This window comes from Peribacillus frigoritolerans (assembly GCF_001636405.1).
Lineage (GTDB): Bacteria > Bacillota > Bacilli > Bacillales > DSM-1321 > Peribacillus > Peribacillus frigoritolerans.
In genome coordinates this window covers 3,080,778-4,003,523 of record NZ_KV440950.1, presented here as the reverse complement: position 1 = coordinate 4,003,523, position 922,746 = coordinate 3,080,778, and the positions used below count along the sequence as shown (strand labels likewise).

Sequence of the window (922,746 nt, the reverse complement as noted above, 5' to 3'; positions counted from 1 at the left end):
AAAATCAGTTATCTTTATTTTAAAAGAGGAAACGGATTTCAAAAAGGAAGAAACAGACATGATATTTGCATAAATATCTTGATTATGGTATATTTTTATTGGAAATACTAAGAGGAACCAATGGCAAGAGTGGGGAAACCCACTCTTTCGTGTTGTAATGACCATTTATTTTGAATCCGAAACCAAGCGCATACAACGCACGTATGGAGGAAACAAATGAGTAAAAAGGTAACGGAAGTCGTAGAGGAATTAGCATTACCAATTCTTGAAGAATTGCAGCTTGAATTAGTCGAAGTGGAGTATGTGAAGGAAGGTAAAAGCTGGTTCCTTCGAGTGTACATTGATAAAGAAACAGGCGTAGATATTGATGATTGCGGAAATGTGAGTGAAAAACTCAGTGAAAAGCTTGATGAGGTTGATCCGATTCCACAAAATTATTTTCTCGAAGTTTCATCACCCGGAGCTGAAAGGCCTCTGAAAAAAGAGAAGGATTTCCTTAATGCTATCGGTAAAAATGTTTACATAAAAACATACGAGCCCATTTTAGATGAAAAAGAATTCGAAGGAATCTTAACCAGTTTCGATGGTGAAGAAGTGACAATCGAAGTCAGAATCAAGACAAGAAAGAAAACGATCGTCATACCATTCGAAAAGGTAGCCAAAGCAAGATTGGCGATTACCTTCGCTTAAGTCAAGCAAATCATTAATTTAAATATCCGTAAGGGGGATCACCATGGGCAATGAGTTATTGGATGCTCTCTATATTTTAGAAAACGAAAAAGGAATTTCCAGGGAGGTTTTGATCGACGCGATTGAATCTGCCCTTATATCGGCATATCGCCGTAACTTTAACCAAGCACAAAATGTACGTATCGACTTGAATCTTGGTAAAGGAACAATGCGTGTATTTGCCAGAAAAGACGTTGTTGACGAAGTGTTCGATTCGCGTCTGGAAATTTCTGTTGAAGAAGCAAGAGCAATTGATCCCAACTATCAGTTAGAGGATGTTGTCGAAATGGAAGTAACACCCAAGGATTTCGGCCGTATTGCTGCACAAACAGCAAAACAAGTCGTCACTCAAAGGGTGCGTGAAGCGGAACGGGGCATCATTTATGCCGAATTCATCGATCGTGAAGAGGATATCATGACTGGTATCGTTCAACGCCAGGATTCCCGATTCATTTATGTGAGCTTAGGTAAAATCGAGGCTTTGCTCCCGGTGAATGAGCAAATGCCGAATGAACAATATAAACCGCATGACCGCATTAAAGTTTTCATCACTAAAGTTGAAAAGACTTCCAAGGGTCCGCAAATTTTTGTATCCCGTTCACATCCTGGCCTTTTAAAACGTTTATTCGAAATCGAAGTGCCTGAAATTTTCGATGGAACAGTCGAGATCAAGTCAGTTGCCCGCGAAGCAGGCGACCGTTCAAAAATCTCAGTGCACTCCGATAATGAAGAAGTCGATCCTGTCGGTTCCTGTGTAGGCCAAAAAGGCCAGCGTGTTCAGGCCATCGTCAACGAATTGAAAGGTGAAAAGATCGATATCGTCAAATGGTCGGAGAATCCGGTCATTTTCGTTGCGAATGCTTTAAGCCCTTCAAAAGTACTTGAGGTCATTGTTAAAGAAGAGGAAAAGGCGACGACTGTAATCGTACCGGATTATCAACTCTCCCTGGCAATTGGTAAGCGTGGGCAAAATGCCCGTTTAGCAGCCAAGCTTACAGGCTGGAAAATTGATATCAAGAGTGAAACGGAAGCCCGCGAAGCTGGTATATATCCTGTGGAAGAACAGGAATTCCTTTTGAGCAGAGATAGTTATGTTACTGAAGAGGAAACAGATTTCGAAGAGGATAACGAGTAATTCGAGGTGAAAAAAGATGAATAACCGAAAAAAAATCCCGATGCGTAAATGTGTGGCGACAGGCGAAATGAAGCCGAAGAAAGAACTCATTCGCATCGTTCGATCTAAAGAAGGGGAAGTCAGCCTGGATCCGACCGGTAAGAAATCTGGAAGGGGAGCTTATTTGACTCTTGATCGGGATGTTATCGAGCTGGCCAAAAAGAAAAATGTGCTGGCTAATCACCTTAGTACCCAAATCGATTCTTCCCTTTATGAACAATTGCTCGAATTAGTGAATAAGGAGAAAAACTAACACCATGACCCAACAACAACAATGGATGTCTCTATTAGGTTTGGCCAATCGAGCACGCAAGCTAATTTCGGGTGAAGAATTAGTGGTTAAAGAGATTAGAAGCGGTAATGCCAAAGTTGTTATTTTATCCGCGGACGCTTCAAAAAACACTGAAAAAAAAATATCTGATAAGTGCGCATTTTATCAGGTTCCTTTAAAAAGAGTCGAAAGCAGGTCATTGCTCGGCCATGCGATAGGTAAGGATGCTAGAGTTGCCGTCGCAGTTCTGGATGAAGGTTTTGCACAAAAACTCCGAACGCTGCTCGATTAAATTTTACGGGGGTGAACGTATGACAAAATTGCGTGTATATGAATATGCAAAACAAAAGAACGTTTCAAGCAAGGATGTAATAAATAAACTTAAAGAAATGAATATAGAGGTAACAAACCATATGACAGCATTAGACGATTCAACTGTAAATAAATTAAACGATTCAATCAAACCTAAAAGCGAAGATAAAAGCCAAGAGCCAAAAGCTAACGCTACGGTTGCGAAGTACGAAGCCGAAGCGGATGAAAAGAGCACTGTCAATAAAGAAAAACTGAAGAAGAAACCACCAGTTAAACCTGTAGGGACGAAAAAACCAACTGGCGGCCAGTTCAACAAGGGTCGCAATAACAAGAATAAAAATAATAAACAAAGACAACAAGCGCCTCAGGCACCTGTTACAAAACGTAAAGAAAGAGAACTTCCAGAGAAAATTACGTTTTATGAGTCTTTGACGGTTATGGAACTTGGAAAAAAACTTCACCGTGAACCTTCTGAAATCATTAAAAAGCTCTTTATGCTTGGTGTTATGGCAACAATCAACCAAACTTTGGATAAAGATGCAATTGAATTGATTTGTGCGGAATACGGTGTAGTGGCCGAAGAAGAGATTCGTGTCGATCTAACAGACCTTGAATCACTTGTCACTGAGGATGCTTCTGAAGATTTGATTGAACGTCCGGCTGTCGTGACGATCATGGGTCACGTTGACCATGGTAAAACGACATTGCTTGATTCTATACGCCATACAAAAGTCACTGAAGGCGAAGCGGGCGGAATCACTCAGCATATCGGTGCTTATCAAGTTAAAGTTAACGATAAGAAAATCACATTCCTTGATACACCAGGTCATGCTGCGTTTACAACAATGCGTGCCCGCGGTGCACAAGTTACCGATATCACCATTCTTGTCGTCGCTGCGGATGATGGCGTCATGCCTCAAACGATTGAAGCGATCAACCATGCTAAAGCGGCAGAAGTTCCAATTATCGTCGCTGTCAATAAGATGGATAAAGAAGCTGCCAATCCGGATCGTGTCATGCAAGAATTGACAGAACATGGTTTAGTTTCTGAAGCGTGGGGTGGAGACACAATTTTCGTACCAATTTCTGCTAAGAACGGTGAGGGTATCGATAGCTTGCTTGAAATGATTCTTCTTGTCAGTGAAGTGGAGGAGTATAAAGCGAATCCATCTCGTAAAGCAAATGGAACGGTTATCGAAGCACGTTTGGATAAAGGGCGCGGATCGGTTGCCACATTGCTTGTTCAAAACGGAACGTTGAAAATCGGGGATCCGATTGTTATCGGTAATACATTCGGACGTGTTCGTGCGATGGTCAACGATCTTGGACGCCGTGTTAAGGATGCAGGTCCTTCAACACCGGTTGAAATCACTGGATTGAACGAAGTGCCGCAAGCCGGCGATCGTTTCATCGTCTTTGAAGATGAGAAAACGGCACGTCAAGTTGGGGAAGTGCGTGCACAGAGACAACTTGCTTCACAACGCAATGAGAAATCCCGTGTAACCCTAGATACTTTGTTCGAACAAATGAAAGAAGGGGAAATTAAAGAATTGAACATCATTCTAAAAGCTGATGTTCAAGGTTCTGCGGAAGCAGTAGCCGCTTCCCTGAATAAAATAGAAGTGGAAGGCGCTAAAGTGAAAATCATTCACATAGGCGTTGGTGCCATTACAGAGTCTGACATCATCCTTGCTACAGCTTCGAATGCAATCGTCATCGGTTTTAACGTCCGTCCTGACGTGAATGCGAAGCGTGCAGCTGAATCAGAAAATGTTGATGTCCGCCTACACCGCATCATCTATAAAGCGATCGAAGAGATCGAGTCTGCTATGAAAGGGATGCTTGACCCTGAATTCGAAGAAAAAATTATCGGTCAGGCTGAGGTTCGTACGACTTTCAAAGTATCCAAGGTAGGAACGATTGCCGGTTCTTACGTAACAGAAGGTAAAATTACACGTGATAGCGGAATTCGCTTAATTCGTGAAGGTGTCGTCATTTACGAAGGTGAAATTGATGCATTGAAACGTTTTAAAGATGATGTTAAAGAAGTGGCAACGAACTATGAGTGCGGTATTACGATTAAAAATTACAACGACCTTAAAGAAGGCGATGTAATTGAAGCGTATGTAATGGAAGAGATCGAACGTAAATGATCGTTGGCTCCGTCCAATGTGAATGCATCATCCATGACACCCATTCTTTAAAAGAAAAAAGGGCCGTGCTTCAGCGTGTCATGACACGGCTTAAGCAGAAGTTCAATATTTCTGTAGCAGAGACCGATTTTCAGGATTTATGGCAGCGGACAAAGATTTCAATCGTAACCGTAACATCCTCAAGGAAGGCTACTGAACGGGAACTTCAAAATGCCCTTAAATTTCTAGATTCTTTTCCGGAACTAGAGCGAACAATAACAGATATAGACTGGCTTTAGGCTATCGAGGTGATATTATGAGCCTTCGTTCAAATCGTGTTGGCGAACAAATGAAAAAAGAGCTGAGTGAAATTATCGGCCGAAAAATTAAAGATCCAAGAATCGGATTTGTTACCGTGACGGATGTCGCGGTTACAGGCGATTTACAACAGGCAACAGTTTATATTTCCGTTTTGGGTGACCAGGAACAAAGGGAGAAAACCCTGCAAGGTCTAGCTAAGGCAAAAGGATTCATGCGTTCAGAAATTGGGCAGCGAATCCGCCTGCGCAAAACCCCTGAGCTGTTTTTTGAATTTGATGAATCGGTCGATTATGGTAATCGTATCGAGTCGTTGATTTCCCAAATCAATTCAGAGGATAAACCGGCTGAAAAAGACGAGGAATAAGCAAGCAGTAAAAGGAGGCCGACTCAATAAGTGCTTTGCACTTCTTGAAGTCGGTCTCTTTTTTTTGAAACCGAATTGAAAAAAGGAAAAACACCTTTAGGGACGGGGTTCATAATCGTTTAAGGTGTTATATAAAAGATGAGGTGAAAGCGTGAACGGTATTCTTCCATTATGGAAACCCAAGGGATTGACATCCCATGATTGTGTTTTTAAATTAAGAAAGATTTTAAAGACAAAAAAGGTTGGTCACACAGGTACTTTAGATCCTGATGTAACAGGGGTTTTACCTATTTGTATTGGCAGGGCAACAAAGATAGCCGAATATCTGACAGAAGCCGGTAAAGCTTATGAAGGAGAAGTGACCCTTGGTTTTTCAACGACAACTGAAGACGCAAGCGGAGAAAAAGTCGTAGAGAAAAAGATTGATCAAGTGATTCAGCGTAAACGGATTCTGGAAGTGCTTGAATCATTGACTGGAAAAATTGAACAGACGCCGCCGATGTTTTCAGCGGTAAAGGTGAACGGGAAGAAATTATATGAATATGCCCGTGCAGGGATAGATGTGGAGAGGCCGACAAGGGAGGTCACCATCTATGATATTACCCTTCTCGATGATCGTTCCGAATTTAAAGGGGAAACCATATCTTTTCGTTTTCGCGTAAATTGCAGCAAAGGAACGTATATTCGGACACTTGCAGTCATGATGGGTGAAGAACTGGGTTTTCCTGCTCATATGTCAGACTTGACGCGCATTGAATCAGCAGGTTTTAAGCAGGAGGACTGTTTCACATTTTCTGAAGTGGAAGAGTTCATGGAAAATGGTCAAACCGATGAATTTCTGTTGCCTTTGGAGCGGGGATTATTTCATTTGCCCAAATTTCAGATTAGTGATAAAGTAGCAAAGAAAGTACTTAACGGCGCGGTATTGGAACAACCAAAGGATGTTGCTGTTGAAAAAGGAATGCCATTTGTGATGGTCGATCCAGCAAATAAGGCCATTGCCATTTATCAAATACATCCGACAAAAGAGGGATTAATTAAACCTGTAAAAGTATTGGCACAAGAAATATAGACCGTTTTACCGCCGGAAAGAGGAGATTGAAAGGTGAAAGTGATCGCAATAGAGCATCCTCATCAATTTAATACGGATGATTTTCCCGAGCTTGTAATGGCGCTTGGATTTTTTGATGGTATACATAAAGGCCATCAAATTGTCATTCAAACCGCCAAGCAAAAAGCCGATGAAATGAATCTTAAGTCAGCAGTCATGACATTTGACCCGCATCCTTCTGCAGTACTGGGTAGGAAAACGGAAAATATCCGCTATATCACTCCACTTGAAGATAAGGTCGATATCATAGAGTCGATGGGGATCGATTATTTATTCATTGTCCATTTCAGCAAGGAATTTGCTTCAGTACTGCCGGAACGGTTCGTTGACGAATACATTGCCGGGCTGAATGTCCGTCATGTAGTTGCAGGCTTTGATTATTCATACGGTCGCTATGGTCAAGGGTCGATGGAAGATTTGCCGGTTTACGCACAGGGCAGATTTTCACAGACAGTCGTTGCAAAACAGACACTTGAAGATGAAAAGGTTAGCTCCACGAGAATCAGGGAAACTCTCGGTAATGGCAACTTCTCCGACTTTTATCATTTGGCTGGACGACGCTATTTAACGAAAGGTCATGTCGTTCACGGTGAAAAGCGGGGCAGGAAGTTGGGTTTCCCCACCGCTAATATTGAAGTAAGTGACGATTATATCTTCCCTGCTGCAGGCGTGTATGCCGTCAGGATCAAAATAAGCGGTAAATGGTATAACGGGGTTTGCAATGTCGGATACAAACCTACGTTCCACGAGGAAAAACCTAAATATCCCACTGTAGAGGTCCATGCCTTAGAGTTCTCGGGAGATATTTATGGCAACCAGGTTTCGGTTGAATGGCATACAAGACTTCGTAGTGAGCAGAAATTTTCCGGACTTGAAGCATTGGTCGCACAGATCGAAACGGATAAGCAAAATGCAATAGCCTATTTTGCAAAGCTTGAAGCATAAAAGACAAGACTTGCAATTTTGATGAAAAACATGTATTCTATTGTATGTATGAAAATAACCATTGCTTGGCTAGTCGAGACTCCGACGCTGGCTCGGTAATTGGTGATTTTACAGAATTTTAGGAGGAATAATAACATGGCAATTACACAAGTACGCAAAAACGAACTTATCGCAGAATTCAGAACTCACGATACTGACACTGGATCTCCAGAAGTTCAAATCGCAGTATTAACAGAAGAAATCAACAACTTGAACGATCACTTACGCACACACAAAAAAGACCACCATTCACGTCGCGGTCTTCTAAAAATGGTAGGTAAACGTCGTAATCTTTTAACTTACCTACGTAACAAAGACGTTACTCGTTACCGTACACTAATTAACAAATTAGGTCTACGTAGATAATTTTTTCAGGAAGGCGGGAAATTTCCCGCTTTTTTGGTGTTAATCAAATGATTTGGACGTGTTCTACTTAAGGCTGGGCCTTCGTCCTTGGGACTCGGCAGGAGCCGGGTCCTTTTCCATTTATAAATGATCAGGATATACATAATCAAATGAATGAAATTTTTATTCATTTTACTGTTAATGCTTGTTTTTTTCGTGCATAATAGGAATAGTTTGGTTTTAACTCGAGTTTAGTTACTTTCACATATAAATGATTTAATCCAATACAGGTTTAGGTAAACTAAGCCTCTAAGTGAAGATTCAGAGAGGGGTTTAATAAATGGGACAGGAAAAACATACGTATTCATTTGACTGGGCCGGCCGTAATGTAACGGTAGAGATAGGGCAATTAGCCAAACAAGCGAACGGGGCAGTTTTAGTCCGTTATGGAGAAACTGCTGTATTAAGTACTGCGACAGCTTCGAAGGAACCTAGAAATGTTGACTTCTTCCCTTTGACAGTCAACTACGAAGAAAGACTTTATGCAGTCGGTAAAATTCCGGGAGGCTTCATCAAGCGTGAAGGACGACCGAGTGAAAGGGCAATTCTTGCAAGCCGTTTAATCGATCGTCCAATCCGTCCGCTTTTCGCCGATGGCTTCAGGAACGATGTTCAGATCATCAGCATGGTCATGAGTGTCGATCAAGATTGCTCTACGGAAATGGCAGCCATGCTAGGTTCTTCCCTTGCACTTTCAGTTTCCGATATTCCGTTCGAAGGTCCGATTGCTGGAGTTGTAGTGGGGAGAATCAATAATGAATTCATTATTAACCCTACTGTTGACCAACTAGCTAAAAGTGACATCAATCTGACGGTTGCCGGCACTAAAGATGCCATCAACATGGTTGAAGCCGGAGCGAATGAAGTACCAGAGGAAACGATGCTTGAAGCAATCATGTTCGGACATGATGAAATCAAGAAGATCATTGCATTCCAAGAGAAAATCGTTGCTGAAATCGGCAAGGAAAAAATGCAGGTCACTTTATACCAAGTGAATGCTGAACTGGAAGCAGAAGTGAAAGGCCTATGTGAAGCAGACTTGAACAAAGCTGTACAAGTTCAGGAAAAACATGCTCGTGAAGACGCGATCAAAGCAGTAAAAGATCGTGTATTGGTTCATTATGAAGAAGAAACTGATGAAGAAAAATTAAAGCAAATTAAAGAAATCCTTAATAAATTGGTTAAATCTGAAGTCCGCCGTTTGATCACGGAAGAAAAAGTGCGCCCGGATGGCCGTAATCCTGACGAAATCAGACCATTATCATCTGAAGTCACCATTCTGCCCCGTACACATGGTTCCGGATTGTTCACACGCGGACAAACCCAGGCACTATCCATCTGTACATTAGGTGCACTTGGTGATGTGCAGATTCTGGACGGACTTGGGACCGAAGAGTCAAAACGTTTTATGCATCACTATAATTTCCCGCATTTCAGTGTAGGTGAAACTGGTCCTATCCGTGGGGCAGGACGCCGTGAAATCGGTCACGGTGCACTTGGTGAAAGAGCATTGGAGCCTGTCATTCCAAACGATAAAGACTTCCCATATACAATCAGGCTTGTATCTGAAGTCCTTGAATCGAACGGATCAACATCACAAGCAAGTATCTGTGCAAGCACTTTGGCAATGATGGATGCCGGAGTTCCATTGAAAGCTCCAGTTGCCGGTATTGCCATGGGCCTAGTCAAATCAGGTGAGCACTATACAATCTTAACGGATATTCAAGGTATGGAAGATCATCTGGGAGACATGGACTTTAAAGTCGCAGGGACTTCAAAAGGTGTTACTGCCCTACAAATGGATATTAAGATTGAAGGACTTTCAAGAGAGATTCTTGAAGAAGCTTTACTTCAAGCCAAACATGGCCGGATGCACATTTTGGAATCAATGATGTCAACGATCAATCAACCGCGTGAGCAGTTATCCAAATATGCACCAAAAATCGTTACAATGTCCATAAATCCGGATAAGATCCGTGATGTCATTGGACCGAGCGGAAAACATATCAACAAAATCATTGAAGAAACTGGCGTGAAAATCGACATCGAACAAGATGGAACGGTATTCATATCTTCTACTGATGAACCAATGATTCAAAAAGCGAAGAAAATCATTGAAGATATCGTACGTGAAGTCGTAGTGGGCGAACTATACTTAGGTAAAGTTAAACGTATCGAAAAGTTCGGTGCCTTCGTTGAAATCTTCAATGGTAAAGACGGTTTGGTACATATTTCTGAACTGGCTGAAGAAAGAGTCGGAAAAGTGGAAGATGTCGTTTCACTTGGCGATGAATTATTGGTCAAGGTCACTGAGATCGATAAGCAAGGAAGGGTTAACCTTTCCCGAAAAGCAGTCTTGAAAGAGCAAAAAGAGGCAGCCAACCCTTCTCAATCGTAATGAAAAATAGAAATCCGGCATGCGATTCCTTGTGAATTTGCATGCTTTTTTTGTTTAAAGGTATTGGAATATCCATAGGGGAAATGGCGTCAAAAGGATGTCATGTTCTACCTTGTCCGTTTTCTTCATACATTTTGGTATGAAGGGGGCGTAAAAAATGAATAATAAATGGAAGCAGATAGTTGCGATAAGTGCCATTGCAGGTATATCATGGTTATTAGTGCAAAATCCATATACACAAATTTATTTGACCCAATTAACCGATGATTCAGTTGCTTCTATGAAGCAAGAAGACGAGCTTCTTTTACAAATAAAAGAATCAACAAAAAAATATGAGATTGCACCACAGGATGCACGAATAGATTCTGTTTGGAAAACCGTTCCTGCATATAACGGCCTGAAGGTAAATATTGATGATTCGTATAAAGCCATGAAGAAGGAGGGCGTGTTCGATAAGAATAAGCTGGTATTTCAGCAGGTCCCTGCAAAGATACATATGGAGGATCTGGAGCCGGCTCCCATTTACCGGGCCCATCCTGAAAAGCCAGTGGTATCATTTTTAATCAATGTGGCCTGGGGGAATGAATACCTACAAGATATGTTGGCCGTGTTAAAAAAGAATAATGTCAAGGCCACATTTTTCCTTGAAGGTAATTGGACCAAGAAAAATCCAGAATTGGCCAAGATGATTAAGGGTGGCGGGCACGAAATTGGAAATCATTCTTATTCACATCCAGATATGAAAAACATATCCGCACAAGCTACACGTGAGGAAATTCGAAAAACGAATGAAGTCATTGAAGCTGTGACAGGTTTGAAAATGAAATGGTTCGCACCACCAAGTGGAAGCTACCGGGATGAAACGGTGAAAATCGCGGATTCTTTCGGTATGGAGACCGCCATGTGGAGTGTGGATACGATCGACTGGCAAAAGCCAAGCCCTGAAGTCCTTCAACAAAGAGTGCTTTCTAAGGTACACCCTGGAGCATTTATATTGATGCATCCGACTGAATCTACTGCAAAATCATTGGAAACGTTAATAATTGAAATAAAAAAGAAAGATTTAGATGTTGTTACCGTTTCGGAAGCTGTAGATGAAGAGCGATCGAATCCATAATGTATTGGTAACGATGGCAGCATAGAATGATTGGGAGGAATGTTAGTTGATTAAGAAATACACGTGTCAAAATGGAGTTAGAATTGTATTGGAAAATATTCCAACTGTACGTTCAGCGGCAATTGGAGTATGGATCAAAACAGGTTCAAGGAATGAAACGCCAGAATTGAATGGGGTTTCACATTTTCTGGAGCATATGTTCTTTAAGGGGACAACTAAGAGAAATGCGCGTGAAATTGCCGAATCGTTCGATAGTATCGGTGGACAGGTGAATGCATTCACTTCAAAAGAATATACATGCTATTATGCTAAAGTAATGGATAACCATGCAAGCTATGCGCTTGAAATCCTGGCTGATATGTTCTTCAACTCAACATTTGATGGGGAAGAATTGAAAAAAGAAAAAAATGTCGTCTATGAAGAAATCAAAATGTACGAAGACACACCAGATGATATTGTCCATGACCTCTTAAGCAAGGCGGTATATGGAAATCACCCCCTTGGTTATCCAATACTAGGGACGGAAAATACGCTTGAAACCTTCAATAGTGATACATTAAAAAAATACGTCCATGACATGTATACACCCGATAAGGTAGTCGTGTCCATTGCTGGGAATGTGGATGAAAAATTGATCAATGAAGTCGAAAGCTACTTTGGCTCGTATCAAGGAGGGGAAGAACGTCTTGAATTGGTCAAACCTTCCTTCCACGAAAATAGGATCACCCGTAAAAAAGATACGGAACAAGCCCACTTATGCCTTGGTTACAACGGATTGGAAATCGGCAATGATAAAACATACAGCCTGATTACCTTGAATAATGTCCTTGGGGGAAGCATGAGCAGCCGTCTATTCCAGGACGTCAGGGAGCAACGCGGCCTTGCCTACTCCGTTTACTCTTATCATTCCAGCTATCAAGATAGCGGTATGGTGACAGTATATGGGGGGACAGGCACAAATCAGCTTGACAGCCTGTATGAAACCATTCAGGAAACATTGGATACTTTAAAAAGGGATGGCATTACGGAAAAGGAATTAAGGAATAGCAAAGAGCAACTTAAAGGAAGCTTGATGCTCAGCCTTGAAAGCACGAATAGCCGCATGAGCCGGAACGGGAAAAATGAGCTTATGTTGGGTGAGCACCGTTCCCTTGATGATATCATCATCAAGATTGACGAAGTGACTGAGGATACCGTCAATGAATTGGCAAATCAGATCTTTACGGAACATTCCTTGTCATTAGTGAGCCCGCTGGAAAATTGGGACAAATAACAACGAACAAGTCTGAACCTTCCTTCATTGGGAGGTCAGGCTTTTTTTCTTTGAGTGCGGGAGGGTCCAGAGTTATGGACAATATTTGGTTAAATGCCTTCTAAGTTTACCTTTTTCGGATATAGATTGAATAGAAGACGAAAAAGGGGGAACCAAAATTGAGGTTGAGCGAACTGAGCGGTAAGGAAATAGTCGATGTGAATAGGGCGGAAAGATTAGGGATCCTTGGTCAGACGGATTTGGAAATAGATGAAACTGGACAAATTACCTCGTTGATCATTCCATCTGTCAAATGGTTCGGCCTTTTAAGGAATGGCAGTGAAATAAGAGTACCATGGGAACATATAAAAAAAATCGGTACGGATATGGTCATCATTGATTTTCAGGAAGGACTTTCACTTAAAGACGGAGAGCATATGGACGGATAATGACGCTCGCTTCATACTCCTTGGAACTTTTCGAAATACACTCTCGAAAACGCCTTAGCTGGCAATAGCTATGGCGTTTTTTCTTTTCTTATCACCGTTTTTTAAGTAAAAACATAAGATGGCAGGGTAACTAGAGAATGTAGCAAAAACCGAATTGCTTCCTGAATGAATTGTATCATGGGGCAAGGAATGTTTAGGATCTTTTATATAAAGAAGGTGACGGTTTTAATGCTTACAGGCATGCAAATCGCTGTAATTGGTGGAGATGCGCGTCAGCTTGAAGTTGTCCGTAAACTGACGGAGCTTGATGCAAAGCTATTATTGGTAGGTTTTGAACAGCTCGATCATGCTTTTACCGGAGCGGTTAAGGAAAAGATGGATGATATAAACTTCAAGGAATTGGATTCAGTTATTTTACCTGTCCGGGGTACGGATTCAGATGGGAAAGTAGAAACGATCTTTTCCAGTGAAGAGGTTGTTTTGACTGAAGAAATGATAAAAAATACCCCGGAACATTGCACTTTTTATGCAGGAATCAGTAACGATTACCTCGATGAGATATTCAAGAAGGTGGATCGCAAACTTGTTCTATTGTTCGAACGTGATGATGTCGCTATTTATAATTCGATTCCCACTGTTGAGGGTGCGATCATGATGGCCATTCAACATACGGATTTTACTATCCATGGGTCGAATGTAGCCGTACTAGGACTGGGAAGGGTCGGTATGAGTGTAGCCCGGTCATTCCAGGCACTTGGAGCAAAAGTAAAGGTGGGGGCAAGAAAAAGCGAAGATATAGCGAGGATCAGTGAAATGGCAATAGCCCCTTTTCATTTAAATGATCTTGCTGCAGAAATGAAAAATGTTGATATATGTATCAATACGATCCCTTTTCCTATAATTACCGCAAAAGTCATCGCTAATATGCCCGTTCATACATTAATCATCGACCTTGCTTCAAAACCGGGGGGGACGGATTTTCGTTACGCTGAAAAAAGGGGAATTAAGGCGCTGTTGGCACCGAGCCTACCGGGGATAGTCGCCCCGAAAACAGCTGGTCAGATATTAGCGAATGCACTGGGACTATTGATTCAAGGCGAGTTCTTGAAAAGGAAGGGGAAAATGATATGAGTCTCAAAGGTAAACGGATTGGTTTCGGATTAACAGGATCACATTGCACATATGATGAAGTGTTTCCGGAAATAGAAAAACTTGTAAATGAAGGGGCGGAAGTCATCCCAATCGTAACATCGACTGTTCAAAACACGGAAACCCGTTTTGGAAAGGGCGAAGACTGGGTCGAAAGAATAGAAAAATTGACGGGGAATCACGTCGTTGATACAATCGTCAAAGCGGAGCCTTTAGGACCTAAATTGCCACTCGATTGTATGGTGATCGCTCCTTTAACGGGTAACTCAATGAGTAAAATGGCAAATGCTCTTACCGATTCGCCTGTACTTATGGCTGCAAAAGCGACGATGAGGAATCATCGTCCAGTCGTGGTCGCGATATCAACAAATGATGCACTTGGGTTAAATGGTGTCAATCTAATGAGGCTGATGGCAGCAAAAGATATTTATTTTGTTCCATATGGCCAGGATAATCCCACAGGCAAGCCAAGTTCCATGGTTGCAAGGATGAGCATGATAAGGGATACGATCATATCGGCACTGGAGAGGGAACAGATTCAACCTGTCATCGTCGAAAGGTTCAAGGATGATTTAGCCTGAATAAGTTTTTGCCACGGATCTAGCTTTCAACGACTGACATATATGCATAAATTTGTAGGTTGAAGTTATAAAAAACCACTCCGCTACCAGAATATTTTGTTAAAGTCCGACCCTTTGGAATGTTAATGTGATAAAATAAATGATATTCTGAACAAGAAGTAATAAATCCAACAAATAACTAATTTAAGAGATAGAAAAGGAGTATGTATAAATGACTGAGACACAGGGATTGCGTATTGCAGTTGTGGGAGCAACTGGAGCAGTAGGACAACAAATGATTTCAACACTCGAACAAAGGGACTTACCGATTAAGAAAATCATCTTTTTATCATCGGCTCGTTCCGCAGGCATCAAACTTACGTTTAAGGGCGAAGAAATCGAAGTGCAGGAAGCAAAACCTGAAAGCTTTGAAGGCATCGATATCGCTTTATTCAGTGCTGGAGGAAGCGTGTCTAAGGAATTGGCTCCAGAAGCAGTGAAACGCGGTGCGATAGTGGTGGATAATACAAGCGCTTTCCGCATGGATGAAAATGTGCCGCTAGTCGTTCCTGAAGTAAATGAAGAAGACTTGAAGCAGCATAATGGGATCATTGCAAACCCGAATTGTTCAACTATCCAAATGGTTGTGGCATTAGAGCCTATCCGCCAGACATATGGCTTATCAAAAATTGTCGTTTCTACCTACCAGGCTGTTTCTGGTGCAGGTGCAGCAGCGATAAATGAATTAAAGGAACAGGCTCGCGACTTGCTTGATGATAAAGAGATCGATCCGAAAATATTACCGGTAAAAGGGGACGAAAAGCATTATCAAATCGCATTTAACGTCATTCCCCAAATCGATAAATTCCAAGATAATGGGTACACATTCGAAGAGATGAAAATGATTAATGAAACAAAGAAAATCATGCATATGCAAGACCTACCAGTGGCTGCAACTTGCGTGAGGCTTCCTGTTGTAACAGGTCATTCGGAATCTGTATACATTGAAGTTGAAAAAGAAGGCATAGCGGCTTCTCAAATCAAGGATTTAATGAGAACGGCACCTGGAATAGTGTTGGAAGACGAACCGGAACAACAAGTTTACCCAACACCTGCTTCATCCGTCGGCAAGAATGATGTATTCGTCGGTCGAATTCGCAAAGATTTGGATGAAGATAAAGGCTTCCATTTATGGGTGGTTTCCGATAATCTATTAAAAGGTGCAGCTTGGAATTCCGTTCAAATTGCTGAAAGCCTTTTGAAATTAGGTTTGGTTACCGTTAAGTAATAATTTATTCTTAATGAACTCGACAGAAAAATAAATTCCAATAGGATAGAGAGTTTTTGTCAGCTTCCCGGATCGGGGAGCTGGCTTATATTTGGGGTGCATATTATGAAAATTATCGTCCAGAAATACGGTGGGACATCCGTTCGTGATGAGGAAAGCCGTTCATTTGCCAAGGGGCATATCGAAAAAGCGATTAAAGAAGGATATAAAGTGGTGGTTGTGGTTTCAGCAATGGGAAGAAAAGGGGATCCTTATGCAACGGATACCTTACTTTCCCTTGTAAATGGAGCCAAAGCCAGCCTTTCAAAGCGAGAACAGGATTTACTTATGTCTGTCGGAGAAACGATATCTTCTGTAGTATTTACTAACATGCTCTTGGAACATGGCATTGATGCGGTTGCTTATACTGGAGCTCAAGCAGGATTCATGACGAATACCGACTATTCCAGCGCGAAAATCATCGAAATGAAATGCGATCGCCTCATGAAAGAACTTGAGGTGAAGGATGTTGTCGTTGTAGCAGGTTTCCAGGGAGCTGCTAAAAATGGTGACATCACGACGATCGGCCGTGGTGGAAGTGATACTTCAGCAGCTGCATTAGGTGCCGCATTGCAAGCTGAACGGGTCGATATTTTTACGGATGTGGAAGGAATCATGACAGCAGATCCGCGGATTGCCGATCAAGCTCGTCCATTATCAATCGTTTCATATACGGAAGTTTGCAACATGGCATATCAAGGGGCGAAGGTCATTCATCCTAGAGCTGTTGAAATTGCGATGCAGGCGAAAGTCCCGATTCGGATAAGGTCAACATACAGCGAAGGTTTGGGAACCCTTGTTACAGGCGTGAACAAGGGAAGCCAGGGCAGTGACATACGTGAAAGGCTTGTGACCGGGATTGCCCATGTACCAAAGATCACTCAAATCAAGGTCCGTGCGAAAAAAGATCAATATAATCTACAGGCTGAAGTTTTCAAAGCGATGGCAAATGCCTCCATTTCAGTTGACTTTATAAATATATATCCAAGTGGTGTAGTTTATACCGTATCGGAAGAGATGACAGAACTTGCCCTCTCGATTTTGGCCGAGCTTGGTCATGAACCGGTCATTGAAAGGAATTGTGCCAAGGTATCGGTAGTCGGTGCAGGCATCAATGGAGTACCTGGTGTGGCAGCGAAGATTGTCACGGCGCTTTCCGAAAAGGAAATTGCCATTCTCCAGTCAGCGGACAGCCATACGACAATTTGGGTACTCGTAAAAGAAGAAGATTTAATAGAAGCCGTTAATTCCCTGCACTATGCATTTCAATTGCATGAAGGGGAAGTCCAATAATCAGGTTTTTTATTAAGTAATGTTTTAAAAATTAAAGAGGTGTTAGATGATGATATTTGGTAGAGTATCAACCGCGATGGTCACCCCTTTCGATAGCAAGGGAAATATTGATTTTCAAAAGACGACTTCATTGGTTAATTACTTATTAACGAATGGAACCGATTCGCTTGTGCTGTCGGGAACGACAGGGGAATCTCCAACTTTATCTTCGGAGGAGAAAATCGCGTTATTGCGTCATGTTTCTAAGGTTGTTGAAAAACGTGTGCCCATCATCATGGGTACAGGAAGCAACAATACGTATGCTTCCATCGAGTTGACAAAAAAGGCGGAACAAAATGGCGCCGATGCGATAATGCTGGTTGCCCCATATTATAGTAAAACGAATCAAGAAGGGCTGTACCAGCATTTTAAGGCTATTGCAGCCAGTACGACGCTCCCTGTTATGGTATATAATATCCCTGGGAGGGCTTCAGTTAACATTGAACCGGAAACGATCATCCGCCTTTCGAAAATTCCTAATATCGTAGCCGTTAAGGAAGCGAGCGGGGATTTAAACGCTATGACCCAAATCATAGCCGGCACGGATGAAGATTTTGCATTATATAGCGGGGACGATGCTTTAACACTACCGGTATTGGCGATTGGTGGTGTGGGTGTAGTATCGGTTGCTTCACATATTGCTGGCAAGGAGCTGCAGAAAATAGTGGAGGCCTTCATCAGTGGGAACTTGAAAGAGGCAGCCCGGCTGCATCAGGAACTGTTACCGCTTATAAAAGGTTTGTTTGCAGCGCCAAGCCCTGCACCTGTCAAAACAGCGCTTCAGTTATATGGAATTGACGTTGGATCGGTGAGACTTCCAATCGTGCCATTGACGGAGCAGGAACGCCTGGCATTAACCAAGGTATTAAAAAAATAAAAAGACACGGAACAAGCTGATCGTTGAAGATTGGCTTGTTTTTACATAATGATGTATATGAACGGGATATACTTTCCGATTTCGGGATGATAGTATTGGAATTTTTTATGATCAATCGAAACTGGTAAAAGTACAAAGGATCTCTTACATAATAGGTTGTTTTTTTTGAATTATATGAAAAAGTCCCTCTGAAAATGGTAAGTGTTGTCATGTTTTTTGAACATCGGTTATAATGAAATCATTGGGAAATTATGAACGGGATTTTTTAAGGAGGATATTCGATTGGGTAAAGATAAAAATAATGGAATAAAAGTGATTTCTCTTGGAGGACAAGGGGAGCTTGGTAAAAATATGTACGTCGTTGAGGTGAACGAGGACATCTATCTTCTTGATGCAGGATTAATGCTGCCGGAAGACGAAATGCTCGGAATCGATGCGGTTATCCCAGATATTTCTTATTTGATGGATAATAAGGAACGGGTGCAGGGGATATTCATTACCCATGGCCATGAAGACCATATGGGGGCGCTTGCTTATGTCTTGAAATATTTACCGGCTCCTGTTTATGGAACTAAGCTTACACTTGCTTTAATCAAAACGAAATTAAAGGAAGATGGCTTTAACGGCAGGGCAACTTTCACTGAAATCGATTCGGATTCCCTTTTAAGTTTCCCTCAAGCAGCCGTGTCCTTTTTCCGGACTAACCATAGTATTCCCGATTCCGTCGGAGTCGTGATCCACACTCGTGAAGGTGCAATCGTTTATACAGGGGATTTCAAATTCGACCAGGCAGCAACGGATCTATATAAACCGGAAATCGGTAAGATGGCCAGTATCGGTGAAGAAGGTGTCCTATGCCTGCTTTCGGATAGTACCGGTGCCGAGAGGCCAGGTTATACGACTTCAGAAGCAGTTGTGGCCAAAGATATTACAGAGGCTTTCCATGCTGCCTCCGGAAGGATCATCGTTGCGTGCTTCGCTTCGAACATCAACCGGATTCAACATGTTTTCAATGCAGCGGCAGCAAGTCGCAGAAAAGTGGCAGTTGTAGGAAAAAGCCTGCAACGAGTTTATGAAACAGCCTTGAATCTTGGCTACTTAAAGGTCGAAGAAGAGCTGATAATCCCGATTAATGAAATTGGCCAGTATGAAGACCGTGAAATCGTCGTGTTATCGACAGGTCATCAGGGCGAACCCATTGCAGCACTTCAAAAAATGGCAAAGCAGACCCACAAGCAGGTAACGATCAAAAAGGGAGACACCGTTTTGATCAGTGCATCACCCCTGCAGGGCGGTGAACTTATTTTATCCAAAACGGTCGATTTGCTATACAGGGTAGGGGCTGAAGTGGTATCTGCCAATAAATATAAAGTGCACGTAACAGGACATGGCAGCCAGGAAGAGCTTAAAATGATGATCAATTTGATGAATCCTAAATTCTTAATCCCTGTACATGGGGAATACCGCCATTTATATGCCCATCAAAAAGTTGGGGTTGCTGCGGGAATTAAGCGTGAAAACATCATAATTGCCGAAAAAGGGGATGTCATCGAACTTAAGGGCAATAAAATGGGGCTTTCCGGCAAAGTCTCTGCAGGAAATATCTTGATAGATGGCAGCGGTGTTGGAGATGTGGGTAATATCGTTCTTCGTGATCGGCGCTTGTTATCCCAAGATGGCATTTTGATTGTAGTTGTCACGTTGAACCGTCAGGATAAAAGCATTGCAGCAGGCCCAGAAATCATTTCAAGGGGCTTCGTATATGTTCGCGAATCAGAAAAAATGATTGCGGAAGCAACTGAAATAGTAAGTGAAATCGTAAAGAAAAATGGGTCGCGCCAGCCTTTTGATTGGTCTACGCTGAAGCAGGAAATGCGTGATGCCTTAAACCAATTCTTCTATGAAAAAACGAAACGCCGCCCAATGATTTTACCGATCATAATGGAATATTAAGTAAGGAACCCCTGATTTGAACAGTCAGGGGTTCTTTTTTCTGACTCTTATATCTTGAAGAATGAAGTCCGAGGCTCGAGACATAATAAAGCTATAGGCTAAAAGAGAAAGGGGTTGGCATAGTGGATAATGCACCATTACCAAACGAAAATGAAGGCAAGCAGGAAGGTAAGAATTCAACTTTAATCGAAAAGATCCAGCAGCTGGGGGCTACTAATGTTCCGCAACTATCTCAAGACTCAAAAATCCATTGTTTGACGATCATTGGACAAATTGAAGGACATATGCAGCTGCCGCCTCAAAATAAAACGACCAAATATGAACATGTTATTCCGCAAATTGTGGCAATTGAACAAAATCCCAATATAGAGGGGCTGCTTGTTATATTAAATACAGTCGGAGGAGATGTCGAAGCGGGACTGGCAATCGCAGAAATGCTGGCTTCCCTATCAAAGCCATCCGTCTCGATTGTACTTGGGGGAGGGCACTCGATCGGTGTGCCGATTGCGGTTTCGTGCGACCATAGCTATATAGCAGAAACAGCAACGATGACGATTCATCCAATTCGTTTGACAGGGCTAGTCATTGGCGTGCCTCAAACCTTTGAATACTTGGATAAAATGCAGGAAAGAGTCATTAAATTTGTTACGCGCCACTCCAACGTTACGGAAGAAAGTTTTAAGGATTTAATGTTTGCCAAAGGAAACTTGACACGTGATATCGGTACGAATGTTATCGGGGCCGAGGCAGTTGAAATCGGTATGATCGATGATGTAGGAGGAGTGGGCCAGGCCATGAGAAAACTAAATAGCTTCATGGAAGAAAGAAGGCCAAAAATTGCCGGGGAAGAGGAGGGGCTTCTGCAATGACGCTTTATACGATTGTTCCTGAAGAAATAATTTTCCCTCATCATCATGAGAAGACGGCAAATTTAATAGAAATGATCTACAATGGTGTACATGTGATGGTTGAACATGACGGTGGCCGTACGTTTCGCATTGATCGAATCGTCAGCACCGATCCTGAAGATTATATGAATGTACACATTCAGCCGGGAGCTGTCATAAATGTGTTCGAACATATGAACCATTAGTAAATACGACTAACTGAGGTAAATTATGATATACTGGAATGAAAATCAGCAGCCGCTTGGCTGCTTTATTCATTATATGGGAAAAATGTCCGCCTAAAGAATGAATGGTATATATATCAAGGACAGGGTCATATTTATTTGGTATAATCAGTAGCGAACGTTTGTTTCGTGAAGGGAAATCAAGTAGTGATGTTGAATAGGAAAGTTAGAATAGTTTCATGAAGAATCAGGTGATATTATGGCAAAGAAGAAACGCAGAAAAAAGAATAGTACAGAGAAGTTAAAACTAACGCTTAAATATGAATTGATTGGCCTCACCATAATAGGTTTGGCCATCATTGCCATTGCCAAGCTTGGAGCAGTGGGAAACGGGACGGTCTTTTTAATCCGCTTCTTCATGGGGGAATGGTATATCCTCTTTTTGTTGGGAGCAATTGCAGCTGGGTTCTATTTGATGATTAAGAGAGAGGTCCCGTACCTGTTGAAACGGCAATTGGTCGGGATGTACTTCCTTGTTGCGAGCATGCTCCTGCTAAGTCATGTTACCCTGTTTAACATGCTTGCAGATGGGGGACCATTTACGAAGCCCAGCGTCATTTCGAATACATGGGAACTATTCTGGATGGAAGTGACCGGCAAGGCCAGCTCGAAGGACCTTGGGGGCGGTATGATTGGAGCGATATTATTTGCAGCTTCATACTTTTTATTCGACGAAGCTGGATCGAAAATCGTTTCATTCCTCTTTATCATTGTAGGTGCCGTCCTAATGACCGGGAAAACGTTAGGTGAAACCCTCGGGAAGTTTTTCAGGGGTCTTGGAGGCTTTTTCAAAAAGCAATGGTCCGCATTCAGAGATGATGTGAAAACGTGGAATGAAGACAAAAAAGAAAAGAAAAAGAATCCCGTGAAAAAGAAGAAACGGCAAAACGAACCGGTGGAAGAAACGGATCAGCTCCCTCAAGAAGAGGAAACACAGGAAATGGCGACGGAACGGATCATTTCCAGCTTTGCTGATAAAGCCTATAGCGACGAAAACGAAATAATTCCCGCTGTTCCGGAAACCGCAGCTGAAAATGCAGTGGACCAGGATGATGCCGTTCCGCCTATGAATTTTACGGAAGTGGAGAATAAAGAATATCTTTTACCGCCTCTTTCTTTGTTATTGCAGCCTAAAAAAACCGACCAAAGCGGAGAGTACCAATTGATTCATGAAAATGCGGCAAAACTTGAGCGCACCTTTCATAGCTTTGGAGTGAAAGCGAGGGTCACTCAAGTTCATTTAGGCCCTGCCGTAACCAAATACGAAGTACATCCGGATGTAGGGGTGAAGGTAAGTAAAATTGTCAGCCTATCCGATGACTTGGCCCTTGCACTTGCCGCAAAGGATATTAGGATCGAAGCGCCGATTCCCGGAAAATCGGCAATCGGAATAGAAGTGCCTAACTCCGAAGTGGCGATGGTGTCATTAAGGGAAGTTTTAGAGGCCAAAGAAGTTGACAAGCCTGACGCAAAACTGCAAATAGGCTTAGGGCGGAATATTTCCGGTGAAGCGGTTAAGGCGGAGCTCAATAAAATGCCGCATTTACTAGTGGCTGGTGCTACGGGCAGCGGGAAATCCGTTTGTATCAATGGGATTATCACGAGTATTCTGATGCGGGCAAAACCGCATGAAGTGAAAATGATGATGATCGATCCAAAAATGGTCGAGTTGAATGTCTATAATGGAATTCCCCACTTACTCGCACCTGTAGTGACCAATCCGAAGAAAGCTGCACAGGCTCTGCAAAAAGTGGTCAGTGAAATGGAAAGGCGCTATGAGCTATTTTCTCATTCCGGTACGCGAAATATTGAAGGCTACAATGATTACATTAACCGGTATAACATAGAAGAAGACGCCAAACAGCCGCTCCTGCCTTATATCGTAGTCATTGTCGATGAGCTGGCAGATTTGATGATGGTCGCTTCTAACGATGTAGAGGATGCCATCACAAGGCTTGCACAAATGGCACGTGCTGCTGGCATCCACTTGATAATTGCCACTCAGCGGCCATCCGTAGATGTAATTACAGGGGTCATTAAAGCGAACATCCCATCTAGGATTGCCTTTAGTGTCTCATCAATGACCGATTCGAGAACGATCCTCGACATGGGCGGGGCCGAAAAACTGTTAGGCCGGGGTGACATGCTCTTCCTGCCTTCAGGAGCTTCAAAACCGGTCCGCGTCCAAGGGGCCTTTTTATCCGACAATGAAGTCGAGGAAGTTGTCACATATGTCATTTCACAGCAAAAAGCACAATACAACGAAGAAATGATACCCGATGAAATTGCAGAAACCTCAAATGGTGAAGTTGAAGATGATTTATATGGGGATGCGGTATCCTTGATCGTAGAAATGCAGACTGCATCCGTTTCCATGCTGCAGCGCCGTTTCCGGATTGGCTATACCCGGGCAGCCAGATTGATTGATGAAATGGAAGCTAGGGGAATTGTCGGTCCATATGAAGGCAGTAAACCACGAAATGTATTGGTTACAAAAGATGAACAAGATGAAGCGCATTCATCATAGGTAAAGAAAAAACCGGGCAGCTGCCCGGTTTTTTAATTATTCATCGCCTCGTCTAAATGTTTAAGGCAGAAGTCGGTAATCAACGCTTCTTCATCTTCTTCTAAATCGAATTCGAGTGCGCCTTCGTTCCCTTTTTCAAAAATATCATATTTAATCAATTTGCCTTTTTGTTCTTCCACAGCAAAAAGCACCCGGATATATAAACCATTTTCTGAAAAGAGCTCATCCTCTTCAGGCACTTCAATATCCAAGAACAACTCGTAACGTTCCCCGGACAAAATACCAAATGGATCATTCAATTTTTCGATTGTGTATTCTGTAATCTTTAACATCTTGTGTACATCCCTTCAAAGAAGATAAATCCTATTATACAGGAAAAAAGCATCTTGAACATAGCTGCATGCATCTTGCATTTTTTTTAAAATTTATCTGATTTAGGAGAATAATCGTACAAATTCCGTGGCCACATCTAGATTGAAAGACACAGGGAAGGGTAATTTCTCCTAAATTCTTTTAAAGTAAATAGTAAAACACTATTTATTTATATTAAAAAAAATGTTATATTATTTTCGATTAGTAGGAATGATTCAACATCAGAGGTCTGATGTCTTAAGAAATTAGCTGGGGGAAACTGTATGTCAATAAAATCAGATAGTCGACATTTATATTTGCAGGTCATTGATTACCTGAAGCAGGATATTGAAGCTGGAGTCTATCAGGAAAATGAAAAATTCCCTTCAGAATTCGATCTTGCGAAAAAATTGGGAGTTAGTAGGGCGACACTTCGAGAAGCGCTGCGAATTTTGGAAGAAGAAAACATTATCATTCGCCGCCATGGAGTTGGGACTTTCGTCAATCCGAAACCTCGGTTCACTTCAGGTATCGAGCAATTAAAAAGTGTCACGAACATGATTGAAGAGGCAGGGATGAAGCCGGGTACGATTTTCTTAAGCTCGACGGCCCAAGAACCTACAGAAGAGGATATACGCAGGTTTTCTTGTTCAACAGACGAACGCATCGTCAGCATCGAACGAGTAAGGACAGCGAATGGGGAGCCAGTCGTCTACTGTATTGACAAAATTCCTGAATCTATTCTTTCAGAAAATTTTGACCGTAATGATGAGTCTCTTTTTGATATTTTGGAAAGAGATGCGCATCGGAAAATTACGCATGCCGTAGCGGAGATTGAGCCTATTGGATATCATGAGAAAGTTTCTCCTATCCTTAAATGCTCGCCAGAAGCCGCGCTACTCGTTTTAAAGCAGATGCATCTGGATGATTGGGACCAGCCTATCCTGTATTCTGTTAACTACTTTAAAGCCAATATGTTCAGCTTTCATGTTCTTCGTAAACGTGTGTAGGCCTTGACTCTGCATACGGATGAATGCAAGCGATTGTTTCGATTCCAAAAAAAGTCGATCAAAACGTATGCAAAAAAAATTAACGAGAAGTGAAAACGCAAACATAAATGACTTTTCAGAACATTCCTGCTCAAAAAACTATGTAAAATAGGGGGATAAAAATTTGAAAAAGCGCAAATTAGGACTAGCTCTTTCACTTGTTCTTGCAGCCGGTACGCTACTGGGAGCATGTGGTAATTCAGAGAATGATGATAAAGAATCTTCAAATGGGAAAAACAAAGATAACTTCACTGTTGCGATGGTAACTGATACTGGCGGCGTGGATGACGAGTCGTTCAACCAATCCGCTTGGAAGGGCATTCAGGAATTCGGTAAGGATAATGGTCTGGAAAAAGGTAAAGATGGCTACAACTACCTGCAATCTAAATCTGATGCCGATTACGCTAAGAACCTGAATACGCTTGTACGTGAAGATTACCAACTAATCTATGGTATCGGTTTTCTTTTAGCGGAAGCTGTTGGTGAAGTGGCTGACCAACGTCCGGATTCACACTTTGCCATCGTGGATACAGTTGTAGACAAAAAGAATGTAGCCAGCATTAATTTTAAAGAGCAGCAAGGTTCTTTCCTAGTAGGTGTAATTGCCGGAATGCAAACGAAAACAAACAAAGTCGGTTTTATCGGTGGAGTTGAATCTGAGTTAATCAAGAAATTCGAAGTTGGCTTTAAGGCTGGGGTTTTATCTGTAAATCCGGATGCAAAAGTTGAAGTTAAATATGCCGGAGATTTCAATAAAGCTGACATCGGTAAATCAACTGCAGGCTCCATGTATTCTTCAGGTATCGATATCATTTATCATGCTGCTGGCGGAACTGGAAAAGGTGTATTCACTGAAGCAGTAGAGCAAAAGCAAAAAGATCCTAAGAGAGAAATCTATGTTATCGGTGTAGATAGCGACCAAGCTAAATTGGGGGCAGTTCCTGGAACAGACGACAACATTACTCTGACTTCCATGCTAAAACGTGTTGACGTGGCAGTTAAAGACCTTTCCGAGAAAGCGAAAGAAGGAAACTTCCCAGGCGGAAAAGTAATTGAGTACGGTATCGAAGAAAATGGTGTAGGCATTTCCGAAACAAAAGATAACGTAACAGAAGAATCTTTAAAAGCGGTCGAAGAATGGACAGAAAAAATTAAATCAGGTGAATTCGTCGTTCCGGGTACGGATGAAGAATTCGAAAAACTTGATTTATAAGCTGTAATGCCAGAAAGAATAGAGAGGCAGAATTGCCCTCTATTCTTTCTTTTCCCAATCACGCTTTGCAACTGAAAAAATATCGAATGAAAAACTATGAAAGAATCGTAGTTTTTCATTTGGTTTTTTTAAAAAAATCAATAAGCTAGTAAAAGCAATTAAATGATTTAAGAATATTTACACTCATTTTAGGAGTTGATAATACGTGGAATATGTAATTGAGATGCTTAATATCCGTAAGGAATTCCCCGGCATCGTCGCAAATGATAACGTTACACTTCAGGTTAAAAAAGGGGAGATTCACGCATTATTAGGTGAAAATGGCGCGGGTAAATCCACTTTGATGAATGTTTTATTCGGCTTATACCAGCCTGAGCAGGGAGAAATCCGTGTGAATGGCAAGCCAGTCAAGATTACCAGTCCCAACATTGCCAATGATTTAGGAATTGGGATGGTCCATCAGCATTTTATGCTCGTTGACCCTTTTACAGTAACGGAAAATATCATTTTAGGAAAAGAACCATCCAAAGCGGGTAAGATCGATTTAAAAGAAGCGAGCGAGGAAGTTAGGAAACTATCAGAACAATATCAGCTTCGTGTTGACCCCTATGCGAAAATTGCCGATATTTCAATAGGGATGCAGCAGCGTGTCGAGATTCTTAAGACGCTTTACCGTGGTGCGGAAATATTGATTTTTGATGAACCGACCGCTGTATTGACTCCTCAAGAAATCAAGGAATTGATTTATATTATGAAAGCCCTTATCAAAGAGGGTAAATCTATCATTTTAATCACACACAAACTTAAGGAAATCATGGAGGTTTGTGACCGGGTAACGGTTATCCGCAAAGGGCAAGGAATTGGTACAGTGAACGTCAACGAAACGAATCCTAACGAATTGGCGAGCTTGATGGTCGGTAGGGAAGTTCTATTCAAGACGGAAAAAACGGCCGCTACTCCTTCGGATGTAGTTCTCGAGGTTCAGGAACTGGAAGTCAAGGATTCCCGGGGCGTTTCAGCTGTTCGGAACTTGGATTTAACAGTCCGTGCAGGAGAAATTGTCGGTATTGCCGGTGTAGATGGAAACGGTCAATCCGAACTGATTGAGGCATTGGCTGGCTTAAGGAAGACAACAGCTGGTTCGATAATGCTAAATGGAAATGAAATCAGGAATCTGAAGCCGCGTAAAATCACTGAAGCAGGTGTCGGCCATATTCCAGAAGACAGGCATAAGCATGGCTTGGTTCTCGATTACAGCATTGGGGAAAATATTGTCTTGCAAACCTACTATCAAAGGCCTTTTTCAAAAGCCGGTATCTTGAACTCAAAGAAAATATTTGAAAAAGCCCGTTCATTGATCAAAAGCTATGATGTTCGGACTCCGAGTGAATATACCCCGGCAAGGGCTCTTTCTGGCGGGAATCAGCAAAAAGCGATCATCGGCCGGGAAGTTGATAGGAACCCGGATTTATTGATTGCCGCACAGCCAACACGCGGGCTTGATGTAGGAGCGATCGAGTTTATCCATAAACGGCTCATTGAACAGCGTGATGCAGGAAAAGCGGTACTTCTCATTTCATTTGAATTGGAAGAAATCATGAATGTGAGCGATAGGATTGCCGTTATATACGAAGGGGAAATCGTCGCAATTGTCGATCCGAAAGAAACGACTGAACAGGAGCTTGGCCTTCTAATGGCTGGCAGTAAACGGACGGAAGCAGGTGGAAAACAAAATGTCTAAGTATTTATCTAAATTAACGAGTCCGTTAATAGCAGTTATCCTCGGCTTAGTCGTTGGGGCCATAATCATGTTGGTAAGCGGCTATGACCCAGTTGCCGGCTATGGCTCCATGGTAAATGGAATTATTGGGGATTCCTATTATGTAGGGGAATCCGTCAGGACAATCATCCCTTATATCCTTGCCGGTTTGGCAGTGGCTTTTGCTTTTCGCACGGGCCTTTTCAATATCGGTGTAGAAGGGCAATTAATTGTAGGCTGGCTGGCGGCAGTTTGGGTCGGAATCGCTTTTGATCTTCCAAGGATCATCCATTTGCCATTGGCCATATTAGCTGGTGCAGCTGCTGGGGCATTGTGGGCTTTTATCCCTGGTTATTTAAAAGCTAAGTTCCGTGTACATGAAGTAATCGTTTCCATCATGTTGAATTATACAGCTTTATATGTGACGAATTATTTAATTAGGAATGTAATGACTGACAAGCTGGATAAAACAGAAAGAATTGCTGATACAGCATCACTGCGGTCTCCTTTTTTTGAAAGCATTACGGATTTTTCCCGGATGCATTGGGGAATAGTGGTAGCGATTATTTGCGTAATCATCATGTGGTTCCTGCTTGAAAGGACCAAAACCGGCTTTGAACTGAAAGCGGTAGGTTTCAATCAGCACGCGTCCGAGTATGCAGGGATGAGTGTCAATAAGAACATCATACTTTCCATGGTTATTTCAGGTGCTTTTGCAGGACTTGCGGGTGCGATGGAAGGCCTTGGAACTTTCGGTTATGCCGCGGTCAAAGGCGGGTTCACAGGTATGGGCTTTGATGGGATTGCAGTAGCCTTATTAGGGGCGAATACGGCTATTGGTGTTGTGCTTGCAGCCTTATTATTTGGGGGACTGAAAGCCGGGGCATTGAATATGCCGCTAGAAACCGGAATACCTAGTGAAATTGTGGATATTGTCATAGCATTGATCATTTTCTTCGTAGCATCCAGTTATTTTATACGTTGGATTGCCGCTCGATTTAAGAAAGGGGTGAAATAAGTGGATTTTTTCCAAGTATTACAAATTATTATTCCATCTATGATAGCTCTAGCTGCTCCACTTATTTTTACTTCACTCGGAGGAGTGTTTTCTGAACGGGCTGGTGTCATAAACATCGGTTTAGAAGGTTTGATGGTCATTGGTGCCTTTACAGGGATTGTTTTTAACTTAATGTTTGCTGATGTATTTGGGGAATGGACTCCTTGGCTCGCAGTCTTAGCGGCAATGATTGCCGGCTTGCTGTTTTCCATTCTGCACGCTGTGGCATGCATTACGTTCAGGGCGGACCAAACGGTTAGTGGGGTTGCCATCAACTTGTTGGCAGTAGGTCTGACCATGTTTTTGGTGAAGCTGATTTTTGACAAAGGTCAAACTGATAGAATCACAGAGACATTCCCAAGGATTGATGTTCCATTATTAAGTGATATTCCATTTATTGGACCCATCTTTTTCGCAAATGGTTATTACATCGTATATATAGCGATTCTCATATCTTTTGTCGTTTGGTATGTTCTTTATAAAACACCATTCGGGTTAAGGATTCGTGCAGTGGGAGAACATCCCATGGCTGCTGATACGATGGGTGTCAATGTTACGAAAATCCGATATGCCGCCGTTTTATTATCAGGTGCTTTTGGAGGTATCGGCGGAGCGATTTATGCTACCATCTTTTCAAATGAATTCAATCATGCGACAATTAATGGTCAAGGTTTCATGGCCATTGCCGCCATGATTTTTGGTAAGTGGCACCCGATCGGGGCAATGGGAGCAGCTTTATTCTTTGGTTTGGCTCAAAGTTTAAGTATCGTTGGCTCGAGCCTTCCCTTCTTCAAGGATATTCCATCAGTTTACCTCTTGATCGCTCCATATGTTCTGACGATCATTGCGCTAACCGGTTTCATTGGACGTGCTGATGCTCCAAAAGCATCCGGACAGCCATACATCAAAGGGAAAAGATAAGTGTCTAACCGGTCAGCAAACTGTGCTGGCCGGTTTTTTCTTTAGAGATTGAGCCATAAGTGATGGTAAGCTGGTGAAAAACCAAAAAAAGTAGCTGTAACTTGCATGATTTTTCCTTTCACATGTATATTTTAAGTAGATGTTTAAAAGGGTTCCAAACTACAAACAATAAGCTAATAAAGGTGATTTATATAATGAGGAGGATTATTCATGTCTATTGCTTCCGATACAATTACGGAAAAAAGCGGCTACAAGCTTCATGTGGTCCGGACGGATAAATATAAAACGAATACTCTCGTACTGAAGATGAAAGCCCCTTTGACAAAAGAGGACGTTACATATCGTGCATTGCTGCCATATGTGTTACAAAGCAATACAAGTAAATATCCTACAACACCCGAGCTTCGATCTTATCTTGATGATTTATATGGAGCAGGGTTTTATGTCGATGTAGCTAAAAAAGGAGAATATCAAATCATAAGTTTTACGATTGATATCGTTAATGAAAAATTCCTTAGTGATTCAACCCCGCTTCTCGAAAAGGCTTTTGGGCTATTATCAGAGGTGATCTTCAATCCGAAGAAAAACGGCGAAGCCTTTGACTCAAAAACGGTTTCCAATGAAATCCGTTCCTTAAAACAGCGGATTCAATCCATTTCCGATGACAAAATGCGATATTCAGCTACACGTCTAGTAGAGGAAATGTGCAAAAACGAACCATATGCTTTAGAAGCGAGCGGTAATCTTCAAGACTTGGAAACGATAACTCCAGAGTCCCTATTCGCCTACTATAAAAAAATGCTGTCGGAAGATGAAATCGATTTATATGTAATCGGTGACATCGATGGATCGGAAGTGGAGGCACTGGCTGACAAGTATGTGTCGTTGCAAGAACGAGAGCCTGTTAGACTGCCGAGGGATACGGGCAAGGCAGTGGAGAAGGAAAAGGAAATCATCGAGAATTCGGATGTGAAACAAGGGAAATTGAATATCGGTTATCGAACCCAAGTTGCATACGGTGATCCGGATTATTATGCTCTTCAGCTTTTCAATGGGATTTTTGGTGGTTTTTCACATTCAAAACTTTTCATTAATGTCAGGGAGAAAGCAAGCCTTGCTTATTATGCAGCTTCAAGGCTTGAAAGTCATAAAGGACTATTGATGGTCATGGCCGGCATTGAAAATGCCAACTACAAGCAGGCATTGGATATCATTCATGCACAAATGAAGGAAATGAAGCAAGGTAACTTTTCCGATGAAGAACTTGCACAGACAAAGGCGGTCGTTAAGAACCAGCTCCTTGAAACCATTGACGTTTCGAGAGGGCTTGTGGAAATTTTATATCATAATGTGATTTCCGGGCAGGATATATCACTCGACGAGTGGTTTACAAAAACAGAGCGGACGACAAAGGAAGAAATCATTGCAGTTGGTCAAAAGATCCAGCTTGATACGATTTATTTCCTAACGGAAGCGGAGGTGCAAGGGTAATGGAAAAAATAGCATTCACTCAATTGAAAGAAGAGCTTTTCCATGAAAAAATGGATAATGGTCTCGAAGTATATATTCTTCCGAAAAGCGGGTTCAATAAATCATTTGCGACTTTCACGACGAATTATGGTTCAATCGACAACCATTTCAAACCATTGAATGAAACGGAATTCTCTAAAGTACCAGATGGGATTGCCCATTTTCTTGAACATAAGCTATTTGAAAAGGAAGATGGTGATGTTTTTCAGCAATTTTCAAAGCAGGGAGCATCTGCAAATGCCTTTACCTCTTTCACCCGTACAGCTTATTTATTTTCCAGCACGTCTGATTTCGAGAGGAATCTTACTACCTTAATTGACTTTGTCCAGGATCCTTACTTTTCGGAAAAGACGGTAGAAAAGGAAAAAGGAATCATTGGGCAGGAAATCAACATGTATGATGATAATTCAGACTGGCGATTATATTTTGGGACGATTGCCAATATGTATCATCAGCATCCAGTGAAAATCGATATTGCCGGTACTGTGGAATCGATTGCAGGTATTACGAAAGATATGCTTTATGAATGTTATAATACGTTTTACCATCCTAGCAACATGCTCCTATTCGTTGTAGGACCGGTAGATGTCGAAAGTACCATGAAACTGATTCGGGATAACCAAAATGATAAAGAATACAACGAACAACCTGCAGTGGAACGTAAATTTGACGAAGAGCCGGAAACCGTTGCCAAGGATAAGGAAGTCTTAAGGATGAATGTCCAGACACCAAAAGTGATGCTGGGCATCAAGGCCATAAATGTAAACCAATCCGGTTTACAGCTTTTGAAAAGGGAATTGGCGACCAATATTTATTTGGAAATGCTGTTTGGCAAAAGTTCGCCTTTGCATGAGGAGCTATATGAGGAAGGGTTGATCGATCAAAGCTTCTCATATGATTACACACAGGAACAAGGTTTTGGATTTGCGTTAATTGGCGGGGACAGTGCCAAACCTGATGAGTTGATGGAGTCTTTATTCGGTATCCTGCAAAAATCAAAAGCCGGAACCGGCCTGAATGAAGAAAGCCTGCAAAGGACTATCAAGAAAAAAATCGGATCTTTCCTTCGTTCCTTGAATTCGCCGGAATATATAGCGAATCAATTCACCAGATATGCATTCAATGATATGAACTTGTTCGATGTTGTATCGGTATTGGAAAAACTAACTATCGAAGATATCAGGGAGGTCGCCAAGGACTTAATATCCGATGAACGGATGACAGTCTGTCAGGTACTTCCGAAATAATATAAAGGGGGCGTGAAAGTGGGGAAACGTTTTGCCCTTATTACAGGAGCCAGTGGAGGAATCGGAAGGGAAATCGCTATAAAGCTCGCCGAGGAGAATTACTCACTTTATTTACATTATAACAGCAATGAAGAAGCGATACTTGCCCTTATTGAAGAACTGAAGCCTCATCAAGTCGAAATTATTCCGATACAAGCGGATTTGGCTGCACCGGACGGCTATAAGAAATTGGCGGAAAATATTTTTGCCCTTCATGCAATCGTCCTTAATAGTGGCAATAGCTATTATGGGCTTATATCTGATATGGATGAGACTATCGTTACTGAAATGGTTCAGTTGCATGTAACGAGCCCTTTCCAATTAACAAAGGAACTGCTTCCAAAGCTTATGTACCAAGAACAGGCTGCCATCGTTGCCGTCACATCAATTTGGGGGCAGACAGGTGCATCTTGTGAAGTATTATATTCAATGGTCAAAGGTAGCCAAAATGCTTTTATCAAGGCGCTTAGCAAAGAAGTATCGCTTAATGGAATCCGGGTGAATGCCGTTGCCCCCGGTGCGATTTCCACTTCCATGCTCGAATCTTTCAGTGCAGAAGATCTGGAAATCATCAAAGGCGATATCCCGATGGGCAGGATGGGGCATTCCAAAGAAGTCGCGGAGGCCGTATACTATTTGCTTTCCGACAAGTCGTCCTATATAACCGGGCAGATTTTAGGCGTAAATGGCGGATGGTACACATGATTTTTTTAAAAGACATGAATAATTCCCTCAATTTCTTCACAAAATATCTTTGTACTATTTTGAAGGAAAGGGTGACCATTCATGTCTGTACTGGACAATTGGGATCAATGGAAAAACTTCTTAGGCGACAGATTACATCAAGGTGAACAACAAGGCTTGTCAGAAGGCGCTGTTAACAACTTGGCTTACGAAATCGGTGATTACCTAGCTAATCAGGTTGAGCCCCAGAATGATCAAGAGAAAGTGCTTGCTGATCTTTGGTCAGTGGCAAGCGATCAAGAAAAACATGCCATGGCAAGTGTCATGGTCAAGTTAGTCGAGAACAATGGAACGAAGTAAAATATCAATCCAAAAGGCCCTGTTATTAATTAACAGGGCCTTTTGGATTCGAGGGGGATGACTATTTGTCCTCTTATATAAAAATGAATACTTTTATAGGGTTTTTCCTTTTAACTTATCACGAAATGCTATATTATAGAAGCTAGACAATTAATATTAAAGTGTTCAGACCTTGAAATTTACGATGGATAAGTTTTTTGCCCATGATTAGGGTAAAAGCTTTTAGGCTTAAGGAGTGTTATCGTGGATAATAAAGAATGGTATTTTGAATATGAAATTCAAGTCAACCGTCCTGGATTATTAGGGGATATTTCATCCCTTCTGGGTATGCTTTCCATTAATATCATCACCATTAACGGGGTCGATGAAGGCAGGCGTGGGTTACTTTTGTTGGCCAAAGACAGCCGTAATATAGAAAGATTCGAGTCAATTCTCCGTACGATGGATACGATAAAGGTCATTAAGCTTAGGGAACCTAAATTACGTGATCGCCTCGCAGTCAGGCATGGACGCTATATTCAGCGCGATGCCGATGAGAAAAACACATTTAGGTTTGTTCGTGATGAACTAGGCTTGCTTGTCGATTTCCTGGCCGAGCTATTTAAACAGGAAGGTCATAAATTGATCGGGATCCGAGGGATGCCCCGTGTCGGAAAAACTGAATCTATCGTGGCATCGAGTGTTTGTGCTAATAAGAGATGGTTGTTTGTGTCATCGACCCTTTTAAAGCAGACTATCCGCAGCCAGCTTATTGAGGATGAATATAATAATGATAATTTGTTCATTTTAGATGGAATTGTTTCCACTCGCCGTGCAAATGAGCGTCATTGGCAGTTGATTCGTGAAATAATGAGGCTTGATGCTGTCAAAGTAATCGAACATCCGGATGTTTTTGTCCAAAATACGGAGTATACCCTCGAAGACTTTGATTATATTATTGAATTGCGAAACAATCCTGAAGAAGAAATAACATATGAAGTTGTCGACCAAAAAGACCAGTTTTCAGGGTCCGATTTTGGTTCCTTTGACTTTTAAAATGGCAGGTGTTTTATTTGACTGAGTTGGGTAATCGATTAAAGGAAGCTAGGGAAGCAAAAGGTCTTAGCCTAGAAGATTTGCAGGAATTAACGAAGATCCAAAAGCGTTACCTCATTGGCATTGAAGAAGGAAATTACAGTATGATGCCAGGAAAGTTCTATGTACGGGCATTCATAAAGCAATATTGCGAAGCGGTCGGACTGGATTCAGAAGAGATTTTCGAACAATATAAGAGTGAAATACCATCGGTCTATAGTGAGGAATTGCCAGAACAGCTTTCACGGGTCCAATCCCGAAAAACCATTCCGGCAGGAGATTCAAAGGTTGTGGAATTGTTACCGAAGATCTTGGCTGCCGTTTTAGTCATTGGTGCGGCCGTATTGATTTGGGTTCTGGTATTGAACTATATGAGTAATCCGGATAACGAGGACAAAAAGGACGCGAAACAGAGCGATGCCGTGGATTACAATAAAAGTGAAGAGTTTAACAAAGAAGAAGAGAATGCAGACCAAAAACAGAATGAAGAAAAATCAGATTCATCTGAAAAGAAGAATGAAGTTGATACAGCAGTCAAAGATGAAGAGAAAGAGCAAAATCTTGCCGTCACAAGTTCCAGCGGTAAAAATAGTACGTATGAATTAAAAAATACCGATACTTTTAAATTAAAGGTGACCTCCAAAGGCTCACCATGGGTCGGCATAAAAAATGGTGAAGGTAAATTACTTTTCCAAGGCACTATCGAAAAGGACAAAAGCCAGGAAATTGATTTCACCAATGAAAAAGAAGCTGTCATCAATATAGGCAGAGCATATGAAACAGAGATTTATGTGAATGATGAGAAGCTGGAGTATTCCATTTCACCGACTGAAGTGAATACGCAATTGGTTACGATACAATTTACGAAAGCCGAATAGTCATCTTATAGATGACTATTTTTGCTCTATTTAATGGTAAGGCGCGGGAAATGGTCCATTCGGCATATAAGATTGGATTTTGAGTTAAATTATACATATAAGCATTATTTTAGATCTAAGACGCAGGCCCGAATGGCAGGCGTAAATTTTGGAGGTAAAAGTTTTGAATCTGCCTAATAAGATTACAGTAGCAAGAATCTGTTTAATACCAGTATTTTTAATCATCATGCTCGTTCCTTTTTCATGGGGGACACTGACTTGGGGAGAATACAGTTTGCCAGTGGCACACCTGGCCGGAGCCATCCTCTTTATAATCGCTTCCACTACGGATTGGATCGATGGCCATTTTGCCAGAAAATATAATATGATTACTGATTTAGGAAAATTTTTAGATCCATTGGCAGATAAACTTCTTGTTTCGGCTGCCTTAATCGTTTTGGTTGATCTAGATTTAATGTACGGTCAATCTTGGATTGCCATCGTGATCATAAGTCGCGAGTTTGCAGTAACTGGATTGCGTTTGGTGTTAGCGGGTACAGGTGAAGTGGTTGCAGCGAACCAGCTAGGTAAAATTAAAACATGGGCACAAATTGTTTCTATTTCGGCTTTATTGCTGCATAATCTTCCATTTGCCCTCATTTCACTTCCATTTGCCAATATCGCATTATGGATTGCATTAATCTTTACAATCTGGTCAGGTTTGGATTATTTTATAAAAAACAAAGAAGTATTTGTTAATTCAAAGTAAAACGAATGGTGGTTTTGAAAAGATGGATGCAGAAATCATTGCAGTGGGCTCAGAGCTTCTTTTAGGTCAAATCAATAACACTAATGGAAGATTCTTATCGCAGCAGTTTGCGGAAATGGGGATCAACGTTTTTTACCATACTGTGGTCGGGGATAACGACCGCCGATTACAACAAGCTATAGAAATCGCTGAATCGAGGGCGAACTTGATTGTTTTTACCGGTGGGCTTGGTCCTACCAAAGACGACTTAACGAAAGAAACGATTGCTCGCCATATCGGGAAAAAGCTCGTTTTTAATGATGAAGCTTTGCAATCCATTGAAGCTTACTTCCAAAAACGGGAACGGCCGATGACGGAAAACAACAAAAAGCAGGCCCTTGTCTTAGAAGGCAGTGAAGTGTTGGCAAACGATCATGGCATGGCCCCGGGAATGGTTTTGTCCAAATCCGGGATTACATATATGCTCCTGCCTGGTCCACCAAGTGAAATGGAGCCGATGTTTTTAAGTTATGGTTATGAAAAGATCATGAATAAATTGGAAAAGCATGAACGGATCGATTCCAAGGTTCTACGGTTCTACGGTATAGGTGAAGCCGAACTGGAAACGGTGATTGAAGATCTCCTTGTCAATCAAACGAATCCGACAATCGCTCCGCTGGCAGCCGAAGGGGAAGTGACGTTAAGGATCACCGCCAAAGGCCCTTCCAAAGAAAAATGCGAAGAACTTATTTTAGAAACGGAAAAAGAAATTCTTAGCAGGGTCGGCAAGTTCCATTATGGAAGTGATAATACTTCGCTAATAAAGGAACTTGTAAAAGAATTAACGGTCCGCAAGCTTTCAATCGCGGCAGCTGAAAGCTTGACCGGGGGGATGTTCCAAGAACAGCTGACAACCATCCCGGGCGCCGGTAAAGTCTTTAAGGGCGGAATGGTCTGCTATACGAATGATGCGAAGTCCAATGTCCTCGGCGTCAGTGATGATACCATATCTGAGTATGGGGTGGTCAGCGGTGAGTGTGCAATGGAAATGGCCTATAATGTCCGGAGTAAGCTCGATGCGGATGTAGGCATAAGCTTTACGGGTGTTGCAGGGCCGGATGAACAAGAAGGCAAGCCTGTTGGTACAGTATTTATTGGCATTTCCTATCGGGATGGAAACACTCATTTCAAGGAGTTGAATCTTTCCGGTAGCAGGGCGCAAAACCGTATTCGGAGTGTGAAGTACGGCTGTCATTACCTATTAAGGGATTTATAAACGCCATAAGCAGAGCTTTTTTACAGCTCTGCTTTTTATTTGGTTTTAGAAGTTTGTTTCTTGAAAAATAGGGAAAAAAGAAAAAAGTTAATTCAATGAAAATGTATTTTTTAGGGAGTAAGTGAAGTGAAATGGAAATTTCCTTAAGCTAAAACGCTTTTTTACAAAGAATATCCCGAAAGAAAAAAACGAATGAATGTTCGACTTTTTGCTTGGCAAAATAGTAAAAAGAGTATATAGTAAAGATAGGTTTTGAGACAGGGTACAAACCTTGAACTCGAATAATTGCTAACGTAAGTACACCTTTAATCGGACAGCCGATTAGTTGAATATAGAGGAGGAAATTAAGTGAGTGATCGTCAAGCGGCTTTAGATATGGCGTTAAAACAAATTGAGAAACAATTTGGTAAAGGTTCGATTATGAAACTTGGGGAACAGACTGATCGTAGGATTTCAACGATCTCAAGCGGTTCTTTAGCATTGGACGTAGCGTTGGGAGTGGGCGGATATCCAAGAGGCCGGGTCATTGAGATATATGGACCTGAAAGCTCAGGTAAAACGACTGTAGCATTACATGCCATTGCAGAGGTACAAAAGACTGGTGGGACGGCTGCATTCATTGATGCCGAGCATGCTTTAGATCCAGCATATTCAGAAAAACTTGGTGTGAATATCGATGAGTTACTCCTTTCACAGCCTGATACGGGTGAACAAGCCTTAGAGATCGCTGAAGCGTTAGTTCGAAGCGGAGCAGTAGATATCATTGTCATTGACTCGGTGGCAGCACTTGTTCCTAAAGCTGAAATTGAAGGCGAAATGGGAGATTCCCATATGGGTCTTCAAGCCAGGATGATGTCTCAGGCACTTAGAAAACTGTCTGGTTCCATTAATAAATCAAATACCATTGCCATTTTCATTAACCAAGTCCGTGAAAAAATCGGTGTTATGTTTGGGAATCCAGAAACGACTCCGGGAGGCCGGGCATTGAAGTTCTATTCAACTGTTCGTCTGGAAGTGCGCCGTGCGGAACAATTAAAACAAGGTAATGAAATCGTCGGTAATAAAACTAAAATCAAAGTTGTAAAAAACAAGGTTGCTCCACCATTCCGCCAAGCTGAAGTTGACATCATGTATGGTCAAGGGATTTCGCAGGAAGGTGAAATCATCGATATGGGTGCAGACCTGGATATCGTCCTTAAAAGCGGCTCATGGTATTCATACAATGAAGAGCGTGTCGGACAAGGCCGTGAAAATGCGAAGCTGTTCCTGAAAGAAAATCAGGATATCGCTCAGGAAATTTCTCAGAAAATCAGAGATCACTATAATCTTGATGGAGAGCATGAATTACCACCAGAAGAAAATGAAACAGAAGAGCATTTTGAATTGCTTGATTAATGATATTGGAAAAGGCCTAAGCTTATTCGCTTAGGCCTTTTATGTATATTTTAAGAAAAATGCGAAATTTTCAGCGGATTAAATGGCATTGTAATAAGATTTACAGACTGCTTCCATAATGAATGCTGTACATTATGATGGTTGATATTAAGAAAACTTGAATAATCATTGATACATAAGGGACAAACGCTTGACAATAAAAATTCTCAACTATACAATTAATATGTATATTTTACAATTTTTCAAACTAAAATTTTGAAAATTAAGTGCTGTATATTGAATTTATGTGCAATGTACTTGCCGACAGTTCAACATTTTATGTAAAAAGTTCATAGCAAGGGGAGGTGAAACGATGGAACCCATGACAATCATCTTCACTTTGCTTGGCCTAATCGTCGGTGCAGTTGTTGGTTATTTTATTCACAAATCAAAATTTGAGAGTAGAATAGCAGGGGCAAAGGGCTCTGCAGAACACATCCTTGAGGATGCAAAACGTGAAGCGGAAGCACTTAAGAAAGAAGCCTTGTTGGAAGCAAAAGATGAAATTCATAAAGTTCGTGCCGATTCGGATCGGGAAGCCCGTGAAAGAAGGAACGAATTACAAAAACAAGAAAATCGGTTATTGCAAAGAGAAGAGAATCTGGACCGTAAGGATGAAACGTTAGACAAACGTGAAAGCCTTTTGGAGAAAAAAGAAGATTCTCTAAACCAAAGACAACAGCATATTGAAGAGATGGAAAGCAAAGTGGAAGAGATGGTTCGTAAGCAGCAAACAGAGCTTGAACGTGTTTCCGGTTTAACTCGTGAAGAGGCTAAAGCAATCATTATTGACCGAATGGAAAACGAGCTTGCTCACGATGTAGCGCTTATGATTAAAGAAAGTGATACCCGTGCCAAAGAAGAAGCTGATAAAAAAGCAAAAGAAGTCCTTTCTCTTGCCATTCAGCGTTGTGCGGCTGATCATGTTGCAGAGACCACCGTTTCTGTAGTAAATCTTCCAAACGATGAAATGAAAGGACGGATAATCGGACGTGAAGGACGAAATATCCGGACGTTAGAAACGCTAACAGGTATTGACCTTATTATTGATGATACTCCTGAAGCTGTCATTTTATCTGGATTCGATCCAATTAGACGGGAAACGGCACGCTTGGCTCTTGAGAAACTTGTTCAGGACGGACGGATCCATCCGGCTCGCATTGAAGAAATGGTTGACAAAGCAAGACGTGAGGTAGATGAACATATTCGTGAAATTGGTGAACAGACTACTTTTGAAGTTGGAGTTCACGGTCTCCATCCAGATCTCATCAAAATACTAGGACGTTTGAAATTCCGTACCAGTTATGGGCAAAACGTACTTAAACATTCAATTGAAGTGGCCCAGCTTTCAGGTTTACTGGCCGCTGAGCTCGGTGAGGATGAAGTTCTTGCCCGCCGTGCAGGTTTATTGCATGATATTGGGAAAGCGATCGATCATGAAGTGGAAGGCAGTCACGTTGAAATTGGCGTTGAATTAGCAACCAAATATAAAGAGCATCCAACTGTCATTAACAGCATCGCTTCACATCATGGCGATACGGAACCAACTTCCATCATTTCAGTGCTTGTGGCTGCCGCTGATGCATTATCAGCTGCAAGACCGGGAGCAAGAAGTGAAACGCTTGAAAATTACATTAGAAGACTTGAAAAACTTGAGGAAATTTCCGAGTCCTATGATGGAGTGGAGAAATCTTTTGCGATTCAAGCCGGACGAGAAGTGCGAATTCTAGTGAAACCAGAACAAATCGATGACCTTTCGGCACATCGACTCGCACGTGATATCCGGAAAAGGATTGAAGAAGAGCTCGATTACCCAGGTCATATAAAAGTCACGGTCATCCGTGAAACAAGAGCAGTCGAATATGCCAAATAATTGTTAGTGAAAGACGAAGTGGTGCAAACCACTTCGTTTTTTCTTTTTCCGATATGAATCGTTAAGCGTATTCTTATAATTACCCCCAATTATGTTACAATACATACTTGAATAATTCATATAATCAGGTGAATCCAGAAAGGGTTTTACAATGAAATTGCTATTTATAGGGGATGTAGTGGGATCTCCAGGTCGTGACATGATCCAAGAATACCTTCCTAAGTTAAAAGAAAAGTATCGTCCGCATATCACGGTCATCAATGGCGAGAATGCAGCAAGTGGCCGGGGGATTACAGAAAAGATTTACCGCAGTTTTTTAGAGTGGGGAGCGCAGGCAGTGACCATGGGAAACCATACATGGGATAATCGTGATATTTTCAATTTTATTGATGAAGCGAAATATCTTGTCCGTCCAGCAAACTTTCCAGACGGGGTACCCGGAGAAGGTATGAAATTTTTAAAATTGAACCAGCATGAAATAGCGGTCATCAATTTACAAGCGAGAACGTTCATGCCGGATTTGGACTGTCCGTTCAAAAAGGCGGAAGAACTAGTGGCGGAGGCTCGAAAAAAGACACCGATCATCTTTGTCGATTTTCATGGTGAAGCGACAAGTGAAAAGCAAGCCATGGGGTGGTTCCTGGATGGTAAGGTTACAGCCGTCGTTGGTACACACACACACGTCCAGACAGCCGATAACCGTATATTACCTGCAGGCACCGCTTACATATCAGATGTAGGCATGACAGGACCATATGATGCCATCCTTGGTATGGAAAGAGAGGCAGTCATCCATCGGTTCCTGACCAGCCTTCCAGTTCGTTTCGAAGTCCCAAAAGAGGGACGGACCCTATTAAGCGGGGTTCTCCTTGAAATTGATGAGAAAACTGGCAAGGCAAAGAAGATAGAAAGGATCCTGATTAACGAAGATCATCCCTTTTACCATTGATACGAACGGATGGACAGTCAAACTGCCATCCGTTTTTCCATTCTTTAATAAATGGTGTACAATCCCGGTTTTCTTTGTCATACAAGTTTTACTTGATGAATATAGTAGCAGTGGAAAGTGTTATAACTATTGAGCCAAGTTAGAATCGGCAGGGAAAACAAGGAGGACTAGGAATGGAAATATTAAAAGTTTCAGCAAAATCTAATCCTAATTCTGTAGCAGGCGCACTAGCGGGAGTGCTCAGGGAAAGAGGAGCAGCCGAAATTCAAGCAATCGGTGCAGGTGCGTTAAATCAAGCCGTCAAGGCAGTAGCAATCGCAAGAGGGTTTGTCGCACCTAGTGGAGTTGACTTGATTTGTATTCCTGCCTTTACAGATATACTTATTGATGGCGAAGAAAGAACCGCAATAAAACTAATCATTGAACCAAGATAATTGCATGTTTGGGTGTCCTGTTTGTCGAATGGCGAGCAGGCTCTTTTTTGTCGTGAATTCCAAATGACGAAAGGCCCGTGTCGCTTTATAATGGTATATATAATCATAAAAAAGTACAGGAAGGGGGATTACATTGGAGATTTTTGATGCACATTGTGATGTGCTGATGAAGATGTTCATCGATCCGGATATTTCTTTTACAAATAGTGATAAATTACATATAACAAAGCGGGGTTTATTGGACGAAGGGGGAAAAGTCCAATGTTTTGCCATATATATACCTGAAAAAGTCCACCCTGATATGAGATTTCAAGCGGCTTTGGCGATGGTGGATATTTTTCATGAAAAGATTTTGTCGGAGCCGGAATTGAAATTCATAAAGACCAAGGCAGACATTGAATCTTTAAAAGAAAAGGAAATCGGTGCAATGTTAACTTTGGAGGGGTGCGATTGCATCGGGAATGATTTGTTGAAACTGAAAACCCTTATTCATCTTGGAGTATCCTCGGTAGGTCTGACTTGGAATCATGCTAACTTGGTAGCGGATGGGGCATTGGAAACAAGAGGGGGAGGCTTGACAGGGTTTGGAACGGAAGTGGTCGCGCTACTGAATGAGAAGTCAATTTGGTGTGATTTATCCCATTTATCTGAAGCTGGATTTTGGGACACTCTAAAGTTGGCGAAATTCCCGATCGCCTCCCATTCGAATGCTTATCAGCTTTGTCCGCATCCGCGAAATTTAAAGGACGGGCAGATAAAAGCCCTTTTACAGAAAAATGGGGTGATCGGAGTAACCTTTGTCCCGCAATTTCTAGCAAATGGCCCGGTTACGATAAAGGATATCTTGAAACATATAGAGCATATATGCAGTTTGGGCGGGGAAAGACAAATTGGATTAGGGTCCGACTTCGATGGAATCGATCATATGGTAGAGAAGTTAACGTCATATAAGGATTATCATAACTTAATAAATGAATTGAACAGGCTTTATTCCAGTGAGTTTGTACAGGGTCTCCTTTTTGATAATTTCACTCGTAATTTTCCGCTTAAAAAGGAAATATCTTAAGTGATTTTCAATTCTTACTATATAGATATGAATAAATATTCTGAAAATATAAAAAATAAAAGCAAAAAGGTTGCAATTTGATGATTTAACCGATAGAATTGAAAGCGTTTAGTACACCTTTCCTAAATTAGAACGATAATTATACATAGTTGAATGTTCTAAGAGAGGTGCGGTTAAATGCATTTATATACGAACGTCCTAAAGGAGTGTAAGACATGATCAATCAACTTTCATGGAAAGTTGGCGGACAACAAGGTGAAGGTATTGAAAGTACAGGAGAAATATTCTGTATTGCCCTCAATCGCTTAGGTTATTACTTGTATGGCTACCGTCATTTCTCATCCCGAATCAAGGGTGGACACACGAATAACAAAATTCGTGTAAGTACTACGGAAACTCGTGCTATCTCTGATGATTTAGACATCTTAGTTGCTTTTGACCAAGAAACAATTGACGTCAATTATAAAGAATTACATGAGGGTGGCATCATAATTGCAGATGCAAAATTCAAACCTGTCTGCCCAGAAGATACAAAGGCAGAATTATATATTGTTCCTTTTACGGAAATAGCAGCCGAATTAGGAACATCATTAATGAAAAATATGGTTGCCATCGGTGCAACATGTGCTGTTCTCGGAATGGAAATTTCCGTATTCAACGATGTGGTTGATGAAATATTCGGCCGTAAAGGTGAAGAAATCGTTAAGAAGAATATGGATGCCATTACTGCCGGCTATAAGGCAATGGAAGTGCTGCTTGGAGAAAAACTGGGCGCGATGGAGCTGGAAAAGGCAGACGGCCAAAAACGTATGTTCATGATCGGAAACGATGCTATCGCTTTAGGCGCAGTTGCAGGAGGTTGCCGCTTCATGGCAGCTTACCCGATTACTCCGGCTTCGGAAATCATGGAATACTTAATTAAGAAACTTCCTCAATTTGGCGGGACGGTCATACAGACTGAAGATGAAATCGCGGCAGCCACAATGGCTATCGGTGCGAACTATGGCGGTGTACGTGCCATCACAGCTTCAGCTGGACCTGGGCTTTCCTTGAAAATGGAGGCGATTGGTTTAGCGGGCATTACCGAAACGCCAATTGTCATCGTCGATACTCAACGTGGCGGTCCATCTACGGGACTTCCTACAAAACAGGAGCAATCCGATTTAATGGCCATGATTTATGGTACACATGGTGAAATACCTAAAATCGTCATGGCTCCGAGTACTGTTGAGGAAGCTTTTTATGATACGGCAGAAGCATTCAACCTTGCAGAGGAATATCAATGTCCGGTTATCGTTTTATCCGACTTACAGCTATCATTAGGTAAACAGACGGTTCAGCCGCTTGATTACGGCAAAGTGGAGATAAGACGCGGAAAATTGGTTGACTTTGAAATTGAAGAGCCAGAAAACAAATCTTACTTCAAGCGTTATGAAGTAACGGAAGACGGAGTCTCACCACGGGTAGTGCCTGGTATGAAAAATGGAATTCACCATGTTACGGGTGTTGAACATGATGAAACGGGCAGACCTTCCGAGACGGCCTTGAATCGCAAATTGCAAATGGATAAACGGATGCGTAAGCTTAATAATTTAACTAACACATTCCAAACACCAGTATACAAAAACACACCGCATGAAGAAGCGGATTTATTAATTCTTGGTTTTAACTCAACACGCGGGACGATTGATGAAGCGATCGGCCGTTTAGAAACGGACGGAATGAAAGTGAATCATGCGCAAATCCGCTTGATTCATCCTTTCCCAGCTGATGAAGTCCTTTCATTGGTGCAAAGTGCTAAGAAAGTAGTAGTTATTGAAAATAATGCGACTGGACAATTGGCTAATATTATCAAGATGAATGTCGGACATGTTAATAAAATAAAAAGCATCCTAAAATATGATGGCAACCCATTCCTCCCGCATGAAATTCACACACAATGCAAGGAGATGTTCGAATATGGCAACGTTTAAAGAATTTCGGAATGATGTAAAACCAAACTGGTGTCCTGGCTGCGGAGATTTCTCCGTTCAGGCTGCCATGCAGCGTGCGGCAGCCAATGTGGGATTGGAGCCGGAGAATTTGGCCGTTGTTTCCGGTATCGGCTGTTCAGGGCGTATATCCGGTTACATCAAGTCATATGGTTTCCACGGCATCCATGGCCGCTCACTGCCAATTGCTCAAGGAGTAAAAATGGCCAACCGTGAATTGACCGTTATAGCTTCAGGCGGTGACGGAGATGGTTTTGCAATCGGGATGGGACACACCATCCATGCGATCCGCCGTAATATCGACATTACGTATATTGTCATGGATAACCAAATTTATGGATTGACTAAAGGCCAGACTTCTCCTAGATCAGCTGCTGGATTTAAAACGAAATCCACCCCAGAAGGATCAATAGAACAGGCTGTTTCACCTATGGAATTAGCATTGTCAGCTGGCGCTACGTTTGTGGCCCAAAGCTTTTCCACTGACTTGAAAGATCTGACGGCGATCATTGAAGCGGGGATAAACCATAAAGGGTTCTCCTTTATCAATGTTTTCTCTCCTTGCGTAACATATAATAAGATCAATACGTATGATTGGTTTAAACAAAACTTAACTAAATTGAACACGATTGAAGGCTATGATTCATCAAATAAAGAACAGGCCATGCAGACTTTGATGCAGCATGACAGCCTTGTGACAGGGATCATTTATCAAGACTCTTCACGCCCTTCGTACCAGGAATTAGTGCCAGGGTATGCTGAAAAAGCGCTAAACAAATCAGATTTGACACTGGATCAAGCGCACTTTGATAAGCTTGTTGCTGAATTTATGTAAAAGTTAAAAGGTTCACCCCTTAAGATGGGGTGAACCTTTTTTTATGACTAATTGGAAAGCTCAAGAAGAGAGAATCACTATACTCTCTAAATTAGAATCCGAAGAAATTGCAACGATTCCTTCTACGACAATGGTGGTCGCGGTCGCGGTCACGGTCGCGGTCACGGTCACGGTCCCGATCGCGCCTATTACAGCCCCTCACAGCACGACAAAAATTGTCTGCGATTCTATCGTTATCTCTGTCCCGATCTCTGTCCCGATCGCGGTCCCGATTATGGTCCCGATCGTGGTCCCGATCGCGCCTATTACAGCCCCTTACAGCACGACAAAAATCGTCTGCGATTCTGTCGTTATCTCTGTCCCGATCGCGGTCCCGATCATGATGATCATGATTATTGCATCCACATGACATATAAGTCACTCCTTCATTGTTTTTGTTTTTTGTTGTACAAGATATCTTATTCGAGAGCGGACAAGATGCTATAGAAACATGACCCATTTAACAAAAATGTACGAATGCCTAAAAATCATCATTATTAATGTGAAAAGGCCGGTACAAAAGTGATTATGGTATTTTTGTGATTGATTTTTCATATCTTTACATATTAAGGTAGATGAAAAAGCACAGCCCTATTTCAGGGGGAATGTACATGTTGAGAGGTAAAATGAAAGCCGTAGTCAAACACCACCGAGGTTATGGGGCACAATTACAAGTTGTCGATATACCGGACATTCGTGATGACGAGGTCTTGATTCGTGTGGAGATGACCTCGATCTGCGGAACGGATATTCATATTTTCACCTGGGATGAATGGTCACAAGGAAGGGTGAGCCCGCCATACGTATTTGGGCACGAATTTGCAGGGGAAGTAATCGAGATAGGAGCAAGTGTCAGTAATGTTTCAGTTGGTGATTGTGTATCTGCCGAAACACATATAGTTTGCGGTACATGCAGGCAGTGCTTAACAGGGCAATTCCATATCTGTAAAAAAACAAACATTATCGGTGTTGATAAACAAGGGTGCTTTGCAGAGTACATAGCTCTGCCAGCCAAGAATTTATGGAAAAATCCAAGTGATATGCCACTCGATATAGCTACCATCCAAGAACCGATGGGGAATGCCGTCCATTCAGTGCTGGCTGGCGAGGTGCTGGGTAAAACGGTGGCAATAATCGGTTGTGGTCCAATTGGGCTTATGGCGATTGCTGTAGCAAAGGCCGCAGGTGCTGATAAAGTAATCGCTCTTGATATTAATGATTATCGACTTCAGCTAGCCAAAAAGATGGGTGCCACACACCTCATTCATTCAATGAATCAGGATCCAGTGGAAATCACGAAAAGCATTACAATTGGGGACGGGGTGGATGTTGTTTGTGAAATGAGCGGTAATCCAGCAGCTATCCAACAAGGGTTCAAGATGGCGACCAATGGTGGAAGAATATCCATTCTAAGTCTGCCTTCTAAGCCCGTCACGATTAATATAACAGAGGATATCGTATTTAAGGGTCTTACTGTCCAAGGGATAACTGGAAGGAAGATGTTTTCAACCTGGCAACAGGTTTCAAGTCTGCTTGAAAGTGGCAAGGTTGATGTAAAACCAATGATTACCCATCGGTTCTCACTCAGTGATTTTGAAAAGGGATTTGAACTGATGATCAAAGGCCAGTGTGGTAAGGTTCTCCTTATACCTTGAACACCTAAAAAGGTGGAAATGGCATACTCTGCATTTGAAAAATCTTGAAAGGGGAAAGCGTCATCCAAAAATGATAAGAAGAGGCTAAATTCGTCATAGCCTCTTCTTTCATGTTCTTATTTTCAATATTTGTGAAAAATTTCTTACAATTGAAGAAGCAACGACAGAATGATTGTTTCTTGCTGTTAAAAGCTTTATACTATGATAATGTGGATATATCACACTTAATAGCTAATATTTACTGGAAATTCTTAAAAAGGAATCCGTATAAATTCATTTGATGATAGGTCTTGGAATAGTTGGTGAAAGAAATAAACTAACTATTTTGAAAGGAGATTAACTATGAACGAGAAACAACGATTAGAATCACAACAAGTACAGGCTGAGAATCCAGCGGACAAAAAATCCGAAAAGGACTTCAGTAAGTACTTTCAAGCCGTTTATATTCCGCCTTCCTTAAAGGATGCGAAAAAGCGGGGAAAAGAAGAAGTAGAATATCATGATGACTTTGCCATTCCTGAAGGCTTCCGCGGAATGGGAGAAGGTAAAAAGTTTTACATTCGCACTTTTGGCTGTCAAATGAACGAACATGATACAGAAGTCATGGCGGGCATCTTTATGGCACTTGGTTATCAGGCGACAGACTCGGTGGATGATGCTAACGTCATTTTACTTAACACTTGTGCGATTCGGGAAGGCGCAGAGAATAAAGTGTTCGGTGAATTGGGGCATTTGAAATCATTGAAATTGGAAAAGCCGGATCTATTGCTTGGGGTTTGCGGCTGTATGTCACAAGAGGAGACAGTTGTAAAGCGGATTCTAGAGAAGCACCATTTTGTAGATATGATTTTCGGAACGCATAACATCCACCGCCTGCCGCAAATTCTTAATGAAGCGTATCTTTCCAAGGAAATGGTCATTGAGGTTTGGTCTAAAGAAGGTGATGTAATCGAGAACCTTCCGAAAGTGCGTAAAGGAAAAACCAAGGCATGGGTCAATATCATGTATGGCTGCGATAAGTTTTGTACATACTGCATCGTACCGTACACGAGAGGGAAAGAAAGAAGCCGCAGGCCTGGAGATATCATCCAGGAAGTCCGTCATTTAGCGGCACAGGGTTACAAGGAAATAACCCTGCTTGGACAGAATGTGAATGCTTACGGTAAAGATTTTACGGATATCGATTATCGTTTCGGCGATTTGATGGATGAAATCCGAAAAATCGACATTCCGCGTATTCGTTTTACGACAAGCCATCCCCGTGATTTTGATGATCATTTGATTGAAGTACTGGCTAAAGGCGGAAATCTCGTAGACCATATCCATCTTCCAGTTCAATCGGGAAGTACGGAAACACTTAAAATCATGGCCCGTAAGTATACACGCGAACAATATTTAGAGCTAGTTAAAAAAATCAAGGAAGCTATCCCAAGTGCATCGCTAACCACGGACATCATTGTAGGCTATCCGAATGAAACGGAAGAGCACTTTGAAGAAACGATGTCATTATACCGTGAAGTTGGTTTTGATGCAGCATATACTTACATCTATTCACCACGTGAGGGAACACCGGCTGCGAAAATGCAGGATAATGTACCGATGGAAGTGAAAAAGGAACGTCTGCAACGCTTGAATGCCCTTGTAAATGAAACGTGCGCATTGAAAATGAAAGAGTATGATGGACAGATTGTTGAAGTGCTCGTTGAAGGCGAAAGCAAGAAGAATGCGGAAGTATTAGCAGGTTATACAACGAAAAATAAGCTCGTGAACTTCAAAGGACCAAAATCCGCTATTGGCAAAATCGTAAAAGTGAAAATCACCGGAACGAAAACATGGTCATTAAATGGGGATATGGTTGAAGAAGCAACGGCGATTGAGGTGGAGTAATATGACTAAATATACTAAAGATGACATTCTGAATAAAGCGGCCGAGCTTGCTGAAATGATCGCAAGCACGGAAGAAGTCGATTTCTTTAAACGGGCAGAAGCTCACATCAATGAAAATCAAAAAATCCGTGAAATGATCGCCAGCATCAAGAGTTTGCAAAAACAGGCTGTAAACTTCCAACATTACGGCAAAGAGAAAGCATACAGTCAAGTGCAGGCCAAAATTGATGCACTGGAAAAACAATTGGATGAACTTCCGATCGTGCAAGAATTCAAACAATCCCAAGTGGATGTAAATGATCTTTTACAAATGGTCTCATCACAGGTATCGAATAAGGTGACGGACCTGATTATTGAATCGACCGAAGGCGATGTCCTTCGCGGTGAGACAGGTTCACAGGTACAAGCAGGCGGCGGAAGCTGTTCATGAATATTAAAAAAGCCCTTCTGGTTTCAGAAGGGCTTTTTTAATATGCGGAAATCCTTATACAGTGCCCATTCGTGACACATATCCCAAAACATGCGCATAAAATAACCTAGGTTTAAAACATTACAGCAGTTTTCAAACAATTAAAATTCTACGCACAATAGACTTTTACCACGCATAGGATGAATGGAAACTGTATGAGGAGGGTTCGCTAGCATGTCACAATATAGAGAGATAATTACTAAAGCGGTGGTGGCAAAAGGACGTAAATTCACAAAGTCCTCTCACACCATTTGCCCGGCTCATCATCCTTCTAGCATTCTAGGTTGTTGGATCATCAACCATAAATACGATGCAAAGAAAGTCGGCAAAAAGGTAGAAATTCACGGCAGCTACGAAATCAACGTCTGGTATTCTTATAACCATAATTCGAAGACGGAAGTTGTAACTGAAAAAGTGCAATATACCGACGTTATTTCGCTGAAATACCGTGATCCCGATTATCTTGATGACCATGAAATCGCTGCAAAAGCTGTCCAACAGCCGAATTGTTTAGAAGCATGCATCTCCCCATGTGGACAAAAAATCATTGTCCATGTGGAAAGGGAATTCTTTGTGGAAGTCGTCGGCGAAACGAAAATTTGTGTCGCTGTAAGTCCAGATGGCCGCTGTGAGGATGACTGGGGCTCTGATTTCGATGATGAGGATTTCGAAGATTTAGATCCGGATTTCCTTGATGAATTCGAAGACGAATAGAATATAGAAATTAATACCGGATGACATTCCCTTCATCCGGTTTTATTTAATTTGAAGCGGGACAAGTCCCTATGGCTTTGCAGATACAGCTAGCTTACAATGTAAAGGATAATTGATTTACCATGCAATTTCGAATACAGGCCATGTTGCATTTTCGTATGTTATAATGAAGGACATAAATGTGTAATAGATTTTAGTTTGGAAAGGTTTTGAAGGAATGGCTGGATATACTCCAATGATACAGCAATATTTAAAAATTAAGGCAGAGTATCAGGATGCCTTTTTATTTTTTCGTTTAGGCGATTTTTATGAAATGTTTTTTGACGATGCACTGAATGCATCACAAGAGCTCGAAATCACATTAACGAGCCGAGAAGGCGGTAGTGAAGAGCGAATTCCGATGTGCGGCATTCCGTATCACTCGGCTGCTAATTATATTGATATATTGATAGAAAAAGGTTTTAAAGTAGCTATTTGTGAACAGACCGAAGATCCGAAGCAAGCCAAAGGTGTGGTACGCAGGGAAGTTGTCCAGCTCATTACCCCGGGAACGAAAATGGATAGTAAGGGTCTTCGTGAAAAGGAAAATAATTATATTGCCACCATCACTTATTTTACGGATGGTCAGTTTGGCTTTGGATACAATGATTTATCGACAGGGGAAAATAAGGTTACATTGATTGAGAGTTTCGAGGAAGTTCTGAATGAATTTGCCATCCTTGGTGCGAGTGAAGTGGTCATTGCCGAGGATTTCAATGAAGAATGGAAAAAAATGCTTCAAGAACGGGGCGCAGCCGCCCTATCCCTAGAGAGTAAGTTGGTCCAAAGCGAGTCATTCGCTCCATTGCTTCATTTGTTAAAAGACCAGAAACTGGCGACAACGACCTCACGTTTATTGAATTATCTATACCGTACCCAAAAACGCAGCCTGGATCATTTACAGCCAGTGCTTGCATATGAAACATCACAATATATGAAAATTGATTATTATAGCAAACGTAATTTGGAATTAACTGAAACCATTCGTTCCAAAGGTAAAAAAGGCTCATTACTATGGCTGCTTGATGAAACAAAAACAGCCATGGGCGGAAGGATGTTGAAGCAATGGATTGATAGACCGCTCATAAATAAAAAACAGATCGAGCGGAGACAAAGCCTTGTTGAAACCCTGAAAAATCAATACTTCGAACGACAAGACTTACGTGAACGCCTGAAGGAAGTGTACGACTTGGAGCGGCTTGCCGGAAGGGTGGCCTTCGGGAATGTAAACGCTCGGGACTTGATTCAACTGAAACGTTCCTTGCAACAGGTGCCGGTCATTCGTGAAATCGTGAAGTCAATGGCTTCCAATCAGGATATTTCAATCCTGGCCGATAAATTGGATCCTTGTGAAGAAGTGACGGATTTACTTGAAACGGCGCTTGTAGAAAACCCTCCATTGTCCGTGAAGGAAGGGAATATCATTCAGGATGGTTTCCATAAGGAGCTGGATACATACAGGGATGCCAGCAGAAACGGGAAAACTTGGATTGCACAGCTTGAACGCGAAGAGCGGGAACGCACCGGGATCAAATCCTTGAAAATCGGATATAATCGTGTATTTGGCTATTACATTGAAGTCACACGAGCAAATTTGCATCTGCTTGAAGAAGGCCGTTATGAACGGAAGCAGACTTTAACGAATGCCGAACGTTATATCACACCTGAATTGAAAGAAAAGGAAGCTTTGATTTTACAAGCAGAAGAAAAAAGCATCAGTTTGGAGTATGACTTATTCCTCAATCTTCGTGAAGAGGTCAAAAGCTATATCCCTCGCTTACAGGATTTGGCGAAAGGCGTCAGTGAACTGGATGTCCTGCAGTGCTTTGCGACGATTAGTGAAGAACGCCATTATGTGAAGCCTGTCTTTTCCGATGATCGAAGAATCGTACTGAAGGAAGGCAGGCATCCAGTGGTCGAGAAAGTCCTTCAATCACAGGAATATGTCCCCAATGACTGCTTTATGGATGGAGATCGGGAGTTACTCTTGATCACAGGGCCCAATATGTCGGGTAAAAGTACGTATATGCGTCAAATAGCGCTAACATCGATTTTAGCGCAAATTGGATGCTTCGTATCCGCAAGTATAGCTGAATTACCTATTTTTGATAAGGTATTTACCAGGATTGGCGCGGCAGATGATTTGATTTCCGGTCAAAGTACTTTCATGGTCGAGATGCTTGAAGCAAGAAATGCCATCATGAATGCGACAGAAAACAGTTTGATATTATTTGATGAAATAGGCCGGGGAACATCAACTTATGATGGGATGGCGCTTGCTCAGGCCATCATTGAATATATTCATGAGGAAATTGGGGCAAAGACACTCTTTTCGACTCATTATCACGAATTGACTGTATTGGCAACGGAACTCCCAAAATTGAAAAATATCCATGTAAGTGCCATTGAGCAAAATGGAAATGTCGTTTTCCTTCATAAAATTAAAGAAGGGCCAGCAGATAAAAGCTATGGAATTCATGTGGCTAAGCTTGCTGATTTACCGGAGCAGTTAATAGATCGGGCGGCTGCTATTTTAGCCCAGCTAGAGAATGAAAATGGACAGGCAAAGGCGATTCCTGAACAGCCTGCTGCTGAAAAAGCACCTATTGCCGAAGCTGCCCCTGTTACATCCGTCAATGAGGCACAGCTTTCCTTCTTCGGAGAAGAAGCTCCTAAAGGAAGGGTGAATTCTTCACCAAAGGAAAAAAAGGTGCTGGATGACATAAAATCACTGGATATCCTTGAAATGACGCCGCTTGAGGCAATGAATACCCTTTATAAATTACAAAAGAAACTTAAATGAGAATTAAAGCGAGGCGATAAAAATGGGAAAAATCATACAGCTTGATGAGGCTTTATCTAATAAAATCGCAGCTGGCGAAGTTGTTGAACGCCCAGCCTCAGTCGTTAAGGAACTTGTGGAAAACGCAATAGATGCAAACAGTACCATTATAGAGATTGAATTGGTGGAGGCTGGACTTGGTTCCATTCGGATTGTGGATAATGGCGATGGGATTTTACCTGATGACATAGAAGCGGCATTTAAACGTCACGCCACTAGTAAAATTAAAGATGAAAATGATCTCTTCCGAATCCGAACACTTGGCTTCCGCGGTGAAGCCATGCCAAGTATTGCTTCAGTTTCCCGTTTTGAAATGAAAAGCAGCACTGGCGAAGGGGTAGGAACGCGCATACTTCTTGAAGGAGGCTTGGTTAAGGAACTTGAGGCTTCATCCAGCCGTAAAGGAACGGATATCCTGGTTTCCGACTTGTTTTTTAATACCCCTGCACGGTTGAAATATATGAAAACCATTCATACCGAGCTAGGAAATATTACGGATGTCGCTAACAGGCTCGCACTTTCACATCCGGATGTTTCTATACGGTTAACACACAATGAGAAGCGTATCCTCCATACGAATGGTAACGGTGATGTCAGGCAGGTGCTGGCGGCAATCTATGGTACGAATATTGCCAAAAAGATGATTCCGGTTCAGGCAAGCTCCTTGGATTTCAAATTATCCGGATATATCGTCATGCCTGAGATCACCCGGGCATCAAGGAATTACATTTCAACCATGATAAACGGGCGCTTCATTAAGAACTATGCGCTCGTGAAAGCAATCCTGGATGGGTATCATACACTTCTTCCAATTGGACGTTTTCCAATCGCTTTGCTGAATATCGAAATGGATCCGATTCTTGTCGATGTCAATGTACATCCATCCAAAATGGAGGTAAGGCTCAGCAAGGAACAGGAATTGTACAGTCTTGTATCGGAAACGATTAAATCTTCGTTTAAAAAGATGTCTCTAATACCAAGTGGATATACACCAGCAGCAAAGCCGGAACAGGTGAAAAGTGAGCAAACCACTCTGGAATTGGACCATGTTGTTGAAAGCGGCAAGCGGGTCCTGGAAGAAGCCAAGAAAGAAGCTTCCCTCTTGAAGGATACCTTGATTCGGGAAAAGCAGGAACAAAAGAATTACGTGGATCATAATGAAGATTTCAATCTTGAACCAATAAAGGAAATAATCTATAGCACTGAACAGCAGCAAATGGAAGATGTCTATGTACCGGTCTTACAAGATGATGAAAGCAAATCATATTTCGAGTCAGCTGAAAAGTTTACAACCTATACGGTCGAAAAAGAGGAGGAAATCGAGGCGAATGAACCGGAAAGCCGCATCCCTCCGATGTACCCGATTGGGCAAATGCATGGAACATATATTTTCGCCCAAAACGAAAAGGGCTTGTATATCATAGACCAGCATGCTGCCCAGGAACGGATCAAATACGAATACTTTAAAGAAAAAGTCGGTCGAGTTGAAAACGAGCTACAGGATATGCTGGTCCCCATCACCCTTGAATTTTCAACGGACCAATGTATCCGGATAAATGAATATCGGAATGAGTTGGAAAAAGTCGGCGTCTTTTTAGAGGAGTTTGGCTATAATGCCTATATTGTCCGATCGCATCCACAATGGTTCCCTAAAGGAATTGAACAGGAAATCCTTGAGGAAATGATAGAACAATTGCTATCGATGAAAAAGGTCGACATCAAAAAATTGCGCGAAGAAGCAGCCATCATGATGAGCTGTAAAGCCTCCATAAAGGCAAACCGTCATCTGCGCAATGATGAAATCCAAGCACTACTGGATGAACTGAGGCGGACAACAGATCCCTTCACATGCCCTCATGGAAGACCTATCATCATCTCATATTCCATATATGAAATGGAAAAAATGTTCAAACGGATCATGTAATTAAAAGCAATGGAGAATCCTTATGTAATGGGGTTCTCCATTGCTTTTTTAGTTAAATGACCACAAAATGACCACATTTATTGGTCCATGCTCTTTATTCCTAGAGCTTTTGAATGTGTTGAGTGGGGCAGTTCCTCCTGCCCAAATTACAGCATTTGTGTCAGTATTAGCTTCCCTTACTAATAATATGGGTAGTCCAAATTGTAAAGACATTGAGGGTTCAATTTGTAAAATAACTGAGCCTTCCCAGAAAGGAGTGGATGATGGAGGTTGTCCTACTCTAGTATCATTAATCTCAACGAGGAAGCGATGAAAGTTGATTGCTAACATTCCATAGCTTGATGAAAACAAGCGGCGAATGCTTGTTAAAGTAAGATGGTTTCAGCTATTGTTCACTTACAGGCAATGTACGTGGAAAAAGCAATGCATTCCCAATCTCTAAAATAAGTTGGTTTTGAAACTGTAGTTGAATTGGATTTAACGTATTTGTTGTACTTAGAAATATGCGAATACGAAAGGCACGATCAACGCATTTCGGTTATTTCAATGGTGGATATTCTCCTTTCTTAAAGGTTCATTTTTAGATTTGCTTAAGGAATCTGAAACTTTAAGATCTTTATATTTATTTTTTTCTCATCTCCTTTTTAAATTAATGTATAGGTAAGGATCAATTTTTGATTGGACAAAGTAGCCTGAATTTATCCAAAGGAGTGGAGGGATTTTTGAACCTATTAAAAAGGAAGAAATAAAGAACTGAGATTCGAATTTGATTTTGAATTAATGGAAGGCATTTCTGAAAATTTCACATAAAGTAATAGGCCATCCAAACCTGTATCAATATGTTTGGCCGTATCATCATCCAATCCGAATTAAATGTAAAGAAAGATAAAAAGATTGTGAAGGACGAAATGTAATATCGTTTAATATTATAACAACGCAATTATTTAGTCGGAATCCTAAATTAGCTATTTAGTAAATGGTGCTTGTCTATACCATTTTTTGGAATATGCATAACATAATATAGGTTTTTTTATATGCACAAATTTTATAAGAATGGAGAACGATAATGGCGAATGGATGTAACCAAAATCCGATAGGGGCTTGTTCAGAAGCGGAAGGAATCAATACAACTGCTAATGGGACAGCCTCTCATGCGGAAGGAATGAATACAATTGCCAACGGGACAGCTTCTCATGCGGAAGGAAGTACCACCATTGCAGGCGGTAACGCTGCACACACGGAAGGGTATGATACCGAAACAACAGCTGATACGGCCCACGCAGAGGGGAACACTACGACAGCAAGCGGGGCAGCATCTCATGCAGAGGGATTTCAAACAGTAGCCAGTTCAAATACAGCTCATGCAGAGGGAACTAGTACGACAGCAAGCGGGGTTGCTTCCCATGCAGAGGGATCTAGTACGGCAGCAAGCGGGGTTGCTTCCCACGCAGAGGGATATCTGACTACCGCTAGTGCAAATACTTCCCATGCGGAAGGAAGTGAAACAATAGCGACGGGAAACTCCGCCCATGCGGAAGGGTTTCGTACAACGGCGACAGCTGATACGGCCCACGCAGAGGGATCCACTACAACAGCAAGCGGGGTTGCCGCCCATGCGGAAGGTTTTGAAACTAATGCAAGTGGAGCTCAATCGCATGCTGAGGGTAATAATACAACAGCAGCCGGAGCTAATTCGCACACAGAAGGAATGAATACACAAACAACGATCAGCGGAATTAACGCGCATGCAGAGGGAGAAGGGAATACAGCGAGTGGCAGGGCTTCTCATGTTGAAGGAGGCGGTGTAGATACACTCGGGAACCCGGCTCAAACCCTTGCAAGCGGTGCGGCTGCACACGCGGAAGGTATCGGTACCCTCGCTAGTGGGTTTGCTTCCCATGCGGAAGGGGGAACTCCAGACATTAATGTAAATCCTGCTCCACAAGCTCTTGGCGATTTTTCTCATGCTGAAGGAGTTGGGACTACGGCCAGTGGAAATATCTCTCATGCCGAGGGATTTAGCACTACAGCTAGTGGAACGGTCTCCCATGCGGAAGGCGTCTTTACAAATGCCATTGGAGACGTTGGTTCTCATGCAGAGGGCGTCGATACAACTTCGAGTGGGTTTGCTTCCCATGCCGAAGGTTTAAGTACAATGGCAAGTGGAAATGCTTCCCATGCCGAAGGGGAGGGTTCAGTCGCCAGTGGAAATCGTTCCCACGCTGAAGGGCATAGTACAATTTCAAGTGGGGAAGCTTCTCATGCCGAAGGAAACGCAACGATAGCCTCCGGAGATGTATCCCATGCCGAAGGACAAGCTACAATTGCAGATGGGCCATTTTCTCATGCCGAAGGAAATTCGACAACGACAAATGGCTTTGAAGGAGCTCATATTATGGGCTTAAATGGAGCGGTTAACGCCGTGGATGGAGACCCAATTTATTCGTGGAATATAGCTTTCGGAGCAGAACCGTATGACACTACAGGGCTAGTTGGAAAACTTCTGAATAACGGTAATATGTTCATTGACGGGGCATATGGCACTCCGGCGGGTGATTACGCGGAGATGTTTGAAACGGCTGATGGAAACCCAATTGATGTTGGCTACTTTGTTGTAGCATCAATTGAGGACAAAATTCAAAAAGCAACTTCCACCGCAACTTTTATTTTGGGCATCACTAGTGCAACTCCTGGTGTATTAGGGAATAGTGGAGGGTTGCGCTGGCAAGGAAAATATCAAACCGATGAATGGGGAAGAAAAAAATACCATGAAGTCACCCTTCCACCCCAAAAAGACAAAAAAGGGAATGAAATTATTCCGGAAAGTACCGTGAAGCAGCCCATCCTTAATCCGGATTGGAACCCTAATCAAGAGTACGTTTCTCGTGTAAACCGACAAGAATGGGTGGCTGTGGGACTAATTGGTCAAATACGAGTGCGAGATGATGGAACTTGTGAAACCCATGGTTATTGCTGGCCGAATGATGATGGAGTCGCAACAAAAGCGGAGAAAGGATATTTCGTATTAAAGCGTACCGGACCGAATCAAATATTGGTTTTGGTCACTCCGCTTCAAAAAAACTAAATAGCTAATGACCATTTCATAGCTCGGTCAGCTATGGAATTTTAACAATAAGGGAAACCGAATTTCAGAAAGATTATACAATTAAATTTTATAGAATTGGATTGAACACTTTGATATCTGTAGGTACCTTTATAGAAGAAAAGCTCTGAGCCAACCGCAAAATTGAAATGAATCATCTGTTGTTATAGATGGGGGGGCAATTTGAGAACCTCTTATATTATAAGAAGAAACTCGGTAGAATATAAAGAGAAGTATAACTGATTGTATCCAAGCGTACCCTGGATTTTTAATGCCCATAAACCACATTAGGTGACCACCATAATGTAAGATGTGGCGTGAAAAACGGATCATGTAATTAAAGGCAATGGAGAACCCTTATGTAATAGGGTTCTCCATTGCTTTTTTGATTCCGATTTATTAGTTGTATAGGACCTCGAACAGGGGGGATTGAGTTCCCTGCACTTATCTTCAAAAATAATAATACGGGGGATTGGGCTGATATTGATAGTTGTAAGCCGGGGCAGTATACATTTGGTTATCATAGTGATTAGTATATTGAGGATACTGCTGCATGTCTTCTTCGGCCGCTCGATGGCAGTTGGCTGGCGGACCGATGAATGTTGATGGCTGAACTGTTGCAATTGCTTTTTTCCATTGATTTTCATCCATGCAATAAGTATGAGCCATAATATTTGCAGGCGTCAATTTCAAGATATCTGAACCGAGGATCACCTCAGGTGTTGGTGCATTAAAAATGGCGAGCAAGTGGGTATTATCAGCATTAGCCACTTCATAATGCCACCAACCTTGTGGGACGTTGGCTACTTGACCGGGTTTAATGGGGTAATTTTGAATTTGCTTTGTAAATGGATTCAGTAAGGAAACGGTTGCCGCTCCAGAAATGCAATACACTAGCTCCGCTGCATTTTGGTGATAATGCGGTTCTACGACATTGTCTGTACTAAGGTAAATATCTAATAATGAAACATTTTCGAGGGTATTTAATTGTTTAACACCTAATGCATTAATATAGTTTTGATTGTCTTTTTTCATGAAATTGCTTTTATTGACATCGAAAAAGAATTGTGTGGATGGTGAAGTATAGTCCATATAGGAGACCATGAATTTATCATTCCTTTTTTAAGACTTGATTTTTCAGGGTATGTTAAATCTCATTCTAATGTGCACTAACCCAGTGGTTATGTGCCTATCGAGGTGATAAGGGTTGCTGATGATACTGTCATTGAATGAATGATAGACAGTGACTTCGGGTAACGTATTAGTCATGATTATTATATCGATATTATTTTATAACCGAAACTACTAATCTGATTATTGGATATAATCAAACTTTTAATAAGCAGAATTTTCCCATTGCGTGACTTTAAATTACAGTGATATAATGTTCTCTGTGATTTTAAAGTTTAACATAGGAAGTGGCTAAATTGTCGAACAATTCAAAAGAGAGTAAATTCGTCCCGTACGTTTCTGCATCTAAATCTCTACCGGAATTGACTGCAACTGCAATCATTCTAGGGATCATTCTTGCAATCGTATTCGGGGCGGCAAATGCATACTTAGGCCTACTTATTGGTTTAACTGTCTCTGCTTCTATACCCGCGGCGGTAATTTCAATGGCCATATTAAGAGGGGTTTTTCGCAGGGATTCAATATTAGAAAACAATATTGTGCAAACGATGACCACGGCAGGTGAGGCTATTGGTGCCGGTGCTGTATTTACCATTCCGGCATTATTCATGTGGGACATGGACGTGAGTCAAGCATTCATCATTTTCGTAGTATTAACTGGGGGATTTTTAGGGGTCTTCATGATGGTTCCCCTTCGCCAGCTTTTGATTGTAAGGGAGCATGAAACATTACCTTATCCAGAAGGTACGGCATGTGCCGAGGTTCTGAAGTCAGGAGAAAAGGGCGGTACAAGCGCCAAGCTAATCGGAGCCGGTTTGGTTATTGGCGGTGTTGTTAAAGGGCTTGGTGATGGATTTAAGCTTTTCAAGACTGAGGTTGAAACAGGGATCACGAATTTTAAAAATGCAGTGGTTGGTCTTGATGCCTTTCCTTCCCTTTTGGGTGTAGGGTACATTATTGGACCGCGGGTTGCAGGACAAATGCTAGGTGGGGGTTTATTAGCCTGGGTCGTTTTAATACCGGCCATCAGCTTTTTTGGCGGAAACAATGGGACAGCCATTTTCCCTTCTGATGTACCGATCGGTGAATTGGATGCATGGGGAATTTGGGATAATTATATTCGCTATATTGGTGCTGGTGCCGTTGCAACGGGCGGATTGATCACTTTGATCAAAACATTACCAATACTTTTCAGTTCAGTTATTGATACTCTTAAAGGCGTAAAAGCCAATAAAGGACAACTAAAATCTGGTTCTATCCGTACAGAACAAGACATACCGGCTAAATACGTTTGGTTGGGTACGATCATCTTAATTTTAATCATTGCTTTCACACCTATAACAGATGTAGGAATCATCGGTGCGATTGCAATCGCGATTTTTGGATTTTTATTCGTGACAGTGGCTTCAAGGGTTGTTGGAATCGTCGGAAGTTCGTCTTCCCCTGTTTCAGGAATGACGATCGCCACACTATTGATTGTTGCGATTGTCTATAAGGCAACTGGTTTTACTGGTACGACTGGAATGGTAGCAGCTTTAACCGTCGCTGCAATCATTTGTACAGCACTTGCTGTTTCAGGTGATGTTTCTCAGGATCTAAAAACAGGATATATCGTCGGCGGAACACCATGGAAACAACAAGTTGCCATGATGATCGGTGTTGTAGCGTCCGCTTCTGTCATTGGTTTTATCCTGGTTCTTATGGATAACGCATATACGATGGGTTCTGCAGAACTGCCTGCACCTAAAGCGGCACTTATGAAAATACTTGCCGAAGGTGTTCTAGGGGGAGATTTACCTTGGACTCTGATCTTTATCGGTGCGGCTATTTCCATTACATTAGAGTTTTTCGGTTTGAATTCACTTGTTGTTGCTGTCGGCATATACTTACCGGTTCATACTAGTACGCCAATCATGATCGGTGGATTTATTCGATTCTTCGTTGAGTTCTTCTCGAAAACAAAAGAAGCGCTTAAAGCAAGGGTTGACAGAGGTGTATTATTTGCCTCTGGTTTAATAGCGGGTGAATCATTGATTGGTGTTCTTATTGCCATATTGATCGCGGCAGGTGTCCAAGTTCCTGCTGCAGCTAAATTAGCCAGCAATTTGCTGCCATTCTTATTATTCCTTGCTCTAGCTGGATTGCTTTGGTTCGTATCCAGCAAAGGGAAAAAAGAAGATGCTTCGTAAACGCCAATCAAAAAAGAGGAACCTGTTAACCATGGTTCCCCTTTTGGAAAGACGCGTCACTATGGTGCAAGAATCTTCGGAAGCAACTTTTTTGGTCATTCAAAGGACCAATTTTGTGGAACGAATGACCATTCGTTTCTTTAAACAGCCATCAGTCCGTAAAATCAAGCTTGATAAGTTTGGAGCATATGCCATTAAACAGATGGAGTTCCAAAGGAATGTAAATCAGATCTCTGATGCGATGAGTGAACATTTTGGTGAGGAAGCGGAACCAGCCTTACCCAGGTTGATGAAATTCCTGGAAATTCTAGAGGTTCATGATTGGATCATATGGGATGATGAAGAAGAAAAATGAAAAAAAGCTGAAGCACTTCTGGGTGCTTCAGCTTTTTTCTGTATTGGTACAAAATTTACCACATTGCATTTTATGAAATTATACTATAGGTATAATTATTTGTAATAACTTTATATGCGTTATATTCTTGTACTGTTAGTCATGATAAATAAAGCAAAACTATTCACATTTTGAAGCGCAGGTGGTTTATCATGGGAAGAGTACAAGGTAAAGTAGCATTAGTGACAGGTGGAGCTTCAGGCATTGGGTTATCCATATCGACACTAATGGCTATAGAAAGCGCAAAAGTCGTGATTGCTGATTTTAATAAGCAGGAGCAAAAGAAGCGGCCGAAAACATTAAAAAACAAGGTGGGGAAGCAGCTGGAGTATTTTTGGATGCTGGACAAGCAGACTCCATCCAGGCAGCAGTCGACTTTACCATTGAACAATATGGAACGGTTACGGTACTCGTTAATAATGTGAGTTTAACTAACCTGCATAGTGATCTGGATGTCGTGAACTTAGATTTGGAAGAATGGGATCGACTTATGGACGTGAATTTAAAAAGTGTGCTATTAGGAAGCAGGTTTGCGATTCCTCACATGATTAAAGCTGGAGGAGGTTCGATTATCAATACGGACTCAATGGCCGGATTTACAGGTGACTCGTACGATCCGCATATGGTGCGTCCAAAGCGGGGGTAGTAAATTTGACTCGTTATACCGTTGCACAGTATGGTAAAGATCATATTCGTTGTAATGGAGTGGCACCAGGTCTCATATTAACTCCTGCAGCGAAAAATAATATGCCTCAGGCCGTACTCGATATTTTTGGCAAATTCAATGCATTGCCATATCATGGTGAAGCGGATGATATCGGTTATACCGTACCATTCCTTTCATCTGAAGAGTCCAAATTCATTACAGGTCAGACGATCCAAGTGGAAGGCGGTCATTTAACCCAAGCATCTCTGAATTTAATGATTATGTAACGAGAGCAAATTCCACGCCCTTTATTAAAAAACATGAAGCAGGTGTATATAACAATGGAAGTAAAAAATTATGATGAAATGCTGAACATCAGGACGGAAGGTGAACAAAAAAAATTCAATGATTCTTTGCATTATCATCGATATGAACCCACGCCATACAGCGCATTGGAACAGTTATTCAAAGAATATCCACTGAAAAGAAATGATCGCATTGTGGATTTTGGATGCGGTAAAGGACGCTTGAATTTTTTGATCCATCACTTCTATCAATCATCTGTGGTTGGCGTGGAAATGAATGAAAATTTCTATAAAGAAGCGATCGAGAATCTGAATGGCTACATGAAAAAAAGGAAAAACGACAATAACGATATAGAATTCCACTGTTGCTTGGCAGAAGAATATGATATTGATACGAAAGACAATCATTTTTATTTCTTTAATCCGTTCTCGGTACAGATTTTCATGAAAATCATCAATAACATTTTGCTATCCTTTGAAAAAGAACCGCGCCAAATCGAACTGATATTATATTATGCTTCACAGGATTATATTTTTTTCCTCGAAAATCAAACTGCCTTCGAGCTGAAAAACGAAGTGATGTTACCTGGCTTGACTGAATCTAATCCTTTTGAGAAATTCGTCATATACCATTTGTTATATTGAATGGATATTCGTTTTTCGGTGATAAAAACACCCAAGCAATCTTTCATGGATGCTTGGGTGCAAAGAGTGAAGCCAATAAAGGCGCTTAATTTAAAGCGGATTGTAAAATCCTTATTACTTTTTTCTTTTTGCATGCTCCTATTCCATTTTTTATCTTTAAATTTTATGCCCTTTTATTTCTAAGGATGAATCACTTTGTCTATGAAGAGCGAGGTTCCAGTTTATAGTTTGTAAGCCATAGTGAACATAAAAAAATTAATTCAAATGCATTGGTAACAGCCGAACTTTCTATGGGAATAGGAATGGCACTTCCAACTATCATGACTATAACCCCTAAAAGCATCCAAATCCAACGTGTTCTTATAAATGTGTAGATGCTAATCACCAATAATATAAAGGTGACAATAAGCACCATTAAAGGTGGGCCCGAAGATTCCTCACTAACATATCTTAAAACTCCATACTCGTAGATTGGTACAAATGTCTTATGCATATTTTTAATAAATTCATAGATGATAAGCCCAGCTGTAAGGAAAAGGAAAAAGTAGGGTGCTATCGTTTTTTTTGTAAAAGGAATATGTATCCTTTTTGCCATTCCCCATCCAAACAAGATCAATGTGGGAGTGATAAATCCATGACTCCAGAAACGTAATGCATTTAATAAGTTTAACAAAGGGCCATCACCAATGAACTTTCCCGAGGCAATAATTAAGTTATCCACGATAAGCCCGAAAGTAACTAGAAGAATAAAGCTTGAATACGAGAAGAGTTTGCGGTCCTGTCGAAGTAACGCCATTCCCATGATAAAAAGGATCATATAAACGATTGAATAACAAAAATATAAAATAGTATCCAACTACATCACCCCCTATATTGTTTTTTCCGTACTATAATAGAACAAAACATAAAAGTGCCCTTTTAAATATAATTTTAGTTTATTGTGAAATTCATATTCAGGAAAGATTGGAAATACCTATTCGGAGAATATAATAGGTAGGCTTTATATGTGGTTTTTATAAAGTATCAAAGGTCTCCATAAGAAACTTTATATTTAAACAAGGATGGAAGCATTGTCAAACCCATAAATAGCGATATTACTGTTAAGCAACTATTGAAATACGTGGTAACCAGCTTCTTTCGCGCCTTGTTTCTTTTTTAGATTAAGTAGAGATGACTTATCCGTCTACATGAGGAAAATGATAAAAAATATTCAAAAGAGAAGGAAGTTAGATGTAATGTTCGTTTTATATAGCCCAAAAGAAAATGAAGAGCAATACCAGTATCTATGTGCGTTAGAAAAAGTACTTAGAAATAAATTTTAGGGATAGTGGGGTATAAAATGAAGAAAGTTATGAAATATATTCTCATTAGTATAATTCTATTAATGATTATCGCTTTCGGCGGCTTTTATATATGGTCAGAACAAACATACAAACCATCAGATGAATTGTATGCGTTAGTTGGAAAGGGGGATATAAAAAAGGAAAATGGGTTTGTCACATTCGAACCAACAAAAAACAAGAAAGTGGGCATTGTCCTGTATCCAGGTGCTAAGGTTGAGCCCGAAGCATACGGTTATTATGCAAAAGAATTAGCGAAAGCGGGATATACAGTCGTTATCCCAGATGTAAGGTTCAATTTCGCTATGTTTGATAAAAATAAAGCGACGGAAGCTAAAGATGCATATCCAGCAGTGGAGAAATGGTACGTTGCTGGTCATTCGTTAGGAGGAGTGGCCGCCACCGCATATGCTTATGAAAATCCAAAAGAGGTGGAAGGGATTATCCTCCTCGGTTCATATCCCAGTGACTCGAATGACTTTTCAAAAATGAAAGTTCCTATGCTATCGTTATATGCAGAATATGATGGGCTATCTACAGTAGAGAAGATTATGAAGACAAAGCACTTACTATCTAAAGAGGCAAACATGCATAAGATAGCGGGGGGGAACCACGGTCAATTTGGTGTATACGGAAAGCAAAAGGGAGATAATGAAGCGACTATCTCAGCTAAGAAACAACAAGAGGAAATGATAGCTGTCACAAAAAAATGGCTTGAACAGAATGGGGAATAAGTAAATTTCATCAACGATTACAACAGTTGTTGTGTTCCTTCCAATTGGTTTGTGGGTGGCATTACTGAAAAGTTCTATTTACCGTTTGCCCTAATTATTTTTTTCTCACTTTTGGTCGCGATTACAATTGTTCCGGTTTTAGCCAAATTTGCATTCTAAAGAGAGACGCCAGAAGAAAGTGAAAGGGCAATTCATAGAGGGTATGGCATTTGATGGTTAAATATTGAATCACTAATTTATATTTTAATCAGTTCAGCCGTAATTCTTGTTGAATCATTCGCCATTCCGTCATTTGGCTTTACATTTATTCCGAATGAAGGTACCAAAACGGTGACGACGTCCATTCAGTTGCCGCCATCCACTTCTCTAGAGAAAACGAATGAGATATCGGTAAAGGTAGAAGAAATATTCGAAATTAAACCGAGATAACCGAAGAGAGAAACAGCTACTCTAATGCAGTTTTATTTAATCTAATCTTTAATAAAAATATAATCTATAAATTATAAACTTGTTTTTGATTGCAAGCCAACTATAATAAGAAGAGATTTCAGACTGTAGACAAACTCGATGAAAATCGAGTTTGTCTATTTTTATGTTCCTTGTACTTTTGCAATTAGTGGTGCCATAGATCATTCAGCCTTTACTGCTGTGTGTACGAGGAATTATAGTGAATTTTCATCAATTCGGGAATCGAGAACTATTCAACGAACTATTCTTAAAGTTAACGTATTACAGAGAGGATGGAGAATTCCCACTCAGCCCTTTTTAGCCTACCCATCAGAGATTATTGCTCCTCTTTTATCGATTTTCCGTTTTTATGTAATGATGGATAAAGAGAGGTATGCCCTCGCTTCTTTGACTTAGAGACGGAATGGAGGGGTTCAGCAAATTTTAGCTAATATAAATCATTTCTGAACGTTTGTCCTTTCGTTTGTTCTTCAATATTTTTCGTCGCAGAAATAATGAGTAGGTTAATTGGGATAATCTTAGATATGTCATTCTCCTAATCTCTTTTTCCTGAATCACCCTTAATAATCGGGATTGCATCGAAAAACTGATGATAAAAAAGTGAATATTGAAAAAACCCAAGCAATCTTTCATGGGTGCTTGGGTGCAAAGAGTGAAGCCAATAAAGGTGTTTAATATAAAGCGGATTGTAAATTCTTTTGGGGCTCATATCGTTTTTCTATATAAATTTTATGCCAAGTCATAAACGTCAAAATGGTCCAGAGCTTCCGGCTGTTGTCCGCTTTATTATTTACATGGTTTTCAAGTAATTCTATAATTTGCGCTTTATTAAAAAGGTAGTCAGTCGGGCTTTCCTGGATTAACCTTACAGCCCAATCGTGTAACTCATCCTTCAGCCAATGTCGTATCGGAACAGGAAAGCCTAGCTTTTTTCTGCTCCATACATGTTCCGGCACTATCCCGCGGGCAGCTTTTCGGAGCATGTATTTGGTCGTTCCATTTCTCACTTTTTGATCCATATTAAGTTTTGAAGCCGTATTGAAAACGCATTTATCCAAAAATGGAACTCTCACCTCTAAAGAATTCGCCATGGACATTTTATCTGCCTTCAATAAAATATCACCTTTTAGCCAAGTTTGAATATCAATGTTTTGCATTTGGGTTATAGGATCATACCCTAAAGAACTTGAATAGATGGGATTTGTCACTTTCTCATTTTCTAGCCCGTTGAGATAATTCACAAGTAGTCGTTTTTTCTCTTTCTCGCCGAATATGTTTGCGTTCCCGATATATCGGTTTTCTAAAGGTGTCACTCCACGCTCTATAAAACTCTTTCCTCTAACACCTTCTGGCAAAACAGAGGAAATCGCCTTCAACACTTTGTTCAATGGTGTTGGAAAATAGGAAAACATGCGCAGGGAATGGGGCTCCCGGTATATATTATATCCGCCGAATAACTCATCTGCCCCCTCACCGGACAAAGCGACTTTGACGTGTTTTTTAGCTTCCCGGGCGACAAAATATAGTGGGACGGCAGCGGGGTCCGCTAAAGGGTCATCCATATGCCAGATGATCTTCGGCAGTTCCGCCAAGAATTCTTTAGGACTAATGATATAACTTATATTTTCTACATTCAGTGCGGCTGCTGTTTCCTGTGCAACGTTTATTTCACTATATCCATCTCTTTCGAACCCAACAGAAAAAGTTTTGATCTTAGGGTTAATCTCTTTTGCGATGGAGCAGATAAATGATGAATCAATCCCGCCCGATAAAAAAGATCCAACTGGAACATCACTTCTCATATGGACGTTTACGGAATCCATCAGAGTGTCTTGTATTTCTTTTAGGACCTTTGAATCGTCTATATTGGAAGGGTGAAAAATAGGTTTCCAGAACCTTTTTATATCCATTTTCTTTCCTGGTTCTTTAATGAAGTAATGTCCAGGTAATAACTTTTCAATATTCTTGGATAGAGTCGATGGTTCGGGAACATATTGAAAACTGAGAAAATGCTGTAATGAATTCACATCCAGCTCGTCATTCATGGCTGTCAAAATACTCTTTTTTTCTGATGCAAAATAAGTAACATCATCTTGCTCACAATAGAAAAAAGGCTTGATTCCAAAGTGGTCCCTTGCACCAAAAAGCTTTAGCTCGATTTTATCCCAAATGACAAAAGAGAACATGCCTCGCAATTTCTGGACAGTTTGCTCTTTTTGGCTACTAAAGAGGGCCAATATCACTTCCGTATCAGAATCTGTCGTAAACTCATATCCTTCATCAATGAGTTCTTTTCTTAGTTCAATATAATTATAGATTTCGCCATTGAAAATGATCCAATATCTTTCATTTTCATATGAAAGGGGTTGGTTTCCATTATCTATATCGATTATGCTTAATCTCCTAAATCCAAAATTCACAAATTCATCAAAGAAATATCCTTCATCATCCGGACCCCTATGGGTAATGATCGTGTTCATCTTCTGAATCGTTTCTTTCATATTTGAATTTATGGCTTTCGGATATTCGTGAATACATCCAACAAAACCGCACATAAAATCCACCTGCCTAATTAATTAATAGTAAGAGATTTCCCAATAACTTTTATTAATATTTTCAAAAAATAGGTACAAAGTTGAATGCCAATGTAAATAGAATGGAATCTCCTAGTCTTCTAGATTATGTGATTATGATATATTTGTCAATTTTACTCATAAAATGAATGTATTTGTAATTATGTAAATATGTATCAGAAGCACAACAAAAAGAGACAATCATTATGATTGCCTCTAGAAGAAAAATAAGTTTGCATGCAGTTTTTATTAAAAAAGATTCCAGTTGATTGGAGGGGGTGCCTGGAGGGAATTCAACGTTCCAATCTTACAAACACTTAAAAAAATCGAGTTTGTCTACAGACTATGATGCCTTAATTAATGAGGCATCCGTCTTATTTCAATAGTTCCGCTCGATGATAAAGTGAGCACGATCGCCTCTAAAGAGAGTTTTAGAGAATTCAATAACCGATCCATCATTCTCATATGTGTATGTTTCCAATGAAAAACAAGGTGAACCGTTCGGAACTTCCAATTTATCAGAAATGGAATCGTCGGCAAGTGAAAACTCCAAGTGCTCGACCGTCTTTTTTACTTTTAAATCGAATTGTGTTTCAAGTACTTTAAAGAGTGATTTTTCACAGGCTTCAATATTTAGCCCGGGTGTTTTATACCAAGGGAGAAAGGCAATTTCATATTGAAGCGGGATGTCGTTCACGTAACGTATCCGTTCCAGTTTATTTACGGGGTCTCCAATATTTTGTTTGAAAAGCTTGGCAAGTGTAGCATTTGCTTCAATCACCTTTAAGCTAATGACCTTTGTTGAAGGGTTTTTACCTTGCATCGTGACTTGCTCAGAGAATTTTTCAACCGTGCTTGTAAGAAATTGCTTCACTTTATTCTCCGAAACGAAAGTACCTTTGCCTTGGACACGGTAAATATAGCCTTCGACGTTCAATTGCTGTAAGGCCGTGCGAACAGTTGTCCTGCTTACTCCGTATATTTTACAAAATTCAGCCTCAGTCGGTAATTTTGTATTTGTTTGATATTCGCCATTTTTTATGAGATCGATAATCGATTCCTTAACTATGGAATGCAATGCCGCTTCTTTATTCATGGTCTCCACAGTGATTCCTCCTATGCTCATTCCCAATATATACATATAGATTATCTCGGATAAGTACAATAATCAACTTTAATTCACAAATTTGTAGTAACAAATTTAAATTTGTGTTGATATTTTTTCGATTTGTAACTACAATGTATGTATGGAGGCAATAATACCCATTTCATCCAAGGGAAGTGATAAAAAAGTAACATCGGTTATTTATAAGAAAACGGTTTCAACTCACTTGAAAATACTGAATAATCAATCATTAAAAAGGGGGGTAATTTCAATGAATATCTTATTATGTTGTTCTGCAGGGATGTCTACTAGTTTATTAGTTACCAAGATGGAGGAAAGTGCTAAAAAACAAGGGGTAGAGTGTCATATATGGGCAGTTGGTTCTACAGAAGTTAACAATGAAATAGATAAGGCCGATGTTATTTTATTAGGTCCACAGGTTAGATATCTTCTTTCCAAGCTACAGGAAGCGGGGAAAGAAAAGGGAATACCTGTCGCAACCATCAATCCGATGTTCTATGGACTATGTAATGGTGAAGAAGTGCTAAAACAAGCCACTACTTTAATAAAAGGAGAATAAGGATATGATGACTTTTATTGATAAGTATATTATGCCTGGGGCGGTAAAGGTAGGAAATAACCGGCATTTGCTTGCAATTCGTGACGCATTGATTGGAATGATAGCGATTACAATGATCGGGTCATTCGCCGTCCTGTTTAATAATCTAGGGCAAGTCATCAAGCCATACGGAAGAATGATGGAGGCCATCTTCGGTCCAGCATGGAATACGCTCGGCGGTGATATTTGGTTTGGAACCTTTGCATTCATGACGGTATTCGCTGTATTCGGCATTTCTTATAAATTGGCACGATCATACGGTGACGATGGTTTTGAAGCGATGCTGGTATCCGCAGCCTGTTTCTTCTTACTATTGCCTCAAATCGGAAATGTAACTTTAACCATCGATGATAAGGATGTTACTGGCGGGGCTTGGGGTTTTGTAAGCGTAAACTATTTTAATGCTACAGCCCTCTTTACAGGAATTGTCGTTGCCTTGATAGCCACTGAAATATTTGTGAGACTTTCCCGAGTGAAGTATTTAGTCATCAAGCTTCCTGATGGGGTTCCTCCTGCGGTTGCCCGTTCATTTGCAAAGTTAGTGCCGGGTATGGCAACGATCTTTATCGCTGGTATATTCGGACTGCTGTTCCGTAAAGCTACGGATGGGCAGGTATTGAATGACTGGTTGAGTAAAGTGATCGTATCTCCATTACAAAGTGCAGTAGATTCATTGCCATTCGCTATTTTACTAGTATTTCTTGTTCATTTATTATGGATGATCGGTTTGCATGGACCCAATATCCTTGGTGGGATAACGACACCGCTTTTTGAAAGTTCAGGAGTGAAAAATATCGATTTATATGCAAAAGGCGTCAAAGACATGGACCAATACGGGGTATTGGCGGGTTCTTTCCTGGATGCATTTGTTTATTTAGGCGGATCTGGTGCAACACTGGGCCTCATCATTGCAATGATCATTGCCGGCCGGAAACGGTATAAACAGATGATTGCACTCGGAGGGGCACCAGGAGTGTTCCAGATTAACGAACCCATTCTTTTCGGATTGCCTATCGTTCTGAATCCAATGTGGTTCATCCCATTTGTTCTCGGCCCGGTAATTACAACGGTGATCTCTTATATCGCGGTAAGCAGCGGAATGGTTTTCCCGATCGTCGCTAAGATTCCATGGGTTACCCCGCCGATTGTCGGTGGATTCCTTGCCACAGGCGGACATGTATCTGGAGCGGTTTTGGCTGCAATCAATCTAGTCATTTCAACAGCTATCTATTTACCATTCGTTTATGCTCAAGTGAAGATAGACACCAAAAATGAAACAAAGCTTACAAAAGATTCAGAAACGCTAAGCCTTTAAGAAAGTAGTGATGAAAAATGGAAAAAGAAGAATTATACCAGCTATCCTTTCAATTGATTTTATATAGCGGGAATGCGAGAAGCTTTGCAATGGAAGCGTTGCAGGAGGCAAAGAAGAAGGATTTTGATTCTGCCCGCGTGAAAATCGCCGAGGCGGAAACGGAATTACTGCAAGCCCATAAATACCAAACCCAATTAATCCATGCTGAGGCAGGCGGGGACTCTTTTGATCTTCCCATTATCCTGGTGCATGCACAAGATCATTTAATGACAGCGATGACCATGAAGGATCTTGCAATTGAAATGATCGATCTACGCGAAGAATTCTTACATGCAGATGCTGTGAAGGAGAGGACTGCTGAATGAGCAAGGGGTTGAAGATCGTCACGATTGGCGGAGGTTCGAGCTATACGCCTGAACTGATCGAAGGTTTCATCAAATATCATGAAGAACTTCCTGTGAGTGAAATTTGGCTCGTGGACATCGAAGCGGGAAAGGAAAAGCTTGAAATTGTCGGAAATTTGGCAAAACGAATGATCGAAAAGGCTGGTGTGAATATTGAAGTCCATCTCACGCTGGATAGAAAGAAAGCGCTTAAAGGCGCTGATTATGTAACGACCCAGCTTCGGGTGGGGCAACTCGCAGCCAGGGCTCTTGATGAAAAGATTCCATTGAAACACGGAGTGATCGGGCAGGAGACGAATGGACCAGGCGGGCTTTTCAAGGCCTTTAGAACGATTCCCGTCATTCTGGATATTGCTCATGAGATGGAGGAATTATGTCCGGAAGCATGGCTGATTAACTTCACGAATCCTGCAGGAATGGTAACGGAAGCAGTTCTGCGTCACAGTAATATTTCCAAAATCATCGGACTCTGCAATGTACCGATTGGGATGGAACGGGGTGTTGCGGATTTGATGGATGTAGAGCCATCAAGGGTCCGGATCGACTTTGCCGGCTTGAACCATATGGTTTACGGCTTGGATGTATTCGTTGATGGCGAGAGTGTCAAAGATCAAATCATCCATTTGATTACGGATCCAGCTAAAGCCGTCACGATGAAGAATATCCATGCAATGGGCTGGGAGCCGGAATTTCTTAGAGCGTTGAACCTGTTTCCATGCCCTTACCACAACTACTATTATAAAACGGGTGATGTGCTGGCCCAAGAATTGAAGGATGCGGAAAAAGGGGAAACACGTGCAGAGGTCGTTCAAAGACTTGAAGCAGGCTTATTCGAACTATACAAAGACCAAGATCTGGCTATCAAGCCGCCGCAGCTTGAAGAGCGCGGAGGTGCGTACTACAGTGATGCGGCTGTGCGGTTGATTTGCTCGATGCATACGGATAAGCGAGATATTCAAGCGGTGAATACGGTCAACCATGGTGCGATTGAAGGCATCCCATACGGATCGGCGATTGAAACCAGTTGCGTGATAACTAAGGATGGTCCTAAACCAATCAATGTAGGAGAGCTTCCTGTCGCTGTCCGCGGATTAATTCAGCAAATCAAATCCTTTGAAAGGGTAGCCATCGAAGCTGCAATTTCGGGGGACTATGATACTGCTTTGCTTGCCATGACGATCAATCCACTCGTTCCAAGCGACCGGGTTGCAAAACTTATCTTGGACGAAATGCTGGAGGCACATAAAGATTATTTGCCGCAGTTTTTTGAAAAAAAGGAGTTGCAGGATAATTTATCATGATTGAAGTCCTTGTAAATGCAGATGATTTCGGGTTAACTAAAGCGGTGAATTATGGGATTTTGGATAGCCACAAATATGGAATTGTCAATTCGGCAACGATCATGATGAATGCGAAAGCAACGGAGCATGCGATTGAAATCGCCAAGAAAACACCATCGTTGAAGGTAGGCATTCACTTAGTCCTGACATGGGGTAAACCTTTGTTGAGTGATGTTCCGAGTTTGGTTGACGAATCTGGTTTCTTTAAGAAGCAAGGTACGGTATATGGGGATCCTGCCGGCATTTCCTTGAGCGAATTGGAGAGGGAGTGGTCAGCACAAATCGAAAGATTTTTGGAATTTGGCCTATTCCCGACTCATTTCGATAGCCACCATCATGTACACGGGATCAAACCATTTCTACCGGTTATTAAAAAGCTGTCAGATAAATATGGATTGCCAGTCCGTAATGCCGGAAGCCACCTTGCAGGGATTCAAACCGTTACAGATGTTTTCCTGGATGATTTTTATGGAGAAATGGTGGTTGAAGATTACTTTCAAAACTTGAAAGGGAGAGTAATGGATGGGGCGAGTGTGGAGATAATGACCCATCCTGCTTATATGGATGAAGAATTGATGGAGGTTTCCTCTTATAATGATAAACGCTTGAAAGAAACCAGGATTTTGACAAAGGCAAAATTACCTGAGGGATTTTCCCTTAGATTCAGCATCAACCAAGTAAAGATTTGATTTCAAAAGAGGACCATTCATCAAAAGATGAATGGTCCTCTTTTATTGTTAAAATTAATAAGCCAGGCTGAATAGGGCTTTGATGTGTGATAGGTAACGAACATTACTTGCTTCTTTCATCAATGTAGCCGGAAGGCCTTTAAGGGACGTGTTATTGGCCCCGACGGTTGCCACTGCATCCTTACGGCCAAGGCTCGCAAGTGTACCTGAGTTTACAGGTGAGAATTCTTCAAGTTTCTTGCCTTCAAATGCTGCATATAGGTTGTATCCAACGAGCTCACCCATTTGCCAAGCATTTTGTGCAGTAGGAGCGTATGGACGGCCGCCTTCAGGAGGGAACGCAACTGCACTGTCGCCGACAACGAATACGTCTTTATGGGATTTGGATTGCAAATACTCATTGACGGTTGCTTTTCCGCGATCCACTTCAAGGCCTGATTCGCCTACGATAGGAAGAGCCGCAACTCCGCCTGTCCAAACAAGCGTATTGGCCGTTATCGTTTGTCCGTCTTTCAATTCGATTTGATTTCCTTTAACACCCGTTACAGGCAGACCTGTCAGGAATTCAACGCCGCGTGCTTCCAAGCTTGTCATGGCACGTTCGATTAAGTGGTCAGGCAGTACCGGAAGGATTTTTGGACCAGCTTCCACAAGCTTGATTTTCAAGTCCTTGAAGTCCACTCCGAACTTTTTGGCGATTTTAGGGAAATGATCCACGATTTCACCGATTAACTCAACGCCCGTCAATCCGCCGCCGCCGATCACGATGGTTGCGTCCGCTTCATTATTCGTTTGAGAATATTCGCGGATGCGATCTTCGATATGTTTGTAAATCTTGTTAGCATCATTAACGGATTTCAAGACCATGCTGTTTTCCTCAAGTCCCGGAATGCCGAAGAATCCTGTTTGGCTTCCCAAAGCAACAACCAGAGCATCATAAGATAATGTGGAACCATTGGCAAGTTTCACTTCTTTATTATCGACCGAGAATGACTCCACTTTGGAAATGACAAGGTCGATATCTTTTCCTTTGAAAAGCTTTTCCAAAGGAATGGAAACGGCTTGTTCAGAAATGGATCCGCCTGCAAGACGGTGCAATTCGGTGATGATTTGGTGCGTTGGAAATTGATTCACCACTGTAACCTGCACTTCATCCTTTTTGTAATATTCACGTACGGATAAGGCAGATAGTAATCCTGCATAACCTGCACCTAAGATGACGATTTGTTTTGACATAGTTAATCCCCCGTCCTTACTGATTGAAAGTTATCAAATTATTTTTGGTTTTTACGTTCTGAAGAGACTTCAAGAAAAGCTTGGGCGAAACGGAAAAGCTTTTGTGCTTGCGGATCTTTCATCATTTTTAACAGACCAAAAAGACCGATCACATCATTATTCGCTTCTGCACGATCCTTAGCTTCGATGGCATTCGCCGCAAGCCCTTTCACTGAATGGACTACAGGTGTCGCGATCTCCGAAATGGCGCTGACCGTATCATTTTTCAACACATCATCAGTCGCAACTGATTGAGCGAAATCATAAGACTTTGTTAAAATATTCACTAACTCAGTCAGTTTTGGTAACTGCTCGACTAAAGTGTTCAATGATTCCTGAACCTCAGGCTTTAAAAGCTGATCTAAGATATCCAATTGCTCTTGGTTTGCAGAAATATTAAGTGTTTCATGTTCAGGTTTTGAGATTACATCTACCATATCTAATTCCCCTTTAAACTTAATTATTTTGATTTATGTTTTTTCCGCCGATACTACTAATCATACGACTCTAATCTCTTAATTTCAAATATTTCTTTTGTGATACGAATATAATTTTATCGTAATAATTAAGAGTTATTTGGTGGTTTTTTTGATTTATCTTAATATTCCAAAAGAGTATTAAGATTATTCTGGTTATAATACCTTATATAAAATGGGGATTAGAGGCATTCTACCTTGTCATTTCCTATAATAATAAATCTATAGCAGACACCTTTTTGTTTTGCTATAATGTCCATAATCTTTGACGGAATGGGATTCGAGAATATTTTATCTGATTTAGGGTACATACTATTATCGGAATTGGAGTTGATGCCCTTGGTAGAACGCAGGATGTTAAAGGTACGTGGTGAGATTATCGAAATATCGTCTAGGTATAATGAAAAATATAGTAAATGGAATTGTACAGCTAAAGTTCCTAATAGTTCCATCATTGCTTATTGTCGTGATAAGAATAAGCTTCGTGCTGAGACAGTTTCTATGAGCAGGTTATTAATTACGTATGAAGACTATAAAATTGTTTGATAAATAGAGAAAAGGCGCCCAATCTTGAAGATGAAGTTGGCGCCTTTTTTATAGAATAATATTTTATTTGCGAACCGGGAATATATCTTCGAAAATGGAGATATATCATCGGAAACTTCTGAATTATCTGCGAAAGTATACGATTTGTCGATTTTTCGACAAAACTTCGATTAAAAAAAGCTATTTTATTAGTGAAAAGCAACGAAATTGTCAAAAAATATATCAGAAAATACTGAAAAGGATAGTAAAATTATGTTAATATATTTAAAAAAAGTATTATTTTCTAAAGTAATAATGAATAATTTATATTTAAAGGATCTCCATTAAGAAAAGGTATTTCTAAACAGCAATTAGTTCAATTGATTTTACTACAATAAAATGAAATGGAGTCGATACAATGGTGAGTATTACTGGATATGGGAAAGCGAGAGAAGAAGCAGTGAATAATTTTCAGGAATTTGTGGGTTTTGAAATTCCTGAAGATTATAAACAATTTCTCCTTAAGCATAATGGCGGCACAACTACGGTTCAAAACTGTAAGTTTTATGTAGATGGATTAGACACACTTGTATGCTTACATGCACTTTATGGATTAGAGCTTCTAGATAAAGAACTGGATTTACAGAAATGGCATGAAGAAAACAGAGAAGACTTACATAAGAATTGCATTATAATAGGTAATGATACATGTGCAGGTAAAATTTTGCTGATAAATAATGAAGAAGAAAAGGGAGTTTACTTCTGGGATCAAGGTTGGTATTCGGATCCATCAAGCCAGGATGAAAACATTTATAAAGTTGCATCGAGTTTTCAATCCTTCATTGAGGGATTGAAAGTCCCGGAGGAAATCTAATTTTATTGTAATCCCCTTGATTGGCTCATGCCATTCAAGGTTTTTTATTGTCATGTTAATGAGGAGATAAAAATGTATAAAATATTATTGGTTGAAGACGATCTCAAAATAGCTGGAATTTTGGTCAATTATTTAAAAAGGTATGGGTATGGGGTTTTTGAAGTGAAGCAACTGGACCAAGTTTTTGCGGAGTTCCAGGATATAAAGCCAGATTTGGTTTTATTGGATATTAATCTGCCCTATTATGATGGGTTCCATTGGTGCCGGCTAATAAGGACGGTTTCGAAGGTTCCTGTCATATTCATCTCGGCAAGGACAGATGAAATGAACCAAGTCATGGCCATTGAATATGGGGGAGATGACTATTTAACAAAACCATTTCATTTGGAAGTGGTATTAGCGAAAATAAAGAGTGTCCTACGTAGGGTGTATGGTGAATATGCGGATATATCTTCATTCCACCAGCAAGTAAAGGAAATGGAGGGATTAACGCTTTATACGGAAAAAGCGATGATCGAATATCAAGACAATCAGGTAACGTTAACTCAAAATGAGTTGAAATTATTGAGTTGTTTACTACGACAGTATGACACAATCGTCTCTCGTGAAGAGTTACTTGAAGCATTGTGGAATGATGATTCATTTGTTGATGACAATACATTGACCGTCAATGTCACAAGGGTACGAAGAAAACTTGAGGATATTGGCATCAAGCATGCCATAACAACTAGCAGGGGAAAAGGATATCGACTAAAAATAGTGCAAGGTGAAGAAAAGTGAAGCTGAAATCCTTTATTAAAGACCGTCTTTATTTTATATTTTATACTGTTCTATTGGTAAGCCTGCTTATTATTGCTTATGCATTAGCCGTTCTGGAAGCGGTGAATCACATATCGATTTCAAATATCATCTATTTAATTATTCTCGCGTTGTTTATGATGCTTATATTTTTAGCGGCCGATTACATAAGGCAATACCGCTTCCTTAATCAATTAGCAAGGATGACGCAAGAACCGAGCTTGTCGTTTGAATATGTCGAAGCCTTTAGAGAACCTTTGACAAATGAACAAAAGTTGTGGATGGAGCTTTTTCAACAAATGAACAAGGTAACCATTGGGCAATTACAAGAACAAATCAAACAGAAGGAGCAATATGAGCTGTTGATTCATCAATGGGTTCATCAAATGAAGACACCTGTTTCAGTCATTTCCTTACTGATTCAAGAAGGCAAAAGGACATTTTCGAATGAGCCGATGAAGGATTATCTTAAAGAGATAGAAGAAGAAAATGATCGATTTCGCAGAGGGCTGGAAATTATATTGCATGGGGCAAGGCTGCAGCGTTTTTCGGAGGATGTAAAATCGGAGCGGGTTGACTTAATTAATCTAGTCAAGCAAGTAATTAACGAGGAAAAAAAACAGTTCATCAAACGGTTCATATATCCCAGGCTTGAAACGGAGCTTGAGAATGTATATGTACATTCGGATCGAAAGTGGCTGCACTTCGCCGTTAGTCAGGTGGTCTTTAATGCACTGAAGTATTCAAGGCAGGAAGAGCATGACAGCATAACGTTCAATATCATTGAAAAAGAGTCGGAGATTTTCCTTAGGATAACAGATCAGGGAATTGGAATTGTCCCACATGATGTAAAACGGGTGTTTGATCCATTCTTTACTGGTGAGAACGGGCGAGTCAAACAAGAGTCAACCGGAATGGGACTATATCTTGTGAAGGAAATCGTTAATAGACTTGGGCATGTCGTTACCATCCAATCGACTGTATCCGAAGGGACTACTGTGGAGTTTCTCTTTAAGACAAATATCTTACATGAAAGGTGACAGAATTGTAAGGGTGCTAAACGATTATGTAATAAACTTCGATGGGAGCCTCCCGCTTTATTCATTATACTTACGGTAAGAAAGGGAGGTATTTTCGGATGTCGATTTTAAAAGCAGAACAACTATCCAAAACTTATTTTCAAAAACAGGGGAATTTATTTCATAAGGCGTTACATAATTTCACCATGAATGTACAGAAAGGGGAATTTGTCGGAGTGATGGGTCCATCCGGCAGCGGGAAAACCACCCTGCTTAACTTAATGGCCACGATTGATAAGCCCACCACAGGTAAAGTCATTCTAAATGATCAAAATCCTAATGAATTAAACAATCAGGATCTGGCATTGTTTCGCAGAAGGGAAATTGGATTTGTTTTTCAAGACTTCAACCTTCTTGATACACTTACCGTTCGCGAAAATATCCTCCTTCCTCTAGCGTTAGATCATTATAAACTGCAGGTAATGGAATATAGGGTAAGTCAGTTGGCAAGCCTTCTTGGTATAGAAGGGATTTTAGAAAAAAGGACTTTTGAAATTTCTGGAGGTCAGCAGCAACGAACGGCTTGTGCAAGAGCGATGATTCATGAACCTTCCATTATTTTAGCGGATGAACCTACTGGTAATTTGGATTCCAAATCTGCCAAGCAGGTAATGGATACCCTCACGACACTTCAGGAGAAAAAGGGAGCAACCATCCTCATGGTCACTCATGACCCGACTGCCGCCAGCTTCTGTGACCGGATTCTATTCATAAAGGATGGCAGGTTCTTTTCGGAGGTTCACAGCGGAGGGGAAAGGCAGAGCTTCCATCAAAGGATTTTAGATACGTTAAGCGTTTTGGGAGGAGTCTATCATGAACATCCGACTTCTCGCTAAGAGAAATATTCAAGGAAATGCACAACGTTATCTTGCTTATTTTTTTAGTATTGTCCTTTCCGTCTCAATCTTTTTTATTTACGCATCGTTTATCTTTCATCCTGATGTGGTCCATGCGAATATTCCAGGGGGACAGTTAATTAGTAAGGGACTCATTGCAGCTGAAATAGTGATCATCATATTTTCAGTTTTTTTTATCGCTTATTCGAATGCAGCATTTATACAGCCGCGAAAAAAAGAGTTTGGGCTGCTGACACTGCTTGGAATGTCCAAATCCCAACTTAGAAAACTGATTTACCTGGAGCAAACGATGGTTTCCCTCATATCTATCCTGATTGGAGTTGGCTTAGGGTTTTTGTTCTCAAAGTTATTCTTAATGGCAATATCTTGGTTATTGGCTGTAGAGCAACCAATATCATTTGTCTTTGTTCCTGAGGCCTTTGTTTATACAATTGTTGGTTTCGTTTTACTATTTCAGCTATTATCGCTCCTTTCATTGTTCCACATAGGAAATGCGGAGGTAGTCGATTTACTCAAAGATAAACAAAAACCCAAAAAGACTCCCTTCGTTTCAAAGTGGTTAATTGCACTATCAGCAGTTTGCTTAAGCATTTCTTATTATTTGGCAGGTACGATGTCGTTGAACAATTCTTATAGAGTATTGCCCATAGTATTCTTCGTACTGATCGGCACCTATTTTTTATTCAGCCAAAGCATTGTCGCTCTATGCAGCAGGCTTTACCGGAAGAAGAAAAGCTTATATGGCGGAACGAATTTAATTACTCAAACAAACCTGATATTCAATATTAAGGACTATTCCAGGTTATTCTTTTTAACCTCGATCATTACAGCCGTGATTTTGACAGCTGCTGGAACACTTTTCATGTTCAGTGCAGATTTAAAAAAGCAAGGGATGGATAACATTCCGCAATCAATTGGCTGGGTTGAACAAGACGCTTCCATTTATTCAGTTATTGAACCATCTGCAGTGGAGAATACTTTAAAGGAAGATGGATTCAAGATCCTTTACGAAGTAAATATGACTGGAGTGCCCATCACCCACATGTTACCCCATATGAGAACGGGAGAACCCAATGAAAATAGGTCATTATTAATCTCGGAAAGTGATTATAACAATGCGGCTGCATTGCGAAAAATTGAACCAGCAAAGTTATCTGGAAAAGAAGCGTTATATATTTTTCCTTATGGGGGACTGGACTATCAATTCGTCCATAAGGGAGAACAAAAGGAGCTGCACTTTGGCAATCGAACCATTCAGGTAACAATGATTGGTCAGCGCAATCAATCGATAGTGGCACCCATAAAAGCAGCAACGACCCTGATGGTGGTCGATGATCAGCTGTATCATGAAATCACAGCTGATGTGCCTTTAAAAGAGAAGGTAAGAGTACGAGGGTATGAAATTAAAGACTGGGAAGAATCAATGGAAACAGCTGCTAAAATCGAAAAAATGTCTAATAATCCTGACCATAATCAATTGCAAACAAGAGCTCCGATTTATCAAGAAATGAAACAGGGAAGCATATTGATTCTTTTTATCGGCTTGTTTGTCAGTCTATTATTCTTTATCGTCCAAGGGAGCATGATGTATCTGCGAGTTTTTACGAATTTAAAAGATAAAAAAATTCAAATCCATGCCCTTCATCGATTGGGGTTGACAAAAAAAGAAATACGGCAAATTTTAAGCGCCGAAATACGCATCCTCTTTTTCGCTCCGTTTCTGATAGGGGTGATTCATGCAATAGTCGCCTACGTGGCACTAAGCAATTTATTGGAATCGAATTTGTTTGTCTACTCGGCCATGGTCATCGCAACGTATTTTCTTTTTCAACTGCTATACTATCAAGTAACTAAAAAGATGTATGAGCGGGCAGTCATCAATTCTATTAAATAAAAGCTATCATATGTATTGGAATCTGGGGTTCAGTCCCAGATTCCATTTTTTTTATTCAGGAGTCCTCTCATTGAAACGGCATTTTTATTGATGATAAATTAGTTAATATGAACTATTGAAAGAGGAGTGATCCGCTATTTTGCACAAATATATGGAATATGGTGTGATTTTACAGGTTAATCCTTTACAATCTTGTAATATTTTCATATAAAGGGTAAAATTATTTATTTGAAGCGAGAATATCGAACCCCGCATCATTTATTTTTATCATTTTCACATACATAATTATACTAAAATAATTACTTTATCGAGATAAAATGATTTATTGGAAATGATTAATAGTAGACGCGGTTTATACTAAAACATAAAAGGTCATATGATCAAAAAAATAGTGGGTGATCTGTCAATTACTTGATTTATTATAGTATTATATGCCTGGGGTTATAGAGAATATTAGATTTTTCCATATTTCTTTATCCCTTAATATAGTAAACTCAGAATAGGTTCGTTAACTTTTAGCTGCTAGAGATGAGGTAAGTTTAATCCTATGAAAAATAAAAAGTTAAGGGCACTTCTTTATTTGACCATACTTTTATTGATTGTTTTCATTCTTCTAAATATGTTTTCAACATATTTAAGCATTAAAAATTCTGTGCAAAAATCCGTTGCCAATCAAAACTTGGTAGCTGCCAGATCTATAGCCGACTCGATGGATATGGAGGCTTATCAGCGATTTCTCAATAACCAAGTAAAGAGCCAAGATTATTCGGATATAAAAGCTTACTTAGAGGATGCCCGTGAAAAAATAGGAGCATTATATGTTTATACCATCATGATTGATAATCCCACAGTATCCAAGTGCATGATTACTGGGTTTTCTAAAGATCATAAAGGGGATTTTCCTATCGGTGGTGCATGTACAGTTCCGCCGGAGCAGGTCAAACAGGGATATGAAGGCAAAAGCTTCATTACCGGGATTCTAGAAGATCCGGAATATGGTGAGTATTTGACTGTGGGAGTACCAATGAAAAATCAAGATGGTGACATTATTGGTTTTTTGGGCATTGATGTGAGCGCGGAAGATATTAATGCCATTAACGGCAAGGTATTGAAAAGCAGCATTGCCATTCTTGTTTATAATGGTGGATTTGTCATCATGCTGCTGGTTACCTTTTTTGTCATTCAAAAATGGTATCAAAAGGAACTGACACGTGAAGTGGGGGATACGGAAGATACGTATCAATCGGAATTTCAATCTCTATTTGCTTCAGTCCGCTCATTAAGGCATGATTTTTCCAATCATATTCAGGTGATACATGGACTGCTTAAATTAGAGGAGAACGCAAAAGCACTCGAATACTTAACAGGGCTTTCAAAAGAAGTCCATTCAATTGAATCGATGAAATTGGATGTGATTCATCCGGGCTTATCGGTCCTGTTGGAGACAAAAAGGCTCTCGGCCCAGAATTATAATATCGATATCGAAATTGATGTTTCACCCAAATCCTTCAATCGGATCAAAACAATTGATTTGATAAAATTATTATCAAATGTTATCGACAATGCTATTGAGGCAACAATTGAATTGCCAGAGCAAGAACGCCGAATGGATATTGCCTGCAAAGCTGATGATGAAAAGTATTCGTTTATGGTCACGAACACCGGACCAATGATTTCGGAATTAGATCTGGAGAATATATTCGCCAGCGGTTTTTCAACCAAAAAGGCACAAAAGGGCAAAGTTCGCGGACAAGGATTGTTCATCGTCAAAGACTTAGTGAACAGATATGATGGAGAGATTCATGTACAATCCTCTGAAAAAGAAACGACCGTTACGATGATCATTCCCGTAAATGGAAAAATGGGCTAAATGATCCAAAGGAAACACATTTGATAAGAAGGTATGACCCTGAAAGGGATCATACCTTTTTATATAAAGATGATGATTATTGCAGGTGAAAAATTGAATAAAAGTGCCTCAATTGGACATAATGGGTAGATGTTTAGCTGCTCTCAACGAGATTATGATAAGATAGGGAAAAAATCATTTAAGGCAGTGAGATTGTGAAACAACAAAAAGGAAAACTTCTCGTTATCATTGGACCGACTGCTGTTGGGAAGACAAAGATGAGCATTGAGATGGCAAAGTTATTTAATGGTGAAATTATTAGCGGAGACTCCATGCAGGTTTATAAGGGGATGGATATTGGTACTGCAAAAATCAAGAGGGAAGAAACAGAAGGAATCCCTCATTATTTACTTGATATTAAAGAACCTGATGAACCATTTAGTGCGGCAGAGTTCCAGGAGCGAGCCAATGCTTGTATCGAGGATATCCAAAGCAGAGGTAAACTTCCCATTATCGTGGGTGGAACAGGATTATACATACAATCAGTCATCTATGATTATCAATTTTCGGAGGCGCCATCCGACCCTGTTTATAGGGAGGGACTTGAAAAACAGGTAAGGGAGTCAGGAATCGATCCTGTTTTTGAACAATTACGCAGCATTGACCCGGAAAGCGCAAATCGGATTCATCCCAATAATGTAAGAAGGGTGATCAGGGCACTTGAGATTTATCATTGTACTGGTAAAACGATGAGTGAGCAGCTGAATGAACAGCCTACAGAATTCAAATATGATACGTGCATCATTGGCTTGACAATGGAACGTGAAAAGTTATATCAACGCATCGATCAACGTGTTGATGTTATGGTAGAAGATGGGCTGATTCAAGAGGTGGAGTCATTTCATGAAAAAGGTTTGAGGGGTTGCCAATCAATCCAGGCTATAGGCTATAAAGAAATCTATGATTATTTTGATGGAAGGGCTTCATTGGATGAAGCCGTTGAGACATTAAAGCAAAACTCCCGTCGATACGCAAAAAGGCAATTGACCTGGTTCCGGAATAAAATGGATGTAATTTGGTTTGATATGACCGATCTCGAGGGTTTTCCAAAAAAAATACATGAAATATCTGGATTTATAGCAGGAAAGCTTTTCGGTGAAGGCGAATACATAAATTTAGAGAGAAAAGAGGAGGACTAATACATGAAACAATCAGTAAATATTCAAGATCAGTTTCTTAATCAATTACGTAAAGATGGTACGTATGTGACGGTATTTTTATTAAACGGGTTCCAGATTAGAGGACAAGTGAAAGGGTTCGATAATTTTACCGTTTTATTTGAATCGGAGGGCAAGCAGCAATTAGTCTATAAACATGCGATTTCTACATTTGCTCCACAACGTAATGTTCAGATCGATTACGAAGTGAAGGAATAATCATATATATGAATGTAAAAAACAGGTTTAGCTTATAGCGACCTGTTTTTTTTGCATGCCCTTCTCTGTCCTTTTTCAAAGAATCGATAATTTTACGTACCTTATTTGAATATATATCAAGGGACGGATTATTTTCCGGGAAACCGCAGGAAATGACATTACCCCTAATATATTGGTGAATGGGATTGGGATTTGTCGTAATAAATCCTCCAAGGAAAAAATCCTGTCAGAATAAGTCGCTTTTCAAGAAGGGAATGGGGCTTAATCACGAAAGGAATAAACGAATTTTCCGATGGGATAATTTTGGCTATGCAGCATTTGCCATGCCATCATAAAAAACTGTGGTGTTAGAGTCAGGGTCCAAGATGGAGAGGTGAATGACATGGAACAACCGATCCGTATGAAAAATAACGGGCAAATCAATATTGTGTTTAATGCGGAAAACAGAAAAGCGCTACAAAAGGATCTGCCGATAAAAGAAATTTTGGTGCAGGAAATCCCCCACCAGCATGTGGCATTGAAAGAGATTGAAGATGAACTGAAATCGCTGGTTGGAATGGAAGAAATGAAACGGATGATAAAAGAGATATATGCCTGGATTTACATTAATAAACAACGTGAGGCAAAGGGGCTGAAAACTGGCCGGCAAGCGCTGCATATGATGTTTAAAGGAAATCCGGGAACAGGGAAAACAACGGTTGCACGTTTAATCGGGAAGTTGTTTCAAAAAATGAATGTACTTTCAAAAGGGCATTTAATTGAAGCGGAGAGGGCAGATTTAGTCGGGGAATACATCGGTCATACTGCCCAAAAAACCAGGGATTTAATTAAGAAGGCCATTGGCGGAATCTTATTTATTGATGAAGCCTATTCCTTGGGAAGAGGTGGCGAAAAGGATTTTGGAAAAGAAGCCATAGATACCCTTGTCAAGCATATGGAGGATCGGCAGCATGAATTCATTTTGATCCTTGCTGGATATTCGAGGGAAATGGAATATTTCCTAAGTCTTAATCCTGGCCTTCATTCGAGGTTCCCGCTTGTTATTGATTTTCCGGATTATACGATTGAACAGTTAATGGAAATAGCCGATCGGATGCTGCAGGAAAAGGAGTATCTTATGAATCGGGATGCCGAAAGGAAATTAAGGGAACATTTAATCATATTACGTTCTTTCCGGGGACCTATTTCATTCTCTAACGGTCGTTATATCCGCAATATAATAGAAAAGTCAATTAGGGCACAGGCGATGCGGCTCTTACTGGAAGATTCATTTGAAAAATCCGATTTATTGACGCTTACCAGCCAAGATTTGATTTTCGAGGATGAAGAGAAAGAATGACATGGAAAAGCCCACCAGGATGGCGGGCTTTTCAAATTTATGTTTTAGGCACCCATTTTTTATTAGGAAGATGCCAATTATTGGTATAAGAAAGGACTCGCAATATTGTGATGACGGCAAAGAGCGAATAAAGCTGCCATGATTGGGATAATACACCACTGCCTAAAGCCAAGCCTGCAATGATGGCCCATACTGCGTAGATTTCTTTCCTGAAGACCAATGGCTTTCTTCCGGCCAGCACGTCACGGAGTATCCCGCCGCCGCATCCGGTTAATGCAGCTGATACTATGATGGCGCTTATTGGATGATTAAGTTCCACGGCATACATCGCCCCTTGGATGGCAAAGGCTGAGAGGCCAATGGCATCAGTGAGATTTCCCCATCTGTCCCAGTGCTTTGATAGGTTTGTAGGAAAAACAAAAACGATGGTGATGGATACTAAAGCGATGACAAAATAGAAACTTTGATCCCATAAAGCTGAAACGGGGACGCCGATCAACAGATTGCGGATTGCCCCGCCGCCAAAGGCGGTTATGATTCCTAAAATATAAACTCCTAAAATATCATACTCTTCTTCCATGGCGATGATGGTTCCGCTTATAGCGAATGCAATCGTACCTATGAAGCTTAATACTTCCCATGTCATATGAATGTCCCTCTATGTCTTTTCGATTTTGATGGTAAAGCCAAATTTGATTTTAGCATGGTATCGCAATTTTTAAAATGGTTAAAAGCTTCGTTTTGAGGAAATTTTTATATATTCAATTTTTTTGTTATGATTAAGTTAAATTTACCAGAGGGTGGTGCGTGTGATTTGGAAGAAGCAATAAAGGAAACGGCTGTCTTGATTGGGTGTCAAACAACTGAGACAAGTGAACATTTTGAATATTCACTCGATGAACTGTCTTCTTTGGCGAAGACGGCGAATGCTGAGGTTTTAATGACCATCTCCCAGAAAAGGGAAAGCGTCGATCCGGCTACATATATAGGAAAAGGAAAAGTGGAAGAACTCCGGAATCTGGAAGAGGAGCTGGAGCCGGATTTATTTATCTTTAATGATGAATTATCCCCGAGCCAGATTCGGAACCTTTCGAAACAATTGGAGGCAAGGGTCATAGACCGGACACAGCTAATATTGGATATATTTGCTCAGCGGGCTCGATCCAGGGAAGGGAAGCTGCAGGTTGAACTTGCTCAGCTCCAATATTTATTGCCGCGTTTGGTTGGACAGGGGACGGCAATGTCCAGGCTAGGAGGCGGGATCGGCACAAGGGGACCAGGGGAGACGAAGCTGGAAAGCGACCGCCGCCACATCCGTGGAAAAATAGATGAAATCAAGCACCAATTAAGTGGAATAGTGAAGCATCGTGAACGCTATCGTGATAGAAGAAAACGTAATAAGACCTTTCAAATAGCACTAGTGGGATACACAAATGCAGGTAAATCAACGCTGTTCAACCGTTTGACGGAGGCGGATTCATATGAAGAGAACCAATTATTCGCTACGCTGGATCCCATGACACGAAAGGCGATTCTTCCTAGCGGATTTACCGTGCTTCTGACGGATACGGTTGGATTCATACAAGATTTGCCGACATCTTTAATTGCCGCATTCCGCTCTACCTTGGAAGAGGTGAAAGAAGCGGATCTGCTGTTACATGTGGTCGATTCCTCAAGTACCGATTACTTTAATCATCAGAAAACGGTGCAGGATTTGCTAAATGACTTAGATGTCCCTTCCATTCCACAGCTCACGTTGTATAATAAGAAGGATAAGGTTCACGCTGATTTTGTGAGATCAGCCAGTCGTGCTTCATTAATGATCAGTGCCTATGAACAATCGGATCTGAATGAAATCATGGAAGAAATTGAAAAGTACGTGATTGAAGAAATGATCCCGTATCATGTTTTCCTGCCATCGAGTGAGGGTAAACTACTATCACAGCTGAAAAATGAAACCATATTGCGCACTCTCTCCTTTAATGAAGAATCGGAAAGATATGAATGCAAAGGTTTTTGTCTAGCTGATCATCCAATAACCGGGCAGCTGGAGAAATATTCATTATAAAGGGGAATTTTGATGTATCAGCAGTTAACAAATGGAGACGTATTGAAAAACATTGCCCAGGAAGTGGAAGCGATGATTTCTCCATTACATAAGCAAGTGGACGAACGAATCGAAGAAAATCAATTTCGCGTATTACAAAGTTATCAAGCACATAAAGTGAGTGATTCCCACTTCATCCCAACTACTGGGTATGGATACGATGATATGGGCCGCGATACGCTGGAATTGATATACGCAGATGTTTTTGGAGCGGAAGCTGGATTGGTGCGCCCTCAAATTATATCAGGCACACACGCCATCTCCACCGCTCTTTTCGGCATTTTGCGCCCAGGGGATGAATTGTTATACATAACAGGAAAGCCGTATGATACTTTGGAAGAAATCGTCGGTATCCGGGGGACGGGTATTGGATCTTTACGTGATTTTCAGATCAGCTATAAGGCCGTTCCGTTGGCGGATACTGGAACCGTTGATTTCGAAGCCGTCGAACATGCCATTCAACCGAATACGAAGATGATCGGTATACAAAGATCAAAAGGGTATGCTACACGTCCTTCCTTTACAATCGATGAAATAAAGGAAATGGTTTCCTTTGTTAAAGGCATTAACCCGGAAATCGTCGTGTTCGTGGATAATTGTTATGGAGAGTTTGTTGAGACACAAGAACCATGTCATGTCGGAGCGGATTTAATGGCTGGTTCACTCATTAAAAATCCTGGCGGCGGGATAGTGAAAACCGGTGGATACATTGTTGGTAAAAAGGACTTGGTTGAAGCTTGCTCTTATCGGTTAACATCACCAGGAATAGGGGCTGAAGCAGGTGCTTCGCTTTATAGTCTGCAGGAAATGTACCAAGGATTCTTCCTAGCACCGCATGTGGTGGGCCAAGCTGTTAAAGGAGCCATGTTCACAGCTGCCTTTTTAGAAAAGCTCGGTATGAATACATCCCCAAAATGGGATGCGAAACGAACTGACTTGATTCAATCCGTTCAATTTGATGAACGGGATAAGATGGTTGCCTTCTGTCAGGCCATCCAATATGCATCACCAATCAATTCACATGTGACACCATATCCTGCCTATATGCCGGGATATGAGGACGATGTAATCATGGCTGCAGGCACCTTTATACAGGGGGCCAGCATTGAACTGACGGCAGATGGTCCGACAAGGGCTCCATATGTTGCTTATGTTCAAGGCGGATTGACATACGCCCATGTTAAAATGGCTGTATTGACTGCTGTGAATGCGCTAATGGACAAAAAGCTGATCCAATTGTAATTGAAATTAAATAAGGTATGTTATGGAATCCAGATACATTTGGATTCCTGTAAGAGTAATAGTCATAATATTTGTGTAGTAACAAATCATTTAATTTTTCTGAAAAAATCACGTCATAAAATGTAACATCATATTGACAAGTTTAATAACATGATATAAGATTATATTAAGATAAACAAAAGGAGGATGCTAAGAATGAGCGGCAACAACATTCGGCGTTCGATGCCTCTTTTTTCCATCGGAATCGTCATGCAGTTAACTGAGTTGTCTGCACGCCAAATTCGGTATTACGAAGAGCATCAACTTATTACTCCTATGAGAACAGATGGAAATCGTCGGGTCTTTTCATTAAATGACATCGATCGACTGCTTGAGATTAAAGATTTAATCGAACAAGGAGTCAATCTGGCCGGCATTAAAAAGATTTTCACTGTAAAGGAACAGAATTTACCTAAAACCCAAGAATTAGAACAAGCGGAAAAAATAAGGCATGACCTTAGTGACGAGGATCTTCGCAAGCTTCTGCGTGCCGAGCTTTTACAAGGAAGCAAGCATCGAACATCTCTTAGACAAGGGGATATGTCCCGTTTTTTCCAATAAAAAATATGATTTATGAATTATTAGGGGGAATAGAAATTGGCAAAGTTCACACGTGAAGACATCACTCGTTTAGCGAAAGAAGAAAATGTTAAGTACATTCGTTTACAATTCACTGACATTTTAGGGACAATTAAAAACGTTGAAATCCCAGTCAGTCAATTAGAAAAAGCACTTGATAATAAAATGATGTTTGATGGATCTTCCATTGAAGGCTTCGTTCGTATTGAAGAGTCTGACATGTACTTATATCCTGATCTAAATACATGGGTTATCTTCCCTTGGACTTCCGAAAAAGGTAAAGTTGCACGTTTGATCTGTGATATTTACAATACGGATGGAACTCCTTTTGATGGAGATCCACGTGCAAACCTAAAACGTGTTCTTGCAGAAGCAAGAGAAATGGGCTTCACAGATTTCAATCTTGGACCTGAACCTGAATTCTTCCTATTCAAACTGGATGCAGCAGGCGAGCCGACGCTGGAATTGAACGATAAAGGCGGATACTTTGACCTTGCACCTACTGACCTAGGAGAAAACTGCCGTCGTGATATCGTTCTTGAGCTTGAAGAAATGGGATTTGAAATCGAAGCATCCCACCATGAAGTAGCTCCAGGACAACACGAAATTGACTTTAAATATGCAGATGCGATTTCAGCTTGTGATAACATCCAAACATTCAAATTGGTTGTTAAAACGATTGCCCGCAAACATGGTTTACACGCAACATTCATGCCAAAACCATTGTTCGGTGTTAACGGATCTGGAATGCATTGTAACGTTTCTCTATTCAAAGGCAACGAAAACGCATTTTATGATAAAGAAGGTAAATTGGAATTAAGCAAAACAGCTGAGCAATTTATCGCGGGTATCATTAAGCATGCTCCAAGCTTCACTGCGGTAACAAACCCAACTGTTAACTCATACAAACGTCTAGTTCCTGGTTACGAAGCTCCTTGTTATGTTGCATGGTCTGCTAAAAACCGTAGCCCGCTAATCCGTATCCCAGCTTCACGCGGAGTAAGTACTCGCGTAGAGGTACGTAGTGTCGATCCAGCAGCAAACCCATACTTGGCACTTGCCGTTCTGCTAAAAGCTGGTCTTGACGGTATCAAGAACGACTTGACTCCTCCAGCTCCAGTTGATCGCAACATCTATGTAATGAATAAAGAAGAACGTGAAGAAGTAGGTATCGTTGATCTACCAGCTACTTTATATGCTGCATTGGAAACATTAAAATCTGATGAAGTCATCAAAGAAGCATTAGGTGAACATTTACTTGAACACTTCGTCGAAGCAAAAGAAATCGAGTGGGATATGTTTAGAACACAAGTTCACCCATGGGAACGCGAACAATATATGTCAATGTATTAATATCTCAAACCCTTGGCACCTCTGGTGTCAGGGGTTTTTCTATTTCAGGCATTCATTCATAAAATCTAATAAAGTTATCAACTGCCCGATAAATGCCCGAAAAAAATCAAAAAAATTATTCAAGGACATTTTTCATATGCTCCTCGAATTTATCCATTGTGTCCTGTTCAATTTTTTTACTAATATGTGAGTATACATCTGCTGTGATTTGCATACTGCCATGACCTAAACGCTCTTGAATGTATTTCATGCTTGCGCCAGCCTCTAACTGTAATACTGCATGCGTATGCCGAGTAGAGTGAATAGGCAAAGAGGGAAGTTCTGCTTTTTTTAGGATACGAGCAATTGAATTAAAAAGGTTTGATTTTGGCTTGTAGTTACCATTTTTGCATAATACAAAATTAAATATCATGATAGCTAGAGCTTTTAATTTGGATTACCATTAATTAAGATACTTAATTTATCAGGAGGAAATAAAAAAGCACCAATAAGGTGCAGGTGCTCAGTTAAGTAGCTTTTTAAAGTAATGAATATTCATTATGTTAATAGCAATTCCGATTATCGTAAACATAATAATATCAATTAGATTAGTTTCATCCATAGAATGATAAGGAGCGAAAAGTTCAATATAATATGTATAAGCAATGATAAATAAAGGTATTGAGCATACGAAGGTACGCAAGAATAGAGGAATCGTTAAGCTAATGAATGGTAAGAAAAAATCTAAATCTTTTCTACTTCTGTTGGTGGTCACGATTTATATGAGGGATGAGAAAGAAGAGTGTGATGTTTGAGCTTAACACATAGTCGGAAAGGTTCGAGTTGGTAAGGTATTATTAATAGATTTAGAGCGTTAGCCAAAAGGGTTAACGCTCTTTGTGTTTACAAAATAGCTAGTAATATTATATTGTTAAAATATTTAATGAATAGTGATGTTGATAAAACGCTAGTCATATAAGTATTTCAAGTCCTCCACGACGAGGGTTTATCTTATTTTTTCATAACTTCAAAAAAAGATAAAAATCTTTTACGTTTTATATTTTACTTCATTCACTCTTTTTCTCCTTAGATGTATTTGCGGGAATTTTAATTGGAGTGATAATTGCAGTATTAACACATTGCCTTTTGTCCAAGGTAAAAGCTATAAACATTACTAATAGAAAGACCAATTTTCCAAGAACAAAGTGGATGAAAGATTGATTAGCTATGGAAAAGTATATAGACTTGGTCCACTAACAGGTGCTTTAGCTGAAGATCGGGGCTGACTTTATGCTGCTCTTTCTTTATTTAACTAAAGGTTCAGGTTAGCACAACCTGAACCTAAAATATTATTGAAGCGTATTTAGATTTTGTGCCCTTAAAAAGCTTACAACCACCTCTCCAATTTGTCTGCCTAAACTTAAACCTTCCTTATTATCCACATTAAAATGTACCCCAGCGTACAAACGAGATTGAGCACTTTCTTCCATTATTTTTATTAAATCTGAAGACTCTTGAGGGAAGAAATAACTTAATACTGTCTCTGCACAGCCTGCCACTGTTGCGTGTGCAGAAGGGTAAGCTGGAAAACGAGGGGTAAACAGCACAGTAGACAGATTTCTGCCATATTGATTTGGACGTGCAACATCCCAATGATATTTTAAGAACCACGTGATAACAAAGGTATCATTCATAGCCGCGTGGAAATAACTCTGAACCCTTGCAACACTAGGTGACCCCAGCATATACTTTTCAGCTAAATTGAAAATTAGAGTGGTAATTTTCGCCGTTAATTCACCTGTTCCCCAATATTGTGCGATGCGTATTTGCTGGGAAGTCAACGACTTAAATGTCTCTTCTACAATGAATAACTCGGTTTCCCAATCAATTTCAAGTGGATTTTTAATTCGCCAAATGATTCGTTTATGAAAGGGATCCAGGAAATCATTGTCGCTTCCCCTTGAAATAAAAAACATTGGCCAATTTCCTGCCTCTGGAGAACCTTTAGGTGGGAGACTTTCCCCTGGGTAAGGAAACTCTGTCCATCTTCTATAACTTGTTCTCATAAAGACCACCCCCTAATAAATGTTCTCCTTGTTCCTTATGATTAAGAGTAATGAAGTATGACCATTTAACTTTTTGATTCCTTATCAGAGGAGAAAGAGTGAGTTATACACTTTAATCAAGATGTGTTTTACTTCAATTCCCTAGATGCTGAGGCACACTTTGCAACTATCGGGGCAGTAAGTTGAAGAAGGAATTATAAATGTTACCCAAGAATATATAGAATTACGACATCGTTATATAGGTAATGTCTAAGTTGAAATAGAAAAATAGGAGAGGGGAGTTATAAATGCTTGGAATCAGGAATGGAACTTTGGCAGTGTCTGGGGCGACACTCTATTATGAAGTGCGTGGCTCTGGTCCTCTACTTTTGATGATACATGGTGGAGGTGGAGACGCAGATAAATTCCAATTTGTCGCAGATAATCTTGCTAACCGGTACACAGTTGTTACTTACGATCGCCGTGGACATTCCCGCAGTAGTCTCTTCAATCAAACTGAGAATTACCGTGTGAAGACACATAGCGACGACGCTCACCGTCTGCTAGCTAAATTGACTGATGAACCGGCGTACGTATTTGGAAGCAGCTCTGGTGCTGTCATCGGACTCGATTTATCCATACGGCACCCGGAGCAACTACGAATATTGATACCACATGAACCGGTCTTATTGCAATTATTATTAGGCAATGAGCTCAAACAGGCAAAGCTATTCTTGGAATCCCTTAAGAAAAATCATCAAAGTGAGGTCTTAAAGTTATTGTCAAATTCGGAAAGGGACATAATTAATAATTCCAAGAAATCGAAGTATGCGATAACAGAGCGTCTTATAAGTAATTCAACTTACTTTGTTGAACATGAAATCCCGGGGATTATAAACTATTCACTAGATATAAATACTTTGAAGTCAGTATTAAAATCTTCATCGATGCAGATACTTCCAGCCGGTGGCATTGCTTCAAGAGAATTTTTTGCTTATGGATGCTCAGTAGCTTTAACGGAACAACTAGGAGCTAATTTTGTGGAGTTTCCTGGGCATCATGGAGGCTACAATTCAGAGCTTCATAAGAAGTTTGCTGAGAGGCTGCATGAGGTTCTCCATGACGGAAATTAAACGGAAGGAAATAAGATGGATATTTTTTATTCAAGATGGATGGGAAACCCATAATAGTACTTTCTGGATGTTTACATATGTCGCGCTAGCCTCTACTTAATATACTATGATTGGAGGTAATTGTTTTAACGATTGACCAAACTCAATCAGATTACTCATAAGGCTCAGCCTTTTTTAAAAAGCGTTTTGACAAAAAAAGGATTAATCTCCCATGAGTGCTATCCATAAAGGGCGCGACAGTAGGTGGTACACCGTGGTCGCCGGCGTCAGACTAACGGATGGGCTCAAAGGCACCATAGTTCAACTACCTTCTTCGCCAGCCATTATCGACATAGGGATCAATTTTCATTATCTGTGGTGAAGCGCTGAATTTTGCGCTTCATGGATGGCTAACGGAGCAGGTTCGTTCAATAAGGGTAATGGTTTTTTGTGGTATCCAAATCAAAATCAACTCAAAAATCCCTATCACAAAGATAGGGGTTCAATCAAAAGTTTGTTCAAGGTCAAGAGGGGAGTTTTTTCAATTTTAATCCTTAACCTTAATGGATGGCGGAGGAATTGGCTCTAGTATGATCAAAGTAGTTTATTAAAGAACTAAACATACTAATTGATTAACATAATATAAAATATAAGAAGATAAAGCCCAAAGAATTATACTAATTCAAGAACTTTATCCATGATTACAACAAAATTCATCTTATAAATGGGCTTGTCCTACTATGCAAGGGAAAGAAGTGAACCAAGTAAACCAATAAGAGCTTGCACAGCTGATTGGAAGAATTGGAGCCATGCAGTGACTAATCCCTCTAAAACTTCACCAATTATAGGAATTAGTGAAGTAAGAAAAGCAGTGATAGATTGCAACAGAGATTGAAGTAATTGAATTAAAGAATTAATTACTTCTTCCAAATTATCAGTAACTGTCGCTCGTAGAGATACTATACTTTATGTAAAGAAAATGAAAACGAAATGGATAAGCATCTAATTATTATCAAAATGGATTATTGATGCGCATCAACGGTTAACTTACAAACTACTAGAGCATGGTCAGTAGTTTTTTATGTTTTAGACACTAGTTTGCAAAATCGTTATTAAAGGGGATGTTGTATGGAATGGATTTTCTTATATCACCGACTTCAATTAAATTCAACAATCAGGTAATTGGGAATTACAACTATTTTCAAATGATAAAAAATTTGGGAAATATGATTGTTTATGTAACTAAAGAAAATGAAGCTAATATATATTACTAGACAATGGGGGTTTAAATCTTTGATCCAATTATAGGTTGCATTGCTTCTATATGGGGCTGGAAGCAGCTCCTTGATGTTCAAGAAGGAAATTACAGACAAATATAGAAACTAATAGTTACTACTTAAGTGGGAGGATTTGAATGCAAAAGAAGATTTACATTATTAGACATTGCGAAGCACAGGGGCAACCTTCTGAATCTCAATTAACAGCAAAAGGTTCGAAACAAGCGAAATATTTAGTTGATTTCTTCAGTCATGTAAAAATTGACCGAATAATATCAAGTCCCTATTTGCGTGCTATTCAATCAGTAGAACCATTAAGTGAGAAAACAAATATTAAAATAGAGATTGATGAACGCCTCTCAGAAAGAATACTATGCACAAAGGATTTACCTGATTGGTATGAAAAACTAAAAGCAACATTTAATGATATGGAATTAAAATTTGAAGGAGGAGAGTCAAGTCAAGAAGCGAAGAGTCGAATCGCAAATGTTGTAGAAGAAGTCCTTAGAGGAGGGAATGAAAACAACACAGTGATCGTCAGTCACGGAAATTTAATATCCTTACTTATAAAGAATTATAATAGTGACTTTGATTTTGAGGGTTGGAAAAAGCTTAGTAATCCTGACATTTTTCAAATAAACTGTATTAATAATGAAGTGATCTTAGAACGTATATGGGATGAAGATAAAGTAATGAAATTTCATTAAATACATTAATTTAATGAACGGGTGTAGCTCGATCTCCAGTAAGGATCGAGCCGAAGGGAAGTCATATGCAGATTATTAGCGTTAGAGAAATCCAGAGTATAAAGAAAAAGCAATAAAATATTTTCAGTGCAAATGGGCAAACGAAAACAGTATGAGAGTATATGAGGACTGTATAACACATAGCATAACAGCAGATAGTCCTTTCACTATTGGAATTTAATGGAGGATTCTGGTGGAATTATTGGCTGCGCAGGTCTTATTAGCAATGATTTTATTAGTCGTATGGAATTATGGCCTTGGTTATATTGAAAATAGCTATCGTGGTAGGTCTTTAGGCAAAGAGTTACTTTTACGTGCTAAAGTTGATGCTGAAAAAGCAGGATTCAATAAAGTATTCCTTTGTACTGACCACATTGGATACTATGAAAAATATGGATTCACTTATATAGGTGACGGGTACCATCCTTGGGGAAGCAGTTCAAGAATTTATGAGAGCAATAACCAAAATAATCATTCTTCAGGTTAGAGATTAGTTATCCAATAATAGTTCTTTTTAATGAACTAACGGTTGCATGATATCGAAGTGAGAACATATTAGTATTATTTTGAAACATTTAAAAACTCAACTCACGGAATATGCAGTGAAGCTATTTTATGGCGTGTTTGGTTACATTTATAAGAAATAGGGAGGACATACGAATGAAAAAAGTGTTAGTTTTTATTACAGATGGTTTTTCAGATTGGGAAGCAAGTTATGTGACTGCAGAGTTAAATAAACCAGGGACGGGATTTCAAGTTCAGACAATTGCGATTGACAAGGATCCTAAAATTTCAATGGGTGGATTGACTGTTCTGCCGGATTATAGCTTACAAGACTTTTCTTTTAAATTGGAATTTGGGATGTTGATTATTCCTGGCGGAACTGGATGGAGAGAAGAAAAAAATCAGCAGGCAAAGAAGCTTGTGGATTTTTGTTTTGGAAAGGATATCCCGGTTGCAGCAATTTGTGATGCAACTACCTTTTTAGGGAATCACGGATTTCTTGATCATCATAAACATACAGGTAATTCATTGCCTTATTTAAAAGAAGGTGCACCTAATTATCGAGGCGATGAAAAATATATAGAAGAACAATCTGTTAGTGATGGCTGTCTAATCACAGCTAATGGAAGTGGGGCACTAGAATTTTCAAGAGATATTTTAAGCAAATTGGATGTTTTAGAAGGTAAAGAACTAAAAGAATGGTATGCTTTATTTAAAACAGGTTTTATCAAAAGTTAGTTTCTTGGATATCTTGACGATCATCAATGATATCGTCCCTGCAAATCGACGAGGAACGGGTCTTTTTTAGCGACACCGAGATAGAACCCCACTATGATCTATTTTACCGGATTAGTAATCTTGAAGAATAGCTGTTCCATATCGAAAGCTCTTATTTATGATTTTAGTTCTTCAAGAAAAGGGCGCGATTCTTGAAGAAGTTTCGCTTTTCTTATAGATCTAACCGGTGCGTTAGCTGAGGATCAGAGCTGTCTTTAGGGCAGCTTTTTGTTTATGGAACTATCGGGGCAATTTAGTCTTAAAGGCTGGAACTATTATGCAATGTAAACGTCTCTAAATATATATGGAGGTTGAGTAAGATAGTGGAAGGTAACGGGATTATCGACTGCCACCCACCAATCCGATTCTGGATAGATGGGTGGCAATCTTCTTGATGTTCCGGCAGGCTGCTGAGAGTAACACTGTCCCCTCACTTTTATATTCCCGTGTAACTATTTTACCCGTTCGTAAAAGTATACTTTACGAACACTTTTCGAGGGTATCACAAAAGGTAAAGCCCGGATTTAGACAGACTATGGGTTTTGTATTTTTTATAAGACAGGAACCCTATATCATATCTAAATGAGTTATTTCCCAATGTTTATTCTTAATAAGTTGCTCTAAATTCTCTTTATCTCTTTTTTTAAAATAATCAGTAATTTCTTTATGATCTTCATTCATTTCCTCTAATACGGCAAAAAGCTTTTCTTCATTATTACTTAAATAAATTTGTCTAACAAAACTATTTTGTAAAGAATCAAGAAGATCTATTAATGTAGGATTATTGCATTTATCAATATATACTTTATGGAATTGATTTTGATATTTTTGATAATCTAAATAATTTTTTGTTGAAATTGAAAATTCAATTTTCTTAACCAAATCTTCCATACGTTCAATATCACTTTCTGTGATATGTTCTAAAGATAAAGAGGCTGCTAAAGAATCCAATACACTAACAATTCGAAATACATCTAGCTTTTTCTTGGTATCAAGTTCTTTTACAATAAATCCTTTTCTAGGAAGATACTCGAGTAAATTGTCTGAAGCTAGTTGTATCAAAGCTTCCCTTACAGGAGTTCTACTTACTCCTAATTTTTCGCATAATACCGATTCATTTATCTTATGTTTAGGAAGTAAGGTTCCGTTCTGAATTCTTTCAGTTATATAATCATATACGAGATCTTTTAATGATTGATATTTATTTTTGATAGCGTTTCCTCCTAAGCCAAAAATTAACATTATATAGTATACAATATATAATTCGAAATTCTTGTCTTTTATATTAGCACCATCTTTTACAGACTTCAATATCTCCATTATTTATTATTATATTAAAGATATAAAACGACTCCTACATCCATTTTTTTTATGAATTGTTGTTTTTCAAGTTGATATAGCTTATAGCATTAGAAATAATGCAGTTTTTTTAAAAGAATTTTTAAGAATAAAAAAATAAAGCATTGAAAAATAGATACGTTAATTATATAATTCGATATGTAAAATTTTTTCAGAGTATTCTGTACTATATACAATATACAATATACAATATAAAGTATAAAGTATATTTTTGCATTTGTTTTAAGTTTTTTAAACTATTTGTATTAGTTACCTTAATGTTTAGAAAAACTCAAGATAACATTAGGTGAACTGTAATGTGGAAGGGAGGGGGGTGGAGTATAAAATATACAATATATTATATACAAAATAAAATTCATGTTTCAACAAGACCATTTTTACAAAGTCATAAAATTAGAGGTGGAAAAATATGAGTGAGAATAACTTTAAAGATGTGCAAGATGGAACAAAAGCGGTATGGGCAGGAGAAAAAGAATCTCTTGCATATAATGCAACCCAAGTTCCAGTAGTTCTTAGTGTAGCCTACAATTACGATGACGTGGATGAATGGCAAGAAGTTGCCCTTGGAAATAAACCTGGTTATACCTATAATCGAATGGCAAATCCGACTGTTCAAGCCCTGGAAGAAAAATTGAGGATACTCGAGGGGGCAGAGGAAGCTGTAGGTTTTTCTTCAGGAATGGCTGCTATTAGTAGTACATTATATACATTTCTAAGACCGGGAGATCGGGTTGTATCAGTTAAAGATACTTATGGAGGAACCAATAAAATTTTCACTGAATTCTTGCCCAATCTTGATGTCGATGTGACATTGTGTAATACCGGAAACCATAAAGAAATTGAAGCTGAAGTGGCCAAAGGGTGTAAAGTGCTATATTTAGAGTCTCCTACTAACCCTACTATGAAAGTTACTGATATTGAGAGGCTAGCAAGAGTCGGAAAATCAGTGGGTGCATTAGTTATCATAGATAATACGTTCGCTACTCCAATTAATCAAAATCCTCTTCAATTAGGAGTTGATATTGTAGTCCATAGTGCAACTAAATTCTTAAGCGGACATGCAGATGCATTAGGTGGCATAGTATGTGGCTCTGAAAAATTAATGAAAAAAGTCTATCATTTTCGTGAAATTAATGGAGCAACTATGGACCCGTGGTCAGCCTACCTTATTCTAAGAGGGATGAAAACGTTAAAGCTTCGTGTACGGCAACAAGAAAAAAGTGCAATGGAAATTGCAAAGTATCTTCAAAAGAAAAAGCTTGTTGACGCAGTATATTACCCAGGATTGGAAGCGCATCCACATCATGATATCGCAAAGAAACAAATGAGAGGGTTCGGTGGGATATTAAGTTTTGTATTAAAAGATGAAATGAAAGCTATCAAAATTTTATTATCAAAATTAAAATATGCAAATAAAGCTGGAAATCTTGGAGCCGTTGAAACTATATATGGGCCTGCAAGAACGACCAGCCATGTTGAATGTACTATTGAAGAGCGTAAAGCCCTTGGTATCCCAGAAGGTTTAGTTCGTATCTCTGTAGGTATCGAAGATACAGAAGACCTTTTAGCAGATTTAGAGCAAGCTTTTTCTTACTTAGAATCCAATTACCCTGTTAGCTGCAGTTGAAAGCATAAAATATTACTAATGGAAGAGGTATTGAAATATGACACATAAGATAGCATTACTTGGATTTGGTGTAGTTGGTCAAGGGTTAGCTGAAATTTTACAAGATAAAAGTGAGTCACTACGTAGTGGGTTTAACTTTGATGCAAAAATCGTTGCTATTTCTGATGTTATGAAAGGTTCCCTTTATGATCCAAAGGGGTTGGATCTTTCTTTAGCGTTACAAGCTGTAAAGGAAACAGGAAAATTAGATAGTTACCCTGAAACTTCTAGCTTGGTAAGAGAGTGGGATAGTTTTCAAACAATACGTGAGAGTAATGCAGACACTGTTGTTGAAATTACCTTTACTGATGTAAAAACAGGACAACCTGCCATTGATCATTGTAAAGCAGCATTTGAAAGCAAAAAGAACGTAGTAATGAGTAATAAAGGTCCAGTTTCTCTAGCTTATCAAGAGTTAGCTGAATTAGCAAAAAAAAATGATGTTCGTTGGGGGTTTGAAGGAACAGTTATGAGTGGAACCCCAGCATTAAGAATGCCTCTGAGTTCATTGGCAGGGAACAGCATTTTTGAAATACGGGGGATTTTGAATGGAACAACTAATTATATCCTAACTAAAATGGAAGAAGGATTGAGTTATCAAGATGCATTGTCGGAGGCACAAGCTCTTGGTTATGCAGAGGCAGATCCTACTAGCGACGTTGAGGGATATGATGCTCAATATAAAGCTACCATTCTTGCTAACATTGTAATGGGTATTCCAATGAAACGAGAAGAAGTAGAATGTGAAGGGATTAGTCATCTTACGGAAAAGGACATTGAGTGGGCAAAATCAGAAGGTAAGAGATGGAAGTTAATTGCTAAATGTATAAAGGATGGCGATAAAGTCATTGCAAAGGTAGGACCTGAAGCTATACCTCTTACAGATCCTTTAGCTGGAGTTTTAGGTGCACAAAATGCTATTACTTATGATTGTGATTTAGCTGGCCCGATTACCTTAATTGGAGCCGGAGCTGGACGTAAAGAAACAGGATTCTCGATTCTTATTGATTTAATCAACATTAACCGTGATCAATTATAATTCGTTTCATTCTTAAAATTATGAGTTGAAAATTACTTATCTTGAGGTGATTTTGTATGATATTTACTGACAAATTAATAAATAAAAATAAAATGTTTCTTGCTGGGGAATGGGTATCTCGTGATAAATGCATTGAAGTCTTGGATCCACAGGATCATAGTTTAATCACAACAGTTCCTGCTGCTAATGAAAGCGACGTTATTTATACAATAGAAGAAGCAAAAAAAGGAGTTAAAATAGCAGCAGATATGCCAACACACGAAAGAATTGCTATTCTTCATCGTGCTGCGGACTGGATCCTTGAAAATAAGGAAAGATATGCAACTACTATTGCTCGTGAAGGAAGTAAAACAATTAAAGAAGCAAGAAAAGAAGTACTACGTTGTATTGAAACACTTCGTATAAGTGCTGAAGAAGCAAGGAGAATTAATGGAGAAACCATTTCGTTTGATCAAATGCCCGGAAGCGAAGATCGCATAGGTTACTATTATCGTTTTCCTATTGGCATTATTGTAGCTATAACACCTTTTAACGATCCATTAAATCTTGTTGCACATAAAGTGGGTCCTGCTATTGCTGCTGGGAACGCTATTATTGTAAAACCAGCAACTGTAACACCCTTAAGTGCTCTCTTATTGGCAGAAGCTTTTGAAAAAGCCGGTTTGCCACCGAAAATTTTATCCGTCATTACTGGTCATCCAGGTGACATGGGAGATAGCCTAATTACTCATTCAGCTATACGAATGATTTCTTTTACAGGAGGACTTGCCACTGGCAAAGCAATTATTCAAAAAGCAGGTTTGAAAAAGATATGTATGGAGCTTGGATCAAACTCACCCGTTATTGTATTGAAAGATGCTGATTTAGAAGAAGCTGTGAAATCAACTGTTTCTGGAGCATTTTGGGCAGCAGGACAAAATTGTTTAGGGGTACAGAGAATATATGTCCAAGAAGGTGTTTATCATGATTTTATTGGTAAATTTATAGATCGTACTCAACAATATCGAGTAGGTGATAAATTATTAGAAGAAACAGATATGGGACCATTGATCTCCGAAAAAGAAGCAAAACGTGTTGAAAGTTGGGTAAATGAAGCTGTTGAGAAAGGTGCAAAGTTGCTTTGTGGTGGAAAACGTGAAGGATCTTTTTATCAACCTACTGTTCTAGTTAACGTACCAGAAAATTGTAAATTGGCAACTGAAGAGGTTTTTGGCCCAGTTGTTACCATTTATAATGTTCCTGATCTTGATACAGCTATTTCCCAATCTAATCGTGTAGATTTCGGACTGCAAGCAGGTATATTCACTCGTGATTTAGATAAGGCATTGGGTGCCATACGTAAACTTGATGTAGGTGGAGTAATGGTAAATGATAGCTCAGATTATCGCATTGATGCGATGCCTTTCGGAGGTGTAAAAGGTTCTGGTTTAGGTCGTGAAGGAATTAAGTTTGCACTTCAAGAAATGACTGAACCAAAAGTTGTTTGTTTTAAAGTTAATAAAACAATATGATGACATAAGGGCTGACCTGTGCAGGTCAGTCTTTATGTTAAAGATTCTGATTTTTCTGTAATAATATAAACTTTGTATATTGTTATCTATTAAAATAAGTACTTGTAGAGTAGTAAACGAGGAGGAGACTAGATGCCAAACACAAATGATACCAATGAAAACCAGTTGAAACGTTCAATGAAAAGCAGGCATTTGTTCATGATTTCGCTAGGTGGTGTAATTGGAACGGGTCTTTTTCTGAGCAGTGGATATACAATTAGCCAAGCTGGACCAGGAGGTACGATTCTCGCTTACTTAGTCGGCGGATTAATCATGTACCTTGTCATGTTATGCCTAGGCGAACTAACTGTTGCAATGCCAGTAACAGGTTCATTTCAAACTTACGCTACCAAATATATCGGTCCTGCTACTGGATTTACTATTGGTTTAATGTACTGGCTTACTTGGGTGGTAACGGTAGGTTCCGAATTTACTGCCTCTGGACTGTTGATGCAGAGGTGGTTTCCTAACACTTCTGTTTGGATGTGGAGCGCCGTCTTTGCGATTCTAATTTTTTTACTTAATTCCTTTTCAGTAAAAATATTTGCAGAAACCGAATTTTGGTTTTCAGGTATTAAAATAATTACTATTATCTTATTTATTGTACTTGGAGGATCTGCAATGCTTGGATTTATTCCAATGGATGATAGAGCCTCTGCCCCCATGCTTTCTAATTTCACTGCAGAGGGTGGTCTTTTCCCAAATGGCCTGCTTCCAGTTTTTATGGCCATGATTTCCGTTAATTTTGCCTTTTCAGGAACAGAACTTATTGGCATTGCTGCTGGAGAAAGTGAAAATCCAGAAAAAGACGTTCCTAGATCTATTAGAAATGTAATTTGGCGAACAATGTTTTTCTTTGTTGGTGCAATTTTTGTGTTATCTGGTTTAATCTCTTGGGAAGAAGCAGGAGTCATTGAAAGTCCATTTGTGATGGTTTTTGACAACATTGGAATTCCTTATGCAGCTGATATTATGAACTTTGTTATTATTACAGCTTTACTCTCAGTAGCAAACTCTGGTCTATATGCATCTACTCGTATGTTATGGTCTCTTTCAAATGAGAAAATGATAAGTTCATTTTTTGGAAAGATAACGTCAAATGGAGTACCATTGAATGCTTTAGTTATAAGTATGGCAGTAGCTTGTTTATCTCTATTATCTAGTGTATTTGCACCTGATACAGTTTATGTAGTACTTGTGGCCATATCAGGATTTGCAGTAGTAGTAGTTTGGATAGGGATTGTTTTATCACAATACATGTTCCGTAAACATTTTTTGAAAATGGGTGGAGATATTAAAAATTTAAAATTCCGTACACCACTTTATCCTTTTGTACCCATTGCTGCTTGTGTTTTGTGTCTTGCTTCTTGTATAGGTCTTGCTTTTGATGCGAGCCAAAGAATTGCTCTGTATTGTGGAGTACCTTTTATTATTTTATGCTATCTCTTCTACTATATGAAAAATCGAGGAAATACGAATCAGATAAATTCTTATAATGAAACGGATGATTATATTAGGAATATTAAGTAAAGAGTTTTTTTGCTAATGGGTGCGTTAGCTGAAATTTGAGCTTCCCTGAGGGCAGTTGTTTCTTTATACAACTTTGGCAGTTAAAGTTCAACTTAGTACAAATAAAAGCATACGTTGGTGATTCATACCATCGTATGCTTTAAATTTCATTCACTTTTAGTTAATCAAGAAATTTCTAATTTTAATGATTAATATTCGTTGAAAAATTGCTGAATTTCTTTTGGATCATCTGTTTTTGTTAATGCAAGCATCGTCAAAATACGTGCTTTTTGAGGATTAAGTGAGTCCGCTGTAACAAAATTATTTTCATCGTCAATCTTTTCTCTCGTAACAATACCATTTCCTACACGGCTAGAGCGAGTAATAATCACGCCTTTTTTGACAGCGTCTTTAGCACCCTCAAAAGCAGTATCAGAAGTCAAACCGTTTCCTTCACCTGCTATTATAATCCCTTTAGCTCCTGCTTTCACAGATGCATCGTAAAAATATCTACTATCATTTTGATAGCTATAAATAATGTCCACTTGAGGAAGTTTATCTAGTTTTGATACATCAAACACCGATTTGGTTGTATGTTTACGAGTAGGTTCATTGTAGAAAATTATTTTATTACCTGCGATTGCTCCTAAATAGCCTTGTTCCTCCGATTGGAATGTATCTGTCATGGTTGTATTGGTTTTTGTTATATAACGTGCAGAACCTATCCGGTCATTTAATGAGATTAAAACACCTTTGTTCTTAGCATCTTTACTAGCAGCAATTTTTACAGCATTATATAAGTTTAAAGGTCCATCTGCACTTATAGCTGTAGCCGGTCTCATTGATCCAACAATCACGACAGGTTTGTTGCTTTTTACGACCAGATTCAGAAAATAAGCAGTTTCTTCTAAGGTATCTGTTCCATGCGTTACGACAATACCATCAACGTCTTTAGATTTTAATAACTCATTAATTCGTTTCGCCAACTTTAATAAAGTTTTATTATCCATATTGTTACTGCCAATATTGGCGATTTGTTCACCACTCACATTTGCTACTTGTTTTAGTTCAGGAACAGCTTTAATTAGTGTTTCAACACCAAGTGCACCTGCTTGATAACCAGTTGTGTCAGTATTGGACGTAGCAGAACCTGCAATCGTTCCACCAGTTGCTAAAATTTTCACATTGTTTAACTTTGGATTTGTTGAAGTTGCTTCTACTCTCTCTTCTTTTGAATTACTATTTGCTGAGCTATGGATAACAGTGATAGATCCAAAAAGTAATAGTGTAACTGATAGAAACGTGATTCCTAGATATTTTTTTATGTTCATGTCTAGTTAGCTCCTTCGTTATTAATTATTAAATTATGTATGACATAGAAAATACTATCATATTTAGATATTTCTTACATCATTTTTATTCTGTTGGAAAATACCATAAATGTTAGCTTCCTTGTAGAATCGTCATGCGGCGGCATTCCTGTATTAACTGAAATACTAAAAAGTATGTGAAGAAATCTACGAAAACTAACGGATGCATTAGCTGAAGCTCTGAGCAGTCTTTAAGGCAGCTTTTTTGGGGCAGGATAATTCAGTAACGTCCCATAAGACATATAGTGAACAAATAAAAAAAGACAGTGTACCACGCTGCCTCATTTTGTATGAATTAAAGAAAACGAAGAATTATTTAATCTTATCTAGTGAAATTATTCTATGTTTTAATTCTGAATACATATTTAAAACACCTATCACAATTTGATTATCTTCCGTCAATGTTATGTATCTGAAATAATCATCATCCGAAATCAACAAATCGGTGTCATTCGTCGTTTTTTCCATTTTGGCAAATACATCTACTGTGTACTCAAGGTGAAAAAAATCGTCAAATCCCTTACTTGAGCTACCTACCCAGGTATACAGAAAATCTTTCAGTGTGATTTGTTCATTCACTGATAATTGTTTCTTGAACTTTAACTTATCTACTGTTACGCTTATCATCTTTCATCACTCCTTAAAGAATATTAATTAGAAGTCTCCTACAACAATGCTATTTGCGTATCAATCCGTTTACAGTTTAGTTCATAAAGGACAAATGAAAGTTCATGTCGAAATTAAAGTAAGAGATTTAATTAATTCTAAAAGTCGATTTGAGTCAATATTTTTGACACTAAAAGGTTAATCTTAGAGAGTTAATTAGTTTTACAGCTTGTACGAGTCTTATACAGAGAATTGACTTATAAGGAACAAGAATTATAGTATGGGTTAAAAAACAAAGCAAAAAATTACTGTTTCAAGCATATACTAATTAGTTTCTCCTATCTTTTTGATCGATAAGGGGTAGGGGTAGACCTCTTCTCTTCAATTCCTCTTCTAGAACGAGGATGAATTTTTTTTCTAAGTCTAATTCAATTGCTTTAAGGTATGAGTCTATCAATAGTTGATCATTTAATTTTTTCATATCTTCCCTCTTCTATTTCTTTAAAACCACGTTTAAACATACAATAAAATGTATTTAATATTAAGTGATAAATAATAATATAATAACTCAAGTGAGACAAATTATGGTAATTAATAATTAACGAAGGGAGTCTCCAATTGAAAATATAGAGTGAACTTTTTTGTAACAAATAGGGTTCATATTTATTCTATATTTCAATCTACATAAAACAACATATACCGACATCATAAAACACAATATTTTTAGATTTCCTGGTTTACATAATGCTAATCATTAACATAAAAGTTAAAAATCACCGATTAAAATAATAATTTATTTAATAGACGGTTTTCAATTAAGTGGTTTATTTTTGAAGATCGTAGCTTTCATTGTCGTAGCTTATCTTATCCAACTAAAGGGGATTTACTTCAATAAGGGGTTGCTGCGCATTGCCATCAAGTTAAAGTTTTGTAGTACCCCCAGAATGAAATTTTGGACTTTCTTGTAACTTATAAGCTCAATTTATCGTTTTTTTGGGGGGGGGGACCTATTTTCTTAGCTTGATGGGCATGGTACCCCCAAAAGTAAAAATTGATATGGGTGAAGTGAGAACAGTTGCAAATAACTTAACTAAAGAAAAACAAGTCGATAAGGTACAATCACCTAAAGTCTTTTCAGTGAAGGGTGTTTAAGAAATAGCTAGAAAAATTAAAGAACAAGAGCAGAATAACGACAAAGATAAGAAACGCTCTCAAACTCTTTCGAGATAATTGATTCCAAAAAACGATAGCATAATTTTACGTCTATCGTTTTAATTTAATATCAAAGTAAAGGAGTGTTTATCTGAGGAAAGTTATAATGTTGTAATTAACTTTCCGTCAGAAAAGTACCCGGAGACAGCTGAGCATATAGAAGATGCCATTGCTGATGGAAGTTTCAATATTTGTACCATTGATAGAAATGGAGCAGACGAGAATCGTGATGAATCTTTGGAAAATATTCAAACTAGAATGGGATATGATCGTGATGAATACCCAATGGCCATGTGTGAAGAAGGGGGAGCAGGAGCAGATATTGAGTATATAACCCCATCAGACAATTGTGGTGCTGGCTCGTGGGTATCTCATCAATTAAGTGACTATCCCGATGGTACAAAGGTTTTATTCGTTGTAGAGTGAATTCAGTAGAAAAGTTATGAGAGTCTTGCTACATTAGATTAAGGCTCTTTATTAAAAAAATCTGATGACTTTATTCCTCTTTTATTTTTTACTAAGCTACCACTTGTTCAAACACACAAAAAAAGCACTCCCCTTGAGTGCCATTTTTCAATTTAGTGGTCGGAACTGGCCTTTAACCGTTCAGACTAATAAGCTGCTACATAGTAGAATAATATAGAGATAAGGAATGTGAAAGATAAGGTAAACCAAAAAGTGTTCTTCGTATAATCTTCCTTATTTAATTTAATTTTTTGTAGTATAGAAATGAAATTTAGACATAAAATAATACACCATACTGGTGTAGTTAAAAATCCAAAAAAGTCTAAGAATATATTCATAGAAGCACCCCCTTATATAACAAAGATAAAGAAAGGATAGCATAAACTATCCTTTCTAAGCAAAATTAGGTGTTACCGAAGGTGAAACTATATTCAACATAGATTTCATCTCCAGATTGTAACCACTTGCTTGGAATATCCACAGAAACCGGCCCGATTGACGCACTTAAACCTGAAATATTGGTATATGTATGGAAATAAGTCGTTTGTACGTAAGCAGGTTCTCCTTTTTTGGATTTACCCACCCGCACTTCTCTACTCATATTAATATTTTGATAGTCGCCGCCACCTAATGATACAGTCACATATTGACCGTAGGCTTTCGGGCTTTTCATACTCAATTTTTTGTCATCAAAAGTCCAAGTTGTACCGCCTTTGCCGTCAGCAATCTCTTTTCCTTGATCCCAAAAACCTGAAAATGTGTCAGCTTTAGCAACAGCTTCCTCACTCCAAGCGGACCCTAAAATATCGGTCTTAGTGCTTAATGGTGTATCATTCCAATGAGCATTCGAAACGAATGAGTATTTATACTGAGTACTAGTGGAACCAAGATAAATCACTTGTTGGGTTAGCTCCAAATCGCCCTTAATTTTTGTTTTAATTCCGTCTTTCGGCAAAGCAGCCATTAAAGAGATTCCAAAATTTTGTTTCACTTTTGACGGATAAACATTCTCGATTTCTAAAGACTCTCCTGTTGCTTCATTGTAGGTTTTTAGATCTTCAATCTTTTTTTGCGTTATGAGTTCTTCATTCTCTTCAGTATATTCCGTTTTTGTACCATCGAGTGAAACATAATAAGACTTCTCTTCCACTTCAACTTCATCAACGACCTTACCGCCTTGGCTGGCCATATAGACCTTTTCTTTCTTCGACATATCATCCAAGTTTTCTTCTTCCAAGCCAATGGCATCTAGTACACTATCCAATTGATTTTCAGATAATAACTCAGCATTTTTCACAGGCTTAACTCTACCATCTTTCTCATAGTTGATAACATTCGTGTCAGCATACGCACCGTTCGGTAATAAAGCGGTTATCAATAAAAATAAAAATGCTAGTATAAAGATATTTCTCTTTTTCTTCACTTGTTTTCCCCCTTTTCTTATAGCAATATAAGAGTATCATTGTTAACTAACAAAAAATACCACTATAATAAAATAATGTAAAAATATGTATAATTACCTAGGTTATTCTCAGTTATTTCGTCCTAATAGGGGTACCGTCACATGCCCATCAAGCTAAGTTTAAACAATACCTTCAAAAATGAAAAAACGCTATGCTTATCGTAAGAAGTTTACGAGAAAGGATGGTGTTTTTTTATGAATCCTATCGTCTCCAGTGAACTGACACTTTTTGCGAAAGAATTACAACGCTTTCTATCTCCATTAGTCCTACAAGAAACGGCCAAACAGATGGGCTTTGTACAGCGATCTAGTAAGTATCAAGCAGCTGAACTCATCGCCCTTTACGTTTGGCTCAGCCAAGAAGTCGCTAGTACATCACTTACACAATTATGTAGTCGTTTAGATGCTTCGACGGGTGTACTAATGAGCCCTGAAGGGTTGAATCAATGCTTTAATCCAGCAGCTTTCACATTCCTCCGAGAAGTCTTTACTTCGCTGTTAACACAAAAACTTAGTTTAAATCAATCACTTTCTTCAGACATGATTTCTACTGTCAAACGTATTCGGATTTTAGATGCGACTGTATTTCAGCTACCTGATTCCTTTGCTACAAATTATCAAGGCTCTGGAGGGAGTAGTAATACTGCAGGGGTGAAAATCCAATTGGAATACGATTTATTAAGTGGCCAATTTTTAAACGTACAACTAGGACCAGGAAAGAACAATGATAAAACATACGGTACAATTTGCCTTGAAACTGTTGAGAAAGGCGATTTATGCTTACGTGATCTTGGTTACTTTGATTTAGGAGACTTACAAGCCATTCATGATAAAGATGCTTACTATATCTCGAGATTAAAGCTTAATACACGTATTTATATCAAGAACCCTGAGCCAGAATTCTTCAACAATGGCACGATAAAAAAGCAAACAGAATACATCAAGCTTGATATGGCACAAATAATGTCCGGTCTAACCCCTGGTGAAACGATGGAAATCCCCGAGGCATACATTGGCCAAAATCAGAAGCTTCCAGCACGTGTTATTATCCATCGTTTAACCGATGATCAAACGCAAACACGCCTTATAAACCAAGCAATACGAGAAAAGAAGAAAGGCATTGTCATGAAGGAGAAAAGTAAGCACTTGATGGGGATGAATGTCTATATCACGAATTCATCGCCAGAAGAAGTTCCCACTGATTATGTCCATTCCCTCTATTCCCTGCGTTTGCAGATTGAGATTTTATTTAAAACATGGAAGTCATTCTTTGAAATCGATGAATGCAAAACAATCAAAAAAGAACGCCTAGAGTGCCATTTATACGGCCAACTTATTGGCATTCTCCTCTGTTCTTCTACCATGTTTCAAATGCGACAGCTTTTGCTTGAAAAGAAAAATCAGGAGTTGAGTGAATACAAAGCGATTTATATGATTAAAGATTACTTTCCGTTATTGTTTCAAGCAATAGCAATTGGTTCAGAACAGCTTTTGAAAATTCTTCATCGCCTTTTTCAGCTACTCAAAAAGAACGGTCGAAAATGCCATAGGTATAAGAAGATGACTGTCTATGATATTCTAGGGGTTGTGTATCAAACGTGAAGGATAGACAAGCTGCTTAGCAAAAAATATCGCTTTTTTAAAGGTTTCTTTGACTGCCTAATTTCCCAGTACTGGGTAGTTTTGAATCAATATTATTTGGCTCTATTAATTTATGTTGTTAGCTTGATGGGCATGGGGTAGCTGCGGCAACCCCTTATTGAAGTAAAGGTAGGATTTAATATGAATATTGGTGATTTGATATTTCAATTAGTTTTCCTTATTTTTATATTTGGGATTTTTTCTGGTGTGTTTTTTTCTTGTTCTTTCTCTCGTTACTAAACAGCCAAGCAAATCAGAAAGCATTGAACAAAAGTTGATAGAATAATTGATTTACTTGCAAAGGATAAGAAAGAGTAATCTTTTTTGTCCTTTTTAACTTAATTTTCACCTCACAGTTTGTGTCACCCCAACAAACCTGTATGAACTAACGGGTGCGTTAGCTGAAGATCGTAGCTGTCTTTAAGACAGCTTTTTCTTATGCAACTATAGGGGAGGGTTAGTTGCATTAGTAAAAAGTTTTATCGTACTTCGCAGTAACCAACTATAATAAAATTAGAATTAAAACTAAAATCAAATAGGTGGTGTGCAGGTTGATTAAAGTCCTTTTACATCTCTCCAGAATATTTTTAGGTTTTATCTTCCTTATTGCAGGTCTAAACGGTTATTTTGTCATTTTTGACTTTGAACCATTTATTGCTACTAGCCCCGAAGCGATGGCATTATTCAAATTTGAATATCTATTAATATTTGAAAAGTTTTTAGAGATTGTTTGTGGAGTTTTACTTTTAAGTAATCGATTTGTCCCATTAGCACTTGCAATATTGGGTCCAATTGTAGCCAACATTTTCTTACTTCATTTGATCCTTGATCATTCGTTACTTGTTTTAGCAGTAATAATTGTAATCATGTATAGTTATTTGTTGTTTTGTTACAGAAAAAGTTTTAAAAGTATTTTGGAGAAAAAGCCTTCTCATTAATACTTCCTTGAATTACACATTTTGCGTCAAGTTTGTATCAACTCTATAATAACGCTATTGAACAAACGGGTTCGTTAACTGAAGTCAGAGCTGTCTTTAAGGCAGCTCTTTCCATATGCAACTAACGGGGCAGGTTTTTTGAAGAAGGATTTTGCAATCCTTATGCAGAATAAGGTAATGCTTAAAATCTTAGTACATAAAGGGTGTGTATGAGGATGGATTGTAAGAATGTTACCGGAGAAAATGATACAGGGAAATCACAATTAAATACACTTCTTGAAATAAGTGAAATTTGCTTATCACTTAATTTTAACCTGTGGCTACGAGGCGGATGGGCGATAGATTTTCTTCTTGGAAAGATTACTCGTTTACATACTGATATTGATTTAGTTACTTGGTTACATTATCGTGAGCACTTGGTACAGGCTCTTGTTAATGCAGGTTTTCAAATAAAGCCTGTAGGCGAGTTTCAAACCGATTTCCTCAAAAACAACTTCGATGTGAGTTTTGTATTTGTTCGGTATTCTGATAATGGCGATATAGTCGCTAACGGTTTTCCAGATTGGGTATGGAGGAAAGATGCCTTGCAACACTGTTTATGAATGGTACAATTGGAAAAAAGAGGTGTTAGTATGAGGGAATTATTATGGAGTTTCAGTTTGCTTGTTATCATTGTGGCGTTAGGGGGATGTTCAAGTTCCTCTAAAACTTCGGGTTCTCCTGAGGCAAAAGACGTTGGCTATCAAATAGTAGAGTACGGTAGTTTAAGTGATAAACGAGCTGTATTGGATAAAGATAATGTCAAAAAGATTGAAGACATTATAGCAGATGTAAAATGGGATAAAACAGTATCAGTTGATAAAAGTAGTAAAGAAGATTCTGTATTTTGGTTTATAGACCAAGAAAACAAGGAAGGGCAGAAATATAAGGTGTGGTTCAACGAAGCTGGCTCCGTAGACGTGCAGGATGAAAAGGAGGTATGGGGCGTTTTGGAAGGGAAAGACGGTGAAACATTATCCTCTATTTTCAAACTTAATGAACAGAAATAAAGAATAGAAAAATATTAAGTTAACAGATACGTTAGCTGAAAATTGGAGCTGCCTTTAAGGCAGCTTTTTCTTTATTCAACTACCATGAAAATAAGTTTTTTAAGAATGGAAAAATGACAATACTTAAGAAGACCCCGCTCAATCGTCTTAAAAAAGGGAGAGCGTTAAAGATAGAAACTGAGTAGCTTTACAGAAAAATTAATCAGTTTAGTAGCCTTTGTAAAAACAAATTTTTTTTGAAAATGGATTGTAAATTGGAAAAAAATGATGTATTATTAATTTGTGAAATGTTTCACAAACAATATTTTCCTTTTGAAAACTTAACGAGATGAAAGGATGAAAAACCTATGACAAAAGAAAAAGTAAGCCGTGTCGCATTAATTGGAACAGGGTTTGTAGGCTCAAGCTACGCCTTTGCTCTTATGAACCAAGGAATTGTAGATGAGTTGATTATGATTGATTTAAATAAAGAAAAAGCAATTGGTGATGTGATGGATTTAAATCATGGGAAAGTTTTCGCTCCAAATCCAACAAATATTCGCTTTGGAGAGTATGAAGATTGTGCAGATGTGGATTTAGTTGTAATTTGTGCAGGAGCGAACCAAAAACCAGGAGAAACACGCCTTGACCTTGTGGATAAAAATCTGAAGATTTTTAAAACAATAGTCGAGAATGTCATGGCTAGTGGATTTGATGGCATCTTTCTTGTCGCAACCAATCCCGTTGACATCTTAACATACGCAACATCGTATTATAGTGGGTTACCTAAAGAACGGGTCATTGGATCTGGTACCATTCTTGATACAGCTCGTTTCCGTTTCCTACTAGGTGATTACTTTAAAGTCGCACCGAAAAATGTGCATGCTTATATCATCGGAGAACACGGTGACAGCGAGCTACCTGTTTATAGTTCTGCAGACGTGGGTGGTATTCCCGTTTTGAAAATGATTGAACGCCAAGAACACTATAAAAAAGAAGACTTAGATGAGATTTTTATTAATGTACGTGATGCAGCCTACAAAATCATTGAAGGAAAAGGTGCTACTTACTATGGCATCGCTATGGGACTTGTGCGAATTACAAAAGCCATTCTCCACAATGAAAATAGCGTGTTAACTGTCTCTGCTCATCTGGATGGCCAGTATGGTGAAAAGCATGTGTACATGGGTGTTCCAGCAATCATTAATCGTAGTGGAATCCGAGAAATTGTCGAATTAGAACTCAATGAAGAAGAACAACAGAAATTCCAACACAGTGCTTATGTCTTAAAAGACATTTTGGCGCCTCATTTTGAAGAATTAAAATTATAACATTAAATAGAAAGAAGGAAGCATCATGTGGATTCAAGATTATAATCCATTGAATAACACGTACTTATCAGCCTTGGTTGCTGCCTTTCCTGTCACATTCCTTTCTATTGGGTCTGACTGTATTTAAAATGAAGGGCATTATCACAGCCCTTCTTACACTAATCATTAGCATAGGTGTATCGGCATTTTTATTCCAGATGCTTACTAGTTGGATCGTTGTTAGAAGGCCAATATGGTCAAAGTAATGTTCATGTTGATGCTCCAACTGTAATTAATCGTACAGGTGCAAAAAATATTGTGGAGCTTTCACTAAATGAGAGCGAAAAAGAAAAGTTTGCACATTCTGTTAAAACACTTAAAGGTATTCAATCTCTATTTTGGGAGTATTTTAATTTCTTAAGTAAGAAATTCTTACGTAATGGAGCTGTTATTATGTTAGTAGAAACTATCGATCCATTTAATAATCTTGCTATTTCAGCGTTAGTTGCAGCTATACCGATCCTTTTGTTTCTCTTATGTTTGACGATCTTTAAAATGAGAGGTATTTATGCAGCGCTTCTAAATTTATTTGTAACCCTTCTAATTGTACTTTTCCTCTTTAAGCTACCTTTGGGTGAAGCAATCGGGAGTGTTGTACAAGGTACGATACAAGGGATATGGCCGATTGGTTATATCATTGTGATGGCCGTCTGGTTATATAAAATCTCTGTTAAATCCGGGAAATTTGATGTTTTACGCGGAAGTATTGCGGGTATTTCACAAGACCAACGTCTTCAGCTCTTACTTATTGGGTTTTGCTTTAATGCCTTTCTTGAAGGGGCAGCAGGTTTTGGTGTACCGATTGCAATCTGTGCCGTTCTATTAGTTACATTGGGATTCAAACCTTTACAGGCAGCCATGCTCTGTCTAGTGGCAAATGGTGCTTCAGGAGCATTCGGAGCAATTGGCATACCGGTTGGAATCATCGGTACATTTGGGCTGGAAAATGTGACCTCCATGAATGTGTCAATGATGACTGCCTTAACACTGCCGATCATTAACTTTACCATTCCGTTTTTATTAATATGGTTAATGGATGGATTTAAAGGGATTAGAGAAGTATTGCCGGCTATTCTGGTGACATCTATTACTTATACAGTGGCCCAAGCGATCATTACAATATTTGTAGGACCAGAGTTAGCTGACATTATTCCTTCACTATTAACAATGGGTTTGTTGGCATTATTTCTTAATAAGTGGCAGCCTAAACATATATTTTTACTTAACGGCAAAGAATATGAATTTGAAAATCATTCAATGGGTGATGTTGTAAAGGCATGGTCTCCATTTTATTTATTAACAATATTTGTATTGTTTTGGAGCTTTCCTGCATTTAAAGGTTTGTTTTCTCAAGGAGGAATTCTTGAATCGGCTGTACTGAAATTTATAGTACCGGGATCTTCGATCAATATTGGCATTGATTTAATCGGTGCAACAGGAACAGCGATATTATTAGCTGCTTTAACGACGATTGTAACGACGAAAGCAATCAATTTCAGTGAAGGTCTGTCTCTCCTAAAAAAAACTGTTTCAGAATTTTCGATTCCAATCATTATGATCTGTGCAATTATTGGTATAGCTAAGTTAATGACATATGGTGGATTAACAACTTCTTTAGGTGAAGCAGTTGCTACAACAGGAAATATCTTCCCATTATTATCACCACTATTAGGATGGATTGGAGTGTTTATGACTGGGTCTGTAGTAAATAACAATACGTTATTTGCGCCTATACAAGCTACTGCAGGTAATATTATAGGCACAAACTCATCATTATTAGTTTCTGCTAACACTGCCGGGGGTGTTATGGCAAAGCTTGTTTCTCCACAGTCAATCGCAATAGCAGCTGCAGCCGTTGGTGAAACAGGAAAAGAATCTGATTTAACGAAAATGACATTAAAATATAGCTTTGGGTTAGTAGCTTTTGTGTGCATTTGGACATTTATATTATCGCTATTTTATTAGTAATACTTTTATATAACTAACTAGTAAAAAGGAATCAGAGAACTACTCTGATTCCTTTTTCAAAGAAAAAGTTGCTTTTAAAAATTAATCTTACTACTCACTTATTTGAAAATAAATTGAAATACAATCGTTTACGGTGAACCGTATCATAAATGATTCCAACCTAAATTCATCATAGTTTTGAACTTTATCCAGAAACAAAAAAAGAAACAACAACGCATGATTGTTGCAGCATGGAGAAGTTTAAATCATGAAGGAAAAAGTGTCGCAGTTACCCGACTGCATGCTGCCTGGGTTCACTGATTTTCATCCCTCTTGGATTAACTGGATTTGCAGGAGCATTATCCTTCTACTCATTGAAGTATCGGTTATTATGCACCATCGTTAACATCATTCATTCTGCTTGCATACTCCTTTACATGGTTTACGGGAGAAATGGCCCAAAATCCGGACGGAGAGATTCACTGACAAATCAAGCCTTGCTAGTGTGAAAAGGAATATGAGGATGGGAAAATTATTCAATCATTTTGCAGTTAGACCTGGCTGCATTTTTCTTAGATGCATGCTGAAACCTTTGATAGTGCATATTAATTTTTAGAACCATTGGAAGGGGGGAATCACCATGAAAAAGCAAGTAAAGCAAAATGAAAAGAATACTGAAGAAAGACAAGAGGAGCTGCAAACAATTAATGATATTTCTAAAAGCGAAAACGGGCAGCCGGTCCATCAGCCTAAAGATTACGATGAAATAGAGTATTAAGATAAAAGCAATCACCGGGATAAATGCGTTTAAACCAATTCCTTCAGTAGCTAATTCAAGGGTACATTTATGAAAAAGCAGATTTACAACATTAAGATATTTTCATTATTAAAAGCCTGATATATCTCTATATTATCTAGAGAAATCTGGCTTTTTTAATTAATCACTAAAGTCTTTAAACGGAGACTTTAACTAATTAACACCCCTGAAATTATCCACTTTTTCACCTCTGCAATAATATGACCCAGATAAATAAAAGATCATTAACACAATGATGCCACCAAGACAAAGGATTTTGATATCATTAGTTTTAGGGTAATGAAAAAGATTACTCAACCAAGTGAATTTTTCGGATATGCCTTGTGCAAAATGAAAAAAGGAAATCAAAATGACTTCCTTTTTTCATTTGAATCTTAATCTATGCTGTATTTTAGTAAATATCTTTCCTTGATAATTGCTAGATGATGTAGTTCATGACCGGCAATTATGTATGCCAGTGCACGTACAGTAGTTGGATGATTTAAAACTGTTCCCTTTCGTATCCATGCATCATTGGAAAGACAGGCGATCAATGAAGAGGTGCATTGTCGTACAATCGAAAAATCTGAAAGTATGTCTAGGAAATCAAGTCGGCTGAAATCTGCATTAGTCATATATAAATCTTTATCAAATGGGGTAAATGAAGGAGTATCTCCACGGGCAACTACAAGAACATGAGAACTCAGTACGCGTTCAGCATCTGTCATGTGTCCGAGTACTTCTTTCAAATTCCATTTTTTCGCTTCGTATTGGTACGCTGCTTGTTCACTAGATATACCTCTTAGTAAATTAATAGTTGTCTCTTGTTGCTTCTTTAGAATATCAAGTAATCCTTCGTCAGGAACAAGTCTTATGTAGCTCTCGAAAAACGGATGGTATTCATTCGTTTTCGGACGTTTAAGCATTATAACCGCCTCCATACTAGTTATATCTTCATTTTGACTCATCTTTATAGATATGTTGACTAACGATAACTAAATTTCATGTAAAACTGTCATGGGAAAATATCCTTATCAACAAACGGGCGCATTCCTCTCATAAAGAAAGTGCCTTTTAATAGGGTCAGGTTTCTATGATACACGTTAAATTAATCTAACCAAGAAGATAAGAAATCAAAAAGATAGAAATTGCTAACCTTAATGTTTCAAAAAGGTTCGTAATTATTTAATTATAAGTATTTTTTTCTAATAACAATTTCTGCTATTGCTAAATTGAAAATCCAGCAAAGCCATACAGCAATCGTATATGAAAGTCCATAGGGAAAATCTAATCCATTATGTGTAATTGCGACAATGATATAAATAATCATATTGGCAAAGGATAGAAAGAAACTTCGGGTGATCCATTGACTATGCCGTAAGACATCTTTTCTTTTTATATATATATAACCGAATATTGTTGTTAAAAGCCATAGTGTATTTAAGATAAGAAACCCTATTGTACTTGGCCAGCCACCTGTCGCAAAGAACGAAGCGTATAAACCGGGAATAAAGTTTAACACAATAGATGAAACATAAATTCGACCATTGCATCGATGAAATGTTAAGGATTTCAAACGTAATCGTTTAATTATTCCGAGAGGTCCTGTAAGGAGTGCAATTATCGCAAGAATAATATGGACTCGTATCATCAATACCCATAGCATTTGATTAGAAAGAAGTTCATCTTTTTTTGATAGGAATCCCTGAAAACTTGGATCAACTACAAAATTCTTAGATAGTGTATGCATTACCCACATTACTGAAATAATTGATAATATCGTAATTAGGAATTTGCGTTGCTTCATATACCTATCCTCCTCAGTTTTATAACAGTATAGAAGGATTAGTCATTATTATGAGTGCAAAGATTATGCAAACGAATAATGCCCAACTAAACATGCTTAAAACTTTAAAATTCCTCTTCAAAAGATCCTCTGTTTTTTCTGAATCCTTTAATTGTCTAAGTTTTTTTTTAATTATGCCCATAAAAGCACCAATAAAAAGTAAAGTGGTGAAGGATACTACTACCCAAATTATTGAGGGGAAAGCAGAATTTATGACGATCATTAAGCCTCCAGATACTAGTAGGAGGAGGAGTGAATAATGCCCTGCTCGTATATACGATTGAATAAAATTAATGCAAAGTACCAGGTTGTCTCTTGGAATAGTTAGCATTTTTTTTATTTGCCAAGGTAATGTAAGGTAACTCCCAAGAAGTACCGCACTAATTACATGAACAAGTAATAATAGATGATACATAAGTTTATTCCTTTCGTTTTAATACAGGTAAATAATTAAAAGAAAAGGACCTCTTTATTTTAATTGAAACGAGGTTCTTGACCTTTATTTGACCAAACTGTTCCTCTTCGTTCAAACTCAAATACCTTCTCGAGATAGTGAGCAATTTTTGGGCCAAGCTTTTGTTCAATTGTGTAAATGGCAATATCTATACCTGAAGTTACACCACCACTGGATACTAAGTTTCCATCATCTACTATGCGAGCATATACTGGCCTAGCCCCCATAGCCGGCAATGCATCCATCCCCATGTGATGTGTAACAGCATGTCGGCCATTTAATAGTCCCATCATCCCTAAAAGGGTAGAACCTCCGCATACTGTGGTTAAGGTAATATTAGGGTTTTGTGCTGCTTTTTGTAACAAAGTTTCCAGATTCGTTTCAGAAGCTTTCTTTAATTTGGTTACTATCGAATTGGGACCATCACCATACATATCTCCAGCCCCACCCGGAACTAAAATAACACCTTCAGCGTTCGGATCAATTACTCCTGTAGCTTCAATTCCAACGTCATTAACGCCACTTTTGACTAGTCTTTTCCCTTCAGCTGTTACCAACTCTACTATTACATTTTCAGGTGAAAGAATTGCTGCAGCTGCAAAAACCTCAAAAGGAGCAATTGCATCCATTAAATCAAATCCATCAAATAACACAATTTGAAATTTCATATTACATACACATCCTGTCTTTAGTTTAGGACCGAACCGTCCGGTCCGATAGTAATATTATATAGTATATTGTTCGATTGTAGATAATGAAATTGTGAATTATTAATGAAAAAACCCCAAAAAACTTAGAAGTGGGGGTTTTTCAATAAGAATAGTAATTCAATAAAGCTTTAATTTGTTCAATGCAATAAAAAATATGGTCATTATTAAATGATAAACGACTGGCCATTATTGCGCCTTCCATAGAAGACATAAGAAATGAAGCCAGGGAAAGGGAGTTTATATCTTTACGGAATTCGTTATTACGCATTCCATCCTCAATAATTGATTGTAAAAACAGAAGTGTTTGGGTGTAACTTTCAGAAGCAACCTTTTGAAGCTCTGGGTAGGTATTATCGGCTTCAATCGCAGTATTTAGTAAGGGGCAACCGCCTTCAATAGGAGGATTATTGACAGCATCTTGGTAAATGTATGATATTGCTATTATTTTATCAGTAGCCGTATTCGCTTGTTCACTTGCTTGAACCATATGGTTCCAAATTATTTCTCCTGCTTTTTCAAAAGTAGCAAGAGCAATTGCCTCTTTGTTAGGAAATCTACGGTAAATAGCTCCTTTTGGTAAAGAAGATGCTTCCATAATATCCTGAATGGAAGTTTGGCTAAATCCTTTTGTATTAAAAAGGCGTAAAGCAGTTATTATAATTTGATCGCGTACTTCATCATTCTTACTCATTTTGTTGTTTCCTCCGATTTCCTCTATATAACGATTAATATTATAACTCAAAAAATTTAAAAACTAAACTAGTAGTTCTCCTTTAATAAATGATCTTAAGCAATCGGGTCTTGAAGAAGTTTCGCTTTTCTTAATGAACTAAAAGGTGCTTTACTTCATTACCAGGAGGTGATCAGCAGCTCTTTTTTCTTATGGAACTATAAGGGCAGGATAGTTCATCAAGCATATTGTATTCGAACTGTGCAATAAATACTAAACCATGAGAATAGAAAAATGATATTTAAATCTAATTATTGGGTTTTTATGGTAAAATGAGGTAACTTTAAATCATATAGAAGAAATGGAACAATTCCTTATAAAAAAGCACATTGAAAATCAATATGAGAATGATGAGTATCAAGACGAAGCAGACGAAGACGAGGATAGTTATTTTATGCAAAGTATAGTTGTGTGATTCATATGGAACAACAAGCAACCCACCTATACTATATTAATAGAGGAGAGGGAATACCTTATGAAAAAACGTAGTCAAATTACATTTGCAAGTCTGGCTCTGTTAATAACTGGAAGTTCCCTGCTATACACATCGCCAACCTCAATTACAAAAGTAGAGCCCACTCAAAATGTATCCAGTACGTTACAAACAAGCACTCAACGAGGCCATAATTCTGTCAAGCAAGCAATGCGGGATACATTGCAACTTGGATACCCGGGGATACTTGCTAAAACTTCCGAGGATGGAAAAACGTGGGGGTATGCCGCTGGGGTAGAGAATCTGAGCACCAAGAAACCAATGAAAACAGATTTTCGCTTTCGCATTGGCAGCGTGACGAAGACGTTCACCGCAACGGTTGTACTTCAATTAGCTGGAGAGAACCGATTGAATCTAGACGACTCCATCGAAAAATGGTTGCCTGGTGTCATTCAAGGAAACGGATACAATGGTAAACAGATTACCATCCGGCAGATATTGAACCATTCAAGTGGTATCGCTGATTACACAAGGTCAAAAGATGTTGATCTTATGGATACAAAAAAATCTTATACGACTGAAGAACTAGTGAAGATAGGGATTTCTCTGCCCCCAGACTTTGTCCCAGGAAAGGGCTGGTCTTATTCAAACACAGGATACGTATTACTGGGTATTCTTATTGAAAAAGTAACAGGAAACAGCTACGCGGAAGAGATTGAAAATCGGATTATTGAACCGCTTGAATTGTCTGATACATTCCTGCCTGGCAATTCAGGCGTTATTCCAGGCACCAAGCATGCCCGGGGTTATTCCCAACCAGACGAAGCAAGTGAGATAAAAGACGTTACTTATTATAACCCAAGTGTAGGTAGCTCGGCTGGAGATATGATTTCTACTGCTGACGATTTAAATAAATTCTTCTCTTCCTTGCTCCGTGGCAAATTACTGAAGGAACAGCAACTAAAACAAATGCTTACTACAGTTCCTACAGGAATAGCAGGAATTGATGGATATGGTCTTGGAATCTTTGAAACTAAGCTTCCAAACGGTGCCTCGATATGGGGACACACAGGTGGCATTCTAGGTTTTTCTACTCTTGCTGGAGGTACAATTGGAGGCAAGCATACGTTGGTCATCAGTTTGAACAGTTTGGGTAGAGATAACAGTCCTGATCCTTTTAAAAATATTTTACTTGCTGAATTTAGCAAGTAGGCAAAAAAGGAAAATTTTGTCATAGTTTTTATATTTAAAAATACATCTTTACGGTTCAAAAGACCCACTGGCTTTTAAAAACAGTTAGCTATTAAGCAAGAAAAAGTTAACTCCTTCTCAAATAACGGTTAATGCATTTTTGCAAGAACTATTAAATTTCTAATGAGCGATGAAGCAGATTGGATTACAAGTTAGATTATTCATTCAGAAGGTGGATTTAAAAGGTAAATACAACAAAAAGGTTCTAGAACCTTTTTGATGTAGTAAAATCCAAGGATAGATATCAATTTGTGAAAGATTGTACTTAAACTAACGGGTGCGTTATTTCATTAAGAAGTATGGAAAATGATCAAACAATTTTATAAAAGAATCATTAGAGCGTGTTTTGATCAATCTAAAAACACGCTCTTTCTTTTCGTTTACCACGATTTTTAAATATCAATTTGATCAAACTTTATTTTAAATACAATCAAAAAATGGATAAGTAAGGTATAACCGAACTTACCAAGGAGAAACATGTCCTTTTCCACCCATCGGGTGACCCAACCCCGAGTATGGAAAACATTGAAGTCACAAAGCGATTGGCGGAAGCAGGGAAAATTATTGGGATTGAAGTTTTAGACCATTTGATTGTTTCCCATACGGATAAGTATGTTAGCTTAAAAGAAAAGGGGTATTTATAATAAGAAAAAAGACGAGCAAGAGGGGAATGATTGTCCCTTTGTTTTCTAGGGACTTAGTGCTTTTGGAAAGCATTGAAGGAAATAACCAATAAAAGGAGGCACACCGGCTGGATCGTCAGCTGGTGCGTTCAAGCATGAAGAAAAAAATCCGTTTTTTCTCGATTTAGAGCAGCAGGCATCGAGCCTGCTTGACGGTTGCTTGATGCTCCCTCTAAAAACTTACAGTAGCGCCTTCGGTAGAAGGAACAAGTTGCTGAGCAAATATTATACGCTCGTAATATAAGTCAGAATGTTATCCTTTGCTTCCATCTTACTTTATCTTTACCTTTACAATTTTTCCGCCAGCCTTTTTATCCGCCTGTTCCATTAGTTTCGTAAACTGTTTCTTTATCTCCGTATCCTTTGTGTTCTTTTTCATCATATATATCCCTCGCAATTTAATATTCTTGCTAAATAGTATCGCCATGGTAAAGGAAGCATATACATTCCCCGGTTATAAAGTGACCCCTTCCCCACTATATTGTTAGTAAAGTGGAAAACTGGCAAAGTGACCCTGAGGTATGTTTCCATTTTTACAGAATGAGAGGGGAGAGGAGGGATATCATCAATGAACCCTTTTTTCGAGGAAATGAAGCAAAAGGATCCAAAACCAAAAGCTATTCAAAAAACATCTTCCGGAAGTCCTTCGCACTAGAAAATCATTTTATATACTCTAACAATAATTCTTTTGTATCATTCCACAAACTTTGCTGCATAGAAACATCTTTTCCTGGATATATCGGATCAATTTTATCTCCAGTTCCAACATTAAAGTATCCTCCTGTCACTCTCCCATATTCGGAATCAAGTGCTAAACGAACAATGATGTCAGCCCCTCTTTTTGGATCTCCGATATTAAGGAATTCTAAGACTTTTCCCAATACAGAAGATATACGAAGTTCTCTTCCCAGGCCAGTATTATTGAAACCAGGATTTAGAGCGTTGGCAGTTACCAAAGTACCTGAAAACTGACGCACTAACTCACCAGTAAACATGATATTTAGAAGCTTTGTTCTTCCATAAATTTTAGATGAACCCCTCAATGTAAATGGAGATGTGTCCGTCAAATCATATGGTAATTTTAGTTCCCCATGATTTCGTGAGGCTTCCGAAGCGACATTAATAATTTTTGCATTTTTTGCTTTTACCAAAGAGTCCTTTAACAGATTTGTTAGTAGCCAAGGCGTTAGATAGTTTACCGCAATCATCTCGGCAAATCCTTCAGAGGTAACACGTTGCTCGAACCCATGAAGCCCAGCATTGTGGATGAGTACATCAATTTTTGAATAGTTTTGTTTTATCTCAAGTCCTATACGGCGAACATCATGCATTAACGATAAATCACCAAAATAGAAATCAACCTCCGTATTTGGTGAAGCTTCTCTAATTAATTTCTCTGTTGCTTTAGCCCGTTCTTTGTTACGAGCAGTCAGCACTAAATGTGCACCACGTTTTGCGATTTCAATTGCAGCAATCTGACCAATACCACTGGTAGCACCGGTCATTACAATTATTGGATACTCGGGCATTATACATTCTCCTTCTATAAACTTGACATAGTATTAACAATTAAATATATTTGACATATATCAATCATATTCAAGTATTTGATATATGTCAAATACATTTAGTTGAGTTGAGAAGGGAGAACTATGGATATTAATAATTCTGATTTGAGAGAAGAACTGGAGTTAGCTCTTGGTGAACAGCTCAATTCGTTGATTAGTGAGGCACATGCACTTAATGTCAGAACTGCAGCTACATTTGATACAACTTTGCAGCCAGCAGCCTTTTTGATTGTTCGCTGGTTATTTTCACATGGTCCTACTAACGCATCGACTTTAGCTGAATCAACAGCAATGGACCGTAGCTCTATCAGTAGACTTATAGGGCAATTAAAAGGTCTGGGATATGTAAAGAGTGAACCCCACCCTAAAGATCGTCGAGGGGTAATGTTATCTTTAACCGAGCTTGGTCATGACAAAACAATAAAAGCTTTAAAAGAAAAAGAATCTATTTTTTTCGAACGTATTTCAGGATTAACGGATTCAGAATTGAAGGCATATATTGAAATGCTAAAAAATCTAACGATATAACACAGTTGATAATTCTATTTGGAAATAAGAGTCTACTATTGAACATATGACTAAATCTGAAAAGCACGTGTGTTAGTGTGTTAGATAGTATCCACTATTCCTACGTTGAAAGTCCAAAAGAGTTTAGAGAGACTAATTTAGATTTTTGCAGTGAAAAATTGTATTACAATTGCAGCTCAATCCAGATTTGAATTTGATGCACCAGGATAAAGAATAATTGTTAAGCTAACAGCTGGGTTAGCTGAAGAGCAGAGCTGTTTTAAGGCAGCTTTTTCTTTATGGGCAATTTAGTTTAAGAGTACTGTTTGATCTTTGTTCAACAATTGGGCCAGTTAATCGAATAAGTGTATATTTGAAATAAAGCTGCACTGCTTTGAAAAAACTCTGTATATAAGCGTGCGTTTGTTGAACAAGAAGTAAAAGGGGTGATACATATTAAACATGGCTAATATGTATCACCCCTTTTTGTAACTTTGTATGATTTTAGGACTTGAAAAATTTCAAACCAACATAAAAATCGGTATTATTTTTCTCTAATCTGCTCCGTTAGACGGTAGGTTATTACCCAATACAAAAGGGCCAAAGCGCTGACAGAGGCACCAAATAGACATACTCCGATCCATCCGTAGTTTGCGTATATATTGGTTGAAACAATTGAACCCATGGCACTGCCGATGGAATAAAAAATCATGTAAGCAGCAGTAAGTCGGCTTCTCGCCTCAGGACGCACTGTGAAAATCATACTCTGATTGGTGACATGTACGGCTTGCACAGCGAGGTCAAGAAAGATAACGCCAATAACTAATGCGATCAGTGAGTGTTCGGTAAAACTGATTAGGAACCATGATGCTAGCAATAAAACTAGGGCTATGCAGGTTGTTCGCTGCCCTAAACCTCGATCAGCCAGACCCCCAGCACGAGCAGCAGCTAATGCTCCGGCAACTCCAGCAAGACCAAACGCTCCAATAGCGGTATGTGAAAGAGAGTATGGTGGAGCACTGAGAGGAAGCACCAACGAAGTCCACAATGTACTAAACGCGGTAAAAATCAGCAGAGCCAGTACTCCGCGGATGCGTAGGATTCGTTCTTGCATGAACAAAGTGAGCACCGAACGAAGCAGCTGCGGATAGGATAGTGACTCTCTTGCGCTTTCATCACGCGGGAGTACTCGGAACAACACGCCAGTCATGATGAGCATCATGGCGGCAGAAACTAGATAGACCGAACGCCAACCGGCGAGATCGGTTAGTACACCAGCGAATGTTCGTGCGAGCAGAATGCCGATCACGACTCCACTTTGCACCAAGCCGACTATACGTCCACGCTCGGCTGGGGCAGCCAAAGTCGATGCGAACGCTACGAGTACCTGTGTCACCACAGCAAGCAGTCCGACCGCAGCTAACCCCGTGAACAGCACTGTGATGATGGGGGCGATCCCAACCACAATCAGAGACAACACGGATAAAAGCATCTGACCGATGATTAGCCGACGTCGATTCAGTAGATCCCCGAGCGGTACTAGCAGTAGCAGTCCTAGCGCGTAACAAAGCTGAGTAATGGTAATGACAATGCCGATGGATGAATGGGCGATACCGAACTCGGTCGCCAGAGAGTCTAGCAACGGTTGTGCATAGTATATGTTTGCAACAGCCATCCCACAGGCTGTTGCAAACAATAGTGCCATATAGCGAGTCATGGTTGATCCGGATACTATTTGTAACTGAACCGTTTTCGTATCATGATCTTCAATTGATGTTTTTTCTTTAACCTTCATCTTTACCTTTACCATTACTCACATCCCCCTTTTTGTACTCAACAGTATAATATACCGATTGGTATAAAATAATTCCTTTTAAGGATAACCAACAAAACGTTTTGATGTCAAGTAAGTTAGCAGTTATTTGAATGCTGTCCTTGAAAGAATCATCACAATTTGACAATAGGACTTTAATTAAATAAAATCATAATATACCGATTGGTAATTAAAAGGGGGATTAATTATCCATGAATCAAATACCGGGGAATAACGAATTAACTGAATTATCTGGGGGCGATTTACCATCTCCAAAATTCCTACAGTCAAACGAACAGATTATAAAAAGCTTCTTTGAAGTTGTCAGATCAGGTTGTAATCCTGAACAAGCTAAGTTTTTTATGGCGAAGGAGGTAAGAGCACATCAAGTGAATTCAGAAAGCATGGTGACAATTAAAAGGTCACCTGAGAATTATGCTGATCATATAAGAGAAATGATAGATTCATGGGGGAAATTTAAAATTGAAATTCAAGAATTAATTTCTCAAAATCAAAAAGTTCATGTCAGATGGAAGCAGACAGGAGTGCATATTGGAGAGTATGAGGGTTATCTGCCTACAAATAAAGAGGTTATTGAAATAGGTAGTGCCGTATACCGATTAGAGGATCGAAAAATAGTGGAATACTGGATTCAAGTGGACAGATTCGGAATCATTGAGCAAATAAAAAAGAATCAAGAACAAGATTAATTATCTAGTGAAGAAATTTTATTTTGAAATGAGGGATTTATTATGGTTCGACAACGTGAATTTGATGAGGAAAAAGCGTTGGATGATGCTATGTTGCTTTTTTGGGAGAAGGGGTACAAAGCTACTTCGCTAAGCGATTTGACTGCCAAAATGGGGATACAACGACCAAGCTTATACTCAGCTTTTGGAGACAAAGAGAAATTGTTTGAGGCTGCATTACGCAAATATACAAAGCTACATGCTTCCCATATTCGAAAAAAACTTCAAAACAATCTATCTGTAAAGGAAGCATTTCAAACATTTTTTGAAGATTTGGTGGAAGAGGAATATAAAGAAAGTCCGAACAAGGGATGTTTTTGCATTAATACAATGGTGGAACTTGCCCCTCACGATGAAAAATTTGAAATCCTTACAAGGGAGCATCAGATGTATCTTTCTATCATATTTCAAGAAACGATTGTCCGAGGTATTCGCTCAGGTGAGCTCGAAAGCAGCCTTAATGCTAAAGTTTTAGCACAGACACTAGTCGTATCATTAATCGGACTTACCGTGTTGATGAAATCTCGTCCAGAGCGTTCATTTGTAGAAAATTCTGTAGCGATGATATTATCATTATTAAAATAAATTTATCAAAATTCCAGTTTTATCAATCATGTCAGTCTCTGTGAATATAGGGGGGGATAAAACCCAATCTATTAAATCGATTGCAGCTGTAATGCTAATTTTTATTAACCAGTTCCGGCAAGTTTTTTTAATAATAGAATGATTCATTATTATATTAAAAGCGTATTTTGATCAATCTTTTTTCAAAACACGCTTTTTCTTCGTTTATCAAGGTTATGAGTATCAATTTGATGAAACTTTATTTAAAGCAACGATACCATTGAGTTTTCACCTGATATTTTTGCAATTAGTTAACAGTAATACTAACTAGTATTAGTAAAGTATTCTTCAATTAAAGGGCGCGATTCTTTAATAAGAATTGCTTTTCTTAATGAACTACCATGAAAATAAGTTTCTTTAAAAATGAAAAATGATAATACTAAAGAAGACCCTGCTCAATCGTTTAAAAAAAGAGAAGAGCGTTAATTAATTAGTCTATGGATTATGGTTGACTGGATTAAGGTCAGTATCAGTATTGATACTTCCTAATCCTTTTCATTCTTTGTGAATCGCCGATTTTTGCGATTCATGGAAGGCTAACAGGTGCGTAGCTAAAAATCAGAGCTATCTTTAAGGCAGCTTTTTGTTATGCAACTATCGGGGGGGTTAACTCCAAAAAAATTGGAAGTTAAATCCAATTAATAGTATAGTCATATGTATCAGATCCTTTTTGTGGTCTTTTTCTTGATCGAAGAAAAATTCAGCTGAGGGGTATTGTACCAAATAAATAATGGAAAAAATAATTGCCTCAATTAGAGATGAATTGGTACAAAGAACAATTCCGGGCATAACGACCAAAGAACTTGATGATATAGCCGGGGAACATTTAGAAAAAGCGGGTGCAGTTTCAGCTCCAAAACGTGAATATGATTTTCCTGGCTTCAGCCTAAATGATGAAGTGGCGGGTTATTCGTAATCAATCTTCGTATGTATATTGAGTTGCTTTTTCATGATTTGGAAGATCGAATAGTGGCCCTGTCAAATGAAATGGAAGAACATAAGATCATCTAATCGATTCCCGGTATAGGAGAAAAAATCGCAGCCAGGATTATCTCTGAAATTGGTGAAATCGATCGGTTTAATCATCCGAAAAAACTGGTTGCCTTCGCTGGAGTGGATCCAAGTGTTCACTCATCGGGTAAGTTTACGGCACCATTAATCGTATTACAAAAAGAGGTTCGAGCAGACTACGTCAATCTAAGTATCAAGCCCGTACTATGCAGCATAAGAAGTTATCAGAAGGAAAACCTGCAAAAGAATCGTGCCTGTATTAATAATTGCTGTTCCTGGATTTAATAACCGGTTTTGTGATACTGAGAAAAATCCTTCCAAAAGGTTTTTGGGGGATTATTTGGCTTGGCCCAAAAATAGTATATGGAAAAGAAATTTTTTGTGAAAGATATTTACTTCTTATTAGTTGGTTTAGTTCCAAAGGGTCAAAAGGAAGACCACAATAAGTGGTCTTCCTTTTGTTTTCCTAGCCCGAACTTATTTGGTGAAGGAATTGATATTTATCTGATGGGGACAATTCGTGATAGTGGGCTCGTTATAAGAACAGCAGAATACAGTATCACTAGGAATTTCAAACTTTTTCATAACCGGTTCCGCGATTTTTTAATGCTTATGAAAACAAAAAGAAGAGGCAAATATATAACAATGAAGCATACGATGTAGGGATTGATTATTTTATTTAATATATATAAGGAATCGATATCATAAAAAAGTATATTCACAAGTAGTATGATTATGGACATTCCCCATAAGGGATACTTTTGCTGGACATTGAATAAGCGCTTGACCCCCCTGCTGGCAGCCCACAAAGGAATGACCATATTGGGTATGATAATGATGGTCCACCAAGAAACAGTTATGTATTCGAACCGTTGAATAAAGGGCAACTCAATAATACTGGTCAATGTTAGTGTTGGGTATAGAGTAAGGGTTAAATGTTTCTGTGAATAAAAGACTATCGATACAAAATAAAGTAATAAGCTCAATAACGTAGTGAGCACAACTCCTCCGTGAGCATACTTTTGCGATCTTTCAGCATTTTTGATGAACGGATAATACATCAGTATCATTTCAAATCCAAGCATGGATAATGAAAAACTTTTAGTTCCTTTCAATATTTCGAATAAATTATGATGGAAAATAGGAAGAAAACCGGTGAAATCAGAGTATTTAAAACCATAAAAAGGTACAAATAAAAGCCAGTATGAAACGATTACAGTTAAGAAGGCAATACCCGTAATGGTTCGGAATCCCCCTGTATTTATATAATAAATCAAGATAAGGAAAACCAAAGCAAATGCCCAAGAAGGTACCTCTTCAAACATCCAAACATGAATGACATTTATATAACCGATTATGATCGTCATTCCAAGGACAAAAAAGTAAAGAATAAATAAAAGACTGAAGAAATTACCAATCCATTTACCGAATGCATGATTATTAGTTGAGATTATATCGCCAGGAACAAAACTAAATATCTTATAGATTAGCCAAATTAATATATGAACAATCAATCCAGCTAGGAGTATGGATAACCAGCCATCGGTTCCCGTCGCTTTAGCCAAATCTCTTTGAAAACTCAATACGCCTAATCCAGTTTGCATGGAATGCACTAAAAAAAACACATAAAATGGCGATACCTTATATTTTTCATTAACACCAGCTTGATTCATGTAGGCCCCTCATTTGTATCAATCATATATTTTAATAATCTGGCTTTTATAAGTGAAATCTATTCAAAAAGATCGATTAAATTGTGGATGGAATTTTTGTATGGATCCTTAAGTTGAGAGCTAACATTTAATCGAAACGATTTTCATAAGGCAAAAGACAAGGAACAGACACATGTGGACGGCAAGGGTCTGGCTTACAATAAGGAATGTGTTCAAGCGTAAGCGGACAAAGAAGGGAAATAGAGAATCGGGATGCCCTTTTCCGAAAGATATAGTTGGAAAGTCTTATCCCGGAACAACAGCGGGGTATAATAGATGAGTGATAAAAAGAAATATCAACCAATAGTGAATCTTAAAGACCTTTAGGACAAAGGGCAGATTTATCGTAATGATGTTCTTTTCCGCACGGGTAATAAAAAGGTTGTGGATGAACGTTTAGAGGAACCATTGTCCTTTGATAATAAGATGACAAACTGTTTGTTAATTTCTAGATGAATGGAAAAAATATATAGAAGGGAACAAAAACTAATGAAATACGAATGGAGAAAACGAGAGAAGAATTTATATATCCCAAAACAAAAACCTGAACTTGTATCAATTCCAGAACAGAAATTTTTTTTGATAAAGGGAAAAGGAAATCCAAATGAGCACGAATTCGCTGAAAAGATAGGTGTTCTTTATTCATTGGCTTATGCGGTCAGGATGATGCCTAGGCAAGGATACACTCCAGCTGGATATTTTGAATACACCGTATATCCATTAGAAGGGATTTGGGATTTAACGGAAGAGGGTAAGAAACTAGATACTTTAAATAAAGATGAATTATTATATACGATCATGATTAGACAACCAGATTTTGCAACAAAGGAAATAGTGGACAGAGCATTTGAACATGTAGAAGAAAAGAAACCACATCCATTTCTAAATGATGTAAGGTTCGGTACATTTCAAGATGGGTTATCTGTCCAAATGCTTCATGTTGGTCCATATGATGATGAACCTCAAAGTTTTAAAGTAATGAATGAATTCATAAAAGATAATAATCTGGAAAAAACGTCATTACAACATAGAGAAATATATCTTTCAAATTTTAGGAAAGTTGAATCTTCAAAATTAAAAACAGTTTTGAGATATAAGGTTAAGCCGATAAAATAGCATGAACTCTTAGCTGTTAACATGCATTCATTATTTCATGTAGCAAAGATTGAAGGAGTTTACATAGAGTAAAAGGTGCATTATTACCATAGGACGCAATAAAATTATCCAATATGGTGTTATGGTATGGCTCATAGTTTATATGAGGGTGTAAAAGAGGAACAAACACCACTCTTATATTACTTATTTAAAAACATTAGCATCTATTATTTTGGGTGCTTTTTTTTGCAGGAAATTGGTCCATTTTGTCAAATTAGTTAAACAAAGGGGATGAGAAAATGAATGATGATGAGAAAATCAGTATTTTATTGTCCAATATGACAAACGAATTAGTGTCGAGTAGAGTAAGGGTTAGAGCTATAGTGGAACTACTGGAAGAAAAAGGTCTAATAACCCGTGAAGAGTACGAAAACAGGTTTAAAAAAGTTTTTGAACGAGATGCAATTTCGTATAGAAATGATCTACTGAAAGAAGTCAAAATTGATGAATAAAAGGAGAAGGCATCCATTGGTTTGGGTGCTTTTTTATGGCGGTGTGAAAGATGAACCATGATAAGGGAAAGAAACCGGTTAAGAATTTTTTAGTGAAACTAAGTCGTGGGATCTGGAAGATCTAATGAATATGAAAGCTTTTACATATAGGATTTTACAATACGAGATTTAAGCCTAATGTGAAAAAAGAAAGAGCGTTAATCCTTATTTGATCAACACTCCTGTAAGTGCAGTAGCATTCATGTTATTTTTTTAGATTTGATTTCATTAATAATGAAATCTGTTGCTCATCCGTATTCGAAATTCGTTTCAGTTGATCAACGATTAATTTTTGTCTTTACAATGTATGATTTTGACTTAACTTAGCTTTCCCTTTTATTTTGTTGATTTTTATTTTGAATCCATATTCATGACTGTCGGTCTCTTTCATCTATTGGAATTCTTGTTCTAAATGCAGTTAGCTTTTCCCTGATACAGCTACTTTTTTTGTTACGGGAGCATTTTTGCCTAATATGACAGAAAAGACAACAATCATTGCTGTTACAAGAGTGAAAGATGTGATGGATTCATCTAGAAATACTGTTGCAAATACAATCATCAAAAATGGTTGTAAGTATTGAATCTGACTAACCCTTGCTATTCCGCCCATAGCCATTCCGCTATACCAAGCAACATATGCTAGAAATTGACTAACCACTGAGAGATAAATTAAGCTAACCCAAGCTTGGATAGGGGCATGGAGCATTTCAGTTGAAAGGTTCAGCCCAACTGGAATAATGAAAAATGGAGCACCGATCATAATGGCCCAAGCAATCACTTGCCAGCTGCCTAATTCTTTCGCTAATTTCCCCCCTTCTGCGTAACTAAGTCCCAGTATGATCACTGCTGCCAGTAAAGCTAAATCGGCTAATTGCAATTGGCCGAATCCAAGATGAAGTGCATACATAATGACAGCTAAAGATCCGATTATACTTGAAACCCAGAATTTGATTGAAGGGATTTCACCTGCCCTAAACATAGCAAATCCAGCTGTTGCTAACGGTAACAGTGCTACTTCCACAGCTCCATGAGAAACAGGCAAGGATTCCATTGCCCAAGAAGTGAGGAGAGGAAATCCTAAAACTGCACCAACAGCAACAATAAGTAGACTTTTGAATTGACTTGGAGAAGGCAGTTTTTCCTTTCGAACGATCAATACCACCCCTACTAAAATAGCGGCTACAACCGTTCTTCCTAAACCGACGACCGTAGTCCCAAAATACTCTACAGCAATACTTGTAGCGGGGAGCGTTAAGCTAAAACAAATGACACCCACCAATCCCAAAAATAATCCGAATTTTTCTCTTGTTTCCCCCAGCATCTTTTCCAACCCCAATCTTTATACTTTGTACCACATCTGTACCATTTTTTACTTATCTTAAAAACAGTTCTGATATAATTAACATACTATGAGTACATTCAATAAAAATAAACTGTTTTTTTACCTATCTGTCCTGGTACAGTTGGAGGGGGATCAATATATGAACTCAAAATATATAATGATAATGGAAGACATTAAGCTTCGCCTAGAAGATGGTTCGCTAATTGCAGGCAGTAAACTTCCCTCTGTTCGTCAATTATCCGAGTATTTTTCATGTAGCAAAAATACGGTAATTAAAGCATATGCAGAACTTGAAAAAAACATTTAATTTATTCTGTTCCTAAAAGCGGCTATTATGTTGTGAATGAATATCAAAAAGCGAAGGAAGAGAATGAGGTGATTGATTTTTTGTCTGCCGGTCCAGATAAAAATGTTATGCCTTATGTTGAATTTCAACATTGTATGAATCAAGCAATTGATCATTACAAAGAAGAGCTATTTACATACTCTGATCAACAAGGGCTTTACTCACTGCGAGTACAGTTGGTGAAATATTTGGAGAATTTACAGGTCTTCACTAAACCAGAAAGATTAGTCGTTGTTTCTGGCTCGCAGCAAGCCCTCCATTTATTAGTTTCTATGCCATTTCCAAATGGGAAAAACAATATTCTAATTGAACAGCCTACTTATTTTGGATTCATCGAGTCCATCAATCTGCATCAAGCCACTACTTTTGGAATCGAATTATCAATGGAAGGAATAGATCTTGATCGACTGGAATACATTTTTCGAAATAATGATATAAAGTTTTTCTATATTATCCCGAGATTTCACAATCCACTTGGACATAGTTACACGAATGGCGAAAAGAAAAAAATAGTTGAGTTAGCTGAAAAATACGATGTATACATAGTGGAGGATGATATTTTAGGAGACCTTGATCCAAATCCAAAATCAGATCCTTTATTTTCTTTTGATCCTTCCGGGAGAGTGATATATATTAAAAGCCTTTCGAAAATTTTTCTACCAGGGCTAAGGATTGGGACTGTCGTTCTTCCTGCATTAATGATGAACAACTTTTTACGTTATAAATTCAGTTCGGATTTTAATAGTTCAGCACTTTCTCAAGGTGCGCTAGAAATCTATTTAAAAAGCGGAATGTTTAATAGTCATCTCAAAAAAGTAAAAGAGGTATACCGAACTAAAATGCAAATCCTTCAAGAAGCATGTGAATTATTACTGCCGGCTAACACTTCTTTTTCTAAACCGAATTCCGGATTCTATCTTTCCATCAGCTTACCCGAGAATGTGAAAGCAAAACAGGTGGTTCATATGCTAAACGAGCAGCATATATATGTTGATGATGCCTCCAGAATGTTTTTAGCAGAATATAAAAAGGAGAATCTCGTTCGTTTATGCATCTCTCAAGTGAACGAGAGTCAAATTAAACTAGGGGTAGAGCGATTGGCTCACTGTATTGCTTTAATTGACAGTAGAAAAAAGCATATTGCTCCGAATAACTTTTTACTCATTTAGAAAGTGCCGGGTTTTTCCCGTCACAACCTAAATAATCACAAGCTATTTATATATTCCATAAATGATTTTCTCACTTAATTCTATCCTATAAAGTTATTTAAAATAGAGCTGCTTGTTTATAAGGGTAGGTTCTGTTATGATTGTTTGATAAATTTTTTAAGGGGTTTAGAGAGGGTGAGTCAATTGACTAAAAACCTTAGGCAATTGAAAAATGTTTCGGTGTTCCAAACGCTTCTAACTTAGAAAAATAATTTAGAAGCGAGGAATAATCATATGAAAAATCAAAGAATCTTTAATAAATCATTTCTTTTTTTATTTATAAGCAACTTTTTAGTTTTTATTGGGTTTGAAATGATGCTTCCTATTTTGCCTGCCTATTTGTTAAGCATGAATGCATCTTCCATTCAAGTTGGTCTAGTAACATCATTATTTACGGTAGGTGCTGTTTTAATCAGGCCTTTTGTAGGTTACTATTTAATGGATAACCAGAGGAAAAGTCTGGCCATTTGTGCAAGTGCAGCTTTAATGGTCATTACAATTCTATATCCGTTTCTTAATATGATATGGCTTCTTCTATTGTTACGGCTTTTCCACGGTGCGGCATGGGGGGGATCAACCACAGCTAACAGTACAATGGTAGTGGATTTTATTCCCAAGACACGCTTAGGAGAAGGAATAGGGTATTTTTCTATATCCACAACGGTCGGGGCTATCGTTGCACCGAGTATAGGTATCCTTATCTATGCCTCTTTTTCCTTCGATATATTGATATGGTCATCAGCAGTATTGAGCTTATTGGCAGTACTTACGCTTCAATTTGTCTATTCACCTACTATTGTAAAGCGTGAGAAGAAGCCATTTCGCTTTTTGGATATGGTTTTTGAAAAAGACGTTTGGTTCCAAGCGTTACTTACGGTTATTACTACACTAGGTTTTGGGGCTATCATCACATTTTTGGTTCTTTTTGGGAAGCAAAGGGAAGTAGATCATATTTTTTTATTCTTCCTTATCAATGCAACTGTCTCAACTTTACTACGTCCTTTTACCGGAAAATGGTATGACAAAAAAGGACCTTGGTCTATTATCATTATGGCGGCTGTGTTAGGATTCTTTTCACTTGTTATCTTGTCATATACGACAAATGAATCTCAACTTATCGTTGCGGCGATTTTATTTGGGGCAGGTTATGGCACGGTTATGCCATGTTTACAAACATGGACTGTTCAAAAGGTAAGTGAAGAAAAAAGAGGAGCAGCCAACGCAACCTTTTTTTCCAGTTTTGACGTTGGTGTTGGGGTTAGCGCGTTTGTATTAGGTATTTTAGCAGAATCGATCAGTTTAGGGATGATCTACAGGATTGTTAGTCTAAGTTTTATTGTTGTTGCTGTGTTAGTCTATAAGGATTATATAAATGAAAAGACAAGGCATAATAAATCGATCTAAAACAAATCCACCTCTATTTTAATAGAGGTGGATTTGTTAGCTGGAATACCAAAATGAGTAGAACTGGAATACATCCAGTTCTACTCGTAAGGGATGTATAAAAGAAGCAGCTAATGACCTAATCATCAGGAAAAGTGTAAAAAATAAACGCTTCCTTTTTTAATTGACCGCATCTACAGTATTTTACCTGCCAGTAGAAGTGCTTTGATTCACGAATCGCAGGCTCCAAAGCTCATATCAAATTTCCCAGGTGCGAAGTTTGAGTTATAATAGTAAAAACATCCGTCTTCTAGAGGATGGATGCTTCTTGATTGAAATACATATAAAGGATTGGTGAATAAGTATGGCAATAGTTGATGTAACGGTTATTCCTGTCGGTACACAAACTCCAAGTGTTAGCAGCTATGTGGCGGATATTCAAAGAGTATTAAAGCAATATGAAGATAAGGGGGAAATTCGTTTTCAATTGACACCCATGAATACAATCATTGAAGGCGACCTGCCTAAATTGTTTGAAGTGATCCAAGCGATGCACGAAGTACCTTTTGAAAAAGGTCTTGCTAGAGTTTGTACGAATATCCGAATCGATGACCGTCGAGATAAAGAACGCAGGATGGAAGACAAAGTAGAACGAGTGAAGGGCATGCTTGAGGAATAACAGGTTTTGTAATTAACAGTGAAATGTAGATAATGCTGTTTTCGGGGGTATATCCTGAATTTTGACGATATATTGCTGTTTTTGGGAGATATATCCTGAATTTCGTCGATATATTGCTGTTTTCGGAGATATATCCTGAATTTCGTCGATATATTGCTGTTTTCGGAGATATATCCTGAATTTCGTCGATATATTGCTGTTCTTCATAGATATATCCCGAGTTTCGTTGATGATCTTTAATTAATGTCAATGTATTAATAGCTTTAAAGCCTTGGTATTACTGATTTATCAGTTCCCAAGGCTTTTTTATTTTTTATTTCATTCATTTCCATTTTATATCTTGCTGAGGAGATTGGGTAATGATAGATATAGACCGTTATTTGGATAATTTATAAACGTTCGCCATAAAGTTCTTTTTCTTCATTTGGATGAAAAAGAGTGAATCCTTTTGAACAAAACACAAACCTTCTATCTATCTCGAATCCAGCCTTATTCAAAATTTCAACTGTCCCCTGTGAACCAGTGCCAGCATACCCGCAACTACAACCAGAAAGGTGTAGCTCATTTCCTTTTTTGTCTATTAGGATGAGATCGCTATCGAGCAAAATATTATCTTTATTAATTTCTTTAGTAATTTTAGCAATTTTAAAACGATCAAAATGATCCTTGACTGCTTCGAATAATGCAATACTTTTATTGGTAATACCGCGGTCTTCACCGTAATCTTTTATGACGAAAACTTCCCGCTCATATGATTTCTTATATAGATGGTACTTTTGGTAAGTGACGTCATTAATTTTACAAATAAGCGGCCTAATATTATCCAGCTTTTGATTAAACATTGCACCCCTCCTAAATAGTTAGTTTATTAAGTTTATTAGGAGAAAAAGAGATTAGTACTAAGAAACTGATAAGAAGCAAATTTTTTTCATTTTTGATTCTCGTTTGTTTAATTAATAGGAAGAAACGTGATACCTATAAGGCATGGAATGAAGCTGTCAGGAAGAAGTGAAAGTGTGAAGTCAAATTTAAAAAAGCACCAAAATAGGTGCTGCCTAGTTATATATCTTCTTAAAGTAATGGACAAACATAATATTCATGACAAATTCGACTATAGCATTAATACTCACATCGATAATATTAGTTTCCTCAAGTGAATGATAAGGAGCAAATAAGACAATGTAAATTGAACCAATGATAGTTAAAAGTACAGTCCATAAGCTGTTACGTAAAAAAAGTGGAATCAGTAAGCCAAAAAAGGGTAAGAAGAAATCTAATTCTTTCCTCATTCTCTTTTTATAAATACCGACTAAAAGGTAGATTGCAATCATATTGATAATAAAAAATAAAATTAGATCAATAACATCATATCCATTCATAGATGAAGGGTTATAAACTCCTGGCAGTGAAAACACTGTAAGAGCAACTAGTACCCAAAAAGTTATCCGATATCTTTTCTTTTGTTTGCCAGTTATAGTTCCTGCCTGTAACGCCTTGACAAGTTTGTTAATATTCCAAATATACATGGTTGTCTCCTTATGTAGATTACCGCAATAATTATAGGGGAGGGTCCACTATAATCCCTTATCCAATTACATCTAGTGAATAAAAATCCGGATAAGGGGCACTTTTTTACGTGTCCGTTATCCGCGGGATACATCAAATTTATACTATAGCTCTTCTTTATTAACTTGGCTAGAGTAATTTTTGTTCATTTTGTTTTAGTCCATAGTGAGAATTCTACTTTGTACTTGAATTAGGTTGCTAAAGCTTTTTCCTTCAAAAATCATAGAACGATCAGCAACCCATAGACCTTTTGTGAGCGTTTCTTGTATTAAGGAAGATAACGAAAGGACTTAATTGTCAATAAAACACAATTCCGAACAAATGAGAAGAAGAGGGTCACATCTGGAGAACCCATTCAGTTCGTAAAGGATTTTCGATTGGTGGAATGAAGACATTCATATCGACCTTTTGATGTGGAGCCGTCACCAAATTGCAGCAAAATAAATATGCTTTATGCCCAACGCTAACAGAAAGCAGTTCTTGTTAAATAGTAAAGACAAGATGCAGAAGAATATGACAACCCCTCTTTGACATAACATTTAGAAAAAGATAAGGGTGTGACCATTCTGAGTATGAAGAAAAACGACAAAATCGTTATTTATATAATAAAAGGTTCAACAATTAAAAGGTTTTTAATCCTGGATCTAATTATTGGATCAGGAATTTTTTATGTGGTCAAATTCATTTCTTCAAGCATATTAATAGCGAGTGCGAGCAGTTTTGTTGGAACGGAAGGAATTAAAAAAGCACCGAAAGTACTAAAAAGTGCAATTGGATTAATATCCTAAGGACTGGAAATTAAATGATCCCTAACCTTACTTATTACAAGAAAATGCACAGCAAATAGCCATTCAAATATGAATCAATGGGATCGGCGATGAGATTAGTCAAACTGGATTTAAACAGATGGTGTGTAGGATGAAATGGGCAGAAATGAACGTATACATCTATAATGATTCATATTAATTAGGAGGGAATCATGACAAAACCTCAAAAAGTGAAACCCTATTTAACTACTCGTAGTTTGCTGCCGGAAAATCAGGAGACACCCATTCAATTCATCAATAATGATAGTGTGGAAAACCAATTATTTTTTAGAAGGAACCACTTTACTTATCCGACACTTTCTTATTCAAACTATTGGCTTCCTATAAATGGAGTAGTATCAGCTCCATTACTGCTGTCCATGCAAGACATTCTTCAATATCCATCCAAAACGGTTGAAGTTGTCCTTGAATGCTCGGGAGACAAGCGTAATCTCTTCGAACCTAAAACATTTGGAGAACAATGGGAAAAGGGGGCCATTAGTCAAGGGAAGTGGAAAGGTGTACCATTACGGACATTACTTGAAATATCTGGCATAGGAGATGGGGCAAAAGAAGTTGTCGTGGAGGGATATGATTATGGCCTTAGGACCGATCTGGATGAGGTTTACACCTACACGAGGAGTTTGCCTATCGAGAAGGCACTGCATGAGGATACAATCATTGCATATGAGTATAATAACCAGCCAATTCCTTTTAAACATGGTTATCCATTGAGATTAATCGTTCCGCAGTGGTATGCAATGGCATCTGTTAAGTGGATAAAGCAGATAAGTGTTATTAATACTACTTTCAATGGACCTTTTCAAACTATTGATTATATGTATTATCCAAATAAAGACAATGATCAAAATGCATTTCCGGTCACTGCAATAAATATCAATTCGACTATCCAAAAACCGCTGGACATGGAAAAAATTAATACAGGTGTACATTTAATAAAAGGGATTGCATGGACAGGAAAAGGAGTTATTACCAAGGTGGAAATTAGTATGGATGATGGCTATACATGGAGTAACGCCGATATATTACCTGGTAAGAATGCTGGTTATGGATGGGTTAGTTGGTCATTCGAATGGAGTATATCAGAAAAAGGTGAGTACACGATTCAATCCAGAGCAACAGATTCATTTGGTCAAATTCAACCTAATTTACCTTATTGGAATAAGAAAGGTTATGGGTATAATGCCATTGATAAAATTAAGGTTAAGGTAGAATGACTTTAATTTAAGGAAATGAAAACGGCTGAAAAAACTTTTGGATTTAGCCAAATAACGGTTTGGTGATATAGAGAAAAAACCCTTCCAAAAGAGTTTTGGAGGGGTATTTGTCATGGCCAAAAATAGTATATCATAAGGGAAATGAAAATTTTAGAGAAAGATATTGACATCCTATTAGCTGGTTTAGTTGTTTAAGTAACATTAAAATGATCGATCTTTTTTATAAAAAGAATAATCCAATTAAATAGTATAAGGGCATGTTTTGATAAAATCTTCAGTTTAGTGCGTCCCAGTTGAGATGAAATGCGTACGGTGTTTTTTTGTATTCATTAACAAGATGGTTTCAAGAGGAGAGTGTTATTAGAGATTCTTATTTTACGGATTAAATGTTGACACTAAAGAAAAATAGCAGTATGATAATGGAGTCGCCTAATTAATGAGCGATTTTAAAAAAAGAAATACTTCGTAGAAGTTGACAACTATTCAATGTTATGTTAAGATGAATTAGTTGGAAAAAACCTACCACAAATTGCTCTTTGAAAACTGAACAAAACAAAGCGCCAACGTTAAATTTTAAGTGAGCACACACTATCAAAAAAGCAAATGAGCAAGTCAAACATTTCTTCGGAGAGTTTGATCCTGGCTCAGGACGAACGCTGGCGGCGTGCCTAATACATGCAAGTCGAGCGAATCGACGGGAGCTTGCTCCCTGAGATTAGCGGCGGACGGGTGAGTAACACGTGGGCAACCTGCCTATAAGACTGGGATAACTTCGGGAAACCGGAGCTAATACCGGATACGTTCTTTTCTCGCATGAGAGAAGATGGAAAGACGGTTTACGCTGTCACTTATAGATGGGCCCGCGGCGCATTAGCTAGTTGGTGAGGTAATGGCTCACCAAGGCGACGATGCGTAGCCGACCTGAGAGGGTGATCGGCCACACTGGGACTGAGACACGGCCCAGACTCCTACGGGAGGCAGCAGTAGGGAATCTTCCGCAATGGACGAAAGTCTGACGGAGCAACGCCGCGTGAACGAAGAAGGCCTTCGGGTCGTAAAGTTCTGTTGTTAGGGAAGAACAAGTACCAGAGTAACTGCTGGTACCTTGACGGTACCTAACCAGAAAGCCACGGCTAACTACGTGCCAGCAGCCGCGGTAATACGTAGGTGGCAAGCGTTGTCCGGAATTATTGGGCGTAAAGCGCGCGCAGGTGGTTCCTTAAGTCTGATGTGAAAGCCCACGGCTCAACCGTGGAGGGTCATTGGAAACTGGGGAACTTGAGTGCAGAAGAGGAAAGTGGAATTCCAAGTGTAGCGGTGAAATGCGTAGAGATTTGGAGGAACACCAGTGGCGAAGGCGACTTTCTGGTCTGTAACTGACACTGAGGCGCGAAAGCGTGGGGAGCAAACAGGATTAGATACCCTGGTAGTCCACGCCGTAAACGATGAGTGCTAAGTGTTAGAGGGTTTCCGCCCTTTAGTGCTGCAGCTAACGCATTAAGCACTCCGCCTGGGGAGTACGGCCGCAAGGCTGAAACTCAAAGGAATTGACGGGGGCCCGCACAAGCGGTGGAGCATGTGGTTTAATTCGAAGCAACGCGAAGAACCTTACCAGGTCTTGACATCCTCTGACAACCCTAGAGATAGGGCTTTCCCCTTCGGGGGACAGAGTGACAGGTGGTGCATGGTTGTCGTCAGCTCGTGTCGTGAGATGTTGGGTTAAGTCCCGCAACGAGCGCAACCCTTGATCTTAGTTGCCAGCATTCAGTTGGGCACTCTAAGGTGACTGCCGGTGACAAACCGGAGGAAGGTGGGGATGACGTCAAATCATCATGCCCCTTATGACCTGGGCTACACACGTGCTACAATGGATGGTACAAAGGGCTGCAAACCTGCGAAGGTAAGCGAATCCCATAAAGCCATTCTCAGTTCGGATTGCAGGCTGCAACTCGCCTGCATGAAGCCGGAATCGCTAGTAATCGCGGATCAGCATGCCGCGGTGAATACGTTCCCGGGCCTTGTACACACCGCCCGTCACACCACGAGAGTTTGTAACACCCGAAGTCGGTGAGGTAACCTTCATGGAGCCAGCCGCCTAAGGTGGGACAGATGATTGGGGTGAAGTCGTAACAAGGTAGCCGTATCGGAAGGTGCGGCTGGATCACCTCCTTTCTAAGGATAATTACGAGAGCGCTTTTGTTTTGTTCAGTTTTGAATGAGTAATTCATTCAAATAGGAAAGACGAACATCACGATGTGATGGATTCTTTCTGCTTTGTTCCTTGAAAACTAGATAATAGATAGAAGGCAATTAATTTTTTTCAAAGCATCTGTAAGATCTTTTTTAACGGTTAAGTTAGAAAGGGCGCACGGTGGATGCCTTGGCACTAGGAGCCGATGAAGGACGGGACTAACACCGATATGCTTCGGGGAGCTGTAAGTAAGCTTTGATCCGGAGATTTCCGAATGGGGAAACCCACTGTTCGTAATGGAACAGTATCTTTACCTGAATACATAGGGTACTGAAGGCAGACCCGGGGAACTGAAACATCTAAGTACCCGGAGGAAGAGAAAGCAAACGCGATTTCCTGAGTAGCGGCGAGCGAAACGGAATTAGCCCAAACCAAGAGGCTTGCCTCTTGGGGTTGTAGGACACTCAACATGGAGTTACAAAGGAACGGGGTAAATGAAGCGACCTGGAAAGGTCCGTCGAAGAAGGTAAAAACCCTGTAGTTGAAACTTCGTTCCCTCCTGAGTGGATCCTGAGTACGGCGGGACACGAGAAATCCCGTCGGAAGCAGGGAGGACCATCTCCCAAGGCTAAATACTCCCTAGTGACCGATAGTGAACCAGTACCGTGAGGGAAAGGTGAAAAGCACCCCGGAAGGGGAGTGAAATAGATCCTGAAACCGTGTGCCTACAAGTAGTCAAAGCCCGTTAATGGGTAATGGCGTGCCTTTTGTAGAATGAACCGGCGAGTTACGATTTCATGCGAGGTTAAGTTGATGAGACGGAGCCGCAGCGAAAGCGAGTCTGAATAGGGCGAATGAGTATGAGGTCGTAGACCCGAAACCAGGTGATCTACCCATGTCCAGGGTGAAGTTCAGGTAACACTGAATGGAGGCCCGAACCCACGCACGTTGAAAAGTGCGGGGATGAGGTGTGGGTAGCGGAGAAATTCCAATCGAACCTGGAGATAGCTGGTTCTCTCCGAAATAGCTTTAGGGCTAGCCTCAAGATGAGAGTATTGGAGGTAGAGCACTGATTGGACTAGGGGCCCCCAACGGGTTACCGAATTCAGTCAAACTCCGAATGCCAAATACTTATTCTTGGGAGTCAGACTGCGAGTGATAAGATCCGTAGTCGAAAGGGAAACAGCCCAGACCACCAGCTAAGGTCCCAAAGTATACGTTAAGTGGAAAAGGATGTGGAGTTGCTTAGACAACCAGGATGTTGGCTTAGAAGCAGCCACCATTTAAAGAGTGCGTAATAGCTCACTGGTCGAGTGACTCCGCGCCGAAAATGTACCGGGGCTAAACGTATCACCGAAGCTGTGGATTGACACCGTATGGTGTCGATGGTAGGAGAGCGTTCTAAGGGCGTTGAAGTCAGACCGGAAGGACTGGTGGAGCGCTTAGAAGTGAGAATGCCGGTATGAGTAGCGAAAGAAGGGTGAGAATCCCTTCCACCGAATGCCTAAGGTTTCCTGAGGAAGGCTCGTCCGCTCAGGGTTAGTCGGGACCTAAGCCGAGGCCGAAAGGCGTAGGCGATGGACAACAGGTTGATATTCCTGTACCACCTATACATCGTTTGAACGATGGGGGGACGCAGAAGGATAGGGTAAGCGCGCTGTTGGATATGCGCGTCCAAGCAGTTAGGCCGGAAACGAGGCAAATCCCGTTTCCATTAAGGCGGAGCTGTGATGGCGAGGGAAATATAGTACCGAAGTTCCTGATTCCACGCTGCCAAGAAAAGCCTCTAGTGAGATGTAAGGTGCCCGTACCGCAAACCGACACAGGTAGGCGAGGAGAGAATCCTAAGGTGTGCGAGAGAACTCTCGTTAAGGAACTCGGCAAAATGACCCCGTAACTTCGGGAGAAGGGGTGCTTTTTAGGGTGAATAGCCCAGAAAAGCCGCAGTGAATAGGCCCAGGCGACTGTTTAGCAAAAACACAGGTCTCTGCGAAGCCGCAAGGCGAAGTATAGGGGCTGACACCTGCCCGGTGCTGGAAGGTTAAGGGGAGAGGTTAGCGCAAGCGAAGCTTTGAACCGAAGCCCCAGTAAACGGCGGCCGTAACTATAACGGTCCTAAGGTAGCGAAATTCCTTGTCGGGTAAGTTCCGACCCGCACGAAAGGTGTAACGATCTGGGCACTGTCTCAACGAGAGACTCGGTGAAATTATAGTACCTGTGAAGATGCAGGTTACCCGCGACAGGACGGAAAGACCCCGTGGAGCTTTACTGCAGCCTGATATTGAATTTTGGTACAGCTTGTACAGGATAGGTAGGAGCCTGAGAAGCCGGAGCGCCAGCTTCGGTGGAGGCGTTGGTGGGATACTACCCTGGCTGTATTGAAATTCTAACCCGCGCCCCTTATCGGGGTGGGAGACAGTGTCAGGTGGGCAGTTTGACTGGGGCGGTCGCCTCCTAAAGAGTAACGGAGGCGCCCAAAGGTTCCCTCAGAATGGTTGGAAATCATTCGTAGAGTGTAAAGGCACAAGGGAGCTTGACTGCGAGACCTACAAGTCGAGCAGGGACGAAAGTCGGGCTTAGTGATCCGGTGGTTCCGCATGGAAGGGCCATCGCTCAACGGATAAAAGCTACCCCGGGGATAACAGGCTTATCTCCCCCAAGAGTCCACATCGACGGGGAGGTTTGGCACCTCGATGTCGGCTCATCGCATCCTGGGGCTGTAGTCGGTCCCAAGGGTTGGGCTGTTCGCCCATTAAAGCGGTACGCGAGCTGGGTTCAGAACGTCGTGAGACAGTTCGGTCCCTATCCGTCGCGGGCGCAGGAAATTTGAGAGGAGCTGTCCTTAGTACGAGAGGACCGGGATGGACGCACCGCTGGTGTACCAGTTGTCTTGCCAAAGGCATAGCTGGGTAGCTACGTGCGGACGGGATAAGTGCTGAAAGCATCTAAGCATGAAGCCCCCCTCAAGATGAGATTTCCCATGGCGCAAGCTAGTAAGATCCCTGAAAGATGATCAGGTTGATAGGTCAGAGGTGGAAGCATGGTGACATGTGGAGCTGACTGATACTAATAGATCGAGGACTTAACCAGCGCTTTTTAAAAAATGAAATACCTTCTTATTATCTAGTTTTGAAGGAACAACGTTCCTTTATTGTTTGGTGGCGATAGCGAAGAGGTCACACCCGTTCCCATTCCGAACACGGCAGTTAAGCTCTTCAGCGCCGATGGTAGTTGGGGGTCTCCCCCTGTGAGAGTAGGACGCCGCCAAGCAATGTTTATCACATCAATTAGGATTCATAAACCCGTATAAACAGGTTCTAATCCTATCTACGTATTCTAAACCTTAGGATTATCCTAAGGTTTTTTTGTATAAATTCCACAATTCGTTGGAAAGGCTTATTAATAGCATAATTTTGGTAGGGGGCTTCTCGAATGACCAGTAAAGAAGAAATCCTGGACAATAAACAAATTCTTCATTCTTTTGCGAAATGGTTAATGGGTCAAGATAAATCCGATGGTACGATTAAAACCTATGTGGGAGTCATCTCCCAGCTTCTTCAATGGTTTAAAGATGAGGCGAAAGAGATTGAAAAATCCCACGTCCAAACCTATTTAGACGATATGGAACAGTCAAACAAGAGTGGAGGAACGATTGAAAAACATTATTCAGCCATTACCATGTTTTCCAGGTTCCTTGAAAAACCCGAAATCGTCCTCAACATCGATCGTAAAGCAAAGGAAAAGAAAGAAGATCCGCCAAAAGCCCTGAACATGCTTGAGCAAGCTGCGCTCTTAAAAGAAATCGAGGCCTCTGGGCATTTCAGGAATATTGCTATTGTCTACACAATGATTCATACGGGTATCCGGGTATCCGAACTTTGTGATTTGAACCATAGTGACATTCAAAAAGAGGGAGAAAGGCAATATATCCTCATCCGGGATTCAAAAGGTGATATAGACAGGAAGATTCCACTCTCCTTGACTGCTAGTGAAAAGATCAAGGCATACAAGGAATTTTTAAATATGGAAACGGAAGCCATCTTCATATCCAGTGTGAATCAACGCATAACGCCAAGGTCCGTGCAATATATGCTGACTAAATATAATGCGACTCCCCATAAGCTGCGGAATACGTTTTGCCAAACATTAATCGATAAGGGGATAGACCTTCAAACCGTTTCAAAATTGATGGGGCATAAAGATTTGAACATGACCAAACGTTATATAGGAGAAGGAAAAGAAGAATTGGAATCAGCCATTGAAAATACTTTTGATAATTTGTAGGATTCGGAATACTAAACGATATACAAGAAGTTTTCCTTCATAATATAAGTTCCAATAGTACGGGGAATTTCTTGCTGATGATTTAAAAATAGCATTTCTTTTATAAAGTGTAGGCCTTTTAAAGGACAGATTAAAAAGACTAGGAATTTTTAAGGCGATGATTTCTTTTGTTGAATGCCACCCAAAACAACCCTTTGGTAGCCAAGAGGGTTAATTAAAAGGGAATATCCAGCTATTGGCCTTACCTAGGGTAGACCATTGGACTTCTAATTCTACAATTTAGGGTTGCAGGGTGGTTTCTCTTAGTAGTTTCTCGGCTTCAATTATACAAGCACCCCTGTCATGTAGGTATTCAAGTGAGATACCCCTTTTTAATGCTGTTTGTTCCATTAATCTAATTTCATGATACATAGCACCAGACAAGATTCCTTTTTCAATGTTCTTATTTATTTCATAATAAAATCCTGCCAATAATTCTAACGGTAATTCATCGTAAAGGGAACTTTTTTTGTTCTCCATAAAGCACCTCCTCATTCTACAATAAAACCAACATACATATTTTGTAAAAAAACATAAGGGATTTTAAGGGGAGCTTTCAAGCTAGGGAAACCCTGAATTTGACCGAATACAGAGTTTTATTGAATTTAATAACATGATTTGATTAATCACTGTTTCCTATTCGGAAGAAGATAGCTGTTGCATAAAATAGGGGATTTCTTCTATGTACTGTTCCGGGTATTGGCCCCACCTACGCCAGATACTATGACGGCCACGCATGCCATCCAACCTATTATCATCATAAAAGAAAGCGCTTACATTGTCAAGAATTTCATTGGAAATACAAGCAAAAACTTCTTGGTATGATAAAAGGTTCAAAGGCTGATAAAATGAAGGGACTAAAATTAACAAAATCAGCAAATCTATTATTTTAATAATATCCAAAAAAGAAAATGTTGTATTTCTCAAAAATGGTTGAGCGCCGTTTAAAGCTAAAAAATTTCCGGAATGTTCGGTATAGCATTGTTACACCCGTTCGTAAAAGTACACTTTAATGAACGGTTCTTTTTTCTATAAATTCACCCTGTTTTACGTTCGTTAATGTTTAAAAACATTTTACGAACGTGCTTAGTTTTGCACACACTTTTACGAACGATTTTGGCAGAATAAGAGGGAAGAAAGCAGAGTGGAAAAATGGATGTTCGTAAACAAAGATTAAAATGAAGGTCGGCAGTTAGAAGCGATAAAAAGTTTAGGCGTTGATCCACGTGATATTTTGGACAAATAATGTGAAAAGATTTCAATAGGGCTCAATACCAATTACTAAAACGTGTGGTACTTAAAGGAGATATTCTATACATTTATTCTCTTGATCGTTTTGGTCGGAACAAAGAGGAGATTCTAAAAGAGTGGAATGACATTACAAAAAATATCCAGGCGGATATCGTCGTTTTGGATATGCCATTACTCGATACAACTCAATTTAAAGATAGTCTCGGTACATTCATTGCAGATTTAGTTTTGCAAATTCTTTCCTGGATGGAGGAAGAAGAACGGGATAGGGTCAGGAAACGGCAGCGTGAAGCAATTGATGTGGCTTTGCAAAACGATGTGCCTTTCGGGCGACCGAAAGCTCAAGTAAAAGAAGAAACTCGTCAAAAAATTAGCCGGCCATCCCTAGATATTTCGCTTTATTATGGGGGATATCCATCCTGGGTGAAGGAAGCATATACACTTTCAGCCCTCCTTTTAGAATTCGTATGAACATAAAGATAATTAACAAAACACAAATCAAAAAGTGTCGAATAAAGAAATCTCCAATTTCATGAAGAATCAAAATAAAGAAGAACCGATTGATACAGCATTGGCGGATGCTTTGGAAAAACTGAATTCGATAAATAAATGGAACTATTTGCATTCCTCTTTCCATGGAAATTGTCACACAGATTATGTACGCCAAATAAGCGCGTGATGTTCGAGAAAATGGAATAGAAATAAAAAAGAGTTGCAGCTTGTTTTACTGAAGCAGCAACTCTTTGTTTTATAAGATGGTATATAGGAAATCCCATACATTTTAACTCATTATTTTAATGGTTGTCCTTCAAATGCGTTAACAATTAAAGGTGAAGAGAGGAATTCTTTAGCTTTACCAACAAACGAGGTAAAGTGCTCACTTGAATTATGGCTTGCAACCGCTAGATGATCTTGCCAAACTTCAACCATTGTAAACTCATTGTCTTTTTCTGTAGCTTTGTGAAGATTGTAAGAAACATTTCCACTTTCCGCTCTTGAAGCTGCGATAAGCGGTTGAATCTCCTCTAGAAATGCATCTTGTTTTGCTGGATTAATATTGAATACGGCATGAATGATAATCATTAAACGTCATCCTCTCATTTGTTAAGCATAATAAACTAAATATATAATTAAAGTAAAAATAACATCTCGGTTGAAATGAATGGATTCTTTACTTCCATTGTGCGACTTTATCAATTGGAAGACGAACTGATTGATGGCCATTATCTGCTGCTTTACCGATTGAAATTAGCATAACTGGTACGTACCGATCTTTTTCTAATCCAAAAGCTTCTGCGATCTGGTCTTTTTCATAGCCACCGATTGGATTTGTATCATAGCCATAAGCACGTGCCGCAAGCATCAGTTGCATGGATACAAGACCACCATCGACTAGAACGACCTCTTTCATCTCTTCTCTAGTGATTTTTTCGAAATATCCAGCAAATGAAGCTAATATGTTTTCTTTTACTTCTAAAGGCATAAGCCCTAAATCTACAGCTTTACCGTAGATCTCTTCGGCGTTATCAAAATTGTTCATATCACCAAATACGGCAATTACTGCGGAAGATGTTTCGACTTGATTTTGGTTAAAGCGAGCAAGAGGTGCAAGTGTTGCTTTTCCCTCAGGACTATCAATTACAAGGAAGCGCCATGGTTGCATATTTACTGAAGAAGGAGCAAGTGTCGCTAAGGTAAGTATTTTCTCCATTTCTTCCCTACTGATTTTTACAGATTTGTCGTAATTTTTTATGGAGCGGCGTCCTGTGACAATTTCTTTGAAATCATTTGTTAATTGTGCTGTAGTAGTCATAGTTGATAGTCTCCTCTTTTTAACTTTAGTAGTTTAATTTAAGCAAGTGTTAGACTTGGCTTATATTTTTTTGAATGCGTGTCAGCATATCTGTTAATTCTTGACGTTCTTCTTCTTTAAAATCTTTAAGCATTAAAGTGACAAAACGAGCCTTTTCAGCTTGGTAGAGAATAATCTGTTTGCGACCATAATCTGAAAGACAGACAAGAGTAAATCGATTATCCTCCGGATCTTTGCGTCTTAAAATCATCCCAGTCGCTTCAAGTTGTTTTAAATGCCGGGTAATCGCTGCACTGTCAATGTTAACCTCTTTTTGAAGTGCTGTTTGACTAATTTCATCAACTTGATAAAGCTGATATAAGATATCATGTCTTGATTGACTAATGCCTGTACAACTTTCAAATTTTGAACTTATCTGTTTGTTAAGGCAGTTCATTTTATATAAAATTAATGATTCATTACACCATGAATTCGTCAAGAAACACCCTCTTTTCATACGTTAGACAAAATAATTGATAGCTCAATAGTTGATGCATCAATTAATATACTATACCCTAAATAATAAAGCAAGTATTTTAATACTGCAACTTTTGCTTAAATATGATCTAGACCAAAATGTTGCTCTATCTCCTTTTTGATTAGGCAATCTTTTCAAGTAAGCTCAGTAAACCTTTGGAGCTTTTAGCCAAGGTATAAGTAGGATAATCACATTGTTATAAAAACTGCCCTTAAATAAGGTGGAAAAATTCATCTGATAGTCGTAGACCAAGACTATTCTTCGATTTATGTGCCATAATACAGAAAAGGAAGGAGCGAATGCTCCATCCTATTCTGTATTGCTACTTCAATCAATTAAATTTCATGGAGTACGATGCCTGTAAATGATATTCAAGTTCTTTGTCAGTTATGTGTGTGGAGATTTATTTAAATCTAATGGTGTAAGTGCAATGAATGGGCTTCTATTATCAATAAAATCCAGATAGACACAGAAGGATTAAGTTTAGAACCATACTTTTCACATCTCATCATTCATAAGGAAATACATGGGGATAAAGTATTCGTACCAATAGATTTAAAGAGAATTTGGAAACGTTTATAGCAATGAAAAAAAGCAACCGTATGGATATAAAACGGTTGCTTTTTTATCAACTGTAGCCTAGGAGTTTTATAATAGTCCTCTCGGAATTCCTTCGCAGGGTGCAATACTGATATGTATTTAAAGGCCCAAGTACGGAAGTTCAACATTTGTGGTTGGCTCTATTTACTATGCTCAATATAAGGTTATCAGAAAAGTGAGCTCATTTTAGTTTTCATAATACTGATTAGAGGAAATCAAAAAGCACATGAATTTCATAGGATTCGAGGGATTTCCCATGTAACTTGACCGTTGGGGACAAACTTCAAAACAGTTATACAGATTTTTAGCACATGGGAATTATTTGTAAAAAACATTATGTTTCTGATGTATGAAAAAAGGATAAAAAATTCAATTATTATTAACTGAAAATTCCTAATTCGCACAAAAATAAGTGTATAATATTATAAAACAGTTATCTAAGTTTGTAGTTACTATTTCTTAATAAGGAGGCGATACTCTTAAACATGTAAACTTAAAAAATTAGTAGGGAGCAGAAAAGGAGAAATTTATTAGTCTAGAAAATCAGCTACAGTAGCCAATGCGGGTTTAGGTATTGCGTTAATTAACTAATACATATTTTAATTGAATACAACACGAAATGACTCGCTAAATGGCTGAACAACCCCTGTTGAAAGCGGTTTAATTTTATAACGTTGAACAACCACATCGTTAAAAATATTCTTTATAAAATTTGATAAGGTCCCCCAGCAAGTAACACTACATAAATTTGACCTTCCGAAACTAGTGCTGCAATAGGAGAGCGAATCCCAATAAAATAAACATTGAACGACTTGGTTTGATATATACAAAAAAATCACTATATACATACTGGAGGTTTTAGAATGAAAAAGAAAAAAGCATTATCCGGCCTGATGGCTGTGAGTTTACTAACAGTAATACCGTGGAGTTCTGGACATGCTGAGAAACCTCAATGGACAAATGTGAATACATATGAGGAACAGGACGGAAGCAAGTTTAATAGCGAAAACTATGACTTTGTGAAATTTTCACAAATTGGTTCCAAATTAAAAGAGATTGAAAAACTTTCAAACCGTGTGAAAGTTGAAGTACGTGGAACATCAGCTGATGGAAACCCACTCTATGTTGTCACGATTGCCGACCCAACAACACAAGGGAAGTTCGGAAAAGTGAAGGCACTTAGAAAGCAAATGTTTAAGAATCCAGGCAAAGCTCAAGAATGGGTTGCCAATAATCCTGACTTTAAAGTTCCAATCATGATTAATGGTTCTATTCATGGGACTGAATTTGTCGGAAGCGATGCAATCCTTCAATTAATTGAACGTTTTGCTACCCAAAATGATGCAACAACCAAAGACGTTTTAGAGAATAATATTCTTATTTTCAATGTCGTACAAAACCCTGATGGACGTATTGATGCCACCCGCTTTAATGGCGAAGGAATTGATATAAATCGTGACTTTATCACCCAATCGCAGCCAGAAACAAAAGAGATGGTTGAGCTCATTAAAGAATGGAACCCGATGGTGTTCCTTGATACTCATGGTTATGTGAAGAATTATCAGCCAAATCTGCAGGGGTTAATTGAGCCTTGTACGCCACCGCATAATCCTAATTACGAGTATGACTTATACGGAAAATGGGCCTATAAACAGGCAGAAGCGATGGAAGCGGAAATAATGAAGGATCATGAGAACTATTCAGGATCCTTGTATCAAAACATGAAAGGTACCTATATTCCGCTTCGCGATGACTCCGCTGGCTGGGATGATTACCCTCCAATTTTCACACCGATGTATGCGATGTATCATGGTGCTTACGGTCATACATTAGAAGCTCCAACAAATGATTGGGACGGCGTACGATGGATGTATAATTCGATTATGGGAGCACTGAAATTTGCAACAGCTAACAAGCAATCCATGATTACTGATCAAATTGAAGTTTTTAAAAGAGGAATTAACTTTGACCATCCTTTTCATAAGGAAGGGTTATTTCCAAAAGCCTACATACTTCCACTAGACCCTAAGGATCCGACTGTTACGAATAAGGCTGTAAATCATTTGATCAATAATGATATTGAAGTTGTTCAAGCTATGAATGCATTTGAAGCGGATGGAGTGTTATATCCAAAAGGAACTTATCTCGTTGAGATGGACCAGGCGAAAGCCGGATTAGCAAACACGATGCTCTGGGATGGGGAAGACATCACGAACGATACCCCAGCAATGTACGACATTTCCGCATGGAGCTTACCGGAGCTTTGGGGATTCGAGGCAGTAGCCACACAAAATCCTATTAAAGTCAATGCAACGAAAGTAAACCAGATTACAGGTCAAGGCAAGGTTTCAGGAAAAGGACCGTTTATGATTCCGAACAGCTCTGTCCAATCGGTAAATTTAGTAAATAGATTGCTTAAGCAAGGAATACCTATTGTACGTGATGCACAAGGTAACTTCTTTGCAAAAACAGTAGCTAATCAGGTATCAGCAGCGGTTAAAGAATCTGGGTTACAGGTTGGAACTGCCGATGTACCAGCAGATGCAGTGGCTATTACGTCTGTAAAAGTGGCTATATTAAAGGATGGAGGTATGGGTAAACAGAAATCACACGCAGGAACAAAGCTTGCTTTGAAAAGACTAGGTTTTGATGTGACAGAAGTTACGCCAGTCGAAGTGGCTAAAAATCCCCTTAACGGTTTTGATATTTTTGTCTATAGTGGAACGGAAAGTCTCATTTCCACTAACCTTTCCGAAGCTAATAAAGAATTTGGATTACAGAACGCCGGGCAACTTAATGCATTTAAAGACAATGTGACAAGCTTCTTAAATGAAGGAGGCAAATATATAGCTGTAGGTGCTGGTGCATCTAGAGCAACTAAAACACTCGGTCTTACAGACGACATCATTAATGTAGGAGGTTCCAACAGTAATGGTATCGTAAAAGTCGATTATGAGGGAACTGGTTTAACAGCAGGTTATGGAGAAAATGATATCGGATTTGTCTATCGTCCAACATGGTTCACGGATACTGGTAATGATGAAATTGTCGCGACCCTTGCAGATTCAGATAATTTCTTCGTAGCTGGTCACTGGCAAAATAACATAACCGCCAAGGGCCAAGCCGTAATCGTAAAAGAACAGAATAAAGATGTAACTCTTATTGGGTTAGAAGCAGGTTTCCGCGACCACCCGGATTACTTGTTCCGTCTTCTATCTAATGCAATTTTCGAAAAATAGTAGAATTAGCCAAAGCCGGATTCAGCAATGAATTCGGCTTTGGTAATTTAAAAAATGCTGAACGCTTGCTCTGAACTCATTACTTTTAAATCATCTGTTGCAAAAAAACTGAAGGACAATAAGTAGTTTTTTAGCCGATTAAAAATGGTGACTACTCTTATAATTCACAAGCTGGATATGGATTAACTAACCAGGAATCATTATAGATGAAGCTAAATGATTTGATTAGCGAACAAAATAATTAACTTGCAAAGGGGGCTGTCGTTCTCCTTTTATGTTTTAAACGACTTATCGGCACTAGGAGGTTTGTTCGGGTGAGTACACCTAGATAATTTCAAAGGAGTGGGAGATGGTAAACAATTTATCTATGCGTAAAATATCTATATTCTTTAATTAACAAGGTAAAAGGAATTCAATAAAGGAAATAAAATAATAATAATGGATCAGGTAATACTGCTTAACTTCCTGATTCATTTTTTTATTTAAGTAGTCTTAGATATGATACGGGGACCTCATTAAATAAACACTCATTTTAAATCTCTCAAGCGGTATAGTATCAGTAGTTAATACCGGTGGTTAAATAATGATAAAAAAACCTATAGTTTTTTGTCTAGTTGTAGAAGAAGGAGTATTAAGCCGGATAGCTGTTTCCGACATACTCCACCCATTCCAGGGTCGAGTATGTCTTTTTTCGCTTTGTCTAAGCGTAAACTTTATAGGATATGAGGTCTGATACTTATAGACTGACTACTTTACTTGAAATTGATGTAGCCCGGTGGTGAATTTATATTCATTTTGCTTGAGCTAAGTTATGTTTCCCCTAAAATATTAATAATTCTTTTATCTGGAGTCACAGTAGCGGGAGTGCTTTAATCCCTCTTTTTGTAATCAATATATTAATAGGAAGAAATACGGTTAGATTAACGTAAACAAATGTATATGCTGTTAAAAAAGTTTGTTTGCAAAGTAAGTAATATTGCATTTTTTCCTAATTGGAAAAAATAACTTCATTGTTAAATTATTGTTATTACCTTATAATTTTCTAGAAACATATGAAATGTTATGAATAGGAGAAAAGTATGAAAAAACTGTGGACCATTTTAGTTTCATTTACGTTGTTGATTAGCTTATTCCCGCAATTAGCATCGGCGGCACCAAGCAAGAATTTTGAGAAAGAACTTACAAAGTATTTAAAAGAGGTAAGCCTTGTCAGGGGTTTTGAAGTGACGAAGGATGATATTGAAACATCTCTTTCTTTTTACGATGAAAGTATTGAGAACTTTGAATCTATTGGTGATCTAAAAGAAGCCTTGGGCGAAGTTATTAAGGCTGATTTGAGTAATTTAGATGCCATTTATGAAGATTATAATCTAACTAATGAGAGCCTAATTAATCTATTACACGAAAATGGCGAAGAACTAGACGATTATATCTTTATCTGGGACCTCGATGAAACTGTTTATTTCTATACAGAAGAGACAGAAGAGGGCGATTTTGAACGCGATCCGAATTTTGACAAAGAATTAGTCAATTATTTAGCCAAGGTTAGCAAGGAAAGGGGCTTCCAAGTAACACTAGAAGATATCGAAGCGTCATTGAAACCCTATGATTTTAGCACGGAAGAATTTGAATCTGTCGAAGAGCTTAGCGAATTCCTGGGTGACGTCATAAAAGCAGATTTAAGCAACTTAGATTATTTTAATGAGAATTATGGATTGGATAAACAAGCCTTGCTTCAAATGTTAGAAGAAAATGGTGAAGATATTAACGATTATATATACATAGATAATCTTGAAGAAACTGTTTGGAACCATACTGGCGGCGGGATGGATGACGAAGTTGCCGAAGATCTTCTTCCGATTTTCGAGCAGGAACTCGGTCTAACGGAAGAGGAACTACAGCGGCTTGAAGACCACTTGATGTCTTTGGAAGACCATCTTTCCAACCCGGATACAGTCAAGCAACTTGAAGAATTGGGCAACCGCATGATGGCTTTCGAGGAATTTGATGTAGCAACCGAGCTAACAGCTGAACAGATAGCTGAAATGGCCTCAATCTATGAAGAATTACTTTCCATCTTTAAGCTTAATGTTTCCTATTCCCTTGTGAAAAGTGGCTCGGAATCACCTGTATCCCTTTTGGATTTAATGAAATTGGAAGAATTGAAGGGTGCTAACCTGAAAATATCAATATATAATACTGACGGGAAGTTCTTGGCTGATCTGTTAATAACAGGTGATATGGTCGATTCTGATACTCTTACTAATGCAGGCGGACAAATAAAGGAATCTGCTAAAGAGGTACAAAAAACCATTGAAAAGGCACCAGTTGCTAAACCAGTAAAACAAAAGATCAGTGCCCATACTAATTCAGAACATCAAACCGTAAAAGGTGCTAAACTGCCAAATACCGCTTCCGGTTATTTGCCTAGTGCCCTTTTAGGACTATTTCTTGTCTTGTTCGGAAGCTTGATGTATCGAAAAATCAGGAAAGCTTAATATGAAAAAATTAAAGAAAAAGCGGTTACTGCTGCTTTCTTGTACAATTGCCATCATTTTATTTGGGGTTTGGTTTTCCACATCCAATCTGTATAAGTTTGCAAAAGGCTACTTTCTTTACAAGACTCATGCTCCAAGTAGCCAAGTGAATGAAACTGTACAGAAACCACCAAGTGATAAACCAACAATTGATAAAACACCAAGTAATGACACAACAAAGAAAGAGCTATATCCTGTCCGCCCTAAAACGGGTGAAGATATCGGGGAGCTTTATATACCCAAACTAAAAACAAAACTCCCTATTTTCCATGGCACAAATGAGGATGAATTGGAAAAAGGCGTTGGTCACTTTGCAGGAAGTGTGTTACCTGGTGAAAATGACAATTCCGTACTTTCCGGTCATAGAGATACGGTATTCCGTAAACTCGGGCAAGTGGGCGAAGGAGATTTGTTGATAGTAAGAACATCGGCAGGAGAGTTCACATACAAAGTCAACAAAGTTCGAATTGTGGATGAGGATGATCGAACCGTAATCGTACCAAAGCCACGGGCAACGCTTACCGTCAGTACCTGTTACCCTTTTGATTATATTGGGTCAGCACCTGAACGCTATATACTTGTTGCGTATTTAACTTCAAAAACAGTAAGTTAATCAAATGTACTAAAAAAAGCGTCCCAATAAGGAAACCTATTGGGACGCTTTTGATTTTATTTCTTTTTAGAAAGAAAAGCGAAGATGATATCACTTCCTCCACTTTTAAACCAATTAGAAAAAACACCGTTCACGGTGTTTTTTCATGGCCAATTATTTATACTGTTAAACTATTCTTATTGCTCGATTTGCCAGATGAAGCGGATTTTAATATTTTATGATGGTAAATATAAGAGCCGGCTATCAATATATACCCGATAATGAAAATCAGCCATCCACTGGCAGGGTCGCCTACTGAAATGCTTGAATACATAGCCCCCGTCAAATCAAATACAAAACCGGCATAAGCCCATTCCTTGATTCTTGGAAAGCCTGGAATAAGTATTGCCACGACACCTAATAATTTGGCAATCCCAATAAAGGGCAGGAGGTAAGTAGGATAACCTAAATGATTGAATAATGCGACTGCATCGGGAACAGACATTATATCCGGAATAGAACCTAAAACCATTAGTGCCACTAAAAGTCCTGTGAAAATCCAATATATAATTTTTGTTTTTTTCATTTATTCACATTCCCTCCCTTTGATTGACATTTTAATCATATTCCACTTTTCTTTTTTTAATGCATTCTAAAAAAATCTTAATCTTAAACAGTTGTGGCACAATCCTTTAGGAATCGCGCTTGACTGAAGGATAACTTGAAGAAAAGCGAGTGCAGTTATTTCTTGAAAAATATTCATTTGATTTCAGAAATCTGCTCCTTTTCCAATTCCAATAGCAGTGGTGGTACTTCTTATTCTCCGTTGAAGAATGAAAGAAAATATATTCCTCCTTAGGATATAGATGAGGAACTGTGTCTGGAGCCAAACCAAAAGAAAAATCTCTCATTATGATGAAAGGAAGTTATCTCCAAATGGTGGACTACAACAAATTGTTTTATCTAGAACCTAACTCATTTAATACTATCCTTTCTGGATGTAGGGGCGAAAATAAACAAGAGAGATCTTACTCTAGGTAGAGAAAGACCTCTCTTGTTATGTTAGGAAAGATATTCAGACATCTATCATCTATATTCTGAAATAGATTAGCTAGTAGTGACATTTAAAAAATGTTCGATCACAATTGAAACAGCTCCTAATGCAGGTGCATTTCTTCCTAATGAAGAGGGCAATAGTTCACACATACTTTCCAAATGAGAATTTACCCTAGAAGAAACCTCATTCTTAATGGTATTTAACACAATCGGGTGAGATTCGATAATGTTATTTCTCAAAATAATAGCTTGTGCGTCAAATGTATTGAGAATATTTGTTAAGCCAATACTGACATAGAAGCCAAAGTTCTGGAGTGCATTTAAGACGGCTACATCATTTTTATTTGCACGTTCAACAATTTCTTTTCGTGACATATTCTTTTTGTCATTAGAAAAAGAATCCAGTAATGCTTTTTCTGATGCATATAATTCCCAGCATCCTCGGTTCCCGCAGCTGCATTTGGGACCGTTAAAATCTATCGTCATATGGCCCATTTCTCCAGAAAAGCCATTTACTCCTTTATATAATTCATTATTAATGATAATTCCGACTCCAATTCCAACGTTAATACTGATGTAAATGATGTTTTCATGGTTTTTAGTAACCCCAAACACTTTTTCACCGCATGCGCCTGCATTAGCCTCATTTTCAACAAAAACAGGTACATTGAACTCGCTTTCAATTAAGAGTTGCAAATCTTCAATATCCCAATCCAAGTTGGGCATGAAAATGATTTTTTGATTGCTATCCACAAGACCTGGTACACAAATACCTATTCCCACCAAACCGTAAGGAGAGTCGGGCATATGAATGATAAAGTCATGTATAAGTGCAAACAGAATTTCTTTCACTTCACCAGCTGAAGGGCTAGACAAGTCAGAAGCCTTCTCAAGGATAATATTGCCTTCTAAATCGGTTAGAATTCCATTAAGGTAATCAACACCTATATCGATACCTATTGAATAGCCTGCATTTTTATTAAAAACAAGCATCACAGGTCTTCTGCCACCACTAGATTGTCCTGCTCCAATTTCAAAAATAACATTTTTTTCAATTAACTCATTTACTTGGGAAGAAACAGTGGATTTATTTAACCCTGTAATCTCAGAAAGGGCTGCCCTTGAGATTGGTGAGTTTTTTAAAATTTCATTTAAAATCAACTTTTGATTCATTTTCTTTACTAATGCTTGATCTGCTATCGGAATGATAATCGCTCCTTTGTTTTACCATTGAACTAAGTGTTTTTTAAAAAAATTAAAATTTAGTATGGACATAGTATATTTCTTAGTATAACGTTAATTTTCTTAAAAAAACATTGAAATAACTAATTATTTTGTATATCATGAAATAAAGTTAGTTTATTGACACAACAAACTTTCTTGATTGATATTTCTGAAGAAAGTTTTTTACTTTAATTAAAGGGGGAAGTAACACATGATTCAAACTGATACTAATAAAATTAATTATTTTGAAAGCGTAAACAAAGTCTCATATGAGGGAAAAGATTCTAAAAATCCTTTAGCTTTTAAATACTATAACCCAGAAGAAGTAGTAGGCGGTAAAACAATGAAGGAACAACTACGTTTCTCAGTTGCTTACTGGCATACATTCACAGCTGATGGGACAGATCCTTTTGGTGCAGCTACGATGCAAAGATCATGGAATAAATATGATGGAATGGACTTAGCAAAAGCTAGAGTAGAGGCAGCTTTTCAACTTTTCGAAAAATTAGGGGTTCCTTTCTTTGCGTTTCATGACCGAGACATCGCACCTGAAGGAAACACATTGAAAGAAACAAATGAAAATCTTGATGTAATCGTTAGCATGATGAAAGAATATATGAAAACAAGTAACGTAAAGTTATTGTGGAACACAGCTAATATGTTTACAAATCCTCGCTTCGTTCACGGTGCAGCAACTTCTTGTAATGCAGATGTATTTGCTTATGCAGCAGCCCAAGTAAAGAAAGGACTCGAAACGGCAAAAGAGTTAGGAGCAGAAAACTATGTGTTCTGGGGCGGCCGTGAAGGCTATGAAACACTGCTCAATACAAATTTAAAGTTAGAGTTAGATAACTTGGCTAGATTTATGCATATGGCTGTAGATTATGCTAAGGAAATTGAATTTAAAGGTCAATTCTTAATTGAGCCAAAACCAAAGGAACCAACGACGCATCAGTATGACACCGATGCAGCTACGACCATTTCGTTCCTAAGACAATACGGATTAGATAACCATTTTAAATTAAATCTTGAAGCTAACCATGCTACTTTAGCTGGGCATACGTTTGAACATGAATTACGCGTAGCTAGAGTTCAAGGCTTCTTGGGATCAGTGGATGCAAATCAAGGTGATCCTCTTTTAGGATGGGATACCGATGAGTTCCCAACAGATCTATATTCTACAACTTTAGCAATGTATGAGATCCTGCAAAATGGAGGATTAGGCAGTGGAGGGTTAAATTTTGATGCTAAAGTGCGCAGAGGTTCCTTTGAACAAGAAGATTTAGTATATGCCCATGTGGCTGGGATGGATGCGTTCGCTAGAGGTTTAAAAGTGGCACATAAATTATTGGAAGATCGTGTTTTTGAAAACATCATTGATGAACGCTACAGCAGTTTCAAAAAAGGAATTGGTCTTGAGATTGTTGAAGGAAGGGCCAACTTCCAAACACTAGAGCAGTATGCATTACAAAATCCGAACATTACGAATAATTCAGGAAGACAGGAACGATTAAAAGCCACCTTAAATCAATATATTTTAGAAGTTTAACGGATAAAAGAGAGTAGAAACAAATTCTGCTCTCTTTTATAAAAGTGGAGGAATCAAGATGAAATATATTATAGGAATTGATCTAGGAACGAGCGCTGTCAAAACTGTTTTAGTTAATACAAAAGGTGAGATCTGTGCAGAAGCTTCTAAAAATTACCCTCTTCTGCATGAAAAAACAGGATATAGTGAACAAAATCCAGAGGAGTGGATTCAGCAGACTGCTAGTGCTTTAAATGAGCTAATCTCCAAATCCGATGTAAGACCAGAAGATATAGAAGGAATAAGTTATTCTGGACAAATGCACGGTCTAGTACTGTTGGATAAGAATCATAATCTCTTACGTCATGCTATTTTATGGAACGATACAAGGACGACAGCACAGTGTCATCAGCTATATGAAATGATTGGAGAGAAACGTCTTTTAGAAATAACAAAAAATCAAGCTTTGGAAGGGTTTACACTACCTAAGCTGCTATGGGTTAAAGAGCATGAACCGGAGATATTTGATCAAGCAGCTGTATTTATGCTGCCTAAAGACTATTTACGCTTCAAAATGACTGGCTTAATTCATAGTGAATATTCAGATGCTGCCGGTACATTATTGTTGAACGTGAGCGAGAAAAAATGGAGCGAAGAGCTTTGTCAATCAGTGGGCATTGATATCAGCATTTGCCCATCGTTAGTGGAATCCAGTGAATGTGTCGGAACAATTAATGAAGAATTCTCTCAAAAAACAGGGCTAACATTAGCGACTAAGGTATTTGCAGGTGGAGCTGATAATGCTTGTGGAGCAATTGGAGCTGGTATTCTATCATCAGGAGAAACGTTATGCAGCATCGGTACATCTGGTGTCGTACTTTCTTATGAGGAGCGAAATGATAGGGACTTTGCTGGGAAGGTGCATTATTTCAATCATGGAAAAGAAAATGCTTTTTATACGATGGGAGTTACATTATCTGCTGGCCACAGTTTAAGTTGGTTTAGAGACAATTTTGCTGAAAATGAGTCATTTGAAGAACTACTGGCTGATATAAACAATGTTCCAATTGGTTCAAATGGGCTTCTATTTACTCCATACTTAGTTGGGGAACGAACACCACATGCAGATGCTACTATACGTGGAAGCTTTATAGGAATGGATGCTTCTCATAAAAAGAGGGATTTTACAAGGGCAGTCATTGAAGGAATTACCTTCTCATTAAATGAATCAATAGAAATTTTTCGAGAAAATGGAAAAGAAATTACGTCTATTGTATCAATTGGCGGGGGAGCAAAAAACGATAGTTGGCTTCAGATTCAAGCAGACGTTTTTAACACAAAAGTTATAAAACTATCTACTGAGCAAGGACCGGCGCTAGGGGCAGCCATGTTAGCCGCTTATGGTTGTGGGTGGTACAACTCATTAGAAGAATGCGCAGATTTATTCATATCTTCTTCAAAAACATATCAACCTAAATTAGAAAATGTTCCAGTGTATAAACAACTTTATGCTTTATATAAAGAGGTATATTACCAAACAAAAGACTTAAGCAAAAAGCTGAATCAATTTAGCAGAAAGTAACTGGTTGGATTTGAATCATGCATCCCTTTCTTCGAAAAGGAGATTAATATGAAAATAGAAGAGGGAATTTTCGGTGAAATAAATAGAGAATTGGTAAAGTCTTATACAATCATGAATAATCAAAACATAAAAGTAACCTGTATTGATTATGGATGTACGATTACTAGAATTGATGTACCAGACAAAGAAGGGAATATAGAAAATATCGTGTTAGGATTTGATTCTGCAGAAGATTATTTACATTATTCCCCTTATTTTGGTGCAGTAATCGGTCGAGTGGCAGGGAGAGTTAATCCACCAAGCGTTGATATGGAAGGGTTTACATACCTCCTCGCTGAGAATGAAGGGAGAACTCATTTACACGGTGGACCTGAGGGATTCCATAACGTAATCTGGAAATCCTCTACTAGTGAGAGTGTAGATGAGGCTAGTGTGACATTTACTTATATGAGTCCTGATGGAGAAGCTGGTTATCCTGGAAATCTTGAGGCAAGCGTCGTTTACACTCTCACTGAAAATAATGATCTTATAATAACCTATCATGGTATTTCAGATAAAAATACGTTATTAAATTTAACCAATCATACTTACTTTAATCTGAGTGGCAATTTAAAAGAAGATATCTTACAGCATGAATTAACTATGAAAAGTGATAAGTTTTTAGAGCTTGATCAGTCCTTACTGCCTACAGGCAATTTAATAGACGTTGAACATACACCTTTTGATTTTAGAGCGGGAAAGCGAATTATTGAAGGAGTAAATTCCAAACATCAACAAAATGAAATAGTTGGAAATGGGTATGACCATCCATTCTTATTAAGTGAAAATCATCAAAAAGAAATTTGTTTGGTTAATCCTTCTAACGGACGGAAAATGATAGTGGAAACAGATGAGCCATATGTTGTTTTATATACGGGAAATATGTTAGAAGATACTTTTCTAATTAGAGGAATTCCTTGTCAAAAACACCTTGGCTTATGTCTCGAAACTCAACATCCGCCAAATGCCATTCATAATCAGCAATTACCTTCTATTTTATTAGAAAAAAATAAAGAGTATCATTCTAAAACTCGTTTTACGTTTACCATCGAGTAAAAACCTTTGGTATTCAATGGTCTAATGTTGTTTTAGTGAAATGAAAATCTACAATGGAAGGGAGGATAAAAGCAGTTAGTAGAATGGGTGAGGGAAGAGAGGTCCTTCTTGTTCATTAATTTTGAAAGCGCAACCAAAAGTATGCGCTTTAATATTAAATGGACTTCATTCATAACTGTTTTTAGTAAAACATGAAGCAAAAACGAAACTCATTATATATCTTTTCGATTACATTAGTCGCCGCAATTGGAGGATTACTGTTTGGATATGATACAGCTGTAATTTCTGGAGCAGAAGAATCTTTAAAGGTTTATTTAATCGACAGCTTAGGCTTAGGCCCTTTGGCACATGGTGTCACCGTATCAAGTGCTTTAATAGGATGTATTATCGGAGGATTAATTTCCGGCTATTTTGGATCAAGACTAGGACGTAAAAAATCACTTATACTTGCAGCGATTCTTTTTATAGTATCAGCATTGGGTGCTTCTTATCCTGAATTTTTATTTTTTACAAAAGGTGAACCAACACTTTCTTTATTACTAGCTTTTAACTTTTATCGAATTATAGGGGGGATTGGTGTTGGATTAGCGTCTGCCATTTGTCCAATCTATATAGGGGAAATTGCTCCGGCTGATATTCGCGGCAGATTGGTATCATTTAATCAGTTTATGATTATTTTTGGTATGTTAGTCGTTTACTTTGTAAACTGGGGTATTGCAAATGGTGAAACGTTAGAATGGATAAATGATGTAGGATGGAGGTACATGTTTGCTTCAGGAGCGATACCAGCTTTAATCTTTGCTGTACTTTTGTTATTAGTTCCAGAAACGCCTCGCTATTTGGCAATACAGAATCAAGATCAAAAAGCTTTAGCTATTCTTACAAAAATCAATGGATCTTCAGAAGCGAAAGCGATTTTGAGTGATATTAAACAAACGACCACTATCAATATTTCATCCGAAAAATTATTCGCTTATGGAAAATTAGTTATTATTGTAGGTGTACTGCTTTCTGTATTTCAACAATTTGTAGGTATAAATGTAGCCCTATACTACGCACCGCGTATCTTTGAAAGCATGGGAGCAGCTAAAGATTCTTCCATGCTGCAAACCATAATTATGGGATTAGTAAATGTTATCTTTACAGTTATCGCGATTTTAACAGTTGATCGATGGGGAAGAAAACCATTATTAATAGTAGGTTCCATTGGAATGGCAATTGGTATGTTTGGTGTAGCAAGCATGGCCTTTTCTAATATAATTGGAATAGGGACGCTTGTATTTATCATTATTTATACAGCTTCATTTATGATGTCGTGGGGTCCAATCTGCTGGGTGCTAATTTCAGAGATTTTCCCTAATAAAATTCGAGGTCGGGCTGTAGCTATTGCTGTAGCTGCCCAATGGGCTGCTAACTATTTTATTTCTTCTACATATCCTATGATGATGGAATATAGTGGGGGACTAACATACGGTTTCTATGGTTCAATGAGCGTGCTTTCTGCCTTATTTGTTTGGAAAATGGTTCCTGAAACCAAAGGCAAGACTCTTGAACAGATGGAGAATATATGGAGAAGAAATGTTAAAAGTTCAGAAGATAGTCAAATTATTTAAATAGTAAAATTCACTTAAACTGGACAAAAAATATTATATAAAAGGATTCTTATTGTTGGGATAGTAAGTATTGTTATTTCAGGGTCTTTATCGGAGCATGGACAGGTGGACAACAACAAAGAGCAAATTTTCATTCAGAAAAAACAAAAAGTCGAATCTTTAGGACGAAAATAGCATTAATCCCATGTCTCATAGCTGCAATTCCGTTTGGGTATTTCTGGATTAAAATGCTTTGTATAATAATACTTTGCTCTTCAACTAATGGGTCTCTTACCCTAAAAAGGAAGGTTGCTGAGGCAGCCTTTTTTTCTTATGGCACTAACGGGGCAGGTTTGATAGAAGGAAATTTCCGTAAGATAGCGAATAAAATGAAATTAAAGGTGATTATATGACCACAAGTGATGTGCAATATCTACATCCAGGTTTAAGAGTCAGGTGTGAAAAGAATATAAATCCATCAATAAGAAGAACTTGTTCAAGCTTTTCGGTTTGGTTGCGGACATATATGGAGTTTCCTATAAAGGTTATTGTATATCTAAAAAAGGTTATCAACTTAAAACCAGAGATGCAAGAGAACTGGCAAGTGCTATAGTAAACGGTGCGAAATCATGGGTACAGCACGAATTCACGGGTAAACGTGCTGAATTCACGAGTAAATGACCATAACTCACGAGTAAACGGTGCGAAATCATGGGTACAGCACGAATTCACGGGTAAACGTGCTGAATTCACGAGTAAACAAGCCGAATTCACGAGTAAATGGCCATAACTTACGAGTAAACAGCCAAAATTCACGAGTAAACGGTGCGAAATCATGGGTACAGCACGAATTCACGGGTAAACGTGCTGAATTCACGAGTAAATGACCATAACTTACGAGTAAACGGTGCGAAATCATGGGAAAACGTACGAAATCCCGAGTACAGTGCGAGCAAAATGCATATCGTAAGGGAGAGCATTCCTTGTTCAGCACTTGTAAGTACAACTTTATCTTAAAAAGTTAATTGTCTTAAAAGAATTGATTATAATGACGCAGAACCCGACACAGGATATCGTGATGAGGGAATACATTAACTTTAAGTCTTTCAATATAATGATTCCCGCAATTACTATGAGAGAATCAATGATAAAAATAATAATTCCAGGATTGGTTGCTGTGGTTTTAGATATTAATAGTGCTAGTAAATCCACTCCACCTGGGCTGATATGTTGTCTCAGCATAAAACCGACACCAATCCCAATCGTCATTCCACCGATAATGGCACTTGTTATGATCGGCAGATGAACCAAACCGTTAAGTGGTGTTAGCCAATCAATAATGGTTGAAGTGAAAGCTAACCCAAGGATGGCATTAAAGAAATAAGACTTATCGTATAGAAGTGATAGAAGGTATATGGGAATATTGATCATGATCATGGTATGTCCAACCTGGATTCCCCAAACATATTTGATTAATAAACTTATGCCAAATATCCCGCCATTTATTAGATGAATGGGGATAATAAATAAGTTAAGACCAACTCCAATGCAAAAACTTGAAAAAAGCAGCGTAACAAACTTTTTCATAAAAAAATTCCCCTTGTCCAAATCATTATCTTAAAATATATGAGAGAAATCTAAATATATACTTAGCTGATTGGAAATTACGATTGCTATTTGTTCTTCATAAGATATTTTTAATTCACATGGGAGTACGCTAATCATAGTAAAGGCCTTCTCGTTTTAGGCCGGCCATGAAGTAATTAGGGCAAAAAAAAAGAGACACTAAAAGAGTCTCTTTTTTTGCCTTGTTTGCATGGGGCAAGTCAGTTTAATTATATAAGAACTTTTTTTACCTTGGAAAATAGGTTGGATTTAGCCTTTTTTATTCAAGATGTTTTTTTTGATAGGCGATTTGTTATGGTATCTTCTTGTGGTGAAGTTTGCCGGATATAAAAGGCAAGTATGAATGCAACTATGGTCAAACCTGTTGCTATCATGAATGCATCATCCACTCCCATTACGCTGCCTTGTTTAATGGCCATTGCCATTTGTGATGTATTATCCGGTGATATGTTCCTTTGAGATAAGATTTCCTGAACATGTTTCGTTCCTTGGTTTGTCATGATGGACACAAAGAATGCCATGCCAACAGCACCTGCCACCATTCTCAGTGTATTGACCATTGCTGTGCCATATTTATTTAGGCTAAGTGCCAATTCATTTAATCCGGCTGTGAAGATAGGCATCATCAGTATCGACATTCCGAACATTCTAATGGTATATACCCACACCACATAAGAATAGGACGTATCTGTTTGAAGCCGCGTTAAAAGATAGGTTGTAATGATAGTGATGGCAAGTCCGCTCACCGCAAGCCATCTCGCACCAAATCGATCAAACAGCTTCCCTGTGATAGGAGACATGATCCCCATTAAAATCCCGCCAGGCAATAGCATGAGACCGGATTCCATCGGAGTGAACCCACGGATATTCTGCATATAGATCGGCATGATGATCATTCCAGAGAACATACCCATGGTTGCGATGATGTTGATGATTGTCGTTAAAGTGAACATCCGATATCGAAAAATTCTAAATTCCAAAATAGGATGAGATACAGTAAATTGCCTCCAGACAAATAAAACTAAACTGATTCCTCCAACAAGGAACATCGTCAGTACTTCGGGACTGCCCCAGCCCTTGGTACCGCCAGTAGCAAATCCATATAGAACCCCGCCGAATCCGATAGTGGATAGAATTACACCCAGTTTATCGAGTTTAGGCCGGCTGGTTTTCCCTACTTTTTTAATGATGAAAATGGCAAAGATGAAGTCAAGCAGGGCAAATGGGAAAATGATAAAAAACAGAACCCGCCAAGAATAGTTTTGAATAATCCATCCTGATAGTGTAGGTCCTACAGCTGGGGCAAAATTCATCGCGATACCAAATATACCCATTGCGAAACCGCGTCTGTTAGGCGGAAATAAAGTGAAAATTACATTTGTGATCAACGGGAACAAAATCCCCGCACCTGCTGCTTGAACCACACGTCCGATTAATAAGACGGAGAAGCTAGGGGCAATTCCACATAAAAAAGTTCCTAAGGCGAAGAGTCCCATCGAAGCTAGATATAATTGTCTTGTATTAAATCGTTCCATTAAGAAAGCGGTAATCGGGATGACAATCCCATTGACCAATAAGAAGATAGTAGTAAGCCAATTCGCTGTTGCAGCTGATATGTCAAAATGAGTCATTAATTGAGGCAATGCGATATTAATTAAAGTCTGATTTAAGAAAGCGACTAGAGCACCAGCCAGCATCACCGCAAACATGGGACCTGTACGTACTTTAGTGATGGCTGTTTTGTCGTGATTCATTATTATGGCACGTCCTTTCCGCTAGGATAGTACAAATTGTACTGCCTGCTATTTTTAAAAGTTTAGAAACTAATTCGTCTCACGAAGTATTAGTGTAAACCCACCTATATTTTCCGATAAAAATACAGCATTTAAGGAGATTCACCTCAATTACGGCTTTTTTTGAGGTGTTTATTCTTTATTAACCACTCACTTGACAATAGTTCAGGATACATTATCTCTTGGAAATCCCCCAGGTTAACATCCATTCTACAGGTATATCATATTTCAAACAATAATCCCCCATATAATACTTAAAATGTCCCAGAGAAATTTGTGCACTAGGTATAAATACTTTAACATTCTACCATTCGTATTCACTAAAAAATAGTTAATTAATGTTGAATAATAAAATCACGACTTTTCCGTATTTTATGAATAATTAATTTTTAAATATTCAAAATAATTATTGCAATCAATGTACTGGTTAATTATAATACAAAGCATAACAAATAAAACATTATGTGGGGGTGAAATAATTGAATATTGCAGGGATGAATATAACTTTTAGGCATTTCCCTTTTCATTATTTTTTGGATTGCATGGACAACCTTGGGATTAATAGCATTGAGTTATGGGGTGGGGAACCACATTTGTATGTTTATCGAAACATATTAGGAAATATAAGGAGTTTGAGAAGGGAAATTAAGTCTAGAAATATGAAAATCATCTGCTATACTCCAGAACAATGTATTTATCCTTATAACATTGCATCCTCGGATGCTCATTGGCGGAAAAAAAGCATGGAATATTTTATGGAGAATCTTTACGCCGCGTTGGAGTTAGACACAAACATGATGCTTATCACTTCTGGAATAGGGGACTTTTCTGTTTCACAAGACGAATCATGGAAGTATGCAAGTGACACAATCTTTCAATTAACCAAAGTAGCTGAGAAGGAAGGTTTGATTCTTGCTTTAGAGCCATTGACAAAGCATGAATCCAATCTCGTAATTGACTCTAAAGGGCTAAAGAAAATGTTAGTGGAAATCCAATCTCCTTCACTAAAAGGAATGATAGATACGGTTTCCATGCAACTGGCAGGTGAAACACCTGATGAGTACTTTTCCTTTCTTCCCGAATTATGCCATTTTCACCTAATCGATGGAGATGGTCAATCAGATGCACATTTGGCACTAGATGATGGTGTTTTAAATTGGAGGGAATATTTAACAAGCCTTCAAAGCCATCGTTACAAAGGAAGTTGTACTTTAGAGATTATGGGATCAAATTATTATCAAAATCCAAGCGATGCAATCAAGAAATCAATTGAAAAAGTTAGGGAATTGGGAATTTAATCATCTAATTTGGAGGAACTCTTTATGAGTAATGGCACACTTACACGAAAACTGGGTTTTTGGTCTGCTCTGGCTATTGCTGTTGGAACTACAATAGGGTCGGGTATTTTTGTCTCATCCGGTGATGTTGCAAAGGCTGCGGGTACTCCTTCCATTTCCATTCTAGCCTGGATAATAGGCGGGGTGATTGCCATTCCGCAAGTAATGGTGCTGGCGGAGTTATCGACAGCATACCCCCAAAATGGAAGCGGTTACGTTTATTTGAATAAAGCTGGGTGGAGGCCTCTGGCATTTTTATATGGATGGGCCACTTTCTGGGCGTTGGATCCTCCATCCATATCGATTATGGCTTTAGCGATCGTTTCTTATTTAGCAACCTTTTTCCCATTTTTCTCTGGGGTCGCCGGGAAATTATTGGGTATTGCGATCATCCTGCTCATCACGTCGATTCATTATCGAAGTGTGAAGGAAGGAGGTCTTTTCCAAGTCATTATCACGGCTATCAAGATCATTCCTTTCCTGATTGTCATTGTCTTGGGAATTATGTACATGAACCCTGATAACTTTGCTTATACACCAGGACCTGGTGCCCAAAAGTCAAGTTTAATAGGTGGTGTATCCGCAACCACATGGGCATATACGGGAATGGCTGCGATTTGTTTCATGGCAGGGGAGTTCAAAAATCCAGGGAAAATACTTCCACGAGCTCTTATTAGTTCGGTATTCATCGTGTTGGCTTTATATACACTGTTAGCCGTTTGTGTCATAGGTTTGATGCCGTTTGATGAATTAATCAACTCCAATGCGGCTGTTTCTGAAGCTGTAAAATATATTCCGGGATTATCTGATATTGCATCATCATTCGTGGCGATTACGGCGATTATTGTTATCTTGGGTTCGCTGAGCTCTTGCATAATGTTTCAGCCCCGCCTTGAGTATGCAATGGCAAAGGACGGACTATTCTTTCAACGTTTTGCGAAGGTCCATCCTAAATATGAAACTCCAAGCTTCTCCATCATCGTTCAGGTTACGTATGCATGTATACTTGTGTGCTTCAGTAATTTAACAGTGTTACTTGGCTATTTCACACTGATTCAATTGGTAATTAACATCATGGACTTTGCCGCTGTTTATAAATGCCGTAAAAGGGATGATTATAATCCAATCTATCGTATGCCAATGTGGAGGTTAACGACGGTTTTAGCTATTCTTGGAGCATCATGGCTGGCTTGGGGAACATTTACTTGGGCGCCTATTCAGGGAGTGATTGCAGCGCTGATCGTTATCGTGACAGGTCTGCCGGTATACTATTATTGGGAAAGGAAATATGGATCTAAGAAAAATAACGACAGCGATATCGTGGCTTAGCAGAATGATAAGGGAAGTTAGGCCATCTTTTGATAAACCAAAAAAATTTTAAAATAAAACAATTGTGTAAATTATTATGTTTAGATATAATACAAGACATAACAAATAAACAGGGGTAAGGGAGGAAGCTGTTAATGCTAAAGTTTGATGAGAAGTTATTTCTAAATCTTGTAGAAAAAGAGGGCCTTGCTTTTAGAGGCCAGATTGAAGAAATCGTAGATGGAATCACAAAAAGGGGCTACAGCAATATTTTCCTTATCGGTGCTGGCGGCACCATAGCCATGATGTATCCATATGAATACATTTTAAAATCAAATTCTACCATCGATGTCCATGCAGAAATTGCTGCTGAGTTCATGGTGATGAATCATAAGCATTTCAGCAAAGATTCAGTCTGCATTTTTACATCTGTATCCGGGACTACTCAAGAAACAGTTGCAGCGGCTGAATATTGTAAAGAAAAAGGCGCCACTACAATCGCTTTAGTTGCAGAGCCAAATACTCCGTTAACACAAATTGCGGATTACTGTATAACGACTGGTTCTGAAACGCACTCTTTTGATACTTTCTTTATGCTTTTGTACATGGTCGTCTTCCGTTTCATGCATAACAACAATGAATTCCCGCAATATGAACAATTCACGAAGGAGGTTTCTCTACTTCCACGTTCAATTCTAGATGCCGTTAAATCTTTTGACAAAAAAGCAGAGGAATTCGCCATTACACATAAAGACACGGATTACCACATGATGGTCGGTTCTGGTAACCTATGGGGAAACACTTATTCATATGCCATGTGCATTTTAGAGGAAATGCAATGGATCCAAGCGAAATCCATCCATGCTGCAGAGTTTTTCCATGGTACGCTTGAACTTGTTGTTGAAGATACAAGTGTTATTTTATTAAAAGGGGAAGATGAAACTAGACCGCTGATGGACCGTGTAGAGAGATTTGTAGAAAAAATCTCAAAAAATATAACGGTTATTGATACCAAAAGCTTTGAAATGGAGGGCATCAGCGAAGAATTCAGAAAGCACTTTTCAGTTAGCATCAACTGGTCAGTATTAAGTCGAATCAGCGTATACCTTGAGCGTGAGAGAAATCATCCATTAACACTTAGAAGATACTATCGCCAAATGGAATATTAAGATAAGTGGAGCACTACTTAGTAGTGCTCTTAAGTTTAAAGAAAGCGGGGGGAAATGATGAGAACGGTTACAGTCGGAGATAACTGTATGGATGTTTATCAAAAGAGCGGGGAGGTCTATCCTGGCGGTAATCCTTTAAATGTGGCTGTCTATTTAAGAGGGTTAGGTGCTGAATCTGCTTATATCGGCTGGGTGGGCTCCGATCAATACAGTGAAAAAATGGTTAAAGCGATACAGGAAAAAGGTGTTGATATTTCTCATCTTTCGCGGAAAGAAGGAAAAACAGCTGTTACCTTTGTTGAAATGGTAGGAAATGACCGCAGGTTTGGAGAATACGATGAAGGTGTCATGAAACATTTCCGCTTAACGACGGAAGAACTCCATTACATTCAAACATACCAGCTCATACATTCAGGGATTTGGGGACATGCGGATAAGTACTATTCCTTATTTAAAGAAAATGGAATGCTCACGTCTTTTGATTTCTCAGATCAGCTAGATCACGATCTCGTGAAGACTTTACCGCAGTTTGTTGATTATCCTTTTTTCTCTTATACGAAGGATGATGCTTTTATCCGCCAATTTTTAAAAGATGTAAAAAATCAAGGATCTAAAATTGCGGTCGCCACTTTAGGTGAAAATGGTTCACTTGCCTATGACGGCATTCAATTTTATCAATGCGGTGCCGTTGAAGTGAACGTGGTGGATACAATGGGTGCGGGGGATTCCTTCATTTCCGGTTTTATTTATGGATTATTGAAAGGGCAATCTATCGAAAATTGCTTAGAATTGGGTACAGAGTCTGCTGCGAAAACCATTAGCTACTTCGGTGCGTGGTGACTGGGACTGTAAATCATGTATAATAGGTAATAAATAATAAATTTTGACGGATAAGGATGAATCTAATATGAATTTAAATCCTTCAACCCCCCAGCCACTATATATGCAAATAAGGCAAATGTTGAAGAATGATATTCAGAACGGTAAATACAAACCAGATGAACAAATCCCAACCGAAGCAGAGCTTTGTGAAACTTATAACGTTAGCCGCATCACCATTCGAAAAGCAATCGAGGAATTGGTGAAGGAAGGAACACTGACACGTATTCCGCGCAGGGGTACCTTTGTTGCATCTAATAAGTTTCATAATGAGTTGTTATCCATAAGTGGATTCTCAGAGTTTAGTCATCAGCTTGGGAAGATACCGAATTCCCGGATTTTAAAAAGTGAGGTCATAGCAGCACCAAAAGATGTTGCAGGTCATCTCCTCATTGAAGAAGGAAGCCCCGTTCTTGAACTAGAGCGGCTCATGTATGTAGATGAGCGTCCGCTTTTCTACGATACCGCTCATTATTCGTTACTTCGTTTTCCGGATTTGGAAAAGAAGATTGCAAGGGATGAATCAACTTATAAGATCCTATTGGAAGATTACCATACCGAAATAGTCAGTAACGATAAAATTATAGACGTGATTGGTGCTACAAAAATCCATGCTAAATATTTAGAATGCGATATTGGCGCAAATTTATTTAGAATAGTGAAGATTGCTTTCGATGCAAACGACCAGCCTGTGCACCTCTCAACGTTCATGTGTGAAACCAACAAGGTCAATCTGACTGTTCATCGGGCAAAGTAGGTCATGCCATTAATTTGGCATGACCTATTTAAACATCTAGTTTTGATTTTCCTCCTCCAAACTTTCTTCTTTGATCATCGCATTTAAAATATCCTTACAATTAAAACATAAGATATTCTTGTTATCTAAAAGAATACCGTTCAGAAAACCAGCCGTACAATACACATCATGTGCACAGCGAACACAAGAGCCAACTAGTTCATCCATCGATACATCCCCCTATTCAGGAAATGGTATATAGTTTGGTGTTCTATTTTGTATAAAGGTAAAGACCAAAATCTTGCATAACGGAAGTGTGCCCCATTTGCCGTAACATGGTAGCTATATTGCCACGATGATATGATCCGTGAGTGACAATGTGTAATACCGATTCAGAAATGGTAGTTTCAAGCGACGCAGCATATGGATTATCCACAACCATTATCTTTTCCATATCCTCTGTACTCAGAAGTGCTTTGTTTCTTTCGTACAAGTCTATAAATATTTTTTTCATTTCCTCAATACTTTTCTTTTCCACCTCTTTTTTTAATTCACTAGAAGATGCCATTGCTTCATCCATACTTATACCAGAGATAATATCAAACCACGTGTAATCTGTCAGATAAATGTGAGACAACACTTTTGATACCGACGAAAAACCACTTTGGATTTCCTTATGGTAAATGTGTTCTGGAAGTTCATTTAACCGATCGATGATGACTCCATTTGCCCATGCGTGATAGTTATACATTTCTAATACTGGCTCGGGGTGATTCATAAAAAACCTCCATAAACACTAGTTTTTTCGTATTGGACAATTTATGCAGTAAGAACAAAGTATTCAGGTTTATTCAATGCAGCATATTCATTAATATGCTGTTCTATAATTTATATAACAATTCCTCCTTAAGATTCTTCGGGTATATGTGCTCCTCAAATGTAATATATATATAAATAAGAGGTTTTGAGATAATCCGAGCTACGAACATTCGGGTTATAAATGAATAGATAGTGGAGCATCACATATAGGCTTTTTTTCTTGCAGGAAAATAGCACCCAATATCGAACTGATAGTAAAGGAGATGGTAATATGAATCTGAGGATCAAATATAGGCTTTATATCCATGTAGACGGAAAACTTATTCCAGAACAGTATGACCGATACGAGATACTAAACGTCAGGGAAGGTATAGATCCCAATGATACTAAGGATTACCAAGAGCTTAGTAAAAAATTGAGTAAGTCGATTAATCGGCCTTTAAATGAATTTGAAATAAAAAACTATGAAACAATGTAATTGCATCCCCTCTGGAGGGAAATGATTATTTCGTTTTTGAATTTATTCTCCTTCATTACAACGAAATTCTTAACGTTTAAAAGTGTAAATAAGAGAACCGTTTATAACCTGTAGCTTGCTAAATGATCCTCCTCCTTATAATAATAAATGTAAAAATATAAGGAGAGAGGAGATTTATGATCATGCACATATTTATTAGGTGAAAAATGGGTATAAATAAGCAAAACCTTTGTCTTCATTGCAGAACCTCCGTGATTTTTCAATTTTTCTAACCTTTATCAGTAGATTTCTATGCGCCGTCGGAAGAGTCTTTAAAACGGATTACCTGGGTGTTTAACTAGAATCTTATAAAAGTTTATTAAAATCCATTTTTCATTATTTAATGATAAATGGATTTTTTGTTTTTTTGGAAATATAAACAAAATGATTTTTGAACCGTGAATCGGCTATCTGGATCCAACAAAAAGTACATACTAATGCCGATGCTGCAAAAGGATTAGTTTGTTTTGACCAGTGACGAATTTCTTGAGGCATAATAAAAAATCACTCGAAAATTAGAAGAAGTACCTTTAGCGTATATGCCTGGGAAATCCCGTATTCGTGTGAAAGCCGCTGGTGATTTAACCCAGTCTGAAATGAATGAACTGGTTTAGTCTAGGCAGGGGGGAAGGAGCTTTTCATTGAGCGGGAGAAGCTTCCCTTTAGTTAAATAAGTGGAAAAAGAAAAGCGCTAAGGGGAGTGGAATTGACGAAAATATGACGCATATTTATTTCTTCCTCTCTTGAATTTTTACAATAATGGGAAAAAAAGTGCTTCCTCTGCTAATGCACTAGGTATAGTGCTCGGAACAGTAATTGTGCTTTTGAAAGAAGAATTCCAGATCATTTGAAATAAACGGTGATGGTTGTAATTGTTGTGGCTGTTATAATTCATAGTCTCGACATGGCTTTGAAGATTAAAGACTTTTATAGTTGTAATTGTCAGTTTAGTAGTGTGCGCTATAATTGGGGAATGGATGAGGCATAAAAACTCCGCCAAGAACAATTATTATATATCCACATTGATAATTCTATCTGTTTAATAAGATCTATGTAAAACTCTCTTGTATCAAGAGAGTTTTTTTTCATGAAAATTTATTTAGCTAGTATGGATTTTTGTTAACGGCGAGCTAAAAAGAGGGGGAAAAGGGTGATATGTTTTAAATAAAAGTTTTTCACATTCTCTTTTATAGACTTGATTTTACTTGGTCCTGTTTGCGGATTGTTGTTAATGCTTATGAAGATAAAAGCTGATGATAAGGAAAAATAAGAGCTAATTTACAAAATCTTAACATTTGGTTTATGTGGAATTAATGTTTACTGATTATGATAAAACCGTAATAAACAGTAATGAACATTAAAGATTCCACACTAAATGGAGGCACTTTTTATGAATCACACATTCAAGAAGAATTGTTACAAGTCTATTCAAGCTTTGATGTTAGGGGTGAGTGTACTGGGATTAGCTGCTTGTGGAGCTACTAATGAGGAGGCTGCTCCAGTGGTTAAGGATCCAAGTTCGTTAACCTTGAAAGAAATTGAAACAAAGGCAAAAGAAGAGGGGACCATTAATAGTGTCGGTATGCCTGATTCATGGGCTAACTGGGGAGAAACTTGGAATGAAGTGATGAAAAAATATAAATTGGAACACAATGATACAGATTTGTCCAGTGCCGAAGAGATTGCCAAAATGGAATCTGAAGGAGAGAATGCAACAGCCGATATCGGCGATGTAGGGATTTCCTTTGGGCCAATCGCGGAACAAAAAGAATTAACGATGCCATATAAAACTTCCTATTGGGACGAGGTACCTGAGTGGGCAAAAGATGACAATGGAGATTGGGTTGTTGGCTACCAAGGAACGATTGCATTCTTTACTAATAAAGAATTAGTAGATAACCCGCCTAAATCTTGGGATGACATATTAAAAGGGGATTATAAAGTAACAGTTGGAGATGTTCAGCGTGGTACACAGAATCAAATGGCCGTACTTGCTGCCGCTATCGCTAACGGCGGTGATGAAACAAATCTCCAACCAGGAATTGACTTTTTTGCTAAGCTTGCCAAGCAAGGCCGCCTTAGTTTAACTGATGCCAAGCCGGCTAACATCGAAAAAGGGGAAGTGGAAGTTGCCCTTGTTTGGGATTTCAATGCTCTTGGTTACGCTGACCAAATTGACCGCGATCAATTTGAAGTGACCATTCCAAGTGAAGGTTCAGTCGTAAGCGGCTACGCAACCATTATTAACAAATTTGCAAAGCATCCGCATGCTGCGATGGCAACTAGAGAATATATCTTAAGCGATGAAGGACAAATTAATTTAGCTAAAGGATTTGCCCGTCCAATTCGCGATGTAGAACTTCCGAAAGAAGTAGCTGAAAAAATGGTTCCAGAAGAACAGTACAAAAATGCAAAACCAATTGAAGATTACAAAGCTTGGGAAGAAACGGCTAAAAATTTACCTCAGATTTGGCAAGAAGAGGTGTTAGTCCATGTCAAATAAAGTAATAGCAATTGTTGTTGATGGTATGAGATACGATAAAGCATGCGAAGCGCTGGGATTTATTCAGCATTTAGTCGAAACGAATCAAGCGTCACTTTACAAAGTTAAGTCGGAGCTTCCAAGTCTTTCCCGTCCATTATATGAAGTGTTGTTAACAGGTACGCCGGCTTCAATGAATGGGATTACGTCCAATCAAGCCGTTCGTTTATCTACTGAGAAAAGTCTCTTTCATCTTACGAAAGAAAACGGGTTAAGAAACGGAACAGTGTCCTATTACTGGGTAAGCGAACTTTATAATCGTGCGCCATTCCATTTTATTGAAGACCGTGAGCAAGAAGATGAATCTAATCCAATTCAATACGGAAAATTTTATTGGGACGATGACTATCCAGATAGCCATGTGTTAATGGATGCAGAAGCTTTACGTAGAAAGTATGACCCTCAATTTTTATATATTCATCCGCTCGGTGTAGATGTAAAAGGAGAAATTTTTGGCTCGGAATCAAAAGAATATCGTGAGCAAATCCTAAAAATGGGAAGCGTGTTGGCACAACTATTGCCAATTTGGATCAAAGAAGGTTACCACATATTAATTACATCGGATCATGGCATGAGTGAATATGGCAACCATGGCGGCATAACTGATGGTGAACGTGATGTACCGCTCTTTATCATTAGTCCAAAAGTTGAGCCTGGTATTTATGGTGAAGTGGTTCCGCAATTAGCTTTTGCACCGCTCGTTTGTGAACTATTAAATATTGAGCCGTCCGATAAAATGATTTCATATCAATTTCCAGGTCTGAAAGGAAAAGTCACCCTGTAAAAACATTAAATGATGATTCAAGATTGACTGGAATTGGCTTAACGAATGTACTGTTAGACCAATTCCAAAATTGTTAGAGAACATAGAGGAGCGAGAAGTCTTGCGAAAAATAAAAAAACAAAAAATTTACTTATTAGCTCTTTTACTGCCATTTATTATGTTTGTGATTGGATTTGAGATAGGACCATTAGTGGCAATGATTAAAAATAGTTTTTATGCAGATGATGGAATTCAAGTTACGATTGATCAATACTTAACCATATTCAAAAGTGAATTTTACTTACAAGCCATTAAAAATAGCCTGGTCATTTCCGTGTTTTCTGCTATAACTTCTGTGATTGTAGCAGTCATTGCAGCCTATTCGTTTACAAAGTTCTCTCAAAAAATACAAAACCGACTACTGATGGTTACCAATATGACGTCGAACTTTGAAGGGATTCCCCTTTCATTTTCATATATTATCTTACTTGGAAACAATGGGTTGTTTACGTTGCTATTTGCCAAGATTGGTTGGGACCTGTTTGCAGATTTTAATTTATATTCCTGGACAGGCCTCATTCTTGTTTATATTTATTTTCAAATTCCGCTTGCCGTTATGCTCATTTACCCGTCTTATCAAGGAATTAGGCAACAATGGAAAGAAGCATCTTCATTATTAGGAGGGTCAACATTTTCATTTTGGCTTCGGATAGGGGTTCCAGTTCTTTTACCTAGTATTGTAGGTACATTCAGTATTTTGTTTGCTAATGCGATGGGAGCCTACGCAACAGCCTATGCATTGGTCGGCAGCAACTATAACATATTGTCATTGCAAATTGCTTCTCTAGTTGCTAGTGATGTTGCATTAAAGCCGCAGCTAGGTAGTGCATTGGGAGTCCTTCTAGCAACGACCATGATAGGGGCGATGTGGTTCAATGAACGAATGATGCGTAGAGTTAGGAGGGATTTACGATGAAGTCTTCATTGACATTTCATAAATTGTTTGTTGGATTACTAGTTATATATTTATTAATTCCGCTTGTAGGAACACTTTTATTCTCGATTGCTGGTAAATGGGATCATACGATTTTACCTGAGAGTTATACGCTGAAATGGTATATTGAATTGTTTCAAGATGAACGGTTTTATGATGCTTTCCGACGAACACTGTTTTTAATTGTCATTTCTGTAGGTCTTAGTGTTGTTATTATGCTTCCGACAATTTTTATTATCACGGTATATTTCAGTAAATGGGAAGGATTACTCCAAGCCGCAGCCATGCTTCCTTATGGAGTTCCTCCCATTGTTGGAGCTGTTGGTTTAATCAAGCTTTATTCTGCTGGACCGATTCAAATTGCCGGAACACCTTGGATTTTAATTGGTGCTTATTTCATAACCATTCTACCATTTATGTATCAAGGAATTCGTAACAGCCTTCGTACGCTTAATGCTGTACAACTTGTTGATGCAGCTGAATTACTCGGTGCCACAAAATTCCAAGCCTTTCGTACGGTGGTGTTTCCAAATATTATATCTGGAATTTTAGTGTCTACCTTATTATCTGTCTCTCTTTTATTTAGTGAGTTTGCTTTTGCCAATTTGCTTGTCGGGGGCCGATTCGAAACCCTTCAAATTTATCTATCCGACAAACTAAATAGCAGTGGTCACTTAACAAGTGCAATTGTTATAACCTATTATTCAATGATTTTACTTTTAACGGGGACTGTATTAAAGCTTACGTTTAGAAACAAAAGAAATCCTGTCGGGTCAAAATAAGAAGCGAATTCCTTCATTTTTTTAAGAAAAATACCGTCATAAAATACTACTTTAGAAGGTGAAAACTAATGAGCTATGTAACCATCGAACAAGTGACTAAGGGATATGACAATCAATTAGTTTTAAATAATATTTCTTTAACATTAAAAAAAGGTGAATTTGCTACACTTCTTGGGCAAAGCGGGTGCGGAAAAAGTACATTATTACGTTCCATTGCGGGACTTGAAGACGTTGATGTAGGAAGAATCTTAATTGATGGAAAAGATATTACTGATTTATCACCGCGTCAGCGTGAAGTCGGTATGGTGTTTCAGTCTTATGCGCTTTTCCCGAATATGAATGTTTTTGATAATATCGCTTACGGCCTTAAAATGAAAAAGGTGAAAAATCTTAAGTCAAAAGTGAATAATATGATTGATATGGTTGATTTAATAGGAAAAGAAGAGTCTTATCCTCATCAATTATCTGGTGGACAACAGCAGAGGGTTGCTCTTGCCCGTGCGCTTGTCATGGAGCCAAAAGTACTGCTTCTGGATGAGCCGTTAAGCGCATTGGATGCTAAAATCAGAAAAAGTCTGCAAAAAGAATTAAAGAGAATACAGAAAGAATTAGATATTACAACTATTTTTGTTACACATGATCAGGAAGAAGCAATGACGATGTCTGATCGAATTTTTGTCATGAATAAAGGACAAGTTGTACAATCCGGTTCTCCATCAGAAATTTATACTTCTCCAGTCAATACATTTGTTGCAAAATTTATCGGGAATTATAATGTCTGTAATATGGAAGTTTTCCGTAAACTTGTTCGCACCACAGAATTAAAAGGGAATGAAGTTGCCATTCGTCCAGAAGTTTTACAATTAGTTTCTGTTGGTGAGGACAGCTTGGACTTACAAGGAAACTGGGAAATTAAAGGATTTGTTAAAGATGTTTCCATGGCAGGGAATGTTTTAAGATATGAAGTAGAAACAGAGGAGTGCGCTTTTCATGTAGACTATCTTCACCACCGTGGGGAAATGTTTGAGCAAGGAGCACGCGTTCAAATTCTTGTACCGAAGAAAGAATGCATTATGTTATAAAGTATTGATGATCGAGGGGGAGAAATATGTCTGTTTTGCCTGAAGAAAGAAAGAATGAAATTTTAAAAGAACTTAACAAAATGGGAAAAGTAAAAGTTATAGAATTAGTTGATCAATTTAATGTTTCAGAGGAAACGATTCGACGCGATTTGATGATATTAGAGGAAAAAGGACTGTTAAAGAGGGTTTACGGTGGAGCGATTAAAACAGTCTTTGAATTTGAGGAGCCTCCATTTACACAGCGTACAACGGTGAATCAAGAAGCGAAAATCAAGGTTGGGAAAAAAGCGGTGGAACTCGTTTCCAACGGAGATGTGATTGCCATTGATGTAGGTACAACCATGCTTGAATTTGCCCAGTGTATTGAAAATAAAAAAGACATTACGATTTTAACCAATTCTCTTCCTGTGTCGTCTGTGTTGACCGAATTGCTCAATCAAAATAAGTTTACAGGACAAATTCTATTACTGGGAGGACAAATTGATCCAAAGCATCAATCCATATGCGGGGGTCTCACTGAACAAATGTTAAATCAATTTAATATCGATAAAGCGTTCATTTCAGCTGGTGGTGTTTCCATTCAAAGTGGTGTTAGTAATTATCATTTACGTGAAACATTAGTTTCACGCAAAATGGTCGAGGTATCAAAGCAAGTCATATTGCTAACGGATTACTCTAAAATTGGTGTTGACACCTTTTGTAAAGTTTGTCCTCTAGAAAAAGTAGATGTGATTGTCTGCGAGCAGCCATTTCCAGAGGAATGGAGAAATGATTCAAAATTAGAGGAAGTCAATTGGATTCAAGCATAGTATAAAAGAGATGGAAGAGGGAGTACTCTCTTTTTTTGATAGCAGCAAAAAAAAGCTAGAAAGAAAATTTAATAGATAGAATGAAAAGGAGCTATATAGCATGAGTTTCATTGCGATAGACTTAGACGGAACATTATTAAACGACCAGAATGAAATTAGTGAAGAAAATATAAAGGCGATTCAATATGCCCAAAATAGAGGCTTTGAAGTAGTTATTTCAACAGGACGGGCTTATTTTGACGTTCAAACAATATGTGAAAAAGCCGGGATATCCCCATTTGTAATCGGGACAAATGGAGCAACCATTCATTCAAAAAGCGCAAAGTGCATTTCTTCTATTACGATAACTAAAGATCGTGTTGAATCCATTCTCCAATGGTTAGATGAACGGAATTATTATTACGAAGTGTTCACTGATAAAGCCATCTATACTCTTAAAAAAGGAAGAGAACATTTCCATAACGAGATTAAAAGTTTGAAAAGCGCAGATTTGAATCCAGATATGAAAGAATTAGTTGAAATAGCGGAAAGGCAATTTGACCAGTTTGGATATGTTTTAGTTGAAAACTATCATGATATCTTAAAACAGGAGGAAGAATTCCATAACATTTTAGCATGTTCTTTTGATGAAAATAAATTAGAGGAAGCCTGGAACCAATTCAAAAAGTTTGATGAGTTGATGGTCGTTTCATCTGCTGATCATAACATTGAGATTACCAGTAAAAGAGCTTCAAAAGGAATAGCCCTTGAAAAATTGGCTTTCTTGATGAATGGCTCATTAGATAAGGCTATGGCAATCGGGGACAGCAACAATGATTTATCCATGTTCCAGAAAGTTGGATACAGCGTAGCGATGGGAAATGCAAAAGATGTCATAAAAACTGTTTGTACAACGACAACCCTTAATAATGATGAAAATGGGGTAGCTTATGCGATTTATCGATATATGGAGAACTTCGTGGTTCAAAAATAAGTGTCAATGCCAAAGGAGAGAGCGATAAAATGGCATGGATATATATCATAATGGCAGGACTTTTGGAAATTGTCTGGGTGATTGGTCTTAAACATTCATACGGATTCACCAAAATTATACCTAGTATATTTACGGTAGTTATTATAATCTTTAGTTTCTTTTTACTTTCAAAAGCTTTACATTCAATACCATTAGGAACTGGTTACGCCATTTTCACTGGATTGGGAACGGTTGGAACTGTAGTAATTGGGATGCTTTTTTGGGGTGAGACCATTGATCCACTGAAAGTGTTTTTTATGGCTTTAATGATATTAGGGATAATTGGAATAAAAGTCAATCCTGCAGAGCCTAAACATTAAAGGAAATGAACGGATATACAAGGTTAGGGGATGATTCAATGGCTTGGTTTTTTCTTATTATTGCCGGATTTGCCGAGATTGGTAGTGTTATTAGCTTGAAGCGTGCAGACGGCTTTAAAAAATTGCTCCCCTCTGTAGCGTGTCTTTTTTTGGGTAGTTTAAGCTTTTATTTTCTTTCCTTGTCATTAACTTCACTTCCAGTGGGTACTGCCTATGCAATATGGACCAGTATCGGCTCAGTTGGAAGTGTTTTAGCAGGAATGATCTTCTTTAATGAACCTAGAAGTTTAAGATTAAACCTATTCATTATTTGTATCATTGTAGGCGCTATAGGTATTAAAATGACTTCTGGACATTAATCGAAAAAGACTTCTAATTTATGGAGCTAATTGATGATTCCCGTATGGTGCGGGAGTCATTCTATTTAGGCTTCATTGGTAACTATTGTATTCTTCTATATATTATTCAATTAATTAGTGTAACTCATCAAAATTATTCAAAATGGTATGTTAAGCGGACCTGTAGAAAAAAGTGGCGCAGCAGTTTCTATAGCCTGCTTAGTTGGATATGCCCCTTCTATGTTTGGATTTATTCTCACGGAAGCATGTTCGATCGATCACCAGGAATAGAAGGCAAAAGACTTGTCTTTTTGACAATGATTGCGTTGGGAGTCAAAGGTTTTATTATAAACAGCTAGTTAAAATCGTAAACAAATAAAAGAAAATCAACAAAAAAACTAAATACTTAATAAAAGGTGGGGAAAAAATGAAAATTGGATTAGAAACAGAAAGCTATCACTTGCAATTTATTACAGGGCGAATGGATATTTTCGGTTTTATCAGAAAAACAGCTGAATTGGGATTAGACGGAGTCATGATCAATATTGTTCCATGGCCAGGGTTGTCAGGATGGGGCACTTTAGAATCATTTGAACCGGAATATTTAGAGAGAGTAAGAAAAGAAATTCAAAAGTATGGATTTTTCGCTGAAATAGACACAAATGGAAGCGATCCGGAACATCTAAAAGAAGTCATTAAAGCATCACATAGAATCGGAGCGGATGTGATTCGCACGTATACATGCTTGGGAGAGTATGATCCGGAAAGATTGAAAAAAGCACCAGAAGATATCAAACAAATTGTACCATTATTAGAGAAATACAGGATAAAACTAGCTGTGGAAAATCATGAGGAAGAGTTAACAGATGAGGTTATTCAAATTATAAAAGAAGTCAACAGCCCTTGGGTTAGCGCTCATTGTGATGTGGGCAACGGAATGATGGCATGGGAGGATCCGGTTGAAGCTGTAAGGAAATTAGCACCATATGCATTCACAACCCATTTTAAAGATCATATTATCATTCATGATGGCGAGGATTATAGGGTATGTGGTGTACCAGTAGGGACAGGCAATATTGATACAGAAGAATGTTTTAAAATACTTGTTGAGAAATCTACCCTAACTAGAATCAACGTTGAAATGTGTTTTCCATATGCCATCAATTTTAAGAGAGAGCATGGTGCTGGCGGAGTCTTTGCGGTTGGAGAAGGAGCTTTCAAAGTTGAACAACCTCCTTATGATTTAAGTGTCATTAAACCATTGGATTACTATTATCCTCCAAAAGAACTTTTAGAACAAATGATTGAAGATCAAGAAAAAGGTACAGAGCAATCGGTTAAGTATACCCTTGCTTTACGCGATAAATATTGCCGATAAATAATATGTAGAAGCAGGGTTGTTGTATAATTTTGCTCATATAATAAAAATTATTGCAGCAGTTCCAGCTGATACTTGCTATTGAGTTGATAGAGAGCCTCTTTTGATTGCCAACATTACTGTCAATTTGCTTTACGAATTCCAACACACAAGTTCTTTAATAAGTGTCGCCTGTCCAGTTATAGGAACGGATACGTAGTTCATTATGACAAGAAAAAGCCCCTCTCATTTAAGAGAGGGGCTTCAGTTTGTAGACAAAAGGGGTTGGGAATTAAAATTCTGAACCCCTTTTGAAATTCCCTTTGAATTTTAGCCTAAAGTTAAGAGATTCGGCTCTACGGGCCCACAAGTTAGGCCATTTTTGGACCTCGCCATGTCCAATTGGCCATCTTCGTTAAATTAATGGCAGCGAAAGTAAGCATCGCCTGCATTGACAATTTTTTAAGTCCCCTTAAATAGTCCAACGTATACCATGCTTTTCTTTTGCATCTGCGAATACACGCTCAATCGTATCTTTACACTTTGCATATATAGGTTTTACATCTTGATGATGACGCAGATGATCTGCTTCTTCCACATGTGTTTGCCAGATATGCCGTGTCACCACTTTTTGACAGTCTTTGCTTTCTGTACACCGAGATAAAAATGAGCATGTTGTACAAATTTGTTTTGGCAATTTGTACTCGCGATAGCCCTCTTTATTTGTTGTTGAGTACTTTAAAGTTTCGCCCGAAGGGCAAAGGTAACAATCAAAATGTTCATCGTATACATAGTCCTGTTTGCGGAAAAATCCTTCTTTGGTGCGAGGACGTGTATAAGGTACTAAAATAACTGGATCAATACTTGGGCGTCCTAACTCTGAATACATATCTTTCACCAAGTCATAAATGAAAGTGAAGTCAATGGTAGCCTCCATTTTACGAACCAAATGGTTCGGTGGCACCAGTTGATCTAAAGTAATCATTTCAAGTTGATCTCGCTGAATAGAATCATGTTTAGAAAGCATCCTCATCACCTCAAGTTTTAATACTTCTATTTTAAAACAAAAATGACTCCAGGCAAAAGTGTTCTATCAAGGTAAGACAAAGTTGATTGGAGCGGGTGTTCGAGACCCCTGCGGGAAAAGCGCGTCTAGGGGAGACCCCGCAGGCGAAAGCCGAGGGCCGACCGCCCGCGGAAAGCGAGTGCCCTACGTTCCAATCAACGTCCAAATTGTACAAGCCATAAAAATAGACAAACTCGATTTTCATCGAGTTTGTCTACAGTCTGAAGCCCCTCCCATTAAAGAGAGGGGCTTTTTCTTATTCTGATTTTTGACTATTTCTGAACTTTTTCATTGATTCAGTATATACTTACGATGTTTCATCCTGCCGTGCATTTTTTTGTAAAAGATCACGGATTTCCTTTAAATATTGCTCGGATGCGGGTACCGCTTCCAATACTTCTTCCTCGTTAGCTTGTTTTTTTCTAATAAGAGAATTCGCTACCTTCATAAACATGAAAATCGCAAATGAAATGATCAAGAAATCAATCACAGCTTGGACAAATATACCATATTGAATAACTGCTTTTCCAACTGGGAAAGATAACGAAGAAAAATTTAGCCCACCTAATAAAATTTCTATTAGCGGTATGATAATATTATCGACTAGTGATGAAACGATCTTCCCAAAAGCAGCACCCATTACTACAGCTATCGCAAGATCGAGAACATTTCCTTTGGTAATAAACTCCCTGAATTCCTTTATCATCGTAACTACACCTTTCTTTTGTCAATTGATAAAAGCATATCAGAAATATGGTGAAAATTAAATAGTGTAAGAGGCATCCTCAATACCAAAGATAGGGCCATCCAACCGTTTAATCATTTGAATCCGTTAATATGATGCCAATCACGACACTCCGATCAAAGGAGATAAGACGTTGGAAGGGCAGAACGGGAACGACTATGGCGTCATTTTTCAATGTCACGCAAGGCCGTTTTCACCAACTTGAGGAAGGGGGTGAATATAAATGTATTCGTTTGGCGATAATTGTATTATTGTACTACCCCCTAAGTGGTACTCCTCCATTGTTAAAAGCCCTTCTCTTAATTGAGAGGGGTTTTTTGTTTTGGGATTTGTTAAATGATTTTTGTTAATAGGAGGAGGATTTTACGTTTCATTTGGAGAATGTTTTGAAAAATGGGGGTGGAATAATTGCGACAACATATTGAACAGGATTTATCTAAAGAGGATATTTTTAGGATGATTGTTAAGCACCTTGATGTATTTCCGTTGACTAGTATAGAGGCTATAAGAGAAGTGATCAGAAGTTCTTTAAATCAAAGAGGCTTGATAGGGGGGATAACCAAACAAACAGGAGCCGCTACATATAACCGAAAAATATCAGACCAGGATATCCAATTAATAAATGATTGTATTTGTGACCTTTTAAATAGCCGCGTTATCCAACCTGGTATTAATGAAGTTAATCAGGAATTACCTTGGATTTCTGTATCTGATAAAGAGAAACTTAAAGCAATGGTGAACTCCCATTCTTAACTTTTCAAATATAAAAGCCCTTCTCTATATCGAGAAGGGCCAATTTTATTTGAATATATGAATCCAAAATAGCAATTTTATAAACAACTCTAATTAATTGTATGTTTCACCTGTAAGGTGAGATTCAAACATATCGATAATTTCAAGGAATCGTTCGGCCTCACGGAAAACGTGATCAGCCAAAAGTGGATGGATAATGCTCTTGATTTTGCATTCTTCGATTAAATCCCTGGCCGTTTTCTTAAAGTCTCGAAGTGATACGACGGAAACACGGTTCTGATCTAGAAATTGATCCAAAAGAGGGGCGGTTTGTGATTGCGGTTTCATGGACTCTAAGTCAACAGCTTGAAAGACTAATTGATCAAAATCATTACTGAAGTTTCGCGCCATATCCACCAGCTTTCTTTCTGATGGATCAAGGAGATGTCCGATGAATTTTGCATGATCCGCCATGATTCTTAAAAAGAAAACATTTTCTTTGATGATCGCATCTGCGAGAGGTTTCAATTTACCCTCATTTAATTCTTTTAATCGTTTTCTAAAATAATTGGCTTCCCTGCTTGTATGGTCAACTAATAGCGGGAAATTGTTCGCACCAGGCAATTTACACGTGAGTATTAATCCCAATATTTTTCTTTTAAATAAAAATATTCCTGTAGCAGCTTGCTGCACCTCCGAGTTAAATCTCCTGATCTGTTCGGGATCAGCTTGATTTGTTAATGAATGGGATTGCTGTTCTATCCGTTCAAACAAATGATAAAACTGATTAGCTTCCTCAATTAACTGTGTATCTTCACATCTAAAACCCAGTCTTAGAAATAACGAGTGTTCCTTCATTATTCTTGACCAAAAACGAATCTCATCTAAAGAGCGTGCAACAAACATTCCCGAGTTTTTCCTCATATTGGCTTCCTGTGTATTCTCGCTCATAACTTATGCCCCCTTTTAACAAATCCATCATTAAAAGCATATTAACGAGGGGGCATTATTATTCTGCTCGAATTGCAAATCCTATCATTACCGATATCCTTTTAACATCTCAAACCAATGAGTTTTTTTGTTTTCTAGGAAAAATACCGTGATTCATCCATGTTCTTGAAGAAAAGTAAGCGAGTATAAAGGAAGGGAAATGGATTTCGAACTGAGGGGTGTACAAAAATCCTGGACGATTTGAGTCTTATCTAAAGGCTGTTTTCACATACTTTGTTGCTATTTACCAGGTAGTGAGTTGTGGTTTATTTCCCCTCCAGATGCTCGCTTTCCGCAGGGCGGGCGGTGAGCCTCCTCGGCGTAAATGCCTGTGGGGTCTCATCTGTCCCGCTGCTCCCGCAGGAGTCTCGCACTTCCGCTCCAATCAACCTTAAATAGTTTCGTTTAAAAACAACAATCTTTACGAAAAGAGCCTATCTAAAAAACCCTTAGACTTAAATCATTCTAAGGGTTTTTACATTTAATTTATCAGTTTCAATAAGTTACAAAAGATAGTCATTTGTCAGCAAGTTCATTTATTTTTTTCGTAAGCTCATTAAACTTTTGGTCGAGTTCTGTGTACGCTTTATCGTTTGGAGTCATAAAGCTAAGCTTTCCTAAAACTTCTTGTCTTTCTGTTTCAAGCGTTAATCGCAGTTCTTCCAGATCATCTCTTTTTAAGGGTGATTCATATAATTGCTTTTGTATGCGATTATTTGAAATGACGAGTTTGCTGCTTGTCGTTTTTTCGAGAAAATATCGATCATGCGAAACGACAAGTAGCGTTCCGGTGTACTGTGCTAAGGTATCCTCAAGTTGTTCCCGTGAAGCTAAGTCCAGGTGATTTGTCGGTTCATCCAAAATGAGCACATCTTTTTCCTCTAATATATATTCCATTAACTTACATTTCACTCGCTCACCCATACTCATATTCTTAATGGGTTCTGTCCAATGAGATACCGTGAAGCCTAAATGCTTCATTAAAGTTTGAACCTGCCCTCTAGACTCGAAAGTTTCTTTATGAAATAGCTGGGCGGGTGTTAGTTCAAGTGGTAAATCAAACACTTCCTGCGTCAAATAGCCTGTTTTTGCAGATGGTGAAATCCATACATCGCCCGCATAAGTTTCATGTCCAAGGATTATTTTTAATAATGTAGTCTTTCCGCTGCCATTGGGACCCATTATGGAAACCTTCTCACCATGTTGAATCGTGAAATTGACGTTTTTAAATAGTGTTCGACCGTTAAAAGACTTAGTTAAATTCCTAACTTCCAAAAAACGTTTTCCCATCTTGTTTTTTGCGTTAATTGAAAAGCGTACAGTGTATTCTGATTCAACAGGTTCAGTTTTTGCTTTTTCAAGCTCTTTTTCAAGACGCTTTTGTTTAGACTTTACCTGTGCATCCATGCGCTTTGCTTTTACGCGATAGTATTCCTTAATTCCTTCCTTTTTGGTCGATTGGGAATGGGCTTTTTTTGACCAAGAAGTGATTTCTTTCATTTGTCCCTCAATCCGTTCAACCATTTTTTGCTGTTTTTCATATTCACGTTGTTGTGTAAGTCTTTTCTGTTTGCGAACCTCCATATAACTGGAATAATTCCCTCTGTGCTCAATTAGCTTTTTATCTTCAATCGACCAAATTTTCGTTGCTACAGCATCCAAAAAATAACGATCGTGCGAAACAAAAATGATGGTACCTCCATAATTTTTAATTTGTCCTTTGAGGAATTCTAAACTTTCCTCATCAAGGTGGTTCGTCGGTTCATCTAATAGTAAAAGGTCAGCATCTTTAGAAAGTCCTTTTGCTAACCGGGCTTTCAGTTTTTCTCCCCCGCTTAATTGTGGGAAGTCATGGCTTGGTACATGCATTTTATCAAGTAATTTAACTTCTGAAGGCGTCTTATCTTCTGAAGAATGGGACTCGACTTCTTGTTCAACCATAAAAACGTTCACGTCTTGCTGCAGCCATTGGATTTGTCCATGTGCAGGCTCTAAATCATTATTGATTAATTGCAACAACGTAGATTTTCCGGCACCATTTTTACCAATGATACCGATGATCTCGCCTTGTTGAACTGTAGCATTAACTTTTTCAAAAATGTTCTGGTCCAATACTTCATAACTAATATTGGTTAATTTTAAAAGTTCTTTCATATAATCCATCCCTCTCTTTAAGGGAGAATGAAAAAATCCTCCCAGTTCATATGGAAGGATTAGTCGTACCTGTGCATTATCAAATAAGAGCTATTTTCACGATAGCTCTAAAATTTATAGAAAATGGGCAGACTAATCCTATTTTGTATGATTTGAAATATGCGATTTCAAATTTTAAAAATAAGATTAGTTAATCATCGGCCACCCATCATCCCTTCTGATATTAATAAAATCAGTATAGCATAAAATAATCTTTGAAAACAAAAGGAAACAGCATATTACTTTGCTTTCAATCTGAATTTAAGGCTGTTTTAACATACTTTGTTGCTATTTACCAAGTAGTGAGGTGTGGTTAATTTCCCCTCCAGATGCTCGCTTCCGCTCCAATCAACCTTAAATAGTTTCGTTTTAAAAACAACAATCTTTACGAAAAGAGCCAAATTTAAAGATTTAAAATTGTTTTAACCCAATCAAATATCTTATTATAAGGTGGGCAGTGGGCAACCAGACTGCAGTTTTCACTATATGATGTTTTTATAAGGGATATGTTAAGATCATAAAGCATTTACCCCCATAGGGTTATTTCCTTAAGGAGGACTTTAATATGGAATATATCAAGGGAATCGATGTTTCACATTGGCAAGGTACTATAAATTGGGGGGAAGTTGCAAAGGCAGGCGTGAAGTTCGTATTCATTAAAGCAACAGAGGGAACGAGTTATTCTAAGTTATGCTATTTCAAAGAAAATGCACCACTAGCATTGGCAGCGGGATTGAAAGTCGGGGCCTATCATTATGCAAAGTTTGCAACTGCTGCAGAAGCAAAGGCTGAGGCTGCTTATTTTTTAGATTCAATCAGCTCGTTTGCTTTAAATTACCCTGTTGTTCTTGATCTTGAGGAAAATAAAAAAAAGGCAAATAAAAAAAAGCTCACCGATGCCGCAATCGCTTTTTTAGCAGCTATTGAAAAAGCTGGCTACACGGCTATGCTGTATACTGGTAAATATTTTCTCGAAAATGATTTAGAGGAATCAAGGTTGAAGAATTACGCTTTTTGGATTGCAAGATACAACAGGACGTTGGGACGCAGCACGGACATTTGGCAGCATTCCGATTCAGGTAAGGTAAGTGGGATCAGCACAAAGGTGGATTTGAATATAGCCTATAGGGATTTTACAAATACCATAAATACTTTTAGGACTGACGAACCACGTGCATTTAAAACTGAAACAACCTCAACTTATACTGTAACAAAAGGCGACACACTTAGCTTCATTGCAAAAAAACATAAAACAACCGTAAAATCGCTTGTCAGTCTAAACGGAATTAAAGACCCAGACAAAATTTATATCGGTCAAAAATTAAGGTTGAAATGAGCAAAGGAACTTTTTAATACGAGGGGTAAGGTCAAAACAAGTAAGGGGAGCGGGTGTGTGAGGCTCCTGCGGGAAAAGCAAGTCCAGGGGGAGACCCCACAGGCGCAAAGGCGCCGAGGAGGCTTCCCGGAACGCCCGCGGAAAGCGAATGCCTGGAGAGTAGATCAACGTACAATTTGGACAAATCCTTAATTTACTGTAGACAAACTGCTCTTCTTATTAAAGAGGAGCTTATTTTAATGGATATTATATTTCTTTAAGTTCGTCTATTGCTACGTCTGATCTTTCCTCTAATGGTCCTCTTAGATGTACTGTAGCTGTTCTTCCATCTTCATTTAAATTATCAATCCAAACTGAAGTGCCATTATATCTAACCTCAATGTCAGATGAAGACGAAAGAATCTGCTTTACACGCTTAGCATCCATATAAATCCCTCCCTGTTAATTAGTCTTCCTATTATTTAGGGAAATCCTTGATTTTATTCATTTGATTAATATTGCAACTAAATCATATAAGGAACAATGATGTTTACCTTTCCATATTATCCGCCGCGGTAGCTCTCTTTTTAATTAAGCTTGTATGTAGAGATGGGGATTATTAACATTTTAAATATTGAGTCAAATGAAAGTGACTATGTTTTTATTACGAATACTCCGTACAATTACAGACGCAGGAACAACATAAAAACATTTTACAGAAATATCATTTAATGGCAGAATAGGAATTGAGTTGGAGCTTTTTGGAGTGCGAAGATATAAATCCTAACTTTTCCCAATTGGAATGAAGTCTAAGCATAAAAGAATATTATAGCGCTGATGGATGCTTTACTTTAAATAGGGAGTAAGCTAATTGGACGGAAGGATTGAATAAGGAAGAAGAGAAGATGGGACAATATTGGAGAAGAAAGTGTTGTTGGGTTTTAAGTTATATACGCATTCTTTTACATGCTTTTAGGGGGGTATCATGGAACTATCGTTATTATTGGAATATGGCTGGGTGTTAATTATTCTAATTTTTTTAGAAGGTTTATTATCTGCTGATAATGCATTGGTTTTAGCTATAATGTCAAAGCATTTACCAAAAGAACAGCAAAAAAAAGCGATTAATATTGGGTTGCTTTTGGCTTTTATATTTAGGATTGGTGCAATCTTCATCATTTCGTACCTTTTCCATGTTTGGCAAGTTCAAGCAATTGGGGCTGCATATCTGATTTTCATTTCATTAAAGCATTTATTAAAAAGGGATCACGGAGAAAAAGAAAAAAAAGGGAAAAGCTACCGGATGACCGTTGCGCAAATTGCATTGGCTGATATTGCTTTTGCTATTGATTCCATTTTAGCTGCAGTCGCTCTAGTCATTGCCTTGCCAGATACGCCAATGGGGGATATAGGAGGAATGGATGGGGCAAAATTCATTGTTATTTTATTAGGGGCCATTGCAGGTTTAATCGTCATCCGGTTTGCGGCAGGATACTTCGTTAAGGTACTGACGGAGCGACCTAGCCTCGAAACGGCAGCCATGTTAATCGTTGGTTGGGTAGGGGTTAAGTTACTAATGCATACCCTTGCACATCCAGCCGTGCACATTATCTCTCACGATTTTGTTGAAGGACCGGTTTGGAATATAATCTTTTGGTCAGTCATGCTTCTTATCGCTATAGGCGGATGGTTTTTATCTGGAAAAACAGAGAAAAAAAGTGAAGGTAAATAAAGTATATATTCTTTGAAAATTTTAAAAAGACCGAATAAAATTTTTCGGTCTTTTTATGGTTCTTTATAGATTAGGTAATAATTTTACTTCAACAGGCCTAACCGAAAACCATAAACCACTGCCTGTGTACGGTTCTTGGCTTTAAACTTTGTCATTAAACTTCTTACATAATCTCTAACGGTATGCTCGCTTAATTGCAGCAATTCGGCCATTGTTTTATTGTTATAACCCTCAGCCAGCAAATTTACATTTTTTTAGGATAAAAGCAAAATCCTTAAATCCAGTTGAGATAATTAAAAGTTCATCCAATTGGTTCAGTAGCTGCAGTCTTTTAAGTTCTGCATGCTCTTGTTTGGATTTGTGGTGTTGCTCCGGTTCGTCGCCTGTCCACTTGTTATAGCTATGGATGAGATGAGAGAAACTGGATAATAAGAACATAAGGATGGAAAGGGTTTGGCATGTTTCGGTTTACCAATGAGGTAACGATGGACTTTTCAAAGATCAATCGGAACATGCTGAAATGCTTTTCATTTAAAAGGGGTAAATGTGATTGTAGCCAAGTATCCAAATGCTCTTCGTATGTGTCTTTTACGTCCTCGATATTTGGAGCGGAAAAAAATAGTAAAAATGATTCCAGTAATGTTTGAATGAAACACATTAAACTGATGGCGAAACAAAATAAAGGTTCGGTCATAAACGCTTCCTCCATTGCAGGCTTGATTGGCGCCCCTGGTCATGTACTATACGGTGCAAGCAAGGGAGCGGTCCGGACAATGACTAAAGATGCTGCCACCCGAGTATGCTTCAAAAGGGGTACGTGTAAGCTCGATTCATCCAGGATATATCGATACCGGGATGGCGGACTATGCTTCTGAACAAACGGGCAGTTCAAAAGACGAATTGGGTAAAGAATTCCCATTGGGACATCTGGGCAGCGTCAATCATGTGGCGAAATACAGTGCTTTTCATTGCCTCGGACGAATCTTCCTATACGACGGGTACTGAATTTGTGATGGACGGCGGAGCGACTGCTCGCTAAAACCTGACTTTCTAGCGGGTAGTAGAAACTAAAAACTAAGGAGTGTTTAGATATGAGATTAGAAAATAAAGTGGCAATCGTAACAGGGGGAGCAAGCGGGATTGGAGCAAGTACGGCTAAATTATTTGCAGAAGAAGGAGCAAAAGTGGTCATTGCCGATTTTGCTGATCATGGACAAGCGGTGTCAGAAGAGTTAAATGGAAACGGGTATGATACCTTTTTTGTTAAAACTGACGTGACGAATGAAAATGACGTAAAGAATATGATCGAAGAGACGGTTAACAAATATGGAAAACTGGATATCATGTTCGCAAACGCAGGAATTGCAAGAGACGGAAACATTCATGAGTTAAGCTACGAGCAATGGCAAAAAACGATTGATATTAATTTATCCGGTGTCTTCCTATCCGATAAATATGCGATAGCGCAAATGCAAAAACAATCTACTGGCGGCGCCATTGTCAATACAGGCTCCATCCATAGCCATGCAGGGAAACCGGGGGTAACAGCCTATTCTGCTGCAAAGGGCGGTGTCAAACTATTGACACAAACATTAGGTGCGACTTATGCGAAAGATGGCATTCGTGTCAATGCAGTTTGCCCTGGATATATAGATACACCACTTATTGCCGAAGCACAAGGTGAAATTAGACAAGGTTTGATCGATTTACATCCAATCGGCCGTTTAGGCAGAGCGGAAGAAGTGGCTAAAGCCGTTCTCTTCCTTGCAAGTGAAGATGCATCATTTGTTACTGGCACTAGCCTAATTGTCGACGGCGGTTATACGGCCGTATAAAACCGTGTAAGGGTTAATAGCTGGTTCTATCAATCAGGCAAATCGTTAGATGTGATAATTGCATATGAAATTGAGCTTCTTCCGTAAGATGAGTGGTGTTATATTACTCAACTCTGCTGGAGGGCTCTTTTTTTTGCATATTATAAAAAAATACCGGGGAATGCTAAAAACATTTCCTTGGAAGAAGAAACGATACAAGCAGTTGCAGGGGAGAGGGAATTCAGTAATTTTTATGATTAAGGAGGATACTTTTCTACATTTTTGAATGTGCAGCGATAAATAAGGCCAAACGGATAATTTGATTACGATCTAGATTGGTCGCTTTATAGATATTCTCTATATAATTTTTTATATACGTCCGGGTATCTTACAGTAGCTCTATACACCATTTTCCTACCCATTTAAAATAGTATATGGACGTATGCTAATATCTTTACTAGTTTAGATTAGCCTGGTTTTGAGAAAAAAGAATAAATTAAACTAGATTAGATTAATTTTATTTAGTCACATTATTAGGTATTTTTGTTTCTTATGAGCAAAGCCTCGAAATTAGGGCAAGTTCACTACTTTACTATTGTTAGAATTAATAAAGTGAATAACTGTCACGTTACCAAGTGAAAAACCTGTTATATATAAGAAGCAGAAATGGAGCGTTCATATTTAAACGTTTTTCTTAAGCTAACGTACACCCAGCCATCCCGAAGATAAGGCTAGTAATGGCTCCATTTTGATTGACAAGGTTTTACCTTCAGATTAAAATTTTCCTTAGGGAAACTTTTTTACCTTAGTGCATATAATGCCGTTAAAGTGAAGTGTGGTAGATAACCACTTTATTTTTTTGGATCGATGTTGCCTTTGGTAAACATTATTAGTTTATCGAAAAATTATTTACGAAGGAGATGTTTGCAATGAATTCCGCACTTCCCGCTAAGAGTTTGTTTGTATCCTAACATGGTAATGAAGCGGTAAACCAAGGTGAATTGGTTGGGGTTATCGGTCCAAATGGGGAAGGGAAATAAACATTATTAATAGTTTTGTTAAACTTAATCCCGAAGGATAAGTCAATATTCAAATATCCGGAAAAAGTATTAACGAGCTCAGAAAATCTGTTCCATATGTCCCGCAAGAAGCAATATTGAATGAGGTTTTCTAATTACTGTTTTGGATCTGTATTTCTCGGAACGTACCCCCATCTAGGTTTATTTAAAAAAAAGAAAAAGAATGAGCATTTAAAGGTTTGCAAATGGGGTAGTTGGAGAAATTTCAAGAGATAAAAAACAAGGGTATTTTTTAGCAATGGAGCTTACAAAAATACTGAAAAAATTTTTACGGATTATCTTTTTGAACAGATACGACTAAGATAATTTAATAGCCTTGTGAAAATTGTTGTTAGCCAGTATAACTACTTATTTTTAAGGAGGATTTAATAATGTTTGTTAAGTTTATAAGAGAAAATGTTTACGCGTCATTTATGCTGACAATACTTCGTATATTTATAGGGTGGCAGTGGTTGAATGCAGGGTGGAGTAAAATAACTAGTGGGAAATTTGATGCATCTGGATTCATTACAGGTGCAATAGGAAAAGTAACTGGTGAACATCCATCTGTTCAATCTTGGTGGGCTGACTTTTTAGGTGACTTTGCATTACCAAATGTAGGGATATTCAATATTCTAGTTCCATGGGGTGAATTTTTAGTCGGACTTGGATTACTTTTAGGAACTTTTACAACTTTTGCTGTATTAATGGGAGTGCTAATGAACTTTTCCTACATGTTCTCTGGAGCAACGAGTACAAACCCACAGATGGTTTTAATTGAAATATTTATCCTTGTTGCAGGCTTTAATGCAGCGAGAATAGGTTTAGATCATTGGATAATCCCATTCCTAAGAAAACAAATATTTAGAAAAAAGGAAAAAGAAGTAACTATGCACAGTTAGAGATAAAGTTATTCACTCATAACTTTACAAAATATAAGAGTGAAGAAAATAATTAAAAACTCAGGAGTTTGTAGAAAAAAGGGGGGTATCTAAAATTCAAAACAGAGTTGATTGGAGCGTGTGTGGGAGACTCCTGCGGGAAAAGCACGTCGAGGGGAGACCCCATAGGCGCGAAAGCACCGAGGGCGGCCCGCCCGCGAAAAACGAGTGCCCTATGTTCCAAGCGACGTTCAAGGTTTTATACACCTAAATAAAATGAGACAAACTTGTTCTTCAGCGAGTTCGTCTACAGTCTGAACTCAGTTCTTTCTTACTTTGGAACTGAGTTTTTTGTATTTTGCGTCATATCATTTTTATTGATGATCCTATAATTAGCTTAATAGCGTATTCGTAAAAGACACTTTTACGAAGGGGCATTTTTTTACAAAATGGCCTTATATTAATATCGCAAAAGAGAAACAAAAGAGAAGGTTAGTTCAATGATGAAAGTGGAAGTTAATCCAATTAATAGTATTTTTATGTTAAAGTTATACAGTTGATATTTTATTACATAATTTCAATAGGAAGGAACAAAATCTGTATGATAAAGGAAGGGTTATATGGCGAAAAGAATATTAGGTAGTATGTTGTTTTTATTACTAGGCATGGCTAGTTTTACTTTTTTATCTGGCTTAAAAGTTGAAGCAGCAGATCCAGTGCATACTGTATCCTCTCAAGAAACGGTAGAATCGATTGCAGCGATCTATGATATATCGACAGAGCAATTAATGGATATGAATGGTTTACCGGATGGTAAGTTATATATTGGCCAGAAGTTAACCATACAGACTGCTTATACTCCTTCGAACTATCAGTGGTCAGAGAGAGGGAAACAAATTGGGAATTACGCGAAAACCTTTACAGGATTTAAAAAAACGGCTGGACAAGAGACACCTACCAAAGGGTTTGATTCTAGCGGATTGATTCATTGGGTACTCTCCCGGCAAAAGGTGCCTATCGACCGTTTGTCAGTTGAAGGCTATTATAAGCAAGGAATGGATACAAATACTCCTAAGGCTGGAGATGTTATATTTTTTCTGGAAAAGGGGAGTTCAAAAGTCGTGACCGCAGGGATCTATCTGGGGGGAAATCAGTTCGTTAATTCTGGATACGGAGCGGAGACAGTTCAGGTGAGATCTACCATGGAAAAATATTTTGCACAATACCAAGCCGAGTATAAAACGTATACACCAAAAGGAGAGCATGTCGTTCAAAATAATGAAACACTTAAAAGTATCTCGGATAATTACGGTGTATCGGTGGATACAATCAAAAAACGTAACGCGTTACCGACTGATAGCTTGATGCAGGGACAGTATCTTCAAATATACAGCAGTCCCTTGTATCCATTTTATGCAAATCAAGAGGCTTCCTATGATAAAGCTTATGATGTCATAAAGTATGCTTATACTTTACGTGGATTTACCTATGTTTTCGGAGAATATGATCCGATGATTGGAATGGATTGCAGCGGTTTTATCTATTGGGCCATGAAGGAGCAGGGCATTTCCCTTAAACGGGGTTCGGCAGCGGACTACTATTCCTTGCTGCCGAAACTCAAAGATCCAAAGGCAGGCGACTTAGTATTTTTTAGAGATACAGACTTAAGTCAAGAGATAACCCACGTCGGTATTTATCTAGGGGATGGTCGCTTTATTCATACAACAAAGAATACTGGTGTTCATATATCTGACCTTACTTCAAGTGATTTTAATAAGAAGTTCGAAAGTTTTGGGCAAGTTCAAATCAATATGGACTAAGATAGACACGAGAGAGTTAGACTACTTGGATTTTCTAGTCATATTATCCCCTTAAGGTAGGCAGTGTAACAAGATCACGAACAAACGATGTTACAACTACTATCTTGAGGGGTTTTTAATGTCTTAAAAAGGGCAAAGGTTTTGAGGAATATACCAATGAAAAGAGAATGAAAGTTGCTAAGTTTTATCGGTTAATGTTTTAACTGCGGAAAGAATCGAAATTGTGGATTAGAAAAAAAGTTGTACTGTTTATAAAAAAGAAAAACCGAAATGACCTGATTTCGGTTTTTCTTAATGAACTAATTGGGCAGTTAGTTCATTAAGAAAACTTTATTATAATGGTTGTGGTAAAAATTTCAAGTTAATTTTAAGAAAATGCTATTTTTTGGAAGGGGCTGACTGTGATATTGAAAACGAATATTTAAAGATTATTCGAAAGATTTAAAAGTGTAAAAAGCCTTGGAGATAAAGCGGTAAATCTATTATCCGAAAGGAAAATACATGGGACTCATAATATCGAGTCTGTTGCGGTAATAGTAAAGCATTTGAGTGGAAATATGATTTCACAAGGTAGAATGACTTTTTTTACTTTAGACGGAGAAAAGGGATATAGAAATCGTGATGAAGTATTTATAGAAGATATATCTTCAAAATCCGAGCTAACTATTGGGAAAAGGATGGAAAACCCTAATTGATATATACTCCAGAAAAAACCTGTTTTCTTAACGGGTGCCAGAGAATTTTATCTTGGTATAATCCATATGGATATTTTTATTTACTTTCATAATTGCTGCCACCAGCTTTTCTTGGTGAGATGATCTTAGATCCTTTTATTATATTCATCGATTTCGGTTAACATAGCAGCTGTTTTTCTTACTCTTCGAGTTGTTGAGCCTAAAACTTCCCGCAATCGAATGGCTTTGATCCTCTTGTCCCTATATCCTTAAACAATGCTTGTCTCGTTCTTTCCCTTACGTTATGAATGCGTATACTTCCAATTTTTGTGCGATTAATTGAATATTTAAAAAACATTTGTTAGTTTCTGTAGTTTTATATTAGATTCTGTGGTTCCTGTGATAAATTAAAGGTGTTTTTGTAAGAGAAAATACGAAAAAAACAATATATGTGTTTTGGGGTTTTATGGTATGCAAACTTTAAAGAAACGGTAGAAAGAAACTTTATAATTCTTGCAAATGGAAACAAACTTAAGAGGAGAAACCAATATGAATCATCTACAAAAGCAAATACTTTCTTTCCTTGAGGAATGCAATAGAGAAAGATGTGTAAGTAAAATTGCTGAAAAGTACGATAAAAATCTTGAAGTGGTAAGGGCTGAGTTAGTGATACTTGCGAACAAGAAGCTCATAGCTATCAAAAAGAGTACAACTGGGAAGATAAGCAGAGCAACGATTAGTCCAAAAGGTAAACAGTGCTTCAGGGAAGCTACTGCAATTAAGGGTTCAGTCCAAGAGCAAATCAATGAGTTGAAACAAAAGTTGTCAGCTCTGGAAGCCTCCTTCATACGAGCAAAAGAGAATCCAACTGGGGAGAATAAACAGTCACTATTGGATAATGCGAATACGGTTCAATCAGTGGCTTATGGATTAAACTCATTCTTTAAAGTTGGATTGGATACCTTAAAGTAAACAATAACCTTAAGAGGATAATCAGGGAACTCTTGTACATCTACATCATCAGGGACAAAACAGGCTAGCTCATGGGTTTATTGTCGAGGTGAGCTAGTTAATGAGATCCACCAAAAAAGGTCCGAGCCTGGTGGTATTGTTATCATCCATTATTTATTGTCACCCCCTTAAGGGAGCGACAGTCTGTGATGCACCGAGGCCGTTGGAGTCAGACTAACGAATGGGCTATTGGCACCATAGTTCATCGCCTTACTCACCCAGCCATAGAATGAGTATGGATGATTTTCCACGATTTTCATTCTCTGTGGTGGAGCGCTCATTTTTGCGCTTAATGGATATGGCTGACAGGTGCTTTACTTCATTATCAGGAGCTGATCGGCATCTCCTTTTTAGTGAAAGGAAAAGAGTAAAAAGAATTAAAGGAAAATGCACTTTATTAAAGACGGTCATCTTCCCATGTCCTACATAATCTCATATATTGTGTTTTTCCTGGAGTTTCTTCTTGTTGATCTGCTTTCTTCATTTGTTGTTAAGCTTGAGAACTATATGATACTATCTGTTTTTTTTATGAGTTTGAAGCTAGATTTGCTGGGCCACCTTGTGGGGAATTTTGAAATGGAGATACGAATTAAATTAATTGAGAAACTTCTTGATGAATATTTGCAAGCTCTTGTCCTAATTCAATACCAGTAAAGGTTGCTACAGATAGTTGAGTGTCCATTTTTTTTGCTGTTGATTGTTTTTTGACATAATAGAAAACCTTATTTAGATAAATTATGGCTAAGGGCAGAATAGCTTAATAAAAATAGGTAGATTAAGTGTGTTCAAGAAGGAATAGTTTGTGGAGTAATGAAAATAGAGAGTGTTATGTAGAATAATGATGTATAAAATATAACAAACAAAAGAAAAAACCAGTTTTATTAGACTGGCTTTTTCATCTTAATATAACACTTTGTTAAATTCGGTTTTTGAGACTTACATGCTCAATGATACGCTTCATTGCCTGAATTTGCCCCATATGAGTCGCTTCATGCATTAATGTTAAACCTGCAAGTTCTCCAACAGTCTTACATCCTAGGAATGGTGTATCCAAATCTTGATCTAGCTGTTCAGGAGGAATTTGCTTTAAACGAGTTATTTGATCTTTCAACTGTACAACCAGCTGATCCATAGCAGGTATATTCCCTGTCCAATCGGCTGGTTTTGTGCCATTCCCAAATAACTTTATATAATTCGTGGGAAGATGGGTTGTTGCATTCGGGAAACCAAACATAGTTTGTTCTGTAATTGTCAAAACGTGACCAGTATGCCAATGAATTGTGTTATTAAAGCCATCTGGCTGCACATCGTTTAGTTCCTTAGAAATGGACTCTACATTCTTGATGAAGTATTCTCTCGTCATCTCAAATTGCTTAAATACAAGTTGATTCATGTTTTCTCCCCTCTCACTAACAAAATCATCCATATTATACCAGTAAATACCGAAAAAGAATATGGTTTGAATTTCCTGAAATTAGCTTTATTTCAACCGGTTAATGTTCCGCAATAGGGAGCGATCTTTTATTAAGAATCGCTTTACTTATAGAATTATATTATTAGCATTCTAACAAAAATAAAAAGTCCCATGAGGTTTTCACGATAATTGTTATACAATTGTAAAATTATACAGTTTCATTTGCGGTATAATGGAAATTATTAGAAAAGTATTCTGGTGTATAAATATTTACATAAAGAGAGCTATTCATTCTTCAAATTCTAGAATTAAAAAGGATCCTAAAAATTCCTGAATAAAGATGCCCTCAAAAGAATTAACTACTAAAGTAAAGTTTGAGGGTAAAGTGATTAAAAAGGAGGGGAATTGTTTTTGACTATAATAGATATTGACCAATTGCTTTTTGCTACTGAAGAACTTGCCGAAGAGTCAATTCCATTTCATCTCGATGCATTTGATATTGATCAATTATTAGATAAAACGAATAACTGGTAAAGAAAAGCATACGTGAAGTGAACTGTACCCCAATGGAGGTTGCATTGGGGGTGGTCAATTTAGAGATGCAATTGGCTGGCTGGCTTCATCGCTCCTTTAACGATTGGTTTTGTCATAGACGCTTTCAATGGATCGTTTAATGGAGCTGTTTGGTTATTGGTTTCATTCGGAGTCGTTTGTTTTATCGCTTTCATGACCTTGAAATCGGGTAAGGAAAATTTCATAACTGAACATCCACAAACAATTCCTGCTGTAAAATAGTTTAAAATCAATGCAGGAAAAAGTGGGTATGATTTATAAAAGTTTGTTCGAAATCATATATAGATAGTGCAAAAACTCAACCGGTTAGATCTTGAAAGCCTGATGTTACTGAATTTCAGCTAACAGGGCTTTTTATTTTTTTATACGCCATTAGCAATAATATTAATCAAACAGTATGGCCCTGGCATTTTCCATGATGAATATATAACTTTTCTAATGTCTGCAATTAATCTAAGTGGTGGACCTGTCAAAGGGAAATGAATATACCATATCGTGCAGTAGAGTCCGAGGGAAGCATATGTATAACTTTGGTAAAATCACATGAAAATAACCAATGTTTTTAAGGAGGAAGCAAATGAAATTAAATAAAATACATCATGTAGCAATAATTTGTTCCGATTATGAAAAGTCAAAGAACTTCTATGTAAATATTTTAGGGTGTGATATCGAGAAGGAAACATATCGGTCAGAAAGGAAATCTTATAAATTGGACTTAATCGTCGGAGGGGAATATCAGCTGGAATTGTTCTCATTTCCTGATCCCCCGCATCGTCCTAGTTATCCTGAAGCTAGGGGGCTTAGACATCTTGCTTTTGAAGTGGAAGATATTAATCAAGCGATTGAAGATTTAGAAAAAGAAAACATTCCAGTCGAACCAATCCGTGTTGATGAGTTAACAGGAAAAAGGTTCACTTTTTTTAGTGATCCGGATGATTTGCCTCTTGAAATATATGAAAAATAGGATGAGGTTACCTCTATTTCTTAAGTTGATTTCAAAGATGAATACGATGATAAAGAGGTTACTTATATCAATTAAACTATGAAGATTCCCTTTGATATGTCGATACCATTAAGTTTGATCCACTTGTATTCCATATTTCGATGAGAGCTGAAATAATCACCGGCTATACTATCTGTAGATTGGTCATTTAAATATGTCAGGAGATAAAAAAATGAATGTTTACAAATTTACAGTGTTGATACTTTTAACGACATTTTTGATGGGTTCTTCTTTTGCAGTAGTTAAAATTGGTCTACCTTATTCATCCCCATTATTATTAGCAGCATTACGCTTCACACTTGCCGGACTCATAATGGCGATAATCGTAATCTTTTTAAAAAGACCGCACCCAAACTCTAAAGGGGATTGGATAAAAATTCTCATTATCGGCACTTTTCAAACTGCCGGAGTAATGGGGTGCATTTTCCTGAGTTTACGCACGATTACAGCAAGTGAATCCTCCATTCTTACATTCACGAACCCGTTGCTTGTTGTTGTTTTCGGTACGATCTTTTCACAAACACGCTATAAACTATATCAATGGATTGGTGTTTTATTAGGATTAGTCGGAGTAATTATAACGATGGGCGCGCAACTTGAATTCAAGGTTGGTATTCTTTTCGGCATTCTTTCTGCTGTTTTCTGGGCGATTTCCACTTTATTGGCGAAAAAATGGGGGGCGATTTCCGATACATGGGTATTATCTGCCTATCAGATGCTTTTTGGCGGTTTACTGCTTTTACTTGGCAGCTTTATTCTTGAAAAACCATTTTTCATACTGAATGGCAATTCGTTGTTCATTTTATTATGGTTAAGTATCATGTCATCGATCGTGCAATTTGCTGTTTGGTATTACCTTTTACAAAAGAGTGATCCCGGAAAAACAAGTGCCTTTTTATTTTTGGCACCTTTCTTCGGTGTATTATCAGGGTGGGCACTATTAGGTGAACAGATATACACTTCACTCTTAATTGGCGGACTGTTTATCATCATTGGCATCTATCTTGTAAATAGCAATTTCCAAAAGGAAAATATATTCGTTAAAAGAGCTTTATAGTAATCGTATGGATTGATTCTTGCCGCTAAAGACAGAAAGTCCCTCATGATGAAAAAGAACCTTTCTTTTTATCATGAGGGATTTTAAAATTATACCTCTATGCAAAAAACTTCTTTAAATCCTTCTTTCCCTTTAGGTGTGACCTTTACTGCTCGTATTGATGGAACACGGACTATCCAGCCTAAATCAAATAAATGTGTAAGAAGCCCATTTCCTAAAGCTCCGCCAAGATGATGGTGACGTTCACTCCAGTCTAAACATGAGTGGGAAAATGAACGGCGTTTTCTTCTTAAATCAAGTAAATCGACGCCGAATTCTGAAAAAAAATGATCTCCTTTGGGTGTAACTGTAAACTCTCTCTCTTCTTTTTTCAAATATCCGGCTTTCAACATCGATTCAGTTAATTGGACGCCTAGTTTTCCTGCCAAATGATCATAGCAAGTTCTGGCTTCCTGAAGCATTTTGACCTGACTTGATTGTTTTAATGACCGAACTTCAGGAGGTGGGGAAATGGCAAGAAACGATTCCAAAATGTGCGCAATTTCTCCATTTGCTAGCTGATAATAGCGATGTCGTCCGTGTTTTTCAACTATAACAAGGTTTCCTTCCACTAACTTAGAAAGGTGAAAGCTGGCGGTTTGAGGTGTTATTGCAGCCATCAACGCTAATTCACCTGCCGTATGAAAACGCCCATCCAGGAGACTTGCAAGTATTGTTGCACGTGACGTTTCCCCAAGGAGGGAGGCTATCTCCACCATATTTGGATTTATACTCAAAATAGTTACCAACCTTTCTGCCGATAGATTAGTTAATAAGCTGAACGCCAATTAATCAGCATTAAAAATAACTAAACTTATACTTCCATTATACAGTACCGCTGTCCTAGGATATTCGGTATATTCACGATTCCTGCTTTAAAAAAAGAATATTGGACCCAACAATAAAATGGAAAGCTTTATTTCTAAACATTAATTTTGATTCGTCTCTACAAGGATTTTTTTGATAAAATGCACGTGATAAATTGGTTGCTTTTTTGGGGAGAGATTAATTCAGGAGAGGCTAAAGAGAAGACTGTAAAGAAGAAAGACTGTATACCATTGGATAAGCGTTTTTTACTGAAGTATATTCTTTGTAAACTAGGCATACATTTTTACATGTTCACTAACAGTAAACGTTCATAATAGTCTTGGAATAAATACCGGTAAATAGTCCCTTTTGTGAATTTAGTAGTTAAATAGGAGGGAATGAAGCGTATGAAAATGTCAGACGTTGGATTTAAAGGTCAAGTTTTTGGATTTATAAAGTTCACACCTTTTGTGGAAAGTTTTTTGTCTGGAGATTTATATATGAATAATTTCAAAAAGTATATTGATATAGAAAGTGCTTCAGGAGAAAAAGGTGTAGGAGACAAATTTGAAGCAGCACATGTTTTTACGGAATTAACCATGAATTTCTTTACTCAAGATACCAATGAATTAATAATGTCGGGGCGAACTAAAAAATTGAATTTCAGAAAAAATATAAATGAAAAAAGACCATTATATTGTATGTTTGCAATTATTGGCGATATGTTAAAAGTGGTTAACGAGGATGAAAAATATTACTATACCAAATTTGATTTACCTAATGAACAAATCGATAAAATGATCAGGGAGTTCGGAGACAGCTTGATTTTTGTTACCCCTTCGCAATTTATTGACAGAATTACTAGAACACTCAATGAAAAAGGTTATGCTTACAGAGGGGGCTTGGTAAAATACGATGATTATAACATCAATTCCTCAGCAAGGATGAGCTCTTATAAAAATCAAGGGACTGATATTTATTTTTGGAAAGATAGATACTTTGAAAATCAATATGAATATCGCATAGTTCTCACAGATCAAGAAGTTGATGAAGCAATAATTGTGAACATAGGTGATATTTCAGACATTAGTACGATTTTTAATGCAAATGAGTTTTTCAGTGATAAATTTGAAATAAGATTACGAAAGAAAGGAAATCTAAGCATCCATTAAATGGGGTGCTTTTTATATTTGCAGGATTAGCTGTGGAAATATCTATAAATCTGGACTACTTTTCATATCTTTAATTTTAAACCATTTATGGATCTTTTAAGTGACCGCCATTCAATAGAATCCAAACCCCTACAACTAAAAGGAGATTTCGTTTGAAGAACAGTTTGTAATTGATGCTGTATTAGCCTAGTCAAAGGGTTGCTTTTGAACCAAACACGGAGGCACCTTCAAAAGTCACTCCCTATAAGAGCGGATCAAATTGCCGCAGCAGACATCAAAACAATCTTCAAGTGAAAGACCTTTATTGCATAAAAAGCACTCTTAACTGGCTATAACAAATAATCACCATTGTAATTAAGTTGCCGATATTTGCTTAGTATATTTCCGCGTTTTGATACCATGGTCCCTATGATCTAAAAGCGAATGATACTTTTTTGTTTTTTATAAATAACTATAGAAGAAAGTCGTTATATTCAGGGTAGTTTTGCTGTAGTAATGATTTACTACCGACTTTATTGCTTTTATTTTTAACAGCAAATTACTGGAAATCTGATGTGAATTCGTGTAATCTACAAAAGTATGTTTTTTTCCAAATCGTAAAGGGGGACCATTATTGAGTTCAACAAATCGTAAACAGACAACAATTGTTGCTCTTTTGCTTGCGGGTACATTCATTGCGATCTTGAATCAAACATTAATGATTACCGCCATTCCTCCTGTAATGGAGGAGATGAATGTTACGGCAAATAGTGCACAGTGGCTAACAACCGTTTTTATGCTGGTTAATGGGATCATGATCCCTGTTAGCGCGTTTTTACTGGAGCGCTTTACCACCAGACAGCTTTTCCTTTCCGCGATGGGGATATTTGCAATTGGTACATTGGTTGCTGGGCTAGCTCCTAATTTTGGAATGCTGCTACTAGGAAGGATGATCCAGTCGAGCGGAGCAGGAATCATGCTCCCGTTAATGCAAACAGTCTTCCTAATGATTTTCCCTGTTCATAAACGGGGTGCAGCGATGGGACTGGTCGGGCTGGTCATTTCCTTCGCGCCGGCTATTGGTCCCGCTTTATCTGGCTGGGTTACGGAGACCTACTCATGGAGGGTGTTATTCTTTATCATACTTCCAATTGCTATTATTGATATCATAGTTGCGTTCTTCGCTTTAAAAAATGTAACAGAAGTTACACGGCCAAAAGTGGATGTGCTTTCGATTGTTTTATCTTCCGTAGGTTTCGGTGGATTATTGTATGGTTTTACAGCGGCTGGTAATTATGGCTGGACAGACGAGAGTACCATCATCTCCCTAGGCATTGGGACAATATCACTTGTTTGGTTCATCAACAGGCAATTGCGACTGAAACATCCAATGCTGGAGTTCCGTGTGTTCACGTATTCATTATTCCCGATTGCTATCATTATTGGAGCCATTACCTTTATGGGTCTGATAGGTGCCGAAACGCTCATCCCGCTATTTATGCAAAACATGCGAGGGTTTACTGCGTTTGAAGCTGGATTGGCCATACTCCCTGGAGCACTTATTACAGGAATAATGTCACCGTTCATTGGACGTATTTTTGACCGGATTGGGGCCAGGTGGCTGGTTATTGGCGGATTACTCCTTATAACCGCTTCCTCCTTCACTTTTATCGATGTTGGTCCTTCGACAAGTTTTACATTCATTATGGTCATGTACAGTATTCGGATGTTCGGATTAGCCATGGTTATGATGCCTGTTTCAACGGCCGCCTTAAACCAGCTGCCTAAACGGTTAATCGCCCATGGTGCAGCAATGGATAATACGATGAAAATGATTGCCGCATCTGTAGGTACGGCAATACTTGTTACTGTGATGACATCAGCTACCGAAAATGCACAGCAGCGTCCCGAGATAGTCCATCCTGATATGTATGGCGCGCAAATCTCATTTATTGTCATCGCTGTACTTTCGTTAATTAGCTTCCTCATTTCTTTTAAAATAAAGGATCAAAAATCAGCAGCAAAAGAGTTCGGGGAGAAGAATTAAATATTTGAATTGATTTTTTAAGCTAAATATTAGAACTCCATATTTTAACTTGTTATGAACATTTTCCAACGCCGCCCCTGGTAGCTTTCCCTCCCAGGCCCTATCATTCCTTTGTCGTGCCTACCTAAGGGATTCTAAAAAAGAGGGGGAACAAGTCATCCAGGTGATTTGTTCTCCCTCTTTTATCTTTTCCTTTCTTTATAAAAAGAAGTAAACATACATGAATTAGATGTAGGTGTGGAAGTATCTTTTATTAATCTGGACTTTTTTTCATATTCTTTAATCTTTAAACCCTTTTCGAAACTGGATCATTTAAGAACGCGCCATTCTTTAAACAATTTGAAAAAAAAGAAGGCGTGATTTTGGAAGTGATCGAACACCCACGTCTCCAATATCGTTTGAAATTTGGCCAGGCGGAAGCAGTCTTGTATCATGAGGAATTGACGAATGGGAACCAACGGGATGTTCCAATAACAGGAATGGATTATCCAGAAGGATGGGAAGGATGGGAATATGGTAGATGACTTTCATATTATTATGGGGAAACGTACTATTCATGTATGTAACGCTCCGTCTCCTGCAGCTACAGCTTCCATTGAAATTGGAAAAGAGGTTGTTAACCGTATCCCAGAACAATCGCACTTATTGGAAGCTACATTAACAAAATAAATAAATCATTTTTAGAGAGGAAGAAGACTCATGTTTAATGGTAAAACTATATTTATTGCAGGTCACGCACGTTTACCCCAGGGAATGGCAGCAAAAAGTGTCTTTGAAACGTTAACCATTACTGCAGAAGTCGATGCAAAATATGGGGTTATACTAGAAGCTTCTTGTACATTGGCAACAGAACATGGACGTGAATTTATTGGACGAGTGTTAAAAGGGACTAGTTTAAATGATGGTGTTGATCATGCGATAGAATCTATTCAATTATATTATAGGGGAAAGGCAACAAATGCCTTGATCGCTGCATTAAAAGACGTAGACCTCCATTTTCAGCAAATTAAGTCCGGGGAAAAACCAAAACAACCAAACTAGAGTTATAATTTAATTTATCTGAATAATAAGTAAAAAGAATTGACATTAGAATGCGAAAGTGTTTCAATTGAATGAAGCCATTGTTATGACATTATCACCTTTTGTAAAATACCTTTTCAAAATCGTGAATAGATTATAATAATTGGAAACAGGAAACATAAATAATACATAAACTGCATATTCGCTGTGACTCTATTGTATAGAGCAGTGAAGTGAATATAAGCCAGTTGTACAAGTAGAATCCTATTTTAATAGGGAACTTGTGCGACTGGCTTTTTATATTTCCCGTTAACTCATTAACCTATTCTACAAATAACAGGAGGAATTATTCATGAGTATTGCAGAAAAAAGGAAAGCTAAGTTTGAAAAGAAAACTGAAAAATATGAGGTTAAAGTTCACTCGCAAACAGATCGTTTGTATCATATTGAAATCTCAAAAGAGGCAATTGGAAGTTTTTTGGAAGTATTATTAAAGGATAATCAATCAGTACAACATTTGGAATATACACCATACGCACGTCACATTGTCGCTTCTTACCTATTGAATCAAGTAGGAGAAGAGTTTGGCGAAGTACTTCGGAGTATCGTTCATGATCGAGAGTCCGGCGGATTTACTCTTGGTTTAGAAGGCGTCACTGAAAATACTGATGAATATGTTATTTTCGCAACAGCGATTTCTTACTTACTTGGAACTCCAAATCATGATGCAATGTCTGGAAAATACTATGCACGTTTTAGTGTACAAGATACAGATAGCAGCGATTCATATCTACGTCAGGCGTATCGTTTATTTACACTTCATACAGACGGTACGTTTGTAGATGAGCCGACAGACTGGTTGCTAATGATGAAAACGATCGAAAAAAATGCCCGCGGAGGCGAATCACGTTTATTACACCTTGATGATTGGAAGGAACTTGATAAGTACATCAAACATCCATTATCAAATCAAAAATTTACGTATAAGGCTCCAAAAAGTAAAAATATTGATCAAGAGATTGAACGTTTAACTTTCTTCAATCATAATAACAAGCCCGGTGTTTGTTTTATCGATCAATTTGTTTATCCTGAATCCATTGAACAGGCAAAATACCTACGTGATTTCTCTGATTCATTGGAAGCTGATGAAAGTGTAATTGAACTAGAACTTCCTGTTGGTGATTTGGTTGTCGTCAATAATATTTTTTGGCTTCACGGACGTGCTGCATTTGAAAAGGATCCAAACTTGAACCGTGAATTACTTCGTCAGCGAGGACGTTTTAACCAATAAGTTTTACCTGTAAACCCTATCGTTTATTTCCATCCCCAAAAACCTTTTAAAGATAAATTCTTTTCCTGCCTTTTGGTTTGGAACGAGAATTTATCTTTCTTTTTTTATTTCTCTAAATTCGAAACTGATATACAATTGCATACCGAAAAGAAATACCGGTTCTTGTGCAAAAACTTCAAAATAATTGCAATGAATCTCTAAATCTTGGACATACTGATACTATTACCCTAAAAAAGGTGTGTGATCGATATGGAAAAACAAATTTTGTTCAAATGGAAGCATTATCAGCCTGATATTATTTTGTTAACGGTTAGATGGTACCTACGGTACAGCCTTAGTTTTCGTGATTTGGTGGAAATGATGGAGGAACGCGGCTTATCCATAGCTCACACAACCATTATGCGTTGGGTTCATCAATACGGGCCTGAATTAGATGAAAGAGTACGGCGTCATCTTAAGCCAACAAATGACTCCTGGAGAGTCGATGAAACGTATATCAAAGTCAAAGGCCAATGGATGTATCTATATCGTGCTGTGGATTCTGAAGGAAATACAATTGACTTTTATTTAAGTAAATCAAGAGATACCAAAGCAGCCAAGTGCTTTTTCAAAAAAGCCTTGGCTGTTTGTCATTCTACAACACCACGTGTCGTTACGGTTGATAAAAACCCAGCGTATCCTTTAGCCATTGAGCAGTTAAAAGAGGAAAAGATGATGCCTGAAGGCGTTAAAATCAGACGAATACGGTACCTTAACAATATAGTGGAACAAGATCATCGTTTCATTAAGAAACGTGTGCGTTCTATGTTGGGATTCAAGTCGTATGAAACAGCCATTTCTATATTGAGTGGCATTGAAGCGATGCATATGATGAAAAAAGGACAACTTCACCAACGGGTGAAGTTGTTTGGAATTGCATCATAATCTGGCATTAAACAAGCCATGTAGGTTCTATGTCTCTATTGTTTTTTGCACCAGAACCGGATTTCTTCATTTTAATGTTTTTCTAAATACCGATAAATCGTTGTTCGAGATAAACCCCATTTTTCTGCGACGTCTTTAATTTGGATCATCGAAACTAAATCCAATAAATAAAAATGTTTTAGAAATTAAATCTCCTCGAAGTTAAGGAAGCCGAGTGCTTTTGAATCGTATCCGTACAAAAACGGCTTATATTTCATTACCCCAGACAACAAGCTAAGCTTCGCAACATCCGCCTGGATGTTCAATCCTCCTTCAAGTCCTGACAATACTCTCTGATCAATTTGGCTGCATGTGTTTGGCTGATTTGTAAATCCTTGGCGACACGCCTAGAGCTTCGATTCAGTTTGTAAGATGTAAGAACCATCTCCTTTTTTGCCAATTCTATCGCCTCATTGAGGGAGGTAGGGGCATTTTTTCCAATCTTCAGCTGGCTATGGTTATAAATTCCTTCGGGTAGGTCATCGATACCGATGACATCATCGCTTGTAATGACAAGCCTTTCAATGAGGTTTTCTAATTGCCTTACGTTTCCGGGCCAGGAATAATGGGTCAGCCATTTGAGACAATCTTCCGAAATTAATTTATTCATTTCATAGTTTCGATTAAATTTATATAAGAAATAATAAGTGAGCGGGCTGATATCTTCCTTTCTTTCTCGAAGGGGAAGCATTTTGATATCCACTACGTTCAGCCTGTAATATAAATCTTCCCGAAACGTTTTATTTTTCACCATTTCGTTCAAGTCTTTATTGGTCGCGGCAATAATACGGATATCCACCTTCTTTTCTTTATTTCCACCAATAGGAATGAATTTTTTCTCCTGAATGACTTGAAGCATTTTGGCCTGAAGAGGCAAAGGCATGTCCCCGATTTCATCAAGAAACACTGTACCTCCATTAACACTATCCAGCAGCCCTTTTTTTCCGGAACGGTTTGCATTTGTAAAAGCTCCTGGTGTATAGCCAAAAAGCTCGGACTCCATTAATTCAGCAGGAATAGCTGCACAATTGATTGTTAAAAAGGGACCGTTCTTTCTGCTGCTGTTTTCGTGGACATATTGGGCCAAAACGCTTTTACCTGTTCCGGACTCACCAAGAATTAATATAGTAGAGTTTGCAGCCGCTACCTTCTTGGCAAACTTCAGTACATATTTCATTTTTTCATTATTGGTGATGATGCTGGCGAATGGGTCTTCCGTTTCTTTACTTTGATCTGAATCCTTTTCTTTTACCTTCAGCATTTTATAGCTTTGTAATTCCCTTGCGGTTGTTACAACCAATTCCACTTCCTTCTTTTCATTTAAAATAGGGATAGCAGAAGTGAGCAGCTCTGCACCGAGGACAGTGGTTTGTTTAATCATAATCGGCTCTTTTCTTTCCAATATATCGGGAAAAATTGAGGGATACCAATAGCCTTTATCCACTAATTCCAAGCTTGATTTCCCTATAACTTCTTCCTTATTTAAACCGTAATGCTTCTTACAGGCATCATTTACATAAATAATTTTCATATTCTTATCCAAAACAAAAATTTCATCAGAAGAATAATCCAAAATTTTAATAAGCGTTTCCATATCCAAATCGAAATTGATTAAAAAATTAGATAAAATCATGTTGTGACCTCCTGAAAAACATAATGTGAGTTTGAGAGAACTCAGTTGAGTACAAAAACGTTCAAAAAAAATGAATGTTGGGCGATTTAGTGAATCAACATGTGGTTTCGCCGCTCTTTAAAAGTTGGCACGGTTATTGCAAGTATTATAGAGTACAGTAATAAGAGTGGGAGGTTGGTGTACACGATTACATATAAAGATTCGTTATGCCGATAAAATCTTATTACTTTGCACTTTATAATAGTTGAAATATTTTGAACTGTAAATAGATGAAGGAGGGCACTTAAATGGGAGACCATCGTGAGGTTGTAGATATTACCATTATTGGCGGAGGACCGGCGGGATTATACACCGCTTTTTATGCAGGCATGCGCCAAGCATCCGTGAAAATTATTGAGAGTTTACCACAGTTAGGTGGGCAATTATCGGCTCTTTATCCCGAGAAGTTTATATATGATGTTGCTGGATTCCCTAAAGTGAAGGCACAAGAACTCATCAGCAACCTGGTTGAACAAATGAATCAGTTCGAAGTTCAAACCTGTCTCGGACAATCGGTTGAACATGTGGAAAAAGATAAAGAAGGCATTTTCACCATTGAAACGGATAAGGAAGTTCACTATTCGAAAACAATCATTATTACCGCAGGAAACGGTGCTTTCCAACCACGCAAGCTGAAGCTTGAAGGGGAAGACAAATTCGAAGAAACGAATCTACATTATTCCGTTCAAAACTTAGCACAGTTTGAAGGTGAAAAAGTGTCCGTGTTTGGCGGAGGAGATTCGGCAGTTGACTGGGCGTTGATGTTGGAGCCGATCACAGAAAAAGTAACCATCGTTCATCGCCGAGATCAATTCCGTGCTCATGAGCACAGTGTAGAATTATTAAATCGGTCGAAGGTGGAGATATTGACTCCATATGTTCCGGTTGAACTTGTCGGAGATGAGAAAGTAGAAAAAGTGATAGTCAAACATGCGAAATATGACGAAACAATCGAAATGGATGTTGACGATGTACTCGTAAATTACGGCTTTATTTCTTCACTTGGACCAATTAAAGATTGGGGATTGGAATTCGAGAAAAACTCGATTGTAGTGAATTCCAAAATGGAAACGAACATAGAAGGTATTTATGCAGTTGGTGACATTTGCACATATGAAGGAAAAGTGAAATTGATAGCGACCGGTTTTGGCGAAGCACCAATTGCTGTCAGCAACGTAAAAGTGTATTTGGATCCGAAAGCTAAATTGCATACGGTGCACAGTACAACATTAATGGAAGAAAAAGAAACGAAGAAAGAAAAATCATTAGTTAAAAGTAATTTTTAACAGGGGTGGTTATCGATGGCATTATATGTAAAAGTAGACCGGGATACTTGCATTGGATGCGGCGCCTGCGGGGCAGTGGCTCCTGATATCTTTGATTATGATGAAAGAGGAATTTCTTTTAGCCTTTTGGATTTTAATGAAGGAACCATGCCAGTCTCGGAAGATCTTGTTGATGATTTGGAGGATGCCTGCGATGGCTGCCCTACAAACTCAATCAAAGTGGAAGAAGAACCGTTTGCAGCTTCTTTAAAAGACGAAGCAGTTTAGTGCCAATGAGTGAGTTTAGGTACACACTCTGAACGCTAATGAACTCGCTTTCATTTTTTAAAACCTCGTCAATATCGGCTTTTATATAAAAAAGTAGTTGGCATGAAATTTGCAATTGAATTTTAGGAGAAAACATTTTCAGGGATTTGAATGATAGAAGGGGGAATGGAAAAAATGAAACAGTTACAAACAAATCAGAACTTGGAACACACTCTTCCATACGGTAATTATGTGAACCCGCAAATATTTGAAGAGGAAAAGAAAAAAATCTTCCAAAACAACTGGATTTTAGCCGGACATACAAGCCAAGTGGAAAAGGTTGGAGACTTCTTCACTTTTGATATAGCAGATCAGCCATTAATCATCAGTAGAGATAAAAATAATGAATTGAATGCCTTTTACAATATTTGTCCTCATAGAGGATCGAAAGTGGAAAAAGGCGAACAAGGGAATAAAAAGGTTTTCATGTGTTCTTATCACGGCTGGACATTTCAATTGAACGGAAAATTGAATAGGGCACCAAACTTTGATACAAATGAATTAGGCAACCATAGCTGCATGACACAAGTGAAGCTTGAAGTATTCCAGTCATTGATCTTCATAAATTTGAACCCAGAGGCAAGGCCAATGGCGGAAACATATGGAGAATTGATGGCCAACTTGGAAAAATACACGTTCTTAGATTCATTGAAAAAGGTTCGCGTAACACAAAGAGTCATTGATGCCAACTGGAAAGCGGTTGTTGATAATTATTTGGAGTGTGACCATTGTACGATTGCACACCCTGAGTTTTCAAAAACCTTCGATATGAAAAATTACCACATTGATTTGCATGACAATTTTTCATGTCAATATTCCAAACTGACCAACAAAACAAATGAAGATCAAGAGGAGCACGCCAATTTCTATTGGGTATGGCCGAACTTGATGGTGAGCATCTATCCTGGAGAAGCCGGAAATATGACGACAAGCCAAATTTTGCCGCTGACTCCGGATAAATCGCTGGCTATCTATAGCTACTACTTTAAATCAGATGAAATTAATGAGGAGCAGAAAGAACTGATTCGATTCGTGGATCAGGTCAGGAAAGAAGATTTCGATCTTGTGGAGTTATTGCAAAAAGGTTTCCACACGAATGCCTTCAAATACGGAGTTTATTCTCCGACTGAGTATGCAATCAAATTTTTCCACGGCCTTTATGAAAACGCCATCAATGGTGAGTGAAAGAAGGAACTAGATAGCGGAACTCCTTCTTTTTTAAGAAAGCAAAAAATCTCAGGAATAAGTGACTATCCGTCTTCAGGTACCAGGGGCACAAAGCTTATGCTAAGCACTCCGAATGGCAAGAATGCCTTCCTAAGTGCTCATCGTTACTGATACGACAATGGTCACATTATTCAGAACCTTTCGGCATAAATCAAGGACTTCGATACAGGTTTAGTTATTTTGGTCATTAACTTTGTCATTCCATATGACGTAAGTTTAGCTACAAAAAAATGAAAAAATTGAAGGAGTCAGGAAGAGGACCATTTGTTTCAGGAATTGAAGGAGAAGGCTTTAAGGGAAATCTCCGTAAGACAGTGGGGATTTGTTATTTAGACAGGAGAATTCAGGATGGAGTAACCGGATTGGATTTTCCTTTAAACTAACGGAGTAAGCTTCTTAGAAACTATTAGACATTTTGGGAGGATATTACCATGAACAATCAAACAGAATTCACAGTTGCAGATGCAATCGTAAAAGAGCTTGTACAAGCAGAAGTGGACGTAGTATTCGGGATCGTTAGTATCCACAATATGCCGATTTATGACGCGATGCTGCGTGAAGGAAGCATCCGCATGGTCACTTCCCGCGGTGAAAGTGGAGCGGTCAACATGGCTGATGCCTATGCGCGTGCTACAGGAAAATTGGGCGTTGTATTAACAAGTACTGGTGCTGGGGCAGGGAACGGTGCAGGTTCATTGACAGAAACATGGAACTCCGGGACTCCGTTATTGCACATTACAGGGGAAGCTGATTCTAATTATATTGGAACGGATCAACGTTATATCCACGAAGCTAAAGACCAGTTAAAAATGATGGAGGGCGCGAACAAAACAGCTTATTTGTTGAAGCGTCCAAAGCAAATCACACCCTTTATGCGCAAAGCGATCAAAGAGGCACTGACTGTTCCTACAGGGCCAGTAACTATTTCCATTCCAACAAATTTCCAAGCTCAAATTATTCCGCAAAATCAATTGATCGATGTGGAAACGGTTCAAAATCCAGAAGTAAAAATCAACATTCCAGCTGATGTGGTTGAAAAAATTGCCACTGCAAAAAGACCGGTCATCTGGGCAGGAAATGGAGTTATTGCTTCGGGAGCATCCGAGGAACTCCAAGCGTTGGTAGATCAAATTCAGCCTGCTGTCGTTACAAGTGAATCCGGGAAAGGGTCTATCCCTGAAAATCATCCTCTTTGCATCGGCAACTTTGCGGTTACACCTCAAATGGAGGAACTATTGAAAAAATCAGATTTACTCATTAGTATCGGGGTCCGTTTCCGCGGTAGTGAAACGTATAGCTGGACGCTCCCAGTACCTGAAAATCACATAAATATCGATTTGAATCCAAATGCATTTAACCGCAATTTTGATACATTGTATACACTGGTAGGAGATGCCAAAGCAGTTTTACACGAGATTAACAGTGCTTTGAAAAATAAGGAGATCAATCCAGATGCAGCTTTTGTAGATGAAGTAAAGTCTGCCCGTCAAGCAGTTCGTGATGACCTTCGCAGCCAAATTGGGCCTTACGGAGAAGTTGCAGATATCATGCGTGAACAGCTGCCTGAGAATACGATCTTGGTGACTGACGTAACCATTCCTGGATACACTTGGGGAAATAAATTGTTCGACATTTATGAACCAAGAAATTACCTCTACATGACCGGCGGAGGTATCGGACAAGGCTTGCCAATGGCGATCGGTGCCCAAATTGGTCAACCAGAAAAGCCTGTCGTTCTTATTGCAGGAGACGGCGGATTCATGGTGAATGCTGGTGAGATGATCACTGCGATTCAAGAAGATACGCCGATTATCGTTCTATTATTCGACGATGGCGGATATGGAATCTTAAGATACTACCAAGAAGCAGCTTATGGCAGACTTACATCTGTAGACTTGAAAAACCCAGACTTCGTCATGATGGCAAAATCAATGGGCTTCGAATCAGAGAAAGTACGCTCGGTCGATGAGTTCAAGGAAGGGTTAGCGAATGCAATCGCAAGCAAGAAACCTTATATGGTTGTAGTAGATGTAGAAGCAGTAGGAGTATTGGAATACAAAGATTCGGACGAATACATCGCATCTTTCCGTCCAAATCACGGATAAGACCGCTCGCTCTTAGAGAGCCTATGTGTCTATTAAAAGTTAGATAGAATTGATGGCAATATGTAGTAATATGTCCATCTATTTATCATATTGGAATTATTATTCCGATGGCAATTGCGCTTGGTTACGATGCAATGACTGGTTATGCAATGGTATGTCTTGGAGCGATGGCCAGGTTCCTAACAGGTAATACCAACCCATATAATATAGGAGTTGCTCAAGGAATTGCGGAACTCCCTCTTTTTCTAGGGATAGGATTACCTGGAAGCCTCCCACCAGCGTTGAATGCAATCGGGATATTCTTTGTTCAGTTATCTCTTAACTTTTTAGTTCCTTCTGGCAGTGGGCAAGCAGCTTTAACTATGCCAATTGTCAGGCCATTGGGAGATATAGATATGATGGGATGAACGAGACAAACAACAGTACTTGCTTCCCAAATGGGGGATGGAGTGTCAAATATGAACTTCCCTACAGGAGGAGTACTATTGGGTGGCTTAGCTATTGCGGGTATTCCGTACGTAAGATGGGTTAGATGGGTTTTTCCTTATTTCCTTCTCATAGTGAATGTCGGAGTAATTTTCTTAATAATAGCCCAATTGATCAATTATGGACCATTTTAGGAAGCAGGAGTATTCTTGTAACAAACAATATATTTAGAAAACATAATCTGAAAAATAAGGAAGGTGATGTTAATAGTGAAAGATACACTTAAACATGAATTAGATAAAATAAAGTCAAAATTATGGGAAATCAGTGATCAGATGTACAGAAACCCTGAACTCGGTGACAAGGAATTTGAATCAATGCAATTACTGACAAACTTATTGTCTGAACACGATTTTCGGATTGAAACAGGATTGGTTGACCGTCCAACTTCTTTTAAAGCTGAATTTAAAGGTGAAAAAGCTGGTCCTACAATAGCCTTTTTAGCAGAATATGATGCTTTGCCTGAAATTGGCCATGGGTGCGGACATAATTTGATCGGCACGATGAGTGTGGGCGCTGGTATTATCCTTAGCAAGCTGATAAGTGAAGTAGGAGGAAGTGTTGTCGTATTAGGTACTCCGGCAGAGGAAACGAATGGTGCCAAAGTTCCGATGAGTCAAGAAGGAGTATTTGAAAGTGTAGATGTTGCGATGATTCTCCATCCTAATAATGTATCCGTTGAAAGTGGAACAACTTTGGCGGTAGATGCACTTCAATTCAAATATAAAGGAAAAGCATCGCATGCAGCGACGGCTCCTGAACATGGAATTAATGCACTGGATAGTGTTATCCAACTTTTTAATGGTATAAATGCACTTCGAGAGCATTTGCCGACAGATGTTCGTGTGCACGGGATTATTTCTGAAGGTGGTCAAGCCGCGAATATTGTTCCATATTTAGCAGTCGCTCAATTTTATATTAGAGCAAAACAACGTTCCACTTTAGATGAAATTGTAAAAAAAATAAAAAATATCGCAAATGGTGCTGCCCTTATGACGGGTTCTGAGCTTGAAATATCAAATTATCAAATAAGCTACGATAATATGGTTACAAATCAATATCTATCCCAAGCTTTCACTAAGAATTTACAAGAAATCATCGTTCAACCGATTCTAACTGCTGAACATAGTAATGCATCTATTGATATGGGAAATGTAAGTCGTGTCGTACCAGCAATTCATCCATTTATTGGATTGAATGATACAGAGTTAGTATTACATACCCAGGAATTTGCAGATAGAACAGTATCAGAAGAAGGCAGTCAAGCACTTGTTAATGGTGCACTAGCATTAGCTTATACGGGATACGATGTTTTAACAGATAAAAACTTATTGGAAAATATTAAGAAAGAATTTAAAAAGAGTAAATAGTTTGTTCGCTTTTGATCGTGATAAGAATAGCTAACTTCAGCAGAGTCTCAAAGCCTATCAAAAGATTGTGTAGTGTTTATTATTTTAATAGAGCGCTTACATTTGATTGTAATAAGCCAGCCAAGCTCATCGATTACTTCCAGGTGAGTTTTAAAAGAGCCTCTTTGAGTACGAGCGTACTCAACCTTATGAATGAAAGCTTATCATTATCAGCTTTTATTGAAGAATAAAGTTGGCGTGAAATTTGCATAAATTATCATTATCATTGAAAAAACTGTAGAATACAGTGGTGTGAATTGTTAAAGCACTGTAAATGGATCACTTTCCGGAATGCGGCTAAGTTGTAGAGTGTGGATATAATTGGCCAGATTGAATTTGTTGTTCGGTATCGCAGGATTGAATTATTTAAGTGCTGCAAATCAAGGGTGTATGACTGTCATCATCAGCAACACAGTCTTGATTTCGCATTTGCAAGACTGGAAGCTGACAAGTGGGGAGGAAACAAAGTTATGACAAAAGAATTGAAACAATATATAAATGGGCAATGGGTAGAATCAAGTGACCCGAAAAAACTTAATATCATTAATCCTGCTACACAGGAAGTCATTGCCAGAGCCGCGAAAGCAACAAAAGAAGAAACAGAAGAAACAATCAAAATAGCGAAGAGAACATTTGAAAGTGGTGTCTGGTCTGACCGTTCTCCGCAAGAAAGAGCGGCGGTTTTAGTTCAGATTGCTGATAAATTGCAGGAAAACATTGATGAGTTAACAGAGTTGGAAGTACAAAATAACGGAAAAACGAGAAGAGAAGCACGGTCGGATGCTGAAGAGGCCGCTAATACATTTCGTTATTATGCAGGTCTGCTTAATATACCTAATGACCAAGCGTATGAAGCCTCCGAGGATATGCAGACATTGATCGTAAAGGAACCGATAGGTGTTGCGGGATTGATTGTTCCTTGGAATTTCCCTTTATTGATGAGTGTATGGAAGATTGCTCCAGCATTGGCAGCAGGTAATAGCATTCTTTTAAAACCGGCAGAAATTACTCCGATGACAGCGGTAAAAGTGTTTGAGCTGATTGATGAGTCCGATTTACCAAAGGGAGTAGCCAACCTCCTTATGGGATCTGGATCGGTTGTTGGCCAGACGATTGCCGAAAGCGATGATGTGGACGTTGTTTCCTTTACTGGAAGCACAGGGGTCGGCCGCCATATCATGCAGGCCGCAACAGGCAATATGAAAAAGGTGTCCCTTGAGCTGGGAGGAAAATCTCCGAACATCATCTTTGATGATGCAGATTTGGAAACAGCCGTCGATTACTCCTTATTTGGCATTTTCATGGGTTCTGGGCAAGTTTGCTCTTCGGGAAGCCGCATTCTTGTTCAAGAGGGGATCTATGATGAATTTGTGGAAAAATATGTAGAAAAAGCAAAAGGGATAAGAGTTGGTCCCGGAAATGACAAGCAATCCCAGATGGGAGCCATTGTCAGCGAAAAGCACTTCGAGAGCATACTAGAATACATTCGGATTGGAAAAGAAGAAGGTGCAAACCTTGCTCAGGGCGGCAATCGAATCAAGAAAGACGGTTTAGAAAAAGGATTTTTCATTGAACCTACCGTCTTCACTCATGTAACAAGTGATATGCGGATTGTCAGAGAAGAAATCTTCGGTCCTGTCGTCACCATTCAGAAATTCAAAAATGAAGAAGAGGCAATCAAGATTGCCAATGACACAGTATTTGGACTTGCGGGTGCTGTATTCTCTACAGATCAAAACAAAGCCTTGCGTGTCATCAAAAAAGTCCGAGCTGGCATCACATGGGTGAACGCCTACCACCTTACGAATATTCAAGCCCCATGGGGTGGCTATAAACAAAGTGGCATCGGCAGAAGCCTTGGTACGTATGGATTGGGTGAATACCAGGAAACGAAACAGATTAACATTAATCTATCTCCGAAGCCGATTCATTGGTTTGAATAGAAGATTAACGAAAAGCTTGCAGGGAATCTTCTGCAAGTTTTTCATACAAGAGACTTTAATGTTGGGGTTTACTAATAATAATCGATAATCCCAAAAATAGCTGAGACGTCACCTTACTATTAAATGGAAGAGGTCATTGTGGAAGTTTCAATGTTATTATGGAACTCCCAAGGATTATTACTGAAATAGTTTTTTTCGAGGCCAGGTAATTCATCTTTTCTTTTGGATTGAACACGTGCGGGTAGTTTGCAGGCACTCTATGAACACAATTGCCTCACTTTCACTTTTATAAACCTTATCGGTATCCGGTTTTATATACAAAAAGTTAGGATGAATTTTGCAAGTATCTAAACTATAAGAGGGAGTTTTTTGGGGGAATGAGATGGCGGCAAGACTAATCGATGGACCTCCTTCTTTTTGAAAGCGCTTAAAATGGTCAGGGTGAAGAATCTCTATGTGAAAATGTGGGCGCGACCATGGTTTGCTAAAAAATATGAGGGAGTCGCACTCGATGAAAACATGAAGTTTTTTAGAAGCGAAAGAAGAGCCGCTATGAATTTACATATAGAGGGGGTGATACATGAATTTGCTACCCGGATTCTAAAAAATACAATCATTATGATTACAAACTTCGGCTGGCTTGCATGTAAGTTACGATAGTAATTGAAGCAGTGAAATAAGAAATCTTTAGGGGGTATTGGAATGTCTAAACCATATTTAGTTGTAGAGTGGAATGATACGGAAACAGATGCACAAGGATGGCTTGTTGTTCATAACTTCATGAAAGGCTATACAGGCGGCGGTACGAGAATGCATCCGTCAGTTACAAAAGAAGAGGTTAAAAGATTGGCCGAGGCCATGGCTTATAAGTATGTAGCTTGTGACAGCGGAACGACTGGCGGATGTAAAGCAGGTATTTCTTATGATTACAAAGCTCCGGATGCATATGCCGTATTAAGAAGATTTTTAATTGCAATGATGCCTTATATTGATATCGGCGTATCTTTGGGAAGTGATCTAGGTACTAAATATGAAGATGTACTTAAAATCTTTAACGAATTCGGCATAGATATCCCTCTGACGAAGTCAATGAAACAAGATCCTGCTGTCCTTCAAGGGATAAAGGATTTTGATGGGCTGATGAAAACAAGAATTGACGGATTGCTTTTAAATGATGTTGTCACAGGATATGGTGGTGCATTTTCGGCAGATGAAGCTTGGAAATTTAAAAATGGTAAAGACGGTGCGAGGGTTGTCATCCAAGGCTTCGGTTGTGTAGGTGCAAGTTGCGCATTGAAATTGTCTCAATTAGGTTATAAAGTCGTCGGAATTTCGGATGCGAACTTGTTAGTCACATGTGAAGAAGGATTAGATGTTCAAAAGCTCATTGACCATAAGAATGTATACGGGGAAATGGATCAAGACTTTTTTGAACCGAACTATACTGTAAGGCCAAACTCGGACTGGCTTAATGTGGACTGCGATATTCTCATCCCATGTGCATTAGAGGACGTTATTAACCATTCTAATGCTGGTACCGTAAAAGCAAGCTTGATTGTTGAAGCTGCTAATATTCCAATCTCTTCTGAAGGAGACGAAATCATCAAACAAAAGGGAATTGACATCGTCAATGATTTTGTTGCGAACCTAGGTGCAATAAGATTTTATGACGCAGTTATTTTTGGACTGGTCAAACCGGATCCGCAGGCTGTGATTGATGATATTGAAAAGCTATGCCGAAAAAATACCTATCAACTATTTTCGGAAGCAAAGAAACAAAACAGGTATCAGCGAGACGTTGCTAATGAAATTTTCAAACCGGAAGTCAGCGATTTATTAGAGTTTGAGGATCCGTCCAAAAAGGTAGCTACTCGATAAGCAGTTAATAAAACGGATCATAATTTCTCCTAAATATTTCGTTCGGATAGAAGAAACGGTGGGGATTGGATGAAGTCGGTACAAGGGAGTCAACCAAAAGAATTAAAACGTTCGATGGAAAGTAGACATTTATTTATGCTTTCCATAGGTGGAGTCATTGGAACTGGTCTTTTCCTAGGGTCCGGGTATGCAATCGGTGAAGCCGGACCTGTAGGGGCCATTACTGCCTATTTGGTCGGGGGCTTACTTATGTACATGGTCATGGTTTGTCTTGGAGAACTATCCGTAGTGATGCCGGTCTCCGGTTCATTTCAAGCCCATGCAGAGCGCTTTATCGGCCCCGCCTCTGGGTTTATGATCGGCTGGACTTACTGGTTGAGCTGGGCTATTTACGTAGGGCTAGAGTTTATTGCGGCTAGTTTACTGATGGCCAGATGGTTTCCAAATGTACCAGTATGGGTGTGGTGTACAGTTTTCGCCTTGCTTTTATTCGGTATAAACGCTTTGACAATAAGAAGCTTTGCGGAGACGGAATATTGGTTCTCTGCAATTAAAGTAATTGCTGTACTCTTTTTTATCGTGATTGGCGGAGCAGCGGTGTTCGGATTGGTTCCTATAAAGGGACAATCTGCCCCGCTATTTTCAAACTTTATTGGTGACGGATTATTTCCAACGGGATTGATTGGTGTGTTTATATCGATGATGACAGTCGTCTATGCGTTTATGGGTTCGGAAATTATGGGTGTTGCAGCAGGTGAGACAGAGGATCCCGAAAAGAGTATCCCAAGAGCAATCCGGAGTATCGTCATCCGTATTTTAATTTTCTATGTACTAGCAACTTTTGTCTTATCAGCAATTGTTCCGTGGAAAAAAGCGGGTATACTCGAAAGCCCGTTTGTAACTGTATTCGATATGATCGGTATTCCTTATGCAGCTGATATTATGAACTTCGTTATTTTAACAGCAATTCTTTCGGTGGGAAATACAGGTTTGTTTGCTTGTACGAGAATCCTTTTCTCACTTTCACAAAGCGGGCAGGCTCCACGTTCATTCGGAAAGGTAAACAAACGCGGTATACCTATGAACGCCTTACTCGTGACTCTCGTCTTTGCCTTGCTATCCTTGCTTACTAGTGTCATGGCTGAAGAAACATTATTTGTAGTGCTGCTTGCTATCAGTGGTGTTGGAGGGTTGGTTACGTGGATGGCGATTGCGTTTGCACAGTATAAATTCCGCAAACAGTATATTGCGTCTGGTGGAAAGTTGGAGGATTTAAAATTTAAGGTTCCATTCTTCCCTCTAGTTCCAATTGGTTGCCTCATCATGTGCGTAGGTATCGTCGTGTTTACCGCTTTCGATCCGACACAACGGACCTCACTGTATATAGGATTCGGCTTCATTGTAGCTTGTTATGTCTTTTACTATTTTAAATTTACCAGAAAGAAAATCGATGCTACTATCCTAACAAATGGGCAACCCAATAAAACGGTAAAATAGATTTTTAGGATCATATGCAGAACTTTTAGGGGAATGAAATAAAGAAACGTAATAGTTGCATAACATTAATGCCTGCTCCCGCAATTCTTCTCGGTCGTGATATTTCTATTAAATCATTGTATTTAGTATCAAGTGAATATTCAGGCTATTTTGGATCCATCCACTAGCCTGTTTTGAATTGTAAGATACAACAACCATATATACATGTATGTATTCTAAATGAGGAGATGGAAGATGAAAAAGAAGGTTTTTATATTAACTATCATACCTGCCTTGGGTTCACTTGTTGTGATTAATCGAGTGGAACCCTATGTACTTGGATTGCCATTTGTCCTTTTTTGGGCTATATGCTGGGTTTGTCTGACATCTTTGTTTTTGATCATTGCTAATAAACTGGATACCTCAAATAAGGAGGAAGAAGAATTATGAATGCAGCCCTTCTAGTAATACTCTTTTTCCTAGTTTTGTGTATATGGTTAGGACTACAGGCTGGTAAAGGGAAAGAAATGAATATGGAACAGTGGTCTGTCGGGGGACGGGGTTTTGGAAGTATATTGCTGTTCTTTTTGCTAGCGGGTGAGATGTTTACTACTTATACCTTTCTAGGAGCAAGTGGTGGTGTCTATAGATCTGGTATGCCCACAGCCCTATACGCTTTTAATTGTTTCTATTTTGTAATCGCTTACTGGTTGTTGCCACCCATTTGGAAGTTTGCGAAGAAAAATAATGTCCTCTCCCAATCAGACTTCTATGAAAAAAAGTATAATAGCCCGGCTCTCGGCGTTCTAGTAGCAATAATAAGTGTTATTGCCATTATCCCGTATTTGGTGATGCAGTTAAAAGGGTTGGGAATTATTGTATCCCAAGCATCCTATGGTTCGATTTCTCCCAACATGGCGATAGTGGTAGGGGTGATTGCCATCACAATTTATGTAACGGTATCAGGGATGCATGGGGCCGCATGGACAGCGATTATTAAAGATATTCTGATCCTAGCTGTGATCGTCTTTATGGGATTTTATTTTCCTTTTCATTATTACGACGGAATACGTCCGATGTTTGAAGCAATCAATACGGCAAAAAGTGAATTTTTACTATTCCCTGAACAAGGGTTGAGTATATCATGGTTTGTTTCTGCAACGATCATGACGGCACTAGGCTTTTACATGTTTCCACATATGCTAGCGGGGGTGTTCTCGGCTAAAAGTGCTAAATCACTGCGTGTGAATGCGGGGGTAATGCCCATTTATCAGATTATTATTGTTTTTTCCTTGCTTATCGGCTTTTCCGCTATTATTCAAGTTCCAAATTTAAATGGCACAGATGCAGATTTAGCCGTGTTTAAAATGGCTAAAATGTCTTTTGATCCTTGGTTTGTTGGTGTGATTGGGGCAGCTGGAGCAATGGCCGCTCTTATCCCAAGTTCATTAATATTGACGGCAACTGCAACGATTCTTTCTAAAAACATCTATAAAGTATGGAAACCAAACACAACTGATCAACAGTTGGTAAAGTTGAGCAAAATGTTGGTGCCTGTCATTGCTTTGGTGACACTTTACTTTACATTCAATGGCGGAAACAACATTCTTACGCTTTATCTCTTGTCTTATAGTTTTATGGTACAGTTATCTCCTGCACTGATTTTTAGTCTTTGGAAAAGGAATCCTGTTACCGTTCAGGGGGCTTTTTCCGGAATGATTGTCAGTATTATAATCGTCGTATATTTAACTATTACAGAAACGTCACTTGAAACATTATTCCCGTCCCTTCCACAAGTAATCAAGGATTTAGATATCGGATTAGCCATATTAATTATCAATATTGTTGTAACGTTAGTTGTCAGTGCCATAACAAGAAAACAAGGTGCCACAGTGGAGGAAGACACGAATACGAAAAATCTAGTTGGATAATTGTATGAAGTAGAGAGCGAAAAAAGAATAATAGGAAATTCAAGGGGGATATTGAAGGATGCGTTATTTAAATTACATTAATGGACAATGGAAAGCACCCTCTACAGAGGAATTTAGAGAGAATCTTAGTCCACATAACAAAGAAAGCCTAGGGGAATTCCCATCCAGTGCAGCAACTGATGTACACGATGCGGTTGCAGCTGCAAAAGATGCATTTCTAGATTGGAAAATACTTTCCATTCACCAAAGAGCAACTTATTTACAAAAGGCTGCGGCTATTCTAAAAGAAAACATAGAGGAAATAGGACGGGATCTAATTCGAGAAGAGGGAAAAAGTTTATCAGAAGGGATGGGGGAAGCCAATCGTGCAGTAAGTATCCTCGAATATTTTGCGGCTGAAGCACGGCAACCACTTGGAGAAGTAATACCGTCCGCTAAAGAGAAAACATTTTTGTATACGACTCGTACACCCTTAGGCCCTGTGGGATTAATTACACCATGGAATTATCCAATTGCGATCCCAGTATGGAAGATGGCACCAGCACTTATATACGGAAATACGGTGGTGATTAAGCCTGCTGATTTAACACCAAAATCTGTATATCATGTCATGAAGGCTTTTGATGAAGCTGGTCTACCAGCAGGAGTCCTTAATTGTGTATTTGGCAGGGGCTCTGTAATTGGGAATGAATTAGTGAAACATCCAGATATAAAAGCCATTTCTTTTACCGGTTCGAATCAAGTAGGTCGGCACATTCAAGAACAGGCTGTAGAACACGGGAAAAAGGTACAGATGGAAATGGGCGGAAAAAACCCACTTGTTGTTCTAAATGACGCAGACCTTGAAAAAGCAGTTGAAATAGCTGTAGACGGTGCATTTAAATCTACCGGTCAAAAATGTACAGCTACTAGTCGTGTGATTGTAGAAGAAGGAATTTACGAATCATTCCGTGATCGGCTTGTAGCGCGTACGAAGGAATTAAGAATAGGGAATCCACTTCACGAAGAAACATATATCGGACCTGCCGTATCGAAAACACAGCTTGATGGAGTGCTTGAAATGATAGAAACAGGGAAATTAGAAGCAACACTGCTTTGCGGTGGGGAGGTCCCGGAGGATGATGAATTAAAAAAAGGTTTTTATGTAAAACCAACAATATTTGAAAACGTGCCAACAAATGCTCAAATTGCCCGTGAAGAAATTTTTGGTCCAGTTATTGCATTATTTAAAGCCAAAGATTATGAGGAGGCAGTGAAAATAGCAAATGATACAGAATATGGCCTTAGTGCAGCCATCTGTACAAACAATTTAACAATGGCTCGCCGTTTTGTTGAAGATGCAGAAGTAGGACTTGTACATGTTAACTCGGAAACATCTGGAACAGAACCACAATTACCATTTGGCGGTTGTAAAAATTCTAGTACCGGTAGTCGTGAACAGGGCAAAACTGCTATTGAATTTTATACAGAAGTGAAGACAGTTTATATGGATCCAATGTAATTTTTAACGGTTTTACATATTAGATGCAGGAAAGACTCTCTTTTTAAATACAATATTTAAAAAGAGAAAAAAGGGTCAGTCCCTTACCACTTTAAAGTGGTGAGGGGCTGACCATCTTCCCCTTTTCCCTTTGAGGTAGGTAAGGAGTATTCTAATGAAATGAAAGTCTTGTAAAAAACCTTATAAAAAAGAGAACGACATTATAGTGACAGATACAAGGGGGTTGAAGCTTTCAAGTATAATTCATGTTGCCGAGACGATCTGTAGTGAAATTAGATTTGTTTTTTGTGTAGGACTAATTTAATTTGCCTGAGGAGGCTACGGAGATATGGAATTAATCAAAGAAATTCAGTTGGATAGCAAAGAAGTAGAAGAAGCCATTACCGAATATTTAAAAAAAGAGGGATTCAAGGCTGTCTCCTTCAAATTCAGGTCAACAAAAGTCTTGGGCTTGCCGTATCCTATTAGTGCTTCCATCGTTGTGGAAGATTTCGATTAACAAACAACTACATAATTGTCTGGCTAGATACCCTAGATGACATTCAGTAAAAACAACAAGGGAAATAAAGCTTGTTATCAAATAAACGGTGTATCCTCACTGGAAGCTGAGGCAAGGTTTTTAATGTTTCCCCTAACTTGAAAAGGTGGGAACCACATACTTGAAAAGTACAAAAGATAGGACACTTTTACATGAAGTATTTTAAGCTGTTGTCCTGCTCATCTTGTTATGCTGGTAGCGAAGAGTCTATTTGTATATAATAATGGGAATTTCTTTTGAATATGTATGTATGGTCATTGTAAGAACCATACGTTCAAAAGGCCACCATTCAACTAACACTAATGCACTTGTTAGTTGAATGGTGGCTTAAGAATGGAATGACAGTCCACCTCGTTTGATGGCAGAACAAGTGGGGATATTGTTAAAGAGGAATCTATAGTTATCTACTATGAAATAAACTCCCTTATAATTTAGAATGGCAGAAACAAATTGATGGTTTAAGAATTTTGTCTTTCACTGATTTAATAAAAAATTCTCACTATGCCAAGAATGAGGTGTTTTTTACATTTAAAGAGCGCTTTGTCAAGGGCCGAAATGAATCCGTGAGGATTCCAACTAAATAGAAAGATTAGGGGGAGTAGAGCATGGGGATACCTACACTATTATTAAATGCATTCATTATTATAATTTGTATTCTCTGCTATCAAGTATTTTGGTTAGATAAAGATGGGAAAGAAACACGTAATGATCTATATATTTCCCTCCTTTCATCAATTTCTATTATTCTTTGCATGACGTTTCCCATTAATTTTCAATCCGGATATATTTATGATTTAAGGCTTATTCCTATCCTTTTAGTCTTTCTCTATGGCGGTTTTAGAAGTTTTATTATTATCACCTTTGTATATCTTTCTTACCGCTTTTACTTAGGAGGAAATGGCTTTTTCCCATCAGTTGTTGTATATATCATGACCATTACCATTACTTTGATGTTTCATTATTTTCTACCTACTTATTTAAAGAAAAGAAAAATATTGTTCAGCACACTGCTTATTTTCATTTGCACTAGTTCCTTTTCTGTCTTTGCTATAATGAACCAAATATGGATAAATGATAAAGTCGAAACTTCTTTTATCCAATTTTTATCCAATTATATAGTAATCAATATCCTTACGGGATTGTTATCTATTTATTTAATTGAAGGTATGATTGAAAAGTTTAAAATGAAAGAAAAAATTCAACGGGCAGAAAAATTTTATGCGATAAGTGAAATGGCCGCTTCTATTGCCCACGAGATTCGTAATCCACTGACTACGGTATATGGATTTATGCAGTTGTTTAATAAAAATGAAATCTTAGAAACATATAAGGATGAATATATGCAAGTCATGCTGATGGAGTTAGAAAAAACACAACTCATTATTGAGGATTATATGTCATTAGCAAAACCAAAAATTTGCTTGAAAGAATCTTTAGATATTAGCCAAATCGTCCAACAGGTAATAAATGCAATATCACCGATGGCCCTATTACATAATGTTGAAGTTAAAACAAGTAATAAAGATCCTCTTTATATAAATGCCAACGCCAATAAAATAAAACGGTGTTTAATTAATATTGCTATAAATGGTATTGAAGCTATGGTTCATGGAGGAATATTGCAAATCAATGTAAAAAAGATGAAGAATAATGTTGTGATTAATATTATTGATTCAGGCATTGGTATGTCCCCTGAGGAGATAAAGCGAATCGCCATGCCGTTTTATTCTATAAAAGAGAAGGGAACTGGACTCGGCACTATGATTTCATACGGTATTATTAAAGAATTAAACGGGGATATAGAAATAAAAAGCGAAAAAGGGAAGGGAACATGTTTTTCTATTATTATACCTTCTTTATAAAAGAGCCCAACATGGCGAGGGACCCTCAAAAAGAGAGACTAATAAAACACTATTCTTTCCTATATTTTGCAGAAAGAATAGTGTTTTTTTCGTTTTGGGGATACTGAAAACGAGTTTCATCCATGACAGGACTAATTAATGTTAATGGGCGTACCGCCCACATTTTAACGAAAATATACGCTAAGAGAATTTAAGTATAAATCGAGCCATCTTTTTATTTTAAGAAAAAAGATGGCTCGATTTATGCTTAATATAATATTTACTCCACTATTCATAGCCAAAAAAACTGTACAAAATGAAGATATCCATAACTATTTTCACGTATCTTTATTTTTTCATAGACAACTGTATAAAGCTTTTCTTAGTGCAAGTTCTCTTGGTTCATTGGCCATGCCAAATCCATGTTTGATCATCGCATAAGCATAACCTAACTTTTCATCTGAATCAGCAAAACAGAATGATCCTCCTGCGCCTGGGTGACCAAAAGAGCTTTCACTTCGTCCGAATTTCATATCCGTAAAGTGTTTCCAAAATCCTAGAGAATAGGCTATGTTTATACAATTCACATGATCATAGTACCCTGTTTTGGGAGGGATAGCTTTTTTCCTTAATTCATTTATTGTTTCTTCCTTTAAACCGAGCGTTTTTGCACCACTAGCAAAAGCACCATAAATTTTCGCCATTGCTCATACTTGCCCCACACCATTTCCTGAAGGAAATTCTATAGATAAAATAGGACGATGATTAAAATTATCATTTGCTATACAAATTTTTTGGGGTCTACTAGACTTCTGGCTAATAATGACTTTGTATTAAAGAAAACCAAGTAACATTTTTATAGGTAACTTTGTTATCCCCTTAAGTAACTGAATGGGGTGATTTATTCCTTTAATAGTTGGAGTCAGTGGTTCTAGAAGGTACAGACTCTATTCTCGCATGGTTCGAAGCTAATACTACTAACGAAGATATTATAGAAGCTATTGACGCCGAAACAAAACCTGTTAGTGGTGAAGAATTCACAACTTTTGGGGTAATTGGTTGCGCTTCAGCTGTCGGTGTTGCTCTCGTTACTTTAGCCTGGGTTCCTTCTAAAATTCTAAAAGTAAAAGATGCATTAAAAGCCCTTGGCGGCACAACGAAATTTGTTACAAAGGCAATTGACTACTATAACAACTATAGAAAACTTGGTTACAAGAGAACTATTGCATGGGAGAGAGTTGTTAAAGGAGCTTCAGCTAATGTAGCTCCAGATCTAAAAGATGCTTTATTAGGTTTCTTTGGAATTAGCTATAGTATCTGCTTGTACTGAATAGGCAAACCAAAAAAAGTTCAAAAGTAGGGCAGCCGTATGGCTGCTTTTACATTTACAAAAATCTTTTTTTTAGCAAATAGCAAAGCAAATCCACGTGGGGCCATTTTGTGGAATAACACTTAATAAAAAATTGGATATTTATATTAAAGTATATAGCGAAGGATTGTGAAGAAATGTACTTAAACTACCATGAAAATAGACTTCTGGAATTTAGGGGAAAAGGCAATACTTAAGAAGACGCAGCTCATTGTTTTTTTTAAAAGGGGAGAGCGCCTAATTTACTGATTTATTGTAGGTAAGTGGACTGGATTAAGATGCTTCAGGTTCTTGTAATGTAACTGTGTATCCTAAACTTTCAAGTCTTCTTAGTGAATGCCGAAAAATTGATTGTTGTCTCTGTTTATCAAAGTAGTCTTCGCCTAAGTCTACATTCATTTCTTTTCGAGTTAAGAGATAATAGGAGATACGTAACATGGCATGAGCGACTACTATTCCTGCTCGTTTCTTACCTTTTCGTGATGCTGTACGCCTATACATTGCTCCGAGATAGTTTTTAGATCCTCTTACAGAATGAGCTGCTTCTGTTAATGCTGATCTCAAATACTTGTTTCCTTTTTTGTTTTAGCTGATTTTCTTTTTCCCGCACTTTCGTTATGCCCAGGAACTAGTCCTGCCCAAGAACACATATGAGCTGCACTTGGAAACTGTTTCTTAATATCAGTCCCAATTTCAGATGAAATTGCTCAGCCATTCTTGTAGCTATACCAGGAATAGAGTCTAATCGTTCCACATCTTCTTGATAGGAGCTTACTCTTTCCTCGACCTCTTGGTCGAGCATCTCGATTTGTTCTGTTAAAAAATCAATATGCTTTAAAATGGTTTTTAACATGAGGCGTTGATGCGAATTGATATAACCTTTAAGGGCGAGTTCTAGTTCATCTTTCTTCTTTTTCATTGTGCGTCGAGCAAAGTTTGCTAGTTTTTCAGGATCTTCTTCACCTTCGGCAATTGCGTTAAGCATGTCTCGAGCCGAAACACCCATAACGTCTGAAACGACAGAGCCTAGCTTAATATTTGCGCCTTCTAACACTTTTTGGATTCGATTATGTTGTCTAGCACGTTCTTCAATGATACTTCTACGGTACCGAACTAGTTCACGTAGTTCCCGTTGATTTCGATCTGGTATGTAACTAGCTTTTAGGAGTCCATGACGAAGAAGTTTGGCAATCCATTCTGCATCTTTAACATCTGTTTTACGTCCTAGCACAGCTTTCATATGTTGAGCATTCACAACTAAAAACTCAATCTCTTCAGCTTCTAATAAATTAACAATAGGTTTCCAATATACACTGGTACTCTCCATGGCAACATGAGTACAGTTATTCTTTTTAATCCAATCCACTAACTGTATTAGAAAAACAGTTTTTGTTGAAAACGTTTGAATCTCCTTTCTTTCTGGTGTCATAATACATGCAGTAATATTGTCCTTATGGACATCCATACCACATGCTCTTTCAATGACTACTTCCATTGAAAACATCCTTTCTACGGCTCTCAATACAATTGGAGGCTGGTGCAAAAACCAGAATAGGATTAATCTACCATGTGTGCTTCCCGTAAGGGAGCGACAGTCAGTGGTGCACCTTGGTCGTTGGAGTCAGACTAACGGATGGGCTCTAACGCACCATAGTTCATCGACCTTCCTCTCCCAGCCGTAGAATCAGAATTGACCGTTCTGAACCATTTTCATTCTCTGTGGTGAAGCGCTGATTTTTGCGCTTCATGGATGGCTAACGGGTGCGTTCGTATTATAAGGTTAGCCAGTTTTTACTGGTTGACCTTTTTTTAATAGAATCTATTATATCAGTAGCCAGGGTAGGACGTACGGGTGCGTGGGACTTGATCCCGTGAACTAAACTGTCCGCCCCCTACTTGTAGAAACATGTTTGAGGCTGGTTGGGACGCAGATCTCGAATAACAAGCGAAGCTATGACACTACATGGAGGCCTAGGGGTACTGGTTAGTAAGTAGAGGAGGAAAAAACAATGAATCCAGTTGTTGGTCTGGATGTGGCAAAAGGAGAGAGCCAAGTTCAGGCATTTTTAGATCAATCTAAACCGTATATCAAAGAGGAGTTAGATCATTTTTTAGAATTTCTAAAAGAAATTGAAGAGGTGACAGGGCAAATGCCTATGGTCATTTTATAATCTACAGGGCATTACCATTCTCCTGTTATTCAATACCTGGAGGAACAAGGGATTCCATATATCTTACTAAATCCGATTATTTCTTATCAGGCAAAGAAGTCCAGCTTACGGAAGGTGAAAACGGACGCTATCGATACGTACCAGTTGTGTGTGCTGTATTACAAAGAGGATTTAGAACCTCATAAAATTAGAGGAATTCAGCTATTAGACCTTCGGAATTTGTCCAGACAACAGGAAATCGTAACGAATATGTATGTGGAAGCTAAACTTCAGTTTCACACCATTTTAGATCAAGTGTTTCCTGAATACCGGAAGGTTTTTGGGGATCTATATACAAGGGTTTCTTTATTGATATTAAAGGAATATCCCACTTCAGAGGCGGTATTAACAGCCGGGGAAAGTAAACTAGCAGAGAGTGTTATAGAGTTCTGTCCTAGCCGATCGGGTCAATGGGCATGGGAAAAAGCAAAAAAAATAATGGACTCCGCATCTCGAAATCCATTCAAAAAAAACGTGTATCAAAGTCACGTAATCAATCTTCGTATGTATATTGAGTTGCTTTTTCATTACCAGGGACACCCCTCTGATTTGGAAGATCAAATAGTGGCCCTGGCAAATGAACTGGAAGAATATAAGATCATCCAATCGATTCCCGGTATAGGAGAAAAAATCGCAGCCACGATTATCTCTGAAATTGGTGAAATCGATGAGTTTAATCATCCGAAAAAACTGGTTGCCTTCGCTGGAGTGGATCCAAGTGTTCACTCATCGGGTAAGTTTACGGCAACCATTAACCGTATTACTAAAAGAGGTTCAAGTAGATTACGTCATTCTCTGTATCTTGCCGTACTATGCGGCATAAGAAGTTCAAGGAACAAAAAGCTTAAAGCTTTCTATGATAAGAAAAAATCAGAAGGAAAACCTGCGAAAGTGTCAATCGTTGCCTGTATGAATAAGTTGCTTCAATGGATTTACGCTTTATTAAGCAGAAAAGAAACGTTCCTAGATTTAGCCTAATTAACGGTTTTGTGAAACAGAGAAAAATCCTTCCAAAATGGTTTTGGAGGGGTATTTGGCATGGCCAAAAATGGTATATCATAAGGGAAATGAAAATATTAGAGAAAGATATTGACATCCTATTAGCTGGTTTACTTCAATAAGAGAGTTGCTTTGGCAGCTCTTTTTGTTATGGAATTATCGGGGCAGAATAGTTAAACAAAGATTGAGACCTTGCTGATGGATTAATATATGAAGTAAAGGAGTGTCAAACTATTTATTGCAACAAGAATTGAGTGATTGGGAGTTAGACAGATGAAAAATAAAAAAAGAAAAAAAGAAAAGCAGAACAGCTTTTTTAAAGAAATCCTAATTGAGCTTAGGGATTCAATCTTTTTTGAAGTGGCTTGGAACATCTTAATGTTTATACCAAGAATGATGATTCGCTTAATAAGAACATTTGGTGAAGTGGTTAGTCAGAATAGAGCTAACGGTGCTTTAGCTGAAGATCAGAGCTGTCTTTAAGGCAGCTCTTTCTTTATGCAACTGACGGGGCAGGTTTGTTGAAGAAGGAGTACTTTAACCAACCCTAGAATAAATAACAAATTGAATTTTTAATGTAGGCTAACGGGTGCTTAGGAACAAGATGATTGTCACTGCGACGGTTTTTTTTCTTATCCACTAAAGTGCAGTTTAACGCAGCCTCAGGATTAAACTTATGTTCGTTTTGGATTTTAGTCTAATCTCAGTATAAAGAACGCTAACCGAAATGATTAATGTTCTATACATGATGGATGAGAACATGCAGGTGGCGGATATCTGGTGATCACAGTATTCGATTCAAAAAAACGATCTCTGATTATGCGAAAGCACAGACGCTTTTAAAGTAAGACTGAACGATACGATTACGAGGGTCAGTCACAGTGTTTTAATATAGAGTTGGAGTCGGAGGAGAACAATGGAAGTTAACAATATCTCTTAAAGCAACCGAATAATTATTCCATCTTCCGCCGAAAAATCTATATCCATAAACTCTTGATTCCCCGACAGTCGTCAAATAAAACCAGAAATTGTCTCCGTTTCTAAGCCACAAGTACGTAAAACGATACAAACAATTTTGAAGACCCCAGGGACTCAGGGCAGATGGCATTTGTCGTGTATATACCATAATTCGAGGTTCACTCCTTATTGAAATTAGATTTATATCCAAGTTTATGTTCAGGGTCAAAGCTTGGATTGGATGTATGCCTAGTAGCCCACCTAAATTCAAATATGATTGAAGAAGCTTATATGAAATTGTTTAAGGATAGGTAACTATTTTTATTGAGAACGGTATCTCTAACCCAAAGGAAATTATGAACAGTTTAAATAAGCCCTGGAGTTGTTCAACTAAACGGTGCGTTAGCTGAAGATCGGAGCTGTCTTTAAGACAGCTTTTTCTTATGGAACTAACGGGGCAGTATAGTTCCATAAGGTTTCATTCTTTTTTGGGTTAATTTGGCAACGGGTGAATTGAAACATCATTGATTCGGGAACGTATAAAAACTATAAAAAAGGAATTGAAGGAAATTGGCACAGTATTTCTCATTACTAATCTTGTAATTTGTAATGCTTGTGGGAATGTCGGCTTATTTTAGGCATTTTTATAAATTGAAAAAGAAAAACGGAGATTCGTATAAGATACCGATCAAGGACATTCTGGGAGTCGCCTTTTTATTGCTCCTATCAGGATTCCTGTTTGTTTATTCTTTGTTAGACCTTCCTAAGTTTTAGCTGATAAGACGAAACAATATAAAGGGGATTGTGAGATCGTCATATTCGATATTACAAGAGGGGGACATACAGAGGCTAACTTTGGAAAGTATAGCATTATGTTTCCTAAGAATTATCAGCGTGTAGAAGAAGGTAACTACTACTGTGAAGTAGAGTATTATCCACAAACTGAACAAGGAAAGTCTTTGAGAGCTAATCAGTCAAAAGGCGGAAAACTAATAAATGAAAAATAGTGTCCCTTCATCAACTAACAGGTAGTTAAAGAAGGAATAACAAGGAGTGAGTGGAAATGAGTTTGGCTTCCTATATTGGGTGTAATATAGAAATACCGATTAATGATGATGAATATTCAGATGAATTTCTTTATATTGGCGGTTGTTTTGCCGGTGAGTTTGAATTGCTAAATGTAAAGGAATATCAGTTTACTACTCCTTACGTTTATGAAGTATCAAGTCATTGGGGAATTGAGATTTCAAAATATATGAACCCAAGAACGTGTGCCGAATCGAAGAAGAAGCTAATAGAACTATGTGAAATTATGGACAGTTACCTTGAAAAAGGTGATTTTTTTGAACTGTATAGTTGTTGGGTAGGAGAAGAAGATGAAAAGCGAGATGGTGAGATAACCCTCCAAATCAATAACTTTGATATTGACCAGATTGAAATTCCCGAAAAAACGTTAGTTAGATTTGAAAAATGAATTTTCTTAATCAACTAACGGGTTGGACGTTCTACCCGGTTATCATATATCGATATAAAAAATGGTCAACCAGAAATATTTTCTGGTTGACCTTATAATACGAACGGGTGCGTTAGCTGAAGATCGGAGCTGTCTATAAGGCAGCTTTTTCTTATGGAACTAAAGGGGCAGGTTAGTTGAATAAGGAAATCAAGTTTATATATATTTTGTCCATCAACTTTTCATTGTAATGCAATCCTTCTTTCTATCGTTTTATAAGATTAAAATGGAATTATTACATCAATTGGGTTCTAACTCCTCCCAAAGTAGCAAGATAAGCAAATAAAAAAAGCAGTACCACCACTATAAAAGTGTTGGTACTGCTATAGTGACAAGTTTCTTATTAATTAAAACGTACTTGCTACTTTAACAGCTTTTTCAAGCCCTTCAGCAATAATTTCTTCTGCTTTATCTGCGAATTGGTTGTGACCTTCAATCACTATTTTCTCTATATCTTTTACACCGAAAAAGCCCATAATACTTGCAACATATTTAACAGCCATTTCTACTTCAGCTGCTTGTCCTTTAGAATACACACCGCCACTTGCGTTTAATAATACAATTTTCTTATCTCCAATCAGACCTACTGGACCTTCTGGCGTATATTTAAATGTTTTGCCCGCGCGGTTTAAATAATCAATATATGTGTGTAGTACAGCCGGAATTGTTAAGTTCCATAATGGGAATCCAAACACTACTTTATCAGCTGCAAGGAATTGTTCTAAATATTTATCAGCAACAGTTACTGCTTTTGCTTCTTCTACTGTTAAATCAAGTCCTCTACTAGCCTTAAATGTACCGTTAATCATATCTACTCCTATATATGGCAATTCTTCCTTGTATAAATCAAGTTCTACCACTGTATCATTTGGATGTGATTCTTTATAGCTTGCTAAAAAAGCCTCATATAATTTCACACTCACCGATTGGTTTGCGGGGCGATTGTTTGCTTTTACAAATAAAACTGTTCTCATTCTCTTTTCCTCCTGTTACTTACTCTTATGTTGTTATATATTTATTCACTAAAAAGGGAATCCTATTGTCTTTACAATATCTTTTTAAAACTATATTCCATGTCTCCACCTAGAGCTTCAGCTGTATCACCAGTTTCTCTGAAATCATGTGTATGAATCTTTTCAAACGGACCAAAGTTAACTTGCTTATAAAATTCATAACAAGGGAATCCGTCATGTGCACCTTGAATATCGAGAGTTCCATCTTTTTTGACATGTACCGTTAATAGATAATCAACGGGAGGTGCATATACATTTAATGGGTTGCTAGCACTAGCACTCATTTGAAATTTGACGTCATCTGACATCCATACAACATCAGTGCACAAAATACCTTCCGTACTAGCTTTTCCTGTTTTTATATTAACGGAACCATCAGGAGTTATGATTCTTTCTGTTGTTATGCCAGTATTCGCATATGTAAAAATTTCTTTTTTATAAAAATCTACAACTACTTCTTGTTCAATTCTGGAACGCATAGCGTTTACAGCATATGGTGTAAATTCACGTGAGTCACCTTCGAATTGAATCACGTTTCCTGTTTGAGTATCCTTCTTAGGTTCAGTCCAAGACATTGGAATAAATACACTTGCTCTAACTTTAACGATATTAGTCATGAGACATACCTCTATGATTTTTAATTTTATTTTGGAAAATATTATTGAGCCATTGAGCAAAACAGATCGCAATTTCTTTCGTATAAATTATTGCTTTTCCTTTAATATTTGCTGCTTGTAAACTTCTACTTAGTATTTATATCTAGATTGTCGTTTTAAAACTGTATTCCATTTCCCCAGCTAGCGCTGCTGGAGTGTCACCAGTTTTTCTGAAATCATGTGTATATATTAATTCAAATGGACCAAAATCTGTTTGTTTATAAAATTCATAGCAGGGGAACCCATCATGTGCACCTTCAATTTGTGCAACACCACTCTTGCTAACATGTATAGTAATAATCAGCCGCAGGTGCTGCTGCATTTAAAGGGTTGCTTGCACTTGCCATCATTTCAAAAGAAACTTCATCAGTGCCCCACATAACATTAGTACATACAATATTTTCTGTACTTGTTTTTCCTTTTTTATAATCAATAGAACCATCTGGATTTGTAACTTTTACAGTTACGGTACAAGCATTTGTATATGTGAAAATTTCTTTTTTATAAAAATCAATAATCACTTCTTGCTCTAATCTTGACCGCATAGTGTTTACAGCGTTTGGTGTAAATTCACGTGCATCACCAGTGTATTTGAATATCTTTTCTGTTGCAGGATCTTTAATAGGTTCCAACCAAGCATACGGTGCAAATACACTTCCTCTAATTTTAACGATGTTAGCCATGAGAACCCTCCATAATGTATTAATTTTGTTTCGGTGAATCCAATTTCTTTTATAATTGAACTATAGTCAACTTGATTGACTATATGGTGTATAGTACAATGGATTTCAAATGAAGTCAACCTAATTGACTTTATTTAAGGAGGTTTTATGTATGAATCATGAAGTATTTAGTGAATTGGATCTTACATCACTTTTATCATTATCCTTTAGTACATCAATTAATGAATTACATGACAGATTGAGTGAATTGGGATTTGGAGATATTAGACCTGTACATGGTTTTATGTTTAAATGCATCAATCCCAATGGAGCAACAGGTATAGAACTAGCCGATTATTTAGGAATTACAAAGCAAGCTGTGAGTAAAATGGTGGATTATCTTGAGAAAAGTGGCTATGTAATGCGCAAAGCTCATCCCACTGATAAGAGAGGGAAAATTATTGTTTTGACCGAACGAGGTTGGTTAGTAGTGAAAGCAAAAGAGAAGATACTAACTGAGATTGAGCAACGTTGGATTGAAATCATAGGTGCTGAACGCCTGCAAATACTCAAAGAGGATTTAACAAAATTAGTTTATGAAGAAAATGAAGATAAACTATCATCGAGGTTAAGACCTGTCTGGTAATTATAGAGTATGAAGGGAACTTTTAATCGTGCTTAAATTCGTACTAACAGTACAGCATTCCTGTACTGAGAGCACCAGAACCCTTAATCTGAATGACACTGTAGTGATGAAAATAAGCTTGGTTTGGCGATAATTAATAAGAAGAAATCTATCATTAAGGGAGTACCTGTATGGTTAAATTGTTAATTGCTGATCGCGATCAAAATGAACGAACAGGAATTGGCTGGCTAGTTTCTTCGTTTTCGATTCCATTTGATCACATTCTATTAGCAGGCTCAGTATCTGAGGTATTTCATCTAATAGAGGCCGAAGTACCAGATGTTGTTTGCATTGAACTCGATATGATTCCAAAGGATACATGGGACAGCTTTAAGGAGCTGACCAAACGGTACATACAAAAGGTCATCGTCATGACGGCTGAAGCCACATTTGAACGTGCGCTTCAAGGCATCGAGCTTCATGCCTATGATCTATGGGTAAAACCTCAGTCGCCCGACCATATCAAACGAGTATTAACCCAATGTTGCAAGGCCGTTTCAAAAACTGAGGAGAAACAAGAGCCATCGGCTCAAATTGAGGTTCCTTCCGTATCTTACAGTTCTCTATTCGTGCATCAAGAAACGTTAGGCGCCAATTTCCGATTAATGCTGATGCAGTTGGAAAATTCGAAGAAACAACCTATACTGCTATCTTTTTTACAAGAGTATCCATTTAAGAACCGACCGGTTGTATTGCCGTTAAGCGACATGATCGTTTCTGTTTTTTCATTCGATAACCAGCAGCCACAGCCACTCAAACAATTAAAGCACATAGGCAATCGGATTCTAACCGAATGGGAAGAGCAGTTTTCGGAGCCCATGTCACTAGTTTTATATGATACTAATGACCCGTTGCTTTCGTTAAATGAAAAATATCTTCATGCGAAGCAAGCGCTAGAAATTCGTTTTTTCAAAGGATATCGGCAGCTTTCGGTCATTGAGGATAAGGTGAACTGGGTTATGATCGATCCGTTTTTAACCCCGTCTGAACAGCGCGAATGGATTGACATGCTGAACGAAGGTGACAGGGACAAAATTAAGCAGTGGATGTATAAAGAATTTTTGAATAAGGAAGATCCCTATCCCGAGCCAGGTTTATTGCGAACCCGGTTAACAAGCTTATTAGCCCAAGTCCGACGCTTCATGAAGTCATTTTACCTTGACGAAGGGATGCTTGAGAGACGTTATCATCAAGTATTTGAATCCATCCTATACAATCCGATTCTATATCGGATCGTCCAGGAGTTATTGCTGTTCTTATATGAAGTTCTTGATCGGGCAAATAACAATCAAGAAAACGCTCGTACAGATGTGATTGAGCAGGCCATCCGGTACATTGAGGAGAATTTTACTAACCCTGAGCTAAGGCTTGAGGACGTTGCGAACCAAGTAAACAGAAGCGCAGCGTATTTTAGCTCGCTCTTAACAAAAAAACAAGGAAGCTCGTTCCGACAGCTATTAACAAAGACACGGATAAACGAAGCGCAGCGTCTATTGATAGATACAAAACTCTCGATTCAAGATGTAGCAGATAAAACAGGATTTATAAATGCAAATTACTTTAGCAAAATTTTTAAAGAAAAAACCGGTACAACCCCTCGTTCATTTAGAAATCGTAAAAAAGTATAAAAATCTAAAATAATTGTAGTTTTCAAATGTAAGCGTTTTACATTACACTTTAAATTCGAAAAAAATTAGAAAAATTCAAAAAATAGACGTCTGTTTTCAATCGCTTTCCTTCTCTAAACTAGAGAAGTAGGAAGTGTCCCAAAAATCAAATATTGAAAAGGGGAAAGACGCTTATGACCGAAAAAAATTTTAAGATGGATGACGCTCCACTTAACAAGTTCCATATGAAAATTACAGCGCTTACTTTTGGCTCGAATTTCTCTGATGGGTATGCTCTTGGGATTATTGGAGTGGCTCTTACTCTCCTTAGCCCACAAATGGAACTCAATTCGATGTGGGTAGGACTAATTGGAAGTTCTGCTTTGATCGGACTCTTTTTCGGTAGTCTAGTACTTGGAGGGTTATCTGACCGCATAGGCAGACAGAAAATATTCCTGCTTAACTTCTTATTGGTCACTATAGCTTCGTTGCTGCAACTATTTGTGGATGGTCCCGTAGAGTTGTTAATTTTGCGGTTACTGATAGGTTTTGCTCTCGGAGGCGATTATGCAGTCGGATCGACTTTACTTGCCGAGTTCGCGCCTAGAAAGTATAGGGGGTTCTTACTGGCTTCTCTAAATGTACTCTGGACGGTAGGTTACGTCTCTGCAACCATTGTCGGATATTATTTAGGACAAGCTGGTCCCGAATCATGGCGTTGGATGCTTGCTAGTGCTGCAATCCCTGCATTCATTGTGCTGCTACTGCGAATCGGAACGCCTGAATCACCACAATGGCTCATCAGCATGGGACGTATTGATGAAGCACGCCATATCGTAAAGAAGTATATCGGGCCTAATGCGGAAATCGACGAAACTATTATTGAGACTCACAATAAAAATGGCTTTCGTGCTCTTTTTAACAAAAAATTTCGGAAGCGAACAGCTTTTGGTAGTCTATTTTATGTCTGTATTGTCATTCCGTACTTTGCCATCTACACATTCCTACCGTCTATCTTAAAAAGTATGGGTTTAGCAGAAAACTTCACTGTAGACTTGTGGTTAAACATATTCCTAATCTTGGGTTCGATTTCTGGTCTTTGGCTTATGGAGAAATTTTCTCGCAGAGGTTTCACGATTAGTACGTTTGCAATCCTGACCGTCTGCTTGCTTATGCTTAGCATTTTTCACGAACCTAAAATTTTAGTAATTCCGATTTTTCTGGCTTTTACTTTTATATTATCAGCAAATTCAAATCTTACGCTAACATATCCGGCCGAACTTTTCCCAACCGAAATTCGCGCATCTGGGGTTGGTTTTGTGACAGCGTTCAGCCGAATTGGTTCTGCTATCGGGACATTCCTCCTGCCCCTTAGTATGAACACTATAGGGTTGGATGCCTCGATGATTGGAATGACGGCTATTCTGTTAATTGGTACTATCATTTCGATTGCCTGGGCACCGGAGACAAAGTCACTCTCTTTAAGCGAGGCAAGTAATCCTTTTAATGAAGCAAGTAATTCAAACTTAATCCCCTTGAACCATAAGAAGATTAATTGACATGAAAAAAGGAGTACCTCTCCAATTCTCGAAAGAGAGGTCTCGTTGCGAAATTTTAATAATCCAAAGGCTTAAACATTATAAAAGTTAATGTTTTGTCAAGCTGCACAATATAGGAGATGAGTTTATTATGAAAACACAAGAAAAAGTAATGATAACTGAAGATGATTTTAGTATCGGGGATTTGATTTCAGTAGCAAGGTATCATGCCCCTTTGGAGCTGTCTATGAGTGTAAAGAAAAGAATTAGCCAAGGAAGGGATATAGTCGAGCGTTTTGTCGAGGAAGAGCGAGTCATATACGGAATTACGACCGGAGTAGGAGAGAATTCAAAAATAAAAATTTCAGCCTCTGATTCGAGAGAATTGCAAAAAAATATAATTATGAGTCATGCTTGCGGTATGGGCGATCCGTTGGAGAAGGAAATAGTAAGGGCAATTATGGTGATGATGATCAAAAATTTATCCCTTGGTTATTCTGGTGTAAGACTTGAAACGGTAGAGAGATTAGCAGAGATGGTGAATAAAGATGTCATACCATTCGTCCCTCGAGAAGGTTCCCTAGGTTACTTAAATCATCAGGCACATATCAGTTTGGTCCTTTTGGGTATGGGTGAGGCCTATAATCAGGGCGTACTAACAGATGGCGAGACGGCTTTGAAGAAGGCCGGAATCAAGCCAATCGAACTGCATGAAAAGGAAGGGCTTTCTTTGATTAATGGCACGGTAGATATGACTGCAATTGGCGCTCTGGCCGTTTATGATGCCATTAATGTTCTTAAGGCGGCAGACATTGTTTCGATAATCAGTTTTGAGGCGCTGAAAGGTACATACTATGCCTTTGATCCCAAAATTAGTAAAGTAAAACGTCATCCTGGACAAAAAAAGACAACTGATAATATTCATAAGCTGATAGAAAACAGTGAGATCACGGAAAAATTTAAAGATTACCGCACACAAGATGCTCTTAGTATTAGATCCATTCCACAAGTGCATGGAGCTTGTAAAGACGCTGTTGATTACGTTCGGACGATTGTGGAGAGAGAAATGAATTCAGCCTCAGATAATCCGTTGGTGTTTGATGATCAAGAGGGTGCAAGAGCGATATCCTCTTCCAATTGTCATGGAGAAGCGATAGCCTTAGCCATGGACTTTCTGGCAATCTCTCTATCTGAATTGGCCAATATTTCTGAACGAAGGATTTTTAGACTCGTCTCGCCTCAGCATAGCGAGCTGCCCCCGTATTTGATCGAGCAAAGTGGGCTTAACTCGGGCTATATGATTCCTCAATATGTCGCGGCGTCATTGGTTTCTAACAATAAGGTTTATTCACATCCGTCGTCTGTGGATTCCATTCCGACAACCGGGGGTCAGGAAGATCATGTAAGCATGGGGACATCTGCAGCTTTAAAGGCACTGAAAGTAATCGCCAATACCGAAAAAGTGATTGGGATCGAATGGATGTGCAGCTGCCAAGGGATTGAATTCCATCAGCCGTTACAGCCTGGAACAGGAACGACTGCAGCCTGCGATTTGTTTAGAAAATATGTGCCTCGCCTTGAGCAGGACAGAATTTTATACAAAGACATGCGTACAGCTGCGGAACTGGTTCATTCAGCAGAAATTGTAAAGCATGTAGAAGCAAAAATCGGTCCTTTGCAATTTTAAAGATATGATTCATAGCTGAAGTTGCAGTTTGAATAAATAAAAGAATATGAAGGATAAGATATTCGTTTAGAAATAAAAAAATTTAACAATATATGATGACCACGAGACTCGTAAAGTAAAAATAATATGGACACTCGGTTTCATGCTTAATCAAAGGGCAATCCTAGAAAGAGTAACAGTAAAAATAAATAAGGAATTCAATTTCGGAAAATAAAACATACAAGATTAAAAGGGTAGAGTTTTCACCATTAGAAACAAGAATTGTCGTTACTAAATCTGACACGAAACTCCTAACAGATGAGAGTGGGATGAAATACAAAGTATTAAGCAAACTGGAACATAAACTCCTTAATGCAAGGAAACATGATAAAGAACACGGTTAAAGTGTTGAGTGTAAAAAATCTGGTGTATTTTTAAAATCAGCTGGTGAAAAAGTTGAACCCATTTTTAGTAAGACTGAAGTAGCAGGTGAAGATTACGAATATGTAATGATTTTTGCTCCGGTTAAAGACCGGCAAGACTGCTTGCTAGGAGTTGGTGATGATATAAAGATTAATTTTAACAAAGTAAATTATATTTACTTAATGCTTATAAATATATTAAATTAATCTTCCGTAATAGGGCGCGATTCTTTAATAAGAATCGCTTTTCTTATAGAACTAAAAGGTGCTTTAGTTCATTAAGACTTACAAAAATAATTGTTTATTTCGGTCAATTTCTTAAGCTCTATTAATGATTATGTACTTATTATAAACCATAAGAAAAAGCTCTCCGGAACCGGACAGCTTTTTTGTTTGATCAAGTATCAACATTTACCACAGTGACTTAAGACTAATTCGATAGAGAGACTTAGCCAACAGATAACGAATAGCCTAATAAGCCTTTTTAATATGGCTCCATCCTTCTTGTAAAGACTTCCCGTCGATCCTGGATTTCTCTAATAATTCATCTGCTGAATCAAACGACTGTTGTGTCTCTGTTTCGTAGTCAGCTAGATGCCATTGATTGGATTCTTCACTAACGTGATAAAGTTTATCTTGAAAAGCAAGACTGACCCTTTCACCGTTATATACATCCTCTTTAAATTGTTCGAAGGAGTAGTTCACCTTTTCAAGAATAAGTTCTGCCATCATTCGAACATCACTATCGACATCCTTCTTAAAATTTTCTATCAATGAATGGAGAATTTCCTCATCCAATCTATATGTAAGAGAATTCCAAACACTGGTAGCAACCCAACTTCTCACAAATCGGTCGTGATACTTGCTTAACGTTAAAAGTTGATTTCCAAACCACTTCAAATCCACATCGCCTTGTGCTAAGTCAGGTATAGCATATATTAATTCCTCTACATTATCTTCTTGTATAAACGTTTCAAATTCTTGTTTACTGTATACCTTTACCTCCATTCCCTCAAAATCAAATTCCTCATTTTCAAGGTATAGGTTTTTTAGAAATTCATCAAAGCTATCTGCGATTTGTATGGTTTGTTCCAAATCAACGTCTACATAAACAATGGGGGGAGCAGACGTGGCATCGCGGTAATCAAATGCGAGCCAAGTATGACCGTCTCCATTGAATAAAATAAGTCCTTCCGGCAGTTCCCACTCTTTTATGTAATAATCATTTTCAAGAATTCCGTGTCCGGAACCAATCCCTTTAATGTGTTCCACTATAACAAAAGATTCACCCCAGACGGTAGGAACAGGAGACGGATGAGCATTACAGATTGGTTGTCCACCATTTTGTTGCTTAAGAATAGCAATGTAGGAGTTTGGTAACGTTACATTAAATAACTCTTCTGCCTTTTTTACAATTTCTCCTGTTAATGGTTGTAACATATACTCGTCATTACTTTGTTCCCATATACTTTTTACCAAAAAGTTCACCTCATAAATGTTTAATTATTATTTGATCTACCGGCTCTTTCTTGTACAAACTTCCTCGGTTGTTGAAAAAACGTTCTTACATCATACTACAAAAATAAATAGCCGATTTTTTTCTTCAACAGTTTTTTCGAAAACAGCCTTCAATTAATCTTCCAATGACCCTTTTTTAGCTAAAAGGCTCTCTACTTCATTACAGGAGTTGCAGCAACCCCTTTCCTAATGGAACTATCGGGGCAGCATTCCTGTAATAACTGAAAATGAGGTTTGAACGAAAAAAGACCTCTTGATAAGATGAATGTGTCCTGAGCTGGCCAGCTAAAAAGGACAAAAACATCTATCGGAGGCCTCACAATGAATTATAACCAAAATCATAAAATCACTCAAATTACTTCTGAAACCTTAATTGTCGGAGTTGACATCGCCAAGCACAATCATGTCGCGAGAGCACAAGATTTTAGAGGATTGGAACTGGGTAAAACGTGTTTCTTTGAAAATACGAAAGCAGGATTTCATTCGTTTCTAGATTGGATTAATCAACTTGTTAAAGAGTGTAAGCTAAATCAAGTGATTGTAGGCATGGAGCCCACTGGTCATTACTGGTTAAATCTAGCTCATCTTCTAAAAGAGAATAATATTAAGTTCGTATCTGTCAATCCACTACATGTTAAACGAAGTAAAGAATTAGACGATAATTCACCTACAAAAAATGACGTGAAAGATGCAAAAGTCATCGCACAGTTAGTCAAGGACGGAAGATACGCCGAACCAACAATTCCACAAGGAAATTATGCGGAACTCCGAGTGGCAAAAAAACTTCGCGATCTTCTCAACGTTGACTTACAGGTCGTTCAGGGACAAGTTCATAACTGGCTTGATCGTTACTTTCCCGAATTTTTGACGGTGTTCAAAAGTTGGGAAGGCAAGGCAGCTATTCATTTTCTAAAGCTAGAAGCCTTGCCATATGAACTTGTTAATATACGGATGAAGAGCTCTTACTTTCCTTAAGACAAGTGGTAAAACGCAGTATAGGCTTAAAGAAGATACGAGCACTTAAAGAAGCAGCCAATCGTTCGATTGGTATTCGTCAAGGGGCAGCTATGGCGAAATTAGAGTTGAGAGCCTTATTAGAGAAGTATAATTTTATTCAAATGAAATTCGAAGAATTAGATTATCAATTAGATCAGTTATTAGACCATATCCCAGGTGTCACACAGATGTTAGAGGTGTCAGGGATTGGTCGAGATACTGTAGCAGGGTTTTTCGCAGAGGTCGGCGACCTCAGAGACTATCAACATCTTCGCCAAATCGTAAAATTAGCAGGTTTAAGTTTAAAAGAAAACACATCCGGAAAGCACAAAGGTCAGACTAAGATTACCAAACGGGGACGAAAGAAATTGAGGGCTCTCTTATTCCGGGCAGCCATGATACTGGTGGCAAAGAACAAGGCTTTTAAAGCTCTCCATATATATTACACAACACGTGCTCAGAATCCATTAAAAAAAATGCAATCTCTGATAGCCTTGTGTAACAAGCTTATTCGAATTCTGTTTTCAATCGGTAAAAAACAATTTACGTTTCAAGAAGACAAGATGTTAATGGATATCCCTTATATGGCAACATTTATGGTACATCAAACAGTCGCATAGTTCATCGAATTTAGGTTACACGGTCATTTAATTAATACTCATTTAAAAGTGAAGTACGGATTAGTCGGCAAAGCAACTAACGTGAGGGCTTAGATCCTGTGGGGCAGCATGACCGACATCCGCCTCATGGAAAGGTTGAACGAAGGAATGTAGGAGCATCGACTCTGTGAGACATGGGAGGGTTGACCTCCATGAGACATGTGGATATCCTAAAGTGCGGTTATAAAATTGATTAAACCAATTTTTTCCTATAATTGGCTAGTTTAGCATACACTTTTTTCGATAAATCACTAACCTTGAGGAGTGATGCCGATCTTACATAAATAACTGTTAATGACATGACCATGAAATTCGAAGAATTCTTGAGCAATCGTGAGATTTTGTTTAGTTTATTGAGGGAGGTTAGTTCAACACAATGAAAACTAAAATGATTTTAATAATCAACATTTACTTATTGACTTTTGCTTTGAGAATGATTAATATGAAGTTAACTTCATGTGAAGATAACTTCATGTGAAACAAACTTCACTTCAGGAAAATTTAGGTTAAGAGAGGTATGTTTGAAAAATCTATTCATACAGCGCTTTTTTGTATCAATCTTGATAATTGTATTGGGAATCATTCAAATAACTCTCGATAAAATCAGTAGGATTTAATTTTGGGTATTTCATATTATTCTTAGGGGGAATAATCTTGGTTTCCTCAACAATTTCTTATATTAAATCCCGAAAGAATAAATCTCTAGAAAAGGAATTAGCAAAGGAATATGATGAAAGAGACGCTTTAATTGATGGAAAAGTTGCTCGCTTTTCTTTGCAAATTCTGATATACGAAATCTTTATTCTTATGTTTTTAACTAATTTTGTGGTAATCGCAACAAATACTGTATTGTTTGTTGTCTTAGTATAATTAATAATTAGTGAATTTTGGGCTAGAAAATATTATAATCATTTCCTTTAATTAGGGGGATTTATGAAAAATAGAGTAAAAGAATTACGAATAGAACATGAAATAACACAACAAGAATTAGCTGATAAAGTAAGTGTATCTTCTAGAACAATCATCTCATTAGAAAAACAACAGTATAATCCATCTGTGCTACTTGCGTATAAAATAGCTTCAGTTTTTAATTTATCAATTGAAGAAACTTTTATTTTTGATGAGGATGACAAATAATCCATTTTAAAAAGATGCACATATTAAACAAACAACGGAGGATTTTAAATGCAGATTATATTATTTATTTTTGGGGCAGTTTTTATAGTTTGGGGTATTTATCGTATGAAAACTGACGATGGTTTATTCGGAAAAAATCAAAAAAGTAAGAATATATTTAATTTATTACTAATGGGAGAAGCATCAGGATTAGGACAATTTTCGGGTGGGGTTTTGTGCATAATCCTAGGGGTTATTGCATTTTTTGTAAAGTAGTAATAAATAAGAATTTTATTTTTACACTGAAATATTGTGAATAAAATCACTTAAACAAACGGGTTCTTTATCTGAAGATCGGAGCTGTCTCTAAGGCAGCTTTTTCTTTTTGCAACTATCGAATTATACTATAACTATTAGATTGGTTGTTGAAAATGAAAAGGAAGAAAAAGAAGAAAAAGAAGAAAAACGAATCAAATAAAATTAAAATGACATTTGGAAAGAATTCTTATGTTAAGGACGATGAAACAGATTTTATATTTGCGTGGTTACATCCTATTATTTCGTGTAGGTTATGTATCAAGTATTTTATAAAATGGATAACGTCTGTGGATTCTTCTTCGGCACCTACTGTTCATCGTTATTACATTTTATTCTTTACATTGATATGAGGTCATTTTTGTGGATTTATATTGGAATGGGGATTGGGATAATCTCAAATGATAAGTCAGATGGTATGAGGTTAGTGACAGAGATTCCAATGACTATTGGAATGTCATTATTAAGTATATTTGGACTGTTGTTGGTTATACGGATTGTAATTTCTTTCTTTGAAATGATCAGACTATTTAAAAAGGATAACTTATTTTTGTATGGTTTGGGAGTTACTGTTGTATATGGATTTATTGGCATGATTTTGTTGGGAAGTGCACTGTGGTAGTTTTATATACATGTTCTTCTTCAAGTAACAGGAGCATTCCTGTATTAACTGAAATACTAAAAAGTTTGTGAAGAAATGTACTTAAACTAACGGGTGCGTTCGTAATATAAGGTTAGCCAGTTTTTATTGGTTGACCTTTTTTTAATAGAATCTATTATATCAGTAGCCAGGGTAGGATACGGGTGCGTGGAACTTGATCCCGTGAACTAAACTGTCCGCCCCCTACTTGTAGAAACATGTTTGAGGCTGGTTGGGACGCAGATCTCGAATAACAAGCGAAGCTATGACACTACATGGAGGCCTAGGGGTACTGGTTAGTAAGTAGAGGAGGAAAAAACAATGAATCCAGTTGTTGGTCTGGATGTGGCAAAAGGAGAGAGCCAAGTTCAGGCATTTTTAGATCAATCTAAACCGTATGGGAAGAGCTTTTCAATGAAGCATATCAAAGAGGAGTTAGATCACTTTTTAGAATTTCTAAAAGAAATTGAAGAGGTGACAGGGCAAATGCCTATGGCCATTTTAGAATCTACAGGGCATTACCATTCTCCTGTTATTCAATACCTGGAGGAACAAGGGATTCCATATATCTTACTAAATCCGATTATTTCTTATCAGGCAAAGAAGTCCAGCTACGGAAGGTGAAAACGGATGCTATCGATGCGTACCCAGTTGTGTGTGCTGTATTACAAAGAGGATTTAAAACCTCATAAAATTAGAGGAATTCAGCTATTAGACCTTCGGAATTTGTCCAGACAACAGGAAATCGTAACGAATATGTATGTGGAAGCTAAACTTCAGTTTCACACCATTTTAGATCAAGTGTTTCCTGAATACCGGAAGGTTTTTGGTGATCTATATTCAAGGGTTTCTTTATTGATATTAAAGGAATATCCCACTTCAGAGGCGGTATTAACAGCCGGGGAAAGTAAACTAGCAGAGAGTGTTATAGAGTTCTGTCCTAGCCGATCGGGTCAATGGGCATGGGAAAAAGCAAAAAAAAAATGGACTCCGCGTCTCGAAATCCATTTCAAATAAACGTGTATCAAAGTCACGTAATCAATCTTCGTATGTATATTGAGTTGCTTTTTCATTACCAGGGACACCTCTCTGATTTGGAAGATCGTATAGTGGCCCTGGCAAATGAACTGGAAGAATATAAGATTATCCAATCGATTCCCGGTATCGGAGAGAAAATCGCAGCCACGATTATCTCTGAAATTGGTGAAATCGATCGGTTTAATCACCCGAAAAAACTAGTTGCCTTCGCTGGAGTAGATCCAAGTGTTCACTCATCAGGTAAGTTTACGGCAACCATTAATCGTATTACGAAAAGAGGTTCGAGCAGACTACGTCATTCTCTGTATCTTGCCGTACTATGCGGCATAAGGAGTTCAAGGAACAAAAAGCTTAAAGCTTTCTTTGATAAGAAAAAATCGGAAGGAAAGCTAGCCAAAGTGGCGATTGTTGCCTGTATGAATAAACTTCTTCATTATAAAATAATTTAACAACTCATTTACTCCCATCTAAATAAGGACGGGGGTATGTATGTTTGAAGTAATAAAATTAAATAACTTATTGTAATCTTGACATTTCCATATTGCGGGTACTACCAGCGAAGCTGTCACTACCCGCAATATAGGAAGTATGAATATGGGAGGGGGGTAATTTAGAAAATGTACCTCAACCGATAGATCATAAATAATTCACAACATACCGCATAGTGAATCCTCCGAATCTTTTAGGTTTTCCCTAAACATCCAGACAGATTATTTGATTTTATTTAAATATCTATAAATAGTGGCTTCGGATACGTCTAAATATTTGGCTACCTCGCTTACGCCGCCTTTAAGTAAAAAAGCTCCCTTTTCATTCAGTATTTTGACCACTTCAATTTTTTCTTGCGGTGACATCCGTTCAGGTGGAATGTCATACTCTGCTAAAACCCCTTTAATAAGAGATAAAAGAAGTTCCTCAATATTTTCTTCAAAATTCTCAAAAAGATGTGTATCAAAGGTAGGCTTTGATGACTCGACAGGATCATTTTTGGGTTTGTCAATCATGATGAATTGATCCAAAATGTTGCGAGCGTTTATAACATCGGAAATATCCATGTTAACACAAATCATGCCAATGATTTTGTTCGTTTCATCTTTAATAAAATAGCTCGAAGAACGGAGCGTCTTATTCTTTTTTGATCTACTTTTATAATTGCAGATATAATCTCGATCTTTATAACTTTCATCTTTTAATATTTTCAAAGCAAGATCCGTAATGGGACTATTAATCTTTCTTTCACTAACATGTCCATTCACTATTTCAATAATGGAATGATCAGGGTTTGTTACATCGTGTAAAACAACCTCACAATTTTCCCCCATTATGTCAGCAATAAAGTGCACCATGGGAATATACTGTTTCAGCTTTTCGACATTTGTCACTACCATCACTCATCGCACCTTCAATTTCCATTTGTTAATTTTATTTTAACAAATATTTTTAAAATTTCAACTTTACTAAAAATTTAGTTGTTGTAATAATAATTATACATTATAATAAAATAAAATCATCATAATAATTTTTTATTACAGGAGGCAATTACGATGAAAAACGCTATTTCAACGAACAATGCACCAGGTGCCATTGGACCTTATTCTCAAGCCGTAAAAATGGGAGACTTTCTTTTTGTTTCTGGACAACTTCCGATTAACCCAAGTACAAATGAAATGCCGGAATCCGTTGCAGAACAAACGAAGCAATCATTAGAAAATGTAAAAGCCATTCTAGAAGCTGCTGGAAGCGATTTACAACATATCTTAAAAACAACTGTATTTTTAAAAGATATAAATACGTTTACGAAAATGAATGAAGTATATAAATCGTACTTTACTGAAAATTATCCGGCTAGAAGTGCAGTAGAGGTTGCTCGCTTACCAAAAGAGGCTTTAGTGGAAATCGAAGTCATTGCATGTGTACCAAATAATTAGTAGTACATTTAAATAATCCTATTAAAATATCATCGCGCAAGGGGGTGAAAAACCGTTTAATTTAACCATTTGTGTAAGCCTTTTCATTCTATTTTTCTACTTAAAGGGGTCTCGCCAAGATTTCGGAAATTTTGTACGCTAAGCGAATTTCAGCAATGATTTTGCTATTTTTATGTACGTTAAGCCCTTCCCAAAAACGGTATCAGTCCAAATTATTGAAACTTTGTTTTTGGTATTGAGTTTTGGGTATGAAAACCAGCTATTTTCAAATAAAAAGTAGCTTTGCTAGATCCAGCATCAAAAACGAACGTTAGGTTGCTTCACTTTTATATCAAGGTTTGTAGCCTTAACGTACATTTTTTCCGAAATGTTGTCTGTACCTCTTAAAGCATCTATATTTAGGAGGGATATGCTATTGACTAATCAAAATAACAACAAAAAAAAATGGTTTACGCTTGCCGTATTAATTCTGGGTGGAGGAACGGTTTTTAAACTCCCTTGGTTAAAAGATGCTTTTTATATCCCTATGATGGATTATTTCCATTTGACACACACACAAATTGGTTTTACCCTGTCTGTTTACGCTTTTATCCAGACCTTTGGTTACCTCATATCTATGTATGTAGCAGATCGATTTTCCAAGAAAAAGTTGATGCCGGTTGCATTAATTGGGATTGGAGGAACGGGATTTTACTTGACAACATTTCCAAGTTATTACGAAATATTAGTCATTTGGGGACTTTTCGCTTTATTTGCAGAAATTGCTTTTTGGCCCGTCTTGATCAAATCTGTAAGATTACTAGGGGATTCAAATGAACAGGGGAGAATGTTTGGTTACCTAGAAGCAGGAAGAGGAATCGTAGATACTGTTATAGCGTTTGCTGCCCTTGGAATCTTTAAATGGTTAGGAGAAGGGGCGGCAGGTTTCAGAGGTGCCATCCTCTTCTTTTCGATCACCATGATTGTGATTGCTATTATTTTGTATTTCCTCCTTGAAGAGGATGAAATTAAAGAGGTAGATGAGCAAGGCGAAAAAGTTAACAAAAATAAGGTAGCATTAAAAGGTGCATTAAAAGCGATAAAAATGCCAGAAATATGGGTAGTTGCATTCACTATATTTTCAGTATATTCCGTTTATATTGGTTTGACGTACTTTGTTCCATTCTTAAAAGACATCTATGGAGTACCTGTTGCTTTAATAGGGGTATATGGGATCATTAACGCATACGGTTTAAAAATGTTAGGCGGACCTATAGGGGGATTCCTGGCTGACAAAAAGTTTAAATCTCCATCAAAATATTTGCGGGTGGCTTTTGCAGCATCTATCATTGGAATGATTATCTTTATTCTGTTGCCCCATCAACATCTGAATGTTTATGTTGGTGTAACCTTTACACTCGCTTACGGTGCCATCATCTTTTCGCAAAGAGCGGTATTCTTTGCTCCTATTGAAGAAGTAGGAATCCCAAGAGAAATAAGTGGTGCCGCAGTTTCTATTGCCTGCTTAGTAGGATATGCTCCTTCCATGTTTGCCTTTACTCTATATGGAAGCATGTTAGATCGATCACCAGGACTGGAAGGATATCGACATGTCTTTTTGACCATGATTGCATTTGCAGTTATCGGTTTGCTTATTAGTAGCTATTTAGTAAAAATCGTTAACAAGAAAAAAGAACTCCAACAAAATCTGGAGGGCAACCAAATCAATGCTTAATTTTATATCAAAAGATAAATTGACATAAGGGAGTGTAAGACATGAAAATTGGATTAGAGACAGAAAGCTTTCACTTGCAGTTTATTACAGGTCGAATGGATATTTTCGGTTTTATCAGAAAAACAGCCGAATTGGGATTAGATGGAGTCATGATCAATATTGTTCCATGGCCAGAGTTACCAGGAAGTGGTACGTTAGAATCATTTGAACCAGAATACTTAGACAAGGTGAAAAAAGAAATTCAAAAGTATGGATTTTTCGCTGAAATCGATACAAATGGAACCGATCCGAAACATCTAACTGAGGTCATTGTGGCCGCGCATAGAATTGGAGCGGATGTCATTCGTACGTATACCTGCATGGGAGAATATGATCAAGACAGATTGAGAAGAGCTCCTGAAGACATTAAACAAATTGTACCATTATTAAAGAAATATAGAATCAAGCTTGCTGTTGAAAATCACGAGGAAGAGTTAACGGATGAAGTGATTCAAATCATTAAGGAAATCAACAGCCCTTGGGTTGGTGCTCATTGTGATTTCGGGAATGCAATGATGGCATGGGAGGACCCGGTTGAAGCTGTAAGAAAATTAGCACCATATGCCTTTACAACGCATTTTAAGGATCATATTATCGTCCATGATGGCGAAGATTACAGGGTATGTGGCGTACCTGCTGGGACTGGGAATATCGATTTGGAAGAATCTTTTAAAATATTGATTGAGAATTCAATGTTGACTAGAATCAACGTTGAAATGTGCTTCCCATATGCCATCCATTTTAAGAGAGAGCCTGGTACAGGCGGAGTCTTTGCAGTAGGCGAAGGAGCATTTAAGGTGGAACAATCTCCTTATGATTTAAATGTAATTAAACCATTGGATTACTATTATCCGCCAGCAGAACTTCTAGAACAAATGATTGAGGATCAAGAAAAAGGTGCAGAGCAATCGGTTAGATATGCACTTGCTTTAAGGGATAAATACTGCCGCTAAATAAAAAACAGGGAGGGGTTCTTTCGGGAATAATCTCCCTATTTATTTTGCAGAAGAGTGCTTGAGTTTAACAATAGGGTTGATACGCAACACTTTCTTATGGGACTAAAGGGGCAGGTTAATTTAATAAGGGAATTAAAAAGGGGATACAGTACATACTGTATCCTCTAATCTTTTACTTCATATAGTAGCCTGTTATAAGTGGAGGGTTAACAGGAAATGATGGTATTCATGAGCAATTCTGGAGCCAAGCTCAGCAGCGACAAGTGAATAATCTCAAGATATTTTCAACTTATTTCCCTAGTTTTTTTCAATAAAAAGTCCGGCTCCTAATGGAATATTATAAATTTAAAAAGCTACAGCTACAAAAGAATCTGGGATTGAGGGGCTCAAAGATACTTTAGATTTACGAAAGAGATAGTACCGTTTTGATAAGATGAGGGCAGAATGAAATAGGGGATCTGTTAAAAATCCCATACTATTACATATACTGCACGCATTCTCCACGCCGCCCTGGAGGCTTTCCCTCCCATGCCCTATCATTCCTTCGTCATGCCTATCTAAGGTATTCTAAAAAAGAGGGAGGTAAGTAAACATACATGAATTAGATGTAGGTGTGGAAATATCTTTTATTAAATCTCGACCTTTTTTCATATCTTCAATCTTTAAACCATTTTAGAAATGGGTCTTTTAAGTCAATTAGAGTCCGAAAATTCAGCAAAAACTTTGAATAGGACGACTTACTTCTATTTATTACTCCCCAAACACATCTATTTTCCACAAATGAATCGCATGGCGTTCTTTTTCGAAACCCTTTTCCAAATAAATTTCTGTAGTGGATAGCTGCTCGTGGCCCAGACTCTTCAAAATCTGATAGACATCAACTCCATTTAAGTGAGAAATGATGGCGAAAGCATGCCTGAATGTATGAGGACCAATGGAAGAGGAACGAAACTTCAAAAAAAGAAATCCACTCTCTTTAATGGCTTTTGTGATGTATTGAGACAAATAAGAGGTAGAGTTGGCACGGCCGGTATTGGTCGTAAAGAGCGGGTCGTCTCCTTCTGCAGCATCTTAGTCTAATTTTACAGCATAGAGTATATTTTTTCTTAGACGAGAAATGATAAATCTGAGAGAAAGGGGGGCGTTTCATATTTTTTTCTCCGGTTTATTTAAAAGGAAACGTTATTCAAAATACCAGCAAACAAACCAAAATGTTTATTCAGAAAAACTTAGTTCGATAGATCATTTTCCGCTGTATCCTGATTTATCGATGAATATACAAGTACTTCAACAGATGTTTCACCATGCTCCGGATTTGGTGATTCGCCACTTCGAATTCGCCGGAAAGGGAACAAAGGCAGTTCTAGTATACGTAGATGGTTTAACAGATAAAAATTCAATAAGCAATAACGTTCTAAGTGCCCTGATGCAATCCTCTTTCGACCCAAAGAAGGGATTGCCTACAACTGTAGGGGATGTTGAAGACGTCCATTCATGGATATCCATTGAACATGCACTTTTTGCAGGTGACAGTGCCTTATTCATCCAAGGGGAAACTAAAGCATTTCTTTTGGATACAAAAGGATGGCCTCAAAGAGCGATTGATGATCCGAAGTTAGAAACATCACTGAAAGGTGCCCACCAGGGATTTGTAGAGACCGGAAGTCAGAATGTAGCAATGTTGCGAAGGTATATTCCTAACCGAGAATTGATCATAAAGGAACTTACAGTCGGTGTTCGCGGAAAGTCAAAGGTCTTTATCGTTTATTTGGGAGATGTTGCTAGTGAAGAAGTACTGCAGGAACTTGAAGACAGAATCAAACAAATTCAAATGGACGTGATAATTAATACTGGTGAACTATCTGAACTCATTGAAGATAACCCATATTCCCCGTTTCCTCAGTTTATATTAACCGAGAGGCCGGACGCAGCAGCTTCACAAATTCTTCAAGGTCGATTTGCCGTTATCGTCGATCGTTCGCCATCTGTTTTAATTGCTCCGGTAACAGTAATGTCTTTTCTTCAGAGTATTGATGATTACAGCACACGCTGGTTAGCTGCATCATTGATACGGTTGCTGCGCTTTTTCGCTTTTATGATCACATTATTTCTACCTTCAACATATGTAGCCATTATATCCTATAATTATGAAGTCATTCCGTTAAAGCTTTTTTTATCCATAGCCGAATCACGGGTGGTTGTGCCCTTTCCGCCAATCATAGAAGCACTCCTGATGGAGGTTACCATTGAAATGATGAGAGAAGCAGGCGTTCGTCTTCCGGCTCCAATAGGCCAAACGGTTGGTATTGTGGGAGGAATTGTGATCGGACAGGCAGCTGTTCAGGCAGGTATAGTAAGCAATATTATGGTGATTATCGTTTCTGCAACGGCAATCGGCTCATTTATCATTCCAAGTTATGACATGGGGACGGCTATCCGAATGCTGCGATTTCCAATGATGTTATTAGCAGTCATGTTTGGAAGTACCGGAATCATGATTGGTGCCATGACGTTGATTGCGCATTTAATTAGTCTTGAATCGCTGGGAACTCCGTATGCAAGCCCATTAGCTCCTTTCCGGTTTGCTGATATGAAGGACTCATTTATTCGTTTTCCTTTATGGAAAATGATTACAAGACCAAAAAGTGTAAGGACAATTCAATCCAATCGTCAGGGAAAGCCTAAAAGATAAGGTGAGGAAAATGAAAAAATACACTCATAATGAAATCACCATCCTGCAATATATTTTTTTAATTGTTGGGACCCAAATGGGGGTCGGTTTTTTGTCGCTTCCTAGAGTTGTTGCTGAAAAGGGTGGAACAGACGGCTGGATGGGCATCATCATTGGTTGGATATTAAGTGTTGCTTCCAGTATTATTATGGTGAAAACGGCTAAGAAGTTCCCAAATGACACGCTTTACGATCTTCTTATCCGATTTTTCGGAAAAATACTAGGTAAAGTGGCTATTTTCATTATTCTTGGATACACTTTAAGCTTTTCTTTGATCATATTTATTAACACTTTTCTTTATATAAAAGCATGGTTTCTTCCCAATACACCTGATTACTTAATTGTAATGTTATTTTCAATCCCGGTATTATTTATAGTCAGGAATGGTCTCCGTGTTATTGGAAGATATAATGAATTGATTTTCTATATGACGATGTGGCTCCCGGTAGTTCTTTTGTTTCCATTAAAAGATGGAAGTTTCTTGAATTTACTTCCATTGTTTAAAGTTGGTTGGAAGTCAATTTCAGCTACCCTGCCGCCGGTCATTTATTCGTTCCTAGGGTTTGAGCTTGTCTTTTTCTTTTATCCTTTCTTAAAGAAAAAGCAATATGCCATTCATGGAATTATTATTGCCAACACCTTATCGATGTTCTTTTATCTCTTTGTAACCATTAGCTGTTTTGTGTTCTTTAGTCCGGATAGCATTACCGATTTTAATCAGCCTGTCCTAAGTATGCTCAAAGTGATTGAATTCCCGTTTATTGAGCGTCTTGACGTGGTTATATTGAATATTTTGATCCTTTTTTCCTCAAGATCCTGGATCTTGTACATGTACTGTACGGTCTTTAGTTTCAGTCAATTAATGAATAAGCAGGATCATAGTTTATATGTGCCCGTTTTGTTAGGTTTACTCGTCATAGGCACATTTTTTGTTCAACCAACATGGATGCAAGTAACAACCTGGCAAAAATGGGCTTCGAATGCCGGGATTGCGGTAGCATATGTGTTTCCCGTTTTTTTATGGATTTACAGTTGGGGATATGAGAAATTTTCACGGAGGAGATTTTCATGAGCCGAAAAATAGGAGTGTGTCTTTTAATCCTTGTAATGATACTCTCTGGGTGTATGGATGCTACACCAATAGAGGAAGTTAGCGTCTCACTTATTTTAGGCCTCGATTTAGATGAAGAGGATAATTTATTAGTGTATATGTCAAGCCCGATATTTAGTAAAGAGGCAAAAGATAAGGAAGAAGTGTATGAAGTTAAATCATATACCCTCCGACATTCAAGAGAAAAATTTGATGCGAGGGTAATAGGATTAACATCAGGAAGTAAAACGCAATTGTTTTTGGTGGGAAAACGATTGCTTAAAAAGAAGGATTGGTTTGACTATCTCGATCCTTTCTTCAGAGATCCTAAAAATACAGTAACCGCGCGTGTTGTCGCTGTAGATGGATCTGTTGCAGAGGTTATATTCAATAAACCAGCAGATAAACCACGACTATCTCTATATTTAACAAGTTTAATTGATGCTGCCGCCAAGAGGAATATTGTGAAAGAAACGACCCTACAGGATTTTCACAGCCAAATGGAGGACAAAGGGAGAACGGCGTGGATCACCCAAATCAAAAAGAAAAAAAGAATCGAGCTAACAGGCTCCGCACTGCTAGCTCAGTCCGGCCAGTATAAAATAACAATAACACCTGAAGAAAATCAATTATTAAATATTTTAGAAGGTAAAAAAAAAGGTGATTATTCCATAACTATTCCGGTTTCTATGGAATCCGCCAGTAAAGGCAAACCATACATCAGCTTCTCCATTTCAGATTTGAAAGTAAAGAAGAAAGTAAAGTTCAATGGACGCTTTGTATTTGATATTAATGTAGATTTACAAATCTCGATATCCGAACAACTCTTTCCATTCGATGTCCAAAAAGATTATGCAAAGCTTGAAAAAAGCATTACAAATGAGCTTGAGAATGAAACCAATCAATTAATTCAAAAAATACAAAAGTCTCAAATTGATCCTTTAGGGCTTGGCCTGTATGCAAGAGCCTACACTTATCAAGAGTGGAAAAAAGTAGAAGAAAACTGGGGGAACACTCTGGCAAAATCAAAAATAAACATACATGTAAAAACAAAAATTAAGGGCATAGGAACATCGAATCATCAATAGGACAAAAGCTTTCATAATGGGGATCCTGAGAACCGATCCCGGTTTCTAGGATAAGGTCCCTTTTAGGGATTAAATCTGCAAGCTTTTTTTGTGTAATCAAAAATAACAGATTCCAGATTACAATGATAACTTTCTTTTGAAGGAGGAATGAATAATGGCCATTAGGAAATTAAATAAAGTCGGAAATAGCTTGACTATTACGTTTCCAGTTCTATCTTTCCACTAATCAAATTATTGCTATCAATGCCATTAAAATAAAAGTTTATTCTCCTACTGAACAAATCGGGGTGAAAGATCCAGGTCTCCTTGATTCTGCAGTGAACAGACCTAGACAAACTGTTTTCGAGAATGATGTTCATGAAAAGGCTGCAGCCTTATTCGAATCCATTTCAAAAAGTCATGCGTTCCACAACGCAAACAAGAGGACAGACTTGCTTCCCTAATTATGTTTCTGAAGATCAATCATTATCAATGGAGCAAGATTTTGTTGTAGACGTCGTCAACCATAAGTATGATTTTAAACTATCGTAAGAATCATCCAAGAGAATATACAGTTTTTATAAAAAGAGTTTGAGATTCATGCAGGATATAAGCTAATTGGCTCTTTACCGAAGGTTGGTTTTATAAAAATAAAGATGGAGATATGCAGCAAATTTATGCTAAGTTTTGGAATACAATAAGTGATTATTATCAAATTAAATAAGCCCCAAATCAGAATAAATAATTCTAGAATAACAATTAATTGAATAATCGAAAGATTCAGTAAATAATATTGACACAAATTGGACACTGAGCTAGTATTGAAAGCAGATAGTTCATTAATAAAAAACACAGTTTTATATTATAAAACAATTATTCTCTTAAAAAGAAAAATCCTGAAAATTTATAATATAAAACAATGGGTTTCAGCCGAATGAAAGCGGTCACAAAACTTAAGAGGAGGAGGCCGCTTTTGAATTTTTACCTCTATTAAAACTGTATTTGTAAAAGTCTAGTGTGCCTGAACTCACGAATGGTAAAGTGGTGGCTAATGATGGAAAGACAAAGGACATGTCATGTAGGGACTTGATGCTTGCATTGGACAAGACAGGGAAAATAGCACCCTAAAGGCTCAAAACAACACCACTTAGAGCTGGAGACCACAAAGGAATAAAACACCTTTCACACAATGAAACACCCATAAAGTATGCAGCTTGAAAGATTTGCAGCCGTTACGGGTGGAGGTTAGAAACAACTGGTGAAAGCCAGAGAAATAAAGGTATTAGTCAAAATTCATTTAGTATTTTGACACTACGTAAACCAGAAGGGAGGTAAATACGGATATGCAGAAATATCTTTTTAGAGAGTGTATGCATGAGTACAAGAATGTAAGTGGTTCATGGTGTATTTGTATATATAATCAACCAGAGTATTCGTATAAATCCAAATTATGATGGAACTATCGGAATGAATTATTGTATCTATTAGTGATGTACCATCAAACACCAAATAACAAAAAAGAAGGGATCAAAGTTATGAAAGGAATGACTTTTTTTAAGAAAAAAGCTAGAAACCTACTGACATATTTTTTAGCTTTGGTTTTTACCTTGAGTTCTTTTCCCACTACCGTATTGCCGGTCATCAATGCTTCAGCGGCAGAGGTTGTCAATGGGAAGGCTCCGGGAACCTCAGCGAAAGAGGTTGTGTCGCTGAAAGAAGTCTACAAGGACCATTTTCTTATCGGCAATACTGTTAGCCCGGCCGACTTAACGAATGCAGCAAAGTATGATTTTATGAAGTTCCACTATAACGCGCTGACGCCCGAAAACGCTACGAAGCCGGACTCCATATGGTCCAACCCAACTCGAGATCCGTCATTCACATCAGCCGACAACATGTTAACTCAAGTCAAAGCCGACGGTTTCTATACGATTGGACATGCCTTGGCGTGGCATAATCAGTCAGCTGGCTGGCCGCAAAGTGATCAGAATTATACCGAGGCAAGGGCCAGCTTGAAAAGGTATATTTCTACAATCGCCGGACACTATAGTCAGGGTCCTTATAAGCTCAACACCTGGGATGTTGTTAATGAAGCAATGAGGGATAATCCGGAAAATCCGACCGATTGGCGGAACGCGCTTCGCTCCGGCATTCAACCAACGGAACGGCCGTCCAGATGGTTTGAAGCTTACGCTAACGGCGGAAACGGGTGGGATTATATCTATGATGCCTTCCTGTTTGCGCGTGAGGCCGCCCCGGACGCAATTCTGTATTACAATGACTTTAACGACGAGGAACTTGCCAACAAGGCAATCGCGATTGCCTCAATGGTCAACGAGCTCAACGAAAGATACGCGAATGAGCACCCTGAGGTAAACGGAAGGAAACTGATCGAGGGTATCGGGATACAGGGGCATTACAACCTCCGACTCAATGTAGATAATTTAGAGGAAGTTTTAAAGGTCTATAGTGAAACCGGGTGTGAGATCAGCATACGGGCTTCCGCTCATCCGTCAATATCCGCTTCAGCGACGGTGAAACCCAATTCAAACTGTTTCAGGAGTTCTATAATCGAGACGACGGTAAACTGGCAATGCTTAACAGTAATGAATTCCAGCCCTTACCAAAACATACAGGTGGTAAGCTCACTATTAATACAGATAGTAGTATAGACGATGATCATTTGAAAACATTGAAATTAAAGAAGTCTCTGTGGGATCAGAACTGGGCTCCGATTAATCAGGCGCGTGTTACAGACTTCACTGTCCCGGAAAATTTTTGGAGATTGGCCAAAACTATCAAATCCGGTAAGACTTATATCGTTGTATCCGCCAACTCAGGTCTGGCTCTGACCAATAGGAACGTGACATCTGTCCCGGCGACCGGCGGTGTTACAAACGCCAAACGAGGGCTTGCGGGGACGCCTGTCACCATAGTTGACGACATTATTGTAGCGCCGGAGCTGATCCAGGACAATACGAGACTTATCTTTAATGAGAGTACCAGCCCCGATCCGGGACCATACACAAGGGCGAATGGTTACACTGGATACACGATGTTAAGTCTGGTTCACGGTGGCCTTGTGGCCCCCTCTATTTTGTGGCGGGATTTGAGCAGCGACATGACGGCTCCATTACGCACAGACACAACTATTGGAGATAGTGCATTAGATCGAGCGGTATGGTTTAACACGGGTATAGACCCCGATACCGGCGAGACGACGCTATTTTCCCATACTGGTTCAAACAATTACACTTATGCGCTGCACGGAAGCGAAAACGGTTTTGTCGGCCAAGGAGGCACGGCCCCTCTGGAGGACTATGCAGCTGCTAGCCGTGTTAAGCTGTATGAGTACGTGTCCGACTATTCGTATGAAGACTTAACGAGTCTGGGCGCAGAAATAAGCCTCGACCCGGTGGAGCGTATCGTGAGTGAGCGTGACGCCAATATCCCCATTACGGCGGATGTACCTGACGGTTCCAAAGCGGTGTTGAAAAAGGACGGCGTTTCAGTCGCTTCCTCGATATTCGCAAACGGCAAAGCGGTGATCAGCGTTAAAGGCAGCGATGTTGACGCCGGCGCGAATTATGCAGTCGTAGTGTATGATGGTTCCAAAATACTTGGCGTGGTAATTCTCCCGGTAGTCACTGTCGTCAGCGCGACGCCAACAGCTACGGTAAAGAAACTCAATGGTAATCAAAAACGACTGACAGTTACCATTACGGAAGAATACTCCGATGATTCGGCGGAGCCTTTCATTGAAGAGGTACTAATCAGGAATAACGCGGCAGACGTTTATCAGGTGGGACCATATAAGGTTTATGTGGACACTAAGGGCAACAACAAGATTCGTAAATGCTATATTATGAACGAGTAGCAGCAAGAAGCTGAACAGCAACACGCAGCACAGCAAAACAAAGTGCAACAGCCTATTGAAGGTCCACAATAAAAAATGACCTCCTTTTATTGCCAAACTCTCTTTTAAAGCATTTCAAAAAAACAGTGGTGTTATTCAATCAACTCCAGAAGGTTTATTGTTAGCAAAAAGTAAAAGTAGTCCTATGGGCTACTTTTATTTTTCTTGGGTTCCATCCTGCTCATTCCCATAAGAATATCAAATAAGCTGCTATGATAGATAGCAGTTTATTCCGCTAGTCTGCCCTTAGAGGGTCATAAATATTGGGCACATTTTCGTCACGAACTCATTATAATTAGATAAGCTCCTATGACAGTCAATATTGGTATACGTACTATGCGAGCCTTCATTAGATATTGCTACAAGAAAGGTTTCATTGATACACCAATCATGAGGACTTTAAGCCAATCAAAACACCAAAGGATACCCGACGAAGCATGGGTACGTATCTTATGCTCCAATGAACTATAAAATTTTCGGCAGCACTAAGATTCTTGATAATCTTGGCCAAGCAGTAAATGGTAATATAAGTTCTATTTATGCTATATGAAGCCTAATCCGTTGTTCTCCTTTTTTTAATCCTTTTCAAGATAATTGGTTCTTTTCTCTCCCAGCAGTTTCGCAGCCTTTTTAGCCTTCTCCTGCTCAGGGTTTGTTTAGAGGGCAGCCGTTGTAGTTGAAGTATGACCAAGTTGAGGCATCAGTAGATGAATGCCCCTGACTGTTCCATTAAATTCGTCCCATAGGTATGCCTAAGTTTGTGTGGGGACATCGATTTATTGATCTTAAATGCCTTCGTGTATTTCTTTACTAGAGCCTCGATGGCGCGGTTGGAAAGGGGGGGGGGGGGCCCCATCATTCACCCTAGTCAAGAATACATAGTCCGTATCATCGTTTGAGCCCCTATAACGTTCCGTTCGCACAGCTAGGTAATCTTTTATGTCCTGCATAGATGGAGGAGAGACTGCCACTACATCCTTTTTACCACCCTTACGTAAAACGTGTATCTGTTTTTCCTCAAAATCTAAGTCTCGTAACCTTAAATTGGATAACTCATTCACCCGGATGCCGCTGCCTAAGAAGAGGGAATATTCTTTTTCTGAATTCACACCCTTTAATTCTATTAATTCAATAATATTGGAAGGGAATGAATATAAAGGGGATGAATTTATTAATACTTATGCGCCTTATTTTTTTATTTATGGAGGTTTTTATACATCCTTGATTTATCAAGCTTTGTTCTGTTCTCTACTATAAAAAGTGCATAAAAGCTATAGCTTTTATGCACTTTTTAAGTATCAATTATAAGTTTTTGAGGGTTAGTTCTTATAAGGTTTATTTCATGAGAACATAATTATTAGCTAAAACATATCTGGTATATATTCTTCTAAAAAATCCATTTATGGCTTTACAAATACGGTTTTAATAGAAGTGAAAAACTCAATTGCAGCTTCTCCTTGCTCACGAGAGTGGGAGCTAGATTGTTTCATTCCCCCGAATGGGGCTTGGAGTTCAACTCCAGCAGATTCAGCATTAATACGTACGAGACCAGCATCCATCTCATTAATAAAAGAAAGCATGTGACCAATATTTTTAGTGAAAATAGAAGCACTTAGCCCAAATTTCACGTCGTTTGCAATTTGTAATGCTTCTTCTAAAGTCTCAACTTTGATAAGGGCAAGCACTGGTCCGAAAATTTCCTCTTGGGCAATAGACATTCTATTACTTACATTTTCAAAGACAGTAGGTTCCATAAAGAATCCATTGACTAATTCATCTTCCTCCAAACGTTTACCGCCATAAATCAATGTCGCGCCCTCTTCAATTCCTTGCTTTACGTAAGAAAGTACTGTATTCAACTGGTTCTCACTTGCACATGGCCCCATCCATATATCTTCTTTTAAACCATTCCCAATTTTTATTTCCTTTATCTTTTCAATAAGTTTATTTTTGAACTGCTCGTAAACTTTACTTTGTACGATTACACGACTTGTAGCTGTACATTTCTGTCCCGTAGAACGGAGGCCTCCACTAATAGTTGCTTCTACTGCCTCTTCTAAATCGGCGTCATTGGCTACAATGACAGGATTCTTCCCACCCATTTCTAACTGATACTTAGCACCACGCTTTAGAGCTCCTAGCCCAATTAATTTACCAACCGCATCAGATCCTGTGAATGTAATTCCATTAATATCCGGGTGGTTAGTAATCTCCTGACCAATGACAGACCCAGTGCCTGTCACCATATTAATAGTACCCATTGGAAGCCTTGCCTCGTCAAAGCATTCTATTACTTTGGCTGCGGTTACTGCGGCTTCTTGAGCTGGTTTAAGAATAACAGTATTTCCATAGATGAGTGCCGGCGCTATTTTCCAGATGGGGATTGCCACTGGGAAATTCCAAGGTGTGATAACGCCTACAACTCCAAGGGGAGCACGAGTAGTGAACATCAGTGCTTCAGAATCCGATGAGGGAATCACATCGCCTATTTTTCTCATTCCTTCTCCTGCATAATAACGAAGGATAGCGACACCTCTAGCTGTTTCCCCTTTTGCTTCCAGAAATGTTTTTCCCATTTCACGAGTCATCGTTTCCGCAATTTCATCAATACGTTGCTCGAGTGCATTTGCGACCTTATACAAATACTCTCCACGGGCAGCACCAGATAGCTTCCCCCAGAAAACTTGAGCATCCTTCGCAGCAAGAACAGCGTTATCTAAATCTCCTTTTTCAGACTGTTGTACATAACCGATGATTTCATGACGATTGGCTGGATTGATACTAGTATCAACCTTTTGAATAGAAGCAGTTACCCATTTACCATTGATATAGTTTAAATACGTTTTTACGTCAGTTTTTACGTTCACCTTATATACCCCCATATTCCTTGAAACAGTTTGCTTAATCCTGAAACATTGAATGCCAAAGTCCTTATTGAAGTTAATTTTATGGTTTAGTAGGAGAACTCTCGTTAACTAGTGTTTTTCCTAGAATTCAATGAGTATTTTTCTGCATGATTAGTGTGTTATCGGTTTTACTCAAACCAATATGTGCTTTGGTAACTTTACACTATTTTTCAAGACACCAATATTAGAGACTTCAATTTCAATCTCATCGCCATCTAATAAGGTAAAGTCATTTGGTGGAATTATACATGTACCAGTCAATAATACAGTACCGTCAAAAATTTCGTTGTCGCGTATGAGGAAAGATATTAATTCATCAAATTTTCTTTTTAACTGGCTAGTATTCGCTTTTCCCTCTACTTTAAGCTCGTCATTGCGGTAGATTCGGCATGTGATGTCAAAATTGTAGGGATCTTCCACGGACTCTGCAAGGATAATTGCCGGTCCAATGGAACAAGAATTTTTCCACATTTTTGCTTGTGGTAGATAAAGAGGGTTCTCTCCTTCAATGTCACGACAACTCATATCATTTCCAATCGTATATCCAAGGATTTCACCATCACGATTAATAACAATGCCCACTTCTGGCTCAGGAATTTGCCAATTAGAATCACTGCGTATGTAAACGTCCTGTCCTGGACCAACCGTACGAGCAGCCGTAGACTTAAAGAAAATTTCTGGCCGTTCAGCCTCATATATCTTGTCATAGAAAGTAGTTGCATCAAACTTTCCACCTGTTGCTTCATAATTACGTGCATCGCGACTACGCTCATATGTAACACCGGAAGCCCATACTTCTTCAGCTTCAATAGGAACAAGTAACGATAAATCTTCTACAGAGTATGGAATAGGCTTTGACTTGGAAATAGTAAATTCTATAAAAGAGAGGGGAGAAACATTTTGTTCGTTTGCCTGTTGGATTAATTCAATCAATCCTTCTTGAGGAAGAGGGTATACTTTTCCCTCATTTGTAACAGCTGCTAGAGTTGCTTTTGAATGCTCATTTAAATATCGGATAATACGCATAAAAATAGCCTCCTAATGTTTTATATTATAAAACTGGGTTTTCATATATAGACAAAAGAGAAGGGAACCATCTCTATGAAATTGGTATCCCATTTCCCATTTGTTCTGATAATTGGAAAGCCGCCTGTTCCAGTTGTTCAATAAAAGTTTCTAGCTGAGCCTCATCTATACGAGCTATAAGTGTAGAAAGGCTAATAGCTGCAATAACTTTATTCTCATGATTTCGAATAGGTGCTGCAATACAGCGAACACCTGGCTCGTTTTCCTGATTATCAACTGCGTACCCTTGAGATTGAACTTGTTGAAGCTCACGCAAAAATTCAGATTCACCTGTAATGGTATATTCAGTTTGTTTAAAATAGACATATTCATTTAGAATTTTTTTAATTTCTTCCTGATCTTTAAAAGCTATTAAAGCTTTACCAACAGCGGAGCAGTGTAGTGGAATTCTTTTCCCTATTTTTGAATAAAGAATAACAGCCATAGGGCCTTCAACTTTATCAATATAAACTCCCTCTTTGCCGTCTAGTATAACCAAGTGGGCAGTCTGTCCGGTTTTTACCGATAAATCCATTAAGTATTTTTTTGATAATTCTCTAACGTCTAAAGACTGAATAACATAGTTTCCTCTTTCAAAGAGCTTCATTCCCAAACCATACTTCCCATTCTCAGGATTTTGACTGATATAGCCGTGATTTAAAAGCGTTTTCAATAAAGAATGAACAGTGCTCTTATGAAGTCCTAACTGATTACTTATATCTGTTATTTTCAATTCTGCTGTATGTTCGTCAAACAAATCAAGAATACGAAGAGCACGATCTACCGATTGAATAACAGGCATGGATTTCACCTACTTGTTTTAAATTATAAAACCTGTTTTTACTATTACAAACATTCTTACAATTCAAATATAATACTAGTTTTCTAAAAATGTCAAGAAACATAATTAAATACATGGATTTCCTCCTTTATCCAAAGAAAAATTATAAAGAATTCATTTATCATTCTCATTCTACAAAGCGAAGTTATTAAGTCATACAATTATCTACGTAAGATTAATAGGAGTTAATATCTTGTACAAAAACTAGTATTTTTTTAGAATTATACCCTCTGTTGTTTTAGATTCCTTACGTACATATGAGTAAAATAAGAGGTTTATTGTAAAAAACATGAAATCCTACTCTATAATTAGCTTTGGAAAGTTGATTGACTTTTCAGAAAAAATGTGATTATTTTAAATGGCAACCAAAGTTCAATATAGATGAACTGCGTTTTATATTATAAAACTAAAGGAGAGGTTTTTATAGAGAGTATACAAGATAAACAGTCCTAAGAATATTCAATATTTCAGATTATAAAAATCCAAATAGCAGTAGGAAGCATGATAGTAATTGCAATAAATATAGGTCAAAAATTAGCAGTTAATTATGTGAGCAACATAATTATATTTCTTTTTTTGAAATAAAAAAATCTTATTAACGGAGGAATACATATGTCATTACAATCGATATTTGGCGAAGAGGATGTATCTTTTTACAAAGTTCAAACTCATTCAAAAGGGGCAGATGGTTCACTCCCACTTACATCAGAAATGTTGCTAGATTCACCAAGTGGTGACCTTTTTGGATTATCCCAAAATGTTGGAATGGGATGGGCACCTTCAAACCTCCTTGGAAAACAAGTTCTAATCCTCGGTACTCAAGGTGGAATTAGGAATCATGATGGTACTCCAATTGCGTTAGGGTATCATACTGGCCATTGGGAAATAGGTTTATTAATGAAGGCGTCAGCTGAAGAGATTAGTAGACAAGGAGGGGTTCCTTTTGCAGGATTCGTAAGTGATCCATGTGATGGTCGTTCTCAAGGAACTACCGGTATGTTTGATTCCCTTCCTTTTCGAAACGATGCAGCTATAGTTTATCGAAGATTAATTCGATCATTGCCTACGCGTCGTGCAATTATTGGGGTAGCTACGTGTGATAAAGGTCTTCCAGCCATGATGGTAGCTCTAGCGTCAATGCACAACTTGCCAACTGTCATTGTCCCTGGAGGTGTTACTCTTCCACCTACAAATGGAGAAGACGCAGGAAAGATTCAAACAATTGGGGCAAGATACGCAAACAACGAAATTACTTTACAAGAAGCTGCTGATCTCGGATGTCGTGCTTGTGCTACACCGGGAGGAGGATGTCAATTTCTTGGTACAGCTGGCACCTCCCAAGTAGTTGCTGAAGCTATTGGAATGGCCTTACCTCACTCGGCACTGGCACCTTCAGGTCAGCCAATATGGATGGAGATGGCTAGGCAATCAGCACGTGCAGCTTTAGAGTTGGAGAAGAAAAAGATCTATACCAAAGATATTGTTACGGATAAAGCGATAGAAAATGCTATGGTGATTCACGCAGCTTTCGGAGGTTCAACAAATTTATTACTTCATATCCCAGCAATTGCTCATGCAGCTAATTGTAAGATACCCACTGTTGAAGATTGGACTAGAATCAATAAGAAAGTTCCTCGCTTAGTCGATGTACTACCAAATGGTCCTGTTGGTCACACAACCGTTAAAGTATTCCTAGCAGGTGGGGTTCCAGAGGTTATGCTTCATCTAAGAAAATTAGGTGTGTTGTATGAAGATGTACTAACCGTTACTGGAGAAACCCTTGGTGCAAACCTCGATTGGTGGGAAAAATCAGAAAGACGTACAATGATGAAAAAACAATTGTTGGAAATTGATGGAATTAATCCTGATGATATTATCATGGATCCAGTCAAAGCAAAAGAAAAAGGTCTAACTTCTACTGTTACATTCCCGAAAGGAAATATTGCTCCTGAAGGATCAGTAATAAAATCAACCTCCATTGATTCATCTGTAGTAGGAGAAGACGGAGTGTATCGACATACAGGAAAAGCTAAAGTCTTCACTTCAGAAAAGACAGCTATAAAAGCTATTAAAACAGGGGGTATTGAAGCAGGAGATATAATGGTTGTTATGGGCGGTGGTCCTTCAGGAACCGGGATGGAGGAAACATATCAACTAACATCGGCATTAAAACATTTGTCTTTTGGCAAATATGTCTCCCTGATTACAGATGCGCGTTTTTCGGGTGTTTCTACTGGCGCATGCATTGGACATATTGGACCTGAGGCATTGGCTGGGGGAGCAATTGGGAAATTGCGTGATGGAGACGTTATTGAAATCATTGTTGACCGCAATCAGTTAGTGGGTTCCGTTAATTTTGTTGGAACTGAGAATGAAAGATTTTCTTTAGAAAAGGCAACTAAAGTCTTGAAAGAACGTGACCTTCATCCAGACCTCAAACCGGATCCTGGTCTTCCAGATGATACTCGTTTATGGGCTGCGCTTCAATCAGTAAGTGGAGGAACCTGGCGCGGAAATATCTATGATACAGATCGAATTATTGAAGTTCTAAATGCGGGAGTAAAAGCATTAGGTGAAGAAAAAACACTAGTTCAAAATTAATCTATAATTGCGCAGCTTTAAAGCACACTTAAGACCTTACTTTTTAAACTTAATCGTTTATTATCCCATTTTATTAAATAGTAGTGCACGCTAAATTTTGTAATTGCTTCAAATGAAAGCGATTACTATATTTCGTTTTTTCAAATATCTACACTTTATGACTAGTAAACAAAATAGCATAAGCATCCTAGAGTTACTTACTAATTAAAATATAGGTTCGGTCTTTTTGTAAGTTGAGCAAATAGAAATATTTTAATTATTTTTTTGGAGGTTTAATATGCCATTACTTATTGTAGCGATTGGGATTATCCTGTTGCTAATTTTGATTACTGGATTCAAATTAAATACATTTGTTTCATTAATTATTGTATCTTTTATTGTATCTTTAGCCCTGGGAATGCCGCTTGAAAATGTTGTTGCATCGATTGAAGGTGGGTTAGGAGGTACACTTGGTCATATAGCTTTAATATTTGGACTTGGTGCAATGCTTGGTAGGTTAATTGCTGATGCAGGGGGAGCCCAGCGTATTGCAATGACCTTAATTAATAAATTTGGAGAAAAAAGAATTCAGTGGGCTGTTGTAGCTGCTTCGTTTATTGTGGGTATAGCACTATTTTTCGAAGTAGGGTTAGTTTTATTGATTCCAATTGTATTTTCAATTGCGAAAGAATTAAGAGTTTCTATTTTGCACCTAGGTATTCCTATGGCTGCAGCCTTATTAGCAACTCATAGTTTCTTACCTCCACATCCAGGGCCAACAGTAATAGCTGGTGAATATGGTGCAGATATTGGATTAGTTTTACTTTACGGTATTATTGTCGCAATACCAACCGTCATTATAGCAGGCCCTCTATATACTAAGGTGGCTAAAAAGATTGTACCTGATGCATTCAACAAAACAGGTAATATAGCTTCTTTAGGCGAACAAAAAACATTCCAGCTTGAAGAAACACCAGCTTTCGGTATAAGTGTATTGACTGCAATGTTCCCCGTTTTATTAATGGCTATATCTACAATTGTTGATATGATTCAAAAATCAATTGGATTTGAAGGGAATACATTATTAGAAATTGTTCGTCTTATAGGAAACCCTTCTTCTGCAATGTTGATATCTTTAATTCTTGCATTCTATACAATGGGAATAGCAAGAAATACTCCAATAAAAGAAGTGATGGATTCTTGTACGTCATCAATTGCTGCAATTGGTATGATGCTATTAATTATTGGAGGTGGCGGTGCTTTCAAGCAAGTACTGATTGATGGTGGTGTAGGGGATTATGTAGCGGAATTATTTACAGGAACTTCAATGTCACCGATCATACTTGCTTGGTTAGTTGCTGCGATATTACGGTTATCTTTAGGATCAGCCACAGTTGCAGCTATGTCCACTGCAGGATTAGTAATTCCAATGTTGGCTCAATACGATGTTAATTTAGCCTTAGTAACTCTTGCAACTGGGGCAGGCAGCTCAATTTGCTCGCATGTTAATGATGCAGGATTTTGGATGATTAAAGAATATTTTGGGTTAAGCATGAAGGAAACGTTTTTAACATGGACAATACTTTCCACTATTACTTCTGTAGCGGGATTAGGGTTTATTTTATTATTAGATGCATCCTTAATTATCTCTGGAGGAGTAATAATTCTCATTAGTATAGTAGCAATATATTTCAGTATGTTTGACCGATCTAAGGATAAAAGAAACGCTTTGGGGGATATAAAGGCATAAAACCGTAAACGAGGGGACGGAAGTTGATAACCTACTATTATGTAGATAATCAACTTCTCTTTTTTTTATAATGTATGGATGAAAGTGTCTGTTGCAGGTCCTTCAACAATCTGTTATTGAAGGTAGAATAGGGGAGAGCAAACTTACTTGCCGGAGGATCACGCCTTAAGAGGGTGTTTTTTTTAAAAGACATCGATTTGGAGAAAAAAGGGTCAGTTTGTCCGTACTATATCAATGAACGTTTTGGTAATTTCGTAGCGTCCAATATTCTCGAGCGTGCCTTAAGGCAACAATGCCAAATCAAAATGCTTCACAGACATGACAGAATTTCATCTTTACGGTGAGAAGGTGCCATAATTCCAATAACCAAACATAAGCGCCCCCAATAAATATAAGAATTAAATCTTCATTTATTGTTTTGTATTTCATTTACCACCATTTCTTTCTTTTTTTTAGCTATTTACGTGTCTTTGCTTTCTGACTAGGTTGGGATATACATGATATATATGTCTACTAGTTTTACCCCTTGGGTGAAGGGGATCAACAAAAAAATAAAAAAAATCAAAACAATGCTAAGGAAAAAATTACAAAACGTTAAAATTTTAATATAATTACATTATTCAGTTAATTTGGTTTTTACACTAACCTTGATTGCTAGGGGACATTGGTTATTGTCTACTAACATAGCAAGGGACCAAGCAAACACTTTAAAAATTTTGGACATGGGAAAACCGTTTGTAAAAGGCTTTAATACCTTAAGGAGGCGAAAAAGTGAGTCGAACGAAAAGCATCATTTCACTTAAAAATATTACCTGGAAGCGAAATGGAAAGCTGTTATTGAATGGGGTTTCATGGGAGGTCCAAAAAGGGGAACATTGGGCACTTCTAGGACTAAATGGATCAGGGAAGACATCTCTTTTAAAAATGATTACAGGTTATCAATGGCCGAATAGTGGTGAAGTGTCCGTTTTAGGAAATCTTTTTGGGAAAACGAATATTCCTGAACTGCGGAAATCCATCGGCTGGGTCAGTTCCTCATTAGATCAGGAATATCAGTCTCGCCCAAATGATACAGCACTTGAAGTAGTTTTAAGCGGAAAATTTGCTTCAATTGGATTATATGACGAATTTACAGAGGATGATGTGAAGAAAGCAAAAGCATTACTTGACCAATTCAGAATCAAACTTTTGTCTAACCAATTTATCCACACACTCTCTCAAGGTGAAAAAAGAAAAGTAATGATTGCAAGGGCCCTCATGTCTTCACCGCAATTATTAATCTTAGATGAGCCTTGCAATGGACTGGATATTTACTCTAAAGAAGAGCTGTTAGCATCTATTGAAGATATGACTGCTGCACCGAACGGCCCAACCATTTTATATGTTACACATCATATTGAAGAAATCGTACCATCTATAACCCATGCTATGTTAATCAATTCGGGGAACGTTATGGATAAAGGAGAAAAGAGGGAAGTATTAACCGAATCATTATTGGAAAAGACCTTTTGTGTCCCAGTCAAAGTAGAATGGGAGAATGAGCGTCCCTGGATCCGGATTAAATCCCTGTTATTTTCTGAGAAAAAATAAACCTAGTATGCTGAAGAGTAAAGTTAAGCATTCGTAATGGTAAAACTACAAGATGAATATAGACTCCTTTCCATTGGAGGCCTAATTAAATAACTGGATTTAGTGAGGGCATAATAATAGTCGTTAGGACATCTTAATGTAGCCCATTATGTAGAATGGTAGGTGTCTCTATAAGGGAGTACTATACTATACTTGGCATTGTTATGTGCTCTCAAACTAAAAAGGAGAAGATTAGAAATCTTCTCCTTTTTAAATTCTTTTCACGATAATTTGTTCTTCTCTCTCCCATCTGTTTTGCGGCCTTTTTAGACTTCTCCTGCCCAGGGTTTGTATATAGTACAGCCGTTGTGGTTGAATTATGACCAAGTTGAGTCATCAACAAATGAATATCTCCTGATTGGTCCATTATATTCGTCCCATAGGTTTGCCTAATTTTGTGTAGGGACTTGGAATTATTGGACTTAAAGGCTTTCGTGTATTTCTTTACTAAAGCCTAGATGGCGCGGTTGGAAAGAGGGGTGGCCCCATCATTTACCCTAGTCAAGTGCAGTTACACTTGAGAAGTATCCTAAACAGTTTGAAAGACTTCGGAAGGCACTTGTTGAGGAGAAGCTGCCTAGGTGAAGATTAATGAACAGGTTCCTTAGGGATCTGGCTTTTTTATTTATGTTTCCTAATAAAGTGTATAATTTAATTAAAAATATAAAGGGGGCTGAAGTGCTTGAAACGTTCACTTAATGATTTAAACAAGCATTATGAAGATTTATCTAAACACTTTGTAGAAGGAGTTATCATTAGGAATGGTTGGAAGTACAGAGAACAAGAAAACGATAACGATATAGATGGGGAAATAGAGGTTTTCACCGAGGAGAGGGAAACAACAGCTAAATTACTTAAAGTTCAATTAAAAGCTACAACAAACCTAAAAATTGATGGTGATTCAGTTCTCTTTGATTGCCCTGTTAAGTTTTTAAACTTTTGTGATGTTTGTGATATTCCAGTGGCTATCATTGTATATGATGTGGAAATTGAAAGAGCTTTTTGGCTATGGACTCAGCAGTACATTTCAACTGTGCTGGAGAATGACAATTCAATGTGGAGGGCAAACAGCAAGACTGTCAGAATTAGAATTCCAATTTCCAATAAAGTTGAAAAAGAGGTTAACTTCTATTCAGAAATAGAAAGTATTGCAACTCATGGGGTTAACATTATTCAGCAGTTAAGAAAGCAGAATACAAGTGAATATTATTATACAATCTTGGAAGAGCAAGATAACTCAACCCTACAAAAGCGTAGATTAAGTGCTCGTATATACGTAGAACGTTCTTTTGCCACCTCGAAGGATTCTATGATTGAACTAGTCAGAAAGATAAATAATAAAATTTATGAGAACAACTTCAATAAAAAAATTTTTAAAGGTATTACTTTAAATGATACCCCTGATTACATATGGCTTTATTTTTATGATGATATTGTTCACCTAAATCATGGTCTCCCATTTTGTAGAACTGAATGGGTTAATGACATTAAAGATGAGTTTATTGTTTTTAAAGACAGATTTGATACGGAGATAGTGGAAGAAAATATTAGAGTAAAATGGTATGAAGATTATAGAACGCTGAACGACAATATAAAATATAATTCCATTTCCAAAAGAGAATACTTTGAAAAAATGCTTCCCTTTATAAATTATATCAACTCAGTATTTCTTGAGATTAATAGGCTGATTTATAGTAATGAAAATAACAGCTTCAATACCTTTATAGAAGAAAACTCGAAAGAAATTGATGATATGTATATATCACTTTCTGATGAAGGTTACACACCTTATGAATGTAAAGACTTAAATAATGCATTAATGGATAGTTACACTGAATTATCTAACTTTGTGTCAGAAATAAAGCCAAATATGAATAATAAATATTTCGTGGAGTCTAGAGAACGTGAGCTATATGAGCAATTACTTGTTCTCAATTATGAATTGGGGAAAGTTGAAGGACATTAAAATGACCAGAAAATTCTTTTTAATCTACAGCGTTATCCATTCACTTAGCAATCTTCCTAAGAGCGTCTGAACAGTAGTTTCTACCTCCTGAGTCCTACAAAGACTGTACTCAGCTCACACAAAGGGCTTCAACCTTTTGAATTCTCCAGGTTCGTAACATATCCTTGAGTTTATACCCCAGTTAGCCTTTATAGCTCAACTCAAAAGTGATCACTAAAAAATTATGAGAGGTAGGGGTGCCTCTCCCCCGCATGGTGACATTTTTAGACGAGGTGAATTCCCAGAACCCGCCTTGAAGTAAAACTCAGGAATAAATTTATAGCTTCCCACCTCAGAAAATCTTCTCTTTTTCATTTAATCTTATTCACGAAAGTGTTCTTTCTGTAGCTTTTAAATAAGTCGTGCCGTTTATAAAAAAGATGCAACGTTTTACCCCTTGGATATGGTTATCTAAAGGGGTATTTTTAAAAGATCAATTAAGGAACGGATGAGTGACAATAAGTTCCTCCGTTAAAGGGCCAGATTGCGGAGTAACATATTGTGAAAATGTTAGTAATTTGTTTCCTCAATAATCACATATGGTTATACCACAGATATTTATTTGTATTTGAAATAAGAAAAAGGAAGGTATCCCCTCCTTCCTAGTTTCTAATTAAAATGCATAAGCAGTTTCTTGTCCAGTTGGATAAATAATTCTTGCTGGGTTCATTCCATATCTCTGGAACCTATCTCCATTCGTAGATAGAGAGAAGTTGGTTCTTGCTTTGATAAATTTAATGGAACCAGTCCCATTACTTATTTTTGTTCTTAATTGATGCCGAAGATAGTTGCATTAAATTCATCCTCTGATGTTTTCGCAAAAGAAAAGTCCGGCGAATACACTTGATACAGATGAGGTAAAATTGACACTTCAGCATCTTCAGTAGAGGTTAATATAACAATTCATCTGGACCATATTGGTTTAGTCAACCGAATTGTTTCTACGCATTCCATTCCTGTATACGCTCATCCAAATGCCATACTTGTACTGAAAAGAGATAAAGACTATACGAAAATGAGAATAGAGTTTTTCAGAAAACTATACAAGGAGATGGGATGTGGGGAAATCGGGGATAAACAAGTGGTTAATTTACGCAATCCTATTATTCTAGGTGAGGATAAAAAAATCCATAGCGAAATCCACGAAATTATCAATAACCAACTTTTTGGCTTTAATATTTTGGAAATCCCAGGGCACGCTCCAGACCAGGTTGCCTTTTATGGCAAAGAGTGTAATGGCTATTTGCTGGAGATTTATTAATTGAAAATATTCCTAGCGATGCCTTCATTGAACCAGATTATGATGGGATCCGTACAAAATCCTTGGTCCAACAAAAGCAGTCATTAGAGAAATGTTCTTCTTTGAATGTTGAACTCGTTTTTTCAGGTCACGGTATGATCATAGAAAATCCTGTTGATTTATTAAAAGAAAGAATAAAAGAGATTGATGAAAAAGCCAACAAATACATAAGCATTATTAAATCCGGAATTTCAACCGTAAGTGGAATTGCCTAATTACGATATAAAGAAAAGTATGAAAAGCAGTTTTTCAATATTATGTCTGAAATTATTGGTTATCTAGATTATCTTGAATTACAAGGGGAAATTAATAAGGAAATGGAGAAAGAAATTTGGCATTAATTGCAACTAAATCATTGAAGGGCCTTATAATGCCTTTGATTGATGTTGTAAAACCCGTTTCCGATACATCCAAAACGGGTTTAGTCATTATGTTTAACCGTTCATACGACCATGATAGTTTATGAATGGGCGGCATAATCTCTAAGATACCAATGAAAAAGGAGTTGACCCCGTAAGGCCAACCCCTTGCAAACTGTTATTTTATTGTAAGCGTTACAGAATTATAGTTTTTCCCATTACCAAGTGGATTGAAGTTTTTCTCAATGTTTCCTGCGGCGTCCACAGTGAAATAATTGATGGTTGTTGTCTTTTCAATTTTTAATGTTTCTGCAAATTCACGGGTGCCGCTTAATTTAATTTTAGTTGATTGGAAGGTAGGGCGGCTGCCGTCAAGCGTATAATAAATCGTGGCTGGCTCACTTGTTTCAATCTTAACATCAACCGGACCTGTGTATTTACCGTTTCCAGGTGTAGATTTTGAGGAAGGCGGCTGATGGTCTTTTGCACTGTTGTAGGCTACTTTCATTAAGCCAATCAACCCATTGGCAAATTCCATTGCTTCTTCATGACCTTCTACAAAGGCTGGCTGGAATCCAACTGCCTGCCATCTTTTTGTATCCTTATTCCATAAATCTGCCCCCTACTTCGAAGTTCCAGGCATAAATCCCCTTTTCATACCATAGGTAGTCCGCGGAGTTACCTGCAGCAGAGTATAGTACGTCAGGAATTGGACCTGTACGACTAGGTAGAATGACCGTTCCGCGGTGGTCTTGAATATCATTTAGGATGTTATTAGAAGCTGCCCAGTAAAAAGCTTCTTCACCAGCTGATGGGCGTGGCAGTGTTGTACGTTTTGAATCGTAGGCACCAGGGGACCACATGAAGTAGCCGCCATAACTATGAATATTCATTGCAAACTTAATATTTGGGTTTTTGTCAGCAAGCCAGACAAGGTTTCTTCCTTCAGGCTCAGAGTTTTCAGCTGGTCCAGCGTAAGTATCTCCCGTGCAACTTGTACCTCCGCCAATATAGCCATCAAAAACGGAACCAACAGAATGGTTGCGGTTAAGGTCAACTCCCCAATTATTACGGTACCCAGGATCAGAGGCAGTGGGACCACAGTGATTGGTCATATTTTTACGCTGCATATTGTAATCATTTAAGCTGTAATTAGCACCATCAGGGTTTACTGAAGGTACAAGGAATATATCAAGATTATCAACAAGCTTTCTTGTCTCACTATCTTGATTATAGTTTCGCAGTAGTCTTTCCGCCGTTTCAATTGTTACGAGTGGGGTCACCCATTCACGGGCATGCTCCTGAGCATATCCAAGAACACCTGGTTTAGAACCGTCACGATGCTTGCCGATTCGGATCGCTTTTACTGTGAAAGGATCACGGGAAACGTCTGCCCCAGCTTTCAAGCCGTCAGTTAATATCGCAGCATTTGTAGTTGGTGCGACAACACCAGCACCAGTATTACCGCGGTATGTAGTCGCAGTGACAAGTTGGCTAGCATTCTCATTCAGTGCTTTAACCACTTGTGCGGCAGTACTTGTTGCCTTTCCTGACGAATCAGTAGCTAAATCTACAAAAATCCTGGTACCATCCACAGTCACTTTTAGTGGTGCATTATTGGTTCCCGGATTCTTGAATTCTACCGATACATCATTCCCGCCTTCATGCCCCCATGCTTTTGAGGAAACAACAACTGCGAGGTTGGTCGTGCCGCCGATAGTTGCTTGGGCAAGACGTCTGTAACCATTTGTTTTATTTGGCATATCAATGATTTCTACCAAGTTCGGGAATTCTTTTGAAAGTTTTTCGGCACGTTCATATAATTCATTTGGTGCCATATAGTGGTCAACAAAATCCGTAACATAATCTGTTTTTGGATGTTTCGGCTCTTTCCCTAACCATTCAGTAATGGTGCTCGTAGCTGTTCCTCCAAGATTACTTTCAATTTTAACAGATGAAGGAATGGCGCTAATTGGTAGAAGTAAATAGTGATATAAATATTCACCGTAATCTACCAATCTAGAAAGTGTAGCAGATTTTTCCTCACCGTTCTCGGTCCAAGTTGCTTTAAGTGCTGTGCTAGCAGTCGCACCGGCGCTTGATTTTACTTCGAGATATAGGAAGGTGCCTGATTGATTGGTAAAATGGTTTGCCCTAAGGACTTTAAGTGTATCCTCGGAAGCTGCCAGACTGGCTTGCAGCTGGACAGTAGATTGCCGCTCTGCCACGCGTGTGCTCCATTGATTTTCGGTGATCAGGGTCTCTTTTACATTGATGCCAAAGGTCTTTAACATGGCAATTTCTGTTGGTGTGACAACGGCATCCACTTCATAGACTCCGTCGTGTGCTTCGATTCTGTGGGTAAGGTCAATTCCAAGCTCAAGAAGCTTGTCCTTTGCCTTATCATTTGGTACCACAAGTTGAACAATTGAGACCGATTCTTTCTTAGGAATCAGCTGGTCAGGTTGTTCGACCGCTGCAACCGGAATACTTAGGCCTGTATAAAATGTAGAGAACCCTAGTCCGGTTATTGCAGTCATCACCACTAAATTCCTTTTCCATTTCTGCTTTTTCTGTTGTGTCAAAAACTGCACCCCCAAAATGCTGAAAATTTTAATACAAGCTTATTGTAAGTTGAATGTACTTAATATCTTGTCGTAAAATCAGGGGCAGTTAAAAATCCACTCTACAAAAATTTTATTGAGAAAATATAATACTTTATTTTAGAAGATTGAATTTTAGACTGTTTTTCCTATTTAAAAAGTACTGCGCCACACGAAATCCAGTAATTTTAGGAGTACAAAATTACTAGATTTTATTCCATAATAATTCCTATAAACTGTATATTGGTAATCAACTGTTTTTATTGTTTAAAATTGTTTAATATTGTTGATTTTTGTTTAATTTTGTAAAAAGAAAGTTGTAATATATTTCATGTGAATTGCGGCTCTATTGTTAAAAACCATCAAATGCCTATCAACCTTTGTGCCAATCCAACATTTAATAAAGAAACAAGAATTATTATGAATAGGAATGATGGGGAATGGCAAAAAGAAACCGAGGAAAATCAATCAGCTACTTGCCTTCAAATGGCAGAGGGACATGCCCACTGTGTGAAAGAACAGGAGTAAAGCTTCTCTACCCGCACAAAACTGAAACATACCAAACCATCAAAGTCTGCAAAAACTGCCGCCATAAATAAAAATCTCATAGTAAAAAATCACATTCAGCAATTAACCGTAAAAATTGAAACCATGGAAATGGTGGCTATTACTATGGTAAAAGTGCTACAAGCAAGTAACAACCGCACAGAAGCAGAATCTGCTATTAAAAAACCGAATATAGTCTATTACATGAGAATGCATGAGAATCTATTGGACTCTAGTAGATTACCATATATTCTCTTTTTTAGTATTATCAAGTGATGGTGATCCAGAGAAAGATTGAAAGTTCACTGGAAGAGGAGGCGAACCAGGCATGGTCCAACTTGCCTGAGGATCAACGCCTTAAGCGGGTGTTTTTTTAGAGGCTCTTTTCGTAAAGATTGTTGTTTTTAAAACGAAACTATTTAAGGTTGATTGGATCGGAAGTGCGAGACTCCTGCGGGAGCAACGGGACAGGTGAGACCCCACAGGCGTTTACGCCGAGGAGGCTCACCGCCCGCCCCGCGGAAAGCGAGCATCTGGAGGGGAAATCAACCACAACTTACTACCTGGTAAATAGCAACAAAGTATGTGAAAACAGCCTTATTAGAAAAGACATCGATTTGGAAAAAGGACCAGTTTGTCCGTACTTATATCAATGAGCGTTTTGTGGAACGGTTGAAAAAGAAATGGAACTTGGTAATTAAGTCAAGGAAGGACATGCTTTACATTAACATAATGAATCATAAAAATATTTACATTCTTTAATCCAATAGATCCACATAATATCAGTAATTACTTCAGTTTTCCAATCATATTTCATGGTTTCAATCATAGAACTTTACCTAACAACAATGTTGTATCAAAAAACCATCTAGCTGAAAAATGCCACAAAAGTCCTTGCAAACAAGTATACAAGGACTTTGATAAATTACATAAAAGAAATAGCACCACTAATAATAGCTAATACTGTTAAGATTAACGTTGTCAAGATGGCCCATTTGTATGCGAATTTCTGATATTCTCCAAGGTCTTTATCAACCATGCCAACTAATAGAATGGTTGATGCAACAAGTGGACTCATTAAATGAGCGGGTTGTCCCAATATAGAAGCACGAGCAATTTCCAATGGGCTAATACCATAGGCTGATGCTGCTTCTGCAAGAATAGGGAGAACTCCAAAATAATAGGCATCATTCGATAAAACAAAAGTGAATGGCATACTTGTAATGCCAACAATGACAGGAAAAAACTGTCCTAATGAAGCAGGTATTATCGCAATCAGTCCATTAGCGATAGCATCAACCATTTTTGTACCGGAAAAGATTCCTGCAAATACTCCTGCCGCAAAAACTAATAGAACAACAATTAAAGCGTTTCCAGAATGTGCTAAGATACGTCTTTTTTGCATTTCCAGATTGGGGTAGTTTACCATTAAAGCAATAGTGAAACCGACCAAAAATAAAATGGGGGAAGGAACCAATCCCATAATAAGCATGACCATAATGCTTACAACAATTAATAAGTTAACCCACAAAAAACGAGGACGTTTAATGTCAATATGAGGAAATGTTTCAGTGGCTTCATTTTCAACAGTAGCAGCTATTTCATTTTTGAACTCTTCTATGTGTATTACACCAAGTCGTTTACGTTCTCTTTTCCCTAAAATAAATGCGACGAAAATAACCCAAAGAGCACCACCGATCATGGTAGGAATAAGTGGAACAAAAAATTCGGATGCATCAAGTCCCAATACTGCTATTGCTCGGGTAGCAGGTCCTCCCCAGGGGGTCATACCACTCATAACACTTAAAGCCAGCATGGCTACAGTGGCTAAAACCAATGGATTCATACCGATTCGTTTATAAAGTGGATACATAGCTGAAACTGTAATGATATACGTTGTTGTACCGTCTCCATCTAGGGCCACAAGTAATGCAAGAATTGTGGTACCCATCGAAATTTTGACAGGATCTCCCTTGACAACTTCTAATAACTTTTTGATAAGTGGGTCAAATAAGCCCGTATCTATCATAATGCCAAAAAACAATATGGCGAATAATAATAGAGCTGCAGAAGGAGCGACTAGCTTAATGCCTTCCATCATCATAGTGCCAATTTTGCTTCCAAAACCACCAACTCCTGCAAAAACGATCGGAACTAAAGTTAAAGCAACAATGGGTGATAAACGTTTGGACATAATTAAATAGGTAAAAACGGTAACCATGGAGATGCCTAAAATTGTAAGAAACATTATTAAATCCCCTCCCAAATATTGAATGCGCTTTCAATCGATCTCTGGATGACTAAGAATTAATTTCGTGTCTTCATAAAAAATTAACTGGTAGATTAATAAGTTTTACATTATGCTTATGCGCTTTTCTTTATTAAAGGTAATACAGGGAGAACAATAAGTTAAATACATATTTTTTTTGTGTTGGTATCAAAATAATTTATTCTAAAAAAAAGATTGGAGGGAGGAGAACAAAGAAAGGCAAAGGATAAGTGATACAATAAAGAAATTTTTAAAAATTTAATGCTATTTTTTTTAGTATTTAAAAAGAAGGTCATCATCTAAATATTGTGAATGATGACCTTCTTTTCTTTATAAATCAGACTTTTTCAGTGTCCTTGAGCAAAGCTCTCTCCTTTTTTAATTAACATTTAGTTTTAACGTTACTGTTCTTGTCTTTTTTTCTTAAACTTAATTTTAATACCAATCTTAGTAATGGAGGCACTGCGGCATAAATAAAAGCCATCCGAAATAGTTGATAGCTGGTAACAGTAGATACATCAGCGTTTACTTCTTGTGCAATGATTCCCATTTGATCCATTCCACCAGGGGCTAAACTTAAAAAACCCGTAATAGTCGATAAATCATAATACCGGGTCAGTAGAAAACTAAAAAACATTGTTGTGCAGATCAAAATCAGTCCGTTCATCAAAGCAAATAATAAGGTTTTTCTTTTGTTGTCAAGTTGTTCCGGTTTTAATAGTAAACCGATATAACCGCCAACCATAAATTGAGATATATCAAGAAGTGAAGGAGGAAGTGGTGGTCCCTGCAAACCAAAAAGGCCTACTGCCGCAACAGCGAATACTGGTCCTAAAAAGTAAGGAGCTGGTAATTTGAATATTTTACCTACTCTAGCTGCGAGAAAACAAATAAGGGCGAACAGAAAGATTAGAGGAAATAAATCACTCCACTCTGGAATAACGTTATCCATTATTTTAGAGGAATCATTGGTACGATTCGCTGCAAACAGGGGACTGATAATTAAAAGGGGAACTAAGAAAACCACCATTATCACTCTTGTAACATGGAAAAAGGTTACTGTCGTAATATCAATACCTTTCATTTCTTCTGCAAACACAACAATTTGTGACAAACCTCCAGGAATACTACTCGTTAAGGATGTAGGATAGTCAATGCCGGAATATTTCGACATAACAAAAGCAGAACATGCACACACAAGGACAATTAAGGCTGTAAGGATCAACATTGAGGGAAGGTGACTAATCATATCAGACAGTGAGCTCTTGGTAAAGGAGATGCCTATTGAATAACCTACAATAATTAATCCAGTATTTCTCATCGAAACGGGCCAAATCAATTTAACGTTTTTGAAACGTGATGCAATTAATAGGGCTGCCATTGGACCAAGAAGCCAGGGGATTGGAAACCTGATAAGAGAGAAAAGGCCGCCACCAATAAAAGCAGTTAGAAGTGCAGCCGAAAATTGGATTGTCTTGCTTGCATCATTTAAATCCCACTTTTTCATGTTAATTCTCTTCCTTTGTACTAGTTTTATTTCGATTCGTCTTATTTCTATTGTTTAGAATCATTAAGAAAATCAATAAATGCTTTTACTTGTGCCAAATCCATAGTCACATCCCGGTAAAAAACCCAAGTTTCTCTAAGCAAAAAGCTATTATCGCTTAATACAATGGGGAAAGTATACAGTGGTTCATCATCTTTAATACAGATTTCTGGTAAAATGGCATATCCTAAACCATTAAGAACCAGTTCCTTACATGTTTCAATCCGATCTACCTCCATTGAAATCTTAGGTGGTAACGTAAAGGTTTCCTGCCACCAGTTTTCAATAGTATTTCTTAACGATTGGTCTGTCTGATAATTAACTCTAGGAAGAAAAGGAAGTTCTTTTAATTCAATTTTTTTACTGGAGGCAATACAAATCTTTTCTTCTTGAAACAACACTTTATTTTCCTGCCATTTGTAAGGACCTCTAACGATCCCGAGGTGTGCTTCTTCTTTTTGAAGCATTTGATGAATTTGAGAACTCCATCCAGTTTTCAAACTAATTTCAACATCTGGATATAGGGTTAGAAATTCTTTTAATAATACTGGTAGTTTATAACGGGCAAACAAGCCAGATACACCCAATCGCAAAGTTCCTTTTACTTTTTTATCCAAATTTGAGATGTGTTCTTTTGCAGCTCCTAATTGCTTACGCATATTTTTCGAATATTGTACAAGGTATTCCCCTTCAACTGTAAACTCGACACCTCTTTTGCCTCTAGAGATTAAATTTGTTTTGAACTCTTTTTCCAGCTGTTTTATACGATAGGATAAAGCTGGCTGAGAAATAAATAGTCGTTGTGCTGCTTTTGTTATATTTCTTTCTTCGTAAAGAGTAATTAAAATAAGCCAGTCTTTTTCATCCATAAAATTTTTCTCCTTTAACCATAAAAAATATTTATGGGTAATTATAAATAATGATAATTTATTTGATTTCTAAAAGTATAATACAACTAATGAAAAAGGAAATCTATCTTTTTATGTAAACCAATAGACTCACTATAGTTTTGCTTTTCCAACATCCTTTCATAAATTTTTTCTATGGCAATGAATAAAAAAACAATATTATTTTTATTCATTATTTTCACTTATTATTTACATGAAGAGTTATCACTACTTAACAGGAGGGGTAAAAATGTCAAATACACAAAATTATGATGTAGTTGTAGTAGGGGCAGGAAATGCAGCTTTATGTGCCGCAATCTCAGCAAAAGAGGGAGGTGCTAGAGTTCTTGTATTAGAACGAGGACCATTGGAAAAGCGTGGAGGGAACTCTTTCTTCACGGATGGAGCCATTCGTGTAGCATACAATAATTTAGACGCAATCAGAAATATAATACCTGAATTAACAGATGAAGAATCCGAGTTAATTGTAATGCCTGAATACACGGAATCCGACTATTACAATGATTTAATGCGAGTAACAGGTGGACAAAGTAATCCCGAATTAGCAAAACAGCTGGTTACTAAATCGTATGAAACAATTGCTTGGATGCGCGATCAGGGAATAAAATTTGAATTGAATTATGAAAATCAATCTTTCGTACAAGATGGCAAGCGCAATTTCTGGGGGGGGCTGCCTATCAAAACGGAAGATAAAGGCGTGGGCTTAATGAGACAGCTCTTTGCGCGGACAGAAGAAATAGGCATTGACGTTTGGTACGATTCACGTGCTGTGGAGCTTGTATCAGAGAATAACACAATATCCGGTGTCGTTGTTGAGAAGGATCAAACAATGGTAACAGTTCAGACATCCGGTGTGATTTTGGCTTGTGGCGGCTTTGAAGCCAATAAGAAAATGAGATGTGAAAATATTGGTGAAGAATGGGAAGCGGCAATTGTTCGTGGAACCGAGTTCAACACAGGAGACGGCATTTCCATGGCTATGGCAGTCGGGGCTCAAAAATTTGGGCAGTGGTCTGGATGTCATTCGATTGGGACAGATTATAACGCGCCAAAAGTAGGGGACTTCACGAAGCCGGGAGATATTTTTAAAAAGCATTCTTATCCGTACAGCGTCATGCTTAATAATGAAGGAAAACGTTTTGTTGATGAAGGAGCAGATTTGCGAAATTACACCTATGCCAAATACGGCCGTGAGGTATTAAAACAGCCTGGACATGTGGCATATCAAATTTATGATGCACAGGTACGCCCGATGCTGCGTAAAGAATATGACCTTGAAGAAGCGACTATTTATAAAGCATATACACTTGGAGAGTTGGCTAGTTTACTGCCGGTCAATCAAACACAATTCCTTAAAACGATCGAAGAGTATAACAGTGCCGTACAAGATGGCGAGTATAGACCCGCAGAGAAAGATGGCAAAGGAACGAAAGGAATTACCCCTCCTAAATCCAACTGGGCACTTCGAATAGAGCAAGGGCCATTCTATGCTTTCCCTGTAACGTGCGGAATTACGTTCTCGTTCGGCGGTTTGCATGTAGATACAACGGGTCATGTGTTAAACAAAGAAGAACAACCGATAAAAGGTCTCTTTGCGGCTGGTGAAATGATTGGAGGGATTTTTTATGAAAACTATCCTGGTGGATCCGGGTTAATGTCTGGAGCAGTCTTTGGAAAATTAGCTGGTTCATCCGCAGCCCACTATATTCAAGAAAAGGTTGAAGCGGTCAATAATCATTGAGTCCTTTCCTTGCATAGTTAATTAGATAAGAGTTTGTCCAAAAAATCTAGGATACATTAAATAGAAGAATGAAAAACAGCCAAGGCTTAAAAAAAAGTTCTTGGCTGTTTGGTACTTCAAATATTAAAAGTCTTTATGCATTGACTAAAACACATATCATATAGGGATATGAGTTTTAGAGTATAGCTTTAAGCGTCCTGATGGCCAGACAATATGATTTTTCTTCTATTATATATAGCTATTCAATTTTAGCACCAGCTGAATGGATCAGCTGGGCACTATCGCGCATGAAGTCAGCGCTGACTTATCAACAGTTACCAGATATTAACTATTTTGTATGATATATTTATATAGGTGTTCTTCCTATGCTCCGATTGATGCTAAAATTGAGCCTGTGAAAAAGGATACCATTCAATAAATAATTTTTTCCCTATAACAAGGATGATAGATAACAATTAGTTTTCTTTTTGGTTAAATACTCCAGTAACCATGAAAATCTGGATTCAGTATATCCTAACTTGCCGGAAAATTTTCATCTATTCTCAATCCTATTTTACAATTGAATTTTGTAGACATCGGTTAGTTGGAGATACATTATAGTCTGGGCTCTATTGAAAAACTCACTTATAAAAAACAAGGATCATTGAAGTAAACTATTTCGGAAAGAATTTTAGTGCCTTTCATATTTTTGAATAGTTCTTTCGCTTCTTTTTCTGTGTCAAATTCAAAAATTTTAATATTTCCTTTTAAAAAGACAGTGATGACCCACATTGAAAAGCCTCCAAGTGATAGATAATTTTTTTTGCTGTAATTTGCAAATTAATTCAAATCAAGCTAATTGATAGGAAAGCTCGTAATTTTTTTTCGTGTACACGTATCCCTCTAAAATGATTCTCGCTGTGCGTACCACTTTAATAGCACGTATGTGTCCTGCCAAGAAATCAACCTTTGTTTCCATGATCCCTGCCGGGTGGGCTAATCGAAAAATTTCCTGTTTAATGTTCACCATCTCGGATAAAATCGTTTCCTGTAAGTAAGCTCCTGCAGTTGCACAGATGGCTCCTGTAATAGCAAGCGCTTGATGGGGCTTTTGCATTGACATCATTCTGATCATCAAATCCATCTCTGAGGCTTTTCTTTCCGATCCGTTTAGGTCTACGTAATCCATAGGAGGAGCAATTAGGGTCATTTTAGGAACAGCAGGAGATTTGACAGTCGCTGATTTCTTATCGGAAAATTGACACATTTCAGCTGCAATCGACCGGATTTCTTCTAGTTCATTTAATTTTTCCTGTGAATAATCAGTGGGCAATTCGCTTCCGTTTAGACCAATATCCTGTGCCCTTACAAAAACAAGTGGATTGGCAACATCAATGATTGAAACTTGAATCAGTCGATCCTTCGTTTTAATCATGTCTATTGGATTTCCTGTAGGGAAAAGTTTTCCTGTAACTGCTCCTTCAGCACGAGTAAAAGAAAGATAGATAGGTGATCCTTTACCAGGCACGCCTGGAATTGAGCAGCTGCCTTCTTTTTTCACTTGTCCATTTTCAACCTCTACTTCTGCAATTATCAATTTCTGTGTATTCGTGTTAAAAATTCTCACCGTTGTAACAGGTTCTTTTGCCGGAACTAATCCGTGCTCAATTGCGTAAGGTCCTACAGCAGATGAAATATTCCCACAATTTCCTTTAAAATCAACCATTTGATTATCGATGCTGATTTGCGCAAATGTATATTCCACATCGAATTCCGGTGATTCTGATTTTTTGATGATCGCTGCTTTACTTGTCAATGAATTCGCTCCTCCAAGACCATCAATCTGTCTCCGATCCGGACTGCCCATCACGTCAAGTAAGAAATCTTCCCAGAGTGAGCGATTCGAAGGCATATGTTCAAAGTTAAGGAACACACCTTTACTTGTTCCGCCGCGCATTACAACTACTGGTACTTTCATTGTATAACCACCTTTTCTCAAATCAATATTTATAGCACTACCGGTTCCTTTGAAAATATAGTATGATAAGTTCATTCATAAGTAAAATACATATTTTTTTAATAAAAATGATAAAAAAACTTATAATCAAAAGGCGGGAGATGGTTAAGTGGACGAAAAAGATTGGATTGCGATAAGGGTACTATATGAAGAAAAAAACATTAGCCGTGCCGCAGAGCGTTTATATATATCGCAGCCGGCGTTAACGTACCGGCTTAAAAATTTAGAAAAAGAATTTAGCACAAACTTATTTTTCAAAATAAAAGGAGGCATTGAGTTCACTTCCGAAGGGATACATTTAGCGGGCTATGCGGAAGAAATGGTGAAAAAGTTGCAAAAAACGAAAGATTATATGCTGAATATGAAAAAAGAGGTAAGAGGAACGTTAAGGCTTGGCGTTTCCAGCAACTTTGCCCAATATAAACTACCAGAAATATTGAAAAAGTTCTCGACACAATATCCTCATGTACAATTTAATGTGAATACAGGCTGGAGTACAGAAATCATGCATCTTCTGGATTCCTCTAGTGTTCAATTAGGCATTCTGCGTGGAAACTATGAATGGTATGGAATCAAATCGCTACTGCATAAAGAAAGACTTTGTTTAATTTCTAAGAAAGAGGTAGACTTGGATAATTTGCCGGAACTTCCATTCATAAATTATAAAACCGACAGTTCTTTAAAAAACTTAATAAATGGCTGGTGGCATGATAGATTCCCGGAGCCACCATTTGTAACTATGGAAACAGATCGGCAGGAGACGTGCAAAGAGATGGTCAAAAATGATCTTGGTGTTTCCATTCTGCCGGAAATATGCCTGCAGCCTTCAGATAACTTGCATACATACGGGTTATCCTACAAAAATGGGCAGCCGGTGTTAAGAAATACATGGTTAATGTATAACCAGGATTCTTTAAAACTCTCTACTGTGAAAAACTTTATTGATTTCTTGAATAAAAATTCCAATCTTTAACGAAAAAGCACAATGAAATCATTGACAATTTCATTGTGCTTTTTCGATTTCTTATTTAATATAAAATGGATTATAAGTTTTTTTTTCGAAAAAGTAAAAAAAATATGTATTTCACTTATTTAATGATATGAACTATTCTAAAAATAGAAAACAAAGCAACTGGGAAACAGAAGATATTATATAATATTTTTTAACTATTCAAACTTTTTCATTTGGTTTGTAAGCGGTTTCTTTAATAGGAGGGGATTCATATTCTTACGTTACTTGGAATTTCAATGGTCGTTGTCTTCACTTATTTAATCATGTCTAAACGGTTATCACCTGTTAATTCTCTAGTGGTCATTCCAATTATCTTTGCATTAATTGGCGGATTTGGTCCAGAGCTCGGAGATATGATGCTCGATGGAATAAAGGTTGTCGCACCTTCAGCCGCTTTGCTATTGTTCGCTATTTTGTTTTTCGGAGTTCTGATTGACGCTGGATTATTTGATCCACTCATTAAAACCATGTTGAAAATCGTAAAAGGGGATCCGGTAAAAATAGCGATAGGTACAGCAGTAATCGCAATGACCGTTGCCTTGGATGGTGATGGTACCACGACTCATATGATTACGATTTCCGCTATGCTGCCTCTTTACTTACGCCTTGGTATGAATCCACTTATTCTTGCCACTATTTCTATGCTGGCTGTAAGTATTATGAGTGGCATGACTCCTTGGGGAGGACCTGCAACAAGAGCAATAGCATCTCTAGGTCTCGATGCAAATGAATTCTTTGTTCCGATTATCCCAACACTATTATCAGGAATAGCAGCTATTCTTTTTACCGCTTACGTGCTTGGGAAAAAAGAGCGCAAAAGGCTTGGTGTTGTTCATATCAAAGCTGCACCTGAAATGAAAGGAGCTCTAGCTGAAGCAGCGGTAGCTTCCGCCATACAAGACGATTTAAAGCGCCCTAAATTAATATGGGTCAATCTTTTGTTGACGCTCACGGTTATGGTCATTCTTGTAATGGGCTTAGTGCCGGTACCTGTGTTGTTTCTAATCGGATTTGTGCTTGCCTCGATCATTAATTACCCTAATCTAGAACAGCAAAAAGAGCGAATCGTGTCACATGCAGGAAATGCTATTACCGTCGTCACACTAGTATTTGCGGCTGGTATATTCACAGGGATCTTTTCCGGAACGAAAATGGTAGATGCCATTGCAAATTCATTAGTGGCCATCATTCCGGATTCTTTAGGCTCTTTTTTACCGATGGTCGTTGCGTTAACCAGCATGCCATTTACGTTCGTTTTATCCAATGATGCTTACTACTTTGGTGTTTTGCCAATTCTTGCCGAAGCAGGAGAAGCTTATGGAGTGAGTCCTTTAGAAATTGCCAGAGCTTCCGTACTGGGCCAGCCTGTACATTTCTTAAGTCCACTCGTGGCATCGACTCTTTTACTGGTAGGGATGGTAAAAACGGATATCGGGGAACTACAGCGGTATGCATTTAAATGGGCTCTAATTTGTTCATTAGTCCTTATCATTGTTGCTATCTTGACAGGGGCTATTATTTAAGTACAATGTTATCTAATAAATTCTTCGAACTTAAACAAAGTAGGGCTGTGCCAAAACCAATTATTATTAGTGGTTTTGGCACAGCCCATTCTTTTATTTAATTCCAGAAGTCTCGCCGCTAGCTTGAGTAATTATTTTTACGATTGTTTTCGCAAGGTTCATAACCGTGTATAGACGAGTATCATTTAAAAATTGCATCGTTGGCAGCGGATCTATATAATTGACCATTCCTGTAATATGATAATCTCCAACTTCCGGCAATACTTTTTTTAAAGCTTTCCCAGGGACAAGAGGTCCATCCTTCAAAAAAACATAACCGACCTGGTTTTGATTCCCTAAACAAGCATCCACACTAAAAATAAGAGGCTTTTTGAATTGTTTTTTAATTTTTTTCAATGTGTCTTTTAAATTAAATGCATGAACGGGATTTTCCAAAGTACCGTAAACACGATAAGGCACCGTATGTTCTTTAAGCATTGTCCCGACTAAAGGACCTAATGAATCCCCAACTGATCGGTCTGAACCAATGCAAAGAAAGATTACATCTTCATTTTGACAGCCAGAAGATTGAATAATCTCTTTGACCTTTAATGCTAAGCAGTTTATTTCTTCGCCTTTTGTTTCCACAGAACAAATTGCTCCTCTTCTTGTAAATTAGACTCATCTTAATTCCCCTTTGTCCTATTATACGAACAAAAAGGACATCCTGCATGTAAATATAAGCATATGCTTGAGAATGATAGTTAACACTCTGAAAAATGGCAGTAATTCAAAACATCCCCTTTAATTTATTTGGCGAGGAAGTGTGAGTTGGTTTACAACTAGAAAACGTAACGACTTTATTTTAAACTACAACCAAGTACACCAATATACAAAGTTAATTAACATAATCAGCGTTCTAGGAATCTATATTATTGATCTAGAGAGTAGGAGGGGAAGGCTCCTTTTTTATTATACGTTTTTTTAGATTAACTTATATTATACGCCCTTTGTAAAGACTTATATCCAGGTGAAAGGGAATTGGATGTACCAGTATGGTGCAGTATATTCCGAAGGAAGCACTGAAAACTAAGTTTTTATTAATGGATAACTTTGTTAAAATAATTTTTAAAACTAACCAATGCTATTAGGGAGGTAAGAAATGAAGGTAAAAAATACATCATGTCAATAATTTGTTCCGATTATGAAAAATTAGGGTGTGATATCGTGAAGGAGACATATCGGTCAGATAGGCAGTCGTATAAATTGGATTTAATGGTCGGGGGGGAAATTTAGCTTGAATTGTTCTCATTTCCTGATAGCCCAAATTTCCAGTCGAACCTATCCGTGTTGATGAGATAACAGGAAAAAGGTTTACCTTTTTTTGTGATCCGGATGATTCACCTCTTGAAATATATGGAAAGTAGTATTTGCAGTAGGGTTATGTATATTTTGATAAGAAAAGTCTTTCATGAAGGTGCCCTAAAACAAAATAGTACTCAAAACAAAAATGGAACTCATTTTGTGATTTCCATTTTTGTTTCTGTATTTTTTATGTCATAAATTCCGTATTATATATTAAGTTTTTATAAACCTAATACATTGGAATTTTTAATAACTGGATAAATATGGGGTTTAACATTTCTATACAACAAATGCTTTACGAATATTCAATTTTAATATACTTCCTTTTCATTGAGGTTATATAAAAAAATTCATTTTTGTTATTGATAGGTTTTTGTATTACCTAATCTATATATTCTTAGGCAGCAAGGCTCATTGTCTTGTAAATTTTAAAGGAAGTCTTTTCACTCCAAAAACGAACGGACTTGGAATCGCCTCAAGCTCAGTCCCTTTTACACCTTCCAATTTTGCAAATGTACTTAATAGTGTCACGAGAGCTACTTCTGCTTCTAGACGTGCAAGCGGGGCACCTAAACAAAAATGAATACCAAACCCGAAACTCAAATGAGGATTTAATTTCCTTTCTAACGTGAACCGATTAGGCTCTGCAAACTTTTGTGCATCCCGATTTGCCGAAGCGACCCAGCAAATTACTTGTTCCCCCTTTTGGATTGTTTTGCCCCCAACTTTGACTTGTTCCTTTGTAACACGGCCAATTGCCTGTATTGGAGGATAAAAGCGTAGTGTTTCTTCTACCAATTTTGGTATTAAAGGCAGATTTGTCCTAGCTTGTTCTAGAATGTTTTTATCTTCTGTCATATAACGTACGGCATTTGTAATCAAATTAGTTGTTGTTTCATTTCCCGCAACTAATAATAAAACACAGAAAGATAGTACCTCTTCTTCTGTTAATTTTTCCCCATCAATTTTTGCTGCTAATAATAGCGAAATTAAATCTTCTTCAGGATTTACCTTTCTCTCTAAAATTATTTTTTTGAAATATTCTTTAAGAAACTCACTTCCTTCCTTACGTTTCTGTGCCATTCTTTGAAAGGCTTCATTTGAATTATCTTTGGCGCCTGCCACGAGAACATCAGAATAGGTTTTAAAAAGATCCCGATCCTTAGCAGGGACCCCCAATAATTCGGCAATTATTATGACAGGCAACGGACCAGCAAGGTTATGAACGAGATCCATAGTCCCCTTCTCATTAACTTGATCGAGAAGGTAAAGTGTCACCTCTTCGATTTTATTTTTTAAATCCTTCACTGCTTTAGGAGTGAATGCCTTGTTCACTAAGTTTCTCATTTTTGTGTGTCTAGGAGGGTCCATTGTCAAAATGCTTCCTTGAAGAGTTCCAGACCCTCGTTCCGAAGAAAACAGTTTTGGATTTTTTAGAATATAATGAACGTCCTCATATCGAAACACATCCCAGCAGCTTCGAGCCTCGTCGTACCTTACAGGAGTTTTTTGTCGTAAACTATTAAAGATTGGAAAAGGAAATAATTGATCTGCGTTCGAAGCAATTTCGCTCATGGGGATGAGATTAGCATACTGCTCCACTGCGCTTGTTGAGTTACGTACTTGTGTCATGGTTTCATCTCTCCTTTTATTGTGACTAATATTCATACATAAACTAGTCATGACCTGTTCATTAACTAAGATAACAAACTCATAATTTGGTTTCAATTGACATAAATTGAGATATTTTTCAATAAGAAGAAAGTAATGACTCGGAATATTTGATTCACCACCTATTGAAAAACTCTTTTGAGTTTCATAGCTTCTCGTTTAAGGTCATACCGATACCCAAAGTGGTCGGAGGGGAATATCAGCTGGAATTGTTCTCTTTTTCCTTATAGCCCCAATTGTCCAACTTATCCTGAAGCAAGAGGGCTTAGGCATCTTGCCCTTGAAGTGGGTGATATAATCAAGCGAATGAGGAGTTAGAAAAAGATTATTGACCCTACAATAAAAGGTGGAAAGGGGACAATATTTAGATAGTCATTCACTTCTCCATAATTTTCTTTTGCATTTCCAATAATCCCCCAAGTTCCCAACAAGTCCCCAACAAGTCCCCAACAAGTCCACTTTATCAAAGTAGGGCTTCTTTTATATTTCATGTACATAAAAAGGGCTGTTAGTAATCTATTAAGTACTACAGATTTCCATGAAGCTTCATAAGATATAAAAAAGGAGGTACAAGCTATGAGAGAAAAAATAATTAACGCTGAAAATAACCGTTTCCGCTTAATAACAGGTACATTTCCGGATAAAGAAACCGCCGAAGTAATGGCTGATGAACTGAAAATTCGTTAAGGCTGGATTGTGTATATAATTCCAGAACAAAGTGAAAAAGACTGGAAATAAAATTAGTTACCTTGATGAAATAGGGAAATTAGTAGAGAGGATGACTGAATTGAAATTACAAGAAATAAAAGGATCTTATGATGTAATCATTAGCCTTGGCAGCTGGTGTGGACCTTCCCTTAATTTAAGGCGGCATAATTTAAGGCGGTTTTCATTTCCACTTGATTGGGTTGTATCTAATTCACTCCCGGATGTAAGCAGAATATTGAAGAACAGATTTGTCGGATTTATGGATCTTAAGAATATGAAGCAGGTAGATGGCATCGCTTCTTATCTTGATGATGGAGATGGTTTTTTCTGATGAGGGCGGCAAGCAGCAAAACGCGCATTTTATCCAAGATACCTATTATAATATTATTTCAGTTCATGATTTCCCAATAATACCCAACCAGCATTGGACTCATCTTTACCCTGCTTACAAAGAAAAACTCAATTACCGAATAAATAAGTTTATTGAAATAATTTCAAATAGCAATTCCATCTTATTTGTTAGGTGGGGGGCAGTTTCCGTTCGCGAAGCGGTGGAATTGCAATCCGTCTTGTCTGAAATGATACAGGGGAAATTTAATATCCTCTTCCTTGATCCAATAGCTGGCTTGAAGGATATTAATGAAATCGACTGGGGAATCAAGGGCATTTGTACAGTGCAAGTACCCAGCGATGGTCCTAATGATGATTCAATGTGGGATTATGTGTATAATGGGCTAACCTTAACAAAAACATATTCTTAGTACTGACTTCGATTCTTATATTGTAATCTTTAAAATTGCTGAAGCATTAAGTTTTTTTCTTTATTTGACAGAAGGTTATATCTCAAGAGTTAAAGGGCACTCATGATTTTAAATGAGTGTTTTTTTGTGTTGGAATCCACCGAATTATCTAAATTTTCAAAAATTATAATTGACCCAAATGGGACAGTTGATTTAGAATTGATGTGTATATGAAATTATGTTTGGTATATAAAACTAAAATAGAGGAGGAATATAGTTAGTTAGTGAATGAAATGTTAAAAATATTTGATTTAGGGAGGTAAGTAATATGTTTAAGAATAAATTGGCGTTCGTTCTGCTTTGTTTGGTGTTAATAGTATCTGCATGCGGTCCAAGTGACGAAACAACTACAGAAAACAAAGGGGATTCAGGAGGAAAAGCGGTTAAGCTTACTTTTACGGAACCTGCACGATTATTGTCGGTTGCCCCATTGTATGTAGCAATAGAGCAAGGCTTTTTTGAAAAGGAAGGAATTGAAGCTGAAATTGTTTCTGGTGGTGGAGGAGCACAAGTAATCGCTTCTGTATTATCAGGCGAAGCTCAGTTTGCGGTCTCGGGTCCTCGAAGTATGTTTACTCCTCTTGACAAAGGTGAAGATTTATTGGCAATTCAATCTTTAAATTCTGCGCTAACCTATCAAATTACACTCTCTAAACAATATCAAAAGAAAAAGAATGTTTCTAAAGACTCATCACTTGAAGATAGAGTGGCTTCATTGAAAGGCGCAACTATTGGTACAAACCTTGTTGGAGATTCTGGAGACGTATACACCCGTCATTTAATGCAAATGCATGGAGTTGATCCCAATACTCTAAAAACCGTCAAATTAGCAGGAGATGGATCGAAGATTGGCGGTATGCAGGAGGGGATTGTTGACGGGGGAATAGCATCACCCCCAATGGGTTTACAAGCGGAAAGTAAAGATATAGGAGACATTGTAATCAATACAAGTGAAGAGCCAATGTATGGGAATATGGTCTGGGAAGCTGTATTTGCTAAAAAAGAATATTTAGAAGAAAATCACGAAACATCTTTGAAAGTGGTTCGGGCAATAGGGAAAGGTATGGAATTCACACGTAATAACCCAAGAGAGGCAGCCGAATCAATCGAATCTTATTTTGATGGAATTGATGTAGATATCCTAGAGGAATCACTAATCGGATTGAAAAACACTTTTAAAGGCTATGGAGAAATGAATCAAGAGGCTTGGGATAATGCCCAGGATCCATTAGTTGAATTTGGCAAGATATCAGGCGTTTCTACTAAACAGGATACAACTGAAGATGTTATTTGGACAAATAGTTATATAGAAGAGGCTTTTAAAAAATAATTAGAATGGAAAGGAGATGATAGGTAAGATGGAAAATGCACAACTGGATAACTTTAAATTGTCTACTCGTTTTTTAGACGTTACTTACGTAAACAATAAAACTGGTGCAGAAGTGATGGCCCTGCAGAATATAAATTTAAATATTAAAGATGGTGAATTTATATGTATTGTTGGGCCGAGCGGCTGTGGAAAAACCACTTTTTTAAATACTGTAGTTGGATTGCTAAAGCCAAGTAAGGGAGAAATACTATTAGATCAGCAAAAAATTGATGGTCCCGGCAAGGACAGGGCAATGGTTTTTCAAAACCCGAGTCTATTACCTTGGAGAACTGTTTTGGAAAATGTTCTTTATGGAGTTGAACTGTTAAAGCAAATAACCGCAGAGAAAAAGAAAGAGGCTAAAGAATTTATTGAAATGGTCGGTTTAAAAGGTTATGAAAATCATTATCCACATGAATTGTCAGGTGGGATGCAGCAACGGGTAAACTTGGCCCGGGCATTAACGGTAAACCCATCATTAATATTATTGGATGAACCATTTTCGGCATTGGACGCACAAACTAGGGAATTTATGCAAGGTGAGTTACTTAGAATATGGGATGAGACAAAAAAGACAAGTCTTTTCATTACACACCAAATTGATGAAGCGGTATTTTTAGCTGATAGAGTTTTTGTTTTTGGGGCAAGACCAGGACGTGTAGTGGAGGTTGTTGATGTTGATATACCTAGACCAAGAGATCTCCATGTGAAGCGCAGCCCGGAATTTTTAGAGTTTGTAGATCATATTTGGTCCATTATTGAACAGGAGTCTTCTAAACAAGGTTTCGATAATAAAGAGATATAATTAATGTGAAAGGAGAACACTATGACGAAGGGTACGATAGAACTTACACAATCAAAGCAAAAGATAAAAAAGGCGAAGAAAATGAAAAAAGAAAAAAAGTCATTTTTTATCAGTGTTGCTTCTGTTTTACTATTCCTGTTGCTTTGGGAAACTGCCTCTCAAAATGAATGGATAAATCCATTGTTCATAAGCTCACCAATTGAAATTGCACAAGCGGCAGTTTTAATGGTCCAAGAAGTTTCCTTTTGGGAAAATATGAAGGTAAGTGGTTACGAATTTGTTTCAGGCTTTGTTTTAGCCATACTTATTGGAATCCCAATAGGTGTGTTATCAGGTTGGAACTCTACCTTTAATGCAGTGGTTAACCCTTTCATTTCAGGATTATATGTAACTCCTAAAGTCGCCCTATTACCAGTGATCATCATTGCATTCGGAATAGGGCCAGCATCAAAAATTGTTATCGTATTTTTGATGGCCTTCTTTCCAATAGTGATGAGCGCTCAAAAAGCTATGTTAACATTAGATCAAAACTTAATAAAAGCAGCAAGGACATTTAGTGCAAGTGAATTTCAAATTTTTAAAACAATTGCATTGCCTTCGACGGTACCATTCCTTTTAAACGGTATTCGCTTAGGTATAGGTCAAGGATTAATTGCAGTGGTTGTAGGTGAATTATTCGCTTCGACAGCTGGTATCGGATACCAATTGACAAGCAATGGTCAAAATCTACAAACAGATCGCATGTTTGTTGGCGTGTTAGTCATTACGATTACGGGAATCATTCTTACTTCATTTTTAGGCATTATTGAAAGACGCTTTTCATCTTGGAAACCTGAAAATAATTAATTAAATTTACACTTTAAACGTTATTTTTCAGTATTACAGCACAAAACGGTTACAGTGTAAAAGCCTCAAGCCAATATTTCAAGTAAGCTTAAATTTGGGAAAGGTAATTGTAAACAAGTTTGTAGACAAAAGGGTTTCCATTTGAATTTATAAACAAAGTTGATTGGAACGGAAGGTACGAGACTCCTGCGGGAAAAGCGCGTCCAAGGGAGACCCCACAGGCGCAAGAGCGCCGAGGAGGCTCCCGGACCGCCCGCGGAAAGCGAGTGCCTGGAGTGGAAATTAACGTTCATATTTTACACTCACTCAAAAAAATATAGGCAATCTTAATATCGAGTTTGTCTCCAGTCTAAACCAAAGGTGCTTCCTATACGAAGCACCTTTGGTTTAACATGCTTTTCAAACCTGATCCATCTTTAAACAAAGATTTCAAATCCAATCCCAAATGTAATAGAATTTTTTCAGCGATGATTACAACTCAGACTGTACTCTAATTCGTTTTTTACTGTGATACTTCACAGCGAGATAGAAATTTTATTGAAGTTCTCACGTATCCATGATACCTTCAATTTATAGGGATGGTTGGGAGGAATAGGTTTTGAACACAAAGGCATTTTTATTGGCATCTATAACAGTTATTATTTGGGGCTCTACATTCGCTGCTATTCGTGCAAGCTTGCATGGCGGATATTCAGCCGGTCATTTGGTACTTGTTCGTTATCTTATAGCATCAGGAGTTTTTATCCTTTATGCTCTCTGGCCTGGGGTGAAATTTCGACTCCCTAAAAAAGAGGATTTGTTGAGGATTTCGATCCTTGCATTTATTGGCATTAGTATTTACCATATCGGGGTGACATTCGGGGAACAAACGGTTTCGGCGGGAACGGCTGGAATGCTGATCGGTTCAGCACCTGTCTTCATCGCGATCATTGCTGCGTTCGTTTTAAAAGAACGCCTCGGACTATACGGATGGATTGGTTTAGGAATTGGATTCACAGGGATCACCTTAATAACATTAGGTACCGCAGGACCTTCGCTGAATATTTCTGAAGGAGCTTTTTTAGTACTGATGTCAGCTATTGCTTCTGCGGTGTTTTTTGTTTTCCAAAAGCCACTGTTTAGCCGTTATAATCCGATTGAATTGACAGCTTACTTCACATGGATCGGTACAATACCCTTTTTTATATTTTTTCCTGGGCTATTTCAAGAAATTCAACATGCTACTTTGGAAGGTCATTTATCAGCGGTTTTTGTTGGTATTTTCCCTGCGGCCATCGGTTATGTAACTTGGGCGGTCGCTTTATCATTAGGAAAAGCCAGTTCTGTTTCCAGTTTGTTGTACATTGAACCTGTGATTGCCATTTTCGTCGCTTGGGTTTGGCTGCAGGAAGTACCTAGTACCCTTTCAGTCATTGGCGGCAGTATTGCGATATTGGGGGTCCTTGTCGTTAATGGTTTCGGAAAGTATAAATCAGTGGTGAAAAAAGCAGCATGAAAACTAGAAAAATAGCAGCATCTCAGATCATCATGAATGAACGTATATCCTTCTTGGACGACTGAACATATAGGAGGGCAGCCCAATAAAAGGAATTCACCCAGGTTGATGAAGTTAATCAGATACACCTGGGGAATTGGATTTTTCCGCGCTGTTCATTCCCTGAAATTAAATCTATGCTTAAAGTCCCAATCCAATTTAAATGAATTATTTTCACCTGTTAAAAATTTATAATCAATATAGGACTTTTCTTTCCTAGTCATTCCGTCAACATATGGGGAATAAGTACGGAATAATAATACATTTTTCTTTTCATCAAATTCTACAAGTCTTAGCCAGCCATTTCCCCCTCGATAATTCGTTTGGTAATTGACCAGCATTTGAATGACATCATTTCCTGCTGAGTTTTGTTTTACCCGATGCGCTATCCCATAAAAATGTCCATTAACCGTCATGAACACTTGATTATGGTTCTTTACAAGTTCATCCCATATCAGCCGGCCATTGGACGAATCGGCGGCAATGGTTTTATCATCTTTAACTTTCGGAAAAATAATATCATGTGAGACGAGGATTGTCGGTTTATCTTTATGCCGTTCCAGAACTTTTTTTGACCATTCCAAGTCCTTATGCAGGTTTTTCATATCCACGATTAAAACTAAGTATTCATAACTCCCTGCCTTAGCGATTGCATATGAGCTATACCCAGAGGGAGCCGACCCCTTATAGTAGTTTTTATTCATAAAACGCTGTGGCCCATAATGTGTTAAAAAAGGATCTCCGGCAGCATAGTCATGATTCCCAGCCGCCATCATATATGGAATTTCCTTTTTATCCAAAAGGGAAATGGCTCTGAGCGAATTCTGCCATTGTTTTTCTGAATCACTATCGACAATGTCCCCAACAAATGTATTCATGATAATATTGTTCTTCTTGGTGTTATTGGATATCCAGTTCATTTGACTATTGAAAATCTCAGGATTTTGGCTTGAATATTTCTGGGTATCTGGAATAAAGAGGAAATTATAATTCTTCTTATTCGTTAGAATGGGGAAGGACTTGTTTGATCCTTCAAAGGGTTCATCGTCACGAGCATCCTGTACTAGCCATTCTTTTTCAGTTAATGCCTTATTGGCAATTCGTATTTCCTGGATATTCCCTCCGAAAAGCGCATCCAATTTATTTCCCCACTCTGTTGCGCCGATATTCCAGCCTTTACATTTTAATGCTGCAATACCTATGGCTTTTTCTGATTCTCCATAATCACTAACGCCATTTAAAGTTAGAGTCGTTGTGCTACCATCATTAACAACTGCCAAATGGTACCATTCACCAGCATTTAAAGAACGAGACCAATTGCTTACATTATAGTTTAGATTGGATGGATGGCTTGTCCAGTGCAATTTTTGATCACTGGATATAGATAAAGCAGAAAGGGTTTTTTTCTCGCCTTCCATTTTATTAAGATCTGCCGCCTGTCCTTGTCTTGAAAAAAGCCCCATGGCACTTTTGGGTTTCCTTGGCATCTTAAATACCAATTCAATGGTAAAACCCCTATCGAAATTCTCTGAATTGATAGGTGCATCCCGTATGGTTTTAAAATACCTTCCTGCAGGGGCGTTTTCGTAATTGGCGAATTTCAAGCTATCAACTTTATCCTGAGCGTAATAATCTTCTTCAGACCATTTCAACATTTTTTTTAATTCGGGTGATGCAGGGTCACCTATCGTCACTAACTCTAAATCATTTCCATGTTTGCTTGTATCTTCTATAATTAAATTACCTTTATCGATTGAACCGCTTTTAACATGTTGTTTTGTGAATTTCCAATTTGCAACGATACTGCTCCGATCATTTTCAGCAACGGAATTTAAAGAATCGGCTGACTTGGCAATACCAGGAACAATCATACATAAGAGTGAGAGACCTATAAATGCTTTTTTCATTCTCATAATATATTCACCCCTTTAAATTAGATTAAGCAATTTAAGAATAATGGTTAAACATGTATTCTTTACTTACTACCTGGGTAATTTTTGAGAAATAAGCCTAGGTAGGGGAGATTCCGTATAAGCTGCAATAAGGTATAGTTTGCTTATCTTCTCGATAACTTATTAAGGATGAGTAAAAAAGACTTATTACTAAAAAAGACATTAGGAGATAAGGCCTAATGCCTACAATTTGAAATCAAGGATAACAACTAATTTGAAGTATTTTGTTCTTTAGGTGGGAGGGTAGGAAAACAAGCAATGTGTTAGTATTAGGACAGTGAACCATCAAGATAATGAGGTGAAAAAAATGGTGAGAAGGAGATAGGTAGCCTCCTGTAATAGATGTGGTATTAATCTTAGGAGGCTATCTTGAATTTTAGGAGATGTATGATTATGAAACAAAACAAATATGATGATGCAAATTTCTTTTCTGCGTATGAGCAAATGCCACGATCGGTCAAAGGACTCGAAGCTGCCGGAGAATGGCATGTATTAAAAGAGCTAATGCCAAATCTGCGTAATAAAACGGTACTTGATTTGGGCTGCGGTTTCGGCTGGCATTGCCGATTTGCCCGTGAGCAACAGGCAAGTTCCGTCGTTGGTGTCGATATTTCGGACAATATGCTTCAAAGAGCACGTGAAAAAACGGATGACCCTTGTATTTCATATATTAAAATGCCGATTGAAGATATCGATTTTTCCGGCTCTGAATTTGATGTGGTTATCAGTTCCTTGGCTTTTCATTACATTGAGTCATATGAGGCAATCTGCAAAAAGGTCCATGATTGTTTAAAGCCTGGAGGCACTTTTGTTTTCTCGGTTGAACATCCAATCTTCACTTCTCGAAATGAACAAGCTTGGTATGACGATGATCACGGAAATCATATGCATTGGCCAGTTGACAACTATCAGTACGAAGGTGTGAGAGAAACAACCTTCTTAACCGAAAACGTAGTAAAGTATCATCGAACGATTTCAACATATATGACTGACTTGATTGGTGCTGGTTTCAGCATAAAGGCAGTAAAGGAACCGATGCCTTCTGATGACATGTTAAAAAGTGTTCCTGAAATGAAAGATGAAAATCGAAGGCCCATGTTTTTAATGATCTCAGCAGTAAAGGAACCGAAAATAATGAAGTAAACGAAAAAAAGGCGTTTCTACGAAAGTAGGGACGCCTTTTTATTTACCATCATAATTTTCTATGCAATTAAGCGTTGATTATCGACTTTAATTAGGTAATGATTAAATAGTTAAATATGGAAATGGGAGTTTGGAGGAGGGAAATTGGATGGAGAAGGTTTTTCCGGTTATTGAAACCAATCGATTGATATTAAGGGAAGTGACACTGGAAGATGCGGGTGACATGTTTAAATATCTATCTGATACAGATGTGGTGAAGCCAATGGGGTTAGATCCATTCGAGACAGTAAATGATGTATGGGATGAAATTAAGTGGTATGAATCCATATTCGAAAAGGGTTCGGGAATTAGATGGGGAATTACATTAAAAGATTCCGGTAAGGTTATAGGAAGTTGTGGTTTTCTGAATATGGTAACCAAACACCATCGTGCTGAAATTGGATATGAATTAAGTAAAGAACATTGGGGAAAAGGCATTGCGAGTGAAGCATTGGAAGCAGTTGTTATGTATGGTTATCGCCACTTTCACCTGGAAAGGATTGAAGCTTTAATTGAACCTGATAATCACCCATCCCAAAAACTAGTGGAAAAACAAGGATTTAGAAGAGAAGGACTTCTTAGGCATTATGAATATACCCGTGGCAAATTCGATGATTTATACATGTACTCACTCATAAAAGAAGATCTTAACGGCTTTTCCTTTTAATTAATTCATTGTGAAGATCGTTTAAGAAGCGGTCCCTGTTTGTCGACAAAAGTGGATTTCGGAATGCACTCATCCCGAAGCCCTTTTACGATTTAACTGAGGGGATGATTACCAATTGGGATTTTAGCGGTCTCATGTTGAAGACAAACTCAATGGAAAACTAGTTTGATTTCAGTTAAAAAAAGTTCTAACCGCAAGCGGCTTTGGTATCTGAAAGTAACTCCAAGGGTATGGTGAAATTGTCGAATTTAATAAGAGTTTCACAAAACAGTAAAAATCCATAATGGGAATTAGTCTTTTTGGTTTGGGATGAACATCCTAAAGTGAAAAAAATTCTAGTTGATTGAAATGGAAGGTACGAGACTCCTGCGGGAAAAGCGCGACCAAGGGAGACCCCACAGGCGCGAAGAGCGCCGAGGAGGCTCCCGGACCGCCCGCGGAAAGCGAGTGCCTGGAATGGAAATCAACGTTCGAATTTACTAACCCAAAATAGTAGAGCGGTTTTTTTTATAACTATATATTCATAAATCTTAGTTTACTCATTTGCTTGTATAATCTCTTTCAATCTTACAAATTCGGGTGGTGTATGACGAGTACCAATCTTTCATACCTTTTTCTTGTGCCTTTTTGTGAGCGGCATTGTCCTTCCAAAGCTTTATGGCATCCAAGGACTTCCAATAGGATACGGTAATTCCTAACCCGTTTTGATCTCTTACGCTTTCGACTCCTAAATAGCCATCTTGTTGAGCGGCAAGTTCATCCATGAAATCAGCGGTTGAATTATAGCTTGCGGCATTCTTATCGCTTCTTTGGGAAGTGAAAATGCAAGCGTAATAGGGCGGTTCGGGGGTATTTGCAAAAAACATGAAATGATGCCTCCTTTTAACTTATTATTCAAAATATATCATATCGGAAGATGCATGGATAGATTCGCGATAAAGCGGGTACTCGGCAAAGAAAACAATGCGGTAAGAAGCAATATATATATGAAACGGCAATACTGCTAAAGGGATTTTATTCTAATTCACGAATATATATTACTTTGACGGTTTTACAAAAAAAGGAGATGGTCTTGTGTGCGGGATTCGTTAGCAAACATATAAAAAGAGATGCATATTTACCGAAACAACGCGATATTCTTTTGGAAAATGCATTAAAAGATTTATCGGCAGATCCTGATGTTTTGGCTATTTACATTGCTGGTTCATTAGCAAAAGGAAACGATGATCAATACTCCGATATAGATTTGCACACCATTGTTATTCCAAAACGTAAAGCAGAATTTTTAAAAGGAAAAAGGGATAGAGCCAATAATTGGGGAGATGTTTCATTTCATGAAGACTGCAATCCTTATTCACAGTATGTCGTCACTCATTATAATACCTTTGTAAAAGTGGATAGCTGGTATCATGCACCTGAGGAAATTGTTCCCTCCATCTGGTTAAAAGAGGTAGAAGTCATCTATGATCCTTTTAATATTATGAGTCCTGTTATAAAAGAATCGGCAGAGAAAGTGTATAGACCTACACCTGATGAAGTTGAGCATTGGAGAGGAAAGCTGCTTGCATTTGTCCATGAAACCTACAGGGCCGTTATGAGAAGGGAAATGTTATATGCACTATCCAATCTTGATAGGATACGGTGGCTGATTGTGTCTGGTTGGTATATGGAAATGGAACAACATATGGATGTCCCCTATGGAGCATGGACAAAAATCGAGGGCAATAGAAGTAAATTAGCTGGAAAGCAGTTATCCCTGTTGGAAAGTTGGGATTGTGGCCGCAATTCAAATGAAATTATTAAAACGTTGAGACGTATGATCCCAGAATTCCTCAGACTAAATGAATACTTTTGTACTCAATTGGGTGTCGAAACAAATGAATACCATATCAAAAGAATAATCGATATGGCTATTTGATACCTTTTACAATCGGTTATGGCACACTCTTTGTTCGCGTAAAATGTGTAATCACTTTTGGAGGGATGCCAAGTGGCAGAATTGGTATATCATGTAGCCGTTTCACTGGATAATTTCATTGCCGACCAAGCAATGTTGGAAGGGGATATCAATCATTCTTTTTTCTTATTTGAAGGAGAGCATGTCCCGGACTTTTTATCCGATATCCAGCAATATGAAGCGGTATTGATGGGAAGTAAAACATATGAATTTGGATTTCAATTCGGAGCCAAACCGGGTGAACCAGGTTATAAGGGTTTGAAACATTATATATTCTCGAGCTCCCTTCAGTTTGAATCGAATGAGGAGGTAGAGCTTATCGAGGGAAACGCCGTTGCGTTTATTGAAAACCTCAAACAGCAAGGTGACGGAAAGCTATGGCTTTGCGGGGGCGGAGAACTGGCTGGAACGTTATTGAAACACAAACTCATTGATCAATTGGTGCTTAAAGTGAATCCAGTCATAATCGGTGAAGGCATTCCTCTTTTCGGCAGTGTTAAGCCAAGTCTAAAATTGGATTTAGTTGAAATGAAACAATTCCCAAACGGTGTGATTAAACCGACATATAATATTATTTATACGTAGGAATATGGTAGAGGGCTGCTTTGGCGCAGCCTTTTTCTAATGAAATTCACTGGTCATTAAAAGTTAAACTTTTCTTAGTGAAAATATACAAAGAAAATTAATTAGAAATTTATTATTAACATATATCCTTTCAGTATAACTTGAAAGGAGTTTTCTATATGAGAAAAATAATAAAAGTATCAAAGAATATATTTTTTACCTTCTTTGCTATGATCTTATTTGTAGCGATGGCTGTTTTTATTTACCATAATTATCAAAAGGGAAAGGAATCATCATTAATCAGTGAAGGAACACCCGTTGATTTTAATAACAAAGAAATTAATGTATATACGGAAGGCAGCGGTGAGGATACATACGTTTTTATGTCCGGTTCCGGAATTGCTGCTCCTGTTTATGAATTGAAAGGATTATATAGTAAGTTTGCAAAAGAAAATAAGATTGCAGTCATTGAAAGAGCTGGATATGGATACAGTGATGTTTTTCATGATGATAGGGATATCGATACAATATTGGAACAAAGCAGGAAATCGTTAATGGAAAGTGGAAATAAACCTCCTTATATTTTGGTTCCACACTCGGTATCAGGTATTGAGGCTATTTACTGGGCACAAAAATACCCAAGTGAAGTAAAGGGAATTATTGCTTTGGATATTGGTTTACCGCACCAATATGTGACTCATAAAATGGGCATGGTTGATTCATTGACAGTAAAAGGATTGAATCTTTTAACGAAAATGGGTTTGCACCGTCTTGTACCTTCTGCTGTTTATAATCCCGAAGTGATCCGGCAATCATTTTTGACTGACCATGAAAAGGAAATGTATAAAACACTATCTTATAAACAGTTTTTTAATGATGATATGGAGCAAGAACTTTTACAGAGTTACAATAATGGTAAAAAATCAGTTAACTTGCCAATACCAAAAGATACACCCATTTTATTTTTGGATGCGATAGCCGATGAAAATGAAAATTCAAAATATACAAAACAAAAAAAAGAAGATTATGAGGATTTTGCAGAGAAACTATTAAAAGGGGATGTAATAAAACTGAAAGGGACGCACAGCATTTATTTATACGCTCCTGATGAAATATATGATCTTTCCATGGAATTTATCAAATGAATGAAGAAAGGCTTTGTGATGAAAAGATATAATATTTTGATTGTTGAAGATGATTGGATGATTGGTGATTTACTGAAAAAAATTTTGCAACGCGAAGAGTACAATGTATGTTGGATAAAAGAAGGAAAAGATATTAATGATATCATCAATGAGATCGATTTAGTCATTATGGACGTTATGCTGCCAGGAGATGATGGCTATCAAATTACAAAGAAACTAAAAAGTCTAGGATTGAATATTCCAGTTATTTTTCTATCTGCCCGAAATGATATGGATAGCAAACTTCAAGGTTTGAAAATTGGTGAGGATTATATGACTAAGCCTTTTGATCCCAGGGAGCTATTACTAAGAATGGAGAAGTTGCTGGAAAATCAATATGGTACTTTCGCACAAATTAAACATTTATATATTGATGCCGAACATAAGAAGGTATTTAATAATGACTTGCATAATGAAGTGGTTTTTACTGCGATAGAGCGTAAAATTTTTTTCTATTTATATGAAAATAGGGATCGGATTTTAACGAAAGAACATTTCTTTGAATATTTATGGCAGCTCGAAGATAGGAATCAAAATATCATGAATGTACATATAAAAAAAGTAAGAACTAAAATCAATGATAACACAGGTGAAATCATCCAAAATATATATGGAGAAGGGTATAGATTGAATACCTATATAAAGAAATGAAATTAAAGGGAAAATACCAGCTATTGTTATTTAGTGCCGTCATTAGCGTGCCATGTATATTACTGATGATCAGTATCCTTATGTCACTAATATATGATTGGGCCTTTAAAACTAAAAATGATGACATTCCTTTTCATGAATCTTTTGCATATCCTACAATGCTGGGAGTATTCATTTTATCATTATCATTGTTAGCTTTCTTATTTTCCAAATCTATTAACTCACTATTAAATAAAATAAATATATTGAATGAAACCATCAGGAATTTAGCCAGTGATGAGGAGATTCCGAATAAATTAGAGGTTAATAGCAATGATGAAATCGGGAAATTAACTAAATCGGTAAACTTACTAATTGAAAGAACGACCTATCGGGAATTGGAACTAAAGCAACAAGAGGAAATGAAAAAGGAACTCTTAAATAAATTAAGGCATGACATCAATACACCTTTAACAGCAGTAAGATTACAATTATTTTATTTAGAAGGCCAATATACGGAACAAGCTCCACTATTACAATCACTATATCAACAAATAAATTATATTTCCGAATTAACAAATGAATATAATATTCAATCCACGGATGAATTAGATAATTCTTATATCTTGAATGATAAAGTGAATATGCACGCTTTGTTAGAAATGATGGTTAAAAAATGGGGCTATTTGTATAACATGCATGGTATTGAATTAATATATCATCCTTTAAATGGAGAGTTGGAATGGATGAGTAATGACTTGTGGCTGCAAAGGTTATTCGATAACGTCTTTCAAAATGTATTAAACCATTCGAAGGCTGATAAACTTGTGATAACCATTGAAAATAATGTGGTCAGTATCAAGGATAATGGAATTGGTTTTGATATCGAAAGTAAAAGTAAGGGACTTGGCTTAAAAATAATTGAGGATATAGCTAAGACATTATATATAAAATATAATTTGGAATCTAATGAAAGCGGAACTTTATTTAGTTTTACAGTCGAAAATACATTTGAATCCCGTTTGAATTAGGATATTTTGCGGGGATGACATCCGGGGATTTCGTCAGGGATTCATTAATATCATTCTTTTCAGATAGTTTGCCATATGCAACATAGTTATCTATCACTTACTTATATAAAGCGATACAAAAAGGTTGCTATAGACCCACCCATTTTTAAGTTGTTATGATATTCAGGTACTTAATTGTGGGGGGAAGTTGAATGGAAGAACAAAAATATAATGACCTCAAATTAGGCGAACGTGGTGCAATCATCAGTATTATTGCTTATATTTGTCTATCAATCATGAAGCTGGCTATCGGATACATAAGCGACTCAGCGGCTTTAAAAGCGGATGGGTTGAACAACACGACTGATATTATCGCGTCCCTTGCCGTACTGATCGGTTTAAGGCTAGCTCAAAGACCCCCCGATAAAGATCATGGTTATGGTCATTGGAAGAGTGAAACGATTGCATCAATGGTAGCTTCATTTATCATGTTTGCCGTTGGTGTACAAGTATTGATAGATGCTGTTGCTTCCATGCTTAAAGGTCGAGAGGATTCACCTGACATTATTGCCGGATATGTAGGTGTTTTATCAGCAATAGCCATGTATTTTGTATACCGATATAATAAAAAGCTTGCTATGAAAATTAACAGTAAAGCCGTTATGGCAGCTTCGAAAGATAATATTTCCGATGCTTGGGTAAGTATAGGAACAGCTATAGGGATTTTCGGATCCCAATTAAACATGCCTTGGCTTGATCCCCTTACGGCCATCATTGTTGGATTATTAATATGCAAAACAGCCTGGGATATATTCAGTCAAGCCTCGCATGAACTTTCTGACGGTTTTGATGAAAATAAAATTCATCTATATAAGGATGTAATTACAAATGTAGATGGAGTCAAGGGGATAAAAGAAATTAAAGGAAGAAATTACGGGAACAATGAAGTGATTGATGTTGTGATCCTTGTCAATTCTACCTTGGATATTAAAGAAGCACATGATATAGCGACACATGTAGAAAAAGTGATGATGAAAGATCATGGAGTGTATGATGTTCATGTCCATGTAGAGCCCAATTAACTCTCTCTTTCATTATGAATGAACAAAAAAGGTATAAATCTGCTTTACAAACATATGAATAATATGCAATCATTAATTCATTACATTGGAAGGAAAAGGTACCTTATACAATGAAGCAGTAATCTTATCAAATAAACAGTAAATCTGAATCAATTTCAATGGGTGTAATCGGTTAGATATGTTCAATGCAAATAAGCCGTCACTTTGTTTGCTTACCGGATTTTCGGTAAGTAAAGTGAATTCATTTTTAATTTGAACAAGAATCTTTTTAGATACCCATGTGAGATTTTTAATGATTATGTTTAGAGATGGGATGCGTCTGTTCGTTTATAGGTACTAATTCATATACAACTACTTTTTCTGATATCCAATCAGATGAGGTATATTTGGTTTATGTATATTAGTAACAGGCGATCTCTCTCTAGAAAAATGGAGGGGGATTTTTTTATGTTATTTTTAAAAGCGAATGATTTAAAGAAAAGCTACGGAAGCCGTGAAGTTCTTTCTGTTGATACACTTCATCTATATAGTCATGACCGTGTTGGTTTGGTTGGCAGGAATGGAGAAGGTAAAACGACCCTGCTTTCTATACTAGCGGGAGTGAGGAAACCCGATTCCGGTCATATCGAGAGCTATGGAACAGTCAGCTATATCCCGCAGATGGAAGAAACTGAACAAGAAATAAGCGGGGTATTAACGAGTATATGGAAACTGCCCGATGAGAATCAAGAAATCATAAGCGGCGGTGAACGAACCCGAAGAAAAATCGCCGCAGCCCTTTCCTCCAATGCGGATGTATTGATCGCGGATGAACCTACCAGCCATTTGGATATATTCGGAATTGAACAATTGGAAAAAGATTTAAAATCTTTTAAAGGCGCTATTTTGCTTACTTCACATGATAAAGCATTCTTGAATCATCTTTGTACAACAATATGGGAAGTTGAGCAAGGCAAGGTAACGGTATATGAAGGGAATTACGAAGCGTATATAGAACAAAAGCAGGCAAAAACAGAAAAGGAAAATAAGCAATATGAAGAGTATACCCGTGAAAAGAACCGGTTGAAACAGGCTGCACAAAACCTCCAAGCCAAATCCGATTCAATTAGGAAAGCCCCTAAACGAATGGGTAATTCAGAAGCAAGGCTGCATAAACGGAGCTCCGGGAAACAGAAGGCGAAATTGAACCGTTCTGCTGAAGCGATCGAAACCCGAATCGAAAAATTAGCAAAAAAAGAAAAACCGAGGGAAGATCCCCCCATCATCTTTGATATTTCAGAATTTCCATCTTTGCATAGCAAAAGGGTCATTCGATTTAATGGCTGTTCCCTGAAAGTCGGGTCACGAGTGCTGAAACAACATATTTTCGGAGATGTCCCCTTAGCTTGCAGACTCGCCATCAATGGTCAAAATGGTTCAGGTAAAACGACATTATTGAAAAAGATAGTGGAAAGGCACCCAGATTTATATGTCGCGATGCCAGCAAAGATTGGATTTTTTGCCCAACAACAAGAAAATTTAAATGAAAGTAAAACGGTTCTCGAAAATATATTGGAGGACAGTCCCTACAATCAAGCCTTTATTCGTACACTTTTATCACGATTAGCTTTTAAAGGAAATGACGTTCACAAACAAGTATCACTTTTAAGCGGTGGGGAAAAAGTCAGGGCTTCCCTAGCAAAAGTTTTTTTGGGAAACTATAATGTACTGATTTTGGATGAACCTACAAATTACCTGGATATTCATACTAAAGAGGCTTTAACAGAAGTGTTAAAAGCATATCCAGGAACGATCGTTTTTGTGACTCATGATCGTTCATTGATCCAATCGCTTGCAACACATTTACTTTCATTTGAAAAAGAACCTCCGAGAGTATGTGCTATAAATAAGGAATCAACAAAATCAGCCACTCGCAAGGATGGCCTTGATGATAAACAGGCTGAGCTTCTTATGATTGAAGTGCAAATCATCGAGACACTTGGTAAACTGTCCAGTGTTATGAAGGAAGAGGAAAAAGCGGAATTGGATAGGGAATACCTCCAACTCTTGAACAAGAAAAAAGAGCTTGAAGAATAAGTGCAAACCATAAAAGGCCCTTCTCAATCGAGAGGGCCTTTATGATTTAGTTTATTTTACATTTATTAAAAGACCAATAAAAAGGATTGAGGTAAATTCATCCTGATTGGAGATCAAATGGAAACTTGATCATTAAATGGCTATGGGAAGCTAAGATTAAGGCAGACATCGTTACTGTTGAAAAAGGTGTGTACTATATGTGGAAAGAGTACAGAGTCAGCTTAATATAAGTTCCAAAAGGCCAGAAATTTTTCTGTTGATAAGAATGCTGGCAAAGCCACTATCATTGATTTGTTCCTGCAAAATCTAAGCCCCTTACTGAGTAAGGGCTTTTTTTATGTTTCAAGTACATTCACTTAACAAGTGCATATGATAATTTTATAAACTGTGAAGGGTTGAGAAAAATGTACTATGCTCCTTATATCCATCCACATCCCTATCAATATCAAAATCCTTATTATGTTAATGAACCAATGTATAACCATTTAAGAAATCCTAATTATTGGAGTGTAAATAATGTTAACCATTTGGGCTATTTACAATCATCAAATGGAAGAAATAATATTGAGGTAAAAGATTATGGACCTAAGCCATTTGTATTGAATATCAATGAGGGTACGAAACAAAACACAACCTACCGTACCGCCTTATGGACAGGAAAACATTTGCAAGTTACATTGATGAGTCTTAAAGTTGGTGAAGATATTGGTTTAGAAATTCACCCAAACGTTGACCAATTTTTACGTATTGAACAAGGTCAAGGGGTTGTTCAAATGGGCAATAGAAAGGATAATTTAAGCTTTGTAAGAAACGTCTATGATGATTATGCAATAATGATACCTGCTGGCACATGGCATAATGTAGCCAATACAGGTAATATTCCTCTAAAGCTTTACTCGATATATGCTCCTCCTAATCATCCATTTGGTACTGTTCATGTTACCGAAGCAGATGCAGTGACTGCAGAAGAAGTGCAACGATTATGGCAATAGATCGTATATGCTCCAGCAAGTAAAGGTATATATAGAGCAAAAGTATGCAGATAGGGTTTTGACCGATTGGCTGACCCTTTTTATTTTGTAAGGTGAACAATTAGAAATCGAATGGAGATAATAAAACTACCCGTATTATCTCCACAAGGTACCTCCATCTTTCAAAGCCCACCCTTATAGAGGATCTTTTTTGTTTTTAATGATCGATACAAAAGAATAACGTGGATACCCTACACCTATTTTTACTGCGAAACATTGAAAAGTCCATACTTGCTTTGAGTGGGGACATTTTTTTTGATTCCATAAAGATAATGTAGGTCAACGGCTCAAGAACTTTTAAAATTTACGGGCAACGCTTGATATTTGAGCTACCCGCCATTTTTAATTTTTAGCATTCAATATAGTCTCTGGGAAAATTAATATTGAATTCTTTTTGATTGTTTCCTAGTACTTTACTTATGAAAAAAATAATTATTTTTAATAAAATATATATTGTTCACCTCGAATGCCGTCACACTAACATCCTATGTTAATGAAAGTTCGACGGACTCTCCAAAATAAAGCGGGATTTATGCCCCTACGTAAACAACTGTTATTCGGCAGAGAACCAGCACTAGTTGTAGTGAAGGGTGATTGTATTACGATAAAAAAGGAATGCCAATTATTATAAGCATTCCTTTGTATTCAGATTTTGTTGCTGTTGCTCACGTTTTCCGGTTTCTTTATGATTGCGTATGCTAGGTACCCTATTAAGCCCATAAATAATCCGGTGCCGCCTACAATATAAATCATTGTAAACACTTTTCCTAATGTTGTCTGCGGTTCAAAGCTGGGATGCCCAACCGTGCTAAGAGTAACAATACAGAAGTAAAGGGAGTCAATCACAGTCAGACCTTCCTGCTTAACATAGAAAATCGTGCCGGAAAATAACATAACGAGGACCAAGACGAAAAGAACCTGGAAGTTCTTCAGTTTAAAAGCGGACCAGAGCGCTTTTAGAAAACGTTTCAAGGTGAGGATAAATGAAATCATTGGTAATCGCTTTTCCTTTCGAATCATTACATTTAAAGTAAAGTAAAGTGAATGAGTAAATCCTGATATTCGAGCTTGATCAGTTTATCAATCTACTATACAGGAATTCAGTTTAGATTGACAAAAAAACCTGTTTATTTTGATCTGGTTTGAACTAGAAGCGTTGGTAAACAATAGAAGGAGAAACGAAGTAAGAAGGGGGACAATCATGAAGCCACGTATTACTGTCATTACATTAGGTGTGGATGATTTGGAAAAATCGCTGGAATTCTATCGGGATGGCCTGGGATTTCAAACAGAAGGAATAGTGGGCAAAGAATTTGAGCATGGAGCCGTTGCCTTTTTGGACTTGCAAGAAGGCCTGAAGCTTGCCATATGGAATCGAAGGGATATAGCTCATGAGGCCAAGGTTCCTTTGTCTCCGGCAAGCCCTACTGAATTTACCCTTGGTCACAATGTAGGCAGTAAAGAGGAAGTGGATATTGTGTTGGAAAAAGCAAAAAAAGCTGGAGCGACCATAACCGATCCGGCACATGACACTTTCTGGGGAGGATACTCTGCACACTTTCAAGACCCTGATGGACACCTTTGGGAAGTCGTTTGGAATCCGCAGTGGGATGGTGAATAGAAATCATGATTAGAGATCATTTCGATACTCTAGTTTTATTCATTCCATGTCTAGGGGAGACCGCGCAGGTTTAAAGGCGCCGATGGCTGTCCGCCCACGATAAGCGAGTGCCTGGAGTGAAAATCAACGTTCAAATTATAAAAACCATAAAAAACTGTAGGAAAAATTGAAGCGGAACATGAGTTTGTTGCTGCACATAAAATCCAAACCGCATTGATTCAACAGGAAGTGAATGGTGAGAAATTCGATATTCCAATGCTCTTGATCCATGCTCACGATCACATGATGACTTCCATGACCACAAAAGATTTAGCGAAAGAAATCGTGGAATTACACAAGAAAACACAAAAGAACTAACAATATTCAGGAGGTTGCTGCGGCAGCCTTTTTCTTATGTTCATAACGTGGAACTTCAACGAGAAGGCGGAGATATCCTCCTTCATGAACGTTAGTTAAATGAATATGGCAGATAAGGGTCACTCAAGATTAGGATTCTCCGAAAATTTAAATTATACTAGGTTCATGACAGTAGCAATAGATACTGTCACTGATTAACGAAGGGTAGTCATGATAGAAAAACAAACAACTAATTAGCAAGTGCAATCATTTTATAAAAGGGGAGAAAAACATGCAAAGAGTCAATCTAACTGAAGATCTTAGTCTTTCACGCATTGTACACGGTATGTGGAGATTGGCAGATTGGAGATTTTCTGCCGAGGATATCCTATCTCTTATTGAACACGGAATGGATCGGGGCGTCACTACATATGATCACGCCGATATATATGGAAGCTATACGTGTGAGGAGATTTTTGGGAATGCACTTTCATTAAAGCCTTCATTACGCGGTAAAATGGAGATCGTTACGAAATGTGGCATCGTTCTTCAATCAGAAAACCGTCCTTCCCATAAAAGTCACCATTACGATACTAGTAAAACCCATATCATAAAGTCTGTTGAACAATCCCTTATGAATCTTAAAACGGATTATATTGATATATTACTTATCCATCGTCCGGATCCCCTGATGGACCCGGCGGAAACGGCTGAGGCGTTTAATCAATTAAAGGAATCAGGAAAGGTGCGGAACTTTGGAGTATCGAACTTCAAAAAACCGCAATGGGATATGCTCCAATCATATCTAGACTATCCGCTTGTGACGAATCAGCTGGAGCTTTCGGCATACAATCTTGAAAACTTCGAAGACGGAACCTTGAACTTATGTCAGGAAAAGGGCGTTGCGCCTATGGCATGGTCACCGCTTGCAGGAGGCAGCATCTTTGAGGAATCGAACGAAAAGGCTGTCCATTTAAGAAAAACGTTAGAAACCGTGAAAGAAGAAATCGGTGCCAATGGAATAGATGAAGTGATGTATGCCTGGCTGTTGAGGCATCCCGCAAAAATCATTCCAATCGTTGGGTCCGGTAAGAAAGAACGGTTGGACAGCGCCATTGATTCACTAAACTTAAGCATGGAAAAAGAGCAATGGTTTAACATATTTACTAGATCGATGGGACATGATATTCCGTAATGAATTGTACCTTTGAACAAGAAACCTTGCCTTCATTAATGGGGACCTCCGTAAAGAGGTCCCCATTCTTAAATTGCAAACAGAGATGAGATGGACTTTCACTTTTCAAAGCATGATTTTTGGTGGATTTTTTTAAGTGCTAATAAGATTTTGCCATATAATAAAAATATTATTTGATTTTCGAGGTGAAAAAACATGAAATCGGGGTAATAGGCTCAAAGTATTTTGTTGGAATCCATATCAATCCACTTTCCCATGTTTCCCAAACCATTCATTTCCGTTCAATATGATATGTGGAAGAAAGCAGTCTATTAATATAAAATGCGGGAAAACAAACCGATCTATTACTGTTTTCAGGTTCCATACCTTTGTTATGGATATGAAAAGGTTAAAAGGAGCTTAATAGAAACTATTTATGTCCCTTCTTCTGGACTTTCAGATAATTCTTGCTCCATACCTTCTATTTGACTTTCACTAATTGTGGTCTTGGTGAATTATAATAATCGTATTTTGCATCAAAACTCGTGTGACAGCCGTTTTTCCATTTCTGTTGATGAAGGGCGCGCAGGCCTTTTCAATGATGGAACCTCCTGATCATTCAAGCCAGTAGCAATGATGATTACTATAATTTCATCTTTTAAGTTTTCATTAATAACAGAACCGAAAATCATATTTAACTCTGAGTCGGCCTCGGAAGTAACAATATTTGCTGCCTCTTGTACTTCATATAGACTTATATTGGCGCCTGTGAGTTTCATTAGCACACCTTGGGCTCCGTCGATGGAAGTGTTAAGTAACGGACTCGAAATGGCTTTCTTTGCAGCTTCCGCAGCGCGATGTTTACCTGTTGCTCTGCCAATGCCTATTAAGGCAGACCCTTTATTGGACATGATTGTTTTCACGTCTGCAAAATCAATGTTGATTAAACCTGGTACAGCAATTAAATCCGATATACCTTGGATACTTTGGCGTATAACATTATCCGCTTCAAGAAATGCTTCAAGCATTGGTGTATTTTTATGTAAAATCTCCAATAAGCGATCGTTTGGAATAACAATTAATGTGTCCACTGCTTTCTTCATTAAGGAGATCCCTCCTGCTGCTTGTGTTGCACGCTTATTGCCCTCAAACGCAAACGGAAGTGTTACAACGCCAATGGTTAGTATGTCAAGCTCACGGGCGATTTGAGCAATGACAGGGGCAGCACCCGTTCCTATACCGCCGCCCATTCCGGCTGTAATGAGTACCATGTCTGTACCTTTTAATGCTTCTTGGATCTGCTCTTTGCTTTCTTTAACTGCTTGTTTACCTACCTCTGGATTTGCCCCTGATCCTAAACCTTTTGTCAATGTTGCACCGATTTGTATCTTGATCTCTGCTTTTGATAAATTAAGAGCTTGTGCATCTGTATTAACAGCTATAAATTCTACACATTTAACTCCATGTTCGATCATACGGTTAACGGCGTTATTTCCTCCGCCGCCAATACCAATTACTTTAATGTTGACTGATGAGTTTACACTTGTAACAAACTCCATTTATAGGACCTCCTAGTCATTGAAATTACCTTATTTCAAATTATTCAAATAAATAGCGGAAACAACACTCATTCTTTTATTAGAAATGTTTTGTCTTTCTTATATTTAGATTTAGTTAAAGAAAAAGGCATTGTCGGTAGCAGTCCCGTAAAGGAGACTTCTACCGACAATGCCTTTCATTGAACCCTTCCATTCTTTGCTAAAGGTGAGTGGGTTCGATATCCTAAAAAGGTAATCTTTGTTTTAATTCTAAGGTAATTCCACTATTAAATCAATATTAATACATTATTATAAACAAATACGTATTCATGAAGATGGCCACGACCATCTCATTAGAATGATTTACAGTGTGTAACCTAATAAGGTTAAAGATAATGATATCTTAGGAGTTTTAAAAGGTGAAACTAACTGAGTTAAATTACCGTGCTGTATACCTTTAATTCATGAACAAGTAAAATAGATAGCAAAGATGCACCACTGCATCTCATCTTTATTTTGTATATTTCCTACCGTCTGCACTCTACACATATAGTATGTGGCAACATAGTTTAAACCTAAAGTAATTTCAATGCTGTGAAAATTTAGGGGTGAAATGATTCTAATTCTTATTTTGAATAAACTAAAACAGACAGGAAAATATTTATCCTGTCTGTTTTTTTGCCTCTTAAATAACTAAGGTGAAGCGTACCGTAAGTAATATTATGAGGCTTTTACGCATATAAAGAAAAAACACTATGTTCTCTTAATAGTCCATACAGCAAATCCTTCCTCAGCTTGTGATTTTATTACGAGATTTAAGAAAAATGATAGGTAGAAGGTGACAAATATGGAAGCAATCGTCCTAGCTGCTGGATATTCCAGCCGAGCGAATGCATTTAAAATGACTTTGCCGATGGGGCAAATGAGCGTGTTGGAGCAAACGATCTCTAAATTTGAAGGTTTATGCAGCAGGGTCATCGTCGTAGCTGGATTTCAAGCGGAAATCATCCAAGAAGAAATTGTCAAAATCATCAGTGAAAACGCCTATTCATTTCAGATCAAGTTTGTTTATAATGAAAACTTTAACCAGGGAATGTTTCATTCCATTCAAAAGGGCTGCAACGAAGTGAATGCCCCAACCTTCTTTATAACACCCGGCGATTGTCCGCTTGTAAAAAAAGAGACTGTTCAGCTACTAGCAAAACACAAAGGAAACGTGGTTATTCCCAGCTTTGACTATAAAGGCGGCCATCCCATTAAATTATCAAGCGTAGTGAAACAGAAAATTCTTGAAACCAATCCAGAAGGTAATTTGCGTGTGGTCCTGGGCGGTTACGAAAAGCAATACATGAATGTAGATGATGCGGGAGTATTAATGGATGTTGATACACCGGAGGATTACCAAAAAGCCATTGATTATGATAATGCTTTAAATTTCTCGAAGTAAAAATAAAAATAAAAACTACGAAAATCTTGAATAGAAATGAATCATAAAAGATCATTCTCATTGATAAAATCATTGGAAGAGGTTTCTATTCAGAATATGTCCAATTAAAAAAATGAGTCGAAGGGTGTTGTTGCAATGAATCTCAAAGACATAAGCACCTCAGTGCCCAAAAAGGACCATAAAGGTAAAGTATCGGGCCAGCTGCCCTATATTAGTGACGTAAAAGTGGAAAATATGGTATATGGTGTTTTGTATCGATCGCCAATTGCTTATGGAAAAATCATATCCATTCAATTACCCAATCTTCCGGATGGGTATGAAGCTGTTGGAGCAGAGCATATCCCCGGACCGAATTATGTCAAGATTATCAAAGAAGATCAGCCCATTTTTGCCAATGAGTGGGTCAATTATATTGGTGAGCCAATTCTCATGCTCACGGGCAAAGACCTGGATATCCTGTACAGTTTGTTAAATGAAGTGAAGGTTGAATTTGAAGAACATCAGGCTATCTATACATTGGACGAAGCGATCAAGCAAAAATCAGTATCCTTAGTTTTGGCAAGCTATGAATTTGGGGAAAGCTTAGAAAACATTTCAGCTATCGAGCAAGGGGCCCATCAAATCATCGAAGAAGAATATGATACGGGTTATCAGGAGCATGTCTATCTTGAGCCGCAAGGAATGCTCGCCGTTTATAAGGATGATGAAATTGTCGTCCAGGGATCGATGCAATGTCTTTATTATATAAAAAATGCATTACTAAGCGCATTAGCCTGTGGTGACGATGAAGTCAGGGTTGTTCAAAGTCCTACCGGCGGAGGTTTTGGCGGCAAAGAAGATTATCCTTCTATGATGGCTTGTCACGTAGCCGTTGCCGCAAGAGCAGTAAAAAAATCGGTAATGCTCGTGTTCGACCGTTCTGAGGATATGCTGGTAACGACGAAAAGGCATCCGGCCAAACTCAAATATCGGACGGCCCTTGATAAGGAAGGAAATATTCTAAGCATGTATGTTGACATCTTTCTCGATGGAGGGGCAAATGTTGGATTGAGCTCTGTCGTGCTGCAGCGCGCATTATTAAACAGTGCTGGTGTTTATAAAATTCCGCATTTTCATGCAAAAGGCTATGTCTTAAAAACCAATACCGTTCCGAACGGCGCCTTCAGAGGCTTTGGTGCTCCTCAAAGCTTTGCTGGAATCGAAAGTCATATAGGACATCTTAGTAAACTGGCAAAAATCGACCCGCTTGCATATAAACGAAAATACCTCGTCAAACAAGGAGACCCCACCATCACCAAAGGTAAATTCCGCGACCCGATATTAGTGGAAGAAATGATTGAGGACGTACTCAACGTGTCAGAATACAAAAAGAAAAAAGAAGACTTTCAGCGCTTAAATCAACAAAATCAGCGCTATAAAAAAGGCATAGGAACTTCGCTGTTCCTCCACGGCTGTGGATTTACTGGCAGTGGTGAAAGAGATCATATTAAAGCAAAGGTGAAACTGGTTAAATCAAAGGACGACCAGGTATCACTAAAAATCTCAAACTCTGATATGGGACAAGGTATTTTGACGACGTTGTGTAAAATTGTCGCCAAAGAACTTAACCTCCCGTTCGAAGATATATTGTACCCTTATCCCGACACAAAAGAGGTTCCCGACTCGGGTCCGACCGTAGCTTCAAGGACGACGATGATTGTCGGAAAATTGCTTGAACGGGCCGCAAAAAAACTTAAGAATCAGTGGCAAACAGGGGTGGAACAGGAAGTGGTTGAGCACTATGTTCACCGTGAAATGATTCCTTGGGACGAGAAAACCTTCACTGGAGATGCCTACCCGGCTTATTCATGGGGCGTTAATATCGTTGAAGTAGAAGTTGATACGTTAACCGGTAATTTAAAGTTAGAAAAAGTATACGGCAATTATGAAGTTGGGAAGGTCATCGATGAACGGATTATGAAAGGTCAAATTGACGGTGGTTTGGCTCAAGGACTAGCATACGGTTATCTGGAAAAGATGACGTCAAAACAAGGTAGAATCCAACAAAAAAGCATATCGGATTATGGACCGCCGACTTCATTGGATATCGTTTCAATTGAAAGCAAGGTCTTTGATAATCCCTATGCTGATGGTCCATACGGGGCGAAGGGCGCAGGTGAATTGACTTTAATCGGAGGCGCTCCAGCAGTCCAAGCTGCGATTGAGGATGCCCTGCACACTTCTTTTCAGCAAATTCCGATTACACCGGAAGTCATTATTGAAAGTCTTTGGATGAAAGAAGGTGAAGAGGGTTGATTAAATTCACACTAAATGGAAGAACGGTAGAAACAGACGCCCCTGCTACAGCAAGATTACTAGATTTATTAAGAGATGAGTTTGAGTTAATCGGAACAAAGGAAGGCTGTGGTGAAGGGGAGTGCGGAGCCTGCAGTGTTTTTGTGAATAACCTCCTGCAAAACAGCTGCCTTATTCCAATTGGCTCGATTGCTGGTGCCGATATTCAAACGATCGAAGGCATCATTGAAACGGAACAATTTAAAATTTTAGATGAAAGCTATTCCATAGCCGGGGGAGTGCAATGCGGCTATTGCATACCGGGAATGATTATGGCAAGTGCAGCTTTGTTATCTGAAAATCCTCATCCTTCAGAAGCTGAAATTCGTGAGGGCATCTCCGGAAATCTGTGCCGATGTACGGGCTACAATATGATTGTTGAGGCGATTAACCTAGCAGCTAAAAAAGGTGATGGCTTATGATAGAGAAAATAACAGCGTACCGCTTCGAGCGTTTAGACGAAACTTTGAGCCAATTGAATAGAGAAGATTGTGCAATCATAGCCGGAGGCACCGATGTTATGGTTCTTCACAAAAGTAGAAGGGGGGTACCTCCAAAAATCCCTAAACCGATTGTTTTTATTAATCATCTTTCCGAATTAAAGCAGGTGTATCAACATCACAAGGATCTCCACATCGGGGCCTGCTGCACCTATAGTGAATTACTTGAAAATCCGTTGATTCCGTTTGCTTTAAAGAATGCAATTAAAACAATTGCTGCCCCGGCAATTAGAAACCGGGGAACATTAGGCGGTAATATTTGCAACGCCTCTCCAGCCGGTGACATGCTTCCTTTATTATATGTATACAATGCAAAGCTTCTGTTGCGCTCCGTAAATGGTGATCGCATGGTTGCGATTAGCGATTTCATTCAGGGTCCACGACAGGTTCAACGCTTTCACAATGAAATGGTAACGGAGATTATTCTGCCGTTCGTATTAGGAGATTCACATGTCGTTTTCGAGAAAGTCGGCAACCGCAACGCAGATACCATTGCCAAAGTATCGTTTGCGGGTTTCGTCCGGATAAGTAAAGATCGAATCGATGACATTCGATTTGCCTTCGGGGCGGTCGGACCCACGATGGTTCGTTCCATTGATATTGAGAAGAAGCTGATTGGAAAAACGATACCATTAGCCGATGCAGACATCGCTGAAATTGTGGCAGCCTTCGATAAGATCATTAGACCAATCGACGATCAACGCTCAACTGCGGCTTACAGAAAAACCGTTGCGTTACATCTTTTACGTTATTTTCTTAGCATGAAGCAATATCAACCGAATTAATGTTTAAAGATAGGGGGGGGAGCTTTTCATGCAGCTGATGGAAAAAGTGGCCATGCTGACGCGTCAAAACGAAACCTTTGCTTTAGCCATGATTATTGAATCAAAGGGCTCGACTCCCAGGCATGTTGGAAAAATGATTGTCTACCGGGATGGTACCATTGAAGGGACTGTCGGAGGGGGCTTGGCTGAACACTATGTGATCGAAGATAGTGTAAAGGCGATCCAAAATGGACAATCGAAAATCGTTGAATATAAATTGAATAAACATGCAAAAGACGGAATTCAGATGAATTGTGGCGGTACGTTACGGGTCTTTATTGAAGTCTATACAAGCAGGCCTGAACTCATTCTGGCTGGGGCCGGTCATTTAGGCCATGCGTTGGCAAAGCTCGCTGATTTCCTCGAATATCCTTATTGCATTGTCGATGATCGCGTTGGTTATTGTACAAAGGAACGCTTTCCGAATGCGAAAAACCTTTTTGTGAACGAGGATATTGGAAAGGCTTTGCTCGCAGCCAACCTAAATGAAAAATCATATGTGGTAATTGTTACAAAAGATTGTGATGATATTGTATTAAAAACGGCACTGCAATTTCCGATTGCATATGTTGGGATGGTAGCCAGTAAACGCAAGGTCATAAGCATATTTGAAAAGTTAAAAAGTGAAGGGGTCACGCAAGAACAGTTGGAGCAGGTCCATTCTCCAATCGGATTGGAAATTGACTCGGAAACATCAGAAGAAATTGCCATCAGTATTATCGGTCAAATCATCAAATTAAGCAAGGAAAAAAAGCCTGTAAAAGTGAAACAATTAAATAGATAAGTAGAAAGGTCAGATAAAGCAAAAATCAAAATATCTAATAGACAATTGGGGTCAGTCCCCACTGTGTTAAAGTATTAATTCAGTGGGACTGACCCTTTTTCTTTGATAAAAGCTAGAAGCAGGCCCTTGCTCTTAGAGTGGGCTTTTTGTCGTTTTGATTAATTCATTAATATGAAATATTTTACTTTATATGCTACTACTATCATACTATACACAAAGGAAAACTCCTGGAGGGATTTTGTATGGGGATATTAGATGGACTTATGGGAAACGGGTTCAGGTGCAAAGATTACATCCATTGGAAAGAGGTTTATAGATTCCTATAGAATCAGCTATTATGCAGCCATTCCAAATAGTGATGAATGAACTTCACTTGATTTTGGACAGACTTGTTCTGTAAAGTAAGCTGTCCTTTTTTTAATGATTGTATCCTGCATAACATAGTTTGAAATGATAGCTGATAGGCAGTGCAAGTTTCCAAAAGCAAATTTAACCTGAAGAAAAGAAGTGAATGAAATGGCTGAGCCTTTAAAGGATTTATATAATGAAACGTTCATTCGTGAATTCGGTGAAAAAGTAAAGGGTGTCCATCCGTCCTTCTCTACTGAATCGTTTATAGGGGAAGTAATTGATGAGCATTGGGACGAGAGGAAGTTAAAAGAACGAATAAGGCACATTTCCATTACTCTTGGAATGTATCTTCCAAGTGATTATCAAGAGGCTTTGGATATTTTGTATCGGCTTGATAAGGATTGTGAGGGGTTTAGATATTTATTTTTCCCTGATTTTGTAGAGGTACATGGATTGAATAAGAAAGATTGGCCGTTATCGCTAGATGCGTTGGAGCGTTTTACAGCAAGGTCATCCTCCGAGTTTGCAGTCCGTGCTTTTATATTGCTTGATCCCGTTTTAATGATCGGGAAGATGAAGGAATGGACCAATCATGATGATGAGCATGTCCGCAGGCTGGCTAGTGAGGGATGCAGGCCCAGGTTACCTTGGGGCCAAGCTTTACCGATGTTCAAATCCGATCCGGCACCCGTCTTGGAATTACTTGAGAACCTGAAAAACGATCCGTCCCTATATGTTCGTAAAAGTGTGGCCAATAACTTGAATGATATTGCCAAAGATCATCCGAAAACCGTAATAGAAACAGCCAAGCGCTGGTATGAAAGCGGAGAACCCAACACGATTTGGATTATTCGACGGGGATGCAGGACCTTAGTTCGTCAAGCAGATCCAGAAGTCCTTTCTTTATTTGGATACACGGATATATTGAATAATCCGAATATCATTACAAACGCATTTATTAGAAATGAACCAGACTCGATTTTTATTGGGGAAACGAGTGAACTTCATTTCGGTTTTCAAGTTCAAGAAAAGAACACTGTGAAACTTCGCATCGAGTATGCCATCGATTTTGTGAAAGCAAATCAGAAAACTTCCCGTAAAATTTTCCTATTGGCAGATAGGGATTTCTCAGATGGTGAAGGAGTTGAAAGAGTGAGGATTCACAATTGGAAAGACCTGACGACACGTCGACATTACATGGGGATCCATCGAATATCACTCCTTGTGAACGGTGTGGAAGTTGCCGAAACGCAAGTAAAACTAAATGATGGATGATAAAGGTTATTGAAAAGCGAGGGAGAACTTAATTAACAGGAATACAGCAATTAAGGTTGACAAAAACGAGGAGTCTGAGCGTTCCTCGTTTATTATTTCATGATATTGAAACATTTAAAAATTATGCTTTATCTCATAACACATTAAAAAGCAATCAAATCCAAAAGGTTGGATAGCTCCGATTGCTGCGCAAATTATTAATTAACAATGCCAGTAAAACGATTATCACGGCACCAGTTAAAACAGGAGTAAATAAATAACTCCAGCCATACTGGCCAAGCATGACTACAAGCGGGTCTGCTCCAGCTGGCGGGTGCGTCGTTTTTGTCAGCATCATCACCGCAATTGCTAATCCGACAGCCAAGCCGATTGCCCAAGGTTCAGCGCCAAAAAAATGATAGGAAGCTAAACCTACGAATGTTGAAACAAAATGACCGCCTATAATATTCCGCGGTTGTGATAATGGTGCGTTCCACAGACCGAATGCCAGCACACAGCTGGCACCAAATGGAGCCATTAACCACACTGCTGATGTTAATTTTGTAAGAGAATTAAGGCGAATATAGTGAAAAATCCCCCAATCAATCCCGTTATTGCGTCCTTTACATTTATTTGTAAAGGGCTTCTTCCTTTTCCCTTCATCTTCGATAAATAACGAATATGAAATAAGCGTTTTTCTTTATGCCTCGCGGCTGAAATACGGTCCAAAGTGAACCCTCCCTTTTTATATAATTAGACTTTACATGAAATGAACTAACCCGTCAAAACAATTTTTAGTGGTTAGTTTAAAAATCCATAAAAAAAGCCAACTCAATGTGTGTTGACAAGAGGAGGTTCAGATCTCGAATCATTTTACTGTTTTATGAAATCCTAAATGGATGTGAAGAAATTAACTGGAACCGTTTATAATGAATAAACTGCAGGCAACAAGCTTACTTCAAATTTGTCTGACAAAACTTAATAAGGTGTGTATCTTCATTCATCATCAGATTTCCGGTGTTGAAATCTGGCTACCTTTTTCCTATTCCCGCATATTTTCATTGAACACCATTTGCGTCTTCCGCTTTCATCGATAAATAACAGGACGCAATCATCATTCGAGCATCGCTTTAATGAGGACAGCTTATTTTTTTCAATTAAAGTTAATGAGTCGAAGGCAATATAAGATTGCAGGATATCTTCCGCTTCTCCAACAGGTATGGGAACCAGTTTTTGATCACTTAATTTATATGTGAAAGGCGATTTTTCGATTTTTTTTTCCAAATAGGCGATAAACTCATCAGGAATCGAATTCCCATCTGCTATTAATTCAAATTGTTTTCTTAAAATAGTACGCATTTCTAGAATGCTTGCAAATACTCGTTGAATTCTCTCTTTAATTATTGGGGATAACTGATTATCCAAATATGAGTTATTCCCTTTTATTACAATAAGCCAGTCCAGCATATCCCGTTCTGATAGTAATAAGTCTTGCCGTTGGCCACGATTGACCAGCTCCGTATTCACTAAATCCAGAGAAAGATTACCTGATATAAGTGGAAATTTATTAGTTTCAGACATAAGTTCATCTCCCATTTCCCTGCTAAATTCTAACCATTAAAATATAAATTGAGAGGTTATATCTTCATTATACCTTATTTCTGAATTTTTCAGCTACTCATCTAAAATCACGGGATAATATGAATGCTATCAAAATCCAAATGTGCAAGAACAGAATCGTAAATGAAAGTCCATGATAATCAATTCTTTTAAAGTGGGGGAAAAAGTTCTTGACATATCCTGTACGTACAGGATAATATGAAAGCGTATACAGAACCTATACGTACAGGTTATAAAAACAACTATATTTTGCTTTCTAGGGAAAGGAAGTAGTGAAATGGGTAAATACACAGAACCAGCAACTGATTTGCTCCAACATGTCGGAGGGAAAGAAAATATTGCGACGGTTACGCATTGTGCAACAAGAATGCGTTTTGCGTTGAAAGATCCCGCCAAGGCGGATGTAACGAATATCGAATCGATTAAGCTTGTGAAAGGAACTTTTACACAAGCTGGCCAGTTTCAGGTCATTATCGGGAACGAAGTATCATCGTTTTATAATGAATTCGTTTCCATAGCTGGACTTCAGGAAGCATCAAAAGAAGATGTGAAAAATGCAGCAAAACAGAATATGAGCTGGCTGCAGCGTATGATTGCTCATCTTGCGGATATTTTCACCCCGCTGATTCCTGCCATAGTCGTTGGCGGACTCATTCTTGGATTCCGCAATATCATCGGGGATATTAAAATGTTCGATGACAGCACAAAGACCCTTGTGGATATTTCACAATTTTGGGGAGGGGTACACGCCTTCCTTTGGCTTATAGGTGAAGCTATTTTTCATTTTCTTCCTGTTGGGATTACATGGTCGATCTCGAAGAAAATGGGCACGACTCAAATTCTCGGCATCGTCCTTGGTTTGACCCTGGTTTCCCCACAGCTTCTTAATGCATATGCAGTGGCAAACACAAAGGCAAGTGATATACCTTTTTGGGATTTCGGTTTTGCCCAGGTCGATATGATCGGCTACCAGGCTCAAGTCATACCAGCGATACTTGCAGGGTTCGTTTTGGCGTATTTAGAACGGTTCTTGAGAGATAAAGTTCACAATTCCATTTCCATGATCGTCGTTCCATTTTTCGCGTTACTTCCAACTGTAATCATTGCCCATACCATTCTGGGGCCTATAGGCTGGAAAATCGGTTCTGTCATTTCTACGGTTGTGTATTCCGGATTGACATCATCAGTTGGCTGGCTATTTGCTGCCGTTTTCGGCTTTGCCTATGCACCGCTTGTCATCACAGGCCTGCATCACATGACAAACGCAATCGATCTTCAGCTTATGAGTGAACTTGGCGGTACGAACCTATGGCCGATGATCGCGTTATCCAATATTGCACAAGGTACGGCAGTGCTAGCAATGATTTACATTAACAGAAAGGACCAGGAGGAAAGGCAAGTATCCATACCTGCCACGATTTCTTGTTATCTCGGTGTTACCGAGCCAGCCATGTTCGGCATTAACTTGAAATACGGCTTTCCGTTCTTAGCCGGTATGATCGGTTCACTTTTTGCAGGCATCGTTTCAGTCGGGTCTGGAGTGATGGCAAACTCAATCGGTGTTGGAGGGATCCCAGGTATCCTATCCATCCAGCCGCAGCATATGGGGATGTTTGCACTCGCGATGCTGGTTGCTTTCGTTGTGCCGTTCATTTTGACGATAGCATTCTCCAAACGTCCTAAAATGAACTTGAAAACTAGAACGAAAACAACGAAATTAAATGCTTGATAACGCGGAGGGAGGAGCATTCTCCCTCTTTTTTACGATACTTACGAAAGATACAGCGGGGATCGAAGAGGAGGAATCACAATGAAGGATTTTAAAAAAAGTACCATCTATCAAATTTATCCGAAATCATTTAAGGATTCGAACGGTGACGGCATCGGGGACATAAATGGTGTTATTGAAAAACTTGATTATCTGAATAAACTGGGAGTGGATTATATTTGGCTCACCCCTTTTTATCGTTCACCGCAAAATGATAATGGATATGATGTAGCCGATTATACATCCATTGATCCTGTTTTTGGGACGATGGATGATTTCGAAAGATTGGTGAAAGAAGCGAATTCGCGGGATATCCAAATCATGCTTGATATGGTATTCAACCATACATCAACAAAGCATGAATGGTTCCAAAAAGCATTGGCTGGAGATAAAGAATATAAGGACTATTATATTTTCAAGAAATCTAAAGATGGAGAGCCCCCTACCAATTGGATTTCGAAATTCGGGGGCCCTGCATGGGAATATGTAGCGGAACATGATGAATACTTCCTTCACTTGTTCGATCGGACACAAGCTGATCTAAACTGGGAAAATCCCAGAGTAAGGCGGGAGATCTTCAATGTAGTAAACTTCTGGATGAATAAAGGTGTCAAAGGATTCCGTTTGGATGTCATCAATCTTATTTCGAAACCTGACATCTATGAAAATGACAAAGATGGAGATGGCCGATGTTTTTATACAGACGGTCCCAAGATTCATCAATTCCTCAAAGAAATGAATGAAGAAACTTTCGGGAAGGATGAAGAGGTGCTGACAGTAGGGGAAATGTCATCGACGACCATTGACCATTGCATCAAATATTCAGCTCCTGTTGAAAAGGAGCTGTCCATGGTATTCAGTTTCCATCATTTAAAGGTGGATTATAAGAACGGGGAAAAGTGGTCACTTGCAGATTTTGACTTCAGGCAGTTAAAGGAAATCTTAAGCAGCTGGCAATATGGGATGCAAGAAGGAAATGGGTGGAATGCCCTGTTCTGGTGCAACCATGACCAGCCGAGGATTGTATCCAGGTTCGGGAATGATCAAGAGTATCATAACGAATCTGCCAAGATGCTGGCAACAGCCATTCATATGCTTAGGGGAACCCCTTATATTTATCAAGGGGAGGAAATAGGGATGACCAACCCGAAGTTCAATGATATTGGACAATACCGGGATGTTGAATCGATTAATTATTATAATATTTTAAAAGAGGCAGGCAAGGATGAAAAGGAAATAATTGAAATCCTTCAAGCTAAATCCCGTGATAACTCGCGAACTCCCATGCAATGGGAAAATACGGAGCATGCAGGCTTTACAAAAGGGACTCCATGGATTGCGGTGCCTGATCATGCTAAAAACATCAACGCTGAACACGCACTGATGGATCAAGATTCCATTTTTCATCATTACCAAAAACTTATATTCTTACGCAAGAAACATGATATCATTGCATATGGGGACTATCAGGAAATTCTTGGCGACCATGACGCTTTGTTCGCTTATATACGCAGTTATGAAAACGAGAAACTTTTGGTCATCAATAACTTTTATGCAAAAGAAGCTTCCTTCGAAATACCAAATGATATTGACCTATCCGGGTACAACTCAGAGCTCCTGCTCTCAAACTATATCGATTCGAAAGAACTTGCAGGTGATTTTATCCTCCGTCCCTATGAATCGGTTGTCTATTTGTTGAAAAAGGACGAGTAGCAGACTAAGAAAAATATATTGTGGTGATGAAATGAACAGCAAATATCTATCGCTATATGGTGATATCGTTTCAAAAATTGAAGAGGGAACCTTTCCGATAAATTCAAAGCTTCCTTCCGAAAGCAGCTTCATGGAAGAATATGACATATCCAGGGATACGGTGAGAAAGTCCTTACAGTTGCTTGAACAAAATGGATATATCCATAAAATCAAAGGCAAGGGTTCATTTGTCTTGGATTTCAGCAAATTTAATTTTCCTGTGGCAGGGTTGATTTCCTATAAAGAAATGGTGGAAAAGTTGAATTTGCATTCCAAGACGATCGTTCATAAGTTGGAGCTTGAGACCCCCGACTCAAATATGGCCAAGCTTCTAGACTTAACTGGTGATGGTGAAGTATGGAAGGTTTTCCGGATTCGGCAAATCAATGGGAAGAAAATCATCCTGGACAAAGACTATTTCAAAAGCGAGTTCGTAAGCAACCTGACAAAGGAAATTTGTGAGGATTCAATTTATCGATATATCGAAAAGGAACTCGGGCTCCAGATTGGTTTTTCAAATAAGGAAATTACCGTGGAGCCATGTAGTGAAGAAGATAAACAATTATTGGACATTGAAGACTTCGATATGGTGGCAGTTGTGAAAAGTACGGTCCATTTAATCGATGGAAGCTTGTTTCAGTATAGCGAATCCAGGCATAGACCCGATAAATTCAAGTTCACGGACTTTGCACGGAGAACTTGGTGAAGTCTACTGATATTTTTAAATGAGCGGGGAGAGGAGGAGAGTCAAACTTAGTTTGATTCTCCTTCCGCTTGTTTGGAGGTATGGGAAGCATTTAGTAAAACCACTCCGCCAATTATCAATACTAAGCCGCCTAATGTAGTGATACTAAATGGCTCATTCCATAAAAGCACGCCAATCAATGCTGTTAAAGCTGTGCCTATTCCTGACCAAATGGCGTAAGCTAAGCTTAACGGAATTGTTTTAAGACATACAGATAAACTATAAAATGCTATACCAAACCCTATCATAACCCCAAATGTAGCGGATAAATGAGTGAAGCCTTCAGACAGCTTAAGCATGGTCGTACCAAAAACTTCGCTTATGATTGAAATTCCTAAAGCTATGTATCCTTTCATATTGTTACCTCCGATTACTAAATTGTTAAGAAGTGCCTTCACTAGAGAGTTTCAATACAACCACTCCGCCAATGATCAGGACTAAACCTAAAAATTTTTTCAGGTTAAAGCTTTCTTTATAAACGATAACTCCCACTAAAGCAGTTAAAGCTGTGCCTATTCCCGACCAAATGGCATAAGCCGTTCCAAGCGGGATGGTTATTAGAGATAACGATAGGCAATAAAAAGCCAAACCCATCCCAATAACCACACCAATGGAAGGGAATAACTTTTTAAACCCGTTTGATACTTTTAACATCGAACTGCCAAACACTTCACTTAGGATGGCAATTGCCAAAAATGCATAAGGATTCAAGATGAACTCCTCCTATATATTGATTACTATTTTTCAATCTCTTCCCCAAAGAATCTTAACATCTAAAGGACTCATATTAAACCCATACCACCTATATTCAGTTACATATTTTCTGTCATGGAAGAAAATTTCCAGTTACGCCAATATTAGAATGAAAGTTATAAAATAAGCGGCTTCCTCCGACTGAAATCCTTGATAATAGTAAATTAAGGATATCTTCTAATTCATCGAAATTAGGGGAAATTTAGAAGAAACGCTAAGCATCAATTCAATCAGCGGTGAGACGAGGTTAAGTGTATCACTTGATGGAAGTTTTTTATTGGATGCCTTAAAGTCGATAAAAGAAAACGAGGTAAAGCTAAGTTTTGGCGGTCCAATGAGACCTGTCTTAATCGAGCCAAGCGAAAATTCCTCCTATCGTCATCTTATATCATCAGTGAGAACATACTGAGGAACAAAGCCTAAGAAACGAATAATGGGGGGGGGAACCGCAACAGCCTATTACTTCAGGTGGAAGATATGGTAACGTTCAATCACCAAGAAAAAGAGATCCAGTAAAATCCTGGACCCATTATATTCATAGTGATAGAAAAAAGGTCTTCATTCTTGGTGTAAGGCCGGCACTTGATTTCGAAGGTAAAAGTAGAACCTTTCATCCAGCCAGATACATCCGTCCATCAATTGAATGGAAAAACCTATCGACAGTCTGAAGAACCTCTGTAAAGACATGGTTTATTTTAAGATATACCTCGGTAGAATATATAATATTCATGTGATCCAACAATAGCAAAATACTCACTATTGGTTTGTAGTAGGATGTATTTCTCCTATGTCCAGTTAGGGACGCTCCAAGAAGGAAACCTTGACCGCCAATTGTTTTTCCTAAGAACGGGGAGGTTTCACTTATTGGCGCAAGAAGTGGAATTGTGCATCCAACTGCTAAAATTTCATATACTAGCAGATACTCCTTTAAGAGGAAGCTCAACTACTAAACGCAAAGGGATCAAGCTGAAGTTTTCCCGGAAGCAGTTGCGCTTCATGTGTTTTTTCAGTATCCCTGCACTTTTAACCTACAAAAGCAATCCCCTAAGGCAATTAACATCGAAATCAAATGATTATCCCCTATTAAAATCAACTATTAAACTATTTCACTTTCATATATCTTTCATATACTATCATATCTTTTTATAGTAAGGGGGAAAAAAGAATGCAATCAACTTGTATCTTAGAAGTTAATGGTCAATTCTTTTTAGTCACTGAAATTGATGACGTAGCTACACTTAGAATCCGTATTTCATCTATATTAGCAACAACTTTAATAGGTTTAGGATTCCCAGTCTGCGGCGAATAAACCATTTTCCCACTATTTTGGGTATCCCAATATAGTGCATACTCTTTAGCTAATATAATCAGATGTTATCGGCAAGTGAAAAGGGGTCTTCTTTATGAAGACCCCTTTTTACTGCTTATTCAACTAAAGACCCTTAAATCAAAGCTAAACAAAAGTCTTTGGTTAATCCGGCATGATTATATGGCTGTTTTAAGGTACCCAACTGTGAAAATATCAACGGAATATCATCCATATTGGCGTTTAAACAATGTTCTCTAGTGCGAAATAGGTAACCACTTTTAGAGTGTACTAGCAACCCTTCATAACACGTATTTGTGCAAAATCAAACCGTGCAGGAAGGAAAGGGTCGCGCTATTAAGTGGTAAAGCTCATGATCCTTATCCCGCTTTCAAGAAGGAAGGATTGCGTTTTATCGTGCTTGAACACACATATTCAACTATTACATATGCAAGGACATTAAGAAGATTCTCTCGGTAATATTTTTTCGCTCATTAACCGTTTCCGCTACCTTTTTCACTTGGCTAACGTTATCCTATGAAAATGGGATTCCTTATAATAAGTACAATTCATAGATTGCGTTAAGAAAGCCAGCGGCAGGCAAGTTTGGCTTTCGGATAAGCCGTAAGCGTTTCATCAGAAGCTCCATCTGCTTTTATAAGATTAATGTTCCTTCATTTAGGCAAGTTGTCTGTGATCCATTGCCAGCAGCTTGTGGTGGCGAAGCGAGCGTTTGAAGTAGTAACTAAAATAGGTTTGGTGGAACTGATGTTTTGGAATGAATTTATCAGATAGTGGCTAGGAGTGTACTTTTGGAATGTGGACGTTGCTTGATTGTAATATAGTATAGGCAGGGGGGATAATTATGTATGTAAGTCAATCCAGGGATCATGAAGTAATTGCAAAATTAAATCGAAATGTTCACAATCTGCATGCAAAACTATATCCTAAGTATTTTAAGGAATATAATTATAATGCAATGAAAGAAACTTTTAAAAATTTGGTTGAAAATGATAATTTTGTTTTTCTAGTTTTAAAAGATCATGAAGTGCCAATTGGTTACGCATGGATTGAAATTAAAAACTATCCTGAAAGTGCTTTTAAAAATGAGTATAAATCAGTATATGTGCATCAGCTTAGTATCGTTGAAGGTCAAACCCATAAAGGTTACGGTAAAAAACTAATGAATGAGGTCTATGATATTGCTAAAAAGAATGATATAGATTTAATAGAACTGGATTATTGGTTTGAAAACATGGCAGCAAAAGAGTTTTATAAGAAACAAAATTTTAAAAAGTATAGGGAGTTTGCATTCAGACAGTTGTAAATCCTTTGTAACTCAATTCAAGAGGTTGAAGGAATTAATAAAAACCCCGATTCGGGGTTTTTTTAATTAATATCTTAACATTCGCCTCGAATAACTGGGGGGTTGAGGAACTCCGCAAACAAAACTTTGTGAATAACACTCTTTTACGATACTTCGGGTTTGCGGTATATAGGTGTTGAAGTGTTTATTCACGGTTGTTGTATGTGTCGGGTGAAAAACCGGAATAACAGTGTTAATGACATTGGTTTTAACATATTGCTTGGTCGGGGAGGTTTGAGATGGACTATATTGAGTGGGCATTCTGTGAGGTGGGCAATATTGTGGTGGACATTGACCGCCTTTCGGATGCCCCCAGGGCTTATTATACATGTAAACACCTCCTGGGATTTTTTTGAAAGTCATTATTAGTTTATGAAAATAAATGATAAAGGGACTGGTATAAATGCCTTTATCATTTATTACGGGCGTATCAGATCCTTCAATCATTTTCAAAAAAAATGAATAAACATTAATTTACCGAATTCGCTTAATCGCTGCACGAACAAATGACTCGTGTCTTTTCCGCCAGTTATTTTCCTTGCTTTTTTCCAAGCCCCATTCGGGAAATGTAGATAACCGGAATGCGGCAAATAATTGCCAGAAGGGTAGGTTTGTAAAATTCACCTCTGGCATCATGGATTTATATTGTATGGTGAAATCATTCATCGCTTGCATTCCAAAATGATATAAAATTTCGAGTTGACTATTGGCAAGGTCAGTCAAAGGGTCCCCTAAACCTGAGTCTTCCCAATCTATTATGGAAACTAGTTTATCCTCTTTCCATAATATATTTCCTGGCCAATAATCACCATGAAGGATCACTTCCTTATTCATGGAGGGTAGCGGCATGGAGGATTTCAGCAGATCTCTAATCAAGCTCAAATTTAATGTTTCGTCCAGGATTACCCTATCTTTATTATTTAACATTTCTACATATGTATTTTCCAGTTTAGGCATAAATGATAAAGATAAATCTGCACAATTAACACGATGGATTTTTGCTAGATTGATTGCCGATTGCAAGATATGATCATTAAGATTTGAGGGGGTGAATTCTGACTTACCCTCAATAAACTCGATAAGTATGCATGGCTTGGAAAATATCTCGCAGGATTGCTCAAAGTAATAGGGCATTGGTACAGGCAAACCGGCAGCTTTCAATATCCCTAAGAGCTTGTGTTCATATGAAGCAATATGTGGATTCCGTTTCAAGTCATTATCACCATGCTGACGAACGATCATTTTTACGATCCGCCCTGACGATTGTAATATTTCCAGTCCTGTCACATTTGCAGAAATTCCGCCCATTAATTCCCATGCGCGAATTAGCTTGTTTCCTTGATCCAACTTTTTAACTAATTGTTCAAACTTATCATATTCATTTATCATACTTATCTCTCCTTTTAGAATCCCTACAATGTAAAAAATTCAAAGAATCCATTTAGCAGTTTTTATAAATGAACCCAATACCTTGTTACACACGTAATTAATCTAAACAAAGTGGGGTGTGCTGACATTGAAAAATAGAAAAATATAAGGCGGAAACTACGAAAGGGACGCTACTAATATAATATTAGTGGAAACGGCAAACCAAATATAGTTTTAATTAACGGTGGTTCCGGCCCGATAGACGGTTGGATGAAAATACTGCCGGCAATTTCGGAGTCATCATCAGTATTTTCCTATAATCGTTTTGGTGTTGCTGGCAGCGATAAACTTAAGGTAAGCCAAGACGGGTTGAATATTGTTAACACTTTACGTGAAGCATTAACAAGCGTGGGATTTGAATCTCCATTCTTATTGGTTGGACATTCGCTAGGAGGCCTATATGCTAATTTATATGCTCGCCTTTACCCGAATGAAGTAGCTGGAATTGTTTTTTTAGAATCCAGTACCAAAAGATTCAGCCTTAATGAATATCAAGGCAAGGCAGTAAAAACCATTAATGAAATGTTCAAAGTGTTTGATTCCTTGTCTTCACATAAACAATTCAATGAAGTAAACTTTGTGGAAAAAACGATTAATCAAATCCATCTAACTGATACATTTCCCGAAATACCTGTACTTTGTCATTACTGGTGGACAAGAAAATCGAATGATGCCAGAGGAAGCTCGAAAAAAAAAACGACTTGAGAATCAATTTGGAATTACTTTCATTGACAAGAAACAGCAAACACATTGTCGCTGAAAAGAGTGGACATTTTCCGCAAATATCAGAACCGACTATAGTGATTGACTCAATTAAAGAGTGCGCAGAAGCGATAAATAAAACAAACCAAAAACCGATAAATTTGTGTTAATGTTGACTTTTTTTAATATCCCTCAATCTTCTTGTTCCTTTGATTATAGATGGCTTATTCTCCAAAAATTCCTGATGCGAAAGTAAAAAAATAGAAAAGTCTTTTTCAAAGAATTCCCGTCCATTGGGCGAATATCATCATATAATGCCACTACACCTTTAGGGGGTGTATTTTTTTTTTGAGAACGGCAGAATTTCTTTGATCCGATAGTTATGTGTACAAGCATTTGTTAATACGTAACATAAGATTAATAGAGGTGATAGAAATGGTGAAAGTATTTATTGATCCCGGCCATGGCGGTACGGATCCAGGCTCGGTCGGGAATGGATTGAGAGAAAAGGATTTAACTTTATCCATTGCAACCCGAATCAAAGACATCTTATTGATAGAATATAATAACGTTTCTGTGAAAATGAGCAGGACCCAAGATACCTACCCCTCCTTAAACGATCGTACGAATGCAGCGAACGCGTGGGGGGCCGACTTTTTTCTCTCCATCCACATTAATGCCGGCGGCGGAACCGGGTACGAGGATTACATTTATACGTCCACTAACCAGATAACGAAAACGTATCAAGATCATATTCATTCAGAGGTCATGAAGCTTATCAACATCCAGGACAGAGGACAAAAAACAGGAGATTTACATGTACTCCGCGAAACGGACATGCCTGCACTCCTGACTGAAAATGGATTTATCGATAATGTAAATGACGCAGCAAAGTTGAAAACGTCATCCTTTATCGAATCACTGGCTCGCGGACATGTAAACGGTTTAGTTAAATGCTTCAATCTAACTAAGAAAAGTACAGCTATATACCACACTGTCGTTAGTGGGGATACAGTATATTCCTTAAGCAATTCTTATGGCAGTACGGTTCAGCAAATTAAAGATTGGAACGGTCTTGACAGCCAGTACACCATTACGGTTAACCAGAAACTGCGGGTGAAATGAAATAATTAATAATTATTTATACCTTCCAGAAGCACACCACACAGTAAGCCCTTCTCAAAAAGAGTGGGGCCTTTTTGATTCAGAAAATATACATGTAATGAAAAACTCTACATTAAGCCGTCCTGATTCGGTCCTTCCGTATGTAAGGTATGCCTTTTTTTATGGGCTGACACAAATTTAAATGGATTTTATGTAAAGACAAATAAAAGAACAGTACTAAAAAGCACAAACCATGATGGCTTGTACCTAAAATGCAACAGCAATTAAGTTGATAAAAACTGTAAGAATTGAATCTATGTATGGCTGCTCATTATTCATTTATTTTACTTTCTTTCCGTAAGAAACCCTCGAGTTAAATATTAATCGTATATTTTAATGGCTTGAACCACTTTTCCTAAAATACGGACTCTATCATTTTTTATGTTATAGGTTTTTTCTTCATAAAAAGGATCCGTGCTGCAGGGAGTGAGTATGATGTTTTCTTCATTGATTCTCACTTTTTTGACCGTAGCATCGTGCCCATTTACCAAGACCACTCCAATTTTCCCGTTATCAAGGTAGGTTGTTTTTTCAACGAGAATCAATGATCCGTCTCTGAATTCTTTATTCATGCTATTGCCATTCACTCTAAGGAAAAAATATTCTTTATCCGATTTAAGCATCGAATTTAATGTCGGCATATACGCTTCTATATATTCGTTGGTGAAATTAGGCTCTCCAGCGGGGATATTTCCGTAGACACCAATTAATCTTACATTTTTTTCATTTAGGAATTCCATTCCAGGATTATTTCTAACGATAGGCGCTCCTTCAATGAGGTGGGATAGCGGTATTTCAAAACAAGTGGACATCATGCTCAATTTATCCATTAAAGGTTTATTCCGTCCGGATTCCCAAGCTGATACTGCCGTAGGAGCTACTTTTAATACTTTTGCCAAATCTTCTTGTGTCATTTTTCTTTCTTTTCTTAACATTTTAATCCGTTCACCAATGTGCATATTTCTTCACCTCTTACTTGAATATACACTATGAGTGAAAGTGAGTAAACGAAAAGTGCGTGAATTTTGCGAAAAAATGTTGGTAACTATACTTCAAGTGTGATATTATTTTTTTAGATAGGGGGTGACAAGATATGACAAGCGTTAAGTTCACACTTAAACAAGCCAGGAAGTATAAAGGATTAACTCAAGATGAAATGGCTAAAGTGCTGAAGATGGCCAAGAGGACTTACATTGACTATGAGCAATATAAGATTCCTTTGCGAATCGATAAGGCTTATTTATTTGCTGAATGTGTAGGATTCTCGATTGACGATATCATTTTTTTTGACCCTGACCTACACTTTAAATGTAGTTAAAGCTTCAATTGAACCAGCATTTCCTCAACAGAGTGGCCATTTGAATCCATACAATCCTGACTTCCATAGGACAAGATTCAAGTAACGATGGAAAGGGGGGAACAAAGAGGAAAGGGAAAATAATTCTTTTGAAGTTGCATAGGAGCTGCTGACATTAGAACATTTGTAAAATACGTGTATGGAGTAAAAGGTGTACAAATCCAATCTTCTTGTGCAAATATACGATTGCTACTGAGATTCCAATAATGACAGCCAATTGCTGTTAAAGAAAATTATTTACTTAATGTATAGGGCGGACTTCTGAACACCATGAATAGGAGCAAATGGACAATGGCAAATTCGAAGGAAAAGTTTATCTGGATGAACAAGCCCTTATCCTATGCAGGATAAGGGCTTGTTCTCTATTTTCGTGAATTGGCAGCATTCCGTTTTCCCCAAAGCACGTCTTCATAAAATGAAAAAGACCGCATACATAAATGAATGGAAGGCAAATCTTCATACTTTTTCTCTATTATCAATGAAACTTCTTCTAGTTTTTTTCTCCCATCTTTATGAAGATAGCAGGTAATGGTATGCAAAAGTACAATTATATACTAATGAAGGCTTTGGAAGCTGGGCATTGGTAATTGGATGAGTTCAAAAAAATTCCAGATGATATTGGAGGAGATAACCCTTGAAAAGGAATGTAATCAATTATGTCGTTTTTCTTGTCCTCATTCTAACCATATTATTTATGGCAAAGCCAGACATTTCCTCAGCAGGAAAATTGAAACCGCCCTCAGAAACTTTCAGTCCAGGGGATTGGTTTCTTGGAAGTATTCCTCCCAATCTTGATACAAACAAACCACCGATCGTGTTTGTTCAAGGGAAAAACGGCAGTTCAACCAGCTGGTATGGCGAAACGGAATATCATGGTGTCAATGATATGTATACCAAAGCGTATGAAGCTGGCTACCAAACGGTTTTTGTTCAGCTTCATGATTCAGCTGGAAATGGGTCAGTGAGCCAATATGCCAATGGAAGGCTTTTAGCTCAAATGCTTTCAGAAATCAGTAACCATTTCGGGGGCAAAAAAGTAAATATTATAGCTCACAGCAAAGGGGGCCCAGACACCCAAGCGGCTCTAGTCCACTATGGAGCACACCAATATGTTGGAAGGGTGATCACTTTAGCTTCCCCACATCATGGTTCTCACTTAGCTGATTTGGCTTATAGCTGGTATGCGGGCTGGCTTGGTTCCTTATTAGGTCAAAAAGATGAGGGAACTTATTCTTTACAAGTTGGTAAAATGGCTGAATTTCGTTCTGTCACGGATAACCATATCAACTCTCGTAAAAACTTGTATTTCACTGTGGCAGGTATGAACAGAGGCCCGGTACTATCAGCCTTATCAATGGGGGGACAATATTTATCATCATATGGGGAAAATGATGGACTGGTGAATGTATGGAGTACAAAAATACCCTATGCAACACATTTATTTACGGATCCCAACTTTGATCACGACAATATTCGAGTTGGCTCAGCTGTATTTTCAAGAATTGAACCCTATTTAAAAAGCACATCCACCGCTGGGATTCCTGCATATCATGTTAATTATAAAGAACGAGTTGAAGATGATGTCATTACAACAGCACTCGCTCAAACCGTTCTGGGTGATGTCCTGAAACAAAATGTCTGGGTCGAACAAAGCTTCCATGTAAATGAAGCTGCCCCAGGTAATATAAGCATATATACAGCCTCAAATGATGTCGAGGTTGAATTGATTTCTCCATCCAATAAAAAGTATTCACCTTCCTTAAAGGTTCATTCAGCCAAAAATGAAACTTCCTTTTTTAATGGTGCAACCATCCAATCATTCTACAGAAATAACCTTGAAATTGGTGACTGGAAAGTACGAATGAAGACTAAATCGCCAAAAGACGCCTTCCTGTTCACAGCACAATTTAACGAAAAGAATCCCATTACAATAAGTATGGCCGGTAAAGTTAAGCAAAAAGATGCAAAATTTTTAATAAAGAATCCAATGAATGATAAAAAAAGACCAATCAGTACAACATTTTTGGTTCATCTGATAGATGAAACCGGTAATGAAATTAGTGAAAAAAACTCAATTAAGGCAATGGATACTGAAAATTTTACTGGCACCCTTCCAGAAGTACCTAAGTCAGGTGTTTATAATTTAACAATAGATGTTAAGGAAAAAAATGTGGATGGTACTGAAAGAACCCGGACGCTGATTCGTTCGGTCTATATTGAGAAATAGCGAAATGCCTTCTCTTAGTTGAGGAGGCATTATTTTGATGGTAGGGGTAACTAGGGAGATGGTAATTCAGCCAATGGAAACAGCCAGGTCGTAATTACTTATTGAAGTATTAATTCAATGGGTCTCTGATGGATATGGTTGGAAGTTTGTTATCGGGGGAAAAAAATATATGTATTTTTTTCCCTGCACTTGCAAATGGTTGTCAACAAGTGCAGATTCAACAGTGGAATGACTTGGTCGGTCTAAACCTTATTAAAGTGGGGATTTTAAATCCTCTTTTTTTTATTTCAATGAGCTTTTTCCAAAGTATCATATTACGAGAAAGGCGATAGTAACTTTCATCCCTTATAAAGGATGTTTAAATTCGCATGAAACTAGATTCTATTAAAAAATATTTCAATATCTACTCTTCCATATGCATATTGAGAGAATTCTGGACATAAATTAAACAAACAAAAAAAGCGCGGGAAGCGCTTTTAGTGTATTTGTCTATATAAGCCTATTACTTTTCCAAGTATCGAAACATCTCGTAAAATAATTGGTTCCATATTTGAGTTCTCAGGCTGAAGCCTTATGTAATCCGGTTCCTTAAAGAATCGTTTTACAGTGGCTTCATCATCTTCCGTCATCGCCACGACGATATCTCCATTATTGGCACTGCTTTGTTGTTTCACGATGACATAATCTCCATCATGAATTCCTGCTTCTATCATACTTTCACCCATGATTTCCAGCATGAATACATGGTCATCATGTGGAACCATGCTTTCGGGAAGCGGAAAGTATTCTTCAATGTTCTCAATGGCCGTTATCGGCATGCCCGCTGTTACTTTTCCAAGTAACGGCACGTTCACGACATTGACTTTGGGAATATTGTTCGCTTCCTCCAAATTCATTATTTCAATGGCCCTTGGCTTGGTTGGGTCACGTCTAATAAGGCCTTTACTTTCCAAGCGGGATAAATGTCCGTGTACTGTTGAACTTGATGCAAGTCCCACTGCTTCGCCAATCTCCCGTACGGAAGGCGGATACCCTTTTTGGCGGACCTCTTCTTTAATGAAATCAAGAATATCTTGCTGCCGTTTTGATAGTTTTGTCATTTGTGCACCTCTTCCCCAATGTTCTTTGCTACATTATAGCATGGCCCCCATCTCTATACAAACATAAGTTCGAATTTGTTGTTGACTGAAACAAACGTTCGTATTATAATTTGATCATAACATACGAACGAACATTCGCTTTGGAGGGATTATTATGAAAAAATTATACAAAAATTATATTTATACGATTCTATTAGCGGGATCAGTATTCATCTTTTCAATTTTATTCTCTTGTACATTGAACAATGATCAAAAAAAGGATTTCCTTTCTATAGAAGTAAGCGAGGGTGACACCCTATGGGGAATTGCCGAAGAATATGAAGAATCAAATTTGACAAAAAAAGAATTCATTGGTTGGATAGAAGAGAATAATGGAGTCAGCGCGGATTCGATAAAGCCTGGACAAGTCATTGTCATACCTGTTAAAGGGGAAGAACTTGTCCAGAATTTGGCCAGTGAGCAGTAAGTAGTAAAGGTAGGGTATTATGAAGGCGGTAATCTATTGTAGGGTCAGCACCGAAAAAGAGTCACAGGAAACATCATTGGCAAGGCAGGAAGATGAATTAGTCAAATTGGCTGAAAAGATGGATGTGGAAGTTGTTTCCATTATAAAAGAACAGGCAAGTGGTTATGAGTTGAATCGGGATGGCATTTTTGACATGCTCGAATTATTTAAAACCAAAGAAGCTGAAGTGCTATTAATCCAGGATGAAACAAGACTGGGAAGAGGGAATGCCAAAATAGCCCTTTTCCATGTCATCCTTAAAGAAGATGTGAAAATTTATACTCTCTCACACGATGGGGAGCTGGAGTTATCGGATTCGGATGCCATGGTCATTCAGATAGTGGGCATTGTAGAAGAATATCAAAGGAAACTACATAATCTTAAAATAAAGCGCGGAATGATGAGAGCCGTTGAAAAAGGGTACCGTCCTCAAAAAAATCTTCAGAATCAAAGGAATTCCACTGGAAGGGACCGTATGGAGATTCCTATTGAAGAAATTATTAAACTGCGTGCCAATGGGTTAACATTCTCAGAAATCGCAGCCACATTAAGGGGCTTTGGATACAATGTATCTAAGGCTACTGTGAACAGGCGTTTTCTCGAACATCAAATGAATACAAAGGAAAGTAAATCATAGAACTTGTAATTTCGCTTTTTTTTTAATACCATGACAATATCCGCAGATTATGAAGGAGCGAAATTATGTTATCAAAAGAAAAAATAGCCCGTATAAATGAACTTTCTAAAAAGGCAAAGGGTGAAGGCTTGACGGAAGTTGAAGCGAAAGAGCAAACCCAATTGAGAAGTGAGTATTTGGAAACATTCAGAAAATCCATGTCCGACACGTTGGAGCATGTGAAAGTCGTGGATCCAGAGGGTAATGACGTCACTCCTCAAAAGATAAAAAATATAAAAGAAAAACGAAATTTACATTAATGCTTGGATTCTTCTGATGGAATATTCCATTTGAGGATTCTTTGGCATTTTGGAGTAAAAAGAAAGTGCATTCATGTATGTATTCTCCTATTTAGTTTAATCTAAATAGGTGACTTCTTATTCCTAGAAAATTGTAATATTGGGGCATTAAATAGTGATTTTAGTTGTGATATTATGCTTGTCACTATAATATAAAGAGGTACATTACAGGAAGGGATGTTTTTACAATATGTTAGATAAATTAGATGCACTTTCTATCAATACGATTCGTACATTATCAATTGATGCAATTGAAAAGGCTAATTCCGGCCATCCGGGTATGCCAATGGGTGCAGCGCCAATGGCGTATAAACTATGGACCCAATATATGAACCATAACCCGAAAAATCCAGATTGGTTTAATAGAGATCGCTTTGTTCTTTCAGCTGGACATGGTTCTATGCTGTTATACAGCCTTCTTCATTTATCAGGCTATGGCTTATCTATCGATGATTTGAAAAGCTTCCGTCAATGGGGCAGTAAAACTCCAGGACATCCTGAATTCGGACATACGGCTGGTGTGGATGCAACTACCGGGCCGCTTGGACAAGGTATCGCAATGGCAGTCGGAATGGCAATGGCAGAACGTCACTTGGCAGAAAGCTATAACCGCGATTCTTATAATGTGGTCGATCATTATACATATAGCATTTGTGGAGATGGAGATTTAATGGAAGGTGTTTCTGCAGAAGCCGCTTCATTAGCTGGACATCTACAACTGGGAAGACTTGTTGTTTTATATGATTCTAATGATATTTCCCTTGACGGCGACTTAAGTCAATCATTTAGTGAAAGCGTAGCAGACCGGTTCAAATCTTATGGATGGCAATATATCCGCGTTGAGGATGGCAATGATCTTCAGGAAATTGCTAAAGCGATTGAAGAAGCGAAAACCGACGAAGCACGCCCAACATTAATCGAAGTGAAAACGGTTATCGGTTACGGTTCACCAAATCGTTCAGGTAAATCTGCCGTTCACGGCGCTCCGCTTGGTGCAGATGAGCTTAAATTGACAAAAGAAGCATACAAATGGACATTCGAAGAGGACTTCCATGTACCTGAAGAAGTGTATTCACACTTCAATGAAGCTGTTGTTGATGCAGGAGCTCAAAAAGAAGAAGCTTGGAATGAATTATTTAAAAATTACAAAGAAGCACATCCTGAGTTAGCACAGCAATTAGAGCTTGCAATTAAAGGTGAACTGCCTGCTGAATGGGATCAGGAAATTCCAGTCTATGAAGAAGGTAAGACATTAGCTTCCCGTGCTTCAAGTGGGGAAGTACTGAATGCGATCGCCAAAAAGGTCCCTAGCTTCATTGGGGGTTCTGCGGATTTAGCCGGGTCTAATAATACTGCCATTAAAGGTGAGACAGATCTATTACCTGGTAATTACAGTGGCCGTAATATATGGTTCGGTGTACGTGAATTCGCTATGGGTGCGGCTTTAAATGGAATGGCACTTCATGGTGGCTTAAAAGTATATGGAGGAACATTCTTCGTATTCTCTGATTATCTACGTCCTGCCATAAGAATGGCAGCACTGATGGGACTGCCTGTTAATTATGTGTTCACCCATGACAGCATTGCTGTAGGGGAAGACGGACCGACTCATGAGCCAATCGAACAATTAGCATCATTGCGCGCAATGCCTAACCTAGGGGTAATCCGTCCAGCTGATGGCAATGAAACGGCAGCAGCCTGGAAAGTGGCTATGGAGTCTACAAATAAACCAACTGCTCTTGTACTGACTCGTCAAGGATTGCCAACAATAAAAGGCACTTCCGAAACTGCGTATGAAGGTGTTTCAAAAGGTGCTTACATCATCTCTGCTTCTAAGAAAGAAGTAGCCGATGCATTACTTCTTGCGACTGGTTCCGAAGTGAACTTGGCTGTGGAAGCACAGGAAGCTTTAGCGAACGAAGGAATTGATGTTGCGGTAATCAGCATGCCATCATGGGACCGATTTGAAACTCAATCAAAAGAATATAAACAAAGCGTAATCAATCCGGCAGTGAAAAAACGTTTAGCTATCGAAGTGGCTTCACCGTTTGGCTGGGATCGTTATGCAGGTGATGAGGGTGAAATATTGGCCATCAATCATTTTGGAGCTTCTGCACCAGGCGGTAAAATCATGGAGGAATTCGGTTTCACTGTAGAAAATGTAGTTGCTCTTGTTAAAGAAATGCTTAAATAACAATAATGCGGAACTGACACCAACTAGATTGGTGTCAGTTTTTTTATCAAAAGAATCCTATTATATATTGAATGTGCTTCTATACTAAAGGAAATCTTCCATTCGACAAAAAAAGAAGAAAATTTCTCCAGCAAACAACATATCTTTTTTGTTTGTCAATATATAATGAGAATAAATAAATTTCGTTTAAATGTGTCAGTTAAAGGGGAAAGTCATCAATAGTGGAAAATAGTGGACAGGGTGCTGGTGGTTAGATGTTTCGTACCAAAATAGGAAAGCTAGGAGGCATTGGCTGATGAGAACCTATCAAATTTATTTAATCGAAGATGAATTTGCCCATCATTATTATGGAAGAGAAAAGCTATTTTTCAATTTGTTTTTGGAATATATTCAAGCAAGGGGCAGACTAAAGAGTATTTTGCAAAAACAAATCGAATATGTCACCAAAAAAGTCCCGATTATCCAGTTGCAGTTAGCTATTGAACAACGTTTGCAAAAAAAGATGAATTATTGGACTCAAAATGGAAAATACTATTTAGAAAAAACAAACGGATCAAGTAAAGCCGTTTTAATCATTCAGAATGATTCCATTACTCTTGAAGCTGAAGGAGACTATGAAGCGGAAACGGCTTTCTTTGAAAGTATTCGAAAATATGAAGCGAGTTTTCTGGCCATTGATTTTGAACATGAAAAATACGGTTGGTTAAAACCGATAAAAGAAAGAAAATTTGTCTAAATGGGGGACTTTTCGGTAGCGGGTATTGTATAATAACCTTTGGTCTAGTACACTGATGTTAGACAACATGAAGGAGGAAATAGTATGTGGGTTTACATTCTAGTTGGCGTACTGGCATTGATTGCTGGAGTAGTGCTGGGATTTTTCATCGCTCGTAAATACATGATGGATTACTTAAAGAAAAATCCGCCAATTAACGAACAAATGTTGAAAATGATGATGATGCAAATGGGTATGAAACCATCCCAAAAGAAAATTAATCAAATGATGAGCGCCATGAATAAACAACAAACAAAATAAGATAGCATGAAACCTTGATATATCAATGTTCTTGGAAGATTGGATGCAAAATTTTATATAATATCGAAATGGATTTAATCTGAATCCTTCTACCGATTTTATATAAAATTTTGGTTTATCTTTCATTTTTGTTTCTTAAGCCACTTTTTCTGAATGAATGATCCAGAAAAGGTGGTTTTTGTTTTGGAATTGGAATGGTAAATGGTAAGGTAAGTCCTCAATCTATGTGAGGGCTTTTTTATTTGGAAAGTAAATACGCCAAAAAATTATACTTGTCCACACTTTCTATCAAAAGATGCATATACAGTATTAAGGAGGGTGGTTAGAATGATAAAAGATATTGTAAAAATATGTAAGGTGTGTTTTCCTATATGTGAACTTAAATTTGAACACAAATGTAAATTTAAAGACAACAAATGGGAATCAAAATTCAAATTGAAATCTAAATGTAAAAAGTAATAAATCTTTTCTATTAATCTTTTATTTAAGCGCAAAACCAATAATGAGTTATTGAATATAAAATTGATTAAAGTAATCATCCGAGTAATCGGGTGTTTTTTATTTGAATGTTTGTTTAAATAAAAAAAACATTCATGAAGAAAGAATGGATTTGTTGTCAATTTAGTGTATCTATAATTAAGGTTTAAATATTATCACCGAGTCTTACATTAAGGCTCATTAACTTGGGCAATATTAAAAGCGTAAAGTGGGGATTTCACTGCAATACTAAATCGGTCAAATATAGTGGAGGAAGCAGTTGAGGTTTTTGAGTTGACTTTTTCAACTGTAAATATTAATATTACAGTAATCTCCTTGAGGAGGATACGTAAAGTGAATAGTGATTTTACAATAGCTGTGCATAGTTTGGTCTATTTAGCTTATCTACCAGATCATATGGCAAGCAGTGAGTCCATCGCAGAAAACGTTTGTACAAACTCGGCTAGGATTCGGAAAATGATGAGCAGCTTAAGAAAAAAGGGATTTGTTAAGACTAAAGAAGGTGTGGGCGGAGGCTATATTCTAGACTGTAACCCTGAAGAGGTAAGTTTGGCGGATATTTATATAGCGGTCTCACATGGAACCCTGAAACCAAAGTGGTGTACAGGTGATCCGGAGAAAAAATGTGTCATATCTTCAAATACCCAGGTAGTCATGGATCAAATATTTGATGAAGCTGAATTATATTTTGAAAAATATTTAGAAGATATAACTCTCAGCACATTTTTGGAAAAAATTAAACAATGTCCGTGATATTGATTTAGTTTTTTCTTTGCACAAAATGTATATTTTATTAATACAGTTAATAACTATAGTTTCAATAATAAACGAACATAAAAGGGGTGCTAAGGAAATGGTTGAAAACAATCTGTTTAAAAATGGGGATTGGGTACAGGGAAAATCAAGAGATGGGGAACTTATCCATGGTTTCGTTGAAACCGTAAGCGATAATCGAGAAATCGTTAAAGTGAATGTAGTTGAAAGCGACAATGAAAAAGCGGTTGGGAAATTGATTTGGATTCCGAGTAAATGGACTGAAAAACTGCCGGATCTAGAAATCAGTAACGAAGCTCATCTTTTGGCCTTAATTGATTTAGCTTTACTTTCTAAAGATGAAACATGGTTTATGGAGTTATCCGGTAAATTGGAATCCATCAAAATCCACCCGAAAATAACTGCCCGGAAATCAGAGGTTCAAATCCCGGGAAATAGAATCGCAAAACTTGATTTTAAATAGATGTGAGTAAAGATCATAAATATTTCGGATAATACAAGGAGGAAATGATCATGACAATAGAACATGTTACAGATGATAATTTTGCTAGTGAAATCAAGGAAGGTTTAGTATTGGTTGACTTTTGGGCCCCATGGTGCGGTCCGTGTAAAATGATTGCCCCAGTTCTTAATGAAATCGATGAGGAAATGGGTAATCAGGTTAAGATCGTTAAACTTAATGTGGATGAAAATTCAGATACGACGAGCGAATATGGAGTGATGGGAATTCCAGCCCTTATTCTATTCAAAGATGGAGAAAAGGTAGATCAAGCTATTGGTTTCCAGCCAAAAGAAGCCATATCGGCATTAATCGCAAAATATGCATGATTATAATCATAATACGCGGATGATATTTAATTAAGGACTTATACCAACCAACAGGGTGGGTAACTAAATGGAGGATTACTAAATGAATTCTAACTATACACCATTATTTGAATCGTTCAATTTAGGAAAGAAATTAGAAGTGAAAAATCGATTGGTGATGGCACCTATGACAAATTTCTCTTCTAATCCTGACGGGACTGTAACCGACGCCGAAGTTAACTATTATGAACGTCGGTCAAGCGGGGTCGGCATGGTTATAACGGCATGTACTTACGTGACGGCTAATGGCAAAGGTTTTCACGGGGAATTTGGCGGAGACCAGGATGAATTGATACCTAGTCTAAGTCGTTTGGCATCAGCGATAAAAGCGAAAGGTGCAAAGGCAATTCTCCAGATCTTTCATGGCGGCCGAGAGGTTCCACCCGAATTGGTAAATGGTGATGTTGTCAGTGCAAGCAACATCCCATCGGAAGGTGAAGGGAAAGCAGTTCCACGACCTCTATCTGAAAAGGAAATAGAATCGATCATATTCGACTTTGGTGAAACCACCAGACGTGCCATTGAAGCGGGATTTGACGGTGTTGAGATTCACGGTGCAAATGGTTACTTGCTACAGCAATTCTTTTCGCCGCATTCGAACCGTCGTGAAGACAAGTGGGGCGGTTCTCTTGAAAAGCGCCTGACTTTTCCATTAGCGGTTGTGGATGAAGTGAAAAAGGCGGTTGCCAAACATGCCAAGGATCCGTTCATCGTAGGTTACCGTTTTTCACCGGAAGAACCGGAAACACCAGGAATCACCATGGATGATACACTTGCATTAATTGATGGGCTTGTAACAAAGGATCTGGATTATCTTCATGTTTCATTAATGGATTTCTGGTCGAAAGCAAGACGGGGAACCGACGTTGACCGACCTCGGATAGAGATCATTAAAGAACGTATCGGAGATCAAGTTCCATTAATTGGGGTTGGTTCCATCTATACAGCAGATGATGCGATCAAAGCATTGCAATCGGGGGTTCCGTTAATAGCATTAGGGCGTGAAATCATAATTGATCCTGAATGGGTACAAAAAGTGGAACAAGGCAGGGAAGCTGAAATCGTGACCAAAATAAACAAAGAAAATCAGCAGCAACTTGATATTCCAGACCCATTATGGCAAGCAATCATCCACTCTCCAGGATGGTTTCCGGGGATTGAATAAATAAAAGTTCGTAAAAGTACTGATTTGGTTTTTATATAACCCGGTTAAGAAACACATATAAAAGTGTTCTTATCCGGGTTTTTATGTATGGAAAAGTCATTTATATGAATGAGAATCTAAATAGTGATTTTAAATTGAGTCCGAATGAATAACTGAGCATTCTATTTCTAAGCTGATTCGGAATAAAACAGGGGAAAGTTTAGAATTTTTATTGACTAGCACTTAAGCCTCACCGGCAGATACATTCGGAAATTTTGGGCTTTCTTTACGGAACGCGTGGAAAAGGTAGGAAGGACGCTAGTTAACACCAGAAGAGCAACCATTAATTAATGGTTGCTCTTCTGGTGTTACCTTCTTTTTAACAGAATAGCTAATATCAAAGATATTTGTAGAGAAATGATAAGTAAAAGAGACAACATATAATCACTATCTAAAGATGCATCATAGCTAAAGATAAAAAATAAAATTACTGATATGACTAGAATGAAAATGAAATTAATAATAATTTGCCTCATGGTCCCCCCAATCTACCAACAGATCAATAAGACAGCGTTAATGCATATGACTTTTTATCTGTGATTTTCCTATTTTCAAGTGTTAAAAAAAGTAATCGAATTAATGTTTATGAAAGAGTAAATGATTATGTCATCAATCGGGGATTAACAATGTTTAGTATGATCAGTCTAAATATCTATCGTTTGTATACTGAAAGCCATGGGAACAAATTAAAGTACCGTTGATTTTTATTATCCTCAGATTGGATAGTAGCACTTTAACTGTCTCTGAGGGAATATATATAACTTAGTTCTATAAAAAAATAGCGTTTCTTTTGATTCATTGAAGACACACTGGAAATAAAAAAACATGAGGTTATGATCATTCTCGTTATTACTGTACTCTATTATTCCTGAATATGAGTTTTAGTTTTTAGACATGATATTTCAAATTAGGAACTATTGTTTTCAATCCAAGATTTTCTTTTGTAGGAACATAAAGAATAGGATTCGATGGTACTCTATAATTTAATGGCATTATTCCAACTCCTTTGTGAAAATTCCTGTACAAGAGTAAATGCTTAGGTAGTTTACATTTCAATATTGAAACCATCTAATTTAAATTATGGGACAACCTAAGTTCCTATTTCCTCAACAATGTAATCTTTTATTCGAGTTATAAGCTTTGATAACCACTAGAAAAATCTCTGAATAATGGGGATAAAGTAAAAACACGGAGTGGTTATTGCCAACTCCGTGTTTTTCATAATATAGGGATTATAAAACCCAAGCTTCCTTAAAATAGAAAGGAATCAAGAGAGTATGGTCCAGCTCCGGTTAGCGCAACGCCAATCGCCACTGCAAGAATGGCAAGATTATATTCATAACCGTTTTGAGTTGCCCAGTAGCCATTTGCTCCATGGACTTTAACGATCGCAACGAGCATTGTAAGTGCAATTAATATACCTGCAAAGGGTGTAAGGAGACCTAAAGCAAATAACGCTCCGCCAATAAGTTCAGATAGACCGGCAAATAGGGCCATGGTAATTCCTGGCTTCATCCCAATTGAATCAAACCACCCTCCTGTACCTTTCAAGCCATGACCGCCAAACCACCCAAATAATTTTTGAGCTCCATGTCCAACAAACGATAACCCTATTACTATACGTATAACTAATAAACCAATACCAATCATTTATGATTCCTCCTGGAATTTATTTTGAATTAAGATATATTTAATTCGAGATTTGTGTTAAAAAAAACACAGTGATGTTATCTCGAATTAATTTATCTTTAATTAAAGATAATATGTTTTTAGTGATTTGTCAAACATAATTTTTATCATTTTAATTTTAATGATTGCCGTTTAGAAAAAGGATTGAGGATAAATGAAGTTTCCTGGATGAATTTAAAAATAAATACATTTAGGGAGAAAAAACCATTCCTTTTATTTGTAAGGGATATCGCTTAAACGAATAGCTCCATAGTCCATTGATGTCGCAATTAGGGTCTTTAAACGAATGCCCTCCTGCTACATAATCTTACACATAAATTTCACACTGACTCGTGAATTTGGCCACTTACTCAGAGTTTCGCGCTTTAACTCGTGAGTTTTGACACTGTACTCGTGAATTCCACGCATTTACGCGTGAGTTCTGCGTTTACTCGTGAATTCACACGATTTACTCGTGAAATTAGCTGTTTTACTCGTGAATTCTGCACTTTTACTCGTGAATTCCACGCTTTTACTCGTAAATTTCCACTTTTACTCGTGATCATTATATATGAAACTCAATTGAGGCCGCCGACTTGGAAGTACAGCTAAGGAATTGTTTAAGATCCGGCCGCCATTTTTAGATAATCGAAAATACTTCATATGTGGTGTGTAGGGTGCTGCAACGAGGATTAAATAACGTACACAACCGGGTGTCACACTGGGGTAGGAAGTGGTCCGGACGGTTCTTCCGTCTTTGCTGGATCTTCTGCTGTTCTGTTGTGACAAACTATGCTCCGACATCCCGATGTTGATATTGCAAAATGATTCATATGCATTATTTTAAATCGAAAAACAGGCAATGCCCATGGCGGTTGCCTGTTTTCTTATATTGCAAAGGTCATGCCTAAGTATCCTAATTGAGAAAGAAGGTAAAAAGGGGAGATTGACAGCAAAATAAATCATATAATAACTTATGTGGTTATCAATGGGAGATGTACTGGATTAAAAATTTGTACCGGTTTTATAAAAAAGTTCATTATATTTATTTAGTAACTGATCAAGTTGCTGGCTATATTCAACGGCAACATGAGAGTTTAAACCATCTTTAGCGACAATTTTGATAAGTTCATTTCTCTTTAATTCAATCTGTTCGAGAAATTCATTCTTTTTAGCCATTATATTTCCTTTCTGGCCCCAACATTTATTTCAAGGTACCCTTAATTTATGTGTTCGTTGTAAAATCTGTATGAATATAACAATTATATCGGCTTGGACTAATGAATTCAAATAAGTTAACTTAGCCTGTCGCCCATCCAGTTATAAGCTATTGGTTGTCATGAAATATTCACAGTTCCATAAATGTATTTTTTTATCTTATTTGTTACAATGTTTATAGGTTGACATACATAGGAGTGAGCTTATTTGAATGATATTAATATGTTTTTAGCTTTTGGGGCGGGATTCCTGAGTTTTATTTCGCCTTGCTGCTTACCGCTATATCCGGCCTTTTTATCTTATATCACTGGTATGAGTGTAGGTGAAATCAAATCCGAGAACGCCATGCTCCAAAGAAGAAGCATGCTGCATACTTTATTCTTCCTTCTTGGGTTTTCCCTGGTTTTTATTGCAATTGGTTTTAGCACTTCATACTTAGGTTCTTTTTTCTCGGATTACAAAGAATTAATTCGTCAGGTTGGTGCTATCCTGATTATCATTTTTGGTTTATTCATTGTAGGAATCTTTCAGCCGAAGTCTTTGATGAAAGACAGTCGTTTTGAATTCAAGAATCGACCTAGCGGATATATAGGTTCCATTCTTATCGGACTGGCCTTCGCCGCTGGATGGACTCCTTGTGCAGGTCCGCTGTTAGGTGCTGTCATTTCATTGGGTGCAACGAATCCAAGTGCTGCCATGAGCTATATGACTGCCTATATTTTAGGATTTGCCATCCCGTTCTTCATATTATCCTTCTTTGTCGGAAAGTTGAAATGGATCAAAAAGTATAGCCAATACATCATGAAGATTGGCGGATATTTAATGATTATAATGGGTGTGGTTTTATTTTTTGATTGGATGACCAAAATAATTGCAGTCCTGTCTAGACTATTCGGTGGCTTTACAGGTTTTTAGTCCATAATAAGTTAATTTTTCAATATTATTCTAATTGAGGCCAGCTATTAGGTCTTATGGTGCCCATTTCGTTGATTTTCGGTATAAGGTCAGTCACTAAGTGGTTGATGAATGCGGGATTGGGCGGTAAGCATTGAATATTATATAGAAATTAAATCCTGATCTAAGAAATTAAGAAGAACTTCAGGCTGCGATTTTCATAATGCAAAAATGGTTGACGAAGGCTATAGAAGCCGGGGCCAAGGTTTTATCGTCAAGCCTTTTGTCGAGGGCGGGAATTGGAAGCATCATCAAAAGTATTAATAAACACCTCCTTGTTTATCTTAAATAGGTACTATATACTTTGTTTATAAATTGAAGTCATATATAATTTTTAATGGTACTTACCTATTATTAGTTAAAAGGGATGGTTAAGAGATGATATATATATCAACAGGTATAGCGATTGTGATGGCTATAGGTGTTTTCATATTACGGATGAAGGAAACGAAAAAACCAGTGAATGAAAGGAAAATCATTTTACCGCCGCTGTTTATGAGTACCGGTGCTTTGATGTTTATTTTCCCGATGTTCAGGGTCACTCGATACGAATTGTTGGAGGCTCTTGTTGCAGGAATGCTATTTTCCATCTTATTGATCAAAACATCTAAATTTGAGGTTAGAGATGAAAAAATTTATATTCTGCGCTCTAAAGCGTTCATATTCATATTGATTGGTCTCATGGTGATTCGACTGGTGGCAAAGCTGATGCTGGGAAGCACGATTGAAATCGGTGTATTGAGCGGAATGTTTTTCTTACTTGCTTTTGCGATGATCGTTCCGTGGAGAATTGCCATGCTTTACCAATATAAGAAAGTTAAAGCAGCCAGTTTCGGCGGAGGCAGTATGGTTTGATAATCAAAGGAAATAATCTACAAAACCTGAGTCGTTATTCATGATGACTCGGGTTTTTCATTTGCATGGGAACTTCATTAGAAAAAAATCAATCCAAAACCCTAGTAATTTCATCCGAATTATATTATATTAGTATTATTATTTTACTTAAGGAGGAAACGGTACATGTTACAAATGATTGTGTTAGGGATTATTTGTGGTTTACTGCTGGGATTTGTGCTTCAAAGAGGCCGTTTCTGTGTTGTTGGTGCATATCGTGATTTGATTTTAGCTAAAGATGGACGGATGTTTTTGGCTACATTTGTTGTTATAGCGATACAAAGTATTGGAGTTTATGCATTGAATGGTACAGGGGTCATTCAGTTTGGAAATGATGGTTTTCCATGGCTGGGAACCATTGTGGGTGGCTTTATTTTTGGTATTGGTATGGTTCTGGCAGGAGGTTGCGCCACTGGAACATGGTATCGTGCCGGAGAGGGCATGATCGGAAGTTGGGTTGCCCTTTTTGGATATATGCTAGGGGCAGCAATGACGAAATATGGTGTATGGAAAGTGGCAGGGGATAATCTGTTATCTTATCGTACAAATGATACGTATATTCATGAAACGTTAAATGTTTCGCCTTGGGTGCTTGTTATTATTGTGACACTCTTGGTTGGCATATTGGTGATTCGTGAATTGAGAAAACCGAAACTTCCAATCTTTAAAATGAAACCGAAAAAAACGGGATTGGCCCACATCTTATTCGAGAAACGCTGGCATCCTTTTGTTACAGCATTATTGGTCGGCCTTATTGCAATCATGGCTTGGCCGCTGAGTGCAATGACAGGGAGGATGTTCGGACTCGGAATTACAGCGCCTTCAGCGAACATTTTAACTTTCCTTATCACCGGAGATGATGCGTTAATCGATTGGGGCACGTTTTTAGTAGTAGGCATTTTCCTAGGTTCTTTCATTGCTGCCAAAGGGAGCGGGGAATTCCGTTGGCGTTTGCCTGATATGAAAACGTTACGTAATAATGCAATTGGTGGTGTAACCATGGGATTCGGGGCAAGTGTTGCCGGGGGATGCACAATCGGAAATGGCCTGGTGAACTCGGCGTTATTTGCTTGGCAAGGTTGGATTGCGATTGTCTTTTTCCTGCTGGGTACATGGGTAGCAACATATTTCACGATCATCCGTAAGCAAAAGCAGGCAGCCGCCGCATCCAAAGCGGCTTAAGATACGAGTCAAAAACTTGTTAATCAAGGAGTGGAATATAAATGGCAAAAGTATTGGAAACGACTGGAATGGTATGTCCATTCCCTTTAGTGGAAGCAAAAGAAGCGATCGCGGACATGGCAAAAGGTGAGGAATTGATCATTAATTTCGATTGCACACAAGCAACGGAGAGCATTCCGCGTTGGGCTGCTACAGAAGGTCATGAAATCACCGAGTTCGAGCAAATCGATGACGCTAAATGGCGAATAATCGTAAAAAAGGGAAAGTAAATTGATTTGAAGAAAACGTGCTCAGGTTTCCTGTGCACGTTTTTTCATTTTTTCAAGGTTGAATAATTGGCGCTGAAAGTTTCTAGTGATAATATGTCTTTAACCACTTTATTAAGGAGATGTTGATATTGGTTGACGAGGTCATTTTAAATGATGTTCCACTGAAAGTTACGGATTTTCTTTCTGAAACTGTAAAGGATTCTGAAGGTAAGGAAATCAGAAAAGTCAGTTTCAATTTCAAGGTCACACATAGTGAATATCATGATATTACTACACTTCTTTATCAGATGGTTTTTGATTTAATGATTCCACAGTCAAACGAGGAGTTTCGTGCAGAGATTTTTAACTATGCAACTTCGGTCACGAATCTATATGAAGAAAATGCGGTAGGGGATTTTTCACTCGTCTTGCTGGAAGTGAACGGTCAAGAATGATTGTATTGCCAGTCTTGTAAAGATATGGGTTACTGTCTATAATAATAGTGACGATCATTCTATACATATGAGGTGGTACTTTGCTTAGCGGATGGTTTTTATGGTTCATTCTATTTTGGGTAGCCCTTTTAATTATATTGATGAGCATAGGTGGCTTTTTCATGTTTCGAAAGTTCTTGAAAAGATTTCCAAAAGAAGATGGGAAATCCGATATGGATTGGGAAGAATACTATTTGGATCAAACAAAGCACTTATGGTCAAAGCAGCAAAAGGAATTACTGGAAGATTTAGTGAGTCCTGTGCCAGAACTTTTTCGTGATGTTGCACGTCATAAGATTGCGGGGAAAATCGGGGAGTTGGCGCTAAAGGAAAAAGCGGGCGATATTACGGAAGATTTAGTAATACGCGGCTATATCATTGCCACACCAAAGCGGGACCATAAATTTTTGCAAAAAAAATTAGCTGAAAGAAAGGTGAATATGGGTCCATATGAACATTTATTCAGCTAATGATGAAAAAGGCAGACTCATTTGGAGTCTGCTTCAGTTTGTAGACAAAAGGGGTTCAGAATAAAAAAAATTCGAACCCCTTTTAAAACTCCCTTTGAAATTTTGACCAAAGGTTAAGAGATTTGGGCTCTTCGAGCCACTAGGTTATGCTATTTTAGGACCTTGCCATGTCCACATGGCCATCTTCTTTAAATTAATGGCAGTGAAAGTAAGCAGCGCTTGCATCGACAATTTTTTAAGTCCCCTTAAAGTATTCCAACGCATACCTTGCTTTTCTTTTGCATCCGTGAATACACACTTAATCGTCGTATGGAACGAATAGCGAAGGTATATTGAATGAATGTCAGTTTAACTAAAATAACTGGATCATTACTTCGGCGTCCTACCTCTGAATACATATCTTTCACCAAGTCATAAATGAAAATGAAGTTAATGGAAGCCTCCATTTTACGAACCAAATGGCTCGGCGGCACCAGTTGATCAAAAGTAATCATTTCAAGTTGTTCTCGTTGAATAGAAGGATGTTTCGAAAGCATCCTCATCACCTCAAGTTTTAATAGATTTATTTTAAAACGAAAAATACTGTAGGCAAAAGGAGTTCTATCCAAATTTTTAAACATAGTTGATTGGAACGGAAGGTGCGAGACTCCTGCGGGAATAGCGAGTCTAAGGGAGACCCCACAGGCGCGAGTGCGCCGAGGAGGCTCCCGGACCGCCCGCGGAAAGCGAGTGCCTGAAGTGGAAATCAACGTCAAAATTTGTGCAAGCAAAAAAATGTAGACAAACTCGATTTTCATCGCGTTTGTCTAAATTCAGAAGCAGACTCATTTGGAGTCTGCTTTTTTCATTTTGAATCATGAAAAGGATGGAGCTGTGTGGTAAAAATTAGAACGTTTGTACCCAAACCATGCTATTCGTTAAATTTTTGATATAATAATAGTAAGTAAAATTTAGGACGGAGTGAAACTATGAAATTTATTCATACGGCTGATTGGCATTTAGGTAAAATCGTTCACGGGGTACATATGACAGATGACCAAAGGCATGCACTCTTGCAATTCATAGAAATTGTCGAAGAGGAAAAACCGGATGCCGTGGTGATTGCCGGTGATTTATATGATCGTTCCGTTCCGCCGACTGAAGCGGTGGAGCTTCTTGATGAAATCCTTTATACGATTAATGTGAAAATGAATACACCGATCGTTGCGATTTCGGGAAACCATGATTCTGCGGAAAGACTCGCATTCGGTTCATCATGGTATCGTCATAGTCAGTTATACATTCATGGCAAATTGACAAAAACATGTGAGCCGGTTCGCATCAAGGGCGTGAACTTTTATTGTGTTCCTTATGCAGAACCTGGGACGGTCCGCCATCTTTTTGAAGATGATAGTATCCATTCCCATCAAGAAGCGATGAAGCGGATAACCGGAACGATAGCCGAGAATTTCAATAGGGATGAGCCGAATGTCTTTGTAGGACATGCTTTTGTATTAGGCGGAAAAACGAGCGATTCGGAAAGGGTCTTGTCGGTAGGTGGTTCTGGCTGTGTCACATCCGACTTATTCGATGCGTTCGATTATACGGCACTTGGGCATTTACATAGTCCAGACGCGATACGTCATCCTAAGGTGTTTTACTCTGGATCACTATTAAAATATTCTTTTTCCGAGGCCAAGCAGAATAAATCGCTTTCCATCGTCGATATGCAAGAAGATGGAAGTTTTGATATACGCTATCGTTCTTTGACACCCAAATTCGATATGAGGGAAATATCCGGGGTTATGGAAGAATTGCTTGATCCCGCTTTCTATCAATCGCAAAAAAGGGATGACTATTTGAAAATAACACTAAATGATGAGGGGGCACTCATCGATCCTATTAACCGCTTGCGTCAGATTTATCCGAACGTACTTCATCTGGAGCGAAAATGGGATTTGACTGACCTTAGGAGGAAAAATTCCTTCACTTCTGTAAAAGATGAACGGAAATCAGAATTGGACCTGTTTGAAACGTTTTATCAAGATATGACAGATAGGGACTTTGATTCACAAAAGCAGGATTTGATGGTTTCGGTAATTGAAGCTGTTAAGAAAGAGGAGGCTTTGAAATGAGACCGGATATTTTAACGATGCAGGCATTCGGACCATATGCAGGAAGGGAAATCATTGACTTTAATTCCCTTGGGGAACGGACCATGTTTGTCATCTCTGGCAAGACAGGCGCAGGGAAAACAACGATATTTGATGGGATTAGTTTTGCGATTTATGGAAAAGCCAGCGGTGAAGATCGGAGCGGGCAAGATTTACGAAGTCAGTTTGCCGAAGATGATCTGTTGACTGAAGTCTCGTTACAATTTACCTTGCGTGGAAAAACGTATTTGGTGACCCGGTCGCCACAGCAGGAACGGAAGAAAAAAGCAGGGGAAGGAACAACTACGGTTGGAGCTAAGGCTGAATTATATGAGGTATTGCCTGAAGGGAAAAAATTGCTTGGTGCAAATGTACGGGAAGTTGAAGAAAAAATAAAAGTACTAATTGGACTTGATGCGAACCAATTCCGGCAAATCCTGATGATTCCACAAAATGAATTCCGAAAACTGTTAACTTCCGACAGCAAGGATAAAGAACAGATTCTCCAGAAATTATTTCATACTGAACTTTATAAACGAATAGAAGAAAAATTAAAAGAAGAGGCTTCCATCCTAAGAAAGCAAAGCGAAAAAAGTGCTCAGCGGCGAATTGAATTGATGAAAGGCATCCATCCTGGAAATCATGAAGAGCTGCAGGCGCAATTGCAAGGGGAAGAGCCTAATGAACAGCAGGTCTTACCGTTATTACAGGAAGTCATTTTGCAAGCAACGGAAAAAAATGAATATATAAATAACCAAATACAGGAAAAGCAAAAAGCTCGAGATCAAGTAAATCAAGAGCTTTCAAAAGCTGTCGATTTATTAAATCGATTTTCTGAAAAAGAAAAACTTCGAAAAGAAAAAGAGGCCCTTGAAGCAAAGCTGCCAGAAATGGAACTAGTGAAAGTACAAATGAAAATGGCACACAAAGCGGCTTCACTTGAAAAGCAGGAACAATACTATTTGCGAATTGGCAAACAAGTGCAAGATGCGAAAGCCGAACTTCAAAAGTTAAGTGAGCAGTCCGAGAAGTTGCGAACTGAACGCATTGAGAAGCAGGATTGCTATGATAAGGAAATGTTGAAGGAAAATGAAAGAGAGCAGGCAGTCCGAGCTGTTCATCAGCTTGAGCAGGTAAAAGAGGCTGTCATGACTTTTGCAAGCTTAAAAGCACAGGTTACCTTAGATGAAAAAGAGTGGCAAACTTGTAAACGACTTCGTGAAAAAACTGTTTCGGAACATCTGTCGGTCGAAGCGGAAGCTGAGAAAGTCGCTCAAGAAAAAACAGAAGCGGAAAAAGCGGCTGTTCTTTATCGTGATCAGGAAATTGAAGCAGAAAGAAACCATTCATCATTATCTAAAATTAAAAAGCTTCAAGAAGTTCTTTATGAAATCCAGAATACGAAACGGGTGCTGGATGAAAAGAATAATCGGTTCCAGGAGTTACAAAGAATACAAATTCAGGAGAAGGAAAAACTGGAAACCCTGAATCGAAACTGGCGATCTGGCCAAGCAGGTATGCTTGCTTCCATGCTGCACTCTGGAGAAAATTGTCCTGTGTGCGGTTCACAAAGTCATCCAAAACCAGCTCAGATGCATGAGCATATGCCGACGGATTTGGAACTGAAAGAGCAAGAAAACAAGCTGAAAACGGCGGAACAACAAAAAAGCCAAGCGGAAAGTGAATATTATCAAGCGAAATCCAAATATGACGCATTGTTAGAGTCTTCACAAGAAAAGCTGAGCGACTTACAAAATGATATGCCGGAGTTTAAGAATGAAGATATTAATGAGCATTTGCTGCAGTTTGTACAAAAAGGAAAAGTGCTGCAAGAACAGCTAAAAGAATTGATGCGGAAAAAGTCAGTATTAAATGATCTGGAAAAAAGGTTGCTGGATTTAAGAGAGAAAGCATCCGAGCTAAAGGAAAATCTGATCTCTTTAGAGAGAAAAGAGGACCAAGGGAAAACCAGGTATATTGAAAACTCTACAAAACTAACAGGATTAACCGATTCCCTGCCAGACGGAATACGGACAGAGGAAGAATATAATGCAGCTTATCTAATGGCTGTAAATACAAAGAAACGCTTACAATCGGCCTTGGAAGATGCGCAAAAAAACCTTCAACTGGTGAAGGAAAGAGAATCGGCCATCAGTGCGAAAAAAGAATCCCTAAGTGGAAATATCGAGGCTTTAAATACAGAATTGAAAGAGGAGCGGGAAAAGTTAATTGCGGATATGACCAATCAAGGTTTTTCCAATTATAAAGAATATACGGCAGCAAAAATATCGGAAGCAGCTCTTGGAAATTTGGAGGACCAAGTTCAGCAGTATAATCAAAATTGGCAAAGTGTTTTAAGTCTGTTTCATGATTTGGAAATGAAATTAAAAGATGTGACCAAACCGGATCTTGAAGGATTGAAAAAGACTTTCGATTTCATAGATGAAGAATTGGAGTCGTTACGCCAAAAACAGAATGAGTTGCAGGCTGAAAAACGGACTAACGAAGAAATCCAAAGGAAATTGGCGCAAATTAGGGAAGAACAGAAAAGTTTGGATGAAAGGTACAGTATCGTCGGTCATCTGTCTGAGATTTCCAAAGGTCAAAACTCCTTCAAAATAACTTTTGAACGTTATGTACTTGCAGCCTTTTTAGATGATATCTTAAAAGAAGCCAATTCAAGGCTGCTGAAAATGACAAGCGGAAGATATCAGTTATTGCGAAAGCTTGATCCTACACGAAGGAATATCCAGAGCGGTCTGGAGTTATCTGTGTATGATCAATATACAGGACAAGAGAGGCATGTCAAAACCCTTTCGGGAGGAGAGAGCTTTAAGGCTTCCCTTGCACTTGCCTTGGGTCTTGCGGATGTTGTCCAGCAGAATGCTGGCGGAATTTCACTTGAAACGATGTTCATCGATGAAGGTTTCGGTACGCTCGACCCTGAATCTCTTGATCATGCAATTGAAGCATTAATGGATATACAAAGCACCGGGAGATTGGTCGGGATAATATCCCATGTCCCGGAATTGAAAGAAAGAATCGATGCCCAGCTTCAAGTCATTTCGACACAAAAAGGAAGTCGGACGTCCTTTTATTTTGCTGGTTAATCAAGAAAAAAGAATGGCTAAGGGGAGGTTACCCTTAGCCATTCTTTTTATTTTTAATGAACGGACTACTCAATGTTAATATCTTCAGCTGTTTTTCCGGGGGAAAACTTATGGATGCGAATCACCAAAATCGGATTCGAGAATTCAGCGGTAATTCTGCGTGAGCAAATCGAAAAGGGGAAAGGGATTTTTCTCTGTGTGGGTAGCTTATCTTCTTTTTTTTCAAGAAATGGCTTATGAGTATCGTCAACGATGATCGATAGCTCATTATCACTTAGGCATACTTTAATATCTTTCACATCATGATCTTCCAAAACCGCTTCCACCATATACTCATCGTCACTTTCGTATATATCAATTGAAAAAAGTTGATGATCCAACGCACAAGTTTCCGGATCCAGAAAAAAACTTTTTACCCATTCATCAAACTTTTCAACCTCAGTCATTTGCGATCCATGTTGATTGTCTTGCATGTTGATACCCCCGGTTTTCCTTTGAGGTATTATATGATGGAGCATGAAGAATGGTGATTGAAAAAGTGAAATTGAAGATAATAAAAGATTCCGGGAAATTGGTTCGAAAAATGTAAAAAGCAATCAATGCAAAGGGACGATGTGTATGCGGGTATTAAAAAGCATAACAAGTTATAAAAGAAAGGGTCATAAGTCCTTCTAAAAGAGTGGATTTTTTAGAAGGATTTTAACTTTATAAGTACAAATTAGGCTTATAAAGCATGTAACTTCTTAAACTAAAGGCTATCTCAATTCATCCCAATATAAAAAGACATACTCTGGTTCATGCTCTTTTTTTAACTCATCAACACTTGCTATTATTTCTAAAGTTTTCTTTTTATTCGTACGTAAAGTATTACTAGCGTTCTGTTTTAAACCCTTTTCATCCATGATATACACTCTCCTTTTTAGCATAGTTTGTGTCCTGCCCCTCTTCTTATTCTTGTTTTTGCAAGGAATGTAATCATTCATTAACAAGATGGTTTCAAGAGGAAAATGTTATTAGAGATTTATTTTACGGATTAAATGTTGACACTAAAGAAAAATAGCAGTATGATAATGAAGTCGCCTAATTAATGAGCGATTTTAAAAAAAGAAATACTTCGTAGAAGTTGACAACTATTCAACGTTATGTTAAGATGAATTAGTTGAAAAAAACCTACAACAAATTGCTCTTTGAAAACTGAACAAAACAAAGCGCCAACGTTAAATTTTAAGTGAGCACACACTATCAAAAAAGCAAAATGAGCAAGTCAAACATTTCTTCGGAGAGTTTGATCCTGGCTCAGGACGAACGCTGGCGGCGTGCCTAATACATGCAAGTCGAGCGAATCGACGGGAGCTTGCTCCCTGAGATTAGCGGCGGACGGGTGAGTAACACGTGGGCAACCTGCCTATAAGACTGGGATAACTTCGGGAAACCGGAGCTAATACCGGATACGTTCTTTTCTCGCATGAGAGAAGATGGAAAGACGGTTTACGCTGTCACTTATAGATGGGCCCGCGGCGCATTAGCTAGTTGGTGAGGTAATGGCTCACCAAGGCGACGATGCGTAGCCGACCTGAGAGGGTGATCGGCCACACTGGGACTGAGACACGGCCCAGACTCCTACGGGAGGCAGCAGTAGGGAATCTTCCGCAATGGACGAAAGTCTGACGGAGCAACGCCGCGTGAACGAAGAAGGCCTTCGGGTCGTAAAGTTCTGTTGTTAGGGAAGAACAAGTACCAGAGTAACTGCTGGTACCTTGACGGTACCTAACCAGAAAGCCACGGCTAACTACGTGCCAGCAGCCGCGGTAATACGTAGGTGGCAAGCGTTGTCCGGAATTATTGGGCGTAAAGCGCGCGCAGGTGGTTCCTTAAGTCTGATGTGAAAGCCCACGGCTCAACCGTGGAGGGTCATTGGAAACTGGGGAACTTGAGTGCAGAAGAGGAAAGTGGAATTCCAAGTGTAGCGGTGAAATGCGTAGAGATTTGGAGGAACACCAGTGGCGAAGGCGACTTTCTGGTCTGTAACTGACACTGAGGCGCGAAAGCGTGGGGAGCAAACAGGATTAGATACCCTGGTAGTCCACGCCGTAAACGATGAGTGCTAAGTGTTAGAGGGTTTCCGCCCTTTAGTGCTGCAGCTAACGCATTAAGCACTCCGCCTGGGGAGTACGGCCGCAAGGCTGAAACTCAAAGGAATTGACGGGGGCCCGCACAAGCGGTGGAGCATGTGGTTTAATTCGAAGCAACGCGAAGAACCTTACCAGGTCTTGACATCCTCTGACAACCCTAGAGATAGGGCTTTCCCCTTCGGGGGACAGAGTGACAGGTGGTGCATGGTTGTCGTCAGCTCGTGTCGTGAGATGTTGGGTTAAGTCCCGCAACGAGCGCAACCCTTGATCTTAGTTGCCAGCATTCAGTTGGGCACTCTAAGGTGACTGCCGGTGACAAACCGGAGGAAGGTGGGGATGACGTCAAATCATCATGCCCCTTATGACCTGGGCTACACACGTGCTACAATGGATGGTACAAAGGGCTGCAAACCTGCGAAGGTAAGCGAATCCCATAAAGCCATTCTCAGTTCGGATTGCAGGCTGCAACTCGCCTGCATGAAGCCGGAATCGCTAGTAATCGCGGATCAGCATGCCGCGGTGAATACGTTCCCGGGCCTTGTACACACCGCCCGTCACACCACGAGAGTTTGTAACACCCGAAGTCGGTGAGGTAACCTTCATGGAGCCAGCCGCCTAAGGTGGGACAGATGATTGGGGTGAAGTCGTAACAAGGTAGCCGTATCGGAAGGTGCGGCTGGATCACCTCCTTTCTAAGGATAATTACGAGAGCGCTTTTGTTTTGTTCAGTTTTGAATGAGTAATTCATTCAAATAGGAAAGACGAACATCACGATGTGATGGATTCTTTCTGCTTTGTTCCTTGAAAACTAGATAATAGATAGAAGGCAATTAATTTTTTTCAAAGCATCTGTAAGATCTTTTTTAACGGTTAAGTTAGAAAGGGCGCACGGTGGATGCCTTGGCACTAGGAGCCGATGAAGGACGGGACTAACACCGATATGCTTCGGGGAGCTGTAAGTAAGCTTTGATCCGGAGATTTCCGAATGGGGAAACCCACTGTTCGTAATGGAACAGTATCTTTACCTGAATACATAGGGTACTGAAGGCAGACCCGGGGAACTGAAACATCTAAGTACCCGGAGGAAGAGAAAGCAAACGCGATTTCCTGAGTAGCGGCGAGCGAAACGGAATTAGCCCAAACCAAGAGGCTTGCCTCTTGGGGTTGTAGGACACTCAACATGGAGTTACAAAGGAACGGGGTAAATGAAGCGACCTGGAAAGGTCCGTCGAAGAAGGTAAAAACCCTGTAGTTGAAACTTCGTTCCCTCCTGAGTGGATCCTGAGTACGGCGGGACACGAGAAATCCCGTCGGAAGCAGGGAGGACCATCTCCCAAGGCTAAATACTCCCTAGTGACCGATAGTGAACCAGTACCGTGAGGGAAAGGTGAAAAGCACCCCGGAAGGGGAGTGAAATAGATCCTGAAACCGTGTGCCTACAAGTAGTCAAAGCCCGTTAATGGGTAATGGCGTGCCTTTTGTAGAATGAACCGGCGAGTTACGATTTCATGCGAGGTTAAGTTGATGAGACGGAGCCGCAGCGAAAGCGAGTCTGAATAGGGCGAATGAGTATGAGGTCGTAGACCCGAAACCAGGTGATCTACCCATGTCCAGGGTGAAGTTCAGGTAACACTGAATGGAGGCCCGAACCCACGCACGTTGAAAAGTGCGGGGATGAGGTGTGGGTAGCGGAGAAATTCCAATCGAACCTGGAGATAGCTGGTTCTCTCCGAAATAGCTTTAGGGCTAGCCTCAAGATGAGAGTATTGGAGGTAGAGCACTGATTGGACTAGGGGCCCCCAACGGGTTACCGAATTCAGTCAAACTCCGAATGCCAAATACTTATTCTTGGGAGTCAGACTGCGAGTGATAAGATCCGTAGTCGAAAGGGAAACAGCCCAGACCACCAGCTAAGGTCCCAAAGTATACGTTAAGTGGAAAAGGATGTGGAGTTGCTTAGACAACCAGGATGTTGGCTTAGAAGCAGCCACCATTTAAAGAGTGCGTAATAGCTCACTGGTCGAGTGACTCCGCGCCGAAAATGTACCGGGGCTAAACGTATCACCGAAGCTGTGGATTGACACCGTATGGTGTCGATGGTAGGAGAGCGTTCTAAGGGCGTTGAAGTCAGACCGGAAGGACTGGTGGAGCGCTTAGAAGTGAGAATGCCGGTATGAGTAGCGAAAGAAGGGTGAGAATCCCTTCCACCGAATGCCTAAGGTTTCCTGAGGAAGGCTCGTCCGCTCAGGGTTAGTCGGGACCTAAGCCGAGGCCGAAAGGCGTAGGCGATGGACAACAGGTTGATATTCCTGTACCACCTATACATCGTTTGAACGATGGGGGGACGCAGAAGGATAGGGTAAGCGCGCTGTTGGATATGCGCGTCCAAGCAGTTAGGCCGGAAACGAGGCAAATCCCGTTTCCATTAAGGCGGAGCTGTGATGGCGAGGGAAATATAGTACCGAAGTTCCTGATTCCACGCTGCCAAGAAAAGCCTCTAGTGAGATGTAAGGTGCCCGTACCGCAAACCGACACAGGTAGGCGAGGAGAGAATCCTAAGGTGTGCGAGAGAACTCTCGTTAAGGAACTCGGCAAAATGACCCCGTAACTTCGGGAGAAGGGGTGCTTTTTAGGGTGAATAGCCCAGAAAAGCCGCAGTGAATAGGCCCAGGCGACTGTTTAGCAAAAACACAGGTCTCTGCGAAGCCGCAAGGCGAAGTATAGGGGCTGACACCTGCCCGGTGCTGGAAGGTTAAGGGGAGAGGTTAGCGCAAGCGAAGCTTTGAACCGAAGCCCCAGTAAACGGCGGCCGTAACTATAACGGTCCTAAGGTAGCGAAATTCCTTGTCGGGTAAGTTCCGACCCGCACGAAAGGTGTAACGATCTGGGCACTGTCTCAACGAGAGACTCGGTGAAATTATAGTACCTGTGAAGATGCAGGTTACCCGCGACAGGACGGAAAGACCCCGTGGAGCTTTACTGCAGCCTGATATTGAATTTTGGTACAGCTTGTACAGGATAGGTAGGAGCCTGAGAAGCCGGAGCGCCAGCTTCGGTGGAGGCGTTGGTGGGATACTACCCTGGCTGTATTGAAATTCTAACCCGCGCCCCTTATCGGGGTGGGAGACAGTGTCAGGTGGGCAGTTTGACTGGGGCGGTCGCCTCCTAAAGAGTAACGGAGGCGCCCAAAGGTTCCCTCAGAATGGTTGGAAATCATTCGTAGAGTGTAAAGGCACAAGGGAGCTTGACTGCGAGACCTACAAGTCGAGCAGGGACGAAAGTCGGGCTTAGTGATCCGGTGGTTCCGCATGGAAGGGCCATCGCTCAACGGATAAAAGCTACCCCGGGGATAACAGGCTTATCTCCCCCAAGAGTCCACATCGACGGGGAGGTTTGGCACCTCGATGTCGGCTCATCGCATCCTGGGGCTGTAGTCGGTCCCAAGGGTTGGGCTGTTCGCCCATTAAAGCGGTACGCGAGCTGGGTTCAGAACGTCGTGAGACAGTTCGGTCCCTATCCGTCGCGGGCGCAGGAAATTTGAGAGGAGCTGTCCTTAGTACGAGAGGACCGGGATGGACGCACCGCTGGTGTACCAGTTGTCTTGCCAAAGGCATAGCTGGGTAGCTACGTGCGGACGGGATAAGTGCTGAAAGCATCTAAGCATGAAGCCCCCCTCAAGATGAGATTTCCCATGGCGCAAGCTAGTAAGATCCCTGAAAGATGATCAGGTTGATAGGTCAGAGGTGGAAGCATGGTGACATGTGGAGCTGACTGATACTAATAGATCGAGGACTTAACCAGCGCTTTTTAAAAAATGAAATACCTTCTTATTATCTAGTTTTGAAGGAACAACGTTCCTTTATTGTTTGGTGGCGATAGCGAAGAGGTCACACCCGTTCCCATTCCGAACACGGCAGTTAAGCTCTTCAGCGCCGATGGTAGTTGGGGGTCTCCCCCTGTGAGAGTAGGACGCCGCCAAGCAATGTTTATCACAACAATTAGGATTCATAAACCCGTATAAACAGGTTCAAATCCTATCTACGTATTCTAAACCTTAGGATTATCCTAAGGTTTTTTTGTATAAATTCCACAATTCGTTGGAAAGGCTTATTAATAGCATAATTTTGGTAGGGGGCTTCTCGAATGACCAGTAAAGAAGAAATCCTGGACAATAAACAAATTCTTCATTCTTTTGCGAAATGGTTAATGGGTCAAAATAAATCCGATGGTACGATTAAAACCTATGTGGGAGTCATCTCCCAGCTTCTTCAATGGTTTAAAGATGAGGCGAAAAAGATTGAAAAATCCCACGTCCAAACCTATTTAGACGATATGGAACAGTCAAACAAGAGTGGAGGAACGATTGAAAAACATTATTCAGCCATTACCATGTTTTCCAGGTTCCTTGATAAACCCGAAATCGTCCTCAACATCGATCGTAAAGCAAAGGAAAAGAAAGAAGATCCGCCAAAAGCCCTGAACATGCTTGAGCAAGCTGCGCTCTTAAAAGAAATCGAGGCCTCTGGGCATTTCAGGAATATTGCTATTGTCTACACAATGATTCATACGGGTATCCGGGTGTCCGAACTTTGTGATTTGAACCATAGTGACATTCAAAAAGAGGGAGAAAGGCAATATATCCTCATTCGGGATTCAAAAGGTGATATAGACAGGAAGATTCCACTCTCCATGACTGCTAGTGAAAAGATCAAGGCATACAAGGAATTTTTAAATATGGAAACGGAAGCCATCTTCATATCCAGTGTGAATCAACGCATAACGCCAAGGTCCGTGCAATATATGTTGACTAAATATAATGCGACTCCCCATAGGCTGCGGAATACGTTTTGCCAAACATTAATCGATAAGGGGATAGACCTTCAAACCGTTTCAAAATTGATGGGGCATAAAGATTTGAACATGACCAAACGTTATATAGGAGAAGGAAAAGAAGAATTGGAATCAGCCATTGAAAATACTTTTGATAATTTGTAGGATTGGGAATACTAAACGATATACAAGAAGTTTTTCCTTCATTATATAAGTTCCAATAGCCCGGGGAATTTAATGCTGATGATTTAAAAATAGCATTTCTTTTATAGTTGTAGGCCTTTTAAAGGACAGATTAAAATGACTAGGAATTTTTAAGGCGAAGATCTCTTTTGGTGAATGCCACCCAAAACAACCCTTTGGTAGCCAAGAGGGTTAATTAAAAGGAATTTATTCTTTACCTAGGGTAGACTAGAAAACATCATTGGACTTCTTATTCTACAATTTAGGGTTGCAGGGTAGTTTCTCTTAGTAGTTTCTCGGCTTCAATTATACAAGCACCCTTGTCATGTAGGTATTCAAGTGAGATACTCCTTTTTAATGCTGTTTGTTCCATTAATCTAATTTCATGCTGCATAGCACCAGACAAAATTCCATTTTCAATGTTCTTATTTATTTCATAATAAAATCCTGCCAATAATTCTAACGGTAATTCATCGTAAAGGGAACTTTTTTTGATCTTCATAAAGTACCTCCTCATTTTACAATAAAACTAGCATACATATTTGTAATAAAAACATAAGGGATCTTAAGGGGAGCTTTTAAGCTAGGGAAACCCTGAATTTGACCGAATACAGAGTTTTTTTGTATTTGAATAATATGATTGATGAATCACTGTTTCCTATTCGGAAGAAGCTATTCTTTCTATGTACTGTTCCGGGTATTGGCCCCACCTACGCCAGATACTATGACGGCCACGCATGCCATCCAACCTATTATCACCATAAAAGAAAGCGCTTACATTGTCAAAGATTTCATTTGGAAATTCGAGCAAAAACCTCTTGGTATGATAAAAGGATGACAGGCTGATAGGATGAAGGGGCTAAAATTTACAAAATCAGCAGATTTATTATTTTAATAATATCCAAAAAAGAAAATGTTGTATTTCACAAAAATGGTTGAGCGCCGTTTAAAGCTAAAAAATTTCCGAAATGGTCTGTATAGCATTGTTATACCCGTTCGTAAAAGTTAGAAAAACATTTACGAACGCTTTTGATAGAATAAGAGAGAGAAAAGTAGATGAAGGAGTAAAAAAATGGATGTCCGTAAATTTGGATACATTAGAGTGAGTAGCAAAGATCAAAATGAAGGACGACAACTTCAGGCCATGTTAGATAATGTTCTTAAAGAACGTTATATCTAGGTCTTTACAGGATGGTCCGATTGATTGAACCAGTTGTGTGGCTTTGATGATTCTTGGATTCAGCGGTGGCAAAAAAGTCTACGAACGCGCAAAATCTAAAAATCCAGGAATGGAAAGGGAGCTATTTAACCGTAGGTCAATAAAATTCGAAAAGCCCATCCTCAGCTGGATGGGCTTTTTGAAATTTATAATCCCAAAAGTCTATAACAGGATTTGTGAGTATGTATAATCTATAATATGGTAAAAGTCAACTTTTCAATATCGTTAATAAAGAGCTGAGTTTATATAAATTCAAAAATGAATTATGGGCATTTTCGATGAATCCCCTATAGAAAGGCATTATTTGTGAATAAAATTCATTAATGAATTGACTGATGTTAATAATAAGCGATTTTACATTAAATTGGGACTTGGCATGCAAGTTGCATAATAATAGTTATAAATCAAACATGCACGATATGAAATTCGTTTATGTGCGGAGGGATAAATGGTGCGAAAAACGATAAATAAACCATGGGAGCAATGGTATGTTGAAAGAATGAAATCTATGAAGCTACCGGAAATATCCGTCTATTCACTGCTTGATATAACAGCGTGTAAGTTTCCACACCATACAGCCATCATTTATGAAGACCAGTCCATTGATTATAAGAATCTAAAAATGCAGGTAGACAAACTTGCAGGTAAATGGAGAGAAATGGGCTTTGTTAAAGGTGAACGGATTGGACTGATGATGGCCAACCACCCCTATTTCATAATGAGTTATTATGCTGCCCAGGCACTGGGTCTGTTGGTTGTACAAATTAATCCCATGTATAAACCGCGGGAACTATTGCAAATATTAATAGACTCGGATACGAAGAATATTGTATTTGACCAAACGGCCGCAAATACAATCGAAGAAACGAAAGCGATATATGAATTTGATGTATGCATTGATACGGAAAATGATCAAAATGGCTCCTATTCCCTTAAAACGATGATTGAAACAGGAGATGCGATTAAGAAGCCCGTAGTGATAATCCCGCATGAAGATACGGCAGTCATCCAATATACTGGAGGCACCACTGGGAAGATGAAGGGTGTCATGCTTACTCACCATAATTTAACCTCAAATGTTGTGCAGAGCTTTGAAATGTATGGTGATTCCCTAAAACCTGGCGAAGAAATCGTTTTGGCAGCTACGCCTCTTTACCATGTTTATGCCATGACGAGTGCAATGAATCTAGGTATTTATATTGGAGCTGCCATCCTCTTATTTCCTAAATTCGAACTTGAAGATGTACTTGCAAAAATAAAAAAGTATCGTCCGACTTTCTTTCCGGGAGTTCCAAAGATGTACAACGCTTTCGTCAATCATCTAGGAATTGAAAACTATGGACTGAATTGTTTAAAAAGTTGTTCTTGTGGATCGGCGCCCCTGCCGGTTGAAGTAATAAAGCGATTTGAGGGGCTGACCGGTGCCAAAATCGGAGAGGGTTTCGGTTTGTCTGAAGCTTCACCTTCCACTCATCGAAATCCGCCCTTCGGAAAAAGGAAAATAGGAAGCATTGGCATCCCTTTTCCTGGCACGGATTGTATGATCATTGACGATGAAAATAATGAAGTGCCTAACACATGCGTCGGGGAGTTGCTCATAAAAGGCCCGCAAATCATGAAGGGTTATTGGAATAACGAAGCCGAAACCAAAAAGGCCTTACAGAATGATTGGCTATATACTGGCGATCTTGCTGTGATGGATGACGAAGGATATTTCTATATCGTCGGCAGGAAAAAAGAAATGATCATCGTCGGCGGATTCAATATTTACCCGCAGGAGGTAGAAGGGGTTCTGTATGAACATCCGGCCATTAAAGAGGCAGCTGTGGTCGGCATCCCACATAAAGAAAAAGGAGAAATAGTGAAAGCATTCATCGTACCTAAAGAAAGCGCTTCCGTGGATCTTGAAGAAATAGAAGGATATTGCTATTCCCAATTGACGCCTTATAAAGTACCAAAAGTATTTGAATTAAGAAAAGAACTTCCGCGTAATACAGTGGGTAAACTATTAAAAAGATTGTTAGTTAAGGAGGAATTAGAAAGGGGTTGAAAGTGGGGGAGCGTGATTTCAACCATCTAAGTTGAACCTTACGTTGGTTGGTATTCCATTGTAAACAAAAATAAAGAAGAGGAGGGATTCATATGCGTTGGGTTGTTCTCATTCTATTATTCTTTGGAGCCGTCATCAATTTTGCAGATAAATCGATCGTGGGCCTCGCAGCTGTTCCCATCATGAAGGAATTCAATCTGACCTATGCAGAGTGGGGTCTTGTTGGAAGCAGTTATTATTGGCTTTACCCAGTAACAGGGATTTTTGGGGCAGCATGGGCTGATCGGCTGGGGGCTAAAAAAGTGCTGGGGTTCATCATGCTGACATGGACCGTTTTGCAATTCGGCGTTTTAGCCATCACCGCTCTTCCGTTATTAATTCTGTACAGGATTTTACTTGGCACATTCGAAGGGCCTTATAGCCCAATTGCTTACAGTCATGCCGATAAGTGGTTTCCGCCGAAGCTGAAAGGTTTTGCCAATTCGGTTGTTGTTGGCGGAGGGACCGTTGGCGCGATGATCGTGGCACCGATCCTCGTATCCTTAATTACGATATTCGGCTGGAAGGTTGCCTTTGCCGCCCTTGGTGCAGCAAGCCTTGTTTGGTTCTTCCTCTTTCAATTTTTAACAAAGGAAAATCCAGTTGAAGTATACGAAAACGTCCAAAAGAAAAAGAAACAAAAACTGGAAAAAATAAAAGTGAAAGACTTTTTGCTGCTACTGGCCTCGCCAACTGCTTTGTTTACTACGCTCGCTTATTTTTCAACGTATATTTTAGTTGTTTGGTTTTCCGTTTGGCTCCCGATTTATTTAGTGGAAGCCGTAAAAATGACTCCAGGTCAAATGGGAACCAGCGTTGCGATAATCGGAGTCGTTTCCGTATGTATTTATATGGGTGTTTCGATGGCGTCCGATCATTTATTCAAGAAGAATCAGAATTGGCGATCATCAAGGGTATTCGTCGTAGCGGGCGCCATGATTCTTGGTGCATTGTTCTTTTCCTCAATCATGATATTTCAAAATCCAATCTGGGTGATAGTCGCCATGTGTTTAGCAAAGGGTCTTACATACGCCATTTTACCAATTGGACCAACGATCATGATCAATGAAATGCAGGATCGGGGGGGATTGATGACAAGCATCTTAACATCATCAGGAAATCTAGCGGGAATTGTTGCACCTCTATTAACTGGATATATCATAAGTTTAGCTGGAGGAAATCAACTATTGGGCTATAACCTATCGATATTGTTCATGGCCATCCTTGTGCTGGCTTTTGGCATCCTGTTTGCGATATTCGTTAAACCGGCCGGGAAACTTAAAAATAAAAGTTCGGATAACTTTGACCTTAAGTCCTCATAAGCAGGTCGAACCTGCTTACATTCAATGAAACTGGTGAAATGAAGTCATGCCATCAAATAATGGCGTGAATAAAAGGAAAAGGAGCGGATTGGACATGAATAGAGAAGCCGTCATAGTTTCTGCAGTTAGAACAGCAATTGGAAAACAGGGAGGTGCACTTGCATCTGTTCCTGCCCACGTATTTGGAGCAGAAGTGATGAAAGAAGCCTTGAAACGAGCGAATGTAGAACCTCGTATGGTAGATGATGTAATCTTGGGGAATGTGTTAAGCGGGGGTGGAAACATTGCCAGGTTAACTGCACTGGAAACGGGCCTCTCGATTCATCTTCCGGGTCTGACTGTAGACCGACAATGCGGCTCGGGAATAAATGCTGTCAACTTGGCTGCACAAGCGATCCGGGCTGGCGAAGGCGATGTCTATATCGCCGGTGGGGTCGAGAGCATGAGCAGGGCGCCATACTTGATGGACCGACCGGAAAAACCATACAGTGCAAAGCCGCCGCAGTTCAGAAAGTCCAGGTTGTCCCCTAAAGAGATTGGCGATCCCCCGATGGGAATCACGGCTGAAAACTTAGCGGGAAAATATGAGGTCAGCAGGGAAGAACAAGATGCCTTTGCTCTACAAAGCCAAAAAAATATGGCCAGAGCCGTGGAAGAGGGCCGGTTCAATGAACAAATTGTGCCTATTCACATTCCCGTCAGAAAAGGTGACGATATCGAATTTAAATTGGATGAACATCCTCGACCGCAAATAACGAAAGAAGGGCTAGCCAAATTATCGCCTGCATTTCTAGAAGGCGGGTCCGTGACTGCAGGCAATAGTTCGGGATTGAATGATGCCGCATCAGCATTGGTCATCATGTCGAGGGAAAAAGCGGTGGAATTGGGGATTAAGCCTTTAGCGACGATCAGGGCACAGGCAGTTGCAGGGGTAGATCCAAATTATATGGGAATAGGACCTGTTCCCGCTATAAGAAAGGTAATGGAGAAATCAGGACTTTCCTTAAATGAAATGGACATCATTGAGTTTAATGAAGCATTCGCCGCTCAAGTCATTGCTTGTAATCGGGAGCTTGATATGAATCTAGCAAAAGTGAATGTGAACGGGGGAGCCATTGCACATGGACACCCACTAGGTGCGACGGGTGCCATCCTCATTACGAAAGCGGTTCATGAATTGAAGCGTTCTGCCGGAAGGTTCGCCCTTATTACAGCTTGCATTGGGGGCGGACAGGGAATTGCTACGATAATTGAACGTGAAGGCTGATTTTATATGTGTATTTACAAAAAAACAATCAATTTAGCACAGCATTCTGACCTAAATGCCCTACTTGCCGATGGCTACTATACATGAACAGAACTAAGGAGGAATAAACTCATGACAATCACTTTAACCAAGGAAATGCAGCAAATGAAGGAAATGATCCGTAATTTTGTTGAAAGGGAAGTGGAGCCCTTCGCCATACAAATTGAAGAAGATGATGCCATCCCAGAGCATTTGGTGGAAAAAGCGAAAGACCTTGGCTTATTCGGGATAAGCATTCCCGAACAATACGGTGGAATTGGCTTAAATGCGGTGGGAAAAGCTACCGTATTAGAGCAGTTAGGAAGGACCCATAATGGTTTCGTTTCATTAATAAGCGCTCACACCGGGATTGGCAGTACAGGTCTGGTTAAGCTGGCATCCGAACATTTGAAAAATAAATACTTGCCTGAAATGGCAGCAGGCACGAAAATTGGCGCCTTTGCTTTATCTGAACCCGGAGCGGGATCGGATGCAACCAATTTGGCAACGAGTGCAGAAAAGAAGGGTGATTACTGGGTGATGAACGGGACGAAACATTTCATCACGAATGGGCCGATAGCTGATGTTTATACCGTATTCGCTTTAACGGATAAAGATAAAGGGGCAAAGGGAGGGATTACCGCTTTTTTAGTGGAAAGAGACTTTCCTGGTTTGACTGTCGGCAAAAAGGACAAAAAAATGGGATTAAGAGGATCATATACCTCACAGGTCATTTTTGAAGATTGTATCATACCTGAAGAAAATGTAATCGGCGAAGTTGGAATGGGATATATTTCTGCACTTAAAATTTTAGGTGAAGGGCGAGTAGGATTGGCTGCAAGAGCAGTGGGTTCAAGCGGAAAATTAATTGAATTATCAGCTAAATATGCCAAAGAGCGCATCCAATTCGGTAAACCGATCGCTGACAACCAAGCGATTCAATGGATGCTTGCTGATATGGCAACCGAAACGGAAGCCGCAAGAGCATTGACGATGATGGCGGCACAAAAGATTGATGAAGGAAAAAAAGTGATCAAGGAAGCTTCAATGGCCAAACTGTTCGCTTCTGACGTTTTTAATCGGGTGGCGGATAAAGCGGTACAAATTCATGGCGGGATGGGATATATGGCTGAATATCCAGTAGAACGTTTTTATCGGGATGCCCGCATAACGAAGATCTATGAAGGAACGAATGAAATCCAACGTTTAATCATTGCAAGAAATGTCTTGGAAGAATGCTGAATGTTTACTGTTTTATTCGGGCAGGTAGTCTTTTGCCCACGTATCCGGAATTTCAAGGGGGAAGAACGAAATGGGAGAAGATATCGTGATCGTGAGTGCTGTACGAACACCAATTGGTAGGTACGGTGGAGCATTTAAAGAGATTAGTTCCGGTCATTTGGCTAGCATTGCCATTAAAGAAGCGATCAAGCGGGCAAATATTGCAGCGGAACAAGTGGATGAAGTCATTTTCGGGGAGGTTAGGCAAACGACCGAATCCTCGAATGTCGCGAGGGTGGCAGCATTGCGATCAGGGATTCCCGATTCTGCACCGGCTTTTACGGTAAACCGGTTATGTGCATCTGGAATGCAAGCCATCACCTCAGCAGCACAGCAGATAAGCTCAGGTCAAGCAAATATAGTCGTTGCCGGGGGTACGGAAAGCATGAGCCGGGCACCGCTTTATTTAAGAAGTGCCCGTTTTGGGGGAGACAGGACCCAACTAGTTGATTCTAATACTGAAGCTGGGCAGCAGCCTCAAGAAATTTATGGAAAAAGTTTAGGGATGGGAATCACCGCTGAAAATGTCGCACAGCGATACAACATTTCCAGGGAAGAACAAGATGCCTTTTCAGTGGAAAGTCAACGAAGAGCGGCGCAAGCTATGGAAGAAGGAAGGTTCAAGGATGAAATCGTTCCTGTCCAGGTCTCTGACAGGAAGAGTACGGTTATCATTGAAACGGATGAATATCCACGCCCTGACACCACAATGGAAAAGCTTGCAAACTTAAAACCGGCATTCAGGGAAAACGGAACCGTCACTGCCGGTAATGCTTGTGGTCGTAATGACGGGGCGGCTGCATTGGTATTAATGAAGGCCAGTGAAGCGGAACGGTTGCAAGTACAGCCGATCGCAAAGGTCGTCGATTGGGCGACTGCCGGAGTTTCTCCTGAAGTGATGGGAATTGGTCCAGTACCAGCAGTTGGAAAACTTATGGAGCGCACCGGGAAAAAAGTTGAAGAAATTGGGCTTTTCGAATTAAATGAAGCGTTCGCTTCACAAGCATTGGCAGTAATCAGGGATTTATCGCTAGATGAAAACAAGGTGAATGTAAACGGAGGCGCCATTGCACTTGGGCACCCAGTCGGATCGACGGGCGCAAGGATCGTGACAACGCTAATACATGAACTGATTCGCAGGAAAGAAAAATATGGAGTTGCTACACTTTGTGTAGGCGGCGGCCAGGGAATGGCGATCATGATTGAAACGATATAGTCCAAAGATAAAGGAGCGGAAACCCCATACGTTTCTGCTCCTTTCCGTATATAATTTGAATCGTGCATAAGTGAGGGGGAGGAAGATTGCCTGTTGAAGTGGAGGATATTCGGAATCAATTCGAAAGTAGTGCATTCTTTTCACATATAGGGTTTGAAATCATTCGGTTTGAAGAAGGAAATGTAACGATAAAGCTAAACATTGAAGAACATTTACTTAATGTCAATGGAACACTGCACGGGGGCATTCATGCCACCATGCTGGATACCATCCTAGGAATGGTGACTCGTTCCGTTACCAAATCTAAAGTCGTGACGACAAGTTTAACAGTACATTATTTTGCCAGCATATCAAGCGGGGAACTCTTTGCGGAAGCAAAAGTCCTGCAAAAAGGATACAAAATTGCCTTTACTGAAGGAGAAATAAAAGATGCTGAAGGCAACATCATTGCTAAGGGCACAGGAATTTTTAAAATCATTCGCGATAAATGAGGCAAGGATGATCAAATTGGCTGACAAGTGACTATGCTCCATTTTAATAGTAAAAAATGAGGTGTGAAAAAATTGACTAGAACTTGGCATCGATTTTATCCGAAAGAAACCCCAGCAGAAATTGACATTCCAGTATTGTCCTTATATGGACTCCTTGAACGTTCAGCCCAACTTTACCCAACCTGCAAGGCCGTAATAGATGGGGATCGGGAAATGACATATATGGAATTAAAGGATGCCGCAGATCGTTTTGCTGTGAATTTAGACAACCGTGGATTTCAAAAAGACGATCGTATAGCAATCATGCTGCCAAATTGTCTAGAATATATCATTGCCTATTATGCCACCCATCGTTTGGGAGGTATGGTCGTTCAAGTGAACCCACTGTATAAGTCGAGTGAATTGGACTATATATTACGGGATTCCGGAGCCAATTGGTTCATTGGGCGGGAGGTTCAACGGGAAATATTAGCGCTAACAAGTTTTTCTGAAAGGTTAACGTTCATATCTGCCGAGCAATTAATGGAAACTGGAACGGATTTATCAAGGAAAGATAAGGAACTTCCTGTTCTGGACATCGACCCAAAGGAAGCTGTGGCTGTTCTTCAATATACAGGGGGAACTACAGGGAAATCAAAAGGGGTCATGCTCACGCATTTTAATTTGATCTCGAATGTATTTCAAGATTTTGCTTTCACGGCTAATGCCCTTCAACTCCAAAGTCCTGGCGAACGGATGCTTGGATTGACCCCATTATTCCATGTCTTCGGTAATGGACGATTGAATAGTGCCATATATGCCGGATCAACTTATATCACATTAGAGAAATTTGAAATAGATAAGGTGGTAGATTTGATTCGAACACATCGGCCAACCATTTTTCCTGGTGTCCCGACCATGTATATTGCTTTATTGAATCACCCGGATTTGACGGCGGACGATTTATGCTGCTTTAAGTACTGCAGCTGTGGTTCTGCGGCGCTCCCGATAGAAATCATTCAACAGTTCGAAAAAAAATTACGGGTTACAATATTAGAAGGATTCGGGATGTCGGAAACTTCCCCCACTACACACCGTAATCCAGTCATAGGACAGAAAAAACAAGGAAGTATCGGAATTCCATACCCAAATACCGATGCTAAAATCGTCGATTTGAAAACAGGCGTTGATGAATTGCAAGCAGGAGAAAGAGGCGAACTGATCATTAAAGGTCCGCAAGTAATGAAGGGATATTGGGAAAATCCTGAGGAAACGGCAACAGCTTTGCGGGATGGATGGCTTTACACTGGGGATATCGCGACGATGGATGAAGAGGGATATTTCTATATCGTAGGCAGGAAGAAAGATATGATCATTGCAAGCGGTTATAATGTTTATCCAATCGAAGTCGAAGATATTATTTATCAGCATCCAGCCGTGAAAGAGACATGTGTATATGGAGTACCGGATTCATACCGTGGGGAAACGGTAAAAGCGGCCATAGTTTTAAAGGAAGGCAAGTCAGTCACGGAGCAGGAAATCAGGGAGTTTTGCGTGCAGCGACTGGCCAGATATAAAGTGCCGCGAAGTTTTGAGTTCAGGGAGAGATTGCCAAAATCAGCTGTCGGGAAAATATTGCGCAGAATATTAATGGAGGAAGCACAGAGCCCTACTGTCGGGGGGAGATAAGCATATCAGTTATCGTAAGGGAGCTCAGATGAAACCCTAAAAAAGGAAAACCTTTATTCGAGGTTTCCCTTTTTTAGGGTTTATAGACTATAATTCTACTTTCCTTTTAGGGGAATTTCAAATGAAGTCCCATCCACCAATAATTCATGAGACTCACCATCCGCTATATCATCGGTAGTGAATGAAAAGGAATCGAGCCGATCTAATTTTGCCTCTGGATCAACCAATAAACCAATTGTGCCTTTTCTCAATTCTCCTGGTTGGTAATCTGATCGACTTACTTTTTTTGTCCCCATAAAAGTATCCCCGGAATGGATGAAATTTTTAGAAGGCACATCATATGTAAGATCATCATTGAAAGTAACATTTTCCATGCTGAAGAACTGAAGTTCCTTCGAATCTTTATTTTCAACAGAATAAGTTATCTCTAGATAAGAAACCTCTTCATCGATATCCGTTTTAGACAACGCCGCCTGTTGATCGATTTCCTCCATGGATAAATTCTCTTTATAATATATCGAATAGGCCTCTTCAAAACTCAATCCCGTATAGGACTTGAGTTCCTCTTTTACTTCATCTGTGAGTGAAGATAATTGAATCCTGCGGATATCCTTGACTGTGATGACCATTGGTGCTAATTCAAAAGCCTCATTAATAGACTTCGTTTCTAGTAATCTGAAGGTTCCCCAATTTTTTTGGCGAACCTTATCCCCGACTTTTTCAAGATGGATCCCGCCATATTCATCAACCTCAGGAATTTTGGATTCCTTGGCTTCCGCATTTTCCCCTTTTTCAGTTTTATCGCTTTTGAAATAATTTAAGGCAATCACACTTAAACAAATAAGCAATAATCCAACCATTGCTGAAATGATCCAACTTTTACGAATACTTCATCACTCCTTGTCTTAAACCATTGATGTCAAAGAATAATATACCATTTTTTTTGCAAAAGAAGGAAAGGGGAGTGCCTGAATATTGATCCTTATGATTACTAGAACATGTTCATCCAAATGATTCGAAGTTCCCTGTCCATGATAATGATTTCTCAGCTACAGTACAAGCCGTTTTATAAAAGATTCATATCATATTTATAACGAAGGGGGAATCTTGAAAAACTGAGAACATGCTTTTATTTTTTATAGTTTTCTCATCCCTGGAGACCTCTCTAGTAACAAATTTTAAAAAAAGGAGACGTTTAGGGAATGTTGTGGCCAATTAACAATGGTAAGGAAAGGTTAAATCAGCCAAATAAAAGTGCAATGCTGTCCAGGCAAGAGATAAAAGCCATTGAGTCCTGGATATCTCAAATAGGGATATTCCAAATATATATAACCGCTGGACAATTAGTATCTACCGCCAGAAAAACGCTCAAGTTCAAGTATAAAATAATCGGGCATGGTTTTAACCGGGTTGTCTATGATTTAAATAATGGCTATATTTTAAAAATTGCATTGTCACAAGTAGGACTAATAAGCAATGCAAATGAAGCCTATATATACAATAACTGTAATGAGGAAGTCAAAAGATATTTATGTCCAGTTAAGGAGTATGGGACGGGCTGGATAATCATGAAGAAGGTGGACACGAAAGTGCCGTTTGCAATCAAGGAATATACGAAACTGTTCAAGTTGGAATTAAAATTCCTGAGGCACGGTATTATCCCAATAGATTTGCGTTTAGATAATGTCGGATATAATGAGAATGATGAAATGGTCGTCATTGATTACGGTCTATTCACCATGGATCTCAAAAGCCCCGTGCTGCGATGGCTTGTTTGATGAGGTGTCTATCCAAAGAAAATATAAAATTGATTTACAATGAGGTGATTAGGCGAAGCGGTGAATCTTGTGCTCTCTTGATTTTATCGAATAGTCTAAATGAAAGAAGCATGTTACGAAGGGCTTTTTTGTGCAACATGCTTTTTTTATGGTTTAAAGGATCATAACTGATGACACAACGCTAGCCACCTTTTTATCATTTTGAAATAAATCTGCAAGTACATAAGCGGTTTTTTTTCCGATTCGGTCTACTTTTGCTTCAACTTGTACGTCTCCTAATCTTACTGGTCGATGAAAGGTAGTATGTAAATCAATGGATGCGAAGGATTGTCCGATGCTTAATTTAGATGATATCGCATAAGCCATCATGATATCTGCTGCAGAAGTAACAAATCCACCCATTGCTACACCAATTCCGTTAATAAACTTTTCATCCACTTTCCATACACCTCTCGCAATTCCATCCTGGGCATAATTTGCTTCAATCTGTAACGTTAGATCACAATTCGGAGGTTGTTTCCCCTCTGTAATAACTTGTAAAAGTTCGTTTCCTTTAGATGGTTCCCCCATTAAAATGCCCCCCTTGAATAAGTTTGAAACTACAGAGTATTCTAACATATATCTTGATGTCAATGAAGTTATTGATTTTACAAATAAAGTAATTAGAGACCCGATATCATGGTGGATTTGACTTCCACTCCAGGCACTCGCTTTCCGCGGGCGGTCTGTGGAGCCTCCTCGGCTTCCGCCTGCGGGGTCTCCCCTAGACACGTTTTCCCGCAGGAGTCTCGTACCTTCCGTTCCAATCAACTTGTATACAAAAATTCAGATGAAACCCTTTTGTATAAAAAGTTGCTCGGAATGGTCTTACCCTGAACCATGAAATATTATTAGGTGTGGACTTGATTTCCCCTCCAGGAACTCGCTTTCCGCGGGCGGTCTGGGGAGTCTCCTCGGCTTCCGCCAGCGGGGGGTCTCCCCTAGACACGTTTTCCTGCAGGGGTCTCGTACCTTTCGTTCCAATCAACTTTGTTTTATTTAGATAGAATCCTTTTGTCTACAAACTAGAAAATTTTTGTTTGCCGACAGTCTTTTTTTTTGGGGTTTATAAAATGGGAACGTTGATTTCCCCTTCAGGCACTCGCTTTCCGCGGGCGGGCGGGAGCCCCCTCGGCGCGCCTGCGGGGTCTCCCATGCCACGCTTTTCCCGCAGAGTCTCGTACCTTTCGTTCCAATCAACTTAGTTTTATTTAGATAGAATCCTTTTGTCTACAAACTAGAAAATTTTTGTTTGCCGACAGTCTTTTTTTTTGGGGTTTATAAAATGGGAACGTTGATTTCCACTTCAGGCACTCGCTTTCCGCGGGCGGGCGGGAGCATCCTCGGCGCGCCTGCGGGGTCTCCCATGCCACGCTTTTCCCGCAGAGTCTCGTACCTTTCGTTCCAATCAACTTAGTTTTATTTAGATAGAATCCTTTTGTCTGCAAACTAGAAAATTTTTGTTTGCCGACAGTCTTTTTTTTGGGGTTTATAAAATGGGAACGTTGATTTCCACCCCAGACACTCGCTTTCCGCGGGCTGGCGGGAGCCTCCCCGGCGCGCCTGCGGGGTCTCCCATGCCACGCTTTTCCCGCAGGAGTCTCGTACACCCGCTCCAATCAACTTTGTGTTTTAAAAGAAAAAACTGTAGGCTGGTCTAATCACGAACCATGTTTAAGACCTGTTTATATTTCATATTTTTTCCTGTATTCCTTAATGGATTGAAGAAATTTACGATACCCCTGTCGAAAAACTGGCTAGCCTAGATCCCACAAGCGCTTGCGTCGAGGAGGCTTGGCAGACAGTCGGCGGAAAGGGAGCGGATTTCTGAAATCAGCTGTAATGATTTCTAGAAAAAACTGTAGGCTGATCTCACACCGAATTATGTTTGAGACCAGTTTATCCTTTAAGTTTTTTTCACCTATAATCCTAATTGGATGGAAGAAAATTGCGACACTCCTGCCGAAATACTGGCTAGCCGAGACCCCACAGGCGCTCGTGCCGAGGAGGCTTGGCAGACAGTCGGCGGAAAGGGAGCGGATTTCTGGAATCAGCTGGAATGTTTTCTAGAAAAAACTGCAGGCTGATCTCACACCGAATAATGTTTGAGACTAGTTAATCCTCCTAGTTTGTTTTTTTACTATAATTCTTAATAGATTGAAGAAATTTACGATACTCCTGTCGAAAAACTGGCTAGCCCAGACCCCACAGACACTTGCGTCGAGGAGGCTCGGCAGGCAGTCGGCGGAAAGGGAGCGGATTTCTGAAATCAACGGGAATATTATTTTATAAAAAACTGCAGGGAAGTTCGAAATTGATAATTATCTAAAAAATCAAAAACTTCTTCTTTTTCTAATTAAATTGTGATAGTGTATAAAACAAAGAAGTATTTCCTTCGTCATAATTTCAAAAAGAAGTATTTAATTCATCGGAAAGGAGTGATATGGTGGAACATCTTCCATTTAAATTATTAGTAAAAGAAAAATTTGACCATCTATCGGCAGGTCAAAAAAAAGTTGCCGCTTATCTGATTGAAAATTTGGATGAAGCCGCCTTTAAAACGGCATTTCAAATTGGTAGGGAAGCGGAGGTTAGTGAAACAACGGTCATTCGGTTTTCCTATTCATTGGGATTTGAAGGGTTTAGTAAAATGCAGTCGAGGATTCAAAAACAGCTGCTGCACCAAAATCAAATAGACTTATCCAATACTGATTCCATTCTCCACATTGATGACAAGCAAGATCCCTTTACAAAAGTGATAGAAAACGAAGTACATATTTTAAGACATCTATTAGATCATACGAACGTTCAGGACATATGGAAAGCAGTCGATGTTCTGATCCAGGCTGACCAAATATTGATTGCAGGACATCGGGTTTCCCATGCCGCCGCCTATTGGTTCTCCTATACGCTAAGTTCATTAAGGGAAAATGTAAGTTTATGTTCACCTACAGGAGACTTCTATGAAAAGTTTTGTAATCTCACAAATAAGTCTGCATTAGTTGTTTTTTCCTTTCCAAGATATGCAAACGAAACATTAAAAGTTGCTGAGTGTGCCAAAGAACAAGGAGTTTGTTTAATTTCAGTTACAGACCGCCTTCTGTCACCAGTTGGACGCATCTCTGATATTTCTCTGACAACTGAAGAAAACGCAGAAACCGGAACCAATTCAATCGCTTCCGTTATTAGCTTGTTGGACTTGGTCATTGCAGGCATCCATCAAAAAGACGAAAAACGGATATATACCCATCAGCAAAAATTAGAAAGGCTATATTCAAGTTATGAGGTGTTTAATGAATGAGTTTTTAATAAAGTTAAAATTCATGTAAAGGAGGAGGGGCATCATTATGGACCCGATTCAATATATTGATCAGCATCAAGAAACATTGATGAAGTCCTACCATGACTTGCATTCTTTGGCTGAGCCAAGCTGGAAGGAAGAAAGCACGTCTTGCTATATTTTAAAATGTCTTAGGGAAGCGGGCATCACCGTAAAAACATTTCAGAGCCATTATGGAATCATTGCCGAGATCCCAGGCATTTCAAAAAAGGTTGTAGCATTAAGGGCTGATATGGATGCGCTTGTTCAGGAAGTAGATGGAGTTGTTAAGGCTAATCATTCATGTGGGCACGACGCACATAGCACGATGGTTTTATATACAGCGTTGGCAATTGCCTCCAGCGGAATCCGGCCTAAGCACACTCTCCGATTTATATTTCAGCCTGCAGAAGAAAAAGGGGAAGGCGCTCTTCAAATGATCAATGATGGAGCGTTGGAGAATGTTACATATTTATTCGGGGTACATGTAAGACCAAGTACGGAGGTTCCTTATATGAAGGCTTCCCCCGTCATTGTCCATGGCTCAGCCGAAACAATAAGGGGGACAATCAAAGGCCTTCAGGCTCATGCATCCCGTCCGCAAGATGGAATAAATGTAATCGAGGGAGCAGCTTTGCTTGTCCAAAAATTACAGCAGTTTAATCTGGAAACCGAAATTCCTTATTCCATCAAAATGACTCAATTTGAAACAAACAATAAAGCATCAAACGTTATCCCGGAAACAGCTGTCTTTGCTATTGATGCCAGGGCACAGTCAAATGATGTAATGAATGAACTAAATCGCTTAACAAAGGATGCTTTTGAACAGACAATGGAACAAACTGAAACATCGATCTCCTGGTCTGCGGAAGAATTTGTCCCAGCTGCGACCTTGAATGAAAAGGCGATAAAGCTGGCTGAGGCCGCAATTGCAGATATCCTTGGGATGGAAAATGTCGTTTCAGTCTGTGTTTCTCAAGGAGGAGAGGATTTTCATTTTTATACAGCCGAAAATCCTGATATAACTGCAACCATGATAGGGTTAGGCTGCGATCTAACGCCTGGTCTGCACCATCCGGATATGAAGTTTAATTTACAAGCACTTATTTATGGAACGAAAATTTTAATTAACACAGTCATGATGGCGGCAGAAGAGTAAAATTTTTCACTTGAAAAATTAATGAAGGGGTGTTTTATGGAAAATACCGCACAAACATCACAAACCGGGGACCATACAACTGCTGATGAAAAACAACTGGAGCGAAAACTCAAACCAAGGCATCTTTCGATGATTGCAATCGGCGGCACCATTGGAACGGGGCTATTTTTAGCGAGCGGTTCCATTATTCATACTGCGGGTCCTGGAGGAGCTGTGGCTGCCTATATTATTGCCGGGATCATGGTTTACTTTCTGATGACAAGCTTAGCCGAAATGGCTGCCCTTATTCCTATTACAGGCTCTTTTAGTACCTATACATCAAGGTTTGTCGATCCTGCATTGGGATTTGCGATTGGGTGGAATTATTGGTATAACAATGCAATCGTAGTCGCACTGGAATTAGCAGCTTCCTCCCTGATAATGAAATATTGGCTTCCTTCTGTTCCGGGCATCATTTGGAGCGCATTATTTCTTGCAGTCATATTTGGCCTTAATATTTTATCGGTAAAAGGATATGGAGAATCAGAATTCTGGTTTGCCATTATAAAGGTTTTGACGATTATCATTTTTATTGCAGTAGGTTTATTAATGATTGTAGGAATCATGGGAGGGGATGCCGTAGGTTTTGAAAATATCACCAAAGGGGAGGCACCGTTTAAAGGAGGCTTTTTATCTATTATAAGTGTCTTTATGGTGGTAGGATTTGCCTTTCAAGGTACCGAGTTAGTAGGAATTGCGGCCGGCGAGAGTGAAAACCCAAGAAAAAATATACCAAAGGCCATTAAGCAAATCTTCTGGAGACTCCTCTTGTTTTATGTATTGGCGATAATCGTGATTGGATTTTTAATAAGCTATAATGATCCGCGTTTGTTAAGCTCGGATATTGAAGATATTGCGGTAAGTCCCTTCACTCTAGTTTTTCAAAACGCTGGGCTTGCCATCGCTGCATCCGTTATGAATGTGGTCATTCTTACTTCCGTTCTTTCTGCAGGCAATTCGGCCATGTACGGAGCTTCTCGCGTGCTTTGGGTGCTGGCGAAAGAAGGCAAAGCCCCTTCATTTCTAAAAAAAGTGAATTCAGGCGGCATTCCAGTGAACGCTGTGTACTTTTCTACCATCGTTGGGATGGCAGCTTTCCTGACCTCTCTTTTCGGTGAAGGCACGATTTATACTTGGTTATTGAATGCTGCAGGATTATCCGGATTTTTATCCTGGTTAGGAATCTCGATTACACATTATCGTTTCCGGAAGGCATATATTGCACAAGGTAGAGATTTGAAAGATTTGCCTTATGTATCAAAATGGTATCCATTCGGTCCGATATTAGCCACACTTTTATGTGTTACGGCAATCCTGGGACAAAATTACTCTGCATTTTTCGGTCCTGAGATTGATTGGTATGGAATTTTAATTTCCTATATCGGACTTCCTTTATTTTTCCTGGCTTTTCTAGGTTATAAAATCGTAAAGAGAACAAAAATGACTCCATTGCAAGAGGCCGATTTCAGTAAAGTGGAATAACCTCTTTTTTTAAAAAACAGAAAGGTATTTCTTATTAAGAAAGACCATTTACATGATTGCTCCAGTGCCTCGTAACGACAAGCCGTCAGCTTGGGACTGCCTTGTCATCTTATGTTGTCAATCAGGGCACTTGTGCTATACCTAGGAGGTTGACCATGACGAAATCACAGGAAATTGTAATTCGTTCTATTCATGGAATTGATGAACTGGAAGACGTAAGAAAGCTAGAGTCCAGCATTTGGGGAGAAACCGACTCAATCCCCGCACACCAAACCTTAACAGCCGTGAAAAACGGCGGTTTGGTAATAGGAGCTTATTGCGAGGAGAAGCTGATTGGATTTCAATACAGCTTTCCGGGATTCAATGGGCAATCAGCCTATCTTTGTTCACATATTCTAGGAATTGATGAGCAATTTCGCAACAAAGGTATAGGGGAAAAGTTAAAGTCAGCACAACGTGACGAGGCGATAAAGCTCGGCTATTCCCTTATTACCTGGACATACGATCCATTGGAAAGTGTTAATGGGTATTTAAATATAGCCAAGCTTGGCGGGGTATGCTCCACATATATACCAAACTGCTATGGTGAAATGGAAGATCTATTAAACAGCGGAATTCCTTCTGACCGCTTTCTTGTCGAATGGCATATTGGTAAAAAAGAGACAATGGATACTAGAGGAGGGGGAATGCCGCTGGACTTTGTGATGGAAAACTCGCTTATTCAATGGGATACCATTGAAAAGGGATTGCCAGTTCCATCGTTCACTCGCCCGCTGCCTGAACAAGAATGTGAAACAGCTTTTGTGGCCCTTCCAAAGGACTTCCGAACAATAAGAGTCACAAATATTCAAGCGGCCAATGAGTGGCGGATGAAAACCAGGGACATATTTACCGGATTATTTCAGCAAGGATGGCAGATAACAGGCTTTATGAAGAATTCCATGACGGAAATTCCCGTTCAGTTTTATATGCTATCAAGGAAATGAACTAGAAGAGTATATATAATGTTTAGTAATTTCAGGCTGTGTAAGCCTATTAAAAAAATTTGTAAGACTGTGTCCATCAACAGTTTTATCACAGAAGGAGAATTTCTAAGTGAAAATTAAACAAGTTATTCTAAGGCATCTTAAGCTAGACTTGCTTGAACCTTTTACAACTAGCTTTGGGACGGAATACGATAGGGATTTTATCCTTGTGGAAGCCATAAGCGATGATGGCATTTCCGGTTGGGCTGAATCGGTTGCGATGCTCGACCCCCTGTATAATGAAGAGACCTTAAAAACAAACTGGCATATTCTAGAAGACTATCTAATTCCAATAATCTTAAAAAATGAAATCAAGCATCCTGATGAAATTTCCGAAAAATACTTCACCCATATTCGCGGAAATTATATGGCAAAAGCCGCTTTAGAGGGTGCCGTTTGGGATTTGTATGCTAAAAAGCAAGGTGCTTCTCTTTCAAATGTGTTAGGTGGAACAAAAAAGAAAATTGAAGTGGGGGTAAGCATCGGAATAAAGGATTCGATTAATTCGACCATGGATATAATTGAGGCTCGTCTCGGTGAAGGCTATAAACGTTTTAAACTAAAAATCAAACCGGGCTGGGATGTTGAATTAATAGACAAGGTACGAAAAGTATATCCTGAAATCCCGCTCATGGCCGATGCAAATTCAGCTTATACCTTAAAAGATATTGACCGGTTATCCGCCTTGGATGATTTTAATTTAATGATGATTGAGCAGCCGCTTGCCTATAATGATATCATTGACCATGCAGATTTACAGTCAAGGTTAAAAACACCTATTTGCCTGGATGAAAGCATACACTCTTTAGAGGATGCCAGGAAAGCTATTAAATTGGGCAGCTGTAAAATTATTAATATCAAGATTGGCCGTGTCGGAGGTTTGACTGAATCTAAGAAAATCCATGATTTATGCCTAGAACATGGCATTCCGCTATGGTGTGGAGGTATGCTGGAATCAGGCATTGGAAGAGCTCATAATATTGCAATCACTTCACTCCCGAACTTCACTCTTCCCGGTGATACCGCAGCTTCCTCCCTCTATTGGGCAGAAGATATCACTGACCCTGAAGTTACAGTGGAAAACGGAATGATCAGTGTTCCAGAATTGCCTGGAATCGGCTTTGAACCAAGCATGGAAAAAATCAATAAGTATACTATACACAGTCAAACCTATCATTTAAGTGAGAATGTTGCTAGAAAAGCCTAGGGTGCTACAACATTACATAAAGGCATGATTCCCGAAAAGGGGAGCATGCCTTTTTTATTTATAATCCATTTTCCATTCAAAATATATTGTAATTCGACTTTCTGCCATGTATGGTGTTATGAAATGCAGATTAGCTTTTCTTATATTCTTTTAAAAGTTATCATAATAGAGTCTTTGTCCATTGTATATATACACATTTATGATACAAAACTGCATGTATAGAAAAAAGGGGTGAGGCGATGCGAAATTTACATACTATCTGTGCCGTAATAACCGTCTACCTTTTCTTTTTTTGCTGTTTCTTTCCTTCAGCAGTCCATTCGGAAGCCCAAAAAGTGATACGGGTTGCAGGGGATAATAACTTTCCACCTTTTGAATACTTGAGCGATTCGGGTGTTTATACCGGTTTTAATGTGGATATAATGAACGCCATTTCTATCGAGACTGGCATTAGGTTCGAATACTATCCCATGCCATGGAACGAGGCAGTACAAGCTATGCGCTCTGGAAAAGTGGATGCGATTCAAGGCATGAAGTACAATCAAGAACGTGAAGAGATTTATGATTTTTCAGCTCCGTATTTCACAAGTTCACAAGGGATTTTTGTGTTGAAAGATAATATGTATATCCGAAAAATCGAAGATCTTAAAGGCCGGAAAGTAGCTGTACAAAAAGGAGATGTTGCAAGCGGTCTATTAAGGAAAGTCGATCGTTTGAAATTGGTGGAAACTAATAATCAACAAGAAGCCGTTCAGTCACTGATCGACGGTAAAGTGGATGCTTTCATTGGAAATCGGATTACGGGTCAATATTTTCTACAGAAAAATGAGCAGCAATCACTCATTAAGATTGTCGGTGAGCCACTTGACACTACAAAATACGCTGTAGCTGTGATGCCGAAAAACAAAGAGTTGCTGACACTATTCAATCAGGCAATTTCTCAAATCAAGAAAGATGGAACGTATGAAAAGGTAGAGAAAAAGTGGTTCGGCGAATATATCCTGCCAAATACTCAACGGCTACGCAAAACGTTGTTGTATTTGGAAATTGGTATTATTCTTACCTTCATTCTGATTTCTCTCATCTTATGGTGGAATCTCAGCCTTAAACGAGAAGTGGCTAAGCGAACCGAGCAAATTGAGCACGTGAATAAAGACTTGGAAGAGAAGATGCTGCTTCTTGAGGAAAACATCAACTTTCAGCAGCAAGTATTAAACAGTACCTACAGTTCGCTTATTACACTGAATCAGCAAGGTCTTGTATCGATGATTAATGTTAGGGCCATGGAATATTTGGGGGTGGACGGTAATGTTGTTGGAAAACGTTTTCAGGATCTGCCAACTGCCCGTTTCATCCCGGAAAAGGAGATTAAGGCTGCATTAGAAAAAAAGAGAGTTTTCTTGCAAAAGGAAACGGTATGGTCTCATTATGCGAGCAAAAAAAGGCATATAACTTACAGCATGTATCCAATTCAGACTATTGGGGGAGAAAGTGTAGGTGCGGTGTTGAATTTTTTCGATAGTACGGAACAAAAACAACTGGAGAGAAAAGTAGCTCAGGATGACCGATTGCGTTCATTGGGTCAACTCGTGGCTGGTATCGCTCATGAAATAAGAAATCCGTTAACATCCATCCTTACCTATACGCAATTGCTGCCGAAAAAATTTGCAAGCGCAGATTTCCGAACATTCTTTTCCGAACAGGTCACTAGTGAAATCACCCGACTTAATACATTGATTAACGATTTGCTCGATTATGCCCGCCCTAAAAAATCAGAGCCTGTCACATTTTCGCTGAATGAGGCCATGGCAGGGATTGAGCTATTGCTTAAGCCGAAAATCAAAGAAAAAAACCTGAGCATTGTTCGAGAGTTCGCTGGAGACATTCAGGCAACTGCAGATACACAGCAGATCAAACAAGTACTGGTGAACGTCATTCTCAATGCCATACAGGCGTCCAATACAGGGGGAACACTTATTTTTCGGGCATACTATCGGGATGTGTTCACTGTCGTTGAAATCGAGGATGAAGGAATTGGGATTTCGGAAGAAGACATTGATAAGATCTTTGAACCGTTTTACACCAGGAAACCCAACGGGGTCGGGCTAGGGCTTTCTATTACGTATCAGCTTGTCAAAGAAAATGATGGCATTATCGAGACAAGAAGTGAAGTAGGAAAGGGAACAGTAGTGACCATTTGTTTACAGCATTAATACAGAAAGGGTGAAGACGATGCACGATATCATGATTATTGATGATGAGCCAACCATATGTCAGTCACTTACGTTTGCATTGGAAGACCAGTATCACGTTTATTCGTTTACAGACCCACGTGAAGCGCTTCCGCTTTTCGAAAGAGCGGAAATCGCCATCGTATTGCTGGATTTAAAAATCGGGGGATATAATGGGATGGAAGTGTTAGAAGAAATCAAACGCCTCTCCCCCTCGACTGTTGTCATTATGATGACGGCCTACGGCACCATTCCATCTTCCGTGGAAGCAATGCGTAAGGGGGCGTTTTCATATGCGACAAAGCCGCTTCATATTGATGAATTGGAAGTGCTGATGCAAAAAGCAGAAGAAGTATACACCCTTCAGTCCAAAGTGAAATGGCTAAGTGAAGAATTGGATAAAGTGGCAGGTGTGAACGGCCTCATCGGTGAAAGCTTGGCCATGCGCAAAATATTCTCCCTCATCGAAAAAGTGAAGGATATCGATTCCAACATTCTCATAGAAGGGGAAAGTGGAACCGGTAAAGAAGTCGTCGCCAGAACCATCCATAATCAAAGCAAGCGCAGAAACAAAAAGTTTCAGGCTATTAATTGTGCCGCCATTCCGACTCACCTGTTGGAATCAGAATTATTTGGATACGAAAAGGGCGCATTTACAGGGGCGACACAGCGAAAATATGGACTTTTTGTGCTGGCGGAAGGAGGAACAATCTTTCTTGACGAAATCGGTGAGATGGATTTGGCACTGCAGGGGAAAATTTTGCGCGTTCTACAAGAGAGAAAGGTAATGCCCGTTGGCGGGATAGAAGAAGTCAGCATTGATGTCCGGATCATTGCAGCGACAAACAGAGACTTGGTTAAAGAAGTAAAAGAGAATCGATTTCGTGAAGATTTATATTACAGATTAAATGTGATTCCGATTCACCTTCCGGCTTTACGTGAACGAAAAGAGGATATTCCTTTGCTGTTGGAATTTTTCATTGCAAAAATTGGTGATCGAATGGGAAAACCTGTAGAAGGAATTTCCCATGAAGCGCTGCAACTTTTACAGCAATATGACTTTCCAGGAAATATTCGTGAACTGCAGAACGTGATTGAAAGAGCAATAGCGCTAACGAATGATTCTTACATACAGAAAGACGATTTACCTTCCGACATCCAAAAAAGCTCACGCCCATTTTTCGGCAATACCCTAATCCCCGTATATGTCGGCGAACCGCTTGAAGAAATCGAAAAAAGAGTGATACTTCATAACCTTGCCACTTTTAACGGTCATCAAAGGAAGACAGCGCAAACAATTGGCATCGGGGAGAGGACATTGCGGGACAAGTTAAAGAAATATCGGGAAGAAAAGTAGGCGAAAATTGCCGAGCGGCAATTTTCGCCTACTTTTTATATTGAATATATCTGAATTTTCCACTGTTTTTATGGAAATGGACCTGGCATGAAACTTGCTTAATAAAATTGTTGTAAAACCATTAAGCAGAATGGAGGGAACATAGATATACAACATAATGGTCTACAGAGCTGGACTGAAAGTTACAGTGCGGCGAAAGCGGGGATGTGCAAAATGAATCAGGCAGGATAAGTCAATGGCCTATCCAAACTTAACGAAAACAAAAGGACAAGCCATTGAACCAGAGCTTCTATAACAGTACATCCCGAAATTTATTGGCGATTGCAAATATGAAGTATTTTTATTTATGGGGAGGAAAAATAAATGTATGCGTTACCAAATATGGATTTATGGAAAGGCAGAACAGATAGTCTAATAGATAAAGATGAATTTAGAATTCATCAAATAGTTAAAGATAATCAAACAACATCAGCAAATAATACATGTGGAATAATAGGGTTCTCTTGTGAAGAAGGCGTACGCAGGAATAAAGGAAGACTTGGAAGCAAAGAAGCTCCCAATGAAATACGTAAATCTTTATCATCTCTATCTTGGCACGGCCAATCAGCAGATAGCCTAGTTGATTTCGGAAATATCATTTGTGAAAATCAACAGTTAGAAGCAGCTCAAGCTGAATTGGAAAGCCACGTAGAGAAAATATTATCTAAAAATATGTTTCCTGTTATTTTGGGGGGCGGACATGAAACCTTTTATGGTCATTATCTAGGAATTAGGTCGAGTGTTGGACCCAATGCCAAAATAGGCATTCTTAACATTGATGCTCATTTTGATTTACGCTCTTATGAAGAAGTAACTTCTTCTGGAACGATGTTTAAACAAATATTAGATAATGATCATCAAGCTAGTTATTTGCCAATTGGCATTCAACGTTATGGAAATACTAAAAAAATATTTGACACTGCAACTGCACTTGGTTGCTCTTGGATATTGGAAGAAGAATTAGTAGGTGAAAACTCTGAAGAAAACGAAAATAAAATTCTGAATTTTATAAATCAACATGATTATATTATATTAACACTTTGTATGGATGTTATAAACGCTTCTGAAGCACCGGGTGTGAGTGCCCCTTCCTCATTTGGTCTTTCAGGAAAAATGGTTAGACAATTAATTCGTAAGATTACTTCACATACGAAAACTATTTCATTTGATATCTGTGAAGTGAATCCATCATTAGATTGTGATAATCGGACTGTAAAACTAGCTGCAAACCTAATAAATGAAGTATTCATGTGTGTGGAGGGGAGATAAGCAATATGAACATCGAGATTAATCAAACGATCACTATTTTTTTAGCGATACTGCTCTTAGCACTAGGCGGGATCATCGTTAAGAATGTCAAATTATTTAGACACTTTTGTATCCCAGCACCCGTTGTTGGGGGATTACTTTTTGCAATCGTCGCTACAAGTCTTAAAACCTTTTTAAACATAACCATTTCATTGGATACGACACTCCAGGGCTTATTCATGTTAACATTTTTTACGTCCGTTGGATTGGGTGCCAGTTTCCAATTAGTAAAAGTCGGCGGTAAATTATTATTAATATATTGGTTGTTATGTGGGTTTCTGGCATTTGCTCAAAATTTAATCGGAATTTCTTTAGCACCCGTTTTTGGGATTGATCCATTGATTGGCATGATGGCAGGAGCAATTTCCATGGAAGGCGGCATAGGTGCAGCTACAGCATTTGGCGGTACGATTGAATCACTGGGAATTCAATCTGCACAAGCAATTGGAATAGCAGCAGCTACATTAGGATTAGTGTTTGGTGGATTAGTTGGAGGTCCCACTGTAAAGTATTTAATTAATAAACACAAATTAACACCAAGTAAAGAGGATATTGAAATTCAAGAAAAGAAAGAAATGGAAGACAAAATAGAATTAAATGTAGCTTCATTCATGAAACAAGTGTTAATACTGACATTTTGTATGGCTTTAGGTTCATATCTAGGAGAGTTATTTTCGGCAAAGACAGGTTATGTTTTACCGAACTATGTTGGAGCAATGATAGTGGCTGTAATAGTCAGGAATATTTTAGATAAAATAAACGGGAAAATTATCGAAATGCCTAGTATTAATTTTATTGGAGATATCACTTTAGGTATTTTCTTATCTATGGCATTAATGAGTATAAAATTATGGGAAGTTGCTGACCTTGCTTTACCAATTATTTTAATTGTGGTGATACAAGTAATTTTCATTATCCTTTTAAGTATATTCATCATGTTTCGTTTTCTTGGCAAAAACTACGATGCGGCAGTTATGGTTGGAGGTTTCATCGGACATGGTATAGGGGCTACACCGAATGCCATGGCAAATATGTCAACAATCACTGCGAAATATGGACCTTCAAGTAAAGCATATTTAATCGTTCCGATAGTCGGTGCATTTCTTATTGATGTTTTTGCCATGCCAATCATCATTATAAGTATTAATCTATTTAAATGATAATTTGTTATTAAATAAGGAATCAAAAAATATAGTGTTACCGAATGTTTTTGGGAATGCCAAAAACATTCGGTATTGATTTTTTTTATTCCGAAATTGCCCATATAGTAGGTAATTCACAATGGTTTTTCTGTATGATTATTCATGCACCGGAACCCTATCAATTTCGCATCATCTACATGTATGTATCGTATCGTTTCACAGCCTGATTTAGTAAGAATGCTGCTGCGGTGATCAGAGGTCAGTGGAATTAAGCTCTCTTATGCATCTTTGTTAATGATATCCATACTGGCCGAAATTGAATTGCACTGAAAAAGTTTAATAATTAAAGGGGAGAAAATCATTGTCATTTTCACTAAAAATAATAAAGAAAAGTGAACAAATAACCAGTCTTTGGTCAGGTGGTAAAACAACTCAACTAGCCATTTATCCTGAAGAAGCTGATTACTCGAACCGTTATTTCAAATGGCGGATAAGCACAGCAGAAGTCGAGGTGGACGAATCCTTATTTACTCACCTTCCAGGCATTCAGAGAATCATCATGATCCTTGATGGTGAAATGTCGTTGCAACATCAGGGAAAGCCCAGTGTGCATTTAAGCCCATTTGAACAGGATCGGTTTGATGGTGGCTGGACAACCCGCAGTATTGGGAAGGTCACTGACTTTAATTTGATGTTAGCGGAAGGATGTGAAGGTGACATCAGCACGATTCATATGAATGATGGAACCCATGCGGAAGTGCTGGATAATCGGTATTCTTCGAAAAGAACCGACGCCTTCTATTGTTTCAAAGGAAGGAGTAGAATGAATATCGATGAAAAAGAGACAATTGTTTTAGAGCAAGGTGACTTAATAACCTTAAACAGAGATCATACCTCCAACAAATTAAATATAAAGTTATCAAATCACGATGACGACTCTACTGCAACAATTATTAAGGTGAGTATTTTTTATTGATAGAGAAATTCTGGTTCCAGTGCAAAAAACATTCACTAGAAGTATAGTTTCATTCAAATTTTGCGGTTAAAAGCATATCCAAATAACTTTTGTAGGAGGACCTGCAGACAAAACGCGGATATATTACATAACCAAGACGATTATGCTGCAATTGATCTTGTAAAAGTTCAGTCGTAAAGTTCCAAAAAAGTATAGGCTTAAACGCCGACGGTATTGTAGGTCCCAATACATATAATGCATTGGGTCTGAAAAAGCAGACATCCAACGTAGCTAATGTGAATAAAACAAGCCAGCACATTAGAGATGAAAATAGTAGAAACGAGAAGAGAAGGATTTTCCAGTGTTCATAACAAAAATGGCGAATTAGTAGAAGGAAAATATCTATATATCATTCGAAACAAGAACTTGAAATTACATCACTTGCAAAAAGACTCAGGAACAAGCAGCACTCATATTCGAATTAACGTGAAAAAATTCATTCAAGTTCTTTATTTTGAAACGAAGCGATCGATTAGGAATCATTATTTATATAAACAATGCGAAAGAACAAGTACTACTATACACTGTTCTTTCGCATATTTGCATGCGTAAAAAAAGGTGAGTGCGTTTACATTTCAGAATATTCCAAAATAAATAGTGTAGGCTCGTGTAGTTTTTTGTAGGATGATGTAATTTCGATGATAAAGTAAATGAAATGTTAAGATTTATTAACAATGCTAATCGTTAAGTATTCAGAGTCATGGTAGCAAAGGTCAAAAAGTAAAAAAAGAGCTTAAGCATATTGAAAAAGGGAAAGTGAGGAAAGTAAATGAAGAAATTCAAATTAAGTTTAGCTAGCCAAATTTTCATTGGTTTAATTCTAGGGATTATCGTTGGTGCCATTTTTTATGGTAATGAGTCGGCCCAAAACTTTTTACAGCCATTCGGAGACATTTTCCTACGAATGATTAAAATGATCGTAGTGCCGATCATCGTATCCAGCCTTATCGTTGCAGTTGCCGGTGTAGGTGACTTGAAAGCGGTAGGAAAACTAGGTGCTAAATCATTATCATACTTTGTTGTCGTAACGATGATTGCGATTGCCATTGGTTTAATTTCCGCGAATATCATCCAGCCTGGTGCTGGTGTGAATATGAATAACCTGGAACAAACTGATATCTCCACATATGTTGATACAGCTGAAACTAAGCAGCATGAATCGTTCGTAGATACACTTGTACACATCGTGCCATCCAATCCAGTTAAAGCCATGGTAGAAGGCGATATGCTAGCGATCATTTTCTTCTCCGTGTTGTTTGGACTAAGTATTGCGGCCATCGGTGAAAAGGGTAAACCGGTATTCCGTTTCTTCCAAGGTGTAGCTGAAGGAATGTTCTACCTAACTAACATGGTCATGAAATTCGCTCCTATCGGAGTATTTGCACTAATCGGTGTAACTATCTCCAAGTTCGGTTTGGAGTCTTTAATTCCGTTAGGAAAGTTAGCGCTTTCTGTTTACGGAACAATGATCTTCTTTGTAATTGTCATTCTGGGTCTTATTGCAAAATTTGTAGGATTCAATATCTTTACGTTGATTAAGCTTCTAAAAGAAGAATTGATTCTTGCTTTCTCTACAGCAAGTTCAGAAGCGGTTCTTCCGAAGATCATGGAAAAAATGGAGAAAGCGGGATGTCCGAAACATATTGCTACATTTGTCATTCCGACTGGATACTCCTTTAACCTTGATGGTTCTACATTATACCAAGCGTTAGCAGCTATCTTCATCGCTCAAATGTATGGAATCGATTTAAGCATGTATGAGCAAATTACGCTAATGCTAGTGTTAATGATCACATCCAAAGGGATTGCGGGTGTACCAGGTGTATCTTTCGTAGTTCTTCTAGCGACATTGGGAACTGTCGGTATCCCAATTGAAGGTCTAGCATTTATTGCCGGTATCGACCGTATTCTTGATATGGGACGTACAGTAGTAAACGTTATCGGTAATTCACTTGCGGCAATCGTCATCTCTAAATGGGAAGGTCAATTCAATGAAGTGAGAAATGAAGTCGCATAATGTTGCAGACCGAGTATAATGACTAAGAATTGGAATCGGAATTCTCTTTGAAGAAATTAACGTAAATGAATGGAAATTCATCCTCAACATAACCGCGATAGTGTTTTTTATGGTTCTGGTGCAAAAACTTCAAAATTATAGTTGGGAAGAGATGGACTCTTTATCTGAAGCAAATAATCCATAACATCTTAGAGCGTTTTCCAAATTTTGATTATTATCTACTATTTACCAATCTTCCGCAATCGGGCGCGATTCTATAAGAATTACTTTTCTTATAGGATTAACGGGTGCGTTCGTACTATAAGGTCGACCGGATTTTGAACTGACCCCCTAAAGTTAGACAGGTTATATCGTTAGGCAGCATGTTGGGCATGAGCTCGGTATTGTACCGGGCTCATGCCTTTTAATTTTGCCTTGATTCGTTTGTGATTATAGTATTCTATCTATTTTGCTAGTATCTTGTTTAAAGTGTTCCACACTTTAAAATTCTATTAAATAAAGAAGTTCCGATTTCATGATACCAGAGAAATTTTCCATAACAGCGTTATCGTAACCATTCCCTTTGCGAACCAGAAAATATACTAGTTGATTAATATGGTCAATGAAACTATGTTATTTAACCTGACATGCTAATTGCTTTTTTTTCCATTACCAATTATATTTAAAAAATACCTTCTATGAATGGGGAAATATGTGAGGCAATGGTCCAGAAAGGTAAAAAATTATACTAGTCCTCTTTGGTTAAAGAAATTTATAAACAAAGGTGGGTATGAGATGGGCTTGTTAGGTAGAGTGGTTTTTTTAAAAAGATTAAGAGATGAACTGTTTGAAAAAAGAAAACAAGGAGTCACTGACCTTCAAATTGATGAAATTGACAAGCAAATACGGAAGATTAATATAGAGATACAGAATATGAGGAAGATGATGGAATAATTATTTTCTTATTTTAAATTTACCCGACTTGAACGATTGTTACCATCCGAATTTTTTAAATGGGGAGGCTCTTCATGTGGTAGCACTACAGACTGTACAGAAAGGAGTTTTAACCGCTTCCTTACATGTACGAATCGCTGGGGCATTAAATGATGCGCTAACGACTACCTGTATGACTCATGCTTCGCTTGAATTCCGTAGGTTCCTCTACCATTTACAGCTACTGCCTTAATCTAACGAGCCGAAAGCCGTGAGATTAAGGCATTAGTAGAATATTTTTACACAAAACCATTTAAGATAAAAACCAACTTCATGACTTAATCTAAGGGTTTTTTCTTCAATTAGTAGGGAGTTGCATGGGCAGCTCTTTTTCTTTAGGTGCTAAAGAGGCAGATTAGTTCGGTTCATGGATGGTGATACAGTTAAGTGGTTTGATCATACAATTAAGATAGTAATTCGAAGGGGAGTATTAAAATGATTATTGATTGCCATTTTCATGTGGATGAAACAATGTTGACTCTAGAAAAAATGATAGAGGGTATGGATAAAAATGATGTAACCAAAACAGCGCTAATTGCCCCCATGAACGGAACAATGTTTGAATTGGATAGCATTTTTCAACAAGGTTTACAACACTTATTCCGATTTCTAATTCTAAATGTACCTCAAATTGGGCTCGGAATTTATGATGGTCTAGTAAAGGATGGCTATTTGAAACTTTATGGAAATTCATACAAGATTTTCACCAAGCCGGACAATGATATTGTTGCTACTGCAATTGATCGATTTCCAGACCGGTTTCTAGGCTGGGTAGCAGTTAACCCTATGACTCATGTATCAGTGGAAGAGGTAGAATTATATCTTAATAAACCTGGTTTTATTGGAGTGAAAGCCCATCCATTCATGCATGAATATAATATTAAGGCACTTGATCCAGTTGCAGCTATGTGTGAAACAAGAGGTATACCTATGATTATTCATCTATCTTCAGAACCAGACTCCTATAAGTACTTACCTGAAAATTACCCTGAACTTAAATTAATTTATGCTCACGCCGGTCTTCCTTCTTGGAAAAAACTATGGAACTACGTCAAGAATCAACCTAATGTATTTGTTGATACCTCAAGTGATTATCTTAATCCATCTATTGTAAAGAAGGCAGTGGAATCTTTAGGATATCGTAAAGTTCTTTATGGCTGCGACGGACCATATGGAATGAAAAAATTTAATGAATATGACTATTTGACAAAGAAAAGTTGGGTTGATTCACTTCAAATTCCTGATAATCAAAAGGAATATATACTTGGAAAAAACTTTTTAGCATTGATTGATTAATTCAAAACTCTATCAATAGATCAATTAGCAAGTGGGGTAAGGAAGTTCCCTTTTCATTGTGAATATAGAGATTAACTGAAAATTATCAGTTAATCTCTACATTGGGTTCTTTCCGTTAGTTTTGCTATGCAATTTTTAAATTGCTGTTCTAACTCATGTTTATTTAAGTCCTTTCCAATAAAAACGAGTTCACTTAGTCTTGTTTCACTGTCTTTCCATTTCCGATCTGGTCTTCCTGAAAATAACATATGAAGTCCCTGGAATACTATTCGTTGTTGGATTCCTTGTATATGAAGAATTCCTTTATACCGTAATAAATCTTCCCCTTTTTCTTGGACAAGGTAACTCATCCATTCATTTATCTTATCGAAATCGAGTGGCTTTTCTTCACGAAAGGCAATCGATGATACCTTATCATCATGATGGTGATGGTGATGATGATGATCTTCTAAGAAATGAGGGTCAATTTCAAGCTTGCGATTCACATCGAACGTATTGATTCCTAAAATATCTCTTAAATTTATATTGCAATTTTGAGCATGCATTCTCTTAGCTGCAGGATTCATGTTGGTAAGTCTTCGCTCCAACGTATTCAGGTCGTCATCGGATACTAAATCCGTTTTATTTAGAATAATCACATCAGCGAAAGCGATTTGCTCTTGTGCCTCATCATGACTATCCAAATGCTTTGTAACATGCTTGCTATCCACGACAGTGACAATACTGTCCACTTCGAATTTATCGGAAAGTAATTCATCCATAAAAAAGGTCTGGGCAACAGGCGCCGGATCAGCTAAACCCGTTGTTTCAATCAAAACACGGTTGAATTTTGTCTGCCCCTGTTCACTTGAAAAAACCAGAGTTCGTAGGATGCGAATTAAATCCCCGCGAACCGTACAACAGATGCAACCATTGTTCATCTCCAAGATCTCCTCATCAGCATCAACTACTAATTGGTTGTCTATTCCAACTTCCCCATACTCATTAACAATAACCGCAATCTTTTGATTATGCTTTTCTGTAAGGATCCGATTTAAAAGCGTTGTTTTACCTGCACCTAAATAGCCAGTCAGAATGGTGACCGGAATTTTTTTTGTTTCGATTAAAGTCATATTTTTTCTCCCATTTATTTTATTTTAGATACTCTAATTACTTTTTCCTTGTCTTTTGTAACCCCGGCAACAACTCCTTCTGCGCGTACAAAACCATCCCCACGGAATGAGTGGCTTACTTTTTCTGTATATTCCTCATTAGCAAGGAGTGAATCGACGAAAGGGGAGGCATCCTCAGGTTTTAAATCTTTATACCAAGTTCCTTTGGGATAGGCGATGACAACGCACTTATCATGGCATCTTCCATTACAACGTGTGCGAGTTGTGTGAATGGTGTCGTCTACCTGTCGGTCTGAGATTTCTTTACGAATTGCTTGAGTCAGTTCCTCTGATCCGAACTCAGTACAGCTGCTACCGTTACAAATGAGAACATGATGTTTCGTATTACTTAAATTCCATGTGGCCATATTTAATTTTCCCTCCAGATAAATCGTAATAATTACGATTTAAAATCAATTATTGTCTTATTTTTAACTTTCTAAACGAATAAATTGCCGAGTAAGCATTTTCAGTAGAGCTATATCCTGAAAGGATGTTTTTACCAACTGGAGTTTTGATGCCTAGTAGTAAGCCTTTTTGTATTAACTCTCGAAAGGCGATTCTAAACATCTTAATCTTTCTTATGTCCTTAAGGTCTTCCTGTAAAATTGAAACGATTATGCAATCGAGTAGGGGATGAGTCTATCTTTCGTTTTTAATTCCTTTTTCAGGTCAAGCGTAATTTTCAACTAATATCAGGGGTTGCTTCACTTTTTCCACCTTCTATTTATTTGCCAATTGGATTTCTCCTTTCTCATAAAAATTTTGTATGATTGCACAAAGCGTAATCATTACGATTTGAATGATGTTATTTTACCCCTTTTTTATGCCATGTGCAAATACTAAAACGTTCAGCAAAAGTTAATGTTCCAAGGACATGCTATTTTTCTCTGAATTTTTGAGTGTTTTCTGTAGGTAGCAGTGATCTAAGCCATCCCCAATAAACACTAGAATATTGTTTACCTTTAAATCTGATTTTGTATGGAAGGGATGCCATAAGAATTGATATACCCTTTATTCGATAAAAGGAGCCAGGCATTGTTCTTAAGAAGTCTTCTTGTTAATAGGGTGAAGGTAGGGAGCAGGGATGGCACCATTGTATATCATTCTTACTTTGTTCTTTACTTTAGGCTCTTTTCGTAAAGATTGTTGTTTTAAAACGAAACTATCTAAGGTTGATTGGAGCGGAAGTGCGAGACTCCTGCGGGAGCGGCGGGACAGGTGAGACCCCACAGGCGTTTACGCCGAGGAGGCTCACCGCCCGCCCCGCGGAAAGCGAGCATCTGGAGGGGAAATCAACCACACCTCACTACTTGGTAAATAGCAACAAAGTATGTGAAAACAGCCTTACTTTATTCACTATATGAGCAGGATACCCCATCATCGCAGTCGAACACCATAGAGTATGAAGAAGTATGAAGAGAAGCTGAATAGGAGGGTGAATATGCAGAATCATGAGCTGGAACAAGTCATAAAAAATGCGGACAGGGCAATAAATAATGAGGATTTCGATCATTTAATGGAGTTCTATTCAGAGGATGCGACTTTAGTTGTCAAACCTGGAACAGTTGCAAGAGGGAAAGAGGAAATTCGCCGGGCATTCATTGCTATCGCTGAATACTTTAATCATAGTTTAATCGTCAATCAAGAAAAGATGGCAATAATCGAAACGGGTGATACGGCATTGGTTGTGGCACAAGCCAAGCTAAGTGCCAATCAAAAGGACGATTCCGAATTCTCGATGGAAAGGACAGCGACATATGTTTTTAAAAAGGATTCCACGGGTACATGGCGCTGTATAATCGACAACTCTTATGGTGCTGAAATAATTAAGAATTGAAGTAATTAGCTGCCGTAAATGGTGGCTTTTTATTTTTTTAAGAATAATCTTATATCTCATTCTGGAAACAATTGACGACTCACCCCTTTCAGACTTGAAGTTCGATGCGGCAAGTGGCAGAATAATAATTTCTGATTGTGTCCGATAAGAACAAAGACTACACTAAAAAAATAATGTGCGACAAAACAAGAAGACGAAATCCTTAAGATATCGCCCTCTCATCATTACCAGGGGTTAATAATCCTCAATGGTCGCTTATTTTAAAGCTGATAAACTTCTGCTCCATCATTTCTTGCATCGCATATTTGACGCCTTCCCGGCCAACACCGCTATCCTTCCAGCCGCCATAAGGCATATTATCAATTCGGTAAGTTGGGATATCATTGATTACGACTCCACCTGTTTCCAAGCGTTCCGCAGCATAAAAAGCTCGTTCTATACTCGGAGTCATCACTCCTGAGTTCAATCCGTAACGCGAATCATTTGCATCATTGATTGCATCATCCAGCGTATCGAAAGGGAAAATGCAGACAATTGGACCAAATACTTCGAAACGAAATACTTTTGAGTCACGATTTACATTGGTTAAAACGGTCGGCAAAAGTACATTGCCTTCCACTGTACCGCCGCACTCAATTTTTGCTCCTTCCTGTACTGCCTCATCAATCCAACTTTGTAACCGCTCCAATGATTTTTTTGAAATCACCGCTGTGATATTTGTATTTTCCTCCAGAGGGGAACCGATGACAAGCTGTTTTGTGGTACTGACGAAGCGATCTAAAAATTGTTGGTATAGTGATTTATGGACATAAATCCGTTGAATCGAGATGCACACCTGCCCATTATTCGTAAATGAACCCATTACACTTCTTTGAATAATTTGATCGATATCGACTCCTTCATCAATGATGAAAGGGGAATTGGACCCGAGTTCAAGTGTAAGCTTACGGAATCCCGCCTGCTGCTGGATAAGGTGTCCGACCTCAACACTGCCTGTGAAAGTCACTTTTTTTACATGTGGATGGGTCGTCAAGGCTTCACTTAAAACATCGCCTTTGCCAGGTATGATGTTCAATACTCCATCCGGCAACCCGGCTTCTTTAAAAATATCGGCAAGAACCAGTGCACTCAATGGGGTTTGTTCGGCAGGTTTTAACACAATCGAATTTCCAGCGGCAATAGCTGGACCAACTTTATGGGCAACCAGATTAAAGGGAAAGTTAAATGGGGTAATCGCGGTGACGACGCCAATCGGGGTGCGAACCGTGAAGCCAAAACGGTTTACCCCACCAACTGCCGCATCCATCGGGATTTGTTCTCCATAATTGTTCTTGGACGCTTCTGCAGCGAAACGATAGGTCTGAACCGTACGATTCATTTCTTCACGAGCATTTCGAATCGTTTTCGCCGCCTCCAGAGAAATGATTCTTGCAAGTTCTTCACTGCGTTCTTCCATGATTGCTGCAGCTTTAAATAAAATTTCTGCTCGTGCATGAGCCGGGTAGGATCGGTATTTCTGAAAAGCAGCATTTGCCTCAACAATCGCTTCAATGGCATCCGCTGGCTCAGCCTGTCCGATTTGTGCAATTTCTTCGTTTGAATGGGGATTATATAATGGCTCATATGATTTAGCCTCCCGCCATTTACCACCGATCCACAATTGCCACTTTTTCTTCATCTGAAATCCCTCCAATAATATCTGCTTCTATAATTTACAAATATAATCACCTAGTGTTTTCGAGAGCTTTACATTTTCCGAATAATCGACATCCACATCAATCAAGACAATTTCCTGTCTCGAAAGCGCTTCTTCTAATGCAGGTAGCAATTCATCGGAGTGGGTTACTTTCACTCCTTTAACCCCAAAACTTTTTGCGAACCCTAAAAAGTCTGGATCTGTAAATTCAATGGCATTCGTACGATCAAATTTATTCAATTGTTTCCACTCAATTAGACCGTATTTCGAATCATGGAAAATGACGATCACGAAGGCAAGACCTAGACGTTTTGCCGTTGCCAATTCAACTCCATTCATCAGGAAGCCACCATCCCCTGTAACCGCAATGACAGGTTTATCAGGCTTTGCCAATTTGGCTGCAATCGCGCCGGGAATGGCAATTCCCATCGATGCAAAGCCATTAGAAATGATTGTGTGATTAGGGATTTCCGGCTGATACATCCGGGCAATCCATAATTTATGGGCACCCACATCCGAAATGACAATGGCATTACCCTTTTCCGCCCTTTTCAAATCGGCAATGATTCGCTGAGGGATGATAGGGCTTCCTGATACATCATCCGAAGAATGAAACTTTTCAATGATTTGGGACCTTAACCTTTTCACTTCTGGCCAAAGTTCTTTTTTTGCAACACCAGTCGTCAAGGCTTCAATTGTCTCCGTAACGTTCCCGACCAATTCTGCTTGAACCGGGTAATAGGCATCAATCTCGGCCGGTCGAGCATCAATATGAACAATCGGATTCATTGCCTCATCGTTCCAATACTTTGGCAAATACTCGACGAAATCATACCCGACGGTGATAATAAGATCGGCCAAATCAAATCCGCATAGAACATAATCCCTTGCTTGCATCCCTACTGTAAAAAGGGACAATGGATGGTCGGAAGGTAAAACTCCTTTAGCCATGAATGAATTCACAACGGGAATTTGCTTCTCTTCTGCAAAGTTCCGCAAAACCTCAGAAGCTCCATCGCGGATCACGCCATTACCAGCTAGAATGATAGGCTTTTTAGCGCGATTTATTAATTCGACGGCCTTTTTGATTTCTTCCTCGGCTGGGCGGGATCTAGGCATTGGTGTAACCGGAAGAGGTTCCCCTTCTGTATCCATCATCGCCACATCTTCCGGAAGTTCTATATGAACAGCTCCCGGCTTTTCGATGACAGCCGTTTTAAATGCTTTACGGATAATTTCCGGAATCGTATGCGGCACCTTAATTTGTTGATTCCATTTCGTTACTTCCTCGAAAACGCCAATAATGTCCACATATTGATGCGACTCTTTATGAATGCGATCAAGTCCCGCCTGACCTGTAATCGCGACAACAGGGGAATAATCCAGATAAGCACTTCCTATCCCTGTCAATAAATTGGTTGCACCCGGTCCCAATGTGCCCAAGCAGACGCCTGGCTTTCCAGTTAGCCGGCCATAGATGTCTGCCATAAAAGCTGCAGCTTGTTCATGATGAACCAAGATAAATTCAATATCAGAGCTTATTAGAGAATCAATAAGATCCGTATTTTCCTCACCAGGTATCCCAAAAATATATTGTACCCCTTCATTCTCTAAACATCTTACAAACAAATCAGATGCCTTCAAATTATTCCCTCCTCGACCATTTCAATTTCTTTCCTTATATGTTGGCTTTGCCCCCAAGAAATTATGTACTTGCGTGTATTAAAAACCATTTCGAGCATTTGCGTCTCTAAACCAGGAGGGGAAATATGGAAGTCGGATTGGTTTCGTGAAAAAAAACATTTCTGCAGTTTGATAAAAAGTGCTTAAGCATGGTATAAGTGTAAAGGAAGCAGGGACATTCTGCTTTTTAATTTTGGGATAAGGGGTTAGCCTGGTAACCCATAATGAAAGGATTGGAATTTTAATATGATAGATAATTTTTGGCGTGATCTACCACGACCTTTTTTTATACTGGCACCAATGGAAGATGTGACGGATGTAGTTTTTCGCCATGTAGTGAGTGAAGCAGCCAGACCTGATGTGTTTTTTACAGAGTTTACAAACACGGAGAGTTATTGTCACCCAGAGGGCATCCGCAGTGTGCGTGGGCGTTTGACTTTTACAGAGGACGAACAACCAATTGTAGCCCATATATGGGGGGATAAGCCTGAATTCTTTCGGCAAATGAGCATAGGTATGGCGGAACTGGGCTTTCGGGGTGTGGATATCAATATGGGCTGTCCTGTACCTAATGTAACACAGAATGGGAAGGGAAGTGGCCTTATCCGTCGTCCAGAAGTTGCTGCAGAATTAATACAAGCAGCAAAAGCTGGAGGATTGCCCGTAAGTGTAAAGACAAGGCTTGGGTACACCGATGTAGACGAATGGCACGACTGGCTAACACACATACTGAAACAGGACATTGTTAACCTTTCCATTCATCTGCGTACAAGAAATGAAATGAGTAAAGTGGATGCTCATTGGGAACTAATCCCGGAGATTAAGAAACTTCGTGACCAAGTGGCACCAGATACGCTCTTGACGATCAATGGGGATATCCCTGACCGTCAAACTGGCTTAAAGCTCGCTCATCAATACGGTATTGATGGGGTTATGATTGGGCGTGGTATTTTCAATAATCCATTTGCCTTTGAAAAGGAGCCGAAAGATCATAGCAGTAAGGAATTGCTTGATCTCTTAAGGTTGCATCTGGATCTCCATGATAAATATTCAAAATTGGAGCTGCGTTCGTTCAAGGCTCTTCATCGCTTTTTTAAGATATATGTCCGTGGGTTTCGAGGGGCAAGTGAATTAAGAGTTCAATTAATGAACACAGAGTCAACAGATGAAGCGCGTGCTTTGCTTGAAAACTTTGGGTCGAAGAATCTTGATGGAATGGGGGAACAGTAGAAATGTCCCCATTCATAGTAAAAGTGAAGTAGGACGTTTAACTGTTTTGCCCCAAAAGCTTTTGACTAAGCTGTTAATTGAATAATGTGAAGGCGGTATTGAACCGCACTCAATCCCGCCAATTTTTGCTTTCTATGTTTGTTATTATAGTAATCTATATTGGGTTATGAATTTGCAAATAAAAAGCAGGTAAACTCTTCAATATTTTAGATATACAAGTTAAAAACAAAGTAAACGGGACCTAAGGCCCAAACCCTTGTAATAACAGGGGTTTGGGCCTTTTTATTTTGTCTAACTAGATGCGTTTTGATCAACATTAGTGATTTGCTCACATCTTCTTAGGGCCGTTGTAGAAAATATCAGACACTTCATCATCATTTGGGTGTAATGCTCTCCCTCCAAGAGGACAGTTTAATCCATAATGTGTTTTAATATTAGGTGGCGTTTATTAAAGTGTGAATTAAACGGTTTGACATTATACCCCTATAGGTATATTATGAACTCACGAGTAAAACGTGCAAACTCACGAGTAAAATGCGCAAACTAACGAGTAAAGCGCACAAACTAACGAGTAAAGTGCGCAAACTCACAAGTAAAATGCGCAAACTAACGAGTAAAGCGCACAAACTAACGAGTAAAGTGCGCAAACTCACAAGTAAAGCGCGCAAACTCACGAGAAAATGAACAAATTCACAATAATTGCTTCGGAAGAAGTAATCTTGGGACTGAGCTCCTTAATCGGAAATGGAATTGATGTAATCAGTTGTGATATTAACGATTTTAAATAGATGGGGGGGCGGAGTATGGAGTATGATAAAAGTGTCATTAATCGCTTGAAGCGGATTGAAGGACAAATCAAGGGTGTTCTTGGAATGATGGAGCAGGGAAAAGATTGCAGGGAAATCGTCACTCAGTTGTCGGCTACGCGAAGTGCCATCGATAGGACCATGGGTGTTATCGTAAGTGCCAATCTTGAGCAATGCGTTCGGGAAAACGTCGAGAATGGAGAGGGCACTGATCATCTAGTCAAGGAAGCGGTTGATTTACTGATAAAAAGCAGGTAAAAGAATTGACCTGACCTGTAGAAAAAGGAGTGTTATTCATGTCTTATATTTTACAAGTGGATTTTAAAATGGAAGGACCTTTCGGCAACGAAATGGTAAAAGAATTTACAGATTTAGCAAAAAGCATTAATGATGAAGAAGGCTTGATATGGAAGATTTGGACCGAAGACAGTGAGGCAAAGGAAGCAGGCGGCATTTATCTGTTTGAAACGAAGGAATCCGCAGGTAAGTACTTGACGATGCATAAAGCTCGGTTAAAAGGGTTTGGTATAGAGAAGGTTGATGGGAAAATTTTCAAAGTGAATGAAGGTCTGACTTCAATCAATCATGGACCAAGCAAATAAAAATAACCATTTATTTTAGTGAGGTGGGTTGACGAACTATATTTTTTAGCATAGTATATACCCCTATGGGTATAGAAAGTATAAAAATTAAATTTCAATCAGGGGGAAACATAATGAATGAAAAGAAAAAAACGACGATCATTTTATTTAGTGGTGATTATGATAAGGCAATGGCTGCTTATATCATTGCAAATGGGGCGGCGGCTTACGATCATGAAGTGACCATCTTCCATACATTCTGGGGATTGAACGCTTTAAGGAAAGATGAGCCGATTTCATTAAAAAAAGGATTTCTTGAAAAAATGTTTGCGAAAATGATGCCGCGTGGTTCTGATAAAATGGGGTTATCCAACATGAACTTTGCAGGGATGGGTCCTAAAATGATCAAACACGTGATCAAAAAGCATAACGCCATGTCACTCCCAAATTTAATTGAATTGGCCCAAGAACAGGAAATCAAACTTATAGCCTGTACGATGACAATGGATTTATTAGGCTTGCAGCAAGAGGAATTATTGGATGGAATTGAGTACGCAGGTGTTGCGGCTTATTTAGCTGAAGCAGAGGATGGAAATGTAAACTTATTTATATAAATGGGGGTTTCAAATGGGTACTGTATTTAATCTCACTATATTAGGTTTCATCGTTTGGTTTTTATATCAACGCTTTGTCCCTGTAAAGGGGATAAAAAATATAAATGCGGCTGAGCTAAAAGCTGTGTTGAATAATAAAGGAAATAAGCAATTGATTGATGTCCGTACTCCTATTGAATATAGGGGCAATCATATAAAGGACTTTAAAAATATACCTTTAAACGAACTTGGCAAAAGGGCACAAGAACTTTCAAAAGATGAAGAAGTGGTTGTAATCTGCCAAAGCGGGATGAGGAGCAGTAATGCGAGTAAAGCTTTGAAAAAACTTGGGTTTAATGAAGTCACAAACGTAAAAGGCGGCATGAGTTCTTGGCGCGAATAAAAGGAGGATCTTAAAAAGATGAAAGAAATTTTATCGAATGAAGTGAACGCATTATTGAAGGGGAACTTGCCAGTCCATATTATTGATGTGCGGGAGGCGGATGAAGTAAAGGCAGGGAAAATACCAAATGCTTTGAACATCCCGTTGGGTCTGGTGGAATTTAGAATGCAGGATCTAGATAAATCAAAAGAGTATATAATGGTCTGCCGGTCAGGGGGCAGAAGTTCAATGGCTGCACAGTTACTTGAGGATCATGGATATAAAGTGTTGAACATGGTAGGTGGTATGAATGAATGGGAAGGTCCCATAGAAAAATTTTAAATTTGAATATACCCCCATCCCTATAATAGAAGGAGGAAATAAAATGATTAAAACAAATTCAGTTTTGGATGCTAAAGGTTTTGCCTGTCCAATGCCAATCGTAAAAACGAAAAAAGCCATGAATGGCCTGGAAGCGGGGGAAGTACTGGAAGTCCAGGCAACTGATAAAGGGTCAACCGCCGATATGAAGGCGTGGGCTGAAAGTTCAGGACATCAATACTTGGGTACGGTTGAAGAAGGAACGACACTAAAACATTATCTTCGGAAAGCAAGCGGTGAAGAAACAGAAGTGAAGAAGCATGAAAAAATCATTTCCAATGAAGAACTGTTACAAGTAATGGAAGAAAACCGAAATATGATCATCCTGGATGTACGAGAATCCGCAGAATATGCTTTTAATCATATTCCAGGAGCAAGAACCCTTCCAATGGGTGAATTGGAACAACGTATGGGGGAACTGGATATAGAGTCAGAGATTTTCGTGATTTGCCGTACAGGCAGCCGAAGTGATCTTGCTGCACAAAAACTGACCGGTGCTGGATTTGAACAGGTATTCAATGTTGTACCAGGCATGAGCCAATGGAACGGTCCTTCCCAAAAATCCGTGAATGAATGAAAATGACTATAAAATGGAGGAATATATCATGACTAACAAAGTAGCCATAATCGCAAGTAATGGTGGATTATTTGACGCATATAAAGTGTTTAACATCGCAACGGCAGCGGCAGCAACGGATCAAGAAGTGGCTATTTTCTTTACTTTCGAAGGTTTGAACTTAATTCATAAAGAAGCGAACGGACACCTTCCTCTGCCTGAAGGTAAGGATCATTTTGCCGAAGGGTTCAAAAAGGCCAATGTTCCTTCCATTCCTGAGTTAGTTACTATGGCACAGGAAATGGACGTCAAGTTTATTGGATGTCAAATGACCATGGACGTATTGGGCATGGAAAAAGAAGCTTTCGTTGATGGTATCGAAGTAGGTGGAGCGGTCACATTTTTGGAGTTCGCTAAAGATGCTGATGTTACATTATCCTTTTAATGAAGGAAAATTTTTTTGAAGTTATCAATACTGTAGGGGGTATAAAAAATGGCGTTTAAGCAAATGACAGCTGCTGAAGTTTCAAAGAAAGTAATCAATAAAACCGACTTATTTATTTTGGATGTACGAAATGAAAGTGACTTTAATGATTGGAAAATTGAAGGGCAGAATTTCGAATTCCTTAATATCCCTTACTTTGATTTACTGGATGGCGTGGAAGAAATTCTCGATCAAATCCCGGCCAATAAAGAAATCCTGGTAGTATGTGCAAAGGAAGGCTCATCCGTCATGGTAGCTGAAATGTTATCAGAAGCTGGATTGGATGTTTTTTATTTAAAGGGCGGCATGAAAGCATGGAGTGAACACTTGGAACCAGTGAGGATAGGCGAATTGACAAATGGCGCTGAAATTTACCAATTTGTTCGACTTGGTAAAGGCTGTTTATCTTACATGGTCGTTTCCAATGGGGAAGCAGCCATTATTGATTCCACAAGAATGATAGATGCCTATCTTGATTTTGCGGATGATATCGGGGTGAAGATTACACATGTTCTGGATACGCACTTACATGCCGATCATATCTCAGGTGGAAGACGAATCGCGGAAGTAACAAATGCAGCTTACTGGCTGCCCCCAAAAGATGCGGCAGAAGTAACTTTTGAATATCAGCCATTAGAAAGCGGGAACGTGATAACGATCGGTCATACAGCGATTGATATCCAAGCATTATACTCCCCGGGACATACCATTGGATCGACTTCATTTGTGGTGGATCAAAAATACTTGCTAAGCGGGGATATACTATTCATCGATTCCATTGGCAGACCGGACCTAGCTGGTTTGGCTGAGGATTGGGTTAGGGACTTGAGAGAAACACTGTATACACGTTATAAAGAATTATCAGAAGAGTTAATTGTATTGCCATCACATTTCATGATCATTGATGAATTGAATGAAGATGGAAGTGTCGCTAAAAAGTTGGGTTCGCTATTTGCTGAAAATCACGGATTGAACATAGCGGAAGAAACGGAATTCAGAGAGCTGGTAACAGGTAATTTACCGCCTCAGCCAAACGCTTATCAAGAAATTCGCGAAACTAATATGGGGAAAATCGAACCCGATGATGAAAAACAGCGTGAAATGGAAATTGGACCAAATCGCTGTGCGGTTCGCTAATTCCGATAAAAATTAAAGACAAGAAAATAGGAGAGATGAAATATGAATTCAGATAAAATGCTAGATGCTAAGGGGCTTGCATGTCCAATGCCGATCGTCAAAACGAGAAAAGCCATGAATGATTTGCAAACCGGGCAAGTGCTGGAGATACACGTAACCGATAAAGGAGCTAAAGCCGACTTAGCCGCTTGGTCAAAATCCGGTGGCCATGAACTGGTGGAAACGGCAGAAGAAAATGATATACTGAAATTTTGGATCAGAAAAGGCTGATAAAGTGGAGGGGACCATTAGGGTTCCCTTCTTTTAAGGGAGGCACTTGCAATGGATATAACCTTTATCATTACCATCTTTTTGATTGGTTTTGTAGGTTCATACGTATCAGGGATGCTCGGCATCGGGGGTTCGATAATAAATTATCCAATGCTGCTGTTTATTCCCCCAATCTTCGGTTTAGCGGCATTTAGTGCCCATGATGTGACAGGCATAAGCGCTGTACAAGTCTTATTCGCTTCCATCGGAGGTATATGGAGCTATCGTAATAGCGGACATTTAAATAAAACGCTTATTCTTTACATGGGGATCAGTGTGTTGATCGGAAGTGTGGTTGGAAGTTTTGGATCACAAACGATGTCGGAAAACGGAGTGAATATCGTCTATGGCATCTTGGCGTTGATAGCGGCTGTCATGATGTTCATTCCAAAGAAAGGGATAGATGATATTCCTGTGGATCAAGTTACCTTTAATAAATGGCTTGCGGCCATCCTGGCATTAATCGTTGGTTTAGGCGCCGGGATAGTCGGTGCCGGAGGGGGCTTTCTATTAGTTCCCATCATGCTTATCGTTTTAAGAATTCCAACAAGGGTCACGATTGCGTCTTCATTGGCAATCACATTCATTTCATCCATTGGTGCAACAGCAGGGAAAATATCAACGGGTCAAGTTGACTTCTATCCGGCGTTGATCATGGTTGTAGCTAGCTTAATAGCATCTCCGCTTGGGGCAATGGCCGGTAAAAAAATGAATGTAAAAGTGCTGCAAGTCATACTGGCTCTATTAATTTTAGCGACGGCTGTAAAAACTTGGACGGGGATCATATCTTGAGTTTTGACACGGGAGGGAGCAGTTGCGAAAAGTTCTATCGTTAAAGAAGTGTTCACAATAGGCCACACTAATAGTTCCTTTTCCTCCATCACTTTTTTTCTTATTATCTTGTACCGATAAGTCAATGGGACTTTTGTTAATAGAAAAAGCTGACTGTTGAAAGTCAGCTTTTTCTTATTGTGGCCGTTTATAAATAATTAAAAGATTACAGCTAAAATAAACCAAACAATCATCAATAATTGAATTAATATTTTGGCTAAACTGCCGCCTAAAAAACCGATGATAGTTGCAAACCCAACTTTAGTAGCCTTCATTATATCTTTTTGAATGATTAATTCCGAAACGAGGACTGCTAAAAATGGTACGAGAATTATTCCAAAAGGAGGGAATACAAATGAACCAACAATCGTGGCAATAGCTGCTATTGTCTCGGATGTTTTTGACCCCCCATACTTTTTAACAAAATAACTGTTTGCGATAATGTCTGCCGCGATTAATACACCGCTCAACACAACCATACTGATCCAGAACCATAACGATAACTCATCGGGATTAACCAGGAATTGATAAACTGCAAATCCTCCCCAAATCGCAACAACCGAAGGAATAATAGGATAGACAATTCCTACAAAACTTAAAGCAAATAAGACGATCGTTAACCCCCACCATAAAATATCCAATGAAACTCCACCTTTTCATACTTACTTTTTCATATATCTATTAAATTATATTTCTATTTAGGGACAAACACCATTTATTCTTTTCTTGTATATTCAATTCCCGCACAGGTCATCAACTAACAAAGGATTAAATCTTGATATCACAAGGGGTTTGAATTCGGTTTTATGTAAAGTGAAGGCTGAATCAACTGGCCACCATCATTAAATTACGTGAAAAAGAATTTTAAGTCCAACCTAGTATCATCCTTTTTAGTGCGTGTTAAAAAGGGTTTTAGCCAAACGGAAAAAAATTTAGTTTATTTATTTACATACCTAACAGGGGTATGGTAATATTTAATCAAGGTAGGAGGTTACCCGATGGAAAACACAGTGAAAGAAGTAGCTTGCCATACAGATGATGTTACGACTTGTCGTAAAAGCCATCATCCAGAACGAGTGAAAAAGGATTTAACCAATCGATTAAATCGTATCGAAGGTCAAATTAGAGGAATCAAAGGGATGGTAGACAAGGACGTTTATTGTGATGACATTATCACACAACTTTCTGCAACACAGTCTGCATTAAATAGTGTAGCCAAAATTCTTTTGGAAGGTCATTTAAAGGGGTGTGTCGTAGATCGCATTTCAGAAGGTGATGAAGAAGTTTTAGATGAATTAGTTGTGACGATTCACAAGCTAATGAAAAAGTAAAAAACTCTATAGAGTGATAGGGAATAAAAGAATTTTTTTATCTTTTATATACCCCTATAGTGTATATTGCGCCAGATATTTTATTAAAGGAGAGAAAAAATATGAAAAAAATAACATTAAATGTACAAGGTATGTCATGTGGACATTGTGTAAATTCAATCGAAGGAAGCGTTGGTCAATTAGAAGGTATTAACCAAGTAAATGTAAAATTAAATGATGCTCAAGTTGAAGTAATATTTAATGAATCGCAAGTATCCCTCGATATAATTAAAGAAACGATTGAAGATCAAGGATATGAGGTAAAATAAGAGTGCTTTTTTAGCACTCTCTTATTTTCAAAAAAATATACCCCTTATGGGTATCGGAGAGGTGGAACACATCATGAGTACAGAAGTAAAAAGTAAAGCTGTTAAAGAAGCGAATATTCAAATTACCGGAATGACTTGTGTTGCATGTGCGACACGTATTGAAAAAGGTCTAAATAAAATGGGGGGGGTCGAGCAAGCAACCGTTAACTTAGCACTTGAAAAGTCATCGATTAAATATGACCCTTCAAAACTGAGTGAGGAAGATTTTGAAAAGAAAATCGAAGCACTCGGCTACGGTGTTGTAAAACAAAAAGCAGAATTTGATATTACCGGAATGACTTGTGCCGCATGTGCGACACGTATTGAAAAAGGGTTAAACAAAATGGAAGGTATTGCAACTGCGAACGTCAATTTAGCGCTTGAAAAAGCAACACTCGAATTTAACCCTTCAGAAGTAACGATTTCCGACATTATTGCAAAGGTAGAGAAGCTAGGTTACGGTGCACACCAAAAACTTGATAATAAAGAACAGGTAGATCACCGTGAAAAGCACATTAAAGATCAACAACGTAAATTCACCATTTCGGCGATTTTATCGTTACCATTATTATGGACAATGGTAGGGCACTTTTCATTTACTTCATTCCTATATGTACCGGATATCTTAATGAATCCATGGATACAATTGATCTTGGCAACACCGGTACAATTTATTATCGGGAAACAGTTTTATGTGGGTGCCTATAAAGCACTTCGTAATGGTAGTGCAAACATGGATGTACTCGTCGTCATGGGTACTTCCGCAGCCTATTTTTATAGTTTATATCAAGCGATTGTTACAGCTGGAACACACCACGGTCCACACCTATATTTTGAAACAAGTGCGGTACTAATTACACTGATTCTTTTAGGTAAATTATTTGAAGCAAGAGCAAAAGGTCGTTCATCAGAAGCGATAAAAAAATTAATGGGTCTTCAAGCTAAAACAGCCATCGTCGAACGTGACGGAGTTGAAAAAGAAGTACCTTTAGAAGAAGTAGTAATAAGTGACACGATTTTAGTGAAGCCAGGTGAAAAAATTCCTGTTGATGGTGAAGTAGTAGAAGGAACTACAGCTGTGGATGAATCGATGTTAACAGGTGAAAGTTTACCAGTGGATAAAAAAGCAGGTGACGCATTATACGGCTCAACCATTAACAAAAATGGTTTCATCAAAATGACAGCAACAAAAGTCGGACGTGATACAGCGTTAGCCCAAATTATTAAAGTAGTAGAAGATGCACAAGGTTCAAAAGCACCAATCCAACGTATGGCGGATCAAATTTCAGGTATTTTTGTACCAATTGTAGTAGGGATTGCCATCCTTACATTCCTAGTATGGATTATATGGGTTCAACCAGGGGAGTTTACACCAGCACTTGAAGTGTTAATTGCAATTCTTGTGATTGCTTGTCCATGTGCACTTGGTTTAGCGACACCAACTTCAATTATGGCCGGTTCGGGTCGTGCAGCAGAATTTGGTATTTTGTTCAAAGGTGGCGAGCATTTAGAACAAACCCAAAGTATCGACACAGTGGTAGTGGATAAAACAGGTACTGTCACACATGGTAAACCTGTATTAACAGATGTTATATTAGCAGATGGTCAATACGAAGATAAATTTTTATCAATGATCGGTGCTGCAGAAAAACAATCCGAGCACCCATTAGCAGAAGCAATCGTTCAAGGGATTCAAGAGAAAGGTATCGAACTTGGTGACGTCCAATTCTTCGAGGCGATCCCAGGTTATGGGGTGCAAGCGACGGTTTCAGGTCAAGGAGTGGTCATTGGTACACGGAAACTGATGCAACAATATGGGATTGATATTCATTCCGTTCTTCCTGCAATGGAAGAATTAGAGCGAAATGGGAAAACAGCGATGTTAGCTGGAATTAATGGCCAATATGCTGGGGTAGTTGCTGTAGCAGATACGATAAAAGATACCTCTCGTGAAGCAGTACGTCGATTACAAGAAATGGGCATCAAGGTTATCATGATGACAGGTGATAATGAACGTACAGCCCAAGCAATTGCTAAAGAGGTAGGCGTTGATGCAGTTATTGCGGAAGTGCTTCCTGAAGGGAAAGCAGAAGAAGTGAAAAAACTGCAACAACAGGGCAAAAAAGTTGCAATGGTTGGTGACGGTATTAATGATGCACCTGCACTTGCCACTGCTGATATTGGTATGGCCATTGGTACAGGTACAGATGTTGCCATGGAAGCTGCTGATATCACTTTGATTCGAGGTGACCTAAACAGTATTGCTGATGCAATTTTAATGAGTCGTAAAACGATGCGTAATATTAAGCAAAACTTATTCTGGGCATTTGCCTATAATACCATTGGGATTCCAATTGCTGCAATAGGGTTACTTGCACCATGGGTAGCTGGCGCAGCGATGGCATTTAGTTCCGTATCGGTCGTCTTAAACGCATTGCGTTTACAAAGAGTGAAATTAGAAAAATAAAATAGTTGATGTCACCTGTCACTATATTTAGTGGCAGGTATAATATCGATAAAATATATACCTTACCTACGTATAGTAATTGGTTGAAAAAGGAGGAAAAGTTATATGGAGGACAGTGGTAAAAAAATTAAGATCGCCATAAATGGGGGAATAGGATTTGGAGCAAAACTCAACTCAAAACAACTTGTGACGATATCAAAATATATGAATGAAGATGAGGAACTTGAGTTAACCACCTTCCAACAACTCTATATAGAAATCCCGGAAGATAAAAAAGAAGATATTATAGAAGAATTTCAAAGTGTTGGATTAGCATGTTATCCAGTTGGAAACTTCATAAAGAGTTTAAGAACATGTAATTTTTGCAAAGGGGAAGAAGAAGAAGGAATGCCAGTGGCAAAAGAGTTAAATCGCCGTATAGCAGGAAATGCCGTACCATTTACCCTAAAGGTTGCTTACACAGGTTGCCCTATTGGTTGCGGTGAACCCATGTTAAGCGACATAGGTGTGATGAAAATTAGAGATCATTACATTCTATATGTTGGAGGAAAAGCAAAAGGGAAAGACGCCGAGGTTGGTTCTTTGCTGAAGGAGAATTTAAAGCCAGAAGAATTATATGAATTAGTAGAAGAGATTATCGCTATCTATTCACAAATAGGTAAAAAGCGAGAGACATTTTATAAATTTTTAAAACGAATAGGTAGAGATCAATTAATAAGTTAATATAAATTTCTGTATTTTGTTGTGATGGTTAAGTAATTAAGTTAAAGGAGGTAATCATAATGAAAACTAAACGGACAACCCTATTTCTTCTTACCTTAGTCCTTGCCGTACTTTTAGCGGCTTGCTCCGATGGTGATAAGGAGAACGAACATGCAAATATGAATCATAGAGATGAATCCGAACAAGATAAGAATTCAAGCTATACGAAACATGAAGGCATGGAAGGAATGGATCACATGAATCATTCAAGTTCAGGTGAAGTACCAAAAGGATTAAAAGAGGCTATGAATCCAAAATTTAAAGTGGGAAGTAAAGCCATTATTAATTCTGATCATATGGAGGGAATGGAAGGTGCTGAAGCAACCATCGTCAGTGCATTCGATACCACTATTTATACAATTTCGTATACACCGACAACTGGCAGAGAAAAAGTAATAAATCACAAATGGATTATTCATGAAGAAATTCAAGATACTACCGACAAACCGTATAAACCAGGAGATGAAGTGATCGTCGAAGCAGACCACATGAGAGGCATGAAGGATGCAAAGGCAGTAATTGATTCAGTCCAACAAACAACTGTTTATATGGTTGATTACACTTCAACAACTGGTGGAGAACAAGTGAAAAATCATAAATGGGTAACAGAAAGTGAACTTTCAGCTAAATAAAAAACAATTAGCACTAGTAAATGAAAGGCTTACTCTACAAATACATTCTATTGTTGGGAGTGAAATTTTCTATTAAATACTATACGTAGGTTGACTAATTTTCAGCAAAATCAGGGGAGTTTTAGAAACCAAATTAATCTTGCTTTTGGCAGCAGTCTCAAGTTTACATTTCTAAAAATGAACCGAAAATAAATTCTAAAATTGGAGGGAATTGAATAATGTCAACACATTCACAGACGCTTGCGCAAGCCGACCCGAAGCGCTGGAAAGCTCTTGCTTTATTGTGCACTGCGTTTTTCTTGACTATCATGGATACAACGATCATGCAGGTTGCCCTGCCAGCCATCAAAGAAGGGCTCGGCTATACGCAGGTGAGTTTGCAATGGGTGATGAACGCATATATTATTTTCTTCGGAGGACTTCTGCTATTGGGAGGAAAGTTGAGCGATTTGTTCGGCCAACGGCGCTTATTCATGTGGGGGTTTTCAATCCTGACCTTGGCGTCTTTACTCGCAGGATTGGCTTGGAATGATTCGGTGCTAAACGTCGCCCGTGCACTCCAGGGTGCCGGTTCCGCCTTAATTACACCGGCTGCAATGTCCATTGTAATGATACTGTTTACCGCAAACCCGAAGGAAATGAATAAGGCGCTTGCTTTCTGGGGCCTTGCCGGTGCGGCGGGTGGGTTGGCCGGTGTATTCCTCGGAGGCATCATTACGGAGTGGCTGGGCTGGCGGTGGACGTTTCTGATCTACGTTCCCATCGGTATTCTGGTTTTGGTCTTGTCCCCAGGACTCCTACAGAAAGGCATACTTAGAAAAGGCCGCATCGATTACGCTGGCGCTTTCTCCATAACGGCTGCTATAGTGCTGTTCGTTTTCGGCATCGTAACCGCAGAACACAATGGATGGAGTTCACCCTCTACTGTATGGACATTGATTATGGGGGCCTTGTTATTTATCATATTTATTTTTATTCAGGCCAAGAAGAAGGAGCCACTCCTGCCACTTCGTATTTTTAAGATTCCCAACTTGGCCGCGGGTAATATTGCGCTTATTATGCTAAATGGAATGTGGATTCCATTCAATTATTTCATTATGTTGTACTTACAGCAGGTATTGAAATTTTCTCCCTTCGAAGCCGGAGTGGCCTTAATTCCGGCGCCGATACTAATAGCGATTACTATGATTTTTATAACTGGAAAGTTGGTTGAAAAATTCGGTTTAAAAGCTGTTCTATTTATTGGATTTCTAGCACTTGGATGTTCTATGCTCTTGCTTTCCTTCGACACACCAGCAAATGGAAAATATTTGGATAACGTCCTACTGGCTTTACTGTTGGCTTCTCTGGGTAGGGCACTAGCCTATATTCCAGCTCAAACGGCGGCTATATCAGGTGCCAAACCGGAAGAGTCAGGGTTGGTATCGGGCGTATACAATACTACTTCCCAGATCGGCTCGGCGATTAGCCTAGCCATCATGGTTGTAATTGCTGCAGCGACAACGGCCTCCAGTACCGCAGGAGATCCAGTCGTCACTCTGAATGAGGGCTTTCAACAAGCATTCTTCTGGTCCGGCATGGTGGCTTTTGCAGGCGCAGTATTAGCGCTTCTGTTTATCCGCTCATCAAAGCAAGGAGAATCGAATAGGGTAAAGTGATGTAATCGCAATTCTTAAATTACTCGAGCTATTGCTCCCACGAAGAATCGGGAAAAGTTACCGACCGAATAGGGTAAAGAGCAGCTCGATCAATCGTTTAACTGTATCGACGGTTAATTATCGATAGGCAGCCGATGGGAGATACCCCTCATCGACTGCTTTTTTTTTGCATATGTGCATCATTATTAGGATTGAGATAACACATAACTTATATTAAATAATACAAGTGTGTAAAAAAGTCCTCGAAGAGGTCACAGTATTAGATGGGGTAGTACCAGCGAAGCTGTCACAATCCCATAAGGAAATGTAAGGATTAAAATAAGTTATGATTTTAAATACTTCAAACACGTATCCCCCCATCCTGTTTAAGATGGGGGAAATAAGGCAGTTGATTTTTTATAAAGTATGCTTTAATAATCTAAGCTTTATCCCACAATCACGCCAGATTGTTGAAAATCATAGACTGTTGAACTGATTTGCACTTCTAAAGAAGCCCCATCCTTTATTCAAATGATTCATCAACATGTTTTAAAATCTCATAAGAATGGATTTCCTTGCTCAATTCGTAAATATTAGATATTACTATGATTTCATCTACTTGATAAGTCTGTTGGAATTCCATCAGATCCCGACGAATAGTTTCTGCATCACCCATGATTGTATACCCTAGTCGATGATGAAGAATTTCTAATTCAACTTGTGATAACGATTCAAGGAAGTTTTTAGTTGGTGGAATAAGCTGACTTAAATTATTTGTATAAATATCGATATACACCTGCAAATGACTTGCAGAAATCAATGACGCCTCTTCCATTGAATCTGCTGCAATCACATTAATACAAGCCATCACATAAGGCTCTTGTAAATAAGCAGACGGTTGGAAATTTTCTCGATAAATAGCGAGCGCTTCTTCCATCGCATGAGGCGAAAATTGAGCACCAAATGCATAAGGTAGACCAAGATTTGCAGCGATCCTAGCCGAACCCATTGAGGAGCCTAATATAAAGGCTGGTACATTCGTTCCAATACCTGGATAAGCACGAACCTCTCCTTGCACGCTCTCATCCCCTACAAAACGCAAAATATCTCGTACTTCCCGTTCAAAGAAAAACACCCCGTTATGATTCGAACGACGAATCACATCGGCAGTTTTTTGATCAGTTCCTGGTGCGCGACCTAACGCTAAATCTACACGATTTGGATACAGTGTTTCAAGTGTTCCAAATTGCTCCGCTACGACTAATGGGGAATGATTTGGCAGCATAATACCTCCTGAACCTACGCGAATGTCTTCTGTATTTGCTAATATATGTTGTACAATAGATACGGTAGCTGAACTAGCATAAGCGTCGTGATTATGATGCTCTGTAAACCAAATCCGTTTATAGCCCATTTTATCTACAGCTTTGCCTAATGACACTGCAGAATCAATCCCTTGTTTCATTGTTTCTCCTTGTCTTAATGGAGCAGCTGATAAAACTGATATATCAAATTTTTTCATAATATTTCACCCCTAAAATAATGAATATTTAACTTATACAAATCACTGAACAAAACATTTTAATAATCGTTCATATTAAAGTGGGTGCTTGCTCTTTTGATTTGCATGCATATAAATATATACTGCCTCAACCAATCAATACATAAGGAAAATAAAGTTATTTCATGATTTCACTTTATTTTTAAAGTTTTTAAGCAAACATAAAAAAGTGTACAGCGAACACAAACTATGTAAAAATACATCTAATTTTTTTAGAAAGGATACAAGAATATGATTGATGAAACAGATAAAAAAATACTCGACGAGCTGTCTAAAAATAGTCGCCTGACTATGAAAGAATTAGGGGGGAAAGTACATCTCACTGCACCAGCAACCGCATCAAGGGTAGCAAAGTTATTAGACAATGACATTATAAAAGGATGCAGTATCGAAGTGAATCAAGTGAAATTAGGTTTTGCTATACATGCATTTCTAAATATTTATATCAAAAATATCCATCATCAACCGTATTTAGCTTTTATAGAAACACAAGATAACTATGTAATAAACAATTATAAAGTTAGTGGAGACGGTTGCTATTTGCTTGAATGTAAATTCCCTTCAAATGAGGTATTAGATCAATTTTTAAATAACTTAAACAAACAAGCAAACTATAAAGTATCGATTGTTATTAGCTAATAGTTTACTTTATAAAACGGAGATGTTAGGACATAAAACATGATGTATGTCTTCTCTAAAAATCCCTAGCTTGGACATGAAATTCACCAAGGTAGGGATTTTTATACATAATTTAGTAACGGTTTACATTGATACATGATGACAACAAACACGTTATTCATCAGACATTAATGACGCATTATAACGCTTTTTCACTTCCTTAATAGACAAATAAAGCTGATAGTTTCCATATTTCAATAAATCATTCAAAAGGTGATTTAAAGCTTCTTGTGAACGAATTAGAAGGCGAAACAGTCATTGAAAAACATATGCCGAATAGCTTCTTCAATACAAACTTACATGAAAAACTACAAGAACAAGGGGTTAAAGAATTAATCGTTTACGGCATGATGTCACATATGTGTATTGATGCAACAGTACGTGCAGCAGTTGAACACGGATATCCATGCCAAGTGATTGAAGATGCTTGTGCAACAACAATAAAAATTGAAGATAAAATCGTTCCTGCTGAGCATGTTCATTACGCATTTAAGGCTGCATTAAAAGGCATCTATGCAACAGTGAAGACAACAGAGGCATTTTTAAAATAAAAGATTCTCCTTTGGAAATGTAACATCTTTTCTTTCACAAGAAAGATGTTTCAACAGTTTAAAAAAAGGGTGTCCAGAAAGAACAAATTCTGGACACCCTTTATTCATTATACTTTATTTTGTTTTTCGATATCAGTATTCCCATCTGAAAAAAGATCAAGATGGTCTGTTTTTGGTCCATAGTAATACCATGTACAGGAATTGTCTTTTCCATAAATATAGATATTGATGAAGGTATACATAAAGCACCCTAATTGCTTGATTTACTTTAATGCAAGATCCCTAAATACCCCCATTCTCTTATAATTTCCCTACTCTAGCTGAAGCTGCTGGTCATGTTAAATGTACTCTCTCTCCCAGTTCTTTCAGTGTAATTCGGCTATTGATACATAATTTCTCTATGAATTTTTTTATCTGTTTGATCTATTTGAAAGTTAGTTTCCTTTCGAAAATAAAGTCAAAGAGTTAAAACACCTTATTTTATCTATGTATTTGGACACTGCTGATATTATACACTTAATTCTGTCAAACTAAGACAAATAAAAAGAAAAGTGAGTTGTAAATATGAATATTACAAATTCGAAATGCAACAATTGTTGTAGAATACGCAAATAAAAAATTTTAAAAGATCCTATGTTAGCAGAGAAAGGTTCGTACCCTACTTTCCCTGAAACGATAAGACGACATCTGTTTCATCCTTTGGTGAGTTTGCCAACATCAATTGATAACATTCTGGATGGCGTAGATGCAGTAATTGTTACTCATCTACACCCAGATCACTTTGATGATGTAGCAAAAAACGTATTGCCAAAAAACATCAAAATGATTGTTCAAAATGAAGCAGATGCAAAAGAAGTAAAAGCAAGTGGTTTGAAAATGTAGAAGTACTAAAACAAGACACTGTTTTTGAAGGGATCCAATTAGTAAAAACAAAAGGTGAACATGGTAGAGGAGAAGAGTTATTAAACTTAATGGGTGAAGTTTGTGGAGTAGTATTAAAGCACCCAAGTGAAAAAGTTTTATATGTAGCTGGTGATACAGTATGGTATGACGCTATCGAAGACGAGATTAGCACAACAAGGGACCATGTTGTTTTTATGAGATGGAACACCCATGTATTACAATGAAATCGTGATGCAATATACCATTTTCAAAAGTACAGTAAGCCAGGTACACGCCAAGCTTAAAGCTCAAAATTTCATTACGTATGAGAGCAATCCAAACAATCATCGTGAGTTTTTCATCGTATTAACAGAGAAAGGCCTTACTTATCAGAAATTAAGCGAAGAAGCGGATAAAGATTTTCTGATGAAGCACTTCTCTGACATCGATTTAGAACAATTACAAAATATAGTACAAACAATGAAGAAAGTGAATGCATCCATTTCATCCTCCAACAGATAGGACATGACTTGGTTTACAATCAATTAGAGGTAATCAATTATGAATCGAAAGGAAAAAGTGTCTATTGCACTTGCATTATCTAGTTTATTTATTGCTTATTTGGGGATGGGACTTGCTTCACCAGTTATGCCATCAATTGCAGAGGAATTAAGTTTAAATGGTGCCGTTGTCGGTTACTTGTTCGCTGTAATGGCATTTGCACAGTTTTTGGCTTCACCTTTTACAGGCGTATGGGTCGATTCAATCGGCCGTAAAAAAATGATTGTCATTGGTCTTTTATTATTTTCATTTTCAGAGGCACTATTTGGCTTTGCGGATGAAACTTGGCTATTATTTGTGAGCCGTCTTCTTGGTGGTGTAAGTGCCGCTTTCATTATGCCAGCCGTTGTTACGTACGTTACAGATAAAACGACCTTATCAAATCGGGCAAAAGTGTTAGGTTACCAATCAGCTGCAATCAGTTTAGGGTTTATAATTGGGCCAGGAGTTGGTGGACTGATTGCAGAGTTCGGGATACGCGCACCGTTCTTCTTTGCTTCTGCTATTGCACTCATTGCTACCATTATTATTTTTATTCTATTGGATGATTCGATTACAGTAGAACAGCTACAAAAAAATCGCGCATCCGCTGTACGTCCAGTATTTATACAAGAATTTAAAAAATCATTTCAACCAAAGTACTTCACACCACTACTGATCGTATTCATACTAGCGTTCGGACTGGCCGTTTATGAAATGATGTTTAGCTTATTCGTCGATGAAAAGTTTGGCTTTACAATTCGTGATATTTCAATCGTTATTACGGTTGGTTCAATTTCTGGTGTTGTTGCTCAGATTATATTCTTTGATAAACTAGTCAATGTAATTGGTGAACGAATGTTAATTAATTTAACCTTACTATCTGCTGCTATTTTTATCTTTCTAACGATTTTAATAGACGGTTACTTGACAATGATTGTTGTGACGAGTATTGTATTTTTCTCTTGTGATATTTTACGCCCCGCTGTAACATCATTTTTATCGAAAATCGCCGGGAAAAACCAAGGGTATATTGCGGGCATGAACTCTGCTTATACAAGCTTAGGTATCATACTTGGACCAATTATTGGCGGTATTTTATTTGATATCAATATCGATATGCCGTATATATTTGCCACAATTGTTCTTGTCATCGCGTTTGTTATTTCAAGTGTAAAATTAAAGAAACCTAACCTCAATTAGACCTATTCAGATATCCGCTATCTCAAAAGATAGTGGATTTTTTTATTTAACTATCAAAAATACATGAAGAGGCACATGGACAAACACTTCAAATATTAAAATACCATTCCATAGAAATTTACTGCTAGTGGAAGAAAAGTAGCTGCGTCATTCAGCCCTGCAGATAGTTCAGTTTCTCTTATTGTTGGTAGAAAATAATTACTCAATACACAAGAAGTCAAGAAAAAATTGAAGCGGTACAAAAAGGCAATATTGCAGGTCGTCCACGAAAACCGGATGAAAATGTGCAAAAAGCTATTGATATGTATCAAAGTAAAAAATATACTTTAAGTGATATAAAGAATGAAACAGGCATAAGTAAATCTACATTATATCGTTATTTAAAAAACTAGTACGTTAATGTACTAACGGGTCCGTTAGCTGAAGATCTGAGCTGTCTTTAAGGCAGCTTTTTCTTATGGAACTAACAGGGCAGGATAGTTTGAATAAGATACAAATACTATTGTGGTAAAATAGAGATAAAGTGGTTATGAAAGGAGATATTTAATTGGAATTCTTAGTGTTCAATATGTTCTTTCCTATATGGGGTCCTGCCGACGCTAATATTATACGCTAAGACATTTTTTGGAGGCAAAAACATTTTTCCTTACGCTAATCAAATTCAGACCTGAAAAATACCGATTCCTGTACGGTTGTAAGAATCAACTTTTTTTATTTAAATATATTAGCTCATTGTTTAAATTCGAGCAAATTAGAAATTATAAAACGACTATGATAAAATTCATTTGTTTTTACTATCGTTAAAAAGGATGCCTAACACAATAGTAACAGGTCATACTTCTGTTGTATGATTTGTAGTAAGTATATCTGATTTAATCACTCTATATTTGTATATAGAGTGACTAGTTAAATTAACTAATAAAGGTGTGTCTATATGTCTAAACAACAAGAAATTATTACAATTTCAAGAAGAATTATTTATTCGAAAGGATATCAAGCCACTTCTATCAGTGATATTCTTGATGCTGCTAACATTGGGAAAGGACAGTTTTACCATTACTTTTCCTCTAAGCATGATCTTGGTTTAGCTGTAGTAGAAGATTTAGTAAAAGAATGTGATCAAGAAGTTTTTTTGGAGATTTTCCAATCTGAATTTGATCCAATCACTAAATTAAATAAAATGCTGAAGAGAACATTAGTATTCCATACAGACGAGGAAGGGAAATCAGGTTGTCCCGTTGGCAACTTAGCTATCGAAATGAGTGAACATGATGAGATGTTTCGATTGAAGATACAATATATCTTTGACCGATGGATTTCTTCTATAGAAGAGACTTTAAATGAATTAATAAAGCAAGGGCATTTTCCATCTAATATGGATTCGAAAAAACATGCTCAATCCATCGTTGCCATGATTGAAGGTGGAGTTTTATTAATGAAGAGCCAGAAAGATATAAGCTTCCTTACAAACGTTCTAGATGTAATTCGAGTACAATATCGTCTTTCTTAATGATATGAGACTTTCTCATATCATTTTTCTTGCTTATCCTCTGAATGTATGATAATTTAATTTTGTACCGAATGGTAGGTACAAAATAATGATTTATGAATCTTAAGGTATCAACACCAGATCTTATTAGATGAAGGAGAAGATAGAATGGGTAATGATAGTCTATATCAAAAATCAGACATTAATCGTTTAGGGGAATTTAGTAAATTAAGTGGTGAAGCATTTCGTGCATTTGTCAACTTCGATCATAAGGCCTTAGCTGAAGGGAAACTATCATCTAAATTAAAGGAATTAATAGCTGTAGCAGTAGCTCACGTTACTGGTTGTCCATATTGTATCGAACTTCATGTTAATCAAGTTAAAAAGAAAGAAACTACAAAAGAGGAGATGGCTGAAGCTATTATGGTAGCAACTGCTTTAAAAGCAGGGTCTGCTTTGGCCCATAGCGTTAATGCTTTAAATGCTTATGATGAGACAGGTGATGATGAATTATACAAAGCATCGTATTTTAACCGCCTAAAAGAATTTTCTTCCTTACATGGAGAAGCATTTAAATCCTTTGTTTCCTTTGATCTACAAGCAATGAAAGCAGGAAAACTTAGTGTAAAAGAGAAAGAATTGATTGCTATTGCAATAGCTCATGTAACAGGTTGTCCATATTGTATTGAAGATCATGTAAAAAGAGCTAAAAAAGCTCAAGTTACAAAAGAAGAGATGGCTGAAGCTATTATGGTAGCAACCGCATTAAAAGCAGGGTCTGCTATGGCTCACGGCATTAATGCTTTAAATGCTTATGATGAAAGGATCTGAACTGAATCTATCAGGATGGATAAAAAAACTGACAGGAAAAACAACAATTACAGTTGGATCTGACGGTCTCGAGGGCGCTGATTTCGTGGATTTCTTTGCTACTGGGGAAGAGGCTAATGGCAAAGTCAACAAGATGGACGATTTAATCGAGAGATTAGAACATGAAGAATTCGATTTGATAGCAGTGGGTCACGCATTATTGGCTGACCCTGACTGGGTAAACAAAATCAGAGATGGACGAACAGAAGTATATTAAGGAGTGAAATCACATGGCTGATCTAAAAACAAATTTAAAGACTGTTTGGTATGGAAACACAAAAGGTAACGGAAGGATTAAAGCTAATTTCCTTGAAACAAACATCGCGATACCTGAATCTTTGGGTGGCAGTGGGGAAGGTGCAGAGCCTAAAGAATTACTTATAACTTCTGCTGCAGCCTGTTATACGATGACTCTTGTCAGTATGCTGGAAACAAGAAAATTGCCTGTCACTGGATTGACAATGGATTCGGAAGCAACTAATTCAAAAGAAGAAGGATTCAAAATTATACATTATCCTCAAATTATCTTGTCTGCTGCTGCAACAGAAGAGCATATCCAAGCAGCTAATAGAGCAATTGTATCCGCAGATAAAGGATGCGCAATCGGAAATATGTTGAAAAAAGCAGATGTTCAAATAGATATTGAAGGTAAAGTATCTATATCATCTGAGGAAGAAAATTAGTCAATATGATGAAGGTTGCGAATTAGGCTGGTGCTAAAACGAATGTTGAAGACAAAACTGGTAGGCTTATCATCGATACAGGAATTGAAAAATTAGAGTAAACAATTTTGCTGAAACATAGGCCGGGACAAACAGTAAAAGGAGCACGAAGCGATGGTACTACTTTTCCAGTAGCTCTAACGCGTTGTCTGACGGCAGCAAAGATTCAGGTCCGCTGAATCCGCTTGAAATTGATGGCGTCAGAACCTAAAAGGGAATATGGTGATTCAGAGAACCTTTAAAGGAGAATCAATATGAAAAAGGTAAATGAGCTAACTACGCTTAAGATGGTAGAAGAGTTTCTTGAAAATCATGAATTGAGCTTCTTGTACGTATCTACACCAGAGTGTAGTACTTGTCACGCTATATTACCTAAGCTAAGGGAACTGCTGGACCATTACCCACTTATCCACCTGGGGCACATTGATGCTAGTAAGGTAGAAGAGGTAGCAGGGAAATTTTTAATTTTAACAGCTCCAATTATGCTTTTGATGATAGATCAAAAGGAATATTTACGGGAGGATCGGTTTGTTCGCTTTGATCATTTAAAGGAAAAACTAGAACAGATTTACGAGATGTTTACTCGGTAAATCCTTTATATATATAAAGATGTCAATTCAAATTGGTATTACGATAATTAAATTGAACACGATATTGTAACAAAGGCAGAAAAGATAAGGGGTAAAAGTGACAACATTAAAACATTGGTTGCTATACCTTAGGCTTATTGGTATGGAACTAGAAATAATAAATATACAAAATAATTGTTACCTCTTATGCAATCAATAAACTCAGAAGCTATTACATAAAACAATTATGGAATTAATGAATAACTTGGTGCAGATACTGCTATTAAATCTGTGACAGGTTCTAATGAAGGATTCTCATTATGATTTGTTAATAGTAAAAGAAGTTGTTAGTGTTTGTTAAATATTTAAAAGGTACATTAAAAACAATCAACTAATCTGAGGTGAAAATATGTTAGTACAATACAAAACAGTAAATATTAATAACATTAATATCTTTTATCGAGAAGCTGGTAATACAAGTAATCCTACAATTTTATTGCTTCATGGTTTTCCGTCTTCTTCTCATATGTATCGAAATTTGATAACTAAATTGATGGATGAATATCATATTATCGCGCCAGATTACCCAGGTTTCGGAAATAGTGATCAACCTGGAATGGATGAATTTGAATATACTTTTGATAACTTAGCCCATGTAATAAATGATTTTGTAGAAAAATTAAAATTAGAGAAATTTAGTATCTATGTTCACGATTACGGAGCGCCAGTAGGATTCAGAATAGCAACGAAACATCCTGAACGAATTCAAGCCATTATCACTCAAAATGGAAATGCTTATGAGGAAGGATTACAATCTGCTTGGGATCCTATACGTACTTATTGGGAAAATCCTACTGAGGAAAATAAGAATAATTTAAAAGCTCTTTTATCAGAGGACTTTACAAAATATCAATATATAGATGGGACTCGCAACCCTGATCGAATAAGTCCCGATGCGTGGAATATGGATCAATTCGTATTGGATCGTCCAGGCAATAAAGAAATACAACTTGCACTTTTTTATGATTATCGAAACAACGTTAAACAGTATCCTAGCTGGCAGGAATACTTTAGAACATATCAACCTCCAGCATTAGTAGCGTGGGGGAAAAATGATCTTTTCTTTGGGCCAGAAGGAGCCTTGGCTTTCCAAAGAGATCTAAAAGATTGCGAGGTACATTTATTAAATACGGGGCATTTTCCTTTAGAGGAAGAATTAGAAACTAGTGCTAATCTGATTAAACAATTTTTAGGAGAACGTTTAAAATAGTTGATGCAAAGTAATAATATTAAATATCCAATTAGGGTTGTTACTGGCTAAGCAGGCAAAACCTAAATTACAGAAAGACTAGGGGAAGTTATGTGCTCTTACGTTGGCTGTAATTTAGGTTTTTTATTACCCGAGAGGTTTCTTTGGAGGAGGTATAGCCAAAATAATCTTTATTACGTTATTTATATAAGAATAAAACGTTGAAACTAGTTCCATAATTTAAGCTTCGTGTGTAAATAAAGGAGGAATTTTATATGGAAAGTTGTCTTCGCTGGAGTAGATCCAAGTGTTCACTCATCAGTTAAGTTTACGCCAACCATTAATCATATTACAAAAAGGGGTTCGATCAGATTACGTCATTCTCTGTATCTTGCCGTACTATGTGGCTTAAGAAGTTCAAGGAACAAAAAGCTTAAAAAATTAAAAAATCAGAAGGAAAACCTGTCAAAGTGTCAATCGTTGCCTGTATGAATAAGTTGCTTCATAGGATTTACGCTCTTCTATTAAAGAGAAAAGAAATGTACCTAGATTTAGCCTGATTAACGGTTTTGAGAAACAGAGAAACATCCTTCCAAAAGGGGTTTGGAGGGTTATTTGTCATGGCCAAAAATAGTATATCATAAGGGGAATGAAAATTTTAGAGAAAGAAATTGACATCCTATTAGCTGATTTAGCTGAAGATCAGAGCTGTCTTTAAGGCAGCTTTTTCTTATGCTACTAACGGGGCGGGTTAGTTGAAAAAAGAACTATTTTGAACTACCTAGAAATAAATACTATATAGAAAAAAGATAAGGAGGTGTTTGTATAGAAAAGGTACCTGTTAAAACGATTAAGAAGATAGAAGAGGACATAGAAAAAAATGATTTAGGGAAAGCAAGGGATAGACTAAAAGGGTTAATTTCAACCTATCCTAATGAGTTAGAACTCCGTAAAAAGTTCGGGGACATCTAATTTGCATTAAAATATCCTTCAATGGCAGGTCGTTACTGGTATTTAGAAAAGAATAAGGCATCAGAGATGGTAAAAGCGTGTATTCTGTTCGAAAAAATCTTTGGGAAACGAACCTATTCTATTAGTACAACAGTGCTGTTTGATCTTTGTTCAACAATTGGGCCAGATAATAGAATAACCACTTGGAAGTTAATTGGATATTTTCGTGAATAAACCTTTTTGCTGCAACTTAGTATAGATCTTCCCCCCCCTCAACTCTTTCAATGGATTTCATATTTTCTTATTTTACTAAAGAAAACCCCAATTTATAAAAATGAATTTAAGTCTTTTTCACTAACTTTCGCAAAAATAATGATTTTTCAGAACATATAAAAGAGAAAGTAGGTAGAAAGTTCTGTAAAATTAACCCAATAGCAATCCGATAGAAAGGCAATTAATATTATTGTATGAATATTTTAAATTTTTAGAAAGGGGTATTTTTTCGGGGAATTCTATTTAACTAAGAAAGTAGGGAAGATATGAAAATTCATTCATTCATTAAACGTACAGCAGCGATTACGCTGTCAGCTGGCCTGCTGCTATCATCAGCAAACACGCCTTTCATTCCTTATGCAAATGCAGCGAACATAAAGGCAGAAGACGTCTTGGCTTCGTTGACAAGTGAACAACGAAAAGCGTTAAATAAACTTGAAATGACAGATAATGTCGGATTGCAAGGATTTAAAATGGAAGAGTTAAAAAAGGATAAAGAAATCTCGGTCATCGTCCAGTTCAAATCAAAGCCGGGAAAAGTTGCAGTCTTGGATGCGAATGTAAAAGGAAAGAAGCTTTCAAAAAAACAAGCGGATGATCAAGTAGAAAAGGAACATGCTCAGTTTAATAAAGACATTCAATCGATTCTTCCATCTACTAATCTTAGAAGCAAGAAAACAGGTCATAAAATCACTTCTACCTTTAAGACCGTTTATAACGGGGTAGCTATGAAGCTGCCAGCTAATCAGGTAGAGCAGCTCTTGCAATCCAAAGTCGTAAAAGCAGTATATAAAAATGTAGAATTTAAGGTCGATCCGATCGCCATGGGAGAGAAATCAGCACCTGGTACATCCGTTGAAAGTATTCCATATTTAAAAATTGACCAGCTGCATAATGAAGGTATTACAGGAAAAGGAATCAAAGTTGGGGTTCTTGATACAGGGATTGATTACAACCACCCTGATTTGAAAGATGCCTATAAGGGCGGTTACGATTTAGTTGATCAAGATAATGATCCAATGGAGGCAACGTACAAGGATTGGCAAGCGTCGGGGCAACCAGAATTTAGCTGGTCCGGTTCTTCCTATTATACTTCCCATGGAACACATGTTGCAGGTACCATTGCTGGACAAGGAACGAATGCAGAGGTTTCTGTGAAAGGTGTGGCTCCTGATGTGGATTTATATGCGTATCGTGTTCTTGGACCATATGGATCAGGATCATCTGAAGGGGTCATTGAAGGTATAGAAAAAGCTGTAAACGATGGCATGGATGTTATCAACCTTTCCCTCGGATCGGACATCAATGATCCTTATGATCCAACCAGTACTGCCATTAACTATGCTGTCCTTAATGATGTAACAGCAGTTGTAGCAGCTGGAAATGCAGGATCAGATGATTATACATTAGGTTCACCTGGCTCAGCAGCACTTGCTTTGACAGTCGGGGCGAGTGATGTGCCGATGGCGGTTTCTACTTTCAATGGGAAAATCGGAAATAAAGATTCGATCGAACTTGTTAGTTTGGGACGCCACTATTCAGACCATTTAAAGGAATGGGAAGGGAAATCCTATGAGGTAGTGAATGTCGGTTTAGGAAATGGCTCTGATTATTCCGGCAAGGATGTAAAAGGGAAAATTGCACTTGTGGAACGCGGAGAATTCGCCTTAGCGGAAAAGGTCAGCAATGCAAAACAAAATGGAGCAGCCGCCGTTCTTCTTTATAACAATGTGGAAGGGCAAATTAATGCCAATCTTGGAGAGTCCGTTGACTTTGTGCCTGCATTTTCTTTAACAAAAGAAGCGGGAGAAAGCATTAATGCACAGATTCAAGCAGGTGAAGCGAATTTTACTTTCTCCAAATACGCGGATAAACAGACAGAAGGTGACCACTTAGCGGACTTTAGCTCAAGAGGCCCGGCAAGAGAAACATACGATATGAAGCCAGAAGTGACGGCACCGGGAGTAAGTGTTCTTTCAACAGTCCCTTCTTATATAGTGGACGCTGAACATCAAGAAAACTATCAATATGCATATTCAAGATATTCTGGTACATCTATGGCTACTCCTCATACAGCGGGGATTGCAGCACTCATGCTTCAAGCGAATCCGCAATTAGAGCCGGAAGATATTAAAGCCGTTCTAATGAATACGGCAGATCCTCTCAACGGAGACTATAGTGTATTTGAAGTTGGAGCAGGAAGAGTTGACCCATACCAAGCTGTGTATAGTGGAACCAGCTTCAAAATTAACGATAAAACATTTGTTCCAGGTGCTGAGGAATTAATCAAGGTAAAAGAATTGACGGGCGGACTCAGCTTTGATGTTCACTATGCAGATAAAAAACTAAATCTGAAAAAATCAATCACTATTGAAAACCATGATAAAGTAAACAAAACTTTCAGTGTATCTGTAACTGAATCGAATGGTTCAAACAGCTTGAAGGAAAATGGAGTGGAGCTGGATATTCCAAGCAAAATCTCTGTAAAAAGTGAAGACTTCAAAAAAGTAACACCACGTTTGCTTATTCCTAAGAAAGCAAAGGATGGAATTTACGAAGGATATATTACATTAACAAACAATGCGATTTCATCAGAGCAGTATCGGATTCCTTTCAGCTTCCGTACAATGGAAGATGGGTTTAATAAGGTCGGGCTACTAAATCCTGCCTTTTCCCCAGGTCATTTAAACCAAGTGGCATGGGATCCTATGCGTACTCCATTTGTAGTTGCTGATTTTAACCTTCGTGCACCAATGGAAAAAATGGATGTCGTTCTTCAAGATGGCAAAACAGGAAAGGACCTCGGGTTGGTCGGAACAATAAATTTAGATTACGCTTATGACAATGTAGATTATGGATTATATGCATTTAATGGAGCTTATTATGAGTTTACAGGAGACTCAAAACAGCCCATTTCGGAAGAAGCAAGTTATGTAAAAAAACCTGGACATTACAAATTGAAATTCATTGGTACAGGTACTTCCGGGAAGATTACAACTGAAACGCAGCATTTGCTCATCGATCTCGATGCACCGAGCTTCAAAAGTTCACTTGATGGAAAGTCTCCATTTATTGAATATAAGTCTGGTCAAGAAACATATCCATTCGACATTCAAATCACAGATCCAACCATTGACGAACTAAAGAAATTGGGCGTAAATATCGATCAATCATCGAACTCGATGGTGTATTACTGGGGTCAAGGTGGTTTCCCTTCTTCGCCAATTCCAATGGATAAAGAAGGAAAGTTTGTCGAAGAAATCGCCCTGGATGAATCCATCCCAGCACTTCAATTTCGCATGAATGGATATGATATGGCAGGAAACAAACCTGCTACAAAGCAATATTACTTTGTAAAAGAAGGTACACCTGTTGCATATGCTATTGGCGAAAAGTATGAGGTGAAAACAGGCGATACGGTAAAAGCAACACTTTCATTAGATAACCTAAACGCAGTGTCAAAGGCGGAATGGAACTTTAATGGTGACGGAGGCTATGACAGAGGTTTAGATAGCGTAGAGTTAGTTGATGCCAAGCTTCACAGCGAATTCTCGGACAAAGCCTCTTTAACGATTAAAGACAAGGTCGTTACTGTCCAATTTAATGAAGAGAGTAAAGCATTAGACCATGCAAAAGTCGTTGAGGTTACGTTAAAGGTTCAGGATGATCAATATACCCTTGGAGCAGCGATTAATCCGACTGTGAGCGTAATGAATGCTAATAACCAGACAAGCAGTGTGTTAGAGGCTGGTTATATTTGGAAGGTTAATCCGCGATTCTCAATGGCCAGAGGTTATGTCTCTCCGCAAGGATTTAAAAATGAAGATGGTACTGTTACAGAGAAAAGGGATTGGAGCAAGGTTGGCGGTACAGTGAAAATCTTTGATTCAGAAGGAAATGAGTTCGATGCGACATCAACGGTAGAAGATGATGGACAATATGTATTCAACAAGCTGCCGTTAAGCACAAATGCCTTCACGATTGAAATGAAAGCGCCAGGCCACTTTGTCACGAAAGAAAAACTGAATTCTGGTATTGGTTTTGAGCACAATGGTGAGTTATACGGTCAAAATCGCTGGATACCTGCCCTTGATATTACAGCAGGTGATGTAAACCAAGACCATGTCATTGATGTTCTAGATGCGATTGAAATTCAAAATGCATGGAAAACAAAGAAGCGTGCAGCGGATATCACCTTTGATGGAATAGTTGATGCTAAAGATATGAAATATGTTCAAACAAACTATCTCAAGCAAAATGAGCATGTTAATAATGCTCCAAAACCAAAGAAGAAGTATAAAGGTAAGACATTGGAATCAATTTTAGTTGAGTTGGGAATTCAGCCATAAATATAAAAAAAACACGATGAAAGCTTAGCTTCATCGTGTTTTAACTTTTAAAGAAAGAGAGTATTCCAATAAGGTTGCGTTATTTGGAATTTCTTCAGAATAAAATATTGAGGTAGATTGGGAATTCGTAAAAAAGGGAAACAAGAGTGAGTATTGAAAAAGCTAATAATAGAGGGATGGTATTAAAGTAGTCTTGCGCTTTTCTTAATTTTACTAGAATATATAGATTATATATTTATTTTTTTCTATATATACTAGATAAAATTACAACCTAGAGGTGAAGCTATGATTGAGGGGAAACTTATCAAGTTTTATCGTGAAAAAGCGGGGTTGACTCAGGGGCAGCTTTGTGAAGGAATTTGTTCTGCTACACATCTTAGTAAGATAGAACGAGAGATAACAGAATACTCAGGGGAAATAACCCACTTATTATCCCAAAGATTGAATATCTGTCTTGATGATGAATTTGTGCGGTATCATAATCTTCAACAGAAACTAAAGTTATGGCACAACACGTTCGTTATGCAACAAAGCAAAGAATCAGAAATTTTAAAAAAAGAAATTGAAAAAGAAACACTGATTCAATTGCCAGATTTCCAAGTTTTCTATCAATTACTTTCTGCAAGGTATTATTTATCTAATTATCAATTAGAAACAGCATTATTAATTATTCAAAACCTGCAAAAAAATGAATCATCTTTTTCTCCGCAAGACCGCAATATGTTAAAACATGTTCTAGGTATGTATTACTTTCACAACGGACAGTATCGAGATTGTATTCAAATTTTAACATCGATTGATCAAAATCAATATAATCAATTTGAATATTATTACCATTTGGCACTAGCCTATCACCTTATTCATTTTAATATAATATCGTATTATTATGCAGAGAAAGTTCTTGACTATTTTCAAAAAACGTTAAATGTCATTCGAATAATTGATACAGAGACGATCATGTTATTACAATTAAATGCAAAGGAGCTTCATGATTTTGAAGAGACGAAAGAACGTTACGAACAATTAATACGTACCTGTGATACCATTAATGAAATAGATCGTAAATCAAAGCTCCTTAATAATCTTGCATTTGAACTTTACAGAAGAAAAAAATACAAAGAAGCATCCGAACTATACAAAGAAGCCATGAAACTAATGGATGAAAAGGTTCCTCATTATTTAACTGCATTAGATGGTTATATTAATACTTGTTATAAAGGAAAACTATTTTCAAACGAGATTTTATTGGAGTTAGCACATAAAGGCCTTAGAATAGCAAAATCGACAAAATCGTATAACTGGATATTTTTTGAATTACACCTTTATCAGCTTAATCATGAAGAAGACGATTACTATCATTTTATTGAGACTACAGCCCTTCCTTTTTTTAAAAATATGGGCTTCACCATGTTAATTGAACACTACGAAAAAAAACTCTTCCACTTCTATAACCGAATTGGTGCCGTCCAAAAAGCATTGGACCTTGCCAATTCTTACATACAAGGCAGAAAGAGCTACTATGATCATGAATGAGGCTTAATAAAAAAAGATACTCTATGCAGATATTAATGCTGCATAGATTGGGTTGAAGCTGAAAGTCAGCGTGAAAAAATAGTCAATCAAAGAAGAAGAAAAATTGGAAAGCAATTAAAAGTTTAATTGAAAAATATCGAAAAGAAAATATGTAAAGCTGATAAGTCCATCAACTTAAAGTATGATAAACTATCAACAATTCGGCTACCTTACCTAGTGATATTTAGTCAAACAACTGAATTCCATTTTATTACATAGGTACTTTTTATTAGATAATTAAAAGATAAATAGTGATATTCAATAAAAGAGCGCGTTTCTTTAATAAGAATCGCTTTTCTTAATGACTCCCATGAAAATTTAAAAAATAAATTCCCTAATATACAGAGTGGTGCAAACCGTTGATACATCAAAGTTTATAGAGGGAGGTTAGTGCAATAGGAAGTAGTAAAATAGAGTTGAAAAAAGAATGAAATCCCTCATCCTTCATTGTTTATAAATGGTATAATAGGAAACAACTCCTAGTACAAACGTTTAAAATGCAACTCCATTAAACTGCACGTTTATTGAATAAGAACCACCTTGTATTTTACCATAAAATTTAAGTTTTTAATTTTTTATCCTAAGGGCAACAATGTTTTGGAAAACAGCCTAAAAAGAGGGTGTAAACGGATCCTTCTAACTAAAAAAGGTGTAAAGGAATGTATTTAATTGTCGAAATAATCTAATATCATCGGTGGTTGTTATAGGTTAATATTAAATAATATGGTAATTTACCGCATATAAAATGGGCGTCCGTTTAAAAAACAAGGCTCAATTGAATGCAGCCGGTGGAGGGATTTTTATGGGTATAGCTATCGAAGAAAAACCGTCATTCCTATGTGCTAATTTTGAAGATGGAGTATTAATAGAAAAGGTCCGGCAAGGAAATATGGAGGCACTAGAAGTACTGATGAAAAAATATCAATCTTTTGTAAAGATTAAGGCTAACAGATACTTCTTAATTGGGGCAGATAGAGAAGATATTATCCAAGAGGGGATGATAGGATTGTTCAAAGCCATCAGGGATTTTAATGGCGAGAAACAATCTTATTTTAAAGCGTTTGCAGAACTATGTATCACGAGGCAGATTATTACAGCCATCAAGGCAGCTACTCGTCAAAAACATACTCCGTTAAATTCTTCAATTTCGCTTGATATGCCTATATATGAAGAAAATCCGGATCATACTCTTATGGAAGTAATGACAGACACCGTTATTTCTGATCCCGTTGCGATTTTGATAGATAAAGAATCTGCTGATGACTTGGAATTAAAATTATCTGAGGTTCTAAGTCCATTAGAAAAGAAGGTTTTGGCTTATTACTTAGAGGACCTCACTTATATAGAAATCTCTGATAAATTAAATACTCACGCCAAGTCTATAGATAATGCGTTGCAGAGAGTGAAGAGAAAATTGGAGAGTTTATTGGAACTTAGAAATAGACACGCAATAGAAGGCACATTCAATAGATAAAAGAGCCGTTTACTATTAAGTTGCTCTTTTGGCCAAAGGGTTTTTAACCCTTTGGCTTTATGTGTTTGAAAAACCTTAGTTGTATTTAATAGTGAAATTAAAAATACAACAAACACCGGTATGTAAGGAAGGGCACTGATGTTAACAGAAAGATAAAACGATTATTCTCAACAAGCAAGTGGAATAGACTATGCCATTCTACTAGCACCAATACTGTAATTGGCTACTTAATTTCTCTAGCTCACCTTTATGGACAACTTATTTTTTATGGGTACCCATCTATTATTTAGAAATATAGCCGAGTCTAGTAATATAGAAGACCATCGTTGTTATACTTTTATGTATTATGGCGTTTTTCTTTACCAAAGAAGGAACAAAAAGAATTCTCAACTTTAGAAGATTTTTCTAAAATAGTTTTTAGAATTCTGATAAAGATGCATGGGCTAAAATTTATATGCCTAAAAAAGATTTCAAAACATTTTTAAAACAGATGGCTGGTCCTGATGATGAAGAAACTATCACTTATAAAAGCATTGAATTAAAAGACTCTAAAACGATAGAAATGAAAGTGAACAACTCAGATGGTGGAAGTTTTGAGAACAGCATGCAAGCAGCTATTATGAATGCCTACATACGAGAACTATATAAACACTCTTAACTTTATGATGATAAAAAAGAACCTACTATCCGTACCGTTGATTTGAGCCAAACAGTTATTGCGGAAAACAAGAAGCCTATTGAATTCGATGAAGATTCCGAACAAAAACCTAAAGAGCTTGGGACCTTTAAACTAGGTGAAAAGGTAAATGTAGTAGGTCATATCAAAACATTAACAAATGTACATTACACAAAGGAAAGAAACGAATTCGAAGAAACACAGCCCAAAGAAGTATTGGGATTTGATATTGAATACCAAAATGGTACAAAAGAAGAATAAGTAGTTAGCCCAGGAAATTCTGAAGTGTATGACAGCAAAGGTGAAAAGATGGAGGTATATGCTCTCGATACATTTACAGAGAGTGTTCAAGCTAGTAAGCACGTTAACGGACCTGCTGCTTTGGGAGTAACCGATAATGCACCTTATGAAATCTTTTTCACAGATTATACTACGGGTAGCAAAGCAAAATGGATTATGGAAGTGAAATAATCATTTTCATGTTCATTTTTTAAAGCAGAAATTTTAGGCGAAAGGGTACTCACAACAATGGTGAGTACCTTTTTTTGTAATGCCTTTTATGTTTCGATCCTCTATATAAAAATATCAATGCATTGTTCTACAGTTGTTGCAGAGGCTAATTGTTTTGCTTTTGTAGCCAATACATCTGCCGGTTCTGTATCGAGAATAACACCAAATAAGTTTTCTATTTCATCCAAGCTTTTTTCTAAACGGGTAGAGATGATTGAAATCGCTATTTCTTTGACAAGTCTGTGTTCAGCCATGTTAATACTCACTTGAATCACCCCTTCTAATAAACTTAAATACCTATATTCGATTATCCAAGTCTTAATTCCTTTTAAGAAAAGAATATGTCGAAAAATATATCGACGCCATTTACTTAATAATTGGCTATGTAAAAGCTCTTGATTGTTTTTGAATAGTCCTGTAGTCAATTTTGGTATCCTGATTGCATCAAAATAAAAAGGTTAATCTGATATGACTGTGATGACTATACTGATATTGCTTCATTAAGCAATAGGAAAAGAGAATATATATTTGGGGTGTTGTCACGCTATTTACATTACATTGGAACTGCACAAGACTGACGCTTTGTCTTACAATCGTATGGATTTTATTTTTGGCTGTTATGTGCATTTTTGTCCGTCCTACAATCATCAAACTCATCGGCTGATTTTTTCTGCATGCTTCACTGTGTGCGAATAGATATCAAGCGTGATTCCACTATATCAAAGTCTTTGCCTTTCCTCTTCCAAAAATTCAGTAGATTTTGGTGGAATAATCGGAGTAACTAGTTTGTCATAGTGTATCTCTTATATTTACAAACGATTAATAAGCTTTAATATTCTGCATCGGTCTTTTTATGACAAAATCCTTAGTTTTTTCTCCATTTTTGACTAATACCATCAATTTCCGCCTTTTACATGTTATAAATGCCCGTAATAACCTCCTTTATTTTCGTGTTAACCGTGACTTTTGGTTTATCTTTCATACGAAGGAATAAAATCACATGAGTTTAACAGAGCATTTAAAATGGTCTGTTAATTTTGAGGGTAGGGTTTGCTATAAGGAATATAGCACCCCTCAAAAAAGGTTTTTTGGAGGTAATGTTGATGAAATCTGGCAATAGCGGTTTAAACAGACGTAATTTCTTAAAAGTTGGCGGAATGAGTACTTTAGCATTAACACTTGGTTCAACTGGGGTATTTTCTCTTGCGGGAGCTACAAAAGGATTTGCTGCAAGATCCAGCAATCCAACAAGCGGATTTGGTGGCTATGGCACACTAGTAAAAGATCCAAATGGAGTTCTCGATCTGCCAAGGGGATTTCATTACAAAATGCTTTCAAAAACTGGTGATATCATGCCTAATGGTGACCTTGTCCCATCTGCTCACGATGGAATGGCTGCCTATAAAGGGGAAAAGGGTACAACCATTCTTGTAAGAAACCATGAAAATGGGACAAATTCAGATTACCCTGTAAACGGGAAAAAACCTTGGAGCGCTGGTGCTGCCGGCGGCACAACCACAATAATCGTTGGACAAAATAACAAGGTCATTGATCAGTATGTATCAAGTTCAGGTACGATCCGTAACTGTGCGGGTGGAGCTACGACTTGGGGGACCTGGTTAACAATGGAAGAAACTCGAGATATGGGGCATGGCTTTGTATTTGAAGTAAATCCGCTTGATCCTGAAAACGAAATGTCAAGAACACCGATCCGTGATATGGGTTATTTCTCCCATGAAGCTGGGCATGTTGACCCTTCAACAGGAATTTGGTATTTAACCGAAGACGCAAGTCCAAGCTTCTTGTACCGTTTTACACCACATGACCGAAGTCAAAAGCTAGGTTCTCTGCAAAAGGGAGGTATCCTTGAAGCAGCAGCGATTGATGAATTGCCAGCTGCAGCTGCAAGTCAATTTAATACTGGACAAAAATTTGGGATTATCTGGAAAAAATTAAATCCTGAAATTGCACAGCAAGATGCTAAGGATGAAGGCTGCATTCAGTTTAGCCGCTTAGAAGGGGCTTATTTTTCTGAAGGTACTTTATGGTTTGATGATACAAGTGCAGGTTCATCACGCCTTGGCCGTGTTTATCGCTATACGCCAGCGACAAACAACTTAGAACTATTCTATGAGTCTACTGATAAAAATGATTTAGAAGCACCGGATAACATTACGATCACTCCTTGGGGAGATCTTTGGATCGCCGAAGATGGCGGCGGCAATGACCGTATCGTCGGATTAACTCCTGAAGGAAATATTTATACTTTCGCTGAGAATATGATGAACGGTTCTGAATTTGCTGGCCCTACATTTTCTCCAGATGGAAATACTTTCTTTGTGAATATGCAAACACCAGGTATCACCTTTGCGATATGGGGACCATTTGCACGCAGAAATTCTACCCGTAGACGAGCTATGAACCAGGCTTTGCCGCCAGCAAGTCTTGCTCCTGTTGTTTCGGATAAACTTACTGCATTCGCAGAAGAACAAGGCATGTCTATTTTAGAAGCAGCAGCTTTAGAGCGTCATGGCATGCCAATTTTATAAGTGATGATCTCATTTTTTGAGTACTAACAAACCATCATGGAATAGGGGGTGAGACGTTTGTTATCCAGTATCGGCATCCCTGGTTTAATTCTCATTCTAGTCATAGCGTTAATCATTTTTGGCCCTTCTAAATTACCCGAAATTGGAAGGGCATTTGGAAACACATTAAAAGAATTTAAAAAATCGACAAATGATTTGATCAGCAATGAAAATAAAGAAAAAACTAACTTTGAAGAAAAAAACAATCGAATAGCTCTTGAGAAATCGAAAAGACTGGAAACTAAATAACTATTTTTATCATTTAATAGAGTAAATGCATGGAGGAAATAGTATGAATATAATAAGGAAGATTTATTTGAAGGGCTGCTTTTCGCTGGCGATGGCTGCCGCTTTTGCCGCAATTCCCGATACGGCAGATGCGGAGGAAAAGCTCAAGGAGGGAGAGAGGTTTGAACTCACCATTCTCCAGACAAATGACTTTCATGGTCATTTGGATGACATCGTCACGCTGGATGATGGAACCGTTCATCACAATTCTGTTGCGAAGTATGCCACCATCATTGAAAGTGTGCGCAATGAAGAGGAGAATGTGCTTCTCGTCGATGGCGGGGATGTCTTCCTGCGCGGCGAGTTTCAAGCGGGTCAAGGAGAGTTGGAGACGTCCCTGTTGAAAGCTTTGGACTATGATGCAATGGCTCTCGGAAACAACGACTTCCGCGTATACCCTGCCGGGGAGGGCACACCGGACAGCCGTTATGAACAGTTAAAGGATTACCATCGCAACGTAAATTTCCCCATCCTTACTGGAAATGTCATTAATAGGGAAACAGGAAAGTACATACAGAATGTCAAGCCTTGGAAGAGTTTTGCTTTCTCAGGCGTTAAAGTCGGGATGATCGGCCTTACTTCGATGAAGCCGGAAATTCGCGGTTGGGATGATGTTGCAGACCTCGATTTCATCGAACCGGTTGAAGCGTTGAATGCGTTGCTTCCTGAAGTGAGTGAGAAGTCAGACGTAAACATTGTCCTTTCGCATGCTGGAAATCCCGAAGACCACAAGCTGGCTCAGGTTCCCGGAGTTTCGGCGGTAATTGGGGCAGATACACACAAGGTCATCGAAACTCCCGAATATGAATTCAACGGAGAGGTGATGGTGCCAATTACTCAAGCTGGCGGAGAACAAGAACATTATTTGGGCCGTCTTAATTTGACTTTTGAAGTCGTTGACGCCAAAATGACTTTGGTCGAATCCGATGGATTTCTCTACGACGTCACAAATGTTCCGGCTGATCCGGAGATACAAGCGATTATAGACGATTATCGTGCAGATTTGAAAGCGCAATAATCAACTCTTCATAGTACTATGAAGGAGGGACAAAGCTAGGTTATTCGCTTTGTCCTTTCTAAATAATGATAAAGTAAATACTGGAAGGGGGTGTACAAGTCGATGAAAACTAATTGACTGGCGCCTTTTTTATTTTTGCCCACCCGCCATTTCCACTGACGGGAGTTGAACTTAGTGTAGAGTTTATCTGTTTAGTTTAGCTTAATTCCACTAATTAATGTGCTAAAAAGGATCGTTAGGGAACAAAGCATTTGTTATGCCATTGAGATTGCGAAGATTTTCGTTTGAAATTCCATTAAATTCCCTTTTTTGTTTGCTGGAAATCGTTTGAAAGAATTTTTGATATCCATAAACAACCAGTTATTTTTTTAACCGCTGATGGTCATTATAAATAAAGAAGAAGGGGCTACTGATTACGTATGATTCGCATCATATAGTAAATGAGGTGTTAGTTAAAGACGTTTAACTTAACTACTGATAGCTTCATTAAAAAATCGATTCGAGCAAGGAGATGGTTCTCTTGCACGTAAAAGCAGAAAACTCATTCAATAATTGTCATTTATGCTTTGAAAGTTGATGAAACTTTTAAGATATAGGGGATGATTGCTTTGGATGGTAAACTCTAGTCAGATACCAGTTCTTACTCTAATGTAGATGAGGTGTTTATCGCAGAGAATTTATGCTGATTCGAAATGAAGCAAACCCCTTTTTCAGGCAGGGTGCAACGTTCCGTTGCATCCTGTTTTTATGTATTTTCTTATTATCCAGCGTGAGCAATTTTATTATTCCCTTATACTCGTATGTGTTTTCATTTTACGGTAACCTGTGATGTTATAAATCAAATTCCATTTCAAACCTATGCATGGGTAAAAACAATTTCATAAAAAATGATCAGTCATTCATTTTTACTATCTTTTATATGACCGGAACGTACGACTTTAGTTTTTAAATATTTTTCATTAAACTCGGAAATGTCTCCCCATAACGGAACTCTGCCTGCAACATTGGCACCTGAGTTTTGGAGAGCTTCTAATTTTCTCGGATTGTTGGTGATAAGAGTCACTGGGTTAGAGCGCAGTTTTTTTAACACCCGAATGGCGTCATCGTAGTTACGTGCGTCATCCACAAATCCAAGCTCCAAATTCGCTTCCACCGTATCCAATCCTTTTTCTTGCAGAACATAAGCCATGGCTTTACTAAATAATCCGATGCCCCTTCCTTCGTGATTCGCTAAATAAAATAAAGCTCCGGATCCTTGAGTTGCAATCATCTTCATAGCCTGCTTTAATTGGAAGCCACAATCACAGCGTTTGCTTCCGAATATATCGCCAGTATGACAAATACTATGCATCCGGATAAGTGCATCAGCTGAATGTTGAAAATCTCCATACAGTAACACGCTGGATTGCTGCATTTCCGCTAAGTTGGAAGAGGCTAAAGTTTCAATGATCTTATCTATATTATAAGTGCCGTCACCACAAAAATGACCCGCCATATTCTCACATCGTAACCAGCAATACCATTGGAATATAATTGTTTCGCCCTCTAAGTTTACGGGTAATTTGATTGGGCCGACTAAATAAATGGATGTTTCATCACTTTTAATAACGTTAATTTTATCTTCTAATATCAAAGCCACTTTTTCATTAATCATATAAACTTCCTCCCGAAACTAAGATAACGTTTACTAGTTCATTTCATATTGTACCCAAAAAAGTCCAAAAATTTACCAATGCAAAAGAAAGGCGTAAAAGTCCTTTTTTAGTGATGGAAAACTTGATTTCCGTATAATCCAAAATTTAACAAGAATAACCTCAATAACGCAAAATTATTGTTTTTACCCACTATTTTACATTTAATTTATTTTCAATAGTTAGATAGTGAAATTTGTTTATTTAATTTACATATAATCGAAGGAGAAAAAGTAAAGTGTTATTTGGCTCTTGGTGATAGTTGAAAATGGAAAACCTTTCCGTTAACATATAATTAGAATCATATAATAGGAGGTTGCGCATTGGTTTTACACATTAAAGAAGTTACGAAAAAATTCGGGGATTTCACAGCAGTCAACAAGCTTGATTTAACTATCCCCGAAAAAGAAATGTTCGGCTTTTTAGGCGGGAATGGAGCGGGGAAAACGACCACGTTCCGGATGATACTCGGCCTGCTTGACCCTACTGAAGGGGAAGTTGTCTGGGATGGTAAGAAAATCGATTATACGACCAGTTCCATGATTGGCTATCTTCCTGAGGAACGCGGACTATATCCAAAACTGAAGGTGCGCGATCAAATTGTTTATTTGGCTAGATTAAGAGGGATGAACAAACGCGATGCTTTGAAAGAATTGGAGTATTGGCTGGACCGCTTTATGGTGCCCGAGTATATCGATAAGCGAGTTGAAGAGCTTTCAAAGGGAAATCAACAAAAAATCCAGCTGATCGCATCCATGATCCATAAACCTGAATTACTTATTCTTGACGAACCCTTCAGCGGACTGGATCCAGTGAATGTGGAAATCCTGAAGAAAGCGGTCATTGACTTAAGGGACAGCGGCACGACGATCGTTTTCTCGAGCCATCGCATGGAGCATGTCGAAGAGATGTGTGAGCATCTTTGCATCATGCATAAAGGTTCACCTGTTGTGGCTGGAAAGTTAAAAGAAATCAAGCGTTCTTTTGGTAAAAAAAATGTCTCAATTAAAGCAGATTTTGATCTATCTTTCTTGGATCATTATGCAGGTGTAACAAAAGTCAAGAACACGATGGAAGGGAAAATTCTTCAGGTAACTGGTGAAGATGTGGCTGAGAGCATGCTACGTGATCTTGTTCCAAGAGGTTTCGTCCGGAAATTCGAATTGGAAGAACCATCGCTGACGGATATTTTCATTGAAAAAGTAGGTGCCGTCTATGAATAAATTTTGGATTGTCCTTTCCCATACATACCTATCAAAATTAAAGACGAAATCCTTTATCATTTCTACAATCATTATGATGGCACTGATTCTCGTTCTTTCGAATCTTTCGAATCTTATTGATAAATTCGACAGTGATGAACAGGAAAAGGTTGCCGTAATCGATCAGACTGAAGGCGGTTTATTTGATTCTTATAAAAATGCTGTAGCAGGTGTGAACGATGACCTATCGATAATATCCGTCCAGGATGAAAAGGAAGCGGAGGAAATGGTCAGCGCGGAGGAAATCGTTGGGTATTTATTAATCCAAAAGGATAAAACTCTCGGCTTCAAGGGAACGTACAAAGCGAATCAAATTTCAGATTCTGCGGTAAGTAATGATTTACTATTAGCGCTTACTCAATTGAAGGGTCAAATAACGGCGAAGGAATTGAATTTGACAGAGCAGCAAATCGCTCAATTGAATACGCCGCCAGCATTTGATACGATTGCTCTTCAGAAAAATGCAAAAACGGAAGAGGATCTCAATCAAGCACGCGGTCTCGTGTATGTGCTCCTATTCGTGATTTACTTCGGTGTGTTGATGTATGCAACGATGATTGCAATGGAAGTGGCTACTGAGAAAACATCACGAGTCATGGAAATCCTGATTTCAAGTGTCCCGCCAGTCACTCAGATGTTTGCCAAAATAATGGGTGTTGCTTTACTTAGTCTTACTCAAATGATTTTATTTTTTGCGGTGGGCTATTTCTCGATTAAACAAAACTTGACAGGTATGGATGAAGGATTCTTTTCATTTTTCGGTTTCGGCAGCACAGATATCTCAACGATCATTTATGCAATCATCTTCGCTTTGCTTGGGTATTTTCTGTACGCGACTCTTGCAGCATGCCTTGGGTCCGTGGTCAGCAAAATTGAAGATGTCCAGCAAATGATTTCACCGATGACCATGTTAGTTGTCATCGCCTTCATGATTGCGATGTTTGGACTGGGGAATCCGTCAGCCAGTTATATTACGATCACATCATTCATTCCCTTTTTCACGCCGATGATCATGTTCTTGCGCGTAGGGATGCTTGAAGTTCCATTCTGGGAAATCGCCATCAGCATAGGAGTGTTGATCTTAACGATTGTTTTACTTGGAATAATCGGAGCAAAAATCTATCGTGGTGGAGTCTTGATGTATGGTAGCTCAAAATCACTGAAAAGCATCAAGAATGCCTTGCAATTATCCAAGAAAAATTAGCATGAAACCTGGATCCTTCATTCCTGTTGGAGGGGTTCAGGTTTTATTAAGTTAATAATATAGGAACGAAAAGGAGCATAGATATAAGGGAACATAAAATATATTCCCTTTATGCAACCACGATTAGGAGTGAATTATTATGAGCAATCTGGTAACGTTGACGATAGTTTCAGAAGCGTTTCTCTTGTTGTCCTTCATCATTATTATTTTATCAACCAAGAATCCGAAAAAGAATGTTCTCTGGGTCATCCTGTTCATCATTGGAGCTGCTCCGCTTTTATATTTAGCCATAGATCATGTGAAAAACGATTATATGGACGCAAATATCGGACTGGGCCTTGCCTTTATGTATACCTGGTTATACAGCGCAGTTGCTTTTATCATTGGCATCATTCTTTTAGTGAAAAAGAAAAGGAATAATAATATGTCAAAAGAACTGTGATAATCACGTTGGGATCTTAATTAAGTGAAAATTAAAAGATTGAGGATACATGACCTATACCCCGAATAACGGACAAACATCAAAAAGTCCCTTATCCGGGGTTTTTTTATGTTTCAATAGTTAGAATGAGAAATGAGTCTCGTTATCGATTGGGACTAAAGAAAATGGCACCGGTACAAAACTGGGACCACCTATTAGCCGCATAGGCGCCTTGTTATACTGTCCGAAAAAGGGGCATAGTTCATTTTAATGAGGCAGTGTCTTTTTTTTGAAGTAGATGGAGAGATCATCTAAGTAGCCCTTCTGTAATCCTGAAGTTCCTTTTTAATATTATTAATACTTATATACAAATTAAAATATTTAATTTTATTTAACTATTATTTATGAGTATACTTAAAATGTAACAATAGTTTAAATATTCAAAATAGTTGGCAATTCAAAGTCTTCTATGTGAGAAAAGGGGTGGAATTCATTTAATGAGTTATAACTTAAACGAAAATCTAAAACGAAGCGCAAGTAATTTCCCAGAAAGTATCGCTTATATCTATGGAGATAAAAGTGTTACTTATCAAGAATTAAATCAGAATGTGGATCAATTGGCTGTTGGTCTGTATGTACAAGGAATCAGGAAGGGAGATGGAGTGGCTCTTATTTTAGGAAATAGCCCTGAATTTCTCATTGCGTACTACGGTATTTTACGGCTTGGTGCATTTGTTGTTCCGATCAATCCTTTTTATACCCAAGGGGAAATCAAATACTTATTAGACAATTGTCAAGCCAAAGCGGTCATTACTCATGTATCTGTAAAACCGAAGTTATCTGAAGTAAAAAAGCAATTGGAAAATTTGAAGCTTGTGGTTTATATCGAAGCCGAGGATAAGGAATTGACATGGGAGTGTCTCATGGAAACAAGCACAAGTATTAATGCTTGTGGAAGCCCTTACATTGATGATGAAGATCTTGCAGTCATTCTATACACATCAGGAACAACCGGGAAACCAAAGGGTGCAATGTTAACGCATCGGAACTTGGTTTCAAATGCGGACTCCATTTCAAAATTATTAGAATTCGATGATAAAGATCGTGTAGTAGCTGTTCTGCCTATGTTCCATGTATTCTGTATGACAGTTTGTCTGAATGCGCCAATTGCTAGTGGGGCAACAGTCCTTATCCAGCCTAAATTCAGCCCTCATGACGTGGTCAGCACCATTCGAGAAAAAAAGGCAACCGTGTTTGCTGGTGTACCAACGATGTACAGTTTTATCTATCAATTGCCTGAAGCGATTGCGGAGGATTGCCAATCTATTCGCATGTGTATCTCTGGAGGTGCCTCGATTTCGGCAGAGCTGCTGCATAAATTTGAAAACAAGTTTAATGTTTCTATCTTGGAAGGATATGGGCTTTCGGAAACTGCTCCTCTCGTCGCTATTAATCCATTAAAAGGAACTCGCAAGCCAGGTTCTATCGGCTTGAATATTCCAGCTGTCCAAAGCAAAGTTGTAGGTGAGTTCGGAAAAGAATTGCCGAGAGGAGAAGTCGGAGAATTAGTTGTTCAAGGGCCAAATGTAATGAAGGGATATTTGGGGATGCCGGAAACTACTTCAGCTGCTTTTAATGACGGGTGGTTTTACACTGGTGATCTCGCAACAATGGATGAAGAAGGATACATCTACATTGTTGACCGGAAGAAGGACATTATTATTGTTGGAGGCTACAATGTATATCCTCGTGAAGTGGAGGAAGTCCTGTATCAACATCCTGCTGTAGTAGAGGCTGCCGTAATCGGAGTTCCAGATGGGGAATACGGTGAAAGTGTTAAAGCTTTTGTCGTAGTTAAGGATGAGCGTATCACCATGAATGACATTATTCAATTCTGTCAGGATAGACTGGTGAAGTACAAACTTCCTAAACGAGTAGAGTTTTTTAAAGAACTGCCTAAGAATTCAACAGGGAAGATTTTGCGCAGAGAGTTAAGAGAATTGACTGAAGTAACAAATGAAGCAACTTATTAAAGGGGGATTAATTATGTCAACCATTTTAAAGGAAAAAGTTAAAGGGCAAGTAGCGTGGAAAGGCACTGATCTGGCTAAAGATGATTCATGGGTTTATTATTTGTCTGAAAAAACGATTGCCTCTCTTGAGAACGCTTTAGTTCATGTTAAACAAAAGGGTTTAAAAGCACCTGATTTTAGCAAAGAGGATTTTCCGATAACTGATTTATATGAAGAAATCGTTTATTTTGTTGAAGAGCTGGAGAATGGGAGAGGGTTCCTATTAATTCGTGGATTACCTATTGAAAGGTATACAGATGAAGATGTAAGCATCATTTACTGGGGTCTCGGACTTCACATGGGCATTCCGGTATCACAAAACGCAAATGGTGACCTCTTAGGGCACGTCAAAGATCAAGGTTTTAGCTTGGAAAATTCTAATGTACGTGGTTATCAAACGAAACTGCATCTTCCATTTCATGCAGATGGATCTGATGTTGTTGGATTATTAAGCCTGCGAAAAGGGAAATCTGGAGGGCACAGCAGTATCATAAGTTCCATGACTGTTTACAATGAAATTTTGGAGAGAAATCCGGAATATCTAGGAGTTCTCTGTCGTCCATTTTTCTTTGATCGCCGTGGAGAGGAAGCTCCGGGAGAACCTCCAGTATTTAAATCATCAATCTTTAATTATTATGATGGTAAACTGAGCTGTAGATATGTCCGTTTATTTATCGAATCAGCTCAAGCAAAAACTGGCATCCAATTGTCGAAAGTGGAAATTGAAGCATTAGACTTACTGGATTCCCTCCTCCATGATGAGAATTTGCATTATAATATGATGTTGGAGCCGGGGGATATGCAGTTCGTCAATAATTATACGATTCTGCACTCACGTACTCAATACGAAGACTATGAGGAGCCGGAACGCAAACGTCATCTCTTAAGATTGTGGCTCACAATGCCAAATGGTCGGGAAATTTCCCCGGAATTCGCGATGTTTATTGATGAGAATACGGGTAAACCAGGTCGCGGCGGCGTACCGCAACGTAAAACAACATCTGGCGGTATTGTAGAAACCCTGAAGTGATTTTTATAAAACGTTTAGTAAGAACGAGTGGGAACACCTTTTAAGAACTCAGAAAAAGGTGTTCCTTATATAGTAAAACGTGGGGGATTTACATGACAAGCACTCCAAAATATTCTTGGATTATCTTATTATTTCTTGTTCTTAGCGGGATGATTAACCAAGTGGATAAAATAATTATTGGCTTGGTTTCAGTTCCTTTAATGAAAGAGTTACATTTAAGTCCAACGCAATGGGGAGTCGTAGGAAGTTCTTTCTTTTGGTTCTTTACCTTCTCATCTATTATTCTTGGCGGCATGGCAGATTCAAAAAACACGAAAAAAATGTTAACTTGGATGTCCGTGATTTGGTTGATAGTTCAATTTGTTACCCCTTTCGTTAGCAGTTTATCTATGCTTTTGTTAACCAGAATGATTTTGGGAGCTGGTGAAGGTCCTGCCCCCGCTCTATCCACGGCAATCATGGGGAAATGGTTCCCGAAACATAGGCACGGCATCGGCTTTGGTGCGGTTCTATTAGGAACGACCGGAGGATCTGCGATCGCTTCACCATTATTAATCTCCTTGATTGATCATTATGGATGGAGATCTGCATTTATAGCGATGGGTATTCTGGGACTGATTGTGCTGGTTTTATGGATGATTTTCGGTAAAGAAAGTCCTCAAGAAATCGGCTATCCGTCGATACAGCATAAGGAGCAGCAATCATCCAGCCTCTCTAAAGTTTCTTGGAGTCAGTTTCTTCCGCATTTGATATCTAAAAATTTTATTCTGATCGTTCTGTGCGGGGGTTGTGCCTATTGGTTATTGTCCGTACAAGCGGTATGGCTTCCGGCCTATTTCACCAAAATTCAACATTTTAATGGTCAAACATTAAAATTAGCCGTGTCTTTACCTTTTCTTTTTGCAGCCTTTTTCCAATTAGGATTTGCCATTCTATCAGATCGGCTCTATCGTAAAACCGGAGATATTCGTAAAGCACGAATAAATCTTGCCGGTATAACGATGATGTTATCCGCTTTATGCTTATACCTAGCAAATGCCGCGAATTCCACGGCGATGTCCATATTGTTCTTCACCCTTGCTCCGGGTTTTGCGTATGTCATTCTTTCACTCGCACCCGCAATATTGATGGAGTTTTTTTCTCCTCAGAATATTGGAAAGGCACAAGGGACGTTCATTGCACTTGCGAGTACTACAAGTATTATCGCTCCACTCGTATTTGGCTATTTTATTCAAAATGCGGAGACTGAAGCTATCGGATATGGATACGCATTTCAAGCCTCTTCTTTAGGGATGCTCATAATCGGATTATTGTTTTGGATCGGTGTACGTCCCGCAAAGGAAAGCCGCACAATAAATGAAACAGATGAGCATGTGAGCATTTAAGAGATATAAAACGTAGATTGAAAGATTCTTAGAAAGATTATATTGATCTAACTTATTTATAAGTTACAAATGATAATTTCATTTAATGAAAAATTAATAAGTGTACCAATATTAAATTCAAAATATTCGATCTATTACAGTGGTATAACAAATATAAAGGAGGAATATGTATGTCAGTTATTTTAAAGGAAAAAATTCAAGGGCGTTCAGCGTGGAAAGGTATCGAACTGGAAAAAGATGATTCATGGATTTATTATTTGTCAGAGAAAACCCTTGCAGCTTTAGACAAGGCTGTATTACACGTTCAACAAAAAGGGTTAAAGGCCCCCAACTTTAACAAGGAGGATTTCCCTATTCCTGATCTCACTGATGAAATTGCTTATTTTGTTGACGAGCTGGAGAATGGGAGGGGATTTCTATTGATTCGTGGATTACCAATGAATCAATATACCGACGATGAAGCTGGTATCATTTACTGGGGTCTTGGACTACACTTGGGCCTACCGATCATTCAAGGAAAAAAGGGTGACCTCTTAGGGCATATCAAAAATATGGGTAAAGACTTCAATGATAATACAACAGTTAGAGGTTACCAAACGAATGTACGTCTTGACTATCACACAGATCTCGCTGATGTTGTCGGATTACTATGTCTTCGTAAAGCGAGATCTGGCGGTTTGAGCAGCATCGCTAGTGCGATGTCTATCTATAATGAAGTGCTGGATAAACACCCAGAGTACCTTGAAATTCTCTATCGTCCTTTCGCCCATGATCTTCGTGGGGAAGAAGCACCAGGTCAATCTCCAGTAGTTCCATCACCGGTCTTTAGCTATTACGATGGTAAATTAAGCTGCAGATATATGCGTCAATATGTAGAATCAGCACAAATGAAAACAGGTATCTCTTTGTCAAAAGAGGAAATCGAAGCATTTAATTTTATAGATTCCCTTACTGCTGATAAAAACTTTCATATTGATATGATGATGGAACCGGGTGATATGCAATTCGTTAATAATTATACCGTTTTTCATTCACGTACACTATTTGTAGACTATGAAGAAGATGACCGCAAACGTCATTTATTAAGATTGTGGCTCATGATGCCAAATGGCCGAAAAATCGCTCCAGGTTTCGAGTTTTATATAGGAGGAGCACCTGTAACTAGATAAAAACCGGTGGTAATAATAATCACCAAATATTTCTTGTATGGTGGTTTTATTCAACGAAAATGATGAATAAAATCACCATTTTATGTTTCTATAACTGGTTAATTTTCGAAAAAACTGAAGTGAGGATGATGTTTTTTGATAAATTTAGATCCGCAAGCAGTGAAATATTTACAAGCATTTAATCAGCTGCCATCTATTCATACGATGGATCATAAGTCAGTAAGAGAGATGCTTTCTAAAGCACCGCGTTCTGCCGCAAAAACGGAACCGCTTTCAAAAGTTGAGGTATTCATGATTCCTGTAAGCCAGGATGAAACAATTAAATGCAGGGTATATATACCGGAAGGGCAAGGTCCTTTCCCTCTATTTATTTACTACCATGGTGGAGGATGGGTTCTAGGAGACATTGAATCATCGGATGCTAGCTGCCGAATGATAGCGAATCGAACGGAAAGTATCGTTGTATCCGTAAACTATCGTCTTTCTCCAGAGTATAAGTTCCCGACTCCAGTAGAAGACGCCTATTCCGCATTGCAATGGGTTTTTGAAAATGGGCCTTCATTTAACGGAGATGTTTCTCGATTGGTAGTTGGAGGGGATAGTGTAGGTGGAAATCTAGCGACTGTAATTACGATGATGGCTAGAAACAAAAAAGGTCCAAACATCGCTGCACAGGTCTTAGTCTATCCTGCTACAAATCTTGAGTTCAATACGGAATCCCATCGAACGTTTGCAAAAGGATTTGGTCTTGATCGCGAACAGTTGATTTGGTTCCGTGATCATTATTTAAGGAATAGTGAGGACAGGTGTAATGAGTATGCTTCCCCCTTGGTAGCACAAGATTTGAGTGGTCTCCCGCCAGCAATTATTATTACAGCGGAAAATGATGTGCTTCGGGATGAAGGAATGGCCTATGCTGAACGTCTGAAAGATTTTGGTGTTCAAGTTGAATATGAATGTGAACCCGGGATGGTCCACGGATTTTTTGTACAAATGGATATTTTCTCAAAGAACATAGAATTGACTGTTTCTAGGATCGAGAAGTTCTTGAGTTCCTTAAAATATACAATTGGGACAGATTGAAAGAAAATGTTTTAAATGAAGCGAGCCTCAGAATTTAGTGAGGCTCGCTTTTTAAAATAACCTATTTAATTTTACAAACGAAACAGTAACAATCGTAACCCTAGGCATTTAGTAATAAACGGTATTTCCAATTCCACCGGTTACCGAAATGACATCGCCAGTTATCGATGCCGCCAAAGGTGAGGCTAGGAAGGTAACGACATAAGCAATTTCCTCTGGTGTAATCAAGCGGCCGAGGGCATTCATTGATGCTGCCTGGCGTATAGCTTCCTCATTAGTGACAAGGCCTCTAAACGTTTCAGTATCGACAATCCCTGGATAAACAGCATTGACAGTAATTTCGTGCTTTCCTAATTCTAATGATGCGGATTTTGTCATATGGACAACAGACGCATTACGGGGTCCGGAACTAAAATAATTACCGCCTATTCTAGCTGCAAGACCACTTATATTGATAATACGTCCCCAATTATTTTGAATCATATAAGGAGCAACAGCCCGGATACAACGAAAATAGCCCAAATACTTTTCCTCAAAATCTTTCAGGATAAGTTCATCTTTAATGCTGTTAAATTCCTCTGGTTCATGGCCTCCAACACGGGCTCCACTGTTGATTAAAATATCAATGCTTCCCATTTCTGCTGCTGATTTTTCAACTAAATTTAGGATAGAGTCAGGATCATTAGTATCTGCCACGATTGGATAAATACTTCTGTTGGTTTCTTTGGCCAATTCTTCTGCTGCATTCTTTAGTGAAGATTCGTTTCTTGAACAAATCGTACAATCTACACCTTCCAAAGCCAACTGACGGGCAATAGCTTTGCCAATACCCCTGCTTCCTCCAACGATAAGTGCTTTTTTTCCAGATAATTTTAAGTCCATAGTTCAACCCCCTGTTTCGAATTAACTTGTATTAGACTCTGCTTGAAAGTTATTTATGAGAATAGTTAATCATTTCTATCTTTGATTCTACCTATAAATGATAATTATATAAAATTAAAAATTTTAAATTGCAGTTAAGTTTTATTAATATTATGATATGCATTGTACGATTTCCATGTACAAGGATATTGTATTTTCCATTTATTAGTAAGGGTGATTTGCAGATTAAATTTTTTAATTTTATTTTACTGAAAATTATGAATATAATTAACGAAATAACAATTATAACAGTCAGAAGTTATTTAGAGCGCTTTCATGGAGGTGAAGGGGGGAAACAAGGAACATCATTTATTAAGCAATAATTGTTTGTATAAGGGTCTGAAAGTTAGTGGCAGTCGCTGTTGAAGTAGGAAAACAGCCCAAACTTTTTCATTAGTTAAAATTGCAAAACGAAGGAGGGTCCTCGTTGCCGTCTATTTTAAATGGGAAAATTCATGGACCAGTAGCTTGGAAAGGTATTGATTTAACAAAAAATGATTCATGGATTTATTATTTGTCAGAGAAAACGATTGCAAATCTTGAAAGCGCTTTATTTTATGTAAAACAAAAAGGGTTAAAGGCACCTGATTTTAACAAGGAGGACTTTCCAATTCCGAATCTTTCTGACGAAATAACCTATTTTATAAACGAACTGGAAAATGGGAGAGGTTTTCTATTAATTCGTGGCTTACCAATAGAAAAGTATACAGATGAAGAAGCAAGCATCATTTACTGGGGTCTCGGAGTCCACCTGGGCATCCCGGTAACGCAAAACGCAAAAGGTGATCTATTAGGGCATGTTGTTGACCAAGGACTCGACATTAGTGATTCAAATGTACGTGGTTACCAAACGAAGGCTCATCTTCCCTTTCACGCAGATGGATCTGACGTAGTCGGATTATTAAGTCTTCGAAAAGCTAAAGCTGGCGGTTACAGTAGTATCGTAAGTTCCATCGCGGTTTACAATGAAATTCTGGATAGGTACCCAGAGTATCTTGGAATTCTCTATCTTCCATATTTCTTGGATCGTCGTGGTGAGGAAACACCAGGTGAATCTCCTGTTTATTCGTCACCAGTCTTTAGTTATTACGAAGGTAAATTAAGCTGCAGATATAACCGCGGATATGTCGAATCGGCACAAGTGAAAACAGGGAAATATTTGTCAAAAGTTGAAACTGAAGCATATGACTTGATGGATTCCCTCCTTTATGATGAAAACATGCATATTGATATGATGATGGAACCGGGTGATATGCAATTTGTTAATAATTATACTGTTCTTCATTCACGTACTGTATACGAAGACTATGAAGAACCTGAACGCAAACGTCATTTATTAAGATTATGGCTCACGATGCCAAATGGGCGAGAAATTGCGCCAGACTTCGCGATGTTCATTGATGAGAAAACTGGTAAAGCGGGTCGCGGCGGCATTCCGGTACGCGACAAAACAGCTGGAGGTATTGAAGATAAAATGAGGTAATGGGATTAATAAATTTAAAGAGTTTAGACAAGGTTAAACACGGAAGATTTACCTTTAAAAACTTTTAAAACACCATTGATTCATGTTGACGGAATAGAAGGGGAGATTATTAATTTGAAAACACCTAAATATTCTTGGATCATATTATTAATTCTTGTAGCTTCAGGTATGATCAACCAGGTTGATAAAATTATCATTGGTTTGGTTTCTGTTCCTCTAATGGAAGAGTTACATTTAAGTCCTTCACAATGGGGAATTGTCGGGAGTTCGTTTTTTTGGTTCTTTACCTTTTCATCTTTCATTCTAGGGGGAATGGCCGATTCAAGAAATACGAAAAAAATGTTTACTTGGATCTCGTTTATCTGGTTGATTGTTCAATTTACCACTCCTTTTGTTTCCAGTCTGTCTTTGCTAGTTTTAACAAGAATGGTCTTGGGAGCAGGAGAAGGTCCTGCAGTTGCTATATCAACTTCAATAATAGGAAAGTGGTTTCCTAAACATAGACATGGTATAGGTTTTGGTGCTGTTCTCTTTGGAGCAACAATCGGGCCCGCGATTGCTTCGCCATTATTAATCTCCTTGATCAATGGATATGGATGGAGATCTGCTTTTATAGCAATGGGAATTGTTGGACTAATGGTGCTAGTTTTATGGTTGATTCTTGGAAAAGAAAGCCCAAAAGAAGTCGGTTCGTATACTTTTGATCTAGAAGATAAGCACTCAATAATTTCTTCTAATGTTTCTTGGCGTCAGTTTCTTCCGTATCTATTATCTAAAAATTTTATTTTTATCGTTTTGTGTGCAGGCTGTGCCTATTGGTTATTGTCCGTTCAAGCTGTATGGTTTCCTGCATATTTTACCGAAATTAAACGTTTTGATGGGGAAATGTTAAAACTTGCAGTGTCTTTACCTTTTCTTTTTGCTGCCCTTTGCCAAATTGTCTTTGCCTTGTTATCGGATTGGCTTTATCGCAAAACAGGAGATATTCGTAAAGCACGAATAAATGTTGCAGGGATTACGATGGTGCTATCCGCTATTTGTTTATTTCTTGCAAATGCCTTTAATTCTAGTTCTATTTCCATTCTATTCTTCATCCTTGCTCCGGGTTTTGCGATTGTTATTCTTTCACTTGCACCCGCCATATTAATGGAATTATTTTCACCCAAAAACATTGGAAAGGCTCAAGGGACCTATGTGGCTCTATCAAGTTCAACAAGCATTATTGCTCCACTAATATTCGGGTATTTTATCCAGTATGCAGGAACAGAGGCAATTGGATATGGTTATGGCTTCCAAGTAACTTCTTTGGTTATGTTCGTAATCGGATTATTGTTTTGGGCCATTGTCCGTCCTGTGAACCAAAATCAGATAAAACCTGAGGAACAAGTTATTGTATAAAAATCATTAATAGGTGAATCAAGGAGGGAAATAAACTATGTGTAAAAATGAAAAGGCCGTTTCTGAGATGGACTGTTGTGTATTGTGTCGTGAAGAATTAGCTATTATGGAGCGAAATCGCAGCAAGTGCTGGAGTTGTCAGGATAAGATAACCGAGACTTACGCTGATGATCATATCGAAGTGGAGGAATGAATAATTCAGTAGTTTCGTAACAGGATTTGAACTATACCCCGGATAACGGACACACATAAAAAAGTGTCCCTTATCCGGGTTTTATTTGTTCAATAGGTTTAAAGAGTATGGAAGGAGGATTTCCATGAGACTCTGAATTTCAGATTAACGAACTTAAAAAGAATCCTACTATCATAAGTGCTTCAGAGCGGCCTAACTCCTAAAATCATGAATTTAAAACAAAAGCTGTTAAGGAATATAATAAGGGGAAATCCCCCTCTCAAATTTTCTTGGAACATGGATTTAATTTCGAAATAATTGGTAAGGAACAACCTAAGCGTTGTCTACATCGCTGGTATGATACCTTTGAAAGGGTTTGGTGAGGAAGGCTTTTCTTACGGAACACAGTGGAAAAGGAAGTATAAGACGCCCTTCTTCCAAGCCACTGTTTGTAGAGGGTCAACTTAAGAATGCCGAAGCGTGAATCAAATTCCTTGAAGCTGAAAATGAGTTTCTAAAAAACTGGAAGAGTTAGAAAGGCGGGCAGAAACAATTGTGGGGTGGATGATTGGGAATGGGGTTACTGCTTACCAATAAAAAGATTAAGAATATAGTAGGTGAGAACAAGCTCTTTGAAAAGCAATTTTTAAGTGGAGAATTGGAAGTAGAGCTTGTTGATTTTACTGAGGGAATGTTTCTTGCTGAAACTCAAGAAGGTGTTTCACTTGATGAAGTGATGGAAAAGACATGTGGTGAAGGGGATGGCCAAAAGGCTTCTATTAAAAGGTAGAGAGATAACACTGCTAATTTCTGTTAGGGTAGAGATAGATTTTAAAAAAGAGAAGCTTTTCGCCACCTTGAGGCGAAGAGCCTTCTCTTTTTTTCTTTTTTAATTCTTAATGATTTCTGATTTTAAATAATCAATATATTTGTTGGCAAAACTGGACAAATGCTTATTCTCTGAACGAACTAATCCTAAAGAAATATTTACAGTCGGGTGATACACCAAATCAATTGGAACGATATCGCCATTAATGATAAGGGGATAGTTTTTCATTACGAAATCAGGAGCAAATGTAATTGCCAAATTTTCATTGACGGCTTGGAGAACTCCATCCATATTATTTGATGTAAATAAGATTTTCAAGGGCTTATATTTATGAAAGAATTCTTTTACAAAATACTGCATAAATTCACCCTTATATGTCACGAGGGTTTGATCAAGTATATCATTCGGGGTTATAGTACCAAGGATGGCTAAGGGAGAATGCTTAGAAACATATACTTTCTGCTTCCCTTCGATAAATGCTTCAAAAGCTATTCCTTCCATGTTTATGTTCAAATCACTTGAATACGTAATCAGTCCAATGTCAGTCTTGTGCTGTCGAACATCTTCAATTACAGCAGATCCACTTTTATCGGAAACCTCCAAATTTACGTACGGATAATCATGTCTAAACGATGCTATCGCTTTTACCAGGAACGTCATCAATCCAGGTAATGACGAAATTTTTAGTTCCCCCACTTCCGTGGAATTCAATAAGTTAGCAGTCTCTTTTATTTCCTCAAGTTTTTTTTGAACTTCATAGGCGAGTTTCAGAATGATTCTTCCTTCATCGGTTGGGACAGCGCCGTGTCCCCGTGACCGCTTAAGAACTTTAATCCCCAACTCCTTTTCCAAGTTAGTTATGGACTGGCTGATGTTAGATTGAGTCACATGTAGATTCTGTGCTGCGATAGACAGAGAATTGTATTTTGCGACTTCTACGATATATAGTAATTGTTCAATATTCATGACTGTTCTCCTTTTTTAAATATTAGTAATACTTACTTACCACATTAAAATCTTTAATTTTATTTAATTATAATTTATTAGTATAATCAATATCAATAATATTTTAAAATCTTTGAATATTCAAAAAAACAGGAGGAGAACTAGAATGTCATTGAACCAATTGTTTGATTTAAATGGTAAGACAGCAATCGTGACCGGAGGCGGCAGCGGGTTAGGTCGTGTAATGGCACTGGCGTTGGCAGAAGCCGGAGCAAACGTTGTTGTATGTTCACGGCGTTTAGAGGTTTGCGAAGCAGTTGTAAAGGAAATTGAGGCGTTAGGAAGACAGGGACTTGGTCTATCATTGGATGTCACGGATCGGGAATCTGTCGTTCAAGGTGTAGAGAAAGCGATTTCTCATTTTGGGAAAATCGAAATTTTAGTCAACAACAGCGGAACAGTTTTTGAGTCTCCTGCTACTGATATGCCTATAGAACAATGGCAAGCTATGCTGGATACAAATGTGACAGGAACATTCTTGATGTGTCAGGCAGTTGGAAAACATATGATTAATAACGAATACGGTAAAATCATTAATATTTCTTCTAGTATCGGCTTTAAAGGAGTTGACCCGGAAGCTGTGGATTCTGTTGGATATACAACCAGTAAGGGTGCAGTCATGACTTTAACGAAGGATCTAGCAGTTAAGTGGGGCCGGCATGGGGTGTATGTAAATTCAATTGCCCCTGGAGTTTTCACTACAGGAATGAATAACCCAGAAATACCGGGAACACTTGTACACAAAGCAGGTCCTTTCATTGCCTCACAAGTTCCTGTTAGAAGATTAGGCAGTGACAATGATTTGGTAGGTGCACTCCTATACTTTGCTTCAGCAGCATCTGATTATTGTACTGGACATATTTTGACTCTTGATGGTGGACTTGGGGCTAAGTAAACATTTGGTTGCTTAAATTAACCATACTTAATTGCGATTAAAAAATAACGATTTTACTTAATTGGCAATTATGAATATACTGAATTCAATAATCTTGGGCTATTTAATTTGCTTGTTAATGAAAGCGAAAACAATAAGCGAATTTAATAAATATTAATTGAAAGAGGGGATTTTAAGTGAGTAATTTAAAAGATGTAAAAGAAGTAGAAGTATTTCATGCAGGTAATGTTAGCGTAGATGAATTGCCTTGGATTCCATATTTTGGAGATGCGAAATTTAAATTGCTAAAAGCCAACCCTGTTACAGGACAGACGGTTACGTTATTAAGTGTTCCTGCGAAAATGCAGCTTCCGGCCCATTTCCATCCTGGAACAGTCATTGTTTATACCGTCCAAGGGACTTGGAGATATCTCGAGGAGCCTTGGATCTCCAAACCTGGTGACATGGTTTATGAGCCTGCAGGCTCCAAACATACGCCGATAGCAGTAGGGGATGAAGATGTTATCACCTTCAATATTGTAGAAGGAACATTAGACTATTTGGGTGAAGAAGGAGAAATTGTTGCCAGAGACAATTGGGAAACATTCCTGAGAAGATACTATGAACATTGCGCGGCTGAAGCAATTGAACCTATTGATGTGACTAAATTTTGATAGTTGGATTTATAAAAAAAGGAGAAGCCCGGCGTCCACATGACGAAGAGGCTTCTCCTTTTCTAGGTTTTTTCTTTAAATATTAATAATAATAATTTATACATTAATATTTTTAATTTTATTTAATTAAAACTTATAAGTATAATCATTAACATAATAATATTTAAAAATTTCCAATATTCTGATTTAACAGATAATGCTGTTAGGAGGAATAATGATAATGACAGCAGAGACGGTTTTGATTACTGGTGCTACAAAAGGGATTGGATATGAATTCACAAAAGTTTTTGCAGAGCAATGTTACAACTTGGTATTAGTTGCCAGAGATTCGGTGTTGTTGGACCAACAAGCCGAGAGTTTAAAAAAGGATTATGGCGTGCAAGTGAATACTTTTGCCGGCGATTTGAGCAGTTATACAACGGTAGAGGGCTTGTATCGATACTTGAAAAGCGAAGGAATCGACATTGATATTTTGATTAATAATGCTGGAGCTGGCGGATTAGGGTTGATGACGGAATTGGATATTCAAAAAGAAATGGAATACCTGCAGCTCAACATGATCTCTCTCTCGTATTTGACTAGACTTATTGCGGATGACATGGTGAAACGAAAGCAAGGTAAAATTTTAAACGTGGCTTCAACAGCAGCCTTTCAGCCAACCCCACGGATGTCGATGTATGGGGCCAGCAAATCTTACGTCTTATTCTTTACGGAAGCAATTGCGGAAGAACTTAAAGGAACCGGAGTTCAAGCTTCTGTATTATGTCCCCCTTCAACCAAAACGCCGCTTACGCAAGGGTTGGCTTCAACAAGAACAAAAATTTTCATTAAGAACTTAATAGAACCTCAAGTTGTTGCCAAGTGCGGATATGAAGGGTTAATGAAGAATAAAACTGTGATCATTCCAGGCTTTAAAAATAAACTCATGGCTAAATCTGTGGGATTGCTGCCAAGGAAATGGGTAACCATCTATTCCCGGAAGCTTATCGAACAAAAAGTGTAAACAACATTAAAGCTCTATCCTAGAAAGGGTTGGAGTTTTAAAAAGTATTATCTTTAGACTTACGATGGCAAATGGCTTACAAAGTTTTTCAAAAGTTATCATGTTTGGAATAATAAAATCAAAAAAGGGGGCTAATAATGAATTTTTTATTATCTAAGGAACATCAGATGATGCAAAAAATGGTGAGAGAGTTTGCTCTAAACGAATGTGAACCTACTGCTGCTCAACGTGATGAAGAGGAATACTTTGATATCAAGATTTGGCACAAGATGGCGGAACTTGGTTTATGCGGCATTCCTTGGCCAGAAGAGTACGGCGGTGCAGGTGCCGATTACTTGAGTTATGTGATTGCGGTGGAGGAATTGTCTCGGGTGGACGCTTCAATTGGGACCGCACTTTCCGCACATACATCGTTAGCAGGATGGCCGGTTTACAAGTTTGGAACGGAACATCAAAAGCAAAAATATTTACGGGCAATGGCAGAAGGAAAAAACATGGGTGCCTATTGCTTGACGGAATCTGGATCCGGATCAGATGCGAGTGGAATGAGAACAACAGCGATTCTAGACGGAGATGAATGGGTCTTGAATGGATCGAAGATCTTTATCACCAACGGGGGCTATGCCGACACTTATATCGTTTTCGCACAGACCAACTCGGCACTAAAGCATAAAGGCATTTCTGCGTTTATTGTGGAAAAGGGCTTCACAGGTTTCTCGGTAGGAAAGAAGGAAAAAAAGCTAGGCATTCGATCTTCCGCCACGACAGAGGTCATTTTTGAGGACTGCCGCATTCCAAAGGACAATCTTTTGGGCCAAGTGGGTGAAGGGTTCCAGATTGCCATGATGACTCTCGACGGCGGTCGGAACGGAATCGCTTCCCAAGCTGTTGGAATCGCTCAAGGAGCATTTGATAATGCTGTCGCATTTGCAAAGGATCGCGTCCAATTTGGAAAACCGATTAGCTCACTTCAGGCTATTCAATTCAAACTAGCCGATATGGCCACAAAAATCGAAGCTGCCCGTTTATTGACATATCAGGCGGCATGGCGTGAGGATCAAGGAGTTCCTTACGGACTTCACTCTGCCATGTCCAAACTATTTGCTGGAGACACCGCCATGGAAGTAGCGGTGGAGGCTGTTCAAGTATTCGGCGGATATGGATACACAAGGGAATACCCAGTAGAACGATATATGAGAGATGCTAAAATCACCCAGATCTATGAAGGGACACAAGAGATTCAGCGTCTTGTTATTGCCGGAAATCTGCTTAAAACATAGAAAAAACTCAACATTAACGAAATCAGGAATGGTAATCAATTAAAAACCGGCGAATGGGCTTGCAAACGTGAAAGATTTACTTGTGCGCGAGTTAGAGCCTTACAGCGTGACAGTGGGAAAAGGAAAAATAAAAGAATTGATGATTGCAATAGGGGGCTGATAACCCATTTTTCTACAGCTTGGAGTCAGTAAAGGGTTCTGGTTATGATGGTATTCCTGTTCCGCTCACTTTCTTTTTAAAATCATTATTACCATGGCGGTTATGGCTTTCAAGAGAAAATGGAGGTTTGTTGGCAAAGAGGTAGAGAAAAGGGGCTGATAATGTGGGTGAAGTACAGACGAAAAACAGTGAAGGTGACATAAAAGTCTCTGGAATTTTTGAAGCGGTTTTGATGAAGCGATTTTGTAAATCCAATCTAATAGCTCGTTGCCGACCCGAATTGATGGAACACAACCGCTTCAGGAATTGGCGGATTTGCAGGTGCTGAATAATGAGATTATTCACTTCAAATCGGACAGAAGGGAAAAGTCGTAAACCCTGATTTGTACATTGCTTGCGGAATTTCAGGTGCCACTCAGCATTTAGCCGGGGTGTCTTACTCTAAAGTTGTTGCTTTAACAAAGATCCCGAAGCCCTATCTTTCAAGTAGTAGACTGGGGTATTGGGGGATTTATTTGAGGTGATCCAGCTTCTAACGAAAGAAATTAAAAAAGTACTAGTAAACTCTTAAACAGATCCGGAATAAAACATGTATTACTCCTGATTAATAAGTGCATCACTTCTCAATAATAAATCTACTATCAAATGGAGTGATTGATAGACAATAATAAACTTTTGGAAAGGAAATTGGATATGTTTAAAAAGGTTCTTATTGCTAATCGAGGAGAAATTGCTGTCCGTGTCATTAGGGCGTGTAAGGAAATGGGGATATCTACGGTCGCTGTATATTCTGAAGCAGATCGTGAAGCTTTGCATGTACGTCTAGCAGATGAAGCCTATTGCATTGGACCACACCTTTCATCCAAGAGCTACTTGAATATGACAAATTTGTTAATGGTTGCTCAAGTATCACTTGCAGATGCTATCCATCCTGGCTACGGATTTTTAGCAGAAAGTGCGGAGTTTGCCAATATATGTATTGAAAACGATATCATTTTTATTGGACCATCACCTGAGGCAATCAGTAAGATGGGGGCGAAAGCGGTGGCGAGAGAAACGATGGAAGCCGCTGGCGTACCAATTGTTCCAGGTACGGATGGGATTATTGAAGATATTGAGGAAGCTGAGTTTATAGCAAGAAGTATCGGGTATCCCGTTATTGTTAAAGCCACTGCTGGTGGTGGTGGAAAAGGGATGCGGGTCGCTGAATGCGAGGAAGAATTAAAAAAAGCAATTTCAATGGCACAGCAAGAAGCAGCTACTGCTTTTGGTAATGCAGGTGTTTATTTAGAAAAGTACATTGAAGAGCCTCGACACATCGAAATCCAAATTATGGGTGATTCCTTTGGCAATGTCGTGCATTTAGGTGAACGTGATTGCTCAATCCAGAGGCGCCATCAAAAGCTAATTGAAGAAGCCCCATCCCTTGCACTTGATGAAGAACTAAGAACGAAAATGGGAGAGGCGGCATTAAAAGCCGCGAAGGCCGTACAATATTCAGGTGCAGGGACGATTGAATTTTTACTAGATAAACATAAAAACTTTTACTTTATGGAAATGAATACCCGTATTCAAGTTGAACACCCAGTTACAGAACTTATAACAGGAGTAGACTTAATCAAAGAACAATTGCTAGTTGCCTCAGGTCATAAGCTATCTGTCAAACAAGAAGATATTCATATAAATGGTTGGGCCATCGAATGCCGGATTAATGCCGAAAATCCTGATAAAAACTTTATGCCATCCCCTGGGAAAATTCGATTATACCTACCTCCAGGTGGATTTGGAATCCGAGTCGATAGCGCAGTTTATCCAGAATATACGATCTCACCATTTTATGATTCGATGATTGCCAAATTAATCGTACATGGAAAGAATCGGGAAGAAGCAATTGCAAGGATGAAGCGAGCCTTAAGCGAGTTCGTCATTGAAGGAATTGATACAACAATCGCTTTCCACCTTCGCTTATTAGAACATCGGGATTTTAAAGCTGGTAATTTTAACACGAAATTTTTAGAGATGAATGATTTAACGGTTCAACTAAGTAACTAGTGGTGATTTGAAGTATTCAGTTGCACTAGATTATTTAGTAAAGAGAAGAGGTAATGGTGGAAAAACAATTTATGGGAATTGTTGATGAGAATGACCGGATAAGCGGGACTGAGAAATCTGAAATGAGTAAGAAAAAATAACAGAAAATAAATTATAGAAGGAGTTTTTATTATGTTTAAAATGAATGACATTAAAGAATTAATTCGGGCAGTGGACCGTTCTTCAATTGGAGAATTAACGATTAAAGGTGAAAATGAGCAGCAAATATCGATTAGTAAACAAATGAATGTCGGACAAGTAGCGCTTATCGAAGAAACACAAGTCCCAGCGACTATTCCTGTTGCACCTGTGAAAGTGGAAGCCGCCCCCATTCAAAAGCAGGAAGGAATACAAACACCATCGACAACTACTGAGGAAACATCGGTTCATAAAATTACTTCCCCAATGGTGGGAACATTTTATGCGGCTCCATCACCTGATTCTGATGTCTATGTACGAGTGGGAGATCAAATAAAGGAAGACACAGTACTATGTATCGTGGAAGCCATGAAGCTTATGAATGAGCTGGAAGCGGAAGTTAGTGGTGAAATTGTTGAAATCTTTGTAGAAAGCGGCCAGGTTGTTGAATATGGTCAGCCCTTGTTCCTCGTAAAAACAGCATAAGCAATAAAATTTAAACATGATAGGAGAGGACTCACAGCATGGATATGTTCGATAAAATCGAGATCATGGAAGAGCGACGGGAAAAAGTGAAGCTGGGGGGCGGTTATACACGGATTGATGCCCAGCATGAACGCGGGAAGCTTACTGCTAGAGAACGTATCGAAATATTAGTGGATGAAGGAACATTTGTTGAAATAAACCCATTCATAGAAAATCGCGGCCTTGAATATGGATCAAGTGAGGCTCCTGGAGAAGGGGTTGTTACAGGATACGGTAAGGTTGGTGGGTGCATCATTTTCCTTTTTGCTCAAGATTTTACTGTTTTCGGTGGAGCACTTGGCGAAATGCATGCGACGAAGATTGCCAAAATCATGGATTTAGCAGCAGAAAATGGAGCACCTATAGTCGGGTTAAATGACTCAGGTGGAGCACGAATTCAAGAAGGTGTTTTATCACTAGACGGATATGGACACATTTTCTATCGAAACTCCATTTATTCAGGCGTAATCCCACAAATATCCGTGATTATGGGACCCTGTGCCGGGGGGGCTGTTTATTCTCCTGCGATTACAGATTTCGTTTTCATGGTAGAAAAAACAAGTCAAATGTTTATTACAGGTCCAAAGGTAATTGAGTCGGTAACGGGAGCAAAAATTAATAGTGAGGATCTAGGTGGCGCGTCCGTTCATTCCACAATAAGTGGAAATGCCCATTTTACTGGACCAACAGAAGAAGATGTATTAAACCAAGTCAGGAGATTAATTGGCTACTTCCCATCAAACTATGAAGAAAAGCCACCTTACAAAGAGCCAGTAAATAAAATTCCTTTAGATGAAAGAATCGATGAACTACTTGATGTTGTCCCGATTGATGGAACGAAGGTTTATGACGTGCGTAAGGTGATTCATTTAATTGTCGATGATCAAAATTTCATGGAAGTTCAGCCGAAATTCGCTAAAAACATTGTCGTTGGCTTTGGCCGTATAAACGGCGATACAGTCGGTATTATCGCAAATAATCCGAAGATGATGGCTGGTGGGCTTGATATTGATTCATCTGACAAATGTGCTCGCTTTATCCGATTCTGTGATTGCTTTAAGATTCCGCTAATTACATTTGAAGACGTGAGTGGGTTTATCCCAGGAATTCAACAAGAGCATGGCGGGATAATCCGGCATGGAGCGAAAATTTTATATGCCTATTCGGAAGCTATTGTTCCCAAAATTACCGTGATTCTTCGAAAAGCATATGGTGGGGCTTACGTTGCCTTAAACAGTAAAGCAATCGGGGCAGACTTAGTATTTGCTTGGCCTAATGCAGAAATTGCGGTTATGGGACCAGCTGGAGCGGCCAATATCATTTTTGCAAAAGAGATTAGTGAAAGTATAGATCCGGAGGCCTTTAGGCAAGAAAAAATAAATGAATATCGCGAACGCTTTGCCAATCCTTACGTCGCATCAGCAAATGGCATTGTTGATGATGTAATTGACCCGAGGGATACGAGAAAAAGTATCGCTAGTGCATTGGAAATGCTAAAAAACAAGAAGAAAGCATTACCTAAGAAAAGGCATGGAAATATCCCTTTATAAATCTTTTCTTTAATAGGTTATGAACTACCTATATTAATAGAAGAAAAACGTGTAAAGACGACAAATGAAAATAACGCCTACCGTTAAATGGTTTAGAAGGGAGAGAGCGATAGCATGGTGATTGATGCTTACCGCAACTTAAAATGGATAAAAAATTAGTGGACCAATTTTCAGAATTTGAGATCCCAAGTTATGAACAGTGGCGTGACCTAACAGAAAAATCTTTAAAAGGAGCTTCTTTTGAAAAAAGACTCATTACAGAAACATATGAAGGAATTTTACTTCAGCCGGTGTATCGAAAGGAGGATGCCGCCAATCTTCCCTTTCTGCAGTCTTTGCCAGATATGGCTCCTTTTACTCGTGGCACTAAAACGCTTATAGATGGATGGGAAATCAATCAGGAAATCAATGTAGGAATTCCCACTTTTTTTAATAAAGTAGCACGGCATGACCTTAGCAAGGGTCAAACCTCATTAAATATTGTCCTTGATACACCAACGAAACGAGGAATAAATGCGAGTGAAGCTACTTCAGAAGTAGGGAAAGCAGGACTATCGATTTCAGGGGTAACCGATATAGCCGATGCACTAAAAGATATTGACTTTGGAAATGTGCCTATTCACATAGGTGCTGGGGCAAATTCATTGCCAATCCTTGCTTTGATTATCGCTCATCTAGAACAGTCCGGTCGACAAGTGGAGGAATTACATGGGTGTATAGGAATGGATCCAGTCGTAGAACTGGTGAAAAATGGAACATTGGCTTACGAGTTGGAAGAATGTTATACATTGATGGCCGACATAACAAAATGGGCAAATGAGAATACCCCCCATTTACAAACAGTTATAATTCATGGAAATGTCTATCATGACGGTGGAAGCAGTGCGGTTGAAGAATTAGCTTTTTCATTATCAACAGGTGTCGAATATTTACAAGCATTAACTTCCCAAGGAATTGATATAAATAAAGCCGCCAGCAGTATCCGTTTTTCGTTCTCAATCGGCTCCGCTTATTTTATGGAAATTGCCAAACTTCGGGCCGCAAGAACTCTTTGGGCCAGAATTGTAGAAACGTTCGGTGGGAATGAAGAAGCCCAGAAGATGACGATGCATGCACGAACATCAGCATGGACAAAAACTGTTTTTGATCCCTATGTGAATATGCTGCGTGCTACAACAGAAGCATTTTCTGCAGCAGTCGGTGGAGCTGACAGCATTCATGTTAGTTGCTTTGATGAAGCGATTCAAAAGTCCACCGCTTTTTCGCGACGAATTGCACGGAATGCCTCCATTATTTTAAAAGAAGAAGCCCATATTGCGAGGACAATCGATCCAGCCGGTGGCTCTTGGTACGTAGAAGTACTGACAAATGAGGTGGCCAAAAAGGCATGGGAACTTTTCCAGGAAACAGAGCGAAAAGGTGGGATTATCCAGACATTAATAAAAGAATTCCCACAAAATGTGGTTCAACAAACAGCTTCAAAGCGAGTGAGGAACATCGCTCACCGAAAAGATATTTTCGTTGGCACCAATATGTATGTGAATTTGGCAGAAAAAGAGGTAGATTGGATAGCGTTAAATGAAGCGCCACAAATTAATGATCATATTAATCAAGTATTTGGCCGAGCACATATATCGGTAGGAAGTTTATCCGAAAGCTCAAATAAAACAGAGACCGCGATCCAAGCAGCAAAACAAGGTGCATCGTTAGGTGAAATAGCCAAAGCAACAGGTAGGAAGTCAGAAGCTGTGGTTTGTGTTAAAGCAATCAAGCCAACCAGAGGTGCACTTCAGTTTGAAGAACTTCGTCAATCCATTGATGAAATGGCACAGAAAACTGGAAAACGACCGATTATATTTCTAGCAAACTTAGGACCTATTTCAGATCATAAAGTGCGAGCAGATTTTGCTGCAGGATTTTTTGAAGTAGGTGGTTTCGATGTTATTCAAAACAATGGATTTGGTTCTATAAAAGAAGCAGCCGAGGCAGTCGTTGCGTCCATGGCTGATTTTGTAATCATTTGTGGAAAAGATGAAGACTATCAACAAGCTGCCATTCCACTTGCAATGTCTATTAAAAAAACAGATGCACAAATAACCGTATTATTAGCAGGAAAGCCTAGCGAAGTAGATGAAGTCAGTTTTAAAGAGGCTGGAATAACTGAATTTGTTCATGTTGGCTCCAATTGCTATGACATTTTAAGTCAACTTCTACAGAAGAAAGGAGTGGCTGTTTCATGACAAAACCAGATTTTACCCAAGTAGCATATACAGATGAAATAGAAGGAGAATTTAGCGAGTGGAGTAAACATGCCGAGAAACTTTCTGGTATGCATTTTGATAATTTGGCTTTTCCGACGTATGAAAAAATTGATGTTAAACCTCTTTACACAAATATGGACACAATAGGAATGAATCATTTGGATTATATGGCAGGGATCGCACCATTCTTTCGAGGTCCCTACCTAGCTATGTATAAATCACAACCTTGGACGGTTCGTCAATATGCTGGCTTTTCTACGGCAGAAGAAAGTAATGCGTTTTACCGCAGAAACTTAGCTGCAGGACAAAAAGGGCTTTCGATCGCCTTTGATTTAGCTACACATCGTGGGTATGATTCGGATCATCCTAGAGTCGTTGGCGATGTGGGTAAAGCCGGCGTTGCCGTTGATTCCATACTAGAAATGAAGATTTTGTTTGATGGAATTCCATTAGACCAAATGTCTGTTTCAATGACGATGAACGGAGCTGTCCTGCCAATCATGGCTTTTTACATCGTGGCAGCTGAAGAACAAGGAGTACCCCAAGAGAAGCTTTCTGGAACAATACAAAATGATATATTAAAAGAATATATGGTTCGTAATACGTACATTTATCCTCCAGAACCGTCTATGAAAATTATAGCAGATATCTTTGAATACACATCCAAGTATATGCCGAAATTTAATTCAATTAGCATCTCCGGTTATCATATGCAAGAAGCGGGAGCTACGGCCGATATAGAGTTGGGCTATACCCTTGCAGATGGATTAGAGTATGTCAAAACGGGTTTAAAAGCAGGGATTGATATTGATCGATTTGCTCCACGTCTTTCCTTCTTCTGGGCAATCGGAATGAATTACTATATGGAAGTGGCTAAAATGCGCGCAGCTCGTTTAATTTGGGCGAAGCTAATGAAAAGGTTTTACCCGAAAAATGAAAAGTCGTTAGCACTTCGAACCCATTCGCAAACATCTGGATGGAGCTTAACAGAGCAAGACCCATTCAATAATGTTTCGCGTACATGTATTGAAGCGATGGCTGCTGTTCTTGGTCATACACAATCCCTTCATACGAACGCACTGGATGAGGCGATTGCCTTACCGACCGATTTTTCTGCCCGAATAGCTCGAAATACCCAATTATACCTTCAGGATGAAACGGGGATAACCAACGTATTAGACCCATGGGGCGGCTCCTATTATGTGGAGTCACTTACGGCTGAATTACTTGAAAAAGCCTGGGAACATATTGAAGAAATCGAAGCACTTGGCGGAATGGCAAAAGCCATAGAAACGGGCCTGCCAAAGATGAGAATTGAAGAAGCGGCTGCTAGAAGACAAGCGCATATTGATTCTGGTAAAGAATCGATCATTGGAGTGAATAAATACCGTTTAGAAAAAGAGGATCCGCTTGAGATATTAGATATTGATAATACTGCTGTCCGTGAAGCGCAAATTCGCCGCTTAGAGCAGCTCCGGGCAGAAAGAGATAAAGCAAAGGTAGAAGCAGCACTTCAAGCGATCACAAAAGCCGCTGAAACTGGAGATGGAAACCTTTTAGAGCTAGCGGTAAATGCAGCTCGCGCTAGAGCGAGCCTGGGCGAAATTTCAAATGCATACGAACAAGTGGTAGGGAGACATAAAGCAGTAATTCGTACGATTAGCGGAGTGTACAGTGCAGAGTTTGGGGAAGAGGAACAAGTGAAAATTGCCCGTGAAATGTCCGATCAATTTGAAGAGAATGAAGGCCGACGCCCTCGAATTATGATTGCCAAGATGGGCCAGGACGGACATGACCGTGGAGCTAAAGTGATTTCGACTGCATTTGCAGACCTTGGTTTTGATGTTGATATTGGTCCCTTATTCCAAACCCCAAAGGAGGCAGCCTTACAGGCCGTGGAAAATGATGTGCATGTTCTAGGGATGAGCTCTCTTGCTGCTGGTCATAAAACATTACTTCCTCAAGTCGTGGAAGAGCTGAAGCGTTTTGGCCGTGAAGATATCGCCGTCGTGATTGGCGGTGTTATTCCTGCTCAAGATTACAGTTACTTATTAGAAAAAGGAGCAGTTGCCATATTTGGACCAGGAACGATTATCCCGACTGCCGCGCAACAGGTGATAGAAGAATTAAATCGTCGCCTCGGATTGGATACTTAAATGACAGAAAAAGAAAGCATTCAATCCAAACAACTCTTACCGTCAAGACGAATCCACCTTACGGTTGATGATTATGTGCAGGGTGTGATGAATGGAAATCGTACAATTATTGCTCAAGCGATCACCTTAGTTGAAAGTAATTTACCTAAACACATGGAAATGGCACAAAAAGTGCTGAAAGAACTGATTCCATATACAGGGAAATCAATTCGAATCGGCTTTACAGGCGTTCCTGGGGCTGGTAAGAGCACGTTAATTGAATCCTTTGGTATAACGCTCTGTGAGCAAAATCACCGTGTAGCGGTTTTAGCCGTTGACCCAACTAGCAGTGTATTTAGAGGAAGTATTCTAGGTGACAAAACAAGAATGGAACATCTTTCTCGCCACCCACATGCATATGTTCGACCGTCACCGTCAAGCGGGACTTTAGGAGGGGTCACCAGAAAAAGCCGTGAAACCCTTCTAATTTGTGAGGCAGCAGGGTATGACGTAATAATCGTCGAAACCGTCGGAGTCGGCCAAAGTGAAATTACCGTCCGGTCCATGGTGGATTTTTTCCTAGTTATTATGCTGACTGGTGCAGGGGATGAGCTACAAGGAATGAAAAAAGGGGTGATGGAATTAGCTGATGCTATTTTCATTAATAAAGCGGATGGCGAAAACAAACAAGCTGCCATGAATGCAAAGGTGGAATACAATCGCCTCCTTCATTTCTTACAGCCAATTACCAAGGGTTGGGAAACCAAAGCATTTACTGTGTCTGCCTTAACAGGGGAAGGCGTATCTCAGATTTGGAAGGTCATTCAGAAATATAAACAAGTTACCAGTAGGAATGGATTCTTTGGAATAAGAAGAAAAGAACAAATGATTGACTGGGTTCATTCTATGATAGAAGACCAATTAAAGGCGAGATTTTATGGTAATCCATCGATGAAAAAAAACATGACTAAAATGGAAGGATTGCTTATTAACGGCCATACTTCTCCCACACTCGCAGTCCAACAATTATTCAACATTTATGATGAAAATGGCTAGGAAAAAGAAGGAATGGGTACGCAAACAATTGTACTCCTGCAACATTTATTTTGACGTTAATGTTAATTGACGGAACATTTAAAATACAATATACCGTTGATTAATATGATGTCCCTAATAACGGTATAAAATTAGAAGGTAAAATGAAGTAATGGAAAAGATGTTTTCCGTCCATCAAATCGAATCAAACAACTTTCAATAAAGGAGAATGAATATATGAGTCATGTTTATATTTTAGGTGGAGCCAGGACGCCATTCGGGAGTTTTGGAGGGGTTTTAAAGGATGTTTCTGCCATTGATCTTGGAGTTATCGCAAGTAAGGGAGCCATTGAAAAAAGTAATATTTCAGTTGAAGAGGTTGAGCATGTTTTTGCAGGGAATGTGATACATACTTCGAAAAATGCCTCCTATCTATCTAGGCATATTGCTTTGAAAGCTGGGATTCCAATTGAGAGCCCCGCTTTAACTCTCAATCGATTATGCGGTTCTGGATTGCAAGCGGTCGTATCGGCAGCTCAGTCGATCATTTTAAAGGATGCTGAAGTCGCCCTAGCCCTAGGAACCGAAAATATGAGCCAATCTCCGCACGTATTACGAGATGTGCGCTTTGGTACGGGTATACAGTCTCCACAAATGGACGACATGCTTTGGGCGACTTTAAGCGATGAATATATAGGGCGTGGGATGGGAGCAACAGCGGAAACTCTTGCTGAAAAATATGAACTGACCCGAGACGATCAAGATAGTTTGGCTGTCCAATCACATCAAAAATCAGCAAAGGCCCAACTGACGGGGCGATTTCAACAAGAGATTTCCCCTGTCACGATATTCACCAAAAAAGGAAAGGAAATAACCATTTTTGAAGATGAGCATATTCGCCATAATGCTTCAATTGAAGCCTTAGCGAAACTGAAACCAGCCTTTAAAAAGGATGGGACCGTAACGGCAGGTAATGCCAGTGGTATTAATGATGGGGCAGCTGCCTTAATACTTGGAAGTGAATCCTTGCTTCAAACTAATCTCAATGTGAAGCCATTGGCAAGAATCATATCCTGGGGGATTGTGGGGGTAGACCCAAATATTATGGGCATTGGGCCAGTTCCTGCTAGTCAATTAGCTTTACGGAAAGCAGGACTCAATATTGAAGATATCGATTTGTTTGAAATCAATGAAGCATTCTCTGCCCAGTATCTTGCAGTAGAGAGAGAGCTTGGATTGAAACGGGAAAAAGTTAATGTCAATGGTGGAGCAATCGCATTAGGTCATCCAGTCGGGGCTAGTGGAGCTAGAATTATATATTCATTGGCCCTAGAGTTAAGGAATCGAGGAAAGAGGTATGGACTAGCCTCCCTCTGTATTGGAGGAGGACAAGGAATCTCAGTAATCATTGAGGCTCTATGAACATTACGACAAAAGCGCTATAAAAACTTACAAACTTGCTGGCGGTACATTTTTTATTCTTGTTTAACCACTTACAGTTCAATCAAAAGTAATAAATGCGGAATGAACTAATAGCCTAAAACTAGTTGTAAAAATAATGTAAGTCTAAATCATGAAATTTGAATATTGAACTAAAGGACCATCTGAGATGGTCCTTTAATCGTGTAGGCATACTATTATTCAAAGGATCCTGTTGCAAATATGACCTGTTAGAAATATAGAATCTCATTATCCTTTCATCTGCGAATTTTGAGGCTGCTCCAAAAAATTTATGTATGAATTGTAGCTGTAAACTATTCATAACCATCACCTCGTTTTATTTTATTCACGCAACTGAAAGGGTGTCATACAAGTATGGATAAGACTCTTTAAAATCATATAAAAACTCATCAGATATATATCACATTTAACTGTTTTTTGGAAATATTTCACATAAGATAACAACTCGTCCTGAGTAGCCTTACTTATATATATACTTAAAAATTTGGATCTATAGTGAGTTGTCTGAATCTTGCCTTACTAATAATGGGTTTTAAATTAAAACGGATACCCATTTAATCCTGTGCCGAAAAGATCGAATTCAGGATCTTTTGACTGAGCTATTGGAGGGGCGTCGGATCGCCCATTAGGAGAGTTGATAGCAGCTTCACCTTCAACTGACTCTACAGAGGTTTCATCATTCTCTTTATACAATGGGTTATCAATCATACTCATAGTCATCTCCTTTTTTATCAGATTAACGTACAGATATTATTCAAAATTTCAACAAGGAAAATTACGATTTTGCTATGATCCATGCAACTATAATGAGTTAAAAAAAGAAAAAAATATTTGGTTTGAAATATTCATGAAGGTCCTATATGTATTGCAGTGGGTAAAATTACACTTTTATTCTTTGTTAAAGACTAATATACGTTAGCGATGATAAAAGAACTGATGTAATAATAATGGCAATAAGTGGACGTATTGCTTTGGTACGTAATTCATTCAGGCAAATATTTAATCCTAAGCCAGTCATTGACATTGTTAACATAAATGATGTGAAGTCTGAAATATAAGACATCAATTTTTGTGATACCATTACCTTATTACCAATGATATAGCTTCCCACAAAACTCATAACGATAAAGCCAATTAAAAACCATGGAAACTCGAATCTTGCCTCCCCTTCTATTTTTCCTTTCTTTTTCATCCAAAGCATGAGGATAAAGCAAACCGGAATTAATAGGAATACTCGTGTAAGTTTGGCAAGTAATGCGTGAGCAAGAGCATCCTGTCCTGCCGGGGCAGCAGCTAGTGCAACATGGCCTATCTCGTGCAGGCTGATTCCAACCCAATTTCCGTAGTTCATAGGACCAATTGATAAAAAAGGATATATTAACGTATAGATTATTGAAAACACTGTGCCGACTAATGCGATGATGCCTACTCCCATAGCCGTATCTTCATCTTTTGCTTTTATAATTGGCGATACGGCGGCGATGGCAGCCGCACCACAAATGCCTGTGCCGACGCTTAATAATAATGAAAGATTAAAATCTGCCTTCAGCCATTTTGCAATGATCATAAGAACAGCAATTGAAAAAATGATCGTTATTGTCCCTCTTAGCAATAGGGGAAAACCCTGATGAAATATCACAATCATGTTAAGCTTTAAACCATAAAGTATGATGGCAAATCTCAATAGTATTTTTGATGAAAATTGAATACCAGTACGTAATTTTTGTGGATATCCAAAAATCTGTCTATAAACCACAGCTAGTAAAATGGCACACGCGAGAGGACCAATATGATTTAGACCTGGCAACGCTGCCAAAATAAAACCTAACACCGCTATGATCAATGTAAAACCAATTCCAGAAATCAAATTAACATTTAGCTTTTTTGCCGCTTTTTTTTGCTTATTTGGACTGGGAGTTATTAACGCTTTTTGTTCCAATCTTTTTCAACTCCTTATTTGGATTATTTATAATTTATCGTAACTAATGTTTTACAATAAGGAAAATAAATGATTATTATAGTTATAATAAGTAAATGCGATGGTGAGGAAGGGAACATATGGATCAACTATTATCTGTATTTATATCTGTAGCTGATAAAAGAAACTTTTCCAGAGCAGCGGAAGAGCTTCATTTGACTCAGCCTGCAGTCAGCCAGCAAATTCAACAGTTGGAAAAACATGTAGGGGCAAAATTACTTCTGCGAACCAACAAATCTGTCCAGCTAACTAAAGCAGGAGAAATAGTCTATTTACATGCTAAAGAAATAACAGGTTTATATAAACGAATGTCAATGTTAGTTAATGAATTAAATAACGAGCCAACAGGACCATTAAAAATTGGTGCGAGCTATACCTTTGGAGAGTATGTATTACCACATATACTTGCAAGAATGAAAAACCTATTTCCTAATATCTTCCCTTCGGTACAGATTGGCAACACAAGGGATATAGCCAAGGCAATCATAAGTCATGAGATTGATGTAGGAATTGTAGAGGGGGAAATTTCTCTTCGAAATATATATATAAAATCGGTTTCCACCGACAAAATGTATATCGTGGCAGGGGGGAAATATCCAATTTATTTCAATAAGGAAGTTACACGGAGACAGGTGGAACAAGAGAATTGGATTGTCCGAGAAGAAGGTTCTGGTACAAGAGAGGCAACAGAAACATTATTTCAATCTTTACAAATACGTCCTTCCAAGCTAATGGAGTTCGGCAGCACACAACTTATAAAAGAAGCAGTTGAAGCCGGGCTTGGCATTAGTTACTTATCTGAACTTACTGTAAAAAAAGAAAGAATGCTTGGTACCATTCAAGTATTAAATGTAAAAGGGACACCGATAAAAAGAAATTTTTCAGTTATAACAGAATCTGAGGAATTGCATACGAAATCTATGAACTTATTTATTGAATTAATAGAAAAATATCTAAAGAACCAATTATTGCAATAGATCTATTTGATATATTAACAAAAATATAAAAACCCCGGATAAGGGACACACATAAAAAAGTGTCCCTTATCCGGTTTTTTTTATGTTTCAATAGGTAGAATGAGAATGGACTGAGGGTTGCTATGAGTAAGAATAAATAACCTATAATCCTGACACCTGGAAACTGGACGAAATTTTCAGTATTAGAAAGTTCTGTAGTAACAACCAAAGGAGATGGAAAATCATATATATATTTGTGAATTTTAATCCTAAGTATGCTTAAATGGCTACTATAATCCTTAAAACAATTAGAACATCTGCAAGTCTGGTGAAACATAGGAAAAATCCTGCTCAGCGTTTAGGAACTGCCAAAAAAGTCCATTCTTGGGTTGATATAATTCATTAATGATAGTCGAATGAAATTCCTTTTTCTTCTTGGCTCTTTTGTAAAGATTGTTGTTTTTAAAACGAAACTATTTAAGGTTGATTGGAGCGGAAGTGCGAGACTCCTGCGGGAGCAGCGGGACAGGTGAGACCCCACAGGCGTTTACGCCGAGGAGGCTCACCGCCCGCCCCGCGGAAAGCGAGCATCTGGAGGGGAAATCAACCACAACTCACTACCTGGTAAATAGCAACAAAGTATGTGAAAATAGCCTTCTTCTTCAACTAACAACGCAGGCTTGTGAAAGAAGGAGAATCAATTTTAGTAAGATAATCTTGTTACATTGGTATCTCAACTGAGGAAGTATTAAAGGCATAACAAGATGTTTTATATGAAGAAATATTAAGGTCATGTTCCGACGGGGAATCAGTTGGTTAATGTAAATACAGCGTAACATTATATTATACATTGGACTTCGATTGATGGCTATATTTCAAATGAGGATGGTATATTAGAGTGGTTAGGATCAACAGAAGTAGAAGGAGATTCGGGCTACAATTCAATCCTCGAAAGAATAGACACCGTTGTTATGGGAAAAGGAACTTATGATGTCATTCGTGGATTTGGTATGGATTATCCTTATAATGGTTATAAAAATCATATTTTCTAAATCTGTTAGTGGATCAGATGAATATGCTTCATTTATTAATGAAGATGTCAAAATCTTTATTTGAAAAATATAGAAAAAGCCTGTTAAAGATATATGGTTAATTGGTGGAGGGAACTTAAAGAAAATTTGATTGATGAATTTCAACTAGTCATTGCACCTATTTTTATTACAGGGAAAGGAGTTTCCCTTAATATCGTAGATGATATTACGCTAAAATACACTCTATCCAAATTGGAAAAATCAGGTCAACTAGCCATGCTTCATTAAAAAATAATTAGGGCTTCCTTTGAAGGAGTCTCGTACACCTGTTTCAATTAACTGAAACGTTTTTTGAATAAGAACTCCCAGGAAATTTGCTTTTCTTCTAAATCGTCTACATACAGGCGATTCGGATATGGTCTCAATCCTAACTTTAAAACAAACTTGTATTACTTTTCTTATGGATGATACCACACAGAGATTGAAGAAATTTGCGACACTCCTACCGAAATGACTGGCTAGCCGAGCCCCTGCGAGACTTGGCAGATAGGGAGCAGGCTCTGAGCTTAAGAATAGAAAATATTAAATTACGGATAGTAATAAATGATGCACATAAATCTTTTTCTTTGCATAGGGTAGGAGGGTATGGTATATTATTTTTTGAGGAGGGATGGGCAATGGATGAAATGATGAATGGGCAAGATGCGGTGAATGAAGAAGAATGCTGTACGACCTCTTCCCACGGCCGAAAGAGTCATCACTCAGAAGCAGTAAAAAAGAACTTAACGACCAGGTTAAATCGAATTGAAGGTCAAATTCGCGGTATAAAGGGTCTTATTGAAAAAGATACGTACTGTGATGATGTGATCACCCAAATAGCAGCAACACAAAGCGCGATGAATAGTGTAGCCAAGATTTTATTGGAAGGCCATCTAAGGAATTGTGTGGTGGAACGCCTGAATGAAGGGGATACAGAGGTTATAGATGAAGTGCTTGTAACGATACAAAAATTAATGAAAAAATAAAGGAGCAGTGGATAAGATGGAAAATGTAACATTGAATGTTAGTGGAATGTCTTGTGGTCATTGTGTGAATGAAGTTGAAGGGAATGTAGCCAAACTTGCAGGTGTTGAAAGCGTAAAAGTGCATTTGGATGCAGGAAAAGTAGATGTAGCGTTTGACAAGGAAAAAGTATCACTTGAGAAAATAAAAGAAACAATCGATGATCAAGGCTACGATGTCGAGTAAGTTATGAGAGTGCTGTTAAGCACTTCTTTTTTACAAAGAAATATACCCCATAGTGGTATAGGGAGGCGGGATGAAGTGAGCAGCCAAATAAAAGAAACAAGTTTACAGATTTCTGGAATGACTTGCGCTGCCTGTGCAAACCGAATTGAAAAAGGGTTAAACAAAATGGAAGGCGTTGAGGAAGCCACCGTTAATTTGGCACTTGAGAAATCGGTTATTAAATATGATTCGGAAATAGTAAGCAACCAGGACTTTGAAAAGAAAATTCAAGATCTTGGCTATGCTGTAGTAAAAGAGAAAAAGGAATTTACGATTACTGGCATGACCTGTGCTGCCTGTGCTAACCGAATAGAAAAAGGGTTAAATAAGATGGATGGGGTGAGCATGGCTAATGTCAATCTAGCGCTTGAAAATGCGACCGTCGAATATGATCCTTCCCAAGCTTCCCCAATTGACATCATTCAACGTGTGGAGAAGCTGGGGTATGGGGCGATCATCAAGGAAGATAAAGTGGAATCCGTGAATTTCCGTCAAAAAGAAATACAAAAACAAAAGAATACATTCATCTTTTCGGTCATTTTATCTTTTCCATTGTTATGGGCGATGGTAAGCCATTTTAGTTTTACTTCGTTTATCTATATGCCTGATTTCCTCATGAATCCTTGGGTGCAGATGGCATTCGCAACCCCCGTTCAATTTTTGATTGGAAAGCAGTTCTATGTTGGAGCTTATAAAGCCTTGAGAAATAAAAGTGCCAATATGGATGTATTAGTCGCGATGGGAACATCCGCTGCCTATTTTTACAGTGTTTATCAGGCGATCATCTCGATGGGTTCCCATCACAATACGGCACAACTTTATTTCGAAACAAGTTCGATTCTTATCACCCTCATTCTATTGGGGAAGCTGTTTGAAGCAAAAGCAAAAGGACGTTCTTCCGAGGCCATCAAAAAATTGATGGGGCTTCAGGCCAAAACGGCATTAGTTCTAAGAAATGGGGAAGAACGGGAAATACCACTTGAAGAAGTCATCGTAGGGGATACGATTTTGGTGAAGCCGGGTGAAAAGATCCCTGTCGATGGCAAGGTAATCGAAGGGAACTCTGCCGTCGATGAATCCATGTTAACGGGTGAGAGCATCCCGGTCGATAAAACAAACGGGGATACTGTTATCGGTTCAACATTGAATAAGAATGGGTTTCTCAAAATGAAAGCGACTAAAATAGGAAGGGATACAGCTCTTTCCCAAATCATTAAAGTCGTCGAAGATGCTCAAGGTTCGAAAGCGCCGATTCAACGGCTTGCTGACCAAATTTCCGGTGTTTTCGTTCCCATTGTTGTCGGAATCGCTCTTTTAACTTTTCTGGTTTGGATGATTTGGGTTAACCCGGGAGAATTCACACCTGCTTTTGAAGCGATGATTGCAGTGCTAGTCATAGCGTGCCCATGTGCTTTAGGCCTAGCCACTCCCACCTCTATCATGGCAGGGTCTGGAAGAGCTGCCGAATTCGGGATCTTATTTAAAGGCGGGGAACATCTGGAAACCACCCACCATATCGATACGGTCATCTTGGATAAAACGGGAACGGTAACGAATGGTACCCCTGTGTTGACAGATGTCCTCATTGAGAATGGTATGGAGGAAGAACAGTTTTTATCATTAATCGGTGCAGCTGAAAAACAATCTGAACACCCTCTTGCTCAATCAATCGTTCAAGGAATTCAAGCAAGACAGATTTCACTTGCAGCTGTTGAGGAATTTGAAGCGATGCCTGGATACGGGATTAGAGCTGTGGCGGATCAAAAAGTGATGCTCATCGGAACCCGTAAATTGATGAAGCAAAATAACGTGGATATCACTAAGGCGCTAACAGCGATGGAAGAATTTGAAGAGCAAGGGAAGACTGCAATGCTCGCTAGCATTGAAGGGGAATATGCCGGACTCATCGCTGTTGTGGATACGATAAAAGAAAGCTCGCTAACGGCGATTAAAAGGTTAAAAGCAATGGATATCCAGGTCATCATGATAACCGGGGATAATCAAAGAACAGCAAATGCCATCGGACATCAAGTTGGCATTGACCATGTAATCGCAGAAGTCCTACCTGAAGGGAAAGCGGAAGAAGTGAAAAAACTGCAGGCCGCCGGTAAAACAGTGGCAATGGTCGGCGATGGGATAAATGATGCGCCCGCGCTGGCACTAGCCGATATAGGAATGGCAATAGGAACCGGGACGGACATAGCCATGGAAGCTGCCGATATCACTTTGATCCGGGGTGATTTGAACAGTATTGCAGATGCCATCCTCATGAGCAGGAAGACGATGAAAAACATCAAACAAAACCTATTCTGGGCTTTTGCCTATAATGTAATCGGAATACCAATTGCGGCAATCGGACTGCTTGCCCCGTGGTTAGCGGGTGCTGCCATGGCCTTCAGTTCAGTGTCAGTCGTATTGAATGCACTTCGCCTTCAACGGATAAAACTTTAAAGGTCATGTAGCATATATAGAAGGCAGTTGTACTGACTGCATATACCATTCTACGGGCGTATGAATTATAATCATCCAGATGAAAGCCGATGTTTCCTTGGCAAGAGGATCATCGGCTTTCATCTGGAATGAGCGGCATGTTACTGCCACTCTTATAGGTTGTCAAACCGCTTATTTTAAACAGTAAAAAACATAATCTGTAGGTGTGCCATTTTCGCCTTGTTGATGGAGCATCGCTGATACATTACCGCGATGATAGGTCCCATGATTCACTACATGATGGATGAGGTCGGCAAGTACAAACTCACAAGCCCCCATTTTCGGATGTTCGGTAACAATCGTCCGTTCAAGATCAGGCTGCGAAGTAAGGAAATTGTCGTAATCCTTTGCAAGTTCATCATATGAGGATTCCAGTTCATATAATGTGATTCCTTCCACTTCTTTCCGACGCTGTTCAACTTTCTTAAAAGTTTCTTGAACTGTGCTTCCTTTCATTATCTCCAACCAGGTAATATCTGTTGCGTAAAGGTGAACTAGAACTTCTTTGATGGATGGAAAGACACTTTTTATCGTGTCTCCATAGACTCCTTCCGGTAATTGTTTTAGTTTTTGGAACACTTGCTGATTAGCCCAAACGTGGTAATCATACATTTTCTTGGCACGATTATTTTCCATTTTTTCACTCCTTTAATTGTTACATATCCTTTTCGACATCATTTAAAGAACTCCTTTATCAAAGCTGCTTCCTAATCTGATAATTTGTCCATGCAAATGCTTCGTTTTCTACATACCATGATAATAGATGCTATCCTACTATTGTTATTACGTTTGATTGCCATCAAAGAGTCCAAGAGTGTGAAAATTCACTTTATTTTCAAATGTTGTTAATATGGTAGTAACTCTTATCGAGAGGTGGAAAAAAATGAGAGCAGATGCTGTTTTTGAAGGTGGGGGGGTCAGGGGAATTGCTTTTATTGGGGCAATTCAAGCAATGGAAGAGGAAAATGTCGAATGGGAAAGACTTGCTGGGACATCAGCAGGAGCAATAATAGCTGCTCTTTTGGCTAGTGGCTATAAAAGCCATGAAATTAGAAAACAGTTTAGTGAAATCAATTACTCAAAGATTCGAGGCAGGACAATTCTGAATCGAATTCCCATTTTGGGCTTCTTTTTGGAACTCATGGTTCATCTTGGGATTTACAAAAACGATTATTTGGAGACATGGGTGGATTCACTTCTTTCAGAAAAAGGGATAAAGACATTCGCGGATCTTCCAGATGGAAAGTTGAAGATCATTGCTTCTGATGTTTCGAATGGAAAGATGCTTATTTTGCCAGATGATTTGGACCGCTATGGTATGTCTCCTGCTGATTTAAAAGTTTCAACTGCTGTTATGATGAGTGCCTCCTTACCATTTTTCTTCCGTCCGGTTATTTGGAAATCAAAAGACCGGAAAAAATCCTACATTTTAGATGGTGGTTTACTTAGTAACTTCCCGATATGGATATTTGATACCGACAATCCTCGTTTTCCAACATTCGGATTCCATTTTGTGAAAGATGAAGTTAACATAGGCGGGGTTATCCCAACGCCCATCCACCTTTTCAAAAATATATTTAAAACGATGCTCCAAGCCCATGATTTACGACATATGAACGAAGAAACGATTGAACGCACGATTCAAATTCCTATTGGCGGCATCAATGCAACGGATTTTGAACTGAATGAGGAAGAAATCAACTTTCTCTATAAATCAGGCTATACTTCTGCAAAAGAATTTTTGTCGAATTGGGATTTTGAACAATATAAGGCCAAACGCTTGCAAAGAGTCAAAAAAGAGTAGGAGAAACATTCCTCTATCATTCGGTCCAAAAGGGGGAAAGAGGGGACAAGGAGCTGTTACAACGGCTCTTTTTCTTATTGAATGAACGAACCAATCGTTTAATTTAAAAGCAATAAGTGGAATTACAATCAAAAAAATTAATATAATATATTATTTTGATATTGCTTAACAAATATTATAAAAGCATTTAAATGTATGAGGAAATGAGACTTTAAAAATTATTAGATGACATAATAAATAGTATCTTTTACGACGTCTATGTGAACCAGTCAAAGAATTGACCGAACATAAAAAACTACTTCTTTCGAAAAAAATCTTGACTGAGACATATTCCAAGTTTGAATGAAGTCATAAAATCCCACAGCTTTTAAAAGAGGTAACGATAATTTGAATAATGATTCTTCAGACCCTTTTTTTTATATATATTTTTATAAAAATGAAATAAATATAGTTATATTTTCACGAAAATGTTAATATAAAGTGGTAGATAATACCTAATCGCAGAAAGGAGAGGATTTTATAAACAGATATAGAAATCGGAATTGTTTCCAGCCTCCGCCTTCAGCCTCTACTTAGATCATTCCATAAAAAGCATCCTTCTATGAAAGAATTTATTTCTTAAATGTAAGAATAATGTTCAGAAAAAATCTACTAGAAGGGGAATAGAATATTATGAAAAATATATTTGCCTTAACTCTGGTGGTATAACTGCATATGGACCTATTTCAGGTGGATCAACAAAAACTGAAATAGCTTCTATTTATAGAACCTACAAAAATACCGGTGTAAATGAAGCCAAAAATCTAATTTTTGCATATATGATGAAAAAGATTCCCGAAAATTGACAGATGATGTATTCGCTAATTGGCTTTTTTGTAAAGTTAAATAGCTGGTCCAAAATTAGTCCAACTTACGTGGGTTCTTGGGTATCAAGTTCCTATAGCACTGCAGAAAAGAAAAGAAATTATCATGCGACAGTGGTTCATTATGGCAAAAGTAATTACACATCACCTAAATCAGTTCAGTATTTCCAATGCAATTACTGGTTTGGGAAATAATAAATCGAGGAAATGGGGAATAAGATGAATTTGAAAATATTATTGAGAATAGGTATCTTTTTATTATTTTCTTTTCTTATGATTTTTGATTATTTTCCTCATCCCGTTCTCAAAGACATTCCTAAAACTGTACTGACAATTGGAGTGGTCTCATTAGCGGTTGTCTATATTGTCATTAATCGAAAGACTGAAAAAGATTGTGAAAATTCATTAATTGGAGAAGCAGTACTTATTTTTTATATGTTAGTGCTAATAGGAGTATTAACGGTAATGGGCGGAAAATCTACTGTAGGAATCTCTTTGAATAATCCAATGTTATGGTTTGTTTTATTATTGACAATCGTTGATATGACCGTAAGATATAGGAAAATGAATGCTTAGAAAACGCAAGACTTATGAAATTTGGGAATTTCCCGACGGAAAAACAGCAGTTTCATTTCCTAGTTTCCCAACAGTTTTTCTAGTTCCTGGTTTATATGTAAAGTTTTTGGTGAAGTGATCCGATGTTTCAATTCCGTATTTATTAATTCTTTCCTCATTGTCTCTATTTTTTTATGTAGCAGTCCCATACTGTTCAATGAAAATCCCCTCAAAGCCTAACTGGATCAATACTTGGGCGTCCTTTCTCTGAATACATATCTTTTACTAAATCATAAATGAAAGAGAAATCAATGGCAGTCTCCATTATACGAACTCAATGGTTCGATGGCACCAGTGGTTCTAAATTAATCATTCCAGTTGATCTCGCTGAATAGAATCATGTTTAGAAAGCAAACTCATCATCTCAAGTTTTAATAGACTCTGTTTTAAAACAAAAAAGACTGTAGGCAAAAGGAGTATTATCCAAATTTATAAACATAGTTGATTGGAGCGGGTGTGCGAGACTCCTGCGGGAATATCGAGTCCAAGGGAGGCCCCACAGGCGCAAGTGAGCCGAGGGCGTACCGCCCACGGAAGCGAGTGCCCTACGTTCCAATAAACGTCCAAATTTGTACAAGCAAAAAAATTGTAGACAAATTCGATTTTCATCGAGTTTGTCTACAGTCTGAAGCATCCATTCATTTTGGATGCTTTTTAATTAGGAAGAGTGATGATGTTCACAATTAGCTAATGATCTAGCGGATATTACATGAAAATTAGACCACGAGTCCAAGAAAAATATAAGAGGTAAGAGTAGCATGATCTACATAGTGATGATTCCATGAAGTATTAGTAGAAAAATCAATCAATCTTCATTCCGCTTTTTAGACATATTCTAAATCATTTGGTTCTTTTTCATTTGTAAGTAAATTCAACAGTTCATCTAGTTCCTGGCTTTTATGTAATGTTTTTGGGGCAGTAAATCCGTAAATCAATCCGGTGGTTATTAGTTCTTTCCTCAATATCTCAATTTTTTCAAATAATGCTTCCATACTCTCCAATGCCGAATCCTCAAGTGCTTTCTTTTTTTGTTATGAAACTATTATTACATAAATTAGGATGTTTTTAAACCAAAAGTGAGTATTCACTTATAAAATTATTGCTGAAGTATTATTAGTCCGATTTCAGAAAACCATGATGATTTCTAAACCTTCCTTTGAATCAAGGTTTCCTTACTGCGGAGGGATCCAACCAAGTGATGGCGATATTTCTTTTATTCCATTATTTCGCTGGCTTCTTTAAGCTTTTATAGTTTTAAAGGTTTATTGTAAAAATAGCCCATGGAAGTTATTTGTAACGATTAAATAAATGATTCGTTAAGAGAACTAGGCTGAAAGACTGTCGTTATATGTAAAAGTTTGTAGGGCTATGTAAATGCATGAGTGAATCAAAACTCTTTTTGTATTCAATGGGTATCATAAGACCTGCCTAAAAATTCCTAATTTATTGATTTATTGATTTACACATCTTCATACCCCTTTAAAAATGGCCTTCTATACTTGAACCAGATTCAAATAATAGGAGGGAAAGATCAATGAATAATGAAAGAGCAATGGATGATTTAATTAAGAATTGGAGCGAATTAGGTAAGAATATGGACCGCCGAAATTTTATCCAGGGAGCGAGTAAGCTTGCCGGACTTTCATTAGGTCTTGCTCTTGCCCAATCAATGGGCGGGATTGAAGTGAATGCTGCCCCGAAATTCAGTGATTATCCATTTACTCTCGGTGTAGCTTCAGGAGATCCGCTCTCGGACAGTGTCGTTTTATGGACAAGGTTGGCACCGGATCCGTTGAATGGAGGAGGAATGCCAAAAGAAGCCATTTCGGTTAAATGGGAAGTGGCAAACGACGAGAATTTCAGAAAGATTGTCCAGCAAGGCAAGGAAATAGCCAGGCCTGAACTTGGCCACTCCGTACATGTGGAAGTAAGCGGGTTAAAACCTGATAAAGTCTATTTTTACCGTTTTAAAAGCGGCGGGGAAGTAAGTCAGACTGGGAAAACGAAAACACTTCCGCCAATAGGTTCAAGTGTTTCGAGCTTGTCATTCGCGTTTGTTTCATGCCAGCAATTTGAGCATGGTTATTATACGGCCTATAAACATTTGGCAAAGGAAGATCTGGATATTGTCTTCCACCTTGGCGATTATATATATGAATATGGACCAAATGAATATGTTTCTTCTACAGGTAATGTCCGTGTACATAGTGGACCAGAGATCATTACACTTGAAGATTATCGGAATAGATACGCACAATATCGCTCTGATACCCATTTAAAAGCGGCACATGCAGCTTTCCCATGGGTCGTGACTTGGGATGATCATGAAGTTGAAAACAATTATGCAAATGTCATCCCGGAAAAAGGACAATCGGTAGAAGCTTTCATCAAGAGAAGGGCCGCCGCTTATCAGGCTTACTATGAGCACATGCCCCTTCGTAAATCATCTTTGCCTAAGGGAGCGGATATGAGGTTATACCGAAATTTCACATATGGCGACCTGGCCTCTTTCTTTGTATTGGATTCACGTCAATACCGGGATGATCAGGCAAACGGTGATGGAAGTTCACCGCAAACGCCTGAGTCACTTGATCCGAAACGGACATTACTAGGTCCAGAGCAGGAACAATGGCTAACTGACAATCTATCAAAATCAAAAACGAAGTGGAATGTTCTGCCACAGCAGATTTTCTTTGCACAACGGAATTATGGAACACCAACCGCCCCAAAATTCAGCATGGATTCCTGGGATGGTTACCCGGCAGCACGCGATCGCTTAATTGATGTAATCAAAAGCAACAATCTGGAAAATCTGGTCGTATTGACTGGTGATGTACATGCAAGTTGGGCCGCCAATTTAAAGGCGGATTTCGATGATCCAAATTCAAAGATTTTCGGTGTGGAGTTTGTCGGCACTTCGATCACATCTGGCGGAAATGGTGCGGATAAGCGTGCGGACACGGATAAAATACTAAGTCAGAATCCGCATATAAAGTTCTTTAATGATTACAGGGGATATGTCCGGTGCAAAGTAACACCAGAACAATGGAAGGCGGATTACCGTGTAGTCCCATTCGTGACAGAACCAGGTGCGGATATATCGACAAGAGCATCCTTTGTTTTTGATAAGGATCAAACAGGGCTGCGAAAGGTTGCATCAGCAGCGGTTATGGAAGGTGCACAAAAAACGAACGAAGTCGAGGAGGATCGGACACGTGCCCATAATCGCGCACATGAAAAACAAAGAATGAAAAGTCAGGGAAAAGTGACTAATTGATAGGGAATCCTTAAAATGCTTGACAGGAATGTAGCGAAGAAAAATGAGAAGAACAGAGGAGTGAGTAAGAATGCTTTCAAATATAGGAATACCCGGTTTGGTGATTGTCCTTGTGATTGCACTGATTATTTTTGGACCGTCCAAACTGCCGGAAATAGGCCGTGCATTTGGCCGGACATTATCCGAATTCAAAAGTGCAACCAAAGGATTGGTGAATGATACAGAAAAAGAAGAAGAAAATGAGAATAAAGCTGCATTAAGAGCTGTTAAAAAAGAGGGATGATGTAAATGAGATAGAGCGGGCGGAAAGACTCGCCTGCTTCTTTTCATGAGAAGGGTTAGAGGGGAAGCGCTATTTGCAAAAGGGCAAATAATATGTCTAAAAAGGGGGAGTGAAAGTGGAGAGTAAGGATTTACACGTTATTGAGCATATGGAGGAACTCCGAAGCAGAATCATTAAAACACTGATAGGCTTTGTGGCTTTTTTCATAATGAGCTTCATATTCGTACAGGATATTTATAATTTACTTATTAAAGATTTGGAAGGAAAGCTTGCCGTGCTCGGGCCGAGTGAGGTCCTATGGGTATATATGATTATTGCTGGGGTTTGCGCAATAGCTGCAACGATTCCGCTTACAGCCTATCAGTTATGGCGATTTGTGGCTCCAGCTTTGAAACCGGAAGAGAGAAGGGTTACATTTCGCTTCATACCCGGACTGTTCATTCTATTCATCACAGGTATCTCATTTGGATATTTTGTGTTGTTTCCAATAGTGCTGGGTTTCCTAACTTCCCTATCGGCCGGGCAGTTCGAGATGATGTTCACTGCGGAAAAGTATTTTCGTTTCATGATTAATTTGATCTTACCTTTCGGCATTTTATTCGAGATGCCGCTAGTGGTCATGTTCCTGACCAGATTAGGCATCATCAATCCAGCAGTGTTAAAAAAGTCTCGCAAGATTTCTTATTTCGTCCTGGTCATCATCTCGATCCTGATTACGCCTCCAGATATAATTTCGGACATTTTGGTTATCGTCCCTTTACTTGTGCTTTATGAAGTGAGTGTACAGCTGTCCAATATGGTTTATCGTAAAAGGCTTATGAAAGATGAGTCAGCATTATCCGTGACATGAAAAGGATAATCACAGCCTATTGAAAGTAACATTTCTTGGGAAATAATTAATGGAACAATAAAAAGTTGAGGGGGCCCCCTCAGCTTTTTATTGTGGGATAATACTTTTTGGGAATGGTTAGGGGGTATGCTTTTGCATTTGCATTCTAACCAATATGATTATGTAAGGGGAAGAAGTTTTAACCTGTAAAAGCCTTACATTTGTCCAACCCTATGGAATTTAAATTATTTAAATCAAAGTTTTTGTCAACTAATCACAAGTTACATAAGTTGAATAGAAACTCTGCAATGTCTAAATGATTATGAAATAGACCATGAACATCTTCAAGTTTTAAGGGGGATATTTTATTTTTTTTATTTAGAAGGAGAGAGGATTCTGGTTAGCGAATAATTGTAATCACTTGAACAGAAAAATGCATTCTTTGTAATAACATTCCAAAATATCGAAAGGTGAAAGGTTCGAATCTTATTATCGTTCAAGTATAAATATATATTTAGGGGGGAGCATTATCAAAATATCGAACAGGATGGTGAGAATGTATGAAGGATTTATTGAAAATTATCGCAGGAAACATTTCCATGACCTTTGCCTATGCTTATTTAATCGTTCCCAATGAAATCATCAATGGCGGGGTAACTAGCTCGGCATTATTATTGAATGCATTATTGGGCTATAACATTGCCATGCTCGCCAATTTGGTTACAGGAATACTGTTAATCATTTGTTTAGTGTTTCTAGGGAAAGAGTACTTTTTTAAGTCGATCGTAAGTTCCCTTAGCTATATGGTTTTTTTTAATTTTTTTTATTCATTGAACATTCATTTTGATATGAATATCGTTTTAGTGATTTTCATTTCGTCGATTTTGATAGCGATAGGATATTATTTATGTATAACTGCAAATGCCTCCACTGTTGGCTTTGACGTGATCGCCTTAATATTACATCACAAAAATGAAAAAATAGATATTGCTGTGACAATAAGGATTATTAATCTTATCGTACTGATATTGGGACTTCTGGTTTATGGTTATGCATCGATTGTTAAGGGAATTGCTTTTACATTGCTTTTTTCATATTTTTTAAAGAAAATGCTGGATAGGAAGCAGAAGGCAGTAACGTCAGCTACGGAAAGTGTATTGGATGAAAAACCAAAGGTAAATGAAGTAAAATAACTAAAATTGCAGACTTAATGGACATCGTTTTTTATATGAAAATGTTCGTTTTGTTATCTAAATATTCTGATTTTTAAATTGACTTTAAAAAAATCAGAGTGTATTATACACATAGAAAGTGGTACTAACATCATGACGTAGTGATGTTAGATTCGCTTCGTTTTTCAAAATAGACTTAAGGAAGGAGGACTAGTGATATAGAATCTTAAGTTCATAGCGTCATACCCTGTGTTGTTTGAAAATGCCATGTTTCCAGTTCCCACTATCTTTGTGAAAGTGTAAAGGACAGGCAGCTGAAAAGCCTGCTTTACATTCAAGTAGCGATTATCTTAGTTGATTCCCCAAATTATTGAAAGTTGGTGGAGGGTATGAAACATCAACAGGAAGAACTGAAACCAGGTCTGAAACAAAGACATTTAACGATGATATCTTTGAGTGGTGTCATAGGCGCTGGTTTATTCGTAGGAAGCGGTATCATTATTGGTCAAACGGGCCCCGGGGCGATATTATCATATGTTTTGGCAGGCTTAATCGTTGTTTTAGTCATGAGGATGCTTGGGGAAATGGCCACAGTGAATCCTAATACTGGATCTTTTGCGGTTTATGCAAGAGAAGGGATAGGTGAATGGGCCGGTTTTACAACAGGTTGGTTATATTGGTTCTTTTGGGTTATCGTAATTGCTTTGGAAGCAACGGCTGGAGCAGCAATCATTCACAGCTGGCTCCCTTCCGTTCCCGTCTGGGTCATAAGTCTATCATTGATCATCCTATTGAAAATGACGAATATTTTTTCCGTGAAATCGTTTGGTGAGTTCGAATACTGGTTTTCAATCATTAAAATAATCAGTATCATACTATTCTTGTGCCTGGGGGTGGCCGTGATATTAGGGTTTATCCCAACGATAAAACCACCTGGCACTTCCAATCTTTTAAACTTTGGCGGGTTTATTCCAAATGGTCTAAGTTCTGTGCTTGTTGGTGTTGCAATCGTTTTTCATGCATTTGTTGGAGTGGAGATTCCAGCGATTGCCGCGGGTGAAACCAGTGATCCGGTTAAATCAGTTAGAAGTGCATTGAATAGTGTGGTTTGGAGAATCCTGATTTTCTATATCGGGTCCATCGCCATACTGGTGACGCTATTACCTTGGAATTCGGCTTCTTTGCTGAAAAGTCCATTTGTCGCCGTACTTGAAATGCTGGGAATCCCTTCTGCTGCCCTGATCATGAATATAGTGATTCTCATTGCATTGCTATCTTGTTTGAATTCGGGATTATATACGAGTTCACGCATGTTATTTTCACTTGCACAAAAGGGTGACGCCCCAAAGCTATTTTCTAAAGTGAGCAAGAACGGTGTCCCTATATTTGCTGTAGTCGGCTCTACTATATTCGCCTTTATCAGCACCATTTTCAGTTATGTTTCACCTGATAAAATCTTTTTCTTTTTAGTGAACTCCTCGGGCGGGGTTGGAATTCTTGTTTATCTGGCCATTGCGGTTTCCCATCTCCGATTAAGGAAGAGAATGGAGAAAGAGAATCCTGGAATATTTAAGATCAAGATGTGGTTATTCCCGTATTTGACTTATGCAACCATCATTTCCATGATTTCAGTGTTAATATTAATGGCTTTTATCGATTCGCAGCGTCCGCAGTTCATCTTTACCATGCTATTTAGCTTGATCGTTATTTGTTCATTCTTTTTCATTCGGCGAAAAAAAGCGAAGTATTTGGAGAATGAATTAAATATTGCCTCTGGTTCCCCTAATTCTGAAAAGTTATAGCTTTGGCTCTACACCATTGGTTTAATTTAAGGTTACTTCTATGGAATTCCTCAGACAAAATTCTTCAATTCACTAATCAGCTAGAATATGATTCCAATAGAAAAAGAGAATTGTGCCAATAAGTGCTTGGTGCCATCTGTCTTTTAAATCATGAAGGAGGGGTTATGTTGAATGGTTTACGTGTAATAACCAGTGGAGTTGTCCTTGGAGCCATATTGCTGTCAGGCTGCGGCAATTCAGCTGAACCGGACGAGGCTCAACAAGAAAAAAGCCCAGTCATGAATGAAAATCCGGGTGAAACCCAAAATGCGGAGGTCATTAAAAAAGGTGTCGGCGATGTGATTCAATCCATTAAAGGAATGGAAACAGAATTAAGTGCGGAAGCGGATCCAGAGAGAATTCAAGAAATGGGAAAAGAAATGAGTTCTGTTTGGGATTCGATAGAAAAGCAAGTGGAAGATGAATACCCGGATTGGTATGAAAGGATTGAGAAAAACCTTTACCCATTAATTGGGGAGTCAGGGAATCCGGAAAAGGACCTTGAAAAGATTAAACGACTCTCTAAAGCTACAAAGGAAGATTTACAGTTATTTTTGGAAGAAGTTAATTGAATTCTCTTTATTACCTGGTTTAGCAGTGATTTTGGAGGAGGTAAGATGAGGAGGGGAGCAATGGAAAGGGCAAATGAATGCAAAGAGGTTCAAGCAGTGATATTCGATTGGGCAGGAACGACGGTGGATTATGGTTGTTTTGCACCGGTCCAAGCATTTGTCGAGATATTCAGGATAAGGGGGATAGATATTACCGTTAAGGAAGCAAGGGAACCTATGGGTTTATTGAAAATGGATCATATTATGGAACTCTTGAAAATGAAACGAATCTCTAATTTATGGAGTGCTAAATTCGGGAAAGAACCGGACGAAAGAGATTTAAATTCATTATATAAGAACTTTGAGGCTTTGCTTTTTAAGGTTCTAAAGGATAACGCCAAGCCAATACCCGGCGTAATTGAATTAGTCAGCCGTTTAAGGCAGCAAGGAATAAAAATCGGTTCGACAACGGGGTATACTCGTGAAATGATTGATGTTGTTAAAGAAGAGGCGGAAAAATGGGGCTATCAACCCGATTCCATCGTTGCGTCCACCGATGTGCCTACAGGTAGGCCTGCTCCTTGGATGTGCTTTAAGACGGCGATGAATCTCCAAGTGTATCCACTCAGCAAAATCGTTAAAGTGGGTGATACGATCAGTGATATCAAAGAAGGAATTTCTGCGGGAATGTGGACTGTTGCCGTATTGAAAGGCGGCAGTGAAATCGGACTTTCAGAAGCAGAAATCAGTGAAATGGACCCTTATGATCTGCAAAAACGGATGAAGCATGCAGAAAACCGTTTTTTGAATGCAGGTGCCGATTTCGTAATTGATGAAATAGGTGATTTATTGGAGATCATCGATAGAATCAACTACAGATTGACTGAAAAAAAGGATATATTTATTGGTTAAAAAAGAGTCAAATACATGTGTTAGTGCCTATGCTGGACAGAGATTTTAAATTAATTCGAAATATTCAAATTATTTATTGACTGTTACGCATAATGGTAGTATTATACATCTTATAACTGGTACGGACGTCGCAACGTCATTATCAGAAATAAATTTTAATTAAGGAGAATGTGCTATGGTCGAAACAAAAATGTTAAGAGGTACTAAAGTAAAAATGACACCAAGTGAAGCCATCGTTGAGACATTAGTGGCCGAGGGAGTTAAACATATCTCGGGAATTTTGGGATCTGCTTTCATGGATATGCTTGATTTATTGCCAACTGCAGGCATTCGTTTCATTGGTGTCCGCCATGAACAAAGTGCAGCACATATGGAAGATGCTTATTGTCGTGTCTCTGGTGTTGCTGGAGTTGTCATCGGGCAAAACGGACCTGGAATGACGAATATGGTCACCTCTGTCGCAGCGGCCAATCAAGCTCATACTCCAATGGTGGTCATATCACCTTCAGCTGGTACACCAACAGTTGGATGGGATGGTTTTCAGGAATGCGATCAGGTTTCCATCTTCAAGGCAATCACGAAAGAAACGGTTAGAGTGACACACCCAGGCCGGGTCGCTGATTGCCTAAGGACAGCGTTTCGGATTGCCTATGCCGAGAGGGGACCGGTTTTATTCGATATCCCTCGTGATTACTTCTATGGTGAAGTGGAAGATCAAATACTTCAACCACATCAATATCGCGTGGATGAAAGGGGCTGCGGGTCTTCTGAATCCTTGGATAGAGCGGCAGAAATTTTAGCCGAGGCGAAGTATCCGGTGATCATTTCCGGTAGGGGAACGGTTGATTCAGATGGCATTGAGGAAATTAAGAATATGGCAGAATATTTAACGGCTCCGGTAGCTGTCTCATATATGCATAATGATGCTTTTCCTGCTGATCATCCATTGTCAGTCGGCCCAATCGGTTACATGGGTTCAAAGGCTGCGATGAATACACTTAAGAAAGCGGACGTCATATTGGCGGTAGGCACAAGATTATCGGTATTTGGAACGTTACCATGCTATGACATTGATTATTTCCCGAAAGATGCGCAAATCATCCAAATTGATATTAACCCAAGGCAAATAGCGAGGACGCACCCTGTGGAAGTGGGGATCATCGGAGATGCCCGCGAAGCGAGTCGTGAAATCTTGAAACGGTTGAAGGCTGATAAACCAAACCTAAAACAAGAAAAAGAGCGGATAGTAGAAGTTACGAATGAAAAACAAAAATGGGAAGAAGAATTGGTGAATCTTGCGATGATCGATGGAACCCCGATCAATCCGCGTCGGGCCCTATTGGAATTGACAAAAGTGTTGCCTGAAAATGCCATCGTTACTACAGATATCGGTAATGTATCTTCAACTGCAAACGCTTACTTGAAATTCAATCAGGGACGCAGGCATATCGCTGCGCTTACATTCGGGAATACTGGATTTGCTTACCCATCCGCACTAGGTGCCAAATTAGCTGAGCCGAATACGCCTGTTATAGCCATTGTTGGAGATGGCGCGTGGGGCATGAGCTTACATGAAGTGAGCACGGCCGTGGAAGAAAACATACCGGTCATAGCATGTGTCTTCAATAATAATGCATGGTGCGCAGAGAAAAAGAATCAGGTCGATTTTTATAATAACCGTTTTGTAGGCGCGGATATCCAAAATCCTGATTTTGCAGAAGTTGCCCGATCAATGGGTGCTGTAGGCATTAGGGTGGAAAAAGCAGACGAGTTAGGCGCTGTCATTGAAAAAGCAATAAAATCAAACAAACCGACTGTCATTGATATACAAGTGGATGGAACACAATTGGCTCCGCCATTTAGAAAAGATGCATTAAAAATGCCTACTAGATTATTAGAAAAATATTCTCATTTAGATCATAAAAACTGGGATAAATAAAAAAAGGTGATAGGGCAGCTGCGATGACTTGATTAACGATTTGGGTCATCGCACCATCACCAATTCGCATTAAAGGGTCTGTAACAGCATGGGAACTTAACTTAGTTGCATTCAATGAAAAATAAGGGGGTTTCAAAAGTGAAGATGGAAACTGAAACGAAAGACCTTGTTCAAATGGATAAAGACCATTTATGGCATGCGATGCATCGCTATAATGAGAAGGATGCTCCCATGATGGCTACAGAAGGATCCGGCTCATGGTTCACTGATACTAAAGGGGATAAATATTTAGATGGTGTCTCAGGATTATGGTGCCTTAACCTTGGTCACGGACGAAAAGAGATTGCCCAGGCAGCATATGAACAAATGATTAATTTATCTTACTTTCCTTTAACATTAAGTCATAAGCCGGCAATCGAATTATCTGCAAAAATAAGTGAACATTTAAAGGGCCCTTATACAACTTTTTTTACGAACAGCGGCTCTGAGGCGAATGAGACAGCTTTTAAAATAGCCAGGCAATATCATTCACAAAATGGAAATCAGGGTAAATACAAGTTCATCTCAAGGTATAGAGCTTATCATGGCAATACTTTTGGCGCGCTAAGCGCAACTGCACAGGCTAATCGGAGAGTGAAATATGATCCGGCGGTTCCAGGTTTCCTGCATGTTCCACCGCCGTACAGTTATCGAAGCCCGTTTGGGGAAAACGTTGAAAACTCCGATTTGCTTGCAGCTGAATATATCGATCAGGTCATTAACTTTGAAGGAGCTGAAACGGTAGCGGGCGTTATCCTTGAACCATTCATCTCTGGTGGCGGTGTCCTTATTCCTTCAAAAGAATACTTAACGAGGGTTTCGGAAATCTGTAAAAAGCATGATGTTCTATTAATTGTGGATGAAGTGGTTTCAGGTTTTGGAAGAACCGGAAAAATGTTTGGGTTCATGCACTCAGATGGGGTTCAACCGGATATTGTTACGATGGCAAAGGGGTTGACCAGCGGTTATCTTCCACTTGGGGCAACGGCAGTGAATTCCAGGATTTATGAGAAGTTCAAAGACAACGGAAATTTAAATCATTTCAGGCATGTGTCAACATATGGAGGCCACCCTGCATCTTGCGCAGTTGCGCTAAAGAACATTGAAGTCTTGGAAAATGAAAACATCGTTCAACGAGTATCTGAACTTAGTGAATCGACACTAAGCGCGCTCTTTGAATTGACAGCCCTGGATAAAGTAGGGGAGGTTCGGGGAGTTGGGTTTTTATATGGCATTGAATTAGTGGAAGATAAAAAGACAAAAACGCCTGTTTCCGAAGAGTTCATGGGTAAAATAATCGGGGCTTGCAAGGCAAAGGGTCTTATCATCGGACGTAATGGTGATACGGTTCCTGGATATGGTAATGTACTCATCATTGCACCGCCTTTATCTTCGACCGTTGAAGATTTACGCTTTGTCATAGAAACGGTTAAATCCGTTTTATGTGAATTATGCTAATCAAAAAGATGATTAGCTTTAGGGTGCTATCTATATAGAAGAAAAAAATGAAGATGGGCATGATATGTCTAGCCGATTTGACATCCATGTCCATTTTTTCATATTGAGTCTAACAGGGTGGGAAAACTGGGGAATCCAAAACAGGAGGAAATATGCAATCACAACAAAGGCTATTGGTGGTTCTGGCACATCCCGATGATGAGTCATTCCTGTGTGGGGGAACCATTGCTAATATGTCTGAGCGAGGTGTTCAGATAACTTTACTATGTGCGACAAAAGGCGAAATGGGCAGACGAATGGGAAATCCCATTGTAACAACAAGGGAGGCATTGCCAGAACTAAGGGTGGAGGAGTTAAAAAGAGCTTGTGGAGAATTGGGGATCAGTGATTTGCGATTTTTAAACGTAAGGGATAAAACGATTGAATTTGAAAGCCTAGATTTATTGGCCGAGAGAATCGTAAAGGTGATTCGTGAAGTTCAACCGGATGCACTAGTTACATTCCATGAGAAATACGGCGGGCATCCAGATCATTGTGCGATTGGCCGTGCTGCCGCATTTGCTTTCTTAAACTCCGGTGATCCCGATTTTTATCCAGATCCATTATTTCCAGCTATTAAGGTTCATAGTTTGTACTTTGTCCTTTGGCATGCCTTTTATGATGAATGGTTAAAGGAAAACGGGCCGGGCAGTGTCACAGAAGTCAATATAGCAGGGACTTTAAAGAAAAAGATCCGTGCCTTAAGGTCACATCGATCCCAGACTTTAGCGGTTCCTGAATTGTGGACGAATCAAAATCCAAGCTTGCCTTTTTTAAAGGAATCCGAGTATTTTATCAAAGGGAATTCTCTTCCTAATCTAGAAGAAACCGATTTTTTTCAAACGATTGAAAGGATGGGATGATTTAGTTTATCTGGAAAGGGGGAAGGAATGTATGGAATTAGAAAAATATGAGCCACTGGAAGAAGCACCTCAGGCACAGCAAAACCCACTTCAAAATAAGGTGCTTTTGTGGCTGAGCGGTATTGCTTTCACCTTTTTCATTGCCCTCTTAGGCTTGGGGCTGTCGAAGATTTCGGGATTCAATCGAATCGGTCCACTTGCATGCTCGATCATCATTGCCGTGATATATCGTCAAATTGCTGGATATCCAGAGAAATTCCGGACGGGAATCGAATTTTCCGCAAAAAAACTTTTGCGTTTTGCCATTATTTTATACGGGTTGAAATTAAATATCGATGTGATTTTCAATCAGGGACTGCCATTATTGGTACGTGACATAGGGACAGTAACATTCGCCATAGTCGTGATGGTCCTGATTGCAAAGTGGATTAAGGCAGATGCATCCATTTCCCTTCTTCTTGCTGTAGGAACCGGGATATGCGGTGCAGCAGCCATCGCGGCAATATCTCCAATCGTGAAAGCGAAGGAAGAGGATACAGCCATAGGCGTCGGGATAATCGCTTTAATGGGAACTCTTTTCTCCATTGTTTATACACTTTTACGTCCGATCCTTCCAATATCTGCTTTGGATTATGGAATCTGGTCTGGGATCAGTCTTCATGAAATCGCCCATGTTGCTTTGGCAGGAGCACCGGCTGGTGAAGATGCGCTAGCGATTGCACTCCTCGCCAAATTGGGACGTGTCTTTTTACTCATCCCTTTATGTTTCATTTTTATGTATTGGATGAAGAAGCGATCATCCGGGAAAATGGGGCATGATGCCAAAATTGATTTTCCATGGTTCCTCGTTGGTTTTATAATCATGAGCCTAATAGGAAGTTATGTGTTTGGAAGTTATGTTACGGTTTCACCTCTCGTAATGGATGGCATTTCCAAAGCGACCACATTTATATTGACTATGGCCATGATCGGTCTTGGACTGAATGTTAGCCTGCAGGCACTGCGAACAAAAGCCATGCGTCCCCTTTTAGCCATGACCATTACCTCTTTGCTGCTTTCCATAATTTCGTACTTTATCATTTAATATATAAGCTTTCATATATGCCTGAAATGTGATGAAGGTTGCATATAGGATAAGCCCTGAATACATAGAGCTATTCAGGTTTTTTTTATTCACTCGAAGAAAAACGGTATTTGAACGCTGGAAACTCAACATAATCCTAATTTAAGGGAAAAATTGAATGCCGGCATGTTTGAATATTATAACTATTTGGTTTACAATATAAGAACTGATACGAACATTACGATGTCTTTTTCTGTTTGGAGGAAATTTTATGGAGCTAGACTTTAAAAATCCAATCCCTTTACATGCTCAATTGAAAACCATATTGGAAAATCAGATTTTGGAAGGTTATTATAAAGACAAAATCCCGAGTGAAAGGGAACTGATGGATATGTATTCTGTCAGCAGGAGCACTGTACGGGAAGCCGTTTCCATCCTGGTTCGTGAGGGAATATTGGAAAAGAGACATGGGAAGGGAACGTTCGTCTCCCTTAAACCTGTGCAAGAATGGCTTAAGATGATAAGTTTTACGGAAACCACTAAAAGCATGGGGATTAAACTACTAGATCATGGCCGTGTAATGACACCTGAAAATATAGCTGATGCAAATGGGTTTGAGGATGAATCTTACCATATTAAAAGGCTGCGGTTACAGGGGGATGTCCCAATAGCCATTGAATTGCATTATTATTCTTTGGACCTAGGAAAAAAATTGACGAAATTCGATTTAAGTACAACCGTATTGTATGATGCACTCGAAGGTGAATTAAACATTGACTTTTGTGAAGCGGAACAAATCATAACCTGCGGCTTTCCAACAAAAGAAGATGCAGAACATTTGGGTATAGCCGAAACGATGTGCTTACTGATTACAGAACGAATGATTTTTGATTCTGATGGTAACTTAGTAGAATATTATAAAGGGTTATTCAGATCGGATATGTATTCATTCGCAATGAAAATGTCCAGGAAGAATTGAATTCCACATAAAGTGATCTAAGCCTTTCTAAGAAGAAGAGAGGCTTAGGTCATTTTCAAATCTACCGGGATCCAATAATACGATTTTTATTGGAGAGTATGCCGATGTTAATAACATAGGCATGTTTTAAAATAACCTATTGTTATATTCAAATTGTGTACTTACCTCAAGAGCTAAAGGATTAAGGCTTGCCCACCGTTTCAGCCGTTCGGTTTTGAGGGCTTGCCATCCTCCAATTTAGCCGAAATAAGCCCAAGGGCAACTCCCAGCAACGCGCCTGCTCCCACTTCCACAGGCTGATGTCCGAGCAGTTCATTCAGTTCCTTCTCACGCTCAACATACTCAAAGCTCGGAAACTCTCCGGAAAATTTGGCCATATTATCTTCAAGATCATTCACGAGCTTAGCGATTTCGCCTGTATGGCGGCGAATGCCCTGAGCATCATACATCACAATCACGCCAAACACTGTCGCAAGCGATGTTTCCGTATGCAGCCATCCTTTATTCGCTGCCACATACGCTGCCAGGGCGGCCACTCCCGCAGAGTGCGAACTGGGCATGCCGCCCGTTGTGAAAGCCTGCTTCGAATCCCACTTTCCCGTCAGCTTATAATGCGTTAAAATTTTCAACCCTTGCGCAATGCCAATAGCCGACAGCGCCGTTAAAATTCCCCGATTCATCTTTTCCATGAGCAACTCCTCCACTCCAGACCAGTCCAACCCAACCCAATCCGGGAATTTATCTTCCCTCTTTTGATACCCCAAAAATATTTTTTATATGCAGCAGTTTCATGATGAATGAATCATGATATCACTTTTTGCTTTATCCGAGTTCAGCTGAAGCATCATATCCGAGGTGGGTTCAGGCTTATTTTTTTCGGGAAAGGTCACTATTTCATAATAATATTTATAGGATGGGAACCTTAAGGAAAATATATAACGGAAGATAATTAACATGGTTTTAAGGTGGCAATGGAATGAACAAGATCAAGGATATGAATCCGAAAGAGTTAAAGAAGATCATGACGGTAACCGAGAGAATGTCTTTCACAAAAAACTTCAGGTCCGCTACTGCGGAAGAATGGTTCGTATTCATACCAGGCTTCAATGATCCTAGTACAGGGGGAGCTGCTGGAAAGGCTATAGTTCACTACAACCTATATGGAAACAAAGATATGTTCATTAACACAACGGTCATACTGGATGACCCTGTTCTATTTGAGGAAGAAAATTTTCAGCTGGTTTACTCTATTTGTGATGAACTTATAAATCGTCTAGTGGGATACGCTGATACTTTACTGTCCGTACATGCAGGTTCCAATTCTTATAATGCCGAGTACAAACGATAATGTTCGTAAGATAACAAGGAGGAAAAACGGTGAAACATAATCTTGTTCAGTCAATAGTCGAACAATCAGTCATGCTTACAAGTGAAGCAGATTGGGATAAGCTCATTCAACAAGTTAATAATGCAAAATTTGTTTTGCTGGGTGAGGCATCACATGGGACATCCGAATTTTACACGGCACGAGTTGAAATAACAAAAAAGCTGATTCAAGAAAAAAGGTTCACCTTTGTAGCCGTTGAAGGCGATTGGCCCGCATGCCAGGCAATAAATAGGTATGTTAAAGGCTATGACCTAGTGACTAAATCCGCAAAGGATGTGCTAAAAAGTTTTGACCGCTGGCCGACCTGGATGTGGGCAAACGAGGAAATGATCGACCTGATTGAATGGATGAAAGAATACAATGAGTCTGGACAAAATCAAACGAAAGTTGGATTTTATGGCATAGATATCTACAGTCTTTGGGAATCCATGGATGAAGTTATCCGTTACTTAAAACAAATTGATTCAACTGACCTCGAAGCTGCCAGACAGGCGTTCACATGTTTTGAGCCATTCAATCGGAATAACGAGGAGTACGCAGTTTCTGCAGGTATTTTTTCGGAAGACTGTATAGAGGAAGTAGCCAAATTACTGACGACTATTCAACGAAAAAAAGAAAAATACCCCCATCACGAAGAATTGAATTTGAATCTTCAAGTAAATGCATTGGTAGCATACAATGCCGAAAATTATTACAGGACCATGGTCGTCCATGATGATAGATCATGGAATATTCGAGATATGCATATGGTTGATGCACTTAATGAAATTATGGATTTTTACGGCTCTGAAGGCAAGGCGATTGTATGGGAACATAATACCCATGTTGGTGACGCCAGCGCTACTGATATGAAAGATTCCGGGATGATAAATGTCGGCCAGGTCATTCGAGAGCAAAACCCGACTGAAGATGTATTTATCACAGGTTTCGGAACTTACAGAGGAACTGTTATAGCAGCAGAGGAGTGGGGCGTGGATTTCGAAATAAAAACAGTACCTCCGGCAATGAAGGGAAGTTGGGAGGAGGCGATGCACCTTTCGGGGGCTTATGATAAGTTGCTCATTTTCACTGATGAAAATCGTCAGCTATTCCAAGGGAGGATTGGACATCGGGCGATTGGGGTTGTATACAGACCGGAATATGAACAATATGGTAACTATGTACCTTCTGTAATGTCAGATAGATATGATGCTTTTATTTATATTGATGAAACCCAGGCCCTTCACCCGCTCGTTCAAGAAAAAGCACCCGTTCGGTAATAAAAAGACGAAGCCGTTTATGTTATAAACGGCTTCGTCTTTTTGTTCGTGCTTATTCTTAATGCTACCCAATGTTGGAGATATGATCGCGACGGAAACCAAATTTATTGGTTTGATCATTTCTATTTTTAACTGATATTAATGAAAATCTAATGAATCGTTACGTGCAAAGCGATTTAATTTTTAAATTAAAAACCATTTCATAAATAATGGTTCAGTTAGACAAAAGGGTTCTTTCTAAAAGTAAAACAAAGTTGATTGGAGCGGGTGTTCGAGACTCCTGCGGGAAAAGCGCGTCCAGGGGAGACCCCGCAGGCGCAAAGGCGCCGAGGAGGCTCCCGGACCGCCCGCGGAAAGCGAGTGCCTGGAGTGGAAATCAACGTTCAAATTATACAATCCCCTAAAAAAATTGATTTTCACCGATTTTGTCTACAGTCTGAAACCATTCTATAAGAATGGTTTGTATCTTGATATCTATTTTCGGATGGACTGGTTTTTATATAAACTGCCAATTAATAATATGAAGTAATTAAGAATCGGGCCTCCTAAACAGACGGTTAATAAAGTTCCGATACCTATTGGTCCACTGAAAGTGATTGCCAAAACCAAGAAGAATAGATAAATGAATGTTTTTGAATATAGTGTATTCATTCCAGTTTGTTAATGTTTGTTTTACTCACATTTAACACTTATTCGTTAACCAGTTCCTTTATCATTAATAGATGTGGACCGCCATCTTCCATAAAGACATCGGATGAAGTCCGATAGCCGAGTTTTTTATAAAAGCCCTCTGCCTGTGTTTGCCCATGTAATTTAACCTGAGTAATACCCTGTTCCTTTGCAATTTCTTCTAACGTTTTAAGTATTATTTTCCCGAGACCAAATTTACGGTAAGGCTCCAAGATGCAAATTCTCTCCAATTTACCAAACCCATCAACAACTCTCAATCTTCCAGTTCCGACTGGCTTTTCATTATAATAGACTAATATGTGTTCAGATAAAGCATTAAGTGTATCAAATTCATCAAATTCAAATTCTAATGGGAAACCTTGTTCCTCGACAAATACTTCTTTTCTGATATGAAAGGCTATTTTTAAATCATTTTCAGTAGTTATTCTTTTTGAATCCAATGTTCTTCATCCCTTTTCTAGATTTATATAAAAAGACAAGTCATAATAAATGTATATTCCTATTTTAGTATAAATGAAATTATTTTTGTTGTAAATACAACAAAAAGTCAGGGGCTTTTTGAATGAAGGAAATACTCCGTGAAATTGGAATGATAGCAAGGGAATTGGATCTTAAGTAATATCGAATTTAAAGAATTTGACCTTACAAAAGGGCAGTATTTGTATCTTGTCCGAATATGTGAAAACCCAGGTATCATTCAGGAAAAGTTAGCAGAAATGATTAAGGTTGACCGAACGACAGCAGCTCGTGCCATTAAAAAACTTGAAATACAAGGGTTTATCGAGAAGAAAAATGATGAGGAAAACAAAAAAAATAAAAAGCTATATGCAACCGATAAAGGTGAAAAGGTCTATCCTTTTTTGAAAAAAGAAAGGGAGTATACTGACAAGGTTGCGTTATCTGGATTTTCTTTGGACGAAACGGAAACGATGCTTCATCTTCTTCAAAGAGTCAGAAAAAATATTGAGGTAGATTGGGAATTTGTGAAAAAGGGAAATAAAAGGGGGTATTGATACATTATAAGAAAGAGGCTCGATTCCGTTTCGGAATCGAGCCTCTTTCTAATTATCCAGCTACATTTTCAGTGAACTGACTATTGTATAGCTCTGCATAGAAACCATTCTCCCTTAAAAGGTCTGAATGCGTTCCTTTCTCTATCACTTTTCCTTGTTCCATAACAAGAATCAAATCTGCATCCTTAATCGTTGAGAGACGATGGGCAATGACAAAGCTGGTTCGTCCTTCCATCAGTCGGTTCATGGCCTTTTGGATAAAGACTTCTGTCCGAGTGTCCACACTGGACGTCGCTTCATCCAAAATCATGATTGGGGGATCTGCTAGAACAGCCCGGGCGATTGTCAAAAGCTGCTTTTGGCCTTGTGAGATGTTCGAAGCTTCTTCGTTTAAGATTGTCTCATAACCATCTGGCAGTGTCCGAATGAAATGGTCGGCATGTGCCGTCCGAGCAGCTGCAAAAATTTCTTCATAAGTTGCTCCATTTTTGCCATAAGCGATATTTTCTTTAATCGTACCATTAAAGAGCCAGGTATCTTGAAGTACCATACCAAAATTCTTTCGAAGATCATTACGTGACATATTCCGTGTATCAAGACCATCAATCGTAATCTTTCCGCCATTGAGTTCATAAAATCTCATCAAGAGATTTATCATGGTCGTTTTTCCAGCACCAGTCGGTCCAACAATTGCGACCGTCTGTCCAGGCAAGACATCGATGTTCATATCTTCAATTAACATTTCTTCCCCATATCCAAAGTCCACATGTTCAAAAGAGACAGCACCATTTGCCCTTTTTATATTAACTGTGGTTTGTTCTTTCATTTCCTCTTCTTCATCAAGTAGTTCAAAAACACGCTCAGCGGCTGCAACCGTCGACTGAATAATGTTAGCGATGTTAGCCGTTTGTGTGATTGGCTGGGTGAACTGCTTTGAATATGTGATGAATGCTTGAATGTCACCAATTGAAATCGAACGTTGCGTTACCAATATTCCGCCGACAACGCTGATGAGGACATAGCTCAAATTTCCGATAAAGAACATTACGGGCATGATGATACCCGATATAAACTGGGCTTTGCTTCCCGCTTTATACAATTCTTCATTTACTTCAGTAAACTGGGCACTCGCTTTTTTTTCATATCCGAATGCTTTAACGACTTGATGGCCGGTATATATTTCTTCAATGTGACCATTTAATTGTCCGAGTTTACGCTGTTGATCGGCAAAATGTTTTTGGGATCTTTTTAAAATAGGCCGGATTGCAAATATTGACAAAGGTAAGCTGATTATCGAGATTAATGTCAATAATGGGCTTATCGAAAGCATCATGATGATAATCCCCACAATCGTTACGATTGATGTGATGAATTGCGTTAAGCTTTGCTGAAGGGTGCTCCCGATTGTATCAATATCATTTGTCATTCGGCTAAGTGTTTCACCGTTTGGACGTCCTTCAAAATATTTGAGTGGAAGTTTCTCGAGCTTTTTGTTCACATCTTCTCGAAGATCATATACCGTGTCTTGTGCAACACTTGACATAATGTATTGTTGTACATAGCTGAAAAGGCTGCTTAAAGCATAAAGTCCGGCAAGGAGTAGAAGAATCTGGCCAATTTTATCAAAGTTAATAGCTGCTCCTGGTATTCCCTGGAATTTCCCGTAAGCTCCTTCGAATAATTCTGTAATTGCATTTCCCATGATCTTCGGTCCTACAATCATAAAAATCGTACTCATGATTGCAGCTAAGAACACGGAAATCAATCTGTTGCGCCTCGGTTTTAAATAGGTCAATAGACGTTTTAGTGTTCCTTTAAAATCTTTTGCTTTTTGACCCATCATCATCATGTTACCGCCACCAGGGCCATGCCCGACCTGACCGCCGCCTTGAGGTTTTTTTTGATTACTCATGCAATTTCCTCCTCTGTGAGCTGTGATAAGGCAATTTCACGGTAAATGTCGTTTGTGCTAAGCAACTCTTGGTGTGTTCCAATGCCTACAATGTGGCCTTCGTCTAACACAATGATTCGGTCAGCATCAACGACGGTACTGACACGCTGTGCAACGAGTAGTACCGTCGAATTTTTCGTTTCATCTTTCAGGGCTGCGCGAAGGTTGGCATCAGTCTTGTAGTCCAGTGCAGAAAAACTATCATCGAATATATAAATATCCGGTTTTCGAATGAGTGCCCTTGCAATCGAAAGCCGTTGTTTTTGCCCTCCTGATAGGTTTGAACCGCCTTGATCGATTTCTGCCTCATAGCCGCCTTTCATATTGCTGATAAAATCCTCCGCTTGTGCGATCCGAGCCGCATGCTCAACTTCATCTTGTGTGGCTGTTTGTTTTCCAAAGCGAATGTTTTCAGAGATAGTACCTGTAAAGAGGGAGGCCTTTTGTGGTACAAAGCCAATTTTTGAACGGACTTCATCTTGTGATGACTTACGAATATCAACACCATTGACGCGAATCGTTCCGCTTGAAATATCATAGAAGCGAGGGATCAAATTGATAAGAGTGGTTTTCCCGGAACCTGTTCCACCGATTATTGCGGTTATTTCACCAGGATTTGCAGAAAAACTAATATCCGATAATGCAGGTTCTTCTGCTCCTGGATAACTGAACGTAACATGTTCAAATTCAAGGGTACCGTGTACACGATCTGCTTTTTCTGTGCCCTCATCCAGGAATGAAGGTTTCATGTCAAGGACTTCGTTTATCCTTGTTGCCGACACGGAAGCTCGTGGAACCATAACGAACATCATGGAAGCCATAACGAGAGCGAACATAATTTGCATAACATATTGGATAAATGCCATTAAGTCGCCGATCTGCATACCGCCGTTATCAATACGGACTCCACCAAACCAAATGATACCAACAACCGTCAAGTTCATGACAAGCATCATTACAGGCATCATGAAGGCCATGATTTTATTGACTTTGATTGAGACATCCGTTAATTCTTTATTCGCTTTCTTTAGACGTTCTTTCTCTTGTGTTTCACGATTGAAGGCACGAATGACGCGAATGCCAGTTAAATTTTCTCGTAATACAAGGTTCAACCGGTCTAATCGTTTTTGAACCGTTTGAAAGAGCGGCACACCTTTATATAGAATAAGCAAGATTGACCCAATCAAAAAAGGCATTGTGACAACAATGACAAGTGATAATTTTGCATCCATGGATACAGCCATGATTACTCCGCCGATTAACATGATAGGTGCACTGATAACCATACGAAGCATCATGATAACCACTTGCTGGACTTGTGTTATATCATTGGTCGTACGTGTAATCAATGACGCCGTACCGACTTCATCAAATTCTTGTAACGAAAATTTTTCAACGTGATTAAAGACCTTCAGGCGGAGATCGCGTCCCATTCCCATTGCCGCTTTGGACGAATAGTAACTTGCGATTATGGATGCACAAGCGCCAAGTGCGGAAACCAACAGCATAAAACCGCCGATTTTCCAAATATAAGAAGTGTCTCCTCGAACAACGCCTTTGTCAATAATATCAGCCATTAGTGTAGGCAAAAAGAGGTCCGACATGGACTGAATAAAAACCAGACCGATAACTGCTAAAATAATCCACTTATAAACGGATAAATTTTTCAGTATTTTTATCATTTTGTACACTCTCCCTGTTCGGTTGCTTGTGCTTCTAAAAAGTTTGTAATTTGAAGATGTGTTTTTAGCAATTCTTCAAACTGTTCTTCGGTAAGCATTTCAATGGCCGTTTGAAAGACTTGGTGAATGCTTCCTTCGTGAAAATGAATCGTTTTTAATAAATTCTCGCCCTTTTCGGTGATTGACAATTGAATCTCACGCCGGTTGCCCTCCACAGGCTCACGATGGAGCAAACCTCCGCGAACCAGACCATCGACCGCTTGGCTCAAGGTGCTTTTTGGAAGAAATGTTTTCTCACCGACATTTTTTTGGGAGGTCTCTTTGTAAAGGGTAATGGTCATCAAAATGGAATATTGAGGAACTGTTAATTCATTTTCTGCAGCTGTCTTTTGAACGAACCGCATGATATTTTTCTGTACGTTCCAAAATGAACGCAATAGTTGTACGGAACCCATTAATTGTTTTTCATTCTCCACTCAACATCACCATTCTTTCTGTATTGAACTGTTCCATTTCGAACATTTAATTTTATGAATCATTTTAATTTACAGCTATTCTTCCGCTTAGTCAACAAATAAATAACTTCAACACCAAGGCTTTTATCTAGTCTTGGTGCTTATATGGAAATGAGTTAAAGTCAGGTCAGGCCAAAACTGTTAAACCCATTGTATTTTTGTTAAAGAAAGGTTTTCTCGTGAAAACAACGATACAAAGTGAAATTAACTTGAAAATGTGAGATGAAAAGTGGTAGGATAATATTGCATTGAGTTAGTACCAGGTAATAATAGTAGATGATAACGCATTTGAGGGTGTTAAATGGCAAGCATGCATACATAAAAGAGCTTTCCCTTCCTTAGATACATAACAGGATATAAGTTTGCGAGACAAACAAACAGCTAATAAGAAAGGTTAGTAATTTGTGATATAAAGACCCATATTTATATTGGGTGACAGCGTGAGGAGAACATTCTGGTTTTAACAGAAAACCGTTTTAATTATTAGGAGGGATGATGACATATGGTTGAAAACCGCCATCTACAGGCAGGTCTGAGTGATGAGCAGGTGCTTGAGATGTATAGAATTATGTTGTTGGCAAGAAGAGTGGATGAACGGATGTGGCTGTTGAACAGATCTGGAAAAATTCCATTTGTCGTTTCTTGTCAAGGGCAAGAAGCAGCTCAAGTGGGTGCAGCATTTGCGTTGAATCGTGAAAATGATTATGTCCTTCCTTATTATAGGGATCTAGGAGTGGTGCTCGCGTTTGGGATGACCGCCAGGGATTTAATGTTATCCAGTTTTGCCAAGGCAGAAGATCCAAATTCAGGCGGACGTCAAATGCCTGGGCATTTTGGGCAAAAGAAGAATCGAATCGTGACGGGATCTTCGCCAGTTACGACTCAAGTGCCACATGCAGTGGGGATTGCACTCGCTGCAAAAATGGAAGGAAAAGATATTGTTTCATTCGTTACATTCGGTGAGGGTTCATCAAACCAAGGTGATTTTCATGAAGGAGCGAATTTCGCAGGTGTACATAAACTTCCGGTCATCTTGATGTGCGAAAATAATCAGTATGCCATTTCCGTCCCTATTGAAAAGCAATTGGCTTGCGGGAAAGTGTCCGACCGGGCCATTGGTTACGGCATGCCAGGGGTGACGGTTGATGGAAATGATCCGATCGAAGTATACCGGGTGGTGAAAGAAGCTGCTGAGAGAGGAAGGCGTGGTGAGGGCCCAAGCTTAATCGAAACGGTTTCATACAGGCTTACACCACATTCAAGCGATGATGATGATAGTCAATACAGGTCGCCTGATGAAGTATCGGAGGCAAAAAAAATAGATCCGATCATTACTTTTGGTGCCTATTTAAAAGCAATGGGAATCATGGATGATCAAATGGAGAAAAAATTGAACGAGGAAATAATGGAAGTTGTGAACGAAGCGACGGATTATGCGGAAAATGCTCCATTTGCAAATGAAGACACTCTCTCAAAATACGTTTACGCAGAAAGGTAAGGAGGAAAGAAGATGGCAGTGATATCTTATATAGATGCCGTGATAATGGCGATGCGGGAAGAAATGGAACGTGATTCCCGTGTATTTGTATTAGGTGAGGACGTAGGGATAAAGGGCGGCGTGTTTAAAGCGACTTCAGGGTTATACGAACAATTCGGCGAACAGCGTGTCATTGATACACCGCTTGCTGAATCCGCAATCGCAGGAGTCGGCATCGGCGCGGCCATGTATGGAATGAGGCCGATTGCGGAAATGCAATTCGCTGATTTCATCATGCCAGCCATCAACCAAATCATATCGGAAGCTGCAAAAATCCGTTATCGCTCCAATAATGACTGGCATTGTCCTATCGTCATCAGAGCTCCATACGGCGGAGGTGTACATGGGGCGTTATACCATTCACAATCCGTTGAAGCCATTTTTGCGAATCAACCGGGACTTAAAATTGTCATGCCCTCTACACCCTATGACGTGAAAGGATTATTGAAAGCTGCCATTCGCGATGATGACCCGGTCCTTTTCTTTGAACATAAAAGAGCCTATCGCCTAATTAAAGAAGAAGTGCCGGATGATGATTATGTTTTACCGATTGGTAAAGCGGATGTAAAACGTGAAGGCGAGGACGTTACAGTGATCACTTATGGCCTTTGTGTTCATTTTGCGCTTCAGGCAGCTGAAAGGCTGGCCAGTGATGGCGTATCCGTTCATATACTTGATTTACGAACCGTTTATCCATTAGATCAAGAAGCCATAATGGAAGCTGCATCTAAAACAGGAAAAGTCCTATTGATTACTGAGGATAATAAGGAAGGAAGCATCATTAGTGAAGTATCGGCGATCATTGCAGAAAACTGCCTCTTCGATCTTGATGCCCCAATCATGAGACTCGCTGGCCCGGATGTTCCTGCCATGCCATATTCACCATCATTAGAGAAATCATTCATGGTGAATCCTGAAAAAGTGGAAAAGGCGCTGCGGGACCTGGTTGCCTATTAAATGGTCTGCATGGAGGAACGAACTCTTCTTATCCGTTTAAATGGTTGTTTATATTTGGATTGATCTTAAAAATGAACTTAAGTCTAGCAACTATAAAATAGGTTGCCAGGCTTTTTTTTACGCTGAATAAATCATCTATAGTTAAAAAATAATCCGTTTGATTACGCTAGAGGGAGCATATAAAATCAGAGATTTTTTTTTGGATTATCACTACATGAATATATACTATTGAAAAGAATCCCTGGACAATTATCCAATAATAAACTATTGGTATGGTGTTTGAAAGTACATATTATGGAATTTTAATTGCCGATAATCACGCAAAATTCAGTATATTAGCAATGAATATTGTGTATTTTTAAATGTTGAATGATTGGTGAACATTGAAACTAGCAAGGGACTATTATCTTTTAGAAATCTACGGGCGCAGGCAATTTCGTATAAAAAATTCATCATGAAGTATTATATGAAGATAATATCTATTTCGAAGGAGAAAAAAATTGAGCGATCATATTAGAAGCGAATTATCATTATTCACCGAGTACCTTGTATCATTATTATTCACAGCTTGCCTTGCGGTTTTTCTCACAAAGTTCACTGATTCATTTCCATGGCTTTCCTTTATTGGTGTTTCAATTGGTTTTGCCCTCATGATTTCCTGTTGGGAACAAAAGAAAAACCAATGGTCTCTTTTTATTATAGGGTTATTATTCAACACAGCTGTTTGGTCTCTTGTTTTAAATTGGTCCTCATTTTTTTAAATATATTTATTCCTGAAAATTACAAAACAGCCTGATCCATTTTGATTGGATTTGGCTGTTTTATTTTACGTTAAATTAAGGCCATCGATATAGTTGAAAAATTGCCTCTTCACTTTTTCTGTGATAACCACTCTGCCACGATTGCAGCTTCTTCATTTGAAATAACGCCTGCTGGCATACCATTTTTACCATTATTAATAATATCTTCTATATCATTTTGTGAATATTTTGTACCAATTTTATTTAAAGCTGGACCAGCTCCTCCTTGTAAATTTTCCCCATGACAAGATATACAACTATTACTCACAATTTCTTCAGGATTACCAGCTGAAGTATCCTGTGTTCCCCCATTTGAATTTGGGGATGGTGAGGGTTGATGGCCTCTGTAAAAAAACAGTAAAAATATTAAACATCCAGCAAGAACGATACTGGCTCCAGAAGTAAACCAAATTTTTTTCATAAATACCTCCGTATTTAATGTAGCGTGGAGTGAAAATCTTTTTGATAAAAGAACAAAGAACGTTTCTAATATATCTTCTGCATAATAATAGAATCCGTGGAAAATACATAAAACTCTAAGGTCTTATTTTACTCTTCCAAAGTATTTAAGCAATTATTATTAATTTATATCTTTCCCCAAAGTTATTTTTGCATGAATACATTATTAATAAAAGGTAAGATCCTTTTACAAAATTCCTTTATAACATTTCCAACTTTCTGCATGGTTATTTAATAAAAGTATAAACATATAGTCGAATTACTGAAAAACTAATATGAACTATTTAGAAAGATGAGGAATTTGAATATTAAACTGTAAACAAAACAGGCATGTCTAAATATAAGCTAGGTATAAAATTGAGCTGTTTTGTGAATATATGTAAAAGGATTAAAAAAGGCACTTAAACATCCTTTAGTGTGAATAATAACGTTTACTGTAAAGGTTACAAACGGTTTTTAGTAAATGTAACTGATGTTTTTTATGGAGGATTGACGTGATGTTTCAGAATATTGGGATTCCAGGCTTGGTCGTAATTCTTATCATTGCGCTTGTAATTTTCGGTCCGAAAAAACTACCTGAAATTGGTCGAGCATTTGGACGGACATTAACGGAATTCAAGGGTGCAACAAATGGATTAATTTCTGATGAAGATAAACAGGAAGAGAAAAAACATGAGTTATCGACTGCTGAAAAGAAGATGCTGGATAAACAGTAGAGTCCATAGTGGTATGCAGGTGGGCATTTTTCATATAACTGGAGGTGGCCACCTTGGAAAACAAAGATTCACATCTCATTGAACATCTTGATGAACTTCGGCAACGAATGATTAAAACTTTGATAGCCTTCGTTATCTTTTTCGTTGGTGCGTTAGTTTTTGTTGAAGACATATATAGTTGGATAATTAAAGATCTTGGGAGGGATTTAGCTATCCTGGGACCAAGTGATATTTTATGGGTGTATACGATTATTTCGTTTGTTTTTGCCATTGCGGCTACGATTCCTGCAGTTGCCTATCAGACTTGGGAATTTATAGCACCTGCCCTGACATAAGAAGAACGCAAAGGGACTCAAACGTTTATCCCAGGATATTTCATTTTGTTTATTGTCGGAATCTCTTTTGGATACTTTCTGTTATTTTCCATCTAGCTGGAATTTTTAACAAATATGTCAGCAGTGATTAGGAATTCTAAATCCAGTAAGGTTGGCAAAAGCGTGGAGATTATCCTATTTTTTTCTGGTAGTCGTAACAATTATGATTACTCCTCCGGATTTCATATTGGATATACTCGTCATTATTCCTTTACTGGTTCTTTACGAATTAAGTGTCACCATATCCAAGATTGCTTATAAGAAAAAGGTTGTAAGCGATGCATCAATGTGATAAGAAAATTCACACCTTGATTATGAAATAGGAGGTTTTTTTTTGTCGGACAAAGAGAAAAGTCAAATAGAAAAACAAGGTAGTACGAGACGTACCTTTTTAAAGAATTCCGGTTTAGCTGTTGGAGGGCTTATTTTAGGTGGAGCAGTTGGAAGCATGTTTGATAGAAATTCGGAAATTGGTGTGAAAACAGAACAGAAGAGTCAAACTCAAGCTAATAATCCGAATGAAGCCCTGATGTTTTTTTATCCAGAAGAATATCAGACGACAGCGGCAGCTGCAGAACGTATTTTCCCAAAGGACGATCTTGGACCAGGTGCTATGGAATTAAATGCGGCGATTTATATTGACCATCAACTCAACAGTGGGTGGGGCGTAAATGAAAAGGATTATAAACTTGGACCCTATTATAAGCCAGAGCCAACACAAGGTGAACAGAATAGACTTTACCGCAAAGATTTGTTCCGGCTAGGCTTAAAAGAATTGAATACATATAGCAACAAAAACTATAAAAAGAAATTTACAGAATTAGAGGCTAATGAACAGGATGAAGTGTTAGCTGCGTTCGAGAAAGGTAAAGCAAGTTCGCTTTCTGGTGCATCTTCATCGGCATTTTTCCAATTGTTAAGAACTTTGACCATTGAAGGTGTTTATGCAGATCCATTGTACGGAGGAAATAAGGAAATGCTAGGCTGGCAGATGCGAAAGTATCCTGGTTCTCGAATGAGTTATACAAAAGAAATCCAAAGTAAAGAATTTTTAAAGCTAGATCCAAATAGCCTTCAAAGTCATATGAAACATTCATGATAGAAAGGGATGAAAAACATGGCAAAAAAACTACCTAAGGTACCCGTCGTTGTTGTCGGGATGGGCTGGGCTGGAGGTATTATTGCCTCGGAATTAACAAAAGCAGGAATCAAAGTCGTTGGACTAGAGCGCGGGAAAGAACGGGATATGAGTGATTATTTAATGGTGCATGACGAACTGCGTTTCCAACATCGTGAAGAGTTAATGCAAGATTTATCAAAAGAAACTATTACACATCGTAATAACCAAAAAATGAGAGCACTCCCTATGCGTAATTATGGAACCTTTATCGTAGGTGAAGGTCTTGGAGGAGCTGGTAGTCACTGGAATGGACAGACCTACCGTTTTCTTCCTTATGATTTTGAAATTAAATCACTAACTGAAACAAGGTATGGTAAAAATAAAATTAAATCAGACTATCCGATTCAAGACTGGGGCATAACATATGACCAAATCGAACCATATTATGATACTTTTGAAAAAATGGCAGGAATATCTGGTGAAACTGTTAAGTTATATGGAAAACGCTCCAATCCTTATCCAACAGGACCGATGATAAAAACACCTGTATTAGCGGAATTCGAACAAGCAGCGAAGAAGCTTGGCTACAAACCATATATGATCCCATCTGCAAATCTATCAGAGAATTACGAGAACCCTGATGGCATTTCACGTTCAGCCTGTCAATATTGTGCATTTTGTGAAAACTTCGGTTGTGAGTATGGTGCAAAAGCAGATCCAGTTGTTACGGTCATTCCTGTTGCAAAAAAAACTGGTAACCTTGACCTGCGGACATACTCAAACGTCACCCGTATTTTAAATGATGGTACGAAAGCGACAGGTGTTATTTATGTAGACACCTTCACGGGTGAAGAATTCGAACAACCGGCAGAAGTAGTGGTCTTAGCGAGTTATGTATTTAATAATGTTAGACTTTTACTTAATTCAAATCTTGGAATACCCTATGATCCAAAAACCAGAAATGGTGTAATTGGTAAAAACTATTGTTACCAAGTGAGTTCAGGATATTCAAGCCTTTATTATAATGACCGTGAGTTCAATATATATGGAGGTGCAGGTGCATTAGGCATTGAGATTGCAGAATTTACAGGTGATAATTTTGACCATTCGGATGTAAACTTCCTTCACGGAGCAGGAATTCGTACAACCCAGTATGGGAATAGACCTATAGCAAATAATAACTCACCAATCGGAACACCTTCATGGGGTGCGGAATTTAAAAAGCAATCAATCAAATATGCCAATAGCATCCTGCAAGTCAAATCACAGGGTGCAAGTATGCCACACATACAAAACTACCTTGATCTGGACCCTACTTATAAAGATGTATACGGTATGCCTTTATTACGGATGACATATGATTATACTGCCCAAGACCGTGAGTTAGTAAAATACATGGCGAAAGTAACAAGATCGATTGCTAAAAAAATGGGTCCTGATCATATTGATACGGTCGCTGAACAAGCAGATTTCAACGTAAACACAGATACGAATACGCATAACACAGGCGGCGTCATCATGGGGGCTGATCCAAAAAATTCAGCAGTTAACACTTACCTGCAAATGTGGGACGCTGAAAATGTATTTGTTGCGGGTTCTTCAGCATTTCCTCATAACAGTTCGTTTAACCCAACTGGTACTTTAGGTGCTTTTTCATATAGAGCAGCAGAAGGGATTGTAAAGTACCTTAAAAAAGGTGGTTCCCTCGTATAAGACAGCTTTTCCTTTGACCTAAAAATAACATGACCTGTTCCCACAATAATTGGGGGCAGTTTTTTAATTTTAGGATGCTAAAAAAACAAACATGCATGGGCTCCATTTAAGACTAAGGGTATCGTTTAAGGTACATATTAAACTTAATACCAAAAACTAAAGATAAGGGGGTTTATAAAATGAAAGGCAAATCGAAAATCACTATTTTATCCGCATTACTTTCGGTAAGTTTTCTGTCAGCATGTAACGCCGGTAATAACGACTTTAATGATCAAGAGGAAGTAGATTATCGTCCTGTTCGAAATGACACGGACACGAATCCTAATAATAATGATGATGATAATCGATCATTCAAGCACGATGAAAACCCTGATCAAACAGATAAACAAATGGAAAAAGGCAATAATCTTGAATTTAATAAAACGAGAGGCGATTTATAGAACCTCTAATAAGAAGACAATATTTTATTTGGGATACCATTGGAAAAACGCCCATAATCCGATTATCCTCCAGTTTGACTTTACTTCTCATTCTTGCATAAATGTATTCCATGGAGTTGACATGATAAATGAAATTTAACAAGAAAAAAATCAACGTTGTAGATATTCAAAAAGCGAAGAAAAGCGTGTTTGCTACAGGGGTAGGAAATGCTATGGAGTGGTTTGATTTTGGCTTATATTCCTATTTGGCTGTTATCATCAGTCAAAATTTTTTTAGTGCTGTTGAGAATGATGAGCTAAAATTAGTGTTCACCTTTGCAACGTTTGCGATTGCCTTTTTAATGCGCCCAGTAGGGGGTATCATATTTGGTAAAATCGGAGATAAATTAGGAAGAAAAGTCGTTTTAACAACCACGATTATTTTGATGGCTTTTTCAACATTACTAATCGGTTTATTACCTACATATGATCAAATCGGTATATGGGCACCTATACTCTTATTAATAGCTAGAATTATTCAGGGTTTTTCAACAGGTGGCGAATACGCTGGTGCAATGGTCTATATTGCAGAATCTTCTCCAGACAATAAACGCAATATGCTTGGAAGTGGATTAGAAATTGGTACGCTCATTGGTTATATATTAGCTTCATTACTTGCCAGTACACTCTTTATCACTCTTTCCGATCAACAGATGGCCTCATGGGGTTGGAGAATACCGTTTCTACTCGGCTTACCTTTAGGGCTTATTGGATTGTACTTAAGAAAAAGTTTAGAAGAATCACCGATTTTTGAAAATGAACTTTCTGATGATGAAGCCCAAGATGAAAGCTTTCTATCTATTTTCAAAAATCACAAAAAGGATATTCTTGTATGTTTTGTAGCTGTTGCATTCTTTAATATTACAAGCTATATGCTATTATCATACATGCCTTCTTATTTAGATGAGATTATTGGATTATCCAGTACAGTAGGAACCCTATTAATTACGATACTAATGATTATTATGGTGCCACTTACTTTAATGTTTGGAAAGCTCAGTGATAAAATTGGAAATAAGACTGTTTTCTTAATCGGTTTAGGCGGTTTAAGTCTATTGTCTGCCCTTGCTTTTTATTTAATAAACTTGAATGCTTTAGTATTTATTTCGTTAGGTGTTCTAATTCTAGGTGTTCTGCTTTCAATTTATGAAGGCACAATGCCTGGATCGTTACCAACCATGTTCTATACTGATATTCGATATCGAACATTATCGGTGACCTTTAATGTCTCGGTTTCAATATTTGGTGGAACTACCCCTTTAGTTTCCACATGGTTAGTTCACAAAACGGGGAATAACTTAGCACCTGGTTTCTATCTAACAGCCGTGAATATTATCGGGTTTTTAGTGATATTATTCTTGTTCAATAGTACTTCAGGAAAATCGCTAAAAGGATCTTACCCAACAGTTGCTTCAAAATCTGAATTTCAAGAAGCTGTTGAAAATCCAAAAGATTCCCTATGGTGGAAAACGGAACAAAGAGAAAAATAAAAAAACACAATGGGAGGACTACTCGAAATACTGTCACTCAAACTTGAGCGTCTGTATTTCGGGTTTTGTGGTATTCACGAATAATAAAGTTGTTTAAAAGTGGAAAGAAGAATTAAAGGAAAGCGATAGAGTTTTTTAAAGAAATGGGTAACGAATAAGTTCCCTTTTCTCTTAGGGAACTGCTGGACAATCTACCCACTTATCCACCTGGGGCACATTGATGCAAATAAGGTAGAAGAGGTATCGGGATTTTAGGTTTGTTCGCTTTGATCCTTTAAAGGAAGAACAGATTAACGAGATGTATACTCGATAAACCCTTAATTAATGAAAAGATGTGAATTCAAATGGATATTACGAAAATTAGGGGATGATTAATAGTGACAGCCTTAAAACAACGGTTGCTATACCTTAAGCTTATTGGTACGGAACTAGTAATAATAGAAATACAAAATACGGTCTTTGCCGCTAGTTATAGCTATAGACAGTAACCCATATACAGAATGGTCTATATTTTAAGGGAAATTGACTGTGTTTTTTTGTTCTGTAATTATTTCAACATTGAGATATATTAATTTGAGATAATGTTGTTGACAGTGAATGGTATTCATGATAAATTATCTTTAAATAAAGATATATTAATTCAAGATAATAAGGAATACCTAATCAAACCCCCTATAATGAATAGCCATTCTTTTTGAAGGAAAAATATAGGGGATTAAGGAAAACGTTAAATATCCAAAAATTGAATCGTTTTAATGGGAGGAATAATGTATGAATGGTTTAAAAGGTATACACCACGTAACGGCCATAACAAGTAGTGCTGAAAAAAATTATGAATTTTTCACAAATATATTAGGCATGCGTTTAGTCAAGAAAACTGTTAACCAAGATGATATCCAAACCTATCACCTGTTTTTTGCCGACGATGTTGGCGGTGCGGGTACAGACATGACATTCTTCGATTTTCCCGGAATTCCTAAAGGAGTGCATGGTACTAATGAGATCTCCAAAACATCCTTCCGTGTACCGAATGATGCGGCATTGGAGTATTGGGTCAAGCGCTTCGACCGTTTAGAAGTAGGGAATACAGGAATCCAAGAACAGTTTGGCAAAAAGATCATTTCATTTGTGGATTTTGATGATCAGCAATATCAATTGATCTCAGATGAAAATAATGAAGGGGTTGCAGCTGGGGTTCCTTGGCAAAAAGGACCGATTCCTCTGGAACACGCTATTACAGGATTAGGACCAATTTTCATTCGTATCGCTAACTTTGATTACTTTAAAGAAATGATGGAAAAAGTCCTATTATTCAAAGAAATAGACAACGAAGGGTCATTTCACCTATTTGAAGTAGGGGAAGGTGGGAATGGTGCACAAGTGATCGTCGAGCATAATTCGATCCTTCCTCAGGCTCGGCAGGGATTTGGGACTGTTCACCATACAGCCTTCCGTGTTGAAGACCGTTCCGTTCTGGAAGAATGGATCAAACGAATGGAAAGCTTCCAATTTCATACGTCCGGTTATGTCGATCGTCACTTTTTTGAGTCGCTTTACGTACGAGTGGCACCGCAAATTTTATTCGAGTTTGCCACGGATGGTCCTGGATTTATGGGAGATGAGCCGTATGAAACGCTTGGGGAAAAGTTATCTTTACCACCGTTCTTGGAACCGAAAAGGGATCAAATCGAAAAGTTGGTCCGTCCAATTGATACAGTAAGAAGCACCAAGGAATTCATTAAAGAATAATTGCGAATGATATATTGGTTTATGCCCATACTAAAATAGGTAGAAATAAAAAATGGAATAATCATTTAAAATAGAAAAAATGTTCTGGAGGAATGAATCATGACAAAAGATTTTTACACGGCCATTAAAGAGAGACGTTCATATTATGGAATCAATAAAGAAGTCCAAGTATCGGATGAGAAAATTAAAGAAATAGTTGAATTTGCGGTAAAACACACGCCATCGGCTTTTAATTCCCAATCCTCCCGCCTTGTTGTTTTAACAGGATCGGCACATGATAAATTATGGGATATTACGACGCAGGCTTTAAGGAAAGCGGTTGGTGAGGGGGATTTCTCTGGCACTCAACAAAAAATGGATTCCTTTAAAGCGGGATATGGGTCAATATTATTCTTTGAAGATGAATCTGTTGTGAAATCACTTCAAGAACAATTTGCAACGTATGCCGATAACTTCCCAATCTGGTCACAACAAACATCAGGCATGCATCAATTAGTTGTTTGGACGGCACTTGAAGCAGAAGGATTGGGAGCAACTTTACAGCATTATAATCCTCTAATTGATGATGAAGTGAAAAAAGAATGGAATGTTCCAAGCAATTGGAAATTGATTGCGCAAATGCCATTTGGAAATCCAACAGCTCAACCGGGTGATAAAGAATTCAAACCACTTGAGGATCGTATCAAATTTTATAAATAAAGAGGAACGATAAGAGAAACTTTGTTGAGAGCCAATTCTAATTGGCTCTTTTTTGTTTGAGCTCATTTGCCCATATTTTTTCAGTTTTACAATAAGAAAAATATTTTCACTATTTTTTGTTTATTGCCGTGTGTGGAAAGTGACTATACATTATGTAAAAGTTTTATAAGTAATAATTCTCCTTTTTATTCAATTCATTGAAAATAAGAGCAAGTCCTTGCTCAAGTTTTTGTATATTTGTATTGGACACGTTGAGTTTTAATATTTTTTCCTGGTGAAAGCCATCTATATAATTTTGACCCATCGTCTCCACCAGTACTTGTTGATTCTGTAAGTTATTGATGAGGTGAGCACTATTTAAACGATGAGGCAGTACGATATGAGCGTTCATACATATGGATGCTGGCCGATAAAAGCCTGAAGCAGAGTGCTTTTCCAGAGCATCATATAGCAAGTTTGCACGCAATGAATAGGAAAGGCGCACTTGGTTTCTATGGTGTTTAAACATACCGCTTTTTATGTAGATTTCCAATGCTGCTTGTGAAATCATGGAACTATCAATATCAGACGTTCTTTTATATAGTTGGAAGCTCTCCGTTAATGGTTTAGGCAATACGGCAACACCTATGCGTAATCCTGGAAACATTATTTTTGAGAAGCTTTTTAAATAAATGACCATGTTATCGGTATCCTCGGAAAAAATAGGGTCTACCTTCATATTTTCTTCGAAATCTGCTAAATAATCATCTTCTACAATATAGACTCCATACTTCACTGCAAGTTTTAGTATCTCCACTCTTTCCATTTTAGAATAAGAAGTCCCTAACGGATTATGAAAACGAGGCATCGTATAAAAGAATTTGATTTCCTGATCACTAAAAATCCGTTCTAACTCCTCTAAATCAATACCTTCTGCTGTTCGTTCGATTCCTAGGACGGAAATCTTGTACGCTTTCAATTGCTCCACAAATAGATGATAACTAGGCTGCTCAACAAGTATATGAGTACGTTCATTAGGAAAGGGGATTAACGTTAATAAGGAAAGTGCTTGCTGCACGCCAGAAGTAATGAAAATCTGTTCTTCTTTTGCGAAAACCTGATACTGCTCTAATTGTTTTTGTATCACTTTAATTAAAGAGGGCAGTCCTTTTGGAGTGCCATAGATAAACAATTCTTGCTGATAGGTATCGATGGCTTTGTTAATGCAATGTTGAAAGTCATGATACGGAAATTGATGCCAAGCGGGAGCGGAGGTAACAAAGTCGATGTCCGTTGTGGGTTCGCTTTTACCATCAAATTCTTTTTGTACGACATAATATCCGCTTTTAGGAATGGCGTAGATTAAATGCCTCTTTTCCAATTCTTGCAGGGCTTTCAAGACTGTACTTTTACTACATTGATGTTGATCGCTTAATTGACGGATAGATGGGAGTTTAAAGCCCGCTTTGAGCCGTCCATTCTGGATGAGAAATTCAAATTCATTAAACAAAGCTACGTATTTTAGCATGAATACCTCCTAAAAACTGTACCGTTACAGATGCTCCTTATTTGTATTGTATCGTACTGGAACTTTTAATACGATACTAACAACCGGCCGGGTGTTGAAAAGGAGGATTAATCAATATGACAGAAAATAAAAAAGCCTATCTTGCGGCGATACTATATGCCATTATTATTGGATTTTCATTTATCTTTACAAAAATATCATTAATGGAAGCTAGTCCGCTAGATACATTGGCACATCGATTTACGATGGCTTTGTTGATCGCCATAATTTTTAAGCTATTAAGGAGGACATCAGTGAAAATGAGCGCAAAGGATACTGTGAAAATTCTTCCGTTGGTGTTCCTTTATCCAATTTTATTCTTTATTTTTCAAGTGTTTGGTCTCATTTATACCTCATCTTCAGAAGCGGGTATTATCCAAGCGACCATACCAATTTTTACGTTAATATCAGCTTCATTATTTTTGAAAGAATACGCAGGTAGAGCTCAGAAATTTTTTCTTTGTTTATCTGTTATGGGGGTTATCTTTATCTTTGTCATGAATGACTTGCAACATGCGGCTCACAGTTTGAAAGGAACGATCCTGATCTTATTATCCTCGATTGCCGCCGCTCTTTATAATGTGATAGCGAGGAAGGTAACAAAGCAATATTCACTATTTACGTTAACTTATGTGATGACTTTCTTTGGTTTTGTGACCTTTAATAGTTTGGCCGTCATTAACCATATAATTAACCATTCCATCAGCAGCTTTTTAATACCCTTCACAAGTAGTGCATTCCTCATTTCAATCGTATATCTTGGGGTATTATCGTCTTTGCTTACTGCTTTTTTATCAAACTATTCATTATCTATATTACCAGCATCTAAAATGAGCGTTTTTAGTAATTTAGCGACATTGATTACGATAATGGCAGGGGTGATTTTCTTACATGAATCGGTTCATTATTATCATGTAATAGGTGCAATGATCATTCTTGCTGGGGTAATCGGCACGAATTATTTTGGTGGAATTCAATCCAAGCATAATAGTAAGACTTTTGCCGACCCATTGCTGAAAAGGGAGGTAAAGTAATGAATAAATATGTATTGTTATTCTTGATTAGTGGTATATGGGGATCTCAATTTTTCTTTATTGCATTAGTCATAGAAAATGTTGGGGTTATTACATTATCAGCCATCAAAGCATGCATCGGCGGTATCTGTTTACTCTTCTTTGGTTTGTTTTTATCAAAAGAAGAGCGAAAAGTACCCAGGGGTTATTATAAATGGTATATTATCATTGCTTTTTTCGAGGTTGTACTCCCATTCGTTTTTATTGCACAAGGCCAGAAATCGGTGCCTAGCAGCATCGCAGCGGTGCTGATTGGAATGGTTCCCATCTTTACCATCCTTTTTTTATTAGCATTTTTCAAAAGAAAAAGCACAAGGCCGTAGATTACAAGTATCCTATTCGGATTTGCAGGTATTGTCTTCCTTTCCTGGCCGACACAAGGAATCCAAGACCTTTCTAACAGTATTCAAGGGAACATCCTCATGATATTGGCAGCTATGAGTTTTGGATTATCATTGATTTTCATGGAGAAATTAAACGAGGGTTCTTCCGTCATTCATATGAGAAATGTATTACTGATTGCCAGTGCATTGCTCATACCCATGTCCCTTTTGTTTGAGCAATCTTTCAAATTGGATATAGCACGATCTCAATCCATCTACTTAGCGATTTTAGGCATTTTTCATGCAGGGGTTGTTTATGCATTATTTAACAGGCTGATTCGGCAAGAAGGCGCATTATTTACTTCATATAGTAATTATATAGTGCCAGTCATCGGAATGATTTTAGGGTTTTTCTTTTTACATGAAGCGTTGTCCATTCATCAATTGATTGGAATGGCTATAATAATGATGTCATTAGTTTTTTTAGACGAAAAAATAATTATCAAATTGAAACGAAAGTAGTATTTTTTTATTATATGTGCTAATGTCCGTTATCTTTAATCGTACTAATATTCGTATATATAACGAAACCAAATTGAAAAATGGGCACCAGGTTTAATATTTTTGTAAGATCATTTTTAGTTTTTTGATCCGCAAATGATTATATAGTAAAAGAAGCATCTGCCGAGGTTAACGCAGATGCTTTTCTTTTAAAAGGGGTAACTGATTTATTGGGGCTAACCAGTAATAAATGCTTATATTTTTAGTTTTTCTGCATTAGATAGTGATGTATTTTCCTCCATCTTCATTATATTAAATCCACTCCAGGCAAACATAAGGGAGGCTATGTAAAAGATGCTGCCGATCGTTAAAAAGTCGACTAAATATCCGGTTGCAATCACCGCAGCTGCAGCACCGACGGATGTCCAAACATGGTAGTTCCCGATTTCCTCACCCGCGGTTTTCTTCGCTACATATCTTGCCAGTACCGTTTTTTCCGTGTTTCTTTGTACTGCCCCAAGTACTCCCATAATGATTTGCAGGAGATAGACATGCCAAATTTCATATGCGAGTGGAAAGGCAAGCAGGATAAGTGCCATCCCCCATGAATAGATAAGGAGAAATGCTTTGTCACCTGTTTTGTCAGTGAATTTTCCGATTAAAGGATAGCTAAGCGCTGCAGTCAATGAGAATATTCCATATGCCCACCCGAATTGCGAATAACTGGTGCCCACATTTTTGATTAGCAAAATATAAAAGGGGAAAATCATGCTGGCAGCCATTCCAACCGTGCCTTGGTAAAAAACAAAACGTTTATAATTCATGGATGATACTCCTCATAGAAAAGATTCATGAAGCGATTATCAGGATCATATTTCTTCTTTAATTGAAAGAATTCCTCAGTACGCGGATACGCTTCAAATAATTGTGTCTTGGTTGGATACCCATAATAGGGCAGATAGTAGCTGCCGTTATGGTCAAGCGTCATATCGATCATGTTACGGATGACCCTTCCTGTATTATCCTTGCTTTCGTCATCTGTCCCTTGATTGATGAGCATCACTAAAGCGAACATATCATCCTTGGCATAGGACATGAGTGATTCATCATTATGTTCCACATAACGAATTGTGATATTTAATAAATTAAAATCTTTCTCATCAGATAAGGTTCTTCTTAAGTCATCGATATAATCAGCAAATTGATCAATCGGAACGAAGTATTCTTGCAGCACTTCAGTTTTGGTGGGGTTGCTGTAATCCATGAATGCAGAATCCGACCGCATCACATTATTCCTCGAAACCAAGTTGCCATCAATATTGGCCGTGTAGGCTTTTTGAGTTTCCCAAAACCTCTTTTTACCCCAGTCATTATAACGTGAGAGACCAAGAAAGAATTTAGGCACGGCAATGATCGTTTCCCGTTTGAGAGTATCGTAGTCAGATAGCCTTGTTTGGTCATTTGCCCTATAATAATCCGTTACATACATTTCATCCAAATAGGAGCCAGGAGCAACAGATATTCTTGCAAGATGCATTTTAACATCATTGTTTTGAAGAACTTCTCTTTTAAAGTACGATGTATATTCATCATAATGAAGTGATTTAGTTTTAATGTTATAAAGTTCGTCATCGGTAAGGTGGAGTGTTACATCGAGTATGACTCCAAACAATCCATACCCGCCAATAACCGTATGGAAGAGCTCCGGATTTTCTTCACGGCTCACTGTTAGGATTTGTCCTTTTGCGTCAAGCAATCTAAAAGATTCCACGGTTTCTATCAAGGCATGATGACGGATATCCCGGCCATGGACATTAACGCTCAAAGAACCGCCAATGGTAAAAATGTTTTGAGATTGACTGACCTTCAGTGCAAGTCCATATGGGTTGATGTATTCCTGAAGAGCAGCCCAGGTTGCTCCGCTTTGGACCGTGATGCGTTTTTCTTTTACATCCAAATCAAGTATTTTATCATAGTTTTTCATATCGAGCAGGATCCCGTTTGGATATAATGTCTGCCCTCCTTGGCTATGCTGCATTCCGGCAATGGAAATGGGATCATCGTTTTTTTCGGCATCCAAAACGACTTTTTTGATTTCTTCTTCACTATCTTCTGCCTTAATCATTTTCATTTTAACTGGCATCAGACGGCTTATATCTTTGGCGATAGGGTGGTCAAGCTTGAAATTAAAAGTCTGCAGCGATAATCCAAATAATAGTGCATATAGGGTGATAAATAAAAATCGTTTCATGATATCTGGCATTCTACTCCTCGTTTCATTTGGTTGACACTTAATTGAAATAAAAATGTATGAACCTTATATATTAATGGACTTTCCCTGACCATTCAGTGAGATTGGGGTTAATATTGAATAAAATATCAAATATTTAGAAATGAATCTTTTGATTTATGTATTAGTTCTTGGTTTTTAGCCCATTAATGATTGTTTTGGTTAGCGGTATGGATAGTGATTCCAAGCTTTGTTCTGAGTTGTTTAATCCCCAATGATAGATGATTCCCATCAGGCTTTGGATGATAAGTTGTGAAATTTCATTAACTGATTGGTCAGTGCCAATGTCGTTTTGTTCTTTCGCCTCTTCAATTAATGAACGAATGATTTTGAAGAGTGAGCGGTTTGAATTTAAAAAGTAAGTATGTTCTTTCGAATCTAAAGCGGAACTGTAAATCACTTTCATTAAATCTTTGCCCATTTCTACTTCCAGAAAACGCATCAATTTGCGAATGAAAATAAACAATTTCTCGGTAGCGTCCATATCGACTGGGAACGAACGGAAGACTTCGCGATAGTAATCATCGACTTCTATGAATCTCACTAAAAAAATGTCCGATTTCGCTGAAAAGTGTTGGTAAAATGACCCTTTTGATGTGCCGCTTTTTTTCACGATTTCATCAACGGTAACTTTATCGTAACCTTTTTCGCTAAATAGCTTTAGAGATATTTGTAAAATTTTTTCACGAGTCTTTTCTCCCCTAAGTTGTTTCTTTCTGGGTTCAATCATAAAAAACCTCCAAATGATAATTGACAGAATATTCCTATATAGTTTAATATCAGACTACAGTCTAGTTAATGATTGCTGGTCTATTTAATCTAACGTAGATCTTGAATAATCACAACGCTATCTTAAATGGTTTTCGTACATCCGGAAAGCGCTTACAAAGCTTTGGGGTCAAGTATGGGGAAGGTTAATTCAGTTTAAATTGGAGGTTTTTCAAGGATTCCTATACAATCGGTTACTGTCTTGCAGAAAGGCTTATTCCTCTTTAGCCCTGAGTATATGGATTGTATTTATAATATTGTTGGATTCAGTATATGTAAATGGAGGGTGGTGGTTTTCAGGATAAATTGAGAGCTAGGAATGAACCAGAGTGTCGGGAAGCTGGAAAAGAGTTGTACGGTAAACTTTTTTGGGAAATAGTAGCATGAAAAGGGAGGAAATAATCTTGAATCATTCCAGTGGTGAAATAGAGAAACGAACGATCAGTAAGACGATGAAACGCATTCTTCCATTTATCTTGCTCCTTTATATCATTGCTTACTTGGACAGGGTCAATTTAGGCTATGCTGCTTTACAAATGAATGCAGAATTAGCCTTATCCGCTGAAGTTTTTGGATTGCTTTCTGGTATTTTCTTCATCGGCTATTTCTTTTTTGAAGTCCCTAGCAACATGATCATGCATAAAGTGGGAGCTCGGATATGGATTGCCCGTATAATGATTTCGTGGGGGCTTGTGGTAATATTAACAGGATTTGCCCAAACAACGATGCATTTATATATTCTCCGTTTTTTATTAGGTGTTGCTGAAGCTGGTTTTTTCCCAGGTATAATTTTGTATTTAACTTATTGGTTCAGGGCCCGCGAAAGAGGACGGGCAACAGCGGTTTTGCTCTTAGCCCTACCGATTGGCGGATTGATTGGTGCGCCTGTGTCGACATGGATTCTTGACAATATTTCCTGGTTCGGTATGGCAGGGTGGAGATGGATGTTCATTCTTGAAGGCATTCCGGCCATTATTATAGGAATTGTTGTTGTTTTCTATTTAACTAATAGACCGTCTAACGCTAAATGGTTATCAAAGGAAGAAAGTGATTGGTTAGAAGGCGAATTGAGTGCGGAAAGAAAAGTTAGCTCGAAAATAAATAAAGTCACGAAGCTTGATATGCTGAAAGATTCGAAAATCTGGAAGTTGGCTCTTTTTTATTTTGCAGGATACACATCCATCTATGGATTGTCATTCTGGATGCCAACCATCATAAAATCTTTATCGGAAAACGCAACAACTAATTTAGAAATAGGCTGGTTAGCGATGATTCCATCGTTAGTCGGTATACCTGCAGTTATGTTTGTAGGCTGGAATTCAGATCGGACCAATGAACATAAAACACATTTGCTAGTTTGCCTTATGATAGCGGTTGTCGGATTTATCGGGTGCGGCTTTTCAAATAGTGTTTTTATGATGGTGCTTATGTTAACGATTACATCTTTCGGGTTATACGGGTTCAGTGGATGTTTCTTTGCCTATATGACATTTTTCTTCACTGAGTCCACTGCCCCAGTTGGAATAGCCATAGTCAATTCATTTGCGGCTTTAGGCGGTTTTGTAGGACCGATGATTCTCGGAACTGTTGCCTTTACTCAAGGAATGTTTATTTTATCTGGATTACTTATAATAGGTGTCATCACCCTATTATCATTAAAATTGTCGGATGCTTCAGATGAAAACATAGGTAAAGAAGTTGAAGTCAATATTAATCGATTATAGAGGTTCTAAATGTATTGAAGATTAAAAGTGATTAAAAAAGAAACATCATTGGAAATCACAGCGTTTCCACGATGTTTCTTTTTTTATTTAAGCACACATATATATGGAGTGAAAATACCAGTTGAGCATGTCAAAGCTTAATCTAAATCGTAGGTTCTGCCTAATAAGACTTGTTTGTAGATTTCGGCGGGATTAGAATGGATATGAGATGAAAGTGCTTTCGAAAAGATCAGGGATCCCTTTTCTATTCATGTGCTGACTTCATATTATTCATTAGGGGAATAACAGCAGAAATGAGGTGATGATGTGGAAATTCATTTGGTGGCAAAAGATGAGATTGAGGCTCAAGGAATTCGTTGGATCGTGGAGTCCCACCTAACGGGAGTTAGACTGAACTTATGGAAAACGATTGAAGAATTCGAAAAGGGAATACGCAATCAGCAACCGGAATTCGTTATTTTGGATATGGATATTTGGACGGATGAAAGTGAAGCGATGGGTGTTTCGTTAAAGCGGAGGGGAATTCGATGGTTAGGGATTTCATCTGAGCGAATCTTTCAAACCGCTTATCGAGCCTTACGTTTTCGTGCTGAAGATGTTTTATTCCGTCCTTTTTCTTCGGCAGATTTGGTAAAACATATCCAACAATTACGTTTTCAATTGAGAAATGGTCCAAGTCATATCTCGTCAAACACCATGGATGATGAGAATGCTCTGGATATTGGGTATCCAGATTTCTTCTTGACAGACCGGAAGCATGAAAGCCGAATAACCATGGTCGCTTTCTTGACACCTGATAACAAGACCCTTCCATTAGTTTATGATGAACTGCAACGATATTCTTTTACTGGGAAGAATCAAATCTTCGCTTTATCGGATTTTATTTTATGTGTCCAGGAAACAAAGGAAATGGAGATATATAAGGAAGAGTATCAGGCCTTCCTTGCCCATTGGAAAGAAAGAATGGATGAGCCCCTTGCCATCATAATAAAGGCGGCAACTTCAGATGAGTCTTTAAAAAGGATGTATCAGCAAACTCGTGAATTTACGAGACAAATCTTTTTCGATGGATATGATATCATCTTAGCCGAAAGTCAACAGACTTCGCCTCGAGAGATGGATCCCTTCCTCACTCCTCTTGAACAAAGACTTTGGATAGAAATGCTCGAGCGACGGGATGCGAAGGCGATCAGGAACTGGATTGAACGTGAATTCCTTACCTTCGAACGACCATACCCCGACCCGGAAATCGTTCGTATCCGCCTTACAAGCGTACTTGCACAGATTCGCAGGCATATGAAATCATACAATTTGCAAAATGCTTCCCTGGAAGCCATATACTATGATGTATTTCAGCAAATTGTACATAAACCTGTCATACATCAAATAGTAAAAGAGCTTCATGCGTTCACCACCCATATGCTTCTGCAGGATCATGGACAATTACAGGAAGGGGCACGTACAATCAGTGAAAAGGCAAGGGAGCTGATCGAGTCCAACTATTGGGACGCCCAGTGGAATCTAGCCAGTTGTGCAGATACTCTGCGAATCAATAAAAGTACACTCAGCCGTCGATTTGCGGCTGAATCCGGCGAGTCTTTTCGAAATACACTGCACCAAGTTCGAATTAGGGAAGCTAAACGTTTATTAAAGGAAACGGATTTATCATTGGAGGAAATCTCACAATTGGCCGGCTATTCACATCAAACCTATTTCAATGCCAAATTCAAATTGCTTGAAGCCTGTACACCATCAGCATATCGGTCTGGCTTATAAAAAGGACGATTCAATAAATGAATCGTCCTTTCAGTTTGTAGACAAAAGGGGTTTGGATTAAAAAATTCCAGTTGACCTTATTAAAAAGAATCATGTTAAGAAAGCATCCTCATCACTTCAAGTTTTATTAATGCTATATTAAAACAATGAAGACTTTAGGCAAAAGGGTTATATCTAAATGTTAAAACAAGTTGATCGGAACGGAGGGTACGAGACTCCTGCGGGAAAAGCGAGTCCAGGGGAGACCCCGCAGGCGCAAAGGCGCCGAGGAGGCTCCCGGACCGCCCGCGGAAAGCGAGTGCCTGGAGAGGAAATCAAAGTTATAGTGTGTCTACAGTCTGAAAAAGGACGATTCAATAAATGAATCGTCCTTTTTATTTATTTCATAACAATGTAATTGATGAAATTATTCATAAAATAATAAAGTTAACTACAAAAAAGTAAAATAAATTATAAAATAATCATTAAACTATAATTAATTATTCTGAATTTTTCTTATAGAATGAATATATAACAAAAACAAGGGGGAAATGAAAATGAACACGATTACAAATAAGGTTATCCGTTATACTGGAACAGAATTGCATACTAAAGGATGGCAACAAGAAGCAGTGCTTAGAATGCTTATGAATAATTTGGATCCTGAAGTTGCTGAACGTCCAGAAGATTTGGTGGTATACGGAGGGATTGGGAAAGCAGCTCGTAACTGGGAATGCTTTGATGCAATCGTCAAATCACTAAAAGAGCTTGAAGAAGATGAAACTTTACTTGTTCAATCAGGGAAACCGGTGGCCATTTTTAAAACGCATTCGGATGCACCACGTGTCCTGCTTGCAAATTCAAATATCGTCCCTGCATACGCGAACTGGGAAACATTCCATGAACTTGATAAAAAGGGATTGATGATGTATGGGCAGATGACAGCAGGCAGCTGGATATATATCGGATCTCAAGGGATCGTACAAGGTACATACGAGACCTTTGCCGAGCTTGCAAAACAACATTTTAATAACTCGTTAAAAGGCACCATCACTCTAACGGCAGGTTTAGGCGGAATGGGAGGGGCACAGCCGCTGGCAGTTACGATGAACGGTGGAGTTTGTATCGGGATCGATGTAGATGAGACAAGAATTGACAGGAGGATTGAGACTCGTTATACCGATGTGAAAACGGATTCATTGGATGAAGCCATTCGTTTAGCGAATGAAGCTAAACTTGCAGGGGAAGCATTATCGATTGGTTTGATTGGGAATGCTTCAGATATTCTTCCGGAAATGATCGCAAGGAACTTCATTCCTGATGTCTTGACGGATCAAACTTCGGCCCATGATCCGCTAAATGGATATACCCCTTCAGGCCTGTCAATGGTGGAGGCTGCAGAATTACGGAATGCAAATCCAGAAGAGTATATTAAACTCTCTAAAGCTTCAATGGCCAAACATGTAAGGGCGATGCTTGAAATGATGGAAAAAGGAGCTGTGACGTTTGATTATGGCAACAATATCCGTCAAGTTGCGAAAGATGAAGGGGTAGAGAATGCTTTTGACTTCCCGGGCTTCGTTCCAGCTTATATCCGTCCACAATTCTGTGAGGGTAAAGGTCCATTCCGTTGGGTCGCTTTATCTGGAGATCCAGAAGATATTTATAAAACAGACCAAGCCATTTTACGTGAATTCGCTGATAATGAGCATTTATGTAACTGGATTAGAATGGCTCAAGACAAAATCCAGTTCCAAGGTCTTCCTTCCCGTATTTGCTGGCTTGGTTATGGGGAGCGCGCCCGTTTTGGTAAAATCCTCAATGATATGGTTGCAAGCGGTGAATTGAAGGCCCCGATCGTGATTGGGCGTGACCATTTGGATTCTGGCTCTGTCGCTTCGCCGAATCGTGAAACGGAAGCCATGAAGGATGGTTCCGATGTAGTGGCTGACTGGCCGATCTTAAATGCAATGGTGAATGCTGTGGGCGGTGCAACCTGGGTTTCCGTACATCATGGTGGCGGCGTAGGAATGGGTTACTCCATGCATGCAGGCGTTGTAATTGTGGCAGATGGCACAAAAGAAGCAGGAGCCAGGATTGAGCGAGTGTTGACAACGGACCCTGGGATGGGCGTTGTGCGCCATGTTGATGCAGGATATGAACTTGCAGAGGAAACAGCCCGTGAAAGAGGTATTAATATCCCGATGCTTGGTAAAGGAATTGATAAAAAATGACAAAGCCAATTTGGATAAAACATGCCACTCAACTTGCTACCCTTACCTCTGAAAGGAAAGGTCCGCGTTCCAAAGAGGCAATGTCGGAGCTTGGTTTGATAGAGGATGGAAGTATATGGATGGAATCAGGGTTGATCCAAGCTGTCGGGACAACCAAGGAATTGGAAAAACTCTATGCTGATAGAATGCATGAAGCTGAAGTCTTTGATGCAACTGGCCATTTGGTGACACCTGGGTTAGTTGATCCACATACGCATGTTGTATATGGCGGGAGTCGGGAACGTGAATTTGAAATGCGACTTGAAGGTGCAACATATATGGATATTATGAACGCAGGTGGGGGCATTCATGCTACCACCCGCATGACAAGGGAAGCAAGTGAAGAAGAATTGATGGAGCAAACCACGCGACGACTTGATTCGTTTCTCGCTCATGGCGTGACTACAGTAGAAGGTAAAAGCGGCTATGGAATGAATTTGGAAACCGAATTAAAGCAATTGCGGGTGATGAAGAAGCTACAGGAAGAGCATCCGATTGATCTGGTTCCTACTTTTATGGGAGCCCATGCGGTTCCAAAGGATTATAAAGGCCGCGAGGATGAATTTGTCGATCATCTGATTAATGATATGCTTCCAATCGTCTCTGAAGAAAAGCTTGCAGAATTCAATGATGTCTTTTGTGAAAAGGGTGTTTTTACCCCTGAACAATCAGAGCGGATTTTAAAGGCGGGGAAAAAGTACGGCTTGATCCCTAAAATTCATGCTGATGAAATTGAGCCATACGGTGGAGCTGAATTAGCTGCGAAGATAGGAGCCATTTCAGCTGAGCATTTGTTAAAAGCTTCCGATGAGGGGATTACCGCCATGGCGAAGTCAGGTACGATTGCTTGCTTGCTTCCAGCCACCGCCTTGTATTTACGGGAAGAAGCGGCCCCTGGACGACGAATGGTTGATGAAGGTGTGGCTGTTGCCATTTCGACCGATTGCAATCCTGGATCTTCACCGACGACATCCATGCCGCTTGTCATGAATCTGGCATGCATTTCGATGAGGCTTACCCCTGCAGAAGCTCTTACGGCGGCGACATACAATGCTGCTTGTGCAATCAACAGGCAAGAAAGGGTCGGATCCCTTGAAGTCGGAAAACAAGCGGATGTCGTTTTATGGAATGTTGAAAACTATCAGGAGTTGCAATATTTATTTGGGGTCAACCATGTTAAGACAGTATGGAAAAACGGTGTTCAAGTTGTGAATGATAAAGTGAAGTCTGATTCCAAAAGCCTTACGGGCCTTTAAAAATCAGTATTCTCAATCAATGTCTACCCATTCCATCCGCTGAAAAATTCAGGGGATGGAATGGGCTTTTGGAAGTATTAACAAATGTAATGGTGCTGAATAGTAGGATGAAATTTATCATCCTACGCATTTTCAGCATTGAACACTTTACCACTTTACAGTGAGATTTAATGAAAGTATTTTAAGGAATTCGTAGAAATGAATCTTCCATGTGGAGGGAATTTTATGTGGATAATCACTATCCATTCGAAAAAAGGCATAAAAATGTTTGAGTTTAGCACAGAAAAGGAAGCAAGGGAAAGATTTGAGGTAATGGAAGGCTGTAAAATCCTTAGTGAAGTCATTTATTTCAATGATAAACAATTGATTGAAACTTAAACTATATTTTCATATATAAAATAGAAATTAAAAGGTAGAATGATTTGATATAGTTTATAAAAAGAGTATATTTCATAACATTCTTTGCTCAATTTTTTTATAGTATTAAGCTTAATCGTTCCATTCAATTTCAGCGCCACTCACGGAGTGTTACAGTTCTAGTGTTTTTTTTTGAATCAATATATCTGATAAATCAAAAAATGGAGGGAATTCTTTGAACGAACAAAAATTCACGATTGACGATGCCCCATTTAATAGGTTTCATTTTCGAATTGCAGGACTTACATTTGGTTCCAGCTTTTGTGATGGCTATTCTCTAGGGATCATTGCGATGGCCCTGACAGTATTCGGGCCTCAGATGAATATGAATTCATTGTGGACAGGGCTGATCGGCAGTTCTGCTTTAATCGGTCTGTTTGCGGGATCTTTAATACTTGGAAGACTTTCTGACCGTGTAGGCCGACAGAAAATCTTTCTCGTAAACTTTTTACTCATCACGGTAGCTACCATTTTACAATTTTTTGTTAGCAGCCCAGAAGAGCTTTTTATTTTACGGTTGCTTATTGGTTTTGGGCTTGGAGGGGATTACGCTGTAGGTACGACTTTGCTTGCCGAGTTTTCTCCAAAAAAGTATCGCTCCTCGCTCCTCGCGTCTATAAACGTAGTGTGGACGCTTGGATATGTTGCATCAAACTTTGTTGGTCATTACTTGGGCCAGGTTGGTTCAGACTCATGGCGTTGGATGCTTGTCAGCGCAGCCATTCCGGCAATTGTGGTTTTAATCTTAAGAATAGGAACGCCTGAATCACCAAGGTGGCTTGTCAGCATGGGGCGTGTCGAAGAAGCTCGCCAGATCGTAAAAAAACACCTTGGAGCGAATGTTGAAATGGGAGAAACGGTGACTGGCACAGAAAATCAAAAGACTCTGGGGTTTCGTGGGCTTTTCAGTAAAAGGCTTCGTAAGCGGTTGGCTTTTGGTGGAATATTCAAATTGACTCTTGTTATTCCATACTTTGCCATTTATACTTTCCTGCCTTCCATCCTTAGTACAATGGGGTTTGAACAGAACTTTTTTGCCGATACCATGTTAAATCTATTCTTGCTTGTTGGGGCAATTATTGGTCTTTGGCTGCTTGCAAAATTTTCTCGTAGAGGATTTACCATCGGGGCTTTCACCATCCTTACTGTTTCATTGTTTTCACTCAGCTTCTTACACAATGGTTCTCAATTCTTAATGTTGGTAGCCTTCTTGATCTTTACTTTTTTCATGTCAGCAGCATCGAACCTTACACTAGTATATCCAGCAGAGCTTTTTCCAACTGAAATCCGTGGCTCGGGAATAGGTATGGTTACGGCAATTAGTCGGATTGGTTCGGCGATTGGAACATTTCTGCTGCCTGTTTCTTTAAGTTCATTCGGATTAAGTGCCTCAATGGCAGGAATGGCAGCCATTCTGCTGGCAGGCTTGATCGTATCGATAGCTTGGGCACCTGAAACGAAGAATCTTTCATTACATGAAGCAAGTGACCCATTGCTAGAAACGGAGAATTCTCCGAAAGGAACCGAAATTCCCTTTACAAAAAATGAAAAAATAACATAAGATAACTTTTAGTAAATAAATGAGAAGGACCAAAACTTTTTTCTCCTTCTTGTTAAGTCATAGGAGAGGAGATGTATAAGGATGACAACTGCCGATTGTTTACAACCGAAGAATATTAAAGAGGTTGTACTAGGTGATGGTGAAATCTCGATCGAAGAGGTAATTGCGGTTGCAAGACATGGGGCGAGGGTTTCCTTTACACAAACATATTGTGATAGGGTGAATAAATCACGTAGCTTAATAGACAAGTTTTTAGATGAAAATCGATTGATTTATGGTGTAACTACGGGTTTTGGCAGTAATATGACCGAGGTGATTTCTCCAAAGGACGCAGAAACCCTTCAACGGAATATTGTTCGTTCACATGCCGTTTCTGTTGGGGAAACTCTTGAAAAAGAAGTCGTAAGGGCCATTCAGTTGATGATACTAGTGAATTTAGGCCAAGGGTATTCAGGAGTTCGTTTACAGGTATTAAATCTAATCGCTTCACTATTAAATCACGATATCATTCCGTTTGTTCCAGGTGATGGGTCAGTGGGGTATCTTTCCCCAGAAGCTCACATGGCCTTAGTGGTGATGGGTGAAGGGAAGGCATGGTATGAAGATGAGCTCATACCTGGCATGGAAGCTTTAAGGAAAGCGGGATTAGCACCTGTTACGTTAGGTGCTAAAGAAGGATTGGCACTTACAAGCGGGACTACTTCCGTCACCGCGATGGCTGTCCTGGCTTTATACAATAGCATTCAGGCGGCGAAAACCGCTGACATTACGGGAGCCATGTCCTTAGAAGTGCTGAAGGGTACTATAAAAGCATTTGATCCCCGTCCCCACTCATTGAAAAAACATGAGGAACAGGCTAAGACAGCCAGAAATGTATCAAGGATTCTTGAAGGCAGCCAAATCATTGATACATACAAGGAACATAGATTACAAGATGCACTTAGCTTACGATGCATTCCACAAGTCCATGGAGCCATAAAAAGAGTGTTGAAAGACGCTGCTGTATCAATAGAGAATGAAATGAACTCTGTAAGTGACAATCCTCTGATTTTTCCTGAAGAGGAAGATGGAATTGGCCTGATGGCTGGGAATTTTGATGGTTCATTTGTTGGGATTTATGCGGATGCGATATCCATAGCGTTAGCAAACTTAGCAAAAATAACAGAACGCAGAATAGATCGCCTTATAAACCATCACCTTAGTGAATTACCTAATTTCTTAGTGGTTAATCCAGGTTTGAATAGTGGCTACATGATTCCGCAATATACAGCTGCCGGGCTATTAAATGAAATCAGGGTGCTTTCGCATCCAGCGACAATAGATAATATCCCTACATGTGCAAATCAAGAAGACGTGATAAGTTTTGCCTATTTTGCTTCGAGGAAAGCATATCGGATTTCAAAGAAACTTGAATATATTTTAGCCATTGAACTGATGACGGCAACGCAAGCAATGGATTTTCATCTACCTTTGAAACCGTCACCGGTTACGGAGGAGGTATATCATTTAGTTCGGAGCGAAGTCCCGATGGTTGAAGAAGATCGCTTTTTTCATCCTGACATTGAAGCGATTTATAGGCAAATTCATGAAGGGGAAATAGTGAAGCTCGTTGAAAGAGAGATCGGGGAAATAGAGTTCTAAAACCATGTGGAAGCTGTTTTACTTTATTTTATAAGGTAAAATGGCTTCCTTTTTTTAAAATGAAGGACCATATTTAAAGGAGGAGGGATGAAAGATGCATTATGATGTAATTGTAATTGGAGCTGGATCCATGGGAATGTCTTCAGGTTATTATCTATCAAAAAAAGGACAAAAAGTATTATTATTGGATTCCTTTGCCCCTCCTCATAATAAGGGGAGCCATCACGGGGAAACAAGAATTATTAGGCATGCTTATGGTGAAGGCAGGGAGTATGTATCTTTGGCACTTAAATCACAAAAGCTTTGGGGTGAATTGGAAAGAATTTCGGGTCAACCATTATTTCTTCCAACGGGGGTCCTGAATGCTGGAAGCCAAAATTCCGCTTTCATTAAACAAGTGAAAGCAGGATCAAAGGAATATGGTTTACCTATGAACATATTGGATTACCATGAAATTCATGATAGGTGGCCAGGAATAACACTCCCGGAAGACTACATTGGGTGCTATGAATCGACTTCGGGCGTGTTGAAAAGTGAAGAATGCATAAACGCGTATCAACAACTTGCGAAATCCCATGGTGCCGACATCATTGTAAACAGTGAAGTAAAGAAGATAGTTGCCCATGGTAACGGGGTCACGGTTAAAACGGATGAACAGACATTCCACTCGGAATCTTTAGTGGTTGCAGTTGGGGCGTGGGCACCGAAAATATTGGCGATGTTAGATTTGAATCTCCCGCTGGAACCCATCAGAAAAACATTTGCCTGGTTTCATGCAAATGAAAAATTATATAATCATAATGATTTTCCGGCTTTTACTTTTGATACTTCAGTTGGTACATACTATGGCTTTCCTAGTATAAATGGTTCTGGATTGAAAATAGGGAGACATGATGGAGGACAGCGGATCAATCCTGATGGCTGTATCGAGGGTTTTGGTGAATTGGCTGAGGATGAGGGTGATTTGATGAGGTTTTTAGGGCAATATATGCCTGCTGATCAAAAAATGAAATATGGGAAAACTTGCATCTATACCATGACCCCTGATGAGCATTTTATAGTGGATAAACATCCTTATTATCCACATATTGCTATAGCGGCAGGTTTCTCTGGACACGGTTTTAAATTCAGCAGTGTCATGGGAAAAATTTTGAGTGACTTGATTATCTCCGGTACGACCAAGGAAGATATTTCATTGTTTTCGATTAACCGATTTTGAATTAATAGATTCCAAACTTAAAAGCTGTAATCATGGCCGTTGCTTCCTTTCAAAGGAAACAACGGCTTTTTTTATCAAACTGTAATGTTAGGTTTTCTAACAAAATATTGTCGAAATAATTAAAATATGCTAGAATGAGAATATTCCGAAATATGAAACTGATGTTCCGAATTTCGGAACATGCCATTTGAATGATTGAAAAAGTACTTACATTTTATGGTTTACTAAAATTTCCGTTATTAAAGGAGTGGGTAATATGAACACGGTTGATTTGAATTGTGATTTAGGAGAAAGTTTTGGCGCTTACCGGATGGGGAATGATCAAGAGATTTTAGATTATGTAACATCTGTCAATGTAGCTTGTGGATTCCACGCTGGTGATCCTACAGTCATGAGAAAAACGGTTCAGCTTGCTTTAGGGAAAGAAGTCAAAATCGGAGCCCACCCAGGTTTACAGGATTTAATAGGATTTGGCAGACGCAATATGAATATTTCACCACAGGAAGCTTATGATATTGTCGTCTACCAAATTGGGGCATTAAATGGCTTCCTGCAATCCGAAGGCGGAAGTATGCAGCATGTGAAACCGCATGGGGCTTTGTACAATATGGCCGCAAAGAACAAAGAGTTATCCATGGCCATTGCCGAAGCGGTATATAAAGTGAATCCCGAGCTTATCTTATTTGGTTTGTCGGGCAGTGAATTAATACGCGCCGGACAGGCTATCGGATTGCAAACAGGGAGTGAAGTATTTGCCGATCGCACCTACCAACATGATGGTTCATTGACTTCCCGATTGGAAAAGGACGCACTGATTGAAAACGATGATGTTGCCGTTGCCCAAGTCATTCGCATGGTGAAGGAAGGGAAGGTACTGTCCCAGCAAGGCTCAGATGTGTCTTTAAAAGCAGATACCATTTGTATTCACGGGGACGGGGCACATGCTTTATCCTTTGCACGGCATGTTAGGGAATCTTTGCAATTATCTGAAATAAAAGTCAAGTCTTTTTCTTGAAAAAAACTAAACAATCAGGGGGCAGATTCCATTGGAGCCAAACAAAAATACAACAGCACAGAAAAAGAATTTGACTAAGCCAAAAACGAACCGCACTTTATTGTTAGGTGCAGCATTCCTAATGGCAACATCGGCAATAGGACCAGGTTTTTTAATGCAAACGACCGTTTATACCCAAAGCCTTGCGGCAAGTTTCGGTTTCGTTATCCTTATTTCGGTCATTCTTGATATATTTGCCCAAACAAATGTATGGCGCATTATTGCTGTATCCGAAAAACGGGGTCAAGAGATTGCAAACATGGTCCTTCCTGGGCTGGGTTATGTACTGGCAGCACTGATCGTCATGGGCGGGCTGGCATTTAACATTGGAAATATCGCAGGAGCCGGATTAGGTCTGAATGCGATGACGGGAATATCCCCAACTACGGGGGCGGCAATAAGCGCAGTCATCGCCGTACTGATTTTTGTAGTGAAAGAAGCAGGGAAAGCGATGGACCGTTTTACGCAAATCGCTGGATTTTTCATGATTTGTTTGATGATTTACGTTGCATGGACAACCTCTCCTCCTGTAGGGGAAGCGGTAGTGAAGACCTTTGCCCCTGATAAAATCGATATTATCGCCATCGTTACATTAGTGGGCGGATCTGTTGGCGGCTACATCACTTTTGCGGGTGGCCATCGTCTATTGGATGCAGGCGTGAAGGGCGTTGACTCATTACCACAGGTCACGAAGAGCTCGGTAATGGGGATCTTGATAACGACTGTCATGCGCGTTGCCTTATTTCTGGCAGTACTGGGTGTTGTATCGAAAGGATTACAAATTAATCCGGATAACCCTGCAGCATCCGTTTTTCAACTCGCTGCGGGTAATATAGGATATAAAATCTTCGGTATTGTCATGTGGGCAGCAGCGATCACGTCTGTTGTTGGAGCGGCATATACTTCGGTTTCATTTATCAGAACTTTCAGCGAAAAGATAAATAATAAGGCAAACTGGATAATCATTGGCTTTATAGCCGTATCGACCATTTGCTTTCTATTGATTGGCCAACCGGTTAAAGTATTGCTTATAGTTGGGGCCATTAATGGACTCATCTTACCAATTGCTCTTGGAACATTGTTAATTGCCGCATATAAGAAAAATATCGTGGGTGATTATAAGCATCCTTTATGGTTAACGATTTCCGGTGTATTCGTGGTTGTCATCATGGCGTTGATGGGCGTATATACATTAATGAAACAACTGCCAGCACTTTTTTAATGATTAATGAATGAAAATCCAATAAAAATAGGTGGAAATGGCGTGCCGGTTTGTCACTTTCTTCCACTTCGTAATAGGAGATGAATACTAATGATCGACCTTTCTCAAGCTACCCCGGCTGAGTTGCGTTCAATGATTCGAAACAACGAATTGATAAAGCCGACTGCTGGCATGGCTAACGGTTATGCACAAGCGAACTTAGCCATCTTAAAAAAAGAGCATGCTTTTGATTTCTTATTATTCTGTCAGCGTAACCCTAAATCCTGTCCATTGCTGGATGTTACGGAAATTGGTTCAGCCATTCCCGCATTTGCAGCAAAGTCTGGGGATATTCGCACCGATATTCCGAAATATAGGGTATATAAATATGGAGAATTAGTGGAAGAAGTAACGGATATCTCAAACTACTGGGAAGAGGATATGGTTGGATTTTTAATTGGGTGCAGCTTTACATTCGAACACGCCCTTTTAAACAATGATATATCGATTCGTCATATTGAAGAGGGATGCAATGTACCAATGTATAAAACCAATATCCCTTGTATTGAAGCAGGGATTTTTCATGGGAAAATGGTGGCTAGCATGAGGCCGATTCCACAAAAGGATGTGGTGAGGGCAGCTCAAGTGACATCGCGTTTTCCGGCCGTTCATGGCGCTCCAATCCATATTGGCGACCCTGAAGCGATTGGTGTTTCCCGCATTCAGCATCCGGATTTTGGTGATCCAGTAACGATTCGTGAAGGGGAAGTCCCGGTATTTTGGGCATGTGGTGTAACACCTCAATCCATTGCTATGGAAACTAAACCGGAGATCATGATCACGCATGCACCTGGACATATGTTCATAACAGACATTCGTGATGAAAAATTAGGAGTTTTATAACTGACAGAAAGAGATGATTCCTATGCCGGAAAAGCTTTTGAAAAAAACTGCATGTACACTTTCTCCATTAGGCGATTCCGCAATCGTGATAACATTCGGGAATGGAATGGAATACAGCGTTCACAAAAAAATAAAATTGTTAAAGGATTTGCTGGAAGATGAACCTTTTGCAGGGTTTATAGAATGTGTACCGGCTTATACCAATTTGACGGTTTTTTATGATCCACTCGTTATTTATAAGGAACAAAATAAAAGCAATGGTAATGAAACCACATCTCCCTTTGAAATGGTCCGTTCCATCTTGGAAATGAAATTACAGGATTTAAAAGAAGATAAGAAACTGATACATCGAACGGTTACCATTCCCGTTTGTTATGGGAATGAATATGGACCCGATTTGGAATATGTTGCACGCTATAATGATTTGACTACTGATGAAGTCATTCATATTCATTCAATCGGTGAGTATTTGGCTTATATGATCGGGTTCGCACCGGGTTTCCCGTTTCTTGGCGGACTTTCAGAGAACATCGCGACACCTAGGCGTTCCTCTCCCCGAATGACCATTCCGGCAGGGGCAGTAGGTATTGCCGGTATGCAAACGGGAGTATATCCCATATCAACGCCTGGTGGATGGCAATTGATCGGACAAACGCCAACCAAACTATTTTTACCGAATGTAAATCCTCCAAGTCTATTACAAGCAGGGGACATTGTGAAGTTCCATCCGATTACGGATCAAGAATATAAAGAAATGATTCTTAAGGAGGGGGTACAGTGAGCCTGCGCGTAATCAAACCGGGATTATTGACCAGTATACAGGATCTTGGAAGAAAGGGATTCAAGCAACATGGGGTGATTGTAAGCGGGGCGATGGATGCACATTCTTTACGAATTGCCAATATGTTGGTTGGCAATGAAGAAGGAGAAGCGGCCTTGGAAATTACATTAATGGGACCGACCATTAAAGTAGAGAAAAATTGCCTGATTTCGATAACAGGTGGAAATTTATCACCTACACTTGATAATAAGGTGGTACCGATGTGGAAGCCCATTCTTGTGAAAAATGGATCGATTCTTCGATTTGAAGGGTGTAAATCAGGTTGCAGGGCGTACTTAACTGTAGCGGGAGGCTTTGCTATTCCTGAAATTATGGAGAGTAAAAGCACATATCTAAGGGCTGGGATTGGCGGCTATATGGGGAGGGCATTAAAGGCTGGCGATGTCTTGGAGTTTAATGAACCATCGAAGAATCTTGATGATCGAACGTTTTTCAAAGGTTCATTTTCCTTCCCAAAGTGGTTTGTCAATGAGAAGGAGTTCATGCCAGGAGGAAAACCTCACATCCGTTTCATCGATGGAAGCCAATATGAATATTTCACAGATTCAAGTAAAGATAGTTTTGTAGAGAGGTTATTTAAAGTTTCCAATCAATCCGACCGCATGGGATATAGAATATCGGGCCCTGCACTGAAATTAAAGGATAATGGTGAGTTATTATCTGAAGCGGTTACAAATGGGTCCGTTCAGGTTCCTCCAGATGGAAATCCGATCATCCTCCTTTCAGATAGCCAAACAACGGGCGGATATCCTAAGATAGCTCAGGTGATTACGGCGGATTTACCAATTATCGCTCAGGTTAAACCAGGAGAATCGATTCAGTTCTTACGAGTGAATTTAAAGGAGGCTGAACGGCTGTTCCTTCAAAAAGAACGGCAATTGAATGAATTGAAAGTTTCAATTTCATTGGCCTTGAAAAAATGGCTGGATATATAATGCTTCTACAATTAATGCAAAAGACGAGAAAGTACTCTTAAAGGGTGCTTTCTTCAGACTGTAGACAAACTCGATGAAAATCGAGGTTGTCTACATTTTTTTATAGCTTGTACAATTTGACGTTGATTGGAACGTAAGGCTCGCTTTCCGCGGGCGGTCCGGGAGCCTTCTCGGCTTTCGCCTGCGGGGTATCCCCTGGACACGCTTTTCCCGCTGGAGTCTCGAACACCCGCTCCAATCAATTTTGTTTTACCTTTTAGATAGAACACTTTTGCCTAGAGTCTTTTTTGTTTTAAAATAGGTTTATTAAAACTTGAGGTGATGAGGATGCTTTCTAATCATGATTCTATTCAGCGAGATCAACTTGAAATGATTACTTTAGATCAACTGGTGCCACCGAACCATTTGGTTGGTAAAATGGAGGCTTCCTTGACTTCACTTTCATTTATGACTTGGTGAAAGATATGTATTCATTCAGAGGTAGGACGCCCAATTATTGATCCTGTTATTTTTCATTCATTATACCTTAGGTATTCGTTCTATGTGTAAAACGATTGAAGAAGCTGAAACACATATGGATTACCGTTGACCTTTTGTCTGCAAACTGGAGAAAGTACTCTTAAAGAGTGCTTTCTTTTTTGTTTCATTAAACAAAGTTCATGATAAAGAAGGTCCCTTTCTTCCACTATGTCCAATAATGTCTTCCAAAACCGGTTTGCAATTCGAAAGAGAGGAGAAGTTGACATGCATTTTTTCTCCAAAAAATCTTGAAACCCAACATCCTTATACGTACTTATTTACATTATTACCCCAATCCCAAATAAGAAGTTATGAAATTAGAGTGAAGGAAATACGGACTAATCACCATTCTGACGTCTGAATTTCTGTTTATTTTCAAAAGTTAAGGGGATTTTTCCAAAAGGATGGGGAAGTTCCCCGATATCGAACAATCAGGCAAGATCTTACAATAAGGGTATGGTAATTGTTTGTAATGAGGAGGAATAATAATGCAGGCAAAAGTCGCCGTAAATCAAAAAACAGGAAAATCGATTGATGATGCTTTTGCATCACATTTTGCAAAGTCTATGTTTCTAGCAGTTTGCGGACTTGTATTCTTATCGTTTATAGGTACGAGAATGTTTACACACGTGGATTTAAACCTTTATGGCTATATGGTGGGGACGTTTATTTTTATTGGGGGGTTTTTTTACAGATTTATCGCTTGGGGGGAAAGGCCGCCAACAAAGGTTTTTATAAAAAAAGGAATCAAAATTCTCTTAAGAAGATCAACGCCCAAAACAACAGTTGAACATTTAGCAACATACAATTTCATCTGGAACAGGGGAATTTACCGATGGACTCAGCACGTTCTTATGGGCTGGGGCTGCATTCTTTCCTGCTTCGTGACCTTTCCTCTAGTATTTGGATGGATGTACTTCACAATGGACGAGAACGGTTACTACAACATCATCGCAATGGGGATCCAAGTAATGACAGTGCCAGCTGATGGGCTCATTGCGAAGTTATCATATAACGCACTGAACATAACAGCAGTGATGGTCATTTCCGGAGTATGCATGGCCCTTTATCGCCGTTTGAAAAATATGCAGGCAAGGGCAGAGCAACAATTCATGTATGACTTCCTTCCATTATTCATGCTGTTATTGGTCAGCGTTACAGGATTGGCACTAACGTTCATGAACATTTTTATGCATGGTGCAGGACAGCCGGCCATGTCACTGATTCACCAATGGTCAGTCATCATTACATTGATTTATCTTCCGTTTGGAAAACTTGCGCACATACCTTTCCGCCCAATGAGTGTATTTGCAAGAAACTACAGAGAACATTATGCGGAACAATCCATGAAAGGATGCAAAGTATGCGGTAATGAGTTTGTTTCAACAGAACAATCAAAAGATGTCATAGAGGTACTCGGCAGGAATGATATAGAATTCCAAGCGAAAGAAGGCCACCATCTCGCTGAAATGTGCCTTCCTTGTCGAAGAAAATACAGGATTGCCCAATTTTCCGGGTTCCCCATCCATGAAGTAAAAGTTAAGGAGGCAAACCAGGATGCAAAAGGATAAGTTTTTTAAAGCAGAAAGTAATGTGGTACACCCGAATGAAACATTGGTCAAAACCCATTGTGCTTATTGCGGAATGCAGTGCGGAATGAATTTAAGGGTAAATGTAGCGACGAATAAAATCATTGGGGTTGAACCCCGTTATGACTGGCCTGTAACCGTAGGGAAAATGTGTCCAAAAGGGGTTACAGCTTACCAGCAGACGAATCATGATGATCGTATTTTAAAACCGCTTATTCGTGATGATGCTTCATTAAAGGGAACAAAGGAAGGTTTCCGTGAAGCAAGCTGGAATGAGGCGTATGATTTAATCGCAAATAAGTTCAGGGAACTTCAAGTTAAATATGGAAAAGATTCATTATCCGTTTTCAGCGGGGTATCAATGACAAATGAAAAATGCTATTTAACAGGGAAATTTGCACGTGTGGCTCTTGGAACTCGCTACATTGATTATAATGGCCGATTTTGCATGTCGAGTGCAGCCGGGGGATTCCTTCGTTCATTTGGAGTTGATAGAGGTTCAACATTACCTTGGACTGATATTCATGAAACAGATTGCTTATTTATTGCAGGAAGCAACACAGCAGAATGCCATCCAACTTCTATGTTCCGTGTTTGGAACGTACAAGAAAGAGGAGGGTACATTATCGTGGCAGATCCACGTGAAACTCCTATTGCGAGAAGAGCAGATGTTCATCTTGACTTGAAACCGGGAACGGATCTTGCCCTTGCTAATGGAATCTTAAATCTATTAATTCAAAACGGTTATGCAGACGAAGAATTCATTAATAATCATACGAACGGGTTTGAAGAAACAAAAGAACTTGTAAAAGAATTTACACCGGAATATACGAGTGAACTTACAGGTGTGGCATCGAAAAAAATCATTCGTGCAGCAGAAATTTATGGGAAATCACCAAATGCCGTTGTCATGTTCGCACGTGGAATCGAACAGCAGCATAAGGGAGTTGACAATGTATCTGGATATACAAACTTGGCGCTTGTGACAGGTAAAATCGGACGGCCAAAGTCTGGTGTAGCGACATTCACCGGTCAAGGAAACGGGCAAGGGGGACGGGAGCATGGCCAGAAAGCCGATTTATTGCCAGGATACCGTAAAATTACAAACCCTGAACATGTAGCAGAAGTTTGTAAAGTATGGAAAATCACTCCTGAAGAAATGCCCCAGCCGGGTGTATCTGCATATGAAATGTTTGAGTTGATGGAACAAAAAACGATTCGCGGACTGTATCTGCTATGTTCTAATCCTGCAGTATCTGCTCCGAATCTGAATTTCGTCAGAACTTCGATGAAAAATCTTGATTTTATGGTGTGTTCGGATTTCTATCTTTCTGAATCAGCGGAGTTTGCGGATGTGATCCTGCCATCTGTAACGTGGTCAGAAGATGAAGGAACAGTTACTAACCTTGAAGGAAGAATTATTAAGATAAATAAGGCACAAGAACCAATCGGTGAATCTAAGCCCGACTGGCAAATACAAGTAGAACTTGCAGAACGTCTTGGAAAAGGAAAATACTTCTCCCATTTGAAAACAGCAAAAGATGTGGCAGATGAATTCAGACTGGCCAGTAAAGGTGGAAATGCCGATTATTATGGTGCTACATGGGATAAGATCGACAAACAGGACGGAGTTTTTTGGCCTTGTAAGGATGAAAATGATATGGGAACACCGCATATGTTCCTGGATAAAAAATTCTATCACGCAGACGGGAAAGCGAAAATTTGTGCGCTTCCTTACCGTCCCCCTGCTGAAGAGCCAGATGAAAAATATCCACTTCGTTTAACAACCGGTCGTGTCGTTTACCACTACTTATCTGGAAACCAGACGAGAAGAATCCAGTTTCTGCGTGATATGTGCCCGGAGCCATACGTCGAAGTGCATCCGGAAACAGCAAAAAAATACAATATGGACCATGAGGATAAGGTCCGCCTGTACACCCGGAGAGGCGAGGCAATCTATAAAGTGAAAATTACAGAGGCAATTCGTAAGGACACTGTATTTGTTCCATACCACTTTGGGCACGAGCAATCTATCAACCTATTAACGATTGCAGCGCTTGACCCAATATCCCGTATGCCGGAGTTTAAGGTCTGTGCGGCTCAAATGGAAAAAGTCGAAATAAAGAAGGTGCAATAAATGAAAAAGAGGCTCTATTTAGAACTTGAAAACTGCATAGGATGCCGATCATGCCTTGCTGCTTGTACACAATGCGGAGGTCATGAAGAGCGGAACAGGAACTACGTTTATGATGTAAACCCTCTGGTCAATCGGCAGACGATGCCTCTTATGTGCCTCCATTGTGTGAATCCGGCCTGTGCAAGAAGTTGTCCTGCCCAGGCAATCCAAATACATGAGACAGGGGCCGTCTTATCAGCCCTGGTTGAAAAATGTATTGGCTGCCAAAACTGTACGATCGCTTGTCCGTATGGAATACCAAAATTTGACACAGAGCAAAACTTAATGTATAAATGCGATTTATGTATTGACCGGACAAAAAACGGTATCCCGCCAATGTGTGCAAGTGTTTGTCCATCCAACACACTTCAGTGGCTCACCGATGAGGAAATTGGAAATAGAAAAAAACAATTTAATCTAGATAATGGAAAATGGGTGAGTAGCCTGCCTTATCTTGAAAGTGAAACGAACGTTAAGGTAAATTTGCCTGGTATTTTACAAGGAATTGAAAAGCTATTTTAGGAGGGATTTATATGCCGTCGGATAAAAATAATAAAATCCCCTTTAATGAAGATAATTACACCCATAATATTGAACGGGATAATGAAAGAAAGCTCGACAGACGAGGGTTCATGAAAACACTAGTGGGAGCTGCAGGAGTATTCGCGATTTCATCCCTTCCTTGGGGAGCGATTGCGGCTAAAGAATTGATGGGTCTTGGGGAAAAGGAGTATCCTCACAAAAAAATAACTAATGTAAGCGGACTTCCAATTGGTGACGCAGTGGAGTTTAAATTTCCAGGGGATCATGATGATGCCATTTTGATCAGATTGTCTGAAACGAAATACGTAGCATACCAAAATGCATGCACACATCTTCGTTGCCCGGTATTTTGGGTGAAAGAAGAAGGTGAAATGATCTGTCCTTGCCATCATGGGAAATTTGATGTTGAAACAGGTGCTCCAACTGCCGGACCTCCAAGGAGGCCCCTGCCTGAAATTCAAGTGAAAGTTGAAAATGGCGCAGTATACGCTGTAAGGGTGAAGCGTTATGAAGTTTAAGTACATCGGTGTCGCGTTGCTTTGTGCTTTCTTGATGATGAATATTGTATTTACCCAATTTATGGTTCACCAATTTTATTATGAAAATTATATAAATGTATTAATATTTGGGGGATTAAACATAGTGGTGTTTCCCTTAGCGTTATTTACTTATAAAAAAACGAAAAACGAAAAGGCGTGAATCAAATGAACAGTGAAACATACTTTGATTTTTGTTTTGTAAAAGAAGCAACTGGAAATTTTGCTGCTGAAATCGATAAGCTCCTTTCAGACCTTTTTAAAGATGTCCGACTTAACTGGTATTTAGATGAAAAGTCAATAGATGGGGCCGATATTGTAGTTGCCGAAGTAAAGGGAATGAGCAATTGGGAGTCTGTAGTGGAAACAATTGAATTTATCGAGAATCATGCAGAAGATACATTCTGGGAATATTTGCAGGGTTTTCAAATGAATGTATACAGTGCAAAGAGAGGGTGCAATACATGTGGAACACATTAATTTGGACGGTTTACAATCATTAGTCTCGGAAAAAGCCAGAGTGGCAATCTTGGATGATGATGGGCAGGATAAAGCGCCTTTTGTTACTAAAACGATAGATAAGGTGGAGATTTGTCCTGACATGACCCATCTACGCATTTATTTTGATCGCCTGAATTTTTTCGCTGTTCCCCTGACATGCAATATGGCCCGAAATAAAAATGAGTGGTCAGCTTTTGACGCAAACACGGGTTTACAATATGTAATTAGAAGAGAGAGTGATCAGAATGATTAAGAAAATACAGCTTCCATTACAGACTTTAAACTTAATAGTCGGATTTATGGTATGGGTATTAATTTCTTCCCTGATGCCCTTTATTAAAGAAGATATTGCTATCCCGGAGAGTCAGCTTGCACTGGTGACAGCCGTTCCGGTCATTTTGGGATCTGTACTTCGTATCCCTCTTGGCTTTTACGCCAATCAATTCGGAGCCAGGAAAATTTTCCTGATTAGCTTTATGTTACTATTGTTCCCTGTTTATTATATCAGCATTGCCGATTCCCTTGTCGATTTGTTGATTGGAGGACTTTTCCTTGGTATTGGAGGAGCCGTATTCTCTGTTGGAGTAACCTCTTTACCTAAGTATTATCCAAAGGAACGTCATGGCTTTATAAATGGAATTTACGGTGCAGGAAACCTTGGCACGGCAGTATCGGCATTTGCAGCACCCGTTGTAGCTGAGAATTTTGGTTGGTCAACAACTGTACAGCTTTACCTTGTGATCTTGGCGGTCTTTATCGCAGGTAACTTTCTGTTAGGGGATAATAAAGAGCTGAAAGTAAAAACACCGCTTTTAGAACAAGTGAAGAGTGTCTACAAAAATGAAAAACTATGGCTGCTAAGTTTATTTTACTTTATAACATTCGGTTCTTTTGTTGCATTTACTATCTATCTGCCAAATTTTCTTGTAGCTAACTTTGGTTTGGATAAGGTTGATGCTGGTCTAAGGACAGCAGGCTTTATTGTTCTTGCTACCCTTATGAGACCAATTGGCGGATGGCTTGCAGATCGTTTTCATTCTCTCATTCTGCTCATGTTCGTTTTTGGAGTGTATACAGTTTCAGCGATGATCCTATCCTTTGCTCCATCAATTGGCTGGTACACTATTGGCTGTTTGAGTATTGCCCTATGTGCCGGAATGGGAAATGGTGTTATTTTTAAACTGGTGCCGATGTATTTTCAAAAGCAGGCTGGTATTGTGAATGGGATCGTTTCCGCTATGGGCGGTTTGGGAGGGTTTTTTCCGCCATTAATTTTATCCTTGTTATTCAATATCACAGGACATTATGCAATCGGGTTCATGGCGTTGTCGGAAGTTGCCCTTGCAAGTTTGATTTTAGTTGTTTGGATGTATTTCCAAGGCAAAATGGGGCTTGCCAAAGAAGTGATCGATCATACAATAGAAGGGATTCTAATTACCGATACCACCGGTAAGATCATTTCAGTAAACCCGTCGTTTTGCAGTATTACAGGTTATCAGGAAAATGAAGTAATTGGTAAGAACCCTAGTATACTTAAGTCGGGTAAACAGTCTCGAACTTTTTATGAGGATTTGTGGAAATCCATTGAGATAAATGGATTTTGGCAGGGTGAAATCTGGAATAGCCGAAAGGATGGACAGCAATATCTGCAATGGCTGACCATTAGTTCGATAAAGAATGATGCGGGGGAAGTCGTTCAATATGCAGGTATGTTTAGTGACATTTCAAGTCATAGAGTGAAAAAAGCATAAAATGAACTGCGCGCATGAAATGATTGGATTTGAAGGCTGAATTGGAGTTTTCAAGAACTAGAAGTTCTAATGCTAGGTTTCAGGTGGGAAAAAAGGTATACGTCAGCTTTCTCATTACTCTGCCGAAAGTGTAATTGGGGGAGCATGCCGCATTTTGAATGGCCAATAATCAGCGACAATTGAAAAAGGAGGGTGGGAATGAATACTCAGCCACTTAAAAACAACATCAGTTCTTATATCATACAAACACATGAAGAAGAGATTAAAAGAATTGCGATGGAGCTTCATGAAGGTGTGGGGCAGTCCCTTTCCAGTCTCTTTTCCGGAATGCAGCTCATTGAAACGGCAATTGAACAGCCTGCCATGAGAATTTATGCAGGTGATATGAAACAGCTATTGGAGAAGGCAATTCAAGAAATCAGGCTTTTGGCTGTAGAATTGCATCCTCCTACCCTTACGACTTTTGGGCTTATTTCAGCTATTAAAAGCTACATGAAAATATACACCTCAACCTATGGTATTGAGGTTGAGATGGAGAATCTGGGAATTGAATCGCAAATCTCTGATAGAGATAGCATTACACTTTTCAGGGTCTGCCAAGAAGCATTGGTGAATATAGCAAGGTATGCTGATACAACAAAAGCAAGTATACTATTCAAATGGGAAAAAAGCATGTTATTAATCATGATAAAAGATTCAGGGAAAGGATTTGAGGTTGAAGCCGCCATGAATAAGCTGAGCGGGCTTGCTGCCATGTGTGAAAGAATGCATTTGATTGGCGGGAATTGTACCATTTTTTCAAAAGAAGATCATGGGACTTCTATAGAGATTTCTCTGCCATTATATTAAAATGCTAAACAAGGGGTTTGCGAATTGTGCAATCCCCCTTGTTGTTTCATATAACGATACAAACACGAACAAAGCTAGGGGGAGCTGCTTTGATAAAAATTTTGCTTTGCGATGATCACGCCGTTGTAAGAATGGGCTTAAAGATGCTACTAAACAATCATCCTGATATGGAAGTCATTGGGGAAGCTTCAGAGGGGAATGAAGGAATACAACGAGCACTGGAGCTTCAGCCTAATGTGGTAGTCATGGATTTAAGCATGCCACATGGAAAAGATGGCTTATCGGCTACTTCAGAACTGAAGAAACTCATGCCCGAGGTAGCCATATTGATACTTACCATGCATGATGATGATGAATATTTGTTCAGAACCATTCAAGCCGGGGCTTCAGGCTGTATTTTAAAAAGTGCACCCCATGAAGAACTATTGGTAGCCATCCGATCTTTATCAAACGGAAATGCGTACCTCCATCCATCTGCAACAAAAAGGGTAATGGAAGAATATTTAGGCAGTGTGAAGCAGGGAACCGCTGATTCCATCAACCTGTTGTCTGACCGTGAAAAAGAGGTGCTTACGTTGATTGCGAAAGGGTTTTCCAATAAAGAAATTGCCGGACAGCTTGTCATAAGCGTGAAAACGGTTGAAAGCCATAAAGGAAACCTAATGGAAAAGCTCAAGATGAAAACAAGGCATGAACTTGTTGCATTCGCTTTAAAAAAGGGGTTATTAGGGTATGGAATTTAACTTGGACAGTAAATCGAAAGAGGAACAACCATTTAAAAAAGCGTGTGAATATGTATTAGATGAAATGAACGGTGATTTTGTAGGACTTGCCTTACAAAACAGAAAAGGTCCTGATATAAGCTGGCATTATGCCGCCGGCAACAGAAATGATAAGTACAAAAGGATAACTGTTCGATATGGAAAAGGAATTGCAGGCAGGGTCATATCAACGGGGACGCCGATGAAGATTGAGGGTTTCCCCAATAATATCCACGGCAAAGCTTTAGATTATCCCATCATGCTTGCGGAAAATCTCCGTTGCGCCTTCGCGGTTCCGATTCAATTTAAAGGTGTTCCCAAAGGGGTATTATTAGTAGGTAAACGGACAGTTCAGCCCATTTCTGAAAGTGACCAGCATAAGATCCTTGATGCAGCGAAAAAACTGGAAAAGGAATTGAACAGCTTAATTTAACATGGCAACAAGGAGGATTATGTATGGACTTGAATAAACATTTGGAAATGGAAAAAGGGGTTACGCCTGGATCCAGCGATGCGACAATCCTTGTCAATGAATCTGGAGTCATCTCTTTTGCGAATCAACAGGTATATGACCACTTTGGTTATGAACATCATGAATTGAACGGGGAAAAGCTTCTGAATCTTATACCAGGGGCAAACCTGCAACACAGCGGGGGAGGGGAGATTATCCACCAGTTGGGGATCCATCGGGAAGGTCATGCTTTTTCGCTTTTTTTCAGGGTGAACTCCTTTCAGCTTGCGAAAGAGCTTTATTACTTAATTGTAGTCCATAAAGTGAAAGACCAATCACGGATTAACCAGCAGCAATCCTATCCGATCAATGAACTGGTTGATTTAATTTATGCACTTGATGAATCAACGATTGTTGCATTCACTGATGTAAAGGGCAAGATAATAAACTTTAATAAGAAATTTTGTGAGGTATCCAAATATTCAGCAACAGAGCTTATCGGGAAGGACCACCGAATGATCAATTCAGGTTATCATTCAAAGGAATTTATGCAAGAGCTTTGGCGGACAATTTCATCAGGAAGAGTTTGGCGGGGTGAAATCAAGAATAAAGCGAAGGATGGAACTCATTATTGGGTCGATACCACAATTGTCCCTTTCTTAAATGAAAAAGGGAACCCATATAAATACCTGGCAATTCGCAAGGAAATTACCGAATATAAACGAGTTTTAGAGGAATTGGGGAAATTCGTAAATAAAATGGCCGATTTCCAATTTGCTTTGGATGCTTCCTCGATTGTAGCAATAACCGATCAAAGAGGGACGATTAAATATGTCAATGATCAATTTTGCCGGATTTCAAAGTTTTCAAAAGAAGAGCTGATCGGACAGGATCATCGAATCATTAACTCGGGATTTCATTCGAAAGAGTTTTTCAACAATCTTTGGAAAACAATATCATCAGGGGAAGTATGGAAAGGCGAGATTAAAAATAAGACCAAGGAGAATACTTATTATTGGGTGGATACGACAATCGTTCCATTTCTTGATGAGTTCCAGAAACCTTATCAATATTTAGCGATTCGTTATGAAGTGACCCAGCGTAAGCTTGCGGAAGAAGAGATTCAGAAAATGACCGGTAAAATCATTGATGTGCAGGAGGAAGAAAGAAAACGCATTTCCCGAGAGCTTCATGATGATATCGGACAAAACTTATACAGCCACCTCATAACGATTAACAGACTGCAGACAGAAATGGATCATCCCCTGTTAGATCAAATGCAAGATGAAGCGACCGAAATTATCGAATCACTCCGGCATCTATCCTGGGAATTAAGGCCATCGGTACTTGATGATCTTGGACTGTTCCCTGCCATACGCTCTTTAGTGGCGCAATTTTTAGAGCATCATCATATCAAGGTCCATTTTGAATGCTATTTGAACTGCCGCCTGAATGCAAACAAAGAAATTACCATTTACCGTATTATTCAAGAGGCATTAACAAATATTAGGAAATATGCCTATACCGAGGAAGCTACAGTGACGATCCAGGAAATAGAGGAAGAAGTTCGTGTAGAAATAGAAGATCAAGGAAAGGGCTTTGATATCGAAAAAGTTACCAGAGGAGTAGGCTTATTCAGTATGGAGGAAAGAGCCAGAGTTTGCGGCGGAAACCTTATCCTTCATTCTCGTGAAGGGAAAGGGACAAAAGTAATATTGAAAATGCCTTTGTAGTGGATGGATTTTCGTAATGATCAAGTAACTTAATCCGCTAAACGCTTCAGCATTTCACATTATTACTCGTTCCATGGGCTTCGGGATGATAAAATGATTCGATCAAATTTAAAAAAATGCCGGTAAATCAATTGAGAATACAGACAGAGCATTTCGAAAAACAATCAATACGGTTATTTTCATTACATCCTTTCTTCCATGTTTTATAATAGAATGATAGTTAAGGAAAACATGTATCATGAAAGGAGACATTGTATGCAGGCACATAACAAAACGGTCGTGAAATCCATGCAAATCCTAACCCTTTTCATAAATCACCCAAAACTGGCCTTTAATGAAATGATGGAACTTTCCAATTTGCCGAAAACGTCGTTACACCGTATGGTGGGATCTTTGGAGGAAATGGGGTTTTTGGCAAAGGACGGCGATGGCCGCTATTCACTTGGATTGATATTCCTGCAGTTTGGTCAACTGGTAGGGGAGCGTTTGGATATCAGGTCAATCGCCTATCCAATCATGAAAGACCTAAGGGATGATGTTGAAGAAGCAGTGAATTTAATTGTAAGGGATAAGGATGAAGCGATGTATATTGAAAAGGTGGACACCCTGCAGCCTGTTCGACTTTATACATCCATTGGAAGGCGTTCGCCATTGTACGCTGGCGATTCTCGAATCATCCTAGCGTTTTTGCCAGAAGAAGAGCGTGAAAATTATTTGGAAAACATCCAATTAAAACCAATCGCCATGGGAACGATTACGGATAAAACTAAACTCCGTCATGCAATGGATGAAGCGAGATCAAATGGATACACGATAACTTCATCAGAACTGGAGGATTATACAAAAGCGGTGAGTGCACCGATACTCAATGGTAAAGGTGAAATAGTAGCCGGTATTAGTGTCGCTGGGATTGAAGCAAGATTTCAGGAAGATCGCTTGCCTGAATTGATTGACAAAGTAACGAAAGCTGCCAAAGCCATTTCCGTGAAACTTGGTTCTCGAACACATTAATGAAAATAGAAAAATCATTTCATTTTCGGAATATATTTTTCTGAAATAAGATAACTTATTTAAGATAGTCGATTCCTGCATTCTACATATAGGAAGTAAAGCCACCGCTCATGGTGGTTTTTTGTCATGTTGGCATGCCCAGCTGAACCAAAACGAAAAGGTGAACCATTAGGGGTTCACCTTTCAGTTTGTAGACAAAAGGGGTTCGGAATTAAAAAATTCTGAACCCCTTTTGAAATTCCCTTTGAATTTTCGCCTAAAGTTAAGAGATTGGGGCTCTACGAGCCCACTATGTTAGGCCATTTTTGGACCTCGCCATGTCCAATTGGCCATCTTCTTTAAATTAATGGCAGCGAAAGTAAGCATCGCCTGCATCGACAACTTTTTAAGTCCCCTTAAAGTAGTCCAACGCATACCATGCTTTTCTTTTGCATCTGCGAATAACGCTCAATCGTTTCTTTACGTTTTGCACATATAGGTTTTACATCTTGATGATGACGCAGATGATCTGCTTCTTCCACATGTGTTTGCCAGATATGCCGTGTGTTACAACTTTTTGACAGTCTTTGCTTTCTGTACACCGAGATAAAAATGAGCATGTTGTACAAATTTGTTTTGGCGATTTGTACTCGCGATAGCCCTCTTTATTTGTTGTTGAGTACTTTAAAGTTTCGCCCGAAGGGCAAAGGTAACAATCAAAATGTTCATCGTATACATAGTCCTGTTTACGAAAAAATCCTTCTTTGGTGCGAGGGCGTGTATAAGGTAAAGCCGGTATGATTTCTTTGTTAAATAGGTAGCTTGTAATCGCTGGTGTTTTATAAGCTGCATCTGCGGCAACGGCTTCCGGTTTTCCAACTTTCTCATTCACTTGTTCAACTAGTGGCTCTAAGATCTGACTGTCATGTATATTTCCAGGTGTTACAATCGTTCCCAATACAAACCGTTGCGGTCTGCGGCCGCGTGGAACGAATACCGAAGGTATATTGAATGAAAGTCAGTTTAACTAAAATAACTGGATCAATACTTGGGCGTCCTACCTCTGAGTACATATCTTTCACCAAGTCATAAATGAAAGTGAAGTCAATGGCAGCCTCCATTTTACGAACCAAATGGTTCGGTGGCACCAGTTGATCTAAAGTAATCATTTCAAGTTGATCTCGCTGAATAGAATCATGTTTAGAAAGCATCCTCATCACCTCAAGTTTTAATACTTCAATTTTAAAACAAAAATGACTCCAGGCAAAAGTGTTCTATCTAAAAGGTAAGACAAAGTTGATTGGAACGGAAGGTACGAGACTCCTGCGGGAAAAGCGCGTCTAGGGGAGACCCCACAGGCGAAAGCCGAGGAGGCTCCCCGACCGCCCGCGGAAAGCGAGTGCCTGGAGTGGAAATCAACGTCTAAATTGTAAAGGCCATAAAAATAGACAAACTCGATTTTCATCGAGTTTGTCTACAGTCTGAAAGGTGAACCATTAGGGGTTCACCTTTTCCAATATCGTAATACTTTATCGCAAGATTGTTAGTCAGCCATTAAATACGCACAAAGTGTGATTGATTTAAATTTCTTGGCACCCCGATGTCAGCCATTGTAAGTAAACCTGGTTTACGGAGTGCATCAATTTGCTTAGCGGTATTGATGATCATTGCTGCGGTTGCAGTATCTCCAAAAATGCCGTTTGGAACAATCAACCTTTGGGTTTCGTTCCCCTCAATAACGATTTCATCTTCCTGTTTAATACCTGCAGACATCGTTAAATCCAAGGAAATTTCCTTTCCGTCCACAGTCTTGCCTGTGGAAATTTGATGGAGCCCCATAACATCCCCTCGTTTCAAGGTAGTTAGCGGAACGGTCATATTTTCGCTTGCAATCGTTGGTTCAATGGTATTGATAACATTTGAAAGTTTCCAATTCAGCCCATAAGCGATTAACCTTACAGACTCCTCAAGACCTACATGCCCAATTTCATTCCGTTGGGCCAAAAATTCAAACTCTTCTCTGGTCATCCCGATTCCGACCTTTTTTTGCAAAGGGAGGCGCCTTTTCGAAACATCAACTTTACGGATGACCTTAATTTGGTTAACAGTGGTCAATACTGTTGTAAAAGAAATGGCCATAGTATCCATGATATATCCTGGATTGATTCCGGTCCCGATGACACTAAGTCCTTTTGCTTTAGCATAATCATCTATTTCCTTTGAAAGTAAAGGGTAGCGATGCCAAGGGAAGGAAAGCTGTTCACAGGTGGAAACCACTGAAAAACCGTGATCTAGCAGCTCTTTGATTTGGGGCCATACTTGTTGTGCATTGGAACCGGTTGCATGTAGGGCGATAGGGTGGTCACCTTCAGTATTTACTTCCTGGATATGGGGAACTACACACTTGTTCGTTTCCTTTTCATTGATCAGGAAGCCAATATCCTTCCCTACCTTATCGGGGTCAATATCGACAACACCGATAATAGATTGAGGATTCGTTTGATAAGCACTGCGTAGAATTTCAATTCCGATGGGACCTAGCCCGAATACTGCGAATTCAGAATATTGGATAGTCATTCATCTCTCATCCTTTCAAATAACTTATAACAAAATGCTAACATTGAGTGATAAATAATAAAAATAGTTAATTTTTATATATTTATAATGAATCGTTATAAAAGGAAGACGGCAACCGAATGAGCGGAAGAAGAATCATTCTTCAATTTTGGGTTTACCTATCTAAGGAAACGTTGGTTGGCGGTTCACGAATTGTATGCCTTATTCACCTTAAGCTGCAGCATAAGTTGGGGTGATGGACAGAAAACCGTCATACTATTCCCGGTTAAAACCCTTCACTTGAACGGAACTAGACTACGAAGCGCTTCAGTCACATGATGGACATTTTATTGCTGCAAATCATGATGTTTCAAATAATTATGGAGATGCATTACCTAAGGTACGGGGATATGCAGAAACGTTAGCCGGTTTTATGTGATAGGTAAGGTATTGTTTCGGGTTGTTTCCATCGAAACTACACCTTATTTAGTTTTGTATATAAAACTACTTTTTTCTGCTGAAAAATATTATTCGGGATATTATTGACTATTAAGAAAATTCAATATAACATTAAATATCGGTAACGATGTTTTTTATATGAAACAAAAGTTGCTACTATCTTTTGAAAGGGGGAGTTGGTGAAGTTTGATAGCATGATAGCCATTTTGTATCGAAAATCATGAAAGCGCATTCAAACGAGCCTATTATAAGGGGGAAATAACATGTTACAAGGTCAAAAAAGATGGTTGTACATTGCGATTCCTATTTTTTTCTTCTGGTTTTTCGGTCAGATTGATAAAGTAGGTATCTCTGTTATCCAAACCGATCCGGGATTTTTAAGTGATCTTGGTCTGACTGGCCCGGATAAAAATGCAAAAATTGGCTTGATCTCCTTTATATTCATGATTTCATACTCCTGTTCCAACATTTTTTGGGGTGTTATTATCGACAAGTTAGGGGCGCGGAAAACAGCGGTTTTAGGTTTACTGGTATGGACTGCGACAATGGTCATGGGAGGACTGTCCACTTCATACGAAATGTTTTTAATTAGTAGGGTCATCCTCGGAATCGGGGAAGGCATGATGATCCCGATATCGGGTAAATTCATATCGAATTGGTTTAATAAAAGAGAGCTTGGCAGGGCACAGTCATTCTGGATTACTGGAAACTACCTTGGCCCGGCAGTGGGTACCGTTATGCTCATCCTCATTATTTCAACATTTCATTGGCAGGCCGCGTTCTTTGCTCTCGCCGCCTTTAACTTGTTTATAAATATTCCAATGTTCCTGTATTTAGCTCGTAATACGCCAGAAGAACATCCACGCATGAGTAAAGAGGAAATCTCCTATATTCGCCAAAAGGACGAAGCGCATGGTGTGCAGTTGAAGCAATTCTTTGCAAAGGATTATCGTTATTGGATTGTCTGGTTTGGCAATTTGATGTCGTCCTTTCTGTTCTTTGGAATCAGTATTTGGCTTCCTACCTATCTCGTGGAGGCCAAAGGCTTTGAAAGAGATGCAATGACTGGGATTACCTCATTATCATGGCTATTCGCGCTAGGATTTGTCCTGGCTGGCGGATTTCTGGCGGACAAAACGAAACGCCCGAGCTTGCTTGCGACGATTCTTTTCATACTAACAGCTGTATTTTTGACAATCGCGGTCCTAGCACCTAGTCCCATTATGGCCGGGGTTTCAATGGGGCTCGCCATGGGAACTCAGGGAGGAATGTTTCATCTAACCAATTTCTTCATCATCAAATTTTCAACACCTGAAACAGCGGGACGCGCGGCCGGTTTAATGGGATTCACGAATATTATGGGTGGATTTTCAAGCTATATCATGGGGTGGAGCCGCGATATGTCTGGCGGTGATTTTGGTCCCTCCATTGCCATGCTGATAGTAGCAGCCACTCTGGGGTTTGTCGCGTACTTGTTTATGATTAAACAAGAAGTTGCCGAAAATCACCTAAGTAATACAACAGGAAACAAAGTAACTTTATAGAGAGCAAAAAAAGTAATATCATACGTTTTTTAGAAAGGGTCTCTCAGTAAGAAGGGACGCTAGATTCTTACTGAGAACCACAATAAATCTTGAATACTAATTGACGTGTACACAGGTATAAGGATGACACAGCTTGATATAGTACAAGGCACATATTCCCGAACGATGGTTTCAGTTTTTTTACAGCTTACATTGACAATGAAGCGATTACATTTTAGAATTGTTTATATAAAAAAACATAGTTTTATATATAAAACATTTATTGGGGTTATGTCCTCGCTACAAGACCGTATATTTGAACTGTAACCGATCTTTGGATAACCGTTCATTATGTTTGAAAGATATCAGAAGGGGTGGAGACAATGGGCATGGCCTTAAAAGATAAAGTCGTTTTGATTACAGGGGGAGCTTCTGGAATAGGAGAAGCTGTCACACGCCGTTTTATACAAGAAGGAGCAAAAGTGAGCATTATCGGCCGCTCTAAAGAGACATTAGCGAAAATGAAAGGAGAATTTGGTGAAAACATCCTTACTTATCAGGGAGATGTAAGCAAATACGAAGACAATGAGCAAGCGGTCCAAGCTACTGTTGAGCAATTCGGAAAGTTAGATGTCTTCGTTGCGAATGCAGGCGTGTTCGATGGATTTGCCAAATTTGCCGATGTGACTCCCGAGGCGCTTTCCGAAGCGTATGATTTTCTATTCAATATTAACGTAAAAGGCTCTTTTTTCGGAGCTAAAGCTGCTCTTGAAGAACTGAAAAAAACGAATGGCAATATTATTTTTACCGTGTCCGGTGCAAGTTTTTATCCAGATGGCGGCGGTGTTTGGTATACAGCGAGCAAACACGCCCAAATTGGATTGATGCGCCAGCTTGCGTTCGAACTATCGCCTTCCATCCGGGTAAATGCCGTAGCCCCAGGGGGTACATTGACAGCACTCACGGTGATTCCACCGCTGCGTCCATTTGTGAAAATCGTCGATAATGATACGAAAGCAAGCAGCATTAAAAAACGGAATATTCTTCAACTTGCCCAGATGCCGGAAGATCACGTTGCGGCATATGTACTGTTGGCTTCTGACGAATCACGAGCAATCACCGGTGAAGTCATTTCCAGCGACGGCGGATTGTCAGTGCGGGGCCTTGGCTAAGCTGGAGAGGATTTGAATACGTTAGCTGAATTGTAAGTCGGGAAAGGAAGCACTTTCTTTATAGAGTTCCAAGCAAAATATAAAAATAGTAAATCATTCTCTAATTTAAGAAAGTTATATCAAGTTTGGGGGCTTTAAGAGTTAGAGATTAAGGGGACTGATCGTATGCCATTCGTAAAAGTAGAAGATTTAAGCATTCATTATGAAATAGAAGGTAAGGGAGAACCTCTAATATTATTACATGGTATGAGCAATAATTCACAGTCATGGAAGGAACAAATCCAGGAATTAAAGGAGCATTATACAGTAATCGCATGGGATGCTCCGGGTTATGGGAAAAGCTCAGATCCAGCAGAAGAATATAGACACTTTAAAGAGTTCGCACGTATTCTGAACGGCATGCTAGATCAGCTAAAGCTGGAAAAAATCCATCTTCTCGGCCATTCAATGGGAGCGGCAATTGCGATAGAGTACTGTAGCCTGTACCCTAATAAGGTTAATAAACTCATATTAGCAGATTCGACAAGGGGGGCTGCTGCTCTATCACCAGAAGAGAACGAGACGAAATTGAAAAATCGATTATTTTCAATTGAAAACCTTTCTACTAAGGAGATAGCGGAAAAGAGGATACAAGCACTGCTATCTCCCCATGCTTCAGAAAATGTCCATACACGAGTCAAAGAGATTATGACACAGATAAGACCCGCAGGATATCGTTCGGTAGCATATTCACTTTATCATCTAAATCAAATGAGTATGTTATCTCATATAGCTGTTCCTGTTCTTGTGATTTGTGGTGAGTTGGATACTGTAACTCCCATTAAGGAATCAGAAGCCATTCATGAAAAGCTAATAAACTCCCGGCTAGTGATTATTCCAGATGGCGGTCATTTGTGTTACCAGGAAAATCCAAGGGAGTTTAATTCGAGCATTTTGGAATTTTTGAAAGGTACTGAGTAGGAAAAGGCTTCTACAAATACTTTAGTAAAACCAGGCCTATATTAGAGAGAGGAATGAATAGGAAAAATGGCTAATTACACAATCGTTGATAAAGAAACGTGTATTGCTTGCGGAGCTTGTGGTGCTTCAGCTCCGGATATTTATGATTATGATGAAGAAGGGATTGCGTTCGTTATATTGGATAATAATGTTGGGGCAGCGATTATACCTGATGAACTCGAGGAAGATATGATAGATGCTTCAGAAGGATGTCCAACAGATTCTATAAAAGTGGCTCAAACATCCTTTGATGGTAACCCTAATAAATTTGAATAATAATTTCAGGTGCGTTTGTGACCAGTAGCTTTATAGATTTTTAATGTGGTGACATATCCAGATTGTCTTTGAAAGGGTGGATATTCAATTGCTTTTATCCATCATTTCTGAAACAAAGGAAAAGGAAGAATTACTTGTGGAAACATACAAGTTTATCCCTTACAACCAGTAAATCATGTTCAGTATGAACAACCAACCTAGAAGAACAAGGAGTGATTGCATTGACAGAAGAAAAGAAGGTCTATGACATAACTATTATTGGCGGCGGCCCAGTTGGCTTGTTTACTGCATTCTATGGCGGAATGAGGCAAGCGAAGGTGAAAATCCTCGAAAGTCTTCCTCAACTGGGTGGACAGCTTTCGGCTCTTTATCCCGAAAAATTCATTTATGATATAGCTGGTTTTCCAAAAGTAAGGGCGCAGGAATTGATAGAAAATTTAATAGAACAAATGAAAGTATTCGAACCAACAATTTGTCTTGAAGAAGCAGTTGAACAAATGGAAAAGCAAGCAGACGGAACATTTAAGATCACTACAAACCTCGATACTCATTTCTCTAAATCAGTGATCATTACTGCTGGAAATGGAGCCTTTCAGCCTCGTAAACTAGAATTGGAAGATTCAACGCAGTTCGAGGATAAGAATTTGCATTATTTCGTGAATGATATGAATCGATTTAAAGGAAGAAAAGTGGCGATTCTAGGCGGTGGGGATTCTGCTGTTGATTGGGCCCTTATGTTAGAGCCGATTGCTGAAAAGGTAACATTGATACACAGAAGAGATAAATTCCGTGCTCATGAGCATAGTGTAGAAAAGTTAGTGAATTCCTCTGTTGAGGTCAAAACACCTTATATTCCCTCCGAATTGGTAGGAACAGATCACATTACGCAAATAGTTTTAGAACACACTAAGACTCAACAAAAAGAAGTGGTTGACGTAGATGATTTAATTATTAATTACGGCTTTGTCTCTTCTCTGGGAGCGATTAAAGAATGGGGTCTAAACATCAATAAAAATGCAATTATCGTTAATTCCAAGCAAGAAACAAATATTTCAGGCATATACGCAGCCGGGGATATTTGTACGTATGATGGAAAGGTTAAATTAATTGCTTCCGGATTCGGTGAAGGTCCTACGGCAGTTAATAATGCCAAAGCCTATATTGATCCTTTGGCGAAAGTTCAGCCGCTGCATAGTACTTCATTATTTGGATGACCTCTTTCTAACAACAAGACTTTTCTGAAGACTAAAGTACATAGGCTGGGTCCCTGAGATAAAAGTGATGGATAACGGGTCTCGATTTTCCTGGTATAAATCAAAAAAAGTTAAGTTTGATATATTCGAGGCTTTACATGTTTTGTTACTTAAAAAGGGAACAGGTTAATATGACTGTTATAATTAAAAGTCGAATTCCTCCACAGTTAGGAATTCGACTTTTTAGATTGGTTTAAGTATCGCCCCTATAGCGATTTTTCACAATATTAATGCGAGACGTGAAAATTTTTCGAAATCTGGTATCCTGTCTAAACTCATTCAAATGTCCCTTTTATCAACGGAATACCCTTATCTACCATAACTTGTCCTTTTGCCATTACAGTGACAATTGCAAAAGTTTCCTTTTGCAATAGCACAATATCAGCATCATTGCCGGTTTGGATACTGCCCTTGGTTGATAGTTTCAGCACTTGTGCGGGATTTGTGGTGATGACCTTCAGTGCCGTTTCAAGTGGGATTCCTTCTTCTAAAACAGAATCACGCACTTCGTGATATAGCGAAGATACTTTTCCTACTTGAAGGCCTGCATACTCCCCATGGTTGTTGAAAAATGGAAGACTTGCCTGGCCATCTGAGGAGAAGGTGATTTGTTCTACCGGAATTCCCTCTTCCAGCATTATGCGCAAGGCAATGCTGCATTTTACTTCGCCATCATCCAGAAACTGAGGAATGGTGCTTGTTGTAAAGTCTACGAACCCGCCCCGTTTTGCGTAATTGATTCCCGCCTTGAATAATTTTTCATTTCGGTTGATATGTGTCGGATGGAGCTGCCGAATCGGAATGTTGGTTTTATCAGCGATTGCATGTAACAACGAGAGCTCGCCATCACCGTCTCCTACATGAACTTCTAATATACCTGCTTTTCCTGACAGAATACCCCCGTTACGTGCGGCTGCGACGATTTTGGTCAATTCCTCAAAAGTGGGCTCTGATGATCTATGGTCGGAGATGGCAATTTCCCCGACACCGATGATTTTGTCAATGAAAATAAGGTCATCTTCAATTTTTCCTGTCAATGTTTTTACTGGCACTTGGTAGGAGCCTGTATGAATGAAACAGGAAATACCCTCTTCTTCAAGTGCCCGGGCCTTGGCAATCAGGCTTTCCATTCTACGCGTAGTTCCGTCCGTACCAAGCAATCCGACAAGCGTTGTAATACCTGAAGTCGTAATGTCCGTAAGCATCAGCTCAGGGGTGTGGGTTTTGAATCCTCCCTCACCGCCTCCGCCAATAATATGAACATGTGAATCTATGAAACCTGGAACAACTAAAAGATTGGTCGCATCAATGATATGAATAGGAGCAAAGTTGTCAGGAATCTCGATTCTGTCATCTATGAATGCAATTTTTTCATCTGTAATCAAAATGTCTTTCCGTCCTAAGTAATTGGGTGAGTATATCTCGCCATTTTTAATTAAAGTAAGCAATGCGTTTTTCCTCCTGTAATGAATTAGTGATTTTTATCAAAATGGACCATATCCGATGAAGTGAGCCGTTATGACGGCTATTAATCCAATGAGATATTGAATAAGTACCAGCGGCAGAATCCACTTCGCCCATTTTGTCCAAGGTATGCCTGCAATGGCCAAGCCCGCCATTAAGGTAGTAGCGGTTGGGAAAATCATATTTCCGATTCCGTCCGCAAAAGAGAAAGTCAACACCGCAGTTTGGCGTGTAATATCCAATAAGTCTGCGAGCGGAATCATAATTGGCATGGTCAACATCGCATGACCGGTTCCGGATGCTAGAATAAAATGAATAAGAGTTTGGAAGCTGTACATGCCGGCAACACTTAAATAGGCAGGAATATGCTGGATAGCTTCAGATACTTGATGCAGCATAGGGTCGACGATATGCCCATCATTCAATACAACAAGAATGGCGCGTGATACGCCAATAATCAAAGCACCGCCTAGCAAGGCGGCAGATCCATTGGTAAAGGAGTTGACAATTTGATCCGCGGACAATTTACCGAATATTCCAATTACGATTGTCAAAACAATGAATAAGGCTGTAATTTCTGTAATGTACCATTGGAATTTGATGACACCAAATGCCAACACGATATAGTTAATTAAAAAAGAGATTAAGATGAATTTATGTCTTGCAGTTAATTTCGCACTTGATTGGAGCAGTTTTTTTGCTTCTTCCTTTGTGTATTTTCCGTAGATTCCTATAGAAGGATTTTTCTTGACCTTCATAGCATAACGATAGATATAAAGAACGGAAACAAGGTAGACGATAATAAATAAGATAAGGCGTAACCCTATTCCTGAGAACATCGGCAATTCAGCAATTCCTTGTGCCAGTCCTACAGTGAAGGGATTCATGATAGCAGTCGTGAACCCTGACAATGCCCCTACTATGACGATGGCAGTACCTGTAATTGTATCGAATCCCAGGGCCAACGCCAGCGGAATGATAAGAGGAAGGTAAGCTAGTGTTTCTTCTGCCATTCCCATTAAGGAGCCTCCTACAGCAAAAAACAGCATCACGACAGGAATTAATAGCTTTTCACGTGTCGCCAACCTCCGAGCCATTGTGGCGATGAGCACATCAACCGTCCCTGTAGCTCTTAAAACACCGAAAAACCCTCCAATAATCAATAAGAAAAAGATAATATTGCCAGCTTCAACCATCCCTGTGTGAATAGCTTTTATCATATCGAACAATTCCACCGGTGCAGATTCTATCCATTTGAAAGAATTGGCGTCAACAGTAGTCCGTCCATCTGCTTCTATCCGTGTATATTCCCCGGCAGGCAAAATGTAAGTAAATAGAGTTGCTATTGCGAGAATGCAGAGCAGCAATACAAAAACATTGATTTTTCTCTCTTTTTCTCCCGCTGTTTCAAGCGAAACAGCCTTCTCTTCTACCTGGCTCATAAGTGTCTCTCCTTTGTATTTAAAATAAGTACATGGAACTAATACGCTAACAAAAATTTTCCAGCCTATCGACTATCATCTGTTTTTCTAGTATTCTGCTGTTTCCCTCCTTTTCAAATCCATGGGCACGTCAACTCAATCACGACAACTCAATATATAAGCAAATTCTGTGCCAATATGGGGTAATTGATTTTAATGAGAACTTATCGGGTGGATTGAAGTTAAAGGTCATTATTGGTTCTTTTTGGTGATATAATAAAACCAATTACAGACAGGTAGGTGCTTTTATGTCAAAATCCTCACTTACACTTATAGCGGGAAGCTCAAAAACAAAGGAAGCCTTGCAGGAGCAACTGGAACAACTGCTTGGAGACTACGTTCATGTCAACAGCCATGCTACCGATGAGGGAATACCTCGTTCTTTGGGAGAGGGAATTATCTTATATTCATCAGATGCAGCTTATGAAAAGAAAATGGGAATGGATGGCGTAAATGCCCAGAAAGTAATTGTGGGAAAGAGAACTGTTAATCATGAATACATTGACAAGCTATTAAGAATACCAGAGGGGTCGACAGTGCTTTTGGTGAATGATGATGACGATGCAACTATTAGCCTTATTGAATCCTTATATCAGCTTGGTGTCGATCATGTTCAATTTATCCCTTTCAGGAAGGGGATTTTATTCTATGAGAATGTCCAAATAGCTGTATCGCCAGGAGAAACTCATCTGTGCCCCTCTTACATAAAAGAAGTAATCGATATAGGCGTACGTCTTTTTGATATAACAACAATTCTGGAAGTTGTAGAATGCTGTGGTTTACACAAGGATATATCCTCAAAGATTTCTGAAAGGTATATTAGTAATATAATTGAATTACAACGTAAGCTGTTACATGCGGAGTGGGATGCCAAGCAGATGAGTGATCATATCCAAAATGTGTTGTGTACTGTCGATGACGGAATATTGGTCGTTAACGAGGAAGGGCTGATAACGGTATTCAATGACCAGCTTGCGGCATTGTTCCAGGTTGATGCAAAAGATGTGGTTAATCAGTATCTAGAGCATGTAATGAATCGCCGTGATATTATCGATTTCATCATGGAAAGTAATGATGAAAGCAAGTTCTTCAACATATACGGCGTGGATATCGTGATTTTCCGGTTGCAAATGATGAAAGAAAATACAATTGTCGCAACCTTCAAAAGTGTACATCAAGCCTTTGAAATAGAAAAGACTGCACAAAGAGAAATGCGCAATCAAGGATTTTATTCAAAATACTGCTTTGACGATATTATCGGCGAGAATGAAGTAATGAAAGAGAGAAAGCAGATTGCCAAGAAGCTTGCCTTGTCGGAGCATCCGATTTTGATTCAGGGAGAGACGGGTACAGGAAAAGAGCTGTTTGCTCATGCGATTCATGAGCATTCATTGCGAAAGAATGGGCCATTTCTAGCGGTTAACTGTAGTGCTTTAACAGAAACTTTACTGGAAAGTGAATTGTTCGGCTACGAAGAAGGGGCATTTACAGGAGCGCAAAGGGGAGGAAAGAAAGGACTGTTTGAAATGGCGGATAAAGGGACTATCTTTTTGGATGAAATTGGTGACATAAGTCTCACAGTTCAATCCCATCTGCTTCGAGTTCTTCAGGAGGGGGAAATCCGCAGAATTGGCGGCAAGAGAATCATTCCCGTTAATGTCAGGGTGATTACCGCGACGAATAAAAATCTTCATGATAAAATGCGGGACGGTTCATTCAGAACAGACTTGTTTTACCGGCTGAATGTGCTCAATCTTTACATACCGTCACTCAAAGAAAGAAGAGCGGATATTCCACTTTTGATAAAGCACCTCATCACAAAAAGCGGGAAGTGGGTAAAAGTAGAGGAAGGCGTACTGGATTATTTCATGCAATATGAATGGCCCGGCAACATACGGGAACTTAAAAGTACAATCGATTACATGTTGACGGTTTGTGAGGGGAATGTCGTGAAGAAAAGTGACCTTCCGTTCATGCACGGGAATAAGGAAGACAGTGTGACGGTAGATTATCCCGTCTGTGAAAGTGTGTTGGAAAATCAGGAGCGCGTTTTCATCTTGGAAGTAATTAAGCAATACAACGATAAAGGAAAAGCGGCAAGCAGAGAACTGATTTCCAGTCAAAGTAAAGAATCGGACTTTATCTTGTCCCCTCAGCAGATTCGTCGCCGTTTGGATATTTTAGAAATCGAAGGGTTTGTCGTCAAAGGCAGAGGAAGGGCCGGCACTAAAATCACGGCTGATGGAATAGAGTATTTATATTTTCTTAGGTCAAAGCATGCTATGCATGGATATACTTAGTCACTACCAATAAGGGGAGTTTGCTAATTTAAGGTTTTCATAAGTTATATAAGGGGGAACGCCCCATCGCCAATAAGAAGTTTAAAAGGTGAAATGATCCTATATTATTAGCCCCGTTTCTCGGTGTCATATAAGAGAAATGGGGCTTTTTAACGCCGATAAGTTTCATTCATTTTACTATAATTACCTCGCTTCGCAGCAATTACCCAACCAAGAATCTTACATATTGTTAAAATCATCATCATTTTCTAACGTTTTCAAAATATGCTTAGTCAGAATGGAGGCATCCGTGTTTTTCCATACTGCCGATATCGAACTGGTTAATTCCAAGTTATCGATGTTCAAGGCTTTTACTTGGCTTTTTCCCAACAAACTCACCATATCTTCCGGCATGAGGGCTACGCCTAAGTTATTGGATATTAGATTGGCAATCGTCAGTAATTCAGAGCCTTTACATAATTCTTTAGGTGAAAATCCAGCCGTCAGACAAGCCTTTTCCAAAAGGAATTGAAGGGAATGCGCTTGAACGGCATCATAATGGATAAAAGGTTCGTCTTTTGCTTCGTATAAATGTATGGCCTCTTTTTGGGCTAGTGGATGATCCATGGAGACGACTAATTGTAAAGGGAACTTCATGAATTCAATCATGCTTAATCCTTCATTGGCGATGATGTCACTGTGAATGGGCGTTCGGATGAAACCGATGTGATAATTTTGTTGGTTTACGAGTTTTACTGCTCTTGAAGATGTTGTTTCATGCACGTAAAACTCTGTTTCCGGATATTGCCCCACGATCTTTTTCAATAACTTTGGGATATATATACTAGCTGCAGAGGGTACGGTAGCAATCTTCAGTTTAGGCTTGGGGATGGTTTTGTTTTCAACTATGTAATTCACTGTTTTCTCGATATCTTCAAAGGAAGGCGCAAGCTTTTTATAGATGTATTCTCCTTCTTCCGTCAATGTAATTTTTCTTGTCGTTCGATTCAATAATTTAAAGCCTAATTGTTTTTCGAGGGATAAAATCTGTTGGCTAAGTCCGGGCTGGGATATATGCAGGGTTTTGGAAGCCTCACTGAAACTAAGATGGTTAGAAACCTCTATGAAATAGCGGAGGGATAGGTAATTCAAACAATCACCCACTTCAATTGGATTTGAAAATACAAGGTTAAGAAAATTCCCTCTCAAATAAAAGCTGTAATTTTATAACATCTACTTATAAGTTTATAACAATAATATATTTCTAAAATGGAAGAGTCAATATTATCCTTAAAGAAAGGAAGAATAGGTAATAAACGGTAAAATATTACTATTTAATAGCGGATTTCCCTTGTTTTTTATAGGTTTTTGTACATATTTAAGCTTGGTGATTTAATTTCTATAAAACTTATTAATGTATTACTAGTTCTTATGGGTGATGTGTCTAATTTTGTAAAAAAAGGGAAAGTGAGTCGGTCGGTAGAATAATAACATTATCATCTTTTGCAGATGATGAATAAACATGAGGGGGGATTTTTATGAAAAAATTTCATAAGTGCTTTTTATTGGTCATGATTTTGACGGTCACCGGTATTATCACGGCTTGTAAAGACAGTAATGAAGGTGCCTCAGGCGGCGGTAACCAAAACTTGAGCCTGTTGACTGGTGGAACGGGAGGTACATACTATCCGCTTGGAGGACAAATTGGAAAAATCATTTCCGATAAAACAAAAGCGAATATAACACCTCAGACATCTGGCGCATCAGCCGAAAACATGGAAACGTTAAGGGTCGGAGAGGCTGAAATCGCCTTTTCGCAAACGGATATCGCAGCATATGCACTTGAAGGAACAGAAATGTTCGATGGGAAACCCATTGACAATATAATGGCAATCAGCTCCTTATATCCTGAAACTGTTCAAATTGTAACGACTGCAAAAAGCGGAATTAAATCAATCGAGGATTTAAAGGGTAAAAAGGTATCGGTAGGTGCTCCGGGTTCTGGTGCTTACATCAATGCCATGCAAATCCTGGAGATTCATGGTTTGTCTGAAAAAGATATTAAAGGTCAAAATCTATCGTTTGATGAGTCGGCCGAAGGAATCCAAGCAGGCAATATTGACGCAGCTTTCATTACGGCAGGCACGCCAACTGGTGCAGTCGAGGCGCTGTCCGTCCAAAATGATATCATGGTCCTGCCTATTGCAGAGGACAAAATTCAAGCATTGGTTAAAAAGTACCCATACTATGCTGAAGATACAATTCCTAGTGGTACGTACAAAATCAAATCCGAGGTGAAAACAGTTGCTGTTAAAGCGATGTTAGTGGTCACTAAGGATCTTGATGAAGATTTAGTTTATGAAATGACTAAAGCTGTATATGAAAACACAGAACAAATCACACATGCAAAAGGCAAGTTCCTTACAGCAGAAACTGCACTTGAAGGATTAGGGGATATGGAAGTGCATCCTGGAGCGGCAAAATACTTTAAAGAAAAAGGTGTTTCCAAGTAATGCAATTGGGTCGGTAGCTCGCTTTATGTGGCCTATCGGCTTCATTTTTTTCTAAATGGGACACTGGTTGTGAAAGGGGTACCTATGATATTCAAGAAATTCATGGCTTTTGGTATACCTTTGCTCATCGCTTTTTTACTCTTTTTTCCTTATAAGCATGTAATAGCCTTTTCCTTCGAGGACCAAGGGGAATTAGTCGCATACTTTCCTTTGAAAAAAGAAAAAGAATTCAAGATTAAATATACACACTCCATCCACCTCACAGATGTTTTGGAATCATATAGGTTATCGGATAAGCAAATCGAACAAACCGAACTTGCCTATGATGATTTTGCAGTCGGTATGCCTTCCAATGCAGAGGGTGAGGAAGTGTTTGAAGTAAAAGACGGTACCTACTTCATAAAAAATATGCAACGCACTTTCACATTTATAGACTTACGGGTGGGACAAGTTAAAGCCAATCATCGATTAATATATGATGAAAAAACATACACATTGGCAGACTTCATGAAACCAGGGACATGGGTCAGGATTTCATCGGAAAGAATTTCATTGTGGGAACAGTTGAAGGGAGTGAAGATTAGTGGCTGATAATGAAAAAATCAAATATTTAACCGAAGCAGAGCAGCAGGAGTTATTGGAAAAATATGATCCAGAAGCCGGGACAAGGAAATTAACTGGTGTCTTGGGCCACATTGCGTTTTTTGGACTCCTGGCTTTTTCGCTATTCCAATTATATACTGCCATATTTGGTGTTTTTACAGCACAAATCCAACGGACGATACATTTAGGGTTTGCACTCTCCTTAATATTTTTACTATTTCCAGCAAACCGGAAGAAGCGTGAAAAAGGAAAGTTTCAAATTGCCTGGTACGATATCATATTAGCAATCCTTAGTATTGGGGTAGGTGCATATTGGCCCTTATTTTTCGAAGGTATCGTCATGAATGTAGGGCGTTTAGGTGTATTGGATTTTGCAGTCGGTTTTATGGCCATTCTGCTGGTTTTGGAAGCAACCAGGCGTGCAGTTGGTCTTCCTATCATGGTCATTGCTATATTATTCATTTTCTATGGGATTTTTGGACAGTATATGCCAGGATTCCTTGCTCATCGCGGTTTGACTCTGGAGCGTCTGGTGCAAACAATGTTCTTCTCGACAGAGGGCATTTTGGGTACTCCGTTAGCGGTGTCATCGACATTCATCTTCCTATTTTTACTGTTTGGATCATTTCTGGTCCGAACAGGCGTCGGTCAATACTTTAATGATCTCTCTACCGCCATTGCCGGCAGAAGGATAGGGGGACCTGCAAAGGTTGCGATTTTTTCAAGTGCTCTTCAAGGAACGATTAGCGGGAGCTCTGTGGCTAATGTTGTCACATCAGGCGCATTTACGATACCGATGATGAAAAATCTTGGATATAAGAAGGAATTTGCCGGGGCAGTGGAGGCGGCTGCTTCGACAGGTGGTCAATTGATGCCTCCGGTAATGGGGGCAGCGGCATTCTTAATGGTTGAGTTCATTGGGAATGGAATAACGTATTGGGATATAGCAAAGGCGGCTGCGATTCCAGCTATCCTTTATTTTTCAGGAATTTGGATCATGACCCATTTTGAAGCGAAACGACTTGGGCTGCGTGGGTTAACGCAAGAAGAGATGCCGAGTAAAAAGGAAGTGTTCGGCAAGTTTTATTTACTAATACCGATTCTTGCCATTATTTTATTGCTCATGATGAATATCACGGTTACACATGCAGCGTTGTATTCAATTGCCATCTCGGTTCTTGTAGGTTTCATTAACAAGGATGTCCGCATGAAATTCATCGATATCATTTATGCATTGGTGGATGGAGCCCGGACAGCACTTGCGGTTGCAGCTGCAACCGCAGCAGCGGGCATTATTGTCGGTATCGTCACGAAAACTGGGTTAGGACTTAAGCTGGCTAATGGCTTGATCGATTTATCTGGTGGATATTTGATTCCAACTCTGATGCTCACTATGGTAGCGGCTCTTATATTAGGTATGGGTTCACCTACGACCGCCAATTATGTAATCACCTCGACGATTGCAGCGCCTGCGATAATTTTGCTTGGTGTTCCCGATTTATCTGCACATTTATTCGTTTTCTATTTTGGCATTATAGCAGATATAACTCCTCCGGTTGCTTTAGCGGCATTTGCAGCGGCAGGGGTAGCGGGAGGCGAGCCGATAAAAACGGGGATTGAGTCATCGAAACTTGCCATCGCTGCATTCATCATTCCATATATTTTTGTTCTCTCCCCGCAAATGCTAATGATCGATACAACTTGGATGGAGGTTGCGTGGGTAGTACTTACTGCAATGGCAGGTATGATTGCAATTGGGGCGGGTGTCATAGGTTACTGGATGAGGGGAATGAACTGGTTAGAAAGAGTCCTCGCCGTAATCGTAGGTTTACTATTGATCTACCCTGAAACGGTATCGGACATCATTGGGATATCCGCTTTTATCGTGTTGCTGGCTTTACAATATCTTTGGAAAAATGACAATCACGACAGCTCCAAGATCTTAGAAAATAACCAAAGTATTGAGAAAAGTTAACCCTGCGAATATCAATCCGGAAGTAAAGGGTAGAGCTTAACCATTCGGGGGGGTGATTTTTTGAAGTGAAGCATCATTGAGAATGCAACGAAAATGGGAATGTGCTTACTGTTTTTTATCGAGACAACCAGCATATTCCTACAAGAGAATTCTGCTCGTATATCCACTTGCCTTATGATAAAACCCAATTTGTTTTATTTTGAAAGGAGACTAATTCATGAAATTTTTAAAAAGTTTTATTTTAGTTACTTTCAGTTTCTTTTGTATGATCACACCGGCTTTTGCAAGTGTTCCTGGAGTGGATGGGTCAATGGGAAAGGGTTTTACAAATGGAATCGTATCAGTTTCTCATCCGTTAGCAGCTGAAGCGGGTATAGAGATACTAAAACAAGGCGGAAATGCAGTCGATGCAGCGGCAGCCATTCAATTATCGTTAAATGTGGTTGAACCAATGATGTCTGGAATCGGCGGCGGTGGTTTTATCATGATTTATAATAAAAAGGAAAATAAAATAACGATGATCGAAAATCGCGAAATGGCACCTCAAAATGTTACGCCTAAACTTTTTTTAGATGAAAAGGGAAAACCTATTCCTTTTAGTAAGCGGCATACATCCGGGAAAGCGGTTGCAGTTCCCGGGACTCTTATGGGGGTGGAGACTTCTCTTGAGAAATATGGAACATTGAAATTATCACAAGTCATAGGCCCGGCCATTAAACAAGCTGAAGAAGGGGTAAAAGTCAATTGGGCAACAGCACAATATATCGATGAAAATGTAACAAAGCTTAAAAATAACCAATCGGCTGCAAAAGTTTTTGTACCAGACGGAAAGCCGTTGGAGGAAGGAGACACCCTCGTTCAGCCAGATCTGGCAAAGACTCTTAAGTTAATAAAAAAACAAGGTTCTGACGTTTTTTATAAAGGTGAAATCGGGGAAGCACTTACCAAGGAAGTTCAAAAGCGTGAAGGAACGATGACAACTGAGGATTTGGAAAACTATGAAGTGAAGGAAAGAGAGCCGATTAAATCGGAATATAGGGGTTTTGAAGTGGTAGGGGCAGCTTCACCAAGCTCAGGCAGTTTGACTGTTCTGCAAATCCTGGAGCTTATGGAAGGATACGATGTGCAAAAGATGGGGGCCAACTCACCTGAGTATCTTCATTATCTCACGGAAGCCATGCATCTTGCTTTTGCCGATCGCGCTGCCTATATGGCGGATGAAGATTTTTATGATGTACCAACAGAAGGACTATTAGATGAAGATTATATTAAAGAAAGAAGAAAACTCATCAATCCAAATAGATCAACAGCTGATGTCAAAGCAGGCGATCCATGGAAGTATGAGGGCAAAGAACCCACTGCAATGAAGATGGTAAAAGAAGAGAAAACCCCAATCGGACAAACGACTCACTTTTCTGTAATGGATAAGTGGGGAAATATGGTTGCTTATACGACTACAATCGAGCAAGTATTCGGATCTGGTATCATGGTACCGGATTATGGGTTCATGCTAAATAATGAAATGACGGATTTTGATGCCACACCGGGTGGAGTTAACCAGGTGGAACCAGGAAAAAGACCAAGAAGCAGTATGTCCCCGACCTTCGTATTAAAAGATGGAAATCCCTTCATGGCCATTGGTTCACCAGGAGGAGCGACGATAATCGCATCGGTATCTGAAACGATCATGAACGTGCTTGATCATAAAATGCTCATTCAAGATGCCATATATGCGCCACGTATTTATTCTGCTGGTTATCCGACAGTAAGATGGGAACCGGGAATTGAACAAAATACAAGGCTTGAGTTAATGGCTAAAGGCCATGTTTATGAAGAAAAACCGCAACATATCGGAAATGTGCAAGCAGTTATTTATGATTATGAAAAGGGAAAAATGTATGGAGGAGCCGATAATACGAGAGAAGGAACTGTTCAAGGTGTGTATGATGTTTCCCATAAATCGAAAAAGCCGAAAGAAATAAAAGAAGAAAAAAAGGGACCGTTTACCTTAAAAGTGAATGGAGCTGTTTATCCTTATACAGCTGATCAAATGAAACTGATCGATGAAAAACCCTATATCCAATCAGATAAATTGCTACTAGGTTTGGGTGTAATCCAAACAGGGGATTTAGAAACATTTAAACCAGATAAAAAATCGTATCTACCTGTGTTAGGAGTAGCGAAATCATTAGGGTATAAAACAAAATGGAACGAAAAAGACAAAGAGGCGCTATTGGAAAAAGATCCGGCGGATATTGAAGATCCGGACGAAGATGGCAGTGTCACGAATTGATTGCTTTTCTAAGTCTGCTCGTGAACTTGAATACTAAATGAACCTAAATTTGACAACCCCGGAATTCTCTATGTAAAGAGAGGTCTGAGGTTGTTTTTTAGTCATATGAAATAGTAGAGAGGTAGTCAGCCAGTTGAACGAAGGTTCCTGAAAAGCCCTCCTGAACCATTTCCTGCGACTCCTCGTAAGTTTGCATTTCCCCCTCGGTTGGGGATACAGGTGCCCCAATCACCGTAAGTATTGTTTTACCTCCAAGCTCGGCGTTTACCATGCTGTACGTCGAGACTATAACAATGCTATTTTTGTGCATAATGATATAGGTTTAAGTTTTATTATAAAAGAACGATCAGAAGTTTTTATTTGAAAACAGAACTAATGTTCGTGTATGCTTGTAACGATAATAATCTTGGTACCGGTTATTATTAAGGAATCCAATCTTGATTCAAAGGAGAATGAAAATGATTAAACCATATTTAATGTTTAACAGAGAATGTGAAGAGGCTTTCAAACTGTATATCGAGGCATTTGGCGGGGAACTTATTGCTATGCAAAAATATAGTGAAATCCCATCAAGCCCAGACTTTCCTGTTGAAGAGAGTGATAAAGACCTTGTTCTTTACTCACAATTAAGATTAACAGAAGATGGAATTATAATGGGTTCTGATTCAAACCGTGAATTGAATGATAGTGACAAAGTGGTTGTAAGTGTGGAGCTTAACTCGGAGGAACAAGCTAGAAAGGCATGGAACACATTAAAAGAAGAGGGATCTATACATATGGATCTTCATGAAACATTCTTTGCAAAACTTCACGGTTCATTGAAGGATAAATTTGGTGTTTCATGGATGTTTACTGTCAATTAAAACCATTCTTGAATCTAAATCCAGAAGACATCCTTCTTTGTAAAGTCATTTAAGTTTGGGAAGGTTAAAATTTTAAAAATAATCATTAATGCTCGGACGCTTTAATGGAGTATCTAAAAAAAGCCCGATTTCTTAATACTAAGAAATCGGGCTTTTTACTATTGGAGTTTATTAAGGTTGTAAATCCGTATTTCCTCTGACGCTGCACTAAATGATTGAATATCATTTGAGTGAGTTGCCTTTTAAAATGGGGTTTTCTGACTTTGCATTTACTACAATTGTGGTCATGGAAAAACATTGAAAAATATGAGAAACTGTGATAGATTTATATAGATACGCCAATTTTATATTTTGTATAAATTATACCCTATTATAATTATACAACATAAAATTCTTTTCAGTCAATCCCTTTTTTAAAAGGAGTGTTTGGTATGAACATGGAACTTCGCTTGGACCAAGAACGACTGGACAGCGTGATTGGTTGATCACATGAACAATTTTTGCCATATGATTCAATGGGAGGGGAATAAATGAAACCATATGTACTGGATTTTCGGGAGATCGATAAAACGAAACAAATGGTGGTCGGTGGCAAAGGGGTGAATTTGGGCGAATGCTCGAGGATTGATGGAATTCTTGTACCAGAAGGATTTTGTGTTACTACTGAGGCATTTAAAAGAGTCATTGGGGAAAATGATGAGCTTCATCAATTACTCGATCAGCTTGCAGTACAAAAAGTGGACGAACGAAAAAGAATAAGTGAAATTAGCAGGAAGATTCGTGATCTGATTGAGGGAATCGGGATCGACAAGGGGATCGAAGAAGATATCGACCGATGTCTCTTAACTTTTGGCTTCGAGCATGCATATGCTGTTCGTTCTAGCGCTACAGCCGAAGATCTTCCATTTGCCTCCTTTGCAGGTCAACAGGATACCTATCTAAACATCAAAGGAAAAGATGCAATTTTACAACATATTAGTAAGTGCTGGGCTTCACTATTTACTGATCGTGCTGTGATTTACCGAATGCAAAACGGATTTGACCATCGCAAGGTTTATCTGTCTGTTGTTATTCAAAGGATGATTTTTCCACAGGCTTCCGGAATACTATTTACAGCTGATCCAGTTTCCTCAAACCGCAAGGTGCTTTCGATCGATGCTAGCTTTGGGCTGGGTGAGGCACTTGTCTCTGGCTTAGTGTCTGCGGACAATTATAAAGTGCAAGAAGGTAGGATTGTGGAGAAGAAGATTTCTGCCAAAAAGTTGGCTATATATGCACGAAAAGAAGGCGGAACGGTGGAAAAGGAAATTGAGCCGGGGCAGCAGGTTTTATCGACCCTGTCAGATGAGCAAGTGTTGGGGCTTGAAAGGATCGGCAGAAGGCTTGAAGCGCATTTTGGCTGTCCGCAAGATATCGAATGGTGTTTGGTTGATGATACATTTTATATTGTCCAGAGCCGTCCAATCACTACTTTATACCCCATCCCAGAAGCGAATGATCAAGAGAATCACGTTTATGTATCTGTCGGTCATCAACAAATGATGACTGACGCCATGAAACCATTGGGATTATCTTTTTGGCTGTTAACGACTCCTGCACCCATGCGTATAGCTGGCGGAAGGTTGTTTGTTGATGTCACACATATGGTGGCTTCACCTGAAAGCAGAAAAATGTTAATAGAGGCCATGGGACAACACGACCCGCTCATGAAAGACGCACTCATTAACATAATAGAGCGAGGGGATTTCATAAAATCTGTACCAAATGATAAGCAAGAACAGAGTTCCGGTAAAAGCAATAAAAGTGTGCCGTCTGCGGATTCTAGGGCACAAATTGAAAACGACCCGACAATCGTTTCTGATTTGATTAAACGTAGTCAAACATCGATAGAAGAATTAAAACAAAACATCCAAACGAAATCAGGTTCGGAGTTATTTGATTTCATTCTGGAAGATATCCAGATATTAAAGAAGATTTTATTTGACCCACAAAGTTCAGCTGTGTTTATGGCTGCTATAGATGCATCATCATGGATCAATGAAAAAATGAATAAGTGGTTAGGTGAAAAAAACGCAGCCGACACGCTTTCTCAATCTGTACCAAACAATATAACTTCAGAAATGGGTCTGGCCCTAATGGATGTTGCAGATGTGATACGTCCTTATCCAAAAGTAATTGATTATTTACAACAAGTAAAAGATGATAATTTTATGGATGAACTAGTTAAGTTTGATGGTGGTCAGGAAACTCAGGATGCTATCTATGATTATCTCGGCAAATATGGAATGCGATGTGCTGGAGAAATCGATATTACTAAAACTCGTTGGAGCGAAAAACCAACTGCACTTGTCCCCGTGATTCTTAGTAATATCAAAAACTTTGAGCCTAATGCCAGCAATCTGAAATTTGAGCAAGGGCGACAGGAAGCTTTGAAAAAAGAACTAGAGATATTAGATCGATTGAAGCAATTACCGGATGGTGAACAAAAAGCCAAAGAAACAAAACGAATGATCAGTCTAATCCGGAATTTCATCGGTTATCGGGAATATCCAAAATACGGCATGGTTAACCGCTACTTCGTTTATAAGCAGGCTTTACTCAAGGAAGCCGAACAACTCGTACAAGCCAACGTTATTCATGAAAAAGAAGATATATATTATCTCACTTTTGAAGAACTTCATGAAGTCGTACGCACAAATAAACTAGATTACCAGATGATCAGCAAACGAAAAGACGAGTACAGATTATATGAAAAACTTACTCCACCACGTGTTATCACGTCTGATGGTGAAATCATTGTAGGGGAGTATAAACGAGACAATCTCATGGCCGAAGCTATTGTAGGTCTACCGGTTTCTTCCGGAATGATAGAGGGCAGAGCACGCGTCATCTTAAACATGGAAGATGCAGATCTAGAAGATGGAGATATACTGGTTACAACCTTCACCGATCCTAGCTGGACACCATTATTTGTATCCATAAAAGGACTCGTCACCGAAGTTGGCGGGCTGATGACCCATGGAGCAGTCATCGCACGAGAATATGGCTTACCTGCCGTTGTCGGTGTGGTAAATGCCACCAAGCTGATAAAAGATGGGCAACGTATTCGAGTAAATGGAACAGAAGGTTATATAGAAATACTATAATTCTTTACATTTCAATCATAAAGAAGAGCATTCGAATTAGGAGAATCATTGAAATCATGATGCTTTGCGGTTTTTGGCAAAGCTAAGCCCCCTGTCACTAGGTCATATAAGGGGGCAGTAATTAAATGATACTAAAGTTTAATAAGATCAACTTGAGGTCGGGCCTTCTGTTCGCTTTTATATGATGCCAAATCCCAATTTCTCGCTTACAACACCGAGAAATTGGGATTTTTGTGGATTTTATTTATAGGCAAAGTCGATATTCTCTTGCTAAATCTACTGGCTTGAGCAGCAATGTCAAACGGATACGAGGAAGATATTCTCCAACAGATATATCTGTCAATATCATAAATGTACGCTGAAAGCGGCTATAGCTTCTATAGAAATATTAAATTTTTGTATTGGTAATTATACATTATCTCCTTTATAATTTTTAAGAAAGATATTTCGGAATTTTTAAAATAAAGGAGAAATTATGTATACTCACCCGACTTTAAAATATTGGAATGGAAGAATTGATTCCCAAACTGACCTGGACAGCTTCAGATACCACCAAAGAGTGCGCTTGGCACCCATTTCGGAAATAGCCACCTCTTCCAATGCATCACGAACTTTTGGACTGATTGGCTTTAAATGTGATGAAGGCGTCAGAAGGAATAAAGGCAGGGTTGGTGCTGCCGAGGGTCCTGATCATATTAGGCAATCGTTGGCAAAATTACCTTGTCATTTACCTTCCCAAACCGAGCTGGTGGATGCTGGCGATGTAATATGTGAAAGTACAGAGATGGAAGCCGCCCAATCTCAACTGGGATCAGCTGTTGCCCGGATTTTGGAGAGTAAAGCGATTCCTATCATACTTGGGGGAGGTCACGAAACCCTGTATGGCCATTATCTTGGGATTAGGAAATCCATTGGACCAAAAGCTAGACTAGGGATTATTAATATTGACGCTCACTTTGATATGAGACCTTATGAAAAAGAAACTTCATCTGGCACGATGTTTAAGCAGATTTTGGACGAAGATCAAAGTTGTGGCTATTTATGTGTCGGAATTCAGAAGCAGGGGAATACGAAGGCACTGTTTGAAACTGCAGAGAGGAGTAAGGTCGACTACATATTGGAAGAAGATTTGTCATTATACGAAATGGATGAAACGAAGCGGAGGATAAATGAATTCGCTAAGGAAAATGACTATATCATGCTTACATTATGTACGGATGTTATTGATTCAGCCTACGCACCTGGGGTAAGTGCACCATCGCCGTTTGGACTGGATCCGAAATTGGTCCGTGCCATTATTAGGCATATCGTATCGAATGAAAAGATCCTCTCATTTGATATCTCTGAAGTGAACCCTTCATTGGACGAAAATAATAAGACCGTTACATTGGCGGGGCATTTAATAAATGAGGTTTTGCTGCATTTTAAATAATGGACATGGGATGGCGGCAACTCCAATTCGATCTTTTCAGAAAGAGCGTTTCTTTTCGTATCGACTGTTGGGGCTTTCCTTAATGTTATCTTGAGTATTGAAGCGAAAAACCTTTAAAGCGCCCAGACTGTCCATGAATCATTCATGGACAGTTTTTTGCGCCTCCTTCACAAGGATTCATGGTCCTTGGCATTGCTTCGTTCAACTAACCATTTAAAGTATAAAGGCATGTGGATTTTCCATGTCTCTACTAAGTTCAATACTGATACTTGTGGGTTTTTGGTTTATAATAACAACCATCTAGCCTTTTGAGGAGGGATTCCATGAATGAATATAAAGTAACGGTCAGGAATGGCAGTACCTTAATTTTGTCGGAAATCATTAAAGCTGAAGATGAAAGAGAAGTCCTTGGCACTCTTTTGATTTCCAGCGAATTATTTAATCAACCATTTACTGATATCAGGATTTTAGAACGCTGATTTGTGCCTGCCCATTCCATTTGATACACTGTAATAAATCTTAATACGGTGGCGATATTATGTGTGGACGTTTCACTCTTTTCACTGACATAGAAGAAATAAAAGAACGGTTTGATATTCAAGGGTCATTTGATGAGGAATACCAATTCAGCTACAATATTGCTCCCTCCCAATCCGTGCTCGCCGTCATTAATGACGGGGTAAGGAATCGGCTTGGATATCTTCGGTGGGGACTCATTCCATTCTGGGCAAAAGACGAAAAAGCGGGCTACAAAATGATCAATGCCAGAGCGGAAACCATTGCTGAGAAAGCAAGCTTCAGGAATGCGTATAAGAAGAAGAGATGCTTGATAATCGCTGACTCTTTTTATGAATGGAAGAAGACACCAGAAAGAAAAATACCGATGCGTATAAAACTGAAGAATCATGCTCCATTTGGAATGGCCGGTCTCTGGGAATCCTGGAAATCTCCTGAAGGCATCAGCATCTATTCGTGCTCCGTTATAACAACTGTGCCTAATGAGCTAATGACCAGCATTCATGATCGCATGCCTGTCATCCTAAAGTCAGAAGATGAAAAAGATTGGTTGAATCCTTCCATTAATGATACTGCATATTTGCAACAGTATTTAAAGTCATTCGATTCGGAACAGATGGAAGCATTTGAAGTATCGACTGATGTGAACTCGCCTAAAAATAATTCACCTAACCTAATCCAACAAATTTGCTGAGGTAATTAGACCTCTCAGAATGTAGACAACTCGATGAAAATCGAGTTTGTCTGCATTTTTTTTTTTGGTTTGTACAATTTGAACGTTACCTCCAGGAACTCGCTTTTCCCGCAGAAGTCTCGCACACCCGCTCCAATCAACTTAGTTCTCTTTATAAACAGTAAGGAGTGCATGTGAAACACTTTAAAATTAACCCTTGCGAAAATAGACAAAATGCTGTACTGTTATATTTGCTTTTCAAAACGACTTTCGATGTCACGAACTCAGGGAAGTTTTCAGCGTGGCACTTTTCTTGAAGGCATCGTAATTTTAAAATAATTATATAATGTAATCTTCTTATCAAGAGAGACGGAGGGACTGGCCCGAAGATGTCTCGGCAGCGGACTTAAATGGAGTGCTGTGCCAAATCCAGCAGGCTGATTTTCGCCTGAAAGATAAGGAGGGTGTTTTTTATAAATTAAAAGACCTCTTCTTGTTGTTAAATAGAAGGGGTCTTTTTTATGCCAGTTTTTTGCTACAGCTCCATGACTGGAAAATCAGGTAGGTTCAAATTGGAGTTATTTGCGAAAACTGTTAATAGAATAAGAGCTGTGACACATGTCGCGGGAAAAATAAAAAGAGGTGTACATCATGAGTGCAAACAATAAAGGGAATCCATGGGCATTGATCCCATTTGTCGTTTTTTTAATTTTATTTATTGGGTCCGGAATGATAACTAAAGATTTTTATTCATTTCCGGTGATTGTAGCGATTTCCATTGCATCGGCAGCTGCATTGGCGATGAATCGGAAAGAGACATTCAATGAAAAGGTTGATATCTTCTGTAAAGGTGCCGGTGACGCCAATATTATGTTAATGGTAATCATTTTCCTTTTAGCCGGTGCTTTTTCCGAAGTTGCAAATGGTATGGGGGCAGTTGAATCAACCGTGAATCTTGCCTTAGCTGTTTTCCCCCAAAATCTATTAATGGTAGGGATTTTCATCATCGCTTGTTTTATTTCTCTATCCATGGGGACAAGCATGGGAACGATCGTTGCCCTGGCACCTATCGGGGTAGGGATTAGTGAACAAACTGATATTTCACTTGCCCTTTCAATGGCAGCCGTTATTGGTGGTGCGATGTTTGGGGATAACCTTTCATTCATTTCAGATACGACAATCGCTGCTGTCCGAACTCAGGGAACGAAAATGAAAGATAAGTTTAAAGTGAATTTTTTCATCGTTTTACCTGCAGCCATCATCACATGTGCCATCCTAGGAATTTTAACGATGGGTGAACAAGCTGACATTTCCCAACAGTCTTATGATTGGGTGAAGATTCTTCCGTATCTTTGCGTATTGGTCACTGCATTGGCAGGAGTCAATGTGTTCTTGGTCCTTTCCATCGGAATCGTATTTGCCGGAATCATCGGCTTGGCTGATGGTAGTTATCAACCGTTGGGTGTCATTCAAAAAGTCGGAGAAGGAATGGCGGGAATGTATGAAATCTCCTTCCTTGCCATTTTAATTGCAGGTATGGTAGCTGTAATCAAACATAATGGTGGTATCGATTATCTACTCCACCTAGTGACACGAAATAGCAAATCGAAAAAAGGGGCGGAATTCAGCATTGCGGGGCTTGTTGGTTTAACGAACCTTTCAACGGCAAATAACACGATTTCGATTATCATTGCCGGGCCACTTGCCAAGAATATTGCTGAAAAGTATGGGGTTGATCCTCGGAAATCGGCGAGCGTCCTTGACATTTTTGCATGTTGTATCCAAGGGTTGATCCCTTATGGAGCACAACTGCTTGTTGCAGCAGGGGTAGCAAAGATTTCTCCGTTAAGCATCTTGCCGTATTCATATTACCCAATCCTGATTGGACTTTGTGGAGTCATTGCCATCCTGATTGGTTTTCCACGGTTTCAGCCGGGAAATGATGGATCGAAGAACTAAAAGTTAAAACAAAGTTGATTGGAGCGGGTGTACGAGACTCCTGCGGGAAAAGCGAGTCCAGGGGAGACCCCGCAGGCACCGAGCAGGCTCCCTGACCGCCCCTGGTAAGCGAGTGCCTGGAGGGGAAATCAACGTTCAAATTGTACAAACCCCTAAAATTTCATTGAATTTGTCTACAGTCTGAACACCCTGAATCATTGGATTCAGGGTGTTTTTTGTTGGTAAATACATAAACTTAATATAGCTTTCTCGCACTTATACAGTATCAATCATTCTTCAATTTTTCTGCTTAATTCCTGTCCAAATTAATGATGGTTTTGTGTGCGACACTTGTCATGAATAGAGGACAACACCAACTAAACCGGAAAGAATAATTACATAGGCTGGATGCCAGCGTAATTTCATTAAGGCAAATAACGATAAACCAAAAACGAGTAGTAAGCTTATCGTATGCCATGAAAAGTTCACGGCTATCATATGATTGGAAAGTGCTAAACTGATCGCTGCAAAGATGATCAAACTAGTGACAATCGGTCTTAATCCATAAAACATGGATTGAACAACTGGATAATGATTCAATTTGCTGAAAAATGTGGCTATAACGGTTACGAATATAATGGCAGGAAGCAAGATTCCTAGAGCAGATGATATGGCTCCTGCTAACCCAGCAGTCGAATAGCCAACGAGAATGGCACTATTGGCGGTGACAGGTCCTGGGGACATCCCGGAAATGGCGATTATATCGGTGAATTCCTGCGTTGTCATCCATCCATGCTGTGAGACTTCCGATTCTATTACGGGAATCATGGCGTATCCGCCTCCGAAAGATACAAAGCCGATAATAAAGAAGGTGCTAAACAACTCCCACAATTCCATCATTCCATCACATGCTTTCTTAAAAATTAGTTAGACCCTTTTTTGATTTACCTATATGCCAGCACCCATGAAAGGTTCGAAATCATTTTCTTCTGTTTTCCTATCTTTTTTGTCCATCTTGACCTCGTAACCTAATTTTCTCTTAATGGATATGGTCACAATACCCGCTAGAGCTCCTGCTATTATAACCATCACAGGGTGAAGAAATAAGAGGACGGGAATTCCTGCTATTAAAATACAGAAAGTTGATTTATCTACAACTGCCGTTTTTCCTATCTTGATAGCCGCATAGGCGATGATGGCTACTATGGAAGCTCTGATCGATATGAAAGCAGATTCTATCTTCGGATTATCCTGAATGAAAAAATACACAATGCCCAGGAGCAGAACAATTAAAAAGGTAGGTAATGAAACACCGATCATGGCTGCCATTGCCCCCTTCATTCCGGCAATTCGATGGCCGATAAAGGTGGCGGAGTTAATGGCGACAGCTCCCGGTACGGACTGAGATAAAGCAAAAACATTCGTAACTTCTTCGCTTTTCATCCACTTTCTCTTTTCCACCACTTCATTTTCGATTAAAGGGATCATCGCAAACCCGCCTCCGAATGTGACAGGTGCTATTTTAAAAAAGGTCCAAAATAATTGGAATAGAGTTTTCCATTGTCCTTTCATTGACATCAGTCACTTCCTTTGCATGCTTTGTTTAATTCTTATCATTAACATATCAAAGAAAAAGGGCTGGGTAAATTGCAACAAAATCATCGGGTATAACAAAACGTTATACCCAGAAGATTCATCCGTTTTATAAAGAATGCCGCCAATAATTGAATAGCCTTAGAATCTATCTCCCTATTTTCATTTCACCATTTACCTAAAGATGCTATCATTTTAATAAACTATCTAAAAACATGGAGGTCGTTTCCTTGAAATTGGAAAATCTGAAAATGTTTTGTTTAGTGGTGGATGAAGGAAGTATAAGCCAGGCAGCGAGGTTAAGTTTCTTATCTCAGCCCGCTGTAACACGGCAGATCCATCAACTGGAAAATTATTATAACACTTTGTTATTCGACCGTGAGGAAGGAAGGCTGAGAGTTACAGAAGCAGGAAAGCTGTTATACCCTTTTGCTAAAGCCATAGTAAATGACTTCAACCATTCAAAAGAAGTGATTCAGCAATCGACGGGGAAATACAATGCAAATCTCATAGTAGGGGCTTCCTTAACTATCGGCGAGTATTTGTTGCCTAGCTTGCTTGGGAGATTCAAAAAACAACAGCCAGAAATAAAAGTGACATTGACGATAAAAAATACGCCCCGGGTTTTGGAGGATCTTTCAAACGATGTCATTGATTTGGCCTTGGTGGAAGGACTTGTGGAAAACACCGATTTTATTGTAGACAAGTTCGCTGAAGACGAGTTGATATTGGTATGTCCATCCGACCACCCATGGAAAGACAGAAAAGAAATACAGCTAGAGGAATTGGGAAATGAAAGGATGATTTGGCGTGAATCCATTTCCGGAACACGGCTTATCGTAGAAAATATGCTAAGGGAGCATGGGATTTTAGAAAAAATTGAAAGCTACATGGAGATTGGCAGTACACAAGCGATAAAAAGTGCGGTTGAAGCTGGACTTGGAATCAGCATTTTGCCAAGGTTGACAGTGGCCAGAGAATTGGAGCAAGGCTTTTTGCGGGAAGTGGATATATACAGAATAAATATGGCAAGAAATTTATGGCTAGTCAGGAAAAACAAGCGTTTTAATAAAATAGGAGTGTCTAAATTTGTTGATTTTCTTCAATAAGGATGGGACGCTGCCTTTGTTCACACTTACAATTGGCAGCGTTTTCAGTTTCGTGGTTAACGGCGTAGCCCCGGCAGCAAGCAAAAGTCATGGTAAATTGAATATACTGCATTGATTATAAAAGTTCTTCTCTATCGGGAGGGGCATTTTGTATTTTGTTGTTCAGTCTTCGGTTAGACAAACAAAGGGATTAATGGGCATAATAAAAGTATAATGATGGTTCGGAGATGGTATAGCGTGGAGTTAAAGGAAATAAAGAAGCTCGCCAATGCATTAAATGATACAGCAACTTGTATATTGCTTGCAGTCTCGAACGAAACCGATGTCGGCTCCTATTCGTGCAATTGATGAAATCCAGGTACAAAAGCATAAAGCTATTCTTGTCTGCCAACATTGCGACAGCCATTTTGTTGTGCTACGTTATTAAAACATGTGCTGGAGAGGTGAAACAGCAGCGTTACCGCTGTAAAGCCTGCCATCAAACCTTCACCGATCTCACAAACACGCCTCTTCGATGCACCAGAAGACCACATAAATCTAAACGGGCAGTTTTGTTGAACAAGTTGTAAATTTAACATTTTAAAGTAAGAGCATTTCTTTGTAATGAGAAGTGCTTTTTATTTTTGTTAAAATTAAAAAGATATTTCAATAACAATAATAATATAAATAAAAACAATATAAATTTACTGTTATACGATAAATAATATGCTAAAATCAAGTTGTCATTAAATAGGTGAGGTGTTTTAAATGAATGTTAAACGAGGTTCAACCACTTTCTTAAAGGTAATTATTTTTCTGGCTGGAACTGCAGTGGTTGCTTTGTGTATCTGGTTGCCTGAGATAGCCGTTAGAGATGCAAGGGTACATCCAGATACGGCTTACTTCCTAATCCCCTTTTTAGTATGTGCATACGGATTCTGTATTGCGTTTTCTATTGCGTTGTATCAAGCATATAAACTATTAACCTACATCGAAAAGAACAAGGCTTTCTCTGAATTATCCCTTAAATCTTTGAAGATTATAAAGAAATGTGCTTTTACAGTCATTTTCCTCATTTTCTTAGGAATAGTAAGCTTAAGGGTGCTTGTTAAAGTCACAGGTAGTGATGATGCAGCGGGTCCTACATCATTAGGTCTAATGGGTATTTTAGCAACAAGTATCATCGCAGCCATTGTGGACGCACTTCAAAAGCCATTAAAAAATGCCCCAGATATAATGTCGAAAAATGAATGATTAAAGGATATGTAGGACTTTGAATGGAAGCCTCAATTTTACGAACTAAATGATTCGCAGGCACCAGTTGATCTAAAGTAATCATTTCAAGTTGATCTCGCTGAATAGAATCTTGTTTCGAAAGCATCCTCATCACCTTAAGTTTTAATAGTTCTATTTTAAAACAAAAAAGACTGTAGGCAAAAGGAGTTCCATCTAAAATTTTAAACATAGTTGATTGGAACGGAAGGTACGAGACTCCTGCAGGAATAGCGAGTTAAAGGGAGACCCCACAGGCGCAAGTGCGCCGAGGAGGCTCCCGGACCGCCCGCGGAAAGCGAATGCCTGAAGTGGAAATCAACGTCCAAATTTGCACAAGCCAAAAAAAACTGTAGACAAACTCGATTTTCATCAAGTTTGTCTACAGTCTGAACCGCCTTTTCACCAAGGCGGTTTTCTTATGGTCAAATATCAACATTAGAATTTAACATTGCCTTTATATAAATAAAATTGAAGTTATTATTAGAAATAGGAAATATACTTAATGGCAAATTAATTATAAGATAAATTCATATTATTCAAAAAAATCGAAAAAAACGACTTCGACATTCGGAATAGATACAAGATATCTACTTAGAAAGGGGTATGAAATGTCCAAAATATCTTTTATAAAAGGAATTGTAACCGTTCCCATTGTTTTTATTTTACTGGCAGATTCTTCTGTTACAAATGCTGCTTCAGATGAGCCGATGCCGGCAACAGATGCAACAATCTCAGCAAATAAGGCTTTTTATGAACAGTTGAATTTTACAGATAAAGAAGATTTCAAGAATGCACATAAAGGATTTATAGCGCCTTTGAATATGAATCCTATTAAAAATTCAAAAGGTGACGTGGTATGGGATAGTAATCGATATTCATTCATCAAAGAAGATCAGCCGGCAAGCTTTACTGTAAACCCAAGCTTGTGGAGGCAAGCTCAGTTACAAAATATAACAGGCTTATTTAAAGTGGTGGATGGCGTTTATCAAGTTCGGGGCCAGGATTTATCAGTGCTTACCATTGTGGAAGGAAAAACAGGATTAATAGTTTTGGATACACTTTCTACTATAGAAACGGCCAAAGCAGCCATGGAGCTTTATTTTGAACATCGGCCCAAAAATCCAGTAAGTGCAATTGTCATTAGTCACAGTCATGCGGATCACTTTGGCGGTATGAAAGGCATTGCTCAATATGCTGAAAATCCAGCTAAAGTGCCGATTATTGTCCCGGCAGGTTTTAACGATGAAGCGCTAAGTGAAAACATTCTTTTAGGCAATATAATGTCTCGCCGTGCAGGTTATATGTTTGGAAATCTCTTACCCGCAAGTGAAAGGGGATTTGTTACTTCTGGTATTGGCCCAGGACTAAGTAACGGAACTTTTAGCTATTTACCTCCAACAATGGAAGTGAAGGATGATATTCAAACGGTGGAAATAGACGGAATTACATTTAAATTTTTATTGACACCGGATTCGGAAGCTCCATCTGAAATGCATTATTATATCAATGATTACAAAACTTTAGTGGTAGCGGAAAACACCGGACACACGTTACATAATATTTATACATTAAGGGGAGCTAAAACCAGAGATACCCTAAAATGGGTGAAAGCACTTGATGAAACAGTTGATCTGTTTGGAAACGAGGATATAGATGCTATGGTTACAGCCCATACATGGCCCATATGGGGAAGGGACGATGTTTTGGAGCAGTTGGAGAGTCAGCGTGATTTGTACAAATATATTCATGACCAAACTATACGATTAGCTAATTTAGGACTTACACCTGATGAAATCGCGGAAGAGTTAAAGCTTCCTGAAAAGTTGGATAAAGTCTGGGCCAATCGGGGGTATTACGGAACATTGAAACATAACGTAAAGGCGGTGTACAACTTTTATTTAGGATATTTCAACGGTAATCCATCTGACTTGGATCCATTACCACAAGAGGAATCGGGCGCTAAATATGTACAATATATGGGTGGGGAAAAGAAGGTCATTAAACAGGCAAAACTCGATTATAAAAAAGGGGAATATCGCTGGGTGGCTCAAGTCTTAAAGCATGTAGTCATGGCTAACCCGAAAAATACAGAAGCAAAAAATTTACTGGCTAAAGCTTATGAGCAATTAGGATACACAGCAGAATCTTCTGTGTGGCGTAATTTCTATCTTACTGGCGCAGACGAGTTAAGGAATGGTGTGGCAGACTCGAAGGGAAGTGGCGGAATGATGAATCTCGATACGCCAATGGATGATTTCCTGAAATTCTTGTCCATTAAATTAAACGGAATGAAAGCGGAAAATAAGAATATGACTTTCAATTTGACATTTACAGATTCGAAAACCAATTACACGATCGATCTGAATAATTCTGTATTGAACTTTAATAAAGGGAAAATAGCGTCCAACCCTGATGCAGCATTAACATTAGATAAAATGACCTTCTATCAGATTGCTCTGGGACGTGAAGATTTATCCAAAATGGAAGCAGCCGGTAAAGTTGCCATTTCCGGTGATAAAAAACAGTTTGAAGATTTCCTGACTTTGCTGGATCAATTCCAACCAAAGGTTAATATCGTAACTCCGTGATAATCAACCACTTCATATTCTGAAACCAGGATGGATCGGTTACCCACGAGTCTACTTAGCAGTCTCGTGGGTTTGAATGTATTAATTATTCCTGTAGGCATCCTGTTTCGTTTTTATTTTTTTATGAAACGCTCCTAATAGTTACAGAACAAAAGTCAATAACCGTAAAAAGAAAATTTCAAGTTTTGTAATTCGAAGGGGATTGTAAGCGCTTCCTATGCGACCGAGGTTTTGTGAAAATATGAAAAAATGGAGTGATGGTAAATGCAGTTATATGCAAGTAAGAAACGAAAAATAATGATTAGCGGCCTTTTATTTGTTGGAATGATTTTAAGTTTTTTTGATCGCGTCGCCATAAATGTCGGGATTATTCCTATTGCAGAAGAGTTTCATCTCACTACGTCCCAGACAGGTATTTTAATTAGTATATTTTTTGTTAGCTACTCACTCATGCAACCGCTTGGTGGATGGATGACCGATAAGTATGGCGCCAGGGTCATGGTTACTGTTTCTTTGTTTAGTTGGTCCTTGTTCACTGTAATGACTGGGTTTGCTTGGTCATTTATGTCTTTATTATTCATCCGTTTTCTGTTCGGGTTAGGTGAAGGGCCTTTCTATCCTGCCAGTATGTCCACTATAAGAGATAACTTCCCGGAAGAAGAACGGGGCCGGGCAAATTCGTTTTTCCTGTCTGCCCAAAATATTGGCGGGATATTAGGTACTGCACTTGCTGCTTCAATGGTGGTGGCATTCGGTTGGCGGGGCATGTTTACCATTGCCGGAATTCTAGGGATATTGGCTTCTTTCGGAATTTGGTTCATTCTCAAGCCTCAAGGAAATCAAGAGGTTAAAAAAGACAAACCGAAACAAAAAAAGGTTGCTCTGAAACTGTTATTTAAAATCGAAAATATTTGGAAACTCATAACATTCAAGTTTATATCAAATATTATCAACTATGGTTTGATCACTTGGATGCCTATATATTTGGTTAAAGAAAAAGGAGTGGATTTAATAGCCGCCGGAGGTTTATTGGCAATCCCTTATATTTTTGGTTTCTTGATGTTTAATGTAAGCGGGTGGCTTCTGGATAAACATATGGCTAACCGGGAGAAGTATCTTGCCGCTGCAGGCGCTTTATTATCGGCAATTTTTCTCTTTTTAATGTCTAACGCCACGTCTATAGGACTTATCATCACGTATCTCACCCTCAACTCCGTAGCACTGTCTTTCTTTGGAACCGTTCTATATACGATCATCATAAAATACTCACCAAAGGAACTAACGGGCTCTGCCTCCGGACTCGTAACTTTTGCCGGTCAAATTGCTGGTGCGGTTTCTCCTTTAGCCCTCGGTTTGATTATCAGTCTGTTTAATGACTCCTATAATGCCGCTTTCCTGTTTTTGGTGATAATAGCGTTATTGGGAACGATTGTTGCCGTATCTATTAAAAATAATCAGGCACAACCCGCTAAAGAATACGAAAAAACATCTACCATTGTATAAAACTGGATTCTGCTTTTGAGGATACAGCTTGAGGTGTTCTGATTCCACTTCTCTAAAATTGAAAGGGCTTTCTGTTCGAGGTATGATAGTAGTAATAGGCTAGAAGGAGAATAAACCATGAATATTGAACAATTAGAATATATCATTAAGGTAGCCGAGGTTAACTCGATTTCCACGGCATCAGAAAGCCTCCATATCTCTCAATCTGGAATCAGTATGGCCATTACGAGTTTGGAGAAGGAATTAGGTATAAAAATCTTCAAGAGGTCAAGGTTAGGAACCATACCTACAGAAGACGGAAAGGAAATCATCCAGAAAGCTCTTGAAGTATTAAGCAAATTGGAAGAAATAAGAGACAGTGCCCAAATACATTCAGATACGATGGAAAAAGAGTTGCGCCTTTCATCAACACAAGGTTTATTTCTAACGGTTTTGCCTAAATCCTTGGCCTTATTTAAGAAGAAGTATCCCAAGGTGAAAATTGTCATTGAAGAAAAAGGGGGACAAGAGATAACCGAAGAAGTACGGAATGGTAAGATAGACATCGGGCTATTGAATATCCCAAAGGTTAAACCAAAAGAAATTGAGTTGGAATTCCAACCTTTGATGGAAGCAAAAGTGATTGTGATGGTCAGTAAGAACTCACCTTTAGTTAACCGTAAAAGCATAACCCCACGAGAGCTTATGGACCAAAATTTGGTCATTTACAATGGACCAAGAATGAAGTCGTTCATTAAAGTTTTTTTTGATCATTACGGTGAGATGAATATTTTGTTTTTCACAAATAATACAGAGATCATCAAAAAAACCGTCGCTGAGGGATTAGCGATTGCCTTTTCTTATGATATTGGAGTTAACAGCGACCCCTATTTCCTAAGCGGGGAGCTTGTGGCCATTCCTTTGGTGGAGATGGAAAATAATACAATGGAATTCGGTTACGTTTGCTCTAAGAAGCAGTACTTTTCAAAAGCTGCCAGGGAGTTTATAAAATGTCTCGAATTCTACACCACTCTTAAATATTAGTTTCCTATGATGATAGGGAACTAATATTTTTTTATTTACATCAATATTTTTTATATTTATATCATATATCCTTATTTTACTTAAATATTATTTACATTTAAAATTGATTTTATAACATTTCAAATATTTAAAAAGTAAGACGAAAATAAAAATCGAAAGGGGAAACATATGGTTACGACCCAGGAAGAGAAATTAGAGGTGCTTCAAACAAAGTTGCAGGATTTCATCCAAAATGAATTGCTTCCATATGAACAGGAGCATGGCTTGAACGCTGAAGAGGATATTCCGATGGAAGCCATAAAATGGGCAAGGAAAAGATCCAGGGAATTGGGCTTTTACGGAATTAACCTCCCTGAAAAATATGGCGGACAAGAAGTAAGCTTAAAAGGATTATGCATGTTCAAGGAAGAATTGGCACGTTCCGGAGCGGTTTTATGGGGGCAGGTTATAGGGGAGATTGGCGGGCCGCTAAGAATTGGTCAGATGTTGGAAAGTTTTACACCGGAGCAAATAGAAAAATATGTGATGCCCGTTGTGACGGGAGAAGTGAGTTGCTGCTTTGCCCTTACAGAACCAAATGCAGGTTCGGATGCATTCGCTATCGAAACAACAGCCGTTAAAGACGGAAATGATTATATATTAAGCGGAAAGAAACATTTTATCAGTGCGGCCCCCTATGCTGATTTCGCCATTGTCATAGCGAAAGAATCCCGGAAAGGAGAAAAAGAAAGGATCACTGCTTTCCTAGTTGATAAAAAAACACCACAACATCCAGGGTTTGAACTAGGAGACATTCAAGTTCCCTTATCAGGAGAACGCATACATGCCGAATTGAATTTCAATCATTGTCGGGTGCCTGCCGCCAATATAATCGGAGAACCAGGAAAAGGGTTGCTGCTCGGATTGAAAAGAATAAATACAAATCGCGCTTCCCATGCCGCCGGCTTTATCGGAATGGCTCAACACCTTCTCGATTTATCTATTGAACATGCCAAAACGCGAGTCCAGTATGGCCGGCCCATCGGTGACTTCCAGGCAATTCAGCATATGCTCGCAGATATGGCGACGGAAATCTATGCAGCAAAATGCATGGTCTATGATGTGGTTGATAAAATTGATCAAGGAAAAGAGGATCGGGCCGGTACGTCCATGGCCAAGCTGTTTGCTTCAGAGGTCAATAGCCGTGTGGCTGACAAGGCCATCCAAATCTTTGGCTCCAAAGGCTTGGTAAAAGGGCATCCAGTAGAAAAAATGTACAGGAGTGCCCGGATGTATCGGATTCTGAGCGGAACCTCAGAGATTCAAAAAAATACAATTGCCAAAGCACTATTAAAAGGGTGAAAACTTTTTCGGGGGAGGAAAAAATTCATGCTGCATAAGTTGACATTTCAGTCACTGATGAATAAAGGAATGAAACGATTCGGTGACCTGCCGGCTATTACCTTGTTGCCAAGCGGAGAAACGATAACCTACGACGAGTTATGGAAGAAAACAGAACGTATCACTTCTTATTTAATGCGTTTAGGTGCAGGAAGGGGCGTCCGCATAGCGACCATCATTCCAAACAGTTTAGAAAGTGTGATGTTTGGTTTGGCCGTCCAGCAATGCGGGGCTACCTTGGTGCCATTAAGTGAAAAACTCGGAAAACGAGAAATACAATTCATTTTAAAGGAAGCAAAACCAGAAGTGGTCATAATTGCTACACAGACACACTTTGACACCTTCTTAGAGTATTTGGAAGAAATGAAGAAGGAGGATGTCCATGTCATTGGGCTCCCTGGCTTTACTAGTAATTACCCGGAGGAGTTTGAACTGTTTAAATGGCCTGGTGGAATAAATAATTTAGACTTGCCAATAGCTGAAGAAGATGACATTGCCCTTCTGTCCTATACAGGCGGGACAACGGGTACACCCAAAGGCGTCATGCATTCCCAGAAAGGACTCGGCGCCGCGATACTTTCTGCAGCTATCGAAGACCCGCTGGACGACCGGGACCGGGTATTGCTAAGTACGCCCATTGTGCATTCAGCCGGTTCACTACTTTGGAGATCCCTTGTTTCAGGCGTCCATGTTTATGTGATGGGCTCATTCGACGCTGCAGCATTCATACAGGCGATAAAGGAACATGAAATCACGACGACATTCATGGTACCGACCATGTTATACAGGCTTCTTGATCAGACCAAGAAGATGGAATATGATATGAGCTCCATGCGCAATATCTTCTATGGTGCGTCACCGATTTCGCAGAAGCGCCTTAAAGAAGCTTTTGAAGTATTCGGGCCTATCATGCGCCAGCAATACGGCATGACAGAATGTAATATTGTCATTTCAAGACTATCGAAGAGCGCTCATGTATGGGCTTATCATAATAATCCGGAAGTTTTGAAAAGCTGTGGAAAACCGTGCATTCTTACCGAAGTTCGACTGATTGATGAGAATGGAAATGATGTAAAACCAACCGAGTTTGGAGAAATCATCGTAAAGTCCCCAGCCATGATGGTTGGATATTATCAAAGACCGGATCTTACCCGTGAATACATCCGTGATGGCTGGTTCTACACGGGGGATATTGGTAAATGGGATGAAAGCGGTTACCTGTATATTGTAGATAGGAAGAAAGATATGATCATTACAGGCGGGATGAACGTATATTCTTCAGAAGTGGAGCGAGTGGTGAACCAGCACCCTTCTGTTGCATTGAGCGCATGCATTGGCGTTCCCCATCCAGATTGGGGAGAAGTAGTGTGTGTCGTGATAGCATTGCATGAAGGATTGAGCTGTACTAGTGAGGAATTAATTGATTTCTGCAAACAAAGGACCTCTAAGTATATGGTTCCTAAAATTGCCTATTTTCTTGATAAGTTCCCATTAACGCCGATTGGAAAAATAGATAAAAAAGAATTAAGAAAGATGTTTTCACAAGGTATTCTAACCATTTAGCAAAATTGAGACTTATAGCAAATATAAGATAGAGCAGAGGAATGCAAATAAGCCTCGCACGTTTACCTGGAACCAGGACGTGTGAGGCTTTTATGTGCTATATCCAAGATGTGTTTGGAATATGAGTATAATTAACGTTGCAGTGAACGTTTAATGAAGTGAGGAAGTATGATTATTATCTAAAGGAAATGATACTGAAATATTATATTTTTCGATTGATTCCACCAATTCATGAATGAAAAAAATCGTGTGTTAGGATATAATATATTATTATATTGGAGATTCATTGTGGAATTTCCTTTTTTTATGGGTTTCATTTGTTTATCTTCTCGATGCACGGGAAAATAAATTATAGTTGTATATGTTTTTATAATAATAATTAGAGTTGAGTAGAGGGGTTTGATTTAATGGAGTTCTTAGAAAAATTTATTAGTGAGGCTAATGGTGTGCTATGGTCTTCCATATTGATCATCATGTTGGTGGGATTGGGTCTTTATTTTAGCATCCGCACGAAGTTTGTCCAATTCAGAATGGTAGGGGAAATGTTCAGGCTTTTGGGAGAAGGGGCCACTGCGGATAAAAAAGGTGTCACATCCTTTCAGGCATTTTGCATAAGCACGGCATCGCGGGTAGGAACGGGTAACCTTGCGGGTGTTGCCATCGCGATCACGACGGGCGGACCTGGAGCCGTATTCTGGATGTGGTTAATAGCATTGATCGGATCTGCTTCCGCATTCATTGAAAGTACACTTGCTCAAATCTATAAAGTCAAGGATGGGGATGCATTCCGCGGCGGTCCTGCTTATTATATGGAAAAGGCATTGAATGCCCGTTGGATGGGAATCACTTTCGCCGTGTTGATTTCGCTTACATTTGGACTGGCTTTCAACTCGGTACAAGCCAATACGATTACAAGCGCATTCAATGAATCGTTTGGGATTGAAAAGTGGGTTACGGCTCTTATCTTGGCTATGGTCACGGCTGTCATCATTTTTGGCGGGATAAAAATGGTTGCAAAAGTCTCTGAAGTCATCGTTCCAATCATGGCAGGAGCCTATGTGATAGTGGCGTTGATTATCATCATCATGAACATTACCGAGTTACCTGGCGTTTTTGCTTTGATCTTTGAAAGTGCATTCGATGGAATAAAAGAAGTGGCTGGCGGAGTACTGGGAGCTGCCATGATGCAGGGAATCAAGCGCGGCCTATTTTCAAATGAAGCCGGGATGGGTAGTGCACCAAATGCTGGTGCGACGGCTGATGTCAGTCATCCCGTCAAACAAGGACTCATTCAGTCTCTAGGTGTTTTTGTCGATACGCTCATCATTTGCAGCTCGACAGCCTTCATCATTTTGTTTTCCGGTCTTTATACATCGAAGGAAACGGACGGTATCGTCCTTACCCAAAATGCCCTCGGAACGGCATTGGGATCTTGGGCAGGTATTTTCCTTGCCATTATCGTACTTTTATTCGCCTTTAGTTCCATTGTCGGCAACTATTATTATGGAGAGTCGAACATCGGCTTCATCAATGAAAATAAGGTTTGGCTGAATGTCTATCGTGTCGCAGTCGTAGGAATGGTGATATTCGGTTCGCTTGCCTCACTGGATTTTGTTTGGGGACTGGCTGACTTGCTTATGGCCCTTATGGCCATTATCAACCTAATTGCCATAGCATTACTAGGGAAAATTGCTTTTGCTGCACTGGCGGATTATCAAAAGCAAAAGAAAAGTGGGAAAAATCCAGTTTTCCATGTGAACAATATTAAAGGTTTGAAGAATGTGGAATGTTGGGGTGACCCATCCGATAATGTGAATGTGAAAAAGGAAGCCTAAGTTCTCATTAAGCTTACAAGTAAGTCCTTGAAAGGGGATTTTACTTGTAAGCTTTTTTCGTCTTTTCCCTCCTTTTTTCATCATTATTGAATATTGCTTCGTTTTTTACACAAAATACCTTATGTCTTTAATACTGCAATGATAAATTAAAAACTAGGAGTGAAACAAATGGATAGGAAGCAATCAAAAAATGAATCTTCAGAAGTTGCCGGGAGAATATATGATGTCAGCGATTATAAACGGGAAGATCCTTTATCTTCTGGACTGGCTCGAACCCACGAACAAGTCTCGGATACTTATGCGGAAGGCGAGATAAAGGCAGTCATTGATGATGTAAACGGAAGAGATATTGAGATTACAAAAGAAAAGGAAGAAAAGTAATACTGAGGTTTTTGTTTTTGAACAAGGAATATCGCTGATATTTTAAAGATATATCGGGTCCCCTAGCTTCTGGAAAGATGAAACGGAAGCTAGGGGATCTTAATTAATAAATTTTTTCTATTTCCAAGTTTTGAAGCAATTCTTCCTTCGTTCTTGGGAAAAGGTCCCTTTCTGCAAGATTCCTTGATTGAAGAAGGGCTTGAAACATTTCAAAAACCCACGGTTTCTCCAGATGTGCCTGCAGCAAAACGTCTTCATCATGGAAAACGGAAACAGGGTCCCCTTGGTATATGACCTTACCATCGTTCATGACCACGATTTCGTCAGCCCATTGGTAAGCAAAATTAACATCATGGGTTGAGAGGATTATCGTTTTGTCAGGGTGGTGGATACTGTCCAGCAGATTCATGATCTGTCTTGAGAAATAAGGATCCAATCCAGCGGTAGGCTCGTCAAGGAGCCAGACATCGGGCTCCATGGCAAGTACACCTGCGATGGCGACCCGTTTTTTTTGCCCAAGGCTCAAAAAATGGGTAGGTCTATCTTTTAGTTCGGTTACTTCCGTTTCAGCCATTGCCCAATTTACTTTCTCCTGGACTGTATTTCTATCCCATCCTAAATTCATTGGTCCAAACGATATATCCTGTTGTACATTAGCGGAAAAGAGCTGAGAGTCGGGATCTTGAAAAACGATACCGACTTGCTTTCGTAATGATAATAATGCTTTCCGGTCATATTTCATTTTCTTGCCCTTAAATCTGATCTTTCCTGCAGTAGGTTGTAATAGACCATTTAAATGGAGGAATAAAGTCGATTTGCCAGCACCATTATTGCCTAATAATGCAATTTTTTTACCTTGTTGGATCGTTAGCGAAAGTCCTTTTAAAGCGAAGGTTCCATCTGCGAATTGATGGGTGAGGCCTTCTATATGAAAAATATGCTCGTCCATTGTTGGGTTGCCTCCAATTTACAAATATCCATTAATTAGGATTAAGCTTCCTAGTATGACAATCGCGATCAGCCAATTGCGTGAGGAATAGGTGTAAGTATCCTCGATATAGGAAAGGTTCTCCTGATAGCCTCTTGCGTTCATGGCCATCGTCAACTGTCCAGAGCGCTGCAATACTCCTAAAAATAATGATGAAATTAGTAATCCGAGAGATCGAATGCCTTTCCTAAACGAACCATACCCCAGCCGTGAAGCTTGTGATTGGTGAATGGCCAAAGCCGTATCTAAAAAAATAAAGATGAATCGATAGGTCAATTCTATTAAATCGACCAATAACGAAGACACTTTAAGTTTTCGCAGCACGGATAGGATGACGGTAATGGGTGTAGTTAAGGTAAGGAAATATAAACAGCTGATACTGCAGAATACGACAGTGATCAAATTTGCCACCGTACCAAAGCTGTCATCGCTGATGAATATTTGCCAATTCCCGATCTTCCAAGACCACCATGTATTCGAAATCGAAGTGAATTTACTAGTGAAAGAAAAAAGGATGGTAATGGTTCCTGATAGTATAAAAAATCCCGGTAATAGAAGTAATTTAAGATAATAAGAAAGCGGGATTTTTGCCGCGAAAATGATTAAAGCGCTCATCACCGTAAAAGTGATGAGCGAAACGGCCATATCCCTTACCGTTAACGAAAACAGCAAAAGAGAGAGTGCAAAAACCATCTTTTCCAACGGATGTACATCCTTCAGCCCATTGAAATAGGCATATTTATCAATGAGTAACATGCTTCGATTTTTCGGCCAATTCTTGTTTGGTTTGCTTATTCCTTTGTTTCATCACACCAATGAAGTATCCAATGAAACCGGCTCCGATTGCAGCTTGAAGCGCAAATAATAAACTTTCGGTTTCTGCACCTGGCGGCTCCCAAATACTGTTGAACCATGGCTTGTATTCCGGATGGATCTTAGTGATGGCTTCCTCAGCTTCGCCGTCGGCACCGCCAAATTCCGTTCCTTGTTGGGTGATTAACGGTAAGGTTGCAAGAATGACAACCAGGAAAAGCAGCAGTAAACTTTTTTTCATTTTAACGGGCCTCCTTAGATAAAACTCGCAGCAATTTCAATTCGCCTAGATTGTATTTTTTCAAGAAATTCATTACGACGACTGTCAATAACCCCTCACTGATGGCCAAGGGAATTTGGGTCAGGGCAAAAATTCCTGCAAATTTACTGAAAGAGGCCATGAATCCTCCTACCTCGGAAGGGAAAGCAAGAGCAAGTTGAACAGAAGTTACCACATAGGTGCCCAAATCCCCAAAAGCAGCTGCCAAGAATACGGCAAGTGAAAAAGACCATCCCAATTTAGTTGCGCCCTTGAAGACAAAGTAAGCAATGAAGGGTCCGCAAACGGCCATGGAGAATGCATTGGCCCCTAATGTCGTCAATCCTCCGTGTGCCAGTAAAACAGCTTGAAATAACAGAACGATGGAGCCGACCACACTCATGGCCAACGGTCCGAATAGTATGGAACCTAAACCAACTCCGGTAGGGTGCGAAGAACTTCCCGTAACGGAAGGAATCTTTAGGGCCGATAATATAAATACAAATGCGCCCGATAGGCCAAGTATCATTTTTGTTTCTGGGTTTACCCTTACTTTGGACCTAATGGACCGGTAACCCAAGATTAAAAATGGAAGCGTCACGGCCCACCAGAATATAGCCCATTCTATGGGTAAAAAGCCCTCCATGATATGCATGGCCAATGCCCGTTTCGGGACAAAAAGCAGTAAAATGACAAAATAAATAATTTTCCAATTGGTTCTTTTCATTCTTTCTCCTTTCAACACTTTTAATTGTTCTGATCAATCTTGAGAAGAAAAGCGGCGCCCAAACTAAAAAGCACTTCTCTCAAAGGAAAGAAGTGCGTAATGAACAGGAATTTTGCAGCATGAACCAACCATGGGCCATTTTGCCTGATCCGCACGCCCATCCTCGTAGGCTGAAACAGTTTCACACTTCATGGCAGGTCTCCTGGCTTTGGTTCATCATCCCATTACATCCTTCCCATCTCATTTGACAGTGGATTAAAGTTAACGTAATGGAACTTCCCTTTACAGTGGCGGGACCGCTCCGGATTTTCACCGGCTTCCCTTTTAAGCTGAATTCCGAGAAATTCAACACCATGAAACTTATGTAATTATTTAGAAAATTCTCGTATAGTGTACCATAAAGAAATAATTCCAGCTACACTATCTTTTTTTGGAGGCCGAAATTTGTTGCGAGGAAAGGATTGTAACTGGTTTTACACGTTTAAACTTTTCTAAACAGTCGGAATAAACTATTGAATTTTGACAAAGTTGTTATATGATAGATTAAGTTAGTTGGAAATGTATAATAAAACCAAATATTTCATTTTAAAAGTGCCCTTGTGTGAATAAGCAAGGGATAATAGGGAAATCGGTGAAAATCCGATGCAGCCCCCGCTACTGTAATCGCTGATGAAATTGTCGATAGCCACTGGCATGATGCCGGGAAGGGACAAAGTAAAATGAAGCGTAAGCCAGGAAACCTGCTTTTAAAATTGCATGATACTTTTCGGAGGGAAAGGTAGAAGGACTATGACGATTTTGGGAGGATTTGGCATGCTTGCCTTTGGCTCCTCATTCATATAGTTTTTTTAAAACCTTGACTCTTATGTTAAGGTTTTTTATTTTGCCTTTTCCCTGAACTCAGGAGGAAGAAAATGACTACTTGGAACTTGACGGGTACAAATACGCATCTGTTGATTTGTAATGGGAGCAGCTGCATGAAAAAGGGCGGGGAAGAAGTAACCCAAGCGATTCGCGATGAAATTGCTTCAAAAGGGCTGGATCTGAAAATCCATACAACGAGGACACGCTGTAACGGAAGATGTAAGGATGCCTGCGTTGTGATTGCCTATCCCCAAGGAAACTGGTATCGAGTGGAAACGCCTGATTTCGGCCGGCAGATCGTCAGTAATATCGATGATGGTGAGTTTGTTCCACAGATGATCTATCAGTACAATGACGGGGAAATGACCCCTAATCCGGATTTTCCTGCTCATACGGGTATTTCAAAGAACAAAGCGTAAAAGGAGATGTCTTAATGAGTACAAACGGTAAATTATTCGTCGTGGGGTTTGGGCCCGGGAATTTTGAACACATTACCAAACGTGCCGTCGAAGCCCTTCAAGAAAGTGACTACATCATTGGTTATAAAACTTATGTTGAACTCATTCAGGGACTGCTTACAGATCAAACGATCATTAGTACGGGGATGACTGAAGAGGTATCACGTGCACAGGAAGCAGTGAAACAAGCGGAGCTGGGAAAGAAAGTGGCGGTGATTTCCAGTGGGGATGCCGGAGTTTACGGGATGGCAGGGTTGGTTTATGAAGTATTGATTGAAAAAGGCTGGAAAGAAGAAACTGGAGTGGGCATTGAAGTCATTCCTGGCATCTCAGCAATCAACTCATGTGCGTCTTTACTTGGGGCGCCCGTCATGCACGATTCGTGTACGATCAGCCTCAGTGATCATTTAACTCCTTGGGAACTGATCGCTAAAAGGGTTGAAGCAGCTGCAATGGCAGACTTTGTCATTGCACTTTATAATCCGCGCAGCGGCAGGCGGACCCGGCAAATTGTTGAAACACAGAAGATTCTCCTTCGCTACCGCTCGCCGGATACACCTGTCGGGTTGGTGAAAAGTGCTTATCGCGATAGGCAGGATATTGTCATAACCAATTTGCAGGATATGTTGAATCACGATATTGGAATGTTGACAACCGTCATTATCGGTAATTCATCCACCTTTTTATATGATGACAAAATCATCACACCAAGAGGCTATCAGAGAAAATATACGCTGAACTCGGAAAAGCAAACATTGAAGCCGCATCAGCGACTGCAAAAAGAAGCGGAACCGTGGGCATTAGATCAAGAAGCCTTAACCGAGTCCGCTGGAGGAGTTGGATTACTTACAAAAGCACCAGAAAAGAAGCCAGCTTCCTATGAAATGGCAATGGAGGCCCTGTCAAGAGTCAAGGGTCAAGCCGTTAAGCAATCCATTCAGCCGATTGTTCAGCAAAAAATGGAGTCGGTGTTCGAACTTGCCGTTAGTCCAGGTGTGGCGAATAAACAATTCACTCCCAAACAAATGATGACACTTGCGGAAGTTGTCGGGGAAAAGGGAACGATGGAATATACGCCAAATCATAAAATCGTCTTAAAGATCCCGACAATGGATCCGGAAGTCATTACAGGGAAATTGAAATCAGCAAACTTTCTCTTGTCGCCGATTGGGGATGTACTGACATTAAAAGCCTGTGATTTCTGTGATGGTGAAAAAGCGGAATCCATTCCTTATGCGGACGAAATACACCGGGTGCTTGGCGGAATGAGCATGCCCAAGGAACTGAACATCGGTTTTAATGGGTGTGGGATGGCCTGTTATAGTGCTGTGATGGATGATATCGGTATTGTCTTCCGGAAAGGGAAGTTCGACTTATTTCTTGGAGCTAAACCGGTTGGAAGAACAGCCCATCCGGGTCAGCCCGTAGCGGAAGGCATTGAACCGGAACAGCTTGTAGAACTGATCACGGACATTGTCGGCGAGTATAAGCAAAATGCCCATCCAAATGAGCGGCTTTTTAAATACTTCAAACGTTCGAAAAAGATACAGAATTTTTCTTATCAGGACATCGCTCCCAAAATAAACATAGAGCCTGCGCCTTGTGAAGACTAATCAAGAGGGGGAAAGTAAATGAAAGCAGTTTTGTTCGTAGGACACGGAAGCCGGTTGGCTTCGGGAAATGAAGAAGTCCGTCATTTTATTGAAAATATGATTCCGGCAATGGACGGGCGTTTCCTAGTGGAAACGTGCTTCTTGGAATTTGCGGCACCGAATATATCCAAAGGAATTGATAATTGTGTAAAACGAGGGGCTACTGAAGTTATCGTCATACCGATCATTTTGTTGCATGCAGGACATTCGAAATTACATATCCCAGCTGAAATAGAGGATGGGAAAACCAAGTATCCAGAAGTGAAATTCACATATGGCCAAACGATCGGGGTCCACCATGATGTATTGACGATCCTGACAGACCGTCTTGAGGAAGCGGGATTCGATACGACCTCTGAACATTCAGAGACAGCGATATTGCTAATTGGCCGAGGCGGTAGTGATGCTGATGCAAATAGTGATATATTTAAAATTTCACGATTATTATGGGAAAAATTAAACGTTAAATGGGTCGAAACAGCCTTCATGGGTGTAACGGACCCTCACGTTGATGAAGGTATTGAACGATGCATCCGCTTAGGGGCAAAAAAAATAGTGATGCTGCCATATTTCCTCTTCACTGGGGTGTTGATGGAAAGAATGGAAGATATGCTGAAAGGCTATCAAGAGCAATATCATGATCGAGAATTCATATTGGCAAAGTATTTTGGATATCATCCAACCTTACAGAACATTCTGCAAGAACGAGTAATTGAAGCCAGTGAAGGCAAATCAAGCGGGGCGCGTGATTTGGAAAACTATCGTAAACATGTCGAGGAACATGGACATGCTCACCATCATCACCATCACGACCACGACCATGATCACCATCACGACCACGAACACCATCACGACCATGATCATCACCACGATCATGATGGGCAAGCGGTGGGGACATCAAAATGATTTTGTTCTTGGCGGGTACAAGTGATGCAAGGGAATTAGCGATTGAGATACAGCAGGTTGGGTTCAAGGTTTTGGCAACTGTTGTAACCGAATCGGCGGCCAAGAGTTTGCAGGATGCAGGGATATCCACCCGGATTGGCCGATTATCTGCAGAAGATATGACATCTTTAATCTCTGCAAAAGGGTTTCAGGCTGTAGTCGATGCAAGTCACCCATTTGCCGAAGAAGCATCCAAAAACGCCCTTATTGGAGCAAAGGCAGCAAATGTTCCTTATATTCGTTATGAGCGTGAAAGTCAACGGTTTCAGAATGATAAATTGATAGTTGTCCGTGATTATGAGGAAGCTGCCAAGCTTGCCGCAGAAAAACGGGGAGTCATCATGCTCACGACCGGAAGTAAAACCCTAGCCGTGTTTGCAAAAGAATTGGTGGGGCTCGAGAATACCAGAGTCATAGCGAGAATGCTGCCACGCATGGACAATATGGAAAAATGTGCGCAGCTGGGCATTGAACAAAAAAATATCGTTGCGATTCAAGGGCCATTTTCCAAAGAATTAAATAAAGCTCTATATGAGCAGTATGGGGTCACATTGATGATAACGAAAGAAAGCGGCAAGGTCGGTGCGGTTGATGAGAAATTGGAAGCCGCGTTGGAATGTGGAATTGAGACGATCATGATATCTCGACCGGATGTCGACTATCAGAATGTTCATTCCAGTTTTGAACATGTCATTGCCGAGTTGAATAATCAATTAAAAGGAAAATAGGAGGAATGCAAGATGGATTTTAAAACGGATTTTAAACCGCTAACGGTAGACCCAGACAAAATATATGATTATAGTTTTTCAATCATTGCTGAAGAAATGGGCAATCATGATTTTTCTGAAGATGAATGGAAGATCGTCCGCAGGGTCATTCATGCTTCAGCGGATTTTGAATTGGGAAGAAGTGTCATCATCCATCCAAATGCCATTCAAGCTGGTGTGGAGGCCATTCGCAAAGGAAGGCATGTCATTGCTGATGTGCAAATGATCGAGAGCGGCACAGGCAAAAAAAGATTTCAAAAACACGGCGGGGACGTTCATTGCTATATTTCAGATCCGGATGTGATGGTCGAAGCCAAACGGTTGAATACGACAAGGGCAATCATTTCGATGCAAAAAGCTGTAAAGGAAAATGAAGGGGGCATTTATGCCATTGGCAATGCACCTACCGCTTTACTTGAGCTGATTCGCCTTATTAAAGAAGGGATTGCAAAACCGGACTTAATCATTGGAATGCCTGTTGGGTTTGTTTCTGCAGCAGAATCGAAAGAGGAACTCGCTAAGATCACAGAAGTTCCATTCATTACGAATATTGGCCGAAAAGGTGGAAGTACTGTCACTGTTGCCGCATTGAACGCGATTTCCCTTTTAGCTGATAGTTAAAAAACATGGAAAAGAAAGTGAAAAAAGACCCCTCACAAATGCGTCATGGATATACGACGGGAGCATGTTCGACAGCCGTGACCAAAGCGGCATTGACTGCATTGATCACGGGGGATGCACTTGAGGAGGCAACGATTTCCTTGCCCATCGGCCGAGATGCCACTTTCACTATTGAGAAATATGAAATATCGGAAAATGCGGTTAGTGCTGAAACGATCAAAGATGCCGGAGATGATCCCGATGCCACACATCTGGCCCATATTATCTCTACTGTCAGCTGGTCGGATGCACCTGGGATTATCCTGGATGGAGGGACCGGAGTTGGTCGTGTGACAAAACCCGGGCTTCCCGTTCCTGTAGGGGAAGCAGCCATTAATCCAGTACCGCGCAAAATGATTTTAACAACTGTGCAGCAAACATTGGAAGAATTTAAGATCAATAGAGGAGTGAAAGTCGTCATCTCCGTACCCGCAGGTGAAGAAATAGCGAAAAAGACATTAAATGGCCGCTTGGGGATTGTGGGAGGCATTTCCATTTTGGGAACAAGGGGCACTGTCGTCCCTTTTTCCAGTTCCGCCTATATGGCAAGTATCGTCCAGGCTATCAGTGTCGCCAAAGCGAGTGGGTGTGAGCATCTAGTCTTAACGACTGGCGGGCGCAGTGAAAAGTATGCAATGGGCCTTCTTCCAGACTTACCTGAGGAAGCCTTTATTGAAATGGGTGATTTTGTGGGCTTCTCACTTAAGCAATGTAAGAGGCAGGGAATTAAAAAGGTATCACTGGTCGGCATGATGGGTAAATTCTCCAAAGTGGCCCAAGGTGTGATGATGGTGCATTCAAAAAGTGCCCCGGTCGACTTTGGTTTCCTATCGGAAATAGCCCAAAGCGTCGGAGCTGAAGATGATCTTGTTCTTGAAATCAAGAATGCAAACACAGCGTCACAAGTCGGGGATATGATGTCAGCCATTAATAACTTTGACTTTTTTAATAAACTATGTGAATCCTGCTGTCACTCTGCCATTAACCAGGTGAAGGGCGGCATTGAAATGGAAACGGCGATTTATTCGTTGAAAGGACAATTACTGGGAAGGGCTGTTGGAATTGAGTCAATCGATTAAATTAATTGGGATAGGGGATAACGGTCAGGAAAGCTTACTGCCTCAATATGCCCAATGGATAGAAGAAAGTGAAGTGCTGGTCGGAGGTGAACGGATCTTATCCTTCTTTCCGACCTATTCTGGCAAGAAGATTGTCATAAAGGGCGGCTTGAAAAAGGTCGTGGAGCAACTGCAGGATGAAACTCGTCCAACGGTTGTCTTAGCTTCCGGTGACCCACTGTTTTATGGAATGGGAGGCTATCTTTCCAGCAAAATCAACATGGAGGTCTACCCATATTTCAGTTCGATTCAGCTTGCTTTCGCAAAAATGGGGGAAAGCTGGCAAGATGCCTTTCTCGTCAGCATTCATGGCCGCAGTATGAAAGGGCTGGCCCAAAGAATTGATGGGAAAGCGAAAGTGGCCTTACTTACAGACAGTGAAAATAGTCCTGATCAACTGGCTAAATATCTCCTTTCATTCGGAATGACTGAATACCGGGCATTTGTGGCTGAAAACCTTCAAGGAGAAGCAGAAGAATCTGGCTGGTATGAACTAGATGAAATGACGGAACGGGAATTCTCTCCCTTGAATGTCGTCATTTTGAAAAGAAAATCAGAAGGTCCAAGCTGGTCCTTGGGGATAGAGGATGAAGAATTTTCGCAGCGTAAGCCGGACAAAGGCCTCATAACCAAAAAGGAAATTCGAGTATTGAGTCTGCATGCGTTGAAGCTAAGGAAAAACAGCATAGTTTGGGATGTTGGGACGTGTACGGGCTCAATGGCAATTGAAGCGGCCAAGCTTGCATCCGAAGGCCAAATCTTCGCAATTGAAAAAAATGAGCCTGATTTAGAAAACTGTTATCAAAACCAACGTAAATTCCGTACCGATATAACGGCTATTCATGGAAAAGCCCCGCAGGGATTGGAAACTTTTCCGGATCCTGATGCAATCTTCATTGGCGGGACCGGCGGCGAAATGGCAGAGCTGATCAATACTTGCTGCAAACGGCTTAAAGTTGGCGGCAGGATCGTTCTGAATGCTGCGACGATCGAGAATCTTTACCGGGCTAATGAAGCATTTGCTGAAGCTGGTTTTCACACTTCCATCATGCATGCGCAAATCTCCAGAAGTAAGCCAATATTGGGAATGAACAGATTTGTACCTCTTAATCCGGTTTATATCATTACTGCACAACGAAAGGAAGACATGAATGAGTAATCTTGGTACATTATATGGCCTTGGCGTGGGCCCGGGCGATCCAGAGCTAATTACAGTAAAGGCATTTCGCGTGATTCAGGAATCTCCGGTCATTGCGTATCCCAAAAAAAGAAAAGGGAGTAAAAGCTACGCCCATCGCATTGTTGAAGTTTACATTCGTCCTGAAGAGAAGGAGATGCTGGGCCTTGTTTTTCCGATGACGAAAGATCAAGCCATCTTGGATCGGGAATGGAATGGAACGGTTGAAAAGGTTTGGCAAAAATTAAATGAAGGAAAAGATGTAGCTTTCGTTACGGAAGGCGACCCGCTTTTATATAGTACGTTCATACATATGATGAAATTGATGCAGGAGTTGCATCCTGAAGTCGAAATCAAGACGGTCCCGGGCATTTCTTCCTTTAATGGATCAGCGTCAAGGCTGGGCATCGCTTTGGCTGATGGTGATGATCATGTTGCGATAGTTCCTGCAAGGGATGATTATGAAGCGATGAAGAAGGCGATCGAAGATCATGATGCCGTGGTGTTCATCAAAGTGGCAAAGGTCATCGATTTAATGATTTCCGTTTTAAAAGATTTGGACTTACTTGAAAAGGCCTCGGTTGTAACCAAAGTCACTTCCGATGAAGAAGTGATTTGGAAAGTGAGTGAATTGGAAGGACTTGAACTAGAATACTTAACATTGATGGTGGTGAGAAAATGAAGATATATATTGTAGGGGCCGGCCCGGGTGATCCGGATTTGATTACTGTAAAAGGATTGAACATTCTCCAAACGGCCGATGTGATTTTATATACGGATTCATTAGTGAATGAAGAATTGATTGCTAAGGCAAAACCCGATGCTGAGGTGCTAAAAACGGCTGGAATGCATTTGGAAGAAATTGTTGGCATCATGGTCGATCGTGTTAAAGAAGGAAAGATGGTTGCCAGAATCCATACAGGGGATCCTGCCATGTACGGTGCAATCATGGAACAAATTGTCCTATTGAAGAAAGAGGGTATTGGTTATGAGGTGATCCCTGGAGTGAGTTCGGTATTCGCCTCAGCAGCAGCAATAGGAGCAGAACTGACTATCCCTGATTTAACCCAGACACTCATATTAACGAGGGCTGAAGGACGAACACCTGTTCCGGAATTTGAAAAATTACGTGATTTGGCTAGTCATCATTGTACGATTGCCCTTTTCTTGAGTGCGACCTTGACAAAAAAAATCGTTAAAGAACTACAGGAAGCAGGTTGGAAGGATGAAACACCGGTCGCAGTCATTCAACGGGCAACATGGCCGGACCAAAAAATTGTCCGTACCACATTAGTGAACTTAGATGATGCCATGCGTCAAAACGGTATTCGCAAGCACGCGATGATTTTGGCTGGATGGGCTTTGGACCCTGACATCCATGATAAAGATGAATACCGTTCCAAACTATATGATGCGAGTTTTACCCACGGTTTCAGAAAAGGTGTTAAACCATGATCATTGAATTGAAAGAAGCGGAACTTGCTCCCATTAAACGGTCCCATACTTATGCGATCGTAGCGATTACAAAGCATGGTGTCGAGCTGGCACGAAAATTACATACCGTTTTTTCTAATTCCGATCTATATTACATGAGCAAGTTTGAAAAAGGGGACGAAGAGCATAAACAGATACAGCTTTTTTCGGGCAGTGTCCGTATGCTATTGCCAGCTTTGTTCAAGGAATATAAAGGAATCATACTAATTATTTCTCTCGGGGCAGTAGTCAGGATGATTGCACCAATTTTGAAGGATAAGAAAACGGATCCAGGTGTCGTAGTCATTGATGATAAAGGGGAAAATGTTATCAGTGTTCTTTCAGGGCATCTGGGAGGGGCAAATGAACTGACAAAGGAAGTGGCTGCAGCGCTTGACGCAAGAGCCATAATCACGACGGCTTCGGATGTACAAAAAACGATTCCTGTCGACTTATTCGGCCAGCGCTTCGGCTGGATTTGGGATTCAGCAGAAAAATTGACGCCAGTAAGTGCGTCCGTTGTAAATGAAGAGCATGTTGCCGTTGTACAGGAATCAGGTGAACGGAACTGGTGGCATTATGATACGGCTTTACCTGAACGAATTATCGTATACCCATCCATTGAAGAAGCGCTTCAAGCAAAGCCGCAAGCTGCTCTGGTTGTGACTCACCGCATGCTTAAGCAGTCGGAAAAGAGGATCCTTGAAAATGGAATCGTATATCGTCCAAAGGTCATCGCTCTCGGTATCGGGTGCAATAGGGGAACGGAGGCTGCTGAAATTGAGCAGGTGATTGAAGAAACATTAGCCGAATTATCATTTTCAATAAAAAGCGTTAAAGCGATTTGTACAATTTCCTTAAAGAAAGACGAAATCGGCTTGATTGAAGTAGTTGAAAAATACGGCTGGGAATTCGTGCATTATGAACCCGAAGAGCTTAATCAAGCCAAAATCGAGGCGCCATCGGATACAGTGTTTAAATACACGGGTGCATATGGTGTGAGTGAACCGGCTGTAAGGATTTATACCAAAGCTGAACAATTGGAGCTTGTTAAGAAAAAATCGGGAAACGTAACCATTTCAGTTGGGGTCATTCCTTTTTAAGGAGGAAGAAACAAATATGAACGATAGAAGACTGGTAATTGCGGGTACCGGAAGCGGGGTCGGAAAAACGACATTGACCATCGGAATCATGGCAGCCCTCCAGAAGAAAGGCTATACCGTTCAAGGGTTCAAATGTGGTCCTGACTATATTGATCCTACTTATCATACTGCAGTTACAGGAAGGGTTTCACGCAATCTTGACAGTTGGATGTTCGAACATGACACTGTCCGGGAAATTCTTAACAAAGCAGGTACCGGAGCTGATATATCGATCATCGAAGGGGTCATGGGCTTCTTCGATGGCAAAAGTCCGTTAGCCAATACAGGATCGACGGCCGAAATCAGCATCATCACGCAAAGCCCTGTCCTGTTGGTAGTCAATTGTGCCAGCATGGCTCGGAGTGCAGCTGCCATCGTAAAGGGATTTCAGGACTTTTCGACGGGTCCTAACATCATTGGGGTCATTGCCAATCAAGTGGGAAGTGTAGGCCATTACAAAATCGTCAAATCAGCAATTGAGCAAGAATGCGATGTACCGGTGCTCGGTTATATGAAGCGGGAATTGGATATTGATATTCCAAGCCGTCATTTAGGTTTAATTCCAGCGATTGAACGCGGGGAACTAAATCCGTTTTTCGATAAGCTTGCACAATTGGTCATGGAAACGATTGATATCGATCAGTTGTACCGTTTGTCCAAGACAAATCCCGTTACCAGTGGAAACTCAAATATTTTTCAACCCAAAAATGAAAGTGACGTGTGCATTGCCGTCGCAAAAGATGCAGCCTTCAATTTTTATTATCAGGAAAACCTTGAGCTGCTTGAAGCATATGGGGCGAACATCAAGTATTTTTCTCCATTAAACGGGGATGAAGTACCATTGGATGCTGATGGTTTATACCTTGGAGGGGGTTTTCCTGAGGAATTTGCAGCTGAACTTTCCGGTAACGTGGATGCTATCAAATCCATCAGAAGCACCATAGAAAAGGGGATGCCGACTCTTGCGGAATGTGGCGGTTTCATGTTTTTGAGCAAATCGATTGAAACGACTTCCGGAGAAACGCATCAGATGGCAGGAATGATACCGGGCAGGATTAAAATGCAGAAAAAGCTTGCAGCACTTGGGTATCGTGAAATAACAGGAACTCCAGGCAATTTTTTGATCAACGAAATGGAGCAGGCAAAAGGTCATGAATTCCACTACTCGACATTTGAAGCGGATGCTGATCTTACACATGCTTATGAAGCCAAAGGCAGATTCGGTTCGAAACAAGAGGGGTGTGTATTGGACAACCTTGTTGCTGGGTATACCCACTTTCATTTTGCTTCCAATCCAACACTTGCAAAGAACTGGATCGATGCTTGCTTAAAACAAAAAAACAGATCTGCCCATGAAACTATCAACTAGTAAAAGGTATTTTTTGAAGCTTAAGAGGAGGCGCGAGCATGAAACCGGGAAAAGTTCATCTGGTCGGTGCGGGTCCCGGAGATCCGAAATTGATTACGGTATATGGACTGGAATGTATCCAAAAGGCGGATGTCATTGCATATGACAGGCTTGTCAATCCAGAACTATTAAACTATGCAAAAGAAGATGCAGAACTGGTGTATTGCGGGAAATCACCAGGGAAACATCATCTCATTCAAAATGAAATACATGAACTTTTAGTGGAGAAAGCCTTACAGGGGAAAAACGTCACCCGTCTGAAGGGTGGAGATCCGTTTGTCTTCGGGCGGGGCGGTGAGGAAGCGGAGATACTGTCTGCAAACGGGATTGAATATGATATCGTCCCAGGAATCACAGCGGGAATCGCAGCACCGGCTTATGCGGGCATCCCGGTAACCCACCGTGAACATGCCTCAAGTTATGCCATTGTGACAGGCCATGGCCGTGATTACAAGGGGCAGGATAACCTGAATTGGCAGGCGTTGGCTCAAGGCATCGATACCATTGCCTTTTATATGGGAATTGGTAATATGCCGTTCATCTGTGAAAAATTGATGGAGCATGGCAGGGATGGTAAAACGCCAGTGGCCGTCATTGAATGGGGCACGACAGATAAACAAAGGACGATCACCGGTACTTTGAGTTCGATTTCTTCGAAGGCTGTAAAAGAAGAAATTCAAAATCCGTCAATCTTTCTAGTAGGGGATGTCGTCCAATTAAGAGAAAAAATCCAATGGTTTGAAAGAGTGATTGAATCAGAGTCCATTAAGGAAAGGAATGAGTTGGAATGTCCATCATTCAAGAAATGAAGGAACGCCGGGCGATAAGGAATTACGAAGAAAAAGAAGTGGAAGATCAAAAAATCAGGCAGTTATTGGAAGCGGCTACGTATGCCCCTAACGACCGATTGCGTGAACCTTGGAGTTTTTATGTAATCAAGGGGGAAGCGAAGCACCGGTATGAAAGTTTGGCAGAAAGGTATCTGCATGAGCGCTTCCCTACCAAACCAAAATTGATTGAAAGTTCACTGGAAGTTGTTAAGACGACACCGCTCATCATTGTTGTGACTTCTGATATTTTGCCGGATGATCCAGATTCATCCGAAGACAATGTATTCGCGTCTTGTTGCGCTATCCATTCGATGTGGCTTGCCGCAAAAGAGCTAGGTCTTGGATTCGTTTGGCGGACTAGAGGAGTGGGTCTTGTCAGGGATGAACGCCTGAACGAATTTATCGGTTCACCGGATAACAAAAAAGTGATCGGCACCATTTTTGTCGGATACCCTAAAGGAGATCAACCGGTTCCTGCTACTAAAAGGACTTCATACATAGAAAAAACAGTTTGGCTATGAGGGTAGGTGAGTGAGTGGCACGCAGAGGATTAATGCTTATTTATACGGGAAACGGGAAAGGGAAGACGACTGCCTCATTAGGGGTGACTTTAAGGGCAATCGGCAGAGGAATGAATGTCAAATACCTTCAGTTCATAAAATCTCCAGAGCGTACATATGGGGAAGCATTGGCATTGGGAAAATTAGGAGTTAAAATGGAACAGCTAGGTATTGGTTTCACATGGACCAAAACCCCGGAAGAGCATCGCAATGCATTGGCGTTAGCTTGGGAAAAGGCGAAACTGGCCCTTGCTGATCCGGGCATTGATTTACTTGTTTTGGATGAGCTGAACAATGCTTTAGCCATTTCCAAATTCCCGATTGATGATGTCTTGCCATTGGCTGAAGTCATCGATGCAATACGAAATCGTCCCGCTCATATGCATATAGTCATTACCGGCAGGGACGCCAAGCCAGAGCTTATGGAAATGGCGGATTTGGTTTCATCGATTGAGGCGACCAAGCATTATTATGACGAGGGTATCGGTGCTGTAAAAGGGTTAGAGTTTTAGGGGGTGAGCGTAATGAAGGCACGATCCATCATGATACAAGGGACGTCATCCGATGTAGGGAAAAGTTTGATTTGTACGGCGTTTTGCCGGGTATTTTCCAATAAAGGATTACGTGTCGTCCCTTTCAAATCACAAAACATGGCATTGAATTCTTATGTAACCTTGGATGGCGGTGAAATCGGACGGGCTCAGGGAGTGCAGGCGGAAGCGGCACGGATAACGGCAACGACTGATATGAATCCGATTTTACTGAAACCAAAGCAGGATATGGTTTCGGAAGTGATCGTTCACGGAAAACATTTTCTTGATATGAATGCAAAAAGCTATCGGTCCCAATTTGTCCAGGAAGCCATGCCCATCATCCGTAAATCGGTGGAAAAACTACAAGATGAATATGACATCATAGTACTCGAAGGGGCAGGAAGTCCTGCTGAAATTAACCTTAAGGACCGGGATATTGCAAATATGCGAATGGCTAAACTCACGGATGCGGCTGTCATTTTAGTGGCCGATATTGATCGTGGTGGAGTATTTGCGTCCATTATTGGGACACTTGCCTTATTGGATCAAGAAGAACGAGATAGTGTAAAGGGGATCATCATCAATAAATTTCGTGGCATGCGTGAATTGTTGGACGATGGCATTGAATGGGTGGAAAAGGAAACCGGGATTCCGGTCCTCGGGGTGCTGCCTTATCTAGACGTGAATATTGAAGCGGAAGATTCACTTGCCCTCTCTTCCTTACGTTTTAAAAAACCTAAAAAGGCTGAGTTTCCGATCGATGTAGCCGTCCTGAGATTTCCGCGGATCTCCAATTTTACAGATGTGGATCCTTTTTTCGATGAACCCGGAGTAGGTGTCCGACTTGTTAGCAGTGTCCATGAGTTAGGTAATCCCGATCTGCTAATTTTGCCGGGTACAAAAAACACGATGGAAGACTTAGAGTGGTTGAAACGTATGGGATTTGATCGGGCCATCGATGAACGGCGGAAACAAGGAACGAAAATCTTCGGCATATGCGGCGGTTTTCAAATGCTAGGGACTGAACTTTTCGATCCTGATGCTATCGAGGGTGATGGTGAGAACGCAGAAGGGCTTTCGCTTCTTCCGGTGGAAACAGTCTTTCAAGCAGAAAAGAAGACGGTACAAATGGAAGGTGTCCTTTCTGCTGGGATAATGGAAAGTCAAATGAATCTTAACGGTTTCGAAATACATTTAGGCAGAACGACATTGAAGTCACAAGTAAGGCCCTTTCTATTATTGAAGGATGGAAGAGAGGATGGGGCCATTTCCAATGACAACCAAGTTATGGGAACATATCTCCATGGAATATTCCATAATCGCTTGTTCACTAGATTACTGGTTAACCAAATTCGACGGAACAAGGGGTTGGATGAAGTGAAGGAAAACGTTCAAAGCGACTCGGAGCGCAGGGAGGAAGCGTATAACCTCTTGGCTTCCCATCTGGAAGAAAATATTGATATGGATACCATCTATCAATGGTTGCAGCTCGAAACTGCAGAAAGTTGAACAAGAGTCAGATCGTGCCTAGTATGTTGATCAAGGCCCTTTTATCTGCAAGAAAGATCAATTTTGAGCTGCAATTCCTTTTATTTAGCCATAATAAGTGACAGAGGCATACAAGATATGTTATGTTGTCTTCTCTACATATTTTATGCAAAATAAAAGGATGAGGTGTTCATATGAATAAAACAGAATTAGTGAGCAGTGTTGCAGCACAAGCTGAACTGACAAAAGACGAAGCAAAAAAAGTAGTGGATGCATTGTTTGAAACAATCACGGCTACACTTGCTAAAGATGAAAAAATCCAATTAGTTGGTTTTGGTACATTTGAAGTGCGTGACCGTGCTGCCCGTACAGGAAGAAACCCGCAAACTGGCGAAGAAATACAAATTGCAGCTAGTAAAGTACCTGCTTTTAAAGCAGGTAAGGAATTAAAAGAAGCTGTAAAATAAAAGGTGAACGAAGAAAAAAACCTGGCGATGAAATATGCGCCAGGTTTTTTGTTTACTGACTGATTCGAAAAACAGATAATATATACCGAATGTAACTCAGAAATGGAAAAGATAATAAATCGACTTTGTCTCTACTCGTATGTTGTAAGAGCCATTTGGCGTTTCATAAATTGAAGGGATTAGGGCGTTCCCATGACCAACAATGAAAAAAGCCGTATCCATGAAGCAGTAATGGACTGTAACACAAATGAAAAAAAATTATAGTACTTATTAATAAGGTTTATACTGTGACTATGTTAGGCTAAATGAATAACAGGCTTTAAAACAAAAATAAAAGAGGTGAAAGAAATGCTGAAGAAAATAATGAAAAAAATCAAACAGCTTTCCCAAGGCAGCAGTGAGCGAAGACATGGGCATTATCGCCGAGGCAGCAGCAGCAGCAGCCGGGGGTACAAAAGGTATCCCATGAGTGGAAGTGACCGCTACAAGAGAAAAGGGCGGGGCAGCAGCAGCTAATTCCAATTCTTTGACTTCAATACAGCCTGCAAGTCCATTGAGATATCTTTAATATCTGAATAAGGTTCTTGGATGCTTAATAACCTTTTCAGTATATACACAGTTTCTTTTTCTAACGAAAGCTCTTCTGTCCAAGGAAGTGCTTTTTTACTTTTGGAAGCGTACGTCGTATAAAGTACATATAGAAGTATTTCCCCCAAGTCGTAAAAATCCTGCCTTTTCAGCTGCAAAATGGATTCTTTAGCGAGGTTGTCCGAATTGATCATCTTGGACAAACCAAAGTCTATCAAAATGGGCTGATGGTTCTTAAGTAAAATATTCGGTATACGTAAATCTTGATGGAAAATGTCATGCTCATGTAGATAACATACTAAATCGACCAGCTTATATAGAAAATATAGAGACTCTTTCTCATTGAACGTTAATTGATTCGAGAAAATATGGTCTTCTAAATTATTCCCTTCTATGAAATCCATCACAAAATAAACATTTCCATCCTGCGAAAATTTCTCGTGAAATTTAGGGATATTTCTGTGGTTTAACATTCGTAATATGGAAATTTCATTTTCAAACTGTTTCAGCTCTTTTTTGCTGCGGCGTTTACTTTTCCTGAGCTGTTTGATCACTATATTTTCATTCTTTTTCAAATCATTGCAACGATAAACAATACCGTAGCTTCCTGTTCCGATTACAGCTTTTACCTCGTAGCGGTAATTCAAAACCACACTCTTTTTTAAAGGAATATCCACAATTAACTGGTAGAACTTTCTAAAGGAACGCAAAATTGAAACTTTCCTCACCACTTTCATCTATTCAAGTCAAGAACAAAAAAAGGCCGTTATTAATTAAGCTGGAAATATGAATGAACATGGATAGTTTAACACTGATTTTGATAATGCGGTAATGAAAGTCATTTCTTCGGGGAGATCTTTTGATAGTTCACAATTAAAAATAAATTATTCGCTATCAACCACTTCGATCGAAGCAACCACATAATCAGTGGCCTCGATTACATCATCAACCGTAATATTGGGGACATGTAAATCTTTCCTTAATATGAAAGCTACTTCTGCCTCCACTTTTGGCTGGATTAACCGCAAACTCGAAATGCAGCCGTCATTTTCTATTTTCATCGTATCAAGTAAATGTCCATAATCCGGTTCATCCACTCCCAGAACCTCCTGCATAGCCTTTGAAGTCAAGCCTATCTTCTTACCTGACACAGCTGAATTTACGAGTAAAACAGCAGAATTCACGAGTAAACCGGCAAAACTCACGAGTAAAACAGTAGAATTTACGAGTAAACCGGCTAAACTCACGAGTAAAACAGCAGAAATCCCAAGTGAAAGTCAATTTCACGAGTAAAACAGCTGAATTCACGAGTAAACCGGCAAAATTCACGAGTAAAACAGCTGAATTCACGAGTAAACCGGCAAAATTCACGAGTAAACTACTAACTGAGCTCCCTTTGATCAAATTCTTTGAAGGCTACGGGAAATGAGGGTATGGAAGATTGAAAGTTTAGTAACCCTAAATCAAGAAAACTTTTCTAATACGTTTGACAATTGGATTTATCGTGTTAATATAAAGGCAAATGAATTTAATATACAATTTGTACCACTAGGGGTGCTTTATAGGTAAAAGTTGATTTTTTACCCACAAAAGCTGAGATTGAAGTATGACTTTAAGACCCTTAGAACCTGATCTGGTTTATACCAGCGTAGGGAAGTGGGGTCTGGAACTATACATTTCTGTATTATTTCAAGTACAACCACTTTCTTTACGTTTAAGAAAGTGGTTTTTTGTTTGCAAAAAAAGGGGTGATAAGTGTTTTTTCCGAAACGTTCATTGAAAAAATACAATTTGGAGGTAATGGACATGAAGTTTTCAGAGGAAATCCGTAAGGAAGTTGATCACATTTGGGAAGCTAGTTTTAATCATCCGTTCGTTGCAGGAATAGGAGATGGCACATTGCCATTGGAGTGTTTCCGTTTCTATGTCATGCAAGATGCCTATTATTTATCTCATTTTGCTAGAGTTCAAGCCTTAGGGGCAGTCAAAGCTACAGATTTACATACAACAAGCAGGCTTGCCGGCCATGCACAAGGAACATATGAAGCGGAGTTGAAGCTTCATGAGAATTTTTCCGAGAGATTAGGCATCACTAAAGAAGAACGGGAAAATTTCAAGCCTGCCCCGACTGCCTATGCTTATACTTCCCATATGTATCGTGCGGCTTATTCGGGACATTTAGGAGATGTTATTGCAGCTATCTTGCCGTGTTACTGGCTGTATTATGAGATAGGTGAAAAGCTGCAAGAGTGCATGCCCGAAGAGCCGATTTATCAAGAGTGGATAGCGGCTTACGGAGGAGAGTGGTTCCGCACTTTGGTGGAAGAACAAATTGCCAGGCTGGATGAGATTGCTGAAAAAGTAACTGAAGAAGATAAGGCGAGAATGAAAGAGCATTTTATTCTCAGCAGCCAATATGAATACTCATTTTGGGAAATGGCTTATCGTTTAGAGACATGGCCCGTTCATAAGGAAACATTAGAAGTATAAAAGGAGAATGAAACAATGAAAAAAGGATTGAAATTAACGGACATATTGGTCACGATCGTGATTGCGGTAGCATTTGGAATTGTTTATATCCTTTGGGGTTCGATTTATTATTCCGTTAAACCGTTAGGATTACATCTGGATCAACTTATTTATGGAATGTGGTTTATAGCTGGCCCCGTCGCCTTCTTAATTTTACGGAAACCGGGTGTGGCACTTTTGGCGGAGATAGCTGCAGCTTCCGGGGAGTTCTTCCTTGGTTCACCATGGGGACTGACCGTACTGTTATATGGGGTGGTCCAAGGTTTGTTCGCGGAACTGGTGTTCATGACTTTTAAATATAAAAAATTCAATATGCAGGTGGCCGTTTTAGCTGCGATAGCTTCCTGCCTGGCATCAGTTATCATGGATTTTGCATACGGGGAAATAGGTGCGCTTTCAACTTGGAATCTATCGTTATTCATGATAACGAGGTTTGTGGGTTCCATATTCTTTGCAGGTGTGACCGCTTATTATCTAGTTAAAGTCCTGGAAGCAACAGGAGTAACAAATCTTGTGCGTCCGGTTTCCAATAAAGATTATGCAGAACTGGATCAAAAGTAGAGGTTGAGGGCCATGGAACCAATCGTTTCTGTTGAAAAGTTAAGAATGAAATATCCCGGTGATGAATCTTTGATATTCAAGGACCTATCATTAACGTTTGATCAAGGAGAAAAAGTGCTATTGTTGGGACCATCAGGATGTGGTAAGTCCACTCTGTTGCAAGTGTTAAGCGGATTGATTCCGAATTCCATCGAAGTACCGATGAAAGCGGAGAAATTGAAATGCCCTTCTTCATGGGGGTATGTTTTTCAAGACCCTGATAGCCAGTTTTGCATGCCATTTGCCGATGAGGAAATTGCCTTTGTCCTTGAGAATCTTTCCGTCCCTAAAGAAGAAATGAAAGAGAAAATTGAAAATCAAATCCGTAATGTAGGATTGAACCTAGGGCATACAAGTATAGAAACATTATCAGGCGGGATGAAACAGCGTCTGGCAATCGCTTCAGTATTGGCCCTTGAACCAGAAGTGCTATTTTTAGATGAACCGACGGCCATGCTTGATCCGGAAGGAACGAAAGAAATCTGGGACTTGTTGAAGGAAGTCGGAAAAGACAAAACGGTTATTATCGTCGAACATAAAATTGACCATGTTTTAGAATTCATCGAACGAATCGTGCTTTTAAACGATGACGGTCAAATCATAGCTGATGGTCCAAGAGACACCATTCTTTCCCTATATAAAAATGAAATGAGAGAACATGGAATTTGGTTTCCTGGTGTTTGGGATGAATATATACAGAAGTATGCACCCACTAGGGAACACCAATTTACAGATGGTTTACCTCTTCTGGATGTGCAAGGATTTAGCGGTTTTCGGAATAAAGAGGAAAAAATACACGTTGAAGAGCTGAAGGTCCATTCAGGAGAATGGATTGTGATCAGGGGAGAAAATGGCGCGGGCAAGAGTACACTTTTGCATGCATTGATGCAGTTCATAAAAACGAAAGGTACGTATGAATTATTGGGGAACCCCATTAAAATGGTGAAAAATCCAACGGATCATATGACGTTTGTCTTTCAAAATCCTGAGTTTCAGTTCGTTGCAAATACTGTATATGAAGAGATTGCCTATTCATTGCGTATTGATAAAAGGCCGCAACAAGAAATAGATGAGAGAGTCCGCTCATTGCTTAAAGTGTTCCGCCTTGAGGCACATCGGGATAAACATCCGTTTCAATTATCAATGGGTCAAAAGCGTCGCTTAAGCGTAGCAGCATCAATCGTAATCGACAAAAAAATCATTCTCCTGGATGAGCCGACATTTGGCCAAGATTCGAAGAATACCTTTGCATTATTGGAATGGTTCGAGGAATATCGAAGGCGCGGAATAACCGTGATCATGGTAACTCATGACGAACATATTTCAAAAAACTTTGCAACCAGGATCTGGACGGTTAAGGGCGGAAACGTAATAAGTGATAAAAACATCGCGCAAGCCGGATTTGTCGAGACCAAAGTTAAAAGGAGTGTCATGTAGATGAATGTTTCAAACGCAGAAACATGGCTCCATGGAATTAATCCAAGCCTTAAACTTGGTGTACTGATTGTATTATGCATCGTGGCGTTATTCATTCATGACCTGAATTATATGATGAACATCACCATTGGAGTATTGATATTATTTTTGTTTTTTACCGGGCATTCGATAAAACGCATCCTGCTTTTGTCGATTCCCTTTTGTTTCATTTTTATATCCACCTCTTCTGCAATGATATTATTCGGGCAAGGTGAGACGCTTTGGTTTGAGTGGGGCCTCATATCGATTACGGAAGAAAGTTTCATGAGGGGATTACTGGTAGGCTTTCGAGCTTTATTCTTTGCGGCCCTTGGTTTAACTTTTTCCTTAACGACGAGACCAGTGAACTTGTTTTATTCGTTAATGCAGCAAGTTAAGCTTAAACCGAAATATGCCTATAGTTTCATGGCGGCATTAAGGCTGATTCCCATCATGATGGAGGAGTTCCAAACGATACGAAACGCGATGAAGGTACGCGGTTTCGAAAGAGGAAAAGGGATAAGGTCGGTCTATTTTAAAATGAAATCCTATTCCATCCCATTGTTATCCGGAAGCATCAGACGTGCTCACCGAATCGCGGTGGCGATGGAGGCAAAGCGATTTACAGACACTCGGGATCGAACATACTATTATGAATTTGGTTTTTCAAAAATGGACCATGGTTTCATTCTGTATTTTATCATCCTGCTGTTGGCCGGCTTTTACCTATCGATTCAATTCCCGTTAGTATCTATTTGATTTTTATGAGATTGTAACTTTGCTAGTTGGGGGTTCTAGTATGAATGCACATGAATTGCATATAATTTCCACTGGGAAACAGCCAATTGAAAAGTTTGTGGAAATCGCTTCAAACATTCAGGAACATGTTGATTTCTTTTATCTAAGGGAAAAGCATAGGAGTGCTTCGGAACTCTATCGAGCAGTGAGGCTATTACATGATAATAAGATTCCGCTTTCTAAGATCATCATTAATGACCGGGTGGATGTAGCCTGGGTACACAAAGTATTTGGTGTGCAATTGGCTTTTCATAGTTTAGATGCAGAAGTCGTAAAAGGAGCTTTTCCAGGGATGAATGTTGGCTGTTCGATCCATTCCATGGATGAAGCGAAAGCCGCATTCAGCAAAGGGGCCGATTACGCGATTTATGGACATGTTTTTGAAACGGCTTCAAAAATTGGCCTTCCTCCTAGGGGAGTTGAGGAGCTTCATGCAATCACAAGAAATGTCGATCTTCCGATAATTGCGATAGGAGGAATAACACCTTTCAATTGCCAAGACGTGCTGGATGCGGGGGCACACGGAATTGCGGTCATGTCAGGTGTGCTTGAAGCTGAAAATCCGATTGAAGCCGTTAAAGAATATGCAAAGTCTTTAGGAAAGGAGACATAATATGAATTCCATATATGATGCAATCATTGTTGGGGGAGGAGTAATAGGTGGATCCATTGCCTTTCAATTAGCCAAGCGAGGTAAGAAGGTTCTTTTATTGGAAAAAGACAGACTTGCCAGTAAAGCATCCAGTGCTGCAGCCGGGATGTTAGGAGCACAATCCGAGTTAGATCCTGATAATCCCCTTTTTACATTGGCAAGTCGAAGCAGGGGGATGTTTCCTGCACTGGCGGAAGAATTAAAAGACATAAGCGGAATAGACATCGAATTAGTGAATAAGGGCATGTATAAGGTGGCGCTATCGAGTGAGCAAGTAGCCGAGTTGAAGAACATGATCAAAGTCCAGCAAAATGCCGGATTTGAGGCTGAATGGCTATCGACTGCCGAAATAAGGAAAACGGAACCGCTTTTATCGGATGAGATTAAAGGAGCCATGTTCATTCCGAATGATGGACAAGTTTCAGCCACAAGACTGTCGCTCGCTTTTACTGAATCTGCAGCTGCCCTTGGTGTGGATATAAAGGAATTTGTTCATGTCTCCGATTTGGTTACGGAAAACGGATGTGTAACGGGAGTTGTCACGGACATAGGTAGATTTTCAAGTGAAAATGTCATCGTGGCAGGTGGCGCTTGGAGTGCTTTCCTCCTAGAAAAATCAGGGATCATACTCGACAGTTATCCAGTAAAGGGAGAGTGCTTTTCCGTCCTGACCGATCGTCCATTGCTTGAAAAGACAATTTTCTCACATGGCTGCTATCTTGTGCCCAAAGTTGGCGGAAGAATCATTGTCGGGGCAACGGTTAAAGCGAACACTTTCGATCAAAAGGTAAGTCTTGAGGGGATTTCTACGTTAATAGAAAGAGCAACGCAATTGCTTCCGGCGATTAAAGGAACCGAATTGGAAAAGACATGGGCAGGTATACGCCCCCAAACTGGGGACGGCTTACCGTACTTTGGTGAACATCCGGCATGCAAGGGACTTTTCATTGCAACGGGGCACTATAGGAATGGCATCTTGCTTTCTCCAATTACAGGTGTACTTATAGCGGATATTTTGGAAAGGAAGGCAAATCCCGAATGGTCCCCTTTTCGATTGGACCGTTCGATACAGCCCCTTTTTTCTTGATGGAGGTGGATGAATTGGAATTGATTATTAACGGGGAAAAAATACGGATTCCTGCTGAAGAATCAACAGTTACAGGGCTTTTACAACACTTTAATCTACATCAAAAAGTAGTGATCGTTGAATTGAATGATGAAATATTAGCAAAAGAAAGTCTAAGTGAAACACTTTTGTCAAATGGAGACAAGGTAGAGATTGTACATTTTGTAGGAGGCGGATGAAATGTTAAAGATTGGTTCATATGAATTTTCTTCAAGATTATTATTAGGTACTGGAAAATATCCGAATTTCGATGTTCAAAAACAATCTGTGGAGGTTTCGGAGACGGAAATATTAACGTTCGCGGTCCGGAGAATGAACATTTTTGAAGCCAGTCAGCCCAATTTTTTGGAAAAGCTTGATTTGAAGAAATACACACTCCTTCCCAATACGGCAGGAGCTAAAACAGCCAAAGAAGCAGTGCGCATTGCCCAGCTTGCAAAAGCATCTGGCTTATGTGACATGATTAAGGTTGAAGTCATTGGCTGTCAAAAAACACTGCTGCCTGACCCGATTGAAACATTGAAAGCTGCTGAAGAATTAGTGAAACTGGGATTCACCGTATTACCTTATACTTCGGATGATGTCTTGCTCGCTAAACGCCTGGAAGAAGTGGGGTGCCATGCAATCATGCCCGGAGCTTCACCAATTGGCTCTGGTCAAGGCATTATAAACCCACTGAACTTACGGTTCATCATGGAACAATCAGAGGTGCCGGTAATTGTTGATGCAGGGATCGGAACACCCTCTGATGCAGCAATCGCCATGGAATTAGGGGCGGATGGCGTATTACTTAACACTGCTGTTTCCGGGGCGAAAGATCCAGTCAAAATGGCGAGAGCAATGAAACTTGCCATTGAGGCAGGGCGATTGGGGTATGAAGCAGGAAGAATCGAAAAAAATGATTACGCGATTGCAAGCAGCCCAGTTGAAGGATTGAGCATTGGATGAATGAGCGTTATTCACGTCAAGAACTTTTTGGTCCTATTGGGGAAGAAGGGCAAATGAAAATTCGCAAAAAACACGTTTTGGTGATTGGAGCGGGTGCTCTCGGTACGGGATCTGCGGAAGGCCTTGTACGAGCCGGAATTGGGAAACTCACCATTGTTGACAGGGATTATGTAGAGTGGAGCAACCTTCAAAGACAACAGCTTTATTGTGAAGAGGATGCACAAAAAAGAATACCGAAAGCAGTGGCAGCGAAGAATCGCCTGAATGCGCTAAATTCGGATGTAATCGTAAAATCACATGTGGCGGATGTTTCGGTTGATGAATTGGCGAAGCTTATTGAAGGCGTGGATTTGATATTGGATGCCACTGATAATTTCGATACAAGGATGCTTATTAACGATACTGCACAAAAATATAAAATCCCCTGGATTTACGGTGCCTGTGTAGGGAGTTATGGGATAAGTTACACGGTGATCCCAGAGACGACCCCATGTTTGAATTGTTTGCTGGAAACGGTCCCGATTGGAGGACTGACTTGTGATACGGCTGGAATCATCAGCCCTGCCGTTCAAACGGTCGTTGCCCATCAAATGGCGGAAGCTTTAAAAATCCTTGTCGAAGATCACGAATCGCTGAGAAACAAAATCGTTTCATTTGATCTTTGGAAAAATGAACATTCATCTATAAATGTAGCGAAATTAAAAAAGGATACTTGTTTGTCATGTGGGCCAAATCGAACGTATCCCCACCTTTCTTATTCAAATCGAACAAAGACCGCCGTTTTATGCGGAAGGGATTCTGTCCAAATCCGGCCGGCAATGAAGGTTGAAAGAGACTTAGTGGAACTTGAAAATAATCTTATCGCACAAGGTGGTAAGATCGACAGGAATCCTTATTTACTTTCATTTACCATCGGAACCCATCGGTTGGTCGTTTTTAAAGACGGGCGGGCGTTGATTCATGGAACAAAAGATATTGCAGAAGCAAAAACGTTATATCATCGCTATTTTGGCTGAAGGGGAATGGCACCGACTTGCAATTCGCGTTTAAACCCGTGAAAGAGTGCCAAAAAAAAGATGCCCTTATAATAGGAAGGTATCGAACATTTTCCAATGTGACTTATTTGCTTCAACAATATAAAACGAAAGCGGTGTCTGCCTTTTTGGGGCGGCACCGCTTTGTTATGGAACGATTATTTGAACAGCTTACATATCATGACTGCTATTATGCTTCTGACGGGAGTGCTGCCTGTTTTTCACCTTATGAGAACCGCTTAATGGTGCTGGTTGACCTGGGGTATTTCCTTTAGGAGCATTTTTTCGCATATCTTTACCATCGTTTTTGTTCATGTTCGATCCCTCCTATCTCTTAAGATAATCAGTCCGTGAAATTTTATTCACATACATATATTTGCAAACCTCGTACATGCTATGGATGGACACCATATTTAAGGAGCTGAATCCAAATGCAGGATAAACAAGATAAGCGAAGGTCTTTTCAGGAAGCCCAGCAAAGTTATCAACAAGTATTTGATGTATACTCATCCATTGAGAAAAACGCACCGAATTACGGAACGGAATTGAAACATGTGAAGCAGGAAGTGAACGAGGCCTATCAACAAATACAATCTGCTTTAGTCACCGCTTCCGAACATCAGAAAGAACAATTGAAAAAATTCGAACAGGATATCCAGGCAATCGTCAATGAGGTCAATTCTGAGGAATATTGAGTTACAGGTACTAGTGTCATGAGCGCTTTACTCGTAAGTTTTGCGCGACTTACTTGTGCGTTAATTGATTTTAGAAAGGAATAGGCTTTTTGAAAAATGCAGGACATCTGCCATTTCAAAAAGCCTATCCTATTTAAAGCCTAGAAATAATGGGAATCATTGGTTTTTCTTTCTTTTTTTATTGTTCTGCCTTTGCATTTCCGATAATGGCGGTTCATTTCCCAGTTCATCATTGTATCCGGCCCCATTACCTTGCGCTTTTGCTGCATTCATACCTGGTATAACATGATTTGCCTTTTGTTTTGTCATTTCGACACCTCCACCCATAGAATGCGATAATGTCGAATGATTATGTATGAAGTGTCAATATGTTTTGCTGGAATAATTTATCAGGCCGCAAATTGGGGTATTTTCAAGAAAATGCATATCAGCAAGGCTTCTTACATGCACTTTAATATGTGGGGGATTTTTTTCGATAAGAGAAACTTATCAAAAACAATAACTTTCTTGTTATTTACTTATACTCATTTCTATATTAGTATTAAGTTGAAGGAAGAGTTAGGGTGGGGGAAGAGAGAGAAAATTCGACAAACTAACTTTTTTACTTATATTTATAGTAAACATGGTTTCAGTGAACCAGGTTTTACTTTCATGTGCAGAATACGTTCTGACAGTTTAATAGGGGGTAATATTCATGACGAAAAATGACGTATACCAAGCGCGTAAGTCCTTTGAAATTGATGGGCAACGCTACAACTACTACAGCCTAGACGCTATTGAAAAAGCAGGGGATGGCCAAGTATCACGCCTTCCATATTCCATTAAAGTATTACTTGAAGCGGTCCTTCGCCAAGTAGACGGAAGAGTAATCACAAAAGAACACGTTGCGAACCTTGCTAAATGGGGAACAAGCGAGCAACAAGATATAGATGTTCCGTTCAAGCCTTCACGTGTAATCCTACAAGATTTCACTGGTGTTCCAGTTGTTGTTGATTTAGCTTCTTTACGTAATGCTTTCGCGGCACTTGGTGGAGATCCTGACAAAATCAACCCGGAAATCCCGGTTGACCTTGTAATTGACCACTCTGTACAAGTTGATAAAGCAGGTACAATGGATTCCCTAGATGCCAATATGGATCTTGAATTCGAACGTAATGCAGAGCGTTACCAGTTCCTAAGCTGGGCTCAAAAATCATTCAACAACTATCGTGCAGTTCCACCGGCAACTGGTATCGTTCACCAAGTTAACCTAGAGTACCTTGCGAACGTGGTTCATGCTGTTGAAACTCCAAACGGTGACTTCGAAGTATTCCCTGATTCTGTTTTCGGTACAGATTCACATACTACAATGATCAACGGTATTGGTGTTCTTGGTTGGGGTGTCGGCGGTATCGAAGCAGAAGCAGGCATGCTTGGACAGCCTTCTTACTTCCCAGTTCCAAAAGTCGTTGGTGTTAAACTGACTGGCCAACTTCCTAAAGGTACAACAGCTACTGACCTTGCATTGAAAGTAACACAAGTTCTTCGTGCACACGGCGTAGTTGGTAAATTCGTTGAGTTCTACGGCCCAGGAGTAGGATACCTTCCACTTGCTGACCGTGCAACAATTGCTAACATGGCTCCTGAATACGGTGCTACAGTTGGTTTCTTCCCTGTTGATGCAGAAGCGATCGATTACATGCGCTTAACAGGCCGTGATGAAAAACAAATTAAAGTGGTTGAATCATACTGCAAAGAAAATGGTTTGTTCTACTCTCCTGAAAACGAAGATCCAGCATACAATGATGTTGTGGAAATCGACCTTTCAGCAATTGAACCAAACCTTTCAGGCCCTAAACGCCCGCAAGATTTGATTCCACTTTCTCAAATGAAAAAATCTTTCCATGACGCAATCAATGCACCTATGGGCAACCAAGGTTTTGGCATGGACAATTCTGAATTGGATAAAGAAGTAACTGTTAAATTTGCCGATGGCAAAGAAACGGTAATGAAAACAGGTGCGATTGCAATTGCTGCAATCACAAGCTGTACGAACACTTCTAACCCATACGTAATGCTTGGGGCGGGTCTTATTGCTAAAAAAGCAGTTGAAAAAGGCTTGACTGTTCCGGATTATGTAAAAACATCATTGGCACCAGGTTCTAAAGTTGTTACTGGTTACCTTCGTGATGCAGGTCTTCAACCATACCTTGATCAATTAGGATTCAACGTAGTTGGTTACGGCTGTACAACATGTATCGGTAACTCAGGTCCATTGGCTGACGAAATCGAAGCAGCTGTTGCTGAGGCAGATCTTCTAGTAACTTCAGTACTTTCTGGTAACCGTAACTTTGAAGGTCGTATTCATCCACTAGTTAAAGCGAACTATCTTGCTTCTCCAACTTTGGTTGTTGCATATGCACTTGCTGGTACTGTGGACTTCGATCTTAACAATGATTCACTTGGTAAAGATAAAGATGGTAACGATGTATATCTTGCTGATATCTGGCCATCACAAGAAGAAGTTAACGCTGCTGTTAAAGCAACAGTTACACCGGAATTATTCCGTAAAGAATACGAAACAGTATTCAACGATAACAAACGTTGGAATGAAATCCAAACAAGCAACGAAGCGATTTATGCTTTCGATTCTAAATCAACTTACATTCAAAATCCTCCATTCTTTGAAGGATTATCACCAGAACCGGGTTCAGTTAACCCACTTTCCGGCTTGCGTGTAGTTGGTAAATTCGGTGACTCAGTTACAACTGACCACATTTCTCCTGCAGGTGCAATCGGTAAAGATACACCAGCTGGTATCTATCTTCGCGAAAACGGTGTGAAACCGCGTGACTTTAACTCTTACGGTTCTCGTCGTGGTAACCATGAAGCGATGATGCGCGGAACATTCGCAAACATCCGTATCCGTAACCAAGTTGCTCCAGGTACAGAAGGTGGTTACACTACTTACTGGCCAACAGGCGATGTAATGGCTATCTATGATGCTTGTATGAAATACAAAGCTGATGGAACAGGTCTTGCAGTAATTGCTGGTAAAGACTATGGTATGGGAAGCTCTCGTGACTGGGCTGCGAAAGGTACTAACCTTCTTGGCATCAAAACAGTCATCGCTGAAAGCTTTGAACGTATTCACCGTTCTAACCTTGCATTAATGGGTGTTCTTCCACTTCAATTCAAAGAAGGCGAAAACGCTGAAACGCTTGGATTGACTGGTAAAGAAGCCATCGCAGTTAAAATCGACGAAACGGTTAAACCGCGTGATATCGTAAAAGTTACAGCTACTGATGAAGCTGGAAACGTAAAAGAATTTGATGTACTTGTTCGTTTCGATTCCGAAATCGAAATCGACTACTACCGTCACGGTGGTATCCTTCAAATGGTATTACGTAATAAATTAAAAGGCTAATTTCAGCTTTTAGGAAGCGGTAAACCTATTATAGGTTTACCGCTTTTTTTGTGTCAGGTTTATGAAACAATGAGATATCATGATATGATTTATAGGAATTGCACTTTTCCGCACACCCTTTTATTGTTAAGATGGAATAGGGAAGTTGTTCTAATTCTGGAAATGGACTAATATTTTTATTGTAATGGGACTAGGAGGACGAGTATGCTTAAAAAAATTATTGCTTCGGTGGCCTTACTATCACTTATTACTGTAGCGATCGTGCAGGCGATGGATAATGAATCAAAGGGAAATGACGAAAAAGATGCTTTGGGTGGATTGAAAATTGGAGCTAAAGCACCGAATTTCTCCCTGAAAACGTTGGATGGTAAACAAGTTGAATTATCGGATTATGAGGGAAAAAAGGTAATGCTGAATTTTTGGGCAACGTGGTGCCCGCCTTGCAAGAAGGAAATGCCGGATATGGAGAAATACACACAACAAGCGGGTGATGATGTCGTCGTACTTGCAGTCAATATTGACCCTGAAAATGATGTACAAGCATTTGTGGAGGATAATGGAATTACTTTTACCATACCGCTGGATAGTCAAAGTGCAAAAAATCCAGTGAATGAGCGCTATAAAATTCTTAGCATACCGACAACTTACTTCATCGACAAAAAAGGCATTATCAGGAATAAGGTAATTTCAGCCATGACCTTAAAAGATATGGAACGAAATATAAATAGTATGCAGTAGGGTAATCTTATGAAGTTTGAAGTGATTTGCGACACACCCCTGCCGAAAACCCCGGTTTCTTAAAACAAGGAACGGAACCTTATGAGGTTCCGTTTTTATTGTGTGTAACAAAGTTGTCAAATTTTAATGGAAAAATCAAAAAATTCAAAAAAATATGGTTAAAGTTTATGAAAAAAGGGTTAAAGTATAGAGAGCGGAGAAATGGAATTTTTATCAGGTTAAAAATCTGATAATTATGACAATTGAAGGGATGGAAACCATATAGTCATAATTTTACGTTAATTTGGCAATGCTGAATTGTATATTAAAAATAAGTAGGTGAAAAGCATGAAAAAAAGAAAAAGGACATTTGAAGAATTAATTAAAGAAAATAAAAGGGAATTATTGATGGACGTTAAACAAATGGAAAGACTTGAAGAACGTCTTGAAAAAAAACATATGCAAAAGGCTGAATAGTCTTTGCTTAAAAAGAGTCAGTGCCATGAAGGTTCCTTCAAGGTGCTGGCTCTTTTTTCATAACTATTTCAAAAACTGGCATTCATGAATTTCCTCTTTTTTATCCATGATAAGAGAAGGAGGCGATAGAAATGGGTAATCCAAAAAAAGATTCCAAACACTTTAGGCCGAGCCATCAAGGAACACAGCCAATAGCAGCGGGCGGGAACAACGGTAAGAAAATGCAGGATAAATCAGGCAAGCATGCTCAGGTCATTCAAACTAAAGGCGAGTAATCAAGGGACAAGGTTATAAAGTAATCGTAATAATATTATGTGAATAAATAACATGAGGTGAAAATAATGGGCACAAATAAGCACAATCCGGATAATCGTTTGGATAATGTTGAAAAAATTCAAGATGCAATAGAAAATACGGAAGAAAACATAATCGCTGCAAATGAAACGTTATCATTTTCTTCAGGGGAAGAAAAGCAGGCAATTCAGGATAAAAATGAACGAAGAAGAAAGAGCATTGATGGAATGAAGGAAGAAATGCAAGATGAGCAGGAAGCACGGGAAAACGGTTATAGTAACGATAATATGTAAACAACTAGGTAAAGGGGAGAAAGAGATGAGAAATCTTTCTCCCCTTTCATTTTAGGTTCAATGAAGGGAAACAGTCTATAAAGACAGCTTAAATGAAATTTGCACAATTGTTATGGTAAAATGTTTATTGCAAGAGAAATGAAAGTGGGGAAACAAAATGTTCATAGCTGAAAACGAAATTGAAGTGCGGTATGCAGAGACAGATCAAATGGGTGTTGTTTACCATGCGAATTATTTAATATGGATGGAACTAGGCAGGACAAAATTGATAAATGATTTAGGGTTTTATTATGCTGATATGGAAGCGGATGGCATCCTCTCACCTGTTATGGATATTCAAGCTTCGTATAAAACCCCTGTTAGATATGGTGATAAGGTGAAAATTAAAACCTGGATTGAAAAATATGACGGTTTACGCGTCGTTTATGGGTATGAGATCGTTAATGGGAAAAATGAAGTGGCGGCTACAGGTCATTCTTCCCACGTTTGCGTTAAAAAGGAGAGCTTCCGCCCAATATCCATTAAACGCATGTACCCTGAATGGCATGAGGCCTATGAGAAAAATAAAAAGCAGGATGAATTGGTTTAATTACAATTATTGAGGTGATCAAAAATGGCTTTTGGGATTAAACGGGTAGACATCGTAGCCTGGAAGCAGAAAATCGATCAAGGCCAAATAGCTTTTTTAACTCATTATTGGCTGGATGACCGATTTCCCGGTTGCAAGACGGTAACAAAAGTCGGATGCAAGGATTTAAGGAGTTTAGCGGAGTGGGGTAAGCAATACGGGCTAAAAAAAGAGTGGATTCATCACAGGAAGGATGGCTATTCTCATTTTGATCTTTTAGGGGATAAACAAGCGGAAATTCTTAGGGCGGAAGATATTGAAGAGCGCCTGCTCGATTGAACAAGAAAAAACAGCAGTTTACACCGCTGCTTTATTGTCAAGCACTCTTTTCATATTGAAATTCTGGTTCAGTCAGTTTTTCATTAAAAGTAATAAGTAAATCGTGGCCATCAAAGTACCATAAATCTTTTTCTTCTACATAAAAATTAATCTCGTTCATAGTCGTTGCGGCCGCTGCATTTTCTGGTTCTTCTTGCATGATACCTAATGAAAAGCCGCTTTGGACGGTACTATGCCCGCCATATCTTACATAAAAGCGCAAATGAGAGCCTTCTTGAAGCCCCAGTTCATCAATATACCACTTAGCTGCTTGATCGGAAATGGTCAGTTTCATACTCATTCTCCTTCCTAGAGGTTCGTTATTTAAGTATAAAGTAATTATGCGGTAGATGCGAATAATGTGCGTTTAAGAAAGGAAATAACAATGGATATTATATATAATATTTGTTTCATAACTCGAAAAAGATCCAACGAAGTCGAAGTGTTGATGCTATTTCGCCAAAAGGATCCCAATCGGCATAAATGGAATGGCATAGGCGGGAAAATAGAAAAAGGTGAAACCATCGATGAATCGATGGAACGCGAAATTCTTGAAGAAACTGGATTGAAAGTTAGGGGGATGAGCTTTAGAGGAATCGTGACATGGAATGAAACAGGTGGAATGTATGTTTACAGAGCTGAAGATGCAGGGGGAGGGCTATCTGCCTGTGATGAAGGGGAACTTGCCTGGAAGCCATTTCAATGGGTTATGGAGGCAAGTGAAGTTGTGTCCAACATAAAGTATTACCTGAAAGATATATTACAGGATGAACCACCACAAGAATTTGCATGCACCTATGAAAATGAACAATTAATATCAGTCAAAAAGAAGCCTCTGAATGATATGGCAAAAGAATTGACTTTCAATTGAAAACCGCCTTTTTGATTCCTTAGCCATCTAACAAAGTGGCGGGGGAATATTCGGAATACTGATATATTTATGAGTTAAGCAAGACTCTGAAATTATATATTGTTAGGATAAAACGAAATCCATCTAATTAATTTCCTCATAAAGTCGGGGCTTGTAAAAGGAAATCCGGAAATGGTATTGCCCGTAAGATCGTTTCGTACCCATATGAGCACAAAAATAGCTGCAGATTCCTGCAGCTATCAGACTATAGACAAACTCGATGAAAATCGACTTTGTCTATTTTTATGGCTTGTACAATTTGGACGTTGATTTCCACTCCAGGCACTCGCTTTCCGCGGGCGGTCGGGGAGCCTCCTCGGCTTTCGCCTGCGGGGTCTCCCCTAGACGCGCTTTTCCCGCAGGAGTCTCGTACCTTTCGTTCCAATCAACTTTGTCTTACCTTTTAGATAGAACACTTTTGCCTGGAGTAGGCTATGGTTTCCATGATAAAGTACCTCCTACTCCACGTTCGGGAAAAATTATGAGCGACGCTTTAAAGATAGAGACCTGTTTGAACAGATTTTCTATCGCATTTTAATGACAGATGCTAATAAAAAGTTAATAAGTGCTGAACACGTTTTCGTGGATTCCACACATGTGAAAGCCAGTGCGAATAAACGGAAATTTGAAAAGAAAATCGTTCGTAAAGAAACACGAGCGTATCAAGGAAGTCTTCAAGAAGAAATCAATCAAGATCGTGAAAACCAAGGAAAAAAGCCTTTTCCACCAGATAAATTTCCGAACAAAAAAGTTTGCCTATTCATTCCAAGCGGCCGCAGACCGCAACGGTTTTGTATTGGGAATGATCGTAACACCTGGAAATACTCATGACAGTCCAGACCTAAGAGCCACTAGTTGAACAAGTGATTGAGAAAGTTGGAAAATCGTAAGCCGTTGCCGCAGATGCAGCTTATAAAACACCAGCGATTACTAGCTACCTATTTAACAAAGAAATCATACCGGCTTTACCTTATACACGTCCTCGCACCAAAGAAGGATTTTTCCGCAAACAGGACTATGTATACGATGAACATTTTGATTGTTACCTTTGCCCTTCGGGCGAAACTTTAAAGTACTCAACAACAAATAAAGAGGGCTATTGCGAGTACAAATCGCCAAAACAAATTTGTACAACATGCACATTTTTATCTCGGTGTACAGAAAGCAAAGACTGTCAAAAAGTGGTGACACGGCATATCTGGCAAACACATGTGGAAGAAGCAGATCATCTGCGTCATCATCAAGATGTAAAACCTATATATGCAAAACGTAAAGAAACGATTGAGCGTGTATTCGCAGATGCAAAAGAAAAGCATGGTATGCGTTGGACTACTTTAAGGGGACTTAAAAAATTGTTAATGCAGGCGACGCTAACTTTCACTGCCATTTATTTAAAGAAGATGGCCAATTGGACATGGCGAGGTCCAAAAATGGCCTAACATGTGGGCTTGTAGAGCCGCAATCTCTTAACTTTAGGCGAAAATTCAAAGGGGATTTCAAAAGGGGTTCAGAATGTTTTAATTCCGAACCCCTTTTGTCTACAAAATGATAGCTGCAGATTCCTGCAGCTATTTTGTATTGCCTTTTTCTTTTGCTTCAGCCTCGGCAAGCTTTCTCAGCAAGACTGGTGTAGGCATATGCATGATTTGCTCTAAAGGCAAGTTTAGTGACTTGGATAACTTTAATGCAGTTTCCGGTGATATTTGCAATGGTTTCATGGCACTTTCTCCTATTGATATGTAATAACTAGTTCCAGTGTAGCCCCTGTTCAACAATTATTCAATCCTTACTTGACTCTTTCTCCACTAAACGAATTCCAAACGATTTTTTCGAATTGAAGTTAATGTAGAAATAACTTAGGCCCTTTTGCCTTGACAAAAGAATCGTGTGGAGTCCGGAATGAAATATAGATAGTCTTAATGAATTATTTTTTTGGAGGGTGATCTGACTTACCTTCAATTAAACAGGTATAAAGAATCACATTTTATTGTCGGGTATAATGGATTAACTTTGTCGGGAATTACAAAATCCGGGGAGTGGGATATGGGTTTTCATAAAAGTGAAGCACTGGTTTCAAAAAGCAAATGAAACAGATGGCATATTGGATGTAAGCAGTGAACAGGAGAAACTTCAGGTTAATATCATCGATTTAACGGAATACGATTTAAAGCTGATCAATATTTTAGAGAGGCAATCGAACCCCGGGTCGAGGGAGTTGTTGATGCCTTTTATTGAACTCAGCAATCGAGGCGGGCAGCTGAACATGGTAATGGATTTGCGGTTGTTTCAAATGAGGTCAGGAAACTTGCTGAACAGACTAAAAGTCGATAGCTGAAATAGATGCAATCGTGCAATCATGCAATCATCAAATGAATACATGAAAGATGTTGTTGATTCTGCCCTAAGTGTCAAAGAAGTGATTCAAGCAGGTGAGAAGGAATCTGGATTAACGGAAAATTCCTTCAATGAAATTATCGGAGTCATCAAAGGGAATATAATGGATTGCAGAAAAGGAAATGACAATCCAGGGAATAGTGTCAATCATCCAGGAAATCGGTAGCGCTGCTGAAAAGGTTTCGAGGCATGCCTTACAAATGAATTGTAGAATGGAAAATAGGCCCTTGCATACGGGCCTATCTTCACATGGTAATGCACATGTTCTTATAACCATTTTACTTTAGGTTCAGTTTTATCGATAATCCGCTTGATGTTTGCGCGATGCCGGTAAAAAATGAAGATCGTTATTAAACTGATTACAATAATGAGCGGCAAATCACCAGTATGAAACACTAAACTGTAGATGAGAGCAAGTAGACAAGCAATCATGGAAGAAAGCGAGACATATTTGGATATGTATAAGGATATAAAGAAAATGATGACGGCAAAGACAAAAAACCATGGTTCATAAGCAAGAATGACACCAGCAGAAGTTGCCACGGCTTTTCCGCCCCGAAAGTTTGCAAAAATGGGAAACATATGACCGACTACCGCAATAACTCCGGCTAGCAATAAATGCATTTCCAGGCCTAGCATATACGGCAGATAAGTTGCTAGGGTACCCTTAAGTATATCCATGATAGTAACGGTTAGTCCTGCCTTGACACCAAGTGTCCTGAAGGTATTTGTCCCGCCTAGATTTTTACTGCCATGCTCCCGGATGTCGATTTTGTAAAATGTTTTACCGATTATTAAACCGGACGGAATCGAACCGATCAGGTAGGCAGCCAGTATAGTGATAAATGTAAGCATTCTATTACCCTTTCTTTAAGAAAAATCTTCTTTTTTTATCACGTTTAAGGAAGATTGTTCCCTTTTTCAAAAATAAACGTGTAGAAATAGCTAAAAACAGCCCTGAAATACCTGTTAAGCTTCTCTTATTGTAACATTTTCGTGACAAAATGGTACGGCTGTCCAAAAAAAATCCACTAAAAAAATGAATTTTCCTTGATGGACCTACATCTTTTGATATACGTTAAGTTCATGAACGGTAAAAGGTTTAGACTTCCTTATTTTCGTCAATATATTATGAACGATGCCTCCTTGTATAAATTGTTACAATACGTGGTAGTCTGTATGAACATAAGAAAGTTAAGTGAGTCATGCCTTTTCTAAACTTATTCTTTCTTGTATAATGATTTTTCTTAATAATGGTAATAAACAGCTTTTCTCTGTAAAATACCTTTGTTAGGAATACTCTTTAATCAAATATTACATTTTATTATAAAAGGGGATTGAAAAGAATGATAGAAAATCCAAGCAGGGAAGAAATGGGAAAGATGTTGAAAAAATCGAAGCGCATCGCTGTCGTTGGTTTATCTGATAACCCTGAGCGAACTTCTTATATGGTATCGAAGGCAATGCAGGATAGCGGATATGAAATCATCCCGGTAAACCCTGCTGTATCTGAAGTGCTGGGTGTAAAGGCAGTAAAAGCCCTGAAAGATATTGAAGGGCACGTCGATATCGTCAATGTCTTCCGCCGTTCAGAGTTCCTTCCGGAGATAGCCAAGGAATTTGCAGAAATCGATGCAGATATCTTTTGGGCGCAGCTAGGAGTGGAAAATGAAGAAGCCTATAATTTTTTGAAAGAAAAAGGACATACTGTCATCATGAATCGATGTATAAAAGTCGAACACGCCCTTACTAAGTAAAATGAAGAGCGGAACTTCCGCTCTTTTTTTAAGGTATCGCTTTATTTCTGGAGAAAAACTGAAAGGCAGCCATAGCGGGCATTGAGCGGTCGGGCAAAATTAAGCCATTAAAGCTTAATTTGATTTAAATATAAAAGTATATTTGCCAAATGAAAATTTACCGCTACAATTAGAATGGTAGCTATGATACGTTTTGTTCCACACAAATGTGCTAACGCTAATAAAAAGGACAAAAAAATAGAACACTTGTTCTTTGTTCGTGAAAGTATTATACTTGTTATAATGATAATAACGTATTAATGGATTTGTTAAGCTAGTGAGTCATTTCATTGCAGTATGATTTGGCCCGGAAATTGTGTTTAGTAAGGAAAGGGGAATTTCTGTGGCAAAGAAAGTAAAAACAATCGAGTACAATGATGATGCAATTCAGGTACTGGAAGGACTCGAAGCGGTCAGAAAACGTCCCGGTATGTATATCGGCAGTACTGATGCACGCGGACTTCATCATTTAGTGTACGAGATTGTAGATAACTCCGTAGATGAGGCTTTAGCTGGATATGGAGACCAAATTAGTGTGAAAATACATAAAGATAACAGTGTAAGTGTATCCGATAAAGGGCGTGGAATGCCTATTGGCATGCATAAATTAGGTAAACCGACGCCTGAGGTCATTTTAACGATTCTTCATGCTGGAGGTAAATTTGGACAAGGCGGATATAAAACGAGTGGAGGCCTTCATGGAGTCGGTGCTTCGGTCGTTAACGCGTTGTCTGAATGGCTTGTCGTGACAATCAAGAGGGACGGGTTCATATACGAACAACGTTTTTTCAATGGCGGAAAGCCAGAAACCACACTGGAGAAAATCGGCAAAACAAATCAAGCTGGGACCAAAATCCACTTCAAGCCCGATCCTAAAATATTTTCGGTGACGACTTTTAATTATGAGATTCTTTGTGAGCGCCTTCGCGAATCAGCTTTTCTTTTAAAAGGCATGAAGATAGAATTGACGGATGAGCGTAACGACCATAATGAAATTTTTCACTATGAAAATGGAATTGAAGCGTTTGTCGATTATTTAAATGAAGAGAAAGAGACACTCCATAGTGTAGTCAGCTTAGAAGGGGAACAAAATGGGATCGAAGTCGAACTTGCCTTTCAATTCAACGATGGTTATTCAGAAAATATTCTAAGCTTCGTGAATAACGTTCGTACAAAAGACGGAGGCACCCATGAGATTGGTGCAAAAACGGCCATGACACGGGCATTCAATGATTATGCCAGGAAAATGGGGCTATTAAAGGAAAAAGATAAAAACCTCGAAGGTACCGATATACGTGAAGGCTTGTCTTCAATCATTTCAGTGCGCATCCCTGAAGAACTTCTTCAATTCGAAGGACAAACCAAAAGCAAACTAGGAACCAGCGAAGCCCGTTCTGCAGTCGATTCCATCGTATCAGAGCACCTAGCCTACTTTTTTGAAGAAGATCCGACCACAAGTACCCTATTGGTTAAAAAAGCGATTAAAGCGTTCCAGGCAAGGGAAGCGGCACGCAAAGCCCGTGAAGACGCAAGAAGCGGGAAGAAACGGAAAAAATCCGATGCCATCCTTTCCGGGAAATTAACACCGGCCCAATCGAAAAATCCCGAACGAAATGAATTGTATCTTGTAGAAGGTGACTCTGCTGGGGGATCCGCTAAACAAGGGCGGGATCGCCGTTTCCAAGCAGTTCTACCTTTGCGGGGTAAAGTTATCAATACGGAAAAGGCAAAACTGGCGGATATTTTTAAAAACGAGGAAATAAATACGATCATCCATGCCATCGGCGGAGGTGTCGGGGCTGAGTTCAATACGCCGGACACTAACTATGATAAAGTGATCATCATGACTGATGCCGATACGGATGGGGCCCATATCCAAGTGCTGCTGCTGACTTTCTTTTACCGATATATGAAACCGTTAATAGAGTCAGGAAAGGTGTACATTGCCTTACCCCCTTTATATAAAGTGAGCAAAGGGACAGGGAAGAAAGAAGTCATTGAATATGCTTGGAGCGATGAGGAGCTCCAGGGAGCGATAGACAAGGTGGGGAAAGGCTATATGATTCAGCGCTATAAAGGGCTGGGTGAGATGAATGCCGATCAATTATGGGATACCACCATGAACCCGGAAACAAGGACATTGATTCGTGTGAAGATCGATGATGGAGCACGTGCAGAAAGACGTGTGACAACTTTGATGGGAGATAAGGTTGAACCGCGTCGTAAGTGGATTGAAGCCAATGTCGCTTTTGGTCTCGAAGAGGAATCGAATATTTTAGATAATGAAAATATGTCGATTGAAGAGGAGGTCATTAACGATGGTATTTGAAGAAACGTTTCGAGATTTGCCGCTTGAAGAGGTAATTGGTGACCGCTTCGGCCGTTATAGTAAATATATTATCCAAGATCGGGCACTTCCTGATGCAAGGGACGGCTTAAAACCGGTGCAGCGCAGGATATTGTATGCGATGCATGTCGAAGGAAATACTCAGGAAAAAGGATTCAGGAAATCCGCAAAAACGGTCGGTAATGTAATCGGTAACTATCACCCTCACGGAGATTCATCCGTTTATGAGGCAATGGTTCGGATGAGCCAAGACTGGAAGCTGCGGAAGGTCATGGTCCAAATGCACGGAAACAACGGTAGCATTGATGGTGATCCGCCTGCTGCGATGCGGTATACGGAAGCGAGGCTTTCATCGATTGCCTCCGAAATGCTTAGGGATATTGAAAAAAGGACGGTCGATTTTGTACCGAACTTTGATGATACTTCAGAAGAGCCTATTGTATTGCCTGCAATGTTCCCTAACCTGCTTGTAAACGGCTCTACGGGAATTTCAGCCGGCTATGCCACTGAAATCCCGCCACATCAACTAGGTGAAGTCATTGATGCTGCCATTATGCGAATCGATAAGCCGGAAGCGACAGTCGCTGATTTAATGACTGTCATTAAAGGGCCGGATTTTCCTACTGGCGGTATCATTCAAGGAATTGAGGGCATTCGTAAGGCCTATGAAACAGGTAAAGGGAAAATAATCATTCGCGGGTTGGCGGAAGTGGAAACGATTCGGGGCGGCAAACAGCAAATCGTCATCACTGAAATCCCATATGAAGTCAATAAAGCAAACCTTGTTAAGAAAATGGATGAATTCCGTCTAGACCGGAAAGTGGAAGGTATCGCCGAAGTAAGGGATGAGACCGATCGTACAGGACTGCGCATTGTCATCGAACTGAAAAAAGAAGCAGATGCAAATGGAGTCCTGCATTATTTATATAAAAATTCCGATCTCCAAATTGCCTACAATTTCAATATGGTTGCAATTTATAAAAAGCGGCCAACATTGATGAGCCTGCCTAAAATGCTCGATGCTTATATAGAACACCGTAAAGAGGTAATCGTGAACCGTTCACGTTATGAGCTGCAAAAGGCACATGACAGGGCACATATCGTCGATGGATTAGTGAAAGCTTTATCCATATTAGATGAAGTCATCGCTGTCATCCGGGCATCTAAAGACAAACGGAACGCTAAAGATAACCTCATAGCTAAATTTGCTTTTACAGAAGCGCAAGCTGAAGCCATTGTCTCCTTGCAGTTATATAGGCTGACAAATACGGATATTACAGCGCTTGAAGCAGAGGCAGCGGAATTGAAGGACAAAATTGAAGAATTGACAAAGATTCTTGGCAGTGAAAAGGTTCTTCTTCAAGTAATTAAAAAAGAGCTTCGATTCATTAAAAAGGGCTTTGATGACGGACGGCGTTCCAAAATCGAAAAAGAAATTGAAGAAATCAAAATAAATCTTGAAGTCTTGATTGCGAGTGAAGACGTAATGGTTACCGTGACGAAAGAAGGCTATGTCAAACGGACATCGTTACGATCTTATGCAGCGTCAGGAGGGCTTGATTTTGGCATGAAGGATTCCGATCGCCTGCTCCAGAGGCTGGAGATGAATACAACAGATGTCCTGTTGCTGTTCACATCCAAAGGGAACTACCTCTATTGTCCAGTTCATCAGCTTCCTGATATTCGCTGGAAGGAAACCGGTCAGCATATCGCGAACATCATTCCAATCGACAGGGAAGAGCAAATCATAAAAGCGATTCCAATCAAAGATTTTACCATGCCGGAATTCTTAGTTTTCATCACGAAAAATGGTATGGTGAAAAAGACAGAATTAGCTTCCTATAAAGCTCAGCGTCATTCAAAACCGCTGGTTGGTGTCAATTTAAAAGGTGATGATGCACTGGTCGATGTCCATCATACGAATGGACAGGCTGACCTTTTCCTAGTCACTCATAATGGCTATGGTTTATGGTTTGATGAAGAAGAAGTAAGTGTTGTCGGTGTCCGGGCAGCAGGAGTCAAAGGGATTAACTTGAAAGAAAATGACTATGTCATTGGCGGAAAGGTTTTGGCCAAGGATAGTAAAGAATCGATCTTTATCGTTACACAGCGCGGGGCCATAAAGAAAATGAAATTAACCGAGTTTGAAAAAACGAGCCGGGCAAAACGCGGTGTCGTGGTCTTGAGGGAATTGAAATCGAATCCTCATAGGGTCATTGGTTTCGATATCATTAACAAAACCGACAGTCTATTCATTCTTTCCGAAAAGGGAACCATTGAAACGATTCATGCCGCTTCATTAAAAAATCATGATCGATATACGAATGGATCATTTGTTTTTGATGAAACGGTTAGTGGAAAAGCGAAAGAATTATGGAAAATATCATTGGAAGATGACACCGCCATGGAGCAGTGAATCATTTTTTTTGAACGGGATGCTGACCTTGATCAGCATCCCGTTTTATTTTCCTGAAAATGATCAGTATATCCACAGGCCAGCACTACAGTTGGGTCTTTATACGAAAGCAATTTCTTAATTCAAAAATGACTTATTGAGTCAAATTTAAATCCTAGTATTATGAACCTAAAATTATTAAGAACGCAGCAAATAATTCAATTTTGAATTTTAGCATTAACTGAATCAACGTATCAAAACGATTTATTTTTGGCACACTCCTTGCATATTGTTAGTATGACTTCTTTATTTTTGAATGAAGAAAGGGGAGGACCAATGGATAGACCTTGGATAAAGCATATCCCGTCCGGAAATCCAATAGAGATTGATATTCCTGAAATTTCATTGACAGAACTATTTTTTCAATCAGTCGAACAGTATTCGGATAATACAGCGATAACGTTCATGGAGAAAAGGTGTACATATTCAGAGTTGGGGAAGTTAGTGAAAAAATGTGCCCGCTTGCTTGCTGATGAAGGGATTGGAAAGGGAGATCGTGTGGCTATCATGCTTCCTAATTGTCCCCAATATCCAATTGGTTTTTTTGGAACTCTTTTGAATGGAGCCATTGTTGTCCAAATCAATCCAATGTATAAGGCGAACGAATTAATGCATGTCCTGAAAGATTCAGGTGCAAGGCACATCATTGTACTCGACGATTTATTGCCCATAGTTGAAGCCGTCATAGCTGAAACCGATGTTGAAAAGGTGTTGAGCGTGTCTCTGGAAAAGGGCAAATGTGAAATGACAAAAAAACTGCTATCTGTAACAGAGGCGGATTTCACTGTGGAGATTGAACCTGCTAGAGATGTCGCCGTCCTCCAATATACTGGAGGAACGACAGGGCGTTCTAAAGGCGCGATGCTAACCCATCGTAATATCGTAGCCAATACGCTGCAAAGTGCAGCCACTTCAAGAATCAATACTCAAAAGGGGAAGGAAAGGGTACTGGGCGTTTCCCCATTATTTCATGTTTACGGCATGACTTCAGGGATGAACCTGACGTTTTATAATGGCGGGGAATTAATTCTTGTATCCCGATTTGAGGTAACGGAGATCGTCGATATTATCACTAATCTTAAACCGACTATTTTTCCAGGGGTACCGACGATGTATATTGCTTTATTACAATATTACCAGTCCCATCCATTTGATTTGGATACATTGACATCTTGCGTTTCGGGTTCGTCACCATTGCCATTGCATGTATTGTCAAGGTTCAGCGAACTTAGTGGAACAAAGATTGCTGAGGGCTATGGACTGTCCGAGGCGTCACCAGTCACGCACCGGAATCCAGTCAGCGGCCTGCAAAAACCAGGAAGTATCGGGATTCCGATACAAAATACGGATGCCGCCATAATTGACAGCATTACAGGAGAGCCAGCCCTCTTGGTTGATACACCAGGTGAATTGGTCATAAAGGGTCCACAGGTAATGAAAGGTTATTGGGGCATGCCTGAAGAGACGAAGAAGACGATTCAAAACGGATGGCTGCATACCGGTGATATGGCCAAGATGGATGAAGATGGCTTCTTTTACATTGTGGGACGGAAGAAAGAGATGATCATCGCAGGCGGATTCAATATTTATCCAATTGAAATTGAAGATATACTATACAGCCACCCTAAGGTTCTTGAAGCTGCCGTCTTTGGCGTTCCCGATCAATATCGCGGTGAAACGGTACATGCAGCGGTAGTTCTAAAACCAAGTGAAAGAATAACTGAAAACGAATTGAAGGATTATTGCCGAAAGCAGCTCGCTGCCTTCAAGGTCCCAAAAGCAATCACATTTGAAAGTGAACTTCCGAAGACGGCGGTAGGTAAAATTTTAAAACGCAAGCTTCAAGAAAAACATATCGCTCATTCTAACTAGATATGAAAGCGTTAACAATCAATTCGCAGATAAAGGGGAATGCAAATGGACTTTCGCTTAGATGAAGACATCCTGCTACTTAAAGAAAATATACGCCAGTTTATCGAAGAACAAATCGATCCATTTTCCATGCAGATAGAGGATGAAGATCATATCCCGGAATCCATCATAAATTTATCGAAGGAAATCGGGCTATTCGGACTTAGTATCCCGGAAAGGTATGGCGGACTCGGAATCGGGATGGTGGGAAAATGTGCTTTATATGAGGAAATCGGCAAAACACATAATGGATATACCACTCTGATTGGTGCCCACACCGGTATAGGGACGGTAGGGATAGTCGAAATGGGCAATGAAATGCAAAAGGAAAAATACCTACCAGATATGGCAAGCGGTAATAGAATTGGCGCTTTTGCTTTAACTGAGCCTGCAGCGGGGTCCCATGCTACGAATCTCAAAATGACGGCAGTCAAAAATGGCGATAAATATATTTTAAATGGTACCAAGCATTATATAACGAATGCAGATGTAGCAGATATTTTTACAGTTATGGCCGTTACGGACAAAGATAAAGGGGCGAAAGGGATCACCTCATTCATAGTAGAAAAGGATTTTCCGGGTTTTAGAGTTGGTAGCCTGGAAAGGAAGATGGGTCTTCGAGGCTCACATTCGGCCGAATTGTTTTTTGAAGATTGCGAGGTTCCTGCTGGAAATGTACTGGGGGACGTCGGCCAAGGGTATGTAAATGCCTTGAAAATCCTTGCAAATGGCCGGGCAGGCCTTGCTGCCCGTAATTTGGGGTCCTGTCAATACCTGCTCGATCTTTCTACCAAATATGCCACAGAACGTGAACAATTCAATGTCCCGATCATTGATCATCAAGCCGTGTCCCATATGATTGCCGAGATGGCAATGGAAATAGAAGCACTTCGCTCATTCACATACAGGGTCGCATGGATGGTCGATCAGAAAGAAAAAATCATTAAAGAAGCGGCCATGCTTAAGTTGTATGGTTCGGAAGTATATAATCGTGTCGCTGATAAGGCCGTACAGATTCATGGCGGGATGGGATACATGAAGGATTATCCAGTTGAACGTTTCTATCGGGATGCCCGAATCACCAGAATATATGAAGGCACGTCCGAAATCCAAAAAAATATCATTACCGGGCAATTAAAGAGAAAATATCAAAACTAGTCTTGGAAAGCGGAGGGGTTAATATGGATTTACGACTATCTGATGAACAAAAAATGGTGCAAAAAACAATACGCAAGTTCGTGGAAAATGAATTGATTCCATTGGAAAATGAAGTGCTTCGCAATGAAATGGCAGGGAAACCTAGTTTACCAGAGGGGACATTGAAAGATTTACAGGAAAAAGCAAAAAAAGCCGGGTTTTGGGGCATCAATACCCCGGAGGAATATGGCGGGGCAGACCTAGGTCAGCTCATGATGGCAATTGTCTTGATGGAAGTGTCAAAAACGTTTGTACCATTCAGCTTTGGAGGTTCGGCTGATAACATCCTTTATTATGCAAATGAAGAACAGAAACAGAAATATCTGATCCCTACTATTAATGGTGAGAAAAAGTCCTGTTTTGCCATGACGGAGCCGGGGGCTGGGTCCGATACGCGAAATATTAAAATGACGGCAGTAAAAGAAGGAAATGAATGGGTGCTTAACGGAGAAAAAACATTCATCACTGGAGGAAATGATGCCGATTTCGTCATGGTCATTGCCGTAACTGACAAAGAACGTCATCAAGCAACCGGGACGGAAGGGGTAACCTGTTTCATTGTAGACCGTGATATGGGCTGGAGATCAGAATATATCAATACGATGGGAGAATGGGGACCGGCCGGTTTAGTTTTTGATAATGTCAGGGTACCCGAAGAAAACATCTTGGGGGAAGTGCATGGCGGTTATAAACTAGGCTTGGAATGGATTGGGTTTGCAAGATGGATCGTGGGCGCACGTGCTGTCGGTTCTGCAGAAAGATTGCTGCAAATGGCAATAGTATACGCTAAAGAACGAGTAACTTTCGGTAAACCGATCGCTGAGCGCCAGGCCATTCAATGGCAGATAGCTGATTCGGCCGTAGAAATTGAAGCTGCTAGATGGCTTGTATTGAATGCGGCTTTTACACTTGATAATGGAGAAGACAACCGCCATTTAGCTTCAATGGCTAAACTCTATGGAGCCAATATGGGGAATCGTGTCGTGGATCGTGTATTGCAGATACATGGTGGCATGGGATATACGAAGGAGCTTCCCATCGAACGCTGGTACCGCGAGGCAAGGCTTTGGAGGATTTATGATGGTACGGATGAAATACAGCGTATGATCATTTCCCGAAATTTGATTAAGGGTCATGTTAAATTAGGACAATTCTTATAATAGATTAGGAGGAAACGATTATGTCAGGGAGATTTTCAGGGAAAACGGCTTTAGTTACAGGTGGAAGCAGGGGGATTGGCCGGGCGATCGTCGAACTATTTGCCAGTGAAGGCGCAAACGTGGCGATTATCGATATCAACGAAGAGGTTTTGACAGCAACAGGAAATGAATTAAGGGACAAGGGTTATACCATTTTTACCAAAGTGGCCAACGTGGTCAATCCAGAAGAGGTGGAAGCATCGATAAAAGAAATAGCCGACACATTCGGATCCCTTGATATTCTCGTGAATAATGCTGGGGTCATCCGGGATAATTTACTTTTTAAAATGACCGATTCTGATTGGCAGACGGTAATGGATGTGCATTTAAAAGGTACTTTCAATGCAGTACGTGCCGCCCAGAAGCATATGGTTGCAAATAAGTACGGAAGAATCATCAATATATCATCCACTTCGGCACTTGGGAACCGCGGGCAGGCTAATTATTCAGCCGCAAAAGCTGGGCTTCAGGGGTTAACAAAAACACTGGCGATTGAACTTGGCAAATATGGGATAACGGCTAATTCGGTAGCACCAGGCTTTATCGAAACCGAAATGACGAAAGAAACAGCTAGGCGGGTGGGAGTGAGTTTTGAACAATTCATCCAGGAGAGGGCAAACAGCATTCCGGTTGCCAGAAGCGGTTTGCCAAGTGATATTGCTCATGCTGTTGCATTCTTTGCCGATGAGGCATCCTCATTCATTAGCGGGCAGGTTTTATATGTTGCGGGCGGTCCGAAAAATTAAGGGAAAAGGCGGGATGTTATGTTCAACGAAAGTATTGGAAAACGATCCAACCCCGTTAAAAATATAGTTGAACGGGGAGCCGTTAAAAAATTCGCATTATCGATTGGTGATCCCCACCCGATTTTCATTGATGAAGAAACAGGCAGGCAATCAAGGTACGGTACGAATATCGCTCCACCAACTTTCCCAAGGGTCTTTGATTTTGGGATGATTGAAAGCTTAAATCTCCCGAATAAAGGCTTGATTCACGGTGAGCAGGTTTATCGCTATAACAGGCCGCTTAAGGTAGGGGAAGAAATCACCTGTTATACGGAAGTGAAAGACTATTATGAAAAAAAAGGGAAACAAGGGGAAATGGGATTTCTAGCCTTTAAAAATTATGGAAAGGATGCAAATGGGGAAATTGTCTTCACTGCTGAACAGCTTGTCATTTTAAATGAAACGATCAGAAGGATGGTGATGAGTAAGTGACGACATTAACCGAACTTCATATTGGTGACTCGTTACATTCCATCGAGCTTGCACCTGTAACGCGACTGGACCTCATTAAATATGCCGGCGCATCAGGTGATTTTAATCCCATTCATACCATTGATGAGGAAGCAAAAAATGCTGGTCTTCCAGGTATCATCGCTCATGGGATGTGGACGATGGGAAACCTCGCAAAGCTATTCAGTAATCTTTATGAAATTGGATTTATCGAAGAATACAGGATTCGTTTCAAGGGCATGGTTTTCTTGAATGATGTCATAACTCTTCAAGCGGATCTAAAAGAAAAAAATGGGAATAGATATTTTTTCAACGTAGCGGCCACTAACCAGTCAGGTAAGGAAGCGATCAGTGGAGAGGTTATTTTTAAGACTTACTGAGGTAAAGTAGTGATGAAAATTATTTCATCACTACTTTTTTTAGGAGCGAAATTCGACAATTTTAAAGGAGTTTCGAAAATTATCCAGAATTGTACTTAAAAAGAATTCTTTTTGCGGCGGTGAATAGTAATGAATCAAGTGAAACAGGATTCTCAGCTTAATTTGCTCAAAGAGTGGACCTTTCCTGCACTAGTCGTGGATTCTGCAAATCGGATTAAGGATTGGGGAAACTATTTTAATCGATTGTTAAGCCATGATGGTAATAATACATTAACCGAACAATTCGATGAGTGGCAATTTCTCGATAATAAAAGGCTTGCAGCTGCAAGGCTGCATGATAAACGGTATTTATTTTTATTAATGAAACAAATGGATGCTGACAATATTCTTTATATAGGCAGGGAAACGGAATTTTTGGATGATTTATTGATTGATGCTCATGAGACGGATAAATTGAATCGCGCACTCGATGCAATAATCGAAAATTCCTATGATGGAATATACATCACCGATCAAGATGGAATCACGCTTTATACCAATTCGGCAATTGAACGGATCACAGGCATACCAAAAGAGTACTATATCGGCAAATCTGTGGACCAATTGATTAAACGCGGCATACTGAATGCGTCGGTGACTCATAAGGTAGTGAAGCTGAGACGAACGGTATCAGTCGTACAGGATAATTTTGCGGGAAAGGAAACATTGATAACAGGGAGTCCCGTTTTTAATGCAGAAGGGGAAATAGAGCAAGTCGTTACGAATATAAGGGATTTATCTGATTTAAATGAACTGATGCATGAGTTGACGAAAGCTAATGAACTGAATAATCAATATAAGCAGGAAATTGAGAAACTGCGGAAGATAACGAGCAAAGATGGAGTCGTATTCGTCAGTGATAAAATGAAAATGATTTATGAGATAGCAGAAAGAATATCGGATATTGATGCGACAGTACTCATACTGGGAGAAACGGGTGTTGGAAAGGATGTCCTTGCCCGCAATATCTATAATCGGAGCATCCGGTCTAAAAAAGGAGATTTCATCAAAATAAATTGCGGGGCAATTCCCGCTGATTTATTGGAATCCGAGCTCTTTGGATATGAAGGAGGGGCATTTACCGGAGCCAATCAAAAAGGAAAACCAGGGATGTTTGAGCTTGCAGAGAGTGGTATCCTATTCCTTGATGAAGTCGGTGAGCTTCCCCTGCAACTTCAGGTGAAGCTGCTCCGGGCCCTTCAGGAAAGGGAGATTCAAAGAATCGGAGGTACAAAACCAAAGAAAATCGATGTTCGCATAATAGCAGCCACGAACCGAAATCTTTCGGAAATGGTCAAAACGGGTGATTTTCGTGAAGACCTCTTTTATAGGTTGAATGTCATTCCGATTACGATTCCTCCTCTAAGGGAAAGAAGAGAGGATATCTTGGCATTGACTGACTTGTTTTTAACAAAAGCAAACGAACAATATAAATTCTCAAAAGAAATAGATTCGCGGTTGAAGGAATATTTTTATCAACATGATTGGCCAGGAAATGTCCGTGAATTGATTAATATTGTGGAAAGGCTCGTCGTGCTGACGGATAATCGAATATTATCGATTAACGACCTTCCGGAAGAATATCAGCCGGAAAATCGGAATCAACCGAACCTCAATGCTACCTTAACTTTAAAAGAAGCGGTGGAAAGAGCCGAAAAGGAAATTTTGACGAAAGCGGCTCAAACCTACCAAACTACATATGAAATAGCAGAAGCCCTGGAATCCAGTCAGGCAACAATCGTGAGGAAACTTAAAAAATATCAATTAAAGGTCAGTGGAAAAGAATAGATGAGTTTGAACTGTACCTCCCAATGTTAGAAAAATGGGAGGTACAGTTTTTTTGACTGATTATACGAGTGGCGAAAAATTGAATGTGAACCAAAGACGATAAGATAAAATAGAATGGAGCAGCGGTGTCCAACCTAGATTCACCAGATGTAAACTTCTTTGGCTAGAGGACGGTCTTACTGGGAAACCAGTCTGCTCGATCAACAAATTCATTTAAAGTTCCGATGAATTAGAGGAAAAGCCGATTTATACAGGGGAGGAAGAATATGAGAAGTTACAGAATTAATTTATCAACGCTGATTTGCGCTCGAACCTTCAGAATGTCAGAGGCAAACAGGGGAATTTATCAATAAGATATCTGATTAAATCCTATTCAATATATTGATTTAAATGGGTTTATTAAAGCTTTAAAACTTGGTAAGCCATTGAAAATCATGTATATTGTTTTTATACACATACAAGGGTAGTGGATCATTTTAATTGGAAAATATATATAAAGAACCAGCTACACAGTTCAGCCTAATTATTTTTCAAGTAAATCACTAGAAGGGAGATATAGAATTTGGACTCACTCAAGTTAATTGAATATGACATAGCCCTGCTTGTACGTCTAACAACATCCCCTAGTAGACAAATAGGCAACCTAGATCGATCCGAGTTTTTATTGCTAAGTGAATTGGATAAGCATGGGCCACTAGGCATTAATGAATTGTCAGACCAATTGAGACTGAATGTGTCTACCGCAAGTCGCCAGGTTGCCGCTATGGAGTCAAAGGAATTCATTCGCCGTTATCCAGATCCGAAAAACGGACGAATCAGCTTAATTGTCATGACGAAAGAAGGGCAAGAAATATTACATAATGCTCAGAAGTCTCGTCAAGAAAGATTATCCGATATTCTTAAAGACTGGTCAGAGGAAGATTTAAACGTTCTTCAGAGGAATTTAACACGTTTGAATCAGGATATTAAGAACTGGAAACAAAGATAATCCGAATTTTGATAAGCAGAAACAGTATTGCTTATACATATTTTAATGAACCTTTTCATGAAAAAGCCTAATTCAAATGTTCTTATTTGAATTAGGCTTTTTCATTTTTCCGTGTTATGGGTTTGTTTGGGTAATATTTTTATTGCTATATTTTATATATATTGTATAATACAAATTGTAAATAGCAAGTTTGGGTATGTTGCATGTTTATCTGATTAATATGAATGGATGGTGAAGACTTTTTTCTTTTGAAAATATTAAGGAATGGAAATTGACATTCAAAATTAGCTTAGAAAGAAAGGGGGAATTATATGAATTCACAAAATAATGTTTTGAGTGGGGAGATAAAGAAACCCCTCTTGCCGGAATATGTGCTCATTTCTATATTAACGTTATTTTCATTTGGGCCTCAATACTTTACAAGTCTTTCCTACATCTTGAATCAAATGGTTATTCAAAATGGACTTAACTTAAGTACACACGTTATGTTACTTCCATCCATTTGCTCAAATTTGGCTTTTTCGCTAGGTCTCCCATTTGGACGTATCCTTCCCATGAAATATGGAACAAGAAAAATTTATCTTACTTTCATTTTCATATTCCTTGGTGGAACGATCATCAATATTCTATGCTGGGGAATCATTCCGCTCACCATTGGCAGATCACTCCAAGGTTTAGGGGCAGGTGTATTGTTTCTGACAATCCTACCGCATAGTTTAAGGTCTTACCCAAACAAGGTGCGGAATCTGTTTATATTGTTTGCGATAGGTGGTTTATTTGGTTGCAGCGCGGTAGGTGCATTTGTTGGATCCTTATCTTTAAGTATTTCAGAGTGGAGATGGATATTCTTGTTAAATATTCTTTCATCCCTCATATGCCTTGTAATCGGATTCAGAATCTTATCCAAAACGAAGCCAGAGTTAAACTCAGGAACGACGAAACATAACATGAAAGGAATTTTCTTATTCACTTTATTAATAATGGACTTGATTTTCCCGCTTTATAACTTACAAGAACACGGCTTTACATCAATTCAAGTTTGGCCATTTTTTGTGATTGCTCTTCTATTGGCGCTATTGTTCATAGCGGTTGATTTTAATGCTGTGGATTCCTTTATTCCAATCCGATCATTGTGGTCAGCAAAAACAGTTTCGGGAACAATTATGGCTTTAACTGCTCATATTGCTCTTATCGTCGCGATTGCAGGAGCTAATGGTTTTTTGCGTAACATTCTTGATCCCCCATTCATATACCTTACTTATTTTTATTTGTGGTTTTTTGTTGGATTCTTGGCGTCGGGTATCGTCTGTACTCTGCTATATGACAAATGGGGTGCAGGCAGGCTGGGAATGGTAGGTTCCATCATTATAATAATGATCAGCATTCAATGGAGATCAATGGGAACCGAGGTTTCTTTAACGGCAATAAATGTTCAAATGGCTTGTATTGGCGTAGGCGTAAGCATGGTGCTATTATCAGGGGCATTGGGAACAGCACTGGCAGGTGACATTCACAAGGCAGTACTAAGGTCGTCATCCCTGCATTCTATGAGAAATTTATTTGGTTCAATTGCTGGACCAGTAATAGGATGGTTTGCTTATCGAATGCATGCGATTCACTATGAAGATGTTCGAGGGGAAATATCACTATTGAACCCCGAAACTAACTCAGAGATGGCCGGATTGGTCCGCAATTATATCAATAATGGACATACACTGACAGAGGCAAAAAGCATGGCTTATTATTCAATGGTTGAGAATAGTCAAAAAGGTGCGCTTCTAGGAGCTTACCATGATTTATTTACCATTCTCCTAGTATTAGGCATAATCATGTTGTTAGCTTCCATCGGAAAGGCTGTAACGGGCAAAGGAAGGTCGCTAGTGCAGAAAGAGCAGCACATTTTACTTCCAGCACCATTGGAAAAAACGAATAAAAAGGGGAAATACGTATGAGTAAAGGTCGTTTAATAATAGCCAATATTTTGGGTGTTCTTGTTGTAATTGCTTTGCTAGCAGGCGGTGCAAACTATTATTATCAAAATGAGAACTTTGTTAAAACTGATGATGCGAAGGTATCTGCAGACATGGTTCAAATTGTAGCACCAGCTTCTGGTATGCTCAAAGATTGGGATATTAAAGAAGGTAAAGCTGTTACAAAAGGAAAGGCAGTAGGAATAATTGAAGAAGAAGGTCAAGACGTTTCCATAAAGTCTACCATGGAGGGAACGATTATTAAAAATGGAGCCGGAAATGACCAGCTAGTACAAGGTGGCCAAGTGCTAGCCCAAGCTGCAGACCTCAACCATTTATACATTACAGCTAACATCAAGGAAACAGATTTAAAGGATATTGAAAAAGGCGATTCAGTGGATATAAACGTAGATGGCGATACCGATGTAACTTTCGAAGGAAAAGTTGAAGAAATCGGCTATGCTACTAAATCTGTATTTTCGTCTTTACCAGAGTCGATTACGGGCAATTTCACAAAGGTCACTCAAAAAGTTTCTGTTAAAATCTCAATTATGAATCCATCTGCCAAAGTACTTCCTGGTATGAATGCTAAAGTTAAAATCTCGTTGTAGATGAAAGTTCGCATCAATGCAACCAAGAGGAGTGGGGAATTTTATGAAAATCTATGTAGTCTATGATAGTGAGGGTGAACATACAAAGGCACTGGCATATTCAATAGCGGAAGGGGCTCAAGAAGTGTATGGTGCAGAAGTGCATATAGATCATGTGGATCAGGCAGATGTATATAAGCTATCAGAAATGGATGCGATTGTATGGGGATGTCCTGGACATTTCGGGACGATTAGCTCTGGATTAAAAGCTTGGATTGATAAATTAGGGTTCTTATGGGCAGAAGGTAAGCTGATAAACAAAATTGGTGCTGTATTTTGTACGACTGCTACCGTCCATGGAGGATTAGAAGCAACGATGCTTAACCTCATTACACCAATGCTTCACCAAGGGATGATTATCGTGGGCTTACCTGGTAATGTTCCAGAAAATGCTTTATATGGATCTTATTACGGGGTAGGGGTGTCCTGTCCTGTTGATAGTACAGATTTCCTCCCTAAGCAAGCCCAAGAGTTAGGAAGAGCTTTAGGAAAACGTGTAGCGGAAGTCACACAAACTCTAACACATGTACAGTAAGGGGTTGGTCAGATGGTGACCATTATTGCTTGTATAGGATTGGCTATGGCTGTTATTGGGGGATTGTTTAAGATTAATTTCTGGTCAACTTCAAAAGAAGAGGTGGCACGTGAAACGGTTATAAACGAAATTGGTAAGGAAGCCATCCATTCACCTGACAAATCTGAATTGGTTCCAGAGGAGACTCTAACTGCTTCCGCTGGGCAGGTTAAGCACATGAACGATCAGGCCTACCGCCAAGCCCTTCAATGTTTCCAGGATACGACGCAGGAAGATTTAAACATCAAGGGATTGACTATGAAGGATGAAGAATATAGAAAAGCGTTAAAAACCATGAATTGTAAGCGTGAAAATGAAAAAAACAGAGAAGTGTAGAAAAATTCCTAAGGATGATCTAACTTCTAAAAAGTGAGGTAACATTAAATCGTGAGTTAAGTACAACTGCAAGGTAACGGTTCTTAGACTTATGAATGCGTATTCCATTCGATCGGTAAGAGATTAGAGGATTAACAATAATTTAATAGCTGATCTCTGTGGTAAAAGCTGATAAGGAAATCTTGACGACGGCTTAAACCTACCAAATTACCATGAAATCGGAGAAGCGCTTGATTCCTCAGGCAACAATTGTGAGGAAACTTAAAAAATATCCATTAAAGGTCATGGAAATAATAGGTATGTATGAACAGCACCTCCAATTTTGGAAATTATCCAAAATTGGAGGTGCTGTCTTTTTGACTGAATTCCTAATTATATTAACGCGTTTTGGGGGATGACGGGCTTTATTACCTTAGAAAATTATCGGTTCTTAGGTTGCGTTTTTGTGCATTATTACCTGCTAATGTGTGAACTGATGGAAGTTATAAACTGGTTTTTTGGTTCCTTTCCATTTTAATTTTTTTATTGATTCAGAATTGATTTTTTCAGTCATTAGTGAATGAAGGACATCCCGTATGGAACCGATACTTTTGAGATTTTACAATTCAATAATGAATTCATAGACTGGTTAATAGCCTTATTGAAGGTGATTTAATGTTTGGCACGGCACTTGCATTATTAATCTGGAAATTAATCTGGAAATTATCCTGCGGAAATGATTCTCCTATGGAAGGTGCGAGGTGAAAGGGGTGAAAAAACCAGACGGCTACCGTGTATAAACCGTCATTAAACAGAAAATGGAATCAAGGGCTTTCCCTAAATACAGCTTGTCTGCACGATCGTTACGCCAAAAAAATGAAAGCGCTAACAACAGATACCTAAGCTATTTCTATAGGCGGAGAATAAAGGGAATTAAAGCTTATTGGCCCTTCCCGAGATGTTGATGCTATGGGAGAGTAAGTGAAATTGTTTTTAATACAGATGTGTGCTTTTAAAATATGGACAGGATTGTGAGCCAGGGAATGAACAGCAAAGTGAAATTCATTAATTTTCAAGGAGGAAGTAAATGGAAATTTTGGTCCAGCAGCTTTTTAATGGTTTGACGATTGGCAGCGTATATAGTCTTGTTGCACTGGGATTGACGCTAGTATATGGAATTTTGCATATTCCGAACTTTGCACACGGTGCCCTATATATGTTGGGAGGATATATCACGTTGTCAATGATGACATTATATGGGGTCAATTACTGGATGGCCATGTTCGTATCCATTATCGTTGTTGGTTTGTTGGGAGTCCTTTTGGAACGTTTCGTGTTCCGCCTGTTAAGGGAGGCACCTCCGTTGCACGATAAGATTGCAGCCATCGGCATTCTCCTTTTTCTTGAAGCTTTTGCCCAATTTGTCTGGGGTGCCGACTTCCATACTATGACTTCTCCATATGGTCAAGTCGTCAATATCCTGGGACTGACGTTCACACTTCAGCGATTATTGATCATCGTGTCAGCTATCGCAGTGATGGTTTTACTTTACCTTTTCCTAAAAAAAACTTATGCCGGTTCGACGATAATTGCAATGTCCCAAAGCCGTGAAGGGGCGTCATTAGTAGGAATCAACATTAATAAAGTCGCGATGCTTACCTTCATGATATCGGGGGGATTAGCAGCCATCGCTTCATCCCTTGCATCACCGATTAATCTTGTTTTTCCCGGCATGGGGCATTTAGTCATCCTAAAAGCCTTCGTCATTATCATATTGGGTGGGATGGGCAGCATCCCGGGGGCGATCGTAGGTGGATATATCCTAGGGTTCAGTGAGAGCCTTGGTGCAACTTATATTTCAAATGATTATAAAGACATCATTGCATTCATACTTTTAGTCATCATATTAACGGTGAAACCAACAGGTCTTTTTGCAAAGGGGGAGAGGTAGTGTGAGGATATTAACGAAAAGAAATGGGATTATCGCTCTTATCATCTTTGCTTTTTCATTCCCCTATATCGCGCAAAACGATTATTATCTCCATATGCTGACACTTTCGTTCATCTGGGCGATAGCTGTTTATGGAATCAATTTATTATCAGGCTATACTGGGTATCTCTCGCTTGCACATGCTGGATTTTTTGCGATTGGAGCATATTCTCTTGGGTTGCTCACAGTAAAAGCGGAAATGAACTTTTGGCTGGCACTTATATGTGCATGTTTAATCACATGTGCCATTGGGTTTTTAATTGGTTTGATTGCGCTGAGGACAAAGGAACACTTTTTCGCGATTTATACCCTATGTGTGGGTTACATCATATATCTGGTGATCGATAAATGGGAGGGACTTACAGAGGGGGTTAGGGGATTGATCGGGATCCCTGCTCCCGGGAATATAGGGCCGATCACATTCGATACTGCAGCATCCCAATATTATCTCGTTCTCATTTTCCTGCTTGCAGTGATTTTAATCATGTATCGAATTATACGCTCGTTGACTGGCAGAACGTATATGGCCATCAGGAACAGCGAGGATCTAGCACAAACGATTGGTATATCCACAATGAAGAATAAGTTAACCGCATTTGTCCTATCCACATTCTTCGCAGGTTTGGCAGGTGCCTTGTATGCTTCATTCATTCGTTTCATTGGACCTGATATCGGATCAACTGCCATCATGTTCGATTTATTGATGTATTTATTGGTTGGTGGAATCGGCACACTTTCAGGACCATTGGTAGGAACATTATTATTAGTAATCCTGTCGCAGAATCTGCAATTCCTTCAAGAATATCGAATGTTGATATTCGGACCATTACTTACGGTGATCATTATTTTTTATCCGCGCGGAATCGCAGGGGCCTTCTATGATTGGCAAAGAAAGCGAAAAGATAATGAGCTGTCCGGGGTTAGGGGCGAATTGCACATAAAAGCTGAGGAGGGATGAATTTGTTAATCGAAACTAAGAATTTGACAAAGCGTTTCGGAGGCTTGGCGGCCGTCAATAATGTGGATTTTTCAATTGAAAAAGGTAGAATCAATGCAATAATCGGGCCAAATGGTGCAGGGAAATCCACTTTTTTTAACTTGATCAGTGGCTTTCATCGACCGACTTCCGGGACGGTCCTTTTTAAAGGGATTGATATCACCAAACTTCCTGCCAATGAAATAGCGGGGCTCGGAATTTCAAGAACCTTTCAAACGACAAGCCTTTTCGATCAATCGACCGTGTTGGATAATGTCATTGTCGGTCATAGACTGCGAACAAAATCCAATTTGGTGGATGCCATTCTAAGAACAAAACGTTTAAAACGGGAGGAAGCGGCTTGCAGGGATAAGGCTATGGAGGTGCTTGATATTGTCGGATTAACGGAATCGGCTGACAGAATGGTCTCGAACATCTCACAGGAGGAAAAGAAACGGACAGCCATTGCCCTAGCCCTAGCGACAGAACCGGAAATCATCTTTCTTGATGAACCTGCTGCGGGAATCAACCCGGATGAAACGGAAGGCTTGACAGAACTGATTAAAAAATTGAATCAATCGGGACTGACCGTTTGTTTAATCGAGCACAAAATGCATATGATCATGAACTTGGCAGACCACATCATGGTCCTTAATTACGGAGAAAAAATTGCCGAGGGCACACCTAAGGAAATCCGCGGAAATGAAGCGGTCATTAAAGCGTATTTGGGAGGGAGTGCCAGTGCTTAAGTTAACAGATGTCGCCGTGAATTATGGAAGTTTCACTGCGATAAACCATGTGAATATCGAAGTTGCCGAGGGAGAGATCGTTGTTTTGCTAGGAGCTAATGGGGCAGGGAAAAGCACGACTTTTCGTTCCATAAGTGGAATCAGTAAGCTTTCCAAGGGGGAAATCCATTTTCAAGGCATACCGATAGGGGGCCGTGCCCCGGATAAGAATGTTCGGGAGGGGATCGTTCAGTGTGCCGAAGGACGTAAACTGTTTCCACAGATGACCGTTCAGGAAAATCTGCGGATGGGTGCCTATGTGCATCGAAAGAAAAAAGCGGAGATCAAGGATTCCTTGGAATACGTCTATCACTTATTCCCGATTTTAAAAGAAAAGCATCATGATGAAGCTGGAAGCCTGAGCGGCGGCCAACAGCAAATGCTCGCAATTGGTAGGGCTTTGATGTCGAAACCGAAATTGTTGATGCTTGATGAGCCTTCGGTGGGACTCGCTCCACTCATAGTCGAACAAATGTTTCAAGTCATTGAAGAAATAAACCGCGAAGGAATCACAATCCTGCTTGCTGAACAAAACGCGAATGCTGCCCTAAGCATTGCAGATAAAGGATATGTTTTTGAAAATGGGGAAATTGTCGTTCAAGGGACAGCAAGTGAGTTATTAGCCAATGATGAAGTAAGGAAAGCGTATATTGGGGCCTGAATAAATTGAATGGGGGATTTTTATGAAAAAACTGAAAGTATTATTTGTCTTTCTCCTGCTAACCATCACTGTTTTGACCGGGTGCAATAAAGGGGATAGCCCTGTGTCCAGCAGTGGCAGTAAAGGAAAAAATGACAATGTCGTAAACATCGGTTTTAGCGGTCCTTTAAGCGGGGCAGCAGCGTTATATGGGAAACGGACATTGAATGGTGTCGAAATGGCCGTCAATGAAATTAATGATGCTGGTGGTTTTGAAGTAGCTGGTAAGAAATACACGTTGAACTTAGTATCGTTGGACGATAAATACTTACCTAATGAAACAGGGTCGAATGCTAAACGTTTAATTCAGGAATATGATACGCCGATCATTTTCACGCCTCACAGCGGAGGCGTGCTGGCACTACAGGTTTTTAATGAACAAGAGGAATTCATCATTGGTGCATATACGAGTGAACCGGCAGTGACCGAGAGCGGAAATTCATTAACTGTTCGAATCCCACCGAATTACGAGGGGTATATCGAGCCTTTTACAACATATGCGATGGAACATTTCGGCAAGAAAATTGCCGCTTTGCCAACATCTTCGCAATATGGTAAAGACTGGACGGAAGCCGTGCTCCCACATTGGGAAAAGCAAGGCGGAAAAGTCGTTTATAATTCTTCGATTGATTTCGCCAAAGAAACCGATTTCTTTACGATTGTCACAAATGCCTTGAAAAAAGATCCTGATGTGCTATTCATCGGTGGTGCTTCGGAACCTACGGCAAAAGTGGCGAAGCAAGCTCGGGAGCTAGGATTTAAAGGCGGTTTCATCATCATGGATCAAGCAAAGCTGGATCAGATGAAGCCGATTGCAGGTTCATATGAAACATTGGAAGGCTCGATTGGCGTTCTGCCATTGATGGACTCAGATGAAGAAGCTGTGCCTGCATTCGTCGAGAAATATCAAAAGAATTATAAGGAAGATCCAAGCTCCGAAGTAGGATTGAATTATATCGCGATGTATGCGTTTGTGGAAGCCATGAAATCTGCAGGCAGCGTTGATGATGCCAAGGCCATCCGTAAACATATGCAAGACGGACTTTCAAATATAGGGCCAGATCAAAAAATATACGATATTCCCTCGATAGATGAAAATGGAGGATTTGCATCAACCATTGTCGTTGGTGCAGTAGAAAACGGGAAAGTGGTCCCTATCCGTTAACTGGGTAAAGGAGGACAGGTGTACCGGGTCTGGCGTAGTATACTAGTTTAACATTTTGCAAGATTGCGTGTATCGTTCCTAATAAGGTGACGGTACACGTTTTTTTGTTGAAAAAATCCACACTAAAAATTGTAGGCTCCTTTGGGTAAATTAAGCCACTCTGAAAGGGATAGATGCAAGTCCGCCAGCATCGGGGTTTTGAAGAACGGAGATTGCCGGTTAACAAATTTTACAAAAACATCTTGTCTCTCAGTAATGAAAACGCTATCATTGAATATAATATGAAATATAATTTCATTATTTTATATTAAAAAATGAAATTATATTTAAGTTATTGTTTATAGGAGGATTCAATTGTCTATGGAAGAACATTTGCGTTCATTAACGACTGAATTACGGAACGAAAAGACGATGAATATCGACAGTGTTAATACAATGGACATCATTTCTGCAATCAATAAAGAAGATTTTAAAGTGGCAGCAGCAGTTCACGAGGTATTGCCAGAGATTGAAAAGGCAGTTGAATGGGCTTGCGAATCGTTAAAAAAAGGAGGGAGACTCATATACATCGGAGCAGGAACGAGCGGAAGGCTCGGAGTGCTGGATGCCGTGGAATGTCCCCCGACTTTCAGCACTCCGCCTGATAGGGTGCTGGGAATAATCGCAGGAGGGGAAAAGGCATTTGTTCGGGCTGTTGAAGGTGCAGAGGATAAAGAAGAGTTTGGGGAAAGTGACCTGATTGACGTGGCGCTTACAGCAAATGATACGGTTATTGGCATTGCTGCAAGCGGGCGCACTCCTTATGTGAAGGGCGCTTTACGTTATGCAAGAAAGGTCGGGGCTAAAGCGGTCGCTTTATCATGCAATAATAACGCGAGCATCACGAAAGAAGCTGATATAGGGATTGAAGTGGTGGTCGGGCCGGAAGTGTTAACAGGATCCACGAGAATGAAAGCGGCAACCGCACATAAAATGGTACTCAATATGATTTCAACGGCAACCATGATCCGATTGGGCAAAGTCTATGAAAATCTGATGGTCGATGTAAATGTCAGTAATCAAAAACTGAAGGACCGTGCAGTAAACATCATAGAAACAGTAACGAATGCTGACTATGATCAAGCTTTGAATACGCTTGAAAAGGCAAATAATCAAGTTAAGCCAGCGATTGTCATGATAAAAACGGCAACAGATTATGAAAAAGCACTGGAGTTACTGGAAAAAGCGGATGGAGATGTCAGAAAAGCCATCTCGATCTATGAAGATTAGGAGGGAAGCAATGGCTACAGGAGGATTATCCATCATACAGACGATGTTGAGCAAACTGCCGCAATCAGAACAAAAACTAGCGGAATATATTCTACAGAATCCTCATGAAGTTGTGAACAGCACTGTACAGGAATTAAGTACGTCTGCCCAAACAAGTGGGGCTGCTGTTATTAGGTTGTGTAAATTGCTTGGAATAAAAGGATATCAAGATCTGAAAATAAGGATTGCTGGAGATTTGATGAAGACGGTTGAACAGGGCTACCGGGATATCGAGCCTTCCGAATCACTGTACCGGATTGTGGAGAAAACAACGAGTAATTCGATTCAGACCATCCGGGACACATCTGAAATAATCGATCATGATAATCTCAAACATGCCATAACGCTGATGCTGAATGCAAAAACCGTCCATTTTTGCGGTGTCGGTGCTTCGAATATAGTTGCTGCGGATGCTCAGCAAAAATTACTTCGCATCAATAAAGGAGCAACGGCTTTTACAGATATGCATTTAGTTGCAACCCTGATTGCAAATGCTAATGAGAATGACATCGTTTTTGCCATTTCATTCTCTGGGGAAACACCTGAAGTTGTCAATATATTGAAGCTGGCAAAGGAACGTGGGGTCAAGACAATCGGGCTGACTCATTATGGCCAAACAACGGTATCTTCTTTGTGTGATGCCACTTTGTTTACATCCTATTCGAAAGAAGCACCATTTCGAAGTGCAGCAACATCCTCACGATTGGCGCAATTATATATGATTGACATTTTGTTTTTGGGGATGGCTTCAGAGCAATATGAAGAAACTGTCCAATATATTGATAATACCAGGTCTGCGATTAAATCGATGACAGATCGATATAAATGATTATTGCGAGATTTGACAAAGGGGGCTTATGAATGGGTAAGGGGGATAAGTACGCCAGTTTAGCAGAAGAGTTATTGGGGAAATTAGGTGGGGCATCTAATGTTGCCGATGCTGCACATTGTATGACCAGACTTAGGGTATTGCCAATCGATCGATCGAAAGTAAAAATGGAAGATATAAAAAATACGGAAGGCGTTTTTGGCGTCATTGAAGAGGAAACGATACAAATCGTCCTCGGGCCAGGCGTGGTGAACAAGGTTCATACAGAGTTTGAAAAGCTTCTGGGTGAAGCTTCTGGTGATTTGGACTTAAAAGAAGTGGCCTCGAAGAATAAGTCAGAGATTGATAGGAAAAACGCAAAACCGTTTAAACTTTTTTTGCGCAGGATTGCAAGTATTTTCATCCCTTTAATTCCCGCCTTAGTGGCATCAGGTTTGATTACCGGTATTACAAAGGCAATCGTTCAAGCGGGCTGGCTTGCAGCAGAATCACAATTAGCCATTATTTTAACCGTTATCGGATCCGGTCTGTTTGCCTACTTGGGGATATTGGTTGGGACCAATGCTGCAAAAGAATACGGCGGATCACCTGCACTTGGTGCCCTTGCTGGTATCTTGGTCATAAACCCGGCCGTCGGCGACATTTCATTGTTCGGTGAAAATTTGCTCCCTGGCCGCGGTGGGTTGATAGGAGTACTCTTTGCAGCTATTTTCATAGCCTTGGTGGAAAAACAGGTCAGGAAATTCATTCCTCAATCACTGGATATCATTTTGACGCCAACCATCGCTTTACTCATTACCGGGATTGTCACTTACATTGTATTTATGCCGGTAGGAGGGTTTTTATCGGATGCCATTACGAATGGGTTATTGAATGTATTGGATTTTGGCGGTGTTGTAGCTGGATTCGTGCTTGGGGCGGCCTTTCTCCCTCTCGTCATTACTGGTTTACATCAAGGTTTAACGCCTGTCCATCTAGAATTGATAAATTCGATTGGTGATGATCCACTGCTTCCCATTTTGGCGATGGGTGGCGCAGGCCAAGTGGGAGCGGCCTTTGCCATCTATATGAAAACGAAGAAAGCAAGTTTGAAGAGGGCTATAGGAGGAGGGCTTCCTTCAGGAATGCTAGGTATTGGTGAACCCCTTATATTTGGAGTGACCCTGCCATTGGGCCGGCCCTTCTTAACTGCATGTTTAGGTGCAGGAGTAGGCGGAGCATTCCAAGCTCAATTCGGAATCGCCACGTCTTCCATCGGTGTGTCCGGACTGCCGCTTACCTTTCTAGTTCATCCAAACCAAATCGCCCTGTTCCTTGCTGGGTTGTTCATTTCCTATATAGCAGGGTTTATTTTTACCTATCTGTTCGGATTTAAAGATGAAATGGCGGTTGAATTTAAGTGATCGGAATTTCTTTTTATCTACAGGACCCGCATGCAGAAACACAAATTATACATGCTGCTAACCTGGGAGTGAAGAGAGCATTTACATCGCTCCATATTCCTGAAGAAAAGGGGGACCTCGTGAAGAGGATGATCAGGCTTTTAAAGCTTGCAGAGGACTATGGAATGGAAATCCATGCAGATGTCTCACTAAATACGCTTGATCATTTGGGGATTAACAAATTTACGGATTTATGGTCATTAGGTATTAAAGGGATTCGCCTTGATGATGGGTTCGATAAAGAAACGATCATTTCTTTATCTAAGGTGTTTTCACTCTCACTTAATGCAAGTACGTTGAATGAAGATGAACTTTTAGCCGTGCTTGGGGGCGGTGTGGAACCGGAAAGTCTGATAGCTTGGCACAACTTTTATCCTAGGCCTGAATCGGGCCTTGAAGAAGAGTTCTTTCATGAACAGAATAGAATGTTCAAGAAATACGGCATACCGATCTTTGCTTTCATCCCGGGTGCAGGAAGTAAACGCGGTCCTCTTCATGAGGGTCTTCCAACGCTTGAAAAACACAGGTTGATGAATCCTTACACCGCTGGAATTGAGCTGATCCAGCATGTGGAAGGAGTTTACGTTGGAGATCAAGGAACGGAGGAAAATCTGCTTGAGAATCTAACTGCATATAAGGATCTGAACATTCTAACTATTAGAGTGGAATCCCGACTTTTGCAAAGCGGACAGTATAAATTGAGGCCAGATGTTTCTCAAGATGTTTTCCGGCTGCAGAATACCCGGGTCACCGCAAATGTTGAGCCGAGTAATACAGCTGCACGAAGCCTTGGATCCATAACGATGGACAATGATGCTTATGGAAGGTATCGGGGAGAGGTTCAAATTTGCAAAAGAGACCTAGGGGCAGACCACCGAGTCAACGTTATAGGAAGGGTTATAGAAGAAGATATTCCCTTGCTGTCCCTTCTAAAGCTTGGTCAAACGATAAAACTTATAATTGAGTAAACAATTGGACTCAAAGGATCCAGGGATAAATGGATACGTTTCATGAAGGCTTTTTATAGAGGCAGCTGCTGGGATTCCCGATGCTGCCTTGATTTCTTTATAGGATCTATATAGTTCATTTCCATTCATTTTTACCCCTTCACGGCAGTGGTTTGGAATTGTTGCTAACAGAACTAAAAAGAATACAAGGGAGGAAGCCTGAATGATAAAAAGGATATGTGCCCCAGCTGGAATCGCATTATGTTTGGTTTTATCCATTATGGGAGGGAATGCGACAGCAAAGGGATACGAGAATGAGAAAACGGTTTCAGATATTCAGGAAATCGTAGAAAACATGACAATCGATGAAAAAGTCGGTCAAATGCTCATGCCAGATTTTCGTAATTGGCAAAAACAAGGAGAAACAAAGGCAACCGGGTTTATTGAAATGAACTCGGAAGTTGCAAGCATCATCAAAAAATATAATCTGGGCGGTGTGATTCTGTTTGCTGAGAATGTAGTCGATACCGAACAAACGGTTCGGCTCACCGATGGTTTGCAGATGGCAAGCCCGGACCTTCCGCTGTTCATAACGATTGATCAGGAAGGAGGAATCGTAACTCGTCTTCAAACTGGAACGAATCTTCCTGGTAATATGGCACTTGGTGCAGCCAGAAAAGAGAGTTACGCTTATCAATCCGGAGAAATTATTGGCAATGAACTGTCGGCACTTGGCATAAATGTCAATTTCGGCCCGTCTGTCGATGTCAATAATAATCCCGGAAATCCTGTTATTGGCGTTCGTTCCTTCAGTTCCGATCCGGAACTTGTATCCAAACTTGGCATTCAGATGATAAAAGGATTGCAAAACCAGAACATGATAGCGACGACCAAACATTTCCCTGGCCATGGAGATACAGCAGTCGACAGTCATTATGGTCTTCCCCTTGTTTCTCATGATAAAGAGCGTTTGCGCTCCATCGAGCTGCTTCCTTTCCAAAGAGCCATCGATGCTGGAGTTGATATGATGATGACTGCACATGTTCAATTTCCTGCATTCGATGACACAACCTATATCAGTAAAAAAGACGGTCAAGAAATTATGGTTCCTGCAACGCTGTCACAAAAGGTCATCACGGGTCTATTACGTGAAGAAATGGGATTTGACGGTGTTGTGGTTACAGATGCTTTGAATATGAAAGCCATCGCGGACAACTTCGGACAGGAAGAAGCTGTGGTCCTTGCCCTGAAATCTGGTGTTGATATTGCTTTGATGCCGGCACAGGTAAATTCGCTTCAAATGGAAAAGAATATAACCTCTGTATTCAATGCAGTGAAGGCGGCAGTGGCAAGCGGGGAAATTCCTCTAAATCAAGTCAATCAATCTGTAACGAGGATACTTGATCTAAAAGTGAAAAGAGGGATATTAAACCCGGAAGATACTCCGATAGATAAAAAAATCGAAACCGCGCTTCAAGTGGTCGGGAATGAAGATCATTTAAAAAATGAAAGGAAAATGGCGGAAGATGCCATCACTCTATTGAAAAATGAACACAAAACATTGCCTTTCAAACCTAAGAAAAATGATAAAGTTTTAATTCTTGCTCCTTTTGATGACCAAATTGAATCCATGTCCAGGAGCATCAGCGAATTAGCTGATAAAAAGAAAATAAAGAAAGTCCAAATAACGGGTATGAGTTTTTCAGGAAAGTCATTTACAGATCAAGTGGCCAGACTCATTGATGAATCGGACTTTGTCATAACTGGTTCCTATATTGTCAAAAACGATCCGGCTGTCAATGATGGGGTGATAGATGATAGCATTCAAGATTCGTCGAAGTGGGCAACAGCCTTCCCTAGAGCGGCCATGAATCATGCAAAGAAAAAAGACAAAGAATTTGTTTTAATGAGTTTAAGAAACCCTTATGATGTTGCAAACTTTGAAGAAGCGAAGGCGGTTCTTGCTGTTTACGGGTTTAAAGGGTATTCAAATGGGCGTTATAGACAGCCGAATATCCCGGCAGGCATCTCGACCATTTTTGGAGAATCAAGACCTAAAGGCACGTTGCCGGTCGCTATACCTTCCGTAACTAAGCCCTCTGAAATCCTTTATAAATATGGATATGGATTAGATATTAAATCTGGAAGAACCATTAAAAAATAAGGAGAGAAGTAATTTGAAAAGAATGATAATCCTATTTGCCATTTGTCTGCTTTCTTTCGGCATCGGTTCCTCAAAAAGTGTAACAGCTGTTAAAGAGAAGAAAAAACAAAAGGTCAGTCCCGGTATTGAAGTTCTTTTAAAAGAAGAAAAGAACGTTTTAAGCGGAAAGAAAGTCGGCTTGATTACGAATCCAACTGGCATCGACTCTAAATTAACCAGCATCGTCGATCTCCTTCATGATGATCCGGATATTCATTTAACGGCTTTATTTGGTCCTGAACATGGAGTGCGTGGAGATGCGCAAGCTGGTGCAAGCGTTGAATATTATATTGATGAAAAAACAGGATTGCCCGTTTATAGTTTATATGGCAAAACGAAAAAACCGACGCCTGAAATGTTAAAGGATGTTGAGGTCCTTGTTTTTGATATCCAGGATGTCGGAACACGCTATTACACTTATATCTATACGATGGCTTATGCAATGGAAGCAGCCAAAGAAAATGATATCCCCTTTATCGTGCTGGACCGGCCGAACCCACAAGGCGGGGAGACGGTAGATGGGCCGGTCCTTGAACCTGAATTCTCATCGTTTGTTGGTTTGTATCCAATCCCGCTTAAGCATGGGATGACGGTTGGGGAACTCGCGACTTTGTTCAATAAGGAATTTAAAATTGGAGCAGATCTCAAGGTCATCAAGATGAAAGGCTGGAAGCGAGATATGGATTATGACGATACTGGTCTCCCTTTTGTCTTGCCGTCACCGAATATGCCGACAGTTTCCACTACTTTCGCATATCCGGCTACAGGCTTGATCGAGGGAACGAATGTCTCGGAAGGCAGAGGAACGACCAAACCATTCGAGTTGATAGGTGCTCCTTATATAAACGGTGATGAGCTTGCCGGGAAGTTAAATGCAATAAGGTTACCCGGTGTAAAATTCAGGGCAGCGTCCTTTACACCTACATTTTCAAAACATGCAGGTAAACTTAGCCACGGAGTGGAAATTTATATAACGGATAGAGAAGAGTTCAAGGCTGTACCTACAGGACTTCACATCATCAAGACCATTCAGGATCTATATCCCGGTGATTTCGAATTCCTTGCAGCCAACAATTTCAATTTATTGATTGGCAATGGCTGGATAATGTCTAGAATTAAAGAAGGGACAACAGTAAATGAAATCTTGAAAGAATATCAAGTAAAGCAGGATGCTTTTAAAAAGGTTCGCAAAAATTACTTGCTCTATAAATAAGTGAAAAAAGAAAAGTCCGGGTTGGACTTTTCTCAGTTTGTAGACAAAAGGGGTTCGGAATTAAAAAATTCTGAACCCCTTTTGAAATTCCCTCTGAATTTCGCCTAAAGTTAAGAGATTTGGCTCTACGAGCCCACTATGTTAGCCATTTTTGGACCTAGCCATGTCCAATTGGTATCTTCTTTAAATTAATGGCAGCCTCCATTTTACGAACCAAATGGTTCGGTGGCACCAGTTGATCTAAAGTAATCATTTCAAGTTGATCTCGCTGAATAGAATCATGTTTGGAAAGCATCCTCATCACCTCAGGTTCTAATACTTCTATTTTAAAACAAAAATGACTCTAGGCAAGAGTGTTCTATCTAAAAGGTAAGACAAAGTTGATTGGAGCGGGTGTACGAGCCTCCTGCTTAGAAAAGCGCGTCTAGGGGAGACCCCGCAGGCGAAAGCCGAGGGCCGCCCGCCCGCGGAAAGCGAGTGCCCTACGTTCCAATCAACGTCCAAATTGTACAAGACATAAAAATAGACAAACTCGATTTTCATCGAGTTTGTCTACAGTCTGAGAAAAGTCCGCGTTGGACTTTTCTTTTTTTATGGGTTTTCGAAGGCGTAGTAAATCGCTAAGACTTTATTCCTGAATATAGTCAAATTTATAAATGAAATGAAGTTCTAAAATGGAAGGAACCGTTGTCTAATAGAATATGGGGTTTGCCCTAAATCAGTAATTGTCAGGAGGAAAGCGGAATGAAAAAATATCTTCAAAAAATAGGGCGTTCCTTGATGCTGCCAGTAGCCGTATTGCCGGCAGCCGCCATTTTAATGGGGATTGGTTACTGGATAGATCCAGCAGGATGGGGAGCAGGAAGTCCGTTAGCAGCTTTCTTAATCAAAGCAGGTTCTTCGATCATTGACAATATGGCAATCTTGTTTGCCGTTGGAGTGGCGTTGGGGATGTCTAAAGGAAAAGATGGAGCTGCCGCTTTGAGCGGGCTGGTAGCCTATCTAGTCGTAACGACATTGCTTTCCACGGACACGGTGGCGATGCTGCAAGGAATTGATGCAAAAGATGTAAATCCAGCATTTGAGAAAATAGAAAATGCATTTGTCGGAATCCTCTCGGGTCTTATAGCGGCAGCTATGTTTAATCGGTTCAGTAAGGTAGAACTCCCGGATGCATTCGCTTTCTTTAGCGGTAAACGCCTTGTCCCGATCCTTACTGCGGTTGCCATGTTACTGGTTTCCCTAATATTATTCTTCGTATGGCCACTCATCTACTCCTGGTTAGTTGTATTTGGGGAAGGAATAAGTGAATTAGGTGCCGCTGGAGCAGGACTCTATGGGTTCTTCAATCGGCTTTTGATACCAACAGGTTTACATCATGCGTTAAACTCCGTATTCTGGTTCGATGTAATAGGTCTTAACGATATCGGTAAATTCTGGGCTGGAACGGGAATAAAAGGAACCACAGGCATGTATCAAGCCGGCTTCTTTCCCGTCATGATGTTCGGTTTGCCGGCAGCGGCTCTTGCCATGTACCATTCGGCAAAATCACGGAAGAAAAAACAAGTGGCCTCATTAATGCTCGCAGCCGGCTTCGCTTCATTTTTCACAGGCGTTACTGAACCTTTGGAATTTGCTTTCATGTTTGTTGCACCAGCCCTATTCGTTGTGCATGCCTTATTGACAGGAATATCGTTGGCTATTGCTGCAACTTTCCAATGGACAGCAGGGTTCGGTTTTAGTGCAGGATTCATTGACTTTGTTTTAAGCTCAAGATTGCCAATGGCAAATGAACCTTATATGCTGCTTCTTCAAGGACTGGCTTTTGCAGTCATCTACTATTTCTTATTCCGATTCTTGATAACTAGGTTCAATTTAATGACTCCCGGCAGAGAAGATGATACAGAAGATGAGCTTGATGGCGGAGGAGCGATTGCGGAAGCAGACAGCGGTCAAGGCGGGAATAATGAGAGTAAATTCTTTGGAATGGCTTCCGCTATTTATGAGGGATTAGGCGGAGACGCTAACGTAACATCTGTAGATAACTGTGTTACCCGTTTAAGGGTTGAAGTGGAAAATATGGGAGCTGTCGATCAGAATAAAATCAAATCAGCAGGGGTTGCCGGAATCAATATTGTGGGTCCCCAAAGCATTCAAGTCATCGTAGGGACACAGGTACAATTCATAGCTGATGAAATAGAAAAGATCAGGCGGCAATAGATCTGGTTAAACGCAGTTTGCCTTTTAATGAAAAAATCTACGATCAGAATAATAATTTCTGATCGTAGAGATTATTATGGTAAAGGACTGATTTTTAAAGCGCGAAAGATTTACTTAATAAACTCTGCTCTTAAAATAGAATAAAACGAATCAATGTTCTATAATATATAAGGGTATTGAATGAAGGATTTGCCATGAAGCTTAGAGAAATAGTAAAGGAGCTCGTCCGCCAATCATTGAAACATCGGTGATGAGGGCTGTATACATACACAACAACCTAAAAACACGATTGTATAGGGTATTAAGATACTGAGCAAGCGATATCTTATGAATTTTTTCTGCCTTTTAATATAAGGGAGGTTCCGGTCATGTATAAACAAAAAACCAAAGAGACGGACAGTAGTGTCATTGAGTTCATCGAAAACGTCGATAATTCGAAAAAACGTGAAGATGCCTACGAATTGTTGAATGTTTTTACCGAAACGACAGGTTATGAGGCAAAGATGTGGGGGCCTAGCATAATTGGGTTCGGAACCTATCATTATAAATATGAATCAGGTCACGAAGGCGATGCCCCACTGGTAGGCTTTTCACCTCGAAAAGCAAAAATCAGTTTATACTTTGCTCCAGGGGACAAAAAAAGAGAAGAATTGTTACAGGTATTTGGAAAACACACTTCCGGAAAAGCGTGTGTTTACATCAATAAAGTGGCAGATATCAATATTAATGTATTGAAAGAATTGATTAATCAATCTGTCAAGTTTTTGAGAGATACATACCCGGACAATGAAATATAATAAAATGTTTGTTTAAGAGGAACAAGAAAGCGAGTGGGATTGAAAATGAGAAAAATTAAAGTGGGCATAGTTGGGTACGGATTGTCAGGAGCTACTTTCCACGCGCCATTACTAAGTGTTTTAGAGCAGTTTCAAATAGTGAAAGTTGTGAGCTCCAATAAGGAAAAAGTCCAAAAAGATTTGAAAGATGTGGAAGTGGTAGGAAGCTTAGAGGAAATTCTTAAAGACCCGTCCATTGATTTGGCTGTTATTACGACACCGAGTGGTTTGCATTATGAAATGGCCAAGCAAAGCTTGTTAGCCGGGAAGCATGTCATCCTCGAAAAGCCGATGGTTGTGGAAGCTTGGGAGGCGAAGGAGCTCATCAAGATTGCCGAGGAAAAGAATCTGCTATTAAGCGTCTATCATAACCGGAGATGGGATAATGACTTTTTGACCGTGAAAAAACTTATGGATGATGGAGTGCTTGGGGAAATCAATACATACCAAGTCCATTATGATCGATACCGGCCTGTGGTCAGGGATAGATGGAGGGAAAAACCGGGCCCGGGATCAGGCATGCTTTATGATCTAGGATCACATCTCATCGATCAAGCACTTCATTTGTTTGGATTGCCGCAATTCGTTTCAGCAGATGTATTTTCCCAAAAAGAAAATGCAGAAACGGATGATTATTTCCATGTGATATTAGGATATGAAAAGCTGAGGGTTATCTTGCATTCGGGCTCAATCGTTCCGTATAATGGACCGCGGTATCAGGTGCATGGAAGTAAAGGATCATTTATCAAATACGGTCTTGATTGCCAAGAGGCTGATTTAAGTGAGGGGAAAAAACCAGTGGATGACTCTTGGGGTGCAGATGATCCCGAATTCTATGGTAAGCTGGTTACGGTTGAAGGAGAAAATGAGATACATGAAACCATTGAAACACTGCATGGTTCTTATTTAACGTATTACCAGGCAGTTGCCGATAGTATATTGAGCGGGAAAAAAGCTCCAGTCACTGCCCAAGAGGGGTTAGCGGTCATTAAAATCATTGATGCGGCTTTTGAAAGCAGTAAAGGAAAGAAAGCCATTTATATTAAATGAAATTAATTTCCCTTTATAACAATATGAAATGAGAAAACTGAATGATAAGCGGCCTTATTCTAAAAATAAGGTCGCTTTTTATTTTGGTGAAATAAAAGCTTCAACTTTAGGAAAGAATGGAGCAAATACTTATAAATTGTAGAGGATGCGCATGAGTTGGAAGCGTTACTCGTGAATTAGAGCCATTTACTCGTGAATTTGGAGCCATTTACTCGTGAATTTGGAGCAAATACTCGTGAAATTGACGCATTTACTCGTGAGTTTGAAGCAAATACTCGTGAATTCGAGTGTTACGCAAAAATATGAGAAGTTTCCGTATGAAATTGGGGCTAGTTCTCAAGAGATTGAAGTGTTACTCGTTATTAAACTGTTTTGGAGGATTTCAATTAAAAGAAGAAAAGATAAAAAAATCATAATGAAAACCCCCGGATAGCGGATGCTACTCGGGGGGTTCGGTAAGGAATAAATTTTGAAATGCCATTTAAGCTCTAAGATAATGCTTTTGCATGAAGTGATCGCTTTTGCCAAGCCATAGTAATCATTAAAGTAATGAATAAGAGGATAAGACCCAACATGAACGGATAGGTAATGTGGACATCATACATCATTCCCGCAAGTGTTGGTCCAAGGACATTTCCGATGCTCATATACGCATTATTCATACCCATTGCAAAACCTTGCTCATTCCCTGCCATCTTGGAAATCAGTGTGTTAAGAACTGGACGTAAGATGGAAGTGGAAAGGAAGATGATAAGTGAAATCAAAAAGAAAATCAGGTAATTTGATGCAAAAAGTGATAGGAGGAAACCGATGGCCGCAACACTGATAAAGATATTCAGCACATTCACTTCCCCGAAACGCTGTACGATCCGATCGACGACAAACAATTGAACTATTACACTGACGATACCGGTGGCCGTAACCATGACGGCGATGTCCTTAGGAGTCGAATTGAATTGATTATCAAGATAAAGACCAATTACAGATTCATAGGCCATTAAGCCAAAGCTCATTACAAGAGTTATGATGAGTGGGATGAAATAGGGCTTTTTCACGGATAAAGCAATCTTCCGAAGCATCGTTTCAGTTTTTGCATCCATGGATTGAGTAACCTGTGCCGTTTCGCTTTCTTTTAAAACAAAAATCGAAAATACGACTGCCGATAGGGATACCAGCGCAGAAATCAAAAAGGGAAACTTCAAGCCAAAGTCAGCTAAAAAACCTCCAATTCCTGGACCGACTACAATTCCCAGGGACATGGCGGCAGATACTAAACTATTGCCTTTAGCGCGTTGATCAAATGTGGTGATATCGGCAACATAAGCAAAAATTGCGGGTATAAGCAAAGCTGCCCCGATTCCGCCAATGATACGTGAAGCATATAATAACCAAATGGAATTGACTGCATAAAAAATGAACATGGATAATGTCAAACCGACCAATCCATAAATGATCATTTTTCTGCGCCCGAATTGGTCAGTCCATTTTCCGGCAATTGGCGAAAAGATAAGTTGTGCACCTGCGAAAATGGCAATCATTAGGCCAGCGGCGGTTCCGCCTTGATTAATGGAGGCCAGGTATGCTGGTAAAATGGGAATGATGATACCGAAACTCCCTATTGCTATAAACATATTGATCATGAGGATAATGATCTTTTTGCGTTGTTCTGCTGACATGGACAGCCTCTCTCTCTCTTTAAAAATCAATAACCAATTTAATTCGCATGGTTAATTTTTTGATACGTTAATTATGTTATAGTTTTAGATAGATAGTGTCAATAAGAAAGGATTGTCATACATGCATTCAAGTGAATTGTATAATTTACATCTAGAGATCAGGGAACTAAGCAGCCTATCACAGGAATTGGTGGAACCGTTACTGGTTAAATATGATTTAACTTCTGTACAGTATCGCGCATTGCAATTAATAGTCTTGAATGAATCCATAGCGGTTAAAGATGTTTCGAATCATTTGAAGATTAAACCTGCAGCAGGAACTGCACTAATTGATCGGCTTGAACGGAAGAAGTTGATTGAGAGGGTACACAGTGAGGATGATCGGCGGGTCGTTTTTATCCAATCCACCGAAAGTGGATGGAGTACCTATCATTCCATCAATAAGTGTTTTACCAAAACCTTTCGTGACTTTTATGGTGTACTAAATGAAGAGGAAACGGAACGACTCAAACAAATCGTTGGGAAACTTACCGAACATCTGTCGGCATGCATAGATAATAAAATATAATCTTCCTGACGTGTATAGTTTCCATTATAATAGAAAGAAGAACTATATTATTAAAGCAGTGAATTTCACTGTTTTTAGGAGATTAATTATCAGAATAATTAAAAATATTTGAATTTTTCATTTCAAAGCGGATAGGCCATTCAAAAATCTTTAAATGGAAATCCATTAAAGAAGATATGACGGCTGGAAAATGAATATGTATTAAAAGGATACGAAGTTTTTTCTCAGAATCCATCATGACGAACCAAGCAGGGTGCTGTATAGAGTGAATTTGGAAGAAGGAGATGGTAAAAATGTTTTCCCCATTAACTCCAATTGATTGGAAGCGCAGGGCCGTAAAATATTATCCTCATAAAGTGGCAGTCATCGATGAAGAGAAAAAGTTTACATATAAGGAATTCGGGCAGCGAACAGATCAACTTTCCAAAGCTTTGTATTCTTCGGGAATTGAAAAAGGTGACCATATTGCAGTTATGTTGCCAAATACGCATTATATGCTGGAATGTTTTTATGGCATTTGTCAAATGGGAGCGATAATGGTTCCTTTGAATTATAGGCTTGCTGCAGAGGATTTGGAATATATCATCAAGCATAGCGATTCAAAAATGTTGATAGTCGATGAAGAATTCACCGCTCCGATCGAAAAGATCATTACTAAACTTTCCTTGGAAAAGATCATCATCGTGCCTGTTGAAGGATATGAAACCACTTTACCTGGAATAGATTATGAGAATTTCATTTTGCATTCAAATGATGATGGACTGCCGGAGGTTAAAATCGATGAAAATCAACTTTTGACTATAAATTACACGAGTGGAACGACTTCAAAACCAAAAGGGGTCATGCTAACTCATCGCGGGAATTACATGAACGCCGCTAATTTCATTTATCACCTAGGGGTGAAGCATGACGATGTATACTTACATACATTGCCAATGTTTCATGCTAATGGCTGGGGAGGGGTATGGTCGGTAACGGCTACTGGCGGGACTCATGTATGTTTAAGGAAAGTCGATCCCCCTCTTATCCTCAAATTATTCGCCCGGCATAATATTACATTGTTATGTGGAGCGCCTACTGTCGTCAATATGCTGGTAAATGACCCTAAAGCAAAAGAAACAAATATCATAGTGCGTCCAAGGATGGCAACAGCAGGTGCTCCTCCAGCAGCAGCGCTTATACAAAAGGCACAAGAAATCCTTGGTTTGAATATGATCCACGTATATGGATTAACAGAAACTTCCCCATTCATCCTATATAACGAGTGGAAGGATGAGTTTGAAGCTAAATCTGCGGACGAACAAGCAATAATAAAGGCAAGACAAGGTATTGAATTGGTTTTTAATGGGGAAACGATGGTAGTCAATAAAGAAGGGAAAGAAGTCGCTTGGGATGGAAAGGAACTGGGGGAAATCATTACTCGCGGCAATGTTGTAATGGAAGGATATTATAAGGATCCGGAAAAGACGGCCGAAGGAATTAGGGATGGCTGGTTTCATACCGGGGATCTGGCAGTTACCCATCCTGATGGATATATTGAGATACAGGACAGGGCTAAGGATTTAATCATTTCCGGCGGGGAAAATATTTCTTCAACAGAGGTAGAAGGGGTATTGTATAAACATCCAGATGTTTTGGAGGCTGCGGTCATTGCCATTCCAGACGATAAATGGGGAGAAACGCCTAAGGCAATCATTGTGCTGCAGCCCGATGCAAAAGTGACAGAAAATGAAATCATTACCTTTTGCCGCTCAAAAATGGCTCACTTTAAAGCACCGACAAAAGTTGAATTCGTAGAGTCTTTACCGAAAACGGCAACAGGTAAACTACAAAAATACCGATTGAGGGAAATCCATTGGAAAGGATCGAAAAAGGTAAATTAACTGCTTTCATAGGAACGGGATATATATTAAGTGAATGTCGTAAAAAGGAAAATCAAATGAAGTATGGCAATTAACAAGACCAAGAATGCTTTTAAATAAGCATTCTTGGTTTTTATATTATGGAAAGCAACATTTCCACTTTAATATTAGGAGCAGGAAGGATTAATTAACGAGGGCTTCTAAATGAAAGATTTGACTTAGTGTAATATATGTACAGTACTTACGATGCTTAACCATGTTGTTCCCTTTTGATGAGCAATAGGTTTGCTCATTTCAATGATGCTTGCTGTTGGTTGTATTTGTATAACATCATCACTAATTAATTTGACTTCCACAATGGGGTTGACTGTTGATGAAGGTATTCATTTTTCTCTTCGGCCAATGTATTGGGGACATGTGAGAATACTAATAAACTGATTATTAGTATTGGAAATAAGGACTTTTTCTTCATTTTCATAACAATATCTAATATTTTTTTGGAAAATTAGAGTAAGTTTTTTAATAAAAGCATTATTTCCGGGATAATTAGAGTAGAAACTTTCATCAATGGATTTTGTGAATTCGTAAAAAAAAAGGCGGGGAGAAAAACAGATTGTTTTTCTTCCCGCCTTTTTTTCATGGGTAGCATGAAAAATTTTAAAAAACCTAATGAGATTATATTATATGAAGAAACTAAGAAGCACAAAGAAAAAATAGCCTTGATCTTATAAAAATTCTGTAAATTTAAATCAAACATTATAACGTTATATTGATTAGTTCGACAAAATATGATAATCTATTTTTGTAAAGAGAAATTAATGAATTCTTATACAATTCAGTGTAACCGTATACAAAGTACTTTCAATCGATAGGATGTACTGAAAAGGATGAGGGAAATGACAGATACGTTAGTTCTGAAGAATGTAAAAATGGTAGAGGGAAAAGCAGCGGATATCATCCTGGAAAATGGGATGATTAAGGAAATTGCACGACCCGGAACTGCAACAGGAGATAAGATAATAGATTATGATCAAAAAGTTTTTGTTTCGAGCGGTTGGATTGATATGCATGTACATGCTTTCCCCGAATTCGATCCTTATGGTGATGAGGTTGATGAGATTGGATATAAAACTGGTGTAACAACGGTCATAGATGCGGGAAGCACGGGGGCAGATAGGATAACCGATCTGGTTAGAAGTTGTGAAAATTCCAAAACGAATGTTTTCGCCTTTCTGAATATTTCGCGGATTGGATTGGAAAGGGTTGATGAGTTATCGGATATTTCATGGCTGGACGAAGGAGAATTAATGAAGGCAATTTCCAAGTATGGGGATTTTGTCGTTGGACTTAAAGCGAGAATAAGTAAAAGTGTAGTTGGTCCAAATGGTGTCGAGCCATTAAAAATCGCTAGGAAGTTCTCGGCTGAAACGGGTTTATCATTAATGGTTCATATCGGTTCAGGGCCGCCTGATATTAAGGAAGTCCTTCAATTACTTGAGGAAAAGGACATTATTACTCATTTTCTAAATGGTAAAGCGAATAATTTATTTGATGAAAGAGAAGAGCCGCTGCCTGAGTTGATTAAGGCGATTGAACGTGGTGTACATTTGGATGTAGGTCATGGAACGGCAAGCTTTTCTTTTAAAACTGCAGAAATGGCTAAAAAGCAGGGAATCGGCTTCAATACGATCAGTACGGATATATATCGGAAAAACAGAGAGAATGGGCCAGTTTTTAATATGGCAAATGTGCTTACAAAATTTTTGTACCTCGGTTATCCATTAAAAGAAGTAATAGATGCGGTTACGGTCAATGCAGCAGCTTGGTTGAATAAACCAGAGCTTGGAAGGATTTCAGCTGGGGATATTGCGAACCTGACTTTATTCTCGATCGAGAATGAGCCGGCCCTTTTATTGGATTCCGAAGGCGAAAAAAGGATGGCAGAAAAAAGAGTTGTTGTAAAAGGAGTGGTTATAAATGGAGAATTCATTGAATGCTAAATACGGTTTGAAAAGAGTCATCAATGCAAGCGGAAGAATGAGCATATTGGGAGTCTCTGCCCCAACTGACACAGTGATGGACGCGATGAAAAAAGGTGGGCAAAATTATGTTGAAATTTCTGATTTAGTCGATAAGTCAGGCCAGCATATAGCGGATTTGCTTCATTCTGAAGCAGCTGTGGTCGTAAACTCAGCATCAAGCGGAATTGCGCTTTCAGTAGCGGCAATCGTTACTGAAGGAAACAGAAGGAAAAGCGAAAGGCTTCATCAAGATCGTATTCAAAAGAATGAAATCATCATGCTGAAAGGCCATAACGTTCAGTATGGTGCACCGGTTGAAACCATGATTTATCTTGGCGGCGGAAAATTGGTTGAAGTTGGATATGCAAATGAAGGGAAAGCAGAACATATTGCGGAGGCCATAAATGAAAATACTTCCGCTATTTTATATGTGAAATCGCATCATGCTGTCCAGAAAAATATGATATCGGTCGAAGAGGCATGGGAAGTGGCCAAAACGAATAATATCCCTCTGATTGTCGATGCAGCAGCGGAAGAAGATTTGGAAAAATATGTACAATTCTCCGACCTGGCGATTTATAGTGGTTCAAAAGCCATTGAAGGACCCACATCCGGTATCGTTGCTGGCAGAAAAAAATATATCGAATGGGTAATGGTTCAATTGCACTGTATAGGAAGGAGCATGAAGGTTGGAAAGGAAACGACCTTTGGTTTGCTTCAGGCATTGGATGAGTATTTTGTCAAGACGGATAATAGCGAAAAAGAAAAAGCTAGTTTACAAGTTCTCACATCACTTGACTCGATTGAGGGCGTAAAAGTAACGATAGTTCAGGATGAAGCCGGACGTGCCATATATAGAGCACGTATTTCCATAAATCCTTTGATAACGGAAACGACTGCGAAAGAAGTGAACCAGCAGCTCAAAAATGGGGATATCGCCATTTATACACGGGATTATGGGATACGGCAAGGCTTTTTCGATATAGATCCGCGTCCATTGCAAGGTGATGATATAAATGTCATTGAATCACGATTAAGAACCATATTAGGAGGAAAACAAGGATGACAAATATAAACAAACGGTTATTGAATGATCGTGTAGCCTTAAATGTACTTGCAAATAGTGTGGAAAATGCAGTGGAAGTCTTTGAAGCAGCTGAAGGACATGTATTGGTTGGTGTACTCTCAAAGGATTATCCAACTGTCGAAGCTGGTGTTACAGCAATGAAAGAATACGGGAAAGCCATTGATGAGGCTGTTTCAATTGGATTGGGCGCAGGCGATAATAGACAGGCTGCAGTTGTCGCAGAAATAGCAAAATACTATCCAGGCAGTCATATTAACCAGGTTTTTCCGGCTGTTGGTGCTACGAGGGCCAATTTAGGCGAGAAGGATAGCTGGATAAATTCACTTGTTTCTCCAACTGGGAAAGTCGGTTATGTGAATATCTCCACTGGTCCAGTAAGTGCAGGCGCAAGTGAAACTGCCATTGTGCCAATCAAAGCTGCCATTGCGCTCGTTCGCGATATGGGAGGAAATGCTTTGAAATATTTCCCTATGAAAGGGCTGAAGCATGAAGATGAATATCGTGCTGTAGCAAAAGCTTGTGGTGAAGAGGGATTTGCTTTGGAACCAACAGGTGGAATCGACTTAAATAATTTCGAGACCATATTAGAAATTGCATTAGAAGCAAAAGTGCCTAAAGTCATTCCCCACGTATATTCTTCCATCATTGATGAAGCGACTGGTAAAACGAATGGGGAGGATGTACGGAAATTATTGGCCATGACGAAAAAATTGGTTGAAAAATATGCCTAAAAGAATTGTGGCATTCGGGGAAGTAATGATGCGTTTGCAGGTACCAGGGCATGAATTGCTATCACAGGCTAACACGCTGCAATACTCCTTTTCAGGCACGGGAGTAAATGTGGCTTCTGCGATGACAAAACTTGGACATGATGGGTATCTGGTGACAATGTTACCGGATAACCCCCTTGGTGATTCAGCAATTTCAGCTTTGCAGGGCTTAGGAATCGGCAGGAACTACATCTTTAGAGGCGGCAAATACATGGGGATGTACTTTTTGGAAAATGGATTTGGACAGCGGGCGAGCCGTGTCACATATTCCAATCGACTGGAAAGCAGTTTTAATACTGCCACCTTATCCGATTATGATATGGATATGATTTCGGAAAAGACGGATATCATCCATTTTTGCGGAATCACGCTTGCAATGGCGGAAAATGTACGGGAAAGCATGAAGGTGCTGGCAAGAAAAGTCAAAGAAAAGGGCGGTACAGTCTGTTTCGACTGCAATTACCGACCTTCCTTATGGGAGGGTGGTTACGCTGACGCAAAGCCTCATTATGAAGAAATGCTTTCTTTGGCTGATATCGTCATGATGAATGAAAAAGACGCCCTTTATATTTTAGGAATGAAGTCAGAAGGCTCCACAAGGGAAGAACAGCTTGTTGAGTTGATACCTGAAGTGGCCAAGCGATTCAAAATTCAATCGATAGCGGGGACACATCGTTCGATCAACAGTGATAATAGCCATACGTTGAGGGGGTATATTTACAAAGAAGAAACATTTTACTTTTCCGATATCCTATCATTTTCCGTATATGATAGAATAGGTTCAGGCGATGCTTACACCAGCGGAATCTTACATGGCGAATTGCTAGGATATTCCCCTGATAAGACAGTGCGAATTGCTGCTGTATCAGGAATGCTGGCATGTACTGTCGTTGGAGATACTCCTTTGGCAACCGAAAAGGAGATACTCTCGGCAATGGAAGGTAAAATGGAAGATATTAAAAGATAAGGCAGGAGATTAGGAATGAATGTGAACAGGAAAAATGGACCGATGTATTTACAGATAAAAGAAATATTAAAGGATCGTATTTTACATGGGGTTTATGCCATCGACACAAACATTCCCTCCGAGCCTCTTTTGGAAGAAGAATTTAACGTAAGTAAGGTTACTGTCCGTAATGCAATCAAAGAACTCGTGCAAGAGGGGTATGTTGAAAAGAAAAGCGGCAAAGGCACTAGAGTCATAGCTAATGGTTCGATTGTCAAACTTTCCAAAGGGAAACGTTTCACAGAGCTGTTGGTGGAGGAAGGGCACTCCATTTTAAAAAAGGTGTTAAACATAAGTCAGATTGACCTTTCTTCAGACTCTAAGCTGCATTCTTTATTTGGTGCCCGTTGCATAAGTATCGAACGGATATATTTATTGGACAATGAACCTTATATTTACTTTACACATTATATTTCACTTGATTTAAACCTAGAAGAGATAAAAGGGGTCCAAATCAATTCTTTGTACCGCTTTTTGGAAGAGCAAAACGTCAAACTTGAAACATTCAGAGATGAGTTTGCCGTTGCTATCGCTCCGGATCACATTTGCGAAACACTGAAAATCGAAATGAATAGTCCAGTACTAAAGAGGATTAGGATTTCCAGTGATGGGGACGGAAATGTTACGGAATACAGTGAAGGATATTACAACACGGCTAAACAGAACTACATTGTGACATATAACGAGCCGGTACAATAATCCCATTTATTGTATTGGTTTGAATGTAAGCGATTTCTTGGGAATGGGGAGAATATATGGAACTATATTTATTAGGAATCACGCTGATAGCAATCGTAATCGTCATTTTGGGGGTATCATTGTGGAAATGGCATGCGTTCATCAGCCTGACTGTTGCCAGTTTATTTTTAGCGATTTTTTCCGGATTGCCAATGGACAAGATCGTTGGAGCTTATGAAACGGGTGTCGGAGCGGTCCTTGGGCACCTTATTGGAATATTGGCCTTAGGGACCATCCTAGGAAAGATGATGTCCGACTCTGGAGCTGGAATGCAGGTTGCTGACTTTTTCATTAATAAATTCGGTGTGAAAAACCTGCCATGGGCCATGCTTTTATCTGGTTTCATCATCGGCATTCCGGTATTTTTCGAGGTTGGTTTAGTAATATTGCTTCCTTTGGTCATTTCCATTCGTAAATCAACCAAAGTGAACATTTTGTTAATTGGCATTCCAGTACTTGCTGGTTTATCGATCGTACATGGGCTGGTGCCTCCGCATCCTGGAGCCATGACAGCTATTGGAATTTATAATGCTAACATGGGGCAGGTACTTCTGTACTCATTGATCATCGCATTCCCAACGGCTGTAATTGCGGGACCGTTATTCGCAAAATGGATTCATAAGCGGGTTATTCCTGTTGGAGAACCGGAATTGATCCGTGTCGAAACAAAGTCAAGTGGATTACCCGGCACTGGAGTATCGTTCTTCATCATCCTTTTGCCAGTATTGTTGATGGTTTTAACTGTAGTAGCGCCTTATCTGCCGCTACCGGGTTCGATTGAAAAATTCTTATTGTTTATCGGAAGTCCAGTGATCGCCTTATTAATCTCCTGTTTTGCAGCTTACTATTTCTTGGGCTACAGACAGGGAATGGACAAATCACTAATTAAAAAGTTGACGGAAGAATGCTTATTGCCATTAGCATCCATAATTCTAATTATCGGTGCTGGCGGAGGGTTCAAGCAAATTTTAATTGATAGTGGCGTAGGGACTGCAATCGCTTCCATGTCTGAAGAAATTTCTTTATCACCGATCGTTCTTGCATTCCTTGTGGCCGGATTGATTCGGATTGCCACAGGTTCTGCAACCGTCGCTTTGACCACGGCAGCAGGGATCGTTTCACCGGTCGTTGCCAATATGACGGGTGTTAATCTAGAATTGCTCGTAATTGCCACGGGAGCAGGCTCACTCATGTTCTCCCATGTTAATGACGCCGGTTTCTGGTTAGTAAAAGAATACATGGGACTAACCGTTAAAGAAACTTTCAAAACTTGGACAGTGATGGAAACATTACTTTCCTTCGTTGCATTCGGTTTGGTTTTAATTTTCGATATATTCATTTAATTAAAATGAAATTCTGCAATGTCTGATTTGTAACATTTACCTCCGTGAACTGTCTTGGGGTGACAGATCACGGAGGTTTTTATTTATTTATGAACAAACTGGGGGGGAGAAATGACCGGCTGTATTTTTTATGGATTGGTCGTTGCGGAATAAAACAGAAACAAAATTCATCCACAATCGGTAGTAGTTAGTCTAGTGACAAGGGTGTAGCTTCATCCAGGAGACGTTTGTTTGGCTCCTCGAAGATATAAGTCCTGACAGAGACTTCTATATTGCAAGATTGACAGCTTCCCGTTTACATATTCATTCTGAATATAGTCCAATAAATCATTGGCATGGTTAGGCTTTTGACGTTTTTCCTGAATATAATGGAGAATTAAAACTTCTATATTCACACACTCACCTTACTTGACAAGTATTTTTTTCCATAAATAATATAACATGGGCATTCAAAAAAATATCATTTTTTGAATATTTTAACTATCGACATATTAATACAAATAAAGGAGTGATTCGGGGTAACCGGTGGGAAATTTTATCGGAAAATCCAAAAAATTAGCGATGTTATTTCGACTTACTTTTAAGTCGGCACAAGAAAAACCCCTGATAATTCAAGGGTTGGAGGTATAAAACTGATTTTACAAGGACTTCATGCTTGTATCTTTTGTACATGTATAGGTGATAAGCGCAGTTCAGCGGATTCTCTCTTAATGGAGAATAAATAAGCTGCCAAGCCTAAGAGGGCTGTAAAAATCAGCATGGCGATCGATGAACTGAAGTCCCCGCCAGACAAGTCACGAAGCCATCCCATGATATAGCTCGAAAAGCCGCCCATGATATTCGTGAATCCAATTAGACCTGCGGCTCGTCCTGCCGTTTCAGGTGTTGAGTATTTTACCATGAGCATATTGCTTAGGTGGAACACACCGCCTTGACATCCCATTGCCAATCCCATACATAGTCCGGCCAAAATAGGGTTGGGGATGAAGACTGCTACAGTCAAAAAGACAGCCGTCAATGAAAATAGAATCGTGGCCATCAAACTTGGACGTCTGGTTTTGTCAGCCAGAAAACCGCATGCCAAGACAAATCCTAAAGCGAATAGCCAGGAAAGTGAAGTAATGCTCGACATTCCTTCCTTTTCGAATCCTTTTGCTTCAATGAGATATGTAGGAAGCCAAATGCTGATTCCGAAAAATAAGAAGGAGCATACGAGCATGCCGAACCAAACGATCCAGAAACGATAATCTTGGGCGAAACTTTTCTTATTCTCTGAATGGGCGGTTTCTTTTATTTCATCATCCGTTTGGCGAATGAATGCCAATTCATCTTTACTTATACGGGGGTGTTCTTCTGGTGTATTCCTCGTCATTAAGATGAACATCGGGATATTTATAAATAAGTTGAAAGCTGCAAGCATAAAGAAAGCTGCTTGCCAGTGAAGTAAAGATATCACAAGCACCAAAACAACGGCTCCCATTGCCGGTCCTAAATAGTTTCCGGTAAGCCAAGATGCCTGGGCCCTCCCCAGTTCGCGTTTATTAAACCAGTTAGAAATGAGCTTTCCGGAAACCGGAATCATCATCCCTTCACCAAAACCAAGAATGATCCTGCTAATTAAAAATATTTCATATGAATTTGCCAGTCCTGACATAATCATCGTGATTGTCCAAACGAATAAACCGGCGATGGCTGTTTTTCGGGCACCTAATTTATCAATGATGAAGCCCCAAAAAAGATTTGAAACTCCATAAGCAATGGTGAATACAAAAGATAGAAGACCGATCTTTGCATTTTTGTCAGCACCTGTCATACCGAGTGCATGCAAGAATTCTGGATCTGTTTGAATGATGGAAATGCCAACCTTATCAATTTGTCCGAAAAACCAAAAGAAAAAAATTGGTACGGCAATATACAACCATCTTTTTTGCCCATTTAACATAATACCATCTCCCTATCGCTTTTTAACATTCCTTAAAACGCTTACATTTGAGAATAAGTGTTTTAAAGTTATCCCTTTAGAAAGGTACTGGTTCGTTTTGATTTTTCCCGCCTTTCTTTAAAATTTTGATAGAAAAAAGAAACAGAAGTGTTTTGTAAGGAAAACAAAGTTTTACTTTCTTAACGATAAATTAAAATAATTTGATTGTCAATTTAATATTTTGACTATTTTATATTTTTAGATTATAAGCGCTTTCGGTTATAAATCGAACTTTGTTTCATCCTATTGAGTAGATGGGAGCTCTATCAACCAGGACTTTAAATGGAAGTAATACTGATTCTTTGTGTCCAAAAAACAAATTATTTACAAATTATTAAAGATTCTGACTCGTTGATATTGAATTTAAAATCAGGAAAATCTATAATTCATTTATATTGTTTTGTATATGAAATGCTTAATACGGAAAATTACGCGATTTGACAGAGAATATCGATGTATGAAAATTCTTTATTTGTTTTTACTGCTGTAATTGGTTATATTTGGTCATATAACAACGAGCTTTTCTATTGAAACGTCAATTATGCTAGGCCTTCCAAATAGTTTTATATATGTAAATATGCTTTAATTGACACATAAACACTATTCTATTTATACATGAAGAGTTAAGGATTGTAAGGTAGTAATGGTTGCCAATTTGCGGTACTGATTCTTTAACAGGAATAGGGGTAATGAATAGCGCTCGAAGACACCAGCTCGGTTAAAATTTCCCGGCTTTTACTAGCCGTTTTCCGGAAGCGCTGAAAGCATTGAGTATATCTGATATGACTCATAGACCAGCTGTTGTTAGCATGAAAGAAAGTAAACGGAAACTTCTGAATTGATTACAATCCATCGAAATATGATTGGAAAAACTTGCAAAGTAAAGGCCGGTGCGCGCTACTGGCGCCAAAGTACCTTTCTAGTTAAGGAAGCAAAAGAAAATAGGCAACCATTGAAGTATGCATCATCAACATTCACCAAAAGAACAATCAGAAAAAAATGGATATATATGTTGCAAGTTCTTCTTTCTAGGTATGAAGAAAGCTTTACTGAACGGGTTATAGTCAGGAAAAATGAGATTTATTCACAACGGGGGGAATACTTGAATGGCAAGCGAAGAAAAAGAGAAAGAGAAATATAGTGCTAATTCATTGGTTAGGGGCTTGGAAATCATTAAGCTCTTTAATGAAGTGCAACCGAGCTTGTCTCTTTCAGAAATAGCAAAACAACTGGGAGTAAGCAGAACAGTACCATATCGTTTATTATTCACATTACAAAATATTGGTTACTTGTCTCAGGATGAACATACCAAACGTTATAGTTTAACTCCTAAAGTTCTTGAATTGGGGTTCAGCTATTTGAATAGCTTGAAATTCCAGGAAATTGTCCAACCTTATATGGAGACCTTGCGTGATGAAATCGGAGCCTCCTGCCATCTGTCCATTTTAGATGGACAGGAAGTTGTTTATGTTGGAAGTGCCCCGATCAGAGGTGTATCCGCTGTCAATGTGAACATAGGCTTGCGGTTGCCGGCACATGCTTTGGCCAATGGAAAATTACTTTTGGCATATCAACCGAAAGAATTGCTCATGCAAATGTTCAAAATATCGAACCTTACTCCTTATACAGACAAAACTCTCACCGCGCCTGGTGAATTTCAAAAACAGCTGGATTCGATTCGGCAAAATGGTTATTCGATGACAAGCGGGGAATTCCACCCTGGCATCCGTTCGGTTGCCGCCCCGATTTTTGATAGGACTGGGAAAGTATTGGCTGCCTTGAATGTCGTAGCAACAGAGTCTGCTTATCAAGAGGATTTCATCGATAAAATTGCCTTGCCGAAACTGTTGGAAGTTTCTCGTCAGTTATCCGTTTATATGGGATACAGCGGGGTTAAGCCTTATCAATACGAAGATGTCTGAACGATTTAAAATCGATTAATAAGTGAATAGTCTCTTTCGAAAGTGTGGATCTCCCATTAGGGAAATCCACACTTTTTTGTGTTAAGAAAAGCAAATCGTTACAAGTTTATCCCATAGTGATGAACGTTCGGATTATAAAAATAGTTTTAAATATTCTAAAAACTCATTGACAATGAAGCGTTTTCATTTTAGACTTAATTCATAGACAAAACAATGTTTTGCTTATGAAACATAATTCAGTTTAGAAACAACAAATAAGGGAGGAATTTTAAAATGACAAAAGAAACTTTCTCAGTGAAGGATTTTGAAAAAAATATGTTGCCCGATTGAAAGACCGTACTCTTGATTGGAATGTCTTGAAGTTCCAAGAAGAAATTGATCCCGCTTATAGACGCGCACAGATGAGATATATCGGACGTGGTGCCACTGCCAATAACGATACGAATGTAATTGCAGGTGAACATTTCACTTTAAGTACGATGGTGCTCCCTCCGGGATGTATCGGTCCTTTGCATCTTCATGACGATGTTGAAGAAGTGTTTTTCATTCTTGAGGGTGAAGTCACGGCATTAATTCAAGAGGACAGCTACAGTGAAGTGCATGAAATTAAATTAAGTGCGAGAGACTGCATAAGCAGCCCGCCGGGGGTTTATCGGGGAATTAGGAATGACGGGGATGTAGAGGCGCGCATGCTAGTGATGCTTGGGGCAGTGAAGCCTAACTTACCGACATACCCTGAAGGCAGTGAACTGGAAGAACTGCGTAAACAACGCTCTAAAGAAAGAGAAGCCATCATTAAAGATTGATCATTTAGCCGAAAGGGCACCTGCATTATGAAAATTAATGAGGCGCCCTTTTCGATTAGATTGTTAAATATGGCCAATGCGAATGATCTAAAGGGCAATCTAAATTATGGGAGGTATAAAAAATGCTTGGGATTACTCATTTACGACATATAAGCATGATTACTCCGAATTTCGACGATCAAGCAGAGTTTTATGAAAAGGTTTGGGGTCTGGATAGGGTGGATGTTCCGGAAGAGGGGAATACGGTTTATTTCCGGGGGGCTGGACCGGAACATCATATTCTTAGCCTTCACAAGGGAGAAAAACGAGGATTGCACCATATAGCTTTTGGCATGGTCGATAAAAATGCGGTGGACCGTGCAGCAGGGATATTACAATCGAAGGGCGTTCGAATTATTGAACCGCCTGGATATTTGGATGAAGCAGGTGCCGGTTATGGCCTGCGGTTTATTGATCCAGAAAACCGCGTGATCGAGCTTTCGGCTTGGGTGGAAGTGCAAACGTCTATTTGGAGCAAGAAAAATGTTGATCCAGTGAAATTGAATCATGTTGTAATGAACACGAAGAACTTAGATATGATCGTTGAGTTTTATACGGATGTACTTGGTTTTAAAGTCACTGATTGGAGTGAGCATCAAATGTCATTCCTCCGGTGCAACAGAAAGCATCACTCCATCGCCTTCAATCAAGATGAGCATGCGTCAGTCAATCATATCGCATACGAAGTCGATTCCGTGGATGAATTGATGCGAGGAATAAGCAATGTCCGAAAAGCGGGCTTGTCAGAACTTTGGGGACCTGGACGTCATGGGCCGGGGGACAATATTTTCTGTTATTTTCAAGACCCAGGCGGTTTTGTAATGGAGTATACATGTTATCTGGAAACGATCGAAGATGAATCTGAGTGGAGAGCACGTGTATGGAAACGGGTTCCGCATTTAATGGATCAGTGGGGGATTGCAGGGCCGCCGAAACCTGAAGCGCGCAAAGCAATGGGAGGAGATCCCGATCCAGGCTGGGTTGATTCTCATATAGGTGGTTCATTCATGGCGAAAAAATGAGGAGGAGTTTGATTTCCTCCCATGATTCTTGCGCTAGTTAGGATCTTGTTGATTAAAGGACAGCATTTGAGGAAAATGGCTTTGAAAAGGAGTGAAGAGAGTGGATTTAGGATTGCAAGGAAAAGTGGCTGTCATTATGGGCGGCACGTCGGGCGTGGGATTAAAAACAGCAGAAATGTTTTTAGCTGAAGGAGCGAAAGTGGCTATTTGCGGCAGAAGTGCTGAGCGTATGGAAAGTGCACAAAGTCAATTGCTCTCATTTGGTGAAAAGGAAGATATTTTTGCATCAACGTGTGATGTCACCTCAAAATCGGATGTGGATTCTTTCATTAATGGTACCGCTGAGAGGTTTGGCGGAATCGATATTTTGGTGAATGCAGCCGGTCAAAGCGTGATGGGTCACTTTTTTGACATAACGGATGAGCAGTGGGAAGAACAGATTCAGTTAAAGTTCTTTGCCATCATATATGCCGTTCGTGCTTCGCATCCTCATTTAGTGAAAAGGGGAGGAGGACGGATCATTAATATTAATGCAACGCTTGCCAAAGAACCTGAACGTCATATGGTAGCGACTGCAGCAGCAAGGGCTGGCCTCCTTAATTTAAGCAAAACCTTGTCCCAGGAATTGGCCTTTGACAATATATTGGTGAATTCAGTGAGTCTTGGATTGATCCGGACCGATCAATGGGAGCGAAGAAGGTTGAAAAATGCGCCTGATATGGACCCTGAAGAGTATTACGGGGACCTAGCGAAAAAACGGAATATCCCTCTCGGCCGCGTAGGGGAAGCGGAAGAAGTGGCCAGTGTCATTGTTTTCCTTGCTTCAGACAAAGCAAGTTATGTAGCGGGTTCGACGATTGAGACGGCAGGAGCGATCGGAAAGGCACTATAAATATATTACTGAAAAAGGTAGGATAATGCGATGAAAATACAAGAAGAAATAGAGTTTACGACCGCCGATTCCATCGTAAAGGAGCTTGTTCAAGCAGGTGTGGAAGCTGCTTTCGGGATTGTCAGCATTCACAATATGCCCATCTATGATGCAATTCTTAGGGAAGGGAGCATCAAACTCATTTGTTCACGCGGTGAGAGCGGTGCTGTAAATATGGCTGATGGATATGCACGCGCAACCGGGAAATTGGGTGTAGTGATTACCAGTACTGGAACAGGGGCAGGAAATGCAGCTGGTTCTCTAGTGGAAGCTTGGGCAGCTGGTGTCCCCCTTCTTCATCTAACAGGTGAGGTGGCTTCTTCTTATCTTGGTACAGGCAAAGGATACATACATGAGTGTAAAGACCAGCTTTCAATGATGAGCGGAGCATGTAAAAATGCAGTGAGGCTTAGAAACCCTGACCAAACCGCAGCAGTAGTAAGGAAGGCAATCCAAGAAGCTTTAACTGCACCAACGGGTCCGGTTACATTGGAAATTCCAATTGACTATCAATCGGTGATCATAGAAGATCTTTCACTCGAAGGGCTACGAACTTCGCCCTCAGAAACAAATTCAATGCCAATTATTCCTGAACTAGCCGTTCAAAAAATGGTAAGCGCAAGCCGTCCTGTCATATGGGCCGGTGGTGGGGTAATCAGTGCCAATGCTTCGCAAGAGCTGCAAAAATTGGCGGAAATCCTTGGTGCAGCGGTTATAACCAGTCAGTCAGGAAAAGGATCGATTCCAGAAAACCATGAACAATGCATCGGACATTTTGCGGCATATGAAACTACAAAAGAGTTTTTAAGAAATGCAGATTTATTGATCAGCGTAGGTGTAAGGTTTAGGGGGAATGAAACGTCCAACTGGAAAGTGCCGGTGCCACAAGAACATATAGCGATCGATGCGGATTGGCAGGCCATTAACCGGAACTATAAAGCCACGTTAGGTTTGGTTGGCGATGCAAAAGATATGCTTGCCGCCATCATTCAAAAGCTTGAAGAACATTCAGTTCATGCAGAGCCATCTTATTTACAAGAAGTTCTTTCACTTAGAAATGAAGTGCGCGCTCAACTCAGGGAAACGCTTGGACCGTATGAGCAATTTGTAGATGGCATGAGGGAGATATTACCAGAGGATACCATTCTAGTTCGTGATGTGACCGTACAGGCAAATGTTTGGGGCAGCCGTTTATTTGAAATCTATGAACCGAGAACATCGATTCATGCATCAGGCGGCGGAATCGGTCAAGGTCTTCCAACAGCAATCGGTGCCCAAATGGGATGTCAAGATAAAACCGTCGTTCTTATGGCTGGAGATGGTGGGTTTATGGTGAACGTCGGGGAAATGGTTACGGCAGCCGAAGAAAACTTACCAGTTATCATCGTATTGTTCGATGACTCAGGCTATGGAGTTCTTCGCAATATCCAAACAGCGGCATATGGTCGGCAGGTAGCTGTGGACTTATTGAGCCCTGATTTTGTGAAACTGGCTGAGTCCATGCATTTTGATGCAGTGCGTATTGGTTCTGGAGATGAGTTCATATCCGAACTGAAAAAGGCTAAGGAAAGACGTAAACCTTCAATGATCGTCGTTGATATGGAAGCTGTGGGGCCAATGGCCAAACCATTTGGCGGACCACCGGGAGCTGCGGAAGCATTCAAGCCCAAAAAACTATAAGGAGGATTGAGAATGATTTCGACATACCCATTTGTTTCAGGAAAATATCTAGTTAATGGAGAATGGATAGAATTACCGGAAAAAGTCGATGTTGTAAATCCGGCAAATACATCGGAAGTAGTTGGCCAGGTGGCAAAATGCTCTGAAGAAATCGTGAATGGTGCTATTGAAGCGGCAGAAAATGCTTTTGAAACGTGGTCTCGCTCTGATATCGGGGAACGGGCAAACAGGATGAACACTGCGGCAGAAGAACTATCAAAAGTTATCGAGGAAAATGTTACCGTGTTTGTACGTGAGAATGGCAAAACACTTGTTGAAGCTAAAAAGGATTTACTGCGCTGTGTTGAAGTAATGAAGGGCTGTGCAGCGGAGTTACTTGATTGGTGGAAGCCTGAAGTGCTTCCAGGAAAACAAAAAGTCCAAATCCGAAGAAGGGCAAGAGGTGTCACGGCAATAATCACACCGTGGAATTCTCCGATGATATTAACATTTAAAAGGGTCATACCTGCTGTTTTGGCAGGCAATGCCGTTGTCGTAAAACCTGCAACGAATTGTCCTTTAACGATCATGACCTGTTTAAAAGTAGTTGCTGAACATTTTCCTCCAGGAGTCATCAATATAGTCTCAGGATCAGGAAAAGCAATCGGCGACACATTATGTTCCGATTCACGCGTAAGGACATTGGCTTTTGTCGGAAGTACGGAAACCGGGAAAGATATCATGCAGAAATCAGCTGGAAATCTGCAAAAAGTATATATGGAACTTGGCGGCAATGATCCTGCCATCATTTTGGAAGATGCCAATATGGATGAAGCGGCTATCAAACGTTTGAGGATGGGGATTTTACGAGCGGCGGGTCAGGTTTGTTCTGCTGTAAAAAGAGTGTACGTCCAAGAATCACGATATGATGAAGTTGTGGAGAAGCTGACCAAAGAGTTCAGCCGGATGGTGATCGGTGATGGAATTCAGCCTGATGTAACCATGGGTCCATTGAATAATAAAGCACAATATGACTTTGTGAATGGCTTGATCGAACGCACCGCTAAGTCAGGGGGAAATATAATCACAACCGGCATCCAGCTGAATCCGGAAACTTGGGATAAAGGTTATTATATGCTTCCTTCCATTATTACTGGCGTCGATCAGCAGAGCGAATTGGTTCGAGTGGAACAATTCGGACCGATCATTCCAATTTTACCTTTCAATGATATCGATGAAGCTGTAAAATTAGCGAATGATAGTGAGTTTGCGCTGCGTGCATCTGTTTGGACCGAGAATGAAGATATCGCTGTCGAAATGGCAGATCGCCTTGAAGCTGGTGCGGTATTCCATAATAATCATACCGTTTTCAGTGACTTGGCCCTGGACTTCCCTGGCTTAAAAGAAAGCGGTGTTTCGCGGGAAACAAGACATTGCGGGTTGGAATTCTTTGCGGACTCATACGGGTTTGCTGATTGAGGAAGGATGAAACTACATGAAGTTAGGTTTAATCGGGTGCGGTAATATCGGAAAATTTCTGCTTCAGGCCATTAATAACGACGGGCTTCTTCCAGGTGGAAGAATCGTTGCGATTTATGCCCGCCGTGAAGAAGTTTCGGCACAATTAGCTGAAGAATTCAGGACACAGCCATATCGTGATGTCGACGAACTTCTTAAATCCGATGTTGATTTAGTCATAGAGGCTGCAACGATAGAAGCAGCTGAAGAGTATGCATTGAAAGTGCTTAAAAGCGGGAAGGATCTCTTGCTAAGCAGCATTGGCGTTATGGCGAATTCCGCCTTTGAAGAACAATCAAACCAGATTTGTAAATTGAATAACGTGAATATTCTCCTTCCGTCTGGTGCGATTGGAGGTCTAGATGTACTTAAATCGGCAAAAGCGGTGAATGGCCTTGAATCTGTTTGCATTACCACAAGAAAACCGCCAAACGCATTGCCGGAAGGGTCTTCAGTGACAGAAGAAACGGTATTATTTGAAGGAACTGCTGCAGAAGCGATCAAGCAGTTTCCGAGAAACATCAATGTTGCGATTGTGCTGTCTATGGCTGGTCTTGGATCAGAAAAGACGAAAGTGAAAATCATTGCCGATCCAAATGTGTTAAAAAACAATCACCTGATAGAAGCGTCAGGTTCGTTCGGGAAACTGAAACTGGAAGTGGAAAATGATCCGATGCCAAATAATCCGAAAACGAGTTATCTAGCGGCATTAAGCGTTTTGGCGACTCTGCAAAACAAGGAAAAAAGCGTTCAGATCGGGTAATGCATAATGATGTAAAGCTTGGAAGGGAGAGAAAAAGTATGCTTAAAACTGAAAAATCCTTAGAAGAAATGTCGAAACAGCAAGTTGTTGACTATTTGAACGAAACGGTTAAACCAGAGGAAGGCGTTATACCTGCATACCTCCTTGGAGACCCAAAGGTTTATGATATAGAACATGAAAAAGTGTTTTTGAAAACATGGGTTTTTATCGGCCATGATTCTGAAGTACCGAACAAAGGAGACTTCATGACCCGTGAACTTGCTGGCTACTCTCTCATCATTACTCGTGATGCTGAAGGGGAAATCAGGGCGTTTTATAATATGTGCACCCATCGCGGAATGAAATTATGCCGTGCAGATAAAGGGAACAAGTCATTATTTACTTGCCCCTACCATGGGTTTAATTTTAAAAACACTGGTGAACTCGTAGGAGTGCCATTACAAAAGGATATATATGGGGGTAACCTTGACCGCTCGGAAATGGGCCTTCACAAAGTAAAGCTTGAATCCTATAAAGGTCTTTTATTTGGAACTTGGAATGAAAATGCAGAGCCGCTTGAAGAGTTTCTTGGAGACATTAAATGGTATTTGGATATCCTTGTAGGACGAGCAGAAATGGAAGTAATCGGAGTTCCGCAAAGATTCGTTGTTAATTCAAACTGGAAAGTTGGTTCCGATAACTTTGTTGGTGATTCCTATCACACGATGGTCACACACGGATCCATTGCCAAACTGGGCATGGTGCCCAATGCTACCTATTCAAAGCGCGGTTTTCAAATCCATACGGATAACGGGCATGGACTAAACTTAGGGACTCCTAATCCTGACTTCGCTTTCCCGGAAGAATTGAAAGATGAATTTAAAACTAATTTGTCTGAAGAACAATATGGAGTGTTATCAAACTTAAAGAATATGATTGGGAATGTCTTCCCTAACCTATCATTTTTAATATCCCATACAAAAATCAAAGACCAATTCATCTCCAACACTTCAATAAGGATGTGGCGGCCAATCGGTCACAATAAAATGGAAGTGATTGCTTGGATGCTCGTGGAAAAGAACGCCTCCCAAGATTGGAAAGATAGATCAAGAGATTCATTTATCTTGACCTTTAGCCCATCCGGTATTTTCGAACAGGATGATACGGAAGTTTTTACTGATATCACTGAAGCAGCCCAAGGACCAATGCCTTTCCTAAAGAATCTAACCTACAATTATACAATGGGTCTTCATCGTGAACCAGTTGATTTTATAGGTCCTGGTGTTGCTTACGATGATAAATTCACTGAAGCGAGCCAAAGGAATTTTTACAAGTACTGGCTTGAATTGATGACGAAATGATAAACGGGAGGAGGAACGGAAATGAATGTGGAGAAAATGTTGCTCAAATGTCAATTTGAACAATGGCTGTATGATGAAGCTCAATTACTGGATGATATTGAATTTGATGATTGGTTCGATTTAATGCACTCGAGTTTACACTATCAAATGCCTGTACGTGTTAATAAAGAAGGGGTGGAACGCCCGGATTATTCAACGGAAATGTTTACATTTAATGATGATATTGAGTTGCTGAAACTGCGAGTGGATCGTTTGAAAACGGATTATGCATGGGCGGAAATACCGCCATCAAGAACACGGCGTTTTGTCTCAAATGTACGCGTTAAAGACTATGTTGAAGGTGAAAAGGCAGTCGTCAAGAGCTACCTGCTCATCTATCGCAGCCGCAGCACGGATATTCAGCATGATCTGATTTCGGGGGAACGAAATGATGAATTCATTTTCGAAGAAGGTAAATGGAAACTTTCCAAACGAATATTCATTGTTGATCAATCAACGATAAATACCAGAAATCTTGCTATCTTCGTATAATATTGACTTGGTTAAAAAGAGGAGGCTGGTTACAATGGCAATGGCGTTAAAGGATAAAGTAGTGCTGATTACCGGTGGCAATTCAGGTATCGGGGAGGCTGTCACTAGACGTTTCATACAAGAAGGGGCAAAAGTCAGCATCATCGGCCGCTCGATAGAAACGCTAAAGAAAATGAAAGCGGAATTTGGTGAAGAGATTCTCATTAACCAAGGCGATGTAAGCAAATATGAAGACAATGAAAGGGCTGTCCAGGCCACTGTCGAGCAATTTGGAAAGCTGGATGTTTTCGTTGCCAATGCAGGAGTCTTTGATGGATTTGCTAAATTTGCCGACGTAACTCCCGATGCACTTTCCGATGCATATGATTTTCTGATTGATATTAACGTTAAAGGATCATTCTTCGGTGCTAAAGCCGCTCTTGAAGAACTGCAAAAATCGAATGGAAATATTATTTTCACCGTATCCGGTGCCAGTTTTTATCCGGATGGCGGCGGGGTATGGTACACAGCAAGCAAGCATGCCCAAATAGGGCTGATGCGCCAACTTGCCTTTGAACTCGCTCCTAACATCAGGGTGAATGCTGTAGCGCCTGGTGGCACTCTGACCGCATTATCGGTCATTCCTCCCCTACGTCCATTCGTTAAAATGGTGGATAATGAAACGAAGGCAAATAGCATAAAAAAAAGAAACCCTCTTCAGCTTGCACAGCTGCCCGAAGATCATGTAGCTGCATATGTCCTATTGGCATCAGACGCAGCGCGTGCTATTACAGGTGAAGTCATCTCCAGTGATGGAGGATTGTCCGTTCGCGGACTGGGTTGAGTTCATAATAAAATAAACTATGGGAAGTAGGTTTATTAGTATGGCTGAATCACTATTGGGCAATAGGAATATTAATCAACTCGCATTTGTTGTAAAAGATATTGAAGCTGCTAATCTAGCTTTCACAAGACTGCTGGGCATTAAGGAGGCAGAACCATTTCTAACTGGTGACAGTTCTGTTTCCAAAGTCACTTTTAGAGGTGTACCAACGGAATCGCAATCCAAACTGGCTTTCCTGAATACACCGACCGTCCAATTTGAACTAATAGAACCCGATAAAAATCCAGGAACGATGCGTGAGTTCCTGGATGAAGTAGGTGAAGGGATCCACCATATAGCTTTTGATGTGGACTCTATCCAAAAGAGGCTGCCAATCATGGAGAAAAATGGTTACCCAGCTTTGCAAACGGGTGATTTCACTTCAAGTGACGGCCGATATGTATATGTGGATACACTAGATGATCACAAAACGTTAGTTGAACTGCTTGAAAGTGCGGAGCCAAGAGTAACGGCATGGGAAAGACCGGAAGATGACAGCATTCAGCCGCTACTAGGGACTAACAAAGTGGAACAGCTTGCGTTTGTTGTCAAAGACCTTGATGCGGCTGCAGATGCATACAGTAAGTTGTTGGGTGTTGAAAAACCTCCCATCATCCATTCTGGTTCATCCGATATGACAAACGTGATTTACAAAGGGAAGCCCACTGAAGGCAAATCAAAATATATGTTCATCAATACTCCGTTAATTCAAATTGAATTGATCGAGCCGGACGAATCACCCAGTACGTGGAAAGATCATCTAGAAACATATGGTGAGGGTGTTCACCATATCTCTTTTGTCGTTAAAGACATGGAGGCTAAAATGAAGATGCTGGAAGAAATGGGCTATCCGGTCATACAGACAGGAAACTTTTTTAACGGAAAAGGCCGGTATGCCTATATGGATACAAAAGCGACCTTTAAAGTGATTATTGAATTGCTGGAACGTTACGATGAGTAAACAAGTAACCATTGATCATCAAAAGGTGTATGGATGATTGTCCGGGCAATTGGAGCTTACATAATTAGGAATAAGAACCCCAGGGGTCATTCAATCGAAAAACCTAGCCATTTTCCCACCTAATCAGCTGAATAACTACCTAGAAGCGCAACCGTAAAAAGCATACAAGGCAATGGTCGGGAAGGGGACTTCAACCATGGCCTTGTACGGTTCGAATAAAAGTGAAAAATTTAACATCATAGGAAAAAAACATTGACAAATAATTCAGAATATTAATATTATTGAAAGTAGTCATCAGCTTGATATTTTTTTAAACTAAGATGTATACATGTATGCAGGTGATGCCTTTTTTCCAAAGGAGCAAAAGGGTATAAAAAATTTGTATAATCGGGGGCGAGGGGAATTGGAGATATCAGGAAAGATTAACTTTGATTATAGTGCAGAAGTGATTTGGGAAGCCATGCATAATCCTGAATTACTCAAGAATGCCATTCCAGGATGTCAAAACCTTTCATTAGTTGCTGCTGGCGAGTATGACGTTGAACTTAAACTTGGTGTTGCAGCTGTAAAAGGTGACTACACGGGAAAGGTGAAATTGAAGGATTTGGAAGTGCCCCATCGGTATATTTTAAATGCTGAAGGCAGCGGGAAACCAGGTTTTGTTTCTGCTGAAATGGACTGTAGAATCATACCTGTTGGTAATGGTTGTCAATTGATTTGGGAATGCAACGCAGATATAGGTGGAATGATTGCTGGTGTAGGAAGCAGGGTCATTGGTGGCATTGCAAAATTCATGGCAGGTAAATTCTTTAAAGATATGGAGAAACAGTTGAAAACTCACCAAAGAATTTAATGCCGGTCTTTCTTACCCATGTAAAAGGTGAATCACGAATGGAGGGGTTCCTATCAAACCAGCTAAGTTTAATTACCTTCGGCCTTCGAGCTTGGAAGAAGCGGTCCACTATTTATCAGAATACGGTGATGATGCGAAAGTATTATCCGGAGGACAAAGTTTGATCCCATTATTGAATATGAGGCTTTCAACGCCAAAATACATTATTGATATAGGGAGGGTTGGAGGGTTGAGTTATATACATGCAGATGGTGAATCACTGGTCATCGGTGCTTTGACGAAACACAGGGACATAGAAAAATCCAAGTTGGTTAAGGAAAAGTGTCCATTGCTTTCAGAAGCGATCCGTTGGGTAGGCCATGAACAAATTCGAAATCGTGGAACTGTTGGCGGCAGCATCGCCCATGGTGATCCATCTGCGGAGCTGCCATGTGTGCTAACTGCTTTAAGAGGAGAAATAGTTCTTGCCGATGAAAATGGCGAAGAAATAGTAAGCCCTGAAGAGTTCTTCCTAACCTATATGCTAACATCCTTACAGCCGGATCAATTGGTTAAAGAAATTCGGTTCCCGATAATAAAGCCGGCTAGTGGATCGGCATTTGTTGAAGTGGCTAGAAGGCATGGGGATTTTGGACTGGTTGAGGTGGCGGCAGTAGTGGATTTAAGTGAAGAAGGAAGTTTTTCTGAGGTTAAATTAGCCATTGGCGGCGTTAATTCCATTCCTACAGCTTTAGAGGATGTGGAGAGACTTTTATTTGGAAAGGAACCGAATGAAGAACTTTTTAAGAAGGCGAGCGATTTAACAATGGAGCTGGTAGAACCTGAATCAGATCTCCATGGTACAGCTGAATATAGAAGGGAACTATCTGGAACGATGGTCATCCGGGCTTTGAAGAAAGCGACCATTCGTGCACAAGGGGGCAGGGTGATGTGATGGATGGAGTTAAGATAAATCTAAAAGTAAACGGACAAGATATATCCAGGGAAGTAGACGCTAGATTGCTATTATCGGATTTCATCAGGGAGAACCTGTTACTAACTGGAACGCATATTGGATGTGAACATGGTGTTTGCGGAGCTTGTACAATCCATGTTAACGGTGATCCGGTCCGCTCATGTTTAATGCTTGCAGTTCAAGCGGATGGATGTGAAGTCAAGACTGTTGAGTCACTTATCCAGGAGAATGGGGACCTTAATCACCTACAGCAAGCATTTTCGGATAATCATGCCTTGCAATGCGGATTTTGTACACCAGGATTTTTAATGACGGTTTCAAGTTTTCTGGAAGAAAATTCAAACCCTTGTGAAGCAGAAATAAGAAAATGCATTTCAGGAAATTTATGTCGATGCACCGGTTACTCCAATATTATTAAAGCTGTGAAGCAGGCTGCCCAAACTGTGTCCAATTAAGGGGGGAACAGGCATGACAAAATACGTTGGTCAAAGTGTTAAGCGGAAGGAAGATTATCGTTTGGTTACAGGTACAGGGCAATTCGTGGGAGATATCCGAGCGGCAAATATGGTTGAAGCAGTCTTTGTCCGCAGCACACATGCACATGCTGCAATCAAGGGGATCGATATCTCCGAAGCTCAGGCATTGGAAGGGGTGCATGCCATTCTCACCGGAATGGATATAGATGGGATAATAAAGCCTCTTGTCCAATTTGAATCACATTGTGCTTTGCCTGCCAATCTGGAGGAAGCGATCAATCCCACTATCCATTATTGTTATGAAGATGTCCTGGCCAAGAATAAGGTGATGTATGTCGGGCAGCCCATTGCCGTCGTCGTTGCAGAAAACAGGTATGTGGCTGAAGATGCAGCCGATTTGATAAAAGTGGAATATATGACGTTTCCAGTGGTTGTCGACCCATTCAAGTCAATGGAAAAAGGTGCCCCATTGATTCAAGAGCATTTACAGAATAACGTCCAGGCAGATTTTCATGTCACGACTGGAAATGCTGGACAGGCGCTTAAAGATGCAGATCATATTCTGAAAGCAAGAATCCAAACGCCTAGAGTTTCTTCCAACCCGCTCGAAACGAGGGGAGTCGTTTCCATCCATGAAAACCGTACAGATCAATTGCATGTTTATTCTTCCACTCAACTTCCTTTTGAAATTAGAACTTATATTGCAAGATCATTGGATTTGGCTGAACAGCAAATCAGGGTGACTGCACCTGACGTAGGTGGTGGTTTCGGACCAAAAGGCGGGGTTCACCCTGAAGAAATCTTGGTCCCATATCTATCCAAGCTATTGAAAAGACCTGTCAAGTGGATTGAAGACCGCCTGGAACATTTGACAAGTGCCCGCCATTCACGAGATCAAATCCATGATGTTGAGGTTGCTTATAATCTGGATGGAACTATTTTGGGAATAAAAGATCATTTCATCATAGATAGCGGCGCTGTCAATTATTTCGGATTAACCTGTGCCTACAATAGTGCCTACCATCTAAGGGGAGCATATAAGATTCCAAACTATGATGTTACTTGCCAGATTGTGTTAACGAATAAAACACCGAATGTTCCATTTCGGGGAGCAGGGAGACCAGAGGTCGTTTTCGTAATGGATCGAATAATCGATATGATCGCTAGAAAGTTGAAAAAAGATCCAGTGGACGTAATGCGAAAGAACATGATTCAAGCGGAGGATATGCCCTATGATCAAGGGATTTTGGTTAAGGATGGAGCAAAACTGATATATGATAGCGGGGACTATCCCGCTGCACTGGAACAAGGTTTGAAAATGGTCGATTACGAAGGATTTAGAGAGCGGCAAAATGAGTTGAAGAAGCAAGGAAGCTAGTTGGTATCGGCATTTCCACTTATGTAGAAGGCACCGGTGCAGGTCCGTTCGAAAGTGCCTATGTCTCAGTTGATGGTTCCGGTCAAGTTGTGGCATACCTTGGAGCATCCCCGCAGGGGCAGGGTCACGAAACGGTATTTTCCCAAATCTGTGCGGATGAATTAATGCTTTGCCCAGATGAGATTACCATAAGGGTAGGGGATACAGCGAACTTGGCCTTTGGTGCCGGAACGTACGCAAGCCGGAGTGCAGTAAATGCTGGATCCGCCATTCAAATAGCTTCAGCGAAATTAAGGGGAAAAATATTGGCGGTCGCAGCTACCATGCTTGAAGTTGAAGCCGCTGACTTACAAATGGAAAATGGTAAAGTCTTTGTTAGGACCGAACCTGAAAAATGTATGACCTATAAGGAAATTGCTGGAGCGGCACGTCCAGGAAACAGATGCAAGATGCCTGTTGGAATGGAACCAGGCCTGCAAGTCACACATTACTTCGTTCCGCCCACTGTTACTTTTTCATCGTCCGTCCACATTGCCATCGTGGAAGTGGATAAGGTGACGGGTTTTGCCGAGTTGAAGGGTTATAGTGTGGTTCATGACGCAGGAAAGGTCATCAATCCAATGATAGTTGATGGTCAAGTGCAAGGTGGCATAGCCCAGGGGATTGGTGCAGCTCTATATGAAGAAGTCGTTTACGATGAGAAAGGCCAACTTTTGACCGGCTCTTATATGGATTATTTATTGCCTACTGCCATGGAGATTCCGACTGTTGAAAAGTCCCACCAGGAATTCCTCTCTACCAGAAATCCACTTGGTATCAAGGGGGTGGGTGAAGGCGGAGCCATTTCCCCGCCAGCAGCCATTGCGAATGCTGTCGTCGATGCTCTCGCACCATTAGATATCACGATCAATCAATTGCCCATTAGCCCAAGTAAACTCAGAAATTGGATTAAGGAAGCGGAAACGAAAAAGCACAAAATCGAAATAAGTTAAAAAGTTCATTTAGCGGTTTAGAATTCATTGTTGATGGATAATGCCCTATGCCATGACAGAAGAACAGACGAGCATGAAAATGGAAGTGTAAATAGGGGATTACACTGATTTGGACATTTCATGATAATAGGGGCTGATATTTTGAATAATTTAAATCCACAACTACATGATTCATCAGGCAAAATGACGAATGCCCGTTGGCTCTTCACGGCTTTTCCTTTGCTTGTTCTTTTCACTGTTTCCATGATGGATAAGGCAAACATTAATATTTTGCTAGCCAACAAGCCTTTTCTGACTGACTTGGGCATTGATGGTAACTTAGTGAAAGGAACACTCAGCAGCATATTTTTAGTGACTTATGCTTTTGGTCAATTGGCTTGGGGCTTCATCATCGATAAGATAGGTGCACTGCGCAGCGGTTTCATCGGGATTGCTTTGTGGGCTTTTGCGATGGTTTTAGGTGGAATGGCCGATTCCATCGGAGGGATTTTATGGTCCAGGGCGATATTGGGAATCGGTGAAGGAGTTCTGTATCCAATGGCATTGAAATTAACTTCAAGCTGGTTCCCGCAGAATGAACAAGCAAAGGCACAGACAACTTGGTATAACGGAAATGCGATAGGACCAGTTCTGGGGCTTCCGTTAATAGCGATAATAGCCTCCGCTTATGGCTGGAGGGAAAGCTACTTTATTCTTGCGGCATTATCTGTCGTATGTTTGATTTTATTTGTAATCATGACAAGGGATAATCCGGCGAAGCATTACGCGGTTAATTCAATGGAATTGAATTATATTCAAAGTAATAAAAAAGCGGGGAAAACCACAACCGCAAGTAAAGGCAATGTAAAAGCGGTTCTTGCGAGTCCGATGTTCTGGACTTTAACGATTGTATATTCTTGCATTTCCATTGCCTATTATGGGATTTCCACATTTTTACCAAGTTATTTGACTGAAGAAAAAGGGATAGCTTTTGTAAATTCCGCTGTTATAAATGCCGGTGGATTCGCATTAGCCATTGTTGTACAAATGGTGGCTGGGTTTCTCTCCGATCGATTCATGAAGAGGGCGATCTTTGTAGGCGGTGCATGCGGGCTTATCATCGTTTTCATGCTCTTCTCACTCTTCACTACTAACAGCACAGTTGCGGCCGTCTTGAGCATTTTATTGATAGGTCTTTTGTTCATGCCAGCTGCCCTGACCATGACCATGCTTCACCGTGTCGCTTCACCTGAGGTTATGGGGAGCATCAGTGGGGTTTTCGGCTGTGTATCGTATTTAATTGCAGCTCTTGGGCCCATGGTTGTCGGTTTATTCAGTCAAATGAGCGGTTCATATAATGGCGGGTTCATTGCCCTTTTATGTTTTGTTGCCCTCTCCCTTTTCTTAAGTGTTTTCTTAGTCAGAAAAGGATATTAGTGTTCTGATTTAAATCGTTGAAAATGAATGATGGGGGAGAGACAAATAGGGCATTTTCTATTTGTCTCCCTTTTTCTTCTTCCACATATGTGAATACCAGAAGGGGGTTAAGGAGTGTCAAGGTTACAAGAATTAAAAGACGTGTTGGAAAATATAAGATCCGCATGGGAGCGGCACGAAAAAGCAGCCATGGTCATGCAGATAGGTGTAAAGGGTTCAGCATACAGACTTCCAGGTGCAAAAATGATGATGGCAACGGACGGTCATATGTTTGGTACGATAAGTGGCGGATGTTTGGAAAGTGATTTATATGGCTGGGCGGAAAAGGCTATGGAGACTAACACTTGCGTTACACACCAATATGACTTGAGCGAGAATGAAATTTGGGGGTTGGGAATAGGATGCAAAGGTAAATTGGATATATCTATCCTACCTATTGAGCCAGATGACGAATTCTGGATGATGACAAATCAAATTATCCAGAAAGGTCAGAAATTCACCATGATATTGGATGTATCCTCCGGTAAAGGTCTAATCGTGGATAAACATGGTAACCTCATTGGAAATCATGGAAGTGTGCCATCTGAAGTCGTTGAAAAAGCAAGGATGGTAATAGATACACAAACTCGAGCGGAATTGATGAACCTGGAGGGAAAACGATATCTAATTGATGCTATAAAACCAAGCGAGCACTTGATTATTGCCGGAGCTGGAAGGGATGCTGTTCCAGTTGCCGAATTGGCAGCCAAAGCTGGGTTTTCCGTGACGGTATTGGATTCACGTAAGGATTTCAATAATGATTGTTTGTTCCCTTCAGTTCATAATTTACAAAAATACCCAGAAGAAATTGACCCTTCTGAATATACTGGATCATGGTGGGTAGTCATGAATCATATCCAGTCCTTGGATGAGAAGACCTTACAAGTGGCTTTGAAAAGTGACCCAAGATATATTGGGGTGCTTGGCCCAATCTCCCGTACAACGGAAATGCTTGATACAATCGGAGAAGACTTCAACAGCGGTCCGATCCACTCACCAATTGGTTTGGATATCGGTGCTGAAACGATGGAAGAAGTTGCACTAAGTATTGTGTCGGAATTGATGTCGGTTAGAAATGGAAGGATTCCTGCACCCTTGCATGGAAAAGTGAAAATTCATGCCTAAAATAGGCGTGATCATACTTGCGGCAGGCATGTCGATTCGAATGGGAGAACCTAAACTGTTACTTCCTTTGGCGGGCAAACCTCTATTTCTGCATGTCATTGATTCTATCCTTGGCAGTTCCATGCAGCCCATCCATTTGGTTGCCGGTGAATATATAGAAGAAATCCGGCAACAAAGTGAAGATTATCCAGAATTGAAGATTATTCATAATCCGAATTATATAGATGGAATGTCCACCTCTCTAAAACTTGGAGTTCAATCCATAAAAGAACATGTGGATGCAGTCATGATCTTCCTTGCGGATCAGCCCCTTACTTCCCTTGAGGTCATACGAGCTTTAATAGAAAAATATTTAGAGTGTAAAGAGGAAGGAGTACGAATCGTCCGACCAAAATATAAAGGAAGGGTAGGACATCCGATATTAGTGGATGCCTCGATACTCAATGAATTTCATTCAATAAAAGGTGATCAAGGGGGTAAAAGCATCATTAAAAAATATGATGCGGTTACTAAGACCGTTTCTTTTGACAATTCAATGTGGGGGTTTGACATTGATACGCCTGAAGACATCCATAAAGTGAAACTTCATTTGGATTCAATGCAAAACATTGAATCCAAATGAGTAATCCTGGTCTGAATATCGAGCGGAACGTCAAAAAAAAGAGAGAAGGCCGAAAAACCCCGAATTGTTCGAAATGCTGCCTGAAGATTTAAAAAGGGTTCCTACAATTGCGGACTGAATACTCGCAATCAGGCTCCCTTTTATTTGATTTTATTGTGATACACGTTTTATGTAATCAAGATAATAATCATAGTTTTTTTGGATATGGATTGTATTGACCTTTATTGCTTTTTCAACATCTTTGTCACGAATGGCCTGGATTAACTGTAAGTGCTCGTTGTTTCGTTCTTCATACCAAGATTTATCAACCATTGAAACATCCTCATTACGGGCCGATAAAAAGGAAATTCGAAAAGAAAGCCATAATGAATCTGTAGTCTTTTGGAGAAAGGTATTCCTCGAGTAGGAATATAATAAGCGGTGAAATTCAATGTTTGCACGACTTGCCGCTATTCGGTCATTATTATTTATTGCTTGTTGCAGTTTATCCGTTGCCCATTCCAGTTTTTTTAATTCCTCTTCCGTAATACCTTCACAAGCTTTTTGTATAGAATGGTTTTCGAGCATTTTCCTAATTTCCAATTCTTGATGCAAAAGTTCAATATCCACATTGGAAATGACCATCCCTATTCCAGGTTTCACCTGAAGCAAATTTTCCTGTTCCAATTTCCTCAATGCTTCGCGAACCGGTGTACGGCTACAATTGAATTGCTGGGCGATATCATCTTCCGTTAAACGGTCTCCGGGCAAAAATATCCCTTCAATGATCGCATTTTTAATAACAAAAAATATAGCTTCCCTTAAGGGCTTAGAAGAATAATGTTCTATTTGTTCTGTAATATATTGATAGTGATTGGTTTCCATGGTGCTCCTTTCTAAAATCCAATTATATACAAGTATATTTATTTTATCTTAAAAAACGATTGAAGTCATTCTCTGCTTCAGACTTTTGATTGTTTATACATTTCAATGAGCTTTTAGTTCATAAAAACGTTGATTATTTGAACTATGAAACAATTATAACCATAGACGCTCACAAGGCAATCGGACCTTATTGGCAAGATGAAAAATTCCAGGTAGCCCTGATATATGCTGTAACTGGGAAACTGCCTGATACTTTTTGGGGAAAAAGGTGGTCATAGAATAAGCGGAAGCACTAATAGTAGGTTTTGATATCATTTTGCCCTGACGAATGATGTATATGAAAATTCTTTTTTACGATAACCATGCTAGAAGGGAGATTCATGTTGCTCGATTACATAAAGATGCTATGATTGAATTCGAAGCTTATTTTAAACGAAAGAGAATATCAGATTGATATTTTCTTTGCTTTTAATATACATAGAGGAAGCAGGAGGAGTTATTAATGAACTTAGCACAATTTCCCAGGAAACGATATACACCGACATATACACCAGTTGAGAGGCTGGATCATTTTTCTGAAGTTCTTGGGGGCCCATCCATTTACGTTAAACGAGACGATATGCTTGGTCTGACGGCAGGCGGAAATAAAACAAGGAAACTGGAATTCCTTGTTGCCGATGCATTGGATAAAGGCGCGGATACATTGATTACATGTGGAGGCATTCAATCAAATCATTGCCGCTTGACACTAGCTGCTGCGGTTAAAGAGAAAATGAAATGCATCCTTGTGTTGGAAGAGGGCCTTTCAAATTCTGAACCTGATTTTAACGGTAACTATTTTCTCTACCATTTATTAGGCGCTGAACAAATCAAAGTAGTGCCTAATGGAGCTGACTTAATGCAAGAAATGCAAAAAGTGGCTAAAGAGGTGACAGAGAAAGGACATCAACCTTACATCATCCCGGTTGGGGGATCCAATGTCATTGGTGCGACGGGATACGTTGCATGTGCTCAGGAGATCTTGGCCCAGTCCTTTGAGCAAGGAATTGATTTGAAAGCAGTTATTTGTGTAAGCGGCAGTGGAGGAATGCATGCTGGTTTGGTGGCAGGATTTCATGGAAATCACAGTGGAGTATCGGTAATTGGAATAAACGTAAGCAGAGGGAAAGCTGAACAAGAAGAGAAAGTTTTTCAGCTTGTTAAGGAAACTTTAACACATATCGGCATTCCGAATTCACTTCCTCGTGAGGCTGTTACGTGTTTTGATGAGTATGTCGGCCCGGGTTATGCTTTACCAACACCTGAAATGGTGGAAGCAGTTAAGCTAATGGCAAGAACGGAAGGGATACTGCTGGATCCGGTATATACGGGGAAAGCGGCAGCGGGACTCATCGATTTAATACAAAAAGGCACCTTTAAGCCGGAGGATAACATTCTATTTGTTCACTCTGGCGGTGCTTCATCGCTATACGCCAATACGTCTCTCTTTAATTGAGCGTTTACGAACCAACTGGTTCGCCGGCACCAGTTGGTTGGTCTAAAGTAATCATTTCAAGTTGACCTCGTTGAATAGAATGATGTTTCGGAAGCATCCTCATCACCCCAAGTTTTTAATAGATCTATTTTAAAATAAGGCTCTTTTCGTAAAGATTGATGTTTTTAAAATGAAACTATTTAAGGTTGATTGGAGCGGAAGTGCGAGACTCCTGCGGGAGCAGCGGGACAGGTGAGATCTCACAGGCGTTTATGCCGAGGATGCTCACCGCCCGCCCCGCGGAAAGCGAGCATCTGGAGGGGAAATCAACCACAACTCACTACCTGGTAAATAGCAACAAAGTATGTGAAAACAGCCTAAAACAAAAAATGACTCTAGGGAAAAGTGTTCTATCTAAAAGGTAAGTCAAAGTTGATTGGAGCGGGTGTACGAGACTCCTGGGGGAAAAGTGCGCCCCAAAGGCGAAAGCCGAGGGCGGACCGCCCGCGGAAAGCGAGTGCCCAACGTTCCAATCAACGTCCAAATTGTACACAAGCCATAAAAAAGGACAAACTCGATTTTGAGTTTGTCTACAGTCTAAAGAGGATTCTACAGTTGTAGAATCCTCTTTTAATGTTATCTTTCGATTAAAGACTTCGTATGTTCAAAAACAACTTTACCATCCACGATCGTTAGAATTACCTTTGTATTGGGAATTTCTTCTTCTGGTATTTCAAAGAGATTTCGTTCTAATACTACGATATCAGCAAGTTTTCCTACTTCGAATGTTCCCAATTCCTTCTCCCTAAAGGAACCATAAGCTGATCCGGCTGTATAAGCTTTCAATGCTTCGGCAAGTGTGATGCGCTCATGTGGATGCCATACCGTTTTTCCGCTGCTGTCGATTCTCGTTACTGCCCGATAGATTTGAAGAAGTGGATCAAGGGTATCGATTGGGAAGTCCGTTCCGAATGCCAATTTCGCTCCGGCTTCTTGCAGTGTATTAATCGAGAAAACATACTTTTCTCGTTCTGTACCAATCCGCTTGGTATAAACACCTCTTTCAGACATCGCAAAGTGATCCGGCTGCATTGAAGCGGTCACTCCTAGCTCTTTGAAACGATGAATATCATCAGGGTGGATCACTTCAATGTGTTCAACGGAATGACGCGAATCTCGTTTACCGTTTGTCTTTTGCGCTTCCTCATAGGCATCTAAAGCAAGGCGAATCGCTCCGTCGCCAATTGCATGAAAACGAATGCTGAAGCCTTCTTTATCAGCATCAACGACCCATCTTTTGATTGTTTCAGGAGGGAACGATGATTCACCTCGTGTATTCGGTTGATCAGCATAAGGTTCAAGTAAATAAGCGGTACGGGCTGTAATGACGCCATCGATAAATTGTTTAAGTCCTGACACACGAAGTTTGTCCGATTGATACGTATCTCGTAATTTTTTGACACGTTCAAGATTGCCATTTAAAGCTGGCCATAAATGAATACGGGCAGTTAAATCTCCATTGTCTTCAAATTCTTTGAAAACATCATAATCATTAAGCATTTCCAATGCTTCTATTGCGAATAAGTCGTGGACGGATGTTACTCCTAAACCAGCCGCATGAGTGAGGAAATTCGTGAAAAGTTCTCTCTTTTGTTCTTTTGTAAAATCATAGGCATGGAGGATAACCGCGTCCATTGCTTTTTCGTATAAAAGACCATTAGGTTCCCCATTTTCGTCTTTTCCAATCATTCCATACGAAGGGTTTTCCGTATGACGGGTAATATTAGCGATTTCAAGTGCCTTTGAATTTACCCATGCGTAATGACCTTCGGCGTGAAACATAAGCACCGGACGGTCGGGGAGAATGCGGTCCAATGAAGACCGATTCGGTAATTGCTGCGTATCCCAATATCCTGCATCCCATGAAGCGCCGATTATCCAAGGATCTTGCGGGTGCGATTCGGCAAATTCACGAATCATTTCCAACGCTTCTTCTTCTGAACGGGCTGGGAATAAATTGGCACTATTCATCGAAACAGCCCCATCCATCATGTGAAGATGGAAATCATGAAAACCCGGTAGAATTAATTGGTCATCAAATTGATGGATTTTGGTATTCTCGCCTGAATAAGGTTTAACCTCCTCTTCAGAACCAACCGCAATGATTTTATTGTCCTTAATCGCAATTGAGGCGGGCTCCGGTTGATCAGAAAGTCCTGTAAATACAGCATTACTTGAAATAATTACATCAGCTAGTTGTTGATTCATTATCTATCATTCCTTTCAATTCTATAGAATAGCTTCTATTATTAAGCTTGTTCAATGGCAAGCTCAGGAGGCGGCTGTCTAAACATTTTTGTAAGGTTAAGAAGGTACACAAATCCGATCGCAAACCAAGTTCCTCCCAGTATTAACGAATAGATGTCTAACTTTATCCAAAAGAAACCTGTAAGAGAAGCACCAATTAACGGAATGATAAGGTACCGAATGGTCCCCATTAAGGAACGCTGCTTTTTTCGGAAATAATAGTGAGCGATAACCGAAAGATTAACGAAAGTAAAAGCGAATAATGCACCAAAATTTATAAGAGATACGGCAGTTGTAAGGCTTAAGAAAAGTGCGCTTAGAGCAACGCCTCCTATAATTAATATGTTGAAGACAGGTGTACGATATTTAGGAGAAAGATATCCAAATATTTTGGCAGGAAGTACACGTTCACGTCCCATTGCAAATAAAATACGTGAAGCACTTGTCCCTGACGCAATAGCTGATGAAAAACTTGACATGATTCCTTCAGCAAGCATATAACTTATCAAAAAGTTACCCCCGATATACATTGCAATTTCCATATAGGCTGCTTCCGGGGCTTTAAATGATTGGTAGTCAGGCCAGACAAGCTGTAAAAAGTACGAACCGATAAAATAATATAATCCACCAATGATTGTTACAAGATAAATGGCCCTAGGTATGGATTTTCGCGGGTTTTTCGTTTCTTCAGAAAGAGTTGTTACTGCATCAAACCCTAAAAAGGAAAAGCATAAAATAGGGATTATGGACATGAAGCCCGGCATATTTATATTTGAATCAATAAACGGGAGGATCGAAAAGAGCGTTCCTGCACCTTGACCATTTAAAAGCCCCTTTATTGAAAAAATGATGAATAACGCAAGTGTTCCGAATTGCAAGAATAGAAGCCCCATATTAAGCTTAGCCGCTACCTTAATACCGAGAATATTTATAATCGTAACCGTGACGATAAAGAGAATAATCCAGACGTACATAGGAATTATAGGGAAATAGGCTTTCATTGCAATTCCTAACAATAGAGCACTGATCATTGGACTGAACATATAATCCAAAATAATGGTCCAACCTACGAGAAAACCAATGTGAGGACTTAGGGATTTTTGCGTAAACGTATAGGCTGCACCCGCATTTGGAAAGGCTTTGACCATTTGCGCATAACTGTATGCTGTAAATAGCATAACGATAAAGGCAACGATATAAGCAGTAGTGATCATCCCGTTCGTGCTATGAACAGCAACTCCATATGTTGAAAACAAAGTAGTTGGGGCCATAAAAGCCAAACCAAAAAACACAACATATTTTAATGGAAGTGAACGTTTAAGAGTTGGTGAGTTTGAATTATTCATATATCAGTCCCCCTATTTAAATGGCTGCTTCATAGTCATTCTTTATTCCAATACCATACTGATTCTGCAAAGCAGACCGATCTCCATGCCCAACTTTTCTATAGTTTTTATTTTCCATAGAATGGTCTATTTTCGTATTGAATTTCTAAAAATAATAAGTTGCATATTAAGTAAACGTTTGATGACAAAGATGTACATCCGCTAGTTGATCATCTTTTTCCGAATCGTTTACTTATCTTACTAAAGAACCGGCATAATCATAAACTACTTGACCGTCAACCATTGTTAACAGTACCTTTATATCTGGTATTTCTTCCACAAGCACTTCAAAGAGATTTCGTTCCAAGACGATAATATCAGCAAGTTTACCTACTTCCAATGTCCCTAATTCCTGCTCTCTAAATGTACCGTAGGCTGGGCCACTGGTATAAGCTTTCAATGCTTCGGCAAGTGTGATGCACTCATGTGGATGCCATACCGTTTTTCCGCTGCTGTCGATCCTCGTTACCGCACGATAAATTTGGAGGAGCGGATTCAAAAAATCAATTGGGAAGTCCGTTCCAAAAGCCAGTTTCGCACCGGTTTTTTGCAAAGTATTAATCGAGAAGACATACTTTTCTCGTTCAGCACCAATTTGTTCGGTGTAAACACCTCTTTCAGACATCGCTAAGTGATCTGGCTGCATTGAGACCGTAACACCCAGCTCACTAAAACGATGAATATCATCTGGATGAATAACTTCAATGTGTTCGACGGAATGTCGTGAATCTCGTTTACCATTTGTCTTTTGCGCTTCCTCATAGGCATCTAAGGCAAGACGGATTGCTCCATCTCCAATCGCGTGAAAACGAATGCTGAAGCCCTCTTTATCTGCATCAACGACCCATTTCTTGATCGTTTCAGGAGGGAAAGACGTCTCACCGCGTGTTTCTGGTTGATCCGCATAAGGCTCGAGTAGATAAGCTGTACGGGCGGTAATGACGCCATCGATAAATTGTTTAAGTCCCGACACACGGAGTTTATCCGATAGATATGTCTCTCGCAATTGTTTGGAGTGCCCAAGATCGCCATTTAATGCAGGCCATAAATGAATCCGCGTTGTTAATTTACCGTTGTCTTCGAATTCTTTGAAAACATCTAGTGATTCTATTGTTTTTAAACCATGTAAGTCATTGACAGAAGTCACCCCTAAGCTTGCTGCGTATGCCAAGAAATTGGAGAAGATTTCATTTTTTTGTGAATTTGAAAAATGAAAGGCATGGCGGATAACCGCATCCATTGCTTTTTCATATAAAATACCATTGGGTTCGCCATTTTCATCTTTTCCTATAATGCCATAGAATGGATTTTCCGAATGACGAGTAATATTAGCAATCTCCAAAGCTTTCGTATTCACCCATGCATAATGGCCTTCAGCGTGAAACATGAGTGCCGGACGGTCAGGAAGAATATGATCCAATGAATGTCGAGTCGGTAATTGTTGTGTATCCCAATAACCTGCATCCCAAGTAAATCCGATTACCCATTGATTTTCCGGTTTTGATTCGGCGAATTCACCAATCATTTCCAGCGCTTCATCTTCTGAGCGAGCCGCGAAGAGATTGACACTATTGAGGGCAACGGCACCTTGCATGATATGAAGGTGGAAATCATGGAATCCCGGCATAATTAATTGGTCTTTAAACTGATAGATTTTCGTGTGCTCACCTGCACAGTGTTTAATTTCTTCCTCAGTACCAATCGCAACAATTTTGTTGTCCTTAATTGCAATGGAGGCGGGTTCAGGTTGGTCGGAAAGACCTGTAAATACAGTATTACTTGATATAATTACGTCAGCTACTTGTTGACTCATCATCAATCATTCCCTTCTTTTATAGCTCTATTAAGCTTCCTCAAAGGCAAGCTCAGGAGGCGGCTGCCTAAACATTTTCGTTAAGTTTAATAGATAAATAAATCCGATAAGAAGCCAAGTTCCACCTAGTATTAGTGAATGTTTATCTAGATTTATGAAAAACAATCCAATTAGTGCTGCACCAGTAAGCGGGATAATCAAATATTGAATCGTTCCTTTAAAAGAGCTCTGTTTCTTTTGGAAAAAATAATAAGAAACAACCGAAAGATTCACAAAGAAAAAGGCAAATAACGCACCAAAACTAATAAGAGATACAGCTGTTGTTAGATTTAAGAAAAGGGCGCTTAATGCAATCCCGCCAATGAGTAAAATATTGAACACAGGTGTCCGGTATTTCGGTGATAGATAGCCGAAGATTTTTTTCGGCAATACATTTTCCCTTCCCATCGCATACAAAATACGAGAGGCGCTCGTTCCCGATGCCACGGCTGAAGCTGTGGTGGAGGTTAGCCCCACTGCCACAAAGAAGCTCACAAAAATGTTTCCGCCGATATACATCGCGATCTCTAAATAGGCGGATTCAGGGTTAGTGAAAGAATGGAACTCCGGAAAAATTAGTTGTGCAAAATAAGAACTTGTGATAAATAAAAATCCGCCAATCATCGTTATGAAATAGATCGCCTTTGGCAACGTTCTCGTAGGATCCTTCGTCTCCTCTGAAAGAGTAGTTACTGCATCAAAGCCTAAGAAGCTAAAACAAAGAATTGGGATAACAGATAGGAGAGCCGGTGCGCTAATTTCAGGATCATAAAAAGGAACGGTGGAAAATAATGTCCCTGTTCCTTTTCCTTCAAGAAGACCTTTAATGGACAAAATAAAAAATAGTGCAAACAATAAAAATTGCAAGAAAAGCATATACGTATTAAGTTTCGCTGCTAATTTAATGCCAAGGATGTTGACAGAAGTTATAATCACAATAAATAAAATGATCCAAACAAACATTGGAATGGATGGAAAATAAGCTTTCAATGAAATTCCGACGATTAGGGCGCTGATCATCGGGCTAAACATATAATCAATGATGATTGTCCAACCAACGATAAACCCTATATGTGGACTTATAGATTTTTGCGTAAACGTATATGCTGCTCCCGCTTTTGGGAACGCTTTCACTAATTGGGCATAGCTATAAGCTGTAAATAACATGACAACTAAAGCGATGGCATAAGCCGTTGGCATCATCCCGCTGGTGCTGTCTACAGCAACCCCATAAGTTGAGAAAAACGTTTTTGGAGCCATGAAAGCCAATCCAAAAAAGACGACATACTTCAAAGTAAGAGTACGTTTAAGAGTTGGTGAATTCGTATTTTCCATTAATCAATCCTCCTTGTGAATTTTTTTACTAACGATCGTACACATTCATTAATGTGCACATCGTGAATAAGCGGATTATTCGGGTTATTTAATTTAAAATTCCGTAAATTCAGTCAATGGAAAGGTTATTTGTCTGGATTCATTTAAGGAGAACATAATATAAATAGTAACTACTTGTGAACGGATACAATTTGAGCTCTGACTGAATGCTTTTAACCATTTTTTCATAATTGCCTGTCCTCCAATCGGCCGAACAGAGGAGTTGGTAAAGAAGAGTAGCATAATGCAAGGAACAACATGGCCTTGTCTTTTTGATGTCACACTTTTTAATAAAAGGTATCACTCCTTAGAACAAAATGATTTTTCATAATAATGTTTTGCTGTTTTCATTTAGGAATGCATCACTCCATTCATTATGTATAAATCCATTATAAAGTCTCGTCTAACACGAGAGTAAACAGTTGCGATACAAAAAAACAGCCTTCGAAATGATAATGCTTTCATTTCGAAGGCTGTTCACTTATTACTTTTTCTTGAATCGGAATTTGTATTTCATAATAAGCTTCATCATATTGATCGGTCAGAGAAACGTCAACCTGCATAATTCGAAAGGCGTCACCGGTAATAATATAGTCATGAGTATCACAATGATGGAGTAGCTTTTTTAGCTGGGTTAGCATTTTCTCGCTTGTAAGTCCTCCATAATAGGAACATAAAAATAGCCCTTTTTCAATTTTTTTGGTAGGTTGCTCTGACTCCTCACCCTGAACAAGAATGAATGATTGAGATTGATAGTCACTTAGATTAACGGAAAAGTCAGATGATTGACGAATTTCATCAAAATACTCTTTCTTGATGAAATCTCCAAATTTATTGCTGGCCAAAGCAGGGATGATCCCACCAATCTTGTTTTCGAGCTCCAAATATCCAAAATAAAGATTTTCTGTATCCGTCCAAGCTACCGATCTGTCTAGCTGGATGTATTCCCGTTCTTCAAATTGCTTTATCACGATATCCGAATTCCTGTAACTGTTTGTGAAATGTTCAATATTGTATAATCGTGTCATCAAAATATTATGGATACCTTGCAATTTCTTAATTTCTTCCTGTATATTAGCCATTGATTTTTGAAGTGATTGAACCGACTTTTTGACATTGCGATCCGTAAGAAACTGCTTGATTTCTTCTAAGGAAAACCCGATGCTCCTTAACTCTTTGATCGTTCCGAGAACCTCATACTGGGAAATGGAGTAATAACGATAGCCAGTTTCGGGGTCAATATGAAAAGGCTTTAGCAATCCAATTTTATCGTAATGGCGCAACGTATCTACGGTTACACCTCGCAACTTCGCCATTTCTCCTATACTAAGCTTATTTTGCATGGCTTTTCTCCTAACCAATACTGAATTTATATATATTAATAACATGATTTCCCCCTATTATAAAGTAGCGATTCCTGTTGTGTATAGCTAGTGGCAGGAATATTTGTAGAGCACCGCATTCATAAAATTGCAGTCACAAACTTACACGTCCAGTATTCGATTTAATCAGGGTTACCCATTTCAGCTCTTGAAATGAGTATACTTTTTTGGACTTAAAGGATCAAAATGCAGAAGAGGTTCAACAGTTTTTCTTGAAAACTTGTAACCGAAACTTCCAGGCGTCCAGTACAAAGCAAATGCAATGGTTTTCTAATTAGAATGGATATTATTTATTGCATGTTTAATGAGGAATTTGTAATTAGGGAACATATGTTTTATAATGTACTTTAAGTAATTATCAATCGAAATAGGGGAGGTATTATATGTATATTTCAATTTCAGATTTTATTAAAGAATGGAATAAAGAAGCTACACTCACTCAAAATGTCTTGGATGGTTTGACTGATGAATCCTTAGAACAACAAGTTTATCCTGAAGGTCGCACTTTAGGAAGAATTGTGTGGCATTTCACCACGAGTATTCCAGATTATCTAGCTCATTTCGGGTTAAAGATAGACCGGATAGAAAGTTCGGAAAACGTTCCATCTTCAGCCCGGGAAATTGCCATCACTTTTAAAAATGTAAGTTCTCATGCAGCCAAAATTATTGAACAACAATGGACAGACGAATCCCTGGGACAAATACAAGAAGCGTTCGGAAGACAGGAAACAAATGCTTCCATCCTTATGGGGCTAATCAAGCATATTGTTCATCATCGCGGACAAGTTACGGTTCTGATGCGTCAAGCAGGAATTAAACCTTCTGGGGTTTATGGACCGCCAAAAGAAGATTGGATTCATTTAGGTGTGGAAAATCCACCGCTTTAAGGACTTATGAATGCTTAAGTCAGGACCTTCTACATACCGGGACATTGGCGAATAATTAAATCCACTACTCCATTTTATGACTGAGTTAATAATATGTTTTAGCATCCTTTGAAGGGTGCTTTTTTATTTTGCGAAAGAAGGGTTTAAATGAAATCAGCTAATTTATTAGAGATAATGTTTTAAATACAACCCTTATTTTTCCATCTAAAGCTAATGAAGGTAGGGGAGATTCGGTCTTTTCCTCTCTATTAAATCATTAGTGCAGAATAGTTCTTTAAGATTATTATTATAAGCATGCTATTTGTAAGCCGCCATATGCTGTACCCCCGCCATAATTACCACAACCACCGGCACAACTATATCCGTCAATGATCAGGAGTTAAACAAAACGACTATAATGAAAAAATCTTTACCAAATCAATTAAAGCTGACTGAAAGTTTCTAGTTATAAATATCTGGATTTTGTTGAAAAATGTCGTTATTTGCGAATATCATTATCGTCATTTCTGAGATATTATAATATTGAATGCACTTTAATACATTGAAGTAATAATGCGTTCTTTATATCGGGGCTCAATTAAGTGAGTGGAGGAAAATAAATGAGTGTAATCATCGAGAAGAAACGTATGGAAAACTATACTCATATGGAAGATGCAATGTTGGTAGGGAAAATCCATAATGGTGATGAGGATGCACTGGACTTTTTAATCAATAAATACAGATGTGTCGTTCAATCAAATGCATTGAAGTATTTTTTAACGGGTGGAGATAAGGAAGACGTCTTTCAGGAAGGGATGATTGGGCTATATAAGGCCATTCGAGACTATAAAAATTGCAAAAAGGCGTCTTTCAGATCATTTGCGGAACTGTGCATTACAAGACAAATCATAACGGCCGTTAAAGCGGCGATTCGTCAAAAGCATTCTCCCTTAAATAATTATGTTTCATTGTATATGCCTATCCATCAAGGGGAGTCGGAACAGGGTCTAATTGATCTAATCCCTGAACAGAGACAAAATGACCCAGTCACGATCTTAATAAAATCAGAAGAAATTTGTGATATTGAGCTAATTTTAACCGAAGTCCTTAGTGAGTTGGAAAGCAGTGTTGTGGACTTGTACCTGGAAGGAAAAACTTATTTAGAAATATCAAAGGAACTGAATGTTCAAAAAAAGACGATCGATAATGCACTTCAGCGGGTAAAAAGGAAGCTGGAGCGGCACCTCGAGTCCAGAAGAGTGGAAGAATAATAACAATCATTCTTTAAACTTTCGGTCATTATTAATTTGTAAAATAACATTGAAACAATTAATAGAATAGATAAAAGTACTTATTAAAGCATTTTCCTGATAATAGAGCAGTTAGTGCAGTGCTATCCTATGGGAAATAAAATCCCTCTAGTTATCATGCCGTTAAAATATTCTCTGAGTATAACAAGAAAAAAAGCCCAACTGAAACACATGGGCTTTTTACTATGTTCATTTTTTAATTCACTCTCTTCAATTGGAGATTATACCTCAATGTTTCATCGTCTGAATATAATTTGTATCCAAGTCCGTCACTGTAATTGAGGAAGACTTTATCCGGAAGATGCTTTTTAGACTCACTTGAAATTAATATGGGGACTCCAGCAATTATGAATCTCTCATCATCTTCGTTCTTATTATCAATTTTCAATTCATGTTCCACATAAATTGAACAGCTCCCAACATAAATGGCTTCGATACGAACCCCTTCATTCTCTTCATAATTCACTTTTAATAGTTGTTCAATCGCTGCTTCTTTAATCTCAATATCCATAAAACCCGCTCCCATATTATTTTTTATCTATACAATCCTCTATTCATTCGTATACCCAATTGTTTATAAGTTAATGTGCATAAGATATAATATAGCCGATATTCCCGTTCATCAGGCTTATGTTGTTTAATAAAATCACAAATAAGTTCAAACACCATGTGTCTGTAACTCCATCTTTGGAATAGCTTTCTTTGCAATGATCATCCTATCGGCTTTGTTTTCATGGGCCATTTTTTGTTTAATTCAGTTATAAAAGTCTTTACATTTTTTTTATCTTTCATAATTGGGGAATAGACGTAAGAAAGTGTCCTGTTAAAGGATTCATCTTTTACCTGAATGATAGAAATGATCTTATTTTGTACATCCCTTTCAATGACACTTCGGGAAAGCAGGGCCAGCCCTGAGCCGTTTTTTATAAGTGTTTCTTTAATTCCTTGATTGCTGCTTATCGTGAGTATCGATTTAATTTTCAAACCATTTGAACGTATGACATGGTTCAGGTATTCTCGTGTACCAGATCCAACTTCCCTCGTTACCCATGCTTGGTCATGTAAATCAGTGATCTCCACATCGTCTTTATTAGCAAGTTCATGATTGTTAGAAGACACAATGAATAGTTCATCTTGCATGAATGGGTGAACAGAAAGCTCTTTTTCATTAGTTTGACCTTCGATTAAACCAATATCCACTTTGTATAGCCGAACGGCTTGAACGATTTCTTCCGTGTTCCCAATTACCACTTGAAGTTCAAGTTCAGGATATTCCTCTTGCAGGTCGATGAGTAAAGAGGGAAGGATATACTCTCCTATTGTAAAACTCGCACCTATCTTTAATTCGCCCTTGATGGACCTATCGTGTTCCTGTATGTCTTGTCTGGTCTGTTCATAGATTGTGATCATTTGCTTGGCCCGGTCGTAAAGAATTTCTCCCGTTAAGGTGACTTTCAAAAATTTAGGAGAACGGAGGAATAATTTGGTTTGGAACTCTTCTTCTAATTTTTTAATATGCAAACTAACACTTGGTTGCGACATAAGAAGAATTTCTGCTGTTTTTGTAAAGTTCTTGACTTCCACAAGGGTCACAAATGTTTTTAGAGCATCATAGTACATAGAAATTTCTCCTTATTATTAATATTCTTAATAGTTATAATAAATTATATATATTTTACTAATGATGAACCTTCCAGTAAAGTTATAAAGAGAAACTTATTTTAGGAAGAGTATAGGCTGGGAAAGCTATTTTCCTTTGTTGCGTGCTATGAACCTATATAACTGTATTTTTCATTTTTTTTGCAGTTAAAACCGACTTGGTCTATAGGAGTAAACGAGTTAATTAATTTATGGATCGAAATAAAATATTTAAACCCACTCGTTATACATAATAATCAACTAAGATAAGTTAATATCCCTTTGTGAGGTGGAAATCGTGCAACTTCAGGTAAGTAACAGTCCCTTTAATCAAGAGCAAGCAGAGCTCCTTAACAGCCTGCTGCCAAGCTTGACCGAAACACAAAAAATTTGGTTGAGCGGTTATCTGACTGCATCTTTGTCAGTTTCGAACACAAGTTCAGCCGACGCCCCGGTATTGGAAGCTCAAAGCGGCGGGAAGACAATATCGAAAGAAGTGACCATCCTGTATGGTTCACAGACGGGCAATGCTCAAGGGCTGGCGGAAAATGCGGCGAGTAAGCTTGAGGGTAATGGCTTTCAGGTTACCATTTCATCCATGAGTGACTTTAAAGTCAACAATTTGAAGAAAACCGAAAATCTTCTGATTGCCGTTAGCACGCATGGAGAAGGTGATCCGCCGGATAATACATTGTCTTTCCATGAGTATCTTCATGGCAGGAGGGCACCAAGCCTTGAGGGTCTCCGCTATTCGGTATTGGCGCTTGGGGACAGCTCATATGAGTTTTTCTGTGAAACGGGAAAACAATTCGATAAACGCTTGGAGGAACTTGGGGGGACACGGTTATTTCCGCGAATGGACTGTGACCTTGATTATGATGAGCCTGCTTCCGAATGGCTGGAAGGAGTCATTTCCAGTTTAAGTGAAGGGCAAGTCAGTTCTGCTGCTGCAGTTCCCGAAGCAAAAGCTTCTGTAGGTGAAAAAACTTCTTATTCGAGAACGAATCCGTTTAAAGCGGAAGTGTTGGAAAACATAAATTTGAACGGACGTGGCTCCAATAAAGAAACTCATCATCTTGAGTTATCTCTTGAGGGCTCAGGTCTTACATTCGAACCTGGTGACAGCCTTGGCATTTATCCGAAAAACGATTCGGATTTAGTGGATATGCTTCTTATGGAACTGGATTGGGATCCTGAAGAAACCGTGAAGGTCAATAAGCAGGGAGAACTTCGTCAGTTTAGGGAATCGCTCATCTCCGACTTTGAAATAACGGTATTGACCAAATCGCTCATTGAACAAGCGGCACAGCTTTCTGGTAATGAGGATTTAAAGGAGCTTTTAAAGCCTGGTAATGAAGAAAGGTTAAAAGAATATCGAGAAGGCCGTGATTTGCTTGATTTTGTCCGTGATTTTGGTTCATGGGGTGAATCGGCGCAAGAGTTTGTATCGATACTTCGGAAAATGCCAGCCCGTCTATATTCGATTGCGAGTAGTTTGTCCGCCTATCCGGATGAAGTGCATTTGACCATCGGAGCTGTCAGGTATGAAAGTCATGGCCGGGAAAGAAAAGGGGTCTGCTCGATTTTATGTGCGGACAGATTACAGCCAGGGGACTTGCTGCCCATTTACATTCAGCATAACCAAAACTTTAAGCAGCCAAAGAACCCAGATACGCCAATTATCATGGTTGGACCGGGAACGGGCATTGCCCCGTTTAGATCCTTTATCCAGGATCGCGAAGAATCGGAAGCGAAAGGGAAAACGTGGCTCTTTTTCGGAGATCAGCATTTCGTGACGGATTTCCTTTATCAAACTGAATGGCAAAAGTGGTTGAAAACAGGTGTACTTACGAAAATGGATGTGGCCTTTTCCCGCGATACGGATGAAAAAGTGTATGTTCAAGACCGGATGCGCGAGCAAAGCGGGGAATTATACGAATGGCTTCAAAAAGGGGCAGCTGTATACATTTGCGGTGACGAGAAAAACATGGCCCATGATGTCCATAATACGCTTATTGAGATCATTGAAAAAGAAGGCAATATGAGCCATGCTGATGCGCAAGCCTATCTTGAAGATATGCAACAGAATAAACGCTATCAACGTGATGTGTATTGAAATTTGGAAGAAAAGGAGATTACAACATGGTGAACCCACTATTGAAAGCACCAGCAGGCCCGCCCAGTGATGTTGAGCAAATTAAAGAAAGAAGCGATTATTTGCGAGGTACACTTGGAAAAGTGATGCAGGATCGGATTAGCGCCGGTATTCCGGATGATGACAATCGACTGATGAAACATCACGGCAGCTATTTGCAGGACGATCGGGATCTGCGTAATGAGCGTCAAAAACAAAAACTGGAGCCTGCCTATCAATTTATGTTGCGTGTCCGTATGGCCGGCGGGGTTGCACAGCCTTCTCAATGGCTTGTTATGGATGACCTTGCCCAGAAATACGGTAACGGAACCTTGAAATTGACAACAAGGCAGACGTTTCAAATGCATGGTATTTTAAAATGGAATATGAAAAAAACCATTCAGGAAATCCATGCTTCCATGTTGGATACAATCGCTGCATGCGGAGATGTAAACCGAAACGTAATGTGCAATTCGATTCCATTTCAATCCGAAATCCATTCCGAAGTATATGAATGGTCGAAAAAATTGAGTGATTATCTATTGCCGCGTACAAGGGCGTACCATGAAATCTGGCTGGATGAAGAAAAAGTTGTCGCTACTCCGGAATTGGAGGAAGTCGAACCAATGTACGGAAAGCTTTATTTGCCTAGGAAGTTTAAAATAGGCATTGCGGTCCCGCCATCTAATGACATTGATGTCTACTCCCAAGATCTTGGCTTCATAGCAATTGTTGAAAATGGAAAACTTGTTGGTTTTAATGTGGCGATCGGCGGCGGTATGGGAATGACCCACGGTGACAAGGCGACATATCCTCAACTAGCCAAGGTAATCGGTTTTTGCCAGCCAGATAAAATACTGGATGTGGCTGAAAAAATCATTACGATTCAGCGTGATTACGGAAACCGGTCCGTACGGAAAAATGCCCGGTTCAAGTATACGGTTGACAGGCTTGGGCTCGAACCGGTAAAAGCTGAACTGGAAAATCGTCTAGGATGGAAGCTAGGGGAAGCGAGAACTTACCATTTTGATAATAATGGCGACCGCTATGGATGGGTAAAAGGCATGCAGGGTAAATGGCATTTTACACTATTTGTCGAGGGTGGCCGAATTGCCGATATCAATGATTACAAGCTGATGACCGGTTTGCGCGAAATCGCAAAGATCCATACGGGTGATTTCCGATTGACTGCCAATCAAAACCTGATCATTGCAGATGTGTCAAGCCAGGAAAAGGAAAAAATCATAGAATTGCTTGAAACATACGGTTTGACGGATGGTGCACATCATTCGGCGCTCAGACGCAGCTCGATTGCATGCGTGGCGCTTCCGACGTGCGGGTTGGCAATGGCCGAAGCAGAGCGTTATTTGCCGGTTCTGATTGATAAAATCGAGGCCATCGTTGATGAAAACGGCTTGAGGAATGAAGAAATCACGATACGCATGACTGGTTGCCCGAACGGCTGTGCCCGGCATGCACTCGGTGAAATTGGCTTTATCGGTAAGGCACCTGGTAAATATAATATGTATCTCGGTGCTGCTTTCGACGGAAGCCGATTAAGTAAAATGTACCGCGAAAACATTGGTGAAGAAGAGATATTAAAAGAGTTGCGTGTACTTCTTTCCCGTTATGCAAAAGAACGCCAGCAAGGAGAGCATTTCGGAGACTTCGTCATCAATGCAGGGATTGTGAAAGAAGTGACGGATGGAACGAATTTTCATGATTGATTAAAACAAATGAGAGACAGGAAAGCTTCCTGTCTCAGTTTGTAGACAAAAGGGGTTCTATCTGTATTTTAAAACAAAGTTGATGGAACGGAAGGTACGGGACTCCTGCTGGAAAAGCGAGTCCAGGGGAAACCCCGCAGGCGCAAGGGCGCCGAGGGCGGACCCGCTTGAGGAAAGCGAGTGCCCTACGTTCCAATCAACGTTCGAATTGTACAGTCTGTGAGACAGGAATAATTTCCTGTCTCTTTTGGTATTCAAAGACTTTCCAGAGTGGCTGGAACATCGAAATATTGAATCGTGACCATACTCATCTATCGTCTATTTATTTGCCTTGCTGTTATTTTTATAGGCTACTTCTGCTTCAATCTCAATGAGATAATCCCGCGAAACCAGACTTTGCACCCCTACAGTGGAACGGGCTGTTTTCACTGGATTCTCCTTTGTATTAAAGAAAAGAGCGTAAGCATCGAACCAACCTTGATAGTCTGGTGTATTTCCCTTGTTTGGATCTGGCGCGACATACACACGCAGATAGGTTACATCAGCGAGGGAAAGTCCTTTTGTTTTCAAATCTGCTTTTAATTTCTCTAAGATTCCGATTGCCTGCTTTTCTGTATTGCCATATCTCTCATAAGTGGTTTTTCCATCCTTGTTTAAAAGAGGTGCAACTGTTCCGCTAAACAATAACCGGTTATAACTTTGAGGCACAGCAACTGAACTGGAAATAGCAGAAGTTGGGGACCCAAAGAAGCTCACTTTATCCGATTTCAATTCATCTTTTTCGTTACCTGCGGAAGCAAATGAGTATCCTGTGATTAAATATATACTTAATACTGAGAAAGCGATGAGCGATTTCATAGGTGTATTCATATAGTCAGCTCCTGTTATTAATGTAACGACGATAGGTAGATAATCAGTTTCATTTTTCCGGCTAACCACAAGTCTTGCTGTTTCAAAATCATCTTCCAGCCATGCAGTTAAATAAATGGGCTGTTCACCAGCAATTTAATATGAAAGTAGTTTTTTTCCGATCAGATGAAGATTTCTAAATGGGCTATCGACAATTCATCATTCTGAGACTCCGGTTTGGATGATGTTAACTTTGGTTTCTATATTAATGTCCATTGTCGGATAAATCTTTTTCCAATGTTCATAGGTCAATTTTTTATTTTTGGCGTGATATTTTTCCTTCAGCCCAATCGGATCAAGGGATTTTTTCTGAAAATCTTTCATAAGTCGGTTTGCTTGCTTGGTTATATCAGCTTCCATTTCCTTTTCAATTTTTTTTATCATCTTTCTATTGGTAAGGTTTTCACTGCGCATGGATTCCTTGATTTGTCCTTTAATTTTGATCTTGATCGTGATCGAGGGATTTCTCTCTGAGCCGGATACCTCATAACTTGAACCGCTTCGGATACTTTCCACTACGATATCGCTTTCTTGCTTGTCTTTTAATTTGAATTTGTATATTCCCCGCCTATGATGTTGAACTAATGTTTTGAAGATGAACATATCATCCGTGGGGACTTTACTGACCATCTTATTTTCATGAAATAGGGCGGCTCCAGAAACCGAAACTTCATTATTAATTAATTTAAATAAAGGAAGATACGAATCGCCGCCATCTTCTAGAGAGTTTCCTAAAAAAAGATGGAGGTTAGTATCCGGTCCATTACCTGTTTTAATTTGTTGATTGATCAAACCTGATAAAAAAATTCCAATATTCACATTCGTATTTGGTGGTTTCGAATTTATGACATTCTTGACCTTTCCTTCAACGATGGCCAAAATGACCCTGTTTCCAAGTTGTGGTTCACGATAGAGATAATCGGTCAGTTCTGTCATTCCGATTTCCCGAACCATTTTCTCACTGAATAAAATGATGCGGGTCTGTCCAAGCAATACCGGCTTATCCGCTTTTTTGGAAACGACAGCCTGGACATCACTTGTTGTCGTCGATGTTCCGCTTAAGATTTGATATTTACCCATCATGTCCTGCTGGAAGATAGGGATGACGAACATTCCTTCGACATTATCATTCTTCAGTATATCGTAGCCAATGGCCTGGGACATATTGACTTCATCCACCACTCTTGGCTGGGCACAGCTGCAAAGGAGGGGCAAAGCTAAGATAACAAGAAATAATTTTCTCATATACGTTTCCTCAGTTTCTTTATATAGATGATGAGCAAAAGAAGAGGCAAGTATAAAGCAATAAAGAGTACGCCGTATGGATCGATTATTTTATTCAATATATAGAGGGAATCGATATCAAAAATAAATACATTGGTAAGCAGGATAATAATCGACATCCCCCATAATGGATACTTTTGCTGAACATTGAACAAGCGCTTGAAACCTCGGCTTGCTGACCACAAGGCGATGGTCATGTTAGGTATGATAATGATGGCCCACCAAGAAACATTTATATATTCAAATCGCTGGATAAAGGGCAATTCGATAATGCTGGTCATTGACAATGTTGGCCATATAGTCAGTTCCAACTGTTTTTGTGAATAAAAAACAAGTGAAACCAAATAAACGAATACAGTTATTAAGGTTGTCGTTAAGGCCCCCCAATGGGCATATTTTTGTGAAGTTTTAGCATTTTTGATGAACGGATAATACATCACGATCATTTCAAAACCAAGCAGGGTCAACGAAGTACTTCTGGTTCCTTTTAATATGTCCAATAGAGTGTGATGGAAAACAGGAAGCAAATTGGTGAATTCAGAGTATTTCATGACATAGAATAGGACAAATAAAAGCCAGTATGTAAAAAGGACGCTTAAAAAGGCAATACCCGTAATTGTTCGGAATCCTCCCGTATGAATATAATAAATCAAAACCATGAAGACCACTGCAAACGCCCAAGATGGGACTTCTTCAAACATCCATACATGTATGATATTTATATAGCTAATCATGACATCCATCCCAAGGATCAAAAAGTAAAGAACGAATAATAGGCTGAAGAAATTCCCTATCCATTTCCCGAATGCTTGATTGTTTGCAGAAATGATATCGCCAGGAACGAAACTGAAGATTTTATATATGACCCAAATCATTATATGAACGAACAGGCCGGCTAGAAGGATCGAAATCCAGCCATCCGTTCCCGTTGTCTTCGCTAAAACTCTTTGAAAACTCAAAACGCCTACTCCTGTTTGCATGGAATGCACTAAAAAAAACACATAGAACGGTGACACTTTATACTTTTCATTAACACCAGCTTGGTTCATATGGGACCCTCATTTAGATCATTCATTAAAATCATTTTTTTTGATTCTTGCTTTTTTGGGCTGTGGCTGTCTGGCTCTATCATCTGGACGTAAATTTACAGGCCGCGATTTGAAAAGATTGAAAGGAAGCCGAACAAAGCTGTCTTTCCAATCTTGCATGCGAAATGGGTATATCGGTTCGAGGTACGGGTGTCCCATAGAAGTTAATTTGATAAGGTGGGTCATCAAAAACACGGCTGCTATGGTAATGCCCAGCAGCCCCCAAATTTGGGCCCCGATTAAGAAGGGGAACCGCAGCAGCCGTATGGCATTACCCATTTTATAAATGGGAGTAACAAATGATGCCAATGCCGAGAGGGCAACAATGATCAATAAGATATTACTGGTCAAACCAGCAACAACGGCTGCTTGACCGATAACGATACCGCCGACGATACCTAATGTCTGGCCTACCTTTGTTGGCAGCCTGGCAGCCGCTTCCCGTAATAACTCAATGGAGATCTCCAGGAATAATGCTTCGATCAATGGCTGAAAAGGTATTAAGTTCCTGGACGTGACGATCGTTTCCAAAAGATCTTTAGGAATCAGTTCATAATGATAGGTCAGCACGGCTACATAAATGGGAGTGGCAAAAATCGAAAAAGCGACCGCGAATATTCTTAATAAACGGAAAGCGGATGCCGGAATCCACGGCATATTATAATCTTCCATGGTGATGAAGTATTCCAACAAAATGGTTGGAGTAATAAGTGCAGAGGACGACCTATCGATTAACAGGGCTACCTTGCCTTCAGCCAATGCACTTGCGATGCGATCAGGCCTTTCCGTATTTAGAAAAAGGGGAAACAAGGTATTTGAATTATCATATAGCATTTGCGCGAGATAGGACCCGTCCAATATTTCATCAAACTCTACGTCATTGATCCTTTGTATAACATTATCAACATTTTCCTGATCAACGATCCCTTCTATCGATAAAACGGCCACTTTCGTTTTAGACAAGGATCCCACAGTCATTTCACTTACTTGCAATCCAGGGACAGGAAGCCTTTTTCTGACTAAATTCAGATTGATATCAAGATCCTCGACAAATGCTTCTTGAGCACTTATGATGCCAAATTCAAGTTCAGGTTTCTCAACTTGTCTCCCCTGTTGGGCCGCAACATTTATTAATAGGCATTCATCAAGATTTCCATCTAATCGAAGTGCAATTTCGCCTCTCATGATCCTGTCTTCAATTACAACCTTGGTACTGGTGATAAGTGTATTCTCAATAGGAACGTTTTCTTTTATTTGCTCCAAATTTATCGTTTCCAGAGTCGGTATGACAGAAAGAACACTTTCATGCAGTACCTGTGCATCGATCAACGAGCGATAAAAAGAGACCCAATAGCCTATGCCATTATATGTTCCTTGATGGTTAATGAAATCATTGGATGAAGAAAGGGTATTGAATAGGTCCCTTACTTCCGAAACGTTATTTAATTTTTCATTTTTTTCGTTTGGTTGATTTGGCTTTTTTTTGAACGTTCTGCGGTTAAACAATGTTGTCACCTCTGCACTAAAGCTTATAATCCTAGCATTTGCAATTTAATACAAATTAACCATTTTGGATGCTAATGTCGCTCGCTTCAGAAAGGAAATTCAATAAATAAAATGGTGTAAAAGCTGCCTTCATTTCCTGTCGCATAAAAAAATTGTAAATAGAGGAAACTGAATAAATAAAAACCTATTTAACCAAAGGAGTTCACCATGAAAAGTAAACCCTTGCATATTAAATTGGATCAAAAGCAGGAAGAATTGAAATCTGAATTGGATATGCAGGATGATGTAGTATTTAAACAGATATTCATTCCCGGTTATGAAGTTTCGGGTTTATTCGTATTTGTCAATGGAACGATGGATTATCGTTCATTCAATGAGATTGTCCTGGATCTATCGGCTGCCCAGGTTGAAACCAGGCATCGGGTTTCTATCGAACAGCTGGTCATTTCCAAAATATGTTCAGTCAGGGAACAGGATGTTGAAACATATGAAACAGCCAAAGAGCATATTTTTGACGGAAAAACGCTTTTATTTATAGATGGGATGGTAAAAGGTTATGTCTTGAACCTGGTAAAGGAAAAAAACCGAACGTTTGGTGAACCTTCTACAGAGAGGGTTGTCCGGGGACCGAAAATGGGCTTTATCGAAAGTCTTCAGGAAAATATCGGCTTGATAAGGCAATATTCAAACCATCCCAGCCTTATCGTCCAACAACAGAAATTCGGGACGATGGAAAAACGGGAAGTTGCGTTGATTTATTATGAAGGAAAAGCTAGCGATTCTTTGCTAAAAGAAGTGAATAAACGGATAAATGAAGTGAAAGCTACTGATCTCCAAGACTCGGGGATGCTTGAGGAATTAATTGAAGATACAGCGTTAACCCCTTTCCCGCAAATCCAAAATACGGAGCGTCCGGATAAAGTATTGGCTGCACTGCAGGAGGGAAGGGTGGTCATCATGGTTGACGGATCGCCATTTGCTTTGATGGCACCAACGACGATCACGATGCTGCTGCAGTCACCGGATGATTATTATGAAAGGTGGGTAGCGGGTTCTTTTTTACGTATAATTCGCTATTTATCTTTATTTGTTACCGTATTTCTTTCAGGGATTTATATATCCTTGGTTTCGTTCAACCCTGGATTGCTTCCGTCAGAACTGGCGATGACCATCGCGGGTACAAGGGAGAACGTGCCATTTCCGCCGTTTGTTGAAGCCATCATCATGGAAGTAACGATTGAACTGCTTCGCGAAGCAGGCATACGGCTCCCATCGCCCATTGGTCAAACGGTTGGATTGGTTGGCGGGGTCATTATTGGACAAGCCGCAGTTCAAGCCAATATTGTAAGTTCCCTCATGGTCATAATCGTTTCGATCACGACGATTACCTCTTTTACGGTCCCGCAATATAGCTTTGGACTGGCGTTCAGGGCATTAAGGTTCGGGGCGATGATTTTTGCCGCCGTTTTAGGTTTATACGGAACTACATTATTCTTTATCATTGTTATCAGTCATTTGTCAAAATTGACCAGCTTCAAAGAACCTTATTTTCAACCAATGGATTTTATCGGTAAAAAGACCTGGAAGGATGCGTTCCTACGGTTACCGAAACGGAAAAAGGGGGGGGATTCTTTTGGGCCAGTCCGAAGGCAAAATTCTTAGTGGCGAATTGGCAGCGATCATTTCTTGCAGCATGCTAGGAATTGGAATGCTAACCCTTCCAAGGACGTTAACGGAAAAAATCCATTCGACCGATGGATGGATCGTCTTGATCTTAACTGGGATTGCTATTACCCTTTTGTTATGCTTATTGGTTGTTCTGTTAAAAAAACATAAGGTCGCTGACTATTATACGTACATGGAGGAGGCCTATGGAAAATGGCTCTCCAAACTTATTGGGTTGGTCGTGGTGGTGTACTTTATAGGGGTGGCCAGCTTTGAAGTTCTTGCGATGAGTGAAATGGTCCGGTTTTATTTGTTGGAGGAAACACCAGTTGAAATCGTGATACTTTCCATGATTTTAGCGAGTGTCCATCTTTTGACAGGCAAAATAAAAGCCATAGCAAAGGCTTGTGTCTTCTTTCTTCCTTTGACAATCGTCATCGTCTTGCTCATTTATTTGTTCAGTCTCAGGATAGTAGAGTTAAGAAACCTCCAGCCTGTTCTTGCGAAAGGGTTTCTACCAGTCATGAAAGGAATGGGCTCCGGAACTTTGTCTTTTTTTGGAATTGAACTTTTCATCTTTTTGTTTGGCGTCGTTAAAAATCAAAACAAGATAAAAAGTGGCGTTTTAATCGGTTTTTCCATCCCGCTGATTTTATATGTAATTACATATGTATTGGTCGTGGCTACGCTGACCGTCCCGGAAGTCGAAGCGGTTACTTTGCCAACCATTTCTTTTGTTCAGTCCTTTGAAGTAACAGGGATATTTTTAGAGCGTATGGAGCTATTTCTCTTAATCACTTGGATTCTTCAGTTTTTTTTAACACATGCAATTTACTTTTACTTTGCAGCAGAAGGAATGACGAAAATATTTAGCAATTCATATACAACGAACCTTATTGTTTTGGTTCCCGTCGTTTTTCTTTTGGCCAAAATCCCTAAAGATATAACTGGAATTTTAAAAATGAGCGATTTGCTTGGATATCTATTTCCGGTTATATTGATTGGCTTACCAATTATTACGTTCGTAATCGTTCAATTGAAAAGGAGTAGAAGAAGCGGATGAAAAGATTATGTTTGATCTTGCTTATTCCTTTACTTACAGGCTGTTGGGACAGTGAAAATATTGAAGAGTTATCCCTCGTAGTTGGAGTGGGGATCGATAAAAGCAAAAAGGATGACGAAATCATGTTAACACAGCAAATTCTGGTGCCTCCAGGAAATAGTGTTCAGGAGAATCAGGCCCAACTAAAATATAAAAATGTTACCGTCAGTGCCCAAACGCTTCATGAAGCAATTAGGGATTCTTTACTCATAACCAATACGGTATTAACCAATCATCAGCGTATCATCCTCATTAATGAAGATGTATTAAGGAAAATCCCGATGGAAGCGATCATTAATCAGTCAATACGCGATAATAATACAAGGAGAAGCTGTCATGTTTATTTAACGAAGAGACCGACGAAAGAAATTTTGGGACGATCCGAAGATGGGGAGATCCCTTCTAATGTAATCTATGAATTGAAAGATAATGAGCACAGAACGAATAAGATACTTCCGCCTTTAACACTGGGCAAAGCATCCTCAAATTTACAGTCAGATGGAAGCTTTGCCATTCAGGCCGTTGATATTAGGGGTGGGAAATTAATTTTAAAGGGTGCAGGGGTGATCAACAATTCAAAGTTGGTCGGGGTCATGAATGATGAAGATATTGCTGCATTAAATTGGTTGAACGGAAAAGTAAAGGGCGGAATAATCGAAGCGGTCCAACACGGTAAGCCTTTAAGTGTCGAAGTGATCAATAGGACAAGGAGGAAAATCACTACGGAATTGAATGGTGATCATTTGACGATCAATATTGAGGTCGGGTACACAGCAAGACTTTCGGAAGATTGGTATGGTAAGGAGAATTCTTTTGAAAAAGCCTATTTAAAAGAGGTTGAGCGTATTGCCGAGGATGAAGTGAAAAAGGATGTAAAGAAAATCGCATACAAATTACAGCATGATTATAAAACAGGGGTAGCAGGATTGTATCGTTATGTGCAAAATCAGCATCCAAAGTTTTGGGAGAAAAATAAGAATAAATGGGACGAAATTTTCAGTAAAGCCGATATTAATTATGAAGTGGACTTAAGGATCGTAGACTTCGGTTCAAAAGGTGGGATAAAGTGAATGGGCATAAGAATGAAAACCTTCCAAATGGAAGGTTTTTTGTCAGTGTTCTTTGTTGATGAGGTTACTTAAGAGCCAAGGAACTGGTCCATTCAAGGCCCACCGAAAGTTCTAGGCAGATTCGTCACTTCATGTGCAACCCTGATTCCGGATTGAATGGCTCCTTCAATCCATGCTGGTACGGTTGATGTATGCTCCCCAGCGAAGTGGACCCTGCCTTCAGGAGTTGGGATGTATGGAAACAAGTCCGTTTCCTGACCAGGCTTAAACATGGAGAAAGCGCCGTAGGAATACTGATTCAATGTCCAGCTATAAGAAGCTCCTGATAAAAAATGATCATATACTTGATTACCATGGATCACTGCCAAATTTTTCAATGCGTGTTGTATTCGATCTTTTTCCGGTAGGATATCCCATAATGTGGCATCATCTTCCCATGTATAACTTGCTAAGATGAGACCGGATTCCCTCTGGTTGCTCGTTTGGCTGGGGTAATAAGAAAATCTAATAGGTAAATCTGTCGTCAATTTACCGCCGAAGATTCCTTCCTTTTCCCAAAACCTATGAGTGAATTGAAGTCCAATTTTTGTGGAAGCAGCATAATGGAGTTCCCTTATTGCCTTCCATTTATTATGGGAAAAGGAATTCCGGGGTTCAATATCTATAAATTGCAGCAATTGAAGAGGGATCGTCACGATGGCAAGATCACCGGTAACCGTTAAGGGGTTTTGACTTTGAGTATGTTTGGAATGGATGGTGACTTGATTATCATGTTGGATGATCTTTGTCACTTCATATCTGAAGATTAAATTATCCTTCAATTCCGGTAGAAAGGCATAAGGAAGCCGGTCGTTTCCTCCTTCGATTGAAAAAAATTTCACGTCTGGATTAAAGAGCGGCATAAGCTCCCGAAGTATGGCCGGAAAAGAAAGTTCCGGGAATCCTTCTAAACCCATCAGGACTTTGATGCTTTCAATCGCCCCTGTTGATAGACTGATTCCGACTGGATTGTACTGCAAAAAGAAGCTCATGGAGTATTTATCAAACTCTTTAATGACTATTTCCCAATTTCTACGTGGATTTTGAATGATGAAGTCAGTCACAGGCTTGATTGCCATGTTAAGTAATTCTTCAGCTGTTTTACCTCTTTCATGGGGAGCTACAGGGTACCTCAGTATATCCGGGTTCTGCTGATATATGGCAGCGGTCGTCTTGATTCCGTTGGCATAAATGGGATCATTAGGAGTCGCATTCACAAAAGTGTTGACTCGTAGACCATACTTCTTGATGTATTCAGCAACTAAGTAATGATAATTAGGAATTCGCATGGCACCGGCTTCAAGGTAGGAACCTTCTAAAAATGGCTCCCGTATGGTCAAAACACGCCCTCCGACCCTCCCGGTTGCTTCCAATATCGTAACATCGTGCCCCGCTTGTTTTAAAAGGGATGCTGCAACCAACCCAGACATGCCTGCACCAATGATAATGATTTTTTTGGGGATTGGGGTAGGCCCCAGGCCATTTCTGATCACAGCCAGCATTTGTTCGGGTGATAACGGATCTTTGGAAAAGGACAAAATGTTTTTCTCCTCTCTTGTTACACTTTCTATATGGGATTTACGCTATCTTATTCCTATTGGGTCACCATTTATGAAGGATATTCAATAATTTGTCATCTAAATGCTTAGTGAAATTTTTTTAGTGCATTGGTGAATTCCACGTAATATATATACCAAAATTAACCTCGATAGAATATATTCTGAACAATCATCCAAAAACATCAATAAGTAAATACCGAGCTTCTGCAAAACCTATGAAAAATTAGTTTGTGGAATATTATTAAATATTTTCCTTTACAGAGGAGATACTACCAAGAGACAAAGGGTAGAAAGGAAGACAGTATGGATCATATACAAATGGCCCGCGCAATGTTCGGGACGAATATGGCTGTACATATCATATTTGCAACGATTGGCGTCGGGTTGCCGATGATGATGTTGGCAGCGGAATTGATGTATCAAAGGACAAAGGATTTACAGTATGTCGTCATGGCTAAACGCTGGACCAAAACATTAGGGGTTTTACTTGGGGTCGGGATTCCGACTGGTACGATTGCGGGTGTGCAGCTGTCACTATTATGGCCTGGGTTCATGGAAGTGATAGGACGTGTCATGGCGCTTCCATTCCAAATCGAGATTTATGCATTCATGGTTGAAGCGCTGTTCATGTCAATCTATGTGTATGCTGCTGAAAAAATCAAGCCATGGGCCCGAATCGTGAGTTTATTCTTTGTTGCATTCGGAGCATTGGCTTCGGCTGTTTTGATTTCGAATGTCCATGCTTTTGAAGGGACACCAGCTGGGTTCCGGTTTGAAAATGGGGAAATCGTCGATGTCGATCCTTGGGCGGCATTTTTTAACCCAAGTTTCTTGGTGACGGCAGGACATACGGCCCTGACTGCTTATACTACAGGCGCTTTTGTCGTGGCGTCCGTCGCAGCCTATAAGATGCTGAAAAATAAATATGGCACTGCTGAATTTAATTTTCACCAAAAAGCACTGAGGCTCAGTATTGTCTTGGGCTTGGTTTTTTCGTTTTTGACGGCATTGAACGGTCATGCGACTACACAGCATTTATATAGGGAACAGCCGGAAAAACTGGCAGCGGCAGAAGGGTTGTTTGAAACACAGGACCATGCCGGACTTACCTTGTTCGGTTATACCGATAGGGAAGCTCAGGAAGTGAAGTATGGGATTGAATTTCCATGGTTATTAAGCTTTCTATCTGGTAATAGCTTTGATACGGTTGTGACCGGTTTGAACGATTTTCCGGAAGAGTATTGGCCGCCGCTTTATGTCCATATCTTATTCAATGCCATGGTCATGATTGGTTCAGGCTTAATCGCGTTGGCACTGTTTGCATTGGTATGGAATAAATGGCTGAAAAAGGAGACATATCCGAAATGGATTCTTTGGCTGTTTGTTGCATCAGGGCCGCTTTCGGTGATTTCGATAGAATGCGGTTGGATTTTTGCCTGTACCGGCAGACAGCCATGGACGATATACAGGATGCTGACAACGGAGGATTCAGTCACTTCTTACGAAAACCTTGGATTCTTATTCACGATGTTCATTATTGTATATATCATTTTATGCGTTTCTGTCGTGTTTACACTTTTGTATTATTTCAAACGTCATTCCGTAATGGATGATATATATAAAGCCGAACAGAAAGGTGTAAGACTTTTCGATTCGAATTCATAAAAGGGGGGAAGGCGAATGAGTGATGCTCTTCTTGCAATAACACTGGTCTGGGGCTTTATTTTTCTTTATGCCATCATGGCCTCTATGGATTTTGGCGCGGGCTTCTGGGCAATGACTTACATTAAAAAGGAAGAGACGAATGCTACCAAGATAGCGAATAGCTATTTATCACCAACTTGGGAAGTGACGAATACTTTTGTGGTTGGTCTTGTCATTGCGATTTACAGTTTATTCCCAGGTGCGGTATTCCCGATTGGGGTAGCCTTGATCGTTCCCGCGAGCCTGATATTGGTTCTGCTATGTATTAGGAGTGCTTTCTTGGTTTTCTCGCATAGCGTTGACAAATATGAAAAAGCGTTAACGTATATCTCAGGATTGACGGGATTGATCATACCGGGTCTATTAATCAGCGTATTGCCAATCACTCATCTTGGGTTTGTCGAAGGCATGAGAGGAAATGAAGAATTGAATTTATTTAAACTTTTCACGAGTCCGAATGAGTATGCATTTGTGGGATTCGGCGTTATGAGCACGCTTTTTTTATCTTCTTTGCTCCTGTCCGATTACTCAAAACAGGCCGACGAAATGAAAGCATACAAAATATATCGCAGGGATGCGATGATAACGGGACCGCTTATGTTGGTCATGGCTCTGTTGGTCATGCTCACGTTAAGAAACGAAGCGAATTGGATTTACCAAGGAATGATGAAAAACTCTGCATTGTTATTCATCTCGCTCATTTTTTTCATCATTAGCGGGATAGCACTGTACCTACCCTATTTTTCTAAGCAGGAGGTTAAAGGAATGCCACGCCTCGCTGTCATTGCGATTATCATACAGTATTTAATCGGCAGTTATGTTTATGGTATCGCTCATTTACCTTATATCATCTATCCAAATGTCACGATTCTATCAGGATTTACCGATCCAACCTCATTCCGGGCCGTGTTTGCCACGTATATCGTGGGCTTTGCAATATTAGTCCCAGGGTTCTATTATTTCTGGTCCATCTTCATGAAAGATCAGCGTCGAAAGTTCAAACGGCGACAAATGTCAAATTAGTTCATCTTTGAAAAGAGAGGTTATCACTATGAAAAAGTTAGATCTGCTAAAATATGCGGTTTTAGTCATCTCACTATTTTTGAGCTATCAAGCGGTTGAAGCGCATGATAAAAATTTTCAGGTGGATGGCACATATATATCAACTAAAAGAGATGTAACAGGTGACCAGAAAATAGACATCATCCAGGTTCAGGGACTGCCTTATGAGGAAGGTAGCAAGTTTCTGAAAAAAATTGAGTTAAGTGTGGAAAGCAATCGCCGTACAATCGACGTCCCGCTTGAAGCTGGGTATAATCCAGATCTAAAGGTTGCCGACTTGAATGATGATGGGGTCCAGGATGTATTGGTTACGGTTTTGATGGATGGTAGAGAGCGGTTGATATCCAGTTACGCCTATACATTCAAGGATGGAAAAGTGAAGGAGCTGGAAGTACCGCCATCCGTTCCTGTAATGGCACAATTTCTTGACGGATACAAAGCGGAAATCATTATTGAAGGTCAAAAACCTGTGGTGATGGATGTCAGTTCCAGAAAACAAGCTTATGATAAATTGGGCATTTATCAAAATGGAAAACTAAATGAACCGACAGAGCTTTTGGTTGATCCATACTCTTCACTGGATTTCAAGACCGTTTTTGGAAAAGGAAAAGCGCTTATCGGAATCCAAAATGTAAAAGGGTCCGATGAGCGTGATCCGATACTGGAGATCAAATCAGTATGGAAATATAATAATGGATGGCAGCTTGTAAAAGCCCAAGTTAAACCGGTCAAGGGTAGTAAATGACATGGTATCGACTGCTTCTTAAATAAAGTGGATTGACGGCTCTTGGTTTTGAGGGCTGTTTTTTTGTTGATAATTAAAAATTGACAATTTTTAATTATTTGGTAAAATCTAAATAAATCCAGTTTATACATAATCAAGCTCTTTATTCTGGATGGAATGTAAGCGGATACAAAGGGGGTGCAGTCTTACGGAGTTAAAAGAAAAAATAATTGAAACATCGTTGACGCTCTTCGATCAGCATGGTTTTCATGGTGTCTCCGTCAACGAAATCGTTAAGGCATGCGGAACTAGCAAAGGTGGTTTTTATCACCATTTCTCTTCCAAAGATGAACTCTTATTTGTCATCCATGATTACTTTATTTCATATGTTTTAATAAAAGCACAGGAAGCCATTTCAGAAAGTACCCATCCAACAGAAAAAATGCAAAAGATCATTCAATCATTTGTTAAAGTTTTTGACCTCTATAAACCACACATCTCAGTTTTCTATCAAGAAAGCATTTACTTAAAACCACCTTATGTTGAAGCAATCAAAAAAAAGCGTCAAACGTATAAAGAAATCATTTTTTCCGTTATCAAAGAAGGTATTGACAAGGGAGTATTCCGCAGCGAATTGCCAGTGGAAATTACCGGAATGTCAATTCTGGGCATGGTGAACTGGTCCTACAAATGGTACAAAAGGGACGGCGGAAAAACGATCGACGAAATCGGTGATATTTACGTGGATTTAGTTCTGAATGCCCTATTGATAGATAAACAAAAAGAAGCGGAAATCACCCAGCCATTTTTACTAAAGAACCAAGTTGTTGTGGATTGAATAATCAACTTGATTTGTACAGACCAACTAGTCGGTCTCAATAGAAAGGGGAATGAACATATGGATTTTTCACTTACAAAAGAACAGCAAATGATTAAGGAAATGGTAAGGGAATTTGCTGAAAAGGAAATTAAACCGATTGCGATAGAGTTGGACGCAAAGTCCATGTTTGCGGAGGATGTATTCAAAAAAATGGGGAAACTCGGGTTGCTTGGAATTCCGTTTCCTGAAGAATATGGCGGTTCGGGCGGAGATACGATTTCGTATGCCATTGCCGTTGAAGAGATTGGCAAGGCGTGCGGGGGAACCGGCTTAAGTTATGCCGCAGCCGTTTCGCTCGGGGCAAGTCCAATTTATTATTTTGGAACCGAAGAACAGAAGCAAAAATATCTGGTTCCAATCACGACCGGTGAAACCCTGGCAGCTTTCGGGTTGACAGAGCCTAATGCGGGTTCCGATGCTGGCGGTACGAGAACGACTGCCGTGTTGGATGGTGATGAATATGTGATTAATGGCGAAAAAACATGGATAACGAATGCCAGCTATTCAAGAACGGTTACTGTCACTGCTGTATCGGGAAAAGACTCGAAGGGCAAAAACATCATCTCGGCATTCATCGTGCCAACCGATACCCAAGGGCTGACGATCAATAGCAATTATGAAAAAATGGGAGTCCGGGCTTCCAATACTTGTGAAATCATTCTGGATAATGTTCGGGTGCCAAAGGAAAATTTATTGGGAGATCCGGACAAAGGGTTCAAACAATTCCTATTCACGCTTGATGGAGGACGGATTTCCATTGCAGCTTTGGCCGTCGGTATCGCTCAGGCTGCCTTTGACAGAGCTTTAGCTTTTTCAAAAGAGCGCATCCAATTCGGTAAAACCATATCAAATTTCCAGGCCATTCAATTCAAGCTTGCAGACATGGCGATGGAGATCGAATTGGCGAGGAATATGGTATATAAGGCTGCATGGTTAAAAGACAATAAAAAACCTTTTGCAAAGGAAGCGGCATACGCCAAGCTCTTTGCTAGTGAGACCTCGTTCCGCGCCAGCAATCAAGCGATTCAAATACACGGCGGCTCTGGTTACATGCGTGAATATGAAGTGGAACGCTATTTAAGAGATGCTAAGTTATTGGAAATTGGTGAAGGCACATCCGAAATTCAAAGACTCGTTATCGCCAGGCAATTAGGCTGTTAATCTTTACGGAACGTAAAATGAACTGGATGCTTGGGTTCATTTGGGTGAAAAGCAGATGTTATCTTATACAGCAAAAAGCGTTCATTCTTACCTTTATTTGATTAGGAGGAGTTTGATGTCTGATTTGCTAGATGTTACGATCGGGAAATTGCTTGAAAGGACAGCTGAACAATACGGTGATAATGAAGCGGTTGTGTACCATGAACTAGGCCTGCGCCATTCTTATCGCGAATTTGAAAAGATTTGCCGAAAGGCTGCCAGGGGGTTCATGTCACTGGATATAAAAAAAGGTGAACATATCGCCATTTGGGCATCCAATAAACCGGAATGGCTTATATCCCAATTTTCCACTGCGAAAATGGGCGGGGTGCTGGTGACGGTCAATACTAATTACCGCACAAGTGAACTGGAATACCTGTTAAAGCAATCCGATTCGACGACGATCATCCTGATGGAAAAATATAAGGATCATTCATATATAGATACGCTGTATGAAATCGTACCTGAGTTGAAAAATGCAGAACCAGGAAAATTACAATCTGAGAAACTGCCAAAATTAAAAAATATCATCGTTTTAGGTGAAAAACGTTATCCCGGAACGTTTTCATGGGATGAAGTCATTAGCGGGGGCGAATCCGTTTCGGAGGAATCGCTGGACATGAGGATGGAGGAATTGGCTCCAGGCGATGTGATTAACATGCAATATACATCAGGGACGACAGGATTTCCAAAAGGAGTGATGCTGACGCATTCCAACTTGGTCAATAACGGATTGAATGTCGCGGAATGCATGAAGCTGACCGAAGCTGACCGGCTATGCATCCCGGTTCCGTTTTTTCATTGTTTCGGCTGTTCCCTTGGTACGATGGCATCTGTTTCAGTTGGGGCAACAATGGTGCCGATTGTGGAATTTAATCCACGCGTTGTCCTTCAGACGGTTGAAGCCGAAAAATGTACGGGGCTTCATGGTGTACCGACGATGTTCATTGCTGAACTTAATCTAGATGACTTTGACCGGTATGATTTAAGCTCGTTACGGACTGGCATCATGGCAGGCTCCACATGTCCGATCGAAGTCATGAAAAGCGTGGTGAATAAGATGGGCATCACGGAAATCACGATTACTTATGGTCAAACGGAATCTTCTCCAGGAATTACGATGACAAGAACGGACGATCCGATCGAACTTCGTGTTTCTTCAGTGGGAAGGGCTTTGCCGAAAGTGGAAGTGAAAATTGTCGATCCGGCTACAGGGGAGGAAGTCCCGCGGGGCATGCAGGGGGAACTCTGTTCGAGGGGATACCATGTAATGAAGGGTTATTATAATAACCCGGAAGCCACTGAGCAGGCGATTGACAAGGAAGGCTGGCTTCATACGGGAGATTTGGCGGTGATGGATGAGAGGGGTTATTGCAAGATTACTGGCCGGCTGAAAGATATGATCATTCGCGGAGGGGAAAATATTTATCCCCGTGAGATTGAAGAATTCCTCTATCAACACCCTGCAATTGTCGATGTCCAGGTACTCGGCGTTCCAGATCAGAAGTATGGGGAAGAGGTAGCTGCATGGATCATTTTGAAAGCAGGAGAAACCCTTACGGAGAAAGAATTGATAGAGTATTGCAAAGGAAAAATATCGTTTCATAAAATTCCGCGTTACATTCAATTTACCGATGCTTATCCAATGACTGCATCCGGAAAAATCCAAAAGTATAAGCTTCGGCAACAAACTCTTGACCTACTAACGGAACGCACTAAATAAGGAGGATATCGAATGATTCGAAAAATTCTTATCGCAAACAGGGGAGAAATAGCATCACGCATTATTCGTACATGCAAGAGGCTGGGAATACTTACTGTCGCTGTCCATTCGGAAGCAGATTCGGATTCGCCTTTTGTGGGATTGGCGGATGAGGCATATTTATTGGGTGGGCCGAGAGTACAGGAAAGCTATTTAAACGTCAATAAGATTTTGGAAATAGCAAAGGAAACCGGAGCGGAGGCCATTCATCCTGGATATGGTTTTCTTAGTGAAAATGCAGATTTCGCACGTTCATGCGAAGAAGCCGGCTTGATATTCATTGGTCCCAAACCAGAGATCATTCAGCAAATGGGCAATAAAGTCGAGGCGAGGAAAAAGATGGAGCAAGCCGGACTTCCATTGGTGCCTGGATTTTCACGTCCGTTAATTGATAGTGCAGAAGCGGCAGCCGTTGCCGAAAAGATTGGCTATCCAGTCATGTTAAAAGCAGCAGCAGGCGGCGGGGGAATCGGCATGCAGGCCGTTGCTAATGAAGATGAACTAACCAAAGCCTTCGAAGGGAATCAAAAACGGGCCCAATTATTTTTTGGCAATGGAGATATGTTCATAGAAAAATTGATTGAGAAGCCTCGTCATATCGAAATTCAGGTATTGGCGGATTCCTTTGGGAATGCTGTTTACTTATGGGAAAGGGAATGCTCCGTTCAAAGGCGCCACCAGAAGGTCGTGGAAGAGGCTCCATCTTCCTTCCTTGACGAAGAAACAAGAAACAGGATGGGAATGGCTGCAGTGAAAGCGGTAAAATCCATCGGTTATAGCAATGCGGGCACCCTCGAATTTTTAGTTGATGCAGATAAAAACTTTTATTTCCTGGAAATGAATACACGCCTTCAGGTAGAGCATCCTGTCACTGAAGAAATTACGGGACTGGACTTAGTCGAACAGCAAATTAAAATTGCATCGGGCAACAAATTGGATTTCACCCAAAGTGAGATTAAACAGGACGGACATTCCATTGAAGTGCGCATTTATGCTGAAGATCCGAAAACCTTTTATCCAGCACCGGGGAGGATCACCACCATGGAACTTCCGGAAGGTGAAGGGATCCGTCATGAATTGGCGGTTCATGGAACTTCGGTCGTATCCCACTTTTATGATCCGATGATCGCCAAATTGGTGGTGAGCGGCGACTCGAGGGATAAAGCGATTGAGAGATTAAGCGAAGCGCTGGCAAGCTATAAAATAGAAGGAATTAAAACAAACCTTCCTTTGCTGATGGAAATAATTTCTCATGAAGCTTTTTCCCAAGGAGATACGACTACGGATTTCATTGCGAAATATATTCAAAAATTGACTGTATAACTTAAAACACAATGTTCGGGAGGAAAATAAAATGGCAGAATTAAAGGCAAGCATGGCAGGAAGCGTTTGGAAAATCGTAGCAAGTGAGGGGCAAAGTGTAACCGACGGACAGGATATCATTATCTTGGAATCGATGAAAATGGAAATCCCCATTACAGCCGAGGAAGCTGGCACCATTAAAGAACTAAAAGTGAATGAAGGGGATTTCGTAAATGAAGGCGACGTTTTGGCCGTCATTGAATAAAGGGACGGAGGGGTATGATGAATTGGCCTGAAAAAGTGACAATTAAGGAAGTTGGACCCCGTGACGGGCTGCAAAATGAAAAGGTCATAATACCTGCACAAAGCAAAATGGAGTGGATCGATCAGCTCTCTGATACAGGGTTATCTTATATAGAAGTGACTTCTTTCGTACACCCAAAGTGGATTCCCCAATTGAGTGATGCCGCCCTGGTGGCTAAGGGAATAAAGCGCAAGCCTGGTATCACTTATGGGGCCCTTGTACCGAATCAAAGGGGACTGGAGTCTGCCCTTGAAGCCAATATCGATGATATTTCCGTGTTCATGTCATCCAGTGAAACGCATAATCTAAAAAATATCAATAAGTCGATTTCCGATACCTTTCCAATATTGAAGGATGTCATCAGGACAGCAGCAAATAGCGGGAAAACGGTCAGGGGCTATGTTTCAACCGTTTTCGGCTGTCCGTATGAAGGGGAGGTTGCGACTGATCAGGTTTTCCGTGTTTGTGATCAACTTTTTGAATATGGCATCGATGAAGTCTCATTGGGTGATACCATTGGGGTCGCGTCTCCAAAACAGGTTGCACTGTTCCTTGAACAGGCTGTAAAAAGATATGATATGAGCCAAATTGCCCTCCATTTTCATGATACAAGGGGAATGGCACTCGCAAATATCCTTGAATCACTGAATTATGGTATTGACACTTTCGACTCTTCGCTCGGAGGTTTAGGGGGATGCCCGTATGCACCAGGAGCGAGCGGAAATGTGGCTACGGATGACCTGGTTCATATGCTACATAAAATGGGGATTCAAACAGGAATCAATCCCGAAAAGCTATTGAAGGCTGCGGCCATGGTGCAAAGCTTTTTGGAAAAACCATTGCCCAGCCATCAGATGGCTGTAAATAACGCACAATAAGTGAAATCGAGGTGAATGTATGACTTCATTAGTTGATATAAGGTATGAAGAAAAGGGAATTGCCCTCTTGACCTTGAATCGGCCGGATGCTGCTAATGCTTTATCCACAGAATTGCTTCATAGCTTAGTCGAAGGGCTGGATGAATTGAAGAGAGATTCCAATTTACGAACAGTCATTATAACAGGAGCAGGTGAAAAGGCGTTTTGTGCAGGTGCGGATCTTAAGGAAAGAGCGGGTATGAATGATGATAAAGTCAAGGAGACAGTCAAGTTGATCGGAGACACGATTACGGCTGTAGAAAACCTTCCAGTACCGGTCATCGCCGCGATCAACGGTTCGGCTTTTGGCGGTGGGCTGGAATTGGCACTCGCTTGTGACATACGCATCGCATCGGAAACGGCAAAGGTGGGGCTGACTGAAACGTCATTAGGCATCATCCCTGGTGCAGGCGGTACACAGCGACTGCCCCGGATAGTCGGAATGCCGACAGCGAAAGAACTGATTTATACGGCAAGGAGATTGGATGCAAAAACGGCACATGCCTTGAAAATCATCAGTCATGTATATTCACCCCAACATTTACTTGAGGAAGCGAAAAAATTGGCTAAGGAGATTGCGGTCAATGCCCCATTAGCACTCAGGGCTGCAAAAGCGGCGATCAATCAGGGGGCTGAGACTGACTTGAAAACAGGATTGCAAATTGAAAATGACTGCTATCAGACAACTTTAAAAACCCTTGACCGACTGGAGGGTCTGTCAGCATTCAAGGAAAAACGCAAACCGGTATATAGGGGCCAATGATTTCTATTGAAGGAGGAACAGGGATGGTAACGACGGATAAACTAACCGAAACGGTTGAAACGATTAAAAAAGGCGGTTTAGAAAAGTATCATCAAAAAAACGCTGAAAAAGGAAAGCTTTTCGTACGTGAACGTCTAGAGCTGCTTTTCGATGAAGGGGTAGAAATAGAGGATGCTTTCTTTGCCAATTGTGCAAGTGTTGGTCTGCCTGCTGATGGTGTGGTTACGGGCATCGGAAAAATCAATGGTCAAAGGGTCTGTGTCATGGCCAATGATTCGACTGTGAAAGCTGGATCCTGGGGAGCAAGGACCGTCGAGAAAATCATTCGCATTCAGGAAACAGCCGAAAAGTTACAGCTGCCCCTTCTTTATTTAGTCGATTCTGCCGGGGCACGAATTACGGATCAAGTAGAAATGTTTCCGGGCCGCCGCGGAGCTGGCCGCATCTTTTACAACCAAGTGAAGCTATCAGGAAAAGTCCCGCAAATTTGTCTATTGTTCGGTCCGTCTGCCGCCGGCGGGGCATATATTCCAGCTTTTTGTGATATTGTCGTAATGGTTGATGGCAATGCATCCATGTATTTAGGTTCACCAAGAATGGCAGAAATGGTCATTGGCGAAAAGGTGAGCGAAGAGGAAATGGGCGGGGCGAAAATGCATTGTTCCGTTTCAGGATGCGGTGATGTACTTGTCAAGTCGGAAGAAGAATCGATCGCGTTTGCGCGCAGGTACTTAAGCTATTTTCCAGGAAATTATCAAGAAAGACCTAAAAGCGTAAAACCTGAGCTGCCTGCGGATTTCGAAAAAACTTTGGAAGAACTGATTCCTACAAATCAGAATGCAGCCTTCAATATGTACGACCTGATCGATAGGGTTATAGACAGGCAATCATTTTGTGAAATCAAGAAGCTATTTGCCCCTGAATTAATCACTGGGCTTGCAAGGCTAAATGGACAAACGATAGGGATCATAGCCAATCAGCCGCGAGTCAAGGGCGGCGTCCTGTTCCATGATTCAGCTGATAAGGCTGCCAAGTTCATCAACTTATGTGATGCTTTCCATATACCGCTGTTATTCCTGGTGGATATTCCAGGATTCATGATTGGGACGAAGGTCGAACGGGCAGGAATCATTCGCCATGGTGCGAAAATGATCTCGGCCATGAGTGAAGCCACTGTTCCCAAGATTTCTGTCATCGTCCGTAAAGCTTATGGTGCCGGACTATACGCGATGGCCGGTCCCGCTTTTGAACCGGACTGCGTTCTTGCCTTACCAACGGCATTGATAGCGGTCATGGGAGCTGAAGCTGCGGTCAATGCAGTCTATGCCAATAAAATCAATGCGATGGAACCAGAAGACCGCCCTAAATTCATCGAACAGAAGCGCAATGAGTATAATGAAGATATCGATATTTACCGCTTAGCCTCTGAAATGATCGTTGATGGCATCATCCAGCCGAATGACCTGCGTGATGAATTGAGCGCGCGGTTTGAAGCGTATAGCAGTAAGCAATTGACATTTACCGATCGTAAGCATGGGGTCTATCCCGTATAAAGTATTCAATAAAAAAGCCCGGTTCATCATGACCGGGTTTTTTTTCATGGAATAAAATGAAGGGTTATTTAAATAATTAGAAAATTTTTCTGATTTAGAGTTGCTAAATCACAAAAGGAAGAGTACTATAATTAGTAATTAAAGATTTACTAATTACTTAATTCCATACTTAGTGAAAGAAAGTGAGAGTTGCCATGGCTCAGCAGGAAAAAAAGAAATATATTACTCCAGATGGATACACAGCAGATATTGCGATTTTTACTATTACTACAAAGAAAACGGCAGAGAAAGCCCCTCCTGAAATGTTTTTGAAGCTATTATTGATCAAACGTGCCTCAAAAGATAAGGAAGGAAGCCCCAATGTTGAAGGAGATAAATGGGCTTTACCCGGAGGCTTTGTCAATGCTTCCGAGACTGCCTATGAAGCAGCCAAACGAGAATTGAAAGAAGAAACGGGCGTAGCTGGATTCCATGTCAAGCATTTCGGGGTTTATGACCGCCCAGGGCGCGATCCCAGGGGATGGATCATATCCAATGCTTTTTATGCAATTGTCCAGGAAGAGTTTCTTCATCAAAGAAAAGCGAATGATGACGCAGCTGAGGTTGAATTGTTCACGATTCAGGAAGCCTTACAATTAGACCTTGCATTTGATCATTATACAATTATTAACGATGCGATGAATGTATTGAAAAAAGAAATGGTGCAAACGACGATAGCCCAAAAATTCCTGCCGGATGAATTTACACTTTCTGAACTGCAACGGGTTTTGCTGACAGCCAGAGATGATGCAAAAATCAGTGCAGACTCCCTTTTTTATGCAAAAGCCCCGAAGCTTCCGTTTTTGGAGAAAGTATTGGATGAAAAGGGAATGCAAAAGAAAACGAAACGTAATTCGTATCGGCCTTCACAGCTTTACCGGTTTAATGCAGAGGTTGTCATGGACTCTATTTACTATTAAGGGGGAATTGGTGAAATGGGAAAAAAGGCATTGATCAATATAGATTATACGTATGACTTCGTGGCAGACGGGGGTTCATTGACCTGCGGGAAGCCAGGTCAGGATATCGAGAAGGAACTTGTCAATATAACCAAGGAATTTATCAAACAAGGCGAATATACGGTATTCGCGATTGATTTACATGAAGAAGGAGACCGCTTACATCCCGAATCGAATTTGTTTCCACCGCATAATATTAGCGGTACAATGGGTAGGGACCTATATGGGGCGTTAAAAGAGGTATATGAAACAAATAAAAATCAAAAGAATGTTCATTATATAGATAAAACACGTTATTCGGCCTTTGCAGGAACGGATCTTGATATCCGCCTGCGGGAACGTCACATTACCGATGTATATTTAGTCGGAGTTTGTACAGATATTTGCATTTTGCATACGGCAATCGACGCTTATAATTTAGGCTATGAAATTTTTGTATATGAACATGCAGTGGCCTCGTTCAATGATGCCGGTCACCATTGGGCGCTTGGACATTTTAAAGGATCTCTTGGAGCAACCATTCTATAATATCGATTCAAGCAACAGAATAGAAGGGAAGCGAATGCTTCTCTTTTGGGAGGAACTATCCATGGAAAAAAAATACAACGATGACAGTTACGCATTACACACTGACCTATACCAAATCAATATGGCCCAAACTTATTGGCAGGACAAAACACATAACCGCAAGGCAGTTTTCGAGATATTTTTCAGAAAGCTTCCATTTAATAGCGGATATGCGATCTTTGCAGGACTTGAAAAAATTGTCCATTACCTTCAAAACTTTTCCTTCTCGGAAAGTGATATCGACTATTTAAAAAATGATCTGCACTATGATGAAGAATTTTTGAAATATTTGAAGAACATCCGTTTCACGGGAGAGATCCGCTGCATGAAAGAGGGGGAGCTCGTCTTCGGCAATGAACCGATATTACGGGTAGAAGCACCGCTTGGTGAGGCTCAACTCATAGAAACTGCGTTGCTTAACATTGTGAACTATCACACACTCGTGGCAACAAAGGCATCACGCATCAAGCAGGTCATCGGTGAAGAATCTGCCCTGGAATTCGGTTCAAGGCGGGCGCAAGAAATGGATGCCGCAATTTGGGGAGCGAGAGCGGCCTATATTGCTGGCTTTGATTCCACTAGTAATGTACGTGCTGGAAAGCTGTTCGGCATTCCGGTTTCAGGGACGCATGCACATTCCATGATCCAAGCTTATAAAGATGAATATACGGCTTTTCATAAATATGCCGTTTCCCATAAAGACTGTGTATTCTTGGTTGATACGTATGATACATTGCGTTCTGGCATCCCGAATGCAATCCGTGTAGCCAAGGAATTGGGTGATAAAATCAATTTCATTGGCGTCCGTCTTGACAGTGGTGATTTAGCTTACTTATCAAAAGAAGCAAGACGTATGCTTGATGCTGCAGGATTCCATGATGCGAAGATTGTCGCTTCCAATGACCTTGATGAATATACAATCATCAATCTGAAACAACAAGGAGCAAGAATTGACATTTGGGGCATCGGAACCAAATTGATTACGGCTTATGACCAGCCAGCGCTGGGTGCTGTTTATAAAATGGTTTCAATAGAGGGCGAAGATGGGAATATGAGAGATACCATCAAAATTTCTTCTAACCCTGAAAAGGTCACGACACCTGGCTTAAAACGAGTATATCGAATCATCAATAAAGTGAACCATCATGCTGAAGGTGATTATTTGGCGATGGAATATGAGAAGCCACAGGAACAGGAAAAATTAAAAATGTTTCATCCTGTCCATACATTCCTAAGTAAATTCGTCACGGATTTCGATGCGGTTGATCTGCATGTGGATATTTTCAAGGATGGAAGTTTGATTTATGAATTGCCAACCATAGATGAAATCAAGGCCTTCACGCAAAAAAATCTCCAAGTATTATGGCCGGAGTACCTTCGTGCACTTAATCCTGAAGAATATCCGGTAGATCTAAGCCAGGATTGTTGGGATAATAAAATGAGGAATATAGATGAAGTTAAAGCCAAAGTTGAAAGAATGCTAACGAAATGACCAATCTATTTTATTAGAAAGCGGGGAAATGCCAATGCGTCCATTACAAAAAGAAATCGTAAAAAAATTACTTGTCCAGCCAACGATCGATCCTGAAATCGAATTCAGGAAAAGTGTTGATCTATTAAAAGGGTATATGAAGAAAAATACGTTTCTGAAAAGCTTTGTACTTGGAATTTCCGGAGGCCAAGATTCAACACTGGCGGGCTATATTGCCCAAACCGCTGTCAATGAATTAAATGAAGAAACGAATGGCAGCGACTATAAGTTTGTTGCTGTAAGCTTGCCATATGGAGTACAGGCAGATGAAGATGATAGGCAGCTGGCTTTAAAATTCATTAAGCCAAGCCAATCGGTTACAGTCAACATCAAGGAAGCGGTGGATGCATCTGTCAAAGCTGTGGAAGAAGCAGTTTCTGAAAAGCTATCGAATTTCTTAAGGGGTAATGTCAAAGCACGAGAGCGAATGAAGGTGCAATATGATTTAGCCGGGCTGTATAAAGGCGTTGTGCTTGGTACGGACCATGCAGCTGAAGCGATCACAGGTTTCTTTACGAAACATGGTGACGGTGCAGCGGATATCATTCCTTTATACCGCTTAAATAAAAGGCAAGGAAAAGAAATCCTGAAATTCGTCGGTGCTCCTGAGCGCCTTTATACGAAAATACCAACGGCCGATTTAGAAGATGACAAACCGTTACTTCCTGATGAAGTGGCTTTAGGGGTTAGCTATGATGAAATCGATGATTACCTAGAAGGCAAGGAAATCAGAACGGAAGCAGCTGAAATCATCGAAGGATGGTATACTAAAACCGAACATAAACGCAATGAAGCCATTAATGTTTATGATACTTGGTGGAAATAACGAGTGAAATCTAAGATAAGTTATCCCGCATCACATAAGATGCGGGTTTTTTTGCAAGACCTAAGAAGCACCTTGGCCAACACATCAGTATGTAAATTTTACCGGCAAAGGGGGACTCTACATATGGATATATCCAGGAATATTGAAGCAACGAGCAAGGAAATTGAATTCTCGGGTATAATCAGTGTGAAAGCGGGAGATGATCTGATCCATAATTCAGCACATGGCTATTCCAATCGAGCGGATGAAATCATGAATACGACCGAAACAAGGTTCGGTATTGCTTCCGGTTGTAAACTGTTTACCGCGATAGCCATTTGCCAGTTAATACAAAAAGGTAAACTTAGGTTCGATTCTAAGCTTAAAGACTGTGTTCGGATCGTGTTTCCTAATTTCAATCAAAATGTGACCATACATCACCTCTTAACACACACTTCGGGCATCCCTGATTACTTTGATGAAGAAGTGATGGATGATTTTGAGGAGCTATGGAAGAATAATCCGATGTACCATGTAAAAGGATTAAAAGATTTCCTGCCAATGTTTCAAGATGAGGGGATGATGTTTCAACCCGGGGAAAGGTTTCATTACAATAATTCCGGCTATATTTTATTAGGATTGATTGTTGAGGAACTAACCGGACTTGAATTTACCGAATATATCGACAAGAACATCTTTCTGCCTTGTGAAATGAAAAATTCCGGTTATTTTTCCATGGATCAGCTACCTAAAAATACTGCATTAGGGTACATAGACGAAGAAAATGGAGCATGGAGAACCAACGTTTATTCCCTTCCCATCAAAGGCAGTGCGGATGGAGGGGCGTTTATTACCACATCAGATATGTTCAGGTTTTGGGATGGGTTATTTTCCAATCTGCTACTGAATCAAGAATATACCAATCTCTTATTGGAAACCCATATTGCTACAGAAGATGAAGGGGAATACTATGGCTATGGTATATGGATCCGTAAAAAAAATGACGCGATTTTCAAATACCACCTTATGGGGTATGACCCGGGGGTAAGTTTCAATTCTGCGGTATATCCGGCAAAGCGATTGAGAACCGTCATTACTTCAAATAAAGGTATGGGTCCACACCATATTACTAGGGCGATCGAGAAAAAATTATAAAAATAAATGGAACCTTTCCACTAATGGAGGGTTCCAATGTTTATAGTCAATCTGAATTCATTCAAGTATTTTTTAAGAAAGGGACGAATTCGCATTCAATTGCTAAAGTGGTTCCAGAACTTCTGGAGTTTCAAGGGAAGAACCTCTTCTGTACCCTTATTCAAGATCGAATCTTTAATGATGATGCGGCACACCAATTTTTCATTTATTGTCGGATATCTTTAAGGAGGTAGCTTTCTTTAGGTTTCAAGGCTTTTCTAAACAAAGAATTTGTATATTTAAATATCTTGAAGTAGAGTATATTTAATATACTTTATTTTATCCGGTATTTTCCGATGGAGGTTCTTTTTACATTATGAAGGCAAGATATGAACTAGCGAACATGAACTTAACAGTAAGCAATGTGACTTTACGTAATGCTGCGGATAGCTATGTCCTCTTGAAAGCTGCAGATGATCAAAATAATGAAATCACGATCAAGCTTTCCCACGAACAAGCGGAATTTCTGGAAGCGGAATTAAGGGAAGTAAATCGCCGCCGCAGGGAAAATAGTCCCGATATAACAGGAAATGATCAGGAACGTATTACTGACGACGATTCATTTAATCTGTTCAGCATTGATTTATTCAATGAAAATGAATCGAAGTAATTCCCCGATCATATTTGCTTCTCTGTAACCTTGCTTTCGATTTAAGATGATGCTGCAGAGAATTTATCATTCCCGCCAATACAAAATCCGAATTTCCAGTTATTGAAAGGCATTAGGAATGTTTTAAGCAAGGTGACCTATCGTTACCTTTATTTTGATTGCTTGAAAAAATTCTTCACCAATAAGAATAGGGATGATAGTACAGCAAAAACCATGAAAAATACGATGAACCCCCAAAGGCCTACCGCCGCATCTTGAAACTCCATATTCCCCCTGCTGGTAAGGGCTTGCTGTATTTCAATGGCAAATACTAAAACAACCATGACTGTAAAGGTATAAAGGAAAGAGAGTATCGTTATACCAAAACGCATCCGGGAAATTAAATTGGATAAAAATAACACGAACAAAAATATGATGATACCGATGATTCCCATTATCCAAAAATGCAAATCTTTGTCGGTTGCATTTGAATTTAATGTGTCACTTACAAAGAATAGGATGAAATCGTGAAGATTATTGACGATTTCAGCTAATATCTGGATGATTTCTTTCATTTTTTTACACCTCCAATCCTTAGATTATAGCAGGTTATAAATCTATATAGAAGAGGGAAGGGCATCGAGGCTCCCAGACTGACCTTCGGTGGAAGTAATGGGAATTCCAAACATGCTTGGAAACGAAAAAAAACATAAATGCATGAAGAAATCAGTTCATGTAACTTCAGCTAAATAAGGGTAGATTGAACAAAATACATAGAAAAATAAAGTGATTCATGGAAAGCAGGAGTGCCTATTTCCAATGTTAACACTATTGCGATCTAAACCATAATTGTTTTAAATCGGAATGCTAGTAAATAATACTTTTACTTAAAGATTTCATGGTTGGAGGAAAAAAGTATGAATGATATACATAATCATGTGTTAACAGTAATTGATTTTATGAAAACCGGACACAAAACTTGCTTTGTGAAGGTCATCGGTTTTGATGCTGAATCCGGACAGGATTTTGAAGGTGAAGTTAAATTTGTCGGTGATTTGCCTTTTGGTGATTTGATACATCCCGAGCGGTCACATTTATCTTCCTCTTGCAGGGAATTTGTTCGGCATGACCTGCTGCATAGATACAGGCAAGGACAATTTGAATGAAGTGCCGAAAATACTTATAGAGAATCTAATAAAATGATATTCTGTTAACTTGTTTAAAATTGGTAAAATGCCGGGTATAAAGAATATGGTATGTAGGAACTTTTTTATGCCAATCTTCTCTTTCAACTGACAAAATAGCATATTTCTCCCTATTTAACTCTCGGACTATAATCCTTATAATATTAAATAGGAAAATATGACATTTAGTGTAGGATTATACTGTTTCTGAGGTGAGTTTCATGGTATATGCAGATATTTTGAGTAATATACACTCTGCTATCTCCAGTAAAAAAGCTGATTTAAATGTAAAAATTGAACGATTAGAAAATGCAAAAAACGATATTATAAAAGAACAGAGCATGTGTCTTAACGAGATTAGGAAAATAAAAGAGCCTGAGCTTGGTGGCAGCTGGACAGGGAACCGTTCGGATCACTTTGAGGATGCCCGTCATGATGCCTATAATGTGATGTTCAGTATCATCCATGACGATTATGATGATTACCAATGGAAAATCGAAGCGATGATTACAAAGCTGAATGCCGAGAATACGCTTCTTAGCATAGCGGGGAATATAGCCCAAGAAGCCGACTCCCTTTTGAACAAAGGTGAAGAGGCATTTGAGCAGCTGGAAAGTAAAATATCCGATTTAAAAAGGCGGTTGTTTTAATGACGACAATCAAACTGAATCATCCTGCCGTAACGAAGCAAGTCGATCAGGTGAAGACGGCACTTGGTACAGTCACGCTTGGAAATTTGCCGGCAGGCGAGCTTGGCAACAATAAATTGGAATTCACTTCGAAATGGATCGATCGGGAAACGAACCTGGAGAAGGTCTTCGAGCAATATATCAAAATCGTCCAGAAAAATGTGGAAGATACTCGTGCCAACATTGACTTATTAAAAGAACAGGATGAAGCCATTGCCCATACGTCTTCAAATGGGTATCCTGTGAGATGAAAATATATGAAGCCGAGACATTGACGGCCGCAACCAAGTCGCGTGCCAAGCAATATGAAGACCTAAAGAAGGAAGTCGCAGCCCTGAAAAAGGAATTTCAGGGCATTGTCAGCCTTGATAACGAGTTTCAAGGAGCCGGAGCTACCGCCATCAAAAGCTTTTATGAAGCGCAAATCGAGGTGGCGGACGCCTGGATGGAACTATTCACGACCCAGATCAGTTTTTTGGAAGGCATACCGGCCAGTCTGGAAGAGGCGGACCTCTCCGGAAATACGGTGGTCGAGGTTCCCTTTTTAGATGGTGAAGTCTCGAACGGCATCAACCAAGCGAAGTCGCTTGTCGATGAACAAGCGAACGATCTTCAAAGGATCCTGAATAGCATTGACGATATCCTGCCTCTTGATATGTTCGACCAAAAGGACTTTAATGAAAAAATCACGCTGGCCGGGCACAGGCTGGATGACACCGTGACAAAGGTCGAGAATGTCGACCGGCAATTGGTCGAGGAATATGATGTGTCCATCGGGCAGGAAAATGTAGCCGTTGGCCTCTTCCGTGCCTTGCTTGATGCCACCAAGCAGGACGGCCACGTTTCGCCGATGACATTCAACCAATCGGCATTCAAGAGCAGTGACGTCTATCAAGTGAAGGATGAAGTCGCTGGTCAGATGAAAGACTATCAAACCTTCAAAAAGGAACAAGCAGAAGCCCGGAAAATCGAACAGGAAATGGAAGAACTCGAAAACCGCCCATGGTACGAAAAGGCCTGGGATACGACAAAAACCTTTACAGGGGAATTCACGGGATATTATGATTCAATCAGGGCCTCGACCGGAGTCGATCCAGTAACGGGCCGCAAGCTGTCCGATGCCGAACGAATCGCCGCCGGCGCCATGGCCGCCGCTGGATTCATCCCCGTCGTCGGCTGGGCCGGACGGGCCATCAAAGGCGGCAGCGCCCTATACAAAACGGCCAAAGGACTCAACGCAGCGGACCACGCGCTCGATGCCTATAAATCGACAAAAGGCTTTAGCCTCATACAGAAAACCGAATACGGAATATACGGACTCCTCGCAGCCAACGGCCTCGGCGAAGCGGCAACCGGCAAAGACATGTTCGGCAACCAGCTAACCGAGGAACAGCGCCAGAACGGCCTGTTGATGGCACTCGGAATCGGCGGTGTGGCAGGTGCGGCGAAGATCGCAGATAAAGTAGCTAGTGGTACAAAGTTCGTCCCTTACAGCAAGGAATTTGCGCAAAAGCAGGTTCAGAAGGTTCAAGCCACAATAACAGACATCGCGAAATCAGGAAAAAACACGTTAAAAAATATAGGTGACGAACTAGGTAAAAAAGAAATACCTAAACGGATAAGTATGGAAGAAGTTTCCCTCGCAGGAGGACCAAACCTTCCCCATGTTATGATTGAAAAGCAGACAATTAAGGAAGCCTATCAGAAATTCACGGTGAAAGATAGTAAAGTAGAGGGTGTTTCAGGGGAGAGTGTTCCTAAGGGTATAGATAACGTTAGATATGGTGAACAATACACGAAAGTAAATCGTAAGAAGACCTTAAAACCCAATGTAGAGTATACAACAAAAGAAGGATATAAATATACCACTGATGATAACGGACGTATTGCGATTGCTGAAGCTAAATTAGAATTGGGTAAAGCAAAACGAAATCCTTATGCCCAAAGAAAGGTTGGAGGAGACGATAGACTATCAAACGATGATGGTGGACATTTAATTGCAAGTATCTTTAAAGGTTCTGGTGAAATAGATAACTTAGTACCCATGAATGCTACTTTAAATAGGAGTGAATATAAGACTCTAGAGAATACATGGAAGAAGGCTTTAGTAGAGGGTAAAGAAGTAACCATTAAAGTAAAACCCATATATGAGGCACAATCAGCTAGACCAAGTGAGTTTAAAATCAACTATGTAATAGATGGTAAAAAATATTCAGATAGATTAACTAATTATTTAGGAGGTAAGTAGATGGAAACCAAAATAATGGAGCAGACATATCAACAAATTGCGAATACATTAATTAATATAATTCCAGAGGATTGGAAACAAATCTTTTTATACGCTGAATTTAGAGAAGGTTATAAAAAAGTTTTTTTCTATTATTACCCTGAAACTGGAGGGCAACCAGTATATAGTCTGGATATAACAGATTTATTTAATGTTGATGAGGAAGAGTTTGATGGGCTTGATGATGACTTGTATAATTATTTTTCAAGATTGCGTGAAGAATTTAAGGAGCAAGAACAGGAACTATGGACAAACCTAACTTTCATTTTAGATAACACAGGAAAAATGAAAATAAATTATGGATATGAGGATATTTCAGAACTTAGCCCAGTAGAAAAACAAGATAAATGGGAAGCTGAATATCTAAAGTAAAACATTATACAGAATGAAACCCCTTGATTGGCTAAATACCTTTCAAGGTTTCTTTTTTTGGGAGCTACCTAGTGCCGAATAAATAGTTTGGTACTAAGAGAGTAGAGATAACACTTATTAGTTATAAATAATGTTTGACAAAAATTTATCGTACATAAAAACAACTTTAAAAACAGGTACCCTATTTAAGCCCTATGGGTACCTCAGATAAAAGTCCGTCAGGTCTAAAGTGGTACAAAGTTCATCCCTTACAGCAAGGAATTTGCGCAAAAGCAGGTTCAGAAGGTTCAAGCCACAATAACAGACATCGCGAGATCAGGAAAAACCACGTTAAAAAATATAGGTGACGAACTCGGTAAAAAAGAAATTCCTAAACGGATAAGTATGGAACAAGTTTCCCTCGCAGGAGGACCAACCCTTCGCCAAGTTATGATCGAAAAGCAGACAATTAAGGAAGCCTATCAGAAATTCACGGTGAAGGATAGAAAAGTAGAGGGTGTTTCAGGGGAGAGTATACCTAAGGGTACGGGTAAAGGTAGGGCTGAAGTAAGTGAAGTTAAAACATTAGTGGACAACAGACTACAGTTTACAAACGGAAGAAAAAATAGGTTAAAGCCTGATATTAGATATAAAACAGGAGAGTATGATTACTTTTATGAAACAGATAATGTAGGTAGGATTGTAAAATTTGAAACAGAAAATTTACAATTAACAACGAGAACAGATAGATTGTCACACAGCAAAAACACACCTGGTAAAGTAAAAGGTCAAGACCATGCAGGGCATTTGGCAGGTGATAGGTTTGGGGGATCACCTAAAATTGACAATTTAGTATCGCAATTATCTGATGTTAATTTGAAGCAATATAAGAAAATTGAAGAGGAATGGGCTGCAGCTTTAAAAGAAACACCTCCTAAAAAAGTAACAGTTAATGTTGATATAATCTACTCTGGGAGTGATATGCGTCCTGAAAAATTTAAAGTAATATATACTATTGATGGTAAAAGGAGCTCTAGAGTTCTTGAAAATTAATCTAAGGAGTGAAAAGTAGAATGAAAGAATTTGAAGATAAGTTTAGTGAATTGCAAGCAGATATGATATCCATATGTATGGAATATGTTGAAGATAGAGCAGATAAAGTGTATGTTTATGCTTCACGTGAAGAAGGAGTTACTGCGAGCGATTTTTTTTATATGATTAACGATAAGTATGTAGAGCCTCATAAATTGAATGATGCATTGGAGAATGAGGAAGAAAGCTATGATCTATCTGCAGAACGAAATTTTATGGTATTAGATATCTTAAATGAAGATATCGGGAAAATCAAAGCATTGTGCAAAGAATATAAAAGAGATATGCCCACTGAGATGAAATTAATATATGATGTAAAGAGTGGGAACTTCAAAGCTGAATACAAGTATGATTTAGTTTATACGCATGATGAGATTAAAACGGCCACTCATATTTTTAATGAGTGGTTTGATGAGATAAAAAATAATAACCTTTAAATTGTTTACACTCGAAGATACGCTCTAATTTGAATTCATGACTTATTAAGGTTGTACCTTCAAGGTGTGTCAATGTAATTTTAATATTAGGTAATAAGAACGAAAATAGGGAGGGATAACATTTTAATAGATAGTACCCCTCATAGATGTCATACTGTCAACATTAAAACATGAAATTTAATGATTTATTTAGAAAATGAACTTAAAGCGCTTGATTGTCTACTAAAGGCAACGAGTGCTTTTTAGCGTTAAAAATTAAAAGAGCACAATAATTTTTATAATACCCCTAAGTGTTAAATAGTTATTATCTGTAAATGGACTGTAATAACTTTGAACAGTGTATTACGAAAGCAGAGGAAGAAGAGAATTATCTTTAACAATGGTTTTAAGGTAAGTTGAAATGGAAAATTAATCCGATAATATATGTGCCAGAAAGTCAAATACGAATTATAGGACTCCTCGCAGCCAATGGCCTCGGCGAAGCGGCCACCGGCAAAGACATGTTCGGCAACCAGCTAACCGAGGAACAGAGCCAGAACGGACTATTGATGGCACTCGGAATCGGCGGTGTGGCAGGTGCGGCGAAGGTCGCAGATAAAGTAGCAAGTGGTACAAAGTTCGTCCCTTACAGCAAGGAATTTGCGCAAAAGCAGGTTCAGAAGGCAAAAGCATTCGGCCGGCAAATCGGTAATGTGGAAGTACCTCTTCGTATCAGGGTCGAAGAATTAGCGACGGCGTATGGAAACAACTATAAACATGTCACATTTGATAAAAAGACGATTAAGGATATCGTGCAGAAGTTTGCGGTGAAGAGTGATGGTGGAAAGGGTATGGGTGTTTTGTACCGTGTCCAAAGAATCTTAGAAATAGAAGTCAAGTTCAAGCAAAATCCTAAACACAATGCAGAAGAATTCGCAAGACAGTTAAAAGACCAAGAAAAAGGGTTGAACGGTTTAACTATTGATGAGTATTTAAAGAATAGAGAAAGATATATATAGAAGGAAGAGCTTTAGAAGGGAATGCAGCTCAAAAGGCTGCAAGAGTAAAAGCTTATTTAGATAAAGATGATGAGTTAAGGGAGACAGGCTTATCTAGAAAAGAATCAGAAAAGCAGGCTACAGTATGGATAAATAAACAGGCTGCTTTACATAATCCAGGCAAATTGCGGGTGGCAATCCACTTGATATTGGTGGAATGGGAGATAAAAGGGTTAATTCATCCCTTGGTTCGCAATGGAGATATAGAATTGATGTTATAGATGAACAAATAAAAACTATTGCAGCTAGTATGACGGAAGTGGATAAAAAATCAATATACTTAAATGTGAAATTAATACAATGAAATAGAGGTGATTATAAAAATGTCAACTAACATTTTTGATAACTTTAAATTATTTGAAAAAGCACAAGCAGAAACTATTAATAATTTCAATGGTTACATACCTGAACAAGTATTAGAAGTGTGGAATAAATATGGTTTTGGTAGTATTTTAAACGGGTATTTAAATATTGTTAACCCAGAAAAATATAAGGAACTATTAAAGGATGTATATGTAAGAAACGAGGATGCTCTAGTATTGTTTACTACATCAATGGGGGATCTTGTTGTTTGGGAAGATAATAAATATTTAATTTTACTTAATTTTAGAAAGGGTGAAATTAAAGGGATATCGTCCGGTTTCAAATATTTCTTTCCTGATTTAGAAGATGAATCATTTTACCAAGAAATTTTAGATTGGAATCCTTATCCTGAAGCAGTTGATAAATATGGAGAACCAGATTTTGATGAATGCTTTGGTTATACCCCTCTCCTTGGATTAGGTGGAACTGAGAATGTGGAAAACTTGAAAAAGGTGAAACTTATTGAGCATATTTATCTAATTACTCAATTCATGGGACCAATCGAATAAGAGTCAATGAAGTTGAAAAGATGGTTGATGATTACAAGTGACTATCAAAAGTAAATGAATCCAGGGTCTTTTTTGGGGTTAAGTCAAAAAGCATAAAACTCAGGGGCATATCGTTTTTTTCGATAAGCTCTTTTAATTTGGTGAAAAAAGAATCCTAAATACTAGAAACTGGTTATATGAGAAAGTAGAAAAGAAATATTAAATCCCCAAGTAACACTCCAAGGATAAGACAGACATAGTAACAAACAAAAATCCTCCCCTACCAGTTAGGAATATTGGAGATATGGACATTTGAAAATTGAGCAGGAGGTGGGTAAGTATGAATGATATTAAACTTAATAGAATTTATCAAAAAATAGCCCAAACTATTAATGAAACTATACCAGAGGAATGGTCAAAGGTATTAATGTACGGTGAAATTGCTGACGGTACCGGTACGGCTTTCTTTTTTTATTATAATCCTAATAGTGAATTGCCTATTTATAGTCATGATATACCTGAAATATATAGTTTAAACGAAGAAGAATATGATAAATTATGGTATCAATTATTAGATGAATTAAAATTATTATCAGATGAATTTAAAAATAATAATCAAGAACAATGGACCAATTTAACTTTTACTTTAGAAAGTACCGGTAAATTTAAGGTTGACTATGATTATGAGGATTTATCCAATGCAGATGATCACGAAAGAAGGGTTATTTGGGAATATACTCGTTTAGGCCTTTTACCCGAATCTGAATATGATAAGAGGATTTTAGAAGAATACCTCAAGAAAGAATAATGGAGGATAAGTAAAGCTTGTTCTTTCATGACCTTAACGCAAAAGTTAAGGTCTTTTCATTGTTGAAATAGAATATATATCATCTATCGGTTCTCAGATAATAGGCCGTGAGGACTTAAAATCATATAGAATTACTTCAGGCAAGGTGGCATAGGAAAAAATTAGCGAGTGGTACAAAGTTCGTCCCTTACAGCAAGGAATTTGCGCAAAAGCAGGTTCAGAAGGTTCAAGCCACAATAACAGACATCGCGAGATCAGGAAAAACCACGTTAAAAAATATAGGTGAAGAAATCGGTAAAAAAGAAATTCCTAAACGTATAAGTGTGGAACAAGTATCCCTCGCAGGAGGACCAAGCCTTCCCCAAGTTGTAATGGAAAAGCAGACAATTAAGGAAGCCTATCAGAAATTCACGGTGAAGGATAGTAAAGTAGAGGGTGTTTCAGGGGAGAGTATTTCTAAGGGTACGGGTAATAACATTACGCAAGGCCCAAGATACGGCGAAAGGAAAATTCCCAATGAGACATATTCTAAATTAAGAAGAGCATCGCCGTCTTCTATAATACAAAGAGAAGTTAACAAAAATATAGATGATATTTTAGGAACTGAGGATTTTGCTTTACCTGGAAAAATAATTGATAAAAAACTGCATGCAGACCATATTGTTTCCCTAGAGAAAATAGCTCGTATGGAAGGTTTTGATTCATTAACTTGTAGAGAATTTTATAGGTCTTAGTGAAGCCGCTAATACATCTAAAGGTTCAAAGTCATTTGCAGATTGATACATCCATAAAAAGGAAAAAAATCCGGTGAATCCCGAATTTAGGGAAAAAATGATATTAAAAGAAAAAGAACTAGAAATTGAGATACAAAAGATGATAGATGAATTTAATAGGGTAAATAAAAAGGAGTGATTTCGGGTGGATAAATTATCTTTTTTAAAACAATACAGAAAAAGCATCGAGTTTGTATCTAACAAAGACTTACTCAATATTGAAAAGGAAAATATGCCTGAAAAATGGATTGAGATATTTTAAGAAACAGATAAAACTAGAAAGAAAGATAAACTAATAGCTTTATGGAATAATGTATGTGAAAAAGAATTGAGTAATACTATATCATACTTGAAAGAGAATTTATTAGAAATTGAACTAATTGTAGATAATGGACAATATGCAGTATTATATAGCGTAATGAGTGAAAATGACGAAATTCTTTATTATGAAGGTGGTATTCCGACCAATTCAATTAATATTTCAGAAATGCAACAAAATTGGTCTAATGTTCCAGTATCTATTAAGGGATTTTATGAAAAGTTACACAACGGGTTTTATTATCTGCCAAGTAGAGCTATGGGGCTTGTACCAGTAGACCGCATTACTCATTTTGAGGATTACGAATGGGGAATACTTGAAGAATTAGATGAACCATTAGGAATTAATATGGCATCAACATATGGTTTTTTTGAAAATGGCATGGGAGGATATGTTGCCATAGATTTAAAAAACTGTATCGATGACTTAGCGACATTATGGTTTACTAATGATAAGCCTGAGTATAATGTGGATTTCTGGGATATTGTAGATGAATGGATTGTAATAGGGCTTCAAGACAATTGAAAAATAAATTTGGAAATAGCGATATTTACTAGTCTAACAATCACAAAGTGATCTTAATGAGGTTAGTCAAAACCATAAAAAGTGTGAAGAGTATAATAAAGAAATGCCTACTGAAATAAAATTACATTATAATACTAAAACAAAACAGGTTAAAAGGACAATACAAAAATGATTTAGATATTCTAATTATGACGGATTATTGCCTGATGATATATTTGATATATGGTACGAAGAAATGAAACATAGGAATTGTAAATAAGACCTTGATTGGCTTTTGCCTTTCGAGGCTTTTTGCTTTAATTGCTTTAAGGTTAAGTAATCACATAAAGTGGTTGTTTATCTAAAATTAAAAGTAATGCAATCAAATAACGGAGGCATCCAGTTAACGGGTTGCAATCTACCCGAAGCCGAATGTCCATGAAAGAAGGCTTTAGTTGAGGATAAATAAAAGTAACTATTAAAGTTAAATTCATATTTGAGGCGCAATCAGCTAGAACAAGTGAGTTTAAAATATAACTATACAATAATTGTACTTAAAAAGAATTCGAATGGTAATTTTATTCTAACAGGCTATCCAGGAAAACAATGAAGTGAGGAATTTAAATGGACGAAGATTATGATTACTTTGAAGAGTTAAGAGATTTTTTAGGGGGAACATTCCACCAGGATATTAGTTCGCCTGAACAAGCATTAGCTGAGTTTATAAACGAAGCTAATAAAGAATGTTTGCTTTTTACAATAAGGTATTGTGATGAATTTTTAACTAGTAATAGAACAAAGCAGGAAAAGGAATACTATATTCAAACTAATGCTGAAATTTATTTTCCCGCTATTGGATTAACTCCTATAATGTGGCTTAATAATGTCGTGAAACAAATAAAAGAAGCTGTGAAATCAAAATAGAATTTTTTGTAAGACCTTAACGCAAAGGTCTTTACATTGTTGATATGAAGATCAGCTAGAATTTATATTTAGCACTTGATTGCCTTTTAGGCAAAAGTGCTTTTTATTTTTTTCGAAGATATTCAAGTATAAAACATTAAAGAAGGAATTCTCATTTAAAGAATTCCTTCTTTGCATACTATTTGTTAAGAAATGATTTTTCGAAAAATTCCAGAAGATGTTCTAGAGTGATTGGATCACTGTAAGTGGATGCTTTACTATTTATTTCAAATATACGATCGTTCTTAATTGCAGGTATATTTTTCCACGTTTCAGTCTCCACAAATGAATTAACTACATCCGGGTTTTTACTAAAGATAATATAATCTCCAGTATACTCAGGAAGCACTTCAGATGAGAGGACATAAATGCCGGATTTAAGTGCCTTTTCTTTTACTTTTTCAGGCATTTTCAAGTCCATTGCTTGATACAATATTTCTGTTCCGCGTGCATAATTATTTCCAAATACATAAAACTCCTTAGCATCATTTTCAATGACAGAAACGGTTGCATCTTCACCAATTTTTGCACGTATCGCTTTTCCTGCTGTTTCTGCACGTGTTTCGAAGTCTTTAACCCATTCTTTTGCTTCCTTTTCTTTGTTTAGAAGTTTTCCGATTTCTATTTGCTGTGATAAATAATCTAATTTCCCCCAAGTGAATACAACAGTCGGAGCAATTTCATTTAGCTTTCCGATATTTTTCATCTCGGATCCCGCTATGATTAAATCCGGTTCCAGTTCAATGATTTTCTCCAGGTCATCTTCTGAAACGACTTCCACACCCTTAAGTCTATCTTGAAAAAGGGGATTCATATTAGTCCATTGATCTATTCCAACAATATTACCTTCCAAAGCCAATACATTAGGTCCATTGGAGAGAGCAATTATTCTTTTTGGGTTTTTAGGAATCTCAACAGGACCAGTTTCTGATTGATATGTAATTGTTTCTGATTTTGTCTTGGAATCATTATTTTCGTTCGCTTTTTCGTTGTTCCCACAGGCACTAAGGATAAGTACGAACAAGAGCAGGAATGGTATGAATAGCTTTTTCATTTGATTTTCTCCTTACTGATTATAGTGTAGTTTAAAATATACCAAAAAATGTCTAATTAATAATGATATTCATTTTCAATGACTACATCAACATATTAATAGGAATGATAATCATTGTCAATAACTTTCACCAGATTGCTAAACTCCGTGAACTAAACCGTCACCCCTGCTAATCTGTTGTTTTTCTTCGTAAACCAAGTCTAGTAGTTAAAGGTGGATAGCACATTCAACCGGGTGCCGCATCCTAAGAAGAGGAATAAAATAGCTCGGTTCATTTCATCATTTTCCACATGCGTCGTTAAATACTTGATATTGAGGTCTTCTGATGGGTTCTTTTTAAAATTTTGAAGAATATTTGTTTACATAACTATATTATGGTTTAATCGTAGAGAAATCATATATATTTGAACGAAAATAATGATGCGAAAATTGTTATTCCTGGCCATAAAACTGGGGGAGATTTCAGTTTGCTTCCACATACATTGGAAATTGTCCAGAATCATGGAAGATGAGTTGATTTGCATTCAGTCTAAACTTTTAGCAACTTGTCCACACCTTCCATCAATCCATGCATATACAATAGTAAGGAGGGTGTTAGGATGGAGATAAATTGTTGTTATGAAGAAAAATGTTTTGAGAACAATGACCCAAGTACAGTATGGTTTCCTGGAAAGCGTTGTAAATGTAAGTGCAAATGCAAAAAAAACAAGCGCCGTTTTCATTAATCACTTAATGAATGACTGGACATAAGTTGTTCAATAGAGGCAGGCCTAGTGGCTGCCTTTTTTATTTGGACGTGCGTGATATATATTAGTGGAATTGTGCTGAAATATATAAAGTTGAAAAAAACACTCAGCCATTATGGCTGAGTGTTTTTAAGCATGGGCTATAGAAAATTTAAAGTTCATTGAACTAAAGTTAATCCCTAAATAGAAGGGCGTTTCGAACATAGTATCCATTATACGAACTCCCAAGAAATTGAACAGTAACTTGGATTAGTTTATGTAGCAGATAGCACAACCACGATGTCTTATTTTAGTTTAACTAAAATAAGACATTGGTCATCTTTACGTTGGAGAGTGTCCTCTTCATATCTAAGCGATTGTATAACTTCCTCCTTAAGTGTAGATAAAGGGGCAGCAGAATAGGTCTTTAACAATGAGTATAAACGGTCTGAACCTATAGGCTCTTCAACTCCATCTGTATAAAGGCACAGCATACTTTCCTTATTGTATGTAAAGGTATTTGTTTTAAAAATTATATCTTCAAACATCCCGAGTGGTGGCCGATTAGAACGCAACTCATATTGTTTTCCGTTTATATCCTGTAAAAGAACGGATGGATGGCCTGCATTGATATAATTAATTTCTCTCTTATCAGTATCGATTAAAAGGTAGACGGCAGTGCAGTAATGAGAAGATTTACTTGTGTTTTTGAATAAAGAATGGAGATGGTCATCTAATTCCTTCATCACCGTGTTCACTTCTGAACCTTTTAAAATTAATCTTTCAAATATGGAATGTAGTGACATGGTTATTAGGGCAGAAGAAAGCCCGTGCCCCATCACATCAAGTAGGATAAGGCCATACCGTTTGGCGTCAATTTGGTAAAAACCATATATATCACCCGATAATTGATTCGAGCCTTTATAGTACGCTTGAATTTCAAGATGTTCATTAATAATAGGAACTGGTAATAGTGTCTCTTGGATTTTTTTGGCAAGACCCAGTTCTCTTTCTGTATCTACTTTGTATTTTGCATTTTTTTCGTTCAATTCAATCAGCTTATTCTTTTGTATTTTCATCGTTTCATGAGCAATCTCTAAATCAGCATAAGCCTTATTCCTAGCATTTAGTGCGGTCTCTGCCTCTTTTTTCGTTTTAAGAAGCTCATTTTCTAATTCGTTTCTTTTTCGCATTGGAATCACCACACACTCAATAATGGTTCTTCCATCTCGCTCTCTTTGAACAGCGTTGAGTAACACAGGTACTTCTTCATCATCTACAGACTTTAAGGATATATATATTTCCTCAATCTGATTTTCTAACTTAATCAGAGGAACCAGATAAAGCTGATGAAAGAGTATAGCTGAAGCCGAAAGGATAAAATTAATAGGCTGCCCTTGCAATTGATCGAGATTATACCCCAATAATTTAAGTAAGGTTTGATTAACGGATAAAATATCATCTTCTTCTGATAAAGTTAAATATCCGCAGGGTGCCTCATTTAGTTGTTCATTCACAAAAATTCACACCCATCTCTATCTATAAATCGTTTGTCGGAAATTCATCCAAAAACTGTCGAATTAAGTATATCGTCTCTTCAGGATGACTCATATGTGGACAGTGTCCTGTTGCTTTCATCATTTTCAATGTACTATCGGGAAGATGCTTATGAATATATTCACCTACTGCTGACGGAGCAATAACATCTTTGGAACATTGTAAAATGAGTGATGGTACTTTTACTTTTGCTAAGTCTTTACGGTTGTCTGCAAAAAAGGTAACCTCCGCAAATTGTCGTGCGATAATGGGATCAGTAGAACAAAAACGATTCTCTAAATCCCGTTTAAGCTCTGGGCGATCTGGATTACTCATGACCGTTCCCGCAAAAGCGGTTGCCCAGCCTATGTAATTTTTGTCCATCATATCAATCAATCCTAAAAGTTGTTCTTTCTCGAATCCTCCATAATAATCCTTAGGGAGATTCAGGTAGCAAGGGGAAGGACCAACCAGCACAAGTTTAGAAAAATATTCAGGATGTTTAATTGATGCCAGCATGCCAATCACACATCCAACAGAGTGTCCAACAAATATAGCATCTTTTAGGTCTAATGCGGAACAAACATCAAGTACGTCTTGTGCATACCCATCAAGAGTACTGTATCTTTCCACATTATATGCCTGTATATCTGAATTACCTGACCCAACATAGTCAAATAGAATAATATGGTATTCATCTTCGAAATCTTTAGCAACTGATTGCCAGACATTTTGATCACAACCGAAACCTGGTGCAAATATCATTGGTCGTGTACCTTTTCCTCTAATCTTTACATTATTACGCAATAAAATATTGGAATACATGATTGGCTCCTTCTAGAAGATATACTTACTATATGTTAACACTAACCTTATTCGAATTAAAGAATTACACTTAAGAACTAAATCAGTGAAACATCCAAAACTTCACCAGGATTTTCTTGAATTGAAAATTGTCTGAGCTTGAACAGGAATGAGGAGAGAAGTATACACTTGGCGGAGTTTCAAGACTTTTGGAAACTCTTGGTCTTACGTATACACGAACCTCTTATACCCGGAAATGGCCGACAACGTTCATTGATAATTAGTCTTTGGATAGCCTTATTATAAAAAGGGATCAAGTATTGAATAAACTACGAGGGATTTTTTGGTTATGATCGCTAAGAATATATGGTTATAATTTAATAGAAAAATAGGGGTTTTTATAATGGGGAACATAAATTTCTCCCTATTTCTGACCCAAATCCTTGAATATTGTTTTACCCCTATCTGATCCCTAATTGGAGCTATTAATAACTAGCTTCAGTTTTTTTTCGCAAAATAATTATTGAAATAATAAATCGTTATCGGACATCTTCTTTGTTTTTCCTGTATAATAATACTATATTTTACATTTGGGAGGAATTATTCATGGACGAAGCCAGCAGTTTAATAGGGCTTTTTGCAATCATACCGATTTTGTTTTATTTGGGACTTATTGTTTTAAGTGTTTATTTCATAATTAAGATCATAAAATTCATCAATGCAAAGACAAGATTAGATCAAGAAAGAAATGAAAAGCTGGATGAATTGATAAAAGTCATTGGAAAAGATCAAGAAAATCAAAATAAGCCACTTTAATATAAAGGCTCTTTTCATAAAGATTGTTGTTTTTAAAACGAAACTATTTTAGGTTGATTGGAGCGGAAGTGCGAGACTCCTGCGGGAGCAGCGGGATAGGTGAGACCCCACAGGCGTTTACACCGAGGAGGCTCACCGCCCGCCCCGCGGAAAGCGAGCACCTGGAGGGGAAATCAACCACACTGCACTACTTCGTAAATAGCAACAAAGTATGCGAAAACAGCCAATATAAAAAAGCACAATTCCATTAGGGGTTGTGCTTTTTTTATTTAAGAAGGATGAAACTTACTAGATCCACATAAAAAGGGCGATTTTTTTGGAACGTCAAGGTAGCTGTACAAGCATTTCCCTAATTAGCACCATAACATATTAGGAGGTGATTGAATTGACAGTTAAATTAGAAACTTTATTGGATCGTTCAGAAAAGAATATGGGCAGCGGAATTCATCCAGTCGTAAAAGAATCAGCTTTGGAAATGGTTAAACGGGCATACCAAGAAGGCATTTTCGTGCAAATCAGCGCAGGTTATCGGTCTATGGAAGAGCAAGCAAAGCTATATGGTCAAGGTCGCCTAGGTTATATATACGATGGTAAAAACTATAGTGATTTATCGAAGCCGAGAGTGACCAACGCGATGCCAGGTCAATCTTACCATAACTATGGACTAGCCATTGATTATTTCATAGTCAGCGATGATGGAAAGAATGGCATATGGACAGTTGATGCAAAATGGAGACGTGTAGCGGCTATTGGTAAATCCTTGGGCTTTGCATGGGGCGGGGATTGGTCTAGCTTTAAAGATTATCCGCACTTGGATATGACGGGCGGACTGACTTATTCTCAGTTAAATGCGGGAACAAAGCCTAGACTGATATCAAAAGTGAATGGAACCACTCCACCACCTACACAAGTCGAATCCGAAGTCATTGTAAAAGAAACACCTGCAAAGGACAGCCGCAACCAAACTATCAAGTCCATTCAGAGGACATTAAATAGCAGATATAGTACAAAAATAGATGTTGATGGATATTATGGTCCCAACACTAAAAAAGCGCTGATCAAAGGTTTTCAAATCGAATTGAATAAACAATATGGTGCAAAGATCAATGTTGATGGAATATGGGGACCCCAAACAAAAGCGGCTTCACCTAATGTTAGGGAAGGGGCGGAAGGGAATATCACCTATATCCTTCAAGCTGGACTTTATTTGGAAGGACATAATCCACATGGCATGGATGGTATCTTTGGAAGCGGAACGGAAATAGCTGTGAAGTCATTTCAAAGGGCCAATGGATTATCTGCAGACGGCATCGCAGGTGAAAATACCTTTGCAAAACTATTTGGATGATATATGAAATGGAATAGAATTATTATGCTTAAAATTAGCTTAGCAAAAAAGCCCTATGAGGGCTTTTTTTGTATAAATGAAAATATAGCAGTCATTTTAAAAATAAATATCCCAATCGTTTAGGAATCGAAGTATAAGAAACGTAAGAATACATATGGGGACAAGAAATGTAACCGCATTTACGAAATGAAAGTACTTTAATGCGGAATGCTTTTTGACTTTAATCATTAAATAGAAGAATGATGAAGTTGCGATCAATGGGCATAACAAGCCAAGATCAGTTAAAATGCTTGAAATTGGGTGGTTCATAACACTAAGTCCAATAAGGAATGAAGCAAGGCAGATGACATTGATAACCGACAAGATGGTTGGTATTAACAACAAGTTCTTTTTTACTGTTTCCATAAATTTCACCCCCTGGGAGATAACCCCACAAATATCTTATAATATTCACGATTATCCAGCAAAACCTTTGATTAACTGTAAACAAAGACAAAATACTCAAATTTATCCATTCACAAATCTGAATTGTAATATTTATCGAGTATTTATGCTCATTTTTGTTCACTTAAAATTGACTGAAATATAATAGTTTTTTTAATTTTCCATCACATTCCTCCAATAAAGTTAAAGGAGGACATAACTTTATTGGAGGAAAAAAATGAAAAAAATATGGAAAAAGCCAATTTTGCCTATCGCCTCTATTAGTCTGGCATCTGTGATGTTTGTAAATGCCATTCCCGAAATTCCAGTTCAAGCAAAATTGAATGTTCAATCACAAGTGCAAACGAAAAATCATTTGCTTCCGCTTGGAACCCCAAATTTGCAGGAGAAAAGAACTTCCATGAATCTAGCACCAGGAGTGAAGTATACCAAAATCAATCGTGGTGAAACCTCTTCTAAAGACTTTTACACAGTGGATGTGGCATTTGTAGAAACACAAAAGCAGGCAAAGGAATTGTTGGGAAGTTTAAAGAAAGACGGTTTCAAAAATGCTCATATCATAAAAGAATCGGATCGGGCCGAGGATGACCGGAAAAAGGGACCGCTTGGGTACATTGTTCGCATCGGTCAATATCAGCTGGAAGCAGATGCAGCCGAAATGAAAAACAAGTTATCTGAAAAGGGGTATTCGGGACTTCGGACTGTGTATACGGGTGAAGACGGAGAGAAAACAACAGGACCATGGGTAGTGAATGTCCTTGAAGTGGATCAGGATCGATTTAATGGGCATGTGGTGCCTGAATTAGCAAATGATGCAGTGACAGGAAAAGAAACATTGACCCAAATCGCTGATAGAAATGATGCCATTGCAGGAGTTAATGCAGGATACTTTGTTATGGGAGAGAAGGATGGAACACCAGGCGATCTTGCCGGTATATTCGCAAGCAAAGGTCAACTTGTCAGTGAAGCAATAAATGGCCGTTCAGCTCTGATTTTATCTTCTGCTGAAGGGAAGGCAAACATTGCATCTGTGTCCACGTCAATTCAGGCTACTTCATCTGATGGGGCGGTTAGGGAAGTGGATGGATTGAATCGGAAGCCAGGATTAATCCGCAATTGTGGCGGTGTCGGAGGAGATACGACAACAGAACGGGCAAAACATGATTTTACTTGTAAAGATGGAAGTGAACTTATCCAATATACGTCCGTATTTGGAGAAAAGACTGAATCGGGCGACGGGATGGAAGTGGTAGTAAATCATGCCGGGGTAGTGGCGGAAATCCGTAACAAGCGTGGGGGAAACATTCCAAGCAGTGGTTCCGTTCTTGCGGGAACGGGGGAGGCGGCAGAGTGGCTTCGTGACCATGCCCGACAAGGAATGAAGATTCAAGTGAAAAGTAAAATAATCAGGGATGGAAAGCAAATAAAATTAGGCCAATCTACAAGTATGATTAATGGAGGTCCTCGATTATTGGAAAACGGAGAAATATCCATTAATGCCGTAGAGGAAGGCTTTCACTGGGAAGAAGATCCAGGCTTTTATTATCGTTTTGGGGAACGTCGTAATCCAAGAACGCTTGCAGGAATCAAAGAGAATGGCAATCTATTATTGGTCACCATTGATGGACGCGCACCCGGATGGAGCGTGGGAGCTAATTTTGAAGAAAGTGCGAAAGTCATGAAGTCATTAGGGGCAGTCGATGCCATCAATCTTGACGGCGGCGGTTCGACGACCATGACAGTTGGGGATGACCGAGTCACAAGACCATCTGATGCAGCAGGTGAACGCCCGATTGCCGACGGTATTCTGTTAGTAGAATAGATGGACAAAGGGACATTCATCGTTTTGGTTCAAGCGGGTCGTCACGAAAAAAATCTCTTCAGTTAGGTTTCTGAAGAGATTTTTTTCTGTGATATTTTGAAATAATTTAATATAGGGAATTTGAAATACTTTCAGAAGTTTTTAATAATAAAGAAATATGTTGTTCCATCGATTCCCTATGCCAGCGAAAGAAAGGCCCGGAAATGGAGATAGCTCCAATGACTTTTCCTTTAGCACCGAAAACTGGTGCTGATAATGCAGCTACATTCTTCGTGATTTCTTCCTCATTAATTGAGTAACGGGTATTCACTATAATTTCCAATTGTTGTTGTAGCATTTTTCTTTCTTCCTCTGGAAGGAGGTTTAATACTTGTGCCTGTAACCCTTCGCTTAGAAATGCCAATATTACCCGTCCGCTTGAGCCAAGTTGTAGCGGAATCCTATTGCCAACACCTGCCCTTCTGCTTATTTCCTGATTACTTACATGTTCTATTACACACATCCTAACCATGTTTGTTAACATATAAAACCCTACGGTTTCCTGTGTTTCGTCTCTTAATTTAATCAATTGTGGATCGATTATCGAGACAAAAGGTACATCGGTTATAATTTTATTTGCATAATCGATAAACACGGTGCCAAGTGAATATTTTTTAGAATCTGCATCTTGGAATACCAAACCGTCCATTTTCAAAGTGGTCAGCAGACGATGAGTGATAGGGGGAGAAATATTAAGGCTTTCGCTAATATTTTTAATTCCTTGTGGACCGGTTGTTTCATTCAAATAATTGATGATTTTGATTGCACGCTGCACCGTAGACGAAATCTTAGTGTTCATGTATATATCCTCCAAATAAAATTCCAAATTAATTTAATTATTTAAAATATTATAACATAGTAAGATAATGGGCCAATCAGTAGCTAGAATTGTTTTCTTTATCAATAATATACTCTGAACGGGGTGATTCAAAAAGTTAACGAAAAGTGAACTTTTTGGGTCATCCCTTCTTTTTTAGAAATTATATTTATATAAATTTTGGTGAATAAAAACTCAATTTTTCTGCAAGGTGAGGTCCTAATTAATAAATTGACTTTTCTGAAAACTAACTTTATATTCATAATATAGGAATTGAGATTCCTTTATTATGAATAATAATTTCGTGGAAGGTTGAAAGGAAGTGAATTAATAACCTGAAAAATGAATCACTTGTACAGATCCTGACTCGGAGTAAAGTGGGGATAAGAGAATTTTAAATGAAACATCAAAAAAGGGGGAATAATATGTCCGTGAAATTAATGAATTCTCATTCTAGTAAAGCCTATCCTGGTGCGATGCCAGACACGAAAGGATTAAACTTTTTTGAAGAGGATCAAAATTTGTCTTTTATACTTAAACATTATCTTTCTACTGAAAATTATGAACGTGCCCTTCCTCACCTAAAGGAGTTGGGGGAAGTAGCCGGAACAAGGCTTGATGAATTATCCCGCATGGCGGATAAGCATACACCCGAGTTAATAAATTACGATGCAAAAGGGGAGCGAGTGGATAAAGTTGAATATCATCCGTCCTATAAAGAGATGGAATCATTAGGATATGGAAAGTTCGCTCTGGTCGCTATGTCACATAAACCGGTACTGGGGTTTCCTACTAAACTGCCGCACGTGTTAAAGTACGGATTTTGGTATTTGTTCGTCCAATCCGAGTTTGGTCTAGCTTGCCCGATGAGCATGACTGACTCTGCTGCAAGGGTCTTAAGTAAATTTGGTGATCAAGGTTTAAAAGAAACCTATTTGTCTCGTATGACGAGTACTGATATAAATACATTTTGGACAGGTGCCCAATTTATGACCGAAAAACAAGGCGGGTCTGACGTAGGTGCTAATACGGTAGCAGCAAAGAAAGTGGATGATCATTGGGAGATTTGGGGTGATAAATGGTTTTGTTCCAACGTTTCAGCAGATGTAGCATTAGTTTTGGCTCGACCTGAAGGGGCCCCCGAGGGTACTAAAGGTCTTGGAATGTTTTTAATGCCCAGAAAACTGCAAGATGGAACGCTTAATAAATACAAAGTTAATCGCCTAAAAGATAAATTCGGGACCCGCGATATGGCTTCTGGTGAGGTGACATTTGAAGGAGCCGTTGCTTATGTGGTAGGGGATATAACTAAAGGGTTTAAACAAATGATGTCGATGGTGAATTCTTCACGGTTATCGAACGCTGTACGTTCCAGCGCGATGATGCGAAGAAGTTTTTTAGAAGCACTCGTTTCAGCTCGTGGACGGGTCGCATTTGGCAGCTCCTTGTCTGAAAAACCCCTTATGAAAGAAACACTTTTTGAATTATTACTAGATTGCGAAGCAGCTGCGTCGATCACATTTTACACAGCTTCCGTTTATGATAAATCCGATCAAGGGAACGTGGAAGCTGAAAGGCTATTACGAATTTTGACGCCATTGTTAAAAGGTTACATTTGTAAACGTGCAAGGAATTCTACCTCTGAAGGGATGGAAGCCAGGGGAGGAAATGGATATATCGAGGGTTGGATAGATTCAAAACTTGTACGGGATGCTCATGTGGGTTCCATTTGGGAAGGTACCACGAATATCGTTGCCTTGGATGTAGTAAGAGCGTTAGTGAAAGACGAAGCAGGAGAAATCTTTTTTAACGACTTATACAATCGGTTGGATGCTATTACGAATTCTTTGACTAAACAGATTGGGAAAATCCTTCTGCAAATATCCAAAAAAGTCGAATCGCAATCACACAGGATAATGAGTCTGAATGGTCCAGAAAGGGAATTGCCTGCTAAACAATTAATGAACCGGATGTATCACATATTCACTGCAAGTCTTTTACTAAATGAAGCAGAAGTACAAATTACAGCCCAAGAAAACTATCGGAAATTATATATGACTTTGCAGTATATCCATCGTTATTTGCTTTCAAGTGGCTTGGATGACCTTACTAATTTTGATTCATCATTATTACAATGCTTTGATGCTATTGTTGACTTTGACAAAGTATCAAAAGGGGCTGTAGAAGGTTTGCTGGAAAACGTGCAACAGGCCGTGAAACTCTAAACGTCAAAGGATGGGGGTGAGAATAATGACTAAGGCATTAAGCCGGATAAAAGTTCTTGATCTAAGCCGGGTGGTGGCTGGACCTGTCTGCACAAGTATTTTAGGAGATTTGGGTGCAGATATCATTAAAGTGGAAGGGCCGGATTTCTTGGATGAAACACGAGCATGGTTTCCTCCGGACATTGAAGATATTAGTTTATATTATATGGCAGTTAATCGAAATAAACGTGCCATAACGGTGAATTTAAAGACAAAAGAAGGAATTCAAATCATAAAAAAACTCATCCAGGAATCTGATGTTATCGTAGAAAATTTTAAGACAGGAACGATGGAACGGTTAGGACTCGGATATGAAGACTTGAAAGCGTTAAACCCTAAAATCATTCACTGCTCCATTACAGGGTTTGGCCATACAGGACCGTATAAACAATTGCCTGGATACGACTTTCTTGCCCAGGCAATGAGTGGTTTTATGAGTGTGAATGGCACATCCAATGGTGAGCCTGTAAAAGCTGGGGTTGCCATGGCCGATTTATATGCAGGTCTATATGCAATCATTAGCATATTAGCCGCTTTGGAGGCAAGGAACCAAACCGGTCGTGGTCAGCATTGTGACATCTCCCTTATGGACTCAATGGTTGCTTCATTGCTGAATATAGGTACAGGTTTTTTAAACACAGGAAATCTGCCTAAGCGGTATGGAAATCAGCATCCGACCCTTGTTCCCTATCAGAATTTCCAAACTAAAGATAAGGAGATAATAATTGCAGTAGGCAACGACAGGCAATTCCAACGTCTTTGTTCATTAATAAATACAGAGGAATTACCACAGGATGAGCGTTTTGCAACAGCTAATGCAAGAATCATATATAGGGAAGAATTAATTCCTAGATTACAAGAAGTGATATTAACAAAAACAGCAGATGAATGGCTTACACTCTTCAAAGAAAACAATATTCCTTGTGGTCCTATCAATACTTTAGATAGAGTTTTTACAGATGAACAAGTACTCGAAAGGCAAATGATTCAGGAAGTAGAACATCCCACAGTGGGAATTGTTAAACTTTTGGGATCACCTATAAAGCTCTCGGATACACCGGTCACAATCGAAAGGCATCCTCCTTTACATGGGGAACATACCGAAGAAGTATTATTGGAATTAGGGTACGATAAACAAGAAATTGAATCGTTCATGGAAGATAAGGTTATTTGAAATGAATTTCTTAGTCGGCTGGATATCCCGCAATTGATAGATGGAATAAGAAAGAAATTCCCTAAGTATTCATCAAGTAAGTAAGAATATTGAAGTTTAACGATGTTAAATCAACAAAATTAGTATGGGAAACGAAGCAGTGATGAATAATTCTACACCAGGTTCCTATCGTCCGGTGTTCTTCACATTCAAAAGAACATTGCTTACATCAAATGGATGTTTACCGCTTTTAAAATCCAAAAAATCAGGGGGGTTAGTATGGCTAAAGGTGCGTCAGATCGGACTTGGATGGTGGTATTCGTCGCATGCTTTTTAGGTCTTGTTGTGGATGGCATGGACTTAATCATGCTATCTATCACGATGCCTAGTCTAATGGAAGAATTTAATATTGGAAAAGCAGATGCAGGGCTCATTGCTACATGGTCCTTAGTGGGCATGGCGGTCGGCGGAATCGGTGGCGGTTGGTTATCTGACCGCTTTGGCCGGGTAAGAATGGCGACCTGGATGATGGTACTTTTCTCTATTGGAACGTGTTTACTCGGATTTGCCCAAACGTATGAACAATTTATCGTTATCCGTTTCATTTCTGCTATCGGAATCGGGGCGGAATATACTATCGTTACGATGCTTATGGCTGAATATGTACCTACGAAAAAAAGGACGACAATTTTAGGGACGCTACAAGCAGCTTATTCATTAGGGTATTTAGTGGCAGCTTTACTGGCTGGTGCAATCTTGCCTGAATATGGATGGAGGCCTCTTTACTTTATCGCTGTTGCTCCTGTTCTTTTGGCAATTTATATTAGATACAAAATTCCAGAACCTCCAGGATGGAAGGAAAGGGCTCAAGCGCAAAAACAAAAGGGTAATAAGAAAAATGAGTGGGCTGCGATTTTCAAAGATTCAAAAACAAGAAAGATTTTTATATTTTGGGGTCTTACTGCGACCTTTTTACAATTTGCTTATTACGGCATTGGTACCTGGCTGCCGACGTATATTGTTTCTGATTTAGGTTTTGATTTCAAAAAAATGACAGGGTATATTGTAGGGACATATGCAGCAGCAATCTTGGGTAAGATCATTGCAGGTTGGCTGGCCGATCTTTACGGCCGAAAAACGATGTTTATAGTTGGTGGTTTCTCTACTGCAATTGTCTTACCAATCGTTTATCTTTATAATTCACCGTCTAACATTATTCTGTTACTAACTATACTAGGTTTTCTCTATGGTATACCTTATGCAGTAAATGCTACTTATATGGCTGAGAGTTTTCCTGCACATATTCGTGGTACTGCTGTAGGGGGATCATATAATGTAGGTAGAGTTGGATCAGCGATGGCTCCATTTCTCATCGGTGTCATGGCAGAATCCTATTCAATTGGATTCGGATTAGCTACACTAGCTATTGCCTATGTAGTTTCAGCATTAATTCCTGCACTGTTTATTCGGGAAAAAATGTACGATCCATTTGGGAAGGAAGAAAATCCTGTAACTGAGCTGAAAGAAAACGTTTATACTAATCAATCTATATAAAACCTTTATATAGTGAGTTTTACATTTCAACCATATCAATTACTTAAAATAATTTCAGTAAGTATATGAATGCCGGAATAAATATAAAATAGGATGGGATTTGAACAGGTTTTTTGTAGTAGGTTCTGACGGCTTGATCCATGTTCGAGATGAATGTATTAATAATAGTTTTTCTCATAAAAGAGACCGTCAATGACGATCTCTTTTTTCTCCATTTTAGCTGTGGAAGTTCCTTTTTAAATCTTCATTCAAGATATGTCTAGACTAGTTACAAAACTCCCTTATAATCTGGTTCTTTATTTCTTCTATCGGAAATCCCTGTTGATAGGTGGATATCATCAACATAATTCCTTGTAGCACAGATGATAAATATAACGATCGTTTCCTTGAATCCGTTTCACCCATACTTTCAAATATTTTACATTGAAACTCAAATTGTATAGCATTTTCTTCAATTATGAGATGACTGTATTTTATCAAATCTTCATCTGACTCTGGCTGAGTTTGAAGGTGTAGATAGAACCGATGGACTTCTGGCTTTTGGTGGATATTATCAATGGCACCATTGATTATATGTTCAAGCTGTTCACGAGGTGTATTTAAGGTGAAAGCTTCTTCCATGACTTCCGCCACCTCCTTGATTCTGGCCTCGACCATTTCAGAAAGCAGTTCTTCTTTTCCTTTATAATAGTTATAAAGTAACCCTTTCGAAATGCCCGCCTGCTTGGCTATATCGCTTATGGAAGTAGCGTAATAGCCTTGTTTTATAAATAACTCCATGGCTGCAGCGCGAATTTTTTCTTTGGATGCTTGGCGAATACGGTCATTCTCTTCGGGTGTACGTGGCATTTTATTTTCAATCCTCCATAAAAGCAGTGAATTCTTGATATAAAACTTCAGAATGGGTGAGGGGCAGCATATGATCGGCATCCTCTATTTCGATGAAACGGATGTTTGGAACCTTTCGGAAACAATCGGCAACTCGGAAATTATCTGCCAAGTCCTTTTTGCCGATAAAAAATAAAGTTTCGGGGTTCAATTCTTCTAATCGTTCCATTGCCGGCGGCTGTGGCCATATCATGCAGAAATCAGCGGGCCACTTAAGCATGCGCCCGAAATGATGCCTGAACATTTGGACAGTGAGATCTTTGTGCGGACTATCGATAACAACTTGGTATGTTGGTGAATGAAGGGCAAGCTCTAACATCTTATCTATATTGGGTGCACTTTCCAATATCTTGTTATGATATTGTTCAAACTCCTTTGAATAGGGAAAACCAGTTAAAGAAGGAGCAATTAATACAAGTTTCGATACCCTTTCTGGGTGATTAAGGGCGAAATCAGTGGCAATCTGCCCGCCCATGGAATGACCTATAATCGTTGCCTGATTAAGTTCCAAGTAATCCATTAGTGCCAATACATCCTCAACATAGTTTGCATGTTTTATGGGGGATGGTGATTTACCGGCACCACGGCCATCAAAAGCGATCACTTTGTAATTTTTAGTTAAAAGAGATGCTGAAAATGTCCATAGCCTCAAATCAACCCCACCACCATGAATAAGAACAACAGGAAGACCCTTGCCATTAACCTCGAAATGTAAATCCAATGCAACCCCTCCTTTTTTATCACTGAATTTTCAGATTTATTTTATTATTGAATGAACGTTTAGTCAATAGAAAATGCAATTAAATTTTGAAAAACTGTCTAAAAGTATTTTAACTTTTATATAATGCTGATTTTACTATTAATGTTAATCTAAATGTTTATGTAAAGTGTCTTAAAGTTAGTATATGATTTAACATATTAGTCTTTTAGACAGAGGTGGTTTAAAAGACTTTAATAGGGTAGTTTCAACAGTTGGACAAACACATGAAAATCAAATTGAATTACTTCAGGGATATGGCTAAGGAAAATTAATCTGAAGCAAAATCAAATCGAATAGCTCTTCATGGAGCATTAGAGTATTTGCGAGAAGAATATAAGCTAATTGTAACCAAAATAGATAGATTTGCTCGCTCAGTTAAAAACCTACATAATGTTGCTAGCCATTCTTAAAAGAGCAAATAGATTTCTCAACTCCATCAGGGAAATAATGTTCACAATGCTAGGGGAAATAGGTAAAGGTGTATAAGTAATATTTGAAGGAAATGAGAAAGAGGGTTAGAATCTTACATTCACTTTAATCTTGGATATTAAAGCTGTAACATTTTCACCTTAATGCGTGATGTTACGTTTTTTAACAAATTTGTTAATGATGGATCACCCCGTTTTGGGACTTTTCGTGAAAAGGATATTCCCTCTTTTATTTAAGTATTCGCAGCCTTTTTTCCTGAATAGATAGGCGGATACTAAACTTGAGTATTGCGTTACGAACTACAAAGACTTATATTCAATAATCGGGCAGCTTGTGGAATAAACAAGTGATAATTGTACTCGGCAAAAACAGGTGAATTTTTTTCCGATACAACTTCGTAACACTTACTGACGAGTAATGATAACTTTTTCTAAGGGTGGAATACATGGAAAATATAAAAATTTTAATAGCTGATGATGATGTTGAGATTGCTGATTTGGTTGCTATACATTTAGAGAAAGAAGGGTATCGTGTCATTAAGGTATCGGATGGGCAAGAAACCATTGATATTATCCAGACTCAACCAATTGATTTACTGATTTTGGATATTATGATGCCGAAAATGGATGGATATGAAGTTACCCGTCGAATTCGCGAAAAACATAATATGCCGATTATTTTTTTGAGCGCTAAAACGTCTGATTTTGATAAAGTGCAGGGACTCGTTATTGGAGCAGACGATTATATGACGAAGCCATTTATACCCATTGAATTGGTAGCTCGGGTAAATGCACAGCTGCGGCGCTTTATGAAATTGAATCAACCTAAATACAAACAGGATACAAACTTGGAATTTGGAGGATTAACGATTTCTTCTGAACAACGTACAGTTACTCTATATGGTAAGAATATTGAGTTAACACCGAAAGAGTTTAAAATTTTATATTTATTAGCCAGTAATCCAAATAAAGTCTATAATGCAGAAGATATTTTTCAGAAGGTATGGGGGGATGCATACTATGAAGGGGGGAATACCGTTATGGTTCATATTCGCACTTTGCGAAAAAAACTTGAAGAGGATAAACGAAAAAACAAATTGATAAAAACTGTATGGGGGGTAGGTTATAAATTCAATGGGTAATATTCTGCGAGGCTTTCGTTCAAAAATGATCATATTGTTAGGTTTAAGCATGTTGTTGTCTAGCGTCATAACATATTTCCTCTTTAAAGTACTCCAATTGTATTATTATACAAATGTTAATTATGGAGATACACTAGCTTATTTTCGCAAAATCATCCAAAATATTGGAGACCTTAACGTCTTTTTGCTTGTATTTATCACGCTTTCGATATTATTCTTCTTTTTACTTACAAAACCCTATTCTGCCTATTTCAATGAGATTTCAAAAGGAATTCATTATCTCGCTCAGGGTGACTTTAAGCATCGAGTTCAAATATTGTCAAATGATGAATTTAGTGATATTGCACAAGGCATTAATCTGGCAAGTGAAAAATTGGAACAAGCCATAGAAAGGGGTGACTTTTCGGAGAGTAGTAAAGAGCAGTTAGTAGTTAACTTGGCTCATGATTTGCGCACACCTCTTACCTCTGTTTTAGGTTATTTAGATTTAATCCTTAAGGATGATAATTTGACAGAAAATCAGGTCAGGCATTATTTAACGATTGCCTTTACCAAATCTCAACGCTTGGAAAGGTTAATTGATGAATTATTCGAAATAACTAGGATGAATTATGGGATGTTACCAGTTGAAAAGAAACAAATCGATTTAAGTGAGCTACTTGTTCAATTGAAAGAAGAATTGTATCCTGTCTTCGAGAAAAACGATTTGATAGCAAGAATGAATATCACTTCCCCTTTATCTATCATGGGTGATGGAGAGTTATTGGCACGTGTGTTTGAAAATCTTCTGATTAATGCAAATCGCTATGGGTATGAGGGGCAGTATGTGGATATCAACGGTTTTATTGATTCAGAGGAAGTGGTTATTCAAGTTCTCAATTATGGGGATGCCATTCCTCCAGATGAACTGCCTCATATTTTTGATATGCTTTATACTGGTGACAAAGCACGAACTCATCAAGAAAATAGTACAGGTCTCGGTTTATTCATTGCGAAGAATATTGTAGAGCAACACAATGGGACAATATCCGCCGCAAGTGATTTAATACGCACTATATTTGAAGTCCGATTACCAATAGCGGATTCCTAAGAAGTTTAATAATAAGATCCTAGTGAAAATTTAAGAAAAATTTAATGTTTACCCCACTTTTTATTTTAAAAGTTTTTCCTATCCTATAAACAAGTTACATCAAGGAGGAGACTAAAAATGAAAAAGTGGGGAATTTTATTGGTTTTTGCATTAATTCTAGTTTTTATTTTTAAGATATTACCGATATCCCAAGATAAAGTAGAGAATCAAATATATGAACAAAATGATAATACAGTTATTGAAAATCCCCTAAAGATTGAGATTACAGAAGAGCAGATCCATCAAGGGAATCTACTTTTGGTTAACAGTGAATATGCAGTTGAACAAGCTGGTATACAATCGGATATCATAAATTTATTTACACACAAAGGATTAACTACCGGATACCAGTTACCTAATAATGAAATAAAATTATCAGAAGAAATAGCTGAAAAATTTTCGGAGATGATAGCTGCGGCTGAAGAAGATGGGGTTAGTAATTTCTTAATTAGCAGTGGTTATCGAGACTTTGATGAGCAAAACAGACTGTACAAGGAGATGGGGGCTGACTATGCTTTGCCTGCCGGGCATAGCGAACACAATTTAGGATTAGCACTCGATGTAGGGTCTACTCAAATGAAGATGAAAGAAGCACCTGAAGGAGAGTGGATAGAAGAAAATGCTTGGAAAAACGGCTTTATCTTACGCTATCCCGCGAATAAAACTGATATTACAGGAATTCAATATGAACCATGGCATATTCGCTATGTCGGCTTTCCTCACAGTGCAATTATGCAGGAAATGAATTTAGCTTTGGAAGAATATTTGGATTATTTAAAAGATGAAAAGAGCATTTCTATTAGTGTTGAAGGGAAAAAATATACAATTTCATATTATCCCATTTCTCAAAGTGGGACAATTGAAGTTGAAGTACCAGCGAATGAACAGTATGAAATATCTGGTAATAATATGGATGGAGTGATTGTGACCACATTGAATTAGGTTCAAAAATGATAAAGTAGGAGACGTATTCTATCTGCTTACACTTACAGTTTTGTATACTTATTTTTGTACTAATATTTATTGGGTTTCAAATTGTATTTTTATTAAAGGCGCAAAAATATTTAAGCATTTTCTATGGGTGTATGTTTTTCTTTTTCACCTTTCACTAGAAATCAATACTTCCATTTTCTTCTGAAGGTATTACTACATATATATTGAACCTTATTCTATTTATACCCTTATGTTTTTGAACACCTTAGGGGCGATTATTGGACGTTAGCAGCTGGGATTTTGGTTCACTCTTTTCCCGTATTAATATAAATGGCGGTATCATACTAAACCCTGTCAATGCAGGGATATACATATCTGCTACTAAGTACACATTCAGAAGAATTGCCATTATTAATGTTATTTTAGAGACAGGTTCAGCTCTGTATTGTATCCAAACTGCAAAATCAGGTACAGTAGCTATTTCAGGATGGTACGCTTCAGCCTATGTGAGTCCTATCAATGCTTCGTCAGTATTAGGGCGTTCATCTGATTGGTTAGTGGATTTATCAGGTAACTTTGCTACAGTACCCAATGATTGTGAAGATGGTTCTACTTTTAGAGGGAATGGAATATTTAGAATTAGAAAAGCTGGTGCTTGGGTAACGATATGAAAACCAATAACAACAATCAAACGCTAACAAGAATAGCGGCGGTTTTATTTTGGCTAAATTAGGAAGATGTAACAAAGTTGGAACTTCTATATTCAAAATTATTTTTCCTGATTTAATATTAGAGTATAATAGTAATAAATGAATAAAAGGTGTGATTTTTCTGACGGAAGCACTAAAAAGGCAGCATAGAAAGTTACCTCGTTTGATAATTATCCAACGGATCATTCTTATTACAATTGGTGCTTTGCTAATGGCCACTGGATTGGAAATCTTTTTAATTCCCAATCATGTAATTGATGGAGGCATTACAGGTATTTCCATTATGCTTTCTCACGTTACCGGTATAAAACTGGGAATCTTTCTATTCCTTTTGAACCTACCATTTGTATTTCTGGGATATAAACAGTTTGGAAAAACCTTTGCTATATCTACTGTATATGGGATTATAATGCTTTCCATTTTTGCGACATATTTTCATCCTATCCCGCCCTTCACTGAAGATATCCTTCTTGCTACAATTTTTGGCGGTATTTTTTTAGGTATAGGTGTGGGAATAGTAATTCGTAACGGTGGTGCTCTTGATGGGACAGAAATACTTTCGATTGTAATAAGTAAAAAAGTGCCTTTTTCTGTTGGTGAAATTGTTATGTTCATCAATCTATTTATACTTGGTTCTGCCGGATTCGTTTACACATGGGATAGAGCTATGTATTCAATCTTAGCTTATGTAATAGCTGCTAAAGCCATTGACATTGTTATTACTGGAATGGAAGAAACAAAGTCAGTTTGGATAATTAGCGATGAAGCAAAAGAGATGGGTGATGCAATCAATAGCCGCTTAGGACGAGGTGTGACATACTTACATGGTGAGGGTGCTTTTACAGGAGAAGACAAAAAGGTTATCTTCTGTGTAATTACCAGACTTGAAGAATCCAAGTTAACTACAATTGTTGAAGAGATCGACCCTTCATCTTTCTTAGCAATGGCAAATATTGCGGAAGTACGTGGAGGAAGGTTCAAAAAGAGAGATATTCATTAATGTTAACCACACAGGAAGCGCTCATAACTTGAGTGCTTTTTTTGCATACTTTTTTAACAGGATCGGAATAATTTGTAGTAAAAAACATTGGAGAATAAAAGCATTTTGTATTTACTGAGCTTTTTTTATTAGCAGGGTTAAATGGGGCAATTGGAGGAGATGGAGGGATTATTATCCGACCATCTTATTCTTTAGTATCGGTGATCTTCTATATAGTCGTTTACTCAATAACCATCAACTGTGGGCTTATCAAGAAATATTTTAAGTGTTTTGGAAACATTAAGTCTGAAATTTTATTATTAACAAAATCCAAACCGTCCCAAAAGGGTGGCTTTTTATTATGTAATGAGAGGGATGGAAACATAAGAAAAACTAGACATCCACTTTAACCAAGTGATGACTTATTCTTTTTTAGAATGTAATACATAGAAAAGGCACTTAACCTAATTGGTCGAGTGCTTTTTGTGTCTTTTTTAATACTTCTTTATTTTTATTAATGAAAACTTTATTTCTTAATATCATTTCTTTATTATTAAGCTCATCATTTAGTTCGGTAGTATTGTTCAGTTTCTCTAGAAGTGAGACTATTGATGGCATTGCTAATAATTCATGGAAAGCTATGTTTGTTTTAATAGATAAGATTTTTAACTCAGTAAGTTGACGAGGAGATAAAAAAGACTCAAATGGTTGCCTTTCATTTATTTCCATAATTGTATCCTCCATATGATGTGAATTATTAAATTGTAATTTAATTATAAAATAGATAAGTTCAATAAATGTATTAATCATGTAAAGATTTGATGAATTGTAGAAGGTTGGATAAAATTAGGGTAATATCCTGTTAATATGGTAAAAAATTGATGATGAATAGGGGGGGATTATAATAAGATACAACTAAATACTCAGATGGTTTTTCTGAAGACTCATTTTGGAAGAAGATTAAAAAATTCGGCAAAAAAGCAGGGGTTAAAGTTGTTTATGTAGCTTTACTATTGTTTTACACACGAATTAATGGCTAAGGCGTTTACGGAACTATACTTTAGTTTTACTAAAGGTGGATCTGGAGATGTAGAATTCGACAAATTAGGCACAATAGCTTTATTTTCTGCATTGGCAAATGATGAAGAAGGGAAACAAAAGGAATTAGATAAAATGGGAGCTCACGTTAAAAGACTTAAGAATGAAAAAAAGAAATAGATAAAGTCTTGTCGTGGTCATCTAGTTTACCCTCTGCATGCAGAGTACCGATAAAAAGGGAAGCAAACAAAACATAGCCCCCAAATACACCATCCATGTAGTATTTGGGGGCTACTTGACGTTTACCTTTATAGCGAATTTACTTAAAATAAGGAACCTTTTTCAAAGCCACACAAACTGGAACGGCAACGATAATTCCTAATATATTTTGAACGAGATCTCCAGGTATCGAAGCTAAAGGTGCAATCCAATTACCGTATAGAATCCCTTCACCAATATAATAAACAGCTATCATAAATGGAATTGAAACGATTGTTGCTATTACATTGAAAGCATTGCTAGTACCGTTGCGACCCTTTGACCAAGCGATTTTACCAACTATATATCCTTGCAAACCACGCGCCACAATGGTGATAGGTGCCCACAATGTCCACCCTCCAACTATATCAAATAACCCCATTCCTATCGCACCAGCAAGAGCTGCTTTTTTAGGACCAAATAAAATAGATGCAATAAAAAGCATAGCTGTTCCTAGATGAACTAACCCTCCATTTGCGGCAATTGGCAGTTTAATATTCAAAAAGAATGTAGATAGGAACACAAGAGCAATCAACATAGCGGTAATAATTAAATCCATAGTTTTTTGACTTGACCTTGAATAACTTTGTGTATTTTGCATATCTGTAAACCTTCCTAACTAGAATTTTCCTCTGATTTTAGCAAAAGACTGGTGTCTATAAAAGTGTCAATTTATTAAAAAACTATGAGGTCAGTTGATAAAACAGATATTATACGTATTGAAAAGAGAGAGGAGATGACTGTTTTTAGCTGATTTATGATAAGATAAATAAAGTTTAAAGTGGATAGGCCATATGGAGGTTATTATGAAAAAAGTTGCTGTACTACAGGATTTATCATCTTTTGGAAAATGTTCATTAACAGCTGCAATTCCGGTTCTTTCGGTCATGGGCGTGCAGGCATGCCCTTTACCAACGGCCATATTGACTGCGCAAACCGGATATCCAAGTTTTTTTTGTGAAGATTTTACATCCAAAATGAAAAACTTCATAGAAGAATGGAGCAAGCTTAATGTAACCTTTGATGGAATCTATACCGGCTTCGTTACTGGTGAAGAGCAAATTAATAATATTTTCCATTTTTTAGATAAATTTTATACAAAAGAAACCATTTTACTTGTTGATCCAGTAATGGGGGATATAGGAGAAGTCTATAAACTTTTTACCGATGAATTACTGGTACTTATGAGAGAACTGGTGAAGCGTGCAGATGTCATTACACCAAATGTTACAGAGTGCTGTTTATTAACCGGATTGTCTTATGAAAAGCTGCATAGCTATTCTAACGAAGAGGACTATATTAAAGCGATAGAAGAAGCAGGGAATATGTTGCAGCAAGAAACGGGAGCTCAAGTTATCATCACTGGAATGAATCCACCGTCAGCAGATTCAGAGAAGCAGTTTATCGGAAATATGTATTTGGACGGAAGTAGAACCTTTTATAGTGCGACGCAGTATAACGGTGAAAGCTATTCAGGTACTGGTGATCTATTTGCATCTGTGATTATGGGAAGCATGATGCGTGGAGAGAACCTAGAAAAATCCGTACAGCTCGCAGTGGCATTCCTGACAGAGGCTATCAATGATTCCTCCTTGGAGCAAATTCCTAAAGTAGAAGGAGTTAACTTCGAAAAATATTTACGAATGTTATTATGAATGCTTTAAAAAATGGAAAAAATAGAGTAACAAAAGCTCGGCTTTTTGACTAACCGAGCTTTTTGTATAAATCAAATAGTACTTATATTTTTGCCGAATATTGTGAAAAACCACTTAAATAATAAGGAAACTTTCTATTTACCTCACAACAGCCAGTTTTTATGTTCGTTAAAGTTTGAAAATATTTAACTTCCATAGACCTTACAAAGATTAAGAAAAATTACTTTAAGAAAAAATAATATTATCTACAATCGAGGAATTAGAAGCTCTATTTCCTGATAAGGATAGATCAGAAATTATAAAGAAAATGCGTCAATTAGGTTGCTTAGAATTAAAAAACGCAAAAATTCCATGGAGTGCAAAAACAAATAAAGAAGATAGACCGCCTTGTAAAATTACTTATGCTAATGAGCCTAATATGGAATTAATGGCTAAAGCATTCACTCACCTATATTACTAACGATAAACCTTGGCTTGAAGAGGAATGAAAAAAGCTAAGGAATATACCTCAGCTCAGTTAAGGGGAATTAATAAAGAAAGAAAAGCTAGTGATAATAATATCTTTTACAATAAATTTCTTGTTTATACAAAAGACCACCAGTAATTGCTATTGGTGGTTTTTTTCAGTTTGAACTAATTCAATTTCAAATAAATCTTCTATAGATATATCTAATGCTCTGGATATTAAAACTCCAGTTGACTACATCTGTGAATACAGGGTGATCAACTAATGAATAACAGATATCTTCCTTCCATTACTCTCGCCAATGATGTCTTCCAAGAAATTATCACAGCCACTGAGTTAGAGATTACCGAGTTAAAGAAGCACTTGATAAATACGATAGGAAAGGTAATAAAGAAGCTGCAAAAGTCACGGTGGAAGTGTTATTCGCTACAATGAGGAAGCTAACATATTATGAGAAAATGCAAAAGAATCTTCCTGAACTTGGCAGGCAAGGGGGGATTTGTAACTTTGGAATACCAGAACGTGAAGTTGTATGAAAACAAGTTCTATAAGAAAAGAGCCTAAGTAGCAGTATTTACTTAGGCTCATGATAAGCATGCATTTCTTAAAAATATATTTAACTTCTTAATTGAAAATAGGACTTAGAAAAAATAAACAAACTGGAGAAACTACTAACAAAAGTTAGTAGTTAGATTTAAGAGTATTAATAGTATTTTAAGGTCTAAAATTGATCACATACTGCTCACATTTTTGCTCACAAAACTCGAACTATTTATCAACTTTTATTTATGATTTTTTCGATTAGTATTTGCAAATCATCCGGCTTATGAAATTCAATCGGCGAAACGCCTTTATCGAACTCTATTGTATTGGATTCTATCATCAATACATACTTCCCATTAATCTTTCCTAAATGAATGCTTTCGCCAAAATCGGCTAATAGTCCTTTGACGGATGTACTGCCAAGCTTCATTCGCATTTCGGCTTCAGGTGTATGCTCGACAATCTGGGCTGTGGCTTCGACGACTTGGTGCGTTTCAAGGCGTTCTTGAATTTCCCGCTTTTCACTGGTTTCCCAGATTTCCAGGTCCTGTTCGAATTTTTGCAGTTCGTCACTGTTTTCTTCGAATTGTGCGGATACATGTTCATGGACCATGTGGATGACCTGGTTTTTCATGATTTCCGGCATCGATTCGCCATATTCGACGAACTTCAAGAAGTCCTCGAAGTAACGGGCATGTGAGGCCTGATGGATTTTCAGCTCGCCTTCTTCGACCATTCCTTCTTCGGGCATGTATGGGTATTGGATGGACTTCATATTTTTAGTGGTGATTGCCATTTCAACGTGCCTAATCAAGGTCCGTTCATCCGAAATGGAAGCAACCTTCGGCTCGAAATCACATTTTAATAAGAAAACGAATGGTTCATCAAGATATTTCGTTAATTTTGCCGATGCGATTATGAAGACACCGCCACGGACGGCACTTGTATCAATATAAGACCGCGTGAATTGTTCATTTTCCTCTTGGAACTCCTGTTTTGTTTTTGCATATCGAACACGGTTAAATACATTGTAATTAGGGTTGGAATCAAGTGCATGTCCTTCTTCGACAATAAAAGATCCAATTTTGGTCGGTATTTGTTCAGTTTTTGGATGACGGTCGACTTTCCGTTTGGAAATCTTCATCAATTCCCCATCCAAAAAATCCTTTAGAGGACTTTCTTCGTATTCTTCTGTATCAAGAGTTTGGAAATGTTTAAAGCGCTTATCAGCCTGATCGCCTTTTCCTTCGACTTGGATCAAATAAAAAGACAGATAGGTAATTGCAAAATCCATGAATGTCACCTTCTTCAATTATTAAGCATAATTCCCGTACTTTTTTTAAGACTTAATAAGTATAGTGATGTACTTTGATTCCGTCAAACTATTGGTGCATGAATGATCAGAATAATATTGGAGTATTATTTCATAATAATACATATACAAAAATAACGAATGATTCTATATTGGATTAAAAATATTAGAACTTTTACAAGAAAAAATTAATCGAAATACTCTAATAGCTTACTTTATTGATATTAAAATAATGAATTGTTCATCCTTATTTGTTAAATATTGATATTCCTGTTGAATATTAAGGATTCCCTTCCAAATAAAATTCAAAAAACGGAATTTTACAATAATAAATCATTGACGAAGGAAGGGGTAATACGTATAATTTGAAAGTCAGATAATTCAGGAATTGTAGAAATTTGTCGAAATTTCTTCGATATAAATGGTAAGTGAATTTATTTGTCTGTAGTTTTCAGAATAGTTTATAAAATTTACGGAGGAAAAAACATGAGTATTTTTAGGAAGAAGTCCATTGAGGACTTGTTGAAAAACGCAGGTTCCGGCGGTAAGGGATTGAAACGGGAACTAGGGGCTTGGGATTTAACGATGCTAGGAATCGGAGCGATTATTGGGACAGGCATATTTGTATTAACAGGTACTGGTGCAGTGAATGCTGGTCCTGCACTTTCATTATCTTTCGTCATTGCTGGGCTTGCCTGTTTATTCGCTGCACTTTCTTATGCAGAATTTGCAGCTTCCGTGCCGGTATCCGGTTCGACTTATACGTATGCTTATGCAACTTTAGGTGAATTCGCCGCTTGGATAATCGGCTGGGATTTAATCCTTGAATACTTATTGGCTGTCAGTGCCGTATCGGCCGGGTGGTCGGGCTATTTCCAATCATTTCTAAGTGGATTCGGAATTAACTTTCCGGAGAAATTGACGGCAGCACCGGGTTCGGTCGAAGGTGTCACGACTTATATGAACTTACCAGCCTTTTTGATCGTCATGGCGATTACCTTTTTGATTTCCATAGGTACGAAACAAACGACTAGAATCAATAATATAATGGTCGTTATTAAAGTGTTGGTAGTGTTGTTGTTCATCGTTTCTTCTATATATTATGTGAAACCGGAAAACTGGCAGCCTTTCATGCCATTTGGAATCGATGGGGTATTTTCAACTGCCGCCTTAATGTTCTTTGCCTTCATCGGCTTTGATGCAGTTGCATCTGCGGCTGAAGAAACAAGAAATCCAGGTAGGAATTTACCACGGGGAATTCTCGGTTCATTAGTCATTTGTGTAGTGCTTTATATGGCGGTAAGTTTGATCATGACTGGTGTAGTACCGTATGCACAATTCAGCCAGGCTCTTGACCATCCGATCTCTTTGGTATTGCAAAGCGCAGGACAAAATTGGATTGCAGGAATCATCGATCTAGGTGCCTTCCTCGGGATGACAACGGTGATTTTGGTAATGTTGTATGGCCAAACGCGAATTATGTTTGCGATGTCACGTGATGGGCTGATGCCAAAATCCTTATCAAAACTTCATAAAAAATATAAAACACCTTATGCAGCTTCATGGATATTTGGTATGATAGCGGCCTTATTGGGAGCATTCATACCTCTTGGTGAATTGGCAGAGTTGGTCAACATTGGAACATTGACTGCTTTTACGATGATTTCCGTAGCGGTCATCGTTTTACGTAAAACAAGACCGGATATGAAACGAGCTTTTTATTGTCCGGCAGTACCGCTCGTTCCTGGCCTGGCAATCGTTTTTTGTGTATTCTTGATGATTCAGCTAGGGAGTCATACATGGATAAGGTTTTTAATCTGGATGGCTATCGGAGTAGTCATTTACTTCGCTTATTCCCGTAAGCATTCCAATCTTAACCAGCAGGAAAATGATCATTGAAAAAGACACTTTTTGAGCGTTTCAGTTTGACGACTAAAGGCGCGAGCTTATTCAAGTGTTCGAATTGAGTCCAGCCTACAGTTTTTTCTTAAAAATATATTCCAGTTGATTGGAACGGAAGGTACGAGACTCCTGCGGGAAAAGAGCGTCCAATTGAAACCCCACAGGCGCCAAGAGCGCCGAGGGCGGACCGCCCGCGGAAAGCGAGTGCCTGAAGTGGAAATCAACGTTCATATTCTACACTCTCTCAAAAAAAGTATACGGTCTGAGACACTCTCTGGAGTGTCTTTTTTGTTTGGACATAAATAGTTCATAAGTATTGCGTGAAAGAAGAAAATTTCTCAAAGTGAATTAAGATTAACAGACTTTATGTCGAAATAGTATATATGGGTTAAAAAATGGGGGGCAATACAATCATGAAAAGAATATGGAGAAATAAACAAAAGATAGATTCTATAGACTATACTCAATATAAAGAACACGTCAGTATCAATATCAAGGAATATCCGAGCGTATTGAATCAAGTGGAAATGATTCATTTGAGCATCGAGGATTTGTGCATAATTCGTTCTTTACAGGAACAAGTGAAGGGACATTTGACACAAATTGTAGGGAACTTTTATAAAAATCTAGAAAATGAACCCTCTTTAATGAAAATCATTAAGGACAATGGTTCTGTTGATAGGTTGAAAAAGACACTGCATCGTCATATGTTCGAAATGTTTAGCGGAACCATCGATGACGCGTATATTAAACAACGTTATATTATTGCACAAGTACATGTGCGAATTGGACTTCAGCCAAAATGGTATATGAGTGCATTTCAGGATTTATTGCAATCATTGATCGTTCATGTGATTTCCAACATAAAAAATATTGAGCAATATCAAGATAACATTCTGGCTGTCACTAAAATTTTTAATTTAGAGCAGCAAATAGTTTTAGAAGCATATGAACTTGAAAATGAGAAGATTCGCCAAAAAGACTTAGCAGAAAAAGGTACGATGAAACTACAGGTCAATCATAATGCAGAGGAATTGGCAGCAATCAGTCAAGAGACCAGTTCAGCAACTCAATTAATGGCAAATAAGGTAGGGGAAATTCATGATTTCACCCAAAAGGGGTCCGAGATTGCCATACATGCAGAGGGAAAGTCAAATGAGGGAGTCGAACTGTTACAGGGATTAGAGAAAAGATTGGTGAAAACGCAGGAGCAAATGACGATCATTTCAAAAGATATGGAGCAGCTTTCCAATACTTCAAAGGAAATTGAACGAATTGTCACGATCATCACCTCAATTGCCGAGCAAACGAATTTGTTGGCGTTGAACGCAGCGATCGAAGCGGCAAGAGCTGGTGAAAATGGTAAAGGATTTGCGGTTGTGGCTGGTGAGGTAAGGAAGCTATCGGAAAATACCAAGGACTCGGTATCTGAAGTAGTGAAATTGGTTAATGGAATCGCTTATTTTACCAACGTCATGAACACCTCAATTTCCATGGTTAGCGGGGAAATCACTAAAGGCACGAAACAAGGAAAAGAAACGGGCATATTTTTTACTGATATAGCAAAGGCCATGCTTTCTGTGAAAGAGCAGAATATTAAGATCACCAAGGAAATGACAGAGCTGAATGAAATATTCGATGAAATTAATGAAGCGTTCAATCAAGTGGCCGTTTCCTCGGATCAATTGACTCAATTGACAATGAACTTGTAATGAAGTTGAACGGTTTTGCAGAACAGCTCTATGGGCTCATTTGTATTTTAATAAACAACTCGATAGAATATATCTAAAAACCCCCAAAGCGGTCTATAGAATATGAACATACTATAAATAGGGATTTAAATCACTTCCCAATGGATGCCTTTAACAGGCTGTTCAATAAATCACTTGATAAAATATAAGTTTAATGTTATATTAATAAAGCGATGAGCTAATTTGTGTAAGTCGAAGAACAAGCTTTTAGCTAAACGTCGGGATGTGGCCTGACGGTTCTGCGCCACAAACGCATCAAAGACGCCTGCTGCGTGCAGGCGTCTTTTTCATTTTATCGTTTCTTTTTTTGCAGCTTGTACGTCATCTTTGAATTCCTCTTGTATTTCTTCTGTTATTCCCTTGGTTGCATCTTTAAATTCCCTAAGTGAGGTGCCGACTGCCCGTCCGATTTGAGGCAGCTTGTTCGGTCCAAAAACAATTAAAGCTAAAAGAAGGATTAAAATTAAACCGGGAAAACCAATGTTTGATAGCATAATCAGTCACTCCAATCAAGTCTATTAGTTAATATTATAGACTCCTTCCATGTATTTGCAAATGGTATTTAGAATATATTATAGTGTTGAACATCCGATGATCTTTGGAAGACAAACGCTTTCAATTCCGTCTCCATTTTATCTTGCACATTCTATCTTAAAATATTTACTTACCCAAGTATGATATTCCCTAAAAAGATATCAATGAAAGTGGGGGACGGATAGTGTAATCAGAGTGCCATTTGACGTTTTGGGCATGAAACTAATTGGCTGGACCAGCTTAATGTCCGGCATGAAATTTTTTTGTTGCATGGGAATGATTAAACTTGCAAGTTTGAAGATATTTCGGTATTATAACTATACAAGCTGCGTTGTTCGTAATGATAATTAAGTTTTAACCTTTAAGCTGTAATAGGGAGTTTTATATTGAAACAGGAATGTTATGCCTCGTCACTGACTTGGACAACAGGATTGCTTCTGCAAACACCCACTTTGAGGAGTGGTGGTTTAAAACTTTCTTACTTGAATACGGCAATAGCGGCTTACTACTTTAATAATTAGAAACCAGTCCGATAAGGGACTGGTTTTTTGTTGTTTTATGGTTTGGAACGTTGAAGATCCGTATAAAAAAAGATGATATCCAGAAATTGCGGATACCATGTTAGTAACCGGGTTATGTGAAGGCTTCAAGAATTATGAATAATATGTGAAAGTTTATATTGAAATATCAGATAATTAGCATTTATAATAACAATTAGATAACTCAGTTCACTATTTGTATAAAAATATGTGAGTCGAATATTTTTTGAATGATTACGTAAGCGCTATCATTTGGATGGAATTATTGCAGTCACCTAGAGAGGAGAAAGATTTTATGGCTAAAATTAATACGACCGAGGTAATTAGCAACAGTAAATTTAACCGGTTTCATTTAGGGTTGCTGGCATGGTGTTTTATCATTATCCTTTTTGACGGCTATGACCTTGTCGTTTACGGAACAGTCGTCCCGTTATTGACAGAGGAATGGAACCTTACTTCCGTGGAAGCTGGGGCCATGGGCAGCTACGGTCTATTTGGAATGTTGTTCGGGGCCATCTTCTTTGGTACATTAGCAGATCGGATTGGCAGGAAAAACGTAATCGCGATTACACTTATTTTATTTAGTTTATTTACGCTTTTATGTGGATTTGCGGATACGCCTACGATGTTTTCGACTTTCCGGTTCCTGGCGGGATTAGGGCTTGGGGGCATCATGCCGAACGTCATTGCCTTATTGACGGATTATGCACCGAAAACGATGCGGAGCATGGTCGTTTCAATCGTTTTGTGCGGTTACTCATTCGGAGGGATGCTTGCGCCGATACTGGGCATCCTGGTTATGCCGACACTGGGTTGGGAATCAATATTCTGGTTTGCCGGAATACCATTGTTGTTTTTACCCTTCATGATGAAACGATTACCAGAGGCTTCGACCCATCTGATCAGAGTCAACAAAAAGGAAGAACTGATCAGAATATTATCCAAGGTAAGTCCGGAAAGTGAATTCGACATCAAGGACGAACTTGTGGAAGTGAAAAAAACAGAAGCCAATATGCCGATTGTTGGATTGTTTAAGGATTCCCGTACTCTTAGCACATTGATGTTCTGGATCGCCTTTTTCATGTGCTTATTGATGGTATATGGATTGAATACATGGCTTCCAAAGCTAATGATCGAGGCAGGGTATGCGTTGAATTCAAGCTTAGGTTTCTTGATCGTCCTTCAAGGCGGTGCTATCGTAGGCACGCTTATCATCGCTAAACTTTGTGATCGTTATGGTTCCAAGAAAATGCTTGTGCCGATGTATGCGCTTGGTGCTGTAAGTTTGACGCTATTGGGAATGGGCGGAAGCTCATTTGTGATTTACACATTGGTAGCGATTGCAGGAGCCTGTACCATTGGTGCCCAAAACCTTGTACAAGCCTATGTTTCCCAGTACTATCCGCCGAATATTAGATCGACTGCACTAGGGGTGGCATCTGGTATCGGAAGGATTGGCGGTATGCTCGGGCCCATACTCGGCGGATTTTTATTATCCATCTCGCTGCCCATCCAATTGAATTTCATCGCCTTCGCCATTCCGGGCCTCATTGCTGCAGTTGCCTTATCATTCGTTCCAGTGAAAATGGCTTATTATAAACATGATCACTCGGAACCAACTGAAGAAATGGGCGTAGAAGCCAATAAAATGAAAGTCTAGTGAACTACATGCATGAAATGCAGTGCTTGTATACCCATGCTGTCATTTCATGCCTATTTGTTTTTTTAGTCTTTTTTGCCATAAATGAAATGGAAAATTGACAAGAAATAACGTAAAGGTTTTCCAGAAATTGTTTGGCGTGACCTACTTTTGAGAAAAGTTGCTTAAATGTTCATAATTTCGCAATATGAGTCACTCTTACTTTAAAGAATAAATGTTAGAATGATGGTACGGATAATTAATTCTCCCTTGAAGCGGAGCGAACTAGAAATTAATCTCATCTTTTGTGAGGAGTCAATACTTTGAAAATTTTAAAACATGTAATTTTTTGGTTATGCATTATAGGGACATTATTCTCTATGATTTATTTCTTTGTAGCAGACATTCCGTTATATGTTAAATTGTTAGGCGGAGCCATCATCCTTTATCTTGGTTATGATCTAATAACAGAATCAAGGAAAAGAAAGCGTAAAGATGCCTTGGAAGCTTAAAACTATATTAGGTAAAAGCCCTCTTTTGATAAGAGGGCTCAGACTGTAGTCAAACTCGATGAAAATCGATTTGGCTACAGTTTTTTTATGGCTTGTACAATTTGAACGTTGATTGGAACATACAAACTGAGCCCTCTTTTGAAAAGAGGGCCTTTTTAAGCGCATCAACTAATTGGGCTATCCTTAGTTTAATAATTTTGACCAGGGTATTCGGAGGGGGAAAATTGCATGTATCGATTGTCAGCAAACTTGTCAATAAGAGGAAAGTGATTTCTAGCCTCAAGTGGTTTTATAATTGCTTGAATTATAGACAAGATAGTTAACATAAAGGTTTCGATATAGAAATGGTTTTTCTCAGTGTCACCATTCACCTTTCAATCTAACGAATCAAGGTTCAAATGAATTTTAAAAGATGTACGTATAAATTATGCGATATATTCATCTAAATTTCAAAATAATAACAAAAGAAAGCGTTGACATCTTTAAAAAGACAAATTATTATTTATTTGTACGGATGAATATTTAGAATATTTACACTTTTAAAAAATTAGTCCGTATTAATTATCGATTTATTTATCATTAAGATTTATCGTGCGGAGCAAAAAATATTAAATATATCCAATAGGGGGGATCTCAACCGTCTGAAAAAATTTCAGATATCGTTATCGAAATAGATAATTGCAACAAGGTTCAAAGAGTAGACGTAAACAAAAAGGAGACTAAAATATGAATACAATGCAAACTTATAAGAACCCAATTGTTGAACAAAGAGCAGATCCTTGGGTATATAAGCATTCGGATAACTATTATTATTTTGTTGCATCCGTACCAGAATATGACCGACTTGAAATCAGGCGATCCAAAACTATTCAAGGAATAGGTAAAGCGGAGGCTATTACTGTCTGGAGAAAAAATGAGACTGGACCGCAAAGCTCACTGATTTGGGCTCCAGAACTTCATTTTATAAAGGGGAAATGGTACATCTACTTCGCTGCGGCGAGAACCGACCAACCAGTAAACGGAACGTTCGACCACCGAATGTTTGTACTTGAGAATGAAAGTCCCGATCCATTAAAGGGAGAATGGATTCATAAGGGACAAGTTAAGACAGAATGGGAATCTTTTTCATTAGATGCTACGGCTTTTGAACATAAAGGTATTTTATATTATGTATGGGCTCAAAGGGATTTTAACATTAAAGGTAATTCCAATATTTATATTGCGGAAATGGAAAATCCTTGGACAATTAAGGGGCCGCAGGTAATGCTTTCAAAGCCTGAATTACCTTGGGAGACTATTGGTTTCCATGTAAATGAGGGTCCGGCAATGCTTAAAAGAAATGGAAAGGTTTTCATTACTTATTCATGCAGTGCAACAGATCATAATTATTGCATGGGTTTACTTACGGCTGAGGAAGATAGTGATTTGTTAAACCCTGCTTCTTGGACTAAATCTCCAAATCCTGTTTTCCAAAGTGCACCGGAAAATGGACAATATGGACCAGGTCATAATAGCTTTACAGTTTCAGAGGATGGGAGCGAGGATATTTTAATTTACCATGCTCGTAATTATACCGAAATTGAAGGGGACCCCTTGTATGATCCCAATCGTCATACACGGGCACAAGTATTTAAATGGAATCAGGATGGCTCTCCAAACTTTGGGATTCCATTACCGGATGCGGTGAATAATAGTTAAAGTAAAAGCTAGTGATGAATTATTAATATTCAGCTTGGAATCTTTCTGCAATGCCGTGGAAAGATCGCTTGCATTTTAGCATGGTTAAATTTGTCTTATAAATACGTAAAGGGGACCTTATATGAATGTTTCTAAAGGCTTTTGGAATTTTGGAGGACTATTTTATTTTTACTTTATAATTTGGGCAATCGTTCTTGGTTTCCTCCCATTATGGTTAGAAGATGTTGCCGGTCTTAACCCAAGTGAAACAGGCATTGTTTTTTCATCGATGTCATTAATTGCACTATGTTATCAACCTTTTTTAGGAATCATTTCAGATAAATTGGGATTCAAAAAAAACTTATTTTGGGTTGTCGTAATCCTTTTAATGTTTATGGGGCCTTTCTTCAGCTTCCTTTATGCCCCATTACTAAAAGCGAATATAGTTATAGGAGCAATTATAGGAAGTGTATACCTTAGTGCAGTATTCAACGGCGGGGTGGGGGTTGTTGAATCCTATATAGAAAGAGTGAGTCGTAATAATGGTTTTGAATATGGCAGGGTAAGGTTATTCGGATCTATAGCAGGGGCTACGGCCTCATTGATTGGGGGAGTAATGTTTGTAAAAAACCCTAATTCAATTTTTTGGTTTGCATCAGGTGCTGCAGTTTTTTTAGCTGTCTTATTATTTATGGCTAAAATAGAAGGTCAAGACCATATCAAGTCAGGAGGCTCGAAGGGTAAAGGAAATGAAATTAGTAAAAAAGCTGTTCTTTCGATATTTAAAATAAAGAACTTCTGGTACCTTTCATTCTTAATAATCGGCACGGCCGCCATATATGATGTGTTCGATCAACAGTTTCCTAACTATTATGTACAATTCTTTTCTTCTAAAGAATATGGAACGGATATATTTAGTAAGCTAGTCTCCATTCAAGTTGGACTTGAAGCCATATTAATGATTTTTGCCCCTGTGATCGTAAATAAAATGGGCGCTAAAAATGGGCTGATTCTTTTCGGTGTATTAACTTTCGTTCGTATTTTTGGAAGTGCAATAGCTACGGGCCCTGTTCTCTTATCAATATTCAGGTTGATTGCAGCTTTTGAAATGCCCTTACTCTTAGTTTCCATTTTTAAATACATTACAGGAGTATTTGATACTAGGCTAAGCGCAACCATTTATTTACTGGCATTTAATTTTGCGAAACAGAGTGCCATTACTATTTTTTCTTCCGTAGCGGGTAGTATGTATTCATTCATGGGTTTCCAAAACACATATTATTGCTTAAGCGCAGTTGTTTTACTTGTTACCCTTATTTCTTACTTTACTCTATCAAATGACAAAAAAATGCAAATCGAAATTAAACCGCCCCTTTATAGTGCAACTAACTAATAAACATGAGTTGTATTCTAATTGGGAACCAGTTTATGAAAAAGATTATCATAAATTGTATGCGTTTTCAAATGTTTAATTGAAGAACTTTGCGACACTCCTGCAAGAAAAATTTGGTAGCCGAGACACCAAGATGCTTGCTTTGATGAGACTTGGCAGACGGTTGGCGGAATGGGAGCGGATTTCTGAAAAGCTGGAACGTTTTTTTATAAAAAAACGTTCCAGCTTTTCTTTGAGTTTGTCTACAGTCTGATTAAAGGGTCTTATGCCCTTTAATTCTATTACTGTCTAGGGCCCCATATAATCACTGAAACACCGATCAAACAGATTACAGCTCCAATCCAATCATATAAATCAGGGGTTTTCTTATCGATGCCCCACCCCCATAAAACAGAAAGAACAATGAATACCCCGCCATATGCAGCATATACACGGCCAAAGGTAGGGAACGTTTGAAATGTTGCAATGATGCCGTATAACACCAACCCGAAACCTCCGGCTAAACCTAGAAAAACGGATTTACCTTCTCTTAACCAAAGCCAAATAAGGTAACCGCCGCCAATTTCCGCCAGACCAGCCATAACGAAAATTACAATAGTAACCAACATATATGTATACCTTGCTTCCTCGTTGAAATTTTATCATAGATGAAACGGTAAATGATCATACTTTACAGTGTTGTTAGCAAATTAACTGGGCATCACCGTTAATGCATGAATATGATTGTTCATTTAATTTCGTTTTAGTATGATGAGGTTGAAAAATATTGCTGAATATTCTGACTTATTATTGACTTTTTAAAACGCTGTGTGTATCATTCTCTATTAAGTGGTACTGACGTTGTGATGAGTTGGTGTAAAGGCAATAAAAACAACTTCAATCTAATAGAAGGAGGTAAATAAATAGCGGAAGTGTCATTACGTATAGAGGATTGGTAAAACATACAACTGATTTCCGATGACGTTAATAAACTATTGTTCGAAAGAGACAAGAGAAAATTTTGCGTGTAAATATGTTAATAGTGTAGAAACGTTAGTACTTCTTAATCACTATTTTAATTTTTGAATAACTCATTAAAGGAGGCATTTTTATGGTTCAGGTGGATCTCTTGATAACGAACGCAAACGTTTTGACATTAGATGAAAAAAGTCGCATTGGAGGTTCTGTAGCAGTAAGTAATGGAATCATCATCGGAATCTGGCCTGAAGCGGAACCACCTCGCACGTCCATTGAATATAACAGCCGGACACAAGTTATCGATTTAAAAGGCGCAACATTGCTTCCGGGCTTTATCGACACCCACAACCATTTATTGATGTACTCCCAGTTTCGAAAGCAAGCAAACTGTAGCTCGCCCCTAAACCAAACCATTGAAGATATACAAGCCCGCCTTCTTTCCATGGCTAAACAAACTGAAAAAGAGAATTGGATTTTGGGTTTTGGGTATGATGATACTCTTTTAAAAGAAAAAAGGCATCCAACCCGTGCTGAATTGGATGCAGTTGTACCTGATCATCCCGTTTTCATCAGGCATGTATCCGCACACTTCGGAGTGGTTAATTCTGCAGCCCTTAAAATGGCAGGAATGGATGAAACTGTTTTGGACCCTCCAGGTGGACATCTAGGCAGGGATGGTTCAGGGCAACTGAATGGTATTTTATATGAGCTGCCTGCCATGAATATGGTTGAAAAGAAGATTCCGGCACCGTCTTTGGATTTATTGGTTTCATTATTAAGCGAGGGCTCGAAGGATTACTTAGAAACAGGGATCACTACAAATACTGACGCCGGTGTAGGGTTGAATATGGGCATAGTTGAACTGGAAGCCCATCTTAAAGCAATCGCGGAAAGAAAAAATCCATTGCGAATGCGCTTAATGGTCATGCACAATCTCCTGCGGGAAGGAAATGAATTAGGAAAATATACTGCTACTGAACTTAATCTGGAAATTATTGAAAAGTCCTGCGGTCGTGCTCGTCTTGATAGTGCTAAGTTGTTTCAAGATGGGTCAATTCAAGGATTAACAGCGGCATTGCGGCAGCCATACCATTGTAATCCTGGTGTTTCCGGAGACTTATTACACGAACAAAATGAATTTAATGAAGAAATTCTTGATTTAAACAAAAGGGGGTTTCGCATAACAACGCATGGAAACGGGGATAGGGCCATTGGCTCCATATTAGATGCTTATGAATTTGCACTGAAAAAAAATCCACGCATCGATCACCGCCACCGAATTGAACATTTGCAAACCGTGACTAAATCCGATTTAGAACGAATGAAAAAGCTTGGCGTAGCAGGTTCATTTTTCATTAATCATGTTTATTATTGGGGGGACAGGCATAAAAAACTTTTTCTTGGGCCTGAAAGAGCCAACAGTATAAACCCCTTAAGAGACGCACTTCTAAATAACTTGCTATTTACTGTGCATTCCGATTGTCCAGTAACACCTATCTCACCGTTATTTTCAGTTTGGGCTGCAGTTAATCGCATGACGATGGGAGGGGAAGTATTAGGGCCTGAACAAAGGATAGACGTTGAGAGTGCACTGCGCTCAATGACGATATGGGGGGCAGAACTTAATTTTGACGAAAAGAATACCGGAAGTATCGAAATCGGAAAGAGAGCGGACTTCGTTATTCTTTCAGAAGATCCATTGAAGGTCGACCCATTGGAAATTAAGGATATTCCAGTTCTTGCCACTATCGTGAATGGTCAGGTTGTATACCAGAAGGATTGGAGTTTAATATATTGAAAAAAGTTGTTAAACTTAGGAAATTATGCGATAGGAACGCATCATTAATAACCTTATAAAAGGAAAGGTGGAGAATTATGTCCCGCCGAAAATTAGCTGGTATATTCATAGGTGTGATCATTCCATTTATAGCCATTGTTGGTATCATCCCTTTTATTGCGAAACTTGATTTCAGTGTAATGGGAATACCTATCCTTTATTTTTGGGTGTTTTTATGGTTTCCGCTAACTAGCCTTTGTCTTTGTATATCTTGGCATATTTATGATCGTCATCAATATAAAAATGAAAAGATGGGGTAGATGAGGAGGAATGGATAATGGCGGCGATTGTGTTTGGATCTATTATACTCTTATCAATTGGAATAGCATTGAACAGTCGGGGTGGTAAAGGGAAAGTTGATGTTGAGGAATATTTAGTCGGGGGCCGATCATTCAGTGGAATATTACTATTCTTCCTCGCAGTAGGTGAAATTTATAGTATAGGGACAATGATTGGATTTCCAGGAGGAATATACGCCAAAGGTCCGGGATATGGCATCTGGTTTCTAGGTTATATACTTCTTGCTTACCCCATTGGATATTATATGGGCCCTTTAATGTGGAGAGCCGGGAAAAAATACGGGGCAATGACACTGCCGGATATTTTCAAAGGGCATTATTCCCATAGAGGATTGGAACTGGTAGTGGCAATTTCCGCATTGCTCTTCATGATTCCTTGGGGACAGCTGCAATTTGAGGGACTTGTCGTTGCGCTTAACGCCTTGGGGTTTAATTTATCGCCGACACTGTCAGTCATTGTTTCAGGGTGTTTAGCCTTTATTTATATATCGATATCAGGTGTGAAAGCTCCAGCACTCATTTCTATCCTTAAAGATATAATCATGCTTCTAGCGATCATAATCACCGGGTTAGTGGTTATAAAAGAAATTAACGGAGTGTCAAACCTATTCAATTTGGCTAAGCAACATGGAGCGATGGTTACGATAGATAAATCGGAAGATGTCGTTTTCAGCATGACCACTATATTTTTTCAAGCATTAGCCTTCTATTGCATGCCGATCATCGTTGCTGTCGTATTCACTAGTAAGTCAGAAGGTACGATTAAGCGAACGCAAAGATTTATGCCCTTGTACATGTTGATGTATCCCTTTCTCATACTAGCTTCATATTTTGCTCTTGTTTCAATCCCTGATTTAGACAATCCAAACCATGCCTTCATGGCAACAGTGACAAGCATCCTTCCCCCTTGGGCAGTTGGTTTAGTGGCTGCTGGGGCAGCTCTCTCGGGCATTTTAGTACTTGCCGTAACTAGTTTGGCGGTTGGAGGTTTAGTTTCCAGGAATTTACTAAGTAATGTTCCTGAAAAATCTCAAAGAAAATGGGTCCAAATTATTGTTCTTCTCTATCTGTTGTGTTCGATGGGGTTAACATTGCTGGCGCCGAGCTTGATGCTGAACTTGATCAACACAGCGTATTATGGTTTTGGGCAATTCCTGCCTGGATTATTATCGATTTTCTTTTTCCGCTCCATAAGACCTGCAGGTATTGCAGCGGGCCTCATTACAGGGGATCTGTTCGCCATAGGAATGCATCTTGCTCAGATGAATTTCTTGAATATTAATATAGGCTTAATTGCTTTATTGATAAACTTCACAGTTGCTTATGCCATCAGTATGTATTTGAAAAGAAAACAGAAAGCCCAGACCGCTTTTGAAGAACCAATTGCCTGCAATAGTATTGAATTAGAAGAAACCTATCCAAAAAACTCTGTCATTGTCGATTAATATTTCTTACGATAAGATGCATTCAGATTTAATTCAACCATACATTATTGTAATAGGCTTAAATTCGTTAAATATCCAGAAAAAGACCAGTTTTTTTCCTCTAACTTAGGTTGCAATACAGATGCAAAGGGTACTATACCTAAATAGGAATATAGTAATCTAGTTGAGGAGTTGCAGCCATGAAATCCCGATCATTTGCATACATGTTAGCGCTATTTCATTCAAGTATTGTCGGCCTATCTTTTTTATTCACGAAAATGGCGATTACTGAATCGAATCCGCTTAATACTTTGGCGTTCCGGTTCACGATTTCTTTCGCCATCATTGTATTCCTGGTCGCCGTAAAAGTCATAAAGGTGAACTATTCTTGGGAGTCGGTTAAAAATCTCGTACCGCTTTCCCTATTATTCCCAACTCTTTTCTTTGCCTTTCAAACTTTCGGACTTAAGTATTCGCAATCCACCGATGCTGGAATTCTGTCAGCCGTCACTCCAATTCTAACATTGATGATAGCTGGATACTTCCTTAAGGAGAAAACATCTTTATATCAAAAACTTTCGATTGTCTTGTCGGTAGTTGGGGTCATTTTTATTTTTGTGATGAAAGGGAGCAGCATCAATTTTTCTGACATGCTTGGGATGGTATTGATCCTGCTATCCTGTATTGCAACTGCTTGTTATACAACGATGACCCGTTCACTTGCCAGGAACCATACACCAGGTGAAATGTCCTTTTTCATGATGGGAACAGGCTTTGTCATTTTTAATGCAGCTGCACTCGTTACCCATTTAAAACAAGGTACGATGGCGGAATTCTTTACACCATGGTCGAGCATGGAATTCATCAGTTCCATTTTGTATTTGGGAATATTGGCTTCATTGGTCACTTCATTATTATCCAATACGATTTTATCAAAAATAAAAGCGTCGCAAATGAGTGTGTTTGCCAATCTTTCCACTGTTGTCACGATTGCGGCAGGAGCTCTCATTCTAAATGAAAAGCTTACGATCTATGATATATTGGGTTCAATACTAATCATTTTAGGTGTAATAGGCACCAATTATTTTGGCGTGAAGAAAGAGCATTCAATAAAAGTGAATCTTGAGTATAATGAAGGGAAATTGTAAATGAAAAAGGTCCATCCCAATATGGATGGACCTATCGACTGTAGACAAACTCGATGAAAATCGAGTTTGTCTACAGTTTTTTTGGCCTGTATAAATTTGGACGTTGATTTGAACGTAGGGCACTCGCTTTCCGCGGGCGGTTCAGGGAGCCTCCTCGGCTTTCGCCTGCGGGTTATCCCCTAGACGCGCTTTTCACGCAGGAGTCTCGTACACCCGCTCCAATCAACTTAGATATAACATTTAGATAGAAACCATACCTGAGGGGGTGAAGGTATTGCTTTGGGTCTTTTGGTTCGGGAATATCATTTGATGAATGATATTCCCGAACCCCTTTTTTCATTTCCACCATCTTGTTTGAGGGAAATCCGTCGAACCAAGCACTACCGGTTCGCCTATTTGAGGTGTGCAGACCTGGACACCCAGGTCATTGGCCGCTTTTGTTACCCGTTCTATCGGATCTGTCCAGTCATGAAAAGACAATGTGAAACCTGCCCAATGAATGGGGATCATACGTTTTCCTTGTACATCGATGTGTGCTTGAACAGTTTCTTCCGGAATCATATGGATGGTTGACCAGCGTTCATCATATTGGCCGCATTCCATTAAAGTTAAATCAAATGGACCGTATTTTTCGCCGATTTCTTTAAAATGGCTGCCATAACCACTATCGCCGCTGAAATATACCTTTTCTTGTTTTCCTTTTATTATCCAAGAACACCAAAGTGTCGTATTGCCATCGCCTAAACTTCTACCAGAAAAATGCCTTGCAGGTGTACAAATAAATTGCAAGTCCTTGAATGAAGCTTCATCCCACCAATTAAGTTCCTGAATCAGTTCTTGTTTAACGCCCCATCTTTCTAGATGTCCACCGACACCGAGTGGGACAATGAACTGGTTGACCTTATCTTTTAATTTCTTTATCGAGAAATAATCCAAATGATCGTAGTGATCATGTGAAAGCAGGACGGCATCGATAGGAGGAAGCATATCGATATCAAAAGGCAGCTCCCCGCTAAAGCGCTTGTTCCCGAACCATGGAAAGGGAGTGGGTGCTTTGCCAAACATGGGATCCACTAAAATGGTTTTCCCATCTAACTCCAACATGAATGCAGAATGACCAAACCAGGTGATTTTATTGGAATTCTTAGAAGCGGGTTCTTTTGTTCCAATTACAATGGGACTGTCGGGCCTCCTCTTTGGATTAGGTTTTATGAAATCACGTAAAATGGAACCAGTATGCTTAAGACTCATCGCTTGACTGGCAGGAATCTGATTTTGGAATTTCCCTTTGGCAAAATTCTCTTTAGTAGTGAAACTTCTTACTTTTTCTTTGTTTGTCCGTCTTCCAAGCGGAGGATAGAGGTTAAGGAAAAGTAACAAGAGTATAAAAGTAGAAATGAGGATCTTAATAATTTTCATCATGATAGCTTCCTCCAATAGTAATCATAGCTTTTATTTATACATATCATATCATAGAATTTATACGGTTATTTTCTATGATGTCCCACAAGATAAATGATAAAGATATCTGTAAAATCACATGGGGTGGAGTGTTTTTTCTTGTGGCAAATGTTTAAGTTTCACCCGTCTCAGGCAGGGAATAGAGGTATATATAATGAATAATATAGAGGACGGGATAAGGAATGTAGCAGCTGAAGGGTAGGGGGATAAATCGATTGTTAATGTTTTTCAGAGTCTTTGTATGGGTAGTATTTATTGCATTATTAGCCTATGTCATTCTTTCTTGGAAATATAAAGACAAGGTTAGTAAAAGGATTGAAGCGATTCGAAAAACCTGGTATATCATTTTTATACTGGGAGCACTGATTTATTGGAATTTCTATCCGATGAGCATTTTTAATGAGTGGGAAAATTTCTTGATCATGGCTATCGTATTCATCCTGATTGATATGTTTGTGTTCTTGAGCATGTATATATCGAAGATTGGCGATAATGAGCTATCCTATGCAACAAAAGCCGTTGCGGAAAGTGATAAACTATTAACGGATAATAGGGAAAAGGTCAAGAATATGTTCCATCTCCTAAAGAAAGAAGGAATACCTGAGTATTATCAAACGAATAAGGAATACTTGGCTTATTTGAGCATTCTCCTTCAAGCATATGCAGCAAAGGAAGGGATGAACGTGAAAATCCTTCCTTTCAAAACCGAACAGGACAAGCAGTCGGTGATAAATGGGGTTCCGAACTTGAATGGCAGTACCATTCGTGCTACATTGGAAAGAGAAGATACGTATTATAATGATGAAGAAAAAATGGCTCTTCAGCCTGTTAGTATTTTGATGGAACCCTTTATCCTTGACGTTAAATCAGAAAGCTTCGTTTCAGAAGTCGATTGTTTATTGATAGCATTATTAATCATGATGTTCGATATGGTCATAAAACAAAAACCAGGTGGTGAAGGATAAATGAGCATTTATGATAAAGCCGGCAACGACGTGTCGGTTGCCGTAATCAAACCACAGGTTAAAATACCAGATGTAGGTTTAAGTCCCCACACTAAAAAAGTGATGAAACAGAACGAACGCATCATTCTTAAACAAAAAGAAAAAGCTGCACGCTTCAGCCGGTTAAAAAGTGTTTTATGAAAAGGAAGGGGTTTTTCCTTTCCTTATGATATTTAATGGTTAACCCGCATATACTATTCAAAATCAAAGAATAGGAAGGGTCTTTCAGAATATGAACAAAAAGCCCGAGAGAGTAAACATCCCGGTCCCCTCCGCTTCACCCTCCGAGAAACGGATACATAAGGCAAATGCCGACCTGCTCAAGCTTTTGCAAAGGCTGAAAGCGAAACGTTGGATTTTTTTAAGGTGAAAGAAGGCCAGTCTCCTAAGGAGAACTGGTTTTTTTATTTTTTACATGATCACTCAGGGTGGAAGTATTGAATATTTTTCCGTCCAGCCTCTTTGGCCATATACATGGAACGGTCCGCTTTTTTCAAAAGTGAGTCCATTTCCGTACCATGATGAGGGTAAAAGCTAATCCCTATGCTAGCTGATATAAAATGATCATTTCCATTAATGGTAATGGGCATGGTGGATAAACGGTTCAATAATAATTCAGCGTTTTGCTGAGTGCTTTTCATTAAATCCTCACAATGCGAAGGATTTAATAATACAATGAATTCATCACCACCGATTCGAGCCACCTGACTGCCTTCGGGGACGGTTTGCAAAAAACATTCGGCAGCCTTTTTGATGACGCCGTCACCAGTATCATGTCCAAAGGAATCATTAAAAAATTTAAAATGGTCAAGATCGATGTAAAGAAGGGCCATTTCATCGTTCGTTTTATCTTGATGATAATCAAAATAATTATAAATGAAGTTCCGATTATAAAGACCTGATAAAGGATCCCTGATAATCCCTTTTTCAAGATTGATGGCATGACTAATCAAAGCTGCCATAGACTTAATGAGGGTTAGGTCATATTCTTTAAAAACATGAGGATTAATGTCGAATGCACATAATGTCCCAATGATTTCACCCTCATTTATAAGGGGAGCTCCCATAAAACACCCATTCCCGATAAACCTCGTTGCAGGGTGGTCACTAGTCAATTCATGTTTCCCCAAATTCGGGATAACAAGTGGTTCCAAGCCATTCTCAACAACTAATTTACAATAAGCCATATTATAAGGAAGGATGTCACCTTCACAAATTAACTTTGCATTTCTATTGAAGGACTTGATCATGAAACTCTGGATGGGATTCACTATAGAAAGGAAAAATGTATTGACCTCAATGGTTTGAGCTAATAGTGCTAATACTTCTTTAGCGATGGAATCAAAATTTTTATAATAGTTGATATCTTGCTGAATCATTCCCAGGCTCCTTTTTTTATCTATATTCTTTTTAGGTTTTCTGATGATATTCCTTATACACAAAGCAAAGACACAAAAGCGTAATCTGAATATCGTGACAGTTGCCCGGATTTCCTCTAAACTCAATTAAGGGGTTGGAATTGTATTATGGATGAATCATGTATTCGGGAAAGTTGAAAAATGGACCTTTACTTAATTTTCGGTTTTTTTTATTATCATTAAATTCTCCTGATTATAAAACGATTCTGGCCAAGGCTGGGTATCTCTTCAAAATCCATAAATTCTATTCAGTATTTATAGCATTATACTGTAAATGAAATGGTGAGAGTAACTTTAATGTGCATATTTGGCATATTTTTGATATTCACCTTGGAAAGCAAAGCAACCTGGCATTTTTGCATCCTCTCATGATAACGGAGCTCATGAATTTAAATGATAAAACGAATGTACCAAGCTCATTTTAAACAAAAATTTGGGGAGGATAAAAGGAAGTAATAAAGTACATATTGGATAATTCAAAAGGGGATCACTATGGGAAAATTAGAAAGTATATATCCTATTGCTATAGAGAATACAAAAGAAAAAATCATCCAGGATATTGATTTTTATTTAGAGAATCAAGAGACAATGCCTTCTTATTCAGCATATATATCAGACAGGACGACTTTTATTGAGCAAATTTGGATTAATGTTTGGATAAATAAAGCATCAAATGATGTGCCCAGAAAGGAAAAAAAAGCTTTTTTAAGCGAAAGGGGATTTGTAACGGAAGGTTCAGACCATAAGCTGATCAATAGCATGTTCCGGAACGAATTAAAGAAGTATCGCCCATTTGATGGCTTAACGTGGATTAAAAAAACCTTTGCCGACAATCAAGAAGTTTGGGAGAAGAGATATAAAAATGCAAGGGAGAAATTCTTTAGGCGACAAGAAGAACAGCGGCTTGCCAAACAGCGTTGGAAAATACGCGCAAGGCTGCAAGAAGAAGCCAATTCATTTTTCGAAAATAATTCACTTCTTTTATATTTACATGTCAGGTATTATATTGCCGGTATTATGGCAAAAGATCTGAAGAATAAGCCTAAATTCCAATATGTCGATCCGTATTTGCTTGAAGAACAATTAGTTGAAGAGGGTGGTTTTCAAGCTGCCGAATACCTGATGGTCACTGACTTTTTCGAAGAGCTGACAGGCGATATCCATTCGTTAATCGGTTGGGGCCGGAACCGTTATGAATATGAAAATTACTACTACAGGTATGAAAGGTTAGTTTCGGATTTCATAATGAAATTAGCCCCTGACAAATACTTGAACCATCTATCTGCCGACCTGCATCATGATTTTTTGGAGTTATATGGGGAAAGGCTGACGATTGAAGCCCTTCAAGGTATACTAAGCGATGAATTGGCCGATTTGTCTCAGTCCTGTTTTGATGAGCTTCAGGAAGAATACCTTTCTGATTTACTGAAGCTTGAAGGAATTCCTTTTAATGAAATATTGCACGAAGAAATATTTGAAAAAGACGTGGAGAACAGAGAAAGAAGAAAAGCTGAAGTATTGGCAGAAGAAGCCAGGAAGCGGGCAGAAGAGCAAAGGATGATCGATGACATCATCGGTAAGGCCTATACTCCATCATTGGGAAAAAAAGTTAGATATGTTTTGCATATAGGTGAGACCAATACAGGGAAGACGCATAAGGCCCTGGAAAAAATGAAACAAGCGGAAAGCGGTATGTACCTGGCTCCACTTAGACTGCTTGCACTGGAAGTGTTTGATAAATTAAATGCGGATGGTGTACCTTGCTCATTAAAAACCGGTGAAGAAGAAAAGGCTATTGAGGGTGCGAAACATGTCTCCAGTACCGTTGAAATGTTTCATGAAAAAGACTACCATGAAGTAATCGTCATAGATGAAGCCCAAATGATTGCCGATAAAGATCGAGGCTTTTCTTGGTTTAGGGCAATTACGCAAGCTAATGCGAATGAAGTACACATAATCGGGAGCAATAATATCAAAAAGATGCTTCTGAACCTTCTGAATGAAGCCGATTTAGAACTTCACGAATACAGACGGGAAATACCGCTTGAGGTGGAACAAAGGGAGTTTGGACTGAAGTATACCAAAAAAGGGGATGCCCTCATTTGTTTTTCTAGAAGGCAGGTACTGGAAACAGCATCCCGGCTTAAAGAGAGTGGACATAATGTCAGCATGATATACGGCAGTATGCCTCCTGAAAATAGAAAACGGCAAATAGAATTATTCAATCGCGGTGAAACATCAGTTGTCGTTGCCACCGATGCGATTGGAATGGGATTGAACTTGCCAATACGCCGCATCGTCTTTCTTGAAAATGAAAAATTCGACGGGACACGAAGAAGAAGATTGACTTCTCAAGAAATCAAGCAAATCGCAGGCCGAGCGGGTAGAAAAGGGATTTATGACACGGGGAAGGTAGCATTTACAGCAGAAATCAAAATCATGAATAAGTTGCTGGAACAGGTAGATGAGCCAGTTCAAACCTTCACAATCGCCCCAACCTCTGCTGTATTTGAACGTTTTCAAAAATATTACCGGAACCTGGGGACATTTTTCGAAATGTGGGAGAGGTTTGAGCCTCCTAAAGGCACGAAAAAGGCTTCGCTATCGGAAGAAAGGGAGCTTTACGAACTGATACGGGATACAGAAATCGAAGCTCGTTTTTCTTTAATGGATTTATATGGTTTTCTGCATATTCCTTTTTCGGCAAAAGAACCAAGTCTGATCAGACAGTGGCTGGAAACGGTCGAAGCTATTGCCGAGAACAGCGACCTTCCTGAACCGATCATAAAGACAAGGAATCTTGAGGAATTGGAGCTATCTTATAAAGCGATAGGTCTTCATTTATTATTTTTATATCGGATGGGTAAGCGTACGGAAGCTGTTTATTGGGAGCGTATCCGTGAAGAAATCAGTGATGGTGTTCATGATCAGTTAAAAGATGAAATGTTGAATTATCAAAAAAAATGCAAGCGCTGTGGAAAAAGGCTGCCTGATGACTCACGTTTTCAAATATGTGACGCTTGTTATCATAGAGGGATTAGAAAGACGCACAGATTCAATTAAACGAATTCTTTTGATAATAACCCGAATACATTGCATTCGGGTTATTGGTGTTTGCATAAATCACTTAGTCGTTCGTTTCAGTTTAGCAATAAACGCTGCTTGCCGCTTCATTCGTTTATCCGCTTTCTTGTCATGCACCACTAGGATTGCATGAATTAATCCAGGGACATAAAAAAATAGTGTGAGGACCAAATTAAGCACAGATTGAATGGGTTTACCGGCCAATAAAACCGCTAATGGAGGGAATAGAATCGCAATTAAATAAAGAATGGTGAACACTCTCCAATATAATGTTTTTTAACTGACTTCGGTTTGTTTCTCTTAATGGTTACTTTACTTTAAATGAGCAGCAATTTGGTTACTGATGTTCCATTTTCCTGATGATTCCCCTTGTTATCGCCTTGATAAATATATGCTCAAGGGCCCAATTCATACCTCCTGTTATATCTGGCTCAAAGAAGCAGTCTTTTACCCCGATATAACAGGAGGGACATGGTTATTCATCGTTTTTGCTGCCATTGGTCAATGTGTCGCGTTTTTGTGTTAGAATAATCAGAATACTAACTTACGAAAGCGGGAGATTTATGAAAAAAAAGATAGGCTGTTTGCATGCACACTATACAAATATAGAATACATAGAAAACGCATTCTCGAAATTCGATATTGAATGGCTTCATTTTGTAGATCCGGGATTGATGCAACGGGTGTCAACGGATGAAAATTTTAATTATTCGGATGCTCAAAAAAAGGTTAAACAACAGGTCGAATGGATTGCTGAATGTAAAGTGGATGCCATCCTGATAACTTGTACAAACTATATTGCTTTATTAAACGAAGAACAACTATCTTTACCCATGCCCATCATTAAAATCGATGAACCATATTTTGAGCAAATTTGCCAATTCCAGCAGCCGCAAATGATATTATTCACGAACCCTGCCACTGTTGAAGGAACAGTCAAACGTTTAACTGCACATGCTGAAAAATATGGGACTGTGGATTTTGAAGTCATCATTATCGACGATGCCTTTGAATTGATTATGCAGGGATTGGGAGAAAGATATAATCAGGAAATCATGAATTATTTATCCCAGTTTAAAAACGAAAATAGACGGCTGTCTGTAGCTCAACTATCAATGGTCGAAGCGGCAAGGAGATATGAACTTCAGACAGGACAGATAGTTTTAAATCCATTGCATGCATTGGTTGATTCCATGATCGATCAACTAGAACTAAGTTCCTTGAGTGGCGTTTGATTACGAGGATGTATGGTGCCCATGAACGGAATGATTGTTAAACTCAAAAAATGTCTTTGGGTATGAAAAAAATCATGCATGATCTGGTTAAATCACAATGCAGGGATTTCAGACGACAAGCTCTAAAGAAAAGCGAGTTTGACTGCCGTTTTTTATTTAAAAACCGTTTCAGTTGATATCAGAAATCCATTCCCTTTCCGCCACTGTCTGCCAAGCCGCATCAAAGCGGCTGCGGTGTCCCGGCTAGCCAGTAATTCTACAGGAGTGTCGCAAATTTGTTCAATCCAATAAGGATTATAATATAAAACATGATAAAGGATAATCTAGTCTTATTATATATTTTAGGTAGAACCCCATTCTACAAACTGAAATCCCTATGCAGGGATTTTTTTATGCCTTTGTACGGATTTGTTCTCGTATGTTTTCTAGTTCTTCGAGGGATAGATCCGTCAGGGAATTTTTAATTTCCTCTTCTACCCGTTTTCGGTCAAGCTCCCTATATTCGCTCCACCAATCCCGCAGCCCTTCGGTGTTTTCGAGAAGATACTCTATATCTATTTCTTCTTGCTCATCATCTGATAAATATCGCATGACTGCACCTAATAATCGATTGAGTTTAGCTGCTTCACTTTCCTTATCAGGTGAAGCGGGGGTATCTTTCACTTCTAAATCATCTTTAGCAGGAACATTCCGAGGTGTCATAATATCCTCCTGTTTTTAATACTAGTGTGCCTAAAAAGGGCGATTTTCAATAGATGTTTTTCGTATTTTTGAAAATTTCTTGGTAAATAAATTTCAACAAATACCTCGTTAGAATATATAAGAAATATCATCATCCTTTAATAGGTTCAAAAAGTAGTCAGTTGGTAAGGGGGAAGGATAATAAAAGGAATAGCTAATGCTATCCTTACATCGCATCACAAACAAGCCTCAGCACATTTTTGACACTGTTTATGATCGTGTTTTTTGCATTCATTTCCGCAGCTTTCACAAATCTTGACACAAACTTTAGCCAACTCTGAAATAAACGGGGTTCCTCTCCCTATCGCCTGTGCAAAAAAAGAGCAAATATCCGCACATTCCCGATCCAAGCGAATGCATTCCAGCATCATGTTTACATGTTAGTCTTTTAAGCATGCGTCGTAACAATGATTACACGCCCTTACTATTATCAATTAAACTATCCTTTAAACTTCTTTTGGAGAAAGGTAAATGCTTCTTTAAAACTGATCGGACAAGTAATGGACTATAGGGAATGAATGAAAGGGACAATGCATAAATTTAAATGAAAGGAGTGGATATATGAAAATGTTCATTAAATTAAGTATTGCCAGTGTCTCCGGAGCCGTCGTGTATTTGATATATAATGTCAACCAGACGCTGCGTAAAGGAATGGGAACGCTGGAAGAAACAAATAAGACACTGGAAGAGGTAAGAAATGCTGTACATGGATTGACGCAAGAGTCCAAACAACTGATCCACTCTGCCAATCAAATCACAGCGGATGTAAAAGGGAAGATGGAAAATGTAGATCCATTGCTGGAATCCGCTCAAGATGTTGGGGAAATGATTCATAATGTAACCAATTCCATGAAAGAAGCCAGTTTGGAAGGCCGACCCAAAGATTTATCCACACCGTCAGCTCCTTCAACTCGGACTAAAGCTGGGGGGGTTCAAATAAGACTCAAATAGAATCATCATTTATCTTTAAAAACAGGCACCCCGGGATTCACTAACCTATTAAAATAATCGTTTCTACTATTTAATTCAGAGGGGGAGCTTTATCTTGATTATTCAATATAGTGTGGCTGCAATCGCTTTAGCCTTCATTTGGTTGGTCGTATTTTTAATAAGTACACTTCAAAAGGGAATGGTCACGATAGGGGAAGCCAATCAAACATTGGCTGAGGTGCGAAATGCCATCCACGATTTGTCCGGCGAATCGAAACAACTATTGCAAAATGCAAATGAAATCACCGACGATGTAAAAACTAAAATGAAAACGGTCGAACCATTATTGGATTCTGCACAGGATGTTGGTGAAGCGATACATTCAGTTACAAACTCTGTTAAAAAAGCCACTAACGGCTTCCGTACAGAGTTTTCCCCGAAAAAAATCAATGCTATCAAACCCAAAAGCCAAATTAGATAAAAAAGAAAAAAATAAAAATGAAAGACACTGCCCGGTTTTGGAGTGTCTTTTTTGATGGTATGTATAATGGCCGTACTCTTATGCCTCATATGGATATCGCCAGTGGTTTATATCGATAAGACCCATTTCTCTCATACAGATCTCTTAACACCCTGTATGAGAATATGGAACAAACATAAATGTTGTATGTTTTGCAGGACAAGCAATTATTTTTCTATCTTGTCACCTGTAGAGTGACCGGATGTTTTTGAATCACTGGAATGCTTGACGCCTTTACTAACATATGGTTTGGCGCTTTTTTTCTTGTTGGCACTTGTTTTCCAACGATTCCAGCCCTTCTTGCCCGTTCCAGTGCCCGTACCTTTACCCGTTCCGCTCTTAGCCTTAGCTTTACTCATGAAATCACTCCATTACTATTGTATGGTTAGTTTAAACCATTTTACTTGATTATTACCCAAGTATGTTGAAATATACAGTAACGAAGGGGATATGTACAGGGAAAGGCTCAATATTTTTAATCTAAATCTTTATAAACCAATAACAACAAGGTTTTTGCCGTGCGGAACTTGCTTTTGGCTTCACTTTATCGATATCGATCTTGATTTCGTCAGTAAGATGCTTATGCCGATTTTTTTGCAAATGGTCAAGTAGTGCATGAAGGTTAATAATACTGCACCAGTGTTCATTCCTAAAATGATTCCTCCCATATTAAGAGATGCCTGTGACCCTAGGATATACATCATTAAAAAGGCAACAATATGGGACCATACGGTATGGATGAAAGCATCTTTCACTAAACCCAGGCCGATGAGATAGGCTTGCATGGGAATGACAAAAAAATGAAAAAGGAAGTAAGGACATAATAATTTTAAATAGTATGCGGCAGATGTTGAAGAAAAAAAGAGGGAGGTCAAAGGTTCCGCAAAGAAATAAATGAAAATCACGGCCGGAACTCCATACAATACGGTGAAAGACATCGATTTTTGCAATAAAACCCTCAATTTTTCTTTATCCTGCCTCTTGTAAGCATTCGAAACATTCGGAATGAGCATGATCATTAAGGAATGCGCAATAAAGGCTGGAAAGAAGCCGATCGTCATTGCAACTCCAGTAAGCATCCCAAAATGCTCCGTAGCCACTACCGCACCGAATCCTGCCGAGAGAAGGGCAGTGTGGATCAAAAAAGGTTGGATGGCATTTGTTATCGCATGAAAGATCCTTAACCCCATGGTGGGCAGAGAAACCGCCAATAACTTTTGCCGTGCATGTTTACCGGTTGTCCGTGAGTTCGTACCGCGTCTCATGATCCGCATTTGAAGAATCAAAAGGTTGATCAAGTAAAGAAAAACGAGGAACTCACTGCCAATCAAAACAAAAAAGGCCATCAATAATGACTTTTCCTGGTTAAAATGAAATAAGTTAAAGATGAGGAAAAGCAAGCCGAATTGAATGATATCTTTTAAAAAGTTGGAAAAGGCAATCTTCCCCATTTGCTGGACACCCATGAAATAGCCTCTTGCAATCGACGAAAAGGCAACTATTGGGATCAGTGTGATGAGCAGCCATTTAATATAGGGATGGTATTTGTCCATTATGGATGAGAAGGAAAGTATGAAAGGCATGACTACACACATTACCAATACGACGACTGCAGCCATCTTAAGTGCATGAATGATAAGATTATAATGCATGGCCTGTTTATTTTCCGCAACGAATTTTGAAATGGAAATATGTAATTCAAGGCTGGCGATCACATATATCAAAAAGAAAATCGGCAATATGGACATATAAAGCCCCATGCCCTCTTCGTGTAATTCCCTGGCTAGGAGCATATTCACTAAAAATTCGATACATTCACCAAAAAACGCTGCGACAATCAAGATGAGCGTTCCTTTATAAAAAGATTTCATGTTGGTCCACTCCTAACAAGGTGTTTGTATAAAGATATGAGACATGCCATGGAATATTCATGAGGAACTGCAGATCACGGCTATACAAAATGCGATTATGCCTATGGCAATCCTTATTAATCGCTCTTGAAAGATAAAAAATTAAATAAGGGTAAGCTCGGGAAATGGAATGAAATCGATTTGGTTACGATCATTTCTAATGGGAAAATAATTAGCCATGACATTCATCAAAAGGCTTCATACGGTGATATTCCAATCGAGGGCTTTTTTGTTGCCATGGTTCCTTTGGTCGAAAGTGTCAGAAGAACATAAGAGCGGGACACGAATTTCGCTTTGAAATTCATGCTTTATTTTGCTATCCTTTAGCAGAGGGGATGATCAATATGAAATTCACATCTATTAGTCAATCAAATATAGATGAATTGTGCATTGCGTTTGAAAGTTGTCTTACGAAACATGACATTACATTTAAATATGTAGATATGATGGAGGAGAACGGAATCATATCGTTTATTTTTTGTGATGACCCGGAAAATGCGAGATCTGTCGACATGGAAAGTGAACGCTTCATTGGATTGGACACCGATTACATAGCCAAGGAAATTTTAGAGCCAATCCTGCCTAAATTAAAGGAATTTGCACAATATAAAATCATCGATTAAGATGATTTTTTTTGTTTTGACATTTGGTTTTTATTGCCCAGATGGAGCTTGAAATTTAACTTCCTATTTATATACAGGGGTGGTTAGGGGAACTAAAAAAGCTGGAAAGAGGTTTACCATTGGGTAGCTGGCAGGAATGGTGACTAAATAAAAGAAATACCCTGGGTGTGTAAACATCCAGGGTATTTCTTCTTTGAAAAGCAATCTTGATGGATTGTAATAATCGCTTTTCACCACTTACTATACTTCGCAGCGTTCTGGATTAAATGACCATTTTTTTACCGGCATTTAATTCAACTTCCTGCTTAGGCGTTTCTATGGTCTTGTTTTTCTTCACTCTAAAGTGATAAACCGCATAACATCCAAGGAAGAATGCTCCCCCGCAATACAGGGCCATTCGCTGCTCAGGAACAAATGCTAAACTGATCATGACGATGCAGTTTGTTGCTAAAGCAAGAATGGGGATGAATGGGTATAGCGGAACTTTGAATTTCAGATTTTCTATCTTTCCACCTTGGCGGGTATATGATCTTCTAAAAGCAAGAAGACTAGCAGATATGGCAATCCAGCCAATTTGTGCACCTAATCCTGCAAGGGAGAGAAGAAAGACAAATACTGTGTCAGCAGCCACTACACTAGAAAGTAAAGACAAACCGGCAATCGCCAGTGTGATGAGCAGGGCATTAAGCGGAATTCCTCTCTTATTCACCAAACCGAGCTTCGGACTTGCCATGCCTTCCCTTGAAAGCGAGTAGAGCATACGTGTCGCAGCATAAAGGCCGGAGTTCGCCACTGACAATAGTGCTGTAAGAATGATGAAGTTCATGATGTCAGCTGCATACGGAACCCCGATACTATCCAGTACAACAACGAATGGACTTTCTGAGATACCTGCTTTTTCCCTTGGAATCATCGCCGAAAGTACAGTGACCGAAAGAACAAAGAAGAAGAGGGTTCTCCACACCGTTTGTTTGATGGATTTTGGTATGACCTTTTCCGGGTTTTCACTTTCTCCAGCGGCAATTCCGATTAACTCTGTGCCCTGGAAGGAAAAGTTCACTGTAATCATTGTGATTAGCAGGGCCGATATCCCATTAGGGAAAAGACCCTCGGCGAAAAAGTTTGAGAAAAATGGAGTCTCTTGTCCACCTTTCATATCAATCAAACCAAACATAGCAGCACCGCCAACGATGATGAACAGAATGATGGCCAATACTTTTATGCTGGAAAAAACAAATTCCGATTCGCCAAATGCCTTTGCTGATAAAGCGTTTAGTGAAAAGATGAGAAAAGCAAAGATTGCACACCACATCCAAACGGGTGATTCAGGGAACCATCTTTGCATAAGCTGGCCTGCCGCCAGAAACTCCAAGGCAACTGTAACTGCCCAACCTAACCAGTAAAGCCATCCAATGGCAAACCCGGTGCCAGGACCGATGAACTTTGTCGCATATGTCTGAAACGAACCGGAAACAGGCATCGCAACGGATAGTTCACCTAGACATAGCATCGTTAAATACATGATGAAGCCGCCGACTATGTAAGAGAGGATAGCGCCGAAAGCTCCTGCTTCATGAATGGTATAGCCCGAACCGATGAAAAAGCCCGTACCAATACATCCCCCTATTGAAATCATAAATAAATGTCTTGCTTTCATGCTCCGTTTTAATTCATTTGGTTGATTTTCTGCTGTTTTCATTGAAAAACTCCTTTACCTGATGGGTGCAAACGGTTTCATTTATGTTGGGACGTTATTAGGGAATTTGTGTTCTTACAAGTCTAATAGCTTAGAATCTGATTCTTAGATGATGTCGAATTCCCTCCGAAAAGAGATTACTTCTGCATTAAAGAAGCATGATTCAAGGAACATAGGTACCTATGCAGAATTAATTTCGAAAGCGCCGCTTAATAAAGAAAGAGAAGCCAAGCGTCAGGAAACTAGGGATGTAAATTGATTCAAATCGATCATCCGCCAATGGAGGAAGAAGCTCATAAACGAAGTATGGGCTTTTTCCTATGGAGTATCACTTTAAAGAACTCTCTATCTTTCTATCAAAAACAAAGTGTCCGATTATTTAACTTGAGCCAATAAATCAGGAGTGATATGTTCTTCCGCTCCATAAAGTAATTTTTCCCCAAGCAATGAGCCCATTAATGCGACTGCAACTTCAGCCGTTTTATTATGCTCGTCCAATATTGGGTTTATCTCAACAAACTCTGCCGATGTAATGATATTAGCTTCAGCCAGCATTTCCATGGCAAGATGGCTTTCACGGTAACTAATGCCTCCCATTACAGGTGTACCGACCCCAGGTGCATCATCTGGATCAAGACCATCAAGGTCAAGTGATAAATGTACAAGATCCGTACGTTCTTTCAGATAGGCGATCGATTCTTCCATCACTTTTGTCATACCCATTCTATCAATCTCATGCATCGTATAGACTTTAATTCCTTTTTCCCTGATTAACTCTTTCTCACCTTGGTCTAAAGAACGGGCACCAATGATGACAATGTTCTCTGGTTTGACCTTTGGAGAATATCCGCCGATGTTAGTCAGTGCAGGGTGGCCAAGACCCAAACTTACGGCTAGGGACATACCGTGTATGTTTCCTGATGGGGAAGTTTCGGCAGTATTTAAATCCCCATGTGCATCATACCATATTACCCCTAAGTTTTCAGTATGCTTCGCTAAACCGGCTAATGTACCGATAGCAATGCTGTGATCTCCTCCTAAAACTAAAGGAAAACGATTTGCTTGGATGACTTCATCCACTTTTTGGCTCAATTTTTCATTACCTTCTGCTACATCCTGCAGATTCTTTAAATTTGTGTCACTATCACTTTGTGCTCTTTCCTGTATTTCTACTTTAATATCACCTTCATCACGGACAGTATAGCCAATGTTTTCAAGTCTTTCACTTAATCCTGCATATCTGATGGCACTTGGCCCCATATCCACTCCTCTTCTAGTTTGACCAAGATCCATTGGCACACCAATGATTGAAATTTCCTTTTTCATATGTAATTCCTCCTTCGATTTTTCTACCCTAGTATAAGGGTAAAAGGATAGATGACTCAACTCGACATTTTTTTGAATATTTATACGATTGAAAAAAGGGTAAAAGTCCTGGGGTAAAATTCCTGTTATTGATTATTTATGAATAGGATACATTACCGTGCGGGGTATGAAGAAAATTGGCTGAATTCCTTTGAAATCTGAGATTGTTAAGATTTTTATTCCAGGAATGGAAGTGATAGCGTTACCAATCGGAATCGGTGGCCGAAGGAAGATTCTGAAGATATTGAATATATTATACTGGTTACATTTATTCATCAAAAGGAGCGGTTTCACCTAAAATGCATGGAAGGATTTTTCATTTTTATATTAAAAAAATTTTTTTGACGTGAAAATAAAAAACTTTTTCTCTAATGTGGTTAACCGCGAGAAACGATTCATTACAAAAAATAGGATAGATTACTAGAGGAAAGTGCCATTTTGAAGGGTTTGTTTCACATATACAAAAAAGGTAAAGAGCGGCTGCCCTTTACCTTCCTGTTAAACTATATGTTGGTTTTAAAATCTTTTATGCCATTCCTCATCTTCAAGTGGCACACCATTGGTACTAATATATTCTACAATCATATTTCCATGTGCAAGAACTTTATCTTTTTTAAGGCCATTGATCATTTCGTTAAAGCGGTCTTCATCTGCATCCTGTTTCTTACGTGAAAGGGTAATCCGGATGGTAGGGGAAACTTCGTAATCTTTATAGCTGGCTGGCTTATTCGGATCAATGTTCAATTCTTTACCGATCCCCTCATCAAAGACCAAGAGTAATTGATTATTATCGCCTATTTCTTCTTGAATCTTCTCCCAATCTTCGCTTTCTGCAATATTTTCCATTTCCTTGGATATCAACATGTCACCCAGTTCTTTTTCAACATATGGCCTGATTTCCTTCTCTGCATCATCTTGCCATTTATCAGATAGGAATGTATCCTCCATTTCCCCTGTTTCATCATTAAAGAAAACAAGAAAATGCGTACCATATTTTTCATGTTTCACTTTAGCTGCGTATTCAAAATAGCCCCGGTTTCCCATATTGTCGTATAGGACATCATATATTTCGGTTCCTTCATCAAAAGTTTCCTCTAAGTATCTTTCAGCTTTATCCCGGATCTTCTTTTCTTCATCGGGATCTGCTTTCATGCTCTGTGTGAATGAAAATAAAAGGATCACAAACCGACCAAGATGATTGAAAAAACGCCTAATAAAGTAAGTAAAATCTTCTTTGTTTTGCTCAAGGAACTCCCTCCTGTAATCACTGCCACTTTAAAATAATTCCCATATTATTCTAACATCATTATCGCTCATTTTACTATGGAAAATGAGCCTATCTTTTCCCCAGTGCGAAATCTAAATTACCTGCCCTCCAAAAGATCGGGATACTTTGTTACAATAAATAAATCCTTAGTACCCTAAAGGGAGAGATTGACTTGGAAACCTATCAAAGAAAAATGAACCATAATCGGGATGAATACAGAAAGTTAAGGTGGAAACAGCATCGTATACAAGTTACAGGTTTATTCGATGCCGTTTTTTCGAAAAAAGCGTTCGTAGATAAAGTGGCTATCGTCGGAGCAGGCAATTGCGATGATTTGGATATAGAGTATCTGGCAACTAAATGCAACTCCATATACCTATTTGATATTGATATGGAAAGTATGGAAAAGGGTACGGCAAATTTGCCTGAACGGACCCGGGAGAAAATTCAACTTATTGAAATTGATGTAACAGGCCTCGATAAAGTGGATTTTGATCACCACCTATCTTCCATGCTGAATCGTGGTGAAACGGCAAAGGGAATTATTCGGTATTTAAAGGATACCGAGAATCGGTTAGGTCAGCTTTCTGAACGTGTTTTTGCTAATTATTATAATGATTTTGATATCGTGGCAACTTCCGCCATTTATACTCAACTATTTTATAATTGGGCCATGGAACTTCTTTCCGATCATGCAAACCACTATCAGAAAAAAGATGCAGAAGAGATGAAGAATGAAATTTTGGATGTAAGGGATGAAATCGTTCGTACAGTGAATCACTCTATATCTAAATGTACCAAGCAAAATGGATTCTGTATTACATGGACTGATATCTTAAAAATCGAACCTGAGTATATGGATACCATTAATGAAGGGCTGAATGCCATCTTTGCATTGGCCTCGAACGTTGGATATGGGGCAGCCTTGATAGGGGTAAAAACGTTTATTGAAAAATTGGATAAAAGCGAATTAACCCTTCGATACTGGCCATGGGATTTTCAAGAAAATAAACAGTATTTGACCATTGGCATTATCGGGAGAAACAATGGGTTGTAATTGAATAATGGCGGGATAGATAAGCAAATAAGCAGCTGGATCTATCCTTTTTTTGATTGGTTATAGTCCCCTTAGGAATAGAGGGGGCTGGGGCCAGCAAACCATGGGAATTAAGACGCAATTATATAAAAGGTATAAAAAAACGATGATATTTTTGACTATTTGTCTAATGATTTCACAATCTGGTGTGGATATAATGAATCTGTTGAAAACAGAATATTCCGGTAAGTGGCGGCAGGTACAGCAAATGAAGAGGTGGCAGAACTGAGGGGGAAACAAAAAGGAAGGGGTGTGTTGGTTGAAAGCTGATATCGTGTTCATAAACGGCGAAGTCATAACCGCAAATCAAAAAAATGAAGTCGCGGAAGCCCTGGCAATTAACGGTGATCGTATCTCGGCAGTCGGAACGAATCAGGAAATCAAGGTATTTATCGGAGAAGAAACAAATGTGATTGATTTGCAGGGAAAGTCCTTACTTCCAGGGTTTATAGATTCTCATATTCATCTAATCTTGTATGGTGTCAATCAATTGGCAGTGAGCTGTAAAGCTGAACATATCAAATCTGTAGAAGATTTGATAATCGATCTGAAGAAGAAAGCTTCGACGATCCCTAAAGGTGAGTGGATTCGGGCTTGGGGCTACAATGAGACCGCAGTGAAAGAAAAACGTTATCCAACAATAGCGGAATTGGATGCTATTTCAACAGACCATCCCATTATCGTGAATCGCACATGCAGCCATATAAGCGTGGTGAATAGCAGGGCGCTTGAGATTGCTAGAATTGATGAAAACTCAGAGAATCCAACTGGAGGGATCATTGAAAAGGATGGAGCGGGGAGACTTACAGGAAAACTCATTGAAACAGCAAATATGATAATGGCCGACAGAGCAGGCTATTCAGAAAGTGAACTGTTGAAGGCGGTCAAAATAGCATCGGGACATTTCATTAAAGCAGGCATTACAAGCATTCATGAAGCTGGTGCTCATGGTCCTGACAGTTTCCGTTTAATGCAGCAGGCCATAAAAAATAAGGACATTCGTGTCCGTATCTATGCGATGGTCGGTTCATTGAATAATTCTCATGAATTTGTGAATAAAATGGTAGATTCGGGAGTGATAACCGGAACGGGGGACGAAAGATTCAAAATCGGACCAGCCAAATTGTTTACGGATGGCAGCAGTACCGGTCCGACAATTGCCACCCGTGAGCCTTATACGAGTGATCCTGGTTATTCCGGGATTCTTTATTATAAAGAAGAGGAGATCCATCAAGTATTAGGTCAGGCACATAAAAGAGGCTTTCAAATCACAGTCCATGCCCAAGGAGACAGGGCAATAGAGATGTATTTGAATTGCGTGGAAAAGGCTTTGAATGAATCGCCCAGAAAAGATCATAGACATAGAATTGAGCATGCTGGAATATCTTCACCAGATTTACAAAAAAGGATGAAAGAACTTGGGGTCATCCCAATCCCCAACCCCCCATTTCCTTATGAATTCGGTGATATATATATTGAACATTACGGCAATAGGGTCAACCATATGTACGCTGCCCGTGATTTTATTGATAATGGCATCCTGGCCGCAGCCGGTTCAGATGCTCCCGTTACTGATCACGACCCTATATTAGGCATACACGTTGCTGTTAATAGAACAAGCATGTCTGGTATGAAAATAGGTGCGATTCAATCGATTAGCGTATTGGAAGCCATTAAACTATATACATGGAATGGCGCGTTTGCTAGTTTCGATGAAGATGTCAAAGGCAGCCTGGAGGCAGGAAAGCTGGCCGATCTAGTTGTATTGAATGATAGTATATTGAAAGTGGATTCCCAAAATATCAAGGATTTGAAAGTTGAATCGACGATTCTGAATGGGGAGATTCTTTATCATAGGGAAACAATGGTGGAAATATAATCTAGCGTGACTATTCTAAAACAACAAGACCTTCACTAACATTTTTTTGGCTTAAGCGAACGAAGAGGATTTAGCAGGTTATCTAAAAGGGGGATATTCGCTATGAAAAAGCAAAAATTATTAATTAATGGTGAGAGGCTGAGTCGTACGCTAGAAAAATTTGCTGATTTTGGACGCACTGAAAACAACGGGGTCACACGGCTATCCCTTTCCGACGAAGATCGATTAGTCCGTGATTATTTTTGCGCTTGCTGCAAAGAATTGGGTATGACCATTAAGATTGATGATATGGGGAATATTTACGCCACTTTAGCGGGACTTGAAAACAAACCACCTATTGTAATGGGATCGCATATGGATACCGTAAAAAAGGGCGGGCGGTTTGATGGTATCTTGGGTGTAGCTGCAGGCTTGGAAGTCGTGCGTACTCTAGTCGAAAACAATATCCAGCCTAAAATTCCGGTAATGATCGTCAATTTTACGAACGAAGAGGGAGCCAGATTCGAACCTTCCATGATGTCTTCGGGAGTTCTTTCGGGTAAATTCGAAAAATCCGTCATGCTGCAAAAGACGGATAGTGAAGGAACCACTTTCGAAAGTGCCTTGAGTGCCATTGGATATGCAGGGGATCAAGAGTCTCGTTTAAAAGAAGCAACTGCATTTCTAGAGTTGCATATTGAACAAGGGCCCATTCTTGAACGGGAATCACTAACGATCGGTGTCGTTGAATGTGTCCTTGGTATGGTTTGCTATGAGATAGAAATTACAGGAGAATCCGATCATGCAGGAACCACCCCGATGAATATGAGAAAAGATGCTTTCTTCACCGCGAATAGCTTGATCATGGAGGCCCGTCAGAAGCTAGGTATGCTTGATGACGATTTGGTTTTTACGATGGGAAGGGTGAATGTGTTTCCGAATATCCATACGGTCATCCCTAATAAAGTGGTTTTTTCGCTTGAAGCGAGACATAAGGATTCCAAAGTCATCGAAAAGGTGGAGGAAGTCATAAAAGGCCTTACAACTAGAGGTTCTGAAGGCGGCTGCGACATCCAAGCGAAAAAATTGTGGGACAGGGATACCGTGTGGTTCGACAAATCCATTTGCAATTTGCTCGAGCAATCGAGCAATTCATTAGGACTACCATATAAAAGAATGGTAAGCGGTGCAGGACATGATGCACAGTTTATAGCCAGTTATATACCTACTGCCATGGTTTTCGTCCCAAGCATCAACGGGAAAAGCCATTGTGAAGAGGAACTTACTACATGGGAAGATTGTGAAAAAGGCGTCAATGTAATATTGGAAACGGTCCTTGCCATCCAGTCATCTTAAGCGGAAATATGGTTGGTTGTATACAGCCAGTGACCGAAGGGTGCCATCAAACCATCAGTTCAGCATGCAAGTCGGCTTGACTGGTGGTTATGCACCCGTGTAAGGAAACTAATTTGGGGAGGGTATAATTTGAATGCTATTAAGCTATTGCTTTTTGTTCCATTTATAGGGTTTTTAGGTTTATTGCCCTATGCAAATAAAATAGAACCGTACATATTGGGAATGCCTTTTTTGTTATTTTGGGTTGCATTTTGGATGGTGATGGCATCGATTATCTTAATGATCGTCTATAAGTTCGATCCTGATAATAAAGGGAGTGAATCTGAATGAATATCTCATTGCTCATCATTGCCATCATCTTGGTTCTAGCACTTTATTTAGGGATTAAAGCAAGAAAAGGGAAGGATATGGATATGGAGCAATTTGCCGTAGGGGGCAGGGGCTTCGGTACATTCTTCATTTTTCTCTTGATAGCAGGTGAAATTTATACAACTTTTACATTCCTGGGCGGAAGTGGGTGGGCATACTCAAAAGGTGCCGCTGCTTATTATGTTCCCGCCTATATTTTCTTAGCTTATGTCCTATCATATTGGCTCGTCCCTAAAATATGGAGATATTCAAAACGACATTCCATTATCTCTCAGCCAGAATATTTTGCATCTAAATATAAAAGCAGGTCAATGGGGATGATCGTTGCTGTATTGGGAAGCTTAGCCCTCGTCCCGTACATAGTCATACAGCTTAAAGGATTGGGTATCATTGTTTCAGAAGCATCATACGGAGCCATTTCACCAGTTGCTGCAAGTGTGATCGGTGCTGTGGTTGTAACTACCTATGTAATGATTTCAGGCATTCATGGTTCGGCATGGACTGCCATACTGAAAGATTTCATGATTTTGGTGGTCGTCATCTTTTTAGGGATTTACATTCCAGTTCATTACTTCGGAGGCATACAGCCAATGTTCGAGACCGTGCAAGCTGCCAAACCGGAAATGTTGGTTTTGGCAGATCAGGGATTGAGTCAGTCCTGGTTTGTGTCCACCGTTTTGCTGAATGCACTAGGATTTTATTTGCTGCCACAAACTTTCATGGTCGTTTTATCGTCCAATGGGGAAAGGACCCTTCGCAAAAATGCGATTGCGTTACCTTTATACACATTGTTGCTGCTGTTCGTTTTTTTCATTGGATTTACAGCCATCATGCAAATCCCGGGTTTGCAAGGAGCTGATGGTGATCTCTCACTTTTAAGGCTGGCGATACAAACATTCGATCCTTGGGTGATAGGGGTTATCGGAGCTGCAGGTTTATTGACGGCCCTAGTACCGGCTTCAGTCATGCTAATGGCTGCATCGGTAGGTCTGACAAATAGCTTTTTCAAAGTTCTGGTCCCTTCTGCGACTGAAACACATCAATTGATTGTCTCAAGGATAATCATTATTGGTATCTCAATCATTGCTTTAATTGTAACGGTTACAGGCGGCGAGGCTTTGGCCATCCTGAATATCATGTCTTACAGTTTAATTACGCAACTGGCCCCGTCCTTGTTTTTCAGTTTGCCAAAAACCAATATAATCAATAAGTATGGTGCGATGGCTGGAATATTGGCAGGTGTCCTGATTGTTTTATATGCGACAATTGCAGATGTGAAGGTTGCTACATTCCTGCCAAATACCCCACATGTAATTAATGATATCAGTACAGGCGTCATAGCTTTGTTGATTAATATACTAGTAACATTCCTTGTAAGTGCCCTGACTAAACAAATCTCCATGCAACAGACCGAGATGAATGATCTGGACAAGATATCCTAATTTCTTTTAAAAGTCTGGAAGAACTGATAAAACATGATATGGGAGGGCTTTTGTGAAAATTAAAATAACGGCTTGCCAATTTCGTGTAGAAAAAGTGTCAAATTTCCTTGAATTTCAGGAACAAGTAGAAGACTTGATCACCCAAGTTCCTGAAAACTCGGATTATATCATTTTTCCTGAACTGCTAACTATCGGGTTATCAGCAGCCTTTGGAGAACAGGATGCCTCGTCCGTTATCAGGATCGATGAATATACCAATCAATACAAAGATCTTTTCAGGTCAATTTCAAGAAAAAGAAAACAAGTCATCATTGCAGGCACTCATCTGGAACGCCGCGAAAATGAATACTACAATATTGCTTATATTTTTGATGAAGACGGAACAGTCGTTGAGCATAAAAAGACTCATATCTTTCCTGCTGAAGCGAATTGGCATACTTCTGAAGGCGATGAACTGGAGGTTTATTCCGTGGGTCCGGTTAAGATAGGGATAGCGGTATGTTATGAAGCGGAGATACCTGAAATTTCAAGGATATTATCAGTGAACGGTGCCGACATCATTTTTTGCCCATCATACACATTTACAGAGGCTGGTTTTTGGCGAGTTCGCCATTGCGCACATGCACGGGCAATAGAAAATCAGGTATATTTTGTTCATTGCCCCACAGTTGGTGAACCAGGATCACCCTTGCCGAACGGATATGGCCGTGCCAGTATCCTTAGCCCCTGTGACAGCGCTTGGCCTGCTAATGGAATAGTGGCCGAGGCGGTAATGAATGAACATACCATTATTACCGGTACAGTGGATATGGACGAACTTTATGAGAATCGAAAAAGTGGTGCAGCAACCACCTTCAAGGATCGAAATCGCCGAAAAGATATGTATGCGAAATATGAACCATACGAAGGGCTGAAATGATGTGTTGGATCCCGAACCATTGTCGTCCGAATGATGTTCCAATAAAGTGCGGTAGTAGGTCAAAAAATGACCCCTGAAACGAGTTCTTTAACAATACCTGGTTATTCTTCGTGATTCTTCAGTTTGATTGGCGTATTAGTTATAGAACTTATCTATTCTCTGGCCGAAGGAATCGGGAATTGACTTAATATACAAAATATATTGTCAAATGCTTGCTATATATATTAAAATATATATAACCATTTCATATTGTAATAATATAGATAGTCACCCTATTTATACCTGTTATGATGTCTGTAATGGCAGGAGGCACTACAATCATGTTTCAACAGAATACAGTATATATAGTTGGCGAATCGAAGGCACCGTCCAATAATCCAATTACACAGCAATTCAACTGCTTTTTTATCGGGTTCGTCATTGATCGTGATACGCATGAAATAGTAGATGCGGAATGCTCGACCACGATATCGATTACATCACGCTTCATTCAATCCATGTTAGTTGGTAAATCCATTCTTCGGCCCGATGAATTGGAGACAGAAATTGAGCAACGGTATTTTGGTTCATCTCAGAAAGCACTGACCGTCGCCCTAAGAAATGCCAGCATCAAATATCAGCAACTTTATAAGTTATAGCTGCTTCTTTTGTCAGTCGCAATTGAAATCCAGCTTTTAAAGAGTGCGTACGCGCTCTTTGGCAGCTGGATTTTTCTATGTAGTGCCATGCAATAATTAATAGATGAGTGTGAAAAAAGTGGAAATTACCTTTTGTTATAAAATTTAAGGAGGTATGGAATATGATTCAAGATGGTGTGATGTTTGTCTGCTTTTTATTGGCATTTACTGCCGTGATTGCGGTTGTGGAAAAAAAGATAGGAGGAAAGTTCTTCAAGTATGTTCCTGGTATTGTTCTTATTTATATTGGAGCGGCTCTGATGAAAACATTCGGGGTCTTTTCAGATAGTGAGTCAGTCGAAAGTGCATATAGCACCATACGGGGGCTCCTGCTGCCTGCCATGTTGATGCTTATGCTTTTGCAATGCGATATGCGGAAAATCATCAAACTTGGACCAAAGATGCTGTTAACTTTTTTTGCGGCTTCATTCAGCATTATTGGAGGGTTCACTCTTACTTACGTTTTAATGAATGGCTTTTATGCGGAAGGAACTTGGAAGGCATTCTCGGCCTTGAGCGCAAGCTGGACAGGGGGCTCTGCCAATATGGTGATCTTGCAAGGCATACTCGATGTGCCTGAAAATATTTTTGGCTATGCGTTGATCATGGATACTGTTAATTATTCCATTTGGGTCATGTTCTTGTTTTGGCTGGTGCCTCTTGCTGGAAAATTCAATATTTGGACGAAAGCGGATACATCTTTCATTGATCAGATGACTTCCGAGCTTGAAGCGGGGGAAACCGCCAAGACGGAATTTGGATTCGTGGAATTGATCGGTTTCTTGGCGCTGGCTTTAATTGTTTCAGCAGGTGCAACCAAAATTGGGGAGAGACTGCCGGTACTCGGTGCCGCTGTGAATGGAACCACTTGGACGATCATCATCGCTTCGACCGTAGGATTAATTCTGGCTGTCACGAAGGTTGGACGTATTGCCGGTTCCATGGAAATTTCCAAAGTCATGCTTTATATCGTCATTGGTTTAATTGCTTCCCATGCCGATTTTTCACAGCTGTTTCAAGCACCTGTGTATATTATTTCCGGCTTTATGATTCTATTCTTTCATGGATTGATCATGGTCATTTTGGCCAAAATCTTTAAGTTGGATCTATTTACAATGGGAGTTGCCTCTTTGGCCAACATAGGGGGCGTGGCATCAGCCCCCATATTGGCAGGTGCATTCAACAGGGCGCTAATACCGGTCGGGATATTGATGGCAGTACTTGGCAGTCTTCTGGGCACCTATTTTGGAATTCTTACATCATATATACTCTCAAGCTTTTAAGGAAGGGTTGTTAATATGAAGATTGAAAGTTTACAAGTATCAGTGGAAACCTTGCCACTAATCAAGCCATTCAAGACTGCATTACGCACTGCAACGGAAATTGAAAACATCATGGTTTCCGTAAAATTGGAGGATGGAACGGAAGGTTTGGGGGCTGCAGCCCCTACGGTTGCCATCACAGGTGATTCTACAAAAGGAATCATGACGGTCATTGAGGAAGTGATCACACCACATCTAATTGGCCGCGACATCGAGAATATCAATGCATTGTCTCAGCTGATCCAACGATCCTGTGTAGGTAACACAAGTGCAAAAGCTGCTGTTGAAATCGCTTTGTACGACGCAGTCAGCAAACGATGGCAGCTCCCATTATATCAATATCTTGGCGGTAAATCTAATGTCCTGAAAAATGATATGACAATCAGCGTTGATGAACCTGAAGAAATGGCAAAGGCGGCATTGTCCCTTATCGAAAGCGGATTCTCTACGATGAAGATAAAACTGGGGAAGGATTGGAAGAATGACGTGGAGCGCGTTGCCTGCATTCGTGCTGCTGTTGGCGAACAGGTTATGATCAGAATTGACGCAAATCAAGGGTGGACAACAAAACAAGCGATTTCCATCATTCATGAAATCGAAGAAAGAAAGCTGAACGTTGATTTGGTGGAACAGCCCGTGCAAGCCCATGATATCGAAGGATTGAAAGAAATAAAACGCTTTGTCCAATTGCCGATCATGGCCGATGAAAGTTTGTTTTCCCCACGTGATGCCATGAGACTCCTGAATGAACATGCTGTTGATTTCCTTAATATCAAATTAATGAAAACTGGCGGAATTCGACGTGCACTCCAAATCGCCGATATGGCAGAAGCAGCCGGGGTGGAATGCATGATCGGGAGTATGATGGAATCATCCGTTAGTGTAGCGGCCGCGGCTCATCTGGCAACCGCCCATCCAAATATAACGAAGATTGATTTAGATGCCCCATTATGGATTAAGAATGAGCCATTTGAAGGCATTCAATTTATGAAAGATCAACTTCTCATTTCCGATAAACCTGGACTGGGAGTCAAGAGGAAATCCTCTTTTACTCAATAAAAACAATTTCGAAAGGGTGAATGATTTGAAAAGGTTAACCGTTTTTGTGTTATCTTTATTGGCTTTTGGTATTTTAGTATTCAGTCCCAATGAAGCTAGTTCCAGGGAGAAACAGAGAATTGCCTATGTTGATGTGAACGTGGCCACTCTTTGGACTGAGCCGGGATTATTAAGGGAAATCGATGTCCCTTCTGCATCGAATCCCGCTGATTTGAATGAATGGATCGGCTCAATGAAATATGAAGACAAGCTGTGGCTTGTAGGTAACCTGGAAACACAAGCTTTATATGGTTCTAAAGTGACGATTCTTGAAGAACGGGGTGAATGGGTGAAAGTAGCCGTTGCCAATCAACCTACACCCCGTAATGATATTGGTTACCCAGGATGGATGCCAAAGGCACAATTAAAAGACGGACATTCTTTTGAGAAGCAATCTAAACGAGCATTTGCCCTTGTAAATGCTCCAAAGACCTGGCTTTATTCGGATTCGAAACTTCGGTCCAAATTCATCGAAGTCAGCTTCAATACCCGCCTTCCGCTATTGCAGGTGAAAAAAGATAAAGTGAAGGTGATGACACCGGGTAATGGGGCAAAATGGATGGAAAAGCAAGACGTGTCAGTCTATCAAAATGAAAATCAAATACCGGCTCCAACCGGTAAGGACATCGTTGAATCAGGAAAAGGTTTTTTGGGGCTACCTTACCTATGGGCTGGAATGTCCGGTTTTGGATTTGACTGTTCTGGATTTACGTATACGATGTACCATGCTAATGGAATAACGATCCCAAGGGACTCTTCCATTCAGGCTCAGCATGGCAAAAAGGTTGAAAAAGAAAATCTACAACCAGGTGACTTACTATTTTTTGCCCATGATAAAGGGAAAGGAAAGGTCCATCATGTCGGAATGTATATTGGTGACGGCAAAATGATCCATTCACCTAACAGCTCAACACATGTAAGGATAGATGAAATAAAAACATCGGGATACGGAGAGGAATATGCCGGAGCAAGAAGATATATAGATTGATGCTTAAAAAGCTTAAGAGCCCAGTGCTCTTAAGCTTTTTTCATATGTAAACAGATCTTCTCTCAGAATATGCTCCGATGTCTTTAAAGAGGAATCGTTTTGAATAAGTTGTTCCGGTGGCCTATAGAGTGTTTAGTTAAGATTAAATGAGACTAAATATTCAGGGATGTTTATTATCCATTTTTTGGTGAGTGAAACTTGACTTCACTACTTCCTTAAGTTGCGAATTCCACGATGAGGAAAAATATGGTATAATTAGTTGCGGATATTTCTTAATATTATAAAAGTAAGGGGTTGCCAATGATGATCACTTTTCCAAAACCTGATGTTGAGCAATTTTTACGAACGTTTTCCATTGCTGATTTTGCTGTAAGTCCAGATGAAAAACATCTGGTTTTCAGTACCAATTTGAGCGGCAAGTATAATTTATGGGGAATGGATTTGCCAAACTCCTTTCCTTATCCGCTTACATCCATCGATCAAAGCTGCCAAGGGCTTATATATGATAAGAAGAGCCGGTTTATCATTGCTGGTTTCGATCAAGACGGTAATGAAAATACCCAGTTTTACGGAGTTCCTTTGAATGGAGGTACAATGAAGGAAATCGTTAATCATGAAAATACACGTAATTTCATGCCAAAATTATCGAATGACAGTAAAAAGCTCTATTACACGACATCCAGAGAAAACCCTTCCTTTCTTAATTCCTATTGTTTGGATTTAGAATCAGGACAGGAAAGGCTGGTACTGGAGGGGAAAGATGCAGCGACCTATTTATTTGGCTTCAGCCCAGATGAAGAAACCTTACTTTACTATAAACACTTTGCTAATACATATACTCTTCTCTATGCAAAAAAAGGCAACGAAGATATCCTGCTCACTCCGCCGACAGAGAAACAACACACAGTGAATGATGGGGTTTTTGTTTCGGATTCGATGATATATTTATTGACTGATTATGATTCGGACTTTACCTATTTGGCTTCATACAACCTTGAAACAAACAAGTTCTGTAAAGTTAAAGAATTGGAGAATGAGAGTTTTACTGCCATTACTTATAGTAAAGAGAATCAATTATTATATATAACCAGTCAAAAGGGTGTAGAGGATCAATTATATGAGATCAATCTGCAAAATGAAAATTGGAGAAACATCCCCGTGCCATGCAGTGTCATTAATAAACTTGAAGTTGCTGCATCAGGCACGCTTTACCTATTTGGCATGAGTGCAACCAAGCCTCATAATATCTATAAAAATACAGGTGATGAGTGGGTATCATTAACTAAATATACTGTTCCTGGCGTGGATCCTAATGAATTGGTTGAACCGGACATCATTACCTACCCTTCCTTTGATGGCCGTGAGATCGAATCGTTATTTTTTAGGGCAAAAAAGGAAAATGACAATGGTGAAGTCATTTTTTGGCCTCATGGAGGACCTCAAGCGGCAGAACGGAAGTTTTTTAGAGCTTCATTTCAATTTTTCCTGAATAACGGTTACAGTATTTTCGCGCCAAACTTCCGCGGTTCTACTGGTTATGGTTTGGAATTCATGAAAATGGTAGAGGGAGATTGGGGAAATGGACCGCGACTTGATAATGTAGCCGGCCTTGATTGGCTGATAGACCAAGGGCATGCACAAAAAGGCAACATTCTTTTGATGGGCGGAAGCTTCGGAGGCTATATGGCCCTTCTGCTGCACGGGCGACATGCGGATTATTTTAAGGCGGTTGTCGATATTTTCGGCCCATCCAACCTATTCTCATTTATCAATTCCGTACCTGAAGACTGGAAGCCAGTCATGGACCAATGGGTAGGAAACCCGGATATAGATAAAGAAAAACTAATCGAGTTTTCGCCTATTACCTATCTAGAATCCATGATAAAGCCAATGCTTGTCATTCAAGGAGCAAACGATCCCCGTGTCGTCAAAGAGGAATCGGATCAGATCGTTCAAGCGTTGAAGGATAAAGGAAGAGATGTCGATTATATGCTTCTAGAAAATGAAGGACATGGATTTTCCAAAAAAGAAAATGAAATTGCCGTCTATCAAAAAATACTCTCTTTCTTAAAGCGATTCACAGCAGTAACAGAGAAGGTATAATACGGTATTTTTACAAGTTAAGAACCCCTGCCGCTCACGTTCAAAGTGATGAAGCAGGGGTTTTTGAGTTTTGGGTGTTAGTAAATAGCTTCCTAATACGGCATTAAAATCAGTCATTCAAAATTCAGAATTCCCCGAATAAACACTAGTCACCTAGTTATAAAGTTCTATATAATATACGGAAAAATCATTTTTTTGTTAAACGGAGTTGATTCGCAATGCCACGGGAATTATCGATATACTTACTCGTAGTTATATTGGCAGGTGCTTTAAGTTTGTTCCTGTGTTTATTTGCACTATTAAAGGTCAAGGATGCACCTGGAGCAAAACCGTATAGTATCGTGACATTATTGTCTTCCATTTTTACTTTTTCCTATGCTTTCGAACTTTCCAGTACATCTTTGGAACAAATCTTATTTTGGTTAAGGGTCGAGTACATGGCCTTGCCTTTCATCCCAGTCTTCCTTTTGTTGATGTGCATAGAATATATAGGGCATAGAATCAAGAAGGTATGGAAATATGCACTCTTCATCATACCGTTCATCACCATTTTCATGCATTATACAAATGATTCTCATCACTTTTATTACAAATCAATGGGATTGAGAGGCGATAGTCCTTTTCCGATAATTAAACTGGTGGGCGGCCCTTGGTTTTACGTTCACTCCCTGTTTCTTTTTTTATGTGTGATGATAAGTATAATAATATTGCTAAGGCAGTTGAAAAATTCTTCATTCAGATTCAGGATGCAAATATCAATGATGGTGGCAGGTCTGCTTATTCCTATATTAGCAAATTACTATTATATAAATGGATTAAGCTCATATGGTATCGATTTTGGTCCTGTATCCATGAGTATCACGTTTATCTTTCATGGTGCGGCACTATTGACTTTTCAAATGTTCAATGTAGCACCGATCGCCAGGGATACTGTTTTTGAAAGTATGAAAGAGGGTGTCATCGTTTTAAATCAACAGGGGTTGATTGTTGATTATAACCATGGAATGCGCAAAGTCATACCTTTGTTGGATAAACATACTATAGGTAAATCGATTACAAGTGTGCTAAATGGGAATCATCATCTTAGGGAAATAATCTACCTTCAGCAAGACAGTGATTTTACATGCAGCATAAATGGTGATATGGTACATTACCATATTGGTTTTTCACCCGTGTTCAACAAAAGCAACCTGCCCATCGGACAGATCATTACCTTCGCCGACGTAACTGAAAGAGTGCTCATGCTGGAAAAGTTGAAACAACTTGCCAGCTTGGACGGGTTAACCCAAATATTGAATAGAACATTTTTTATCAAAAAATCGGAAATTTTATTCGATGCTCTAAGCAGGGAAGGCGGCAGTGTTTCAGTCATCATGTTTGATATCGATCATTTTAAAAATGTTAATGATACTTTTGGACATGAAGCAGGGGGATGCTGTCATAATGCTTGTTGCAAATACTGCAAAAGAATATATTCGGGAAGGAGATCTATTGGGGCGCTATGGTGGTGAAGAATTTATCGTATGTTTGCCGAATACCGATTTACCCACTGCATATGAGTTGGCCGATGTTATAAGGGGTAAGGTTTCTGAAAGTATTGCAGAGGTTAATGGAGAGAAGATTTCCGTTACCTGCAGTTTCGGTGTGACTCATGCATCAATTGAAGCTGGTGATCGAGGCCATTCCATCCAAACATTGATGCCACGGGCCGACCAAGCCTTATATGCCGCAAAGAAGAATGGCCGAAATTGTGTACAGATCATAGCCTAAGACTATATTACCATTCCTTTAAACCTTGAACTTGTTCTAGGTTTTTTTCATTGTGTTCATAATTGTTGTATTCAGTAATCCGTGTAAACAAACTGAAGAACTTGCGTAACTTCTTGAAGCTGGAGATTACTTTTTACTTGCTCTGAATACTCTATAACCGAGGCTGTTTCCGTAAGGAAAAATGAGGCGATAATGTTCGTCCATGACTCGTTTCAAGGATTCATTCAAAGGCAGAAGGGGGCTATTTGAAACTGAAGAATTCATTAATTCCTCTAAGGCGGTACTCGATCTCAAGATATCTACTCTATAAACCCGTTTTGTCGGAAGGAATTTAACCAGTCGGATTGCATTTTAATAATTCTCTAAAATGATAAAATTTCATGATTTCCTTTTTTGAGGCAGAAGAAACGGTCTGATTTCAGCTTTCCATTTGCTTTTAATTCTATCGTCCCTTAATTCTATTTCTCCCCCTGGAACTTTCACCACTCGAAGAACATTGGTTTTTTAGTTATACTGCCAGAGATTTAAATTAGAACGCTAATGAACGTGTTTGGAGAAGGTATGAACACGCTTGACCCACTTGGGGTGTGGACAGGATTTTATCTCGGCCGGATGTTCAATTGTGCGGGTAATGAATCAATTTTAGATTGATTACGCCCCAAATAATTTATATTAATAAGTTTGTAGGTTTAAGAATACAAATTATAAGTGAGTTTCTTTTACTTTAAATTATGGGGGAGAGCAAATGAACGAGTTTTTGGAGAAAGCAGCAAGATTCGAGCATCGGTTTTGGCTGCAAATCTTAGGAGACCATGCCAGGTTCATCCACGAGTCTTTAGCTCCGGTCGAAGTGGAATACATTGAAATTGCCTCAGAATTCATTCAAATTTTTGATACTCTCCTTGGTAAAGCCAATTCAGAAGAGATTTCGCAACTTACTGCCACAGCAGAACAAGAGACATTAAGATTTCGGGAGTTTAAGCTATGTCTTATAAAAGAGCATCTGGTAGGTAAAATTAAAATACATCTTTCACCTTCATTCATTAATCATATGGTGAACGAATTAGAAGAATATTTAAGATTATTGAAATATTTCAATTCAAATCAAATGCCGCCGGTTTTTCATGAACTTCAACATCATTTGGTTTGGCTGCTTGATGCTGCAGGGCATGCAGGTGCAATATCATCCAATATGGATGATGTTGAAAAAAGATTAAAAGAAAAAAGTGAGCAATATAAAAAACATTTTAATGATTTTTATTTAAAAGCTGTTGAAATGGCTGGATTTTTACGAACCAATCTGTCAACATTCCCAGCATTGGAAAAAATGAATGCGGACGTCACATTGGAAATTAAATTCTTCCAGCACTTCCTGCTTGAATTGGAGGAGCTTGACCTCAGTGCGCAGGCTCTTGGAACTCTTTCGCCATTAATGGCTGATCATATGTGGCGTGAAGAATGTTATTATTTAACGAAACTCGCTGAATCGACAGAAATGGAAAAGCCAAACTGCGATCCAGCGAAACCGAGGCTAGTCGAATAAAAAAGTACCTCATGGAGCCCTTTCTTTAAACGGGCTCTTTATATGTGCTTTTTTGTTGATTACCATAATGCCGCAAAAGCTGCAGTCATCGCCATGACTAAATCCGGTGCCATTGAACTTGCGCAATATGGGATTCGTGTTGTCGGCGTTGCACCAGGTTTCATCGAAACGCCGATCATTGGTGAAGATCAAGAGTTCCTGGAAAGTTTGGCACAACTTCATATGAGGAAAAAATTGATTCAGCCAGAAAAAGTTGCTGAAGTTGTAACGTTCTTGTTCTCTGAAAAAGCGGACGCCATTAATGGACAAGTCATCCCTGTTGATGATGGATTCTTAAGCTTTAAAGGATAATTATAATAAATAAAGGATTTTCGAGATAACTTAAAAAGGGAGTTTTGACAAATGAGCGAACGATTCGATGGCAAAGTTGTAATCATTACTGGAGCAGGATCAGGGTTAGGACAAGCAGCCGCATTGGAATTGGCTAAAGAAGGGGCTAAACTTTCATTAGTTGATTTAAACGATGCATCTTTGGAAGTGACAAAAAAATTAATCTTGGAAATTGCACCAAAATCGGACGTGCTTCTGGTCACTGCAGATGTATCGGATGAAGAAGCAGTAAAGAACTATGTAGACCAAAAAGTCAGCAAGTATGGCAGAATTGATGCATTCTATAATAATGCGGGCATCGAAGGTAAACAAGCCCCTATGGCTGAATACGATAGCAAAGTTTTCAACAAAGTGGCGGACATCAATATTAATGGTGTGTTCTATGGTATGAAATATATTCTGCCAATCATGAAAGAACAAGGATCAGGGGCAGTGGTGAACGTGGCTTCCGTAGGTGGAATTCGTGCTGTGCTTAACCAAAGTGCTTACGTTGCGAGTAAGCATGCTGTTGCAGGCTTAACGAAAACAGCTGCCATAGAATATGGTCAATATGGAATCAGCATAAATGCCATTGCACCAGGAGTTATCTTAACGGCAATGGTAGAAGGTTCATTCAGGCAAATAGGCGGGGAAAATTGGGAAGAAGCAATGGCGGATTTCGTCAGTGTGAATCCTAAGAAACGCTTTGGTAAACCAGAAGAGGTCGGCCGTTTAGTCGCCTTCCTATTATCAGGGGAATCGGAGTTCATCAACGGGGCTGTCATTCCGATTGATGGCGGACAATCTTCACAATACTAAACGTGTAAAGGGAGTGACAGTATTAGGTCACTCCCTTTTTAATCGTATCCTTTTATTTAATGACCAAATGAATTCAAATTTTAAAAATCAGTACATTATGAAACGAAATACGAACCATTAGAATAGAATAGTAAAGGAACTCATAAAAAAACGCCATATTAAGGCGCTTAACAAATATTAAAGAAACCAATCGTTACTTTTCTTTATCATGAAGCTTATCTTCATATTCAGTTTCCAACATACCATACAGACCATTCATTTCTTGTTCATCCGGATCTGCCCCAAACTCGTTTCTATATTTTTTCTTTTTATCATCAAGGATTTCTTCTTTTTCATTCTTCTTGTCCATACATATCACCTCCAACCAATAGGGTGTCTCATCGTTCGATAAAATATGCATGGTAATCTCATTTACAAAACGTTTAATTGGGTATTCTAAATAGTTATTAGTCTTACTATTTGTTAAGATATAAATATATTAACTTAGAGATATCGGAGAGAGAATGTGAAGAAGAAGAAACGTAAGAAATCAAAGAAAGTTTTTACCATTTTCATCCTGATTTTTGCATTTTTGCTCATTAAGGAGATCATGAAAACCCCCTATTCCGAAAATGTTTCCACATCAGTAAATACGCTTGATTCTTTCGCGAACGTAAAAAAGTATAGCTCACTCCTTCAAGGGGAGTTGGCTAAATACGGACTTGAGGAGCATACTTCGACATTGATTGCTTTGATGCAGCAGGAAAGCCGAGGACGGGGCGGTGACCCAATGCAGGCATCTGAGTCAGCGGGTCTTGATCCAAATACAATCACAGATCCAACGGAAAGCATTAAGTATGGGGTGAAACATTTTAAGAGGATCAATGAATATGGCAATGAAAAGGGCGTGGATTTTGCCACGATCATTCAAGCATATAACATGGGAATTGGTTATATTGATTTCGTGGCGAATGAAGGGGGCAAGCATAATGAAGAGCTTGCGAAGAAGTTCTCCATGCTTCAGGTCGAAAAGAACCCCAAGCTCTATGATTGCGGCGGGGACAAGGATAATTTTCGGTACCCATATTGCTACGGTGACTACTCATACAGTGCAAAGGTATCCAAGAACATTGAGGAGCTTGGCAACAGTATATCGGCTCAAGCTGATGGTGAGTGAGGGGAACAAAAAGCCTACTGAATGAAGTAGGCTTTTTGTTAATGGTAATGCTATCTCTTTTGCGGAGTTCAAAGAATCAAAACGTTTGTCATTTATTGTTCAACCATGGAAGGAGGTCGTTATGTTTATAGAGTTTCCCGGATTCCTCAATAATTTGTGAAAGAAGGATATCAATGGAATCAAGTAAAGAGTTTAAGGCTTGTTTAACAGAACCATTCTCAAATTGCTCTAAGGGCACAGGTAACTCTTCCTCGTCCAAAATAAAATGTGACCCATCCGGAAGCACCATGATATCAATGATCAAATCCTCAAAGGATAACAACTTATCCGCCATATATGTATTTTTTACAATATTAAAATAGGAACCCAAATAATTGCCTTCATTATCTCTCCAAATGTATAAATTATAAGGGCGGCCTTTCCAATAATAAGCTATCGTATAACTTCCAATGGGTATGTTTAATTCTATAGGACCCGCTTTCATCGTGAACGCATCCATGATTTCATGAAAAAGCACGACATGATGATTTTGTGCGTTTAATAGCAAACAGGTATGTTCTACAACTAAAGAGTCATAGCGGATTTTTCTTTCAATTATTTCATTGCCACGTTGAAGTGCTGTTGTGAATATTTTGTCCATCATCTTATTTCTCCCTTAAAAACCATCTAGATCATTATGCCATTTGTTTCTTTTCTACTTTGGTAAATATCAAAACCTAATTTCACAAGTACCGGGAAATTAGGTTTTAACTATTTCAAAATCGTTCACTCTTCTGCCTAATCAGAATGTTGTTTATTGGAACTTAACCTTGATATGCCTGCTCTAAAGTTTTAATGTCAATTTTTTTCATTTGGAGCAGCGCTTTCATCATTCTTTCCGATTTTTCAGGATTGGAGTCGTTCACCATCTCGGTTAGATTTTCTGGGATGATTTGCCAAGACACGCCAAATTGATCTTTTAGCCAACCGCACACTTGCGCCTTTTCATCTCCGCCTTCCGAGAGCTTTCCCCAATAATAGTCCAATTCTTTTTGATCCTCGCAATGGATGATAAATGATATTGCCTCTGTGAATTTGAATTGAGGACCGCCATTTAATGCTACGAATGTTTGTCCTTCCAATTCAAACTCCACGGTCATCACAGAACCCATTGTCTTTCCATGGATTTGATTTCCTTCATTTCCATAGCTAGTGATTCTTCCAATCTTAGAATTTTCAAAGATGGATGTGTAGAACTTCGCCGCCTCTTCGGCTTGTGAATCAAACCAAAGGTTAGTTGTGATTTTTTGAATTTTGTTTTTCATGATTTTTCTCCTTTATTGTTTCATCCTTGCTATTATGATCAGGAAATGAGAATTGATTCGATAAGATTAAATACATTGAAAGTACCCTTTCACTATACACCTTTTATCATGAACCAAGATAATGATGTAAAGTTAGGTTGTGTTTTGTTTATTCCAACCGATCATTTAACTAATCCCCTTAATCCTTTGCTTGTTACAATATCCTAGCCTTATGGTGATGGAAATACAAAAGGATATAGAAACTTTTCAACCGTGAAAAGTCCTATATCCAAATTCCGTTTCTCAGCTTTCGAAGTTAAATTGCCATTGGATTCCGAATTTATCGGTTAACTGACCGTAAATTTTACTCCAGAATGTTTCCTGCAGGTCTAGACCAACCGTGCCGCCTTCACTTAGTTTGTTAAAGATCGATTTAATTTCCTCCACATCATTACCGACATATGCCAGGCTGATGTTATTTCCTTCTACAAAAGGCATACCAGGAAAAGTATCTGAAAACATGATATTGCTACCATTAATAGTAAGCCTTGAATGCATGACTAAATCTTTCGCTTCTTCTGGAAGGGGAAATTCCGGATTAGGCGGTGTTTCCCCAAAGGTCATGATATTTGGTTGTTCCGTTCCAAAAACCTCTGCGTAGAACTCTACTGCTTGTCGACAATTACCATTAAAATTAAGATATGCATCAACTGACATGTATCTCACTCCTATTTTCTTATTTATTTTTCATTGCTCCCAATTTATTACTTAATGTATGATTACCTTACGAAAAATTCCGGTGGTTCAATTCCAAGGGTTCTAAGATAAATATAACCCTGTCCCCTATGGTGGATCTCATTTTCCAGGGCATATTGAAGTCTATCAAAGTGGCTTTGTGAAGGACCGAAAAAAGGATCTTTTTCAACCACATCAAGCGTTTCCTCGGTCATTTCCTCCCACAATTTCCTCGTCTCATCCCTTACTGCTTCGCATGCTGATACGAGTTCTTCTTTGGTGGAGATTACGGCAAAGGAATCTGGAAACTCCCAAATACCCAGTGCAATTCCACGCATATATCCAGTCTCAATGTTCATGACTTCTTTAACCATCTCTGCGAAAGGGCGAAGCTCCCCGGCCGGTGTATAATGAAATAATTCCTTTTCAGGGAAAGCTTCAACCACCCGCAACGTCAATCTCCTGTTGCCTTCCAATATATTTAACAAACCCTCTTTCGAAAGAACCACCATTTCACTCTCCTTTGATCAATACTCTGTATAAAAGTTCTGTGAAAAATCGAAAAGTCCTGCTAATTCCTGAATATAAAGAATGCATAGCTTTTTTAATAAACAATGGAGCAATTCCATTCATGTATAATTAACCAATAGATAAAGTAAAAAGGGGAAATGTCATATGTTCGGTTCCTTAAATAAAACTAAATTAATAAAAAATGATTTAAAAGGCATTGCTAAATTAATGTATCAGGATGTGTAAGATGACACTTGGGATCAAGAGAACCTAACAAAGAGAAATTTAGATTTTACTATTGAAAGCATTCGTTATATAGATGCTTATACGAAAAGATTAAGCACTACTCAAATGGGTAGGGAACTTTTAAAGAATCATTTTGATAATTTTGTGGTAAGGATAGGTGCGTATATTGGGGAAGTTATAAAAAGGAATATAAATCAGGATTATAAATGGTATGAATATGATTCTGTTTATCATTTTTCTTCTGCACTTGATGAAGTGAATAGGGACATTAAAACAGAGACGGTTCTTTACTCCAAAAAGAGAGATAGAGTTATAATGCCATTGACTGTGGTAGCTCAACATCTGCAAGGGAATCCGTCACATACAGATTTCTTGGAATATGTAGAAGAAACAATTAAGCAAAGGTCGTAAGAGATATCGGCTTCCCTTAAACAATTGTGTTGGTTTTCAAAAACCTTCCCAAAAGAAATTGATTAAATCTTTCATTTATTATACGATTTAATCAGTTATATTTTCCCAACCAGCAGATGCTTATCCATAAATGATTCAATTAATAACGGAACCAGCAGAAAGGGAGAGAAGCCAATGATTAATAAAGTCGGCCAAATTATGTTATACGTTAATAACCAAGATGAGTCATTGAAATTTTGGACGGAAAAATTCGGATTTAGCGTAATTTCTGAAGAAGATAACGGCCAAGGGTTAAGATGGATTGAAATAGCACCAACAAAGGAAGCACAAACGAGTATCATCCTGCATAATAAGGAATTCATTGCTAAAATGCAGCCTGAATTAAATCTTGCTACACCTTCATTAATGTTTTACTCGGATAATCTTGATGAATTATATAAAGACTTTTCGGATAAGAATATCAAAGTGGGAGAACTTGTAAATATGCCATCTGGAAGAGTCTTCAATTTTGCTGATAATGAAGATAATTACTTTGCGGTCATGGAAAAGAAGTAAATCATTTAGCTAAAGATAAAAAACATCAAAACGACTAGAAAAAATATTTTTAGTCGTTTTGATGTTTTTTGATCAAACTACACTCTTTATGAAACATTTAGTCTTCAGGCCTTGGCCCAGCAGGAAGTCCAGAGTTCTCAACCGTTTTGATCGGCCGAATTGTTATGTCTCCATTCACGTAAATTTGACAAGATAAACGTAAATGATCTTCCATTCCTTTTTCCTCAAAGACCTTTTTTTCTTTATGTGTGACCTCCAAAAAATCACCTGCCAATATTTCCACTCTGCAAGTTGTACACTTAGCTTTCCCACCGCATCGGTGGAGAATATTTATCCCGTTATCTTCCAATGCCAATACTAATTTTTTTCCCATTTCAACTTCAAATGTTCCTTGGTCAAATACTGTTACATAAGGCATCTAATACCACCTCTTATTATAGGATATCTATCAACAGGTCATTAATATATCTATTCTCTTACCATGTCCATATGACATAAAAAAATGTGAAGTCACTGCTGATTGATAGTAAAGATGAATAATTAATTATCGTGAAGACAAACTTTAAGTACATTCATAATTATTAATGTTAAAAAGGGATAAATAGAGTTAGGGAAAATAAGCATGGTCTTTTAGTGGGAATTAAGATCCATTGAAAAAAAGAATCGAATAATTAAAGGGAGGTGCATGCCTGTGAATAATGGACATTGTGATTTTTCACCAATGAAACAAACGTTAAAAGAGGAGATACGCCAAGTAATATCGGCATTACAGGATAACTTAGAAGCAATGGGTGATGAAAATTATTGTCTTCTTGGGAATTTCGAGAAAATAAAGGATAAATTCATATACATTGATATGAAAGCAGCAACATTTTATTTAAACTGTTATTTGTCACCGTTTACGGACAAATATCCCGAATTATCAACATGCGTTCAAAATTTATCGAATTTGAGACATGGCGGATTGATTGTGATTCAACGGGGAGATTCCCTTGATTCATTGATTCAACCCGGTATTTCAATAGGAGCGGAGTTAACCCATTCTTTATTGGAATCGATTTTTTTTCCAGGAAATCCACTGCATGATGGTGCCGTTTTGGTTAGTCAAAACCAGATTGTTTCCGCAGCAAATGTCCTTCCGCTTTCAGACAGGTCAACCGGGGAAAAAAAACTGGGAACACGCCACCGCTCTGCTTTGGGTTTATCTGAACGGAGTGATGCCCTTGTATTGGTAGTATCAGAGGAAACAGGAAGAGTTTCATTTGCATTGAATGGGAAACTGTACCCAATTAATACACACGGGCCTATATAGAACTATTAAGAAAATAAGTCACAGGATTAATATGTTCTTGGTAATTCAGAGCTGGAATATTCAATCGCGTAAATAAGTAATCCCTGGATCCTTTAGCATTTTGTAATTTTTAGCTTATTTTTATCAGAATTAAAGCTACAGAAAATCTCATGAATTAATCAACCCGGTGATTTTTACCGGGTTTTTGGTTGCTTTTTATATAAAAAAAGGCATATGATAAATAAGGAGTCTCAAGCAGAAAAGTTATAAAACGAAAGAGGATTTTACATGATAACCATTAAAAGTGAACGAGAAATAAATTTGATGCATGAAGCGGGCAAACTTCTTGCTGCGACGCATAGAGAAATTGCAAAAATGATAAAGCCGGGAATCACGACTTGGGAAATCGAAGAATTTGTTGATAAGTACTTGGCAGAGCATGGTGCTACACCTGAACAAAAGGGCTATAACGGCTACAAATATGCAACATGTGCATCAGTGAATGATGTGATTTGTCACGGGTTTCCGCAAAAGAAAGCCCTAAAAGAGGGAGACATCGTCACGATTGATATGGTGGTGAACCTTAACGGCGGTTTGGCGGATTCAGCTTGGACATATGCAGTCGGAGAAGTTTCCGAAGAAGCTCGGCGCTTAATGGATGTAACCAAGAATGCTTTATACAGAGGTATTGAAGTTGCACGGGCAGGAAATCGTCTCGGGGACATCGGGCATGCAATTCAGTCTTATGCAGAAGGTGAAAAGTTTTCTGTTGTCCGCGATTTTACAGGACACGGAATCGGAAAAACCATGCACGAGGACCCTACCGTCCTACATTATGGTAAGCCAGGTAAAGGTGCCCGTTTAAAAGAGGGCATGGTCATCACGATTGAGCCTATGCTGAATGCAGGAACATGGCATATGAAAATGGACCAAGACGGCTGGACGGCGAGAACGGCAGATGGAAAGCTTTCCGCCCAATATGAACATACCCTCGTCATTACAAAAGAAGATCCGATCATTTTAACGGAACAGTAAGCAAAAAAAGAAACGGCCTTATCATAGGCCGTTTCTTTTTTTGTTTTAAACTATTTCACAATAAACCTCGACAGAATATTCAGAATTCCCCTATCCCACAATAGATCGAATCCAAAAAATTAGTACTAGGCAGTTTGGCATTAAAAACTTTACTATTATGTGGCAGCACAGGATAATAAGGGGAAGGAAGAAATATTTAATTATATACAGTATTAAGGGGGGAATGACTGTGAAGAAAGGGGAGAAACTGTCTGCGACGGTAGAAACCGTGGGGTTGAGCCAGCGCGAATTTTTAACGATTTTCTTACTTCACTCTTTGAGGATAAAAGCGAATTATCCAAGGGCGATTCATCAGGACCTGAAAAATACGTTCACTGGAAAAGTGCATAGCTATGACTATTTATGTAAAATATCGAATACTCTAGTCGAATCCAATCATTTATCATTATATACGAATAAGGGAAGAAATTATTATCAAATAACGGAAAAAGGCAAAGAGCTTTACATATGGTATCAAGAAAATTTCCTGGAACGGTTTTCCGAAGTGAAAAAGGTCATTGATCGCTTCATGTTCGATTTAAGGGGATCTGGTGAAAACCCACCGGTTGTAAATGAGCTTCCAGAAGAATACAGGTCTTATTTCTCGAAAATAATATCGGTGAAGGACCTTGTCCGTTATGTAACTTTAAAAGCCGCTTTCACTAAGAAACCCATTTATATGGGGGAAATTGGCGATCTGCTTAAAAATCAGTTCGGCTGGATCGCTTCAAATGGCTATTTATACGATTTATCTCATGAAATGGAAGAGAACGGCCTACTTGTCGGCAGGTGGGAAAGTGAAAAACGAACTAAACGGTATTTACGAATAACCGATGAAGGACAGCATCATTACAAACAGATTGCGGATTCTGCGGCCTTTCAAGTCCAGGAAATTCAAAAATACATGGCCAGTGTCGTTATGTTCTTAAAAGAAAAGAGTTAAATGATTAGACCAAAATGGAGCCCCTTAATTTGCAAGTAGAAAGTTACATGCTTAAATTGAATCGTTCAAGGGTAAATGTTACTTAATACACTTCTTATAAAGGGGGAATGAGTGATGGCGGAAAAACAAGATGAAATGGGAAGCATATTCAGTTTCATTAAAGGCCAGGTAGATAAGCTCCCAATTTCACAATCGAAAAAGACCAAAATGCTCGACCAGCTCTTAAAGCTTAAAACGATGACTGTTGATGCAAGGGAACCGCGAATTGCTCTTGTCGGTAGAAGAGGGTCTGGAAAATCCTCACTGATCAATGCGATGTTTGGTCAGGAACGGCAATATGTCAGTTCCGTTAAATCTGGAACGGGTAAGGGTAAATGGTTATGGTACCCGAGTGATGCCGAACCCAAAATTCGTTTGCTGGACTCACGCGGGCTGGGTGAGAGTGAAGCTCCTACGGAAGAGTTCGAAGAAGATACACCATTGGATGAATTGATAAAAGCGGTGACTGAAGAACAGCCTGATGTGTTTCTTTTCTTAATTAAAGCAAAAGAAGCGGATTCACGTATTGAAGAAGATTTACAAGAATTAAATAAGCTGCGCAAGATCGTTAAAGAGAATCACCATTATGATGTTCCTGTCATCTGTGTGGTCACACAAGTGGATGAATTAGATCCGCCACATTATAAACAAGTACCTTTTGATGCCAATCCTAAGAAAAAAAAGAATATTGATGAAGCCATCGCTTTGATGTCAAAACGATTTAAAGATAGTGAAATACCACTTTTGAACATTATTCCTACTTGTTCGTATATTGACTTTGATGAAAGCGGAAATATTGAATATGATATGCGTTGGAACATAGATTTGCTTTCTGATTACTTAATTGAGGCCTTACCCAGTGAAGCGAAGCTGAAGACAGCCAAAGCGATGCAGAGCCAATTCGTTAAGAAGAAATTCGCGCGGACGATAGTGGGAACGTTTACGGCAATCGCAGGTCTAATCGGTGCAGAGCCAATACCTTTTGCCGATTTTCCCATTTTGACCGGCATTCAAGGTTTGATGATTGTGGTGATTGGTTTTATCGCGGATAAAGAAATCAATACGAAAACGGCAAGTGAATTCATTGCAGCGTTAGGAATCAATGTTGGCATCGGACTCCTTGTCAGGGAAGGTGTCAGGGCTGCAGTCCGTTTCATCCCAGGAGCTGGTCTAGTCGTTTCCGGAGCGGTAGCGGGTGCCGTCACTTATGGAATCGGGCAAGCCGCGATAGCTTACTTTCTAGAAAACAAGAATATTGATCAGGCGAAGGAGGCTTATAAGAACGCGAACAAAGAATATAAAAATGAAGACATTGACTCTTAATGTGCAGATTCGAACCATAAACTACACTAAGGTGATATGATAAAGTGGAGTTAGCAGTTCTGTATCTGCTGCTGGATGGTTCAAGATTTTTGTTTACTAGAGGAGGGATGATCTTCATGTCGTTTTTTCAATCACAGAAGCAAAAAGACTATTTACAAAAATTAGAGGACGCGATTCAGTTGTTTTCCGGCCGATCTGAGGCACTTGATGATTCAAAGGGGTTTCCTTATGAAAACATTCAGGAGTTAAAGGAATTCGGATACCCCCAATTAACATTAGCTAAAGAGCATGGGGGATATGGCGGTTCCTTATATGATTTTCTCCTATGCCAAGAAAAAATAGCTCAATATTGCGGCCCAACAGCCTTAGGAATAGGCTGGCATGTCGGAACGGTACTTTCCTTATCGGAGAAGAGACCTTGGGAAAAAGGAGTCATGAAAGAATTGTATGATGAAGTGTCGAAAGGTGCACTAATCAATACGGCAGCATCTGAGGCTGGAACGGGGAGTCCGACGCGCGGAGGCCGACCGGAAACGATCGCGATCAAAAAGGGTAATCAATGGAATTTGAATGGGAGAAAGACTTTTACTACACTCTCTCCCGTCCTTGATATTTTTCTCGTAACGGCATGGGTTCCCGAGGATGAGCGACTTGGCACATTTTTAGTTCATCGTGATGTAAAGGGTGTAAGTATAGAAGAAACTTGGGATATGATTTCCATGCAGGGGACAGGAAGTCATGATCTGGTGTTAAATGATGTCAGCCTGCCTGAAAAGTATTATGTCATGAAAAGCAATCCTGGTGAAAAAAGAAAACCTGAAGCGTGGCTATTACATATACCGGCTTGCTACTTGGGAATCGCAGTGGCTGCCAGAAATTACGCAGTCGAATTTGCGAAAACCTATTCTCCGAATAGCTTACCAGGACCAATCAGGGACCTTCCGAATGTGCAACGTACAATTGGGGAGATGGAACTGGAATTGGGTGAAGCACACCATTTCCTTTACTCTGTCGCAGAAAAATGGGTGCGGCAGCCGGAAGATCATGATGAATTATCGAAGCAATTGGGGGCAGTTAAGCTATCGGTCGTCAACAAATCGATCTCCATCGTCGATAAAGCGATGAGAGTCGTCGGAGCCAAAAGTTTACAAAGAAACAATCCCCTGCAACGCTACTATAGGGATGTACGCGCAGGACTCCATAATCCTCCGATGGATGATGCGACAATCACCACGCTCGCAAAATCAGCTCTTTATTAATTCTTATTCAAATATTTTTTGATGGCACTGAAATGATCGTTTCAGTGTTTTTTCTGTTCTTTTTCTAACATTAATTTGTGTTTTCGTTTTAAGGGCATGATTAGGTGTAGTCATTTTTCCATACACATGTAAGACTTCTAGAGTGTGGGGAAAACTAGAACAAAACATTTACATGGATTCAATTGCAAAATAAAAAGAGGCACGAAAAGTACTATTCACACCTAATCAAAGGGAAGGTGCCCTGCCACCCTAGTTGAAAGCTAACTGATGATTTGAAGTAAGCTCTGTGGAGATGAGTCTCTACAGAGTTTTTCTTCATTTTTCTCATTTTGTGCCGCTAATCCATATTCCAACTCTATATCACTTATACAATCTATATTTTTTTCTGGAATACGGGAGAAAATAGTATTAGAAAATCTCTGAATCGGCGCTTGGCTTTTTTTTGTTTTATGGGAAGTTCAATAAACCGCTTGAAGGTAGTGTAGAGAAAAGAACCGTTGAAGTGGAATTTAATCCAGACATGTACCATACCATTAAAAAAAGAACGTGCGAATTGTAGCACGATTTCTTTTTGAGTAACATATACTTTACCTGGGTATGGTTTATTATTAATCTGGCCGTTAATTGTTTCCATACATCCTGTGGAAAAAGGAAATGGCGTTTATACTCTCAAATTCGACCTGCCTGAATACTCTTATAATGTGTTTGTTGATAGTAAACCCGGAAACCTTGTCATCAGGTTAGTCCGATAGAGTTTGAGGTTGATAAAAAATTTGAGGAGAATTTAAGTTTTGTGGTAAAGTCAATAGCTATCCATTCGTTATAGAGGTCAAATAATAAGAAAAAAGGGGAATTTATATGAACTTAGATGGGGTTAGCCAACATCTATTAATTTGCAACGGGAAAACATGCACGAAAAATGGAGCAGAAGAAGTAACAGAGACGATTAGGGGGGAATTGAAAAACTTAGAACTACAAAAGGAGATTCACACAACAAAAACATTATGCAACGGCCAATGCAAGCATGGTCCGATTGCTGTTCTATATCCACAAGGAACCTGGTATAAAGAAATGAATAAAACAAAAAGTAAAGAACTTATTCGTCAATTGAAAGAAAATGACAATGTTCATCTAGGTTCTGAATTTTATTACCATGATGGGAAAACATTCAAGAACCAGAAGAGTGAATGAACTGTAACATCTCACTTCTATATCTAAAAAGGATTTCTGTAGGACGCTTTTCTGGAAAAAAAATTGCGATATTCAGTGGACTGATCATTTTTAACCATCAGTCGATAATTTAATCAATAGAGTTTACATCTCCCCATTAATACTAATTGAAAATTGTTCTCTTGGAAGTTTTACCAATATGAAAAAAAATACCCGTTCTTTAAGAACGGGTATTTTTTATATAACATTACCTCAAATTCTTTCCCGGATGGCGGAAGAGGTAACTTTTAATTTCCTCATAATAATTTCACTAGCTTATCATTATCTATCTTGATATGATTGATATGCCTGTCTAAATCTTCGAAAAATATCGAAAGTTCGGTGTAAAAATGAATCTTATGACCAAAGATTTACTGATTAACTTTTTACTTATCCTTTTTCCGATCTTTTTATTGCAAATGAGCTATCTAGTGAAGTATGTATACCGTTTAGATGCATTAAAAGGATCCTTCCTATCGATTTTCCCTATTCTTTCACTTGTTCTATGCATGTTATTTCCCGTTGTTATAGAAGAGGATTTTGTTTGGGATCTTAGATGGATCCCTTTTCTGTTAGGCGGTTTATATGGAGGCTATCGGTTAGGAATCATATTGATAGTCATCACTCTTGTTATCCGCTATTTATCAGGGGGTGATAATGGATTTTATATATCTTGCATCACTTTTCCACTAGTGGGTGTTTCCTTGTTTTTAATATCTAAATACTATTTGAAACTCTCTGTCAGTAAAAAAATTCTCATCGGTATATCATTAATCTTCATTGTTCATATTCTCACGCAGTTTATTTCAACAGTAGTATTTGAACTCACTATCGGCATAAGTCTATGGAAACAATACTTCACGATCCAAGTCATTGGAATTGTTGTTGTAATCTTACTATGGGAGGTCATCCTCACTAATTTTCAGGTTCTCGAAAAATTAGTGAAAGCGGAAAAATTGCAAATCGTTAGTCATCTGGCTGCAAGCATATCTCATGAAGTCAGAAATCCCCTTACAGTTACCAGAGGATATATACAAATGTTAAGCGAAGACGTTTCTTCCCATACAAAGGTCAGATATGCAAATATTGCACTGAAGGAATTGGATCGGGCCACGGATGTCATTAATGACTATTTGACATTTGCTTCCATAAGCCCTGAAAACACGGAGCGATTAAGGGTATCGGAGGAAATTCAGCATGTCGTGAACAGCATAAAACCCCTAGCTAACAATAATGGAACAGAATTGAAGTTATCACTAATCGAAGATGGAGCTTATTCTATCATGGGGGAAAGGAAGAAATTCCAGCAGTGCTTGTTCAATATCCTAAAGAATGGCATAGAATCGATGGACCATGCTGGCGAAATATACATAGATTTAATTCGTGCTGCCTCCACCATCCAAATTAAAATCCAAGATCAGGGAATTGGAATGACACAGGAACAGATATACCGTTTAGGTGAGCCTTTCTTCACGACAAAAAATAAAGGGACGGGGTTGGGCATGATGGTTTCATATAGCGTTATCAAAAGCATGGATGGTACGGTACATGTGTCAAGTGTACAAGGGAAAGGGACATGTTTCTCCATTAACCTGCCCATACATAAATACGAGCCTAATTGAGTTTAGTGTAAATTGACAGCTTTAAAACTCATAGATTACAATTTAAGTAAACTACCAATATTATGAAATGATTCAATGACGCATTTGATACCTAAGGGAGATGATTGCATGAAATCGCTTACAGATGGACAAATCATTTGGGAACCGACAAAGGAACAAATCGAGCAAACGGTATTGACTCAATATGTGAAATGGTTAAAAGAAAAGAAAGGTTTAACATTTCATGACTATCATGAATTATGGAAATGGTCGGTAGATGAACTGGAGCAATTTTGGGCTTCAATTTGGGATTATTGTGATGTAAAAGCCGGCAGGACATATGACAGGGTTTTAGCCGAGCAAACTATGCCAGGTGCGAAATGGTTCGAGGGGGCAAGGCTTAATTATGCTGAAAATGCATTATTGAATGATCAAGAAGAGAAAACGGCGATTTTTTTTCGTTCCGAACATATCAGGCAGCAAGAGGTTAGCTGGAAAGAGCTGAAAGAAAAAGTGGCATCTGTCGCCCATTCATTAAGGAAACTTGGTGTGAAATCAGGTGACCGTGTTGTTGCCTATATGCCAAACATACCTGAAGCGGTCATAGCCTTCTTGGCAACAGCAAGCATAGGTGCCATCTGGTCCAGTTGTTCACCTGACTTTGGGGCAAGAAGCGTCATAGATCGTTTCAAACAGATTGAACCAGTTGTATTACTGGCGGTTGATGGATATCAGTACAATGGAAATGTATATGATAAAACATCGGTCGTCTCCCAGCTTAAGCAGGAATTGGTCACTGTCAAGCATACCGTGCTGGTTCCTTACATAGAAAAAAAGATTTTGGAAGTGAATCTGGCAGATACAGTTCCTTGGGATGACCTATTAAAAGAAAAGGCAGAATTATCTTTTGAAAATGTTCCGTTCGACCATCCGCTTTGGATTCTCTATTCATCTGGTACAACCGGAATGCCAAAACCGATTGTACAAGGGCATGGCGGTATATTATTGGAGCATTTAAAATCAACAAGAATTCATCAAGGCATGACTTCCGAGGATACCGTATTCTGGTTTACGACGACAGGCTGGATGATGTGGAATCTCCTTATGGGTGGTTTGCTTAATGAAGGGACCATCGTCCTTTATGACGGCAGTCCCTCTTTTCCGAATATGGATGTTCTTTGGGAATTGGCGCAAGATACAGGCATGACTTTCTTTGGAACAAGTGCACCATTCCTTACGAATTCCATGAAGTTAGGAAACAAGCCCCTGGGGAAATATGATTTATCGAAATTGAGGGCTCTTTTTTCTACTGGAGCTCCATTATCTGGAGACGGTTATAAATGGGTGTATGAAAATGTCAAGAAGGATATCTGGCTCAGTTCATCCAGTGGCGGGACCGATGTATGTGCTGGATTTGTGGGGGGTGTTCCAACATTGCCCGTGAGGATCGGAGAGATACAAGGAAGGGCATTGGGTGTTTGTGCGGAAGCCTTTGATGAGCATGGTCAAACATTGATTAATGAAGTCGGTGAATTGGTCATTACCAAACCGATGCCGTCCATGCCACTATACTTCTGGAATGATCAAGATGGGACAAGATACTATGAGAGTTATTTCGATACGTATACTGGCATATGGAAACATGGTGATTGGATAAAGATCGACGACAAGGGCAGCTGTATCATTTATGGACGTTCCGACTCGACCATCAATCGTTCTGGTGTACGGATGGGAACTAGCGATATCTACCGGGTCGTCGAAGCGTTAGACGAGGTGATGGAAAGCCTAGTCATTGATAGGGAAGTGCTAGGCCGCGGTTCCTCACTGCTGTTGTTCGTAGTCCTTAAGCCCGGGGAAAGTCTGGATGCAGCATTGACGGCAAAAATCAAGGAACAAATAAGAGGGCATGTATCCCCTCGCTTTATCCCTGACCAAATCCATGTCGTTGGACAAATTCCTAAAACGTTGAACGGAAAGAAGATGGAAGTCCCGATACGTAAAGTGTTATTAGGTTTCGAGTTTGATAAAGTAGTGAATGCAGACTCCATGGGAAATCCAGAATCGCTTCAGTTTTTTAAAAAATTGGCACTCGAGTTGAATGAGAAAAAAATATTCTAGAATTCAGGCGGAGCAAAAAGCTTCATCTCAAACTGTAGACAATCTCGATGAATATCGAGTTTGTCTACAGTTTTTTTAGTGTTTTGTGTAATTTATACGTTGATTTCCACTCAAGGCACTCGCTTTTCCCGCAGGATTCTCGTACCTACCGTTCTAATCAATTTTGTTTTAATTTTTAAATAGACCCCTTTTGTCTACAAACTGAGGAGGAGCAAAAAGCTCCGTCTTTTTAAATTTCTCTTGATTGAACTTAGAGATGATTCTCCAACGAGCAACTTCTCCATTTCTGGATACTGGTCTTTGATTTTAGAAGTTTATGCCATATGCCATCCATGACTCTCATACGTATAGTGCACCTTTTCCCGTTCAATCTTAAAAATAAAATGTGCTGTTGGAAATATTTTCTTGACAATTTATAAACAGATGAATAGAATAAAATGGAAAGTCAGTAAGTACTGACAGTCTATTCGGAGGAAGTGAGAGCATGAGTAGCAGTAATAAGCTTAGTACCGATGATAAGCTGCTGTTGGCGGCAATCGATCTAATTGCAGAGAAAGGGTACAATGGTGTTTCTACTCAGGAAATTGCTGGTTCCGCAGGTTTTAGTGAAAAAACACTATTCCGTCGGTTTGGAAGCAAGCAAAATCTTTTAGAAACGGCATTTGACCGATATCATTATGCTGAAGAGATGACCAAACTTTTTAATGAAGAGCAAATCGTGTGGGATTTGCATTCAGATTTACTACTAATCAGTCGAACATATCATGAAATCATGAATCGTAACCGGAAAATGATTATGATAAGTATCAAGGAGGAAGGCAATTTACCTGGTTTTCGAGAAAAAACACAAAAGCATCCCCGACAGTTACTGGGAATTTTGACAAACTATTTTAACACGATGCATGAAAAAGGAAAGCTTATCCCCACAGACCCAGAGCTTCAGGCGTTGTCGTTCATGATGATGAATTTTGGTGCCTTTATGAACAATCTGGATGCCGATGAGAACTATCCAACCGTGTCCCTGGAGGCATTTATCATGGAGAGTGTGCAAACATTTACTAGGGCTTTGACTCCCTAGTTTTTCATGAAGAATTATGACAGTCAGTACTGACTCGCTATGGTGATGAAAGAAATGCCAATTTTTAATGTATTAAAAAAATAGATTAAATGACAGGAGATTATGAATATGAAATCAAGTAATACAATAGTATGGATTAATGTATTTACAGCTAAACCAGGCAAACTAGATGAATTGGTTGCTATCCAAGCTGAAGAACTGCTCAATTTCAAGAAGGGATCACAAGGTGTTCCCGGTTGGATCAGCAGCCGTTGGCATCGTTCTGTAGATAATGATAAGGCAATTATGGTAACGATCTTTGAGAGTATTGATTTTCATAAAAATTGGTTAGAAAAAAGTGAATTCAGAGAACATCTTAACAAAATAAACCATCTCATTGAAGATACAGAAGGTGGGTACTACACGTTAGTGGAAGAGATTGAAAATATGTAAATCCCTCAACTTATGAGGTTATATTCTTAAACAATTAATTGGCCAGTAAGTTTTTACGAGGAGGAGAAAACATTGGAAAAATTAAAGATTGGAATTATCTTAGGAAGCACACGAATAGGACGCGTAAGTCCACAAGTGGGAAATTGGATTAAAGAAATAGCTGATAAACGAGAAGATGCAACTTATGAAATCGTCGATATCGCAGATTTCAAATTGCCGTTTTTTGGAGAAGGCACTGGTAAAGAACCAGGATTATTAGCTTGGTCAGAAAAACTCTCTAGCTTGGATGGTTTTGTGTTTATCGTACAAGAATATAATCACAGCATTACAGGGGCATTAAAAAACGCACTTGATTCCGCACGTGATGAATGGAACAACAAAGCTGCGGGCATCGTAAGCTATGGTTCAACTGGCGGAGCCCGTGCAGCCGAACATTTGCGTGGCATATTAGGGGAATTACTAGTTGCGGACGTTCGTGTAAATCCAACATTATCGCTATTTACAGACTTTGATAACTTCAAAACGTTTAAACCAGCTGATTTACATCTTGGTAATGTCCATGCAATGCTAGATCAAACAATTGCATGGAGCGGTGCGCTAAAAAATTTACGTTAAGCTTGATAGTTTACTAGCTAGGTCCTTCCTCTCTAACTATTTAACAAAATTCATGTTAGTAAGTACTGAAGCCTAAATAAAAGGTGCATAAAGAGCTTATTCCTTAAGCATAAGCAGGCTGCGTTCCACATTCAAACTTTTAAACAAAACGAGACAAAACGAGACAGCAATCTCATTTTGTCTCGTTTTGTTTCTGCTGAAAATAGTTAAAGTCCTAATTTTACCGTCTCCCATTTTGGCACGGCAATTGCACTATATAAGATTGACTCGCTATTACTGATTGGGGGCTGAAAAATGGAAACGGTTCAATCGAATGAAATAAAGTTATCACAGGACAAGGCTTATTGGATGTACAAGAAAATGCTGGAAATCAGAAAATTCGAAGACCAAGTTCATGAATCTTTTGCAAAAGGGATTTTACCTGGGTTTGTCCATTTATATGCAGGGGAAGAAGCGGTTGCTGTCGGTGTATGTGCCCACCTATCCGAAAAGGACAACATTACAAGCACTCACAGGGGGCATGGCCACTGTATTGCAAAAGAATGCGACCTAAACGGGATGATGGCTGAAATCTATGGGAAAGTGACTGGGCTTTGCAAAGGAAAAGGCGGTTCGATGCATATTGCCGATTTGGACAAGGGGATGTTAGGTGCAAACGGGATAGTCGGCGGAGGCTTTCCGCTCGCATGCGGTGCAGCATTAACTGCCAAGTATAAAAAGACAGATCACGTTAGTGTATGTTTTTTTGGTGATGGTGCCAATAATCATGGGACATTCCATGAAGGGATAAATCTTGCGGCAATCTGGAAGCTGCCCGTAATTTTCATCGCTGAAAATAATGGGTATGGAGAAGCCACGCCTTTCAACTATGCTTCTAGCTGTAAAACGATAGCCGATCGGGCGATAAGCTACAATATCCCGGGTGTCCGGGTGGATGGGAAAGATGTATTGGCCGTGTATAAGGCTGCTGAAGAAGCGATTCAGAGGGCTCGCAGGGGAGAAGGCCCATCATTGATCGAATGCGTTACGTATCGTAATTATGGCCATTTCGAGGGAGATGCACAGAAATATAAAAAGGAACAAGAAAAAAAGGAACATAAACAAGAGAAAGATGCGATTGCCCTATTTAGGAATTACTTACTGAATCAGAATCTGCTGGCGGAAAAAGAACTGGTTTCTCTTGAGAATGCCGTTGAGGAATCTATTAAACAAGCAGTTAAGTTCAGTGAAGATAGCCCATATCCAGAAGCGTCCGATTTATTAAACGATGTTTATGTATCTTATTAAACCATAAAAGGAGGAATTGAGATGAGTAGAAAAATCAGTATGTCGCAGGCAATAAATGAAGCAATGGCCATGGCAATGAGAAAAGACGAGAATGTCATCCTCATGGGAGAAGATGTAGCCGGCGGTGCAGAGGTCGATCATTTGCAGGATGACGAAGCATGGGGTGGCGTCTTAGGTGTCACGAAAGGATTGGTTCAAGAATTTGGCCGGGATAGAATTCTTGACACACCCATTGCGGAAGCAGGATATATGGGAGCGGCCATGGCAGCTGCTTCGACAGGCTTGCGACCGATTGCCGAGTTAATGTTCAACGATTTCATTGGCAGCTGTTTGGATGAAGTATTGAATCAAGGTGCGAAGTTCCGCTATATGTTTGGGGGGAAAGCACAGGTTCCCGTGACGATCCGTACGATGCATGGTGCAGGGTTCAGGGCTGCAGCTCAGCATTCACAAAGCCTTTATGCCTTGTTCACCAGCATTCCAGGATTGAAGGTCGTCGTTCCCTCATCCCCCTATGACGCAAAAGGGCTTTTACTTTCAGCCATTGAAGATAATGACCCTGTCATCTTTTTTGAAGATAAAACGCTATACAACATGGTAGGGGAGGTTCCGGAAGGCTACTATACAATCCCAATCGGCAAAGCAAAAATGAAAAGGAAAGGCTCAGATTTGACGATCGTTGCCATCGGTAAACAAGTTCACACCGCGATGGAGGCTGCTGAAAAACTCACAGCTAAAGGAATTGAAGTTGAGATTGTCGACCCGCGGAGCTTGTCACCACTGGATGAAGAATCGATTCTCTCCTCTGTTGCAAAAACAAATCGTTTGATCGTGATCGATGAAGCGAACCCAAGATGCAGTGTCGCAACGGATATTGCCGCACTGGTGGCGGATAAGGGATTTGACACGCTCGATGCGCCAATCAAGAGGATTACGGCACCACATACACCTGTCCCTTTTTCTCCACCGCTTGAAGATATTTACCTTCCTACATCAGAAAAAGTGATACAAGCCGTTTCAGAATTATTAGGGGAACCTTCCATTCTAGGAGTGTAAATAAATCCAGATGCATGCTCCAGCTTTTTCGCATAGAACAGCAAAAGTTGGAGCAACAAAACCAATGATGGATAAAACAAACCATTATGAAGGGAGAAATTAGATATGGCTGTCGAAGTGGTAATGCCGAAATTGGGCATGGCAATGAAAGAAGGCACTGTTTCGTTATGGAGTAAGGCTGTTGGGGATCCAGTCGAAAAAGGCGAAGCAATAGCCAGCATCAATTCAGAGAAAATAGAAATGGATATTGAATCTCCAGCGGAAGGTACGATTCTGAATATAGCTGTTCAAGAAGGACAAGGAGTACCTCCAGGAACCGTTATCTGTCATATCGGAGATCCGAATGAAAAAATAAAGTTCGATGAACCTGTTGCTGTAGAGACCCATTTGGAAATTGATGAACAAGAAAAGCCGAAAACAAAAGAGTCCCCCACTTTGCCAATGGGAGATCGTTTGATGATCACTCCGGTTGCACGAAAAATGGCACAGGCAGCGAATCTTGACATTGAGATGATTCAAGGCACCGGACCAGGAGGAAGAATCACTAAAGAAGATGTCCAGAAAGTAATTGAGAAAAGGGATTCCATCCCGGTAAGTACAGAAGAAAGAATAGTTCCGCCAAAACCTGCTATAGAGAGTCAGCAGCAGATTCCTGTTAAGGGAATGAGGAACATCATTGCCAAACGTATGAAAGAGAGCTTGCAAAGCAGTGCCCAATTAACGCTAACGATGAAAGTTGATGTCACTGATCTAGTCATTTTGCAAAAACAGGCTACAGAAACGCTGCAAAAACATGAATCAACTAAATTGACTTTAACGGACTTTGTTGCAAAGGCTGTCGTGCTTTCACTTAAAGAGCACCCTAAAATGAATAGTGCCTATATTGAAGATAACATCATTTTGTATGAGTCTATCCATCTTGGATTAGCGGTGGCCTTGGAGAATGGACTAGTAGTTCCCGTCATAAGAAATGCCGAAAATTGTACCATAAGACAGTTATCGAAAAAGGGGAAGGAGTTGGCCCGGTGTGCACGTGACGGTCAATTGCCTATTGAAGACATGCAAGGTTCCACTTTTACAATCAGTAACCTCGGGGCATATGGCGTTGAGCATTTCACACCCATTCTCAATACACCGGAAACGGGGATACTTGGAGTTGGCTCTGCTTATGATACCCCGCTTTATATTGGCGAAGAATTGGAGAGAAGAACGATCTTGCCACTCAGTTTAACTTTTGATCACCGTGTACTGGACGGGGCACCCGCTGCTGCCTTTTTACAAACACTAAAACGGTATTTAGAAGAGCCGATCACCGTTATTTTATAGAAAAGGAGGGAAAGCCTTGAATCGTATAGTTATTATAGGCGGTGGTCCTGCAGGGTATGTAGCGGCAATCACTGCTGCCCAGCAGGATAAGGAGGTCATATTGGTAGTCGATGGGCCATTGGGCGGAACCTGTTTAAACGAAGGCTGCATGCCAACGAAGTCATTATTGAAAAGTGCCGATACGTATGACTTGGTGAAAAATGCCGGGCAAATGGGAATTCGCCTTTCCCCCAATTCGATTGAAGTAGATTGGGATACCGTACAGGAACGAAAAAGAGAGGTCATTTCTAAACTAGTGAACGGCATTCGATATTTAATGGGTAAGAATAAAATAAAAGTTATACAGGGCAGGGCTTCTATCCTTTCAAGCAATCGACTGCGGATCGAGAACGGAAATGAAAATGAAGTGATTGATGCAAGTAAGATCATCATTTCAACGGGATCAGAGCCGATTCCACTCCCTTTTGCACCGTTTGATGGTGAATGGATCATCCACAGTGGTCATGCCATGTCACTTCCTGTCATTCCCGATTCCCTGCTAATTGTCGGAGGCGGTGTCATCGGATGTGAATTTGCCAGCATTTATAGCAGGCTGGGCACCAAGGTTACCGTTATCGAAATGGGGGAAAAGCTGCTTCCAGGGGAAGATGAGGATATCACGAGCATTCTGCATGAAGAATTGAAAAACCAAGGCGTTACGGTCCATACCTCCACAGCTGTCAAAAACATCAATGCAACCAGTAAAACGGTATTTTTGGAAAATAGCGATGGAAAATTGGAAGAAATACAAGCTGATTACGTACTCGTATCTATAGGGAGAAGACCAAGAGTGAACGGAGTAGGCTTAGAGGAAAACGATATTGATTTTTCCCGGTTTGGCATCTCGGTGGATGATCGAATGCAAACAAGCAATCCAACGATTTATGCCTGCGGTGATGTGATAGGAGGCATCCAACTTGCCCATGTAGCTTTTCATGAAGGACGGGTGGCGGCTCTGAATGCCTGCGGCCAATTTGCACAAGTGAATTACCGGGCAATCCCTCGCTGCATTTATACCTCCCCGGAGATTGCCAGTGTAGGCTTGACCGAAAAAGAAGCGCGTCAAAAATATGGTGAAATTAAAGTTGGTGAATTCGCTTTTTTGGCAAATGGGAAAGCTGCCCTTTCCAATAAACCGGTAGGAAAGGTCAAAGTCCTAGTGAACCCACAATATAATGAAATTCTAGGTTTTTCCATTGTCGCTCAGCATGCAACAGAATTGATTGGACAAGGAACGATCATGCTGCATGCAGAAATAACGGCAGATATGATGGAAGATTTAGTGGCGGCGCATCCAACCTTGTCGGAATCCATACATGAAGCTCTTTTAAATGTAGTAGGTCAAGCTGTGCATTCCTAAAATAAATAAGTTTTTTTACTGAAGGGGGATTTTGTATGGTTAGCAGTCAACGGACGGCAGTCGTCACTGGTGCAGGACGTGGTATCGGACGTGCCATTGCATTAAGATTAGCTCAAGATGGATTGAATGTGGTCATTAACGACGTCAATCTGGATACGGCTGAATCGGTCGTGAATGAGATAAGGGAACTTGGACGTGAAAGCTTTGCCGTTAAAGCGGATGTAAGCAACAGACGGGAAGTATTCGAAATGGTGAATCAAGTTGTGGAACGTTTTGGACAACTGGATGTTATGGTTTCAAATGCAGGAATTGCTCAAATAAAGCCTCTATTGGAAGTAACTCAAGAAGATCTTGAACAGATTTTCAATATAAATGTAAATGGTGTCCTCTTTTGCCTGCAAGCCGCGGCAGAACAAATGAAAAAGCAAGAAGGAGGGAAAATCATAAGTGCTGCCAGCATAGCCAGTTATAAAGGTTTTAGCTTACTTGGTACATATTCGGCCACAAAATTTGCCGTTAGGGGCATTACACAAGCGGCAGCACAGGAATTGGCACAGTTCGGCATTACGGTGAATGCATACTGTCCAGGAATCGTCGGCACGCAAATGTGGGATTTAATCGATGAAAAAATGGGTCCATATATGAATCTTGCTAAAGGGGAAACATTTAAAAAGTTCACAGATTCCATAACCTTGGGGCGCTCCGAAACCCCAGAAGATGTGGCGAAATTCGTCTCTTACCTTGCTTCACCGGATTCGGATTATATGACAGGTCAATCCATCATGATTGATGGAGGAGTTATTTTCTCATAAAGTTTATTGTTTAAATGGAGAAGCATCATGTGAATGATCACATGATGCTTTTTTTGCAAACTCAATCTAAATATTGTAAGCGAATACATAATCTACTATAATTAAAAAGACCTCGATTAACATCCTATTTTATTACTCCATGGTATTTTTCCTCTAGATTGACTGGTCAAATGAAGGTTCAAACCAAATGATTAGAGGAGGATTATATGCTTTCCACCAGTTGTTATCTACGTACATGGGAACGCTTTGTCAGTGAAGGGGTTCTCGATTCAAATCGTCTGAACAAGCGAATAATGGAATCCTGGTATCGCTGCAAAAAAGATCAAGTCAACCCATACCTTAATAAAGGCAAACACATTTTGACGGATGAATTATTGGACATTCAAAGAGAAAAAAACTCCTTCCTATTAGAAGTGGCATCACCCCAATTATCCAGGATGAATCAATCGATAAAAGAATCTGGAATGATGGCTTTATTGGTCGATCCGGATGGATATGTCCTTTCACTTTCCGGAAACGAGAAAATCCTCGATGAGGCAGGAAAAATAAATTTTGTGGAGGGTGTATGCTGGACGGAGGGTGAGGTCGGAACTAACGCAATTGGAACAGCTTTGAAAACGGGTGAAGCTGTAATGATCCAAGGTACCGAACACTATTCGATTGCCTCGCACAAATGGAGTTGCTCTGCAATGCCCATATTAAATGAGGACGGTAAGATATTGGGAGTTTTGGATATATCATGTCCAGTAGAATATTTTCATCCCTCCATGCTGGGGATGGTAGCCAATTTGGCGTATACAATCGAACAGGAAATGGGAATGCGTTCCTATAAAAAGGAGCTGGCACTGACCCAGCACTCGATAGAACTTGCAGAAACCTATCCAGATTTGCCTTTTATCGTATGTAATCATAAACAAATGATAATTTCCGCCAGTAAACAGGTTCGCAAAAAAATTCCTCAATCCATTGGTATGGCGTTGCCCGATCTGTTAAATCATGGATATCGAATCGTAAAGGAAAATCCGCTTTTATCCAAAGAGGATAATAGGGTTTCCGGTAAGTGTTTATTCTTATCAGAGAATCATGGTCGTGAAACCAATAGGCTTTTTCCTGCTTCAATGCCTTCAGAAAGATTTGTCTTCGAAGGTGAAAGAGGGATTAGTGAATCCTTTCATAACACATTACGTAAAGTGAAGCTTGTTGCACCGACAGAAGCGAATGTGTATATATCCGGTGAAACAGGTGTCGGGAAAGAGCTTATTGCCATGGCTATTCATGAAAATGGCATGCGCAAAAAAGGACCATTCGTCACGATAAATTGCGGAGCCATACCTAAGGATTTAATGGAAAGTGAATTATTCGGGTATGTTGATGGCGCTTTTACAGGGGCTAAACGGCAAGGGCACAAAGGGAAGTTCGAGCAGGCAAATGGAGGGACCATTTTTCTCGATGAAATCGGTGAAGTCCCTTCAGCGATGCAAGTTGCCTTACTGCGTGTTCTTCAGGAAAGAAAAATCGTTCCGGTCGGCGGCACAAAAAGCATATCATTGGATATTCGCATTATCACTGCAACACACCGTAATCTTGAAGAGCTTGTCAATGAAGGGTCCTTTCGTAAGGATTTATACTATCGGCTGAACGTTTACCCCATTCATGTACCTCCCTTAAGGGAAAGGATTGAAGATATTACTTATCTAGTCAACTACCTGTGTTTGATGAATAATTGGAATATTCCATTAACTGAAGAATTATTGAATCATTTAAAGGAGTACAATTGGCCAGGCAATATTAGAGAACTGCAGAATGTACTTCAGCGATTGACCATCTTACTTGCAGAAGGACCTCTTGATTATGTTAAAGTGTTGAATACCATTCATTCCCAGCCCGATACACGGCATGATGATTTCCCTGCATGGGAAGAACCGGGTAAAAATGGCATCAAGGGAAATGAACTCACGATCCGTGAAAAAATTCAACGGGATCTAATGATAGAAGCATTACAAAAATCAAGAGGAAATGTCACTGCTGCAGCAAAGCTGATGGATATTCCAAGAAGTACATTTTACAAGCGGCTCCATAAGTATGGTATATAGACATGCGTGTGTACATTATGTAAGAAAAGCAGAATTATAGAAATCCTTGAAAAATGAAAGGGGTATGGCAAATGAAAACGAGAATGACTGAATTATTGGGGATTGAATATCCGATTATTTGCGGCGGGATGTTTCAAGTTGGCCGGGCCCCGCTCGCAGCCGCTGTTTCAGAAGCGGGGGGACTTGGTATCATCACTTCGAAAACACAGGTGACACCAGAGGGTCTCCGTGATGAAATACGCAAAGTGAAAACTTTGACCAAGAAACCTTTTGCTGTCAACCTGAACCTATTTCCAAGTCAAACGGCAACCCCGAATGATGAGTTCATCGATATTTTAATTGAGGAAGATGTGAAAATTGTTGAAACAAGTGGCCGAAGCCCAGAAAGTTTAATGCCCAGACTTAAAGAGCACGGCTTTACCGTGTTACATAAGGTAGCGAACGTCAAAAACGCTGTGTCTGCAGAGAAATTAGGAGTCGATGCAATTATTATTGTCGGGAATGAAACAGGCGGGCATCCAGGCATGGGAGATGTAGGAACGCTTGTCATGCTCCCTAGAGCCGTTGACTCTGTAAATATACCAGTAATAGCTGGAGGGGGATTTTCGGATGGCAGGGGCCTTATCAGCGCCTTATCACTCGGAGCTGAAGGTATCGTCATGGGGACTCGCTTTATGGCAACGCAAGAAGCACCGATTCATGAAAACGTGAAGCAGTGGATGGTATCGGCCAATGAAACGGATACGGTCGTCATCCAACGGAATATAGGCAGCCCTTCGCGTGTAGCATTAAATGCCGTCAGTAAAGAAGTGGACAAACTTGAAAATGAAGGTGCCACTATAGAGGAATTGATTCCGCTAATTACAGGACAAAGAAGCAAGAAAGTATACTTTGAAGGAAATTTGGACGGAGGCATCTGGTCATGCGGTCAATCCGTAGGACTCATAAAAGAAATATTGACCGTCAATGAACTGATCAAACAAATCGTCCAAGAAGCAAAAAACTCGTTCGAATTCATCCAAAGCCGTATCGAATCCATTCGAACATAAATAACCTAACTGGAACATGCGATCAATAGTGATTTCGTGTTCCTTTTTTTATTTAATTAAACATAAAGTCCCATAGGTGGTTAAGAATAGACTTTTTTTAAAATGCATGACCGTTATTTATAACAGAAGAATGATTTATAACTAAAAGGCCAATTCAATAGAAAAAAGCTACATAGCCCATCAATTACTTGCTAACTAACTTTCAGCAGCTTCTTAATAAAGACTTTCACATGTAAAAAAACCAAAGAAAAAGGTAATTAACATTTCGTGAGTGTTTACATAACATTTTTATTCAACTAAATCAAATAAAGCTTGAGATATTAAAACCATTCTAATTTCTTCTGGCATTTTTGATTCCTGAAACTTTTAAATCTTTTTATATAAAATGTAAAAATCGGCTTTTACGATTTTATTTCATTCTCATGCTAAAGGCTGCTATGAGGTTAATTAAGAAAGCTTATATTGTAATTATGTGGCTAAATGGAGGAGCTATCATCAATTTCAGGTGGAAAGCGGAACTTGCATGATAAAAAACCTTTTGAATTGTCATTGAGGTAAATTATATTTATATAACTTTTCACAAGTGTTAACCCGTGATTTTTCTCATTTTGCCATTTAATTTATATATAAGAATAATAAAAATGATAAAAAATGTAAATAAAACCGGGATATTTAGATTACTACAGGTTATTAGATAACTATTCTTTGAATAGGTCTTTAGGAAAGGAGAGAGGAAGCAATATGAAGAAAAAGATTAGTTGTGCACTTACCCTAGCTACTTTTTTAATAGGAGGGGCAATCATTTATTACTCAATTTCTATTTCTTTATACACAGCTACAGAAGATTTAAATGAATTCCCTGTACCTAAAAATGCTGAATTGGTTCAGTTAAATGAACAAGGGAATAGATATGAATGGTCAAGGGCTTCTGAAGAAGACGGCATTCCATATGGATATGCAATGGCCCTTAAAGCGAATGGATGGAAAAAGGGGAAAAGTGAGGGCGCTTCCGTTTTATACATGAAGGGAAATAATAAAATAGATTTAATTACCACAACCAAGCAATTAGAGATCCTTAGAGTGAAATGACTAAGGCTGATAAATACTAATTGAATAATCCGATCTATAGCATAAAAATGACTGAAAACGAAATATGTTAACAATTAGCAGATAAATTAAAATTCAATATATAAATCATGAAAATTTTAATGACCGTAACTGATGTGAAATTAGCTTAAATCCAAGAAATCTTATCGAATTTAAGCTAATTTTTAATTGAAGATCAATCATTTTAATTGGAACAATATTTATTTAAGTTTTAAAGTATAAGTTAACAATGACTAATCAATAAAAAAATATAGTTAAATAATGGCGATGATTAAATATAAAAAATCTGTATCCCGTCTCACTAAGTTAAGTATTCTTAAGATATGAGACAAAATAAACAATAAAAATACAACTTCCTATAATATATATTATGTAAACTAGAAAAAAGTTTAATAAAAATGGTTCTTTCCTTTAATTAATCTCTACCGCCCCTCATCTATTAAACATTTTAAACAACGACTACCCATGACCTATAGACATCCATACGGAAAATCATTTTTACGAATGTTTTAGCTTCTCTATTTTCCTTTTATGATTAATTCTAAATTCCTGTCCAGACTTTCTTTTTAAAATCATTATCTAATTGATAAATATCCTTGTTGAACCGATTATTATTTGATTCATTTCCTTATTCCTGAAATAATCCACAAATATTTACAAAATATCCTATTCATGGATCTAAACTTTTCAAATATACCCCCAGGTGATTCAAATCAGAAATCCACTTGTTTTTCCACATGCAATGAGACTCGACAATACTTCTTTTTACGAAAATCATATTACTCATAGGGCAACAATCCATTGTTCGGAATTCGCTTGGAAGACTTGAAAGTTTAGGCTTCACGGTTACATTGGCAAAACCGGAGGCTTCTTAATTCAGTTAACCAATCCGATTCCATAAATAAGACGCTCTCCCCTTTTACAAATGAACTGCGTCTTCTTCATTATTGCTTTTTTCCCCAGAAGTTAATTTTCATGGTATTTCAACAAGCACATTTATAGGTTTTTTTATGTTCGGTATATACATAAAGTTGATAAATCGGCATTCTAGCTCTTTCTTTAAAACGTCTTGCCCAAACGATATTCAGCTATCGTTCATAATAGTACGTCCTCATTTAACTTTAAACAAAGCCTAATTTAAAAATCAAACTTAAATATCCAAGCCTTTTTTTTATATCGGCATATATAGTGTAGAAAGGAGTGATTAACTTGGCCGATCACGATAATAATTGTTGCAAAGAATCACACTGCGGAAAACAGGACCAAGGACCAGGGGGTGCTTTGGCTTACTCATTGTAAATTCCGTCTGGGAATTTTGTGTTATAGATTTTGATTTCCCAGGATTTAGTTTAAATACAATCCCGAATCCGGAAACAAATGAGATCACTGTCTCTCTAAGTGGTGTCTATGAAATAAGTGCCGACCTTGTTGTTGTTACTAATGAACTTGAAACTTCATTATTCAATTCACGATTAAATGAAGTGTATAGGTCCCATTCCAGGTTCCTCTTTCGAAATCGTAACAGGATTGACATATCAAACTGGAGAACCTTCATGGTTTAACACTATAGGTAAGACCGTCCAAGTGGAATTAAATGCAGGAGAAAAAGTGATTGTTTATTCAAAATGTGAGTGGAAGTGTTTCTTATAGATCTCTGTCACTTACTGTAAAACGTATAGGACCCCTTGTATCCTCTGCTAAAGAGGAAATAGAAACTATTAAGCAGAAAGAGAAGCGGAAAAAACAGAAAAAAAGCTTCACTGCTCGAGTTTTCGGAAAGTGAACAATGAGAAAAGGGTGAGTAAAATAGATAAGCCAATTCAAGGTCGTAGATTTGTTGACACGACCTATAAATGTAAAAAAGATGATTCCTTTAATAAAAAAGACGATTTCCTCAATATAAACGATCATAAAAAATGTAAGGATTGTGAACAAGGTCCTCGAGGACCTCAAGGACCTCAAGGATTTCAAGGACTTCCAGGACCCCCAGGACCACAAGGAGAAACTGGACCCCCAGGACCAGGGGGTGCTTTGGCTTATGGATCATTGTACGATCCGTCTGGAAATTTTGTCACAGTGTCTACGGTAAATCCCCCTGCTCTGGGGCAGAAGGTTGTTTTCACAACTCCTGGGCCGTTATTAGGAACAGCTCCTTTTCCTCCTGGTCTTGGACCTTATACTGATATTGAGGTTCTGACTGCTGGGGTATATGAGATTAGCATGGATTTAACAGCTAGATTGATTAATGCTTCTAACTTGACGTTTAATACCGAAGTGCAGTTCAGGTTATTCATCAATGACACAACCCCGGTTCTTGAAAGTACTTTTGAATCCTTTAATCGTATTTCTGGCGGTCCAGGCGGTCAACCATCGCAAGTTGAAACTAGAAACACGATAGGAAGAACAATCCAACGTCGTTTATCCGCAAACGATAGGCTAAGCATTAGAGTTATTACTGCATCTGCCAATGTAATGTATAGGTATCCATCATTGGTAGTCACAAAAATCGCCAACTAGCTGCCGGAGTCATTAAATAGGAGCAAGAAGAGCCCTAACCTAGATGTTGTGGGCTTTTTCCGATTTACTGAACGTGGTGGTTTTGGTTACTCACTAGAGGAGTAAGAATCCTCCAACAGATTGCTGGAGGATTCTTAAGATTATTATTTAAACTTATCCGGAAACTGCTTTATAACTCCCGCAGTGATAGTATCTGCCATTAAGATTATATGTGTGACCCCTTCGTCTATTGCAGCGATTCTTGCGTTCCAATCTTTTGCTAAGCTTGCAGATAAATCATTTGTCACTAATTTCAGGTGCATATACAGGGAATTTTTTAGATCTTCATTTTTTAAATGGGGGTTGGCACTGCTAAGGAAAGCTGCAATTTCATCAGCATTTCTATACCATTCTTTGTTTAGCTGTTCCACCAAGGCATCATTTCCACTTTTAGCCGCATCTACAATCTTTCCCGCAATAACAATATGCTCCTTAAGCAGATCCGTAAGTTTGTTACCAGCTTTCTCTCCGTATACTGGCTTTACAGCATTACCAATATCCTCCTGATTCTTTAGAAGTCTAGCCAGTACCTGTGTTTGATCCTCCGCTCCAGCGGTGGTTGCACTTGTTATATAATTACTTGTCCATAATACATGATCAATCCAAAGTCTTCTGAATTCATTTTCGAAGTTTACCTCAGATTGGCTAATACGTTGTTCCTGTGGCTTAGCGTATGCGCTAGTTGTTCCGGCCACCATGTTTAGAGGAAATAATAAAATAAATCCCATCAACAATAATTTTTTCATAAAACCATCTCCTCCCAAAGTTAAAAAGTTCCTTTTTATTATTGATATATGCGATTTTTATATGCATAAAATTGCTTGTACTTACCATGTTTATATTAAAGTGGAATTAGTTGGACTCACATCGTCCAATGTAAGCTGTTTTGTATAAAATCGGGTCATCAATCATGATATTAATACACAGACACAACTACGTCGCATCGGTGCTTGAAATATGATGAATCAATGTTTGAATTACTTGAAAATTCAGGAATGAGACGCAAAGGGGCAAGTTAATAGAGAAAGTAGAAAATAAGAACGCCTCCTCCCCCTTCATCCCATTGTCTTACCAAAACTATTAAGCATTCTAGAGCAGCAAAAATTAAATGTTTTTAATATATCAGCAGGACTTATGCTCCAGCATGTGTGCAGTGCTCCAAGCAATGATAATTAAATATCAATTTGCAAGTTGCAATCAGAAAGTCCCTTCATTTCCCTTAGTCAAAAGGCTTGATAATAGTTTTTTTTCTATAAGAGCCAGTTTAACAAGAACATAGGCATTCAAATGATTACTATCCGTATAGTGAAGCTACTACTACAAACAGTCCACCCTCCTGAACGATTAGCTGTTCATTAATTAAGTCTTACAGTATCTTGTAATTGGAATCAGAAAGAAAAAAATAAATTTTTCTTTGGTGTACATAATATAGGGAATAACCAATGATAGTAAAAGTGTTATGAAAAGGGTGAACAAATGGAAAGAAATAACGCGATTGACTTTATTAAATTTTTTGCCATATTATCTGTTGTCGTCATTCATGTATTCCCTAGGGATAGCCAAATTGGTCTATTTATTCTCGATAACTTCTCAAGGTTTGCGGTGCCATTCTTCTTTACTGCATCTGGTTATTTGTTCGGTCAAAAGATGATACATAAAAGGGATTCCTTTGATTATTTTAAAAGGTATATTATAAAAATCTTGAAACTGTATTTGTGCTGGCTCTTCTTTTATATGATGTATGATGTTCTAATTCTTTATAAAGATGCTGCCGATGTACCAAAGGAATTTGCGCAATACATTAATCATTTTTCTTTTCTTGACCTTATATATTACGGAACTGGGACTAGCGGATACCAATTGTGGTTTTTAACCGCATTAATTTGGAGTGTTATCATTCTATTCGGTTTTTCTAAATTTAAAAAAGCAAGGCTTCTTTTAACCATTAGCTTAATATTCAACTTGTTTGGTCTTTTCGGACAATCGTATTCGGCGTTCTATGATCTTCCACTGAGTACACGGGATGCTTTATTCATTGGTCTTTTTTATACAACTTTGGGATTCTTCTTTGCGGATGATAAATTCTTTAAAAAGTCGGGAGCAATAACAGCCAAAACCAATTTATCTTTAATTTTTATCTTCTTTACTATCCAAGTGGTAGAAGGATACTTATTAGAAAAGATATTATTGGGAAGTCATGGGGAATATTTTATTTCTACCATTTTTTTAACTGCATTTCTTTTTTTATTTGCATTGAATAATAAAACATTGGGGAAGGATTTGTTCATTACTAAAGTAGGAGGAAGAGCCCTGGGGATATACATTGTTCATGTAGTCTTCATCGAGATTTTTGATTTAATTATATCGGCACTAAGAATGGATCATATAGCTGACAATCTTTTCTTAAAACTACTTGAGACACTCCTTATAATTACGATGTCTTACATTTCTTATGACCTGCTTCAATATTTCAAAAGGCGTTTAAGCAAAATGGTAACAAGCAATTAGTGGAAAGTTAAAACCCTTACTTAGTGCAGGGTTTTGTAGACAGCAAAAAAATCCCTGCTGAAGTAAGGGATCTTTTTTGCTGTCTACATATAATTAAAGCTTGGTCTCCGCCGGATGAACTGGCGCTTCCTCTATACTGTCGCCAGCATGTTTTTTTGACCAGTAAGTCGCGAGAATTGGTCCGGATATGTTGTGCCATGCAGCAGCCAGGACGCTTGGGAGGGCTGCCAGCGGGCCGAAATGTGCAGTGGCAAGCGCAACACCTAACCCGGAGTTCTGCATGCCCACTTCAATCGAAATCGCTCTTCTATTCACTTCATCAAGTCCAAGCACTTTTGCTGCTAAGTAACCCAAAAGTAGCCCAAATCCGTTATGAAGCATCACGGCAGTAAAAATAAGGAACCCGGAAGCAGCAATGCTAGCTGCGTTGCCTGAGACTACTGCGCTTACAATAGTAATGATGGCTGCTACCGAAATAAGTGGTAAAACGGTCAGGCTTTTTTCAACTGCTACTGGGAAAAACCGCTTAATGGCCAATCCTAAAACAATCGGAAGAAGGATGACTTGTACAATGGACTTAAACATATCAAAAAAATCAACCGGCATCCATTGTCCTGCCAGCAAAAGCAGAAGCAGCGGTGTCATGATTGGTGCCAGTAAAGTTGATACCGAAGTCATAGCTATCGATAAAGGTACATTCCCTTTTGCAAGATATACCATCACGTTAGAGGCTGTTCCGCCTGGTACACAGCCAAGCAATACCAGACCTGCAGCTAATTCGGCTGGTAAATTCATGAGTTTCGCAATTAGGAATGCCACAATTGGCATGATGATAAACTGGGCGCAAACTCCAATTATCACGGGCAGTGGTTTAGTAATGATGATTTTAAAATCAACTGCCTTCAAAGTGAGCCCCATTCCAAACATGACAACGCCAAGCAATATTGTAATGAATCCCCCCAATCCCAAAAATGGCTCAGGAAAAATGAAGGCAATGACGGATATTAAGATAACCCAAACAGCAAAATATTTTCCGGCTACTGCGCTTAATGCTTCTAATACTTTCATTCCATCACACTCTTTCTAGCATTAATATTTTATTTGGATTTAATAAATTATCTGGATCAAGGGCCACTTTGATTTTTTCCATCACAAACAGGGCGTCCCCATGTTCTTTTATCTGATATTTTTGTTTACCGACCCCAACACCATGTTCGCCTGTACATGTTCCCTTACGCTCAAGGGCATACATGACAATTTGTTCATTTAGCTTTTCAGCTCTTTTAATCTCTTCTTGATTATTGTTATCGATCATTAAAAGTACGTGATAGTTCCCGTCGCCTACATGGCCGACGATCCCACCGGTAAGGCCAAGGAGATCAACAGCTTCCCTTGCGTGGTGAATGGCACCGGACAGCTCTGAAATCGGAAGGCAGACATCAGTCACCATCAGTTTTTTCCCAGGATTGCCATGAATATAAGCATAGGCAAGATTATGGCGAGCTTCCCATAGGCGGTTCCTGGCAGCATTATCTGTTTCAAATTCAATATCGAGACAATTATGTTCAGCTACTATTTCCTTAGTGAACTCTACGTCTTGCTTCAACCCGGCTTCATTGCCATGAAACTCCAAAAATAGTGTAGGCGCTTCGTTATAGCTTGTATCACTATAAAGGTTAACCTGTTTCATTGATGGTTCATCGACAAGTTCCACCCTTGCTATTGGAACACCTGACTGCAAAATGGATACAACAGCTTCCACCGCATTGGTCAATGTCGGAAATGATGCCCTTGCCGCCATAACGTGCTCAGGAATTCCGTAAACTCTTAACGTCAATTCCGTAAAGCAGCCAAGCGTTCCCTCTGATCCAACAAAAAGGCCGTTTAGATGGTAGCCTGATGACGATTTAGCGGCCAAATTGCCAGTATGTATAATCGAACCATCTGCAAGTACCACTTCAAGATCACGGACTTGATCACGCATCACACCATATTTAACTGATGTCGTTCCACTGGCATTTGTTGCCGCCATTCCGCCAAGAGTAGCATCAGCTCCCGGGTCAACGGAAAAAAACAAACCGTATTTTTTCAATTCTTTGTTTAGTTGCGAACGCGTTACGCCAGGCTGAACTTTTACGAGAAAATCGTTTTCACGCACTTCCAGGATTTTATTCATTAGTGAAAAATCAATAGTTATGCCATGGTTGTATGGTATGACATGTCCCTCGAGGCTTGATCCCAATCCAAAAGGAACCATCGGAATTTTGTACTTATTTGCCAATTTCACAACTTCACTGACTTGCTGTGCTGTTTCCGGAAATACAACGATATCAGGAAGACTTACAGCATGATAGGATTCATCTCTGCCATGCAATTCTCTTACTGTCTGGTTTTCCGTTACTTGACTTTCCAAAAGGATTTGCTTTAAATCGTTGATTAAATTTACACTAGCCGCTTCCATTCTATTCTCCTTCTTTCTGCTATAACATCCGTTTTTGTCATATCAAAAACTTTGGTCGCACCTATATCAAGAATTAGTTTCTACTACAATTCTTCAACTGTAGTATCAAGAGATGGTTTCCCTCTCTTTAATAGCTTAATAAGATATCGTTTCCATTTTATCGGATAATTGGTCTAACCAATTTACATTATACTAAATTTTTTGACTTTTTCAACAATTATCCGTTTTATACTTTTCCCCATAAAAAAATGCTTTATTCTCAATATTTATAGGGGATTTTCATCCTTATGACAAAACCCAAATGACCTTTAATAGCTATGTGAACGTAATTTGATTGAATTTAGACATTATATTTTTACAATATTGGTCTAACCAATTAAAATATCAGATTGTTTCAACAGTTATTTATTTTAATTTTAATATTGCTGATTATCCCCTTGCTTCATAAATGAATGCTTGTTAGAATGATTCCACTAATAGTCGTACCAGCATGTTGTTAGGGTTGTCATGGAAGGATGTGAAGAAAGTAATGGATTCAATACCAGTTAAATCTCCCAAAGTATACGAAATGATCTTCAATCAAATTAAGGAATCTTTTAATAGCGGTGAATTGAAACCTGGAGATAAATTACCGCCTGAACGCGAATTATCCAACCGTTTTAAAGTGAGTCGAACATCAATCAGGGAAGCCCTTCGAGTATTGGAGGTTAACGGAGTCATTGAGATTAGACCAGGTGATGGAACATTTATCAGACAATCTGACGTTCAGTCACTAATCGAACAGCTATCCACTTCAATCATCAAGGCTGAGGACAACATGGTCTATGAAATGCTTGAAGTCCGTCGAGTAATTGAAACGGAGTGTGCTTTTCTTGCTGCGCAAAGAGCAAACTCTCTTGATTTACAAAATATCCTTAAGGCTCTAGAAGAAATGGCACGCTCGGAACATGATGAAGAATTAGGCTTGCGAGCAGATCTGCTTTTTCACCATAGTATTGCACAAGCCACAAATAATTCCATATATGCTGGATTGGTTCATACTCTAAGTGACCAAATGAAAAATACGATTCGTGCCACCAGACGGCATCGTTTCGCAAAACCAGGTCATTTTCAAGAAACGCTTCAAGAACATAAAGAAATCTACTATTCCATCGCATTAAAGGACGCGGACAAAGCCAAGCAACTAATGAATGCCCATATCATTCGCATTAGAGAGCAGATGGCTGCGGCTACACTTGAAAGCATTAGAGAAGAAGCAAAAATTGCTGCTTATCCAAATGAAAAAGACCAGCCTCACAATGCTGTAGGTGAAAAATAAAGTTCCGCTTGCAATATGATTAACCCAATATGGAATTACAACTCTAAAATTATCAACTAAGTGATTTTTTAACCTTGGCCTATTAATTGACACTATTTTGCCCAATAAAAAAAGCGCCTTTCTCAGAGGGCGCTAAGCTGGTTAATTATAGTTAAAAAATTGATCCCCTATATAAGTAAATGTTGGTTTTATCCTTTTGACATAGTGAAGGAATCAATGTTATATACTTTTAAAGCATTATCAATCAATGAAAGCTGTTCATTAATCATTGATAAGTAGGAAATATGATAGTCATTAATTTGTTCCTTTAACTCCAACAGCAGCGTTTTGTCCCTTAATATAAGGTAAATCTCGTCTGGATGTAACATATCACTTCTCCTTTTAATCAAGATATTACCTTTTACCCAAATTATTACAATCGTTAACTTATAAGTGGATGTTTTGTACTATATTCACAAGGGATTGCTCAGTAACAGTTCCTTCTTATAGTAAAGGTCCGTTAGTTGAAGAACACGACGATCATTATATAGAATATTTATTAAAAAGGCTGTCGTATAGTAGTATTAAACGTCGAATATGCCCCCTTCTTACCTTATTGTGTTAGACTTAAAAGATAAAACCATATATTTTCTTGGGTTTAATTGACTTTTCTTAGTCACACTTGCATAAGCAAAGGAGTGAAGGAAATGGAGAAAATCAGCGTTTTTTTGGATGACTATCGGAAAGCACCCGATGGCTATGTGTTAGTCGAGACTATTGACGAATGTTTAGAGCTATTGCAAAACTTTGATATTGAACATCTCTCTTTGGACCATGATTTATTAAATAAAACCAGGAATGGTTCTATGCTTGTTCAAATGATGGTGAAAGAAAAACTATTTGCTAATCGCATTACTATTCACTCTGCCAATTCAGTTGGCGGTAAAGCGATGTACAACTGTTTAAAGCAAGCACAACGGAATTTAACTATGCCCCCTGCCATTATCGTATCCTTACGACCATTGCCCCTCAAATTCTTCCCTCCAAGGGTTCTGCAACATTATATAGAAATAAGGTAAACTAACTCGCTACCTCTCTGTTACATTTCATCCATGATTATTCTTTTTTAAGCCAGTTTATTGGATTGGTAAAATTGGATTCAGAATCATATAAATACCTTAATTTACTTTAATTCCCAATGGACAGTAGTAAATAATAGTTCGAAAGGGCAACTTTAGAGGTGCCCTTTTGTATTTTTTCTTTGACTAATAAATTTTAACTTAGCTACACCTGAATATGTATCAATCGAACCCCTGTGTTGGATAAGAAAATATCAAAATTATTTAGTTATAGTTTTTTATAAATAAAGAGCTAAACTCATCCTTATTTTGATACGATAGAAGCTAAATTAGAAAAAAGCATTAGAAGCTCTGCAAAATCTATTACACGTTTCTAAACCGATTTACATGAGGAACCCTTTGTTCCCAGTGATTTATGTAAGGGGTTAGCTTCTATTTTGTTTTTATTCCAAGAAAAACTTTATAAGGTGGAAATAGAATGGGCTCTAAGTGATACAGAGAGAAATTTAGAAAGAGTAATTTATTCCTAAAACCCTTTTTTAACTTGTTGAAGAATGCAATTGAGGCAATGGATGAATTTCAAGGCAAGGGGAAAATTAGAATTGAACATTATTATAAAAATGGAGAGATTCATATAAAAGTGAGTTGATACAGGAGTAGGAATATCTGAAGATAAATTAAAGCTGCTAGGAACACCGTTCTTTTCCACCGAAAACGGAGAAACAGGTTTAGTTCTAACTTAGATCATATAAGTTCGAACAAAGGACCAGTAATCTACGCGTGCCCTCCGTGATCTTACACCCGGCAATCATGCGAAAAAGAGAGCGTAGTGCCCTCTCTTTGATCAGATATGGAAAATGACATAATCACTTTACTAGTCAACCTTTACCTTATTCGGATTTATAGTGCCCTCTAAAACTTCTGTCTCCTTCTGTTAAATTCCTTTTTAAATCCCTTCGCAAGGCTAAAAGTGCATGTGCAAAATGTCGTATTTCATATGTTTCCAACAATTCATTGATCTGCTGCTCTAGTTCACTTTCCTCCATGCCAGCACTTGGCGCTTCTTTTAATTTTTTATCTCCCATTTTAAAATAGGATTTCCTTTTCATTTGGAGGAGTTCTAGATAATAACTCAACAGTCTATTGTATTTACCTATTTCTTGAAGAATATAAAGATCTTCCACGATATGGTTCAACCCTTTTTCGTCAATGGATAGGGAACCACGCAAAAATGTGCATATGCAAGCGAGAACAATATCAATATGCCTAATATCGTTATACTTATTACATATATATTCAAAGCTTTTAAGGGCCTCACCTTTCATGTAATTTTTTGGATGTGCCTGATGGACGTTTACAATATTCGAGAGTTTAAATTTACAACCAGACTTATATAGCTGAATCCCAAGGTCATAGTCCTCAAAACCCCAATTCACAATCTTTTCATCAAACATGCCGACTTCTATTACTTTTTTTCTAGGTGCTGATGAATTATTGGTGATAAAAAACCTCCAAGGCAAATGGTATCGTTTTAGGTCTGATCCAAATTCTTGAATGACTTTTTCTAAAGAATCGATAAAGGGCGTTTCTTTTCCGAAGCTATATTTTATGAAACTGCCATCGGTGATCTTTTCTGGAGGAATCAATTGAAGTATATCTTGATCGAAATCCTTGGATTGGTAGTGAAATCGATCTTTTACTTTATCAAATTCGGAGATTCTGAAATCCTCAAAATTTTTGTAATAATAGGTGAAAATCTCCTTCCAAATGAACCCGCAAACTACCGTATTCTCATTATGATGTGCTTCCAAATGTTTTCTGACAAAATTTTTCTCAGCAATCATATCACTGTCATGAAAAATGAGTATATCTCCTGTCGCTTTTGAAATACCCTGGTTTCTTCCATATGCAATACCTTTATTTTCAGCTACTCTAACAGTTTCAAGTCGGAAACTCGCTGAAAATTCCGATAGCATTTTGGCAGTACTGTCAGTAGAACCATTATCGATGACAATGACTTCAAATTGCTCATGGGGATAGTCCTGAAGATTTAGGGATAGCAGATTATAATAAAGACGTTCACATGCATTGTAAGACGGAATAATAATACTTGCTTTCACACAGGTACACCTCGCTAATGTAGCTTATAAATCCTAACAAAATGACAAAACAAAAAGGATAATGTCAATTGGGATGTACTAGTTTAAGATTAAGCAAAATTCCAGTGTTAGCGTGCAATATCCGGTCTGACCATATCTTGCAGCGTTTTGATACCTTCATGGGAGAGTACCCATTCCACTAATTCCTTTTGCTTTGAAAACTCTAAATCCCCTTTATTAATAAAACTCCCAAAAAACAATCCAAGTTTAGCAATCATAACAGGGAGTACCATTTGTTCTTGTTCAGATAATGCGCCATAACCTTGCAAAAAAGGCTTCCCAAATGCTTCGCTTTTATCTTTTAATAAGTAAAAATAAAGTGCGTAGGCCACATCAAAGACACATTCCCCTCGCTGAATCGAATCGAAGTCCAATATACAGCACACTTCACTGTTTTTTTGGTAAAGCTGATTCCCGGGGTGCCAATCGCCATGTAAAATCGTTGTAGGTAGATCTATGGAAGCGCTTTCTAAATTTCGGGAATTATTCAGAATCAATTCATTTATTTGATAGATTTCCAATATGTTCTGATTCGTCCAGTTGTAAAGTGGCTGTAATTTAGACATATCGTCCAACACACTCCAATTGTAATAATCGTATATAGACTTTCTTGGTGGAGGATCTTTTTTAACATGCATTAGTGTTTGGTGCATTTTTCGCAGCATGATGCCGCTGAAGTAGGCTTGGTTTGGAATCCACTGGAAATGATTAGCCTGTACGAACGGAGTAACTTCTATAAAATGTTCATTGTATGTTGAAAAATAGTTTTCAAATTTATTTTGTATAGGCATTAATGCTGGTACATTGGATGAACGGAGAATCGAAATGATATCATGTGCATAGTGAATACGTTGTGGATCAAACTTTTCTCTATAGATTCGAATGACAAAAAGGCCTTTTTTTGTTTTGATTTTTAAATTCGTATTTACAAACCCACCAAGGCGGCCTTCAACTGCTATCAGATCTCCAATTCCAAATTCCCTGCATATTGATTGGAGGTCGCCTAATGGAAAGTCCATGTTGAAAACCCCTTTCACTTTGTCGAAAAACTATTTGAAATATAATTATTTAATGCAAAAAAGGCGTTATAAAAATGAATCATGCCAAATTTTTCATGAATTTCGTTTACCTTTTGGAAAACAATATTAAAATCTATACTTTTACCCAAATCATTTAATTGAATTTGATCCTCTTGTTTCAAATATTTCTTTTTGGCTATTTGTAGCATTTCCCGAAAAAAATCTAATAGATCACTGTACTTTGAGAGTTTACGTATTTCGTATATTTCTTCCATCAAACTGTTTAAATGCGTTGATTCGATAATGGGTTCCATGGGTGGAAAAATAGAAGCGATGTCAAATAGCAGGCTTAAAAGCATATCTATATAATCAATTTCATTATATTTTTCAAACCAGTAATCAGTACTTGCTTTAATTTCTTTGGTCGTATAATTTCGCTCATGTTCTTGATGTGCGCTTATAATATCGTGTCTGACAGAAAATTCACTACCGGATTTGTAGAGCCTATAGCCTAAGTCAAAGTCCTCAAATCCCCAATTTGCATTTTTTTCATCAAATAAACCAATTTCCAAAACCCTTTTTCGTTCAACTGAAGCGTTATTTGTTAGAAAATACCTCCATGGAAAATGGTAACCCGTTAAATTCTCCTTATACGTTTGAAGGGTTTGTTTTAAATAGGAAAAGAGAATAACGTTATCAAATTCGAAGCTATAGTTCATAAACGAGCCGTCTTTGATCTGTTTTTCAGATATTAGTTGATAGACAATATCGTTTACTTGTTGAACCCCAGTATATGGGTTGTTTAACCTTTTAAATAGCTGTTGGTGAAAGGATTTAAAATTTTCATAATAAAAACTGTATATTCTCAGCCAACATAATCCACAAACCACCTTGTTTTTTTCTTGATGTGCCTCGATATGCTTTCTTACATAATCTTTTGACGCGATCATATCACTATCATGAAAAATCAGAATATCTCCGTTAGCCTTTAATATGCCTAGGTTCCTCCCATAGGCGATTCCCCTATTCTGATCCACTCGTAATGTTATAAGAGGGAATTTTGCTTCGAATTTAGATAGCATATCAATCGTGTCATCTGTTGATCCATTGTCGATCACAATCACTTCAAAATCCTGATGTGGGTAGTCTTGGTACGATAGAGAGAGCAGGTTTAAATATAACCGTTCCTTTGCATTATAGGATGGGATAATAATACTTGCTTTCATCATTTCACCTTCTTCATTTGTGATGGGAATCATTTATACATCCAAAGCCATTATTGACAAATTGCGAGTACCCATTCAGCTACCAATACCGTTTCAAATCTTCTTCAGATGCATATCCGTTGAAAGGGGGATCAATTTTTTCTGCCAAATCGATTGCCTCCTGGAGCTTCTGTTGATAATACTCAAAGATAAATGGAACACTTTTCTGGTTAAATATTAACTCGATTTTATTTTTATTCACAATTCTCAAACCGCAAAAGTGATAAAAGATAAGCCTATCTTTATTTACATAAACTGCACCATCATCTTCATGGAATTGAAATTTCAGGTCATTCCATATACCGATATTGACTCCTGGTGTTGTGATATCACAAACATTGGAAAATAACTTTGGCATTTGATCTAAATATTTCTGATCACCAAAAAACCCCTCACTAGGTACAATTTCACATCGTTCAATGCATTTCTTTTTCCACCACTGCAAACAAGATAGACCAAATTCATCCTTTTTGAAGCTTATATATCCAGAGTTATAAACTCCCGTTATTTTTTGCATATAATGCATAAAGCCGGGACTCCAAGAGGGGTTGTACTTTTCTTCCGGAGACAATAGGACCGAGCAATCTGGTTGATTCTTGAATATAATGGAAGGGTCATTCCAAAAATATAAATCACAATCAAGATAGGTTAATCGACTTGCCGAATGATGTTTCATCATAAGATGTTCTAAAAAAATAGGTTTTAACGTCCAACAGTATTCATGGATCTTTCTTTCTGTTTTTAAAGCTAGAACTTCTTCTCCAAGTTCTTTTTCATGAACGACGTGAAGATTTTTAATATTTAATTTTTCCAATAAGTTATACGTCTCATCTTGAATGCAAAGTGCGAATAGATCAAAATCCTCCTTTGACATCTTTTGCAAGGAAAAAACCAAGGCAAGGAATTGGTATACCCTGCCTTTCGATAAAATGGAACAATAAACATTTTCCATTGAAGCACCTCATTTTCTTTTTTTAAGATAAATTAGTTCCTATATAACTACAGTTGAAAAATTTTGAATGTTATGAGTTAAATAGATTTCATATCAATATTACGATACTCATCAATCTGCTTCATGCAAACAGCCATCAAGTCAGAATTAGATTGATAGGCCTGTGTCCATTCAATGACTTTGTCAATTGCACATTCGGTATTCCATTTCGGATACCACCCCAATTTGAATTTCGCTTTTGAGCAATCGAGTCTTAATTGATGGGCTTCATGTAGATGACGTCCGTTTTCAATTTCATATGTGGCATCCTCTCCCCATTTGGAACAAAGACTCTTCACAACCCATTCAACGGATTTTCCGCTATCATCGTCTGGACCAAAATTCCAGCCTTCGGAATATTGCTTTCCATCACTATATAATTTCTCTACCAATAATAGGTACCCACTTAACGGATCGAGGACATGCTGCCACGGCCGAATAGCATAAGGATTTCTAATTTTAATTTTTTCTCCCCTTAACAAGGTTTTAATGCAATCCGGTATTAAGCGATCAACCGCCCAATCACCACCGCCGATGACGTTACCGGCTCTTGCAGTTGCGACCCCTACTCCGTGCGATTCATAATCCTCCAAATTAAAAAATGATTTTCGATAAGCTTCAGTGACTAATTCTGAGCAGGCTTTACTGCTGGAATATGGATCATATCCGCCGAGCACATCGTTTTCCCGGTAACCCCAAAACCACTCCTTATTTCCATAGCATTTGTCAGTGGTTACGTTAATCACGGCTTTGATGGGAATGCCCTTGTGGATGGCATTTCGGACGGCTTCTAGTAAGTGAACGGTTCCCATTACGTTAATTTCATAGGTTTCAACTGGGTTTAAGTAGGAGGCTCTAACTAATGGCTGTGCTGCCATATGAATGACAATTTCAGGCATTAGTTCTAAAATAGTGGATTGTAATGTGTTGATGTCCCTAATATCCGCATATCGGGTAGGTATCAGCTGGTCGATACGGCATAATTCGAATAAACTGGGGGAAGTTGGGGGCCTCATACTATATCCTGTTACCTTAGCGCCTAATGAATAAAGCAACAAACATAACCAGGAACCTTTAAATCCGGTATGACCGGTAACAAGTACTTTTTTTCCATACCAAAAATCTTTATTCATAAACTAACACCTTCTTTTCATTCCTCAAATTGTTCAATTCTACTCTCCTAATCGGAAATATTCCTTATACCATTCTATTGTTCTCTTTAAACCTACATCAAAACTAAAGATTGGTTTCCAGCCTAATACCTCTTCTGCTTTTTGGGCAGACAGAAATTGCTGTTTTGATTCGTTGTTTGCTAATTTTAGAATGATTGGATGCAAATCACTATTCATAACAGTCAATATTTTAGTTACGACATCCAATACACTTAACGGTTTTTCATTACTGAAGTTAAACGCTTCTCCCGCAATCTCCAATTCCTCCATTTTTTCTGCCAATAGCATCATGGCATGTATGGCATCTTCAACATGGAAATAGTCGCGAACAAAAGTGCCATCACTCCTTATTACGGGGGATTTATGATGAATAATAGAGCGGATGGTTTGAGGTATGATCCGATTAAAGTTTAAATCTCCACCCCCGTATACATTTCCGAATCTTGTGATACATACAGGCAGTTTGTAAGTATAAAAATAGGTATGGGCTATTAGGTCAGCACAGCTTTTTGAAACATCATATGGTTGTCTCCCTTGTAGGGGGAAGGTTTCATCAAGTGGGACTCGTGTATGATGACCATATGATTTTTCACTTGATGTAATGATTATTCTTTTTACCGGATGATGCCGGCAAGCTTCTAATAGGTTCCATGTACCACGTATATTGGTTTCAAAAGTATGAACTGGATTCTGATTCGCTGTCCCCACGATGGATTGTGCAGCCAGATGAAAAACAGTATCTATTTCATATTTCTCCAGTGCCTCTTGGATCATTGGGAGATCCGCTAATGTTCCGTGAACATAGTTGATGTTTGAACATAGGTCCTCGTGAAAAGAAGAGGAGTTCAAACCTTTCCCTCGAATAAGTCCTGTTACATTTACACCTGATTTTGTCAATTCATTTACTAAATACCTTCCCAGAAAGCCTGTACATCCTGTAACTAAAACATTCCGATCCTTCCAAAATGGATTCATACTATTCATTCACATTCTTTGCCTTCCATCTTAATTCGTTACTTCGCCCAAGAATTCATACCTTGCTTCCACATTTCATTTAGTTCTAACACGTTTTTATAGGTATCCGCTCCCATCCAGAATCCTTCATGAAGATACACTGCCAATTGACGATCTAGTGTCAGATTTTTCAAGGGTTCTTCTTCAAAAATGCAATTGGGATGATCGGTTAAGTATTCGAATACTTTAGGTTCTAATACAAAAAAACCTCCGTTAATAATCCCTTCACTCCGTGATTTCTCAGCAAATGATTCTGCTATTCCTTTATTAACAGTTAAAATACCATATTGACTAATTTTATTTACTCCTGTTACGGTCGCAATTGCCCCATTGCCTTTATGGAATTTCAATAATTCCAATAAATTTATATTGGCCAATCCATCAGCATAGGTAAGCATAAAGGTATCGTTTCCTATATATTCTTCTGCTCTTTTTATTCTGCCTCCCGTCATGGTCTCTAAGCCGGTATCGAGAAAGGTGATTTTCCATTTTTCTGGATGTTGCAACAATTGAATGTTTCCGGTAGAAGTATCTAATGTAAAATTATGATTTTTCCAATCATAATTCATAAAGTATTCCTTTATCTGATCTCCTTTATATCCAAGCAATAAAATAAAATCATCAAAACCATAATGTTTATATAGTTTCATGATATGCCACAGCAAAGGCTTGCCTCCTACTTGGGCTAATGGTTTGGGTACATCATTTGTCAACTCACTCATCCTTGTACCCTTTCCTCCACATAGGATTACTACTTTCATGTATTTCCCCCCTGTTGTCATTACATTTTCTTTCATCTTATTCGGTCAAGTAATCCTTGTTAACGGCTTATCCCCATTTATAGCAATAATATATTAATTTGGGTCGGTAGACGCAAACTATTACTGACACAGATTTGAAAGGCCCGTTCGAAGAATTATACGATGCTTTTGCGATTAGTCCTACCCGTATAGCGGAAATGATTCTGTTTTGCTTTGAATCAACCTAAAGATGTTACCGTTAATGAGTTTATTGTAAGACCATCTCGACAACAGCCTTAAATCGATAAAAGTTTTCTCACTGAGGACATTCCAATAACAGATAGGACGCAGGTTAATAAAATAGATCACAGCCTGATTGGAATCGAACAGTCTGTGATCTATTTTTAGTCTTAAGATCAATTGCTATTTAATAAGCCCATTCTGTATTCATTGAATTAATTCATGATTTCACTTCATTGAAAAATTGCGGCCATACTCGTATTTATATTTCGGTTTCCATGCCATTTCTCCTTTTATTAGTTGAAATACATGGGCTATAAGTGTTGCTGTATAAGTTTAACAGTCTAATTAACGAATTTTGAATGGCTCAATGTATGCGTAAAACCCGTAAGATACAAAAAAAGCAATTCACATGCAGTGTAATTGCTTTTTAAAGAAGTGTATGGATATAACCCATGCTAATAAAGCTTTCTTTAATGTTCGGGCCATCCCCTTATAGTGTAGACTATGGTTTTTTATCGCCAAGTAAAAATAAACTACAGCAGATTTTCCCCGGTTTACAATGACATTACTTGTTTTTTACGATGGATAGTATCGTAATGGTGCTTATAATGCAGAGTGTGCCGAGCCACTCGGCAAAACCGAACGTTACATTCAACCATAAAACGGATATTAAGGTTGCGGATAATGGCTCAACGGAAGCCAATAAACTTACCTCTGAAGCAGATATGAATTTTGTACTTTCCAAATAAAAATAAAAAGCAATGATCGTACCGAAATGATGATGAATAAAACCGCTGAAAATGAAGGTAACGTCCATTTGCCTTCAAATGCCCATGGGGGATGGATCATGCTAAAGCATATGCCTCCAATCAACATGCCCCAACCCACAACAATCATTGAACCCCATCTTGAAAGGAGTTTAAAAGGCTGCAATGTATAGAATGCCAAGGCAAAGGCTGATGTTACTCCCCAAAATACTGCCCACCCAGAAATGGAGAGTGTACGTATGCTTCCTCCCGTCACAAGCAAAAAAGTGCCTAAAATCGCTATGATTACAGCTACGCTCACCGTAATGCTTGGAAAACGTTTGGAACGAATGGCTAAATAACAAGTGATCAGTGCCGGGGCCAAGTATTGAAGGACAGTGGCAGTGGCTGCGTTGCCATGTTCAATTGCTGCAAAATATGTGTATTGAACAGCGAGCATGCCCAGAATGGCAAAAAGGATAATTTGAAGCGCATCATTTTTAGTTTTCCAAATCTCAAAAACTTTCAGTCTTTCATTCTTGTAAGCGACCACCAATAAAATGATTCCAGAAAGCAACAAGCGTACAACAGTGAGCCACTCAGGACTGAAACCTTGCTGCTGAAATAGATATTGAGCTGCCGTTCCTGACACTCCCCATAACGCAGCGCCAGTCAGTACCAGTGCAATCCCTTTATTTCTTGAAGGTGATATAGCAACTAAAGTATCATTATTCATTTTTTTCTTTCCCACTTTTTACACGTTCCGTATGGGCTTGAATTCTAAAGTAACTTTCTTTCCAATTCTTTTCTATCTCCTTAAGCACCATAGTGAGATTTCCCCCCCTGATTGCCTGTATGATCTGATCATGCTCATCAACGGAAAAGTGAACATCACTTACCTGATTGAAATAAAACAGTTCCATTCGTATAAGTTTTTGTTTGAGTCCCGATAGAATCCGCTTCAACTCATCATTTGTTGAAAGATTGATGTAAATGGAATGAAAGTCATTATCTTTCTGGACGGCCACTATTTGATTTCCCTCGTCGATTGCGTTTTTCACTTCATGATTGATGGCTTCCATTTCCATTAAGTGTCTTTCTTCAATGAAATCAAAAGCCTGTTCCATAGCCAGCTTTTCCAGTGTCCAAACAAGGGAATATATGTTTAATCCCCCTTCGAATCGAATAGGGGAAACAATAGTTGAACGGCTCGGCTTGGTCTCGACAAATCCCTCATCCTCAAGCCTTAAAAGTGCTTCTCTAATAGGGGTTCTGCTTACTCCCAATTGATCGGCTAATTCTTTGTCGCGTAATTGTTGGCCTGGCGTCAGGATCCCCTGGACAATCCAATCCCGCAATATCATGTATGCTTCTTCACGTACAGACGTACGTTTAATTTTTTGTGAAGAATATGAATGCTTCAACGGCTATACCTCCTTAAAATACAGATATATAATATGCAATATATCACATATTACATGCCGTTGGAAGGAATTATAGAACATTTTAAATCTGGGTCCTTTAATAAAACATCAAGCATCTTTTCACATAATAAAAGGGAATCCTTCCATAGTAAAAACACTTCTTTACGATGATGAAAGTAATCCTTCTACCATGAGTCTCGAGCTTTAGATTTACAACGATTCACTGATTAAAAATAAAGTTCTATTTTTTTGTATACCATTGTTTGTATTATAAAATTCTTAGTACACTAGATTGAGACTAACGGCATTTGCAGTTTATCGCTTTCAGAAATAACAAATATTGGATATTTTTTTCGCGAATGAATTGGATACTTCTTCACTTTACTGACCATTTTCAAGTGAAATTTGTGTTTCTAAAAAAATGTCTTGAAAATATCCTGGTGCTTACCGCATTCATTACATGAATATTCTATTTCCAATGCATCCTCAGTTACTGTATGAACTGTCTCTTTTTTACAAGTTTCACAAAATCTCTTTTCGGATATTTCTTTCATTTATCATTCACACTCCGTTTTTTCAGCATATTTGTAGCCTTGTTACTATTATTTTGCGAATATCCAACCGAAAAAATACCTTTTTCCTGAAGGGCCAGAGAAAAAGGTACTAAAATTGTTATTTTAACCTTGGATTCCAATACATCAAAGCTGCATGAAACGGATATTCGTATTCGAAAACTCCTTCTTTTTCCGCCACATATTTATTTAGGATCGTTTTTACTTCATCATAGGAAAAATGTTCATCAAGAATTTTTGTTGTATTATCTCGGATCGCTTCTTCATAGGTGGAATAGATTTTTTTACTTTTCAATTTAACGATCTTACAGTTCGCCAGTATTCCAAGTTGATACAAAACATTCAAGATGTGTATATAATCCCGTCTTCTTAAATTGATCGTATATCCTCGTTGCTTCAATTCCATATAATGAGGTTTTTCTGGTCCGGTTGTCATACCTACTATCGCTATACGAGCTGCAGAATCATTCATTTTTAATAAGGTATGACCGATATCACTCATTCGGTAATAACAATTAAAACCAAATACTACGTCATATTTGACTTTTTTGTTATCACTTTCCCACTTATCATGAATTAACTCCATGTTTTCGAAACCTTTTTCGTTTGCCTGGGATTCCAAAAAACTGATAATGCTTTTGGAACTATCTATACAAGTTAGCTTCCTGACCTCTTTTGCAATATCAAATGTATAATTGCCCCATCCAGGGCCGATTTCCAATACATGATCCTCCTGTTTTAATAATGCCAATAACTCTTGCTGCACAATTTTTGCATAAGGGTCCTCTTTATGTTGTTTTTTCATTGCAACCTTGGAAGCCCAAAAAGCTTCTTCTGCAGCATCATCTTTTAGCCTGTTAGGTATCTTCCCTGTATGATCTGTCATTGCCTGTTTCCAAAGTTCAATATAATCTGTCATCTTTTCTCCCCTGAATTTGTATGTAGTTATCAGTTTTCAAATTAAAGCAAACAGCCAAATACTTCCTCTTTTAAATATATTAGCATAACATAGCTAAAACTTTGTTTTAAACATAAGAAAAAGGAGCAAAAACTTTGCTCCTTTATCCATATTGCTTATTTTTCTAAAAACTTTTATCTTTTCGATAAAGCTGACCACGTATTTTCAAGCCATTTATCAAAGTCTGCTCCTTTTTCACCCTCATATGTATCATATATATCCATTCTCATCTTCTGGAATTTGTCTTTGAATTCATGATATGTGTGATTTTCAGGTAAACTCTTCTTGATCCTCACTAAGATTTTGGTCAAACCTTTGATCAACTCGCCCTTTTTCCTTGCTGGCATTTGCACATCTTCGCCTAAACTTTTCAATTGACGGTAGGCTGCCTCTTGAACTTTATATACAGAATCATTATTCATGATATGTGTGAGAATGTCGATTACTTGTTTGTTTTTTGCTTGACCTAATTCTTCGATTGCATCTAAACGTTCTCTCCAATTAGATTTGCGATTGGCAGATTTTTTTAATTCCTCATAGTTGGCAGGTAACTCGATACCCTTTGTTTCCTTGTTATTCAAATGAATCATTTCTCCTTCTATCTTAGTGATCCGGATATCAAACATGTATCCGATATGATAATCCCATTACCAAAATGGCTTATTCCTTCTTCATTATACCCTTTTCCATATTAATATATATTTAAATTTATCCGTATCGTCAATCACCCGGGTTCCGGGGCGAGATGCTTTGTTTGTCTTCAATTTACCTGTGCCTAACTTTAAAAGGCATAAATCCTGTCTGGATTCATGCCACTTTGAAGGATGCTTTTATTATTGAACATGTACAAATCTAGTCCACGTAATGTTTTTTATTATCTGGATGAATAGAAAATTTTTTACGTAAATTGACGAGGTTTACACCAAAACTTTCTTCTAAAAGTTCCTTATGTTTCTCCATGATTTCCATGAGATACAAATCATGAATCATGACTTCTGTAATGGGCATCACTAAACCTACATGCATGGTCCATGCTGCACGGCTATCTTTACCAAGAGAGACTATACCAGCGACTACTTCTGAATCATCTCCACTGATAACAAGCCATCGCCCACCATACTCTTCTGTAATTTCATAACCCATATAATGGAGGTAAACATTTGCAAAATCACAGACGATTTCCCCATAGGCAATAATTGTTACATTGACCCCACCATTTGCGGCCTGTCTTAGTTCAGGTTCTAATTCTTCGAATTCGTCTTCCCAAATCTCTAAGAGTATTCTTTTTTTAGCAGATAATATACAAGCTTTAACCTTATCGAGTATTTCATTGCGTCCCATTATATTCCAGATATTTTCACGATCATTTGCAGATCGTTCGAACTCCGCCAATGATTTTTCTGCCAGTTCAAAATTCTCTTCCGCTTTCATCCGCCGGTTTTTTATTAGCTCCTTTGCAGGAACAGGAGTATACTGTGGTGTGTTTCCAGGACTGACCAGAATATCTCCGCGTATGGCGAGACTATCCAGAATTTCATATATTCTTGAACGTGGTACACCGGAGTTTTTTGCTACTGCATAGCCTGTTAATGGCGATTCTTCCAATAAGGCAAGATATGCTTTCGCTTCATATTCGGTGAAATTCAGATTTTTTAATGTTTCTAAAATGGTTTCTTTCATAAACCCTCCAACACAACCGTAGTCGCTACCTTTGTAACTAATATTTTAGCAAAATCTGTTGACGTTTTCCATTTTCATCTAATATACTTATTAAGTAGTTACTTTAGTAACCACTATGAGAGTGGGAGGGGGAATTAGTTTGGACAGCTTACTTACATACATATCAATAGTGGCGATGATGGTTATTATACCGGGAGCAGATACAATGCTCTTACTGAAAAACACGCTTAGCCATGGTCCGAAAGCGGGACGTTATACCGTTCTCGGAATGGCAACGGGACTTTCTTTTTGGACGCTTATAGCCATTCTTGGACTATCTGTTGTCATTGCAAAGTCTGTGATTCTTTTCAGTACAATCAAATATTTGGGAGCCGCCTACTTAATTTACTTAGGGATAAAAAGTTTTTTTGCTAAAAGCGTTTTTTCCTTAAAAGAAATTCAAGCACAAGCAAATACACCTGTTAAGTATTCAAACCGGCACAATAAAGATTCCTTCATGCAAGCATTACTTAATAATATTCTGAATCCAAAGACCGTTTTAGTTTATATCACAATCATGCCGCAATTTATCAATTTGAACGGAAATGTAAACCAGCAATTGATTATATTAGCCTTCATCTTAACCTTGCTCGCTGTACTGTGGTTTCTATTTCTTGTTTATCTAATTGATTACGCAAAAAAATGGATGAACAATTCCAAATTCCAGAAAGCATTCCAAAAGTCAACTGGCTTAATTTTAATCGGTTTTGGAATAAAAACAGGAATTTAAATTCATTTACTCACACATTCCGTTCAGATAATTGAACGGTTTTTTTCATTTACGAACCGGCACCGATATCTTTTTAATTATACATATGGCACTGCTTTATTGACTGCAAAGATTTTTCCGTCTTCATCATTTAAAACAAAAACGTCAGTATTTTCCCATAGGTGCAGGAAATACTGACGAAGTAATGTCCTATGAAGTTTGAAGTATCCCTTTTTGTCAATCCAAGCCGCAAGCCTTGGCAAGTACTTCAACAAGGTGCAAACTTTTCATTTGGTTCGCCGCTCCCTCCCTTTGGATGCCAATGCTCATTTGCATTTGGCATCCTGGGTTAACCGTAACAATGGTAGTTGCTTTCGTTTCGTTAAGATTCTTCATTTTCTCATCAAGAATTTTCATGGATTCATCAAAGTGGAGAAGATTGTATATGCCTCCAGATGCACAGCAACGGTCAAACCCTTCCATTTCGACATAGGAAACTCCTGGTATGGATTGCAATAATAAACGAGGTTCCTTTTGGACCTTTTGTACATTGCGTAAATGACATGAATCTTGATAGGAAACGATGCCTTGCCATCCTTCAGTGAAGGGTAGCGGCCCCAATTGATGTAGAATTTGACTGATATCTTTTGATTTTTCCGAGAAAGCCCTTGCCGCCGCAGCCCATTCTTGATCCTCTGCCAATAGATGTCCATATTCAAGAAGCGAAGCACCGCAGCCTCCTGCGTTATTTACGATTACATCAGCATCCGTTTGCATGAAGGCTTGGATATTCCTCTTTGCCAATGCTTTCGCTTGTATTGTTTCACCTTGATGGGAATGCAGAGCACCGCAGCAATTCTGATTTTCAGGGAGAATGACCTCACACCCTGCTATGGTAAGCAGCTCAATGGAAAGACGGTTAATTCGTGACATCATGGAATCCATGATACACCCTGTAAAAAATGCCACTTTTAATTTCGTTTCCCCTTTTGCCGGCATAATCGTACCTGGCCGGATACGTTTGGAAGAAGTCTCGATGTCTGGAAGTGCCTGTTCTAAATATGCAAGGGCAGGGGAAACCTTCTGCAATATATTTGATGAACGGATAAGCTTGGATAAGCCGGTTTTTTGATAGAGCTGCACTGCACTTCCAATCCTGTTCATTCGTTTTGGATATGGAAAAAAATGAACCAATGCCAGTTTTTTGATTCTTGTCATTTTGTTTTTTTGGTTTGCTGACGGGGAGTTTTCAATGGCTTCTTTAGCCGCTTCCAGTATATGTCCGTATGGCACACCAACAGGACATGCTGTTTCACAAGCACGACAGCCTAAGCATAAGTCGATTGGTTCAGCTAAATCTTTTTGGAAATCTATTTTTCCTTCGGCTGCCATTTTCACTAGATTGATACGACCGCGTGGAGAGGCGGATTCCACACCCATTGATTCATATGTAGGGCATGCCGGTAAACAGTATCCGCATTTTACGCATTGATTTGTCCAATCATAGGCATCTGAATATAAATTTTGGACCGCGGCATTTGACTCATTCGGTTTGGCGGGTAGATTCATGGAACCAACACGACCCTTGTCTGTCCCTTGTCAGGAAAAATCTTCCCTGGATTCAGGATATTATTGGGATCCCATGCTTCTTTAATTTTTTTCATCATATTCACTCCGGTTATTCCTAATTCCATTTCCATATATGGTGACTTTAAAGTACCGATTCCATGTTCCCCTGAAAGTGTTCCGCCTAAATCGATTGCCGCTTCAAAAATTTCACTGACAGCAAGCTCCACTTTTTTCATTTCCGTAATATTTCGTTTATCTGTAATGATGTTCGGATGTAAATTCCCATCCCCTGCATGACCGAATACAACCAAGTTCAACCCGTATTTCTCCCTGATATTGTTTAATCTCTCCATCATTGCCGGTATTTGACTGCGTGGAACGGTCGCGTCTTCAGAAATTTTTGTAGGACCCATTTGTGTAATGGCCGGAGAAACCAATTTACGCGCACTCCAAATCGTTTGGCGCTCTTCCTCTGTCTCCGCTATCTTGACGTAGGAAGCACCCTCTGCCCTGCATATATCGGCGCATTTATTGATTTCTTCCTCAATCGCCAATGGGTGTCCATCTATTTCTATGATAAGAATGGCTTCTGCCTGAAGAGGCAACCCGGAAGGACGGTAGCTTTCAACAGCACGGATGCAAGCATTATCCATCAATTCCAGGGCAGAGGGTAGAATTCCTGATGATAAAATGCTGGTAATGGCATGTCCAGAATCTATCAAATGATTGAAGTGGGCGACAAATGTTTGTTTAGATTGAGGTTTTGGTATTAAGCGGATGATTGCCTCAGTTACGATGCCCAGAGTACCTTCCGATCCTACGATCAATCGGGTCAAATCATACCCAGTTACATTTTTTACGGTCTTTCCGCCAGTACGAATGATTTCTCCCGTCGGGGTGACCACTTCCAGACCTATCACGTATTCTTTTGTCGTTCCGTATTTCAATCCCTTTGGCCCGCTGGAGTTTTCTAATAGATTCCCGCCTATAGTGGCTACATTGGAACTGCTTGGATCCGGCGGATAGAATAAGCCGGCTTCTTCAGCCTTTTTATGAATATCTGCCGTAATCACACCTGGAGAGACTATGGCAAGCATATTTTCCCGATCAATGATCAATTTATCCCGCAAAAGGGTCATATCAAGAACCATCCCCCCTTTAACAGGTAAAGGGCCGCCGCTTAGCGAAGTTCCTGATCCTCTAGGGTAAACAGGTATTTTGTGAGTATTAGCCAATTTAACCACTGCACTGATTTCCTCCGCGTTTTTTGGCTGGATGACGATTTCGGGTAAATATTCCCCAAAAGAAGCGTCATAGCTATAACAGTACCTTTCTGCCAAATCAAGAAACATTCTGTCACCTGGAATTACCTTTCGAAGATCGACCAAGGCTTCTTTCTCCATGCTTCCCACTTCCTTTCTTAATAGAAATATGGTAAGGTCTACCCGTATGTAATATAATGGCATTTTAGGATTCTGCTAGGTATAATAATGATGAAAAAAAAGGAGGGTTTTTTTGAAAATCGCACTGATTCATGCAACCACAACTGCACTAAAACCAATTGAAATTGCCTTTCAGACGGTTGCACCGAACATTGAACTCCTTCATTTCATGGACACGTCCCTTCTCTCCTTGATGGAAAAGAGCGGCAAGTTAACTCCTGAAATCATCCGCCGCTTTTCTGCATTAGTGAATTTAGCTTATAATTCTGATGTTTCATGCATCCAGCTTACTTGCTCTGCCTTTTATGACATCACTGCAATTTTACAGCCTTTATACTCTGTAAAGTTATTTCGTTCAGATGAGGCCATGCTTGATGAAGCTCTTCGCTATACTCGCATTGGCCTGGTTTCCACCGTAAAAGAAACGCCGATCGCCCTTCAAAATTACCTATTAAATAAGAATCCGGACTGTATGATCGAGTCATTGGTCGATCCCGGAATCATCCATTTATTATCACAAGGAAAAAGAAAGGAACATGACGATCGGGTTAAAAAGATGGTGGAACAATTGGATGGAAAGACAGAAGTGATTTTGCTTTCACAATATAGTATGGAACATATCGCAAAGCAGGTTAATCCCTCTGTCCCTGTCCTAACGGCGCCGTTATTGGCTGCGAAAAGGTGTTTGGCCCATTTGAATGGAATGTACACATGAGTTTTCTTCGAAAAAATCATAACTTTGCCAGCATGATCGTATGTCACATCATATATACCGTTTTTTAACCGTTTGTATGATGCGAACCGCCAAAAACTTTGCCTACACCTTGAATTTTTTCAAGTATGACAATCAGAAGGACTGATATGAAAATAACCACGCTCGACACGGATGCGACGATTGGATTGTAGGCATCCTGCATTTGCGAGAAAATCTCGATCGGCAGCGTTCTCATTTCAGGTGATACCATAAAAAGAGAGACCGTTACATTATCAAATGATGTCAAAAATGCGAATAATCCCCCTGAGATGGCCGCGGATCCAATTAGCGGCAGTGTCACTTTCATGAATACCGTTAGTGGATTGGCTCCAAGTATGGCCGCAGCCCTTTCGAGATTATAATCAAATCCACTTAAACCGGTTAATACGAGCCGCATGACATATGGTATGCAAATCACGATATGGGCAATTAAAAATCCTGTAGACGTACCGGCAAGCATCATTGGTGTAAAGTACATTAAGAGTGCGATCCCTAAGACTAATTGCGGCACACTTAGTGGAGAAGTTAAAAGGGCCGTAATATACGATTTTCCCGGAATATCATACTTTGCGATGCCAAGGGCACCCAAAGTACCGAATATGACGGAGAAAAGGGCAGCTAATGCTGCGAACTTCGCACTATTCAAAAATGCTTCCAAAAATTCAGGGCGCTCCAAGATCTTGGCATACCATTGCAGTGAAAAGCCTTCAGCCGGAAAACTTGGATAATTGGCACTTGTAAAAGAAGCGGGAATAACGACAATGAGCGGGATCAAGATATAGATAATGGCCAAAACGGCTACTGCAACCCGAAGGCCGCCAAACGTTTTCATCATCGGAATACCTCCTTGAATTTCCCTTTTTCAAACGCTCTGGTAAAGACGGCTACCGATATGACAGTGGTTGCTAATAGAATATAAGAAAGAGCAGATCCGAATGTCCAATGCAGCAGGTTATTAATTTGATCATAGATGACAACAGGCATCACGGGCACGTTGGCTCCCCCCATTAGTGCAGGCGTAACATAAGCACTCATTGACAAACTGAATACGAGAATGCAGCCAGATACGATACCTGGGATGCTTAGCGGCAATGTAATGGAAAAGAACCTTCTGAATGGGCTTGCCCCAAGTATGGCTCCTGCCTTATCAAGAGAAGGATCGATATTATAAAGACTTGCTACGATGGATAAGATCATGAAAGGAAGATATGCATTGGAAAGCCCAATCACAACTCCTATCTCCGAAAACAATAGTTTCAATGGTGCATCTATTATGCCAAGGGCCATCAAGGTTTGATTAATCGTTCCATTAGGCAAGAGCAAAAGGTACCAGCCAAAATTACGGACAACTATACTCACCAAGAGCGGTGACACGATCAAGAGAGTGATATACCCTCTGATCCGCGCTGAACTTTTGGCCATTGTCAAAGCTACTGGATATCCTAGAAATAAAGCAACCAAGACCGAATATAAACTGATCTTCACTGTCAGCCATAAGGAAGATAAGTAATAGCTATCGGAAAATAGTTGTGTATAGTTTTTTATGCTATAAACTGCCTCCACTCCTCCAAGATTATCTGTGGATATGAAGCTTAAATATAAAATGTATAGCATGGGTATGACAAAGAAACCAAATATGAAAAGCAGAATCGGCGTTAAAAGGAGTAATCCCGGCACCCAGACTTTCCTTTTCTTGCTTTTAGGCTTCTTTTGCGGCTCAATAGGACTCGTTTGCTGTTCTATTTCTTGACTAGCATAACTTCTGATGGGCTCCATCCAATCAACACCTCACTTCCATTTTGCCATGATGAATCGAAAGCGGAAGTCAATACTTGAATACTTTTCCCCTGTAACAGAACATTGATTTCCCATGAGGTACCGAGATAGTTCATTTGACTGATCTTGGCACGATGGAAATCCAATGGAGATGAAGATTTTTCATCAAGAGAAACAACTTGGAGTTTTTCCGGTCTAATATAAAGCTTTACCTCATCCCCGGTTTTCAGATCACTTTCATTTCCCATGACGTTATTTGTGTCGACATGAGTGATATCAGAACCGATCTTGACGGCAATTTTCCGCTTATCGACAGCAGACACATTCCCTTCAAAACAATTCGATTTCCCGATGAATTGAAAGACGAACTCTGTCTTCGGATGATTGTATATCTCAGTCGGAGTACTGATTTGTTCAATTTTCCCTGCATTCATGACCACGACTCGATCAGACATGGATAGAGCTTCTTCTTGATCATGAGTCACAAAAATGGTCGTTACGCCAATTTCCTTTTGTAAACGCTTAATCTCGGCCCTTAGTTCATGACGCAGCTTTGCATCAAGGTTTGAAAGCGGCTCGTCAAGCAAAAGGAGCTCCGGTTCAACAACAAGTGCCCTTGAAATCGCTACACGCTGACGCTGACCTCCTGATAATTCCCTTGGATAACGATTCTCCAATCCTGACATTTTCACTAATTCAAGCGCTTTACTAATTTTCTTTTTTTGCTCAGCTTTCCCGACTTTGCGCAGTTTCAAGCCAAAACTGAGATTTTCATAAACTGTCATATGGGGAAAAAGCGAATAAGTTTGAAAAACCATTCCTAAATCACGCTTGTAAGGCGGAACCTTCGTAACATTATTGCCTTTAATATGGACCTCGCCCCGATCCGGATCGAGGAACCCGGCAATAAGGTTTAAGGTTGTGGACTTTCCGCACCCGGAAGGACCAAGAAGAGTGAGTAACTCTCCTTGTTTCACCTCCAAATCAATGCCATTCAGGACAACATTCGCTCCAAATTGTTTAAACGCGCCTTTTATCTCTACATCATTTTTATTTGAGCCAACCCCCTGAACTGCCTCCAGGTGTTGCCTATTATTTTCCACATCTTTTTTTAATACTTCCATGTGATCAACACGCTCCTTTTTATTTGAGTTTTTTCCCTAATTCAGGAGTAACCTCTTTCGCCCATCTGTCTGACACCTCTGCACGGATCTCAGCAAACTTGGCGAAATCAGGTTTGAATGTTTTATCACTTGCTTTAAGCCCGATTGAGTCTTCATATTTTTCTGGAATTTTCATGCCTTCGACTGTCGGATAAAATCCTTTTTCCGAAATTAATGCTTGTGCTTCTTCACTGATTACATAGTTGATGAATTCTAGGGCTTCTTTGCTATTTGGCGTATTTTTCACTAGACCAGCGCTGAAAGCCTGAAGCGGCACGCCTTCTTTAGGCACGGCCATCTTAATCGGAATACCTGAAACGGCTAATTCACCTATGGAATAACTTCCCATGACCGTTACGTCAGCAGCTCCTTGTTGGATCGCTGGCATCATTTGCGTTGAATTTTTATAAAATGTATTGGAATACGCTGCAAGATCTTTTGCCTTTTCGAGACCTGGTTCCATGTTTTCCGTACTGCCGCCGTTTGAAATGGCCAGACCATTAAGGGTATTGAAACCCCAATCATTCGTAATATCTGAAAATGCCGTTTTACCCTGGTAATCAGGTGAGACAAGATCATTCCATGATTCAATTGATTTTAAGCCTTCCTTTTTAAAGGTTTCCGTATTATAAGCTGGTGCAATGACTAAACCAAATGCTGGAGCGGCCGCATTTTCAACCGGAATGAACCGTGAATCCACCGATTTCATATTGGGAACATTGGACTCATCAATTGGTACGATCAGTTCCTTCTCCTTAGCGCGTATAACATCAACCGGTACAAAAAGGGCAACATCTATTTGCGGAGCATTCTTCTGTAATTCCACTTTGGATAGGATTTCACCTGATAAACCGGAAATATAATTAACCGTGATTCCCGTTTCTTCTTTGAATTTTGGGGCGATCACATCTCGGATGGCACTTTCGATGACACCGCCATTACCGGCTATCGTTATTTTTTTCTCTCCTTTTTCACCTGCACCCGTTTGTACGGATTCCCCTGGTTTTTGCGGAGTAGGATTACCACATCCCGCAAGAGCGATCAATACTATTATTGATAAAAAACTCATCAGCTTTTTCATAGTCATTACCTCCCATTTTTCATTGATTTCCAATAATTCCTTGTTCGGTGAAATAATTCACGGCCCCTGGATGAAAATCCAAGGGAACTTGGTTAGTTGCTTCCGTTATTGAAATATCAGAAGCGGCTGGGTGTGTATGCTGCAGTTCAGGCAGATGTTCATATAATGTTTTCACAAGATTGTAAGCATGAGGATTAGACATTTCCTTGTAGGTTACCAGGACATTTTTAATTGAAATCGTTTGGACATTTTTTTTCATCCCCCTGTATGTATCTTTGGGAATTTCATTATGAGTATAAACTCCATATTGTTTTTGAAGGCGTTCAATGATGTCTCCCGGTATTGGAATGAAAGTTAGTTCCGTCTGCTTGGATATGAAAGCGATTTCATTATTAGGGATTCCCGAAGAAAAGAAAGCTGTATCAATGGTACCATTTCGTAATGCTTCTGCAGATTGAGAAAAAGAAAGATAGGATAAATTCAATTGATCAGTCGGTAAATCGGATTCTAACAGTATCCGCTCTGCAATAAGCCTTGTACCGCTTCCAGCCGTCCCTACACTAATGCGTTTACCCACTAAATCTTCCAAGGAATCAATATCATTTTGTTTAGTAGAAACAATTTGAACATAATTGGAATATAGGGCCGTTAAAGCTCTTAACTTGGATTTATCCGTTTCAGGCAAATCCAGTACATCCACTGAGGTAAAACCAATTTCTGCCCGATGACGGCTAACCAATTCAGTATTTTCGATGGAAGCATCGGTGACTTGGGTACCTGACACAGCCCCGTTGTATTTTTCATACATATTTGATAATCTTTGTCCCAATGAAAAGTAAACACCTGTCATATCTCCGGTTCCAATGATTAACATCCTGTTATTTAAATCCTGTCCTTCAGAAGTTAGTTGCCTCTGGATCAAGGTAGTAGCAGGTTTAGATATTTCCTGCTGCTCATTCATAAAAGAACATCCTGTCATGAAACAAAATAACAAAGCGACTTTTATAAAGAGTGCTCCATTTTTCATCGTGATCCTCCTTTCTTAATGAATTTAGATGCAAATGCCATGCCAAGTCGATTTTCTGCTTTAAAACGCAAATCCTGCCGATTTCAAGAATGTTAAACAAGGATAAACCGGCAATTTTTTCCGGTTTTCCAGAAAAAATTGCCGGTTAACACGATGAACCCTTTATTCTTCTTTTGAAATGAGCTTGATTTTATCACGAAGGCTCCTTTCAGAAATTTTTAGGATTTGGGCTGTTTTTTGCCGATGATTATTACAATATTGAAGTGTGGCCGTTATGACTTTTTCTTCTATCTCTTTCATGGAAATCCCAATGGGAATCCTGAAACTGTTAAAATCATCGGCAGGGCCATCCGGCTGGAGAATGAACTTCTGTTCTTGAACATATTGCGGCAAGTCGGTTTCTTCCATTTTTTTTGAGTTTGATAGGGCAACAGCATATTCTATAATGTTTCCAAGCTCCCGGACATTCCCAGGGTAATGATAATCCAGTAAAATCCGACGTGCGGTTGCCGAGAACATCTTTTCTTCACGATTCATATCCTTCGCGTGTTTTTTTATAAAATAATCCATAAGGATCGGTAAATCTTCTTTTCTATCTCTTAGTGGCGGCATCGAGATGGGAATGACATTTAGCCTGAAAAACAAATCCTCCCTAAATTCCCCTTCCATCACCATTTGTTCCAGGTTTTTATTGGCTGCACTTATAATACGGACGTCCAATGAGATTTTTGTATTGGATCCCAGAGGCGTCACTTCCCGTTCCTGCAATACCCTTAATAATTTGGCTTGAAGTGGAAGGGGCATTTCACTGATCTCATCCAGAAAAAGGATGCCTCCATTAGCAGCAACGAATTTCCCTTCCTTCCTCTGAGTTGCACCTGAAAATGCTCCCTTCTCATAACCGAACAATTCAGATTCCAGCAGCATCTCAGGAATTGCTGCACAGTTGACGATCTGCATTGGATTGTTTTTCCTTCTTCCCAACGTATGGATATTTCGGGCTACAAGCTCCTTTCCAGTACCACTTTCTCCCGTGATGAGAACACTGGAATCAATATCTTTCACTCTTTCGATCATTGAGAAAATACGCTGCATAGCCTTGCTGTTACCAAGAAAGTTACCGAATCCCTTTTGAATCTCTAATTCTTCATGTAATGTCTCCAATTGATTGGACATCTGTTTGAATTCGGCTGCCCTCATCAACAACAAAGAAAGTTCTTCAATATTAATTGGCTTTTCAATATAGTAGTAGGCTCCTTTTTTTATGGCCTCAATGGAAGTTTCAATGGATGAATAGGCAGTCATCATGATGACTGTTACGTTAGGTGATATTTGTTTGATTTTCTGTAGGACATCAAGTCCACTTTTATTTCCTATTCTCAAATCAAGTAACACAATATCAAAGTGCTGATTGTCTATTTTCCGTAGACCCTCATCCGGTTCCATAGTTGTCATGACATCATAAGAATCTTCCAATGCAAAGCTAAGAGCGGTGCAAATAGCAGGTTCATCATCAATCACCAATACTTGCATTTTCATATGACTCCTCCTCTTTCCAGGCTTCTATTCAATATATATAGGTAGTAAAATGGTGAATGTCGTTCCTGAATTAGGATAACTTTTCACATGGATATCTCCGTTATTTTCTTTAATAAGCCTATACGATAACGTAAGTCCCAAACCAACGCCCTTTTCTTTATTTGTGAAAAAAGGCTCAAAAATATGGTTCAGTTCTTCCTGCTTCATCCCTTTTCCCGTATCCGATATGCCAATCCGCCCTGTCTTTTCGTTCACTTTATCAATGGTGATTTTAATGGTCTTTTCCTTTGTTTCTTCAACGGCATGAATCGAATTCAACACCAAGTTAAGAAGTACTTGTTGAATTTGTTGTAAATCTATATAAAATATAATGTCCTCCTCAATCATCTGCTCGAAATTTATTTGGTTTTTTTCCATCGTCACCTTATGAAAAGCAAGTAAGGATATAAGCTCATGAGCGTGGCAATTTGTAATATTTGGCGGCCGCGGACGTGCATATTCAATTAAATCGGTAACAATCCCATTCAAGCGGTTAACTTCAGTAGGTAAGTGTTCCATTAGAACTTGTCGGAATTGAGGATTATCATATTTACTCGGAAGTAAATCAATGAATGTTTTAATCGATGTTAAAGGATTCCTAATTTCATGTGCGACACCTGCAACGAGTTGACCAAGAGCGTGCAGCTTTTCTTGTGTGACCAATTTTTTCTCCAATGTTTTCTTTTCCGTCTCATCATTCATGGAAAGTAAGTATCCGGTTTGTATATCTTCAGTATTGAATATCTTATGCATCGAATAAGAAATCACCTTCTGTTCATTTTCCTCATTTAATACCAAGATTCGAAAAGAACCCATACAATTATTATCATATTGTTCTTGATGTAAAGCTTCGAAATTCTTCATCAATTGCGAATGATTCGTAAGATTCAGAATCATTTCCTTGGAAATGTTAAGAATGTCCGATGCTTTTGAATTGCAGCTGGTAATCATGAAATTGAGATCGAATGTTATGATGCCATTATTGATATTGTTTAAGATTTGATCTTTGAACGCTTCAGCATTAGCGATGTTTTGCCGTTGTTTCTCTAAATCCTTATTTAATAAATGTAATTTCAAAGTCTGGTTATGTACGGATTTTTTTAGCTTTTGATTCCATATGTAAATGATTAGAAGGATAAGGGCCACGGCAGTTAAGATTATGATCAACCAAAATATGAATTGTTCGAGTCTGGCAATTTTCTGATTGGATTGCGGCATTACCCATTTATCGATTATCCCATTGATATTTCGGTTTGCCTTAAGTTCTGTGAGTGCATTGTCCAACATGAAAAGAAGCGATTGATTTCCCTTTTTCACTGCAATCGTATAATCCGCAGGTTCAATGACTTCATCAAGAATGATGTAATTCTTTTCTTGGCGGAATTTTTTTAAATAGAAATCAGCAGTCCATTTGTTTCCGATGAACACATCAGCTCGGTTGTTCAATAATGTTAAAATTCCTGAGTATTGATTTGAAACGGTCGTTATGTTTGTATTCCTCATATTTAGAAATGTACTGATAACTGGTGTGTTATGGTCAAGGACAACATGTGAATCACGTAGATCCGTTAACGTATGAATATCCTGTTTCCTTTTACTAGGAATGATTATGGATTGGGACATTGTAAAATAGGATTGCGTGAAATCAAATTGGTTATCTTTTTCGGTATTATAGGTACTTCCAACAATTGCATCAATTGTTCCGTTACTTAAGGCTTTTTCGGCTTCTTCCATCCTCATCGGAATATATTTGAAATCTACGTCATTATATTTCGCTATTTCCTCCATTAAATCAATATTGATGCCTGTCAGTTCACCAGCTTCATTTTCAAATGAAAATGGTGGAAGGGCACTTTCTCCAGCAATTATAAATGTTTTTTCTTCAGCAAAAACAGCGGGAGACCATAATGTTTGAACAAAGATTATAAAGCAAAATATACTTAGTTTAAACAGCTGCCTTTTAATTAAGAGCCCTCCTTTTACGTCAAAATCCTTGCGGTCAGTAATCCTTTGCTAAAAACATCATGATTATATACTTCTCCAATTAAGACTTGAACCCTTTAATATGTAAAGAATTCTTAGTATAATCTGACACAATATAACAATAACCTACAAAAGAGTGTGTTTCTGAATGCATAAGCTGCCATATCCAATAAGGAGTACAGTAAAAAACATGAAGGTTACTCTTGTCTTGTTTTTAAATAAGTACGAAGAAAACGCGTTTGCCTGGAGTTTTTTCTTTCGGATAAGTTCCAGTTGATTTTAGAAATCCGCTCCCTTTCCGCCGACTGTCTGCCAAGCCGCATCAAAGTAAGCGTCTGTGGGGTCTCGGCAAGCCAGTTATTCGGCAGGATTTTTGCAAATTTCTTCCATCCAATAAGGATTACAGTAAAAAACATGAAGGTTACTCTTGTCTTGTTTTTAGACATATACGAAGAAAACGCGTTTGCCTGGAGTTTTTTCTTTGAATAAGTTCCAGTTGATTTCAGCAATGCGCTGCCTATGCGCCTACAGTCCGGCGGGCCCCGTCACAGTAAACGACTGTGGGGTCT

General features: G+C 39.1%; 799 protein-coding genes, 6 rRNA genes, 1 other RNA gene, 50 pseudogenes and 4 riboswitches (1 of these 860 cut by a window edge). Of the genes and pseudogenes, 642 read left to right on the top strand and 214 right to left on the bottom strand.

Features of this window, described 5'->3' with window-relative positions:
- The 24 genes from A6755_RS18860 to A6755_RS18745 all read left to right on the top strand — a co-directional run.
- Positions 1-23: the 3' portion of a PolC-type DNA polymerase III gene (locus tag A6755_RS18860; protein ID WP_063591653.1), read on the top strand. The gene continues 4,300 nt to the left of window position 1, outside the view; the window shows 23 of its 4,323 coding nt (coding positions 4,301-4,323); its start codon lies beyond the left edge, outside the window; its stop codon occupies positions 21-23.
- Between the two features lie 193 nt (positions 24-216).
- Positions 217-690, top strand: coding sequence for a ribosome maturation factor RimP (gene rimP / locus A6755_RS18855; protein WP_057278399.1), 474 nt, complete (start codon positions 217-219; stop codon positions 688-690).
- Between the two features lie 43 nt (positions 691-733).
- Positions 734-1,864: a transcription termination factor NusA gene (gene nusA, locus A6755_RS18850; protein ID WP_048684764.1), complete on the top strand. Its 1,131-nt coding sequence runs from the start codon at positions 734-736 to the stop codon at positions 1,862-1,864.
- Between the two features lie 16 nt (positions 1,865-1,880).
- A complete protein-coding gene (rnpM, locus tag A6755_RS18845) occupies positions 1,881-2,156 on the top strand; it encodes an RNase P modulator RnpM (RefSeq protein ID WP_034313617.1) in 276 nt (91 codons plus the stop codon).
- A 4-nt stretch (positions 2,157-2,160) separates the two neighbouring features.
- Positions 2,161-2,466, top strand: a complete 306-nt coding sequence (locus tag A6755_RS18840) for a YlxQ family RNA-binding protein (RefSeq protein WP_034313614.1) — start codon at positions 2,161-2,163, stop codon at positions 2,464-2,466.
- Between the two features lie 19 nt (positions 2,467-2,485).
- Positions 2,486-4,639 carry a translation initiation factor IF-2 gene (infB, locus tag A6755_RS18835; RefSeq protein WP_034313611.1) on the top strand — a complete coding sequence of 718 codons (2,154 nt, stop codon included), beginning with the start codon at positions 2,486-2,488 and terminating at the stop codon, positions 4,637-4,639.
- Positions 4,636-4,917, top strand: coding sequence for a DUF503 domain-containing protein (locus A6755_RS18830; protein WP_034313609.1), 282 nt, complete (start codon positions 4,636-4,638; stop codon positions 4,915-4,917). Before infB ends, A6755_RS18830 begins: the two co-directional genes overlap by 4 nt.
- Before the next feature lie 17 nt (positions 4,918-4,934).
- Positions 4,935-5,303, top strand: coding sequence for a 30S ribosome-binding factor RbfA (gene rbfA / locus A6755_RS18825; protein WP_034313607.1), 369 nt, complete (start codon positions 4,935-4,937; stop codon positions 5,301-5,303).
- A 151-nt stretch (positions 5,304-5,454) separates the two neighbouring features.
- A complete protein-coding gene (truB, locus tag A6755_RS18820; protein WP_034313603.1) occupies positions 5,455-6,375 on the top strand; it encodes a tRNA pseudouridine(55) synthase TruB in 921 nt (306 codons plus the stop codon).
- Between the two features lie 33 nt (positions 6,376-6,408).
- Positions 6,409-7,359 carry a bifunctional riboflavin kinase/FAD synthetase gene (gene ribF, locus A6755_RS18815; protein WP_057278396.1) on the top strand — a complete coding sequence of 317 codons (951 nt, stop codon included), beginning with the start codon at positions 6,409-6,411 and terminating at the stop codon, positions 7,357-7,359.
- Between the two features lie 135 nt (positions 7,360-7,494).
- Positions 7,495-7,764, top strand: a complete 270-nt coding sequence (gene rpsO, locus A6755_RS18810; RefSeq protein ID WP_034313598.1) for a 30S ribosomal protein S15 — start codon at positions 7,495-7,497, stop codon at positions 7,762-7,764.
- 319 nt (positions 7,765-8,083) lie between these two features.
- Entirely contained in the window at positions 8,084-10,201 is a 2,118-nt protein-coding gene (gene pnp / locus A6755_RS18805) for a polyribonucleotide nucleotidyltransferase (protein ID WP_063591652.1), read from the top strand.
- Between the two features lie 157 nt (positions 10,202-10,358).
- Complete coding sequence (locus tag A6755_RS18800) at positions 10,359-11,318, top strand: polysaccharide deacetylase family protein (RefSeq protein ID WP_034313591.1); 960 nt, start codon at positions 10,359-10,361, stop codon at positions 11,316-11,318.
- A 46-nt stretch (positions 11,319-11,364) separates the two neighbouring features.
- A complete protein-coding gene (locus A6755_RS18795) occupies positions 11,365-12,591 on the top strand; it encodes a M16 family metallopeptidase (protein ID WP_063591651.1) in 1,227 nt (408 codons plus the stop codon).
- A 158-nt stretch (positions 12,592-12,749) separates the two neighbouring features.
- Positions 12,750-13,019, top strand: a complete 270-nt coding sequence (locus A6755_RS18790; protein WP_034313586.1) for a YlmC/YmxH family sporulation protein — start codon at positions 12,750-12,752, stop codon at positions 13,017-13,019.
- A 228-nt stretch (positions 13,020-13,247) separates the two neighbouring features.
- The gene (gene dpaA / locus A6755_RS18785) at positions 13,248-14,150 is read left to right on the top strand and encodes a dipicolinic acid synthetase subunit A (RefSeq protein ID WP_063592611.1); all 903 of its coding nucleotides are present in this window, start codon (positions 13,248-13,250) and stop codon (positions 14,148-14,150) included.
- Positions 14,147-14,749, top strand: a complete 603-nt coding sequence (locus A6755_RS18780; RefSeq protein WP_034313581.1) for a dipicolinate synthase subunit B — start codon at positions 14,147-14,149, stop codon at positions 14,747-14,749. Before dpaA ends, A6755_RS18780 begins: the two co-directional genes overlap by 4 nt.
- Before the next feature lie 211 nt (positions 14,750-14,960).
- Positions 14,961-16,016, top strand: a complete 1,056-nt coding sequence (gene asd / locus A6755_RS18775; RefSeq protein WP_034313578.1) for an aspartate-semialdehyde dehydrogenase — start codon at positions 14,961-14,963, stop codon at positions 16,014-16,016.
- A 105-nt stretch (positions 16,017-16,121) separates the two neighbouring features.
- Entirely contained in the window at positions 16,122-17,348 is a 1,227-nt protein-coding gene (gene dapG, locus A6755_RS18770; protein WP_034313576.1) for an aspartate kinase, read from the top strand.
- A gap of 46 nt (positions 17,349-17,394) precedes the next feature.
- The gene (gene dapA / locus A6755_RS18765) at positions 17,395-18,264 is read left to right on the top strand and encodes a 4-hydroxy-tetrahydrodipicolinate synthase (protein ID WP_034313572.1); all 870 of its coding nucleotides are present in this window, start codon (positions 17,395-17,397) and stop codon (positions 18,262-18,264) included.
- Positions 18,265-18,546: 282 nt separating this feature from the next.
- The gene (locus A6755_RS18760; RefSeq protein ID WP_034313569.1) at positions 18,547-20,217 is read left to right on the top strand and encodes a ribonuclease J; all 1,671 of its coding nucleotides are present in this window, start codon (positions 18,547-18,549) and stop codon (positions 20,215-20,217) included.
- A gap of 122 nt (positions 20,218-20,339) precedes the next feature.
- The gene (locus tag A6755_RS18755; RefSeq protein ID WP_034313566.1) at positions 20,340-21,086 is read left to right on the top strand and encodes a ClpP family protease; all 747 of its coding nucleotides are present in this window, start codon (positions 20,340-20,342) and stop codon (positions 21,084-21,086) included.
- Positions 21,083-21,310: a YlzJ-like family protein gene (locus A6755_RS18750; protein WP_034313564.1), complete on the top strand. Its 228-nt coding sequence runs from the start codon at positions 21,083-21,085 to the stop codon at positions 21,308-21,310. Before A6755_RS18755 ends, A6755_RS18750 begins: the two co-directional genes overlap by 4 nt.
- 238 nt (positions 21,311-21,548) lie before the next feature.
- A complete protein-coding gene (locus A6755_RS18745) occupies positions 21,549-23,876 on the top strand; it encodes a DNA translocase FtsK (protein WP_063591650.1) in 2,328 nt (775 codons plus the stop codon).
- 32 nt (positions 23,877-23,908) lie between these two features.
- Here A6755_RS18745 and A6755_RS18740 read toward each other — a convergent pair whose 3' ends face one another.
- The gene (locus A6755_RS18740) at positions 23,909-24,208 is read right to left on the bottom strand and encodes a DUF6509 family protein (protein ID WP_063591649.1); all 300 of its coding nucleotides are present in this window, start codon (positions 24,206-24,208) and stop codon (positions 23,909-23,911) included.
- Positions 24,209-24,511: 303 nt separating this feature from the next.
- Here A6755_RS18740 and A6755_RS18735 point away from each other — a divergent pair, with 303 nt between their 5' ends.
- The 26 genes from A6755_RS18735 (at position 24,512) to mutL (ending at position 56,192) form a co-directional block, all read left to right on the top strand.
- The gene (locus tag A6755_RS18735; protein WP_034313556.1) at positions 24,512-25,237 is read left to right on the top strand and encodes a GntR family transcriptional regulator; all 726 of its coding nucleotides are present in this window, start codon (positions 24,512-24,514) and stop codon (positions 25,235-25,237) included.
- 163 nt (positions 25,238-25,400) lie between these two features.
- The gene (locus tag A6755_RS18730; protein ID WP_048684735.1) at positions 25,401-26,489 is read left to right on the top strand and encodes a BMP family lipoprotein; all 1,089 of its coding nucleotides are present in this window, start codon (positions 25,401-25,403) and stop codon (positions 26,487-26,489) included.
- Positions 26,490-26,694: 205 nt separating this feature from the next.
- Complete coding sequence (locus tag A6755_RS18725; protein ID WP_063591648.1) at positions 26,695-28,230, top strand: ABC transporter ATP-binding protein; 1,536 nt, start codon at positions 26,695-26,697, stop codon at positions 28,228-28,230.
- Positions 28,223-29,266, top strand: coding sequence for an ABC transporter permease (locus A6755_RS18720; RefSeq protein WP_034313547.1), 1,044 nt, complete (start codon positions 28,223-28,225; stop codon positions 29,264-29,266). Before A6755_RS18725 ends, A6755_RS18720 begins: the two co-directional genes overlap by 8 nt.
- Positions 29,267-29,305: 39 nt before the next feature.
- A complete protein-coding gene (locus tag A6755_RS18715; RefSeq protein WP_048684941.1) occupies positions 29,306-30,226 on the top strand; it encodes an ABC transporter permease in 921 nt (306 codons plus the stop codon).
- A gap of 210 nt (positions 30,227-30,436) precedes the next feature.
- Entirely contained in the window at positions 30,437-31,717 is a 1,281-nt protein-coding gene (gene yfmF / locus A6755_RS18710; protein ID WP_063591647.1) for an EF-P 5-aminopentanol modification-associated protein YfmF, read from the top strand.
- The gene (gene yfmH / locus A6755_RS18705; RefSeq protein ID WP_063591646.1) at positions 31,717-33,003 is read left to right on the top strand and encodes an EF-P 5-aminopentanol modification-associated protein YfmH; all 1,287 of its coding nucleotides are present in this window, start codon (positions 31,717-31,719) and stop codon (positions 33,001-33,003) included. Before yfmF ends, yfmH begins: the two co-directional genes overlap by 1 nt.
- Before the next feature lie 18 nt (positions 33,004-33,021).
- Positions 33,022-33,747, top strand: a complete 726-nt coding sequence (gene ymfI, locus A6755_RS18700; protein ID WP_034313534.1) for an elongation factor P 5-aminopentanone reductase — start codon at positions 33,022-33,024, stop codon at positions 33,745-33,747.
- An 81-nt stretch (positions 33,748-33,828) separates the two neighbouring features.
- On the top strand, positions 33,829-34,086 hold the full coding sequence (locus A6755_RS18695; RefSeq protein ID WP_034313532.1) for a DUF3243 domain-containing protein: 258 nt from the start codon (positions 33,829-33,831) through the stop codon (positions 34,084-34,086).
- Positions 34,087-34,329: 243 nt separating this feature from the next.
- Positions 34,330-35,121, top strand: coding sequence for a DUF3388 domain-containing protein (locus A6755_RS18690; RefSeq protein WP_034313530.1), 792 nt, complete (start codon positions 34,330-34,332; stop codon positions 35,119-35,121).
- A 17-nt stretch (positions 35,122-35,138) separates the two neighbouring features.
- Positions 35,139-36,038 (top strand): helix-turn-helix domain-containing protein, encoded by a 900-nt coding sequence (locus A6755_RS18685; protein ID WP_063591645.1) that lies wholly within the window; start codon positions 35,139-35,141, stop codon positions 36,036-36,038.
- Between the two features lie 163 nt (positions 36,039-36,201).
- On the top strand, positions 36,202-36,786 hold the full coding sequence (gene pgsA, locus A6755_RS18680; RefSeq protein ID WP_034313524.1) for a CDP-diacylglycerol--glycerol-3-phosphate 3-phosphatidyltransferase: 585 nt from the start codon (positions 36,202-36,204) through the stop codon (positions 36,784-36,786).
- Between the two features lie 22 nt (positions 36,787-36,808).
- Positions 36,809-38,041, top strand: a complete 1,233-nt coding sequence (locus A6755_RS18675; protein ID WP_063592610.1) for a competence/damage-inducible protein A — start codon at positions 36,809-36,811, stop codon at positions 38,039-38,041.
- A 348-nt stretch (positions 38,042-38,389) separates the two neighbouring features.
- Positions 38,390-39,436 carry a recombinase RecA gene (gene recA, locus A6755_RS18670; RefSeq protein ID WP_034313522.1) on the top strand — a complete coding sequence of 349 codons (1,047 nt, stop codon included), beginning with the start codon at positions 38,390-38,392 and terminating at the stop codon, positions 39,434-39,436.
- A gap of 352 nt (positions 39,437-39,788) precedes the next feature.
- Positions 39,789-41,348, top strand: a complete 1,560-nt coding sequence (gene rny, locus A6755_RS18665; protein ID WP_057278383.1) for a ribonuclease Y — start codon at positions 39,789-39,791, stop codon at positions 41,346-41,348.
- A gap of 151 nt (positions 41,349-41,499) precedes the next feature.
- Positions 41,500-42,297 carry a TIGR00282 family metallophosphoesterase gene (locus A6755_RS18660; RefSeq protein WP_063591644.1) on the top strand — a complete coding sequence of 266 codons (798 nt, stop codon included), beginning with the start codon at positions 41,500-41,502 and terminating at the stop codon, positions 42,295-42,297.
- Between the two features lie 173 nt (positions 42,298-42,470).
- On the top strand, positions 42,471-42,731 hold the full coding sequence (gene spoVS / locus A6755_RS18655; protein WP_029281188.1) for a stage V sporulation protein SpoVS: 261 nt from the start codon (positions 42,471-42,473) through the stop codon (positions 42,729-42,731).
- Positions 42,732-42,864: 133 nt separating this feature from the next.
- On the top strand, positions 42,865-43,797 hold the full coding sequence (locus A6755_RS18650; protein ID WP_084737973.1) for a dipeptidase: 933 nt from the start codon (positions 42,865-42,867) through the stop codon (positions 43,795-43,797).
- A gap of 215 nt (positions 43,798-44,012) precedes the next feature.
- Entirely contained in the window at positions 44,013-45,770 is a 1,758-nt protein-coding gene (locus A6755_RS18645) for a 2-oxoacid:acceptor oxidoreductase subunit alpha (RefSeq protein ID WP_034313511.1), read from the top strand.
- Complete coding sequence (locus A6755_RS18640) at positions 45,757-46,623, top strand: 2-oxoacid:ferredoxin oxidoreductase subunit beta (RefSeq protein WP_057278380.1); 867 nt, start codon at positions 45,757-45,759, stop codon at positions 46,621-46,623. Before A6755_RS18645 ends, A6755_RS18640 begins: the two co-directional genes overlap by 14 nt.
- A 653-nt stretch (positions 46,624-47,276) precedes the next feature.
- Positions 47,277-48,317 (top strand): L-threonine 3-dehydrogenase, encoded by a 1,041-nt coding sequence (gene tdh / locus A6755_RS18630; RefSeq protein ID WP_174878791.1) that lies wholly within the window; start codon positions 47,277-47,279, stop codon positions 48,315-48,317.
- A gap of 342 nt (positions 48,318-48,659) precedes the next feature.
- Positions 48,660-50,204 carry a tRNA (N6-isopentenyl adenosine(37)-C2)-methylthiotransferase MiaB gene (gene miaB / locus A6755_RS18625; protein ID WP_048684706.1) on the top strand — a complete coding sequence of 515 codons (1,545 nt, stop codon included), beginning with the start codon at positions 48,660-48,662 and terminating at the stop codon, positions 50,202-50,204.
- Between the two features lies 1 nt (position 50,205).
- Positions 50,206-50,634 carry a YlbF/YmcA family competence regulator gene (locus tag A6755_RS18620; protein ID WP_034313499.1) on the top strand — a complete coding sequence of 143 codons (429 nt, stop codon included), beginning with the start codon at positions 50,206-50,208 and terminating at the stop codon, positions 50,632-50,634.
- Positions 50,635-50,847: 213 nt separating this feature from the next.
- The gene (locus A6755_RS18615) at positions 50,848-51,387 is read left to right on the top strand and encodes an outer spore coat protein CotE (RefSeq protein WP_057278378.1); all 540 of its coding nucleotides are present in this window, start codon (positions 50,848-50,850) and stop codon (positions 51,385-51,387) included.
- Between the two features lie 217 nt (positions 51,388-51,604).
- Positions 51,605-54,229, top strand: coding sequence for a DNA mismatch repair protein MutS (mutS, locus tag A6755_RS18610; protein WP_063591641.1), 2,625 nt, complete (start codon positions 51,605-51,607; stop codon positions 54,227-54,229).
- 22 nt (positions 54,230-54,251) lie between these two features.
- The gene (gene mutL / locus A6755_RS18605; protein WP_063591640.1) at positions 54,252-56,192 is read left to right on the top strand and encodes a DNA mismatch repair endonuclease MutL; all 1,941 of its coding nucleotides are present in this window, start codon (positions 54,252-54,254) and stop codon (positions 56,190-56,192) included.
- Positions 56,193-56,303: 111 nt separating this feature from the next.
- Here mutL and A6755_RS28340 read toward each other — a convergent pair.
- Positions 56,304-56,727: pseudogene (locus A6755_RS28340) on the bottom strand (hypothetical protein); the annotation flags it as partial.
- A gap of 531 nt (positions 56,728-57,258) precedes the next feature.
- On the opposite strand from A6755_RS28340, the gene A6755_RS18600 reads away from it, so the two are divergent.
- Positions 57,259-59,277 carry a peptidase G2 autoproteolytic cleavage domain-containing protein gene (locus A6755_RS18600; RefSeq protein ID WP_084737966.1) on the top strand — a complete coding sequence of 673 codons (2,019 nt, stop codon included), beginning with the start codon at positions 57,259-57,261 and terminating at the stop codon, positions 59,275-59,277.
- Positions 59,278-59,745: 468 nt separating this feature from the next.
- Here A6755_RS18600 and A6755_RS18595 read toward each other — a convergent pair whose 3' ends face one another.
- Positions 59,746-60,399 carry a cupin domain-containing protein gene (locus A6755_RS18595; protein ID WP_034313486.1) on the bottom strand — a complete coding sequence of 218 codons (654 nt, stop codon included), beginning with the start codon at positions 60,397-60,399 and terminating at the stop codon, positions 59,746-59,748.
- Between the two features lie 323 nt (positions 60,400-60,722).
- On the opposite strand from A6755_RS18595, the gene A6755_RS18590 reads away from it, so the two are divergent.
- The 5 genes and pseudogenes from A6755_RS18590 to A6755_RS18575 all read left to right on the top strand — a co-directional run bounded on the left by A6755_RS18590 (position 60,723) and on the right by A6755_RS18575 (position 64,605).
- Positions 60,723-62,615: an OPT family oligopeptide transporter gene (locus A6755_RS18590; protein ID WP_063591639.1), complete on the top strand. Its 1,893-nt coding sequence runs from the start codon at positions 60,723-60,725 to the stop codon at positions 62,613-62,615.
- Positions 62,605-62,970: a PqqD family protein gene (locus tag A6755_RS18585; RefSeq protein WP_034313480.1), complete on the top strand. Its 366-nt coding sequence runs from the start codon at positions 62,605-62,607 to the stop codon at positions 62,968-62,970. The genes A6755_RS18590 and A6755_RS18585 overlap by 11 nt, the downstream gene beginning before the upstream one ends.
- Positions 62,971-63,161: 191 nt before the next feature.
- A pseudogene (locus A6755_RS28335) lies at positions 63,162-63,655 on the top strand (SDR family NAD(P)-dependent oxidoreductase).
- Positions 63,656-63,660: 5 nt separating this feature from the next.
- Positions 63,661-63,942 (top strand): SDR family oxidoreductase, encoded by a 282-nt coding sequence (locus A6755_RS27985; RefSeq protein WP_284108806.1) that lies wholly within the window; start codon positions 63,661-63,663, stop codon positions 63,940-63,942.
- Positions 63,943-63,996: 54 nt separating this feature from the next.
- Positions 63,997-64,605 (top strand): methyltransferase, encoded by a 609-nt coding sequence (locus A6755_RS18575; protein WP_063591638.1) that lies wholly within the window; start codon positions 63,997-63,999, stop codon positions 64,603-64,605.
- Positions 64,606-64,804: 199 nt separating this feature from the next.
- Here the strand turns inward: A6755_RS18575 and A6755_RS18570 are convergent, their stop codons facing one another.
- Positions 64,805-65,461 (bottom strand): hypothetical protein, encoded by a 657-nt coding sequence (locus tag A6755_RS18570; protein WP_063591637.1) that lies wholly within the window; start codon positions 65,459-65,461, stop codon positions 64,805-64,807.
- A 483-nt stretch (positions 65,462-65,944) separates the two neighbouring features.
- Between A6755_RS18570 and A6755_RS18565 the strand changes: the two genes are divergently transcribed.
- A complete protein-coding gene (locus A6755_RS18565) occupies positions 65,945-66,679 on the top strand; it encodes an alpha/beta fold hydrolase (protein WP_063591636.1) in 735 nt (244 codons plus the stop codon).
- Positions 66,680-67,818: 1,139 nt separating this feature from the next.
- Here the strand turns inward: A6755_RS18565 and asnB are convergent.
- Together asnB and A6755_RS18555 are read right to left on the bottom strand one after the other, a co-directional pair.
- Positions 67,819-69,702, bottom strand: a complete 1,884-nt coding sequence (gene asnB, locus A6755_RS18560) for an asparagine synthase (glutamine-hydrolyzing) (protein ID WP_063591635.1) — start codon at positions 69,700-69,702, stop codon at positions 67,819-67,821.
- A gap of 397 nt (positions 69,703-70,099) precedes the next feature.
- A complete protein-coding gene (locus tag A6755_RS18555) occupies positions 70,100-70,816 on the bottom strand; it encodes a GntR family transcriptional regulator (protein ID WP_063592607.1) in 717 nt (238 codons plus the stop codon).
- A 280-nt stretch (positions 70,817-71,096) separates the two neighbouring features.
- Between A6755_RS18555 and A6755_RS18550 the strand changes: the two genes are divergently transcribed.
- The 5 genes from A6755_RS18550 to chbG are packed head-to-tail and all read left to right on the top strand — an operon-like array spanning position 71,097 to position 75,192.
- Entirely contained in the window at positions 71,097-71,405 is a 309-nt protein-coding gene (locus A6755_RS18550; RefSeq protein WP_048684685.1) for a PTS sugar transporter subunit IIB, read from the top strand.
- Between the two features lie 4 nt (positions 71,406-71,409).
- Entirely contained in the window at positions 71,410-72,759 is a 1,350-nt protein-coding gene (locus A6755_RS18545) for a PTS sugar transporter subunit IIC (RefSeq protein WP_034313464.1), read from the top strand.
- A 17-nt stretch (positions 72,760-72,776) separates the two neighbouring features.
- Positions 72,777-73,124, top strand: a complete 348-nt coding sequence (locus A6755_RS18540; protein WP_034313462.1) for a PTS sugar transporter subunit IIA — start codon at positions 72,777-72,779, stop codon at positions 73,122-73,124.
- Positions 73,121-74,464, top strand: coding sequence for a 6-phospho-beta-glucosidase (locus A6755_RS18535; protein WP_034313459.1), 1,344 nt, complete (start codon positions 73,121-73,123; stop codon positions 74,462-74,464). The genes A6755_RS18540 and A6755_RS18535 overlap by 4 nt, the downstream gene beginning before the upstream one ends.
- The gene (gene chbG, locus A6755_RS18530; protein WP_063591634.1) at positions 74,461-75,192 is read left to right on the top strand and encodes a chitin disaccharide deacetylase; all 732 of its coding nucleotides are present in this window, start codon (positions 74,461-74,463) and stop codon (positions 75,190-75,192) included. Before A6755_RS18535 ends, chbG begins: the two co-directional genes overlap by 4 nt.
- Before the next feature lie 54 nt (positions 75,193-75,246).
- On the opposite strand, the gene A6755_RS18525 is transcribed toward chbG, so the two are convergent.
- Positions 75,247-76,428 (bottom strand): NAD(P)/FAD-dependent oxidoreductase, encoded by a 1,182-nt coding sequence (locus A6755_RS18525; RefSeq protein WP_063575153.1) that lies wholly within the window; start codon positions 76,426-76,428, stop codon positions 75,247-75,249.
- Positions 76,429-76,466: 38 nt separating this feature from the next.
- On the bottom strand, positions 76,467-76,904 hold the full coding sequence (locus A6755_RS18520; RefSeq protein ID WP_048883030.1) for a helical membrane plugin domain-containing protein: 438 nt from the start codon (positions 76,902-76,904) through the stop codon (positions 76,467-76,469).
- A gap of 291 nt (positions 76,905-77,195) precedes the next feature.
- On the opposite strand from A6755_RS18520, the gene A6755_RS18515 reads away from it, so the two are divergent.
- From A6755_RS18515 to spoVK, 10 genes are all read left to right on the top strand, one after another.
- Positions 77,196-77,489 carry a hypothetical protein gene (locus A6755_RS18515; protein ID WP_134402162.1) on the top strand — a complete coding sequence of 98 codons (294 nt, stop codon included), beginning with the start codon at positions 77,196-77,198 and terminating at the stop codon, positions 77,487-77,489.
- A gap of 397 nt (positions 77,490-77,886) precedes the next feature.
- Positions 77,887-78,342, top strand: coding sequence for an SMI1/KNR4 family protein (locus tag A6755_RS18510; RefSeq protein ID WP_052137464.1), 456 nt, complete (start codon positions 77,887-77,889; stop codon positions 78,340-78,342).
- 72 nt (positions 78,343-78,414) lie between these two features.
- Positions 78,415-79,122: a response regulator transcription factor gene (locus A6755_RS18505; RefSeq protein WP_034313447.1), complete on the top strand. Its 708-nt coding sequence runs from the start codon at positions 78,415-78,417 to the stop codon at positions 79,120-79,122.
- Positions 79,119-80,180, top strand: a complete 1,062-nt coding sequence (locus A6755_RS18500; RefSeq protein WP_084737963.1) for a sensor histidine kinase — start codon at positions 79,119-79,121, stop codon at positions 80,178-80,180. Before A6755_RS18505 ends, A6755_RS18500 begins: the two co-directional genes overlap by 4 nt.
- 98 nt (positions 80,181-80,278) lie before the next feature.
- A complete protein-coding gene (locus A6755_RS18495; RefSeq protein WP_063591632.1) occupies positions 80,279-81,055 on the top strand; it encodes an ABC transporter ATP-binding protein in 777 nt (258 codons plus the stop codon).
- The gene (locus A6755_RS18490; protein ID WP_063591631.1) at positions 81,033-82,970 is read left to right on the top strand and encodes an FtsX-like permease family protein; all 1,938 of its coding nucleotides are present in this window, start codon (positions 81,033-81,035) and stop codon (positions 82,968-82,970) included. Before A6755_RS18495 ends, A6755_RS18490 begins: the two co-directional genes overlap by 23 nt.
- A gap of 547 nt (positions 82,971-83,517) precedes the next feature.
- On the top strand, positions 83,518-84,840 hold the full coding sequence (locus A6755_RS18485) for a sensor histidine kinase (RefSeq protein ID WP_063591630.1): 1,323 nt from the start codon (positions 83,518-83,520) through the stop codon (positions 84,838-84,840).
- A 257-nt stretch (positions 84,841-85,097) separates the two neighbouring features.
- Positions 85,098-86,018, top strand: a complete 921-nt coding sequence (gene miaA, locus A6755_RS18480; protein WP_063592605.1) for a tRNA (adenosine(37)-N6)-dimethylallyltransferase MiaA — start codon at positions 85,098-85,100, stop codon at positions 86,016-86,018.
- Positions 86,019-86,021: 3 nt separating this feature from the next.
- On the top strand, positions 86,022-86,255 hold the full coding sequence (hfq, locus tag A6755_RS18475) for an RNA chaperone Hfq (protein ID WP_034313436.1): 234 nt from the start codon (positions 86,022-86,024) through the stop codon (positions 86,253-86,255).
- A gap of 382 nt (positions 86,256-86,637) precedes the next feature.
- On the top strand, positions 86,638-87,594 hold the full coding sequence (gene spoVK / locus A6755_RS18470) for a stage V sporulation protein K (protein ID WP_034313433.1): 957 nt from the start codon (positions 86,638-86,640) through the stop codon (positions 87,592-87,594).
- A 37-nt stretch (positions 87,595-87,631) separates the two neighbouring features.
- Here the strand turns inward: spoVK and A6755_RS18465 are convergent, their stop codons facing one another.
- Positions 87,632-88,240, bottom strand: a complete 609-nt coding sequence (locus A6755_RS18465; protein ID WP_063591629.1) for a trimeric intracellular cation channel family protein — start codon at positions 88,238-88,240, stop codon at positions 87,632-87,634.
- A 168-nt stretch (positions 88,241-88,408) separates the two neighbouring features.
- On the opposite strand from A6755_RS18465, the gene hflX reads away from it, so the two are divergent.
- The 4 genes from hflX to glnA all read left to right on the top strand — a co-directional run bounded on the left by hflX (position 88,409) and on the right by glnA (position 92,914).
- The gene (hflX, locus tag A6755_RS18460; RefSeq protein ID WP_063591628.1) at positions 88,409-89,662 is read left to right on the top strand and encodes a GTPase HflX; all 1,254 of its coding nucleotides are present in this window, start codon (positions 88,409-88,411) and stop codon (positions 89,660-89,662) included.
- A 12-nt stretch (positions 89,663-89,674) separates the two neighbouring features.
- On the top strand, positions 89,675-90,943 hold the full coding sequence (locus A6755_RS18455; RefSeq protein WP_063591627.1) for a methionine gamma-lyase family protein: 1,269 nt from the start codon (positions 89,675-89,677) through the stop codon (positions 90,941-90,943).
- A gap of 195 nt (positions 90,944-91,138) precedes the next feature.
- Complete coding sequence (locus A6755_RS18450) at positions 91,139-91,543, top strand: MerR family transcriptional regulator (RefSeq protein WP_034313425.1); 405 nt, start codon at positions 91,139-91,141, stop codon at positions 91,541-91,543.
- Positions 91,544-91,579: 36 nt separating this feature from the next.
- Positions 91,580-92,914, top strand: coding sequence for a type I glutamate--ammonia ligase (gene glnA, locus A6755_RS18445; RefSeq protein ID WP_034313424.1), 1,335 nt, complete (start codon positions 91,580-91,582; stop codon positions 92,912-92,914).
- Between the two features lie 115 nt (positions 92,915-93,029).
- On the opposite strand, the pseudogene A6755_RS26335 reads toward glnA, so the two are convergent.
- Both A6755_RS26335 and A6755_RS18440 read right to left on the bottom strand, forming a co-directional pair.
- Positions 93,030-93,317 (bottom strand): annotated as a pseudogene (locus tag A6755_RS26335) (tyrosine-type recombinase/integrase); the annotation flags it as partial.
- Positions 93,318-94,242: 925 nt separating this feature from the next.
- Entirely contained in the window at positions 94,243-94,959 is a 717-nt protein-coding gene (locus tag A6755_RS18440) for a vanadium-dependent haloperoxidase (RefSeq protein ID WP_063591626.1), read from the bottom strand.
- Positions 94,960-95,246: 287 nt separating this feature from the next.
- Between A6755_RS18440 and A6755_RS18435 the strand changes: the two genes are divergently transcribed.
- The 4 genes from A6755_RS18435 to A6755_RS18420 all read left to right on the top strand — a co-directional run bounded on the left by A6755_RS18435 (position 95,247) and on the right by A6755_RS18420 (position 99,315).
- Positions 95,247-96,071: an alpha/beta fold hydrolase gene (locus A6755_RS18435; RefSeq protein WP_063591625.1), complete on the top strand. Its 825-nt coding sequence runs from the start codon at positions 95,247-95,249 to the stop codon at positions 96,069-96,071.
- 1,393 nt (positions 96,072-97,464) lie between these two features.
- Entirely contained in the window at positions 97,465-98,034 is a 570-nt protein-coding gene (locus A6755_RS18430) for a histidine phosphatase family protein (RefSeq protein WP_063591624.1), read from the top strand.
- A gap of 232 nt (positions 98,035-98,266) precedes the next feature.
- A complete protein-coding gene (locus A6755_RS27750) occupies positions 98,267-98,560 on the top strand; it encodes a GNAT family N-acetyltransferase (RefSeq protein ID WP_244889693.1) in 294 nt (97 codons plus the stop codon).
- 173 nt (positions 98,561-98,733) lie between these two features.
- A complete protein-coding gene (locus A6755_RS18420; protein WP_063591623.1) occupies positions 98,734-99,315 on the top strand; it encodes a type 1 glutamine amidotransferase family protein in 582 nt (193 codons plus the stop codon).
- Between the two features lie 606 nt (positions 99,316-99,921).
- On the opposite strand, the gene A6755_RS18415 is transcribed toward A6755_RS18420, so the two are convergent.
- Positions 99,922-100,665, bottom strand: a complete 744-nt coding sequence (locus tag A6755_RS18415) for a GntR family transcriptional regulator (RefSeq protein ID WP_244889692.1) — start codon at positions 100,663-100,665, stop codon at positions 99,922-99,924.
- Between the two features lie 457 nt (positions 100,666-101,122).
- On the opposite strand from A6755_RS18415, the gene A6755_RS18410 reads away from it, so the two are divergent.
- From A6755_RS18410 to A6755_RS18395, 4 genes are all read left to right on the top strand, one after another.
- Positions 101,123-102,340: a cystathionine gamma-synthase family protein gene (locus A6755_RS18410; protein WP_063591622.1), complete on the top strand. Its 1,218-nt coding sequence runs from the start codon at positions 101,123-101,125 to the stop codon at positions 102,338-102,340.
- Between the two features lie 37 nt (positions 102,341-102,377).
- On the top strand, positions 102,378-103,418 hold the full coding sequence (locus A6755_RS18405) for a homoserine dehydrogenase (protein ID WP_063591621.1): 1,041 nt from the start codon (positions 102,378-102,380) through the stop codon (positions 103,416-103,418).
- A 56-nt stretch (positions 103,419-103,474) separates the two neighbouring features.
- Positions 103,475-104,929, top strand: coding sequence for an aldehyde dehydrogenase family protein (locus A6755_RS18400; RefSeq protein WP_063591620.1), 1,455 nt, complete (start codon positions 103,475-103,477; stop codon positions 104,927-104,929).
- A 132-nt stretch (positions 104,930-105,061) separates the two neighbouring features.
- On the top strand, positions 105,062-106,498 hold the full coding sequence (locus A6755_RS18395; protein WP_084737955.1) for an amino acid permease: 1,437 nt from the start codon (positions 105,062-105,064) through the stop codon (positions 106,496-106,498).
- A 188-nt stretch (positions 106,499-106,686) separates the two neighbouring features.
- Here A6755_RS18395 and A6755_RS18390 read toward each other — a convergent pair whose 3' ends face one another.
- The 3 genes from A6755_RS18390 to sda form a co-directional block, all read right to left on the bottom strand.
- Complete coding sequence (locus A6755_RS18390; protein ID WP_063591619.1) at positions 106,687-107,808, bottom strand: type II asparaginase; 1,122 nt, start codon at positions 107,806-107,808, stop codon at positions 106,687-106,689.
- Between the two features lie 351 nt (positions 107,809-108,159).
- Entirely contained in the window at positions 108,160-108,474 is a 315-nt protein-coding gene (locus A6755_RS18385; protein ID WP_063591618.1) for a hypothetical protein, read from the bottom strand.
- 307 nt (positions 108,475-108,781) lie between these two features.
- Positions 108,782-108,934, bottom strand: coding sequence for a sporulation histidine kinase inhibitor Sda (sda, locus tag A6755_RS18380; protein ID WP_063591617.1), 153 nt, complete (start codon positions 108,932-108,934; stop codon positions 108,782-108,784).
- An 833-nt stretch (positions 108,935-109,767) separates the two neighbouring features.
- On the opposite strand from sda, the pseudogene A6755_RS26330 reads away from it, so the two are divergent.
- Positions 109,768-110,091: pseudogene (locus A6755_RS26330) on the top strand (sporulation protein); the annotation flags it as partial.
- A gap of 442 nt (positions 110,092-110,533) precedes the next feature.
- On the opposite strand, the gene A6755_RS18370 reads toward A6755_RS26330, so the two are convergent.
- On the bottom strand, positions 110,534-111,553 hold the full coding sequence (locus A6755_RS18370; RefSeq protein ID WP_063591615.1) for a hypothetical protein: 1,020 nt from the start codon (positions 111,551-111,553) through the stop codon (positions 110,534-110,536).
- A 234-nt stretch (positions 111,554-111,787) separates the two neighbouring features.
- Between A6755_RS18370 and A6755_RS18365 the strand changes: the two genes are divergently transcribed.
- From A6755_RS18365 to A6755_RS27195, 7 genes are all read left to right on the top strand, one after another.
- Entirely contained in the window at positions 111,788-113,194 is a 1,407-nt protein-coding gene (locus tag A6755_RS18365; RefSeq protein ID WP_063591614.1) for an IS4 family transposase, read from the top strand.
- A gap of 590 nt (positions 113,195-113,784) precedes the next feature.
- The gene (locus A6755_RS18360; protein ID WP_063591613.1) at positions 113,785-114,171 is read left to right on the top strand and encodes a DoxX family membrane protein; all 387 of its coding nucleotides are present in this window, start codon (positions 113,785-113,787) and stop codon (positions 114,169-114,171) included.
- A 215-nt stretch (positions 114,172-114,386) separates the two neighbouring features.
- Positions 114,387-114,773, top strand: coding sequence for a nucleotidyltransferase domain-containing protein (locus A6755_RS18355; protein WP_063591612.1), 387 nt, complete (start codon positions 114,387-114,389; stop codon positions 114,771-114,773).
- 30 nt (positions 114,774-114,803) lie between these two features.
- Complete coding sequence (locus A6755_RS18350; RefSeq protein ID WP_134402160.1) at positions 114,804-115,220, top strand: hypothetical protein; 417 nt, start codon at positions 114,804-114,806, stop codon at positions 115,218-115,220.
- Between the two features lie 347 nt (positions 115,221-115,567).
- Positions 115,568-116,530: an L-lactate dehydrogenase gene (locus tag A6755_RS18345; RefSeq protein ID WP_063591610.1), complete on the top strand. Its 963-nt coding sequence runs from the start codon at positions 115,568-115,570 to the stop codon at positions 116,528-116,530.
- A gap of 216 nt (positions 116,531-116,746) precedes the next feature.
- Entirely contained in the window at positions 116,747-118,534 is a 1,788-nt protein-coding gene (locus A6755_RS18340; RefSeq protein ID WP_343929698.1) for an L-lactate permease, read from the top strand.
- Positions 118,535-119,156: 622 nt separating this feature from the next.
- Positions 119,157-119,294 carry a hypothetical protein gene (locus A6755_RS27195; RefSeq protein WP_174878745.1) on the top strand — a complete coding sequence of 46 codons (138 nt, stop codon included), beginning with the start codon at positions 119,157-119,159 and terminating at the stop codon, positions 119,292-119,294.
- A 413-nt stretch (positions 119,295-119,707) separates the two neighbouring features.
- Here A6755_RS27195 and A6755_RS18330 read toward each other — a convergent pair whose 3' ends face one another.
- The 4 genes from A6755_RS18330 to A6755_RS18310 all read right to left on the bottom strand — a co-directional run bounded on the left by A6755_RS18330 (position 119,708) and on the right by A6755_RS18310 (position 123,013).
- Positions 119,708-120,238: a DinB family protein gene (locus tag A6755_RS18330; protein WP_063591608.1), complete on the bottom strand. Its 531-nt coding sequence runs from the start codon at positions 120,236-120,238 to the stop codon at positions 119,708-119,710.
- A 263-nt stretch (positions 120,239-120,501) separates the two neighbouring features.
- Positions 120,502-121,119, bottom strand: coding sequence for a DUF2306 domain-containing protein (locus tag A6755_RS18325; RefSeq protein WP_063591607.1), 618 nt, complete (start codon positions 121,117-121,119; stop codon positions 120,502-120,504).
- 513 nt (positions 121,120-121,632) lie between these two features.
- Positions 121,633-122,280, bottom strand: a complete 648-nt coding sequence (locus tag A6755_RS18315; RefSeq protein WP_063591605.1) for a DJ-1/PfpI family protein — start codon at positions 122,278-122,280, stop codon at positions 121,633-121,635.
- Positions 122,281-122,422: 142 nt separating this feature from the next.
- Positions 122,423-123,013: a TetR/AcrR family transcriptional regulator gene (locus A6755_RS18310; protein ID WP_063591604.1), complete on the bottom strand. Its 591-nt coding sequence runs from the start codon at positions 123,011-123,013 to the stop codon at positions 122,423-122,425.
- A 514-nt stretch (positions 123,014-123,527) separates the two neighbouring features.
- Here A6755_RS18310 and A6755_RS18305 point away from each other — a divergent pair.
- Positions 123,528-124,697, top strand: coding sequence for a serine hydrolase domain-containing protein (locus A6755_RS18305; RefSeq protein WP_063591603.1), 1,170 nt, complete (start codon positions 123,528-123,530; stop codon positions 124,695-124,697).
- 527 nt (positions 124,698-125,224) lie between these two features.
- Positions 125,225-125,380 (top strand): annotated as a pseudogene (locus A6755_RS26325) (JAB domain-containing protein); the annotation flags it as partial.
- A 698-nt stretch (positions 125,381-126,078) separates the two neighbouring features.
- Here A6755_RS26325 and A6755_RS18300 read toward each other — a convergent pair.
- Positions 126,079-126,948, bottom strand: a complete 870-nt coding sequence (locus A6755_RS18300) for an SDR family NAD(P)-dependent oxidoreductase (RefSeq protein WP_063591602.1) — start codon at positions 126,946-126,948, stop codon at positions 126,079-126,081.
- A gap of 123 nt (positions 126,949-127,071) precedes the next feature.
- Between A6755_RS18300 and A6755_RS18295 the strand changes: the two genes are divergently transcribed.
- Entirely contained in the window at positions 127,072-127,515 is a 444-nt protein-coding gene (locus A6755_RS18295; RefSeq protein ID WP_034313372.1) for a MarR family winged helix-turn-helix transcriptional regulator, read from the top strand.
- Positions 127,516-128,038: 523 nt separating this feature from the next.
- Here the strand turns inward: A6755_RS18295 and A6755_RS18290 are convergent.
- Positions 128,039-129,289, bottom strand: coding sequence for an MFS transporter (locus tag A6755_RS18290; protein WP_063592602.1), 1,251 nt, complete (start codon positions 129,287-129,289; stop codon positions 128,039-128,041).
- A 230-nt stretch (positions 129,290-129,519) separates the two neighbouring features.
- Here A6755_RS18290 and A6755_RS18285 point away from each other — a divergent pair, with 230 nt between their 5' ends.
- From A6755_RS18285 to A6755_RS26320, 4 genes and pseudogenes are all read left to right on the top strand, one after another.
- Positions 129,520-130,017 carry an ester cyclase gene (locus A6755_RS18285; protein WP_084737941.1) on the top strand — a complete coding sequence of 166 codons (498 nt, stop codon included), beginning with the start codon at positions 129,520-129,522 and terminating at the stop codon, positions 130,015-130,017.
- Between the two features lie 42 nt (positions 130,018-130,059).
- Entirely contained in the window at positions 130,060-130,641 is a 582-nt protein-coding gene (locus A6755_RS18280) for a TetR/AcrR family transcriptional regulator (RefSeq protein ID WP_063591601.1), read from the top strand.
- A 769-nt stretch (positions 130,642-131,410) separates the two neighbouring features.
- Positions 131,411-131,584: pseudogene (locus A6755_RS18275) on the top strand (type I methionyl aminopeptidase); the annotation flags it as partial.
- Positions 131,585-131,592: 8 nt separating this feature from the next.
- Positions 131,593-131,891 (top strand): annotated as a pseudogene (locus A6755_RS26320) (transposase); the annotation flags it as partial.
- Positions 131,892-132,272: 381 nt separating this feature from the next.
- Here the strand turns inward: A6755_RS26320 and A6755_RS18270 are convergent.
- Entirely contained in the window at positions 132,273-133,364 is a 1,092-nt protein-coding gene (locus A6755_RS18270) for a GerAB/ArcD/ProY family transporter (protein WP_063591599.1), read from the bottom strand.
- A gap of 528 nt (positions 133,365-133,892) precedes the next feature.
- On the opposite strand from A6755_RS18270, the gene A6755_RS18265 reads away from it, so the two are divergent.
- On the top strand, positions 133,893-134,519 hold the full coding sequence (locus tag A6755_RS18265) for a GyrI-like domain-containing protein (protein WP_063591598.1): 627 nt from the start codon (positions 133,893-133,895) through the stop codon (positions 134,517-134,519).
- A 278-nt stretch (positions 134,520-134,797) separates the two neighbouring features.
- A complete protein-coding gene (locus tag A6755_RS18260) occupies positions 134,798-135,010 on the top strand; it encodes a hypothetical protein (protein ID WP_034313316.1) in 213 nt (70 codons plus the stop codon).
- Between the two features lie 457 nt (positions 135,011-135,467).
- Here the strand turns inward: A6755_RS18260 and A6755_RS18255 are convergent, their stop codons facing one another.
- Positions 135,468-136,370 (bottom strand): DMT family transporter, encoded by a 903-nt coding sequence (locus A6755_RS18255; RefSeq protein ID WP_063591597.1) that lies wholly within the window; start codon positions 136,368-136,370, stop codon positions 135,468-135,470.
- A gap of 160 nt (positions 136,371-136,530) precedes the next feature.
- On the opposite strand from A6755_RS18255, the pseudogene A6755_RS18250 reads away from it, so the two are divergent.
- The 3 genes and pseudogenes from A6755_RS18250 to A6755_RS18240 all read left to right on the top strand — a co-directional run bounded on the left by A6755_RS18250 (position 136,531) and on the right by A6755_RS18240 (position 140,007).
- Positions 136,531-137,906: pseudogene (locus tag A6755_RS18250) on the top strand (aminotransferase-like domain-containing protein).
- Positions 137,907-138,179: 273 nt separating this feature from the next.
- Positions 138,180-139,349, top strand: coding sequence for an MFS transporter (locus tag A6755_RS18245; RefSeq protein ID WP_063591596.1), 1,170 nt, complete (start codon positions 138,180-138,182; stop codon positions 139,347-139,349).
- Between the two features lie 343 nt (positions 139,350-139,692).
- Complete coding sequence (locus A6755_RS18240) at positions 139,693-140,007, top strand: MTH1187 family thiamine-binding protein (RefSeq protein WP_063591595.1); 315 nt, start codon at positions 139,693-139,695, stop codon at positions 140,005-140,007.
- A 389-nt stretch (positions 140,008-140,396) separates the two neighbouring features.
- On the opposite strand, the gene A6755_RS18235 is transcribed toward A6755_RS18240, so the two are convergent.
- Complete coding sequence (locus A6755_RS18235) at positions 140,397-140,849, bottom strand: hypothetical protein (RefSeq protein WP_057276245.1); 453 nt, start codon at positions 140,847-140,849, stop codon at positions 140,397-140,399.
- A 213-nt stretch (positions 140,850-141,062) separates the two neighbouring features.
- Positions 141,063-141,533 (bottom strand): hypothetical protein, encoded by a 471-nt coding sequence (locus A6755_RS18230; protein WP_034313297.1) that lies wholly within the window; start codon positions 141,531-141,533, stop codon positions 141,063-141,065.
- Positions 141,534-142,552: 1,019 nt separating this feature from the next.
- Here A6755_RS18230 and A6755_RS18220 point away from each other — a divergent pair.
- The 5 genes from A6755_RS18220 (at position 142,553) to A6755_RS18200 (ending at position 150,092) form a co-directional block, all read left to right on the top strand.
- Positions 142,553-143,617, top strand: coding sequence for a sulfite oxidase (locus A6755_RS18220; RefSeq protein WP_063591594.1), 1,065 nt, complete (start codon positions 142,553-142,555; stop codon positions 143,615-143,617).
- A 621-nt stretch (positions 143,618-144,238) separates the two neighbouring features.
- Positions 144,239-145,789 (top strand): 16S ribosomal RNA (locus A6755_RS18215).
- 176 nt (positions 145,790-145,965) lie between these two features.
- Positions 145,966-148,898: ribosomal RNA gene (locus A6755_RS18210) — 23S ribosomal RNA — on the top strand.
- 64 nt (positions 148,899-148,962) lie between these two features.
- Positions 148,963-149,078, top strand: a 5S ribosomal RNA gene (gene rrf, locus A6755_RS18205).
- The 16S, 23S and 5S rRNA genes sit together here, the layout of an rRNA operon.
- Positions 149,079-149,240: 162 nt before the next feature.
- The gene (locus A6755_RS18200; RefSeq protein WP_063591593.1) at positions 149,241-150,092 is read left to right on the top strand and encodes a tyrosine-type recombinase/integrase; all 852 of its coding nucleotides are present in this window, start codon (positions 149,241-149,243) and stop codon (positions 150,090-150,092) included.
- 279 nt (positions 150,093-150,371) lie between these two features.
- Here the strand turns inward: A6755_RS18200 and A6755_RS18195 are convergent, their stop codons facing one another.
- The gene (locus tag A6755_RS18195; protein WP_034313283.1) at positions 150,372-150,611 is read right to left on the bottom strand and encodes a hypothetical protein; all 240 of its coding nucleotides are present in this window, start codon (positions 150,609-150,611) and stop codon (positions 150,372-150,374) included.
- A 751-nt stretch (positions 150,612-151,362) separates the two neighbouring features.
- Between A6755_RS18195 and A6755_RS26310 the strand changes: the two are divergent.
- Positions 151,363-151,760 (top strand): annotated as a pseudogene (locus A6755_RS26310) (recombinase family protein); the annotation flags it as partial.
- A gap of 411 nt (positions 151,761-152,171) precedes the next feature.
- Here the strand turns inward: A6755_RS26310 and A6755_RS18180 are convergent.
- The 3 genes from A6755_RS18180 to A6755_RS18170 all read right to left on the bottom strand — a co-directional run bounded on the left by A6755_RS18180 (position 152,172) and on the right by A6755_RS18170 (position 153,673).
- Positions 152,172-152,465, bottom strand: coding sequence for a putative quinol monooxygenase (locus A6755_RS18180; RefSeq protein ID WP_034313214.1), 294 nt, complete (start codon positions 152,463-152,465; stop codon positions 152,172-152,174).
- Positions 152,466-152,553: 88 nt separating this feature from the next.
- Positions 152,554-153,195, bottom strand: a complete 642-nt coding sequence (locus A6755_RS18175; protein ID WP_034313212.1) for a nitroreductase family protein — start codon at positions 153,193-153,195, stop codon at positions 152,554-152,556.
- Between the two features lie 49 nt (positions 153,196-153,244).
- Positions 153,245-153,673, bottom strand: coding sequence for a MarR family winged helix-turn-helix transcriptional regulator (locus A6755_RS18170; protein WP_063591591.1), 429 nt, complete (start codon positions 153,671-153,673; stop codon positions 153,245-153,247).
- 1,502 nt (positions 153,674-155,175) lie between these two features.
- On the opposite strand from A6755_RS18170, the gene A6755_RS18165 reads away from it, so the two are divergent.
- From A6755_RS18165 to A6755_RS18155, 3 genes are all read left to right on the top strand, one after another.
- Positions 155,176-157,551 carry a M14 family zinc carboxypeptidase gene (locus A6755_RS18165; protein WP_063591590.1) on the top strand — a complete coding sequence of 792 codons (2,376 nt, stop codon included), beginning with the start codon at positions 155,176-155,178 and terminating at the stop codon, positions 157,549-157,551.
- A 1,079-nt stretch (positions 157,552-158,630) separates the two neighbouring features.
- Positions 158,631-160,049 carry a processed acidic surface protein gene (locus A6755_RS18160; RefSeq protein WP_063591589.1) on the top strand — a complete coding sequence of 473 codons (1,419 nt, stop codon included), beginning with the start codon at positions 158,631-158,633 and terminating at the stop codon, positions 160,047-160,049.
- A 1-nt stretch (position 160,050) separates the two neighbouring features.
- Positions 160,051-160,701: a class D sortase gene (locus A6755_RS18155; RefSeq protein WP_063591588.1), complete on the top strand. Its 651-nt coding sequence runs from the start codon at positions 160,051-160,053 to the stop codon at positions 160,699-160,701.
- 157 nt (positions 160,702-160,858) lie between these two features.
- Here the strand turns inward: A6755_RS18155 and A6755_RS18150 are convergent, their stop codons facing one another.
- Together A6755_RS18150 and xylR are read right to left on the bottom strand one after the other, a co-directional pair.
- A complete protein-coding gene (locus tag A6755_RS18150) occupies positions 160,859-161,266 on the bottom strand; it encodes a DoxX family protein (RefSeq protein WP_034313197.1) in 408 nt (135 codons plus the stop codon).
- A 521-nt stretch (positions 161,267-161,787) separates the two neighbouring features.
- On the bottom strand, positions 161,788-162,942 hold the full coding sequence (gene xylR / locus A6755_RS18145; protein ID WP_034313195.1) for a transcriptional repressor XylR: 1,155 nt from the start codon (positions 162,940-162,942) through the stop codon (positions 161,788-161,790).
- A 229-nt stretch (positions 162,943-163,171) separates the two neighbouring features.
- Here xylR and xylA point away from each other — a divergent pair, with 229 nt between their 5' ends.
- The 4 genes from xylA to xylE all read left to right on the top strand — a co-directional run bounded on the left by xylA (position 163,172) and on the right by xylE (position 168,778).
- Positions 163,172-164,509, top strand: coding sequence for a xylose isomerase (xylA, locus tag A6755_RS18140; protein WP_034313192.1), 1,338 nt, complete (start codon positions 163,172-163,174; stop codon positions 164,507-164,509).
- Between the two features lie 58 nt (positions 164,510-164,567).
- Positions 164,568-166,070, top strand: coding sequence for a xylulokinase (xylB, locus tag A6755_RS18135; protein ID WP_063591587.1), 1,503 nt, complete (start codon positions 164,568-164,570; stop codon positions 166,068-166,070).
- Between the two features lie 48 nt (positions 166,071-166,118).
- Positions 166,119-167,165 carry an aldose epimerase family protein gene (locus tag A6755_RS18130; protein ID WP_063591586.1) on the top strand — a complete coding sequence of 349 codons (1,047 nt, stop codon included), beginning with the start codon at positions 166,119-166,121 and terminating at the stop codon, positions 167,163-167,165.
- A gap of 191 nt (positions 167,166-167,356) precedes the next feature.
- The gene (xylE, locus tag A6755_RS18125) at positions 167,357-168,778 is read left to right on the top strand and encodes a D-xylose transporter XylE (RefSeq protein WP_063591585.1); all 1,422 of its coding nucleotides are present in this window, start codon (positions 167,357-167,359) and stop codon (positions 168,776-168,778) included.
- Between the two features lie 688 nt (positions 168,779-169,466).
- Here xylE and A6755_RS27190 read toward each other — a convergent pair.
- The 3 genes from A6755_RS27190 to A6755_RS18110 form a co-directional block, all read right to left on the bottom strand.
- The gene (locus A6755_RS27190) at positions 169,467-169,634 is read right to left on the bottom strand and encodes a hypothetical protein (protein WP_174878744.1); all 168 of its coding nucleotides are present in this window, start codon (positions 169,632-169,634) and stop codon (positions 169,467-169,469) included.
- 131 nt (positions 169,635-169,765) lie between these two features.
- Positions 169,766-170,344, bottom strand: coding sequence for a YitT family protein (locus A6755_RS18115; protein ID WP_048687058.1), 579 nt, complete (start codon positions 170,342-170,344; stop codon positions 169,766-169,768).
- A gap of 302 nt (positions 170,345-170,646) precedes the next feature.
- A complete protein-coding gene (locus A6755_RS18110; RefSeq protein WP_034313176.1) occupies positions 170,647-172,137 on the bottom strand; it encodes a DHA2 family efflux MFS transporter permease subunit in 1,491 nt (496 codons plus the stop codon).
- A 518-nt stretch (positions 172,138-172,655) separates the two neighbouring features.
- On the opposite strand from A6755_RS18110, the gene A6755_RS18105 reads away from it, so the two are divergent.
- The 5 genes from A6755_RS18105 (at position 172,656) to A6755_RS18085 (ending at position 177,626) form a co-directional block, all read left to right on the top strand.
- Entirely contained in the window at positions 172,656-173,474 is an 819-nt protein-coding gene (locus A6755_RS18105) for a TIM barrel protein (RefSeq protein ID WP_063591583.1), read from the top strand.
- Positions 173,475-173,498: 24 nt separating this feature from the next.
- Complete coding sequence (locus tag A6755_RS18100) at positions 173,499-174,842, top strand: amino acid permease (protein ID WP_063591582.1); 1,344 nt, start codon at positions 173,499-173,501, stop codon at positions 174,840-174,842.
- Between the two features lie 134 nt (positions 174,843-174,976).
- Positions 174,977-175,990 (top strand): SIS domain-containing protein, encoded by a 1,014-nt coding sequence (locus A6755_RS18095; RefSeq protein WP_063591581.1) that lies wholly within the window; start codon positions 174,977-174,979, stop codon positions 175,988-175,990.
- Positions 175,991-176,047: 57 nt separating this feature from the next.
- On the top strand, positions 176,048-176,830 hold the full coding sequence (gene frlD / locus A6755_RS18090) for a fructoselysine 6-kinase (RefSeq protein WP_063591580.1): 783 nt from the start codon (positions 176,048-176,050) through the stop codon (positions 176,828-176,830).
- Positions 176,831-176,897: 67 nt separating this feature from the next.
- Entirely contained in the window at positions 176,898-177,626 is a 729-nt protein-coding gene (locus tag A6755_RS18085; protein WP_063591579.1) for a GntR family transcriptional regulator, read from the top strand.
- Positions 177,627-177,662: 36 nt separating this feature from the next.
- On the opposite strand, the gene A6755_RS27185 is transcribed toward A6755_RS18085, so the two are convergent.
- Together A6755_RS27185 and A6755_RS18080 are read right to left on the bottom strand one after the other, a co-directional pair.
- A complete protein-coding gene (locus A6755_RS27185; protein WP_170946962.1) occupies positions 177,663-177,833 on the bottom strand; it encodes a hypothetical protein in 171 nt (56 codons plus the stop codon).
- Between the two features lie 43 nt (positions 177,834-177,876).
- On the bottom strand, positions 177,877-178,383 hold the full coding sequence (locus tag A6755_RS18080) for a DinB family protein (RefSeq protein ID WP_063591578.1): 507 nt from the start codon (positions 178,381-178,383) through the stop codon (positions 177,877-177,879).
- Between the two features lie 312 nt (positions 178,384-178,695).
- Here A6755_RS18080 and A6755_RS18075 point away from each other — a divergent pair, with 312 nt between their 5' ends.
- The 11 genes from A6755_RS18075 to A6755_RS18025 all read left to right on the top strand — a co-directional run bounded on the left by A6755_RS18075 (position 178,696) and on the right by A6755_RS18025 (position 188,961).
- Positions 178,696-178,902: a hypothetical protein gene (locus A6755_RS18075; RefSeq protein ID WP_034313159.1), complete on the top strand. Its 207-nt coding sequence runs from the start codon at positions 178,696-178,698 to the stop codon at positions 178,900-178,902.
- 1,429 nt (positions 178,903-180,331) lie between these two features.
- A complete protein-coding gene (locus tag A6755_RS18070) occupies positions 180,332-181,444 on the top strand; it encodes an ABC transporter substrate-binding protein (RefSeq protein WP_063591577.1) in 1,113 nt (370 codons plus the stop codon).
- Positions 181,434-182,267 carry an alkaline phosphatase family protein gene (locus A6755_RS18065; protein WP_063591576.1) on the top strand — a complete coding sequence of 278 codons (834 nt, stop codon included), beginning with the start codon at positions 181,434-181,436 and terminating at the stop codon, positions 182,265-182,267. The genes A6755_RS18070 and A6755_RS18065 overlap by 11 nt, the downstream gene beginning before the upstream one ends.
- A 100-nt stretch (positions 182,268-182,367) precedes the next feature.
- On the top strand, positions 182,368-183,222 hold the full coding sequence (locus A6755_RS18060; RefSeq protein ID WP_063591575.1) for an ABC transporter permease: 855 nt from the start codon (positions 182,368-182,370) through the stop codon (positions 183,220-183,222).
- Positions 183,219-184,022 carry an ABC transporter permease gene (locus A6755_RS18055; protein WP_063591574.1) on the top strand — a complete coding sequence of 268 codons (804 nt, stop codon included), beginning with the start codon at positions 183,219-183,221 and terminating at the stop codon, positions 184,020-184,022. The genes A6755_RS18060 and A6755_RS18055 overlap by 4 nt, the downstream gene beginning before the upstream one ends.
- 68 nt (positions 184,023-184,090) lie before the next feature.
- Positions 184,091-185,104: an ABC transporter ATP-binding protein gene (locus tag A6755_RS18050; RefSeq protein ID WP_063591573.1), complete on the top strand. Its 1,014-nt coding sequence runs from the start codon at positions 184,091-184,093 to the stop codon at positions 185,102-185,104.
- A gap of 26 nt (positions 185,105-185,130) precedes the next feature.
- Entirely contained in the window at positions 185,131-185,913 is a 783-nt protein-coding gene (locus tag A6755_RS18045) for a DeoR/GlpR family DNA-binding transcription regulator (RefSeq protein WP_063591572.1), read from the top strand.
- A 100-nt stretch (positions 185,914-186,013) separates the two neighbouring features.
- The gene (locus A6755_RS18040) at positions 186,014-186,886 is read left to right on the top strand and encodes a Cof-type HAD-IIB family hydrolase (RefSeq protein WP_034313139.1); all 873 of its coding nucleotides are present in this window, start codon (positions 186,014-186,016) and stop codon (positions 186,884-186,886) included.
- 29 nt (positions 186,887-186,915) lie between these two features.
- Positions 186,916-187,245 carry a DMT family transporter gene (locus A6755_RS18035; RefSeq protein WP_034313138.1) on the top strand — a complete coding sequence of 110 codons (330 nt, stop codon included), beginning with the start codon at positions 186,916-186,918 and terminating at the stop codon, positions 187,243-187,245.
- Positions 187,246-187,283: 38 nt separating this feature from the next.
- On the top strand, positions 187,284-187,604 hold the full coding sequence (locus tag A6755_RS18030) for a DMT family transporter (RefSeq protein WP_034313134.1): 321 nt from the start codon (positions 187,284-187,286) through the stop codon (positions 187,602-187,604).
- 406 nt (positions 187,605-188,010) lie between these two features.
- The gene (locus A6755_RS18025) at positions 188,011-188,961 is read left to right on the top strand and encodes a sugar phosphate isomerase/epimerase family protein (protein ID WP_063591571.1); all 951 of its coding nucleotides are present in this window, start codon (positions 188,011-188,013) and stop codon (positions 188,959-188,961) included.
- Positions 188,962-189,311: 350 nt separating this feature from the next.
- On the opposite strand, the pseudogene A6755_RS18020 reads toward A6755_RS18025, so the two are convergent.
- Together A6755_RS18020 and mscL are read right to left on the bottom strand one after the other, a co-directional pair.
- Positions 189,312-189,787, bottom strand: a pseudogene (locus A6755_RS18020) (transposase); the annotation flags it as partial.
- A gap of 526 nt (positions 189,788-190,313) precedes the next feature.
- Positions 190,314-190,712, bottom strand: a complete 399-nt coding sequence (mscL, locus tag A6755_RS18015) for a large conductance mechanosensitive channel protein MscL (protein ID WP_063591569.1) — start codon at positions 190,710-190,712, stop codon at positions 190,314-190,316.
- 447 nt (positions 190,713-191,159) lie between these two features.
- Between mscL and A6755_RS18010 the strand changes: the two genes are divergently transcribed.
- Positions 191,160-191,504, top strand: a complete 345-nt coding sequence (locus A6755_RS18010; protein ID WP_034313125.1) for a hypothetical protein — start codon at positions 191,160-191,162, stop codon at positions 191,502-191,504.
- A gap of 93 nt (positions 191,505-191,597) precedes the next feature.
- Here the strand turns inward: A6755_RS18010 and A6755_RS18005 are convergent, their stop codons facing one another.
- On the bottom strand, positions 191,598-192,434 hold the full coding sequence (locus A6755_RS18005; protein ID WP_063591568.1) for a DUF2935 domain-containing protein: 837 nt from the start codon (positions 192,432-192,434) through the stop codon (positions 191,598-191,600).
- A 555-nt stretch (positions 192,435-192,989) separates the two neighbouring features.
- On the bottom strand, positions 192,990-194,627 hold the full coding sequence (abc-f, locus tag A6755_RS18000) for a ribosomal protection-like ABC-F family protein (RefSeq protein WP_063592600.1): 1,638 nt from the start codon (positions 194,625-194,627) through the stop codon (positions 192,990-192,992).
- 604 nt (positions 194,628-195,231) lie between these two features.
- Between abc-f (A6755_RS18000) and A6755_RS17995 the strand changes: the two genes are divergently transcribed.
- Positions 195,232-196,002: a GH25 family lysozyme gene (locus A6755_RS17995; RefSeq protein WP_063591567.1), complete on the top strand. Its 771-nt coding sequence runs from the start codon at positions 195,232-195,234 to the stop codon at positions 196,000-196,002.
- 246 nt (positions 196,003-196,248) lie between these two features.
- Here A6755_RS17995 and A6755_RS17985 read toward each other — a convergent pair whose 3' ends face one another.
- Entirely contained in the window at positions 196,249-196,428 is a 180-nt protein-coding gene (locus tag A6755_RS17985) for an H-type small acid-soluble spore protein (RefSeq protein WP_034313120.1), read from the bottom strand.
- A gap of 538 nt (positions 196,429-196,966) precedes the next feature.
- Between A6755_RS17985 and A6755_RS17980 the strand changes: the two genes are divergently transcribed.
- Positions 196,967-197,713 (top strand): TerC family protein, encoded by a 747-nt coding sequence (locus A6755_RS17980; protein WP_034313117.1) that lies wholly within the window; start codon positions 196,967-196,969, stop codon positions 197,711-197,713.
- Between the two features lie 83 nt (positions 197,714-197,796).
- Here A6755_RS17980 and A6755_RS28330 read toward each other — a convergent pair whose 3' ends face one another.
- Positions 197,797-197,955 carry a LuxR C-terminal-related transcriptional regulator gene (locus A6755_RS28330; RefSeq protein ID WP_084737935.1) on the bottom strand — a complete coding sequence of 53 codons (159 nt, stop codon included), beginning with the start codon at positions 197,953-197,955 and terminating at the stop codon, positions 197,797-197,799.
- A 405-nt stretch (positions 197,956-198,360) separates the two neighbouring features.
- On the opposite strand from A6755_RS28330, the pseudogene A6755_RS28150 reads away from it, so the two are divergent.
- The 6 genes and pseudogenes from A6755_RS28150 to A6755_RS17950 form a co-directional block, all read left to right on the top strand.
- Positions 198,361-198,752: pseudogene (locus tag A6755_RS28150) on the top strand (SDR family NAD(P)-dependent oxidoreductase); the annotation flags it as partial.
- A 52-nt stretch (positions 198,753-198,804) separates the two neighbouring features.
- Positions 198,805-199,548, top strand: coding sequence for an SDR family NAD(P)-dependent oxidoreductase (locus tag A6755_RS17965; RefSeq protein ID WP_034313115.1), 744 nt, complete (start codon positions 198,805-198,807; stop codon positions 199,546-199,548).
- Positions 199,549-200,977: 1,429 nt separating this feature from the next.
- The gene (locus tag A6755_RS17960; protein WP_063591564.1) at positions 200,978-201,487 is read left to right on the top strand and encodes a DoxX family membrane protein; all 510 of its coding nucleotides are present in this window, start codon (positions 200,978-200,980) and stop codon (positions 201,485-201,487) included.
- Between the two features lie 599 nt (positions 201,488-202,086).
- A complete protein-coding gene (locus A6755_RS17955) occupies positions 202,087-203,286 on the top strand; it encodes a C40 family peptidase (RefSeq protein WP_063591563.1) in 1,200 nt (399 codons plus the stop codon).
- Positions 203,287-203,780: 494 nt separating this feature from the next.
- A pseudogene (locus A6755_RS27720) lies at positions 203,781-203,981 on the top strand (DUF1572 family protein); the annotation flags it as partial.
- 528 nt (positions 203,982-204,509) lie between these two features.
- Entirely contained in the window at positions 204,510-204,932 is a 423-nt protein-coding gene (locus A6755_RS17950; RefSeq protein ID WP_034313108.1) for a hypothetical protein, read from the top strand.
- Positions 204,933-205,887: 955 nt separating this feature from the next.
- On the opposite strand, the gene A6755_RS17940 is transcribed toward A6755_RS17950, so the two are convergent.
- A complete protein-coding gene (locus A6755_RS17940; RefSeq protein ID WP_063591561.1) occupies positions 205,888-206,364 on the bottom strand; it encodes a DinB family protein in 477 nt (158 codons plus the stop codon).
- A gap of 432 nt (positions 206,365-206,796) precedes the next feature.
- Between A6755_RS17940 and A6755_RS27980 the strand changes: the two genes are divergently transcribed.
- The gene (locus A6755_RS27980) at positions 206,797-206,919 is read left to right on the top strand and encodes a hypothetical protein (protein WP_255294707.1); all 123 of its coding nucleotides are present in this window, start codon (positions 206,797-206,799) and stop codon (positions 206,917-206,919) included.
- A 59-nt stretch (positions 206,920-206,978) separates the two neighbouring features.
- Here A6755_RS27980 and A6755_RS27180 read toward each other — a convergent pair whose 3' ends face one another.
- Positions 206,979-207,143 carry a hypothetical protein gene (locus A6755_RS27180; RefSeq protein WP_174878743.1) on the bottom strand — a complete coding sequence of 55 codons (165 nt, stop codon included), beginning with the start codon at positions 207,141-207,143 and terminating at the stop codon, positions 206,979-206,981.
- Positions 207,144-207,535: 392 nt separating this feature from the next.
- Here A6755_RS27180 and gloA2 point away from each other — a divergent pair, with 392 nt between their 5' ends.
- Together gloA2 and A6755_RS17930 are read left to right on the top strand one after the other, a co-directional pair.
- The gene (gene gloA2, locus A6755_RS17935; RefSeq protein ID WP_063591560.1) at positions 207,536-207,922 is read left to right on the top strand and encodes an SMU1112c/YaeR family gloxylase I-like metalloprotein; all 387 of its coding nucleotides are present in this window, start codon (positions 207,536-207,538) and stop codon (positions 207,920-207,922) included.
- Positions 207,923-208,133: 211 nt separating this feature from the next.
- Positions 208,134-209,018, top strand: a complete 885-nt coding sequence (locus A6755_RS17930; protein WP_063591559.1) for a DMT family transporter — start codon at positions 208,134-208,136, stop codon at positions 209,016-209,018.
- Between the two features lie 89 nt (positions 209,019-209,107).
- Here the strand turns inward: A6755_RS17930 and A6755_RS17925 are convergent, their stop codons facing one another.
- A complete protein-coding gene (locus tag A6755_RS17925) occupies positions 209,108-209,794 on the bottom strand; it encodes an ArsR/SmtB family transcription factor (RefSeq protein ID WP_063591558.1) in 687 nt (228 codons plus the stop codon).
- A gap of 477 nt (positions 209,795-210,271) precedes the next feature.
- Between A6755_RS17925 and A6755_RS17920 the strand changes: the two genes are divergently transcribed.
- From A6755_RS17920 to A6755_RS17900, 7 genes and pseudogenes are all read left to right on the top strand, one after another.
- Positions 210,272-211,036 (top strand): hypothetical protein, encoded by a 765-nt coding sequence (locus tag A6755_RS17920; RefSeq protein ID WP_063591557.1) that lies wholly within the window; start codon positions 210,272-210,274, stop codon positions 211,034-211,036.
- A 613-nt stretch (positions 211,037-211,649) separates the two neighbouring features.
- Positions 211,650-213,062, top strand: a complete 1,413-nt coding sequence (locus tag A6755_RS17915) for a DHA2 family efflux MFS transporter permease subunit (RefSeq protein WP_063591556.1) — start codon at positions 211,650-211,652, stop codon at positions 213,060-213,062.
- Positions 213,063-213,424: 362 nt separating this feature from the next.
- Positions 213,425-213,586, top strand: a complete 162-nt coding sequence (locus tag A6755_RS27175; protein WP_174878742.1) for a hypothetical protein — start codon at positions 213,425-213,427, stop codon at positions 213,584-213,586.
- A pseudogene (locus A6755_RS27715) lies at positions 213,567-213,731 on the top strand (L-2-hydroxyglutarate oxidase); the annotation flags it as partial. The gene A6755_RS27175 and the pseudogene A6755_RS27715, both read left to right, overlap by 20 nt.
- A 30-nt stretch (positions 213,732-213,761) precedes the next feature.
- On the top strand, positions 213,762-214,103 hold the full coding sequence (locus A6755_RS17910) for a DUF3870 domain-containing protein (protein WP_063591555.1): 342 nt from the start codon (positions 213,762-213,764) through the stop codon (positions 214,101-214,103).
- 331 nt (positions 214,104-214,434) lie between these two features.
- Positions 214,435-215,373, top strand: coding sequence for a glutarate dioxygenase GlaH (gene glaH / locus A6755_RS17905; protein WP_063591554.1), 939 nt, complete (start codon positions 214,435-214,437; stop codon positions 215,371-215,373).
- Between the two features lie 249 nt (positions 215,374-215,622).
- Positions 215,623-216,297: an IS6 family transposase gene (locus A6755_RS17900; protein WP_063591553.1), complete on the top strand. Its 675-nt coding sequence runs from the start codon at positions 215,623-215,625 to the stop codon at positions 216,295-216,297.
- Between the two features lie 71 nt (positions 216,298-216,368).
- On the opposite strand, the gene A6755_RS26295 is transcribed toward A6755_RS17900, so the two are convergent.
- Both A6755_RS26295 and A6755_RS17895 read right to left on the bottom strand, forming a co-directional pair.
- Positions 216,369-216,446 (bottom strand): helix-turn-helix domain-containing protein, encoded by a 78-nt coding sequence (locus A6755_RS26295; RefSeq protein WP_244889755.1) that lies wholly within the window; start codon positions 216,444-216,446, stop codon positions 216,369-216,371.
- 152 nt (positions 216,447-216,598) lie between these two features.
- Positions 216,599-217,969 carry a sigma-54 interaction domain-containing protein gene (locus tag A6755_RS17895; protein WP_063591552.1) on the bottom strand — a complete coding sequence of 457 codons (1,371 nt, stop codon included), beginning with the start codon at positions 217,967-217,969 and terminating at the stop codon, positions 216,599-216,601.
- A 287-nt stretch (positions 217,970-218,256) separates the two neighbouring features.
- On the opposite strand from A6755_RS17895, the gene A6755_RS17890 reads away from it, so the two are divergent.
- From A6755_RS17890 to A6755_RS17825, 15 genes and pseudogenes are all read left to right on the top strand, one after another.
- A complete protein-coding gene (locus A6755_RS17890) occupies positions 218,257-219,294 on the top strand; it encodes an NAD(P)/FAD-dependent oxidoreductase (RefSeq protein ID WP_063591551.1) in 1,038 nt (345 codons plus the stop codon).
- A gap of 15 nt (positions 219,295-219,309) precedes the next feature.
- Complete coding sequence (locus A6755_RS17885; RefSeq protein ID WP_063591550.1) at positions 219,310-219,561, top strand: ferredoxin; 252 nt, start codon at positions 219,310-219,312, stop codon at positions 219,559-219,561.
- A 174-nt stretch (positions 219,562-219,735) separates the two neighbouring features.
- Positions 219,736-220,785 carry an aromatic ring-hydroxylating oxygenase subunit alpha gene (locus tag A6755_RS17880; RefSeq protein ID WP_084738218.1) on the top strand — a complete coding sequence of 350 codons (1,050 nt, stop codon included), beginning with the start codon at positions 219,736-219,738 and terminating at the stop codon, positions 220,783-220,785.
- A 473-nt stretch (positions 220,786-221,258) separates the two neighbouring features.
- Positions 221,259-222,932 carry a thiamine pyrophosphate-binding protein gene (locus A6755_RS17875; protein ID WP_063591549.1) on the top strand — a complete coding sequence of 558 codons (1,674 nt, stop codon included), beginning with the start codon at positions 221,259-221,261 and terminating at the stop codon, positions 222,930-222,932.
- A 68-nt stretch (positions 222,933-223,000) separates the two neighbouring features.
- Positions 223,001-223,552 (top strand): annotated as a pseudogene (locus A6755_RS26290) (hypothetical protein).
- A 75-nt stretch (positions 223,553-223,627) separates the two neighbouring features.
- Complete coding sequence (locus A6755_RS17865; RefSeq protein ID WP_063591547.1) at positions 223,628-224,788, top strand: M20 family metallopeptidase; 1,161 nt, start codon at positions 223,628-223,630, stop codon at positions 224,786-224,788.
- 360 nt (positions 224,789-225,148) lie between these two features.
- A complete protein-coding gene (locus A6755_RS27170) occupies positions 225,149-225,301 on the top strand; it encodes a hypothetical protein (protein WP_174878741.1) in 153 nt (50 codons plus the stop codon).
- Positions 225,298-226,770, top strand: coding sequence for an aldehyde dehydrogenase family protein (locus A6755_RS17860; RefSeq protein ID WP_063591546.1), 1,473 nt, complete (start codon positions 225,298-225,300; stop codon positions 226,768-226,770). The genes A6755_RS27170 and A6755_RS17860 overlap by 4 nt, the downstream gene beginning before the upstream one ends.
- A 702-nt stretch (positions 226,771-227,472) precedes the next feature.
- Positions 227,473-228,648, top strand: a complete 1,176-nt coding sequence (locus A6755_RS17850; protein WP_063591544.1) for a Glu/Leu/Phe/Val family dehydrogenase — start codon at positions 227,473-227,475, stop codon at positions 228,646-228,648.
- A 69-nt stretch (positions 228,649-228,717) separates the two neighbouring features.
- On the top strand, positions 228,718-230,145 hold the full coding sequence (locus tag A6755_RS17845; RefSeq protein WP_063591543.1) for an amino acid permease: 1,428 nt from the start codon (positions 228,718-228,720) through the stop codon (positions 230,143-230,145).
- Between the two features lie 234 nt (positions 230,146-230,379).
- Complete coding sequence (locus A6755_RS17840; protein ID WP_084737926.1) at positions 230,380-230,574, top strand: DUF3311 domain-containing protein; 195 nt, start codon at positions 230,380-230,382, stop codon at positions 230,572-230,574.
- A complete protein-coding gene (locus tag A6755_RS17835; protein ID WP_063591541.1) occupies positions 230,571-232,055 on the top strand; it encodes a sodium:solute symporter family protein in 1,485 nt (494 codons plus the stop codon). Before A6755_RS17840 ends, A6755_RS17835 begins: the two co-directional genes overlap by 4 nt.
- Before the next feature lie 58 nt (positions 232,056-232,113).
- Entirely contained in the window at positions 232,114-233,556 is a 1,443-nt protein-coding gene (locus A6755_RS17830) for an aldehyde dehydrogenase family protein (protein ID WP_063591540.1), read from the top strand.
- Between the two features lie 328 nt (positions 233,557-233,884).
- Entirely contained in the window at positions 233,885-234,055 is a 171-nt protein-coding gene (locus A6755_RS27165) for a hypothetical protein (RefSeq protein ID WP_174878740.1), read from the top strand.
- 644 nt (positions 234,056-234,699) lie between these two features.
- Positions 234,700-235,956: an ATP-binding protein gene (locus tag A6755_RS17825; protein ID WP_063591539.1), complete on the top strand. Its 1,257-nt coding sequence runs from the start codon at positions 234,700-234,702 to the stop codon at positions 235,954-235,956.
- A 335-nt stretch (positions 235,957-236,291) separates the two neighbouring features.
- Here A6755_RS17825 and A6755_RS27710 read toward each other — a convergent pair whose 3' ends face one another.
- Positions 236,292-236,639 (bottom strand): serine hydrolase family protein, encoded by a 348-nt coding sequence (locus tag A6755_RS27710; protein ID WP_244889689.1) that lies wholly within the window; start codon positions 236,637-236,639, stop codon positions 236,292-236,294.
- A gap of 221 nt (positions 236,640-236,860) precedes the next feature.
- Between A6755_RS27710 and A6755_RS17815 the strand changes: the two genes are divergently transcribed.
- The gene (locus A6755_RS17815; protein WP_063591538.1) at positions 236,861-237,265 is read left to right on the top strand and encodes a hypothetical protein; all 405 of its coding nucleotides are present in this window, start codon (positions 236,861-236,863) and stop codon (positions 237,263-237,265) included.
- 312 nt (positions 237,266-237,577) lie between these two features.
- On the opposite strand, the pseudogene A6755_RS17810 reads toward A6755_RS17815, so the two are convergent.
- Positions 237,578-238,799: pseudogene (locus A6755_RS17810) on the bottom strand (IS110 family RNA-guided transposase).
- A gap of 514 nt (positions 238,800-239,313) precedes the next feature.
- Here A6755_RS17810 and A6755_RS17805 point away from each other — a divergent pair.
- The 3 genes and pseudogenes from A6755_RS17805 (at position 239,314) to A6755_RS17795 (ending at position 242,944) form a co-directional block, all read left to right on the top strand.
- Positions 239,314-240,492 (top strand): annotated as a pseudogene (locus tag A6755_RS17805) (IS110 family RNA-guided transposase).
- 294 nt (positions 240,493-240,786) lie between these two features.
- Complete coding sequence (locus tag A6755_RS17800) at positions 240,787-240,996, top strand: hypothetical protein (protein ID WP_063591537.1); 210 nt, start codon at positions 240,787-240,789, stop codon at positions 240,994-240,996.
- A gap of 1,537 nt (positions 240,997-242,533) precedes the next feature.
- The gene (locus A6755_RS17795) at positions 242,534-242,944 is read left to right on the top strand and encodes a hypothetical protein (protein WP_063591536.1); all 411 of its coding nucleotides are present in this window, start codon (positions 242,534-242,536) and stop codon (positions 242,942-242,944) included.
- A 386-nt stretch (positions 242,945-243,330) separates the two neighbouring features.
- On the opposite strand, the gene A6755_RS17790 is transcribed toward A6755_RS17795, so the two are convergent.
- The 3 genes and pseudogenes from A6755_RS17790 to A6755_RS17780 form a co-directional block, all read right to left on the bottom strand.
- Positions 243,331-243,957: an FMN-dependent NADH-azoreductase gene (locus A6755_RS17790; protein WP_063591535.1), complete on the bottom strand. Its 627-nt coding sequence runs from the start codon at positions 243,955-243,957 to the stop codon at positions 243,331-243,333.
- Between the two features lie 71 nt (positions 243,958-244,028).
- Positions 244,029-244,613, bottom strand: a complete 585-nt coding sequence (locus A6755_RS17785) for a DUF3238 domain-containing protein (protein WP_063591534.1) — start codon at positions 244,611-244,613, stop codon at positions 244,029-244,031.
- Between the two features lie 142 nt (positions 244,614-244,755).
- Positions 244,756-245,335: pseudogene (locus tag A6755_RS17780) on the bottom strand (DUF3238 domain-containing protein).
- Between the two features lie 151 nt (positions 245,336-245,486).
- Here A6755_RS17780 and A6755_RS17775 point away from each other — a divergent pair.
- The 4 genes from A6755_RS17775 to hutH (A6755_RS17760) all read left to right on the top strand — a co-directional run bounded on the left by A6755_RS17775 (position 245,487) and on the right by hutH (A6755_RS17760) (position 250,831).
- Positions 245,487-245,960 (top strand): MarR family winged helix-turn-helix transcriptional regulator, encoded by a 474-nt coding sequence (locus tag A6755_RS17775; RefSeq protein ID WP_063591533.1) that lies wholly within the window; start codon positions 245,487-245,489, stop codon positions 245,958-245,960.
- A gap of 170 nt (positions 245,961-246,130) precedes the next feature.
- Complete coding sequence (locus tag A6755_RS17770; protein WP_063591532.1) at positions 246,131-247,627, top strand: helix-turn-helix domain-containing protein; 1,497 nt, start codon at positions 246,131-246,133, stop codon at positions 247,625-247,627.
- Between the two features lie 173 nt (positions 247,628-247,800).
- Positions 247,801-249,165, top strand: a complete 1,365-nt coding sequence (locus A6755_RS17765) for an MFS transporter (protein ID WP_063591531.1) — start codon at positions 247,801-247,803, stop codon at positions 249,163-249,165.
- Positions 249,166-249,295: 130 nt separating this feature from the next.
- Positions 249,296-250,831 carry a histidine ammonia-lyase gene (gene hutH, locus A6755_RS17760; RefSeq protein ID WP_063591530.1) on the top strand — a complete coding sequence of 512 codons (1,536 nt, stop codon included), beginning with the start codon at positions 249,296-249,298 and terminating at the stop codon, positions 250,829-250,831.
- 872 nt (positions 250,832-251,703) lie between these two features.
- Here the strand turns inward: hutH (A6755_RS17760) and A6755_RS17755 are convergent.
- Positions 251,704-252,711 carry an SMI1/KNR4 family protein gene (locus A6755_RS17755; RefSeq protein WP_063591529.1) on the bottom strand — a complete coding sequence of 336 codons (1,008 nt, stop codon included), beginning with the start codon at positions 252,709-252,711 and terminating at the stop codon, positions 251,704-251,706.
- Between the two features lie 360 nt (positions 252,712-253,071).
- Between A6755_RS17755 and A6755_RS17750 the strand changes: the two are divergent.
- The 6 genes and pseudogenes from A6755_RS17750 to A6755_RS17720 all read left to right on the top strand — a co-directional run bounded on the left by A6755_RS17750 (position 253,072) and on the right by A6755_RS17720 (position 257,963).
- Positions 253,072-254,366 (top strand): annotated as a pseudogene (locus A6755_RS17750) (IS110 family RNA-guided transposase).
- Between the two features lie 693 nt (positions 254,367-255,059).
- Positions 255,060-255,275 carry a hypothetical protein gene (locus tag A6755_RS26285; RefSeq protein WP_084737921.1) on the top strand — a complete coding sequence of 72 codons (216 nt, stop codon included), beginning with the start codon at positions 255,060-255,062 and terminating at the stop codon, positions 255,273-255,275.
- Between the two features lie 63 nt (positions 255,276-255,338).
- Positions 255,339-255,542, top strand: coding sequence for a helix-turn-helix transcriptional regulator (locus A6755_RS17740; protein WP_034306678.1), 204 nt, complete (start codon positions 255,339-255,341; stop codon positions 255,540-255,542).
- A gap of 48 nt (positions 255,543-255,590) precedes the next feature.
- A complete protein-coding gene (locus A6755_RS17735) occupies positions 255,591-255,797 on the top strand; it encodes a hypothetical protein (protein WP_063591528.1) in 207 nt (68 codons plus the stop codon).
- 400 nt (positions 255,798-256,197) lie between these two features.
- Positions 256,198-256,458: a hypothetical protein gene (locus tag A6755_RS17725; protein ID WP_063591526.1), complete on the top strand. Its 261-nt coding sequence runs from the start codon at positions 256,198-256,200 to the stop codon at positions 256,456-256,458.
- A 339-nt stretch (positions 256,459-256,797) separates the two neighbouring features.
- A pseudogene (locus A6755_RS17720) lies at positions 256,798-257,963 on the top strand (IS110 family RNA-guided transposase).
- A 261-nt stretch (positions 257,964-258,224) separates the two neighbouring features.
- Here the strand turns inward: A6755_RS17720 and A6755_RS17715 are convergent.
- Positions 258,225-258,902, bottom strand: coding sequence for a helix-turn-helix transcriptional regulator (locus tag A6755_RS17715; protein WP_063591525.1), 678 nt, complete (start codon positions 258,900-258,902; stop codon positions 258,225-258,227).
- Positions 258,903-259,058: 156 nt separating this feature from the next.
- On the opposite strand from A6755_RS17715, the gene A6755_RS17710 reads away from it, so the two are divergent.
- The 3 genes from A6755_RS17710 to A6755_RS17700 all read left to right on the top strand — a co-directional run bounded on the left by A6755_RS17710 (position 259,059) and on the right by A6755_RS17700 (position 262,148).
- Entirely contained in the window at positions 259,059-259,442 is a 384-nt protein-coding gene (locus A6755_RS17710) for a RidA family protein (RefSeq protein ID WP_063591524.1), read from the top strand.
- 415 nt (positions 259,443-259,857) lie between these two features.
- Positions 259,858-261,156 (top strand): MFS transporter, encoded by a 1,299-nt coding sequence (locus A6755_RS17705; protein ID WP_217349292.1) that lies wholly within the window; start codon positions 259,858-259,860, stop codon positions 261,154-261,156.
- A 41-nt stretch (positions 261,157-261,197) separates the two neighbouring features.
- Positions 261,198-262,148, top strand: a complete 951-nt coding sequence (locus tag A6755_RS17700; RefSeq protein WP_063591522.1) for a sugar phosphate isomerase/epimerase family protein — start codon at positions 261,198-261,200, stop codon at positions 262,146-262,148.
- Positions 262,149-262,901: 753 nt separating this feature from the next.
- Here A6755_RS17700 and A6755_RS17695 read toward each other — a convergent pair.
- Positions 262,902-263,204, bottom strand: a pseudogene (locus A6755_RS17695) (tyrosine-type recombinase/integrase); the annotation flags it as partial.
- Between the two features lie 64 nt (positions 263,205-263,268).
- Between A6755_RS17695 and A6755_RS17690 the strand changes: the two are divergent.
- The 7 genes from A6755_RS17690 to A6755_RS17670 all read left to right on the top strand — a co-directional run bounded on the left by A6755_RS17690 (position 263,269) and on the right by A6755_RS17670 (position 270,916).
- Positions 263,269-264,843: a spore germination protein gene (locus A6755_RS17690; protein WP_063591520.1), complete on the top strand. Its 1,575-nt coding sequence runs from the start codon at positions 263,269-263,271 to the stop codon at positions 264,841-264,843.
- A 10-nt stretch (positions 264,844-264,853) separates the two neighbouring features.
- A complete protein-coding gene (locus A6755_RS17685; protein WP_063591519.1) occupies positions 264,854-265,954 on the top strand; it encodes a GerAB/ArcD/ProY family transporter in 1,101 nt (366 codons plus the stop codon).
- On the top strand, positions 265,951-267,060 hold the full coding sequence (locus A6755_RS17680; RefSeq protein ID WP_063591518.1) for a Ger(x)C family spore germination protein: 1,110 nt from the start codon (positions 265,951-265,953) through the stop codon (positions 267,058-267,060). Before A6755_RS17685 ends, A6755_RS17680 begins: the two co-directional genes overlap by 4 nt.
- 230 nt (positions 267,061-267,290) lie before the next feature.
- A complete protein-coding gene (locus A6755_RS27705) occupies positions 267,291-267,503 on the top strand; it encodes a type II toxin-antitoxin system death-on-curing family toxin (protein ID WP_347876810.1) in 213 nt (70 codons plus the stop codon).
- Positions 267,418-267,591 carry a hypothetical protein gene (locus A6755_RS27700; protein ID WP_244889688.1) on the top strand — a complete coding sequence of 58 codons (174 nt, stop codon included), beginning with the start codon at positions 267,418-267,420 and terminating at the stop codon, positions 267,589-267,591. The genes A6755_RS27705 and A6755_RS27700 overlap by 86 nt, the downstream gene beginning before the upstream one ends.
- 983 nt (positions 267,592-268,574) lie before the next feature.
- Entirely contained in the window at positions 268,575-269,711 is a 1,137-nt protein-coding gene (locus A6755_RS17675) for an endo-1,4-beta-xylanase (protein ID WP_063591517.1), read from the top strand.
- On the top strand, positions 269,633-270,916 hold the full coding sequence (locus A6755_RS17670) for a hypothetical protein (RefSeq protein WP_063591516.1): 1,284 nt from the start codon (positions 269,633-269,635) through the stop codon (positions 270,914-270,916). The genes A6755_RS17675 and A6755_RS17670 overlap by 79 nt, the downstream gene beginning before the upstream one ends.
- A gap of 739 nt (positions 270,917-271,655) precedes the next feature.
- On the opposite strand, the gene A6755_RS28325 is transcribed toward A6755_RS17670, so the two are convergent.
- The 5 genes from A6755_RS28325 to A6755_RS17655 form a co-directional block, all read right to left on the bottom strand.
- Entirely contained in the window at positions 271,656-271,811 is a 156-nt protein-coding gene (locus A6755_RS28325; RefSeq protein WP_174878739.1) for a tyrosine-type recombinase/integrase, read from the bottom strand.
- The gene (locus A6755_RS28320; RefSeq protein ID WP_174878738.1) at positions 271,741-272,064 is read right to left on the bottom strand and encodes a tyrosine-type recombinase/integrase; all 324 of its coding nucleotides are present in this window, start codon (positions 272,062-272,064) and stop codon (positions 271,741-271,743) included. Before A6755_RS28320 ends, A6755_RS28325 begins: the two co-directional genes overlap by 71 nt.
- A 291-nt stretch (positions 272,065-272,355) precedes the next feature.
- Entirely contained in the window at positions 272,356-273,822 is a 1,467-nt protein-coding gene (gene gucD, locus A6755_RS17665; RefSeq protein ID WP_063591515.1) for an alpha-ketoglutaric semialdehyde dehydrogenase GucD, read from the bottom strand.
- Between the two features lie 171 nt (positions 273,823-273,993).
- Positions 273,994-274,887, bottom strand: a complete 894-nt coding sequence (locus A6755_RS17660) for a fumarylacetoacetate hydrolase family protein (RefSeq protein ID WP_063591514.1) — start codon at positions 274,885-274,887, stop codon at positions 273,994-273,996.
- 73 nt (positions 274,888-274,960) lie between these two features.
- A complete protein-coding gene (locus A6755_RS17655; protein ID WP_063591513.1) occupies positions 274,961-275,728 on the bottom strand; it encodes an IclR family transcriptional regulator in 768 nt (255 codons plus the stop codon).
- Between the two features lie 651 nt (positions 275,729-276,379).
- Here A6755_RS17655 and A6755_RS17650 point away from each other — a divergent pair.
- From A6755_RS17650 to A6755_RS27975, 7 genes are all read left to right on the top strand, one after another.
- A complete protein-coding gene (locus tag A6755_RS17650) occupies positions 276,380-278,368 on the top strand; it encodes a YjhG/YagF family D-xylonate dehydratase (RefSeq protein WP_063591512.1) in 1,989 nt (662 codons plus the stop codon).
- A 277-nt stretch (positions 278,369-278,645) separates the two neighbouring features.
- A complete protein-coding gene (locus tag A6755_RS17645; RefSeq protein ID WP_063591511.1) occupies positions 278,646-280,097 on the top strand; it encodes a GntP family permease in 1,452 nt (483 codons plus the stop codon).
- 771 nt (positions 280,098-280,868) lie between these two features.
- Positions 280,869-281,687, top strand: coding sequence for an ABC transporter ATP-binding protein (locus A6755_RS17640; RefSeq protein ID WP_063591510.1), 819 nt, complete (start codon positions 280,869-280,871; stop codon positions 281,685-281,687).
- Between the two features lie 721 nt (positions 281,688-282,408).
- A complete protein-coding gene (locus A6755_RS17635) occupies positions 282,409-283,692 on the top strand; it encodes a DUF4365 domain-containing protein (protein WP_063591509.1) in 1,284 nt (427 codons plus the stop codon).
- Between the two features lie 901 nt (positions 283,693-284,593).
- Positions 284,594-284,992, top strand: coding sequence for an MBL fold metallo-hydrolase (locus tag A6755_RS27695; protein ID WP_347876809.1), 399 nt, complete (start codon positions 284,594-284,596; stop codon positions 284,990-284,992).
- A 101-nt stretch (positions 284,993-285,093) separates the two neighbouring features.
- A complete protein-coding gene (locus tag A6755_RS27160) occupies positions 285,094-285,246 on the top strand; it encodes a hypothetical protein (protein ID WP_174878737.1) in 153 nt (50 codons plus the stop codon).
- A 116-nt stretch (positions 285,247-285,362) separates the two neighbouring features.
- Positions 285,363-285,497 (top strand): hypothetical protein, encoded by a 135-nt coding sequence (locus A6755_RS27975; protein ID WP_284108767.1) that lies wholly within the window; start codon positions 285,363-285,365, stop codon positions 285,495-285,497.
- A 71-nt stretch (positions 285,498-285,568) separates the two neighbouring features.
- On the opposite strand, the gene A6755_RS17625 is transcribed toward A6755_RS27975, so the two are convergent.
- Positions 285,569-285,928 (bottom strand): chitobiase/beta-hexosaminidase C-terminal domain-containing protein, encoded by a 360-nt coding sequence (locus A6755_RS17625; protein ID WP_063591507.1) that lies wholly within the window; start codon positions 285,926-285,928, stop codon positions 285,569-285,571.
- A 64-nt stretch (positions 285,929-285,992) separates the two neighbouring features.
- Complete coding sequence (locus A6755_RS17620) at positions 285,993-287,975, bottom strand: M14 family zinc carboxypeptidase (RefSeq protein WP_063591506.1); 1,983 nt, start codon at positions 287,973-287,975, stop codon at positions 285,993-285,995.
- Between the two features lie 458 nt (positions 287,976-288,433).
- Between A6755_RS17620 and A6755_RS28440 the strand changes: the two genes are divergently transcribed.
- A complete protein-coding gene (locus A6755_RS28440; protein WP_488656221.1) occupies positions 288,434-288,592 on the top strand; it encodes a hypothetical protein in 159 nt (52 codons plus the stop codon).
- Between the two features lie 872 nt (positions 288,593-289,464).
- On the opposite strand, the gene A6755_RS17615 is transcribed toward A6755_RS28440, so the two are convergent.
- From A6755_RS17615 to A6755_RS17605, 3 genes are all read right to left on the bottom strand, one after another.
- Positions 289,465-290,787, bottom strand: coding sequence for a CitMHS family transporter (locus tag A6755_RS17615; RefSeq protein WP_063591505.1), 1,323 nt, complete (start codon positions 290,785-290,787; stop codon positions 289,465-289,467).
- A gap of 403 nt (positions 290,788-291,190) precedes the next feature.
- Positions 291,191-292,315 carry an AbrB family transcriptional regulator gene (locus A6755_RS17610; RefSeq protein ID WP_063591504.1) on the bottom strand — a complete coding sequence of 375 codons (1,125 nt, stop codon included), beginning with the start codon at positions 292,313-292,315 and terminating at the stop codon, positions 291,191-291,193.
- 47 nt (positions 292,316-292,362) lie between these two features.
- The gene (locus tag A6755_RS17605; protein WP_063591503.1) at positions 292,363-293,223 is read right to left on the bottom strand and encodes a LysR family transcriptional regulator; all 861 of its coding nucleotides are present in this window, start codon (positions 293,221-293,223) and stop codon (positions 292,363-292,365) included.
- Between the two features lie 268 nt (positions 293,224-293,491).
- Here A6755_RS17605 and tcuA point away from each other — a divergent pair, with 268 nt between their 5' ends.
- Positions 293,492-295,003 (top strand): FAD-dependent tricarballylate dehydrogenase TcuA, encoded by a 1,512-nt coding sequence (gene tcuA / locus A6755_RS17600; protein WP_063591502.1) that lies wholly within the window; start codon positions 293,492-293,494, stop codon positions 295,001-295,003.
- Between the two features lie 624 nt (positions 295,004-295,627).
- On the opposite strand, the gene A6755_RS27155 is transcribed toward tcuA, so the two are convergent.
- Together A6755_RS27155 and A6755_RS17595 are read right to left on the bottom strand one after the other, a co-directional pair.
- Entirely contained in the window at positions 295,628-295,774 is a 147-nt protein-coding gene (locus A6755_RS27155; RefSeq protein ID WP_174878736.1) for a hypothetical protein, read from the bottom strand.
- Positions 295,775-295,832: 58 nt separating this feature from the next.
- Entirely contained in the window at positions 295,833-296,960 is a 1,128-nt protein-coding gene (locus tag A6755_RS17595) for a 2-methylaconitate cis-trans isomerase PrpF family protein (protein ID WP_063591501.1), read from the bottom strand.
- A gap of 148 nt (positions 296,961-297,108) precedes the next feature.
- Between A6755_RS17595 and A6755_RS17590 the strand changes: the two genes are divergently transcribed.
- On the top strand, positions 297,109-297,972 hold the full coding sequence (locus A6755_RS17590; RefSeq protein ID WP_063591500.1) for a LysR family transcriptional regulator: 864 nt from the start codon (positions 297,109-297,111) through the stop codon (positions 297,970-297,972).
- Positions 297,973-298,223: 251 nt separating this feature from the next.
- Positions 298,224-299,534, top strand: coding sequence for a CitMHS family transporter (locus tag A6755_RS17585; RefSeq protein WP_063591499.1), 1,311 nt, complete (start codon positions 298,224-298,226; stop codon positions 299,532-299,534).
- Positions 299,535-299,627: 93 nt separating this feature from the next.
- Here the strand turns inward: A6755_RS17585 and yyaC are convergent, their stop codons facing one another.
- Positions 299,628-300,161: a spore protease YyaC gene (gene yyaC, locus A6755_RS17580; RefSeq protein WP_098186968.1), complete on the bottom strand. Its 534-nt coding sequence runs from the start codon at positions 300,159-300,161 to the stop codon at positions 299,628-299,630.
- 1,128 nt (positions 300,162-301,289) lie between these two features.
- A complete protein-coding gene (locus A6755_RS17575; protein WP_063591497.1) occupies positions 301,290-302,510 on the bottom strand; it encodes a cytochrome P450 in 1,221 nt (406 codons plus the stop codon).
- A gap of 224 nt (positions 302,511-302,734) precedes the next feature.
- Between A6755_RS17575 and A6755_RS28315 the strand changes: the two are divergent.
- The 7 genes and pseudogenes from A6755_RS28315 to A6755_RS17550 form a co-directional block, all read left to right on the top strand.
- Positions 302,735-302,846: pseudogene (locus A6755_RS28315) on the top strand (VOC family protein); the annotation flags it as partial.
- A 490-nt stretch (positions 302,847-303,336) separates the two neighbouring features.
- Positions 303,337-303,588 (top strand): DUF1796 family putative cysteine peptidase, encoded by a 252-nt coding sequence (locus A6755_RS28145; RefSeq protein ID WP_347876802.1) that lies wholly within the window; start codon positions 303,337-303,339, stop codon positions 303,586-303,588.
- Entirely contained in the window at positions 303,566-304,018 is a 453-nt protein-coding gene (locus tag A6755_RS17570; RefSeq protein ID WP_347876808.1) for a DUF1796 family putative cysteine peptidase, read from the top strand. Before A6755_RS28145 ends, A6755_RS17570 begins: the two co-directional genes overlap by 23 nt.
- Positions 304,019-304,325: 307 nt before the next feature.
- Complete coding sequence (locus A6755_RS17565) at positions 304,326-305,387, top strand: ABC transporter substrate-binding protein (protein WP_063591496.1); 1,062 nt, start codon at positions 304,326-304,328, stop codon at positions 305,385-305,387.
- A gap of 28 nt (positions 305,388-305,415) precedes the next feature.
- A complete protein-coding gene (locus A6755_RS17560; RefSeq protein ID WP_084737887.1) occupies positions 305,416-306,231 on the top strand; it encodes an ABC transporter ATP-binding protein in 816 nt (271 codons plus the stop codon).
- Between the two features lie 81 nt (positions 306,232-306,312).
- Positions 306,313-307,077, top strand: a complete 765-nt coding sequence (locus A6755_RS17555) for an ABC transporter permease (RefSeq protein WP_174878735.1) — start codon at positions 306,313-306,315, stop codon at positions 307,075-307,077.
- A 598-nt stretch (positions 307,078-307,675) separates the two neighbouring features.
- Positions 307,676-308,572 (top strand): DMT family transporter, encoded by an 897-nt coding sequence (locus A6755_RS17550; RefSeq protein WP_063591493.1) that lies wholly within the window; start codon positions 307,676-307,678, stop codon positions 308,570-308,572.
- A gap of 155 nt (positions 308,573-308,727) precedes the next feature.
- Here the strand turns inward: A6755_RS17550 and A6755_RS17545 are convergent, their stop codons facing one another.
- Positions 308,728-310,524 (bottom strand): laminin G domain-containing metallophosphoesterase family protein, encoded by a 1,797-nt coding sequence (locus tag A6755_RS17545; RefSeq protein WP_084737884.1) that lies wholly within the window; start codon positions 310,522-310,524, stop codon positions 308,728-308,730.
- 432 nt (positions 310,525-310,956) lie between these two features.
- Here A6755_RS17545 and A6755_RS17540 point away from each other — a divergent pair, with 432 nt between their 5' ends.
- Entirely contained in the window at positions 310,957-311,706 is a 750-nt protein-coding gene (locus tag A6755_RS17540; protein WP_063591492.1) for a class I SAM-dependent methyltransferase, read from the top strand.
- A gap of 148 nt (positions 311,707-311,854) precedes the next feature.
- Positions 311,855-312,412 (top strand): GNAT family N-acetyltransferase, encoded by a 558-nt coding sequence (locus A6755_RS17535; RefSeq protein ID WP_063591491.1) that lies wholly within the window; start codon positions 311,855-311,857, stop codon positions 312,410-312,412.
- A gap of 539 nt (positions 312,413-312,951) precedes the next feature.
- Here A6755_RS17535 and A6755_RS17530 read toward each other — a convergent pair.
- Positions 312,952-313,278: an antibiotic biosynthesis monooxygenase family protein gene (locus A6755_RS17530; protein ID WP_063591490.1), complete on the bottom strand. Its 327-nt coding sequence runs from the start codon at positions 313,276-313,278 to the stop codon at positions 312,952-312,954.
- 206 nt (positions 313,279-313,484) lie between these two features.
- On the opposite strand from A6755_RS17530, the gene A6755_RS17525 reads away from it, so the two are divergent.
- The 8 genes from A6755_RS17525 to A6755_RS17490 all read left to right on the top strand — a co-directional run bounded on the left by A6755_RS17525 (position 313,485) and on the right by A6755_RS17490 (position 321,907).
- On the top strand, positions 313,485-314,330 hold the full coding sequence (locus tag A6755_RS17525) for a nucleotidyltransferase family protein (RefSeq protein ID WP_244889687.1): 846 nt from the start codon (positions 313,485-313,487) through the stop codon (positions 314,328-314,330).
- 72 nt (positions 314,331-314,402) lie between these two features.
- Positions 314,403-314,954: a dihydrofolate reductase family protein gene (locus tag A6755_RS17520; RefSeq protein ID WP_063591489.1), complete on the top strand. Its 552-nt coding sequence runs from the start codon at positions 314,403-314,405 to the stop codon at positions 314,952-314,954.
- 158 nt (positions 314,955-315,112) lie between these two features.
- A complete protein-coding gene (locus tag A6755_RS17515; RefSeq protein WP_063591488.1) occupies positions 315,113-316,078 on the top strand; it encodes an alpha/beta fold hydrolase in 966 nt (321 codons plus the stop codon).
- 18 nt (positions 316,079-316,096) lie between these two features.
- Entirely contained in the window at positions 316,097-316,768 is a 672-nt protein-coding gene (locus tag A6755_RS17510; RefSeq protein ID WP_034315343.1) for a response regulator transcription factor, read from the top strand.
- A complete protein-coding gene (locus A6755_RS17505) occupies positions 316,765-317,778 on the top strand; it encodes a sensor histidine kinase (protein ID WP_063591487.1) in 1,014 nt (337 codons plus the stop codon). The genes A6755_RS17510 and A6755_RS17505 overlap by 4 nt, the downstream gene beginning before the upstream one ends.
- 191 nt (positions 317,779-317,969) lie before the next feature.
- Entirely contained in the window at positions 317,970-318,839 is an 870-nt protein-coding gene (locus A6755_RS17500) for a cation diffusion facilitator family transporter (protein ID WP_063591486.1), read from the top strand.
- A gap of 447 nt (positions 318,840-319,286) precedes the next feature.
- A complete protein-coding gene (gene abc-f / locus A6755_RS17495; RefSeq protein WP_063591485.1) occupies positions 319,287-320,915 on the top strand; it encodes a ribosomal protection-like ABC-F family protein in 1,629 nt (542 codons plus the stop codon).
- A 404-nt stretch (positions 320,916-321,319) separates the two neighbouring features.
- A complete protein-coding gene (locus A6755_RS17490; protein WP_063591484.1) occupies positions 321,320-321,907 on the top strand; it encodes a cupin domain-containing protein in 588 nt (195 codons plus the stop codon).
- 684 nt (positions 321,908-322,591) lie between these two features.
- Here A6755_RS17490 and A6755_RS17485 read toward each other — a convergent pair.
- Positions 322,592-322,939: a potassium channel family protein gene (locus A6755_RS17485; protein ID WP_063591483.1), complete on the bottom strand. Its 348-nt coding sequence runs from the start codon at positions 322,937-322,939 to the stop codon at positions 322,592-322,594.
- 208 nt (positions 322,940-323,147) lie between these two features.
- Here A6755_RS17485 and A6755_RS17480 point away from each other — a divergent pair, with 208 nt between their 5' ends.
- From A6755_RS17480 to A6755_RS17475, 3 genes are all read left to right on the top strand, one after another.
- Positions 323,148-323,567 carry a VOC family protein gene (locus A6755_RS17480; protein WP_034313006.1) on the top strand — a complete coding sequence of 140 codons (420 nt, stop codon included), beginning with the start codon at positions 323,148-323,150 and terminating at the stop codon, positions 323,565-323,567.
- Positions 323,568-323,732: 165 nt separating this feature from the next.
- Positions 323,733-323,924: a PTS sugar transporter subunit IIA gene (locus A6755_RS26255; protein WP_084737881.1), complete on the top strand. Its 192-nt coding sequence runs from the start codon at positions 323,733-323,735 to the stop codon at positions 323,922-323,924.
- A 271-nt stretch (positions 323,925-324,195) separates the two neighbouring features.
- On the top strand, positions 324,196-325,098 hold the full coding sequence (locus A6755_RS17475) for an aldo/keto reductase (protein WP_063591482.1): 903 nt from the start codon (positions 324,196-324,198) through the stop codon (positions 325,096-325,098).
- Positions 325,099-325,613: 515 nt separating this feature from the next.
- Here the strand turns inward: A6755_RS17475 and ftsZ are convergent.
- The gene (ftsZ, locus tag A6755_RS17470; protein WP_063591481.1) at positions 325,614-326,636 is read right to left on the bottom strand and encodes a cell division protein FtsZ; all 1,023 of its coding nucleotides are present in this window, start codon (positions 326,634-326,636) and stop codon (positions 325,614-325,616) included.
- 826 nt (positions 326,637-327,462) lie between these two features.
- Here ftsZ and A6755_RS17465 point away from each other — a divergent pair.
- The 5 genes from A6755_RS17465 (at position 327,463) to A6755_RS17445 (ending at position 332,504) form a co-directional block, all read left to right on the top strand.
- Positions 327,463-328,062, top strand: coding sequence for a nucleotidyltransferase family protein (locus A6755_RS17465; RefSeq protein ID WP_048685921.1), 600 nt, complete (start codon positions 327,463-327,465; stop codon positions 328,060-328,062).
- A gap of 135 nt (positions 328,063-328,197) precedes the next feature.
- Entirely contained in the window at positions 328,198-330,357 is a 2,160-nt protein-coding gene (locus A6755_RS17460; protein ID WP_063591480.1) for a xanthine dehydrogenase family protein molybdopterin-binding subunit, read from the top strand.
- Positions 330,354-330,818, top strand: a complete 465-nt coding sequence (locus tag A6755_RS17455; RefSeq protein WP_034312987.1) for a (2Fe-2S)-binding protein — start codon at positions 330,354-330,356, stop codon at positions 330,816-330,818. Before A6755_RS17460 ends, A6755_RS17455 begins: the two co-directional genes overlap by 4 nt.
- Positions 330,815-331,681 carry an FAD binding domain-containing protein gene (locus A6755_RS17450; protein WP_063591479.1) on the top strand — a complete coding sequence of 289 codons (867 nt, stop codon included), beginning with the start codon at positions 330,815-330,817 and terminating at the stop codon, positions 331,679-331,681. Before A6755_RS17455 ends, A6755_RS17450 begins: the two co-directional genes overlap by 4 nt.
- 28 nt (positions 331,682-331,709) lie before the next feature.
- Entirely contained in the window at positions 331,710-332,504 is a 795-nt protein-coding gene (locus tag A6755_RS17445) for an XdhC family protein (RefSeq protein ID WP_063591478.1), read from the top strand.
- Positions 332,505-332,839: 335 nt separating this feature from the next.
- On the opposite strand, the pseudogene A6755_RS28310 reads toward A6755_RS17445, so the two are convergent.
- A pseudogene (locus A6755_RS28310) lies at positions 332,840-332,925 on the bottom strand (IS6 family transposase); the annotation flags it as partial.
- A gap of 95 nt (positions 332,926-333,020) precedes the next feature.
- Between A6755_RS28310 and A6755_RS17440 the strand changes: the two are divergent.
- Positions 333,021-334,130, top strand: a complete 1,110-nt coding sequence (locus A6755_RS17440) for a DNA alkylation repair protein (RefSeq protein ID WP_063591477.1) — start codon at positions 333,021-333,023, stop codon at positions 334,128-334,130.
- A 154-nt stretch (positions 334,131-334,284) separates the two neighbouring features.
- Here the strand turns inward: A6755_RS17440 and A6755_RS17435 are convergent.
- Together A6755_RS17435 and A6755_RS17430 are read right to left on the bottom strand one after the other, a co-directional pair.
- Positions 334,285-334,838 (bottom strand): annotated as a pseudogene (locus A6755_RS17435) (HPP family protein).
- 267 nt (positions 334,839-335,105) lie between these two features.
- On the bottom strand, positions 335,106-335,690 hold the full coding sequence (locus A6755_RS17430; RefSeq protein WP_063591476.1) for a CGNR zinc finger domain-containing protein: 585 nt from the start codon (positions 335,688-335,690) through the stop codon (positions 335,106-335,108).
- A gap of 316 nt (positions 335,691-336,006) precedes the next feature.
- On the opposite strand from A6755_RS17430, the gene treP reads away from it, so the two are divergent.
- The 3 genes from treP (at position 336,007) to treR (ending at position 339,955) form a co-directional block, all read left to right on the top strand.
- A complete protein-coding gene (treP, locus tag A6755_RS17425) occupies positions 336,007-337,458 on the top strand; it encodes a PTS system trehalose-specific EIIBC component (protein ID WP_034312977.1) in 1,452 nt (483 codons plus the stop codon).
- An 81-nt stretch (positions 337,459-337,539) separates the two neighbouring features.
- The gene (gene treC, locus A6755_RS17420) at positions 337,540-339,210 is read left to right on the top strand and encodes an alpha,alpha-phosphotrehalase (RefSeq protein ID WP_063591475.1); all 1,671 of its coding nucleotides are present in this window, start codon (positions 337,540-337,542) and stop codon (positions 339,208-339,210) included.
- A 31-nt stretch (positions 339,211-339,241) separates the two neighbouring features.
- Positions 339,242-339,955, top strand: coding sequence for a trehalose operon repressor (treR, locus tag A6755_RS17415; protein ID WP_063591474.1), 714 nt, complete (start codon positions 339,242-339,244; stop codon positions 339,953-339,955).
- A gap of 47 nt (positions 339,956-340,002) precedes the next feature.
- Here the strand turns inward: treR and A6755_RS17410 are convergent, their stop codons facing one another.
- The gene (locus A6755_RS17410) at positions 340,003-340,350 is read right to left on the bottom strand and encodes a DMT family transporter (RefSeq protein ID WP_057276133.1); all 348 of its coding nucleotides are present in this window, start codon (positions 340,348-340,350) and stop codon (positions 340,003-340,005) included.
- Positions 340,351-340,375: 25 nt separating this feature from the next.
- On the bottom strand, positions 340,376-340,705 hold the full coding sequence (locus A6755_RS17405) for a DMT family transporter (RefSeq protein WP_084737878.1): 330 nt from the start codon (positions 340,703-340,705) through the stop codon (positions 340,376-340,378).
- A 226-nt stretch (positions 340,706-340,931) separates the two neighbouring features.
- On the opposite strand from A6755_RS17405, the gene A6755_RS28305 reads away from it, so the two are divergent.
- The 3 genes from A6755_RS28305 to A6755_RS17395 all read left to right on the top strand — a co-directional run bounded on the left by A6755_RS28305 (position 340,932) and on the right by A6755_RS17395 (position 343,380).
- Complete coding sequence (locus tag A6755_RS28305) at positions 340,932-341,156, top strand: hypothetical protein (protein WP_084737875.1); 225 nt, start codon at positions 340,932-340,934, stop codon at positions 341,154-341,156.
- 756 nt (positions 341,157-341,912) lie between these two features.
- The gene (locus tag A6755_RS17400) at positions 341,913-342,056 is read left to right on the top strand and encodes a DUF3956 family protein (RefSeq protein WP_063591473.1); all 144 of its coding nucleotides are present in this window, start codon (positions 341,913-341,915) and stop codon (positions 342,054-342,056) included.
- A gap of 862 nt (positions 342,057-342,918) precedes the next feature.
- Complete coding sequence (locus A6755_RS17395) at positions 342,919-343,380, top strand: GNAT family N-acetyltransferase (protein ID WP_034312959.1); 462 nt, start codon at positions 342,919-342,921, stop codon at positions 343,378-343,380.
- A gap of 66 nt (positions 343,381-343,446) precedes the next feature.
- Here A6755_RS17395 and A6755_RS26245 read toward each other — a convergent pair whose 3' ends face one another.
- Both A6755_RS26245 and A6755_RS17390 read right to left on the bottom strand, forming a co-directional pair.
- Positions 343,447-343,680, bottom strand: a complete 234-nt coding sequence (locus A6755_RS26245) for a CotD family spore coat protein (protein WP_237752174.1) — start codon at positions 343,678-343,680, stop codon at positions 343,447-343,449.
- 213 nt (positions 343,681-343,893) lie between these two features.
- Complete coding sequence (locus A6755_RS17390) at positions 343,894-344,808, bottom strand: aminoglycoside phosphotransferase family protein (RefSeq protein WP_034312956.1); 915 nt, start codon at positions 344,806-344,808, stop codon at positions 343,894-343,896.
- A gap of 249 nt (positions 344,809-345,057) precedes the next feature.
- Between A6755_RS17390 and A6755_RS17385 the strand changes: the two genes are divergently transcribed.
- Together A6755_RS17385 and A6755_RS17380 are read left to right on the top strand one after the other, a co-directional pair.
- Positions 345,058-345,552: an alpha/beta fold hydrolase gene (locus tag A6755_RS17385; protein ID WP_244889686.1), complete on the top strand. Its 495-nt coding sequence runs from the start codon at positions 345,058-345,060 to the stop codon at positions 345,550-345,552.
- Positions 345,553-345,984: 432 nt separating this feature from the next.
- A complete protein-coding gene (locus tag A6755_RS17380; RefSeq protein WP_063591472.1) occupies positions 345,985-346,674 on the top strand; it encodes an N-acetylmuramoyl-L-alanine amidase family protein in 690 nt (229 codons plus the stop codon).
- Between the two features lie 359 nt (positions 346,675-347,033).
- Here A6755_RS17380 and A6755_RS17375 read toward each other — a convergent pair whose 3' ends face one another.
- On the bottom strand, positions 347,034-347,672 hold the full coding sequence (locus A6755_RS17375; protein ID WP_052137445.1) for a LexA family protein: 639 nt from the start codon (positions 347,670-347,672) through the stop codon (positions 347,034-347,036).
- 134 nt (positions 347,673-347,806) lie between these two features.
- Here A6755_RS17375 and A6755_RS17370 point away from each other — a divergent pair, with 134 nt between their 5' ends.
- Together A6755_RS17370 and A6755_RS17365 are read left to right on the top strand one after the other, a co-directional pair.
- Entirely contained in the window at positions 347,807-348,031 is a 225-nt protein-coding gene (locus A6755_RS17370; RefSeq protein WP_034312951.1) for a helix-turn-helix transcriptional regulator, read from the top strand.
- Positions 348,032-348,764: 733 nt separating this feature from the next.
- Positions 348,765-350,297 (top strand): esterase/lipase family protein, encoded by a 1,533-nt coding sequence (locus tag A6755_RS17365; RefSeq protein WP_063592595.1) that lies wholly within the window; start codon positions 348,765-348,767, stop codon positions 350,295-350,297.
- A gap of 476 nt (positions 350,298-350,773) precedes the next feature.
- Here A6755_RS17365 and lexA read toward each other — a convergent pair whose 3' ends face one another.
- Positions 350,774-351,397: a transcriptional repressor LexA gene (gene lexA, locus A6755_RS17355; protein WP_034312948.1), complete on the bottom strand. Its 624-nt coding sequence runs from the start codon at positions 351,395-351,397 to the stop codon at positions 350,774-350,776.
- A 154-nt stretch (positions 351,398-351,551) separates the two neighbouring features.
- Between lexA and yneA the strand changes: the two genes are divergently transcribed.
- The 10 genes from yneA to A6755_RS17305 all read left to right on the top strand — a co-directional run bounded on the left by yneA (position 351,552) and on the right by A6755_RS17305 (position 359,411).
- Positions 351,552-351,863, top strand: a complete 312-nt coding sequence (gene yneA, locus A6755_RS17350) for a cell division suppressor protein YneA (RefSeq protein ID WP_034312946.1) — start codon at positions 351,552-351,554, stop codon at positions 351,861-351,863.
- A gap of 19 nt (positions 351,864-351,882) precedes the next feature.
- Positions 351,883-352,539: a YneB family resolvase-like protein gene (locus A6755_RS17345; protein ID WP_034312943.1), complete on the top strand. Its 657-nt coding sequence runs from the start codon at positions 351,883-351,885 to the stop codon at positions 352,537-352,539.
- Between the two features lie 65 nt (positions 352,540-352,604).
- On the top strand, positions 352,605-352,838 hold the full coding sequence (locus tag A6755_RS17340) for a DUF896 domain-containing protein (RefSeq protein ID WP_034312941.1): 234 nt from the start codon (positions 352,605-352,607) through the stop codon (positions 352,836-352,838).
- A 229-nt stretch (positions 352,839-353,067) separates the two neighbouring features.
- Positions 353,068-355,071 carry a transketolase gene (gene tkt / locus A6755_RS17335; protein ID WP_063591469.1) on the top strand — a complete coding sequence of 668 codons (2,004 nt, stop codon included), beginning with the start codon at positions 353,068-353,070 and terminating at the stop codon, positions 355,069-355,071.
- A 295-nt stretch (positions 355,072-355,366) separates the two neighbouring features.
- Positions 355,367-355,807, top strand: coding sequence for a sporulation inhibitor of replication protein SirA (sirA, locus tag A6755_RS17330; RefSeq protein ID WP_034312935.1), 441 nt, complete (start codon positions 355,367-355,369; stop codon positions 355,805-355,807).
- Between the two features lie 84 nt (positions 355,808-355,891).
- Positions 355,892-356,107 (top strand): YneF family protein, encoded by a 216-nt coding sequence (locus A6755_RS17325; protein WP_034312934.1) that lies wholly within the window; start codon positions 355,892-355,894, stop codon positions 356,105-356,107.
- A gap of 831 nt (positions 356,108-356,938) precedes the next feature.
- A complete protein-coding gene (locus A6755_RS17320) occupies positions 356,939-357,358 on the top strand; it encodes an RrF2 family transcriptional regulator (protein WP_034312932.1) in 420 nt (139 codons plus the stop codon).
- 100 nt (positions 357,359-357,458) lie between these two features.
- Entirely contained in the window at positions 357,459-357,842 is a 384-nt protein-coding gene (locus tag A6755_RS17315) for an IDEAL domain-containing protein (RefSeq protein ID WP_063591468.1), read from the top strand.
- A gap of 50 nt (positions 357,843-357,892) precedes the next feature.
- Positions 357,893-358,207: a thioredoxin gene (gene trxA / locus A6755_RS17310; protein WP_034312928.1), complete on the top strand. Its 315-nt coding sequence runs from the start codon at positions 357,893-357,895 to the stop codon at positions 358,205-358,207.
- Positions 358,208-358,289: 82 nt separating this feature from the next.
- Entirely contained in the window at positions 358,290-359,411 is a 1,122-nt protein-coding gene (locus A6755_RS17305) for an NADH-dependent flavin oxidoreductase (RefSeq protein ID WP_063591467.1), read from the top strand.
- Between the two features lie 1,290 nt (positions 359,412-360,701).
- Here the strand turns inward: A6755_RS17305 and A6755_RS17300 are convergent.
- A complete protein-coding gene (locus tag A6755_RS17300) occupies positions 360,702-361,100 on the bottom strand; it encodes a DoxX family protein (protein ID WP_034312918.1) in 399 nt (132 codons plus the stop codon).
- 1,023 nt (positions 361,101-362,123) lie between these two features.
- Positions 362,124-362,297: an aspartyl-phosphate phosphatase Spo0E family protein gene (locus tag A6755_RS26240; RefSeq protein ID WP_084737866.1), complete on the bottom strand. Its 174-nt coding sequence runs from the start codon at positions 362,295-362,297 to the stop codon at positions 362,124-362,126.
- Between the two features lie 246 nt (positions 362,298-362,543).
- On the opposite strand from A6755_RS26240, the gene A6755_RS17295 reads away from it, so the two are divergent.
- The 6 genes from A6755_RS17295 (at position 362,544) to A6755_RS17270 (ending at position 366,578) form a co-directional block, all read left to right on the top strand.
- On the top strand, positions 362,544-363,251 hold the full coding sequence (locus A6755_RS17295; protein ID WP_063591466.1) for a cytochrome c biogenesis protein CcdA: 708 nt from the start codon (positions 362,544-362,546) through the stop codon (positions 363,249-363,251).
- Between the two features lie 417 nt (positions 363,252-363,668).
- A complete protein-coding gene (locus tag A6755_RS17290; RefSeq protein ID WP_048685979.1) occupies positions 363,669-364,145 on the top strand; it encodes a CcdC family protein in 477 nt (158 codons plus the stop codon).
- A 165-nt stretch (positions 364,146-364,310) separates the two neighbouring features.
- Positions 364,311-365,366, top strand: coding sequence for a YeeE/YedE family protein (locus tag A6755_RS17285; RefSeq protein WP_174878734.1), 1,056 nt, complete (start codon positions 364,311-364,313; stop codon positions 365,364-365,366).
- Positions 365,367-365,407: 41 nt separating this feature from the next.
- Positions 365,408-365,635 carry a sulfurtransferase TusA family protein gene (locus A6755_RS17280; RefSeq protein ID WP_034312908.1) on the top strand — a complete coding sequence of 76 codons (228 nt, stop codon included), beginning with the start codon at positions 365,408-365,410 and terminating at the stop codon, positions 365,633-365,635.
- A 128-nt stretch (positions 365,636-365,763) separates the two neighbouring features.
- Positions 365,764-366,069, top strand: coding sequence for a DUF3219 family protein (locus A6755_RS17275; RefSeq protein ID WP_063591465.1), 306 nt, complete (start codon positions 365,764-365,766; stop codon positions 366,067-366,069).
- 80 nt (positions 366,070-366,149) lie between these two features.
- Positions 366,150-366,578 carry a DUF2621 domain-containing protein gene (locus A6755_RS17270; RefSeq protein WP_034312903.1) on the top strand — a complete coding sequence of 143 codons (429 nt, stop codon included), beginning with the start codon at positions 366,150-366,152 and terminating at the stop codon, positions 366,576-366,578.
- Positions 366,579-366,722: 144 nt separating this feature from the next.
- Here A6755_RS17270 and A6755_RS28300 read toward each other — a convergent pair.
- Together A6755_RS28300 and A6755_RS17265 are read right to left on the bottom strand one after the other, a co-directional pair.
- Positions 366,723-366,884, bottom strand: a pseudogene (locus A6755_RS28300) (transposase); the annotation flags it as partial.
- A pseudogene (locus A6755_RS17265) lies at positions 366,881-367,114 on the bottom strand (transposase); the annotation flags it as partial. The pseudogenes A6755_RS28300 and A6755_RS17265, both read right to left, overlap by 4 nt.
- Before the next feature lie 432 nt (positions 367,115-367,546).
- Between A6755_RS17265 and A6755_RS17260 the strand changes: the two are divergent.
- Both A6755_RS17260 and A6755_RS17255 read left to right on the top strand, forming a co-directional pair.
- Positions 367,547-368,692, top strand: coding sequence for an exonuclease SbcCD subunit D (locus A6755_RS17260; RefSeq protein ID WP_063591463.1), 1,146 nt, complete (start codon positions 367,547-367,549; stop codon positions 368,690-368,692).
- Complete coding sequence (locus tag A6755_RS17255) at positions 368,689-371,820, top strand: SbcC/MukB-like Walker B domain-containing protein (RefSeq protein WP_063591462.1); 3,132 nt, start codon at positions 368,689-368,691, stop codon at positions 371,818-371,820. The genes A6755_RS17260 and A6755_RS17255 overlap by 4 nt, the downstream gene beginning before the upstream one ends.
- Before the next feature lie 65 nt (positions 371,821-371,885).
- Here A6755_RS17255 and A6755_RS17250 read toward each other — a convergent pair whose 3' ends face one another.
- Together A6755_RS17250 and A6755_RS27145 are read right to left on the bottom strand one after the other, a co-directional pair.
- The gene (locus tag A6755_RS17250) at positions 371,886-372,293 is read right to left on the bottom strand and encodes an Hsp20/alpha crystallin family protein (RefSeq protein ID WP_034312897.1); all 408 of its coding nucleotides are present in this window, start codon (positions 372,291-372,293) and stop codon (positions 371,886-371,888) included.
- Positions 372,294-372,575: 282 nt separating this feature from the next.
- Positions 372,576-372,722: a hypothetical protein gene (locus A6755_RS27145; protein WP_156404311.1), complete on the bottom strand. Its 147-nt coding sequence runs from the start codon at positions 372,720-372,722 to the stop codon at positions 372,576-372,578.
- A gap of 371 nt (positions 372,723-373,093) precedes the next feature.
- On the opposite strand from A6755_RS27145, the gene A6755_RS17245 reads away from it, so the two are divergent.
- The 4 genes from A6755_RS17245 to A6755_RS17230 all read left to right on the top strand — a co-directional run bounded on the left by A6755_RS17245 (position 373,094) and on the right by A6755_RS17230 (position 378,947).
- Positions 373,094-374,644: ribosomal RNA gene (locus A6755_RS17245) — 16S ribosomal RNA — on the top strand.
- A 176-nt stretch (positions 374,645-374,820) separates the two neighbouring features.
- Positions 374,821-377,753: ribosomal RNA gene (locus A6755_RS17240) — 23S ribosomal RNA — on the top strand.
- A gap of 64 nt (positions 377,754-377,817) precedes the next feature.
- A 5S ribosomal RNA gene (rrf, locus tag A6755_RS17235) occupies positions 377,818-377,933 on the top strand.
- Positions 377,934-378,095: 162 nt separating this feature from the next.
- Positions 378,096-378,947 (top strand): tyrosine-type recombinase/integrase, encoded by an 852-nt coding sequence (locus A6755_RS17230; RefSeq protein ID WP_063591461.1) that lies wholly within the window; start codon positions 378,096-378,098, stop codon positions 378,945-378,947.
- A gap of 280 nt (positions 378,948-379,227) precedes the next feature.
- On the opposite strand, the gene A6755_RS17225 is transcribed toward A6755_RS17230, so the two are convergent.
- Complete coding sequence (locus A6755_RS17225; protein WP_063591460.1) at positions 379,228-379,467, bottom strand: hypothetical protein; 240 nt, start codon at positions 379,465-379,467, stop codon at positions 379,228-379,230.
- A 570-nt stretch (positions 379,468-380,037) separates the two neighbouring features.
- Here A6755_RS17225 and A6755_RS27685 point away from each other — a divergent pair.
- From A6755_RS27685 to A6755_RS17185, 8 genes and pseudogenes are all read left to right on the top strand, one after another.
- Positions 380,038-380,142 (top strand): annotated as a pseudogene (locus tag A6755_RS27685) (recombinase family protein); the annotation flags it as partial.
- Between the two features lie 493 nt (positions 380,143-380,635).
- A complete protein-coding gene (locus A6755_RS17215) occupies positions 380,636-382,234 on the top strand; it encodes a long-chain-fatty-acid--CoA ligase (protein WP_084738215.1) in 1,599 nt (532 codons plus the stop codon).
- Between the two features lie 92 nt (positions 382,235-382,326).
- Positions 382,327-383,595 (top strand): MFS transporter, encoded by a 1,269-nt coding sequence (locus tag A6755_RS17210; protein ID WP_063591457.1) that lies wholly within the window; start codon positions 382,327-382,329, stop codon positions 383,593-383,595.
- A 94-nt stretch (positions 383,596-383,689) separates the two neighbouring features.
- Entirely contained in the window at positions 383,690-384,862 is a 1,173-nt protein-coding gene (locus A6755_RS17205) for a thiolase family protein (RefSeq protein ID WP_063592593.1), read from the top strand.
- A gap of 111 nt (positions 384,863-384,973) precedes the next feature.
- Entirely contained in the window at positions 384,974-386,122 is a 1,149-nt protein-coding gene (locus A6755_RS17200; RefSeq protein WP_063591456.1) for an acyl-CoA dehydrogenase family protein, read from the top strand.
- A 70-nt stretch (positions 386,123-386,192) separates the two neighbouring features.
- Complete coding sequence (locus A6755_RS17195) at positions 386,193-387,377, top strand: thiolase family protein (protein WP_063591455.1); 1,185 nt, start codon at positions 386,193-386,195, stop codon at positions 387,375-387,377.
- A gap of 86 nt (positions 387,378-387,463) precedes the next feature.
- Complete coding sequence (locus A6755_RS17190; protein ID WP_034312881.1) at positions 387,464-387,868, top strand: PaaI family thioesterase; 405 nt, start codon at positions 387,464-387,466, stop codon at positions 387,866-387,868.
- A gap of 63 nt (positions 387,869-387,931) precedes the next feature.
- Positions 387,932-389,536, top strand: coding sequence for a long-chain-fatty-acid--CoA ligase (locus A6755_RS17185; protein ID WP_084737860.1), 1,605 nt, complete (start codon positions 387,932-387,934; stop codon positions 389,534-389,536).
- 95 nt (positions 389,537-389,631) lie between these two features.
- On the opposite strand, the gene A6755_RS17180 is transcribed toward A6755_RS17185, so the two are convergent.
- Positions 389,632-390,396 (bottom strand): hypothetical protein, encoded by a 765-nt coding sequence (locus tag A6755_RS17180; RefSeq protein WP_084737858.1) that lies wholly within the window; start codon positions 390,394-390,396, stop codon positions 389,632-389,634.
- Between the two features lie 342 nt (positions 390,397-390,738).
- Here A6755_RS17180 and A6755_RS17175 point away from each other — a divergent pair, with 342 nt between their 5' ends.
- Complete coding sequence (locus A6755_RS17175) at positions 390,739-391,314, top strand: hypothetical protein (protein ID WP_063591452.1); 576 nt, start codon at positions 390,739-390,741, stop codon at positions 391,312-391,314.
- A gap of 153 nt (positions 391,315-391,467) precedes the next feature.
- Here the strand turns inward: A6755_RS17175 and A6755_RS17170 are convergent, their stop codons facing one another.
- Complete coding sequence (locus A6755_RS17170) at positions 391,468-391,884, bottom strand: PaaI family thioesterase (RefSeq protein ID WP_034312878.1); 417 nt, start codon at positions 391,882-391,884, stop codon at positions 391,468-391,470.
- Positions 391,885-393,796: 1,912 nt separating this feature from the next.
- Here A6755_RS17170 and A6755_RS17155 point away from each other — a divergent pair.
- The 12 genes and pseudogenes from A6755_RS17155 to A6755_RS17105 all read left to right on the top strand — a co-directional run bounded on the left by A6755_RS17155 (position 393,797) and on the right by A6755_RS17105 (position 408,693).
- Complete coding sequence (locus A6755_RS17155; RefSeq protein ID WP_034312876.1) at positions 393,797-394,654, top strand: MurR/RpiR family transcriptional regulator; 858 nt, start codon at positions 393,797-393,799, stop codon at positions 394,652-394,654.
- A gap of 46 nt (positions 394,655-394,700) precedes the next feature.
- Positions 394,701-395,831, top strand: a complete 1,131-nt coding sequence (locus A6755_RS17150; RefSeq protein ID WP_063591449.1) for an amidohydrolase — start codon at positions 394,701-394,703, stop codon at positions 395,829-395,831.
- 36 nt (positions 395,832-395,867) lie between these two features.
- Complete coding sequence (locus A6755_RS17145) at positions 395,868-397,352, top strand: amino acid permease (RefSeq protein ID WP_053534639.1); 1,485 nt, start codon at positions 395,868-395,870, stop codon at positions 397,350-397,352.
- A gap of 155 nt (positions 397,353-397,507) precedes the next feature.
- Positions 397,508-398,338, top strand: a complete 831-nt coding sequence (locus A6755_RS17140; RefSeq protein WP_063591448.1) for a hypothetical protein — start codon at positions 397,508-397,510, stop codon at positions 398,336-398,338.
- A 109-nt stretch (positions 398,339-398,447) separates the two neighbouring features.
- On the top strand, positions 398,448-399,584 hold the full coding sequence (menC, locus tag A6755_RS17135; RefSeq protein ID WP_063591447.1) for an o-succinylbenzoate synthase: 1,137 nt from the start codon (positions 398,448-398,450) through the stop codon (positions 399,582-399,584).
- Between the two features lie 239 nt (positions 399,585-399,823).
- The gene (locus tag A6755_RS17130; protein WP_063591446.1) at positions 399,824-401,797 is read left to right on the top strand and encodes a transporter substrate-binding domain-containing protein; all 1,974 of its coding nucleotides are present in this window, start codon (positions 399,824-399,826) and stop codon (positions 401,795-401,797) included.
- A gap of 19 nt (positions 401,798-401,816) precedes the next feature.
- Positions 401,817-403,172, top strand: coding sequence for a sigma-54-dependent transcriptional regulator (locus A6755_RS17125; protein ID WP_063591445.1), 1,356 nt, complete (start codon positions 401,817-401,819; stop codon positions 403,170-403,172).
- A gap of 363 nt (positions 403,173-403,535) precedes the next feature.
- Complete coding sequence (hutG, locus tag A6755_RS17120; RefSeq protein WP_063591444.1) at positions 403,536-404,480, top strand: formimidoylglutamase; 945 nt, start codon at positions 403,536-403,538, stop codon at positions 404,478-404,480.
- Positions 404,481-404,485: 5 nt separating this feature from the next.
- Positions 404,486-405,679 (top strand): sodium/glutamate symporter, encoded by a 1,194-nt coding sequence (gltS, locus tag A6755_RS17115; protein ID WP_034312856.1) that lies wholly within the window; start codon positions 404,486-404,488, stop codon positions 405,677-405,679.
- Between the two features lie 343 nt (positions 405,680-406,022).
- Entirely contained in the window at positions 406,023-406,637 is a 615-nt protein-coding gene (locus A6755_RS17110; protein WP_034312846.1) for a HutD/Ves family protein, read from the top strand.
- Between the two features lie 176 nt (positions 406,638-406,813).
- Positions 406,814-406,987 (top strand): annotated as a pseudogene (locus A6755_RS26230) (peptidoglycan-binding domain-containing protein); the annotation flags it as partial.
- A gap of 458 nt (positions 406,988-407,445) precedes the next feature.
- Complete coding sequence (locus A6755_RS17105) at positions 407,446-408,693, top strand: cation:dicarboxylate symporter family transporter (RefSeq protein ID WP_063591443.1); 1,248 nt, start codon at positions 407,446-407,448, stop codon at positions 408,691-408,693.
- 353 nt (positions 408,694-409,046) lie between these two features.
- Here the strand turns inward: A6755_RS17105 and A6755_RS26225 are convergent.
- Positions 409,047-409,266, bottom strand: a pseudogene (locus tag A6755_RS26225) (IS3 family transposase); the annotation flags it as partial.
- 201 nt (positions 409,267-409,467) lie between these two features.
- On the opposite strand from A6755_RS26225, the gene A6755_RS27140 reads away from it, so the two are divergent.
- From A6755_RS27140 to A6755_RS17095, 3 genes are all read left to right on the top strand, one after another.
- Entirely contained in the window at positions 409,468-409,626 is a 159-nt protein-coding gene (locus A6755_RS27140) for a hypothetical protein (RefSeq protein ID WP_156319545.1), read from the top strand.
- Positions 409,627-409,702: 76 nt separating this feature from the next.
- Positions 409,703-409,858, top strand: a complete 156-nt coding sequence (locus A6755_RS27135) for a hypothetical protein (protein ID WP_174878732.1) — start codon at positions 409,703-409,705, stop codon at positions 409,856-409,858.
- Between the two features lie 242 nt (positions 409,859-410,100).
- The gene (locus A6755_RS17095; protein ID WP_063591442.1) at positions 410,101-410,961 is read left to right on the top strand and encodes an amidohydrolase family protein; all 861 of its coding nucleotides are present in this window, start codon (positions 410,101-410,103) and stop codon (positions 410,959-410,961) included.
- A gap of 89 nt (positions 410,962-411,050) precedes the next feature.
- Here the strand turns inward: A6755_RS17095 and A6755_RS17090 are convergent, their stop codons facing one another.
- A complete protein-coding gene (locus A6755_RS17090) occupies positions 411,051-412,073 on the bottom strand; it encodes a CobW family GTP-binding protein (protein WP_063591441.1) in 1,023 nt (340 codons plus the stop codon).
- A 14-nt stretch (positions 412,074-412,087) separates the two neighbouring features.
- Entirely contained in the window at positions 412,088-412,480 is a 393-nt protein-coding gene (locus tag A6755_RS17085) for a (2Fe-2S) ferredoxin domain-containing protein (RefSeq protein WP_063591440.1), read from the bottom strand.
- A gap of 1,076 nt (positions 412,481-413,556) precedes the next feature.
- On the opposite strand from A6755_RS17085, the gene A6755_RS17080 reads away from it, so the two are divergent.
- Positions 413,557-413,952, top strand: coding sequence for a YybH family protein (locus A6755_RS17080; RefSeq protein WP_034312829.1), 396 nt, complete (start codon positions 413,557-413,559; stop codon positions 413,950-413,952).
- 244 nt (positions 413,953-414,196) lie between these two features.
- Here A6755_RS17080 and A6755_RS17075 read toward each other — a convergent pair whose 3' ends face one another.
- A complete protein-coding gene (locus tag A6755_RS17075; RefSeq protein ID WP_048687700.1) occupies positions 414,197-415,630 on the bottom strand; it encodes an aldehyde dehydrogenase family protein in 1,434 nt (477 codons plus the stop codon).
- A gap of 27 nt (positions 415,631-415,657) precedes the next feature.
- A complete protein-coding gene (locus A6755_RS17070) occupies positions 415,658-417,292 on the bottom strand; it encodes an acetolactate synthase large subunit (protein WP_063591439.1) in 1,635 nt (544 codons plus the stop codon).
- 285 nt (positions 417,293-417,577) lie between these two features.
- On the opposite strand from A6755_RS17070, the gene A6755_RS17065 reads away from it, so the two are divergent.
- From A6755_RS17065 to A6755_RS17015, 11 genes are all read left to right on the top strand, one after another.
- Complete coding sequence (locus A6755_RS17065; protein WP_063591438.1) at positions 417,578-418,561, top strand: tRNA dihydrouridine synthase; 984 nt, start codon at positions 417,578-417,580, stop codon at positions 418,559-418,561.
- An 803-nt stretch (positions 418,562-419,364) separates the two neighbouring features.
- Complete coding sequence (locus tag A6755_RS17060; RefSeq protein WP_063591437.1) at positions 419,365-419,625, top strand: metal-sensitive transcriptional regulator; 261 nt, start codon at positions 419,365-419,367, stop codon at positions 419,623-419,625.
- A 38-nt stretch (positions 419,626-419,663) separates the two neighbouring features.
- Positions 419,664-419,969, top strand: coding sequence for a monooxygenase (locus tag A6755_RS17055; protein WP_063591436.1), 306 nt, complete (start codon positions 419,664-419,666; stop codon positions 419,967-419,969).
- Between the two features lie 113 nt (positions 419,970-420,082).
- Positions 420,083-420,562 (top strand): DsrE/DsrF/DrsH-like family protein, encoded by a 480-nt coding sequence (locus A6755_RS17050; RefSeq protein WP_063591435.1) that lies wholly within the window; start codon positions 420,083-420,085, stop codon positions 420,560-420,562.
- 13 nt (positions 420,563-420,575) lie between these two features.
- A complete protein-coding gene (locus A6755_RS17045) occupies positions 420,576-420,944 on the top strand; it encodes a rhodanese-like domain-containing protein (RefSeq protein WP_063591434.1) in 369 nt (122 codons plus the stop codon).
- Between the two features lie 18 nt (positions 420,945-420,962).
- Entirely contained in the window at positions 420,963-421,265 is a 303-nt protein-coding gene (locus A6755_RS17040) for a rhodanese-like domain-containing protein (RefSeq protein ID WP_063591433.1), read from the top strand.
- Between the two features lie 43 nt (positions 421,266-421,308).
- A complete protein-coding gene (locus tag A6755_RS17035; RefSeq protein WP_063591432.1) occupies positions 421,309-421,881 on the top strand; it encodes a sulfurtransferase TusA family protein in 573 nt (190 codons plus the stop codon).
- Between the two features lie 28 nt (positions 421,882-421,909).
- Positions 421,910-422,305: a DsrE/DsrF/DrsH-like family protein gene (locus A6755_RS17030; RefSeq protein ID WP_063591431.1), complete on the top strand. Its 396-nt coding sequence runs from the start codon at positions 421,910-421,912 to the stop codon at positions 422,303-422,305.
- Positions 422,306-422,353: 48 nt separating this feature from the next.
- Complete coding sequence (locus A6755_RS17025; RefSeq protein ID WP_063591430.1) at positions 422,354-423,481, top strand: MBL fold metallo-hydrolase; 1,128 nt, start codon at positions 422,354-422,356, stop codon at positions 423,479-423,481.
- A 42-nt stretch (positions 423,482-423,523) separates the two neighbouring features.
- On the top strand, positions 423,524-423,751 hold the full coding sequence (locus A6755_RS17020; RefSeq protein WP_063591429.1) for a sulfurtransferase TusA family protein: 228 nt from the start codon (positions 423,524-423,526) through the stop codon (positions 423,749-423,751).
- 51 nt (positions 423,752-423,802) lie between these two features.
- A complete protein-coding gene (locus tag A6755_RS17015) occupies positions 423,803-424,582 on the top strand; it encodes a sulfite exporter TauE/SafE family protein (RefSeq protein ID WP_063591428.1) in 780 nt (259 codons plus the stop codon).
- A gap of 197 nt (positions 424,583-424,779) precedes the next feature.
- Here A6755_RS17015 and A6755_RS17010 read toward each other — a convergent pair whose 3' ends face one another.
- Positions 424,780-425,262 carry a DUF456 domain-containing protein gene (locus tag A6755_RS17010; RefSeq protein WP_063591427.1) on the bottom strand — a complete coding sequence of 161 codons (483 nt, stop codon included), beginning with the start codon at positions 425,260-425,262 and terminating at the stop codon, positions 424,780-424,782.
- Positions 425,263-425,619: 357 nt separating this feature from the next.
- On the opposite strand from A6755_RS17010, the gene A6755_RS17005 reads away from it, so the two are divergent.
- From A6755_RS17005 to A6755_RS16980, 6 genes are all read left to right on the top strand, one after another.
- Positions 425,620-425,952: a metal-sensitive transcriptional regulator gene (locus tag A6755_RS17005; protein ID WP_063591426.1), complete on the top strand. Its 333-nt coding sequence runs from the start codon at positions 425,620-425,622 to the stop codon at positions 425,950-425,952.
- A gap of 101 nt (positions 425,953-426,053) precedes the next feature.
- A complete protein-coding gene (gene copZ, locus A6755_RS17000) occupies positions 426,054-426,260 on the top strand; it encodes a copper chaperone CopZ (RefSeq protein ID WP_063591425.1) in 207 nt (68 codons plus the stop codon).
- Positions 426,261-426,333: 73 nt separating this feature from the next.
- Positions 426,334-428,766 (top strand): heavy metal translocating P-type ATPase, encoded by a 2,433-nt coding sequence (locus A6755_RS16995; protein ID WP_063591424.1) that lies wholly within the window; start codon positions 426,334-426,336, stop codon positions 428,764-428,766.
- Between the two features lie 105 nt (positions 428,767-428,871).
- Complete coding sequence (locus tag A6755_RS16990; protein WP_063591423.1) at positions 428,872-429,489, top strand: nitrite reductase; 618 nt, start codon at positions 428,872-428,874, stop codon at positions 429,487-429,489.
- A 59-nt stretch (positions 429,490-429,548) separates the two neighbouring features.
- Positions 429,549-430,160 carry a YdhK family protein gene (locus A6755_RS16985; protein ID WP_084737853.1) on the top strand — a complete coding sequence of 204 codons (612 nt, stop codon included), beginning with the start codon at positions 429,549-429,551 and terminating at the stop codon, positions 430,158-430,160.
- A gap of 218 nt (positions 430,161-430,378) precedes the next feature.
- Entirely contained in the window at positions 430,379-431,818 is a 1,440-nt protein-coding gene (locus A6755_RS16980) for an MFS transporter (protein ID WP_063591422.1), read from the top strand.
- A 502-nt stretch (positions 431,819-432,320) separates the two neighbouring features.
- Here A6755_RS16980 and A6755_RS16975 read toward each other — a convergent pair.
- Positions 432,321-433,319: an LLM class flavin-dependent oxidoreductase gene (locus tag A6755_RS16975; protein ID WP_063591421.1), complete on the bottom strand. Its 999-nt coding sequence runs from the start codon at positions 433,317-433,319 to the stop codon at positions 432,321-432,323.
- A gap of 270 nt (positions 433,320-433,589) precedes the next feature.
- Between A6755_RS16975 and A6755_RS16970 the strand changes: the two genes are divergently transcribed.
- Positions 433,590-433,997 carry an Lrp/AsnC family transcriptional regulator gene (locus A6755_RS16970; RefSeq protein WP_063591420.1) on the top strand — a complete coding sequence of 136 codons (408 nt, stop codon included), beginning with the start codon at positions 433,590-433,592 and terminating at the stop codon, positions 433,995-433,997.
- A 153-nt stretch (positions 433,998-434,150) separates the two neighbouring features.
- On the opposite strand, the pseudogene A6755_RS26755 reads toward A6755_RS16970, so the two are convergent.
- Positions 434,151-434,273, bottom strand: a pseudogene (locus A6755_RS26755) (Lrp/AsnC family transcriptional regulator); the annotation flags it as partial.
- On the opposite strand from A6755_RS26755, the pseudogene A6755_RS16965 reads away from it, so the two are divergent.
- Positions 434,267-434,587 (top strand): annotated as a pseudogene (locus tag A6755_RS16965) (isochorismatase family protein); the annotation flags it as partial. The pseudogenes A6755_RS26755 and A6755_RS16965 overlap by 7 nt on opposite strands.
- Before the next feature lie 336 nt (positions 434,588-434,923).
- On the opposite strand, the pseudogene A6755_RS28290 reads toward A6755_RS16965, so the two are convergent.
- Positions 434,924-435,014, bottom strand: a pseudogene (locus A6755_RS28290) (Lrp/AsnC family transcriptional regulator); the annotation flags it as partial.
- A 141-nt stretch (positions 435,015-435,155) separates the two neighbouring features.
- Here A6755_RS28290 and A6755_RS16960 point away from each other — a divergent pair.
- The 18 genes and pseudogenes from A6755_RS16960 to A6755_RS16890 form a co-directional block, all read left to right on the top strand.
- A pseudogene (locus A6755_RS16960) lies at positions 435,156-435,681 on the top strand (MBL fold metallo-hydrolase); the annotation flags it as partial.
- Between the two features lie 19 nt (positions 435,682-435,700).
- Positions 435,701-435,991: a helix-turn-helix domain-containing protein gene (locus A6755_RS16955; protein WP_063591419.1), complete on the top strand. Its 291-nt coding sequence runs from the start codon at positions 435,701-435,703 to the stop codon at positions 435,989-435,991.
- Between the two features lie 39 nt (positions 435,992-436,030).
- The gene (locus A6755_RS16950) at positions 436,031-437,212 is read left to right on the top strand and encodes an MFS transporter (RefSeq protein WP_063591418.1); all 1,182 of its coding nucleotides are present in this window, start codon (positions 436,031-436,033) and stop codon (positions 437,210-437,212) included.
- Positions 437,213-437,442: 230 nt separating this feature from the next.
- Positions 437,443-437,604 (top strand): annotated as a pseudogene (locus tag A6755_RS26215) (helix-turn-helix domain-containing protein); the annotation flags it as partial.
- A gap of 542 nt (positions 437,605-438,146) precedes the next feature.
- Positions 438,147-438,722, top strand: a complete 576-nt coding sequence (locus A6755_RS16945) for a TetR/AcrR family transcriptional regulator (RefSeq protein ID WP_063591417.1) — start codon at positions 438,147-438,149, stop codon at positions 438,720-438,722.
- A gap of 147 nt (positions 438,723-438,869) precedes the next feature.
- Positions 438,870-439,532 (top strand): carboxymuconolactone decarboxylase family protein, encoded by a 663-nt coding sequence (locus A6755_RS16940; protein ID WP_063591416.1) that lies wholly within the window; start codon positions 438,870-438,872, stop codon positions 439,530-439,532.
- Complete coding sequence (locus A6755_RS16935; RefSeq protein WP_063591415.1) at positions 439,510-439,788, top strand: beta/alpha barrel domain-containing protein; 279 nt, start codon at positions 439,510-439,512, stop codon at positions 439,786-439,788. The genes A6755_RS16940 and A6755_RS16935 overlap by 23 nt, the downstream gene beginning before the upstream one ends.
- Before the next feature lie 13 nt (positions 439,789-439,801).
- A complete protein-coding gene (locus tag A6755_RS16930; protein WP_063591414.1) occupies positions 439,802-440,254 on the top strand; it encodes an OsmC family protein in 453 nt (150 codons plus the stop codon).
- Positions 440,255-440,547: 293 nt separating this feature from the next.
- Positions 440,548-440,883: a thioredoxin family protein gene (locus A6755_RS16925; protein WP_053534694.1), complete on the top strand. Its 336-nt coding sequence runs from the start codon at positions 440,548-440,550 to the stop codon at positions 440,881-440,883.
- 388 nt (positions 440,884-441,271) lie between these two features.
- Positions 441,272-442,132: an alpha/beta fold hydrolase gene (locus A6755_RS16920; RefSeq protein ID WP_063591413.1), complete on the top strand. Its 861-nt coding sequence runs from the start codon at positions 441,272-441,274 to the stop codon at positions 442,130-442,132.
- Between the two features lie 261 nt (positions 442,133-442,393).
- A pseudogene (locus tag A6755_RS26210) lies at positions 442,394-442,671 on the top strand (transposase); the annotation flags it as partial.
- A 265-nt stretch (positions 442,672-442,936) separates the two neighbouring features.
- Positions 442,937-443,224, top strand: a pseudogene (locus A6755_RS27680) (DUF6584 family protein); the annotation flags it as partial.
- A gap of 377 nt (positions 443,225-443,601) precedes the next feature.
- Positions 443,602-447,684, top strand: coding sequence for a S8 family serine peptidase (locus A6755_RS16915; RefSeq protein ID WP_063591412.1), 4,083 nt, complete (start codon positions 443,602-443,604; stop codon positions 447,682-447,684).
- A gap of 285 nt (positions 447,685-447,969) precedes the next feature.
- Positions 447,970-449,217, top strand: coding sequence for a helix-turn-helix domain-containing protein (locus A6755_RS16910; RefSeq protein WP_034312785.1), 1,248 nt, complete (start codon positions 447,970-447,972; stop codon positions 449,215-449,217).
- An 841-nt stretch (positions 449,218-450,058) separates the two neighbouring features.
- Complete coding sequence (sigH, locus tag A6755_RS16905; protein ID WP_063591411.1) at positions 450,059-450,730, top strand: RNA polymerase sporulation sigma factor SigH; 672 nt, start codon at positions 450,059-450,061, stop codon at positions 450,728-450,730.
- 454 nt (positions 450,731-451,184) lie between these two features.
- Positions 451,185-451,388, top strand: a complete 204-nt coding sequence (locus tag A6755_RS16900) for a hypothetical protein (protein WP_063591410.1) — start codon at positions 451,185-451,187, stop codon at positions 451,386-451,388.
- Between the two features lie 42 nt (positions 451,389-451,430).
- The gene (locus A6755_RS16895; protein WP_063591409.1) at positions 451,431-451,667 is read left to right on the top strand and encodes a hypothetical protein; all 237 of its coding nucleotides are present in this window, start codon (positions 451,431-451,433) and stop codon (positions 451,665-451,667) included.
- A gap of 24 nt (positions 451,668-451,691) precedes the next feature.
- On the top strand, positions 451,692-451,877 hold the full coding sequence (locus tag A6755_RS16890) for a hypothetical protein (protein ID WP_063591408.1): 186 nt from the start codon (positions 451,692-451,694) through the stop codon (positions 451,875-451,877).
- A gap of 101 nt (positions 451,878-451,978) precedes the next feature.
- Here A6755_RS16890 and A6755_RS16885 read toward each other — a convergent pair whose 3' ends face one another.
- Entirely contained in the window at positions 451,979-452,341 is a 363-nt protein-coding gene (locus A6755_RS16885; RefSeq protein WP_063591407.1) for a hypothetical protein, read from the bottom strand.
- A gap of 678 nt (positions 452,342-453,019) precedes the next feature.
- Here A6755_RS16885 and A6755_RS16880 point away from each other — a divergent pair.
- Genes A6755_RS16880 through A6755_RS16870 form a run of 3 tightly spaced genes read left to right on the top strand, consistent with a single transcriptional unit; the run spans position 453,020 to position 455,810 of the window.
- The gene (locus A6755_RS16880; RefSeq protein ID WP_063591406.1) at positions 453,020-454,465 is read left to right on the top strand and encodes an alkaline phosphatase PhoX; all 1,446 of its coding nucleotides are present in this window, start codon (positions 453,020-453,022) and stop codon (positions 454,463-454,465) included.
- Between the two features lie 57 nt (positions 454,466-454,522).
- A complete protein-coding gene (gene tatA, locus A6755_RS16875; RefSeq protein ID WP_063591405.1) occupies positions 454,523-454,753 on the top strand; it encodes a twin-arginine translocase TatA/TatE family subunit in 231 nt (76 codons plus the stop codon).
- Between the two features lie 43 nt (positions 454,754-454,796).
- The gene (locus A6755_RS16870) at positions 454,797-455,810 is read left to right on the top strand and encodes a bifunctional metallophosphatase/5'-nucleotidase (RefSeq protein ID WP_063591404.1); all 1,014 of its coding nucleotides are present in this window, start codon (positions 454,797-454,799) and stop codon (positions 455,808-455,810) included.
- 895 nt (positions 455,811-456,705) lie between these two features.
- On the opposite strand, the gene A6755_RS16865 is transcribed toward A6755_RS16870, so the two are convergent.
- Positions 456,706-457,464, bottom strand: coding sequence for a GTP cyclohydrolase II (locus A6755_RS16865; protein WP_063591403.1), 759 nt, complete (start codon positions 457,462-457,464; stop codon positions 456,706-456,708).
- A gap of 360 nt (positions 457,465-457,824) precedes the next feature.
- Here A6755_RS16865 and A6755_RS16860 point away from each other — a divergent pair, with 360 nt between their 5' ends.
- The 8 genes from A6755_RS16860 to A6755_RS16825 all read left to right on the top strand — a co-directional run bounded on the left by A6755_RS16860 (position 457,825) and on the right by A6755_RS16825 (position 467,127).
- Entirely contained in the window at positions 457,825-458,724 is a 900-nt protein-coding gene (locus tag A6755_RS16860) for an ABC transporter ATP-binding protein (protein WP_034312767.1), read from the top strand.
- Positions 458,717-459,967, top strand: a complete 1,251-nt coding sequence (locus tag A6755_RS16855; RefSeq protein ID WP_063591402.1) for an ABC transporter permease — start codon at positions 458,717-458,719, stop codon at positions 459,965-459,967. Before A6755_RS16860 ends, A6755_RS16855 begins: the two co-directional genes overlap by 8 nt.
- A gap of 139 nt (positions 459,968-460,106) precedes the next feature.
- Positions 460,107-460,409 carry a hypothetical protein gene (locus tag A6755_RS16850; RefSeq protein ID WP_052137438.1) on the top strand — a complete coding sequence of 101 codons (303 nt, stop codon included), beginning with the start codon at positions 460,107-460,109 and terminating at the stop codon, positions 460,407-460,409.
- Between the two features lie 476 nt (positions 460,410-460,885).
- A complete protein-coding gene (locus tag A6755_RS16845) occupies positions 460,886-462,421 on the top strand; it encodes a long-chain-fatty-acid--CoA ligase (protein WP_063591401.1) in 1,536 nt (511 codons plus the stop codon).
- 13 nt (positions 462,422-462,434) lie between these two features.
- Positions 462,435-463,490: a TauD/TfdA family dioxygenase gene (locus A6755_RS16840; RefSeq protein WP_063591400.1), complete on the top strand. Its 1,056-nt coding sequence runs from the start codon at positions 462,435-462,437 to the stop codon at positions 463,488-463,490.
- Between the two features lie 92 nt (positions 463,491-463,582).
- On the top strand, positions 463,583-464,875 hold the full coding sequence (locus A6755_RS16835; RefSeq protein ID WP_063591399.1) for an MFS transporter: 1,293 nt from the start codon (positions 463,583-463,585) through the stop codon (positions 464,873-464,875).
- Between the two features lie 170 nt (positions 464,876-465,045).
- A complete protein-coding gene (locus A6755_RS16830) occupies positions 465,046-466,044 on the top strand; it encodes a TauD/TfdA family dioxygenase (RefSeq protein WP_063591398.1) in 999 nt (332 codons plus the stop codon).
- A gap of 135 nt (positions 466,045-466,179) precedes the next feature.
- Entirely contained in the window at positions 466,180-467,127 is a 948-nt protein-coding gene (locus A6755_RS16825) for an alpha/beta hydrolase (RefSeq protein ID WP_063591397.1), read from the top strand.
- A gap of 108 nt (positions 467,128-467,235) precedes the next feature.
- On the opposite strand, the gene A6755_RS16820 is transcribed toward A6755_RS16825, so the two are convergent.
- On the bottom strand, positions 467,236-468,009 hold the full coding sequence (locus tag A6755_RS16820; RefSeq protein ID WP_063591396.1) for an SDR family NAD(P)-dependent oxidoreductase: 774 nt from the start codon (positions 468,007-468,009) through the stop codon (positions 467,236-467,238).
- Positions 468,010-468,475: 466 nt separating this feature from the next.
- Here A6755_RS16820 and A6755_RS16815 point away from each other — a divergent pair, with 466 nt between their 5' ends.
- The 3 genes and pseudogenes from A6755_RS16815 to A6755_RS28285 form a co-directional block, all read left to right on the top strand.
- Positions 468,476-469,531, top strand: a complete 1,056-nt coding sequence (locus tag A6755_RS16815) for a TauD/TfdA family dioxygenase (RefSeq protein WP_063591395.1) — start codon at positions 468,476-468,478, stop codon at positions 469,529-469,531.
- A gap of 114 nt (positions 469,532-469,645) precedes the next feature.
- Positions 469,646-470,929 (top strand): MFS transporter, encoded by a 1,284-nt coding sequence (locus A6755_RS16810; RefSeq protein WP_063591394.1) that lies wholly within the window; start codon positions 469,646-469,648, stop codon positions 470,927-470,929.
- 720 nt (positions 470,930-471,649) lie between these two features.
- Positions 471,650-471,777 (top strand): annotated as a pseudogene (locus tag A6755_RS28285) (succinyl-CoA--3-ketoacid-CoA transferase); the annotation flags it as partial.
- Between the two features lie 213 nt (positions 471,778-471,990).
- On the opposite strand, the gene A6755_RS16800 reads toward A6755_RS28285, so the two are convergent.
- The gene (locus A6755_RS16800; RefSeq protein ID WP_057276023.1) at positions 471,991-472,896 is read right to left on the bottom strand and encodes a LysR family transcriptional regulator; all 906 of its coding nucleotides are present in this window, start codon (positions 472,894-472,896) and stop codon (positions 471,991-471,993) included.
- A gap of 145 nt (positions 472,897-473,041) precedes the next feature.
- Between A6755_RS16800 and A6755_RS16795 the strand changes: the two genes are divergently transcribed.
- From A6755_RS16795 to A6755_RS16780, 4 genes are all read left to right on the top strand, one after another.
- The gene (locus A6755_RS16795) at positions 473,042-473,830 is read left to right on the top strand and encodes an SDR family NAD(P)-dependent oxidoreductase (protein ID WP_057276022.1); all 789 of its coding nucleotides are present in this window, start codon (positions 473,042-473,044) and stop codon (positions 473,828-473,830) included.
- A gap of 176 nt (positions 473,831-474,006) precedes the next feature.
- Positions 474,007-474,483 carry a 2,4'-dihydroxyacetophenone dioxygenase family protein gene (locus A6755_RS16790; protein WP_057276021.1) on the top strand — a complete coding sequence of 159 codons (477 nt, stop codon included), beginning with the start codon at positions 474,007-474,009 and terminating at the stop codon, positions 474,481-474,483.
- 220 nt (positions 474,484-474,703) lie between these two features.
- Complete coding sequence (locus tag A6755_RS16785) at positions 474,704-475,486, top strand: SDR family NAD(P)-dependent oxidoreductase (protein ID WP_063591392.1); 783 nt, start codon at positions 474,704-474,706, stop codon at positions 475,484-475,486.
- Positions 475,487-475,623: 137 nt separating this feature from the next.
- Complete coding sequence (locus A6755_RS16780) at positions 475,624-476,766, top strand: acyl-CoA dehydrogenase (protein ID WP_063591391.1); 1,143 nt, start codon at positions 475,624-475,626, stop codon at positions 476,764-476,766.
- A 202-nt stretch (positions 476,767-476,968) separates the two neighbouring features.
- Here A6755_RS16780 and A6755_RS27130 read toward each other — a convergent pair whose 3' ends face one another.
- Positions 476,969-477,181: a hypothetical protein gene (locus A6755_RS27130; protein ID WP_174878731.1), complete on the bottom strand. Its 213-nt coding sequence runs from the start codon at positions 477,179-477,181 to the stop codon at positions 476,969-476,971.
- Between the two features lie 80 nt (positions 477,182-477,261).
- Here A6755_RS27130 and A6755_RS26195 point away from each other — a divergent pair.
- The 8 genes and pseudogenes from A6755_RS26195 to A6755_RS16745 form a co-directional block, all read left to right on the top strand.
- A pseudogene (locus tag A6755_RS26195) lies at positions 477,262-477,497 on the top strand (FAD-binding protein); the annotation flags it as partial.
- Between the two features lie 122 nt (positions 477,498-477,619).
- Positions 477,620-478,978 (top strand): acetyl-CoA carboxylase biotin carboxylase subunit, encoded by a 1,359-nt coding sequence (gene accC / locus A6755_RS16775; RefSeq protein WP_063591390.1) that lies wholly within the window; start codon positions 477,620-477,622, stop codon positions 478,976-478,978.
- A gap of 171 nt (positions 478,979-479,149) precedes the next feature.
- The gene (gene accB / locus A6755_RS16770) at positions 479,150-479,641 is read left to right on the top strand and encodes an acetyl-CoA carboxylase biotin carboxyl carrier protein (RefSeq protein ID WP_063591389.1); all 492 of its coding nucleotides are present in this window, start codon (positions 479,150-479,152) and stop codon (positions 479,639-479,641) included.
- 38 nt (positions 479,642-479,679) lie between these two features.
- The gene (locus tag A6755_RS16765; RefSeq protein ID WP_063591388.1) at positions 479,680-481,230 is read left to right on the top strand and encodes an acyl-CoA carboxylase subunit beta; all 1,551 of its coding nucleotides are present in this window, start codon (positions 479,680-479,682) and stop codon (positions 481,228-481,230) included.
- A 143-nt stretch (positions 481,231-481,373) separates the two neighbouring features.
- Positions 481,374-483,470, top strand: coding sequence for a methylmalonyl-CoA mutase family protein (locus A6755_RS16760; protein WP_063591387.1), 2,097 nt, complete (start codon positions 481,374-481,376; stop codon positions 483,468-483,470).
- Positions 483,467-485,647, top strand: a complete 2,181-nt coding sequence (scpA, locus tag A6755_RS16755) for a methylmalonyl-CoA mutase (RefSeq protein WP_063591386.1) — start codon at positions 483,467-483,469, stop codon at positions 485,645-485,647. The genes A6755_RS16760 and scpA overlap by 4 nt, the downstream gene beginning before the upstream one ends.
- Positions 485,648-486,682: a methylmalonyl Co-A mutase-associated GTPase MeaB gene (gene meaB, locus A6755_RS16750; protein ID WP_063591385.1), complete on the top strand. Its 1,035-nt coding sequence runs from the start codon at positions 485,648-485,650 to the stop codon at positions 486,680-486,682. It begins immediately after the preceding gene.
- Between the two features lie 216 nt (positions 486,683-486,898).
- Positions 486,899-488,083 (top strand): acetyl-CoA C-acetyltransferase, encoded by a 1,185-nt coding sequence (locus A6755_RS16745; protein WP_063591384.1) that lies wholly within the window; start codon positions 486,899-486,901, stop codon positions 488,081-488,083.
- Between the two features lie 576 nt (positions 488,084-488,659).
- Here the strand turns inward: A6755_RS16745 and A6755_RS27125 are convergent.
- Complete coding sequence (locus A6755_RS27125; protein WP_174878730.1) at positions 488,660-488,836, bottom strand: hypothetical protein; 177 nt, start codon at positions 488,834-488,836, stop codon at positions 488,660-488,662.
- Between the two features lie 184 nt (positions 488,837-489,020).
- Positions 489,021-490,043 carry a YeiH family protein gene (locus tag A6755_RS16740; RefSeq protein ID WP_057276057.1) on the bottom strand — a complete coding sequence of 341 codons (1,023 nt, stop codon included), beginning with the start codon at positions 490,041-490,043 and terminating at the stop codon, positions 489,021-489,023.
- A gap of 137 nt (positions 490,044-490,180) precedes the next feature.
- Between A6755_RS16740 and A6755_RS16735 the strand changes: the two genes are divergently transcribed.
- The 4 genes from A6755_RS16735 (at position 490,181) to A6755_RS16715 (ending at position 495,825) form a co-directional block, all read left to right on the top strand.
- A complete protein-coding gene (locus A6755_RS16735; RefSeq protein WP_063591383.1) occupies positions 490,181-491,077 on the top strand; it encodes a LysR family transcriptional regulator in 897 nt (298 codons plus the stop codon).
- A gap of 1,696 nt (positions 491,078-492,773) precedes the next feature.
- Positions 492,774-493,112: a metal-sensitive transcriptional regulator gene (locus A6755_RS16725; RefSeq protein WP_231892270.1), complete on the top strand. Its 339-nt coding sequence runs from the start codon at positions 492,774-492,776 to the stop codon at positions 493,110-493,112.
- A gap of 16 nt (positions 493,113-493,128) precedes the next feature.
- A complete protein-coding gene (copZ, locus tag A6755_RS16720) occupies positions 493,129-493,335 on the top strand; it encodes a copper chaperone CopZ (RefSeq protein ID WP_063591381.1) in 207 nt (68 codons plus the stop codon).
- Between the two features lie 75 nt (positions 493,336-493,410).
- On the top strand, positions 493,411-495,825 hold the full coding sequence (locus tag A6755_RS16715; protein WP_063591380.1) for a heavy metal translocating P-type ATPase: 2,415 nt from the start codon (positions 493,411-493,413) through the stop codon (positions 495,823-495,825).
- Between the two features lie 171 nt (positions 495,826-495,996).
- On the opposite strand, the gene A6755_RS16710 is transcribed toward A6755_RS16715, so the two are convergent.
- The gene (locus A6755_RS16710; protein ID WP_063591379.1) at positions 495,997-496,500 is read right to left on the bottom strand and encodes a DinB family protein; all 504 of its coding nucleotides are present in this window, start codon (positions 496,498-496,500) and stop codon (positions 495,997-495,999) included.
- Positions 496,501-496,747: 247 nt separating this feature from the next.
- Here A6755_RS16710 and A6755_RS16705 point away from each other — a divergent pair, with 247 nt between their 5' ends.
- Positions 496,748-497,668, top strand: coding sequence for a patatin-like phospholipase family protein (locus tag A6755_RS16705; RefSeq protein WP_034312754.1), 921 nt, complete (start codon positions 496,748-496,750; stop codon positions 497,666-497,668).
- A 1,082-nt stretch (positions 497,669-498,750) separates the two neighbouring features.
- Positions 498,751-499,107 carry a hypothetical protein gene (locus tag A6755_RS16700; RefSeq protein WP_063591378.1) on the top strand — a complete coding sequence of 119 codons (357 nt, stop codon included), beginning with the start codon at positions 498,751-498,753 and terminating at the stop codon, positions 499,105-499,107.
- Positions 499,108-499,166: 59 nt separating this feature from the next.
- Here the strand turns inward: A6755_RS16700 and A6755_RS28280 are convergent, their stop codons facing one another.
- The 3 genes and pseudogenes from A6755_RS28280 to A6755_RS26180 all read right to left on the bottom strand — a co-directional run bounded on the left by A6755_RS28280 (position 499,167) and on the right by A6755_RS26180 (position 500,138).
- Complete coding sequence (locus A6755_RS28280; protein WP_377307357.1) at positions 499,167-499,295, bottom strand: aspartyl-phosphate phosphatase Spo0E family protein; 129 nt, start codon at positions 499,293-499,295, stop codon at positions 499,167-499,169.
- A gap of 23 nt (positions 499,296-499,318) precedes the next feature.
- A pseudogene (locus tag A6755_RS27670) lies at positions 499,319-499,500 on the bottom strand (transposase); the annotation flags it as partial.
- Between the two features lie 470 nt (positions 499,501-499,970).
- On the bottom strand, positions 499,971-500,138 hold the full coding sequence (locus A6755_RS26180; RefSeq protein ID WP_082352106.1) for an aspartyl-phosphate phosphatase Spo0E family protein: 168 nt from the start codon (positions 500,136-500,138) through the stop codon (positions 499,971-499,973).
- A gap of 542 nt (positions 500,139-500,680) precedes the next feature.
- Between A6755_RS26180 and A6755_RS16695 the strand changes: the two genes are divergently transcribed.
- From A6755_RS16695 to A6755_RS16640, 12 genes are all read left to right on the top strand, one after another.
- Entirely contained in the window at positions 500,681-502,423 is a 1,743-nt protein-coding gene (locus tag A6755_RS16695) for an alkaline phosphatase D family protein (RefSeq protein ID WP_063591377.1), read from the top strand.
- Between the two features lie 70 nt (positions 502,424-502,493).
- On the top strand, positions 502,494-502,706 hold the full coding sequence (locus tag A6755_RS16690; RefSeq protein ID WP_034312740.1) for a twin-arginine translocase TatA/TatE family subunit: 213 nt from the start codon (positions 502,494-502,496) through the stop codon (positions 502,704-502,706).
- Positions 502,707-502,854: 148 nt separating this feature from the next.
- Positions 502,855-503,556, top strand: a complete 702-nt coding sequence (gene tatC, locus A6755_RS16685; protein WP_377307356.1) for a twin-arginine translocase subunit TatC — start codon at positions 502,855-502,857, stop codon at positions 503,554-503,556.
- Between the two features lie 539 nt (positions 503,557-504,095).
- Complete coding sequence (locus A6755_RS16680; protein WP_063591376.1) at positions 504,096-504,728, top strand: YitT family protein; 633 nt, start codon at positions 504,096-504,098, stop codon at positions 504,726-504,728.
- A 368-nt stretch (positions 504,729-505,096) separates the two neighbouring features.
- Positions 505,097-506,509, top strand: coding sequence for an amino acid permease (locus tag A6755_RS16675; RefSeq protein WP_034312733.1), 1,413 nt, complete (start codon positions 505,097-505,099; stop codon positions 506,507-506,509).
- A 167-nt stretch (positions 506,510-506,676) separates the two neighbouring features.
- On the top strand, positions 506,677-507,120 hold the full coding sequence (locus A6755_RS16670) for a hypothetical protein (protein ID WP_134402153.1): 444 nt from the start codon (positions 506,677-506,679) through the stop codon (positions 507,118-507,120).
- A gap of 60 nt (positions 507,121-507,180) precedes the next feature.
- On the top strand, positions 507,181-508,011 hold the full coding sequence (gene phnX, locus A6755_RS16665; protein ID WP_063591374.1) for a phosphonoacetaldehyde hydrolase: 831 nt from the start codon (positions 507,181-507,183) through the stop codon (positions 508,009-508,011).
- A gap of 175 nt (positions 508,012-508,186) precedes the next feature.
- Positions 508,187-509,950, top strand: coding sequence for a sulfoacetaldehyde acetyltransferase (gene xsc, locus A6755_RS16660; protein WP_063576547.1), 1,764 nt, complete (start codon positions 508,187-508,189; stop codon positions 509,948-509,950).
- A gap of 144 nt (positions 509,951-510,094) precedes the next feature.
- Complete coding sequence (locus A6755_RS16655; protein ID WP_217349305.1) at positions 510,095-511,447, top strand: aminotransferase; 1,353 nt, start codon at positions 510,095-510,097, stop codon at positions 511,445-511,447.
- A gap of 152 nt (positions 511,448-511,599) precedes the next feature.
- Complete coding sequence (locus A6755_RS16650; RefSeq protein WP_063591373.1) at positions 511,600-512,349, top strand: PIG-L family deacetylase; 750 nt, start codon at positions 511,600-511,602, stop codon at positions 512,347-512,349.
- A 31-nt stretch (positions 512,350-512,380) separates the two neighbouring features.
- Positions 512,381-513,433 (top strand): YeiH family protein, encoded by a 1,053-nt coding sequence (locus A6755_RS16645; RefSeq protein ID WP_063591372.1) that lies wholly within the window; start codon positions 512,381-512,383, stop codon positions 513,431-513,433.
- Positions 513,434-513,683: 250 nt separating this feature from the next.
- Entirely contained in the window at positions 513,684-514,391 is a 708-nt protein-coding gene (locus A6755_RS16640) for a GntR family transcriptional regulator (protein ID WP_034312712.1), read from the top strand.
- Between the two features lie 200 nt (positions 514,392-514,591).
- On the opposite strand, the gene A6755_RS16635 is transcribed toward A6755_RS16640, so the two are convergent.
- Positions 514,592-515,080, bottom strand: a complete 489-nt coding sequence (locus tag A6755_RS16635; RefSeq protein WP_034312708.1) for a divergent PAP2 family protein — start codon at positions 515,078-515,080, stop codon at positions 514,592-514,594.
- 305 nt (positions 515,081-515,385) lie between these two features.
- Between A6755_RS16635 and A6755_RS16630 the strand changes: the two genes are divergently transcribed.
- Both A6755_RS16630 and A6755_RS16625 read left to right on the top strand, forming a co-directional pair.
- The gene (locus A6755_RS16630; RefSeq protein WP_134402216.1) at positions 515,386-515,739 is read left to right on the top strand and encodes a hypothetical protein; all 354 of its coding nucleotides are present in this window, start codon (positions 515,386-515,388) and stop codon (positions 515,737-515,739) included.
- A gap of 29 nt (positions 515,740-515,768) precedes the next feature.
- Positions 515,769-517,037, top strand: a complete 1,269-nt coding sequence (locus tag A6755_RS16625; RefSeq protein ID WP_244889685.1) for an erythromycin esterase family protein — start codon at positions 515,769-515,771, stop codon at positions 517,035-517,037.
- A gap of 474 nt (positions 517,038-517,511) precedes the next feature.
- On the opposite strand, the pseudogene A6755_RS27665 reads toward A6755_RS16625, so the two are convergent.
- A pseudogene (locus A6755_RS27665) lies at positions 517,512-517,676 on the bottom strand (YitT family protein); the annotation flags it as partial.
- A 50-nt stretch (positions 517,677-517,726) separates the two neighbouring features.
- Positions 517,727-518,167 (bottom strand): GNAT family N-acetyltransferase, encoded by a 441-nt coding sequence (locus tag A6755_RS16620; RefSeq protein ID WP_063591370.1) that lies wholly within the window; start codon positions 518,165-518,167, stop codon positions 517,727-517,729.
- A 122-nt stretch (positions 518,168-518,289) separates the two neighbouring features.
- On the opposite strand from A6755_RS16620, the pseudogene A6755_RS16615 reads away from it, so the two are divergent.
- Positions 518,290-518,740: pseudogene (locus tag A6755_RS16615) on the top strand (MarR family winged helix-turn-helix transcriptional regulator).
- A 52-nt stretch (positions 518,741-518,792) separates the two neighbouring features.
- Here the strand turns inward: A6755_RS16615 and A6755_RS16610 are convergent.
- Genes A6755_RS16610 through A6755_RS16600 form a run of 3 tightly spaced genes read right to left on the bottom strand, consistent with a single transcriptional unit; the run spans position 518,793 to position 522,849 of the window.
- Positions 518,793-520,652: an ABC transporter ATP-binding protein gene (locus A6755_RS16610; RefSeq protein ID WP_063591369.1), complete on the bottom strand. Its 1,860-nt coding sequence runs from the start codon at positions 520,650-520,652 to the stop codon at positions 518,793-518,795.
- A complete protein-coding gene (locus A6755_RS16605; RefSeq protein ID WP_063591368.1) occupies positions 520,649-522,373 on the bottom strand; it encodes an ABC transporter ATP-binding protein in 1,725 nt (574 codons plus the stop codon). The genes A6755_RS16610 and A6755_RS16605 overlap by 4 nt, the downstream gene beginning before the upstream one ends.
- Positions 522,370-522,849, bottom strand: a complete 480-nt coding sequence (locus A6755_RS16600) for a MarR family winged helix-turn-helix transcriptional regulator (protein ID WP_063591367.1) — start codon at positions 522,847-522,849, stop codon at positions 522,370-522,372. The genes A6755_RS16605 and A6755_RS16600 overlap by 4 nt, the downstream gene beginning before the upstream one ends.
- Positions 522,850-523,390: 541 nt before the next feature.
- Between A6755_RS16600 and A6755_RS16595 the strand changes: the two genes are divergently transcribed.
- Together A6755_RS16595 and A6755_RS16590 are read left to right on the top strand one after the other, a co-directional pair.
- Positions 523,391-524,386 carry a thiamine pyrophosphate-dependent dehydrogenase E1 component subunit alpha gene (locus tag A6755_RS16595; protein ID WP_063591366.1) on the top strand — a complete coding sequence of 332 codons (996 nt, stop codon included), beginning with the start codon at positions 523,391-523,393 and terminating at the stop codon, positions 524,384-524,386.
- Positions 524,387-524,398: 12 nt separating this feature from the next.
- Positions 524,399-525,382, top strand: coding sequence for an alpha-ketoacid dehydrogenase subunit beta (locus tag A6755_RS16590; protein ID WP_034312685.1), 984 nt, complete (start codon positions 524,399-524,401; stop codon positions 525,380-525,382).
- An 870-nt stretch (positions 525,383-526,252) separates the two neighbouring features.
- On the opposite strand, the gene A6755_RS16580 is transcribed toward A6755_RS16590, so the two are convergent.
- Positions 526,253-526,603 carry a c-type cytochrome gene (locus A6755_RS16580; RefSeq protein ID WP_034312682.1) on the bottom strand — a complete coding sequence of 117 codons (351 nt, stop codon included), beginning with the start codon at positions 526,601-526,603 and terminating at the stop codon, positions 526,253-526,255.
- A gap of 535 nt (positions 526,604-527,138) precedes the next feature.
- Here A6755_RS16580 and A6755_RS16575 point away from each other — a divergent pair.
- The 8 genes and pseudogenes from A6755_RS16575 (at position 527,139) to A6755_RS16540 (ending at position 534,981) form a co-directional block, all read left to right on the top strand.
- Positions 527,139-527,357: a twin-arginine translocase TatA/TatE family subunit gene (locus A6755_RS16575; RefSeq protein ID WP_034312681.1), complete on the top strand. Its 219-nt coding sequence runs from the start codon at positions 527,139-527,141 to the stop codon at positions 527,355-527,357.
- 53 nt (positions 527,358-527,410) lie between these two features.
- Positions 527,411-528,023 (top strand): annotated as a pseudogene (gene tatC, locus A6755_RS16570) (twin-arginine translocase subunit TatC).
- A 42-nt stretch (positions 528,024-528,065) separates the two neighbouring features.
- Complete coding sequence (locus A6755_RS16565; RefSeq protein ID WP_063591364.1) at positions 528,066-528,830, top strand: gluconate 2-dehydrogenase subunit 3 family protein; 765 nt, start codon at positions 528,066-528,068, stop codon at positions 528,828-528,830.
- 18 nt (positions 528,831-528,848) lie between these two features.
- A complete protein-coding gene (locus A6755_RS16560) occupies positions 528,849-530,564 on the top strand; it encodes a GMC family oxidoreductase (RefSeq protein ID WP_063591363.1) in 1,716 nt (571 codons plus the stop codon).
- Positions 530,565-530,743: 179 nt separating this feature from the next.
- Complete coding sequence (locus tag A6755_RS16555) at positions 530,744-531,004, top strand: hypothetical protein (protein WP_063591362.1); 261 nt, start codon at positions 530,744-530,746, stop codon at positions 531,002-531,004.
- 128 nt (positions 531,005-531,132) lie between these two features.
- The gene (locus A6755_RS16550) at positions 531,133-532,533 is read left to right on the top strand and encodes an MFS transporter (protein ID WP_063591361.1); all 1,401 of its coding nucleotides are present in this window, start codon (positions 531,133-531,135) and stop codon (positions 532,531-532,533) included.
- Between the two features lie 771 nt (positions 532,534-533,304).
- Positions 533,305-534,282: a ring-cleaving dioxygenase gene (locus A6755_RS16545; protein ID WP_063591360.1), complete on the top strand. Its 978-nt coding sequence runs from the start codon at positions 533,305-533,307 to the stop codon at positions 534,280-534,282.
- A 99-nt stretch (positions 534,283-534,381) separates the two neighbouring features.
- Positions 534,382-534,981 (top strand): nitroreductase family protein, encoded by a 600-nt coding sequence (locus tag A6755_RS16540; protein WP_057275982.1) that lies wholly within the window; start codon positions 534,382-534,384, stop codon positions 534,979-534,981.
- A 163-nt stretch (positions 534,982-535,144) separates the two neighbouring features.
- Here the strand turns inward: A6755_RS16540 and A6755_RS16535 are convergent, their stop codons facing one another.
- Entirely contained in the window at positions 535,145-536,488 is a 1,344-nt protein-coding gene (locus A6755_RS16535) for an aminotransferase-like domain-containing protein (protein ID WP_063591359.1), read from the bottom strand.
- A gap of 116 nt (positions 536,489-536,604) precedes the next feature.
- On the opposite strand from A6755_RS16535, the gene A6755_RS16530 reads away from it, so the two are divergent.
- The 3 genes from A6755_RS16530 (at position 536,605) to A6755_RS26170 (ending at position 538,445) form a co-directional block, all read left to right on the top strand.
- Entirely contained in the window at positions 536,605-537,561 is a 957-nt protein-coding gene (locus A6755_RS16530) for a DMT family transporter (protein ID WP_063591358.1), read from the top strand.
- Positions 537,561-537,923, top strand: coding sequence for a DMT family transporter (locus tag A6755_RS26175; RefSeq protein ID WP_084737840.1), 363 nt, complete (start codon positions 537,561-537,563; stop codon positions 537,921-537,923). Before A6755_RS16530 ends, A6755_RS26175 begins: the two co-directional genes overlap by 1 nt.
- 99 nt (positions 537,924-538,022) lie before the next feature.
- Positions 538,023-538,445 (top strand): DMT family transporter, encoded by a 423-nt coding sequence (locus tag A6755_RS26170; RefSeq protein ID WP_084737838.1) that lies wholly within the window; start codon positions 538,023-538,025, stop codon positions 538,443-538,445.
- A 233-nt stretch (positions 538,446-538,678) separates the two neighbouring features.
- Here the strand turns inward: A6755_RS26170 and A6755_RS16520 are convergent, their stop codons facing one another.
- The 3 genes from A6755_RS16520 to A6755_RS16510 all read right to left on the bottom strand — a co-directional run bounded on the left by A6755_RS16520 (position 538,679) and on the right by A6755_RS16510 (position 541,444).
- Complete coding sequence (locus A6755_RS16520) at positions 538,679-539,248, bottom strand: MFS transporter (protein ID WP_063591357.1); 570 nt, start codon at positions 539,246-539,248, stop codon at positions 538,679-538,681.
- Entirely contained in the window at positions 539,245-540,687 is a 1,443-nt protein-coding gene (locus A6755_RS16515; protein ID WP_377307342.1) for an FAD-binding protein, read from the bottom strand. The genes A6755_RS16520 and A6755_RS16515 overlap by 4 nt, the downstream gene beginning before the upstream one ends.
- 151 nt (positions 540,688-540,838) lie before the next feature.
- A complete protein-coding gene (locus tag A6755_RS16510) occupies positions 540,839-541,444 on the bottom strand; it encodes a TetR/AcrR family transcriptional regulator (protein ID WP_034312657.1) in 606 nt (201 codons plus the stop codon).
- 442 nt (positions 541,445-541,886) lie between these two features.
- Between A6755_RS16510 and A6755_RS16505 the strand changes: the two genes are divergently transcribed.
- The 25 genes from A6755_RS16505 to A6755_RS16380 all read left to right on the top strand — a co-directional run bounded on the left by A6755_RS16505 (position 541,887) and on the right by A6755_RS16380 (position 570,682).
- On the top strand, positions 541,887-543,206 hold the full coding sequence (locus tag A6755_RS16505) for an MFS transporter (protein ID WP_063592588.1): 1,320 nt from the start codon (positions 541,887-541,889) through the stop codon (positions 543,204-543,206).
- 306 nt (positions 543,207-543,512) lie between these two features.
- Positions 543,513-544,982 carry a helix-turn-helix transcriptional regulator gene (locus A6755_RS16500; RefSeq protein WP_063591356.1) on the top strand — a complete coding sequence of 490 codons (1,470 nt, stop codon included), beginning with the start codon at positions 543,513-543,515 and terminating at the stop codon, positions 544,980-544,982.
- Positions 544,983-545,518: 536 nt separating this feature from the next.
- Positions 545,519-547,195, top strand: a complete 1,677-nt coding sequence (hutU, locus tag A6755_RS16490) for a urocanate hydratase (RefSeq protein WP_063591354.1) — start codon at positions 545,519-545,521, stop codon at positions 547,193-547,195.
- A complete protein-coding gene (gene hutI, locus A6755_RS16485) occupies positions 547,192-548,490 on the top strand; it encodes an imidazolonepropionase (RefSeq protein ID WP_063591353.1) in 1,299 nt (432 codons plus the stop codon). Before hutU ends, hutI begins: the two co-directional genes overlap by 4 nt.
- Before the next feature lie 225 nt (positions 548,491-548,715).
- On the top strand, positions 548,716-548,868 hold the full coding sequence (locus tag A6755_RS27120; protein ID WP_174878728.1) for a hypothetical protein: 153 nt from the start codon (positions 548,716-548,718) through the stop codon (positions 548,866-548,868).
- A 214-nt stretch (positions 548,869-549,082) separates the two neighbouring features.
- Positions 549,083-550,468, top strand: a complete 1,386-nt coding sequence (locus tag A6755_RS16480) for an MFS transporter (RefSeq protein ID WP_063591352.1) — start codon at positions 549,083-549,085, stop codon at positions 550,466-550,468.
- Between the two features lie 81 nt (positions 550,469-550,549).
- Complete coding sequence (gene hutH, locus A6755_RS16475; protein WP_063591351.1) at positions 550,550-552,109, top strand: histidine ammonia-lyase; 1,560 nt, start codon at positions 550,550-550,552, stop codon at positions 552,107-552,109.
- Between the two features lie 94 nt (positions 552,110-552,203).
- Positions 552,204-553,328: an N-methyl-L-tryptophan oxidase gene (gene solA / locus A6755_RS16470; RefSeq protein ID WP_063591350.1), complete on the top strand. Its 1,125-nt coding sequence runs from the start codon at positions 552,204-552,206 to the stop codon at positions 553,326-553,328.
- Positions 553,329-553,584: 256 nt separating this feature from the next.
- Positions 553,585-554,343 (top strand): 5-oxoprolinase subunit PxpA, encoded by a 759-nt coding sequence (gene pxpA, locus A6755_RS16465; RefSeq protein WP_063591349.1) that lies wholly within the window; start codon positions 553,585-553,587, stop codon positions 554,341-554,343.
- Positions 554,344-554,464: 121 nt separating this feature from the next.
- Positions 554,465-555,604: an NRAMP family divalent metal transporter gene (locus A6755_RS16460; RefSeq protein WP_134402215.1), complete on the top strand. Its 1,140-nt coding sequence runs from the start codon at positions 554,465-554,467 to the stop codon at positions 555,602-555,604.
- 90 nt (positions 555,605-555,694) lie between these two features.
- Positions 555,695-556,486: a putative hydro-lyase gene (locus tag A6755_RS16455; RefSeq protein WP_063591348.1), complete on the top strand. Its 792-nt coding sequence runs from the start codon at positions 555,695-555,697 to the stop codon at positions 556,484-556,486.
- 22 nt (positions 556,487-556,508) lie between these two features.
- Positions 556,509-557,267, top strand: coding sequence for a 5-oxoprolinase subunit PxpB (pxpB, locus tag A6755_RS16450; protein ID WP_134402152.1), 759 nt, complete (start codon positions 556,509-556,511; stop codon positions 557,265-557,267).
- Positions 557,264-558,262 carry a 5-oxoprolinase subunit C family protein gene (locus A6755_RS16445; protein WP_063591346.1) on the top strand — a complete coding sequence of 333 codons (999 nt, stop codon included), beginning with the start codon at positions 557,264-557,266 and terminating at the stop codon, positions 558,260-558,262. The genes pxpB and A6755_RS16445 overlap by 4 nt, the downstream gene beginning before the upstream one ends.
- Before the next feature lie 1,007 nt (positions 558,263-559,269).
- Complete coding sequence (locus tag A6755_RS16440) at positions 559,270-560,352, top strand: hypothetical protein (RefSeq protein ID WP_063591345.1); 1,083 nt, start codon at positions 559,270-559,272, stop codon at positions 560,350-560,352.
- Positions 560,339-562,507, top strand: coding sequence for a molybdopterin oxidoreductase family protein (locus A6755_RS16435; protein WP_063591344.1), 2,169 nt, complete (start codon positions 560,339-560,341; stop codon positions 562,505-562,507). Before A6755_RS16440 ends, A6755_RS16435 begins: the two co-directional genes overlap by 14 nt.
- Positions 562,508-563,068 carry a 4Fe-4S dicluster domain-containing protein gene (locus A6755_RS16430; protein WP_034312626.1) on the top strand — a complete coding sequence of 187 codons (561 nt, stop codon included), beginning with the start codon at positions 562,508-562,510 and terminating at the stop codon, positions 563,066-563,068.
- An 11-nt stretch (positions 563,069-563,079) separates the two neighbouring features.
- Positions 563,080-563,607, top strand: a complete 528-nt coding sequence (locus tag A6755_RS16425) for a Rieske (2Fe-2S) protein (protein WP_034312622.1) — start codon at positions 563,080-563,082, stop codon at positions 563,605-563,607.
- Between the two features lie 186 nt (positions 563,608-563,793).
- Complete coding sequence (locus A6755_RS16415; protein WP_054396283.1) at positions 563,794-564,105, top strand: hypothetical protein; 312 nt, start codon at positions 563,794-563,796, stop codon at positions 564,103-564,105.
- Positions 564,092-564,379, top strand: a complete 288-nt coding sequence (locus tag A6755_RS16410; protein ID WP_034312614.1) for a hypothetical protein — start codon at positions 564,092-564,094, stop codon at positions 564,377-564,379. Before A6755_RS16415 ends, A6755_RS16410 begins: the two co-directional genes overlap by 14 nt.
- The gene (locus A6755_RS16405) at positions 564,372-565,877 is read left to right on the top strand and encodes a nitrate/nitrite transporter (RefSeq protein ID WP_063591343.1); all 1,506 of its coding nucleotides are present in this window, start codon (positions 564,372-564,374) and stop codon (positions 565,875-565,877) included. The genes A6755_RS16410 and A6755_RS16405 overlap by 8 nt, the downstream gene beginning before the upstream one ends.
- A 198-nt stretch (positions 565,878-566,075) precedes the next feature.
- Positions 566,076-566,726, top strand: a complete 651-nt coding sequence (locus A6755_RS16400) for a sensor histidine kinase (protein WP_063591342.1) — start codon at positions 566,076-566,078, stop codon at positions 566,724-566,726.
- A gap of 89 nt (positions 566,727-566,815) precedes the next feature.
- Positions 566,816-567,469, top strand: coding sequence for a response regulator transcription factor (locus A6755_RS16395; protein ID WP_034312606.1), 654 nt, complete (start codon positions 566,816-566,818; stop codon positions 567,467-567,469).
- Entirely contained in the window at positions 567,459-567,920 is a 462-nt protein-coding gene (locus A6755_RS16390; RefSeq protein WP_034312603.1) for a GAF domain-containing protein, read from the top strand. The genes A6755_RS16395 and A6755_RS16390 overlap by 11 nt, the downstream gene beginning before the upstream one ends.
- Positions 567,921-567,943: 23 nt before the next feature.
- On the top strand, positions 567,944-569,671 hold the full coding sequence (locus A6755_RS16385; RefSeq protein WP_063591341.1) for a sensor histidine kinase: 1,728 nt from the start codon (positions 567,944-567,946) through the stop codon (positions 569,669-569,671).
- 255 nt (positions 569,672-569,926) lie between these two features.
- On the top strand, positions 569,927-570,682 hold the full coding sequence (locus tag A6755_RS16380) for an IclR family transcriptional regulator (protein ID WP_063591340.1): 756 nt from the start codon (positions 569,927-569,929) through the stop codon (positions 570,680-570,682).
- 294 nt (positions 570,683-570,976) lie between these two features.
- On the opposite strand, the pseudogene A6755_RS26730 reads toward A6755_RS16380, so the two are convergent.
- Together A6755_RS26730 and A6755_RS16370 are read right to left on the bottom strand one after the other, a co-directional pair.
- Positions 570,977-571,872, bottom strand: a pseudogene (locus A6755_RS26730) (transposase).
- A 343-nt stretch (positions 571,873-572,215) separates the two neighbouring features.
- Positions 572,216-573,238, bottom strand: coding sequence for an NAD(P)H-dependent amine dehydrogenase family protein (locus tag A6755_RS16370; protein WP_063591339.1), 1,023 nt, complete (start codon positions 573,236-573,238; stop codon positions 572,216-572,218).
- A gap of 701 nt (positions 573,239-573,939) precedes the next feature.
- Between A6755_RS16370 and A6755_RS16365 the strand changes: the two genes are divergently transcribed.
- The 5 genes from A6755_RS16365 (at position 573,940) to A6755_RS16345 (ending at position 578,860) form a co-directional block, all read left to right on the top strand.
- Positions 573,940-575,220, top strand: a complete 1,281-nt coding sequence (locus tag A6755_RS16365; RefSeq protein WP_063591338.1) for an MFS transporter — start codon at positions 573,940-573,942, stop codon at positions 575,218-575,220.
- Positions 575,221-575,582: 362 nt separating this feature from the next.
- Positions 575,583-576,371, top strand: a complete 789-nt coding sequence (locus tag A6755_RS16360) for an SDR family NAD(P)-dependent oxidoreductase (protein ID WP_244889683.1) — start codon at positions 575,583-575,585, stop codon at positions 576,369-576,371.
- Positions 576,372-576,536: 165 nt separating this feature from the next.
- Positions 576,537-577,331 (top strand): alpha/beta fold hydrolase, encoded by a 795-nt coding sequence (locus A6755_RS16355; protein ID WP_063591337.1) that lies wholly within the window; start codon positions 576,537-576,539, stop codon positions 577,329-577,331.
- Positions 577,332-577,397: 66 nt separating this feature from the next.
- On the top strand, positions 577,398-577,646 hold the full coding sequence (locus tag A6755_RS16350; protein WP_034312590.1) for a ferredoxin: 249 nt from the start codon (positions 577,398-577,400) through the stop codon (positions 577,644-577,646).
- Between the two features lie 221 nt (positions 577,647-577,867).
- Positions 577,868-578,860, top strand: coding sequence for an NAD(P)/FAD-dependent oxidoreductase (locus A6755_RS16345; protein WP_034312587.1), 993 nt, complete (start codon positions 577,868-577,870; stop codon positions 578,858-578,860).
- Between the two features lie 314 nt (positions 578,861-579,174).
- Here A6755_RS16345 and iadA read toward each other — a convergent pair whose 3' ends face one another.
- Both iadA and A6755_RS16335 read right to left on the bottom strand, forming a co-directional pair.
- Positions 579,175-580,347, bottom strand: coding sequence for a beta-aspartyl-peptidase (iadA, locus tag A6755_RS16340; protein ID WP_063591336.1), 1,173 nt, complete (start codon positions 580,345-580,347; stop codon positions 579,175-579,177).
- 36 nt (positions 580,348-580,383) lie between these two features.
- Positions 580,384-581,805: a YfcC family protein gene (locus tag A6755_RS16335; protein ID WP_034312582.1), complete on the bottom strand. Its 1,422-nt coding sequence runs from the start codon at positions 581,803-581,805 to the stop codon at positions 580,384-580,386.
- A gap of 287 nt (positions 581,806-582,092) precedes the next feature.
- On the opposite strand from A6755_RS16335, the gene A6755_RS16330 reads away from it, so the two are divergent.
- On the top strand, positions 582,093-584,144 hold the full coding sequence (locus tag A6755_RS16330; protein WP_063591335.1) for a sigma-54 interaction domain-containing protein: 2,052 nt from the start codon (positions 582,093-582,095) through the stop codon (positions 584,142-584,144).
- A 219-nt stretch (positions 584,145-584,363) separates the two neighbouring features.
- Here the strand turns inward: A6755_RS16330 and A6755_RS16325 are convergent, their stop codons facing one another.
- Positions 584,364-585,275 (bottom strand): LysR family transcriptional regulator, encoded by a 912-nt coding sequence (locus A6755_RS16325; protein WP_063591334.1) that lies wholly within the window; start codon positions 585,273-585,275, stop codon positions 584,364-584,366.
- A gap of 386 nt (positions 585,276-585,661) precedes the next feature.
- Here A6755_RS16325 and A6755_RS16320 point away from each other — a divergent pair, with 386 nt between their 5' ends.
- The 10 genes from A6755_RS16320 to A6755_RS16280 all read left to right on the top strand — a co-directional run bounded on the left by A6755_RS16320 (position 585,662) and on the right by A6755_RS16280 (position 600,096).
- Positions 585,662-586,636, top strand: a complete 975-nt coding sequence (locus A6755_RS16320) for a TAXI family TRAP transporter solute-binding subunit (RefSeq protein WP_063591333.1) — start codon at positions 585,662-585,664, stop codon at positions 586,634-586,636.
- A gap of 84 nt (positions 586,637-586,720) precedes the next feature.
- Positions 586,721-587,227 carry a DUF1850 domain-containing protein gene (locus tag A6755_RS16315; RefSeq protein WP_034312574.1) on the top strand — a complete coding sequence of 169 codons (507 nt, stop codon included), beginning with the start codon at positions 586,721-586,723 and terminating at the stop codon, positions 587,225-587,227.
- Positions 587,220-589,214, top strand: coding sequence for a TRAP transporter permease (locus tag A6755_RS16310; protein WP_063591332.1), 1,995 nt, complete (start codon positions 587,220-587,222; stop codon positions 589,212-589,214). Before A6755_RS16315 ends, A6755_RS16310 begins: the two co-directional genes overlap by 8 nt.
- A gap of 217 nt (positions 589,215-589,431) precedes the next feature.
- Entirely contained in the window at positions 589,432-591,507 is a 2,076-nt protein-coding gene (ggt, locus tag A6755_RS16305) for a gamma-glutamyltransferase (RefSeq protein ID WP_063591331.1), read from the top strand.
- 458 nt (positions 591,508-591,965) lie between these two features.
- Positions 591,966-592,370, top strand: a complete 405-nt coding sequence (locus A6755_RS16300; RefSeq protein WP_063591330.1) for a VOC family protein — start codon at positions 591,966-591,968, stop codon at positions 592,368-592,370.
- Positions 592,371-592,900: 530 nt separating this feature from the next.
- Positions 592,901-595,516, top strand: a complete 2,616-nt coding sequence (gene ppsA, locus A6755_RS16295) for a phosphoenolpyruvate synthase (RefSeq protein WP_063591329.1) — start codon at positions 592,901-592,903, stop codon at positions 595,514-595,516.
- A 475-nt stretch (positions 595,517-595,991) separates the two neighbouring features.
- Positions 595,992-596,948, top strand: coding sequence for a formimidoylglutamase (gene hutG / locus A6755_RS16290; RefSeq protein WP_063591328.1), 957 nt, complete (start codon positions 595,992-595,994; stop codon positions 596,946-596,948).
- Positions 596,949-597,271: 323 nt separating this feature from the next.
- Positions 597,272-597,427, top strand: a complete 156-nt coding sequence (locus tag A6755_RS27115; RefSeq protein ID WP_153246094.1) for a hypothetical protein — start codon at positions 597,272-597,274, stop codon at positions 597,425-597,427.
- 59 nt (positions 597,428-597,486) lie between these two features.
- Positions 597,487-598,158: an SOS response-associated peptidase gene (locus A6755_RS16285; RefSeq protein ID WP_063591327.1), complete on the top strand. Its 672-nt coding sequence runs from the start codon at positions 597,487-597,489 to the stop codon at positions 598,156-598,158.
- A gap of 333 nt (positions 598,159-598,491) precedes the next feature.
- Positions 598,492-598,599, top strand: a riboswitch (SAM riboswitch).
- A gap of 189 nt (positions 598,600-598,788) precedes the next feature.
- Positions 598,789-600,096, top strand: coding sequence for a Na+/H+ antiporter NhaC family protein (locus A6755_RS16280; RefSeq protein ID WP_063591326.1), 1,308 nt, complete (start codon positions 598,789-598,791; stop codon positions 600,094-600,096).
- 333 nt (positions 600,097-600,429) lie between these two features.
- Here the strand turns inward: A6755_RS16280 and A6755_RS16275 are convergent, their stop codons facing one another.
- Together A6755_RS16275 and A6755_RS16270 are read right to left on the bottom strand one after the other, a co-directional pair.
- Positions 600,430-600,975 carry a chromate transporter gene (locus A6755_RS16275; RefSeq protein ID WP_226990396.1) on the bottom strand — a complete coding sequence of 182 codons (546 nt, stop codon included), beginning with the start codon at positions 600,973-600,975 and terminating at the stop codon, positions 600,430-600,432.
- Positions 600,976-601,023: 48 nt separating this feature from the next.
- The gene (locus A6755_RS16270; RefSeq protein ID WP_244889682.1) at positions 601,024-601,653 is read right to left on the bottom strand and encodes a chromate transporter; all 630 of its coding nucleotides are present in this window, start codon (positions 601,651-601,653) and stop codon (positions 601,024-601,026) included.
- 245 nt (positions 601,654-601,898) lie between these two features.
- Between A6755_RS16270 and A6755_RS16265 the strand changes: the two genes are divergently transcribed.
- The 10 genes and pseudogenes from A6755_RS16265 to A6755_RS16225 all read left to right on the top strand — a co-directional run bounded on the left by A6755_RS16265 (position 601,899) and on the right by A6755_RS16225 (position 614,304).
- Positions 601,899-602,777, top strand: a complete 879-nt coding sequence (locus A6755_RS16265) for a LysR family transcriptional regulator (protein ID WP_034312547.1) — start codon at positions 601,899-601,901, stop codon at positions 602,775-602,777.
- Positions 602,778-603,014: 237 nt separating this feature from the next.
- Positions 603,015-603,310: pseudogene (locus A6755_RS28275) on the top strand (IS1595 family transposase); the annotation flags it as partial.
- Between the two features lie 214 nt (positions 603,311-603,524).
- On the top strand, positions 603,525-604,010 hold the full coding sequence (locus A6755_RS16260; RefSeq protein WP_063591325.1) for a DUF2975 domain-containing protein: 486 nt from the start codon (positions 603,525-603,527) through the stop codon (positions 604,008-604,010).
- Positions 604,011-604,639: 629 nt separating this feature from the next.
- Positions 604,640-606,619, top strand: coding sequence for an alkyl/aryl-sulfatase (locus tag A6755_RS16255; RefSeq protein ID WP_063591324.1), 1,980 nt, complete (start codon positions 604,640-604,642; stop codon positions 606,617-606,619).
- 264 nt (positions 606,620-606,883) lie between these two features.
- Positions 606,884-608,122, top strand: a complete 1,239-nt coding sequence (locus A6755_RS16250) for an MFS transporter (RefSeq protein WP_063591323.1) — start codon at positions 606,884-606,886, stop codon at positions 608,120-608,122.
- Between the two features lie 117 nt (positions 608,123-608,239).
- Positions 608,240-609,145 (top strand): LysR family transcriptional regulator, encoded by a 906-nt coding sequence (locus A6755_RS16245; protein ID WP_063591322.1) that lies wholly within the window; start codon positions 608,240-608,242, stop codon positions 609,143-609,145.
- 168 nt (positions 609,146-609,313) lie between these two features.
- Complete coding sequence (locus A6755_RS16240) at positions 609,314-610,486, top strand: acyl-CoA dehydrogenase family protein (RefSeq protein ID WP_063591321.1); 1,173 nt, start codon at positions 609,314-609,316, stop codon at positions 610,484-610,486.
- 27 nt (positions 610,487-610,513) lie between these two features.
- Positions 610,514-612,088, top strand: a complete 1,575-nt coding sequence (locus A6755_RS16235) for a class I adenylate-forming enzyme family protein (RefSeq protein ID WP_063591320.1) — start codon at positions 610,514-610,516, stop codon at positions 612,086-612,088.
- A 407-nt stretch (positions 612,089-612,495) separates the two neighbouring features.
- Entirely contained in the window at positions 612,496-613,923 is a 1,428-nt protein-coding gene (locus A6755_RS16230) for an alanine/glycine:cation symporter family protein (protein ID WP_063591319.1), read from the top strand.
- Positions 613,924-614,091: 168 nt separating this feature from the next.
- Positions 614,092-614,304, top strand: coding sequence for a YozQ family protein (locus A6755_RS16225; protein ID WP_034312525.1), 213 nt, complete (start codon positions 614,092-614,094; stop codon positions 614,302-614,304).
- Between the two features lie 103 nt (positions 614,305-614,407).
- Here the strand turns inward: A6755_RS16225 and A6755_RS16220 are convergent, their stop codons facing one another.
- From A6755_RS16220 to A6755_RS16205, 4 genes are read right to left on the bottom strand one after another with little or no spacing between them, the layout of a single operon-like run.
- Positions 614,408-615,253 carry an energy-coupling factor ABC transporter ATP-binding protein gene (locus A6755_RS16220; protein WP_063591318.1) on the bottom strand — a complete coding sequence of 282 codons (846 nt, stop codon included), beginning with the start codon at positions 615,251-615,253 and terminating at the stop codon, positions 614,408-614,410.
- An 18-nt stretch (positions 615,254-615,271) separates the two neighbouring features.
- A complete protein-coding gene (gene cbiQ, locus A6755_RS16215; protein WP_063591317.1) occupies positions 615,272-616,048 on the bottom strand; it encodes a cobalt ECF transporter T component CbiQ in 777 nt (258 codons plus the stop codon).
- Entirely contained in the window at positions 616,035-616,346 is a 312-nt protein-coding gene (locus tag A6755_RS16210) for an energy-coupling factor ABC transporter substrate-binding protein (protein WP_063591316.1), read from the bottom strand. The genes cbiQ and A6755_RS16210 overlap by 14 nt, the downstream gene beginning before the upstream one ends.
- A gap of 1 nt (position 616,347) precedes the next feature.
- On the bottom strand, positions 616,348-617,091 hold the full coding sequence (locus tag A6755_RS16205) for an energy-coupling factor ABC transporter permease (protein WP_063591315.1): 744 nt from the start codon (positions 617,089-617,091) through the stop codon (positions 616,348-616,350).
- A gap of 175 nt (positions 617,092-617,266) precedes the next feature.
- Positions 617,267-617,462: riboswitch (cobalamin riboswitch) on the bottom strand.
- A gap of 201 nt (positions 617,463-617,663) precedes the next feature.
- Positions 617,664-617,853: riboswitch (cobalamin riboswitch) on the top strand.
- Between the two features lie 152 nt (positions 617,854-618,005).
- On the opposite strand from A6755_RS16205, the gene A6755_RS16200 reads away from it, so the two are divergent.
- The 16 genes from A6755_RS16200 (at position 618,006) to A6755_RS16125 (ending at position 632,633) form a co-directional block, all read left to right on the top strand.
- Positions 618,006-618,374: a (2Fe-2S) ferredoxin domain-containing protein gene (locus A6755_RS16200; RefSeq protein ID WP_034312510.1), complete on the top strand. Its 369-nt coding sequence runs from the start codon at positions 618,006-618,008 to the stop codon at positions 618,372-618,374.
- 14 nt (positions 618,375-618,388) lie between these two features.
- Positions 618,389-620,026: a precorrin-3B C(17)-methyltransferase gene (gene cobJ / locus A6755_RS16195; RefSeq protein WP_063591314.1), complete on the top strand. Its 1,638-nt coding sequence runs from the start codon at positions 618,389-618,391 to the stop codon at positions 620,024-620,026.
- 18 nt (positions 620,027-620,044) lie between these two features.
- The gene (locus A6755_RS16190; RefSeq protein WP_063591313.1) at positions 620,045-620,971 is read left to right on the top strand and encodes a sirohydrochlorin chelatase; all 927 of its coding nucleotides are present in this window, start codon (positions 620,045-620,047) and stop codon (positions 620,969-620,971) included.
- Entirely contained in the window at positions 620,968-621,738 is a 771-nt protein-coding gene (gene cobK, locus A6755_RS16185; RefSeq protein WP_063591312.1) for a precorrin-6A reductase, read from the top strand. Before A6755_RS16190 ends, cobK begins: the two co-directional genes overlap by 4 nt.
- 12 nt (positions 621,739-621,750) lie before the next feature.
- Positions 621,751-622,398: a precorrin-8X methylmutase gene (locus A6755_RS16180; RefSeq protein WP_034312499.1), complete on the top strand. Its 648-nt coding sequence runs from the start codon at positions 621,751-621,753 to the stop codon at positions 622,396-622,398.
- Positions 622,399-622,403: 5 nt separating this feature from the next.
- Positions 622,404-623,516 carry a cobalt-precorrin-5B (C(1))-methyltransferase gene (locus A6755_RS16175; RefSeq protein ID WP_063591311.1) on the top strand — a complete coding sequence of 371 codons (1,113 nt, stop codon included), beginning with the start codon at positions 622,404-622,406 and terminating at the stop codon, positions 623,514-623,516.
- Positions 623,500-624,714: a bifunctional cobalt-precorrin-7 (C(5))-methyltransferase/cobalt-precorrin-6B (C(15))-methyltransferase gene (locus A6755_RS16170; protein WP_063592585.1), complete on the top strand. Its 1,215-nt coding sequence runs from the start codon at positions 623,500-623,502 to the stop codon at positions 624,712-624,714. The genes A6755_RS16175 and A6755_RS16170 overlap by 17 nt, the downstream gene beginning before the upstream one ends.
- The gene (gene cobI, locus A6755_RS16165; protein ID WP_057275921.1) at positions 624,707-625,414 is read left to right on the top strand and encodes a precorrin-2 C(20)-methyltransferase; all 708 of its coding nucleotides are present in this window, start codon (positions 624,707-624,709) and stop codon (positions 625,412-625,414) included. Before A6755_RS16170 ends, cobI begins: the two co-directional genes overlap by 8 nt.
- Positions 625,411-626,187 carry a precorrin-4 C(11)-methyltransferase gene (cobM, locus tag A6755_RS16160; RefSeq protein WP_048678465.1) on the top strand — a complete coding sequence of 259 codons (777 nt, stop codon included), beginning with the start codon at positions 625,411-625,413 and terminating at the stop codon, positions 626,185-626,187. Before cobI ends, cobM begins: the two co-directional genes overlap by 4 nt.
- A complete protein-coding gene (locus A6755_RS16155; protein WP_063591310.1) occupies positions 626,184-627,308 on the top strand; it encodes a cobalt-precorrin 5A hydrolase in 1,125 nt (374 codons plus the stop codon). Before cobM ends, A6755_RS16155 begins: the two co-directional genes overlap by 4 nt.
- Before the next feature lie 16 nt (positions 627,309-627,324).
- Positions 627,325-628,716, top strand: a complete 1,392-nt coding sequence (locus A6755_RS16150) for a cobyrinic acid a,c-diamide synthase CobB (protein WP_034312488.1) — start codon at positions 627,325-627,327, stop codon at positions 628,714-628,716.
- A gap of 38 nt (positions 628,717-628,754) precedes the next feature.
- Entirely contained in the window at positions 628,755-629,564 is an 810-nt protein-coding gene (gene cobA / locus A6755_RS16145; protein ID WP_063591309.1) for a uroporphyrinogen-III C-methyltransferase, read from the top strand.
- On the top strand, positions 629,543-630,106 hold the full coding sequence (locus tag A6755_RS16140; RefSeq protein WP_063591308.1) for a nitroreductase family protein: 564 nt from the start codon (positions 629,543-629,545) through the stop codon (positions 630,104-630,106). Before cobA ends, A6755_RS16140 begins: the two co-directional genes overlap by 22 nt.
- A gap of 14 nt (positions 630,107-630,120) precedes the next feature.
- Entirely contained in the window at positions 630,121-630,657 is a 537-nt protein-coding gene (locus A6755_RS16135) for a cob(I)yrinic acid a,c-diamide adenosyltransferase (protein ID WP_063576399.1), read from the top strand.
- Between the two features lie 12 nt (positions 630,658-630,669).
- Complete coding sequence (locus tag A6755_RS16130) at positions 630,670-632,187, top strand: cobyric acid synthase (RefSeq protein ID WP_063591307.1); 1,518 nt, start codon at positions 630,670-630,672, stop codon at positions 632,185-632,187.
- A 173-nt stretch (positions 632,188-632,360) separates the two neighbouring features.
- Positions 632,361-632,633 (top strand): HU family DNA-binding protein, encoded by a 273-nt coding sequence (locus A6755_RS16125; RefSeq protein WP_034312477.1) that lies wholly within the window; start codon positions 632,361-632,363, stop codon positions 632,631-632,633.
- A 512-nt stretch (positions 632,634-633,145) separates the two neighbouring features.
- On the opposite strand, the gene A6755_RS16120 is transcribed toward A6755_RS16125, so the two are convergent.
- The gene (locus tag A6755_RS16120) at positions 633,146-633,874 is read right to left on the bottom strand and encodes a protein kinase domain-containing protein (RefSeq protein WP_244889748.1); all 729 of its coding nucleotides are present in this window, start codon (positions 633,872-633,874) and stop codon (positions 633,146-633,148) included.
- Positions 633,875-634,111: 237 nt separating this feature from the next.
- Positions 634,112-634,372, bottom strand: a pseudogene (locus A6755_RS16115) (2-keto-4-pentenoate hydratase); the annotation flags it as partial.
- A gap of 119 nt (positions 634,373-634,491) precedes the next feature.
- On the opposite strand from A6755_RS16115, the gene A6755_RS27110 reads away from it, so the two are divergent.
- From A6755_RS27110 to A6755_RS16070, 10 genes are all read left to right on the top strand, one after another.
- On the top strand, positions 634,492-634,650 hold the full coding sequence (locus tag A6755_RS27110; protein ID WP_174878727.1) for a hypothetical protein: 159 nt from the start codon (positions 634,492-634,494) through the stop codon (positions 634,648-634,650).
- Positions 634,651-634,761: 111 nt separating this feature from the next.
- A riboswitch (TPP riboswitch) is annotated at positions 634,762-634,893 on the top strand.
- Between the two features lie 134 nt (positions 634,894-635,027).
- Positions 635,028-635,711 carry a thiaminase II gene (gene tenA / locus A6755_RS16110; protein WP_063592583.1) on the top strand — a complete coding sequence of 228 codons (684 nt, stop codon included), beginning with the start codon at positions 635,028-635,030 and terminating at the stop codon, positions 635,709-635,711.
- Between the two features lie 15 nt (positions 635,712-635,726).
- Positions 635,727-636,311, top strand: coding sequence for an ECF transporter S component (locus A6755_RS16105; protein WP_063591305.1), 585 nt, complete (start codon positions 635,727-635,729; stop codon positions 636,309-636,311).
- A 12-nt stretch (positions 636,312-636,323) separates the two neighbouring features.
- A complete protein-coding gene (locus tag A6755_RS16100) occupies positions 636,324-637,787 on the top strand; it encodes an ABC transporter ATP-binding protein (RefSeq protein WP_063591304.1) in 1,464 nt (487 codons plus the stop codon).
- Positions 637,788-638,564, top strand: coding sequence for an energy-coupling factor transporter transmembrane component T family protein (locus tag A6755_RS16095; RefSeq protein WP_063591303.1), 777 nt, complete (start codon positions 637,788-637,790; stop codon positions 638,562-638,564).
- A gap of 40 nt (positions 638,565-638,604) precedes the next feature.
- Positions 638,605-639,216 (top strand): thiazole tautomerase TenI, encoded by a 612-nt coding sequence (gene tenI, locus A6755_RS16090; RefSeq protein WP_034312441.1) that lies wholly within the window; start codon positions 638,605-638,607, stop codon positions 639,214-639,216.
- 1 nt (position 639,217) lies between these two features.
- Positions 639,218-640,342: a glycine oxidase ThiO gene (gene thiO, locus A6755_RS16085; protein ID WP_063591302.1), complete on the top strand. Its 1,125-nt coding sequence runs from the start codon at positions 639,218-639,220 to the stop codon at positions 640,340-640,342.
- Positions 640,343-640,356: 14 nt separating this feature from the next.
- Positions 640,357-640,560 (top strand): sulfur carrier protein ThiS, encoded by a 204-nt coding sequence (gene thiS, locus A6755_RS16080; protein WP_034312438.1) that lies wholly within the window; start codon positions 640,357-640,359, stop codon positions 640,558-640,560.
- A 1-nt stretch (position 640,561) separates the two neighbouring features.
- On the top strand, positions 640,562-641,329 hold the full coding sequence (locus tag A6755_RS16075) for a thiazole synthase (protein WP_034312435.1): 768 nt from the start codon (positions 640,562-640,564) through the stop codon (positions 641,327-641,329).
- On the top strand, positions 641,326-642,345 hold the full coding sequence (locus A6755_RS16070) for a thiazole biosynthesis adenylyltransferase ThiF (RefSeq protein ID WP_063591301.1): 1,020 nt from the start codon (positions 641,326-641,328) through the stop codon (positions 642,343-642,345). The genes A6755_RS16075 and A6755_RS16070 overlap by 4 nt, the downstream gene beginning before the upstream one ends.
- Before the next feature lie 189 nt (positions 642,346-642,534).
- Here the strand turns inward: A6755_RS16070 and A6755_RS16065 are convergent, their stop codons facing one another.
- Positions 642,535-642,678 (bottom strand): small acid-soluble spore protein P, encoded by a 144-nt coding sequence (locus A6755_RS16065; RefSeq protein WP_063591300.1) that lies wholly within the window; start codon positions 642,676-642,678, stop codon positions 642,535-642,537.
- A 116-nt stretch (positions 642,679-642,794) separates the two neighbouring features.
- Between A6755_RS16065 and A6755_RS16060 the strand changes: the two genes are divergently transcribed.
- Positions 642,795-643,058, top strand: coding sequence for a hypothetical protein (locus tag A6755_RS16060; protein WP_063591299.1), 264 nt, complete (start codon positions 642,795-642,797; stop codon positions 643,056-643,058).
- Between the two features lie 156 nt (positions 643,059-643,214).
- Here A6755_RS16060 and sspO read toward each other — a convergent pair whose 3' ends face one another.
- Positions 643,215-643,367, bottom strand: coding sequence for a small acid-soluble spore protein SspO (gene sspO / locus A6755_RS16055; RefSeq protein ID WP_034312428.1), 153 nt, complete (start codon positions 643,365-643,367; stop codon positions 643,215-643,217).
- A gap of 385 nt (positions 643,368-643,752) precedes the next feature.
- Here sspO and acnA point away from each other — a divergent pair, with 385 nt between their 5' ends.
- The 7 genes from acnA (at position 643,753) to A6755_RS16020 (ending at position 649,152) form a co-directional block, all read left to right on the top strand.
- Positions 643,753-646,464 carry an aconitate hydratase AcnA gene (gene acnA / locus A6755_RS16045; RefSeq protein ID WP_048678624.1) on the top strand — a complete coding sequence of 904 codons (2,712 nt, stop codon included), beginning with the start codon at positions 643,753-643,755 and terminating at the stop codon, positions 646,462-646,464.
- Between the two features lie 204 nt (positions 646,465-646,668).
- The gene (locus A6755_RS16040; RefSeq protein ID WP_053534825.1) at positions 646,669-647,202 is read left to right on the top strand and encodes a redoxin domain-containing protein; all 534 of its coding nucleotides are present in this window, start codon (positions 646,669-646,671) and stop codon (positions 647,200-647,202) included.
- Positions 647,203-647,529: 327 nt separating this feature from the next.
- Positions 647,530-647,658, top strand: coding sequence for an FbpB family small basic protein (locus A6755_RS26145; protein WP_072272906.1), 129 nt, complete (start codon positions 647,530-647,532; stop codon positions 647,656-647,658).
- 131 nt (positions 647,659-647,789) lie between these two features.
- The gene (locus A6755_RS16035) at positions 647,790-647,933 is read left to right on the top strand and encodes an acid-soluble spore protein N (RefSeq protein WP_048678620.1); all 144 of its coding nucleotides are present in this window, start codon (positions 647,790-647,792) and stop codon (positions 647,931-647,933) included.
- A 66-nt stretch (positions 647,934-647,999) separates the two neighbouring features.
- Positions 648,000-648,245: a small acid-soluble spore protein Tlp gene (tlp, locus tag A6755_RS16030; protein WP_063591297.1), complete on the top strand. Its 246-nt coding sequence runs from the start codon at positions 648,000-648,002 to the stop codon at positions 648,243-648,245.
- A 157-nt stretch (positions 648,246-648,402) separates the two neighbouring features.
- A complete protein-coding gene (locus A6755_RS16025) occupies positions 648,403-648,834 on the top strand; it encodes an acyl-CoA thioesterase (protein WP_034312417.1) in 432 nt (143 codons plus the stop codon).
- Positions 648,835-648,858: 24 nt separating this feature from the next.
- Positions 648,859-649,152, top strand: coding sequence for a hypothetical protein (locus A6755_RS16020; protein ID WP_063591296.1), 294 nt, complete (start codon positions 648,859-648,861; stop codon positions 649,150-649,152).
- 37 nt (positions 649,153-649,189) lie between these two features.
- Here the strand turns inward: A6755_RS16020 and A6755_RS16015 are convergent, their stop codons facing one another.
- Positions 649,190-649,486, bottom strand: a complete 297-nt coding sequence (locus A6755_RS16015; protein WP_034312410.1) for a HesB/YadR/YfhF family protein — start codon at positions 649,484-649,486, stop codon at positions 649,190-649,192.
- Positions 649,487-649,576: 90 nt separating this feature from the next.
- Between A6755_RS16015 and A6755_RS16010 the strand changes: the two genes are divergently transcribed.
- Positions 649,577-650,062 carry an NUDIX hydrolase gene (locus A6755_RS16010; protein WP_063591295.1) on the top strand — a complete coding sequence of 162 codons (486 nt, stop codon included), beginning with the start codon at positions 649,577-649,579 and terminating at the stop codon, positions 650,060-650,062.
- Between the two features lie 466 nt (positions 650,063-650,528).
- Positions 650,529-651,540, top strand: a pseudogene (locus tag A6755_RS16005) (transposase); the annotation flags it as partial.
- A gap of 129 nt (positions 651,541-651,669) precedes the next feature.
- On the opposite strand, the gene A6755_RS25725 reads toward A6755_RS16005, so the two are convergent.
- Entirely contained in the window at positions 651,670-651,819 is a 150-nt protein-coding gene (locus A6755_RS25725; protein ID WP_065310839.1) for a YycC family protein, read from the bottom strand.
- A gap of 341 nt (positions 651,820-652,160) precedes the next feature.
- On the opposite strand from A6755_RS25725, the gene A6755_RS16000 reads away from it, so the two are divergent.
- Both A6755_RS16000 and A6755_RS15995 read left to right on the top strand, forming a co-directional pair.
- A complete protein-coding gene (locus tag A6755_RS16000) occupies positions 652,161-652,436 on the top strand; it encodes a hypothetical protein (RefSeq protein ID WP_063591294.1) in 276 nt (91 codons plus the stop codon).
- Positions 652,437-652,457: 21 nt separating this feature from the next.
- Positions 652,458-652,661: a hypothetical protein gene (locus tag A6755_RS15995; RefSeq protein ID WP_063591293.1), complete on the top strand. Its 204-nt coding sequence runs from the start codon at positions 652,458-652,460 to the stop codon at positions 652,659-652,661.
- Between the two features lie 101 nt (positions 652,662-652,762).
- On the opposite strand, the gene plsY is transcribed toward A6755_RS15995, so the two are convergent.
- Entirely contained in the window at positions 652,763-653,350 is a 588-nt protein-coding gene (gene plsY, locus A6755_RS15990) for a glycerol-3-phosphate 1-O-acyltransferase PlsY (protein ID WP_063591292.1), read from the bottom strand.
- 491 nt (positions 653,351-653,841) lie between these two features.
- Here plsY and A6755_RS15985 point away from each other — a divergent pair, with 491 nt between their 5' ends.
- The 26 genes from A6755_RS15985 to A6755_RS15855 all read left to right on the top strand — a co-directional run bounded on the left by A6755_RS15985 (position 653,842) and on the right by A6755_RS15855 (position 684,900).
- The gene (locus A6755_RS15985; RefSeq protein WP_034312397.1) at positions 653,842-654,252 is read left to right on the top strand and encodes a CoA-binding protein; all 411 of its coding nucleotides are present in this window, start codon (positions 653,842-653,844) and stop codon (positions 654,250-654,252) included.
- 382 nt (positions 654,253-654,634) lie between these two features.
- A complete protein-coding gene (gene parE, locus A6755_RS15980) occupies positions 654,635-656,620 on the top strand; it encodes a DNA topoisomerase IV subunit B (protein WP_048678600.1) in 1,986 nt (661 codons plus the stop codon).
- Positions 656,610-659,054 (top strand): DNA topoisomerase IV subunit A, encoded by a 2,445-nt coding sequence (gene parC, locus A6755_RS15975; protein ID WP_063591291.1) that lies wholly within the window; start codon positions 656,610-656,612, stop codon positions 659,052-659,054. Before parE ends, parC begins: the two co-directional genes overlap by 11 nt.
- 315 nt (positions 659,055-659,369) lie before the next feature.
- Complete coding sequence (locus A6755_RS15970) at positions 659,370-660,965, top strand: long-chain-fatty-acid--CoA ligase (protein ID WP_063591290.1); 1,596 nt, start codon at positions 659,370-659,372, stop codon at positions 660,963-660,965.
- Positions 660,966-661,010: 45 nt separating this feature from the next.
- On the top strand, positions 661,011-662,162 hold the full coding sequence (locus A6755_RS15965) for an acyl-CoA dehydrogenase family protein (RefSeq protein ID WP_063591289.1): 1,152 nt from the start codon (positions 661,011-661,013) through the stop codon (positions 662,160-662,162).
- A 23-nt stretch (positions 662,163-662,185) separates the two neighbouring features.
- Positions 662,186-663,361, top strand: coding sequence for an acyl-CoA dehydrogenase family protein (locus tag A6755_RS15960; protein WP_063591288.1), 1,176 nt, complete (start codon positions 662,186-662,188; stop codon positions 663,359-663,361).
- A 20-nt stretch (positions 663,362-663,381) separates the two neighbouring features.
- A complete protein-coding gene (locus A6755_RS15955; RefSeq protein ID WP_063591287.1) occupies positions 663,382-664,146 on the top strand; it encodes an SDR family oxidoreductase in 765 nt (254 codons plus the stop codon).
- Between the two features lie 18 nt (positions 664,147-664,164).
- Complete coding sequence (locus A6755_RS15950; protein ID WP_063591286.1) at positions 664,165-664,617, top strand: MaoC family dehydratase N-terminal domain-containing protein; 453 nt, start codon at positions 664,165-664,167, stop codon at positions 664,615-664,617.
- Positions 664,614-665,015, top strand: coding sequence for a MaoC/PaaZ C-terminal domain-containing protein (locus A6755_RS15945; protein ID WP_063591285.1), 402 nt, complete (start codon positions 664,614-664,616; stop codon positions 665,013-665,015). Before A6755_RS15950 ends, A6755_RS15945 begins: the two co-directional genes overlap by 4 nt.
- A 129-nt stretch (positions 665,016-665,144) precedes the next feature.
- Entirely contained in the window at positions 665,145-666,842 is a 1,698-nt protein-coding gene (locus tag A6755_RS15940; RefSeq protein WP_084737825.1) for a sigma-54 interaction domain-containing protein, read from the top strand.
- 562 nt (positions 666,843-667,404) lie between these two features.
- The gene (locus tag A6755_RS15935; protein WP_063591284.1) at positions 667,405-667,830 is read left to right on the top strand and encodes a MarR family winged helix-turn-helix transcriptional regulator; all 426 of its coding nucleotides are present in this window, start codon (positions 667,405-667,407) and stop codon (positions 667,828-667,830) included.
- Positions 667,831-668,141: 311 nt separating this feature from the next.
- Positions 668,142-669,782: an MFS transporter gene (locus tag A6755_RS15930; RefSeq protein WP_063591283.1), complete on the top strand. Its 1,641-nt coding sequence runs from the start codon at positions 668,142-668,144 to the stop codon at positions 669,780-669,782.
- Positions 669,779-670,411, top strand: coding sequence for an HlyD family efflux transporter periplasmic adaptor subunit (locus tag A6755_RS15925; RefSeq protein ID WP_063591282.1), 633 nt, complete (start codon positions 669,779-669,781; stop codon positions 670,409-670,411). Before A6755_RS15930 ends, A6755_RS15925 begins: the two co-directional genes overlap by 4 nt.
- Before the next feature lie 43 nt (positions 670,412-670,454).
- Entirely contained in the window at positions 670,455-670,985 is a 531-nt protein-coding gene (locus A6755_RS15920; RefSeq protein WP_063591281.1) for an NAD(P)H-dependent oxidoreductase, read from the top strand.
- Between the two features lie 12 nt (positions 670,986-670,997).
- Positions 670,998-671,360, top strand: coding sequence for a hypothetical protein (locus A6755_RS15915; protein WP_063591280.1), 363 nt, complete (start codon positions 670,998-671,000; stop codon positions 671,358-671,360).
- Between the two features lie 1,066 nt (positions 671,361-672,426).
- Complete coding sequence (locus tag A6755_RS15905; protein ID WP_063591278.1) at positions 672,427-673,290, top strand: branched-chain amino acid ABC transporter permease; 864 nt, start codon at positions 672,427-672,429, stop codon at positions 673,288-673,290.
- A gap of 1 nt (position 673,291) precedes the next feature.
- Positions 673,292-674,287 carry a branched-chain amino acid ABC transporter permease gene (locus A6755_RS15900; RefSeq protein ID WP_063591277.1) on the top strand — a complete coding sequence of 332 codons (996 nt, stop codon included), beginning with the start codon at positions 673,292-673,294 and terminating at the stop codon, positions 674,285-674,287.
- Between the two features lie 2 nt (positions 674,288-674,289).
- Positions 674,290-675,054 carry an ABC transporter ATP-binding protein gene (locus A6755_RS15895; RefSeq protein WP_034312361.1) on the top strand — a complete coding sequence of 255 codons (765 nt, stop codon included), beginning with the start codon at positions 674,290-674,292 and terminating at the stop codon, positions 675,052-675,054.
- The gene (locus A6755_RS15890; protein ID WP_063591276.1) at positions 675,047-675,754 is read left to right on the top strand and encodes an ABC transporter ATP-binding protein; all 708 of its coding nucleotides are present in this window, start codon (positions 675,047-675,049) and stop codon (positions 675,752-675,754) included. The genes A6755_RS15895 and A6755_RS15890 overlap by 8 nt, the downstream gene beginning before the upstream one ends.
- Positions 675,755-675,776: 22 nt before the next feature.
- Positions 675,777-676,958: an ABC transporter substrate-binding protein gene (locus A6755_RS15885; protein WP_063591275.1), complete on the top strand. Its 1,182-nt coding sequence runs from the start codon at positions 675,777-675,779 to the stop codon at positions 676,956-676,958.
- 360 nt (positions 676,959-677,318) lie between these two features.
- Positions 677,319-678,227 carry an N-acetylmuramic acid 6-phosphate etherase gene (gene murQ, locus A6755_RS15880; protein ID WP_063591274.1) on the top strand — a complete coding sequence of 303 codons (909 nt, stop codon included), beginning with the start codon at positions 677,319-677,321 and terminating at the stop codon, positions 678,225-678,227.
- 10 nt (positions 678,228-678,237) lie between these two features.
- Positions 678,238-679,095, top strand: a complete 858-nt coding sequence (locus A6755_RS15875; RefSeq protein WP_063591273.1) for a MurR/RpiR family transcriptional regulator — start codon at positions 678,238-678,240, stop codon at positions 679,093-679,095.
- A gap of 32 nt (positions 679,096-679,127) precedes the next feature.
- Positions 679,128-680,498 carry a PTS transporter subunit EIIC gene (locus tag A6755_RS15870; RefSeq protein WP_063591272.1) on the top strand — a complete coding sequence of 457 codons (1,371 nt, stop codon included), beginning with the start codon at positions 679,128-679,130 and terminating at the stop codon, positions 680,496-680,498.
- On the top strand, positions 680,495-681,505 hold the full coding sequence (locus A6755_RS15865) for a MupG family TIM beta-alpha barrel fold protein (RefSeq protein ID WP_063591271.1): 1,011 nt from the start codon (positions 680,495-680,497) through the stop codon (positions 681,503-681,505). The genes A6755_RS15870 and A6755_RS15865 overlap by 4 nt, the downstream gene beginning before the upstream one ends.
- A 202-nt stretch (positions 681,506-681,707) precedes the next feature.
- Positions 681,708-683,648, top strand: coding sequence for a glycoside hydrolase family 3 protein (locus tag A6755_RS15860; protein WP_084737822.1), 1,941 nt, complete (start codon positions 681,708-681,710; stop codon positions 683,646-683,648).
- A 13-nt stretch (positions 683,649-683,661) separates the two neighbouring features.
- A complete protein-coding gene (locus A6755_RS15855; RefSeq protein WP_063591270.1) occupies positions 683,662-684,900 on the top strand; it encodes an exo-beta-N-acetylmuramidase NamZ family protein in 1,239 nt (412 codons plus the stop codon).
- Between the two features lie 157 nt (positions 684,901-685,057).
- Here the strand turns inward: A6755_RS15855 and A6755_RS27105 are convergent, their stop codons facing one another.
- Positions 685,058-685,195, bottom strand: coding sequence for a hypothetical protein (locus A6755_RS27105; protein ID WP_174878726.1), 138 nt, complete (start codon positions 685,193-685,195; stop codon positions 685,058-685,060).
- A 449-nt stretch (positions 685,196-685,644) separates the two neighbouring features.
- On the opposite strand from A6755_RS27105, the gene nagE reads away from it, so the two are divergent.
- The 3 genes from nagE to A6755_RS15840 all read left to right on the top strand — a co-directional run bounded on the left by nagE (position 685,645) and on the right by A6755_RS15840 (position 689,006).
- Positions 685,645-687,120, top strand: a complete 1,476-nt coding sequence (gene nagE / locus A6755_RS15850) for an N-acetylglucosamine-specific PTS transporter subunit IIBC (protein ID WP_063591269.1) — start codon at positions 685,645-685,647, stop codon at positions 687,118-687,120.
- Positions 687,121-687,488: 368 nt separating this feature from the next.
- Positions 687,489-687,917: a DUF1801 domain-containing protein gene (locus tag A6755_RS15845; RefSeq protein WP_034312338.1), complete on the top strand. Its 429-nt coding sequence runs from the start codon at positions 687,489-687,491 to the stop codon at positions 687,915-687,917.
- 45 nt (positions 687,918-687,962) lie between these two features.
- Entirely contained in the window at positions 687,963-689,006 is a 1,044-nt protein-coding gene (locus tag A6755_RS15840) for an oxidoreductase (RefSeq protein WP_063592580.1), read from the top strand.
- A 488-nt stretch (positions 689,007-689,494) separates the two neighbouring features.
- Here A6755_RS15840 and A6755_RS15830 read toward each other — a convergent pair whose 3' ends face one another.
- Positions 689,495-690,682, bottom strand: coding sequence for an MFS transporter (locus tag A6755_RS15830; protein ID WP_034312334.1), 1,188 nt, complete (start codon positions 690,680-690,682; stop codon positions 689,495-689,497).
- A 121-nt stretch (positions 690,683-690,803) separates the two neighbouring features.
- Between A6755_RS15830 and A6755_RS15825 the strand changes: the two genes are divergently transcribed.
- The 8 genes from A6755_RS15825 to A6755_RS15790 all read left to right on the top strand — a co-directional run bounded on the left by A6755_RS15825 (position 690,804) and on the right by A6755_RS15790 (position 700,077).
- Positions 690,804-691,250: a MarR family winged helix-turn-helix transcriptional regulator gene (locus tag A6755_RS15825; protein ID WP_063591267.1), complete on the top strand. Its 447-nt coding sequence runs from the start codon at positions 690,804-690,806 to the stop codon at positions 691,248-691,250.
- A 293-nt stretch (positions 691,251-691,543) separates the two neighbouring features.
- Positions 691,544-693,133: a long-chain-fatty-acid--CoA ligase gene (locus A6755_RS15820; protein ID WP_063591266.1), complete on the top strand. Its 1,590-nt coding sequence runs from the start codon at positions 691,544-691,546 to the stop codon at positions 693,131-693,133.
- An 875-nt stretch (positions 693,134-694,008) separates the two neighbouring features.
- Positions 694,009-695,112, top strand: a complete 1,104-nt coding sequence (locus A6755_RS15815; protein WP_063592579.1) for an amidohydrolase/deacetylase family metallohydrolase — start codon at positions 694,009-694,011, stop codon at positions 695,110-695,112.
- Positions 695,090-696,199 carry a DgaE family pyridoxal phosphate-dependent ammonia lyase gene (locus A6755_RS15810; protein ID WP_063591265.1) on the top strand — a complete coding sequence of 370 codons (1,110 nt, stop codon included), beginning with the start codon at positions 695,090-695,092 and terminating at the stop codon, positions 696,197-696,199. The genes A6755_RS15815 and A6755_RS15810 overlap by 23 nt, the downstream gene beginning before the upstream one ends.
- Positions 696,196-696,951, top strand: a complete 756-nt coding sequence (gene dagF, locus A6755_RS15805; protein ID WP_063591264.1) for a 2-dehydro-3-deoxy-phosphogluconate aldolase — start codon at positions 696,196-696,198, stop codon at positions 696,949-696,951. Before A6755_RS15810 ends, dagF begins: the two co-directional genes overlap by 4 nt.
- Positions 696,944-697,957 (top strand): sugar kinase, encoded by a 1,014-nt coding sequence (locus A6755_RS15800; RefSeq protein WP_063592578.1) that lies wholly within the window; start codon positions 696,944-696,946, stop codon positions 697,955-697,957. The genes dagF and A6755_RS15800 overlap by 8 nt, the downstream gene beginning before the upstream one ends.
- Positions 697,958-697,972: 15 nt before the next feature.
- Complete coding sequence (locus A6755_RS15795; RefSeq protein ID WP_063591263.1) at positions 697,973-698,695, top strand: GntR family transcriptional regulator; 723 nt, start codon at positions 697,973-697,975, stop codon at positions 698,693-698,695.
- 56 nt (positions 698,696-698,751) lie between these two features.
- Positions 698,752-700,077, top strand: a complete 1,326-nt coding sequence (locus tag A6755_RS15790; protein ID WP_034312312.1) for a GntT/GntP/DsdX family permease — start codon at positions 698,752-698,754, stop codon at positions 700,075-700,077.
- Positions 700,078-700,289: 212 nt separating this feature from the next.
- Here A6755_RS15790 and yppF read toward each other — a convergent pair whose 3' ends face one another.
- Positions 700,290-700,472 carry a YppF family protein gene (gene yppF / locus A6755_RS26140; RefSeq protein WP_055348417.1) on the bottom strand — a complete coding sequence of 61 codons (183 nt, stop codon included), beginning with the start codon at positions 700,470-700,472 and terminating at the stop codon, positions 700,290-700,292.
- Positions 700,473-700,726: 254 nt separating this feature from the next.
- Positions 700,727-702,019 (bottom strand): MFS transporter, encoded by a 1,293-nt coding sequence (locus A6755_RS15785; RefSeq protein WP_063591262.1) that lies wholly within the window; start codon positions 702,017-702,019, stop codon positions 700,727-700,729.
- Between the two features lie 1,145 nt (positions 702,020-703,164).
- Here A6755_RS15785 and A6755_RS15775 point away from each other — a divergent pair.
- The 19 genes from A6755_RS15775 to A6755_RS15690 all read left to right on the top strand — a co-directional run bounded on the left by A6755_RS15775 (position 703,165) and on the right by A6755_RS15690 (position 722,268).
- The gene (locus A6755_RS15775) at positions 703,165-703,980 is read left to right on the top strand and encodes an IclR family transcriptional regulator (RefSeq protein ID WP_063591260.1); all 816 of its coding nucleotides are present in this window, start codon (positions 703,165-703,167) and stop codon (positions 703,978-703,980) included.
- Between the two features lie 326 nt (positions 703,981-704,306).
- The gene (locus A6755_RS15770; RefSeq protein WP_063591259.1) at positions 704,307-704,786 is read left to right on the top strand and encodes a cupin domain-containing protein; all 480 of its coding nucleotides are present in this window, start codon (positions 704,307-704,309) and stop codon (positions 704,784-704,786) included.
- Between the two features lie 122 nt (positions 704,787-704,908).
- Entirely contained in the window at positions 704,909-705,847 is a 939-nt protein-coding gene (locus A6755_RS15765; RefSeq protein ID WP_063591258.1) for a VOC family protein, read from the top strand.
- 100 nt (positions 705,848-705,947) lie between these two features.
- Entirely contained in the window at positions 705,948-706,739 is a 792-nt protein-coding gene (locus A6755_RS15760; protein ID WP_034312305.1) for an SDR family oxidoreductase, read from the top strand.
- A 30-nt stretch (positions 706,740-706,769) separates the two neighbouring features.
- Positions 706,770-708,458, top strand: coding sequence for a thiamine pyrophosphate-binding protein (locus tag A6755_RS15755; protein ID WP_063591257.1), 1,689 nt, complete (start codon positions 706,770-706,772; stop codon positions 708,456-708,458).
- 12 nt (positions 708,459-708,470) lie between these two features.
- Positions 708,471-709,916 (top strand): aldehyde dehydrogenase family protein, encoded by a 1,446-nt coding sequence (locus tag A6755_RS15750; RefSeq protein WP_034312301.1) that lies wholly within the window; start codon positions 708,471-708,473, stop codon positions 709,914-709,916.
- Between the two features lie 16 nt (positions 709,917-709,932).
- Positions 709,933-710,718: an aspartate dehydrogenase gene (gene nadX / locus A6755_RS15745; protein ID WP_063591256.1), complete on the top strand. Its 786-nt coding sequence runs from the start codon at positions 709,933-709,935 to the stop codon at positions 710,716-710,718.
- Between the two features lie 38 nt (positions 710,719-710,756).
- Positions 710,757-712,058, top strand: a complete 1,302-nt coding sequence (locus A6755_RS15740) for an aromatic ring-hydroxylating oxygenase subunit alpha (RefSeq protein ID WP_063591255.1) — start codon at positions 710,757-710,759, stop codon at positions 712,056-712,058.
- 21 nt (positions 712,059-712,079) lie between these two features.
- Positions 712,080-712,589 (top strand): aromatic-ring-hydroxylating dioxygenase subunit beta, encoded by a 510-nt coding sequence (locus A6755_RS15735; RefSeq protein ID WP_063591254.1) that lies wholly within the window; start codon positions 712,080-712,082, stop codon positions 712,587-712,589.
- 34 nt (positions 712,590-712,623) lie between these two features.
- A complete protein-coding gene (locus tag A6755_RS15730; protein WP_223255793.1) occupies positions 712,624-713,412 on the top strand; it encodes an SDR family NAD(P)-dependent oxidoreductase in 789 nt (262 codons plus the stop codon).
- 40 nt (positions 713,413-713,452) lie between these two features.
- On the top strand, positions 713,453-714,412 hold the full coding sequence (locus A6755_RS15725; protein ID WP_063591253.1) for a VOC family protein: 960 nt from the start codon (positions 713,453-713,455) through the stop codon (positions 714,410-714,412).
- Positions 714,413-714,815: 403 nt separating this feature from the next.
- Positions 714,816-715,265 (top strand): SRPBCC family protein, encoded by a 450-nt coding sequence (locus A6755_RS15720; protein WP_174878725.1) that lies wholly within the window; start codon positions 714,816-714,818, stop codon positions 715,263-715,265.
- 31 nt (positions 715,266-715,296) lie between these two features.
- A complete protein-coding gene (locus A6755_RS15715; protein ID WP_343929405.1) occupies positions 715,297-716,199 on the top strand; it encodes an FAD binding domain-containing protein in 903 nt (300 codons plus the stop codon).
- Entirely contained in the window at positions 716,199-716,675 is a 477-nt protein-coding gene (locus A6755_RS15710) for a (2Fe-2S)-binding protein (RefSeq protein ID WP_063591250.1), read from the top strand. Before A6755_RS15715 ends, A6755_RS15710 begins: the two co-directional genes overlap by 1 nt.
- 13 nt (positions 716,676-716,688) lie before the next feature.
- Positions 716,689-718,074 (top strand): molybdopterin cofactor-binding domain-containing protein, encoded by a 1,386-nt coding sequence (locus tag A6755_RS28135; RefSeq protein ID WP_084737813.1) that lies wholly within the window; start codon positions 716,689-716,691, stop codon positions 718,072-718,074.
- A 5-nt stretch (positions 718,075-718,079) separates the two neighbouring features.
- A complete protein-coding gene (locus A6755_RS28130) occupies positions 718,080-719,066 on the top strand; it encodes a molybdopterin cofactor-binding domain-containing protein (RefSeq protein ID WP_084737810.1) in 987 nt (328 codons plus the stop codon).
- Positions 719,067-719,207: 141 nt separating this feature from the next.
- A complete protein-coding gene (locus A6755_RS15700; RefSeq protein ID WP_174878724.1) occupies positions 719,208-720,482 on the top strand; it encodes an MFS transporter in 1,275 nt (424 codons plus the stop codon).
- Between the two features lie 114 nt (positions 720,483-720,596).
- The gene (locus tag A6755_RS15695) at positions 720,597-721,646 is read left to right on the top strand and encodes an XdhC family protein (protein ID WP_063591248.1); all 1,050 of its coding nucleotides are present in this window, start codon (positions 720,597-720,599) and stop codon (positions 721,644-721,646) included.
- Entirely contained in the window at positions 721,639-722,268 is a 630-nt protein-coding gene (locus tag A6755_RS15690) for a nucleotidyltransferase family protein (protein WP_063591247.1), read from the top strand. The genes A6755_RS15695 and A6755_RS15690 overlap by 8 nt, the downstream gene beginning before the upstream one ends.
- A 150-nt stretch (positions 722,269-722,418) precedes the next feature.
- Here the strand turns inward: A6755_RS15690 and A6755_RS15685 are convergent, their stop codons facing one another.
- On the bottom strand, positions 722,419-723,132 hold the full coding sequence (locus A6755_RS15685) for a GntR family transcriptional regulator (RefSeq protein WP_063591246.1): 714 nt from the start codon (positions 723,130-723,132) through the stop codon (positions 722,419-722,421).
- 502 nt (positions 723,133-723,634) lie between these two features.
- On the opposite strand from A6755_RS15685, the gene cuyA reads away from it, so the two are divergent.
- Positions 723,635-724,627 carry a D-cysteate sulfo-lyase gene (gene cuyA / locus A6755_RS15680; protein ID WP_063591245.1) on the top strand — a complete coding sequence of 331 codons (993 nt, stop codon included), beginning with the start codon at positions 723,635-723,637 and terminating at the stop codon, positions 724,625-724,627.
- Positions 724,628-725,242: 615 nt separating this feature from the next.
- On the opposite strand, the gene A6755_RS15675 is transcribed toward cuyA, so the two are convergent.
- From A6755_RS15675 to A6755_RS15655, 5 genes are all read right to left on the bottom strand, one after another.
- Entirely contained in the window at positions 725,243-726,874 is a 1,632-nt protein-coding gene (locus tag A6755_RS15675) for an amidohydrolase (RefSeq protein ID WP_063591244.1), read from the bottom strand.
- Between the two features lie 41 nt (positions 726,875-726,915).
- The gene (locus A6755_RS15670; RefSeq protein WP_063591243.1) at positions 726,916-728,259 is read right to left on the bottom strand and encodes an APC family permease; all 1,344 of its coding nucleotides are present in this window, start codon (positions 728,257-728,259) and stop codon (positions 726,916-726,918) included.
- 232 nt (positions 728,260-728,491) lie between these two features.
- Positions 728,492-730,111, bottom strand: coding sequence for an amidohydrolase (locus tag A6755_RS15665; protein WP_063592577.1), 1,620 nt, complete (start codon positions 730,109-730,111; stop codon positions 728,492-728,494).
- 30 nt (positions 730,112-730,141) lie between these two features.
- On the bottom strand, positions 730,142-731,485 hold the full coding sequence (locus tag A6755_RS15660) for an APC family permease (protein ID WP_063591242.1): 1,344 nt from the start codon (positions 731,483-731,485) through the stop codon (positions 730,142-730,144).
- A 500-nt stretch (positions 731,486-731,985) separates the two neighbouring features.
- Positions 731,986-732,867: a MerR family transcriptional regulator gene (locus A6755_RS15655; RefSeq protein WP_134402151.1), complete on the bottom strand. Its 882-nt coding sequence runs from the start codon at positions 732,865-732,867 to the stop codon at positions 731,986-731,988.
- 422 nt (positions 732,868-733,289) lie between these two features.
- Between A6755_RS15655 and A6755_RS15650 the strand changes: the two genes are divergently transcribed.
- Both A6755_RS15650 and sigH (A6755_RS15645) read left to right on the top strand, forming a co-directional pair.
- The gene (locus A6755_RS15650; protein WP_063591240.1) at positions 733,290-733,793 is read left to right on the top strand and encodes a DinB family protein; all 504 of its coding nucleotides are present in this window, start codon (positions 733,290-733,292) and stop codon (positions 733,791-733,793) included.
- Positions 733,794-734,392: 599 nt separating this feature from the next.
- A complete protein-coding gene (gene sigH / locus A6755_RS15645; protein ID WP_063591239.1) occupies positions 734,393-735,043 on the top strand; it encodes an RNA polymerase sporulation sigma factor SigH in 651 nt (216 codons plus the stop codon).
- A gap of 235 nt (positions 735,044-735,278) precedes the next feature.
- On the opposite strand, the gene A6755_RS15640 is transcribed toward sigH (A6755_RS15645), so the two are convergent.
- Both A6755_RS15640 and A6755_RS15635 read right to left on the bottom strand, forming a co-directional pair.
- Entirely contained in the window at positions 735,279-735,593 is a 315-nt protein-coding gene (locus A6755_RS15640) for an iron-sulfur cluster biosynthesis family protein (RefSeq protein ID WP_063591238.1), read from the bottom strand.
- A 200-nt stretch (positions 735,594-735,793) separates the two neighbouring features.
- Complete coding sequence (locus A6755_RS15635) at positions 735,794-736,702, bottom strand: LysR family transcriptional regulator (RefSeq protein WP_063591237.1); 909 nt, start codon at positions 736,700-736,702, stop codon at positions 735,794-735,796.
- Positions 736,703-737,018: 316 nt separating this feature from the next.
- Here A6755_RS15635 and A6755_RS15630 point away from each other — a divergent pair, with 316 nt between their 5' ends.
- Together A6755_RS15630 and cysI are read left to right on the top strand one after the other, a co-directional pair.
- Positions 737,019-738,836, top strand: coding sequence for an assimilatory sulfite reductase (NADPH) flavoprotein subunit (locus tag A6755_RS15630; protein ID WP_063591236.1), 1,818 nt, complete (start codon positions 737,019-737,021; stop codon positions 738,834-738,836).
- Positions 738,837-738,862: 26 nt separating this feature from the next.
- Positions 738,863-740,581, top strand: coding sequence for an assimilatory sulfite reductase (NADPH) hemoprotein subunit (gene cysI / locus A6755_RS15625; protein ID WP_063591235.1), 1,719 nt, complete (start codon positions 738,863-738,865; stop codon positions 740,579-740,581).
- 318 nt (positions 740,582-740,899) lie between these two features.
- On the opposite strand, the gene A6755_RS15620 is transcribed toward cysI, so the two are convergent.
- The 4 genes from A6755_RS15620 to A6755_RS15605 form a co-directional block, all read right to left on the bottom strand.
- Positions 740,900-741,451 (bottom strand): Rid family hydrolase, encoded by a 552-nt coding sequence (locus A6755_RS15620; RefSeq protein ID WP_063591234.1) that lies wholly within the window; start codon positions 741,449-741,451, stop codon positions 740,900-740,902.
- Positions 741,452-741,649: 198 nt separating this feature from the next.
- A complete protein-coding gene (locus A6755_RS15615; protein ID WP_063591233.1) occupies positions 741,650-742,735 on the bottom strand; it encodes a Ger(x)C family spore germination protein in 1,086 nt (361 codons plus the stop codon).
- Positions 742,732-743,823 carry a GerAB/ArcD/ProY family transporter gene (locus tag A6755_RS15610; protein WP_063591232.1) on the bottom strand — a complete coding sequence of 364 codons (1,092 nt, stop codon included), beginning with the start codon at positions 743,821-743,823 and terminating at the stop codon, positions 742,732-742,734. Before A6755_RS15610 ends, A6755_RS15615 begins: the two co-directional genes overlap by 4 nt.
- Before the next feature lie 18 nt (positions 743,824-743,841).
- Positions 743,842-745,368: a spore germination protein gene (locus tag A6755_RS15605; RefSeq protein ID WP_063591231.1), complete on the bottom strand. Its 1,527-nt coding sequence runs from the start codon at positions 745,366-745,368 to the stop codon at positions 743,842-743,844.
- A 207-nt stretch (positions 745,369-745,575) separates the two neighbouring features.
- Between A6755_RS15605 and A6755_RS15600 the strand changes: the two genes are divergently transcribed.
- The 3 genes from A6755_RS15600 to A6755_RS15590 are packed head-to-tail and all read left to right on the top strand — an operon-like array spanning position 745,576 to position 749,205.
- The gene (locus A6755_RS15600) at positions 745,576-747,030 is read left to right on the top strand and encodes a spore germination protein (RefSeq protein WP_063591230.1); all 1,455 of its coding nucleotides are present in this window, start codon (positions 745,576-745,578) and stop codon (positions 747,028-747,030) included.
- Positions 747,002-748,096 (top strand): GerAB/ArcD/ProY family transporter, encoded by a 1,095-nt coding sequence (locus tag A6755_RS15595; RefSeq protein WP_063591229.1) that lies wholly within the window; start codon positions 747,002-747,004, stop codon positions 748,094-748,096. The genes A6755_RS15600 and A6755_RS15595 overlap by 29 nt, the downstream gene beginning before the upstream one ends.
- Entirely contained in the window at positions 748,093-749,205 is a 1,113-nt protein-coding gene (locus A6755_RS15590) for a Ger(x)C family spore germination protein (RefSeq protein WP_063591228.1), read from the top strand. The genes A6755_RS15595 and A6755_RS15590 overlap by 4 nt, the downstream gene beginning before the upstream one ends.
- 92 nt (positions 749,206-749,297) lie before the next feature.
- Here A6755_RS15590 and A6755_RS15585 read toward each other — a convergent pair whose 3' ends face one another.
- On the bottom strand, positions 749,298-750,746 hold the full coding sequence (locus A6755_RS15585; protein ID WP_063592576.1) for a flavin monoamine oxidase family protein: 1,449 nt from the start codon (positions 750,744-750,746) through the stop codon (positions 749,298-749,300).
- A gap of 360 nt (positions 750,747-751,106) precedes the next feature.
- Between A6755_RS15585 and A6755_RS15580 the strand changes: the two genes are divergently transcribed.
- From A6755_RS15580 to A6755_RS15495, 17 genes are all read left to right on the top strand, one after another.
- Entirely contained in the window at positions 751,107-752,468 is a 1,362-nt protein-coding gene (locus A6755_RS15580) for a cytochrome ubiquinol oxidase subunit I (protein ID WP_034312238.1), read from the top strand.
- Between the two features lie 15 nt (positions 752,469-752,483).
- Complete coding sequence (locus A6755_RS15575) at positions 752,484-753,530, top strand: cytochrome d ubiquinol oxidase subunit II (RefSeq protein ID WP_063591227.1); 1,047 nt, start codon at positions 752,484-752,486, stop codon at positions 753,528-753,530.
- A 28-nt stretch (positions 753,531-753,558) separates the two neighbouring features.
- Complete coding sequence (locus A6755_RS15570; protein WP_052137424.1) at positions 753,559-754,314, top strand: hypothetical protein; 756 nt, start codon at positions 753,559-753,561, stop codon at positions 754,312-754,314.
- Positions 754,315-754,465: 151 nt separating this feature from the next.
- Positions 754,466-755,131, top strand: a complete 666-nt coding sequence (locus A6755_RS15565) for a TetR/AcrR family transcriptional regulator (protein ID WP_063591226.1) — start codon at positions 754,466-754,468, stop codon at positions 755,129-755,131.
- 60 nt (positions 755,132-755,191) lie between these two features.
- Complete coding sequence (locus tag A6755_RS15560; RefSeq protein ID WP_034312230.1) at positions 755,192-756,334, top strand: acyl-CoA dehydrogenase; 1,143 nt, start codon at positions 755,192-755,194, stop codon at positions 756,332-756,334.
- 124 nt (positions 756,335-756,458) lie between these two features.
- Entirely contained in the window at positions 756,459-758,096 is a 1,638-nt protein-coding gene (locus A6755_RS15555; RefSeq protein ID WP_063592575.1) for an AMP-binding protein, read from the top strand.
- A gap of 12 nt (positions 758,097-758,108) precedes the next feature.
- Positions 758,109-759,458, top strand: coding sequence for an acetyl-CoA carboxylase biotin carboxylase subunit (locus A6755_RS15550; RefSeq protein WP_063591225.1), 1,350 nt, complete (start codon positions 758,109-758,111; stop codon positions 759,456-759,458).
- A gap of 31 nt (positions 759,459-759,489) precedes the next feature.
- A complete protein-coding gene (locus tag A6755_RS15545; protein ID WP_063591224.1) occupies positions 759,490-759,702 on the top strand; it encodes an acetyl-CoA carboxylase biotin carboxyl carrier protein subunit in 213 nt (70 codons plus the stop codon).
- Between the two features lie 14 nt (positions 759,703-759,716).
- On the top strand, positions 759,717-760,619 hold the full coding sequence (locus tag A6755_RS15540; RefSeq protein ID WP_063591223.1) for a hydroxymethylglutaryl-CoA lyase: 903 nt from the start codon (positions 759,717-759,719) through the stop codon (positions 760,617-760,619).
- 19 nt (positions 760,620-760,638) lie between these two features.
- A complete protein-coding gene (locus tag A6755_RS15535) occupies positions 760,639-761,421 on the top strand; it encodes an enoyl-CoA hydratase (protein ID WP_063591222.1) in 783 nt (260 codons plus the stop codon).
- Between the two features lie 23 nt (positions 761,422-761,444).
- A complete protein-coding gene (locus A6755_RS15530) occupies positions 761,445-762,974 on the top strand; it encodes an acyl-CoA carboxylase subunit beta (RefSeq protein WP_034312216.1) in 1,530 nt (509 codons plus the stop codon).
- A gap of 194 nt (positions 762,975-763,168) precedes the next feature.
- A complete protein-coding gene (locus A6755_RS15525) occupies positions 763,169-763,933 on the top strand; it encodes an NUDIX domain-containing protein (RefSeq protein WP_034312214.1) in 765 nt (254 codons plus the stop codon).
- 15 nt (positions 763,934-763,948) lie between these two features.
- The gene (locus tag A6755_RS15520; protein ID WP_063591221.1) at positions 763,949-764,500 is read left to right on the top strand and encodes a cysteine hydrolase family protein; all 552 of its coding nucleotides are present in this window, start codon (positions 763,949-763,951) and stop codon (positions 764,498-764,500) included.
- A gap of 61 nt (positions 764,501-764,561) precedes the next feature.
- Entirely contained in the window at positions 764,562-766,031 is a 1,470-nt protein-coding gene (locus A6755_RS15515; protein WP_034312208.1) for a nicotinate phosphoribosyltransferase, read from the top strand.
- A 34-nt stretch (positions 766,032-766,065) separates the two neighbouring features.
- The gene (gene nadE / locus A6755_RS15510) at positions 766,066-766,896 is read left to right on the top strand and encodes an NAD(+) synthase (protein WP_063591220.1); all 831 of its coding nucleotides are present in this window, start codon (positions 766,066-766,068) and stop codon (positions 766,894-766,896) included.
- A gap of 123 nt (positions 766,897-767,019) precedes the next feature.
- Positions 767,020-768,030, top strand: coding sequence for a serine hydrolase domain-containing protein (locus A6755_RS15505; protein WP_063591219.1), 1,011 nt, complete (start codon positions 767,020-767,022; stop codon positions 768,028-768,030).
- Between the two features lie 355 nt (positions 768,031-768,385).
- On the top strand, positions 768,386-768,679 hold the full coding sequence (locus A6755_RS15495; RefSeq protein ID WP_034312196.1) for a hypothetical protein: 294 nt from the start codon (positions 768,386-768,388) through the stop codon (positions 768,677-768,679).
- A gap of 149 nt (positions 768,680-768,828) precedes the next feature.
- On the opposite strand, the gene A6755_RS15490 is transcribed toward A6755_RS15495, so the two are convergent.
- A complete protein-coding gene (locus A6755_RS15490) occupies positions 768,829-769,233 on the bottom strand; it encodes a hypothetical protein (protein WP_053534914.1) in 405 nt (134 codons plus the stop codon).
- A 342-nt stretch (positions 769,234-769,575) separates the two neighbouring features.
- On the opposite strand from A6755_RS15490, the gene A6755_RS15485 reads away from it, so the two are divergent.
- The 14 genes from A6755_RS15485 to A6755_RS15425 all read left to right on the top strand — a co-directional run bounded on the left by A6755_RS15485 (position 769,576) and on the right by A6755_RS15425 (position 779,914).
- Positions 769,576-769,824 carry a hypothetical protein gene (locus tag A6755_RS15485; RefSeq protein WP_063591217.1) on the top strand — a complete coding sequence of 83 codons (249 nt, stop codon included), beginning with the start codon at positions 769,576-769,578 and terminating at the stop codon, positions 769,822-769,824.
- A gap of 239 nt (positions 769,825-770,063) precedes the next feature.
- A complete protein-coding gene (locus A6755_RS15480) occupies positions 770,064-770,492 on the top strand; it encodes a YwqH-like family protein (RefSeq protein WP_063591216.1) in 429 nt (142 codons plus the stop codon).
- A complete protein-coding gene (locus A6755_RS15475; protein WP_063591215.1) occupies positions 770,492-770,782 on the top strand; it encodes a YwqI/YxiC family protein in 291 nt (96 codons plus the stop codon). Before A6755_RS15480 ends, A6755_RS15475 begins: the two co-directional genes overlap by 1 nt.
- Positions 770,779-772,779, top strand: coding sequence for a T7SS effector LXG polymorphic toxin (locus A6755_RS15470; protein WP_063591214.1), 2,001 nt, complete (start codon positions 770,779-770,781; stop codon positions 772,777-772,779). The genes A6755_RS15475 and A6755_RS15470 overlap by 4 nt, the downstream gene beginning before the upstream one ends.
- Positions 772,780-773,190, top strand: coding sequence for an immunity protein YezG family protein (locus A6755_RS15465; RefSeq protein ID WP_063591213.1), 411 nt, complete (start codon positions 772,780-772,782; stop codon positions 773,188-773,190).
- Between the two features lie 384 nt (positions 773,191-773,574).
- Positions 773,575-774,222 carry a DNA/RNA non-specific endonuclease gene (locus tag A6755_RS15460; protein WP_244889681.1) on the top strand — a complete coding sequence of 216 codons (648 nt, stop codon included), beginning with the start codon at positions 773,575-773,577 and terminating at the stop codon, positions 774,220-774,222.
- A 20-nt stretch (positions 774,223-774,242) separates the two neighbouring features.
- Positions 774,243-774,698 carry an immunity protein YezG family protein gene (locus A6755_RS15455; protein WP_063591212.1) on the top strand — a complete coding sequence of 152 codons (456 nt, stop codon included), beginning with the start codon at positions 774,243-774,245 and terminating at the stop codon, positions 774,696-774,698.
- Between the two features lie 395 nt (positions 774,699-775,093).
- Positions 775,094-775,696 carry a polymorphic toxin type 15 domain-containing protein gene (locus A6755_RS27655; RefSeq protein ID WP_244889680.1) on the top strand — a complete coding sequence of 201 codons (603 nt, stop codon included), beginning with the start codon at positions 775,094-775,096 and terminating at the stop codon, positions 775,694-775,696.
- 196 nt (positions 775,697-775,892) lie between these two features.
- Positions 775,893-776,039, top strand: a complete 147-nt coding sequence (locus A6755_RS27650) for a polymorphic toxin type 15 domain-containing protein (protein WP_244889679.1) — start codon at positions 775,893-775,895, stop codon at positions 776,037-776,039.
- 19 nt (positions 776,040-776,058) lie between these two features.
- Positions 776,059-776,607 carry a T6SS immunity protein Tdi1 domain-containing protein gene (locus tag A6755_RS15445; protein ID WP_034312184.1) on the top strand — a complete coding sequence of 183 codons (549 nt, stop codon included), beginning with the start codon at positions 776,059-776,061 and terminating at the stop codon, positions 776,605-776,607.
- A gap of 319 nt (positions 776,608-776,926) precedes the next feature.
- Positions 776,927-777,394, top strand: coding sequence for an antitoxin YezG family protein (locus A6755_RS15440; protein ID WP_063591211.1), 468 nt, complete (start codon positions 776,927-776,929; stop codon positions 777,392-777,394).
- A 323-nt stretch (positions 777,395-777,717) separates the two neighbouring features.
- Complete coding sequence (locus A6755_RS27645) at positions 777,718-778,128, top strand: hypothetical protein (protein WP_244889677.1); 411 nt, start codon at positions 777,718-777,720, stop codon at positions 778,126-778,128.
- Positions 778,129-778,495: 367 nt separating this feature from the next.
- Complete coding sequence (locus A6755_RS15430; protein ID WP_244889676.1) at positions 778,496-779,011, top strand: SMI1/KNR4 family protein; 516 nt, start codon at positions 778,496-778,498, stop codon at positions 779,009-779,011.
- A 603-nt stretch (positions 779,012-779,614) separates the two neighbouring features.
- Positions 779,615-779,914 carry a contact-dependent growth inhibition system immunity protein gene (locus A6755_RS15425; protein WP_063591210.1) on the top strand — a complete coding sequence of 100 codons (300 nt, stop codon included), beginning with the start codon at positions 779,615-779,617 and terminating at the stop codon, positions 779,912-779,914.
- Positions 779,915-780,092: 178 nt separating this feature from the next.
- Here A6755_RS15425 and A6755_RS15420 read toward each other — a convergent pair whose 3' ends face one another.
- From A6755_RS15420 to A6755_RS15410, 3 genes are all read right to left on the bottom strand, one after another.
- Entirely contained in the window at positions 780,093-781,007 is a 915-nt protein-coding gene (locus tag A6755_RS15420) for an iron-hydroxamate ABC transporter substrate-binding protein (protein ID WP_063591209.1), read from the bottom strand.
- Positions 781,008-782,037: 1,030 nt separating this feature from the next.
- Positions 782,038-783,249, bottom strand: a complete 1,212-nt coding sequence (locus A6755_RS15415) for a SpoIIE family protein phosphatase (protein WP_063591208.1) — start codon at positions 783,247-783,249, stop codon at positions 782,038-782,040.
- Positions 783,250-783,271: 22 nt separating this feature from the next.
- The gene (locus A6755_RS15410; RefSeq protein WP_063591207.1) at positions 783,272-784,093 is read right to left on the bottom strand and encodes an alpha/beta fold hydrolase; all 822 of its coding nucleotides are present in this window, start codon (positions 784,091-784,093) and stop codon (positions 783,272-783,274) included.
- Between the two features lie 585 nt (positions 784,094-784,678).
- On the opposite strand from A6755_RS15410, the gene A6755_RS15405 reads away from it, so the two are divergent.
- Entirely contained in the window at positions 784,679-784,888 is a 210-nt protein-coding gene (locus A6755_RS15405; protein WP_063591206.1) for a hypothetical protein, read from the top strand.
- A 385-nt stretch (positions 784,889-785,273) separates the two neighbouring features.
- Positions 785,274-786,236, top strand: coding sequence for a peptidoglycan-binding protein (locus A6755_RS15400; RefSeq protein ID WP_084737794.1), 963 nt, complete (start codon positions 785,274-785,276; stop codon positions 786,234-786,236).
- A 96-nt stretch (positions 786,237-786,332) separates the two neighbouring features.
- Here the strand turns inward: A6755_RS15400 and A6755_RS15395 are convergent, their stop codons facing one another.
- Complete coding sequence (locus tag A6755_RS15395) at positions 786,333-786,641, bottom strand: hypothetical protein (protein ID WP_063591205.1); 309 nt, start codon at positions 786,639-786,641, stop codon at positions 786,333-786,335.
- A 256-nt stretch (positions 786,642-786,897) separates the two neighbouring features.
- Here A6755_RS15395 and A6755_RS15390 point away from each other — a divergent pair, with 256 nt between their 5' ends.
- Complete coding sequence (locus tag A6755_RS15390; protein ID WP_063591204.1) at positions 786,898-788,502, top strand: phosphodiester glycosidase family protein; 1,605 nt, start codon at positions 786,898-786,900, stop codon at positions 788,500-788,502.
- A gap of 106 nt (positions 788,503-788,608) precedes the next feature.
- Here A6755_RS15390 and A6755_RS15385 read toward each other — a convergent pair whose 3' ends face one another.
- The gene (locus A6755_RS15385) at positions 788,609-789,340 is read right to left on the bottom strand and encodes an IclR family transcriptional regulator (RefSeq protein WP_063591203.1); all 732 of its coding nucleotides are present in this window, start codon (positions 789,338-789,340) and stop codon (positions 788,609-788,611) included.
- Between the two features lie 443 nt (positions 789,341-789,783).
- On the opposite strand from A6755_RS15385, the gene A6755_RS15380 reads away from it, so the two are divergent.
- The 3 genes from A6755_RS15380 to A6755_RS15370 all read left to right on the top strand — a co-directional run bounded on the left by A6755_RS15380 (position 789,784) and on the right by A6755_RS15370 (position 794,329).
- On the top strand, positions 789,784-791,583 hold the full coding sequence (locus A6755_RS15380) for an acyl-CoA dehydrogenase family protein (protein ID WP_063591202.1): 1,800 nt from the start codon (positions 789,784-789,786) through the stop codon (positions 791,581-791,583).
- 25 nt (positions 791,584-791,608) lie between these two features.
- A complete protein-coding gene (locus A6755_RS15375; protein ID WP_063591201.1) occupies positions 791,609-792,796 on the top strand; it encodes a CaiB/BaiF CoA transferase family protein in 1,188 nt (395 codons plus the stop codon).
- A gap of 258 nt (positions 792,797-793,054) precedes the next feature.
- Positions 793,055-794,329, top strand: coding sequence for an MFS transporter (locus A6755_RS15370; protein WP_053534928.1), 1,275 nt, complete (start codon positions 793,055-793,057; stop codon positions 794,327-794,329).
- 264 nt (positions 794,330-794,593) lie between these two features.
- Here the strand turns inward: A6755_RS15370 and A6755_RS15365 are convergent, their stop codons facing one another.
- Together A6755_RS15365 and A6755_RS15360 are read right to left on the bottom strand one after the other, a co-directional pair.
- Entirely contained in the window at positions 794,594-795,178 is a 585-nt protein-coding gene (locus A6755_RS15365) for a TetR/AcrR family transcriptional regulator (RefSeq protein WP_063591200.1), read from the bottom strand.
- Between the two features lie 7 nt (positions 795,179-795,185).
- Positions 795,186-795,938: an alpha/beta fold hydrolase gene (locus A6755_RS15360; RefSeq protein ID WP_063591199.1), complete on the bottom strand. Its 753-nt coding sequence runs from the start codon at positions 795,936-795,938 to the stop codon at positions 795,186-795,188.
- Positions 795,939-796,297: 359 nt separating this feature from the next.
- Here A6755_RS15360 and A6755_RS28270 point away from each other — a divergent pair, with 359 nt between their 5' ends.
- The 7 genes and pseudogenes from A6755_RS28270 to A6755_RS15335 all read left to right on the top strand — a co-directional run bounded on the left by A6755_RS28270 (position 796,298) and on the right by A6755_RS15335 (position 801,319).
- Positions 796,298-796,387: a hypothetical protein gene (locus tag A6755_RS28270; RefSeq protein ID WP_244889675.1), complete on the top strand. Its 90-nt coding sequence runs from the start codon at positions 796,298-796,300 to the stop codon at positions 796,385-796,387.
- Positions 796,388-796,851: 464 nt separating this feature from the next.
- Positions 796,852-797,547, top strand: coding sequence for a vancomycin resistance response regulator transcription factor, VanR-F/VanR-M family (vanR, locus tag A6755_RS15355; RefSeq protein ID WP_063591198.1), 696 nt, complete (start codon positions 796,852-796,854; stop codon positions 797,545-797,547).
- Entirely contained in the window at positions 797,540-798,637 is a 1,098-nt protein-coding gene (gene vanS, locus A6755_RS15350) for a vancomycin resistance histidine kinase VanS (RefSeq protein WP_063591197.1), read from the top strand. Before vanR ends, vanS begins: the two co-directional genes overlap by 8 nt.
- Positions 798,638-798,754: 117 nt before the next feature.
- Positions 798,755-799,618 carry a VanY-A/VanY-F/VanY-M family D-Ala-D-Ala carboxypeptidase gene (gene vanY, locus A6755_RS15345; protein WP_063591196.1) on the top strand — a complete coding sequence of 288 codons (864 nt, stop codon included), beginning with the start codon at positions 798,755-798,757 and terminating at the stop codon, positions 799,616-799,618.
- A gap of 34 nt (positions 799,619-799,652) precedes the next feature.
- Positions 799,653-799,866: pseudogene (locus A6755_RS26125) on the top strand (hypothetical protein); the annotation flags it as partial.
- 21 nt (positions 799,867-799,887) lie between these two features.
- Positions 799,888-800,280, top strand: coding sequence for a hypothetical protein (locus tag A6755_RS15340; RefSeq protein WP_063591195.1), 393 nt, complete (start codon positions 799,888-799,890; stop codon positions 800,278-800,280).
- Positions 800,281-800,440: 160 nt separating this feature from the next.
- A complete protein-coding gene (locus A6755_RS15335; protein ID WP_063592572.1) occupies positions 800,441-801,319 on the top strand; it encodes a YitT family protein in 879 nt (292 codons plus the stop codon).
- A gap of 438 nt (positions 801,320-801,757) precedes the next feature.
- Here A6755_RS15335 and A6755_RS15330 read toward each other — a convergent pair whose 3' ends face one another.
- Complete coding sequence (locus tag A6755_RS15330; protein ID WP_034312142.1) at positions 801,758-802,027, bottom strand: hypothetical protein; 270 nt, start codon at positions 802,025-802,027, stop codon at positions 801,758-801,760.
- Positions 802,028-802,655: 628 nt separating this feature from the next.
- Positions 802,656-803,195, bottom strand: a complete 540-nt coding sequence (locus A6755_RS15320) for an ECF transporter S component (RefSeq protein ID WP_048681565.1) — start codon at positions 803,193-803,195, stop codon at positions 802,656-802,658.
- A 205-nt stretch (positions 803,196-803,400) separates the two neighbouring features.
- On the opposite strand from A6755_RS15320, the gene A6755_RS15315 reads away from it, so the two are divergent.
- The gene (locus tag A6755_RS15315) at positions 803,401-804,249 is read left to right on the top strand and encodes a pyridoxamine kinase (protein WP_054395939.1); all 849 of its coding nucleotides are present in this window, start codon (positions 803,401-803,403) and stop codon (positions 804,247-804,249) included.
- A gap of 730 nt (positions 804,250-804,979) precedes the next feature.
- A complete protein-coding gene (locus A6755_RS27095; RefSeq protein ID WP_174878723.1) occupies positions 804,980-805,150 on the top strand; it encodes a hypothetical protein in 171 nt (56 codons plus the stop codon).
- A 340-nt stretch (positions 805,151-805,490) separates the two neighbouring features.
- Here A6755_RS27095 and A6755_RS15310 read toward each other — a convergent pair whose 3' ends face one another.
- Positions 805,491-806,552 (bottom strand): DUF3900 domain-containing protein, encoded by a 1,062-nt coding sequence (locus tag A6755_RS15310; protein ID WP_053534947.1) that lies wholly within the window; start codon positions 806,550-806,552, stop codon positions 805,491-805,493.
- Between the two features lie 504 nt (positions 806,553-807,056).
- Here A6755_RS15310 and bcaP point away from each other — a divergent pair.
- Together bcaP and A6755_RS15300 are read left to right on the top strand one after the other, a co-directional pair.
- Positions 807,057-808,469, top strand: a complete 1,413-nt coding sequence (gene bcaP, locus A6755_RS15305) for a branched-chain amino acid transporter BcaP (protein ID WP_063591193.1) — start codon at positions 807,057-807,059, stop codon at positions 808,467-808,469.
- A 416-nt stretch (positions 808,470-808,885) separates the two neighbouring features.
- Positions 808,886-810,184 (top strand): globin-coupled sensor protein, encoded by a 1,299-nt coding sequence (locus A6755_RS15300; protein ID WP_174878722.1) that lies wholly within the window; start codon positions 808,886-808,888, stop codon positions 810,182-810,184.
- 326 nt (positions 810,185-810,510) lie between these two features.
- Here the strand turns inward: A6755_RS15300 and tatA (A6755_RS15295) are convergent, their stop codons facing one another.
- Positions 810,511-810,717 carry a twin-arginine translocase TatA/TatE family subunit gene (tatA, locus tag A6755_RS15295; RefSeq protein ID WP_034312109.1) on the bottom strand — a complete coding sequence of 69 codons (207 nt, stop codon included), beginning with the start codon at positions 810,715-810,717 and terminating at the stop codon, positions 810,511-810,513.
- 360 nt (positions 810,718-811,077) lie between these two features.
- On the opposite strand from tatA (A6755_RS15295), the gene ssrS reads away from it, so the two are divergent.
- From ssrS to A6755_RS15270, 5 genes are all read left to right on the top strand, one after another.
- Positions 811,078-811,265, top strand: a non-coding RNA gene (ssrS, locus tag A6755_RS15290) — 6S RNA.
- Between the two features lie 326 nt (positions 811,266-811,591).
- Positions 811,592-812,956 (top strand): MFS transporter, encoded by a 1,365-nt coding sequence (locus A6755_RS15285; protein ID WP_063591191.1) that lies wholly within the window; start codon positions 811,592-811,594, stop codon positions 812,954-812,956.
- Between the two features lie 302 nt (positions 812,957-813,258).
- Positions 813,259-813,447, top strand: a complete 189-nt coding sequence (locus A6755_RS15280; protein ID WP_034312104.1) for a hypothetical protein — start codon at positions 813,259-813,261, stop codon at positions 813,445-813,447.
- Positions 813,448-814,173: 726 nt separating this feature from the next.
- Positions 814,174-815,145, top strand: a complete 972-nt coding sequence (locus A6755_RS15275; RefSeq protein WP_063591190.1) for a glycoside hydrolase family 43 protein — start codon at positions 814,174-814,176, stop codon at positions 815,143-815,145.
- Between the two features lie 121 nt (positions 815,146-815,266).
- Positions 815,267-816,517 carry an MFS transporter gene (locus tag A6755_RS15270; protein ID WP_057277712.1) on the top strand — a complete coding sequence of 417 codons (1,251 nt, stop codon included), beginning with the start codon at positions 815,267-815,269 and terminating at the stop codon, positions 816,515-816,517.
- Between the two features lie 281 nt (positions 816,518-816,798).
- Here the strand turns inward: A6755_RS15270 and A6755_RS15265 are convergent, their stop codons facing one another.
- Positions 816,799-817,125, bottom strand: coding sequence for a YnfA family protein (locus tag A6755_RS15265; protein WP_063591189.1), 327 nt, complete (start codon positions 817,123-817,125; stop codon positions 816,799-816,801).
- Positions 817,126-817,607: 482 nt separating this feature from the next.
- Between A6755_RS15265 and A6755_RS15260 the strand changes: the two genes are divergently transcribed.
- The 4 genes from A6755_RS15260 (at position 817,608) to A6755_RS15245 (ending at position 822,182) form a co-directional block, all read left to right on the top strand.
- A complete protein-coding gene (locus tag A6755_RS15260) occupies positions 817,608-819,272 on the top strand; it encodes an amidohydrolase (RefSeq protein WP_063591188.1) in 1,665 nt (554 codons plus the stop codon).
- A 77-nt stretch (positions 819,273-819,349) separates the two neighbouring features.
- On the top strand, positions 819,350-819,571 hold the full coding sequence (locus A6755_RS15255; protein ID WP_034312093.1) for a DUF3311 domain-containing protein: 222 nt from the start codon (positions 819,350-819,352) through the stop codon (positions 819,569-819,571).
- Between the two features lie 17 nt (positions 819,572-819,588).
- Positions 819,589-821,055, top strand: a complete 1,467-nt coding sequence (locus A6755_RS15250; protein WP_063591187.1) for a sodium:solute symporter family protein — start codon at positions 819,589-819,591, stop codon at positions 821,053-821,055.
- 179 nt (positions 821,056-821,234) lie between these two features.
- Positions 821,235-822,182 (top strand): DMT family transporter, encoded by a 948-nt coding sequence (locus A6755_RS15245; RefSeq protein WP_063591186.1) that lies wholly within the window; start codon positions 821,235-821,237, stop codon positions 822,180-822,182.
- Positions 822,183-822,518: 336 nt separating this feature from the next.
- Here the strand turns inward: A6755_RS15245 and A6755_RS15240 are convergent, their stop codons facing one another.
- A complete protein-coding gene (locus A6755_RS15240) occupies positions 822,519-823,604 on the bottom strand; it encodes an MBL fold metallo-hydrolase (protein WP_063591185.1) in 1,086 nt (361 codons plus the stop codon).
- Positions 823,605-823,864: 260 nt separating this feature from the next.
- On the opposite strand from A6755_RS15240, the gene A6755_RS15235 reads away from it, so the two are divergent.
- Positions 823,865-824,608 carry a type II toxin-antitoxin system SpoIISA family toxin gene (locus A6755_RS15235; RefSeq protein WP_244889745.1) on the top strand — a complete coding sequence of 248 codons (744 nt, stop codon included), beginning with the start codon at positions 823,865-823,867 and terminating at the stop codon, positions 824,606-824,608.
- Entirely contained in the window at positions 824,609-824,788 is a 180-nt protein-coding gene (locus A6755_RS15230) for a hypothetical protein (protein WP_034312075.1), read from the top strand.
- A gap of 278 nt (positions 824,789-825,066) precedes the next feature.
- On the opposite strand, the gene A6755_RS15225 is transcribed toward A6755_RS15230, so the two are convergent.
- Entirely contained in the window at positions 825,067-826,026 is a 960-nt protein-coding gene (locus A6755_RS15225) for a sensor domain-containing diguanylate cyclase (RefSeq protein ID WP_063591183.1), read from the bottom strand.
- A gap of 531 nt (positions 826,027-826,557) precedes the next feature.
- On the opposite strand from A6755_RS15225, the gene A6755_RS15220 reads away from it, so the two are divergent.
- Positions 826,558-829,128 (top strand): helicase-related protein, encoded by a 2,571-nt coding sequence (locus tag A6755_RS15220; protein ID WP_063591182.1) that lies wholly within the window; start codon positions 826,558-826,560, stop codon positions 829,126-829,128.
- A gap of 60 nt (positions 829,129-829,188) precedes the next feature.
- Here A6755_RS15220 and A6755_RS15215 read toward each other — a convergent pair whose 3' ends face one another.
- A complete protein-coding gene (locus A6755_RS15215) occupies positions 829,189-829,398 on the bottom strand; it encodes a YqaE/Pmp3 family membrane protein (RefSeq protein WP_063592571.1) in 210 nt (69 codons plus the stop codon).
- 314 nt (positions 829,399-829,712) lie between these two features.
- On the opposite strand from A6755_RS15215, the gene A6755_RS15210 reads away from it, so the two are divergent.
- Entirely contained in the window at positions 829,713-830,384 is a 672-nt protein-coding gene (locus A6755_RS15210; RefSeq protein ID WP_063591181.1) for a hypothetical protein, read from the top strand.
- A gap of 390 nt (positions 830,385-830,774) precedes the next feature.
- On the opposite strand, the gene A6755_RS15205 is transcribed toward A6755_RS15210, so the two are convergent.
- Positions 830,775-831,086 carry a hypothetical protein gene (locus A6755_RS15205; RefSeq protein ID WP_034312065.1) on the bottom strand — a complete coding sequence of 104 codons (312 nt, stop codon included), beginning with the start codon at positions 831,084-831,086 and terminating at the stop codon, positions 830,775-830,777.
- A 215-nt stretch (positions 831,087-831,301) separates the two neighbouring features.
- A pseudogene (locus A6755_RS26120) lies at positions 831,302-831,559 on the bottom strand (four-helix bundle copper-binding protein).
- A gap of 127 nt (positions 831,560-831,686) precedes the next feature.
- Here A6755_RS26120 and A6755_RS15200 point away from each other — a divergent pair.
- Positions 831,687-832,076: a DUF948 domain-containing protein gene (locus tag A6755_RS15200; protein WP_063591180.1), complete on the top strand. Its 390-nt coding sequence runs from the start codon at positions 831,687-831,689 to the stop codon at positions 832,074-832,076.
- A 94-nt stretch (positions 832,077-832,170) separates the two neighbouring features.
- Positions 832,171-832,536, top strand: coding sequence for a DUF948 domain-containing protein (locus tag A6755_RS15195; RefSeq protein WP_063591179.1), 366 nt, complete (start codon positions 832,171-832,173; stop codon positions 832,534-832,536).
- Positions 832,537-832,742: 206 nt separating this feature from the next.
- On the opposite strand, the gene A6755_RS15190 is transcribed toward A6755_RS15195, so the two are convergent.
- Positions 832,743-832,934 carry a DUF3934 family protein gene (locus A6755_RS15190; RefSeq protein ID WP_063591178.1) on the bottom strand — a complete coding sequence of 64 codons (192 nt, stop codon included), beginning with the start codon at positions 832,932-832,934 and terminating at the stop codon, positions 832,743-832,745.
- Positions 832,935-833,114: 180 nt separating this feature from the next.
- On the bottom strand, positions 833,115-834,446 hold the full coding sequence (locus tag A6755_RS15185; RefSeq protein ID WP_053534965.1) for an oligosaccharide flippase family protein: 1,332 nt from the start codon (positions 834,444-834,446) through the stop codon (positions 833,115-833,117).
- A 383-nt stretch (positions 834,447-834,829) separates the two neighbouring features.
- On the opposite strand from A6755_RS15185, the gene A6755_RS15175 reads away from it, so the two are divergent.
- Positions 834,830-835,108: a hypothetical protein gene (locus tag A6755_RS15175; protein ID WP_063591176.1), complete on the top strand. Its 279-nt coding sequence runs from the start codon at positions 834,830-834,832 to the stop codon at positions 835,106-835,108.
- 262 nt (positions 835,109-835,370) lie between these two features.
- Here the strand turns inward: A6755_RS15175 and A6755_RS15170 are convergent, their stop codons facing one another.
- The 3 genes from A6755_RS15170 to A6755_RS15160 all read right to left on the bottom strand — a co-directional run bounded on the left by A6755_RS15170 (position 835,371) and on the right by A6755_RS15160 (position 839,321).
- Positions 835,371-836,807: an amino acid permease gene (locus A6755_RS15170; protein WP_034312050.1), complete on the bottom strand. Its 1,437-nt coding sequence runs from the start codon at positions 836,805-836,807 to the stop codon at positions 835,371-835,373.
- 372 nt (positions 836,808-837,179) lie between these two features.
- A complete protein-coding gene (gene rocF, locus A6755_RS15165; RefSeq protein ID WP_034312048.1) occupies positions 837,180-838,130 on the bottom strand; it encodes an arginase in 951 nt (316 codons plus the stop codon).
- Between the two features lie 555 nt (positions 838,131-838,685).
- Entirely contained in the window at positions 838,686-839,321 is a 636-nt protein-coding gene (locus A6755_RS15160; protein WP_244889674.1) for a hypothetical protein, read from the bottom strand.
- Positions 839,322-839,608: 287 nt separating this feature from the next.
- Between A6755_RS15160 and A6755_RS15155 the strand changes: the two genes are divergently transcribed.
- The 13 genes from A6755_RS15155 (at position 839,609) to A6755_RS27635 (ending at position 854,434) form a co-directional block, all read left to right on the top strand.
- A complete protein-coding gene (locus A6755_RS15155) occupies positions 839,609-840,493 on the top strand; it encodes a hypothetical protein (RefSeq protein ID WP_063591175.1) in 885 nt (294 codons plus the stop codon).
- Positions 840,494-840,791: 298 nt separating this feature from the next.
- Positions 840,792-842,411, top strand: a complete 1,620-nt coding sequence (locus A6755_RS15150) for an amidohydrolase (RefSeq protein WP_063591174.1) — start codon at positions 840,792-840,794, stop codon at positions 842,409-842,411.
- A gap of 102 nt (positions 842,412-842,513) precedes the next feature.
- Positions 842,514-843,746, top strand: a complete 1,233-nt coding sequence (locus A6755_RS15145) for a Zn-dependent hydrolase (RefSeq protein ID WP_063591173.1) — start codon at positions 842,514-842,516, stop codon at positions 843,744-843,746.
- Between the two features lie 129 nt (positions 843,747-843,875).
- Positions 843,876-844,076, top strand: a complete 201-nt coding sequence (locus tag A6755_RS15140) for a DUF3311 domain-containing protein (protein ID WP_063576267.1) — start codon at positions 843,876-843,878, stop codon at positions 844,074-844,076.
- Positions 844,073-845,557 carry a sodium:solute symporter family protein gene (locus tag A6755_RS15135; RefSeq protein WP_063591172.1) on the top strand — a complete coding sequence of 495 codons (1,485 nt, stop codon included), beginning with the start codon at positions 844,073-844,075 and terminating at the stop codon, positions 845,555-845,557. Before A6755_RS15140 ends, A6755_RS15135 begins: the two co-directional genes overlap by 4 nt.
- Positions 845,558-845,609: 52 nt before the next feature.
- The gene (locus A6755_RS15130; RefSeq protein ID WP_063591171.1) at positions 845,610-846,476 is read left to right on the top strand and encodes a carbon-nitrogen hydrolase family protein; all 867 of its coding nucleotides are present in this window, start codon (positions 845,610-845,612) and stop codon (positions 846,474-846,476) included.
- A 320-nt stretch (positions 846,477-846,796) separates the two neighbouring features.
- Positions 846,797-847,114, top strand: a complete 318-nt coding sequence (locus A6755_RS15125) for a DUF3870 domain-containing protein (protein WP_034312026.1) — start codon at positions 846,797-846,799, stop codon at positions 847,112-847,114.
- A 161-nt stretch (positions 847,115-847,275) separates the two neighbouring features.
- On the top strand, positions 847,276-848,436 hold the full coding sequence (locus A6755_RS15120; RefSeq protein ID WP_063591170.1) for a DUF819 family protein: 1,161 nt from the start codon (positions 847,276-847,278) through the stop codon (positions 848,434-848,436).
- 15 nt (positions 848,437-848,451) lie between these two features.
- Positions 848,452-849,534 (top strand): dipeptide epimerase, encoded by a 1,083-nt coding sequence (locus A6755_RS15115; protein WP_063591169.1) that lies wholly within the window; start codon positions 848,452-848,454, stop codon positions 849,532-849,534.
- Positions 849,535-849,559: 25 nt separating this feature from the next.
- Positions 849,560-850,561, top strand: coding sequence for a C40 family peptidase (locus A6755_RS15110; RefSeq protein ID WP_377307332.1), 1,002 nt, complete (start codon positions 849,560-849,562; stop codon positions 850,559-850,561).
- A gap of 303 nt (positions 850,562-850,864) precedes the next feature.
- Positions 850,865-852,664: a S9 family peptidase gene (locus tag A6755_RS15105; RefSeq protein WP_063591167.1), complete on the top strand. Its 1,800-nt coding sequence runs from the start codon at positions 850,865-850,867 to the stop codon at positions 852,662-852,664.
- 218 nt (positions 852,665-852,882) lie between these two features.
- The gene (locus A6755_RS15100) at positions 852,883-854,175 is read left to right on the top strand and encodes a histidine kinase N-terminal 7TM domain-containing diguanylate cyclase (RefSeq protein WP_244889673.1); all 1,293 of its coding nucleotides are present in this window, start codon (positions 852,883-852,885) and stop codon (positions 854,173-854,175) included.
- Positions 854,108-854,434, top strand: a complete 327-nt coding sequence (locus A6755_RS27635; protein WP_244889672.1) for a GGDEF domain-containing protein — start codon at positions 854,108-854,110, stop codon at positions 854,432-854,434. The genes A6755_RS15100 and A6755_RS27635 overlap by 68 nt, the downstream gene beginning before the upstream one ends.
- Positions 854,435-854,827: 393 nt before the next feature.
- On the opposite strand, the pseudogene A6755_RS27630 reads toward A6755_RS27635, so the two are convergent.
- Positions 854,828-854,920, bottom strand: a pseudogene (locus tag A6755_RS27630) (formylglycine-generating enzyme family protein); the annotation flags it as partial.
- A gap of 259 nt (positions 854,921-855,179) precedes the next feature.
- Here A6755_RS27630 and A6755_RS15095 point away from each other — a divergent pair.
- From A6755_RS15095 to A6755_RS15085, 3 genes and pseudogenes are all read left to right on the top strand, one after another.
- Complete coding sequence (locus A6755_RS15095; RefSeq protein ID WP_063591166.1) at positions 855,180-855,977, top strand: DUF2935 domain-containing protein; 798 nt, start codon at positions 855,180-855,182, stop codon at positions 855,975-855,977.
- A gap of 63 nt (positions 855,978-856,040) precedes the next feature.
- Positions 856,041-856,328, top strand: a pseudogene (locus tag A6755_RS15090) (SDR family NAD(P)-dependent oxidoreductase); the annotation flags it as partial.
- Positions 856,329-856,379: 51 nt separating this feature from the next.
- Positions 856,380-857,165, top strand: coding sequence for a glucose 1-dehydrogenase (locus tag A6755_RS15085; RefSeq protein ID WP_063591165.1), 786 nt, complete (start codon positions 856,380-856,382; stop codon positions 857,163-857,165).
- Between the two features lie 193 nt (positions 857,166-857,358).
- On the opposite strand, the gene A6755_RS26110 is transcribed toward A6755_RS15085, so the two are convergent.
- Entirely contained in the window at positions 857,359-857,514 is a 156-nt protein-coding gene (locus A6755_RS26110) for a DUF4021 domain-containing protein (RefSeq protein ID WP_082609346.1), read from the bottom strand.
- Positions 857,515-857,670: 156 nt separating this feature from the next.
- Here A6755_RS26110 and A6755_RS15080 point away from each other — a divergent pair, with 156 nt between their 5' ends.
- The gene (locus tag A6755_RS15080) at positions 857,671-858,321 is read left to right on the top strand and encodes a lysozyme family protein (RefSeq protein WP_063591164.1); all 651 of its coding nucleotides are present in this window, start codon (positions 857,671-857,673) and stop codon (positions 858,319-858,321) included.
- A gap of 88 nt (positions 858,322-858,409) precedes the next feature.
- Here A6755_RS15080 and A6755_RS15075 read toward each other — a convergent pair whose 3' ends face one another.
- The 4 genes from A6755_RS15075 to A6755_RS15060 all read right to left on the bottom strand — a co-directional run bounded on the left by A6755_RS15075 (position 858,410) and on the right by A6755_RS15060 (position 860,851).
- Complete coding sequence (locus A6755_RS15075) at positions 858,410-858,961, bottom strand: ribonuclease FAU-1 family protein (RefSeq protein ID WP_063592570.1); 552 nt, start codon at positions 858,959-858,961, stop codon at positions 858,410-858,412.
- Positions 858,962-859,124: 163 nt separating this feature from the next.
- Positions 859,125-859,625, bottom strand: a complete 501-nt coding sequence (locus tag A6755_RS15070) for a VOC family protein (RefSeq protein WP_053535006.1) — start codon at positions 859,623-859,625, stop codon at positions 859,125-859,127.
- A 282-nt stretch (positions 859,626-859,907) separates the two neighbouring features.
- Positions 859,908-860,321, bottom strand: a complete 414-nt coding sequence (locus A6755_RS15065; RefSeq protein ID WP_063591163.1) for a VOC family protein — start codon at positions 860,319-860,321, stop codon at positions 859,908-859,910.
- Between the two features lie 62 nt (positions 860,322-860,383).
- Entirely contained in the window at positions 860,384-860,851 is a 468-nt protein-coding gene (locus A6755_RS15060; RefSeq protein ID WP_063591162.1) for a DinB family protein, read from the bottom strand.
- An 829-nt stretch (positions 860,852-861,680) separates the two neighbouring features.
- Between A6755_RS15060 and A6755_RS15050 the strand changes: the two genes are divergently transcribed.
- The gene (locus A6755_RS15050; protein WP_063591161.1) at positions 861,681-862,061 is read left to right on the top strand and encodes a VOC family protein; all 381 of its coding nucleotides are present in this window, start codon (positions 861,681-861,683) and stop codon (positions 862,059-862,061) included.
- Positions 862,062-862,158: 97 nt separating this feature from the next.
- Here the strand turns inward: A6755_RS15050 and A6755_RS15045 are convergent, their stop codons facing one another.
- Positions 862,159-862,479, bottom strand: a complete 321-nt coding sequence (locus A6755_RS15045; protein WP_048686384.1) for a 2Fe-2S iron-sulfur cluster-binding protein — start codon at positions 862,477-862,479, stop codon at positions 862,159-862,161.
- 273 nt (positions 862,480-862,752) lie between these two features.
- Here A6755_RS15045 and cdaS point away from each other — a divergent pair, with 273 nt between their 5' ends.
- The 20 genes from cdaS to A6755_RS27970 all read left to right on the top strand — a co-directional run bounded on the left by cdaS (position 862,753) and on the right by A6755_RS27970 (position 887,689).
- Entirely contained in the window at positions 862,753-863,373 is a 621-nt protein-coding gene (cdaS, locus tag A6755_RS15040) for a sporulation-specific diadenylate cyclase CdaS (RefSeq protein ID WP_217349290.1), read from the top strand.
- Positions 863,374-863,640: 267 nt separating this feature from the next.
- Positions 863,641-864,387: a type I methionyl aminopeptidase gene (map, locus tag A6755_RS15035; RefSeq protein WP_034311980.1), complete on the top strand. Its 747-nt coding sequence runs from the start codon at positions 863,641-863,643 to the stop codon at positions 864,385-864,387.
- 229 nt (positions 864,388-864,616) lie between these two features.
- On the top strand, positions 864,617-865,369 hold the full coding sequence (locus A6755_RS15030) for a PadR family transcriptional regulator (RefSeq protein ID WP_052137416.1): 753 nt from the start codon (positions 864,617-864,619) through the stop codon (positions 865,367-865,369).
- A 114-nt stretch (positions 865,370-865,483) separates the two neighbouring features.
- Positions 865,484-866,731: a GTPase family protein gene (locus tag A6755_RS15025; RefSeq protein WP_034311978.1), complete on the top strand. Its 1,248-nt coding sequence runs from the start codon at positions 865,484-865,486 to the stop codon at positions 866,729-866,731.
- Between the two features lie 116 nt (positions 866,732-866,847).
- Positions 866,848-867,990, top strand: a complete 1,143-nt coding sequence (locus tag A6755_RS15020; RefSeq protein ID WP_063591160.1) for an acyl-CoA dehydrogenase family protein — start codon at positions 866,848-866,850, stop codon at positions 867,988-867,990.
- Between the two features lie 858 nt (positions 867,991-868,848).
- Positions 868,849-869,181, top strand: coding sequence for a (2Fe-2S) ferredoxin domain-containing protein (locus A6755_RS15010; protein WP_063591158.1), 333 nt, complete (start codon positions 868,849-868,851; stop codon positions 869,179-869,181).
- Between the two features lie 368 nt (positions 869,182-869,549).
- Positions 869,550-870,821, top strand: coding sequence for a sensor histidine kinase (locus tag A6755_RS15005; protein WP_063591157.1), 1,272 nt, complete (start codon positions 869,550-869,552; stop codon positions 870,819-870,821).
- Between the two features lie 108 nt (positions 870,822-870,929).
- Positions 870,930-872,918 (top strand): acetoacetate--CoA ligase, encoded by a 1,989-nt coding sequence (locus A6755_RS15000; RefSeq protein WP_134402148.1) that lies wholly within the window; start codon positions 870,930-870,932, stop codon positions 872,916-872,918.
- Positions 872,919-873,402: 484 nt separating this feature from the next.
- On the top strand, positions 873,403-873,996 hold the full coding sequence (locus A6755_RS14995) for a TetR/AcrR family transcriptional regulator (RefSeq protein WP_063591155.1): 594 nt from the start codon (positions 873,403-873,405) through the stop codon (positions 873,994-873,996).
- Positions 873,997-874,104: 108 nt separating this feature from the next.
- Positions 874,105-874,428: an antibiotic biosynthesis monooxygenase family protein gene (locus A6755_RS14990; RefSeq protein WP_063591154.1), complete on the top strand. Its 324-nt coding sequence runs from the start codon at positions 874,105-874,107 to the stop codon at positions 874,426-874,428.
- A gap of 72 nt (positions 874,429-874,500) precedes the next feature.
- Positions 874,501-875,043, top strand: coding sequence for an NADPH-dependent FMN reductase (locus A6755_RS14985; protein ID WP_063591153.1), 543 nt, complete (start codon positions 874,501-874,503; stop codon positions 875,041-875,043).
- 294 nt (positions 875,044-875,337) lie between these two features.
- A complete protein-coding gene (locus A6755_RS14980; RefSeq protein ID WP_063591152.1) occupies positions 875,338-876,330 on the top strand; it encodes a thiamine pyrophosphate-dependent dehydrogenase E1 component subunit alpha in 993 nt (330 codons plus the stop codon).
- 21 nt (positions 876,331-876,351) lie between these two features.
- Positions 876,352-877,386, top strand: coding sequence for an alpha-ketoacid dehydrogenase subunit beta (locus A6755_RS14975; protein ID WP_063591151.1), 1,035 nt, complete (start codon positions 876,352-876,354; stop codon positions 877,384-877,386).
- 105 nt (positions 877,387-877,491) lie between these two features.
- The gene (locus A6755_RS14970) at positions 877,492-878,712 is read left to right on the top strand and encodes a dihydrolipoamide acetyltransferase family protein (RefSeq protein ID WP_063591150.1); all 1,221 of its coding nucleotides are present in this window, start codon (positions 877,492-877,494) and stop codon (positions 878,710-878,712) included.
- A gap of 16 nt (positions 878,713-878,728) precedes the next feature.
- A complete protein-coding gene (gene lpdA, locus A6755_RS14965; protein WP_063591149.1) occupies positions 878,729-880,111 on the top strand; it encodes a dihydrolipoyl dehydrogenase in 1,383 nt (460 codons plus the stop codon).
- Between the two features lie 35 nt (positions 880,112-880,146).
- Positions 880,147-880,923, top strand: a complete 777-nt coding sequence (locus A6755_RS14960) for an acetoin reductase (RefSeq protein ID WP_034311940.1) — start codon at positions 880,147-880,149, stop codon at positions 880,921-880,923.
- A gap of 206 nt (positions 880,924-881,129) precedes the next feature.
- Entirely contained in the window at positions 881,130-883,016 is a 1,887-nt protein-coding gene (locus A6755_RS14955; protein WP_063591148.1) for a sigma-54-dependent Fis family transcriptional regulator, read from the top strand.
- Between the two features lie 71 nt (positions 883,017-883,087).
- Entirely contained in the window at positions 883,088-884,065 is a 978-nt protein-coding gene (locus tag A6755_RS14950) for an NAD(P)H-dependent flavin oxidoreductase (RefSeq protein ID WP_057277652.1), read from the top strand.
- A gap of 741 nt (positions 884,066-884,806) precedes the next feature.
- On the top strand, positions 884,807-885,154 hold the full coding sequence (locus A6755_RS14945; RefSeq protein WP_063591147.1) for a hypothetical protein: 348 nt from the start codon (positions 884,807-884,809) through the stop codon (positions 885,152-885,154).
- A 1,815-nt stretch (positions 885,155-886,969) separates the two neighbouring features.
- A complete protein-coding gene (locus A6755_RS27970) occupies positions 886,970-887,689 on the top strand; it encodes a hypothetical protein (RefSeq protein WP_063591146.1) in 720 nt (239 codons plus the stop codon).
- 143 nt (positions 887,690-887,832) lie between these two features.
- Here the strand turns inward: A6755_RS27970 and A6755_RS14935 are convergent, their stop codons facing one another.
- On the bottom strand, positions 887,833-888,474 hold the full coding sequence (locus A6755_RS14935) for a hypothetical protein (RefSeq protein ID WP_063591145.1): 642 nt from the start codon (positions 888,472-888,474) through the stop codon (positions 887,833-887,835).
- A 730-nt stretch (positions 888,475-889,204) separates the two neighbouring features.
- Here A6755_RS14935 and A6755_RS14930 point away from each other — a divergent pair.
- Entirely contained in the window at positions 889,205-890,236 is a 1,032-nt protein-coding gene (locus A6755_RS14930) for an acyltransferase (protein WP_063591144.1), read from the top strand.
- A gap of 93 nt (positions 890,237-890,329) precedes the next feature.
- On the opposite strand, the gene A6755_RS14925 is transcribed toward A6755_RS14930, so the two are convergent.
- Both A6755_RS14925 and A6755_RS14920 read right to left on the bottom strand, forming a co-directional pair.
- The gene (locus tag A6755_RS14925) at positions 890,330-891,304 is read right to left on the bottom strand and encodes a bile acid:sodium symporter family protein (RefSeq protein ID WP_063591143.1); all 975 of its coding nucleotides are present in this window, start codon (positions 891,302-891,304) and stop codon (positions 890,330-890,332) included.
- Positions 891,305-891,308: 4 nt separating this feature from the next.
- Positions 891,309-892,697 carry an FAD-binding oxidoreductase gene (locus A6755_RS14920; protein WP_063591142.1) on the bottom strand — a complete coding sequence of 463 codons (1,389 nt, stop codon included), beginning with the start codon at positions 892,695-892,697 and terminating at the stop codon, positions 891,309-891,311.
- A gap of 529 nt (positions 892,698-893,226) precedes the next feature.
- On the opposite strand from A6755_RS14920, the gene A6755_RS14915 reads away from it, so the two are divergent.
- Positions 893,227-894,015, top strand: coding sequence for a FadR/GntR family transcriptional regulator (locus A6755_RS14915; RefSeq protein WP_063591141.1), 789 nt, complete (start codon positions 893,227-893,229; stop codon positions 894,013-894,015).
- Between the two features lie 188 nt (positions 894,016-894,203).
- Here the strand turns inward: A6755_RS14915 and A6755_RS14910 are convergent, their stop codons facing one another.
- Positions 894,204-894,383, bottom strand: coding sequence for a hypothetical protein (locus tag A6755_RS14910; protein WP_063591140.1), 180 nt, complete (start codon positions 894,381-894,383; stop codon positions 894,204-894,206).
- A gap of 318 nt (positions 894,384-894,701) precedes the next feature.
- Between A6755_RS14910 and A6755_RS14905 the strand changes: the two genes are divergently transcribed.
- The gene (locus A6755_RS14905; protein WP_063591139.1) at positions 894,702-895,073 is read left to right on the top strand and encodes a cyclic-phosphate processing receiver domain-containing protein; all 372 of its coding nucleotides are present in this window, start codon (positions 894,702-894,704) and stop codon (positions 895,071-895,073) included.
- An 890-nt stretch (positions 895,074-895,963) separates the two neighbouring features.
- On the opposite strand, the gene A6755_RS14900 is transcribed toward A6755_RS14905, so the two are convergent.
- The 12 genes and pseudogenes from A6755_RS14900 to A6755_RS14845 all read right to left on the bottom strand — a co-directional run bounded on the left by A6755_RS14900 (position 895,964) and on the right by A6755_RS14845 (position 909,056).
- Positions 895,964-897,193 (bottom strand): glycosyltransferase family 2 protein, encoded by a 1,230-nt coding sequence (locus A6755_RS14900; RefSeq protein WP_063591138.1) that lies wholly within the window; start codon positions 897,191-897,193, stop codon positions 895,964-895,966.
- A gap of 107 nt (positions 897,194-897,300) precedes the next feature.
- Positions 897,301-898,251 carry a phosphotransferase gene (locus tag A6755_RS14895; protein WP_063591137.1) on the bottom strand — a complete coding sequence of 317 codons (951 nt, stop codon included), beginning with the start codon at positions 898,249-898,251 and terminating at the stop codon, positions 897,301-897,303.
- 14 nt (positions 898,252-898,265) lie between these two features.
- The gene (locus A6755_RS14890; protein ID WP_084737782.1) at positions 898,266-899,510 is read right to left on the bottom strand and encodes a glycosyltransferase; all 1,245 of its coding nucleotides are present in this window, start codon (positions 899,508-899,510) and stop codon (positions 898,266-898,268) included.
- A 46-nt stretch (positions 899,511-899,556) separates the two neighbouring features.
- Positions 899,557-900,468, bottom strand: a complete 912-nt coding sequence (locus A6755_RS14885; protein ID WP_063591136.1) for a hypothetical protein — start codon at positions 900,466-900,468, stop codon at positions 899,557-899,559.
- 77 nt (positions 900,469-900,545) lie between these two features.
- A complete protein-coding gene (gene rfbG / locus A6755_RS14880; RefSeq protein WP_063591135.1) occupies positions 900,546-901,640 on the bottom strand; it encodes a CDP-glucose 4,6-dehydratase in 1,095 nt (364 codons plus the stop codon).
- 39 nt (positions 901,641-901,679) lie between these two features.
- Positions 901,680-902,654: a GDP-mannose 4,6-dehydratase gene (locus A6755_RS14875; protein WP_063592568.1), complete on the bottom strand. Its 975-nt coding sequence runs from the start codon at positions 902,652-902,654 to the stop codon at positions 901,680-901,682.
- A 38-nt stretch (positions 902,655-902,692) separates the two neighbouring features.
- Positions 902,693-903,454, bottom strand: coding sequence for a glucose-1-phosphate cytidylyltransferase (locus A6755_RS14870; protein ID WP_063591134.1), 762 nt, complete (start codon positions 903,452-903,454; stop codon positions 902,693-902,695).
- 787 nt (positions 903,455-904,241) lie between these two features.
- Positions 904,242-905,158: pseudogene (locus A6755_RS14865) on the bottom strand (DMT family transporter).
- On the bottom strand, positions 905,151-905,846 hold the full coding sequence (locus tag A6755_RS14860; RefSeq protein WP_084737774.1) for a GntR family transcriptional regulator: 696 nt from the start codon (positions 905,844-905,846) through the stop codon (positions 905,151-905,153). Before A6755_RS14860 ends, A6755_RS14865 begins: the two are co-directional and overlap by 8 nt.
- A 672-nt stretch (positions 905,847-906,518) precedes the next feature.
- On the bottom strand, positions 906,519-907,337 hold the full coding sequence (locus A6755_RS14855) for a methyltransferase domain-containing protein (protein ID WP_063591133.1): 819 nt from the start codon (positions 907,335-907,337) through the stop codon (positions 906,519-906,521).
- A gap of 173 nt (positions 907,338-907,510) precedes the next feature.
- Positions 907,511-907,966 (bottom strand): HEAT repeat domain-containing protein, encoded by a 456-nt coding sequence (locus A6755_RS14850; RefSeq protein ID WP_063591132.1) that lies wholly within the window; start codon positions 907,964-907,966, stop codon positions 907,511-907,513.
- Positions 907,967-908,228: 262 nt separating this feature from the next.
- Entirely contained in the window at positions 908,229-909,056 is an 828-nt protein-coding gene (locus A6755_RS14845) for a TrmB family transcriptional regulator (protein ID WP_063591131.1), read from the bottom strand.
- Positions 909,057-909,195: 139 nt separating this feature from the next.
- Between A6755_RS14845 and A6755_RS14840 the strand changes: the two genes are divergently transcribed.
- Positions 909,196-909,825: a homoserine/threonine efflux transporter gene (locus A6755_RS14840; RefSeq protein WP_063591130.1), complete on the top strand. Its 630-nt coding sequence runs from the start codon at positions 909,196-909,198 to the stop codon at positions 909,823-909,825.
- A 216-nt stretch (positions 909,826-910,041) separates the two neighbouring features.
- On the opposite strand, the gene A6755_RS14835 is transcribed toward A6755_RS14840, so the two are convergent.
- Entirely contained in the window at positions 910,042-911,373 is a 1,332-nt protein-coding gene (locus A6755_RS14835; RefSeq protein WP_063591129.1) for a (Fe-S)-binding protein, read from the bottom strand.
- Complete coding sequence (locus A6755_RS14830) at positions 911,370-912,776, bottom strand: FAD-binding oxidoreductase (RefSeq protein ID WP_063591128.1); 1,407 nt, start codon at positions 912,774-912,776, stop codon at positions 911,370-911,372. The genes A6755_RS14835 and A6755_RS14830 overlap by 4 nt, the downstream gene beginning before the upstream one ends.
- A 112-nt stretch (positions 912,777-912,888) precedes the next feature.
- Between A6755_RS14830 and A6755_RS14825 the strand changes: the two genes are divergently transcribed.
- Complete coding sequence (locus A6755_RS14825; RefSeq protein WP_063591127.1) at positions 912,889-913,530, top strand: hypothetical protein; 642 nt, start codon at positions 912,889-912,891, stop codon at positions 913,528-913,530.
- Positions 913,531-913,594: 64 nt separating this feature from the next.
- Here the strand turns inward: A6755_RS14825 and A6755_RS14820 are convergent, their stop codons facing one another.
- From A6755_RS14820 to A6755_RS14785, 8 genes are all read right to left on the bottom strand, one after another.
- Positions 913,595-914,401: an ABC transporter permease gene (locus tag A6755_RS14820; protein ID WP_095678476.1), complete on the bottom strand. Its 807-nt coding sequence runs from the start codon at positions 914,399-914,401 to the stop codon at positions 913,595-913,597.
- Positions 914,401-915,345, bottom strand: a complete 945-nt coding sequence (locus A6755_RS14815; RefSeq protein WP_063591126.1) for an ABC transporter permease — start codon at positions 915,343-915,345, stop codon at positions 914,401-914,403. Before A6755_RS14815 ends, A6755_RS14820 begins: the two co-directional genes overlap by 1 nt.
- Positions 915,309-916,469, bottom strand: coding sequence for an ABC transporter ATP-binding protein (locus tag A6755_RS14810; protein ID WP_063591125.1), 1,161 nt, complete (start codon positions 916,467-916,469; stop codon positions 915,309-915,311). Before A6755_RS14810 ends, A6755_RS14815 begins: the two co-directional genes overlap by 37 nt.
- A 19-nt stretch (positions 916,470-916,488) precedes the next feature.
- Positions 916,489-917,589 carry an ABC transporter substrate-binding protein gene (locus A6755_RS14805; RefSeq protein WP_063591124.1) on the bottom strand — a complete coding sequence of 367 codons (1,101 nt, stop codon included), beginning with the start codon at positions 917,587-917,589 and terminating at the stop codon, positions 916,489-916,491.
- Between the two features lie 19 nt (positions 917,590-917,608).
- Complete coding sequence (locus tag A6755_RS14800) at positions 917,609-918,616, bottom strand: TAXI family TRAP transporter solute-binding subunit (RefSeq protein ID WP_063591123.1); 1,008 nt, start codon at positions 918,614-918,616, stop codon at positions 917,609-917,611.
- Positions 918,617-918,778: 162 nt separating this feature from the next.
- On the bottom strand, positions 918,779-920,155 hold the full coding sequence (locus A6755_RS14795; RefSeq protein ID WP_244889671.1) for a sigma-54-dependent transcriptional regulator: 1,377 nt from the start codon (positions 920,153-920,155) through the stop codon (positions 918,779-918,781).
- Between the two features lie 24 nt (positions 920,156-920,179).
- Complete coding sequence (locus A6755_RS14790) at positions 920,180-922,060, bottom strand: transporter substrate-binding domain-containing protein (RefSeq protein ID WP_284108966.1); 1,881 nt, start codon at positions 922,058-922,060, stop codon at positions 920,180-920,182.
- A 314-nt stretch (positions 922,061-922,374) separates the two neighbouring features.
- The gene (locus tag A6755_RS14785) at positions 922,375-922,593 is read right to left on the bottom strand and encodes a hypothetical protein (RefSeq protein ID WP_063591121.1); all 219 of its coding nucleotides are present in this window, start codon (positions 922,591-922,593) and stop codon (positions 922,375-922,377) included.
- Positions 922,594-922,746: the final 153 nt, after the last annotated feature.

What these genes read in the sequence shown, in the direction of transcription:
- A6755_RS18175 (WP_034313212.1), bottom strand. Translation starts at nt 153,195, where the DNA reads ATGACTACTACAGCACAATTAACAAATGATTTCAAAGAAATTGTCACA.
- A6755_RS16285 (WP_063591327.1), top strand. Translation starts at nt 597,487, where the DNA reads ATGTGTGGACGTTTCACTCTTTTCACTGACATAGAAGAAATAAAAGAA.
- A6755_RS15490 (WP_053534914.1), bottom strand. Translation starts at nt 769,233, where the DNA reads ATGAAAGAAATCATCCAGATATTAGCTGAAATCGTCAATAATCTTCAC.
- A6755_RS17685 (WP_063591519.1), top strand. Translation starts at nt 264,854, where the DNA reads ATGAAAAAATACACTCATAATGAAATCACCATCCTGCAATATATTTTT.
- A6755_RS18290 (WP_063592602.1), bottom strand. Translation starts at nt 129,289, where the DNA reads ATGAAGGTTAAAGAAAAAACATCAATTGAAGATCATGATACGAAAACG.
- A6755_RS15795 (WP_063591263.1), top strand. Translation starts at nt 697,973, where the DNA reads ATGAATGTGAACAGGAAAAATGGACCGATGTATTTACAGATAAAAGAA.
- A6755_RS18065 (WP_063591576.1), top strand. Translation starts at nt 181,434, where the DNA reads ATGTCAAATAAAGTAATAGCAATTGTTGTTGATGGTATGAGATACGAT.
- A6755_RS15550 (WP_063591225.1), top strand. Translation starts at nt 758,109, where the DNA reads ATGATTCGAAAAATTCTTATCGCAAACAGGGGAGAAATAGCATCACGC.
- A6755_RS15125 (WP_034312026.1), top strand. Translation starts at nt 846,797, where the DNA reads ATGTTTCAACAGAATACAGTATATATAGTTGGCGAATCGAAGGCACCG.
- A6755_RS16605 (WP_063591368.1), bottom strand. Translation starts at nt 522,373, where the DNA reads ATGATAAAAATACTGAAAAATTTATCCGTTTATAAGTGGATTATTTTA.
- A6755_RS15845 (WP_034312338.1), top strand. Translation starts at nt 687,489, where the DNA reads ATGTATAAACAAAAAACCAAAGAGACGGACAGTAGTGTCATTGAGTTC.
- A6755_RS15820 (WP_063591266.1), top strand. Translation starts at nt 691,544, where the DNA reads ATGTTTTCCCCATTAACTCCAATTGATTGGAAGCGCAGGGCCGTAAAA.
- A6755_RS16950 (WP_063591418.1), top strand. Translation starts at nt 436,031, where the DNA reads ATGAATCGAAAGGAAAAAGTGTCTATTGCACTTGCATTATCTAGTTTA.
- A6755_RS16315 (WP_034312574.1), top strand. Translation starts at nt 586,721, where the DNA reads ATGATATTCAAGAAATTCATGGCTTTTGGTATACCTTTGCTCATCGCT.
- A6755_RS16735 (WP_063591383.1), top strand. Translation starts at nt 490,181, where the DNA reads ATGGATCAACTATTATCTGTATTTATATCTGTAGCTGATAAAAGAAAC.
- A6755_RS16880 (WP_063591406.1), top strand. Translation starts at nt 453,020, where the DNA reads ATGAAATCTGGCAATAGCGGTTTAAACAGACGTAATTTCTTAAAAGTT.
- A6755_RS17895 (WP_063591552.1), bottom strand. Translation starts at nt 217,969, where the DNA reads ATGATTTTATCTAATTTTTTAATCAATTTCGATTTGGATATGGAAACG.
- A6755_RS18350 (WP_134402160.1), top strand. Translation starts at nt 114,804, where the DNA reads ATGAGGGAATTATTATGGAGTTTCAGTTTGCTTGTTATCATTGTGGCG.
- A6755_RS17940 (WP_063591561.1), bottom strand. Translation starts at nt 206,364, where the DNA reads ATGAATCAACTTGTATTTAAGCAATTTGAGATGACGAGAGAATACTTC.
- A6755_RS16390 (WP_034312603.1), top strand. Translation starts at nt 567,459, where the DNA reads ATGGAATTTAACTTGGACAGTAAATCGAAAGAGGAACAACCATTTAAA.
- A6755_RS27650 (WP_244889679.1), top strand. Translation starts at nt 775,893, where the DNA reads ATGGGAGATAAAAGGGTTAATTCATCCCTTGGTTCGCAATGGAGATAT.
- A6755_RS18405 (WP_063591621.1), top strand. Translation starts at nt 102,378, where the DNA reads ATGACACATAAGATAGCATTACTTGGATTTGGTGTAGTTGGTCAAGGG.
- A6755_RS16560 (WP_063591363.1), top strand. Translation starts at nt 528,849, where the DNA reads ATGGCAAAAAAACTACCTAAGGTACCCGTCGTTGTTGTCGGGATGGGC.
- A6755_RS17345 (WP_034312943.1), top strand. Translation starts at nt 351,883, where the DNA reads ATGAAGGCGGTAATCTATTGTAGGGTCAGCACCGAAAAAGAGTCACAG.
- A6755_RS18410 (WP_063591622.1), top strand. Translation starts at nt 101,123, where the DNA reads ATGAGTGAGAATAACTTTAAAGATGTGCAAGATGGAACAAAAGCGGTA.
- A6755_RS18575 (WP_063591638.1), top strand. Translation starts at nt 63,997, where the DNA reads ATGGAAGTAAAAAATTATGATGAAATGCTGAACATCAGGACGGAAGGT.
- A6755_RS16540 (WP_057275982.1), top strand. Translation starts at nt 534,382, where the DNA reads ATGACAAAAGATTTTTACACGGCCATTAAAGAGAGACGTTCATATTAT.
- A6755_RS18155 (WP_063591588.1), top strand. Translation starts at nt 160,051, where the DNA reads ATGAAAAAATTAAAGAAAAAGCGGTTACTGCTGCTTTCTTGTACAATT.
- A6755_RS17150 (WP_063591449.1), top strand. Translation starts at nt 394,701, where the DNA reads ATGGACCCGATTCAATATATTGATCAGCATCAAGAAACATTGATGAAG.
- A6755_RS17980 (WP_034313117.1), top strand. Translation starts at nt 196,967, where the DNA reads ATGGAACTATCGTTATTATTGGAATATGGCTGGGTGTTAATTATTCTA.
- A6755_RS27125 (WP_174878730.1), bottom strand. Translation starts at nt 488,836, where the DNA reads ATGAGTATGATTGATAACCCATTGTATAAAGAGAATGATGAAACCTCT.
- xsc (WP_063576547.1), top strand. Translation starts at nt 508,187, where the DNA reads ATGGTCGAAACAAAAATGTTAAGAGGTACTAAAGTAAAAATGACACCA.
- A6755_RS26295 (WP_244889755.1), bottom strand. Translation starts at nt 216,446, where the DNA reads ATGATCCAAATTAAAGACGTCGCAGAAAAATGGGGTTTATCTCGAACA.
- A6755_RS15170 (WP_034312050.1), bottom strand. Translation starts at nt 836,807, where the DNA reads ATGAAAACAGCAGAAAATCAACCAAATGAATTAAAACGGAGCATGAAA.
- A6755_RS26110 (WP_082609346.1), bottom strand. Translation starts at nt 857,514, where the DNA reads ATGGACAAGAAGAATGAAAAAGAAGAAATCCTTGATGATAAAAAGAAA.
- A6755_RS15005 (WP_063591157.1), top strand. Translation starts at nt 869,550, where the DNA reads ATGAATCTTATGACCAAAGATTTACTGATTAACTTTTTACTTATCCTT.
- A6755_RS16545 (WP_063591360.1), top strand. Translation starts at nt 533,305, where the DNA reads ATGAATGGTTTAAAAGGTATACACCACGTAACGGCCATAACAAGTAGT.
- A6755_RS16095 (WP_063591303.1), top strand. Translation starts at nt 637,788, where the DNA reads ATGAATGTTTCAAACGCAGAAACATGGCTCCATGGAATTAATCCAAGC.
- A6755_RS15755 (WP_063591257.1), top strand. Translation starts at nt 706,770, where the DNA reads ATGAAAATACAAGAAGAAATAGAGTTTACGACCGCCGATTCCATCGTA.
- A6755_RS18245 (WP_063591596.1), top strand. Translation starts at nt 138,180, where the DNA reads ATGAAAAATCAAAGAATCTTTAATAAATCATTTCTTTTTTTATTTATA.
- A6755_RS17285 (WP_174878734.1), top strand. Translation starts at nt 364,311, where the DNA reads ATGTTACAAATGATTGTGTTAGGGATTATTTGTGGTTTACTGCTGGGA.
- A6755_RS16925 (WP_053534694.1), top strand. Translation starts at nt 440,548, where the DNA reads ATGAAAAAGGTAAATGAGCTAACTACGCTTAAGATGGTAGAAGAGTTT.
- A6755_RS16655 (WP_217349305.1), top strand. Translation starts at nt 510,095, where the DNA reads ATGGAAACTGAAACGAAAGACCTTGTTCAAATGGATAAAGACCATTTA.
- A6755_RS15665 (WP_063592577.1), bottom strand. Translation starts at nt 730,111, where the DNA reads ATGAGTCAACAAGTAGCTGACGTAATTATATCAAGTAATACTGTATTT.
- A6755_RS15250 (WP_063591187.1), top strand. Translation starts at nt 819,589, where the DNA reads ATGGCGGCGATTGTGTTTGGATCTATTATACTCTTATCAATTGGAATA.
- A6755_RS15515 (WP_034312208.1), top strand. Translation starts at nt 764,562, where the DNA reads ATGGAAAAAAAATACAACGATGACAGTTACGCATTACACACTGACCTA.
- A6755_RS18285 (WP_084737941.1), top strand. Translation starts at nt 129,520, where the DNA reads ATGAATCAAATACCGGGGAATAACGAATTAACTGAATTATCTGGGGGC.
- cobA (WP_063591309.1), top strand. Translation starts at nt 628,755, where the DNA reads ATGAAACCGGGAAAAGTTCATCTGGTCGGTGCGGGTCCCGGAGATCCG.
- A6755_RS15045 (WP_048686384.1), bottom strand. Translation starts at nt 862,479, where the DNA reads ATGCCTTATGTAACAGTATTTGACCAAGGAACATTTGAAGTTGAAATG.
- A6755_RS27140 (WP_156319545.1), top strand. Translation starts at nt 409,468, where the DNA reads ATGGGCTTGTTAGGTAGAGTGGTTTTTTTAAAAAGATTAAGAGATGAA.
- A6755_RS17775 (WP_063591533.1), top strand. Translation starts at nt 245,487, where the DNA reads ATGAATCATGAAGTATTTAGTGAATTGGATCTTACATCACTTTTATCA.
- A6755_RS18365 (WP_063591614.1), top strand. Translation starts at nt 111,788, where the DNA reads ATGAATCCTATCGTCTCCAGTGAACTGACACTTTTTGCGAAAGAATTA.
- A6755_RS15425 (WP_063591210.1), top strand. Translation starts at nt 779,615, where the DNA reads ATGGACGAAGATTATGATTACTTTGAAGAGTTAAGAGATTTTTTAGGG.
- A6755_RS16035 (WP_048678620.1), top strand. Translation starts at nt 647,790, where the DNA reads ATGGGTAATCCAAAAAAAGATTCCAAACACTTTAGGCCGAGCCATCAA.
- A6755_RS16385 (WP_063591341.1), top strand. Translation starts at nt 567,944, where the DNA reads ATGGACTTGAATAAACATTTGGAAATGGAAAAAGGGGTTACGCCTGGA.
- A6755_RS18840 (WP_034313614.1), top strand. Translation starts at nt 2,161, where the DNA reads ATGACCCAACAACAACAATGGATGTCTCTATTAGGTTTGGCCAATCGA.
- A6755_RS18385 (WP_063591618.1), bottom strand. Translation starts at nt 108,474, where the DNA reads ATGATAAGCGTAACAGTAGATAAGTTAAAGTTCAAGAAACAATTATCA.
- A6755_RS15200 (WP_063591180.1), top strand. Translation starts at nt 831,687, where the DNA reads ATGAAAATGTTCATTAAATTAAGTATTGCCAGTGTCTCCGGAGCCGTC.
- A6755_RS18485 (WP_063591630.1), top strand. Translation starts at nt 83,518, where the DNA reads ATGAAAAATAAAAAGTTAAGGGCACTTCTTTATTTGACCATACTTTTA.
- A6755_RS15710 (WP_063591250.1), top strand. Translation starts at nt 716,199, where the DNA reads ATGGATGGAGTTAAGATAAATCTAAAAGTAAACGGACAAGATATATCC.
- A6755_RS18645 (WP_034313511.1), top strand. Translation starts at nt 44,013, where the DNA reads ATGATCAATCAACTTTCATGGAAAGTTGGCGGACAACAAGGTGAAGGT.
- A6755_RS17065 (WP_063591438.1), top strand. Translation starts at nt 417,578, where the DNA reads ATGATAGATAATTTTTGGCGTGATCTACCACGACCTTTTTTTATACTG.
- A6755_RS14885 (WP_063591136.1), bottom strand. Translation starts at nt 900,468, where the DNA reads ATGGAAAATGTTTATTGTTCCATTTTATCGAAAGGCAGGGTATACCAA.
- A6755_RS17290 (WP_048685979.1), top strand. Translation starts at nt 363,669, where the DNA reads ATGATATATATATCAACAGGTATAGCGATTGTGATGGCTATAGGTGTT.
- A6755_RS16845 (WP_063591401.1), top strand. Translation starts at nt 460,886, where the DNA reads ATGAGTTATAACTTAAACGAAAATCTAAAACGAAGCGCAAGTAATTTC.
- A6755_RS16105 (WP_063591305.1), top strand. Translation starts at nt 635,727, where the DNA reads ATGAAAAAAGGATTGAAATTAACGGACATATTGGTCACGATCGTGATT.
- accC (WP_063591390.1), top strand. Translation starts at nt 477,620, where the DNA reads ATGTTTAAAAAGGTTCTTATTGCTAATCGAGGAGAAATTGCTGTCCGT.
- A6755_RS15600 (WP_063591230.1), top strand. Translation starts at nt 745,576, where the DNA reads ATGAAAAGTAAACCCTTGCATATTAAATTGGATCAAAAGCAGGAAGAA.
- rny (WP_057278383.1), top strand. Translation starts at nt 39,789, where the DNA reads ATGGAACCCATGACAATCATCTTCACTTTGCTTGGCCTAATCGTCGGT.
- A6755_RS15275 (WP_063591190.1), top strand. Translation starts at nt 814,174, where the DNA reads ATGAATACAATGCAAACTTATAAGAACCCAATTGTTGAACAAAGAGCA.
- A6755_RS15105 (WP_063591167.1), top strand. Translation starts at nt 850,865, where the DNA reads ATGATCACTTTTCCAAAACCTGATGTTGAGCAATTTTTACGAACGTTT.
- A6755_RS15735 (WP_063591254.1), top strand. Translation starts at nt 712,080, where the DNA reads ATGAATGTGGAGAAAATGTTGCTCAAATGTCAATTTGAACAATGGCTG.
- A6755_RS17015 (WP_063591428.1), top strand. Translation starts at nt 423,803, where the DNA reads ATGGATATAACCTTTATCATTACCATCTTTTTGATTGGTTTTGTAGGT.
- A6755_RS18030 (WP_034313134.1), top strand. Translation starts at nt 187,284, where the DNA reads ATGGCTTGGTTTTTTCTTATTATTGCCGGATTTGCCGAGATTGGTAGT.
- A6755_RS17605 (WP_063591503.1), bottom strand. Translation starts at nt 293,223, where the DNA reads ATGGATGAAAAAGACTGGCTTATTTTAATTACTCTTTACGAAGAAAGA.
- cuyA (WP_063591245.1), top strand. Translation starts at nt 723,635, where the DNA reads ATGAACTTAGCACAATTTCCCAGGAAACGATATACACCGACATATACA.
- A6755_RS16370 (WP_063591339.1), bottom strand. Translation starts at nt 573,238, where the DNA reads ATGACTATCCAATATTCTGAATTCGCAGTATTCGGGCTAGGTCCCATC.
- A6755_RS14870 (WP_063591134.1), bottom strand. Translation starts at nt 903,454, where the DNA reads ATGAAAGTAGTAATCCTATGTGGAGGAAAGGGTACAAGGATGAGTGAG.
- A6755_RS16025 (WP_034312417.1), top strand. Translation starts at nt 648,403, where the DNA reads ATGTTCATAGCTGAAAACGAAATTGAAGTGCGGTATGCAGAGACAGAT.
- A6755_RS16100 (WP_063591304.1), top strand. Translation starts at nt 636,324, where the DNA reads ATGGAACCAATCGTTTCTGTTGAAAAGTTAAGAATGAAATATCCCGGT.
- A6755_RS17955 (WP_063591563.1), top strand. Translation starts at nt 202,087, where the DNA reads ATGGCGAAAAGAATATTAGGTAGTATGTTGTTTTTATTACTAGGCATG.
- hutI (WP_063591353.1), top strand. Translation starts at nt 547,192, where the DNA reads ATGACAAAGCCAATTTGGATAAAACATGCCACTCAACTTGCTACCCTT.
- A6755_RS14930 (WP_063591144.1), top strand. Translation starts at nt 889,205, where the DNA reads ATGGAAAGAAATAACGCGATTGACTTTATTAAATTTTTTGCCATATTA.
- A6755_RS16020 (WP_063591296.1), top strand. Translation starts at nt 648,859, where the DNA reads ATGGCTTTTGGGATTAAACGGGTAGACATCGTAGCCTGGAAGCAGAAA.
- A6755_RS14955 (WP_063591148.1), top strand. Translation starts at nt 881,130, where the DNA reads ATGCTTTCCACCAGTTGTTATCTACGTACATGGGAACGCTTTGTCAGT.
- A6755_RS17715 (WP_063591525.1), bottom strand. Translation starts at nt 258,902, where the DNA reads ATGGTAGTGACAAATGTCGAAAAGCTGAAACAGTATATTCCCATGGTG.
- A6755_RS16725 (WP_231892270.1), top strand. Translation starts at nt 492,774, where the DNA reads ATGATGAATGGGCAAGATGCGGTGAATGAAGAAGAATGCTGTACGACC.
- A6755_RS16380 (WP_063591340.1), top strand. Translation starts at nt 569,927, where the DNA reads ATGCAGGCACATAACAAAACGGTCGTGAAATCCATGCAAATCCTAACC.
- yfmF (WP_063591647.1), top strand. Translation starts at nt 30,437, where the DNA reads ATGTCTATTGCTTCCGATACAATTACGGAAAAAAGCGGCTACAAGCTT.
- A6755_RS15870 (WP_063591272.1), top strand. Translation starts at nt 679,128, where the DNA reads ATGGGTAAGGGGGATAAGTACGCCAGTTTAGCAGAAGAGTTATTGGGG.
- A6755_RS15115 (WP_063591169.1), top strand. Translation starts at nt 848,452, where the DNA reads ATGAAGATTGAAAGTTTACAAGTATCAGTGGAAACCTTGCCACTAATC.
- A6755_RS15365 (WP_063591200.1), bottom strand. Translation starts at nt 795,178, where the DNA reads ATGCCACGTACACCCGAAGAGAATGACCGTATTCGCCAAGCATCCAAA.
- chbG (WP_063591634.1), top strand. Translation starts at nt 74,461, where the DNA reads ATGATTGAAGTCCTTGTAAATGCAGATGATTTCGGGTTAACTAAAGCG.
- A6755_RS15830 (WP_034312334.1), bottom strand. Translation starts at nt 690,682, where the DNA reads ATGTCAGCAGAACAACGCAAAAAGATCATTATCCTCATGATCAATATG.
- A6755_RS15840 (WP_063592580.1), top strand. Translation starts at nt 687,963, where the DNA reads ATGAGAAAAATTAAAGTGGGCATAGTTGGGTACGGATTGTCAGGAGCT.
- rocF (WP_034312048.1), bottom strand. Translation starts at nt 838,130, where the DNA reads ATGAAAAAGGAAATTTCAATCATTGGTGTGCCAATGGATCTTGGTCAA.
- A6755_RS15670 (WP_063591243.1), bottom strand. Translation starts at nt 728,259, where the DNA reads ATGAATAATTCAAACTCACCAACTCTTAAACGTTCACTTCCATTAAAA.
- accB (WP_063591389.1), top strand. Translation starts at nt 479,150, where the DNA reads ATGTTTAAAATGAATGACATTAAAGAATTAATTCGGGCAGTGGACCGT.
- tkt (WP_063591469.1), top strand. Translation starts at nt 353,068, where the DNA reads ATGTTAGATAAATTAGATGCACTTTCTATCAATACGATTCGTACATTA.
- A6755_RS16225 (WP_034312525.1), top strand. Translation starts at nt 614,092, where the DNA reads ATGGATAGGAAGCAATCAAAAAATGAATCTTCAGAAGTTGCCGGGAGA.
- A6755_RS17540 (WP_063591492.1), top strand. Translation starts at nt 310,957, where the DNA reads ATGAAACAAAACAAATATGATGATGCAAATTTCTTTTCTGCGTATGAG.
- A6755_RS16350 (WP_034312590.1), top strand. Translation starts at nt 577,398, where the DNA reads ATGGCTAATTACACAATCGTTGATAAAGAAACGTGTATTGCTTGCGGA.
- A6755_RS15460 (WP_244889681.1), top strand. Translation starts at nt 773,575, where the DNA reads ATGGAACAAGTTTCCCTCGCAGGAGGACCAACCCTTCGCCAAGTTATG.
- A6755_RS16900 (WP_063591410.1), top strand. Translation starts at nt 451,185, where the DNA reads ATGCCTAAAAAAGATTTCAAAACATTTTTAAAACAGATGGCTGGTCCT.
- A6755_RS18180 (WP_034313214.1), bottom strand. Translation starts at nt 152,465, where the DNA reads ATGATTATCATTCATGCCGTATTCAATATTAATCCAGCAAAACAAGAT.
- A6755_RS17790 (WP_063591535.1), bottom strand. Translation starts at nt 243,957, where the DNA reads ATGAGAACAGTTTTATTTGTAAAAGCAAACAATCGCCCCGCAAACCAA.
- A6755_RS16550 (WP_063591361.1), top strand. Translation starts at nt 531,133, where the DNA reads ATGAAATTTAACAAGAAAAAAATCAACGTTGTAGATATTCAAAAAGCG.
- A6755_RS14810 (WP_063591125.1), bottom strand. Translation starts at nt 916,469, where the DNA reads ATGGAAGTATTAAAAAAAGATGTGGAAAATAATAGGCAACACCTGGAG.
- A6755_RS16255 (WP_063591324.1), top strand. Translation starts at nt 604,640, where the DNA reads ATGTCCAAAATATCTTTTATAAAAGGAATTGTAACCGTTCCCATTGTT.
- A6755_RS15985 (WP_034312397.1), top strand. Translation starts at nt 653,842, where the DNA reads ATGATAGAAAATCCAAGCAGGGAAGAAATGGGAAAGATGTTGAAAAAA.
- A6755_RS16530 (WP_063591358.1), top strand. Translation starts at nt 536,605, where the DNA reads ATGACAGAAAATAAAAAAGCCTATCTTGCGGCGATACTATATGCCATT.
- A6755_RS14995 (WP_063591155.1), top strand. Translation starts at nt 873,403, where the DNA reads ATGAGTAGCAGTAATAAGCTTAGTACCGATGATAAGCTGCTGTTGGCG.
- A6755_RS18735 (WP_034313556.1), top strand. Translation starts at nt 24,512, where the DNA reads ATGTCAATAAAATCAGATAGTCGACATTTATATTTGCAGGTCATTGAT.
- A6755_RS18295 (WP_034313372.1), top strand. Translation starts at nt 127,072, where the DNA reads ATGGATATTAATAATTCTGATTTGAGAGAAGAACTGGAGTTAGCTCTT.
- hutG (WP_063591444.1), top strand. Translation starts at nt 403,536, where the DNA reads ATGTATGCGTTACCAAATATGGATTTATGGAAAGGCAGAACAGATAGT.
- A6755_RS15815 (WP_063592579.1), top strand. Translation starts at nt 694,009, where the DNA reads ATGACAGATACGTTAGTTCTGAAGAATGTAAAAATGGTAGAGGGAAAA.
- A6755_RS15255 (WP_034312093.1), top strand. Translation starts at nt 819,350, where the DNA reads ATGTCCCGCCGAAAATTAGCTGGTATATTCATAGGTGTGATCATTCCA.
- A6755_RS16060 (WP_063591299.1), top strand. Translation starts at nt 642,795, where the DNA reads ATGCAGGATAAACAAGATAAGCGAAGGTCTTTTCAGGAAGCCCAGCAA.
- A6755_RS17305 (WP_063591467.1), top strand. Translation starts at nt 358,290, where the DNA reads ATGAATTCTAACTATACACCATTATTTGAATCGTTCAATTTAGGAAAG.
- A6755_RS27095 (WP_174878723.1), top strand. Translation starts at nt 804,980, where the DNA reads ATGAATAACAGATATCTTCCTTCCATTACTCTCGCCAATGATGTCTTC.
- A6755_RS18150 (WP_034313197.1), bottom strand. Translation starts at nt 161,266, where the DNA reads ATGAAAAAAACAAAAATTATATATTGGATTTTCACAGGACTTTTAGTG.
- A6755_RS17300 (WP_034312918.1), bottom strand. Translation starts at nt 361,100, where the DNA reads ATGATTGGTATTGGTTTATTAGTTATACGTATAGTAATAGGGTTATCG.
- A6755_RS14975 (WP_063591151.1), top strand. Translation starts at nt 876,352, where the DNA reads ATGAGTAGAAAAATCAGTATGTCGCAGGCAATAAATGAAGCAATGGCC.
- A6755_RS15740 (WP_063591255.1), top strand. Translation starts at nt 710,757, where the DNA reads ATGCTTAAAACTGAAAAATCCTTAGAAGAAATGTCGAAACAGCAAGTT.
- A6755_RS17140 (WP_063591448.1), top strand. Translation starts at nt 397,508, where the DNA reads ATGACGAAATCACAGGAAATTGTAATTCGTTCTATTCATGGAATTGAT.
- A6755_RS14805 (WP_063591124.1), bottom strand. Translation starts at nt 917,589, where the DNA reads ATGAAAAAGCTGATGAGTTTTTTATCAATAATAGTATTGATCGCTCTT.
- tlp (WP_063591297.1), top strand. Translation starts at nt 648,000, where the DNA reads ATGGGCACAAATAAGCACAATCCGGATAATCGTTTGGATAATGTTGAA.
- murQ (WP_063591274.1), top strand. Translation starts at nt 677,319, where the DNA reads ATGGAAGAACATTTGCGTTCATTAACGACTGAATTACGGAACGAAAAG.
- A6755_RS25725 (WP_065310839.1), bottom strand. Translation starts at nt 651,819, where the DNA reads ATGAAACCATTGCAAATATCACCGGAAACTGCATTAAAGTTATCCAAG.
- tenI (WP_034312441.1), top strand. Translation starts at nt 638,605, where the DNA reads ATGAATGCACATGAATTGCATATAATTTCCACTGGGAAACAGCCAATT.
- A6755_RS14910 (WP_063591140.1), bottom strand. Translation starts at nt 894,383, where the DNA reads ATGTTACATCCAGACGAGATTTACCTTATATTAAGGGACAAAACGCTG.
- cobI (WP_057275921.1), top strand. Translation starts at nt 624,707, where the DNA reads ATGAGTAATCTTGGTACATTATATGGCCTTGGCGTGGGCCCGGGCGAT.
- A6755_RS17575 (WP_063591497.1), bottom strand. Translation starts at nt 302,510, where the DNA reads ATGACACAAGTACGTAACTCAACAAGCGCAGTGGAGCAGTATGCTAAT.
- A6755_RS15120 (WP_063591170.1), top strand. Translation starts at nt 847,276, where the DNA reads ATGATTCAAGATGGTGTGATGTTTGTCTGCTTTTTATTGGCATTTACT.
- A6755_RS15010 (WP_063591158.1), top strand. Translation starts at nt 868,849, where the DNA reads ATGAACTTAGATGGGGTTAGCCAACATCTATTAATTTGCAACGGGAAA.
- parC (WP_063591291.1), top strand. Translation starts at nt 656,610, where the DNA reads ATGGTATTTGAAGAAACGTTTCGAGATTTGCCGCTTGAAGAGGTAATT.
- A6755_RS15885 (WP_063591275.1), top strand. Translation starts at nt 675,777, where the DNA reads ATGAAAAAACTGAAAGTATTATTTGTCTTTCTCCTGCTAACCATCACT.
- A6755_RS15580 (WP_034312238.1), top strand. Translation starts at nt 751,107, where the DNA reads ATGGATCATATACAAATGGCCCGCGCAATGTTCGGGACGAATATGGCT.
- A6755_RS16180 (WP_034312499.1), top strand. Translation starts at nt 621,751, where the DNA reads ATGGATTTTAAAACGGATTTTAAACCGCTAACGGTAGACCCAGACAAA.
- phnX (WP_063591374.1), top strand. Translation starts at nt 507,181, where the DNA reads ATGGAAAGGGCAAATGAATGCAAAGAGGTTCAAGCAGTGATATTCGAT.
- A6755_RS15375 (WP_063591201.1), top strand. Translation starts at nt 791,609, where the DNA reads ATGACTAAGGCATTAAGCCGGATAAAAGTTCTTGATCTAAGCCGGGTG.
- A6755_RS17040 (WP_063591433.1), top strand. Translation starts at nt 420,963, where the DNA reads ATGAAAGAAATTTTATCGAATGAAGTGAACGCATTATTGAAGGGGAAC.
- A6755_RS15385 (WP_063591203.1), bottom strand. Translation starts at nt 789,340, where the DNA reads ATGAACACTAAGATTTCGTCTACGGTGCAGCGTGCAATCAAAATCATC.
- A6755_RS27195 (WP_174878745.1), top strand. Translation starts at nt 119,157, where the DNA reads ATGAAAAAGCAAGTAAAGCAAAATGAAAAGAATACTGAAGAAAGACAA.
- rpsO (WP_034313598.1), top strand. Translation starts at nt 7,495, where the DNA reads ATGGCAATTACACAAGTACGCAAAAACGAACTTATCGCAGAATTCAGA.
- A6755_RS16015 (WP_034312410.1), bottom strand. Translation starts at nt 649,486, where the DNA reads ATGAAACTGACCATTTCCGATCAAGCAGCTAAGTGGTATATTGATGAA.
- A6755_RS16595 (WP_063591366.1), top strand. Translation starts at nt 523,391, where the DNA reads ATGGTTGAAAACCGCCATCTACAGGCAGGTCTGAGTGATGAGCAGGTG.
- meaB (WP_063591385.1), top strand. Translation starts at nt 485,648, where the DNA reads ATGACAGAAAAAGAAAGCATTCAATCCAAACAACTCTTACCGTCAAGA.
- map (WP_034311980.1), top strand. Translation starts at nt 863,641, where the DNA reads ATGATAACCATTAAAAGTGAACGAGAAATAAATTTGATGCATGAAGCG.
- A6755_RS18005 (WP_063591568.1), bottom strand. Translation starts at nt 192,434, where the DNA reads ATGAGCGAGAATACACAGGAAGCCAATATGAGGAAAAACTCGGGAATG.
- A6755_RS18230 (WP_034313297.1), bottom strand. Translation starts at nt 141,533, where the DNA reads ATGTATATTTGGAATATTAACAAACTTGTCAAGGCGTTACAGGCAGGA.
- A6755_RS18440 (WP_063591626.1), bottom strand. Translation starts at nt 94,959, where the DNA reads ATGAGAACAAGTTATAGAAGATGGACAGAGTTTCCTTACCCAGGGGAA.
- A6755_RS15465 (WP_063591213.1), top strand. Translation starts at nt 772,780, where the DNA reads ATGGAAACCAAAATAATGGAGCAGACATATCAACAAATTGCGAATACA.
- A6755_RS18240 (WP_063591595.1), top strand. Translation starts at nt 139,693, where the DNA reads ATGGCAATAGTTGATGTAACGGTTATTCCTGTCGGTACACAAACTCCA.
- A6755_RS18255 (WP_063591597.1), bottom strand. Translation starts at nt 136,370, where the DNA reads ATGCTGGGGGAAACAAGAGAAAAATTCGGATTATTTTTGGGATTGGTG.
- A6755_RS17950 (WP_034313108.1), top strand. Translation starts at nt 204,510, where the DNA reads ATGAATCATCTACAAAAGCAAATACTTTCTTTCCTTGAGGAATGCAAT.
- A6755_RS16425 (WP_034312622.1), top strand. Translation starts at nt 563,080, where the DNA reads ATGCCGTCGGATAAAAATAATAAAATCCCCTTTAATGAAGATAATTAC.
- A6755_RS16260 (WP_063591325.1), top strand. Translation starts at nt 603,525, where the DNA reads ATGAATGTTAAACGAGGTTCAACCACTTTCTTAAAGGTAATTATTTTT.
- A6755_RS14830 (WP_063591128.1), bottom strand. Translation starts at nt 912,776, where the DNA reads ATGGAGAAAGAAGCCTTGGTCGATCTTCGAAAGGTAATTCCAGGTGAC.
- A6755_RS16840 (WP_063591400.1), top strand. Translation starts at nt 462,435, where the DNA reads ATGTCAACCATTTTAAAGGAAAAAGTTAAAGGGCAAGTAGCGTGGAAA.
- A6755_RS17090 (WP_063591441.1), bottom strand. Translation starts at nt 412,073, where the DNA reads ATGACTTTAATCGAAACAAAAAAAATTCCGGTCACCATTCTGACTGGC.
- A6755_RS15445 (WP_034312184.1), top strand. Translation starts at nt 776,059, where the DNA reads ATGTCAACTAACATTTTTGATAACTTTAAATTATTTGAAAAAGCACAA.
- A6755_RS16630 (WP_134402216.1), top strand. Translation starts at nt 515,386, where the DNA reads ATGAATCCGAAAGAGTTAAAGAAGATCATGACGGTAACCGAGAGAATG.
- A6755_RS15940 (WP_084737825.1), top strand. Translation starts at nt 665,145, where the DNA reads ATGAATCAAGTGAAACAGGATTCTCAGCTTAATTTGCTCAAAGAGTGG.
- A6755_RS16830 (WP_063591398.1), top strand. Translation starts at nt 465,046, where the DNA reads ATGTCAGTTATTTTAAAGGAAAAAATTCAAGGGCGTTCAGCGTGGAAA.
- A6755_RS17460 (WP_063591480.1), top strand. Translation starts at nt 328,198, where the DNA reads ATGAATCTCAAAGACATAAGCACCTCAGTGCCCAAAAAGGACCATAAA.
- A6755_RS16760 (WP_063591387.1), top strand. Translation starts at nt 481,374, where the DNA reads ATGGATAAAAAATTAGTGGACCAATTTTCAGAATTTGAGATCCCAAGT.
- A6755_RS28135 (WP_084737813.1), top strand. Translation starts at nt 716,689, where the DNA reads ATGACAAAATACGTTGGTCAAAGTGTTAAGCGGAAGGAAGATTATCGT.
- pnp (WP_063591652.1), top strand. Translation starts at nt 8,084, where the DNA reads ATGGGACAGGAAAAACATACGTATTCATTTGACTGGGCCGGCCGTAAT.
- A6755_RS18095 (WP_063591581.1), top strand. Translation starts at nt 174,977, where the DNA reads ATGCTAAAGTTTGATGAGAAGTTATTTCTAAATCTTGTAGAAAAAGAG.
- A6755_RS18325 (WP_063591607.1), bottom strand. Translation starts at nt 121,119, where the DNA reads ATGAAGCAACGCAAATTCCTAATTACGATATTATCAATTATTTCAGTA.
- A6755_RS18740 (WP_063591649.1), bottom strand. Translation starts at nt 24,208, where the DNA reads ATGTTAAAGATTACAGAATACACAATCGAAAAATTGAATGATCCATTT.
- A6755_RS15085 (WP_063591165.1), top strand. Translation starts at nt 856,380, where the DNA reads ATGAGCGAACGATTCGATGGCAAAGTTGTAATCATTACTGGAGCAGGA.
- A6755_RS15050 (WP_063591161.1), top strand. Translation starts at nt 861,681, where the DNA reads ATGATTAATAAAGTCGGCCAAATTATGTTATACGTTAATAACCAAGAT.
- dapA (WP_034313572.1), top strand. Translation starts at nt 17,395, where the DNA reads ATGATGATATTTGGTAGAGTATCAACCGCGATGGTCACCCCTTTCGAT.
- A6755_RS15685 (WP_063591246.1), bottom strand. Translation starts at nt 723,132, where the DNA reads ATGGAAACCAATCACTATCAATATATTACAGAACAAATAGAACATTAT.
- A6755_RS16205 (WP_063591315.1), bottom strand. Translation starts at nt 617,091, where the DNA reads ATGAAAAGAACCAATTGGAAAATTATTTATTTTGTCATTTTACTGCTT.
- cysI (WP_063591235.1), top strand. Translation starts at nt 738,863, where the DNA reads ATGGTGAACCCACTATTGAAAGCACCAGCAGGCCCGCCCAGTGATGTT.
- A6755_RS14890 (WP_084737782.1), bottom strand. Translation starts at nt 899,510, where the DNA reads ATGATTCCCATCACAAATGAAGAAGGTGAAATGATGAAAGCAAGTATT.
- solA (WP_063591350.1), top strand. Translation starts at nt 552,204, where the DNA reads ATGCATTATGATGTAATTGTAATTGGAGCTGGATCCATGGGAATGTCT.
- A6755_RS17075 (WP_048687700.1), bottom strand. Translation starts at nt 415,630, where the DNA reads ATGAAGAAAAAGTGGCAATTGTGGATCGGTGGTAAATGGCGGGAGGCT.
- pxpB (WP_134402152.1), top strand. Translation starts at nt 556,509, where the DNA reads ATGCCGGAAAAGCTTTTGAAAAAAACTGCATGTACACTTTCTCCATTA.
- A6755_RS15530 (WP_034312216.1), top strand. Translation starts at nt 761,445, where the DNA reads ATGGTAACGACGGATAAACTAACCGAAACGGTTGAAACGATTAAAAAA.
- A6755_RS18455 (WP_063591627.1), top strand. Translation starts at nt 89,675, where the DNA reads ATGTATCAGCAGTTAACAAATGGAGACGTATTGAAAAACATTGCCCAG.
- A6755_RS17505 (WP_063591487.1), top strand. Translation starts at nt 316,765, where the DNA reads ATGAAATTAAAGGGAAAATACCAGCTATTGTTATTTAGTGCCGTCATT.
- A6755_RS17700 (WP_063591522.1), top strand. Translation starts at nt 261,198, where the DNA reads ATGAAAATTGGATTAGAGACAGAAAGCTTTCACTTGCAGTTTATTACA.
- A6755_RS16935 (WP_063591415.1), top strand. Translation starts at nt 439,510, where the DNA reads ATGCTTATGATGAAAGGATCTGAACTGAATCTATCAGGATGGATAAAA.
- A6755_RS14800 (WP_063591123.1), bottom strand. Translation starts at nt 918,616, where the DNA reads ATGAAAAATGGAGCACTCTTTATAAAAGTCGCTTTGTTATTTTGTTTC.
- A6755_RS15575 (WP_063591227.1), top strand. Translation starts at nt 752,484, where the DNA reads ATGAGTGATGCTCTTCTTGCAATAACACTGGTCTGGGGCTTTATTTTT.
- A6755_RS17610 (WP_063591504.1), bottom strand. Translation starts at nt 292,315, where the DNA reads ATGAAAAAGTGGGATTTAAATGATGCAAGCAAGACAATCCAATTTTCG.
- A6755_RS18085 (WP_063591579.1), top strand. Translation starts at nt 176,898, where the DNA reads ATGAATTTAAATCCTTCAACCCCCCAGCCACTATATATGCAAATAAGG.
- A6755_RS26245 (WP_237752174.1), bottom strand. Translation starts at nt 343,680, where the DNA reads ATGCCCACTCAATATAGTCCATCTCAAACCTCCCCGACCAAGCAATAT.
- A6755_RS15410 (WP_063591207.1), bottom strand. Translation starts at nt 784,093, where the DNA reads ATGTATTCCAATATTTTATTGCGTAATAATGTAAAGATTAGAGGAAAA.
- gltS (WP_034312856.1), top strand. Translation starts at nt 404,486, where the DNA reads ATGAACATCGAGATTAATCAAACGATCACTATTTTTTTAGCGATACTG.
- A6755_RS18045 (WP_063591572.1), top strand. Translation starts at nt 185,131, where the DNA reads ATGTCTGTTTTGCCTGAAGAAAGAAAGAATGAAATTTTAAAAGAACTT.
- A6755_RS15330 (WP_034312142.1), bottom strand. Translation starts at nt 802,027, where the DNA reads ATGGAAATAAATGAAAGGCAACCATTTGAGTCTTTTTTATCTCCTCGT.
- A6755_RS18130 (WP_063591586.1), top strand. Translation starts at nt 166,119, where the DNA reads ATGAAAATAGAAGAGGGAATTTTCGGTGAAATAAATAGAGAATTGGTA.
- A6755_RS15395 (WP_063591205.1), bottom strand. Translation starts at nt 786,641, where the DNA reads ATGGAAACAGTAAAAAAGAACTTGTTGTTAATACCAACCATCTTGTCG.
- cobM (WP_048678465.1), top strand. Translation starts at nt 625,411, where the DNA reads ATGAAGATATATATTGTAGGGGCCGGCCCGGGTGATCCGGATTTGATT.
- A6755_RS16675 (WP_034312733.1), top strand. Translation starts at nt 505,097, where the DNA reads ATGAAACATCAACAGGAAGAACTGAAACCAGGTCTGAAACAAAGACAT.
- A6755_RS16140 (WP_063591308.1), top strand. Translation starts at nt 629,543, where the DNA reads ATGTCCATCATTCAAGAAATGAAGGAACGCCGGGCGATAAGGAATTAC.
- A6755_RS17340 (WP_034312941.1), top strand. Translation starts at nt 352,605, where the DNA reads ATGTTATCAAAAGAAAAAATAGCCCGTATAAATGAACTTTCTAAAAAG.
- A6755_RS18540 (WP_034313462.1), top strand. Translation starts at nt 72,777, where the DNA reads ATGGAAAAAGAAGAATTATACCAGCTATCCTTTCAATTGATTTTATAT.
- ftsZ (WP_063591481.1), bottom strand. Translation starts at nt 326,636, where the DNA reads ATGGAGTTTGTTACAAGTGTAAACTCATCAGTCAACATTAAAGTAATT.
- A6755_RS17645 (WP_063591511.1), top strand. Translation starts at nt 278,646, where the DNA reads ATGCCATTACTTATTGTAGCGATTGGGATTATCCTGTTGCTAATTTTG.
- A6755_RS17055 (WP_063591436.1), top strand. Translation starts at nt 419,664, where the DNA reads ATGTCTTATATTTTACAAGTGGATTTTAAAATGGAAGGACCTTTCGGC.
- A6755_RS18535 (WP_034313459.1), top strand. Translation starts at nt 73,121, where the DNA reads ATGAGCAAGGGGTTGAAGATCGTCACGATTGGCGGAGGTTCGAGCTAT.
- A6755_RS15230 (WP_034312075.1), top strand. Translation starts at nt 824,609, where the DNA reads ATGAGCATTTATGATAAAGCCGGCAACGACGTGTCGGTTGCCGTAATC.
- A6755_RS15240 (WP_063591185.1), bottom strand. Translation starts at nt 823,604, where the DNA reads ATGATGAAAATTATTAAGATCCTCATTTCTACTTTTATACTCTTGTTA.
- A6755_RS17395 (WP_034312959.1), top strand. Translation starts at nt 342,919, where the DNA reads ATGTATGTAAGTCAATCCAGGGATCATGAAGTAATTGCAAAATTAAAT.
- A6755_RS17890 (WP_063591551.1), top strand. Translation starts at nt 218,257, where the DNA reads ATGGGAGACCATCGTGAGGTTGTAGATATTACCATTATTGGCGGAGGA.
- abc-f (WP_063591485.1), top strand. Translation starts at nt 319,287, where the DNA reads ATGTTATTTTTAAAAGCGAATGATTTAAAGAAAAGCTACGGAAGCCGT.
- A6755_RS18330 (WP_063591608.1), bottom strand. Translation starts at nt 120,238, where the DNA reads ATGCTTAAACGTCCGAAAACGAATGAATACCATCCGTTTTTCGAGAGC.
- A6755_RS17555 (WP_174878735.1), top strand. Translation starts at nt 306,313, where the DNA reads ATGAAAAAAGAAAAAAAGTCATTTTTTATCAGTGTTGCTTCTGTTTTA.
- A6755_RS17920 (WP_063591557.1), top strand. Translation starts at nt 210,272, where the DNA reads ATGAAAATGTCAGACGTTGGATTTAAAGGTCAAGTTTTTGGATTTATA.
- tcuA (WP_063591502.1), top strand. Translation starts at nt 293,492, where the DNA reads ATGTCAAATACACAAAATTATGATGTAGTTGTAGTAGGGGCAGGAAAT.
- A6755_RS17105 (WP_063591443.1), top strand. Translation starts at nt 407,446, where the DNA reads ATGAAGAAATTCAAATTAAGTTTAGCTAGCCAAATTTTCATTGGTTTA.
- A6755_RS15610 (WP_063591232.1), bottom strand. Translation starts at nt 743,823, where the DNA reads ATGAACCAAGCTGGTGTTAATGAAAAGTATAAAGTGTCACCGTTCTAT.
- A6755_RS17655 (WP_063591513.1), bottom strand. Translation starts at nt 275,728, where the DNA reads ATGCCTGTTATTCAATCGGTAGATCGTGCTCTTCGTATTCTTGATTTG.
- mscL (WP_063591569.1), bottom strand. Translation starts at nt 190,712, where the DNA reads ATGATAAAGGAATTCAGGGAGTTTATTACCAAAGGAAATGTTCTCGAT.
- A6755_RS17085 (WP_063591440.1), bottom strand. Translation starts at nt 412,480, where the DNA reads ATGGCCACATGGAATTTAAGTAATACGAAACATCATGTTCTCATTTGT.
- A6755_RS17210 (WP_063591457.1), top strand. Translation starts at nt 382,327, where the DNA reads ATGCGTTGGGTTGTTCTCATTCTATTATTCTTTGGAGCCGTCATCAAT.
- xylE (WP_063591585.1), top strand. Translation starts at nt 167,357, where the DNA reads ATGAAGCAAAAACGAAACTCATTATATATCTTTTCGATTACATTAGTC.
- A6755_RS18100 (WP_063591582.1), top strand. Translation starts at nt 173,499, where the DNA reads ATGAGTAATGGCACACTTACACGAAAACTGGGTTTTTGGTCTGCTCTG.
- nusA (WP_048684764.1), top strand. Translation starts at nt 734, where the DNA reads ATGGGCAATGAGTTATTGGATGCTCTCTATATTTTAGAAAACGAAAAA.
- A6755_RS15930 (WP_063591283.1), top strand. Translation starts at nt 668,142, where the DNA reads ATGAATTCACAAAATAATGTTTTGAGTGGGGAGATAAAGAAACCCCTC.
- sda (WP_063591617.1), bottom strand. Translation starts at nt 108,934, where the DNA reads ATGAAAAAATTAAATGATCAACTATTGATAGACTCATACCTTAAAGCA.
- A6755_RS18070 (WP_063591577.1), top strand. Translation starts at nt 180,332, where the DNA reads ATGAATCACACATTCAAGAAGAATTGTTACAAGTCTATTCAAGCTTTG.
- A6755_RS27710 (WP_244889689.1), bottom strand. Translation starts at nt 236,639, where the DNA reads ATGGCGAAAATTTATGGTGCTTTTGCTAGTGGTGCAAAAACGCTCGGT.
- A6755_RS16745 (WP_063591384.1), top strand. Translation starts at nt 486,899, where the DNA reads ATGAGTCATGTTTATATTTTAGGTGGAGCCAGGACGCCATTCGGGAGT.
- A6755_RS15765 (WP_063591258.1), top strand. Translation starts at nt 704,909, where the DNA reads ATGCTTGGGATTACTCATTTACGACATATAAGCATGATTACTCCGAAT.
- A6755_RS17400 (WP_063591473.1), top strand. Translation starts at nt 341,913, where the DNA reads ATGCAATCAACTTGTATCTTAGAAGTTAATGGTCAATTCTTTTTAGTC.
- A6755_RS28440 (WP_488656221.1), top strand. Translation starts at nt 288,434, where the DNA reads ATGGCAAAAAGAAACCGAGGAAAATCAATCAGCTACTTGCCTTCAAAT.
- A6755_RS16780 (WP_063591391.1), top strand. Translation starts at nt 475,624, where the DNA reads ATGAATTTTTTATTATCTAAGGAACATCAGATGATGCAAAAAATGGTG.
- A6755_RS16400 (WP_063591342.1), top strand. Translation starts at nt 566,076, where the DNA reads ATGAATACTCAGCCACTTAAAAACAACATCAGTTCTTATATCATACAA.
- A6755_RS15960 (WP_063591288.1), top strand. Translation starts at nt 662,186, where the DNA reads ATGGATTTACGACTATCTGATGAACAAAAAATGGTGCAAAAAACAATA.
- sigH (WP_063591411.1), top strand. Translation starts at nt 450,059, where the DNA reads ATGGGTATAGCTATCGAAGAAAAACCGTCATTCCTATGTGCTAATTTT.
- A6755_RS18195 (WP_034313283.1), bottom strand. Translation starts at nt 150,611, where the DNA reads ATGGAGAACAAAAAAAGTTCCCTTTACGATGAATTACCGTTAGAATTA.
- A6755_RS14820 (WP_095678476.1), bottom strand. Translation starts at nt 914,401, where the DNA reads ATGAAAACGTTTGGCGGCCTTCGGGTTGCAGTAGCCGTTTTGGCCATT.
- mutS (WP_063591641.1), top strand. Translation starts at nt 51,605, where the DNA reads ATGGCTGGATATACTCCAATGATACAGCAATATTTAAAAATTAAGGCA.
- A6755_RS16355 (WP_063591337.1), top strand. Translation starts at nt 576,537, where the DNA reads ATGCCATTCGTAAAAGTAGAAGATTTAAGCATTCATTATGAAATAGAA.
- A6755_RS14785 (WP_063591121.1), bottom strand. Translation starts at nt 922,593, where the DNA reads ATGTTTTTTACTGTAATCCTTATTGGATGGAAGAAATTTGCAAAAATC.
- A6755_RS16150 (WP_034312488.1), top strand. Translation starts at nt 627,325, where the DNA reads ATGAACGATAGAAGACTGGTAATTGCGGGTACCGGAAGCGGGGTCGGA.
- A6755_RS15660 (WP_063591242.1), bottom strand. Translation starts at nt 731,485, where the DNA reads ATGGAAAATACGAATTCACCAACTCTTAAACGTACTCTTACTTTGAAG.
- A6755_RS15420 (WP_063591209.1), bottom strand. Translation starts at nt 781,007, where the DNA reads ATGAAAAAGCTATTCATACCATTCCTGCTCTTGTTCGTACTTATCCTT.
- A6755_RS16870 (WP_063591404.1), top strand. Translation starts at nt 454,797, where the DNA reads ATGAATATAATAAGGAAGATTTATTTGAAGGGCTGCTTTTCGCTGGCG.
- A6755_RS15860 (WP_084737822.1), top strand. Translation starts at nt 681,708, where the DNA reads ATGATAAAAAGGATATGTGCCCCAGCTGGAATCGCATTATGTTTGGTT.
- A6755_RS18160 (WP_063591589.1), top strand. Translation starts at nt 158,631, where the DNA reads ATGAAAAAACTGTGGACCATTTTAGTTTCATTTACGTTGTTGATTAGC.
- A6755_RS14950 (WP_057277652.1), top strand. Translation starts at nt 883,088, where the DNA reads ATGAAAACGAGAATGACTGAATTATTGGGGATTGAATATCCGATTATT.
- A6755_RS15320 (WP_048681565.1), bottom strand. Translation starts at nt 803,195, where the DNA reads ATGCAAAATACACAAAGTTATTCAAGGTCAAGTCAAAAAACTATGGAT.
- sspO (WP_034312428.1), bottom strand. Translation starts at nt 643,367, where the DNA reads ATGACAAAACAAAAGGCAAATCATGTTATACCAGGTATGAATGCAGCA.
- asd (WP_034313578.1), top strand. Translation starts at nt 14,961, where the DNA reads ATGACTGAGACACAGGGATTGCGTATTGCAGTTGTGGGAGCAACTGGA.
- A6755_RS18200 (WP_063591593.1), top strand. Translation starts at nt 149,241, where the DNA reads ATGACCAGTAAAGAAGAAATCCTGGACAATAAACAAATTCTTCATTCT.
- sigH (WP_063591239.1), top strand. Translation starts at nt 734,393, where the DNA reads ATGAGTGTAATCATCGAGAAGAAACGTATGGAAAACTATACTCATATG.
- A6755_RS18695 (WP_034313532.1), top strand. Translation starts at nt 33,829, where the DNA reads ATGTCTGTACTGGACAATTGGGATCAATGGAAAAACTTCTTAGGCGAC.
- A6755_RS17595 (WP_063591501.1), bottom strand. Translation starts at nt 296,960, where the DNA reads ATGAAAGTACCAGTAGTTGTAATGCGCGGCGGAACAAGTAAAGGTGTG.
- A6755_RS17875 (WP_063591549.1), top strand. Translation starts at nt 221,259, where the DNA reads ATGAACAATCAAACAGAATTCACAGTTGCAGATGCAATCGTAAAAGAG.
- nadE (WP_063591220.1), top strand. Translation starts at nt 766,066, where the DNA reads ATGCGTCCATTACAAAAAGAAATCGTAAAAAAATTACTTGTCCAGCCA.
- A6755_RS15505 (WP_063591219.1), top strand. Translation starts at nt 767,020, where the DNA reads ATGGATATATCCAGGAATATTGAAGCAACGAGCAAGGAAATTGAATTC.
- A6755_RS16240 (WP_063591321.1), top strand. Translation starts at nt 609,314, where the DNA reads ATGGTTACGACCCAGGAAGAGAAATTAGAGGTGCTTCAAACAAAGTTG.
- A6755_RS17985 (WP_034313120.1), bottom strand. Translation starts at nt 196,428, where the DNA reads ATGGATGCTAAGCGTGTAAAGCAGATTCTTTCGTCTTCATCTGACATT.
- A6755_RS16510 (WP_034312657.1), bottom strand. Translation starts at nt 541,444, where the DNA reads ATGATTGAACCCAGAAAGAAACAACTTAGGGGAGAAAAGACTCGTGAA.
- A6755_RS15970 (WP_063591290.1), top strand. Translation starts at nt 659,370, where the DNA reads ATGGATAGACCTTGGATAAAGCATATCCCGTCCGGAAATCCAATAGAG.
- A6755_RS15525 (WP_034312214.1), top strand. Translation starts at nt 763,169, where the DNA reads ATGGCTCAGCAGGAAAAAAAGAAATATATTACTCCAGATGGATACACA.
- A6755_RS18600 (WP_084737966.1), top strand. Translation starts at nt 57,259, where the DNA reads ATGGCGAATGGATGTAACCAAAATCCGATAGGGGCTTGTTCAGAAGCG.
- A6755_RS17650 (WP_063591512.1), top strand. Translation starts at nt 276,380, where the DNA reads ATGTCATTACAATCGATATTTGGCGAAGAGGATGTATCTTTTTACAAA.
- A6755_RS17670 (WP_063591516.1), top strand. Translation starts at nt 269,633, where the DNA reads ATGCTTAACAGTAATGAATTCCAGCCCTTACCAAAACATACAGGTGGT.
- A6755_RS18260 (WP_034313316.1), top strand. Translation starts at nt 134,798, where the DNA reads ATGAATGATGATGAGAAAATCAGTATTTTATTGTCCAATATGACAAAC.
- A6755_RS16610 (WP_063591369.1), bottom strand. Translation starts at nt 520,652, where the DNA reads ATGAGTAATCAAAAAAAACCTCAAGGCGGCGGTCAGGTCGGGCATGGC.
- A6755_RS17380 (WP_063591472.1), top strand. Translation starts at nt 345,985, where the DNA reads ATGGTGAAAGTATTTATTGATCCCGGCCATGGCGGTACGGATCCAGGC.
- A6755_RS17570 (WP_347876808.1), top strand. Translation starts at nt 303,566, where the DNA reads ATGATGGAGATGGTTTTTTCTGATGAGGGCGGCAAGCAGCAAAACGCG.
- A6755_RS14925 (WP_063591143.1), bottom strand. Translation starts at nt 891,304, where the DNA reads ATGAAAGTATTAGAAGCATTAAGCGCAGTAGCCGGAAAATATTTTGCT.
- A6755_RS18750 (WP_034313564.1), top strand. Translation starts at nt 21,083, where the DNA reads ATGACGCTTTATACGATTGTTCCTGAAGAAATAATTTTCCCTCATCAT.
- A6755_RS18465 (WP_063591629.1), bottom strand. Translation starts at nt 88,240, where the DNA reads ATGACATGGGAAGTATTAAGCTTCATAGGTACGATTGCATTCGCTATA.
- A6755_RS14935 (WP_063591145.1), bottom strand. Translation starts at nt 888,474, where the DNA reads ATGAAAAAATTATTGTTGATGGGATTTATTTTATTATTTCCTCTAAAC.
- A6755_RS15020 (WP_063591160.1), top strand. Translation starts at nt 866,848, where the DNA reads ATGTCGTTTTTTCAATCACAGAAGCAAAAAGACTATTTACAAAAATTA.
- A6755_RS18615 (WP_057278378.1), top strand. Translation starts at nt 50,848, where the DNA reads ATGTCACAATATAGAGAGATAATTACTAAAGCGGTGGTGGCAAAAGGA.
- A6755_RS16855 (WP_063591402.1), top strand. Translation starts at nt 458,717, where the DNA reads ATGAATAAATTTTGGATTGTCCTTTCCCATACATACCTATCAAAATTA.
- A6755_RS15075 (WP_063592570.1), bottom strand. Translation starts at nt 858,961, where the DNA reads ATGGACAAAATATTCACAACAGCACTTCAACGTGGCAATGAAATAATT.
- A6755_RS16940 (WP_063591416.1), top strand. Translation starts at nt 438,870, where the DNA reads ATGGGTAATGATAGTCTATATCAAAAATCAGACATTAATCGTTTAGGG.
- treP (WP_034312977.1), top strand. Translation starts at nt 336,007, where the DNA reads ATGGGTAAATACACAGAACCAGCAACTGATTTGCTCCAACATGTCGGA.
- A6755_RS17130 (WP_063591446.1), top strand. Translation starts at nt 399,824, where the DNA reads ATGCGAAATTTACATACTATCTGTGCCGTAATAACCGTCTACCTTTTC.
- A6755_RS16580 (WP_034312682.1), bottom strand. Translation starts at nt 526,603, where the DNA reads ATGAAAAAAATTTGGTTTACTTCTGGAGCCAGTATCGTTCTTGCTGGA.
- A6755_RS16705 (WP_034312754.1), top strand. Translation starts at nt 496,748, where the DNA reads ATGAGAGCAGATGCTGTTTTTGAAGGTGGGGGGGTCAGGGGAATTGCT.
- A6755_RS18510 (WP_052137464.1), top strand. Translation starts at nt 77,887, where the DNA reads ATGGTGAGTATTACTGGATATGGGAAAGCGAGAGAAGAAGCAGTGAAT.
- A6755_RS17050 (WP_063591435.1), top strand. Translation starts at nt 420,083, where the DNA reads ATGAATGAAAAGAAAAAAACGACGATCATTTTATTTAGTGGTGATTAT.
- A6755_RS15285 (WP_063591191.1), top strand. Translation starts at nt 811,592, where the DNA reads ATGGCTAAAATTAATACGACCGAGGTAATTAGCAACAGTAAATTTAAC.
- A6755_RS15100 (WP_244889673.1), top strand. Translation starts at nt 852,883, where the DNA reads ATGCCACGGGAATTATCGATATACTTACTCGTAGTTATATTGGCAGGT.
- rbfA (WP_034313607.1), top strand. Translation starts at nt 4,935, where the DNA reads ATGAGCCTTCGTTCAAATCGTGTTGGCGAACAAATGAAAAAAGAGCTG.
- A6755_RS18715 (WP_048684941.1), top strand. Translation starts at nt 29,306, where the DNA reads ATGATAGCTCTAGCTGCTCCACTTATTTTTACTTCACTCGGAGGAGTG.
- A6755_RS17795 (WP_063591536.1), top strand. Translation starts at nt 242,534, where the DNA reads ATGAGTTTGGCTTCCTATATTGGGTGTAATATAGAAATACCGATTAAT.
- A6755_RS17365 (WP_063592595.1), top strand. Translation starts at nt 348,765, where the DNA reads ATGGCAAAGCCAGACATTTCCTCAGCAGGAAAATTGAAACCGCCCTCA.
- A6755_RS17485 (WP_063591483.1), bottom strand. Translation starts at nt 322,939, where the DNA reads ATGATTTCATTTATCCTCACCTTGAAACGTTTTCTAAAAGCGCTCTGG.
- A6755_RS16515 (WP_377307342.1), bottom strand. Translation starts at nt 540,687, where the DNA reads ATGCCAGATATCATGAAACGATTTTTATTTATCACCCTATATGCACTA.
- A6755_RS17850 (WP_063591544.1), top strand. Translation starts at nt 227,473, where the DNA reads ATGTCTAAACCATATTTAGTTGTAGAGTGGAATGATACGGAAACAGAT.
- A6755_RS15135 (WP_063591172.1), top strand. Translation starts at nt 844,073, where the DNA reads ATGAATATCTCATTGCTCATCATTGCCATCATCTTGGTTCTAGCACTT.
- hutH (WP_063591351.1), top strand. Translation starts at nt 550,550, where the DNA reads ATGACAACTGCCGATTGTTTACAACCGAAGAATATTAAAGAGGTTGTA.
- A6755_RS17835 (WP_063591541.1), top strand. Translation starts at nt 230,571, where the DNA reads ATGAATGCAGCCCTTCTAGTAATACTCTTTTTCCTAGTTTTGTGTATA.
- A6755_RS15175 (WP_063591176.1), top strand. Translation starts at nt 834,830, where the DNA reads ATGAAATTCACATCTATTAGTCAATCAAATATAGATGAATTGTGCATT.
- A6755_RS15025 (WP_034311978.1), top strand. Translation starts at nt 865,484, where the DNA reads ATGGCGGAAAAACAAGATGAAATGGGAAGCATATTCAGTTTCATTAAA.
- A6755_RS15370 (WP_053534928.1), top strand. Translation starts at nt 793,055, where the DNA reads ATGGCTAAAGGTGCGTCAGATCGGACTTGGATGGTGGTATTCGTCGCA.
- A6755_RS17195 (WP_063591455.1), top strand. Translation starts at nt 386,193, where the DNA reads ATGGGAGAAGATATCGTGATCGTGAGTGCTGTACGAACACCAATTGGT.
- A6755_RS15790 (WP_034312312.1), top strand. Translation starts at nt 698,752, where the DNA reads ATGGAACTATATTTATTAGGAATCACGCTGATAGCAATCGTAATCGTC.
- A6755_RS17465 (WP_048685921.1), top strand. Translation starts at nt 327,463, where the DNA reads ATGGAAGCAATCGTCCTAGCTGCTGGATATTCCAGCCGAGCGAATGCA.
- A6755_RS16820 (WP_063591396.1), bottom strand. Translation starts at nt 468,009, where the DNA reads ATGGACTTAAAATTATCTGGAAAAAAAGCACTTATCGTTGGAGGAAGC.
- A6755_RS16795 (WP_057276022.1), top strand. Translation starts at nt 473,042, where the DNA reads ATGTCATTGAACCAATTGTTTGATTTAAATGGTAAGACAGCAATCGTG.
- A6755_RS26180 (WP_082352106.1), bottom strand. Translation starts at nt 500,138, where the DNA reads ATGGAAGCATTATTTGAAAAAATTGAGATATTGAGGAAAGAACTAATA.
- A6755_RS18025 (WP_063591571.1), top strand. Translation starts at nt 188,011, where the DNA reads ATGAAAATTGGATTAGAAACAGAAAGCTATCACTTGCAATTTATTACA.
- A6755_RS16335 (WP_034312582.1), bottom strand. Translation starts at nt 581,805, where the DNA reads ATGAGCCAGGTAGAAGAGAAGGCTGTTTCGCTTGAAACAGCGGGAGAA.
- A6755_RS15470 (WP_063591214.1), top strand. Translation starts at nt 770,779, where the DNA reads ATGAAAATATATGAAGCCGAGACATTGACGGCCGCAACCAAGTCGCGT.
- A6755_RS16990 (WP_063591423.1), top strand. Translation starts at nt 428,872, where the DNA reads ATGGAGGACAGTGGTAAAAAAATTAAGATCGCCATAAATGGGGGAATA.
- A6755_RS16270 (WP_244889682.1), bottom strand. Translation starts at nt 601,653, where the DNA reads ATGTCAATGAAAGGACAATGGAAAACTCTATTCCAATTATTTTGGACC.
- A6755_RS16230 (WP_063591319.1), top strand. Translation starts at nt 612,496, where the DNA reads ATGGAGTTCTTAGAAAAATTTATTAGTGAGGCTAATGGTGTGCTATGG.
- lexA (WP_034312948.1), bottom strand. Translation starts at nt 351,397, where the DNA reads ATGACAAAACTATCAAAACGGCAGCAAGATATTCTTGATTTCATTAAA.
- A6755_RS26175 (WP_084737840.1), top strand. Translation starts at nt 537,561, where the DNA reads ATGAATAAATATGTATTGTTATTCTTGATTAGTGGTATATGGGGATCT.
- A6755_RS15390 (WP_063591204.1), top strand. Translation starts at nt 786,898, where the DNA reads ATGAAAAAAATATGGAAAAAGCCAATTTTGCCTATCGCCTCTATTAGT.
- A6755_RS14920 (WP_063591142.1), bottom strand. Translation starts at nt 892,697, where the DNA reads ATGGAAGCGGCTAGTGTAAATTTAATCAACGATTTAAAGCAAATCCTT.
- A6755_RS17390 (WP_034312956.1), bottom strand. Translation starts at nt 344,808, where the DNA reads ATGATAAATGAATATGATAAGTTTGAACAATTAGTTAAAAAGTTGGAT.
- A6755_RS15615 (WP_063591233.1), bottom strand. Translation starts at nt 742,735, where the DNA reads ATGAGAAAATTATTTCTTGTTATCTTAGCTTTGCCCCTCCTTTGCAGC.
- A6755_RS17900 (WP_063591553.1), top strand. Translation starts at nt 215,623, where the DNA reads ATGGAAAAACAAATTTTGTTCAAATGGAAGCATTATCAGCCTGATATT.
- A6755_RS16635 (WP_034312708.1), bottom strand. Translation starts at nt 515,080, where the DNA reads ATGGAAAAGATGAATCGGGGAATTTTAACGGCGCTGTCGGCTATTGGC.
- A6755_RS17885 (WP_063591550.1), top strand. Translation starts at nt 219,310, where the DNA reads ATGGCATTATATGTAAAAGTAGACCGGGATACTTGCATTGGATGCGGC.
- A6755_RS28280 (WP_377307357.1), bottom strand. Translation starts at nt 499,295, where the DNA reads ATGGGACTGCTACATAAAAAAATAGAGACAATGAGGAAAGAATTAATA.
- A6755_RS26240 (WP_084737866.1), bottom strand. Translation starts at nt 362,297, where the DNA reads ATGGCTAAAAAGAATGAATTTCTCGAACAGATTGAATTAAAGAGAAAT.
- A6755_RS18780 (WP_034313581.1), top strand. Translation starts at nt 14,147, where the DNA reads ATGAGTCTCAAAGGTAAACGGATTGGTTTCGGATTAACAGGATCACAT.
- A6755_RS18035 (WP_034313138.1), top strand. Translation starts at nt 186,916, where the DNA reads ATGGCATGGATATATATCATAATGGCAGGACTTTTGGAAATTGTCTGG.
- A6755_RS17735 (WP_063591528.1), top strand. Translation starts at nt 255,591, where the DNA reads ATGCAGATTATATTATTTATTTTTGGGGCAGTTTTTATAGTTTGGGGT.
- A6755_RS16980 (WP_063591422.1), top strand. Translation starts at nt 430,379, where the DNA reads ATGTCAACACATTCACAGACGCTTGCGCAAGCCGACCCGAAGCGCTGG.
- A6755_RS18515 (WP_134402162.1), top strand. Translation starts at nt 77,196, where the DNA reads ATGTCCATAATCTTTGACGGAATGGGATTCGAGAATATTTTATCTGAT.
- tatA (WP_034312109.1), bottom strand. Translation starts at nt 810,717, where the DNA reads ATGCTATCAAACATTGGTTTTCCCGGTTTAATTTTAATCCTTCTTTTA.
- A6755_RS16590 (WP_034312685.1), top strand. Translation starts at nt 524,399, where the DNA reads ATGGCAGTGATATCTTATATAGATGCCGTGATAATGGCGATGCGGGAA.
- A6755_RS17225 (WP_063591460.1), bottom strand. Translation starts at nt 379,467, where the DNA reads ATGAAGATCAAAAAAAGTTCCCTTTACGATGAATTACCGTTAGAATTA.
- A6755_RS18040 (WP_034313139.1), top strand. Translation starts at nt 186,014, where the DNA reads ATGAGTTTCATTGCGATAGACTTAGACGGAACATTATTAAACGACCAG.
- A6755_RS27165 (WP_174878740.1), top strand. Translation starts at nt 233,885, where the DNA reads ATGGAATTAATCAAAGAAATTCAGTTGGATAGCAAAGAAGTAGAAGAA.
- A6755_RS17315 (WP_063591468.1), top strand. Translation starts at nt 357,459, where the DNA reads ATGGTTGAAAACAATCTGTTTAAAAATGGGGATTGGGTACAGGGAAAA.
- cbiQ (WP_063591317.1), bottom strand. Translation starts at nt 616,048, where the DNA reads ATGTTACTCATTGATAAATATGCCTATTTCAATGGGCTGAAGGATGTA.
- A6755_RS15190 (WP_063591178.1), bottom strand. Translation starts at nt 832,934, where the DNA reads ATGAGTAAAGCTAAGGCTAAGAGCGGAACGGGTAAAGGTACGGGCACT.
- A6755_RS18830 (WP_034313609.1), top strand. Translation starts at nt 4,636, where the DNA reads ATGATCGTTGGCTCCGTCCAATGTGAATGCATCATCCATGACACCCAT.
- A6755_RS18800 (WP_034313591.1), top strand. Translation starts at nt 10,359, where the DNA reads ATGAATAATAAATGGAAGCAGATAGTTGCGATAAGTGCCATTGCAGGT.
- plsY (WP_063591292.1), bottom strand. Translation starts at nt 653,350, where the DNA reads ATGCTTACATTTATCACTATACTGGCTGCCTACCTGATCGGTTCGATT.
- spoVK (WP_034313433.1), top strand. Translation starts at nt 86,638, where the DNA reads ATGGAACAACCGATCCGTATGAAAAATAACGGGCAAATCAATATTGTG.
- A6755_RS27105 (WP_174878726.1), bottom strand. Translation starts at nt 685,195, where the DNA reads ATGCTTTCCAAACATGATTCTATTCAGCGAGATCAACTTGAAATGATT.
- A6755_RS15995 (WP_063591293.1), top strand. Translation starts at nt 652,458, where the DNA reads ATGCAATCATCAAATGAATACATGAAAGATGTTGTTGATTCTGCCCTA.
- A6755_RS15455 (WP_063591212.1), top strand. Translation starts at nt 774,243, where the DNA reads ATGAAAGAATTTGAAGATAAGTTTAGTGAATTGCAAGCAGATATGATA.
- A6755_RS15265 (WP_063591189.1), bottom strand. Translation starts at nt 817,125, where the DNA reads ATGTTGGTTACTATTGTAATTTTCGTTATGGCTGGTCTGGCGGAAATT.
- A6755_RS15000 (WP_134402148.1), top strand. Translation starts at nt 870,930, where the DNA reads ATGAAATCGCTTACAGATGGACAAATCATTTGGGAACCGACAAAGGAA.
- A6755_RS15095 (WP_063591166.1), top strand. Translation starts at nt 855,180, where the DNA reads ATGAACGAGTTTTTGGAGAAAGCAGCAAGATTCGAGCATCGGTTTTGG.
- A6755_RS17965 (WP_034313115.1), top strand. Translation starts at nt 198,805, where the DNA reads ATGAGATTAGAAAATAAAGTGGCAATCGTAACAGGGGGAGCAAGCGGG.
- A6755_RS18390 (WP_063591619.1), bottom strand. Translation starts at nt 107,808, where the DNA reads ATGAACATAAAAAAATATCTAGGAATCACGTTTCTATCAGTTACACTA.
- A6755_RS17960 (WP_063591564.1), top strand. Translation starts at nt 200,978, where the DNA reads ATGTTTGTTAAGTTTATAAGAGAAAATGTTTACGCGTCATTTATGCTG.
- A6755_RS16405 (WP_063591343.1), top strand. Translation starts at nt 564,372, where the DNA reads ATGATTAAGAAAATACAGCTTCCATTACAGACTTTAAACTTAATAGTC.
- A6755_RS15495 (WP_034312196.1), top strand. Translation starts at nt 768,386, where the DNA reads ATGAAGGCAAGATATGAACTAGCGAACATGAACTTAACAGTAAGCAAT.
- A6755_RS16330 (WP_063591335.1), top strand. Translation starts at nt 582,093, where the DNA reads ATGTCAAAATCCTCACTTACACTTATAGCGGGAAGCTCAAAAACAAAG.
- A6755_RS18270 (WP_063591599.1), bottom strand. Translation starts at nt 133,364, where the DNA reads ATGAATCAAGCTGGTGTTAATGAAAAATATAAGGTATCGCCATTTTAT.
- A6755_RS15775 (WP_063591260.1), top strand. Translation starts at nt 703,165, where the DNA reads ATGGCAAGCGAAGAAAAAGAGAAAGAGAAATATAGTGCTAATTCATTG.
- A6755_RS17475 (WP_063591482.1), top strand. Translation starts at nt 324,196, where the DNA reads ATGCAAAGAGTCAATCTAACTGAAGATCTTAGTCTTTCACGCATTGTA.
- A6755_RS27635 (WP_244889672.1), top strand. Translation starts at nt 854,108, where the DNA reads ATGCTTGTTGCAAATACTGCAAAAGAATATATTCGGGAAGGAGATCTA.
- A6755_RS15225 (WP_063591183.1), bottom strand. Translation starts at nt 826,026, where the DNA reads ATGATTCAGCAAGATATCAACTATTATAAAAATTTTGATTCCATCGCT.
- A6755_RS18565 (WP_063591636.1), top strand. Translation starts at nt 65,945, where the DNA reads ATGAAGAAAGTTATGAAATATATTCTCATTAGTATAATTCTATTAATG.
- infB (WP_034313611.1), top strand. Translation starts at nt 2,486, where the DNA reads ATGACAAAATTGCGTGTATATGAATATGCAAAACAAAAGAACGTTTCA.
- A6755_RS18525 (WP_063575153.1), bottom strand. Translation starts at nt 76,428, where the DNA reads ATGTCAAAACAAATCGTCATCTTAGGTGCAGGTTATGCAGGATTACTA.
- A6755_RS18745 (WP_063591650.1), top strand. Translation starts at nt 21,549, where the DNA reads ATGGCAAAGAAGAAACGCAGAAAAAAGAATAGTACAGAGAAGTTAAAA.
- A6755_RS16575 (WP_034312681.1), top strand. Translation starts at nt 527,139, where the DNA reads ATGTTTCAGAATATTGGGATTCCAGGCTTGGTCGTAATTCTTATCATT.
- A6755_RS15205 (WP_034312065.1), bottom strand. Translation starts at nt 831,086, where the DNA reads ATGACACCTCGGAATGTTCCTGCTAAAGATGATTTAGAAGTGAAAGAT.
- A6755_RS17515 (WP_063591488.1), top strand. Translation starts at nt 315,113, where the DNA reads ATGAGAAAAATAATAAAAGTATCAAAGAATATATTTTTTACCTTCTTT.
- A6755_RS18075 (WP_034313159.1), top strand. Translation starts at nt 178,696, where the DNA reads ATGAATCTGAGGATCAAATATAGGCTTTATATCCATGTAGACGGAAAA.
- A6755_RS16220 (WP_063591318.1), bottom strand. Translation starts at nt 615,253, where the DNA reads ATGGACGAGCATATTTTTCATATAGAAGGCCTCACCCATCAATTCGCA.
- A6755_RS27180 (WP_174878743.1), bottom strand. Translation starts at nt 207,143, where the DNA reads ATGAAATTTTCCTTACCCGATTTCAAGGTCATGAAAGCGATAAAACAA.
- A6755_RS15145 (WP_063591173.1), top strand. Translation starts at nt 842,514, where the DNA reads ATGAAAAAGCAAAAATTATTAATTAATGGTGAGAGGCTGAGTCGTACG.
- A6755_RS14845 (WP_063591131.1), bottom strand. Translation starts at nt 909,056, where the DNA reads ATGAAAGAAACCATTTTAGAAACATTAAAAAATCTGAATTTCACCGAA.
- A6755_RS17840 (WP_084737926.1), top strand. Translation starts at nt 230,380, where the DNA reads ATGAAAAAGAAGGTTTTTATATTAACTATCATACCTGCCTTGGGTTCA.
- A6755_RS15825 (WP_063591267.1), top strand. Translation starts at nt 690,804, where the DNA reads ATGCATTCAAGTGAATTGTATAATTTACATCTAGAGATCAGGGAACTA.
- cobK (WP_063591312.1), top strand. Translation starts at nt 620,968, where the DNA reads ATGATTTTGTTCTTGGCGGGTACAAGTGATGCAAGGGAATTAGCGATT.
- A6755_RS16690 (WP_034312740.1), top strand. Translation starts at nt 502,494, where the DNA reads ATGCTTTCAAATATAGGAATACCCGGTTTGGTGATTGTCCTTGTGATT.
- A6755_RS15725 (WP_063591253.1), top strand. Translation starts at nt 713,453, where the DNA reads ATGGCTGAATCACTATTGGGCAATAGGAATATTAATCAACTCGCATTT.
- gloA2 (WP_063591560.1), top strand. Translation starts at nt 207,536, where the DNA reads ATGAAATTAAATAAAATACATCATGTAGCAATAATTTGTTCCGATTAT.
- A6755_RS17255 (WP_063591462.1), top strand. Translation starts at nt 368,689, where the DNA reads ATGAGACCGGATATTTTAACGATGCAGGCATTCGGACCATATGCAGGA.
- A6755_RS18345 (WP_063591610.1), top strand. Translation starts at nt 115,568, where the DNA reads ATGACAAAAGAAAAAGTAAGCCGTGTCGCATTAATTGGAACAGGGTTT.
- A6755_RS15925 (WP_063591282.1), top strand. Translation starts at nt 669,779, where the DNA reads ATGAGTAAAGGTCGTTTAATAATAGCCAATATTTTGGGTGTTCTTGTT.
- A6755_RS15260 (WP_063591188.1), top strand. Translation starts at nt 817,608, where the DNA reads ATGGTTCAGGTGGATCTCTTGATAACGAACGCAAACGTTTTGACATTA.
- copZ (WP_063591381.1), top strand. Translation starts at nt 493,129, where the DNA reads ATGGAAAATGTAACATTGAATGTTAGTGGAATGTCTTGTGGTCATTGT.
- A6755_RS14835 (WP_063591129.1), bottom strand. Translation starts at nt 911,373, where the DNA reads ATGAATCTACCCGCCAAACCGAATGAGTCAAATGCCGCGGTCCAAAAT.
- dapG (WP_034313576.1), top strand. Translation starts at nt 16,122, where the DNA reads ATGAAAATTATCGTCCAGAAATACGGTGGGACATCCGTTCGTGATGAG.
- A6755_RS17450 (WP_063591479.1), top strand. Translation starts at nt 330,815, where the DNA reads ATGATAGAGAAAATAACAGCGTACCGCTTCGAGCGTTTAGACGAAACT.
- A6755_RS18220 (WP_063591594.1), top strand. Translation starts at nt 142,553, where the DNA reads ATGACAAAACCTCAAAAAGTGAAACCCTATTTAACTACTCGTAGTTTG.
- A6755_RS16130 (WP_063591307.1), top strand. Translation starts at nt 630,670, where the DNA reads ATGAAGGCACGATCCATCATGATACAAGGGACGTCATCCGATGTAGGG.
- A6755_RS17230 (WP_063591461.1), top strand. Translation starts at nt 378,096, where the DNA reads ATGACCAGTAAAGAAGAAATCCTGGACAATAAACAAATTCTTCATTCT.
- A6755_RS28325 (WP_174878739.1), bottom strand. Translation starts at nt 271,811, where the DNA reads ATGGGGCCCCCCCCCCCCCTTTCCAACCGCGCCATCGAGGCTCTAGTA.
- scpA (WP_063591386.1), top strand. Translation starts at nt 483,467, where the DNA reads ATGACAAAACCAGATTTTACCCAAGTAGCATATACAGATGAAATAGAA.
- A6755_RS16910 (WP_034312785.1), top strand. Translation starts at nt 447,970, where the DNA reads ATGATTGAGGGGAAACTTATCAAGTTTTATCGTGAAAAAGCGGGGTTG.
- A6755_RS15730 (WP_223255793.1), top strand. Translation starts at nt 712,624, where the DNA reads ATGGCAATGGCGTTAAAGGATAAAGTAGTGCTGATTACCGGTGGCAAT.
- A6755_RS16520 (WP_063591357.1), bottom strand. Translation starts at nt 539,248, where the DNA reads ATGAATTATAAACGTTTTGTTTTTTACCAAGGCACGGTTGGAATGGCT.
- A6755_RS15545 (WP_063591224.1), top strand. Translation starts at nt 759,490, where the DNA reads ATGGCAGAATTAAAGGCAAGCATGGCAGGAAGCGTTTGGAAAATCGTA.
- A6755_RS17375 (WP_052137445.1), bottom strand. Translation starts at nt 347,672, where the DNA reads ATGCACATTGGTGAACGGATTAAAATGTTAAGAAAAGAAAGAAAAATG.
- A6755_RS17035 (WP_063591432.1), top strand. Translation starts at nt 421,309, where the DNA reads ATGATTAAAACAAATTCAGTTTTGGATGCTAAAGGTTTTGCCTGTCCA.
- A6755_RS15520 (WP_063591221.1), top strand. Translation starts at nt 763,949, where the DNA reads ATGGGAAAAAAGGCATTGATCAATATAGATTATACGTATGACTTCGTG.
- A6755_RS18595 (WP_034313486.1), bottom strand. Translation starts at nt 60,399, where the DNA reads ATGGTCTCCTATATGGACTATACTTCACCATCCACACAATTCTTTTTC.
- A6755_RS18495 (WP_063591632.1), top strand. Translation starts at nt 80,279, where the DNA reads ATGTCGATTTTAAAAGCAGAACAACTATCCAAAACTTATTTTCAAAAA.
- A6755_RS17995 (WP_063591567.1), top strand. Translation starts at nt 195,232, where the DNA reads ATGGAATATATCAAGGGAATCGATGTTTCACATTGGCAAGGTACTATA.
- A6755_RS15690 (WP_063591247.1), top strand. Translation starts at nt 721,639, where the DNA reads ATGCCTAAAATAGGCGTGATCATACTTGCGGCAGGCATGTCGATTCGA.
- vanS (WP_063591197.1), top strand. Translation starts at nt 797,540, where the DNA reads ATGGGTAATATTCTGCGAGGCTTTCGTTCAAAAATGATCATATTGTTA.
- A6755_RS15655 (WP_134402151.1), bottom strand. Translation starts at nt 732,867, where the DNA reads ATGCAAAATAAGCTTAGTATAGGAGAAATGGCGAAGTTGCGAGGTGTA.
- A6755_RS16190 (WP_063591313.1), top strand. Translation starts at nt 620,045, where the DNA reads ATGAAAGCAGTTTTGTTCGTAGGACACGGAAGCCGGTTGGCTTCGGGA.
- A6755_RS17560 (WP_084737887.1), top strand. Translation starts at nt 305,416, where the DNA reads ATGGAAAATGCACAACTGGATAACTTTAAATTGTCTACTCGTTTTTTA.
- A6755_RS14855 (WP_063591133.1), bottom strand. Translation starts at nt 907,337, where the DNA reads ATGACAGATTATATTGAACTTTGGAAACAGGCAATGACAGATCATACA.
- A6755_RS16460 (WP_134402215.1), top strand. Translation starts at nt 554,465, where the DNA reads ATGGCAACATCGGCAATAGGACCAGGTTTTTTAATGCAAACGACCGTT.
- A6755_RS17800 (WP_063591537.1), top strand. Translation starts at nt 240,787, where the DNA reads ATGAAAAATAAAAAAAGAAAAAAAGAAAAGCAGAACAGCTTTTTTAAA.
- A6755_RS17170 (WP_034312878.1), bottom strand. Translation starts at nt 391,884, where the DNA reads ATGGGGGAACCATCTAAAGGAAACGAACTTTTACAAGTTATTACAGAG.
- A6755_RS18720 (WP_034313547.1), top strand. Translation starts at nt 28,223, where the DNA reads ATGTCTAAGTATTTATCTAAATTAACGAGTCCGTTAATAGCAGTTATC.
- A6755_RS14795 (WP_244889671.1), bottom strand. Translation starts at nt 920,155, where the DNA reads ATGAAAATGCAAGTATTGGTGATTGATGATGAACCTGCTATTTGCACC.
- A6755_RS15160 (WP_244889674.1), bottom strand. Translation starts at nt 839,321, where the DNA reads ATGAAAGCAGATCCCGATGAAGAAAAGAAGATCCGGGATAAAGCTGAA.
- A6755_RS17910 (WP_063591555.1), top strand. Translation starts at nt 213,762, where the DNA reads ATGTTTAATGGTAAAACTATATTTATTGCAGGTCACGCACGTTTACCC.
- A6755_RS14990 (WP_063591154.1), top strand. Translation starts at nt 874,105, where the DNA reads ATGAAATCAAGTAATACAATAGTATGGATTAATGTATTTACAGCTAAA.
- A6755_RS15750 (WP_034312301.1), top strand. Translation starts at nt 708,471, where the DNA reads ATGATTTCGACATACCCATTTGTTTCAGGAAAATATCTAGTTAATGGA.
- A6755_RS26145 (WP_072272906.1), top strand. Translation starts at nt 647,530, where the DNA reads ATGAAAAAAAGAAAAAGGACATTTGAAGAATTAATTAAAGAAAATAAA.
- A6755_RS16930 (WP_063591414.1), top strand. Translation starts at nt 439,802, where the DNA reads ATGGCTGATCTAAAAACAAATTTAAAGACTGTTTGGTATGGAAACACA.
- A6755_RS17615 (WP_063591505.1), bottom strand. Translation starts at nt 290,787, where the DNA reads ATGTTTCTTACAATTTTAGGCATCTCCATGGTTACCGTTTTTACCTAT.
- A6755_RS27120 (WP_174878728.1), top strand. Translation starts at nt 548,716, where the DNA reads ATGTGGATAATCACTATCCATTCGAAAAAAGGCATAAAAATGTTTGAG.
- A6755_RS16360 (WP_244889683.1), top strand. Translation starts at nt 575,583, where the DNA reads ATGGGCATGGCCTTAAAAGATAAAGTCGTTTTGATTACAGGGGGAGCT.
- thiO (WP_063591302.1), top strand. Translation starts at nt 639,218, where the DNA reads ATGAATTCCATATATGATGCAATCATTGTTGGGGGAGGAGTAATAGGT.
- hutU (WP_063591354.1), top strand. Translation starts at nt 545,519, where the DNA reads ATGAACACGATTACAAATAAGGTTATCCGTTATACTGGAACAGAATTG.
- A6755_RS17200 (WP_063591456.1), top strand. Translation starts at nt 384,974, where the DNA reads ATGACAATCACTTTAACCAAGGAAATGCAGCAAATGAAGGAAATGATC.
- A6755_RS15650 (WP_063591240.1), top strand. Translation starts at nt 733,290, where the DNA reads ATGTATATTTCAATTTCAGATTTTATTAAAGAATGGAATAAAGAAGCT.
- A6755_RS17030 (WP_063591431.1), top strand. Translation starts at nt 421,910, where the DNA reads ATGACTAACAAAGTAGCCATAATCGCAAGTAATGGTGGATTATTTGAC.
- A6755_RS15185 (WP_053534965.1), bottom strand. Translation starts at nt 834,446, where the DNA reads ATGAAATCTTTTTATAAAGGAACGCTCATCTTGATTGTCGCAGCGTTT.
- A6755_RS15220 (WP_063591182.1), top strand. Translation starts at nt 826,558, where the DNA reads ATGGGAAAATTAGAAAGTATATATCCTATTGCTATAGAGAATACAAAA.
- A6755_RS18640 (WP_057278380.1), top strand. Translation starts at nt 45,757, where the DNA reads ATGGCAACGTTTAAAGAATTTCGGAATGATGTAAAACCAAACTGGTGT.
- A6755_RS17205 (WP_063592593.1), top strand. Translation starts at nt 383,690, where the DNA reads ATGAATAGAGAAGCCGTCATAGTTTCTGCAGTTAGAACAGCAATTGGA.
- rimP (WP_057278399.1), top strand. Translation starts at nt 217, where the DNA reads ATGAGTAAAAAGGTAACGGAAGTCGTAGAGGAATTAGCATTACCAATT.
- A6755_RS15300 (WP_174878722.1), top strand. Translation starts at nt 808,886, where the DNA reads ATGAAAAGAATATGGAGAAATAAACAAAAGATAGATTCTATAGACTAT.
- A6755_RS16235 (WP_063591320.1), top strand. Translation starts at nt 610,514, where the DNA reads ATGCTGCATAAGTTGACATTTCAGTCACTGATGAATAAAGGAATGAAA.
- A6755_RS27115 (WP_153246094.1), top strand. Translation starts at nt 597,272, where the DNA reads ATGAATGAATATAAAGTAACGGTCAGGAATGGCAGTACCTTAATTTTG.
- A6755_RS18430 (WP_063591624.1), top strand. Translation starts at nt 97,465, where the DNA reads ATGCAAAAGAAGATTTACATTATTAGACATTGCGAAGCACAGGGGCAA.
- A6755_RS17785 (WP_063591534.1), bottom strand. Translation starts at nt 244,613, where the DNA reads ATGACTAATATCGTTAAAGTTAGAGCAAGTGTATTTATTCCAATGTCT.
- A6755_RS18675 (WP_063592610.1), top strand. Translation starts at nt 36,809, where the DNA reads ATGGATGCAGAAATCATTGCAGTGGGCTCAGAGCTTCTTTTAGGTCAA.
- A6755_RS16650 (WP_063591373.1), top strand. Translation starts at nt 511,600, where the DNA reads ATGCAATCACAACAAAGGCTATTGGTGGTTCTGGCACATCCCGATGAT.
- A6755_RS15380 (WP_063591202.1), top strand. Translation starts at nt 789,784, where the DNA reads ATGTCCGTGAAATTAATGAATTCTCATTCTAGTAAAGCCTATCCTGGT.
- yneA (WP_034312946.1), top strand. Translation starts at nt 351,552, where the DNA reads ATGAAAAAATTATACAAAAATTATATTTATACGATTCTATTAGCGGGA.
- hutG (WP_063591328.1), top strand. Translation starts at nt 595,992, where the DNA reads ATGTATACTCACCCGACTTTAAAATATTGGAATGGAAGAATTGATTCC.
- rnpM (WP_034313617.1), top strand. Translation starts at nt 1,881, where the DNA reads ATGAATAACCGAAAAAAAATCCCGATGCGTAAATGTGTGGCGACAGGC.
- ggt (WP_063591331.1), top strand. Translation starts at nt 589,432, where the DNA reads ATGAAATTTTTAAAAAGTTTTATTTTAGTTACTTTCAGTTTCTTTTGT.
- A6755_RS18450 (WP_034313425.1), top strand. Translation starts at nt 91,139, where the DNA reads ATGAGCGGCAACAACATTCGGCGTTCGATGCCTCTTTTTTCCATCGGA.
- A6755_RS16275 (WP_226990396.1), bottom strand. Translation starts at nt 600,975, where the DNA reads ATGATGGAATTGTGGGAGTTGTTTAGCACCTTCTTTATTATCGGCTTT.
- A6755_RS18435 (WP_063591625.1), top strand. Translation starts at nt 95,247, where the DNA reads ATGCTTGGAATCAGGAATGGAACTTTGGCAGTGTCTGGGGCGACACTC.
- A6755_RS16680 (WP_063591376.1), top strand. Translation starts at nt 504,096, where the DNA reads ATGAAGGATTTATTGAAAATTATCGCAGGAAACATTTCCATGACCTTT.
- nagE (WP_063591269.1), top strand. Translation starts at nt 685,645, where the DNA reads ATGAAAAAATATCTTCAAAAAATAGGGCGTTCCTTGATGCTGCCAGTA.
- A6755_RS17765 (WP_063591531.1), top strand. Translation starts at nt 247,801, where the DNA reads ATGACCGAAAAAAATTTTAAGATGGATGACGCTCCACTTAACAAGTTC.
- A6755_RS17535 (WP_063591491.1), top strand. Translation starts at nt 311,855, where the DNA reads ATGGAGAAGGTTTTTCCGGTTATTGAAACCAATCGATTGATATTAAGG.
- A6755_RS15905 (WP_063591278.1), top strand. Translation starts at nt 672,427, where the DNA reads ATGGAAATTTTGGTCCAGCAGCTTTTTAATGGTTTGACGATTGGCAGC.
- A6755_RS18300 (WP_063591602.1), bottom strand. Translation starts at nt 126,948, where the DNA reads ATGCCCGAGTATCCAATAATTGTAATGACCGGTGCTACCAGTGGTATT.
- A6755_RS16175 (WP_063591311.1), top strand. Translation starts at nt 622,404, where the DNA reads ATGGAAAAGAAAGTGAAAAAAGACCCCTCACAAATGCGTCATGGATAT.
- A6755_RS16320 (WP_063591333.1), top strand. Translation starts at nt 585,662, where the DNA reads ATGAAAAAATTTCATAAGTGCTTTTTATTGGTCATGATTTTGACGGTC.
- A6755_RS18310 (WP_063591604.1), bottom strand. Translation starts at nt 123,013, where the DNA reads ATGAGTAAGAATGATGAAGTACGCGATCAAATTATAATAACTGCTTTA.
- A6755_RS18235 (WP_057276245.1), bottom strand. Translation starts at nt 140,849, where the DNA reads ATGTTTAATCAAAAGCTGGATAATATTAGGCCGCTTATTTGTAAAATT.
- A6755_RS16700 (WP_063591378.1), top strand. Translation starts at nt 498,751, where the DNA reads ATGAATTTGAAAATATTATTGAGAATAGGTATCTTTTTATTATTTTCT.
- A6755_RS16250 (WP_063591323.1), top strand. Translation starts at nt 606,884, where the DNA reads ATGCAGTTATATGCAAGTAAGAAACGAAAAATAATGATTAGCGGCCTT.
- A6755_RS18550 (WP_048684685.1), top strand. Translation starts at nt 71,097, where the DNA reads ATGAATATCTTATTATGTTGTTCTGCAGGGATGTCTACTAGTTTATTA.
- A6755_RS17545 (WP_084737884.1), bottom strand. Translation starts at nt 310,524, where the DNA reads ATGAGAATGAAAAAAGCATTTATAGGTCTCTCACTCTTATGTATGATT.
- A6755_RS15270 (WP_057277712.1), top strand. Translation starts at nt 815,267, where the DNA reads ATGAATGTTTCTAAAGGCTTTTGGAATTTTGGAGGACTATTTTATTTT.
- A6755_RS15475 (WP_063591215.1), top strand. Translation starts at nt 770,492, where the DNA reads ATGACGACAATCAAACTGAATCATCCTGCCGTAACGAAGCAAGTCGAT.
- xylB (WP_063591587.1), top strand. Translation starts at nt 164,568, where the DNA reads ATGAAATATATTATAGGAATTGATCTAGGAACGAGCGCTGTCAAAACT.
- A6755_RS16070 (WP_063591301.1), top strand. Translation starts at nt 641,326, where the DNA reads ATGAATGAGCGTTATTCACGTCAAGAACTTTTTGGTCCTATTGGGGAA.
- A6755_RS16455 (WP_063591348.1), top strand. Translation starts at nt 555,695, where the DNA reads ATGATCGACCTTTCTCAAGCTACCCCGGCTGAGTTGCGTTCAATGATT.
- A6755_RS17175 (WP_063591452.1), top strand. Translation starts at nt 390,739, where the DNA reads ATGTTGTGGCCAATTAACAATGGTAAGGAAAGGTTAAATCAGCCAAAT.
- A6755_RS14905 (WP_063591139.1), top strand. Translation starts at nt 894,702, where the DNA reads ATGGAGAAAATCAGCGTTTTTTTGGATGACTATCGGAAAGCACCCGAT.
- A6755_RS18165 (WP_063591590.1), top strand. Translation starts at nt 155,176, where the DNA reads ATGAAAAAGAAAAAAGCATTATCCGGCCTGATGGCTGTGAGTTTACTA.
- A6755_RS15920 (WP_063591281.1), top strand. Translation starts at nt 670,455, where the DNA reads ATGAAAATCTATGTAGTCTATGATAGTGAGGGTGAACATACAAAGGCA.
- A6755_RS15440 (WP_063591211.1), top strand. Translation starts at nt 776,927, where the DNA reads ATGAATGATATTAAACTTAATAGAATTTATCAAAAAATAGCCCAAACT.
- A6755_RS16920 (WP_063591413.1), top strand. Translation starts at nt 441,272, where the DNA reads ATGTTAGTACAATACAAAACAGTAAATATTAATAACATTAATATCTTT.
- A6755_RS16555 (WP_063591362.1), top strand. Translation starts at nt 530,744, where the DNA reads ATGAAAGGCAAATCGAAAATCACTATTTTATCCGCATTACTTTCGGTA.
- A6755_RS17180 (WP_084737858.1), bottom strand. Translation starts at nt 390,396, where the DNA reads ATGGTTGGATTATTGCTTATTTGTTTAAGTGTGATTGCCTTAAATTAT.
- A6755_RS16765 (WP_063591388.1), top strand. Translation starts at nt 479,680, where the DNA reads ATGGATATGTTCGATAAAATCGAGATCATGGAAGAGCGACGGGAAAAA.
- A6755_RS14915 (WP_063591141.1), top strand. Translation starts at nt 893,227, where the DNA reads ATGGATTCAATACCAGTTAAATCTCCCAAAGTATACGAAATGATCTTC.
- miaA (WP_063592605.1), top strand. Translation starts at nt 85,098, where the DNA reads ATGAGCATTGAGATGGCAAAGTTATTTAATGGTGAAATTATTAGCGGA.
- A6755_RS15675 (WP_063591244.1), bottom strand. Translation starts at nt 726,874, where the DNA reads ATGAATCAACAACTAGCTGATGTAATTATTTCAAGTAATGCTGTATTT.
- A6755_RS15485 (WP_063591217.1), top strand. Translation starts at nt 769,576, where the DNA reads ATGAATGATATACATAATCATGTGTTAACAGTAATTGATTTTATGAAA.
- A6755_RS16785 (WP_063591392.1), top strand. Translation starts at nt 474,704, where the DNA reads ATGACAGCAGAGACGGTTTTGATTACTGGTGCTACAAAAGGGATTGGA.
- A6755_RS17660 (WP_063591514.1), bottom strand. Translation starts at nt 274,887, where the DNA reads ATGCGTATTATCCGATATTTAAATGAGCATTCAAAAGCAACTCTAGCA.
- A6755_RS18050 (WP_063591573.1), top strand. Translation starts at nt 184,091, where the DNA reads ATGAGCTATGTAACCATCGAACAAGTGACTAAGGGATATGACAATCAA.
- abc-f (WP_063592600.1), bottom strand. Translation starts at nt 194,627, where the DNA reads ATGAAAGAACTTTTAAAATTAACCAATATTAGTTATGAAGTATTGGAC.
- A6755_RS16365 (WP_063591338.1), top strand. Translation starts at nt 573,940, where the DNA reads ATGTTACAAGGTCAAAAAAGATGGTTGTACATTGCGATTCCTATTTTT.
- hutH (WP_063591530.1), top strand. Translation starts at nt 249,296, where the DNA reads ATGAAAACACAAGAAAAAGTAATGATAACTGAAGATGATTTTAGTATC.
- tenA (WP_063592583.1), top strand. Translation starts at nt 635,028, where the DNA reads ATGAAGTTTTCAGAGGAAATCCGTAAGGAAGTTGATCACATTTGGGAA.
- A6755_RS17250 (WP_034312897.1), bottom strand. Translation starts at nt 372,293, where the DNA reads ATGCAAGACAATCAACATGGATCGCAAATGACTGAGGTTGAAAAGTTT.
- nadX (WP_063591256.1), top strand. Translation starts at nt 709,933, where the DNA reads ATGAAGTTAGGTTTAATCGGGTGCGGTAATATCGGAAAATTTCTGCTT.
- A6755_RS18555 (WP_063592607.1), bottom strand. Translation starts at nt 70,816, where the DNA reads ATGAATAAAGAAGCGGCATTGCATTCCATAGTTAAGGAATCGATTATC.
- A6755_RS16955 (WP_063591419.1), top strand. Translation starts at nt 435,701, where the DNA reads ATGTATTACAATGAAATCGTGATGCAATATACCATTTTCAAAAGTACA.
- A6755_RS17480 (WP_034313006.1), top strand. Translation starts at nt 323,148, where the DNA reads ATGAAGCCACGTATTACTGTCATTACATTAGGTGTGGATGATTTGGAA.
- vanR (WP_063591198.1), top strand. Translation starts at nt 796,852, where the DNA reads ATGGAAAATATAAAAATTTTAATAGCTGATGATGATGTTGAGATTGCT.
- A6755_RS15235 (WP_244889745.1), top strand. Translation starts at nt 823,865, where the DNA reads ATGTTTTTCAGAGTCTTTGTATGGGTAGTATTTATTGCATTATTAGCC.
- A6755_RS16640 (WP_034312712.1), top strand. Translation starts at nt 513,684, where the DNA reads ATGGAGCTAGACTTTAAAAATCCAATCCCTTTACATGCTCAATTGAAA.
- A6755_RS15060 (WP_063591162.1), bottom strand. Translation starts at nt 860,851, where the DNA reads ATGGTGGTTCTTTCGAAAGAGGGTTTGTTAAATATATTGGAAGGCAAC.
- A6755_RS15245 (WP_063591186.1), top strand. Translation starts at nt 821,235, where the DNA reads ATGAAATCCCGATCATTTGCATACATGTTAGCGCTATTTCATTCAAGT.
- A6755_RS18395 (WP_084737955.1), top strand. Translation starts at nt 105,062, where the DNA reads ATGCCAAACACAAATGATACCAATGAAAACCAGTTGAAACGTTCAATG.
- A6755_RS16040 (WP_053534825.1), top strand. Translation starts at nt 646,669, where the DNA reads ATGCTTAAAAAAATTATTGCTTCGGTGGCCTTACTATCACTTATTACT.
- A6755_RS14875 (WP_063592568.1), bottom strand. Translation starts at nt 902,654, where the DNA reads ATGAATCCATTTTGGAAGGATCGGAATGTTTTAGTTACAGGATGTACA.
- A6755_RS16300 (WP_063591330.1), top strand. Translation starts at nt 591,966, where the DNA reads ATGATTAAACCATATTTAATGTTTAACAGAGAATGTGAAGAGGCTTTC.
- A6755_RS16200 (WP_034312510.1), top strand. Translation starts at nt 618,006, where the DNA reads ATGACTACTTGGAACTTGACGGGTACAAATACGCATCTGTTGATTTGT.
- A6755_RS26170 (WP_084737838.1), top strand. Translation starts at nt 538,023, where the DNA reads ATGATATTGGCAGCTATGAGTTTTGGATTATCATTGATTTTCATGGAG.
- A6755_RS16915 (WP_063591412.1), top strand. Translation starts at nt 443,602, where the DNA reads ATGAAAATTCATTCATTCATTAAACGTACAGCAGCGATTACGCTGTCA.
- sirA (WP_034312935.1), top strand. Translation starts at nt 355,367, where the DNA reads ATGAGAACCTATCAAATTTATTTAATCGAAGATGAATTTGCCCATCAT.
- A6755_RS16970 (WP_063591420.1), top strand. Translation starts at nt 433,590, where the DNA reads ATGATTGATGAAACAGATAAAAAAATACTCGACGAGCTGTCTAAAAAT.
- rfbG (WP_063591135.1), bottom strand. Translation starts at nt 901,640, where the DNA reads ATGAATAAAGATTTTTGGTATGGAAAAAAAGTACTTGTTACCGGTCAT.
- A6755_RS14970 (WP_063591150.1), top strand. Translation starts at nt 877,492, where the DNA reads ATGGCTGTCGAAGTGGTAATGCCGAAATTGGGCATGGCAATGAAAGAA.
- A6755_RS17080 (WP_034312829.1), top strand. Translation starts at nt 413,557, where the DNA reads ATGCAGAATCATGAGCTGGAACAAGTCATAAAAAATGCGGACAGGGCA.
- A6755_RS16945 (WP_063591417.1), top strand. Translation starts at nt 438,147, where the DNA reads ATGTCTAAACAACAAGAAATTATTACAATTTCAAGAAGAATTATTTAT.
- A6755_RS18620 (WP_034313499.1), top strand. Translation starts at nt 50,206, where the DNA reads ATGACTAAATATACTAAAGATGACATTCTGAATAAAGCGGCCGAGCTT.
- A6755_RS17675 (WP_063591517.1), top strand. Translation starts at nt 268,575, where the DNA reads ATGAAAGGAATGACTTTTTTTAAGAAAAAAGCTAGAAACCTACTGACA.
- A6755_RS17410 (WP_057276133.1), bottom strand. Translation starts at nt 340,350, where the DNA reads ATGAAAGGATACATAGCTTTAGGAATTTCAATCATAAGCGAAGTTTTT.
- A6755_RS17155 (WP_034312876.1), top strand. Translation starts at nt 393,797, where the DNA reads ATGGTGGAACATCTTCCATTTAAATTATTAGTAAAAGAAAAATTTGAC.
- A6755_RS17385 (WP_244889686.1), top strand. Translation starts at nt 345,058, where the DNA reads ATGAAAATACTGCCGGCAATTTCGGAGTCATCATCAGTATTTTCCTAT.
- A6755_RS16850 (WP_052137438.1), top strand. Translation starts at nt 460,107, where the DNA reads ATGAGCAATCTGGTAACGTTGACGATAGTTTCAGAAGCGTTTCTCTTG.
- copZ (WP_063591425.1), top strand. Translation starts at nt 426,054, where the DNA reads ATGAAAAAAATAACATTAAATGTACAAGGTATGTCATGTGGACATTGT.
- A6755_RS17860 (WP_063591546.1), top strand. Translation starts at nt 225,298, where the DNA reads ATGACAAAAGAATTGAAACAATATATAAATGGGCAATGGGTAGAATCA.
- A6755_RS17060 (WP_063591437.1), top strand. Translation starts at nt 419,365, where the DNA reads ATGGAGTATGATAAAAGTGTCATTAATCGCTTGAAGCGGATTGAAGGA.
- A6755_RS17830 (WP_063591540.1), top strand. Translation starts at nt 232,114, where the DNA reads ATGCGTTATTTAAATTACATTAATGGACAATGGAAAGCACCCTCTACA.
- A6755_RS17710 (WP_063591524.1), top strand. Translation starts at nt 259,059, where the DNA reads ATGAAAAACGCTATTTCAACGAACAATGCACCAGGTGCCATTGGACCT.
- A6755_RS18505 (WP_034313447.1), top strand. Translation starts at nt 78,415, where the DNA reads ATGTATAAAATATTATTGGTTGAAGACGATCTCAAAATAGCTGGAATT.
- mutL (WP_063591640.1), top strand. Translation starts at nt 54,252, where the DNA reads ATGGGAAAAATCATACAGCTTGATGAGGCTTTATCTAATAAAATCGCA.
- A6755_RS18280 (WP_063591601.1), top strand. Translation starts at nt 130,060, where the DNA reads ATGGTTCGACAACGTGAATTTGATGAGGAAAAAGCGTTGGATGATGCT.
- A6755_RS17825 (WP_063591539.1), top strand. Translation starts at nt 234,700, where the DNA reads ATGGGGATACCTACACTATTATTAAATGCATTCATTATTATAATTTGT.
- dagF (WP_063591264.1), top strand. Translation starts at nt 696,196, where the DNA reads ATGACAAATATAAACAAACGGTTATTGAATGATCGTGTAGCCTTAAAT.
- trxA (WP_034312928.1), top strand. Translation starts at nt 357,893, where the DNA reads ATGACAATAGAACATGTTACAGATGATAATTTTGCTAGTGAAATCAAG.
- A6755_RS14850 (WP_063591132.1), bottom strand. Translation starts at nt 907,966, where the DNA reads ATGATTCATTTGAATAACAAGGAAACAAAGGGTATCGAGTTACCTGCC.
- A6755_RS14895 (WP_063591137.1), bottom strand. Translation starts at nt 898,251, where the DNA reads ATGGACTTTCCATTAGGCGACCTCCAATCAATATGCAGGGAATTTGGA.
- A6755_RS18115 (WP_048687058.1), bottom strand. Translation starts at nt 170,344, where the DNA reads ATGAAAAAGTTTGTTACGCTGCTTTTTTCAAGTTTTTGCATTGGAGTT.
- A6755_RS17430 (WP_063591476.1), bottom strand. Translation starts at nt 335,690, where the DNA reads ATGTCTGAAACTAATAAATTTCCACTTATATCAGGTAATCTTTCTCTG.
- A6755_RS16645 (WP_063591372.1), top strand. Translation starts at nt 512,381, where the DNA reads ATGGAATTAGAAAAATATGAGCCACTGGAAGAAGCACCTCAGGCACAG.
- A6755_RS16210 (WP_063591316.1), bottom strand. Translation starts at nt 616,346, where the DNA reads ATGAAAAAAAGTTTACTGCTGCTTTTCCTGGTTGTCATTCTTGCAACC.
- bcaP (WP_063591193.1), top strand. Translation starts at nt 807,057, where the DNA reads ATGAGTATTTTTAGGAAGAAGTCCATTGAGGACTTGTTGAAAAACGCA.
- A6755_RS18400 (WP_063591620.1), top strand. Translation starts at nt 103,475, where the DNA reads ATGATATTTACTGACAAATTAATAAATAAAAATAAAATGTTTCTTGCT.
- A6755_RS17125 (WP_063591445.1), top strand. Translation starts at nt 401,817, where the DNA reads ATGCACGATATCATGATTATTGATGATGAGCCAACCATATGTCAGTCA.
- A6755_RS14815 (WP_063591126.1), bottom strand. Translation starts at nt 915,345, where the DNA reads ATGGAGCCCATCAGAAGTTATGCTAGTCAAGAAATAGAACAGCAAACG.
- A6755_RS15480 (WP_063591216.1), top strand. Translation starts at nt 770,064, where the DNA reads ATGGTATATGCAGATATTTTGAGTAATATACACTCTGCTATCTCCAGT.
- A6755_RS15590 (WP_063591228.1), top strand. Translation starts at nt 748,093, where the DNA reads ATGAAAAGATTATGTTTGATCTTGCTTATTCCTTTACTTACAGGCTGT.
- A6755_RS15065 (WP_063591163.1), bottom strand. Translation starts at nt 860,321, where the DNA reads ATGTCAGTTGATGCATATCTTAATTTTAATGGTAATTGTCGACAAGCA.
- A6755_RS17280 (WP_034312908.1), top strand. Translation starts at nt 365,408, where the DNA reads ATGGCAAAAGTATTGGAAACGACTGGAATGGTATGTCCATTCCCTTTA.
- A6755_RS18315 (WP_063591605.1), bottom strand. Translation starts at nt 122,280, where the DNA reads ATGAAATTTCAAATTGTGTTATTTGATGGATTTGATTTAATGGATGCA.
- A6755_RS15310 (WP_053534947.1), bottom strand. Translation starts at nt 806,552, where the DNA reads ATGGATTTTGCAATTACCTATCTGTCTTTTTATTTGATCCAAGTCGAA.
- A6755_RS17930 (WP_063591559.1), top strand. Translation starts at nt 208,134, where the DNA reads ATGAATGTTTACAAATTTACAGTGTTGATACTTTTAACGACATTTTTG.
- A6755_RS17565 (WP_063591496.1), top strand. Translation starts at nt 304,326, where the DNA reads ATGTTTAAGAATAAATTGGCGTTCGTTCTGCTTTGTTTGGTGTTAATA.
- A6755_RS16245 (WP_063591322.1), top strand. Translation starts at nt 608,240, where the DNA reads ATGAATATTGAACAATTAGAATATATCATTAAGGTAGCCGAGGTTAAC.
- A6755_RS15540 (WP_063591223.1), top strand. Translation starts at nt 759,717, where the DNA reads ATGATGAATTGGCCTGAAAAAGTGACAATTAAGGAAGTTGGACCCCGT.
- A6755_RS17145 (WP_053534639.1), top strand. Translation starts at nt 395,868, where the DNA reads ATGGAAAATACCGCACAAACATCACAAACCGGGGACCATACAACTGCT.
- A6755_RS27145 (WP_156404311.1), bottom strand. Translation starts at nt 372,722, where the DNA reads ATGGATGAAAAGGGTTTAAAACAGAACGCTAGTAATACTTTACGTACG.
- A6755_RS16430 (WP_034312626.1), top strand. Translation starts at nt 562,508, where the DNA reads ATGAAAAAGAGGCTCTATTTAGAACTTGAAAACTGCATAGGATGCCGA.
- A6755_RS17490 (WP_063591484.1), top strand. Translation starts at nt 321,320, where the DNA reads ATGTACTATGCTCCTTATATCCATCCACATCCCTATCAATATCAAAAT.
- A6755_RS15070 (WP_053535006.1), bottom strand. Translation starts at nt 859,625, where the DNA reads ATGAAAAACAAAATTCAAAAAATCACAACTAACCTTTGGTTTGATTCA.
- A6755_RS17260 (WP_063591463.1), top strand. Translation starts at nt 367,547, where the DNA reads ATGAAATTTATTCATACGGCTGATTGGCATTTAGGTAAAATCGTTCAC.
- cobJ (WP_063591314.1), top strand. Translation starts at nt 618,389, where the DNA reads ATGAGTACAAACGGTAAATTATTCGTCGTGGGGTTTGGGCCCGGGAAT.
- A6755_RS16415 (WP_054396283.1), top strand. Translation starts at nt 563,794, where the DNA reads ATGAACAGTGAAACATACTTTGATTTTTGTTTTGTAAAAGAAGCAACT.
- A6755_RS16155 (WP_063591310.1), top strand. Translation starts at nt 626,184, where the DNA reads ATGATCATTGAATTGAAAGAAGCGGAACTTGCTCCCATTAAACGGTCC.
- A6755_RS16995 (WP_063591424.1), top strand. Translation starts at nt 426,334, where the DNA reads ATGAGTACAGAAGTAAAAAGTAAAGCTGTTAAAGAAGCGAATATTCAA.
- acnA (WP_048678624.1), top strand. Translation starts at nt 643,753, where the DNA reads ATGACGAAAAATGACGTATACCAAGCGCGTAAGTCCTTTGAAATTGAT.
- A6755_RS15785 (WP_063591262.1), bottom strand. Translation starts at nt 702,019, where the DNA reads ATGTTAAATGGGCAAAAAAGATGGTTGTATATTGCCGTACCAATTTTT.
- treR (WP_063591474.1), top strand. Translation starts at nt 339,242, where the DNA reads ATGAACAGCAAATATCTATCGCTATATGGTGATATCGTTTCAAAAATT.
- A6755_RS17025 (WP_063591430.1), top strand. Translation starts at nt 422,354, where the DNA reads ATGGCGTTTAAGCAAATGACAGCTGCTGAAGTTTCAAAGAAAGTAATC.
- A6755_RS14945 (WP_063591147.1), top strand. Translation starts at nt 884,807, where the DNA reads ATGAAGAAAAAGATTAGTTGTGCACTTACCCTAGCTACTTTTTTAATA.
- A6755_RS15955 (WP_063591287.1), top strand. Translation starts at nt 663,382, where the DNA reads ATGTCAGGGAGATTTTCAGGGAAAACGGCTTTAGTTACAGGTGGAAGC.
- A6755_RS15800 (WP_063592578.1), top strand. Translation starts at nt 696,944, where the DNA reads ATGCCTAAAAGAATTGTGGCATTCGGGGAAGTAATGATGCGTTTGCAG.
- A6755_RS16800 (WP_057276023.1), bottom strand. Translation starts at nt 472,896, where the DNA reads ATGAATATTGAACAATTACTATATATCGTAGAAGTCGCAAAATACAAT.
- A6755_RS15950 (WP_063591286.1), top strand. Translation starts at nt 664,165, where the DNA reads ATGTTCAACGAAAGTATTGGAAAACGATCCAACCCCGTTAAAAATATA.
- A6755_RS15635 (WP_063591237.1), bottom strand. Translation starts at nt 736,702, where the DNA reads ATGTACTATGATGCTCTAAAAACATTTGTGACCCTTGTGGAAGTCAAG.
- vanY (WP_063591196.1), top strand. Translation starts at nt 798,755, where the DNA reads ATGAAAAAGTGGGGAATTTTATTGGTTTTTGCATTAATTCTAGTTTTT.
- A6755_RS16440 (WP_063591345.1), top strand. Translation starts at nt 559,270, where the DNA reads ATGCAGGCAAAAGTCGCCGTAAATCAAAAAACAGGAAAATCGATTGAT.
- A6755_RS17510 (WP_034315343.1), top strand. Translation starts at nt 316,097, where the DNA reads ATGAAAAGATATAATATTTTGATTGTTGAAGATGATTGGATGATTGGT.
- yfmH (WP_063591646.1), top strand. Translation starts at nt 31,717, where the DNA reads ATGGAAAAAATAGCATTCACTCAATTGAAAGAAGAGCTTTTCCATGAA.
- A6755_RS15565 (WP_063591226.1), top strand. Translation starts at nt 754,466, where the DNA reads ATGGAATGTAAGCGGATACAAAGGGGGTGCAGTCTTACGGAGTTAAAA.
- miaB (WP_048684706.1), top strand. Translation starts at nt 48,660, where the DNA reads ATGAACGAGAAACAACGATTAGAATCACAACAAGTACAGGCTGAGAAT.
- spoVS (WP_029281188.1), top strand. Translation starts at nt 42,471, where the DNA reads ATGGAAATATTAAAAGTTTCAGCAAAATCTAATCCTAATTCTGTAGCA.
- A6755_RS15810 (WP_063591265.1), top strand. Translation starts at nt 695,090, where the DNA reads ATGGAGAATTCATTGAATGCTAAATACGGTTTGAAAAGAGTCATCAAT.
- A6755_RS15620 (WP_063591234.1), bottom strand. Translation starts at nt 741,451, where the DNA reads ATGAATACACCTATGAAATCGCTCATCGCTTTCTCAGTATTAAGTATA.
- A6755_RS18545 (WP_034313464.1), top strand. Translation starts at nt 71,410, where the DNA reads ATGATGACTTTTATTGATAAGTATATTATGCCTGGGGCGGTAAAGGTA.
- A6755_RS15535 (WP_063591222.1), top strand. Translation starts at nt 760,639, where the DNA reads ATGACTTCATTAGTTGATATAAGGTATGAAGAAAAGGGAATTGCCCTC.
- A6755_RS16835 (WP_063591399.1), top strand. Translation starts at nt 463,583, where the DNA reads ATGACAAGCACTCCAAAATATTCTTGGATTATCTTATTATTTCTTGTT.
- A6755_RS16065 (WP_063591300.1), bottom strand. Translation starts at nt 642,678, where the DNA reads ATGAACAAAAACGATGGTAAAGATATGCGAAAAAATGCTCCTAAAGGA.
- hfq (WP_034313436.1), top strand. Translation starts at nt 86,022, where the DNA reads ATGAAACAATCAGTAAATATTCAAGATCAGTTTCTTAATCAATTACGT.
- A6755_RS16975 (WP_063591421.1), bottom strand. Translation starts at nt 433,319, where the DNA reads ATGAAAAAATTTGATATATCAGTTTTATCAGCTGCTCCATTAAGACAA.
- A6755_RS17770 (WP_063591532.1), top strand. Translation starts at nt 246,131, where the DNA reads ATGGTTAAATTGTTAATTGCTGATCGCGATCAAAATGAACGAACAGGA.
- pxpA (WP_063591349.1), top strand. Translation starts at nt 553,585, where the DNA reads ATGAACACGGTTGATTTGAATTGTGATTTAGGAGAAAGTTTTGGCGCT.
- A6755_RS27155 (WP_174878736.1), bottom strand. Translation starts at nt 295,774, where the DNA reads ATGTGGGTCATCACTGTCTTTTTAAAAGGAAATATTAAAATTTTTGAA.
- glaH (WP_063591554.1), top strand. Translation starts at nt 214,435, where the DNA reads ATGAGTATTGCAGAAAAAAGGAAAGCTAAGTTTGAAAAGAAAACTGAA.
- A6755_RS15915 (WP_063591280.1), top strand. Translation starts at nt 670,998, where the DNA reads ATGGTGACCATTATTGCTTGTATAGGATTGGCTATGGCTGTTATTGGG.
- A6755_RS18265 (WP_063591598.1), top strand. Translation starts at nt 133,893, where the DNA reads ATGAAATACGAATGGAGAAAACGAGAGAAGAATTTATATATCCCAAAA.
- A6755_RS16280 (WP_063591326.1), top strand. Translation starts at nt 598,789, where the DNA reads ATGAGTGCAAACAATAAAGGGAATCCATGGGCATTGATCCCATTTGTC.
- A6755_RS17325 (WP_034312934.1), top strand. Translation starts at nt 355,892, where the DNA reads ATGTGGGTTTACATTCTAGTTGGCGTACTGGCATTGATTGCTGGAGTA.
- A6755_RS15965 (WP_063591289.1), top strand. Translation starts at nt 661,011, where the DNA reads ATGGACTTTCGCTTAGATGAAGACATCCTGCTACTTAAAGAAAATATA.
- A6755_RS17680 (WP_063591518.1), top strand. Translation starts at nt 265,951, where the DNA reads ATGAGCCGAAAAATAGGAGTGTGTCTTTTAATCCTTGTAATGATACTC.
- A6755_RS17740 (WP_034306678.1), top strand. Translation starts at nt 255,339, where the DNA reads ATGAAAAATAGAGTAAAAGAATTACGAATAGAACATGAAATAACACAA.
- dpaA (WP_063592611.1), top strand. Translation starts at nt 13,248, where the DNA reads ATGCTTACAGGCATGCAAATCGCTGTAATTGGTGGAGATGCGCGTCAG.
- A6755_RS27185 (WP_170946962.1), bottom strand. Translation starts at nt 177,833, where the DNA reads ATGGATGAACTAGTTGGCTCTTGTGTTCGCTGTGCACATGATGTGTAT.
- A6755_RS15405 (WP_063591206.1), top strand. Translation starts at nt 784,679, where the DNA reads ATGGACGAAGCCAGCAGTTTAATAGGGCTTTTTGCAATCATACCGATT.
- A6755_RS16435 (WP_063591344.1), top strand. Translation starts at nt 560,339, where the DNA reads ATGCAAAAGGATAAGTTTTTTAAAGCAGAAAGTAATGTGGTACACCCG.
- A6755_RS14960 (WP_034311940.1), top strand. Translation starts at nt 880,147, where the DNA reads ATGGTTAGCAGTCAACGGACGGCAGTCGTCACTGGTGCAGGACGTGGT.
- A6755_RS16125 (WP_034312477.1), top strand. Translation starts at nt 632,361, where the DNA reads ATGAATAAAACAGAATTAGTGAGCAGTGTTGCAGCACAAGCTGAACTG.
- xylA (WP_034313192.1), top strand. Translation starts at nt 163,172, where the DNA reads ATGATTCAAACTGATACTAATAAAATTAATTATTTTGAAAGCGTAAAC.
- A6755_RS16010 (WP_063591295.1), top strand. Translation starts at nt 649,577, where the DNA reads ATGGATATTATATATAATATTTGTTTCATAACTCGAAAAAGATCCAAC.
- A6755_RS17440 (WP_063591477.1), top strand. Translation starts at nt 333,021, where the DNA reads ATGGCTGAGCCTTTAAAGGATTTATATAATGAAACGTTCATTCGTGAA.
- treC (WP_063591475.1), top strand. Translation starts at nt 337,540, where the DNA reads ATGAAGGATTTTAAAAAAAGTACCATCTATCAAATTTATCCGAAATCA.
- A6755_RS17045 (WP_063591434.1), top strand. Translation starts at nt 420,576, where the DNA reads ATGGGTACTGTATTTAATCTCACTATATTAGGTTTCATCGTTTGGTTT.
- A6755_RS17690 (WP_063591520.1), top strand. Translation starts at nt 263,269, where the DNA reads ATGATAAATCTGAGAGAAAGGGGGGCGTTTCATATTTTTTTCTCCGGT.
- A6755_RS18520 (WP_048883030.1), bottom strand. Translation starts at nt 76,904, where the DNA reads ATGGTAGATGTAATCTCAAAACCTGAACATGAAACACTTAATATTTCT.
- A6755_RS15570 (WP_052137424.1), top strand. Translation starts at nt 753,559, where the DNA reads ATGAAAAAGTTAGATCTGCTAAAATATGCGGTTTTAGTCATCTCACTA.
- A6755_RS18355 (WP_063591612.1), top strand. Translation starts at nt 114,387, where the DNA reads ATGGATTGTAAGAATGTTACCGGAGAAAATGATACAGGGAAATCACAA.
- A6755_RS17020 (WP_063591429.1), top strand. Translation starts at nt 423,524, where the DNA reads ATGAATTCAGATAAAATGCTAGATGCTAAGGGGCTTGCATGTCCAATG.
- A6755_RS18305 (WP_063591603.1), top strand. Translation starts at nt 123,528, where the DNA reads ATGAAAAAACGTAGTCAAATTACATTTGCAAGTCTGGCTCTGTTAATA.
- frlD (WP_063591580.1), top strand. Translation starts at nt 176,048, where the DNA reads ATGAGAACGGTTACAGTCGGAGATAACTGTATGGATGTTTATCAAAAG.
- A6755_RS18110 (WP_034313176.1), bottom strand. Translation starts at nt 172,137, where the DNA reads ATGAATCACGACAAAACAGCCATCACTAAAGTACGTACAGGTCCCATG.
- A6755_RS17095 (WP_063591442.1), top strand. Translation starts at nt 410,101, where the DNA reads ATGATTATTGATTGCCATTTTCATGTGGATGAAACAATGTTGACTCTA.
- A6755_RS17845 (WP_063591543.1), top strand. Translation starts at nt 228,718, where the DNA reads ATGAAGTCGGTACAAGGGAGTCAACCAAAAGAATTAAAACGTTCGATG.
- A6755_RS16535 (WP_063591359.1), bottom strand. Translation starts at nt 536,488, where the DNA reads ATGCTAAAATACGTAGCTTTGTTTAATGAATTTGAATTTCTCATCCAG.
- A6755_RS27700 (WP_244889688.1), top strand. Translation starts at nt 267,418, where the DNA reads ATGAAAAGGCTGCAGCCTTATTCGAATCCATTTCAAAAAGTCATGCGT.
- A6755_RS15585 (WP_063592576.1), bottom strand. Translation starts at nt 750,746, where the DNA reads ATGCTGGCTGTGATCAGAAATGGCCTGGGGCCTACCCCAATCCCCAAA.
- A6755_RS15560 (WP_034312230.1), top strand. Translation starts at nt 755,192, where the DNA reads ATGGATTTTTCACTTACAAAAGAACAGCAAATGATTAAGGAAATGGTA.
- A6755_RS15315 (WP_054395939.1), top strand. Translation starts at nt 803,401, where the DNA reads ATGAAAAAAGTTGCTGTACTACAGGATTTATCATCTTTTGGAAAATGT.
- A6755_RS15875 (WP_063591273.1), top strand. Translation starts at nt 678,238, where the DNA reads ATGGCTACAGGAGGATTATCCATCATACAGACGATGTTGAGCAAACTG.
- A6755_RS16695 (WP_063591377.1), top strand. Translation starts at nt 500,681, where the DNA reads ATGAATAATGAAAGAGCAATGGATGATTTAATTAAGAATTGGAGCGAA.
- A6755_RS18660 (WP_063591644.1), top strand. Translation starts at nt 41,500, where the DNA reads ATGAAATTGCTATTTATAGGGGATGTAGTGGGATCTCCAGGTCGTGAC.
- A6755_RS16985 (WP_084737853.1), top strand. Translation starts at nt 429,549, where the DNA reads ATGAAAACTAAACGGACAACCCTATTTCTTCTTACCTTAGTCCTTGCC.
- A6755_RS17880 (WP_084738218.1), top strand. Translation starts at nt 219,736, where the DNA reads ATGAAACAGTTACAAACAAATCAGAACTTGGAACACACTCTTCCATAC.
- asnB (WP_063591635.1), bottom strand. Translation starts at nt 69,702, where the DNA reads ATGTGCGGTTTTGTTGGATGTATTCACGAATATCCGAAAGCCATAAAT.
- tatC (WP_377307356.1), top strand. Translation starts at nt 502,855, where the DNA reads ATGGAGGAACTCCGAAGCAGAATCATTAAAACACTGATAGGCTTTGTG.
- A6755_RS17500 (WP_063591486.1), top strand. Translation starts at nt 317,970, where the DNA reads ATGGAAGAACAAAAATATAATGACCTCAAATTAGGCGAACGTGGTGCA.
- A6755_RS18080 (WP_063591578.1), bottom strand. Translation starts at nt 178,383, where the DNA reads ATGAATCACCCCGAGCCAGTATTAGAAATGTATAACTATCACGCATGG.
- A6755_RS17530 (WP_063591490.1), bottom strand. Translation starts at nt 313,278, where the DNA reads ATGTTTTTTGCAAATACCCCCGAACCGCCCTATTACGCTTGCATTTTC.
- A6755_RS18420 (WP_063591623.1), top strand. Translation starts at nt 98,734, where the DNA reads ATGAAAAAAGTGTTAGTTTTTATTACAGATGGTTTTTCAGATTGGGAA.
- A6755_RS17370 (WP_034312951.1), top strand. Translation starts at nt 347,807, where the DNA reads ATGACAAGCGTTAAGTTCACACTTAAACAAGCCAGGAAGTATAAAGGA.
- A6755_RS16075 (WP_034312435.1), top strand. Translation starts at nt 640,562, where the DNA reads ATGTTAAAGATTGGTTCATATGAATTTTCTTCAAGATTATTATTAGGT.
- A6755_RS15640 (WP_063591238.1), bottom strand. Translation starts at nt 735,593, where the DNA reads ATGGATATTGAGATTAAAGAAGCAGCGATTGAACAACTATTAAAAGTG.
- A6755_RS17625 (WP_063591507.1), bottom strand. Translation starts at nt 285,928, where the DNA reads ATGGAATTTGCCAATGGGTTGATTGGCTTAATGAAAGTAGCCTACAAC.
- A6755_RS17005 (WP_063591426.1), top strand. Translation starts at nt 425,620, where the DNA reads ATGGAAAACACAGTGAAAGAAGTAGCTTGCCATACAGATGATGTTACG.
- A6755_RS17445 (WP_063591478.1), top strand. Translation starts at nt 331,710, where the DNA reads ATGCAGCTGATGGAAAAAGTGGCCATGCTGACGCGTCAAAACGAAACC.
- A6755_RS16710 (WP_063591379.1), bottom strand. Translation starts at nt 496,500, where the DNA reads ATGGAAAATAATCGTGCCAAGAAAATGTATGATTACCACGTTTGGGCT.
- A6755_RS18585 (WP_034313480.1), top strand. Translation starts at nt 62,605, where the DNA reads ATGCTTCGTAAACGCCAATCAAAAAAGAGGAACCTGTTAACCATGGTT.
- A6755_RS14980 (WP_063591152.1), top strand. Translation starts at nt 875,338, where the DNA reads ATGGAAACGGTTCAATCGAATGAAATAAAGTTATCACAGGACAAGGCT.
- ppsA (WP_063591329.1), top strand. Translation starts at nt 592,901, where the DNA reads ATGAAACCATATGTACTGGATTTTCGGGAGATCGATAAAACGAAACAA.
- A6755_RS18055 (WP_063591574.1), top strand. Translation starts at nt 183,219, where the DNA reads ATGAAGTCTTCATTGACATTTCATAAATTGTTTGTTGGATTACTAGTT.
- A6755_RS18490 (WP_063591631.1), top strand. Translation starts at nt 81,033, where the DNA reads ATGAACATCCGACTTCTCGCTAAGAGAAATATTCAAGGAAATGCACAA.
- A6755_RS16865 (WP_063591403.1), bottom strand. Translation starts at nt 457,464, where the DNA reads ATGATTAATGAAAAAGTGGCTTTGATATTAGAAGATAAAATTAACGTT.
- A6755_RS15210 (WP_063591181.1), top strand. Translation starts at nt 829,713, where the DNA reads ATGAAAAAAAAGATAGGCTGTTTGCATGCACACTATACAAATATAGAA.